General features: G+C 43.4%; 910 protein-coding genes, 38 tRNA genes, 9 rRNA genes, 29 pseudogenes, 2 CRISPR repeat arrays, 13 riboswitches and 2 other annotated features (2 of these 1003 cut by a window edge). Of the genes and pseudogenes, 734 read left to right on the top strand and 252 right to left on the bottom strand.

What is annotated here, in order from left to right:
- Positions 1–206, top strand: the end of a protein-coding gene (gene cshA / locus MWM02_RS18230; protein ID WP_064552707.1) for a degradosome RNA helicase CshA. It extends 1,192 nt beyond the left edge of the window; 206 of the gene's 1,398 nt are visible here — the last part of the coding sequence; its start codon lies beyond the left edge, outside the window; the stop codon is at positions 204–206.
- A 265-nt stretch (positions 207–471) separates the two neighbouring features.
- Here the strand turns inward: cshA and MWM02_RS18225 are convergent, their stop codons facing one another.
- On the bottom strand, positions 472–1,086 hold the full coding sequence (locus MWM02_RS18225; protein ID WP_064552705.1) for a rhomboid family intramembrane serine protease: 615 nt from the start codon (positions 1,084–1,086) through the stop codon (positions 472–474).
- 63 nt (positions 1,087–1,149) lie between these two features.
- On the opposite strand from MWM02_RS18225, the gene acpS reads away from it, so the two are divergent.
- The 6 genes from acpS (at position 1,150) to MWM02_RS18195 (ending at position 7,129) form a co-directional block, all read left to right on the top strand.
- Complete coding sequence (acpS, locus tag MWM02_RS18220; protein ID WP_064552704.1) at positions 1,150–1,509, top strand: holo-ACP synthase; 360 nt, start codon at positions 1,150–1,152, stop codon at positions 1,507–1,509.
- 81 nt (positions 1,510–1,590) lie between these two features.
- Positions 1,591–2,604 carry a LolA family protein gene (locus MWM02_RS18215; RefSeq protein WP_244402630.1) on the top strand — a complete coding sequence of 338 codons (1,014 nt, stop codon included), beginning with the start codon at positions 1,591–1,593 and terminating at the stop codon, positions 2,602–2,604.
- A gap of 211 nt (positions 2,605–2,815) precedes the next feature.
- Positions 2,816–3,970, top strand: coding sequence for an alanine racemase (alr, locus tag MWM02_RS18210; RefSeq protein WP_244402629.1), 1,155 nt, complete (start codon positions 2,816–2,818; stop codon positions 3,968–3,970).
- 122 nt (positions 3,971–4,092) lie between these two features.
- Entirely contained in the window at positions 4,093–4,374 is a 282-nt protein-coding gene (locus MWM02_RS18205; RefSeq protein ID WP_003253419.1) for a CopG family ribbon-helix-helix protein, read from the top strand.
- 4 nt (positions 4,375–4,378) lie between these two features.
- Complete coding sequence (gene ndoA / locus MWM02_RS18200; protein ID WP_003253417.1) at positions 4,379–4,729, top strand: type II toxin-antitoxin system endoribonuclease NdoA; 351 nt, start codon at positions 4,379–4,381, stop codon at positions 4,727–4,729.
- Between the two features lie 234 nt (positions 4,730–4,963).
- Positions 4,964–7,129, top strand: coding sequence for a Tex family protein (locus MWM02_RS18195; RefSeq protein ID WP_420038615.1), 2,166 nt, complete (start codon positions 4,964–4,966; stop codon positions 7,127–7,129).
- On the opposite strand, the gene cmpA is transcribed toward MWM02_RS18195, so the two are convergent.
- Positions 7,124–7,237, bottom strand: coding sequence for a cortex morphogenetic protein CmpA (cmpA, locus tag MWM02_RS18190; protein ID WP_012748966.1), 114 nt, complete (start codon positions 7,235–7,237; stop codon positions 7,124–7,126). The genes MWM02_RS18195 and cmpA overlap by 6 nt on opposite strands.
- 90 nt (positions 7,238–7,327) lie before the next feature.
- Here cmpA and MWM02_RS18185 point away from each other — a divergent pair, with 90 nt between their 5' ends.
- The 21 genes from MWM02_RS18185 to tsaD all read left to right on the top strand — a co-directional run bounded on the left by MWM02_RS18185 (position 7,328) and on the right by tsaD (position 17,710).
- Complete coding sequence (locus MWM02_RS18185) at positions 7,328–7,816, top strand: SprT family protein (protein ID WP_064552701.1); 489 nt, start codon at positions 7,328–7,330, stop codon at positions 7,814–7,816.
- Positions 7,817–8,290: 474 nt separating this feature from the next.
- Positions 8,291–8,362: transfer RNA gene (locus MWM02_RS18180), tRNA-Asn, on the top strand.
- A 4-nt stretch (positions 8,363–8,366) separates the two neighbouring features.
- Positions 8,367–8,459, top strand: a tRNA-Ser gene (locus MWM02_RS18175).
- 22 nt (positions 8,460–8,481) lie between these two features.
- Positions 8,482–8,553: transfer RNA gene (locus tag MWM02_RS18170), tRNA-Glu, on the top strand.
- Positions 8,554–8,601: 48 nt separating this feature from the next.
- Positions 8,602–8,677 (top strand) — tRNA-Asp (locus MWM02_RS18165).
- 24 nt (positions 8,678–8,701) lie between these two features.
- Positions 8,702–8,776 (top strand) — tRNA-Gln (locus MWM02_RS18160).
- 1 nt (position 8,777) lies between these two features.
- Positions 8,778–8,850: transfer RNA gene (locus tag MWM02_RS18155), tRNA-Lys, on the top strand.
- A gap of 5 nt (positions 8,851–8,855) precedes the next feature.
- A tRNA-Leu gene (locus MWM02_RS18150) sits at positions 8,856–8,937 on the top strand.
- A 13-nt stretch (positions 8,938–8,950) separates the two neighbouring features.
- A tRNA-Leu gene (locus MWM02_RS18145) sits at positions 8,951–9,033 on the top strand.
- 25 nt (positions 9,034–9,058) lie between these two features.
- Positions 9,059–9,135 (top strand) — tRNA-Arg (locus MWM02_RS18140).
- A 2-nt stretch (positions 9,136–9,137) separates the two neighbouring features.
- Positions 9,138–9,211, top strand: a tRNA-Pro gene (locus MWM02_RS18135).
- Positions 9,212–9,233: 22 nt separating this feature from the next.
- Positions 9,234–9,307: transfer RNA gene (locus MWM02_RS18130), tRNA-Gly, on the top strand.
- A gap of 234 nt (positions 9,308–9,541) precedes the next feature.
- Positions 9,542–11,098, top strand: a 16S ribosomal RNA gene (locus MWM02_RS18125).
- A gap of 197 nt (positions 11,099–11,295) precedes the next feature.
- Positions 11,296–14,230: ribosomal RNA gene (locus MWM02_RS18120) — 23S ribosomal RNA — on the top strand.
- 127 nt (positions 14,231–14,357) lie between these two features.
- Positions 14,358–14,474: ribosomal RNA gene (gene rrf, locus MWM02_RS18115) — 5S ribosomal RNA — on the top strand.
- The 16S, 23S and 5S rRNA genes sit together here with 13 tRNA genes alongside, the layout of an rRNA operon.
- 143 nt (positions 14,475–14,617) lie before the next feature.
- A tRNA-Met gene (locus MWM02_RS18110) sits at positions 14,618–14,694 on the top strand.
- Between the two features lie 6 nt (positions 14,695–14,700).
- Positions 14,701–14,773, top strand: a tRNA-Asp gene (locus tag MWM02_RS18105).
- Positions 14,774–15,092: 319 nt separating this feature from the next.
- Complete coding sequence (tsaE, locus tag MWM02_RS18100) at positions 15,093–15,551, top strand: tRNA (adenosine(37)-N6)-threonylcarbamoyltransferase complex ATPase subunit type 1 TsaE (RefSeq protein ID WP_064551414.1); 459 nt, start codon at positions 15,093–15,095, stop codon at positions 15,549–15,551.
- Positions 15,548–16,288: a tRNA (adenosine(37)-N6)-threonylcarbamoyltransferase complex dimerization subunit type 1 TsaB gene (tsaB, locus tag MWM02_RS18095; RefSeq protein WP_244402628.1), complete on the top strand. Its 741-nt coding sequence runs from the start codon at positions 15,548–15,550 to the stop codon at positions 16,286–16,288. The genes tsaE and tsaB overlap by 4 nt, the downstream gene beginning before the upstream one ends.
- A complete protein-coding gene (rimI, locus tag MWM02_RS18090; RefSeq protein WP_244402627.1) occupies positions 16,248–16,700 on the top strand; it encodes a ribosomal protein S18-alanine N-acetyltransferase in 453 nt (150 codons plus the stop codon). Before tsaB ends, rimI begins: the two co-directional genes overlap by 41 nt.
- Complete coding sequence (gene tsaD, locus MWM02_RS18085) at positions 16,697–17,710, top strand: tRNA (adenosine(37)-N6)-threonylcarbamoyltransferase complex transferase subunit TsaD (RefSeq protein WP_244402626.1); 1,014 nt, start codon at positions 16,697–16,699, stop codon at positions 17,708–17,710. The genes rimI and tsaD overlap by 4 nt, the downstream gene beginning before the upstream one ends.
- A gap of 369 nt (positions 17,711–18,079) precedes the next feature.
- On the opposite strand, the gene MWM02_RS18080 is transcribed toward tsaD, so the two are convergent.
- Positions 18,080–20,014: an ABC-F family ATP-binding cassette domain-containing protein gene (locus tag MWM02_RS18080; protein ID WP_064551418.1), complete on the bottom strand. Its 1,935-nt coding sequence runs from the start codon at positions 20,012–20,014 to the stop codon at positions 18,080–18,082.
- A 118-nt stretch (positions 20,015–20,132) separates the two neighbouring features.
- Here MWM02_RS18080 and moaC point away from each other — a divergent pair, with 118 nt between their 5' ends.
- Genes moaC through tatC form a run of 4 tightly spaced genes read left to right on the top strand, consistent with a single transcriptional unit; the run spans position 20,133 to position 22,220 of the window.
- Positions 20,133–20,654 carry a cyclic pyranopterin monophosphate synthase MoaC gene (gene moaC, locus MWM02_RS18075; RefSeq protein ID WP_244402625.1) on the top strand — a complete coding sequence of 174 codons (522 nt, stop codon included), beginning with the start codon at positions 20,133–20,135 and terminating at the stop codon, positions 20,652–20,654.
- A complete protein-coding gene (locus MWM02_RS18070) occupies positions 20,644–21,282 on the top strand; it encodes a redox-sensing transcriptional repressor Rex (protein ID WP_064551420.1) in 639 nt (212 codons plus the stop codon). Before moaC ends, MWM02_RS18070 begins: the two co-directional genes overlap by 11 nt.
- Before the next feature lie 15 nt (positions 21,283–21,297).
- On the top strand, positions 21,298–21,453 hold the full coding sequence (tatA, locus tag MWM02_RS18065) for a twin-arginine translocase TatA/TatE family subunit (RefSeq protein WP_244402624.1): 156 nt from the start codon (positions 21,298–21,300) through the stop codon (positions 21,451–21,453).
- A gap of 20 nt (positions 21,454–21,473) precedes the next feature.
- A complete protein-coding gene (gene tatC / locus MWM02_RS18060) occupies positions 21,474–22,220 on the top strand; it encodes a twin-arginine translocase subunit TatC (protein WP_244402623.1) in 747 nt (248 codons plus the stop codon).
- Between the two features lie 12 nt (positions 22,221–22,232).
- On the opposite strand, the gene MWM02_RS18055 is transcribed toward tatC, so the two are convergent.
- Together MWM02_RS18055 and MWM02_RS18050 are read right to left on the bottom strand one after the other, a co-directional pair.
- Positions 22,233–22,418 carry a YdiK family protein gene (locus MWM02_RS18055; RefSeq protein ID WP_064551423.1) on the bottom strand — a complete coding sequence of 62 codons (186 nt, stop codon included), beginning with the start codon at positions 22,416–22,418 and terminating at the stop codon, positions 22,233–22,235.
- The gene (locus MWM02_RS18050) at positions 22,415–23,155 is read right to left on the bottom strand and encodes a CPBP family intramembrane glutamic endopeptidase (RefSeq protein ID WP_064551424.1); all 741 of its coding nucleotides are present in this window, start codon (positions 23,153–23,155) and stop codon (positions 22,415–22,417) included. Before MWM02_RS18050 ends, MWM02_RS18055 begins: the two co-directional genes overlap by 4 nt.
- Before the next feature lie 274 nt (positions 23,156–23,429).
- Here MWM02_RS18050 and groES point away from each other — a divergent pair, with 274 nt between their 5' ends.
- The 17 genes and pseudogenes from groES to MWM02_RS17970 all read left to right on the top strand — a co-directional run bounded on the left by groES (position 23,430) and on the right by MWM02_RS17970 (position 37,241).
- Positions 23,430–23,714 carry a co-chaperone GroES gene (groES, locus tag MWM02_RS18045; protein ID WP_064551425.1) on the top strand — a complete coding sequence of 95 codons (285 nt, stop codon included), beginning with the start codon at positions 23,430–23,432 and terminating at the stop codon, positions 23,712–23,714.
- A 70-nt stretch (positions 23,715–23,784) separates the two neighbouring features.
- Positions 23,785–25,404 carry a chaperonin GroEL gene (groL, locus tag MWM02_RS18040; protein WP_064551426.1) on the top strand — a complete coding sequence of 540 codons (1,620 nt, stop codon included), beginning with the start codon at positions 23,785–23,787 and terminating at the stop codon, positions 25,402–25,404.
- Positions 25,405–25,532: 128 nt separating this feature from the next.
- Complete coding sequence (locus MWM02_RS18035; protein ID WP_244402622.1) at positions 25,533–26,444, top strand: tyrosine-type recombinase/integrase; 912 nt, start codon at positions 25,533–25,535, stop codon at positions 26,442–26,444.
- Positions 26,445–26,785: 341 nt separating this feature from the next.
- Entirely contained in the window at positions 26,786–26,986 is a 201-nt protein-coding gene (locus MWM02_RS18030; protein WP_244402621.1) for a GIY-YIG nuclease family protein, read from the top strand.
- A gap of 489 nt (positions 26,987–27,475) precedes the next feature.
- Positions 27,476–28,084, top strand: a complete 609-nt coding sequence (locus MWM02_RS18025) for an HNH endonuclease (RefSeq protein ID WP_244402620.1) — start codon at positions 27,476–27,478, stop codon at positions 28,082–28,084.
- Between the two features lie 87 nt (positions 28,085–28,171).
- Positions 28,172–28,771 (top strand): hypothetical protein, encoded by a 600-nt coding sequence (locus MWM02_RS18020; RefSeq protein ID WP_244402619.1) that lies wholly within the window; start codon positions 28,172–28,174, stop codon positions 28,769–28,771.
- Positions 28,772–28,939: 168 nt separating this feature from the next.
- Positions 28,940–29,032 carry a hypothetical protein gene (locus MWM02_RS19515; RefSeq protein ID WP_346015951.1) on the top strand — a complete coding sequence of 31 codons (93 nt, stop codon included), beginning with the start codon at positions 28,940–28,942 and terminating at the stop codon, positions 29,030–29,032.
- 569 nt (positions 29,033–29,601) lie between these two features.
- A protein-coding gene (locus MWM02_RS18015) for an IS3 family transposase (protein WP_244402618.1) occupies positions 29,602–30,770 on the top strand; the annotation gives its coding sequence in 2 pieces (ribosomal slippage) (positions 29,602–29,869 and positions 29,869–30,770; 1,170 coding nt in all).
- A gap of 53 nt (positions 30,771–30,823) precedes the next feature.
- The gene (locus MWM02_RS18010; protein ID WP_256462224.1) at positions 30,824–31,702 is read left to right on the top strand and encodes a DUF4238 domain-containing protein; all 879 of its coding nucleotides are present in this window, start codon (positions 30,824–30,826) and stop codon (positions 31,700–31,702) included.
- Between the two features lie 204 nt (positions 31,703–31,906).
- Positions 31,907–32,416 carry a GNAT family N-acetyltransferase gene (locus tag MWM02_RS18005; RefSeq protein WP_064551482.1) on the top strand — a complete coding sequence of 170 codons (510 nt, stop codon included), beginning with the start codon at positions 31,907–31,909 and terminating at the stop codon, positions 32,414–32,416.
- 497 nt (positions 32,417–32,913) lie between these two features.
- Positions 32,914–33,543 (top strand): annotated as a pseudogene (locus MWM02_RS18000) (class I SAM-dependent methyltransferase).
- 248 nt (positions 33,544–33,791) lie between these two features.
- Entirely contained in the window at positions 33,792–34,391 is a 600-nt protein-coding gene (locus tag MWM02_RS17995) for a GNAT family N-acetyltransferase (RefSeq protein WP_244402616.1), read from the top strand.
- A 125-nt stretch (positions 34,392–34,516) separates the two neighbouring features.
- The gene (locus MWM02_RS17990) at positions 34,517–34,954 is read left to right on the top strand and encodes a GNAT family N-acetyltransferase (protein ID WP_042412069.1); all 438 of its coding nucleotides are present in this window, start codon (positions 34,517–34,519) and stop codon (positions 34,952–34,954) included.
- 160 nt (positions 34,955–35,114) lie between these two features.
- Positions 35,115–35,582 (top strand): GNAT family N-acetyltransferase, encoded by a 468-nt coding sequence (locus MWM02_RS17985; protein ID WP_244402615.1) that lies wholly within the window; start codon positions 35,115–35,117, stop codon positions 35,580–35,582.
- A 98-nt stretch (positions 35,583–35,680) separates the two neighbouring features.
- Complete coding sequence (locus MWM02_RS17980; protein ID WP_244402614.1) at positions 35,681–36,211, top strand: AAA family ATPase; 531 nt, start codon at positions 35,681–35,683, stop codon at positions 36,209–36,211.
- 162 nt (positions 36,212–36,373) lie between these two features.
- On the top strand, positions 36,374–36,604 hold the full coding sequence (locus tag MWM02_RS17975; RefSeq protein ID WP_244402613.1) for a hypothetical protein: 231 nt from the start codon (positions 36,374–36,376) through the stop codon (positions 36,602–36,604).
- Positions 36,605–36,773: 169 nt separating this feature from the next.
- Positions 36,774–37,241 carry a YrvL family regulatory protein gene (locus MWM02_RS17970; RefSeq protein ID WP_081260262.1) on the top strand — a complete coding sequence of 156 codons (468 nt, stop codon included), beginning with the start codon at positions 36,774–36,776 and terminating at the stop codon, positions 37,239–37,241.
- A 717-nt stretch (positions 37,242–37,958) separates the two neighbouring features.
- Here the strand turns inward: MWM02_RS17970 and MWM02_RS17965 are convergent.
- From MWM02_RS17965 to MWM02_RS17955, 3 genes are all read right to left on the bottom strand, one after another.
- On the bottom strand, positions 37,959–38,774 hold the full coding sequence (locus MWM02_RS17965) for a DUF817 domain-containing protein (protein ID WP_244402612.1): 816 nt from the start codon (positions 38,772–38,774) through the stop codon (positions 37,959–37,961).
- Positions 38,775–39,175: 401 nt separating this feature from the next.
- Positions 39,176–39,397 carry a helix-turn-helix domain-containing protein gene (locus tag MWM02_RS17960; RefSeq protein ID WP_064551487.1) on the bottom strand — a complete coding sequence of 74 codons (222 nt, stop codon included), beginning with the start codon at positions 39,395–39,397 and terminating at the stop codon, positions 39,176–39,178.
- A gap of 10 nt (positions 39,398–39,407) precedes the next feature.
- Complete coding sequence (locus MWM02_RS17955) at positions 39,408–39,890, bottom strand: DUF2975 domain-containing protein (RefSeq protein ID WP_064551489.1); 483 nt, start codon at positions 39,888–39,890, stop codon at positions 39,408–39,410.
- 352 nt (positions 39,891–40,242) lie between these two features.
- On the opposite strand from MWM02_RS17955, the gene MWM02_RS17950 reads away from it, so the two are divergent.
- From MWM02_RS17950 to MWM02_RS17940, 3 genes are all read left to right on the top strand, one after another.
- Positions 40,243–40,560: a transposase gene (locus tag MWM02_RS17950; protein ID WP_244402447.1), complete on the top strand. Its 318-nt coding sequence runs from the start codon at positions 40,243–40,245 to the stop codon at positions 40,558–40,560.
- Positions 40,557–41,438 (top strand): IS3 family transposase, encoded by an 882-nt coding sequence (locus MWM02_RS17945; RefSeq protein WP_244402611.1) that lies wholly within the window; start codon positions 40,557–40,559, stop codon positions 41,436–41,438. The genes MWM02_RS17950 and MWM02_RS17945 overlap by 4 nt, the downstream gene beginning before the upstream one ends.
- A 437-nt stretch (positions 41,439–41,875) precedes the next feature.
- Complete coding sequence (locus MWM02_RS17940) at positions 41,876–42,460, top strand: DnaD domain protein (RefSeq protein ID WP_244402610.1); 585 nt, start codon at positions 41,876–41,878, stop codon at positions 42,458–42,460.
- Positions 42,461–42,546: 86 nt separating this feature from the next.
- On the opposite strand, the gene MWM02_RS17935 is transcribed toward MWM02_RS17940, so the two are convergent.
- Positions 42,547–43,773 carry an Nramp family divalent metal transporter gene (locus MWM02_RS17935; protein ID WP_244402609.1) on the bottom strand — a complete coding sequence of 409 codons (1,227 nt, stop codon included), beginning with the start codon at positions 43,771–43,773 and terminating at the stop codon, positions 42,547–42,549.
- Positions 43,774–43,952: 179 nt separating this feature from the next.
- Here MWM02_RS17935 and MWM02_RS17930 point away from each other — a divergent pair, with 179 nt between their 5' ends.
- The 9 genes from MWM02_RS17930 to rrf (MWM02_RS17890) all read left to right on the top strand — a co-directional run bounded on the left by MWM02_RS17930 (position 43,953) and on the right by rrf (MWM02_RS17890) (position 57,978).
- Positions 43,953–44,903: an AAA family ATPase gene (locus tag MWM02_RS17930; protein ID WP_064551434.1), complete on the top strand. Its 951-nt coding sequence runs from the start codon at positions 43,953–43,955 to the stop codon at positions 44,901–44,903.
- A 7-nt stretch (positions 44,904–44,910) separates the two neighbouring features.
- Positions 44,911–46,095, top strand: a complete 1,185-nt coding sequence (locus tag MWM02_RS17925) for a DUF58 domain-containing protein (protein ID WP_244402608.1) — start codon at positions 44,911–44,913, stop codon at positions 46,093–46,095.
- Entirely contained in the window at positions 46,092–48,254 is a 2,163-nt protein-coding gene (locus tag MWM02_RS17920) for a DUF4129 domain-containing transglutaminase family protein (protein WP_244402607.1), read from the top strand. The genes MWM02_RS17925 and MWM02_RS17920 overlap by 4 nt, the downstream gene beginning before the upstream one ends.
- A gap of 39 nt (positions 48,255–48,293) precedes the next feature.
- A riboswitch (purine riboswitch) is annotated at positions 48,294–48,395 on the top strand.
- A 61-nt stretch (positions 48,396–48,456) separates the two neighbouring features.
- A complete protein-coding gene (gene guaA, locus MWM02_RS17915) occupies positions 48,457–49,995 on the top strand; it encodes a glutamine-hydrolyzing GMP synthase (protein ID WP_244402606.1) in 1,539 nt (512 codons plus the stop codon).
- 97 nt (positions 49,996–50,092) lie between these two features.
- Positions 50,093–50,194: riboswitch (purine riboswitch) on the top strand.
- A 103-nt stretch (positions 50,195–50,297) separates the two neighbouring features.
- On the top strand, positions 50,298–51,623 hold the full coding sequence (locus MWM02_RS17910) for an NCS2 family permease (protein WP_064551431.1): 1,326 nt from the start codon (positions 50,298–50,300) through the stop codon (positions 51,621–51,623).
- A gap of 84 nt (positions 51,624–51,707) precedes the next feature.
- Positions 51,708–52,250, top strand: a complete 543-nt coding sequence (locus MWM02_RS17905; protein WP_244402605.1) for a GNAT family N-acetyltransferase — start codon at positions 51,708–51,710, stop codon at positions 52,248–52,250.
- A gap of 782 nt (positions 52,251–53,032) precedes the next feature.
- A 16S ribosomal RNA gene (locus MWM02_RS17900) occupies positions 53,033–54,589 on the top strand.
- Between the two features lie 197 nt (positions 54,590–54,786).
- Positions 54,787–57,721, top strand: a 23S ribosomal RNA gene (locus tag MWM02_RS17895).
- A 140-nt stretch (positions 57,722–57,861) separates the two neighbouring features.
- A 5S ribosomal RNA gene (rrf, locus tag MWM02_RS17890) occupies positions 57,862–57,978 on the top strand.
- Positions 57,979–58,317: 339 nt separating this feature from the next.
- Here rrf (MWM02_RS17890) and MWM02_RS17885 read toward each other — a convergent pair.
- Positions 58,318–58,755, bottom strand: coding sequence for an Hsp20/alpha crystallin family protein (locus tag MWM02_RS17885; RefSeq protein ID WP_064553541.1), 438 nt, complete (start codon positions 58,753–58,755; stop codon positions 58,318–58,320).
- 148 nt (positions 58,756–58,903) lie between these two features.
- Positions 58,904–59,005: riboswitch (purine riboswitch) on the top strand.
- A gap of 113 nt (positions 59,006–59,118) precedes the next feature.
- Between MWM02_RS17885 and purE the strand changes: the two genes are divergently transcribed.
- The 12 genes from purE (at position 59,119) to purD (ending at position 71,839) form a co-directional block, all read left to right on the top strand.
- Positions 59,119–59,607: a 5-(carboxyamino)imidazole ribonucleotide mutase gene (gene purE / locus MWM02_RS17880; RefSeq protein ID WP_064553570.1), complete on the top strand. Its 489-nt coding sequence runs from the start codon at positions 59,119–59,121 to the stop codon at positions 59,605–59,607.
- Complete coding sequence (purK, locus tag MWM02_RS17875; protein ID WP_244402604.1) at positions 59,591–60,742, top strand: 5-(carboxyamino)imidazole ribonucleotide synthase; 1,152 nt, start codon at positions 59,591–59,593, stop codon at positions 60,740–60,742. Before purE ends, purK begins: the two co-directional genes overlap by 17 nt.
- Entirely contained in the window at positions 60,739–62,034 is a 1,296-nt protein-coding gene (purB, locus tag MWM02_RS17870) for an adenylosuccinate lyase (protein ID WP_064553537.1), read from the top strand. The genes purK and purB overlap by 4 nt, the downstream gene beginning before the upstream one ends.
- Positions 62,035–62,110: 76 nt before the next feature.
- Complete coding sequence (gene purC, locus MWM02_RS17865) at positions 62,111–62,839, top strand: phosphoribosylaminoimidazolesuccinocarboxamide synthase (protein ID WP_244402603.1); 729 nt, start codon at positions 62,111–62,113, stop codon at positions 62,837–62,839.
- Positions 62,827–63,081, top strand: a complete 255-nt coding sequence (purS, locus tag MWM02_RS17860) for a phosphoribosylformylglycinamidine synthase subunit PurS (protein WP_064553533.1) — start codon at positions 62,827–62,829, stop codon at positions 63,079–63,081. Before purC ends, purS begins: the two co-directional genes overlap by 13 nt.
- On the top strand, positions 63,078–63,764 hold the full coding sequence (gene purQ, locus MWM02_RS17855; protein WP_064553531.1) for a phosphoribosylformylglycinamidine synthase subunit PurQ: 687 nt from the start codon (positions 63,078–63,080) through the stop codon (positions 63,762–63,764). Before purS ends, purQ begins: the two co-directional genes overlap by 4 nt.
- Positions 63,748–65,976, top strand: coding sequence for a phosphoribosylformylglycinamidine synthase subunit PurL (gene purL, locus MWM02_RS17850; RefSeq protein WP_244402602.1), 2,229 nt, complete (start codon positions 63,748–63,750; stop codon positions 65,974–65,976). The genes purQ and purL overlap by 17 nt, the downstream gene beginning before the upstream one ends.
- On the top strand, positions 65,952–67,364 hold the full coding sequence (purF, locus tag MWM02_RS17845; RefSeq protein ID WP_244402601.1) for an amidophosphoribosyltransferase: 1,413 nt from the start codon (positions 65,952–65,954) through the stop codon (positions 67,362–67,364). The genes purL and purF overlap by 25 nt, the downstream gene beginning before the upstream one ends.
- Before the next feature lie 15 nt (positions 67,365–67,379).
- Positions 67,380–68,420 carry a phosphoribosylformylglycinamidine cyclo-ligase gene (gene purM, locus MWM02_RS17840; protein WP_244402600.1) on the top strand — a complete coding sequence of 347 codons (1,041 nt, stop codon included), beginning with the start codon at positions 67,380–67,382 and terminating at the stop codon, positions 68,418–68,420.
- On the top strand, positions 68,417–68,986 hold the full coding sequence (purN, locus tag MWM02_RS17835; RefSeq protein WP_064553525.1) for a phosphoribosylglycinamide formyltransferase: 570 nt from the start codon (positions 68,417–68,419) through the stop codon (positions 68,984–68,986). Before purM ends, purN begins: the two co-directional genes overlap by 4 nt.
- A 15-nt stretch (positions 68,987–69,001) precedes the next feature.
- Positions 69,002–70,540 carry a bifunctional phosphoribosylaminoimidazolecarboxamide formyltransferase/IMP cyclohydrolase gene (gene purH, locus MWM02_RS17830; protein ID WP_244402599.1) on the top strand — a complete coding sequence of 513 codons (1,539 nt, stop codon included), beginning with the start codon at positions 69,002–69,004 and terminating at the stop codon, positions 70,538–70,540.
- A gap of 15 nt (positions 70,541–70,555) precedes the next feature.
- Complete coding sequence (gene purD / locus MWM02_RS17825; RefSeq protein WP_244402598.1) at positions 70,556–71,839, top strand: phosphoribosylamine--glycine ligase; 1,284 nt, start codon at positions 70,556–70,558, stop codon at positions 71,837–71,839.
- On the opposite strand, the gene MWM02_RS19510 is transcribed toward purD, so the two are convergent.
- Both MWM02_RS19510 and MWM02_RS17820 read right to left on the bottom strand, forming a co-directional pair.
- The gene (locus tag MWM02_RS19510; RefSeq protein ID WP_332455081.1) at positions 71,802–71,882 is read right to left on the bottom strand and encodes an EYxxD motif small membrane protein; all 81 of its coding nucleotides are present in this window, start codon (positions 71,880–71,882) and stop codon (positions 71,802–71,804) included. The genes purD and MWM02_RS19510 overlap by 38 nt on opposite strands.
- A gap of 76 nt (positions 71,883–71,958) precedes the next feature.
- Positions 71,959–72,204, bottom strand: a complete 246-nt coding sequence (locus MWM02_RS17820) for a YgaP family membrane protein (protein WP_244403649.1) — start codon at positions 72,202–72,204, stop codon at positions 71,959–71,961.
- A 94-nt stretch (positions 72,205–72,298) separates the two neighbouring features.
- Between MWM02_RS17820 and MWM02_RS17815 the strand changes: the two genes are divergently transcribed.
- The 18 genes from MWM02_RS17815 to MWM02_RS17735 all read left to right on the top strand — a co-directional run bounded on the left by MWM02_RS17815 (position 72,299) and on the right by MWM02_RS17735 (position 90,243).
- A complete protein-coding gene (locus MWM02_RS17815; RefSeq protein ID WP_064553518.1) occupies positions 72,299–74,044 on the top strand; it encodes an adenine deaminase C-terminal domain-containing protein in 1,746 nt (581 codons plus the stop codon).
- 28 nt (positions 74,045–74,072) lie between these two features.
- A complete protein-coding gene (locus MWM02_RS17810) occupies positions 74,073–75,083 on the top strand; it encodes a DUF3048 domain-containing protein (protein ID WP_244402597.1) in 1,011 nt (336 codons plus the stop codon).
- Positions 75,084–75,099: 16 nt separating this feature from the next.
- Entirely contained in the window at positions 75,100–75,426 is a 327-nt protein-coding gene (locus MWM02_RS17805) for a YerC/YecD family TrpR-related protein (RefSeq protein WP_064553514.1), read from the top strand.
- A gap of 97 nt (positions 75,427–75,523) precedes the next feature.
- Complete coding sequence (gene pcrB / locus MWM02_RS17800) at positions 75,524–76,210, top strand: heptaprenylglyceryl phosphate synthase (protein ID WP_064553512.1); 687 nt, start codon at positions 75,524–75,526, stop codon at positions 76,208–76,210.
- A 59-nt stretch (positions 76,211–76,269) separates the two neighbouring features.
- Entirely contained in the window at positions 76,270–78,468 is a 2,199-nt protein-coding gene (gene pcrA / locus MWM02_RS17795) for a DNA helicase PcrA (protein ID WP_244402596.1), read from the top strand.
- A gap of 17 nt (positions 78,469–78,485) precedes the next feature.
- Positions 78,486–80,498 carry an NAD-dependent DNA ligase LigA gene (ligA, locus tag MWM02_RS17790; RefSeq protein ID WP_064553508.1) on the top strand — a complete coding sequence of 671 codons (2,013 nt, stop codon included), beginning with the start codon at positions 78,486–78,488 and terminating at the stop codon, positions 80,496–80,498.
- A gap of 10 nt (positions 80,499–80,508) precedes the next feature.
- A complete protein-coding gene (locus MWM02_RS17785; protein ID WP_244402595.1) occupies positions 80,509–81,672 on the top strand; it encodes a CamS family sex pheromone protein in 1,164 nt (387 codons plus the stop codon).
- A 108-nt stretch (positions 81,673–81,780) separates the two neighbouring features.
- Complete coding sequence (gene pruA, locus MWM02_RS17780; protein WP_244402594.1) at positions 81,781–83,328, top strand: L-glutamate gamma-semialdehyde dehydrogenase; 1,548 nt, start codon at positions 81,781–81,783, stop codon at positions 83,326–83,328.
- A 126-nt stretch (positions 83,329–83,454) separates the two neighbouring features.
- The gene (locus MWM02_RS17775; RefSeq protein ID WP_244402593.1) at positions 83,455–84,228 is read left to right on the top strand and encodes a MerR family transcriptional regulator; all 774 of its coding nucleotides are present in this window, start codon (positions 83,455–83,457) and stop codon (positions 84,226–84,228) included.
- Positions 84,212–85,963: an ABC transporter ATP-binding protein gene (locus MWM02_RS17770; protein WP_244402592.1), complete on the top strand. Its 1,752-nt coding sequence runs from the start codon at positions 84,212–84,214 to the stop codon at positions 85,961–85,963. Before MWM02_RS17775 ends, MWM02_RS17770 begins: the two co-directional genes overlap by 17 nt.
- Before the next feature lie 181 nt (positions 85,964–86,144).
- On the top strand, positions 86,145–86,381 hold the full coding sequence (locus MWM02_RS17765) for a hypothetical protein (RefSeq protein ID WP_244402591.1): 237 nt from the start codon (positions 86,145–86,147) through the stop codon (positions 86,379–86,381).
- Entirely contained in the window at positions 86,353–86,706 is a 354-nt protein-coding gene (locus MWM02_RS17760; RefSeq protein WP_244402590.1) for a hypothetical protein, read from the top strand. Before MWM02_RS17765 ends, MWM02_RS17760 begins: the two co-directional genes overlap by 29 nt.
- Positions 86,657–86,824 (top strand): hypothetical protein, encoded by a 168-nt coding sequence (locus tag MWM02_RS19730; protein WP_420038618.1) that lies wholly within the window; start codon positions 86,657–86,659, stop codon positions 86,822–86,824. Before MWM02_RS17760 ends, MWM02_RS19730 begins: the two co-directional genes overlap by 50 nt.
- A 124-nt stretch (positions 86,825–86,948) precedes the next feature.
- The gene (locus MWM02_RS17755) at positions 86,949–88,124 is read left to right on the top strand and encodes an erythromycin esterase family protein (protein WP_244402589.1); all 1,176 of its coding nucleotides are present in this window, start codon (positions 86,949–86,951) and stop codon (positions 88,122–88,124) included.
- Between the two features lie 172 nt (positions 88,125–88,296).
- Positions 88,297–88,602, top strand: a complete 306-nt coding sequence (locus MWM02_RS17750; protein WP_244402588.1) for a hypothetical protein — start codon at positions 88,297–88,299, stop codon at positions 88,600–88,602.
- The gene (locus tag MWM02_RS17745) at positions 88,603–89,520 is read left to right on the top strand and encodes an erythromycin esterase family protein (RefSeq protein ID WP_256462198.1); all 918 of its coding nucleotides are present in this window, start codon (positions 88,603–88,605) and stop codon (positions 89,518–89,520) included. It abuts the gene before it with no gap.
- Between the two features lie 119 nt (positions 89,521–89,639).
- Entirely contained in the window at positions 89,640–89,819 is a 180-nt protein-coding gene (locus tag MWM02_RS17740) for a hypothetical protein (RefSeq protein WP_064553497.1), read from the top strand.
- A 178-nt stretch (positions 89,820–89,997) separates the two neighbouring features.
- The gene (locus MWM02_RS17735) at positions 89,998–90,243 is read left to right on the top strand and encodes a hypothetical protein (RefSeq protein ID WP_244402586.1); all 246 of its coding nucleotides are present in this window, start codon (positions 89,998–90,000) and stop codon (positions 90,241–90,243) included.
- 378 nt (positions 90,244–90,621) lie between these two features.
- Here the strand turns inward: MWM02_RS17735 and MWM02_RS17730 are convergent, their stop codons facing one another.
- Both MWM02_RS17730 and MWM02_RS17725 read right to left on the bottom strand, forming a co-directional pair.
- Positions 90,622–91,416 (bottom strand): VOC family protein, encoded by a 795-nt coding sequence (locus MWM02_RS17730; protein ID WP_244402585.1) that lies wholly within the window; start codon positions 91,414–91,416, stop codon positions 90,622–90,624.
- 27 nt (positions 91,417–91,443) lie between these two features.
- Positions 91,444–92,109, bottom strand: a complete 666-nt coding sequence (locus MWM02_RS17725) for a hypothetical protein (RefSeq protein WP_244402584.1) — start codon at positions 92,107–92,109, stop codon at positions 91,444–91,446.
- 193 nt (positions 92,110–92,302) lie between these two features.
- Between MWM02_RS17725 and gatC the strand changes: the two genes are divergently transcribed.
- From gatC to MWM02_RS17675, 10 genes are all read left to right on the top strand, one after another.
- The gene (gene gatC, locus MWM02_RS17720; protein ID WP_003253258.1) at positions 92,303–92,593 is read left to right on the top strand and encodes an Asp-tRNA(Asn)/Glu-tRNA(Gln) amidotransferase subunit GatC; all 291 of its coding nucleotides are present in this window, start codon (positions 92,303–92,305) and stop codon (positions 92,591–92,593) included.
- A 13-nt stretch (positions 92,594–92,606) separates the two neighbouring features.
- Positions 92,607–94,067 (top strand): Asp-tRNA(Asn)/Glu-tRNA(Gln) amidotransferase subunit GatA, encoded by a 1,461-nt coding sequence (gatA, locus tag MWM02_RS17715; RefSeq protein ID WP_064553487.1) that lies wholly within the window; start codon positions 92,607–92,609, stop codon positions 94,065–94,067.
- Positions 94,068–94,080: 13 nt separating this feature from the next.
- Entirely contained in the window at positions 94,081–95,511 is a 1,431-nt protein-coding gene (gene gatB, locus MWM02_RS17710) for an Asp-tRNA(Asn)/Glu-tRNA(Gln) amidotransferase subunit GatB (RefSeq protein ID WP_064553485.1), read from the top strand.
- Positions 95,512–96,222: 711 nt separating this feature from the next.
- Positions 96,223–97,533 carry a homocysteine synthase gene (locus MWM02_RS17705; RefSeq protein WP_064553482.1) on the top strand — a complete coding sequence of 437 codons (1,311 nt, stop codon included), beginning with the start codon at positions 96,223–96,225 and terminating at the stop codon, positions 97,531–97,533.
- Between the two features lie 186 nt (positions 97,534–97,719).
- The gene (locus tag MWM02_RS17700; protein WP_244402583.1) at positions 97,720–98,301 is read left to right on the top strand and encodes a helix-turn-helix domain-containing protein; all 582 of its coding nucleotides are present in this window, start codon (positions 97,720–97,722) and stop codon (positions 98,299–98,301) included.
- 24 nt (positions 98,302–98,325) lie between these two features.
- Complete coding sequence (locus MWM02_RS17695; protein WP_244402582.1) at positions 98,326–98,628, top strand: transposase; 303 nt, start codon at positions 98,326–98,328, stop codon at positions 98,626–98,628.
- A gap of 169 nt (positions 98,629–98,797) precedes the next feature.
- Positions 98,798–99,268: an acyl-CoA dehydrogenase family protein gene (locus tag MWM02_RS17690; RefSeq protein WP_332455080.1), complete on the top strand. Its 471-nt coding sequence runs from the start codon at positions 98,798–98,800 to the stop codon at positions 99,266–99,268.
- Positions 99,269–99,743: 475 nt separating this feature from the next.
- Positions 99,744–100,055 carry a hypothetical protein gene (locus MWM02_RS17685; RefSeq protein WP_064553478.1) on the top strand — a complete coding sequence of 104 codons (312 nt, stop codon included), beginning with the start codon at positions 99,744–99,746 and terminating at the stop codon, positions 100,053–100,055.
- Positions 100,052–101,203 (top strand): pre-toxin TG domain-containing protein, encoded by a 1,152-nt coding sequence (locus MWM02_RS17680; protein WP_244402581.1) that lies wholly within the window; start codon positions 100,052–100,054, stop codon positions 101,201–101,203. The genes MWM02_RS17685 and MWM02_RS17680 overlap by 4 nt, the downstream gene beginning before the upstream one ends.
- 16 nt (positions 101,204–101,219) lie before the next feature.
- The gene (locus MWM02_RS17675) at positions 101,220–101,729 is read left to right on the top strand and encodes a metallophosphoesterase family protein (protein WP_064553476.1); all 510 of its coding nucleotides are present in this window, start codon (positions 101,220–101,222) and stop codon (positions 101,727–101,729) included.
- A 1,257-nt stretch (positions 101,730–102,986) separates the two neighbouring features.
- Here the strand turns inward: MWM02_RS17675 and MWM02_RS19445 are convergent.
- Both MWM02_RS19445 and MWM02_RS17670 read right to left on the bottom strand, forming a co-directional pair.
- Positions 102,987–103,121 carry a hypothetical protein gene (locus MWM02_RS19445; protein ID WP_256462197.1) on the bottom strand — a complete coding sequence of 45 codons (135 nt, stop codon included), beginning with the start codon at positions 103,119–103,121 and terminating at the stop codon, positions 102,987–102,989.
- A gap of 529 nt (positions 103,122–103,650) precedes the next feature.
- Positions 103,651–103,884, bottom strand: a complete 234-nt coding sequence (locus MWM02_RS17670; RefSeq protein WP_064553472.1) for a hypothetical protein — start codon at positions 103,882–103,884, stop codon at positions 103,651–103,653.
- 740 nt (positions 103,885–104,624) lie between these two features.
- Positions 104,625–105,059: direct repeats of the CRISPR family, unit length 30 nt; unit sequence GTTTATATCTTAACTATGAGGAATTGAAAC.
- Positions 105,060–105,358: 299 nt separating this feature from the next.
- Between MWM02_RS17670 and MWM02_RS17665 the strand changes: the two genes are divergently transcribed.
- The 18 genes and pseudogenes from MWM02_RS17665 (at position 105,359) to MWM02_RS17580 (ending at position 127,046) form a co-directional block, all read left to right on the top strand.
- Complete coding sequence (locus tag MWM02_RS17665; RefSeq protein WP_244402580.1) at positions 105,359–107,080, top strand: TIGR02556 family CRISPR-associated protein; 1,722 nt, start codon at positions 105,359–105,361, stop codon at positions 107,078–107,080.
- A gap of 1 nt (position 107,081) precedes the next feature.
- On the top strand, positions 107,082–108,038 hold the full coding sequence (cas7b, locus tag MWM02_RS17660; RefSeq protein ID WP_064553471.1) for a type I-B CRISPR-associated protein Cas7/Csh2: 957 nt from the start codon (positions 107,082–107,084) through the stop codon (positions 108,036–108,038).
- Between the two features lie 15 nt (positions 108,039–108,053).
- Positions 108,054–108,791, top strand: a complete 738-nt coding sequence (cas5b, locus tag MWM02_RS17655; RefSeq protein WP_064553469.1) for a type I-B CRISPR-associated protein Cas5b — start codon at positions 108,054–108,056, stop codon at positions 108,789–108,791.
- Positions 108,715–111,129 carry a CRISPR-associated helicase Cas3' gene (gene cas3, locus MWM02_RS17650; RefSeq protein WP_232509673.1) on the top strand — a complete coding sequence of 805 codons (2,415 nt, stop codon included), beginning with the start codon at positions 108,715–108,717 and terminating at the stop codon, positions 111,127–111,129. The genes cas5b and cas3 overlap by 77 nt, the downstream gene beginning before the upstream one ends.
- Positions 111,130–111,150: 21 nt before the next feature.
- Positions 111,151–111,649, top strand: a pseudogene (gene cas4 / locus MWM02_RS17645) (CRISPR-associated protein Cas4).
- Between the two features lie 2 nt (positions 111,650–111,651).
- The gene (gene cas1b, locus MWM02_RS17640) at positions 111,652–112,653 is read left to right on the top strand and encodes a type I-B CRISPR-associated endonuclease Cas1b (protein ID WP_244402579.1); all 1,002 of its coding nucleotides are present in this window, start codon (positions 111,652–111,654) and stop codon (positions 112,651–112,653) included.
- Positions 112,654–112,662: 9 nt separating this feature from the next.
- Positions 112,663–112,926, top strand: coding sequence for a CRISPR-associated endonuclease Cas2 (gene cas2 / locus MWM02_RS17635; RefSeq protein WP_064553562.1), 264 nt, complete (start codon positions 112,663–112,665; stop codon positions 112,924–112,926).
- A gap of 14 nt (positions 112,927–112,940) precedes the next feature.
- Positions 112,941–113,690: a CRISPR-associated endoribonuclease Cas6 gene (gene cas6 / locus MWM02_RS17630; RefSeq protein ID WP_244402578.1), complete on the top strand. Its 750-nt coding sequence runs from the start codon at positions 112,941–112,943 to the stop codon at positions 113,688–113,690.
- Between the two features lie 183 nt (positions 113,691–113,873).
- Positions 113,874–114,961: direct repeats of the CRISPR family, unit length 30 nt; unit sequence GTTTATATCTTAACTATGAGGAATTGAAAC.
- Positions 114,962–115,242: 281 nt separating this feature from the next.
- Positions 115,243–116,142 (top strand): aldo/keto reductase, encoded by a 900-nt coding sequence (locus MWM02_RS17625; RefSeq protein ID WP_244403648.1) that lies wholly within the window; start codon positions 115,243–115,245, stop codon positions 116,140–116,142.
- A gap of 204 nt (positions 116,143–116,346) precedes the next feature.
- A complete protein-coding gene (locus tag MWM02_RS17620) occupies positions 116,347–117,024 on the top strand; it encodes a LexA family protein (RefSeq protein WP_244402577.1) in 678 nt (225 codons plus the stop codon).
- A 441-nt stretch (positions 117,025–117,465) separates the two neighbouring features.
- A complete protein-coding gene (locus MWM02_RS17615; RefSeq protein ID WP_244402576.1) occupies positions 117,466–119,409 on the top strand; it encodes an efflux RND transporter permease subunit in 1,944 nt (647 codons plus the stop codon).
- A 29-nt stretch (positions 119,410–119,438) separates the two neighbouring features.
- Entirely contained in the window at positions 119,439–120,944 is a 1,506-nt protein-coding gene (locus tag MWM02_RS17610; protein ID WP_244402575.1) for a hypothetical protein, read from the top strand.
- A gap of 49 nt (positions 120,945–120,993) precedes the next feature.
- Positions 120,994–121,767 (top strand): patatin-like phospholipase family protein, encoded by a 774-nt coding sequence (locus tag MWM02_RS17605; RefSeq protein WP_064553454.1) that lies wholly within the window; start codon positions 120,994–120,996, stop codon positions 121,765–121,767.
- Positions 121,768–122,174: 407 nt separating this feature from the next.
- On the top strand, positions 122,175–123,248 hold the full coding sequence (locus MWM02_RS17600; protein WP_090948737.1) for an ABC transporter ATP-binding protein: 1,074 nt from the start codon (positions 122,175–122,177) through the stop codon (positions 123,246–123,248).
- Positions 123,238–124,029 (top strand): ABC transporter permease, encoded by a 792-nt coding sequence (locus MWM02_RS17595; protein WP_064553450.1) that lies wholly within the window; start codon positions 123,238–123,240, stop codon positions 124,027–124,029. Before MWM02_RS17600 ends, MWM02_RS17595 begins: the two co-directional genes overlap by 11 nt.
- 10 nt (positions 124,030–124,039) lie before the next feature.
- Positions 124,040–124,846 (top strand): ABC transporter permease, encoded by an 807-nt coding sequence (locus MWM02_RS17590; RefSeq protein WP_064553448.1) that lies wholly within the window; start codon positions 124,040–124,042, stop codon positions 124,844–124,846.
- A complete protein-coding gene (locus MWM02_RS17585; RefSeq protein ID WP_064553446.1) occupies positions 124,843–125,916 on the top strand; it encodes an ABC transporter substrate-binding protein in 1,074 nt (357 codons plus the stop codon). The genes MWM02_RS17590 and MWM02_RS17585 overlap by 4 nt, the downstream gene beginning before the upstream one ends.
- 23 nt (positions 125,917–125,939) lie before the next feature.
- Complete coding sequence (locus tag MWM02_RS17580) at positions 125,940–127,046, top strand: site-2 protease family protein (protein ID WP_244402574.1); 1,107 nt, start codon at positions 125,940–125,942, stop codon at positions 127,044–127,046.
- Positions 127,047–127,115: 69 nt separating this feature from the next.
- Here MWM02_RS17580 and MWM02_RS17575 read toward each other — a convergent pair whose 3' ends face one another.
- Entirely contained in the window at positions 127,116–128,396 is a 1,281-nt protein-coding gene (locus tag MWM02_RS17575) for an MFS transporter (RefSeq protein WP_244402573.1), read from the bottom strand.
- Positions 128,397–128,759: 363 nt separating this feature from the next.
- On the opposite strand from MWM02_RS17575, the gene MWM02_RS17570 reads away from it, so the two are divergent.
- The 5 genes from MWM02_RS17570 to MWM02_RS17550 all read left to right on the top strand — a co-directional run bounded on the left by MWM02_RS17570 (position 128,760) and on the right by MWM02_RS17550 (position 133,774).
- Entirely contained in the window at positions 128,760–130,361 is a 1,602-nt protein-coding gene (locus MWM02_RS17570; protein WP_064553442.1) for an alpha-glucoside-specific PTS transporter subunit IIBC, read from the top strand.
- 156 nt (positions 130,362–130,517) lie between these two features.
- Positions 130,518–131,846, top strand: coding sequence for a 6-phospho-alpha-glucosidase (glvA, locus tag MWM02_RS17565; protein ID WP_244402572.1), 1,329 nt, complete (start codon positions 130,518–130,520; stop codon positions 131,844–131,846).
- 113 nt (positions 131,847–131,959) lie between these two features.
- Positions 131,960–132,733, top strand: coding sequence for a MurR/RpiR family transcriptional regulator (locus MWM02_RS17560; protein ID WP_090948744.1), 774 nt, complete (start codon positions 131,960–131,962; stop codon positions 132,731–132,733).
- Positions 132,730–133,251 (top strand): hypothetical protein, encoded by a 522-nt coding sequence (locus tag MWM02_RS17555; RefSeq protein WP_244402571.1) that lies wholly within the window; start codon positions 132,730–132,732, stop codon positions 133,249–133,251. The genes MWM02_RS17560 and MWM02_RS17555 overlap by 4 nt, the downstream gene beginning before the upstream one ends.
- 16 nt (positions 133,252–133,267) lie before the next feature.
- Positions 133,268–133,774, top strand: a complete 507-nt coding sequence (locus MWM02_RS17550; RefSeq protein WP_244402570.1) for a PTS sugar transporter subunit IIA — start codon at positions 133,268–133,270, stop codon at positions 133,772–133,774.
- A 179-nt stretch (positions 133,775–133,953) separates the two neighbouring features.
- Here the strand turns inward: MWM02_RS17550 and MWM02_RS17545 are convergent, their stop codons facing one another.
- From MWM02_RS17545 to MWM02_RS17525, 5 genes are all read right to left on the bottom strand, one after another.
- Positions 133,954–134,610 (bottom strand): PspA/IM30 family protein, encoded by a 657-nt coding sequence (locus MWM02_RS17545; protein ID WP_244402569.1) that lies wholly within the window; start codon positions 134,608–134,610, stop codon positions 133,954–133,956.
- Positions 134,610–135,098: a hypothetical protein gene (locus MWM02_RS17540; protein WP_244402568.1), complete on the bottom strand. Its 489-nt coding sequence runs from the start codon at positions 135,096–135,098 to the stop codon at positions 134,610–134,612. Before MWM02_RS17540 ends, MWM02_RS17545 begins: the two co-directional genes overlap by 1 nt.
- Before the next feature lie 239 nt (positions 135,099–135,337).
- A complete protein-coding gene (locus MWM02_RS17535) occupies positions 135,338–136,714 on the bottom strand; it encodes a sensor histidine kinase (RefSeq protein ID WP_244402567.1) in 1,377 nt (458 codons plus the stop codon).
- Positions 136,704–137,366 (bottom strand): response regulator transcription factor, encoded by a 663-nt coding sequence (locus tag MWM02_RS17530; protein WP_244402566.1) that lies wholly within the window; start codon positions 137,364–137,366, stop codon positions 136,704–136,706. The genes MWM02_RS17535 and MWM02_RS17530 overlap by 11 nt, the downstream gene beginning before the upstream one ends.
- Positions 137,367–137,467: 101 nt before the next feature.
- Positions 137,468–137,770, bottom strand: coding sequence for a hypothetical protein (locus MWM02_RS17525; protein WP_244402565.1), 303 nt, complete (start codon positions 137,768–137,770; stop codon positions 137,468–137,470).
- Between the two features lie 81 nt (positions 137,771–137,851).
- On the opposite strand from MWM02_RS17525, the gene MWM02_RS17520 reads away from it, so the two are divergent.
- The 6 genes from MWM02_RS17520 to rlmD (MWM02_RS17495) all read left to right on the top strand — a co-directional run bounded on the left by MWM02_RS17520 (position 137,852) and on the right by rlmD (MWM02_RS17495) (position 144,700).
- On the top strand, positions 137,852–138,022 hold the full coding sequence (locus tag MWM02_RS17520) for a hypothetical protein (RefSeq protein ID WP_232509669.1): 171 nt from the start codon (positions 137,852–137,854) through the stop codon (positions 138,020–138,022).
- A 55-nt stretch (positions 138,023–138,077) separates the two neighbouring features.
- Positions 138,078–139,289 (top strand): S1C family serine protease, encoded by a 1,212-nt coding sequence (locus MWM02_RS17515; RefSeq protein WP_244403647.1) that lies wholly within the window; start codon positions 138,078–138,080, stop codon positions 139,287–139,289.
- 636 nt (positions 139,290–139,925) lie between these two features.
- Entirely contained in the window at positions 139,926–140,483 is a 558-nt protein-coding gene (locus tag MWM02_RS17510; protein ID WP_064553426.1) for an NfeD family protein, read from the top strand.
- The gene (locus MWM02_RS17505; protein ID WP_064553424.1) at positions 140,483–141,985 is read left to right on the top strand and encodes a flotillin lipid rafts scaffold protein FloT; all 1,503 of its coding nucleotides are present in this window, start codon (positions 140,483–140,485) and stop codon (positions 141,983–141,985) included. The genes MWM02_RS17510 and MWM02_RS17505 overlap by 1 nt, the downstream gene beginning before the upstream one ends.
- A gap of 257 nt (positions 141,986–142,242) precedes the next feature.
- Positions 142,243–143,169 carry a diacylglycerol kinase gene (locus MWM02_RS17500; RefSeq protein WP_244402564.1) on the top strand — a complete coding sequence of 309 codons (927 nt, stop codon included), beginning with the start codon at positions 142,243–142,245 and terminating at the stop codon, positions 143,167–143,169.
- A 151-nt stretch (positions 143,170–143,320) separates the two neighbouring features.
- Positions 143,321–144,700 carry a 23S rRNA (uracil(1939)-C(5))-methyltransferase RlmD gene (gene rlmD / locus MWM02_RS17495; RefSeq protein ID WP_244402563.1) on the top strand — a complete coding sequence of 460 codons (1,380 nt, stop codon included), beginning with the start codon at positions 143,321–143,323 and terminating at the stop codon, positions 144,698–144,700.
- A gap of 130 nt (positions 144,701–144,830) precedes the next feature.
- Here the strand turns inward: rlmD (MWM02_RS17495) and MWM02_RS17490 are convergent, their stop codons facing one another.
- Complete coding sequence (locus tag MWM02_RS17490) at positions 144,831–144,977, bottom strand: hypothetical protein (protein ID WP_157778199.1); 147 nt, start codon at positions 144,975–144,977, stop codon at positions 144,831–144,833.
- Positions 144,978–145,357: 380 nt separating this feature from the next.
- On the opposite strand from MWM02_RS17490, the gene MWM02_RS17485 reads away from it, so the two are divergent.
- The 19 genes and pseudogenes from MWM02_RS17485 to MWM02_RS17395 all read left to right on the top strand — a co-directional run bounded on the left by MWM02_RS17485 (position 145,358) and on the right by MWM02_RS17395 (position 164,761).
- Complete coding sequence (locus tag MWM02_RS17485) at positions 145,358–146,887, top strand: malate:quinone oxidoreductase (protein ID WP_244402562.1); 1,530 nt, start codon at positions 145,358–145,360, stop codon at positions 146,885–146,887.
- Positions 146,888–147,278: 391 nt separating this feature from the next.
- Positions 147,279–147,381 (top strand): annotated as a pseudogene (locus MWM02_RS19725) (ISNCY family transposase); the annotation flags it as partial.
- A gap of 302 nt (positions 147,382–147,683) precedes the next feature.
- Positions 147,684–148,031, top strand: coding sequence for a DUF3147 family protein (locus MWM02_RS17480; RefSeq protein ID WP_064553553.1), 348 nt, complete (start codon positions 147,684–147,686; stop codon positions 148,029–148,031).
- A 13-nt stretch (positions 148,032–148,044) separates the two neighbouring features.
- Positions 148,045–148,419 carry a DUF3147 family protein gene (locus MWM02_RS17475; RefSeq protein WP_064553412.1) on the top strand — a complete coding sequence of 125 codons (375 nt, stop codon included), beginning with the start codon at positions 148,045–148,047 and terminating at the stop codon, positions 148,417–148,419.
- 183 nt (positions 148,420–148,602) lie between these two features.
- A complete protein-coding gene (locus MWM02_RS19455) occupies positions 148,603–150,276 on the top strand; it encodes a response regulator transcription factor (protein ID WP_275973740.1) in 1,674 nt (557 codons plus the stop codon).
- Positions 150,277–150,575: 299 nt separating this feature from the next.
- Positions 150,576–150,977 carry an ATP-binding protein gene (locus tag MWM02_RS17460; protein WP_064553408.1) on the top strand — a complete coding sequence of 134 codons (402 nt, stop codon included), beginning with the start codon at positions 150,576–150,578 and terminating at the stop codon, positions 150,975–150,977.
- Between the two features lie 21 nt (positions 150,978–150,998).
- Complete coding sequence (locus MWM02_RS17455; protein ID WP_064553406.1) at positions 150,999–151,331, top strand: STAS domain-containing protein; 333 nt, start codon at positions 150,999–151,001, stop codon at positions 151,329–151,331.
- Positions 151,332–151,333: 2 nt separating this feature from the next.
- Positions 151,334–152,854 carry a SpoIIE family protein phosphatase gene (locus tag MWM02_RS17450; protein ID WP_064553404.1) on the top strand — a complete coding sequence of 507 codons (1,521 nt, stop codon included), beginning with the start codon at positions 151,334–151,336 and terminating at the stop codon, positions 152,852–152,854.
- Between the two features lie 156 nt (positions 152,855–153,010).
- Positions 153,011–153,421, top strand: a complete 411-nt coding sequence (locus MWM02_RS17445) for an RDD family protein (RefSeq protein WP_064553402.1) — start codon at positions 153,011–153,013, stop codon at positions 153,419–153,421.
- Between the two features lie 316 nt (positions 153,422–153,737).
- Positions 153,738–154,163, top strand: a complete 426-nt coding sequence (locus MWM02_RS17440; RefSeq protein ID WP_064553400.1) for a DUF2935 domain-containing protein — start codon at positions 153,738–153,740, stop codon at positions 154,161–154,163.
- 246 nt (positions 154,164–154,409) lie between these two features.
- Positions 154,410–154,910: a hypothetical protein gene (locus MWM02_RS17435; RefSeq protein WP_244402561.1), complete on the top strand. Its 501-nt coding sequence runs from the start codon at positions 154,410–154,412 to the stop codon at positions 154,908–154,910.
- A gap of 221 nt (positions 154,911–155,131) precedes the next feature.
- Positions 155,132–156,385: a methyl-accepting chemotaxis protein gene (locus MWM02_RS17430; RefSeq protein ID WP_064553396.1), complete on the top strand. Its 1,254-nt coding sequence runs from the start codon at positions 155,132–155,134 to the stop codon at positions 156,383–156,385.
- Positions 156,386–156,448: 63 nt separating this feature from the next.
- Positions 156,449–156,563: riboswitch (TPP riboswitch) on the top strand.
- Between the two features lie 152 nt (positions 156,564–156,715).
- A complete protein-coding gene (gene thiC, locus MWM02_RS17425; protein WP_244402560.1) occupies positions 156,716–158,437 on the top strand; it encodes a phosphomethylpyrimidine synthase ThiC in 1,722 nt (573 codons plus the stop codon).
- Complete coding sequence (locus MWM02_RS17420; RefSeq protein ID WP_064553390.1) at positions 158,415–158,600, top strand: hypothetical protein; 186 nt, start codon at positions 158,415–158,417, stop codon at positions 158,598–158,600. The genes thiC and MWM02_RS17420 overlap by 23 nt, the downstream gene beginning before the upstream one ends.
- A gap of 393 nt (positions 158,601–158,993) precedes the next feature.
- Positions 158,994–159,170 (top strand): hypothetical protein, encoded by a 177-nt coding sequence (locus MWM02_RS17415; protein WP_157778198.1) that lies wholly within the window; start codon positions 158,994–158,996, stop codon positions 159,168–159,170.
- 2 nt (positions 159,171–159,172) lie between these two features.
- A complete protein-coding gene (locus tag MWM02_RS17410; protein ID WP_244402559.1) occupies positions 159,173–160,351 on the top strand; it encodes an aminotransferase class I/II-fold pyridoxal phosphate-dependent enzyme in 1,179 nt (392 codons plus the stop codon).
- A complete protein-coding gene (locus MWM02_RS17405; RefSeq protein WP_244402558.1) occupies positions 160,348–162,006 on the top strand; it encodes a thiamine pyrophosphate-binding protein in 1,659 nt (552 codons plus the stop codon). Before MWM02_RS17410 ends, MWM02_RS17405 begins: the two co-directional genes overlap by 4 nt.
- Before the next feature lie 79 nt (positions 162,007–162,085).
- A complete protein-coding gene (locus MWM02_RS17400) occupies positions 162,086–163,567 on the top strand; it encodes an aldehyde dehydrogenase family protein (RefSeq protein ID WP_244402557.1) in 1,482 nt (493 codons plus the stop codon).
- Positions 163,568–163,570: 3 nt separating this feature from the next.
- Entirely contained in the window at positions 163,571–164,761 is a 1,191-nt protein-coding gene (locus tag MWM02_RS17395; protein WP_256462222.1) for a saccharopine dehydrogenase family protein, read from the top strand.
- 46 nt (positions 164,762–164,807) lie between these two features.
- Here MWM02_RS17395 and MWM02_RS17390 read toward each other — a convergent pair whose 3' ends face one another.
- Both MWM02_RS17390 and MWM02_RS17385 read right to left on the bottom strand, forming a co-directional pair.
- Positions 164,808–165,959, bottom strand: coding sequence for an MFS transporter (locus tag MWM02_RS17390; protein ID WP_064553377.1), 1,152 nt, complete (start codon positions 165,957–165,959; stop codon positions 164,808–164,810).
- A 3-nt stretch (positions 165,960–165,962) separates the two neighbouring features.
- Positions 165,963–166,394: a MerR family transcriptional regulator gene (locus tag MWM02_RS17385; protein WP_064553375.1), complete on the bottom strand. Its 432-nt coding sequence runs from the start codon at positions 166,392–166,394 to the stop codon at positions 165,963–165,965.
- Positions 166,395–166,717: 323 nt separating this feature from the next.
- Here MWM02_RS17385 and MWM02_RS17380 point away from each other — a divergent pair, with 323 nt between their 5' ends.
- From MWM02_RS17380 to MWM02_RS17370, 3 genes and pseudogenes are all read left to right on the top strand, one after another.
- Positions 166,718–167,410 carry a hypothetical protein gene (locus tag MWM02_RS17380; protein ID WP_244402556.1) on the top strand — a complete coding sequence of 231 codons (693 nt, stop codon included), beginning with the start codon at positions 166,718–166,720 and terminating at the stop codon, positions 167,408–167,410.
- 62 nt (positions 167,411–167,472) lie between these two features.
- A pseudogene (locus MWM02_RS17375) lies at positions 167,473–168,160 on the top strand (response regulator transcription factor).
- Entirely contained in the window at positions 168,157–169,473 is a 1,317-nt protein-coding gene (locus MWM02_RS17370; protein WP_244402555.1) for a sensor histidine kinase, read from the top strand. The pseudogene MWM02_RS17375 and the gene MWM02_RS17370 overlap by 4 nt, the downstream one beginning before the upstream one ends.
- A 171-nt stretch (positions 169,474–169,644) precedes the next feature.
- Here the strand turns inward: MWM02_RS17370 and MWM02_RS17365 are convergent, their stop codons facing one another.
- From MWM02_RS17365 to MWM02_RS17340, 6 genes and pseudogenes are all read right to left on the bottom strand, one after another.
- On the bottom strand, positions 169,645–170,136 hold the full coding sequence (locus tag MWM02_RS17365; protein WP_244402554.1) for a (2Fe-2S)-binding protein: 492 nt from the start codon (positions 170,134–170,136) through the stop codon (positions 169,645–169,647).
- A gap of 4 nt (positions 170,137–170,140) precedes the next feature.
- Complete coding sequence (locus MWM02_RS17360) at positions 170,141–170,974, bottom strand: FAD binding domain-containing protein (protein WP_244402553.1); 834 nt, start codon at positions 170,972–170,974, stop codon at positions 170,141–170,143.
- Positions 170,961–173,288, bottom strand: coding sequence for a xanthine dehydrogenase family protein molybdopterin-binding subunit (locus tag MWM02_RS17355; protein WP_244402552.1), 2,328 nt, complete (start codon positions 173,286–173,288; stop codon positions 170,961–170,963). The genes MWM02_RS17360 and MWM02_RS17355 overlap by 14 nt, the downstream gene beginning before the upstream one ends.
- Positions 173,289–173,874: 586 nt before the next feature.
- A pseudogene (locus MWM02_RS17350) lies at positions 173,875–174,948 on the bottom strand (XdhC family protein).
- 307 nt (positions 174,949–175,255) lie between these two features.
- On the bottom strand, positions 175,256–175,444 hold the full coding sequence (locus MWM02_RS17345; RefSeq protein ID WP_064553359.1) for a type II toxin-antitoxin system antitoxin: 189 nt from the start codon (positions 175,442–175,444) through the stop codon (positions 175,256–175,258).
- Between the two features lie 15 nt (positions 175,445–175,459).
- Entirely contained in the window at positions 175,460–176,305 is an 846-nt protein-coding gene (locus tag MWM02_RS17340; protein ID WP_244402551.1) for an SPFH domain-containing protein, read from the bottom strand.
- Between the two features lie 261 nt (positions 176,306–176,566).
- Between MWM02_RS17340 and MWM02_RS17335 the strand changes: the two genes are divergently transcribed.
- Both MWM02_RS17335 and MWM02_RS17330 read left to right on the top strand, forming a co-directional pair.
- Positions 176,567–177,253: a TerC family protein gene (locus MWM02_RS17335; RefSeq protein WP_064553355.1), complete on the top strand. Its 687-nt coding sequence runs from the start codon at positions 176,567–176,569 to the stop codon at positions 177,251–177,253.
- A 90-nt stretch (positions 177,254–177,343) separates the two neighbouring features.
- Positions 177,344–178,276 carry a D-2-hydroxyacid dehydrogenase gene (locus MWM02_RS17330; RefSeq protein WP_064553353.1) on the top strand — a complete coding sequence of 311 codons (933 nt, stop codon included), beginning with the start codon at positions 177,344–177,346 and terminating at the stop codon, positions 178,274–178,276.
- A gap of 116 nt (positions 178,277–178,392) precedes the next feature.
- Here MWM02_RS17330 and MWM02_RS17325 read toward each other — a convergent pair whose 3' ends face one another.
- The 4 genes from MWM02_RS17325 to MWM02_RS17310 all read right to left on the bottom strand — a co-directional run bounded on the left by MWM02_RS17325 (position 178,393) and on the right by MWM02_RS17310 (position 182,174).
- A complete protein-coding gene (locus tag MWM02_RS17325; RefSeq protein ID WP_064553551.1) occupies positions 178,393–179,115 on the bottom strand; it encodes a LutC/YkgG family protein in 723 nt (240 codons plus the stop codon).
- Positions 179,115–180,542, bottom strand: a complete 1,428-nt coding sequence (locus MWM02_RS17320) for a LutB/LldF family L-lactate oxidation iron-sulfur protein (protein WP_244402550.1) — start codon at positions 180,540–180,542, stop codon at positions 179,115–179,117. Before MWM02_RS17320 ends, MWM02_RS17325 begins: the two co-directional genes overlap by 1 nt.
- A 15-nt stretch (positions 180,543–180,557) precedes the next feature.
- Positions 180,558–181,274, bottom strand: a complete 717-nt coding sequence (locus MWM02_RS17315; RefSeq protein ID WP_064553349.1) for a (Fe-S)-binding protein — start codon at positions 181,272–181,274, stop codon at positions 180,558–180,560.
- A gap of 183 nt (positions 181,275–181,457) precedes the next feature.
- Positions 181,458–182,174, bottom strand: coding sequence for a FadR/GntR family transcriptional regulator (locus tag MWM02_RS17310; protein ID WP_064553347.1), 717 nt, complete (start codon positions 182,172–182,174; stop codon positions 181,458–181,460).
- Positions 182,175–182,738: 564 nt separating this feature from the next.
- On the opposite strand from MWM02_RS17310, the gene MWM02_RS17305 reads away from it, so the two are divergent.
- The 3 genes from MWM02_RS17305 to MWM02_RS17295 all read left to right on the top strand — a co-directional run bounded on the left by MWM02_RS17305 (position 182,739) and on the right by MWM02_RS17295 (position 187,324).
- Positions 182,739–184,418 carry an L-lactate permease gene (locus MWM02_RS17305; RefSeq protein WP_064553345.1) on the top strand — a complete coding sequence of 560 codons (1,680 nt, stop codon included), beginning with the start codon at positions 182,739–182,741 and terminating at the stop codon, positions 184,416–184,418.
- Positions 184,419–184,550: 132 nt separating this feature from the next.
- Positions 184,551–185,963, top strand: coding sequence for a glycolate oxidase subunit GlcD (gene glcD, locus MWM02_RS17300; protein ID WP_064553549.1), 1,413 nt, complete (start codon positions 184,551–184,553; stop codon positions 185,961–185,963).
- The gene (locus MWM02_RS17295) at positions 185,960–187,324 is read left to right on the top strand and encodes a (Fe-S)-binding protein (RefSeq protein ID WP_244402549.1); all 1,365 of its coding nucleotides are present in this window, start codon (positions 185,960–185,962) and stop codon (positions 187,322–187,324) included. The genes glcD and MWM02_RS17295 overlap by 4 nt, the downstream gene beginning before the upstream one ends.
- An 81-nt stretch (positions 187,325–187,405) precedes the next feature.
- On the opposite strand, the gene mreBH is transcribed toward MWM02_RS17295, so the two are convergent.
- A complete protein-coding gene (mreBH, locus tag MWM02_RS17290; RefSeq protein ID WP_244402548.1) occupies positions 187,406–188,413 on the bottom strand; it encodes a rod-share determining protein MreBH in 1,008 nt (335 codons plus the stop codon).
- 464 nt (positions 188,414–188,877) lie between these two features.
- Entirely contained in the window at positions 188,878–189,330 is a 453-nt protein-coding gene (locus tag MWM02_RS17285) for a C40 family peptidase (RefSeq protein ID WP_244402547.1), read from the bottom strand.
- A 322-nt stretch (positions 189,331–189,652) separates the two neighbouring features.
- Between MWM02_RS17285 and MWM02_RS17280 the strand changes: the two genes are divergently transcribed.
- From MWM02_RS17280 to MWM02_RS17250, 7 genes are all read left to right on the top strand, one after another.
- On the top strand, positions 189,653–192,109 hold the full coding sequence (locus MWM02_RS17280; protein ID WP_244402546.1) for a putative bifunctional diguanylate cyclase/phosphodiesterase: 2,457 nt from the start codon (positions 189,653–189,655) through the stop codon (positions 192,107–192,109).
- A gap of 11 nt (positions 192,110–192,120) precedes the next feature.
- A complete protein-coding gene (locus MWM02_RS17275) occupies positions 192,121–192,492 on the top strand; it encodes a DnaJ family domain-containing protein (RefSeq protein WP_064553336.1) in 372 nt (123 codons plus the stop codon).
- Positions 192,493–192,649: 157 nt separating this feature from the next.
- A complete protein-coding gene (locus MWM02_RS17270; protein ID WP_244402545.1) occupies positions 192,650–193,222 on the top strand; it encodes a hypothetical protein in 573 nt (190 codons plus the stop codon).
- A 61-nt stretch (positions 193,223–193,283) separates the two neighbouring features.
- Positions 193,284–193,892, top strand: a complete 609-nt coding sequence (locus tag MWM02_RS17265) for an NAD(P)-binding protein (RefSeq protein ID WP_198401623.1) — start codon at positions 193,284–193,286, stop codon at positions 193,890–193,892.
- A complete protein-coding gene (locus tag MWM02_RS19720) occupies positions 193,828–194,106 on the top strand; it encodes an ATP-binding cassette domain-containing protein (RefSeq protein ID WP_481861586.1) in 279 nt (92 codons plus the stop codon). The genes MWM02_RS17265 and MWM02_RS19720 overlap by 65 nt, the downstream gene beginning before the upstream one ends.
- A complete protein-coding gene (locus MWM02_RS17255) occupies positions 194,027–194,380 on the top strand; it encodes a hypothetical protein (RefSeq protein ID WP_244403656.1) in 354 nt (117 codons plus the stop codon). The genes MWM02_RS19720 and MWM02_RS17255 overlap by 80 nt, the downstream gene beginning before the upstream one ends.
- 141 nt (positions 194,381–194,521) lie before the next feature.
- A complete protein-coding gene (locus tag MWM02_RS17250) occupies positions 194,522–194,956 on the top strand; it encodes an ABC-2 transporter permease (protein ID WP_244402543.1) in 435 nt (144 codons plus the stop codon).
- A gap of 154 nt (positions 194,957–195,110) precedes the next feature.
- Here MWM02_RS17250 and bshB2 read toward each other — a convergent pair whose 3' ends face one another.
- Positions 195,111–195,764 (bottom strand): bacillithiol biosynthesis deacetylase BshB2, encoded by a 654-nt coding sequence (bshB2, locus tag MWM02_RS17245; RefSeq protein ID WP_064553330.1) that lies wholly within the window; start codon positions 195,762–195,764, stop codon positions 195,111–195,113.
- Positions 195,765–195,780: 16 nt separating this feature from the next.
- The gene (locus MWM02_RS17240) at positions 195,781–196,125 is read right to left on the bottom strand and encodes a YojF family protein (RefSeq protein WP_064553328.1); all 345 of its coding nucleotides are present in this window, start codon (positions 196,123–196,125) and stop codon (positions 195,781–195,783) included.
- A gap of 163 nt (positions 196,126–196,288) precedes the next feature.
- Here MWM02_RS17240 and MWM02_RS17235 point away from each other — a divergent pair, with 163 nt between their 5' ends.
- Positions 196,289–197,062, top strand: a complete 774-nt coding sequence (locus MWM02_RS17235) for an arginase family protein (protein WP_064553326.1) — start codon at positions 196,289–196,291, stop codon at positions 197,060–197,062.
- Between the two features lie 23 nt (positions 197,063–197,085).
- Here the strand turns inward: MWM02_RS17235 and MWM02_RS17230 are convergent, their stop codons facing one another.
- The 10 genes from MWM02_RS17230 to MWM02_RS17185 form a co-directional block, all read right to left on the bottom strand.
- Positions 197,086–197,358: an acylphosphatase gene (locus MWM02_RS17230; RefSeq protein WP_064553324.1), complete on the bottom strand. Its 273-nt coding sequence runs from the start codon at positions 197,356–197,358 to the stop codon at positions 197,086–197,088.
- Positions 197,359–197,560: 202 nt separating this feature from the next.
- The gene (locus MWM02_RS17225) at positions 197,561–198,307 is read right to left on the bottom strand and encodes a sirohydrochlorin chelatase (RefSeq protein WP_064553322.1); all 747 of its coding nucleotides are present in this window, start codon (positions 198,305–198,307) and stop codon (positions 197,561–197,563) included.
- Positions 198,308–198,318: 11 nt separating this feature from the next.
- Positions 198,319–199,098: a uroporphyrinogen-III C-methyltransferase gene (cobA, locus tag MWM02_RS17220; protein ID WP_064553547.1), complete on the bottom strand. Its 780-nt coding sequence runs from the start codon at positions 199,096–199,098 to the stop codon at positions 198,319–198,321.
- 26 nt (positions 199,099–199,124) lie between these two features.
- Positions 199,125–199,346, bottom strand: a complete 222-nt coding sequence (locus tag MWM02_RS17215; protein ID WP_064553321.1) for a DUF3906 family protein — start codon at positions 199,344–199,346, stop codon at positions 199,125–199,127.
- Positions 199,347–199,358: 12 nt separating this feature from the next.
- Positions 199,359–200,990 carry a nitrite/sulfite reductase gene (locus tag MWM02_RS17210; RefSeq protein WP_064553319.1) on the bottom strand — a complete coding sequence of 544 codons (1,632 nt, stop codon included), beginning with the start codon at positions 200,988–200,990 and terminating at the stop codon, positions 199,359–199,361.
- A 1-nt stretch (position 200,991) separates the two neighbouring features.
- Positions 200,992–201,597 (bottom strand): adenylyl-sulfate kinase, encoded by a 606-nt coding sequence (gene cysC, locus MWM02_RS17205; protein ID WP_244402542.1) that lies wholly within the window; start codon positions 201,595–201,597, stop codon positions 200,992–200,994.
- Positions 201,598–201,614: 17 nt separating this feature from the next.
- Positions 201,615–202,772 carry a sulfate adenylyltransferase gene (sat, locus tag MWM02_RS17200; protein ID WP_064553315.1) on the bottom strand — a complete coding sequence of 386 codons (1,158 nt, stop codon included), beginning with the start codon at positions 202,770–202,772 and terminating at the stop codon, positions 201,615–201,617.
- A gap of 52 nt (positions 202,773–202,824) precedes the next feature.
- The gene (locus MWM02_RS17195; RefSeq protein WP_064553314.1) at positions 202,825–203,898 is read right to left on the bottom strand and encodes a sulfate permease; all 1,074 of its coding nucleotides are present in this window, start codon (positions 203,896–203,898) and stop codon (positions 202,825–202,827) included.
- A 14-nt stretch (positions 203,899–203,912) separates the two neighbouring features.
- Positions 203,913–204,620, bottom strand: a complete 708-nt coding sequence (locus MWM02_RS17190) for a phosphoadenylyl-sulfate reductase (protein ID WP_064553312.1) — start codon at positions 204,618–204,620, stop codon at positions 203,913–203,915.
- A 406-nt stretch (positions 204,621–205,026) separates the two neighbouring features.
- Positions 205,027–205,251, bottom strand: coding sequence for a DUF1128 domain-containing protein (locus MWM02_RS17185; protein ID WP_003252983.1), 225 nt, complete (start codon positions 205,249–205,251; stop codon positions 205,027–205,029).
- A gap of 483 nt (positions 205,252–205,734) precedes the next feature.
- Here MWM02_RS17185 and MWM02_RS17180 point away from each other — a divergent pair, with 483 nt between their 5' ends.
- The 3 genes from MWM02_RS17180 to MWM02_RS17170 are packed head-to-tail and all read left to right on the top strand — an operon-like array spanning position 205,735 to position 207,344.
- The gene (locus tag MWM02_RS17180) at positions 205,735–206,226 is read left to right on the top strand and encodes a low molecular weight protein-tyrosine-phosphatase (protein ID WP_064553308.1); all 492 of its coding nucleotides are present in this window, start codon (positions 205,735–205,737) and stop codon (positions 206,224–206,226) included.
- Complete coding sequence (locus MWM02_RS17175; RefSeq protein ID WP_064553306.1) at positions 206,227–206,493, top strand: hypothetical protein; 267 nt, start codon at positions 206,227–206,229, stop codon at positions 206,491–206,493. It begins immediately after the preceding gene.
- A 23-nt stretch (positions 206,494–206,516) separates the two neighbouring features.
- Entirely contained in the window at positions 206,517–207,344 is an 828-nt protein-coding gene (locus tag MWM02_RS17170) for a YihY/virulence factor BrkB family protein (protein WP_064553304.1), read from the top strand.
- A gap of 230 nt (positions 207,345–207,574) precedes the next feature.
- Here MWM02_RS17170 and MWM02_RS17165 read toward each other — a convergent pair whose 3' ends face one another.
- The 6 genes and pseudogenes from MWM02_RS17165 to MWM02_RS17140 all read right to left on the bottom strand — a co-directional run bounded on the left by MWM02_RS17165 (position 207,575) and on the right by MWM02_RS17140 (position 213,202).
- Positions 207,575–207,721 (bottom strand): BH0509 family protein, encoded by a 147-nt coding sequence (locus tag MWM02_RS17165; RefSeq protein WP_064553302.1) that lies wholly within the window; start codon positions 207,719–207,721, stop codon positions 207,575–207,577.
- Between the two features lie 106 nt (positions 207,722–207,827).
- Positions 207,828–208,970, bottom strand: a complete 1,143-nt coding sequence (locus MWM02_RS17160; protein WP_064553300.1) for an MFS transporter — start codon at positions 208,968–208,970, stop codon at positions 207,828–207,830.
- A gap of 299 nt (positions 208,971–209,269) precedes the next feature.
- Positions 209,270–210,149, bottom strand: a pseudogene (locus MWM02_RS17155) (IS982 family transposase).
- Positions 210,150–210,248: 99 nt separating this feature from the next.
- Positions 210,249–210,887: an ABC transporter ATP-binding protein gene (locus MWM02_RS17150; RefSeq protein WP_244402541.1), complete on the bottom strand. Its 639-nt coding sequence runs from the start codon at positions 210,885–210,887 to the stop codon at positions 210,249–210,251.
- 15 nt (positions 210,888–210,902) lie between these two features.
- On the bottom strand, positions 210,903–212,414 hold the full coding sequence (locus MWM02_RS17145; RefSeq protein ID WP_244402540.1) for a hypothetical protein: 1,512 nt from the start codon (positions 212,412–212,414) through the stop codon (positions 210,903–210,905).
- 2 nt (positions 212,415–212,416) lie between these two features.
- Positions 212,417–213,202, bottom strand: a complete 786-nt coding sequence (locus MWM02_RS17140) for an ABC transporter permease (RefSeq protein WP_244402539.1) — start codon at positions 213,200–213,202, stop codon at positions 212,417–212,419.
- A 217-nt stretch (positions 213,203–213,419) separates the two neighbouring features.
- Between MWM02_RS17140 and MWM02_RS17135 the strand changes: the two genes are divergently transcribed.
- The gene (locus MWM02_RS17135; RefSeq protein ID WP_244402538.1) at positions 213,420–213,821 is read left to right on the top strand and encodes a hypothetical protein; all 402 of its coding nucleotides are present in this window, start codon (positions 213,420–213,422) and stop codon (positions 213,819–213,821) included.
- A 196-nt stretch (positions 213,822–214,017) separates the two neighbouring features.
- Here the strand turns inward: MWM02_RS17135 and MWM02_RS17130 are convergent.
- Positions 214,018–214,896, bottom strand: a pseudogene (locus MWM02_RS17130) (IS982 family transposase).
- A 152-nt stretch (positions 214,897–215,048) separates the two neighbouring features.
- On the opposite strand from MWM02_RS17130, the gene cax reads away from it, so the two are divergent.
- Positions 215,049–216,101, top strand: coding sequence for a calcium/proton exchanger (cax, locus tag MWM02_RS17125; protein WP_244402537.1), 1,053 nt, complete (start codon positions 215,049–215,051; stop codon positions 216,099–216,101).
- A 120-nt stretch (positions 216,102–216,221) separates the two neighbouring features.
- On the top strand, positions 216,222–217,010 hold the full coding sequence (locus tag MWM02_RS17120; RefSeq protein ID WP_064553296.1) for a YfkD famly protein: 789 nt from the start codon (positions 216,222–216,224) through the stop codon (positions 217,008–217,010).
- Positions 217,011–217,127: 117 nt separating this feature from the next.
- Here MWM02_RS17120 and yfkAB read toward each other — a convergent pair whose 3' ends face one another.
- Positions 217,128–218,252, bottom strand: a complete 1,125-nt coding sequence (yfkAB, locus tag MWM02_RS17115) for a radical SAM/CxCxxxxC motif protein YfkAB (RefSeq protein ID WP_244402536.1) — start codon at positions 218,250–218,252, stop codon at positions 217,128–217,130.
- A 396-nt stretch (positions 218,253–218,648) separates the two neighbouring features.
- On the opposite strand from yfkAB, the gene MWM02_RS17110 reads away from it, so the two are divergent.
- The 4 genes from MWM02_RS17110 to rlmD (MWM02_RS17095) all read left to right on the top strand — a co-directional run bounded on the left by MWM02_RS17110 (position 218,649) and on the right by rlmD (MWM02_RS17095) (position 223,476).
- Positions 218,649–220,196 carry a fumarate hydratase gene (locus tag MWM02_RS17110; RefSeq protein WP_064553545.1) on the top strand — a complete coding sequence of 516 codons (1,548 nt, stop codon included), beginning with the start codon at positions 218,649–218,651 and terminating at the stop codon, positions 220,194–220,196.
- A 151-nt stretch (positions 220,197–220,347) separates the two neighbouring features.
- Positions 220,348–221,151: a delta-lactam-biosynthetic de-N-acetylase gene (gene pdaA / locus MWM02_RS17105; protein WP_481861580.1), complete on the top strand. Its 804-nt coding sequence runs from the start codon at positions 220,348–220,350 to the stop codon at positions 221,149–221,151.
- Between the two features lie 68 nt (positions 221,152–221,219).
- Positions 221,220–222,086, top strand: coding sequence for a DNA-3-methyladenine glycosylase family protein (locus MWM02_RS17100; protein WP_064553290.1), 867 nt, complete (start codon positions 221,220–221,222; stop codon positions 222,084–222,086).
- 13 nt (positions 222,087–222,099) lie between these two features.
- Positions 222,100–223,476: a 23S rRNA (uracil(1939)-C(5))-methyltransferase RlmD gene (gene rlmD, locus MWM02_RS17095; protein ID WP_064553289.1), complete on the top strand. Its 1,377-nt coding sequence runs from the start codon at positions 222,100–222,102 to the stop codon at positions 223,474–223,476.
- 58 nt (positions 223,477–223,534) lie between these two features.
- Here rlmD (MWM02_RS17095) and MWM02_RS17090 read toward each other — a convergent pair whose 3' ends face one another.
- Both MWM02_RS17090 and MWM02_RS17085 read right to left on the bottom strand, forming a co-directional pair.
- Complete coding sequence (locus MWM02_RS17090; RefSeq protein WP_244402535.1) at positions 223,535–224,680, bottom strand: site-specific integrase; 1,146 nt, start codon at positions 224,678–224,680, stop codon at positions 223,535–223,537.
- An 89-nt stretch (positions 224,681–224,769) separates the two neighbouring features.
- Positions 224,770–225,297: an ImmA/IrrE family metallo-endopeptidase gene (locus MWM02_RS17085; protein WP_244402534.1), complete on the bottom strand. Its 528-nt coding sequence runs from the start codon at positions 225,295–225,297 to the stop codon at positions 224,770–224,772.
- A 300-nt stretch (positions 225,298–225,597) separates the two neighbouring features.
- Between MWM02_RS17085 and MWM02_RS17080 the strand changes: the two genes are divergently transcribed.
- Together MWM02_RS17080 and MWM02_RS17075 are read left to right on the top strand one after the other, a co-directional pair.
- Positions 225,598–226,710 carry an ATP-binding protein gene (locus MWM02_RS17080; protein ID WP_244402533.1) on the top strand — a complete coding sequence of 371 codons (1,113 nt, stop codon included), beginning with the start codon at positions 225,598–225,600 and terminating at the stop codon, positions 226,708–226,710.
- A 22-nt stretch (positions 226,711–226,732) separates the two neighbouring features.
- Entirely contained in the window at positions 226,733–229,018 is a 2,286-nt protein-coding gene (locus tag MWM02_RS17075) for a S8 family peptidase (RefSeq protein WP_244402532.1), read from the top strand.
- Positions 229,019–229,195: 177 nt separating this feature from the next.
- Here the strand turns inward: MWM02_RS17075 and MWM02_RS17070 are convergent, their stop codons facing one another.
- Both MWM02_RS17070 and MWM02_RS17065 read right to left on the bottom strand, forming a co-directional pair.
- Positions 229,196–229,996, bottom strand: a complete 801-nt coding sequence (locus tag MWM02_RS17070) for a hypothetical protein (RefSeq protein WP_244402531.1) — start codon at positions 229,994–229,996, stop codon at positions 229,196–229,198.
- A 132-nt stretch (positions 229,997–230,128) separates the two neighbouring features.
- Positions 230,129–230,566 carry a helix-turn-helix domain-containing protein gene (locus tag MWM02_RS17065; RefSeq protein WP_244402530.1) on the bottom strand — a complete coding sequence of 146 codons (438 nt, stop codon included), beginning with the start codon at positions 230,564–230,566 and terminating at the stop codon, positions 230,129–230,131.
- Positions 230,567–230,738: 172 nt separating this feature from the next.
- On the opposite strand from MWM02_RS17065, the gene MWM02_RS17060 reads away from it, so the two are divergent.
- On the top strand, positions 230,739–230,966 hold the full coding sequence (locus tag MWM02_RS17060) for a helix-turn-helix transcriptional regulator (protein WP_244402529.1): 228 nt from the start codon (positions 230,739–230,741) through the stop codon (positions 230,964–230,966).
- Between the two features lie 13 nt (positions 230,967–230,979).
- Positions 230,980–231,213 carry a hypothetical protein gene (locus MWM02_RS17055; RefSeq protein WP_244402528.1) on the top strand — a complete coding sequence of 78 codons (234 nt, stop codon included), beginning with the start codon at positions 230,980–230,982 and terminating at the stop codon, positions 231,211–231,213.
- Here MWM02_RS17055 and MWM02_RS17050 read toward each other — a convergent pair.
- Positions 231,210–231,587, bottom strand: coding sequence for a hypothetical protein (locus MWM02_RS17050; protein ID WP_035502456.1), 378 nt, complete (start codon positions 231,585–231,587; stop codon positions 231,210–231,212). The two genes, MWM02_RS17055 and MWM02_RS17050, sit on opposite strands and share 4 nt — an antisense overlap.
- A 420-nt stretch (positions 231,588–232,007) precedes the next feature.
- Between MWM02_RS17050 and MWM02_RS17045 the strand changes: the two genes are divergently transcribed.
- From MWM02_RS17045 to MWM02_RS16765, 58 genes are all read left to right on the top strand, one after another.
- The gene (locus MWM02_RS17045) at positions 232,008–232,298 is read left to right on the top strand and encodes a DNA-binding protein (protein WP_481861780.1); all 291 of its coding nucleotides are present in this window, start codon (positions 232,008–232,010) and stop codon (positions 232,296–232,298) included.
- 63 nt (positions 232,299–232,361) lie between these two features.
- On the top strand, positions 232,362–232,883 hold the full coding sequence (locus MWM02_RS17040) for a helix-turn-helix domain-containing protein (RefSeq protein WP_244402527.1): 522 nt from the start codon (positions 232,362–232,364) through the stop codon (positions 232,881–232,883).
- Between the two features lie 15 nt (positions 232,884–232,898).
- Positions 232,899–233,075: a hypothetical protein gene (locus MWM02_RS17035; protein ID WP_244402526.1), complete on the top strand. Its 177-nt coding sequence runs from the start codon at positions 232,899–232,901 to the stop codon at positions 233,073–233,075.
- A gap of 235 nt (positions 233,076–233,310) precedes the next feature.
- Positions 233,311–233,565, top strand: coding sequence for a hypothetical protein (locus MWM02_RS17030; protein WP_003252946.1), 255 nt, complete (start codon positions 233,311–233,313; stop codon positions 233,563–233,565).
- 39 nt (positions 233,566–233,604) lie between these two features.
- Positions 233,605–233,781 carry a hypothetical protein gene (locus tag MWM02_RS17025; RefSeq protein WP_157778188.1) on the top strand — a complete coding sequence of 59 codons (177 nt, stop codon included), beginning with the start codon at positions 233,605–233,607 and terminating at the stop codon, positions 233,779–233,781.
- A 71-nt stretch (positions 233,782–233,852) separates the two neighbouring features.
- Complete coding sequence (locus MWM02_RS17020; RefSeq protein WP_244402525.1) at positions 233,853–235,835, top strand: ATP-binding protein; 1,983 nt, start codon at positions 233,853–233,855, stop codon at positions 235,833–235,835.
- A 1-nt stretch (position 235,836) separates the two neighbouring features.
- Positions 235,837–236,967 carry a hypothetical protein gene (locus MWM02_RS17015; protein WP_244402524.1) on the top strand — a complete coding sequence of 377 codons (1,131 nt, stop codon included), beginning with the start codon at positions 235,837–235,839 and terminating at the stop codon, positions 236,965–236,967.
- A complete protein-coding gene (locus MWM02_RS17010; protein ID WP_244402523.1) occupies positions 236,968–237,669 on the top strand; it encodes an MBL fold metallo-hydrolase in 702 nt (233 codons plus the stop codon). It begins immediately after the preceding gene.
- A 20-nt stretch (positions 237,670–237,689) separates the two neighbouring features.
- A complete protein-coding gene (locus MWM02_RS17005) occupies positions 237,690–238,736 on the top strand; it encodes a GntR family transcriptional regulator (RefSeq protein WP_244402522.1) in 1,047 nt (348 codons plus the stop codon).
- Positions 238,681–239,556, top strand: a complete 876-nt coding sequence (locus tag MWM02_RS17000) for an ATP-binding protein (protein WP_244403644.1) — start codon at positions 238,681–238,683, stop codon at positions 239,554–239,556. Before MWM02_RS17005 ends, MWM02_RS17000 begins: the two co-directional genes overlap by 56 nt.
- Positions 239,557–239,847: 291 nt before the next feature.
- Positions 239,848–240,018: a hypothetical protein gene (locus MWM02_RS16995; protein WP_244402521.1), complete on the top strand. Its 171-nt coding sequence runs from the start codon at positions 239,848–239,850 to the stop codon at positions 240,016–240,018.
- A gap of 67 nt (positions 240,019–240,085) precedes the next feature.
- Positions 240,086–240,295: an XtrA/YqaO family protein gene (locus tag MWM02_RS16990; protein ID WP_244402520.1), complete on the top strand. Its 210-nt coding sequence runs from the start codon at positions 240,086–240,088 to the stop codon at positions 240,293–240,295.
- Between the two features lie 270 nt (positions 240,296–240,565).
- Entirely contained in the window at positions 240,566–241,372 is an 807-nt protein-coding gene (locus MWM02_RS16985) for a DNA adenine methylase (RefSeq protein WP_244402519.1), read from the top strand.
- 60 nt (positions 241,373–241,432) lie between these two features.
- Complete coding sequence (locus MWM02_RS16980; protein ID WP_244402518.1) at positions 241,433–241,615, top strand: hypothetical protein; 183 nt, start codon at positions 241,433–241,435, stop codon at positions 241,613–241,615.
- Between the two features lie 77 nt (positions 241,616–241,692).
- Positions 241,693–242,424: a phage antirepressor KilAC domain-containing protein gene (locus tag MWM02_RS16975; protein ID WP_064553247.1), complete on the top strand. Its 732-nt coding sequence runs from the start codon at positions 241,693–241,695 to the stop codon at positions 242,422–242,424.
- 170 nt (positions 242,425–242,594) lie between these two features.
- Positions 242,595–242,786, top strand: a complete 192-nt coding sequence (locus tag MWM02_RS16970; RefSeq protein WP_244402517.1) for a hypothetical protein — start codon at positions 242,595–242,597, stop codon at positions 242,784–242,786.
- 24 nt (positions 242,787–242,810) lie between these two features.
- Positions 242,811–243,251 (top strand): ArpU family phage packaging/lysis transcriptional regulator, encoded by a 441-nt coding sequence (locus tag MWM02_RS16965; protein WP_244402516.1) that lies wholly within the window; start codon positions 242,811–242,813, stop codon positions 243,249–243,251.
- A gap of 245 nt (positions 243,252–243,496) precedes the next feature.
- Positions 243,497–243,958 (top strand): NUDIX hydrolase, encoded by a 462-nt coding sequence (locus MWM02_RS16960; protein ID WP_244402515.1) that lies wholly within the window; start codon positions 243,497–243,499, stop codon positions 243,956–243,958.
- 83 nt (positions 243,959–244,041) lie between these two features.
- Positions 244,042–244,413, top strand: coding sequence for a hypothetical protein (locus tag MWM02_RS16955; RefSeq protein ID WP_244402514.1), 372 nt, complete (start codon positions 244,042–244,044; stop codon positions 244,411–244,413).
- The gene (locus MWM02_RS16950) at positions 244,400–246,379 is read left to right on the top strand and encodes a 7-cyano-7-deazaguanine synthase (RefSeq protein WP_244402513.1); all 1,980 of its coding nucleotides are present in this window, start codon (positions 244,400–244,402) and stop codon (positions 246,377–246,379) included. Before MWM02_RS16955 ends, MWM02_RS16950 begins: the two co-directional genes overlap by 14 nt.
- Before the next feature lie 477 nt (positions 246,380–246,856).
- The gene (locus tag MWM02_RS16945; RefSeq protein ID WP_244402512.1) at positions 246,857–248,938 is read left to right on the top strand and encodes a hypothetical protein; all 2,082 of its coding nucleotides are present in this window, start codon (positions 246,857–246,859) and stop codon (positions 248,936–248,938) included.
- Positions 248,939–249,172: 234 nt separating this feature from the next.
- Positions 249,173–249,529 carry a hypothetical protein gene (locus MWM02_RS16940; RefSeq protein WP_143415936.1) on the top strand — a complete coding sequence of 119 codons (357 nt, stop codon included), beginning with the start codon at positions 249,173–249,175 and terminating at the stop codon, positions 249,527–249,529.
- 83 nt (positions 249,530–249,612) lie between these two features.
- Positions 249,613–250,347, top strand: coding sequence for a phage terminase small subunit (terS, locus tag MWM02_RS16935; protein ID WP_143415935.1), 735 nt, complete (start codon positions 249,613–249,615; stop codon positions 250,345–250,347).
- Entirely contained in the window at positions 250,344–251,642 is a 1,299-nt protein-coding gene (locus MWM02_RS16930; RefSeq protein ID WP_481861575.1) for a PBSX family phage terminase large subunit, read from the top strand. Before terS ends, MWM02_RS16930 begins: the two co-directional genes overlap by 4 nt.
- Positions 251,643–251,645: 3 nt before the next feature.
- A complete protein-coding gene (locus tag MWM02_RS16925) occupies positions 251,646–253,172 on the top strand; it encodes a phage portal protein (protein ID WP_244402511.1) in 1,527 nt (508 codons plus the stop codon).
- Positions 253,169–254,089: a phage minor head protein gene (locus MWM02_RS16920; protein ID WP_244402510.1), complete on the top strand. Its 921-nt coding sequence runs from the start codon at positions 253,169–253,171 to the stop codon at positions 254,087–254,089. Before MWM02_RS16925 ends, MWM02_RS16920 begins: the two co-directional genes overlap by 4 nt.
- 14 nt (positions 254,090–254,103) lie before the next feature.
- Positions 254,104–254,232 carry a hypothetical protein gene (locus tag MWM02_RS19440; protein ID WP_256462196.1) on the top strand — a complete coding sequence of 43 codons (129 nt, stop codon included), beginning with the start codon at positions 254,104–254,106 and terminating at the stop codon, positions 254,230–254,232.
- Positions 254,232–255,431 (top strand): XkdF-like putative serine protease domain-containing protein, encoded by a 1,200-nt coding sequence (locus MWM02_RS16915; protein WP_244402509.1) that lies wholly within the window; start codon positions 254,232–254,234, stop codon positions 255,429–255,431. Before MWM02_RS19440 ends, MWM02_RS16915 begins: the two co-directional genes overlap by 1 nt.
- Before the next feature lie 18 nt (positions 255,432–255,449).
- Positions 255,450–256,391 (top strand): phage major capsid protein, encoded by a 942-nt coding sequence (locus tag MWM02_RS16910; protein WP_244402508.1) that lies wholly within the window; start codon positions 255,450–255,452, stop codon positions 256,389–256,391.
- 15 nt (positions 256,392–256,406) lie between these two features.
- Positions 256,407–256,586, top strand: a complete 180-nt coding sequence (locus MWM02_RS16905; RefSeq protein ID WP_244402507.1) for a hypothetical protein — start codon at positions 256,407–256,409, stop codon at positions 256,584–256,586.
- A gap of 6 nt (positions 256,587–256,592) precedes the next feature.
- Positions 256,593–256,970 carry a protein YqbG gene (gene yqbG / locus MWM02_RS16900; RefSeq protein WP_244402506.1) on the top strand — a complete coding sequence of 126 codons (378 nt, stop codon included), beginning with the start codon at positions 256,593–256,595 and terminating at the stop codon, positions 256,968–256,970.
- On the top strand, positions 256,967–257,326 hold the full coding sequence (locus MWM02_RS16895) for a DUF3599 family protein (protein ID WP_244402505.1): 360 nt from the start codon (positions 256,967–256,969) through the stop codon (positions 257,324–257,326). The genes yqbG and MWM02_RS16895 overlap by 4 nt, the downstream gene beginning before the upstream one ends.
- Positions 257,323–257,823 (top strand): HK97 gp10 family phage protein, encoded by a 501-nt coding sequence (locus tag MWM02_RS16890; RefSeq protein WP_244402504.1) that lies wholly within the window; start codon positions 257,323–257,325, stop codon positions 257,821–257,823. The genes MWM02_RS16895 and MWM02_RS16890 overlap by 4 nt, the downstream gene beginning before the upstream one ends.
- Positions 257,824–257,833: 10 nt before the next feature.
- Positions 257,834–258,274, top strand: coding sequence for a phage tail terminator family protein (locus MWM02_RS16885; RefSeq protein ID WP_244402503.1), 441 nt, complete (start codon positions 257,834–257,836; stop codon positions 258,272–258,274).
- Between the two features lies 1 nt (position 258,275).
- Positions 258,276–258,476: a YqzN/YkzM domain-containing protein gene (locus tag MWM02_RS16880; protein ID WP_244402502.1), complete on the top strand. Its 201-nt coding sequence runs from the start codon at positions 258,276–258,278 to the stop codon at positions 258,474–258,476.
- Entirely contained in the window at positions 258,477–259,820 is a 1,344-nt protein-coding gene (locus MWM02_RS16875; protein WP_244402501.1) for a phage tail sheath family protein, read from the top strand.
- Entirely contained in the window at positions 259,821–260,264 is a 444-nt protein-coding gene (locus MWM02_RS16870; protein WP_244402500.1) for a phage tail tube protein, read from the top strand.
- A gap of 52 nt (positions 260,265–260,316) precedes the next feature.
- Positions 260,317–260,748 carry a phage tail assembly chaperone gene (locus MWM02_RS16865; protein ID WP_244402499.1) on the top strand — a complete coding sequence of 144 codons (432 nt, stop codon included), beginning with the start codon at positions 260,317–260,319 and terminating at the stop codon, positions 260,746–260,748.
- Between the two features lie 191 nt (positions 260,749–260,939).
- Positions 260,940–264,110 carry a transglycosylase SLT domain-containing protein gene (locus MWM02_RS16860; RefSeq protein WP_244402498.1) on the top strand — a complete coding sequence of 1,057 codons (3,171 nt, stop codon included), beginning with the start codon at positions 260,940–260,942 and terminating at the stop codon, positions 264,108–264,110.
- Complete coding sequence (locus MWM02_RS16855; protein ID WP_244402497.1) at positions 264,103–264,780, top strand: LysM peptidoglycan-binding domain-containing protein; 678 nt, start codon at positions 264,103–264,105, stop codon at positions 264,778–264,780. Before MWM02_RS16860 ends, MWM02_RS16855 begins: the two co-directional genes overlap by 8 nt.
- Entirely contained in the window at positions 264,777–265,760 is a 984-nt protein-coding gene (locus MWM02_RS16850) for an XkdQ/YqbQ family protein (protein WP_244402496.1), read from the top strand. Before MWM02_RS16855 ends, MWM02_RS16850 begins: the two co-directional genes overlap by 4 nt.
- Entirely contained in the window at positions 265,757–266,026 is a 270-nt protein-coding gene (locus MWM02_RS16845; RefSeq protein ID WP_064552379.1) for a DUF2577 family protein, read from the top strand. The genes MWM02_RS16850 and MWM02_RS16845 overlap by 4 nt, the downstream gene beginning before the upstream one ends.
- Before the next feature lie 4 nt (positions 266,027–266,030).
- Entirely contained in the window at positions 266,031–266,453 is a 423-nt protein-coding gene (locus MWM02_RS16840; RefSeq protein WP_244402495.1) for a DUF2634 domain-containing protein, read from the top strand.
- Positions 266,446–267,468 (top strand): baseplate J/gp47 family protein, encoded by a 1,023-nt coding sequence (locus MWM02_RS16835; protein WP_244403642.1) that lies wholly within the window; start codon positions 266,446–266,448, stop codon positions 267,466–267,468. Before MWM02_RS16840 ends, MWM02_RS16835 begins: the two co-directional genes overlap by 8 nt.
- The gene (locus MWM02_RS16830) at positions 267,458–268,003 is read left to right on the top strand and encodes a YmfQ family protein (protein WP_244402494.1); all 546 of its coding nucleotides are present in this window, start codon (positions 267,458–267,460) and stop codon (positions 268,001–268,003) included. The genes MWM02_RS16835 and MWM02_RS16830 overlap by 11 nt, the downstream gene beginning before the upstream one ends.
- A 1-nt stretch (position 268,004) precedes the next feature.
- Positions 268,005–268,427: a hypothetical protein gene (locus MWM02_RS16825; protein ID WP_244402493.1), complete on the top strand. Its 423-nt coding sequence runs from the start codon at positions 268,005–268,007 to the stop codon at positions 268,425–268,427.
- On the top strand, positions 268,428–268,757 hold the full coding sequence (locus MWM02_RS16820; protein ID WP_244402492.1) for a hypothetical protein: 330 nt from the start codon (positions 268,428–268,430) through the stop codon (positions 268,755–268,757).
- A complete protein-coding gene (locus MWM02_RS16815; protein ID WP_244402491.1) occupies positions 268,757–269,266 on the top strand; it encodes a hypothetical protein in 510 nt (169 codons plus the stop codon). Before MWM02_RS16820 ends, MWM02_RS16815 begins: the two co-directional genes overlap by 1 nt.
- Positions 269,263–269,463 (top strand): hypothetical protein, encoded by a 201-nt coding sequence (locus tag MWM02_RS16810; protein WP_244402490.1) that lies wholly within the window; start codon positions 269,263–269,265, stop codon positions 269,461–269,463. The genes MWM02_RS16815 and MWM02_RS16810 overlap by 4 nt, the downstream gene beginning before the upstream one ends.
- An 11-nt stretch (positions 269,464–269,474) precedes the next feature.
- The gene (locus MWM02_RS16805; RefSeq protein ID WP_244402489.1) at positions 269,475–269,606 is read left to right on the top strand and encodes an XkdX family protein; all 132 of its coding nucleotides are present in this window, start codon (positions 269,475–269,477) and stop codon (positions 269,604–269,606) included.
- A 91-nt stretch (positions 269,607–269,697) separates the two neighbouring features.
- Positions 269,698–269,964, top strand: a complete 267-nt coding sequence (locus MWM02_RS16800) for a hypothetical protein (protein WP_244402488.1) — start codon at positions 269,698–269,700, stop codon at positions 269,962–269,964.
- A gap of 5 nt (positions 269,965–269,969) precedes the next feature.
- Entirely contained in the window at positions 269,970–270,191 is a 222-nt protein-coding gene (locus tag MWM02_RS16795) for a phage holin (RefSeq protein ID WP_256462195.1), read from the top strand.
- A gap of 16 nt (positions 270,192–270,207) precedes the next feature.
- A complete protein-coding gene (locus tag MWM02_RS16790) occupies positions 270,208–270,906 on the top strand; it encodes an N-acetylmuramoyl-L-alanine amidase (protein WP_244402486.1) in 699 nt (232 codons plus the stop codon).
- 201 nt (positions 270,907–271,107) lie between these two features.
- Entirely contained in the window at positions 271,108–271,485 is a 378-nt protein-coding gene (locus MWM02_RS16785; RefSeq protein WP_244402485.1) for a hypothetical protein, read from the top strand.
- 110 nt (positions 271,486–271,595) lie between these two features.
- Positions 271,596–271,787, top strand: coding sequence for a hypothetical protein (locus MWM02_RS16780; protein ID WP_244402484.1), 192 nt, complete (start codon positions 271,596–271,598; stop codon positions 271,785–271,787).
- A 510-nt stretch (positions 271,788–272,297) separates the two neighbouring features.
- Complete coding sequence (locus MWM02_RS16775) at positions 272,298–272,783, top strand: DUF2975 domain-containing protein (RefSeq protein ID WP_004434880.1); 486 nt, start codon at positions 272,298–272,300, stop codon at positions 272,781–272,783.
- Positions 272,784–272,793: 10 nt separating this feature from the next.
- On the top strand, positions 272,794–273,012 hold the full coding sequence (locus tag MWM02_RS16770) for a helix-turn-helix domain-containing protein (RefSeq protein ID WP_064551977.1): 219 nt from the start codon (positions 272,794–272,796) through the stop codon (positions 273,010–273,012).
- A 434-nt stretch (positions 273,013–273,446) separates the two neighbouring features.
- Positions 273,447–274,103, top strand: a complete 657-nt coding sequence (locus MWM02_RS16765; protein ID WP_244402483.1) for a DUF3862 domain-containing protein — start codon at positions 273,447–273,449, stop codon at positions 274,101–274,103.
- 234 nt (positions 274,104–274,337) lie between these two features.
- Here MWM02_RS16765 and MWM02_RS16760 read toward each other — a convergent pair whose 3' ends face one another.
- Entirely contained in the window at positions 274,338–274,733 is a 396-nt protein-coding gene (locus MWM02_RS16760; RefSeq protein ID WP_244402482.1) for a hypothetical protein, read from the bottom strand.
- Between the two features lie 541 nt (positions 274,734–275,274).
- Here MWM02_RS16760 and MWM02_RS16755 point away from each other — a divergent pair.
- The 4 genes from MWM02_RS16755 to MWM02_RS16740 all read left to right on the top strand — a co-directional run bounded on the left by MWM02_RS16755 (position 275,275) and on the right by MWM02_RS16740 (position 281,209).
- Positions 275,275–275,499, top strand: coding sequence for a heterocycloanthracin/sonorensin family bacteriocin (locus MWM02_RS16755; protein WP_244402481.1), 225 nt, complete (start codon positions 275,275–275,277; stop codon positions 275,497–275,499).
- Between the two features lie 204 nt (positions 275,500–275,703).
- Positions 275,704–277,674 (top strand): putative thiazole-containing bacteriocin maturation protein, encoded by a 1,971-nt coding sequence (locus MWM02_RS16750; RefSeq protein WP_244402480.1) that lies wholly within the window; start codon positions 275,704–275,706, stop codon positions 277,672–277,674.
- Positions 277,674–279,617, top strand: a complete 1,944-nt coding sequence (locus MWM02_RS16745) for a TOMM precursor leader peptide-binding protein (RefSeq protein WP_244402479.1) — start codon at positions 277,674–277,676, stop codon at positions 279,615–279,617. Before MWM02_RS16750 ends, MWM02_RS16745 begins: the two co-directional genes overlap by 1 nt.
- Before the next feature lie 11 nt (positions 279,618–279,628).
- Positions 279,629–281,209, top strand: coding sequence for a SagB family peptide dehydrogenase (locus tag MWM02_RS16740; protein ID WP_244402478.1), 1,581 nt, complete (start codon positions 279,629–279,631; stop codon positions 281,207–281,209).
- 182 nt (positions 281,210–281,391) lie between these two features.
- Here the strand turns inward: MWM02_RS16740 and MWM02_RS16735 are convergent.
- Positions 281,392–282,560 (bottom strand): annotated as a pseudogene (locus tag MWM02_RS16735) (IS256 family transposase).
- A gap of 236 nt (positions 282,561–282,796) precedes the next feature.
- On the opposite strand from MWM02_RS16735, the gene MWM02_RS16730 reads away from it, so the two are divergent.
- On the top strand, positions 282,797–283,246 hold the full coding sequence (locus MWM02_RS16730; RefSeq protein WP_244402477.1) for a GNAT family N-acetyltransferase: 450 nt from the start codon (positions 282,797–282,799) through the stop codon (positions 283,244–283,246).
- Positions 283,247–283,501: 255 nt separating this feature from the next.
- Positions 283,502–283,690 (top strand): hypothetical protein, encoded by a 189-nt coding sequence (locus MWM02_RS16725; protein ID WP_244402476.1) that lies wholly within the window; start codon positions 283,502–283,504, stop codon positions 283,688–283,690.
- A 314-nt stretch (positions 283,691–284,004) separates the two neighbouring features.
- Here MWM02_RS16725 and MWM02_RS16720 read toward each other — a convergent pair whose 3' ends face one another.
- Positions 284,005–285,531 carry a succinyl-CoA:acetate CoA-transferase ScpC gene (locus tag MWM02_RS16720; protein ID WP_244402475.1) on the bottom strand — a complete coding sequence of 509 codons (1,527 nt, stop codon included), beginning with the start codon at positions 285,529–285,531 and terminating at the stop codon, positions 284,005–284,007.
- A 282-nt stretch (positions 285,532–285,813) separates the two neighbouring features.
- On the bottom strand, positions 285,814–286,461 hold the full coding sequence (locus MWM02_RS16715) for a LytTR family DNA-binding domain-containing protein (protein ID WP_064550574.1): 648 nt from the start codon (positions 286,459–286,461) through the stop codon (positions 285,814–285,816).
- A gap of 266 nt (positions 286,462–286,727) precedes the next feature.
- Between MWM02_RS16715 and MWM02_RS16710 the strand changes: the two genes are divergently transcribed.
- The gene (locus tag MWM02_RS16710) at positions 286,728–287,048 is read left to right on the top strand and encodes a DUF3870 domain-containing protein (protein ID WP_064550575.1); all 321 of its coding nucleotides are present in this window, start codon (positions 286,728–286,730) and stop codon (positions 287,046–287,048) included.
- Positions 287,049–287,073: 25 nt separating this feature from the next.
- Here MWM02_RS16710 and MWM02_RS16705 read toward each other — a convergent pair whose 3' ends face one another.
- The 3 genes from MWM02_RS16705 to MWM02_RS16695 form a co-directional block, all read right to left on the bottom strand.
- Positions 287,074–288,279, bottom strand: a complete 1,206-nt coding sequence (locus tag MWM02_RS16705) for an acyl-CoA dehydrogenase family protein (RefSeq protein WP_198401545.1) — start codon at positions 288,277–288,279, stop codon at positions 287,074–287,076.
- A complete protein-coding gene (locus MWM02_RS16700; protein ID WP_064550577.1) occupies positions 288,279–289,442 on the bottom strand; it encodes a CaiB/BaiF CoA transferase family protein in 1,164 nt (387 codons plus the stop codon). Before MWM02_RS16700 ends, MWM02_RS16705 begins: the two co-directional genes overlap by 1 nt.
- A 281-nt stretch (positions 289,443–289,723) precedes the next feature.
- A complete protein-coding gene (locus MWM02_RS16695; RefSeq protein WP_244402474.1) occupies positions 289,724–291,739 on the bottom strand; it encodes a penicillin-binding transpeptidase domain-containing protein in 2,016 nt (671 codons plus the stop codon).
- 368 nt (positions 291,740–292,107) lie between these two features.
- Between MWM02_RS16695 and MWM02_RS16690 the strand changes: the two genes are divergently transcribed.
- On the top strand, positions 292,108–292,935 hold the full coding sequence (locus MWM02_RS16690; protein ID WP_064550579.1) for a glycosyltransferase family 8 protein: 828 nt from the start codon (positions 292,108–292,110) through the stop codon (positions 292,933–292,935).
- A 28-nt stretch (positions 292,936–292,963) separates the two neighbouring features.
- On the opposite strand, the gene MWM02_RS16685 is transcribed toward MWM02_RS16690, so the two are convergent.
- The 4 genes from MWM02_RS16685 to MWM02_RS16670 form a co-directional block, all read right to left on the bottom strand.
- Positions 292,964–293,152 (bottom strand): YfhD family protein, encoded by a 189-nt coding sequence (locus MWM02_RS16685; RefSeq protein WP_064550580.1) that lies wholly within the window; start codon positions 293,150–293,152, stop codon positions 292,964–292,966.
- 79 nt (positions 293,153–293,231) lie between these two features.
- Entirely contained in the window at positions 293,232–293,360 is a 129-nt protein-coding gene (locus MWM02_RS16680) for a YfhE family protein (protein WP_081260202.1), read from the bottom strand.
- Between the two features lie 103 nt (positions 293,361–293,463).
- Positions 293,464–294,015 carry a GNAT family N-acetyltransferase gene (locus MWM02_RS16675; protein WP_064550581.1) on the bottom strand — a complete coding sequence of 184 codons (552 nt, stop codon included), beginning with the start codon at positions 294,013–294,015 and terminating at the stop codon, positions 293,464–293,466.
- Positions 294,016–294,292: 277 nt separating this feature from the next.
- Positions 294,293–295,195 carry a TIGR01777 family oxidoreductase gene (locus MWM02_RS16670; RefSeq protein ID WP_244402473.1) on the bottom strand — a complete coding sequence of 301 codons (903 nt, stop codon included), beginning with the start codon at positions 295,193–295,195 and terminating at the stop codon, positions 294,293–294,295.
- Positions 295,196–295,290: 95 nt separating this feature from the next.
- Here MWM02_RS16670 and recX point away from each other — a divergent pair, with 95 nt between their 5' ends.
- Together recX and MWM02_RS16660 are read left to right on the top strand one after the other, a co-directional pair.
- Positions 295,291–296,103 carry a recombination regulator RecX gene (gene recX / locus MWM02_RS16665; RefSeq protein ID WP_244402472.1) on the top strand — a complete coding sequence of 271 codons (813 nt, stop codon included), beginning with the start codon at positions 295,291–295,293 and terminating at the stop codon, positions 296,101–296,103.
- Positions 296,100–296,435, top strand: a complete 336-nt coding sequence (locus MWM02_RS16660) for a YfhH family protein (RefSeq protein WP_064550584.1) — start codon at positions 296,100–296,102, stop codon at positions 296,433–296,435. Before recX ends, MWM02_RS16660 begins: the two co-directional genes overlap by 4 nt.
- A 45-nt stretch (positions 296,436–296,480) precedes the next feature.
- On the opposite strand, the gene MWM02_RS16655 is transcribed toward MWM02_RS16660, so the two are convergent.
- The gene (locus MWM02_RS16655) at positions 296,481–296,642 is read right to left on the bottom strand and encodes a YpzG family protein (RefSeq protein WP_081260203.1); all 162 of its coding nucleotides are present in this window, start codon (positions 296,640–296,642) and stop codon (positions 296,481–296,483) included.
- Between the two features lie 20 nt (positions 296,643–296,662).
- The gene (locus MWM02_RS16650; protein WP_064550585.1) at positions 296,663–296,824 is read right to left on the bottom strand and encodes a small, acid-soluble spore protein K; all 162 of its coding nucleotides are present in this window, start codon (positions 296,822–296,824) and stop codon (positions 296,663–296,665) included.
- A 119-nt stretch (positions 296,825–296,943) separates the two neighbouring features.
- Here MWM02_RS16650 and MWM02_RS16645 point away from each other — a divergent pair, with 119 nt between their 5' ends.
- Positions 296,944–297,213 (top strand): YfhJ family protein, encoded by a 270-nt coding sequence (locus tag MWM02_RS16645; RefSeq protein WP_064550617.1) that lies wholly within the window; start codon positions 296,944–296,946, stop codon positions 297,211–297,213.
- Positions 297,214–297,251: 38 nt separating this feature from the next.
- Here MWM02_RS16645 and MWM02_RS16640 read toward each other — a convergent pair whose 3' ends face one another.
- From MWM02_RS16640 to fdhF, 3 genes are all read right to left on the bottom strand, one after another.
- The gene (locus MWM02_RS16640; RefSeq protein ID WP_064550618.1) at positions 297,252–298,235 is read right to left on the bottom strand and encodes a metal-dependent hydrolase; all 984 of its coding nucleotides are present in this window, start codon (positions 298,233–298,235) and stop codon (positions 297,252–297,254) included.
- 177 nt (positions 298,236–298,412) lie between these two features.
- Positions 298,413–298,898, bottom strand: a complete 486-nt coding sequence (locus MWM02_RS16635) for a helical membrane plugin domain-containing protein (protein WP_244402471.1) — start codon at positions 298,896–298,898, stop codon at positions 298,413–298,415.
- Positions 298,891–301,854, bottom strand: coding sequence for a formate dehydrogenase subunit alpha (gene fdhF / locus MWM02_RS16630; protein ID WP_244402470.1), 2,964 nt, complete (start codon positions 301,852–301,854; stop codon positions 298,891–298,893). Before fdhF ends, MWM02_RS16635 begins: the two co-directional genes overlap by 8 nt.
- A gap of 299 nt (positions 301,855–302,153) precedes the next feature.
- Between fdhF and MWM02_RS16625 the strand changes: the two genes are divergently transcribed.
- The 4 genes from MWM02_RS16625 (at position 302,154) to mutY (ending at position 305,651) form a co-directional block, all read left to right on the top strand.
- Positions 302,154–302,501 carry a Na-translocating system protein MpsC family protein gene (locus MWM02_RS16625; RefSeq protein ID WP_064550588.1) on the top strand — a complete coding sequence of 116 codons (348 nt, stop codon included), beginning with the start codon at positions 302,154–302,156 and terminating at the stop codon, positions 302,499–302,501.
- 285 nt (positions 302,502–302,786) lie between these two features.
- Positions 302,787–303,605 (top strand): formate dehydrogenase accessory sulfurtransferase FdhD, encoded by an 819-nt coding sequence (gene fdhD, locus MWM02_RS16620; RefSeq protein ID WP_064550589.1) that lies wholly within the window; start codon positions 302,787–302,789, stop codon positions 303,603–303,605.
- A 25-nt stretch (positions 303,606–303,630) separates the two neighbouring features.
- Positions 303,631–304,449, top strand: coding sequence for a formate/nitrite transporter family protein (locus tag MWM02_RS16615; protein WP_244402469.1), 819 nt, complete (start codon positions 303,631–303,633; stop codon positions 304,447–304,449).
- Between the two features lie 113 nt (positions 304,450–304,562).
- Entirely contained in the window at positions 304,563–305,651 is a 1,089-nt protein-coding gene (gene mutY / locus MWM02_RS16610; protein ID WP_244403641.1) for an A/G-specific adenine glycosylase, read from the top strand.
- 14 nt (positions 305,652–305,665) lie between these two features.
- Here mutY and MWM02_RS16605 read toward each other — a convergent pair whose 3' ends face one another.
- Positions 305,666–305,878, bottom strand: coding sequence for a hypothetical protein (locus MWM02_RS16605; RefSeq protein ID WP_064550591.1), 213 nt, complete (start codon positions 305,876–305,878; stop codon positions 305,666–305,668).
- A 68-nt stretch (positions 305,879–305,946) separates the two neighbouring features.
- On the opposite strand from MWM02_RS16605, the gene fabL reads away from it, so the two are divergent.
- The 10 genes from fabL (at position 305,947) to nikC (ending at position 315,861) form a co-directional block, all read left to right on the top strand.
- Positions 305,947–306,696, top strand: a complete 750-nt coding sequence (gene fabL / locus MWM02_RS16600; protein WP_244402468.1) for an enoyl-[acyl-carrier-protein] reductase FabL — start codon at positions 305,947–305,949, stop codon at positions 306,694–306,696.
- A 58-nt stretch (positions 306,697–306,754) separates the two neighbouring features.
- Positions 306,755–306,943, top strand: a complete 189-nt coding sequence (locus MWM02_RS16595; RefSeq protein WP_064550593.1) for a gamma-type small acid-soluble spore protein — start codon at positions 306,755–306,757, stop codon at positions 306,941–306,943.
- Positions 306,944–307,306: 363 nt separating this feature from the next.
- Complete coding sequence (locus MWM02_RS16590) at positions 307,307–307,579, top strand: YgaB family protein (protein ID WP_064550594.1); 273 nt, start codon at positions 307,307–307,309, stop codon at positions 307,577–307,579.
- 82 nt (positions 307,580–307,661) lie between these two features.
- On the top strand, positions 307,662–308,195 hold the full coding sequence (gene ntdP, locus MWM02_RS16585) for a nucleoside tri-diphosphate phosphatase (protein ID WP_064550620.1): 534 nt from the start codon (positions 307,662–307,664) through the stop codon (positions 308,193–308,195).
- A 70-nt stretch (positions 308,196–308,265) separates the two neighbouring features.
- Positions 308,266–310,020, top strand: a complete 1,755-nt coding sequence (locus MWM02_RS16580) for an ABC transporter ATP-binding protein (protein WP_244402467.1) — start codon at positions 308,266–308,268, stop codon at positions 310,018–310,020.
- Between the two features lie 232 nt (positions 310,021–310,252).
- Positions 310,253–311,278 (top strand): ABC transporter ATP-binding protein, encoded by a 1,026-nt coding sequence (locus MWM02_RS16575; protein ID WP_064550596.1) that lies wholly within the window; start codon positions 310,253–310,255, stop codon positions 311,276–311,278.
- Positions 311,244–312,209, top strand: coding sequence for an ABC transporter ATP-binding protein (locus MWM02_RS16570; protein ID WP_064550597.1), 966 nt, complete (start codon positions 311,244–311,246; stop codon positions 312,207–312,209). The genes MWM02_RS16575 and MWM02_RS16570 overlap by 35 nt, the downstream gene beginning before the upstream one ends.
- A 53-nt stretch (positions 312,210–312,262) precedes the next feature.
- Positions 312,263–313,867 (top strand): ABC transporter substrate-binding protein, encoded by a 1,605-nt coding sequence (locus MWM02_RS16565; RefSeq protein WP_244402466.1) that lies wholly within the window; start codon positions 312,263–312,265, stop codon positions 313,865–313,867.
- A gap of 71 nt (positions 313,868–313,938) precedes the next feature.
- A complete protein-coding gene (locus MWM02_RS16560) occupies positions 313,939–314,943 on the top strand; it encodes an ABC transporter permease (RefSeq protein ID WP_244402465.1) in 1,005 nt (334 codons plus the stop codon).
- 18 nt (positions 314,944–314,961) lie between these two features.
- A complete protein-coding gene (nikC, locus tag MWM02_RS16555; RefSeq protein WP_064550600.1) occupies positions 314,962–315,861 on the top strand; it encodes a nickel transporter permease in 900 nt (299 codons plus the stop codon).
- Positions 315,862–315,894: 33 nt separating this feature from the next.
- Here the strand turns inward: nikC and MWM02_RS16550 are convergent, their stop codons facing one another.
- The 3 genes from MWM02_RS16550 to MWM02_RS16540 form a co-directional block, all read right to left on the bottom strand.
- Complete coding sequence (locus tag MWM02_RS16550) at positions 315,895–316,956, bottom strand: FUSC family protein (protein WP_064550601.1); 1,062 nt, start codon at positions 316,954–316,956, stop codon at positions 315,895–315,897.
- A gap of 273 nt (positions 316,957–317,229) precedes the next feature.
- Positions 317,230–321,705: a glutamate synthase-related protein gene (locus MWM02_RS16545; protein WP_244402464.1), complete on the bottom strand. Its 4,476-nt coding sequence runs from the start codon at positions 321,703–321,705 to the stop codon at positions 317,230–317,232.
- A gap of 249 nt (positions 321,706–321,954) precedes the next feature.
- On the bottom strand, positions 321,955–323,250 hold the full coding sequence (locus tag MWM02_RS16540; RefSeq protein WP_064550603.1) for a glutamate-1-semialdehyde 2,1-aminomutase: 1,296 nt from the start codon (positions 323,248–323,250) through the stop codon (positions 321,955–321,957).
- Positions 323,251–323,362: 112 nt separating this feature from the next.
- Between MWM02_RS16540 and MWM02_RS16535 the strand changes: the two genes are divergently transcribed.
- The 5 genes from MWM02_RS16535 (at position 323,363) to MWM02_RS16515 (ending at position 328,839) form a co-directional block, all read left to right on the top strand.
- Positions 323,363–324,367, top strand: a complete 1,005-nt coding sequence (locus tag MWM02_RS16535; protein ID WP_064550604.1) for an ABC transporter ATP-binding protein — start codon at positions 323,363–323,365, stop codon at positions 324,365–324,367.
- Positions 324,360–325,151, top strand: coding sequence for an ABC transporter permease (locus MWM02_RS16530; protein ID WP_064550605.1), 792 nt, complete (start codon positions 324,360–324,362; stop codon positions 325,149–325,151). Before MWM02_RS16535 ends, MWM02_RS16530 begins: the two co-directional genes overlap by 8 nt.
- A 3-nt stretch (positions 325,152–325,154) precedes the next feature.
- Positions 325,155–325,940 (top strand): ABC transporter permease, encoded by a 786-nt coding sequence (locus tag MWM02_RS16525; protein ID WP_244402463.1) that lies wholly within the window; start codon positions 325,155–325,157, stop codon positions 325,938–325,940.
- Positions 325,941–326,214: 274 nt separating this feature from the next.
- Entirely contained in the window at positions 326,215–327,177 is a 963-nt protein-coding gene (locus tag MWM02_RS16520) for an L-lactate dehydrogenase (protein WP_064550621.1), read from the top strand.
- A gap of 36 nt (positions 327,178–327,213) precedes the next feature.
- Positions 327,214–328,839: an L-lactate permease gene (locus tag MWM02_RS16515; protein WP_064550607.1), complete on the top strand. Its 1,626-nt coding sequence runs from the start codon at positions 327,214–327,216 to the stop codon at positions 328,837–328,839.
- Between the two features lie 88 nt (positions 328,840–328,927).
- On the opposite strand, the gene MWM02_RS16510 is transcribed toward MWM02_RS16515, so the two are convergent.
- From MWM02_RS16510 to MWM02_RS16495, 4 genes are all read right to left on the bottom strand, one after another.
- The gene (locus tag MWM02_RS16510; protein WP_244402462.1) at positions 328,928–330,850 is read right to left on the bottom strand and encodes an FtsX-like permease family protein; all 1,923 of its coding nucleotides are present in this window, start codon (positions 330,848–330,850) and stop codon (positions 328,928–328,930) included.
- The gene (locus MWM02_RS16505) at positions 330,822–331,601 is read right to left on the bottom strand and encodes an ABC transporter ATP-binding protein (protein WP_244402461.1); all 780 of its coding nucleotides are present in this window, start codon (positions 331,599–331,601) and stop codon (positions 330,822–330,824) included. Before MWM02_RS16505 ends, MWM02_RS16510 begins: the two co-directional genes overlap by 29 nt.
- A gap of 90 nt (positions 331,602–331,691) precedes the next feature.
- Entirely contained in the window at positions 331,692–332,714 is a 1,023-nt protein-coding gene (locus MWM02_RS16500; RefSeq protein WP_244402460.1) for a sensor histidine kinase, read from the bottom strand.
- The gene (locus MWM02_RS16495) at positions 332,711–333,412 is read right to left on the bottom strand and encodes a response regulator transcription factor (RefSeq protein WP_064550611.1); all 702 of its coding nucleotides are present in this window, start codon (positions 333,410–333,412) and stop codon (positions 332,711–332,713) included. Before MWM02_RS16495 ends, MWM02_RS16500 begins: the two co-directional genes overlap by 4 nt.
- Before the next feature lie 122 nt (positions 333,413–333,534).
- Between MWM02_RS16495 and MWM02_RS16490 the strand changes: the two genes are divergently transcribed.
- From MWM02_RS16490 to perR, 3 genes are all read left to right on the top strand, one after another.
- Positions 333,535–333,951 (top strand): ion channel, encoded by a 417-nt coding sequence (locus MWM02_RS16490; protein ID WP_064550612.1) that lies wholly within the window; start codon positions 333,535–333,537, stop codon positions 333,949–333,951.
- A gap of 54 nt (positions 333,952–334,005) precedes the next feature.
- On the top strand, positions 334,006–334,476 hold the full coding sequence (bcp, locus tag MWM02_RS16485) for a thioredoxin-dependent thiol peroxidase (RefSeq protein ID WP_064550613.1): 471 nt from the start codon (positions 334,006–334,008) through the stop codon (positions 334,474–334,476).
- A gap of 248 nt (positions 334,477–334,724) precedes the next feature.
- The gene (perR, locus tag MWM02_RS16480) at positions 334,725–335,177 is read left to right on the top strand and encodes a peroxide-responsive transcriptional repressor PerR (RefSeq protein WP_244402459.1); all 453 of its coding nucleotides are present in this window, start codon (positions 334,725–334,727) and stop codon (positions 335,175–335,177) included.
- A 25-nt stretch (positions 335,178–335,202) separates the two neighbouring features.
- Here perR and MWM02_RS16475 read toward each other — a convergent pair whose 3' ends face one another.
- Positions 335,203–335,559 carry a YgzB family protein gene (locus MWM02_RS16475; RefSeq protein ID WP_064550615.1) on the bottom strand — a complete coding sequence of 119 codons (357 nt, stop codon included), beginning with the start codon at positions 335,557–335,559 and terminating at the stop codon, positions 335,203–335,205.
- Positions 335,560–335,713: 154 nt separating this feature from the next.
- Between MWM02_RS16475 and MWM02_RS16470 the strand changes: the two genes are divergently transcribed.
- From MWM02_RS16470 to MWM02_RS16340, 27 genes are all read left to right on the top strand, one after another.
- Positions 335,714–336,592 carry a nucleotidyltransferase-like protein gene (locus tag MWM02_RS16470; protein WP_064550616.1) on the top strand — a complete coding sequence of 293 codons (879 nt, stop codon included), beginning with the start codon at positions 335,714–335,716 and terminating at the stop codon, positions 336,590–336,592.
- A 497-nt stretch (positions 336,593–337,089) separates the two neighbouring features.
- Positions 337,090–338,646, top strand: a 16S ribosomal RNA gene (locus MWM02_RS16465).
- A 197-nt stretch (positions 338,647–338,843) separates the two neighbouring features.
- Positions 338,844–341,778, top strand: a 23S ribosomal RNA gene (locus MWM02_RS16460).
- 128 nt (positions 341,779–341,906) lie between these two features.
- Positions 341,907–342,023: ribosomal RNA gene (rrf, locus tag MWM02_RS16455) — 5S ribosomal RNA — on the top strand.
- Positions 342,024–342,033: 10 nt separating this feature from the next.
- Positions 342,034–342,106 (top strand) — tRNA-Val (locus MWM02_RS16450).
- A gap of 105 nt (positions 342,107–342,211) precedes the next feature.
- Positions 342,212–342,284 (top strand) — tRNA-Thr (locus MWM02_RS16445).
- 156 nt (positions 342,285–342,440) lie between these two features.
- Positions 342,441–342,513, top strand: a tRNA-Lys gene (locus MWM02_RS16440).
- 10 nt (positions 342,514–342,523) lie between these two features.
- Positions 342,524–342,605 (top strand) — tRNA-Leu (locus MWM02_RS16435).
- Between the two features lie 15 nt (positions 342,606–342,620).
- A tRNA-Gly gene (locus MWM02_RS16430) sits at positions 342,621–342,695 on the top strand.
- A gap of 6 nt (positions 342,696–342,701) precedes the next feature.
- Positions 342,702–342,787, top strand: a tRNA-Leu gene (locus MWM02_RS16425).
- A 3-nt stretch (positions 342,788–342,790) separates the two neighbouring features.
- Positions 342,791–342,864: transfer RNA gene (locus tag MWM02_RS16420), tRNA-Arg, on the top strand.
- 6 nt (positions 342,865–342,870) lie between these two features.
- Positions 342,871–342,944: transfer RNA gene (locus tag MWM02_RS16415), tRNA-Pro, on the top strand.
- Positions 342,945–342,958: 14 nt separating this feature from the next.
- Positions 342,959–343,034 (top strand) — tRNA-Ala (locus MWM02_RS16410).
- A gap of 16 nt (positions 343,035–343,050) precedes the next feature.
- Positions 343,051–343,124, top strand: a tRNA-Met gene (locus tag MWM02_RS16405).
- Positions 343,125–343,133: 9 nt separating this feature from the next.
- Positions 343,134–343,210: transfer RNA gene (locus MWM02_RS16400), tRNA-Ile, on the top strand.
- A 16-nt stretch (positions 343,211–343,226) separates the two neighbouring features.
- Positions 343,227–343,319, top strand: a tRNA-Ser gene (locus MWM02_RS16395).
- Positions 343,320–343,359: 40 nt separating this feature from the next.
- A tRNA-Met gene (locus MWM02_RS16390) sits at positions 343,360–343,436 on the top strand.
- A gap of 4 nt (positions 343,437–343,440) precedes the next feature.
- Positions 343,441–343,516 (top strand) — tRNA-Asp (locus MWM02_RS16385).
- 190 nt (positions 343,517–343,706) lie between these two features.
- Positions 343,707–343,779 (top strand) — tRNA-Phe (locus MWM02_RS16380).
- A gap of 121 nt (positions 343,780–343,900) precedes the next feature.
- Positions 343,901–343,976: transfer RNA gene (locus MWM02_RS16375), tRNA-Thr, on the top strand.
- Between the two features lie 9 nt (positions 343,977–343,985).
- A tRNA-His gene (locus MWM02_RS16370) sits at positions 343,986–344,058 on the top strand.
- Between the two features lie 8 nt (positions 344,059–344,066).
- A tRNA-Gly gene (locus MWM02_RS16365) sits at positions 344,067–344,137 on the top strand.
- Positions 344,138–344,142: 5 nt separating this feature from the next.
- Positions 344,143–344,219 (top strand) — tRNA-Ile (locus MWM02_RS16360).
- A 160-nt stretch (positions 344,220–344,379) separates the two neighbouring features.
- A tRNA-Asn gene (locus tag MWM02_RS16355) sits at positions 344,380–344,454 on the top strand.
- A gap of 3 nt (positions 344,455–344,457) precedes the next feature.
- A tRNA-Ser gene (locus MWM02_RS16350) sits at positions 344,458–344,550 on the top strand.
- A 9-nt stretch (positions 344,551–344,559) separates the two neighbouring features.
- Positions 344,560–344,631, top strand: a tRNA-Glu gene (locus MWM02_RS16345).
- 343 nt (positions 344,632–344,974) lie between these two features.
- Positions 344,975–345,048: transfer RNA gene (locus MWM02_RS16340), tRNA-Gly, on the top strand.
- 68 nt (positions 345,049–345,116) lie between these two features.
- Here the strand turns inward: MWM02_RS16340 and MWM02_RS16335 are convergent.
- Positions 345,117–345,779: a B3/B4 domain-containing protein gene (locus MWM02_RS16335; protein ID WP_244402458.1), complete on the bottom strand. Its 663-nt coding sequence runs from the start codon at positions 345,777–345,779 to the stop codon at positions 345,117–345,119.
- A 71-nt stretch (positions 345,780–345,850) separates the two neighbouring features.
- Here MWM02_RS16335 and queG point away from each other — a divergent pair, with 71 nt between their 5' ends.
- The 4 genes and pseudogenes from queG to MWM02_RS16315 form a co-directional block, all read left to right on the top strand.
- Complete coding sequence (gene queG / locus MWM02_RS16330) at positions 345,851–347,020, top strand: tRNA epoxyqueuosine(34) reductase QueG (protein ID WP_244402457.1); 1,170 nt, start codon at positions 345,851–345,853, stop codon at positions 347,018–347,020.
- Between the two features lie 32 nt (positions 347,021–347,052).
- Complete coding sequence (locus MWM02_RS16325) at positions 347,053–347,919, top strand: amidase domain-containing protein (protein ID WP_244402456.1); 867 nt, start codon at positions 347,053–347,055, stop codon at positions 347,917–347,919.
- A gap of 25 nt (positions 347,920–347,944) precedes the next feature.
- Complete coding sequence (gene trmL / locus MWM02_RS16320) at positions 347,945–348,418, top strand: tRNA (uridine(34)/cytosine(34)/5-carboxymethylaminomethyluridine(34)-2'-O)-methyltransferase TrmL (RefSeq protein ID WP_064550739.1); 474 nt, start codon at positions 347,945–347,947, stop codon at positions 348,416–348,418.
- 321 nt (positions 348,419–348,739) lie between these two features.
- Positions 348,740–349,162 (top strand): annotated as a pseudogene (locus MWM02_RS16315) (protein prkA); the annotation flags it as partial.
- Positions 349,163–349,227: 65 nt separating this feature from the next.
- On the opposite strand, the gene MWM02_RS16310 reads toward MWM02_RS16315, so the two are convergent.
- From MWM02_RS16310 to MWM02_RS16300, 4 genes are all read right to left on the bottom strand, one after another.
- Positions 349,228–350,676, bottom strand: coding sequence for a recombinase family protein (locus MWM02_RS16310; protein ID WP_064550740.1), 1,449 nt, complete (start codon positions 350,674–350,676; stop codon positions 349,228–349,230).
- A 1,035-nt stretch (positions 350,677–351,711) separates the two neighbouring features.
- Positions 351,712–351,873, bottom strand: coding sequence for a hypothetical protein (locus tag MWM02_RS16305; protein WP_157778145.1), 162 nt, complete (start codon positions 351,871–351,873; stop codon positions 351,712–351,714).
- Between the two features lie 211 nt (positions 351,874–352,084).
- Positions 352,085–352,279: a helix-turn-helix domain-containing protein gene (locus MWM02_RS19715; protein ID WP_198401550.1), complete on the bottom strand. Its 195-nt coding sequence runs from the start codon at positions 352,277–352,279 to the stop codon at positions 352,085–352,087.
- A 148-nt stretch (positions 352,280–352,427) separates the two neighbouring features.
- Positions 352,428–352,640 carry a helix-turn-helix domain-containing protein gene (locus tag MWM02_RS16300; RefSeq protein WP_244402455.1) on the bottom strand — a complete coding sequence of 71 codons (213 nt, stop codon included), beginning with the start codon at positions 352,638–352,640 and terminating at the stop codon, positions 352,428–352,430.
- A 1,129-nt stretch (positions 352,641–353,769) separates the two neighbouring features.
- Between MWM02_RS16300 and MWM02_RS19435 the strand changes: the two genes are divergently transcribed.
- Positions 353,770–353,898 carry a hypothetical protein gene (locus tag MWM02_RS19435; RefSeq protein WP_256462194.1) on the top strand — a complete coding sequence of 43 codons (129 nt, stop codon included), beginning with the start codon at positions 353,770–353,772 and terminating at the stop codon, positions 353,896–353,898.
- A 128-nt stretch (positions 353,899–354,026) separates the two neighbouring features.
- Entirely contained in the window at positions 354,027–354,338 is a 312-nt protein-coding gene (locus MWM02_RS16295) for a hypothetical protein (RefSeq protein ID WP_064550744.1), read from the top strand.
- Positions 354,339–354,689: 351 nt separating this feature from the next.
- Here MWM02_RS16295 and MWM02_RS16290 read toward each other — a convergent pair whose 3' ends face one another.
- Complete coding sequence (locus tag MWM02_RS16290) at positions 354,690–355,334, bottom strand: cupin domain-containing protein (protein WP_244402454.1); 645 nt, start codon at positions 355,332–355,334, stop codon at positions 354,690–354,692.
- 462 nt (positions 355,335–355,796) lie between these two features.
- A complete protein-coding gene (locus MWM02_RS16285; RefSeq protein WP_081260216.1) occupies positions 355,797–355,892 on the bottom strand; it encodes a YjcZ family sporulation protein in 96 nt (31 codons plus the stop codon).
- Positions 355,893–356,380: 488 nt separating this feature from the next.
- Between MWM02_RS16285 and MWM02_RS16280 the strand changes: the two genes are divergently transcribed.
- A complete protein-coding gene (locus tag MWM02_RS16280) occupies positions 356,381–356,785 on the top strand; it encodes a helix-turn-helix domain-containing protein (RefSeq protein ID WP_064550746.1) in 405 nt (134 codons plus the stop codon).
- Between the two features lie 513 nt (positions 356,786–357,298).
- On the top strand, positions 357,299–357,541 hold the full coding sequence (locus tag MWM02_RS16275; protein ID WP_064550747.1) for a helix-turn-helix domain-containing protein: 243 nt from the start codon (positions 357,299–357,301) through the stop codon (positions 357,539–357,541).
- A gap of 583 nt (positions 357,542–358,124) precedes the next feature.
- Here MWM02_RS16275 and MWM02_RS16270 read toward each other — a convergent pair.
- Positions 358,125–359,330, bottom strand: coding sequence for a S8 family peptidase (locus MWM02_RS16270; RefSeq protein WP_064550748.1), 1,206 nt, complete (start codon positions 359,328–359,330; stop codon positions 358,125–358,127).
- Positions 359,331–359,805: 475 nt separating this feature from the next.
- On the opposite strand from MWM02_RS16270, the pseudogene MWM02_RS16265 reads away from it, so the two are divergent.
- The 5 genes and pseudogenes from MWM02_RS16265 to MWM02_RS16240 form a co-directional block, all read left to right on the top strand.
- A pseudogene (locus MWM02_RS16265) lies at positions 359,806–360,090 on the top strand (N-acetyltransferase family protein); the annotation flags it as partial.
- 923 nt (positions 360,091–361,013) lie between these two features.
- On the top strand, positions 361,014–361,349 hold the full coding sequence (locus tag MWM02_RS16255) for a L,D-transpeptidase (protein ID WP_064550749.1): 336 nt from the start codon (positions 361,014–361,016) through the stop codon (positions 361,347–361,349).
- A 1,119-nt stretch (positions 361,350–362,468) separates the two neighbouring features.
- Positions 362,469–363,959 (top strand): annotated as a pseudogene (locus tag MWM02_RS16250) (PrkA family serine protein kinase); the annotation flags it as partial.
- 468 nt (positions 363,960–364,427) lie between these two features.
- Positions 364,428–365,447, top strand: a pseudogene (gene yhbH / locus MWM02_RS16245) (sporulation protein YhbH); the annotation flags it as partial.
- A gap of 188 nt (positions 365,448–365,635) precedes the next feature.
- Positions 365,636–366,730: a Fic family protein gene (locus MWM02_RS16240; RefSeq protein ID WP_346015949.1), complete on the top strand. Its 1,095-nt coding sequence runs from the start codon at positions 365,636–365,638 to the stop codon at positions 366,728–366,730.
- Positions 366,731–366,770: 40 nt separating this feature from the next.
- Here MWM02_RS16240 and MWM02_RS16235 read toward each other — a convergent pair whose 3' ends face one another.
- The 4 genes from MWM02_RS16235 to MWM02_RS16220 all read right to left on the bottom strand — a co-directional run bounded on the left by MWM02_RS16235 (position 366,771) and on the right by MWM02_RS16220 (position 369,584).
- Positions 366,771–368,324, bottom strand: a complete 1,554-nt coding sequence (locus MWM02_RS16235) for a recombinase family protein (protein WP_244403640.1) — start codon at positions 368,322–368,324, stop codon at positions 366,771–366,773.
- A 266-nt stretch (positions 368,325–368,590) separates the two neighbouring features.
- Entirely contained in the window at positions 368,591–368,866 is a 276-nt protein-coding gene (locus MWM02_RS16230; protein ID WP_232509520.1) for a hypothetical protein, read from the bottom strand.
- Positions 368,867–368,940: 74 nt separating this feature from the next.
- A complete protein-coding gene (locus tag MWM02_RS16225) occupies positions 368,941–369,273 on the bottom strand; it encodes a hypothetical protein (RefSeq protein ID WP_244402452.1) in 333 nt (110 codons plus the stop codon).
- Between the two features lie 140 nt (positions 369,274–369,413).
- Complete coding sequence (locus tag MWM02_RS16220) at positions 369,414–369,584, bottom strand: hypothetical protein (RefSeq protein ID WP_157778146.1); 171 nt, start codon at positions 369,582–369,584, stop codon at positions 369,414–369,416.
- 144 nt (positions 369,585–369,728) lie between these two features.
- Between MWM02_RS16220 and MWM02_RS16215 the strand changes: the two genes are divergently transcribed.
- From MWM02_RS16215 to MWM02_RS16205, 4 genes and pseudogenes are all read left to right on the top strand, one after another.
- Positions 369,729–369,902: a hypothetical protein gene (locus MWM02_RS16215; protein WP_244402451.1), complete on the top strand. Its 174-nt coding sequence runs from the start codon at positions 369,729–369,731 to the stop codon at positions 369,900–369,902.
- A gap of 22 nt (positions 369,903–369,924) precedes the next feature.
- Positions 369,925–370,239 (top strand): annotated as a pseudogene (locus MWM02_RS16210) (tyrosine-type recombinase/integrase); the annotation flags it as partial.
- Between the two features lie 78 nt (positions 370,240–370,317).
- Positions 370,318–370,449 (top strand): hypothetical protein, encoded by a 132-nt coding sequence (locus MWM02_RS19430; protein WP_256462192.1) that lies wholly within the window; start codon positions 370,318–370,320, stop codon positions 370,447–370,449.
- A 153-nt stretch (positions 370,450–370,602) separates the two neighbouring features.
- Positions 370,603–370,788 (top strand): hypothetical protein, encoded by a 186-nt coding sequence (locus MWM02_RS16205; RefSeq protein ID WP_064550754.1) that lies wholly within the window; start codon positions 370,603–370,605, stop codon positions 370,786–370,788.
- Positions 370,789–371,226: 438 nt separating this feature from the next.
- On the opposite strand, the gene MWM02_RS16200 is transcribed toward MWM02_RS16205, so the two are convergent.
- Together MWM02_RS16200 and MWM02_RS16195 are read right to left on the bottom strand one after the other, a co-directional pair.
- Positions 371,227–371,586 (bottom strand): response regulator, encoded by a 360-nt coding sequence (locus tag MWM02_RS16200; protein WP_244403639.1) that lies wholly within the window; start codon positions 371,584–371,586, stop codon positions 371,227–371,229.
- A 605-nt stretch (positions 371,587–372,191) separates the two neighbouring features.
- Positions 372,192–372,281 (bottom strand): YjcZ family sporulation protein, encoded by a 90-nt coding sequence (locus tag MWM02_RS16195; protein ID WP_099458886.1) that lies wholly within the window; start codon positions 372,279–372,281, stop codon positions 372,192–372,194.
- A 238-nt stretch (positions 372,282–372,519) separates the two neighbouring features.
- Here MWM02_RS16195 and MWM02_RS19425 point away from each other — a divergent pair, with 238 nt between their 5' ends.
- From MWM02_RS19425 to MWM02_RS16175, 6 genes are all read left to right on the top strand, one after another.
- Positions 372,520–372,642, top strand: coding sequence for a hypothetical protein (locus MWM02_RS19425; protein WP_256462191.1), 123 nt, complete (start codon positions 372,520–372,522; stop codon positions 372,640–372,642).
- 901 nt (positions 372,643–373,543) lie between these two features.
- Positions 373,544–374,428 (top strand): YitT family protein, encoded by an 885-nt coding sequence (locus MWM02_RS16190; RefSeq protein ID WP_244402450.1) that lies wholly within the window; start codon positions 373,544–373,546, stop codon positions 374,426–374,428.
- 437 nt (positions 374,429–374,865) lie between these two features.
- Positions 374,866–375,102, top strand: coding sequence for an ArpU family phage packaging/lysis transcriptional regulator (locus MWM02_RS19500; protein WP_346015921.1), 237 nt, complete (start codon positions 374,866–374,868; stop codon positions 375,100–375,102).
- Entirely contained in the window at positions 375,092–375,214 is a 123-nt protein-coding gene (locus MWM02_RS19710; RefSeq protein ID WP_481861560.1) for an ArpU family phage packaging/lysis transcriptional regulator, read from the top strand. Before MWM02_RS19500 ends, MWM02_RS19710 begins: the two co-directional genes overlap by 11 nt.
- Before the next feature lie 224 nt (positions 375,215–375,438).
- A complete protein-coding gene (locus MWM02_RS16180) occupies positions 375,439–375,951 on the top strand; it encodes a DUF3231 family protein (RefSeq protein WP_064550757.1) in 513 nt (170 codons plus the stop codon).
- A gap of 375 nt (positions 375,952–376,326) precedes the next feature.
- A complete protein-coding gene (locus tag MWM02_RS16175; RefSeq protein ID WP_244402449.1) occupies positions 376,327–376,575 on the top strand; it encodes a WGxxGxxG family protein in 249 nt (82 codons plus the stop codon).
- A gap of 293 nt (positions 376,576–376,868) precedes the next feature.
- Here MWM02_RS16175 and MWM02_RS16170 read toward each other — a convergent pair whose 3' ends face one another.
- Together MWM02_RS16170 and MWM02_RS16165 are read right to left on the bottom strand one after the other, a co-directional pair.
- A complete protein-coding gene (locus MWM02_RS16170) occupies positions 376,869–377,702 on the bottom strand; it encodes a cytochrome c oxidase assembly protein (protein WP_244402448.1) in 834 nt (277 codons plus the stop codon).
- Complete coding sequence (locus MWM02_RS16165) at positions 377,689–378,210, bottom strand: DUF2243 domain-containing protein (protein WP_064550761.1); 522 nt, start codon at positions 378,208–378,210, stop codon at positions 377,689–377,691. The genes MWM02_RS16170 and MWM02_RS16165 overlap by 14 nt, the downstream gene beginning before the upstream one ends.
- Positions 378,211–378,539: 329 nt before the next feature.
- Here MWM02_RS16165 and MWM02_RS16160 point away from each other — a divergent pair, with 329 nt between their 5' ends.
- On the top strand, positions 378,540–378,857 hold the full coding sequence (locus MWM02_RS16160) for a transposase (protein ID WP_244402447.1): 318 nt from the start codon (positions 378,540–378,542) through the stop codon (positions 378,855–378,857).
- The gene (locus MWM02_RS16155; RefSeq protein ID WP_244402446.1) at positions 378,854–379,735 is read left to right on the top strand and encodes an IS3 family transposase; all 882 of its coding nucleotides are present in this window, start codon (positions 378,854–378,856) and stop codon (positions 379,733–379,735) included. The genes MWM02_RS16160 and MWM02_RS16155 overlap by 4 nt, the downstream gene beginning before the upstream one ends.
- 153 nt (positions 379,736–379,888) lie before the next feature.
- Here MWM02_RS16155 and MWM02_RS19705 read toward each other — a convergent pair whose 3' ends face one another.
- Positions 379,889–380,047 (bottom strand): phosphotransferase, encoded by a 159-nt coding sequence (locus MWM02_RS19705; RefSeq protein WP_481861779.1) that lies wholly within the window; start codon positions 380,045–380,047, stop codon positions 379,889–379,891.
- Between the two features lie 414 nt (positions 380,048–380,461).
- Between MWM02_RS19705 and MWM02_RS16150 the strand changes: the two genes are divergently transcribed.
- The gene (locus MWM02_RS16150) at positions 380,462–381,352 is read left to right on the top strand and encodes a transposase (RefSeq protein ID WP_244402180.1); all 891 of its coding nucleotides are present in this window, start codon (positions 380,462–380,464) and stop codon (positions 381,350–381,352) included.
- A 255-nt stretch (positions 381,353–381,607) separates the two neighbouring features.
- On the opposite strand, the gene MWM02_RS16145 is transcribed toward MWM02_RS16150, so the two are convergent.
- From MWM02_RS16145 to MWM02_RS16130, 4 genes are all read right to left on the bottom strand, one after another.
- Positions 381,608–383,068 carry an aldehyde dehydrogenase family protein gene (locus tag MWM02_RS16145; RefSeq protein WP_244402445.1) on the bottom strand — a complete coding sequence of 487 codons (1,461 nt, stop codon included), beginning with the start codon at positions 383,066–383,068 and terminating at the stop codon, positions 381,608–381,610.
- A 19-nt stretch (positions 383,069–383,087) separates the two neighbouring features.
- A complete protein-coding gene (locus MWM02_RS16140) occupies positions 383,088–383,960 on the bottom strand; it encodes a methyl-accepting chemotaxis protein (RefSeq protein WP_064552677.1) in 873 nt (290 codons plus the stop codon).
- 1,044 nt (positions 383,961–385,004) lie between these two features.
- Positions 385,005–385,088: a YjcZ family sporulation protein gene (locus MWM02_RS16135; protein ID WP_081260451.1), complete on the bottom strand. Its 84-nt coding sequence runs from the start codon at positions 385,086–385,088 to the stop codon at positions 385,005–385,007.
- 61 nt (positions 385,089–385,149) lie between these two features.
- Positions 385,150–385,293 (bottom strand): YjcZ family sporulation protein, encoded by a 144-nt coding sequence (locus MWM02_RS16130; RefSeq protein ID WP_081260449.1) that lies wholly within the window; start codon positions 385,291–385,293, stop codon positions 385,150–385,152.
- A 765-nt stretch (positions 385,294–386,058) separates the two neighbouring features.
- On the opposite strand from MWM02_RS16130, the gene MWM02_RS16125 reads away from it, so the two are divergent.
- The 4 genes and pseudogenes from MWM02_RS16125 to MWM02_RS19420 all read left to right on the top strand — a co-directional run bounded on the left by MWM02_RS16125 (position 386,059) and on the right by MWM02_RS19420 (position 387,756).
- Positions 386,059–386,475, top strand: coding sequence for an S-layer homology domain-containing protein (locus tag MWM02_RS16125; RefSeq protein WP_244402444.1), 417 nt, complete (start codon positions 386,059–386,061; stop codon positions 386,473–386,475).
- 38 nt (positions 386,476–386,513) lie between these two features.
- On the top strand, positions 386,514–387,119 hold the full coding sequence (locus MWM02_RS16120) for an S-layer homology domain-containing protein (protein WP_244402443.1): 606 nt from the start codon (positions 386,514–386,516) through the stop codon (positions 387,117–387,119).
- Between the two features lie 270 nt (positions 387,120–387,389).
- Positions 387,390–387,536, top strand: a pseudogene (locus tag MWM02_RS16115) (sporulation protein YhbH); the annotation flags it as partial.
- A 97-nt stretch (positions 387,537–387,633) separates the two neighbouring features.
- Positions 387,634–387,756 (top strand): hypothetical protein, encoded by a 123-nt coding sequence (locus tag MWM02_RS19420; protein WP_256462190.1) that lies wholly within the window; start codon positions 387,634–387,636, stop codon positions 387,754–387,756.
- Between the two features lie 346 nt (positions 387,757–388,102).
- Here MWM02_RS19420 and MWM02_RS16110 read toward each other — a convergent pair whose 3' ends face one another.
- Positions 388,103–388,885 (bottom strand): hypothetical protein, encoded by a 783-nt coding sequence (locus tag MWM02_RS16110; RefSeq protein WP_244402442.1) that lies wholly within the window; start codon positions 388,883–388,885, stop codon positions 388,103–388,105.
- Between the two features lie 68 nt (positions 388,886–388,953).
- Here MWM02_RS16110 and MWM02_RS16105 point away from each other — a divergent pair, with 68 nt between their 5' ends.
- From MWM02_RS16105 to MWM02_RS16080, 6 genes are all read left to right on the top strand, one after another.
- Positions 388,954–389,226, top strand: a complete 273-nt coding sequence (locus MWM02_RS16105) for a hypothetical protein (RefSeq protein ID WP_244402441.1) — start codon at positions 388,954–388,956, stop codon at positions 389,224–389,226.
- 32 nt (positions 389,227–389,258) lie between these two features.
- A complete protein-coding gene (locus MWM02_RS16100) occupies positions 389,259–390,221 on the top strand; it encodes an efflux RND transporter periplasmic adaptor subunit (RefSeq protein ID WP_244402440.1) in 963 nt (320 codons plus the stop codon).
- A gap of 6 nt (positions 390,222–390,227) precedes the next feature.
- Positions 390,228–390,938: an ABC transporter ATP-binding protein gene (locus MWM02_RS16095; protein WP_275973739.1), complete on the top strand. Its 711-nt coding sequence runs from the start codon at positions 390,228–390,230 to the stop codon at positions 390,936–390,938.
- Positions 390,916–392,085, top strand: coding sequence for an ABC transporter permease (locus tag MWM02_RS16090; RefSeq protein ID WP_244402439.1), 1,170 nt, complete (start codon positions 390,916–390,918; stop codon positions 392,083–392,085). The genes MWM02_RS16095 and MWM02_RS16090 overlap by 23 nt, the downstream gene beginning before the upstream one ends.
- A gap of 296 nt (positions 392,086–392,381) precedes the next feature.
- On the top strand, positions 392,382–393,053 hold the full coding sequence (locus MWM02_RS16085) for a response regulator transcription factor (RefSeq protein WP_064552671.1): 672 nt from the start codon (positions 392,382–392,384) through the stop codon (positions 393,051–393,053).
- A 16-nt stretch (positions 393,054–393,069) separates the two neighbouring features.
- On the top strand, positions 393,070–394,284 hold the full coding sequence (locus MWM02_RS16080; RefSeq protein ID WP_244402438.1) for a sensor histidine kinase: 1,215 nt from the start codon (positions 393,070–393,072) through the stop codon (positions 394,282–394,284).
- 487 nt (positions 394,285–394,771) lie between these two features.
- Here MWM02_RS16080 and MWM02_RS19415 read toward each other — a convergent pair whose 3' ends face one another.
- Entirely contained in the window at positions 394,772–394,906 is a 135-nt protein-coding gene (locus tag MWM02_RS19415; protein ID WP_256462189.1) for a hypothetical protein, read from the bottom strand.
- A gap of 89 nt (positions 394,907–394,995) precedes the next feature.
- Between MWM02_RS19415 and MWM02_RS16075 the strand changes: the two genes are divergently transcribed.
- Complete coding sequence (locus MWM02_RS16075; RefSeq protein WP_064552669.1) at positions 394,996–395,973, top strand: LacI family DNA-binding transcriptional regulator; 978 nt, start codon at positions 394,996–394,998, stop codon at positions 395,971–395,973.
- Positions 395,974–395,983: 10 nt separating this feature from the next.
- Here MWM02_RS16075 and MWM02_RS16070 read toward each other — a convergent pair whose 3' ends face one another.
- Both MWM02_RS16070 and MWM02_RS16065 read right to left on the bottom strand, forming a co-directional pair.
- A complete protein-coding gene (locus tag MWM02_RS16070; RefSeq protein WP_064552668.1) occupies positions 395,984–396,670 on the bottom strand; it encodes a response regulator in 687 nt (228 codons plus the stop codon).
- A gap of 12 nt (positions 396,671–396,682) precedes the next feature.
- On the bottom strand, positions 396,683–398,260 hold the full coding sequence (locus tag MWM02_RS16065; RefSeq protein WP_244402437.1) for an ATP-binding protein: 1,578 nt from the start codon (positions 398,258–398,260) through the stop codon (positions 396,683–396,685).
- Positions 398,261–398,369: 109 nt separating this feature from the next.
- On the opposite strand from MWM02_RS16065, the pseudogene MWM02_RS16060 reads away from it, so the two are divergent.
- The 6 genes and pseudogenes from MWM02_RS16060 (at position 398,370) to MWM02_RS16035 (ending at position 404,961) form a co-directional block, all read left to right on the top strand.
- A pseudogene (locus MWM02_RS16060) lies at positions 398,370–399,415 on the top strand (TRAP transporter substrate-binding protein).
- Positions 399,416–399,569: 154 nt separating this feature from the next.
- On the top strand, positions 399,570–400,835 hold the full coding sequence (locus tag MWM02_RS16055) for a dicarboxylate/amino acid:cation symporter (protein ID WP_244402436.1): 1,266 nt from the start codon (positions 399,570–399,572) through the stop codon (positions 400,833–400,835).
- 281 nt (positions 400,836–401,116) lie between these two features.
- A complete protein-coding gene (wrbA, locus tag MWM02_RS16050) occupies positions 401,117–401,731 on the top strand; it encodes an NAD(P)H:quinone oxidoreductase (protein ID WP_064552663.1) in 615 nt (204 codons plus the stop codon).
- A 110-nt stretch (positions 401,732–401,841) separates the two neighbouring features.
- Complete coding sequence (locus MWM02_RS16045) at positions 401,842–402,669, top strand: aldo/keto reductase (protein ID WP_064552662.1); 828 nt, start codon at positions 401,842–401,844, stop codon at positions 402,667–402,669.
- Positions 402,670–402,864: 195 nt separating this feature from the next.
- Entirely contained in the window at positions 402,865–403,554 is a 690-nt protein-coding gene (locus MWM02_RS16040) for a zinc metallopeptidase (protein WP_064552661.1), read from the top strand.
- 60 nt (positions 403,555–403,614) lie between these two features.
- A complete protein-coding gene (locus tag MWM02_RS16035) occupies positions 403,615–404,961 on the top strand; it encodes a hemolysin family protein (protein ID WP_064552660.1) in 1,347 nt (448 codons plus the stop codon).
- A gap of 24 nt (positions 404,962–404,985) precedes the next feature.
- Here MWM02_RS16035 and MWM02_RS16030 read toward each other — a convergent pair whose 3' ends face one another.
- Complete coding sequence (locus MWM02_RS16030; RefSeq protein WP_064552659.1) at positions 404,986–405,900, bottom strand: RluA family pseudouridine synthase; 915 nt, start codon at positions 405,898–405,900, stop codon at positions 404,986–404,988.
- A 133-nt stretch (positions 405,901–406,033) separates the two neighbouring features.
- On the opposite strand from MWM02_RS16030, the gene MWM02_RS16025 reads away from it, so the two are divergent.
- The gene (locus MWM02_RS16025; RefSeq protein WP_244402435.1) at positions 406,034–406,432 is read left to right on the top strand and encodes a YhcU family protein; all 399 of its coding nucleotides are present in this window, start codon (positions 406,034–406,036) and stop codon (positions 406,430–406,432) included.
- Positions 406,433–406,463: 31 nt separating this feature from the next.
- Here MWM02_RS16025 and MWM02_RS16020 read toward each other — a convergent pair whose 3' ends face one another.
- Positions 406,464–406,940: a thioredoxin family protein gene (locus MWM02_RS16020; protein ID WP_244402434.1), complete on the bottom strand. Its 477-nt coding sequence runs from the start codon at positions 406,938–406,940 to the stop codon at positions 406,464–406,466.
- Positions 406,937–407,380, bottom strand: coding sequence for a disulfide formation protein C (locus MWM02_RS16015; RefSeq protein ID WP_244402433.1), 444 nt, complete (start codon positions 407,378–407,380; stop codon positions 406,937–406,939). The genes MWM02_RS16020 and MWM02_RS16015 overlap by 4 nt, the downstream gene beginning before the upstream one ends.
- A 153-nt stretch (positions 407,381–407,533) precedes the next feature.
- Between MWM02_RS16015 and MWM02_RS16010 the strand changes: the two genes are divergently transcribed.
- From MWM02_RS16010 to MWM02_RS16000, 3 genes are all read left to right on the top strand, one after another.
- Complete coding sequence (locus MWM02_RS16010; protein ID WP_244402432.1) at positions 407,534–409,222, top strand: glycoside hydrolase family 13 protein; 1,689 nt, start codon at positions 407,534–407,536, stop codon at positions 409,220–409,222.
- Positions 409,223–409,360: 138 nt separating this feature from the next.
- Positions 409,361–409,771 carry a CBS domain-containing protein gene (locus tag MWM02_RS16005; protein WP_420038613.1) on the top strand — a complete coding sequence of 137 codons (411 nt, stop codon included), beginning with the start codon at positions 409,361–409,363 and terminating at the stop codon, positions 409,769–409,771.
- Between the two features lie 116 nt (positions 409,772–409,887).
- A complete protein-coding gene (locus MWM02_RS16000; protein ID WP_064552653.1) occupies positions 409,888–411,642 on the top strand; it encodes a phospho-sugar mutase in 1,755 nt (584 codons plus the stop codon).
- 199 nt (positions 411,643–411,841) lie between these two features.
- Here MWM02_RS16000 and MWM02_RS15995 read toward each other — a convergent pair whose 3' ends face one another.
- The gene (locus MWM02_RS15995) at positions 411,842–412,099 is read right to left on the bottom strand and encodes a YhdB family protein (protein ID WP_064552651.1); all 258 of its coding nucleotides are present in this window, start codon (positions 412,097–412,099) and stop codon (positions 411,842–411,844) included.
- A gap of 184 nt (positions 412,100–412,283) precedes the next feature.
- On the opposite strand from MWM02_RS15995, the gene MWM02_RS15990 reads away from it, so the two are divergent.
- A complete protein-coding gene (locus tag MWM02_RS15990; RefSeq protein ID WP_232509614.1) occupies positions 412,284–412,529 on the top strand; it encodes an MFS transporter in 246 nt (81 codons plus the stop codon).
- 24 nt (positions 412,530–412,553) lie between these two features.
- Here the strand turns inward: MWM02_RS15990 and MWM02_RS15985 are convergent, their stop codons facing one another.
- A complete protein-coding gene (locus MWM02_RS15985) occupies positions 412,554–413,141 on the bottom strand; it encodes a DedA family protein (RefSeq protein WP_244402431.1) in 588 nt (195 codons plus the stop codon).
- 357 nt (positions 413,142–413,498) lie between these two features.
- Here MWM02_RS15985 and MWM02_RS15980 point away from each other — a divergent pair, with 357 nt between their 5' ends.
- The 27 genes and pseudogenes from MWM02_RS15980 (at position 413,499) to ybaK (ending at position 434,188) form a co-directional block, all read left to right on the top strand.
- Complete coding sequence (locus tag MWM02_RS15980) at positions 413,499–413,846, top strand: ArsR/SmtB family transcription factor (RefSeq protein ID WP_064552650.1); 348 nt, start codon at positions 413,499–413,501, stop codon at positions 413,844–413,846.
- A 95-nt stretch (positions 413,847–413,941) separates the two neighbouring features.
- A pseudogene (gene arsB / locus MWM02_RS15975) lies at positions 413,942–414,936 on the top strand (ACR3 family arsenite efflux transporter).
- A 20-nt stretch (positions 414,937–414,956) separates the two neighbouring features.
- On the top strand, positions 414,957–415,379 hold the full coding sequence (gene arsC / locus MWM02_RS15970) for an arsenate reductase (thioredoxin) (protein WP_244402430.1): 423 nt from the start codon (positions 414,957–414,959) through the stop codon (positions 415,377–415,379).
- A gap of 167 nt (positions 415,380–415,546) precedes the next feature.
- Positions 415,547–416,341: an arsenite methyltransferase gene (locus MWM02_RS15965; RefSeq protein ID WP_244402429.1), complete on the top strand. Its 795-nt coding sequence runs from the start codon at positions 415,547–415,549 to the stop codon at positions 416,339–416,341.
- Positions 416,342–416,443: 102 nt separating this feature from the next.
- The gene (locus tag MWM02_RS15960) at positions 416,444–416,935 is read left to right on the top strand and encodes a GNAT family N-acetyltransferase (RefSeq protein WP_244402428.1); all 492 of its coding nucleotides are present in this window, start codon (positions 416,444–416,446) and stop codon (positions 416,933–416,935) included.
- A 287-nt stretch (positions 416,936–417,222) separates the two neighbouring features.
- Positions 417,223–418,644 carry a SpoVR family protein gene (locus MWM02_RS15955; RefSeq protein WP_064552645.1) on the top strand — a complete coding sequence of 474 codons (1,422 nt, stop codon included), beginning with the start codon at positions 417,223–417,225 and terminating at the stop codon, positions 418,642–418,644.
- Between the two features lie 499 nt (positions 418,645–419,143).
- Positions 419,144–420,490, top strand: coding sequence for a cytochrome ubiquinol oxidase subunit I (locus tag MWM02_RS15950; RefSeq protein WP_064552644.1), 1,347 nt, complete (start codon positions 419,144–419,146; stop codon positions 420,488–420,490).
- On the top strand, positions 420,490–421,503 hold the full coding sequence (locus tag MWM02_RS15945) for a cytochrome d ubiquinol oxidase subunit II (RefSeq protein WP_064552643.1): 1,014 nt from the start codon (positions 420,490–420,492) through the stop codon (positions 421,501–421,503). The genes MWM02_RS15950 and MWM02_RS15945 overlap by 1 nt, the downstream gene beginning before the upstream one ends.
- 13 nt (positions 421,504–421,516) lie before the next feature.
- Entirely contained in the window at positions 421,517–421,615 is a 99-nt protein-coding gene (gene cydS / locus MWM02_RS19700; protein WP_420038611.1) for a cytochrome bd oxidase small subunit CydS family protein, read from the top strand.
- A 156-nt stretch (positions 421,616–421,771) separates the two neighbouring features.
- Complete coding sequence (locus MWM02_RS15940) at positions 421,772–422,161, top strand: DsrE/DsrF/DrsH-like family protein (RefSeq protein ID WP_064552642.1); 390 nt, start codon at positions 421,772–421,774, stop codon at positions 422,159–422,161.
- A 13-nt stretch (positions 422,162–422,174) separates the two neighbouring features.
- Positions 422,175–422,408 carry a glutaredoxin family protein gene (locus MWM02_RS15935; protein WP_064552641.1) on the top strand — a complete coding sequence of 78 codons (234 nt, stop codon included), beginning with the start codon at positions 422,175–422,177 and terminating at the stop codon, positions 422,406–422,408.
- A 26-nt stretch (positions 422,409–422,434) separates the two neighbouring features.
- The gene (locus MWM02_RS15930) at positions 422,435–423,565 is read left to right on the top strand and encodes an MBL fold metallo-hydrolase (protein WP_244402427.1); all 1,131 of its coding nucleotides are present in this window, start codon (positions 422,435–422,437) and stop codon (positions 423,563–423,565) included.
- 218 nt (positions 423,566–423,783) lie between these two features.
- A complete protein-coding gene (locus tag MWM02_RS15925; RefSeq protein WP_064552639.1) occupies positions 423,784–424,197 on the top strand; it encodes a hypothetical protein in 414 nt (137 codons plus the stop codon).
- Positions 424,164–424,424, top strand: a complete 261-nt coding sequence (locus tag MWM02_RS15920; RefSeq protein WP_064552638.1) for a metal-sensitive transcriptional regulator — start codon at positions 424,164–424,166, stop codon at positions 424,422–424,424. Before MWM02_RS15925 ends, MWM02_RS15920 begins: the two co-directional genes overlap by 34 nt.
- A gap of 89 nt (positions 424,425–424,513) precedes the next feature.
- Positions 424,514–424,741: a sulfurtransferase TusA family protein gene (locus MWM02_RS15915; RefSeq protein ID WP_064552637.1), complete on the top strand. Its 228-nt coding sequence runs from the start codon at positions 424,514–424,516 to the stop codon at positions 424,739–424,741.
- Between the two features lie 55 nt (positions 424,742–424,796).
- Positions 424,797–425,265: pseudogene (locus MWM02_RS15910) on the top strand (DsrE/DsrF/DrsH-like family protein).
- A gap of 12 nt (positions 425,266–425,277) precedes the next feature.
- A complete protein-coding gene (locus MWM02_RS15905) occupies positions 425,278–425,643 on the top strand; it encodes a rhodanese-like domain-containing protein (protein WP_064552636.1) in 366 nt (121 codons plus the stop codon).
- Between the two features lie 18 nt (positions 425,644–425,661).
- The gene (locus tag MWM02_RS15900) at positions 425,662–425,958 is read left to right on the top strand and encodes a rhodanese-like domain-containing protein (RefSeq protein WP_003252666.1); all 297 of its coding nucleotides are present in this window, start codon (positions 425,662–425,664) and stop codon (positions 425,956–425,958) included.
- A 31-nt stretch (positions 425,959–425,989) separates the two neighbouring features.
- Positions 425,990–426,559 (top strand): sulfurtransferase TusA family protein, encoded by a 570-nt coding sequence (locus MWM02_RS15895; RefSeq protein ID WP_244402426.1) that lies wholly within the window; start codon positions 425,990–425,992, stop codon positions 426,557–426,559.
- A gap of 34 nt (positions 426,560–426,593) precedes the next feature.
- A pseudogene (locus MWM02_RS15890) lies at positions 426,594–426,907 on the top strand (rhodanese-like domain-containing protein); the annotation flags it as partial.
- Between the two features lie 151 nt (positions 426,908–427,058).
- Complete coding sequence (locus MWM02_RS15885; RefSeq protein ID WP_244402425.1) at positions 427,059–427,835, top strand: sulfite exporter TauE/SafE family protein; 777 nt, start codon at positions 427,059–427,061, stop codon at positions 427,833–427,835.
- 98 nt (positions 427,836–427,933) lie between these two features.
- Entirely contained in the window at positions 427,934–428,224 is a 291-nt protein-coding gene (locus MWM02_RS15880; protein ID WP_244402424.1) for a hypothetical protein, read from the top strand.
- A gap of 210 nt (positions 428,225–428,434) precedes the next feature.
- A complete protein-coding gene (locus tag MWM02_RS15875; RefSeq protein ID WP_244402423.1) occupies positions 428,435–429,475 on the top strand; it encodes a zinc-dependent alcohol dehydrogenase family protein in 1,041 nt (346 codons plus the stop codon).
- A gap of 264 nt (positions 429,476–429,739) precedes the next feature.
- Positions 429,740–430,042 carry an ArsR/SmtB family transcription factor gene (locus tag MWM02_RS15870; RefSeq protein ID WP_064552631.1) on the top strand — a complete coding sequence of 101 codons (303 nt, stop codon included), beginning with the start codon at positions 429,740–429,742 and terminating at the stop codon, positions 430,040–430,042.
- A gap of 278 nt (positions 430,043–430,320) precedes the next feature.
- Complete coding sequence (locus MWM02_RS15865; protein ID WP_244402422.1) at positions 430,321–431,271, top strand: LLM class oxidoreductase; 951 nt, start codon at positions 430,321–430,323, stop codon at positions 431,269–431,271.
- A gap of 654 nt (positions 431,272–431,925) precedes the next feature.
- The gene (locus MWM02_RS15860; protein ID WP_244402421.1) at positions 431,926–433,323 is read left to right on the top strand and encodes an acetaldehyde dehydrogenase (acetylating); all 1,398 of its coding nucleotides are present in this window, start codon (positions 431,926–431,928) and stop codon (positions 433,321–433,323) included.
- 388 nt (positions 433,324–433,711) lie between these two features.
- The gene (gene ybaK, locus MWM02_RS15855; RefSeq protein ID WP_244402420.1) at positions 433,712–434,188 is read left to right on the top strand and encodes a Cys-tRNA(Pro) deacylase; all 477 of its coding nucleotides are present in this window, start codon (positions 433,712–433,714) and stop codon (positions 434,186–434,188) included.
- Positions 434,189–434,399: 211 nt separating this feature from the next.
- On the opposite strand, the gene cdr is transcribed toward ybaK, so the two are convergent.
- Entirely contained in the window at positions 434,400–436,052 is a 1,653-nt protein-coding gene (gene cdr, locus MWM02_RS15850) for a CoA-disulfide reductase (RefSeq protein WP_244402419.1), read from the bottom strand.
- Between the two features lie 367 nt (positions 436,053–436,419).
- Here cdr and MWM02_RS15845 point away from each other — a divergent pair, with 367 nt between their 5' ends.
- The 6 genes from MWM02_RS15845 (at position 436,420) to MWM02_RS15825 (ending at position 439,911) form a co-directional block, all read left to right on the top strand.
- The gene (locus MWM02_RS15845; protein WP_244402418.1) at positions 436,420–437,244 is read left to right on the top strand and encodes an AraC family transcriptional regulator; all 825 of its coding nucleotides are present in this window, start codon (positions 436,420–436,422) and stop codon (positions 437,242–437,244) included.
- 61 nt (positions 437,245–437,305) lie between these two features.
- Entirely contained in the window at positions 437,306–437,668 is a 363-nt protein-coding gene (locus tag MWM02_RS15840) for a VOC family protein (RefSeq protein ID WP_064552696.1), read from the top strand.
- Between the two features lie 227 nt (positions 437,669–437,895).
- On the top strand, positions 437,896–438,336 hold the full coding sequence (locus MWM02_RS15835) for an Rrf2 family transcriptional regulator (RefSeq protein ID WP_244402417.1): 441 nt from the start codon (positions 437,896–437,898) through the stop codon (positions 438,334–438,336).
- Positions 438,337–438,411: 75 nt separating this feature from the next.
- On the top strand, positions 438,412–438,537 hold the full coding sequence (locus MWM02_RS19410) for a hypothetical protein (protein WP_256462188.1): 126 nt from the start codon (positions 438,412–438,414) through the stop codon (positions 438,535–438,537).
- 150 nt (positions 438,538–438,687) lie between these two features.
- The gene (locus MWM02_RS15830) at positions 438,688–438,984 is read left to right on the top strand and encodes an NAD(P)-dependent oxidoreductase (RefSeq protein WP_232509613.1); all 297 of its coding nucleotides are present in this window, start codon (positions 438,688–438,690) and stop codon (positions 438,982–438,984) included.
- 66 nt (positions 438,985–439,050) lie between these two features.
- Positions 439,051–439,911 (top strand): VOC family protein, encoded by an 861-nt coding sequence (locus tag MWM02_RS15825; protein ID WP_244402416.1) that lies wholly within the window; start codon positions 439,051–439,053, stop codon positions 439,909–439,911.
- A 60-nt stretch (positions 439,912–439,971) separates the two neighbouring features.
- Here the strand turns inward: MWM02_RS15825 and MWM02_RS15820 are convergent, their stop codons facing one another.
- Positions 439,972–440,508, bottom strand: coding sequence for a DUF6141 family protein (locus MWM02_RS15820; protein WP_232509612.1), 537 nt, complete (start codon positions 440,506–440,508; stop codon positions 439,972–439,974).
- Between the two features lie 62 nt (positions 440,509–440,570).
- A riboswitch (guanidine-I (ykkC/yxkD leader) is annotated at positions 440,571–440,673 on the top strand.
- A 58-nt stretch (positions 440,674–440,731) separates the two neighbouring features.
- On the opposite strand from MWM02_RS15820, the gene MWM02_RS15815 reads away from it, so the two are divergent.
- Positions 440,732–441,052 carry a DMT family transporter gene (locus MWM02_RS15815; RefSeq protein ID WP_081260462.1) on the top strand — a complete coding sequence of 107 codons (321 nt, stop codon included), beginning with the start codon at positions 440,732–440,734 and terminating at the stop codon, positions 441,050–441,052.
- A 27-nt stretch (positions 441,053–441,079) separates the two neighbouring features.
- Here the strand turns inward: MWM02_RS15815 and MWM02_RS15810 are convergent, their stop codons facing one another.
- The 4 genes from MWM02_RS15810 to MWM02_RS15795 all read right to left on the bottom strand — a co-directional run bounded on the left by MWM02_RS15810 (position 441,080) and on the right by MWM02_RS15795 (position 444,511).
- On the bottom strand, positions 441,080–442,627 hold the full coding sequence (locus MWM02_RS15810; protein WP_244402415.1) for a DUF4179 domain-containing protein: 1,548 nt from the start codon (positions 442,625–442,627) through the stop codon (positions 441,080–441,082).
- Positions 442,624–443,184 (bottom strand): RNA polymerase sigma factor, encoded by a 561-nt coding sequence (locus MWM02_RS15805; RefSeq protein WP_244402414.1) that lies wholly within the window; start codon positions 443,182–443,184, stop codon positions 442,624–442,626. The genes MWM02_RS15810 and MWM02_RS15805 overlap by 4 nt, the downstream gene beginning before the upstream one ends.
- Before the next feature lie 115 nt (positions 443,185–443,299).
- Entirely contained in the window at positions 443,300–443,608 is a 309-nt protein-coding gene (locus MWM02_RS15800; protein ID WP_064552621.1) for an antibiotic biosynthesis monooxygenase family protein, read from the bottom strand.
- Between the two features lie 12 nt (positions 443,609–443,620).
- A complete protein-coding gene (locus tag MWM02_RS15795; RefSeq protein WP_244402413.1) occupies positions 443,621–444,511 on the bottom strand; it encodes a DMT family transporter in 891 nt (296 codons plus the stop codon).
- Between the two features lie 398 nt (positions 444,512–444,909).
- Here MWM02_RS15795 and MWM02_RS15790 point away from each other — a divergent pair, with 398 nt between their 5' ends.
- Both MWM02_RS15790 and MWM02_RS15785 read left to right on the top strand, forming a co-directional pair.
- On the top strand, positions 444,910–445,182 hold the full coding sequence (locus tag MWM02_RS15790) for a YkvA family protein (RefSeq protein ID WP_244402412.1): 273 nt from the start codon (positions 444,910–444,912) through the stop codon (positions 445,180–445,182).
- 15 nt (positions 445,183–445,197) lie between these two features.
- Positions 445,198–445,872: a TerC family protein gene (locus MWM02_RS15785; protein WP_064552618.1), complete on the top strand. Its 675-nt coding sequence runs from the start codon at positions 445,198–445,200 to the stop codon at positions 445,870–445,872.
- Positions 445,873–445,886: 14 nt separating this feature from the next.
- Here MWM02_RS15785 and MWM02_RS15780 read toward each other — a convergent pair whose 3' ends face one another.
- The 3 genes from MWM02_RS15780 to MWM02_RS15770 form a co-directional block, all read right to left on the bottom strand.
- The gene (locus tag MWM02_RS15780) at positions 445,887–446,927 is read right to left on the bottom strand and encodes a ribonucleotide-diphosphate reductase subunit beta (RefSeq protein ID WP_064552617.1); all 1,041 of its coding nucleotides are present in this window, start codon (positions 446,925–446,927) and stop codon (positions 445,887–445,889) included.
- 17 nt (positions 446,928–446,944) lie between these two features.
- A complete protein-coding gene (locus tag MWM02_RS15775; RefSeq protein WP_244402411.1) occupies positions 446,945–449,230 on the bottom strand; it encodes a ribonucleoside-diphosphate reductase subunit alpha in 2,286 nt (761 codons plus the stop codon).
- Positions 449,231–449,354: 124 nt separating this feature from the next.
- Positions 449,355–449,552: riboswitch (cobalamin riboswitch) on the bottom strand.
- A 423-nt stretch (positions 449,553–449,975) separates the two neighbouring features.
- Positions 449,976–450,146 (bottom strand): hypothetical protein, encoded by a 171-nt coding sequence (locus tag MWM02_RS15770; protein ID WP_244402410.1) that lies wholly within the window; start codon positions 450,144–450,146, stop codon positions 449,976–449,978.
- A 354-nt stretch (positions 450,147–450,500) separates the two neighbouring features.
- Between MWM02_RS15770 and MWM02_RS15765 the strand changes: the two genes are divergently transcribed.
- From MWM02_RS15765 to MWM02_RS15750, 4 genes are all read left to right on the top strand, one after another.
- Positions 450,501–452,579 (top strand): carbon starvation CstA family protein, encoded by a 2,079-nt coding sequence (locus tag MWM02_RS15765; RefSeq protein ID WP_244402409.1) that lies wholly within the window; start codon positions 450,501–450,503, stop codon positions 452,577–452,579.
- Positions 452,572–452,775, top strand: a complete 204-nt coding sequence (locus tag MWM02_RS15760; RefSeq protein ID WP_064552614.1) for a YbdD/YjiX family protein — start codon at positions 452,572–452,574, stop codon at positions 452,773–452,775. The genes MWM02_RS15765 and MWM02_RS15760 overlap by 8 nt, the downstream gene beginning before the upstream one ends.
- Before the next feature lie 91 nt (positions 452,776–452,866).
- Positions 452,867–453,793, top strand: coding sequence for a ketopantoate reductase family protein (locus MWM02_RS15755; RefSeq protein WP_064552613.1), 927 nt, complete (start codon positions 452,867–452,869; stop codon positions 453,791–453,793).
- 135 nt (positions 453,794–453,928) lie between these two features.
- Positions 453,929–455,593, top strand: coding sequence for a glycoside hydrolase family 13 protein (locus MWM02_RS15750; RefSeq protein ID WP_244402408.1), 1,665 nt, complete (start codon positions 453,929–453,931; stop codon positions 455,591–455,593).
- A gap of 154 nt (positions 455,594–455,747) precedes the next feature.
- On the opposite strand, the gene acmB is transcribed toward MWM02_RS15750, so the two are convergent.
- Positions 455,748–456,953 carry a methyl acetate hydrolase AcmB gene (gene acmB / locus MWM02_RS15745; RefSeq protein WP_064552611.1) on the bottom strand — a complete coding sequence of 402 codons (1,206 nt, stop codon included), beginning with the start codon at positions 456,951–456,953 and terminating at the stop codon, positions 455,748–455,750.
- A gap of 340 nt (positions 456,954–457,293) precedes the next feature.
- Between acmB and MWM02_RS15740 the strand changes: the two genes are divergently transcribed.
- The 3 genes from MWM02_RS15740 to MWM02_RS15730 all read left to right on the top strand — a co-directional run bounded on the left by MWM02_RS15740 (position 457,294) and on the right by MWM02_RS15730 (position 459,406).
- Positions 457,294–457,824, top strand: coding sequence for a YfiT family bacillithiol transferase (locus MWM02_RS15740; protein WP_064552610.1), 531 nt, complete (start codon positions 457,294–457,296; stop codon positions 457,822–457,824).
- Positions 457,825–457,846: 22 nt separating this feature from the next.
- A complete protein-coding gene (locus MWM02_RS15735; protein ID WP_244403655.1) occupies positions 457,847–458,014 on the top strand; it encodes a hypothetical protein in 168 nt (55 codons plus the stop codon).
- Between the two features lie 201 nt (positions 458,015–458,215).
- On the top strand, positions 458,216–459,406 hold the full coding sequence (locus MWM02_RS15730) for an MFS transporter (RefSeq protein ID WP_064552608.1): 1,191 nt from the start codon (positions 458,216–458,218) through the stop codon (positions 459,404–459,406).
- Positions 459,407–459,438: 32 nt separating this feature from the next.
- On the opposite strand, the gene MWM02_RS15725 is transcribed toward MWM02_RS15730, so the two are convergent.
- The gene (locus tag MWM02_RS15725) at positions 459,439–460,623 is read right to left on the bottom strand and encodes a class I SAM-dependent rRNA methyltransferase (RefSeq protein ID WP_064552607.1); all 1,185 of its coding nucleotides are present in this window, start codon (positions 460,621–460,623) and stop codon (positions 459,439–459,441) included.
- An 89-nt stretch (positions 460,624–460,712) separates the two neighbouring features.
- Between MWM02_RS15725 and MWM02_RS15720 the strand changes: the two genes are divergently transcribed.
- The 14 genes from MWM02_RS15720 (at position 460,713) to MWM02_RS15655 (ending at position 472,664) form a co-directional block, all read left to right on the top strand.
- Positions 460,713–460,949 carry a hypothetical protein gene (locus MWM02_RS15720; RefSeq protein WP_244402407.1) on the top strand — a complete coding sequence of 79 codons (237 nt, stop codon included), beginning with the start codon at positions 460,713–460,715 and terminating at the stop codon, positions 460,947–460,949.
- Positions 460,950–461,020: 71 nt separating this feature from the next.
- A riboswitch (TPP riboswitch) is annotated at positions 461,021–461,128 on the top strand.
- Between the two features lie 99 nt (positions 461,129–461,227).
- The gene (tenA, locus tag MWM02_RS15715) at positions 461,228–461,926 is read left to right on the top strand and encodes a thiaminase II (RefSeq protein WP_064552605.1); all 699 of its coding nucleotides are present in this window, start codon (positions 461,228–461,230) and stop codon (positions 461,924–461,926) included.
- Positions 461,910–462,500, top strand: coding sequence for an ECF transporter S component (locus tag MWM02_RS15710; RefSeq protein ID WP_064552604.1), 591 nt, complete (start codon positions 461,910–461,912; stop codon positions 462,498–462,500). Before tenA ends, MWM02_RS15710 begins: the two co-directional genes overlap by 17 nt.
- A gap of 18 nt (positions 462,501–462,518) precedes the next feature.
- Positions 462,519–463,979, top strand: coding sequence for an ABC transporter ATP-binding protein (locus tag MWM02_RS15705; RefSeq protein WP_244402406.1), 1,461 nt, complete (start codon positions 462,519–462,521; stop codon positions 463,977–463,979).
- 6 nt (positions 463,980–463,985) lie between these two features.
- Entirely contained in the window at positions 463,986–464,768 is a 783-nt protein-coding gene (locus MWM02_RS15700; protein ID WP_064552602.1) for an energy-coupling factor transporter transmembrane component T family protein, read from the top strand.
- A 10-nt stretch (positions 464,769–464,778) separates the two neighbouring features.
- Complete coding sequence (tenI, locus tag MWM02_RS15695) at positions 464,779–465,393, top strand: thiazole tautomerase TenI (RefSeq protein ID WP_244402405.1); 615 nt, start codon at positions 464,779–464,781, stop codon at positions 465,391–465,393.
- Positions 465,394–465,434: 41 nt separating this feature from the next.
- On the top strand, positions 465,435–466,565 hold the full coding sequence (thiO, locus tag MWM02_RS15690) for a glycine oxidase ThiO (protein ID WP_244402404.1): 1,131 nt from the start codon (positions 465,435–465,437) through the stop codon (positions 466,563–466,565).
- On the top strand, positions 466,565–466,768 hold the full coding sequence (gene thiS, locus MWM02_RS15685) for a sulfur carrier protein ThiS (RefSeq protein ID WP_064552599.1): 204 nt from the start codon (positions 466,565–466,567) through the stop codon (positions 466,766–466,768). Before thiO ends, thiS begins: the two co-directional genes overlap by 1 nt.
- 1 nt (position 466,769) lies before the next feature.
- Entirely contained in the window at positions 466,770–467,537 is a 768-nt protein-coding gene (locus MWM02_RS15680) for a thiazole synthase (protein WP_064552598.1), read from the top strand.
- Positions 467,534–468,559, top strand: coding sequence for a thiazole biosynthesis adenylyltransferase ThiF (locus MWM02_RS15675; protein ID WP_064552597.1), 1,026 nt, complete (start codon positions 467,534–467,536; stop codon positions 468,557–468,559). Before MWM02_RS15680 ends, MWM02_RS15675 begins: the two co-directional genes overlap by 4 nt.
- A gap of 459 nt (positions 468,560–469,018) precedes the next feature.
- Positions 469,019–470,287: a hemolysin family protein gene (locus MWM02_RS15670; protein WP_244402403.1), complete on the top strand. Its 1,269-nt coding sequence runs from the start codon at positions 469,019–469,021 to the stop codon at positions 470,285–470,287.
- Between the two features lie 123 nt (positions 470,288–470,410).
- A complete protein-coding gene (locus MWM02_RS15665; protein WP_064552595.1) occupies positions 470,411–471,223 on the top strand; it encodes an amino acid ABC transporter substrate-binding protein in 813 nt (270 codons plus the stop codon).
- Positions 471,210–471,911, top strand: a complete 702-nt coding sequence (locus MWM02_RS15660) for an amino acid ABC transporter permease (RefSeq protein ID WP_064552594.1) — start codon at positions 471,210–471,212, stop codon at positions 471,909–471,911. Before MWM02_RS15665 ends, MWM02_RS15660 begins: the two co-directional genes overlap by 14 nt.
- Positions 471,912–471,929: 18 nt before the next feature.
- On the top strand, positions 471,930–472,664 hold the full coding sequence (locus MWM02_RS15655; RefSeq protein ID WP_064552593.1) for an amino acid ABC transporter ATP-binding protein: 735 nt from the start codon (positions 471,930–471,932) through the stop codon (positions 472,662–472,664).
- A gap of 62 nt (positions 472,665–472,726) precedes the next feature.
- Here the strand turns inward: MWM02_RS15655 and MWM02_RS15650 are convergent, their stop codons facing one another.
- Positions 472,727–472,939, bottom strand: a complete 213-nt coding sequence (locus tag MWM02_RS15650) for an alpha/beta-type small acid-soluble spore protein (RefSeq protein WP_064552592.1) — start codon at positions 472,937–472,939, stop codon at positions 472,727–472,729.
- Positions 472,940–473,183: 244 nt separating this feature from the next.
- Between MWM02_RS15650 and MWM02_RS15645 the strand changes: the two genes are divergently transcribed.
- Positions 473,184–473,426: a hypothetical protein gene (locus MWM02_RS15645; RefSeq protein ID WP_064552591.1), complete on the top strand. Its 243-nt coding sequence runs from the start codon at positions 473,184–473,186 to the stop codon at positions 473,424–473,426.
- Positions 473,427–473,475: 49 nt separating this feature from the next.
- On the opposite strand, the gene MWM02_RS15640 is transcribed toward MWM02_RS15645, so the two are convergent.
- From MWM02_RS15640 to MWM02_RS15630, 3 genes are all read right to left on the bottom strand, one after another.
- The gene (locus MWM02_RS15640; protein ID WP_064552590.1) at positions 473,476–474,588 is read right to left on the bottom strand and encodes an ABC transporter ATP-binding protein; all 1,113 of its coding nucleotides are present in this window, start codon (positions 474,586–474,588) and stop codon (positions 473,476–473,478) included.
- A 344-nt stretch (positions 474,589–474,932) separates the two neighbouring features.
- Positions 474,933–475,835 (bottom strand): PucR family transcriptional regulator, encoded by a 903-nt coding sequence (locus tag MWM02_RS15635; protein WP_244403637.1) that lies wholly within the window; start codon positions 475,833–475,835, stop codon positions 474,933–474,935.
- Positions 475,836–475,935: 100 nt separating this feature from the next.
- A complete protein-coding gene (locus tag MWM02_RS15630) occupies positions 475,936–476,124 on the bottom strand; it encodes a hypothetical protein (RefSeq protein ID WP_081260437.1) in 189 nt (62 codons plus the stop codon).
- Between the two features lie 102 nt (positions 476,125–476,226).
- On the opposite strand from MWM02_RS15630, the gene MWM02_RS15625 reads away from it, so the two are divergent.
- Positions 476,227–476,634 (top strand): hypothetical protein, encoded by a 408-nt coding sequence (locus tag MWM02_RS15625; RefSeq protein ID WP_232509611.1) that lies wholly within the window; start codon positions 476,227–476,229, stop codon positions 476,632–476,634.
- Here the strand turns inward: MWM02_RS15625 and MWM02_RS15620 are convergent.
- From MWM02_RS15620 to MWM02_RS15605, 4 genes are read right to left on the bottom strand one after another with little or no spacing between them, the layout of a single operon-like run.
- Positions 476,591–477,766 (bottom strand): YheC/YheD family endospore coat-associated protein, encoded by a 1,176-nt coding sequence (locus tag MWM02_RS15620; protein ID WP_064552589.1) that lies wholly within the window; start codon positions 477,764–477,766, stop codon positions 476,591–476,593. The genes MWM02_RS15625 and MWM02_RS15620 overlap by 44 nt on opposite strands.
- Positions 477,763–479,112, bottom strand: a complete 1,350-nt coding sequence (locus tag MWM02_RS15615) for a YheC/YheD family endospore coat-associated protein (protein ID WP_244402401.1) — start codon at positions 479,110–479,112, stop codon at positions 477,763–477,765. Before MWM02_RS15615 ends, MWM02_RS15620 begins: the two co-directional genes overlap by 4 nt.
- Positions 479,109–480,176, bottom strand: a complete 1,068-nt coding sequence (locus MWM02_RS15610; protein ID WP_244402400.1) for a YheC/YheD family endospore coat-associated protein — start codon at positions 480,174–480,176, stop codon at positions 479,109–479,111. The genes MWM02_RS15615 and MWM02_RS15610 overlap by 4 nt, the downstream gene beginning before the upstream one ends.
- Positions 480,177–480,182: 6 nt before the next feature.
- The gene (locus tag MWM02_RS15605; RefSeq protein WP_064552586.1) at positions 480,183–481,274 is read right to left on the bottom strand and encodes a YheC/YheD family endospore coat-associated protein; all 1,092 of its coding nucleotides are present in this window, start codon (positions 481,272–481,274) and stop codon (positions 480,183–480,185) included.
- A gap of 127 nt (positions 481,275–481,401) precedes the next feature.
- Between MWM02_RS15605 and MWM02_RS15600 the strand changes: the two genes are divergently transcribed.
- The 4 genes from MWM02_RS15600 (at position 481,402) to MWM02_RS15585 (ending at position 485,782) form a co-directional block, all read left to right on the top strand.
- Positions 481,402–482,535: a DUF445 domain-containing protein gene (locus tag MWM02_RS15600; RefSeq protein ID WP_244402399.1), complete on the top strand. Its 1,134-nt coding sequence runs from the start codon at positions 481,402–481,404 to the stop codon at positions 482,533–482,535.
- Between the two features lie 90 nt (positions 482,536–482,625).
- On the top strand, positions 482,626–482,979 hold the full coding sequence (locus MWM02_RS15595) for a YlbF/YmcA family competence regulator (RefSeq protein WP_244402397.1): 354 nt from the start codon (positions 482,626–482,628) through the stop codon (positions 482,977–482,979).
- 320 nt (positions 482,980–483,299) lie between these two features.
- Positions 483,300–484,166, top strand: a complete 867-nt coding sequence (locus MWM02_RS15590; protein WP_244402396.1) for a Cof-type HAD-IIB family hydrolase — start codon at positions 483,300–483,302, stop codon at positions 484,164–484,166.
- Positions 484,167–484,276: 110 nt separating this feature from the next.
- Complete coding sequence (locus MWM02_RS15585; RefSeq protein WP_244402395.1) at positions 484,277–485,782, top strand: coproporphyrinogen III oxidase; 1,506 nt, start codon at positions 484,277–484,279, stop codon at positions 485,780–485,782.
- Positions 485,783–486,107: 325 nt separating this feature from the next.
- Here MWM02_RS15585 and MWM02_RS15580 read toward each other — a convergent pair whose 3' ends face one another.
- The gene (locus tag MWM02_RS15580) at positions 486,108–486,293 is read right to left on the bottom strand and encodes a YhzD family protein (protein ID WP_064552581.1); all 186 of its coding nucleotides are present in this window, start codon (positions 486,291–486,293) and stop codon (positions 486,108–486,110) included.
- 144 nt (positions 486,294–486,437) lie between these two features.
- Between MWM02_RS15580 and MWM02_RS15575 the strand changes: the two genes are divergently transcribed.
- The 6 genes from MWM02_RS15575 to MWM02_RS15550 all read left to right on the top strand — a co-directional run bounded on the left by MWM02_RS15575 (position 486,438) and on the right by MWM02_RS15550 (position 492,159).
- On the top strand, positions 486,438–487,337 hold the full coding sequence (locus MWM02_RS15575; RefSeq protein WP_064552580.1) for an ABC transporter ATP-binding protein: 900 nt from the start codon (positions 486,438–486,440) through the stop codon (positions 487,335–487,337).
- Positions 487,330–488,568 (top strand): ABC transporter permease, encoded by a 1,239-nt coding sequence (locus MWM02_RS15570; protein WP_244402394.1) that lies wholly within the window; start codon positions 487,330–487,332, stop codon positions 488,566–488,568. Before MWM02_RS15575 ends, MWM02_RS15570 begins: the two co-directional genes overlap by 8 nt.
- 91 nt (positions 488,569–488,659) lie before the next feature.
- Entirely contained in the window at positions 488,660–489,637 is a 978-nt protein-coding gene (gene yhaM / locus MWM02_RS15565) for a 3'-5' exoribonuclease YhaM (protein ID WP_064552578.1), read from the top strand.
- A gap of 507 nt (positions 489,638–490,144) precedes the next feature.
- Positions 490,145–490,330, top strand: a complete 186-nt coding sequence (locus MWM02_RS15560) for a sporulation YhaL family protein (protein WP_064552577.1) — start codon at positions 490,145–490,147, stop codon at positions 490,328–490,330.
- A gap of 107 nt (positions 490,331–490,437) precedes the next feature.
- A complete protein-coding gene (gene serC, locus MWM02_RS15555; RefSeq protein ID WP_244402393.1) occupies positions 490,438–491,520 on the top strand; it encodes a 3-phosphoserine/phosphohydroxythreonine transaminase in 1,083 nt (360 codons plus the stop codon).
- A gap of 114 nt (positions 491,521–491,634) precedes the next feature.
- Entirely contained in the window at positions 491,635–492,159 is a 525-nt protein-coding gene (locus tag MWM02_RS15550; RefSeq protein WP_064552575.1) for a tryptophan transporter, read from the top strand.
- A 50-nt stretch (positions 492,160–492,209) separates the two neighbouring features.
- On the opposite strand, the gene yhzF is transcribed toward MWM02_RS15550, so the two are convergent.
- Positions 492,210–492,389, bottom strand: a complete 180-nt coding sequence (gene yhzF, locus MWM02_RS19695) for a membrane protein YhzF (RefSeq protein WP_481861778.1) — start codon at positions 492,387–492,389, stop codon at positions 492,210–492,212.
- 165 nt (positions 492,390–492,554) lie between these two features.
- On the opposite strand from yhzF, the gene MWM02_RS15545 reads away from it, so the two are divergent.
- Positions 492,555–493,163 (top strand): HTH-type transcriptional regulator Hpr, encoded by a 609-nt coding sequence (locus MWM02_RS15545; protein WP_198401604.1) that lies wholly within the window; start codon positions 492,555–492,557, stop codon positions 493,161–493,163.
- On the opposite strand, the gene MWM02_RS15540 is transcribed toward MWM02_RS15545, so the two are convergent.
- Complete coding sequence (locus MWM02_RS15540; RefSeq protein WP_064552572.1) at positions 493,156–493,497, bottom strand: YhaI family protein; 342 nt, start codon at positions 493,495–493,497, stop codon at positions 493,156–493,158. The two genes, MWM02_RS15545 and MWM02_RS15540, sit on opposite strands and share 8 nt — an antisense overlap.
- Before the next feature lie 197 nt (positions 493,498–493,694).
- Here MWM02_RS15540 and MWM02_RS15535 point away from each other — a divergent pair, with 197 nt between their 5' ends.
- Positions 493,695–493,874 (top strand): hypothetical protein, encoded by a 180-nt coding sequence (locus MWM02_RS15535; protein WP_064552571.1) that lies wholly within the window; start codon positions 493,695–493,697, stop codon positions 493,872–493,874.
- A gap of 68 nt (positions 493,875–493,942) precedes the next feature.
- Here MWM02_RS15535 and MWM02_RS15530 read toward each other — a convergent pair whose 3' ends face one another.
- Positions 493,943–494,029 (bottom strand): YjcZ family sporulation protein, encoded by an 87-nt coding sequence (locus tag MWM02_RS15530; protein WP_099458908.1) that lies wholly within the window; start codon positions 494,027–494,029, stop codon positions 493,943–493,945.
- A 191-nt stretch (positions 494,030–494,220) separates the two neighbouring features.
- On the opposite strand from MWM02_RS15530, the gene MWM02_RS15525 reads away from it, so the two are divergent.
- Positions 494,221–495,054 carry a peptidylprolyl isomerase gene (locus tag MWM02_RS15525; RefSeq protein ID WP_064552570.1) on the top strand — a complete coding sequence of 278 codons (834 nt, stop codon included), beginning with the start codon at positions 494,221–494,223 and terminating at the stop codon, positions 495,052–495,054.
- A gap of 41 nt (positions 495,055–495,095) precedes the next feature.
- Here the strand turns inward: MWM02_RS15525 and MWM02_RS15520 are convergent, their stop codons facing one another.
- Positions 495,096–495,518, bottom strand: a complete 423-nt coding sequence (locus MWM02_RS15520; protein WP_064552569.1) for an HIT family protein — start codon at positions 495,516–495,518, stop codon at positions 495,096–495,098.
- Between the two features lie 500 nt (positions 495,519–496,018).
- Here MWM02_RS15520 and MWM02_RS15515 point away from each other — a divergent pair, with 500 nt between their 5' ends.
- The 9 genes from MWM02_RS15515 (at position 496,019) to MWM02_RS15475 (ending at position 506,946) form a co-directional block, all read left to right on the top strand.
- A complete protein-coding gene (locus MWM02_RS15515; protein WP_244402392.1) occupies positions 496,019–496,756 on the top strand; it encodes an ABC transporter ATP-binding protein in 738 nt (245 codons plus the stop codon).
- Entirely contained in the window at positions 496,753–497,952 is a 1,200-nt protein-coding gene (locus MWM02_RS15510) for an ABC transporter permease (RefSeq protein WP_244402391.1), read from the top strand. Before MWM02_RS15515 ends, MWM02_RS15510 begins: the two co-directional genes overlap by 4 nt.
- A gap of 11 nt (positions 497,953–497,963) precedes the next feature.
- Positions 497,964–498,467 (top strand): antibiotic biosynthesis monooxygenase family protein, encoded by a 504-nt coding sequence (locus MWM02_RS15505; protein ID WP_244402390.1) that lies wholly within the window; start codon positions 497,964–497,966, stop codon positions 498,465–498,467.
- A gap of 170 nt (positions 498,468–498,637) precedes the next feature.
- Positions 498,638–500,038, top strand: coding sequence for a hypothetical protein (locus tag MWM02_RS15500; protein ID WP_244402389.1), 1,401 nt, complete (start codon positions 498,638–498,640; stop codon positions 500,036–500,038).
- Positions 500,039–500,379: 341 nt separating this feature from the next.
- The gene (gene hemE / locus MWM02_RS15495) at positions 500,380–501,417 is read left to right on the top strand and encodes a uroporphyrinogen decarboxylase (protein WP_064552563.1); all 1,038 of its coding nucleotides are present in this window, start codon (positions 500,380–500,382) and stop codon (positions 501,415–501,417) included.
- 13 nt (positions 501,418–501,430) lie between these two features.
- Positions 501,431–502,366: a ferrochelatase gene (gene hemH / locus MWM02_RS15490; RefSeq protein WP_244402388.1), complete on the top strand. Its 936-nt coding sequence runs from the start codon at positions 501,431–501,433 to the stop codon at positions 502,364–502,366.
- Positions 502,367–502,381: 15 nt separating this feature from the next.
- Positions 502,382–503,806, top strand: coding sequence for a protoporphyrinogen oxidase (hemY, locus tag MWM02_RS15485; RefSeq protein ID WP_064552561.1), 1,425 nt, complete (start codon positions 502,382–502,384; stop codon positions 503,804–503,806).
- Positions 503,807–503,902: 96 nt separating this feature from the next.
- Positions 503,903–504,475, top strand: a complete 573-nt coding sequence (locus MWM02_RS15480) for a TetR/AcrR family transcriptional regulator (protein ID WP_064552560.1) — start codon at positions 503,903–503,905, stop codon at positions 504,473–504,475.
- 68 nt (positions 504,476–504,543) lie between these two features.
- Positions 504,544–506,946: a YhgE/Pip domain-containing protein gene (locus MWM02_RS15475; RefSeq protein ID WP_244402387.1), complete on the top strand. Its 2,403-nt coding sequence runs from the start codon at positions 504,544–504,546 to the stop codon at positions 506,944–506,946.
- A 134-nt stretch (positions 506,947–507,080) separates the two neighbouring features.
- Here MWM02_RS15475 and yhfH read toward each other — a convergent pair whose 3' ends face one another.
- Positions 507,081–507,218 (bottom strand): protein YhfH, encoded by a 138-nt coding sequence (gene yhfH / locus MWM02_RS15470; protein ID WP_064552558.1) that lies wholly within the window; start codon positions 507,216–507,218, stop codon positions 507,081–507,083.
- A 149-nt stretch (positions 507,219–507,367) separates the two neighbouring features.
- Between yhfH and MWM02_RS15465 the strand changes: the two genes are divergently transcribed.
- From MWM02_RS15465 to MWM02_RS15445, 5 genes are all read left to right on the top strand, one after another.
- Positions 507,368–508,102: an MBL fold metallo-hydrolase gene (locus MWM02_RS15465; protein WP_064552557.1), complete on the top strand. Its 735-nt coding sequence runs from the start codon at positions 507,368–507,370 to the stop codon at positions 508,100–508,102.
- Between the two features lie 194 nt (positions 508,103–508,296).
- The gene (locus MWM02_RS15460; RefSeq protein ID WP_244402385.1) at positions 508,297–509,835 is read left to right on the top strand and encodes a fatty acid--CoA ligase family protein; all 1,539 of its coding nucleotides are present in this window, start codon (positions 508,297–508,299) and stop codon (positions 509,833–509,835) included.
- 142 nt (positions 509,836–509,977) lie between these two features.
- Positions 509,978–510,970, top strand: coding sequence for an ABC transporter substrate-binding protein (locus MWM02_RS15455; RefSeq protein ID WP_064552555.1), 993 nt, complete (start codon positions 509,978–509,980; stop codon positions 510,968–510,970).
- Between the two features lie 68 nt (positions 510,971–511,038).
- Entirely contained in the window at positions 511,039–512,016 is a 978-nt protein-coding gene (locus MWM02_RS15450; RefSeq protein WP_064552554.1) for an ABC transporter permease, read from the top strand.
- A complete protein-coding gene (locus MWM02_RS15445; RefSeq protein WP_064552690.1) occupies positions 512,003–512,797 on the top strand; it encodes an ABC transporter ATP-binding protein in 795 nt (264 codons plus the stop codon). The genes MWM02_RS15450 and MWM02_RS15445 overlap by 14 nt, the downstream gene beginning before the upstream one ends.
- Before the next feature lie 36 nt (positions 512,798–512,833).
- Here MWM02_RS15445 and dat read toward each other — a convergent pair whose 3' ends face one another.
- A complete protein-coding gene (dat, locus tag MWM02_RS15440) occupies positions 512,834–513,712 on the bottom strand; it encodes a D-amino-acid transaminase (protein ID WP_244402384.1) in 879 nt (292 codons plus the stop codon).
- A gap of 232 nt (positions 513,713–513,944) precedes the next feature.
- Between dat and MWM02_RS15435 the strand changes: the two genes are divergently transcribed.
- Both MWM02_RS15435 and MWM02_RS15430 read left to right on the top strand, forming a co-directional pair.
- Positions 513,945–514,664, top strand: coding sequence for an AzlC family ABC transporter permease (locus MWM02_RS15435; protein WP_064552552.1), 720 nt, complete (start codon positions 513,945–513,947; stop codon positions 514,662–514,664).
- Positions 514,657–514,962: an AzlD domain-containing protein gene (locus MWM02_RS15430; protein WP_064552551.1), complete on the top strand. Its 306-nt coding sequence runs from the start codon at positions 514,657–514,659 to the stop codon at positions 514,960–514,962. Before MWM02_RS15435 ends, MWM02_RS15430 begins: the two co-directional genes overlap by 8 nt.
- Before the next feature lie 89 nt (positions 514,963–515,051).
- On the opposite strand, the gene MWM02_RS15425 is transcribed toward MWM02_RS15430, so the two are convergent.
- Positions 515,052–515,642 (bottom strand): SCO family protein, encoded by a 591-nt coding sequence (locus MWM02_RS15425; protein WP_244402383.1) that lies wholly within the window; start codon positions 515,640–515,642, stop codon positions 515,052–515,054.
- Between the two features lie 338 nt (positions 515,643–515,980).
- On the opposite strand from MWM02_RS15425, the gene aceA reads away from it, so the two are divergent.
- From aceA to MWM02_RS15410, 3 genes are all read left to right on the top strand, one after another.
- Positions 515,981–517,267 (top strand): isocitrate lyase, encoded by a 1,287-nt coding sequence (gene aceA, locus MWM02_RS15420; RefSeq protein ID WP_064552550.1) that lies wholly within the window; start codon positions 515,981–515,983, stop codon positions 517,265–517,267.
- Between the two features lie 195 nt (positions 517,268–517,462).
- A complete protein-coding gene (locus MWM02_RS15415) occupies positions 517,463–517,615 on the top strand; it encodes a hypothetical protein (RefSeq protein WP_244402382.1) in 153 nt (50 codons plus the stop codon).
- An 846-nt stretch (positions 517,616–518,461) separates the two neighbouring features.
- A complete protein-coding gene (locus tag MWM02_RS15410; protein WP_244403636.1) occupies positions 518,462–519,085 on the top strand; it encodes an SGNH/GDSL hydrolase family protein in 624 nt (207 codons plus the stop codon).
- A gap of 960 nt (positions 519,086–520,045) precedes the next feature.
- Here MWM02_RS15410 and MWM02_RS15405 read toward each other — a convergent pair.
- Positions 520,046–520,210 carry a hypothetical protein gene (locus MWM02_RS15405; RefSeq protein ID WP_244402381.1) on the bottom strand — a complete coding sequence of 55 codons (165 nt, stop codon included), beginning with the start codon at positions 520,208–520,210 and terminating at the stop codon, positions 520,046–520,048.
- 214 nt (positions 520,211–520,424) lie between these two features.
- Here MWM02_RS15405 and MWM02_RS15400 point away from each other — a divergent pair, with 214 nt between their 5' ends.
- The 8 genes from MWM02_RS15400 (at position 520,425) to MWM02_RS15365 (ending at position 534,652) form a co-directional block, all read left to right on the top strand.
- Complete coding sequence (locus MWM02_RS15400; protein ID WP_064552549.1) at positions 520,425–520,634, top strand: hypothetical protein; 210 nt, start codon at positions 520,425–520,427, stop codon at positions 520,632–520,634.
- Positions 520,635–520,743: 109 nt separating this feature from the next.
- Positions 520,744–521,286: a competence protein ComK gene (locus tag MWM02_RS15395; RefSeq protein ID WP_064552548.1), complete on the top strand. Its 543-nt coding sequence runs from the start codon at positions 520,744–520,746 to the stop codon at positions 521,284–521,286.
- A 197-nt stretch (positions 521,287–521,483) separates the two neighbouring features.
- Positions 521,484–522,104, top strand: a complete 621-nt coding sequence (locus MWM02_RS15390; RefSeq protein WP_064552547.1) for a TVP38/TMEM64 family protein — start codon at positions 521,484–521,486, stop codon at positions 522,102–522,104.
- Between the two features lie 20 nt (positions 522,105–522,124).
- Entirely contained in the window at positions 522,125–522,670 is a 546-nt protein-coding gene (gene lepB, locus MWM02_RS15385; RefSeq protein ID WP_064552546.1) for a signal peptidase I, read from the top strand.
- Positions 522,671–522,840: 170 nt separating this feature from the next.
- Positions 522,841–526,350: a helicase-exonuclease AddAB subunit AddB gene (addB, locus tag MWM02_RS15380; RefSeq protein ID WP_346015919.1), complete on the top strand. Its 3,510-nt coding sequence runs from the start codon at positions 522,841–522,843 to the stop codon at positions 526,348–526,350.
- A complete protein-coding gene (gene addA / locus MWM02_RS15375; RefSeq protein ID WP_244402379.1) occupies positions 526,343–530,062 on the top strand; it encodes a helicase-exonuclease AddAB subunit AddA in 3,720 nt (1,239 codons plus the stop codon). The genes addB and addA overlap by 8 nt, the downstream gene beginning before the upstream one ends.
- Before the next feature lie 64 nt (positions 530,063–530,126).
- Entirely contained in the window at positions 530,127–531,305 is a 1,179-nt protein-coding gene (locus tag MWM02_RS15370; protein ID WP_244402378.1) for an exonuclease SbcCD subunit D, read from the top strand.
- The gene (locus MWM02_RS15365) at positions 531,302–534,652 is read left to right on the top strand and encodes an SbcC/MukB-like Walker B domain-containing protein (protein ID WP_244402377.1); all 3,351 of its coding nucleotides are present in this window, start codon (positions 531,302–531,304) and stop codon (positions 534,650–534,652) included. The genes MWM02_RS15370 and MWM02_RS15365 overlap by 4 nt, the downstream gene beginning before the upstream one ends.
- Positions 534,653–534,708: 56 nt before the next feature.
- Here MWM02_RS15365 and MWM02_RS15360 read toward each other — a convergent pair whose 3' ends face one another.
- From MWM02_RS15360 to MWM02_RS15330, 7 genes are all read right to left on the bottom strand, one after another.
- A complete protein-coding gene (locus tag MWM02_RS15360) occupies positions 534,709–534,930 on the bottom strand; it encodes a spore germination protein (RefSeq protein ID WP_064552541.1) in 222 nt (73 codons plus the stop codon).
- Positions 534,930–535,355: a spore germination protein GerPE gene (locus MWM02_RS15355; protein WP_064552540.1), complete on the bottom strand. Its 426-nt coding sequence runs from the start codon at positions 535,353–535,355 to the stop codon at positions 534,930–534,932. Before MWM02_RS15355 ends, MWM02_RS15360 begins: the two co-directional genes overlap by 1 nt.
- Before the next feature lie 3 nt (positions 535,356–535,358).
- Positions 535,359–535,541 (bottom strand): hypothetical protein, encoded by a 183-nt coding sequence (locus MWM02_RS15350; RefSeq protein ID WP_064552539.1) that lies wholly within the window; start codon positions 535,539–535,541, stop codon positions 535,359–535,361.
- On the bottom strand, positions 535,541–536,140 hold the full coding sequence (gene gerPC / locus MWM02_RS15345; protein ID WP_244402376.1) for a spore germination protein GerPC: 600 nt from the start codon (positions 536,138–536,140) through the stop codon (positions 535,541–535,543). Before gerPC ends, MWM02_RS15350 begins: the two co-directional genes overlap by 1 nt.
- An 84-nt stretch (positions 536,141–536,224) precedes the next feature.
- A complete protein-coding gene (locus MWM02_RS15340; RefSeq protein WP_064552537.1) occupies positions 536,225–536,449 on the bottom strand; it encodes a spore germination protein GerPB in 225 nt (74 codons plus the stop codon).
- A 14-nt stretch (positions 536,450–536,463) separates the two neighbouring features.
- The gene (locus MWM02_RS15335; protein ID WP_064552536.1) at positions 536,464–536,685 is read right to left on the bottom strand and encodes a spore germination protein; all 222 of its coding nucleotides are present in this window, start codon (positions 536,683–536,685) and stop codon (positions 536,464–536,466) included.
- Positions 536,686–536,750: 65 nt separating this feature from the next.
- Positions 536,751–536,975: a spore germination protein gene (locus MWM02_RS15330; RefSeq protein ID WP_244402375.1), complete on the bottom strand. Its 225-nt coding sequence runs from the start codon at positions 536,973–536,975 to the stop codon at positions 536,751–536,753.
- A 137-nt stretch (positions 536,976–537,112) separates the two neighbouring features.
- Between MWM02_RS15330 and MWM02_RS15325 the strand changes: the two genes are divergently transcribed.
- The 3 genes from MWM02_RS15325 to MWM02_RS15315 all read left to right on the top strand — a co-directional run bounded on the left by MWM02_RS15325 (position 537,113) and on the right by MWM02_RS15315 (position 539,471).
- On the top strand, positions 537,113–537,337 hold the full coding sequence (locus tag MWM02_RS15325) for a spore germination protein (protein WP_064552534.1): 225 nt from the start codon (positions 537,113–537,115) through the stop codon (positions 537,335–537,337).
- A 111-nt stretch (positions 537,338–537,448) separates the two neighbouring features.
- Positions 537,449–539,041: a fatty acid--CoA ligase gene (locus tag MWM02_RS15320; RefSeq protein ID WP_244402374.1), complete on the top strand. Its 1,593-nt coding sequence runs from the start codon at positions 537,449–537,451 to the stop codon at positions 539,039–539,041.
- A gap of 262 nt (positions 539,042–539,303) precedes the next feature.
- Entirely contained in the window at positions 539,304–539,471 is a 168-nt protein-coding gene (locus MWM02_RS15315; RefSeq protein WP_244402373.1) for a hypothetical protein, read from the top strand.
- 10 nt (positions 539,472–539,481) lie between these two features.
- On the opposite strand, the gene MWM02_RS15310 is transcribed toward MWM02_RS15315, so the two are convergent.
- Positions 539,482–539,655 (bottom strand): aspartyl-phosphate phosphatase Spo0E family protein, encoded by a 174-nt coding sequence (locus MWM02_RS15310; RefSeq protein WP_064552687.1) that lies wholly within the window; start codon positions 539,653–539,655, stop codon positions 539,482–539,484.
- Between the two features lie 330 nt (positions 539,656–539,985).
- Here MWM02_RS15310 and MWM02_RS15305 point away from each other — a divergent pair, with 330 nt between their 5' ends.
- The gene (locus MWM02_RS15305; RefSeq protein WP_244402372.1) at positions 539,986–540,888 is read left to right on the top strand and encodes a fumarylacetoacetate hydrolase family protein; all 903 of its coding nucleotides are present in this window, start codon (positions 539,986–539,988) and stop codon (positions 540,886–540,888) included.
- A 41-nt stretch (positions 540,889–540,929) separates the two neighbouring features.
- On the opposite strand, the gene MWM02_RS15300 is transcribed toward MWM02_RS15305, so the two are convergent.
- Entirely contained in the window at positions 540,930–542,126 is a 1,197-nt protein-coding gene (locus MWM02_RS15300; RefSeq protein ID WP_244402371.1) for an ornithine--oxo-acid transaminase, read from the bottom strand.
- A 208-nt stretch (positions 542,127–542,334) separates the two neighbouring features.
- On the opposite strand from MWM02_RS15300, the gene MWM02_RS15295 reads away from it, so the two are divergent.
- Both MWM02_RS15295 and MWM02_RS15290 read left to right on the top strand, forming a co-directional pair.
- Positions 542,335–542,688: a YisL family protein gene (locus MWM02_RS15295; RefSeq protein WP_244402370.1), complete on the top strand. Its 354-nt coding sequence runs from the start codon at positions 542,335–542,337 to the stop codon at positions 542,686–542,688.
- A 117-nt stretch (positions 542,689–542,805) separates the two neighbouring features.
- Positions 542,806–545,661, top strand: a complete 2,856-nt coding sequence (locus MWM02_RS15290) for an EAL domain-containing protein (protein WP_244402369.1) — start codon at positions 542,806–542,808, stop codon at positions 545,659–545,661.
- Between the two features lie 44 nt (positions 545,662–545,705).
- Here the strand turns inward: MWM02_RS15290 and MWM02_RS15285 are convergent, their stop codons facing one another.
- Positions 545,706–546,254, bottom strand: coding sequence for a DUF2777 domain-containing protein (locus MWM02_RS15285; protein ID WP_244402368.1), 549 nt, complete (start codon positions 546,252–546,254; stop codon positions 545,706–545,708).
- Positions 546,255–546,530: 276 nt separating this feature from the next.
- Here MWM02_RS15285 and asnB point away from each other — a divergent pair, with 276 nt between their 5' ends.
- A complete protein-coding gene (gene asnB / locus MWM02_RS15280; RefSeq protein ID WP_244402367.1) occupies positions 546,531–548,378 on the top strand; it encodes an asparagine synthase (glutamine-hydrolyzing) in 1,848 nt (615 codons plus the stop codon).
- Positions 548,379–548,889: 511 nt separating this feature from the next.
- Here asnB and MWM02_RS15270 read toward each other — a convergent pair.
- Positions 548,890–550,656: an alpha-glycosidase gene (locus tag MWM02_RS15270; RefSeq protein ID WP_244402366.1), complete on the bottom strand. Its 1,767-nt coding sequence runs from the start codon at positions 550,654–550,656 to the stop codon at positions 548,890–548,892.
- 251 nt (positions 550,657–550,907) lie between these two features.
- On the opposite strand from MWM02_RS15270, the gene MWM02_RS15265 reads away from it, so the two are divergent.
- From MWM02_RS15265 to MWM02_RS15245, 5 genes and pseudogenes are all read left to right on the top strand, one after another.
- Positions 550,908–552,185 carry a sugar ABC transporter substrate-binding protein gene (locus tag MWM02_RS15265; RefSeq protein WP_244402365.1) on the top strand — a complete coding sequence of 426 codons (1,278 nt, stop codon included), beginning with the start codon at positions 550,908–550,910 and terminating at the stop codon, positions 552,183–552,185.
- Between the two features lie 69 nt (positions 552,186–552,254).
- Positions 552,255–553,535, top strand: coding sequence for a carbohydrate ABC transporter permease (locus MWM02_RS15260; protein ID WP_244402364.1), 1,281 nt, complete (start codon positions 552,255–552,257; stop codon positions 553,533–553,535).
- Positions 553,535–554,377: a sugar ABC transporter permease gene (locus MWM02_RS15255; protein ID WP_064552521.1), complete on the top strand. Its 843-nt coding sequence runs from the start codon at positions 553,535–553,537 to the stop codon at positions 554,375–554,377. Before MWM02_RS15260 ends, MWM02_RS15255 begins: the two co-directional genes overlap by 1 nt.
- 73 nt (positions 554,378–554,450) lie before the next feature.
- Positions 554,451–555,980 (top strand): annotated as a pseudogene (locus MWM02_RS15250) (alpha-amylase family glycosyl hydrolase).
- Between the two features lie 94 nt (positions 555,981–556,074).
- Positions 556,075–557,100 carry a LacI family DNA-binding transcriptional regulator gene (locus MWM02_RS15245; RefSeq protein ID WP_064552520.1) on the top strand — a complete coding sequence of 342 codons (1,026 nt, stop codon included), beginning with the start codon at positions 556,075–556,077 and terminating at the stop codon, positions 557,098–557,100.
- A 531-nt stretch (positions 557,101–557,631) separates the two neighbouring features.
- Here MWM02_RS15245 and MWM02_RS15240 read toward each other — a convergent pair.
- From MWM02_RS15240 to zwf, 3 genes are all read right to left on the bottom strand, one after another.
- Positions 557,632–558,966, bottom strand: coding sequence for a glucose-6-phosphate isomerase (locus MWM02_RS15240; RefSeq protein WP_244402363.1), 1,335 nt, complete (start codon positions 558,964–558,966; stop codon positions 557,632–557,634).
- A gap of 115 nt (positions 558,967–559,081) precedes the next feature.
- On the bottom strand, positions 559,082–559,984 hold the full coding sequence (gene gnd / locus MWM02_RS15235; protein ID WP_244402362.1) for a phosphogluconate dehydrogenase (NAD(+)-dependent, decarboxylating): 903 nt from the start codon (positions 559,982–559,984) through the stop codon (positions 559,082–559,084).
- Between the two features lie 113 nt (positions 559,985–560,097).
- Complete coding sequence (gene zwf / locus MWM02_RS15230) at positions 560,098–561,555, bottom strand: glucose-6-phosphate dehydrogenase (RefSeq protein WP_244402361.1); 1,458 nt, start codon at positions 561,553–561,555, stop codon at positions 560,098–560,100.
- 572 nt (positions 561,556–562,127) lie between these two features.
- Here zwf and hxlR point away from each other — a divergent pair.
- From hxlR to MWM02_RS15210, 4 genes are all read left to right on the top strand, one after another.
- Complete coding sequence (hxlR, locus tag MWM02_RS15225; RefSeq protein WP_244402360.1) at positions 562,128–562,493, top strand: transcriptional activator HxlR; 366 nt, start codon at positions 562,128–562,130, stop codon at positions 562,491–562,493.
- Positions 562,494–562,888: 395 nt separating this feature from the next.
- A complete protein-coding gene (locus MWM02_RS15220; RefSeq protein WP_013877329.1) occupies positions 562,889–563,746 on the top strand; it encodes a carbon-nitrogen hydrolase family protein in 858 nt (285 codons plus the stop codon).
- Positions 563,747–563,782: 36 nt separating this feature from the next.
- On the top strand, positions 563,783–564,457 hold the full coding sequence (locus MWM02_RS15215; protein ID WP_244402359.1) for a GNAT family N-acetyltransferase: 675 nt from the start codon (positions 563,783–563,785) through the stop codon (positions 564,455–564,457).
- Positions 564,458–564,474: 17 nt separating this feature from the next.
- Positions 564,475–565,146: a hypothetical protein gene (locus tag MWM02_RS15210; protein ID WP_064552514.1), complete on the top strand. Its 672-nt coding sequence runs from the start codon at positions 564,475–564,477 to the stop codon at positions 565,144–565,146.
- A gap of 225 nt (positions 565,147–565,371) precedes the next feature.
- Here the strand turns inward: MWM02_RS15210 and hxlB are convergent, their stop codons facing one another.
- From hxlB to MWM02_RS15175, 7 genes and pseudogenes are all read right to left on the bottom strand, one after another.
- A complete protein-coding gene (gene hxlB / locus MWM02_RS15205) occupies positions 565,372–565,929 on the bottom strand; it encodes a 6-phospho-3-hexuloisomerase (protein ID WP_064552513.1) in 558 nt (185 codons plus the stop codon).
- 3 nt (positions 565,930–565,932) lie between these two features.
- Positions 565,933–566,568, bottom strand: a complete 636-nt coding sequence (hxlA, locus tag MWM02_RS15200; RefSeq protein WP_042383634.1) for a 3-hexulose-6-phosphate synthase — start codon at positions 566,566–566,568, stop codon at positions 565,933–565,935.
- Between the two features lie 342 nt (positions 566,569–566,910).
- Positions 566,911–567,229 (bottom strand): annotated as a pseudogene (locus MWM02_RS15195) (zinc-binding dehydrogenase); the annotation flags it as partial.
- A gap of 623 nt (positions 567,230–567,852) precedes the next feature.
- Positions 567,853–568,716: an SDR family oxidoreductase gene (locus MWM02_RS15190; RefSeq protein WP_244402358.1), complete on the bottom strand. Its 864-nt coding sequence runs from the start codon at positions 568,714–568,716 to the stop codon at positions 567,853–567,855.
- Positions 568,717–569,043: 327 nt separating this feature from the next.
- Positions 569,044–572,454 carry a methionine synthase gene (gene metH, locus MWM02_RS15185; protein WP_244402357.1) on the bottom strand — a complete coding sequence of 1,137 codons (3,411 nt, stop codon included), beginning with the start codon at positions 572,452–572,454 and terminating at the stop codon, positions 569,044–569,046.
- A complete protein-coding gene (locus MWM02_RS15180; RefSeq protein ID WP_244402356.1) occupies positions 572,447–574,297 on the bottom strand; it encodes a bifunctional homocysteine S-methyltransferase/methylenetetrahydrofolate reductase in 1,851 nt (616 codons plus the stop codon). The genes metH and MWM02_RS15180 overlap by 8 nt, the downstream gene beginning before the upstream one ends.
- Before the next feature lie 83 nt (positions 574,298–574,380).
- Positions 574,381–574,486: riboswitch (SAM riboswitch) on the bottom strand.
- A 149-nt stretch (positions 574,487–574,635) separates the two neighbouring features.
- Positions 574,636–575,193 (bottom strand): helix-turn-helix domain-containing protein, encoded by a 558-nt coding sequence (locus tag MWM02_RS15175; RefSeq protein WP_064552508.1) that lies wholly within the window; start codon positions 575,191–575,193, stop codon positions 574,636–574,638.
- Positions 575,194–575,318: 125 nt separating this feature from the next.
- Here MWM02_RS15175 and MWM02_RS15170 point away from each other — a divergent pair, with 125 nt between their 5' ends.
- A complete protein-coding gene (locus MWM02_RS15170; protein ID WP_244402355.1) occupies positions 575,319–576,824 on the top strand; it encodes an L-lactate permease in 1,506 nt (501 codons plus the stop codon).
- Between the two features lie 72 nt (positions 576,825–576,896).
- Here MWM02_RS15170 and MWM02_RS15165 read toward each other — a convergent pair whose 3' ends face one another.
- The 7 genes from MWM02_RS15165 to MWM02_RS15135 form a co-directional block, all read right to left on the bottom strand.
- Positions 576,897–577,388 carry a YajQ family cyclic di-GMP-binding protein gene (locus tag MWM02_RS15165; protein WP_244402354.1) on the bottom strand — a complete coding sequence of 164 codons (492 nt, stop codon included), beginning with the start codon at positions 577,386–577,388 and terminating at the stop codon, positions 576,897–576,899.
- Positions 577,389–577,720: 332 nt separating this feature from the next.
- Positions 577,721–578,167 (bottom strand): ferritin-like domain-containing protein, encoded by a 447-nt coding sequence (locus MWM02_RS15160; RefSeq protein WP_244402353.1) that lies wholly within the window; start codon positions 578,165–578,167, stop codon positions 577,721–577,723.
- Positions 578,168–578,464: 297 nt separating this feature from the next.
- Entirely contained in the window at positions 578,465–578,596 is a 132-nt protein-coding gene (locus tag MWM02_RS15155; protein ID WP_090948330.1) for a DUF3941 domain-containing protein, read from the bottom strand.
- A 57-nt stretch (positions 578,597–578,653) separates the two neighbouring features.
- Positions 578,654–579,517, bottom strand: coding sequence for a DegV family protein (locus MWM02_RS15150; RefSeq protein WP_244402352.1), 864 nt, complete (start codon positions 579,515–579,517; stop codon positions 578,654–578,656).
- A gap of 112 nt (positions 579,518–579,629) precedes the next feature.
- Positions 579,630–579,830 carry a DUF3813 domain-containing protein gene (locus MWM02_RS15145; protein ID WP_064552502.1) on the bottom strand — a complete coding sequence of 67 codons (201 nt, stop codon included), beginning with the start codon at positions 579,828–579,830 and terminating at the stop codon, positions 579,630–579,632.
- A gap of 2 nt (positions 579,831–579,832) precedes the next feature.
- Complete coding sequence (locus tag MWM02_RS15140) at positions 579,833–579,985, bottom strand: hypothetical protein (protein ID WP_198401602.1); 153 nt, start codon at positions 579,983–579,985, stop codon at positions 579,833–579,835.
- A gap of 88 nt (positions 579,986–580,073) precedes the next feature.
- Positions 580,074–580,880: a Cof-type HAD-IIB family hydrolase gene (locus MWM02_RS15135; RefSeq protein ID WP_064552501.1), complete on the bottom strand. Its 807-nt coding sequence runs from the start codon at positions 580,878–580,880 to the stop codon at positions 580,074–580,076.
- 140 nt (positions 580,881–581,020) lie between these two features.
- Between MWM02_RS15135 and MWM02_RS15130 the strand changes: the two genes are divergently transcribed.
- Positions 581,021–581,788, top strand: coding sequence for an alpha/beta fold hydrolase (locus tag MWM02_RS15130; protein WP_244403635.1), 768 nt, complete (start codon positions 581,021–581,023; stop codon positions 581,786–581,788).
- A gap of 79 nt (positions 581,789–581,867) precedes the next feature.
- Here the strand turns inward: MWM02_RS15130 and MWM02_RS15125 are convergent, their stop codons facing one another.
- The 5 genes from MWM02_RS15125 to MWM02_RS15105 form a co-directional block, all read right to left on the bottom strand.
- Positions 581,868–582,170, bottom strand: a complete 303-nt coding sequence (locus tag MWM02_RS15125) for a metal-sulfur cluster assembly factor (RefSeq protein ID WP_064552500.1) — start codon at positions 582,168–582,170, stop codon at positions 581,868–581,870.
- Positions 582,171–582,186: 16 nt separating this feature from the next.
- Positions 582,187–583,428, bottom strand: a complete 1,242-nt coding sequence (locus MWM02_RS15120; protein ID WP_244402351.1) for a hypothetical protein — start codon at positions 583,426–583,428, stop codon at positions 582,187–582,189.
- Positions 583,429–583,433: 5 nt separating this feature from the next.
- Positions 583,434–583,643, bottom strand: coding sequence for a DUF2249 domain-containing protein (locus tag MWM02_RS15115; protein ID WP_064552498.1), 210 nt, complete (start codon positions 583,641–583,643; stop codon positions 583,434–583,436).
- 5 nt (positions 583,644–583,648) lie between these two features.
- Positions 583,649–583,882: a DUF2249 domain-containing protein gene (locus MWM02_RS15110; protein ID WP_033313901.1), complete on the bottom strand. Its 234-nt coding sequence runs from the start codon at positions 583,880–583,882 to the stop codon at positions 583,649–583,651.
- A gap of 65 nt (positions 583,883–583,947) precedes the next feature.
- Positions 583,948–584,640, bottom strand: coding sequence for a Crp/Fnr family transcriptional regulator (locus MWM02_RS15105; protein WP_244402350.1), 693 nt, complete (start codon positions 584,638–584,640; stop codon positions 583,948–583,950).
- 234 nt (positions 584,641–584,874) lie between these two features.
- Between MWM02_RS15105 and MWM02_RS15100 the strand changes: the two genes are divergently transcribed.
- On the top strand, positions 584,875–587,238 hold the full coding sequence (locus tag MWM02_RS15100; RefSeq protein WP_244402349.1) for a nitric-oxide reductase large subunit: 2,364 nt from the start codon (positions 584,875–584,877) through the stop codon (positions 587,236–587,238).
- Positions 587,239–587,314: 76 nt separating this feature from the next.
- Here the strand turns inward: MWM02_RS15100 and MWM02_RS15095 are convergent, their stop codons facing one another.
- Positions 587,315–587,461: a hypothetical protein gene (locus MWM02_RS15095; protein ID WP_244402348.1), complete on the bottom strand. Its 147-nt coding sequence runs from the start codon at positions 587,459–587,461 to the stop codon at positions 587,315–587,317.
- Between the two features lie 128 nt (positions 587,462–587,589).
- On the opposite strand from MWM02_RS15095, the gene MWM02_RS15090 reads away from it, so the two are divergent.
- The 10 genes from MWM02_RS15090 to narI all read left to right on the top strand — a co-directional run bounded on the left by MWM02_RS15090 (position 587,590) and on the right by narI (position 599,542).
- Positions 587,590–587,823: a DUF2249 domain-containing protein gene (locus MWM02_RS15090; RefSeq protein WP_064552495.1), complete on the top strand. Its 234-nt coding sequence runs from the start codon at positions 587,590–587,592 to the stop codon at positions 587,821–587,823.
- 101 nt (positions 587,824–587,924) lie between these two features.
- Entirely contained in the window at positions 587,925–588,512 is a 588-nt protein-coding gene (locus MWM02_RS15085) for a molybdenum cofactor guanylyltransferase (RefSeq protein WP_244402347.1), read from the top strand.
- Positions 588,513–588,584: 72 nt separating this feature from the next.
- A complete protein-coding gene (locus MWM02_RS15080) occupies positions 588,585–589,703 on the top strand; it encodes a TIGR04053 family radical SAM/SPASM domain-containing protein (RefSeq protein ID WP_244402346.1) in 1,119 nt (372 codons plus the stop codon).
- Between the two features lie 248 nt (positions 589,704–589,951).
- Positions 589,952–591,127: an MFS transporter gene (locus MWM02_RS15075; RefSeq protein WP_244402345.1), complete on the top strand. Its 1,176-nt coding sequence runs from the start codon at positions 589,952–589,954 to the stop codon at positions 591,125–591,127.
- Between the two features lie 268 nt (positions 591,128–591,395).
- Complete coding sequence (locus tag MWM02_RS15070) at positions 591,396–592,457, top strand: multicopper oxidase domain-containing protein (protein WP_244402344.1); 1,062 nt, start codon at positions 591,396–591,398, stop codon at positions 592,455–592,457.
- A 212-nt stretch (positions 592,458–592,669) separates the two neighbouring features.
- On the top strand, positions 592,670–593,077 hold the full coding sequence (locus MWM02_RS15065; RefSeq protein WP_244402343.1) for a hemerythrin domain-containing protein: 408 nt from the start codon (positions 592,670–592,672) through the stop codon (positions 593,075–593,077).
- 33 nt (positions 593,078–593,110) lie between these two features.
- Positions 593,111–596,794, top strand: a complete 3,684-nt coding sequence (locus tag MWM02_RS15060) for a nitrate reductase subunit alpha (RefSeq protein WP_244402342.1) — start codon at positions 593,111–593,113, stop codon at positions 596,792–596,794.
- Positions 596,784–598,316 (top strand): nitrate reductase subunit beta, encoded by a 1,533-nt coding sequence (gene narH, locus MWM02_RS15055; protein ID WP_244402341.1) that lies wholly within the window; start codon positions 596,784–596,786, stop codon positions 598,314–598,316. The genes MWM02_RS15060 and narH overlap by 11 nt, the downstream gene beginning before the upstream one ends.
- A complete protein-coding gene (gene narJ / locus MWM02_RS15050; protein WP_244402340.1) occupies positions 598,291–598,821 on the top strand; it encodes a nitrate reductase molybdenum cofactor assembly chaperone in 531 nt (176 codons plus the stop codon). Before narH ends, narJ begins: the two co-directional genes overlap by 26 nt.
- Before the next feature lie 28 nt (positions 598,822–598,849).
- The gene (gene narI / locus MWM02_RS15045) at positions 598,850–599,542 is read left to right on the top strand and encodes a respiratory nitrate reductase subunit gamma (protein ID WP_244402339.1); all 693 of its coding nucleotides are present in this window, start codon (positions 598,850–598,852) and stop codon (positions 599,540–599,542) included.
- 39 nt (positions 599,543–599,581) lie between these two features.
- Here narI and MWM02_RS15040 read toward each other — a convergent pair whose 3' ends face one another.
- Positions 599,582–600,292: a Crp/Fnr family transcriptional regulator gene (locus MWM02_RS15040; protein ID WP_244402338.1), complete on the bottom strand. Its 711-nt coding sequence runs from the start codon at positions 600,290–600,292 to the stop codon at positions 599,582–599,584.
- A 234-nt stretch (positions 600,293–600,526) separates the two neighbouring features.
- Between MWM02_RS15040 and modB the strand changes: the two genes are divergently transcribed.
- Together modB and moaA are read left to right on the top strand one after the other, a co-directional pair.
- Positions 600,527–601,183 carry a molybdate ABC transporter permease subunit gene (modB, locus tag MWM02_RS15035; protein WP_064552490.1) on the top strand — a complete coding sequence of 219 codons (657 nt, stop codon included), beginning with the start codon at positions 600,527–600,529 and terminating at the stop codon, positions 601,181–601,183.
- Positions 601,184–601,197: 14 nt separating this feature from the next.
- On the top strand, positions 601,198–602,220 hold the full coding sequence (gene moaA / locus MWM02_RS15030; protein WP_064552489.1) for a GTP 3',8-cyclase MoaA: 1,023 nt from the start codon (positions 601,198–601,200) through the stop codon (positions 602,218–602,220).
- A 46-nt stretch (positions 602,221–602,266) separates the two neighbouring features.
- Here moaA and ric read toward each other — a convergent pair whose 3' ends face one another.
- A complete protein-coding gene (gene ric, locus MWM02_RS15025; RefSeq protein WP_064552488.1) occupies positions 602,267–602,980 on the bottom strand; it encodes an iron-sulfur cluster repair di-iron protein in 714 nt (237 codons plus the stop codon).
- 657 nt (positions 602,981–603,637) lie between these two features.
- On the opposite strand from ric, the gene MWM02_RS15020 reads away from it, so the two are divergent.
- The 16 genes from MWM02_RS15020 to MWM02_RS14945 all read left to right on the top strand — a co-directional run bounded on the left by MWM02_RS15020 (position 603,638) and on the right by MWM02_RS14945 (position 622,855).
- Positions 603,638–604,897 carry a molybdopterin molybdotransferase MoeA gene (locus MWM02_RS15020; protein WP_064552487.1) on the top strand — a complete coding sequence of 420 codons (1,260 nt, stop codon included), beginning with the start codon at positions 603,638–603,640 and terminating at the stop codon, positions 604,895–604,897.
- On the top strand, positions 604,894–605,406 hold the full coding sequence (mobB, locus tag MWM02_RS15015; RefSeq protein ID WP_244402337.1) for a molybdopterin-guanine dinucleotide biosynthesis protein B: 513 nt from the start codon (positions 604,894–604,896) through the stop codon (positions 605,404–605,406). The genes MWM02_RS15020 and mobB overlap by 4 nt, the downstream gene beginning before the upstream one ends.
- Complete coding sequence (locus MWM02_RS15010) at positions 605,399–605,869, top strand: molybdenum cofactor biosynthesis protein MoaE (RefSeq protein WP_064552485.1); 471 nt, start codon at positions 605,399–605,401, stop codon at positions 605,867–605,869. Before mobB ends, MWM02_RS15010 begins: the two co-directional genes overlap by 8 nt.
- Positions 605,866–606,096: a molybdopterin converting factor subunit 1 gene (gene moaD / locus MWM02_RS15005; protein WP_064552484.1), complete on the top strand. Its 231-nt coding sequence runs from the start codon at positions 605,866–605,868 to the stop codon at positions 606,094–606,096. Before MWM02_RS15010 ends, moaD begins: the two co-directional genes overlap by 4 nt.
- A 5-nt stretch (positions 606,097–606,101) precedes the next feature.
- Complete coding sequence (locus tag MWM02_RS15000) at positions 606,102–606,836, top strand: YwiC-like family protein (protein ID WP_064552483.1); 735 nt, start codon at positions 606,102–606,104, stop codon at positions 606,834–606,836.
- Between the two features lie 290 nt (positions 606,837–607,126).
- Positions 607,127–608,164: an N-acetyl-gamma-glutamyl-phosphate reductase gene (argC, locus tag MWM02_RS14995; protein WP_244402336.1), complete on the top strand. Its 1,038-nt coding sequence runs from the start codon at positions 607,127–607,129 to the stop codon at positions 608,162–608,164.
- A 16-nt stretch (positions 608,165–608,180) separates the two neighbouring features.
- A complete protein-coding gene (gene argJ / locus MWM02_RS14990) occupies positions 608,181–609,422 on the top strand; it encodes a bifunctional ornithine acetyltransferase/N-acetylglutamate synthase (RefSeq protein ID WP_064552481.1) in 1,242 nt (413 codons plus the stop codon).
- Positions 609,423–609,437: 15 nt separating this feature from the next.
- On the top strand, positions 609,438–610,211 hold the full coding sequence (argB, locus tag MWM02_RS14985; protein ID WP_244402335.1) for an acetylglutamate kinase: 774 nt from the start codon (positions 609,438–609,440) through the stop codon (positions 610,209–610,211).
- Positions 610,211–611,371 (top strand): acetylornithine transaminase, encoded by a 1,161-nt coding sequence (locus MWM02_RS14980; RefSeq protein ID WP_244402334.1) that lies wholly within the window; start codon positions 610,211–610,213, stop codon positions 611,369–611,371. Before argB ends, MWM02_RS14980 begins: the two co-directional genes overlap by 1 nt.
- 55 nt (positions 611,372–611,426) lie before the next feature.
- Positions 611,427–612,497, top strand: coding sequence for a carbamoyl phosphate synthase small subunit (locus MWM02_RS14975; protein WP_064552478.1), 1,071 nt, complete (start codon positions 611,427–611,429; stop codon positions 612,495–612,497).
- Positions 612,490–615,615 carry a carbamoyl-phosphate synthase (glutamine-hydrolyzing) large subunit gene (locus MWM02_RS14970; protein WP_064552477.1) on the top strand — a complete coding sequence of 1,042 codons (3,126 nt, stop codon included), beginning with the start codon at positions 612,490–612,492 and terminating at the stop codon, positions 615,613–615,615. The genes MWM02_RS14975 and MWM02_RS14970 overlap by 8 nt, the downstream gene beginning before the upstream one ends.
- Entirely contained in the window at positions 615,612–616,550 is a 939-nt protein-coding gene (argF, locus tag MWM02_RS14965; protein ID WP_244402333.1) for an ornithine carbamoyltransferase, read from the top strand. Before MWM02_RS14970 ends, argF begins: the two co-directional genes overlap by 4 nt.
- A 95-nt stretch (positions 616,551–616,645) precedes the next feature.
- Positions 616,646–616,825 (top strand): YjzC family protein, encoded by a 180-nt coding sequence (locus MWM02_RS14960; protein WP_064552475.1) that lies wholly within the window; start codon positions 616,646–616,648, stop codon positions 616,823–616,825.
- 362 nt (positions 616,826–617,187) lie between these two features.
- Positions 617,188–619,785, top strand: coding sequence for an ATP-dependent chaperone ClpB (gene clpB, locus MWM02_RS14955; protein ID WP_244402332.1), 2,598 nt, complete (start codon positions 617,188–617,190; stop codon positions 619,783–619,785).
- A 286-nt stretch (positions 619,786–620,071) separates the two neighbouring features.
- Positions 620,072–620,644 carry a TetR/AcrR family transcriptional regulator gene (locus tag MWM02_RS14950; RefSeq protein ID WP_003252363.1) on the top strand — a complete coding sequence of 191 codons (573 nt, stop codon included), beginning with the start codon at positions 620,072–620,074 and terminating at the stop codon, positions 620,642–620,644.
- Between the two features lie 90 nt (positions 620,645–620,734).
- Positions 620,735–622,855 (top strand): MMPL family transporter, encoded by a 2,121-nt coding sequence (locus MWM02_RS14945; protein WP_244402331.1) that lies wholly within the window; start codon positions 620,735–620,737, stop codon positions 622,853–622,855.
- A 61-nt stretch (positions 622,856–622,916) separates the two neighbouring features.
- Here MWM02_RS14945 and MWM02_RS14940 read toward each other — a convergent pair whose 3' ends face one another.
- On the bottom strand, positions 622,917–623,105 hold the full coding sequence (locus MWM02_RS14940; RefSeq protein ID WP_013401456.1) for a YjzD family protein: 189 nt from the start codon (positions 623,103–623,105) through the stop codon (positions 622,917–622,919).
- 141 nt (positions 623,106–623,246) lie between these two features.
- On the opposite strand from MWM02_RS14940, the gene MWM02_RS14935 reads away from it, so the two are divergent.
- The gene (locus tag MWM02_RS14935) at positions 623,247–623,978 is read left to right on the top strand and encodes an alpha/beta hydrolase family protein (protein ID WP_064552472.1); all 732 of its coding nucleotides are present in this window, start codon (positions 623,247–623,249) and stop codon (positions 623,976–623,978) included.
- A 73-nt stretch (positions 623,979–624,051) separates the two neighbouring features.
- Here MWM02_RS14935 and MWM02_RS14930 read toward each other — a convergent pair whose 3' ends face one another.
- A complete protein-coding gene (locus tag MWM02_RS14930) occupies positions 624,052–624,303 on the bottom strand; it encodes a hypothetical protein (protein ID WP_232509610.1) in 252 nt (83 codons plus the stop codon).
- A gap of 172 nt (positions 624,304–624,475) precedes the next feature.
- On the opposite strand from MWM02_RS14930, the gene MWM02_RS14925 reads away from it, so the two are divergent.
- The 5 genes from MWM02_RS14925 (at position 624,476) to MWM02_RS14905 (ending at position 628,686) form a co-directional block, all read left to right on the top strand.
- Entirely contained in the window at positions 624,476–625,408 is a 933-nt protein-coding gene (locus MWM02_RS14925) for a beta-ketoacyl-ACP synthase III (protein ID WP_064552471.1), read from the top strand.
- 36 nt (positions 625,409–625,444) lie between these two features.
- A complete protein-coding gene (fabF, locus tag MWM02_RS14920; protein ID WP_064552470.1) occupies positions 625,445–626,686 on the top strand; it encodes a beta-ketoacyl-ACP synthase II in 1,242 nt (413 codons plus the stop codon).
- A 98-nt stretch (positions 626,687–626,784) separates the two neighbouring features.
- Positions 626,785–627,582, top strand: coding sequence for a DUF2268 domain-containing putative Zn-dependent protease (locus MWM02_RS14915; RefSeq protein ID WP_244402330.1), 798 nt, complete (start codon positions 626,785–626,787; stop codon positions 627,580–627,582).
- A gap of 67 nt (positions 627,583–627,649) precedes the next feature.
- Positions 627,650–627,856: a YuzI family membrane protein gene (locus tag MWM02_RS14910; RefSeq protein WP_064552468.1), complete on the top strand. Its 207-nt coding sequence runs from the start codon at positions 627,650–627,652 to the stop codon at positions 627,854–627,856.
- Between the two features lie 89 nt (positions 627,857–627,945).
- Positions 627,946–628,686, top strand: coding sequence for a YjbA family protein (locus MWM02_RS14905; protein WP_064552467.1), 741 nt, complete (start codon positions 627,946–627,948; stop codon positions 628,684–628,686).
- Positions 628,687–628,803: 117 nt separating this feature from the next.
- Here the strand turns inward: MWM02_RS14905 and trpS are convergent, their stop codons facing one another.
- The gene (trpS, locus tag MWM02_RS14900; protein WP_244402329.1) at positions 628,804–629,790 is read right to left on the bottom strand and encodes a tryptophan--tRNA ligase; all 987 of its coding nucleotides are present in this window, start codon (positions 629,788–629,790) and stop codon (positions 628,804–628,806) included.
- 48 nt (positions 629,791–629,838) lie between these two features.
- Positions 629,839–630,073, bottom strand: a binding site (T-box leader).
- An 830-nt stretch (positions 630,074–630,903) separates the two neighbouring features.
- Here trpS and MWM02_RS14895 point away from each other — a divergent pair.
- From MWM02_RS14895 to MWM02_RS14875, 5 genes are all read left to right on the top strand, one after another.
- Complete coding sequence (locus MWM02_RS14895; RefSeq protein ID WP_064552465.1) at positions 630,904–632,541, top strand: peptide ABC transporter substrate-binding protein; 1,638 nt, start codon at positions 630,904–630,906, stop codon at positions 632,539–632,541.
- A gap of 101 nt (positions 632,542–632,642) precedes the next feature.
- Entirely contained in the window at positions 632,643–633,578 is a 936-nt protein-coding gene (locus MWM02_RS14890; protein ID WP_064552464.1) for an ABC transporter permease, read from the top strand.
- Positions 633,579–633,580: 2 nt separating this feature from the next.
- Positions 633,581–634,498: an ABC transporter permease gene (locus MWM02_RS14885; protein ID WP_244402328.1), complete on the top strand. Its 918-nt coding sequence runs from the start codon at positions 633,581–633,583 to the stop codon at positions 634,496–634,498.
- A gap of 12 nt (positions 634,499–634,510) precedes the next feature.
- Positions 634,511–635,578 carry an ABC transporter ATP-binding protein gene (locus MWM02_RS14880; RefSeq protein WP_064552462.1) on the top strand — a complete coding sequence of 356 codons (1,068 nt, stop codon included), beginning with the start codon at positions 634,511–634,513 and terminating at the stop codon, positions 635,576–635,578.
- A 1-nt stretch (position 635,579) separates the two neighbouring features.
- On the top strand, positions 635,580–636,521 hold the full coding sequence (locus MWM02_RS14875; RefSeq protein ID WP_244402327.1) for an ABC transporter ATP-binding protein: 942 nt from the start codon (positions 635,580–635,582) through the stop codon (positions 636,519–636,521).
- A gap of 16 nt (positions 636,522–636,537) precedes the next feature.
- On the opposite strand, the gene MWM02_RS14870 is transcribed toward MWM02_RS14875, so the two are convergent.
- Complete coding sequence (locus MWM02_RS14870) at positions 636,538–636,732, bottom strand: hypothetical protein (RefSeq protein ID WP_064552460.1); 195 nt, start codon at positions 636,730–636,732, stop codon at positions 636,538–636,540.
- A 261-nt stretch (positions 636,733–636,993) separates the two neighbouring features.
- On the opposite strand from MWM02_RS14870, the gene spxA reads away from it, so the two are divergent.
- Positions 636,994–637,392: a transcriptional regulator SpxA gene (gene spxA / locus MWM02_RS14865; protein WP_003252337.1), complete on the top strand. Its 399-nt coding sequence runs from the start codon at positions 636,994–636,996 to the stop codon at positions 637,390–637,392.
- 74 nt (positions 637,393–637,466) lie between these two features.
- Here spxA and MWM02_RS14860 read toward each other — a convergent pair whose 3' ends face one another.
- Positions 637,467–638,135 (bottom strand): TerC family protein, encoded by a 669-nt coding sequence (locus MWM02_RS14860; RefSeq protein WP_064552459.1) that lies wholly within the window; start codon positions 638,133–638,135, stop codon positions 637,467–637,469.
- 213 nt (positions 638,136–638,348) lie between these two features.
- Here MWM02_RS14860 and mecA point away from each other — a divergent pair, with 213 nt between their 5' ends.
- The 4 genes from mecA (at position 638,349) to pepF (ending at position 643,867) form a co-directional block, all read left to right on the top strand.
- The gene (gene mecA, locus MWM02_RS14855; RefSeq protein ID WP_064552458.1) at positions 638,349–639,026 is read left to right on the top strand and encodes an adaptor protein MecA; all 678 of its coding nucleotides are present in this window, start codon (positions 638,349–638,351) and stop codon (positions 639,024–639,026) included.
- A 78-nt stretch (positions 639,027–639,104) separates the two neighbouring features.
- The gene (cls, locus tag MWM02_RS14850; protein ID WP_244402326.1) at positions 639,105–640,613 is read left to right on the top strand and encodes a cardiolipin synthase; all 1,509 of its coding nucleotides are present in this window, start codon (positions 639,105–639,107) and stop codon (positions 640,611–640,613) included.
- 112 nt (positions 640,614–640,725) lie between these two features.
- Positions 640,726–641,970 carry a competence protein CoiA gene (locus MWM02_RS14845; RefSeq protein ID WP_244402325.1) on the top strand — a complete coding sequence of 415 codons (1,245 nt, stop codon included), beginning with the start codon at positions 640,726–640,728 and terminating at the stop codon, positions 641,968–641,970.
- A gap of 82 nt (positions 641,971–642,052) precedes the next feature.
- Positions 642,053–643,867, top strand: coding sequence for an oligoendopeptidase F (gene pepF / locus MWM02_RS14840; protein ID WP_064552455.1), 1,815 nt, complete (start codon positions 642,053–642,055; stop codon positions 643,865–643,867).
- Positions 643,868–643,887: 20 nt separating this feature from the next.
- Here pepF and MWM02_RS14835 read toward each other — a convergent pair whose 3' ends face one another.
- The 5 genes from MWM02_RS14835 to MWM02_RS14815 form a co-directional block, all read right to left on the bottom strand.
- The gene (locus tag MWM02_RS14835; protein ID WP_064552454.1) at positions 643,888–644,082 is read right to left on the bottom strand and encodes a hypothetical protein; all 195 of its coding nucleotides are present in this window, start codon (positions 644,080–644,082) and stop codon (positions 643,888–643,890) included.
- Between the two features lie 254 nt (positions 644,083–644,336).
- On the bottom strand, positions 644,337–645,230 hold the full coding sequence (gene spxH / locus MWM02_RS14830; protein ID WP_064552453.1) for a ClpXP adapter protein SpxH: 894 nt from the start codon (positions 645,228–645,230) through the stop codon (positions 644,337–644,339).
- Positions 645,223–645,636, bottom strand: coding sequence for a globin domain-containing protein (locus MWM02_RS14825; protein ID WP_064552452.1), 414 nt, complete (start codon positions 645,634–645,636; stop codon positions 645,223–645,225). The genes spxH and MWM02_RS14825 overlap by 8 nt, the downstream gene beginning before the upstream one ends.
- Positions 645,637–645,741: 105 nt before the next feature.
- The gene (locus MWM02_RS14820; RefSeq protein ID WP_244402324.1) at positions 645,742–646,344 is read right to left on the bottom strand and encodes a lytic transglycosylase domain-containing protein; all 603 of its coding nucleotides are present in this window, start codon (positions 646,342–646,344) and stop codon (positions 645,742–645,744) included.
- On the bottom strand, positions 646,344–646,934 hold the full coding sequence (locus MWM02_RS14815) for a CYTH domain-containing protein (RefSeq protein ID WP_064552450.1): 591 nt from the start codon (positions 646,932–646,934) through the stop codon (positions 646,344–646,346). The genes MWM02_RS14820 and MWM02_RS14815 overlap by 1 nt, the downstream gene beginning before the upstream one ends.
- Before the next feature lie 129 nt (positions 646,935–647,063).
- On the opposite strand from MWM02_RS14815, the gene MWM02_RS14810 reads away from it, so the two are divergent.
- Genes MWM02_RS14810 through MWM02_RS14795 form a run of 4 tightly spaced genes read left to right on the top strand, consistent with a single transcriptional unit; the run spans position 647,064 to position 649,836 of the window.
- Complete coding sequence (locus MWM02_RS14810; RefSeq protein ID WP_244402323.1) at positions 647,064–647,438, top strand: UPF0738 family protein; 375 nt, start codon at positions 647,064–647,066, stop codon at positions 647,436–647,438.
- 16 nt (positions 647,439–647,454) lie between these two features.
- Positions 647,455–648,087: a GTP diphosphokinase gene (gene yjbM, locus MWM02_RS14805; RefSeq protein ID WP_064552448.1), complete on the top strand. Its 633-nt coding sequence runs from the start codon at positions 647,455–647,457 to the stop codon at positions 648,085–648,087.
- A 23-nt stretch (positions 648,088–648,110) separates the two neighbouring features.
- Complete coding sequence (locus MWM02_RS14800; protein WP_481861777.1) at positions 648,111–648,905, top strand: NAD kinase; 795 nt, start codon at positions 648,111–648,113, stop codon at positions 648,903–648,905.
- A 31-nt stretch (positions 648,906–648,936) separates the two neighbouring features.
- Positions 648,937–649,836, top strand: a complete 900-nt coding sequence (locus MWM02_RS14795) for an RluA family pseudouridine synthase (RefSeq protein WP_244403634.1) — start codon at positions 648,937–648,939, stop codon at positions 649,834–649,836.
- Positions 649,837–649,852: 16 nt separating this feature from the next.
- Here the strand turns inward: MWM02_RS14795 and prpE are convergent, their stop codons facing one another.
- Both prpE and MWM02_RS14785 read right to left on the bottom strand, forming a co-directional pair.
- Positions 649,853–650,590, bottom strand: a complete 738-nt coding sequence (prpE, locus tag MWM02_RS14790; RefSeq protein WP_064552445.1) for a bis(5'-nucleosyl)-tetraphosphatase PrpE — start codon at positions 650,588–650,590, stop codon at positions 649,853–649,855.
- A 155-nt stretch (positions 650,591–650,745) separates the two neighbouring features.
- Positions 650,746–651,918, bottom strand: coding sequence for an FtsW/RodA/SpoVE family cell cycle protein (locus MWM02_RS14785; protein WP_064552444.1), 1,173 nt, complete (start codon positions 651,916–651,918; stop codon positions 650,746–650,748).
- Between the two features lie 170 nt (positions 651,919–652,088).
- Between MWM02_RS14785 and fabI the strand changes: the two genes are divergently transcribed.
- The 14 genes from fabI to MWM02_RS14720 all read left to right on the top strand — a co-directional run bounded on the left by fabI (position 652,089) and on the right by MWM02_RS14720 (position 658,737).
- On the top strand, positions 652,089–652,865 hold the full coding sequence (fabI, locus tag MWM02_RS14780) for an enoyl-ACP reductase FabI (protein WP_064552443.1): 777 nt from the start codon (positions 652,089–652,091) through the stop codon (positions 652,863–652,865).
- 185 nt (positions 652,866–653,050) lie between these two features.
- Positions 653,051–653,473: a CotO family spore coat protein gene (locus MWM02_RS14775; protein WP_064552442.1), complete on the top strand. Its 423-nt coding sequence runs from the start codon at positions 653,051–653,053 to the stop codon at positions 653,471–653,473.
- Entirely contained in the window at positions 653,460–653,807 is a 348-nt protein-coding gene (locus MWM02_RS14770; RefSeq protein WP_244402321.1) for a DUF1360 domain-containing protein, read from the top strand. Before MWM02_RS14775 ends, MWM02_RS14770 begins: the two co-directional genes overlap by 14 nt.
- Before the next feature lie 206 nt (positions 653,808–654,013).
- Positions 654,014–654,136: a hypothetical protein gene (locus MWM02_RS19405; RefSeq protein WP_256462187.1), complete on the top strand. Its 123-nt coding sequence runs from the start codon at positions 654,014–654,016 to the stop codon at positions 654,134–654,136.
- 89 nt (positions 654,137–654,225) lie between these two features.
- Complete coding sequence (locus tag MWM02_RS14765; RefSeq protein ID WP_198401600.1) at positions 654,226–654,429, top strand: hypothetical protein; 204 nt, start codon at positions 654,226–654,228, stop codon at positions 654,427–654,429.
- A gap of 22 nt (positions 654,430–654,451) precedes the next feature.
- Complete coding sequence (locus MWM02_RS14760; RefSeq protein WP_244402320.1) at positions 654,452–654,658, top strand: holin; 207 nt, start codon at positions 654,452–654,454, stop codon at positions 654,656–654,658.
- A gap of 130 nt (positions 654,659–654,788) precedes the next feature.
- Positions 654,789–654,995: a DUF1657 domain-containing protein gene (locus MWM02_RS14755; RefSeq protein ID WP_064552438.1), complete on the top strand. Its 207-nt coding sequence runs from the start codon at positions 654,789–654,791 to the stop codon at positions 654,993–654,995.
- Positions 654,996–655,062: 67 nt separating this feature from the next.
- A complete protein-coding gene (locus MWM02_RS14750) occupies positions 655,063–655,599 on the top strand; it encodes a YhcN/YlaJ family sporulation lipoprotein (protein ID WP_256462186.1) in 537 nt (178 codons plus the stop codon).
- A gap of 11 nt (positions 655,600–655,610) precedes the next feature.
- The gene (spoVAC, locus tag MWM02_RS14745; protein WP_064552436.1) at positions 655,611–656,090 is read left to right on the top strand and encodes a stage V sporulation protein AC; all 480 of its coding nucleotides are present in this window, start codon (positions 655,611–655,613) and stop codon (positions 656,088–656,090) included.
- Positions 656,090–657,106 carry a stage V sporulation protein AD gene (gene spoVAD / locus MWM02_RS14740; protein ID WP_244402319.1) on the top strand — a complete coding sequence of 339 codons (1,017 nt, stop codon included), beginning with the start codon at positions 656,090–656,092 and terminating at the stop codon, positions 657,104–657,106. The genes spoVAC and spoVAD overlap by 1 nt, the downstream gene beginning before the upstream one ends.
- Positions 657,103–657,459 carry a stage V sporulation protein AE gene (gene spoVAE / locus MWM02_RS14735; RefSeq protein ID WP_064552434.1) on the top strand — a complete coding sequence of 119 codons (357 nt, stop codon included), beginning with the start codon at positions 657,103–657,105 and terminating at the stop codon, positions 657,457–657,459. The genes spoVAD and spoVAE overlap by 4 nt, the downstream gene beginning before the upstream one ends.
- A gap of 15 nt (positions 657,460–657,474) precedes the next feature.
- The gene (locus MWM02_RS14730; protein ID WP_064552433.1) at positions 657,475–657,681 is read left to right on the top strand and encodes a DUF1657 domain-containing protein; all 207 of its coding nucleotides are present in this window, start codon (positions 657,475–657,477) and stop codon (positions 657,679–657,681) included.
- A gap of 12 nt (positions 657,682–657,693) precedes the next feature.
- Positions 657,694–658,554, top strand: coding sequence for a DUF421 domain-containing protein (locus MWM02_RS14725; protein ID WP_064552432.1), 861 nt, complete (start codon positions 657,694–657,696; stop codon positions 658,552–658,554).
- Between the two features lie 15 nt (positions 658,555–658,569).
- On the top strand, positions 658,570–658,737 hold the full coding sequence (locus MWM02_RS14720) for a hypothetical protein (RefSeq protein WP_198401598.1): 168 nt from the start codon (positions 658,570–658,572) through the stop codon (positions 658,735–658,737).
- A gap of 88 nt (positions 658,738–658,825) precedes the next feature.
- On the opposite strand, the gene MWM02_RS14715 is transcribed toward MWM02_RS14720, so the two are convergent.
- Positions 658,826–659,146 carry a thioredoxin family protein gene (locus tag MWM02_RS14715; RefSeq protein WP_244402318.1) on the bottom strand — a complete coding sequence of 107 codons (321 nt, stop codon included), beginning with the start codon at positions 659,144–659,146 and terminating at the stop codon, positions 658,826–658,828.
- Between the two features lie 133 nt (positions 659,147–659,279).
- Here MWM02_RS14715 and MWM02_RS14710 point away from each other — a divergent pair, with 133 nt between their 5' ends.
- The 3 genes and pseudogenes from MWM02_RS14710 (at position 659,280) to spoVIF (ending at position 660,111) form a co-directional block, all read left to right on the top strand.
- Positions 659,280–659,516, top strand: coding sequence for a hypothetical protein (locus tag MWM02_RS14710; RefSeq protein WP_064552430.1), 237 nt, complete (start codon positions 659,280–659,282; stop codon positions 659,514–659,516).
- Positions 659,517–659,647: 131 nt separating this feature from the next.
- Positions 659,648–659,737: pseudogene (locus MWM02_RS19690) on the top strand (YjcZ family sporulation protein); the annotation flags it as partial.
- A 119-nt stretch (positions 659,738–659,856) separates the two neighbouring features.
- Positions 659,857–660,111, top strand: coding sequence for a sporulation-specific transcription regulator SpoVIF (gene spoVIF / locus MWM02_RS14700; RefSeq protein ID WP_244402316.1), 255 nt, complete (start codon positions 659,857–659,859; stop codon positions 660,109–660,111).
- Positions 660,112–660,634: 523 nt separating this feature from the next.
- Here the strand turns inward: spoVIF and MWM02_RS14695 are convergent.
- From MWM02_RS14695 to MWM02_RS14685, 3 genes are all read right to left on the bottom strand, one after another.
- A complete protein-coding gene (locus MWM02_RS14695) occupies positions 660,635–661,069 on the bottom strand; it encodes a GNAT family N-acetyltransferase (RefSeq protein WP_064552427.1) in 435 nt (144 codons plus the stop codon).
- 1 nt (position 661,070) lies between these two features.
- The gene (locus MWM02_RS14690) at positions 661,071–661,592 is read right to left on the bottom strand and encodes a YjcG family protein (protein WP_244402315.1); all 522 of its coding nucleotides are present in this window, start codon (positions 661,590–661,592) and stop codon (positions 661,071–661,073) included.
- Between the two features lie 65 nt (positions 661,593–661,657).
- Positions 661,658–662,386, bottom strand: a complete 729-nt coding sequence (locus tag MWM02_RS14685; RefSeq protein ID WP_064552425.1) for an alpha/beta hydrolase — start codon at positions 662,384–662,386, stop codon at positions 661,658–661,660.
- Between the two features lie 217 nt (positions 662,387–662,603).
- A riboswitch (SAM riboswitch) is annotated at positions 662,604–662,716 on the top strand.
- Positions 662,717–662,794: 78 nt separating this feature from the next.
- Between MWM02_RS14685 and MWM02_RS14680 the strand changes: the two genes are divergently transcribed.
- From MWM02_RS14680 to MWM02_RS14665, 4 genes are all read left to right on the top strand, one after another.
- Entirely contained in the window at positions 662,795–663,898 is a 1,104-nt protein-coding gene (locus MWM02_RS14680; RefSeq protein ID WP_064552424.1) for a methionine biosynthesis PLP-dependent protein, read from the top strand.
- Positions 663,899–663,901: 3 nt separating this feature from the next.
- A complete protein-coding gene (metC, locus tag MWM02_RS14675) occupies positions 663,902–665,080 on the top strand; it encodes a cystathionine beta-lyase (protein ID WP_064552423.1) in 1,179 nt (392 codons plus the stop codon).
- A complete protein-coding gene (locus tag MWM02_RS14670; RefSeq protein ID WP_064552422.1) occupies positions 665,046–665,399 on the top strand; it encodes a hypothetical protein in 354 nt (117 codons plus the stop codon). Before metC ends, MWM02_RS14670 begins: the two co-directional genes overlap by 35 nt.
- Positions 665,390–665,462 (top strand) — tRNA-Val (locus MWM02_RS14665). The genes MWM02_RS14670 and MWM02_RS14665 overlap by 10 nt, the downstream gene beginning before the upstream one ends.
- A 112-nt stretch (positions 665,463–665,574) precedes the next feature.
- On the opposite strand, the gene MWM02_RS19340 is transcribed toward MWM02_RS14665, so the two are convergent.
- The 5 genes and pseudogenes from MWM02_RS19340 to MWM02_RS14650 form a co-directional block, all read right to left on the bottom strand.
- Positions 665,575–665,826, bottom strand: a complete 252-nt coding sequence (locus MWM02_RS19340) for a site-specific integrase (protein WP_252120599.1) — start codon at positions 665,824–665,826, stop codon at positions 665,575–665,577.
- Positions 665,827–665,890: 64 nt separating this feature from the next.
- Entirely contained in the window at positions 665,891–666,253 is a 363-nt protein-coding gene (locus tag MWM02_RS19335; protein ID WP_252120595.1) for a site-specific integrase, read from the bottom strand.
- A 21-nt stretch (positions 666,254–666,274) separates the two neighbouring features.
- Positions 666,275–666,439: pseudogene (locus tag MWM02_RS19330) on the bottom strand (N-terminal phage integrase SAM-like domain-containing protein); the annotation flags it as partial.
- Positions 666,440–666,502: 63 nt separating this feature from the next.
- Positions 666,503–666,697, bottom strand: coding sequence for an Arm DNA-binding domain-containing protein (locus MWM02_RS14655; RefSeq protein WP_244402314.1), 195 nt, complete (start codon positions 666,695–666,697; stop codon positions 666,503–666,505).
- 863 nt (positions 666,698–667,560) lie between these two features.
- Positions 667,561–668,391, bottom strand: a complete 831-nt coding sequence (locus MWM02_RS14650) for a hypothetical protein (protein WP_244402313.1) — start codon at positions 668,389–668,391, stop codon at positions 667,561–667,563.
- 1,132 nt (positions 668,392–669,523) lie between these two features.
- On the opposite strand from MWM02_RS14650, the gene MWM02_RS14645 reads away from it, so the two are divergent.
- The 4 genes from MWM02_RS14645 to MWM02_RS14630 all read left to right on the top strand — a co-directional run bounded on the left by MWM02_RS14645 (position 669,524) and on the right by MWM02_RS14630 (position 673,264).
- Positions 669,524–670,057 (top strand): helix-turn-helix domain-containing protein, encoded by a 534-nt coding sequence (locus MWM02_RS14645; RefSeq protein WP_244402312.1) that lies wholly within the window; start codon positions 669,524–669,526, stop codon positions 670,055–670,057.
- Positions 670,038–670,217, top strand: a complete 180-nt coding sequence (locus MWM02_RS14640; RefSeq protein WP_244402311.1) for a hypothetical protein — start codon at positions 670,038–670,040, stop codon at positions 670,215–670,217. Before MWM02_RS14645 ends, MWM02_RS14640 begins: the two co-directional genes overlap by 20 nt.
- On the top strand, positions 670,217–670,570 hold the full coding sequence (locus MWM02_RS14635) for a hypothetical protein (RefSeq protein WP_244402310.1): 354 nt from the start codon (positions 670,217–670,219) through the stop codon (positions 670,568–670,570). Before MWM02_RS14640 ends, MWM02_RS14635 begins: the two co-directional genes overlap by 1 nt.
- A gap of 402 nt (positions 670,571–670,972) precedes the next feature.
- On the top strand, positions 670,973–673,264 hold the full coding sequence (locus MWM02_RS14630) for an ATP-binding protein (RefSeq protein WP_244402309.1): 2,292 nt from the start codon (positions 670,973–670,975) through the stop codon (positions 673,262–673,264).
- An 828-nt stretch (positions 673,265–674,092) separates the two neighbouring features.
- Here MWM02_RS14630 and MWM02_RS14625 read toward each other — a convergent pair.
- The gene (locus MWM02_RS14625; protein WP_244402308.1) at positions 674,093–675,337 is read right to left on the bottom strand and encodes a DNA-methyltransferase; all 1,245 of its coding nucleotides are present in this window, start codon (positions 675,335–675,337) and stop codon (positions 674,093–674,095) included.
- A gap of 93 nt (positions 675,338–675,430) precedes the next feature.
- Here MWM02_RS14625 and MWM02_RS14620 point away from each other — a divergent pair, with 93 nt between their 5' ends.
- The 4 genes from MWM02_RS14620 to MWM02_RS14605 all read left to right on the top strand — a co-directional run bounded on the left by MWM02_RS14620 (position 675,431) and on the right by MWM02_RS14605 (position 678,866).
- Complete coding sequence (locus tag MWM02_RS14620; RefSeq protein ID WP_256462220.1) at positions 675,431–675,682, top strand: helix-turn-helix domain-containing protein; 252 nt, start codon at positions 675,431–675,433, stop codon at positions 675,680–675,682.
- Positions 675,683–675,702: 20 nt separating this feature from the next.
- Positions 675,703–676,326 (top strand): PDDEXK family nuclease, encoded by a 624-nt coding sequence (locus MWM02_RS14615; RefSeq protein WP_244402307.1) that lies wholly within the window; start codon positions 675,703–675,705, stop codon positions 676,324–676,326.
- 610 nt (positions 676,327–676,936) lie between these two features.
- Entirely contained in the window at positions 676,937–678,010 is a 1,074-nt protein-coding gene (locus MWM02_RS14610) for a ParA family protein (protein ID WP_244402306.1), read from the top strand.
- A complete protein-coding gene (locus MWM02_RS14605; protein WP_244402305.1) occupies positions 678,003–678,866 on the top strand; it encodes an SIR2 family protein in 864 nt (287 codons plus the stop codon). Before MWM02_RS14610 ends, MWM02_RS14605 begins: the two co-directional genes overlap by 8 nt.
- A 154-nt stretch (positions 678,867–679,020) precedes the next feature.
- Here the strand turns inward: MWM02_RS14605 and MWM02_RS14600 are convergent.
- Positions 679,021–679,255, bottom strand: a pseudogene (locus tag MWM02_RS14600) (IS3 family transposase); the annotation flags it as partial.
- Between the two features lie 2 nt (positions 679,256–679,257).
- Between MWM02_RS14600 and MWM02_RS14595 the strand changes: the two are divergent.
- From MWM02_RS14595 to MWM02_RS14580, 4 genes and pseudogenes are all read left to right on the top strand, one after another.
- Positions 679,258–679,488, top strand: a pseudogene (locus MWM02_RS14595) (N-acetyltransferase family protein); the annotation flags it as partial.
- Between the two features lie 376 nt (positions 679,489–679,864).
- A tRNA-Val gene (locus MWM02_RS14590) sits at positions 679,865–679,938 on the top strand.
- A 259-nt stretch (positions 679,939–680,197) separates the two neighbouring features.
- Positions 680,198–681,109: an ABC transporter ATP-binding protein gene (locus MWM02_RS14585; RefSeq protein WP_244402304.1), complete on the top strand. Its 912-nt coding sequence runs from the start codon at positions 680,198–680,200 to the stop codon at positions 681,107–681,109.
- Entirely contained in the window at positions 681,102–682,034 is a 933-nt protein-coding gene (locus MWM02_RS14580) for an ABC transporter permease (protein ID WP_244402303.1), read from the top strand. The genes MWM02_RS14585 and MWM02_RS14580 overlap by 8 nt, the downstream gene beginning before the upstream one ends.
- Before the next feature lie 95 nt (positions 682,035–682,129).
- Here MWM02_RS14580 and MWM02_RS14575 read toward each other — a convergent pair whose 3' ends face one another.
- Entirely contained in the window at positions 682,130–682,462 is a 333-nt protein-coding gene (locus MWM02_RS14575; RefSeq protein ID WP_244402302.1) for a hypothetical protein, read from the bottom strand.
- A gap of 798 nt (positions 682,463–683,260) precedes the next feature.
- Here MWM02_RS14575 and MWM02_RS14570 point away from each other — a divergent pair.
- The 3 genes from MWM02_RS14570 (at position 683,261) to MWM02_RS14560 (ending at position 685,864) form a co-directional block, all read left to right on the top strand.
- Complete coding sequence (locus MWM02_RS14570) at positions 683,261–684,103, top strand: GNAT family N-acetyltransferase (RefSeq protein WP_244403632.1); 843 nt, start codon at positions 683,261–683,263, stop codon at positions 684,101–684,103.
- Positions 684,104–684,402: 299 nt separating this feature from the next.
- Complete coding sequence (locus MWM02_RS14565; protein WP_064551267.1) at positions 684,403–685,065, top strand: class I SAM-dependent methyltransferase; 663 nt, start codon at positions 684,403–684,405, stop codon at positions 685,063–685,065.
- Between the two features lie 220 nt (positions 685,066–685,285).
- The gene (locus tag MWM02_RS14560) at positions 685,286–685,864 is read left to right on the top strand and encodes a nucleotidyltransferase family protein (protein ID WP_244403631.1); all 579 of its coding nucleotides are present in this window, start codon (positions 685,286–685,288) and stop codon (positions 685,862–685,864) included.
- Between the two features lie 296 nt (positions 685,865–686,160).
- Here the strand turns inward: MWM02_RS14560 and MWM02_RS19685 are convergent.
- The 3 genes and pseudogenes from MWM02_RS19685 to MWM02_RS19495 form a co-directional block, all read right to left on the bottom strand.
- A pseudogene (locus tag MWM02_RS19685) lies at positions 686,161–686,271 on the bottom strand (ISNCY family transposase); the annotation flags it as partial.
- A gap of 430 nt (positions 686,272–686,701) precedes the next feature.
- Entirely contained in the window at positions 686,702–687,682 is a 981-nt protein-coding gene (locus MWM02_RS14555) for a restriction endonuclease (RefSeq protein ID WP_244403630.1), read from the bottom strand.
- A gap of 595 nt (positions 687,683–688,277) precedes the next feature.
- Positions 688,278–688,405, bottom strand: a pseudogene (locus MWM02_RS19495) (IS256 family transposase); the annotation flags it as partial.
- Between the two features lie 325 nt (positions 688,406–688,730).
- Between MWM02_RS19495 and MWM02_RS14550 the strand changes: the two are divergent.
- Positions 688,731–690,209 carry an aldehyde dehydrogenase family protein gene (locus MWM02_RS14550; protein WP_244402301.1) on the top strand — a complete coding sequence of 493 codons (1,479 nt, stop codon included), beginning with the start codon at positions 688,731–688,733 and terminating at the stop codon, positions 690,207–690,209.
- Positions 690,210–690,900: 691 nt separating this feature from the next.
- Here MWM02_RS14550 and MWM02_RS14545 read toward each other — a convergent pair.
- On the bottom strand, positions 690,901–691,248 hold the full coding sequence (locus tag MWM02_RS14545) for a DUF4260 domain-containing protein (protein ID WP_244402300.1): 348 nt from the start codon (positions 691,246–691,248) through the stop codon (positions 690,901–690,903).
- Positions 691,249–691,833: 585 nt separating this feature from the next.
- Here MWM02_RS14545 and MWM02_RS14540 point away from each other — a divergent pair.
- From MWM02_RS14540 to menC, 10 genes are all read left to right on the top strand, one after another.
- The gene (locus MWM02_RS14540; protein WP_244402299.1) at positions 691,834–692,964 is read left to right on the top strand and encodes a methyl-accepting chemotaxis protein; all 1,131 of its coding nucleotides are present in this window, start codon (positions 691,834–691,836) and stop codon (positions 692,962–692,964) included.
- A complete protein-coding gene (locus MWM02_RS14535) occupies positions 692,961–694,154 on the top strand; it encodes a phenylacetate--CoA ligase family protein (RefSeq protein ID WP_244402298.1) in 1,194 nt (397 codons plus the stop codon). Before MWM02_RS14540 ends, MWM02_RS14535 begins: the two co-directional genes overlap by 4 nt.
- Before the next feature lie 898 nt (positions 694,155–695,052).
- Complete coding sequence (gene murB / locus MWM02_RS14530) at positions 695,053–695,976, top strand: UDP-N-acetylmuramate dehydrogenase (RefSeq protein ID WP_244402297.1); 924 nt, start codon at positions 695,053–695,055, stop codon at positions 695,974–695,976.
- A 215-nt stretch (positions 695,977–696,191) separates the two neighbouring features.
- Positions 696,192–696,252: riboswitch (Fluoride riboswitch) on the top strand.
- 55 nt (positions 696,253–696,307) lie between these two features.
- Complete coding sequence (gene crcB, locus MWM02_RS14525; protein WP_244402296.1) at positions 696,308–696,709, top strand: fluoride efflux transporter CrcB; 402 nt, start codon at positions 696,308–696,310, stop codon at positions 696,707–696,709.
- Between the two features lie 12 nt (positions 696,710–696,721).
- Positions 696,722–697,081 carry a fluoride efflux transporter CrcB gene (gene crcB / locus MWM02_RS14520; protein ID WP_244402295.1) on the top strand — a complete coding sequence of 120 codons (360 nt, stop codon included), beginning with the start codon at positions 696,722–696,724 and terminating at the stop codon, positions 697,079–697,081.
- A 146-nt stretch (positions 697,082–697,227) separates the two neighbouring features.
- The gene (locus tag MWM02_RS14515) at positions 697,228–697,980 is read left to right on the top strand and encodes a threonine/serine exporter family protein (protein ID WP_064551256.1); all 753 of its coding nucleotides are present in this window, start codon (positions 697,228–697,230) and stop codon (positions 697,978–697,980) included.
- Positions 697,981–697,997: 17 nt separating this feature from the next.
- Positions 697,998–698,429, top strand: a complete 432-nt coding sequence (locus MWM02_RS14510; RefSeq protein WP_064551255.1) for a threonine/serine exporter family protein — start codon at positions 697,998–698,000, stop codon at positions 698,427–698,429.
- A gap of 151 nt (positions 698,430–698,580) precedes the next feature.
- Positions 698,581–699,750 (top strand): M20 peptidase aminoacylase family protein, encoded by a 1,170-nt coding sequence (locus MWM02_RS14505; protein ID WP_244402294.1) that lies wholly within the window; start codon positions 698,581–698,583, stop codon positions 699,748–699,750.
- Positions 699,725–700,549 carry a GNAT family N-acetyltransferase gene (locus tag MWM02_RS14500; protein WP_244402293.1) on the top strand — a complete coding sequence of 275 codons (825 nt, stop codon included), beginning with the start codon at positions 699,725–699,727 and terminating at the stop codon, positions 700,547–700,549. Before MWM02_RS14505 ends, MWM02_RS14500 begins: the two co-directional genes overlap by 26 nt.
- 16 nt (positions 700,550–700,565) lie before the next feature.
- Positions 700,566–701,681 carry an o-succinylbenzoate synthase gene (gene menC, locus MWM02_RS14495; RefSeq protein ID WP_244402292.1) on the top strand — a complete coding sequence of 372 codons (1,116 nt, stop codon included), beginning with the start codon at positions 700,566–700,568 and terminating at the stop codon, positions 701,679–701,681.
- 247 nt (positions 701,682–701,928) lie between these two features.
- Here menC and MWM02_RS14490 read toward each other — a convergent pair whose 3' ends face one another.
- Both MWM02_RS14490 and MWM02_RS14485 read right to left on the bottom strand, forming a co-directional pair.
- Positions 701,929–703,470, bottom strand: coding sequence for a solute symporter family protein (locus MWM02_RS14490; protein ID WP_244402291.1), 1,542 nt, complete (start codon positions 703,468–703,470; stop codon positions 701,929–701,931).
- Positions 703,471–703,812, bottom strand: coding sequence for a DUF485 domain-containing protein (locus tag MWM02_RS14485; RefSeq protein WP_244402290.1), 342 nt, complete (start codon positions 703,810–703,812; stop codon positions 703,471–703,473).
- A gap of 284 nt (positions 703,813–704,096) precedes the next feature.
- On the opposite strand from MWM02_RS14485, the gene bcaP reads away from it, so the two are divergent.
- The 3 genes from bcaP to MWM02_RS14470 all read left to right on the top strand — a co-directional run bounded on the left by bcaP (position 704,097) and on the right by MWM02_RS14470 (position 707,578).
- Positions 704,097–705,515, top strand: coding sequence for a branched-chain amino acid transporter BcaP (bcaP, locus tag MWM02_RS14480; RefSeq protein ID WP_064551249.1), 1,419 nt, complete (start codon positions 704,097–704,099; stop codon positions 705,513–705,515).
- Between the two features lie 165 nt (positions 705,516–705,680).
- Positions 705,681–706,427: an RNA polymerase sigma factor SigI gene (gene sigI / locus MWM02_RS14475; RefSeq protein ID WP_232509535.1), complete on the top strand. Its 747-nt coding sequence runs from the start codon at positions 705,681–705,683 to the stop codon at positions 706,425–706,427.
- Entirely contained in the window at positions 706,424–707,578 is a 1,155-nt protein-coding gene (locus MWM02_RS14470) for an anti-sigma factor domain-containing protein (RefSeq protein WP_244402289.1), read from the top strand. Before sigI ends, MWM02_RS14470 begins: the two co-directional genes overlap by 4 nt.
- On the opposite strand, the gene MWM02_RS14465 is transcribed toward MWM02_RS14470, so the two are convergent.
- Positions 707,563–707,772: an alpha/beta-type small acid-soluble spore protein gene (locus MWM02_RS14465; RefSeq protein WP_064551247.1), complete on the bottom strand. Its 210-nt coding sequence runs from the start codon at positions 707,770–707,772 to the stop codon at positions 707,563–707,565. The two genes, MWM02_RS14470 and MWM02_RS14465, sit on opposite strands and share 16 nt — an antisense overlap.
- Positions 707,773–707,966: 194 nt before the next feature.
- Between MWM02_RS14465 and MWM02_RS14460 the strand changes: the two genes are divergently transcribed.
- The 10 genes and pseudogenes from MWM02_RS14460 (at position 707,967) to MWM02_RS14415 (ending at position 718,286) form a co-directional block, all read left to right on the top strand.
- Positions 707,967–708,983 (top strand): LacI family DNA-binding transcriptional regulator, encoded by a 1,017-nt coding sequence (locus MWM02_RS14460; RefSeq protein WP_244402288.1) that lies wholly within the window; start codon positions 707,967–707,969, stop codon positions 708,981–708,983.
- A gap of 117 nt (positions 708,984–709,100) precedes the next feature.
- Positions 709,101–711,200 carry an amylo-alpha-1,6-glucosidase gene (locus MWM02_RS14455; RefSeq protein WP_244402287.1) on the top strand — a complete coding sequence of 700 codons (2,100 nt, stop codon included), beginning with the start codon at positions 709,101–709,103 and terminating at the stop codon, positions 711,198–711,200.
- A 65-nt stretch (positions 711,201–711,265) separates the two neighbouring features.
- A pseudogene (locus MWM02_RS14450) lies at positions 711,266–712,538 on the top strand (ABC transporter substrate-binding protein).
- A gap of 141 nt (positions 712,539–712,679) precedes the next feature.
- Positions 712,680–713,564: a carbohydrate ABC transporter permease gene (locus MWM02_RS14445; RefSeq protein ID WP_244402286.1), complete on the top strand. Its 885-nt coding sequence runs from the start codon at positions 712,680–712,682 to the stop codon at positions 713,562–713,564.
- Positions 713,565–713,578: 14 nt separating this feature from the next.
- A complete protein-coding gene (locus tag MWM02_RS14440; RefSeq protein WP_244402285.1) occupies positions 713,579–714,406 on the top strand; it encodes a carbohydrate ABC transporter permease in 828 nt (275 codons plus the stop codon).
- Positions 714,407–714,570: 164 nt separating this feature from the next.
- A complete protein-coding gene (locus MWM02_RS14435; protein WP_244402284.1) occupies positions 714,571–716,187 on the top strand; it encodes a glycoside hydrolase family 13 protein in 1,617 nt (538 codons plus the stop codon).
- Positions 716,188–716,423: 236 nt separating this feature from the next.
- On the top strand, positions 716,424–717,668 hold the full coding sequence (locus MWM02_RS14430; protein ID WP_244403629.1) for an MFS transporter: 1,245 nt from the start codon (positions 716,424–716,426) through the stop codon (positions 717,666–717,668).
- Positions 717,669–717,826: 158 nt separating this feature from the next.
- The gene (locus MWM02_RS14425) at positions 717,827–717,985 is read left to right on the top strand and encodes a hypothetical protein (RefSeq protein WP_198401563.1); all 159 of its coding nucleotides are present in this window, start codon (positions 717,827–717,829) and stop codon (positions 717,983–717,985) included.
- Positions 717,982–718,143, top strand: a complete 162-nt coding sequence (locus tag MWM02_RS14420; RefSeq protein ID WP_099458889.1) for a hypothetical protein — start codon at positions 717,982–717,984, stop codon at positions 718,141–718,143. The genes MWM02_RS14425 and MWM02_RS14420 overlap by 4 nt, the downstream gene beginning before the upstream one ends.
- Entirely contained in the window at positions 718,140–718,286 is a 147-nt protein-coding gene (locus tag MWM02_RS14415) for a hypothetical protein (RefSeq protein ID WP_198401562.1), read from the top strand. Before MWM02_RS14420 ends, MWM02_RS14415 begins: the two co-directional genes overlap by 4 nt.
- A gap of 9 nt (positions 718,287–718,295) precedes the next feature.
- On the opposite strand, the gene MWM02_RS14410 is transcribed toward MWM02_RS14415, so the two are convergent.
- Positions 718,296–720,068: a B12-binding domain-containing radical SAM protein gene (locus tag MWM02_RS14410; protein WP_244402283.1), complete on the bottom strand. Its 1,773-nt coding sequence runs from the start codon at positions 720,066–720,068 to the stop codon at positions 718,296–718,298.
- Between the two features lie 198 nt (positions 720,069–720,266).
- Here MWM02_RS14410 and MWM02_RS14405 point away from each other — a divergent pair, with 198 nt between their 5' ends.
- The gene (locus MWM02_RS14405; protein WP_064551244.1) at positions 720,267–722,501 is read left to right on the top strand and encodes a PAS domain S-box protein; all 2,235 of its coding nucleotides are present in this window, start codon (positions 720,267–720,269) and stop codon (positions 722,499–722,501) included.
- Positions 722,476–722,973: a methylated-DNA--[protein]-cysteine S-methyltransferase gene (locus MWM02_RS14400; RefSeq protein ID WP_064551243.1), complete on the top strand. Its 498-nt coding sequence runs from the start codon at positions 722,476–722,478 to the stop codon at positions 722,971–722,973. The genes MWM02_RS14405 and MWM02_RS14400 overlap by 26 nt, the downstream gene beginning before the upstream one ends.
- Before the next feature lie 221 nt (positions 722,974–723,194).
- Here the strand turns inward: MWM02_RS14400 and MWM02_RS14395 are convergent, their stop codons facing one another.
- From MWM02_RS14395 to MWM02_RS14370, 6 genes and pseudogenes are all read right to left on the bottom strand, one after another.
- Complete coding sequence (locus MWM02_RS14395; RefSeq protein WP_244402282.1) at positions 723,195–724,205, bottom strand: ABC transporter permease; 1,011 nt, start codon at positions 724,203–724,205, stop codon at positions 723,195–723,197.
- Positions 724,150–725,697 (bottom strand): sugar ABC transporter ATP-binding protein, encoded by a 1,548-nt coding sequence (locus tag MWM02_RS14390; RefSeq protein ID WP_244402281.1) that lies wholly within the window; start codon positions 725,695–725,697, stop codon positions 724,150–724,152. The genes MWM02_RS14395 and MWM02_RS14390 overlap by 56 nt, the downstream gene beginning before the upstream one ends.
- Positions 725,694–726,839: a sugar ABC transporter substrate-binding protein gene (locus tag MWM02_RS14385; protein ID WP_064551240.1), complete on the bottom strand. Its 1,146-nt coding sequence runs from the start codon at positions 726,837–726,839 to the stop codon at positions 725,694–725,696. Before MWM02_RS14385 ends, MWM02_RS14390 begins: the two co-directional genes overlap by 4 nt.
- Positions 726,826–727,897, bottom strand: a pseudogene (mtnA, locus tag MWM02_RS14380) (S-methyl-5-thioribose-1-phosphate isomerase). Before mtnA ends, MWM02_RS14385 begins: the two are co-directional and overlap by 14 nt.
- A 21-nt stretch (positions 727,898–727,918) precedes the next feature.
- Positions 727,919–729,121 carry an S-methyl-5-thioribose kinase gene (mtnK, locus tag MWM02_RS14375; protein ID WP_244402280.1) on the bottom strand — a complete coding sequence of 401 codons (1,203 nt, stop codon included), beginning with the start codon at positions 729,119–729,121 and terminating at the stop codon, positions 727,919–727,921.
- Positions 729,122–729,201: 80 nt separating this feature from the next.
- A riboswitch (SAM riboswitch) is annotated at positions 729,202–729,365 on the bottom strand.
- A 70-nt stretch (positions 729,366–729,435) separates the two neighbouring features.
- Complete coding sequence (locus tag MWM02_RS14370; RefSeq protein ID WP_244402279.1) at positions 729,436–730,275, bottom strand: carbon-nitrogen family hydrolase; 840 nt, start codon at positions 730,273–730,275, stop codon at positions 729,436–729,438.
- A 96-nt stretch (positions 730,276–730,371) separates the two neighbouring features.
- Between MWM02_RS14370 and MWM02_RS14365 the strand changes: the two genes are divergently transcribed.
- The 5 genes from MWM02_RS14365 to MWM02_RS14345 all read left to right on the top strand — a co-directional run bounded on the left by MWM02_RS14365 (position 730,372) and on the right by MWM02_RS14345 (position 734,958).
- The gene (locus MWM02_RS14365) at positions 730,372–731,544 is read left to right on the top strand and encodes a pyridoxal phosphate-dependent aminotransferase (RefSeq protein ID WP_064551236.1); all 1,173 of its coding nucleotides are present in this window, start codon (positions 730,372–730,374) and stop codon (positions 731,542–731,544) included.
- Between the two features lie 111 nt (positions 731,545–731,655).
- A riboswitch (SAM riboswitch) is annotated at positions 731,656–731,764 on the top strand.
- Positions 731,765–731,834: 70 nt separating this feature from the next.
- Positions 731,835–733,076 (top strand): 2,3-diketo-5-methylthiopentyl-1-phosphate enolase, encoded by a 1,242-nt coding sequence (gene mtnW / locus MWM02_RS14360; RefSeq protein ID WP_244402278.1) that lies wholly within the window; start codon positions 731,835–731,837, stop codon positions 733,074–733,076.
- Positions 733,073–733,732 (top strand): 2-hydroxy-3-keto-5-methylthiopentenyl-1-phosphate phosphatase, encoded by a 660-nt coding sequence (gene mtnX / locus MWM02_RS14355; protein ID WP_064551234.1) that lies wholly within the window; start codon positions 733,073–733,075, stop codon positions 733,730–733,732. Before mtnW ends, mtnX begins: the two co-directional genes overlap by 4 nt.
- Before the next feature lie 17 nt (positions 733,733–733,749).
- On the top strand, positions 733,750–734,379 hold the full coding sequence (locus MWM02_RS14350) for a methylthioribulose 1-phosphate dehydratase (protein ID WP_244403628.1): 630 nt from the start codon (positions 733,750–733,752) through the stop codon (positions 734,377–734,379).
- A gap of 42 nt (positions 734,380–734,421) precedes the next feature.
- Positions 734,422–734,958, top strand: coding sequence for a 1,2-dihydroxy-3-keto-5-methylthiopentene dioxygenase (locus tag MWM02_RS14345; RefSeq protein ID WP_244402277.1), 537 nt, complete (start codon positions 734,422–734,424; stop codon positions 734,956–734,958).
- 142 nt (positions 734,959–735,100) lie between these two features.
- Here the strand turns inward: MWM02_RS14345 and MWM02_RS14340 are convergent, their stop codons facing one another.
- The gene (locus tag MWM02_RS14340) at positions 735,101–735,832 is read right to left on the bottom strand and encodes a ZIP family metal transporter (RefSeq protein ID WP_064551231.1); all 732 of its coding nucleotides are present in this window, start codon (positions 735,830–735,832) and stop codon (positions 735,101–735,103) included.
- Between the two features lie 367 nt (positions 735,833–736,199).
- Between MWM02_RS14340 and MWM02_RS14335 the strand changes: the two genes are divergently transcribed.
- On the top strand, positions 736,200–736,646 hold the full coding sequence (locus MWM02_RS14335) for a MarR family winged helix-turn-helix transcriptional regulator (RefSeq protein WP_064551230.1): 447 nt from the start codon (positions 736,200–736,202) through the stop codon (positions 736,644–736,646).
- 98 nt (positions 736,647–736,744) lie between these two features.
- On the opposite strand, the gene MWM02_RS14330 is transcribed toward MWM02_RS14335, so the two are convergent.
- Positions 736,745–738,757 carry a S9 family peptidase gene (locus MWM02_RS14330; protein WP_244402276.1) on the bottom strand — a complete coding sequence of 671 codons (2,013 nt, stop codon included), beginning with the start codon at positions 738,755–738,757 and terminating at the stop codon, positions 736,745–736,747.
- Positions 738,758–738,880: 123 nt separating this feature from the next.
- The gene (locus MWM02_RS14325; RefSeq protein ID WP_064551228.1) at positions 738,881–740,305 is read right to left on the bottom strand and encodes an amino acid permease; all 1,425 of its coding nucleotides are present in this window, start codon (positions 740,303–740,305) and stop codon (positions 738,881–738,883) included.
- A 415-nt stretch (positions 740,306–740,720) separates the two neighbouring features.
- On the opposite strand from MWM02_RS14325, the gene MWM02_RS14320 reads away from it, so the two are divergent.
- The 5 genes from MWM02_RS14320 (at position 740,721) to MWM02_RS14300 (ending at position 745,636) form a co-directional block, all read left to right on the top strand.
- Positions 740,721–742,415, top strand: coding sequence for a M3 family oligoendopeptidase (locus MWM02_RS14320; RefSeq protein ID WP_064551227.1), 1,695 nt, complete (start codon positions 740,721–740,723; stop codon positions 742,413–742,415).
- 154 nt (positions 742,416–742,569) lie between these two features.
- Positions 742,570–743,088: a GNAT family N-acetyltransferase gene (locus MWM02_RS14315; protein ID WP_232509534.1), complete on the top strand. Its 519-nt coding sequence runs from the start codon at positions 742,570–742,572 to the stop codon at positions 743,086–743,088.
- Positions 743,089–743,213: 125 nt separating this feature from the next.
- Positions 743,214–743,942: an ABC transporter ATP-binding protein gene (locus tag MWM02_RS14310; protein WP_064551225.1), complete on the top strand. Its 729-nt coding sequence runs from the start codon at positions 743,214–743,216 to the stop codon at positions 743,940–743,942.
- Positions 743,939–744,967, top strand: coding sequence for an ABC transporter permease (locus MWM02_RS14305; RefSeq protein ID WP_064551224.1), 1,029 nt, complete (start codon positions 743,939–743,941; stop codon positions 744,965–744,967). Before MWM02_RS14310 ends, MWM02_RS14305 begins: the two co-directional genes overlap by 4 nt.
- Positions 744,968–744,979: 12 nt before the next feature.
- Positions 744,980–745,636: a TetR/AcrR family transcriptional regulator gene (locus tag MWM02_RS14300; protein WP_064551223.1), complete on the top strand. Its 657-nt coding sequence runs from the start codon at positions 744,980–744,982 to the stop codon at positions 745,634–745,636.
- Between the two features lie 26 nt (positions 745,637–745,662).
- On the opposite strand, the gene MWM02_RS14295 is transcribed toward MWM02_RS14300, so the two are convergent.
- Positions 745,663–747,825: an ATP-dependent Clp protease ATP-binding subunit gene (locus tag MWM02_RS14295; protein WP_064551222.1), complete on the bottom strand. Its 2,163-nt coding sequence runs from the start codon at positions 747,823–747,825 to the stop codon at positions 745,663–745,665.
- 213 nt (positions 747,826–748,038) lie between these two features.
- On the opposite strand from MWM02_RS14295, the gene MWM02_RS14290 reads away from it, so the two are divergent.
- Positions 748,039–748,773 carry a FixH family protein gene (locus MWM02_RS14290; RefSeq protein ID WP_244402275.1) on the top strand — a complete coding sequence of 245 codons (735 nt, stop codon included), beginning with the start codon at positions 748,039–748,041 and terminating at the stop codon, positions 748,771–748,773.
- A 109-nt stretch (positions 748,774–748,882) separates the two neighbouring features.
- Positions 748,883–749,914: a YkvI family membrane protein gene (locus tag MWM02_RS14285; RefSeq protein ID WP_064551220.1), complete on the top strand. Its 1,032-nt coding sequence runs from the start codon at positions 748,883–748,885 to the stop codon at positions 749,912–749,914.
- Between the two features lie 235 nt (positions 749,915–750,149).
- On the opposite strand, the gene MWM02_RS14280 is transcribed toward MWM02_RS14285, so the two are convergent.
- Positions 750,150–751,760 (bottom strand): methyl-accepting chemotaxis protein, encoded by a 1,611-nt coding sequence (locus MWM02_RS14280; protein WP_064551219.1) that lies wholly within the window; start codon positions 751,758–751,760, stop codon positions 750,150–750,152.
- Positions 751,761–752,102: 342 nt separating this feature from the next.
- A riboswitch (PreQ1 riboswitch) is annotated at positions 752,103–752,147 on the top strand.
- A 78-nt stretch (positions 752,148–752,225) separates the two neighbouring features.
- Between MWM02_RS14280 and queC the strand changes: the two genes are divergently transcribed.
- The 5 genes from queC (at position 752,226) to MWM02_RS14255 (ending at position 755,356) form a co-directional block, all read left to right on the top strand.
- A complete protein-coding gene (queC, locus tag MWM02_RS14275; protein ID WP_198401571.1) occupies positions 752,226–752,891 on the top strand; it encodes a 7-cyano-7-deazaguanine synthase QueC in 666 nt (221 codons plus the stop codon).
- Entirely contained in the window at positions 752,888–753,322 is a 435-nt protein-coding gene (gene queD, locus MWM02_RS14270) for a 6-carboxytetrahydropterin synthase QueD (RefSeq protein WP_064551217.1), read from the top strand. Before queC ends, queD begins: the two co-directional genes overlap by 4 nt.
- Positions 753,323–753,324: 2 nt before the next feature.
- Positions 753,325–754,056: a 7-carboxy-7-deazaguanine synthase QueE gene (queE, locus tag MWM02_RS14265; protein WP_064551216.1), complete on the top strand. Its 732-nt coding sequence runs from the start codon at positions 753,325–753,327 to the stop codon at positions 754,054–754,056.
- Positions 754,057–754,087: 31 nt separating this feature from the next.
- Complete coding sequence (queF, locus tag MWM02_RS14260; protein ID WP_064551215.1) at positions 754,088–754,585, top strand: preQ(1) synthase; 498 nt, start codon at positions 754,088–754,090, stop codon at positions 754,583–754,585.
- Positions 754,586–754,663: 78 nt separating this feature from the next.
- A complete protein-coding gene (locus MWM02_RS14255; protein WP_064551317.1) occupies positions 754,664–755,356 on the top strand; it encodes an oxidoreductase in 693 nt (230 codons plus the stop codon).
- Positions 755,357–755,414: 58 nt separating this feature from the next.
- Here MWM02_RS14255 and MWM02_RS14250 read toward each other — a convergent pair whose 3' ends face one another.
- The 3 genes from MWM02_RS14250 to MWM02_RS14240 form a co-directional block, all read right to left on the bottom strand.
- Positions 755,415–755,591, bottom strand: coding sequence for a YkvS family protein (locus MWM02_RS14250; RefSeq protein ID WP_013401353.1), 177 nt, complete (start codon positions 755,589–755,591; stop codon positions 755,415–755,417).
- 142 nt (positions 755,592–755,733) lie between these two features.
- Positions 755,734–756,324 carry a cell wall hydrolase gene (locus tag MWM02_RS14245; protein WP_064551214.1) on the bottom strand — a complete coding sequence of 197 codons (591 nt, stop codon included), beginning with the start codon at positions 756,322–756,324 and terminating at the stop codon, positions 755,734–755,736.
- A gap of 193 nt (positions 756,325–756,517) precedes the next feature.
- On the bottom strand, positions 756,518–756,712 hold the full coding sequence (locus MWM02_RS14240) for a hypothetical protein (protein ID WP_064551315.1): 195 nt from the start codon (positions 756,710–756,712) through the stop codon (positions 756,518–756,520).
- Positions 756,713–756,874: 162 nt separating this feature from the next.
- On the opposite strand from MWM02_RS14240, the gene MWM02_RS14235 reads away from it, so the two are divergent.
- The 3 genes from MWM02_RS14235 (at position 756,875) to MWM02_RS14225 (ending at position 758,663) form a co-directional block, all read left to right on the top strand.
- Positions 756,875–757,423 carry a hypothetical protein gene (locus tag MWM02_RS14235; protein WP_064551213.1) on the top strand — a complete coding sequence of 183 codons (549 nt, stop codon included), beginning with the start codon at positions 756,875–756,877 and terminating at the stop codon, positions 757,421–757,423.
- A 148-nt stretch (positions 757,424–757,571) separates the two neighbouring features.
- Entirely contained in the window at positions 757,572–758,321 is a 750-nt protein-coding gene (locus tag MWM02_RS14230; RefSeq protein ID WP_064551212.1) for an SDR family NAD(P)-dependent oxidoreductase, read from the top strand.
- Positions 758,322–758,417: 96 nt separating this feature from the next.
- The gene (locus MWM02_RS14225) at positions 758,418–758,663 is read left to right on the top strand and encodes a YueH family protein (protein WP_244402274.1); all 246 of its coding nucleotides are present in this window, start codon (positions 758,418–758,420) and stop codon (positions 758,661–758,663) included.
- A gap of 172 nt (positions 758,664–758,835) precedes the next feature.
- Here MWM02_RS14225 and MWM02_RS14220 read toward each other — a convergent pair whose 3' ends face one another.
- On the bottom strand, positions 758,836–759,474 hold the full coding sequence (locus MWM02_RS14220) for a nitroreductase family protein (RefSeq protein WP_244402273.1): 639 nt from the start codon (positions 759,472–759,474) through the stop codon (positions 758,836–758,838).
- 343 nt (positions 759,475–759,817) lie between these two features.
- On the opposite strand from MWM02_RS14220, the gene MWM02_RS14215 reads away from it, so the two are divergent.
- Both MWM02_RS14215 and MWM02_RS14210 read left to right on the top strand, forming a co-directional pair.
- Entirely contained in the window at positions 759,818–762,226 is a 2,409-nt protein-coding gene (locus MWM02_RS14215; RefSeq protein ID WP_064551209.1) for a GGDEF domain-containing phosphodiesterase, read from the top strand.
- 257 nt (positions 762,227–762,483) lie between these two features.
- Complete coding sequence (locus MWM02_RS14210; protein WP_244402272.1) at positions 762,484–763,632, top strand: cation:proton antiporter; 1,149 nt, start codon at positions 762,484–762,486, stop codon at positions 763,630–763,632.
- Between the two features lie 134 nt (positions 763,633–763,766).
- Here the strand turns inward: MWM02_RS14210 and MWM02_RS14205 are convergent, their stop codons facing one another.
- Entirely contained in the window at positions 763,767–764,531 is a 765-nt protein-coding gene (locus tag MWM02_RS14205) for an alpha/beta fold hydrolase (protein WP_244402271.1), read from the bottom strand.
- Between the two features lie 166 nt (positions 764,532–764,697).
- Entirely contained in the window at positions 764,698–765,519 is an 822-nt protein-coding gene (locus tag MWM02_RS14200; RefSeq protein ID WP_244402270.1) for an HAD family hydrolase, read from the bottom strand.
- 171 nt (positions 765,520–765,690) lie between these two features.
- Here MWM02_RS14200 and glcT point away from each other — a divergent pair, with 171 nt between their 5' ends.
- The 4 genes from glcT (at position 765,691) to ptsP (ending at position 770,942) form a co-directional block, all read left to right on the top strand.
- Positions 765,691–766,548 carry a glucose PTS transporter transcription antiterminator GlcT gene (gene glcT / locus MWM02_RS14195; protein WP_244402269.1) on the top strand — a complete coding sequence of 286 codons (858 nt, stop codon included), beginning with the start codon at positions 765,691–765,693 and terminating at the stop codon, positions 766,546–766,548.
- 268 nt (positions 766,549–766,816) lie between these two features.
- On the top strand, positions 766,817–768,853 hold the full coding sequence (gene ptsG / locus MWM02_RS14190; RefSeq protein WP_244402268.1) for a glucose-specific PTS transporter subunit IIBC: 2,037 nt from the start codon (positions 766,817–766,819) through the stop codon (positions 768,851–768,853).
- Positions 768,854–768,954: 101 nt separating this feature from the next.
- Positions 768,955–769,221, top strand: coding sequence for a phosphocarrier protein HPr (locus MWM02_RS14185; protein WP_064551203.1), 267 nt, complete (start codon positions 768,955–768,957; stop codon positions 769,219–769,221).
- Complete coding sequence (gene ptsP / locus MWM02_RS14180; protein WP_064551202.1) at positions 769,221–770,942, top strand: phosphoenolpyruvate--protein phosphotransferase; 1,722 nt, start codon at positions 769,221–769,223, stop codon at positions 770,940–770,942. The genes MWM02_RS14185 and ptsP overlap by 1 nt, the downstream gene beginning before the upstream one ends.
- 77 nt (positions 770,943–771,019) lie before the next feature.
- On the opposite strand, the gene MWM02_RS14175 is transcribed toward ptsP, so the two are convergent.
- Positions 771,020–771,337 (bottom strand): hypothetical protein, encoded by a 318-nt coding sequence (locus tag MWM02_RS14175; RefSeq protein ID WP_244402267.1) that lies wholly within the window; start codon positions 771,335–771,337, stop codon positions 771,020–771,022.
- Between the two features lie 399 nt (positions 771,338–771,736).
- Between MWM02_RS14175 and MWM02_RS14170 the strand changes: the two genes are divergently transcribed.
- The 8 genes from MWM02_RS14170 to MWM02_RS14135 all read left to right on the top strand — a co-directional run bounded on the left by MWM02_RS14170 (position 771,737) and on the right by MWM02_RS14135 (position 782,774).
- Positions 771,737–773,710: a methyl-accepting chemotaxis protein gene (locus MWM02_RS14170; protein WP_244402266.1), complete on the top strand. Its 1,974-nt coding sequence runs from the start codon at positions 771,737–771,739 to the stop codon at positions 773,708–773,710.
- A 305-nt stretch (positions 773,711–774,015) separates the two neighbouring features.
- Positions 774,016–776,874: a 2-oxoglutarate dehydrogenase E1 component gene (locus MWM02_RS14165; protein WP_064551199.1), complete on the top strand. Its 2,859-nt coding sequence runs from the start codon at positions 774,016–774,018 to the stop codon at positions 776,872–776,874.
- A gap of 26 nt (positions 776,875–776,900) precedes the next feature.
- Positions 776,901–778,172: a 2-oxoglutarate dehydrogenase complex dihydrolipoyllysine-residue succinyltransferase gene (odhB, locus tag MWM02_RS14160; RefSeq protein WP_064551198.1), complete on the top strand. Its 1,272-nt coding sequence runs from the start codon at positions 776,901–776,903 to the stop codon at positions 778,170–778,172.
- A gap of 388 nt (positions 778,173–778,560) precedes the next feature.
- Positions 778,561–779,346: an SDR family oxidoreductase gene (locus MWM02_RS14155; protein WP_244402265.1), complete on the top strand. Its 786-nt coding sequence runs from the start codon at positions 778,561–778,563 to the stop codon at positions 779,344–779,346.
- 258 nt (positions 779,347–779,604) lie between these two features.
- Positions 779,605–780,471, top strand: a complete 867-nt coding sequence (locus MWM02_RS14150) for an NAD(P)-dependent oxidoreductase (protein WP_064551197.1) — start codon at positions 779,605–779,607, stop codon at positions 780,469–780,471.
- Positions 780,472–781,252: 781 nt separating this feature from the next.
- Positions 781,253–781,453 carry an ArpU family phage packaging/lysis transcriptional regulator gene (locus tag MWM02_RS14145; protein WP_232509533.1) on the top strand — a complete coding sequence of 67 codons (201 nt, stop codon included), beginning with the start codon at positions 781,253–781,255 and terminating at the stop codon, positions 781,451–781,453.
- Between the two features lie 203 nt (positions 781,454–781,656).
- The gene (locus MWM02_RS14140; protein ID WP_064551196.1) at positions 781,657–782,373 is read left to right on the top strand and encodes an alanyl-tRNA editing protein; all 717 of its coding nucleotides are present in this window, start codon (positions 781,657–781,659) and stop codon (positions 782,371–782,373) included.
- A 227-nt stretch (positions 782,374–782,600) separates the two neighbouring features.
- Complete coding sequence (locus MWM02_RS14135; protein ID WP_157778155.1) at positions 782,601–782,774, top strand: hypothetical protein; 174 nt, start codon at positions 782,601–782,603, stop codon at positions 782,772–782,774.
- A 187-nt stretch (positions 782,775–782,961) separates the two neighbouring features.
- On the opposite strand, the gene MWM02_RS14130 is transcribed toward MWM02_RS14135, so the two are convergent.
- Positions 782,962–783,711 (bottom strand): arylamine N-acetyltransferase family protein, encoded by a 750-nt coding sequence (locus MWM02_RS14130; protein ID WP_064551195.1) that lies wholly within the window; start codon positions 783,709–783,711, stop codon positions 782,962–782,964.
- 369 nt (positions 783,712–784,080) lie between these two features.
- Between MWM02_RS14130 and MWM02_RS14125 the strand changes: the two genes are divergently transcribed.
- The 6 genes and pseudogenes from MWM02_RS14125 (at position 784,081) to MWM02_RS14100 (ending at position 790,557) form a co-directional block, all read left to right on the top strand.
- Positions 784,081–785,289, top strand: coding sequence for an acyl-CoA dehydrogenase (locus MWM02_RS14125; RefSeq protein ID WP_244402264.1), 1,209 nt, complete (start codon positions 784,081–784,083; stop codon positions 785,287–785,289).
- 17 nt (positions 785,290–785,306) lie between these two features.
- The gene (locus tag MWM02_RS14120; RefSeq protein ID WP_064551193.1) at positions 785,307–786,083 is read left to right on the top strand and encodes an SDR family oxidoreductase; all 777 of its coding nucleotides are present in this window, start codon (positions 785,307–785,309) and stop codon (positions 786,081–786,083) included.
- A gap of 21 nt (positions 786,084–786,104) precedes the next feature.
- Positions 786,105–787,724 carry a long-chain-fatty-acid--CoA ligase gene (locus MWM02_RS14115; RefSeq protein ID WP_244402263.1) on the top strand — a complete coding sequence of 540 codons (1,620 nt, stop codon included), beginning with the start codon at positions 786,105–786,107 and terminating at the stop codon, positions 787,722–787,724.
- Positions 787,725–787,837: 113 nt separating this feature from the next.
- Positions 787,838–788,418, top strand: a pseudogene (locus tag MWM02_RS14110) (TetR/AcrR family transcriptional regulator).
- Between the two features lie 306 nt (positions 788,419–788,724).
- Positions 788,725–789,780 (top strand): phosphotransferase family protein, encoded by a 1,056-nt coding sequence (locus tag MWM02_RS14105; protein WP_244402262.1) that lies wholly within the window; start codon positions 788,725–788,727, stop codon positions 789,778–789,780.
- A gap of 9 nt (positions 789,781–789,789) precedes the next feature.
- On the top strand, positions 789,790–790,557 hold the full coding sequence (locus tag MWM02_RS14100; RefSeq protein ID WP_064551190.1) for a 2-phosphosulfolactate phosphatase: 768 nt from the start codon (positions 789,790–789,792) through the stop codon (positions 790,555–790,557).
- Between the two features lie 140 nt (positions 790,558–790,697).
- Here MWM02_RS14100 and MWM02_RS14095 read toward each other — a convergent pair whose 3' ends face one another.
- Entirely contained in the window at positions 790,698–791,846 is a 1,149-nt protein-coding gene (locus MWM02_RS14095) for an aminotransferase A (protein ID WP_244402261.1), read from the bottom strand.
- A 189-nt stretch (positions 791,847–792,035) separates the two neighbouring features.
- Complete coding sequence (locus MWM02_RS14090; protein WP_244402260.1) at positions 792,036–792,263, bottom strand: IDEAL domain-containing protein; 228 nt, start codon at positions 792,261–792,263, stop codon at positions 792,036–792,038.
- A gap of 197 nt (positions 792,264–792,460) precedes the next feature.
- Between MWM02_RS14090 and corA the strand changes: the two genes are divergently transcribed.
- Together corA and MWM02_RS14080 are read left to right on the top strand one after the other, a co-directional pair.
- Positions 792,461–793,441: a magnesium/cobalt transporter CorA gene (gene corA, locus MWM02_RS14085; RefSeq protein ID WP_198401561.1), complete on the top strand. Its 981-nt coding sequence runs from the start codon at positions 792,461–792,463 to the stop codon at positions 793,439–793,441.
- Positions 793,442–793,694: 253 nt separating this feature from the next.
- Positions 793,695–794,600 carry a chemotaxis protein gene (locus tag MWM02_RS14080; protein WP_244402259.1) on the top strand — a complete coding sequence of 302 codons (906 nt, stop codon included), beginning with the start codon at positions 793,695–793,697 and terminating at the stop codon, positions 794,598–794,600.
- Positions 794,601–794,758: 158 nt separating this feature from the next.
- Here MWM02_RS14080 and MWM02_RS14075 read toward each other — a convergent pair whose 3' ends face one another.
- The gene (locus tag MWM02_RS14075; RefSeq protein ID WP_064551187.1) at positions 794,759–795,193 is read right to left on the bottom strand and encodes a YkyB family protein; all 435 of its coding nucleotides are present in this window, start codon (positions 795,191–795,193) and stop codon (positions 794,759–794,761) included.
- 158 nt (positions 795,194–795,351) lie between these two features.
- Entirely contained in the window at positions 795,352–796,224 is an 873-nt protein-coding gene (locus MWM02_RS14070) for a metallophosphoesterase (RefSeq protein ID WP_244402258.1), read from the bottom strand.
- A gap of 147 nt (positions 796,225–796,371) precedes the next feature.
- On the opposite strand from MWM02_RS14070, the gene fadH reads away from it, so the two are divergent.
- The 11 genes from fadH to MWM02_RS14015 all read left to right on the top strand — a co-directional run bounded on the left by fadH (position 796,372) and on the right by MWM02_RS14015 (position 804,597).
- Positions 796,372–797,136, top strand: coding sequence for a 2,4-dienoyl-CoA reductase (fadH, locus tag MWM02_RS14065; protein WP_064551185.1), 765 nt, complete (start codon positions 796,372–796,374; stop codon positions 797,134–797,136).
- Positions 797,137–797,721: 585 nt separating this feature from the next.
- The gene (locus tag MWM02_RS14060; protein ID WP_244402257.1) at positions 797,722–798,939 is read left to right on the top strand and encodes an EAL domain-containing protein; all 1,218 of its coding nucleotides are present in this window, start codon (positions 797,722–797,724) and stop codon (positions 798,937–798,939) included.
- A gap of 52 nt (positions 798,940–798,991) precedes the next feature.
- The gene (locus MWM02_RS14055) at positions 798,992–799,225 is read left to right on the top strand and encodes a hypothetical protein (RefSeq protein WP_244402256.1); all 234 of its coding nucleotides are present in this window, start codon (positions 798,992–798,994) and stop codon (positions 799,223–799,225) included.
- Between the two features lie 154 nt (positions 799,226–799,379).
- Positions 799,380–799,574, top strand: a complete 195-nt coding sequence (gene abbA / locus MWM02_RS14050; RefSeq protein WP_064551182.1) for an antirepressor AbbA — start codon at positions 799,380–799,382, stop codon at positions 799,572–799,574.
- Between the two features lie 118 nt (positions 799,575–799,692).
- The gene (gene cbpB / locus MWM02_RS14045) at positions 799,693–800,151 is read left to right on the top strand and encodes a cyclic-di-AMP-binding protein CbpB (RefSeq protein ID WP_064551181.1); all 459 of its coding nucleotides are present in this window, start codon (positions 799,693–799,695) and stop codon (positions 800,149–800,151) included.
- An 81-nt stretch (positions 800,152–800,232) separates the two neighbouring features.
- A complete protein-coding gene (gene dapD / locus MWM02_RS14040; RefSeq protein WP_064551180.1) occupies positions 800,233–800,943 on the top strand; it encodes a 2,3,4,5-tetrahydropyridine-2,6-dicarboxylate N-acetyltransferase in 711 nt (236 codons plus the stop codon).
- A 59-nt stretch (positions 800,944–801,002) separates the two neighbouring features.
- Positions 801,003–802,136, top strand: coding sequence for an N-acetyldiaminopimelate deacetylase (locus tag MWM02_RS14035; protein WP_064551179.1), 1,134 nt, complete (start codon positions 801,003–801,005; stop codon positions 802,134–802,136).
- A gap of 61 nt (positions 802,137–802,197) precedes the next feature.
- Complete coding sequence (locus tag MWM02_RS14030) at positions 802,198–802,440, top strand: YkuS family protein (protein WP_064551178.1); 243 nt, start codon at positions 802,198–802,200, stop codon at positions 802,438–802,440.
- A gap of 296 nt (positions 802,441–802,736) precedes the next feature.
- Positions 802,737–803,285, top strand: a complete 549-nt coding sequence (locus MWM02_RS14025) for a peroxiredoxin (RefSeq protein WP_064551177.1) — start codon at positions 802,737–802,739, stop codon at positions 803,283–803,285.
- A gap of 72 nt (positions 803,286–803,357) precedes the next feature.
- Positions 803,358–803,819: a TlpA family protein disulfide reductase gene (locus MWM02_RS14020; protein WP_064551176.1), complete on the top strand. Its 462-nt coding sequence runs from the start codon at positions 803,358–803,360 to the stop codon at positions 803,817–803,819.
- A 109-nt stretch (positions 803,820–803,928) separates the two neighbouring features.
- Positions 803,929–804,597 (top strand): potassium channel family protein, encoded by a 669-nt coding sequence (locus tag MWM02_RS14015; RefSeq protein WP_064551307.1) that lies wholly within the window; start codon positions 803,929–803,931, stop codon positions 804,595–804,597.
- 38 nt (positions 804,598–804,635) lie between these two features.
- Here MWM02_RS14015 and rnjA read toward each other — a convergent pair whose 3' ends face one another.
- Together rnjA and MWM02_RS14005 are read right to left on the bottom strand one after the other, a co-directional pair.
- Complete coding sequence (gene rnjA / locus MWM02_RS14010; protein ID WP_064551175.1) at positions 804,636–806,303, bottom strand: ribonuclease J1; 1,668 nt, start codon at positions 806,301–806,303, stop codon at positions 804,636–804,638.
- Between the two features lie 2 nt (positions 806,304–806,305).
- Positions 806,306–806,515: a DNA-dependent RNA polymerase subunit epsilon gene (locus tag MWM02_RS14005; RefSeq protein ID WP_064551174.1), complete on the bottom strand. Its 210-nt coding sequence runs from the start codon at positions 806,513–806,515 to the stop codon at positions 806,306–806,308.
- Between the two features lie 477 nt (positions 806,516–806,992).
- On the opposite strand from MWM02_RS14005, the gene MWM02_RS14000 reads away from it, so the two are divergent.
- A complete protein-coding gene (locus MWM02_RS14000) occupies positions 806,993–807,769 on the top strand; it encodes a Cof-type HAD-IIB family hydrolase (protein WP_244402255.1) in 777 nt (258 codons plus the stop codon).
- 44 nt (positions 807,770–807,813) lie between these two features.
- On the opposite strand, the gene def (MWM02_RS13995) is transcribed toward MWM02_RS14000, so the two are convergent.
- Positions 807,814–808,368 carry a peptide deformylase gene (gene def, locus MWM02_RS13995; RefSeq protein ID WP_064551305.1) on the bottom strand — a complete coding sequence of 185 codons (555 nt, stop codon included), beginning with the start codon at positions 808,366–808,368 and terminating at the stop codon, positions 807,814–807,816.
- Positions 808,369–808,510: 142 nt separating this feature from the next.
- On the opposite strand from def (MWM02_RS13995), the gene MWM02_RS13990 reads away from it, so the two are divergent.
- From MWM02_RS13990 to MWM02_RS13965, 6 genes are all read left to right on the top strand, one after another.
- The gene (locus MWM02_RS13990; RefSeq protein ID WP_244402254.1) at positions 808,511–809,116 is read left to right on the top strand and encodes a YkyA family protein; all 606 of its coding nucleotides are present in this window, start codon (positions 808,511–808,513) and stop codon (positions 809,114–809,116) included.
- A gap of 378 nt (positions 809,117–809,494) precedes the next feature.
- On the top strand, positions 809,495–810,604 hold the full coding sequence (gene pdhA / locus MWM02_RS13985) for a pyruvate dehydrogenase (acetyl-transferring) E1 component subunit alpha (RefSeq protein ID WP_064551172.1): 1,110 nt from the start codon (positions 809,495–809,497) through the stop codon (positions 810,602–810,604).
- Between the two features lie 3 nt (positions 810,605–810,607).
- Positions 810,608–811,585, top strand: coding sequence for a pyruvate dehydrogenase complex E1 component subunit beta (pdhB, locus tag MWM02_RS13980; RefSeq protein ID WP_017434639.1), 978 nt, complete (start codon positions 810,608–810,610; stop codon positions 811,583–811,585).
- 84 nt (positions 811,586–811,669) lie between these two features.
- Positions 811,670–812,980 carry a dihydrolipoamide acetyltransferase family protein gene (locus MWM02_RS13975; RefSeq protein ID WP_064551171.1) on the top strand — a complete coding sequence of 437 codons (1,311 nt, stop codon included), beginning with the start codon at positions 811,670–811,672 and terminating at the stop codon, positions 812,978–812,980.
- A 4-nt stretch (positions 812,981–812,984) separates the two neighbouring features.
- Positions 812,985–814,397: a dihydrolipoyl dehydrogenase gene (lpdA, locus tag MWM02_RS13970; protein WP_064551170.1), complete on the top strand. Its 1,413-nt coding sequence runs from the start codon at positions 812,985–812,987 to the stop codon at positions 814,395–814,397.
- A 141-nt stretch (positions 814,398–814,538) separates the two neighbouring features.
- Positions 814,539–814,781, top strand: a complete 243-nt coding sequence (locus MWM02_RS13965) for a hypothetical protein (protein ID WP_064551169.1) — start codon at positions 814,539–814,541, stop codon at positions 814,779–814,781.
- Between the two features lie 28 nt (positions 814,782–814,809).
- On the opposite strand, the gene MWM02_RS13960 is transcribed toward MWM02_RS13965, so the two are convergent.
- On the bottom strand, positions 814,810–815,211 hold the full coding sequence (locus MWM02_RS13960) for a DUF1885 family protein (protein WP_244402253.1): 402 nt from the start codon (positions 815,209–815,211) through the stop codon (positions 814,810–814,812).
- Positions 815,212–815,476: 265 nt separating this feature from the next.
- Between MWM02_RS13960 and MWM02_RS13955 the strand changes: the two genes are divergently transcribed.
- The gene (locus tag MWM02_RS13955; protein WP_064551167.1) at positions 815,477–815,602 is read left to right on the top strand and encodes a GapA-binding peptide SR1P; all 126 of its coding nucleotides are present in this window, start codon (positions 815,477–815,479) and stop codon (positions 815,600–815,602) included.
- Between the two features lie 110 nt (positions 815,603–815,712).
- Here MWM02_RS13955 and MWM02_RS13950 read toward each other — a convergent pair whose 3' ends face one another.
- Positions 815,713–817,185 carry an aminotransferase class I/II-fold pyridoxal phosphate-dependent enzyme gene (locus MWM02_RS13950; RefSeq protein ID WP_244402252.1) on the bottom strand — a complete coding sequence of 491 codons (1,473 nt, stop codon included), beginning with the start codon at positions 817,183–817,185 and terminating at the stop codon, positions 815,713–815,715.
- Between the two features lie 186 nt (positions 817,186–817,371).
- Here MWM02_RS13950 and MWM02_RS13945 point away from each other — a divergent pair, with 186 nt between their 5' ends.
- From MWM02_RS13945 to MWM02_RS13930, 4 genes are all read left to right on the top strand, one after another.
- Complete coding sequence (locus tag MWM02_RS13945) at positions 817,372–818,331, top strand: NAD(P)H-dependent flavin oxidoreductase (RefSeq protein ID WP_244402251.1); 960 nt, start codon at positions 817,372–817,374, stop codon at positions 818,329–818,331.
- A 17-nt stretch (positions 818,332–818,348) separates the two neighbouring features.
- Positions 818,349–818,621 (top strand): UPF0223 family protein, encoded by a 273-nt coding sequence (locus MWM02_RS13940; protein ID WP_064551164.1) that lies wholly within the window; start codon positions 818,349–818,351, stop codon positions 818,619–818,621.
- Between the two features lie 150 nt (positions 818,622–818,771).
- Positions 818,772–818,960 carry a hypothetical protein gene (locus MWM02_RS13935; protein WP_064551163.1) on the top strand — a complete coding sequence of 63 codons (189 nt, stop codon included), beginning with the start codon at positions 818,772–818,774 and terminating at the stop codon, positions 818,958–818,960.
- Positions 818,961–819,080: 120 nt separating this feature from the next.
- A complete protein-coding gene (locus MWM02_RS13930) occupies positions 819,081–819,875 on the top strand; it encodes an inositol monophosphatase family protein (protein WP_244402250.1) in 795 nt (264 codons plus the stop codon).
- A 30-nt stretch (positions 819,876–819,905) separates the two neighbouring features.
- On the opposite strand, the gene MWM02_RS13925 is transcribed toward MWM02_RS13930, so the two are convergent.
- Complete coding sequence (locus MWM02_RS13925) at positions 819,906–820,091, bottom strand: DUF5325 family protein (RefSeq protein WP_064551161.1); 186 nt, start codon at positions 820,089–820,091, stop codon at positions 819,906–819,908.
- A gap of 116 nt (positions 820,092–820,207) precedes the next feature.
- On the opposite strand from MWM02_RS13925, the gene typA reads away from it, so the two are divergent.
- Genes typA through MWM02_RS13910 form a run of 3 tightly spaced genes read left to right on the top strand, consistent with a single transcriptional unit; the run spans position 820,208 to position 822,661 of the window.
- Positions 820,208–822,049 carry a translational GTPase TypA gene (typA, locus tag MWM02_RS13920; protein WP_064551160.1) on the top strand — a complete coding sequence of 614 codons (1,842 nt, stop codon included), beginning with the start codon at positions 820,208–820,210 and terminating at the stop codon, positions 822,047–822,049.
- A gap of 12 nt (positions 822,050–822,061) precedes the next feature.
- Positions 822,062–822,364, top strand: a complete 303-nt coding sequence (locus MWM02_RS13915) for a YlaH-like family protein (RefSeq protein ID WP_064551301.1) — start codon at positions 822,062–822,064, stop codon at positions 822,362–822,364.
- Positions 822,365–822,376: 12 nt separating this feature from the next.
- On the top strand, positions 822,377–822,661 hold the full coding sequence (locus MWM02_RS13910) for a hypothetical protein (protein WP_064551159.1): 285 nt from the start codon (positions 822,377–822,379) through the stop codon (positions 822,659–822,661).
- Between the two features lie 34 nt (positions 822,662–822,695).
- On the opposite strand, the gene MWM02_RS13905 is transcribed toward MWM02_RS13910, so the two are convergent.
- Positions 822,696–822,896, bottom strand: a complete 201-nt coding sequence (locus MWM02_RS13905; protein WP_064551158.1) for a YlaI family protein — start codon at positions 822,894–822,896, stop codon at positions 822,696–822,698.
- A 124-nt stretch (positions 822,897–823,020) separates the two neighbouring features.
- On the opposite strand from MWM02_RS13905, the gene MWM02_RS13900 reads away from it, so the two are divergent.
- Positions 823,021–823,476 (top strand): pyridoxamine 5'-phosphate oxidase family protein, encoded by a 456-nt coding sequence (locus MWM02_RS13900; RefSeq protein WP_064551157.1) that lies wholly within the window; start codon positions 823,021–823,023, stop codon positions 823,474–823,476.
- A 30-nt stretch (positions 823,477–823,506) separates the two neighbouring features.
- Here MWM02_RS13900 and MWM02_RS13895 read toward each other — a convergent pair whose 3' ends face one another.
- Positions 823,507–824,112, bottom strand: a complete 606-nt coding sequence (locus tag MWM02_RS13895) for a YhcN/YlaJ family sporulation lipoprotein (protein WP_244402249.1) — start codon at positions 824,110–824,112, stop codon at positions 823,507–823,509.
- A gap of 138 nt (positions 824,113–824,250) precedes the next feature.
- Between MWM02_RS13895 and MWM02_RS13890 the strand changes: the two genes are divergently transcribed.
- Positions 824,251–825,582 carry a PhoH family protein gene (locus MWM02_RS13890; protein ID WP_064551155.1) on the top strand — a complete coding sequence of 444 codons (1,332 nt, stop codon included), beginning with the start codon at positions 824,251–824,253 and terminating at the stop codon, positions 825,580–825,582.
- A 34-nt stretch (positions 825,583–825,616) separates the two neighbouring features.
- Here MWM02_RS13890 and MWM02_RS13885 read toward each other — a convergent pair whose 3' ends face one another.
- A complete protein-coding gene (locus MWM02_RS13885; RefSeq protein ID WP_064551154.1) occupies positions 825,617–826,129 on the bottom strand; it encodes a hypothetical protein in 513 nt (170 codons plus the stop codon).
- A gap of 217 nt (positions 826,130–826,346) precedes the next feature.
- Between MWM02_RS13885 and MWM02_RS13880 the strand changes: the two genes are divergently transcribed.
- From MWM02_RS13880 to pyc, 3 genes are all read left to right on the top strand, one after another.
- Positions 826,347–826,640: an Fpa/YlaN family protein gene (locus MWM02_RS13880; RefSeq protein WP_064551153.1), complete on the top strand. Its 294-nt coding sequence runs from the start codon at positions 826,347–826,349 to the stop codon at positions 826,638–826,640.
- A 133-nt stretch (positions 826,641–826,773) separates the two neighbouring features.
- Complete coding sequence (ftsW, locus tag MWM02_RS13875; protein ID WP_064551152.1) at positions 826,774–827,976, top strand: putative lipid II flippase FtsW; 1,203 nt, start codon at positions 826,774–826,776, stop codon at positions 827,974–827,976.
- Positions 827,977–828,049: 73 nt separating this feature from the next.
- A complete protein-coding gene (gene pyc / locus MWM02_RS13870) occupies positions 828,050–831,493 on the top strand; it encodes a pyruvate carboxylase (protein ID WP_064551151.1) in 3,444 nt (1,147 codons plus the stop codon).
- Between the two features lie 24 nt (positions 831,494–831,517).
- On the opposite strand, the gene MWM02_RS13865 is transcribed toward pyc, so the two are convergent.
- The gene (locus MWM02_RS13865; RefSeq protein WP_244402248.1) at positions 831,518–832,459 is read right to left on the bottom strand and encodes a COX15/CtaA family protein; all 942 of its coding nucleotides are present in this window, start codon (positions 832,457–832,459) and stop codon (positions 831,518–831,520) included.
- A gap of 531 nt (positions 832,460–832,990) precedes the next feature.
- Between MWM02_RS13865 and cyoE the strand changes: the two genes are divergently transcribed.
- The 8 genes from cyoE to MWM02_RS13825 all read left to right on the top strand — a co-directional run bounded on the left by cyoE (position 832,991) and on the right by MWM02_RS13825 (position 840,043).
- The gene (cyoE, locus tag MWM02_RS13860) at positions 832,991–833,920 is read left to right on the top strand and encodes a heme o synthase (protein ID WP_064551150.1); all 930 of its coding nucleotides are present in this window, start codon (positions 832,991–832,993) and stop codon (positions 833,918–833,920) included.
- 97 nt (positions 833,921–834,017) lie between these two features.
- Positions 834,018–835,085 (top strand): cytochrome c oxidase subunit II, encoded by a 1,068-nt coding sequence (coxB, locus tag MWM02_RS13855; RefSeq protein WP_244402247.1) that lies wholly within the window; start codon positions 834,018–834,020, stop codon positions 835,083–835,085.
- A gap of 32 nt (positions 835,086–835,117) precedes the next feature.
- The gene (gene ctaD / locus MWM02_RS13850) at positions 835,118–836,977 is read left to right on the top strand and encodes a cytochrome c oxidase subunit I (RefSeq protein ID WP_064551148.1); all 1,860 of its coding nucleotides are present in this window, start codon (positions 835,118–835,120) and stop codon (positions 836,975–836,977) included.
- A complete protein-coding gene (locus MWM02_RS13845; RefSeq protein ID WP_064551147.1) occupies positions 836,977–837,597 on the top strand; it encodes a cytochrome (ubi)quinol oxidase subunit III in 621 nt (206 codons plus the stop codon). Before ctaD ends, MWM02_RS13845 begins: the two co-directional genes overlap by 1 nt.
- Before the next feature lie 4 nt (positions 837,598–837,601).
- Positions 837,602–837,934 (top strand): cytochrome c oxidase subunit IVB, encoded by a 333-nt coding sequence (gene ctaF, locus MWM02_RS13840; protein WP_064551146.1) that lies wholly within the window; start codon positions 837,602–837,604, stop codon positions 837,932–837,934.
- 118 nt (positions 837,935–838,052) lie between these two features.
- Positions 838,053–838,949: a cytochrome c oxidase assembly factor CtaG gene (gene ctaG, locus MWM02_RS13835; protein WP_244402246.1), complete on the top strand. Its 897-nt coding sequence runs from the start codon at positions 838,053–838,055 to the stop codon at positions 838,947–838,949.
- 53 nt (positions 838,950–839,002) lie between these two features.
- The gene (locus tag MWM02_RS13830; protein WP_244402245.1) at positions 839,003–839,470 is read left to right on the top strand and encodes a DUF420 domain-containing protein; all 468 of its coding nucleotides are present in this window, start codon (positions 839,003–839,005) and stop codon (positions 839,468–839,470) included.
- Between the two features lie 312 nt (positions 839,471–839,782).
- A complete protein-coding gene (locus MWM02_RS13825) occupies positions 839,783–840,043 on the top strand; it encodes an Asp23/Gls24 family envelope stress response protein (protein ID WP_244402244.1) in 261 nt (86 codons plus the stop codon).
- A gap of 23 nt (positions 840,044–840,066) precedes the next feature.
- Here MWM02_RS13825 and MWM02_RS13820 read toward each other — a convergent pair whose 3' ends face one another.
- Positions 840,067–840,426 carry a YugN family protein gene (locus tag MWM02_RS13820; RefSeq protein ID WP_064551142.1) on the bottom strand — a complete coding sequence of 120 codons (360 nt, stop codon included), beginning with the start codon at positions 840,424–840,426 and terminating at the stop codon, positions 840,067–840,069.
- Positions 840,427–840,616: 190 nt separating this feature from the next.
- Here MWM02_RS13820 and MWM02_RS13815 point away from each other — a divergent pair, with 190 nt between their 5' ends.
- From MWM02_RS13815 to MWM02_RS13785, 7 genes are all read left to right on the top strand, one after another.
- A complete protein-coding gene (locus MWM02_RS13815) occupies positions 840,617–841,042 on the top strand; it encodes a CBS domain-containing protein (protein WP_064551298.1) in 426 nt (141 codons plus the stop codon).
- A 130-nt stretch (positions 841,043–841,172) separates the two neighbouring features.
- Positions 841,173–842,186 carry a CAP domain-containing protein gene (locus tag MWM02_RS13810; RefSeq protein ID WP_244402243.1) on the top strand — a complete coding sequence of 338 codons (1,014 nt, stop codon included), beginning with the start codon at positions 841,173–841,175 and terminating at the stop codon, positions 842,184–842,186.
- Positions 842,187–842,264: 78 nt separating this feature from the next.
- The gene (gene ylbD, locus MWM02_RS13805; protein WP_244402242.1) at positions 842,265–842,654 is read left to right on the top strand and encodes a YlbD family protein; all 390 of its coding nucleotides are present in this window, start codon (positions 842,265–842,267) and stop codon (positions 842,652–842,654) included.
- Positions 842,655–842,665: 11 nt separating this feature from the next.
- Positions 842,666–842,899 (top strand): YlbE-like family protein, encoded by a 234-nt coding sequence (locus tag MWM02_RS13800; RefSeq protein ID WP_064551139.1) that lies wholly within the window; start codon positions 842,666–842,668, stop codon positions 842,897–842,899.
- A gap of 39 nt (positions 842,900–842,938) precedes the next feature.
- Complete coding sequence (locus MWM02_RS13795) at positions 842,939–843,316, top strand: hypothetical protein (RefSeq protein WP_064551138.1); 378 nt, start codon at positions 842,939–842,941, stop codon at positions 843,314–843,316.
- Between the two features lie 103 nt (positions 843,317–843,419).
- Positions 843,420–843,866: a YlbF/YmcA family competence regulator gene (locus MWM02_RS13790; protein WP_064551137.1), complete on the top strand. Its 447-nt coding sequence runs from the start codon at positions 843,420–843,422 to the stop codon at positions 843,864–843,866.
- A gap of 29 nt (positions 843,867–843,895) precedes the next feature.
- Positions 843,896–844,180, top strand: a complete 285-nt coding sequence (locus MWM02_RS13785; protein WP_064551136.1) for a YlbG family protein — start codon at positions 843,896–843,898, stop codon at positions 844,178–844,180.
- Between the two features lie 44 nt (positions 844,181–844,224).
- Here the strand turns inward: MWM02_RS13785 and MWM02_RS13780 are convergent, their stop codons facing one another.
- Complete coding sequence (locus MWM02_RS13780; RefSeq protein ID WP_064551135.1) at positions 844,225–844,614, bottom strand: DUF7147 family protein; 390 nt, start codon at positions 844,612–844,614, stop codon at positions 844,225–844,227.
- A 396-nt stretch (positions 844,615–845,010) separates the two neighbouring features.
- Here MWM02_RS13780 and rsmD point away from each other — a divergent pair, with 396 nt between their 5' ends.
- On the top strand, positions 845,011–845,580 hold the full coding sequence (gene rsmD, locus MWM02_RS13775; RefSeq protein WP_064551134.1) for a 16S rRNA (guanine(966)-N(2))-methyltransferase RsmD: 570 nt from the start codon (positions 845,011–845,013) through the stop codon (positions 845,578–845,580).
- A 6-nt stretch (positions 845,581–845,586) separates the two neighbouring features.
- The gene (coaD, locus tag MWM02_RS13770; RefSeq protein ID WP_064551133.1) at positions 845,587–846,117 is read left to right on the top strand and encodes a pantetheine-phosphate adenylyltransferase; all 531 of its coding nucleotides are present in this window, start codon (positions 845,587–845,589) and stop codon (positions 846,115–846,117) included.
- 26 nt (positions 846,118–846,143) lie between these two features.
- Here the strand turns inward: coaD and ylbJ are convergent, their stop codons facing one another.
- On the bottom strand, positions 846,144–847,358 hold the full coding sequence (gene ylbJ / locus MWM02_RS13765; protein ID WP_064551296.1) for a sporulation integral membrane protein YlbJ: 1,215 nt from the start codon (positions 847,356–847,358) through the stop codon (positions 846,144–846,146).
- A 154-nt stretch (positions 847,359–847,512) separates the two neighbouring features.
- Here ylbJ and MWM02_RS13760 point away from each other — a divergent pair, with 154 nt between their 5' ends.
- Together MWM02_RS13760 and MWM02_RS13755 are read left to right on the top strand one after the other, a co-directional pair.
- Positions 847,513–848,298 carry a patatin-like phospholipase family protein gene (locus tag MWM02_RS13760; protein WP_081260238.1) on the top strand — a complete coding sequence of 262 codons (786 nt, stop codon included), beginning with the start codon at positions 847,513–847,515 and terminating at the stop codon, positions 848,296–848,298.
- The gene (locus MWM02_RS13755) at positions 848,298–849,311 is read left to right on the top strand and encodes a SepM family pheromone-processing serine protease (RefSeq protein ID WP_064551131.1); all 1,014 of its coding nucleotides are present in this window, start codon (positions 848,298–848,300) and stop codon (positions 849,309–849,311) included. The genes MWM02_RS13760 and MWM02_RS13755 overlap by 1 nt, the downstream gene beginning before the upstream one ends.
- A gap of 29 nt (positions 849,312–849,340) precedes the next feature.
- Here the strand turns inward: MWM02_RS13755 and MWM02_RS13750 are convergent, their stop codons facing one another.
- The gene (locus MWM02_RS13750) at positions 849,341–850,546 is read right to left on the bottom strand and encodes a nucleotidyltransferase (RefSeq protein ID WP_064551130.1); all 1,206 of its coding nucleotides are present in this window, start codon (positions 850,544–850,546) and stop codon (positions 849,341–849,343) included.
- A 132-nt stretch (positions 850,547–850,678) separates the two neighbouring features.
- Here MWM02_RS13750 and MWM02_RS13745 point away from each other — a divergent pair, with 132 nt between their 5' ends.
- The 47 genes from MWM02_RS13745 (at position 850,679) to MWM02_RS13515 (ending at position 898,214) form a co-directional block, all read left to right on the top strand.
- Entirely contained in the window at positions 850,679–851,224 is a 546-nt protein-coding gene (locus tag MWM02_RS13745; protein WP_064551129.1) for a YceD family protein, read from the top strand.
- Between the two features lie 64 nt (positions 851,225–851,288).
- The gene (rpmF, locus tag MWM02_RS13740; protein WP_003251950.1) at positions 851,289–851,462 is read left to right on the top strand and encodes a 50S ribosomal protein L32; all 174 of its coding nucleotides are present in this window, start codon (positions 851,289–851,291) and stop codon (positions 851,460–851,462) included.
- A gap of 122 nt (positions 851,463–851,584) precedes the next feature.
- On the top strand, positions 851,585–852,346 hold the full coding sequence (locus tag MWM02_RS13735) for an enoyl-CoA hydratase/isomerase family protein (protein WP_244402241.1): 762 nt from the start codon (positions 851,585–851,587) through the stop codon (positions 852,344–852,346).
- 72 nt (positions 852,347–852,418) lie between these two features.
- The gene (locus MWM02_RS13730; RefSeq protein WP_064551128.1) at positions 852,419–853,012 is read left to right on the top strand and encodes an RsfA family transcriptional regulator; all 594 of its coding nucleotides are present in this window, start codon (positions 852,419–852,421) and stop codon (positions 853,010–853,012) included.
- A 102-nt stretch (positions 853,013–853,114) separates the two neighbouring features.
- Positions 853,115–854,014 (top strand): 2-dehydropantoate 2-reductase, encoded by a 900-nt coding sequence (locus tag MWM02_RS13725; RefSeq protein ID WP_244403627.1) that lies wholly within the window; start codon positions 853,115–853,117, stop codon positions 854,012–854,014.
- Positions 854,007–854,393, top strand: a complete 387-nt coding sequence (locus MWM02_RS13720; protein ID WP_064551127.1) for a DUF3397 domain-containing protein — start codon at positions 854,007–854,009, stop codon at positions 854,391–854,393. The genes MWM02_RS13725 and MWM02_RS13720 overlap by 8 nt, the downstream gene beginning before the upstream one ends.
- A 101-nt stretch (positions 854,394–854,494) precedes the next feature.
- Complete coding sequence (gene bshC, locus MWM02_RS13715) at positions 854,495–856,123, top strand: bacillithiol biosynthesis cysteine-adding enzyme BshC (protein ID WP_244402240.1); 1,629 nt, start codon at positions 854,495–854,497, stop codon at positions 856,121–856,123.
- A gap of 326 nt (positions 856,124–856,449) precedes the next feature.
- Positions 856,450–857,382 (top strand): 16S rRNA (cytosine(1402)-N(4))-methyltransferase RsmH, encoded by a 933-nt coding sequence (gene rsmH / locus MWM02_RS13710; RefSeq protein ID WP_244402239.1) that lies wholly within the window; start codon positions 856,450–856,452, stop codon positions 857,380–857,382.
- Between the two features lie 61 nt (positions 857,383–857,443).
- A complete protein-coding gene (gene ftsL / locus MWM02_RS13705) occupies positions 857,444–857,797 on the top strand; it encodes a cell division protein FtsL (protein WP_064551124.1) in 354 nt (117 codons plus the stop codon).
- Positions 857,798–857,803: 6 nt separating this feature from the next.
- On the top strand, positions 857,804–860,014 hold the full coding sequence (locus MWM02_RS13700) for a penicillin-binding protein (protein WP_064551123.1): 2,211 nt from the start codon (positions 857,804–857,806) through the stop codon (positions 860,012–860,014).
- 74 nt (positions 860,015–860,088) lie between these two features.
- Positions 860,089–862,023, top strand: a complete 1,935-nt coding sequence (locus MWM02_RS13695; RefSeq protein ID WP_244402238.1) for a stage V sporulation protein D — start codon at positions 860,089–860,091, stop codon at positions 862,021–862,023.
- A 108-nt stretch (positions 862,024–862,131) separates the two neighbouring features.
- A complete protein-coding gene (locus MWM02_RS13690) occupies positions 862,132–863,604 on the top strand; it encodes a UDP-N-acetylmuramoyl-L-alanyl-D-glutamate--2,6-diaminopimelate ligase (RefSeq protein ID WP_064551121.1) in 1,473 nt (490 codons plus the stop codon).
- Positions 863,598–864,044, top strand: a complete 447-nt coding sequence (locus tag MWM02_RS13685; RefSeq protein WP_064551120.1) for a hypothetical protein — start codon at positions 863,598–863,600, stop codon at positions 864,042–864,044. The genes MWM02_RS13690 and MWM02_RS13685 overlap by 7 nt, the downstream gene beginning before the upstream one ends.
- A complete protein-coding gene (mraY, locus tag MWM02_RS13680; protein ID WP_064551119.1) occupies positions 864,038–865,012 on the top strand; it encodes a phospho-N-acetylmuramoyl-pentapeptide-transferase in 975 nt (324 codons plus the stop codon). The genes MWM02_RS13685 and mraY overlap by 7 nt, the downstream gene beginning before the upstream one ends.
- Positions 865,013–866,368 carry a UDP-N-acetylmuramoyl-L-alanine--D-glutamate ligase gene (gene murD / locus MWM02_RS13675; RefSeq protein ID WP_064551118.1) on the top strand — a complete coding sequence of 452 codons (1,356 nt, stop codon included), beginning with the start codon at positions 865,013–865,015 and terminating at the stop codon, positions 866,366–866,368. It begins immediately after the preceding gene.
- A gap of 36 nt (positions 866,369–866,404) precedes the next feature.
- Positions 866,405–867,505 carry a stage V sporulation protein E gene (gene spoVE, locus MWM02_RS13670; RefSeq protein WP_064551117.1) on the top strand — a complete coding sequence of 367 codons (1,101 nt, stop codon included), beginning with the start codon at positions 866,405–866,407 and terminating at the stop codon, positions 867,503–867,505.
- Positions 867,506–867,711: 206 nt separating this feature from the next.
- On the top strand, positions 867,712–868,623 hold the full coding sequence (gene murB, locus MWM02_RS13665; RefSeq protein ID WP_064551116.1) for a UDP-N-acetylmuramate dehydrogenase: 912 nt from the start codon (positions 867,712–867,714) through the stop codon (positions 868,621–868,623).
- 136 nt (positions 868,624–868,759) lie between these two features.
- Positions 868,760–869,539, top strand: coding sequence for a cell division protein FtsQ/DivIB (locus tag MWM02_RS13660; protein WP_064551115.1), 780 nt, complete (start codon positions 868,760–868,762; stop codon positions 869,537–869,539).
- Positions 869,532–870,239, top strand: a complete 708-nt coding sequence (locus MWM02_RS13655; protein ID WP_064551114.1) for a DUF881 domain-containing protein — start codon at positions 869,532–869,534, stop codon at positions 870,237–870,239. The genes MWM02_RS13660 and MWM02_RS13655 overlap by 8 nt, the downstream gene beginning before the upstream one ends.
- 31 nt (positions 870,240–870,270) lie before the next feature.
- Positions 870,271–870,990, top strand: coding sequence for a DUF881 domain-containing protein (locus MWM02_RS13650; protein ID WP_081260232.1), 720 nt, complete (start codon positions 870,271–870,273; stop codon positions 870,988–870,990).
- A 1-nt stretch (position 870,991) separates the two neighbouring features.
- On the top strand, positions 870,992–871,354 hold the full coding sequence (locus MWM02_RS13645) for a small basic family protein (RefSeq protein ID WP_064551113.1): 363 nt from the start codon (positions 870,992–870,994) through the stop codon (positions 871,352–871,354).
- A gap of 267 nt (positions 871,355–871,621) precedes the next feature.
- Positions 871,622–872,896, top strand: coding sequence for a cell division protein FtsA (ftsA, locus tag MWM02_RS13640; RefSeq protein ID WP_064551112.1), 1,275 nt, complete (start codon positions 871,622–871,624; stop codon positions 872,894–872,896).
- 25 nt (positions 872,897–872,921) lie between these two features.
- Positions 872,922–874,055: a cell division protein FtsZ gene (ftsZ, locus tag MWM02_RS13635; RefSeq protein WP_064551111.1), complete on the top strand. Its 1,134-nt coding sequence runs from the start codon at positions 872,922–872,924 to the stop codon at positions 874,053–874,055.
- Positions 874,056–874,316: 261 nt separating this feature from the next.
- Positions 874,317–875,243 (top strand): sigma-E processing peptidase SpoIIGA, encoded by a 927-nt coding sequence (spoIIGA, locus tag MWM02_RS13630; RefSeq protein ID WP_244402237.1) that lies wholly within the window; start codon positions 874,317–874,319, stop codon positions 875,241–875,243.
- 51 nt (positions 875,244–875,294) lie between these two features.
- A complete protein-coding gene (gene sigE / locus MWM02_RS13625; RefSeq protein ID WP_064551109.1) occupies positions 875,295–876,014 on the top strand; it encodes an RNA polymerase sporulation sigma factor SigE in 720 nt (239 codons plus the stop codon).
- A 120-nt stretch (positions 876,015–876,134) separates the two neighbouring features.
- Positions 876,135–876,914, top strand: coding sequence for an RNA polymerase sporulation sigma factor SigG (sigG, locus tag MWM02_RS13620; RefSeq protein WP_064551289.1), 780 nt, complete (start codon positions 876,135–876,137; stop codon positions 876,912–876,914).
- A gap of 90 nt (positions 876,915–877,004) precedes the next feature.
- Positions 877,005–877,247, top strand: coding sequence for a YlmC/YmxH family sporulation protein (locus tag MWM02_RS13615; RefSeq protein WP_064551108.1), 243 nt, complete (start codon positions 877,005–877,007; stop codon positions 877,245–877,247).
- 83 nt (positions 877,248–877,330) lie between these two features.
- Positions 877,331–878,149, top strand: coding sequence for a peptidoglycan editing factor PgeF (gene pgeF, locus MWM02_RS13610; RefSeq protein WP_244402236.1), 819 nt, complete (start codon positions 877,331–877,333; stop codon positions 878,147–878,149).
- Positions 878,150–878,152: 3 nt separating this feature from the next.
- The gene (locus MWM02_RS13605) at positions 878,153–878,830 is read left to right on the top strand and encodes a YggS family pyridoxal phosphate-dependent enzyme (protein WP_244402235.1); all 678 of its coding nucleotides are present in this window, start codon (positions 878,153–878,155) and stop codon (positions 878,828–878,830) included.
- A 12-nt stretch (positions 878,831–878,842) separates the two neighbouring features.
- Positions 878,843–879,268, top strand: a complete 426-nt coding sequence (locus MWM02_RS13600; protein ID WP_244402234.1) for a cell division protein SepF — start codon at positions 878,843–878,845, stop codon at positions 879,266–879,268.
- Positions 879,269–879,274: 6 nt separating this feature from the next.
- The gene (locus MWM02_RS13595; RefSeq protein WP_244402233.1) at positions 879,275–879,544 is read left to right on the top strand and encodes a YggT family protein; all 270 of its coding nucleotides are present in this window, start codon (positions 879,275–879,277) and stop codon (positions 879,542–879,544) included.
- Positions 879,545–879,593: 49 nt separating this feature from the next.
- A complete protein-coding gene (locus tag MWM02_RS13590) occupies positions 879,594–880,367 on the top strand; it encodes a YlmH family RNA-binding protein (protein ID WP_064551103.1) in 774 nt (257 codons plus the stop codon).
- Between the two features lie 75 nt (positions 880,368–880,442).
- On the top strand, positions 880,443–880,955 hold the full coding sequence (locus MWM02_RS13585; RefSeq protein WP_198401558.1) for a DivIVA domain-containing protein: 513 nt from the start codon (positions 880,443–880,445) through the stop codon (positions 880,953–880,955).
- A gap of 46 nt (positions 880,956–881,001) precedes the next feature.
- Positions 881,002–881,219: a binding site (T-box leader), on the top strand.
- Positions 881,220–881,324: 105 nt separating this feature from the next.
- Positions 881,325–884,096, top strand: coding sequence for an isoleucine--tRNA ligase (ileS, locus tag MWM02_RS13580; protein ID WP_064551100.1), 2,772 nt, complete (start codon positions 881,325–881,327; stop codon positions 884,094–884,096).
- A gap of 218 nt (positions 884,097–884,314) precedes the next feature.
- On the top strand, positions 884,315–884,779 hold the full coding sequence (gene lspA, locus MWM02_RS13575; RefSeq protein ID WP_244402232.1) for a signal peptidase II: 465 nt from the start codon (positions 884,315–884,317) through the stop codon (positions 884,777–884,779).
- Positions 884,779–885,693 carry an RluA family pseudouridine synthase gene (locus tag MWM02_RS13570; protein WP_064551098.1) on the top strand — a complete coding sequence of 305 codons (915 nt, stop codon included), beginning with the start codon at positions 884,779–884,781 and terminating at the stop codon, positions 885,691–885,693. Before lspA ends, MWM02_RS13570 begins: the two co-directional genes overlap by 1 nt.
- A gap of 182 nt (positions 885,694–885,875) precedes the next feature.
- On the top strand, positions 885,876–886,415 hold the full coding sequence (pyrR, locus tag MWM02_RS13565; RefSeq protein WP_064551097.1) for a bifunctional pyr operon transcriptional regulator/uracil phosphoribosyltransferase PyrR: 540 nt from the start codon (positions 885,876–885,878) through the stop codon (positions 886,413–886,415).
- A 137-nt stretch (positions 886,416–886,552) separates the two neighbouring features.
- Positions 886,553–887,860, top strand: coding sequence for a solute carrier family 23 protein (locus MWM02_RS13560; RefSeq protein ID WP_244402231.1), 1,308 nt, complete (start codon positions 886,553–886,555; stop codon positions 887,858–887,860).
- Between the two features lie 186 nt (positions 887,861–888,046).
- Entirely contained in the window at positions 888,047–888,970 is a 924-nt protein-coding gene (locus tag MWM02_RS13555; RefSeq protein WP_244402230.1) for an aspartate carbamoyltransferase catalytic subunit, read from the top strand.
- Entirely contained in the window at positions 888,936–890,219 is a 1,284-nt protein-coding gene (locus MWM02_RS13550) for a dihydroorotase (protein ID WP_064551094.1), read from the top strand. Before MWM02_RS13555 ends, MWM02_RS13550 begins: the two co-directional genes overlap by 35 nt.
- Positions 890,220–891,314 carry a carbamoyl phosphate synthase small subunit gene (locus MWM02_RS13545; RefSeq protein ID WP_244402229.1) on the top strand — a complete coding sequence of 365 codons (1,095 nt, stop codon included), beginning with the start codon at positions 890,220–890,222 and terminating at the stop codon, positions 891,312–891,314.
- Positions 891,307–894,504: a carbamoyl-phosphate synthase large subunit gene (gene carB / locus MWM02_RS13540; protein ID WP_064551092.1), complete on the top strand. Its 3,198-nt coding sequence runs from the start codon at positions 891,307–891,309 to the stop codon at positions 894,502–894,504. The genes MWM02_RS13545 and carB overlap by 8 nt, the downstream gene beginning before the upstream one ends.
- Entirely contained in the window at positions 894,501–895,274 is a 774-nt protein-coding gene (locus tag MWM02_RS13535; RefSeq protein ID WP_064551091.1) for a dihydroorotate dehydrogenase electron transfer subunit, read from the top strand. The genes carB and MWM02_RS13535 overlap by 4 nt, the downstream gene beginning before the upstream one ends.
- The gene (locus MWM02_RS13530; RefSeq protein WP_244402228.1) at positions 895,271–896,212 is read left to right on the top strand and encodes a dihydroorotate dehydrogenase; all 942 of its coding nucleotides are present in this window, start codon (positions 895,271–895,273) and stop codon (positions 896,210–896,212) included. Before MWM02_RS13535 ends, MWM02_RS13530 begins: the two co-directional genes overlap by 4 nt.
- Positions 896,184–896,903, top strand: coding sequence for an orotidine-5'-phosphate decarboxylase (gene pyrF / locus MWM02_RS13525; RefSeq protein ID WP_064551089.1), 720 nt, complete (start codon positions 896,184–896,186; stop codon positions 896,901–896,903). Before MWM02_RS13530 ends, pyrF begins: the two co-directional genes overlap by 29 nt.
- Complete coding sequence (gene pyrE / locus MWM02_RS13520; protein WP_244402227.1) at positions 896,900–897,523, top strand: orotate phosphoribosyltransferase; 624 nt, start codon at positions 896,900–896,902, stop codon at positions 897,521–897,523. Before pyrF ends, pyrE begins: the two co-directional genes overlap by 4 nt.
- 127 nt (positions 897,524–897,650) lie before the next feature.
- Positions 897,651–898,214, top strand: a complete 564-nt coding sequence (locus MWM02_RS13515; RefSeq protein WP_244402226.1) for a Uma2 family endonuclease — start codon at positions 897,651–897,653, stop codon at positions 898,212–898,214.
- Positions 898,215–898,264: 50 nt separating this feature from the next.
- Here the strand turns inward: MWM02_RS13515 and MWM02_RS13510 are convergent, their stop codons facing one another.
- On the bottom strand, positions 898,265–899,980 hold the full coding sequence (locus MWM02_RS13510) for an Rqc2 family fibronectin-binding protein (protein WP_244402225.1): 1,716 nt from the start codon (positions 899,978–899,980) through the stop codon (positions 898,265–898,267).
- Positions 899,981–900,092: 112 nt separating this feature from the next.
- On the opposite strand from MWM02_RS13510, the gene MWM02_RS13505 reads away from it, so the two are divergent.
- The 17 genes from MWM02_RS13505 to spoVM all read left to right on the top strand — a co-directional run bounded on the left by MWM02_RS13505 (position 900,093) and on the right by spoVM (position 917,560).
- On the top strand, positions 900,093–902,765 hold the full coding sequence (locus MWM02_RS13505; protein ID WP_244402224.1) for a cation-translocating P-type ATPase: 2,673 nt from the start codon (positions 900,093–900,095) through the stop codon (positions 902,763–902,765).
- 88 nt (positions 902,766–902,853) lie between these two features.
- Positions 902,854–903,729, top strand: coding sequence for a YicC/YloC family endoribonuclease (locus MWM02_RS13500; protein WP_064551084.1), 876 nt, complete (start codon positions 902,854–902,856; stop codon positions 903,727–903,729).
- Between the two features lie 56 nt (positions 903,730–903,785).
- The gene (gene remA / locus MWM02_RS13495) at positions 903,786–904,049 is read left to right on the top strand and encodes an extracellular matrix/biofilm regulator RemA (protein WP_064551083.1); all 264 of its coding nucleotides are present in this window, start codon (positions 903,786–903,788) and stop codon (positions 904,047–904,049) included.
- 13 nt (positions 904,050–904,062) lie between these two features.
- A complete protein-coding gene (gene gmk / locus MWM02_RS13490; RefSeq protein ID WP_064551082.1) occupies positions 904,063–904,677 on the top strand; it encodes a guanylate kinase in 615 nt (204 codons plus the stop codon).
- 3 nt (positions 904,678–904,680) lie between these two features.
- On the top strand, positions 904,681–904,881 hold the full coding sequence (gene rpoZ / locus MWM02_RS13485) for a DNA-directed RNA polymerase subunit omega (RefSeq protein WP_064551081.1): 201 nt from the start codon (positions 904,681–904,683) through the stop codon (positions 904,879–904,881).
- 57 nt (positions 904,882–904,938) lie between these two features.
- Positions 904,939–906,144 (top strand): bifunctional phosphopantothenoylcysteine decarboxylase/phosphopantothenate--cysteine ligase CoaBC, encoded by a 1,206-nt coding sequence (gene coaBC / locus MWM02_RS13480; protein ID WP_244402223.1) that lies wholly within the window; start codon positions 904,939–904,941, stop codon positions 906,142–906,144.
- A complete protein-coding gene (gene priA, locus MWM02_RS13475; protein ID WP_244402222.1) occupies positions 906,141–908,555 on the top strand; it encodes a primosomal protein N' in 2,415 nt (804 codons plus the stop codon). Before coaBC ends, priA begins: the two co-directional genes overlap by 4 nt.
- Positions 908,556–908,570: 15 nt before the next feature.
- Positions 908,571–909,044, top strand: coding sequence for a peptide deformylase (def, locus tag MWM02_RS13470; RefSeq protein WP_064551078.1), 474 nt, complete (start codon positions 908,571–908,573; stop codon positions 909,042–909,044).
- 10 nt (positions 909,045–909,054) lie between these two features.
- The gene (fmt, locus tag MWM02_RS13465; protein WP_064551077.1) at positions 909,055–910,011 is read left to right on the top strand and encodes a methionyl-tRNA formyltransferase; all 957 of its coding nucleotides are present in this window, start codon (positions 909,055–909,057) and stop codon (positions 910,009–910,011) included.
- On the top strand, positions 910,001–911,344 hold the full coding sequence (gene rsmB / locus MWM02_RS13460) for a 16S rRNA (cytosine(967)-C(5))-methyltransferase RsmB (protein WP_244402221.1): 1,344 nt from the start codon (positions 910,001–910,003) through the stop codon (positions 911,342–911,344). The genes fmt and rsmB overlap by 11 nt, the downstream gene beginning before the upstream one ends.
- 5 nt (positions 911,345–911,349) lie before the next feature.
- Entirely contained in the window at positions 911,350–912,444 is a 1,095-nt protein-coding gene (rlmN, locus tag MWM02_RS13455) for a dual-specificity RNA methyltransferase RlmN (RefSeq protein ID WP_244402220.1), read from the top strand.
- A 4-nt stretch (positions 912,445–912,448) separates the two neighbouring features.
- Positions 912,449–913,198: a Stp1/IreP family PP2C-type Ser/Thr phosphatase gene (locus MWM02_RS13450; protein WP_064551074.1), complete on the top strand. Its 750-nt coding sequence runs from the start codon at positions 912,449–912,451 to the stop codon at positions 913,196–913,198.
- A gap of 5 nt (positions 913,199–913,203) precedes the next feature.
- Positions 913,204–915,165 carry a Stk1 family PASTA domain-containing Ser/Thr kinase gene (gene pknB / locus MWM02_RS13445; protein WP_244402219.1) on the top strand — a complete coding sequence of 654 codons (1,962 nt, stop codon included), beginning with the start codon at positions 913,204–913,206 and terminating at the stop codon, positions 915,163–915,165.
- A gap of 4 nt (positions 915,166–915,169) precedes the next feature.
- A complete protein-coding gene (rsgA, locus tag MWM02_RS13440) occupies positions 915,170–916,051 on the top strand; it encodes a ribosome small subunit-dependent GTPase A (RefSeq protein ID WP_064551072.1) in 882 nt (293 codons plus the stop codon).
- A 2-nt stretch (positions 916,052–916,053) separates the two neighbouring features.
- The gene (gene rpe, locus MWM02_RS13435) at positions 916,054–916,704 is read left to right on the top strand and encodes a ribulose-phosphate 3-epimerase (protein WP_244402218.1); all 651 of its coding nucleotides are present in this window, start codon (positions 916,054–916,056) and stop codon (positions 916,702–916,704) included.
- A gap of 58 nt (positions 916,705–916,762) precedes the next feature.
- Positions 916,763–917,410 (top strand): thiamine diphosphokinase, encoded by a 648-nt coding sequence (locus MWM02_RS13430; protein WP_064551070.1) that lies wholly within the window; start codon positions 916,763–916,765, stop codon positions 917,408–917,410.
- Positions 917,411–917,479: 69 nt separating this feature from the next.
- Positions 917,480–917,560, top strand: coding sequence for a stage V sporulation protein SpoVM (gene spoVM, locus MWM02_RS13425; RefSeq protein ID WP_003394991.1), 81 nt, complete (start codon positions 917,480–917,482; stop codon positions 917,558–917,560).
- Between the two features lie 48 nt (positions 917,561–917,608).
- Here the strand turns inward: spoVM and rpmB are convergent, their stop codons facing one another.
- Positions 917,609–917,794: a 50S ribosomal protein L28 gene (gene rpmB, locus MWM02_RS13420; RefSeq protein WP_043904077.1), complete on the bottom strand. Its 186-nt coding sequence runs from the start codon at positions 917,792–917,794 to the stop codon at positions 917,609–917,611.
- A 236-nt stretch (positions 917,795–918,030) separates the two neighbouring features.
- Here rpmB and MWM02_RS13415 point away from each other — a divergent pair, with 236 nt between their 5' ends.
- From MWM02_RS13415 to fapR, 4 genes are all read left to right on the top strand, one after another.
- Positions 918,031–918,393 carry an Asp23/Gls24 family envelope stress response protein gene (locus MWM02_RS13415; protein ID WP_064551069.1) on the top strand — a complete coding sequence of 121 codons (363 nt, stop codon included), beginning with the start codon at positions 918,031–918,033 and terminating at the stop codon, positions 918,391–918,393.
- Between the two features lie 17 nt (positions 918,394–918,410).
- Positions 918,411–920,087 (top strand): DAK2 domain-containing protein, encoded by a 1,677-nt coding sequence (locus tag MWM02_RS13410; RefSeq protein ID WP_064551068.1) that lies wholly within the window; start codon positions 918,411–918,413, stop codon positions 920,085–920,087.
- A gap of 141 nt (positions 920,088–920,228) precedes the next feature.
- Positions 920,229–922,361, top strand: a complete 2,133-nt coding sequence (recG, locus tag MWM02_RS13405; RefSeq protein WP_256462185.1) for an ATP-dependent DNA helicase RecG — start codon at positions 920,229–920,231, stop codon at positions 922,359–922,361.
- Between the two features lie 89 nt (positions 922,362–922,450).
- On the top strand, positions 922,451–922,746 hold the start of the coding sequence (fapR, locus tag MWM02_RS13400) for a transcription factor FapR (protein WP_064551067.1). 301 nt of this gene lie beyond the right edge of the window; the window shows 296 of its 597 coding nt (coding positions 1–296); its start codon is at positions 922,451–922,453; the stop codon falls past the right edge of the window.

Genomic DNA, 922,746 nt, shown 5'->3' with positions numbered 1-922,746 from the left:
ATAAACGTGCAGCTGAAGAATTGCTGGAAGAGCACGATTCCGTATCGCTTGTCGCTGCGTGCATTAAAATGCTGACAAAAGAGCCCGATACGACGCCGGTGCAATTAACCGAAGAGCCACCGCTTCCGGTAAAACGGGAGAAAAAGCGCGCAAACCGCCCAGGAAGCCAACGGGAGCGTACAAAAAAACGGCGCGTTGCTCGTTAAAAAAACGGTGCAACAAGCGCCGTTTTTTATTTAAGATTTTTTTAGATGAACCGGTCGCCTGTTTTTGCAACATTGCCAAAAACATTGCGCGTGCACGAGGCTTGATAAAAGAAATGAAGATAGCTTCCCAACACTGCTGTGTTCTCCATGTTGGCCGCGGAGATGTTGATAAAGAAGAAGCGATTAAACAATTTTATTTTCATAACTGTGGCATATTACAAACGAGCAGCAACAAATGATTATGTTAGAATGATGTCAAACGACATTAGCGAATGAAAAAAGGTTTTTGCCGATGTAGATGGGAAGAAATAAACGGGGCAATGATCCCCCCTCCTAAAAAGCCGAACAGGTGGGCGGCCACGTTCGCATCGGGAGCGGTAAATGCGATAAATAGACTAATACATAATACGGCAAAAAGAAGACGGGCGTGCTGTGCTTCGATGATATCGCGGCGAAATGTGACCAAATATCCGTACATGCCGAACAAGCCGAAAATCGCCCCGGAAGCTCCGGCGTGGCTGTACATCGCTGGCAGCAGAAAAAATGTCGCAACGTTGGCAAATATCCCGCTTCCTGTATAAAGAAGCAGAAATTTGCCTTTCCCTAACATTTTTTCTAAAGCGGGGCCGAATAAAATAAGAGAAATCGAGTTAATAATCATATGTTCAAACCGTACATGCAAAACGAGCGGGCTTATGAACCGCCAATACTCCCCTTTTTTTATGGCGGCGTTAAAGCCGATCATTTTTTCCCATAACGGTTCGGCGATAGGAATGCGTAAAAAAAACATGAACCAGATCAATACGTGAAGGACAACAAGAATGGAAACGACAGGGTAAAACCGAAAAAATGCATGGGCGTTTTCCATACGCACAAACATACACTTCTCCCCTTGTATTGGTTTATTAAAATGTATGTACGAAGTAGAAAGGATAGAAGAGGAATGATTATCGGAGTTGGCATCGATATTGTGGAGTTGGAACGGATCGAACAGCTAATAGCGAAAAATGAAAAATTTATCGATCGGATTTTAACGGAGAAAGAAAAAATGATTTTTTCCCAATTATCGCCGAAGCGCAAAGTAGAGTTTGCCGCAGGGAGATTTGCGGCAAAAGAAGCATATGCGAAGGCGGTCGGAACAGGGGTCGGAAAAAATGTATCGTTCCATGATATCCAAATTATGAATGACGATCACGGAAAGCCGATCGCTATTTCTGATATGGAGAACTGCCGCATCCATGTTTCGATCTCTCATAGCCGTGATTATGCGATTGCTCAAGTCATTATTGAACGCTTGTCATAGCTAGTCTGCATATTCCCCTAAATTGCCTCATATATTGTAATGGACAAATGGAAATCGATATGAGGCAAAGGGGTTGAAACGATGAGGGGCAACGTGTTTAGCGTGTTTCTTTGCGCCGTACTGCTTGTCGCTTTAGCTGGTTGCGGGGCAAAATCGCAAGAAGACGTGATGAAAGCGCTAGATGAAAAGATGGATGAGATGACAAGCTATCAAGCAGAAGCGAAAATGACGTTTCAGACTGGCGATAAGCCGCAAGTTTATGACGTCGAAATTTGGTATAAGCATCCTTCATACTACCGGGTCAGCTTAAAAAATGCCGACAAAAATCAAAGCCAGATGATTTTGCGCAACGATGAAGGTGTTTTCGTTTTTACTCCGGCATTAAACAAAAGCTTCCGTTTCCAAAGCGATTGGCCGAAAAACAGCAGCCAAGCGTATTTGTACGAATCATTAGTGAAAGACATTTTAAGCGATTCGAAAGCGAGCTTTAAAGCGACGAAAAAGCATTATGTATTTGAGACGAAAACAAACTATCCGAACAGCAGCATGATTCCAAAACAGGAAATTACGTTAAACAAAAAAGATTTATCTCCGGTATCCGTCAAAGTGATGGATACGGATCGGAACGCTTTGTTAACCGTACGATTTTCAAAAGTTGAGTTTAATAAAAAGTTTGATGATGATGCGTTTGATACGTCCAAAAACATGACCGGCGCCCGCTTAGAAGTGCCGACGATGGCCAAAGCGGAAGGCCAAGCGCTTGAAGTAATGTATCCAGTCGATTTGCCAGAAGGAGTAAAACAAGTGGAGGAAAAAGAAGTTGCTGCTGAAAACGGAAAACGGATTATTATGACATTTGGAGGCGAAAAATCGTTCACATTAGTCGAAGAGAAAGCAGAAGTGCTGCCGGCGACGAGCACTCCAACACTTGTCAATGGCGAGCCGGTCGATTTAGGGTTTGCAATCGGCGCGCTGACGGATCAGACTCTTACTTGGTCGTATAAAGGGGTCGACTTTACGCTTGCTTCTACGGATTTAACGCCGGACGAAATGGTGATGGTTGCTCGTTCCGTGCAAGGAAAAGCGACGAAATAGATGACGTTGTGCAGGCCCGCAAGTTGCCGGGCCTGTTTTTGATTTATGAAAAAAATCAAATCGACGCTAAGCACGTATTTCCTTTATTGTCTTTTAAGTGGTAAACTAAAGGAGATGGCATGTTTCATCTTATCGAGACGGGAGTAGAAGTGAGTCAACAGACGTTTCATTATTTTCATCCATTTTGATAGACGAGGAAGTGCAGCGAGATATGACCAATGTGTTTTACCGAGATACTTGGGCAGAAATTGATTTAGACGCGATTTACTATAACGTTTCACAACTGAAAAATTTTTTGCAAAACGACGTCCGCATCATGGCGGTGGTGAAGGCGAACGCCTACGGCCACGGTGATGTGCAAGTGGCCAAAACCGCGCTCGAGGCGGGGGCCTCTTATTTGGCGGTAGCGTTTCTGGATGAAGCGCTTGCGCTGCGAAAAAGAGGAATTGACGCTCCGATTCTCGTGCTGGGCGCTTCCCGACCTAGCGATATTAATGTCGCCGCAAAGCATCGGATTGCGCTTACCGTGTTTCAGACGGAATGGATTGAACAAGCGGCGGATTTTTACAGTGAAACGGTACCGGTTTTGTTTCATTTGAAAATGGATACGGGAATGGGGCGGATCGGGGTGAAAGAGGAAACGGAAACGAAGCGCCTCATTGAACAAATTGACCGCCATCCGTATTTTTCGTTAGAAGGAGTTTATACCCATTTTGCCACGGCCGACGAAATCGACACGGACTATTTTTCTTTTCAATACGATAATTTTTTGCGGATGCTTGAATGGCTTCCGTATAAGCCGCCTCTGATTCATTGCGGGAACAGCGCGACGACGTTGCGGTTTCCGGATAAAGTGTTTAACATGGTGCGCTTTGGCATTTCGATGTATGGACTATCTCCTTCGCCGGAAATAAAACAATATTTGCCATATGAGCTAAAGGAAGCTTTTTCATTGCATAGCCGCCTTGTTCATGTGAAAAAGCTGAAGCCGGGAGAAAAGGTAAGTTACGGGGCGACGTATACGGCGGAAACAGAGCAATGGGTTGGCACAGTTCCAATTGGATATGCGGACGGCTGGTTGCGTAAACTGCAAAATTTTCATGTACTTGTGGATGGAGAAAAAGCGCCGATTATTGGAAGAATTTGTATGGACCAGTTGATGGTCCGCCTGCCAAAGCGGGTGCCAGTTGGAACGAAAGTGACCTTGATTGGTCGTCAGGGTGATGAATATATTTCTGTTGATGATGTTGCGCAATATCTCGATACGATTAACTATGAAATTCCTTGTACGATCAGTTATCGTGTTCCCCGTATTTTTTTCCGAAATAAGAGTATAATGGAAGTGAGAAATCTTGTTTATGTATAAACTGCAAAATTTTTCAGAAGATAATGAGCAGAAAGCACAGAAATGACTTTGCACTGTGTTTATTTAATGGTATTATGAAATGGAAGCAATGAATCGGCTGCAGTTTGTGGAGGTGTGTATTCGTGTCGGAATCTAGCGCAACAACGGAAATCGTCGTTCGTTTGCCTCAAGCACTAGTAACGGAATTGGATGTGCTTGTGAAACAAGAGAACGGCAACCGCAATGATCTCATTTATCAAGCAACTAAAATGTACATTCGCGAACGGAAAAAACGGCAAATCCGCGAGGCGATGAGACGCGGCTATATGGAAATGGCGAAAATCAATTTATCTATTGCTTCAGAGGCGTTTCTTGCAGAATATGAAGCCGACCACACCGTTGAACGTTTAGTTAGCGGGGGGTAATGCTTTGATTGTTAAGCGTGGCGACGTTTATTTTGCGGACCTTTCCCCGGTAGTTGGCTCGGAACAAGGAGGCGTTCGTCCGGTATTAGTCATTCAAAATGACATCGGAAATCGGTTTAGTCCGACGGTGATTGTGGCGGCGATTACAGCGCAAATCCAAAAAGCAAAGCTGCCGACGCATGTCGAGATTGATGCAAAGCGTTACGGGTTTGAGCGGGATTCTGTTATTCTGCTAGAGCAAATTCGGACGATTGATAAACAGCGGCTGACAGACAAAATTACTCACTTGGACGATGAAATGATGGATAAGGTGGATGAAGCGCTGCAAATCAGTTTAGGACTTATAGATTTTTAAATAGCGGCGCCCGAAATATATAAACTTGCTGTTAAAGCGAGTGCACCGTGCCACCTATCGCCTCCGTTTCATAAAAAGTGGTGGGTAGTTTGCTATGCGCAAAAAGGGCAGGTCGCAAGCATCGATCTGTCCGACTATTTTATAACGATTCATGCAAAAATAGCTGCATCATTGTAGCTATTTTTATTTTTCGCATATGGAGGGGTCATGGGGTTGTTAAACAGAGAAGCGTTGATGGACTTGATAGCGAATGAATTGCAGTTGTCCGCCAAACAAGTTAGCAACGTGATTTCCCTTTCTGAAGAAGGAAATACGGTGCCGTTTATTGCCCGCTATCGCAAAGAGATGACGGGTGCCTTGGATGAGGTGCAAATTCGCGATATTTTAGAGAAATGGAATTACTTGCAAAACTTAGAGCAGCGCAAGGAAGAAGTTCTTCGCCTTATTGATGAGCAGGGAAAGCTGACGGACGAGCTAAAAAATGCAATTATCAACGCCACGAAACTGCAGCAAGTGGAAGATTTGTACCGTCCTTACAGACAAAAACGGCGCACAAAAGCAACCGTCGCAAAGGAAAAAGGGTTAGAGCCGCTTGCGGAATGGTTATGGGCGTGCCCGATGGCGCCGCGGCCGGAAGAAAAAGCGTTGGAGTTTATTAATCCGGACAAGGAAGTGCCTACCGCCGAAGAGGCGCTTCAAGGAGCGAAAGACATCATCGCCGAAAAAGTATCGGATGATGCCCAATTCCGCCAATGGATCCGCCAGCAGACGTGGAAAAAAGGTGTCATCGTATCGACAGTGAAAGAGCCTGAAAATGATGAGAAAAAAGTATATGAAATGTATTACGAGTATGAAGAGCCGGTGCACAAGATCGTTCCCCATCGTGTGCTGGCGCTCAATCGTGGTGAAAAAGAAGGGGTGCTGCGCGTTTCCATTCAAGCCCCGGTGGAAGATATTATGGCATATTTGCAAAAGCGTATTATTACAAATCGGCAATCTCCTGCTGCCGTTCTTCTCGCCGAAGCGATTGAGGACGGTTACAAACGGCTTATAGAGCCGTCGATCGAGCGCGATATTCGCAATGAGTTGACCGAAAAAGCGGAAGAGCGGGCGATTCATATTTTTGCGGAAAACTTGCGCAAGCTATTGCTTCAGCCGCCGCTAAAAGGAAAGATCGTTCTTGGCATAGATCCTGCTTATCGAACAGGATGTAAGTTAGCGGTCGTTGATGAAACAGGAAAATTGCTGAAAATCGATGTCATTTATCCTCATCCGCCGCAGCAGCGGATAGAGGAAGCGAAGAAAAAATTGATCCACGTGATCGAAGATTATAATGTCGAGATGATTGCCATCGGGAACGGGACGGCGTCAAGGGAAACGGAGCAATTCGTGGCAGATACATTAAAGCAAGTGGACAGAGAGATTTTTTACCTTATTGTCAATGAAGCGGGAGCGAGCGTCTATTCTGCCTCCGACCTTGCCCGCCAAGAGTTTCCGGATTTGCAGGTAGAAGAGCGGAGCGCAGTTTCGATCGCGCGGCGCGTACAAGACCCGCTCGCGGAACTGGTGAAAATTGATCCAAAATCAGTAGGAGTTGGCCAATATCAGCACGACGTTTCGCAAAAAAAATTAGCGGAATCGCTGCGGTTTGTCGTGGAAACGGTTGTCAACCAAGTTGGTGTCAACGTCAACACCGCCTCTGTTTCTTTATTGCAATACGTATCAGGCCTTACGAAAACAGTATCGGAAAATATTGTGAAACGCCGCGAGGAACAAGGAAAATTTAAAAACCGTGAGGAATTAAAAGAGATACCGCGTCTTGGCGCTAAAACATATGAACAATGCATCGGCTTTTTGCGCATTGTTGACGGAGACGAACCGCTCGACCGTACGCCGATTCATCCAGAGCGGTACGAAGAAGTGAAAAAACTGCTGCACCAACTTGGCTTTACAACCGAACATATTGGAAGCGAAGAACTTCGCCAAGCATTGCAATCTCTTTCCATTTCCGACACGGCTGCCGAACTTGGCATCGGAGAATTGACATTGCAAGACATTATTGACGCTTTAGTCCGTCCGGAACGCGATCCCCGCGACGAGCTGCCGAAGCCATTGCTGCGAAAAGACATTTTAAAAATGGAAGATTTAAAAGAGGGAATGGAATTAGAAGGTACGGTGCGCAATGTCGTCGATTTCGGGGCGTTCGTGGATATTGGAGTGAAGCAAGACGGACTTGTCCACATTTCAAAATTAAGTAAGCAATATGTACGACATCCGCTTGATGTTGTATCTGTAGGTGATGTCGTAAAAGTATGGGTTGACAACGTCGATATCGATAAAGGAAGGATTTCCTTATCCATGATTCCACCGGAAGAATCAGAAAAAACACTGCCTTCATGAGCAGTGTTTTTTCTGATAAAAAAACCAGCATTGATTTAGCAATTTGATTTGGTAGCGATTTTTTTCATAATAGGCCCGTCTCATTTGATTTTTTAACCATGTTGGCATGGCGGTTGACCTCCCGCAACAAAAAGGTTCATATATAATGTATGTATCGCTAGTCTGTCCTGTTCTAAAAAAAAGTAAGGAGCAACGAAAATGAAACAAAGTGATTTGCAACGTCTTGTCGAAAAAGTATCTTTGCAATTTTTTCAAAAACCTTTTAAACATACAGCGACATTCAATCCGCGCCTGCGAACGACAGGAGGACGTTACATATTACAAACTCACAACATCGAACTGAACAAAAAGTATTATGAAGTGTTTGGGGAAGAAGAACTTATTGCTATCATTAAACATGAATTGTGTCATTATCACCTTCATTTAGAAGGAAAAGGATACCGCCATCGCGACCAAGACTTTCGCGATTTATTGCGACAAGTTCAGGCTCCCCGCTATTGTCGTCCCCTTCCACAACAAGCGCGCCAAAGAACAAAAAAGGTGTACGTGTATGTTTGTTCCGATTGCGGTATAAAATATAGACGGAAAAAGCGGATAAATACAGACAAATATGTTTGCGGGCGATGCCATGGAAAACTAATGTTGGATAACGAGAGGGATAGGGGAAACGAGCAGGCTTTGCCATAGCTTCATTTTCATACATTGCCGTGAAAGAAGCTTTTTGCAGGTGAACGTAAAAATTGGTCGAATCCTATTGTTGTGTAAAATCCATCCCTCAGTCCAGCAAACTTGGATCTTCGGAAAATAAAACCGCTTTTTTTCAGTTTTTTACACAAATTCAGGGACTTAATCCGAAAATTTTTGTTCAAAAAGTGTTGACAGCTATTCTTTATATATGCTAAATTATAAAAGCCGTCGCTAAAAGGCGATGAATGATAAATGAAAAACAAAAGCCATTGACAACTATCTATTCGCTCAATATAATAATGAATGTCGGTTGTGCAAGTCTATTATTTTAATTTAAATAATAGAAAGTTGCAATAAAAAGCAATTTCTAGTGATATGCATCGTTTCTCTAAACGTGCGATAAGTTGCCCTGATGCTGGCGCTTTTGGAATCGCTAGCCGGGAAAGGGATGGATTGATAAGTAGTTTGATTTATTCCGCAATAGCTCAGCGGTAGAGCAACCGGCTGTTAACCGGTAGGTCGTAGGTTCGAATCCTACTTGCGGAGCCTTGGAGAAGTACCCAAGTGGCTGAAGGGGACGGTTTGCTAAACCGTTAGGTCGTGTCTTTACGGCGCGCGGGTTCAAATCCCGCCTTCTCCGCCACTTTTCGATATATTTTATCCGTGGCCCGTTGGTCAAGTGGTTAAGACACCGCCCTTTCACGGCGGTAACACGGGTTCGAATCCCGTACGGGTCACTGTGAATGGGTGTTGGGAATATAAAGCACCAACCCCATTTTATTGATGGTCCCGTAGTGTAGTGGTTAACACGCCTGCCTGTCACGCAGGAGATCGCGGGTTCGAGTCCCGTCGGGACCGCCATTTGGGTATGTCATTCATATACATTGGGCTATAGCCAAGCGGTAAGGCAACGGACTTTGACTCCGTGATGCGCTGGTTCGAATCCAGCTAGCCCAGCCATGAGCCATTAGCTCAGTAGGTAGAGCATCTGACTTTTAATCAGAGGGTCGGAGGTTCGAATCCTCCATGGCTCATTTTTGCGGGTGTGGCGGAATTGGCAGACGCACCAGACTTAGGATCTGGCGCCTTACGGCGTGGGGGTTCAAGTCCCTCCACCCGCACTTTAATGGATACGCGGTCGTGGCGGAATGGCAGACGCGCTAGGTTGAGGGCCTAGTGGGGGCAACCCCGTGGAGGTTCAAGTCCTCTCGACCGCATAAAAATTATATATTTGATATATTTGCGCTCGTAGCTCAACTGGATAGAGCGTCTGACTACGGATCAGAAGGTTAGGGGTTCGAGTCCTCTCGAGCGCGCCATTCGGGAAGTAGCTCAGCTTGGTAGAGCACATGGTTTGGGACCATGGGGTCGCAGGTTCGAATCCTGTCTTCCCGATTTATTTCACTAGCATAAACATGCGGGTGTAGTTTAGTGGTAAAACCTCAGCCTTCCAAGCTGATGTCGTGGGTTCGATTCCCATCACCCGCTCCATATCATTTTTATGATGTTCCTTGAAAACTGAACAAAACGAAGCGTCCACATAGAAAAGCGAAGGCGACTGATTAGCCCCGACAGGCACTGGAGGGCTCGCGAGGAGGCGGTTGCCGCCACAGCGAGACCGAAGCGTCCCGAGGGGCTAGGAGCCGGAGCTAGACAATAAGAAAAGCGGAGGCGCCTGGCACCTTGGTGTCGGCGCTGAAGCTGAAGTTAAGCCAATCCACTTTCTTTTTGGAGAGTTTGATCCTGGCTCAGGACGAACGCTGGCGGCGTGCCTAATACATGCAAGTCGAGCGGACCGGGCGGAAGCTTGCTTCTGCTTGGTTAGCGGCGGACGGGTGAGTAACACGTGGGTAACCTGCCCGTAAGACCGGGATAACTCCGGGAAACCGGAGCTAATACCGGATAACACCGAAGACCGCATGGTCTTCGGTTGAAAGGCGGCTTCGGCTGCCACTTACGGATGGGCCCGCGGCGCATTAGCTAGTTGGTGAGGTAACGGCTCACCAAGGCGACGATGCGTAGCCGGCCTGAGAGGGTGACCGGCCACACTGGGACTGAGACACGGCCCAGACTCCTACGGGAGGCAGCAGTAGGGAATCTTCCGCAATGGACGAAAGTCTGACGGAGCGACGCCGCGTGAGCGAAGAAGGTCTTCGGATCGTAAAGCTCTGTTGTTAGGGAAGAAGAAGTGCCGTTCGAACAGGGCGGCACGGTGACGGTACCTAACGAGAAAGCCCCGGCTAACTACGTGCCAGCAGCCGCGGTAATACGTAGGGGGCGAGCGTTGTCCGGAATTATTGGGCGTAAAGCGCGCGCAGGCGGTCCCTTAAGTCTGATGTGAAAGCCCACGGCTTAACCGTGGAGGGTCATTGGAAACTGGGGGACTTGAGTGCAGAAGAGGAGAGCGGAATTCCACGTGTAGCGGTGAAATGCGTAGAGATGTGGAGGAACACCAGTGGCGAAGGCGGCTCTCTGGTCTGTAACTGACGCTGAGGCGCGAAAGCGTGGGGAGCAAACAGGATTAGATACCCTGGTAGTCCACGCCGTAAACGATGAGTGCTAAGTGTTAGAGGGGTTACCCCTTTAGTGCTGTAGCTAACGCGTTAAGCACTCCGCCTGGGGAGTACGGCCGCAAGGCTGAAACTCAAAGGAATTGACGGGGGCCCGCACAAGCGGTGGAGCATGTGGTTTAATTCGAAGCAACGCGAAGAACCTTACCAGGTCTTGACATCCCCTGACAACCCTGGAGACAGGGCGTTCCTCCCTTCGGGAGGACAGGGTGACAGGTGGTGCATGGTTGTCGTCAGCTCGTGTCGTGAGATGTTGGGTTAAGTCCCGCAACGAGCGCAACCCTCGCCCCTAGTTGCCAGCATTCAGTTGGGCACTCTAGGGGGACTGCCGGTGACAAACCGGAGGAAGGTGGGGATGACGTCAAATCATCATGCCCCTTATGACCTGGGCTACACACGTGCTACAATGGGCGGTACAAAGGGCTGCGAACCCGCGAGGGGGAGCGAATCCCAAAAAGCCGCTCTCAGTTCGGATTGCAGGCTGCAACTCGCCTGCATGAAGCCGGAATCGCTAGTAATCGCGGATCAGCATGCCGCGGTGAATACGTTCCCGGGCCTTGTACACACCGCCCGTCACACCACGAGAGCTTGCAACACCCGAAGTCGGTGAGGTAACCCGCAAGGGAGCCAGCCGCCGAAGGTGGGGCAAGTGATTGGGGTGAAGTCGTAACAAGGTAGCCGTACCGGAAGGTGCGGCTGGATCACCTCCTTTCTAAGGACATCATCGTGAAAATAAAGTGGACGCGGAGTTTTGTTCAGTTTTGAAGGAACATTGGTTGTTCCTTCAAATGCTTTGCGCCTGCGTCTATGAACGGATGCAGGAGAAATCAATTGGTTCCTTGAAAACTAGATAACCGAAAGGAAGAAGCCGGGAAGCGAAGGCGGCGAAGATAAAGCCGGGTTTCGCATGGTTAAGTTAGAAAGGGCGCACGGTGGATGCCTTGGCACTAGGAGCCGATGAAGGACGGGGCAAACGCCGAAACGCTTCGGGGAGCTGTAAGCAAGCGTTGATCCGGAGATGTCCGAATGGGGGAACCCACTGCCCGTAATGGGGCAGTATCCATACCTGAATCCATAGGGTATGGAGGGCACACCCGGGGAACTGAAACATCTCAGTACCCGGAGGAGAAGAAAGCAACCGCGATTCCCTGAGTAGCGGCGAGCGAAACGGGAACAGCCCAAACCAAGAGGCTTGCCTCTTGGGGTTGTAGGACCACTCAGATGGGAGTGACAAAGGAACGGGGTAGACGAAGCGGTCTGGAAAGGCCCGCCAGAGAAGGTGACAGCCCTGTAGTCGAAACTTCGTTCCCTCCCGAGTGGCTCCTGAGTACGACGGGACACGGGGAATCCCGTCGGAAGCAGGGAGGACCATCTCCCAAGGCTAAATACTCCCTAGTGACCGATAGTGAACCAGTACCGTGAGGGAAAGGTGAAAAGCACCCCGGAAGGGGAGTGAAAGAGAACCTGAAACCGTGTGCCTACAAGTAGTCAGAGCCCGTTGATGGGTGATGGCGTGCCTTTTGTAGAATGAACCGGCGAGTTACGATGACGTGCGAGGTTAAGTCGAAAAGACGGAGCCGCAGCGAAAGCGAGTCTGAATAGGGCGCATAGTACGTCGTCGTAGACCCGAAACCAGGTGATCTACCCATGCCCAGGGTGAAGGTAGGGTAACACCTACTGGAGGCCCGAACCCACGCACGTTGAAAAGTGCGGGGATGAGGTGTGGGTAGGGGTGAAATGCCAATCGAACCTGGAGATAGCTGGTTCTCCCCGAAATAGCTTTAGGGCTAGCCTCAAGGGAAGAGTCTTGGAGGTAGAGCACTGATTGAGCTAGGGGCCCTCATCGGGTTACCGAACTCAGTCAAACTCCGAATGCCAACGACTTATCCTTGGGAGTCAGACTACGAGTGATAAGATCCGTAGTCGAGAGGGAAACAGCCCAGACCACCAGCTAAGGTCCCTAAGTGTACGTTAAGTGGAAAAGGATGTGGAGTTGCCCAGACAACCAGGATGTTGGCTTAGAAGCAGCCATCATTTAAAGAGTGCGTAATAGCTCACTGGTCGAGTGACTCTGCGCCGAAAATGTACCGGGGCTAAACGTACCACCGAAGCTGTGGGATGACCGATGGTCATCGGTAGGGGAGCGTTCTAAGTGCGCCGAAGCGAGACCGGAAGGACTCGTGGAGCGCTTAGAAGTGAGAATGCCGGTGTGAGTAGCGAAAACAGAGGTGAGAATCCTCTGCACCGAAAGCCTAAGGGTTCCTGAGGAAGGTTCGTCCGCTCAGGGTTAGTCGGGACCTAAGCCGAGGCCGAAAGGCGTAGGTGATGGGCAACAGGTCGAGATTCCTGTACCACCTCCTCACCGTTTGAGCGATGGGGGGACGCAGGAAGGTAGGGCGAGCAGGCTGCTGGAATAGCCTGTCCAAGCGGTTAGGCCGCCAGATAGGCAAATCCGTCTGGCAACAAGGCGGAGCCGTGATGGCGAAGGGACCTTTGGTCCCGAAGTCCCCGATCCTACACTGCCAAGAAAAGCCTCTAGCGAGGTGGGAGGTGCCCGTACCGCAAACCGACACAGGTAGGCGAGGAGAGAATCCTAAGGTGCGCGGGAGAACTCTCGTTAAGGAACTCGGCAAAATGACCCCGTAACTTCGGGAGAAGGGGTGCTCTCTTGGGTCTCAAGCCCGAGGGAGCCGCAGTGAAAAGGCCCAAGCGACTGTTTATCAAAAACACAGGTCTCTGCGAAGCCGAAAGGCGAAGTATAGGGGCTGACACCTGCCCGGTGCTGGAAGGTTAAGGGGAGCGCTTAAGCCGCAAGGCTGAAGGTGCGAACCGAAGCCCCAGTAAACGGCGGCCGTAACTATAACGGTCCTAAGGTAGCGAAATTCCTTGTCGGGTAAGTTCCGACCCGCACGAAAGGTGTAACGACTTGGGCACTGTCTCAACGAGAGACCCGGTGAAATCATACTACCTGTGAAGATGCAGGTTACCCGCGACAGGACGGAAAGACCCCGTGGAGCTTTACTGCAGCCTGATATGGAATTTTGGTATCGCTTGTACAGGATAGGTGGGAGCCTGGGAAGCCGGAGCGCCAGCTTCGGTGGAGGCGGCGGTGGGATACCACCCTGGCGGTATTGAAATTCTAACCCGCACCCCTTATCGGGGTGGGAGACAGTGTCAGGTGGGCAGTTTGACTGGGGCGGTCGCCTCCCAAAAGGTAACGGAGGCGCCCAAAGGTTCCCTCAGAATGGTTGGAAATCATTCGGAGAGTGCAAAGGCAGAAGGGAGCTTGACTGCGAGACGGACAGGTCGAGCAGGGACGAAAGTCGGGCTTAGTGATCCGGTGGTTCCGTATGGAAGGGCCATCGCTCAACGGATAAAAGCTACCCCGGGGATAACAGGCTGATCTCCCCCAAGAGTCCACATCGACGGGGAGGTTTGGCACCTCGATGTCGGCTCATCGCATCCTGGGGCTGTAGTCGGTCCCAAGGGTTGGGCTGTTCGCCCATTAAAGCGGTACGCGAGCTGGGTTCAGAACGTCGTGAGACAGTTCGGTCCCTATCCGTCGCGGGCGCAGGAAATTTGAGAGGAGCTGTCCTTAGTACGAGAGGACCGGGATGGACGCACCGCTGGTGTACCAGTTGTCCCGCCAGGGGCACCGCTGGGTAGCTATGTGCGGAAGGGATAAGCGCTGAAAGCATCTAAGCGTGAAGCCCCCCTCAAGATGAGATTTCCCATCGCGAAAAGCGAGTAAGATCCCTCGAAGATGACGAGGTCGATAGGTCCGAGGTGGAAGCGTGGCGACACGTGGAGCTGACGGATACTAATCGATCGAGGACTTAACCAAGCGGAAAAACGGAAGCCGCCCAGCGAAACGGTTTCTTCCGAACGGACGGTTATCTAGTTTTGAGGGAACGAATCCCTCTTGACAAAAGAGATGATTGAAATATAATAATACCTGTCAGAAATACTTGCCTAGTGACAATAGCGGAGAGGAAACACCCGTTCCCATTCCGAACACGGAAGTTAAGCTCTCCAGCGCCGATGGTAGTTGGGGCCAGCGCCCCTGCGAGAGTAGGTCGTCGCTAGGCTATTATTATGATTATATATTGCCGGGGATGGAGCAGCGGGCCTAAGCTTCGGTGAATCCGCTGCGAGTTGTCCCGACGCATGTAACATCGCTGAATAAGCTAGAAGAGGAAGGGACAACGTATAATTATTCCTTATCTATCGTCGCGGGGTGGAGCAGTCCGGTAGCTCGTCGGGCTCATAACCCGAAGGTCGCAGGTTCAAATCCTGCCCCCGCAACCAATAATTGGTCCCGTAGTGTAGTGGTTAACATGCCTGCCTGTCACGCAGGAGATCGCGGGTTCGATCCCCGTCGGGACCGTTTAAATTTGGATAAAGCTTTTATGTTAAAAACGAAACAACCGATGTTTCGTTTTTTACCCTTAGGAAGTGGCTTCCTAAGGTTTTTTTATTTTTTGACTGAAATGGGCAGCTAACTTTTGTTGTTTTTGTATGTCTATTGTCAATTCATTGATGTCATATGGCGAACTCATCCTTCATGAAGATTAACAAAGAGTTTTACTCATTAGAAAAATGGTATGGATGTTTCTTTATTGAATGGGAAAGTGGTAACAAGCGGCAATAATATGATAAAATTTCAGAAGCGAAGGTTATTATTATAAATGCAAAGGTGGAACGTGATGGAACGCTATGAACTGATTGTGCGCTCTCCTGAGGAAACGATGCATCTTGCGGCAAAATTTGGAGAAAAGCTAATGGAAAAAGATGTCATTACGTTAGAAGGGGATTTAGGCGCGGGGAAGACGACGTTTACAAAAGGGCTGGCCAAAGGACTAGGAGTAAGAAAAACGGTTAGCAGTCCTACCTTTACGATCGTCAAGGAATATAAAGGCCGCCTCCCTCTTTATCATATGGATGTGTATCGTTTGGAAGATACAATGGAGGATCTCGGTTTTGACGAATATTTTGACGGAGACGGCGTGACTGTCGTCGAATGGGCACATCTCATCGAACCGCAACTGCCGCCGGAAAGACTGAATATTTATTTGTTTCACCATGGCAATGATGAACGAAAATTGGTAATTGAACCAATCGGAAAACGATATGAACAGCTATGTAAGGAGATTTTAGAGTCATGAAAATATTAGCGATCGATACATCAAATGTGGCAATGGGCGTCGCGTTAGTGGAAGAAGATATCGTAAAGGGAGAAATAGTGACAAATATAAAAAAAGACCATTCCGCGCGTTTAATGCCGGCGATTCAGTCTTTATTAAAAGATTGCGGCGTGTCTCCCCACGAACTAGGGTTAATTGTCGTCGCGAGAGGACCGGGATCTTACACGGGAGTGCGCATCGGGACAACGATCGCAAAAACGTTGGCGTGGGCATTGAAGATCCCAATTGTAGGTGTGTCCAGCCTTGAAGCGTTGGCGGCAAACGGAAGGTATTTTTCCGGTGTCATTTCCCCATTTTTTGATGCGAGAAGAGGGCAAATTTATACAGGATTATATCGTTATAACGACGGTCAGCTGGAATGCATAGAAAATGACCGGATCGTTTTGGCTGATGAATGGGCGCGCAAACTGCAGGAAAGGCAGGAGAGAGTGTTATTTATCGGATCCGATATCGCGTTGTATAAGGAAACATTTCAGCAACAACTTGGCGGTTTTGCACAATTTGCACCGCCATCGTTACAGCTGCCTCGCCCAGGTGAGTTGGCGTTGCTCGGAAAAAATAAAGAAAAAGAGGACGTTCATACTTTTGTGCCTAATTACGTTCGCCTTGCTGAGGCAGAAGCAAAATGGCTTGCCAAGCAAAAAGGGGAAAACAAATATGGGGATGAAAATTCAGTTTCGCTCAATGACCTTAAATGATATTGATGCAGTGTTGCAAGTGGAGCATGCCTCTTTTACGGTCCCTTGGAGCAGAGAATCGTTTTATCATGAACTTGTTTATAATCGTTATGCTAAATATATCGTCATGGAACATAATGGCCGCATCATCGGCTATGCGGGAATGTGGGTCGTGATTGATGAAGCACATATTACAAATGTAGCTGTATTGCCTGAATATCGTGGCAAAAAATTAGGGGAAGCGCTAATGCGCAAATTGATGGAAACGGCGAAACAACTCGGCGCCGTTACGATGACGTTAGAAGTTCGGGTTTCTAACCATGTGGCCCAATCTTTATATCGAAAATTGGGGTTTCTTAATGGCGGAATCCGCAGACAATATTATCCGGACAATTTAGAAGATGCTCTTGTAATGTGGGTGAAATTAGCATGAATCATGACATATATGTACTTGGAATTGAAACGAGCTGCGATGAAACTGCAGCGGCAGTAGTGAAAAATGGGACAGAAATTTTGTCCAACATCGTCGCTTCACAAATGGAAAGCCATAAGCGCTTTGGCGGAGTCGTTCCAGAAATCGCCTCGCGCCACCATGTCGAGCAGATTACGGTCGTTATTGAAGAAGCGATGAATGAGGCTGGCATTTCATTTCAACAGTTGAGCGCTATTGCGGTAACGCAAGGCCCGGGATTAGTTGGCGCGCTTTTAATTGGTGTGAACGCGGCGAAAGCGTTAGCATTTGCCTATGGTCTTCCTCTTGTAGGCGTACATCATATCGCCGGACATATTTACGCGAATCGCCTTGTCGCGGACATGAAGTTTCCGTTATTGTCGCTCGTCGTTTCTGGCGGACATACGGAACTTGTGTACATGGAGGAGCATGGCAAGTTTCAAGTTATCGGTGAAACTCGTGATGATGCAGCGGGAGAAGCGTATGACAAAGTGGCGAGGGCGCTAAACCTCCCTTATCCAGGCGGACCGCATATCGACCGTCTGGCACATGAAGGGAAGGTGACGATTGATTTGCCACGGGCATGGCTGGAGGAAGGGTCGTATGACTTTAGTTTCAGCGGATTGAAATCAGCGGTATTAAACACGCTCCATAATGCGAAGCAACGCGGGGAACATGTCGATCCGAAAAATATGGCAGCCAGCTTTCAAGCGAGCGTCATTGACGTGCTTGTGACCAAAACTGTCAATGCGGCAAAAGAATATAATGTGCGTCAAGTGCTGCTTGCGGGTGGAGTCGCAGCAAATAGAGGCTTGCGAGCGGAGTTGGCGCGAAAAATGGCCGAATTGGACGATATCGAGTTAGTCATTCCGCCATTATCGCTCTGTACCGACAATGCAGCGATGATTGCAGCGGCAGGAACCGTTTTGTTTGAACAAGGAAAGCGCGCTGATATGGCATTAAATGCCGATCCAAGTTTAGAATTAGCATAAACGTTAGCGAAAGGACTTCTTTCCAGGAAATTCTTGGAGGAAGTTCTTTTTTATAGAACGAAACGAAAGATTATTTTGAATGTTCGTATAATAGAAACAAAGATAAATTTTTTATCAAAAAAATAATCGGTGTGAATATATTTATCCACAAATTGTGGATATTGTGGAAAAACAGAAATAATCTTGTTTTATTAAGGAGAAAATAACCACAAATTTTCCCCAATAAAAGCGGAATTTTTTGTGGATAATGTGGAAAAGTCGGTGAATAACTCGGATTACGGGAAAGGAATTGGGGATAACTTTGTGGGTATGTGACTAATTAAAAAACATCCACGGTTGTACAAACACGCGGATGTTTTTTGCCCATTATTATTCTAATGTATGAAGTGTTTCCCATTCTTCCAGTAATTTTTCTAATTTGTCCTTCATTTCTTCATTCTCTTTTGTTAATTGTTGTACTTTTTCGTGATCTTGGTAAATGTTCGGATCGCATAATTGCTCGTCGATATGCGCGATTTGCTGTTCTAATTCACTAATTTCTGTTTCAATCTCTTCAATGCGCCGTTTGCGCTGCCGTTCTAGTTTTTTCGCCTCTTTTTCCTGTTCGTAGCTAAGTTTCGATGATGATTCTTCATAAGAGCGGTCTGTTCGTTTCTCGGAAGCGAGGCGCTGTAGCTCAAGCATTTCCGCTTTTTTTGCGATATAGTAGTCATAGTCTCCTAAATACTCGGTAATCCCGTCGCTAGAAAGTTCATATATTTTCGTGGCGATTCGGTTAATAAAATAGCGGTCGTGCGAAACAAATAAAATAGTTCCGGGATATTCGATTAAGGCGTTTTCGAGCACTTCTTTGCTGTCTAAATCAAGATGGTTTGTCGGTTCGTCGAGAATAAGGAAATTCGCTTTTTGCATCATTAATTTGGCAAGCGCCAGCCTTGCTTTTTCGCCGCCGCTTAGCGCCGATACAGGTTTCAGCACGTCGTCGCCGGAAAATAAAAAATTACCAAGTACTGTCCGAATTTCTCTTTCCGTTTTTTCGGGATATGCATCCCAAAGTTCGTCTAAAACGCGCTTATTGGACGACAAATCTGCTTGATTTTGGTCGTAATAGCCGATTTGCACGTTCGAACCGTAGCGGAAACGCCCTGCTTGTAGCGGAAGTTTGTTTACGATCGCTTTTAGCAGCGTTGACTTTCCGATTCCGTTCGGTCCGACAAGCGCGATGCTTTCGCCGCGTGCGATGCGGAAGCGAATGTTGCGGATGAGCGGTTTGTCCATATCATACCCGACCGCGACGTCTTCGGCGATCAGCACGTCATTTCCGCTTTGCCGTTCAATATCGAAAGAAAAGGAAGCAGATTTTTCATCACCTATCGGCTTTTCTATTATTTTCATTTTTTCCAACTGCTTTCGCCGGCTTTGGGCGCGTCTCGTTGTAGAGGCACGGGCAATATTACGTTGAATAAAGTCTTGAAGCTTTGCGATTTCTTCTTGCTGTTTTTCGTACAGTTTTCGCTCCCGTTCGTATTCGGCCGCTTTTTGTTCTAAGTAACGGCTATAATTTCCCGTGTACCGTTTCAATGTGGTACGCGATAGCTCGTATACTTGGGTGGCGACTTTATCGAGAAAGTAACGGTCGTGGGATACGACGAGAATGGCGCCAGGATATGTTTGCAAATATTGTTCGAGCCATGTTAATGTCTCGAGATCTAAATGGTTTGTCGGTTCGTCCAAAATAAGCAAATCCGGCTTCATTAAAAGCAATTTTCCAAGCGCCAGCCGAGTCCGCTGCCCGCCGCTTAATGATTGAACAGGAGTTGTCATATAATCATATTGCGAAAATTGTAAACCGTGCAACACCGAGCGGATATTGGCTTCGTATTGATAGCCGCCTTGTTCTTTATAGTGCTCTTGTAATGCATCGTAATCTTTTAACAGCTTTTCGTAGCGAGAAGAATCGGCGAGCAAGTCAGGATCACCCATTTGCCGCTCCATCTCGCGCAATTGAGTTTCCATTGCTTTCAGCGGAGCGAATACCGTCATCATTTCTTCCCAAATCGATAAAGAGGAGTGCAGCCCGCTATCTTGCGCGAGATATCCGATCGATACTTCCTTCGGTTTGATGATTTCCCCGCTGTCGTAAGACATTTCGCCGGCGATAATTTTTAATAATGTCGATTTTCCCGCCCCGTTTCTTCCGACGAGAGCAATTCGGTCTTTTGATTGTATTTCTAATTTTATATTCGATAAAATAAGGTCAGCACCGAAATATTTTGTCAATTGATTGACTTGTAAGATAATCATTGTCGTTCACCTCTCGTTTAACAATAATAGTGTAGCGTAACTTGTTTTCTTATCGCAATAAAACGATAAAAGACAGATGACGAAAAATAGTGTATAGTTTTAATTGGAGGAGATTACATTGACAACATTTACGCATTTTAATGAGCAAGGTCGCGCAAAAATGGTCGATATTACAGAAAAGGAAGACACAGTTCGTGTAGCAGTGGCGCGGACGAGCGTGACCGTCAATAAAGAAATTTACGAAAAAATGACGAACCACGCTATTGAAAAAGGGGATGTGCTTGCTGTTGCGCAAATAGCTGGCGTTATGGCGGCAAAAAAGACGCCGGATTTAATTCCGATGTGCCATCCTCTTATGTTAAAAGGAGTCGACATCCAGTTTGCTTGGCATGTCGAGGAAGAAAAAGCGTTATATGAGCTGGTGATTACCGTAACAGTCAAAACGAAAGGAAGTACAGGAGTAGAGATGGAAGCGCTAACGGCTGCTTCTGTTTGTGCACTGACGGTTTATGATATGTGTAAGGCGTTAGATAAAGGAATGGTCATTGGTCCAACCTATTTAGTGGAAAAAAAAGGTGGGAAATCAGGCCATTATCAACGAGAAAAAAGTCATGCTGGGGGATTTGTGAATGAGCAATGAACAACCAAAAATTCCGCAAGCAACTGCAAAACGTTTGCCATTGTATTACCGCTTTTTAAAAAATTTACATGCTTCAGGAAAACAACGGGTTTCTTCCGCGGAGTTGAGTGAGGCAGTGAAGGTCGACTCTGCGACAATTCGCCGCGATTTTTCTTATTTCGGTGCGCTTGGCAAAAAAGGATACGGATATAATGTCAATTATTTATTGTCTTTTTTTCGCAAGACGCTTGATCAAGATGAGATTACCGAAGTGGCGCTATTCGGCGTTGGAAACTTAGGGACGGCGTTTTTAAATTATAATTTTTCGAAAAACAACAACACAAAAATTGTGATGGCATTTGACGTAGATGAAAAGAAAATAGGGAAAGAAGTTGGCGGTGTGCCTGTATATCATTTGGACGAGCTGGAAACCCGTCTTCACGAGGGCATTCCTGTCGCGATTTTGACTGTTCCGGCCCACGTAGCGCAATGGATTACCGATCGTCTTGTTCAAAAAGGAATTAAAGGAATTTTAAACTTTACGCCAGCCCGTTTGAACGTGCCGAAGCATATTCGCGTCCACCATATTGATTTGGCGGTTGAACTGCAATCGCTAGTCTATTTCTTGAAAAATTATCCAGCCGAATAAAGGAGAGAATGAAAAGTGAAATATTTGTTAATTGTGCTTGTTATTTTATTATTGTTTGGAACAAAAAAACTCCCGGAGTTGGGCAAGTCGCTCGGCCAATCGCTGCGTGAGTTTAAAGATGCGACAAAAGGGCTGGCGGATGAGGATGAAAAAAAACAAGATCAATTATGATTTGTTAGGATGATTGAAATATGGACGATAAAGAAATGTCGGTGTATGAACACCTAGGAGAATTGCGAAAACGGCTTATTATCGTTGTTGTGTTTTTTATCATCGCGCTTGTCGCCAGCTTTTTTTTCGTGGAGCCCGTCATTTTGTATTTGCAGCAGACGGATGAAGCGAAAGAATTGACGATGAACGCCTTTCGTCTGACAGACCCGATAAAAATTTATTTTCAATTTGCGTTTGTCATTGCGTTTATTCTGACCGCCCCGGTTCTCCTTTATCAAATTTGGGCGTTTGTCAGTCCCGGGCTGTATGAAAAAGAACGAAGAGTTACGTTAAGTTACATCCCGATTTCGATTTTTCTCTTTTTAGCCGGCGTTAGCTTTGCGTATTTCGTCCTATTTCCTTTTGTTGTTCGCTTTATGAAAAATTTGGCAGAACGTCTTGGCATTCATCAAGTTATCGGTGTTAATGAATATTTTCAATTTTTACTTCATCTTGTCTTACCGTTTGGGATCGTATTTCAGCTACCGGTCGTTGTGATGTTTTTAACAAGGCTTGGCTTGATTACACCGATGTTGTTAGTGAAGGTGCGCAAATATGCATATTTAGCCTTATTGATTTTGGCGGCGGTTATTACGCCGCCGGACGTGCTGTCACAAGTCATTGTCATGATTCCGCTTTCGATTTTATATGAAATTAGCATTTGGATTTCGAAAATGGCTTATCGAAAAGTGTTATTGGCGCAGAAGGAACAAGAAAACCTCCCGTGATGCGCGGGAGGTTTATTTTTTAAAGTAGAGCACCAATAAGCGAATTGCGGTGCCAAAATCGAGCGTAGCCAGTATTGCAAGAACGATCGTGAAAAAATTCCAAATGGTTTCATCGGCGCTTTGAATCGACAAGTAAGTAAATAGTATGCCCATAAGGAAATAGAAAAGCGCGAATTGCAATGGTGACCCTTTCATCATACTAAAAGCCTCCAAATAATGAATTGTATATGTTCTGTTTGCCGCATCATTTTTTCAATATCATCGGCAAATATCGTCTGTACGAATACGACGAACGTATTCATGGTGACATGGGCAAAAATCGGAACGAAAATGCGTTTTGTCTTCGCGTAGAGAAACGCGAAAGTGAATCCCATTGTCGCATACAATAGCAGATGTTCAAGTTCCATATGGACGATGGCAAATAAAAGCGAACTAACTAGCGCGGAAATGAAAAAGTTATATTTTTGATATAGCGTTCCGAAAATAATTTTGCGGAAAATAATTTCTTCTAAAATTGGCCCAATGATGGAAGTGACAACCATCAATAATGGTGTGACCTGAATGATATCGACAATTCGTTTTGTATTTTCTGAACCAGGCTCGATACCGAGCAAGCGCCATTCAATATTGGCGGCAATGCTTTGAGCGAACAACGACAAAAAGAAGCCGCCGACAGCCCACATCCATGCTGTTGATAACGGAACACCATAACGGGTGTGCCGCTGTTTTATATCCTCGCGCAAGAAAAAGAGGATGAGGAGAAAAGCAATGGAAAAGCTGATCACTGCCCAATAGCCAGAGGCGATCTCCGCCGCGACAAAGTCATTTTTTGCATGTTTTCCGACACCGAGAAAATGCAACAACGGGACTCCTACGAGACCTGATAGCTGCATGATGACGTACGTAATAATGACATACCAATAGCGCCGTTTCAACGAAACTTACCCCTTTACTGATAAAATAATGATACTTTCCGTATTGTAGCATATCTTTTATAAAAAATGACAAAAAAGAATCGACTGTTGTTGTTTAGATTTTGTGGAAATATGAAATAATTTAAGGGGAAGAAACGAGAAAAAACATGTTATTTTTTTGTATTTCCTACTTGCAAAAAAAAGAGAAGTTCATTAATATTATAAGTGTGTTAGCACTCGACATCGACGAGTGCTAATAAGAACGGCGAAAATTATGTTAAGGAGGTTGTTTTCCGTGTTAAAGCCATTAGGTGATCGCGTTGTCATTGAAATCGTTGAAACGGAAGAAAAAACTGCAAGCGGTATCGTATTGCCAGATACTGCGAAAGAAAAACCACAAGAAGGTAAAGTTGTTGCCGTTGGAAAAGGACGCGTGCTTGACAACGGTCAACGTGTAGCTCCAGAAGTGGAAGTTGGCGATCGCATTATCTTTTCGAAATATGCGGGTACAGAAGTGAAATATGACGGCAAAGAATACTTAATTTTGCGTGAAAGCGATATTTTGGCTGTTATTGGTTAATATACAGCGTTGATAACATAGATATGCAAAAAATACTTAACGATTTCATTTTATAAGGAGGTAACGGGGTATGGCAAAAGAAATTAAATTCAGCGAAGAAGCTCGTCGCGCGATGTTGCGCGGTGTGGACAAACTAGCTGATGCAGTAAAAGTAACGTTAGGTCCAAAAGGCCGTAACGTTGTGTTAGAGAAAAAATTCGGTTCTCCATTAATCACTAACGACGGTGTAACAATCGCGAAAGAAATCGAATTAGAAGACCCATTTGAAAACATGGGTGCGAAGCTTGTTGCTGAAGTTGCAAGCAAAACGAACGATGTTGCTGGGGACGGTACAACAACAGCGACAGTTCTTGCGCAAGCAATGATTCGCGAAGGATTGAAAAACGTTACAGCTGGCGCAAACCCAATGGGAATCCGCAAAGGTATTGAAAAAGCAGTTGCTGTAGCGGTAGAAGAATTAAAAGCAATCTCCAAACCAATCCAAGGAAAAGAATCGATCGCGCAAGTTGCGGCTATTTCTGCGGCTGACGAAGAAGTTGGTCAATTAATCGCAGAAGCAATGGAACGCGTCGGCAACGACGGTGTTATCACATTAGAAGAATCGAAAGGTTTCACAACAGAATTAGATGTTGTCGAAGGTATGCAATTTGACCGCGGTTATGCGTCTCCATACATGATCACAGATACGGAAAAAATGGAAGCAGTGCTTGAAAATCCATATATCTTAATCACTGACAAAAAAATCTCGAACATTCAAGACCTCTTGCCTATCTTAGAACAAGTGGTTCAACAAGGCAAACCATTGTTAATCATCGCGGAAGACGTCGAAGGCGAAGCGCTTGCGACATTAGTTGTAAACAAACTTCGCGGTACATTCACTGCGGTAGCGGTAAAAGCGCCTGGCTTCGGTGATCGCCGTAAAGCAATGTTGGAAGACATCGCGATCTTAACTGGCGGTGAAGTCATCTCCGAAGAACTAGGACGCGAATTAAAATCGACAACAATCGCATCGCTTGGCCGCGCTTCGAAAGTTGTTGTAACGAAAGAAAATACGACAATCGTAGAAGGCGCTGGCGATTCTGACCGCATTAAAGCTCGCATCAACCAAATCCGTGCGCAATTAGAAGAAACTACTTCTGAATTTGACCGCGAAAAATTACAAGAACGTCTAGCAAAACTAGCTGGCGGTGTAGCGGTCATCAAAGTTGGTGCGGCGACAGAAACAGAATTGAAAGAACGCAAATTGCGCATTGAAGACGCGCTCAACTCTACTCGTGCGGCTGTCGAAGAAGGTATTGTAGCCGGCGGTGGTACGGCATTAATGAACGTATATAGCAAAGTTGCTGCGATTGAAGCAGAAGGCGACGAAGCAACTGGTGTGAAAATCGTTCTTCGCGCAATCGAAGAACCAGTTCGCCAAATCGCGCAAAACGCTGGTTTGGAAGGATCTGTCATTGTTGAACGCTTAAAAACAGAAAAACCTGGCATCGGCTTCAACGCTGCTACTGGCGAATGGGTAAACATGATCGAAGCTGGTATCGTTGACCCAACAAAAGTAACTCGTTCCGCTCTGCAAAACGCAGCTTCTGTTGCCGCTATGTTCTTAACAACTGAAGCAGTTGTCGCTGACAAACCAGAAGAAAACAAAGGCGGCAACAACGGAATGCCTGACATGGGCGGGATGATGTAAGGCTTTTGAGTCTTTCATCGGGAGAAATAGCTACGGCTATTTCTCCCTCCATTTTAAGAAGTAGTCATGTAAATAATTTATATCAACAGCAATAACCACTTCCTATAAAACATTTAGGGAGTGGTTTTTTGTTGTTAAAATTCGCTTATCAAGACTTTTTGGATGACAGACGCTTCAAGAACACGACTAAAACGAATATCAAAAATTATGAAATGACTTTAGGGAAATTTGTGGACTATTGCATTGAGAACGAAGTGGTAAACGCTGAGGATATTACTTACAGTCATGTGAGGCAATATCTTTTAAAATGTCAAGAAAAAGGTGATAAAGCTGGAACCATCAACACCAAATTGCTGAGGATTCGAGCATTTTTGAATTATTTAGTTGAATGTGGAGTCATTAAAACTAACCCTGCCAAGAAAATTAAACCACAAAAAGAAGACGTTAAGATTGAGGTTTTCAGCGATGAACAAATTAATCAAATGTTAAACTTTTACAGGCGTATCAGACGGCGAGAAAAAAGTTATGTTGCTTATCGAGATTACATGATTATTGTAACAATTCTTGGCACAGGGATAAGACGAGGTGAAATTATCAACCCTCAATGGTCTGACATTGATTTTGTAAATAAATCAATATCGGTGTTCGGAAAGAGCAGAAGAAAGGAAACTATTCCTATTACAGATAAGTTGGCAAAAGAACTGGCGGCATATCAAACCTTCTGTAAACAATATTGGGGAAATTTAAGCGATTATGTTTTTGTGAAACGGGATAACACTCAAATGACTGATAATTCATTGATGTTAGTTTTCAAATATCTGGGGCAAAAAATGAATTTTAAAGATATACGGGTTTCCGCTCACACATTCCGCCACACTTTTTGCCATCGTCTTGCCATGTCTGGTATGAGTGCCTTTGCAATTCAAAAGCTTATGCGACACCGAAATATTGCGGTTACTATGAAGTATGTTGCAATGTGGGGCAACGAATTGCGAGAGCAAAATGATAAGTATAATCCGCTAAATTCATTAGATATTTAAGGAATTTAAGAATCAATAAGCATTCTACCTTACTGTATATAATAAAGTGGGAGAGCAGTTGTATGACTGTTCTCTTTCTTTGTTTATGGAGCGTAAAGTTTGTTGAATTTTACTCCCATATCCATATGGAATAAAAATACAATATTATGTCGAAAGTTGAAGAAAAATTTTTTATTACTATTTTAAAAAAATTAATTAGACATATATATCTATTTTTAGTTTTTCTCGTTCTCTTTTTTATATTTCAAGAAAACAATTCTTTTCAATGCTGAGTTAGTGAGCCATTTCCGCAGTAAAGGTTCAATCCACTATAATCGATGTTAAAAAAGGAGGTATTGTCAATGAAAAAATATACACATTCAAAAGGTTTTAATGTCACATCTTTAGAAGGTGTAACAGGAGTATACATGTTCCGTGAGGAATGTGGTGACATTGTATATGTCGGCTCATGTCGGGGCGATTTTAAGAATAGGCTTAACTCTCATTACTATCACCCTAGTCAAAAACTTACTGATGATGTGCGTTACTGTATGTCCTTATAGTAGAACCACATATGGATTCAGTTCTTCATGTATTAGAACACCTTTTGATATGGTATTTTAACCCATCAAAGAATGATGCATTATGGTTTTTCGGTGGTAGTGAAGAAGATGTGAAGAGGATAGCTAAGGAAAACAATCTTCATATACGAGGTTCTATAGAGGAGTTTCTACTCTCATTTGAATGTGTACTCATTGAAAGAGAGTGGGATGATAATTTTGAATATAAACGATATGGAGAACAGGAGCAAATAGATTCCAAAAAGGTGCGTTGTACTGGAACTCTTGACTGTCTCTGTTTTCGCTGTCTTGTAAAGGCTAATAGCACTGGGTAGAAAAGGAGTTAATCCTTATGATAAATGACACTTGCCGTTTATACAAAACTTGCAAGATTTGTGGTCAGACAAAATGGTATAAGAGCTTTACATCAAAAGGAGGGGAAAAAGAAGGTCGTACTGTAAATCCTGTAAAAATCGCAAAGATAAAATAAAGATGCCACCTACACAATATTCTTATGACCCAAGTTTATTAAATAAGTCAGATATCGAAGTTCGTGTTAAATTGCCATCAAAGAAAAGGATTAAATACAAAGTTTCATATGAACAAGCAGTATTAATGGTAGAAGAGGGTGTAGCAGGAATAGTTCATGAAACCCTTATCCATAAGTTATATGACAAACAGACATTTCGCCAAATGATTCTTGAAAGAGATAATTATACTTGTCAATATTGTGGAGAGTACGGAGACACTATCGACCATATTATCCCTAAATCAAAAGGTGGCATATCGAGTTTTAAAAATTGTATTTGTGCTTGCAAAAGATGTAATACAAAGAAAGGCGACCTTTCCCCAGAGGAATACCTTTATTATTACGAACCAATAGCGGGGAGAGGGATGCTGCAAAATCAACAATTAGAGCAAAAAATACATTATATCCAACAGCTATTAGAAACAATAAATGAGCAAACTATTTACGACCAATATCGGGTTAGAAAGACTAAGGCAGAGCAAATTCTTCAGAAGATTGAACAATTAGAACGTAGAATAAAACAGATAAAAGAAAACATAGAGGAGGTTTGTGGTTTAAAAATTGCTCCTTAGGTGATACGGACAATTCAGTGTATTATTTTAGTAAACATATTCCATATTCAACAAGCACTATTTGACGTTTAGGGGGATATATTAAAAATGAAGAACTACGGAGAAGAACTTGCATATTGGTATTTACGTTTTAATGGTTTTTTTGTATTAGATAACTTTGTCTACCATCGAACACCGCACAATTGGAATGGTGATGCAGATTTACTTGCTATTCGATTACCACATGTTAAAGAACCAATAGGTGGTAATATAGATGACTGGGATGAGAAGTTGTTTAGTTATCTAAAGAACTATGATGTGTTAGGAGTTCTATGCGAAGTAAAAACAGGACCAGGAGCAGACCTTACGAGAGCTTTTGAACATCAAAAAGTGAAATATGCTCTTAATAGAATAGGCTTTTCAAAATTCGAGGTAAAAGAAATGCTTTCCGCAAATGATAATTACTTTATATTGCAATGTAATAGAAAACAATTTTTGAAGCTTGTTGTTTCAGAACATAAGGTCCAAAATACAGATACTTTCTTAACCTTTTCGCTCGAACATATAGAGGACTTTATTTATAGAAGGATAGATACTTATATACGACAAAAGTATAGTGCTAGACACTTTTTTCCTTCTTCTTTAATACAATACATGATGTATAGAAAAGATAAAGAGAAAAGGTATAGAATAGATAGCGATGAATAAATAAAAGATAGAATGAAAAAAGTATTCATCACTTGTTTAATATACTTCATAAAGATGTCTTAATTTGACTCTAGAGTCAAAAGTTAAATAGTTAAAACGATGTTTGAATAGCAATACAATTTATGGCTACTTTATCATTAAAATTTAGGAGCGAGTGTTTCAAAAACTATACATTCTATTAAAGATGGAATTGATACATCTATCACAATGGGGCAATTTTTATTCCATATGTTTGGAACTATTGCAGAGATGGAACGATAAGTAGTCAATGAACGGGTGTAGACTGAGTGGCTTTATCCAAAGCAAGAGGACGAGAAGGCAGTAGAAAGGCCTTATAGGAGTTCTGAAATATTTAGATGTTGTACAACTTGTTATGTTTGTTGGGGAATGAAGTTATATCCATTACAAAACTTTATTTGCAATCACCGAACGATGTAATAATTGTTGAAATGGCTATAAAAACAAGTCCTTTAATTGACTATATAAATTAAGAATAAGTTTAGAACTTGAAAGAGATGAGGGCTCTCATCTCTTTTTGTTTATATAGGGGAGCTAATTTCCACATTTTATGCTCCTCTTGTTACGAAAATAGGAGGTAGTACGTTAACTCACACGCTACAGTGTAAAAAATGTCCGATGCGAGACGGATATTTGGTGCTTTTCATCCAATAAAAATACCTCAAACAATAAGTATTTTTAAAGTAAATCTCGAAACGTGTATACATCGTTTGCTTATGACTTTAATCACTATGATGTTAGTCTAAAAAGTGGACACAGAGAACAGAGAGATTATAATAAACTTAATTACAATCGGTTCGAGGTGTCCAATCATGAAAAAGAGAACATTTGATCAAGAATACAAGATTCAAGCCGTTGAGTTATGCTTGGAGGGGGACAAGTCCATCGCCCAAGTGGCAAAAGAATTAGGATTGGCATACAACACTCTTCACCGTTGGGTCAAAGAATACAAAGAAAGCAATGGCACAAGCTTTGTAGGTTCAGGAAACATCAAGCCACAAAATCAAGAAATCATCGAATTGCGCCGTCGCAATCAAGAGCTGGAAGAGGAATTAGCGATTTTAAAAAAGGCGTTAGGCATCTTCACCAGAAACCAGAAGTAATTTACGCGTTCATTTTTCAACATCGAAATGAATTTCTTGTTGTGAAGATGTGCCAAGTTCTCGGTGTTTCTAAAAGTGGATATTATGCATGGCTGAAACGCCCAAAAAGCAACCAAAAAGAGAAAAAAGAACAACTGACCCAACAGATTCGGAACGAGTATCTCAAGTCACGCAAGATTTACGGAAGTCCGAAAATTACGCAAGAACTACGCAAACAAGGAATTCGTGTGTCTCAAAAGACAGTCGCTCGTATCATGAGCGAAGAAGGATTGAGATCAATTACGGTGCGTAAATACAAGGCAACGACCAATAGTAATCACCCTTACAACGTGTATGCGAATCTGTTGGAACAGAATTTCCAAGCAACGGCTCCAAATGAAGTATGGATGGCCGATATCACGTACATTCCTACTGATGAAGGATGGTTGTATTTAGCGAGCATCATGGATTTATATACACGAAAGATCGTAGGTTGGTATATCGATACACGAATGACCAAAGAGTTAGTCATCAAAGCCTTACAACGAGCGTTAAACAACGAGAAACCAACAGGAAGAGTGATTCACCACTCGGATCGTGGAAGCCAGTATGCGTCGAATGGTTATCAACAACTGTTACAAGAGCATCATTTCCAAGTCAGTATGTCGAGACGTGGGAACTGTTACGACAACGCTTGTATGGAGTCGTTTCATAGCTTAATCAAGAAAGAATGCATCTATCCCAATCGATTCCGTACGCGAAAAGAAGCGAAACAAGCCATTTTTGAGTACATCGAATGCTTCTACAACCGAAAAAGGAGTCATTCCGCTCTTGAATATGTATCGCCATGTGAATTTGAGGCTGCTTACTACGCTAACCAGAGAAAAGTAGCTGCCTAAGTTCAGCTATTTCTCTCTGTTTAACGTGTCCATTTTCTTGACATAATACCAAAATTGAAGACATGCTAATGAAAATAGAAAATCAGTGTTCCAAAATAATTAACACAATTATAAGAACTTCAAGAATTCCTCCCAAAGATAGCGAGGACTATCATTTACTCTTATTATTCTTATTACTAAGTGAAGCACGAAATTTAAAAACTGCTGATTCTATAGATAACTTCATAAACAGACAAATAAAAATCATCGCAAAGATGGATGAACGTATTAATGTTCCAGATGATATTATTGACAAAATGACCATTTCAATGACCATTCCAAATTTAAACCCAATAAAGGCTTCATTAGAATTATATCCTATACTACTTGATTTAGGTTGCGTTCTGTTGTTAAGTAAGAATGACAGACAGTTTATAACATCAGACAATCCGTTAGTAAGATATAATCAAATGTATGTTCAAAGAAATTATACTCTTAGAGGATACGGATTAGGAAATATGGGGATTCAATTATTTTTCCCAATCTCACCTAAAATGTGTATTTGTCTATTTGACCATATTCTTTATGATTATACAGCAAATGAGGACGGAATTATTGAAATACATAATGGAAAGCAAATAGATGAAATTAACAAATTATTTTACTTAAATTCGTATGCTTATTTGTTTTTCAATGAAAATGTTAAAGAATCTTATATAAATAGGTTAATAAGGAGTTGTAACAAACACTCAATTTCGCAATTAGACAAAGAAATACAAGTTTTAGGGGACAAATACAATAAGTTGATTGCCTATTCTCCTAGAAAAGTGACCGAAAGAATAAAATTATCTTTCTTTAAAATTCGTAAAGAATTTATTAAGATGCCTTTACCCGTGCATATGGGTGGACCTATGAGACCTTATGCTAAAAAATTTACGTTAGAGACGAAATAATAATCCTAACTTAAGATATTACAAGCAACTGTATCACAATTAACTCCCATGGAAGAACGAATTAACTTCCATCATCTGTGGTGAAGCTCGCTTCATAGTTGGCTAACGGGCAGAAAAGGTTGAAGAAGCAAGGAATTCATTCTCTTAAATCAAATAATATTAGTTAAAACGTGAGATTAAACAAAAGGGAAAGGGTATGGGGAAATGGTTGTTCTTGAAACACAAAGGTTGATATTAAGACAGTATAGGGATGAAGATATTACTTCTCTACATAATATTTTTTCTGACCCAGAAACAATGAAGTTTTATCCAGCCCCTTTCAGCATTCAGCAAACTCAAGACTGGATTAAACGAAATCAAGATAGATATCGGAATGATGGTTATGGATTATGGGCTGTTTGTTTGAAGGAAACGAATGAATTTATCGGGGATTGTGGTCTTGTTAAACAAAAAATAAATGACAATATAGAAGTGGAGATTGGATACCACATTCATAAAAAATATTGGTCAAAGGGGTTCGCAACAGAAGCAGCCAAAGCGTGCAAGGAATATGCGTTTGATACATTGGGTTTAAATAAGCTGATAAGCATTATTGACCCAAAAAATATTCCATCCATTCGTGTGGCAGAGAAGATTGGTTTCACTAAGGAAAAAGAAGTATTTATTTTCGGTAAGAACCATTATATATACTCGGGGGTTAAAGAAAGTAACTAAGGGTTATTGAACTAAGGATGCGATAGTTAAATAAAATATGTACAAAAAAAGCTGCCTTATCATCATAAGGTGGCTTTTCATTTGGTCGAAAATTAACAATTAATGATAACAACAGAGCCTAAACAAAAGGTAAATTGTATTGAGCAAAAAATAGATAAAATATTATCAGAAAGAAAATAGAAAAGTGTAACCAAGGGGGGGCCACAAACGGAAGCATTACTTCAACAAGCAGAAAGTAATGCTTTTTTTGTTGAGGGTTTGATTATTCTAATTTCTATAAGTGGCTTTTGACGAATGTTTCACTTGCCATCTTGAGAAGAACAACAAATAACATTATTCAAATTCTTTCATAAAAAAGGTGGCTAAAATTACTAAATTTTTATGTTAAAATGGTTTCAATTAGTTAGGAGAGGTGATTTTAGTTGAATAAAGCAGAGCAGAGTACAAAATTAGATTTAGAATGAATCATTTTTATTGGCAGAACGTTTGAAGAGTATATGGACATGTTTTCTCTTTCGGTAGAAGAGTTGAAGGGAAAGAAAATACTGGACTGCCCAGCAGGGGCATGTTCGTTTGCGGCATTAGGTAACAAATTAGGATTAGACGTAACCGCATGTGATATCGCCTATTATCATTCGGTGGAAGACCTTGAACTTAAAGGTTTGCAAGACATTGAACATGCGATGGAACAAATGGAAAAAGCGAAAAATAATTATGTTTGGGATTATTTTAAAGATGTAGAAGGTCTCAAAAAACATCGTTTGAGTGCTTTAAAAGATTGTGTTAGCGATATGAGGGAATCGGGCGAACGATATATTCCTGTTACCTTACCTTTTTTACCGTTTAAGGATGCGGAATTTGATGTTATTCTTTCGGTACATTTTCTATTTATGTATGCTGACTGATTAGATTATCCATTTCATATAGCGACGCTAAATGAGTTATTAAGGGTTTCTAAAGAGGAAATTCGGATTTTCCCTTTAGTGGATTTAGAAGGAAAACGATATGAGCATTTGGATAATTTAGTAAATTACCTCACAGAAAATGGATGTACGGTCGAAGAGGTTAAAGTTCCATATGAATTTCAGAAAAATGCTAATTCGATGTTAAAAATAAAAAAAGGGTAACAGAAAGGACGGCGTTCAGCGTCGTCCTTTTTCTGTTAAATAAACCTTGTTGAAACTAGCGGCCGGCTTTACTTGAAGATGGAACGCATATTTTATTCATTTCCCAAAGTGCTTTAAAAACGAAAGCTCTTCGGATTATGTAATTATTTATAATTTTGAGCAAAAGCTTATTTCACTATAAGAATCCCATATTTAGAAAAGGGATAATAGCATAGATTGTTGAATTCTGTAAGATAGGGGGTGGATATATGTTACAAAAGTTGTTGCTGACAGGAAAAAGAATATCTCTGCGGACACCAACGCACGATGATTTGCCAATTTTGTATAACCTGATATATGGTGTGGAGAATCCAGAATGGAAAAAGTACGATGCTCCTTATTATCCACTTGAATTTTGTACCTTTGAAGAGTTTTCTAAGAAAATGGAAGAAAGAATGAACTTTACGGATGTACCAAGCCAAATGATTATTGAATATCAAGGTCAAATTGTAGGTATGGTTAGCTATTATTGGGAAGACAAACGTACACGATGGCTTGAAATTGGAATTGTCATATATTCTCCTGAACATTGGAATGGTGGATTTGGAACGGAAGCATTATCTTTATGGATTGACTATCTCTTTGAAAATCTAACCATTGAGAGAGTGGGGTTGACGACTTGGTCTGGAAATCCACGAATGATAAGATGTGCGGAAAAATTGGGAATGCGATTAGAAGGGAGAATGAGAAAATGCCGCTACTATAATGGCGAATACTATGATTCCATTCGGATGGGTATTCTTCGTGAGGAATGGAATGAGTTTAAAAAGAATAATCCCTTATTCAATTCCCATGGAAGAACGAATTAACTTCCATTATCTGTGGTGCCGCGAAGCGATGCATGGGTGGCTAACGGGGGAGTTCAGTAGAATAAGATTCTGGGTGGTATATGCTAAACTGAGTAGAATGATACGGAAGGTGTGAACGTTACGAAATGGATATTAGAAAATCCACCGATAGTGAACTTAAACAAATTATGGCACGTTCTCCACAAGCCATGTTTGAAGGAACATTGGGTAAAGTAAAACCGACTGGCGAGAAAATTAAGCAACTTGTAGAACCACTCTTAAAGAAAGGATGTTATTATTTAATCGCAACAGAAGACGATAAATTAATGGGCTGGATTTTGATTGGGGAAAACAAAGACCAATTTACTGATAAAAGGATTGGATTTATATATGAACTTTTTGTTCTAGAAGAATTCAGAGGAAAAGGGGTTTCTAAACAGTTACTGAGTAGTGCTATTGACCGTTTAAAACAAGAAGGATACCCTGAAGTTCGACTTAGTGTATTTGTGGGAAACCCTGCTATTAAACTTTATGAGAAAATGGGTTTTCATTCAAGAAACATTACTATGAGTTTACCATTGTAAAAGATAATGAGGCTGAACCCATCCTTTCAACTCCCATGGAAGAACGAATTAACTTTCATCATCTGTGGTGAAGATTGCTTTAAGATGGCTAACAGGCAGTTAAATCAAAGAAGGCATATAGAAGCTAATCAGCATTATCCAAAATTTTGGGGGGATTTTTGTGATTCGATTGGCAAATGCGGGAGATGCACATTTGATTCATCAAATTATGGTTTTAGCCTTTGAGGAATATAGGAATATGGATGTTCCATCAAGCGCACTTAATGAAACTGTAAGCTCCATTGAAGAGTCATTAAAAAACGGCTCCGAAAAAGCCCTGCTTTGCTTTAGGGATGGAGTTCCAGTTGGTTCTGTGAGGTTTAAAACAGATAAGAATTCTCTTTATTTCTTCCGTCTCTCTGTTTGTCCTGAAGCAAGGGGAAAAGGAATAGCAAAGTCTATGCTATCGTGGCTTGAAAATTATGCAAAAGAATATGGAAAGACAGAAATATGGTGTAGAGTTCGAATGTCCCTTCCACAGAATATACAGTTATATAAATCAGTTGGGTACATTATTTGTAAGGAAGAAGTTGTAACAAATCCTAATGGTTTTCCAGTAAAAACCGTAGTCATGAAAAAGGAAATTTAATCTAACTAACGAAGCAGTTTAGTTGAACAAGAAAGAAGGTAATATCGGACTTATATAGAAAAGGTATTATATTAATTATCTACTAAGTGGTGGTCTTAATGGAAAGTAATATACCTAACAAAATACATATTATTGGCTCGGTGGGAAGTGGAAAAACAACATTAGCAAGAACCCTATCGTCTAAGCTAAATATTCCGTTCTACGAATTAGATAACGTTGTTTGGAAAAGGTGTAAATCTGGGGATATAAGAAGAAGTGAAGAAGAAAGAGACGAATATCTGAATAATATAATTAATTCTGATGCTTGGATTGTAGAAGGTGTTCATCATAAGTGGGTACTTCCAAGTTTTCAGAATGCAGAATTGATTATATTTTTAGATACAGACTATTCTAAAAGGACATTTAGAATTATAAAGAGATTTATTTTGCAAAAAATTGGGCTTGAAAAAGCAAACTATAAACCAACTTTTAAAATATTTATGAAGATGTTTGAGTGGAATTATTATTTTGAGAACGAAAGTAAACCAGAAATATTAAATATGTTAAGCCAATACAATGACAAGTTGATAATTCTAAAGGATAACACCGAGATTAAAAAATACTTTAACTCCCATGGAAGAACGAATTAACTTCCATAAATGTGGTGCCGTAAAATGTGGTATGGGTGGATAAGGGGTGCGATACTTCGACAAGGAGTATCGCTTTTTCCTTATTGTGCTAACGGATGTAGGAAGGTACGACAACAGCAGCGGTTCTGCAAAAGGGTTATACTAGTTAACGAGGTGAATAACTTGAAGCGTACTATTATAAAATTCTTAATGTACTTTTTTGCTTTTTTCATCGGTAACCTTATTTTGAACGCAGTTTTTAAGGATGATTTGAATATAGGAACGGCATTTTCTGTTGTATTAGGGTTCTCCATGGGTTTGGCATTTATAGGATATTTTGTTGAAAAGAAAATGAACAAAAAAATGGAGAATAAATATGATAGACGGTCAGAATTGCTCGTGGTGGCTTTTTAAGAGGTTCTATCCCCTCTTCTCCCTTCCACTTTGCATAGGATTGAGTCTGAGGGTCATTATGTAATTCCTGCTGCGAATCAGTGTATTAGTTCCCTTTATTGTTTGTTACAATAAGCTATAGATTGTTAGTCAACAATAGTTAATTATCCAAGAAGGAGTTATCAGAACATTGAATAAGAATGGTAATAATAGTTCATTCAATGAAATGAATTTTTTAGAAAAGATAATTGTTGTTACAGCATTAACATTACTTGTAATTCTTTCGGTTGCTTTTATTATTGGTAGCATTTTCTTTGGGATTACAGGTTTTTTGAATTTATTTGGAGTGAAGTACGAATCTTTTTCTTCACTTTTACTGTTTGTTCTGTTTTTCTTCCTTATTGGATTTATACTTGATTTTATTTCAATTGCTTTCATTAGGTTTGCAACACAGAATTTAAGAGGTAAATATAAATCATTTTTCACAAGGATGATGATTGACTGCACATTTTCTTGGCTATCATTTCATACGGCAGATGAAATGATTAGTGGTATTACTATTCCATTTACGACTGAAATACTTGCTGTTTTATTATTTTTTTTGATTGAAATTGCTTTTGAGGATACAGAAAAAAGGAAATTGAAAAGAGGGCGATAACTTTAAACCCTTACCTATTCTTAAGCAGAAACGCTTTTTTTTGTGCTAACGAACAGGTTAGTGAAAGCATAGCGAGTGTGAGTCCTACACATACGCTTCACACGCTCAGAATGGCTCATAGAGGCGTTTAAAAGTTCTCCCTAAACTTCCCCCTTTAAATAAGTTATGCTTAGGAGTGAATCTGAGAGTATTCTGAAAGCCTGCTGTAGAGTTCCGTGTTAATGTGTGGGTTTGATATAGAACCACTCTCATCCACACACGCATTCGGTAAAATGTCCGACACGACTCAAATAATGGATAAGCTAAGAAGCATTTAGTGAGTTAAAGTGTGAGTAATATCCTAATGAATATCGAAAGCAATTACATAAATGAAAATAAGTCCGTTCTTTATCCGATTGAATAGGATTTTTCAAACTATTCTCGAGACGAGTAATTCCCGCTCCTGTCTTTCAACATATCCCCCCAACGTAACTATCGTCCTATGTTCGAGATGACTAAAGGTGACAAAACTTAATAGTATTGGCACCATTTTTACAGTCTAGTGTCACTTTAGGAGTTATTTTGCATCTATTTTAAGCGTTATTTTGCACTATAAGTAAATATAAAAAATCCCAATTTCTCAGCATTACAATGAGAAATTGGGCTTTTATCGTTACTCTGAAAAAGCGCCCGATATGAGCTTTCATTAGTGGGTATAGCTTAAAAAGAACCTCTATCTCATTCCTTTAAATGATTATCAAACGCCTCTTGAACCTTATCCTTCTTGGGTGAAACAATTTTTCCTTTAACCTGCTTTAACGTCGCTACTATAAGAAAGCTAACAATCACTAATAAGAACCATGAACTCACCTTTCCTAGATGAACGAGACTCCATGCATCGGTTTGGTTTGGATATTCCCAAGCTCCAAAGAACGTTGCGATATTTTCGGCTATCCATATAAAAAATCCGATGAGCACAAAAGAAAGTGCGAGTGGCATACGGTAACGAGCTCCATCAACCTCAAATGTGACCCATGATTGCCAAAAGACGATAATTACAAGTCCAGATAACCACCAACGAACGTCAATCCAATAATGGTGGGTGAAAAAATTCAAATAAATCGCAGCTGCAAGAGGTACAACTACCAAAAACGGTGGCCACTTAATCAGTTCAACCTTAAACCTCCTCCACGCCTGGCAAAGATAACTCGCTACACTTGCGTACATGAATCCACTATACAAAGGCACTCCAAAAATTTTGAAATATCCTTCCTCTGGATAAGACCAGGAGCCCATATGTACCTTGAAAAGTTCAAGAGCAAGTCCAATAAGGTGGAACAATGTGATAACCTTTAGTTCATCCCGTGTTTCAAGCCCAGAACGCACCATCCACCACTGCATCAGAAGGCAGATGATGAGCAGCCAGTCATACCGTGGTAGAAAGGGAAGTGGCATGATTTGTGTAAAAGCCAAAGAGGCAAAAATAACGACAGGAAACAAACATGATAGGGCCTGCTCCCAACCAAAACGAACGAGTTGTTTTAGTGCTCTCATGATTTGTGCCTCCAAAGGTTTTTTCTGAATATATGTAAGTCCTGCTTAGTATAGTAGCTAAATAGATTTAGAGTTATGTACATAGGTTCACCGTCGAATAATTTCTTTTATTTTAAAAGGCTATTTAAAGAAGATTTATATCATCTAATGCCTTTTTATTTCCAAAATCTCCAAAAAAAATATGAATGGTTAAATTCATGAGTAACTTCCCTTTTATAAATTTGATTCATTTGATAATGGATATTATTACAGCAATGATAGAAACTCAGAATATCATGGTGGAATAGGAGATTGCCAACGTAAAAATTAAATGTTAACCCTCCTACTACCACCATTTTTGAAAGGATTATTACTTATAAAAAAATGTCAACAATAACATCCTGTAAAATATCCCCACTTTATTATCCTTGAGCGTTTTCGTCACTTTTGTATTCTAAAATATCTCCAGGTTGACAATCTAATGCCTTACATATAGCTTCTAAAGTTGAGAATCTAATAGCTTTTGCCTTTCCATTTTTCAATATAGAAAGATTAGCCATCGTGATTCCAACCCTCTCCGAAAGTTCTGTAAGGCTCATTTTCCTTTTAGCCAACATCACATCAAGATTGATTATAATTGGCATGTTATTCACCTCAGACCGTTAAATCATTTTCTGATTTTATATCGATGGCTTCTTGTAAAAGCCTTTGAAGAACAGCAGCAAAGACTGCAATAATCGTTGAAGCAAAAATAATGCCCAATCCGATTAGCATGATACCTGGGGCGTCTTCTAACTTCGCAGCGATATAGAAGAATGGCAAACCTGGCACATACAAGATACTGATTGTGATTGCACAGTATTTTATATTCTTTAAAGCCTTTACAGATAATTCCGAGAAAGCTTTGTTCTTGTCAATATAACTTAAAAGTTTAAAAGCCTGATACAGAGCGAAGAAAAATGGTATCGCCGATACATACATAACTATTAAAAAGCCATATAGTACATAAGCGAACTCCGAATTACTTTCTGTTGCTTCTTTAGCTAACATAGGCAACCCAAATATACATAAAGCAAGAACTGGAGCTCCGATAATAAAAACAGCTATTTTTAAAAACAATGTTGATCCTTGTTTCATAAAAAGCACCTCACTTATTTATTGTTAATTTGATTTTAATACGCATTTTATCGTTTTACAATAAATTATTATTTATTTTTATTATATTTTTATTGTTTTATAGAAATATCCTTTTAATTTTAGACAAAGATAAAAAGCATTCCTCATTACAAAGAAATACTCTGTAACTTTAAACTATTCAATTTACAACTTGTTCAACTAACCTGTAACGTTAGTTTAAGTACATGAAGCTGCACGGGATAGTTTAGTTATCGGAATCAAGTAAATAAAAAAACTATCTTTTTATATGATATTATCCCTCTTGTGTAGACAGTGTAGAAAAAGGACACACTGCTATACAGGAGGGATTTTTTTGGATAAATCAGATGCAAAATACACAAGCTATAGTTTTGAATTTAAATTACGTGCAGTGACGATGTATTTGAATGAACAATTAGGGTATCGAAAAGTAGCCAAGAGAATGGGGATCAAAGATCCTAAAAGGGTACGCATTTGGGTAAAGAACTATCAACAGTATGGAGAAGAAGGACTAAAAGAACGTAGAGGAAAAACCATTTCCTCTAAACGGGGCCGCCCAAGAAAGAAGCCATTAACAGTAGAAGAAGAAAATCGAAAACTAAAAGCAGAAAATGAATTCTTAAAAAAGCTTATTGCCTTGAAAAGGAGGTGAAAACCAGAGACAAAACCGTCTTCTATTCCATCATTCATGATCTTAGTAGTTCCTATCCTATTTCTTTATTATGTAAGATAGCTTGTGTTTCCAGAAGCGGTTATTATAAGTGGCTGAAACGAAAAAATGTAACCACAGTGAGAGATTTAAGAAATCAAGACATCATGAATTTGATCGTGGAAGCCTATGAAGTATCCAATGGAACTTATGGTTATCCAAGAGCAAAGGCATACATTTTGCGGGAATACGGGTGGAGAATCAATCACAAATGTATTTATCGCTTAATGAAGCTAATGAATCTTCAGGCGAAAATTCGCAGAAAAAAGCAGGCCTACCGAAAAGGTTCGGAAAGAATGAAGGTACCGAACGTATTAAATAGACAATTTACAGCGAGTAAACCGAATGAGAAATGGGTGACAGATATTACTTATCTCCTTTGGGACAACCAGCGTCTATACTTATCCGTTATCTATGATCTCTTTAACAGGGAAGTGATTTCATACCGAATCAGTAAAAGAAATGATGTTCAACTGGTTCTTGATACCTTAGACGAAGCAATAAAAAAACGAGATGTGAATGGAACCATTTTACACAGTGACCAAGGGTTCCAGTACACATCCCATGAATACCACGCAACTCTCAAACAACATGGTATGATTCCAAGTATGTCCAGAAAAGCAAACTGTTTAGACAATGCTTGTATAGAAAACTTTTTTAGCCATCTAAAAACAGAATGTATATATCTTGAGGAATTTCACTCCATGGATGACCTGGAAGCAGCTGTTCATAAATATATGGAGTTTTATAATAATAGGCGCATTCAAAGGAAACTTACATACCTTAGCCCTGTACAATACAGAAAGAAGGTATGTGCATAATACAAGGAATCACGGATGACTAGAGTAGCTCCTCCATCAGCTTGTCTGCCAATTAGTTGATGGGCTGTCAGTGTCAAGTGATTTCCTTGACACTGACAAAGTCCAATCAACTATGATGGATGAAGCTGATGAGAGGGTCTTTTTAAACACTGTCTACTTGACAGGGATATGTTCAAAAAAGGAGGTAGTCCTTTTTTTGTTGTTCAAAGTTGTAGAAAATCGGAAATTCAAAAACACAACAAAAGTGAACATAAGAAATTATGAGATGTTTCTCATGCATAAAAATTTCGCTTTGAATATTCTATTTTTTCTTATAAACTAAAGAAAAAAATGGAGATGATTTTATGAACTGACATGCTATAAACTGGTCAATATGGTGTAGTGCGATTTGGAGACTAATTTGTGGAAAGAGAATTATTAGATATGAGGGTGAAACAATGAATATGAATGATTTGCAAAAAGTGTTGCTTAATAAATATAAAAGCCATAAGGAATTTAATGTAATAGACGAGGTTTTGCATCATGTAACAAAAACACAACCTGAAGAATTGCGTGAATTTATCGATAAAGAACCAACGACAAAAGAGGAACAGTTAATAAAAAAATTAGAAGAACTTTCACCGATGGAATTACTTTATCATTTAAAGGGGAGAATAGAGCCCGACATAAAAGATTTAATCACAATAAGTGATATTATGAAATATCAAAAGTTAAACGCTGGTGTGGTTAATGTTCTTATTTATTTTATCATGTCGATCACAGTCGTGAAGCTGCCTAAAGAATATACGGAGAGAATTGCCAGTCATTGGGCGAGAAAACGAGTCGAAACAGTAAGAGAAGCTATGGAAATTATAGAAATGGCTAAGCGAGAAATAAAATATAATCGTGAATGGCAAAATAAAAAAGCTAAATCTACAAAGCATAACTGGAGTGCATTTATAGATAAAATGAGAAAAAAAGGATATACGCCAGAAGAGCTAGAAAGAATAGTTGAACTCCATGAGCAAACAAAAAATGATTGAATTTTGGCGATTGCTATAATAATCAATACGTATTTATCATTTTGGCAATTTTTAAAGGTCGTGTAACTCCTTTCAGTTTGCTTTTCTCACCTAAATGTATTCCGCAGTTCATTAATTGCTAAGACGACAAACAGCACAAGGCAAAGGGCGAGGAATAAGTTCGATAGCCAATGGTTTCGTCCTTCTTCTGGCAATTCTTTTTTTGAGTTTAAAAGCCATAGCAACGTGATGGCCAAAAATGGCATAAATAATGCTCCTAACGCGCCGTACGCGATAATTAAGCCGACCGGTTTGCCGATAAAGTGGAGCAGCATCGGCGGGAAGGTCAACCAAAATATGTAGAAGCGGAACGCTTTTGTTTGGTTTAACTTTCTTTTATCGATGTGTGATTTCCGCAGATTTCGGATAAAATCGGCGAACAAATAGGAAACCCCGTTCCATACGCCGACGACAGATGTAAATGAGGCGGACCAGAAACCAAGCAAAAACAGCCAACGTGCAGCCGGATGAATCTCGTTTCCCATAATGGACGCAAATGATACAAGCCCTTGTTCGCCGCTGATGCTTACATCTGTTCCATATAGTAGCGCCGCGCCGAGCACAAGGAGCGATAAAGTAAAAATAGCTGTCACAATATAGGCAATCGCCGAATCGTAGCGCATTGCCGAAACATAAGAGCGGTCTTTCCAGCCATTTTCTTGAATCCAATAACCGTAAGAAGCCATTGTAATAGAACCGCCCACTCCACCGATCAATCCGAGCGCATAAAGAAGTGAGCCTTTTGGCAAGTCAGGCACCGCCGTATGCCATAATCCGCTAAGCTTTGGAAGGGCGAGGACGGCCGAGCCGACGACAGTGATAAACATAAGACCGACCAGTATGTTCATGGCGCGCTCAAATAGTCGAAAGCGTCCCGACCAAGTGAGGGCAAACCCTGCGATTCCGTGGATGATCGCCCATGCCCATAGCGGAGTTGCCGGAATCATTGCGGACATCGCCAGCGCGCAAGACGATGTGCCGGCTGCTCCGTATACGAATCCCCAGATAAGGGCGTAAACGCCGAAATAGACGGAAGCCCATTTTCCCATCGACTGCCAGCCTTCAAAAATCGTCTTTCCACTCAGTAAGTGCCAGCGGCCTACCCCTTCATTCAGGACAAACTTCAAGATCGCTCCGACAATAATGGACCAGGCAAATACAAGACCGTAGTTTGTTCCGGCGACGAGCGCTGCTACAAGGTCACCCGCTCCGACCCCCGTAGCTGCGACAATCAGTCCGGGACCGATGATATTCCATTTACCGCTGCTTTTCATGCCCATCCCCTCACAAAATTATTCTAAAAATTATGTATATTTGTTATCATATTACTTGAAATAATTGTTCATGTCTACTTTGTTAAGTTTATGAAATACGTTTTCAGCGGTAAAAAAGGTTTTGCGCTATATTTGTGGAATAGTAAACGATAAAATCGATGATAAAGGAGTTCTTATGGATGAAAGCGAACGAGACATTACACCCAACTATTGCTAGAGTGGTTGAAAACATAGAAAAAGTGATTATCGGCAAACGAGATGTCGCCATATTAAGCATTGTCGCGCTGCTTGCGAAAGGGCATGTGCTGCTTGAGGACGTTCCGGGAGTCGGAAAAACGATGCTTGTACGCGCGTTGGCGAAATCGATCAACGCGCGGTTTAAGCGAATTCAGTTTACTCCTGATTTGTTGCCGAGCGATGTGATTGGAGTGTCCGTTTATAATCAGAAAGAAATGCAGTTTGAATATAAACCGGGTCCGATTATGGGAAACATTGTTTTGGCGGATGAAATTAACCGCACTTCGCCGAAGACGCAATCGGCGTTATTGGAGGCAATGGAAGAAGGAAGCGTTACAGTCGATGGGGTGACGAGGCCGTTGCCACGTCCGTTTTTCGTGATGGCCACGCAAAACCCGATCGAATATGAAGGGACCTATCCGCTGCCGGAAGCCCAACTCGACCGTTTTATGTTAAAGCTGAAAATGGGGTATCCTTCGCTTGCGGAAGAAATAGAAATGTTAAACCGCAGCGAAAAAGTGCCGCCGATTGAGGAGATACAGCCTGTCATTACGATGGATGAGTTGCTTCATTTGCAAAAACAAGTGGCTGATGTGTATGTCGATGAAAATGTGAAACGTTACATCGTCGAAATGGTGCAACAAAGCAGAGCAAACGCTTCGATTTATTTAGGAGTAAGCCCGCGCGGTTCCGTTGCGCTGATGAAAGCGGCGCAAGCGTATGCCTTTGTGCACGGGCGCGGATTTGTCATTCCTGACGATGTGCAGTTTTTAGCGCCATACGTATTGTCTCATCGCATCATTGTTAAATCGGAAGCAAAATTTGACGGACTTACAGCCGAAGAAATGGTCGCTCAAATGATAAAAAGAACACCCGTCCCTATTCAAAGGTAGTGAAACGATGAGAAAACAAGTGCGCTTTATTAGACAAATCTTCATATTATGCAGTTTGTTCGCCGTGCTTTTTTCGTATGCGATGTTTCAGGGTGGTTTTGTCAGCTGGTTTTTGTTTTACAGTTTTCTCCCATTTGGATTTTATTCGTTAGCAATCGCCATTTATCCGTTTCATCGTGCCAGCGTGCGGCGGATGATTTATCAGCGGCGCTATCATGCTGGCGATTCGCTTACAGCAACGGTTGAAGTACGTTTTCCGTTTTGGTTTCCGTTTGTCGCGATGACGATTAGGGAAAGCCACGTTTCTACATTAAATGTGGCGCAAACGAAAGCAACGATTCCGTTTATCTGGAAAAAAACGTTTTCTTATACGTATCAGTTGCGCGAGCTGCCGCGCGGCGAACATGTTTTTACTGCCATTCGCCTTACCGCTACCGACTTTTTTGGACTTATGGAAAAAGATTCGATTCATTTGGTGGACGAAACGATCATTGTATACCCTCGCTATGTTGATATGTCGTACCGGAAAGTCAGGCATTATTTCGAACAAGGAATTGCCGCTTCTTCATTTTTGCTTCATCGTGATATGACAATGGCAATCGGTGTCCGCGAATATGCGCTGGGAGACAGATTTTCATTAGTTCATTGGAAAGCTTCGGCGCGCAAGCTGCAGCTGATGACAAAAGAATTTGAAGAAAGACAGCGGGATGATTTAGTCGTTGTGCTTGATCGTACACCAACATCATTATTTGAAGAGCTTGTGATGTTTGCCGCTTCTTTTTTGCGGGCCGCTATTCAGCACGGGGTGCAGACGGGATTTGTGTCCGTCGGAAGCGACCGTGTCATCTTTCCTGTACGAAACGGAGAACCGCATTTACAGCAGATTTTTTATCATTTGGCAACAGTCATTTGCGATAGTCAAGAATCGTTTGCGCGCGTTATTTCCGCCGAAAAAGCGAACTGGCCATCGACAGCTGCTTTTTGTTATATCACTTCATATTTATCCGAGGAAATGGCGTTGGCATTAAGCAAGGTTCCCGGTCGCGGTAATAAAGGAACCGTGTTTCTTATTAAAGAAGATTTGACGAGAGAAGAAAGGAATTCGCTGGAAATTTTGCGCCGCAAAGGTGTCCATGTTGCCGTCATATCGCCGCGAAATATAACGACCTTGCGTAAGGGTAGGGATGGATGATGGAAACGGTCGAAAATATTGGGAGAAGAATGCTTATATACGGTTTCGCTTGCTGGCTGTTGATCGAATGGCTTCTTCCTTTAGAAGCGGTATCCGATACAACGAATGCGGAAGTGTTTATGGCATTTGTGGCCGCCTGTTTTCTTCTTTATTTGTTGCGGACGCCAATATGGATTTCTGTTCTTATAAAGATTGCATATATTATATATGCGCTAAACTCGCTGTTTTACCATGTTTCTTATGTGCAGGCGTTGAAGTTGCTTTTTCAGGAGTTTGCCCACCATGCCCCGATGTTGTTTACGGCTCGCTGGATGGAATGGACAAACTCGTTTCGCAGTTTTCTCTTTTTCTTTTTGTTATGGGTGATGGCATATTTATTACATTACCGGCTATTTACGCAAAAACGGCTGTTTTTCTTTTATGCCTTAACGGTTACGTATATTACGGTGTTGGATACATTTACCGCGTTTCGCGGGAACGGCGCGATCATCCGTTTAGTCGTTTTTGGTTTTTTCTTCTTGTGCTTCCTTCATATGGAGCGATTGCGGGAAAAGGCAACGATCGCAGGCGGAGTAAGAGGATGGTGGGGAGCTTGTTTATGTCTAATTGGGCTAGCTATTGTCTGCGGTTATGTTAGCCCGAAGCTCCCGCCGCAATGGCCGGACCCGGTGGCGTTTGTGAAAAGCTACGCAGCTGTGCAGGAAGAAAAACGGGACGCCCCAGCTTTAGCGAAGGTGAAAAAAATCGGTTATGGGCAAAACGATTCGCGGCTTGGCGGACCGTTTATCGCCGATGATACGGTTGTATTTACCGCTGAAGACGAAAAGCGGCATTATTGGCGCGTTGAAACGAAAGATATTTATACTGGAAAAGGATGGGAAAGTTTCCGGAGCGAGCAGATACAATCGTTTGGAAACAATGCTGATCTTGGCTATTCATGGTGGTCCCCAGCGGTGAAAAAGCAATTAATGACCGCTAGCGTTCATATGAAACAATCGTATTTCCATATCGTATATCCGCTTGGATTAAAAAAAGTGAAGGCAAAGGAAAACGTGGTATACCGCATGGAAGCGGCAACGGAAAAAATTTATACGACAGACCGCTCCGCTTATACGCTGCCGCTTGCCTCCTATGATATTGTTTATGAATATCCAACCTTTCCGATGGAAGCGTTGAAAGCCGCTCCGCCTGTTAAAGACGCGAGATTGCTCGAACGCTATACACAGTTGCCGAGAAATTTGCCGGAACGGGTGCGGGCTTTGGCCAAACAAATCGCCAGCGGAAAGCCAACGCAATACGAACAAGTCAAGGCGATGGAGCAATATTTTCATACGAACGGCTACATGTATGAAACAACTGATGTCGCTGTTCCAGGGAAAAACGAGGATTACGTGGACCAATTTTTGTTTGAAACGAAAAAAGGGTACTGCGATAATTTTTCCACATCGATGGTTGTCATGCTTCGCGCCATCGGCATACCGGCGCGCTGGGTGAAAGGGTATACGTCGGGGCGTTTGCTTGAAGAGAAAAACGGGAAATATATTTATGAAATTACGAACAATGATGCCCATTCTTGGGTAGAAGTATATTTTTCCGGAATTGGCTGGGTTCCGTTTGAGCCGACGCAAGGATTTACGAATCCGTACGTGTTTGCCGCTCCCCAATCTGAGCCGGAAACCGAGCCGCTTCCTGAACAGCGCCAGCCGGAACAAAATCGTGTTCCATTGGACAAGGTAAGGGAGCAGCCGCATTCGGCGCCAGCGGAAGAATCAAATTTGCCTTTGTTGTCGTGGAAACAAGCGGCTGTCGCTTTGGCGGTGCTTTTCGTCTTTGCATGGATTGCATATCGTACAAGGAGAAAGTGGTGGCCATATGCGACGATTGTCCGTTTTCAATATAAGTGGAAGAAAGGGGATAATCCATTTGCGGAAGCTTACTTGTCTTTGCTTCGCCATTTAGATGATTATGGATTAAAGCGAAACCAAGGACAAACGCTTAGACAATATGCCGCGTATGTCGATGATTGGTTTCAAACAAACGAAATGACGAAGCTGACGTTGTTATATGAAAAGGCGATTTACCAGCAGGAAGCGGCTCAGGTGGAATGGCCAGAAGTGAAAGAATTATGGGAAAATTTAATAAAAAGGACGGTATCTTGACCACTGACAGATAGAGTTGATAGAATGGACTAAAATTTAATGAATCATATGATGCACCTTCATATATCCTCGGTAATATGGTCCGAGAGTCTCTACCGGGTCGCCGTAAACGACCCGACTATGAAGGCGGAATTAGCTAGAATTTTGCCTTTATAGTTGTCGGGGGCGATTCTAGTTTTTTATTTTGCGATGAGGTGATGACATGGAACAAAAACAGGAAATGATTATCGTTCTAGATTTTGGAAGCCAATATAACCAATTGATTACTCGCCGCATTCGCGAGCTTGGGGTATACAGCGAATTGCATCCGCATACGATTACAGCGGATAAAATTCAAGAAATGAATGTAAAAGGAATCATTTTTTCTGGCGGCCCAAACAGCGTATACGATGATAACGCGTTTACGTGCGATCCGCGAATTTTTGAGCTTGGTTTGCCGATTTTAGGCATTTGTTACGGCATGCAGCTGATGACCCGTCATTTAGGCGGAAAAGTGGAAAAAGCAACCCATCGCGAGTACGGAAAAGCAATGATTCAAGTAAAGAACGCTTCCGCCCTTTTCAAACGCCTCCCAGACGAGCAAGTCGTTTGGATGAGCCACGGCGATTTAGTGACTGCCCCTCCGGAAGGGTTTGCTGTTGACGCGACGAGCGCTTCTTGCCCAATTGCGGCAATGAGCAATGAGGCGAAAAAGTTTTACGCAGTACAATTCCATCCAGAAGTTCGCCATTCCGTTTACGGAAATGACATCTTAAAAAATTTCGTGTTTGATGTGTGCCAATGTAAAGGCGATTGGACGATGGAAAGCTTTATCGACAGCGAAGTTCGCAAAATTCGCGAACTCGTTGGAGATAAAAAAGTGCTCTGCGCATTGAGCGGCGGCGTCGATTCTTCCGTGGCGGCCGTGCTTGTGCACCGCGCCATCGGCGATCAACTCACATGCATTTTTGTCGATCACGGGCTCCTTCGCAAGGGCGAAGCGGAAAGCGTCATGAAAACGTTCCGTGAAGGGTTCCGGATGAACGTGATTAAAGTGGACGCGAAAGAGCGCTTTTTATCGAAGCTAAAAGGGGTAATCGATCCGGAGCAAAAACGGAAAATTATCGGCAACGAATTTATTTACGTATTTGACGATGAAGCGGCAAAATTAGAAGGAATTGAGTTTTTAGTGCAAGGAACGCTCTATACAGACATTATCGAAAGCGGCACGGCGACGGCTCAGACGATTAAATCCCACCATAATGTAGGCGGATTGCCGGAAGATATGAAATTTAAACTCATCGAACCGCTTAAGACGCTGTTTAAAGATGAAGTGCGCGCGCTCGGCACGGAATTAGGGCTTCCAGACGAAATTGTTTGGCGGCAGCCGTTCCCAGGGCCTGGCTTAGGCATCCGTGTGCTTGGCGAAGTGACAGAGGAAAAGCTGGAAATTGTCCGTGAATCGGATGCGATTTTACGAGAAGAAATAAAAAAAGCCGGACTTGATCGGGAAATTTGGCAATATTTCACGGTGCTGCCGGACATTCGCAGCGTCGGCGTGATGGGAGATGCCCGAACTTATGACTACACAGTCGGCATTCGCGCTGTTACATCGGTCGATGGCATGACAGCCGACTGGGCGCGCATTCCTTGGGAAGTGCTCGAAAGAATTTCTACGCGCATCGTCAATGAGGTACCGCACGTCAATCGGGTCGTATACGACATTACAAGCAAACCGCCGGCAACAATCGAATGGGAATGATTTCTAGTATAATACGAACAAAAGACGAACATTTAATAGAAAATGTTCGTCTTTTTATTGACATACTGTTATTATGCTGATAAAATGTGCGTAGATCGCGAATATCGCCAAAATACGTCGTATAATCCCGGGAATATGGCTCGGGAGTCTCTACCAAGCTACCGTAAATAGCTTGACTACGAGGTATAATGGGATAGAGAGTGCGTTCTTTTTGTCCTCTCTATATTCATTATCCCTCTTGAGTCAACGCTTCTGGTAGCTTACTAGAAGCGTTTTTTTATTTTTCATAGGGGGGACAGTAAGTGAAAAAGTATTTTCAATTTGAAGAGCTCGGCACGAATTATCGTACGGAGATCATTGCTGGGCTGACGACATTTTTGTCAATGGCGTACATTTTGTTCGTTAATCCGTTTACCTTGTCATTGGGGGCGGTAAAAGATTTTCCTGATGAATTGCGGATTGACCAAGGCGCGGTGTTTGTCGCAACTGCACTCGCGGCAGCGTATGGCTGCATTTTAATGGGAGTGTTGGCGCGTTATCCGATTGCGCTAGCGCCGGGGATGGGGCTCAACGCGTTTTTCGCATTCACCGTTGTATTGCATATGCAAATCCCATGGCAAACGGCGTTAGCGGGGGTATTTGTATCCGGGGTGATTTTTACGATTTTGTCGCTAACGGGAGTCCGTGAAAAAATCATTGACGCGATCCCGATTGAATTAAAATATGCGGTCGGCTCGGGGATCGGGCTGTTTATTACGTTTATCGGCCTACAAAACGCGGGAATCATCGTCGATAACCAAGCGACATTAGTAGGGCTAAGCGATTTGAAAAACGGCAACACGCTGCTGGCGATTTTCGGTTTGTTCGTGACCGTTATTTTAATGGTAAAAAGAGTTAATGGCGGCGTATTTTACGGCATGGTTATTACTGCGATTGTCGGCATGATGTTTGGTTTAATCGAGGTGCCGCATAAAATCGTCGGGGCCATTCCGGATATCTCGCCGACGTTTGGCGTTGCGATTGAGCATTTGCCAGACATTTTCTCGCTAAAAATGCTCGGTGTCGTCTTAACTTTCTTTATCGTCGACTTTTTTGACGCCACCGGTACGCTGCTTGCGGTGGCTAACCAAGCGGGGCTGTTAAAAGATAATAAACTGCCGCGCGCCGGAAAAGCGTTGCTTGTCGATGCAACGGCAGTTATGGTTGGCGCTGTGCTTGGCACATCGACGACGACTTCATACGTCGAGTCATCGGCGGGCGTCGCTGCCGGCGGGCGTTCCGGCTTTTCCGCGGTCGTGACAGGAATTTTGTTTTTGCTGGCGTTATTTTTCTCACCGCTGTTAAGCGTCGTTACCGCGCCTGTTACGGCACCAGCGCTCATTATTGTTGGTGTGTTAATGGTATCTTCTATTGGAGAAATTGACTGGAAAAAACTCGAAGTCGCAATTCCGGCATTTTTCACGTTAATTACAATGCCGCTTTCGTACAGCATCGCGACAGGCATTGCGGTTGGCTTCATCTTTTATCCGATTACGATGATTTTAAAAGGGCGCGGCAAAGAAGTTCATCCGATTTTATATGCGCTATTTGTCATCTTTATCTTGTACTTTGTCTTTTTAAGAGAATAGAAAAAGAGTCCGCCAAAACGGCGGGCTTTTTTGTTAGAATTTGCTATAATAGTAATAAAATCGCAAAATGGGGAGAGGATGGTTATGTTTATTCACCGCTTGGATGACGAATCATGGCTAAAGCTGCTCACCGCTGAAGATGCGGAAGCGCTATTTGCGCTTATTGATTCATGCCGTCCGCATTTGCGAAAGTGGCTTCCATGGGTGGACTGGACACAAACAGCAGAGGATTCAAAAGCGTTTATTGCTGGAGGCTTGCAGAAGTTCGCTGCTGGCAGCGGCTTTGAAGCAGGCATTTGGCATAAAGAGCAGCTGGCAGGAGTCATCGGGCTTCATTATATTGATCACGCGAATAAGAAAACAAGCATCGGCTACTGGTTAGGGGAACAATTTCAAGGGATTGGGCTAATGACGAAAGCGTGCAAGGCATTCGTTGATTATGCTTTCAATGAACTGAAGTTACATCGGGTAGAAATTCGCTGCGCAGTAGAAAATAAAAAAAGCAGAGCCATTCCTGAACGGTTAGGGTTTACGAACGAAGGCACGATCCGGGAAGCAGAATGGCTTTACGACCATTTCGTCGACCATGTGGTGTATGGAATGCTTGCAAGAGAATGGAAAGGTTAAGCGAATGAGAGGATGTCACATGATGATCTTTTGTGACATCCTTTCTTTCCTTTTGCCCTATAACACTAGGTGCTAATCAAGTCCTATTGTTTTACTGTCACATGGGAAACAAGCAATAACGAATTGTTTGCTTTGATAAAGCCGATTGCGGCGTTGTAAATGTTTTTCAACATAGACCCTTGAGTGACCACGTCATAAAATGGAAGTATACCGTTTTTGAATTCTGGCTTTGTTTGTTGTAAAAGGAAAGTGCTCTTGTAGGAAACTTTCCTTATCAATATGAATTGTGCCTTTATTTTAAATGTTTATTCCATTAATAGCAAGGGATATTTTTATACTCCATGGTTTTGTCAGACAATAATAGGGTGTGTGGATAAGAGTAAAAATAAGGGACGTTGTTTTATAGCTTTAGATAATAATAAGCAAAAGTTCAATCATTTTAATCGTAATTCAATCTTCCGCAAAACAAATGTTAAGGGCCATTTTCGGCTGTAACAGCAATGTGAGTGTTGCAGACAGTTATGGATAAAAATACCTAGCATAAATTATTGACATTTTGCTAGTAACGATGTTATATTAATAAAGCCGCTTCGGTGCGGTGAAAAAAGTAAAAAAAGATATTGACATGTTAAGTTGAAAATGATATATTATAAGGGTCGCTTTTAGAGAACAAAACAAATGTTCCTTGAAAACTGAACAAAACGAAGCGTCCACATAGAAAAGCGAAGGCGACTGGCACCTTTCGGTGTCGGAGCCGAAGTTGGAGATAAGCCAATCCACTTTCTATGGAGAGTTTGATCCTGGCTCAGGACGAACGCTGGCGGCGTGCCTAATACATGCAAGTCGAGCGGACCGGGCGGAAGCTTGCTTCCGCTTGGTTAGCGGCGGACGGGTGAGTAACACGTGGGTAACCTGCCCGTAAGACCGGGATAACTCCGGGAAACCGGAGCTAATACCGGATAACACCGAAGACCGCATGGTCTTTGGTTGAAAGGCGGCTTCGGCTGCCACTTGCGGATGGGCCCGCGGCGCATTAGCTAGTTGGTGAGGTAACGGCTCACCAAGGCGACGATGCGTAGCCGGCCTGAGAGGGTGACCGGCCACACTGGGACTGAGACACGGCCCAGACTCCTACGGGAGGCAGCAGTAGGGAATCTTCCGCAATGGACGAAAGTCTGACGGAGCGACGCCGCGTGAGCGAAGAAGGTCTTCGGATCGTAAAGCTCTGTTGTTAGGGAAGAAGAAGTGCCGTTCGAACAGGGCGGCACGGTGACGGTACCTAACGAGAAAGCCCCGGCTAACTACGTGCCAGCAGCCGCGGTAATACGTAGGGGGCGAGCGTTGTCCGGAATTATTGGGCGTAAAGCGCGCGCAGGCGGTCCCTTAAGTCTGATGTGAAAGCCCACGGCTTAACCGTGGAGGGTCATTGGAAACTGGGGGACTTGAGTGCAGAAGAGGAGAGCGGAATTCCACGTGTAGCGGTGAAATGCGTAGAGATGTGGAGGAACACCAGTGGCGAAGGCGGCTCTCTGGTCTGTAACTGACGCTGAGGCGCGAAAGCGTGGGGAGCAAACAGGATTAGATACCCTGGTAGTCCACGCCGTAAACGATGAGTGCTAAGTGTTAGAGGGGTTATCCCTTTAGTGCTGTAGCTAACGCGTTAAGCACTCCGCCTGGGGAGTACGGCCGCAAGGCTGAAACTCAAAGGAATTGACGGGGGCCCGCACAAGCGGTGGAGCATGTGGTTTAATTCGAAGCAACGCGAAGAACCTTACCAGGTCTTGACATCCCCTGACAACCCTGGAGACAGGGCGTTCCTCCCTTCGGGAGGACAGGGTGACAGGTGGTGCATGGTTGTCGTCAGCTCGTGTCGTGAGATGTTGGGTTAAGTCCCGCAACGAGCGCAACCCTCGCCCCTAGTTGCCAGCATTCAGTTGGGCACTCTAGGGGGACTGCCGGTGACAAACCGGAGGAAGGTGGGGATGACGTCAAATCATCATGCCCCTTATGACCTGGGCTACACACGTGCTACAATGGGCGGTACAAAGGGCTGCGAACCCGCGAGGGGGAGCGAATCCCAAAAAGCCGCTCTCAGTTCGGATTGCAGGCTGCAACTCGCCTGCATGAAGCCGGAATCGCTAGTAATCGCGGATCAGCATGCCGCGGTGAATACGTTCCCGGGCCTTGTACACACCGCCCGTCACACCACGAGAGCTTGCAACACCCGAAGTCGGTGAGGTAACCCGCAAGGGAGCCAGCCGCCGAAGGTGGGGCAAGTGATTGGGGTGAAGTCGTAACAAGGTAGCCGTACCGGAAGGTGCGGCTGGATCACCTCCTTTCTAAGGACATCATCGTGAAAATAAAGTGGACGCGGAGTTTTGTTCAGTTTTGAAGGAACATTGGTTGTTCCTTCAAATGCTTTGCGCCTGCGTCTATGAACGGATGCAGGAGAAATCAATTGGTTCCTTGAAAACTAGATAACCGAAAGGAAGAAGCCGGGAAGCGAAGGCGGCGAAGATAAAGCCGAGTTTCGCATGGTTAAGTTAGAAAGGGCGCACGGTGGATGCCTTGGCACTAGGAGCCGATGAAGGACGGGGCAAACGCCGAAACGCTTCGGGGAGCTGTAAGCAAGCGTTGATCCGGAGATGTCCGAATGGGGGAACCCACTGCCCGTAATGGGGCAGTATCCATACCTGAATCCATAGGGTATGGAGGGCACACCCGGGGAACTGAAACATCTCAGTACCCGGAGGAGAAGAAAGCAACCGCGATTCCCTGAGTAGCGGCGAGCGAAACGGGAACAGCCCAAACCAAGAGGCTTGCCTCTTGGGGTTGTAGGACCACTCAGATGGGAGTGACAAAGGAACGGGGTAGACGAAGCGGTCTGGAAAGGCCCGCCAGAGAAGGTGACAGCCCTGTAGTCGAAACTTCGTTCCCTCCCGAGTGGCTCCTGAGTACGACGGGACACGGGGAATCCCGTCGGAAGCAGGGAGGACCATCTCCCAAGGCTAAATACTCCCTAGTGACCGATAGTGAACCAGTACCGTGAGGGAAAGGTGAAAAGCACCCCGGAAGGGGAGTGAAAGAGAACCTGAAACCGTGTGCCTACAAGTAGTCAGAGCCCGTTGATGGGTGATGGCGTGCCTTTTGTAGAATGAACCGGCGAGTTACGATGACGTGCGAGGTTAAGTCGAAAAGACGGAGCCGCAGCGAAAGCGAGTCTGAATAGGGCGCGTAGTACGTCGTCGTAGACCCGAAACCAGGTGATCTACCCATGCCCAGGGTGAAGGTAGGGTAACACCTACTGGAGGCCCGAACCCACGCACGTTGAAAAGTGCGGGGATGAGGTGTGGGTAGGGGTGAAATGCCAATCGAACCTGGAGATAGCTGGTTCTCCCCGAAATAGCTTTAGGGCTAGCCTCAAGGGAAGAGTCTTGGAGGTAGAGCACTGATTGAGCTAGGGGCCCTCATCGGGTTACCGAACTCAGTCAAACTCCAAATGCCAACGACTTATCCTTGGGAGTCAGACTACGAGTGATAAGATCCGTAGTCGAGAGGGAAACAGCCCAGACCACCAGCTAAGGTCCCTAAGTGTACGTTAAGTGGAAAAGGATGTGGAGTTGCCCAGACAACCAGGATGTTGGCTTAGAAGCAGCCATCATTTAAAGAGTGCGTAATAGCTCACTGGTCGAGTGACTCTGCGCCGAAAATGTACCGGGGCTAAACGTACCACCGAAGCTGTGGGATGACCGATGGTCATCGGTAGGGGAGCGTTCTAAGTGCGCTGAAGCGAGACCGGAAGGACTCGTGGAGCGCTTAGAAGTGAGAATGCCGGTGTGAGTAGCGAAAACAGAGGTGAGAATCCTCTGCACCGAAAGCCTAAGGGTTCCTGAGGAAGGTTCGTCCGCTCAGGGTTAGTCGGGACCTAAGCCGAGGCCGAAAGGCGTAGGTGATGGGCAACAGGTCGAGATTCCTGTACCACCTCCTCACCGTTTGAGCGATGGGGGGACGCAGGAAGGTAGGGCGAGCAGGCTGCTGGAATAGCCTGTCCAAGCGGTTAGGCCGCCAGATAGGCAAATCCGTCTGGCAACAAGGCGGAGCCGTGATGGCGAAGGGACCTTTGGTCCCGAAGTCCCCGATCCTACACTGCCAAGAAAAGCCTCTAGCGAGGTGGGAGGTGCCCGTACCGCAAACCGACACAGGTAGGCGAGGAGAGAATCCTAAGGTGCGCGGGAGAACTCTCGTTAAGGAACTCGGCAAAATGACCCCGTAACTTCGGGAGAAGGGGTGCTCTCTTGGGTCTCAAGCCCGAGGGAGCCGCAGTGAAAAGGCCCAAGCGACTGTTTATCAAAAACACAGGTCTCTGCGAAGCCGAAAGGCGAAGTATAGGGGCTGACACCTGCCCGGTGCTGGAAGGTTAAGGGGAGCGCTTAAGCCGCAAGGCTGAAGGTGCGAACCGAAGCCCCAGTAAACGGCGGCCGTAACTATAACGGTCCTAAGGTAGCGAAATTCCTTGTCGGGTAAGTTCCGACCCGCACGAAAGGTGTAACGACTTGGGCACTGTCTCAACGAGAGACCCGGTGAAATCATACTACCTGTGAAGATGCAGGTTACCCGCGACAGGACGGAAAGACCCCGTGGAGCTTTACTGCAGCCTGATATGGAATTTTGGTATCGCTTGTACAGGATAGGTGGGAGCCTGGGAAGCCGGAGCGCCAGCTTCGGTGGAGGCGGCGGTGGGATACCACCCTGGCGGTATTGAAATTCTAACCCGCACCCCTTACCGGGGTGGGAGACAGTGTCAGGTGGGCAGTTTGACTGGGGCGGTCGCCTCCCAAAAGGTAACGGAGGCGCCCAAAGGTTCCCTCAGAATGGTTGGAAATCATTCGGAGAGTGCAAAGGCAGAAGGGAGCTTGACTGCGAGACGGACAGGTCGAGCAGGGACGAAAGTCGGGCTTAGTGATCCGGTGGTTCCGTATGGAAGGGCCATCGCTCAACGGATAAAAGCTACCCCGGGGATAACAGGCTGATCTCCCCCAAGAGTCCACATCGACGGGGAGGTTTGGCACCTCGATGTCGGCTCATCGCATCCTGGGGCTGTAGTCGGTCCCAAGGGTTGGGCTGTTCGCCCATTAAAGCGGTACGCGAGCTGGGTTCAGAACGTCGTGAGACAGTTCGGTCCCTATCCGTCGCGGGCGCAGGAAATTTGAGAGGAGCTGTCCTTAGTACGAGAGGACCGGGATGGACGCACCGCTGGTGTACCAGTTGTCCCGCCAGGGGCACCGCTGGGTAGCTATGTGCGGAAGGGATAAGCGCTGAAAGCATCTAAGCGTGAAGCCCCCCTCAAGATGAGATTTCCCATCGCGAAAAGCGAGTAAGATCCCTCGAAGATGACGAGGTCGATAGGTCCGAGGTGGAAGCGTGGCGACACGTGGAGCTGACGGATACTAATCGATCGAGGACTTAACCAAGCGGAACGGAAAAGCAAAGGAAGCCGCCTAGCGAAACGGTTTCTTCCGAACGGACGGTTATCTAGTTTTGAGGGAATGAAATTCCTCTTGACAAAAATTATTATTGGAATATAATAAAATGTGTCCCATTGAGATGCTTGCCTAGTGACAATAGCGGAGAGGAAACACCCGTTCCCATTCCGAACACGGAAGTTAAGCTCTCCAGCGCCGATGGTAGTTGGGGCCAGCGCCCCTGCGAGAGTAGGTCGTCGCTAGGCAGGCAAAAAATTAGAGAGCTGGCAAGTTCTCTAATTTTTTTGCCCAGCTTATAAGGTCATTGAGCTTTTAATGACGCCATTTAAATCCTCTCCCCCAAAAACTAAAATGGTTATCATCGTTTCCTAGACCCCCTTTTTGATTTAGTATAGGAAACGGAAGCTGTGGAAAGAGGGTGTCCAAAAAGTTTATGGACACCCTCCTTTTTTTATGTTTGAAAAGAGAAGGAAGTCATTTTTCGAAGAGAAAGAGGCGCAGTTAAACTCTCCATTTTATTCCATGAATTTGTCTTATGCTACCAAACGGTGTTTTTGCGGAAGGCAAGGGTGGTGTGTAAAAGACTATTCCCCTTTTTTTATTTCGATTTTCTTTTTTGTCCCGTCAGGGATTAGACGATGAAGATGAATAAACAATAAACCGTTGTGATATGTCGCTTCAATCCGGTCTTCCTTTATCGCAAAAGGAATCGGGATCGTTTTTTCCCATGTTCCCTGAAAAATTCCCTCTTCAATTAATTCGAACCCTTTAAACTGCAAATTAATATTCGCTTTAATTTCTAACGTTTTATAGTACGCATAAAGTTCAACATCTTCCATTTTGTCTAATCCTGGCAAACTGACAACGATTAATAATTCATTGTCTTTTTTGTATATATTTATACCAGATTGCTTTTTTGCTGACGGCAGGAACGGTTGAAAGCTACTCCAAAAATCACCTTGAAAAAAATGCTCCAAATGTTTTGACCAGTCGGGAAACGAATCAAATGGATTTGATCTCACGACAACCCCCTCCTCCGTTATTTCATCATATGTTTTCTAGAATATTTGGTGATAACGAACAGAAAACACGAACATTTTTAAAGCAAAAAAAATAAATGTTCGATTTTATGTTGACATCTTTTTAGAAAGGCTGGTAAGATAATAATAACTTCATAAGGCGGATCACCCTCATATAATTTTGGGAATATGGCCCAAAAGTCTCTACCCAATAACCGTAAATTATTGGACTATGAGGGGAAGGATCGTATTGGCTTTTTTCGTCATATCGTAGCGAGGTACGGCCAGAACGATGCTTTCCCTTATAAATACAGGGGACATTCGTTCTGGTTTTTATATGAAGAGAAACAAAGAGGTGAATACCGCATGCAGCCGCTGGTTGGAGTGATTATGGGAAGTCAATCGGATTGGGAGACGATGAAACATGCTTGCGATATATTGGAAGAATTGCAAATTCCGTTTGAAAAAAAAGTAGTTTCTGCCCATCGTACGCCAGATTACATGTTTGAATACGCGGAAACGGCGGAAGAAAGAGGCATTAAAGTCATTATTGCTGGTGCTGGGGGAGCGGCGCATTTGCCTGGGATGGTTGCTGCTAAAACAACGCTTCCCGTCATTGGAGTGCCAGTGCAGTCAAAAGCATTAAGCGGATTAGATTCGCTTTTGTCCATTGTACAAATGCCAGGAGGTGTACCAGTGGCGACGGTCGCTATCGGCAAAGCGGGAGCTACGAATGCGGGACTCTTAGCAGCAGCGATGTTAGGTATTCATTATCCGCAATATATGGAAGCACTGAAAAAACGAAGAGAGACGATGAGGAAAAGCGTGATGGAAAGTAGTGATCATCTTGCATAAACAAATTGTCCCTGGTCAGACGATCGGCATTATTGGCGGCGGACAACTTGGACGGATGATGGCAATTGCCGCGAAAGAAATGGGATTTCGCGTCGCTGTGCTCGACCCAACCCTAGATTCTCCATGCGGTCAAGTGGCGGATATCGAGATTACCGCGGAATATAATGATTTTGCAGCGATTCGGAAGCTTGCTGCGGTGAGTGATGTAATCACCTATGAATTTGAAAATATTGATGCGGACGCTTTAAATTGGCTTGTGGAACATGCATACGTGCCGCAAGGAAGCAGGCTGCTTGCCATTACGCAGGACCGCGCGTCGGAGAAAAAGGCGATTACGGACGCGGGGCTTCCTGTTGCACCGTACATCGAAGTTCAATCAAAAGAGGATTTGTTTTCCGCAATCGAAACAATTGGCTTACCGTGTGTATTAAAAACGTGCCGCGGTGGATATGACGGCAAAGGGCAATTTGTCATCCGCAGCAAAGAAGACAGCGTGCAGGCGCTTTCCTTATTAGAAATCGGCCCTTGCGTATTGGAATGCTGGCTTTCGTTCGACAAAGAAATTTCTGTCATTGTGGCGCGAAACGGATATGGCGCGATGGCCGTATTTCCTGTTGCGGAAAATATTCATGTCAACAATATTTTGCACAAAACGATTGTTCCAGCACGAATTCCCGAGCATGTAGCAAAAAAAGCGATCCGTTATGCGGAAATGCTTGCCGATTATTTTGGACTCGTCGGAACGTTAGCGGTGGAAATGTTTTTAACAAAAGAAGGGGATATTTATATTAATGAACTTGCCCCTAGACCGCACAATTCAGGTCATTATACAATTAATGCTTGTGCGACGTCCCAATTTGAGCAGCATGTCCGCGCCGTCTGCAATTGGCCGTTAGGAAGCACAGAACTGTTAAAACCAGCCGTGATGGTAAACATTTTGGGCGAGCACGTCGAGCCAATCATTCAAAATATTGCAACACTTCGTGACGCCCACCTTCATCTTTACGGCAAAAAAGAGGCAAAACCGAAACGAAAAATGGGTCATGTAACGGTGCTTGCGGAACATGTCGACGCAGCGCTGAAAACGATCGATTCATGGCAAATTTGGAATGATCGGAGGAAAGAATACGTATGATTGAACGTTACACAAGACCGGAAATGGGAGCGATTTGGACAGAAGAGAACCGATTTAAAGCGTGGCTGGAAGTGGAGATTTTAGCTTGCGAGGCATGGGCGGAGCTTGGCGTTATTCCAAAAGAAGACGTCGAACGCATTCGCCAAAACGCTTCGTTTGATATTGCGCGCATTAAAGAAATTGAAGAAGAAACGCGCCATGATGTGGTCGCTTTTACGCGCGCGGTTTCGGAAACGTTAGGCGAAGAACGAAAATGGGTGCATTACGGTTTAACGTCCACCGACGTTGTGGATACCGCCCTGTCTTATTTATTAAAACAAGCGAACGAAATTTTATTGAGAGATTTAGAAAATTTTATTCAAGTATTAAAAGAAAAAGCGTTGGAGCATAAATATACGGTTATGATGGGGCGCACGCACGGCGTTCATGCGGAACCGACAACATTCGGCCTGAAAATGGCGCTTTGGTACGCGGAAATGCAGCGCAATTTAGAACGGTTTAAACAAGCGGCAGAAACGGTGCGTGTCGGCAAGATTTCCGGCGCGGTCGGGACGTATGCGAACATCGACCCGTTTGTCGAACAATACGTATGCGAAAAACTTGGGTTAAAACCGGCGCCGATTTCGACGCAAACGCTACAGCGCGACCGCCACGCGTATTATATGGCGACGCTGGCGCTCATCGCGACATCGATCGAAAAATTTGCTGTCGAAATTCGTGGGTTGCAAAAGAGCGAAGTGCGGGAAGTGGAAGAGTTTTTCGCGAAGGGACAAAAAGGATCATCAGCGATGCCGCACAAGCGCAATCCGATCGGTTCGGAAAATATGACGGGAATGGCACGCGTCGTCCGCGGTTATATGCTGACGGCGTACGAAAATGTTCCGCTCTGGCATGAACGCGATATTTCTCATTCTTCTGCTGAACGCATCATTTTGCCAGATGCGACGATCGCGTTGAACTATATGTTGAACCGCTTTACGAACATCGTGAAAAACTTGAAAGTCTACCCAGAAAACATGAAGAAAAACATGGATCGTACATTAGGGCTTATTTATTCGCAGCGCGTATTGCTTTCGTTAATTGATGCGGGCATGACGCGGGAAGAAGCATATGACTTAGTGCAACCAAAGGCGATGGAAGCGTGGGAGAAACAAGTGCCGTTCCGTTCGCTCATTGAAGCGGATGAACGAATTACAAGCCGCTTAACGAAAGAACAAATCGACGATTGTTTTGATTACCGCTATCACTTAAAACATGTGGATACGATTTTCCAACGCCTGGGATTGTCATAATGGCTCATCGGCAAGGAATCCCTTGCCGGTGTATAATATAAAAATTGCCAATATTCTGGATTAGGGGGCCTTTTTGATGGTCAAAAAGCTGGCTTTGCTATATGAAGGAAAAGCGAAAAAAGTATATACGACGGATGATGAGAACATATTGTGGATCGAATATAAAGACAGCGCGACGGCGTTTAACGGTGGGAAAAAAGCGATAATTGCCGGAAAAGGACGTCTTAATAACGAGATTACCAGTTTATTATTTTCAAAGCTTCACGAAGCAGGAATCTCCAATCATTTTATCCAAAAACTATCTGCTACGGAGCAGCTTGTCAAAAAAGTGACGATTATTCCTCTAGAAGTGGTTGTCCGCAATGTTGTTGCCGGGAGTTTGGCAAAACGGCTTGGCATCCCGGAAGGAACCCGCTTGGAAAAGCCGCTCGTTGAGTTTTATTACAAAAACGATGACCTCGGTGATCCTCTCTTATTGGAAGACCACATTGCGATTTTAAAGCTGGCTACTTCGGAACAAATCGCTGTTTTGAAGGAACTAGCTTTACAAGTCGATGACGTATTGACGAAGCATTTCGCAGAACGGCGCGTGAGATTAATTGATTTTAAATTAGAATTTGGCTTTGATTCGGAAGGCGCGATTTTACTTGCGGATGAAATTTCCCCGGATACTTGCCGGCTGTGGGATATGGAAACGGACGAAAAGCTCGATAAAGACGTATTTCGCCGCGATCTAGGGAACTTAACGGACGCCTATGAGACGATTTTGCAACGATTAGGGGGAGAATCGACATGTATAAAGTAAAAGTGTATGTTACGTTGCGAGAAAGCGTGCTAGACCCGCAAGGAGCGGCGGTGAAGGGGGCGCTTCATAGTTTGTCTTATACCGAAGTGCAAGATGTGCGAATCGGAAAGTTTATGGAGCTTGTTGTGGAAAAAAGCGAGCGCGATATCAATGAACTTGTGCGCGAGATGTGCGAAAAGCTGCTGGCCAATATGGTGATTGAAGACTACCGCTACGAAATTGAGGAGGTAGTCGTACAATGAAATTCGCCGTCATTGTGTTTCCTGGTTCCAACTGTGATGTTGATATGTATCATGCGATTGCTGATGAATTAGGTGAAGAGGCCGAATACGTATGGCATGATACGGCAAACCTTGACCATTTTGATGCGATTTTGCTGCCGGGAGGGTTTTCATACGGCGATTATCTTCGCTCTGGGGCGATCGCCCGCTTTTCCAACGTTATGAAGGAAGTCCGCAAAGCGGCGGATGAAGGAAAGCCGATATTAGGCGTATGCAACGGGTTTCAAATTTTGCTCGAAGCGGGGCTGCTTCCGGGAGCAATGCGCCGTAATAACAGTTTGAAATTTATTTGCCGTCCGGTTTCGCTAAAAGTCGAAAATAACGAAACGATGTTTACGTCCGCTTACAAACAAGGGGAAGTGATTACGATTCCGATTGCCCACGGCGAAGGCAATTATTACTGTGATGAACAAACATTAAAGCGGCTGATCGAAAATCGGCAAATCGTCTTTCGCTATCATGGAGAAAACCCAAATGGAAGCTTAGACGGCATCGCCGGGATCGTTAATGAAAAAGGAAATGTGCTTGGCATGATGCCGCATCCGGAGCGCGCCGTTGATCCGCTTCTTGGCAGCGCGGATGGATTAAGATTGTTTCAATCGATCGTGAAATATTGGAGGGAAACACATGCCGTTACTGCTTGAGCCAAGCCCAACAACGATTAAAGAAGAAAAATTGTACAGGGAAATGGGATTAACGGACGAAGAATTCGCAATGATCGAAAAAATTCTTGGCCGCCTGCCAAACTATACAGAAACGGGAATTTTTTCGGTCATGTGGTCGGAACATTGCAGCTATAAAAATTCGAAGCCGGTATTAAAAAAGTTTCCGACGGAAGGAAAACACGTGCTTCAAGGCCCAGGAGAAGGAGCGGGCATCGTCGATATCGGCGATGGTTTGGCGGTGGCGTTTAAAATTGAAAGCCATAACCATCCGTCCGCAATTGAGCCGTATCAAGGCGCTGCAACCGGCGTCGGCGGAATCATCCGCGATGTGTTTTCGATGGGAGCGCGCCCGATTGCTTTATTGAACTCGCTGCGGTTCGGGGAATTAACTTCTCCGCGCGTCAAATATTTATTTGAGCACGTGGTCGCGGGAATTGCCGGGTATGGCAATTGTGTCGGCATTCCAACCGTCGGCGGCGAAGTGCAGTTTGACCCTGCTTATGAAGGCAACCCGCTTGTCAACGCGATGTGTGTCGGCATTATCCGCCATGAAGAAATCCAGCGCGGCATTGCCTCCGGTGTAGGCAATACAGTGATGTACGTCGGGGCGAAAACGGGACGCGACGGTATCCATGGCGCAACATTTGCTTCGGAGGAACTGACGGAACAATCGGAAGAGAAACGGCCTGCCGTTCAAGTCGGCGACCCGTTTATGGAAAAATTGTTGCTTGAAGCGTGCCTGGAAGTAGTAAAGTCCGATGCGCTTATCGGCATGCAAGACATGGGGGCGGCTGGCTTGACGAGTTCTTCGGCAGAAATGGCGAGCAAGGGCGGTTTTGGCATTGAAATGAATTTAGATCTTGTGCCGCAGCGCGAAACAGGCATGACGCCATATGAGATGATGCTCTCCGAATCGCAGGAACGGATGCTGCTTGTCGTCCAACAAGGACGTGAACAAGAAATTTATGATTTGTTTGCGAAATACGGGCTTGAAGCGAAAGCGATCGGCAAAGTGACTGATGACAAAATGCTCCGCCTTTATTTCCGCGGGGAAATCGCCGCCGAAATTCCGGTTGACGCCTTAGCCAAGGATGCGCCAGTATACTTTAAACCATCGAAAGAGCCGGCGTATTACCGCGAGTTTCAAGCGATGGAACCATATGTTCCGGCTGTCGCCAATTACGAAGAAACGCTGCTTGCGTTATTGGCCCAGCCAACGATTGCGAGCAAAGAATGGGTGTATCAACAATACGATTACATGGTGCGGACGAATACTGTTGTCGCGCCGGGATCGGACGCTGCGGTCGTGCGCATCCGCGGCACGAACAAAGCGCTGGCAATGACGACCGACTGCAACTCTCGCTATATTTATTTAGATCCGGAAACAGGCGGCAAAATTGCTGTGGCGGAAGCAGCGCGGAACGTCGTCTGTTCAGGAGCAAAACCGCTGGCGATTACGGACTGCTTAAATTTCGGCAATCCGGAAAAACCAGAGATTTTTTGGCAGCTCGAAAAAGCGGTGGACGGAATGAGCGAAGCTTGCCGCGCATTGGGGACTCCGGTGATCAGCGGAAACGTTTCTTTATATAACGAAACAAACGGGGAAGCCATTTATCCGACACCAGTCGTCGGCATGGTTGGACTCGTGGAGGACATTCGCCATATTACGACACAAGCATTTCAACAAGCGGGCGACCTTATTTATGTCATTGGAGAAGCGAAGCAGGAGTTTGGCGGAAGCGAACTGCAAAAATTATTGGAAGGCAGAATTTTCGGGAAAGCGCCGGCTATTGATTTGGCAACAGAAGCAAAACGGCAGCGCGAATTGCTTGCGGCGATTCAAGCAGGTGTCGTCGCATCCGCTCACGATATCGCGGAAGGCGGCTTTGCGGTTGCACTGGCGGAATGCGTAATGAGCGCGGACGGTCTTGGCGCGAAAGTAACAATGGACGGGGATATGACGGCGCAATTGTTTAGCGAAACGCAATCCCGCTTTATCGTTTCCGTAAAAAAAGAGGATCGTGAAAAATTTGAGCAATTAGTGGAAGCAAAGCTTATCGGCGAAGTAACAAATGACGGCATGCTTCTTGTCGAGCGGGCGGGCGGAGAAGTCGTCGTCCGGCTTTCCGCCGAGCAAATGAGAAATGTCTGGAAAGGAGCTATCCCATGCTTGCTGAAATCAAAGGATTGAACGAAGAGTGTGGAATTTTTGGGATTTGGGGGCATGAGGAAGCAGCGCAAATCACGTATTACGGCTTGCACAGCCTTCAGCATCGCGGTCAAGAGGGGGCGGGAATTGTCGTCGCCCATCAAGGAATGCTGCAAGGGCATAAAGGATTGGGGCTTGTCACCGAAGTGTTCAGCAACGGCGAGATTCGATCGCTGAAAGGAGCGGCCGCCATCGGTCATGTTCGTTATTCGACGGCGGGAGGAGGCGGCTACGAAAACGTTCAGCCGCTTCTGTTTCGCTCGCAAACAGGAAGCATTGCACTTGCGCATAACGGCAATCTCGTTAACGCGATGGACTTAAAGATTCAGCTGGAGGAACAAGGGAGCATTTTCCAAACGACATCAGATACGGAAGTATTCGCCCATCTCATTCGCCGCAGCCATGCGCCGACATTCAAAGAGCAAATCAAAGAAGCGCTCACCTATGTTGAAGGAGCGTTTGCTTTCCTTCTATTGACAGAAACAGCGTTATATGTGGCACTCGACCCGCATGGGTTTCGCCCGCTTTCCATCGGACGGATCGGCAACGCTTATGTCGTCGCTTCTGAAACGTGCGCGTTTGATGTTGTCGGCGCGGCGTACGAAAGGGAAGTGGAACCGGGAGAGCTTATCGTCATCAGCGCGGAAGGAATGCGTTCTGAACGATTTGCGCCGGCGCAAGCTCGCTCGATTTGCAGCATGGAATATATTTATTTTGCCCGCCCTGACAGCAATGTCGACGGCATCAACATTCATACGGCGAGAAAAAATTTAGGAAAACGCCTGGCATTGGAGGCTCCTGCAGAGGCGGACATCGTCACCGGCGTGCCCGATTCCAGCATTTCCGTCGCGATTGGCTATGCAGAGGCAACGGGAATTCCATATGAGCTTGGTCTCATTAAAAACCGGTATGTCGGACGTACGTTTATTCAGCCGTCTCAGTCGCTTCGCGAACAAGGAGTAAAAATGAAACTGTCCCCGGTTCGCGGTGTTGTTGCGGGAAAACGCGTCGTTATGGTCGATGATTCGATCGTGCGCGGCACGACAAGCAAACGAATTGTTGCGATGCTCCGCGAAGCGGGGGCGACGGAAGTGCACGTCCGCATCAGTTCGCCGCCGATTACGCATCCTTGTTTTTACGGGATTGATACATCGACAAGAGAAGAATTGATTGCGTCTAAGTATACGGTGGAGGAAATCCGCCAAATTATCGGAGCAGATTCTTTGGCGTTTTTAAGTCAAGAGGGATTATTGGAAGCGATCGGGCGCTCTCCACAACTGCCATTGCGCGGGCAATGCATGGCATGTTTTACAGGAAATTATCCGACAAATATTAGCAAAGCGCGGTCGCCGTTGATGTCAACAAAGTAAAAAGGGGGGCTCGACGTGGCAGAAGCATATAAACAAGCGGGTGTTGATATTGAAGCAGGATACAGGGCGGTCTCCTTGATGAAAGAGCATGTGCGGAAAACATCGCGTTCTGAAGTGCTCGGCGGATTGGGAGGATTTGGCGGCATGTTCGATTTATCTTCGCTCGGTTATCGCGAGCCGGTGCTTGTTTCCGGGACGGATGGAGTAGGGACGAAGCTAAAAATCGCGTTTATGATGGACTGCCATGATACAATTGGAATAGATTGCGTGGCGATGTGCGTCAACGATATCGTCGTGCAAGGAGCGGAGCCGCTCTTTTTCCTTGACTATATTGCGTGCGGCAAAGCAGTGCCGGAAAAAATCGCGGAAATTGTTAAAGGAATCGCAGACGGCTGCGTCGAGGCGGGCTGTGCTCTGATTGGGGGAGAAACGGCGGAAATGCCGGGAATGTATGACGAAAACGAATACGATATCGCAGGATTTGCGGTCGGTATTGCCGAAAAGTCGAAGCTTGTCACCGGCGGCGCCATTCAAGAGGGTGACTCTCTGATCGGGCTTGCGTCCAACGGTCTTCATAGCAACGGCTATTCGCTCGTTCGCCGCATCGTGTTCGAACAGGCAAAACTTGCCCTTGACCGCGTCTATGAACCGCTTAGCGTTCCATTAGGGGAAGAGCTGTTAAAGCCGACGCGCATTTATGTAAAGCCGCTTCTTCACGTAATGAAACAATTCGAAATCAAAGGAATGGCGCATATTACCGGCGGCGGTTTTATCGAAAACATTCCGCGCATGCTCCCGGAAGGGTTAGGAGCGGAAATTGATTGCGGTTCGTGGCCGGTTCTGCCGATTTTTGACTTGCTGCAAGAAAAAGGAAACCTTCTTCGCCGCGACATGTTTTCGGTTTTTAATATGGGCATTGGCATGGTGCTGGCGGTAGATAGCAAAATGGTTCATCCGGTGATCGCAAGCTTAGAAGAGCATGGCGAAAAAGCGTATTTCATCGGCCGTGTGAAACGAGGAAAGGGCGTTTCGTTTTCCGGAGGGGCGGTGTCATGAAAAATATCGCCATTTTTGCTTCCGGCAACGGGACGAATTTTCAAGCGATTGTCGACGCGACGAAAAGCGGAATTGTGCCAGCAAGAGTAGCGTTATTAGTATGCGACAATCCCGGAGCGAAAGTGATCGAACGGGCGGAGCGGGAACATATTCCGGCGTTCGTGTTTTCTCCGAAAAATTACGCCTCCAAAGCCGAATTTGAACAAGCGATTTTAGCCGAACTGCGAAAGCACGAGATTGAATTTATCGCTCTTGCCGGTTATATGCGGCTCATTGGTCCGACGCTGCTTCATGCGTACGAAGGGAAAATCGTCAACATCCATCCTTCCCTGCTGCCGGCCTTTCCGGGAAAAGATGCGATTGGGCAGGCATACCGCGCAGGAGTAAAAATAACCGGCGTGACGATCCACTATGTTGATGAAGGAATGGATACAGGACCAATCATTGCCCAACGCGCGGTTCCAATTTATGAAGGTGAGCCGCTAGCACAGCTAGCGGCGCGCATTCATGACGTGGAACATGAATTATATCCAGCGGTATTAAAAACATTACTCGAACATCAATAGAAAGGATCGAGAATCATGGCAGTAAAACGGGCATTATTAAGTGTATCGAACAAAGAAGGAATCGTATCATTGGCGAAACAGTTAGTGGAACTTGGTGTGGAAATTATTTCAACAGGCGGAACGAAAAAAGCGTTAGAAGAAGCAGGAGTTCCTGTCATAGGCATTTCCGATGTTACCGGATTTCCGGAAATTTTAGATGGGCGCGTCAAAACGTTGCATCCGATCATTCACGGAGGGCTTCTTGCGATTCGCGACAATGAGCGGCATCAAAATGAGCTTCGCGAACATCACATTACTCCAATTGACCTTGTCGTCGTCAATTTGTATCCATTTCAACAAACGATCGCCAAAAGCGACGTGACGTTTGCCGAAGCGATCGAAAATATCGATATCGGCGGCCCGACGATGCTTCGGGCGGCGGCGAAAAACCATCAATATGTGACGGTTGTCGTTGACCCGGCCGATTATGATACGGTAGTGCAAGAACTAAAAGAACACGGGGATGTCTCGGCGGAAACGAAATTAAAGCTTGCGGCGAAAGTATTTCGCCATACGGCTGCGTACGATGCGATGATTGCCGAATACTTGACGAATAAAACCGGCGAAGAGTATCCGGAATCATTAACAATCACTTTTGAGAAAAAGCAATCGCTGCGTTATGGGGAGAATCCGCATCAAACTGCGGCATTCTATAAAAAACCGTTAGGGTCTTCGTTCTCGATCGCCAAAGCGATACAGCTGCACGGAAAAGAATTGTCATATAACAACATTAACGACGCAAATGCGGCGCTGCAAATCGTCAAAGAATTTGCCGAACCGGCTGCGGTGGCGGTGAAGCATATGAATCCGTGCGGCGTTGGCACTGGCGCGACGATTTACGAAGCGTTCACCAAAGCGTACGAAGCGGATCCGACGTCGATTTTTGGCGGCATTATCGCTTTAAACCGCGAAGTCGATAAAGAAACCGCCGAAAAAATGCACCAAATCTTTTTGGAAATCGTAATCGCCCCATCGTTTAGCAAAGAAGCGCTTGATATTTTAACGCAGAAGAAAAATATTCGCCTCCTTACCGTTGATTTTGCGGCGCCAAACACGAAAGAGAAGCTGCTTGTTTCCGTACAAGGCGGGTTGCTTGTTCAAGAAGCGGATACGCGTACGCTCGATGAAGCGGAAATGAAAGTCGTGACAAAACGCGAGCCGACGGAACAAGAATGGGAAGCGCTGCGGTTTGCGTGGAAAGTTGTAAAACATGTGAAATCGAACGCGATCGTGCTTGCGAAAGACGGGATGACGATCGGCGTCGGCGCTGGCCAAATGAATCGCGTCGGCGCGGCGAAAATCGCGATCGAACAAGCGGGAGAAAAAGCAAAAGGAGCCGTGCTTGCCTCTGATGCGTTTTTCCCGATGGACGATACGGTAGAGGAGGCAGCGAAAGCAGGCATCACAGCAATCATCCAGCCAGGCGGATCGATTCGCGACGCCGATTCGATTAAAAAAGCGGATGAATATGGAATTGCCATGGTATTTACAGGGATTCGCCATTTTAAACATTAAGCTGGAGGGAGCGCCATGAAAGTGCTTATTATCGGCCGCGGCGGCAGGGAACATGCGATTGCATGGAAAGCCGCGCAAAGCCCGCTTGTTACTAAGCTATATGCTGCCCCGGGCAATCCGGGAATCGCGCAAGTTGCTGAACTTGTTCCGATCGACGAGCAGGACATTGAAGCGCTTGTTCAATTTGCGAAACAAGAGAAAATCGATCTGACTATCGTCGGACCGGAAGCGCCATTGCTTGCCGGCATTGTCGACCGTTTTGCGGAGGAAGGATTGCATATTTTCGGGCCTCGAAAAGAAGCGGCATTGATCGAAGGAAGCAAGGCGTTTGCGAAAGAAATGATGAAAAAGTACGGCATTCCAACGGCGGAGCACGCTACTTTCACTTCGTACGAAGAAGCAAAAGCGTATGTGGAGAAAAAAGGAGCGCCGATTGTTATTAAAGCCGACGGATTGGCGGCGGGAAAAGGGGTTACTGTCGCTATGACGCTGCCGGAAGCAATAGAGGCGCTGCGCGCGATGATGGTCGGAAAGCGATTCGGCGAAGCGAGCGAGCGGGTAGTGATTGAAGAATATTTGGAAGGCGAAGAATTTTCATTTATGGCGTTTGTCCATGGAGAGCGCGTTTATCCAATGGTGATCGCGCAAGATCATAAGCGGGCATATGACAATGATCAAGGGCCAAACACGGGCGGAATGGGAGCATACTCCCCAGTGCCGCAAATTTCAGCCAAAACTATCGATGCGGCGCTTTCGCAAATTATCGAGCCGATGGCGAGAGCGCTGGCGGCGGAAGGCAGGCCATTTACCGGTGTGCTGTACGCTGGACTAATGGCAACGAAACAAGGGCCGAAAGTAATAGAGTTTAACGCGCGCTTTGGCGATCCCGAGGCGCAAGTTGTCCTGCCGCGATTAGAAAGCGATCTTGTCCAAGTGATGGTTGATTTACTAGAAGGGCGCGATGTAAAACTGACATGGTCCAATGAGGCGGTCATCGGCGTGGTGTTAGCGGCGAAAGGCTACCCGGGGACATACGAACGCGGTGCGGCCATTAGCGGATGGGATCAGTTAGGTGAAAATACACTTTTGTTTCATGCTGGAACGATGATGAAAGATGGGACGTTGTGCACCAACGGGGGGCGCGTCCTGCTTGTTGCCGCGAAAGGCGAGACGCTAAAGCAGGCGCAACAAACCGCATATGAGCAAATTTCCCATATTGCATGCGACCAGCTGTTTTATCGCCGCGATATTGGCAATAAAGCTATCGAGCGCGCTTTTTCCGCACGTACACAAATATAAGTGCAATAATGCCGCCAATCAAAGATGCAAGTACAAATGACATATCTGTTGCATATTCGAGTAGCATGATTTTGGCACTCCTTCGAAAAGGCTGGCGCATCAAGCGCCAGTCCATTTTTTTAAGTAGGATTGATCGTCGTCTCGTCTTTTATGCGCATCGCTTGCTCGCGGCGGTAATTGGCAAAGAAAGCGGTGATTGGGCAAAAGCGTGTAATCCCTTCTCCCACTTTCATGGCGGCAAGCACCGCTACAATAAGATAAGAAGTGCACCAAGGCTTTCTTGCCATGTTTGCCGTCGCCCATGCAAGCGCTGTAAGGCCAAAAGTAATGCGAATAAGCGCATTGATGATGTTAATATTAGCCATCACCATTTTTTCCCTCCTTTTTCATTGTGAAAATGACTTTAATGCGGTAAAATGATTACATGGCATGATTAGGAAAAAAGGGGACGAGGTGTATATGAGCGAACAACGTTATCGTTGGAAAAGCTACGAACTGCGTGAACATGCGGCGATTATTGACGGAAAAAAGTCGCCGACAAAAGTGTTAACGAATGCGACTTATTTACATTCATATTTACGCGAATGGTTACAAGGAAACATTTGGATATATCATGATCGGATCGTGTATGCTGGGGAACGGTTCCCCGATCGAGTCGATAAGCAATGCGAAATCGTCGATTGCAGCGGCTATGTGTTAGTTCCTGGTTATATTGAACCGCATGCGCATCCGTTTCAGTTATATAATCCCCATTCGTTCGCGTGCTATGCAGCGAAATATGGGACAACGACATTGATCAATGACAATTTAGCTCTTGTTTTGCATTTGTCAGATGATAAAGCGTTTTCTTTTTTGAAGGAAATGAATGCGCTTCCATCATCGATGTACTGGTGGTGCCGGTTTGATGGGCAGACAGAGCTGGAGAGGGAAGAAGAACAATTATCGAACGCTCGGGTAAAGCGGTGGCTGGAACAAGAAACGGTGTTGCAAGGCGGGGAGCTAACAGGTTGGCCGAAGCTTCTTGCCGGGGACGATCTGATCCTTCATTGGATTCAAGAAGCAAAGCGGATGAAACGAAAAATTGAAGGCCATTTTCCAGGGGCTTCTGAGAAAACGGTTACAAAAATGATGCTTCTTGGCGCAGATTGCGATCATGAAGCGATGACGGGAAAAGAAGTATATATGCGCCTTTTGCATGGATATACCGTGTCATTGCGCCATTCGTCCATCCGCCCGGATTTACCGGCGCTTCTCCAAGAAATAAAGGAACTTGGCATTCACCAGTATGACCGTTTCCTTCTCACAACGGATGGTTCGCCGCCATCGTTTTATGAAAATGGAGTTATCGACCGTTTAATTCGCATTGCGTTAGAGCATGGCGTCCCGATTATAGATGCGTACAATATCGCTACGATCAATGCTGCCCGCCATTACGGAATTGAACACTTGCATGGCAGCATTGCGACAGGAAGGGTGGCGAACATTAACTTTTTACGCGCGAAAGAAGACCCAACTCCTGTGCAAGTGCTTGCGAAAGGACAATGGATAAAACGAAAGGGGGATCAATCGATTGCGTGGCCATCGGTCTCATGGAGCGACTACGGAATTGGACCGCTTCGTCTATCGTGGAATTTATCAATGGATGATTTGCAATTTTCAATGCCGATGGGAATGTATATGGAAAATTCGGTGATTATGAAGCCGTACTCTATTTCAATCGATACTTCTCACGACGAATTGTCCGCCGATCATGACGAAAGCTTTTTAGTGTTGCTGGATCGCCACGGAAAATGGCGTGTCAATACGATATTAAAAGGTTTTTCTACTAGTGTCCGCGGGCTCGTTAGTTCCTATTCGACTACAGGGGATATTGTTTTAATCGGCAAAAACAAGCGGGACATGTTTCTTGCATTCGAGCGAATGTGCGAAATCGGCGGGGGGATTGTGCTGGCGGAAAACGGAGAAATCATTCACGAAATTCCTCTGTCACTTAACGGCGTGATGTCGGAAGAAAGTGTAGAAGAGCTTATTCGTAAGGAAAAAAGACTTGTCGACCTATTAAAACAAAGGGGATATCGTTTTATCGACCCAATTTATTCTTTATTCTTTTTGCAATCGACCCATTTACCATATGTGCGTATTACCCAGCGCGGAATTTATGATGTGATGAACAAAACAGTACTCTTTCCACCGATAATGCGTTAAAATAGAAAAGAAAAAGGTTGTGTGATCATTGAAACGTTGTCTTATTGCAATGAGCGCAGTATGTCTTTTCGTCGGTGGTTGCATGCATGAAAATAAGCAGCAAGCACCTGAGCCGAAATCGGACTCAGTGGAAACGCCAAAACAACAGGAAGCCTCAAAGAAGAGGCAAGTTTTCCCATTGACGGGGCTGCCGGCGGAAGGAGCGGTGAACCGTCGGGTTATTGCGGTAATGGTGAACAATCATCCAAAAGCGCGGCCACAGTCGGGGCTGCAAAAAGCAGATATCGTTTATGAGGTGCTCGCAGAAGGTGATATTACGCGCTTTTTAGCGCTATACCAAAGCGAATTTCCAGAAAAAGTAGGACCTGTGCGCAGTGCGCGCGATTATTATGTCGAGTTAAGCAATGGTTATCATGCGCTTTACGTTTGCCACGGCTGGAGCCCAGAGGCAAAAGCGATGTTGGAAGCAGGAGCGTCCGATTACTTAAACGGTTTATTTTACGACGGAACGTTGTTTAAGCGCGTGTCTTTTCGCAAAGCGCCGCATAATTCGTATATTACATTCGCGAATATCGAAAAAGGAGCGGCCATGGAAGGTTATTCGCTGCAAGACAACGTGGCTCCGCTCCCGTTTCGCGCTGATGCCCCACAAGGAGAAAAAGCCGGCCAAATAGACATTATTTATTCACACCGCGGCTATGCTCAAGTGCGGTACAAATATATAGCGGATCAAAAAAGCTATTTCCGCTATAGCGCAGGGGAACAAACAGTGGATTATGATACGCGTGAACCTGTCAAAATTCAAAACGTATTGGTCATCGCCGCGAAGCATAGCGTTATCGATTCGGCGGGGCGCCGCAGCATTGATTTATCTTCTTCCGGAAGCGGATATTTGTTTCAAAACGGAATCATCAAGCAAGTCGAATGGAAAAATGTAGATGGACGCATTTTGCCATATGAAAACGGGGAGCCGGTCGGCTTGATGCCGGGGAAAACGTGGATCAATGTCGTTCCGGATTTAAACATAGTAAAATGGTGAAGGAGGAAAGGAACACATGCAAATCGATAAGTTGCGCGGCAGGCAAGTGGACCAGCTGTTTAAAGCGATTCTTTCCCTGCGCGATTTAGAGGAGTGTTATCGCTTTTTTGACGATTTATGCACGGTCAATGAAATTCAATCGCTGGCGCAGCGCCTAGAAGTAGCGCGTATGCTCCGCGAAGGTTATACGTACCATAAAATCGAAACGGAAACGGGAGCGAGCACCGCGACGATTTCACGCGTAAAACGCTGCTTAAACTATGGAAACGACGCATATGCGATGGCGCTGGACCGCATTAAAGAAGAAGAAAAGCAACATGCGAAAGAGACGCGTAACGCCTAATGGAAAAAGGAGATTCCTTTCAAAGAAAAGGAACTCCTTTTCTTTTTGGCGATTTGTTATAATGAAAAAATGGATAAATTAATGGAGGTTTTTCTATATGTACGATATTCGCCAATGGCGCCATGTGTTTAAGTTAGACCCGAACAAGGAAATTAGCGACGAACATCTGGAACGCATTTGTGAATCAGGGACGGACGCGGTCATTGTCGGCGGAACGGACGGCGTCACATTGGAAAACGTCCTCGAACTTTTGGCGCGGATCCGCCGCTACCAAGTTCCGTGCATCCTTGAAATATCGAATCTTGAGTCGGTCACGCCGGGATTTGATTTTTATTTTATCCCTATGGTGTTAAACAGCCGCGACAAAAAATGGATCATCGACTTGCATCATGAAGCGGTAAAGCAATTTGGCGACATCATAAATTGGGACGAGATTTGGATGGAAGGATATTGCATTTTACATAAAGAATGCAAAGCAGCAATGCTGACAGACGCGAATACGGAGCTGCAAGAGGATGATGTCGTTGCGTATGCGCGCATAGCGGAGCATATGTACCGGCTGCCAATTTTTTATTTAGAATATAGCGGTTCATACGGAAATCCTCGGCTCGTCCAGCGCGTAAAACAAGTGTTAAAACAGACGCAGCTGTTTTACGGCGGCGGAATCGAAACGGAAAAGCAAGCAGCGGAAATGGCGCAATGCGCTGATACCATCGTCGTGGGCAATGTCATTTACGAAGATATCCATAAGGCGCTCGCTACTGTAAAAGCGGTGAAACGGTAATTTGTCGGCGCCAAAAAAGTGGTGTAAAATAGAACATATGTTTTATGGTGGTGATCAATGTGAATTTTTTGTCGGAAAAATTACTCGCTAACTTAAATGAACAGCAGCAAGCAGCTGTTAAAACGACGGAAGGGCCGCTTCTCATCATGGCGGGGGCGGGAAGCGGAAAAACGCGCGTGTTAACGCACCGGATCGCCTATTTGCTGGCGGAAAAGCAGGTCGCGCCGTGGAACATTTTAGCGATTACGTTTACCAATAAGGCCGCGCGCGAAATGAAGGAACGCGTGCAGGCGCTGCTTGGCGGGGCGGCTGAGGAAATTTGGATTTCCACGTTTCACTCCATGTGTGTCCGCATTTTGCGCCGCGATATTGATCGCATTGGCATTGACCGCAATTTTTCCATTTTAGACACGACTGACCAGCTTTCTGTGTTAAAAAACATTTTAAAAGAAAAAAATATCGACCCGAAAAAATTTGACCCTCGTTCGATACTCGGAACGATCAGCAGCGCGAAAAACGAATTGCTCTCCCCTGAAAAGTTCGCGAAAAAAGCCGGAAACTACTATGAAAAAATCGTCAGCGACGTATATGAGGAATATCAAAAGCGGCTTTTGCGCAACCATGCGCTCGATTTTGACGACTTAATTATGACGACGATTCAGTTGTTTGAGCGTGTGCCGGAAGTGCTCGAGCATTATCAATATAAATTTCAATACATTCATATTGACGAGTATCAAGATACCAACCGGGCGCAATATATGCTTGTAAAGATGCTGGCGTCGCGTTTTCAAAACATATGTGTCGTCGGCGATGCCGATCAGTCGATTTATCGCTGGCGCGGCGCGGACATCCAAAACATTTTATCGTTTGAAAAAGATTACCCGAACGCGAAAGTCATCTTGCTTGAGCAAAACTACCGTTCAACGAAGCGAATTTTACAGGCGGCAAACGAAGTCATTGAAAACAACGTCAACCGCAAGCCGAAAAAACTATGGACGGAAAACCCGGAAGGACAAAAAATCGTATATTATGAAGCGATGAACGAAGCGGATGAAGCGCAATTTGTCGCCGGCAAAATCAAAGAATATGTGGAAAGCGGAAAACGCCGATATTCCGATTTTGCGATTTTATACCGCACGAACGCCCAATCGCGGGTGATGGAAGAAGTGCTGCTCAAGTCGAACATTCCTTACCAAATCGTCGGCGGCCTGAAGTTCTATGACCGCAAAGAAATTAAAGATATTTTGGCATATTTGCGGGTGATTGCAAACCCGAATGATGATATTAGTTTGCTGCGCATCATTAATGTGCCGAAGCGAGGCATTGGCGCTTCTTCGCTCGATAAAATCGTAAACTATGCTTCCGAAAACGAATTATCGGTGTTCGAAGCGCTCGGCGAACTCGAACATATTGGGCTTTCTGCGCGAATTGCCGCTTCCTTGCTTGAATTTCGCCGCCTGCTTGAACAATGGGGGCAGCTGCAAGAATACGTTTCCGTAACGGAATTAGTGGAAGAAGTGTTGGACAAGTCTGGCTACCGCGAGATGCTGAAAGCGGAAAACACGTTGGAGGCGCAAAGCCGTTTGGAAAACATCGATGAGTTTTTATCGGTGACGAAGCATTTTGAAAACGTAAGCGAAGATAAGTCATTAATCGCGTTTTTAACTGACTTGGCATTAATTTCCGACATTGACCAGCTAAATGATGCGAACGGCGAAGACGGGGACGCAGTTGTGCTAATGACGCTCCATTCCGCAAAAGGATTGGAATTTCCGGTTGTCTTTTTAATCGGGATGGAAGAAGGAATTTTTCCGCATAGCCGTTCCCTGGAAGATGAAGATGAGATGGAAGAAGAGCGCCGCCTCGCTTATGTCGGGATTACCCGCGCAGAAGAAGAGCTGTTTTTAACAAGCGCACAAATGCGGACATTGTTTGGATACACAAATATGAACGCGGTATCCCGCTTTGTTCGCGAAATTCCAGAAGAGCTAGTGGAACGGGTGAGCAAACGAACGGCATGGGCATCGGCCGCGGCTGGAAAACAAGCGACTGTCCGTAAAATCGCGGTTGCCTCTTCTACGGGAGGAGAAGAAATCCCTTGGAAAGTCGGAGATAAAGTCGAACATAAAAAATGGGGAATCGGCACCGTTGTCAGCGTTCGCGGAGAAGGGGAGGATAAAGAGCTTGACATCGCGTTCCCAAGCCCGATCGGAATTAAACGGTTGCTTGCGAAATTCGCTCCGATTACAAAGGTGTAAAGAAAGGAGAAACGAATATGGACCGACAAGCTGCGATCAAGCGAATCGAAGAGCTTCGCGAGCTTTTGAATAAATACAATTATGAATATTATGTCCTGGACCGTCCGTCTGTGCCGGATTCGGAATACGACCGGCTTATGCAAGAACTTATCGCGTTAGAAGAACAATATCCGGATTTAAAAACGAAAGATTCTCCGTCGCAACGCGTTGGCGGACAGGCGTTAGACGCATTTCAAAAAGTGGAACATCGCACGCCGATGTTAAGTCTCGCAAATGCATTTAACGAAGGGGATTTGCGCGATTTTGACCGCCGTGTGCGCCAAGAAGTCGGCGATGATGTCGCTTATGTTTGCGAGCTAAAAATCGATGGGCTTGCTGTATCTGTCCGTTATGAAGACGGCTATTTCGTTCAAGGGGCGACGCGCGGCGACGGAGTGACCGGGGAGGACATTACCGAAAACTTAAAAACGATCCGCTCTTTGCCGCTTCGCTTGAATGAACCGGTGACGTTAGAAGCGCGCGGTGAAGCGTACATGCCGAAAGCGTCGTTTGAGCGGTTGAACGAACAGCGCCGCCAGCGCGGGGAAGAGCTGTTTGCCAATCCGCGCAACGCTGCTGCGGGCTCTTTGCGCCAGCTCGATCCGAAAATCGCCGCATCGCGCCATCTTGATTTATTTGTATACGGTCTTGCGAACGCGGAAGAATTGGGGATTGCTTCGCATAGCGCGGCGCTCGATTATTTGCAACAGCTTGGATTTAAAACAAATCCGGAACGCCGCCGCTGCGCTAATATTGACGAAGTGATGCAATTTGTGAATGAGTGGCAAGAAAAACGCCCGCAGCTACCTTATGAAATTGACGGGATTGTCATAAAAGTCGACTCGTTTGCGCAACAAGAACAACTAGGCGCGACTGCGAAAAGTCCGCGCTGGGCCATCGCTTATAAATTTCCGGCCGAGGAAGTGGTAACGAAGCTGATTGACATTGAATTAAATGTTGGACGCACGGGAGTGGTGACGCCGACAGCGATTTTGGAGCCGGTTCGCGTGGCGGGTACAACGGTACAACGCGCTACCCTTCATAACGAAGATTTTATTCGTGAAAAAGATATCCGCATTGGGGATTCGGTCATTATCAAAAAAGCGGGGGACATTATTCCGGAAGTCGTGAATGTCGTGCCGGACCGGCGGACGGGAGAAGAAGTGCCGTTTGTCATGCCGACGCATTGTCCGGAATGTGCCAGCGAATTAGTCCGGCTAGAAGGCGAAGTGGCGCTCCGCTGCATTAATCCAAAATGTCCGGCGCAAATTCGCGAGGGATTGATTCACTTCGTGTCGCGCCAGGCGATGAACATCGAGGGGCTTGGCGAAAAGGTTATTTCCCAGCTGTTCCGTGAAGGTCTCATTCATGATGTTGCTGACATTTATCGCTTGACAAAGGAGCAGCTTATCGATTTGGAACGAATGGGAGAGAAATCGGCGACCAATTTGCTCCATGCCATTGAAGCGTCCAAACAAAATTCGTTGGAGCGCCTTCTCTTCGGCCTTGGAATTCGCCATGTCGGTGCAAAAGCAGCCAAAGTGTTAGCGGAACATTTTGAAACGATGGACCGCCTGCAAAACGCGACAAAAGAAGAACTAATGGCGATTCACGAGATCGGCGAAAAAATGGCCGATTCGATTGTCACGTATTTTGCCAAGCCGGAAGTGAAAGAGCTTTTAAACGAACTGCGCGCTTATGGTGTCAACATGGAATACAAGGGGCCGAAAACGCCAAAACCTGGCGACGTTCATTCGTATTTTGCCGGAAAAACCATTGTATTAACAGGAAAACTCGAATCATTATCGCGCAATGAGGCAAAAGAAAAAATTGAACAGCTTGGCGGCAAAGTGACCGGCAGCGTGAGCAAAAATACGGATTTAGTCATTGCTGGGGCGGACGCAGGCTCGAAACTGGCGAAAGCACAGCAACTCAATATCGAGATTTGGGATGAGACTAGATTTCTACAAGAAATTGAACAAAATAAGTAGGTGTGGAACAATGAAAAAGAAGATGATCCTATTCGCTGCACTTCTTCTTTTCCTTTCTTCCTGCGCGCCGAAATTTGGCGAGGAGGAAGTAGTACAGGAGAAAGATAATAAAGAGCAAAAAGCGGTGATTCCAAAATACAATATTTCCGATTCTTATTACCGCATTGTGCTGCCGTTTAAAGTATCGGGAGCTCGCGGCGAAGTAGTGGAAGACTTAAATACGCGCTTAGATGTGGACGAATTTGAAACAGGGTTGATGCGTTTAGCGCAAGACCGCTTTTCTCCGGAAGAATATTTATTCCAAGAAGGGCAATATTTAGATAAAAAAACGATAAAACGTTGGCTGGAAAGAAAACGGACGCCTAGCCAGCTAAAAAGGGAAAAGATGAAACCGTCCGAAAATGTCGGCTTAAATCCGCCTATTAGCGATAACGGGACAAATGAAGAAAAAAATAAAAAAAGCCCGATTTATTTAGCCAGCATTTTAGAGCATGATTATTTAGTGAAAACAAGTGACAACAAAGTAAAATTAGGCGGGGTAGTGTTAGGGTTAGCGCTGAATTCGGTTCATTATTATGAAACGGAACAAGGCTACCCGCGCGAAGTGAAAATTTCAGATAAAGTAATTGAAAGAGAAGGAAAACGGATTGCCGCTGAAGTTCTTTCCCGCATCCGCAATATGAAAAAGTTGAAAGATGTTCCAATTACGATTGCGCTGTTCAAACAAGCGCCAAAATCTTCAGTGATTCCAGGCAACTTTTTCGCTGTTACGCATGTGGATGAGGGAAGCGACACGATTGACGAATGGCAATCCGTTAATGAAGAGTACTATTTATTTCCGTCAGACGAAGCGCAAAAAAACCATCGGGACGACTGGCTGAAGTTTAACAATTTTAAGTCGGATATTGAGGAGTTTTTCCCGAACTACACGGGAGTTGTCGGCAAAGCTTTATACCGCGATGACCAACTGCAACAGTTAACGATTAACATTTCGATGCCTTTTTATGGAAAAGCAGAAGTGGTTGGATTTACGCAATATGTCACTGGTTTGGTGATGGAAAAGTTCCCGGATTATATTACTGTCAATGTCTATATTTCTTCCGTAGGAGGGCCAGAAAGCATTATTGTTCGCCAAGCAAAGGCGGACCAGCCGTTTGTCCATATTTATCAGTAATTTTTTTGCTTTTGTAAAAAATTGAATAACATTGCTTTATCTGTTAGAATGGTAGATATAGATTGTAAACGCTTTTTCTGTAATTTGACGAAGAAGGGAAGATCACTGATGGTGCAACCCTATAAACATGAACCGCTGACGGACTTTACCGTAGAAGCGAATCAGAGAGCGTTTGAAGATGCGTTAAAAAAAGTGGAAGCAGAGCTTGGCAAAGACTACCCTTTAATTATTGGCGGCGAAAGGGTTTCGACGGAAGAGAAAATCGTCTCGATTAACCCGGCGAACAAAACAGAAGTCATAGGCCGAGTGTCGAAAGCAAATAAAGACATTGCGGAAAAAGCGATGAAAGTTGCCGATGAGGCGTTTCGATGGTGGAGCAAAACAAAACCGGAGGCGCGCGCCGATATTTTGTTGCGCGCCGCTGCGATTGTGCGCCGCCGCAAACATGAATTTTCCGCGTTGATGGTCAAAGAAGCAGGAAAACCGTGGAAAGAAGCGGACGCAGATACGGCGGAAGCGATTGACTTTATGGAATATTATGCGCGGCAAATGCTGAAATTAAAAGATGGCATTCCAGTGGAAAGCCGACCGGGCGAAACAAACCGCTTTTTCTATATTCCGCTTGGCGTCGGCGTTGTGATCTCGCCATGGAACTTCCCGTTTGCGATCATGGCAGGAACAACAGTTGCTGCGCTTGTTACCGGCAACACGGTTTTATTAAAGCCGGCAAGCGCTACACCGGTTGTCGCTTATAAATTTGCCGAAGTATTGGAAGAAGCAGGGCTTCCTGCAGGAGTATTAAACTACATTCCAGGAAGCGGCGCGGAAGTTGGCGATTACTTAGTAGACCATCCGCGCACCCGCTTTATCAGCTTTACTGGTTCCCGCGATGTCGGCATCCGCATTTATGAGCGCGCTGCCAAAGTGCATCCTGGGCAAATTTGGCTCAAACGCGTCATCGCCGAGATGGGCGGAAAAGACGCCATCGTCGTCGACAAAGAAGCGGATTTAGAATTAGCAGCACAATCGATTGTCGCATCGGCGTTTGGTTTCTCCGGTCAAAAATGTTCGGCTTGCTCGCGTGCCATTATCGTCGAAGATGTATATGATCAAGTATTAAATCGCGTTGTGGAGTTGACAAAACAATTAAAAGTCGGCGATCCTGCAGAACAAAGCACGTTTATGGGTCCAGTCATCGACCAATCGGCATACAACAAAATTATGGAATATATCGAAATCGGCAAAAAAGAAGGCCGTCTCATGACTGGCGGTAAAGGAGACGATGCCAAAGGCTTCTTCATTCAACCGACGGTGTTTGCCGATGTCGATCCGAACGCGCGCATCATGCAAGAAGAAATTTTTGGTCCAGTTGTCGCGTTTACGAAAGCGAAAGATTTCGACCATGCGCTGGAAATCGCCAACAACACGGAATACGGCTTAACTGGCGCCGTCATCTCCCGCAACCGCGCTAACCTTGAAAAAGCGCGCGAAGAATTTCATGTCGGAAACCTTTACTTCAACCGCGGCTGCACAGGCGCCATCGTCGGCTACCAGCCATTCGGCGGCTTCAACATGTCCGGCACCGACTCGAAAGCAGGCGGCCCTGACTACTTGATTTTGCATATGCAAGCAAAAACGGTATCGGAAATGTTTTAATGAAAAACCCTCTCTGCACAGGCAGGGAGGGGTTTTTTGTGCTGGCGCGGTTCCTTGAATTTAAACATTTTTATTGATTCTCACGTTACGTGAAGTTTTATGATAGTGTCAGAAGGGGGGAGAATGATGAAAGAGGTGTATTCAATCGGTGAATTTGCGAAAAAAACAGGCCAAACGATACGAACTCTTCACTATTATGATGAAATAGGGATTTTGAAACCGTCGCGTGTATCCAGTTCTGGACGCCGATTTTACAGTGAAGATGAGATCATTGCATTGCAAAAGATTGTGGCCTTGAAGTTTCTTGGCTTTTCCCTTGAAGAAATTAAACGTTTTATGCAAGAAGAGAAATGGGATTTAAAAGAATCGCTTGCTTTTCAAAAAAAGCTTTTGCTGCAAAAGCGTGAACATATTGACCGTGTCATAAAGGCAGTGACACATGCTCAGCATCTTATCGAAGAACGAGAAACGATTGATCCGAATATGTTTTGCTTGTTGATTAACTCTATCCAAATGGAAAATAAACATAAAGAATGGCTGAAACAATTTATGCCAGATGAAACAGTGGAAAAAATATTTGACATTAGCGAAGAAAAACAGTTGGAATATGGGAAGAAGCTGCTTGGAATTTTCGAAAAGCTAAAAGAGTGCTATGGAAAAGATCCGAGCGATAACGATGTGCAATCGTTAATAGAAAAACTTTTCTCTATCGCAAAAGGCGTTGCAAAAGAAGTTTTTGATGAAGATTTATCACGATTTCATTGGAAAGAGGATGAACTTGCAGAAGAGCCAATGCTGTTTTTATCTCCTTTTTCCAAAGAAGAAGAGGAATGGGTTGCAAAAGCTGTGGAAATATTTTTAGCGAAAGAAGGAGTAGATTTGAGTGAAAAAGAATCGTGATATACCGATAGACAATTGGAAAACTTTCTGGGAGTTAATCAAGAGCACGAATCCGCCAAAATGGATTTTTGTCACTGCTATTACTCTTAGTTTGATCGAGACAGGGGTTGGACTCATCGTACCATGGTTTACTAAATCTCTTGTTGACCAGATCGCTGCATCTGCGGTAGAACCATCGATTATTATTTTACTTGCGGCTTCATTTATTTTGCAAACGATCACTTCCGGCTTTTCTTATTACTTCCTCACCTATATTGGAGAATATGTGGTTGCGGCGATTCGTAAAAAGGTTTGGAATCAAGTTTTATTATTGCCTATTTCTTTTTTCGACAATCACCAATCTGGAGAAACGATGAGCCGAATTACTCAAGACACCAACACGGTAAAAATGCTAATCACCCAACATTTAGTTACATTTCTGACTGGATTGATCTCGGTTGGAGGGGCTGTTAGCATTCTCCTTATTATCGACTGGAAAATGACCCTTATGATGGTGACGGCTGTTCCAGTGGCGCTCCTCATTCTCTGGCCGCTTGGGCAAAAAACGTACAAAATTTCAAAAGCCACCCAGGATGAAATGGCCAGTTTTTCAGCCAATCTTGGCAGAGTTTTATCCGATATTCGTCTTGTAAAAGCTTATTGTGCAGAGAAAGAGGAACAAAAAAATGGGGAACTAGGGATTCTTCATCTATTTCAATTCGGTCTAAAGGAAGCAAGAATACAGGCTATCATTTCCCCTTTTATGACATTTGTGATGATGTTTGTTTTAGTCATTTTGATCGGTTATGGCGGCGTTCGTGTAGCCTCAGGCACGCTTTCATCCGGCTCTCTTGTCGCCATCATTATTTACATGGTTCAAATCGTTGTTCCTTTTAGTCAGATGGCTGTATTTTTCACCTCATTTCAAAAAGCAATGGGGGCAACAGAACGAATCCAACGCATTTTATCCTTAGAGAAAGAACCAAACGGCAGCTTGCCTGCGGTGCAAAATCCTGAGCAAGATATACATTTTCGAAATGTTTCCTTTTCTTATAAAAAAGGTGAGCCTGTACTCAAACAAGTAACGCTCACTATTCCTTCAGGGAAAACAACGGCTATTGTTGGTCCGAGCGGCGCCGGAAAAACGACATTGTTTGCTTTGTTAGAACGATTTTACACACCCGATGAAGGAGAAATATTGCTAGGGGAAACCAATGTTGAAGATTTTGACTTGTATTCGTGGCGCAGTCAAATCGGTTATGTTTCTCAAGAAAGTCCAATGATGTCAGGAACGATACGTGACAATATTTGTTATGGGCTCAATAGAGACGTTTCCGATGAAGAAATAGAACGAGCAGCCAAACTGGCAAATGCAGCGGAATTTATCGAGCGGCTTCCAAAAGGATATTTGACTGAAGTTGGGGAACGGGGGATCAAATTATCAGGTGGACAGCGACAGAGAATTGCCATTGCCCGCGCTCTTATACGCAATCCAAAAATTCTTCTCCTTGACGAAGCAACCTCAAACCTAGACAGCTCATCAGAAGTTCTTGTTCAAAAGGCCTTGCAGCGGCTAATGAAAGGAAGAACAACACTTGTCATTGCTCATCGGCTCTCAACCGTTGTCAACGCAGACCAAATCGTTGTATTAGAGAATGGGACCATCACTGGGGTCGGAACACATAGCGAATTGCTGCAAACCCATCCGCTCTACAGAGAACTAGCCGAACAACAATTCCAGACAATATCGGAGTAAATAAATTTTTTTGGGGAGTGACAGCAGGGCTTCGATGTTAAAACCACATATGAACCTCTCCTACCTTCATTCCATGAAGAGATGGGAGAGGTTCATATTTCGATAAGTTTGAAGAAGGAATTTCACGAATTTTGTTGTAATTTATCTATTGGAAATATTTGTGTGGGATGTTGGTGAAATCATGGAAAAAGAAACAGTGAGGATGAAAATGAAAGAAATCCTCGAATCATCTTTTTCCGTGCCGTCTTTAAAAGAAGCGGTATTGACATCAATAGAGGAGCACACAAAACAAAGCGACTTTTTGTTCGGCCGCTTAGCCGGTGTGCATTATCAGATGTTTTCCGAAAACATGAAGGAAACCGAAACGAATCGCAGCGGTTGTAGAACTGATGATGTTGGCTGGGGATCTACTCGATGACCTCGTTGATCAAGACAGCTTGGAAATCTCGTGGAGACAAGTCCCTCTTGCCACCTTCCTTCATGTCGTCGTCGGATTATTGTTAGCAGGACAAAAAGCAATTGCGGATTTGCCTATCGATGATAAAAAATCAAAGCCAAGTCATAATTTTATCTCGATTGCTATACATATGGACGTCACATGTGGCATACGTACAGAAACGGATGATTTAAAAAATGGTCAAGGAAAAATCAGGTTCTCTATGAATATTATCAGGAGACCAAAAGCAAAGAATTATGCTAGCAAGAGCCATTCTACAAAAACCCGCTATTTTGATATTAGATGAGGCAACAAGCTCCTTGGATAATATTAATGAGAAAAATATTGATAAACATTTAAATGAATTGTACTCGTATTATAGTAGCACACCGTTTATATGCGGATTGCATTATTGTTCTGAATGATGGAAAAATAGTTGAATCGGGGACTCACTATGAGTTAATGAAAAAGAAAGGCTTCGCTTACAATCTTTATGATTGAAAGAGGAATAATGAAGAATTGGACGACATTTTGGAAGGTGAAATTTAAATGACTACTTTATTTGTAAACGAAGTCAAAAATCAAAGTATCGATATAGGGGATATGGACCCCTATCATTTTGAGTTTCTTCAGCCGATTTTGGAACATAAACGCTTTATCTTTCTTGGGGAGAGCAGCCATTGCGTCAAAGAATACAGTCTAGCAAAAGTGAACCTGATTAAATATCTTCATGAGAAATTGGGTTTTCATGTACTTGCCTTTGAAAGCGAATTGGGGCCATGTATGATTGGCGATTATCTGTCTGATCAACTTGATTCTAAACGTTTTATGGCGGGTACCATTGGGCGTGTGTGGCAAAATGAATTTGTCCTTGGATTATTTGACTATATGAAAAAAATGAAGCAGGAGCGGCCGCTGTATTTTACTGGTGTGGATGCTTATCAAGGAAAAAAGGAGAATTTGTTTTCGGAATTCCTCGAGTCTTATTTAACGGGTCCGACCAAACAGAAGTTTGTCGATTTTGAAAAGCGGGCGATCGAGGTTTTGATTGCAGCCGATAAACGGAAAATCAAGCGTTCAATGCGCCAAAATATAAGGGAAGAGATGGAAAGTAAGGGCATGGAATTGATTGAGGAACTCAAACAGCAGCGTTTCCCGGATAGCAAGATTTATAAAATTGTCCTCCGGACGATGGAAAATAGAGTAAATTATTTGAAAGCAACTTTAGAAAAAAGTTTCTCGAAACTTTTTGAGTATCGGGATGCATTAATGGCAAAAAACCTAGAATTTTTAGCACAGGAAATATACCCAAATGAAAAATTTATCATTTGGGCACATAACATGCATATTAGCAAAAATACTTCCGCCAAGCGCCTGTCTGCCTATAAATCGTTTGTGGAAAACCTCTCCCAAACGATTAAGGAGAAAAGTTTTGTATTGGGGCTGTATGCAAAGGAAGGCAAAATGTTGGATTATACAGGTAAGGAATATCCAATAAAAAAACCGAACAAAAAACATTTAGAAAGCCTTCTTGACCATTCCCCTTATCAAAATAGTTTTATTCAGTGCAATGGAAACTGGGCACAGAAAAAGTGGCGGGCCTATGAAGGCGGAGGAATGCCTACTTCCTTTGTACCTGCACAACAATATGATGGGATTTTATTTTTTAAATACGTTTCCCCGGCTTACTTTTTTGACGTTTCTAAGAAGAACAGAGAAAAGTAGTTTAAAGTTATGAAATGGAATGACCAACGACATTGTGAAATGGTCAGCTAAAAAGCGAATTTGGAATAATCTATTCTGTCATAGCATTACTAGGAATTGTTTGGTCTAGAATACATCTATTATGTGTCTTGTAACATGTTCATATAATATATTAAAAAAGGTGATAAACAACATGTTTTACCGTAAAAATCATATTTCTTCTGAAATCGATTGGCTAAAAGATCACACGTACAGTATACAATTGCATGAATTCGATGATCATTCCGATTTGTATTTTTTAGAACCTTTACTGCAAAATAAACGGATCGTTTTTTTGGGAGAGAATGGCCACGGTGTGGCAGAACATAGCCAGATTAAAACAAAGATGATTAAGTACTTACATAAAAAATTGGGGTTTCGAGTTTTAGCATTCGAAAGCAGTTTTAGTGACTGCAGCCTATGCTTTTATCAACAAGACCAACTGGATGCAAGGCAATGAATGAAACATTCGTTGTTTAAAGTCTGGCATACGGAGGAAGTCGAGACTCTCTTTCATTATGTGAAGGAAACACAATTATCCAATCAGCCTCTTATCTTAACAGGATTGGATATTCAGCCTGCCTCGAGCGATCATATTACCGGCAAGTTTCTCGCAAAAGTGTTTCCAAATATGGATAAGGCCTATGGCGAGAAAATAATAGAATTGGAACAAGAAATGCTTTACCAATATGTAAATTCCCGTAATCCGTCAATTTCCAAAAAGGAACGTAAGCGAAAATGCAAAGAATTGATGAAGCTTTATCAAGAATTCCTTCTTTTATTGGATGAAAACAGTCTTGAATTACAAAATAAGTTTGGAAAAGACGCTTTTTTGCTTGTGCAGAGAATTTTGCAAAACCGAATTTTCCTTATGCAGATGATCTCTTCCCGCTTCATGAAAGCGATAAAAATCCGAAATAAGGAAATGGCTGACAATATTTCGTGGCTGACACAGGAGATGTTTCCTAATGAAAAGATAATAATATGGGCGCACAATGGGCATATAGTGAGACAATCTAGGAGATTGCTAGGATTTTCATCGACATTTTCTTATTTACCTCCCAAAATCAAGGAATTCTCCTATACCATTGGCTTCTTTATGTATAGTGGACAAGCAGCGGAAAATAATTGCAGTGTATATGAAGTACAGCAACCTGGCCAAGACAGCATCGAGTTTCGCATCAAGCAAGCCGGGCATGAAATTGGCTTTTTCGATATCTCGCAGCAAAGAAAAGTGCCCCAAAACCGTTGGCTTTTTCAGCATACTTACACGATGCATGAAGGGAAGCAATTAAGTCTTATCAAGCCTAGCGCCTGTTATGATGGTCTTGTCGTTTGTGCGAAAACATCTTCTCCAAAGTACATCAATCTAGATTGAATTTGGTCATAGAAAGATAAGGGACCACTTTTAGCAGCATGGTGCCAGGCATCTGTCGATCAAGAAAAATGTTCATTTTGGTTTAGGAAGAATATATATGGTAAAACGGAGGTGTTTAAATGAATAAATATCAGAAAATTTCGATATTTGTTATGATAGGTTTTCCTTTATTTTTTTTAATCGTGAGTTTAATTACAGGAAAATGGGGATTCTTTTTTTGGAGTTTGCTTCCAAGTTTTATAAGTGGGATAACAGGATTGATTGCTTTAAGAAATTCAAATATGAATTTGAAAAAATAATCATCGACTATTTAGGAAAATACTTGCAAACATTACACTATCATCTGTCGTGAAGCCATCATCGATTTTTTATGCACCGATCGCGGTGTTGATTTATGCCAAACTTAAGGTGGGACATAACGCTTATTACTTCCAAATGCCGCGCGATGTGCAGAAAAATATGGAGGTATATATGTAAGTGAATGGAGAAGAGATGGTATGCGATAGACGGAAAGGGCATGATGAAATAAAAAAAGGAAACGGCAAGGCGAATATTTACAAAATTTTATGGCTCCTTCCGATCGTATTTTCCATCCATAATATGGAGGAGCTCCTTTTTCTTGAAGAATGGGCAAAAGAGGTGTTTGCTGGCCGTTCATGGATGTTTTTTGCGAGATTGTACGAGTCTCCAAATTTAGAGGTTGCCATGCTTTTGCTTACATAACGGTCAGCGTCATCGTCTGGATGGAATATAAGAAATGCCATCGTATCACGCTTCGTTGCACTGTATTTTGCGCATGTTTGCTTCTTGTGAACGGAATAGTCCATGTCGGCCAGTTTCTTTTATACAGCAGTTATGTCCCGGGGGTTGATTTCTGCGGTGTTGCTGCTGATTCCTTATATGGTATATTTCCTTTGGTTGTTAGCGGAAAACCGCTGCATCAGCGTAAAGCAAATCGTGAAGTACCTCGTGATTAGCATCGTTGCTATGAATCCGCTTATTCTTATTTTCTTAATCGCACCGAGGCTTATCATTTTCCCTTTCATGTGATTATAATATTCGTTTTTGTCAAACATAGAAGCCGTTCTGCTTAATGAAATGTTATACGGTAAAATGATAGATCCCGTTTTTTATATGGACGACTTTATTTTCCGGCATTCCGGTGATTCCACATAAAAACGGACGGTTGATGAGCGCGCTGTCGACGGCGGTGAGGCTTTTTTCCTCATACAAGCGGATCGCTATGTTTCCGATCGGAAGTTCGGAATAGGTGCCAAATTCATCGCTGCTTTCCGTTATAACATGGCGGGGTATATCGAATAAATGGCGATATTTTTGCAGTGACTTGTCAAGGTGGCTTACATTCATCCCAATATACGAAAGGGATGGAGATCCGACGCTGTGCTGCATAAGTGGTGCCATTTCTTTCTCGCGGGTTTCCTCCGGTTCGCCCCATTGGATGAAAAACGGATAGCGGCAGGTGTTATCTTGTTTGTCCTCGATAAACAGCATCGACCAGCTTAATACTTTGCCATCCTCACGTTTTCGGCTTCCGGAAAACGGACCAATCGGCTTTAGTCCTTTTGCCCGGATGTGGGCGATGGCAGCATCGATATCGTCCGTGCGGAATGCCAATTGCGAAAAGCCTTCTCCTTTATGAGAGTCTGCGACGATTTGCTGGATCAAAACGTTGTCAGAAGTTTTCGCTTTATCAAAGTCCGTAAAGCCGATCCATTCAATGTACTGCAGTCCGGTAAAGTGGTTTAGGCAGTTATACGTCCCCCAAGAAGGATGATTTCCTCCGTTTATAGCATGAAATCCAATAAGCTGAAACGCGGTTTTCGCTTCTTCTGGTTTTTCCGTATAGTGAACGATATGATCAAATGTGACATTCATGTTTGTTCCACCTTTTTAACAAAAATCTTAAAACAGCCTGTTTTTTATTTTATATAGCTCTCGCTCGTTCGCCGCCGTTTTATGAACGGCAAAATCGACATCAAGCTGAATGTTGTCTAACCGTTCGTTCAGTTGGTGGTAATGGGAATCTACTTTTTCCTCGAGTTCATGAAGGCCTTGTTTGAGAGAAGCGATTTCACCGTGGATGCTGTGTACGTCCGTTGCGAGGGCTTCGAGTTTGGCATCTGTTTCATCCTGGCGGTGAAGAAGTGCCGTCATTAGTTCGTTCAGTTCCTTTAGTCCGGATTTCAAATAAGCTTGTTCTTCTTCTAATCGTTTTTGCCCTTGGAGCAGTATTTGTTGTTCTCGGTGGATCGTTTGCTGTTCTTGCTGGATAGCTTGCTGTTCTTGGCGAATTGTTTGCTGTTCTTGCCGGATAGCCTGCTGTTCTTGGCGAATTGTTTGCTGTTCTTGCCGGATAGCCTGCTGTTCTTGGCGAATTGTTTGTTGTTCTTGCCGGATAGCTTGCTGCTCTTGCCGAATTGTTTGTTGTTCTTTTCGGATGGATTCTTGTTCTTTTCGGATAGTCAGCTGTTCTTCCTCTAACCGTTTTTGCCCTTCGACAAGATAATGCAGTGTGCCTTCGATATTGCCAAGCCTGTCAAGCACTTGCAGGAGAATCGCTTCGTCCATAAAAATCCCCCATTTCACGCCTGCTTTGGCTATTTGAAGCCATTATAGCACGTATGTTCGTTTCTATCAAGAATATAGTGGAAAGCCGTTTGTGTATTCTTGTACAGAACGTGCGGCAAATGTTGCTTCATTCAATGAAAGTTTGGTATCATCATAGTATTGTGATAGGTCGAACTCATTGGAGGTGAAAAAGATGTCGAGAATTTCCATCGAACAAGTCAAACATGTGGCGCATTTGGCGCGTTTGGCGATTACCGACGAAGAAGCGGAAATGTTTACAAAGCAGTTAGACGCGATTATTACGTTTGCTGAGCAGTTAAATGAGCTCGATACAGAAAACGTTCCGCCAACCTCGCACGTTTTGGATATGAAAAACGTCATGCGCGAAGATGTGCCGACACCGGGGCTTCCGCGTGAAGAAGTGTTGAAAAACGCTCCGGACCACCAAGACGGGCAATTCCGCGTACCAGCGATTTTAGAGTAAGGAGGGGGAAGCAATGTCATTATTTGACCATAAAATTTCCGAATTACATAGCCTTTTACAAAAAAAAGAAATTTCGGTATCGGATTTAGTCGATGAATCGTTCCGCCGCATTGGCGAAGTGGAAGACAAAGTGCAAGCGTTTTTAACGCTAAATGAAGAAAAAGCGCGCGCGAAAGCGAAAGAGTTAGATGATAAACTATCGAAAGCAGAAAGCGATTTTGGGATGCTTTTTGGCATTCCGATTGGCATTAAAGACAACATTGTCACAAAAGGGCTTCGCACGACATGCGCAAGCAAAATTTTGTACAACTTTGATCCGATTTATGACGCAACGGTCATGGAGCGCTTGAACGAAGCTGGCGCGATTACAGTTGGAAAATTAAACATGGACGAGTTTGCGATGGGGTCTTCCACGGAAAACTCCGGCTTTCAACTCACGCGCAACCCTTGGGATCTTGAACGCGTGCCAGGTGGTTCCAGCGGCGGTTCTGCTGCGGCAGTGGCGGCAGGCGAAGTGCCGTTTGCTTTAGGTTCGGATACGGGCGGTTCGATTCGCCAGCCGGCGGCGTTCTGCGGTGTTGTCGGTTTAAAGCCAACATACGGACGCGTATCGCGCTTCGGGCTTGTCGCGTTTGCCTCTTCGCTTGACCAAATCGGCCCGATTACGCGCACGGTAGAGGATAACGCCTACTTATTGCAAGTCATCGCTGGTTTAGATCCAATGGATTCGACATCGGCAAACGTGGAAGTGCCGAATTATGTTGAGGCGCTTACCGGCGATATTAAAGGGTTAAAAATCGCTGTGCCGAAAGAATATTTAGGCGAAGGCGTATCGGAAGAAGTTCGCCAATCTGTGCTTGATGCGTTAAAAGTATTGGAAAAACTAGGAGCGACATGGGAAGAAGTATCGCTGCCGCACTCGAAATACGCGTTGGCAACTTACTATTTGCTTGCTTCTTCAGAGGCGTCCGCGAACCTTGCCCGTTTTGACGGCGTTCGTTACGGCTATCGCGCGGATAATGCAAAAAACTTAATCGATATGTATAAACAAACGCGCAGCGAAGGATTCGGAAACGAAGTAAAACGCCGCATTATGCTTGGCACATTCGCATTAAGTTCGGGATATTATGACGCGTATTACAAAAAAGCGCAAAAAGTGCGGACATTAATTAAACAAGACTTCGAAAAGGTATTTGAAAAATACGATGTCATTGTCGGACCAACAACGCCGACACCAGCGTTTAAAATCGGCGAAAAAACACACGACCCGTTAACGATGTATGCAAACGACATTTTAACGATTCCAGTGAACCTTGCCGGCGTTCCGGGCATTTCTGTACCGTGCGGTTTTGTGAACGGCTTGCCGGTCGGATTGCAAATCATCGGAAAACATTTTGACGAAAGCACGGTTTACCGCGTCGCTCACGCGTTCGAGCAAGCGACCGACTACCATAAACAAAAACCAGCGTTATAAGGGGGGAAACATGATGAATTTTGAAACGGTCATCGGTCTTGAAGTTCACGTCGAGCTAAAGACAAAATCGAAAATTTTCTCCAGCAGTCCAAATGCGTTCGGAGCGCCCCCAAACACGCAAACGAACGTAATCGATTTAGGCTATCCGGGAGTTCTTCCTGTGCTAAATAGACAAGCAGTCGAATTCGCGATGAAGGCAGCGATGGCACTGAACTGCGAAATCGCGACGGAAACGAAATTCGACCGGAAAAACTATTTTTATCCAGACAACCCGAAAGCATACCAAATCTCGCAATACGATCAGCCGCTTGGCCGAAACGGCTGGGTTGAGATCGAAGTGAACGGCAAAAAGAAAAAAATCGGCATTACCCGCATCCATTTGGAAGAAGACGCGGGAAAACTGATGCATACCGGTGACGGCTATTCGCTCGTCGATTTCAACCGCCAAGGCACACCGCTCATCGAGATTGTGTCAGAACCGGACATCCGCTCTCCGGAAGAAGCGTACGCGTATTTAGAAAAATTAAAATCGATTATCCAATATACGGGCGTGTCCGATTGCAAAATGGAAGAAGGTTCGCTTCGCTGTGACGCGAACATTTCCCTTCGCCCGATCGGTTCGACCGAGTTTGGCACAAAGACGGAACTGAAAAACTTAAACTCGTTTAACTTTGTGCGCATGGGATTAGAATACGAAGCAAAACGGCAAGAGAAAATTTTGCTTTCCGGCGGCGTCATCCAGCAAGAAACGCGGCGCTTTGACGAAGCGACGAAAACAACGGTGCTCATGCGCGTCAAAGAAGGTTCGGAAGACTACCGCTACTTCCCAGAACCAGACCTTGTTATGCTATATATCGACGATGAATGGAAAGAACGAGTTCGCGCTTCGATTCCGGAGCTTCCTGACGCCCGCAAAAAACGCTACGTCGAAGAGCTTGGCTTGCCGGAATATGATGCGAAAGTGCTGACGCTGACAAAAGAAATGGCCGATTTCTTCGAAGCGACGGTCGCAAACGGGGCGGATCCGAAATTGGCGTCGAACTGGCTCATGGTCGAAGTCTCCGGCTATTTAAACGCCGAACAAAAAGAGCTGCATGAGATCGCGTTGACGCCGGAAAGCTTGGCCGGCATGATTAAGCTGATTCAAAACGGCACGATTTCGTCGAAAATCGCGAAAAAAGTGTTTAAAGAACTCGTCGAAAAAGGCGGAGACCCAGAAAAAATCGTCAAAGAAAAAGGGCTTGTGCAAATTTCCGATGAGGCGACATTGCGCAAAATCGTTCTTGAAGTACTTGACGCCAATCCGCAATCGGTCGAAGACTATAAAAACGGCAAAGACCGCGCGCTTGGCTTCTTAGTCGGGCAAGTGATGAAAGCGACAAAAGGACAAGCCAATCCTCCGCTTGTCAATAAGTTGTTAGTAGAAGAAATTAACAAACGGTAAACAAGTCAAAGCTGGCTGCATCAAGCCAGCTTTTATTTTGAATTCCGTTTGAAATTCCAATATGTTTAATCCATCCTTGTCTATATTGCTCCTAAACGGGTCTATCAAAGGAGCGGATGATAGCGTACAATTACGAACGAGAATGGTTGGAGATTGAATGACTTCAAGGACAGGAGCGCCAAACTGGCAAAACGAATTGCGGTGATTCGTCTCCCATTATACAAGGGTCTTTAAGAATCCAAGTTGCTGAACTTTTAAACATCCATCATGAGGCAGTCTCGATTTGCGTTTAAAAGTTTCTGGTTGTGTCATGGTAGGTGCATTTTGATAATGACCGAATGGTTAGTTGCCATTTATATTTAGTAAGAAAGTGTGGAAGACATGTTGAAAACCACCGAGTTGTTGTAAACGATTTCTAAAGCTTTTCGGGAGCTAACTAGGGAGCTTCCGCTTTTTTATAGCTAATAAACCTTGAAGCAAATATATATTTTAGAAAATTTAGAAAAGAAAATTGACATTTATAGATTTTAGGAGTAAATTTTTTATATAGAACTAAACCGATATATTTAATTGGTTAATTAAAACTTTCATACTTTTAAAATTTGCCTATTAGTCATTAAAGGTATCTTCTCTTTTATTCTTTATGGCAAGGAGATAAGTATCTTTTTTGAAAATTTTTATCAAGATTAAATTCGAAAGGAGAAAATGATTATGTCAAATGAAAGAAAGCTTCAGCCTGAAACGTTAGCAGTGCATGCGGGGCAAGTGCCAGATCCTACAACTTTATCAAGAGCAGTACCAATCTATCAAACAAGTTCGTATGTATTTAATGACAGTCAACATGCTGCCGATTTGTTTAGCTTAAAAGAAGAAGGCTATATTTATACGAGAATCATTAATCCAACGACCGATGTATTTGAAAAACGGGTTGCTGCCCTTGAAGGCGGTGTGGGGGCGCTGGCGCTTTCATCTGGTCAAGCCGCTGTTTTTTATTCCATCATCAATATTGCTTCTGCTGGGGATGAAATTGTTTCTTCGTCAAGCATTTATGGCGGAACGTATAATTTGTTTACTCATACGCTTCCTAAATTCGGAATTACCGTTAAATTCGTGGATTCCACTGATCCAAAAAATTTTGAGCGAGCGATTACAAGCAAAACAAAAGCACTATTTGCGGAAACGATCGGAAATCCAAAATGTGACGTATTAGATATTGAAGCTGTTGCGGAAATCGCTCATCATCATGCTATTCCACTAATTGTTGATAACACCATTCCTAGCCCATATTTACTTCGTCCAATTGACTTTGGCGCGGACATTGTTGTGCATTCTGCAACAAAGTTTATCGGAGGGCATGGCAATTCGATCGGTGGAATTATTGTCGACAGCGGAAAGTTTGACTGGGAGAAGAGCGGAAAGTTCCCAGAATTCACTGAGCCAGATCCAAGCTATCATGGCCTCGTTTATACAGAAGCTGCCGGAGAAGCTGCCTATATTACAAAAGCGCGCGTCCAACTGCTTCGAGATCTTGGTGCGGCATTGTCACCATTCAATTCATTCTTGTTTTTACAAGGGCTTGAAACTTTGCATTTACGTTTAGAACGTCATAGCCAAAATGCTTTAGAGGTAGCGAAGTTTTTAGAGAAAGAGGCAGCCGTTGAATCGGTAAGCTACCCTGGTTTAGAAAGCCATCCTTCTTATGAGTTGGCGAAAAAGTATTTGCCAAAAGGGCAAGGTGCCATCGTAACCTTTGAAATTAAAGGCGGCGTTGAAGCAGGGAAAAAATTAATTGATTCTGTTCAACTATTCTCTCACTTAGCCAATATTGGCGATTCTAAATCATTAATTATTCATCCTGCCAGCACTACGCATCAGCAATTAAGCAGTGAGGAACAATTAGCTGCTGGCGTTACGCCGGGACTTATTCGTTTATCGGTTGGCACAGAGGCAATTGATGACATTCTATATGATCTGAAGCAAGCCATCAAAGCTAGCCAAACGGTAACTTCCATTGTGAAGTAAACTTTTTCTGTTTTTATAATGTACGTATTTTGGGCTCAATCAAACGCTGATTGAGCTTTTTTTGTTGTGACGGATATGTTGATCAACTATATATAACTGACTAACTTTTTCGACCCTGTTGGGTTACAGTTCTTCGTTCTTGTCTTACTATAACTAGTATTCAAGAACGAGGGAGCAGAAGAAATAATGGCACGTCTCACCATCACTCATACACATGGTCTCACACTAACCGATTTACGAAAGTTAGAGAAACAACAAGACAATGTCCAATTACGTCTGCGCATCACAGCGGTTCGCCTCGTGATGGAAGGGCATACAGGTAAAGAAGTCGCTAATTTGTGTAATGTTCATCGTCAATCCGTGGCTGCCAAAAAATTTAATACAGGTGGGATCGATGCGTTATTAGAACGAAAATATGGACCGGGACGCCCATGCTTTTTAACAACCGAACAACAAAACGAGTGGAAGCACGTCATTTTAACGGGTTCTCCTTCTGATTACGGATTGGGGGGATGCGCCACATCGTGGATCACACCGATCATTCGTGAGTATGTGCGCAACACGTATGATGTAGGGATGAGCTACCTAGGAATTTTACGTATGCTTTGGCGGTTGTGTTTGAGTTATACTTGTCCGATCTGTGTGTTGGCAAAGGCAGATTCAGAAAAACAGCAGGCGTTTGAACATGAAATCGACCTAATAAAAAAACTGCTGAATAATGATACAGTGCTCTTATGTCAAGATGGGACTCATGTTCGCGCGTATTAGAATCTTCATGCCAAATGGGCAGAAGTGGGAAAACAGAAACAAGTGCCGACGTATGGGCATCATGCCAGCGTGACATTGTTGGGTGCCCTGAACGCTATGACGGGAGCAATAGTGCGCCAAACGTCCTCTTCTTGTAAACAGGAGGATTTTTCAACGTTTCTTCAGTTTGTGGCGAACCATTACAAAGAGAAGCTTATTGCCATGGTGGTCGACAATGCCCAAATTCATCATTCCCAACTCATTCAGGATTTTCTTGCCAAAAGCGAACGTATCCTGTTGATTGGTCTACCGCCATATTCACCCAATTTAACCCCCATTGAGCGATAATGGAGATGGCTAAAAGAAACCGTCATTTCCAATCGGTTTCATTCCACATGTTCTTCGATTGAAGAAGCCATGAATTTGTTTTTTTACATAGATTTCCAAAAGTCCAGACGACGTATTGCGCCGGCTTGGTATCGCCTAAGTCCCATGTCGAAAAGTTAAATAGTTTTATATAGGAATTGCTTGGGCTGCAAGAGATTTTATCCTTGATTTTGCTGTTTCCAGATATTCTCACAGTTTTGGCGGAGTAATTGCAGATATTCCGCACATCCGCGGTAAAATCGGGCAAATTGAAATTTTGTTGAAGTCTTCACGGCATACGCTGTACGCGATTGCTGAGAAGTGGGAAAGCAATCCAGAGCATAAAGATTGTTTTTCGGACGAAGTTAGCATGGCGAAATATATCATATGCAACAATGCCATACGCATTGTTGAGCTTGCGATGCGCATTGCAGGAGGCCATGCATTATCAAAGCATCATAAATTAGAACGCCTTTTTCGCGACGTTCAGTGTGGACCGTTTCATCCGCCTCAAGATGATATGGTGACTCAGCAATTAGCAGACTCTGCGCTGACAAAAGTGAAGAATAGAAAAAGGAAAAACCATCTAGGGCTAACTTCCATACAAACAACAGACCATTGAAGCGGAACTGGTTTTTGGGCAAATCAAACATGACCATCAATTAGTGACTTCGCTTATATTAAATAAATGTAAAATTTAACATTTGCTGCAATGGAACGAAAGCTGGCGGCATAGGCAAGCCAGCTTTATTTTCAAAAAAATGTTCATGATGTTTTAGATCATCCCATATGCGCGAAAGAAATCAAGAAACTAGGATTGTTTTCACAATCTGTTCTGTCTTGTCAGCAAACGATATCATCGCTTTTTCCATGGCTGTTTGGCTTTTCCTTTTTTCTGATCGTTCCACATATGAAAAAGTTTATTCCGTAAACAGGTTGTTTTCCAAGGAACTTTAATATGTTTAGCATGTCAGAATGATAGATTAAGAAAAAAGTCCCTGTTGTCATCTGGAAAAACAGGAATATATCATGATTTATCCTTATTTTCCCTATGTTACCATTTAAATAGAATGTATAAATTGGGGGAGAAAATCAAGGTGGCGTCTTTATCGGAATCGATCGAACAAGAAGTGAAACGCAGGGGCTATGAGACGATGATTGATTGTATTAAGTCTTATCAGGCGCAGGTCGAAGAAGCAATCGGGGAACTTCGGCTTCGGCATGGGACTCGTGCATTCTATCCCGCAAGTGCCGAGAATGTTCCGAATTGGCAGGGAGAGACGGGGAAAGCGCATGAGCCGATATCCGGGAATTTGCGGCAAATGATTGATGCAACGGCAGACGGTCTCCTTCATGAAATAAGCAGGGAAATTGCCCAAATTCGCCGAAAGATAGAGGAACGGCAATGACGACGATCCGAGTCAAACCAGAAGAGCTGGAAATAGTAGCGAAGCATGTTCCCGATGCAGAAGACGCCTGCTGTCGTGCGCGGACTTCACTTTCTTGGACACTGCCTTCTTTAGCCATGGAGATTCCCGGCATTAGCACTGCTGCGATCGATAGTTTCAAGGATGAGTTGCTTCATTGGCTCCAGCGCTATGAAGAAAAGCTGAATGAAGCGGAGGAACTGCTGTATCGGACAGCCGCGGCAATGCGCCAAGCCGACCAAACGCTCGCCGACAATATGAAAGAATTCGGTTTGGAGCTTCTTGGCTGGTATGACTTGCAGCGATTGTTTGGAGAATATGACCCAATCACCGGAGAACGGATATCCGGATGGGACCGCCTGGTTGCGGGAGGAGTGCTGTTGGCTTCGTTTATTCCTCCGGTCAAAGGGGCAGGCATTGCCGGCAAAGCGGGGATCAAAGGGGCGAAAGCGGCCGGAACCGCAGCGGATGTTTCGAAATGGATCTCAAAAACGAAAAACGTCCTCCATTATGATAAAATCAAATCGTTCTTCCAAACGATCTATCACCAAGTCGTCAAAGGACCAATCACCGAAACGATCCGGTCGTTCAGAAAACAATGGAAGAACTTTCTCAAAAATGTTGGCTCTGTCCTACAGGGACCGCAGCCAGCCTTGGCAGGAATCGGTCCGACCCGCGGTGTGTGGATAAGCGGAGCCGAAAAAGAAGTAAAAGAAACGACGATGAACATAATTGGCAAAACTGGGGATGAGGTGGTTGGTAAGGGGACGGGTAAACCTCCAGTACCAACAAAACCAAATGGTGGTATGGATGAAGGTGACTTTGTAAATGAGCATTCAAAGAAGCATATGTATGATCCGACAAAACTATCTACACCAAAGAAAACGCAATATGGTAAGGATGTTGATGTAAAAAAACTTAGAGAAGATACAATGAGTAATCCAGACAGAGCATATTCAAATTGGCCGGGGAATCCGAACAATCCTAATAAACAAAGGATTACAAAGTATGAGAAAGAGTACGGGGGAAATATTAGTACATCAGATACTCCAACTGGGCATCATAGAGTATTTGAAAATTTAGATAACCCAAGTAAAAGTACTCATTTCCCATATGTACCAAGACAGTAGAAAGTTGGGGGATAAAATGGAACAGTTACTTTATCATGTATTGTTACCCAAGAACCATGAGTTCTATGTTTCGATTGAAGAAATATTAGACAATGGGATTACTTCTTCTATAAAATCTAATTATTGGTATAGTTGTGGAGGAAAAGTGAAGCCAGAAATAACAAAGAAACTAAGACCTTTTGGTGTGCCTGATTGGGTTGATTTTGACAAAGCAATTGGGGTGGATTTGATTCAAAGGACAGAAACGTCGCTTTGTTTTCCAATATTTACAGAAAAAGTAATGGTTTTTGATAAGGACATTTCCAGTCTAATTTATGATCAATCATTTTTTGAAGATAATCAGTATACTTTTGAAGAAGCAATTAACTTTGACACAGGGAAAAGTATAGAAGAATTAATTTTGAGTTATTGGGGAAGCATGATACCACTTAAAGAGTATATGAAAGAAAAACCCTATAATAACCCTGAGATCTTACTTTTTGAACCAGTTCCAAAAGAGATAATCAAGGTGGTTGAAAAAGATTAATATTCAAACTATTCATTAGAGCCTTAAGGGCAATACCCTTAGGGTTTGTTTTTTCTAAAAATATTAACTTTGATTGGCTATATGCCTTTCAAGGTTTTTCTATTTTAAATCTAACAGCTATATCAAATAATAAAGTGAGATTACAAGAGAATGTAAGTATGTTTTTACCAACGTTTTAATTCAGAGCTCATAATGGTTCACCTACAACGAGTTTGGCTGCAATGCATGGTAAAGCGATTAACGCCACTAAATACCCTTCGAGTACACTCTAAAACACGAGAGAAAGCTTTCTCGTGTCGAGAAATAGGATATAAACTTTTAACCGACTATACCAATAATAATAAACTGGCAAAGTATTTTGTATTACCCATGGTGCTAGTTGAGCGTTACGCTCAACTAGCACAAGGACAACAAGTGAATAGATTTTATCTGATACCACGAGTAAAGAATACGATTTGTCTTTTAATAACATTTTCCAGTATTCTTCTATACGATTGAAGGTGTCGCTAGAGCGTTGGTTAACAAAGTCTTGCGCTAGCGGATAATCCGCGTCGTTTTGTGAAATGCCTTTGGTCACAAATTGAAGTAATAGCACCTTGGCTTTTAGAAGAGCAGAAGTCAAGTCGTTTTTGCTTTTTATGCTTTTAAATAAATCTGAATAAGCATGTTGCAATGCTTCTACTTCTTCTTCTTCTTCTTCTTTTGATTAATGCGTCTTTGCAAGTTTATTGGTCATAGATAAATGACAAGCCTGATCAGGTGTTAGAGAAACGTTTATCGGATTGATCTTTGATCGTGATATATAAAACTTTTCTTCTAGCGACTTATAGTTCTCCACTTTTTTTGTGTTATGGGTGATATGCTGTTGAATGAGCTGATCAAATCCACTTTTTACATCGCCGCTTAGAAATTTGTCGCTAAAGTACTGAAGAGCAGCCGAGGACGATGCTAACTCCAACTGTGCTTCATATGAATCCAGCTGTGGTTTTTACGCCGCCAAAGAAGTTGATGCCTGTTTTGGTCAGGCTATCAAGTCCATCTGTGATGTGCTGCAAGGTAGACTCAATATCCTTTACTTCCTCAACGCTGAGCGAATCGAAAAAATGCGATTCATGTAAATACTGACTAAAAACAAGCCATTGATCTTGAGGGCGGTGAAAAAAATGTCAGAGGGATCTGCGTTTTGTACATTAATGTCTTTGGCAAAAAAGTCAGCACTACTTTCTCTTTGAAATTCAATCATTTCATGAGAAAACGTTAATTAAAGGCTTCCCTGTTACGGGTTACTTCTATCTCTTTCCCTATTAAAGGATTGTTTTGTAAATTCAATAGAGGGCGATTAGCGGCGTTTCGAGCAGGGATGGCTCCATAATACATAATATCAATTTTCACAAGCAACTCCCTCCTAGTCAAAAAAATTGAATCATTGACCACTTGCATAGTAGAAGTTCGGCACACTGAAAAAGTCTATCAATAAATTATTCTTAGAGATTTTTAATCTGTGGTGACGAATAGGGTTCTTACATTTTAACCCTGCCAGATCATTATCATGATAACAATCAAGTTAAGTTAAAGATGACGCACACTTATGTAAAAATCAAGCGGCATGGTGCCTAGAAGCGCCACATCGCTTACAACGTTTTATGGGTTGACTAACCGTTGCAACGTGCTTCGACTTTAAAAACGCGGTTGTTGAGAACTTGGATGCCGGATTTATGGTCATGGAGGAGAGAAAGAACTTTGTCTTCAAGCACGTTAGTGAGGTGAGTGACTTTTCTTTTCATTCGTGGACATCAAGTGAGAGTATGTCATACTTTGCAATGAGGACTTCTTGACCATGGCGGATAGCTTCGCTGATTGCTTTTGTTTCGTCGAGAACAACGATGGGGTTTTCTATGTTTGTTTTAAGCGTTCTTGCACACTAGTCATGTCTTCTCTTCCAAGGAGGATGTCGTTCTTCAACGGTAGGCACCCGCTTTTTAATGGTGATAAGCCGTTCTTCAATGGCAGTCACCTGCTCTTCAACGGTAGTCATCCGCTCTTCGACACAGCTCATCCGCTTTTCCAATTTGTCGACATGATTGTTCAATGTTTGGATGTCGTTGAGCGTGAGTTTGGCCTCTTGGAGAATTTCTTGCAGCGGCGCCTCTGCCATGTGTTTACCTTCTTTATATCCTCTTTATACATGAAATATTCTGACAAACGCCATGTTGATGGGATAATTTAGTAGAGCAATTGCTCTATATTGACCACAATAGCTTTTTGATTTACTTATAGACTTAAATTGTCTCAAGAGATTTTGATTCCAAAAGGATTAAAATGGCCGATCAGCTTGTTGGACGATACAGCATAAATGTTATACTTTGCATTTCACAAGTGGAGGCTGTTTTGCCCTGATGCTAAACGTGCTGTTTTTGGGGAAGAAGCCGGTATTCTCCCACGAACTGCAGCTAGTAAGGAGAACGAGCGGTGCAAGGAAACGAGGTAGCAGGGGTGGGATTTTGTCGGTGCTTCGCGAAGACATAGAGAAGGAAAAGTGAAATGATTAGTCCGTTCTTTAAAGAGAAAATGCCAAGAAAATAAAATAGCAGCAAGCCTATTCATTATGTATAGCTTTTTTGCTGTACAGTGACGTATATATTTTTCGTGTTTCCACACCGTTATCCAAAAAAGAAATGCAAGAATGTGATTGTAGTATATAAACGATGTCATTCACGGCGTAAAAATGTCGTCGACCTCTAATCGTGCAAAAAGTCCGGGGGATCGACGACACTTCTTGTTTCTCCTTTGTGCTTACAGCCATCAACATTCCTATGTATTGACGGAATTTTCAAAATGGCGTATACTGGATGTAACCATTTTAGAAAATGCTTGATATATCAACGTCTTTTTGGGGTTTATATCTTAACTATGAGGAATTGAAACTCATTTCGGAAACACCGTCGGTTGCAACAGCTAACCGTTTATATCTTAACTATGAGGAATTGAAACTATCGGATTTCCATTTCAAAGATTTCCGCTTCTAACGTTTATATCTTAACTATGAGGAATTGAAACTCAGTATTGTTCGTTCTGCCAACGTTGTGAAAGCGATTGTTTATATCTTAACTATGAGGAATTGAAACTATACTTCTAATTTCTTGCGTTTCTTCTTTGGTCGTTTCGGTTTATATCTTAACTATGAGGAATTGAAACGTTTCATTGTCGTTTTCTGCTTGCTGATTGCTTGATATGTTTATATCTTAACTATGAGGAATTGAAACCCTTGTCAAAGGTCAAAAAATACCTTACGAAGACTTAGTTTATATCTTAACTATGAGGAATTGGAACCAAATGAACAGTTAAGATTTGCTCTTGTCTTTCGTGCTTGTATCCTACTTACAAAGACATGGGCAGTAGGTAAGCTATTTTAATTATATGGAATTTCATACTAGTAATTAGGGGAGAAAAGGTAGTTAAACGTAGACCTTTTCTTTTTTGTCATTGATATAGCAATTCGTTGGGCGATGTTTAGGTAAGAATCTTTTCAATGGATCAAACATATATTTCACAAAAAATTAGAAAATTTAATTCTATTTTTTTATGCTATTTTGGTACAATATAGTAAAAAAGCAGGATAATGGGGTGATATGTTGATAGAGGCAATAGCGAAAATAGGGTGTATAGAGTTAGGAGAAAAGGACCAAGCAGCTATCGATCAGTTCATTGAAAACCCGGACTATCCTAATTGCATACATATTCTTCTTCAAAGAGGGAACGACGGTGCATTTGTTTGGGAAGGCTGTGAAGTAGAGGAGCAGAAATCTGATTTTCGTAAATATTTATTCCGTAGCGGCTCCTCCCGTGGGGTGAACTATTCGCCGACAGCCAAAATCACAACGATAGAGAATACGTACCAGCAAAAAGTATTAGGATGGTTTAAGAAGGTTTGTAAAAATAATGGAAATGAGTTTTTCCGTGGCATTCAAGAAGTATTGGAGAAAGAAAAAGAACACATTTTACAAGAATTGCAAAGCAAATTGGCTCTTTCTAGTGAAAGGACTATTCTTTCTTTAAAGGTGGACGGGTCCTATCTCTATGATATTCCTGAATTTCGTGATGCTTTTCTGTTTTTGATTAATGAAAAAGATTTGGAATTATCCGCATCTAATCAGGTTTGTTCCATTTGCGGACAGCGAAAAGATACTGTTATTGGCAGAATGTCGGTATTCCGTTTCTATACGCTCGACAAGCCGGGATTTATCACTGGAGGGTTAGATGAAGACAAAGCGTGGAGAAATTATCCTGTTTGTCTTTCTTGCAAGTCATATATTGAAGAAGGAAGAAGATTTATTGAAGAGAAGCTCCGCTTTCAATTTTATGGATTTTCCTATTTACTTATCCCTAAGCTCATTGTTCCTGTTGCAGAGGATGATGATGGTTTTGCTGAGGTGTTGGAATATTTATCTTCCCATAAAAAAGAAGTACGTATTCATCAGGATCAGGCAGAATCATTTATGACTACGGAAGAAGATGTCATGGACATCCTGAAGGATATGGAAAATGTTGTTTCCATTCAACTATTATTCTTGCAAAAAATTCAAAGTGCGGAGCGAATTCTGCTTTTGATCGAAGATGTGTTACCGTCAAGAATCAGTGAGCTGTTCAAAGCCAAGTCCTATGTTGAACAACTCCTATATGCGGAAGGAAATCATCCATTCCATTTTGGATTTATCCGGACTTTCTTTCATAGTTCGTACGACAAGTATTTTTTGCACATTGTCGAGTCGGTATTCAAAAAACGGTTGCTTTCTGTTTCTTTTTTAACAAAATTCATCATGGAACAGTTGCGAAAAGAATTGCCTGCTTACGAATCAGGGGAACCGTCCTTTTTTTATAAAACGAGACAGGCTATTGCCATGATTGTCTTTTTAGAGCAAGCCGGTGTATTGCCGGTTAAAGGAGGAGCTACCATGAGCGAAAAATTTGATGTGCTGTTTGAAAAGTACGGGAAGCAGCTAGATACTCCGGAAAAGAAAGCTGTTTTTCTGCTTGGTTCGTTGACACAAATGCTTTTGGACATTCAACAAAACAAGCGAGGCAGCAAGCCTTTTCTAAAGCAATTAATGGGGTTGAAAATGGATGAGCGGACAGTAAAAGGGCTGCTTCCGAAAGTAATCAATAAGTTGGAAGAGTATGAATCCTATCATTTTATCCATAAGCAATTAGCTGAAGAAATTTCTACTTTATTTTTGCTTTCATCCTCACGGTGGAAAATGTCAGTAGATGAATTGAATTTTTATTTTGCTTGCGGCATGAATCTTGTGTCCAAAGTGAAAGAGTCATTAATAATAGCGAAGGAGGAAGCATAATATGCTGCAAAATCGTTCCGAACTATTATTTTTATACGATGTGCAATGGGCTAATCCAAACGGAGATCCGGTCGATGAAAATAAACCAAGGATTGATGAAGAAACAGGAAGAAACATTGTAACAGACGTCCGATTAAAACGGACGATACGAGATTATTTGCATGATTTTTGCCATCAAGAAATTTTTGTGCGCGAAATTGCGGGAGAAAATGAGTACATCCAGGATGCGAAAACGCGAGCGGAAGATTTTTTAGTCAAAGATGGCAAAAAATTAGATAAATCCAAACTGTCGCTTGCTGAGATGAAACAGATTATTAATGAGGAAATACTGCGACAATGTATTGATGTTCGGTTATTTGGCGTTACGCTGCCAATTGAGAAAAATTCAAAAGAAAAGAGTTCTATTACTCATACAGGACCCGTTCAATTTAAAATGGGACAGTCGCTTCACGCAGTCAAACTGGAATATATTAAAGGAACAGGTGCTTTTGCATCGGGAAGTAGGATGATGCAAAAAACATTTCGGGAAGAATATGTTCTTCCTTATTCCCTTATTGCTTTTTATGGGGTTATCAATGAAGCAGCTGCCTCATATACGAAACTGACGGAAGAAGATGTGCAATTGTTGCTCGATGCGATGTGGAATGGCACGAAAAATTTGATTTCGCGCTCTAAAGTAGGGCAAATTCCTCGCTTATTGCTTCGTGTTGTCTATAAAGAAAAACATTTTCATATCGGGGAGTTAGATAAATATATTTCTTTACACTCAGAAAAAGTCGATGAGGAAATCCGCGATGTGTCTGACTATACGCTCGATACTGCACCATTGATCCGTGCTATGGAAAAACAAAAAGAGAAAATTGAAAGAGTAGAGATCAAAACAGACGATCGTCTTGTGTGCAGTGAAGATATTATCGAAAGTTTGAAAACTGCGGGAATTCCAGTAGAGATCAAATAGCAAGGAATGAAGAACATGAATGTGCTTGTATTTGATATTCGTGCAGATTTCGGGCATTTTCGCAAAATCTATTCTACGTCATCACCTTTGACTTATTCGATCATTCCGCCTACATCTTTTTTTGGCATATTGGGGGCTATTATTGGTTTGGGAAAAGAAGAAAATGAATATTTGCGTTATGTGAATCATGAAACGGTCAACATGGCGATTCGCATTATGAGCCCGGTTCGGAAAATGCGGATGGGATTGAACCATGTCAATACGAAAGGAAATATATGGGTTCCAAAACAACGACGTGAAGGAGCACGGACGCAAATTCGTACCGAATTTTTGCGGTTTCCGCATTTTCGTTGCTACGTCCATGTAAAAGAGCAGTCTTTGTTTCACCAATTAATCGATTATGTACAACAGCACCGAAGTGTATATACCGTCTGCATGGGGCTTAGTGAGTGCATCGCTGATGTCCATTATGTTTCTTTGGAGGAATTTCGCCTAGTTAATAACAATGCGGAGACGGTTTCGATTGTTTCGGTGATTCCTGAAAAATATGTGACATCCCTTTGTATCGAATCGGGAAAGGAATATAGAAAGGAACGGTTCGCTTTTCAGATCGACGAGGAGCGAATTGTGTCTGACTATGAAGAAGTTTTGTTTGAAGCAAGCGGAGAAGCGATCCGTGCGGTTGTGTCGCATTATTGGGAAAACAAGGCGGGAGAGCGCATCGTATTTTTATACGATCACAGAAAGGAATGATGAGATGTATTCTCATCCTCATTATCACTTGTCTAAACATTTACAGGGGGTAGAGCATCTCTCCTCCCTGTTTTTGTCGGAAAAAGAAATTCCAATCGCAAAGCAATCATGGTTTTCTCAATTGAACAAATGGATTGCCGTTTTTCATGACATCGGCAAAGCGAATGGTTTTTTTCAACAGTATCTCCAGTCTCCAGAGCAATTTCATGAAGCTCCCCAGTTAAAAGGCCATGCGCTTCTTTCCGCCGCCTTGCTAATTTCATTTTTGAAGGAAAATAAGCAATTCGATGAATTCTGGCGGTGCATCAGTTTTATCATTGTAAAACGCCATCATGGCAATTTGGATGATTGGCTCGAAGAATTTAAAAAGTTTGGTGAAGAAACAAAAGAGCTGTTGCGACGGCAAGTTGATTCCATTGACTTTGAACAGCTGAATGAGCAAATCAAGTCACTATGCCTTCTCGATAAAAATGAAAGATGGACGAAAGAAAAGTTTCAGAAGTGGCTGGATGATTTATTTGCCGAGACAAGACGATTGCGCCGCTTTATTATGAGATGGAATAAAACGAACGACTCGGTTGTTCCTTATTTATATGTGTTATTTCTCTTTTCGCTTTTGATCGATGCCGATAAATCAGAAGCAGGGATTATCCAAAAAGAAACATGGTCTTTCTCAGAACGAAGAGAAATTCCTGACAATCTGATTTATACCTATAAAGCACGTCAGAGCTGGAAGAATACACAGATGAACCGCTTGCGGGAGCAGGCATTCCAAGAAGTTGTCTGCGCTCCGATTGATATAAACGAACATTTTTACTCTTTGAATTTGCCGACAGGAATGGGAAAAACATTAGCTTCCCTTCAATTTGCATTGCAGCTAAAAGCAGAAATCGAAAAGGAATGGAAAGTCAAGCCACGTATTATATACAGTCTTCCGTTTTTAAGCGTGATTGATCAAACTAGCAAAGTGATAAGAGATATATTTTTCGCCAATGGCATCGATGTCGATCATCGGCTAATGCTTGAACATCATCATTTGGCGGATACGCAATATACGGTAATAAAAGATGACGAACGATACGATGCAACGTATGAAATTGCCAAATTATTAATAGAAGGATGGAATGCGGAATTTATTTTAACAACTTTTGTGCAATTGTTTGGAACGATTTTTTCCAATAAAAACAGTGCGTTACGGAAATTTCATCGTCTGACTAATGCGATTTTTATTATTGATGAAGTTCAGGCTGTTCCGCATCGATATTGGTTGGCGATTAAACAGGTGTTTATGGCGATGGCGCAGGAATTAAACTGTTACTTTCTTTTTAGCTCAGCGACTGACCCAGGAATTTTTGAAAATACTGTTTTACTTGTGGACCCAAAAAAGTATTTTCAGCCTCTATCTAGAGTGACGTTATTTTCACATGTTCAGAAGTCATTAACGATAGAGTCCTTTTGGGATCAGGTAGAAATAGAATCAGGAAAAACATATTTATTCATTATGAATACGATTGAAAGTGCGAAGTGTTTGTATGAAGAGATTATCAACACAATCGGTGCGGAAGAAGTCACATTTTTATCCACTCATATTCCTCCAAAAGAAAGATTGAGGAGAATAGAGGATGCCAAAAAAGGGGTATACCACATTGTGGTTAGTACGCAGTTGATTGAAGCGGGAGTCGATATTGATTTTGATGTGGTATACCGTGATTTGGCACCGCTTGATTCGATTCAGCAAGCGGCTGGAAGATGCAATCGGAATGGAGACAGAAAAGGAGAAGTACATGTCGTTTCTTTAACCGACGGGCAAAGATTGTATGCTAGTTATATTTATGATTCCATTCGTCTAGATATTACGAAAACCATGTTGAGCAAACAAGTAAAGATCGAGGAAGGACAGTTTTTGCAGCTTATTACAGAATATTTTCATTTATTATCCAATCGAATAAGTAATGCTGAATCAGAACGGCTGTTAAAAGGAATAATGACACTATATTTTGACGGAGAAGAGACATCCGATCGCGCGCCTGTTTCCCGCTTTCATCTGATTGAAGGGGAGGAGGAAAAAATAAATGTATTTATTGAGCTCGATGAAGAAGCACAAGAAATTTTCCGACAGTATGAAAAAGTTATCCAGTTAACTGACCGTTGGGAACGAAATAAGCAATTTGCGGCGATGAAGTCTTTATTTTATCAATATGTAATTTCGATACCAAGAACTGTTGATAACAAGCCGCCGATTGTGCACGGAATTGGTTATGTCAATTATGATTCTCTTGAAGATTTTTACGACGCGATTCTAGGATATAAAACCAAAAGCAAAGGAATGATATGGTAGGTGTTTCGATTGGAATATGAAATGCCTGTGACTGGAACCGATATATGGTACTACTACATTTGTCCGCGCGAAGTATGGATGATGAAACATCAAATTGCTCCAGATCAAGAGGATGAGGCGCTCGATATCGGGCGATTTATTTCCGAGACATATTATCAAAGGAATAAAAAGGAAATATCGATAGGAAATATTGTCGTGGACCGTATTCGTAAAGAAGATGGACAATTAGTGATTGGTGAAGTAAAAAAATCATCTCGATATTTAAAAAGCGCCAAAACGCAGCTTCTCTATTACTTAGATACGCTTCGCGAAATGGGGATTGATGCAAAAGGAGAATTGCTATTTCCGGAAGAGAGGAAAAAAGAGACGGTAGAATGGACGGAAGAAGCGAAACAAGAGTTAAAAACAGGCGGTGGCAGACATCCACCGCATCGCCCGCATGCCGGTGCCGCCTTCACCAAAAAAGATTTCTTTTTGCGCGAAATGTGCATATCGTGAATATTGTTGGGCGGAGGAATAGTAATGAAAAAGACGCTGTATATTTTTCAAAACGGAGAGCTTCGCCGCAAAGATAATAGTTTGTACTTCGAAACAGAGGAACGGAAACGATATATCCCAGTAGAAAATACGAACGATATATATATTTTTGGAGAAGTCGATGTATCAAAAAAGTTTCTCGAGTTTGTGGCGCAAAAGGAGATTATTGTTCATTATTTCAATCATCACGGATACTATGTGGGCTCTTTTTATCCGCGCGAACATTTAAACGCTGGACATGTGATCTTAAAGCAAGCGGAACATTATATCGATAACGCTAAGCGGCTTGACTTGGCGCGGCTGTTTGTCAAAGGGGCTATCCAGCAGATGACAAGGGTCATCAAATATTACCGCTCTCGTCTACCTGAAACAGACGTGTTGGATCGAGTGTTGGTAGCGATAGAACAAGAAGAAGAGCGAGTAAAACAGGCGCAAACAGTAGAGCAGCTAATGGCAGCCGAAGGGCATATTCGGGAAATGTATTATTCCACCTTTGATATCATTATTCGTCATCCCGATTTCGTGTTCGAAAAACGGACCAAGCGCCCTCCGCACAATCGGCTCAATGCGTTAATTAGCTTTGGTAATTCGATTGTGTATACGATGTGTCTTAGCGAAATTTACAAAACGTACTTAGATCCGCGGATCGGTTTTTTACATAGCACGAATTTTCGGCGGTTTTCACTTAATCTTGATGTGGCAGAAATTTTTAAACCGATTATTGTGGACCGCCTTATTTTCACTCTTGTTAATAAGAAAATGCTATCGGCAAAGCACTTTGAAAAATTGACAGGCGGGATTTTGCTTAATGAAGAAGGACGAAAATTATTCGTCAGCGAACTTGAGAAAAAAATGCAGACAACGGTGCAGCACCGTCACCTTGGCAAATCCGTTTCCTATCGCCGATTGATTCGGCTAGAGCTATATAAAATTCAAAAGCATTTGTTAGGAGAAAAAACATACGAGCCATACGCGGCGAAATGGTAGGTGGAAGCATTGTTTGTCATTTTGGTGTATGATTTTAATGAAAAGCGCGTTGCGAAGGCATTAAAAATTGCACGCAAATATCTCCATTGGGTGCAAAATTCCGTGTTTGAGGGCGAGATAACCGTTGCCAATTACCAAAAATTAAAAATGGAGCTGCAAAGCATCATGGATCCCGATGAAGATTCCGTCATTTTTTACACGTTTCGCTCACAAAAATATTCTCAGCGTGAAGAGATGGGGTTGAAAAAAGGTGGAGATGAATTCATTCTTTAGAAAGTAGGGAAACGATGCGACTGACGATTGCAATGAGTGGACGCGACAATCCTATAACCCTTCCACTACATTATCAACAACAATTGCAAGGATTGCTATATCATTCTTTGAGAAATCCGAAATTTTCTGAGTTTTTGCATGAGGTAGGTTTTCGTAAAGAAAAACGATCGTATAAGTTATTTACGTTTAGCCGTCTATACGGTCCGCATCAATTAAATTTTGAAAGAAAAACAATTACTTTTTATGAGGAATTTTACTGGCATGTTGGCACAGTATTGCCTGAACTGACACAAGAACTCGGAGAATATTTGTTATTGCATCCAGATGTGCAAGTCGGTGGGCAACCTGTGGAAATAAAGCGAATTGATGTAGAAAAACGTGACATTAAAGGAAAAGAAATCGAAATAGAGATGCTTTCGCCTCTAACGGTTTACAGCACGTACGAACTCGTTGACGGAAGCAAAAAAACACAATTTTTTAGCCCATACGATGAAGTATTTTCCCATTTAGTTGAATTAAATTTTCGCAATAAATATGAAGCATATTATGGCATTCCACCGAAAGAACGGTTGTTTATCGAACCAATTCGCGTGACAGAAAAGCAGAAAGTTGTGACGATCTTTAAAGGATTTTATATTACTGCTTGGCTCGGACATTATCGCCTTTGCTCGTCTCCAGGCAACTTAACCTTTTTGTATCGTGTCGGTATTGGCGGACGAAACTCCCAAGGTTTTGGTATGTTTCGACTTCTTTCCGAACGCTAACCACTTCGTTTGTTTGTCGTCGACCTCCAATCGTGCAAAAAGTCCGGGGGATCGACGACACTTCTTGTTTCTCCTTTGTTCTTACAGCCATCAACATTCCTGTGTATTGACGGAATTTTCAAAATGGCGTATACTAGATGTAATCATTTTAGAAAAATGCTTGATATATCAACGTCTTTTTGGGTTTATATCTTAACTATGAGGAATTGAAACATCAATGGAATTATTCAAGTTCTCCCGCAACTCATCGGTTTATATCTTAACTATGAGGAATTGAAACTATCACTGATTTTGGCCAGCCAGAAAATCAAGTTGTGAGTTTATATCTTAACTATGAGGAATTGAAACTGCGAACGCGCTAGACACCTTAAAAGCGTTGGATATTGTTTATATCTTAACTATGAGGAATTGAAACATTCCGGCTCGATCCCATGCCGGACACGTCAATACTCCGTTTATATCTTAACTATGAGGAATTGAAACATCTATCCAAAACGGATTCGTTTAAGTCATACACTAGTTTATATCTTAACTATGAGGAATTGAAACAAATATAAAACTTCCGATTCATGAAAGACTTTTTGAGTTTATATCTTAACTATGAGGAATTGAAACTTACGCTTGCGCTTCGCATCGACTCGATCTTTGAGTTTATATCTTAACTATGAGGAATTGAAACTCTGCGTCCATCTGGAACACATGCGTACTTTTATCGTTTATATCTTAACTATGAGGAATTGAAACATTCGGATAGTGTCACCGAAACGGAATTTTTCATGTGTTTATATCTTAACTATGAGGAATTGAAACAACCATGTCGTCCACATATGGCCATTTCGCCCGGACGTTTATATCTTAACTATGAGGAATTGAAACGCAGCGGCATTGCAAGGACTTATCAACTGGTTTAAGTTTATATCTTAACTATGAGGAATTGAAACAAATCACGAGCATCAATATCGTTGTGCACCTCGTCAGTTTATATCTTAACTATGAGGAATTGAAACGGGGTAATATCAATTCGTTGACGTGGCTCATAAGAAGTTTATATCTTAACTATGAGGAATTGAAACACTTCTATGAAGCTAGAAACACCTTTTGACAAAATGGTTTATATCTTAACTATGAGGGATTGAACCGTGTCGAGTCTTTTTCGTTGTCGCAGCCGTTTAAGTTTTTATCTTACCTATAAGGAGTTGAAACAAATCACTGAGTGTGAGTTGCAATGCTAAATCGCCGGCGTTTTTGTCTTACCTATGAAGAATTGAAACTACGTCAGTGGTTTTGGGAATGAATGAGAAGGCGTTTGTATCTTAACTATAAAGAATGAAACACCCTTCTTGGCGCTTGCCGCTGTGAAGGTTTTTTTGTTGTAATTCATCGCTACATTTGTTATAAAAGTGAAAAATGGAAACAATAGCAATCAAACATACGTTAAAAGAGGTTTTGAAAGCACGTTCCATATTCTTGAAGTAGAAAAAGCTGTTGGTGTATGAAAGCGGAATTTTGCAGACTTGGAAGTATCTCATATAACGGAAAGGGTAGAGCGTTGATGGGTTTATTGGATAGTAAGAAAATAATGGAAATAAGAAGCCGGATCGAAAAGCGAGTAGTGACGTTGCCCGATGGTACTGCTGTTCCATGCATAGGTCAAGGGACATGGCACATGGGAGAAAAGCCTCAAGAGAAAGCTAAGGAAATAAAAGCCTTACAACTTGGAATAGAATTGGGCATGAAAGTAATTGACACAGCTGAGATGTACGGAAATGGCGCTTCTGAACGTTTAGTCGGCGAAGCAATCAAAGGGCGCAGGGATGATGTGTTTTTAGTCTCTAAAGTGTATCCGCATAATGCGGGATTAGACAAGATTTCAATAGCGTGCGAAAACAGCTTAAAACGGCTGGGGACGGACTATTTAGACTTATATCTTTTGCATTGGCGAGGCCGCATTCCTTTAGAAGAAACGATCGAAGGTATGGAAAGGCTGCGAAAAGAAGGGAAAATTTTGCGATGGGGAGTCTCCAATTTTGACACAGACGATATGAAAGAGTTATGGAACACTACCAATGGATCAAACTGTGCGACAAACCAAGTGTTATACCATCTAGGTTCGAGAGGAATTGATTTTGATCTGCTGCCTTGGCATCGGGAACATCATGTACCGATTATGGCGTATAGCCCCCTTGCCCAAGGAGGTGCGTTAAGAAAACAGTTGTTAACGGATCCAATTATTAATGAGATTGCCAAAAAATATAATGCAAAACCGCTGCAAATCGCACTTGCTTGGACGATACGCACAAATGATGTCATTGCCATTCCAAAAGCTGGGCAGGAACAACATGTTCTGGAGAATGCTGAAGCTGCTGCGATTGAATTGACCCAAGAAGACCTGGACAGACTTGATGAAGCATTTCCAAAACCTCGTAAAAAAGTGCCTTTGGATATCATTTAATATTTTACCGGAGAAAAAGTCGGTTAATGAATGTAATATGCTGGATGGTCTTGGATGAACCAAAAATTTCTTTATAGGGTTTGGAAAGATGTGCCGCTGAGTCAAATGTGTCATGCGGCATTTTCAAGTTGACAAAAGTTTTCATTGGTCTTATAGTTAATGGCGTAGTGTTTATTTTTTGGGTTTTTTGGGCGGTGAGAATGAATGTTGTTAACTGAACGTCGGAAGCAATTTCTTCAGAAGCTGATTGATTTATACCAAAAGACAAACGTGCCTGTCCATTATGAAACATTAGCGAAAGCAATAGGTGTCAGCAAATGGACGGCATATGACATGCTGAAAGAACTTGAAAAACTTGGCTATCTCACCCGTGATTACACTGTGAATCCTGGCGAGACAGGACGTTCCCAAATCGTTTTTCTGCCAACAGCAAAAGCTACGAGCTTGTTTGAACAAAAACGCTCTGAAGCAATCAATCTGGAAGAGTGGCATGAAACAAAAGAGAAAATACTTGAGTTTCTAAACAGTTTAAAGAATTGCAGTCTCAGCGTCGCTGTTCGAAAGGTTTTAGAGGAAATCCCGAAAGCGCAGATTCGCGTTGCCTTCTGTGCATACATCATCGGGCTTTTTCTTGTTTATCTTCGCAAGTTGGGCGGGAAAACCGAGGTGTTGATTAAAAATCTTGTTCAAAACGCACCAACCAATGAAATGCGGATGACCATGTTTGTTGGAACCGTCCTTGGAAGCATTATTCAAACGATGAATCATGAAATTGGCGTAGAAGTAACAGAATTGGTTGGACGGTATTTGAAATCGATTGCCGACCTTTCCCATTTTGAGAAGGAAATGCTTTCTGAGTTTCTTAATGAAGCATTAGCATGATTGTGGTCAACGGTTTAAACCTTGACCTTTTATTTAGTTGAGTTTTTGGGTTTTTTGTGTTATTTGTGTTTTTTTTGAAATACATTTAGAAAGAGCGGAACGTATCTGCATAAACAAAAAGAGGAGGTGGTGGTAACATGATGAACGATTTTCTTGAATTCTTAAAGAAAATCCTTGAAGCATTCAAAAATATTTTCACTAAAAATTAATGGCTGGTTGATCGTTGACGTTACTTAGGTAACGGTCCATAAATTGCTTTGGCAGGTGATTGATGTGCTTGAATTATTTGGGAGATTTGTTGTGAAAAGTAGAATTGCTATCATCGTTTTATCACTCATACTAGTAATCCCCTCATTGTTCGGAATAGTCAAAACGCAAATCAATTATGATATTTTTGCTTACTTGCCGGAAAAGCTTCCTTCGGTGCAAGGGCAAAATATTATGAACAAAGTGTTTGGGTTCGGTGGAACAGGCATCCTGATGGTAAAAAATCAAACAGATGTTGAAGTAGAAAATTTAAAACGAAAACTGGAGCAAGTGGATGGTGTTGAAACAGTCAATTGGATCACCGACATTGCTGATCTTGCAGTGCCTCGCGAGTTTCTTCCAGAGGAATTGGTGGATCAGTTTTATTCTGGAAACAGCACTATCATGCAAATTCAATTTGAAGAGGAAGCGGCATCAGAAAAAACTCATTATGCTGTGCAAGAAATCAAAAACATTCTTGGGCCGAATACTTATTTTGCTGGAACTCCTCCAATGTTGTCGGAGCTGCGTCAGTTGCTTGAAAGTGAGAAGTTTGTCTATGCAGTATCCGCAATTGGGTTTATTCTGTTGCTTTTGGGATTAACGCTCCCATCGCTTTTCATTCCGTTCCTTATCCTGTTCTCAATTGGGGTTTCTATTATTTACAACTTGGGATTGGCTTACTATTTAAATGGTTCAATGTCGTATGTTACCGCTGCGATTGCGGGAGCTTTGCAGCTCGGCGTTACGATGGATTTTTCTATTTTCTTAGTGCATCGTTATGAAGAAGAACGAAAGATGAAAGAAAAGAACGAGGCCATGATCGCGGCCATCAAGCACACAGCGATGGCCATTTTAACCAGCTCGGCAACGGCAGTAGCCGGTTTTCTCGCGATGGTCACCATGTCGCTTGGACTTGGGGAAGACTTAGGGATGACGATGGCGCGAGGGATCATTCTTAGTGTGTTGATGATTTTGACATTGTTGCCGTCGTTCATTCTGGTGTTTGACAAGTGGATTCGCGAATATCAGCACCGCGTGATTATCCCTGATTTTCATCTGTTAGCCAAATTTGTGACCAATCGCCACAAACTTGTTTTTGTAGTGTTCCTGCTTTTGTTTATCCCTGCTTTCATCGGTTTTAAAAATGTGCATATCGTGTATGATTTGGAGCAACTTATGCCGAAGACGCTGCCTTCGATCCAAAATCTTGACGAAATCAAAAAAGAATTTACATCGACTGATTCGGCTTTTTTAGTCATGGATAGCAAGATTTCTGATCAGGAACGTCTCAAAATCAAGCAGCAGATTGAAGAAATAGATGGAATCAAGAAAGTAATTGGGTATGATACCTTTGCAGATCCTGCGATTCCTTCAGAATTTGTTCCCGAAAACTTAAAAAACATGTTTATCAAGGATCAATACAATTACATGTTGGTACAGATGGAATATGGATCGTATGATGAACGCACGACACGGGCCATTCAACAAATCAACAAATTAACCGAGCCATATGAAGGGCATATGTACCTGACTGGTCAAGCCGTTTTGCAAAACGATCTGACTACCACGGTGCGGGACGACATGAAAAAAGTAGATTTGATTTCGGTTGTCGCCGTATTTTTGATTATTGCGCTTGCCTTCCGATCCGTGGCGCTGCCGGTTGTATTAGTTGGCGGAATTGAATTGGCGATTTTGTTCAACCAAGGACTCGATTTCTATCTTGGCCGTTCCATGCCGTTTATCGGTACATTCGCCATTGGCGCTATCCAGCTCGGCAGTACGATCAACTATGCTATTTTGCTTGTAACGCGCTATAAAGAAGAGTTGCTGAATTATTCTAAAGAGGAAGCGATGTATAGAGCCATAACAGCAAGCGGAGAAGCGATCTTGAGCAGTGCGCTTGCCTTGTTTGCCGCTGTCATTGGGATTTGGCTGTTCTCTGACATCACGTTGCTTAGAGATTTAACATTTATGATTGCGCGAGGAGCGATTATTTCTCTTGCTGTCATTTTATTCCTACTTCCGGCAGTGTTGCTCACATTAGAAAGTTTCATATCCAGAACGACATTCGGCTGGCCTAAGGCTGAATCCATGAAACAAGATGAGGCACTTTCAAAATCATCTTTAAACCAATAACGAACAATATAAAGGAGAGGAGAAGCACAATGAATGCGATGAAAAACACAATCCCCGTTTTGACTGCTGCCGCTCTTTTATTATCATCTGCAACCGGTACTTATGCAGCGGCTCCCGATCATGTCGTTGATCGGGAAACGGTTTATACACTCCTTAATTCCGATGGGATTGTGAAAAAATCGATCGTTGTGGATTGGTTGTATTTTGAAGGAAATGGAAATGTCACAGTAACAGATCACGGACAATTACATCATATTCGCAATATAAGTGGATTGGAAAAACCAGTGGTGCAAAACGGACAAATCATTTGGGATGCGGAAGTGAAAGGAGAACGGTCGATTTATTATTCCGGCGAAACCAACCAGCCTCTTCCGGTGGATGTTTCGATCAACTATTATCTGAATGGGAAAAAAGTGAATGCTTCCTCATTGGCTGGGAAAAATGGCACAGTAAAAATCGAGATAAAATTAAAGAATCGGCTGAAACAAAAGAAAAACATTTCCTATTCCGGCTATAAGGGTGTCCATCATTCAGTGGAAAAAGAGCTGTACACACCGATTTTATCACTTGTTTCGCTCAACATTCCGACTGAACATTTCACTGATATGAAACTCGGTGACGCAATGACGGTCATGTCGGGGAAAACGATGAGCGCGACTTGGATGATTGTGCCCAATCCGGAAGAGACCATCACCTTTGAAATGAAAGGAACAGACATTGAGCTTGAACCGATCACGATTACTTTGATTCCGAAGCTTCCTCCAGTATCAGAAGTACCGGTTAAAGAACAATTGGAAAAACTAACAGATGGTATTCAGCAAATCTCTTCTGCACTGGATCAAATAGGAGATGGCGCAAATCAACTTGCCGCCGGCAATCATCAAGTAAAAAACGGTTTAAACAGACTTTCCGAAGGGCTTGGACAGCTGAACCAAGTTCATCAGGCCCATGAGGGACTTGTGAAACAGTCGATGGAGGCAAACCGTCAGCTTCTGATGATGGCTCAAAATCTGGCCGCTGAGAAACCGCAGGATGCGAATTTGCAGGCTCTCGTACAGGGACTAAAAGGCCAACAACAAATGCTGACGATGCTAGCCGAAGGGGGAAATTTGCAGGGAAAACCATTTCCAGGACTCGATAAGATGGAAGAAGGCTTAAAAGGCTCAAAAGCTGGGGCTGACAAGTTAGTGGCTGCAGCGGACCAACTGGAAAAAGGTTCGTTGCAACTAAAAACTGGTATAGAGAAGTTATTCGGCGGAACGGTGGAAATGAAAAATGGGCTGATTACCGGATTAAATAAACTGTATGAAGGGGAAGCTATTTTAAATCAATCAAAAACAGCGGCGGAACAATACGATACATTTCTTGGAAAACCAGATGGAGCGAAAGGGGAAGTTCGTTTTATTTTAAAAACAGATCCGATCAAGCCGATGAAGGTGAAAGATTCAGCCGAACAAAAGTCAGACACGAACAACAAGGAAGAGAACATTTCTTTCTTTGAAAAAATAAAAAAGTTGTTAAATAACTTATTTTAACAACTGGAAATGTTCTAATGAAACCATGTAGTGGAAGGACAGAATAGTCATGAAAGTAGGCTTAGCTTTAGGGGGTGGGGCGGTACGCGGATTGGCCCACATTGGAGTATTAAAAGTGTTAAAAAAATATCAAATACCTATTGATTTTATTGCAGGCACCAGTATGGGCGGTGCAATTGGAGGATTAGTCGCTGCTGGTATTGACATCGAGGAAATTGAAGAATTTGTCCTGACCACCCCATCTTATCGATTTGTGGACATTGGAATTTTAAAACGCGGTATTTTAGCCGGAAATAAAATATACGCGATGCTTATTCAATTTTTAGAACAAAAAGGACTTGGCGATATTCGCATTGAGGATCTCAACATTCCTTTTCGGGCAGTATCGGTAGATTTGATTAAAGGGGAAGTTTTTATCTTTAAAGAAGGAAGTCTTAGTTTAGCCATTCGGGCCACTACCTCCGTTCCCGGTATTTTCTCTCCTGTTTATTATCAAGATAAAGTGTTGGTGGATGGGGGAATTTTGAATAACCTCCCGGCTGATTTGCTTCGTGAGGCAGGGATGGATGTTGTTATGGCTGTGGATGTCGAAAGAGAACATGAAGAAGAGGAACCGCGCAATATTTTTGACGTCGTCTATCGTTCTTTCACGATTATGATGACGAGGCAGCGCCGTGCCAATCTTCAATATGCGGATGTGGTTTTTCGGCCGGAAGTCGGGCATATTTTAGCGTTCGACACAACGAGAATCCAAGAGTGCATTGAAGCAGGGGAACGAGAGGCTCAACAAAAAATTCAGGAAGTGTTATCCCTCATAAAATGAATAGAAACGAAGGCAGTCAATGAAAACTTTCTTCAAGGATTGGTGTTTCACCTCAGCAAGGAGCAGGCAAAAGGGAAGCTGTCTCTGGAATGCCAAAGGCCATGATGAATTAACGGATGCAATGAAGCGAGAAACATTGAAGCGAATCATCAGCGGCTTAAACAAACTATTGCGCCTACGAGCAATTGTGGCAGTATCCCGGCAGTCTTTCTTGGCGCAACATCACGTTCTGGCTTATAGGCGCATTCTCGTTTTTCTCTAGCGTGATGCTAGTGGAGAAACGAGTTTTTTTATTGCACTTTTATTGTGTGCATGTTCTAATAATGATTGATAGGAATAGGAAGAGATTGGTCTCTCTGGCAGAGGATATATAGACAGCTTATTTTCAAAGCAAGGAGTGGGGGTCGATGGAGAAAGAGGCAATCATCCGCTTTGAGCGGGTGACGAAGGAATACGATGGGTTAGTCGTGCTCGATGATGTCAGTTTCGAGATTGAGCGCGGGAAGTTTTACACGCTGCTTGGGCCGTCGGGATGCGGGAAGACAACGATTCTTCGTTTAATTGCGGGGTTTACGGAGCCGACGAAAGGAACGATTTATTTTCACGGGAAGCCGGTAAACCACGTTCCCGCCAATAAGCGGCAAGTGAATACGGTGTTTCAAGATTACGCCTTATTTCCGCATTTGAACGTGTTTGAAAACGTGGCGTTTGGATTGCGGGTTAAAAAGAAAAAGCGTTTGGAAATTGAAGAAAAAGTAAAACAGGCGCTTCGGTTTGTGAATTTAGAAGGATACGAGAATCGCAGCATTCAAGAAATGTCTGGGGGCCAGCGGCAGCGGGTGGCGATTGCGCGTGCGATTGTCAACGAACCAGAAGTGCTTCTGCTCGATGAACCGCTGTCGGCGCTTGATTTAAAATTACGCACCGAAATGCAATATGAGCTCCGCGAATTACAGCGCCGGTTAGGGATTACGTTTATTTTTGTCACACATGACCAAGAAGAGGCGTTGGCGATGTCGGACCAAATTTTCGTGCTGAATAAAGGGAAAATCCAGCAAAGCGGCACGCCAAAAGAGATTTACGATGAACCGGTTAATCGGTTTGTCGCTGATTTTATTGGTGAATCGAACATTTTGCGGGGTACGATGATTGAAGATTACCTGGTCGAATTCGCTGGGAAGCGGTTTACGTGCGTGGACAAAGGCTTTCGTCCGAACGAGCCGGTCGATGTTGTCATCCGTCCGGAAGATTTGGAAATTACGACGAGAGATCAAGGAAAGCTCCAAGTGCGCGTTGATTCGCAGCTGTTCCGCGGCGTGCATTACGAGCTATGCTGTTATGACGAAGATGGAAATGAATGGCTCGTCCATTCGACGAAAAAGGCGGAAGTAGGGGAAGAAATCGGGCTTTATTTTGATCCAGAGGACATTCATGTCATGCGCATCAGCGAAGATGATGGTGAGGGATCCGATGAAAAATAGTGTGCGTAACGTTTACTTATTTCCGTATGTTATATGGATCGGGTTATTTGTCGTCGCGCCGATTTTATTAATTTTGTATTATTCGTTCTTTGACATTGATGGGAATTGGACGTTGGCCAATTATAAAACATTCTTTACGCCGATTTATTTAAAGATGGCGGCTAGTTCCGTTTGGTATGCGTTTTTAATTACGTTTTTTTCATTGCTGGTCGCGTATCCAACCGCATATTTGTTGACGAAAACGAAGCATAAACAACTTTGGCTTTTGCTTATGATTTTGCCGACATGGGTGAATTTGCTTTTAAAAGTGTACGCGTTTCTCGGCATTTTTGGCACATACGGATTGGCAAACGCGATTTTAGAAACGATCGGAATCGGCACGAAACAAATTTTGTTTACCGATTTTAGTTTTGTGTTCGTGTCGGTATACATTTTTATCCCGTTTATGATCTTGCCGATTTTTAACTCGCTTGAGGAACTGAATCCGTCGCTGATTGACGCGGCGCGCGATCTTGGCGCTTCGGCTTGGACAACGTTTCGTCGCGTCGTTTTTCCGCTGACGTTAGACGGGGTGAAAGCAGGGTGCCAAGCCGTGTTTATTCCGTCATTATCGCTCTTTATGATTACGCGTTTAGTCGCGGGAAACCGCGTCATTACGCTCGGTACGGCGATTGAAGAGCATTTTCTTGTCACACAAAACTGGGGCATGGGTTCGACGATTGCCGTGTTTTTAATTATCGCGATGGCCATTGTCGTCGTTATGACAGGAAATCGGAAGTGAGGGTTCGGCGATGCGAAGCAACAAAAAGTGGGCGACCGCGTATTTAGTGTTCGTGTTTCTCATTTTGTACACCCCGATTATTTATTTAATTTACTATTCGTTTAATAGCGGCGGCACAATGCACGATTTTCAGCATTTTACGCTGGAGTGGTATCAGGAAGTCATCCATGATACCCGTTTATGGATTATTGTGTTGAATACACTGACGATTGCCCTTTTGTCTGCGGCGATTTCTACCATTCTTGGAGTAATTGGAGCGTTAGCCATTTATTATGTAAAAAAACGTCACATGAAACAGTTGCTTTTAACGTTGAATAACGTATTAATCGTTAGCCCGGATGTCATTATCGGCGCCTCATTTTTAATTTTGTTTACGATTATCGGCATTCATCTTGGTTTTACGTCGGTGTTGCTGTCCCATATCGCGTTTAGCGTTCCGATCGTCGTGTTGATGGTGCTTCCAAAATTGCAGGAAATGAGTCCGACACTGATTGACGCGGCGCGTGATTTAGGGGCGAATCAATGGGATGTGCTGACGAAAGTAATATTGCCGTTTATTACTCCTGGTATTTTCGCTGGTTTTTTCATGGCATTGACGTATTCGCTAGATGATTTCGCGGTGACGTTTTTTGTGACAGGCAACGGTTTCTCAACACTATCGGTGGAAATTTATTCACGGGCGCGTCAAGGCATATCCTTATCAATTAACGCATTATCGACATTATTATTTTTATTTACGGTTGTGCTGGTGATCGGCTACTACTTTATTAGCCAGAAAAGCAGTACCTTATACGGAATGAGGGGGCGACGAAAATGAGAAAGCTTATATCATTTTTTGCGGCCGTTTTTTTCGCCTCGTTTGTACTGCTTTACGCATCTGCCCAGCTGAATAAAACGGAAGGATATGCCGGAAAAAATACATTGACAGTGTATAACTGGGGCGATTACATCGATCCTGCGCTTATTAAAAAGTTTGAAAAGCAGACGGGCATAAAAGTCATCTACCAAACGTTTGATTCCAATGAAGCGATGATGGCGAAAATCGCCCAAGGCGGTACAACGTTTGACGTTGCCGTTCCGTCCGAATATGCGGTCAACAAAATGAAGGAAGATGGATTGCTTATTCCGCTCGACCATTCGAAGCTGCCAAATTTAAAATATATCAACCCGCGCTTTTTGAATTTATCGTTTGACCCGGGTAACAAGTATTCGGTTCCGTATTTTTGGGGAACGGTCGGCATTGTCTATAATCCGGAAATGCTTGGCGGCAAAAAAATAACGAGCTGGAACGATTTATGGGATAAAGATTTGCGCAATCAAATTTTGTTGGTTGACGGAGCGCGCGAAGTGATTGGCATGGGGCTCAATAGTTTGCATTATTCGTTAAATGACACGAATAAGAAGCACTTACAAGAAGCGAAGGAAAAGCTAGACCGCCTTACGCCGAACGTAAAGGCAATTGTCGGCGATGAGATTAAAATGCTTTTGGCAAGTGAAGAAGCGGCGATCGGTGTCGTCTGGTCAGGAGATGCGGCGGAGATTATTGCGGAAAATGACAAGCTCGATTATGTTGTGCCGAAAGAAGGATCAAATTTATGGTTCGATAATATGGTGATTCCGAAAACGGCGAAAAATATTGAAGGGGCGCATCAATTTATTAATTTTATGCTTGATCCGAAAAACGCTGCGCAAAACGCGGAGTATGTCGGCTATTCGACGCCGAATGAGAAGGCGCTGGACTATTTGCCGAAAGAAGTTACCGAGGATAAACGGTTTTATCCAGATTTTGAGTCAGTCGGAAACTTAGAAGTGTACGAAAATTTAGGAAAACGAATGCTTGCTTATTACAACGAGCTGTTTTTGCAGTTTAAAATGCATCGGAAATAAGGGGAAAAGGGAGACGGAGAGAATTGAAGCGGTTTAAAAAGGTGTGGCTTGCGTTTTTGTCTGTTGTTTTGTTTCTGTCGGGAAAACTGAAGTGGATGCTGGCAATTTTTAAGTTTTTAAAATTCAGTTCTCTCATTTCTTTATTTATTTCGATCGGCGCGTATGCCATTGTATATGGATGGAAGTTTGCGGTGGCGCTCGTGTATTTGCTTTATGTGCATGAAATGGGCCATTTGTTTGCGGCGAAAAGGTTAGGAATTCCAACATCGAAGGCGATTTTTATTCCGTTTGTCGGAGCGCTTATTGCGCTAAAGGAAGAACCGAAATCGGCGAAAGATGAGGCGTATTTGGCGTACGCAGGCCCGTTGTGGGGGACATTGGGGTTTCTTCCGGCTTTGCCATTGTACTGGATGACAGAAGACCCGTTTTGGGGATTAGCCATTGCGCTTGGAGCGCTTATTAATTTATTCAATCTTATGCCTCTGCATCCGCTAGACGGCGGGCGAATTGTCGGAGTGATTTCGCCAAAAATATGGTTTTTTGGCCTTATTGGAATGACCGTTTATTTTCTTTGGAACCCGGGACCGATCGCCCCGCTCCTTATTTTATTAGGCGCTGTGAAATGCTGGGAGCTTTTGCGCCGGGAGTTTCGCTGGAAAAAGGCGCAAATCCATAAAGAAATCAATGAAACAGTATTGCAGGCGCTCCAACGGTACATGCTTTTATCAGAAGAGGAGCGGCAAGAAGTGTATTGGCATTGGGAAGATGAGCTCGAACGCAGGGAGACGGAGCTGCAGCGGAGAAAAACATGGTACCTCCCTATTTTCCAGGATGAGCAAAAACTGCAAAACTATCGCTTGGAGCAGTATGTGGAAAAGTACAGTCAGTTATTGGAGGCAACTCGATGGGGAGGATTGCAGGAACAAACCGTTCTTCACTTTATCCATGCGCTCCAAAAAGAAATCGAAGAAAACGAACAAGAAATACAGAAGCAAGCAGTATATTATCGTGCGGATGCGAAAACAAAATGGACATGGTTATGTTTATACCTTGCGCTTGCGGTTGTTCTTGCCGTGTTCACAGCGTACGGGCAACAGATTATGGATGCCAATCAGTCGCTTATTTCATAATGAAATCAAGGGCGGCCCTTCAACAGGAACGTTTAGTTCTTTTTGGGCCACCCCCATTTTTGCTAAACATTATACGGAGTGGGCAGTTGCATTCTTCTCTCTATGTATTTGAAGGACAAACCGGGCTGCCGTTACACAAAGGATACCCGCAACAATAAATATAAATGTATAGGTTCCGAACCATGTGTGCAAGATACCGCCGCCAAAGGCAGCAGCTGCGGCTCCAAGTTGATGAAAAGCCCATATCCAGCCAAATATCACTCCGCTTTGCTTTCCAAATACATCACTGCACAAGCGAACAGTAGGAGGTACTGTTGCAACCCAATCAAGTCCATAGAAGACAACAAAAATGGATAAGCCTAAAAACGTAGAGTCCAGAGCATATGGGAGAAAAACAAGGGAAATTCCGCGCAATCCATAATACCAGAATAATAGCCAACGATTATTCCAGCGATCCGAAAGCCAGCCTGACAGTGTTGTTCCTAAAATATCGAAAATCCCCATAACAGCTAGCATGCCGGCTGCTGTTACTTCTGGAATTCCATGTTCCATACAAGCAGGAATGAGGTGGGTTCCAATGAGCCCATTCGTAGATAAACCACAAACAAAGAAACTTCCTGCAAGCAACCAAAAATCTTTGGAGCGAACTCCCGTTTTCAATCCATTTAGTGCAGAAAGGAAAGGACTTGCATGGGGAGCAGATGCCGTTTCAACCGGCTCTGTTGCACCATATGGAAGAAGGCCTACATCACTGGGCTTATCACGCATAAACAATCCTACACATAACATCGTAATCAATGCGGATAAGGAGATAACCAAGACAACCGTTTGCCAGCCGTAAGAGGAGATCATTTTTGCGAATAAAGGTAAAAAAACAAGTTGTCCTGCTGCACCGCTGGCGGAAAACACGCCTACAATCAATCCGCGCTTTTCTTTAAACCAACGATTTGCTATTACCGCTCCTAAAACAGAGGAAGTGAACCCTGACCCGGTTCCAACTAAAAATCCCCATAACAATGTCATCTGCCATGTCGTTTTCATCCATACGGAGAGCCCCGTACCTACCACTAGCAATGACAGAGCGATGAGCGTCATTCGTTTTACCCCATATTGTTCCATAAACGCTGCCGCAAATGGCCCGCAAAGACCATATAATGCTATATTAATAGCCAAAGGAAACGTAACTTCTGCGCGGGTCCATCCAAACGATAGCTCAAAAGGAACGATGAGAACACCGGGAGTAGAACGTACGCCTGCTGAGACTAACAATGCCAAGAAGGTGGTCCCAGCCACAATCCAGTAAATACGATGTGACGTCGATGTAGTGGAAGAAGAATGATCACTATCCATTTTCAATCCCCCGATCATATAGAAAATGATTAAAATAATATTATGAGACCAACGGAGAAATTGTAAATAAAAACATAAAGTAAACATGCAAATAATTGGTGTGCACAAAGAAGAGGGTGTCCGAAAAGAGATCCGCTTTGGGACATCCTCATTTTGTTTAAAATGGCAGTGGGCATATGGGGAATCTCTATAGCTGCCCATTTTGGGAATTTTCCTGAATTTTGGGAAAAAGAACAAGAAAAGTGAAAACGAACAGCTTGCTTTCGCTTTATTGTTTGCCAAAAACGATCATGTTATAAAGAAGAAAGAAAGCGCTACCAAAAATGAGATCGAGCGAAAACCTAAGAAAGGGAGTGAGTGGACATGATGCAAAAAATTCAGCGGTTTGGCGCAGCGATGTTTGTGCCGGTATTGCTTTTTCCGTTCGCTGGCATAGTTGTCGGCTTGACGATCTTATTTAAAAACCCCGATATCATGGGATCCATGGCTGATCCAAACGGAATGTGGTACAAGTTTTGGACGGTAGTAGAAGAGGGAGGATGGACGGTCTTCCGGCAAATGCCGCTATTGTTTGTTATAGGGATTCCGATCGGGTTGGCAAAAAAGGCTCATGCGAGAGCTTGCATGGAAGCGATCGTTACTTATTTAACATTCAATTATTTTATTAACGCGATATTGACACTTTGGGGAGATAAATTTGGTGTAGATTTCAGCCAGGAAGTTGGCGGAGTTAGCGGTTTGACAATGATAGCGGGAATCAAAACGTTAGATACGAGCATTATTGGAGCGATTGTTATCTCTTCCATTGTCGTAGTGCTTCATAACCGTTATTTCGATACGAAACTTCCTGATTTTCTCGGCATTTTTCAAGGTTCATCATTTGTGGTGATTATCGCATTCCTTGTGATGCTCCCAGTTGCTCTAATAACAGCATATGTTTGGCCGATCGTACAACATGGCATCGCATCTTTACAAGGATTTTTGGCAAGTTCAGGAGTATTTGGGGTTTGGTTGTATACATTTTTAGAGCGCATCCTCATTCCAACAGGATTGCATCACTTCATCTACGGCCCGTTTGTCTTTGGTCCTGCGGTTGTTGAAGGGGGAATCGCGAAGTATTGGATGGAGCATTTATCAGAATACGCGACATCTGCCCATTCTTTAAAAGAAATGTTTCCAGAAGGCGGGTTTGCATTGCACGGGATGTCTAAAATCTTTGGTATTCCAGGCATCGCATTAGCGATGTATGTAACTGCAAAACCAGAAAAAAGAAAGCAAGTTTCAGGATTATTAATTTCTGCCGCTTTAACGGCTGTTATTGCCGGAATTACAGAACCGATTGAATTTACTTTCCTGTTTGTGGCACCTTGGTTATTTGCCGTTCATGCCATTTTGGCAGCAACGATGGCAGCAGTGATGTATGCATTCGGCGTTGTAGGAAATATGGGCGGGGGACTGCTAGAAATCGCTACGGCAAACTGGATTCCATTATTTAAATATCATAGCACGACCTATCTCATCCAATGGGCAATCGGTTTCATATTTATGATCATTTACTTCTTTGTTTTCCGGTATTTGATTCTGAAATTTAATGTGGCGACGCCGGGACGCGAAGCGGATGATTCAGCAGAGACGAAATTATATACGAAAGCAGATTATAAAGCAAAAAAACAAGCTGGCCAAAATGCAAGTGGCAACAGCTATACGGTTCAAGCATTGCAATTTTTAGACGCGCTCGGTGGCCCTGAAAATATCGTGTCGGTTACCAATTGCGCCACACGCCTTCGCGTTAGCGTCAATGATGAATCAAAAGTCGCGCCAGATAGCGCGTTCAAATCTGCGGGAGCCCATGGTGTCGTTCGTAATGGCAAGGCGATCCAAGTGATCGTTGGTTTATCCGTCCCGCAAGTGCGGGAGCAGTTCGAGAAAGCTTTAGAAGAAAAGGGATTCAAGACAGGATCGTGACGATCATGATGAATAAGAAGTTGGGAAAATTCTTATTTAATGTGAAAAAGAACGAAACGTGTGATTAGGCACAGAATGGCTGGAATCCATTGTTCCCATATTTTCGGTTTGCTATAACAGTAGTGAAAGCGCTAACGATAAAAAGGAGGAAGAAAAATGAAAAAGTTTTCCATTTTGATTGCAGGCGGGGGAAGCACGTTTACTCCGGGAATTGTGTTAATGTTGTTGGATAATTTAGACAAATTTCCGATTCGCAAGTTAAAGTTGTACGATATTGATAAAGAACGGCAAAGTATCATCGCCGGGGCATGTGAAGTGATTTTAAGAGAAAAAGCTCCAGAAATTGAGTTTCTCGCTACTACCGATCCGGAAGAGGCGTTTACCGATGTTGACTTTGTCATGGCCCACATTCGGGTGGGAAAATACGCGATGCGCGAATTGGATGAAAAAATTCCGTTGAAATATGGCGTGGTAGGCCAAGAAACGTGCGGGCCAGGTGGAATTGCATATGGCATGCGTTCAATCGGAGGAGTATTAGAATTAATTGATTATATGGAAAAATACTCTCCTAATGCATGGATGCTCAATTATTCCAACCCGGCAGCGATTGTAGCTGAAGCGACGCGCCGTCTCCGTCCTCATTCGAAAGTACTTAACATTTGTGATATGCCTGTCGCAATCGAAGAACGCATGGCGCGGATTTTAGGGTTAAAATCCCGCAAAGAAATGACGGTGAGATATTATGGGTTGAACCATTTTGGATGGTGGACAGATATCCGCGACAAAGAAGGAAACGATTTAATGCCTAAATTAAAGGAGCATGTTGCAAAGTACGGGTACGTTGTCAATGACGGCGGGGACAACCAGCATGTTGATGCTAGCTGGCAAGACACGTTCTTGAAAGCGAGAGACGTATATGCATTAGATCCAGATACGCTGCCGAACACATATTTAAAATACTATTTCTTCCCGGATGAAGTAGTGGCGCATTCTAACCCGAATTATACAAGAGCCAATGAAGTAATGGATGGGCGCGAAAAATTTGTATTTACGGAATGTAAAAAAATCATTGAGAACCAATCAACAGAAGGAAGCGCGCTTCATATTGACGAACACGCCTCATACATTGTTGATTTAGCGCGTGCCATCGCCTATAACACCCATGAAAGAATGCTGCTTATTGTAGAAAATAAAGGAGCTATTTCTAATTTTGACCCGACCGCGATGGTGGAAATTCCATGCATTGTCGGCAGCAACGGTCCTGAACCGCTATCGATCGGAGAAATTCCGCAATTCCAAAAAGGGTTAATGGAACAACAAGTATCTGTAGAAAAATTAGTAGTGGAAGCATGGGCCACAAAATCTTACCAAAAATTATGGCAAGCGCTTACGCTATCTAAAACAGTGCCAAGCGCGAAAGTGGCAAAACAAATATTAGATGATTTAATCGAAGCAAATAAAGGGTATTGGCCAGAATTGCATTAAAAAGAATACGAAACAAAAAGCACAGCATTTCGTGCTTTTTGTTTCGTTCTCCTCCTTCCTTTAAAAAGAAATAGTTATTTAGTAAACTTTTTTTAAAGGAAGGAGGGTCAAAAATGAAAATCGAGGAATTGATTAATAAACATTATAATCAACTAAATGAGACCGATTTCCATATTCTAAAGTATATTTTAAACAATAAAAGCGAATGCCATAAATTAGGAATCAACAGTTTGGCAGAAAAGTGCAATGTTTCACGCTCATCCATTTTAAGGTTAGCCCAAAAGCTTGGGTTTAGTGGATATAGTGAGTTTCGTGTGTTTCTGAAATGGCAAGAACAAGAAGGAAACCATAGTGATAAAAGCCAAGTTGAAATTTTAAGAAATGATATTCTCGAAACATTAAAATATATCAAGACAAAAGATTTTTCTGACATGTGCAAATTAATCCATCACGCGCGAAGAATATTTATTTATGGAACCGGTACGGCGCAATTGGACTGTGCCTTTGAATTGCAACGAATGTTTCTGGCCGTGCAAAAATATTTGCATGTCATTCAGGCACAAACGGAATTGGAAATGGTAATTAAAAGCCTGACGCTAGATGATTTAGTCATTATTATTTCTTTTTCCGGAGATACTCCGACGATTTTTCCGGCAGTTCAGTCACTGGTTGCGAAAGGAATCCCGTTTATTTCAGTAACAAACTTAAAAAATAATCGGTTGGCCAGAATGACTCCTTTTAATTTATATGCTAATAGCTCGAGCAACGAATTCAGCGATGGCACTAAACTCAACACGTTTGCCTCTTTTTTTATTATAGGGGAGATGCTGTTTAGCCACTATGTCGATTATCTTAAGCAATTGAATAAAAATGGTGAATCATCATGAGAAAATCGAAAAATTCTTTGGCTGGGAATTCTCGCACCATAACGGCGAAAAGTATTGTTCTTTTTAAAACGGCCATTTACTTTTTTTATGCAATACCATTGATTTTTGTCACTTACCTTTACTTAATGGCGCTTCATGCACAGGAAACATTTTTCACGCCGGTGATCCGCGAGCCGATCATCACTATTATGTTTGTTATAGCGATGCTAAATCCTTTTTTTGCCGTATTAACAAAAGTAGCGGTAAATGATTTAGAAAGCAAAAAACATGTGAAGTTATCCTATGTGACATTATGGATGGTAGCTGTATCTCAATTGCTTATTGGCAATCTCTTTGGGAGTATCATCCTCTTGCTCGGTTTGTATCAACAGAGGAAAGAACAACCAGCTTTATTAGAAAAGAAGATAGATTTTAAATATAAAGGAGCATACGTCAGATTTTTGGGGAGCACATTGGTATTTTTTCTCTCTATGGTTTGTTTATTTTTATTAATTAAAATACATTTTCCAAACGGGTAGAAAGATGGGTGAAGAGATGCTAAAAAAATTGTTTAGTAAAAAAATAGAAACTAGAGTAGTGGAAATATACTCCCCGCTTGATGGGGAAGCAATACCGCTAGAAGAAGTTCCTGACCCTGTATTCGCCCAAAAAATGATGGGAGACGGTTTAGCGATTATTCCGAAGAACGGAAAAGTAGTTTCCCCTATTAACGGAAAGGTTGTGCAAATTTTTCCTACGAAGCATGCAGTCGGTCTTGTTTCAGAAGAAGGATTAGAAATACTTATCCATATTGGGTTAGAAACTGTAGAGTTAAATGGAGAAGGGTTTGAAGTTGAGGTAAATGTTGGGGAAACAGTGAAAGTGGGAGATCCTTTGCTGAATGTAGATCTTGACTATTTAGAGCAAAAACATAAAGAAATCGTAACCCCGATTGTTATTACCAATATGTTTGATAAAGTAGGAGATTTAGAATACGTCGAAAAGAATAATGCAGTCACAAGAGGGGATGTCATCATGAAATGCAGTGTAAAAATGGCTTGAACATCTCATTTTTATGCACATTACTGAGCGAAAATAGGTTTTCGATAATAGATCTACGGTCAAGCACAGCTTTGGAAGGTACGATCTAGGTATGCTGTGAACATGAAGAAGTGACTGACCCCAAAAGGAATATAAACTGTTTTAAGGGATCAGCCACTCATCTATATAAAAAGGGGGGATTACGCGTTTTTTGCTTGCGCTTCTTTCCATTTGGCCAGTTCGGTTTCGACTTCTTCGTCAATGGACGGAGGAAACGCGTGCGTGGACTCAAGGAAGCGGCGGCTTGCGTTTGCTTCAGCTTCTAAGGCGAAGACGCGTTCTTCCATGCGTGTGAAGCCGCGAAGCGCCTGTTCAGGATGGAAAGACGCGAGCGCCGCGTTGATGTTTTTCAATGTTTTTGCGGCGTTTGCGCGCGCGTGGAGCTCCCATTGTTTTGCGGAAAGCTCTTCGTATTTTTCGCAAAGTTTGTTTAACTGTTCGGTCATATAGGCTGTTTTTTCTTGGATCGTTTCATATTGTTGCTGGTAAGCGGAAAGTTTTTTCTCATACATGAGCTTGTCCCGTAACGCAAGTTTTGCGATGGCTTCTTCGTTTCGCTCCAATGCTAGTTTCGCTTGGTGCGTCCGTTTTTCGATCATTGTTTTTACATGCGCAATCAGCGATTCATAACGTTGTTCCAGCGCCATTTGTTGGGCGATGGAGCGCTGCGCCGTTTCGATTTGTTCTTGCAGTTCGCGTAAATACTGTTTCGTTAAGGCAATAGGATCTTCCCATTGATCGACAAGTTCGTGCAAATTAGCCAGTATTATCGTTTTGACGCGACGGAATAACCCCATCATTGTTCCTCCTTCTTGATCGTTTTTTCCCATTCATCTAAAAAATCTCGTTTTTGTATGGTTGGTGTTGGCCATGTTGCCATCGGTCTGGCCTTTTGTTCTTGTTTCTTGTAAAGCGAATAGATGGCGATGAACGCAAGCGGGATTAGCAGCCATTTTGGCAATAATGCGATCATGCCCCATACGATAATGGCAAGTCCCAGCCATTTAAACGGCCCACTCGTTTTCCATAACAGCCAACCTATGATCAAAAGCCCTAATTGGAAAAGAAGGGAAAACATCCCGATAGTGATCCAACCGCCGAATTCCCAAAACCCGAATCCGGGCCCATAATGGAACACAAAATGGTGATGAGGCGCAAACGGCCCGTAGTGGCGAGGCATGTATGCCATCGGCATATTGTATTCCCACGCAAGACGACCGATGCGCATCGCTCCATATATGGCGATGATGGCAAGAGCGAGGATGGCGACCGTTCGCTTTTTCATACACGTTTCCACCTCCTTTCTCGTTGGAAGCAACATAGCGTTTTCAGTTTGCATTGTAAAAAAGAAAAGAGAAAATTAGGTGAAAAAGGAAGGACATGTTCTACTTATTGCGTAAAATTTTTCTCTTCGTTCAGTAAACTGGAACCGCCGGAAAAAAGCCGCTGTCTTTTTCCACAGCTTCCAAAGCTTAATTAGAAAAGTTACGCATAAAAAAATGCTTTCCGTTAATGGAAAGCATTTTAGCAAGGGATTTTCACGATAAATTCCGAGCCTTTGCCGACTTCGCTTTGTACGTGAATGGTTCCGCCGTGAGCCTCGACGATCCATTTGGCGATGGACAAACCGAGCCCATGGCCGCCTTGCTGGCGCGAACGCGCTTTATCGACGCGGTAGAAGCGGTCGAAAATGCGGTCAAGCGATTCAGGAGGAATGCCGATCCCGGTGTCTTTGACGGAGATCGTGAGCATTCGCTGCTGTTTAAATGGTTCGACGGCAATGCTTAACGTTACTTCTCCGCCGTCTGGGGTATACTTGATCGCATTATCCAGCAAGATATATAACAGTTGCGTCAGCTTGTCGGCGTCGGCAGCAATGATGACCGACTCAGGAGAATGAAAGTGCATGCGAATATTTTTTTTCGACGCTAATTCTTCCAATAAATGTAGCGTTCGCTCCGCATGTGGGCGAAAGTCAAACGTTTCTTTGACTAGCTGCAGAGAGGCGTGTTCGGAATCAGCACGGGCGAGCGTCAATAAATCGTTCATTAGTTTTGTCATTCGTTTTATTTCTTTCCGGAGCCGATCGAGCAGTTTTTGCGTGAATTCGTTTTTCGTTAGTTCTTCTTCCATTTCCAGCGCCTCAACGGAAGATAAAATAACGCTTAATGGCGTCCGCAGCTCATGGGAGGCGTCGGCAACAAATTGCCGCTGGCGATGATACGCCTCTTGGATCGGGACGAGCGCCCGTTTCGACATAAAGTAGCTTAACAACACAGCGACGCCGATAAATAAAACGGCAAGACCAGTCAACACAATGAGCAACCATTGAAACACATTTGAAAATGAAGTTACATCCATGCCGATATATAGCACGCCGATCAAATGGCCGCGAATGACAATCGGGCGGGCGGTGGTCAACAGTTTTAGCTCATGGGAATGAAAACGGGCAAATGGATGCATATTAGCAGGAAAATTTACTTTTATATAGGTTAGTTCGTTTTCGTTAAGTGCGGAATTTTGCAGTGCTTCTAATAGAAACGGCCGCATGCCTTTGTTCACTTCGTCGCCCATGAGAAGCTCGCCGTTGGTGCCGACGACATAAAAAAAGAATTGGTCTTCGCTTAAAAACAAGACGTTTTCTTCATCCATAAAATCGAAATCGCTTTGTTTGAGCAAAAATTGCTCAATTGCTTTTTGTTCCTGATTGGCGAGGCTTGTGATTCGCCGTTCTTGGTCATTCGTAACAATCATATAAAAAAGGAAGCAAACGATCACAATAAATAGTGTCAAAAACACCATTAAGATGCCGCTATATAATGCTGTCAAGCGCCATTGCGTCCGATGAAACATATCGGTGTTTTTTATCTTCAATAAGAAAGCGTTCCATTTATTTGTCAATTTTATATCCCACCCCACGCACCGTTTGAATGACTTCGCCTTTTAGTTTTTTCCGCAGCAATTTAATGGTCGCGTCAATCGTTTTCATCGAAACATCTGCGTCCAATCCCCAGACGCGGTCAAGGATCGTTTCGCGCGGCACGACGCGCCCCTTATTTTGCAAAAGAAGGTCCAATACTTGAAATTCGCGCGGGGTTAGCAAAATTTCTTCACCGCCGCGACAGAGGGTATGGCTCGTTCGGTTAAGGACGAAATCATGAAAGCGTACCGTTTCTTCTTGAAGCGGGACGAATGTGCGCCGCGCGAGCGCCTTCAGGCGGGCCATTAATTCATCAATTTCAAACGGCTTGACGAGGTAATCGTCCGCACCGGCTTCTAAGCCTTCGACACGGTCTTCGACGGCATCTTTTGCCGTTAACATGAGAATGGCGCCGGTATAGCCGTTTTTCCGCAGCCGTTTGCAAATTTCCACTCCGTCCCCGTTTGGCAGCATCCAGTCGAGAATCAGCACGTCATAGAACGAGGCGAGCGCATAATCGTATGCATCTTCTCCTTCCTGTACCCAATCGATTTGATCGACACCTTTTTTCTTTAACATATGCACGATTAATTCTCCTAAATAGAGGTCATCTTCGGCGAGAAGAATCTTCATCGCGTTTCCTTCCTTTCTATGCTCCCACTTCCCTCTACAAAACATCATAACAAATGATCATGAAAAATAAATGAAAATGTGAAAAGCAGATCCAGCCGCAATTATTGCGTAAAGTGTTCCATTATCGGTACAGCGAGCTGGAACCACAGGAAGACAAAATCGCTTTTTGCCGATTTTTTTACACTATTTGCGGAATTCAATTGCTGATTTTTCACCGGATTTTCACTTTTGCTTTTTACACTATTTCTTGGCAAAACAAAAGGAGGAACGGATGGTGAAACGAATGAAGCGAATAAGGCAAGCGCATTATGGATCGGATTGATTACTTCTATTTTCGGCAGTAACGGAGCTTTGGTTGATTGGCCAACAAGAAAGAAGCGAACATCGCGTGCTGATTCCACCATGTGGAGATTCTGCGCTATCGTCACCATCAGGAAACGTGCGGGGATTTTCTGAAAGCAAAGGGATGGTAGAAAAGGGGCGGGATGCCGGGGAACCGCGCGTCATTAGCTGGCATCATCCGCGGATTGCATAAGGGAAAGACTTGGAAATGGGATGTTTCGTGGGCGGTTGATATTGCGGCAGTTGCGCTGATTTTATTGACGGTATCAGTGGATTTATTTATCCATTCGGCTGCTTGCGGCATAACGGGATAGAGTTGCATACGACAATAGAGTAAAAAAATGAAAAAAGGGGAGATATGGAGTGGATATGAATATGACGCGATATGAACAACCAATGCCATCGTACCAGCCGCCGAAGAAAAGACGGTTCTTTTCTTGGCTTGCCGCTTCAATTGTCGGCGCGGTGATCGGAAGCGGACTCACGTTATACGCGGCGCCGATGATGGGGATCCCTTCGACTTCCTCATCAACAAAAGAATCAAAAGAAACGAAGAACATTTCGACAGAAGCGCTTCCTCTCCAGCCGACAAAAAGCGCTTCTAATAACAATAGCATGGTGGCGGCGATTGAAAATGTCACCGACGCGGTCGTCGGTGTGGTGAATATCCAAAAGCAAGCGGACTTTTTCTCCGATAGTGTGCAAGATCAAGAAGCAGGAACCGGTTCGGGAGTCATTTTCAAAAAAGACGGAAATATAGCGTATATTGTGACGAACAACCATGTCATTGAAGGGGCGAATAAAGTAGAGGTGTCGCTTGCCGACGGCAAAAAAGTGAAAGCGGAGATCGTTGGCGCCGATCCGTTAACTGATTTGGCGGTGTTAAAAATTCCTAGCAGCCATGTCAAAAAAGTAGCTGTCTTTGGCGATTCTTCGCAGCTGCGCATCGGGGAGCAAGTCGCAGCGATCGGCAATCCGCTTGGTTTAGATTTATCACGGACGGTGACAGAAGGAATTGTGAGCGGAAAACGCACGATGCCTATTTCTACTTCTGAAGGGGAATGGGAGCTAAATGTGATTCAAACGGATGCCGCGATTAACCCGGGAAACAGCGGCGGCGCGTTGATTAACAGCGCCGGGCAAGTGGTGGGAATTAATAGCTTGAAAATTTCCCAAGACGGAGTGGAAGGGTTAGGATTTGCGATTCCGAGCGAAGATGTGAAACCGATCATCGAGCAGCTGATGCAATACGGAAAAATCAAACGCCCGTATCTCGGTGTGCAGTTAGTTGATGTGTCTGATCTTTCTGATTCGGTGCGAAAAGAACAGCTGCAATTGCCGAGCGATGTGACTGCGGGGGCAGCTGTCACGGCGGTAGAACCGTTCTCGCCGGCGGCGGACGCAGGCATTCGGACGAAAGATGTCATTGTGGCGATCAATGGAGAAAAAGTGGATAGCGTCGCTGCGTTGCGGAAATATTTATATACAAATACAAAAATCGGCGAGCGTGTGCAAATCGAGCTTTGGCGGGATGGAAGCAAGAAAACCGTATCGCTGCGGCTGAGCGAACGGAGCCAATAAAATAACAAATAACTATCCCTTCTGAACAATTCGTTCAGAAGGGATATTTTATTGAAAAAGGGGTATGATCTGATGGCAGAATATAATATAAAAGCGTTTTATTGGTTCTTACACAATCTTGGTGATTAGGAAGCGGCAATCGAGAAATTTTATTTTTTCATTCTCAATTATTTCGGCTTTTCACCAAAAGAAAATAGCAACCTAATTTATTTAGAGCATGGGGAATAGGAGATGGAATGGAAAAGCTATAAGGAATTTTAGCCATTTTCTCTATCACAGCATAGCAATTGTGCCACAATATATCAGTGCTAGTTTCATATTTTTGTTTATCATCGTAGCGGTGGTGAGACGAAACGGATGGCGGCTTCTTGAAGCGCCGGTGACTGCTTATGCTTTCGCGTGATTTAGTGGGAGTAAGGGTCATCCGTTTGGATTTTCGCATGTCTAGGACAGCTATAAACAAACAACAGATGTGCATTTTGAAAGCAGCAGCTAAATAAACATAAAGAGGTGCCTTTATTTTGGGGATATGTAGGGGAATGTCGAAAAGATGTAATATTTATCTGAAAAGAATGAAACAGAAACACGTGCTATTCGTATAATTAAATAGACGCTAATAGAAAGAAGGTGCGGGGGTTGTTTGGATATCCGTTGGAAACGGTGTATTTGGCCGTGCTTGCTGTAAGCGGTGGATTGACGCTATTATACATTTTTTTAAGCGATATCATCGATGGCGTGTTTGATATGCCGGACCATCCGTGGTTTAGTCCGCAGCTTATTTTGTCGTTTCTCACTGTCGGAAGTGCGTCCGGTTATTTGTTCGAGCGATATACAGGGTTATCGAGCTTGCTTATCGGATTGTGCAGCGCGGGGATCGCGATCATTGTCGTATCGCTTTTGCACTTTTTCGTGTTTGTTCCGCTGCGCTCGGCGGAAACGTCGCTGAACTATTCGGAGACGGACTTGGAAGGTTCACTCGCGAAAGTGGTCGTAACTGTGCCGCCCAATGGATTCGGCGAGATTTTGCTGCAGCGGAAGAGCGGTGCGGTTTCAAAACCGGCAAAAAGCATCGGCAACGAAGAAATTGCCTCAGGAGCGGAAGTAATTATCGTGAAAATGGAAAACGGCGTCGCCATTGTGGCGAAGCACGATCCATATGATATTTCATTATTGCACAAAGGGGGATATGCATAATGACGCCAATTTTAATTGTCATCGGTGTAGTTGCGCTGCTTCTTATCGGACTAATCGCTATTTTTGTTACTCGTTACCGAACCGTTGGGCCGGACGAAGCGCTGATTGTGACGGGCAGTTATTTAGGCAGCAAAAACGTGCATGTCGATGAATCTGGAAATAAAATTAAAATCGTCCGCGGCGGTGGAACGTTTGTACTGCCGATTTTCCAACAAGCGGAACCGCTCAGCCTTCTTTCGATTAAACTTGATGTGCAGACACCGGAAGTTTACACGGAACAAGGCGTTCCAGTCATGGCAGACGGAGTGGCAATCATCAAAGTAGGCAGCTCCATTGGCGAAATCGCTACAGCAGCGGAGCAATTTTTGGGGAAAACCCGCCAGGACATGGAAAATGAAGCGAAGGAAGTATTAGAAGGGCATCTTCGCTCCATTCTTGGTTCGATGACCGTCGAGGAGATTTATAAAAACCGCGACAAGTTTTCTCAAGAAGTGCAGCGTGTTGCTTCGCAAGATTTAGCGAAAATGGGGCTTGTCATCGTATCGTTTACCATTAAGGATGTGCGCGATAAAAACGGCTATTTGGATGCGTTAGGAAAACCGCGCATCGCCCAAGTGAAACGCGATGCTGACATCGCAACAGCAGAAGCGGAAAAAGAAACGCGCATTAAGCGCGCGGAAGCGGATAAAGAAGCGCGCAAAGCGGAGCTAGAGCGCTTGACGGAAATCGCGGAAGCGGAAAAAATCAATCAATTGAAGCTTGCCGAATTCCGCCGTGAACAAGATATAGCGAAAGCGCGCGCCGATCAGGCGTATCATTTGGAAGAAGCGAAAGCAAAACAAGAAGTGACCGAACAGCAAATGCAAATTAAAATTATCGAGCGGCAAAAGTTAATTGAGCTCGAAGAAAAAGAAATTTTGCGGCGTGAGCGCCAATACGATTCCGAAGTGAAGAAAAAAGCGGACGCCGAACGCTACGCGATCGAGCAGGCGGCTGCGGCGGAAAAAGCCAAATTAATGGCGGAAGCGGATGCGCAAAAATATCGTGTCGAAGCGATGGCGAAAGCGGAAGCGGAACGGATACGGCTTGACGGGATCGCCAAAGCCGAAGCGGAAAAGGCAAAAGGGGAAGCCGAAGCGGAAATTATCCGCTTGAAAGGACTGGCTGAAGCAGAAGCCAAACAAAAAATTGCCGAAGCGTTCGAACGGTATGGCCAAGCTGCGATTCTCGACATGATTATCAAAATGCTTCCTGAATACGCCAAACAAGTGGCAAGCCCGCTTGCCAATATCGATAAAATTACGATTGTCGATACCGGTTCAAACGGCGCCAATGGCGGTGCCAACCGTGTAACCGGGTACGCAACCAATTTGATGGCGAGCTTGCAAGAGACGCTGAAAGCTTCTGCTGGCATTGATGTGAAAGAATTGCTTGAGAACTTTTCAGGAAAAGGAAATGCAAAAGCTCAGGAAGAAGCGGTGGAAAAAAACGAAAGCAAGTAAACGTGAAAGCGATACAGCGAAAAAAGGCGTCAGCAACGCCTTTTTTCGTGTCAGCGCTCGATTTGCGCAAGGAAAAGTCCCCTTAATGGAGTGCTTTTATTTTTTATGTAGCGAAAAACGAAAAGCAAATGGCGTACAAAAAATCGAGGTTCACCATTGACAAGGCGAAAACATTGCAATGATCGGTTCATTTCGCTATCATGTTAAATAGTGGAAAAGTTATAGTGGTTGAATCATAATAAATGGGATGATGGAATATGAAAAGAGCGAGAATTATTTATAATCCGACATCGGGTCGGGAAATCTTCAAGAGGCATTTGCCAGATGTGTTAGTGCGATTAGAAAAAGCGGGCTATGAAACGTCCTGCCATGCGACGACGGGTGCGGGAGATGCGACAGAGGCGGCGAGAAAAGCGGTGGAGCGCGAGTTTGACTTGGTCGTCGCCGCCGGCGGGGATGGAACGATTAATGAAGTGGTTAACGGGATTGCTGATCAAGATTATCGTCCAAAGCTTGCGATTATCCCTGTCGGCACAACGAATGACTTTGCCCGCGCCATCGGCGTGCCGCGTTCGATTGAAGGGGCATGCGATATTATCGCCAACGGGGAAGCCGTTCCAATTGATATCGGCTCCGTAACCAATGAAGGAAAAACGCGCTATTTTATTAACATCGCGGGTGGCGGCCGCTTAACAGAACTTACATATGAAGTGCCAAGCAAGTTGAAAACAATGCTTGGCCAGCTTGCCTATTACTTAAAAGGAATTGAGATGCTGCCATCGATTAAAGCGACAGAAGCGCGCATTGAATATGACGGAAAAGTGTTCGAAGGCGAAATTATGCTCTTTTTACTATCGCTCACCAACTCTGTCGGCGGCTTTGAAAAATTGGCGCCTGATTCTTCGCTGAACGATGGCATGTTTGATTTAATTATTTTAAAGAAAACGAATTTGGCTGAGTTTATCCGGCTTGTGACGCTTGCGGCGCGCGGGGAACATATTAATGACCCGCACCTCATTTACACGAAAGCAAACCGCGTTAAAGTAACTTCCCCGAACAATATGCAATTAAATTTAGACGGGGAGTTCGGCGGCATGCTGCCAGGGGAATTCGTGAATTTGTACCAGCATTTGGAAGTATTCGTTTCAAAAGAAAAAGCGGAGCAAATGAGAGCGGGGAAATAACCTGCTCTCTTTTTGTGTTGCCCAGAATTGTGTGCTACAATCGTGACGGCACCATGCCTATATATTTGAAAGATAAGAAGTTTGATGCAGATTTTTAGATAAAAAGAAAAAATTTCCATATAGAACGTTAGTTTCTTGAAAGGTGAAGAACATGGCAAATATCGAAGCACCAGTAGCGAAAAATGAATATTATGACGCAACATTTGAAGATTTGACGCATGACGGGTTAGGTGTAGCGAAAATCAATGGATTCCCGATTTTTGTCAAAAACGGTTTGCCGGGCGAGAAAGCGAAAATCAAAGTAATCAAAGTAAAGAAAGGATATGGTTACGGACGCCTCATCGAGCTGTACGAGCAAAGCCCGGACCGCGCCGAGCCGCCGTGCCCGGTTTACAAGCAATGCGGCGGCTGCCAGCTGCAGCACTTAAGCTACGATGGGCAGCTTCGCGCGAAACAAAAACATGTGAAAGAAGTAATGGCGCGCATCGGTAAATTAGAAAATGTCATCGTGCATCCTGTCATCGGTATGAAAGATCCGTGGCGCTACCGCAACAAAGCGCAAGTGCCTGTCGGCGAGCGCGAAGGTGGGCTTGTCGCCGGCTTTTACCAAGAGCGCAGCCACGAAATTATCGATATGGACGCATGCTTGATCCAGCAAGAAATGAACGACGCCGTTGTGCGGACGGTGAAAAAGATTTGCGAAAAATACCGCATTCCTGCTTATAACGAAGTAACGCATAAGGGAGTGCTCCGCCATATTATGGCACGTTACGGGGCAGCGACGCAGGAAGTTATGGTCGTCCTCATTACCCGTACGGCAGAGTTGCCTCATAAAAAGAAAATTGTGCAGGAAATCATTGAATCAGTGCCAAATGTTAAGTCGATTATTCAAAACATTAATCCGAAAAGGACAAACGTCATTATGGGCGATGAGACGAAAGTGTTGTGGGGAGCCGAATACATTTACGATTACATCGGTGACATTAAATTCGCGATCTCGGCTCGCTCTTTCTATCAAGTGAATCCCGAGCAGACGAAAGTGTTGTATGAAAAAGCGCTAGCGTATGCGCAATTAACAGGGGAAGAAACGGTCATTGACGCTTACTGCGGCATCGGCACGATTTCCTTATTTTTAGCGAAAAAAGCGAAAAAAGTGTACGGCGTTGAAGTCGTGCCGGAAGCCATTGAAGATGCAAAGCGCAACGCTGCATTAAATAGCATCACCAACGTCGAATTTGCCGTCGGCGAGGCGGAGGCAGTCATTCCGAAATGGTACGAGCAAGGCATCCGCGCGGACTGTATCGTTGTCGACCCGCCTCGCAAAGGCTGTGATGAAACGCTTTTGCAAACGATCATCGCTATGAAGCCAAAGCGCGTTGTGTATGTGTCCTGCAACCCGGCGACGTTGGCAAGGGATTTGCGAATCCTTGAAGACGGCGGGTATCAAACATTAGAGGTGCAGCCGGTGGATATGTTTCCACATACCGCACATGTGGAATGCTGTGCGTTGATAAAGAGGATTGAAGAATAAGCAGACTGGTTCGGGAATCTGTAAAAGATTCTCGGACTCCCGTCTGCTTTTATTTCAATACGACGATTAAACGGTGGGGGATTTCAGGAGTCCATTCTTTGAAAAACATAAATGCTTCAAGTGACTGTTTTCATTCTTGAATGGCAAGTTCGTCATCTGTTGTTTGAAGAGATGATTCAGCTTGTTGTTTCATCAGTGATAAGTCATCAATTTGTTTATTGATGTCATTAATGAATTCATCATCATCTCCTTTTGAGATGACATCATCCGCTAACAAATTCAGTGTTTTCTTCTTCTTTGATTTCAATAGTCTGGTTTTGTTCATCCTTTACAGTAATATTCCTCAATTCGTGAGTCACGTTGGTATGCTCATTAAAAAATATTTCAATATCGGTTAAATATTAAGAATTAATTTGATATTATGTTTTTTAGGAGTAAAATAAATGTAACATGGCCAATTAGTATGTTGGATGTGTAAACATAATATAGTATATATTAATGTGTAAATAACAAGCTAAATATGATATACTTATAATCAATAGTGATATACTATAATTAAGATATAATTGCTGTAGAAAAGGTGTGTGGCGATTTGACTTGGGCAGGTGCGCCTGCACCCTTTCTGCATGCAAATAATGGGGATAAGGATGGGAAAAAATGAGTAACAGACAAACTGGAACAGACGTTATCTTAATTGGTGCCGGAATCATGAGTGCGACTTTAGGGACACTGTTGAAAGAATTAGCGCCGGAATGGGAAATTAAAGTGTTTGAGCAGCTTGACAAACCAGGAGAAGAAAGCTCTAACGAATGGAATAATGCGGGAACGGGACATTCTGCACTATGCGAGCTTAACTACACACCCGAGAAACCGGATGGATCTATCGATATTAGCAAAGCTATAAAGATTAACGAACAGTTCCAAATTTCCAGACAGTTTTGGGCTTACCTTGTAAAAAACAATCTGTTACAAAATCCGCAGGAATTCATCAGACCGTTGCCCCACATGAGTTTAGTCCAAGGGGAAAATAATGTGAGATTTTTAAAGAAACGTTTTGAAGCGCTATCAAGCAATCCATTATTCCAAGGAATGGAATTTTCTGATGACCCGAAAAAACTGAAAGAATGGATTCCGCTTATCATGGAAGGCCGTACATCGAATGAACCGATCGCGGCAACCAAAATCGACTCAGGTACAGATGTTAACTTTGGCGCCTTAACGCGCATGTTGTTTGACCACTTAAAGAAGAAAGGTGTTGAAATAAACTACAAGCATAGTGTGAAGGATATAAAACGTACCAGCGACGGCCTGTGGGAATTGAAAGTGAAGGATCTCAACAGCGGTTCTGTTGAAATCCATCAGGCTAAATTCGTATTTATTGGAGCCGGCGGGGGAAGTCTGCACTTGCTTCAAAAATCTGGTATTCCAGAAGGCAAACGTATTGGCGGATTCCCTGTAAGCGGATTATTTATGGTATGTAATAATTCAAAAATTGTAGAGCAACATCATGCAAAAGTTTACAGTAAAGCTAAAATTGGTGCGCCTCCTATGTCTGTTCCGCACCTGGATACACGGTATATCGACAACAAAAAAATGTTGCTCTTTGGGCCGTTTGCAGGCTTTTCGCCTAAATTCTTAAAAAATGGTTCCAATATGGATTTGTTTACTTCCGTAAAACCGCACAATCTCACAACTTTGTTGGCGGCAGCTTTTAAAAACTTTTCTTTGGAAAAATACTTGATCCAGCAGCTTATGTTAACGAAAGAAAAGCGAATGAAAGAGTTGCGCGAGTTTATCCCGACGGCTAAATCAGAGGATTGGGATATAGTCGTCGCGGGCCAACGTGTGCAAATTATCAAAGATACTGACACTGGCGGCAAAGGGACGATTCAATTTGGTACGGAAGTTGTCAGTGCCGCAGATGGCTCGATCGCTGCATTGCTCGGCGCTTCTCCTGGTGCTTCTACTGCCGTACATGTAATGCTTGAGGTGATTAAAAAATGCTTCCCTCAACATATGCATGAATGGGAACCGAAAATTAAAGAAATGATTCCTTCTTATGGCGTGTCCCTAGCGGAAAACCCAGATCTTTTCCAAGAACTTCATGCTTCAACAGCGGAGACGCTCGGTCTAAGCGAAAAAAAACCGGTCTCTGATGCAAACGAAAAAGAACCGGTTTATAATTAATTTCTTTGGATGCAGAAACAAAGGTATGGAATGAAAAAGTTTAAGCAACACTTTTTCATCAATGGACAGTTGTTTCTATGATAAAAATGCTTATAAAAATGACAGAATAATAGAATATGATTGAAAATAATAAAACATAGAACCTTTGATCTACCTTCAGATTAAAGGTTCTTTTTTTCAAATTCGCAGTTAGAGAGGCTGCGGTGAGCTGTATCACAATTATGGCAAAGCAAAGTGGAAAGTTGAGGAGCTAATAAGCAAGGAGATCTTGAAAAAACAAAATACACTTGACAATAGAACCATAATCAATGCATAAATACATATCAAAAATCCACCACCTTGGAATCAATACAGTGACCAAAAAACAACTCTCCAACGGGTGGACACGAGCATGATTTCCAATTTAAACAACGAACATGCATGGACTATAGAAGCATTATTCGCTACCGTTGCCGGAAACACCGTATGTGACAGGAAGGCCGCTGGTGTCAAAAAATCATTATTGAAATTTTACTCTAGTTTTGCAACACCATCTGACTATTTAAGATTTATCCCCTCATTCCAGTAATGGCAAACTGGAATGAGGGGTTTTTAGCGTCAGAAGGTTTATATAAATATGTCGGATTGTTAAATGTAAGCGTTACAAAAAAATTAAAAAAAAGTTCATAAATGTTTGTTCTATCATTGTTTACAATATATACGTGAAAATAATCACGAATAAATATATGACAATAATATCTTATTGTATTGGATGGGGCATCATAGAAAGGATGAATCTATCTTGGAGCCATTATCAATGATGGGAATTGTTATTCGGTTTTTATTAGGTGGAGGAGCAGTCGTTGCCTCAACTATTATTTCAAGAAAAATAGGCACAAAAATTGGAGGGATTTTTGCGGCATTTCCCGCTGTATTTTTAGCGGCATTGCTGACGCTTCGGTTAGATGCAAAAGGCAATGAATTAGTGGAAAAATCGATCGTTTTATCCCAAGGTGCCGTTGTTGGAATGTTCATTAATATTATGTGCGCAATGGCGGTTGTTTATCTTTGTGCCAAGCAGGGGTGGAAACGCGGGCTTACACAATCGCTGGCTGGATGGTTTCTTATTTCTATGGTTTATGCTTTTATGTCAAAGTATTTCTAGTTAAGGTGATTTTATGGATGGACGTGATTTATTTTTCCGTTTTTTATTTGGCGGATCTGCAGTTGTACTAAGTTATGTGACGGCAAAACTGCTGCCGTGGAAAGTCATCGGGGGAATTTTCGCGGCATTCCCGGCTGTTATGGTCGTTGCGGTGATGATGGTTGGCATGAAGAAGGGGTCGAAAGAAGCGGCGAAAATAGCGCAAGGATCTGTTTACGGAATGATCGGTTGTTTTATTTGTGTGCTAACAGTGTTGTTTTCTTTGCAATTTACACGCAATTGGTGGGGAAGTTTTATTTTTGGTTTAATTTCTTGGTTTGCCAGTTCGTTATTCCTTGTATATATGCGAGATCATAAAAAAGAAAAGGGAGCATCAAGCAATGTATAAAGGGGCGGCAGAACAAAAAAGACCAAAGTCTGGCATGAGGAGAACGTGCCAGGCTTTTTTTATATAATCATTAAAAAATTTAGTTGAACTCCCCTCATTTTCCGAAACTTGACTTCTTGATTCTTATCCGTAAATAATAGATAGAGGTAAAAATATAAAAAAAGTAAGTGAGTTGAGGAGGAATTGAATATAAAAGATTTTTTGCAACATGTTCAAGATGCGTACGCAGCACTTACGGATCTAAGCATCATTATGCTCGATTTGCAGCATCAACCTGTTACAAAAGTTTCAAATATAACGAAATTAGCGGAACTTGTGCTTTTTTCTCCAGATAAGCCGTTTCCTCCTTCATGTTTTCCGAATGACGACAATATCCAATGGCAACGCCCGATGGTTGTTCAGACAGGGTATTGGGGAGTAAAGGCGATTGTCGCTCCTGTGTTGGTGGAGCAAAAAGTCGAATATTTGATTTGGGCAGGTGCGTTTATTGAAGAAGAGACAAAGCCGATAATCAAAGAGCAATGTTCCCGGTTTCCTAATTCACAAACATGGCTTCAAGTCATCGAACAAACGAAAGAGCAAACCATATCCACTGTCGAAAAAAAGTTAAATGACATCGAAAAAATGGCGCTGGTATGTGGAGAATATATTAGCAATGATAGACAAAAACAACATTATAAACGGTATTTTCATTTACTGGATGCGGCAGTGGATAACGCGCGACGGCTTTCTTTACATATGAACGATTTTTTACATATGTTTCAAAAGCTAGACGCCGATATTGATTTTTCGCTGTATATAAAACGGCGAAATCGCGAATGGGTCGTTGCGAACGCTGTTGGAGAAAAGGCAGAACAGCTTTGGAATAAACACGTCAAAACCGCTTTTCCTCCGCTATCAAACTCCCTATTTCATTCGCGCAATGTTGTTTGTTTTGAAAATGTCGCGCTTGACCCTCGTTTTGCATTTTTCGTGGCACATGGAGTAAAGCCGAGCGCTGTCGTTGCATATCCTGTTTTGCATGACGGTGAAATAGAAGGATGGATCGTGATCGGCAGTCAAACGAAACGTTCACTATCGAAAGAGGCAGTGCAAATCGGCACTATTCTTGTAAAGTATTGGCAGTTATATTCGGAATATGAATTGGCACATGTAAAAATGGACCGCCATTTCATGAGATTATCGATGCTAATAGAAATTAGTCGGGCGATGAATGTCGTGAAAGACACCGATGAAATTTTACGGATGATGACGGATTTTGTTGCGGAGTTAGCGTACGGCGATTTTGTCTTTACTGTGTTAGCGGATCATAAAAGAAAAGTGAAGGTTCATTGCGGTGCGATTTCAGAACGGCAAGTAACAGAATATTATGAAGATGTTTGCCAACGCTACTTTTTCACTGAAGAAAAACTGCTTGAAACTATCCCAAAGCTGTGTGAAACAAAATTTGGGACTGTAATGGAAATTTCGTTTTCGGTTCATGAACATATGCACGGAGTGATGGCTGTGCATATGAAGCATCTCGAGGCTGCAAAAGAAGCGGAAGTGTATGTTGCTGCTTTAATAGGGATCGGCACGATGATTATGAAGCAAAATAATTATCACGGACCAAAGCAGCAATTGAATATGGATATGCTGTCGGAACGTTTAACGAGCCGGGAGATGGATGTATTAAACTTATTAGTTCAAGGATGCAGCAACCGCGAGATCGCTGACCAATTGTTCATTAGCATTCATACAGTGAAAAATCATATTACAAATATTTTTCAAAAAATTGGGGTAAACGATCGTTCACAGCTAATCGCTCTTGTATATCAGTTAAACAATCGCAAATATATCAATGAGGAACATCATTAGCCGCAGCGATGGATTTAATGATGTTCCTTTTTCTTTTTTTTTTTTGCTTGTTTGGCGTGGAAACGTTTTGTATATAGGAATAGGGAATGGGGCGAGTCAATAGAGAAAATCGAAATCATAAATAGTACATAAGCACTAGATGTTGAGTTATAATAATATAAAAAAATGGTACGATGCTGCTGTGTTGTTCAAAAGATGCTCATCCCCTATGAATAGAAAGTGCTATATATTTTCATTTGGTTATTGTACTTACAAAAGTATCGTTTAGCACACGTATAGAATAAATAGGGGGAATATCGATGGAGAATGTCATAATCAGGAGAAATATAACAGTAATGGTGGATTCTGATATTATAAAGGCGATGGATATCACAGAACAGATTGCGAGTGAAATGGGATTTTTGCCGCGTGAGTGCCTCTTTCTTCGTTTGGCGACGGAGGAAGCGTGCATGAACGCGTATGAATATTGTCAAAAAACAAACCAACTGCCTTTTGAAGTGTTTTGGAAATGTGGAAAAGAAAAATTGATTATTGTTGTGAAGCAGCATGGAAAGAAGTTTGACATTACAAGAAGGGATGTGGTCAACAAAGGCTTACGCGGAAGGGGATTGCAACTTATTATTCACATTGTAGACCATGTTTACCTTGAACAAAAAGGGAATAATGTATTGTTTTATATGTGCAAATATAAAGATCATTGACGATTGTTGGAGGAACGAAATATGGGGACACAGCATGAACACATTGATATTTTCGTATGGAATGAAGATATTACTTTGAACAATACCGAGCAGTTTCGAAAAGCGATGGCAAAATTTATCCAAAATCCGGCTGAGTATCTCATATTAAACATGGAACAAGTGAAATATATTAATAGCGCTGGCCTTGGCATCATTGCTGATAGCGTCATGACAGCGAGAAAACAGCGAAAGGAGTTAGTCATCGCCGGAATTCAAGATTCGCTTCAAGAAATTTTTCATATCGTTAAGTTTGCTTCGTTTATTAAACTTTTCGATACGGAAAAAGACGCAATCAATTATTTTTATGGAGAATGAATATGATTCATAAGCTTTTGCAGAAGACGAAGAAAGACAAAAACATCTCGTTAAAAGATCTGTTGCAGCTTCTTGACGAATGGAACACACTTTATAATAAAGCGGATCAAGCTTATTGGCTAGTTAATTTGGCGGAAAGGCGGTTTATTTTTGTTTCCCCGTCTTGTGAAAAAATTTGCGGGGTGCCGCCTGAAGCTTTCTATCGGGATGTAGAGATATGGAAAAAAGTCATTCATCCGGAAGATCGAGAAAAGGTTCAGAAAAGGCGGTCGGTGCTTTGGAAAGGCAATAGCTTTGAGTATGAATATCGCATTATTCATCAGCGGGATGGGACCGTTCGCTGGGTTCTTGACCAAACGTTTCCCGCATTTGATGAAAATGGGAAGCTAGCGATGTTAAGCGGAGTGGTGACTGATATTACAGAGATAAAGAAAATGCGGGAAAAGCTTTTGCTTGCAGAAAAAGTATATGAACATGTGCAACAGGCTATATTGATCACGGATGAAAATGGGCTAATTCAATTTATTAATCCTGCCTTTACAGAAATCACGGGATATGGATCGGAAGCAATCGGTTTATCATTAGATTTTCTGCATTCTGGCTACTACAATGAAAACTTTTATCAAACGATTCGAAAAACTGTCATAGAAAAAGGACAGTGGAGAGGGAGGCTGCGGGGGCGCCGAAAAAATGGAGAAGTGTACGTTCAGCAAACGACGATTACAGCGATTCATGATAAAGAAGGGCGCCCGATTTTCTATCTTTTTATATTTTCCGAAAATGGGAAGACCATAACAAGCTTAAAAGATGACTTAAAGCTGGCGCAGGAAGTGCAAAAACGTGTATTAAGCAAGCCGCTAAAAACGGAAAGCATTGATATATATGGAATGTACGTTCCTTCGGAAGAATTGGGCGGGGATATGTACGCTTGGTATCAGATCGATAATGACCGATACGGCATTTTTTTAATGGATGTGATGGGGCACGGGGTAGCCGCTTCGCTTATTTGCATGTCGGTTCGCTCATTATTAAACGGAGTAATTCGAAAATGCATTTATCCGAAGGAAGTTTTTCATGAGCTAAATAAACATATGCGGCTGTTATATCATGAAGATGGACGAATGAATACGTATTATTTCACTGCCGTTTACGTGATGGTAAACACAAAAAAAAGGTTCATCGAATATGCTTCTGCCGGCCACCCTCCTGGTTTTTTGTTTCACAAAAACGGTTTAGTGGAGGAGCTGGATCGAGGCTGTGCCCCGATCGGGTTATTATCGTATCTTCATGTAGAAACAGGAAAATTAAATTACGCCCCAGGAGCGACATTAGTGTTGTACTCGGATGGAGTGATTGAAGAACCAAATAGTTCGGTTAGAACAAATATTGAAATATTTCGGGAAAAGCTGAAGTCATTTATCCATTTAGAGAGCAGAAGCATGATAGCGCATATGAATAAAATGTTCAAAGAAGAGTATCAATTCATCGATGACATTTCCCTAGTCGTGGCGAAACTGCATTAACTGCGGCAAGACGTATAACGGTTTTTCACAAGCTTGGCAATTGATTATTGTCAATGAATAGATGAACCGGTATGATGAGGATAGGGCATCTTCCATGAATCGGATGCGATGGTAATGAATATGATTGCAGTAAGGAACGTAAAGAAAGGGGAATGTATGATGGTGAGGAACCCAGCGGGATTTTGGAAACGATTAGCGGCTGGTTTATTAGACGGCCTTATTGTCGGTGTGCCGTTAGTGTTTATCGGTTACCTTATTACGGGAAGTTGGGAGGATAATTGGTTCACTACGGTAGCCAACATCGTTTACGCCCTAATTGTGCCGGCGGTTTGGTCTGGATATACAGTGGGGAAAAAGTTGTTGGGCATTCGCATCGCAAAAGTAAATGGCGAAAAAGTCGGAATCGGGACAATGTTTTTGCGGTCCGTTGTCGGCGGGCTTGTTTATGCGGTAACGTTCGGCATCGCACTGGTTATTAGTGCTATCATGGTGGCGGCGCGCGAAGATAAACGTTCGATTCATGATTTTATCGCTGGGACGTATGTGACAACAGGGAAACCAGCATAATGGATATGTGGGTGTTTGGGGTCATATGATTGATCATAAAAGGACGGATGTCTGAGAAGATACCCGTTTTTTTATGGTGAAAATGAACATAATTTGTGACAGTTAAGGGGAGAAAAAATGGTACAAGAAGTTTTCGTCGTCGCGGCAGTGATGGAAAATTCCTTCTAGTTAATTGAAGTAGCGTGGCTTAAAAAATCATCAAAAAATCCGGGAGAGGAGCAAAGAAACTAAAAAACGCTTAATAAAACTCGTATGATAAATAGTAATTTCATACTGTTGTATTTCTCCTCATATCATGCAATATGGGGGGATGTTCATGCAATTTTATTACGGTCAGCAAATGCCGCTGCGTATTTTAGACGAAGCGGAATTCTGGAAACATCAAGAAGAGGAGCATACGGTCGTTATTCGCGAGCTTGTTAGCGGTTTAGAGCCGGCTTATGTCGAGGCGCTGAAAAAATGGGAAGAAGCGCTTTCTGCAACACATCAGCAAGTAGTGCGTTTTATTGAATCGGTCGTTCGCGCGGGATATTACGTTTCTTATCAGCTTTACCAACAAGTGTTGCAGCTAGTATCTCATTGCTTACAGCAAAGTCTTGACTTTATTAAGCTGTGCCAACAAATAAAAACGGAAAGCAAAGCAGTGGGCAAAAATCCAACGGCAAAAGTAGTGTTGAACCATATTATTCGTGAGTCAGAATATTTTATTGGCATCGCTCAATTGTTATTATATGGAAAATAAGGAAAATGCCTATTCTTCTCGGATAGGCATTTTGCTTGTTTGAAAAAGAGCAGAGAATAAGTGGTTAACAAGCAAGTAGTGATGAAAAAATAATTTTTCATACATAAAGGTTAATAGTTTGTTTTATGTTTTGCAATTATTATATTAGAAAAATAAAAAGGATGAATATATCTTTTTTAGAAAATAATGATATAATTAATAGAAAAAAAGGAGGTATAAGCAGTTTGTTAAACATCTATTGGGGCGGTGGTCATTGAAAACATTCAACTAAGACAGCAGCACGATACGGACAAACGATTCAATCGTTTGACCCACCATTTCAAAAAGAAAAAGCTGGCGGAAACAATTCTTCGTCGAGGTTTAAGGCTTGGGGTTCGCATCAAAAAGGTGAATCCGGCGTATACCAGCGTCATCGGACGTTTCAAGTATATGAAAAAGTATGGATTATCCGTCCATAAAAGTGCCGCTTTGGTGATTGGCAGGAGGGGATTAAGGTATCATGAACGATTGCCAAGAGAGCTCATGGAGACCATAAAAACGAAAGTGAAACACCATTTGATTGCTGTGTCAGGGCCGATGGAAGAATCCTACAAGCAATCGAAAAGCGGAACAAAACAACGGCAATATCTAGATATGATGCTAAAAAAGATAGAGAACTTCAAAAAGGAACATAAATGGTCATTATGGAATATATTACACAAATTCTGCTGGATGAATCAGTACCAAATTCAACTAAAGGAGGTGTAGACCTGGTTGCTAAAATCGTTGTCGTGCACTGACCAATGGAAGGAATAGTGCACGACAGGTGCCGTCGCTAACAGCGAGCCACGGGGTGTCTTTCACAGCAGGTGAATGACAAGGGGATTCCCTTCCTGGTGGAACTCAGGTGTTTCCTGAGCGGCAAGCGGTGTTTCCTGGTTCCATCGCGATGAGTCGATTTTTATAGATTTTAGTAACCAGGAAAAAGGTTGTCATTACATAGTTATATTTTGCGCACGATGTTCATTGTCATTCCTGGCACTGCTTTCATCGGCCTTGGTGTATGTATGGCGAATGGCATTAGCAGTGCGGCGTTTTGGTGGACGCTTGCTGCGACTATATTATTTGGTGCTGTAGTCGGAGTCGTTTCTGCGATGTTAAACTATCGTCGATTTATTGCCCCGATCGCTATTATCAATCAGCATTTAGACAAGATGACCAATGGAGATTTATTGGCGCGTGTTCCTATGAATGAAGTGAGACAGTTAAAACCGATTGCCGTGTCGCTCAATAAAATGGCGGAGGCTTGGCAGAAAGTCATCGCCAGCATTCAGCACCATTCCGATGAGATGACGCAATTTTCCAGACAATTAACGAACATTGCTGAACAGACGGCAAAAGCGACCGAACAAATCGCATCGACAATGGAAGCGATTGCGTCTAGTTCCGAGCAGCAAGCAAAAACGGCGCAAGAAACCTCGCAGGCAATGAATGAAATTTCTGATACTCTCACACAAGTAGCTGACAAAACGAGGAACGTTTCTACAAACGCGAATGAAATGTCAGCAAAAGCGCAATCTGGAAAGCAATCGATTTCGCAAATGGAAGAGCAAATGCGGTTTATTTATGAACACGTCCAGTCGCTTGGACAAGTGATTAAAGCTCTGGGAGAGCGTTCAAACGAAATTGGCCAAATTACACAGGTAATTACCGGCATCGCTTCACAAACGAATTTGCTTGCCTTAAACGCGGCGATTGAGGCGGCAAGAGCCGGAGAACAAGGGAAAGGATTCGCTGTTGTGGCGGATGAAGTTCGCAAATTGGCGGAGCAGTCCGCACAGTCGGCACAGCAAATTTCTCAACTAATTGGATATATTCAGGAAGAAACGGAAAAAGCGGTCGAATCGATGGAAACGGTCGTCAACGAGGTATCGCAAGGGCTTCATGTTGTGCAAACGGCAGAGCGGTCTTTTGAACAAATTCGCGAATCCGTTAGCGAAGTCAACGTTCAAATCGAACAAGTATCGGCGACGATCGAACAAATGACGGAAAACGCGAAGCAGGTAGCTGCTTCCATTGGCTATATGGCGGAGATGGTGGAACAATCTGCTTCCGGATCGGCGAATATTTCGGCGGCGACGCAGGAACAAATGGCGTCGGTTGAGGAAGTTACTTCATCGGCGTCATCGTTAAGCGAAATGGCAGAAAATATGCAAGCGATGTTAAAACGGTTCACCGTATAAGAAAGTGTGTTTACACTGCTTTATAAATATGTTAATATTAAAAAAAATTAAATAAGTTTATCGCTTATCTACTAGGGGAGTCCAATAGCTTGGACTGAGAAAAGAACGCGCTTAAGTTCTTTGACCCTTTGAACCTGATCTGGGTTATGCCAGCGTAGGGAAGTAGATAGCGGGAGTGTATGTGTTTGTTGCGTACGTTTCGGCTATTTGCGTTCCATCGGGTTCCTTGGGGAACCCGTTTTATTTTCTCCACATATTTCCCGCCCATCGCCCCCCGCGTTTTGGTGTAACCTCAGGTCTTCACCACTATTTTGAAGGAGGAGAAGTGACATGCAAAACATCGCATCTTTCATGCAATTTCCCGCCAGCAAAAAGGTGTACATCGAAGGTTCCCGTCCGGATATTCGCGTTCCGATGAGGGAAATCGCGTTAAGTCCGACAAAGACGGAAACAGGAATCATTGAAAATGAACCTGTTTGTGTTTATGACACAAGCGGGCCGTACACTGATCCTGATTTTCAGCCAGATATTCAAAAAGGATTGCCGCCGTTAAGAAAACGCTGGATTTTGGAAAGGGGAGACGTTGAAGAATACGAAGGTCGCCCAGTGAAACCGGAAGATAACGGATTCCGCAATGGAAAGCAATCAGAAATGATCCTTCCTTTCAGGAGAAAACCGCTGCGCGCTAAAAAAGGGAAAACCGTTACGCAAATGCATTACGCAAAACGAGGAATTATTACGCCAGAGATGGAGTTTGTCGCGATTCGCGAAAATATAGACCCGGAAATTGTGCGCCAAGAAGTAGCTGCGGGTAGAGCGATTATTCCTTCGAATATTAACCATCCGGAGAGCGAACCGATGATTATCGGAAGCCGCTTTCACGTTAAAATTAACGCGAATATTGGCAATTCTGCGGTAACATCGTCCATTGAAGAAGAAGTCGAAAAAATGCTGTGGGCGGTGCGCTGGGGCGCTGATACGATTATGGACTTGTCAACCGGAAAGCATATTCATGCCACAAGGGAATACATTATTCGCAACTCTCCTGTGCCTGTCGGGACGGTTCCGATTTACCAGGCGCTCGAAAAAGTCAATGGCGTTGTCGAAGATTTAACATGGGAGATTTACCGCGATACGCTCATCGAACAAGCAGAACAAGGGGTCGACTATTTTACCATTCACGCGGGGGTATTGCTTCGCTACATACCGATGACGGTAAACCGGACGACCGGCATCGTTTCGCGCGGCGGTTCGATTATGGCGCAATGGTGTTTGGCTCACCATGAAGAAAACTTCTTGTACACGCATTTTGATGAAATATGCGAGATTTTGAAAACGTACGATATTGCCGTATCGCTTGGAGACGGGCTGCGGCCGGGATCGATTGCCGATGCGAACGACGAAGCGCAGTTTGCCGAATTGGAGACGCTCGGAGAATTAACGGAAATCGCTTGGAAGCATGATGTGCAAGTGATGATCGAAGGACCGGGGCATGTGCCGATGCATAAAATTAAAGAAAACGTCGAAAAGCAAGTGGAAATTTGCAAAGGCGCGCCGTTTTACACGTTGGGACCGCTTACGACCGACATCGCGCCGGGATATGACCATATTACGTCCGCAATTGGGGCGGCGCTTATCGGCGCATACGGAACAGCGATGCTTTGTTACGTGACGCCAAAAGAGCATTTAGGCCTGCCAAATAAAGAAGATGTGCGTGAAGGAGTAATCGCTTATAAAATCGCCGCCCATGCCGCTGATTTGGCAAAAGGGCATCCTGGAGCGCAACAGCGCGATGACGCGCTATCAAAAGCGCGCTTTGAGTTTCGCTGGAACGACCAATTCAATCTTTCGCTTGATCCGGACCGGGCGCGGGAATATCATGATGAAACATTGCCGGCTGAGGCGGCGAAAGTCGCGCATTTTTGCTCAATGTGCGGGCCAAAGTTTTGTTCAATGAAAATTTCCCATGATTTGCAGCGAGCGGTCAAAGCAGAAGGGATGAAACAAAAAGCGAAGGAGTTTGTCGAAAATGGCTCATCCCTCTATCGTTGACGTTCAAGAGCTGCAAAAGGAAATTGCCGAACTGAAAGAGAAAATTTTTAAATTGGAACAGCAAATCGCCCATATTCAAAAAAATTGCCGGCATTCGTTTTTCGAGACACCGTTTATGCGCAAATGCGTCAAATGTCATTATGTAGAGATTTTATATTATTGAATAGCATCATTGGACAAAGAGGATAGATGGCTAATTCATCTTTTACTTGGAATAGGGAAGATGAATTAGCTTTTTTATTTTTGTTTTTAGTTGTTTCTTTCGCACTTTTTTATATTATGAAAGCATATTGGATCGCTTGTGGCGTGGCGTTTGCAAATGCTGAATTACAGGGAAGCGGAACACGGATTTTTGGCTGGGAAAGGAAGGCGGAAAAGAAGGGATTTTCGAATTTGTCGAATGGAAGTACGTATCGATGGGAATCCGTTCCCTTGTAATGGAACGTTTCTGCAGCCACCCGCGACAAGGGCGCATGTCCCCTTGCCGCGTAAATATATAAGATGTACGAAAACAGCTACGCAGTCTATTGCGGCGCCTTTATGGGCATTTGTATGTATGGCAACGGCCAGTATCATCATCGCCTCATTGATGATACTGGCCGCTTATTTTTATTTGGACGAAAGATTCGCCGTTCTGATCGCCTTTATGTTTGCCAACGTTGACGCCATGAATGAAATAAGCGAGCAAAAGCATAGATTAGGAGAGAAGGCATTATTTTATGCGAGAGGATAGGGATGAATATGTTTTCCGATATCGTCCAAACGATGCCTCCTTATGTATTTTCGCAGTTTCAAAAGAAAAAAGAAGAGCTGGTCAAGAAGGGGATCGATGTCATTGATTTAGGGATCGGAGCTCCTGATTTACCGCCGCCGCCTTTTATAGTGGAAAAATTAAAAGAGGAGTTAAACGAGCCAACCAATTATACGTATTCGCCGTATGCGGGATGCAAGGAATATCGGGAAGCGGTAGCGCTTTTTTACGAGCGGGAATATGGGGTGCAGTTGGATCCTGATACCGAAGTGTTAGCGTTAATCGGGTCAAAAGAGGGAATTGTTCATTTGCTGCAGGCTGTGCTTAATCCGGGTGAGACCGTATTGGTTCCTGACCCAGGTTATCCTGTTTACCGCACTGCCGTGCATTTCGCCCGGGGGAAAAGCGTTTATTTGCCGCTCGATGCGAAAAATGGCTATGTTCCTCTTTTTGCCAAGCTCCCTTCGGCTATTTATGAAGATGCCAAAATCATGTTTTTAAATTATCCGAGCAATCCAACGGCGGCTACTGCCGGCATGGATACATTCGCCGAGGCGGCTTCGCTGGCAAGAAAGCACCGCATCTTCATCGCCCATGATTCTGCCTATTCGTTTGTTACTTTTCAAGGATTTAAAGCGCCGAGCGTTCTACAAATAAATGGGGCAAAGGAAGTAGCGGTCGAATTCGGTTCCTTGTCAAAAAGTTATAACATGGCGGGCTGCCGCATCGGTTATATCGTCGGAAATAAGGATGTGATTAAAGCGCTTTCGATTATTAAAAGCAACACCGATACATGCCAGTTTCTTCCGATTCAAAAAGCGGCTGCGGCAGCGCTGACGAGCGACCACGAGTATGTGCGAGCAAATAACCAAATCTATGAGCAGCGAATGAATATGATGGTTGAGGAGCTGCAGGCGTTGGGGATGCAAGTCCAGCGTCCAAAAGCGACCTTTTTCCTATGGATTCCTGTTTTTAAAGCGTATTCTTCCGAACAATTTGCCGCGAAGCTGCTTGAAGATGCGGGCGTAATTGTTACTCCAGGAACAGCGTTTGGGCCGTCGGGGGAAGGATATGTCCGGTTATCCTTATCCGCACCGATAGAGCGGCTGCGGCAGGCGGTTGAGCGGTGGAAACAAGTCAATTGGGAGGCGGAGAAACGATGAAGCAGACAATCCGCAATATCACCGCGGCGAAAGCAATCGTTCATTGCCTGAAACGGGAGGGCATCTCCCATATATTTTGCGTGCCGGGAGAAAGCTATTTGCCGCTGATGGATGCCATTTTCGATGAGCCTTCACTTCAACTGATTTCGGCCCGCCATGAAGGCGGCGCTTCCTTTATGGCAGAAGGCTATGCAAAAGCGGCGGGAAAACCGGGAGTCGTGCTGGCGACGCGGGGAGTCGGCGGCGCTAACTTAGCGATTGGCGTCCATACAGCAAAACAAGATTCCACGCCGATGGTTGTATTTTTAGGGCAAGTGCACAGCTATTTCCGCGGCAGGGAAGGATTTCAGGAAGTCGATTTAGACCGCTTTTTCCAGCCGATTGCAAAATGGACGGTGGAAATTCGCGAGGCAGAACGAATACCGGAGCTGGTGCAGCGGGCGTTTCGCATCGCGAGAACGGGCAGGCCAGGACCTGTCGTCATCTCGCTTCCGGAAGATATATTTCTTCAAGATATTGCCGAAGCGGTAGTTTCGGATGTAGATGTACCGAGACCTGCTCCAAGCGCAGAGGATGTGCGGAGCGTTCAAGAGATATTGCAAAGGGCGAAACGGCCGGTTGTCATCGCCGGTGGAGGAGTAAAGCTGGCTAAGGCAGAACAGCTATTGCGGTTATTTGCTGAAAAATATTCCATTCCTGTAGTGGCTGCTTTTCGGCGACATGATGTGTTTCCAAATGACCATCCGTTCTATGTGGGGCATCTCGGCCTAGGAACACCAAAACCCATTATCGAAACAGTGAAGCAGGCCGATGCCGTGATCGCGATCGGAACGAGATTATCGGAAGTGACGACGCAAGATTATCGTTTGCTCTCGCCGGATCAGACGCTGATTCATATCGATATCGACAGCGATGTGCTAGGAAAAGTATATCCACCGGACATTTCCATCCTAGCAGATTGCAAAGAAACGCTTTTAAAATTGTTAGAAATCGCCGTGCAGCCGTCCTGGCACGATTGGGCGGCAGCGAGACGGAAACAATATGAACAAGCATCGGCGCTTCCGGCGGAAAAACGGAACTTCAATGAAGCGATCATCGCCAGCTTGCAACGACATTTGCCAAACGATGCGATCATCACCAATGATGCCGGCAATTTCGCCGGCTGGCTGCATGCCTTTTTCCAATTTACCGAAAAACAGGTGTATATCGGCCCTACTTCCGGAGCGATGGGATATGGCATGCCGGCAGCGATTGGCGCCAAGCTTGCTTTCCCGGAGCGTATCGTCGTTTCTCTATCAGGAGATGGAGGTTTTATGATGACGATGCAAGAGCTAGAGACCGCTGCCAGATATCATATTCCGATTATTAGTATCGTCTTTAACAATAGCATGTATGGAACCATCCGCATGCATCAAGAGCTGCACTTTCCGAAACGGGTCATCGGGACGGATTTAGGGGATGTATCGTTTGCCGAATTAGCGAAATGTTTAAATGCCACCGGCATTCGCGTAGAAACAGAAGACCAATTTACTAGAGCGCTCATTCAATCCTTTAACGAAACAAAACCAACGGTGATCGAAGTCATGACAGATCCAAACCAAATTTCCGTGACCGCGACGATTGACGAGCTGCGAAAGCGGTCGAATTCTCGGTAAACATTTGCATAATAGCCATGATAGTCTATGCATAAATTTTCTAATAGAAACAATAAATGACTAAGGGGGAAACTGGCTTGTGAAAGTATTGAATTTTGTGAATGGGGAATGGAAAGCGTCAATTAGCAAGCAATTTGTTCCGGTGATCAATCCGGCAAACGGCGAAACGATTGGAGAAGTGACGGTTTCGATCGAAGCGGATGTCGATGAAGCGGTAAAAGCGGCGAAGGCCGCGCAAAAGCAGTGGGCGCTCGTACCGGCGCCAAAACGGGCCGAAGTGTTATATAAAGTCGGCTATTTATTAAAAGAAAGAAAAGAACAGCTCGCTAGATTACTAACGATGGAAATGGGAAAAGTGCTCGAGGAAGCGCGCGGGGAAGTGCAAGAAGGAATTGATATGGCATTTTATATGGCTGGCGAAGGAAGACGGTTATTCGGCGATACGACTCCTTCGGAATTAAAAGATAAATTTGCGATGAGCGTTCGCGTGCCAGTTGGAGTTGTCGGCATCATCACTCCGTGGAATTTTCCGATTGCGATTGCGACGTGGAAGTCATTCCCGGCCATTGTTGCCGGCAATGCGGTCGTATGGAAGCCAGCGTTGGAAACACCATTGATGGCACGGGAACTAGCGAAAATATTCGAAGAAGCAGGATTGCCAAAAGGGGTGTTCAACGTCGTTCACGGCGACGGTCCAACGACAGGGAATGCGTTGGTAGAGCATCCAGACGTGCAAGTGATTTCCTTTACTGGATCAAACGAAGTCGGGCGGATTATTGCTGAAAAGTGCGGACGTCGCTTGAAAAAAGTGTCGCTAGAAATGGGCGGAAAAAATGCCGTCATTGTCATGGATGACGCAGATTTGTCGTTAGCGGCAGAAGGGATTTTGTGGAGCGCATTTGGTACGTCAGGACAAAGATGTACGGCATGCAGTCGCGTTATTGTTCATGAAGCGGTGAAGGAAGAGTTAGAAAATAGATTGCTAGAGGCAATGAAGACATTGACGATTGGAAACGGATTGGACGAAAACGTCAAAGTCGGCCCGGTCATTAGCGAAGGGGCGCTGCAAAAAATTGACCATTATGTGCAAATCGGCAAGGAAGAAGGTGCAAAGCTGTTAACCGGGGGCTATATTTTGCGGGATGGAGAGTATCAAAAAGGCTATTATTATGCCCCTACTCTTTTTACCGATGTTCAACCGACGATGCGCATTGCGCGCGAAGAAATTTTCGGCCCAGTTGTTTCGATCATTTCCGTCAATAGTTTAGAAGAAGCGATTGCTGTGAACAACAGTGTCGATTACGGATTGTCTAGTTCTATTTTTACACGGGATGTCAATAAAGTGTTTCAAGCGATGCGCGATTTAGATACGGGCATTGTCTATATCAATGCCGGCACGACCGGGGCAGAAATTCATCTGCCGTTTGGCGGAATGAAAGGAACGGGAAACGGCCATCGCGATTCTGGCGTCGCGGCGCTCGATGTGTTTACCGAATGGAGAAGCGTGTATATTGATTTCAGCGGCAAATTGCAACGGGCGCAAATCGATATTGACGAATAACGAATTCATCAGCGAAAGAATAAGGAGGCGCATGCTATGAAAGCGTTAGTGCTTGGAGCTGGACTGATGGGAAAAGAGGCGGCGCGCGATTTGGGGCAAAGTGAGGATGTTTCCGCCGTCACGTTAGCCGATGTGGATATGCAGAAGGCAGAGACCGCTTGCCGGCAATTGCATTCTAGCAAACTGGAAGCAAAGCAAGTCGATGCGGCGAATGAGAAAGAATTGGCAGCGCTGATGCGTGAGCACGATGTTGTCGTTAACGCGTTATTTTATCGTTTTAATGAAATGGTGGCGAAAACGGCGATCGAAGTCGGCGTGCATTCCGTTGATTTAGGGGGGCATATCGGCCATATTACCGACAGGGTGCTGCAATTAAATGAATACGCAAAGCAAGCCGGTGTTACGATCATTCCAGATTTAGGAGTCGCGCCGGGAATGATCAACATTTTGGCCGGGTACGGAGCGAGCAAATTAGACGAGTTAAAATCGATTAAACTATATGTCGGCGGTATTCCTGTACGTCCGGAGCCGCCGCTCGAATACAACCATGTATTTTCGCTAGAAGGGCTGCTTGATCATTATACCGATCCATCCCTCATTATTCGCGATGGGAAAAAGCAAGAAATCCCGTCATTATCGGAAGTGGAAACGATTTATTTTGATCAATTTGGCCCGCTCGAAGCGTTTCATACATCAGGAGGGACTTCCACGCTGTCCCACTCTTATCCGCAATTGGAATGCTTGGAATATAAAACGATCCGCTATCCAGGCCATGCGGAAAAATTTAAGCTGCTTGTCGATTTGAATTTGACAAGAAACGACTGCGAGGTGGAAGTAAAAGGACAAAAAGTGAAGCCGCGCGACGTGCTGTTAGCGGTTTTATCGCCGCTTTTGGATTTAAAAGATAAAGAGGATGTCGTGCTGTTGCGGGTCATTGTCGGCGGAATCAAAAGCGGCAAAGAGACGGTTTTGGAATATGAAACGGTAACGTTGAAAGACCGCAAAAACAACGTGACAGCGATGGCGCGGACTACTGCCAATACGATCTCGGTCGTCGCGCAAATGATCGGAAGCGGAGCCATTCAAAAACGGGGGGTTTATCCGCCGGAGCAAATCGTTCCAGGAGACATTTACATCAAGGAAATGGAAAAGCGAGGAGTAGTGATTAAAGAAAAACAGTATGTAAAAGAATGAACAGAAGGCTGGATTTTAGGTGGAAAGTTTCCACCTAAAATCAGTCTTAATTAGTTTGCATCAAAGAAGGTTGTCGTTTTCCGATAATTAAAAAGGCAATAAATGATAAAACCATTGCGACCATAAATGGTGCTTTGTCGGAAATCGAATGACCGATAATCCCCGATAACACTGGGGCGATAGCAGCACCCATCCAGCGGACGAAGTTGTACATTCCGGAAGTAATGCCGCGTTCATACGGAGATACTTCCATTACATAGCTTGTAAATAAAGCATTGTTTAAACCGGAAACAAGACCGGATAAAATAATGAAAGCGATCAATAACCATGTGTTTTTAGTGATAAACAATAGTAGCAAAAACGCCGCAAAAACTAACAAGCTATACGGCAAAGTTTGTTTTGGTGTATACGTTTTTTCCAAGCGATGCGCCAAAATCGCTGATCCATACGCAAGGCAAAGCCCCCAGCCAAAAAAGACAAAACCGATTTGAATGGCAGAAAGTCCGATGATTAATGGCGAATACGCAAGCACGACGAAAAAGCCATAATAATATAGCATCGCGCCGATGGCGCCTTTGAGAAAAGGCGGGAATGTTAATAAATGTTGCATTTCTTTCATGCCGACTGCTTTTCTCGATTTTCTTTTATTTGGATCATAAACAAAAAAGATGACCAGAAGAAGTGCGATAAAAATGAAAATGCTTGTTCCAATAAATGGGTATCGCCATGAGTGCTGACCGAGAAGGCCGCCGACAAGCGGTCCGCCTGCCATCCCAAGGCCGATAGCTGCTTCGTAAAGGCCGACGGCAGTGTTTGCTTGCGGTGTTAACGCAATTAATAACGTCATCGCGGTAGCAAAAAACATCGAGTTTCCAAGCCCCCATCCAGCCCGGAAAATGGATAATTGCGGAATCGTATTGGATAAGCCGCACAATAAAGAAACAACAGTAACGATACTAAGCCCGATTGCCATCATCCGTTTATCCCCTACGCGACTCACCATCATTCCCGATGGTATCATCATGATGGCCATTGTAAAAATATATGCGGTAAACAACATTTCCACTTGCCAATGAGTTGCTCCAATACTTTCGGCAATAACCGGCAAAATTGGGTCGACAATACCGATTCCCATAAATGCTAAAAATGTCGCAAACACGGTAATCCAACGGGCGCGTGTTTGTTTTCCTTCCTCCATGGTTTATCCCCTCCTTTCTTCTTCCTGCAAAATCGTTTGAATTCGTTGTTCGAGTTGTTCTAACTCATTTTTTAGTTCGAGCATTTTTTTCATCTTTTGCTTGAGCATGTCGATTTGTTTCCGAAGGTTGGAAGCAATATTTTGCAGTTCTTGTTTTTTTTCGTCTTGATTTACAGCGTTGCGATACTCGAAGCGATGGGATTCGATCGCCTCCTTCAATGTCAAAAAATGATGCAATTCTTGAAGCGAAAATCCTAGTACCTCGCGAGCGGCAATCACTTTTTTTAACTGTTCGATATCTTCTTCCGAATAGAGGCGCGTTCCTTTTTCGCTGCGTTTAGGGGGCTTAATGAGGCCAATTTCTTCATAGTAGCGGATCGTCCGCTTTGTTAATCCTGTTTCTTTGGCGACGTCGTCAATTTTGAATCGTTTCATTTCGTTCCTCTCGCTTATTCATCATAATAAAGGTCGCTATCATAAATATAACATTAACGTTAACGTTAGATTTTGTCAATTAGGAATAGTATATATAGCAAAAAACATATAGATTTTTTGATAATGCGGCAGTCTATGCATGAAACATGAACCTTCTTGTGTTAATGGTTTGTTGACACCTCTATTCTAATCAAGGGAATCGCTTGTTGTTGGTTTATCTTTTTTCACAATTTCCCATATTTCTTTGATAATTTTTCCACATACCTTATGTATAATGACCGTGCTAGCAGCAAAAACAAATGGCAAAAGGGGTGTGTTATCTAATGAAGAAAAAATGGATTCCAGTGGCGCTTGCAACGATGATTGCGATTCCAACGGCGGTCTTTGCTGCTGAAAAAGGAGGGGCGGAAGACGTTCAAGTTCCAAAAAAATTCGAGAACTTTCTAGAAGCAACGCCAATATTAAAAGATTATGGAAAATTCGGCAAACATTTTGTGAAACATCTCCAAATGAATGAACAGCAAGAACAGAGATTGTTAGAACTGGTTAAACAATATGCGCCAGAAGATGTAAAAGAATGGCAGCAAACCATCGATAAGCGTCAAGCGCTTTTAAAAGAATTGCGCGATTTAAATCCAAAAGAGATGTTAAAAGAAAAGCGTGAGGCAATAATTAAGGAGCGAGAAGCCGAACTAGATGAACTTCTTAATCAGCTAGTATCAGGAAAAATTACGAAAGAAGAGTTCAAACAAAAGCTAAAAGAAGCAAGAGATCACCGTAAGGAACAATTAAAAAAATGGAAGGATGAAAATCTTCCTGCCGTAAAAGAGGATATTGAAAAAGAAAGAGAGCTTCATAAGCAATTCCGTGAAGCGGTAGAATCGAAAGATGAAAAAGCGATTGCTGAACTATTACCAAAATTCCTTGAACACCTAAAAGCGGAAAATGAAAGATTGGCGCAAGTGATTGAAAAGATAAAACAAAATCAATCAGCTAACAAAGAAAATGGATTATAATAGTTTAGGTCGTGTTGATGAACACGGCCTTTTTTAATCCAATAAGTAAGTAGGGATGAAGGATGTACGATATTTATTTAGTTGAAGACGAAGAAAATTTGAATCATTTGCTTGCTTCTTATTTAGAAAAGGAAGGATGGAATGTAACTTCTTTTTTCAATGGAAATGATGCGCTTATGGCTTTGAAGGAAAGAAATCAACCGCATCTATGGATACTGGATATCATGCTGCCAGACGTTGATGGTTTTGAATTATTACGCGAAATTAAAGGCTTTAGCCCCGATGTGCCTGTTATTTTTATCTCCGCTCGCGACGCAGATTTAGACCGCATACTTGGGCTTGAATTAGGAAGTGATGATTATTTAGCCAAGCCATTTTTATCACGCGAGCTTGTGATAAGAGCAAAAAAGCTGTTAACGCGTGTGTATGAAAGATCGTCGCCAGTTCCGTTACGTTCATCACAGCTTGTTCACGTTCCTCCTTATACGATTGATATAGCCAAGCGCATGGTTATAGAAGGAGGTAAAGTGGTTGAATTAACCTCAAAAGAATTTGACTTATTGCTTGTGTTTGCGAATCATCCGACTCAAGCATTTTCTAGAGAACAACTGCTTGAAAAGGTGTGGGGCGATGATTATTTCGGCAGTGACAGAGCGGTAGATGACCTTGTGCGCAGATTGCGCAAAAAAAATGCCGCATTTGCGCATTGAGACGATTTACGGATTTGGCTATAGGATGATGTCATCATGAAAAACAAGCCGTTAGCGATTCAAATATGGAGCGTGTTTGCGGGAATAACACTTGTATTTTCCATTTTAATTGCGATTTTTATTTTTGTAACGTTGCGCAGCTTTTTTATGGAGGAAACGTACCGAATTATTGAAAATTCGCAAATGAATCGATTTGCTGGTAACGTTTTTGAGGAAAATCCAATTGTGAGGGATCAAAGCAGGCAGTCCAACCGCAGCGTTAACCATTTAGTGTTTTTGCCTCATGTGGGAGTGGTGAAAGATAGCAAGCTGCCTCCAAAAGTTTTAAAACAGTTATATAAACAAGCCCTCTTACAGGAGGAAGTATCTAAACGGTACACAAGGAAAATCCAAGGGGAACGAATTTATTATGTCATCCGCAAAGGGACGGCGCTTGGCAGAGAAGTTGCCCTCGTATCTTATATGTGGGATTCGTATTTGAACGATTTAGTGCGCACCTTGTTTCGTCGTCTCATCCTTATTATCGGAATAGCGTTATTAGTAGCCTCTCTTCCTGCCGCTTTGTTGGCAAAATATTTAACACGTCCGTTACGGGAGATGGACAAGCATGTCAGACGCATCGCCGAAAGAGATTGGCATGAACCCCTTGTTCAAGATCGTGGTGATGAAATCGGACGCTTGGCGCGTTCCATTGAAAAGATGCGAATAAAGCTTGTTCAGCAGGATGAAGCGCAGCAATCGATGTTACAGCATATTTCTCATGAGTTAAAGACACCCGTAATGGTCATTCGTAGTTATGCAGAATCGATCGAGGACGGGATATTTCCAAAGGGGAGTCTGGAAGGCTCTGTTAGTGTCATTAAGCAAGAAGCAATGCGTCTAGAAAAACGAATTAAGGACTTGTTATATTTAACGAAATTGGATTATTACGCAACGCAAGAGCCAAAATATGGGCCAGTTAACCTTGCTCATTTGCTTGAAGAAGTAGCAGAACGGATGAAGCCGAATCGTCCGGACTTAGAATTTAAAATGGAATTATCTGAAATGGTGATTACGGGTGATGCGGAGCAGTGGAAAATTGCTTTTGAAAATATTTTAGACAATCAAATGCGCTACGCGCGGACGCAGATCCAAGTGAACACAAAGGGCGCGGTTGTACGAATTTGGAATGACGGTCCGCAGATGGAAGAACATTTGCTGGAACAAGTGTTTAAGAAGTTTCAGGTTGGTCAAAGAGGAAAATTTGGCTTGGGGCTAGCGATTGTTCAGCGAATTGCTGAGCTTCATAAGGCAAAGGTGTGGGCAGCAAACGAAAATGGAGGAGTGGCTTTTTATATACAATTTACATCATAACCAAAAAAGCGTGAACTTCATCCGTTCACGCTTCAAAGTTGTTGGCCATTTTACGGCCTGTGCTGGCATGTTGCTCCGTTACATACCAATAACGGTAAGCCGCACAACAGGAATCATGCTTCGCGGCGGTGGATGAGATGACATGCTTTGTGGCTTCTCACCTGGTTTTTGTCAAAAATGGTCTTTGTTAGGAATAGCTGAATGGTTTGCTAAAACAGTTTTTACTGCTGCCTCAATCTCTTTATAGCTCGTACATCGGCAAATGTTCGATTCCAGCCATTCTTGAATGGTACTGTCATCCGCGTCGAGATGGCGTTCTATTAAAGCATGGGCGTTCATAATAAAGCCGGGGGTGCAGTAGCCGCACTGGAAGGCAAAATGTTCGACAAACGCGCGCTGAATCGGCGTGTTATAAAGCCCTTCGATCGTAGTAATCTCTTTTCCGACCGTTTCAATGGCAAGCATCATGCACGATTTGATTGGGATGCCGTCCACTAATACGGTGCATGCGCCGCAGTCGCCGTTTAAGCAGCCAGGTTTTGCTCCGGTAAGACCGAGTTCGTTCCGAAGAATGAATAGCAATGTATCTCCTTGGCGGGCGACGACGGATTTCGTTTCCCCGTTCACCAGCAATTGCATTTCACATTTGGTTGAGGCCTCCATTTGTTTACTCCCCTCCCAGCTCGTCGATAATATCGAAAAGCATTTGTTCAAGCACAAACAGACGGTACGCCGCCGATCCTTCAATATCGTCTAAAATTGGCCGCGGCAGAGCTCGGACCGCTCCCGCAATGCGGTCATGTAAGGAGAGATGCCGTGCATTTAACTGTTCCTCCATCTCTTTGGAGCGAAACGGAAACGGGCACACGCCGCTTAGTGCCACGCGGATTTGCCCGTCTTTTTTGATGGCGGCGGCGGTGACAAGCGGATATCCGACTTCGCCTTGTTTGCGGCGCTTGCGATGGAAATGGGGCAGCGATGCGTAGGAGCGGTCAACTTTCATTTGTACGAGAAATTGTCCGGGTTTTAGCCGCATGTGCTGCTGAAAGATATCGTGGATGCTGCACTGCCTTACGCCGTCTTTTCCGGCAATGACTGCTTGACTGTCAGAAAGCAGAAACGGCAATACCGTTTCGCGGTAAAAAATTTGCCCGCAAATATTGCCGCCGAGGGTAATTTGGTTGCGTGCCGTTCGGTCGGCGACTTCGCTTGCCGCTTTCGTCAAGAGCGGAAACGGATTGGCCTCTTCCAATGCGGTCAGCGGCACCGCCGCCCCGAGCACGAGTTCGTGCGGATTGGATTTGAGCGCGCGGCATTCGGGAATATGTTTAATGTCAATGACCGCGTCGGCGGCAACAAGATGGAGGCGGGAGAGCGTAATAATTTCCGTTCCGCCCCCGTAATAGAGCGGTTTTTTGCCTTGCTGCTGCAAGGTGTCAAACAGCCGCACCGCTTCTTCAATGGAGCGAGGGCGATGATAAGTAATCTCAAAAGGAATCATGAATGTCACCTTTCTTTTTCCGCCAAATCAGCTCAGGGAACAGCGGCAGTTCATTGAGCGGCACTTCCGCAGCGAGCGACAAAGCGTTTGCCAATGCGGCCGGCATGCCGATCAGTCCGTGCTCGCCAGCGCCGCGCGCTCCGTATGGCGCATCGATTTGCGGCGTTTCGATAAACTCCACAATATATTCCGGGTGTTCGCCGAAGCGAATGGGCCGATAAGTGCGCAGTTGTGGATTTAGCACCCGTTCGTAGCGGTCGAATAAAAACGTTTCGCGGCTCGCAAAACTCAGCCCCATGCTCATTGCCCCCATCGCCTGCCCGAGCGCGGCTTTCGGATTGAGCACTTTGCCGATATCAATGACGGCGAACGCTTTGAGGATTTTATACGTGTAGTCACGGCGGTTGAATTCAATTTCCACTCCTTCCGCGCCGACCGTCCATTCCGGCCCCGGTTTGCCCGCGCCCGTTTCTTTGTCAAGCGGGGTCATGTGGCGCAAAATATAGTTTCCCCGTCCGATAATTTGCCCGCCGATCGCATTGCCGTTTGGATATTTGTAACCGTAGGCGATGTCTTTAACCGGGATGTAGATGCTAGGGTCATCGCGTAAAAATACTTTTCCATAGCCAACTTCTAAATCTTCCGCTGAAGCGCGGAGCACGCAAGACGCGATCGCTTTTAACTGGCGGATGGCATCGTCCGCCGCTTCGAGCGCCGCCCTGCCCGCCATAAAGGTGCCTCGGCTTCCGACTGTTTTCCAATGTTCGGGTGTCGTTTGTGTATCGATGTCCATTTTGACGTAGACATCGTTGACATCCATTTTTAATTTCTCAGCAACGATTTGGGCGAGGATCGTTTTTGTTCCGGTTCCGATTTCAACCACCCCAGAGATGACATTGATGCTTCCGTCGGGATTAAATGTTAAAATGACGCCAGAGCTGGCATCGGGGTCAATCGTGGATGTTTTCCACGCGCAGCTGATGCCTTTTGCCCGTACGGTATAAGCATCGATTTCGATGCGTTGCCATTCGTCCCATTCCATTAGCTCGCGCAAACGATCGAGACAGGCGGGCAAGTCGCCAACGTTGCTGCGGTTTAACGGCACTCGCGTCGGGGTAGTATGGCCAGGGCGGATCGCGTTTTTGCGCCGCAATTCCCATTTGTCCATATCTAGCTTTTCGGCGAGCAAGTCTAGTGCACGTTCGATGGCAAACGCTTGTTCGCTATGGCCGAAGCCGCGAAATGGGGTGGCATATGGATGATTTGTATAGACGCATAGCGAATCACACCAAACATTTTCGATATGGTATGGCCCGGTGCAGTCGACGGCTGCAGCGCGGCTGACATCGATCGCTTTATCGGAATAAGCGCCGCCGTCAAACAAAAACAGAATTTCCGCCGCTTTGATATAGCCGTCGTTTGTGGCGCCAAGCTTGACGGTGGCCTCCAGTCCGATATGGACCGGAGAGGTGATCATATCTTCTTCCCTTGTATTCCAAACGCTGACCTTCCTTCCCCCCACCGCTTTCGCTGCCAGATAGGCGAGAAGCTCAAGCTGTACAGGCGCTTTTCCGCCGTACGCTCCGCCGACAAGCGGGGTATGGACGATAATGTTGCCGACATCTTCGCCAAAGTAGGAATGAATGAGCTTTTTAATCATAAATGGCGACTGGGAGGAAGCGGAAATAACGATATTGCCGTCGGGAAGAATTTCTGCAGTGGCGCATCTTGTTTCCATTGCCACGTGGTCGGAAGGGGAAAAGGCTACGCTCGTTTCCACAACGACGTCGCTTTCCGCCCAGCCTTGTTCTATATTGCCTTTGCGGATTTTCGTACGATGGGCGATGTTCGTATTCGGTTCGGGATAGGTATGTTTGTTCTTTTGGTAGCTTCCTAGCTGTTCATGGATGAGGGGGGCACCTTCTTTTAGCGCTTCGCTTGGTTTGCCGATGGCAGGAAGAGGTTCATAGATGACATGAACAAGGTTGGCCGCTTTTTCTGCCTGCACAAGCGTATCGGCAACGACGACGGCAACGACTTCGCCATGATAGCGCACTTTATCAAAGGCGATGGGAGGGCGGTCGCGCAAGTCTTCTCCTGTCAGCGGCAGCCCTTCGCCGGTGATAATCGCACGCACGCCGGGAATGGCGCGCGCTTTTTCGGCATCGATCGCGCGAATGCGCGCATGAGCGTACGGACTGGTAACGAGTTTGGCATGGAGCATGCCTTTTTCTTTGAAATCGTTCGTGTATTTGGCTCTTCCGGTCACTTTGTCCCATGCTTCTTTGCGAATGACGCTTTTACCGATGGCCATTCAATCCCTCCTTTTTTTATTTTGCTTGATGGCATGCAGATCTTCTCTTTCGTATCGACATCGAAAAATATTTTTTCTGTGGTGTTTTCTGGTGTGATGCCTTTTCACTTGCTTTGGCTGCGGAGGAGTTTTCGCGCTCCTTCGTTGCCGACAAGAAGCAATAAACCGGAAAAAGTAGGGCGGGCAAACAAAACGAGGCGGCATGACGATCCCCGTTGTTTGTAAAAGCGATATAGTCCGTCTCATATTGGCCATACAGTGTGCCATTAACTCATTGATTACCGTTTTCCGTGATAAACGGCTGATCGGCAAGCAAAGTAACTATTGCTTCTGCCTGCCTTTGCATGGCCCGTTTTATCTCGCATCGCAGTGAATGTGCTTGCCCACGTGAACAATCGAAACAGCGGATGATCGTGCATTTTTTATGTTGCACTCATTCAGGGGCCAGCTAGGTAAGCGTATCGTCCGGTGGGACAATAACAAGAACACGGGAAAAGAGAGGCTCGCTGCCTTTAGTGCGGCGGCCCCAGTGTTTTCCTTGCGAATGAAAGCAAGCGATTATCCATCCGCCAGCTTTGTCCGACGGCTAAATAAATTCCGATAATGCGTGACATGTCCATTGTTTTTTCTTCCTTGATAACGGCCCGTTTCGCAATACGCTGATCATTTCAGCGATGATGCTAATAGCAATTTCTTCAGGGCCGCGCGCGCCGATGGCAAGGCCGACGGGGGAATGAATCCAACTTGGTGTTTCGCTGGCGGAAAGCAGCCGGGCCGTGCGCCGTTTAGGCCCTAACACGCCAAGATAGTAGAGCGGCTGATCACGCAGCAGTGCGATAATTTCTTGGTCGCGCTGAAAGTGATGCGTCATGATGACGACAAAGTCGCGTTCATTAAGACAAAGATGCGGAACTGTCTCGCTAGGAAAGCCGACGATCCATTCGTCGGCATCAGGGAGATGTTCTTCGGAGCAAAACGCCGGACGCCAATCGGTGACGATGACGAAAAACCCGAGCTGTTTGGCGAAGGAAACGAGCGGTTTTGCATCCGGATTGGCGCCGAAAATCACGAGGCGCGGCTTTGGCCAGTAATGTTGGATGTAAAATGGAACGCCGTCGATGGTGTGCACACCGTTTTTGCCCTGAAAAAGCGGAGCGGAATCAAGCAAACGCTTTAGTTTCGGCGGAATTTCGCCGCAAAACCCGCCAAAACGTCTGCCGCTTTCACTGCAAAATAAAAAATTTTCCCTTCCGCGCGTTTCTTCGTCAATCTTCCTTGCCAATAGCACATGTTCCCCGCGATCTAGACATGCTTTCACAGCCAGCCAATCCGCGCGCATTTCTGCTGTGACCGGTTCGAGAAGAACTTGAATGCTTCCGTTGCAGCCAGCTCATTGCCCCCACGACAAATCATCTTCTTGTTTCATATCAAACGTCGCAATATGGACACGTTGATGTTGCAAAACATCTTTTGCCTGGATGGCGATCGTTTCTTCCAAGCAGCCGCCGCTAAGCAGTCCGGTGGTGCGCCCGCTTTCGCTAATCCACATGCATGCACCTTCTTTTTGATATGCGGAGCCATCGACATGAATAATCGTCGCTAATACTCCTTGTTCATGAGAAGAAGCAATCGTTTCTAATACGGCATGATAGCTTTCCATTTTTGTTTCCCTCGCTTACTTTCATTGGATCAACGAACATGGTGTACATCTAGGAAAACATGCCTTAGCGATTTTGTGCATACCCAATGGTATAAATGATGTTATGTAGTGAAGCCGGTTGTTTAATGATGACGACATTAGCTCACATATAGAGCAAACAAATAAGTGGATTGCATTTCACTGAGTGTAATGGTCATTAAGGAAGGGAATTATTTTACTGGAGAAAAGGTTCTGTTATCATTGTATTCTTTTGGAAGATGGCGATGACTGAAAAATAAAGAAGCTAGCGTTTTGAGATGCCAAAACGCTAGCTTCTTTCCACATCTGGATCATTTTTTGTTTTCCGTTTATTTAACCGTCCGGCCTGTTTGGCGGCTTCACGCAACAAAAATTCAATATGGGCGTTGACACTACGAAATTCTTCTTGCGCCCAGCGTTCGATAATTTCGTATAAAGCTGGGTCAATACGAAGAGGAAAATTTTTCTTTTTTGCCATAGCACTCCACAACCGTTAATATAGACTGCCGGCGTTAATGACCGGCTGGGTCGCCCGTTCCGAAACAATGGCGACCATTAAGTTATTGACCATATTGGCTTTTCGTTCATCATCTAACTCCAAAATTCCTTCTTTGTCAAGCTGCTCGATCGCCATTTGCGCCATGGAAACAGCGCCTTCGACAATTTTCTTTCTTGCGGCTAAAATCGCGATCGCTTGTTGACGTTGCAACATCGCGCTGGCAATTTCCGGGGAGTAGGCGAGATGCGTAAGGCGCGCTTCGATTACTTCCACTCCAGCTACTTTAAGGCGTTCCTGCAACTCAGCTGCAAGCACGTCGGAAATAATGTCTGCGTTGCCTCGTAACGTAATTTCGTCATCATCGGTAAATGTGTCGTAAGGATATTTCGTGGCGACGTGGCGAATGGCTGCTTCGCTTTGAATCTCCACAAACTGTTCGTAATCGTCCACATCAAAAATTGCTTTCGCGGAGTCGATGACGCGAAACACGATGACAGCGGCGATTTCAATCGGGTTGCCTTGCACATCATTGACTTTCAGCTTGCTGCTTGTAAAATTGCGGACGCGCAAAGAAACTTTTTGCCGAATCGTGAGCGGAACGGTCAGAAATAACCCGCTATCGCGGATGGTGCCTAAATAGCGGCCGAAGAAAATCAGCACTTTTGCTTGGTTCGGTTGCACAATGGTAATGCCGCTTGCCAATGCGACAGCAATAACGGCAAGTAGAGCAGCAATAACGATTTGCTGCTGAAGAAAGCTAACAAGCGCTCCCGCCACCAACATTACAAGGAAAATAATCCCAACAAAACCGTTCATATGCCACGCCTTTGTTTCCTTCATAATCACCATCTCCTTAATATCTATTTTATATTAAAATGATATCATGTTTTGAAATAAATGTAAAATTATTTTTCGGTTTTTAGCTTGTTAGCTATTGGCACCGCAACAATAAAAGTCGTGAAAGCGCAATAAGATCAGCAGCTTTTTGCGATATAGCGGATAAGGAGATAGTCTTGGAAAGTTGCTGATAGAATGCATTTGCGGTAAGATGAAAGAAAAAGGGGAAAAATCGTTTCAGAAAAGGAGAAGAGGTGCGTTTATTTGGAAATATCTTCGGAAGCGTTGTTGGCATTATTGAAAATCATTGCGATTGATATCATTTTATCCGGCGACAACGCGGTTGTCATTGCGATGGCGACGCGGAAGCTACCGAAGCACCAGCAAAATCAAGCGATCTTTTGGGGAACGGGAGGTGCGGTGCTTTTACGCATCGTATTTGCGACGGTCATTGTCTTTTTGTTAAAAATTCCGTTCATTCATTTAGCAGGTGGATTGCTGTTGCTTTGGATCGCCTATAAAGTGCTCATTGAACACAAAGAAGAAACGAACATTCAGTCGTCTGACCGTCTTATAAAAGCGATAGCCACCATTATTGCAGCTGACGCGGTGATGAGTTTGGACAATGTCGTTGCCATTGCTGGGGCGTCGGAAGGACATATCGGCATGATTGCATTTGGGGTGGCGATCAGCATTCCGATTATGATTTTCGGATCAAAAGCGATCGTGAAAATCATGGAGAAATATCGCTGGATTGCTTACGTCGGTTCAGGTATTTTGGCATGGACAGGCGCAAAAATGATGATGGAAGACGAAGGGTTTATGCGGTTTCTCCATTTCCGGGAAGGTCCGCTGATATATGCCGTTAGCGCCGGATTAACGATTTTCGTATTAGCAGCTGGATATATAACCAATAAAAGAGCGGAAAGCAAAGAAGGAACGATTGTGTAAACGGAGGGATTTCTCCATGTGGGGATATCCCTTTTTCTTTCATAATAGTTTAATTTAAGTACGGTTGAAGGAAAAAGGGGGAGAAGGGTGATGCAGCTTCAAAATATTTTAGTAACTGGACGGCTGTATTTGGCAATGGCGCAACTGTTAAAAGAAAAGAAGATAAATAAAAATTTTCGTTTTGTTGCTGAAAGCGAAATTTGCCGCGACGATTTTTTTTGGGCAGACGTGTATGTTGGATTTCGTCCAGTGCCTTGCTTTGAATTTGGCAACATTCGTTGGGTGCATTCTCTCGGGGCGGGAGTAGACGCATTTTTATGGAATAGAGAGTGGAAAGAGGGAGTGTTGCTGACGAGGACGGTCGGTTCCTTTGGCGAGCAAATTAGTGAATATTGCCTGAGCTACATGCTTCGAGATTTACAATGCCATGACGTTTACGGATGGTATCAATCGCAAAGGCAATGGAAGCAGATCATGCCGCAGCGGTTGCGGAATCAATGCATCGTCATTTGCGGAACAGGGGAGATCGGGCAGCAGATCGCCCGCCATTTGCAGATTTTTGGCGTTCAGCCGATTGGCATTTCGCGAAGCGGACAGATGAAACCGCATTTCGCTGCGGTATTTCCGATGCATCAGGCAAGCGAAGTGCTGCCAAAAGCGAATTGGGTCATTGCGGCGCTACCTTTGACAAAACAAACGTATCATTTATTGGATGAGAAGTTTTTTGCCCTTTTGAATAACGCTAGTTTTATTAATGTGGGCAGAGGGGCGACCGTTGATGAGGTTGCATTGTGGAGCGCATTGGAAAGACGCCATGTTCGCCTTGCGGTTTTGGATGTCGTCGAAAATGAGCCGTTGCCTCCGGAATCCCCACTATGGCAGCATCCAAATGTCATTATCACTCCGCACATTGCCGCATTGACATCTCCAGAGGAAGCGGTGGATTGCTTTTTGCAAACATTGCAGCGAATTGAAGCGGGTGAACCCCTTGGCAACAAAGTGGATGTACAGAGAGGATATTGAAAGCGGGCGCTTCCAAAACGGATGCGCCCGTTGGCGATATGACAGGCATCAAAATGGATACGAATTTTGTTATTTTTTATAAAAATTCCTTTCCCCAATGAAATAAGGGGAGAGGCTCAGCGGTCGACAACGACAATATAAGTTGCTTGCATCGGACCGTGCACCCCAACGACTAAGTTCATTTCAATATCAGCCGAGTTGCTTGGGCCGGTGATGAAATTGATGCATGAAGGGACGAGATGCCCCTTTTCGATCTGTTCATGAATGTAAGCGGCCGCCTGAGTCATGCGCGGTACGATTGTGCTTTTGGCGATGATGGCGATATACGTTTTTGGCAAGAAGCTGACGGTTCGTCCCTTTCCGTTTCCGCTCAATAACACGACCGTTCCTGACTCGGCAAGCGTGATGTCGCTAAATGTAATGCCGACGTTTGCTTTTTCAGCAAAATCGATGTTTTTTCTGCCGGCGGAAGCGTCCCAGACGTGGACATCAATATTTTCTCTCGGCCATTCGTTACGTAGTAAATGCGTCAATCCGTATTCAGCAAAGCGTGGATCGTCCCATGCCACAACAGGGCCGCCTCCGTGCTTGGCGACCACTTCCTTTAGCGTTTCTTTTAGTCCAACGGATGTTGTTTCGACGCATTGGGTGTGAATGCGCGGACATTGTGCTTTCAACGCTTCCAATAATTCATCTTGGCTATAGCCTTGAAATACGGTCCATTGCGGCTGATGGCGCCAATGCGGCCGGGACACCCCTGCGGTGCGCTGCTTGCGCCCGAGCCGGTTGGCGATGGTTTGCAAAAACTTGTCGCGGTTATGAATCGTCCCAGTCTGCATCATTTTCCGCCTCCTTTTTGGTGTTCGCGAAACCAATCGCGGAACCGTTCTTTGTTCGGAGCCGGGAACTCGCGAATCTCCGTCCACGCTTTCAGCGGTCCGGGGCCTTTGGAAATACGATCATCGTTTGTAAACGGCGTCAACGCGCTCGGAGCGACTTTGGAACCGAGCTTGTAAAAGAACGAGGAAGCTGCGCCTAAGCCGAACGCTTTCATCGCCAATTTTTCCGAAATCGGCGCTTTTCCTTCGCGTTCGACGATCACTTGGCGGTGTTTCAGCAACAATTCGTGAAGCGGAATTTTGACCGGGCATGCTTCCGTGCAAGCCGCGCAAAGCGAGGAGGCGTACGGCAGTTCTTTATAGTCGTCGTATCCGCCCAATAATGGCGAAAGAACGGCACCAATCGGACCAGAATAAATCGAGCCGTACGAATGTCCGCCAATGTGACGATATACCGGGCATACGTTGACGCAGGCGGCGCAGCGTATGCATTGCAATACCGGCTGAAACTCCGTACCGAGAATGTTGGAGCGGCCGTTATCGACGATGACTAAATGAAACTCTTCCGGACCGTCCACGTCCCCTTCATCGCGCGGGCCCGTCAGCACCGTAATATAGCTCGTCAATTTTTGCCCGACGGCACTTCGCGTTAGTAAACTGACAAGCACTTCCATTTCTTCAAACGTTGGGACGATGCGCTCCATTCCCATGACGGTGATTTGCGTTTTGGGAAGGGCGGTAACTAAATCGGCGTTGCCTTCATTGGTTACGAGTGTAATCGAGCCGGATTCGGCAATGGCAAAGTTGCATCCGGTGATGCCGATATCGGCGGTTAAGTATTCGCGGCGCAGCGTTTTGCGGGCATGAAGCGCCAATTCTTCCGGTTTTTCCGTCTGCTTGTAGCCGAGCTTTTCGCGAAAGACATCGCGAATTTGCTCTTTATTTTTATGAAGCGCCGGAGCGACGATGTGAGAAGGGGGATCGTGATCGTCGACTTGCAAAATGTATTCGCCAAGGTCTGTTTCAATGACTTCGCAGCCTGCCGCTTCCAATACGGGGTTTAAGTTGATTTCTTCCGTTACCATCGATTTCGATTTGACGATTTTTTTCGCCTTTTTTCGGATGACGACATCGCGGATATAATTGTTTGCTTCTTCTGCGGTTTGCGCGAAAAAGACGTGGCCGCCGCGTTTGGCAACGTTTTCACTCAATTGCATTAAATAATAATCTAAGTTTTCTAGCGTGTGTTGGCGAATTTCTTCCCCAAGTGCGCGCCACTCTTCCCAGTTTCCGAGCTCCTCGGCCGCCTCGAGTCGTCTTGTATGCAGCCGTTCTTGCGCTCCAGCGACAGCGCCGCGCATAAACGTGTTATGAAGATTTGTTTCGACCCGTTCGCGGAAATTTGCGTTCCCAATTTTCATCGGCATGCCCAATCCCTCCTTTTATCGGCTGTTTAGCACTTCAGCGATGTGCATCACTTTGATCGGCTTTCCTTGCCGCTCGATGCGCCCACCAATATTCATCAAGCAGCCGCAATCTGCTCCAATTAGATAATCTGCATGGATCTCTTCGATATGTTCGATTTTTTCATCGACCATTTGCTCGGAAATCGGCCCCATTTTGACGGAAAACGTTCCGCCAAACCCGCAGCATTGATGGGCATTTGGCAATGGGACGATTTCTAGTCCTTTGACATGTTTCAAAAGTTTGAAAGGGGCTTCTTTGACGCCGAGCAAACGCGTCATATGACAAGACGTATGGTATGTCGCGCGTCCTTGCAGCGAGGCGCCAACGTCTTCTACTTTCAATACATCCACGATGAATTGAGTAAGTTCGTACGTTTTATCAGCGAGCGCTTTCGCTTTTGGCTCCCATTCCCGGTCTCCTTGAAAAATGCGCGGATATTCTTTAAACATCGTGGCACACGAACCAGAAGGTGTGACAACATAATCAGCATGTTCAAACGCACGGATCATATGTTTCATTGCCTCTTTCGCTTCTTTCACGTAACCGCTGTTGTAAGCCGGCTGGCCGCAGCATGTTTGCGCTTCCGGAAAATCAATCTCGCAGCCTAACCGCTCGAGCAGCTCTACCGTTGCTTTTCCAACGTTGGTATGGAATAAGTCGACAAGACAGGTGGCAAATAAGGAAACTTTCATTGTCAATCCCCTTCCAAGTAGTATAAACCGTGGTAGCGAAAAGATTAGGTGAACTGATCATCTGATGACTTTATATAACATTATATACTATTTTCAGAGATGAAAAAGTAGTATTATATAAAATTTTGCCAAAACAATAACTTTTTTATAAAAAATAAAGCGCCCGGCTGTTTTAGCGGACGCTTATCGCGAATAAATATATTTATGAAGCACGTTCTCCACGTTAGTCAAATGCTGAAGCATTCTCTCTTGCGCGGCGTCGGCATTTTTTTCTTTGATAGCTTTGAAAATTTTTATATGTTCTTCGAGGAGCTTTTCCGTTGTCGTTTGCTTGGAAAACAGCCAAATCCGCCGCGTTTCACGCATTGTTTCGACCATCATTTCCGATACGCTATTCATTAGGCTGACTAAAATGGGATTGTGGGAGGCGGCGGCGATCGCCATATGGAAAGCAAGATCGGCCTTTTCGCCAAGCTCGTCGTTTCCGATGCCTTTCTGCATTTCATGCAGGGCTTGTTCCATCGCCGTTAAATCGTCGTCGGTCCTTTTTTGCGCAGCTAAGGAGGCGGCGCCTACTTCCAGCAGTTTGCGCACTTCGAGCAAATGCCAAATATCTTCTTTATTCATGAGCACGGCGACGGAAAGCGGGAACGTAAGCACCGTTGGATCGAATTCTCGCACATAAGTGCCTTCCCCTTGTTTTAATTCAATGAGCCCCATTGCTTTTAAGGCGGTCAGCGCTTCGCGAATGGCCGCTCGTCCTACTTGGAATTTTTCAGCAAGTTGTTGAACGGAGTCCAATTTATCTCCAGGCTTTAATGCACCAGTCTTGATCATCCGAAAAATTGCTTCTGCTACTTCTTCGTAAATTTTTTTCGTTTTAATTTGTTTAATTTCCAATGTATTCCCCCCGATACAGGCATAACTTGATGGTACACCTTTTGAGTTTTTGGTTTTTTCTATGCTCAGAAATTGCAATTTGCCCGATGTTTACTTAAACGAAAGGAAAGAACGATATAACGTTGTCTATTATTATACACGGAATGTGCCGGAAATAAGCAATCTTCTTTTTTAAAAGATAGATTATCAGTCACGAGAATGGTGTAAAAAATTATTTTTCGGCGATCAAGTTTATTGGATGGAAGGGGAAGTTTGCACATAATGAGGACCAGATTAATTTTCCAATATATGTATTGTATATAGACTATCTTAAATGTCTTGTTATGTCGTTTTTTCAATCCGGCTTATATTAAGAGGATGCGGAAGAAAAATTTATTTTTCAAACGAACAAAAAATTAAAAAAATTAAAAAACTATATTGTTTTTTTGATAAATCACCTCTATAATTTGACTCGAACAGTATTTTATTATCTGATCATCTGATGACTTGATGAACAACATTCTGGTTTCGCAATGTTTTAAGAAACCGATTACATTGGAAACTGGAAAAAAGAGGGGGCTGTCTATGGAATGGAAACAAGATTTTACACCGATTGCTGACCATCTTTGGATATCTGCGATCGTTGCACTTATTCCGATTTTATATTTTTTCTGGGCGCTAGCTGTTAAACGGATGAAAGGACACATAGCCGGGTTTACTACGTTGCTTATTGCTTTAGTGGTATCTGTAATCGCTTACAGAATGCCGGCGGGAATGGCTGTGATGTCGATGACGCAAGGGGCGGTTTACGGACTGCTTCCAATCGGCTGGATTATTATCACTTCCGTCTTTTTATATAAACTGACAGTCAAATCCGGCCAGTTTGACATTATTCGTAGTTCCGTGCTGTCCATTACGGAAGACCGCCGTTTGCAAGCTTTATTGATAGCGTTCTCATTTGGAGCGTTTCTTGAGGGGGCAGCTGGATTTGGAGCGCCGGTAGCTATTTCCGCTGCGCTACTTGTCGGCTTAGGGTTCAACCCGTTGTATGCGGCGGGAATTTGTTTGATTGCCAATACGGCACCCGTCGCCTTCGGGGCCATCGGAATTCCAATTACTGCGATGGAAGGGCCGACAGGTATTCCAGCGATGGAAATTTCGAAAATGGTAGGGCGGCAATTGCCTTTCTTGTCCGTATTTATCCCGTTTTACCTTGTCCTTATTATGGCAGGATGGAAAAAAACAGTAGAAGTGTTGCCAGCGATCATTGTGTCAGGGGTTTCCTTTGCGGTTACGCAATATGTTACTTCTAACTTTTTAGGTCCTGAACTTCCGGACATTTTATCCGCCTTAGTTTCGTTGTTTGCGCTCGCCGTCTTTTTAAAGTATTGGACGCCAAAAAGCACGTATCGTTTTTCGACGGAATCGGAAGTGGCGGCATCGGTCCAAGCGAATCGCGTCTCCCATACAGGCGGAGAAGTATTTAAAGCTTGGTCTCCGTTTTTAGTGTTAACTGCATTTATTTCCTTATGGGGAATTCCGCAAGTGAAAGCGGCGCTAACCGGGAATTATGAAGGGACAAATGGGCTGCTAAAGCTCATCAATGCGATTGGTGATCATTTAACGTTTGCGCCAGAAGTGCCGGGATTGCACAATAAAATCATTGGCGCAAGCGGTCAGCCGATTGCGGCAGTATACAAATTAGAGCTGCTCGGCGCGGCTGGTACAGCGATTTTGTTGGCGGCAGTAGTGACGAAGTTTATTATAAAAATATCCTGGAAAGATTGGGGACGTACGTTCGTGGAGACGTTGGACGAATTAAAGTTTCCGATTATGACCATCGCCTCGGTTGTCGGTTTTGCGTACGTAACAAATGCTTCCGGCATGAGCACGACGCTTGGGATGGCGTTGGCGAAGACGGATTTCTTGTTTCCGTTTTTCTCGCCGTTTTTAGGATGGCTCGGCGTGTTTATCACCGGTTCCGATACATCCTCGAACTTGCTGTTTGCCAACTTGCAAAAAGTGACAGCGACTTCTATCGGAATGGATCCAGTTTTGGCATTGGCGGCAAACTCTTCCGGTGGGGTTGTCGGGAAGATGATTTCGCCGCAATCGATCGCGGTCGCCTGTGCGGCGGTAGGACTGGCGGGAAAAGAATCCGATTTATTCCGGTTTACTGTAAAGCATAGCATCTTTTTAATTATTTTGATTGGAATTCTTGTTTTCTTGCAATCTAACGTTTTGTCATGGATGATTCCATCATGACGTTTGGGGAGGGGACAGCGCCTAGCGGGCAAAAGGAATTGCCTGCTGGGCTTCGTCCCTTTTCCCTCGCTTTATGAAATTCGGATGTCGCAGATAAAAATGGGAAAATTAAGAAACGAAGGGGTGGGAAAATTGATTTCTGATGGCGTAAAACAGCAATTCATCCGCATCGTCGGAGCGGAGAATTACGACGATTCACAAGCGGGAAGACTCGTATATTCATACGACGCAACACCTCAGTTCCAATCTCTTCCAGATGCGGTGATTGCACCAAGAAATACGCGGGAAGTTGCGGAAATTGTGAAAATCTGCAATGAGCACCGCATTCCCATCGTTCCGCGCGGGTCAGGAACAAACCTTTGTGCCGGCACGTGTCCGGTTGAAGGCGGGATTGTTCTCGTTTTTAAACATATGAACAAAATTTTGGAGATTGATGAGGAAAATTTAACCGTAACCGTTCAGCCGGGGGTAATTACGCTTGACTTAATTAAAGCCGTAGAGGCAAAAGGACTATTTTATCCGCCTGATCCAAGTTCCATGAAAATTTCTACGATTGGCGGAAACATTAACGAAAATTCGGGAGGATTGCGCGGGTTAAAATATGGGGTTACCCGCGATTATGTGATGGCACTGGAAGTTGTGCTGCCAAACGGGGAGATTATCCGCACCGGCGGCAAATTGGCGAAAGATGTAGCTGGATATGATTTAACCCGCTTGTTCGTCGGTTCTGAAGGAACGCTCGGCATTATTACGGAGGCAACGTTAAAACTGATTCCGATGCCGGAAACGAAGAAAACGATGCTTGCGCTGTATCAAGATTTAGAAGCGGCTGCGCGGTCCGTTTCCAAAATTATTGCCAATAAAATCATTCCGGCAACGCTTGAGTTTCTCGATCAGCCGACGTTAGAAGTCGTTGAGGCATATGCGCAAATCGGTCTTCCAACTGATGTTAAAGCAGTGCTTTTGATCGAGCAGGACGGACCGCAGGAAATCGTGGAGCGCGATATAACGAAAATGGCGGAAATTTGTAAAAAAGAGCAGGCTGTGTCGGTGCAGCTCGCTCGCTCCGAAGAAGAGGCGGAAGCGTTGCGGACAGCACGGCGCACAGCATTATCCGCGCTTGCTCGACTCAAACCGACGACGATTTTGGAAGATGCGACGGTGCCGCGTTCCGAAATTGCGAAAATGGTCAAAGCGATTAACGAGATTGCCGAAAAATACAATGTGAAAATATGCACTTTTGGACATGCAGGGGACGGCAATTTGCATCCGACATGTCCAACCGATGCGCGCGACCGCGATGAAATGGAAAGAGTCGAAAAAGCGTTTGCGGAAATTTTCGCAAAAGCGATTGAACTTGGCGGAACGATTACAGGGGAACACGGAGTCGGGGCGATGAAAGCACCGTATTTAGAATGGAAGCTTGGTGAAGCGGGAATTGCGGCGATGAAAGCCATTAAGCAGGCATTTGATCCAAACAACATTATGAATCCAGGGAAAGTATTTGCGAAAAGCACAAGAAAACGGGTGATGGTGACACGATGACGACCGAAAAAGAACGATCAATCATACAAACAAAGTTTCGGGAACGGATGGATGAGGATGAACTAATGAACTGCATGCGTTGTGGATTTTGTTTGCCGACATGCCCGACGTATATTGAATCGGGATTTCAAGAATCGCATTCTCCAAGAGGGCGCATTGCTTTAATGAAGGCGGTCGTTGATGGGCTGATCGAGCCGGACGAAGATGTCGAGCGATCGTTAAATATGTGTTTAGGGTGCCGGGCGTGTGAGCCGGTCTGCCCTTCCGGAGTTCGTTACGGTCATTTGCTTGAGGAAGCACGGGATATTATTCAACAGAATAAAAAACATTCTTTTCCAGTCCGCGTTGTTCGTAAACTTGTATTCGATGGATTGTTTCCATATCCAAAGCGGATGCGAATCGCCACCGCGCTGCTTGGGGTTTACCAACGGTCTGGATTACGGTCATTTGCCCGGAAAACCGGGCTGTTAAAGGTATTGCCTCCTTCGTTGAGAGACATGGAAAAAATTTTGCCGGACGTTCCGACGTTAAAAGAGATGAAGGAGCGGCCGCGGCATCTAGAATCCGAGGGGGCTCCGAAGCGGCGGGTTGCCTTTTTCTCAGGGTGTTTGATGGACACGATGTTTATGCCGACGAATGATGCGACAATGCGCTTATTGCAGCTGGCTGGATGCGAAATCGTTATTCCAGAGTCGCAAACGTGTTGCGGCGCGCTGCATGGGCATGGAGGAGAGAAACAAAAGGCGAAAGAGCTGGCGAAACAAAACATCAGAGCGTTCGAACAGCTCGATGTTGACTATATTGTTACGAATGCCGGCGGTTGCGGCGCTTTCTTAATGGAGTATGACCATTTGTTGAAAGACGAGGAGGAGTGGAGAGAACGCGCAAAAGCGTTCGTTGCAAAAATCAAAGATATTTCCGAAGTGCTCGTTGAATTGGATTTCCATAAAAAGCGTCTGAAAGTGGAGCCGCAAGTCGTTACGTATCAGGATTCATGCCATTTGCGCAACGTTATGAAGACATCAGTGTCGCCAAGAAAGCTGATCCAGTCGATTCAAGGAGTAGAATTTCGCGAGATGAAAGACGCGGATCGCTGTTGCGGGTCCGCAGGCATTTATAACATTGTCGAGCCGGAAATGTCGATGCAAATTCTTGATTATAAAATGAAAATGGCAAAACAGACAAAGGCGACAACGATTGTTACGGCAAATCCAGGATGCCTTTTACAAATGAAGCTCGGAATTGAACGAGAGGGATTGTCCAATCGCATTCGCGCCGTCCATATTGTCGATTTTCTGCTTGAAGCGGCTGGAGAAGTTCAGGCGTCGGAACATGAAGAACGCATTCGCAGAACGTCATGACGTCTTTGCTTAAACGGTTGGACATGCCCGGTATACTAAAAAATCCCGCTAAAAAGCGGGATTTTTTAGCGGAAGGGCGTTTTACGGTGAGGAACTGACGAGTTTTTGCACTGTGCTCAGCGCTTTTCCAGTGCCGATCGCTACCGCTTCGAGCGGGCTTGGAGCAGTATGAACCGGAACGCGCAACTCAGTGCTTAGCCAATCTTCGATTCCATGAAGAAGGGAGCCGCCTCCGCTTAAAACAATGCCGCGATCGATAATATCGCCGCTGAGTTCGGCAGGGCATTCTTCCAAGACGGTTCGGATTGCGCTAAGCATTTGCGAAAGCGATTCTTCCATCGCTTTTTGCACTTCTGTAGAGCGCAACGGGACAGCCTTCAGAAAGCCGGTCACTAAATCGCGGCCATGAATGACCATCGTCCGTTCTTCATGAGCAACTGGTGCATAGCCGATTTCGATTTTAATTCGTTCCGCCGTCTGCTCGCCAATGAGCAAGTTATAACGTTGCCTTACGTATTGGATGATATCCTCGTCTAGTTGATTGCCGCCTATGCGAAGCGACTGGCATGCGACAACTCCACCAAGAGAAATAATTGCCGCTTCTGTTCTGCCAGCGCCCATATTGACGACGACGTTTGCCACTGGTTCATCTACCGGCAAGTCGGCACCGATCGCTGCGGCGATTGGCTCCTCGAGCAAATAGACATGTTTGGCTCCGCAATGTTTTGCCACTTCATAAATGGAGCGCCGTTCTACGGAAGTGGAGTGAAAAGGAGTGCTTATTACAATATTTGGTTTTTTAATAGAAAAACCGATCCGCTTGCTGGCGAGCTTAAACATTTGTTTCAGCATTGTTACAGTTTTGTCAAAATCCGCAATAACGCCATGTTTTAACGGATATATTGTTTCGATATGGCTGGGAGTCTTTCCAATCATCATTTTCGCTTCCGTTCCAATGGCAATCACTTCATTCGTTTGGGTGTCGAAAGCGATAACGGCCGGTTCGTTAAAGACGATTCCTTTATTTTTGCTGTATAATAATATATTCATCGTTCCTAGATCGATTCCGATTTCGGAAGAAGCGAACATTGTCCACACCTGCCTTTAACACAATTATCTGTGCGAAATTTGCCGAAAAAGAGCGGCAAAGATTCAAGCATGACATATAGGCTCACACGTATATATTTTTCGGTTTACTTTTGTTATTTATGACGATATAAAGGGGAATGTGTTTATGTTAAATTTTTCTATATTAAAAATGTGCAATGTGCAAAATTACGTTTTTAGTTCAACAGATTTGGACCAGCGGAAAAAAGCACCGCTTTTGCAAAATTGCTGTCATTTTATTTGATTGCAGACATAAAAAAATGTATAAAATCACAAAAAAGGGGAAATGAATAGTAGCGTAAAGTTTTCCAAGTATTCCCCCGATCCCCTATGAATATATATAAATGCCCTCCAATTAAAGGAGGGCGCTTTTTTTGGGGAAATAAAAAACTCTCTACATATCAAGTACGGCTACTTAATATGTCAGAGAGTTTTTTATTATTTCCTTATAGCCGTTTTGCGCCAACGTATCTTGATTTCCAGTAAGAATTGCTTAAACTGTCAATTTTTACTCCTTTCGATACAGCGTGAATAATTTGATTGTTGCCTATGTAGATCGCCACGTGGGAAACGCCTTTTTTGCTTTTAGACGTATTAAAAAACACTAAATCGCCTGGGCGCAAACTTGATTTATGTACCGTTTTTCCTTTTTGGTACATTTGCTTGGAAGAACGCGGTAAAATTTTTCCGATCTTTTTATGTGTGTAATAAACGAACCCTGAACAATCGAATCCTTTTGGTGTTGTTCCGCCATATCGGTATGGAGTGCCAATCAGTTTTTTTGCTTCGGCGATCAGCAATCTTGAATTGACAGCTGCTTCTGCGCTGGAATTGCTTGCAAATAATGAGGAGAACATAACTAGAAACGATAGTGAAACTAGTGTGACGAATTTTTTCATTTTTGTTAAACCCCCGGCACTAATTTTTCCGATTCGACTTATTCCGACTTATAGTATAGCAGAGGAATTACCGCTGTTCTTTTACAGTTGAATTAAATAATATTACAGAAAAGTTACAAATATATGATCTGGTATTAAGTTCTCCTATAACTCTTTTGCCGTATTAACTAGTTTTGTACATACTTATGTACCAATAGAGTCGATAATGTCGTAAAATGTCGAAAAAATAGGAATGGGGTGGGGAGGAAGGGGGAAAATAATGTTTCTATAATTATATTTAAGAACTCAAAAGAAGTCGAATTTAAGCTTATGGTGATGATTTATGCCGAAAGGGATCGAATATACATTGTTTGTTTTGTCTGCCATTTTTCTTGCCGTTATCGCACAGCTATGGCTTCATCGTGTCGCGAAAAAGAAGTTGTTATCATCGCTTTTTCAAATTGCTCCTCGGTTGACGGGGAGTTTTTATGTCATTGCCGTAGTGCTGCTTTTTAGCGGAACGATATATATCAATTATGTGGAAAAAGAACAACATAAGGAATATGAAGAAGGTGCTGAAAATATAGCAAGGCTGTTGACTGACGATTTGTCGAGTATGCATCATGAGCGATTGAATGAACGGACGAGCGAAAACGATGGGACTTATTTGCGCATTTTGCGGCTGATGACGCGCTGGCAAAACGACCATCCGGAAATATTGAGCGTGTATACACTAAAAAAGAATGAGCGTGGGGATAATTATTTTGTTGTCGCTCCGGAGGCGGATTATAACCGAAACGGGAAGATCGATGAAAAGAGAGAGCAGCGCGTGCCGATTGGTACGGTTTATCGCACATATATCCCTGAACTTGAACAGGCTTTTCAAGGAAAATTTTCCATGGAGAAACATCCGACAATAGATGGATGGGGAAAAAGCATCGGGGCGTTTATGCCGATATTCAAAGCAGATGGAACGGTAGACGCAGTTTTAGGAATTGATTATGATGCAAACACGTATTTGAAAAAATTAGAAAACGAGCGCCGGAAAGGGATGTGGATTAGTTTCCTTGTTTTCCTCGTCTGGGAAGCGATTTATATATTAGGGGTATATGCGCAAATCGAACGGAAGCTGTTTGCAAAGCATCAGCAGGAACTAGAAGCCAGCGAAAACCGACTTAAGCGATTGTCGGAAATTACAATGGAAGGGATTATCGTACATGCGAACGGAAAGGTAATAGAAGCTAACAAAGCCGCGTGTCAGCTGTTCGGATATGTAGAAAAAGAAATCGTTCATATGCCCATTCAAGATTTAATGATTCCCGAATCGTTGAAAAACATGGAACAGTGTCAAGAAGGGATATATGAAATTCAGCTGCGAAGAAAAGACGGAACGATTTTTCATGCGGAAGTCGTTCAATACGAGTATGACTATGACGGCAACGAAAAGGTGAACGTTACGGCGATTCGCGATATTACGGAACGAAAGAAAAATGAAGAAAAGATGCAATACATCGCTACTCATGACGATTTGACAGGGCTGCCAAACAAGGAAGCGTTGCATCAGGCGATCACGGAAAAAATTCAAGAAGCGTCTTACTACCGGGAAGAAGTGGCAGTTATGTTTTTGGAAATTAGCGGCATGAAGACCATTAACGACTTTTACGGGTATGCTGTCGGTGATCAAGTGTTGCTGCGAGTCGTAGAAGAATGGAAAAAACGATGCGACGAAGACATCTTGTTAGGAAGATGGAGCGGAAACGAATTTGTCGCGGTTTTGTCCGGAAGCACGAAAGAAAAGGCGAAAGCGTTAGCAAATCGGTTTAGCGAAATCGCTGATGAACCGGTGGTGGTTGACGGCCGCGAACTGTATGTTATGATAAAAATTGGAATCAGTCTATATCCGAAAGACGGAATCGATGCGAAAACATTGATTCGGAAGGCGGATATTGCGCGGTATAAGCTGCGGCAAAATGCAGCAAGCCAATTTTTGTTCTTTGAAAAGCCAATGACTCGAGCGATTCAAGAAAAAATTGCAACGGAGCGGGAATTGCGCCGCGCGTTGGAAAAAGGGGAGTTTGTCCTTTATTATCAACCGCAAATTCAGTTGGACACCGGCATGGTGACAGGAATGGAGGCGCTGATCCGTTGGAATCATCCAGAAAAAGGTTTGATATCGCCTTATGCGTTCATTTCTGTTGCAGAACAGACGGGAATGATCATTCCGATTAACGAGTGGGTAATCCGGATGGCATGCCAGCAAACGAAACAACTATTAGAGGACTTTCCAAATTTATCGGTGTCCGTCAACTTGTCTCCGTATGAATTCGAAAATCGTCGTTTCGTTCATAAGCTTGTGAAATTGTTGGAAGAGACAGGGTTACCGCCGTATCATTTAGATTTGGAAATTACGGAACGAATGACGATGGATACGGAAAGAGCGATTGTCATTTTAAAAAAGCTAAAATCCATCGGCGTTACGATTAGCATGGACGACTTTGGAACGGGATACAGCTCGTTAAGCTATTTGACCGATCTTCCGATTGACCGCTTAAAAATTGACCGTTCATTTGTGCAAAACATTCAAGGAAAAAAAGAAGCGATTTTGCCAGCAATTATCCGCCTTGGGCATAATATTGGCGTAAAGGTGCTTGCTGAAGGGGTAGAGACAGAAGAGGAAGTCGCGTACTTGAAGGATAAGCGTTGTGATGAAGCGCAAGGGTATTATTTTGCCCCGCCGTTATCGTATGAGGACTTAATTGAATTTCTTCATGAGCATCATTATAAAAAGCTGTACGTATAGGAGAGAAAATGATGGATATTATGTGGAGAATTGCCGAAGATAAAATTCGTGAAGCGATGGAAAACGGCGAATTTGACAATCTCCCCGGCTTTGGGAAACCGCTTGAACTGGAAGATTTGTCGCATATTCCCGAAGATCTGCGAATCGGTTATCTAATGTTAAAAAATGCCGGCTATGTCTCTGAAGAAGTCGAATTAAAAAAAGATTTAATGACGCTGGAAGATCTATTGCGCTGCTGTGATGATGGAGCGGAAAAAGAAAAGCTGAAGAAAAAGCTAAATGAAAAATTGCTTCGGTGGAACGCGCTTATGAAAAGACGCAATAAAACGAATTCCCAAGCATTGCGCGACTACCAACGGCGGATTGACGAAAAATTCCGGTAATCAACGGGAAAGCTTGCTGCGGAAAAACGGCAAGCTTTTTCATTTTGATGCAAAGTTTCTTGAAAAATGGGAAAGATATTGTTAGGTTTGGCAAATTTGTTTCTTTGCTTTTACAGGTTAAAAAATTTGTTGTTGTTTAAAAGGAGAGTGAAAATGGATGAAAACTAGATGGATTTCTTTAGCGGCGGCGCTAATGCTAATGATTCCAACGGGAGCGTTGGCGGCGCAAAGGCAGCATGACATGGGAGCAGACGCCCAAGCATTTGCGGGACATATGCTGGAACACGGAGAATTAGATGAACAAAAATGGATGGAAATAGTAAAAAAATACACGCCGGACGACGCAGATGAATGGCAAAAGGTGCTTGACGAACGGAGAACGCTAAGAAAACAAATGCAAAATGAACAAGTGAAAAAGGCGTTGCACGCAAAACGTGCGGAAATGAAAAAGAAACGGGAAGCAGCGCTTGACCGATTAATCGACCGCCTTGCGAACAAAGAAATTACAAAAGAGCAGTTTAAAAAAGAGTGGAAACAATTACATAAACGGAAGAGATGGATGACAAAAGCGGAAAAGCAAAAATTGCGCGAACTTCATCATCGAACGTATGAAGCGATGAAAGAAAACGATAAAGAGGCGCTTGCTTCGCTGCTTCCGCAATGGCTGGGGCATATGAAGAAAGAAAATGAGCGTTTGGCAAAATGGATTCAAGAAGCGACGCAAAGATAATATAATGAAGAAAAAGGCCGTGGATTTCTACACGGCCGTTTTTTATAAAGGGGAAATTCGCATGGGATATCCAGTTATGCTAAATATCGCAAATCAACACGCTGTCGTCATCGGCGGAGGAAAGGTGGCGGAACGGAAAATTAATGGCTTGCTGGAGGCAAAAGCAAAAATTACTGTCGTCGCCCCCAAGGTTACAACACGGATTCAACAATTAGCGGAAGCCGGGGAACTCGTTTGGCGGCAAAAAAACTTTTCTTCTGACGATTTGGAAAAAGCGTGGATCGTAATTGCTGCAACGAACAATCGGGCTGTGAACGAAGCGGTGGCGAAAGCGGCGAAGCCTTATCAGCTGATCAACATTGCCGATGACCCGGAGCGGTCCAATTTTCATGTTCCTGCGGTCATAAGGCGCGGCAGATTGACGATCGCTGTTTCAACAGGCGGCGCAAGCCCGACTGTCGCGCAGCAAATCCGCCGCCAGCTTGCGGAATGGTACGATGATGACTACGGACGGTATATCGATTTTCTTTACGAATGCCGGCAATTTATTTTACAAAATGTCGACGATGAACAAAAACGGAAGAAATTATTGAAAGCGATCGCCGATGAATCGTTTCGAAAGAGGGGAAATTGGGAGGAAGAATTCCGGCGTTTGCTTCAAGTTTACTGAATTCGAAATTAAACATCTATCGAAGGGAATGAAAATGAAACTTTCGCTTGCAATAGCGTTATCGCATCATGCTGAATTATTGATAATGGACGAATCAACTTCAGGGCTTGATCCAGTTATTCGAAGCGAACTGCTTGATATACTATCTTCATTTATACAGGACGAAAACCGAAGCGTGTTTTTTTTCTACGCATATTACTTCAGATTTAGATAAGATCGCGGATTGCATTACGTTTATTAACGATGGGAAAATTATATTTTCTTGCACAAAAGATGAAATATTCGAAAACCATGGGCTTGTTAAAGGACCAAAGGAAGTGTTACATAGCGATATACAGCAGCTTTTGATCAGCGTTAAAGAAAATCAATTTGGATTTGAGGCGTTAACGGAAGATAAGCAAAAAATAAAAAGAATGTTAGGAGACAAAATTATTGTCGATAAGCCTTCTCTTGAAGATGTTATCGTGCATTTTCAAAGAGGGATGTAACGGTGTTTCAACTTATATTGAAAGATATATTGCTGCTTAAAAAATGCTTGTATTTGCCGCAATGTATATCATAGCGATGATGGCATTTCTAAAAGAAGATGGCGCAGTCGTTTTTTATTAGTGTTATTGCAGTAAACTTATATGCTAATATTATCAGCATGTGCGTATGATGATAGAAACAAAGCCGATATTTTGTTAAATAGTTTTCCTTTAACACGACGAACTGTTGTAATGGCAAGATATTGTTCTATATTTGTTTTTGCTATCATTGCGATTACGTATTACCTAGTGATTACGTATATATTGCAAATGGTAGGTCCTTCTGTTCGGCTTTGCAGTGTTTCTCCCGAGAGTATAATCGCTGCGATATGTGCTATCATTTTTATTAACAGTGTTTACTTTCCGGTCTTTTTTAAAGTTGGATATATTCACTCTAGGTTGGTGGGATTTATCTTATTCTTTGGCACCTTTGCGCTTGCACCAACATTTTTTGAACAAGCTGATTATCCATTTATGCAAAATGTGATTCATTATCTTTATCATCTTTCTGAAGTTGAAACGATGGCAATCGTATAGCGGTGATGATTTTATTATTGGCGATTTCCTTGTTCCTTTCGTTACAGTTTTACCGAAATCGTGAATTTTAATCTGATATTAAAATTGGGAATGGGAAGAAGTATATTTTTAAAAGCAGGTCTGCTTCCATAAAGACCGACCTGCTTTTTTCTTTTTAATCCTCCCATTTATACGTCCAAAATCGCTCTATTTTCAGCCATTCTAGAGCATCGCCGCCCCGCTTGGCAGCTGCTTTCATCAATCCTTCCGTTTGCGAGCGGTGCGCTTGGATAGCGGCGAGTTTTTTGTCGATAACCGCGCTGACGTCGCGGATGACATCGGGCTTTCCTAAATCTTGTTCGCAGTTTTTAGCAAACGCGACGCAGTGAACGGTCGGACGCTTGTCTTTTGGGAGGCGCTTGAGGGCGCGAATAACGGCGGCGCCGCACGCATCGTGATCCGGATGGACGCTGTAACCGGGATAAAAAGTAATGACAAGCGACGGATTCGTTTCCGCGACAATTTCCCCGATCCGGTCGGCTAGCAAATCTTCGTCCTCAAATTCTACTGTTTTATCCCGATAGCCGAGCAAGCGCAAATCGTCGATGCCGATTGCTTTACACGCTGCTTCGAGCTCTTTTTTGCGAATGAGAGGAAGCGTTTCACGGTTTGCAAACGGCGGCACTCCCATATTTCGTCCCATTTCCCCAAGCGTTAAACAGGCGTATGTGATCGGTGTGCCGTTTTCGGCGTGCTGCGCTAACGTTCCGGACACCCCGAATGCTTCATCATCAGGATGGGGGAATACGACTAATATATGCCTTTCCATGAAAAATCCTCCTTTATTAAAATGGCTCGTGGCTTAATTGAAGCGCAACGGCCAGCCTTCCTTCATTATCGTGTCCGGCCAATAGCAATTGCCCTTTTTCTGTCATTTCCCAGTCTGTTAGCCCTTCCGCGTACACCCAGCCGAAATCAAGTTTTAAGCCGACGCGATACGGTCTGTTTCCGGTGATCTTTCCGCGGTTGAAACGAATGAGGCCGTTACGAATATAAGCCCCAGCAGAAAAAAATCCTTCGTTATGATGGGAAGCGTATGCTCCATTTGTCGTTTCTAGATGAATATATACATCTTGATTGGCAAAGCGGTTTAACGCTGCTTGCACTTCGCAAATATCGATCGGCTGCAAGCGAATCCCCCCTGCTCATTCGTTTTCTACTATTTTACATGAAACAAGCAAAAAAGCGGAAATATTTCGTTTACCGAAATTTTAGATTATAATAAAAAAGCAGGAAGACATCTGAGACTCATCAAGTTGAAATTTGCACCAAAATGAAAAAGAGGTGTTATTGATGAGTTTTCAAGGAAATGGTATAACGTTTTTAAACTTTGATCATACGTATGCTTCGCAAAAGCAGCTTTTTCATTTTCCGCATGAATGGATCGATTTTACGGATTTGTCCCATACAAATTTGTATTGCGAGCAAGAATCATTGCGTGAGATTGAGAGACGTATACGCCTTCGTAAACAAAAGGGAGCGGTGTTAATTGGAAACGGAAACTATCACTATGTTTCTTACTTGCTTATTCAAGAAATAAAGGAACCTTTTACGCTCGTTTTATTTGACCATCATACTGATGTTGGAACTGGAGATGATCCAGTTATTTCTTGCGGTTCATGGGTGTCATATGCGCTAAAGCACCCTTATTTAAAAAAGGCAGTCATTATCGGTCCAACATCTTCGCAGCAACATCTTCGTTTATCTCCTAACGTTACCATCTTTCCAAGCGATCATTATGATATTTCTCCTAATATGCTTTTTTCCATGATTCCTACTCATTGTGTATATATTAGCATTGATAAAGACGTACTTTGCCGCGATGATGCGGTGACGAACTGGGATCAAGGGACGATGCCGCTTTCATTTTTGCTTTCTTGTCTGCGGCATTTATTGCTTTATAAAAAAGTAGCAGGCGTCGATGTATGTGGCGAATATCCGCAAGCTTCCATCGATGTATTCAACCCGGTTTGCCGCGAAGCCAATCGAAAAAACGAACATGCAAATCGGTGCATTGTGGAAACGTGTTTACACTATACATCTACACACCCGCTTCTTGTGCAATGATAGGGGCTATGTATGGTAGCCCCTCAGTACATAATGCGAAATTGTTTTTCGTTATGAATGCATGGAATTTCCCATGCAGAGACATCGGTTACTTTCGCAAACAACGTTCCTTCACGGATTGTATCAATAAATAATCGTATTGCTTCTTCGTTTCCTTGTATTTCAAGTTCCACTGTCCCGTCGTCATTGTTTCTGACCCAACCAGTCAATTGCCGTTTTAGCGCTTCGCGTTGGGTAAAATATCGGAATCCCACACCTTGAACACGCCCGTGGATCACTAGATGAAACCGTTTCATATCATCCGCCCCTCGCCATCTTTTTTCTACTTTCATCATACAATAGCAGAGGCATTTTTGCATATACGGAATATAAGATAGCGTGAATGGGGGATTTTCAGCATGAACGTGCAGGTGTTGCTGAATTTTTTGTGATAACGGGGAAAGATAGAGATCTAATGATATGAAGGACACGTGATAGACAACGAGGAAGTCTGCTATGTCAGACTCCCTCATTGACAAGCAGCAGTTGATTCACTTTTTCTTTCACGACTGTTTCCAAAAGAGGGTGATATCCTAAATAATCACATAAAATCCATTGTTTATTTGTTGAAGAAAGGGAGCGCAGCTTTTTTTCGACCGTTTTCATTAATATGCCAGTAAATAATAAATAAGGAACGACGAAAATTTTTTTATAAGCAGAACGGTTCGCTTCATATAAGCCCTCTTCCAATGTTGGACGGATAGCGGCTAAAAAGCATGTATCGACGCGCGGAACATTTATATTTTCTTGAAGCAGCCTGGCGATCGCGGCAATATCGCGTTTCGTATCAGGATCGCTGCTTCCGCGTCCGATGAGAAGAATCATCGATTCATGATCCAACGGAACCGCCCGTTCTTTGATCCGATCTGCAACAATGTCAATCATCGTCTGATGAACGCCAAACGGCTTTCCGAGCACGATTTCTACATGGGGATGGCGCTGTGCCGCTTGCCGGATTGCTTCGGGAATGTCGTGTTTCGCATGCCCCGCTGATAAAAGAAGAATTGGAAGAACAACGATGCGAGTCGCGCCTTTTTGGGCACAGATGTCGATTCCAGTGGCAATATCGGGCTCAGCAAGTTCGATAAAACAAAGTTCTTGAATGGGAACATTTATATTTGCCTTGCATCGTTCCACAAAGGCGGTCGCTTCCGCGCGAGCTTTTGCGACACGGCTGCCGTGACAGACGTACAATATCGCTTGCATGTTCCACCTCGTTATAACGCTGTATTGGCGACGGCATTTTGTTTGGCAAGCAGCTGTTCAAACCATTGAATGTTTGCGCGCAGTTTTACGACATCCCCGATGATGATCATGCTCGGATTTTCGACTTTTTCTTTCGCCACGACGTCGGTAACGGTCGCCAAAGTAGCTGTTACCGTCCGTTGTTCCGCGGTCGTTCCCCATTGGATGACAGCAACAGGTGTTGAAGGAGATTTCCCATACTTAATGAGCTGATTGCGAATATATGAGAGATTGCTGATGCCCATATAGATCGCTAACGTATCGATTCCTTTCGCAAGGCTTTCCCATTTCAAATCTTCCTTGCTTCCTTCGCGTTTATGACCAGTGATGAAGGCGACGCTAGAGCTGAAATCTCGATGGGTGACGGGAATACCGGCGTAAGCAGCAGCGGCGATTCCTGAAGTGATGCCAGGAACGATTTCAAATTCGATTCCATGCTTGACGAGCGCTTCTGCTTCCTCACCGCCTCTGCCGAATACGAACGGGTCTCCGCCTTTCAAACGAACGACCGTTTTTCCTTTTTTGGCGTGCCGAACGAGAAAATGGTTAATGGTCTCTTGCTGCATAGTGTGGTAGCCCGGCAATTTGCCGCAAAAGATGAGTTCCGCATCTTTTTTGGCATAAGACAGCAGCTCTTCGTTAATGAGGCGGTCGTATAAAATGACATCTGCCTGCTGGATGCATTTAAGGCCTTTTACGGTGATCAATTCGGGATCGCCGGGACCAGCCCCAACTAGGTATACTTTTCCCATCTTCATTTCAGCCCTTTCTCGTGTTTTTATGAAGAAGAGCGACGGGGTTCGCTGCATACGACGAACCCGCCGCCGCGACGAATCGGTTTTTTTTCGTGCAGTGAGATATCCGTATAATCGGGAACTTTAAAAAAATGTTTTTCCAATTCCACTTCGACGAGGCGAAATGCTTGTTCATCATCGTTGGCGGCAATGACGACATAAATGATTTCCGTTTTTGTTGTTACTTCAAACCGGTACAGAAACATTGCTGCCACCTTTTATGCCACCGTGCTGACTTGCGCCAAAATGCGGTCTAGCTCTGCTTGCAGCGCCTCTATTCCGACGCGGTCCAAATAAGCTAAGAACGTTTCACCCGGCAATTTTGTTTCTTTGAAATAGGTTAATAGATGCAAAAGCACTTCGGAAATTTGTTCCGCATCTATTTTTCCTTTTAATTTTTGATTTTGATTGTATTTGCCGCCGTTAAGCAGCGTGCCGCCGACGTAAATTTCAAACGCTTCGATCATGCCTCTGTCTTTTGTTTTCGTTTTAATGCCTTGGAGACCGATATCGGCAATTTGCCGTTGGCCGCATGAGTTTGGACAGCCGACCATATGAATGCGTACTGGAACGTCCAGTTCCAAACGTTCATCTAAATATTCAGCGACGCGCCGCATCCGTTCTTTCGTTTCGACAAGCGCCAAGTTGCAAAACTCGGTGCCAGTGCAAGAGACGGCATAGCCGGTGAACGTTTTTGGACGGATGGAAATCCGCTCGAATACTTTTTCTTGCAATACGGCGTCCACGTGTTTATCTGGGATGTTCGGGATAATTAAGTTTTGCGAGTTGCAGAAGCGAACTTCCCCGTTGCCATATTGCCGAGCGATTCTTGCGATTTCGAATACTTCGTCCGCGCTTAAGCGACCTACTGGAACGTTGAAGCCGATATAGTTTAATCCTTCTTGTTTTTGGCGATGGACGCCGTAGAAGTAGCCAGGGTTCCAGCCTTTTTGCACGTCTTCTCCTTTGGATGGAAGCGGACCAGTCAGCTCGATTAATTTTTCTTTAAATTTATCGATGCCCCAGTCGGCGACAAGGAATTTGAGGCGGGCGCGATGGCGTTTTTCGCGATAGCCGTAGTCGCGGAAAATCGTTGTGACAGCGACAGCAACGTCTTTCACGCGGTCTGGCGTAACGAACACGTCTAACGTTTGAGCAAGGTACGGAGCAGACGATAAACCGCCGCCGACTTTCACGTGGAAACCGAGCACTTCTTTGCCATCAATCACTTTTTTTGCCGGCGTAAACGACAAGCAATGGATTTCCGCATTAACTGTGTTGTAGACGTTTGCGCTGATCGAAATTTTGTATTTGCGCGGCAAGTTGGAGAAATCTTCGTTACGTTGGAAAAACTCATATATTTCGCGAACGATTTCTCTCGTGTCAAACAATTCGTCCGGATCGATGCCGGCAAGCGGGTTGCCGACAATATTGCGAGTAATATCACCGCAAGCACCGGCGGTAGACAATCCAACACGTTTTAGGCGATCAAAAATATCAGGAATTTGTTCGATTTGCAGCCAGTGGAATTGAACAGATTGGCGGGTTGTAATGTCAAACAAGCCGCGCCCGTAATCGCGGGCGATGCCTGCTAGCGTTTCAAGCTGTTCGTTATTCAAAATCCCGGAAGGAACGCAAACGCGCATCATAAAATAGCCGGCTTCTTTCGGGCGCTGCAAGTAAAGCCCGGCCCATTTGAAAAGATCCCATTCTTCTTGCGGGATCGAAGAGAATCCGTGTTTTGCATAATAAGGAATATCATCAAAAATTTTTAACCCATCTTTTTTTAGCTTTTTTAATTCCATTTTGTTTAAGTTTGGATTATTTGCCCATACTTTTTCATACGCCATTTTAAGATTCCCCCTTTATGAAATTTCGATCGCGCAAGTAAGCAATCACTTGATTGGCACATTCGTCTATCGTGTGACGATGTGTTTCAATCGTCAGTTCCGGCGAAACAGGTGCTTCATACGGAGAATCGATGCCGGTGAAATTGCGAATTTCGCCGTTTCTCGCTTTTTTATACAGTCCTTTTGGATCGCGTCTTTCACATTCTTCTAGCGGGCATTTCACATAAATTTCGATAAACTCATCTTTTTCTACTAAATTGCGCACAAGTTCGCGATCTTGTGCGAAAGGAGAAATAAATGCCGTTAGGACGAATTGGCCGCTGTCGACAAACAGCTTGGCGACTTCGCCGATGCGGCGAATATTTTCGGTGCGGTCTTCGGCGGAAAAGCCGAGATCCTTATTGAGACCATGGCGGATGTTGTCTCCGTCTAATACATAGTTTTGAACGCCAAGGTCAAATAGCTTTTTCGATACGGCGTTTGCGACCGTCGATTTACCGGAGCCGGAAAGCCCGGTAAACCATAATATGCAGCTATGATGACCGTTTCGTTTGCGGCGGTCCTCTTTTGTGACCGAAGCTTGATGCCAGACGATGTTCGTGCTCAATCTCGTTCCTCCTTTTATCATGTGGATTGGGATACAGCTTCGCGCTGCTGTAATCCTTTAATCAATACCGCGGCTACTTCCGGACGGCTGAACGTGCTTGGCGGCACTTGTCCGTTGCGCAACATTTCCCGTACTTTTGTGCCGGATAATACAACATGATATTTCGAATCATGCGGACACGTTTTCGTCGAAGCCATGCCTTCGCATTTCGTGCAATAAAAGCTATGTTCGAAAAACAGCGGTGTAATGCCAAGTTCTTCAGGAGTGAAATTCAAAAAGATTTTTTGCGCATCATATGTGCCGTAATAGTTGCCGACACCGGCATGATCGCGCCCGACGATGAAGTGGGTGCAGCCGAAGTTTTTGCGCACCATCGCATGGAAAATCGCTTCCCGCGGTCCGGCGTAGCGCATCGCTGCTTGGAACACGCCTAAAAAAACACGGTCCTTCGGATAATAGTTTTCTAGCAATACTTGATAGCTTTCCATACGAATGTCCGCTGGAATATCGTCCGCTTTCGTTTCGCCGACGAGCGGATTTAAAAATAGCCCATCAACGGTTTCGAGCGCGCATTTTTGAATATATTCATGGGCGCGGTGAATCGGGTTTCTCGTTTGGAAACCGACAACGGTTTTCCAGCCAAGTTCAGAAAAACGGCGGCGTGTTTCGGCTGGATCGAAATAGAATGGAGCGAAGCGCCCTTTATCGGTGCGTTTCACTAATGTAATTGGTCCGCCCACGTAGACGTTAGGTTTTTCAAACAGTTTCCGTACGCCGGGGTGAGCCAGTTCGTCTGTTTTATAAACGAGAACGGCTTCTTTTGTTTTATCAGGTTGATAGATTTCTTGAATTTCAATCACTCCATATACTTCTCCGTTGTGAACAAGCTTTGCCGTTTCGCCGACGGAAAGCTCTTTTGCTTTTTCTTCCGTGACGGCGAGAGTAATTGGAATACTCCATACCGTACCGTTGGATAAACGCATCGCTTCAACGACAGAGTCATAATCATTTTTTGTCAAAAATCCAGTAAGCGGGCTGTAAGCTCCTGTGCCGATCAATTCTAAATCGCTTAACTCGGCGTTCGTCAGCTCGATTTCTTTTGTCAGTCCATCCAATGGATAATCCGGATTCCAGCGATTGATTAATGTTCCTCCGTGTGGAATGCTTAAGCTCATGATTCATAACCTCCTGGAAGCAATATTCATATGGGAAAACTATGATTTATCATTAAATGCCACCGCCGTTTTCGTGCAATGATCGCTTTTCTTCGGCGATTGTTTTTTTCAGGCTGATGATGCCAAGGGTGGCAAGACAAACGCTGAGAATAGCTATAATTGTATAAAGATCACTGTCAAGAAGCAACTTGACAAGACTATAAGAAATGACGAGCGAAAAAATCGGCGATACGAACCAAACTTTCAAAAGTTGGATAACAATTCGTTTTTGCCAGATATAAAAACCGCTTTTTGCGGTGCCGATGCCGATGATCGCCGATGTTGTAATTTGCGTTAACGGAACCGGCAATCCAAAAATCGATGAAATAATGACGAGAATCGCTCCAGTTCCGGAAATGGCGCTGCCTTCAAACGGAGAAAAGTTCGTGATTTTCTTCCCATTTGTTTCTAATACACGTTTTCCAAGCAAAACTGCGCCAAGAGCAACGAACAGTCCCCCGAAAACGGTCGCGTGTGAAACAGAAATGAATCCGGCGCCGACGAGCGGGCCGACTGCGTTGGCGACGTTGTTCATTCCGGCCGAGAACGCTTCAAAAAAGCCGGTGATGATGAGAAGCGTCATAAATGCTTTTTGCCAAGAACCTTGTTCTAATTGCGGGTATTTTTGTTTTAGCGCCAAAAACCATTTACCAATAAAAAACGTGAAAATAAAGGCGATAATTGGAATAATAATCCATATCGAAACGATAAACAGCAATTTATGGAAGTACACCGCTTGATAAGCGATGCCAACACCGACGACGGCACCGACCGTAATTTCGCTTGTTGATAGCGGAATGCCCATGATGTTAGCAGCAAATAGCGAAATAGTCGCCGCCGTTAAAATAATGACGACAATTTGAATCGTCAATATCGATGATGGGATGATTCCGGATCCGATCGTTTTGACAACTTCGCCGCCGCCTAGACTGCCAAGAAACACTCCGAATCCGCAAAGAAAAAGGGCGGTTGATTTGCGTCTGATGGCGCCCGAGCCGTATGCAACTCCCATCGCGGCGGCAGCTCCGCTTGCTCCGATGTTCATCGCAAAGAAGAAAGAGACGATAAAAGCAACTGTTAGGAGCATCACTTTGTCTCTCCTTATGTGATGTGAAGCCCGCATTCTGTTTTCCCGTGACCGACCCATCTGCCGGAGCGTAAATCATTCGGATCGAGCGCAGGAGACGTACAAGGTTCGCAACCAATGCTTGGATAGCCGCGATCATGAAGCACGTTATACGGAAGTTGGCGTTTGTATACGTAATTCCATACATCTTTCCATGTCCAATGAATAAGCGGGCATATTTTAATGGATTGGAATTTGTCATCTTTATTTATATATTCCACATGTTTGCGTGTCGGCGATTGTTCGCGGCGTAGCCCGGAAATCCAAGCGGTTACCCCTGTTAACACTTCGCGAAGGGGAATGACCTTTCGCAACTCGCAACATTTATTTGGATTGTGCTTCCATAGTTCATCCCCAAACTGTTGTGCTTGTTCTTCTAGCGATAAACTCGGTTTTTTCATGACGATGCGCAGGGAAGGATATTTTTCTTTGACTTTTTCGATCGTTTCATATGTTTCGCGAAAATGGAGACCTGTATCGAGAAACACGATTTCCGCGTTTGGTTTGACTTTGGAAATTAAATCAATCAAAACGATTCCTTCCACTCCAAAGCTGCAGGCGTAAACAATATCATCTTTGTATTCGCCGTACGCCCACGCAAGAACATTGAGCGCCCCTTTTGTTTCGTCATCGTGCGGAAACGAAGGCTTTTCATGGCTTTCCCATGTTTGATACGTCAGCATGTCGCTCCTCCTTTTTGCTTTAATAAAGTAAAGCGGATTAATTGGTGATATCGTCCTAAAAGTAGGAGGGTATTTTCGATGAAAGAAGCGAGAAACATGAAACGCTCCTTCGTGTGGAAAGAGCGAAAAAAAGATGCACATTTCTTCTTGTTTTGCAAAACGGTACCCCTTTTGCCGGAATGGGCGCCTTGCTTTGCAAAAGCAAGCTGCCGGAATTCTCCGAATTGGTTATTTTCATCAGGTTGGTAAGCTGTAATTGCTTAAAATTTTAGCATAATTCACGCAAAAGTCAATCCTAGTTTTTCGATAGGAATTAATTTTTTAATGATATAGCACAGTAGAGAAATAAATGAAAATAGAAAAGAAAAAAGGACGGATTATGTTCCGGCCTTTTTTATCCGTATGTTTATTTTTTGCGCAAGTTTCCTAATTCTTCAGCGATTGCCTGCATCTCGCTTGGGCTAAACGTGTTTTTTCTCATCACCATTTCGTAAATTTCTTTTAGCTCATCATACCATTCTTCAGAAAAGTGGGAGGGCTTAATCGCGTCAAAATTTAAGACCTTTAGCTTTTCTTTTATTTTTTCCACCATGTACTTCACGTTTTCCGCTGATTTTTTGGATAGATCCATTTTTTTTGCTCCTTCCTTTTGTAAAGATTACATGTATTGTAGCAGGTTATCGGTTATTTTTAAAACATTATTGATTATTTTTTGCGCCCTCCCGTTCTGTACGCAAACAGGTTTGCAATCTTTTTTGGCGATCCGCCAAGCATCATTGCAATATTTGTTGTGAATCGTACGTTGTTGGTGGATAATGATGTAAATTTCGTTCTTCGTCCGGCGAATTTGGAATGCTGGAGAACAAAACGCTTTTTGTACATTGTATAATTTATATCGAATCGATTCGTTATCATTTATCATCTATCATCTCTTGTCTTATAATGTAATTAACGAATGAAAAACGCATTTTCATGATCCAGTATATCCATTTGCTTTATATTTGTTCGACTTATGTAAAGATTGTTCGCTGTAATGTAAATATAATACATAATTAACAATAATAGAATGTTTTTATATAAACCATTAAATGGAATCGAAGGAGGACGTGAAACAATGGTAAAGGTATTGTTCGTTTGTTTAGGGAATATTTGCCGTTCTCCGATGGCGGAGGCGGTTTTTCGGCATTTAGTAAAAGAGAGAGGATTGGAAGGGAAAATTATCGTGGATTCTGCAGGAACAGGGAATTGGCATGTGGGAGAACCGCCGCACGAAGGGACACAGACGATATTAAGGAAAAATCAGATTGATTTTTCGGGAATTCGCGCTCGGCAAATTTGTAAAGAGGATTTGCGCGAGTTTGATTATATTATTGCGATGGATGCAGAAAATGTCGGAAATTTGCGGCGATTGGCCGGATACAATCAAACGGGGTTTATCGGCCGGCTGCTTGATTTTGTTCCAAATAGCGAGATTGCTGATGTGCCTGATCCGTACTATACGGGAAATTTTGCGGAAGTATATGACCTCATTCAAAAAGGGTGTGAACATTTATTAGATGCAATTATAAGAGAGAAAAAACTTTGCGAAACAAAGGAGGAAAAATAAGTGAAAAGAAAAGGGAGCGTATGGAAAAATATATTAATTGGAGCGGCAGTAGGAGCTGCATTTTCTTTATTTGGCAAAATTGGAGAAAAACAAGCTCGTTCTTCATTGCCAATGAGACTGAAACAATGGCGGCGGTCCGTAGAAGAGATGGCAGAAGATGTCGAGTTTATGATGGAAAAAATAAAAGACATTGTGGAAAAAACGCCGGAAGTGATCGAAATAGTAAGGGAAGTGTATAGCCGGAAAAAAGAGGATCGCCCCAAATAAAATGATGAAGAGGGAAACGATGCATGATGATCGATTTAACGTTTATTCGTGAAATGGCGCGGCGTTTTCAAAAAGATGAGATCCCCCGACTATCTGCGGAATTGGCTTACTATTTTCTTCTTTCCCTATTTCCATTTCTTATTTTTTTAATTACATTGCTTGCTTATTTGCCGATTCCACACGAAGATCTTCTGTCCATCATCCGCCAGTACGCCCCAAAGGAAGCTATTCATTTAGTGGAGGCAAACGTTCATCGGGTGATGGATGAGCAAAACGGAAGATTGTTGTCACTTAGTATTATCGGTGCGATTTGGTCCGCTTCGAATGGAATGAACGCGATTGTCCGGGCGTTCAACCGCGCCTACGATGTCGTGGAAAATCGTCCTTTCCTTGTTGCGCGGGGAATGTCTGTACTGCTTACGCTTGGGATGATTTTTGTCATCATCGTCGCTTTAGTTTTGCCTGTATTCGGCAAAATGATAGGGCTGTTTTTATTTTCCGCTTTTGGTTTTCCCGCGACGTTTTTAATGATTTGGAACGCGATGCGCTGGGTGATTAGTTCGTTGATTTTATTTGTTGTGTTTACTGTATTGTATTATTTTGCCCCAAATAAAAAATTGCGTTGTGCAAACGTTGTCCGCGGAGCCATTTTTGCGACAATTGGTTGGATTATCACGTCACTTGCTTTTTCCTACTACGTCAACCATTTTGCCAATTATGCAGCGATGTACGGAAGTCTCGGCGGGATGATTATCTTAATGGTTTGGTTTTATTTATCCGGAATGATTATCGTGTTGGGCGGTGAAATGAACGCAATTTTTGATTGTGAACGTGAAGGGCGGAAGCGTTAATATGCATAAACTTCCTTTCATAAGCGGCGAAAGAGGGGAAACAGTAATCATTGTAAAGAGTTGTTGAAAATGAGAGGGGGATCGTCAATGACGAAACATACAAAAAAAGACGGGGGCACAAAGCAAAAAGGAAAAAACAAGCCAAAGCATAAAACGAGCGGCAGCGCGAACGGCCAAAACGGGTACCATTAAAAAGAGAAAAAAGAATGGACTGTCATGCGACAGTCCTTTTATTCGGCGATTTCTTCATGATGGTGATAGTACAGCTCGTAAATATATTCGATTTCCGCATCTGTCATATAAGCAAGTTGATCTCTGGAAATTCCTCTTACTTTTTCAATAAACTCAATCATGTTTTTTCGTTCCGCTCTAAGCATTGCTCATCGCCCCCTCTGTTTTAAAACAGATTAATTAATTGTTGTCATTATTATATAACAGATAAAAGAAAAAGGTCAATAATTTTTTGAAAATAAAAAAAGAAGGTCATAAATGGATGACCTTCTTTTTTCTGTTCCATAGCAGCAGGAAAAAGGAAAGGAAAAGAATGGCACTGATCGTAAAGAAAAAGTTGTTGGTGCCATATTCGATTGCGAAACCGTTGACAAACGGGCCGATCATGCTGCCGGTGCTGTACAGCATACCACATAGCAAGTTTCCAGCTGGGAGAAGCTGTTTTGGCAACAAATCTGCCATATACGTAATGCCGAGTGAAAATAAAGAGCCGACAAACATACCGGCAATAAAGAAACAAGCGGCAAGGCCGACAAGAGAGCGATGGAATAAATAGGCTCCCAAAAAACTGACACTCCCGATCAATAAAGCGCCGGCAATGACTTGTTTTCGCCCCAAACGATCGCTTAATAATCCAAGCGGCAATTGAAAGGTGATGCCGCCGAGTGAAAAGGCCGGTAAAATCAATGCCACATGTTCTATTACAATATGTTCCCGCAAAGCGTAAACAGGGAAAACGGCATGAACCGCCGCTTCTAAAAAGCCGTAAGTGAACGGCAGCAATAAAGCAACCCACGCGTATTTCCACGCATAAACAAAACGATCGAATGTGTGCGCCAAACTAGATTGTTCGCTTTCTTTCGGCCGTTCGTTTTGCAGAAAAAAGACGCTACACCAGCCGATCAGGCTAAGCAGCGATGATAAAAGAAACGGCAACGATTCCTTGAATTGAATAAGTGACGCTAACAGCGGGCCAGCAGAAAATCCAATGCCGAAAGACAGTCCGTATAACGACAGGTTGCGGCCTCGCCGTTGCGCCGGAGAAAAGTCGGTAATCCACGTTTGTGTCGCAAAATGGAGCATATGGTCGCCAATTCCGATGCAAAGGCGCAGAAAAAACCAAAACAAAAACGAGTGAAAAGCTGGAAATAAGGCAAGCGATAATATTACAATAAAACCACCAAGGATAATCATGGGCCGGTATCCATATTGGCGGAGCGGCTTTTCCAAAAACGGAGAAACCAATAGGACGCCGATATACAATGCCGTGGCATGCATGCCGTTTAAGGAAGAAGAAACCCCATGTTTTTCAAGCAACATCGAAAGCAGTGGCAGCAGCATCCCTTGCGATAAACCGGAAATGGCGACAATGCCGATTAAAATCCAAAAGCGCATCGCTTTTATACCTCGTTTCTGAAAATGTCATCGTTTAACATGGTACATAGTTTATATGTGCAAGGCAAGAAGACCGAGGAGGGATAATAAAAATTAGGAAGATTAGAGGAATAAGCCCGCGATTTTAGCTGCCGGCAGTTGGCTTATCTGCTTGAAGAAGCGCTGGATTTGGGGTTAAAAGGAAACGTAGTTCATCGGACGGGGAGGGGAATTTTATTCCATACATATAAACTTGGCTTGGATATCGAACAGAACCGCTTATCTTTTTAGATAAAATAACCCGTGGTGCTAGTTGAGTTTTAACACTCAACTAGCCCAAGAACAACAAGCGAGTAAGCCAGTAAAATAGCATCCAATGCCGTTTCAAATCCAGAAACCGAGTTCGCTCCGAATCTCGGTGATCCGATGTGAATCGACTAAAATCGAAAACACGGTTTCAATCACTTTGCGTTTTCGTTTCATCCCCTGTTTCCATGCATCAGATTGGCGAATTCGCTGATTTTTTCGAACGGGCGTCCAAAAAGCAATTCGATGCTCTTCGTACAGCTTCTTTTGCAGTTTTTGGCTGATGTACCCTTTGTCACCCAGATTATATGGATGTGGAATTTGCGTCATGACGGTTTCAGCGGCCACCCGGTCGTGACAAGACGCTTCGGTGACGACATATCCCATCGGAAGCCCTTGGTCGGTGACCTGCAGATGAAGTTTCAACCCATAGAAAGCGATCTTTTTCGAAGCACAATAGCCGATATCGGCGATTCCACGAAACCGTTTGGCGCGATGCATTCGGGCTGAATGACACAGCTCGATCGGCAAGCTGTCCACGACCGCATACGCATGGTGCTGCCCGCGTTTGGCCAGCTGGTGCCGCATCCACTTGATCGCAAAGCCAAGCGCCCGGCAACGACGGTTGTATCGAGAACGTTCAGGGAACAAGTCCTTGGAAAACAAATTCCCGATCACAAACCGGCGCCAAGCCCGTTCGGAAGTAAAGCCCAGCAACTTTCCAAGGACATGGACGGCAATGATGACCTCGTGCTTCTGTTTCAACCAATGAAGATTTCGACGTTGAAGATGAATCTGGATATTCGATAGTTGAGCTGATACAAAATACAAAATCGATGCATATTGTTTTTGAAGTTTGGCTCTATCTGTTGTAAAATGAAAGTGCTCTTGCATGGGAACTCTCCTTTTGGTGTTTGGTCACACTTTCATTTTAAGGAGATCCTCATGCAAGGGCTACTTTTATGCTTGTCTGATTTTATCTAGCACCACGGGTTATTTTATTTGTTCTAATTTACATTGATTAATTCGATAAACAAAGTCACAGATATTAATATCTTCTTGATTGTGACTTGTAAGTAATATAGTTCGCCCTTCTTCCTTCAACCTCAATAATAAATTTCGTATTCTTTTTACACTTTCCATATCTAAAGCATTAAATGGTTCGTCTAATATTAGCACTTGTTGTTCTTCCATAATTGCCTGGCAAATGGCTAACTTTTGTTTCATTCCTAAAGAAAAATTCTTTACCTTTTGATTGGAATATGGATTTAAACCAACTATTTTCATCGTTTCAATAATCTGTTTATCATCGATTATATCTCTTATTAAAGATAATTCCTTTAAATTTTGAAAACCGGTTTTATTCGCAATATAACCAGGACGATCTATAATAACGCCAAAATTTTCTGGAAACCTTTTACTCTTACCTATTTCTGATCCTTGTATAGAGATTGTCCCTTTATCTGGAAATATAAATCCACATATCATTTTAAATAAAACTGATTTACCCGAACCATTCGGTCCTACAATTCCATATATTTTACCTTTCTCTATGTCTAGATTAATATTTTCGAACAGGGGATTTCCCTTAAAACTTTTATAAACATTATTTATTGAAATAATAATAGACATAATATCGCCTCCACGCTAAATTTTTAAGCTTTTCGTAAAAAGATATTTTATTACCAAATAAACGAGAAAATTAGCCATTAATAAAATTAAGGTTATATGGAATGGCGAAAAATCTTCCAAGTAAACCAAGCTATTTAATCCCACAGGAATTAGACCTAGTGGATTAGTTCCCGGCAACATTAATATCATAAAAACGCTAATCAATATCAATCCATGCACTGGTTCTTTTCTTATCCATGAAACAATAAAAACTGAAAATATATAAAAAACAATTTGCAAGAAACCATTAATAAAAAAGTGATAAAAAACTGCGTATAAAGAAGCATTAAATACTGTTGTATAAAAGTTGAGTTTCATCCCCGTAATTGCACCCACACTTATGGAAAGTAATGTAAGTAAAAGGAGTAAGAAAACTACTTTTATTAAAATTTTTTTAAACCAACTCCAAAACCACTTATTTAAATTCCTGAAGCGAATAATCTTGTAATATCCCATTCGATCTATCTCTTCACTTATATAGACATTAACTAAATAAATAAATCCAAAAAACACTATTGAATAAAAGAAAAAAGGGAAATATATAAAGTTTTCTGAACTAGAACCTCTAAAAGACATTATCCATACATCTAATATGGTTCTTTCACCGGAATTTAAAGAGATAGATGTTGAAACAATCCCCAAAAAACATAAAAATAAATAAATTAGCAGGGAAAGATAAGGTTTTATAGTTTGAAAGTACTTTTTTTTATTTAAGTCTAACAATAGTAAATATAACAGGCATATAATGATTAATCCTAATAGAATACCAAAACCTAAGATTGGTGAATTAAATGAATCAAGATATTTTGTAACAGAAAAATAGGTGGTTGGAGATAAAAATGCAAATTCTTTAGGTAATAATTTAAATCCCGCCATCCCACCAAGAAAAAAAATAACACAAATTATTAGTATGAAATTTTTATTTCTAGTGGTTACATATAATAATGACAAAATTAGATGTAACAAAGAAAGTGTTAAAAATAATAAAATTAGCTGAAATATAAATGCCGATAAAGGTGTTTGAAAAAATACACTGATTTTATTGAGGTTATTATAAATATGATTTGAATTACTAAATTGGCTCCAGTTCCAAGAAAAAGGTAACCCAATCGTCATATATATAGACATAAATGCCCAAATCAATAATAGAATAGAAGTTTTCTTCCAAAAATGTTTAAGGGAGCGAAATACCCATTTTTTTAACGTTCCTAATCGAATTAAGGTTTCATAATTAAAATCCGCCAAAATAGAGGTTGTTGAGATAAACAGTTCTAAAGGAATTATAAAATAAACAATAATATACATATCATTTAGCAAATTCAAAGTAATATCCCAACCGTTTACAACCATACCTACCTTATAAGCGTTTCCTACGATTTCATTCTTCATCACTGCACCATAGAAATAGATAATAACTCCTAGTATTACCCACTTAAAACTTATTAATTCTTCTAAATATCTAGCCATGTTAAATTTAAAATTTCCCATATTTATATCATCCAGCCTTCTTTATTACGAGTTACTATAAAATATAGAATACATAAAACGATTAATAGAAACGTAAACGGCACCAGTACAGTCCATAAAGGTTGCTGTTCAATGTTAAATGGAAATATAGTACTTATTGGTGAAAATCGTGCTATACCAAATACACCTACAACAAAGTTAAAAATATGATAAAACAGGAATGGTGCGGATAAAGCTACAAAAGGAAGTCTTATGATAAGCATTAGTAAGAATGCAATAGTTGAGTATATTACAGCGTTTATGGCAACCCATAACGAATAAACTATACCGTAAGTTAAATCTCCATACTTTAAAAGTTGAGAAAATGTAACACTGGAATAATGATTGCCTCTAACTATCGGAGAGTACTCAATGATATTTAAATAATAAGGTTCAATGAATACAGCAAAAGTAAATGAAAAAAACATCATCAGAAGTATAATAAAACCTGTTAAAAATGCATTAATTATACCTTTACTGAGAATATAAATGCTTAAGGGTACTCTAGGACGAGTATATGTAATAAAATTATTTTTCTGCTCTTGTAAAAAATTTGGCAAATAAATGATAATAACAAGAACAGGAAAAATTAATGGAATAATCCTTCCGACCATTTCTTGAAATACTTCTACTGATTTGAAAAACATGTAACCTTCCCTTATTGGATAAAAAGATACTAATGGTATTAAAGTAATGATAGATAACCAAATTAATATATTTTTTATAGTAATGGCTCTTTTGAATTCAATCCACAGTTGAGTAGTTAGCATTATTATTACCTCTTTCTCATTGAAATTTGTAAATCATAATAAGTCTCTTAATATAACTTTAATCTCTATGTAACAGTATAACATTTTCAATCCTTTTTTTTCAACTTATTCATAATTATCAAAAATTATCTTTAATTAACAAAATATTACTATTATAATAATATTGACCTCACTTAAGTAAGTGTGAGGTTAATATATCAATAAAGGAGAGGTACATATGAAGAAAATTAAAGCTCTTGTTCTTGGATCAGCCTTTGGTTTACTCATTACCGGAGGGATAGCCCAAGCTAAAACATCATGGCAAAACTATAGCGAAATTGTCGGTGCATTTAACGGAAGTGCGTATACTGACTATCAAGATGTTGAAGATTTTACTAGAGTTGAGGCAAAAATAGATATTCATAGTGATTCCGTAGGAGGAGATTACACTGTTGATGTAAGAGGACAAAGCAACCATGGTTATAATACCTCCTGGGTACGAAATGTTGGGGATAATAAGTATTATACGATTTACACTGGTCATTTGGTACAGCCAGGACTAGCATATAGACTTCAATTTAGTAATGATCTTACTACACCTGTAAAGGTAGCAGTTAAAGGACAATGGAAGACTAATTAATCAAAAACTGAACATCCTCATAGAAATTTCAGGCATTGCTAGCATCCTTTCTGTACCTCCACTGTTTTGTTCTTCACAACCTTAAACAGTAGAGGTATTTTAGGAGCTGGCAAGCCTTTTTTTATGCCATGAAGCTCTGCGCTTTTTTGTTACAGAACTCTGTACTTTTATTTTGCACTAAACAGCTAGTTGAGTTTTAACACTCAACTAGCCCAAGAACAACAAGCGAGTAAGCCGGTAAAATAGCATCCAATGCCGTTTCAAATCCAGAAACCGAGTTCGCTCCGAATCTCGGTGATCCGATGTGAATCGACTAAAATCGAAAACACGGTTTCAATCACTTTGCGTTTTCGTTTCATCCCCTGTTTCCATGCATCAGATTGGCGAATTCGCTGTTTTTTCGAACGGGTGTCCAAAAAGCAATTCGATGCTCTTCGTACAGCTTCTTTTGCAGTTTTTGGCTGATGTACCCTTTGTCACCCAGATTATATGGATGTGGAATTTGCGTCATGACGGTTTCAGCGGCCACCCGGTCGTGACAAGACGCTTCGGTGACGACATATCCCATCGGAAGCCCTTGGTCGGTGACCTGCAGATGAAGTTTCAACCCATAGAAAGCGATCTTTTTCGAAGCACAATAGCCAATATCGGCGATTCCACGAAACCGTTTGGCGCGATGCATTCGGGCTGAATGACACAGCTCGATCGGCAAGCTGTCCACGACCGCATACGCATGGTGCTGCCCGCGTTTGGCCAGCTGGTGCCGCATCCACTTGATCGCAAAGCCAAGCGCCCGGCAACGACGGTTGTATCGAGAACGTTCAGGGAACAAGTCCTTGGAAAACAAATTCCCGATCACAAACCGGTGTCAAGCCCGTTCGGAAGTAAAGCCCAGCAACTTTCCAAGGACATGGACGGCAATGATGACCTCGTGCTTCTGTTTCAACCAATGAAGATTTCGACGTTGAAGATGAATCTGGATACTCGATAGTTGAGCTGATACAAAATACAAAATCGATGCATATTGTTTTTGAAGTTTGGCTCTATCTGTTGTAAAATGAAAGTGCTCTTGCATGGGAACTCTCCTTTTGGTGTTTGGTCGCACTTTCATTTTAAGGAGATCCTCATGCAAGGGCTACTTTTATGCTTGTCTGATTTTATCTAGCACCACGGGTATAAAATAGTGTAAAAGGATTTTTTATATGTTGGAAAGGTGGAGTCATCACGATGAATAAAGTATTTGCGTGGATGGTATCGATCGGAGTTCCATTATCGGTAATCGGCAGTTTTCTTCATTGGCCCGCCGTCTTGATGTTTGCCGTCTATTGTTTAACGATTATTGCTTTAGCAAGCTATATGGGGCGCGCTACGGAAAGTTTGGCGATTGTAGCCGGCCCTCGTATAGGGGGATTGCTCAATGCTACGTTCGGCAACGCGGTAGAGCTCATTATTTCCATTTTTGCTTTAAAAGCAGGGCTTGTGGAAGTCGTGCTCGCCTCACTTACCGGTTCGGTGCTTGGCAACTTATTGTTAGTGGCTGGCTTATCGTTTTTTGTTGGCGGCCTTAAATATAAACGGCAAGAATTCAATGTATATGATGCCCGCCATAACGCAGGATTGCTTACGTTTGCGATTTTAGTGGCATTTGTGATTCCTGAAGTGTTTACAATGAATATGTCGAGTCAAGAAAAGCTATCGCTTAGCGTCGGCATTTCGATTATTATGATTGTTTTATATTTGGCAGCGTTATACTTTAAGCTTGTCACCCATCGCGGTGTATATCAGCAAAAATCGGATGTCGTGGAAGAACACGAAAAGCCAGAATGGACGAAAGGAAAATCGATTTTGATTTTGGCGCTGGCGACCCTCGCCGTTGCCTACATATCCGAGAGACTTGTCCATACGTTTGAAACGGTGGCAGAATCATTTGGATGGAGCGAATTGTTTATCGGGATTATCATTGTCGCCATCGTTGGAAACGCAGCAGAGCACGCTTCGGCTGTGATTATGGCATACAAAAACAAAATGAATGTTGCCGTCGAAATCGCGATCGGTTCAACGTTACAAATCGCTATGTTTGTTGCGCCTGTGCTTGTCCTAGTTTCTTTGCTCTTTCCAGAAAAGATGCCGCTTGTTTTTTCGATGCCGGAATTGATCGCGATGGCGACATCTGTACTTTTGACGATCGTTATTTCCAATGACGGGGATACGAATTGGTTTGAAGGGGCGACATTGCTCGCCGCTTATACGATTATGGGAATTGGCTTTTATTTGCTTTGATCGAAAAAGGCTCTGCCAAGCGGTGGAGCCTTTTGTCATAAATTTTTTTCGATACGGATAAACGGTATTTTTTTGAAAGAAAATAATGGTGAAAGTAGCAATGGAAAGGAGCGAATGTTAATGAAAAAATGGAGTATCTGTCTTTTTATTGGCATGTTTATGATGTATGCTACTACTTTCACCGCTGATGCTTCTTCTAGACAAGTTGGACCGAACTCGGTAGTGGATATTGCGAAAGAAAATACGTACCCAAACCCGACGCAAGATTTGCCGCATTTGGAACCAAGCAAATTTACGAAACAGCTCTTAAATTCGGCAAACGTAAAAATTGAGAATCCAGAACTGATTCGGCTTCTTAACGAATCTTCCGTTTCAAGCACGCCGTTTGCCATTGGATATCGGGCGACGATTTACTTAGGGCAATGGCCGCTTCATTATCAATCGCTAGAAACGTCAACGAATTGGGAATATCAAAAAATCAATACAAACTTTCTTGATAATCGCGGCGGCAATGCTCCACAAAAACTATATTACAGACAAGAAATGCAAAAACATGTGCGCGGCGGTTTAACAGCGCAAATTCCAAATGAAGAAGCGGTACAAAAAATGATGCTGAATGCGGCAATGAAAAAAACGAATTTACCGTTAGCGTTCAGCACGGTGGTTGGGATTGGGACGAAAAAAGATCGTCCATATGCAGTGCCTGCGAAAAAGCTCGGCTATTTGTACGCTTATGCGCCAGCCGTGAATGAAAAAGGAAAAGTCACCTATGGAGAAGTGTATGTTGTCCTGAAAGGGAATAAAAAGAAAATTGTCGTGAAAAACGTCACAACGCGGGGGATTGGCGCGTGGATTCCTGTGCAAGACCGTCTATATTTTTCATACGTCACAAGCGAACAACCGCGATAAAAGAGGGTGTCCCCATCGCTTTTGGGACACCCTTCTTCTGTGCTGCCATATATGCGTTATCGGAACAATAAAAAGCATTCCGTTTGTGGGCAAACAATCTTTTGAGCCAGCCTCTTTTTATTTTTTGATTCGCGCTTTTCGTTTCGTAAAATCAACATCAGAATAGTAGGCGTTTTTCACAAGTACGTTCGGCCCAAGACATTGAACAGACGGACAATGACAGTTGAGCTGTTTCGCGAGCGGGGAGTTTAACCATCTTTCATATGCTTCTAACAGCGTATCATGCCGGATGTTTCCGAGCGCCGGCTCATCACCGAAGTCCGTCACGATAATATCTCCTGTAAAAATATTGACGTTTAAGCGGGAACGTCCGTCTGGATCGTTGCGGACGGTTACGTTTTTGCTGGAATAAAGCCGTTTCAGCAGCGCTAAATCTTCTTCGTTATCGCTGCACGGATAAAACGGAAGCGTCCCAAACAACATCCAAACATTTTCGTCGCGAATATCAAGAAGATGATGGATTGCCTGCCGCAATTCGTCCAAGCTCAACGTTTCGAGCGCGCTCGCGAAATCACTAGGGTACATCGGATGCACTTCATGACGTTTGCAATGCATTTCGTCGACGACTTGGCGGTGAATTTTTTCTAAGTGCGGAACTGTCCGTTTGTTTAGCATCGTTTCTGCGGAGACGATGACTCCCGCTTTTGCCAAAGTTTTCGCGTTTTCGATCATTCGTTCGAAATATTTTTCGCGCTGCGCGACGCTAGGTTTGCGCTCCATCATCGCAAATCCGCCCTCGACAAAGTCATCGATCGTTCCCCAGTTATGTGAAATATGCAGCACATCCAAATACGGAATTACCTTTTCGTAACGGTCTAGCTCTAGCGTCAAATTCGAGTTTAACTGCGTCCGTACCCCCCGCTCATGGGCATACTTCAGCAACGGAACGACATAGTTGTTTACCGATTTCAACGACAACATCGGCTCACCGCCGGTAATGCTCAGCGAACGCAAATGCGGGATTTCTTCCAGCCTCTTGATTAACAAATCAAGCGGCAGCGCTTCCGGGTCTTTTGTTTGCAACATATAACCGACGGCGCAATGCTCACAGCGCATATTGCATAATGTTGTCGTCGTAAATTCGATGTTTGTCAATTGCAATTTTCCGTATTCTTCTATATCAAGATACGCTTCCCATGGATCAAACGACGGTGTAATAGGTCGAAGTGTAAATGAATCCATATGATTCTCCTCTTTTCTGGTAAGCTAAACTAACAATATTTCGGACACGTTTGAAATATCTTTGATGCAGTCATCGTTTATTATGAAAAACGAATGTTGCAATTGTCAATTGCTTTGACTATATGCATAACGGATAATCGCATTCCTATCGCTGCGCGGCAGGTTAGGGCTGCGTTTTCATGATTGTTTGTGCACGAAGATCGGGCGAGGACGCCATTTTCTGAAAGGAGTGACAAATCGGATGAGGCAAGTAAACAGGAAAGCTTCTTTTTCTGCAAAGCAAGCAAAGGTGTTCAATTTTACACAAAGGTGGAAAAACGTTATAATGAATAGGAAGAGAATTCAAAATAGTAATACATAGGACGAGCAAAGGGGAAGGGGCGTTGAACGTTGAACATGGAAAAATTCCAACAAAGCATGTATGAACTTATCGTGGAGACTTCCACGAAACTGCCAAAAGACGTGCGTCGGGCGATCGCTCGCGCAAAAGCGCGGGAAAACGCAGGAACGCGGGCGGCGATGGCACTGACGACGATTGCCGGCAACATAAAAATGGCGGAAGAAAACGTATCGCCGATTTGCCAAGACACTGGATTGCCGACGTTCAAAATTAAAGTGCCGGTCGGCGCCAATCAAATAAAAATGAAAGAAGCGATTCATGCTGCGATCGTTCAGGCGACAAAAGACGGGAAGCTTCGACCGAACTCCGTTGATTCGTTAACAGGAAAAAATAGCGGCGACAATCTTGGCGTTGGTGTTCCCGTTATTAAATTTGAACAATGGGAAAACGATTACATTGATGTGCGTCTTATTTTAAAAGGTGGCGGCTGTGAAAACAAAAACATTCAATACAGTTTGCCGTGTGAACTGGAAGGGCTTGGCCGCGCTGGGCGCGACTTAGATGGCATCCGCAAATGTATTTTGCATGCGGTATACCAAGCGCAGGGGCAAGGGTGTAGCGCCGGATTTATCGGCGTCGGCATCGGCGGGGACCGCGCTTCCGGCTATGAACTGGCGAAAGACCAGCTTTTCCGTTCCGTCGACGATGTCAATCCAAACGAAGATCTTCGTCGCCTAGAAGAATACATTATGGAAAACGCCAATAAACTTGGCATCGGCACGATGGGATTTGGCGGCGAATCGACGCTGTTAGGCTGTAAAATTGGAGCGATGCACCGCATCCCGGCAAGCTTCTTCGTATCCGTCGCTTATAACTGCTGGGCGTTCCGCCGCCTTGGCGTAAAAATTGACCCAGAAACAGGCGAAATCACGGAATGGCTCTATCAGGAAGGCGAAGACGTCGATTTTGACAAAGAATTGGAGAAAGCCGAAACATCGGCGGCTGCTCAGCTTGGCGAAACCCGTGAAGTTGTATTGGAGCCTCCGATTACAGAAGAACAGATTCGCCAGTTGAAAGTCGGCGACGTTGTGCGCATTAACGGGGTCATTTATACCGGCCGCGATGCGATCCATAAGTATTTAATGGATCACGATGCGCCTGTTGATCTGAACGGACAAATTATTTACCACTGCGGCCCAGTCATGCTGAAAGATGAGAACGGCAATTGGCAAGTGAAAGCGGCTGGCCCGACGACAAGCATTCGCGAGGAGCCGTATCAAGGCGACATTATGAAAAAATTCGGCGTCCGCGCGGTCATCGGCAAAGGCGGCATGGGCGCAAAAACGCTGCAAGCCCTAAAAGAACATGGCGGCGTCTACTTGAACGCGATCGGCGGCGCGGCGCAATATTATGCGGACTGTATTAAATCGGTAGAAGGCGTTGATTTGTTGGAGTTCGGAATTCCGGAAGCGATGTGGCATTTGCGCGTCGAAAACTTCACCGCCGTCGTCACAATGGACGCTCACGGCAACAGCTTGCATGAAGATGTCGAGAAATCGTCGTTAGAGAAACTCGCTCAATTCAAAGAACCGGTTTTCAAATAAGAGTTCGCCATCCACGAAGATATTGAGAAACGCTTGCACCATCACCGTCAGCTTAATGCTGGCGGTGATTTTTTATGAAAAAAATGGCGCGGTTAAAGCGGAAGCGATGGAAAAAACTAATGGTTAGCAGCACGACAAGGAGGAAAAATCGGTGAAAAACGCGACGATATGGTTGTTTTTATGTGCCGTCATTTTATCGTTTGTTCCTGTTTCCGCGGAAGCCGCAAGCAATAAAGCGATTCATTGGGGGTTTAAACGGAGCGAGAACCACGAGCCGCCTTCCGCGGGCAAGGAGTTGGATCAACTGCTTGCTAAATATGATGCGTTTTATTTAGGAAATCCAAATAAAAAAGAAATTTATTTAACGTTTGATAACGGCTACGAAAACGGCTATACAGCGAAAATTTTAGATGTTTTAAAAGAAAAACGAGTGCCGGCGACCTTTTTTGTAACAGGGCACTATTTAAACACCGCTCCTGATTTAGTGAAGCGAATGGTAAAAGAAGGACATATTGTCGGCAATCACTCGTGGCATCACCCTGATTTAACGCAAGTGAGCGATGAACGGCTGCGGGAGGAGCTGGAATCGGTTCGGAAAAAAACGGAAGAATTGACGGGGCAGAAAGGAATGATGTATCTTCGCCCGCCACGCGGCATTTTCAGCGAACGGACGATGGCGATCGCCCATGAGCTTGGTTATTACCACGTGTTTTGGTCGCTTGCGTTTGTGGATTGGCAGACGAACAAGCAAAAAGGATGGAAGTATGCATACGATAACATTATGAAACAAATTCATCCGGGCGCGGTTTTATTGCTTCATACTGTCTCGAAAGATAATGCGGAGGCGCTGGCAAAAGTGATCGACGATTTGCGCAAGCAAGGCTACACGTTTAAAAGCCTTGATGATCTGATGGCCGAAAAAATGAATTTGCCTCCATTGCTTTTTACCCCTTGAATGTTTTGTTCAAAGGGGTATTTTTCGTTATAATGTGGGTATTAACGACGATAAAAAGGTGATCCGTTATGTGGCAACAGCGAGTGGATGTCGCTCCGCCGTATAATTTTTCCCATGCTTTGGCGCGGCTTGCGCTCGATCCCCTCATATCGATGGACATAGCGCAACAGAAAGTCGTTGTTCCGCTTTATATACAGAATAAGCCAATCGCTGTGACTGTTGAAAGCATCGGGACAAAGGATGAACCGAGCTTTCTTGTGACAGCGCCATACCCAGAACGAAAACATGAAATTATGGAGCGGATTTCCCATCTGTTTCAATGGAATACACCGCTTGCCCTGATTCATGAACATTTTCAGCGGACTGAATTACAACCGCTTTTTGTCGAATATGAAGGAATGCCGCTTATTTTAGATTTTGACCTTTATTTTTGTTTAATGAAATGCCTGATTCACCAGCAGTTAAATTTGAAAGTTGCTTCCCGCCTGACGGAGCGTTTTGTGCAAACGTTCGGAACGCAAATCGATGGCGTTTGGTTTTATCCGAGGCCGGAAGACATTGCCGCACTTTCCTATGATGAACTGAAACAGCTGCAGTTAAGCGGGCGAAAAGCGGAGTATATCATCGATGCATCCCGGCTCATTGCCGAAGGGAAGCTGTCATTGGAGGAACTCGCGCGCAAAAGCGAAGCGGAAGTGATGGAAGTCTTGTTGTCGGTTCGCGGCATCGGTCCATGGACGGTGCAAAATTTCCTTCTGTTTGGGCTTGGAAAACGAAACGTGTTTCCAAAGGCGGACATTGGCTTGCAGCGGGCGGTCCAGCGCCTCCTTGGTCTTTCGGAAAGGCCGTCGATGAAACAAATGGAAGAGCTAAGCAAGCGCTGGGAGCCATATTTAAGCTACGCATCGTTATATTTATGGAGAAGCATCGAATGAGGAGTGGCAAACAATGACGAAAAAGACAATCACCATCAAGAAAGGACAACAGTTTCCGCTGACGATTAAACGGCTCGGCATCAATGGAGAAGGAGTCGGCTATTTTAAAAAGCAAGTGGTATTCGTCCCCGGCGCTCTCCCGGGAGAGGAAGTCGTCGTGGAAGCGACGCACATTCACCCGAAATATGCGGAAGCGAAAATTAAAAAAATCCGCAAGCGCTCCCCGCACCGCGTCACACCAAGATGCCCTGTCTACGAACAATGCGGCGGCTGCCAGCTGCAGCACTTGGATTACGAAGCACAGCTTCGCGAAAAACGCGATATTGTCATTCAGGCGCTCGAGCGGCATTGCCGGCTGCCGGTGGAAACACTGGAAATCCGCCCGACGATCGGGATGGATGACCCGTGGCATTATCGCAATAAAAGCCAGTTCCAAGTCGGCGTGAAAAAGGGAGAGGTCATCGCCGGTTTGTATGGCTTGAATTCCCATCAGCTCATTGATATTTCTGAATGCCTAATCCAGCACCCGGCTACGAACCGCGTGACCAACATTGTGAAAACGATTCTCCAAGATTTGCGCATTCCGATTTACAACGAGCGGACGCAAACAGGGCTTGTCCGCACAATTGTCGCAAGGGTCGGGTTTCATACGGGGGATGTGCAGCTTGTGCTTATTACTACAAAAAAAGAAATTCCCCGAAAAGAACTGCTCATCGCCGAGATAAAGCGGCGCCTTCCGGAAGTAAAGTCGATCGTGCAAAATATTAACGGACAAAAAACATCGCTTATTTTCGGGGAAAAATCGTTGCTTTTAGAGGGAGAAGAATATATTCAAGAAGTGTTAGGGGATTTATCGTTCGAACTGTCAGCGCGCGCGTTTTTTCAGCTAAATCCGGTGCAAACGGTGAAACTGTATGACGAAGTGAAAAAGGCAGCCGCTTTAACGGGGACGGAAAAAGTCGTTGATGCCTATTGCGGCGTCGGCACGATCGGGCTTTGGCTCGCCAAAGGCGCCGGTGAAATCCGCGGGATGGATGTCATTCCCGAAGCGATTGAAGATGCCAAAAAAAATGCGAAAAAACACGGATTTGCCAACGCAACGTACGTCAGCGGCAAGGCGGAAGCATTGCTTCCAAAATGGGTGAAGGAAGGCTGGAAGCCCGATGTCATCGTCGTCGATCCGCCGCGCACCGGCTGTGATGAACAGCTGCTAAAAACGATTCTTAAAGTAAAACCGCAAAGAATTGTATATGTCTCTTGCAATCCATCCAGCCTAGCAAGAGACATCGACGTACTATCGAAATTTTATAAAGTTGATTATATCCAGCCTGTCGATATGTTTCCGCATACGGCCCATGTGGAGTGTGTCGCGAAATTAACCTTGAAATAAGGGCATTTTTAAGGAGGCTAGGTGGCATTTGACCACATTTTGACCACATTTGTGCCACCTAGCTGTTTTTTCGTATAAAATCACCGAATATACGTGCAGTTTTTTCTTCGATTTCTTTCGTTACGTGGGCATATACATCACCGGTCGTTTTGATAGAGGCATGTCCTAAACGTGCCTGTACTTCTTTTAAGTCCGCTCCTGCCTCAAGGAGTAATGTGGCATGAGTATGCCTTAGATCATGAAAACGTATTTTCTTTACTCCAGCGGCTTTTATAACACGATTGAAGATATCTGTTAACGTACGAGGGAAAATCGGTTTTCCCGTTTCACGCGCAAAGACAAGGCCGTTATCTTCATATTGGTTTCCCACGATCAATTTAATCTCAGCTTGTTTTGCTTTATATCGCTTCAACTCTTTTAAGAGAAAGTCGTCCATTGCAATAATGCGCTGGGAAGCTTCTGTTTTCAAATCTCCAAATCGAAATCCATCCTCGTCGTAAATTAAGTTTCGCTGGATATGAATTCGTGCATGTTCAAAATCAATGTCCTGCCATTTCAGCCCTAAAAGTTCACCGCGGCGCATGCCGGTATGGGCTGCAGTTAGAAAGGCTGTGTAGTATATGATGTTTTCTAATTTAGCGAAACTTAAAAATCGATTGAGTTCCTCCCGTGTCCATGTCATGTACTTTCTTTTTCTGCCTCGAGGAACGTCCACTTTTATTAACGGATTTACCAGGATTAAATCCCATTCAATCGCTTTTTGCAACGCTCCGTACAAAACAGTATAGATGTACTCGATATATCGTTCTGATAATCCCTCATCTATAAGGGCATTAATAAATTGTTGGCATTGTGCAGCGGTCAATTTACGCAGCGGAATTTTGCCTAGAGCCGGAATAATTCGATGGTTAATTGCTCTTATATAATTTTTTAAAGTTGTTTCCTTTACTTTTCGTTTGGCGGATAGCTCAATCCAATCTTTTAAGTATTCTTCCAAAGATATATTTTGATTGATGATGTTTACACCTTTTTCTGCCTGGGCAATGAGTTCACTCGCTGCTTTTTCAGCCTCTTTCTTTGTTGCAAAACCACGCCGTGTAGTTTGGTGTCTTTTTCCGGTGATGGGGTCCCGACCTAAATCCACGGTAACGGACCAAGTATATCCTTTAGCATTTTTAGCAGGCACTTTGCGGAAATAAGCCACCGTTGTTCCTCCTTTCGTGTAAAACATTCATACTGTTTATGTTAAAACGCTTCCAGATGGTTTTTGGTATAATTTATCGCATTTTGTTTTTAGAATGTGACCGATTTTTCGCAAGATAGATTTGCTGATACAAATTTCGACTGTTTGATTAATATACGATTTTTAACCTGTGTTAAACGTTCTTCACATAACTCTGGCGTTACTTTAAACATATTGGACATATAATCAACTATGTATGGCTCGTGCCAGTCAATGAATCTTAACATATGAAAGGGAATAGCAGCATATTTCGTAAAATGATTTGCATCCCGTTCTTGCAGTTCTCGAAAAGCCTCCGGCATCATACTCTGTATACCAACGTGCCTCAATATGTGACATAATTCATGAAAGAAGGCTTCTCGCTTTTCCTCTTTAGATAGTCGGGAGTCGACAACAATGCAGCGAAAGCGGCCCACAACTTGATGTGTTGATGGAAAAGGCTTTTCGCGCAAGAAAATGTTCATCTTTCGAGCAATAAATGATGGATCGATTTGGCAAGGATAAAAGATGTTTAGTCGTGTATAAAACTTGGTCACCCAGTCTTCCAACGCGGTTGTGTAGTAGCGGCGTAGCTCCATATTGTCCCCCTCCTAAGGATATTATAGGAACAAATGTTTGGTTTGGCAATAAAAAGAAAAAATCTATAATTCAGACTATTTTTGTTGAATCTATTATGATAATTTCAATGAATTTTTTGATAATTCATTGAACACGGATAAATCGATTATTAAAAATCTAACTAAGGCTATTTAATCTGAGTTGAATTTTTTGTTCGATAAAAGAGTAAATTATAAATGTATCGAATGAAGATTGACTCTTTCTTTAACGTAAAATATAATCTAATTATTCGAATATATATATAATGAAGGTGGTATCGAATGAGTGAAAAGGTTTTGAAACACCTCCCAGAACTTGTACGTGCTTCGCTAGAAGGGGATAAACGAACTGTCGAATTATCCACATTAACAATTATTAGGAAAATCAAAAAGGAATATCCAATAATTTCGAATGAGTTAGCGAAGATATTATCAACTTATAGTGCTGGAGCACCACTAACAAGGTCATTAGGAGTTGAATCTCCTCCGGTAGATAAAGACTCTTTTTTGTCTTTAGTCAAAATTACGGATAATACTACATTTGAGGAGCAAATTGTTTTAGAGGAAAACGTTGAGGAGAAGATAAACCGTTTTCTAAAAGAAAGAAGTCTAATGGAAAAATTAATTAGTAATGGAATAAAACCACCTAACAGCCTTTTGTTATTTGGACCACCTGGGGTTGGTAAAACTATGTTGTCTAAATATATTTCGCATAAATTGTCTCTTCCTTTAATTACTTTAGATTTAGCTTCTTCAATATCAAGTTATCTAGGTAAGACTGGACAAAACATCAAAAAAGTATTGGATTATGCTAAATTGAAGCCGTCTATACTGTTATTAGATGAATTTGATGCAATAGCAAAAAGACGTGATGATCCTACGGATCTCGGAGAGCTTAAACGCATTGTAAATGTACTCTTGAAAGAATTGGAAGAGTGGCCAAGTCATTCTGTATTAATTGGGGCTACAAATCACCCTGAATTTTTGGATAAGGCTATATGGAGAAGATTTGATCTAAAGATTGAAATGGGTTTACCAAATGAAGAGCTTCGATATAAATTATGGACCAAACATCTTAGTAGAGATATAATAAATTTACCAGATGACTTTATATGGGTAATAAGCAAAACTTTGGATAATGTAAGCGCCTCTGATATCAAGCAAATTAGTGAACGTGTTCTTCGACAAGTTATTCTTGATGAAGATGATCCAAAGAAGATACTTATCAAAACAATAAAAGAAATATATCCTGATGTTCCATCAAATTTTAATAAACAAATGATAAAACTTATTAAAGAATATTACGGTAATAAGTTATCCCAAGCTAAAATAGCAGAAATTATGGGAATTAGTCCATCTACTGTAAACCATCATCTAAAATCTTTAACTCAATGATTTTAGAACGGGGGGAAGAGGAATGGAAAATGGGAATAATAAGGAATACTTTCCTATTATCGGATATGGAGAAAAGATGATAGAAGCAGTTAAAAAAAATTTTGGTGGTAATGGCCCTACCTATCCGAGAAGTTACAATGAAGCGCGAATAAGGGTAAAAAAACAAGTTGAAAATTTAAAAAAAGAAATACAGGAAATACCTGAAGAAAAAAGAATGAAGGAAATTGTTGTAACTTTACGACTACACGAAAAATTTCTTGCAAAAACCTATACCCCCAATACGCTTTTTAAAGAGACGAGATTTGAAAATATTGGCTCTAGACGTTGGAAATTTTACCGTGGTGATGAAGAAAAATATAGTAAGATGCATTTTGTAAAGGTAGATATTGACAGTTTAACCAATTTTGAGAATATTCTTGAGTCCAATGAACATGCTTTGTCGGATAGTTTAAAAAATGATATTAGAAAACTTGAAGATATATCAATTCTAAAAAAGAATGAGGTTATCCAAGGATTTGAGGAAGAGTGGGAAGAAGGAACAGTTGAGTTTGTTCTTCATCCTTTTGGTGATGAAAATGATGACATGATAAGAAAATTTAAAAATATTTTAAATAAATTTGGCATAGAGGATAAAAATTTAAAGATTAAAACTTATAGTGGTGGACCGACTTTTATTAGTGCTTATGTTAATAAGCAGGTTGTTAAAGAGGTAGCGGATTTTAATCCGCTCAGGACGGTACATCCACTTAAAGTGAATTTCTTTCCAGGTTTAAGGAATTCGGATATTGAGCCTGTGTTATTAACTCCTCCTCGTGGTAATAGTGTTTCACAAATAAAGGTGGGAATTTTTGATGGTGGTATAGACACAACTCATCCATTTCTAAATAAATTTGCGAAAGAAAATAAATCTGTACAATCAACGCCTGTTCAGGAGGGGATAAATCACGGTACAGCAGTAGCTGGTGTTGTTTTATATGGAGATCTTAATCAATACGAGGCTAATACGCAGCTTGAAGATCCGATTGTTTTTGTTGAAAGTTTTCGTGTACTTCCTCAAAGTGATCCGACAGATCTTGATTTGTACGAAGCAATTGATTTTATTGAGGAGGTTGTACCGACAAGAAATGATATTAATGTATATAATTTATCTTTTGGTCCTATAGGTCCTATTTTGGATGATGAAATCTCTAGATTTACGTTTTCATTAGACCAGCTAGCATGGAATTTCCGTAAGTTGTTTGTTGTAGCGGTGGGGAATGATGGGGATAAACCAAGCCCATTAAATCGTATCCAAGCTCCTGCAGACTTAGTGAATGGGTTGGGAGTTGGTGCTTATACATTTGATTACCGTACAGGAGAAAAAATTCGAGCATCTTACAGTTGTGTAGGTGAAGGAAGAGAAGGGTGCAAGGTTAAGCCTGATGTATGTGCTTTTGGTGGAGATTCCAGGTTCCCTATTCACCTTCTTAGTACAGATCACAGTAAAAAATGGTTAGCCCAAGGAACAAGTTTTGCTGCTCCGATTATAGCTAGTAAAGCCGCTGAAATTTTAGGGAGATGTAATCAATTTAGTCCGTTAGTGGCTCGTGCTTTAATAATTCACGCGGCGCAGAATCCAAACAAAGTAGATAATTTAATAGGTTATGGAATTGTAGACAAAACTGTTGACGACATTTTAAAGTGTGAAAAAAATTCTGTTACCATTATTTATTCAAGCTCATTAAATCCAAGTTCAATGGCTAAACTTCCTATACCTCTACCGGTCAGTATTCAGTTATCTGGAGAAGTTGAGTTATCGTGGACAATTGCTACTTTGTCAAAAGCGAATGCTCTTCATGTTGAGGACTATACTGAATCTGCAATTGAGGATACTTTTTATCCTCATAGCAAAAAATATAAATTTACCAAAGACCTGAGTAGTGGGAAAAAGATACGTACTCTACATATTGAAGAAAATCAGCAAGAAATAGAAGAATTATTAAATGATGGTTGGACACAGAGCTTATTACCAGCTTCAAGTCCAACCGAGAAATACCAAACGGAGCAGGCTAGAAGAAGCGATTTAAAATGGGATACTGTTGTAAAAAGATGGACAAGAAAGCGTGCTAATTCTTTATATAGACCTTTCTTAGTGCTTCATGGACTTGGAAGAAATGGTAGTGCAGATCGTATTGATTATGCTGTTGTGGTGACAATTAGTGTTCCAAAATATCAAGGGAATCTTTATGAAGCAATTTTAAATGAATACAAAGTGTTAGAACCAATTCATATAAGAAATCGAAATGAGATTATGATTCCTATTCGTTAAAACTCCCTTCTGTAGTGAGATAATGATTTCCATTGATTAAAAAAGGGGTGTCTCAAAAATGACGGGACACCCTTCTGTGCTACCGTATATACATCGAACAATAAGAGAAAAACTATATGGTATTCCGTTTGCGGTCAAACAACCTTTGAATGGGTCTCTTTTTATTATGTTTTAATATTACGGCTGATTTGTTTTTTTTGTTTTGATGTATTGAAAATATTGATTTTGAGAACGGTCGTAAACATAAGGTTTCTCAAAGTTTTCATCATCTGGTTCGGTAAAAATCATTCTGTCGGTATCGAAAGAGTACCTAAAAGCAAGAGTTTTTTCTTTGATCTCTTCCTCGGAAATCAATTTAACTATGTAAAAAAAGCCTTCCTGTTGTTTAAAAGGTCTCGTAGCCAATTTATAGACCAAAAATAAGAAAAGAGGAGTTATTATTAGATTAAAAGCATCTGTATTGAATTTCCATTTTCCATAATACAAATAATGAGTTGTTGCTAAGTAATAAAGTATTAAACTAGTTGCGCAGTTTATAACTAGTAACCAGAATGTAGCTTTGGGATATAATTGCTTTTTTTTAAAGGTTTCTATGCATATTTTTAAGAGAATAAGGATGAGAGTAATTAAGAATATATATAGGCATATGCGTAATAATTTTAGGAAAAAAATATTTGCAATAAATAATTTTTCTCCAATTAAAAAGGTGTAAAAAGTGGCTACCCCTACATAGAAAATTGAAAAGAAGAAAACATTTTGTATGTTAACTAAAAATTTATTTATCTGACTTTCATATTTTGTGATAAACAAATGATCTAAATCATTAAAAGTATTAGCTGCTAAAAATTTTTTGAAAAAAGGGAGCAAAGGTACAATGGTTGCGGCGATCAATAATAGAATTTTAGGAAGAGTATTAATATGATTTAACTGTTTGAAAAAATCTTCTATTTTCGTTGGTTCAATTAGAACTGTAAGCATATGAACCTCCCCAGTATATCTACTTGGTATTTCTTAGTTCCTACATCAACAATTGCTACATTAATTTAGTTTTTGTTTTCTGGTCATATCCCATTTTTCCTATAAAAAAAGATAAAGACACCTGGAACTAAGTTAGTCTTCGGTGCCTTCTCTTGCTGCTTTATTCTTCTCTTTTGCTTTATGAACAACCCACTCGAAGTGCTTGATGATTTCCTCGATCTCTTCCTCCGATAGGCTTTTCCACTTCTCAATATCGAAGAAGCCCATTTGCTCAATACCGTGCTCTTTAATGAGCTGATTGATTCTTGCCAATGTACCTAACTCTTTATCATCATTCTCTGGTGGATTTGGGTTATCGGTGCGGCCGAGGAGATAGTCAGCACTAACTTCGAATAAATCAGCTAATTTATTTACCGTGTCTAATTGAGGCTGTTTAGTGCCACGTTCATATGCTGTATATGTTGTTCGTGCTACTCCAACAAGGTCAGCGACATATTCTTGAGTCCACTTTGGGTTTTCTTGTTTTTTCTTCTCCCGTAAATGTTTTAACCTTTCTCCAAAGGTTTGCATACTATCACCGCAATCTACCTAATTATATTAATTATTATAATGTTACTGAAAGAAACTTTAAAGCGGAATTAAAAAATGTTCCTAAAAGGATAAAAAAATATTGACTTGTTACTTTTAGGGACATATAATAAAATCAAAAGTTACCAAAAGGAACAAAAGGTGGTGAAATTAATTGAGAACATGGCTTAAAGAGTTACGTGAAAAAAAAGGGATGACTCAAAGTCAAGTTGCTGAAAACTGCGAAATCTCAAGGAGCTATTACACTCATATTGAAAATGGGACAAAAACACCGACTGTTAAAGTTGCTAAGAAGATTGCTTCGGTTCTCGATTTTAATTGGACAATTTTTTTTAAAGACGAACGTTCCCTTAAGGAACAAAATGAAACAGCATCAGCCTAAGGAGGTGAGCTAAATGAATCTCGAACAACGCATTACCGAATTAGAACAACGTATTGCTGAACTTGAAAAGAAAGCCACCGCAGAAACGGCGGCCCCAAAAGTCAATTTAAACGGTTGTACTAATTGCGGCAGAGCTTGGCATGAAAACTTGGCGTTTTGCGGGGTATGCGGAAATCGTCTTATTCCTGTTTCCGAACTAAAAAAATTTTATCCGAACCGAAATTTCACACTTTCACATCGTTCTTAATCAGGAATTCTTTTGGTATACCACTCTTCCACTTTAGAGAGATCTAATTTCGCAAATATGGACGTGAGTTCACTAAATGTATTTGAAATTTTTGTTCCTTGAGTGTCTAGCTGAATTTCTTCTAGAGCTTCACTGAAAAGATGCACAATAGTTTTACCGTTTTCAATCTCAAAACTAACATCGCCGGCTCTTCGATAGATTTCATTCTTATCAGGAACTAAGATTTCGATCATTTTAGAACTTACATTAATCGCCAATAAAATCCCGTTAGGTAAGTCAAGTAACAACGTGGAACGACCACAGCCTTTAGCTATACGGTACCATTTACCTGATATTGCTTCACGTAAGACACTTCCGTCTGGAAAGTCAGCCATGTTAATGTCGCCTCCTTCATCGTCTTATTTCGACAGGAAGTGAGGAAATTCCTACAAGGAGATTATTCAAACGAATCTCAAACAACGTCTTTCTGAGTTAGAAGCACGTGTTTCTCGTCTTAAAAAGAAATTTGAAAAATAAGTCTTGACAGTCATTTCGCGTTTTTTTCCAATTTGCCTCGTTTGAAGTGAAGAGAAATGAAAGAACTTGAAAGGAAGTTGAACCAAGTGTCCATCATAACTTGCTGGAAAACGACATTTGCGAAACCTTATGGATGTGAAATTGGAAAAAAGCCAATTTTCTATAATCAAAAGTAGGGTGGTGACAAAATGAACGACAAACAACGTTTTGCTGAATTAGAGCATCGTCTTTCCCATATTGAGGATCAAGTTAATTCATCATCCGTCATTAAATTCGAAATTAACATTGATCAAATACGCCAAGTGATCCATGAGGAAGTGACAAAAGCAGTCAATGAAGTAACGAAATATCATCAATTTCAATTGCCGCCGATGCTGACACGAAAACAGCTCATGGAACTTTTCAACATTAGTCAGACGAAAACGTCAGAATTGCTGAACCGCGCTGATTTTCCGGTATTCCGCGAAGCAGGAGTACTCATTCCTACCCATTTGCTGTTTCGATGGATCGAAAAGCATACGCGATGGGTGGAAGAAAACACATCGTTTTTTGAGAAAACGGCAATGTAAGCACTTCTATTCATAGTATAGTAAAACTATTTTCAAAGATTGGTAGAAAGGGGAAAAGGAAAAATGAAACGTGGTAGAGCCGCCGACGCGGTCAAAGCGGCAAGGAAAGCAGCCAATATGACCCAACAGCAGCTTTCCTTTGAAATCTATGAATCGCGCGAATCGGTATCGCACCAGGAAAATGGGCGGTACCGGGTGCAGCCAAACATATCTAAATATTTTGCCGAGAAGCATAACAATCCGTGGGTGGCCCTCGAGGCTGCGGCTGAGTATACCGGATGGGGACCTGTGAAGCTGGATGGAGAAATGGTCGATCTTCACCGGGCAAGCGTTGCGATGAAAACACGTGAAGAACTCACCGAAGCGCTTGAAGCAATCGAAAGTGTTTGCGTCGCCAATCATCCTCGATCCATACGAGATTTTGACAAACAGCACCTCGAAGAAGCGATTTTGCAAGCGATTGACGCGATCGTTGCACTCACGCAATACGTTGCCGTTATATGTGTTGATTACGGTTTTTCTTGGTTAAAGATGTGGCAAAAACATCGAACAAAACTAAAATCGAAAGGATTCATCCGAAAATGAAAGGAGTGATTTTAAATGTACGCGGTACTTTCAGCAAGCCGATTGATGAAAGCGGCAGAGGTTAGGGAAGTTTGCGCGGAACTGCGGAACAATCCAACGTTGTTGATGGCGTTAGAATTGGCTGCCAAAGAAGAATTTTACCAGCGATTCGAAAAAGAAAAAGCAGCAAGCGAAACGCTCACTGCTTCGTAAAACAAGCCCTACTCTTAACATACCATGCTCCGATGCAAAAGGCAAGCTCATGCTTGCCGACTGGAGCGCAGGCGGCGGGTGCACCCCCAGCCCGTGATTGTCTGTGCTTCAGTCGGTGCGCATGAGCACCAAACAGACTGAGCGAGAAATGATCCGGAAGGGGGGAGTCGCGCCATAATACATGCGATGGTCATTGCGATGACGTCTGTTTGAAAAGGAAAGGAGGTGAACGGGAGTGCAAGATTCGATCATGTTGCAGGAAGCGGATTTGTTGGAGAAGGCATCACTGTGCATGGAGTATATACAAGATGCGTTGCAAAACCGCGACTATGAATCTATGAAAATTGAAATCTCTGAGCTGCAGTTTCTAGTTGAACAATTGCAAGAAGTGGAAATGAAAAAACATAGACGAGCACAGCTCTTTGAAGTTATCAACGATATGCGCAAACGCGGCATTCAAATCGATTTTGTATCGCGAATATTGGGGTGATAACAGCACTTGACGTGATCTGAAAGGGAGGGATGGTGCTTGTCGATTAAGCAAAAAGTTGATCGGTACGGTACACCAATTGATGGAGAGCGTATTTTCGTCGATTGGAACAGATTTGAGGAAGTGCACACTGACAACTTAGAAAAGTATCTACATGACGTTTATGGCATATCAATTGAATTCTTTGGAAGTAAAAAAGCTCACTCTGTCAAGTGAGCCGTTGAAAACATATTTGAATTACTTTAAGTATAGCACTCTTTTCAAGAAAAGACAAGGAGGGGGAAATCGTGAAAGAAATTCGTTTATTGTCGCTTAATCTGAAAAACTTCAAGGGAATTCGTTCTTTTTCCCTTGAAGCTAACGGAGAAAATGTCCGGGTATACGGTGATAATGCGACTGGAAAAACAACATTGTTCGATGCGTTTGTATGGCTCTTGTTCGATAGGGACAGTCAAAATAAGAAGGACTTCGCCATCAAAACCTTGGACAAAAACGGGAATCCGATCCACAACCTCGATCACGAGGTGGAAGGCGTGTTTTTGGTTGATGGAAAGCAACTGACGCTGAAAAAAGTGTTCAGTGAGAAATGGACCAAGAAACGCGGATCCGTACAGGCGGAATTTACCGGGCACACCACTGATTATTTCGTTGACGGCGTACCAGTGAAGAAAAAAGAGTACGACGAATTGATTTCTAATCTGATTGACGAGGATGTTTTCAAATTGCTGACATCTCCGACATACTTCAACGAGCAACTGAAATGGCAAGACCGTCGGAAGATCCTGCTTGAGGTTTGCGGTGGCATTACAGATGAAGAGGTCATTGCAAGTAACAATGATCTGGCTGAACTGATGAATATCCTAAACGGCCGAAGCATCGAGAACCATCGGAAAGTTATTGCTGCGCGGAAAAAGGAAATCAATGATCAGCTGCAAAAGATACCGGTCCGTATAGACGAAATTCACCACAACCTTCCGGATCTGACTGGGTTGGATAAAGATTCCCTCGAGGCTGAAATTGCCACTATCAACGCGGAAATTGAAGAAAAACAGGAATTGATTAGCAACATCCGCAACGGGGCAGCCATCGCAGAGAAACGGAAACAAATCCAAGAAGTTGAATTGGAACTCCTCCGGATCCAGCAGGCCCACGAATCCGACACAAAAGAAGAATTGTACCGGTTGAAAGCCCGGATCCAGGAAGAAGAGTCGAATATCTCGCTGTTGAAATCGAAAGTTCAAAATATCGAAAACCGAATGAAATTCAATGAGGAAAACATCGCTCGCATCGAATCTCAACTTCAACAATGGAGAAAGGAATGGCAGGAAGTCAATGAGCAACAATTCCTGCATAACGAAAATTGCACTTGCCCGACGTGTGGCCAAGCCCTGCCAGCTGAACAAATTGAAGCTGCCAGGGAAAAAGCGTTAAAGGATTTCAATTTGGAAAAAGCCCGTAAACTTGAAGAAATCACGGCCAAGGGGAAAAGTGGGGCGGCTCAAAAGCAAAAGTTGATGGAAGAAAACGAGCAACTGGCGAAGGAAAAGGAAAAACTCGAGGGACAAATTTCCGAAAAACAATCGGTCCTTGAAAAACTGAATGAGCAGCTGAAAGTCGTGGAAAGCACTATCGTGGATATCACTGAGAATCCGGAATATGTCGCAAAATTACAAGAAAAAGCGGATCTCCAAAATGAAATAGCAGAACTGCAGCAATCGGCCAATGAATCGATCCAATCCATCCAATTTGAAATCCTGGAACTCAAGCAAAAAAGAGATCAACTCCAAGCTGACCTAGGTAAATTCGCGATCGTCAAACAATCCGAAGAACGGATCCGGGAGTTGGAAGAGCAGGAACGCGAACTTGCTGCAGAATTTGAGAAACTTGAGCATCAGATTTTCCTTACGGAAGAATTCATCAGAACCAAAGTTAATTTGCTGGAAGAAAAAATCAATAGCAGATTCAAATTTTCTCGGTTCAAACTCTTTGAAACTCAGATTAACGGAGGCCTTCAAGAAACATGTGTTACAACCTACAACGGGGTACCTTATGACAGTGGCCTGAACAACGCGGCACGTATTGTAGTGGGATTAGATATTATCCAAACTCTTTCAGAATACTATGGATTTTCTTGCCCGATTTTTATCGATAATGCTGAAGGAATAACGAACCTCCCAGAGATTAGCAGTCAGTTAATTGCACTATACGTATCCGAAAAAGACAAAACTTTAAGGGTTGAAACCAAACAAATTTTGAAGGAGGTTATCTGATATGGCAAACAATGTAGTGGCCAAAAAAGAATTTGGTACTCAATTAACAAAAGTGAATGATATTTACTTTCCTTTAATCCAAAAACAATTGCAAGGCAATGGTATCGAAATGGATTCTTATTCTAAACAGTGTGTCCTTGCCGCAATTGGGGCCATAAATAACGTTTTGGACACCAACATGGTCAGCTGGAATGATCCTAACCTAGACAAAAGCAACATTACCCAAGTTCTTTTGAATGTGGCCGCACTCAAATTAAACGCATCTGCCCATCCACGTGAAGTCTATTTCCAGCTTCGAAACGTGAAGGTGAAGGACAAGGATGGTAATGAACATTGGAAAAAGCAAATCGAAATGGGGATCGAGGGAGATGGCAACGATGCCATTCTCTCTCGGTTCGGCCGAAATGTGAAAGAGGTTAAGCAATTCTGGCTAGTAAGAGAAAATGATAAGTTTGAATATCCAACTTACAACGGACTCGAAATGACGCCTCCAAAATGGACACCCACGGGGAAAGGAAAAGTTGTGAGAGTTGTCTATCCCATCATCAAAAAGGACAACACCATCGAGTTTTACATTTCGGAACGTGAAGATGTTTTGAAAAATCTAATTGCACACATTAACAACAACTTGATGAATGAAACTTTCGGACTCGCTGAAAATCGGTATAAAGCTACTGCAAAGCAAAAAGAACAGATTGCCGAGAAGAAACGGGCTATTCTTGAAAAAGCGGAAAAACTAGGTTTGGATAGTGCCCTTGACGATCCGGAGCTTCAACAATATATCAGTCCAGCATGGAAGGATCCGCAAAGCCGAGAAAGCATGATCATTCGAAAAATGAGAAATAACATAGTGAAAAAAATACCAAAGGATTTTGGGAATGCCTATATAGGGTTGATCTATGAAGAAAATACGGATCAGGAATACATCCGAGTGCGAAAAGAGATTGAGGAAAACGCCAATCAGGAAGAACTCGATTTTGAAGAAGTGGAATATGAAGAAGCACAGGAAGTTGAAGTAATTGATCAGCCTGATCCTAAACCGGCTAATGTTCTTCCAAACGAAGAAACGTTAGAAGAACAAAAGCAGGAACAAATGCAATTTGAAAATATCACAGAAGGACCAGGATTTTAAATGATCGAGATAAAAGCACTTGCTACTGGGAGCAAGGGAAATTGTTATTACGTTACGGACGGGCAAACTCCCTTGCTCCTGGAAGCAGGGATACCATTTAAAAATATTCGTAAAAGGTTAAATTTCCGGACTTCAGATATTCAAGGCGTTTTAATTACTCATGAACATCAAGATCATTGCAAAGGAATAAATGACGTGTTAAAGGCCGGAATCAATGTTTACATGTCAGCCGGTACTGCAGGAGCAATTGATATAAAACATCATCGTATTAAAACCGTCGAAGCTAAAAAACAATTCACGATTGGTTCTTGGACTATTCTTCCTTTTGATGTTCAACACGATTCATCTGAACCGATTGGATATCTATTGATGAACCAACAGCGTGAAAAACTTTTGTTCGCAACGGATACGTACTATATCCGCTACCGGTTTCCTGATCTCACACATATTATGGTCGAATGCAATTACTCGTTAGCCATTCTAAACGAGAATATTGCTGCAGGACGGGTTCCAAAAGTTATGAAAAAAAGGTTGCTTAGATCACACTTTTCTTTAGAGAACGTGAAAGAATTTTTGAAGGCAAATGATCTATCTAAAGTACAAGAAATATGGCTGCTTCACTTATCAGACAATAACAGTGACGCTCAACAGTTTAAGCAAGAGATTATGGAGCTAACCGGGAAAATGGTTTTCGTCCCTTAAAAAAATGAGGAGGGTCTTCCTTGCATGGATATATCAAAGATTATAGGAAAGAACTTGACAGCGCAATATGGATGATGCCCCCTCTCTACCATAGAATTTGGCAATATCTCAAATACAAGGTGAATCATCAAGAAAATAAAATTCCAATGAAAGATGGAACCTTTTTGACGATAAAGCCCGGCCAACATCTGACATCGGTTAGAGAAATTGCAAAAAATGTTGGATGGTACGAGGGGGTGAAATGGAAAGAACCAAACCCCAAAACAGTTTCTACTATTTTAGATTGGCTTGAGAAACAGTCCATGATCAAAATAGATCGCGGTAAGGGTAACAGACAATATACACTGATAACCTTGATAAATTGGGATTTGTATCAACTGAATGACGGTGAGGGTAACACCTCAGAAACACCCGAACATGACAAAAAACATCATCAGGGTAACAGCTTGGAAACACCGAAAAACCAGTCATATCAAGTGTTAGACAATGAAAAAACCAATGAGGGTAACAGTAAGGTAACAGACAGGGAACACCTCGCGGATATAAACAATAATGATAAAGAATGTATAAAGAATGATATATATGCTGCTGCTTATAATACGCATACGCGCGGTTCAGAAGAAAGTGACGGGGTGCCTACGACCGGCCCATTGAGTGGCGATTCCGCAAGTGCGGGAGAAATATCACATACTTCTGAACAAGCAGTGAAGATTCTTTTAGATCGTTTTATCCAATTACGAGGTTATGGAACTTCTTTTTCACCACTTGATGAAAATGCCGCGAGAGAAATTCTTTCTGCTGGAGTACCACTGGAGAACGCATTGGTTTGGTTAAAAGAACGGTTCGATACTTACAAACCAAAACATACTAGAGACCGGATAAACAGTCTTTCTTACTGCGTTGGTTATATCTTGGACAAACATTATGAATCTATTGAAAAGGCAAAGGAGGGGAACCATGGAGCAAAAATTCACCAGTATCGACCAGGTAATGGTCGATCTGCAAAACAGAATGTTGAGTCAATCACCGGCGGCCGCGTTGGACGGATTCGAACAAAAAAAGCCTGAATGCCCGATCTGCAATGACAAAGGGGTTGTTATTTACCGTGTCCATTACAAAACAGAATGGGTAGAGGATCCAGCCTTCAAGACTCTCGTACCCGTAGAAATGGTTCCAGAAGCTGATTTTTTTGCTGGAAAGGTTTGTTCACCGAAGGATGCTTGGCAATGGCGGGATACATACTCCCGGCAGTGTGAATGCGTAATACGGAAACGCATCGAAAGGCTAATGAAAGCCAGCGAGATTACGGACGAATTCAAAAAAATGGGCTTCAAGAATTTTATTACGAAAGGCAAGCCCCAAGTCATTATTGATGCTTATGAATGCGCATTGGAATATTTTCAGGATTTCCAAGAAATCCGCCATAAACGACAAAACAGCATTGCTTTACTAGGGCAGCCAGGGGCAGGAAAAACGCATTTGCTCATGGCGGTTGCAAATAACTTAATGAAAAAGCTTCAAGTGTCGGTTCTGTATTTCCCATACGTGGAAGGTTTCAGTGATCTGAAAGACGATTTTGACCTGCTAGAAGAAAAGCTGGAGCGTATGAAGCAAGTGGATGTGCTTTTCATTGATGATTTGTTCAAGCCGGTGAAAGGGAAGCCAAGGGCTACGGAATGGCAGGTAGAACAAACCTATTCTGTGATCAATTATCGCTATCTTAATCACAAACCGATTTTGATTTCTTCGGAACTGACGGTTGAAGAGCTCATAGAAGTGGATGAAGCGCTTGGTACTCGGATATTTCAAATGTGCCAGGATTATACAGTCGTTATCCCGAGGGATATCAAACTAAATCATAGATTGGAGGGGTTAGCAAATGTGTAAACTTTGCAACGGCACTCATGTAGTACACGAGATTAATAGTTTTTCCGTTGGTTTCGCACCATGTCCGGAATGCGGTCCGATGCCGGAAGAAAAATTTCAAGTTTGGATAGATGATAGTTTAAAGCGTATTGAACTTGCTGAAAACTATACTTTGAGAATCGAGAAAGTAAAGCAGTGATGCCTATCTCGCTTCAAATTTCGAGCGTTTTCGTGAGAATGTAAAATAATTTATTGGAACGAGAAAAAACGCTGTACAGGGCAAATAGGCGCTTGATAGGTGGTGAGATGACTGTGATAGAAATATTAATCGTTTTAGTAGCGCTCACATTATTATCGATCATTGCATTGATATTTTTTGGTGCAGTCATCATTTTGGAATCACTGCCGCCTCTATTGAAATGGGTATTCGGAATTGTTATCGTACTTGCAATGTTTTACGGATGGTACATGTTAAATCATTAAACATAAAAAAATAAAAGCCAGGATTTCTCCTGACCGCACATTACTATTATACCACGGAGGGATTCTGGTGAGCAAAAGAGCGCAAGAATTACAGATTGATATAAACAGCATGACCGTTTCCCATCCTGTTGTTCCGGGAAAAGTACTTGTGCTTGTCATCGATGGCGTGCAAGGAAAAGCGAAAGTAGCGGAAGCGGTTGAGCATGGTTTTACGATCATTGAAACGGCAAAAGGGAAAACTGCCCGAATCAAATATGAGGAAAGCGAGTTGTTTTGAGGTGAAAATTCTCGTTCATGTTTACGAATGCCAAAAATGTGATGTTTTATTCGCTGTTTCGCAAAGTTTTGAAGAACATCATCTTCTGCGATGTCCCGTTTGTAAGACGGACAAAGCGCTTTGCGAAGTGTCGCCTGGAGAATTACGCATACAAACAAAAGCACAGCAATTCATGGTTCCAGAAGGACAAACAGATATTTACGAGTTTTTGAAGTAGTGAGGGAAACACAAGAGTGATTATGTTTCCTAACGAAAGGAGGAACGAAATGTATGGGTGTTCCACGAATATTGCACTATCCGGGAAGCAAATGGAGTATGGCTGATTGGATCATCGAGCACATGCCGGCACATGAAGTCTATCTGGAGCCGTTCTTTGGATCCGGAGCAGTTTTTTTCAACAAAATACCTTCTCAGATAGAAACAATTAACGATATTGATAGCAACGTTGTGAATTTGTTTCGTGTGATTAGGGATCGGCCAGAGGAACTGGCAGAAAAAATTTATTTTACTCCTCTGTCCAGGGAAGAATATTACGATTGTTACGATGACAACACGGAAGATGAATTGGAATTGGCTCGCCGTTTTCTTGTACGTTGCTGCCAAGCGATTGGTGCAAAAACAAGTGATCGGACCGGATGGAGAAGTAATATAAATCCGAAAAATCATCTTAAAACCAAAGAGTGGAATAAGCTGCCTGAGAAAATATTACTTGTAGCAAAGCGATTGAAGGATGCACAGATTGAAAATCAACCAGCTGTAAAGCTCATTAAACGGTACAAAAGAAAAGAGGTTTTAATTTATGCCGATCCTCCATATATCATCGAGACTAGAACAAAGCGACATTATAAGCACGAAATGACAATTGAGGATCACATAGAATTACTGGAAGTTTTAGATAAACATCCGGGACCTGTACTGTTATCGGGATATTCTCATCCTATTTATGAAGAGAGGCTAAAACATTGGTATAGAGATGAACTTCAGGTCCTTGCCGAAGCGGGTGCGAAACGTACAGAAGTACTTTGGGTTAATCCGGTTGCGGCCGAGCAAGGATATTTTCAGCAGACGCTATTTTAGGAAACAAAATAAGCATTGTGTTGCGCAACAGACACATAATGTGAAGGAAGGGGATTTAATATGAAAGTTTGGAAAATCGAATATTTTCATAGTGGAGATTTAGCTAGGTCGGTAGTTTTAGCCGAAACAATGGTTGAAGCAATAGGATTAGTTGTTAATGGTGAAAGTGTTAGGGAACAAGACATTATTAAATGTGAAGAAAAAAGAGAAAAGGGAATTGTGCTTACTTGGTATCAAGATTAGTACACAGTACGATGATTATACGAAACAAAATGACAGTTGTGTTTCCAAGAAAGGAATTTAAGGAGGAAAGAGAACGAATGAATTATCTGCAGCAAGTATTTACTTACAGCGGTCACCAAGTGCGAACTATTATAAAAGATGGGAATGTGTGGTTTGTAGCGAAAGATGTTTGTGAAGTATTGGGTATCGCAAAACATAGGGACGCTATTAGTCGTTTGAGTGATAGACAAAGGGGGTCGGTAAAAGTGGACACCCCTGGGGGACCGCAGGAAATGGCAGCAATCAATGAAGCAGGTGTTTATAAATTAGTCTTTCGTAGTAATAAACCAGAAGCAGAAAAATTTAGTGATTGGGTGGCTGAGGAAGTCCTTCCGACGATTCGAAAAACCGGGGGATATGTGGCAAATGATGAATTATTCATTGAAACATATCTAAAACATGCTGATGAACAAACGAAGCTTTTATTTCGTTCTACATTAGAAATTGTAAGGAAGCAAAATGAACAGATAGCAGTCATGCGACCAAAAGCGGAGTATTTTGATGCGCTTGTGGATCGGCGTTTGTTGACTAATTTTCGTGATACAGCAAAGGAGTTAAAAGTGAAGCCAAAGGCTTTCATAGAATGGCTCCTCAATAAAAAATATATTTATCGCGATCAGAAAGGAAAATTAAAGCCATATGCCCAATACGTTCCGTCGCTATTCGAATTAAAAGAATGGGAACGGAACGGGCGAGCGGATGTACAAACTCTTGTAACACCAAAAGGAAGGGAAACATTTAGAATATTGCTACAGAAGGCAGTTGGATAATTCGCTTCTTAGTTTGTTACTGCTATTTTTATATTTTGATATAATATGAGTAACTAAATATGTCCAAGACCGAGAGCGTGAGGACACTGATTGTGCAGAGTAGCATGGCTATCTCTGTATGATTGGTGTCCTCTTTTCTTTTGCAGCAAAAATGATGGGAGGAATATACCATGAGAACCATTCAGCAGCAATTGAAAAAATGGATGAAAGCGAACAAGATGTTCCGAACAGATAAGCATAAGAAAGAACCTAAATCGAAGCGCTCCAAAGAACGATTTACCGAGCGGGAGCTAAGAGAACTGATGGGGGTTCATCGTCCGGTTTATCGTCGTGCCAAAGGCGGCGCTTTTCGCCAGCATTAATCATTCATTTCGGAGGTTGAGAAAATGGAAAAACAATTAGAATTTGTCTTACCTGAGATTGACCGTGACGCTACAAAAAAGGCAGTCGAAGCGGCACTGGAAAAATATCGTGTTTTTCTACTTACACAGTCGTTAGACAAACTGCCTAAAGTTACCCAACAGTATTCGCTTGTTCCACCTTCCAATACAAACAAATTCCATTCCTCAACCGAAGAAATAGCTATTAGTAATGCGGACTATGAGCGAGAACGCAGCGAATATATTAAGCGGATAGCGATGGCAGTGAATCGTTTAGGCTACTGGGAACGTGCGATTCTTATCCGGCGTTATATGACGGAAGAAGATGTATATGATTATGAAATTTACAATGATTTCGGCATGAGCGAGCGCAAGTATTATCGCATAAAGTCACGTGCCTTTTATAAGCTCGCTTTCGCTCTCCGAATCGAGGTGTATAAACAATGAATTTTGTGCAACCGATTCGTGATCCAAAGAAGATGTGGATGATTAAGCAAGATTTAAAACAGTAGAACGAATGGAAGTATCTATACAAGGTGCATTTATAAAGAATTTTGTACAATGTTAAATTGTTATGAAAAAGTAGATGTGTTTATTTCTGGAATAAGAACTACAACCATACGTTCCTTGTTGACATGGATATATTGCGTGATAGTCTAAAAATATATAAGACGTATATTGAGGTGGGGGAAATGAGCAATTTATTTACAATGTGTTTTATAGAGAATAATAATCAATTACTTTTACAAAAGAGAATGAAGAAGCCGTTTATAGGTTTATGGAATGCACCTGGAGGAAAGGTAGAGGCATACGAGTCTCCCATTGAAGCATGTAAAAGAGAAGTTCAAGAAGAAACTGGATTAGACTTAGGTAAAGTACATTTTAGAGGAGTTATAACAGTTACAAATAAATCTCGAAAAAAAAGCGATGCACTAATGTTATTTCATTCGAGGGAATTTTCAGGAGATATAAGGTCATCAGAAGAGGGGGAAGTTGCTTGGGTAGAAACAGAGAAGATTTATTCTTATGACAACACACCTCCAAGCTTTATTTATCTTTTACCTTATATCCTTGAAACTGATGGTATTCTAACAGGAAAAATGGTTTATAACAAGGGAATTTTAGAGATGTTTGATATTAATATAAATATATAATTTTCGTATAAATTTATAAAAATATGGAGGATCTACTATATTTATGTCGAATTATGTAAATTGATTAATTTACATAAGGAGGCATGTTTAGTATTATGGGAAGTCTCGGAACAGGCCGTTTTGGAGATTACAGGGGGGAATTTGAACCAACCAAAGATATGTGTCGTAAGGAAAGAAAGAATGTAGAACTTGAAGAAGTTGGCAGATTAGAGTATTTTAACAATCATGGTGATGTTCCGGCGATAATGGAGCGGGTCGTGTTAAGTGACAAATTAGAAAACGGGCGTTTAGTAGTATTATTAGAGGCAACCGGTGAAAAGATAGGTCTTTTACCTAGTAGATATAGCAACTTACTAGCTTGTATGAGAAAGGGATTTAGTTACAGCGGAAGTGTTGTTTACAGTACTTTAAAACCTTTTCCGAAAGTGGAAGTGGATTTATATGCGGAAGAGTAAAATAAATGATCGATTTTTAATTCTTGGAGAAGTGTTTACCGATGTGCATTTGGACATCAAGGGGTCACCGGTAAGGCTAGGTGGGATTTTCCATAGTGCAAGAGCTTTTAGTGCTATGAATTGCAACTATGCTTTGGCCGCAATAGCCCCTAAGTACTTATTTGGAAGTATTTCTGAATATGGAAAAAAATTAAATGCACAGCGTACAGCTATTGTAGGTGAAATTGATGGAGCTTCTAACGTAATAACAATTCAAGATTCCCCTGAAAACGGAAACCAAGGATATGAAGAAATATTAAGGAAACAATCCAATGTTACGATAGATCAGGAAGAACTAAGCAGAATTATTGAGGAGTATAATCCGACAGATATAATAATTTATCCGGGTAAGTATAATATCGAAGAGGTGTTGCCAGTTTTAAAAAGTTTTAAAGGAAAACTACACATCGATGTTCAATACGGAACTGAATCTCTTAAAAGAATGATTGCGGACAATATAAATTTTGATACTATTATTCTTTCAACTTCATCAACTCTTTTTGAAGAAAATGATTTTTCTGTTATAAATTTAGTCAACTCTCCTTTAATGGCAAGTGCAAAATCATTTTTGCTGAAAGAAAATAGGGGAGGATCTAGATATTATGATATTATAAATCGGAAATGGTATGAAGCACCGGCTTTTAAAACAGACACAGTTCATTCAGTTGGAGTAGGGGATTGTTTTAATGCAGCCTTTTTATCTCAAAAAAGTCAAAGAACGGAGGAAGCTGCATTAAAGATCGCATCCTATATCGCGATGCTTTATGCTAGTACATTTGTTTTTGATGAATTTAAAGAACTGGTATCATCCTTGGATTTTAACGATGTTGAGACGCTTTTAGGAAACAGAATACCATGGGAAGAAAGAGAGAAACATCATATTTACATAGCTGGTCCTGATTTTCCAGATGTAGATACTAGATTAATTGAAGAGTTGTACAATAACTTAAAATATCATAATTTTACCCCGCATAGACCCGTGCTAGAGAATGGACTTATTACTGGCAGCGAATCTGAAGAACAGCAAGAGGAAGCTTACCGAAAAGATATAGCATTACTTGAAAAATCATCTCTTTTAATTGCAGTAATATTAAATGATGATCCTGGAACTTATGTAGAGATAGGATGGATGGCTAAAAGTGGAAAACCTGTGATTATCTTTGATCCTTATAAACAAGTCAGGAATTTGTTTGTAAAAAAATCTGCAAACTATATTGCACATTCTATGAGTGAGGTCATTGATCTAGTATATGAAATACTAGGAAGAAAGAACCGTGAAGTTCTTGAGGATTATGATGCCCTGTTACTAGCTTCTGGAGGCTTGGATTCAACTGTATTAGCTTATAAATTGCTGTCTGAGGGTAAAAAAGTAATGCCGGTTTTTCTCAAATATGGTCAGCATTGTGCGGATACTGAGTTCAATACGTTACTAGATGTATTACCACCAAAGCTAATTCCTCATATAAAAGTCATTAATATAGAGGATATATATAAGTATTCTCAATCGAGAATGATAAGAGAACCAAATTTATGGTTAGATGATGTCACGTCGGATGACTTGTATCTACCTTATAGAAATTTATTGTTTCTATCTATTGCTGCGTCAGTTGCTCAAACCTTGGGGATTAAAGAGGTTTATTCAGCTTTTATTAATTCTAATCACGCAAAAGAGATAGATTGCTCAAGAGAATTCTTTGATAGGCTATCAGGAATACTTTCAGAATACGGTGCAGTTCAAATAAAAATGCCTTTCCGAGATTTTTCAAAAGCTGATGTTATTAGGCTAGGAATTAACCTAGGTGTTCCGTTAGCAAAAACTTACTCCTGTCAAGCCAACAGTACAACCCCTTGTGGAGTATGTCCAAATTGTGTTGATAGGCTTAATGGTTTCAAAGCCGTTTCAGAATTTTACAGTGATAATAATTAAAATACCATAGGATTAGATTATATATTGGAATATGTTAGAGAAGATTTCAGGGTTTAATGATTTACAAAAATCGTAGATGGGACCTGAATTAATAGTTTTTAAAGTCTACAAAAATAAAGTGGTTTTAAACAATTTTATTGTATTGGTCCCCTGAAGCATAGAAAATTAAATTAAACAACTTTATTTTAACACCGTCTTAATATGGACGGTGTTATACATATTTGCATTTCAAAATTAGATAATTTTAGTGTAATTGTACATAAAATTCAAAGTTTTAAGTGTTTATTTTTCAATAAAAGTGAGTACTTTTTCTTTTGTCCTTTATAAATTACTCATAAAATTATGGATTGTGTAATTCATTTTTGCATATGGGTCTAATGCAGGAATATCAACGGATTTGACGAATTACCCAATTACACAAAATATAAGATATGGGTAGTTAATAAACAAGCAGTGCCGTATAGAAAGGGGATTAAAATGCAAGGAGAAATAAAGGAAATTGTACGCCTCTTGAATAATAAAAATTATAAACAAGCAAGGAAGCAGTTTAAACGGGTTGCTTTGCAAAAGATAGAAGAAGGGAAAAAAGAAGAAATATCTTTATATGTAAGGAGGTATTCACTCTTTTTGAATAAATCAGAAGATAACAATCGTACAAGGCTCTTCTGTAATCCATTAATGGACTGGTGCTGTGAACAAGGAATCGTGGATAACGAATATGTTCAGCAATGTCAATTGCTTAATCATGAGATGGAGTGGTATGTAGATCAGTATAAGTTGGTACTAAAGGAGCTTTATACATTTCATCCAATTGTTGCGTTGCACATTATTTTGTCCATTTTTGAGAATTTTAACTTGGAAATACTAAGTAGAAATCCAAATGATTATGAAAAACTTTTTTATTTCTCGTATAGTTACGGTATGGAAACAAATTATGAAAGTAGTATAGCGGCTCTAAATGTTATGTTGAAAATTTGGAAAGAAGGTGAAAGAAATAGTTGTTTTCGTGGAAAAGATACAAATTTACCATATGTAGCGGAACTAGGTTCTAAATTCATGAACAGGATGTACCCTATTATACGCTCACTTAACTATCTACACTGGATTTGTGATGAGCTAGCTCTTCATCATATGAAAATGATTGTAGAGGAAAAACAGGTCACTTTTATATACAAAGATATTGAAGAGTATAAACGATTTCGACTTCCAATACTTCGTGATCACGCTCGTATGCAAAATGTACTTCGAACTTTACCAAAAGTTGCAGAAAAACGTTTTAGTTGGTCTAAGGAAAAGATTGATTATGATCAGATCATACAGGTAAAACCGTCTGGAAATGATTTTAAGTTAAAACTTTCAAGTAATGTTTTTATAGAAGCTTTTAAGCGCGCGATAGAAGAATCTTATCAAAATTATTTGCTTATTCTTGATAATGCGTACATTACCAATCTAGAACAGCAAGAGATACTAGGGATTAACTGCTTTGAAATATTTATTTTTTATTATTGTTTAAAGGTTTTAGCATTGTTGTACTTTGAGGCAACACAACATTTCAGAGAGAAATATCAAAAGGAAGCTATGGTACCTTATCTTGCAATTGATATAAAGGATATTGCATATATTTTTACTCCAATTCTGTCAAAGATTTTTAAACGGGAAGTATCAGAACGAGATATTGAAAAGTTAATAAACCTATATACATTTGGAAACGATGAATTATTTGACTTGTATTATAAACCTCTTGTGACAAATAGAGGAAAAGTAATGATTATTCCTTCATTATTCATGATGAATAATTTTTCAAAAACTTATATTTACCATCTCAATAAACTTGGTGTTCAGTTAAGTGATCGAGGAGACAATTTTGAAGAAGTAACTAGAAAACGGTTTGAAAAGTACGGATTTACCGTATACCCAAAACGATTCCATTATTCTTATAAATATCAAGGGGAAACTTATAGAGGAGATATTGATTTGATTGCTCGTAAGGGTTCCTACTTATTCCTTGGACAATTGAAAAATCGGATAGAGCCTATGGAACCTTGGGATCACCTTAATGTCGATCATAAAATAAAACAAGGGGTGTATCAAGCTGAAAAAGCTGTAGCATATATTAAACGTAATCCTAAAGATTTTTGTGAGCGATTCGGAATTAGTGAGGAAGATCTAGAGGAACTTAATATTCAGCCTTTTGTTCTATTAAGCTGTTTTTATGGATCGGGAACTAAAATAAAAGAAATACCAATAATAGATACAAGTGCTCTGGAAAAGTTTTTCGATGGCGAGTTACGTGTTTATGAGGGAGAAGAAGTGGTACTTTGTAAACCTATTCGACAAAAAGGAGAAGTGTTACCAGAAGATCTTGTGCATTTTTTGGAAAATCCTTATTTTCTTGAAGAAAGTGTTTATGGTGCCTATTTATTAATACCTCATTCTTACTATATTCGTGGGCGTAAATTCATGGTAAGACCACAAGGGAGTTGGGAGGAGCAACTTTCTAATAATTTAGCTGCTGCAGCCATATCTAGTTTTTTTGACAGAGATATGACAGAAGAATGAAAGAAAAGCAACAGATAATTATTTTGTTTTTTAAAGTGGCAGAATAATGGCAGAATAATGACAGAGTATTTTTATTTAAAGATGATATGATGATAGTGTGAAATTTTGTTGAAGCAGGGCGTCACTCCGATCGGGGTGGCGTTTTTATTTTGGAGGAAAAACAACGTATTAGGATAAAAGTAGCAGGGAAATGTCTCCTTTTGTCGAAATGAATCGGTGAAAGGAGAGAATGCGATGAGGGAGTTATTGTTTGATGGAAAACATGATGTAAACACGGATGAAGTTTTAGAAAAAATGAATTATTTCATTACGACTGCACGTAAAGGAATGGAGCTTTATAAAAAAGATCCCAAAGCTAGTCTTGAAATTGCTAAAAAAATAAGAGGTGAACTAGAAAAAGAATATAAAAATAATAGCTTAAAAAGAATTGAAAATTTGTATAAGGATAATAAATTGTTTAATTATTATAGGCCAGCTGTCCATGAAGCAATTGCTTCTATAGTAGGAAGAATAACTTATAATAACGTATACAGTTTCTTGTATGATGTAGAATATTACATGAACTACTATTTGCCGAAAGAAATCAGTTAAATAATTATTCAGCACCCAATGTGGTGCTTTTCTTTTGCTCCAAAACAAACACAAATAGTCGGAGGTGGCAGGTGATGTAGCAGGTGACGGAAAAATATATTCAAGCTGAAAAAGATTATGTCAAAGGCATGAAATACAAGGACATTGCTGAAAAATATGGCGTGTCTTTAAATACGGTCAAGTCATGGAAAAAGCGTTACGGTTGGACGCGTGGAAAGGGTGCACACAAAGAAAAAAGTGTGCACACAAAAAATAAAAGGGGCGCACCTATAGGGAATATAAATGCAAAGGGAAATAAAGGTGGTGCGGCTCCAAAAGGCAACCAGAACGCATTGAAGCATGGCTTCTTCTCGAAATACATCCCGCAAGAAACACTTGAAATCATGGGGATGTTGGAAGAGAAAAGTCCTGCTGATCTTATTTGGGATCAGATCATGATTCAATATGCTGCGATTATACGAGCACAGAAAATTATGTTTGTTGAATCGAAGGATGAAATGATTAAAGAATTGAAGAAGGAGAAAGAAAGTTGGGGAGAAAATTCAAGTAGCTCAGAGACAGAGTGGGAATTCCAATTTGCCTGGGATCGTCATGCTACCTTTCTCAACGCACAGTCTAGGGCCATGAGTGAGCTTAGAAGCTTAATTAAGCAGTTTAATGAACTGGCTCATGAAGATGATGAGCGTCGATTGAAACTTGAGCAAATGCGGTTAGGAATCGAGAAAACGAAGGCGGAGGTTGAAAAAATCTCTTCCGGTTCCGACGACAAGCCGATTGAAATCCTCATCAAGCGGAAAGGCAAGGGTGAGGATTCATGATTATTGAAAAAGAAGTCAACCCTCATTTTGAAGACTTTCTGTTTGATTGGAACCATAAGTTTTACTTTCTTGTCGGCGGTTACGGATCCGGTAAAAGTTATCATATTGCTTTAAAACTAATTCTAAAACTATTGAGTGAAAAACGCACGGCCTTAGTTGTTCGTGAGGTCTATGATACTCATAGGGATTCAACGTATTCGTTACTTGAGGAAATTGTCCATGACTTGGGTTTGGAAAACATAATCGAATGTTTGACATCTCCCATGCAAATTCGTTTTCCTAACGGGTCAAAAATCATCTTTAAAGGAATGGACAAGCCGGCCAAGCTGAAATCAATCCATAACGTCTCAATCATATGGGTTGAAGAGTGTTCCGAAGTCAAATATGAAGGTTTTAAAGAACTGCTCGGACGCTTACGTCATCCAACATTGAAGCTTCATATGATCCTGTCAACAAATCCAGTGAGCAAGAACAACTGGACCTACCGACATTTTTTTAAAGATGAACAAAATAAGCGTTTGATTTTGGATGACGAAGAACTTTATGAAAAACGGACAATCATAACAAACGACACCTATTATCATCACTCAACTGCTGATGATAATTTATTTTTGCCTGAAAGTTATATCGCTCAATTGGAAGAACTAAAAGACTATGACCCAGACCTTTACCGCGTTGCCCGGAAAGGTCATTTTGGCGTTAACGGAGTTCGGGTATTTCCTCAATTTGAAGTAGCTCCGCATGATAAAGTTATGGAAGCTATTTCAAACATTCGTAAGCCGATAAAGCGTGTTGGCATGGACTTTGGTTTTGTTGATTCTTATAACGCCGTTATACGTTTGGCGGTGGACCCTGATAAAAAATACCTTTATATCTATTGGGAGTATTACAAGAATCAAATGACGGACGATGAAACGGCCGAGGAGATATCCGAGTTTAAAGAAACGCAGGAGCTTATCAAAGCCGATAGTGCGGAACCAAAAACCATTCGATACTACCGCAAACAGGGGTTCAATATGGTAGGAGCACTAAAGTTTCCAGGCTCTCGTTTACAATACACTAAGAAAATCAAGAGGTTTAAAAAAATCATTTGTTCGGATAGATGTACGAACACCATTTTTGAATTAAAAGATTTAACATATGCCAAAGACAAAAACGGAAACATCATCGAAGACGAGTTTAACATTGACCCGCATACTCTTTCGGCCATCTGGTATGCACTAGATGATTATGAGGTAGAGGACTTGAAAGAAAAACCGAAAGTACGGCAAAGACCAAACAGAGAAAGGAGGTAGGCTATGGCACAGCAACAAATGAGAGTGCGTGTTGTGAAGGTAGAAGCACCAAGCACAACGACACGCCAAATATATGAAGATGAATTCAAGAATTTGTACAGCGATGAAGTAATCGAACCTCCGTACAATTTAAAGGAATTGAAACGAATTGCTGAATACTCGACGATACTTCAGCAATGCGTAGATGCTTATCGAACCAATATTGTAGGTTTTGGACTCCAACCAGATTACACTTTCGATATCAATGCAAAAGATGTTTCGGAGAAAGTAAAGAAACAAGCTGAAAATGAATGGGTGAGATTAGAAGAATTCATCAAGTATCTCCATTTTGATGAATCGGCTGAAACAATTTTAGGATATGCTCTTGAAGATCGTGAAAAGACGGGAAACGGCTTTATCGAAGTTTTGAGAGATGGGCTAGGAAGGCCGGCCGGAATTGAATATATCGACTGTCAAAACATGAGGGTGTGTACTTATACGGTTCCGGAGGAAGTTGAATTTACGATTACAGAAAACGGTGTATCAAAAAAGATTAAGCGATGGAAGAAATTCCGTCGGTATGTGCAGATGGTGAACGGGAAAAAAGTTTTCTTCAAAGAGTATGGCGATCCACGAGTGATGAATCTAACAAATGGGAAGTTTGATGAAAACACACCTGAGAACTTGAGAGCAACCGAAGTTATTCACTTCAAGATTGGAAGTGGCACGTACGGGATCCCTCGATGGATTGGGCACATTGTTAGCCTTTATGGTGCTAGGAAAGCAGAAGAATTGAACTATATGTATTTCAAGCAAGGAAGGCACACTCCTGCTGCAATAATTGTCGAGAATGGGATGTTATCAGAACAATCTTTCAATCAACTCCAGGAATACATGAACAGCATCGAGGGAGTGGAGAACGCTCATAAATTCCTGTTGCTCGAGGCAGAAGGGATCGAAACAACAACAGATACTGGAACGGACAAACCGATGCCAGTAAAGGTGCAAATAAAATCCTTAGCGGAAGTTCTGCAGCAGGATGCTTTGTTTCTTGAATATGATCAAAAAACACGCGAAAAGTTGCGTTCGGCTTTTCGACTTCCGCCCTTATATACCGGCGAAGCCCATGAATACAACCGTGCAACAGCAGATACAGCACGAAAAATCACAGAAGAACAAGTTTTCCAACCGGAAAGGAACTTCCTTGCTAACAAATTAAATACATTGTTTCTACCGGCTCTGGAATTGCAACATGTAAAAATCACGTTAAAAGGTCCAGATTTTAGGGACCCGATAGAAATCGCAAAAGTCCTAACACCTTTTATTAACGCTGGAGCTGCATCGCCGAATGATTTGAGAGATCTATTAGGTAGGGTTTTAGGAAAAACGCTTGAAGAGTGGCCGGCAGAGTACAACAAACCATTCCAATTGTTGTTGAAAGAACAGCAATCAACTATGCCGATTCTTATGCAGAAATCAAAAGAGCAACAGAACGATTTGATTATGCTGCTCAAAGATATACGAGATGTTCTTGAGGAGTTGAAAGTATGAGTAAGGTTGAACAACTCCTGCAAAGTTTGAATGCATTTATCCAGAAGGCCGAGGAAGAAGACGATGAAAAGCTCACTGATGTTGTTCCAGACTTCCCGGGGCTAGAGATTTTGCCCAAAATCGTTGAAGACTATGAAAAGAAAATTGCTAAGCTACTTAGGAATCAGCGGAAGCTTTATTTAAAAGAAATGAAAGCATTTGTTTCAAAGGATGACAAACCAACTTTAGAAGCCATTCTACAATACTTCACAAACAATCTTTTTGCTACAGATGAATTTGCAGAGGAATTCGGTGAAGTAACAGCAGAATTTCTTCAATTGACCATTGAGGAATTATGCAAAAAGTTGATGGAATCAATTGATCCGGATATTCCTTTTGTAGAGACATCCACTCAAACAACGAATTGGGTAAAGGACTGGTCTACTAAGCTGGCTGATTTAATGCAGTTGAATACTCATAAAGCTATTGAAAAGGTGTTGACTGATGCCATCGAGAACGGGGACTCGATCCAAGATGTTGAACTGAAAATGAAGGATTTGCCTGAATTTGATAGAAAGAGAGCCAGGACCACTGCTATCACAGAAATTCTTACTGCTTCCAGTCGTGCTCAATGGGAATCATATATGCAAAGTCCTGCGGTTGTAAAAAAGAAGTGGAAGCATTCTGGTAGTAAGAAAAATCAACCTCGTGAAAATCATGTGGCCATGGATGGCGTAGAGGTTGGTGTGGATGAGGAATTTAAAATAGAGGGTAGCGGCGAAACATGTCAGTATCCCCGTGATCCTTCGTTATCTGCGAAAGAGCGTGTGAATTGCCATTGCACCATGGGTCCAGTGGTCGATGAATCAATTCTTGGCCTTTCTCAAGAAGAAAAGGAGCAATTGCGACAAGAAGCTTTGAAGGAATTGAATAGTTAGGTGGTGATTAGAAAATGATTGCGGATGGACTTGGTTTCTGTAAAAAATGCCATGCTTGGTTAAATGACAAAGAATACGAAGAACATCCAGGAATTTGTTCAGACTGTATTAAAAGTGAAGACCGAAAGGAGGTGAGTCCATAATGCCGAGAGAATTAGTAAATGCCCACATTACACATGTTAGTTATGTGGATAAAGGGGCCAATCAGAAACGCTTTTTCCTTACAAAATCTGATAAGCAGCCAACCTTCCAAAAAGAAGTAAGGGTTTTTATTAACAAGGATGAGGAAGAACAAAAGCTAGTCTACGGTGTGGTCTATGAACCGGATGTGGTAGATGCCCACGGAGATTTTATGACAGCAGAAGAAATCGAAAAAGCCGCGCATGTTTTTATGAAGGATTATCGCAATATTGACAAGCAACATGATTTTAATGCCGGTGTAGGGGAAGTGGTTGAATCTTATATTGCTCCTACAGATTTTAAAATCGGCGATGAAGAAATTAAAAAAGGTTCTTGGGTACTCGTTACAAAGGCTTCTGATGAGATATGGGAGCAAATAAAGAAAGGCGAAATCACCGGTTATTCGATGGCCGGCACTGCCGAGGTAATAGAAAAACAAGAAGAAAAGCCTGTCACGAAGTCAAATGAAGATGACGAAGTGAAGGGCTTTTTTAATTTGCTTAAAAACTTTTTCACTGGTGAGAAGATTCAAAAAGGCGCGGTTCGTGACAAATATGAGCAAGGTAAAAAAGCTAGAAACTTTTGGGCGGCCATGGATAGCTTTGAAACAACCATCCGGTCCTATAACTGGCAAATGGATAAATATGTATTTGAAGAAGATGAAACAAAAATTCGAGAAGCCATTCAGGATTTCGTTGACATCATGAATGAGATTTTGCTTGCCGACAATGTTTTGAAGGCTATCGGGAAGCCACCTGAAGATATTCAAAAAGCAGGAAGGAAAATTTCTGCTGCCAACATGCAAAAAATCAAAGATGCGCACGCAGCTCTTGCTGACTTAATTGCGCTTGAAGAGGAGGAAGAAGAAGTGAAAAAAGAGGATATCGAAAAACTACTTGATGAAAAGCTATCAGCGATCACAAAGCGTCTGGATGAAATTGAAAAGGGAGAAGGCGTTTCTAACCAAGGCGAAGGCCAGCAATCTGGTGAGGAAGATATTGCAAAACAGCTTGGTGAAATTCTCGATGCAAAATTGGATCCTATCATGAAACGTTTGGATGCCGTTGAAAAAGCACGAGGAATTTCTAAACAAGCTGATCAGGACCCGCCGAGTCCACAACAAACTGACGTACAAAAAGGATATATGCGTCTATTTCAGTAAATAAAGGAGGAATAAAGAATGGATAATCAAACAATTTTAACGAAGGAAGCTGCAGTGGCAACAATCAAAAAGAATTTAGATATTCCGATGGCAAGAAGTGATGCCGAAGCGTTCTTGGTGGATACTATTAACAATGCTTCTACACTTCCAAAACTACAACCAATCTATCGGGATGTACCAGCAGGAAATATTGATGCGCTTTCTGTTGGTCGTCGGAAAATTCGTCAAGCTGGAAAGGACGATAATCCAACAGGCACGGGTTCAATTAGTAATCGTCAGATTCCGTATGCTGTTAAAAAAGTGAAATGGGATGAATGGCTGCAAAATGATGATGTATATTATTCGGTTTCAGCACGTGGGGATAACGTTGAAGAAAAAGTTATTAACATGATTCAGCGACAATTCGGGGTAGATCTGCAAGATTTGATTTTCAATGGCGATGTTGATGCCAAATTAGAAGATGGTACGACTCCAGATCCTTTTCTAAGCATCTTAGATGGTTTTGTTAAGAAAATGAAACAATCACCATACAAAACAGATTTGGCAAATAACGAACCTACCATTTTAGATTTTGTGAATCACATTCAATTGTTACCAGAACGTTATAAAAGCTTTTCAGACATCACTTGGTTCATCACACAAAAAACAAATGATAAATTAGTTGCTATGGTATCACAACGCCAAACTGGATTTGGTGATGCTGTTCTTCAAGATGGGAAAATTACTCGTTTAGCAGGTTATCCTGTTGAGGTGGTAGCAGAATTGCAAAGTGGATTTGCTGCTTTAACTCCGATGAGTAACTTGAAACCGGTGTTTACTCGTCAATTACGTTATATCCGTACTGCTGAAGGAGCAACAGCTGCGGCCAAAGATGCAACTTATCATGTTCTTTATGCTTACCTTGACGCAGTTGTCCGTGAAGTAGATGCAGTTGCATGGATGACAGGAAGTAAGCTTTAAGGAGGGAGTTTATCAATGCCTAAAATTCAATATAAACGCAAAAAAGGCGCTCTTCATATTGGTGGCGGGCGCTTTTTCTATGCAAATGAACCTGTTGAAGTATCAGCGAAAGAGAGAGACAAGCTGTTAAGTAAATACGAAGACTTGGAAGAAGTGAAACCACAAAAGGAAAATAGTTCATCTAAAGAGGAGTGATGATATATGCTCATCACTCCTGCTGATTTAAAAGCTTATTCTGTTTTTGATGTCGTGAAAGAAAGATCTGATTCACTATTGGAGCAAGACATCATAGAAGCGGAAGTTGAAATCGAAAGTATTGTTGGCCATGACTTTTCAGAATATGATCCACTTCCGGAAAAAGCAAAGCTTGCTCTTTTGAAGATGGCACAGTTCTTTGCTTTGATCAACAGTGATGAGTCCATCGTAAAAGGCTACAAATCTGAAAAAATCGGCGATTATTCATATACATTGGGAGACGGCAGTGTACTGCGTAAACCTGATGTTTACGGATTACTCAAAGAATATATTATTGAGTCCTCAACCAATGAATCTATCAAATTTAGGATGAGAGCCTTATGAGTTATCGCAACTTGCTTATTCACCGTTGTGATGTTTACCATTTGACAGCAACTAATGATGAACCTAGTGGTAGCTTTGGGGTACCAATTGAGGATTTTCAACCGGAATATGAATATCCCGAGACACCGGATCTGGTCAATGAGCCATGTTATTTTACGGAAAAAAATCAAACCATTGTTCAAGGGGATCCAAACAACACAATCATTCAATCTTTTTTGATTCATTTTCTTCCGAACGCCGATATCCGTGTCAATGATAAGGTGGTTTGGAATGGAGTTGAATTCATACTCCAAATCCCTAAAAAGATTCGGAACCACCATATTGAAGTAACAGCTGTTAGGAGAGAAAACCTATGAAAATAAAAGGATTGGATGAATTGATAAAAAAACTCGATAAGGCTACCAATGGTGGCTTAAGAAAAGAAATAGCATTATGGCTTGAGGGTATGGGAATGAAGTTTCTTGACATTGTTCAGGATGAAATCATCCGTACCCAAACGGTAGACACTCGTAATCTCTTAAACTCTTTCAAGAAAGGCGACAGCGAAAACGTTTGGGAAATAAAAAGTGGTGGGCTTGCTCTTCATGTCGGTACCAATCTTGATTATGCTTCTTATGTCAATGATGGACATTTCACAATAGATCCTAACAAAAACCAAGATCGTAGATGGGTCCCAGGAAGGTGGAAAGGGGATCGTTTTGAATATGACCCTGACGAGAAAGAAAGCGGAATGTTACTTAAGTTTCAATGGGTCGAAGGCAGCCATTATTGGGACAACGCCCTTGTGATTTTCGAAAAAATGTTCCCAAAAAGCTTAGAAAAAAAGGTCCAACAATGGCTGGATACATTTTAGGAGGCGGCGTATGAACCAGGAAGTCGGGTCTATCATGAGTTACATTTATAAAATTTTCCCAGTTAAGGTTTATGACAAGCCAGTTCCGGAAGGATTTCAGACGCCATCTCTATACTTCCCGGAACCATTTGTTTTTGAAAGCCCAGATACTGTTTCAACATTCAAAAAGACTTTTAGCTTGTCGGTTAAACTGTTTCATAAGGATTCGCAGAAGGCTTCTGATGAAGCAGAGAGGATAGCAGACGCAATCAGAACAAAGAGGAATCTCATTCCTTTGTTGAAGCCAGATGGGGAGGAAACGGGTGATTATATCCGAATTAGCCGAATAGAAACAAGAATAGCAGACAGTGGAGTAGCGATTATCCAGCTAACCTGGAATAGCAGATATTACTACGAAAAAGAACAATATACACCACTTCAAGATGTTGGTGTCGATAGCGGGGTGAAATAAAGTGGCTGAAAAGAAAGTGGAAAATGTCAAAGAAGAACCGGAATTCTTTTTATATGAATTGAGACAGCACTCTCAAAAACTATTCGGTGTAAAACCAGAAGTTTTTGATGGTGCTTTTTTTGATTATAAAGAAACTCAAGCAACTAAAAAAGAAGCAGAAAAGCGAATTCAAGCATTTCTGAAAAAGGAGGTTAGACAATAGATGAACGGCGGTACTTGGACACCAGGCGTTGAAAAAGAACGTGCTGGTATTTATTTTCGTTTTACTTCTGCAGCAAATGAACGATTGTCCGTTGGTGAACGTGGAAGAGTAGCGATTCCGTTAGTTCTTAGCTGGGGTGAGCCGAAAAAATTTATAGAGATTACGGGTCCTGACGATGTGCAAAAGAAAATCGGACTAGACATAAGTGACCCATCTCTTTTATTGCTGCGTGAAGCAAAAAAACGAAGCAAAACGGTACTGGCATATCGTGTTAATGAAGGAACTAAAGCAACCGCAACATTTGGAACAGGACAGACGGCTACAGCTGTTTATGGCGGTTCAAAAGGGAATGATATCACTATTGTCATTGGACCAAATGTGTTAGATTCCACAAAAAAAGATGTCACTACGTTTGTTGGCACTAAGGCAGTGGACAAGCAAACAGTAGCTGATTTTGGTGAACTGAAAGCAAATGGTTATGTCACATTTGCCGGAACCGGAGCGTTATCCGATACAGCAGGAACAAAATTGACAGGCGGACAAGATGGAATACCTACCAATCTGGATTACACGGACTTTCTTGCTGCGGCCGAAACAGAACATTTTGATACTATCGGGCTGCCTGTTGATGGGGATGAACAATTGAAAACAACATTTGTCTCCTTTATCAAACGTGTTAGGGACGAACAAGGTATTAAAATTGTCGGAGTCGTTCCTAATTATGCAGCAGATTATGAAGGGATTATCAATGTAACTAACGGTGTAGTGTTGCCGGAAAAAACTCTTACACCTGCTGAAACAGTTGCATGGGTAGCAGGAGCAAGTGCAGGGGCAACTATCAATCAATCGCTTACATTCGTCGAATATGACGGTGCAATTGACGTTAACCCCCGTTTCGATAACGATGAAATTATCGAACGTCTAGCAAATGGGGAATTCCTATTCACATATGATCCACGAGACAAAGTGGCGATAGTAGAAAAAGACATAAACTCTTTTGTTTCATTTACAAAAGAAAAAGATAAGAAATTCCAAAAGAATAAAATCATCCGCATTTTAGACGCAATCAACAATGATATTACTCGTGAACTGAAAAAAGAAATAAAAGAACGAAAAGATCGTGGAAGTGATATCCCGGCAAACGATGATGGCATTCAGATTGTGAATACTCTTGTAACGATTTACATGACCGAACTACAAAATGGCGGGGCCATAAAGAACTTCAATAGTCAAAATGATATCCAAATCTCTATCAATGATGATGGAGACGGGTTCTATATCAATATTGGAGTTCAACCGATAGACAGTACGGAGAAGTTTTATTTTGGAGTGGAGGTGCGATAGATGGCTTTTCGTGCTCAGAATACGATCAGTGGAAAGGAAGGACGACTTTTTCTTGATGGAGAAGAGTTAGCATATATCAAAAAATTTGAAGCGACGATTGAAAAAAATAAATCTGAAGTCAATATCATGGGTCGGCGAATGACTGGTCATAAGACAACCGGTGCAAAAGGGACCGGGACGGCTACATTTTACAAGGTTACATCAAAATTTGTCCGGATCATGCTTGATTATATAAAAACTGGTGAAGATAAGTATTTTACTTTTCAGGGGGTTTTAGATGATAAAAGTTCTGGGCGAGGAACTGAACGTGTAACACTATATGATGTGAACTTTGACAGTGTAAAGGTAGCCGGTCTGGATGTTGATTCAGAAGCACTGGAGGAAGAAATTCCTTTCACATTTGAAGATGCTGACTTACCACAATCGTTACGGGATGATTTTTAAGTCGTCCCTTTTTCTGTTACAACAAACTACAATTTAAAGGAGAGATGATGAAATGGCAGAACGTGATATCAGCTTTTTCTTGGCAGGTAATGCAAAACCGGTAGAAGAGGAAGAAGTGATTGTATCGAAGCGCTATGTAGATAGAGACGGGAAGGTCATCCCATTTATCATGAAACCGATGAAAACTGAGGAAATTGAAGAGCTAGAAAAAAGTTGTATGAAACCTGTCATGAAAAACGGAAAAAAAGTCGGTGAGCGTCTTGATACTTCCCGTTTTTACGCTCGTATGGCTATTGAGTCCACTGTCTTTCCTGATTTTAAATCTGAGGAAATGAGAAAGTCGTACAAAACAGAAGACCCTGTTGAGGTAGCTAAACGTGTCCTTTCTATCGGTGGAGAATATAGCGCATGGATTGAAGCGGCATTAAGAATCAATGGATTTGATGATAGTTTTGATGAATTGGTGGATGAAGCAAAAAACTAATTGAACAAGGAGATCGTGATGCAGTTTATTTGCATTACTGCATGCACGAACTCCGCTATTCCCCATCACAGTTAAAAGAAGTATTCTATGCACCGAGAAACGAAAAAGCGTTTTATTACGCTTCCATTGAGATAAAACTTGAGCAACTTGCAAAAGAATTAAAAAAACTAGAGAAAGGAGGGAAATAAAAGATGCCACGATTAACTACCTTATTTGACATGCAGGACCGAATGAGTAGGAAACTCAAGGCTATTACAGGTGATTTTAAAAAACTTAAGGAAGAATCCGATAAACCCATTTTAATTAGAGCAGCGGACAAAGCTTCGAAAACAATAGGACACATCGCAAATTCTGTTGACCGTTTAGCCTCAACAAGTAGGAGTGTGACTATAAAGGGTGTAGACATGGCGTCTAGAACCATTGGTGCAGTTCGTAATTCTCTAACGAGCCTACCAGGCATGGTGACAATTGGGCTTTCAGTTGCTGGCGTAAAAAGTTTAACCGAAGCAACAATCGGGGCTGCTGCAAAAATGGAAATGGCACAAGTTCAAGTGACTAGCCTTTTTGGAGAAAATCAAAAAGCAGCAAAAAAATTCTTTGACTTTCTGAACAAAGCCGGGGCTAATTCTATGTTCAGCCAAGAAGACTTTTTTGGATCCGGTCGAGCTTATGTACCTTTAACGAAAAACCTAGACGAATTGAAATACGCGGTAAAAATCACTGAAAGATTAGCAGCATCTAATCCTTTAGAAGGCATGGAAGGTGCATCTTTTGCTATACGCGAAGCATTGTCCGGTGACATGATCAGTTTGGCTGAAAGATTTAATTTACCGAAAACAATGCTTGAATCTATCAAAGCAGCTCCAACTTTACAGAAAAAACTTGAGAAATTAGACCAACTATTAAACAAAATGGGATACAGCCAAGAATATCTAAACAGAATGAACGAAACCGGCTATGTTCGTTGGCAAAAATTAATTGATAGTACAAAATTGAAGTTTACTGAATTTGGGAAAAGGGGGCTGGAAGCTTCCAAGCCTCTTATTGATGATCTAACCAAAATTGTAAATGGTGAAGCTTTTAACAATTTCGGAAAGGTTTTAAGTGACGGTATCGTGTGGGGTGTCGAAAAAGCTCATACAGCCGTAAAAAGGTTAGATAAATATCTAAGCGATCCGAAATTTAAAAACCTTGACTTTGAAGGGAAAGTGAAACTTGTCCTCGGAGACATCAATCAATGGTGGAACGATAAAGGTAAACCATCTTTCGATAACTGGTGGAATTCGTCAGGAAAACCTTGGGCAGAAGATGTTGGCATTTTCATGGGAGAAGCCATTTTCAAAGGCATAACAAATGGGGTTCAAAAAGGCTTAGAATCCATAGGTGGTATGTGGAAGGAAGCCTTTAAGAATCCTAGTATCGGTTCAATAGGAGGAGCTGCGGTATCTACTCTTTTAGGAGTCGCGATCGGAAGTATGTTATTATCTCCTGTCTTAAAAGGAGCGAAAGGAGCCTGGAAATTAGGAAAAAACGCATGGGAAAAAGGAAAATCCTTAAAAGAAAAATGGCCAAACCGAAATAACAAAAAATCTCCTTCTTCTTCATCTATGTCATATGACGATCATATGAAGCAATTAATGACGCGGCAAAACAAGTCTAGTAAAAAACTGAGATTCCCAAAAATATCAAAATTGGGATCTGGTATATCTAAAAAGATTCCTTTTCTAGGTATTGCATTAAGTGGCTTAGAAATCCTTACTGCAAAGGGAGCAAAAGGGAAAGGGAAAGCTATAGGCGGAACTTTCGGATCTGTAATCGGTGGAACACTTGGCAGTTTTTTAGGTCCACTTGGAACAATCGGAGGTGCGGCCTTAGGTGGTTATTTATTTGAAAAACTAGGAGGATGGATAGGAGGTAAATTCAGCCAAAAAGAGGATTCTCCTAAACCTGCAAACGCAGCAATACCCCAAAATGTTGACATGCAAGGTTTTCTACAGACTAAAATCTATCAACCTTTGAATCAGGCTGTTGGGAATGCTCAAAAATTTGGTCAAGCCTTTGCTGCAGCCTTTTTGATCGGAATAAATTCAGCGAAACAAACACCTTTCAACTGGATATCTGAGAAAATATACAATCCGATATTGCAGGCAGTGGGTAATGCTAAGTCTTTCGGTTGGGCTTTTGCTCAAAACTTTGTAATCGGAATGGAACAAGTACAAACTGATATCCATTCTTGGATTTCAACAAGACTTTATCAACCAATGCTTCAAGCAGTCGGGAATGGTCAGCCATTTGGCTCAGCATATGCCAAAAATATCGGGTTGGGTATAAATAATACGTCAATAGATATTCATCCATGGATTAGCAAAAACCTTTATCAACCTACTCTACAAGCAGTAGGTAATGGAACAAGCTTCGGTAGCGCATTCGCAGGTAATTTCATCTTAGGAATGAGAAGCAGAAAAGAAGACGTTTCAGCAGAAGCTAAAGAATTAGCGAGAGCAGTAGAAAGAGCGTTTCGTGATGAAATGGGCATTCATTCTCCCTCGCGAAAGATGGCTGAACTGGGTTATTGGTCTGCGATGGGGGTTGTGAAAGGTTTTAGTTCGGTTGACATCAAGAAGTTCATAGAGAACAATATCGCAAGTATTTCTGGAGCATACGGAGGTAAATTAAGCAGTAATGTCTCCAATTGGCTAGCAATGGCTTTGATGGCAACTGGTACATCATTAAGTTGGCTACCGGGGCTTATGAAACTTGTACAAGCAGAATCTGGAGGTAATCCACTCGCTCGAAATCCTATGCCAGTTGGTGGAGAACATGCAACCGGGTTATTGCAGACTTTACCGTCTACATTTAGAGTGTACATGCAGCCCGGAATGGGGAATATTCTCAATCCGATTCATAATGCTGCAGCTGCAATCCGTTACATCAAAAGCAGATACGGTTCGGTTTACAATACACCTTTGTTCCGCGGCGGAAGATACGCTGGTTATGAAAAAGGTGGAATTATCAATCGTCAGCATTTAGCAATGGTTGGCGAAAGAAATAAAAAAGAAGCCATTATTCCACTTGAACAACACAGAAACAGAGCTTTAGGCTTATTACAATACACAGCTCAAAAGCTAGGCGTTCAACCACAAACGCTTCCGAGCGAAACAGTTCAAGTCGCAAGTGGTGCTTCTAATGTGCGTTCATCTGTTCGCGGAATGATTGGTGACATTATCGTTCAAATCACGGGAGATAATCACTACTCTAACGACATGGACGCAGAAAAAGTCGCACAAATAGCAGTAAAGGCAGTCAAAAAAGCGCTTGAGCAAGAATATTTCGAAGGAGGGGCGATGGCGATCTATGAGTAAAAGTGTATATGAGTTTTGGTTCGCATGGCCAGATGGCACAAAATCTCGTTTGCCTGTCCTTCCTTCTGAACTAAATATCAGCAACGGATCGCAAAATGAATCTGTCAATATAGCAGGACTAGGGGAAGTCACAATTATACAAGATCCAGCAGCAAAAACCATATCGTTTTCTTCTATTTTTCCGGCTAGATATAGTTCTATTTGCGAATTTAGAAACTTCTCCAAACCGTGGGACTATGTAAATAAAATAAATAAATTTAAAAACAATGAAAAACCATCACGTTTTCTTATAACCGGTACACCTATTAATATTTATGTCACGATCGAAGAATTTGTTTATAGAGAAGGAGAAGGTGACATCGGGGATATATATTACGATATCCAATTAAAAGAATTTCGTTTTGTAACTGTTCGTAAGGTCGATACTAGGCCGAAATCTAGTACAGTTGCAACAGCCACAAAAAGACCAAATACACAAACGAAACCAAAGACCTATACTGTAAAAAAAGGAGATACGTTATGGGCGTTAGCAAGGAAATTCTATAGCGATAGCTCTCAATTTAAAAAACTTTGGGAAGTCAATAAAGATATGCTAATCAAACGTGATAAAAGGAATATCAAACAGCCAGGGCATTGGATATATCCTGGGCAGGTGCTGAAGATTCCATGATAGAATTATTGCTCGTTAAACCCAGCTATACATTGGAAATACCGACAGAAACCATAACTTGGAGTGGACAGCGTTTCAATGCAGCTCGAAAAATAGATGTAAACATTCTGTATAAAAACGTCGGATATGACATACTTTCCGAAATTGATGAAGGAAACACGGTTCTTTTTAAATGGAAAGGTACAGAGTTGTTTAGAGGGACTATATTTAATCGTAACATCACAAAAAGTGGAAAATTAATGTTCACTGCATATGATATGTTGCAGTATTTACTTTTAAATAAAGATGTTTATGTTTTCTCAAAGAAAAGAGCAGACCAAATTTTGATCCAAATGTGCAAAGACTTTCAAATTCCTTATGCTGAAATTGTAAACACAAAATACGCCATTAATTCACTTGTGTTTGATAGTGAAACGTCATTATACGATATTATCCTAAAAGCGTTAATCGAAACAGAAAAACAGACAAAGAAGAAATACAGAGTTTATTCACGTTTAGGAAAAATATACTTGCAGGAATGGCCAAATCCAACTTCTCAATGGGTACTTGAAACGGGTGTTAACATTGAAGACTTTGCTTATTCCACTTCCATTGAAGAAGTTGCTACGCGTGTGAAATTGGAGGCGGGTGAAGATAAAAAGACAACAAAAGTGGTGGTATCTGATCAAGATGGCATAAAGAGGTATGGTGTGCTGCAATACTACGAAAAAGTGACGGATAACTTGAACAAAGCTCAATTGACACAACGCGCAAATAATCTTTTATCAAAGAAAAAGACTCTGAAAAAACGGTTAAGCATAGAGGGATTAGGAATCACAGAATTAACAAGTGGAATGCCTGTATATGTAAATATTCCAGATGCAAAATTACGTGGTACCTACTTTATTGATTCAGACACTCATACATTTGCCGGCAGGGTTCATAAGATGAGCCTTGATCTCATTACTGATAACTCATTGCCAGAGGATGTGGTTCTATGATGGTTCAGACGATCAAAAAAATTGCGTTGGAAGCTGTACAAGCTGAATCGCCTTTGCGTTTTTTGGAAGCAATTGTTGTTTCTGCACCTCCCGATTTGCAGATCAAACTAAGGGATAATAACAAATTAATTATTCCAGAAGATTTGATTTCGATTGCTGAAAGATTGACTGAGCCTGGAAAAGAACTAAAAATCGGTGATAGGGTAATGGTTGCTGCCATTCAGGGCGGGCAATCATTTTTTATTATCGACAGGATTGCGGAGTGATGTTATGGCTTTATCACCTGAACTAAATTTTGAGGAAATTGCCGCGGAAGATTTGCGACCTGTCCTAAAAACTTTCCGGTTTGATTTTGAAAAAAATATTCTCACCAGTGAGGTTATTGATGGTATTGAAGCGGCGAAACAAATAATTATGTTCGCTCTTCGTATTTCTCGGTATGCCTACCCAATACTGTCCAGTGATTTTGGCAATGAAATTGAAGAATTAATTGCGGATAACGAAACAACAGTTGAATACAAAAAAATGGAGCTCCCCCGTTTAATCGAGGAGGCTCTTATTTATTTGGATTTCGTGGAGAGTGTGGAAGAGTTTGAGATTGAACACAAAGATGATGCTTTTTATGTAAATTTTGTGGTTCACACAACTGAAGGGCCTATTGAAATGGAGGAGGTGTTTGGAGAAGGTGTTTGAAGATCGGACGTTTGAAACCATCTTGAAAGAAATGCTGGATGACATACCTGACGACTTTGACAAACGAGAAGGATCTCCTATTTATATAGCTTTGGCCCCGGCAGCGAAAAAACTAGCAGATGCATATGTGCAGCTGGATCGAGTGCTTAATCTGGTTTTTGCATCAACAAGTGAAGGTGAATATCTTGAAAGGCGAACAAGTGAAATTGGCGTGTTTAAAAAACGGGCTATAAAGGCAATTAGAGAAGGAATTTTTAACATACCTGTAGATGTGGGATCCCGTTTCTTTGTAGATGGTGTTTATTATGTCGTTACTGAAGCAGGAACGAACGCCAAACTGCAATGTGAAGAAGCAGGAACCATTGGAAATAAACCTCCTGAAGGGTCGGTATTGCTGCCATTAGATAACATCGACGGGCTCCAAACAGCTATTTTAGGGAAAATTATCACTCCTGGAGAAGAAGAGGAGGAAGATCCAGATCTATATAACCGTTACCAAGAAAAAGCCTCAAAACCTGCTACTAGCGGTAACGTTCATCACTACGAACAGTGGGCTAAGGAAGTACCAGGTATCAGGGCTGCGAAAGTTTTTCCGCGCTGGCAAGGAAAAGGCACTGTACGAGTAGTAGTGGTTGGTTCTGATGGAAGAGCTCCTTCGCAAGAGAAAGTAACAGAGGTGTTCAATCATATCGCAAACGAAATGCCAATAGGTGTCGAACTCACGGTTGATGCAGCAGTGGAAGTTCCTATAAATATTACAGCTGATCTTACACTGCAACCAGGTGTAGATATAGAAACTATTGAATTCGGATATAAAACTGCTATTGAGAAACTATTTTCTGATTCAGCTCTTACGACTAACACCGTTAGATACTCCCAGCTATCTTCAATGATTTTGGATCAAGCTGGAGTAATAGACTATCAAAATGTCCTAATAAACAACGGGACTTCGAACTTAATACTTAGGGAAGATGAGATTGCTGTAGCCGGGGCGGTGACATTTAATGTCATCTAAAGACGAGATCATTGAATTGTTACCGGACTTATTTAGAAACTCTCCAGAATATCAAGCAATTGCCCATGCAAAAGGAAAACAATTTGATAAATTGGAGGCGGCTATCGATGATGTTTTAAATCAAGCGTTTATAGACTTAGCAACTTGGGGTCTAGCACTGTGGGAGAAGGATTACGGAATTCCTACTAATCCGAGCAAATCAATAGAAGAAAGGCGTTCAAATTTAAAGGCTAAAAAACGTGGGATTGGCACGGTAAAAGAAGATGTCATAAAAAACACTGCTGAGGCCTATTACGGCGGGGAAGTTGAAGTCATCCAAAAACCAAGGGATTTAGAATTAATCGTGAAATTTATATCTTCTTATGGTGTTCCAAGCAATCTAGATGATGTCAGAAAGGCATTAGAAGAAATTATTCCTTGCCATCTCGAACTCTTATTTGAGTTTACTTATCTCTTAATCAAAGATATTCACAATGTGAAAACGATAGCTGAAATGGAGCAAATTCCACTAAACAAATTTGCAGGAGGTGCATAATGTGCCTGAAATTACTCCAAATCTAGGGTTATATTTAAAAAATCCGGTTACCGATGGAAATGATACTTTTAACATCGAAACCATGCTAAATCAGAATTGGAGGAAAATCGATGAAAAGGTTGCGTTAAAAACGGAGGTAGAAACATCAGAAAGTGTTCAGCAGAAAATCGACGAAGCTATTGCAGGTCTTATCAATGGTGCTCCAGAAGCACTGGATACATTAAGAGAATTAGCACAAGCAATGGGAGATGACCCTAATTTTGCTACAACTGTACTTAATAGACTGACAACTGCAGAACAAAACTTTGCTGCACATTCGGCTGATACTACGAAGCATGTAACGGCAACAGAGAGAACGGATTGGAACGCAGCAAAACTAAAATCTGACGATCTTGAAATCTTGTACTGGATGGGGGCGGTTTAATTGGCGGCAACTCCGAAACGATTGTATATAGGTCAACCGGGAACTTCTCTGGAAACATTGTATACTGTGCCTACTAATACAAAAACAATTGTAAAGCAGATCGTTTTGTCAAATACAACAGGAACTGATGCCAACGTTACTATACATTTTGTTCCTAATGGTCAGGTAGCAGGAAACGGAAACAAAATTTTTTCTGCCCTTACTGTGACAGCGAATAATACGGGAATTTTTGATCTTTCAGCAGTTTTAGAAGCAGGAGATACGATTCAAGCAGTTCAAGGAACTGCTAACGCTATAACTATTCACATTAGTGGAGTGGAGGTGAACTAATGGGTATTCAATGGGCAAAACCAGTAAGTAGCGGAGGAACAGATCTATTAAAAATTACACCGTTTACACAATTTACACAAATTGCAACTTCGACTTCATGGAAAACCGTTTTCAGCATAACAGGTAAAGGACTTTTATCAACCATAAAAAGTGCACCATATTCAAATAACTATTATGCAATATTAAGAGTAACCGTTGATGGGACTGTCATATTCGATGCGCAAATAGTTGCAAACGGAAGTTATAGATATGTTGGGGGCATAATGCAAAAAGATGATGTGTTTTTTACATCATCAGGTGGTATGTATATGACAACAGTGGGTTCAAGTACTTATCCTATAGATCCATCAATAATAAAAAGTCAATACCCATATATAAATGAAGAATACCCAGCCCTTATATTATTAGACTTTCCAATTCCATTTAATGAATCAGTTTTAGTCGAAATAAAACAAGGACTTACAAATAGCACGTTTTTCAATGAAATAAGAGGAGGATTATTACCATGATAACAATTTTACGACAGTACATTGAAGGTGATATGCAAGTCACTGAATACACACAAGACGGTCAATCCGTTTCTCATGTCGTGAAAGTACCAGTACATGCTGAAATTCCTGCTGGGGAACAAATCCCGGTACCGCCAACCTTTGAACAACGATTATCAGCTGTTGAGGATGCTATTACAGCGTTGCTTGGATTATAGGAGGGAACACGATGTATCAATTTATTTTGAATCAATGGATTTTGGGAAAATATACGGAAACGCAAGTGCAAAACGCGGTTGCAAAAGGGTATATTACGCAGGAACAAGCAGATACAATTCTCGCTACACCAAAAATTGTTTAATGAACATTCGGACGATACTGCGACAAACCAACGCCAAAACGGAGGCGTATTTTTTATGCCTTTTTTATAGAAAAGAATGGGGGTTTCGACATTGGAGCAAAAAGACTACGAACGCATCGCCACATTAGAGACCCAACTTGCCGCGCTGTCGAAAAGCCTAGAACGTATCGAAAACAAATTGGACGCATACAGCGCAAACTTTTTGACACGGAATGAAGCTGAATTGCGCTTCGGACAAATTGAAATGCGTCTTGACAAGCAAGAGAAAAATAAAAGGGATAATATCTCTTTATTCGTGAGCGTCAGTGCATTGGCGGTCACTTTTATTTTTTCGTTATTAAACTACTTGAAAGGATGAGGGATATGGATAAAGCAAGTATCACACGTTTTTCCTTACTTATCGTTGCTGTTATCAACGCTGTGTTAAATATGCTTGGTTATCAAACGATTCCTGATGATTTGGTCAATGATATTGTTGCTGTTGTTTCTGGAATTTATGCGCTGTACATGGGGTGGAAAAATAACTATTTGAGCAAGAAGGGACGCAAACAAAAAGAAGTGTTGGAGAAACATGGATTATCTTGATAGGAGGGTGTAGGAAATGAAAAAAATCTTCTTGGACAAAGGACACGGTGGCAGTGACCCGGGGGCAGTTGCGAACGGATTACAAGAGAAAGTTTTGACGCACAAAATTGTTGAGTATGCCGTAGATCACCTATTTGAGAATTACACTGGATTTGAGCTACGTATCAGCCGTGCAGGAGATCAAACACTAACATTATCCCAACGCGCAAAAATGGCGAATGATTGGGGAGCTGATATTTTTATCAGCGTCCATATCAACGCTGGAAAAGGCACAGGCTTTGAATCTTATGTATACAACGGCGGCGTTTCTTCTCAAACGGTCGCTTTGCAAAACGTATTACACAATGAAATTTTGGCCGCAATGCGTCAGTTTGGTAACATCACAGATCGTGGTAAAAAACGCGCTGACTATGCCGTATTGCGTGAAACGAAAATGCCAGCTGTTTTAACGGAAAACTTGTTCATCGACAGCAACGACGCAAAATACTTGAAAAATGAAGAGTTCCTCAAAGCAGTCGGGGAAGCGCATGCTAGGGGTGTTGCGAAATTCTTGGGGTTGCCGAAAAAAGCAAACTCAACACCATCACAACCACAACAAAAAGTGTCTGACGGAAAATTGTATCGCGTGCAAGTCGGGGCTTTTTCCGATCGGAGAAACGCGGAACGGCTTGCGGAAGAATTGAAGAAAAAAGGATATCCAGCAATCATAGTATAATCCCTGCCAAGTGGCAGGGTTTTTTATTTGTATAAAAATCGTACATTTGTTCCTATTTTTATATCCTGCAATCGGGAAAATTTTAAAATATGTTGAATTTTTTGGTTAAAATTATAAAAATTTGCATAATGAAGTCGATAAATAATATAGAAGTTTATTCCAAATATTCCACATCAATAAAATAGAAAAGGAGTGAGAATAATGTTGAGTGGATTAAACCAAGAACAGATTGCAAATTTTAATTCTAATCGTCAACTTTGGATGCTTCGATCTCTTTATGGATATAAAGGACATGTATTAGAGGAAAAAAATAATATTGTTACTTTAGATGGTAAAGATTTTAGAAATATGATGGAAAATGCAACTGAACCCATTAATCCAGATAATGTGATACACATGTCATCAGAAGAAGAACGTCGACTTCGCAGTAACGGAAACAGTGAACTTCTTATTCAAGCATTAAAAAGAGCTGGTGAATTAGGAATACTAGATCCAAATGGGCATCAAAAATCACCTGTTGTACAACGAATTAATCGAAACATAAATCAAAGTTTAGGATATAAAGCTTACGGATTATAATCAAGAAAAACTGGAAAAGGCGTTCATTTAGTAATGCATGAACGCCTTCTTTTTTTATTGGTTTTTTCAATAATCAGGGGTTGTATCTTACCTATCGAGGAGGTGATTCCATGTTCGAGATTGTCGGCCGACTGCGCTGTCCCATTTGTTCAGAGGTGGTTCGACCAGACGAGAAGGTCTTCCTTGACATTATCAACACCATCATCCACCAGAAGTGCTACTACAAATCCTCGCGCCGGCTCCCGATCAAAGACGAAGGTCCGTTCCAGAAAATGCTCATGAAATATCCGTTTTTTCAATGAATTGTTTAGAAGAAAAAGAGCCTCTTATACTAACGCGGGTTCTCTTTTGGGGTGCAAAAATCAATTTCACAATACATTTTTAACGTGAATTCACACACGAATTCACGTTTTTTCTTTCCTTGAAATTACTACACTCTTTGATGTTTTTATTAAAATTCAAGTAGGATTTCGCACACCAATTCTCGAATATGGAAATAATTATTGTACAGTGTGATTTTTACTGTGAATTATGAAGGAGGAACAGATATGGAGTTTTTTAAACCCAAGAAAACCCAAAGTAGTGAAAATTCGCAGGAAAAACTATTTGGAAGTTTTGTAGAACAAGTTGTAAATTTAACATTTTAAAGTAAGAGCATTTCTTTGTAATGAGAAATGCTTTTTATTTTTGTCATAATTAAAAGGATATTTTAATTAACGATAATAATATAATAAAAAACAATACCAATTTATTGTGAAACGATAAATAATATGCTAAAATCATGTTGCCATTAAATAAGTGAGGTGTATTAAATGAATGTTAAACGAGGCTCAACCACTTTCTTAAAGGTAACTATTTTTCTGGCTGGAATTGCAGTGCTTTATTTGTGTATATTTTTGGTTCCTAAGATTGGAAATTTTGCTGGAGAATTGTACCCAGATATGTCTTATTTGAAATATCTCGTTTTCATCGTGATGTATGGAGCAGCTGTTCCTTTTTACTTTGCTCTCTATCAGGCTTTCAATCTTTTACGGTATATTGACAAAAACACAGCATTCTCAGAATTATCCGTAAAGGCATTAAAGAACATAAAGTGCTGTGCTTTTACAATCAGTGGTTTGTATGTATTAGGTTTTCCGCTCTTTCGTTTTATAACGAAGAATATGGACCCTCCTTTTGGAATATTGCAACTCATAATCATTTTTGCTTCGTTGGTTATCGCCGTTTTTGCTGCTATCCTCCAACGGCTTCTACAAGAAGCGATTAACATAAAATCAGAAAATGATTTGACGGTCTGAGGTGGAGGATATGGCAATTATTATTAATATTGATGTGATGTTAGCAAAACGAAAAATGAGCGTAACGGAGCTTTCGGAGAGGGTTGGAATTACTATGGCGAATCTTTCCATTCTGAAAAATGGGAAAGCAAAAGCGGTTCGTTTTTCAACATTAGAAGCGATATGTAAGGCTTTGGATTGTCAGCCAGGTGATATTTTGGAGTACAAAAGCGACGAAGACACTCAATAAAAGATGTTGATAAAAAAGAAACAGAAAAACTTCGAAAAGTGATTGAAGAATTAATGATGAAGTGTGGGAACATTAAAGCCCTTCTCGAATGAGAAGGGCTTTTGTAATTCCTTATAGGTAAGATACAAACATTATGTTGCTGCACACATTATCTTGAATAGTCATGCGTTTCAATTCCTTATAGGTAAGATAGGAACTAAATCACTCCGGCCTGCTCGTTTCAATCCCTCATAGGTACGATAAAAACCCCAAAAAACGCTGATGTACAGCCTTTTTCAGAAATGGTTACATTCAGTATACGCCATTTAGAAAATTGTGTCAATCAATCCTAAAGATATCCATTTTTCCATTATTTCCGACATAATTCGACAATATTTTTATGCCAACTATGATATGGTTTAAACGTAATAGTACAAAAGAGGGGGATATAAAGTATGAGTGAAAAGAGAAAGAAACCATTCTACAAAAGATGGTGGTTTTGGGTCATAGCCATCATCATTATTGCCGCTGCGGCAAGTGGCGGAGGCGGAGAAAGTAGCGATCAAGCAAAAAATGAGAAGTCTGATGAAAAATCGACAATCACAACAGCAACTCCTAAAGAAGAACCGAAAAAAGGTGTAGTAACTAAAGAAAAGTTCGAACAAATTAAAGATGGTATGACATACGAAGAAGTTGTGAAAATTATTGGAGCAGAAGGAAATCTTGTTTCTGAAACAGGAGAGAAAGGAACCCCTACTCACACAGCTATTTACGAGTTTGAAGGAGACGGCAGCTTCGGAGCTAATGCCAACTTTACTTTCCAAGGTGGCAAATTAGTGAATAAGTCGCAATTTGGTATTGAAGATGAAGCGGCTTCTAAAGTGACGATCACGAAAGAGGAATTCGATAAAATCCAGAACGGTATGACATATGAGCAAGTGAAACAGATTGTCGGTGGTGAAGGGCATAAAGTTTCCGAAACCGGAAAGCCCGGAACACCTGAACATACTGTTATGTATGATTACCAAGGTGAAGGAGACATTGGAGTTAACGCTTCTTTAATGTTCCAAGGTGGAAAACTAATAAACAAATCCCAATTCGGACTGAAATAAACCTACTCGTTTTGAGTAGGCTTTTGTTGTGCATAAAAAAAGAAGGCGGAGTGAGACTCCAGCCTTCTTGACCACGTGACCACCAAATTGACCACAACTTTCATAAAAAAATACGTTTTTTATGAAAGTTGTGTTATTGTTATTTTAATTGAAATATAAAAGTAATAAAGAATTTGAAAGAATATAAAATACTGCGAAATTAAATATTCAATACGGCCCATGTGGAGTGTGTCGTTAAACTAACCTTGAAGTTGTAGAAACTAAATAAAAAAAACTCCTGCCAAAGTCGAAATAAAATTTTGATAAATGGTTGGAAAAAGGCTTGAGGGAAAAGAGAAACCCCATATCCCTCCAGCCTTTGTTTTTAACATTTTCCCGAGAAGTCTCCCTTCCTCTAAACGGAGTAAAGGGGGAGATGAATCGGGAAATTTTTGATTCACAAAAACGAACATATGTTTTATAACTAACCCATCCAATGAGGAAGGAAAGAAGGTAGTTTTCACGCTTCATGGCTAAAAAGTGTTCTTCCGGGCATTCAAAGCGGATTTGGAGCGATTGTACGACTGCAATCTGGAGTCCGCCCACATTTGGAATGAATGTCTTCGATTGGCGAAAGGCCATTTTATCCAATACAGCCGCTCGATCATCTAAATGGAATGAAGGTGCGAGCGGTTCATACGGTTTTACGAAGCCTCAATGAAATAGGCACTTAAATCAGTAAAATAGGCACTTCAATCAGTAACAACTACCTAACAGAGCACATAGCTTGTTGATGAGAGTACTCGAAGTAGTCGGTGGATTTATCTGAATTACAGATATCTTTCTGATTACTTTCGTTCTACTCTCATCCCTGTTGTTTATTGCAAAATTAAAGTGCAGAGATGTGCAAAATTTTTATGCAAATGGTTATGCAGAGGGGCTTTACATGGAGGAGCAGTCATGATAACCTGTTTGGGTTTGCCAAATCTGTTACAGCTGGCCGCTTGGCAAAAGAATCATGGCTGCAGAGGCTCCAGTCAAGCCCTCAATAGCGAGAATTCAGATTGAATTTTTATGCAATATAAACGAATTTATATACTGAATACTCTGCACTTTTTTCTTGCAAAAAACACCCTGTCTCTGGTTGAGTCGCCAGAAACCAAAAAATTTATAACGATAAGGATGGTGTAAAATGTATAATTTTCAAAATGAACTTCAAATGTTAGGTTTGGATGATTTCGTGGCGGGTGAGGTGATGGTTTGGGATCCTCAAACCCAGACCTATTTGATTGATGATGCTCGTCAATTCGGTGGACGTTGTTTTGGACAGTGTTTTGGACGTTGTTTTGGACAGTGTTTTGGACGTTGTTTTGGACAGTGTTTTGGACAGTGTTTTGGACGTTGTGGTGGAAGTTGATTTATCTGCTTCAATTGCTGGGGGAGTGGTTTTGGAGGAAATATCTAGTTCCCTAGCTCAAAAAGGTGATTACCTAAGAAGAAAGGACTGCCCCTGCATAATTCTCTGCAGGGGTCCCTCTTTAGAAATGAACATAAAGGACAAATAGAAGTACATAAAATGATACTACGCATTTAGGAACAACCACGGATAAGGAGGAGTAGAATGACAAAATTGAACGATTCCTCGCGTCTGAAGGTGAAAAGAGACACGTTTTTTCTCCCGGATCCAAACGGTGGTGTGTATTTTAGGAATAACTCCAGCTCATTTCGTATGAAAGGCAATACAATTTATCAGTGGATTGAAAAACTGATGCCCATGTTCAACGGAGAGCACACATTGGGAGAATTGACAGAAGGATTATCGGCCCCATATCGGAACAGGGTATATGAAATTGCAGAAATTCTGTACCGGAACGGCTTTGTTCGGGATGTGAGCCAAGACCGTCCGCATCAATTGGACAGCAAGATTCTCAAAAAGTATGCTTCACAAATTGAATTTATAGAAAGTTTCGTTGATTCCGGTGCGTTCCGTTTTCAAGTATATCGTCAATCTAAAGTATTGGCAATCGGCTCTGGCCCATTTTTGGTCTCATTAGTTTCTGCGTTGATCGAATCTGGATTGCCTAAGTTCCATGTTCTGATTACAGATTCGATGCCTACTAATCGGATGCGGTTGAAGGAACTGGCGGAGAATGCCCGCAAAACGGACTCCGAAGTAGCAATAGAGGAGATAACTCTACAGAAGGGAGCGGGTGGGAGTTCTTGGCGAGAAGTGGTGCAGCCATTTGAGTGGATTTTATATGTCTCGCAGGAAGGCAATGTAGGGGAACTGCGGGTTCTTCATGCCGTTTGCAGGGAGGAGAAGAAGGGGTTTCTCCCCGCCATATCTTTGCAGCAAGTGGGTTTAGCGGGTCCATTAGTGCATCTGGATTCTGAGGGATGCTGGGAATCCGCATGGCGTCGCATACACCGATCCGCGCTTCGCGAAGACCGACCGTCGCAAACTTTTTCTTCAACAGCAGGAGCAATGTTGGCGAATGTAATTGTATTTGAATTATTTAAAAAAGTTACAGGAGTGACTAAATCGGAACAGAGAAATCAGTTTTTCCTTCTCGACCTGGAAACATTGGAAGGTGACTGGCATTCGTTCATACAACATCCACTGGTGACGAATGAATGTGTGGCGGCTGAATTGATTCAAGATCTTGATTTGAGGCTTAAACAGAATTCGAGCCGCAATGATCCGAGTAGATTGTTTCATTATTTCAATCAATTGACATCCGCAGAATCAGGAATTTTCCATATATGGGAGGAAGGCGGCTTGAAGCAGCTTCCGTTGGCCCAGTGCTGCGTTCAAGCTGTTAACCCACTATCGGAAGGCCCGGCTGATCTGCTTCCAGAAGTTATCTGTGCAGGTCTAACACATGAGGAGGCACGGCGGGAAGCGGGGTTGGCTGGGATTGAATCGTATGTATCGCCAATGATAGATTTACTTGTTACGTCATCTTTAAACCGCAAAAAAGAGGTTGGTGTCATCACACCACAGGAATTTATTGGTGTCGGGGCAGGGGAAACGATTGTGGAAGGCATTTGCCGAGGATTGCAAAAGTGCTTGGACGAGGAGCTGAGCAAACGGCAAGTTAATCGCAGGGAACCTATTTTTCGGGTACGGTTGGGTACGGTGGAGGATGAACACTGCAGATTTTATTTGCAGGCACTGACGACGATGCATGGACCGCCGACGATCGGTTTGGGAGAGAAGGTGTTAGGCTTTCCTGTGGTATGGGTCGGCACAGGCGGCCGCTGGTATGGCAGTGCCGGCTTGAATATAACAATGGCGTTGCGGAAAGCGCTAGAGCAGGCGCTTATGGATGCACAAAATCAAGCTCAAGCGGCTTCACTTCGAATACAAGTGCTGGATGATTCCTCCATTCTTCTAAACGAAGAGGAGCCATTAAGACTTGAGACCCCTGCTTGTGAAGAAACGGCACAATTGGAGCTCTTGCAGTCCGCCATGCAGGTCTTGAAACAGAACAGGATGCGGCTTTTCGCCTTTGATTTAGCGATAGAACCTTTTTTGAAAGAGGAACTGGCAGGGGTGTTTGGCGTGCTGTTAAGAAAGGAGAATTTCTGATGGGTGCTTGCGTATTGATGGTTGGAGAAGGGGTATTGGCAGATTTTGTGTATGAAAAATTGTCCGTTCAATATCAGGTGGTTCGGCAAATTGATTTCGAGAAAGGAGTTCCGGAAGAAACGGGTTTGGCTCTAGTGTTGCACGATGCTTGGCATCCCTCCGCTCATCACAAGGCGGAAGAGGTGCTACGACCGTTAGGCATTCCATGGCTTCGGGGCTTCGTTTCATTTGGTGAGGGCGTGATTGGTCCGCTAGTTCGCCCTAATACACCGGGATGTTCTCAGTGTGCTGATATGCGACGCCTTATAGCGGGGTACGACCGTAAGGAAATGTGGGAGCTGCAACAGATGATGGCGGTGCAAGGAGGAATACAACGTGATGCATGGGCATCACGAACCGGACTTTTGCAGATGGCCTACCTGATCGCCGCGGAAACGAAGAGGGTGTTAGAAGGCAGTCGTGCCCACTTAGAAGAAAAGGTGTTCCTAATCAACCTGAAAACATTAAAGAACTCATGTCACTTCTTTCTGCCCGACCCGTTATGTACGGTATGTGGTCAATTATCCGACGATTCACCGACAGCAGCCCAAATATCGCTGCAACCAAGTCCGAAGATCAGCGCTGACAGTTACCGTTGCCGTCCGATAGAAGAGTTGAAAGAAGTACTGGTCAAAGACTATCTAGATTACCGAACTGGATTATTGAATGGTAAAATGCATCATTTCGTGCTGCCGTTTGCGGATGTCGTTGTAAATATGCCAATGTTTATAGGGGACGAGGGAGTGGCAGGCCGGACTCATTCCTATGAGATTAGCGAGTTAACCGCCATTTTGGAGGGATTGGAGAGATATTGCGGCATCGAACCTCGTGGCAAACGAACGGTGGTTTATGACAGTTACCGAAACCTAGCAGATCAAGCACTCAACCCATTAAAGGTAGGAGTGCATGCAGAGGAACAGTATGCGCGACCCGATTTTCCGTTCAAACCGTTCCATCCTGATCGTCCAATGAATTGGGTATGGGGCTATTCGTTTTTACAAGAGTGTCCGATTTTGGTCCCAGAGTTGCTCGCATATTACAGTTTAGGAGGTGGGGATGGCTTTGTCTACGAAACTTCCAACGGATGTGCATTAGGCGGGAGTTTAGAGGAAGCGATTTTCCATGCCATTTTGGAGGTGGTGGAGCGTGATTCATTCTTAATGACTTGGTATGCGCAGCTGCCTCTTCCGCGTCTTGACCTTCGTTCCGCTAACGATAAAGAATTACAGTTGATAGTTGACCGTGTACGTGCGGTGGCAGGATATGATCTGTATTTTTTCAACTCGACGATGGAACACGGAATTCCAAGCGTCTGGGCAGTGGCGAAAAACAGGAAACAAAAGGGGTTGAACCTCATCTGTGCCGCTGGAGCTCATCCGGACCCCCTACGGGCGGTGAAAAGCGCGATTCACGAGTTAGCAGGCATGATGCTTGTGCTTGACGAGAAATTTGAGGCAAACCGAAAGAAATATGAGAAAATGTTACACGACCCGCTATTAGTACAGCAGATGGAGGACCATGGCATGCTGTACGGTTTGCCGGAAGCAGAGGAACGTCTGCAATTTTTGTTGGATGACAATCGTCCGTTGCGAACGTTTGAAGAAGAATTCAAACAGCAAACGAAGAGTGCGGACTTGACTGATGAGCTCCGGGATATTCTTCAGAAGTTTCGACGATTGAACCTCGAGGTAATTGTGGTGGACCAGACAACACCCGTAATCAAACGAAACGGATTATATTGCGTGAAAGTACTGATTCCAGGAATGTTACCGATGACATTTGGACATCACCTTACCCGCGTGACAGGTCTCGAGAGGGTGCTCCGGGTACCGATGGAACTCGGGTATACGAAACAACCGCTCACGCTTGAACAGCTTAATCCACATCCCCATCCGTTCCCATAGGAGGTGGGAGGATGAAGCTAGATACGTTTTTACACCATCTTCATTTTGACATCGATAAGATTATGCCGCCAGATTGGGAGGTAGATTGGGAAGATGCGCCGCTTCCGTATAAGTTGTACCGCAATTTTCCAGTGATTCCGCTTTCTTCAGAAGTACCGTTAACGTTCGAAGGAAGGGAAGCGCCTGGAAAGCTCGACCTAGAAGAAATAGGTCATTTTCTTTGGTACGTTTTCGGCCTTACTCAATTTTGTCAGCTAGCCTTTTCCATGGGTCCGACGGAACAAGCGGAAAACCTAATGCACTTGTACCGGCGGTTTGTTCCCTCGGGCGGGGCGTTGTATCCAAACGAATTATACGTGTATTTGAAAATGGAGGATGTTTCAGAAGGAGTGTACCATTACGATGTGGCACACCATCGTTTGGTATTGTTGCGGGAAGGCAATTTCGATTCCTATCTAACTAGGGCCTTGGGCAATCGCTGTGACGTGTCGGCTTGTTTCGGTATTGTTTTTGTATCGACAATGTTTTGGAAAAATTTCTTTAAATACAATAATTTTGCTTACCGCCTGCAAGGGCTGGATGCTGGCGTGCTAATCGGGCAGCTGTTGGAAGTGGCGAAACAGTTCGGCTTCGCATCGACAGTGTATTTTCAATTTCTTGATAGGGCGATCAACCATCTGCTTGGACTATCCGAACAGGAAGAGAGTGTATATGCGGTTATTGCATTATCTGTGGAGTCTTCCATCACTTGGTTTGCTAACGATAATAACTTAGAAGAAAATGTTTCTGCCACTGAATTGTGCAGAGAATTGCCAGCAGTTCAGCATCATTACTATATTCGGTCGCGGAGGATCATTGACTATCCGATGCTGAGAAAAATGAATGAAGCGTCGATGTTGGAATCATCACGATCATTTCGGCAGATTAAGAGAAAGAAGAAAGATACATGTGGGGTCCAAGCGGTAGTTCTGCCTTGTGTGAAGCGGTTATCGTATGATCTGGCGTCAGTCTGCCAGAAGCGATATTCACTAGGTATGGATTTTGTTTTGGGAAAGGTAAGTCAAGAACAATTGGCCACTTTGTTGCAAGAGGCGACGCTTTTTTTCACGTATCGAAATGATTTAGATGGAGAATATGAGAAGCCGCCGTCCCGTGTCTCCCTGTATGGCTGTTTTTATAACGTTGAAGATGTTCCAAATGGTGCTTACTACTATGATAGTGCTGTTCATGCGTTAGGACGGATACGTTCTGGAGATTATCGTCACTACCTGCAATACGGAATGTCAATGGACAATGTTAATCTGTTCCAAGTGCCGCTCTGTCTGCATGTGTTAGGAGACAGGGATCACCTTCAAATGGAATTAGGGTACAGAGGATATCGCATTCAACAAATGGAGGCGGGGATGCTCGTGCAACGACTGCTCTTGGTGGCGTCTGCCATGGGGATGGGTGGGCACCCGCTTCTCGGATTTGATGTGAACTTATGCGATAAACTTTACAAGATCGATTCGCGATGGAAAACAAGCTTAATCCAAATCCCGATCGGACCCTATCGTCCTCGTGCCTGGTTAAAAGGGAGTTTGCGCAGTTAGGAGAGACATGAGTAAAGCTCGGTACCGTCAAGAATTTTGTGTAATGTAAGATAGATAGGGTATCTCTGAAATAGATTTAGAATAGAGGGGAAGACTGGTTTCCTCCACACAGGAGACTGAATATTCAGTCTCCTGTGTGGAAAGAGAGAATCCCCCTTATCTCATTGATTTACATTATTTGGTTAATTATAATGTTCTTCAAACATTCGTTGAAGGGCTTCATGTGCTTCGGCAAATCCTCGCAACTTTCGCCCTGCCCATTTCTCATTAAAATCTTGGATGGTCAAATACACGACTTTTTCCGCGGCTTCTAAACTACTCAAACTGTTCATCGGCTTTAGACGTTTCCGAATCTCTTTGATCGTTCGTTCAATGGCATTGGTCGTGTAAATCACACTTCGAATACTGCTTGGATAATCCATAAATGTAAGGAGGACATCCAACTCATTGGCCCAAGATTGGACTTCTCTCGGATACTTGCTGGACCATTTCGGCTCAAACTGTTGAAACATCTGTAACGCAATCTCCTTATTCGGTGCGCGATAAATCAGTTTGAGATCCTCTGCCACTTCAAATTGATCTTTTTTCCGAACACGATTTAAGGTATTACGTACTTTGTGAACGACACAGCGCTGCACATCGGCTTTCGGATAAACGGCTTTAAAGGCTTCCTCCAGTCCCGGAAGGCCATCGAATACACCAAGAAGTACTTCCTGTAATCCTCTCTTGTAGAGATTGTGGAGGATCTCTTGCCACCCATAGGCACTTTCTTGTCCTCCTACGAAGAAGTCGAGAATTTCACGATCCCCTTCTTCGTTTACACCTAACACGACATAAATGGCCTCTTTTTCTACCGTATCTCGACGAAGTTTCACGTACAACCCATCCAAATATAAGACCGAATATCGCTTTTGTAGAGGACGTGTGTGCCATTTCGCCATGCCTTCCTTTACCACATCCGTGATATGACTAATCGTTGTTGGTGAGTAGGCATTTCCTAAAATTCGTTCGATAAACTTGCCAATTTCACGCGTACTCATCCCACTTTGATACATCTCTTGATGACGGCTTCCTCGAGCCAGCCGGTATGGCGTTGGCAAGGGGTGAACAACTGCGTTTGAAATTCCCCGTTTCGGTCTCTTGGGACAGAAAGGCCTTCAATACGACCATACTGCGTATCTAGGTTTCGATGGTAATAGCCGTTTCTTCTATTCGACGTTCCCTTCTGTTCAATTTCGAGGAAACTCTGAATTTCTTCCTTCATGATCAACTCTAATTTTTCCTTTACAAACTGACGAATGGCGTTTTCCAGTTGATTGAGCCAGTCTAAATTCGGTATACTTTTAGACATAGGTAGGGGTCTCCTTTCTCTAAGATTTTTGGCCAAATCAGAGAATACCCTACCTTTTTCTTTTGGTCTAGCCAAATGCTTGACACAAAATTTTATACATCATCTTGTTAAAGGTGGTTTGAAAATAAATATCAGAAAAATTGCAGTTATGCTATAATTCAATTAAATTTGTTTTTTATGGAAGGATTTTGAATGAATGTTCTGGAAGTCTGTCAATAGTGAAGGGGTAGATAATTGTGGGAACAACTCCAACTTTATTATTCAAAGAGCTTCGAACTAAAGAAGAAATTTTAGCTGGATTTTCAGTGATGAAGCATTTACGGACTCATCTTGATGAAAATTCGTATCTTGAATTGGTGCTTGAAGCGCAACAAAAAGAAGGATATCGATTAGTTGCCCTTTATGATCATGGCAAGATGGTGGCCATTACCGGATTTATGCCGATGATTACTTTATACAACGGCCGTTTCGTATGGGTTTGCGATTTAGTTACGGCACCAAGTGAACGGTCAAAAGGATACGGTAAGAAACTTTTGTCGTATGTACATCAGTGGGCTAAAGAGAACGGCTATAGTATCATCTCTCTGTCTTCTGGTTTACAGCGTGTTGACGCACATCGTTTTTATGAAGAAAAAATGCAATACGATAAAGTAAGCTATGTATTCTTGAAAAGATTATCAAAGTAACAACCAGCGATATTAATGGCCCGTTTTGTCAATTAGTTTGGATTATTGCCCATTTCATAAATTCTCTAGGAGATGTATTTTTGTATTAAAAGCGATTTCGTTTTGAACTTATCTATCCGTGGGCGTCATTTGGAATTTCCATTCTTTTTGGCAAGTCGGGGATATTATGGGAAATGTGCATGGTTGGCCTGTTATGTGGCATTCCAAACTTTCAAAATGAATAATATAAATAAAAGCAAAAGAAGGAGGGGAAAAATGGGTTGGATTATATTAATCGTTGGACTGCTTCTCTTGGGAGGCGTTATGGATTTTATCGCCAAAAAAAGAAATATAAATATAGATCCTGAAGAAGGAGCAAAAAATGTTTCAGATTCTGAAAGAATTTACGTTGAAACATATATGCATAGTGCTAAACAAAATCATGACAATATTCCTTTTTTATAAACTTTCTTGAGGAAAAACGAATTTTCTTCCATCATTTGCGGCAGTGAAGGAGTGTAGAATGGGTCTGATGGAAGCGTCACTTCCTAATGTTTTTGTTGCAGCAAAGGGGATGTGCAGCGAATGGATGAACTTGGAACACATCTTCATTGTTGTGTAACCCGCTCCGTTCCGCAAACTCCGATACTAGAAAGCTGAAGCGGTTTTTGCTGTCGGGCGAAATTCGCTCGCATTCTTACCATCGCATAAAATAAGAGTTCATACTTGAATGTGTTCAATAATGAAAGGGGTATCCTTGCGAAGGTTACCCCGCTTTTTTATTTTTGGGTTTGCAATTGATATTGTGGTTCTATCATTGTTCCGTATTTTTCATAATTGACATGCCAAGCGAACGCTTTTTCAAGAATGTGCGGTGTATGGCCGCCACGCTTAAGCGCTTCTTTGAAATATTTGCGCAAATGTGGACGGTAATCCGGATGCGTGCAATTTTCAATGATAAGAGGAGCGCGTTCGATTGGCGCCAGCCCGCGAAGGTCGGCATAGCCATACTCCGTGATGATCACATCAACGTCATGTTCGGTATGGTCCACGTGTGATACGAATGGAACGATGCTGGAAATCGCCCCGTTTTTTGCAACCGATTTTGTCACGAAAATGGTGAGGCGCGCATTGCGGGCAAAGTCGCCCGAACCACCGATGCCGTTCATCATGTTTGTGCCGCGAACGTGCGTAGAATTAACATTTCCGTATATATCCGCCTCTAAGGCGGTGTTAATGGAAATGAGCCCGAGACGGCGAATAATTTCCGGATGATTCGAAATTTCCTGAGGGCGAAGGATAAGTTTGCCCCGGTAAGCATCCAGATTGGAATACACTTGTTTCATTTTGTTCTGCGACAAAGTAATGGAACAGCCGGAAGCGAACCGGACTTTTCCCGCATCAATGAGGTCAAACATGGCGTCTTGAAGAACTTCTGAATAAACTTCCAAATTGGAAAATTCTGAATCTAACAAGCCGTAAAGGACAGCGTTTGCAACGGAACCAATGCCTGCCTGAATCGGCGCTAAATGCTCGGAAAGTCGTCCTGCTGCCACCTCTTTTCGGAGAAAATGGATTAAATGATTCGCTATTGCAGCCGTTTCCGCATCTGGAGGCACAATCGTCGATGGCGAATCAGGCTGGTTTGTCAAAACAATTCCAATAATTTTATCCTCATCTACTGGAATGCCAATCGTTCCGATTCGATCATCTACTTTTGTCAAAGGTATCGGGTTTCGTTCTCCTTGTTTGCCGGCTTCATAAATGTCATGAAGTCCTTTGAGTTCTTTTGGTTGAGCCATGTTCAATTCGACAATAACGTGTCGGGCTTTGTTTACAAAGGTTGATGAATTTCCTACGGAAGTAGAAGGAATGATCATTCCGTCTTCAGTTATTGAAATCGCTTCCACAATCGCGAAATCGATGGGATCTAATACGTCTGAACGCACTAATTCCGCCGTATGTGATAAATGTTGATCAATAAACAAAATTTCCCCTTCGTTAATTTTTTTGCGCATGACAGAGTCGGCTTGGAACGGAAGACGTTTGTTGACGATTCCTGCTTCTGCCATCATTTTGTCCACGTCCGAGCCTAGCGAAGCGCCTGTATATACGTTTACTTTTAAATGTTGTTGTTTCGCTTTCTCGATCAATGCATATGGGACTGCCTTGGCATCGCCAGCGCGGGTAAATCCGCTCAAGCCGAGCGTCATACCGTCTTTTATCCATGAAGCAGCCGTTTCCGCCGTTACAATTCTGTTTCTTAAACGAGGATTGGCGATGAATTTGGAAATGTATTGATCCAATGCCTATCTCACCTCTTTGTTTTTTAAAAATATTCTAGCAATTAGCATGTAAAAAATCATTCAAAATGGAATAAAAGGGCTTTCTTTGCAACTAAAAAAGAATTTTTAATACATAAACAAGAAAATTAATTCGGGGTGAAAATGAATAGGAGACAGATCAACAGTGCGTAGGTTGCTAAACATTGATGAAATAAATAAAGAGCCCACTTGCGTGAGCTCTTTATAAAGATGAAGATGTCGGAGAAAAGAAAGCGGGAGAAGCTGTTTTGATGAGCATGGGCATTAAAAGCAGAGCAGTTTCCGGAAATAGCTTGCATATGTTTGGCTGACAGGCACTCTTGAGCCGTCTTTCATCATCAGCAGAAAAGTAGAGTGCGAATCGGGATGAATCTCTGCAATGTGATGAATATTAATGATATATGACCGGTGGCACCGAATAAATATATCGTCAGGAAGGGAAAATTCCAGTTCTGTTAAGTTATATTTATGGTATCCTTCTGCATAACTTGATTTTACGAATGTTTTCCGGTTTTGCGCTTCTAAATAGATAACGCTTTCAAAAGGGACAGGAAGCCAGCGATCTGTTGTGCGGATCGTTAAATACGGCATTGTAAGCACCGGCTTTCTCGGCAATATTGCGGTAACACAGCCTTTCGGGGCGCCATCATCCAAAATTGGGACGGATATCCCAAAGTAAGGCACGCCAAAAACGCGGCTGTCTTTTTGCTCTGCAATTTTCTGTTGAATGGCCAAAGCTTTATAAGTAACGGATTCCGGTTTGATTTTGTCTCCGGGGCGAATTTTTAGATCGATCTGCTTGCTCGGCTGGTAATAAATGTAGCGCTTGTCGTCAGAAATGACGAAAGACGCTTCTATCGGAAATAGTTCGTTCATCACTTTTGCGATAGAGGAAACAGTGAATGAATCCATGTGATCACCCCTAGTGTACAGTCTGCCACTTTACTTCGTTGGAAGCGGGGTTTTGGCGACTTGTACGCGCGGCATATCTTGCCTTTCATATCCGAATGGGTTCGTTTGTGCATCATTATAGCATATATATTGCGCGCACATAAAGCATAGCTAAGGAAATAATGATTGAAATAATAAAAAAGTTGCCGAATAATTTTAGAAAATTTTAATTATTATGTTTATAATTTTATTTTAGACATACTATTTTTATGTGAGGGGAGAGGGAAATGAACACACAATTTATCGCTGGGCACGCGCGGCTTCCGGCAGGAATGGCGGCAAAAAGCATGTATGATACGCTGACGATCACGGCGGAGATTGATAAAAAGTACGGGGTGATCGTCGATGCTTCTTGTACGCTGGCGACAGAGCACGGGCGCGATTATGTCGCCCGCTTGCTTAAAGGCCATTCGCTAAGGGACGGGATTGATTCCATTTTGGAGCAGTTGAATGAAGGGTATTTAGGAAAGGCGAATTCAGCGCTATGCGCGGCTCTAAAAGATTTGCACAAGCAATATTGCAAAATGTGCGCGGAAAATGTGCAATAAAAAGCCCTCGTAGATGAACGAGGGCTTACAATGTGATGGACTCTGGGTTCCAAGCTGGAAGCGTTTTGCGAAGCGGTTTGTCGACACGGTACCCGAGCGCGTATTCCGCTTGCATAATTGTATGAATTTCTCTCGTCCCTTCGTAGATGACCGGCGCTTTTGAGTTGCGCAAGTAGCGTTCGACAGGGTATTCGTTCGAGTATCCGTACGCGCCGTGAATTTGGACGGCGTCGTCAGCTGCTTGATTAGCGAAGTCGCACGCGATCCACTTCGCGAGCGACGCTTCTCTCGTTGTGCGCCGGCCTTGATTTTTCAAAAAGCCAACTTTATAGACGAGCAAGCGGCTGATTTGCAATCCTGCTTCCATTTTCGCGATCATTTGCTGCACAAGCTGATGTCTCCCGATTTCTTTTCCAAACGTTTTGCGCTCGTGGCAATATTTTATGCTTGCTTCGAGACAAGCCGTAATAAGGCCGACAGCTCCGGCGGCGACGGTAAATCTTCCATTGTCTAACGCGGACATCGCGATTTTAAATCCTTCGCCTTCTTCGCCAAGCAGGTTTTCTTTCGGAACGCGGACGTTGTCGAAGAATAGCTCTCCCGTGTTGCCGGCGCGAATGCCCAGCTTTCCTTTAATCGCTTTCGATGAAAAGCCCGGCATTGTCCGTTCGACGATGAAGGCGGAGATGCCGCGGTGTTTTTTCGATTTATCGGTGTAGGCGAACACGATAAAGTGATCGGCGATGTCGCAAAGGGAAATCCACGTTTTTTGCCCATTTAAGATGTAGTCGTCGCCATCGCGGACGGCAGTGGTGGAAATGCTGGCGACATCCGATCCGGCGTTTGGCTCTGTTAGCGCGAATGCGCCAATTTTTTCGCCTTTTGCCTGCGGAACGAGATATTTTTGTTTTTGTTCTTCCGTGCCCCATTGCAATAACGTTAAGCTATTTAGTCCTGTGTGCACGGAAACGGCGGTGCGGAATGCGGTATCACCGCGCTCTAGCTCCTCGCAGACGATGGCGAGCGAGTTGTAGTCCATGCCCATTCCGCCGTATTTTTCCGGGATGCAGACGCCCATTAAATTCAATTCGGCAAGCCGTTTCAAAATATTTGGCTCAAAATATCCGCGCTCATCCCATTCTTTGATATATGGCATAATTTCTTTGTCGACAAATTTGCGAACAGTGCTGCGAAGCATCTCTTGTTCCGGGGTAAAATCAAAATTCATCATCATCCATCCTCTCCCATCTCATTCATGATTTCTTTTATAATTTCATCGTTGTGCTCTCCGGCAAGCGGAGGCGGCAGGCGGTACGATACTTTTGTTTCCGAGAGCTTGAGCGGGCTGCCGACAAGCTGCAGCGGCCCTATTTTGTCATGATGCATCGTAATGACCATGTCGCGCGCTAGCGTTTGCGGGTGCTGGAACAATTGTTCAAGATTTTGCACTGGTCCGCACGGTATTCCTTTTTTGTTGAGTAAGCGCTTCCATTCAGCACGCGTTCGCTTTTTCATTTCTTCGTTGATTCGCTTGTTTAGCTCCTCGCGGTGGGCGACGCGGTCAGGATTTGTTTGAAAGCGCGGATCTGTTCCGATCGTCGGGTCGGAAAGGAGTTCGCAAAACGCTTGAAATTGCCTGTCATTCCCTACGGCGATGACGATAGGACCATCGCTTGCTTCATACGTTGAATATGGAACGATGTTCGGATGTTCGTTTCCTAACGGCGTCGGCACATTGCCGGACATTAAATAGTTGGCGGCAACGTTGACGAGCGCGCTAATCGCTGAGTCGAATAAAGAAAGATCAATTTTTTGCCCGCGTCCCGTTTTCGTGCGGGCGAGAAGAGCCGCTTCGATAGCGATTGCCGCGTACAAACCGGTAAAGACGTCGGCAATGGCCACACCGACTTTCAGCGGCCCGGATGAGGGAGTGCCGTTAATGCTCATCCATCCGCTCATCGCTTGGATAATATAGTCATATCCCGGTAAATGGCGGTACGGGCCTGTCTCGCCAAACCCGGTAATCGAGCAGTAAATAAGACGTGGATTTAATGAGGATAGATCGTCATAGCCAAGACCGAAATTTTCCATCGTTCCCGTTTTAAAGTTGTGAATGATGACGTCCGCTGTTTTCGCAAGGCGGCGGATGATCGTTTTTCCTTTTTCTTCTTTCAAATTGACGGCAATGCTGCGCTTGTTGCGATTCACTGCGGTGTAATACGCGCTCATTCCATTTTGAAAGGGAGGCCCCCAAAATCTTGTATCATCGGACCCGCCTGGCGCTTCGACTTTAATCACGTCGGCGCCGAGGTCGCCTAAAATCATCGTGGCGTAGGGCCCAGCGAGGACGCGCGTCATATCTAAAATGCGCACTCCGTCTAACGCTCCTGGCATTCGTTCACCTCCTATACGAGCGAATGAAAAAAGCCGGCTCCTTTTCTTAACGAAGAAAGGAACCGGCTTTTACGACCTGAGGGAGCATTTCGGCAAAGAAATGCTGATCAGATCGATACAGTTCTTTATCCGTATAAAATTGTCACTTCATATCATCACGTAATACCGTCCGCTGGCGTCAGCCGCGAAGCCGACGGGAGACGGCTGTTACATTTATTATAAAAAAATCGATTAATAATTGTAAATAGTTTTATAATTTAAAATTACAAAAATTATTTTTGTTATTTTACTGTTTGGAAAATATTTTTAACGATGTTGACGACATATTTGCTCCCATGGTCGTGTTGTACATCTTCGATTAACATGGCGATGAGCAGATCGGGATTGTTTGTATTATAGGCGACAAACAAGCCGTTTTCTTTTCCTTTTTCTCCTTGGTTTTCTTTTAATTCGGCAGTCCCTGTTTTTCCTGCCAACGGGACGTCTTTCATGTAGGCGCTATGCGCTGTGCCGTTTGGATTGGCGACTACTTGCTTGAGCCCTTCTGCGATGATGTTCGCCGTTTTTGCTGAAATGATTTGTTGTTTCCAAACCGTTTTTTGTTGGCTTTTTTCTAAAATTGGCTGCAGTAAATCACCATTGTTGAGAAACGGCGTGTATGCAGTGGCGAGATGTAAAATGCTCATCTGCATTTGCCCTTGCCCGTAAGATGTATCGGCAAGCTGCGGTCCTGTTTTTAAGTTTCCGTTATTCGATATTTGCGATTTTTGGATCGGATATGGAAATGGCAAATTTTCTGCAAATCCAAACGAACGAAGCCCTTCTTTCAGTTTATCTGGACCGAGGTCAGTGCCGACCATCGCAAAATAAATATTATCGGAATAAATGAGCGCGTTTTGTAGGTTGACGTTTTGCAAGCGGTCGCTTACCCTCGTTACAAAGTAATTTCCCCATGATCCGTCTTTCGGCTGCCATTTTTTCCCGATAATTGTTTTCGTTTGTTCAGGAGTAATGGCGCCTTTTTCAAGGCCGATTGCGCCGATCACCGGTTTAATGGCCGAGCCAGGCGCGTATGTGGCGGCAAAGCGGTTAATTAATGGTTTTGCCGGATCGTTTTCTAGTTTCTTATATTGCTCTGAAGAAATTCCCAGCACAAATTGATTCGGGTTAAACGAAGGGGAGCTGACTAATGCGAGAATTTCGCCTGTTAGCGGGTGAATGGCGACGGCGGTTCCCGCTCTTCCTTTCATTTGTTCATAAATGTTTTTTTGCAGTTTCGCGTCAAGGGTCAATGTAATCGTTTCTCCGTCTTGTGCTTTCGCTTCTGCGATCGTAAAGGTGGAACCGTTGCTTTTTTCAATATAAATTTTTGCTCCGTCTTTTCCTCTTAGACGCTCTTCCCACCATTCCTCCAGTCCGCGTTTTCCGATTCGATCAGATGAGGAATATCCTTTGTTTTTCAACGTTTTTAATTCTTCTGCAGTGATGGTTCCAATATACCCGATAAGGTGGGCGGATGCTTCGGCGAATGGATATTCTCTTTCCAGCACTTCTTTCACCGCGACAGCTTGAATTTTCCGCGCTTTTTCTAAGAGAGTTGTTTCTGATTTCGCCACCTTTTTAATTGGAACAAAGTAGTCTGGCTGAACCCAGTTTGCTTTTAGCTTTTCGTCAATGGATTCAACAGGTATATGAAGCAATTCGGAAAGTTCTTTTTTGATCGTTTCTTCGTTTTCTTTCATTTGTCCAGGAATGATGCCGATTTCGTAGGCGGTTCCGTTCATCGCGAGCGGCAGCCCGTTGCGGTCGTATATTTCGCCGCGTTTTCCAGAGATAAGGGAAATGCGGACTTTATCGTTTTTTTGCAATTGCGGGAAAATGTAGGTCGTATCCCATTGCACATGCCATTGTTCCCCGCCCTGTACCTTTTCTTTCACAAGCAATGCTTCATGTTTAAACTGGATCGGGCCGGCGATCGTATCCATTTTTACGGAAAAAGGAAGCTTTATTTCGTCTTTGCCGCTATCTTTTTCTTCTGCTGGCAATGGTTTTACTGATAAATTCGTTACTTCGATATCTTGATAAATTTTTTTGTAGCGGTTGACGAAATCTTCTTTTGAGATGTTTTGTTTCGCTTGTTTAGATAGCATTGCATACATGTCGGCAAATTGTTGGTTTGTCCATAATTTTGTATATTTGCGCAATGCATCGTACGGGGAAGGATTTTCCCTGCAGGCAGATAACAAAATGGAACTGAACATTATGATGCAAAATAGCATCATTCCTTTTTTGATCATTGTTTTTCCCCCAATCGTGTTTAGGTAATGTACGCTTGCTGCGGAAGCAGTGCGTGTGCCCTTCTTTTTTTCATAAATTATAGCATAGAAAGCATGAGTAACAGCGAATAGAAATAAATGGTTGTAGGAGAAATACGGAAAGTATATCTGTGCGGATTGCAGGAAGCGTGCGTGCGGACTATGGAGCTGCCGTTTCCGCGCTGAGGGGGACGAAACGATCGATGGAGCAAAGCGATTCCATCTAATGTTATAGAAAAAGTCGCTTTCCTATTTTATTATTAATTATATGTTGGAAACACGATGATTTATATAATGTAAGGGGAATGAGATGTTTTTACAATAACGATAAGGCAAGGAAGTGATTGTTTATGTTTCATATTCTTGTGACATTAGATTCGAATTACATTCCACCGTTAAAGGTATTAATGAATTCGCTATTTCGCAATAATACAAAATCCTTTTCTTTTTATCTGTTATATTCGCGTATTCCGGAAATGGAAATAGAGTCTTTGCAGTATTTTGTAGAGCAACAAGGGCATCAGCTTGTTCCGATTTATGTCGATCCGCAATTGTTTGCCGATGCTCCTGTATTTCGTCATTATACTTCGGAAATGTATTATCGTCTTGCCGCACATCAGTTTTTGCCGCAGGAGCTGGACCGCGTTTTATATCTTGATCCAGACATTGTCGCGATTAATCCGATCGACGATTTATATGATATGGATTTTGAAGGGAATATGTTTATCGCCGCCGAGCATACCCATTCTACGAAAGTAGCGAATTTATTTAACAAACTGAGGCTGAAGACCCCAAATGCGAAGGGATATTTTAATACTGGCGTCATGTTGATGAACTTGCCGTTAATGAGAAAAGAAGTCCGCTTGGAAGATATTTATCAGTTTATTCGTGAGAATCGGTTTAAGCTGGTGCTTCCGGACCAAGATGTGTTAAATGGTTTATATTGGGACAAAATTAAGCCGGTTGACTGTTATCGTTATAATTACGATGCGCGTTATTACGACATGATTCAGTTGTTCCCGAATCCAAAGCACGATTTACGATGGATTCGGGAAAATACGGTGTTTATTCATTACTGCGGGAAAGATAAACCGTGGAAAGAAAATTATAAAGGGGAGCTCGGATTGTTTTATAAGCAGTATAGCGACATTCTAGAATTGGAAGAAGAAAAAGCCTAAAAGCAGCGTAAAAAACTGCCTTTAGGCGTTATTTTTTGCGCGCCTTGCTTTGATGAATGCCGGCTGCCTGCGCGCGTGCCATTTCTTCTAATTGTGCGCGATCTGCAAATTCGCTGGAATATTCGGCATCTAATCTGTCGGATTTCAGCTGTTTCGGAACTTGCGGTAAAGTAGCTTTGTTTTTATCGCGCGTTTTTTGTCCGCGAGATCGCCCCATCCATCCATTCCTCCTAAGCGATAATATTTTCATTATGTAGGATGGCTTTTGCGCGAAAAAGTATAAATAACAATGTTTTCTAATGCTTTGCTTTTTTCGCTGTGTAGCCGCCTGCTTGGTCGGCCAATTTAAAGTCGCGGGAATACGTAACTTCCTGCGCGCTCGTTAACGTGCTTTTCGTTTTTTCGCGTTTTCGTTTTTCCGACATTAAGCTACCCCTCACTTAAATTTTATTTATTTTTAGTTTTTCCGCCGTTTGTTTATTTTATGCATGCAAAATATAAAAACGGGCTGTTCAAAAAACAGCCCGTTTACGCTTCTTTGCGCTGTTCTTCATCGATGGAAGAAGGATGGCGAAGCGTATATAGCGTATAATTATCTTTTGTAATTTCGTATAAATTGTATACGTCCGCTCCAATTTGTTCGAGCAAGCCTTTTCTTGTCTCGTTTGCTGGCGTGACATACGGCAATTTTTCTGCCGCTTTAATGGAGCGGGTGTTTATTTTGCGAATGCGCATAAATACCGTTTCAATGGAAAGCTCGTAAAATAATTCATGAAAAAATGCTTCTTTCGCACGGCGGTTGTACCCTTGCCCGTGATACGGCTTTCCTAGCCATGTGCCTAAAAATCCGGCGTTATCTTGTATATCAAATAGGCTAATCGTGCCAATTGGATTGCCCCATTCGTCTAGAATGGTGCGGGAAATAAGTTCACCGCGTTCTTCCGCTTCGATGACTTGTTTTGTCATAAATAAAAATTCTTCATACGAGCTCGCTTTTTGGCGCACGAAAGGGAAGACGTCCGGGTGCACCATCAGCTCGTAAAGCGCATGACAATCTTGCAGCTCCCGTTTTTTTAGCATACTTTTCCCTCCTTATTCGAGGGCAGTTTACTTGTGGGCGAAACCACCCTCGAAATTTTTTAATATATATTCATCAAAAAATTTCGGGGTGGGAATCGAACCCACTAGAACCAGCGGGATCCGCTGGTGGCGCACCATTTGCCTTCCCTTTATTTCGTCCGGTATCTGATTGTGGGCAATGCGTCGATTTAAGTCTTTACCATCATACACGATGATCAAGAAAAAAGAAATAGGTTTTTTGTTAAATTTTTTTATCGATTTTTTAACAACGAAATGGTTACGTCGCTAATAAATCGGCTAAACTTTTTTCCAACGTGGGGAAGGAAAAGATAAACCCAGCTTCCATCAGCTTTTTCGGAATGACTTGCTGTCCTTCGGTTATAAGAATGCTCATTTCACCAAGGAGGGCACGCAACATCATGTTCGGCACACGAAGCCAATGAGGGCGGCGAAGCATGCGTGCTACCGTTTCCCCAAACTGTTCCATACGGACTGGAGATGGAGCGGTAATATTGATCGGTCCAGCGAGTTGCTCATGATCGATCGTATAGGCGATGGCGCGAACAACATCGTCAATGTGGATCCAAGAAAGCCATTGCTGTCCTGTGCCGATGGGGCCACCGATGTAAAAGCGATAAGGAAGAACCATTTTTGGAAGTGCGCCGCCGTTTTTGCCAAGAACGACGCCAAATCGCGCCATTATGGTGCGAACGCCGAGCGTTTCAGCCTGCTTTGCTGCTTGTTCCCACTTTATTGCTGTTTGAGCGAGAAAATCGCTGCCGGCAGCAGGGCTTTCTTCGGTAAAAGAAGCGGTAAGAGAAGTTCCATAAATCCCGATTGCACTAGCGTTAATAAATACTTTTGGAGGGATTGGCAGCGCCTTTATTAGTTCGAGGGTGGATGCTGTGGTTGATATACGGCTATTGACAATACGCTCTTTCTGTGCTTTTGTCCATCTTTTGCGGTTAATTGGCTCGCCGGCTAAATTAATGACAACATCAAAGGCAGGAACATCCATATTGGGGTGAGTGCCAGACGACCATGCAAGATAGCGGATAGTTGCAGAGGAAGACGGTCTAGGGTGGCGGGTTAAGATATAAATCCGGTGTCCTTGCGCCGCAAAGTAATTGGTGAGCGCTTGCCCAATGAAACCTGTGCCGCCAGCAATAGCGATATGCATCTGCTTCCCTCCCTATTTTTGACGTCATATTATTTATTTCTCTTTTTATGTGCAACATTCCTTCTTATGATACGATAAAAGCGGAGGGAAAATCGATGGGGATCGTTACGAATATAGCCGTTCAGCCAAACAGCCACGAACGTTTTCGTGTCACGATGCAAAAAGAAAATGGAGAAATAGATGTAATCACCGTTGATCAAGACGTGTTGCTTCAATTCCGCCTGAAAAAAGGAATGAAGATCGATGAGGATTTCTTACAAGAAATAGTATATGCGGATCAAGTCAAAAAGACGTATAATCAGGCTTTACATTTTTTATCGCACCGCATGCGGTCTGAACACGAGGTCATCCATCACCTGAAAAAAAAAGGTGCGCCCGAAGATGTAATTGCAGAAGTGCTACATAAGCTGCGAGAGAATAAATATGTCGATGACCGCGAATTTGCGTTTGCTTATGTTCGTACGCAAAAACAAACGACTGTAAAAGGTCCGTACGTTATTCGAAAAGAACTTGAAAAGTTAGGAGTTGCGACGGAATGGATTGAGCAAAGCCTTGCGATGTATTCATTTGACGAGCAAGTGAAAACGGCGCGCTCGCTTTGCGAAAAAGCAAAAAAACAACGGGCAAAGCAGTCTTTGCGACAATGGAAGTATCAGATCGAACAGCTTTTATATCGAAAAGGGTTTCCACAGGAAGTTATCGATCAGGTGCTGGCATCAGAATGTGATGAAAAGGAGGAACAGGAGTGGGAAGCTTTGGAATATCAAGGGAGAAAAGCGCATCGCCGCTATGAAAAATACGATGGCCCGATGTATGAACAAAAAATGAAACAAGCATTATACCGGAAAGGCTTCCCGCTGGAGATGATCGAGCAATTTTTAGCAAAATTAAGGGAGGATCAACGATGAAAGCACAAGGAGAACAAAAGCGCTATAGTGAAATGACAGAGCAAGAATTGCATCAAGAAATCGCGGCATTAACGGAAAAAGCGCGCAAAGCGGAACGGATGGGAATGGTTAATGAATACGCCGTGTATGAAAGAAAAATCGCGATGGCAAAAGCGTATTTGCTTGATCCAAATGATTTCCCACCGGGAGAAATATATGAGATCGACGGAGATCCGGGGGAATATTTTAAAGTGCGCTATTTGAAAGGGGTATTTGCATGGGGATACCGGCTAAAAGGGAACGGGGAAGAAGAAGCGCTGCCGATTTCATTATTGCGGAAGCCGAAATTGTAGCAAAGAGAACCTAGAGAAGAAAAAGAATTCTCTAGGTTCGATACGCTATGATTGTTTCCGAGTTTGGCGCTCAAGGATAATTAAGTCAAGTGTTTGTTGGGTTTCACCGTTCACTTGTGAGTGGGCATGTTTGGGATTTGCCCATGGCTGCTGGAAAGGGTTGGAGTATAAGTTATCATAAAACTTTTTGTGCGAATGGCGACCCATGGCAGAACACCTCTCTATTTTTAAAAGTTGTCATCGCGTTTGCCGGAAGCGTGCATGCGTTCTTGTGGATGGGTGTTAATCGTGCCGTTTGCCCGTTTCGAAGCGTATTCCGCTTTCGCGCGGGGTTCGCCTTCGAATTTGTTATTGTTCTGGTTTGGGAAGTTGCTTTCTTTATTCCGCATCGCGCATTTCCTCCCCTTTGCAGTTACTCGTGTTGGCGGCCAACACGTATTTTTATTATGAGGATATTTTGCCATCTTATGATTTCAAATTGTTGGCATAAGAGGTGAAAAAAATGACGATGAACGAATATTTTGAACGGCTGACGAACTATTTGCTCGAGAAAAATCCGTCACTTGCATACGCTCAAGCGAGAACGTGGGTCGAATTATTATGGGAAGATTTCGAAACGACATACGCCCGTGCCGGACATGAGTATAGGGGAAAAGAGCTGACGGAAAGGGTGGTGCGTCAATGGATAGACCGATATGGAGCGACGTTGCATGAATTTCAAGCGACAAATCCGAAATACAAACATTTGTTAAACCGAGACGATTATTTAAAACATTAAAAAAATAGGCGGGCGTTTCCAAACACCGCCTATTATTTTTATCCATTTGCAATGAAGTTTAATTTTTTTCGCAGCTTTCCTTCGCTAAAAATCCAGCCAGTATATGAACTGACGATATTTAAATCGCGATCCAATTGTACTGCGGCGACGAATGGATAATAGTCTTTGCTGCGATAGCGCAAGTCCGTAAATCGCACCTCATAATGGTCGTTATATTCATGGAGTTCCCATCGGTAGACGGGGGAAAAGGACAAAAAAGCAGCAACGTTTTCATCCTTTTTCGCTGCCTCGATGATGGGATCATCAGGAAGCGGGCATTTTTTAAATTGATCCAGTATATGGACGCGCCCGTTTTTGACCCGCCCTACATAAAAGTAGTCTTTCGCGGTAATCGCTAAATGCCATTCGCGGAATCGAAACGTCGGGACGGTAATAATGCGTTCGACGTTGGGGATTTTCTCGTGAACGGCTTGTTTAATCTGCGCCTTTTGGAGGAATCGGATAATGTAATAAACGGCGATGATCGCATAAATTGCTAAAAACGCGTAGCCAGGATGGACTCCGAAAAACAACAAACCAATGCCAATTAAGTGTAAAGCAAAAATGATCGGGTCGAATGTATTAATGACGCCAAGCGCGATCCATTTTTTTGTAAATGGCCGCAGCGCTTGCGTGCCGTAGGCGTTAAAAATATCGACAAACACGTGAACAGCAACGGCGATGAATGTCCATAACCATAAGTGAAATACGTTGACGTATGGATAAAAGAAAACGATGATGCCTGTAATGAGTAACGGCCATAGCCATACGGCGGGAAGCGAATGGGTAATTCCGCGATGATTGCGGATATATTTTGCATTGTTTCGCAATTTTAAAACCGTATCGATATCCGGCGCTTGCGAGCCGGCTAATGTGCCGATCAGCACGGCATGAGACAAATAGGGGTCATAAGCGACAGAGGGATCCAACGTGGCAATGCTGCCGAGCGCCACTCCCATAAGAATATGCGTACCTGTATCCAATTGAAGCAAGCCTCCTTTGTTCGCCTCATCCATTTAGTATACCCCGTTTAAGCGATCAAGGACGAAAGAAAAACGAGAAACTTTTTTGTATTGTCAGTGTAACATATTCCGCATCTGTTTACGATATAAGAAAAACCATCTTTCCGAAACGGAAAGATGGCTGTGAAAACTCAACGTTTATTCGTCGTTTAGCCTTTTTCCAATTTCCTTTAAAGCGGAAAGGAAGAAGCGGATCGCTCGGTTAATATCAGGGTCATTCAACGCTTTTAAAAGATCGAAAATGCCAACTTTTTTCTCTGTTTCTTTCGCGTGTTTATACGCTTCAGCAACACCAGAAGCTGTGCTTTCCAATAATTTAGAAGTTAATTGCGGATCGAGATTGGCAAGCAGCTGCGCAATCCCGATCACATGATTAATGACCGTCGTCACCGGCTTGCGGTTTGCTTGGCCGATGACGATTTTCGCGATGTCCTCTCTCGCCTTCAACATCGCATTTACCGCTTCGAGTATGCCGCTATTATGGAGCTCTTCCATAATAGCAAGCAACTCAGCGATGGCTTCTTCTTTTTCTGTTAGCGAAGTTTTTAGTTCTTCAATTGTTTTTTCACGTTTTTCTTCTTCGGTAATCGTCTGTTTTTGAATGGCGGTAATCGGTTTAGCCACGCGGCTCTGCCTCCTTCCATTCGTCCGTTAAAGGAACGTAATCCGGACGTCGCCATTTTCGTTCGACTTCGACGCCTTTACGCGGATTCCGCTTTTTAAAGCGCGGATTTGTGCGCGGAAGTGGAGGCGTTCCGTCGACTTCTAGCACTTGCATCCGTACTTTTGTTTGTTTGAATGCCGGCGTGTTGGTGCGATGGTCAGTCGCAGGGCCGGTAAGTATGTTAATGGCGCTTTCGTTCGTTGCCGAGTGCATTGGCAAGAACAATTCTTTTCCTTTGACGCGGTCTGTGACGAGCACGCGCACTTTCACGTGGCCAAACGGCGATTCTAAACGAACGAGAGAGCCGTCTTTGATGCCGCGTTCTTTCGCAAGTTCCGGCGATACTTCGACGAACACTTCCGGGAATTTTTTCTGAATGCCTTGCGACTTGTATGTTAAATTTCCTTCATGGAAATGTTCAAGCAACCGTCCGTTATTGACAAGCAAGTCGTATTCTTCCGGATATTCTGTCGGTTGTACCCAATCGGCAAGCGCAAAGCGTGCTTTTCCATCCGGGAAGTTAAAGCGTTCTTTATAAAGAATTGGCGTATGCGCACCGTCATAGCTGCCCCAACAGAGGCTGTTCCATCCTTCCAAGTTTTCGTATTGCGCCTGCGAGAATAGCGGTGCAAGACTTGCGATTTCATCCATAATTTCTTTCGGGCCAGAGTAGTTCCAATCAGCGCCCATCCGTTTCGCGATTTCTTGAATGATCCACCAGTCTGGTTTGGAGTCGCCGAGCGGCTCAAGCGCTTGGTAGAAACGTTGAATGCGACGTTCCGTATTAGTAAACGTTCCTTCTTTTTCCAAGCTTGGCGCTGCTGGCAAAACAACATCAGCGAATTGCGCTGTTTTCGACAAGAAAATGTCTTGTACTACTACGAAGTCTAGCTCTGAAAGCACTTTTTGGACATGGTTGGCGTTGCAGTCGACAAACGCCATGTCTTCGCCGACGATATACATTGCTTTTAATTTTCCTTGTTCAGCAGCTTCAATCATTTGGATGTTATCAAGCCCTGGTTTTCCATCAATGCGGACGCCGTATGCTTTTTCAAATTTTGCCCGCGCGACGTCATCTGTAATATGTTGATATCCTGGGAGCCAGCCAGGCAGCGAGCCCATATCGCAAGCGCCTTGCACGTTGTTATGACCGCGTAGCGGGAACGCTCCAGCGCCTGGGCGTCCGTAGTTGCCTGTTGCGAGCAATAAGTTTGAGATGGCCGCGGACGTATCGCTTCCTCCAGTGTTTTGCGTAACGCCCATTCCCCAAAGGACGCACGTTCCATCCGCTTCGTGGATCATTTCAGCGATGCGAATTAAGTCTTCTTTCGCAACGCCTGTTACTTCTTCCGCGTAATCGAGCGTATATTTTTCGAGCACTTCTTTGAATTCATCGAAGAAATGAACGCGTTCGCGAATGAACTTTTCGTCATGCCATCCTTGGTCGATGATATACTTCGTGACTGCCATCAACCATACTTGGTCAGTGCCTTGTTTTGGTCTGATAAATAGGTCAGCGCGTTCCGCCATTTCGTTTTTGCGCAAGTCGGCAACAATTAATTTTTGGCCGAATAGCTTGTGAGCGCGCTTGACGCGAGTCGCCAAAACAGGGTGTCCTTCCGCCGGGTTGGCGCCGATAATAATGACAAGTCCGGCTGATGCGATATCGTGAATTGTACCAGAATCGCCGCCCATTCCTACTGTGCGGAACAATCCGTCAGTTGCCGGCGATTGACAATAGCGTGAACAGTTGTCGACGTTGTTCGTTTCAAACACTTGCCGAGCCAATTTTTGCATTAAGTAGTTTTCTTCATTGGATATTTTCGACGACGAAATAAAGCCGATGGCATTGCCGCCATATTTTTGCTTAATTTCGCCAAGTTTTTCCGCAACAAGCGAAAGCGCTTCTTCCCACGTTGATTCTACAAACGTATCGCCTTTGCGGATAAGCGGTTTTGTAAGACGTTCTTCGCTGTTGACGAAATCCCAGCCAAATTTTCCTTTTACGCATGTGGAAATCGCGTTGACCGGCGCTTCAGAGACAGGCTGGATTTTTAAAATTTTCCGTCCTTTTGTCCATACTTCAAACGAGCAGCCAACACCACAGAACGTGCAAACCGTTTTCGTCTTTTTGATGCGCTGTTCCCGCATCGCCGCTTCGATTTCAGAAACGGCAAAAATGCTCGTGTAGTTTGGCTCCACTTCTTTGACAAAATCGATCATCGGATTTAGAATTTCTTGATCTAAACCAGTCATAAACCCAGCTTCGCCTAACATCGATTTTTCCATTAACGCATTGCATGGACAAACGGTAACGCATTGCCCGCAGCTGACACAGGAAGATTCGTTAATTGGAACACCATTGTCCCAGATGACGCGAGGACGTTCCGCCTCCCAGTCGATCGATAACGTTTCGTTTACTTGCAAGTTTTGACATACTTCGACGCATTGCCCACAGGCGATACATTGGTTTGGATCATAGCGATAGAACGGATGGGACATGTCGACTTCCGATGGGTCCACTTTTGGGCGATATGGATACGATTGGTGCTCAATTCCCATCAATTCTGCTGTGTTGTGCAATTTGCAGTTTCCGTTATTGTTATCACAGACGGTGCAATATAATAGGTGGTTTTCTAAAATGCGGTCCATTGCTTCCTTTTGAGCTGCTTTCGCCCGTGCTGAAGAGAGTTCGACGTTCATCCCGTCTTCTACCGGAGTCGAACAGGCGCGCACTAATTTTCCGTCTACCTCGACGATGCATGTGTCACATGTTTGAATGGCTCCAAGTTCAGGAGTATAACAAACTTGCGGATGTGGAATGCCGTTTTCGTTAACGACTTCCAAAATCGTCATTCCTTGTTTCGCACTGTAATTGTTTCCGTTTATTGTAATCGTTATCAACTGTTCGTTCATGCCTAAACCTCCTTATCATTAAAATAAAAACTCCACCATGAATGCAGATTCTGCAAGTCATGGTGGAGTAGTTTTTTAGCATGCGATGCTAAAATAACCAATCCATCTCCTCAAGGTAGACTAGTAGAAAAATAACAAGGAAATTTTATTTTCCTTATTACTTTTCCACTATGATTATGTTATTTTTGATTTTTCATTATAATTATAAGTGCAATAATAATTATAGTACTGTATTGTTTATAAAACAAGAAGAGAAATTTATATTTTCCGAAAATCTGCGATTGGAGAGGAGCTTTTCCATGTCAAGAAAAGAAGCGGCGTTTAACGATTTAGTGAGAAAAGTCCGCAAACAACTGTTTGGAAAAGGACCGGAACGGATTAAAACGTATTTCATCGACAATCTCGCCGTTACCATATTGCAAGGAAATTTAACGCCGACGGAAAAATTTATTGCGAGGTCGCCAGAAGGAAAAGAGATGGTACATACGGCGCGCACCCGAATGATTCAAGAAGTGTATGCGCAAAAAGTGCCAGATGGCCTTGAAGAGCTGGCTGGATCCAAACTGCTCTATTTATTTAACGATATTAAGGTAGAAGAAGATATTGCTGTCTCCGTATTTATATTTGAGAAACCAATTAAAGAATAGAATGGTCTAAAAAATTCCGGTATTGTTTTATAATACGCTTTCATGGTATTCTAAAAGCAGGTTTTATATGTTTTATACGGTAGGAAGCTTAGCTATGCAATAGCGGATAACGCCGTTGTTAGTTAAGTTTCCTGGCCATGGGCGATTGGAGCGTTGGTTTTGTCACAGAAATTCTGTGTCGAAACTACCGCCACTTTTCTATGTGCACGAAGGAGTAGCATGCCTTCGTCATAGAAAATGTGGCGGTTTTTCTTTTTATAAGTCCGAAAAAGGGGGGTGGATTCGATGGAGCCGTCAGTGATGCGGCAGCAAAAAATCATCAAGTATCGTAACGAACAATTTGAACAGCTCGATGATGAAGTCGCTGTGGAATTTCCGCTTACTATTGTCGTTGATGGACAGGAATTCGCGACAATGGTATGCACGCCGACCCATTTAGAAGAATTGGTTGTCGGGTTTTTGGCTTCGGAAGGGCTGATTCGTTCCAGCAAAGAAATAAAGGCAATATCCGTGGATGAACAACGCGGTTTTGCCTACGTCGAGCTTGTCACGAAACAGTCCATTCAAAAAGAATTTTACGCAAAACGGTTTATCGGATCTTGCTGTGGAAAAAGCAGACAATTTTACTTTTATAACGATATGAAAACAGCAAAAACGATTGTGCACAGCACGAACGTTCGTGTGGATCAATGTTTTCGCTTAATGCGGTCGCTGCAGGAAAGATCGACTGATTTTCAAGCGACTGGCGGCATTCATAACGCAGCGCTTTGTACACCGGATGAACTTGTCATCGTCCGCTCTGACATTGGCAGACATAATACGTTAGACAAAATTTATGGATATTGCTTGCAACACGGCTTGCCGTTATCGGACAAATTGATCGCATTTAGCGGAAGAGTGTCGTCGGAAGTGTTGTTAAAAGTTTCAAAAATGGGGATAGGCATTATTTTATCGAAATCCGCGCCGACGACGCTGGCGCTTGAATTAGCGAACGATTTAGGCATTACCGTTGTTGGGTTTATTCGAGGCAATACGTTTAACGTATATACGCATCCAAATAAAATAACAGGATTACAAGAAAAAACATTGCAATCTAATAACTAATTTAGGGCAAATGGGGGATCAAAACATGGCTTATCGCAATCCGTCGCAAATCGCGCAAATCACGATTGAAACGGGAACGCGCAAAGCGAATTTGCCGGTATTATCGCAAATTATTCTTGGTTTTTTGGCAGGTGCGTTTATTGCGCTTGGCTTTTTATTGGACATTCGCGTGATTGGTAACGTTCCGAAAGAATGGGGAAGCTTTGCCAATTTTTTAGGTGCTGCGGTGTTCCCGCTAGGACTTGTGCTTGTTATCATTGCTGGCGGAGAATTGCTGACGGGGAACATGATGTCGATGACATTGGCGGCGTTGGCAAGAACTATTACGATTAGAAAGCTGGTGCAAGGCTGGTTTTGGGTAACCGTAAGCAATTTTCTTGGCGCTGTGTTTGTTGCCTATATGTTTGGGCATGTGGCCGGTTTAACGGCAGAAGGCCCGTTTTTAGCCAAAACGGTTGCCATTGCCGACGCGAAACTTCATGATACATTTATACAAGCGTTTGTTTCTGGAATTGGCTGCAACTGGCTTGTGACGTTGGCTGTTTGGTTGTCGTATGGAGCGGAGGATATTGGTGGAAAAATACTGGCGATTTGGTTTCCAGTCATGGCATTTGTAGCGATTGGTTTTCAACACGTCGTCGCAAATATGTTTGTCATTCCTGCTGCGATCTTTGCCGGCCACGCGACATGGGTGGACTGGTTTCGCAATTTCGTTCCCGTCTTTTTGGGCAACGCGGTCGGCGGAAGTGTGTTTGTCGCGTTATTGTATTGGGTTGTATATGTGAAAGATCAAGCGAAACAAAGCGTCGCCCGCGTAAAAGTAGTCCAGAAAGAGGCAAGATAATGGACGGAACGCCTGATTTTGCTCTGTCTCGGCAAAATCAGGCGTTTTTTTGCAAACAATGATATAATAAAACGTACATACTGACATCTGGAGGAAACAACGTGAAGGAAAAAATGTTTCTTGAAGGGTTTGCGGTGGAAGACTTTCAACGCGATTTAATTCGTTGGTTTGAAAAAGAACAGCGCGACCTGCCGTGGCGCAAAGATAACGACCCGTATAAAGTATGGGTGTCGGAAATTATGCTTCAGCAAACAAAAGTAGACACCGTCATTCCATATTTTAATAAGTTTATAGAGCAGTTTCCGACGCTGGAAGCACTTGCCGAAGCGGACGAAGAAGAAGTGCTGAAAGCGTGGGAGGGGCTCGGTTATTACTCGCGGATTCGCAATTTGCACGCGGCGGTAAAAGAAGTGAAAGAACAATATGGAGGGAAAATTCCCGACAATCCGGAACAGTTTTCCAAGTTAAAAGGGGTTGGCCCATATACGACAGGAGCGGTATTAAGCATCGCTTATGGCATTCCGGAACCGGCTGTGGACGGCAATGTCATGCGTGTATTGTCGCGGATTTTCCTCATCTGGGACGATATTTCCAAAACAGGAACGAGAAAATTGTTTGAAGCGATTGTCCGAAAAATTATTTCAAAAGAAAATCCATCGTATTTCAACCAAGCGTTAATGGAGCTTGGCGCGCTTATTTGCGTGCCGCGTAATCCCGCTTGCCTTCTTTGTCCCGTGCAAGCATATTGCCGGGCGTTGCAAGAAGGGGTGCAGACGGAGCTTCCGGTAAAAACGAAAAAAGCGAACGTCAAGCAAGTGGCGATTGCCGCTGCAGTGTTGAAAGATGAGCGTGGAAAAGTATTGATCCATAAGCGGGACGGTGCTGGGCTGCTGGCGAATTTATGGGAATTTCCGAACTGCGAAGCGGTTCATTCGCGGGAAAATCCGGAAAGACAATTGGAAAAGTTTTTGAAAGAAGAATACGGAGCAACGGTCCGGCTTGGGAATCCTTTTGCTGCTTTAGAGCATGTGTTTTCTCATTTAGTTTGGAATATTACCGTTTATGATGGCAAAATAATTGGCGATGTTGCGGAAACGGAACAGCTGAAACTCGTTGATGAGCAAGAGATCGGCCTATACGCTTTTCCTGTTTCCCATCAACGAATTTGGCAAGAGTATAAAGAGAAAAAAACAGGTGGATAATCCACCCGTTTCAGTCATACTCTGGTTTCGTTCCATTGGTATTCGCTATTTTTTAGCCCGCCGCGAGCTTCGATTTCTTCAATGATTTCGCGGTGAATCGTCTGCCCCTCTTCGTTTAAATACGGAGCAATTTGCTGCAACGAATGGTGAAAAAATGCGAGTTCGCTATCTTTCCATTCCGATTTTGGGATCATTGAAAGTTCGGTCATATCGCGGCCAACGTACATGATGAATGCCTCCTTTTTTTCTAGTTTAAAGTAGCATGTATTCATTTATACATAAAGGGGAGAAAAACATGAGTGAAAAAGTTGCGGTAGTTACAGGAAGCAGCCGGGGAATTGGCAAAGCGATTGCCCTTCGCCTCGCAAAAGAAGGATACGATATTGTCGTTAATTACGCGCGCAGCAAAGAAGCAGCGTTGCAGACGGCGCAAGAAATCGAAGCGCTGGGACGAAAAGCACTTGTCGTGAAGGCGAACGTTGGGAAAGTCGAAAAAATTCAAGAGATGTTCGCGCAAGTGGACGAAGCGTTTGGGCGCGTTGATGTGCTGATTAATAACGCTGCTTCAGGTGTGCTGCGTCCGGCGATGGAGCTTGAGGAATCGCATTGGAATTGGACGATGGACATCAACAGCAAAGCGCTTTTATTTTGCGCGCAAGAAGCGGCAAAACGAATGGAGAAAGTCGGCGGCGGCAAAATCGTCAGCATCAGCTCGTTAGGAGCGATCCGTTATCTGGAAAATTATACGGCTGTCGGCGTTTCAAAAGCTGCGGTCGAATCATTGACGCGCTATTTAGCCGTCGAATTGGCACCGAAAAACATTTCCGTAAATGCCGTATCAGGCGGCGCGGTCGACACGGATGCGTTGAAACATTTTCCAAACCGGGAAGAACTGCTGGCTGATGCGATTGCAAAAACTCCCGCCGGCAGAATGGTAAAACCTGAAGATATTGTCAACGCAGTAATGTTTTTATTATCCGACCAAGCAGAAATGATCCGTGGCCAAACGATTATCGTTGATGGTGGAAGATCTTTACTTTTGTAATTGGGATGGATAGAATCATCGCCTCCTGGGCACATTAAGTCACGTGGAGGTGATAACGATGGCAAAACAACAACAACCAAACAAAACAACTGCAGGCACTAACATTCAAGAAGTAAGACAACAAAATGCGCAATCTGCACAAGCAGGCCAATTTGGCACTGAATTTGCTGCAGAAACGGATGCGCAACAAGTAAAACAACAAAACGCGCAAGCAGAATCACGCAAAACGCAAAATTCAAGCAAGTAACGTAGCGGAGGACGACTGACTTCGCCTAAAAACTGCCCACGTCCTGTTGTGGGCAATGGCGAAACGTTGCCATCCCTGGCTCCGCGGCACGCGCTAGAGGGCTTTGCTGTCATAGCGAAACCGAAGCGTCGCGAGCCGATGGCGTCCGAGGCTCGACAAAAAACGAGGAGACGGCGAGCCGATTCTTCGTAAGTATTTTTTCCCATGCTTGTACGATATTGAGGGAAATGATTTCTCGGAAAAGGGCTCGCCGTCCTTCTTTTATCGACAAAAGCTATCATAACTTTACATATATAGTCAAAGGAAATTTTTCTTCCCTTCCCGAATGTAATAAGCATAATGGAGAGAAGGGAGAAAAAGAGCGTGGATCTGTTTGAACATTTGGTGAACGAGCAGCTGAAAACGATGGACAAGCTTTTATTTTTGCATTCGGAAATCGAGCGCTGTCAAGCGATTGAAAAACAATTGATCGAACTGCAACAAGAAGCGAAGCTCCAATCCATTCAAGAAGAAATCCGCCAGATGAAACGGCAGTTAAAGGAAATTCAAAAAATGTTTGAAAAACAAACGGAAGAAGTGATTCTTTCGTATCAAAACGAGCGCCGTCACACGCGCGAGCCATCTTCAACACGTTAAGATGGCTCTCTTTTATTTTCATTTGCATTTTCAATCGTTATAATAAAAAAAGAGAAGTTCCCAGAGGAAAGTAGGGAGAATGATGACAGGGTATCCTGCAGAAGGAGAAATTATTCAAATTCATAGTTATAAACATAACGGAATGATTCACCGAGTATGGGAAGAGTCGATCGTGCTGAAAGGAACGTCTGCATATATTATCGGAGCGAATGATAAAACGGTGGTGACGGAAGCGGATGGCCGGACATGGATAACGCGCGAGCCGGCAATTTGTTTTTTTCACGCAAAACATTGGTTTAACATTATCGGCATGATTCGGGAAGATGGCATTTATTATTATTGCAATTTGAGCTCTCCATTTGTATGGGATGAGGAAGCGTTGAAATATATTGATTATGATTTGGATGTTAAAGTGTTTCCTGACATGACATACGTTCTTCTTGATGAGGATGAATATGAACGACACCGTAAAGAAATGAACTATCCAGACGTCATCGACCGAATTTTAAAAAATAATGTGAAAAAGTTGGTCAGTTGGATTCATGAACGAAAAGGTCCGTTTGCGCCGGATTTTATTGATACGTGGTATGAAAAATTTCTTTCGCTCCGAAAGTGAATAAGGGAGAAGCAAAAAAGCCTGTTCGTTGCCGCAAACAGGTTTTTCTGCTTTTAAGGAGGATCTGTCCATGACGAATATTCGCCGCTATATGAAATTTGTAGGGCCGTATAAATGGTATATTGTCGCAACAATGATCATCGGTATTATTAAGTTTGCGATTCCGCTCCTCATTCCGCTGCTATTAAAATATGTAGTCGATGAAATTATTGGAAATACGAAGCTGCCGATGTCCGTTAAGATAGAGCGACTTTGGTGGTCTATCGCTGTCATGTTAGTGATTTTCGTTATTATTCGTCCAATTGTCGAATATTATCGGCAATATTTTGCGCAATGGACGGCGAGCAAAGTGCTGTATGACATTCGCAACCGTTTATTTACGCATATGCAAAAGCTAAGCTTTACTTATTACGCGAATCATCGCACGGGGGAAATTATTTCGCGCGTCATTAATGACGTGGAACAAACAAAAGATTTTATTATTACTGGGCTGATGAACCTTTGGTTAGATATGACGACGATTATTATTGCACTTGTCATTATGATCAAGATGGACATAAAACTGACGCTTATTTCCATTAGTACACTGCCGCTTTACGCGTTTTCCGTCAAATATTTTTTCGGGCGCCTGCGGCAGCGGACGAGAATGCGTTCCCAAGCGCTGGCGGAATTGCAAGCGTACTTGCACGAACGGATACAAGGAATGCCGGTCATGAAAAGCTTCGCGATCGAGGAAGAGGAACAGAAGCGGTTTTCCGAGCAAAACAATAATTTTTTAACAAAGGCGCTCATGCATACGAGCTGGAACGCAAAGTCGTTTTCCGTCGTGAACACAGTGACGGATATTGCCCCGATTATCGTGATTGGCTATGCTGGCTACCAAGTATTGCTTGGCCATATTACCGTTGGAACGATGGTCGCTTTCGTCGGTTATATCGATCGGCTTTATAGCCCGCTGCGCCGCCTCGTGAACTCATCGACGACATTAACGCAGTCGTTCGCTTCGATGGATCGGATGTTTGAATTTTTGGACGAAACATATGACATCGTCGATGCGCCAAATGCCGTTGACTGTAAAGAAGTAAAAGGGGATATTGTGTTTGAAAACGTCACGTTTGCCTACAATAAAAACGAGCCTCCTGTGCTTCGCGATATTTCGTTTTCCGTAAAAGCGGGAGAAACGATCGCCCTTGTCGGCATGAGCGGCGGCGGAAAATCAACGTTGGTAAGCCTTATCCCGCGGTTTTACGATGTGACAGAGGGGCGAATCTTATTAGATGGAGTCGATATCCGCGATATGCGCGTCCGCAGTCTGCGCGATAAAATCGGGATTGTGTTCCAGGATAGTTTTTTGTTTAGCGATTCGGTGAAGGAAAATATTTTGCTTGGAAAACCTGATGCGACGGACGAGGAAGTGATTGCTGCCGCAAAAGCCGCCAACGCTCACGATTTTATTATGAACTTGCCGGACGGATATGATACGAAAGTCGGAGAACGCGGCATCAAACTATCCGGCGGTCAAAAACAGCGAATCGCCATCGCGCGAGTCTTTCTGAAAAATCCACCCCTCCTTATTTTTGACGAAGCGACATCGGCGCTCGATCTCGAAAGCGAGCATTACATTCAAGAGGCGCTCGAGCGGCTCGCAAAAAACCGGACGACTTTTATCGTCGCCCACCGTCTGTCAACGATTACCCACGCGGACCGCATTTTTCTTATTGAAGATGGCATGGTCGTCGAAAGCGGCACACATGACGAATTAATGGCGAAAAAAGGACAATATTATCATTTATTTACGATTCAACAATTAAACTACACTCAATGATGAAAAGATGAAAAAAGGAAAATATTTGTATTTATATTATGGAAAATAAGAGCCGAAAACGGTCTTGCCAGCGGCCAGGACCGTTTTTATATTATTGTTTTTTATTTAGATAATTCTGATTTTTTACAATATTTTATTGTTTTATTAGAATTTTAATGGCATAATTTTTATAAAAATAATAAAAAACTAAATATTATGTTAATTATTTTAGATAGAAACAGGAGGTGAAATAATGGCAGATGAACGATTATTGGAAATAAAAGGACTGAAAATATCTTTTTTTACGGATGATGGCGAAATTCCTGCTGTTGATGGCGTTGATTTTTATATAAACGAAGGGGAAATTTTGGGAGTCGTAGGGGAATCGGGATGCGGAAAAAGCGTCACCTCGCTGTCGATTATGGGCTTATTGCCAAAAGGAACCGGGCGCATCGTTGATGGCGACATTATCTTCAAAGGCGAAAATCTCGTTCATGCTACGGAAAAGCGGATGAAACAAATTCGCGGCAATGAAATTGCGATGATTTTCCAAGAACCGATGACCTCGTTAAATCCGTTATTTACAATTGGAAACCAGCTAGTCGAAGCGATTCGCATACATACAAAAATGAGCAAAAAGCAAGCAAGAAAGCGGGCTATTGAGATGTTAAAGCTGGTCGGTTTGCCGCGCGCAGAACAGATTGTCGATGAATATCCGCACCAGCTCTCCGGAGGGATGCGCCAGCGCGTGATGATTGCGATGGCGATGGTGTGCAATCCTTCATTATTAATTGCTGATGAGCCTACAACGGCGCTCGATGTGACGATTCAGGCGCAAATTTTAGCGTTAATGAAGGAACTGAATAAAAACTTCCGTACCTCGATCATGATGATTACGCACGATTTGGGGGTAGTCGCCGAAATATGCGACCGTGTGATCGTCATGTATTCAGGAAAAATTATTGAAGAAGGCGATGTGCGGACGATTTTTAAAAACCCAAAACATCCATACACAATCGGACTTATTCAATCTGTGCCGGATATTCGAGCAAAAAAGGAGCGGTTATATTCCATTCCAGGAAATGTGCCAAAACCAGGGTCAGTTCGGCAAGGCTGCCGTTTCGCCGCAAGGTGCGAATATGTGTTTGACCGTTGTTTCCGCGAAGATCCAGAATTATATAAGACGGGAGAATGCGGGCACCGTGTTCGCTGTTTTTTGTTGCTTGGAGAGGAGGAACGAAATCGTGAGCGAACCGCTGTTGCAAGTGAAAGGGATTAAAAAGTATTTTCCGATTACGGGAGGAGTATTTGGCAAAAAAATCGGTGAAGTGAAAGCGGTCGATGATGTCACATTTACCGTTTACAAAGGAGAGACGCTCGGTATCGTCGGGGAAAGCGGCTGCGGCAAATCAACGACAGGCCGGATGCTTCTCCGTTTAATTGAGCCGACAGAAGGTTCGATTGCATTCGAAGGGAAAGAAGTGACAAAGCTGTCTAAATCGGAATTGCGGAAAATGCGGCGCGATATGCAAATGATTTTCCAAGATCCTTTCGCATCGTTGAATCCACGACATACAGTTGAAAAGATTTTGGAAGAGCCGCTTGTGGTTCATGGAATAGGAGCGAAAGAGGAAAGAAAAAGGCGCGTGCAAGAAATGCTCGAAGTTGTCGGGCTTGGGCGTTATCACGCGAAGCGGTATCCGCATCAATTTAGCGGCGGACAGCGGCAGCGCATCGGCATTGCAAGAGCGTTAATGACCAATCCAAAGCTGATTATTGCTGACGAGCCAGTATCGGCGCTTGATGTGTCTATTCAAGCGCAAGTATTAAATTTACTAAAAGATCTACAAAAAGAATTTGGACTTACATATATTTTTATTGCCCATGATTTAGGAGTTGTCCGTCATGTTAGTGACCGCGTCGGTGTAATGTATTTAGGACGTCTAGTCGAATTGGCAGATAGCAATCAATTATATAAATCGCCGAAACATCCGTATACGAAAGCGCTGCTTTCCGCTGTTCCGATTCCAGACCCCGAATATAAGGAGAAAAGTCAGCTGTTATCAGGTGATTTGCCAAATCCTGCGAATCCGCCGCAAGGGTGCGCATTCCATACTCGTTGCAGCGCTTGCATGGACATTTGCAAGCAAAAGCGGCCGGAGATGAAAGAAATAGAACAAGGTCATTACGTTGCTTGCCATCTTTATTAGCACACCGGCAAGCAACGAAATGATAAAAATACAATCTAAAGGGGGAACTTATAGTGAAGAAAAAAACATGGGTGACATTGCTTGCATTGCTGCTTGCATTGTCTATGGCACTAGTCGGCTGCGGTAAATCAGAAAAAACAAGCAGCGACGAAAAAGGAAAATCATCATCCCACAGCACGCTTGTATATGGGCGTGGCGGCGATTCCGTCTCCCTTGATCCGGCTACAGTCACTGAAGGGGAATCGTTAAAGGTGACAAAAAACATTTTCGATACACTGCTAGATTATAACGATGGTGATACAACAATAAAACCGGCGTTAGCGACAAAGTGGACGATTTCTGATGATGGGTTGACGTACACATTTGAGCTCCGCAAAGGTGTGAAGTTCCATGATGGAACGGATTTCAACGCAGAAGCGGTCGTATTTAACTTCGAGCGTTGGGCAAACGGCAACGCCGATCAATTCCCGTATTACGGCTCAATGTTTGGAGGTTATAAAAACGATGAGAGCCATGTCATCAAAGAGGTGAAAGCAGTGGACGATTACACAGTGCAATTTGTGCTGAAACGTCCGCAGGCTCCATTTTTAAAAAATATCGCAATGCCTCCGTTTGCGATCGCCAGCCCGGCAGCAATAAAAAAATACGGAGACAAATTTGGCGAAAATCCGGTTGGAACCGGTCCGTTCGTCTTTAAAGAATGGAAACGAAATGAGCGCATTGTCCTTGAAAAAAATAAAGATTATTGGGAAAAGGGTTATCCAAAGCTCAATCAATTAATTTTTGTTTCGATTCCGGATAACTCTGCTCGCCTAAATGCGCTATTAAAAGGTGAAATCGATTTAATGGAAGATGTAAATCCGACCGATTTGAAACAAATTGAAGGAAATAAAGATTTGAAAATTTTTAAACGTCCATCGATGAACGTTGGTTACGTCGGATTGACGGCGACGAGAGGGCCATTGAAAAACAAATTAGTCCGTCAAGCATTGAACCATGCGGTGGACAAAAAAGCGATCATTGACGCGTTTTACGCCGGCCAGGCGGAACCGGCAAAAAACCCGATGCCGCCGAGCATTCCTGGCTATAACGATGAAATTCAAGATTATCCGTTTGATTTGAAAAAGGCGAAAGAATTGCTTGCAAAAGCAGGCTATCCGAACGGTTTTGAAATGGAGCTATGGGCAATGCCGGTGCCTCGTCCATATATGCCGGACGGACAAAAAATAGCGGAAGCGATTCAAGAGAATTTTGCAAAAATTGGTGTAAAAGCGAAAATTGTTACGTATGAATGGGCAACATATTTAGAAAAAGCAGCGAAAGGGGAAGCAGATGCGTTCTTGCTTGGCTGGACAGGAGATAATGGCGACGCGGACAACTTCTTGTACGCGCTGTTAGACAAGGACAGCATCGGCAGCAACAACTATACGTATTATGCGAATGACGAGCTTCATAAAATTCTAGTCGAAGCGCAAACGATCAACGATGAAAATAAACGGAATGAACTTTACAAAAAAGCGCAAGAAATTATCAAAGAGGATGCCCCATGGATTCCGCTCGTCCACTCGACGCCATTGTTAGCTGGAAAAGCAAACATTAAAGGCTATAACCCGCATCCAACCGGTTCAGATAAATTTACAAAAGTCGAATTCGAATAACAACATGTGGAGGGGGAGGAGTGCATCCTGTCCTCTTTTTTATGATCAATCAATGAAAAGGAGTGATAGGAGTGCTTTCTTATGTAGTAAGGAGAATACTAATGGTCATTCCTGTATTGTTAGGGATGTCGCTTGTCGTTTTTTTCATGATTCGCGCGATTCCGGGTAACCCTGCTCAAGTCATTTTAGGGCAAAAGGCAACGAAAGAAGCGATTGCTGCATTAACCCGTGAGCTCGGGTTAGATCAGCCATGGTATATTCAGTACATCAAATATTTAGGAGGGTTGCTGAGAGGAGATTTAGGGGAATCGATTCGAACAGGAGCGCCCATATCAGAAGAAATTTGGCCATATTTGGCGGCGACGTTAGAACTTTCATTCGCAGCGATGATCATCGCCGTTATAATCGGGATAAATGCAGGAATTATTAGTGCTTGGTTTCAAAATTCATGGTTTGATTACGTTGCGATGGTATTAGCGCTGATTGGAGTTTCCATGCCGATTTTTTGGCTTGGGTTGATGGAACAATGGGTGTTTGCGATTCAATTAGATTGGCTGCCAACATCGGGACGTGAAGAAGTGCGAAATCCCATCGAGCCGATTACTCATTTATATTTAATTGATGCACTTCTGCAAGGAAATACGGAACAATTTATGCAAGTCGTGCAGCACTTAATTTTGCCAAGTGTGGCATTGGCGACGATTCCGATGGCGATCATTGCCCGGATTACGCGTTCCAGCATGCTCGAAGTGATGAAATCGGATTATATTCGTACAGCACGAGCAAAAGGATTAAGCATGTTTTGGGTCGTATACAAGCATTCGTTAAAAAATGCCATTATTCCTGTATTGACGGTAATAGGTTTACAGACAGGCTTATTGCTGGGCGGTGCGATTTTGACGGAAACGATTTTTAGCTGGCCAGGCATCGGCCGCTACATTTACGATGCGATTGGATACCGTGATTATCCGGTCATTCAATCTGGCATTTTAGTGATTGCGACGATTTTTATTTTCATTAATTTAATTGTAGATCTTCTATATGCAGCGATTGATCCGCGCATTAAATATAACTGATAAAGGGGGAAAGCGGATATGGCGGAACTAGCCCGTAATCAAACAACGATTCAAGCCGTGGAAGAAAAAGAAGAATCTGCTTCCCTGTGGAGAGAAGGATGGCGAAGATTTCGAGAAAATAGAATAGCCCTTGTCGGATTGGGAATTGTTATCTTTTTTATCTTGCTGGCGATTTTGGCGCCGCTGATTGCACCGTATAGCATTACGGAGCAAAATTTAACACAACGGTTGCAACCGCCTTCGTCCAAACACTTATTTGGGACAGACGATTTTGGCAGAGATATTTTCTCCCGTGTCATTTACGGGGCAAGAATCTCGCTATGGGTTGGATTTTTCTCTGTGCTCGGCTCCGTTATTGTTGGCTCGTTGCTTGGCATTATCGCAGGGTATTACGGGCGTTGGATTGATGGCATTATCTCGCGATTGTTTGATATTATGCTTGCGTTTCCAAGCATCTTACTGGCCATTGGTATTGTTACAGTACTCGGGCCTTCCTTGCAAAATGCGTTGATTGCAATTGCGGTGATTAATGTTCCAAACTTTGGGAGATTAATTCGTTCGCGTGTATTAAGTATTAAACAAGAAGAATATATAATGGCAGCCAAAGCAATCGGGATGAGCGATATGCGCATTTTGTTCCATCATATTTTGCCAAACAGTATGGCGCCGATCATCGTGCAAGGAACATTGGCAATTGCCACAGCCATTATTGAAGCAGCTGCTCTTGGATTTCTTGGATTAGGAGCACAGCCTCCAAATCCGGAATGGGGAAAAATGTTAGCGGATTCGAAAGATTTTTTAACACAAGCACCATGGACAATGATTTTTCCAGGTCTTGCAATTATGTTGACGGTACTTGGTTTTAACTTAATGGGGGACGGATTGCGCGACGCTTTGGACCCACGTATGAAAAATTAACTGAAAGGCTATCTCTTCAGCGGAGATAGCCTTTCAGTCATCAGTTAAGTTTTTGGTCAAGGTGGAATCGTGATGATACTGGTGGAAGCTGTCAATCAGTTTATCCAGATGTTCCAATTGTTCACTATAATCAATAATCGTCCCAATCAACGAGAAAAGGTAATATTCGTTTTTTTGCTGATGATGTTCATAAAACGCTTCAATTAGGCGCATTCTTCCCTGATGGGTTTCCAGCGCTGTTTCTGTACGAGGATGGTATTTTATTTTTCCAATAAACTTTAGCAATATTTGTTCGTGATAATGAAGCAGACTATCCAGCTGTGAACGAATTACTTGGCGGAATTCAGTGGGCATATGGTACAGCTCATTTTCAAAGCGATGAAGAATTTTTAACGTATCAAGCGCTCGGTTCGTAGCCATCATCATTTGCCGATATAAAACGAGTTTTCTCGATTTTTGAAAACGCTTTTTTCGGGAATAGGTGCGCTCTTCTTTATACATTAAATAAAGATGTTCCAGTTTCGTAATGTTTTCTTTCATTTTTTCGATATCTTCCTTTAAAATCCGATGCTCGGACGCATGCCTTATATGGATGCGAATCCATTTTAAAATATTTTCCGTGTTTTCGGTAATTTGCTCATATAGTTTTTTTTCGTATTTTGGAGGAAGAAAAATTAAGTTGACAACAAAGGCAGCGAATATGCCGAGCATAATAGTGGAAAAACGAATGATCGCAAATTCGATAAATTGATTTTCGGTATATTCCATAATGGCGATAACGGTAACTAATGCCACCGATATCGTTGACTCAAGGCGCATTTTTAAGCAAAGAGCGATAACGATCATTAACGTAAGGCCGATAATAAACGGATCGCGACCGAACAAAAGCACGGCAATAATGGCAAATGCAGCGCCAATGATATTGGCTTGGACCTGTTCGATCAATGATAAATATGACCGATAAATCGTTGGCTGCATCGCAAAAACTGCGGAAATCCCCGCGAAAACAGGAGAAGGCAGGTGCAATAGCGTTGCCAAAAAAAGCGCTAATGTAACGGCGATTCCCGTTTTAAAAATGCGGGCACCGAGTTTCATGTATGTTCAAACCTTTCCTCCTTAGTTCTTATAAACAATTTAGTACTATACACGCTTTTATATATGATATCAAGCGAAAAATATACATTAGAATGTTTTGAATTTTTGAAGGGAAGATCATGTTGCAAAACGTATGGATGACGTTATTATGCAATAATGATGGCGGGATATTCAAGAGCTAGCAGCATGTAATTTGTCTTTTTAATGGAAAACATAACAGAAGGAGCGCATTAGATGAAAAAAAGGTATTCCGCCAATGCGGAATACCTTTGTTCATTCTGTGGAAATGGAAGGGTCGGCCTGTTCTTTCGTCGGGATGACTTGGAAGAAATGATCTTCAGGATGTTCAAGAAGCGGCTGCAACGATTGCGCTTCTTCGTGCTGGCCGTGCTCTTTCAGCAATTCGATGTATTTCGACAGCAGTTCTTGTACATCCGCTTTTCCACGTTCGCTCAATGGTTCAAGGCGTACTTGCGCCCCTTTTGCGATGCGACGTTCCAATGCTGCTTTCGTCAACCCCATTTCCGGCTGGTGACGCAAGTAAACGACCCCACCTGTCATCCCGGCGCAAATCCATGGGCCTGGGTCGCCAAGGACGAGGCCGCGCCCATTCGTCATATATTCAAAGGCGAATCCTTTAATGTTCGCGCGCGCACCGATATTTCCGCGTTCTTGTTCCGGAATCGGTGCTGTCACTTGGCCGCCGATAATCATATCTGCTCCTGACAGACGAATGCCGGCACGTGCATCGGCGTTTCCTTGCGCGATCAGCAAACCTTTTTGCGCTCCGTATCCGAAGCTTTTACCAACGGAACCGTTATAAAATTTCTTATTTTTTCCTTTTGTTTTGAAAATAAAGATGCTACCGCCCAACGCTGTCTTTCCCACACCGTCTTGTCCGCCGCCGTCAACGTGGATATGAATGCCATGCGTGTTGTAAGCGCCGAGTCCATTTCCAGGAATAGAGCCGTTTTTATAACGCAATGTGACGTCCGGCAATTTTTTGTATGATCCGTCGAGACGACCGCGCACGCGATGGCAAGAAACACGGCTACCGAGAACGCGTTGTTCCGCCGTGACGGTCATAAATTCACGGGAACGATGCAAATCTTCCGCATTGTAATAATCGAGATATTCCGCCCCGGCAGCAACGAGCAACGATGGTTCCTCTGCACTTGCAGCCGCTTCTTTTTGTGCGAGCTGCTCCACTTCAAGCACTTCGAGCAGATTGGACAAATCCATTTGGCGGAGTCCTCTTGTTTGTTCCAATAAGTCAGAGCGTCCGACGATATCCTGCAGACGAGTAAATCCAAGGGAAGCCGTTAACGCTTTTAGTTCATTTCCGAACGCTGTGAATAAGTTGATTAATCCTTGTACCGCGGCATCAAATTGCCGAGGCATAAAGCGGCGCAATCCGTGTTCTTTTGCTTGCGCTACGGATTCGATTTGGGTCGCGATTCCGACATGGCACGTATCTAAATGGCAGCCGCGGCACGTTGTACAGCCGATCGCGATCATCGAGAGCGTCCCGAAGCCGATGCGGTTGGCCCCGAGCAGCATTACTTTAAGAACATCAAGTGCGCTTTTCATGCCGCCGTCCGCCCAAATTTCCACTTTGTCTCGCAAACCGGCTTCAAGCAGGGCGTTATGGGCGGCTTTTACGCCGATTTCAACAGGAAGCCCGACATGTTGCAGCGCATGAACGCGCGCGGCTCCCGTTCCGCCGTCAAACCCGCTTAGCGTAATGATGTCCGCTCCCGCTTTGGCAATGCCGACGGCAATCGTTCCGATGTTTGGCACGACCGGCACTTTGACGGCAACTTTTGCTTTGTCGTTCGCCGTTTTCAGCTCGGCGATCATTTGCGCCAAATCCTCGATGGAATAAATGTCATGGTTATTGGATGGTGAGATTAAGTCCGAGCCGATTGTCGCGTTGCGCGCTTCGGCGATTTTCGCCGTCACTTTCGAACCAGGAAGGTGGCCGCCTTCCCCTGGCTTTGCCCCTTGCCCGATTTTAATTTCCAATAGGTTCGAAGAGTTTAAAAGCTCCGCATTCACTCCGAAACGGCCGGATGCAATCTGCTGGCCGCGCGTGCGCGGATATTTGCCAAGCATATCTTTAATTTCGCCGCCTTCACCGTTAAGGCTGACCATGTTCAAACGTTCTGCCGCTTCCGCATAAGCGCGGAACGCCACTTCGTTTTGCGAACCAAACGACATCGAGGCAATAACGAACGGCAAGCTATGTTCGCCAACGCTAATGTCGACTTTTTCTACCGGAATTTGTTTTTCCGCTTTTTTGATATCTAACAGATGACGAATCGTTATCGGCGTTTCGGTTTCGAGTTCGCTTAGCTTTTTCCGATAGTTGTCGTACGATCCTGTTTGCGCAACTTCGCCAATCGCCTTCCAAATGCGCGGGAAGAGGTGAAACGTTTTTCGCGGCTTGGCGCTTTCATTTGTGTAGTCTTCTGCGCGGGCGATCGCGTCTTGTTTCAGCGCTTCGAAATCGTATTGCAATGAATCAGAGCCAAAGAAATTGGCGATGTTTAATACATCGGCGATTTCGTCATGCAGGCCGATCGACGAGAAGAGGCGGCTATATCCGCGCAATTCGTGAATGCCAATCGTCGAAATCACTTTTTCTAATCCTTTATTGAGCGCTTTAAACAGATTGACAACAGGTGTGCTTGACTCTTCCGACGAAACGGTGGCGAACATGAGATATGGGCTAATCGCGTTTGCTCCCAATCCATAGGCGACAACCAAATCATGAAGGGAGCGGATCGCGCCGGAACGAAGCAAAACGGAACAATCGCGGCGCAAACCTTGTTTTGTTAACGATTGATCGACAGCTGATGTGATGAGCAACGGGTCAATCCATAAGTTTCCGTTTTGATGTGCTTTTGTGTCATCGATGACAAGCAAGGTTTTGCCGGAATGAACCGCCTCACAGGCTTCGTTAGAAAGACGTTGTAACGCCTGCGGGATGGTTTCTTCCGCCGTGAACGTCGCCGAGAGGATGTGCACTAATTGTTTTTCTTGAAATGAACGAACAACTTGGTCGTACGAAGGATGATGCAATTGTGGCGCACAATCGTTTCCGATTTTTCCTTCGATGAGAATCGGCGAGTTAAGCTCAATAACATACGACGCTTCTGTTTTAGATGCGAGAGATGGCCGTTTTCCAATGACGGTTCTTGTTGAAAAATGTTCCATCTCACGGTCGCGGTCAATCGCTGGATTCGTGACAACGGCGACGCTTTCTTTAATAAAGTCCGCGAGGTTTTTGCGATTCGGGTCAATCGCGGCAAGCGGCGCGTCATGGCCTAAAGAACGAATCGGTTCCACTCCTTTTTCCGCCATTTGTTCTAAAAGCTGAATGTGTTCTCTGTCCCAGCCGAACGCTGCATATTGACCGTTATGCACTTTTGCCGGCGCGAAAGCAAACACGTGATTTTCCAGTTTCGGAACATCGAGGCGCTTTCGGAAGTTCGTAATGTCAAACCGTTTCGAAAAACGGGTGTATACTTCTTCTTGGAACTGATCGTATTCCAACACTTGAATGGCGTCGCCGCTGGACCATGTTAGGCCGATTTTTTCGCCAGGCGCGAGCGGCTTTGGTTCGCCGGTATATTCACTCGCTGGAATGATTCCTGGCTCTGATGTGAAAACAAACCGTTTTTCCGTTTCCAATTTCCAAAGCGGGCGCAATCCGAGCGCGTCGACGCTGAAAACTGCTTCATCCGCATGTCGGGAAATAATCGCCGCCGGACCTTGGGCGAAATGCCCCCATGCTTCACGGATGTACGTATACAAATCTTGAAGATGCTCCGGATATGCTTTTATTTCATTCACAATCGGCGGGAATAATATATCCATCGCCTCAAATAAGCTATAACCATAGCGGCAAATAAGCGTTTCTATCGTACGGCTCAAATCTTGGGAATCGCTTCCGCCGTTTGGCAATGGAACGCCAATCATCGCTGCTTCATCGCGAAGCTTCGCAATCGTATTGATTTCGCCGTTATGCGCTAATACGCTAAACGGCTGAACACGAAAAAAGTTGGAAAGCGTATTCGTCGAGTAACGGTTATGTCCTAATGTCATTGTTGATGCGATAAAAGGATGTGCCAAGTCATGGTAATATTTTGGCAAAATATCGCCGGCTCCCATCACTTTATACACAACGTGAAAATTGCTTAAGGAGGCGACATGGACATTTTCGTCTTTCTCTATTTCAATAAGCAGCTCAAATAACCGTTTTGAAAGCTGAACATTGTCACTCGGTAGCAGGGCGACTTGCCAAAATACCGGTTCTTGCCGAAGCGCGATTGGACCTAGCGCATTGGAAGAAGTTACGCGGTCAGATTCAAAAATCAATAAAAAGCCCGATTTTTTAAACAATAGTTTGATTTGAGATTTCACATGATCGACATCGGCGGACTGATTAATGAAAAGATGACCAACGGTAAAACTTTCATCGTTTGCTATTTCCGGATTTTGTCCGGCGTTTGCGAGTTTTTCCATCCAAAGCTTTTTAGGAATATCCATGTGAATACCGACGCCGTCTCCTTCGCCGTTAATAAATCCAGCGCGGTGATTCATTTTGACAAGCGCGTCAATGCATGTCATAATGTTTTCTCGGGTTGGGATTCGGCGTTTTTCGATGGCAGCGACGATGCCGCAAGCGTCGTGTTCTGTTTGATGGAAGTTTTTAAAAAGATTAGGATTCCAACGTTGCTTCATATGTAAGTGGCGCTAAAGCGGGAAAGCTCCTGCTTTCGCCATTCACCTCCTATGTTCAATAAACATAGCAGCCATCTCTGGTCTTAATTTTCAGAATTTATAACCTATCATACCATGCTCGCATATGCAAATCAATTATTTATTCATTTTTTTGGATATCGTATTCGCCGGTGCTATAGTGTTTTTGTAAGCGTTTTCAATTATTCAACAACAATCCCAAGAGGGATTTCTCCTGGGATTGTTGCATAATTATTCGTTCGCTAATTGTCTAAATGCATTTTCCACCGCTTTGAGCGTATATTCCACATCTTCCTCGGTATGGGCAAGCGTAACAAACCATGCTTCATATTTAGAAGGAGCAAGGTTGATTCCTTGTTTTAACATGAGCTTAAAGAATTTCGCAAACATTTCGCCGTCGCTTCGTTGCGCTTGTTCGTAGTTTTCGACTTTTTCTGTGGTGAAGTAGACGGTGAATGCGCCTTTCAAACGGTTGATCGTTACAGGAATGCCGTATTTGTTTGCGTGAAGAAGTATGCCTTCTTCCAGCATCGCGCCAAGCTTATCGAGATGTTCGTACACGCCATCTTGCTTCAGCACTTCAAGGCAGGCGATGCCGGCAAGAATCGACGCTGGGTTTCCTGCCATCGTCCCTGCTTGGTATGCTGGACCGAGCGGCGCGACCTGTTCCATAATGTCTTGGCGCCCTCCGTATGCACCGATTGGGAGGCCGCCGCCGATAATTTTTCCAAGCGCGGTTAAATCCGGTTCAATTCCTAATAAGTTTTGCGCTCCGCCATACATAAAGCGGAATGCGGTAATCACTTCATCGTAAATGACGAGAGCCCCGGCTTGATGGGCGATTTCATTGATTGCTTCTAAAAAGCCCGGCTTTGGTGTGACGATGCCAAAGTTGCCGACGATCGGTTCGACAAGCACAGCAGCGACTTTGTCTCCCCATACGTCCATCGCTTGTTTGAATGACTCGACATCGTTGTATGGAACGGTGATGACTTCTTGGGCGATGCTTTTTGGCACGCCGGCGGAATCCGGGGTTCCCAACGTTGACGGGCCGGAGCCGGCAGCGACAAGGACAAGGTCGGAATGCCCGTGGTAGCAGCCGGCGAATTTGACGATTTTATCGCGGCCGGTATAGGCGCGCGCCACGCGAATCGTCGTCATCACCGCTTCTGTCCCTGAATTGACGAAACGCACTTTTTCTAAGGATGGAATCGCTTCTTTTAACATTTTCGCGAACGTAATTTCATGCGGCGTTGGCGTGCCGTAAAGAACGCCTGTTTCTGCGGCGCGCTGAATCGCTTTTGTGATGTGCGGATGAGCGTGTCCCGCAATAATCGGTCCGTACGCCGCCAAGTAGTCGATATATTTATTGCCATCGACGTCCCAAAAATAAGCGCCTTGCGCTCGTTCCATCACGACCGGCGCCCCGCCCCCGACCGCTTTATATGAGCGGGACGGGCTGTTGACGCCGCCGACAATATGCTGCAATGCTTCTTGATACAGTTGTTCGGATTTTGTGAATTTCATCGTTTAAAGCCTCCTACCATTTCGTTGCCGACTTTTATTTTAACATAATGCATAACATTTGTTTCATCGTTTCACTTCGGATAAACTATTGCCTATGTGGAGGGAATGCAACATGAATGCCATTGAAGTGGAAAACTTGCGAAAAGAATTTAAATCGTATTCGAGCCGCTCCGGTTTAGTCGGAGCGTTTCGCGATTTGTTTACAAGAAACTATAAAATTATCCGCGCTGTCAACGACATTTCGTTTACTGTAAAACAGGGGGAAATGGTTGGCTATATCGGCGAAAATGGAGCGGGAAAATCGACAACGATTAAAATGCTTACAGGGATTTTAACGCCAACATCCGGAAAAGTGATCGTCAACGGCATGAATCCGCATAAAGAGAGGGAAGCGTTTGTGCGGACGATCGGCGTTGTGTTCGGGCAGCGCTCGCAACTTTGGTGGGATATCGCCGTCCAAGAGTCGTTCCGGCTGTTGAAAAAAGTGTATCGTGTGTCGGACGAAGATTACAAAGAACATATGGATCATGTTATTGAAACGCTCGATATCGGCCCGCTGTTGGACAAGCCGGTGCGCAAGCTCTCCCTTGGACAGCGGATGCGCTGCGAACTGGCAGCGGCGCTTATTCACAACCCGCCGCTTTTATTTTTAGATGAGCCGACGATTGGTTTGGATGTGCTTGTAAAACTGAAAATCCGCCAGTTTTTAAAAGAAATTAATGAAAAATACAACACAACGATTTTATTGACGACTCACGATATTTCCGACATCGAAGCGCTATGTGAACGCGTCATTATGCTTGATGAAGGAAAAATCATTTACGATGGCTCGCTGCAAAAGCTAAAAGAAAATTGGGGGGAAGGAAAACAAATTCAATTTACGTTCGCAAACGAAATGACGTTAGACACTTTAAAGGAACTAACGGACGGTTTGCAAGTAACATGGAAAAAAGGAGAACAGGCAAACGTCTGGACAGCACACGCACCTTCCGCGCTGTTGCCGGAAGTGATCAGCCGCGTTGTCGCCCGCTATTCGATTCAAGATATGAACATTAACGAAATTTCTACAGAAGAAATTATCCGCAACATCTACGAGGAAGGTGTGGTGCATGGATAAATACATTGAGATGATCCGCATCCGTTTTTTAATGATGCTGGCGTACCGAACAAACTATTACACCGGCATTCTTATTTACGCCATTAATATCGCGGCGTACTATTTTCTTTGGTCGGCGATCTACGGCGGAAAACAGACGATGCAAGGCATGTCGATGGAGCAAATGACGACATATGTCGCCATCTCGTGGATGGCGCGGGCGTTTTATTTCAATAATATCGACCGTGAAATCGCGATGGAGATTCGCGAAGGAAAAGTGGCGACCGAACTCATCCGCCCTTACAGTTATCTCGGAATGAAAACGATGCAAGGGTTGGGGGAAGGAATTTTTCGCTTATTGTTTCTTTCGCTTCCGGGAGTGTTCCTTGTCGCTTTATTTTTGCCGCTTCGTTTTCCAACCGATGTTCATACATGGATGTTTTTCACATTGTCGATTGCCTTTAGTTTTATTATTAACTCGGAATTGAATTTGCTTGCAGGAATTGTGACATTTTTTACTCTCAACAACGAAGGTTTGCTGCGGGCAAAACGGTTCGTCATTGATCTTTTTTCCGGATTGATTTTACCAATTAACTTTTATCCGGACTGGGCGCAAGCGGTGATGAAATACTTCCCGTTTCAAGGGATCAGCTATATTCCAAGCATGATTGTGACAGAAAGCTTCCGGGGGCAAGCAATCATCGACGGACTTTTATTTCAACTCATATGGTGCGCACTGTTGCTCATCCCGATTCGGCTGTTATGGAAAGCGGCGAAAAAGCAGCTTGTCGTTCAAGGAGGGTGAGTCGTGTTTTACGTATCGGTCTTTTTTCAATATATGGCGCAATACATGAAAACAAAGTTGCAATATCGCGCCGATTTGCTTGTCGAGTTTGTTTCTGATTTGATGTCACAGGCCGCCAATCTTGTTTTTCTTCTCGTTGTGTTTGGGCATACGCCGCTATTGCACGGATGGACGCGCGATGAAATTTTGTTTATTTACGGCTTTTTCTTAGTGCCATATGCGGTGTTCGGAGCATTTTTTAACATTTGGGATTTTAATGAGCGCTATATTGTGCGCGGAGAAATGGACCGCGTGTTGACGCGTCCGGTGCACAGCCTGTTTCAAGTCGTTCTCGAGCGGATGGAGTTGGAGTCGCTTCTTGGCGGAGTCACCGGCATAATCATTATGGTGTATGCGGGTGCGCGCTTGCATCTTTCGCTGCATTGGTATGATATTTTTTTGCTTATTTTGTTCGTGCTAGGAGGAGCGCTTATTTACGCGGGAGTATTTGTATCATTGGCGACGATCAGCTTTTGGTCCGACGCTCGCACATCGATCATGCCGATGATGTACAACATCAGCAACTACGGGCGCTATCCGATTGATATTTATCATCGCGTCGTCCGCTATATTTTAACGTGGATTTTGCCGTTTGCGTTCGTCGGCGTGTATCCGGCCTCGTATTTTCTCGGCAAAAAAGAATGGCACGGATATGCGTTTTTGACTCCGGTTATGGGTGTTATCTTTTTTGCGGTTGCTGTGTGTTTGTGGAATGCGGGAGTTAAACGATATCGCGGAGCGGGGAATTAAAAAGAGGGAGATCTGGAAGGAAGTAAGGATCGCCCTCTTATTTTTTATCAAAATGAGTATATGTAGTATGTATCGCGGAGAATATAATGACAGACCTTTTTTTGTGGATTACTTGCTGTATATGATGATGAATCGGGCGTGGTGATATAACGTTAACAAAAAAGACAAATTTCTCTTATAGTTGATACTTGATAAAAAATGTGAAATAATGCACAATATAATTGTGAATAAATTCACAAATTAACTTTCTTAGAAAGGATGACAGACAACGATGATGAAACAACAAGGCGTGAACCGAGTGGCAGTTATAGGAACGGGATTTGTTGGGTCCAGCTATGCATTTGCCCTTGTGAATCAAGGAATAGCCGATGAATTAGTGCTGATTGATGTCAATAAAGAAAAGGCGAAAGGCGATGTGATGGACTTAAATCACGGAAAAGTATTTGCGCCGAAGCCGATGAATATATGGCACGGAGATTATCAAGATTGCCAAGATGCTGATTTAGTGGTGATTTGCGCAGGGGCAAACCAAAAGCCAGGAGAAACTAGATTGGATCTTGTTGACAAAAACATCAATATCTTTAAAACAATTGTCGATTCTGTTATGAAATCAGGGTTTGATGGCATTTTTCTTGTTGCAACGAATCCGGTAGATATTTTAACATATGCTACTTGGAAATTTAGCGGATTACCGAAAGAACGGGTGATCGGCTCAGGAACGATTCTTGATACAGCAAGATTCCGCTTTTTGCTAAGCGAATACTTTCAAGTGGCTCCAACTAATGTACATGCGTATATTATTGGAGAGCATGGGGATACAGAGTTGCCTGTTTGGAGCCATGCGGAAATTGGAAGCATTCCAGTTGAGCAAATATTGGCGCAGAACGATAACTATAGAAAAGAGGATTTAGACAATATCTTTGTTAATGTTCGTGATGCGGCATATCAAATCATTGAGAAAAAAGGTGCAACGTATTACGGCATTGCAATGGGGCTAGTCCGCATTACGCGTGCTATTTTGCACAATGAAAATGCCATCTTAACCGTTTCTGCTCATCTAGACGGGCAATATGGTGAACAAAACGTTTATATCGGTGTGCCTGCTGTTATTAACCGAAGCGGTATCCGCGAGGTAATGGAATTGAAGCTAAATGAAACAGAACAACAGCAATTTCATCATAGCGTCACTGTATTAAAAGACATTCTTTCCCGTTATTTTGAAGAAGCCAAGTTATAAAATACTGACTTCGAATAACAACAAGGTGAAATCATCATGTGGATACAACATTATGATCCTTTTCATAACGCATATCTTTCTGCATTCATTGCAGCGCTCCCCATTATTTTGTTTTTATTATGTTTAACGTTGTTTAAGATGAAGGGAGTAAAAGCTGCTTTTCTCACTCTTTGTTTTGGGTTAGTGACAGCTGTGTTGTTTTTTCATATGCCGATTTCAAAGGCGATCGCTGCTTCCATCTATGGAATCGCGAACGGTTTATGGCCGATAGGCTATATTGTGATCATGGCTGTCTGGCTATATAAGATTGCTGTGAAAACGGGGAAATTTGATATTATCCGCGGGAGTATTGCAAACATTTCGGAGGATCAGCGGCTTCAACTGTTGCTCATTGGTTTTAGCTTTAACGCTTTTTTAGAAGGGGCTGCAGGATTTGGCGTTCCGATTGCTATTTCTGCCGCTTTACTTGCTGAACTAGGATTTCATCCATTAAAAGCCGCTGCTCTTTGCTTAATTGCCAATGCTGCATCTGGCGCGTTTGGTGCGATTGGAATTCCGGTGATTGTCGGAGCGCAAATGGGAGATTTAACTCCGATTGAATTATCCCGTACACTCGCTTGGATTTTGCCGTTTATTACGTTTCTCATTCCATTCTTATTAGTGTTTATTTTGGATAAATGGAAAGGGATTAAAGAGACGTTGCCCGCTCTTTTAGTGGTAAGCGGAAGTTATACCATTGTACAAGCATTTACCATCATTGTGCTTGGGCCTGAATTGGCCAATATTTTAGCAGCGCTTGTCAGTATGGGGGCACTAACTATTTTCTTAAGAAAATGGCAGCCGTCGCATATATATCGAATTCACCAAGATGAAGAAGTTGCAGAGAAATCGAAATACAGCTTGAAAGAAATCATTAGTGCTTGGTCTCCGTTTTATATTTTAACGGTAATCGTTATTATATGGAGTCTGCCTGGTTTTAAAGCTCTGTTTGCTGAGGGAGGAGCGCTTCATCAAACGACGCTTTTGTTTAAAGTACCATTTTTGCATGGCGAAGTCGTAAAAACTCCTCCGGTGGCGCCGGCACAGACTGCATTAGATGCAATATTTAAGCTAGATCTTGTGTCAGCCACAGGCACGGCGATTTTATTAGCGGCGCTGTTGACAGTGATGTTCAGTAGAAACATGACGTTCGCTGAGGGAATGCAAAGTTTAAAAGAAACATGTAAAGAGCTATATATTCCTGTATTGACCATTTGTTTGATCATGGGATTTGCCAATTTAGCGAACTATGCAGGTTTATCCTCTACGATCGGTTTAGCATTAGCGAAGACAGGAGGCGCATTTCCGTTCGTTTCCCCGTTATTGGGATGGCTCGGTGTATTTATTACGGGATCTGTCGTCAGCAACAATGCTTTATTTGGCCATTTGCAAGTGGTTACAGGATCTCAAATAGGGACAAGCTCTTCGCTATTGCTTGCTGCCAATACTAGCGGGGGAGTGATGGGAAAACTCATCTCTCCGCAATCCATCGCGATTGCAACCGCTGCAGTGAAAGAAACTGGTAAAGAATCCCATTTGTTTAAAATGACGATTTATTATAGCCTGATTCTGCTGTTATTTGTAGGAATATGGACATACGTTCTTTCGGTCATTGGAATTTAGAGCATTATCTGTTATAAGTTAAGCACTGTGTATAAATAAAAAATGCGGCCTTTTTCCGATTGATGCATCGGGAAAAGGCCGCTGTAATTTACATTACTTGCTCCACCTTTTTCGTGTAAAGCGAACGAATCAAGAAATAGTAACCAAGTTGAACAACAAAAAAGATGATGATGACAAGCACGCTTGTTTTGACGACAGAACCGGACACCATGTTTTGCAGCATTTTAAAGGCAAATCCGGCATGGACGGCGGCAATGGCAAACGGAATGAAAAAGAGAATCGCTACTTGCTTCGCCGCGATTTGTTTCATTTCTTTCCATGTTAAACCTAGTTTGGATAACGCGGCATACTGCTTGCTATCCTGCTCCAAATCGTTATACAGCTTAAAATATAAAATGCTGTCGGCCGCCAAAAAGAAGAGGACACTGACGAAAAAGCCGATGAATAGCGTTAAGGAAAAAATTTTCTTCATCTCGTAAAAAAATTCAAAACGATTAGTAAAATCAACGTCGTCATCTGCTTTTAAGGAGCGGTTTAATTTCTTGATGATTGACGCTTCTTTTTCCCAATGCTGATATGATGCGCCGAAGTAGTATTGAACCGCTTCTTTCGCAGCAAAGTGACGCATTGTCGCAAAGACATGATTGGGAACGATGAGCATGTGTCCAGCGAATGCAGTAGGATTGATGACCGGCTGGTAAATCGGTTTTGTCAATGAAACGGTTATCGTTTTATCGCTATGTTGAGCGGCAAGCGTAATTTGTTTTCCTCGAATTGGCTCGTAGCCTTTATCAGGTGTAGGATGCATATACGCTGCTGTATTTGCTGGCAATGATATATGCGGCTGGCCGGCCAAATCCGCGAATCGGTTGTAATCGGTTACGCGCATAAGCACAAGATGTTGCATGGTCTGATCGTTAGGTTTCTTAGGGTTATATGCGCGGATGAAAGCGGCCTGATGACTTTTGAAAGGAACATGCTCGTCGCGTAAAGTGTTTTTTAGTATTTGCAATTTGCTTTCAAAGGCTTCCGGTTCTTTTTTTGAGATAAGCGCAATTGCGTGCGGGAACCGTGCTTCTGCTTCTGCTTTTTTGCCAAAATAAAGGCTGGCAAGCACCCCGGTGGAAGTAAAGGTCACTGCTGTTAAAATCGTCACTATGCATAAAATTCTCGCGTTATCTTTTATTTTATATGTCAGTTCAGCGGCAGCAATTAAGTTTGTGCCGCGATAATAGGAGCGTTTCCGTTTTTTATAGTATCGCAGCAGCCCAATGCTCGCTTGCGTGTATAGAAAGTACGTTCCAATAATGACGAGCAGTAAAATCGGCAGAACGCGTTTTCCCGCTTGCATGATGTTAGAGGTATAGGCTAAATAGTATCCAATCGCCAGACAGATAACCGCAAGCAGCGAAAGCAAGATCGAGTAGACAGGTGTTTTTTTCGGCTTTTTCGCCGATATTAATAAATCAATAATTTGCGAAGAGCGGATCGTGATAAGCGTCATGATCGTAATCGTCTCAAATGTCGCGAGAAACACGGTCGCGGTAGCGACGATTGCTTTCCAATGAATATAGTAAGATAGCGGCGATGGCAAGTCTAAAATAATGGAAAACATCATGAAAAAGATTTTTGTCAATAAAGCGCCAAACCCCATTCCCGTTATAATCGAAAGCAGGGCAATGATCGAATTTTCGATCACGATTAATTTATTCAGCTGACCGCGCGTAATACCGAGTAACGTCAGCAAGCCAAAATCTTTTTTGCGCAATTTTAAAAACGAGCTTGTCGAATAAAAAATGAAAAATACGGCAAAGAGAAAGACGATGACTTCAGCAGCAAAGATTCCTCTTCGCACTGATGGCCGAATCGTTCCGTTCACTACATCAGGATGGAAAATAAATGCAGCGTACATAAAAAAGACGGTAACGGCGAAAGTGCTGCTCAAAAAATAGGCGGCATATCGGTCAAAGCTGCGTCTCACATTATGAAGGGCGAACTGTCGAAATGTCATTGACGTTCCCTCCTAATAGTGAGAGCATGTCGAGAATATCTTGAAAAAACGCCTGCCGGTTATGTCCTTTGCGTATCTCAGTAAACCATTTGCCGTCTTTAATGAAAATGATGCGCTCGCAATAGCTTGCTGCAAACGGGTCGTGCGTAACCATCATGATGGAGACGTTTTGTTCCTGATGCAATGCTGTTAATGTTTCCATCACATCTTTTGAAGATTTCGAGTCGAGATTTCCAGTCGGCTCATCGGCAAAAATGAGCAGCGGTTTATGAATGATTGCCCGCGCAATTGCAGCGCGCTGCTGTTGCCCACCTGAGACTTCGTATGTCCGCTTGTCGAGAATCCCTTCGATGCCTAAAGCGGCAGCTACCGTTTGCAACCGCTGTTCCATTTCTTTAACGGGAATTTTGTCCAATGTAAGCGGAAGGATGATATTTTCCCCAATCGTTAACGTGTCTAGCAAGTTGAAGTCTTGGAACACGAAGCCAAGTTTTCGTCTGCGAAACAAAGCAAGTTCTTTTTTCGAAAGACGTGATAGATTTTTCCCCTCCACCAACACTTCTCCCGTAGTCGGCTGATCGATGGTTGCTAAAATATTAAGCAAGGTCGTTTTTCCGCTTCCGGATGGCCCCATGACGCCGACAAACTCGCCTTTTTCGATCGATAAACTGAAGTTGTCTAATGCCCGGTGTGCGACCGACTGGCTGGAACGGTATATTTTCGTAATCGAGTTTGCTTGCAGGATCGCCATAAAAAACCTCCCTTATTGTTTCTACTGTCGATTATACGAAGGGAGATCGCGTGAACATATCGATTTTCCTTACAAAGCCTGCTTGTTTTCTTACATTTTTGTCACATTGGAAAAAGTGATTGTGACGGTGGTGCCTTTTCCTTCTTCAGAGGAAATGGCAATTCCGTGGCCAAGATGGTCAACAATTTGTTTGACAAGGTATAACCCCATTCCAGTGGATTCGCGAAATCTGCGCCCATTCATACCGGTGAAAAAAGGTTCAAATACGCGTCCGATATCTTGCTTTGGAATACCGACTCCAAAATCTTGAACGGACAAAAATACTTCGTTTTCGCGCCAAACAGCAGAAAGCACGATTTGGCTGCTGATGTCTTTCGAATATTTGATGGCATTGGTGACGATTTGGCTAAGAGCGAACTGAAACCATTTTGGGTCCGTTTCTACGAAAATCGTTTCCGGAATTTCGACGATGGGGTGAATGCGATTGCGAATAAACGAGCGTTTGTAATGTTGAATGACATGATTGACCATTGTTTTTAGCGGCAGCCGCTTTACGTGAAAATCATGGGAAAAACGTTTTATTCGTTCTGAATACAGAGCCAGCTCCAATCCATGCTGCAGTCGTTCGAGTTCTTCACGCATGCTATTCACAAACTCCCAGTCGGATTGGTCTTGAATGTCAAAGTTTTGCAAAAGCAAATCCATGACAGAAACGGGTGTTTTCATCTGATGGACCCATTGGTTCATAAATAATGATGCATCGTCCATTTCTTTATGTAATGTTTGTATTTCTTGTATGTAATAACGATATTGCGAGCGGAGAAGTTTTTGAAAAGCAAGCAGTAACGGAGACCCGCTAAAAGGATGTGTGCTCATGTCTAACTGCCGCAAGTCGGACGATAAAAACCGATATGCATGGGATTGCCGCCAATAGCGCCATGCTAAAAATATCATGATGCACACAAAGCTAATGACGAAAAGATACGCAAACATGCCAAAAGACGGACGAAAAGATTGTTCGAGCATATATAAATACACAATCGATAGCAAAAGTACAGCGTGAAGGAGATGAAAGATGGTCAGCGGGATATGCTCACGCAAAAACAATTTCATTGTGAATCCCTCCATGTTTCCGCTAATTTATAACCGACTCCGCGAACCGTTTCAATTGCCTGTTCGATTCCGATTTGCTGCAGTTTTTTGCGAACGCGTGTAATATTGACGGATAATGTATTGTCGTCGACAAATTCGGTATCATCCCATAATGACTCGAGCAGTTCTTCACGAGATACAATTTTTCCGGATTTTTTTGCCAAACGTTCTAATAAAGTAAACTCCTTTTTTGTTAACTCGATCGTTTTCTCTTTCCATTGCACGGCATGTCGATCATATAACAAGTACAATCCCGAAACCTCATATACGTGGGGCTCTGCAGGAGCGGCATAAGAACCGTATGTCCGCCGCATTAAACTTTTGATTTTTGCCATGACCAGATCAAAATGAAACGGCTTTGTAATGTAATCATCTCCACCGTTTTCGATGGCCATAATTTGGTTCATTTCGTGGCTGCGCGCGGAGATGAAAATAATAGGGCAGAGGGAAATCGTGCGGATTTGCCGGCACCAATAAAAACCGTCGAATCGAGGGAGATTAATGTCGAGCAGTACAAGATGAGGCCGGTACTTTATAAATTCTTTTTTTATATCGTCAAACTGTTCCGCAATATGTGCACGGTATTCATATTTCTCGATATGCTCCTTAAGCATCGAGGCGATTTTTGCATCATCTTCGACAATTAAAATCGTATGCATTGGTTTCTCCCTTTCCGTCGTTTTTCTTTCCATAAGTTTTATTATACCGAATCAACTGATAGATGAATAATCGACTTTTTGCCTTCGTATATATGGTTATGGACAAGTACGAGGTGAGAGGAATGGAATACGCGTTTGTAGGAATTGTCACGGCGGTGTTAATTGGAAGCATTACGTCTATTTGGACGACAAGAGGAAAAGTAACTCGGCATATTTCCTTGGAAAATTTATTTATCCTTATTCAATGGTATATCACGATGATGCTAGGTTTTGGACTCATATATATGGTGCTGCAAATGAATGGGCATAACGTATTTATCCCGTCTGCCGATGGAACGGCAAACGGATGTTTTTCTATACTTCAAGACAGCCTTTATTTAAGCGGGATGACGTTGCTATCGGTTGGATATGGGGATGTTGCTCCGATAGGGATTGGAAGATGGATTGCCATTACGGAAGCTTTGCTAGGTTATATTATGCCTGCTGTGCTTGTAGCCCGTACGATGATGGATCGTGATGATGTTAATCGTTGCAATTGATTGCTCCTTTCGCTACTCTAAAAGCGAAAGAACAATACATTGGAGGGAAGAGAGATGTCACTGCAAGTCGGACAACCAGCGCCGGACTTTACATTGCCGGCAAGCAACGGCGAAATGGTTTCCCTTTCTGATTTTCACGGGAAACATGTTGTATTGTATTTTTATCCGAAAGATATGACGCCGGGATGCACGACGGAAGCGTGCGATTTTCGCGATCGTTATGAAAAGTTTGCAGAAAGTGATACAATTATTTTAGGAGTAAGTACGGATCCTGTAGAGCGGCACAGAAAATTCATTGAAAAATATCAACTTCCATTTTTATTGCTTTCCGATGAAGAACATAAAGTGGCGGAAATGTACGGTGTTTGGAAACTAAAGAAAAATTTCGGAAAAGAGTATATGGGAGTTGAGCGCTCGACGTTTGTGATTGACCGGGACGGAAGATTAGTGAAAGAATGGAGGGGAGTTAAAGTAAAGGGGCATGTAGAAGAGGCGTTAAAATACATTTTAGAAAATTTAACGTAATTTTCCTATATATAGGTAAAAGTCCATACAAAAAATTTGGCAACGCGTATGCTGAATAGTAGCCTCCTCAAATGAATAATGCAATGAATGGTGCGGAACGAGCTTCCGCGCATTTTTTATGTTAAAAAGATGTGGCGATTTCATATATTAATGATACGAATATTGACAAATAGCATAAAATACTTGTAGACTAATTATAAAAATTATAAAATAATAATTCTTTTTATTTTTTTAAGGAAGAGAGGTGCATGACGGTGTCTGACAATCAACAGTTAAAAGAAGCGCTTGATACATTAAAACAGACGGGAATACGCATTACTCCGCAACGTCATGCGATATTGGAATATTTAATTAACTCGATGTCACACCCGACAGCAGATGAAATATATAAAGCGCTGGAAGGAAAATTTCCAAACATGAGCGTAGCGACCGTCTATAATAATTTGCGCGTTTTTAAAGAGGTCGGATTAGTGAAAGAGTTAACATACGGTGATGCATCAAGCCGCTTTGATTTCGTTACATCCGATCATTACCACGTTATTTGTGAACAATGTGGCAAGATTGTCGATTTTCACTACCCGGGCTTAGATGAGGTAGAAGAACTTGCTGCACATGTAACGGGATTCAAAGTGGATCATCATCGTATGGAAATTTATGGGACTTGTCCCGATTGTCAAGAGAGAGCACGCCAACAACATTAAAAAGCTGATAGCGGGGAAGTTGCTATCAGCTTTTTCTTTTTTTTCGGTTATATTTTTCGTCAAACTCTTTCCCTTCTAACTCCGGATCTAATGTCAACGGCTCATTACAAAACATGCATAAATCTACCCTGCCAAGCATTTTCGTCACTTTGCCGCAAGATGGGCATACGACTTGCACTGCCCTTGTTGATAATGTTCCAATCCAAAAATAAACAACAGCGCTTGCGATGATGAAAAGAAGGCCTAAAATCATAAACAATGTCATAATGAAAGGAGATGTACGGAAAAACACTCCTATATACATAACGATAACGCCAATAAAAATTAGGCTTAAGGCAAATGTGCGAATTTTGTTGATTTTGCTCGAATATTTAATGCCCATTATTTTTCCCTCCTATTACCACTATATCATAAAGTGAAGAAGTAACGTTAGCTTTATAATGCTATCTTCGAGAGGCATGGAAACGACAAAGAGGATTTTTTTGTTTTTTGTCGAATAACGAATGGCAACATGAAGGAGATGGAGGAAATCATATATGGAAGGTTTAATTCGTCCCATCTACCAGCAATGGGCTAGCCGTCGTAATACATTAGGCATTTTACTGATTGAAAAAAAAGCGAACAATTCGGCTGTGACAGACACATTCCATTTTGTTTTATTGGTAGTTGCCGCTGATATGAACCCACCTATATTTATAAAACATTATGCATCAGGAGAAGAAAAAGCGGCGTTATATGTGGTCGATGAAACAAAGTTAAACGAATGGCTGCTTCTTGGCAATCATCGAAAAGCCATTGATTGGATATTTAATGGAAAGGTTTTATTTGACCGTAATGAATATATACATCAACTTCGCAATCGTATGGCGGAATTCCCAAAAGAGATGCGGCAGTTAAAAATGGGGTTGGAATTTGCAAAATTAGTGCGTAGATATATGGACGGGAAAGCGTTTTTTGAAGCAAACCAATTGTTAGATGCGTATCATCATGTCATTCATGCGCTGCATCATCTCGCGCGATTAGCCGTCATTGAACAAGGATTTTATCCTGAGGTGACCGTCTGGAATCAAGTGAAGCAAATTGATGGGCAAATTTATAAGCTATATGAGGAACTTGTTAGCAGCGAAGAGCCTTTGCCGAAACGGCTAGAACTTTTATTTTTGGCAAGTGAGTTTTTAATTCATTCTCGGATTCCATCAGGGGCTGCTCATTTGTGCAACGTTTTAAGGGAAAAAGAAGGAGCGTGGAGCATAGCTGAAATGGTGCAACATCCAAAGCTTGCATCGTATTCGGTAGACCTTATCATAATGTTGGAATATTTAGTAGAGAAAAAAATTTTGCATGTGAAGGAAGAGACAACAAAAAGCCCCCGCATCTATCATCGTTACTATTCATTGAAAAATGGAGGACAGTAGTAGCATTTTTTGTTGCGGCTGTGTCTGTAAATTTATTTTTATCTGTATGTCGGGGCTGTGTGTTCATTTTTAGGAAATATGTCAGCCCTGTTTTTATGTGGAAATGAAGATTGAAATTTTTATTTTCATAAGAAAAATGTTATTGACTTGTTAAAAAAGAGATGATATATTATGAAACGTCGCCGCAACCAAGGGAGTTGCGGAATGATGTGGGTGAAAAAATGCTTGACAATGAAAAATATAAATGATAGTATAAAGAAGTCGCTTTAAAAAAGAATGTTCCTTGAAAACTGAACAAAACGAAGCGTCCACATAGAAAAGCGAAGGCGACTGATTAGCCCTGACAGGCGCTGGAGGGCTCGCGAGGAGGCGGTTGCCGCCACAGCGAGACCGAAGCGTCCCGAGGGGCTAGGAGCCGGAGCTAGACAATAAGAAAAGCGAAGGCGACTGGCATCTTTTGGTGTCGGAGCCGAAGCTGAAGATAAGCCAATCCATTTTCTATGGAGAGTTTGATCCTGGCTCAGGACGAACGCTGGCGGCGTGCCTAATACATGCAAGTCGAGCGGACCGGGCGGAAGCTTGCTTCCGCTTGGTTAGCGGCGGACGGGTGAGTAACACGTGGGTAACCTGCCCGTAAGACCGGGATAACTCCGGGAAACCGGAGCTAATACCGGATAACACCGAAGACCGCATGGTCTTTGGTTGAAAGGCGGCTTCGGCTGCCACTTGCGGATGGGCCCGCGGCGCATTAGCTAGTTGGTGAGGTAACGGCTCACCAAGGCGACGATGCGTAGCCGGCCTGAGAGGGTGACCGGCCACACTGGGACTGAGACACGGCCCAGACTCCTACGGGAGGCAGCAGTAGGGAATCTTCCGCAATGGACGAAAGTCTGACGGAGCGACGCCGCGTGAGCGAAGAAGGTCTTCGGATCGTAAAGCTCTGTTGTTAGGGAAGAAGAAGTGCCGTTCGAACAGGGCGGCACGGTGACGGTACCTAACGAGAAAGCCCCGGCTAACTACGTGCCAGCAGCCGCGGTAATACGTAGGGGGCGAGCGTTGTCCGGAATTATTGGGCGTAAAGCGCGCGCAGGCGGTCCCTTAAGTCTGATGTGAAAGCCCACGGCTTAACCGTGGAGGGTCATTGGAAACTGGGGGACTTGAGTGCAGAAGAGGAGAGCGGAATTCCACGTGTAGCGGTGAAATGCGTAGAGATGTGGAGGAACACCAGTGGCGAAGGCGGCTCTCTGGTCTGTAACTGACGCTGAGGCGCGAAAGCGTGGGGAGCAAACAGGATTAGATACCCTGGTAGTCCACGCCGTAAACGATGAGTGCTAAGTGTTAGAGGGGTTACCCCTTTAGTGCTGTAGCTAACGCGTTAAGCACTCCGCCTGGGGAGTACGGCCGCAAGGCTGAAACTCAAAGGAATTGACGGGGGCCCGCACAAGCGGTGGAGCATGTGGTTTAATTCGAAGCAACGCGAAGAACCTTACCAGGTCTTGACATCCCCTGACAACCCTGGAGACAGGGCGTTCCTCCCTTCGGGAGGACAGGGTGACAGGTGGTGCATGGTTGTCGTCAGCTCGTGTCGTGAGATGTTGGGTTAAGTCCCGCAACGAGCGCAACCCTCGCCCCTAGTTGCCAGCATTCAGTTGGGCACTCTAGGGGGACTGCCGGTGACAAACCGGAGGAAGGTGGGGATGACGTCAAATCATCATGCCCCTTATGACCTGGGCTACACACGTGCTACAATGGGCGGTACAAAGGGCTGCGAACCCGCGAGGGGGAGCGAATCCCAAAAAGCCGCTCTCAGTTCGGATTGCAGGCTGCAACTCGCCTGCATGAAGCCGGAATCGCTAGTAATCGCGGATCAGCATGCCGCGGTGAATACGTTCCCGGGCCTTGTACACACCGCCCGTCACACCACGAGAGCTTGCAACACCCGAAGTCGGTGAGGTAACCCGCAAGGGAGCCAGCCGCCGAAGGTGGGGCAAGTGATTGGGGTGAAGTCGTAACAAGGTAGCCGTACCGGAAGGTGCGGCTGGATCACCTCCTTTCTAAGGACATCATCGTGAAAATAAAGTGGACGCGGAGTTTTGTTCAGTTTTGAAGGAACATTGGTTGTTCCTTCAAATGCTTTGCGCCTGCGTCTATGAACGGATGCAGGACAAATCAATTGGTTCCTTGAAAACTAGATAACCGAAAGGAAGAAGCCGGGAAGCGAAGGCGGCGAAGATAAAGCCGGGTTTCGCATGGTTAAGTTAGAAAGGGCGCACGGTGGATGCCTTGGCACTAGGAGCCGATGAAGGACGGGGCAAACGCCGAAACGCTTCGGGGAGCTGTAAGCAAGCGTTGATCCGGAGATGTCCGAATGGGGGAACCCACTGCCCGTAATGGGGCAGTATCCATACCTGAATCCATAGGGTATGGAGGGCACACCCGGGGAACTGAAACATCTCAGTACCCGGAGGAGAAGAAAGCAACCGCGATTCCCTGAGTAGCGGCGAGCGAAACGGGAACAGCCCAAACCAAGAGGCTTGCCTCTTGGGGTTGTAGGACCACTCAGATGGGAGTGACAAAGGAACGGGGTAGACGAAGCGGTCTGGAAAGGCCCGCCAGAGAAGGTGACAGCCCTGTAGTCGAAACTTCGTTCCCTCCCGAGTGGCTCCTGAGTACGACGGGACACGGGGAATCCCGTCGGAAGCAGGGAGGACCATCTCCCAAGGCTAAATACTCCCTAGTGACCGATAGTGAACCAGTACCGTGAGGGAAAGGTGAAAAGCACCCCGGAAGGGGAGTGAAAGAGAACCTGAAACCGTGTGCCTACAAGTAGTCAGAGCCCGTTGATGGGTGATGGCGTGCCTTTTGTAGAATGAACCGGCGAGTTACGATGACGTGCGAGGTTAAGTCGAAAAGACGGAGCCGCAGCGAAAGCGAGTCTGAATAGGGCGCATAGTACGTCGTCGTAGACCCGAAACCAGGTGATCTACCCATGCCCAGGGTGAAGGTAGGGTAACACCTACTGGAGGCCCGAACCCACGCACGTTGAAAAGTGCGGGGATGAGGTGTGGGTAGGGGTGAAATGCCAATCGAACCTGGAGATAGCTGGTTCTCCCCGAAATAGCTTTAGGGCTAGCCTCAAGGGAAGAGTCTTGGAGGTAGAGCACTGATTGAGCTAGGGGCCCTCATCGGGTTACCGAACTCAGTCAAACTCCGAATGCCAACGACTTATCCTTGGGAGTCAGACTACGAGTGATAAGATCCGTAGTCGAGAGGGAAACAGCCCAGACCACCAGCTAAGGTCCCTAAGTGTACGTTAAGTGGAAAAGGATGTGGAGTTGCCCAGACAACCAGGATGTTGGCTTAGAAGCAGCCATCATTTAAAGAGTGCGTAATAGCTCACTGGTCGAGTGACTCTGCGCCGAAAATGTACCGGGGCTAAACGTACCACCGAAGCTGTGGGATGACCGATGGTCATCGGTAGGGGAGCGTTCTAAGTGCGCTGAAGCGAGACCGGAAGGACTCGTGGAGCGCTTAGAAGTGAGAATGCCGGTGTGAGTAGCGAAAACAGAGGTGAGAATCCTCTGCACCGAAAGCCTAAGGGTTCCTGAGGAAGGTTCGTCCGCTCAGGGTTAGTCGGGACCTAAGCCGAGGCCGAAAGGCGTAGGTGATGGGCAACAGGTCGAGATTCCTGTACCACCTCCTCACCGTTTGAGCGATGGGGGGACGCAGGAAGGTAGGGCGAGCAGGCTGCTGGAATAGCCTGTCCAAGCGGTTAGGCCGCCAGATAGGCAAATCCGTCTGGCAACAAGGCGGAGCCGTGATGGCGAAGGGACCTTTGGTCCCGAAGTCCCCGATCCTACACTGCCAAGAAAAGCCTCTAGCGAGGTGGGAGGTGCCCGTACCGCAAACCGACACAGGTAGGCGAGGAGAGAATCCTAAGGTGCGCGGGAGAACTCTCGTTAAGGAACTCGGCAAAATGACCCCGTAACTTCGGGAGAAGGGGTGCTCTCTTGGGTCTCAAGCCCGAGGGAGCCGCAGTGAAAAGGCCCAAGCGACTGTTTATCAAAAACACAGGTCTCTGCGAAGCCGAAAGGCGAAGTATAGGGGCTGATACCTGCCCGGTGCTGGAAGGTTAAGGGGAGCGCTTAAGCCGCAAGGCTGAAGGTGCGAACCGAAGCCCCAGTAAACGGCGGCCGTAACTATAACGGTCCTAAGGTAGCGAAATTCCTTGTCGGGTAAGTTCCGACCCGCACGAAAGGTGTAACGACTTGGGCACTGTCTCAACGAGAGACCCGGTGAAATCATACTACCTGTGAAGATGCAGGTTACCCGCGACAGGACGGAAAGACCCCGTGGAGCTTTACTGCAGCCTGATATGGAATTTTGGTATCGCTTGTACAGGATAGGTGGGAGCCTGGGAAGCCGGAGCGCCAGCTTCGGTGGAGGCGACGGTGGGATACCACCCTGGCGGTATTGAAATTCTAACCCGCACCCCTTATCGGGGTGGGAGACAGTGTCAGGTGGGCAGTTTGACTGGGGCGGTCGCCTCCCAAAAGGTAACGGAGGCGCCCAAAGGTTCCCTCAGAATGGTTGGAAATCATTCGGAGAGTGCAAAGGCAGAAGGGAGCTTGACTGCGAGACGGACAGGTCGAGCAGGGACGAAAGTCGGGCTTAGTGATCCGGTGGTTCCGTATGGAAGGGCCATCGCTCAACGGATAAAAGCTACCCCGGGGATAACAGGCTGATCTCCCCCAAGAGTCCACATCGACGGGGAGGTTTGGCACCTCGATGTCGGCTCATCGCATCCTGGGGCTGTAGTCGGTCCCAAGGGTTGGGCTGTTCGCCCATTAAAGCGGTACGCGAGCTGGGTTCAGAACGTCGTGAGACAGTTCGGTCCCTATCCGTCGCGGGCGCAGGAAATTTGAGAGGAGCTGTCCTTAGTACGAGAGGACCGGGATGGACGCACCGCTGGTGTACCAGTTGTCCCGCCAGGGGCACCGCTGGGTAGCTATGTGCGGAAGGGATAAGCGCTGAAAGCATCTAAGCGTGAAGCCCCCCTCAAGATGAGATTTCCCATCGCGAAAAGCGAGTAAGATCCCTCGAAGATGACGAGGTCGATAGGTCCGAGGTGGAAGCGTGGCGACACGTGGAGCTGACGGATACTAATCGATCGAGGACTTAACCAAGCGGAAAAACGGAAGCCGCCCAGCGAAACGGTTTCTTCCAAACGAACGGTTATCTAGTTTTGAGGGAATGAAATCCCCATCTTGACAAAACTAGCCGCTCATATATAATAATTCTTGTCCATTACTTGCCTAGTGACAATAGCGGAGAGGAAACACCCGTTCCCATTCCGAACACGGAAGTTAAGCTCTCCAGCGCCGATGGTAGTTGGGGCCAGCGCCCCTGCGAGAGTAGGTCGTCGCTAGGCGGTTTATAATGGAGGATTAGCTCAGCTGGGAGAGCACTTGCCTTACAAGCAAGGGGTCGGCGGTTCGATCCCGTCATCCTCCATCATAATAATGTGCAGAGCATGAGTTTCTCGGTATATTTTCTATTTCCGAGGAATCCTGTTGAATAAGGAACACGGAAATAATTATAGAAACAATTGATGTTTATGCCGGCTTAGCTCAATTGGTAGAGCAACTGACTTGTAATCAGTAGGTTGCGGGTTCAAGTCCTGCAGCCGGCATTGTAATAATGTTAATGTTTACCATTAACACAATAGAAAACAATAAGCCTACACTTCCATGATCTGCTGCGAGTTGTCCTGAAACGTTTAGCATCGTTGAATATGCATAAAGAGGAAGAGACAACGGAGAATGACGATTGTTTTTGTTTGCCATATGAGCCATTAGCTCAGTAGGTAGAGCATCTGACTTTTAATCAGAGGGTCGGAGGTTCGAATCCTCCATGGCTCACTCTTCAGTTGCGGGTGTGGCGGAATTGGCAGACGCACCAGACTTAGGATCTGGCGCCTTACGGCGTGGGGGTTCAAGTCCCTCCACCCGCACTTCATATTGAAGCTGCGGAAGTAGTTCAGTGGTAGAACACCACCTTGCCAAGGTGGGGGTCGCGGGTTCGAGTCCCGTCTTCCGCTCCAGTAACCGCCGGGGTGGCGGAATTGGCAGACGCACAGGACTTAAAATCCTGGGGTAGGTAACTACCGTGCCGGTTCGAGTCCGGCCCTCGGCATGTGCGCTCGTAGCTCAATTGGATAGAGCATCTGACTACGGATCAGAAGGTTAGGGGTTCGAATCCTCTCGAGCGCGTCATTACGGGAAGTAGCTCAGCTTGGTAGAGCACATGGTTTGGGACCATGGGGTCGCAGGTTCGAATCCTGTCTTCCCGATTTAGAGAAAAGAGGGGGCCTTAGCTCAGCTGGGAGAGCGCCTGCTTTGCACGCAGGAGGTCATCGGTTCGATCCCGATAGGCTCCACCATTGCAATTTAGTTTATGGCGGCGTAGCTCAGCTGGCTAGAGCGTACGGTTCATACCCGTGAGGTCGGGGGTTCGATCCCCCCCGCCGCCATTGTGTGATGGACCTTTAGCTCAGCTGGTTAGAGCAGACGGCTCATAACCGTCCGGTCGTAGGTTCGAGTCCTACAAGGTCCACCATATTCTTTATTGTGATGGAGGAGTACCCAAGTCTGGCTGAAGGGGTCGGTCTTGAAAACCGAGAGGCGCCGCAAGGCGCGCGGGGGTTCGAATCCCTCCTCCTCCGCCACATGTGATATGTGATATATGGATATATTTGTTGCTATCGCCGCGGGGTGGAGCAGTCCGGTAGCTCGTCGGGCTCATAACCCGAAGGTCGCAGGTTCAAATCCTGCCCCCGCAACCATATTGGTCCCGTAGTGTAGTGGTTCACATGCCTGCCTGTCACGCAGGAGATCGCGGGTTCGATCCCCGTCGGGACCGCCACAGTAAGTGATTAAAAATGGCTTGGCAGCAATGAACCTAAGCTTCCACGAATCCGTTGTGAGCTGTTCCGATGCATCCGATATTCTTGAAATGGATAAAAGTATTGATTGCGAGTTGTTTTGATGCATTTGCCGCTTTTGAATTTGCTAATAGTGGAAGAGCCAACGTATAAAAGTTTGAAAATGCATACGGCTCGGTAGCTCAGTCGGTAGAGCAAAGGACTGAAAATCCTTGTGTCGGCGGTTCGATTCCGTCCCGAGCCACCTTTAGATTCTTTTGCGATCAGTTTGAAATTACGATTTTTTGTCATTCATTCTTATTACAGTATTGAAAGGGATAACACATAAAAAATTTGACGATTTTGAGTATAACCCAATCGTTTATGCCGGCTTAGCTCAATTGGTAGAGCAACTGACTTGTAATCAGTAGGTTGCGGGTTCAAGTCCTGCAGCCGGCACCACAGATTGTGGCGACTATGGCGAAGTGGTTAACGCACCAGATTGTGGCTCTGGCATGCGTGGGTTCGATTCCCACTAGTCGCCCTTGGCATGCGGGTGTAGTTTAGTGGTAAAACCTCAGCCTTCCAAGCTGATGTCGTGGGTTCGATTCCCATCACCCGCTTTCTTGGGCCTATAGCTCAGCTGGTTAGAGCGCACGCCTGATAAGCGTGAGGTCGGTGGTTCAAGTCCACTTAGGCCCACCATATTGCATATTATTTGATTGTGAGTTAAACTATAGCTAGAAGGTTTTCCTTCATCCTTGCATATTTGATCCTGTTCCTTCTCTTTGAGTCACTTCAATACGTTCATTACTTTGGTGGTGCTAGTCGGAGAAGAGACAGGTTGATATAAGTTTTAGTTTATTCCGCAATAGCTCAGCGGTAGAGCAACCGGCTGTTAACCGGTAGGTCGTAGGTTCGAATCCTACTTGCGGAGCCATACGGAGAAGTACCCAAGTGGCTGAAGGGGACGGTTTGCTAAACCGTTAGGTCGCAGTTTTGCGGCGCGCGGGTTCAAATCCCGCCTTCTCCGCCATCGAAATGTGGCCCGTTGGTCAAGTGGTTAAGACACCGCCCTTTCACGGCGGTAACACGGGTTCGAATCCCGTACGGGTCATAGAAGCACCGGGAAACTGGTGCTTTTATTCTTTTATTTATTGATTAGTATGGTGTGTTCCAATATGAAAAGCGAAATTTGTCGAATTTTTTCGTATTATAGTTGCAATATAATAGATCCTTTGCTATAATCAATGATGTTAAATTAATTGACTTTGTAGGTAAACTTGGTTTTGTAGTGGAAGCAAAAATCCCATAAGCCGGATGCAGTTTAGTAGTGAAACAGCGGTTGTGCAAAACGTGATGAATCTGCTGCAAGTTGCCTCGACGCTTTGACTTCTTTTAGCAGCTGGTAGAGGAAATGACAGGATAGCTTCGGATGTGTACAGTTTAAAAAATAATGTGCGGGTGTAGTTTAGCGGTAAAACCTCAGCCTTCCAAGCTGATGTCGTGGGTTCGATTCCCATCACCCGCTCCATCAATCAATATTTGGGTACAACGCAGTGTTTCGTTTCTAAAAAGAACGAGGCATTGCGTTTTTATTTTTTATACAATTTGAAACGTAGCGTTTCCCCCGTGAATTTGCAAGAACATGTTTTGCATCGACTGCAGCAGTTTTTTGCATTGGTCTTGTGTCATGGATGGTAATAAATATACAATTTGCATGGCGTTTTTCGTGTCTTTTGTGACAGCTGTCCGCTGCGAATCAACAATTGGGCTGCCAAACGGCCCATGAATGTCCTTTGATACGAGTTTGCGGGAAAAGTTGACAGCGCGTCCATTGATGGCGATATACTCATCTTGATCCGTTCCAATCTCAACGGCAACCGGCCCTTCCAATTTATCCAAGTCATAAATGCCAATCGGAATTTTATAATATAGGGAAAAGAAATTGTTCACGTCAGCTGCCGAGTGGATAGTCGGGATAAAACTTTTCTTTTGAATACGCCGGTATAAGCTTTCCGATGAAGGACGATATCTGCTCGGATCTGTGCCGATTGCTTTAAAGATTCTGCGCCATTCTGCTAGTTCGGGAATGTCGGCAACAGCGGTTTCCTGTAAATCAAAATAAATAGATTCTTGAAATAATTGGAGTTTCCCTTTTAACATTTGCGGAGAATCATCGACGACGATATGATGATAAAGTATCACACCTATTTTAAATTCAGGAATGGTCAGTTTTATCGCTTTGGAAACAGCAATGTCCATAGCTTTTTCACCTCACAAATTTTCCTTTATTGTAACATAAATTCAGAACTTTGGCGAAAGGAGGGAAAACGATGGATGCGGCAGCGTTGAAAAAAGAAATTATTGAATATAGCAAAACGATCGGTATTGATAAAATTGGATTTGCTAGCGCTGATCCATTTGTCGAGTTAAAGGAACGGCTTCGGCGCCAGCAAGAGTTAGGATATCAATCAGGATTTGAAGAACAGGATGTTGAGAAAAGAACGAATCCTTCGCTGCTTTTGCCAGAGGCAAAATCCATTATTGCGATTGCCTTGGCATATCCGTCTAAAATGAAAAATGCTCCGCGTGGCACAAAAATGGAAAGAAGAGGGATCTTTTGCAGAGCGTCATGGGGCAAGGATTATCATGACGTTTTACGAGAACGTCTTGGAAAGTTAGAAGCATTTATTTTAGAGAGGGTTCCCCATGCTAAAGTAAAATCAATGGTGGATACGGGGGAATTGGCAGACCGCGCTGTTGCTGAACGTGCTGGTATCGGCTGGAGTGGAAAAAATTGTTCTATTATTACTCCAGAGTTTGGTTCTTATGTTTATTTAGGAGAAATGATCACCAACATTCCGTTTCCTCCCGATGAACCTATTGAGAGCCGTTGCGGAACGTGTACGAAGTGCATCGATGCTTGTCCGACGGGAGCGCTTGTGCAAGGGGGACAGTTGAATGCCCAGCGATGCATCTCATTTTTAACACAAACAAAAGGTTTTTTAGCCGATGAATTTCGCGATAAAATTGGAAACCGGTTATATGGGTGTGATACGTGCCAAATGGTTTGTCCTGAAAATAAAGGAAAGGACTTTCATCTTCATCCAGAAATGGAGCCAGACCCTGAAGTGGTGAAGCCAAAATTAATTCCGCTTTTGCATATAAGCAATCGAGAGTTTAAAGAAAAGTTTGGTTCGCTCGCCGGGGCATGGCGCGGGAAAAAACCGATTCAACGAAATGCGATTTTAGCGTTAGCGCATTATAAAGACAAAACTGCAGTTCCCCATTTGCTAAAGCTATTAAAGGAAGATAGCCGTCCTGTCATTCGCGGAACGGCAGCGTGGGCGCTCGGAAAAATAGGCGATACGCGCGTAGTTCCCGATTTGGAGGAAGCAAGCAGGACGGAAAAAGATCGGGAAGTCCTTTCCGAAATACAAAAGGGATTGCAGTTATTGCGTTCGAATGAAGAAAAGGGAAAAAATCGCTCGCCTGCCACGTAAAGTAGTAGCAAAAAAGAAAGTGGTGAGCGATTGTGAAAAAACAGCTGCAACGTTTATTAGAAAAAAGAGCGCAACTTTTCGTGTCTAAAGACGGACGCAATGTAGAAGAAGCGGTGGAAAGGAAACGCCGGTTATTCGAGAGACGAGGTGCAGAAATTGTTCGCTGCGCGATTAACAGCCAAATTATAAGTAAACGCGTAATGGAAAAAGAGGGAAAGATCATTTATTTGGCGCATTATCAGTTTTTAGTAAAGCATGGCGCTGAGATGTACGTAGAGGAACAGGTAGAGGAAAGAAGAGCGCATTTTGAACGTGGAGAACTGGTGAAGGATGAAAAAGTGACCGCCGTAGAACCGGGGACGGCTCACCTTCGTTTAGAACGAGAGATGTTAGTGGATGAAAGGATTTCCTATGAATATGATCGGGCAAGGGCGGTGCGTTATGCCGAAACGTGGTGGAACAGCTACAATCCAGCGTTTCCGCGGTTTGAAGTGAATTGCACGAATTTTGTTTCCCAATGTGTGTACGCAGGTGGAGCACCGATGACTGGATATCCGAATCGCGCAAAAGGCTGGTGGTGCAAAAATAACAATTGGAGCTATAGTTGGGCAGTGGCCCATTCTTTCCGTTGGTACTTAAGCGGAACACGCGTCGGCTTGCAAACGATTGAAGTGTCATCACCAGAACAGTTGATGGCTGGAGATATTATTTGTTATGATTTTCAAGGAGACGGCCGCTTTGACCACTCAACGATTGTCGTGGCGAAGGATGCGAACGGAATGCCGTTAGTGAACGCTCATACAACGAATAGCCGCATGCGCTATTGGTCGTATGAAGATTCTACAGCGTACACGCCTAATATTCGCTATAAGTTTTTTCATATTATTGATCGAAAGTAACAATGTTGTTTTGAGGTGAATCGATATGCCACTACATGTAGTATTATATCAACCGGAAATTCCAGCAAATACGGGGAACATTGCACGTACTTGCGCAGCGACAGATACAGCGCTTCATTTGATTCGTCCGCTCGGTTTTTCCACAGATGATAAAATGTTAAAGCGAGCGGGGCTGGACTATTGGCCGTATGTCAATATTTCTTATTACGATTCGCTAGATGAGTTATTTGAGCGATACCCGCACGGAGAGTTTTACTTTATCACGAAGTTTGGCAAAAAATATTATGATTCCTTCGATTTTAGTGATACCAAAAAAGATCTTTTTTTTGTGTTTGGGCGTGAAACGACAGGATTGCCAAAAGATTTGCTTGAAGCGAATATGGACCGCTGTCTGCGCATTCCGATGAATGATAAAGTTCGTTCATTAAATCTGTCAAATACCGCCGCTATTTTAGTGTATGAAGCGTTGCGCCAACAAAAATTTAACGGTTTATTTTAATAACAATAAAAACGACCTTCTGAAAAGGAGGTCGTTTTTATGCATTAATTTTTTACACCTGGTTTATCTTCGTAGCCAGCCGTAAAGATTGCAGTTAAGAAGGCGATGATCACGCCTAATACAAGCAGTGTACGCATGCCGCTTCCTCCTTTGCGAAATGTTTGTCCCACCTTCTCATTATAGCGGATATGACGAATGTTGTGAATGGCAAGCATTATCGCAACAAACAGACAAATTTTTTTTGCAATGAATGATACGGGACATCCTTGCATACATTGTAATAATCTCGTTGTTAAGACATCAAGGATAAGGAGGTCCTTTATGGATATTTTAAAGAAAATTGCGCAATATCGGGAAGAAGAGGAACGGCTAAAATGGGAAGGTACGTTCGCAGAGTATTTAGAGATTTTAAAAGAAAAGCCATGGATTGCTCAGTCCGCACACTCACGCGTTTATAATATGATTAAAGATGCTGGAATCGAAGTAGTAAATGGAAGAAAACGATATAAATTTTTCAGTAATCAGTTATTTGGATTAGAAGAGGCGTTAGAACGTTTAGTGGAAGAGTATTTTCATCCGGCGGCAAAGCGGCTTGATGTGCGCAAACGTATTTTGTTGCTGATGGGACCTGTTGGAGGCGGGAAGTCAACGCTTGTAACGCTGTTAAAACGGGGATTAGAAGCATATTCGTTGACGGATCGCGGCGCCGTATATGCGATTAAAGGATGCCCGATGCACGAGGAAGCATACATATGATAAGTAAACTACAAAAGAGCTGCTAAATGGCAGCTCTTTTTCATTGCGATATGCTATCGGAAGCGGTAGTCTGTAATTTTAAGCTTCGGCGGTTTTGGATATTTTCCCATTTTCGTCGGTTCGACGACTTCAATCGTGATGTATTCAAACAAAGAATGAATGGCGTACTTTTTCGCTTCATAGCTTAGGTTGTGCCATTCTTTTTTAATATTTTCTAACACCGTTTTGATTTCTTCAAGTGAAGCTTCTTCTTCGTACTCGTTTAGAAGTTCATATAATTCCATTTCCTGAACTGCAATCTCTTGCATTCGTTTGTTGTATTCGTCTTTGGGGATTTCTCCTGTGATGTAGAGTTCTTTGATGCGTTCTTTTCGCCCTTTCAGTTTTTGAAGTTGTTTTTCAATGAAGTCAGAGTCTAATTCTTTTTCCAATTCATTCGTTTCGACTTCGAGTTCTAGTTTTTCCGGAATATGAAGTGCTTCCAAAAATACCTGTTCGATCGCTTCTTCGGCGATAGTTTGCACATCGCAGTTGCCAAATTTGAAGCGACCTTGGCATTTATAGTAGCGATATACGCCTCCAGATTTCCGTTTTCTTTGAGCTCCTGTAAATGACTTTCCGCATTTGGCGCAGCGGACGACGCCGGAAAAAGGGTAATGGTTGCCCGAACGAAATGCCATATTGTAACGATTTTGCAAAAGTTCCTGTACTTCTCGGAACGTTTCTTCTGAAATGATAGGCACGAAATTTTCTTGTTTGATTGGTGTGATTACGGGCTGCCCACCAAGTTTTTGTTTTGATATACTGCGATAGTTCCAGCGAATATAGCCGGCGTAAATCGGATTGCGCAGAACATAGCGAACGGCAAAGTCGCTCCACATTTCTCCTTTTTTCGTTTTTACACCTTGCTTATTAAGCTGCTTTGCGATGTTTTGTGAGCCGTGTGTTTTGTATTTTTCAAAGATAAAACGCACCCATTTGGCTTCTTCCAGGTTAATGCGCAGCTCTCCATCAATCAAATCATACCCGTATGGGGCAGGAGCGCCGTTTCTCTGCCCTGTTTTGGAACGTTCAAGCATATTTTCGAAGACGCGCTCTGCTATGGTTTCCCGTTCCCATTCTGCGATTGTGGCAACGATAGTAATGAAAAGGCGTCCGTTCGCTGTTGTCGTTTCAAATGACTCCGTGGCAGATTTGAACATCACATCGTATTTTTGCATGATTTTAAGCAATTTATGGAGATCGAGGACCGAACGAACAAGTCGGTCCAAGCGATAAACAATGACGACATCGAATTTCTTTTGCTGCATATCCTTTATTAGTCGCTGCAAAGCTGGGCGGTCCATGTTTTTGGCTGAATAGCCATCATCACAATAGTCATCGACAATCGTCCAGCCTTGCGAAAGCGCAAACGCTTCTAGCCGCATTTTTTGTGCTTCTAAGGAGAATCCTTCTTCTTTTTGCATATCAGTACTTACCCGACGATACATTACGCATCTCATCAGTCTGCCTCCTTGTTATAGTGTATTCATCGGGTAGGACATACTTTCCTAAAAAGGAATTCTTTTTCTCTAAGCATACCGATCTGTGTGTCTCAAAGATGGGTGGCTTCTGGTACAATATCTCACCCATTGCTCGACCGTCATAACTAATATGCGGTTTCTGATCTGTGCTAAACGTTCTTCGCACAACTCTGGCGTTACTCTCAACATATTGGACATATGCTTGATTATGTATTGCTCGTGCCAGTCAATGAATCTCATCTCAACATATGAAAGGGAATAGCAGCGTATTTAGTAAAATTATTTGTGTCCCGTCCGTAGCTCTCGAAAAGCCTCCTGCATCATGCTCTGCACACCGACGTGCCGGAGGAAATAGCATAACTCATAAAAAAGCTTCTCGTTTCTCCTTTTTTGATAGACGTGAATCAATGGCAATACAATGAAAGCGCCCCACGACTGGATGGGTTGAGGGAAACGGCTTTTCGCGAAGGAAAATACTTCAGAAATTGTTAACGGATTAATCCCACTTTGTCGAAAAATATTTAGGCTCTTAAAAATTTTGTCAATCCTTCAACGCAGCCGTATGGTAGCGGCGTAGCTCTGTATTATTCCTTTCTTAGGGATGTGATAGAACTAATGTTCGGTTTAGCGATAAAAAGAAAAAATCCCTTTATAAAAGGATTTTTATTGAATAAAAACTCGAATTAAAAGACCAGCAATGCCATTGCGTTGCTAAAGGTCACTGTCATTTTCTAAATATCTACTGATTAAAACGGATCAGTCCTGTTTTGTAGTATTATCAGGCATTTCTACACCAAGATCTTTGTGTCGTTTTGTTGTTTTTCAAAATCTATCCTATTATCCTCAAGAGGCTCTAAATAACCATTATTTTTCTTGCGTGGTTTTTGTTTTTTGCTGCAATAGTTTGGTTCTTTTTCGTTTGGTGGCTGCAAAAACTTCAGAAACTGTGTGAGGCTTGTGATTCATATTTTCCTCCTTCCGTTTACATTTGAAAGAGGAAAATCTTCCGTTACTTTACCCGATGAGTTCAATGCTTTTGACGATGTTATTTGTTTCAAGGACGGCTTGTTGAATGGTAGAGAGATCTTCCTTTGTCGCCATGTTTGTTTTGATGGTGTCAAGCTCCGATTGAATGTACGTCAGTTTTTCAAGAATTTGGTTAAGGGTCGATTCCATATTCATCATCCTTTCAGAAGGGATTGAGCTGCGCCTTTTTATTAATGTTAGATGATTCATCGAAGTGTTCTAACTACCTTATATCTAAGTTCTCCCTTAACCGAGCTTGCTGGTATAACAATGGATTGTGGATGTGTTTCTAAAATCGTTTGAATCATTCCGGTTATGTTCCGTCTCTCCTCTGGGTGAGTTTCTTTGCAACTTGAACGAGCTAAAGGAGATCGGGCGGGAGTTCGGATAGGTCAGCAAACAATTCGGACAGTGAAATACCGAGAGCGTCACAAATGCGTTCTAAAGAATCTAGCGATGGATTGCTTTTTCCAGTTTCAATTTTCGAAATTTGTGAAGGGTCTAATTGAACTTTTTCAGCCAGCTGGCGAGCGGAAATGTTTTTGGATTCACGCAAATATTTAATAGTTTGCCAATGTTCATCTTATCTACTTGCATCTCTAGTTCATCGGGATTTTTAACTTTATAACCAAACAATTTATAAGTCGCTGTATCAATAGCATAACCTGTAGGATTGTCTGTTCTTCCAAGGATATAGTCAGTGGTTACACCATAAAAATCAGCAAAAGCCGCAATTGGCTCAAGGTTTCGATCCCTGATTCGTATCTAGATAATTGCACATTGGAAATACCAATAGCTTCAGCGACTTGCTTTTGGGAGTAGTCAAACTTTTCTCTTAAGTCATTTAGGCGTTTTCCTATAAATATCCATGGGTTAACACCTTTTTTAGTTATGATTCTTTTCACTAATTTTAGCATTTACCAATATGGTAAAAAGCGATTTTGCCAAAACGGTAAAAATATATTTTTTGCCAAAAAAGTAGATAAGATAAAAAACTTTGTAAAGCAAGAATATATCTCGTTGGAAGAGATGGCTGATTTACTAGGATACGAAAGCCCTAATGATTACTATCTTGAAAAAGGGAGAGTTAATTTTCCGGTCGATATAGTCATCGTTTCCGAAGTTTTAAAATACCAATCGAGCAGATTTTTGACGAAATGGAAAATTAAGCGCTGTGCCCTAGGCGTATCGATCAATGAACTACTAAAGAAGGGGAGAGATTCCGCTCACGCAAGCTGAATATGAAAAATTACACCAGCAAATTCGGAAAGACGTGTTAAAAGAATTGTCACAGCTCCAGGCGCGCATGCATTGGAACGAATTGACGATTTTCTTGTCTAATGTTTCGATGAACAAGCAAGCGTAAATACCGGCAAGGCTTTTATACACACTCATTCGTTTTGTTCTCGGTGTTAAGCGTGCCGAGCATATCACTGTGAGGGAAAGCTTTCTCGCTGATTTGCTGCCAATGATTGAAATGCATAAAGAAGTGACGAAATGAATCTCGAACAACGTCTTTCGGAATTAGAAGCGCACGTTTCTCGTCTTGAAAAAGCAGCAGCCGCAGCAAACAGCGGCTGATCGAATAATCGCATCGATTAACAACGTGATCCAAAAGCATTTGGACTTCCAGAACGGCTTTAGAGAAAGGTGAAACAGCTGATCAGAACGCTATTTACGCAGCCAATGGCTCGATCAGTCGTTAAGATCAAAGGGCTATAGTCTAAACCTTTTTCCATTCTGCAATATCAGCTGGAACATCAGGAATTGAGCGTCTAATTTATCGCACTCAAAGCAGCCAGTTGCATGGCAAATTGCGTCGTCAGCAGCTGTGTTTGGGATTGATAGTGTCCATATCCGATACCATTGATAATTAATAAATTTATTTACGTATTTGATGTACATTGGACCAATTGGACTTTTGTAATAATACATTAGCTGGCGGGTATCCATAAGGGCAGATAGAATGCCGACCTGTTAGTCTACTAATACTACCTTGCCTTGAAAGCATATATATCCCTAAACCCAAAAAAGGAGAGAGTTTATATGAAGATCAACCTGACTGTTGAGCAAGCTAAAAAATTTCTATTGTGCTTCGTAGAAGACGCAAAACGCATCGTAAAAGAACGCAAACGCCAGCAAAAGGAAGCAGCTAATAAAGGAAAAGCAAGCTAACTGGCGGCAGAAAGGAAGGAAATGAAGCACCTACTCATTTGCGCGAAAAATTAAGGAATAAGGAGTGGGGTAATGTACGCGGTACTTTCAGCAAGCAGGTTGCCGAAAGCGGCAAAGGCTAGGGAAGTTTGCGCGAAGCTGCGGAACAATCAACGCTGCTGATGGCGTTAGAATTAGCTGTCAAGGCAGAACTTCACCAGCGGTTCGAAAAAAGAAAAAGCAGCAAGCTAAACGCTTACTGCCATCATTGTTTAAGCCCGTTTGCTCGATTTCAGCTTATCGTATCATCACTTGCAGCACAAAGCAAATTCGGCAAGCAAATGCGCCAGCTGTTATCCATGTTAGTGGAGAAACCTATCGCCGTTTTAGAAGCAGAAAACAAAAAGAGAAATGGTCCAGCGAAGAAAAGTTTTACTGATGGCATCATCAACACATTTTGACAATTGATCAGCTTGCGGAAAAATTGGATCGGGACAAAAAATCTATCTACAACAAGCTTTGGCAGTTGAAAAAGAAAGGCGGTATTCAACACGTCATATGAAAGGAGGAAATGAAGCACCTACTATATCGTATGCTTCATAGGCGAAAATATGCCATTTGAGGTGGAGTTCACCATAAAAGAAAACGGCGATTTCCAAATGATTCACACCGCACTTGTATACGCCCTAAGTGTTTCAGAGTGCCGGCAAATTGCCTTGGAAAAGAAGAAAATAAAATAAACATTGCGTTTCATAGTAGGCCAAACTGTGACCCAAAAAAGATATGGATTTTCCACAGATAGTTGAACTTGTTTATCTATAGCCCCAATATTGCTGGTACTGAAGGACGTAAGGGGGATGTTGGTATTGCTGAATATATTGTAGCTGTTGATTTAAATATTGATGAGGTATATTTTCTTTTGCTCTGTTGCAATTCTTATATGGACCTATATAAGTGGTGGGTTGGACCGGTGCAATTGCTTGTTTCCATTGATTTTCATCGAGACAATAGGTATGCGATATGATATTTGCCGGAGTAAATTTTAAGATGTCTGAACCTAAAATCACTTCTGGAGTTGGCGCATCAAAAATTGCCAAAAGGTGAGTGTTATCAACTTTAGCTACTTCATAATGCCACCAACTTCTTGGAATGTTTGCCACTTGTCCGGGTGTAATAGAATAACTGAGAATTTGTTTTGTAAATGGGTTCAGCATCGATACAGTAGCAGCGCCAGAAATACAGTAGACTAGCTCGGCTGCATTTGGGTGATAGTGTGGTTCTATGACATTATTAGCACTTAGGAAAATGTCTAACAGAGACACATTTTCCAGTGTATTCAACTGTTTCACACCTAATACGTTAATATAGTTGTTGTTATCTTTTTTAAACAGGGAGCTTTTATTTACATCGAAAGTGTATTGAGGGGATGGAGGTGTGCCATCCATATGTGAAGCCATAAATTCTCTTCACCTCTTTACATTAGCTATAAAAACAAACTTTATAGGTATGTTATGAACTTACAGTTAATTTGGTGTGCGGTGTGCAGTTCGAAGATATTGCGAAGCACGAAGCAAAGGAGACGGAAAATTGAATTTCTTGAAGAAGTTATTTAGAAAAAAGAAATCGAGCAAAGCTCGCAAAATTTTTTAAAAGATGATGTAAATAAAAATTATGTTTGTTTAGTTCTCGACTCAATCAATAGGAAAAGGTGATTGGAATATGAAAAAAGCACATGAGGGCTTTGCAATGGGGATATTGCGTTATGGCGAAGCGAAGCCGATAAAGGAAGAGCACTCGGAATAATTAGAGATCAAGTTTAATGAACAATTAGAGCTCTTTTTATGAAATTAGCTATCAAATAAACAAAAAAGGATAGATCGATATGACCCATCCCATCAAACTTTTAAACGGATTCTGGATTAGTAACCGCCAAAGAAACAGCTGCATCCAACAATAATTAAAAGGATAAACAGCACAACAACTAAAGCAAAGTTAGATCTAAAGCCATCTGACATTTTGTAACCCTCCTGTTTTAAAAGGATAGTACATCCTATGTAAAACATAGCGAGCCTGTTATAAGGCAAGTAGTACAGGTAATAAAAAAATGATGAATCAGTTTGGCATTTTGTTAACACGGACGGTGAAAGCGTGCAGTAGCTTTTGATTTGGGCATGAACAGCAAAAAGGATTTTGGGAACGTGCGATCTTTATCCGGCGTTGTATGACGGAAGACGGTGTATATGATTACGAAATTTATAATGATTTCGGCATGAGCGAGCGTAAGTATTATCGCATCAAATCACGGGCATTTACGTAGCCATGCTCCAGGAGCTTTTGGCATAACCTTTGGTTACATTGGTGTAAATCAAGATAGCATGGATAAAGCAATGGCGAAATTTAAAATTAAATATTAGTGTTGATATTTCACGAAAGAAAAAGGACCAGTCTTTGAACTGCACCCCAATTGTTAGACACAATTAACCATTGGAGGTGCAGTTTTTATATGACTAAATACAGTTTAGAAACAAAATTAGCTGCGGTGAGGGCTTATCTTGAAGGGGGAGATTCCTTTCAGGTAACCGCACAAAAGCATAATGTCAGTGTATCGATGTTAAAAAAATGGGTGATGAAGTACAGAGAACATGGATCCGAAGCATTTCAAAAAATGTATACAAATTACTCCATGGAGTTTAAAATGGACGTAATCAACTACATGAACCTATCCCGGCAATTCATGAAAATTGGATCACGTGGAAAAGGTGTTGAGAGAGTCCAACGAGAGCTAACAATCAAGAGAGACGGCATCTTCGGTAAACAAACTGAGGCTGCGGTAAAAGCGTATCAAGAGCGGAAAGGGCTTGTTGCACACGGAATCGTCGGACTGAAAGCATGGAATATGCTTTTTTAGAGCGTCAAAAAGAGCGGGTGAAAAAAGTTTAAATCGTCTGAATGTCGTTTTATTTTTATAAAAAGAAAAAATTTTTTATAAAATCTATTTACTAAGGTAAATAGATTAGGTATAATAAAAGGAGACGAACAAAGGGAGATGATAAAAATACTCGATATCGTCGAGAAAATCATGAGCATGGCGGCGGCAACGCCAGCATCAAGATTTATCTTGGATAGAAAAAAGAAAAATAAAAAGCGACGATCAAAGAAGAAACGTCACAAATAACCACAAACGGAAGCCCAACTTTCGGGAAGGGCTTCTACAATAAAAATCATATCATTTCCCAATACAAATGTCAAAGGTCATCCTTAATGTCTTAATTGCGATCATCGCCATTACGTTTCTAATTACAGCCAGCTTTCGTCATCTAGGCACCTAGACATCGCATTGTTAGTAGCCCTTGTGCTTTGGACTTGGACGCTTATTGATCGCTTAATTGAGCGCATCCGCAAATGAGCAGGAGGTGAAAAAGTGCAATACCATCTTAATTCCCGGCAAGAAGTTGAGGACTTCATTCGAAATGAGGTCCTCACCACTTCGGAGGTGAAAGAAATTTTAAATGTTACACGACAGCGGCTTCATGCACTGGTGAGTGCAGAAAAGCTAAAGCCAATAAAACGCTTAAAAAGTGAAAGTTTATTTTTACGAACAGACATTGAACGGCTACAAGCGGAGTTACGAAAAGCACGAAAAAAATACCGACCTTATGAATGAAGGTAATTTAAAAGCTGGGAGATTATAAACGCACCCCAGCTTTTATTATTCCCCTGTCATTTAGAAGGAGATTTTTTATATATAAATAAAAATAAAAACATACATTTGTTCCTGTTTTTATTGTAAAAGCGGACATAAATTCTTTTATAATGTAAATAAAAGGGGAAATAACTATAATAGGATTGCTTCTGAACGCTTTAGAGAGCCAAAAACCGACTAAAATAATTTATCTAAGCGATTGTGGCAAATGGAGTTTAAAGGGGTATTTATCCTAGAGGCTGTAGGAGATGCACATATCAAAGCCTTTTGCGCCTTAAGAAAACAACGGAGAATCTTTAAATTGAGTAGCATTTTATCGATTCATCCTGCAGCAGAAAGAAGGAAGCAAAAAATAGTTAGTTAGAGTCTGCCATTTGGCAGTTTTTTTATTTTTGCTGAGATAAAAGAATAATATTGGTTTTCCTCTTCAATTCCTATGGGAGAATAAGCTTTCTTACATAATTTGTATGTCGTGATTTTCCAAAAAGCTTGAATTAAGACACCGTGCCCTTGGCGTTGGCACGGTGTCGTTATTTAAATCTATTTAATATGTTACAGCATTATAAGAATTGATTCTTCCATATTTGAAGTATGTTCCAGTTCCGGAGATTTTGTCTGCTGTTTGCTCGATGGCTTGACGAATTTCTATGTTATTCCGTCCTTGACTCGCTAGTAAGGCTGCAAGACCGGCTACATGAGGGGATGCCATGGAAGTGCCCGACATATAGGCATATCGGTTACCAGTAATAGTTGAGACAATGTCTACACCTGGAGCTACGACATCTACCCATGTTCCATAGTTCGAGAATGATGCTAACCGATCATATTGATCTACTGCGCCAACTGCAATTACATTTTCATAAGAAGCCGGTTCAAATGTTGTAGAGGATCCATTATTTCCGGCTGCGGCAACTACTACAGAACCCTTATTCCATGCATAGTTTACAGCATTCTCCAATGTGGTTGTATGACAATCACAACCAAGTGACAGGTTAATGACTTCAGCGCCTGAATCAGCAGCATAAATGATCGCATCGGCAATATCACTTAGAGTACCACTGCCATTTCGATCTAAAGCGCGCACAGCCAAAATTCTTGTGTTTGGGGCCATGCCGGCAATACCTGTAGCATTGTTTGTTTCCGCAGCTGCTATTCCAGCTACGTGCGTACCATGATTATTCAAATCCATTGGGTCGTAATCATTATCTACGAAATCATATCCTTTGATGACTTTTCCATCTAAATCAGGATGTGTATAATCTACACCTGTATCAATAACAGCAATCTCTTGACCGCTACTGCCTTTTGTAACATCCCAAGCATAGTCGGTATACGTATTTTGTGGACCATATTGATAACCCTGATAGTACGTATCATTTGGAGTCCAAGCTGCATTAAATAAATAGTTTGGCTCTGCGTATTCTACTAACGGGTTATTATTTAATGCTTTCACAACAGCTTCCACATTTCCTACTTTTAGTACATTAAATTTAGATTTAACTCGATCATTATCTGGAACCGCCGTTGCCCCAACTTCTTTTAATGCCTTTGCCTTTTCTTCAGCATTTACTTGTTCTTTGAATTGGACAATGACTTCTCCCTGGACATATGCTCCTTTTTCATGAGACACGTTAATTTCGGAAACGGTTTTTGGAGATTCTACCCCATCATTAGAGGCTGCTTCCACAAGGAATGGAAAAAGTGACATGGAAACAGCGAGGGATAAACTAACAATCGCTTTAAACTTCATGGAAATATTCCCCCTTTAAATGGAATTGCGGTATTAATTTTACGTTGAGGAAGGGGGAGGAATGAAAAATTTTTTCTCAAAAATCTCGACATTTATTTTAATATAATATAATTTTGTAAAATAATGGTATTTAATTGGGGATTCTTAGATATTTAATCGTAGCATGCTAAAACATTGCTGATACATTGGTTGTTATTTTCCTGATGCTTAAAGGTGGACCCAATGTACGATGAAAAGGTATTATACATAAGCTGATTAGTAAGTTCGATAAAGCATATTGGAGTGTGTATAGGTACATAGTGTTATATCAACATAAACACCGTTACACATCAGAAGTGCTACTACAAATTTCCACAGCGACGACTCCCAATCATGGATGAAAGTCCATTCCAGAAAATGCCCCTGAAATATCTGTTTTTTCAGTGAATTGTTTAAAAGAAAAAAGGCCTCTTATACTCCCATGGAAGAATAATTTATTTCAACATCTTTATTATTTGACCATTTTAAAAATACAAGTTTCATTGCCGAAAAAGATGGAAAAATCGCTGGATTTTTGATAGGTTTTCTATCCCAAACATCCGGGAGACCATATATACACTTTGTTAGGGTTCATCCAGATTACAGGAAACAGGGGATTGGAAAACAACTTTACAATGAATTTTTTCATATTGTGAAAAAGAATGGTCGGAATATCGTCCGTTGTGTAACTTTACCAGTGAACAAAGTTTCCATTGCAATTCATAAAAAAATGGGATTTGAATGTTAGTGGCAATTAAGAATTGTAGTGTTTGGCAATTAAGGATATGCATAATTTATTGCATATTCACCGCTTTACATGGAGTGGCGGGTATGATAGGCTTATATGCCTTGCAAAGTCCTGTGGCTTGCCCCCTTTGCCAGAAAGCATGCCCGCAGAGGCTCCATGTCAAGCGACAACAGGTATGAAATTTTATACAGATCATTGAATATTCTTATTTGCCATTTCATGCATTTTTTAATTGCCAAAAACAATTTGAAATCGAAAAAAATGGAGATAAAGAAATGGACGGAGCTTCTGTATATGCTGATTATGATGGACCAAATCAAGATAGAGTTTTATTTGTGAAGAGGTTAATTTAATTATGAACTTGTTCAACTCCCGTGGAAGAACAGAAATTCTTCCTAAATCTGTAGTGCGCGAAATGCAGCATGGGTGGCTAACGGATTCGATAGTTCAATTAACCGCTCTTGTCATTTTATTATGGGCGGTTTTTCTTTTGATCGAAAATCGACAGTGATAACAGAGCTTAAAAAAGAGCTCTTCTTATTGATATATCCTCTTTAAGTAGACAGTGTAAAAAGCCCGCACCAATTGTGTGGGTGTTACACTGTACTTGGAGGGGATTTTCATTTGGCTAAAAGGACAAACATTCAACACTGTACAAAAGAATTTAAAAGAATGGCTGTAGAAAGGTATAAAAATGGAGAGGAAAGTTGCGACGTACTTACTAAAGAATTGGGTCTTCGCAGTTCAACACAGTTAAGCACTCCATCAATTTATAAATATTGCTCGCCAAAATGAGAATATATTTGGGTGAATCGGATAAATAATCTGATTCGTAATTAAAACAATTTAATGGCAAAAATCCAAAAACTCCATACAATAATACAAAAGATTAAATTGTTTTATCTGGAGATGGTCTTATGGCACGCTGGATCGACATATCCACAAGCAAACATCAATTAAAACTTTATGATGGTAATAAGTTAATAAAAGTGTATCCCATTGCTGTTGGCAAAATGTTAACCCCAACACCTTCAGGAGTATATACAATTATCAATAAACAACGCAACCCCGGAGGTGCTTTCGGAGTATTGTGGATGGGGTTGTCAAAGCCTCATTATGGAATACATGGAACAAACAACCCTTCTTCTATCGGTAAGAATGTGTCACATGGATGCATTAGAATGTATAACCGTGATGTTATGGAATTGTCATCAATGGTTCCTATTGGAACACGTGTCTCTATTCATAAATGAGGTTCTAAATTTTTTTCTATTTTCTATGAAAATCCAATTCTATCTGAAAAAATAGGAAAATATTATAACGTATTCCCTTTTTTATTGAAAAAGCATCTGCTTCCTTAGGCGGATGCTCTTTTTTGGCGTTTTTGTCTACAGTCTGCGGCATCCAAAATGGATGCCGTTTTAATGCTATTTTTATAAAACTAACGATGAGAAAGGCGGCGTAGAGAGTTTCAGAGTCCTCATGGGTACGATACAAACGCCGCATTCGCGAACTAACTTTGCAGCTTCTTTTTCATGTTAAAGATATCAACGTTACACGAAAGATGTATCAAGATATGCTTTTTGATTGTTTCAACTCTTTATAGGTAAGATACCAACATTATAAGTAAACCAGAAATAGCTACAAGAGTTTCTGATTTCAATTCCTTATAGGTAAGATACCAATCCCAAAACGTGTTGATGTATCAACGTTTTTCCTGAAATGGCTGCACCTAGTTATACGCCATTTAGAAAACTGCGTCAATATGTGGGATGCTTATAGTTGTAGGGAAGAAGGAGAAAAAAGTAGTGCCGTCGATTCCTAGGGGTTTTTGCACAATTAGAGGTCGACGACGGAAGTACAAACAATTAATAAGAGCAAAAAGCACTTCTCATTAGAAAGGAATTTAATCTTCAAAGCAATTCGTTCCATAAGCTCTTCCATTCTTTTCTTCTCTTCTTTTCAAGACCGCCTATATGTTCCGTGTATCCAGATGTGTAGCGATTATTGGTTTATTGTTCCGCATGTTCAGAAGTTGTTCATCAGGACGATAAGGTTTTCCTCGACAAGCGAAACTTCAGATTGTCGGCTTTGGCGACAAGCGTCTGTTGGGCAAATTTTTATATTAGTTGTGATATAGGTGTAAACGTATATAATGCCACAGACGGAAGCTATAAAGGTAAAGCTTATGGCGGTGAAAGTTATAAAGTGTATGCAGAAAAAGACGGATGGTATGATTTAGGAAACTCAACTTGAGTTAAAGGTGAACATGTAATAATTATTAAGTAAATAACAGTCTGAAAGAAGTATTACAGATAGGAATACTGCAGCTTGCCGGTTCTTTAGCCAGATTGGTAATGTTATAGTTTACTTGCCGTATGCACGCAGACCCCCTCCATTTAATTCCCCATCACTTGCGCGATGACTTTTATAAAGAATACGGGATCCGCATTGAAGGGGACCTTTCGCCGTTAAACATGATGAGATTGGAAAAGGAATATGGTGGGCGTATTGAAGATGTCATGGTCGAGAGAATTTTCTTCTCGGAAAATAAACGAGTCGGCATCGGGACGTTCAGCCCGTCGGACCCAAAATCGCAGGATATTGCCGATCTTACAGGAAGCATTGATTTTTCAACTATCGCTCAGTACGGTTCAGAATCAGACCCGCGCGCCTATCGATTTGATGGTGAGTTAAACAAAGCGAATCGCGGAATTATGGAATTTCAAGAAATGCTCAAATGCGATGAAAAGTTTCTCTGGCATCTGCTTTCTTTGACGCAAGAAGGAAATTTCAAAGCGGGGCGGTTTGCGCTTATTAGCGCTGATGAGTTAATTATCGCCCATACGAACGAAACGGAATATCGTTCTTTTATCGCGAACAAAAAGAATGAAGCGCTTCATTCGCGGATCATCGTCATGCCGATTCCGTACAATTTGCGCGTGTCAGAAGAAGAGCGAATTTATGAAAAGATGATTCGCGAAAGCGATGTCGCTGATGTCCATATTGCTCCGCATACGCTGCGAATCGCCGCAATGTTTACGATTTTAACGAGATTGAAAGAATCGAAACGGCCGGACGTCGATTTAATTAAGAAAATGCGCCTTTACGACGGCGAAATGGTCGAAGGATTTAATGAAGTAGATGTCGAGGAATTGAGAAAGGAACATCCAGATGAAGGAATGAGCGGAATCGATCCCCGCTATGTCATTAACCGCATTTCCTCATGCATTATCCGCAAAGAAGTTCCGTCGATTAACGCATTAGACGTATTGCGATCCTTAAAAGAGGGGCTTGACCAGCATCCGTCCATTTCGAAAGAAGATAAAGAGAGATATTTAAATTTTATTTCGCTTGTTCGCAAAGAATACGACGAAATCGCCAAGCAAGAAGTGCAAAAGGCGTTCGTTTACTCATATGAGGAATCGGCGAAAACATTGATGGATAATTATTTGGATAATGTGGAGGCGTACTGCAATAAAACAAAACTGCGCGATCCGCTGACAGGGGAGGAAATGAATCCAGACGAAAAACTCATGCGCTCGATCGAAGAGCAAATCGGCATTTCGGAAAACGCGAAGAAGGCGTTTCGCGAAGAAATTTTGATTCGCATTTCTGCCTATGCGCGGAAAGGACAAAAGTTTGATTACAATTCGCATGAACGGTTGCGAGAGGCGATTCAGAAGAAATTATTTGCTGATTTAAAAGATATTGTAAAAATAACCACTTCCACCAAAACTCCGGATGAGCAACAGTTAAAGAAAATTAATGAAGTTGTGGCGCGTTTGATCGATGAATATGGCTATAATTCTACGTCAGCAAACGAACTGCTTCGCTATGTCGGCAGTTTATTAAATCGATAGCATGCCTGATGCTGGGCATGCTTTTTTGCTCGATTAGCGGGGAAGCGTTTAGTTGCTGCGAACGAAAAAACTTTGTTGTGTAAAAAGAAAACGCAGTTTTGTTTTCCAGTGGTCCATGTTTACTGAACGGAGAGAAAAATTATATACAATGACTAGGATGCGATCTTTGACTGTCGGGATGGGATCGTGGGAATTGTCTAAACATCATTTTGTTTACTGGGGAATCCGACGCGGATGGGACAGAGAGGGAATTTTTGCACACTAAGACATGATCACGGTTGAAGCTGATTGATCGCTTGTCCAACAAAAATTTGCATATTCATTTTCGTAATAATTTGTCAATTATTTCGCTTTTTTGCATAGGATAGAGTAAACAAACTGTCATTGATTCATTACGTTTTTATGGCGCCAACATAAGTATATGCTCAAAGTGGAAAAATGTGAAAACATTTGATGAGGAGGGGGAATATGAAAGGAAACTTTGTTGTATCGAAAGAAGACTGGTCCCTCCATCGGAAAGGACACGATGACCAAAAACGCCATCAAGAAAAAGTAAAGGAAGCGATTAAAAACAATTTGCCGGATTTAATTACAGAAGAAAGCATCATTATGTCAAACGGGCGTGATGTCATTAAAATTCCGATTCGTTCGCTGGATGAATATAAAATCCGTTATAATTACGAGAAAAACAAACATGTTGGTCAAGGAAGCGGAGAAAGCCAAATCGGCGATATTGTCGCAAGGGATGGAGCAGAGGAGGGACAAGGTCCTGGAAAAGGGCAAGGAGCGGGAGACTTGCCTGGGCAAGATTATTACGAAGCGGAAGTATCGCTAATGGAACTAGAAGAAGCGTTATTCAGCCAATTGGAGCTGCCAAATTTGCAGCGGAAAGAAGCGGACCAAAACGTGGCGCAACATATCGAATTTAACGACATTCGCCGTACTGGTCTGATGGGGAATATTGACAAAAAACGAACGATGCTCGCGGCATTTAAAAGAAATGCGATGAATGGCAATCCAAGTTTTTATCCGATTTATCGTGAAGACTTAAAATTTAGAACGTGGAACGAAGTGGTAAAACCAGAATCGAAAGCTGTTGTTCTTGCGATGATGGATACAAGCGGCTCAATGGGGCTGTGGGAAAAATATATGGCGCGCAGTTTCTTCTTTTGGATGACCCGTTTTTTGCGTACAAAATATGAAACGGTGGAAATCGCATTTATCGCCCATCATACCGAAGCAAAAGTGGTTACTGAAGATGAGTTTTTTACCAAAGGGGAAAGCGGGGGCACGATTTGTTCTTCCGCCTATCGAAAAGCTCTCGAACTCATTGAAACGAAATATTCGCCATCGCGCTACAATATTTATCCGTTCCACTTTTCTGATGGAGACAACTTGACATCGGATAACGCCCGCTGCGTCAAGCTTGTTCAAGAATTAATAAAAGTGTCAAACATGTTTGGTTATGGGGAAGTAAATCAGTACAACTATACACCCTATATACTCTAATATTAAGAAGGCTTCTGTTTCAGGCAGAAGCCTTTTTTCTTAACAAATAAGTGATGAAAATGTATAATTAAATTCAAAAAAAGGAATAAATGATTGTAAATAGTATATATTTATTATATTATTAACGAACAAAATATAATAAAAATGATCGTAAGGGGTAATGAGACATAAGGTTAAAACCTTTCGTTCCTTTAATGTTACCATTAAAGGAAGAAGTCGTAAACCAGCTTGAATTTATTCATGAGTTAATCGAAGCAAATAAGAGCATTGTGGAATACCAAACAATGTTAAGAAATTCTAAATTACATCCTCAGTTTTTGCTAAGACCAGTAATGCTTAAGGAAGCGGTTCAATCTACAAAAATTGAGGGTATCCAAGTTACGTTAGACGAAGTAATGGAGGCAGAGGCCCGAACTAAAAAAGCAAATAAGGATATTCAAGAGGCGCTGAACTACTATAAAGCATTAATGGAAGGAATGGATGCTTTAAAAAGTATTCCTATCTCTACGCGCCTTTTTAAATTAATGCATAAAACATTGTTATCGAACAATGTAAGGGGCTCCAATCGTTCGCCAGGGGAGTACAGAAAAATTCAAAACTTTCTTGGGCCTGAAGGATGCACTATTGAAACAGCTACCTATATTCCTCCAGAACCGCAGCTTGTGAATGACTATATGTCCAATTTAGAAAAGTATATAAACGATCCTCAAGATGATTACGATGAATTAGTAAGGATTGCGATTATTCACGCGCAATTTGAAACTATCCACCCATTTTTTGATGGAAACGGCAGAATAGGTAGGATTTTAATACCTCTTTATTTGTACAATAAAGGTGTAATTGACTATCCAAGCTTTTTTATTAGTGATGTTTTAGAAAGAGATAAGCATAAATATTATCGGTATTTAAATGACACTCGCTATAAAGGCGATTGGACGCAATGGATTAAATTCTTCTTAGAATGCATTAGCATTCAAGCTAAGAAAAATGTTCGCTTAATTGAAGAAGTGAATGAACTATATGAGGAAGATTTGGAAAGAGCAAGTTCCATTGTTAATAGTAGCAATATTCGTACTGTAATCGATGTAATGTTCCAAAGACCAATATTTACGGCCAAAACCATGTCTAATCTAACTGGTTTATCAGAGGGAACGATTAGGAGATATCTAAACAAATTGGAAGATCAAAGAATTATTTTCTCAGACGGAAGAACCCGCTCCAAAACATATTACTATTATAACCTTCTTGATAAACTTCGATAAGAAAAAAGCCGTTGAGAAACTTGAACTCTCAACGGTTTTGTTATATCTTAGGGTAAAGCTGGATTACAAACTGATCCTTTTTCGTCCATTCTGGTTTACGCAAGTACGTCGCTTTCTCAAGCACCGATTTGAGGAGGTGATTTTTCTTTTCAACATCGTCCGTACTACGATATGCCTCTAACACCTTTTTGACGGTTGGAACATACTCGTTGATGTTCTTTTCCTTGAGTTGTTCTTTTTCTATCTCTTGTTTCAGCTGCTCAATTTCTTCTTGTATCTGTTTGGTACGCTGCACAATGTTTTGCTGCCGTTCCAGAAATACTTCTACAGTGTAAATTCCACGTTCTAAGAAGTCGTGGAGATTGCTTTTTTGAACGTTCAGCTCTTTCAGTTCTTTTTCTTTTTTCTCAAGCGCCTTTTGTTTAAGAGGGATGACAGATGGACTTTCTCTTTTCTCTATCATTTGTTCCTGAACTTCAAATTGATCGATAAATTCAGCAAGTGATTGCAAAATTCTTTCCTCAACAAGAGGGAGTAACGCCCCTTTTTGTACACCTTTACATTTTGGATTCGCACAACGAATCATATCGTTAGGGCGATCAGGGCGCGGTTGATACCACATCGTAAAACCACAAATTTCGCATTTCAGAATTCCAGCAAGAGGGTTTGCAAGCGATTTGCTTTCAACTGTAGAAGGACGCCAACGACTTTTGTAAGCTTTATTGGCGGCTTCCCAAAGCTCTTTTGACACGAGCGGTTCATGTGCATTTTCTTTCACATACCAGCGCTCTGGGGGCATTTTTTTGCGCACATATTTCCCATTTTGTTTTACATACCGTACTTTTCCCCAAATGATATGGCCCATGTAAACTTCGTTTGTCACAATCGCTGTGATAGTTGACGGTGACCAAAAGTCACGTTTTTCGTTCGGCGGTTTTGCTCCAAGTCTGTCCAATTCTGCCGCAATCGCCTGCCGGCCATATCCATCTCGCATCATCTCGAAGATTTTCACGACTACCCATGCGGTTTCCGGATCAGGGCGCAGCTTGAGATTTTCGTCACGAAGGTAGCCATACGGCGGCTTCTTCGAGATAGATTTTCCTTCTGCTGCGGATGCACGACGGCCGCGTTGCATACGCTTCGAAATGGTTTTTAACTCTTCACGGGCGATAAGGGACTTGATTCCAAAAACAAGTTCCCATGTTTCACTTTCTGGATCATAAACTTCTGTAGGAGTGATGATTTTAGTCCCGGAGTAGCGGAATGCACGGTCTAAAATTCCTTGGTCTAGCATATCACCGCGGCCAAGGCGGTCGATGTCCATCACAAGAACAGCGTCGGCGATTCCTGTTTCCACTTGACGCAGGAGTTTTTGGATTTCTGGACGTTCAGCAATTGATTCTCCGGAGACGACTTCCTCAAAGATGTCGATGATGTTGTGTCCTTCTTTACGCACAACAGCCAGCAACGTATCACGATGCCGTTGCAAGGTATCGTAGGATGTGCCCGTTTCGGCTGCCTTTTTTTCTTCTTCAATGTCTTTGCGGCTTTTGCGGAGGTAAATAAAGATATCGAGGTTCGTTGGTCTGTACATAACATCACCTCTACACAAGTAGATAACCGACCATACACAATAAAAAGAAATAGTCCAAAAATTGGAATACTGCTTAATTAGGGTACGGTTTCGAATTTGAATCAAACGCTCTTCACATAATTTAGGTGTTACCTTAAACATATTCGGCATATGCTCAATTATGTATGGCTCGTTCCACTTAATGAATCTCAACATATGACAAGGAATAGCAGCATATTTAAAATGGTTTGCATCTCGTTCTTGCAGCTCACGAAAAGCCTCTGGCATCATACTCTGTACACCGACATGTCGTAAAATGTGGCATAGTTCTGGAAGAAAGCCTCACGTTTTTCTTCTTGAGAAAGACGCGAATCGATGGCAATGAAACGGAATCGCCCTACAACTTGGTGAGTGGAAGGAGATGGCCTTTCATGCAGAAAAATGCTTAATTTTCTTGAAATTATTAACGGATTAATATCTTCTGGGCGAAAAATCTTTAGTCTTGTATAAAATCTGGTCACCCAACCCTCCAACGCTGTTGTGTAGTAGCGGCGTAGCTCCATATTGTCCCCTTCCTAAGGGGATTATAAGAACGAATGTTTGGGTTGGCGATAAAAAGAAAAAACCCTTAAAGGCACTAGACAAATTTAATGATAATTCCTGTAGCTGCTATTATAATGCCGATCGTCCAAATAATAATGATATTTCTTGATTTTATTATTTGGTTTTCGACGATTGTTTCTGTTGCGATTTTCTTAGAGGAGAAAGCTTCATCTATTAAAACCTTTACTTTATTTTCATCCGGTTTGTTTTTGAGTGCCTCATATATGAGTTTTTGCATTTCGGATTTGGCTGGTAAGTTATCTAATTTTTTAGTTCTTTCCTCAATAACAGCCATGGCAGTTTCAAGCTTGCCAATACGATGGTTTGTATCATTTAACTTTTCCAATACTTCCTTAATTTCATACATAAAATTTTCGTCCTCCTTATCTGGAGAAGCTTGTGAAAACTCGATCAGATTTCTTCATCACACCGTTAAGATCAAAGGACTATAGTCTAAATCTTTTGCCATTCTGCAATATCAGTTGGAACATCAGGGAATTGAGCCGTCTAATTTGTCCAACTTAAAGCAGCAAGTTGCATGGCAAAATGCGTCATCAGCAGCTGCGTTGGGGACAGATAGTGTCCATATCCGATACCGTTGATAATCAGTAAATATTTTTTATTTAATTGATCGTATTTGATGTACATTGGAACAATTGGGCTTTTGTAATAATACATTATTTCCACCTCCTTCCTGTTGGAAAACATTCGACAGGAAAGAGGAAAATCATACAAAACTGTTTCCATATGTGAGGTAACATCAGAATGTCAGCAAATGATTCCCATGCTCCGCATAAACATGAACAAAGGGGGAATGCGGGCATGAAGGAATTCAAATACGGCAACACGACTGTTATTATTCACTCCCCGTTGGTACTTATGAGCGCTCAAGAACGGAAAGAGTGGTTCGAAAAGGAATGGGAAAAGGGAAATCCCATTTTGAAACAGATCGCCCAGGCGGTTATCGATTGCTACCGACCAAAAGAATTCAATTAAAGTCCTCTAATTTAATCGGGAGATGCAGCAACACATCCTTTCTTACACTGCTGACATGGATGATGAAGATTACTTATTCCGCTCCCTCCGCTCGCCGCTCCCGATTAAAAGAATACAAGCTTATAAGATATTAAACCGCGCAGCAAAGAGAGACGGCATCTTAGAGATCGGCACCCACACCCTTCGAAAAACGTCCGGGTACCATTTTTATCAGCGTACGAAGGATGTGGCGTTGCTGCAGAAGATATTTAACCATTCATATCCGTCGGTTACATTGCGCTATATCGGCATTAACCAAGACATCATCGATAAAACGGTTGATGATTTCAATTTATAGGGGGCTCAATTGTGAAATCAGTATAAAGATTGCGATGTTTTATTCGCCGTTTCGCAAAACTTTGAAGAACATCATCTCTTGCAGTGCCCGGTTTGCAAGACAGATAAAGCACTTTGCGAATTGTCTTCTGGAGAATTGCGCATTCAAGCAAAAGCGCAGCAGTTCGTCGTTCCGGAAGGGCAAACAGATATTTACGAGTTTTTAGAGTAGTAAAGGAAACACAAGAGTAATTGTGTCTCCTAATAAGGAGGATAAAAAGTTTATGTATAGCACTAATTAAGATAAAAACCTTTACTCCAATTTTGCCAGCAGGGCAAGGAACTACTGGAACTAGTGCTCGTGAATGCGTTGAAGAAATATTAAATGAATTTGTCGCTGATCACAATAAGCAATGACCAGTTAGAAACGTTTGCAAATTTCCTTGTCGACAGTTTGCAGCTAAACGATCTTGTTGATAGTGAATATACAATTTTTCAAGATTACAAGATCATTATTAAACATATGACGGTCAGCGATTTTGAAGCATTGCCGGAATTCGATGGTTATTAAACACAATAAGGCATTCTATTGCGCAGCAGAAATAATGCGAAATAAAAGGAGGTAAATTAAGATGGGGAAAATAAAGAAAAGATGATTCATTCAATACTTTCGTTTTTACAATGCAGAATTAATTGAACATCTTGAAATGAGAAAAAACATGAAAAGTAATTAATACGAACTGCGTATGTAATCTATTTACTGCGCAGTTCAAAAAAGTTATCTAGCAGACGCATGGTGTAAAGGAGTGAAAAATGTGAGAAAAGTTAGATTCACTTTATCCATGGAACTTAGTTTGGTTGCAAAAAGGGAAGAAACCGTGAAATTTGATAATGATATGACGACAATATGAGCAATGGAGAAAGGAACAACTAGATGGCGGATGGGAAGGAATTGATTGATACACGCTCCTACGATATTGTGAAAAGCACTTCTAAAAGAAGTGCTTAATCACCAATACAATTTATTTAAAGCTGGAATTAATTCATTAAAATAAGGCTTGATGATGAAATCCTTAGCGCCTATTTCAATAGCATCAATAATTAACCTTTTTTGCCCCATTGCTGAATAAATTATTACTTTTGCTTTTGGGTCCCATTTTAAAATATTTTTTAAAGCATCTAACCCGTTCATGATAGACATGGTTAAGTCGAGTATAACAATGTCAGGTGTTTTTTCTTTATAAAGAGATACAGCGCTACTACCATCCGAGGCCTCAGCAACAACTTGGTAACCATTATCGTTTAAGAGATTCTTTAATAAAATTCGCATAAACCTTGAATCGTCAGCAATTAATATAGTTTTAAACAATTTAAAATCACCTTTCGCTAAGTAATAAGGCAAATTAGCAAAAGGGAATCCTCTTGTTGTAAAAATGTGCAATCTTGCTATCATAACACAGTTGTCGTAGGTCTGTGGATTTTCATCTCTTACTTTTGACAAATTTGCCCTTAGCAAAGTTTAACACAAATTATTAAAAACGCCAGATTTTTATTTATTAAAAATTTTATAAAAAATTAAAAGAATGTTGGGAAGGATAGCACTGTAAATCTAGGGGAAAAAATAAGCATTTTATTTCACATTAGACATATGAAGCGAAGGGGATTGTATGGAATTTTGCAGTTGTGTACGAAATACCTCCAATGCGAGGGATTTTTCGTACAGAGGTAAATGCAGATAGCATAAAGGATGCTGAAGAAAAAATTCGATTGAATCCAGAAACAGCAAATTATCGAATAAGAGAAGTAAAGGAAATTTCCCGATAAGTTAATTCGCAGTACGACATATGAAATAAAATAGCAATTGTGTTGCCCAAGTTATTTATAAGTAAAGAATGAAAAAAATAAATGAATAAAAAAAAGGACGAATCTATATGATCCATCCTATAAAACATTTAAACGTACTCTAATTAGTAACTACCAAAAGAAACAACTGCATCCAACAATAATTAAAAGGATAAACAGCACAACAATAAAAGCAAAGCTGAATCCATAGCCACCTGACATTTTGTGCACCTCCTGTGTTACATGGATAGTACATCCTATGGGAAACATAGCGAGCATGTATAGGACAAACATCTAAATTTTGTTTATTGGAAGAATTAAACGAATGTACAGGTAATAAAAAACGATGGATCAGTTTAGCATTTTGTTGAAACGGGAGATGATATGGTGTGAACCAGGTGCAGAAAGAGACCGAAGAACACATTTAGGGAACAAAATAGATACGGAGGAGTAAATGTAAATGATGAAGAAAAATAAATTAGCAGGAATGTTGGTTTTAGGACTTGCATTGACAAGTTTAGCAGTTGCAGCGAATCGTTCAAAAGGGCTGCGAAAGACATCGATTCCAACTGGGGAGGATTGAATCGAGTCGCTACAGTCTATGATGCAAATGGAATGTAATAAGCGATATGAAGGGAAATTTGTGTTCAAGCCGATAAATACGGTAACAAAATCAAATTCGATATAAATGGAAAACGTGTTTTGATTTATAACGCAACAGTGATTGTTGCAGAAAAATAATCAAAAAAGGAACAAGGTTATTTTCGGGGAATTAAATGATTCTTTAAGCGGGTGGAATTTGACCTTGTTCCATTAAGATTTGTTTCCACTATTGAAGTGTTTAATACAAAAAATAAAAGCTAGGACTTCTCCCAGCTTGGAAACAATGACTCAATTATGTTTCCTAAGAATCGCGTTTGTTTTATTCAGGGGACCAGGCTTTTTATGTTCCATTTCAGCAATGTATCTCGGTTTTCTTGATACTACCACTAAAGAAATAATGAAGCCAATCCCTAAGATAGATGATAATGTCCATGCGAAAAGTTCAATTGGAGACATTACCTGATACCCTCCTTTTTTGGTGTTATGTAAAAGATATGTCGACATGTTCGTCCACATGCTTATTGGGAAACTAATTTACACTCTCAAGAATAAACGGACAAAGGAATGAGGAAGCAAAATGACAGTTATGTTTCCAAAGGAGTTTATTTTTGTGAGGCTGTTATACAAAGTAGAAGGAATTTTATTAGTAAGTAATAATGCTTAACAGCATTATACTTAACTTAATTATAACCGTGCTTATGATTAAACTTTTAAAGTCTGGAACTTATAATAATGAGCTTAATTATCTAACACCCGATCAAGAAAAACATAAGAGCATCCTGAATATATTTAAATTCGTGCATCTCTTTCAACATCATTATGCGTTTTTGTTATAATAAAAAATATACAGAATCATTTTATAAAAATAAGGAGGAAAAGCATTGGCTGAATTGAGCAAAGCGCAGATTCAACATCAACGGTTATCTAAAGCTAAAATCATTAAAAGGGCAACTGCTATTTTCATCGGGGCTGTTCTAATGGCAGTAGGACTTGAAATCTTTTTAGTCCCTAATAACGTTATTGATGGAGGCATAACAGGTATTTCAATTATGCTTTCGCACATTACGGGTTTTCCTCTTGGAATTTTTATTTTTCTTTTAAACCTTCCGTTCTTTTTTATGGGTTATAAACAAATTGGAAAAACTTTTGCTATCTCCACATTGTTTGGGATTATCGTTTTATCCGTTTTTACCTCTCTGTTTCATCCTGTTCCAGCCTTCACAGAAGACATTTTATTAGCTACCATTTTTGGCGGAATGATTCTGGGTACAGGAGTAGGCCTTGTCATTCGTTATGGTGGTGCTTTGGATGGCACGGAAATACTCGCTATACTCATCAACAAAAAATTCCCTTTTTCCGTTGGCGAGATCATCATGTTTTTTAATATCTTCATTCTAGGTGCTGCCGGATTTGTTTTCACTTGGGATAGAGCGATGTATTCAATTTTAGCCTATGTGATTGCTTTTAAAACGATTGATGTTGTCATTAAAGGATTAGATGAATCGAAGTCGGCATGGATTATTAGCGATAATTCTGAAGCTATTGGGGATGCTATCATGAACCGATTAGGGCGCGGTGTTACATATTTGAGCGGAGAAGGAGCATTCTCTGGTGACGATAAAAAAGTGATATTTTGTGTGATTACCCGTCTTGAGGAAGCCAAACTTAAAGAAATTGTCGAAGAAAATGACCCAAATGCTTTTTTAGCTATAGCAGATATGGCTGAAGTACGTGGTGGACGTTTTAAGAAAAGAGATATTCATTAATATTACTAAATTCTATAATGGAAACAAAAATAAATATGTCCAAGACCGAAAGCGTGAGGGCACTGATTGTGCAGAGTAGCATGTCTACTTCTGTATGATTGGTGTCCTCTTTTCTTTTGCTGCAAAAATGATGGGAGGAATGTGTCATGAGGACCATCCAGCGGCAATTGCACAAATGGATGAAAGCAAACAAGATACTTCGAACAGAATAAGAAAGAGCCTAAACCAAAACGCTTCAAAGAACGATTCACCGAGCGGGAATTAAAAGAACTGATGGGGGTTTATCGTCCAGTTTATTGTCGTGACAAAGGCGGCACTTTTCGCCAGCGGTAATCATTCATTTCGGAGGTTGAGAAGATGGATAGGTCATTAGATGAAATTGATCGCAAAGCGACAAAAAAGCGGTTGAAGCGGCATTAGAAAAGTATCGTATCTATTTGCTTACATTACGATTGGATCAACTGCCGAGAGTAACTCAACACTATTCGCTCGTTCCTCCTTCCAATACAAACAAATTCCATTCCTCAACCGAAGAAAGGGATATTAGTAATTCTGACTATGAGCGGGAACGCAGCGAATATATTAAGCGGGTAGCAATGGCAGTGAATCGCTTAGGTTATTGGGAACGTGCGATCCTTATCCGGCGTTATATGACTGAAGACGATGTATATTGATTACGAAGTTTACAATGACCTGGGCATGAGCGAGCGGAAGTATTATCGCATCAAATCGCGGGCATTTTATAAACTCGCTTTTGCTCTCAGAATCGAGGTGTATAAATCATGAACTTTGTGCAGCCGATTCGTGGTCCAGAAAAGGTTGATCTACTCTACATGCATTACACCAGCTTCTTGACGGTACCACCGTCAGCGGTTTTCGTACAAAATTACACTGTTTTTCCAATAACGCAATAAGCTTTTTGAAAAACTTCATTTTTTTTGCATAATTGTATTTCAATCCATCCATATTATTTAAAGAAAAGGTGATATTATGTTTTTAGGAGGGTTATTATGGGAATTTTAAGCGGTAATCCAAAAGAAGAGCCGATGCACTACGGAGAAATATTTGGTGTATGGTCGTATTTACTAATGTCTAAAGGGCTAGTAGCCGGATATCAAACACTACTCAACCACACAGGTGATGAGGATTTAAAAAATTTTATTGAGGATAGTATCGAAAACGTTCTAAAACCGGAAATACAAGAAACAGAAAACTTGTTAAAAGAAAATGGAATAGCACTTCCGCCATCACCGCCAGAACGGCCAAAAGCATGTTTGGAAGATATTCCTGCAGGTGCGAGATTTACTGACCCGGAAATTGCTGCAATGCTTAGTAAAGATATTGCAGCCGGTTTAGTGGCATGTAGTACAATTATGGGGCAGTGCATCAGGGAAGATATTGCTTTAATGTATGGTCAATTTCACATGAAAAAAGCGCAATATGGTGCTACATTGCTTAGAATGAACAAAGAAAAAGGTTGGCTGGTTCCACCGCCGCTCAATGTGAAAAGTTCGGATTGTTAATCTAAAAGCTTGCGATGCCGCAAGCTTTTACTTTTTCATGATTGGCTCTGTTATATTCATTTTATATGTCTTATTGAAATATCACTCCCTGTTAGTGGAATAACAAAGTAATCGTCAATCTCTGCCTTAACCCATTTGATAATAATTACTTTCCCCCTTCTTTTGTAGAACGATCTATGCCTTGTAAATGCGATTGATTGCTCCTCTTCTTGCGTCTGCGGTCAAGCGTTACTTCCTTGTTCTTGAAGTAACGCATTTGTTTGTTGAATAAGTTGTTTCAAAATAACCCCTAAACAGCTCCTTTATATCTACAGAATAATTGTTTTTTTGATTGGACATATTAAAGTTAACAGTTATTAAAAGGAGGTGAAAACCGTGTTAAAAAAAATTCTCCATTCACTTTGTGCTCTATCAATTACATTAATGCTTTGTGAGATAGCTGTTAATGCTCAAAATAACAACATTGACATCGATAACAATACAAACAAAATAACTCACATGGCTCAAAATGCGGGCGTTGCTGATAACAATGATGATGACGATAACGATACAGATTGGGGTTGGATTGGTTTAGTTGGTTTAGCAGGACTGTTAGGGTTAAGAAGAAATGACAGAAGAGATTAGAACCGATAATTAATAAATTGATCTTTTCAATCTTTTTAAAGCTAATATACTGAAAAAAGACAAACTCACCCGGTTGAGTTTGTCATCAAATTAAAAAGCCCAATTTTTCCGTCATAGCAATGAGAAATTGGGCTTTTGTTACTCCACCAATTGTGCCTTCAGCGGAAGGTTGATATACCGCTATTATGCCTAGTCAGTAATTCTTTGAATGTAATGGAAAAGGGACACTATGGTCTTTGATTTTCTTTCCTTAACCCGTATCAGATAATCAGAAAAATCAACATCAATATTAATTAATTTGATATTTCCGAGTACTTATTCATGGCCAACGATACTCGAGGCCGGGCGGCTCTAAACCATTGAAAGCAAAGTATGAAGATAAGAACAACGTCAATGGCGTCGCCACCGTAGTACATTAGCATTCCTCCAATTTCCGCCTGTGTTGCGGGCACGCCATTAGGTGGTTGAGCATAGATGTACTTGGATAAGATGCCGTGGCCAGCTAAAGCAATCACCAACACAATTGCACGGTAGACGAAGCTAGACCTATGTGGTGTCGGGTCAATATAAATCATGGACACTGTGAAGAGGTAGCCGGCAAAGAATACATGTATGTGTATCAACACATGAAGAAGAATATTTTTCTGCATCGCCGCGTATAAGTCGGTCGTATAGAGTATCCATAGCCCTCCAACATTGAGGAAGGATGCGACAATTGGATCACTAAGAATACGAACTGGCCAACTCTTCAGAACACGCGAAAGACGCCGGGCTAGAGTCACATTGAGTGTTCGCAGGACAAGAGTCATAGGTGCAGCTAGCACCATAAGGAGTGGAGCAAGCATTCCAAGGAGCAAATGACCGATCATGTGCGCTGTGAAATCCATATGGGCACGATTCGCTAGGGGTCCGACAACTGTGGAAGCCGCGCAGAGAACTCCGAAAGTCCAGAAGGCAGTACGGTATAGCGGCCATTGTTTGTGGCGGCGACTGGATACGAACGCAGCAAGGATATACATAACCAATATTAGTACAAACGGTAGTGCCAAGAGTGACTGGGATATTATCCCATCTCCGTGATAAATATGAGTTCCATCGCCGTGATGAATGTGATTATTGATACTCATATGAAATAGTCTCTCCCGGTTGTTGTGATCTGCGTCGTGTGCGAATAATGAGGATGGTACCGGCTACAATCATGGCAATGGCAATGATATTCCATGTCAAGTCATAGGGGAGAATATTCACATTGTAGCGAATTTGGTGCAACCGCATTAGCTTGTGCTGGATTGTGCCGTCGTATAACTGGAATATTCCTGCTCCGAGCAGCACCCCTCCCCACCACCTAGTGAGCCAAAATGCGTTTCGTCGGTGAAGATCGGCGAACATAAACGAGGACCCGATTGTCGCAAACCAACTAAAAGCGTGAAACAGACCATCTGAGACCAGTCCAATATCGGTCGTGGACTTGTCATAAAAATGATGCCAATGCAGTAGTTGATGAAAGACAGTTTCATCGATAAAGGCTACTAGGCCGATGCCGAACAGGAAGCCCGACCATAGATTACGAGCCGAGTATGCAGAGCGAGTTGCATAATTTGAATGATTTTTTAAATTCACGTTTTCAGCAGTCATATGATCCTCTCCTTCGTGCATATGAGCTCTATTCCACACTTGCACCTTCACATCGTTTCTTCCCCCATCTTTCCCAAAATAAACAAGTTATAATCAAGATCAGCAGGAAAATTGCCCATATAAATAAACAGAACAAATAAATTACGTAGAAAACATAGTGACAGGAAAACGGAAGGATTTTGGCAGGAAAACGACAGATTATTTTGTTTCGGACATGCTATGTTGTATCGTGGACATTTTGTTGAAGCGGGGCGTCACTCTGACTGATATTATCCCTCTTGTGTAGACAGTGTAGAAAAAGGACACACTGCTATACAGGAGGGATTTTTTTGGATAAATCAGATGCAAAATACACAAGCTATAGTTTTGAATTTAAATTACGTGCAGTGACGATGTATTTGAATGAACAATTAGGGTATCGAAAAGTGGCCAAGAGAATGGGGATCAAAGATCCTAAAAGGGTACGCATTTGGGTAAAGAACTATCAACAGTATGGAGAAGAAGGACTAAAAGAACGTAGAGGAAAAACCATTTCCTCTAAACGGGGCCGCCCAAGAAAGAAGCCATTAACAGTAGAAGAAGAAAATCGAAAACTCAAAGCAGAAAATGAATTCTTAAAAAAGCTTATTGCCTTGAAAAGGAGGTGAAAACCAGAGACAAAACCGTCTTCTATTCCATCATTCATGATCTTAGTAGCTCCTATCCTATTTCTTTATTATGTAAGATAGCTTGTGTTTCCAGAAGCGGTTATTATAAGTGGCTGAAACGAAAAAATGTAACAACAGTGAGAGATTTAAGAAATCAAGACATCATGAATTTGATCGTGGAAGCCTATGAAGTATCCAATGGAACTTATGGTTATCCAAGAGTAAAGGCATACATTTTGCGGGAATACGGGTGGAGAATCAATCACAAATGTATTTATCGCTTAATGAAGCTAATGAATCTTAAGGCGAAAATTCGCAGAAAAAAGCAGGTCTACCGAAAAGGTTCGGAAAGAATGACGGTACCGAACGTATTAAATAGACAATTTACAGCGAGTAAACCGAATGAGAAATGGGTGACAGATATTACTTGTCTCCTTTGGGACAACCAGCGTCTATACTTATCCGTTATCTATGATCTCTTTAACAGGGAAGTGATTTCATATCGAATCAGTAAAAGAAATGATGTTCCACTGGTTCTTGATACCTTAGACGAAGCAATAAAAAAACGAGATGTGAATGGAACCATTTTACACAGTGACCAAGGGTTCCAGTACACATCCCATGAATACCACGCAACTCTCAAACAACATGGTATTATTCCAAGTATGTCCAGAAAAGCAGACTGTTTAGACAATGCTTGTATAGAAAGCTTTTTTAGCCATCTAAAAACAGAATGTATATATCTTGAGGAATTTCACTCCATGGATGACCTGGAAGCAGCTGTTCATAAATATATGGAGTTTTATAATGATAGGCGCATTCAAAAGAAACTCACATATCTTAGCCCTGTACAATACAGAAAGAAGGTATGTGCATAACACAAGGAATCACGGATGACTAGAATAGCTCCTCCATCAGCTTGTCTGCCAATTAGTTGATGGGCTGTCAGTGTCAAGTGATTTCCTTGACACTGACAAAACCCAATCAACTATGATGGATGAAGCTGATGAGAGGGTCTTTCTAAACACTGTCTACTTGACAGGGATATGTCCACCGCATGGATTCCCCGAAGTGGCAGTCATCCAATCAAGTACCTTCGCTTCGCCATCCATCATAATAATATTGTCGCTATGATAATCACCATGGCAAACTTTGTTACCGCCTGGTAACTGCATTAAATAATTCGAAATCAGCTCCTTTTCTTCCTTGTTTAACAGGTCGGTTCCGGAGATGTTCTGAGAGAGGTATTCTTTTTGAGAAGGCAGTTTATCCGTTCTCTTTTCGTGGAATGAAGCTTGTAAATTCGCGAAAAAGTGGGCATTTTTTTAAGTAATAACGGCTGGGAGGATAAGACTTGTGTAAAGCTTCTGCCGATTATGTTTTCATAAATGATGCCCCGTTTATTGTCCAGTTCCGTAAGTTCTTTTACATTAGGAGAAGGGATGCCTAGTTGATTTATCACTCTGCTTGTTTCGTATTCTTTTTCAATATATTGAACGTGTTGCAAAACGTATAACGAATGCATAAATACACATAAAAAATCCACCACCTTGGAAATCATATACAGTGACCAAAAAACAACTCTCCAAGGGGTGGACACTATCATGATTTCCAATTTAAACAACGAACATGCATGGCCTTATGAAATTGATCCACTTTTAGCATCCTTATTTCGATATATCGACTCGCTGTCGTTGCCGGAAACATCGTATGTGACAGGAAGGCCGCCAGTATCGAAAAAATCGTTGTTGAAATGTTTCTTTTTGAAAACCTATTTTTCCATTGATTCCTTGCGAAAATTAGTGCGCATTCTGCAGCGTTTTCGCTGTTTTCAACGGGCCTGTGGGCTTGGTGAAGTCCCTCACCTTTCTACGTTTTCCCGTGCGGCGAAGTGGTTTAGGGAACAAGGATTTCCTGTTTTTCATGCACAGCTGCTCAAAGATCTAGAAGTACGTTATCCGCAAATCGTGCTGATCGACAGCACGGCCCTTCGAAGCAGTCTTTACGATTCACAGGCAAAGTGGGGAGTGTCCACCCGATATCACTGGTTTAAAGGATATAAGCTCCATCTGTGCACTACTGCCGAGGGAATCATTTTATCTCATGTGTTGACCACCGCAAATCGAAATGATGCGGCAGTAGCACCAGAATTGCTTGTTTCTTTAAAGCAGTGGGATATCGAATTGGTATTGGGCGATGCCGCGTATGACAGCGAAAAGGTTCGTCAAACTGCAGAGCAGTCAGGAATCCTATTCATTTCCCCTATCAACCGCCGCAATAGCGAGGAGCGAAAAGATGCCTATGGACGGGTTGTTCCTGTCTTTTTGAAAACGAGATTTGGCCAATGGCTGTTTGGACTTCGCCGCGAGATAGAACGGGTATTTAATGAGTTAAAAAGTGACGGGGTGGAACAGCCGCGATGGTATGGATTTCATCGATATTTACTGCATGTGTTATGCTGTATCCTTATGCATAACTTCGAGTTTTTACTCTAGTTTTGCAGCACCATCTTATTGACATTTAATCACCGCACCTTCTTTTTTATGTAACTGTGCTGAACCAATTGTAACATGTTATTAATCACTTGAAAGCAAAAATTAAAAGCCCTTCTCATCGGAGAAGGGCTGAGCTTTTGGCTTTGTTGACAAGCTGAAAGAAAAAGCTCTCCAGCTTTTATAACCCTTTGTGTATCAAAAGAGTTATGAGCGATTTGCTCATTTAGTGGACGACGGATACCGGCTCTATCATGATTACGAATATGGGTATTTTCTCGGCGTATGTTGAATGGAAATCCATTTAAAAGTTGTAAACGCATCCAAGCTCCACGAGCCGTTGAGTCGTCCTAACCCTGAATTTTTTTCTCCGCCAAATGCAACTATTGGTTCATCATTGATGGTTCCATCATTAATATGAATCATACCAGTTTCAATCTGTTTCGCCATCTCCGCGCCGCGTTCAATATCGGATGTATGGATGGCGCCGCTTAAACCAAAATCGCTGTTGTTAGCATACTCAATTGCCTGCTGGTCATTTTCGACTTTCATAATGCATACAACTGGGCCAAAAAGCTCCTCCTTGGCAATCGTCATATCAGGAGTAACATCGGTAAATATGACAGGTTCCACAATATTTCCTTTCACTTCTCCTTTTAAAATAGGTGTTGCGCCTTCTTTTATGCCTGTTTCAATAAGGTTGACAATCATTTGAACTTGTCTTTCATTCATTAACGGTCCAATAATCGTCTCAGGGTCTCTTGGATCACCGCATTTCAAGCTAGCTACTTTACGTACATATTTTGTTAAAAATTCATCATATACTTTTTCATGAACGATAATCCGATTCGCTGACATACAAATTTGCCCTTGATGTGTAAAGCGGCTGAAAACCGCTGCACTGACAGCGAGATCAATATCAGCATCATCCAGGACAATCAGTACACTATTTCCTCCTAGCTCCAATGAGACTTTTTTCAAATGACGCCCGGCAACTTCACCGATATGTTTTCCAACTTTACTCGAACCTGTAAATGAAATAACCTTTGGAATTGGATGTTCAATAAATCCGTCGCCAATTTCCTCAATTTCAGTTACAACAACATTTAGCAGACCTTTTGGCAGACCTGCTTCTTCAAAAATTTTGGCAATGAGCGTTCCACCGGTGATAGGTGTATGTTCATGTGGCTTTAGGACAACACCGTTCCCTGCTCCTAATGCGGGAGCGACCGATTTCATAGAAAGGAAAAACGGAAAGTTAAAAGGACTAATCACGCCGACAACTCCAACCGGAATGCGATATAGGCGATTTTCTTTCCCATCAACTGGTGATGGCAGAATTTTTCCTTCCATTCGAAAAGGATATGTAGATGCTTCTTTAATCATATTGATAACAAGATCAATTTCAAAAGCTGCTTTCAGTTTTGTTCCACCAAGCTCTTCGATAATGATGTTTTCAATAGATCCCTTATTCTCTTCAATATATTTTACCGCGTTTTCAAAAACAGCTCTTTTTTCAATAGGGTTCGTATGTTGCCACTTTTTTTGGGCTTCTTTGGCTGACCGATAGGCTTCATCAACGTCTTTTAAGCTAGCGCATGTAAATGTTGTAATAACTTCATTGTTGTATGGATTAAAATCTACCAGTTGTCTGTTGCTAGTACCATCTTTCCATTCTCCACTGATATATTGCTTATTTAATAACTTGAAATTTACCATGAACTTAGCCTCCTAATTTTTATTTCTCTATTTCGATATTTTGTCTCGCTATTTCTGCAAGCATCTGGATGTTTGTATTGATTTCTTGCATTGTAGCAGACAGCTCTTCAATAGCTGCTGATTGGGTGCTAGATTCTTCATTTACTGATTGAATAAAATCGTTCAGCTGCTTAATAAGATTCTTCATTTGGTTTGTTTTTTCATTGATTTCTTCGGCATGTTGTTTCGAGGTGTTGGCCATTTTCCGTACCTCATTCGCTACAATGGAAAAACCTTTACCATGTTCTCCTGCTCTTGCAGCTTCAATAGCAGCATTTAGTCCTAACAAATTACTTCGATCCGCAATTTCTTTTACCAAATTCGAAATTCCTTCGATTTTACCAACATTTTCGGCTGCTTCTTTAGCCTTTTCTGAAATTGTTTTTATTTCATTAGAAAGTTCGGTGATGGAATCGGCCATTGATTGGATCGTTGCAGTTACTTCCTCTACGACTGCCGAAAGATTAGAAGAGATTTCCGATAATTGCATAGCCTTCTCCATATTAACTCCGATTCCGATACCGCCTACAACACGACCGTTATGGTCATGAATAGGCATTGCCTTTGCAATTAAGCCAACACCAAAAAGCTCCTTTGGAACAATAGCAGAGAGAAGCTTGTTTTGTTTGATCGCATTTGTGATGATGTCGCCTTCTTGTAAAGGATCACCAGGTTTTACATTTAAAGAGAATGTTTTGGCCGGATAATTAACAATTAACTTTTCCGTGTCATAAATTCCGACCGTAATGTCTTCATGCACAAGTTGGTTCAAGTATGGGGCCACTTTTAGAAATGCATCAAATAGCTCTATATTCTCAACATTCGTTTTTTCCTTTTCTTCCACATTTTCCACTTCATGACACCATCCTTGAGAAATTTTTTCTGCTAATATTATTATCGGAACTAATATAAAAAATTTTAGCAATAATATGACATATGGCAGTGACCAGCAGAAATTTTATCTGAAATAGGCGAGAGGATGCCACTTTTAAATGGACACGGTGCAACCCAATAAATCTGTCGTTTCCCTATGAGGATTTTAAGAAGCGATATGAAAGGTTGCCTGGAATCAAGAAAATGGATTGTTCGCTCCCAACAATATCGAACCTGTTCTCTTGATGACGAAACCACATCGCGTCTGCAAAATGATGATCGAGGCGCGCATTCAAGAAGGGGATTTATCGCTTTAAGTAGGTCTTTTTGACAAAAAAAGAAGGCGGGGAGTAGGCCCCCGACCTTCTTGACCACGTGACTGCATTTTTGGCAGCGAATTTGGTGACAGATTTGTATAAGCAGGACTTCTAATATGCTTGTTTAATAATTTAGGATAATCTTGCTGCATAATCAACTAATATTAGGGAGAAGTTAAGAAACGTTTAATGCCATAACCTTTGATGTTCCAAATGTTGAACCAAAGTTTAGTTTAGAAAACGCGCCGTCTTCCGAATCTTAAAAGAAAAAGAGCAGCGATTAAGAAAAACGGGATAAATCTTCTCCCAAAGCCAGTGCGGAGAAACATTCCTCCTGGTGGTGGGTCTCCGTCTATTACTCCTCTATGAACTCTGCCATAACGATCTATAACCTCAACCGGCTCTCCCTGATATCTTCGAACTAAATGTTCCACTTTATTCCTCCTTTCTTACACAGGAGACTTTGGCTAGGAGTACATGAACGAGTCTTATCCACTTTTGTGAATAAGGTGCCTCATAGGAGACACAGGATACAGTGATTTTACGTTAGTCGGTACACTAGATGATGGACTTACTTCTCAAGTGTTTGTCCAAGTAGATATTTTCAAAAAAGGACAGAGCATTAAAGATCTGTCCTTTTCAATAAGCAAAGCCAACTATTTCTGTTAAAATCTAAGAAAGTGTTTGAATGTCACCTTGTGGGGGAATTAATAGCCGCCTAAACCTGTGCAAGAACATCCTACAATGATCAGTAAGACAAATAAGACGACAATTAAGGCAAAAGCGCTCATATCTAACACCTCCTATTTATGGTAAGCAATCTGGTTTTTATAAGCACGTTAGGCTTATTAATTAGCTCCAAATAGAAGCTCCTACAATAATTAATAAAATGAACAATACAACAATCAACGTAAAATTGAAGCCACCGCCACCGTAGCTTCCATATCCTGCACCACCATATCCTGCACTGCTATATCTTCCACATCCCCAACACATAGATGTTTCCCCTCCTTCTATTGAATATTAGAGGGATGGCTAATTGCGATCCCTACTTTTAAGGTATGCTCTTAAAAAGAGTTAGATTGGACAAACTCATCAACTGATAAGAAAATTCCGCATTTATTTAATAGATATATATACTTAATTAATTGCACTGCTAATAATCTAATTCATGTAAAATGGTATTATTACATTAAAAAACATCGGCTCCCAGCTTGTTAATTTTGTTGCCAAGCTAGAACTCTGCCATTTGGCAGGGGATTTTTTATTTATGTGGAAAGAATATGGGAGGTGGTTCCATGTTCGAGATTGTCGGCAGACTGCGTTGTCCCGTTTGTTCTGAACCGTTCCAGATCGACGACAAAGTCTTCATCGACATCGTCAACACCGTCATTCATCAGAAGTGCTATTACTAATCCCCGCGCCGTCTCCCGATCAAAGCTGAAGGACCATTCCAGAAAACGTTCCTGAAATATCCGTTGATAAAGAATTATTGGGTATTATACGGCAGCGGCTACACACAATTGTGAATTCAGAGAGGTTAAAGCCAATAAAACGCTGAAAAAGTGAAAGTTATTTTTACGAACGGGCATTAAACAGCTACAAGCGAAGTTACGAGAAGCACGAACATAACTTTTAAGAGCTGGGAAATCTGGCTTTATTCCCTGCCGTTTGGCGGGGGATTTTTATTTTTATGACATCATTCGACACAAAATTTGTTTGATATTTTGTGAGATAAATGGAATAAAAGGGAGATATGATATGAGGAAGTTTTATGGTTTTGTTCTTATTTTTGCTTTGATAATTGCGTTTTTTACACCAAAAGCAGAGGCTGCATCAAAGTTTAAGGATGTGACGAATGATTATTGGGCAAAGAAAGAAATTGAATTTTTAAGCAGTAAAGGTATCATCAAAGGATATAATGATGGCACATTTAGGCCAGATGAACCTGTCAAACGTGTTCAAGCAGCGGTAATGATTACAAGAGCATTAGGTTTAAATACGTCCAATAGACCAAATCCGGGATTTAAAGACATAAAAAATTTAGATAAAGAAGCATATAATGCGATCGCTGCTGTTGTTGATGAAGGGATTTTTCCGAAAGGCCAAACATTTAGACCTTATGCAGCACTTTCGCGTGCAGATATGGCCATTGCTTTAGTGAAGCATACAACTTAAAAGGAACATATAGCGGTAAAATTACCGATGTTTCCGGAATGCTCTACAGCTATGTTAGTGCGTTAGCGGCGAATGGTATTACGAAGATTTATGATGATGGCACATTTAAGCCGAATAATACAGTTACCAGAGCGCACTTTAGCGTATTTTTTGCCCGTGTTTTAGATCCATCGTTTAGAGTACCTGTTAATTCGAAAGAACGTCCGGCGAAACTTGGAGAAACCTTGGTTGTAGAAACTGATGACTGGTTAAATGGATATCATAAGTATGAAATGGAATTAACCGATGTGATAACTGATGGTAAACTGGCGTGGGATATGATTAGAGAGGCGAATATATTTAATGATGAACCACCTATTGGAAAAAAATATATATTAGCCAAATTTAGATTTAAGTTATTAGAATTTGAGGGAAAAACCTTTTCTACATATGACATAAACTCAGCTAAATTCGAGGCAGTAAGTAGTAAAGGTGTTGTTTACGAGAATCCTATCGTTATCGAACCAGAGCCGAAGTTATCAGCGAATGTGTATAAAGGCGGAGAAGTTGAAGGATGGGTGGCCTTCTTAGTAGATGAAGATGATACACCGTTAATTGTATGGCAACGTGATTGGGAGGATGAACTCTGGTTTAGTTTAGAATAGCAAATAGGCTTGCTTGCTTTGACAGGCTATGTTTGTTCATAAAAAAGAGGGCGGAGTAAAAACTCTGGACTTCTTGACCACGTGGACATCAAATTGACTACAAAATGAATAGAACATGCATTTTTTTTTGAAAACAAGGGTCTTTCGTATTGGCGAAATAAGGATTTTAAAAATATATTACTATCCTGTGAAAGTAAATATTCCATACCGCACATATAATTTTATTGGCTGTTATTAATACACAGAAGTGTATAGGGAATATAGTTGTATCAGTACAACCGTCACTCAACGCTAATGTCTGCTTATAAAAACATTAAAGATGAGAAATTCCGTTATTATGTTCTCAAACAAAAATCTGATGTATTTCATGCGATGAAAACGTTCTTTCGCAAAGAAGAAAGTAAGCAATTTGTATAATCTCCTATGAACAGATGATAGGAGATTTTCTTTTGATTGGGCTTGGATTTAAGGATAGGCAAATCACCCTTAGGGGATTTTTTAAAGGGAGGCTATCGTGCCTTCTCCAGGTAACCCTCTAGGGTCTAAAGAGAAAGGGGTGGAATGCATTCAACGGGTGTTAAACGCCAAAGTTGATGGGGGGATCGATAAGCAGGCTGAAGCAGCGGTAAAAGCGTAACGGAAACGCAAAAGGACTTGCTGTGACTGGAATTGTTAACCAAAGACATGAAATATGTTGTTTTAAAATTACAAACTCTGCCGTTTGGCAGGAATCAGATTTTAGGTGAGAGGGGGATTACAAAACTAACCAATTTTGTCCCCCTCTTAAAAGTTTAAAGGATAATGTTTACTGTGAACCCTCTGCCTTTGCTTTGATTGAGTCCGAGAATTTGCGTAAAAAGCAATTTGATTTTCCCAAAATCTAAATTCGCTGGACCAAGAGCGAAAATTTACACAATAATCAATCTTATACAAACAAGATCCCGTTTCTGCATGAAAACGGGATCTTGTTTTTTGAAAAATATTTAATTGGACGAGCTGGTTGACGCTGCTTCTTCGCCCGGCTTAGCCGAATTCGTTTTCTGTATTGTTTCGATCATCGCTAAAATAGGCGCAAGTTCTTCTTGATCTTTTGGAGTTTGAATCATCACCAGCATAGGAACAGGTTTGCTTGTGCCGATGACATGAACCGTCATGTTGTCCGAGTGCGCTGTATACCAAGCAGCTCCTTTCAATGATTCTGGAAGATTTGCGCTATCCTGGCGAACGGCGTCGAAAGACACTGCTTGCGCGTGTTCTTCTGCTAATTTCGCGTAATCTGTTTCATTTCCTTCCGTTTGAAGAAGGCGGATTCTGATGAAGCTGTTACCGCGCAGCAACACATCGGAATGCGGCTCTTCGGCATCAAGTTCCCAACCTTTTAGCACATATAAAGAAAACCCTTGGTTATCGCTTGTTTTTAAAGTGGCAGTTTCTTTCACTTCTTTTCCATCAGCCATATAAGATAATTGCATTTCGGAAGGGCGCGCTTCTTGTTGTTTGCTTTCTCCTGCGTTAGCGGCGCCGTTTTCCGAGGAGCTGCTTTCGTTTTTAGAAGAAGGTTGTGATGTTCCTGATTGTCCTGTATGGTCCGATTGCGGCGTTTCCGTTTGGTTTGTGTTTGTGTCGGATTGTGCAGTTTCTGTTTGGCCTGCGTCATTATTAGAAGGATTTGTCTGTTTTACTTCACTTGTTTCTTTCGTTCCACACCCTGACGCTAGAGCGATTACAATGGCGGCGGTTATCAATGGTTTCCAAGTTAATTGCATCGATCATTCCTCCTTAATTTATATATTACTTATTATACCAGTCAAAACAGGCAAGGAGGAAGATCGATATGGGATACGGCGATATTTCTAGCAGCAACGATACGGTGCGGGTAACGGTTGTCAACTATAAAACGCCGTGCCTTCATCCGAGCAAAGCAGTAATGGAAAATACGAAAAACATCGCGAACATGATCGTTGGCATGAAGCAGGGACTGCTGGAAATAGATCTCGTCATTTGTGAGGGAGAAACCTTTTTTCGTACGTCACTTTCCAGCAATTTTTCTTTTCGGATGAAAGTTAAGAAAAAATTAAGAAACAGTCTACATAATAGGCTTATCTAAGTTACTTATAGATAAAGAAAGGAGAATCGGTGTTGAAAAAATGGGTGGTCATTTTCGTCGCTGCGATTGTAATCATTGGAGGAGGCGTATGGTTTTTTGCCAAAGGAAAAGAAGAGCCAACGATGGCGCAGGTACAGACTGCTTCTGTACAAAGAGGAAAACTGGAAGTGAAAGTAAGTGGTTCTGGGACGGTTCAACCTGTCACGAGTACGGATATCAAAGCGACTGCCACCAAAGAAGTAGACGAAGTACTTGTTTCTGAAGGAGAGAAAGTGAAGGAAGGGCAAGAGTTAATCACATTTACGGATGGAAGTGATGCAATTACAGCACCAGCAGATGGAACAGTCACATCACTCAATGTAGCGGAAGGAGAGCGTGTGGCAAACGGCCAAGTTGTCGCCCATATTACGAATTATGATGACTTGCAAGTAACGGTGCAAATCGATGAGTTAGATATTCCAAAAGTAAAAGTGGGACAAACCGCAAGTATAAAGGTAAATGCATTTCCGGATACAACATATACAGGAAAAGTGACATCGATTGCAAATGAGGGAACTGTGTCGAACGGGGTTTCGACATTTGATGTTACTATTCATATTGACAAACCAACGAATGTAAAAGTCGGGATGACGGCCGAAGCAAGCATTTTAGTGCAAAGCAAAGATAATGTGTTATATGTGCCGATTGAAGCCGTTCATACAGTAAATGGCGAAAAGTTTGTGCTTGTTGCTAATCCATCATCGGATGGAGAGGACAACGTAACGCAGCGAACGGTGAAAAGACAAGCAGTGAAAACGGGAATTAACAATGAAGATTATGTAGAAATTACGGAAGGTCTCACAGAAGGAGAGGTTGTCCAGTTGCCAAGAGTATCCGCTTCGTCTTTGAATAATGAACAAATGCGCGTCGGCAGAATGATGGGTGGCATGGGCGGAATGCCGGGCATGGGCGCTCCGGGCGGCATAAATCGTAGAATAATGAATGGAGGGAAATGATCGAGAATGGCTGCACCGATTATTCAAATTGAAAATATGACAAAAACATATACGCTTGGAGGAGAAGTGGTTCACGCATTGCAAGGCGTCTCTCTTCAAATTGAAAAAGGAGATTTTCTTGCGATTATCGGTCCTTCTGGTTCAGGGAAGTCCACGTTCATGAATATGATTGGCTGCCTTGATCGCCCTGACTCAGGGAGCTATATTCTCGACGGAAAAGAAATAGAAAAAATGACAGACAACGAGCTTGCGGCCATTCGAAACGAAAAAATTGGCTTCGTTTTTCAAAATTTCCATCTATTAACAAAACTAACGGCGTTAGAGAATGTCGAACTGCCTTTATTATACCGTGGAGTGAAAGCGAAGGAACGCCAAAAAATCGCTTATGAATGTCTGGAAAAAGTCGGTTTAAAAGATCGCGCCCATCATTTACCTAACCAGCTTTCTGGAGGACAACAGCAACGGGTTGCCATCGCTCGAGCCCTTGTCGGCAATCCGCCGATTTTGCTTGCCGATGAGCCGACAGGGGCGCTCGACAGCAAGACGAGCAAAGAGATTATTCAAATCATGAAACAATTAAATGAGCAGGGACATACGCTTATTTTGATTACGCACGATTGGGAAGTGGCAAACGAAGCAAAGCGGATTGTCCGTATTCAAGATGGCCAATTGTTTGAAGAGAGAGGTGATTTCGTTGGGACTTATTCAATCCGTTAAAATGGCGCTGCGCAGTATTCAAGGTAATAAATTGCGGTCATTTTTAACGATGTTAGGAATTATTATCGGCGTCTCTTCTGTCATTGTTCTTATCTCGATTGGTCAAGGTTCGAGCAAACAAGTAACAAATCAAATTAATCAGCTAGGAACGAACTTATTAACAGTAAACGTCATGAACTCTAATAGCGTCAAATTGACGACAGATGATGTTGAAAAAATTCGAGATATTCCAGGGGTAAAAGAAATTGCTCCAGTTGTGTCCGGACGGGTCAATGTGAAAAATGGCACGACATCTGCGCAAGTATCTTTAATTGGCACAACCGCCTCCTATCAAACTGTGCGCGATGTTCAAGCCAGCCAAGGTCGATTTTTATCCGATATTGATGTAGAGTATCGGCAAAAAATTGTCGTTTTAGGAGCTAACACAGCGCAGACACTATTTGGTCTGGATAATCCGGTCGGAAAATATGTACAAGTTGAAGGTACATCGTTTAAAGTAGTCGGAGTTCTTGCTGCAAAAGGTGGTTCGCTTGGACAAAGCGGCGATGATGTGATTATCATGCCGCTTTCGACTGCACAGAGGCTGGTAAAAAACACAAGCATTCAAACGGTATACATTCAAGGAAAAAATGCAGAACAAGTCAATTTTGTTATGGCACAAGTCGAGAGAACATTAGCACGCATGTTTCCTAACAACGAAGATAGCTACAGCGTCTTTAACCAGCAAGATTTAATGGAGACGATGAGTTCGGTAACCAACACGATGACGCTGATGCTTGGAGGAATCGCCGGCATTTCTCTTTTAGTAGGCGGAATCGGGATTATGAATATTATGCTTGTGTCTGTTTCAGAGCGAACGAAGGAAATCGGGATTCGAAAAGCAATCGGGGCGAAGCGGAGAGATATTTTGCTGCAATTTTTAATTGAAGCTGTTGTGCTAAGCGCTCTAGGAGGAGTAATCGGCGTGGGACTCGGATTTATCATTGGGAAAGTGCTAGCAGCTGCGATGGGGCTGGCGATTTCTTATTCTACTTCCGTTTCTCTGATTGCCTTTTTATTCTCGCTTCTCGTCGGAGTGGTATTTGGCGTATTTCCCGCCAACAAAGCAGCAAAACTTGATCCGATTCAGGCTCTAAGATATGAATAGAAAAGCCAAGGGAGAGGGGAAGAGTGACTAAAGGCTAAAAAATGTTTTTCTGCTCAGAAATGCCTGTGTTTCGAAATCGCTAAACGTTGCGGAACCGATCGGGACAGGAGGCGGTGCCAATAGCCACGAAGCCGAATATTCTTTAACGCAGAAGTTGCTTGTCACTTCAGAGAAGAAGATTGGTTGACGCAGGAGAGTCTTCAATCCAAAAATACGAGAATTCAGCCGTATGAAGCGATCGCTTTCAGCGACCGCTTTATCTTATTATTAGTCATAGGAGAAAGGAGGAGCAATTGATGAGGCTATTAGTCGTTGAAGATCATCTGGATTTGCTTGAAGCGATAATTGAAATCTTATCTGATGAGTTTGTTGTTGATAGCGCCACAGATGGTGAGGAAGGGCTATTTTTAGCATTGCAAAACATTTATGATGCCATTATATTAGACGTAATGTTACCGGGAATAGATGGTTTTGAAATTGTCCAACGAATCCGAAAAGAAGAAATTGAGACACCAGTATTGTTTTTAACAGCAAAAGATTCCCTCGAAGACCGGGTAAAAGGCTTAGATTTCGGCGGGGACGATTACTTAGTCAAACCGTTTCAAGCCCCTGAGCTGAAGGCACGCATTCGGGCATTATTACGGCGCAGTGGCGGTTTTACGACAAAGCAGACCATTCGCTATCGCGGGATTGAACTATTCGGAAAAGAAAAGGATATTATTGTAGATGGTCATCCCATCAAAGTAACAGCAAAACAATACGAATTATTAGAGTACCTTATCCATAATAAGGGAACGATTTTAACGAAAGAACAAATCTATGATCGGGTGTGGGGATTTGATTCGGATACAACGATTGCGATTGTCGAGGTGTTCATTCATCAACTTCGTAAAAAGCTTGAACCGTTTGGCTATCATACAGATATTAAGACGGTTCGAGGAGTTGGATATATGTTAACAGACGAATAGAATAGGAGAGAAAACGATGTTCCAACGCACTCATCTTCGACTGACACTGTTAAATTCGTTAGTTTTCTTCGTTTTGATTAGCGTATTAGGAACAGCATTATATTCGTATATGCATGCCCGTTTGTACCAAGAAGTGGATGCAGCACTGATGAGGGTAGCGGAACGAATAGTATATGGAAAATTATGGGGAAGCAACGTTCCTTTTTTACGAGATCCACGTGTGTTTATCGTGATTTGGAATGAAAAAGGCGAAATGATGGACATGAATCGCGACACAACGATTTTTACTCAGGCACATATTGTTCCTCCTAAGCAAATGAATGAACTATACGATGTAAATATTGAAAACTTTTATTTTCGGACGATTGCGATCGAAGTGGATACGGAGCTTGGAAAAATAACCGTGCAAATTTTGCGAAATATCAATTCCGAAAGAGAAATTTTAAATCAGCTTTTGTTGATTATTGTGACCGGATGCGTAATCGGGGGACTTTGTGCCATAGCCGCTGGATATTTTCTCGCAGGGCGAGCGCTTGTGCCGATTCAGCAGGCATGGCAAAAACAACAACAATTTGTTTCGGATGCTTCACATGAATTGCGAACTCCGTTAGCGGTAATACAAGCGAAAACGGATTTATTGTTCCGGTCTCCTTCCGCCACTATTAAAGAAAAAATTGGCGATATCTCCGTCATTGCAAAAGAGTGTCGCCGCCTTTCACGATTAGTTGCTAATTTATTGATGTTGGCGCGATCTGATTCGAATCAAATCGAGGTCAAGAAAGAACCGTTTCGGCTTGATGAGCTATTAAAGGAAATGGTCGACCACTATGCAGAAATTGCTTCTTATCAACAAAAAGAAATTACGCTAGATGTGAAAACTCCTGTTCAGTTTACAGGAGATAAAGAACGCATTCATCAATTGTTGATTATTTTATTAGATAACGCGATGAAATACACGGAAGACGGAGGGCACATCCATCTTTCTTGTCGTCAAACCGCTTCTTCGATCATTCTTGAGGTGCAAGATAATGGGATTGGCATTGCAAAAGAAGAGATTCCAAAAATTTTTGATCGGTTTTACCAAAGCGATAAAGCACGTACGAAATCAGATGGAGCAGGATTAGGACTTTCCATCGCCAAATGGATTATTGAGAAACATAATGGAAAGGTCAAAGTGCACAGCGAATTAGGAAAGGGAACTCGCTTTGAAATAATTTTTCCGAAAAGATGAACGAACACCTGCATGTCACATGCAGAGTGTTTTTATTTGTAGGAGTGGCCGCTTTTTCTTTCTACAAAAAAGAACATCTTTCTGTATAAGATCGCTGGCACCGATTTTGCGATATTACAAACGTTTACTTATCATTTTCTTTTTGAAGAAAAGGATGAGTTTCTTGTTTTTTAGGGATTTTTCTTTTATGGTTGACTTGATATGGTGTTTATCATAGTTAAGTTTTATGATATGGTGGAGAAGCTGTTGGAGTCATGTATGTGTATCGTTTGTCATTCACGTGGGTTTTGTCAATCAATTAAAGAGATGCGGATTGCCCCAATGAATTTAGAGAAGAGAATGATGAATGGTAAATAGTATGGACGGGCAATCCGCAAATCAGACTGTTAGAACAACTGATGATTGAAACGAATGAATTTAGTGGAGCGCTATCAGCCAATCGAAGTGAAGCAATGAAGCAAAAGGTTCTCTTTACTAGATCGGAGAATTACATAAAGAACGTTTTAAATGGGTCGTTTTCGTTGTAGTATTCCTGTTCGGCTTTGGAGCTTGCCTGTAAAGCGATGTGTGCTCCAAACCATTCAATGAGGCATAAAAGCAGATAAATGAATATTCCATTCATAGAAAAAAATCCCCCTTTGTTCGTTTGCTCAAACTATAATGTATGAAACGCATTTCAATGCAATAGTTTTTTTGAAAAAGGTGAAGAGGATGGCAAATATTCGAGAAATTGCAAAAGAAGCAGGGGTTTCCGTGGCAACGGTGTCAAGGGTGCTAAACGGCTATCCTTACGTGCGGGAAGAGAAAAGAAATGCGGTATGGGAAGCAGTAGAAAAGCTAAATTACACAAAAAACATCAATGCGGTCCATTTAGCGAAAGGGAAAACGTCGATCGTCGGGGTCGTGCTTCCATATGTGAATCATCCGTATTTCGCTACAGTATTGGAAGGAATATCAAAAGAGGCGCTTCGCCATCGGTATCATCTGTTAGTATTTCAAACGAATTACGATATGGAAAAGGAACTAGAAGCTCTGGAAATGATGCGAATGAAACAAGTCGACGGACTTATTATTTGTTCGCATGTAGCGGACTGGAACGTGATTGGAGAATATAAGCAAGATGGACCAATCGTGTTGTGCGAAGATGTCCGAGATCAAGACTTTTTATCCGTTTATATTGATCATTACGAAGCGTTTACGAAAGCGTTGCGTTATTTGATTCAAAAAGGCCATCGCCATATCGGCTATTGCATCGGACGAACGACGGGGGCAAATAGCAAGGCTAGGCAAGCAGCATATTATGATACATTGCGGCAGATTGGCGTTGAGCCGCGAAAAGAGTGGATTTTTGATCGTTGTTTATACATGGAAGATGGAAAACGCGTCGTTCATGAATGGATGTCGTTGCCGGAAAAGCCGAGCGCGCTGCTTGTATCGAGCGATCAAGTGGCGGCAGGCATCGTGTTATGGGGGAAAAAGGAAGGAGTGAAGATCCCCGCTGATCTTGCGATTGTTAGTTTTGACAACCATCCGATTTCCGAACCGCTGCAAATTACGACGATCGAACTGCCGCTTGCGCTGATGGGAATAAAAGCGTTTCGCCTTATTTATCATTATATGGAAACAGGGAATATCGCGAGGAAAACGGAAAAGTTGCCTGTTCGTTTTATTGAACGCTCATCGGTATAGCCCGTTTTGCCTATATGTGGTGTTTCATCATATATCGGTTTACCGGGCGTCCAATTCCGCCGTATTGAACATCGAGGCTGACTTCTCCTCTTTTTTCTAAGTATTCTAAATAGCGGCGTGCCGTCACTCGCGCGATGCCGACCCCTTCGGCGACTTCTTCGGCGGAAACAGGTTCCGTTTGCTTGCGAAGATACCGAACGATTTTTTGTAATGTGACTTCGTTCAAACCTTTTGGCAGTTCGTTGCGCGGCTCGAGCATTTGAGGTTCTGCCGTTTGCAGAAGAGCGTCTAACTCTTTCTGCGTTAATGTTTCTTTTTCGTTCAGCGTTTGACGGAAGGAATGATAATTTTCCAACGCTTGTTTGAGACGCTCGAATTTAAACGGTTTCATGATGTAATCAAAAGCGCCGTTTTGCAATACGCGCCGCACCGTGTCGATATCGCTTGCCGCAGTGATAGCGATAACATCTACTTCATATCCTTCCGAGCGAATTTCTTTTAATGTTTCAAGGCCATCCTTATGAGGCATATAAATATCAATAATCACTAAATCGGGATGGAGATCGCGGATTAGTTGCATCCCTTCCATGCCATTTCCGGCGCTTCCGATAACGGTGAACCCTTCCACTTGTTCGATAAATTGACGGTTTACTTCCTGCACCATCGGATCGTCTTCAATCAGCAAGACGCGGTACATCTTCTCCCCTCCTTACATATTAAAAGTGATCGTAAATATTGTTCCTTTTCCTTTTTCCGATTTCACATCCAGATGCCCTTTTCCTTTTTCCACAATATGCTTGACTAAATACAAACCGATGCCTCGCCCATTTTTGCCTTTGGTGGAGAACCCTTCCTCGAAAATACGGTCAAGATGCTCTGGGTCAATGCCTTGGCCGTTGTCTTCCACCGAAAGTGAACAAATTTCCTCGTTTTGCTCAATGCTTACATATATTTCTTTTTCCCGATCCGTAATGCCTTGAAACGAATCAAACGCGTTCTCGATCAAGTTTCCAAGAATGACGACAAAATCATGATGATCCAACGGAGACGGAAAAGCATGGAGACGGCTATGGCGGTCGATGGTGACGCGAATGCCCAGTTCTTTGCCGCGGCGGACTTTGCTTAAGAGCAAGCCGGAAATGCTTTCATCTTTAATATGTTTGCTTAAAAACCGGGTTAGTTCTTCTTGTTCTTCCGTCACTTGAAAGACATACTCGAGCGCTTTTTCTTGATGACCTAATTGTATCAATCCGGCGATTGTATGCAGCTTATTCATATATTCGTGATTTTGCACACGCAAAGCGCTGACAAACGCTTTCACTCCTGTCAGCTCTTCGGCGAGTTTCTTCACCTCGGTACGGTCTTGGAAAATCGCGATCGCCCCAACTGTTTTGCCGTTGACTTTAATCGGAATGCGGTTGCTCCAAATCGTTAAATTTCCTATTTGCAGTTCTTTGTTATAAATAGGCTGATTAATTTCCAAAATTTCCGGCAGGTGCGTGTCGGGAATAACAGAGCGAATCGGCTTGCCGATCACATCTCCTTTAACGCCGAGCATCTGTTTTGCCCGGTCATTAAAAATCGTGATGTTTTCATCGCTATCGATCGCGATAACGCCTTCGTGCATTGCGTTAAAGGCTTCGGTCCGTTCGACAAGCAGTTTGGCGATTTCATGAGGTTCCAGTTGAAACATTTGTTGCTTAATATGGGAAGCGAGCAGCCAAGCCCCTATTCCGCCAATGAATAGAGAAAGGCTTGTCGCAATCAAAATCTCTTCTTTTAAAGCATAAATCACTTCCAAAAAAGTTGGCAATCGATATGCCGCAATGACAACGCCGATTTGTTGATGATCTTTATTCATAATTGGAACGAACGCACGAATGACGGTGCCAATTTCGCCGCGGGCTTTCGATGTGTAAGTATGTTCTGCAAACGCAGGGCCTTCATCGGCACCGCGGGAAACGCGTCCAATCATGGATGGGACGGGATGGGAAAGACGAACTTTATTCATGTCAAGGACAACAATGTAGTCGGCGTCATGAATGATGCGAACGCGCTCGACAATGCCATTGATGGAAGCGCGCTGTTCTTCCGTTCCGACAATGTGTGATTTGATTTCGGGAAGCTCGGATACCGTCCTTGCCGTCAATAATGCACGTTGTTGCAATTCTTCTTCTTTTGTGTGAAAAAAGTCTCCGATGACAAACAATCCGCTTAGCAATAAGGAAAAGCTAACGATAAAGAAAATTAAGATGGTGATTTTCCAGCGGATAGATAACCGATGCATTGCTATAAATACCTCATCTTTATGGAAAATAAATAATTTGTATTTATTTTAGCATTTCTGCAACAGTATGATAAAATTTGAGTAAAAACGTATATAAACGGTGCGGAACATGAAAAAGAAATGGTGGATGTTGTTTCTTGTTTTACTGGTCTGTTTAGGAAGTGCATGGCTCTTATTAACACCGCATTTTCGCAATGAAAATATGGTGTATGATGATGAACAACAAGGGCTAAAAAAGCAAATTGTTATCTATTTTAGCCACGTAGTAGCGGAAAATACACCGAAAGGATTAGCGGCGCAAAAGTTTGCCGATCTTGTCGAGAAAAAAACAAATGGTCGTGTAAAAGTAGAAGTATTTCCGAACGGTTCCTTATATTCTGACGGCGAGGAAATGGATGCATTGTTGCGCGGTAACGTGCAAATGATTGCGCCGGCGTTTTCGAATGTGACGGAATTAATCCCCGAATGGCAAGTGTTAGATTTGCCGTTTTTATTTCAAGATTATCGCGATGTGGAGCGGACGTTTACGGGAGATGTAGGGAAACAGCTTTTAGCGATGCTAGATGAAAAAGGAATTAAAGGATTGGCATTATGGAGCAACGGTTTTAAACAAATGATAGGCACGGCTCGGCCGCTGATCCGCCCTGACGATTTTCGCGGATTGCGCTTCCGCATCATGCCAAGTGAAGTGATTGCAAGGCAATTTCGTTTGTTGGGAGGCGATCCGATTGTTGTTTCGTTTAATCATGTATATCGTTCCTTAGAAAATCATGAATTTGACGGACAGGAAAATACGATTTCCAATATTTATTCGAAAGGTTTTTACAAATTTCAGCCGTATATAACGATTAGCAATCACGGGTATCTTGGATATGCCGTGATGATGAACAAATCGTTTTGGGAAAGTTTGCCGAAAGACATTCAGCAAAAAATTACAGAGGCGATGCAGGAAACGACGGTATGGAATTTGCAGCAATCGAAAAGGCAGAATGAAGAGGAGTTAAAAAAAATAGAACAAAACAAACATATTCATATCCATAAGCTATCGGAGGAAGAAAAAAACAGTGGGAACAGCGGTTTTCCCCTTTGTATGATCAATTTAAAAAAGAGTTTGGCGATAAGCTGCTTCGCGAAATAAAACACAGAGACAAATAGACGGCCTTTTAACATAGGGCCGTTTGTTGTTTTGGAGACCAAAAAGATCAAAAAGACCATTATTAACATAATATTTTTATTTTCTGAACATTGCGTTAACATAAAAAACAGACAAGATGAAAGCGTTATCAAGACAACGGAAGGAGAGGGAGAAATGCGGGGGAAATTAAAAAATTTAACCGTCCAAGTGATTATTGGAATTATTTTAGGAATTATTGTTGGATTTTTATTTCCTGAATTTGGCGCGAAATTAAAAGTGCTTGCGGACGCATTCATTAAGTTAATCAAAATGGTGATTGCGCCGATCATTTTCTTCACGGTTGTGATTGGAATCGGCAACATGGGGGATTTGAAAAAAGTCGGCCGAATCGGTGGAAAAGCGCTTATTTACTTTGAAATTGTGACGACGTTTGCCTTGGCGATCGGGATTATTGTCGTTAATTTAATCAAACCGGGGGTAGGATTTAATATAGATGCGGTAAAAGGCGGAGATGTGTCGCAATATACGAAACAAGCCGAAGAAGTGAATCACGGTGTCATTGAGTTTTTGCTTAGCATTATTCCAGATAACGTCATCGGGGCATTTGCGAAAGGGGAATTGCTGCCAATTTTATTCTTTGCGATTTTGTTCGGCCTCTCGACAGCGGCATTGGGAGAAAAAGCGAAACCGGTTGTCGCGTTGTTTGAACGTTTAACGGACATCTTCTTCGGCGTCGTCAATATGGTGATGAAAGTATCGCCGATTGCGGCGTTCGGCGCGATGGCGTATACGATTGGCACGTTTGGAATCAGTTCGTTAGTGTCGCTTGGAAAACTAATGGGCTCTGTATATATTACGATGGCGCTGTTTATCTTCGTTGTCCTCGGATTGATCGCGAAATTTTACGGGTTTAACATTTTCAAATTTATCGCTTATATCAAAGAAGAAATTTTGCTTGTGCTTGGCACATCTTCTTCTGAGTCGGCGCTTCCAAAACTGATGGAGCGTCTTGAAAAGTACGGTTGCTCTAAATCGGTTGTCGGGCTTGTTGTGCCGACTGGCTATTCGTTTAACCTTGACGGAACATCGATTTATCTGTCGATGGCGGCGATTTTTATTGCACAGGCTTATGGTATTGACTTAACGATTTGGCAAGAGCTTACGTTGCTTGGAATCTTAATGTTAACGTCGAAAGGGGCAGCTGGTGTTACAGGTTCCGGATTTATTACGCTTGCTGCAACGTTAGCGGCGTTCCCAATGATTCCGGTGGAAGGAATCGCATTGTTGCTTGGTGTTGACCGCTTTATGTCAGAAGCGCGCGCCATTACGAACATCATTGGCAATGCGGTAGCGACGGTTGTTGTTTCCAAAATGGAAGACGAATTTCATCCTTCTGCAGAACAAAATGAGGATAGAACGAATATAGCTGTGGCAAAGTGAACTTTAGCAATTTTGCATCTATGTGCTTTTCTGCCGATTCACTGCGAGTTCTTGCTGAATACGGCAGAAAAGCAATTTTTCGTTTTCGGTTGACAAGAACGAATTCGTTTTATATCATAAATCTTGAGTTCGAGATTTATGAATTAAGTGTTTATGTGGCCTTTAATAAGGAAATGAATGAAATGCGAAAAAACGGACAAATTACGATTGGAAAGTTCCAGCAAATTTGTGAAGCATTCGGTCATTTGCCGAAAAAATCCGCATAAAGGAGAGAATGGACGATGGCGAACGTAAAATTAGCAATTATTTATTACAGCTCAACAGGCACGAACTATCAATTGGCGAAATGGGCAGAAGAAGCGGCGAAAGAAGCAGGAGCAGAAGTAAAAGTAGTAAAAGTTCCTGAACTCGCGCCAAAAGAAGCGATTGAATCAAATCCGGCGTGGAAGGCGCACGCGGAAGCGACAAAAGACGTTCCAACAGCTACATTGGAAGATTTGGAATGGGCAGATGCCATTATTTTCAGCGTGCCGACTCGCTTTGGCAATGTCCCTTCCCAATTAAAACAATTTTTAGATACGACCGGCGGATTGTGGGCGCAAGGAAAACTTGCCAACAAAGTGGTCAGCGCGATGGCATCTGCAGGAAACGCGCATGGCGGCCAAGAACAAACCATTTTGCAACTATATACAACAATGTACCATTGGGGTGCGATTGTCGTAGCGCCTGGATATACAGATCCATCTATTTTTGCCGCGGGTGGAAACCCGTATGGAACGACCGTGACCGTCGATCAAAACGGAAAAATGGTAGAAAATGTGGAAGCAGCTGTGAAACATCAAGCACGTCGCACTGTCCAAGTCGCGCAATGGGTAAAAAATGGAATGCAACAATAAAAGATGAGGCTCATCCTCATCTTTTTTTATGCATATGCATATATTTTGCTTTTTTTCACGTATGCCAAGATAATAAAATTAAAATAAATTTTTGAAAGGGAGAGAAAAATATGAAACATCTGCAAGACCGTGTCACATTGCATAATGGCGTGCAAATGCCGTGGCTTGGACTTGGGGTTTATAAGGTGAAAGATGGTGAAGAAGTCATTAATGCGGTGCGCACCGCGTTGGAAATCGGCTATCGCCATATTGACACGGCGGCATATTACCAAAACGAAGAAGGAGTCGGGAAAGCGGTTCGCGAATCAGGGATTCCGCGCGAGGAAATATTTATCACGACAAAAGTGTGGAACTCCGATCAAGGATATGAAACAACATTGAAAGCGTTTGAAACAAGCTTGAAAAAGTTAGGCCTTGATTATGTGGACTTATATTTAGTGCACTGGCCTGTTAAGGGAAAATATAAAGAAACATATAAAGCGCTAGAAAAATTGTATAAAGATGGACGTGTGCGCGCGATTGGCGTCAGCAATTTCCACATCCACCATTTAGAGGATTTAATGGCCGATTGCGAGATTAAGCCGATGGTCAATCAAGTGGAATATCATCCTCGCTTGACTCAAAAAGAGCTTCATGCGTTTTGCAAGCAGCACGGCATTCAGCTTGAAGCATGGTCGCCATTGATGAGAGGGGAAGTTTTGCAAGAAGCGACGCTTGTCGAGATTGGCAAAAAATACGGGAAAACCCCAGCGCAAGTCATTCTTCGTTGGGATTTGCAAAATGAAGTAGTGACAATTCCAAAGTCGGTAACGCCGCAGCGCATTAAGGAAAATGCAGATATTTTCGATTTTGAGCTAACGGCGGAGGAAATGGCAAAAATTGATGCGCTTAATTTGAACAAACGAATCGGACCGGATCCGGACAATTTCGATTTTTAACGGCATCGCAAGTAAAAAATGGGGCTTTTCTGTGGAGGAAAGCCCCATTTTACAAAACGGGATTTTGTATGTATATGCAAATTTTCCTTGTAAGCCATTAATAAATTGTATCATTTGACGTATGAATGATCGTTAAAGTACAATAAATATTAGTATACACATTTTATGTGATAGAGGATAACGGAGGGTGCTGTGATGCTATTCCATCCGATGGATTTTGTCATTCTCATTGCCTTTGGCGTTTCGCTATGGGCGCAATGGAAAGTTTCAAGCAACTTCAATGCTTGGTCACAAGTTCCAGCTTCTTCCGGTTTGTCAGGTGCGGAAGTGGCGCGCATGATTTTGGACCGTAACGGCCTTTATGATGTACCGGTTGAAGTAATTCCGGGAAGATTAACGGACCATTATGATCCGATTTCGCGTGTCGTCCGCTTGTCGGAACCGGTATATTATGGACGGTCGATTGCTTCTATATCGGTTGCCGCGCACGAAGTCGGGCATGCGGTGCAGCATCAGCAAGCATACGGCGCGCTAGTGCTCCGCCATCGCATGTTTCCAATCGTAAATTTCGCATCGGGAGTGGCACCGTTTTTATTGCTAGTCGGGTTTTTGCTTCATCAGCTTTCGCTGATTGGCTTAGGGATTATCTTCTTCTCCTTTGCCGTTGCTTTTCAACTCATTACGTTGCCGGTAGAGTTTAACGCAAGCTCGCGGGCGAAAAAGTTTATGTTGGCAGAAGGGCTTATTTACCCGGATGAAAAGCGCGGCGTCAACAAAGTATTAGGAGCGGCCGCATTGACGTATGTGGCAGCAACGCTCATTTCGGTTTTAGAATTGTTAAAATACGTGTTAATTTTTACGCAAAGCAGCAATAATGATGAATAAGAACAGAAACCTGTCTGTAGGAGGTGTGATCCGGGCGCACGATCCGCGCCCGGAAACCAATTGGACATAGTCAATTTATTGATAGTGGCTTTGCTTATCGCATGTACCGCTTTTTTTGTAGCTTCGGAATTTGCGATTGTCAAAGTTCGCAGCTCGCGCATTGACCAATTAGTTAGCGAAGGAAACAAACGGGCGATTGCTGCCAAAAAGGTGATTTCTAACCTTGACGGCTATTTATCGGCGAATCAATTAGGCATTACGATGACGTCGCTGGGGCTTGGTTGGCTCGGTGAACCAACGGTGGAAAGGATACTAACGCCGCTTTTTGAGCGCATCCATTTATCGGAGTCGCTTTCGCACGTTTTATCCTTCGTTATTGCCTTTTCGGCGATTACGTTTCTTCATGTCGTGGTCGGCGAGCTGGCACCAAAAACGTTTGCCATTCATAAAGCAGAAGCGATCACGCTGTTTACCGCACAACCGCTTATTTTATTTTATAAAGCGATGTATCCGTTTATTTGGACGCTCAACAATTCAGCGCGCCTTGTCACCAAAGTGTTTGGGCTGCAGCCGGCCGCAGAACATGAAATTGCCCATTCCGAAGAAGAGCTGCGCCTCATTTTATCAGAAAGCTACAAAAGCGGGGAGATTAACCAATCGGAATATCGGTATGTGAACAATATTTTTCGTTTTGACGACCGGATTGCAAAAGAAATTATGGTGCCGCGCAAAGAAATTGTGGCGCTCGATATCAATCGAAGCGTGAAAGAGAATTTGGAAATTATTAAAGAGGAAAAATATACGCGTTATCCGGTGATCGACGGCGATAAAGACCACGTTCTCGGGCTCATCAACGTGAAAGAAGTGTTTACTGATCTTGTGACAAACCCATCCGCAGAAAAACAAATGAAAGATTATATCCGTCCAATCATTCAGGTAATTGAGTCAATCGCTATTCATGATTTGCTTGTGAAAATGCAGAAAGAGCGCATTCACATGGCAATTTTGGTCGACGAGTACGGCGGAACATCGGGACTTGTCACTGTCGAAGATATTTTAGAAGAAATCGTTGGCGAAATTCAAGACGAATTTGACGTGGATGAAATTCCACTGATCCAAAAAGTGGATGAAACGCGTACGATTGTCGACGGAAAAGTGTTGATTAGCGAAGTGAACGATTTGTTCGGCCTTTCCATCGATGATGATGATGTCGATACGATTGGGGGCTGGATTTTGACGAAACACTATGATATTAAAGTAGGCGATAGCGTCGAAATAGACAATTACTTGTTTACGGTGAAGGAGATGGACGGCCACCATGTGAAAACGGTGGAAGTCTTGAAGCAGGAGAAAGAAGAGGAAACACAAGATGATGTGTTCGGCGAAAAGGAAGAACTTCGTTTATAGGGCAGACGTTTTAGCGTCTGCCTTTTATTGTGAATCGATGTAAAATCGCGCAATATCAACGGGGAAATCGTCAACCGGAGCGACGCATGAAACCGTTTCTTTCGTAAAAGGATGCAAAAACGATAGTTTGACGGCATGTAGCGCTTGGCGATGAAACGTGTTTTCGCCGCCATAAAGAACATCGCCGACTAACGGATGACCGATGTAGCTCATATGGACGCGGATTTGATGCGTGCGTCCGGTGTCAAGGGAAAGCTCGACAAGCGATGCTTGCTCGTTTAAAAACGTATGTAAAACGCGATAGTGCGTCACCGCTTTTGCGCCTGTTCTCGAAACTCTTCGCCTTGTTGGATGATGGCGGTCGCGCCCGATCGGGGCGGAAATCGTTCCAGATTTATTTTTGACAATGCCATGGACGAGCGCTACATACGTCCGTTTGATTTGCCGCTTTTCCAGCATCCGATCGAGCGTCGCGCCTGCAAGCGGATGTTTGGCAAACAAAATCGTTCCCGATGTATCGCGATCAAGCCGGTGAATATGGCGCACTTTCGTCAAAATGCCTTGCGCTTGCAAATAAAAAGCGACCGCGTTCGCTAACGTTCCCGTTTGAAAAGGCTCGGAAGGATGGATATCGATGCCGGCCTCCTTGTTCACAATGAGCAGATGCTCATCTTCCCATAAAACGGAAAGTTCCCGATACTCGGGAAGAATGACAGAAGGCTCAGGCTGATAAAGGTACAGCTGCAAACGGTCATTTTCTCGTAACGTAGTTTGCCATGGCACTTCTTTTCCATTTAATTTAATTCCTTTTTCCATGCGCAGCTGGTGCGCGAATTTTTTCGAAGTGCACCATACTTCTTTCAGCAGCGATTCGATCGTTTGCCCCTGCCAAAAAGAAGGAATGGCGCATTCGAGCCAGTCTCCTTTTTTTAACCACATCGTTCATTTCACTCCGAATTTTTTCCGCGTTGGAAACACTTTCTACCTCTATGTGTACATAATGTATGATACACTCATAGTATCGTTTTGTTAATAATTGCGCAAGCGTGATTGCAAAAAGGTGGCAAGAGCGATGAATACGGCTTATGCGGCAACGAAAGAACAAGAGGGATATATCCATTATTTAGTAAATTATTTTTATACAAACATTTTTCCGTATTATTTCGCTGACGAACAAATTCATGAGTTTGAAAAATGGCAAGTTCTTCCATTAAAAGAAAAACGCGTAAAATACAATGGGACAACGAAGGAAGCGTTTCAAATTATTTCATCGCTGCAATCATTAATTACCGTCATTGAATATGTAGGGAAAAGCGGAGATTGCGGACGGTACCGTGATGTATTTCAGCGGAACGTTGAATTGCTTCGGCGGTACGGCATTATGTTTCCGTTTGCGATAGAGCAGTTTGCCGCCAAGCAGCATTATCCATGCAGCATGTATTTGCCATCACAAAGCGAATGGTTAATGTGAGGCGGAGCTTGCCAGTTGCGGGGCAAGCTCCTTATTGATGGCGATGTTGAATCGAGGAAAACCAGTTGCGGAACACCGCCTCTTCATGATAACCGTCGATTCGTTTTACTTCCTTCCCTTTTTCGTAATGAACAAGCGTTGGTGTCCCTTCAATATGATATTTGTCCCATCCATCTTCAAATTCCAGCAAATTAAACATTTTTAAATCGATTCCCATTTTCTTGGCCAAAGGAACGACGATCGGAGTTGTTTTTTGGCAATGCGGACAAATCGGGCTATAAAAATAGACGGTGACCGTTTCTTTATTTTTTAGCTTCTTTTCTAATTCGTCCGGCAAGATAAGGTTTTGATAGTTCGGGTCGTCAAGCTGCGCAACGGTTGCGGGATCAAGTTCTTTTTTATGGTACGGATTATCTTTGGCAGCTTCTTTTTGCTGATATGACGTGACAAAGGCGAGCGCTGCAAACAGCGCCACAATAATCGATCCAAAAATAAAGAGCTTTTTCAACTTTGTTTCCCTTCTTTCACTTTGCGAATAATGAAGATGCTTAATACGCTAATGAGAGAAAAGGCAACTAGCGCTAAAAATGGAATCGTAATAAAGCCGAGCCAATTAATGTACTGTCCCGTGCAAGGAATGCGGCCACAGGAAATAGCGTGATTTTGAAAAAAAGGTACTTTTTGCAAAAGATAGTGGTAAAGGGAAATAGCCCCGCCGATGACCGACAGCGCCAAGCTATAGCGGGCGATGCTGTATTCTTTGCGAATCGCAGCGAGCCCTAGTAAAATCACTTGCGGATACATAAAAATCCGTTGAAACCAGCAAAGATCGCAAGGGATAAATTTTAAAATTTCGGAAAAGTAAAGGCTGCCAAGCGTTGCGACCAATGAAATCCCCCAGGCGCCGATAAGCGCGTTTTCTAATGTTTTTGCCTTATTGCTGTTCATGACTGAAATCCCCTCATTTTTATGTACATGCCATTTCCATTATATTGGACGAAAAGGAGAATGTAAAATGAATAACCGTTATCTTTTGATTTATAGTACAATACTTATGTGCAACCGCTTTCGTATATGTACATAGACATAGAGGTGAGAAACTTGGAAAGAGTATGGTGGAAAGAAGCAGTTGTGTACCAAATTTATCCGCGTAGTTTTTACGATTCCAATGGGGATGGCATTGGCGATATCTGCGGCATTATCGCGAAGCTTGATTATTTAAAAGAGCTTGGCGTCGATGTTGTATGGCTGTCACCGGTATATAAGTCGCCAAATGATGATAACGGATATGATATAAGCGATTATCGAGAGATTATGGATGAATTTGGCACAATGGCAGATTGGGAAGAAATGCTTGAGGAAATGCATAAACGAGGGATTAAGTTAGTGATGGATTTAGTCGTCAATCATACATCAGATGAGCATCCGTGGTTTGTCGAATCAAGAAAGTCAAAAGACAATCCATATCGCGACTACTATATATGGCGGCCTGGGAAAGATGGAAAAGAACCGAATAACTGGGAGTCCGCTTTTAGCGGTTCTGCCTGGGAATATGATGAAACGACGGGAGAATATTATTTGCATCTTTTTTCTAAAAAACAGCCTGATTTAAACTGGGAAAATCCGAAAGTGCGCCGCGAAGTGTATGAGATGATGAAGTTTTGGCTTGATAAGGGCGTCGACGGTTTCCGCATGGATGTCATTAATATGATTTCCAAAGTGCCGGAATTACCGGACGGCGAACTGCAAAGAGGAAAAAAATACGCGTCGGGAAGCCGATATTATATGAACGGTCCGCGCGTCCATGAATTTTTGCAAGAGATGAACCGGGAAGTGTTGTCGAAATACGACATTATGACGGTCGGAGAAACACCGGGAGTCACACCAAAAGAAGGAATTTTATACACCGATCCATCGCGCCGTGAGTTAAACATGGTGTTTCAATTTGAACATATGGATTTAGATTCAGGGCCTGGCGGAAAATGGGATATTCGTCCATGGTCGTTGGCCGATTTGAAAAAAACGATGACAAAATGGCAAAAAGAATTAGAAGGAAAAGGATGGAACAGTCTTTACTTAAACAATCACGATCAGCCGCGCGCTGTTTCTCGTTTTGGCGATGACGGCAAATATCGGGTCGAATCGGCGAAAATGCTCGCGACATTTCTCCATATGCTGCAAGGAACACCGTATATTTACCAAGGGGAAGAGATCGGAATGACCAATGTGCGCTTTCCGTCGATTGAAGATTACCGCGATATTGAAACGTTAAACATGTATAAAGAACATGTCGAAGAATATGGGGAAGATCCGCAAAAAGTGATGGAAAAAATTTATTATAAAGGGCGCGACAACGCGCGCACGCCGATGCAGTGGGATGATAGCGAAAGCGCAGGATTTACGGCAGGGACGCCGTGGATTCCAGTAAATCCGAATTATAAAGAGATCAACGTAAAAGCGGCGCTCGCCGATCCGAATTCGGTGTTTCATTATTATAAAAAGTTAATTCAACTCCGCAAGCAACATGACATTATTGTCTATGGAACATATGATTTAATTTTGGAAGATGACCCGTATATTTACGCATATACGCGCACGCTGGAAAATGAAAAACTTATTGTGATTACGAATTTTTCTGGAAACAATCCCGTTTTCCGGCTTCCAGATAATATCACCTACAAAACAAAAGAACTGCTTATTAGCAATTACGAAGTCAATGAAGCAGAGGAGCTAAAGGAAATTCGCTTGCGCCCATGGGAAGCGCGCGTATATAAAATCCGTTTGCCATAAAAAATTTCTTTTCCGTGCCAATACAAAGCGGTGCAAACATTATTTTCTACCTATATCCTCCCGCGAATCGGCCACAATAATCGGTGAAAGGGGAGGATCACATTGAATAATGACAACAGCAACAAAGTTCAAGATGTTATGACGAAAAATGTCGCGACCGTTTCTCCTAACCAAACGGTTCAAGAAGCTGCGCAAATCATGAGCCAAAAAAATATTGGTGCTCTTCCAGTAGTGGAAAACGGTCAAGTAAAAGGAATGATTACTGACCGTGACATTACACTCCGCACATCAGCGCAAGGAAAAGATCCAGCTTCCACTCCTGTATCGGAAGTGATGACCAACCGCGTCGTCACCGGTACGCCGAATATGAGCGTGCAAGAAGCGGCAAACGTAATGGCGCAAAATCAAGTCCGCCGTTTGCCAATTGTAGAAAACAATCAGCTTCAAGGCATTGTCGCTCTAGGCGATATCGCGACAAACAGCGCTTCCGATCAAGCGGCGGAACAAGCGTTGACAAACATTTCACAGCCATCGCAACCACAAGGATAAAAGAAGAGAAGGATGTCTCTTTTTTGTGAGACATCCTTTTTCTTTTGTTCGGTATATTGTATGATGATAACGAATACATAAAAAACAAGGAATTTATCGATCCGGAGGGATGTCCGTTGAATTGGAAGAGAAAATATGAGCAATGGTTAGCATATGAGCCGTTAGATGAAGAATTAAAGCGTTCATTAAAGGAGCATCAACGCGACCTTCAGTGGCTTGAAGATTGCTTTTATAAAAATTTAGAGTTTGGCACAGGGGGCATGCGTGGGGAAATCGGCCCGGGGACAAACCGGATGAACGTATATACGATTCGGAAAGCATCAGAAGGTTTAGCGCGGTACATAGAATCGTTTGGCGAAGATGCGAAAAAGCGCGGTGTCGTTATTGCTTACGATTCGCGGCACAAGTCGCGGGAATTTGCGATGGAAGCGGCGAAAACGCTGGCTACTCATGGTATTCAAACGTATGTATTCGATGAACTGCGGCCGACGCCCGAGCTTTCGTTTGCTGTTCGCTATTTGCGCGCATTTTCCGGCGTCGTCATCACCGCAAGCCATAATCCGCCAGAATATAATGGATATAAAGTGTACGGCGAAGACGGTGGGCAGCTTCCTCCAGAGACGGCAGATGCGGTCATTCGATACGTCAATGAAGTGGAAAATGAATTGGATATCGATGTTGAAGATGAAGCGATTTTGAAAGAAAAAGGCCTTATTCAAATGATTGGAGAAGAAGTGGACAGTGCCTATATTGACGCTGTAAAGACGATTTCGCTTCAACCGAAGCTTGCGGAAGAGGTCGATGTTAACATTGTTTTCACGCCGCTGCACGGCACGTCCAACAAGCCGATCCGTCGCGCGTTAAAGGAACTTGGATACCGCAATGTATTTGTGGTGAAAGAACAAGAACAGCCAGATCCGAATTTTTCTACCGTTGCGTCGCCAAATCCGGAGGAACACGCGGCGTTTGCCTTAGCGATAGCACTTGGCAAAGAAGTTAATGCTGATTTGTTAATTGCGACAGATCCTGACGCCGACCGATTAGGGATTGCCGTAAAAAATGAAAAAGGAGACTATGTCGTACTGACCGGGAACCAAACAGGCGGCTTATTGCTTCATTACCTGCTGTCACAAAAGAAAGAAAGGGGAATATTGCCGGAAAACGGAGTAGTGCTAAAAACGATTGTTACGTCTGAGTTTGGCCGCGCGATTGCGCAGTCTTTCGGCTTGGATACAGTGGATACGCTAACAGGATTTAAATTTATCGGCGAAAAAATCAAAGAATATGAACAAACTGGTCAGTATACGTTCCAATTTGGCTACGAGGAAAGCTATGGCTATTTAATCGGTGATTTTGTACGTGATAAGGATGCGGTGCAAGCAGCGGTATTAGCGGTGGAAGTATGTGCTTTTTATAAAAAACAAGGCATGTCTTTATACGAAGGATTGCTGCGATTGTTTGACCAATACGGATATTACCGCGAAGAGCAGCAGTCGTTGACGCTAAAAGGGAAAAAAGGATCAGAAACGATCCAAGCGATTTTAACATCGTTCCGCAATGAACCTCCGACAGAGGTGGCAGGAAAAAAAGTAATCGTGATCGAGGATTACAAAACGAAAGAACGGGTAAACGCTGCGACTGGCGAAAAAACGTTGATTGCGCTTCCAACCTCCAACGTATTAAAGTACATATTGGAGGACGATTCATGGTTTTGTTTGCGTCCGTCGGGGACAGAGCCAAAAATTAAAGTGTATTTCGGTGTTAAAGGAGAGTCGCTCTCTGACAGCGAAGCGAAGCTGCAACAACTTTCCGGCGCGGTAATGGAGCGGGTGCGCCATTTTTTAAATACCGCTTCATCGCTTCAATCATAAGCAAAATGATAACGTCTGGGGGCAATGAAGCTAAGAGGGACGATGCGGATTTTGCTAATTCCGGCCAAGTTGTTCGAGAAAACGTAAGCGGCGCATGTTTTATTGATAACATTATTTTTCGTCCACTCATTCAACCGTATTTTTTGCAAGAGATGAAACAGACAATGCCATTTTCGGCATTGTCTGTTTTGCATTGCTTTCATTGATACAGGCAAGCGTACTGCTCGGTTCCCGTTTTTTGTTCGCTTGCCTCAAGAGCATGGTCGATGTAACGCAACAGAGCGGTTAGACGCTTTTGAATGATCGAGTAATCATGCTCGAAGTTGTAAGCATGAAGAAATTTTTCAATTTTTTTCGAAAGCAAATCGTCTTGTGTGCGCACCATTAAAATAAGCAAGTTATCCCATTCGGACCGGTGTGTGTAATACAACGCTTTATCATAATCCAGCGTGTTCAATGGGCATGCCTCCTTTACAGCAGGAGTTATCGTTAGTGTATGATGCCGGGGCTCGTTTTTGCACTGTAAATGTTACAATGGTAGGTAAAAAATAAATTATAACCTAAATAAGCGGGGAAAAGTAAAAATAAATATTGCAATTTTGTGACAAAAATGATATCCTCAAAGCAAGGGGATGGTGAAAATGATGGAACGTTATGAAGGTGAAGGCAAAGAGATTACGCAAATGTGCAAAATGATCGCTGCTGTAGGGTTAATTGTCGGCATTTCCTTGTTTTTGTTGAGTTTTGTTGCAAACGCTTACAATAAAGACTTTTTTCTTACGATCATCAGCTTAGGCATTATAGGTGCTTCCATGTTTATGTTTGGATTTGGAACGTTTATGGGGATTTTAATGGAAACATACGGAAATACCAAAACAAGCATGTAAAACACCGGCCTTTTGGCCGGTGTTTTACTTCTTCTTTTGCTGATAATACCAATAAAAAGCGAACAAGCAAATAAATGCGACTATAAAAAAGGCGCGATATTTATCCATATATTGCTTCATCGTCATCCAATTTTCCCCTAAATAATTGCCGATCGTCAGAAAGGTGAGAATCCAGACAAATGCACCGCTATAGGCGTACACCATAAATTTTTTCCCGTCGTATGCGTTCGCGCCGGCTAAAAAAGCGGCAACATGACGGACACCAGGGATAAAATAGCAAATAAACAACACGGATGGTCCTAATTTGGCGAATAACGTTTTCGTTTGCTCCATCCGCTTGTCGGTAATATGTATAGTCGGCCCCACTTTTCGTAAAAACGGTAATCCGAGTTTTACCCCTAAAAAATAACTAATGGAAATACCTGTTATAGCGCCGATAAAGCTAAAAACAAATGCGATAGGATATGACATAAAACCTGTGGAAATTTGGTATCCAACGTACGTAAGCAGAAGTTCATCCGGAATTGGCATACCGACGATCCCCAGCATTAACACGATCATAATACCAATGTACCCAAAATGGCCGATCACATAATGTAAATAATGTCCCACTGTATCACCACACTTTAACGAATTTAAAGAATGAAGCGATGAACCGGAATATTATTGCTAATGTTTATTATAAACAATGCATACGTGAGTCAAGTCCAAATTATTGTGTAAAATTCCACCATCAGTACAGTAAACTTGGGACACCAGAAATAAAAATCACTTTTCGCTTATTTTATATAAGTATATAGTTATATAATTATTAAAGGGAAGAGTAAGTACAGTTATACTACAATATCGATGTCGTGGATATGAATGATGTAACATCAATAATAAAGGGATTTAGAAGTACTATTTTCCATTTTCAGACTGTATATAAGTAAATAGCTATATAATTATACAATAATAGGGGGTGTTTCCATGCAAAAAACAGCAGTGGAAATAGAAAAAGCCTCACACGTTTTAAAATTGCTTGGTGATAAAACACGTTTAACGATCATGGCAATTTTAAAACGACGTGAGTGTTGTGTATGTGAGCTTCTGGCGGTGTTTGACATGAGTCAGCCGGCGATTAGTCAGCATCTTCGCAAGCTAAAAGATGCAGGATTAGTAAAAGAAGATAGAAGGGGGCAGTGGATTTATTATTCCCTCAATCCACAAAGTGAGTTATATGATTTTATCCAAGATATTTTGCAACATATTCCAGATCAAGCGGAGAATATTCGTAAGATTGAGGAAACCAACCCTGCGCTTCGTTGCGGTTGTTAATCTACAATGTAAATTGGGAGGAAAAAACGAATCATACGGGGAAAAAACGCCTATCGTTCTTGGATCGATATCTAACGCTTTGGATTTTTCTTGCTATGGCAGCAGGAATTGGCTTAGGATTCGTCTTTCCGGGTTTTATAGACGTAATGAACAGCTTGCAGGTAGGAACGACATCGATTCCAATTGCCATTGGCTTAATTTTCATGATGTATCCTCCGTTAGCAAAAGTTCGCTACGAGGAGATGGGACGCGTCTTTAAAAATGCGAAAGTATTAGTGTTATCGCTCGTACAAAACTGGATTATTGGACCGATTCTTATGTTTGTGTTGGCGATTGTATTCTTGCCGGATAAACCGGAATACATGGTCGGACTCATCTTAATCGGTCTGGCCCGTTGTATTGCAATGGTCATTGTCTGGAATGATTTAGCCAAAGGAGACAGGGAGTACGCAGCTGGACTTGTGGCGTTTAACTCTGTATTCCAAATGCTATTTTACTCTGTTTATGCGTATGTGTTTGCGACGATCATTCCAGAATGGTTAGGGCTAAAAGGCGCTGTCGTTCATATTACAATATGATGGAAGTCGCTAAGTCGGTAGCTATTTACTTAGGGATTCCGTTTTTGGGCGGAATGCTGACGCGCTTTGTCTTGGTAAAAGCAAAGGGAAGACAATGGTATGAGAAGGTATTCATTCCAAAAATCAGCCTGATTACATTGATTTCTTTATTGTTTACGATTATCGTCATGTTTTCTTTAAAAGGGGACGTTATTGTAAGCTTGCCGCTGGATGTAGTGAGAGTCGCCATTCCATTGTTCATTTACTTTGTATTGATGTTCTTCGTTTCCTTTTTCTTAGGGAAGAAATTTGGGGCGAGCTACCCTGTAACGACAACACTTGCCTTTACAGCCGGCAGCAATAACTTTGAGTTAGCAATTGCCGTAGCTGTTGGCGTGTTTGGGATCGATTCCGGTGCAGCGTTTGCAGCTGTCATTGGGCCGCTTGTCGAAGTGCCTGTCATGATTGCGTTAGTCAACGTGGCACTATGGTTTCAACGAAAATACTTTAAAACAGAATCAGTATCATACTAACAACAGAGGTGGAATGAAACATGAAAAACAAAAAGGTCATTTACTTCTTATGCACGGGAAACTCTTGCCGCAGCCAAATGGCAGAAGGATGGGCGAAAAAATATCTTGGCGACGAGTGGGAAGTATACAGCGCCGGTATTGAAGCGCATGGACTAAATCCAAACGCGGTAAAAGTCATGAAAGAAGCAGGGATTGATATTTCGAACCAAACGTCGGATGTCATTGATCCGGAAATTTTAAATAAAGCAGATCTTGTTGTGACGTTATGCGGCCATGCGGCAGATCACTGTCCAGTAACCCCGCCGCGTGTGAAACGTGTCCATTGGGGATTTGATGATCCGGCAAAGGCGGAAGGAACGGAAGAGGAAAAATTAGCCGTATTCCGCCGCGTCCGTGATGAAATCGGCGCGCGCATCAAAAAATTTGCGGAAACTGGCGAATAAGATGCAAAATTTAGTAAAAAAACGCCGCTTCCTGAAAATAGAGGGGGACACACGTTATCGTTAACCACCGAGGGAAAATTTATAGCAACAACCATTGATCGAAAAATAAATCGATAATTTAGGACGAAGTATTTTCACATATGACGGAATTAAGGAGTGATAAACTTATGAATCACATTACTCACGATCAAATCCGGCAAAATGTCCGCAACCGCTATAAGCAAATTGCTCTGCAAGAAGTAAATTTTGGCGGATGTTGTTCAGACTTTTCCGAATGTTACAGTACACCTAGTGAGATATCGGCAAAACTAGGGTACTCGGATGAGGAATTATCTGCCGTGCCAAAAGGAGCCAATCTTGGACTTGGTTGCGGCAATCCGATAGCAATTGCGGAATTGAAACCCGGAGAAGTGGTGTTGGATCTTGGCTGCGGTGCCGGTTTCGATTGCTTTTTGGCCGCTCGTCAGGTTGGAGAAACCGGACGCGTCATTGGCGTGGATATGACGCCAGAAATGATCAGCAAAGCACGCAGCAATGCTGCCAAGGGCGGCTTTGCCAACACCGAATTTCGGTTAGGAGAGATCGAATATTTACCGGTGGAAGATGGTTTGGTCGATGTCATTATTTCTAATTGTGTCATTAACCTTTCCCCAGATAAGCCCAAAGTGTTCAAGGAAGCCTATCGTGTGCTGAAACCAAGAGGGCGCCTTGTCATTTCCGATGTTGTGGCGACGGCAGAACTTCCAGCGGAAATCAAAAACAATATGGATGTTTTGTATTCCAGTTGCATATCAGGTGCAGCATCGATTGGAGAACTGGAATCCATGTTACAACAGAGTGGATTCACACAGATCACTATTGAACCGAAAGATGAATCGAAGGAGTTTATCAAAGATTGGGTGCCTGGAACGGACATCGCTGATTACATTGTTTCTGCGGTCATTAAAGCAATGAAACCGTAAAAATGTGGTGTGACAGCTCGGAACCTCGTTGGATAAGAGAAATATAATGGAGCGAGCTGTTTCCTACGATCATTCCGATCTCACAGAAGGAGGAACTTTGATATGAACATTCGCCGCTTTCGCGGAGAAGATTGGCTGCAAGTAAAGGAAATTTACGAGCAAGGGATTGCAACAGGGCAAGCAACGTTTGAAACGACGGCACCATCGTTGGAAAAATGGGAATCGACGATTGCTGCAAATTTATGTTTGATCGCTGAAAACGAAGTGGGTATTCAAGGCTGGTGTAAGATAAGTAAAGTATCGCATCGCTGCGTGTATGAAGGAGTAGGAGAGGTGAGTGTGTATGTTCGAGATGTGAGTCGAGGAAAAGGAGTGGGAAAACAACTTCTGCAAGCCATGATCAAAGAATCAGAGGCAAAAGGATTTTGGACTTTAACTGCAGGGGTTTTTCCCGAAAACATACCAAGTCTACGTTTGCATCAAAGTGTTGGATTTCGCAAAGTAGGCGTACGACAACGTATAGGAAAGTTAAATGGGGTATGGCGTGATGTCGTATTGCTTGAACGGCGCAGTCCAGTTGTAGGGATAGATTAGATTTATTGATTTTTAGCCATTCCTTCTCATGGTTAGGAACTGTTGATCGACATACGCAACAACTGGCGCAATGCGCCATGGACGAAATGAAGGCATGCTTCCCCTCCTTAGCAACATGGGAGATTGTCCTTAATGCCACATTTTTATGTCCTGCTTCTTGCTTAATAAGTAAAGAATCGTCTTAGTTTTCGGGAAGGACATATGATTTTTTTCTAGGTTTGGACTTAAGCGTATCAAAATTTCGTTTTCCTCATACATTGTGATAAGAGGAAAAGGGGGGGATGTGCATGCGGCAGGATGAATTAAAGGAGTTGGAGCGGGCGATTGCCGAGATTACAGAAATCGCCGAAGGATTTGGATTGGACTTTTATCCGATGCGATATGAAATTTGTCCGGCCGATATTATTTACACCTTTGGCGCATACGGCATGCCAACACGTTTTTCCCATTGGAGCTTTGGCAAGCAGTTTCATAAAATGAAGCTGCATTACGATTTGGGATTAAGCAAAATTTATGAACTGGTGATCAATTCCGATCCGTGTTACGCATTTTTGTTGGATACAAATACGCTTATTCAAAATAAATTGATCGTCGCGCACGTGCTGGCGCATAGCGACTTTTTTAAAAATAACGTGCGCTTTAGCAACACAAAGCGCGATATGATCGAAAGCATGGCGGCGACCGCCGAGCGAATCAAACATTACGAACACCAATACGGAAAATTGGAAGTGGAAAAGTTTTTAGATGCAGTGTTGGCGATTCAAGAGCATATCGATCCGTCGCTGCTTCGTCCAAAGCTGTCGTGGACATGGGAAGATACGGAAGTGTATGAAGAGGAAGAGCCGCCAAAGATAGCGACGCCATACGACGATTTATGGAGTCTTGATGAAAAAGACAAACCTGCTCCGCCACCGCGCAAAAAGCGCAGAAAGTTTCCGCCGCAGCCGGAAAAAGACGTACTGTTGTTTATTGAGGAATATAGCCGGGAACTGGAAGATTGGCAGCGCGATATTTTGACGATGATGCGCGAAGAAATGCTCTATTTCTGGCCGCAGCTTGAGACGAAAATTATGAACGAAGGTTGGGCGACGTATTGGCATCAACGAATTTTGCGGGAAATGGATTTAACGAGCGACGAGGCGGTTGAATTTGCGAAATTAAATGCCAATGTCGTACAGCCGTCACGCACAGGCATTAACCCGTATTATTTAGGATTGAAAATTTTCGAAGACATTGAGGAACGCTGGAATAATCCAACAGAGGAAATGAAAAAACGAGGCATTAAGCCAGGATCGGGACGCGAAAAAATTTTTGAAGTGCGCGAATTGGAATCCGATATTTCGTTTTTGCGCAATTATTTAACGAAAGAGTTAGTGATGCGCGAAGATATGTATTTATTCCAAAAGCAAGGAAAAGAGTATAAAATTGTTGATAAAGATTGGGAGCACGTTCGCGACCAGCTCGTCAGCATGCGTGTCAATGGTGGATTTCCATACATTACAGTAAATGATGGAGATTATATGCGCAATGGTGAGCTATATTTAAAGCATTGGTATGAAGGAATCGAATTAGATATAAAATACTTAGAAAAAGTGCTTCCGTACATTTATCAGCTATGGGGGCGCTCTGTTCATATGGAGACGGTCGTGGAAGAGAAGCCTGTATTATTTACGTATGATGGAAAAATGGTGGATCGAAAATATATATAATTGTGACATAGAGCTGCTCTAAAGGCAGCTTTTTATTTGTTTGTTATTGCGTTCATTTGCATACAATAAAAACATAACAGCAGTTCGAAAAGGGAATTTTATTTGGTTTTTAGCACTTTTAATTGTTGTTCGGTGATTATTTTTTGTTTCTTTTTGTATAAAATATAAGGAAATGGTTATCATCATTGTCGATGGTAGCCATTTTATTTTTTTGGCAATCCGGTCCGTAAGCATAATGGTAAAAAAACATTTTTACATTTATAACCGTGTTAATCATGACAATTTTGTGACAAACATCACAAATTCACCATCTTGTCAAAGTTATTTTGCTATTTCCTCATTATTTGTTGATAAAGTAATAAATGCAAGAGAAATTAAAGGAGGAAAAACTGTGTGGAAGCGTCAAGAAAAATGGCTGGTGATGGTTAGTTTTTTAGTTGCGTTTATTATGCTTCTGTCGATGGTTGGCAGACTGTTTTCATAAAAGGAGGATGTGGCGATGTGGGAATATGATCCGGTGATGTTCAGCCGGCTGTTAACCGAATTAACGTTAACGTTTCATATTATTTTTGCAACGATTGGTGTCGGCGTTCCGTTGATGATTGCGATTGCCCAATGGGTGGGGATTCGGAAAAATGATGAACATTACATTTTACTTGCGCGAAGATGGACGCGCGGTTTCGTTATTACAGTAGCGGTAGGTGTCGTGACAGGAACAGCGATCGGGTTGCAGCTGTCATTGCTGTGGCCGAACTTTATGCAACTTGCAGGCCAAGTCATCAGCTTGCCGTTGTTTATGGAGACGTTTGCCTTCTTTTTTGAAGCGATTTTCCTTGGCATTTATTTATATACGTGGGACCGGTTTGAAAACCAGAAGAAACATTTATTGCTATTGATTCCGGTGGCGATCGGTTCTTCGGCTTCGGCAATGTTTATTACGATGGTGAACGCATTTATGAATACCCCGCAAGGTTTTGAGTTGAAAGACGGTGTCATCACGAATATCGAGCCGCTTGCCGCAATGTTTAATCCAGCGACGCCGACAAAAGTGGCGCACGTATTAACGACCGCTTATATGACTTCCGCTTTTATCTTGGCGTCCATCGCTGCTTGGCATTTACTGCGGGGCAACCGCCATATTTATCACAAAAAAGCGCTGTATTTAACGGTGAAGACAGCTTTTATTTTTTCGTTCGCGAGCGCGCTTGTCGGTGATTTGTCGGGAAAATTTTTAGCGGAATATCAACCGGAAAAATTAGCGGCGGCGGAATGGCATTTTGAAACGAGCACCCATGCGCCGCTTGTGATGTTCGGCACGTTAGACGAAAACAACAATGTTAAAAATGCAATCGAAATTCCATATGCGTTAAGCATTTTGGCGCATAATCACCCGGGCGCAGAAGTGAAAGGGCTAAATGAATTTCCAAAAGATGAAATACCGCCGCTTTATATCCATTATTTATTCGATTTAATGGTTACGATCGGAATTTTACTTACGATTGTATCGGCGATTTATTGGCTTGGAAAACAATTGAAATGGAAATGGATTATGAGCAAGCCGTTTTTGGCGTTGCTTGTCGCTGCAGGTCCGCTTTCAATGCTGGCAATTGAGTTGGGCTGGTACCTCGCTGAGGTCGGCCGGCAGCCATGGATTTTGCGCGGCTATATGAAAACGGCGGAAGCGGCAACATCATCGGGGAATGTAGATACGATGCTTGTTGTTTTTTCGATTTTGTATCTTATTTTAGGAATTGCAAGTGTCACAGTGTTGATCAATATGTTCCGAAAAAATCCGGTGGAAAAAGAGTTGGCGGAACGCTCTCTTGAACAGGGGGGAGTATCTTAATGACATTAGAAATTATAGGCATATCTGTCTTATGGTTGTTTTTATTCGGATATGTCATCGTTGCATCGATTGATTTTGGCGCCGGGTTTTTCAGCGCATACAGCGATATTGCGAAGAAAAAGCATATTTTGCATAAAATCATCCAGCGTTATCTTTCCCCGGTATGGGAAGTAACGAACGTGTTTCTTGTCTTTTTCTTCGTTGGAATCGTTGGATTTTTCCCGAAAACAGCGTATTATTACGGCTCGATTTTGCTCGTTCCTGCCAGCATTGCCATTGTGCTTTTGGCGATTCGCGGGTCGTATTATGCGTTTCATACGTATGGCAGGACAGAAAGGAATTGGTATTTGCTTGCCTACGGGCTAACAGGGCTATTTATTCCAGCGTCATTATCGATCGTGTTGACTATTTCCGAAGGAGGATTTGTCGAGAAAAGCGGGCAAACTCTCACCCTGTTATATAAAGAGCTGTTTGTCAGCCCGCTTACTTGGAGTATTGTGCTGTTAAGCATTACGAGCGTCCTTTATATTTCCGCTACATTCTTGACGTATTACGCCAATGAAGCAGGGGATATGAAGGCGCGCGAACTATTGCGAAAATACGCATTAAGTTGGAGCGGGCCGACGATTTTATCGGCGCTTCTTATCATTTATCAGCTGCGCCACCATAATCCGGAGCATTATAGCAACATGTTCAACATCGCTTGGATGTTTATCGTTTCTTTTGTATTTTTCGTGATCACCATTTATTTGTTATGGAAAAAGAAACGTTACGGCTGGGCGTTTGTTAGCTTAGTAATGCAATACGCGTTTGCGTTTTACGCGTACGGTGTTTCTCACTATCCGTATTTGTTGTATCCATACTTAACGATTTACGACGGATTTACAAATAAAGCGATGGCGATCTCGCTGATTATCGCGTTCATCGCGGGATTTTTCTTGCTTATTCCATCGTTGTACTTGTTATTAAAATTGTTTTTGTTCAACAAAAAATACGTAAAAGGACAATTATAAGGGAGGAAATGCGATGCAAACGTTTTTGCTTATGTATGCACCAATTCTCGTTGTGGCGTTGTCTGTAGTTGCTGCGTTTTGGGCGGGGCTGAAAGACAAGCAAGCCGAGTAGGAGGCTTCCTGCTCGGCTTTTTTATATTTGTTTGTTGACATTGATGGAAAAATCGATTACTATAAGAATTGTACTAAATACCCATACATGTATACGTAAATAAAAATTTCGTTTTGCAAAAACTATGAACGAGAAAAAAACAAGGGGGAATTCATGATGAAAGTGGCGATTATCGCAGCCAACGGTAGTGTATTTGACGCATACAAAGTATTCAATATTGCCACAGCGGCAGCAGCATCAGAGGCAGAAGTAGGCATTTTCTTCACATTTGAAGGATTGAATCTCATTCATAAAGAAGCACATAAAAACTTACCGCTTCCAGAAGGAAAAGAGCATTTTCAAGAAGGACTTCAAAATGCGAATGTTCCTTCGATTGGAGAACTTTTAAAAATGGCGCAAGAATTAGGGGTGAAACTGATTGCGTGCCAAATGACGATGGATGTCATGGGTCTTGACAAAGATCAATTTGTCGATGGAATTGAAGTCGCTGGAGCGGCAACGTTTTTAAACTTTGCGAAAGACGCCGACATTACGTTGGCATTCTAATGGAGGAATGAAAATGAAACGAGTTACGGTATATACGACAACAACATGTCCGTATTGCGTAATGGTGAAAAACTTTTTACGTGAGCAAGGCGTTCCGTTTGAGGAAGTAAACGTGCAGCGGGACCCTATCGCGGCCCGGAAACTTGTTGAAACAACGGGGCAAATCGGAGTGCCGCAAATCGAAATTGATGGCCAATGGGTGATCGGATTTGACCCGAACGCCATCATGCAATTGCTACAACGTTGATGAGACGTGGAAAGGAGGGAATCGGTATGTCAGTAAAAGTAATTACTGTAAAAGAACTTGCTTCCAAAATCATTAATGGTGAGAAGCTGTTCATTCTTGACGTACGCAATAAAGGAGAATTCGATGATTGGAAAATTGAAGGAAAGAATGTAGAAATCATGAATATTCCGTACTTTGAAGCACTAGACGGCATGGAAGGATATCTTGATCGATTGCCAGAAGACAAAAACACTGCAATTTATGTCATTTGCGCGAAAGGCGGTTCTTCCATGTTTGTTGCCGAACGGTTATCGGAAGCGGGATTTTCGCGCGTGTATTCCGTAAAAGGCGGCATGAAAGCATGGAGCGAACATTTAGAACCAATAAAAATTGGTGAATTGCAAGGTCGAGGAACCATTTATCAGTTTGTTCGTCTTGGTAAAGGGTGTTTGTCTTATTTGGTGGAATCAAGCGGAGAAGGAGCCATTATCGATGCGAATCGAATGATTGATACGTATATTGATTTTGCGTCTCAGCACAACATTACGATTAAACATGTGATCGATACGCATCTTCATGCCGACCATATTTCTGGTGGAAGAAAATTGGCAGAAAAAGTTGGGGCAACCTATTATTTGCCGCCGAAAGATGCGGAAGAAGTAATGTTTGATTATACGCCAATTCAAGATGGTGACCGTATCCAAGTTGGAAATGTGACAATAGAAGCATTATATTCTCCTGGTCATACGATTGGAAGCACGTCGTTTATCGTCGATGAACAATATTTATTAACAGGAGATATTTTGTTTATCGATTCGATTGGGCGTCCGGATTTGGCAGGAAAAGCGCAAGATTGGGTAAGCGATTTGCGCCAAACGCTTTACGGGCGCTACAAACAATTAGTGGATGACTTAATTGTGCTTCCAGCTCATTTTATGACGGTAAAAGAAATGAACGAAGATGGCAGTGTGGCAGAAAAATTAAGTGTGCTTTATCGACAAAATCACGGTCTCAATATTTCGAATGAGGAAGAATTCCGTAAAACAGTAACGGAAAATTTACCGCCGCAGCCTAATGCTTATCAAGAAATACGCCAAACGAATATGGGAAAAATTCAACCAGATGAAGAACAACAACGGGAAATGGAAATCGGTCCAAACCGTTGTGCGGTTCGCTAAAAACGTATCAGCAGGAAAAAGCTTCGGATTATGGATTCCGAAGCTTTTTGATTATAATAACCATTAAAGAAAGATGCAAGAGAGGTTATAAATGGAAGGGCATCGTTTTCATCCGGAAAAGGCGGAAAAATTATTAGATCCGAAGCGAAAAGAAAAGCGTTAAATAAAACACTTGCCAATATACCTATAAGGGTATATAATAATAGAAGACAACAGCGATGGAGCGAGGTGATCGCCATTTGTATATCATTGGCCTGATTATTGTTTTCGGTTTATTATTCGCAGCGTTATACCGCCGTTATTATCCGGTAAGCGGTGTTCCATGCATAGATATAGCCGATAAACGAATCCAGGATATGGTTGTGTTGGATATTCGCGATTATAACGAAACAACAGAGCCGCTTATTGCTAATTCGCTTCATATTCCGTATGCTTATTTAAAACGACATTTTTCTACTATTCCGAGCAAATCGATTCATCTTATTGCAAACGATGAAATCGAAAAAAATTTAGGCATACGCTTTTTACAACGCCACGGTTTTGATGTACGAAGCTATTCAATCATCCATTGTCCTTGTCGAGAAAGGGGAAATGAAAAATGGAATACAGTAAAGAAATCAAAAACCGCTTAAGACGGATTGAAGGACAAGTGAAAGGCGTGCTCAGCATGATGGAACAAGGAAAGGACTGCAAAAGCGTTGTCGCGCAATTATCGGCAGCACGCAATGCGATGGACCGCGCCATTGCCGTCATTGTAAGCACAAATTTGGAAAATTGCCTCCGCGAAAGCATGGAAAAAGGAGAAAAAACGGAACATTTGGTCAAAGAAGCAGTAGAACTATTGGTCAAAAGCAGATAAGTCAACTCTTGAAAAAAGGGTTGACACATCCTTTTACACGCATTAATATACCTATAGGGGTAATAGTAAATGATAAGGAGGTTGTCCTCATGAATGTAAATAAAGTGTTAGACGCGAAAGGATTAGCTTGTCCAATGCCGGTTGTAAGAGCGAAAAAAGCGATGGATGAATTAACATCAGGGCAAGTGCTGGAAATTCAAACAACGGATAAAGGATCAAAAAACGACTTGCCGGCATGGGCAAAAGCAAGCGGCCATACGGTTATTGATATGAAAGAAGAAAATGGCGTATTGACGTTTTGGATTCGAAAGGGGTAATTTTTTAGTGTTTTATATACCTATATGGGTATATGTATATGAAAGGAGGGGCTTAATGTCACGACAAAAGAAAAAAGCAACGATTATTTTATTTAGCGGCGACTACGATAAAGCGATGGCGGCGTACATCATCGCGAACGGCGCCGCCGCTTATGACCATGATGTCACGATTTTCCATACGTTTTGGGGATTAAACGCATTGCGAAAAGATGCGCATATTCCAGTGAAAAAAGGATTTTTGGAAAAAATGTTTGCCAAAATGATGCCGCGTGGAGCGGATCGCATGGGGCTTTCACGCATGAACTTTGGCGGCATCGGACCGAAATTAATCAAACGATAACGCAATACCGCTGCCACAATTAATCGAAATGGCCAAAGAGCAAGGGGTTAAATTAATCGCGTGCCAAATGACCGTTGATTTATTAGGGTTGAAACCAGAAGAATTGAGCGATGGCATTGAGTTTGCTGGAGTGGCAACATATTTGGCGGATGCGTCAGAAGGGAACATAAACTTATTCATTTAAAGGTGATTACGAATGACACAAACAGTAATGAATATCGTGTTGTTCCTATTGCTTGCTTGGTTTATTGCAATCCGCGTCATTCCACCGCGTGGAGTACGGATGATTACGCCGGAAGAGCTAAAGAAAGAGTTGGGAAAAAAAGATGTGCAGTATGTGGATGTACGTACTCCGGCGGAGTTCCGCGCAAACCATATTCGCGGATTTAAAAATATTCCGCTTTATGAATTGGCTAAACGCGCGAATGAATTATCCAAGGAAAAAGAAGTGATGGTGATTTGCCAAAGCGGAATGCGAAGCATAAAAGCCAGCAGACTATTGAAGAAACTTGGATTCAAACACGTAACGAACGTAAAAGGCGGAATGAACGCTTGGTCATAAAAAAGGAGGGGACCGTTGATGAAGCAATTAACAGCAAAAGAAGTGGAAAAACTTCTTCAAGAAGGAAAACAACTGAACATTATCGATGTTCGTGAAGTGGATGAAGTAGCGGCTGGGAAAATCCCTGGTGCGATTAATATTCCGTTAGGATTGCTCGAATTTCGCATGAATGAGCTAGATAAAAACAAGGAATATATCCTTGTTTGCCGTTCGGGTGGAAGAAGCGGGCGCGCAGCCCAACTGCTGGAAAGTCATGGATATCATGTGATCAATATGACTGGCGGCATGTTGGAATGGGAAGGACCTGTGGAATAAATAAAACAAACGGCAAAAGGAGGCATGCAGCATGGTTCGTGTGGACATGACCGTTGACGCAAAGGGATTATCTTGCCCAATGCCAATTGTAAAAGCAAAAAAAGCGATCAACGGCTTACAACCGGGACAAGTGCTTGAAGTACAGGCAACCGATAAAGGTTCGAAAGCCGATATCCAAGCATGGGCGGAAAGTACCGGCCATCAATACTTAGGAACGATTGAAGAAGGAAACGTGTTAAAACATTATATTCGTAAAGCAAGTGACCATGGGATAAAAGACGAAGCAACATATTCCCATGTGATTTCCAACGAACAGCTGGCGGAAAAAATAAAGGATGATTCGGTGGTTATTATAGATGTCCGCGAGCCAGCGGAGTATGCGTTCAGGCATATACCGGGCGCTATTTCGATTCCGCTTGGAGAATTAGAAGACCGCATCCATGAGTTGCCGAAGAACAAAACGATTTATGTTGTTTGCCGTACTGGAACGCGCAGCGGTTTAGCGGCACAAAAATTGGCCAAAAAAGGATTTACGAATGTATGGAATGTCGTCCCAGGCATGTCAAAATGGGAAGGACCGCTCGATACAGCTCAATCTTGATTGAGCGGTTTTTTTTAAAACAGAAATATACTATATGGGGTATAAAATAGCGGCAAAAGAAATGGCGGTGCAAACATTAACAGAAAAAGTATTCAAAGAACATCCCGTTATTTTCGATGTACGCAACGAAAGCGATTTTCATGATTGGAAAATTGAAGGGGAGAACTTTGAATATATTAAGTTCCATACTTTGAGTTGATTGATGGTGTAGATGCGGTGATCGGCCGCCTTCCAAAAGAGAAAGATGCTGTCGTCGTTTGCGCCAAAGGCGGTTCAGCGGCGTTTGTGGCAGAACAATTAGCAGAAGAAGGATTTAATACGCTCGCTGGCGGCATGAAAGCGTGGAGCGGATAAAAGTATATGAGAATATCGATTCATTCGCGTCACCGTTGCGCGTTGCATCATACCCACAATCATGGAAAGCAAATCCGAATCGCAAAGAGGGTACGAATAAAAAGTACCCTCGGATTTTTGTGAGTGGTAAGGAGGAAGCAAGGGGATGGACGTTAGTTTTATGATTATCATTTTTCTTATCGGCTTTATTGGTTCGTTTATTTCTGGAATGGTTGGCATTGGCGGGGCCATTATTAAATATCCGATGTTGCTTTATCTTCCGCCGCTATTTGGGCTTGCTGCGTTTAGCGCCCGTGAAGTGTCAGGGATTAGCGCAGTCGAAGTGTTATTTGCGACGATTAGCGGTGTTTGGGCATATCGAAAAAGCGGTTATTTAAATAAAACATTAATTTTTTATATGGGGATTAGTATTTTAATCGGCAGTTTCCTTGGCGGGTTCGGTTCGAACATGATGAGTGAAGGAACGATTAATGTCGTGTATGGCATTCTCGCCGCGTTGGCTGCTGTTATGATATTTGTTCCGAAAAAAGGCATTGACGATGTTCCAAGCGGTCAAGTGACTTTTAACAAATGGCTTGCCGCTGCATTAGCGCTTGTCATCGGGGTCGGTTCAGGAATCGTTGGCGCAGCCGGTGCATTTTTGCTAGTTCCTATTATGCTGGTTGTGTTAAAGATTCCGACACGAATGACGATTGCCTCTTCGCTGGCGATTACGTTGATTTCATCCATTGGTTCGGCGGTTGGAAAATTCACGACGGGGCAAGTGGAACTGATTCCTTCCATCATCATGGTGATTGCCAGCTTAATCGCTTCTCCTTTAGGAGCGAAAATGGGGCAAAAAGTGAACACAAAAATATTGCGAGTGATTTTAGCTTTGTTAATATTGGCGACGGCTATAAAAATTTGGATCGATATTTTATAATTTTTTTCTTCAAATAACAGATCGTTTATTTCAAATGTATAGTTTTCTTCAAATCGCCCACACTAGCTGATGAAAATGTCAAAAAGGAGTGGGCTTGGGTGATAGAAGCATTGCGACGTGTCAAAGAAAAGCTGGAACAATCGTTTGACCAGCCGGGCGCCTATGATTTGGATCAATGTCTCCGTGAACTTGAGCAGTTAAAGACGGCGGCAGATGACAAACAACAAATGATGGAAGACGTCATTCGCGCTGTCACTCACGCGAAAAACGCGCAAGCACAGCTTGCCAATGCAGGCGATGAATCGGCAATAAATGCTTTTGCCGAAGCGTATCGAGCGCTCGATCAAGCGATTGAATCTTATAGTAATGTGGATAATGATCCGGTGTGAATAAAAAAGGATTTCCTTGCCTATGTATGAACGAATGTTTGCCAGAGAAAGTTTGTTTCCTTTTGTTTAAGGGAGAGGAGCTTCAAGCCCAGCAGAGAAAATCCCCGGCAAAATCTCGATACAATTTTATTGATGGTTCATTGAAACATGATTCTATTTCTTGTAAGATACAATTTATAATATTCAAACTTTTTTAAGGAGGAACCAAATGTGAAAGCGCTTACTTATCTAGGACCAGGAAAAAAAGAAGTAATGGAAAAGCCAAAACCGAAAATTGAAAAGGAGACGGATGTAATTGTTAAAATTACAAAAACGACGATTTGCGGAACGGACTTGCACATTCTTTCAGGGGATGTTCCTACTGTAGAAGAAGGGCGAATTTTAGGCCATGAAGGTGTAGGAATTATTGAAGAAGTTGGTTCAGGTGTAAAAAATTTTAAAAAAGGCGATAGAGTGTTGATTTCTTGTATTACCTCCTGTGGAAGATGTGAAAATTGCAAAAAAGGGTTGTATGCTCATTGTGAAGATGGAGGTTGGATCTTAGGACACTTAATTGACGGAACCCAAGCAGAGTATGTAAGAATTCCATATGCAGACAATAGCCTTTATCCAATCCCTGAAGGCGCAGATGAAGAGGCGCTCGTCATGCTTAGCGATATTCTTCCGACAGGATTTGAAATTGGTGTGTTAAACGGCAAAGTTCAGCCTGGACAAACCGTTGCCATTATCGGAGCTGGTCCCGTAGGTATGGCAGCGCTGTTAACCGCTCAGTTTTATTCACCTGCAGAGATCATTATGGTTGATTTGGACGATAACCGTTTAGAGGTTGCGAAAAAATTTGGTGCCACTCAAGTGGTTAATAGCAGTGATGGCAAAGCAGTGGAAAAAATTATGGAATTAACCGACGGAAAAGGTGTAGACGTGGCGATGGAAGCGGTCGGAATTCCTGTCACATTTGACATTTGCCAAGAAATTATAAAACCAGGCGGCCATATCGCCAATATCGGTGTTCATGGAAAAAGTGTCGAATTTCGTATTGAACAATTATGGATACGTAACATTACATTAACAACCGGTCTTGTCAATACGACTTCTACACCGATGTTATTAAAAACGGTTGAGGCAAAAAAATTGCGGCCAGAACAATTAATTACACATCGCTTTGCCTTTTCGGATATTATGAAAGCGTATGAAGTATTTGGAAACGCAGCAAAAGAAAGGGCATTAAAAGTTATTATTTCCAATGACTAAATTTTCTTTTATCCCATCATAGAACCTGTATCATTGATACGGGTTCTTTTTCCTATACAGTCGCTCGGCTTGGCGGTTTTCCATGGATATTGTAGATTTTTCAGCGATATGTTAATCTTTTCATAAATTGAACTTTCTTGATCGGTTGGTTTTGCCACACGCTTATTCGAACGAAGGAATCGGTTGGCATTTATGTTAGTTGATTTATTCAAGTACAGTAATGTAATATAAGAAATGCGATTATCGATGAACTTGGAGGTAGCAATGGAACTTTTAGAAGTGTTTAAAGCCTTATCCAATGAGACGAGGCTGCAGATCCTACAGTGGTTGAAAAATCCTGAAATCCACTTTCCGAAGCCGCTGCACGGCGATATACACGAAGACGGTGTTTGCGTAAGTGACATCCATAAAAAAGTTGGTTTGTCGCAATCTACAGTCTCCCTTTATCTGTCCATGCTGCAAAACGCCGGATTGATAAAAGCAAAACGAGTGGGGCAGTGGACTTATTATAAAAGGGATGAGGAAAATATTAAAAAAATGATCGAATTGCTGTCTAGGGATTTATAGACCAAATCTCTCGCTTGTTATTTCGTTATAAAAGCATTATTACCATTTTGGTCTTGAATCTCTCTTATTTTTATATTATTATATTGATAATTCTAGATATTTATAAATATAGATTTATATTCGTTCCTTAATTTAATTCTAGTATTTATAGCATCGATATGAACCGGTTTGGTAAACATAAAGTTTATGAATAGTGATGATGCAAGACGATATTCCATCATAGATGTTGGGAAGCAACGGAACTTGCAAAAATAAACGTAAATGTGGAGGAACGATTTATGAACCGTTTCGAAAAACATAAAGGATATTCACGCATATTTAAAGAAAATCATCTCACTCTCGGGTTGTTCTTTCCGATAGAATCATACGAGGGCAGCGTTCCAGAGATGAACATGGAAAAGCAGATAAAGCTGGCAAAAAGAGTAGAGGAGCTTAATTTTGCCGCATTGTTCGTCAGGGATGTTCCATTGCATGATCCTTATTTTGGGGATGTAGGGCAAATTTATGATCCTTGGGTCTATTTAGGGTATATAGCCGCCCATACCAAAACGATTGCTTTGGGCACTGCAAGTATCATTCTCACTTTGCGGCATCCTTTGCATGTTGCCAAAGCAGCCGCTTCCGTCGATAAACTATCTGGCGAACGCTTGATTCTCGGAGTGGCGACGGGGGATCGTCCGATAGAATTTCCGGCCTTTTCGGTTGATCCTGAACAGCGCAGCGCCTTATTTCAAGAAGCCGTATCGGTAATGAAAAAAGCGTGGAAGGAGAGCTTTCCGGCGATCCAATCACCTCGAGTCCATATGGCAAACGGCGACCTTTTGCCTAAACCGCGCCTGTCGGACATTCCCGTGCTGGTAACCGGCCACAGTTCTCAGTCCGTGGAATGGATCGCCGCAAACGGCGACGGTTGGCTGTATTATCCTCGCAACTTGAAATTCCAAGCGGAGCTGATTAAAAATTGGCGTTCTCATACCGATCAGTTTAAACCGTTCAGCCAGTCTTTATATATCGACTTGATGGAGGATCCGAATCACCCGCCAATTCCGATTCATTTAGGTTTCCGAATCGGACGCAATATACTCATTGAATTTTTGGAAAGTCTTAAACATATTGGTGTCAATCATGTGATTATCAACTTAAAATACGGACACCGTCCTGTGGAAGAAGTGATGGAAGAACTAGGAGAAGAAGTGGTTCCGCACTTTCCGGCATTAACCGAGAAGTGATTTAGAGAAATGAAATATTAAGGACTTGGGCGATTCCGTTCTAATCCATCTTGAAACGGAATCGCCGGTCCTTGGGTGTTTTATGAGGATGGCTATACCTGTTAGTCTACTAATCTTGGTTTGAGAGAAATGCAGTCTCTTGAAATTTTATGGTAAATTATAGGAAATATTCAGGGGTCGTGTATCTTAAAAGACGGTAGTTTGATCATGAAGAAAGAAGGGCATAAAGACAGTGGTGAACATCAGTGATCTTTAAGCATGTATGCAAACCCGTTTGCCAAAACTTTATGGATTTTTATGTAACCGCTATCAATTTTGTGTGGTCGATATTGCTCCATCCTTGCCATGAAATATTGAACGAGTGGTTTTGTATATCAATACATGGCAACAGACCGGATTAATCGGCAGATCATGGGAAACAATCGGAAAGAGTGTTTGATCCCTTCAACCGAGGTAGCCGCATCATATTTCAGCGAGACTAATTACGATGTTGGCAAGGTTTTACATTTAGAGGAGGTGATGATAGACCGCAAAAGATACAAAAGATAAAGTTTCTACTTACTAAGCACGGCACGGAAAATATCCGTTCAATGTTGGTCATGACAAAATTGTTCTATCAGTTACAAGAAATCTGGGGAAGGGAGAGAATCAAAGATGATACGTGATATTGATTTGCAATCGATTCAGGAAGTAAGGGACTACCTTGAGCAAGCTAAATCAGCACAAAAAATGGTTGAAAAGATGGCGCAAAGCGAGATTGACCGAATTGTTGAAAGCATGGCAAATGCGGCTAGAGAGGAAGCTAGCCGTTTGGCAGCTATGGCAGTAGAAGAAACCGGATTTGGGAATGTGGCAGATAAAACAGTAAAAAATCTGTTCGCTGCCAATGACGTGTACAACGCCATCAAAGATATGAAAACGGTTGGGGTAATTCGTCGCGATGAACAAAATCGTGTATGGGAAGTCGCACACCCTGTGGGAATTGTCGCGGCAATCGTCCCATCTACAAACCCTACTTCAACAGTCATCTTTAAATCGTTGATCGCAGTGAAAGCAAGAAATGCCGTTGTGTTTAGCCCGCATCCGGCAGCTGCAAAATGCACGGCGGAAGCGGCAAGAATCATGCAAGAAGCGGCAGAACGCGCAGGGGCTCCAAAGGGGCTGATTTCTTGCATCACGCAACCGACATTGGCTGCGACGAATGAGTTAATGAGACATAAATTAACAGACGTCATCCTCGCAACAGGCGGCATGGCTATGGTGAAAGCCGCTTATAGTTCCGGAAAACCTGCTTACGGTGTAGGACCAGGAAATGTACCAGTTTATATTCATGCGAGTGCTGATATCGCAACAGCTGTCCGTCAAATCATCCAAAGCAAGACTTTTGACAATGGAACGATCTGCGCTTCCGAACAAGCGCTTATCGTCGATCAATCCATTAAAGAACAGGTTGTTTCCGAATTGAAACGGCAAGGCGCCTGCTTCTTAAATGAAGAGGAAAAACAAAAGGTAGCCTCCATCATCATGGTAAACGGGGCATTGAATGCGAAGATCGTTGGAAAATCGCCGCAAGTCATTGCGGAAATGGCTGGAATTGAGGTTCCATCTGATACGAAGGTGCTTATTGCGGAAGAGACCAATGTGGGCAAAGAATATCCGTTCTCCGTCGAAAAATTGTCGCCAATTCTCGCTTTCTATACTGTAAAAAACATGGAAGAAGCAAGCGCTATTTCCGTAGCATTGCTTGAGTTAGGTGGACTAGGCCACACATTGGGAATTCACGCTCAAGACGAAAAAGTAGTGGAAGTGTTCACCATCGATAAGCCGGTTTCACGTGTGATCGTCAATTCTGGTACGACATTTGGCGGAATCGGTGCTACTGTGGCAATCCAGCCATCTTTGACATTAGGATGCGGTTCTTTTGGCAATAACATTACTTCTGACAATATTGGGCCTCAGCATTTACTTAATATTAAACGCGTGGCATATGGAATTCGCGAAATGCCAGAACAGGGGGCGGGCTTGAAAGAAGAAGACCCTGTATTAAGTTAAGATCGATTAAAAACAGTTGGTCAATCAATATAGTAAAGTAAATAGTCGTACCACAGACCTAGTGGTAACTGGTTCTGTGGTCTTTTTTTATCTATACATTAGGTAGATTTTCATTCTCTGCATGAAATCGCATGGCATAAATTTCAATTCCAACCGCTCATCAATTCAAGAAGGATGAATCGAATCGTGGCATGCATCAAAATATTATATTATGATAGTTTTTGACGGTTTTTATCCACCGCTTCTTTCCTTTAATCTTCAATTAGGATAAACTGGTAAAAAATCTGCTATCTTTATGCTGCAAGTGGCAACCGAGCTTTCCATTGTATTATCATTAGTGTCGGTTCATCCGATAGGTTATGTTTGAAACGAACTGGAGGGAAGGAAAATGGGAAAAGAAAAGACCAATGCGATGCGTGTTCTCGACCAGAACATGATTCCTTACCATGTCATTACGTACGACAGTGAGGATGGAAAAATTGACGGCATATCGGTTGCTCAAAAAATTGGGAAAGATCCTCAATTGGTGTATAAAACATTAGTAACACAAGGGAAGAGCGGGAACATTTATGTGTTTGTCATCCCCGTAGAATCGGAATTGGATTTGAAAAAAGCTGCGCAAATAACGGGAGAGAAAAATGTCGCATTGGTGCCGATGAAAGAGATACAAAAGCTGACAGGCTATATTCGCGGTGGATGTTCGCCGATAGGCATGATCAAGCATTATCCGACTTTTATCGATGCCAGTGCTTGTCAATTTGAGCATATCATCGTTAGCGGCGGCAAAATCGGCGTGCTCATTGAACTTCGCGTGAAAGATTTGCAAAGCGTAACAGAAGCTACGTTTCATGAAATGGTAAAATAAACACTTAAAGCAACTAATTACTAATTGTTTGCCATGTTTCATGAGCGGTTTCCTTTCTCTAACCGAAGGAGCGGGGAAGATAAATCGGGAGTTTTGTGTATAAAAACGATATGTGTTCCATACAAGAGTTTTTTCTATGCAAATAATAAAAAACTCCCACCTTTTCGTAAAATGAAGGTGGGAGTGGCTCATTATTTGCGGCATATCTTGGTTAATGTTTTGTGCCAAATACGGAAGAATACAATTTATAGCCGCCATCTAAATTTTTCGCGCGGAAACCGTTGTCGTGCAAAATCCGTGTCGCTAAATATCCGCGCAAGCCGACTTGGCACGTTACGTAAATGGTTTTGTCTTTCGGAAGTTCCGCTAAACGTTCGCGCAGTTCATCAAGCGGAATATTGATAGCACCAGGAATCGTTCCATGTGCGGCTTCTTTTGGTGTACGAACGTCAATGAGCATGCCGCCGTTTGCGACGATTCCATCAATTTCATGCCATTGTACGGTTTCCACCATGCCATCAAGGATGTTCGAAGCGGCGTAGCCTGCTATATTCACCGGATCTTTCGCGGAAGAAAACGGCGGTGCGTAGGCGAGTTCTAAATCAGGCAAATCACGGACCGTTAGGCCGCCTTTAATAGCGGTAGCGATAACGTCAATACGTTTGTCGACACCATCTTTCCCAACGGCTTGCGCACCATAGATTTTGCCTGTTTCTTTGTCAAAAATCAATTTCAATGTCATTTGCGTTGCATTTGGATAATAGCTCGCATGGCTCATCGGATGAACATGGACAACTTCGTATGGAATGCCCAGTTGTTTTAAGGTTTTTTCATTACTTCCTGTTGCTGCAACAGTTAATTCGAAAATTTTTACGATGGCGGTTCCTAATGTGCCGTTGTATTTCACATCGAGCCCGTGAATATGGTCGGCTACTAGGCGGCCTTGGCGGTTCGCCGGCCATGCAAGAGGAACAAACGTCGCAAAACCGTGAATGTAGTTTTTTACTTCAATAGCGTCGCCGATGGCGTAAATGTTCGGGTCCGATGTTTGCAAATATTCATTGACTTTGATGGTGCCGCGCACTCCAAGCTCCAGTCCGGCGTTTTTCGCTAATTGGCTTTCTGGCTGCACCCCGATGGCCAAAATAATCATATCGGTTTCAAGCGTACGGCCGCTATTTAGAACCACACGTCGGCCATTGTCTTCGAACGCTTTCACGCCATCTTCCAAAATCAAATTTACGCCATTTTCTCGCATATGCGCATGAACGATCGATGCCATCTCATAGTCAATCGGTGCCAACACTTGATTTGCCATTTCCACAAGCGTTACGTTTACTCCGCGTTTGACTAAGTTTTCTGCCATTTCAACACCGATAAACCCTCCGCCAATGACTACGGCGCTTTTTGGTTTTTTGTGATCAACGTATGCTTTTATTTTATCTGTATCAGATAGATTGCGAAGCGCAAATAACATGTTGGTTTCATGAATTCCAAAAATTGGAGGTATCATCGGCTTTGCGCCAGGTGACAAAATTAATGTATCATATGTTTCTTCGTATTCCTCGCCGGTGCGGATATTTTTTACTGTAACGGTTTTACGGTCACGATGAATCGCTGTGACTTCGCTTAAATGGCGAACATCAATACGAAAACGCTTTGCCATCCCTTCGACTGTTTGGACTAACAGTTTGTTTCTATCCGTAATGACTTCGCCGATATAATACGGCAGGCCGCAGTTAGCAAACGAAATGTATTCGCCTCTCTCAAACATAATAATTTGATATTTTTCGCTTAACCGGCGCAATCGGGCTGCTGCGGTGGCTCCCCCTGCTACCCCGCCGACAATCACAATTTTCCGCATGAAGATTCCCCTCCATTATTAATCTTAATAATATACCCTATACGGTATATTAAGAAGGAGTATTACTTTTGTCAATGATGTTCACATTTATTTCATAGTTAATACCGAAGATTACAAACGTATGTTTATGGAAGGTGAGGATGGAGATGGTCAAAAAGTCTGTTTCAGGGAGGGGAGTAATAAGTTTGAGGATTACGATCACGGACATTTCCAAGAAAAACGGAACGTCCTTTCCTCTTGCGGAATGCAGCTTAATATGCTTTTTTATTGCCTGCTTGACAGGATTATGGGCATTGCTTGTTTTCCATCGACTTTTTTCTCAAAATGGAATTAGATGTTGGCTTTAAATAGTCATGAAAAAGGAATGATGAAAATTATGATATACCGGGAATTTAAACCGCCAAGCGCGTTGTCTCCATTTATAAAATGTTTTTGGTGCTTAGAGCGTGATTATAAACAATTTGGCCCTAGTGAGGCACTATGGGCAAAGGGGGATGTTGAATTACTTTTTCATTTTGGCGACCGATATGTAAATTCCAACAATGAAACTCTTTCTTACAGTTTTCTTATTGGCCCATTAACGAAGTATACAAATTTAATCTCTTTTGGAAAAGTTAAGCTGGTTGGCGCGAGGTTTCATCCCGGGGGATTTGCGCCATTTTTCCGTATTTCGATGAACAGTTTGCGAAATCAAATCGTTCCTTTATCAGATTTAATTGGCGGGGATGCTGAGATTTTGGAAGAACGTTTGTTTGAAGCGGGTTTAGAGAAGTCCATTTCCATATTGCAACATTTCCTATTAGAAAAGCTCTGCACTGTTTCTTATCATCCTATCGCTGAATTAGCAAAGTGGATCGTGAAAGAAAACGGAATGATTCCATTGCCAAATCTCGAACAGTTAACAGGGTTATCGCTTAGGCAGCTGGAACGCAAATTTAATGAGTTTATCGGATTTTCTCCAAAGAAAATGGCAACCATTTACCGTTTTAATGCCGCAAGAGAACACTTGCGCAAACATCCGGAGATGGATGTACTCGATTTGGCATTTCATTATGGTTATTACGATTACTCGCATTTTTCGAAAGACTTTCGAAAGTATCTGGGAATAACACCGACTGAGTTCAAAAATAGCATCCTTGCTATGGAGAGAAATCATATGAAAAGGGATGTCGTTTTTTTACAAGATGAGTAAGCCAAAATATGATACATTACAAATGGACAAGCTAAAACTGTTGATTGAGGGAGGCATTTTGATGATTAAACGAATTGCGACTGTTGCTATTTATGTAGAAGATCAGCAAAAAGCGAAAGAGTTTTGGACTGAAAAAGTAGGGTTTGAAGTGGTCGCTGAACATCCAATGGGGCCGAATGCTTTCTGGCTAGAAGTGGCTCCAAAAGGGGCGCAAACGGCGTTGGTCATCTATCCAAAATCAATGATGAAAGATTGGAAAGAAAGAAAGGCGTCTATTGTGTTTGAATGCGATGATGTTTTCGGAACGTACGAAATGATGAAAGCTAGAGGTGTGGAATTTTTAGGAGAACCGCAAAAAATGCAATGGGGTACATTTGTACAATTTAAGGACATCGATGGGAATGAATTCATTCTAAAAGGCTAGAGAATAGTTTTAAATTTAAAATAGATTCTTTGCTATACTGCCATCATGGCAGTATTTTTATTATCGCCGCAGGGAATTCTTATTCCTATGTTAGAGCGGTTATGTATTTAGGCATGAACCAAAAAACTCGAAATCCATATCATGCAAAGCATTTGCAAAGGAGGCACATTTATCATGTTGACTTTATGTTTTGTTGTAACTATAATGGTTACAAGAGGAGGAAGTTTATGAAAATTAGCAGTCGTTTTGCTGTTGCCATTCACATTTTGGCTCTATTGGCATTAGAAAAAAACGCGCATTGCACTTCAGAATGGATCGCTGGAAGCGTCAATACGAATCCGGTCGTTGTCCGGCGCGTAATTGGCCAGCTAAAAAAAGCAGGATTTGTTCAAGTCCGCCCGGGGACAGGAGGATCGTTTCTTACGAAAGATACGCAAGAGATTACCCTGCTTGACATTTATCGGGCGGTCGAAGTAGTAGAAGAGGGAGAGTTGTTTCAAATTCATGAACATCCAAACCCGCAATGTCCGGTAGGGGCAAATATTCAAGCTGTTCTTGAAGTCATCCTCCATCGGGCGCAAGCGGCAATGGAAAACGTTTTGCGAGAAATACGCCTGCATGATATTGTGACGACATTAGCGCAAAAAATCGCAGCAAATCGTCTGTAATTTTTTTTTAAACTAGTTGTAACTATAATTGTTACAACAATGTTTCCTCCTCATATAATATGAAAGGGGTTATTTTTGAAGAAAATTGCTTTGTTTGGTGCCACTGGCATCGGTCAGCGCATTTTAGCGGAAGCTTCATCAAGAGGACATGAAGTAACAGCGATTGTCCGTGATCCGTCGCATTTAAATAACAAAACATGACCTGTTGAATGTCATGATCGGCGATATTTTTGAGGAAAATAAATTGTTCAAGTCGTTCGCGGTCATTAGTGTGTTCGATCCGAAAGCGGGAGAGGAGAAGACGTTAATAGAGGCGACCCGTTCGTTCATCTATGGGGGAAACAATCGGAAGTGGATCGTCTTATTGCGGTCGGCGAAGCTGGCAGCTTGGAAGCTGCACCGGGAGTTCCGCTTGTGGATACCCCCGATTTTCCTGATTTTACTAAACCGATTGCGCTTCCCCACCGTGAAGCATTAGAAATTTATTTTCAAGAAACAGAATTAAATTGGGCAAAGCAAGCCCAGCGGCGACGATTGCACCGGGAGAGCGGACGGGAACGTATCGGACGGATACAGACCGGCTTGTGGTCATGGAAATGGCGAAGGACGGATTTCGGCGGAAAACTTTGCTGTAGCCATCCTTGCTGAAAGCGAAAATCCGCGTTTTAGTCGGAAGCGCTTTGCCGTTGGCTATTAAAAATGGAGGTTATAACGATGAAAGATACTATTCATCCTAAAACAACGATCGGGCATGTTCAGCTCATCGTATCCAATTTGGAACGATCGCTTCGTTTCTACACAGAAATCATTGGATTCCGCATATTGAGGAAAAATCAATACGAAGCGATATTAACAGCGGATGGGGCTACCCCGTTGGTGGTTCTTGAGGAAAAAGCGGATGCGGTGCCGAAGCCGCCACGGACGACGGGGCTTTATCATTTCGCGATTTTAGTTCCGGATAGAAAAAGCCTTGCACAGTCGCTGTTTCATCTATTGCAAACCGGTTATCCGTTGCAAGGAGCGTCTGATCATTTGTTCAGTGAAGCGGTCTATTTGGCTGACCCGGATGGAAACGGAATCGAAATATATGCTGACCGGCCGCGCGAAAAGTGGGAGAAAACAGAAAATGGGGAGTATAAAAGAGTAACTGAGCCGTTAAATGTGAGAGACTTGCTCGCCCAGTCAGGAACGGAAGTGTGGTCGGGTCTTCCGCCGAAGACGCGCATCGGCCACATTCATCTTCACGTGGCAGATATCGAGAAAGCATATGATTTCTACGTAAGAGCATTAGGTTTTGAACCAACGATCCGTATGGGAACGCACGCGTTGTTCGTTTCCGCAGGCGGCTATCATCATCATATCGGCCTCAATACATGGGCCGGAGTCGGGGCGCCGCCACCGCCGACGAATGCCGTGGGGTTACGTTTATTTTCTATTTTACTTCCAGGCGAAACAGAACGGCAGAAGATTGCGGAACGGCTGCAACATATCGGTGCATCGGTGCGACGAAACGAAAATAGCGTATTGACGAGCGATCCGTTTGGCAACGAAATCGAGCTGATCATTCAACAATAGCTTTATGTGCTTTTTCTACGAAAACAGATTGGATGAAATATAAAAGAGAGTGTTCGCCTGTTAGCGGTGCAAACACTCTCTTTGTATATATTTCGCAAGCTTTTCCGGTTTTTGCGAGCCAAGGTACAAACCGTCCCCGTCCGTCAGCTCGATCCATATTCCTCTCTTTCCTTTCATTGTGTAAGCACGGCCTTTTTTCAAGCTCCAGCGAATTCCCCAGCCGCCGTAGGGCATAGGATGATAAGGTCGGACTTGAACGTTTTTGATTTGTTGATACGGAATAAAGCGGGAGCGAAATGGGAAAAAACGAATGACAATTCCTTCTTTTTCTGTTTTTGTGACTAGTTTCAGCGACAAAAAGAAGAGCGGAAAACAAATGCCAAACAGCAGAAAAAAGATCCACATTTCTATATCGCTTGCCGGCTTCGTGCCAAATGGGATCCCAAGCATGATTTGCTGGATAAATCCGCACCACGTAACAGCGGCGATGATAAGGGCAAGCGTATTCGCATACCAAGATGGACGCTGCACTTCATGCACGACTATTGCTCCTCCTTTCTTGTCACTTCCTTCATTATTCATATTCTTCAAAAGCATAAAAAACTCCTTTTATTTGCCGGAAGCAATCGTAAATGTTACAATAATAGCAAATAACTGGATAAGAAGTTTTCTAGGGTTCCGTGGCTGCTTGACAGCCAGTCTGCGACCGAGAGAAAACGCGCGGCGTTTCCGCGTACACGGAGGGACAAAAGCCCGGGAGGATATCGATTCGATATTGCTTCGCGGCTTTTTTATTTTGGGCACAAAAGGAGTGAGGAACATGGCTTGGGTATACTTAGTCATTGCCGGCATTTTCGAAGTCGTGTGGGCGGTTGCGCTGAAATATACGATGGGATTTACACGGCTTGTGCCGTCCATTATTACGGTTTTCGGTGCGCTTGCCAGCTTTTATTTTTTATCGGTAGCGACAAAAATGTTGCCAATCGGAACTGCCTATGCGGTATGGACGGGAATCGGAGCGATGGGAGCGGTCATCATCGGCATGCTCTTTTTAGACGAGCCAGTCAATGCGCCGAGAATGCTCTTTTTATTATTTATTCTTGTTGGGATCATCGGGTTGAAGTTCACTTCGGGGCAGTAAAAAAGCAGGGAAGCACCCTGCTTTTTATTATTCATTTCTAACAGGAAGTGAAACATGCCAATTCTCGCTTGGATCAAATACGATTACCGATTTTAAAGTAATTGTCAGCTGTTTCGGGATTTTGTCCATTCCTTCTATTTCAGCATCGCTTTTTATTTTATACATCATTTTCTTTTCGTCGTAGCTGATGATCGCTGTCCGCCGAAAATCTTCCGTGTTGATCGCGTAAACGTGCTGTGTCTCATCGCTTAGTTGGAAATCCATGGCTAAATAAGCGTTTGTTTCTACCTCTAATATCCCAACTGGTTCGTTCTCTTTATTTGCTCCTAATCGTAACTGATGAATCGTAAGCGTATTTCCTTTATAACGGAGAAAAACAGGCTGTTTTTTCAATTCGTCCACAGAAAACGTCAGCGATTGATTTGGAAATTCCGTTCTTTCGACCCCGCGAAATACAAATGTATATGTTCCGTTTGGTGAAAATGGGAGGAACGAATAGCGCCAGCGGATGATATCGGAACGCTGGGAAGAAGGGGCTTTTTCCTCCACAAATACTGGCCGTTTTGATTTTTTAATATCGCCTCTTGGAAGAGATGTCGCGATGATATTTCCGTTGCCATCTACAATATCGAATAGCGGCTGATAAAACATTTGGCTACCAAGCCAGTATTCTGGGTGGCTTTTTAGCCGTTCTTTTCCTTCCTCCGTCCATGACGTTTCTATATCAATGCTTGTTAATGTAGGTGAATGGACGAGATTTTTTACGGTGACTTGCAATCCGTCTTTTGTTACATACGTTTTGTCGACCGGGATGGTTTTTGTAGCCGCCATGCTTTTATTCATATTAACTGGAATTTTAAGTTTCCATTGTCCTTCGACTGCACCGATCTGATGGATATCGATATAAATGAAAAGCCGTTTTGCCTCGCGGGCTTTATCTTTTAATGCGAACATAAGATCAGCGTAATGGCCGTGTGGGAATACTTGATCAATAGATTGCGAAACCATTCTTCCCGTTTTTGTTTGATATGTTGTATATGTGGATACGATTTCCCCTTTCTCATTTGTAATGTAAAATGCGTCTAGGCCCTTCACGAAATACATTGTTCGTTCCGGTCCCCATTGATTTTTTTCAAAAAGAATCGTTGGGTCGATCGATTTCCCGTTTTTGTCTTCAAGGCTATACGTAAAAATAAGGCGATTCGTATCCGCCATGACTTCTTTGATTCTAAACGTAATACCGTGATCAGTGACAGCGGCTTCCGTTTTTTGCGAGAATCCTTCTTTTGCGGCGGTTTGTAAGCCTTCGTCAAGTTCAGGACGGATGAAAAAGGATTTAATATAGGCGGCGAATGTCGGAGAAATATAAGCCCCCGTTGAAATTCCAATGAAGATGGAAGCGGCAGCAGCCGCCAGCCATTTTCGCCATTTCGGTTTACGTATGAGTTTCGGATTTTGTTGCTTTTCCATTTGGAAAGGAAGTTCTTTGGCAAAAGCAAAAATACTTTCCGGAACGGGAATATGATTGATCGAGCTTTCTATCTTTTGTTTTACTAAATCATCGTGGGAATTCATCGAAGTTCCTCCTTCCGTTCTTTTTGAAAATATTGGTAAAGGAAGTTCCGCGCTTGAAACAGCCGCGATTTCACCGTGCCTTCTTTGATTTGGAGAAGTTCAGCAATCTCGCTAATTTTCATGTTTTGATAGTAATAAAGCACAAGAATAACGCGGTACTTGATGTCGAGCTTAAGAATATGCGCCAAAAGTTCCTGCTCCTCTTCTTTATTGATCACTTCGTCAATGGGCAAGTGGTGAGAATTCGATAAAAACGGAAGCACATCGCTGATTTCGGCGTATTGCCTTTCTTTTCCGATTTTGCGTGCCAAATCAATGGCGCGATGCGTGACAAGGCGATAAAACCATGACGCGAAATGGCGGATTTCTTTATTTGCGTTGATGGCACGATACACTTCGAGTAAACTATTTTGCACCACGTCTTCGGCATCATAGTGCGAGCGCAGAATCGTAAAAGCGAGCCGGTATGCTTTCGCTAAATGCGGGGAAACAAGCAGGTAAAAAGCGTCTTTGTTTCCTTGCTTGCATTGAAGCAAAAGATGTTGTTCATCATGCATACGATCATCCTTTCTTTTGAGTTTATCTGTATATAAGGCGAAAGCCGAGGAAAAAAGGTTCAATTTTTGGTTGCACATTTAAAAAAAGACTGCTGACGAAGTGCAGCAGTCTGGGTTATTTTTCAAAATCATATTCTCGTTCTACTTTGCACACCCGGACTGAATAGCGCTGATACCATTGCTGTTTTCCTTTTTCTTGCGCGATTTGATGTGCCGCGTGCGCCTTCCATTGTTGAATCGCTTCAAGAGAGTCCCAGTATGAAACGGTGATACCAATGCCGTTTTTGTCGCGAACGCTTTCGGCGCCAAGAAAACCGGGCTGTTGGGAGGCCAATTCAACCATTTGTTTCGCCATCGCTTCATATCCGTGGTCCCCATCGGTTCGCTGCGAGGTAAAAATCACCGCATAATATGGCTTTTCCATCGTGCCTCCTCCTTATCCTTTCATATATTCTTGTCTCTTTATGGTAATTTTAGCGTCTGACAAGAGGAAAATACTTATTAAAATAATCGCTAAGCCGCCGATCATCCCAGTCGAGATTTTTTCATGTAGGAAAATCATTCCCCAGATGACGCCGAAAACAGGTACAAGAAAGGTAACGCTTAATGTTTTGGTTGGTCCAACGTTTGCTAGCAAATAAAAATAAAACAAGTAAGCAATCGCCGTGCAAAAAACAGCGAGTCCCAATATCGAATACATGACGAGCAGCGATACTTGTTTCTTTGGAATATCGAAGGCTACCCATGGAATGAGCACGGCAGCGGCGCCTAATTGCTGCCCAATCGACAATGATAAGGAAGAAACCCCCGCAAATGCTTTTTTGGCATACACACCGCCGCATCCGTATGAGAACGCGGCCAAAATGGACAGCAACGCGGAAAAAACGGTTTGTATCGACAGCGGAACAGGGCTCCAGCCGACTAGCGCAAACACGCCGACAATGCCGAGGCCGATGCCGATCCATTTTTTTGCATAAAGCGGTTCATGAAGAAGCCATCGCGAAGCTAACGCGGTAAACAACGGGGTGGTTGAGTTTAAAATGGCCGCTACAGAAGCAGGCAAATGCAACGTAGCAGCGGCGATGAGCGTAAACGGGATCGCCGCATTCAGCGCCCCGACGATGAGATATTGCTTCCAGTAAGCTTTCAGCTCTACGCTTTTTTTGAACATCCATACATACAATAACAGCACGATGCCAGCGATAAGCACACGCAGCTCGATCGTAAGCACAGGACCGATGGCAGGGGAGGCGATGCGCATAAATAAAAAAGAGGCTCCCCATAAAGCCGCGAGCAGAAAAAGAGCAGCAATTTCTTTTTTGTTCATATTCGTCTCTCCCAAGTGAATTTTTTCTGCATTATATCATATTTTTTCTATATGATTGGCGATGGACGAGCATTGCCAAGTGGTTATTTTATAAAAAAGCAATTTTTTGTTGACAACGTATATAAAAGTTAAATATCATAAAAGTGTAAAAGTAAATATGTGGTTTCTGTGTTAAAGGGGAGTAGCTTTAACAACAAAGTCGTCAGTTCAGGGTCACCCCCTCGGCTTTGTTGGCAACGGAAACGTTGTTAGCGAGACCTTTACCAATATTGGTAAAGGTCTGTTGTTATTGAAAGACCTTTACCAAATCGGTAAAGGTCTTTTTATTTTCGCAAAGAAAGGGAGGGATTGGAGAAAATAAAAAGGAGATTCGAAAATTAGGATTAGGGGAGATAATAATGAGGAAAGTATGGAAACGACTTCGTTTCATCGTTAAAATTCGCCGATTTATCCCATTTTTAATAGAATTTTTTCGTTCTCAAGAAGTGTCTATGTTGAAAAAAACGTCTGCTATTTTACTTTTATCGATTTATACCGTATTTCCATTTGACATCATTCCCGATTGGCTTGGATTGTTTGGCGTCATTGATGATGTGGCCGTGCTATTGTTTATTCTTCAACAAATAGTAAAAATGGCTCCTTCCCATTTAAAAAATAAATACGGCATTTAAAAGGAGGAATAGTAAATGGAGTTTTTGTCTGCACTTTTATCGATTGTCATTATCGATCTTGTATTAGCTGGCGATAATGCCATCGTCATTGGTTTGGCGGCGCGAAATTTGCCAAAGAACCAGCAAAAAAAGGCGGTTATTTGGGGGACAGTAGGTGCGGTGGTGATCCGCGCGCTTGCGACATTGTTTGTCGTATGGCTATTAAAAGTACCAGGGCTGCTGCTCGTTGGGGGTATATTGCTTGTTTGGATCGCCTATAAGCTTCTTGTTGAGGAAAAAGGTCACGATGTCGAAGCGGGAGGAAGCTTATGGGAAGCAATTCGCACCATTATTATCGCCGACGCGCTCATGGGGTTAGATAACGTGCTGGCGGTGGCAGGAGCCGCGCATGGCAGTTTCTTGCTAGTTATATTAGGATTGTTAATTTCCGTACCTATTATGGTATGGGGAAGTACGTTAATTTTGAAGTGGATCGAGCGTTTTCCAATTATTATTACAATCGGAGCGGGAGTGCTTGCATGGACGGCTTCGAAAATGATTGTCGATGAGCCATTTTTAGATCAATATTTCGCCAATCCATTTGTAAAATACGGATTTGAAATTCTTGTCATTGTTGGGGTGATTGCCGCTGGCACATTGAAAAAAAAGAAGGGTGAAAACAAATTAGAAACAAAAGCCGCCAATGGATGATTGGCGGCTTTTGATTATAACTCATCAAATCCGTTATCGATGTTCACTTTTGTATATTGCCTTGATTTTTGTTCAAAGAAATCTGATTTGCCAAGGTCGACTTCTTCATACGCTTTAATCCAGCGCAGTGGGTTTGTCCGGTAGCCGTCAAACGGACGGTCAAAACCGAGTTGATGGGCGCGGACGTTAGCGTAAAACTTAATGTAGGCGCTCAAATCATGCATATCAATGCCATCGATATCGTTGCCAATAATGTAATTAGCCCATTCGATTTCCAGCTCCGCTGCTTTGATGAACGTTGCTCGCACAAATTCAGCAAGTTCTGGTGTATTGTATTCCGGATATTCGCTTAACACTTCTTTAAAAATTTTTGCAAATAAGTCGACATGGATATGTTCGTCCCGATTAATGTAATTGATCATCGTGCTTGTTGCGACCATTTTTTGATTGCGCGCCAAATTATAAAAGAAGGCGAAGCCTGAGTAGAAGAACAAACCTTCTAAAATAACGTCATACACAATCGATTTTAGCAAGTTTTCGACATTTGGATTTTCAGCAAATTCTTTATAGCCGTTGGTGACGAAGTCATTGCGCTTCCGCAAAATCGGTTCGTTTCGCCAAAACTCAAACACTTCGTCCTGCTTGCTTTTTGGAACGAGGCTGGAAAGAACGTAAGAATATGAATGGTTATGAATAACTTCTTGCTGCGCGAGCATAATCATAAGCGCGTTAATGCTTGAATCAGTGATATAATCGGCGACTCTGCCGGCGTAGTCCGTTTGAATGCTGTCAAGCAACGCTAAAAGTCCAATGATTTTCAAAAACGCGTCCTGTTCGCGTTCTGTTAAAAGCGGAAATTGTTTAACGTCTTGGGACATATTGATTTCAAACGGTGTCCAAAAGTTTGCCAGCATTCGTTTATATTTGGCGTACGCCCAAGGATAGGCGATATCATCCCAATTCAGGACGTTTGAGCTTTTGCCGTTGATGATTCTTGTAGAACGGTTTGGCGCTTCTGGGTCCATAATGACCCGTTTCATTAATGGATGTGCCATATTTCTTCCTCCTGTCATTAGCTTGCGCATGATTCACATTCATCGATGGTGCTGGAAGTAGAGCGGACGTAATACGTTGTTTTGAATCCTGACTTCCAGGCGGTGAGATGAAGATCCAACAGCTCTTTTGCTTTGATCGTATTCATGACATAGAAATTAAATGAAATCGCTTGGTCGATATGGCGCTGACGCACTGCGTTTTGTTTTATGCTCCAATGCTGGTCGATATGGTACGCCGATTTATAATACCACGTTGTTTCGGCGTTTAGGTCAGGCACGGTAACTGGAATTTTGTAATCTTTCTTTTCTTCTGCGTACACTTTTAAAAAGATCGGGTCGATGCTGGCAGTGCTGCCGGCGATAATTGAAGTCGAAGCATTTGGCGCAATTGCCATCACATAGCCGTTGCGCATGCCATATTTGGCAACTTGTTTTTTCAGCGTGTCCCAGTCGACGTTGTCGTTGCGGCGGTATCCGCGTTTATCAAAATAAGCGCCCGTCTGCCAGTCGGAACCCGGAAAAGCCGGATAGCTTCCTTTTTCCTTTGCGAGCTCCATGCTAGATTGGATGGCCAAGTAAGCAATTTTTTCATACAGTTTGTCCGCGTATTCAACTGCTTCATCCGATTCCCAGCGAATGCCTTTTAACGCAAGTAAATGATGCCAGCCAAACGTGCCAAGCCCTACGGCGCGGTATTTTTGATTGGTAAGCTGCGCTTGTAATACCGGGATCTTATTTAAATCAATCACGTTATCGAGCATGCGCATTTGAATCGGGATAAGCCGTTCGAGTACATCGTCGGTAACAGCGCGGGCAAGATTGATGGAAGACAAATTGCAAACGACAAAATCGCCAGGGATTTTTTCAATGATGATCTTTCCGTCTTTCGTATATTGTTTTTCAACGATGGTCGGGCTTTGGTTTTGCGCGATTTCTGTACAAAGATTGCTGCAATAAATCATGCCGAGATGGGCGTTCGGATTTTTTCGGTTCGCTTCATCGCGGTAAAACATAAATGGTGTGCCCGATTCTAATTGGCTGCGCATAATGCTTTTCATTATTTCAATCGCTGGCACTTTTTCTTTCGAAAGGCGCTCTTCTTGAACGCATTGCCAATATTTTTCGCGAAAGCTTCCTCTTCCTTTTTCCTCATCATAAAAATCTTCCAAACTAAATCCCATCACTTTGCGAACTTCATGCGGGTCAAACAAGTACCAGTCGCCTCGTTTTTCAACTTGCTCCATGAATAAATCAGGAATGCAGACGCCAGTGAATAAATCGTGCGTCCTCATCCGCTCATCGCCGTTGTTTAATTTCGCATCCAAAAAAGCAAAAATGTCTTTGTGCCAAACGTCTAAATAGACGGAAATCGCTCCTTTTCGCTGCCCTAATTGGTCAACGCTGACAGCGGTGTTATTGAGTTGCTTCATCCATGGAATAACGCCGGACGACACACCTTTAAAGCCTTTAATGTCGCTGCCGCGGCTTCTGATTTTGCCGAGATAGACGCCGATTCCGCCGCCGGATTTGGAAAGGTTGGCGATGTCGGTGTTGCTGTCGTAAATCCCTTGCAAGCTGTCATCGACAGTGTCGATAAAGCAGCTTGACAGTTGTCCATAACTTTTTCCGGCATTTGCTAATGTCGGCGTGGCGACGGTCATGTACAAGTTGCTTAGCGCCCAATACGCTTCTTGAATGAACGCAAAACGGCGATGTTTCGGCTCTTTCGCCATTAACGCCATTGCGATGATAAGGAAACGCTCCTGCGGCAGTTCGTACAAGTTGCGGTCGTAATCGCGGGCCAGGTAGCGGTCCGCGAGCGTGCGAAGGCCGATATATGTAAACAGCTTGTCTTTGTCTGGATCAATAAGTTTTCCAAGCTCGTTGATTTCTTCTTTTGAGTAATCATCAAGAAGAGAGCGATCGTACACGCCTTTAGAAACAAGCGTTGTTATTAACTCGTACAGGCTGCCGTAGCGTTGTTTTGCGTCATATCCACGTTGTTTGGCCGCTTCTTTGTATAGTTTTTGCAAATAGATGCGGGCACAGACAAACGTCCATTCTGGTTCTGCCTCACTAATATAGGAAAGACCTTCAAGTATTAAGTAATTCGTGATTTGTTCCGCAGAAAGCGTATCTTTGCTTTCGATAATGCGGATGATGCGCTCCATATAGTCGCCGGCCTGTAGATGCGGATAGTCTTTTGTTATATTGCGGATAAATGAAATAAGACGTTCGCGAGAAAACGGTTTAGTTTGCCCGTTTTCTAGCGTAATAATGGTGGTTTTTGTATTCAATGCCATTGTTTTTTCCTCCTTGTTTCCATAAAAAAATCCACTCGGACCGAGTGGATGAAACGACAGCATAAAAAGGGGAAAAGAAGCCCTTTTAAACCATCGTTTCATCTTCTCGATCCCCGGAGAACATGAAACGCAAACAAGCAAGGCAGGTCTCCTGACTCGTGTTTCATCCTACTCTGGATCCTTCCCATATGTGCGCCCGAATGAGCTTTCACATACAGTGGATGTTCCATTTCGTCCACACATACAGTTGCGGGGGCAGTTCTGGATTCTCACCAGATTCCCTATTAAGTCCGGATGGACACCATTGCTTGCGGTTTTTATACTATATTTAGTTGTGTTTTTTAGAAACAAACACAATATATAGTATTTTGTTGTTGCTGGTACAATCATATAATAAAACGTCGGTAAATTCAACTGTTTTTTATTCGGGCACAAAAAGAAATGCTTTTCGAACAAGAAATTCTCATTTGCAAGAACCGCGAAATTTTAGTAACAACAATTGAAACAACAATCCGTGCGTATCCCAGGAATGACAAAAAGCATTGGGAACTAAATAGGTCCAAAACGATTCTGAAAATTTCAATATGCGCGGAATACATAAGACTGATCGTGACGAAATAAGCGGAAAACACAAAAGGGAGAAAGGAGTAGGGGCTGTCCCACTTCTGCCTCTGTTGCTGCATTCCACATGCGTAAAAGTACAAACATAGATAGAACATTAACTGTTTGGAAATCAACGGCATCATCACTTTTTGTTGTTTCCTAAAGGGCTTAAGCGAATCGCTTCATTGAATCGCGATTGTACGTTAATGAGCAATTCCGACAAATAAGCAGGTGATTTTGAAATATTTTTTATTGAGAAGTTGGCCAATCCAGGTAATGCAATGCTCCGCAACCACTGTTCTGCTGTCTTCACGTTCCCTAACTCTTTTCTAAAATAATTTGCTTGATTGTTTCGTTGGAAAACCTACCTCCCTTAATGGTTAACTTTAGTAACATTTTTTGCGAACTGTGCGATTCTGTTTTTCATTCGGCTATCACCTATTTTATTACCGGATTACGCAGGTCGGAGTGGGGAACTTGCCTCTTTCCCTGTTTAAAAAGAACAAAAAGAAGCCAATGTACAATTCGTTTAAAGGTGGAAGATTGATAGCTAATTATCAGCCAATATTATCATATTCAGTAAAAAAATAATTCTTTAAATTTTTCAGAATAGTTAATATAATTATTAATGTAGTGAACTTGAACGAACAACAAAGGAGGAGAAGGTGTGAAAGGATTAAAATCGGTCTTGCTTTGGGGGCTTATTTCTGCACTCGGGGCAGTAGGATTTGCAGTTCTCGCATTAAGCCGTGGCGAGACGGTGAATGCGATTTGGTTAATTGTCGCTGCTGTATGTACGTATGCCGTAGCGTATCGTTTTTATAGCAAATTTATCGCTCGCAAAGTGTTTGGACTTGACGACAACCGCAAAACGCCTGCGGAAGTGTTTAATGACGGAAAAGATTATGTCCCGACAAACAAATGGGTATTATTCGGACATCATTTTGCGGCAATCGCCGGCGCCGGGCCGCTTGTCGGACCGATTTTAGCGGCGCAAATGGGATATTTGCCGGGAACGCTTTGGATTATTATCGGCGTTGTTTTAGGCGGAGCAGTCCAGGATTTTATTATTTTATTCGCATCGATGCGGCGCAACGGCAAATCGCTTGGCGAGATGGTGAAGGAAGAAATTGGCCCAGTTACAGGGTTTGTTGCATCTCTTGGCATTTTAGGAATCATGATTATTTTATTAGCTGTTTTAGCGTTGGTTGTTGTGAAAGCGCTTGTAGGAAGCCCATGGGGAATGTTTACGATTGCCGCAACGATTCCAATTGCGATTTTGATGGGAATTTACATGCGCTTTATTCGTCCCGGGCGCGTTGCGGAAGCATCTTTGATCGGGTTTGTGCTCCTGATTGTTTCTTTGGTAGCTGGCCAGCATGTCGCTGAACACCCGACGTTGGCGAAAATATTTACATTAAAAGGCGAGACAATTGCAATTTTGATGATTATTTACGGGTTTGTCGCATCGGCATTACCGGTATGGCTACTGCTCGCGCCGCGCGACTATTTGAGCACGTTTTTAAAAATCGGAACGATTGTTGGGCTAGCGCTAGGAATTTTAGTGGTTGCACCTGATTTGCAAATGCCAGCGTTGACGAAATTTGTCGATGGCACTGGCCCGGTGTTTGCCGGGGACTTATTCCCGTTTCTGTTTATTACGATTGCCTGCGGTGCGGTGTCTGGATTCCATGCGCTCGTTTCATCTGGCACAACTCCGAAAATGATTGAAACAGAAAGCCACGCTCGTCCAATCGGGTATGGGGCAATGCTGATGGAATCGTTCGTAGCGATTATGGCGCTTGTCGCTGCGTGTGTGTTAACTCCTGGAGCCTATTTTGCGATTAACAGCCCGGCTGCGGTGATTGGGCAAGATGTGGTGCAAGCGGCAAAAGTCGTGTCTTCGTGGGGATTCACTGTTACGCCTGACATGCTTACAGCACTTGCTAAAGATGTCGGTGAGCAAACGATTTTATCGCGGACTGGCGGAGCGCCGACGCTAGCGATTGGAATGGCTGTCATTCTTTCCAATGTAATTGGTGGAAAAACATTAATGGCGTTCTGGTACCATTTTGCGATTTTGTTTGAAGCCCTCTTTATTTTAACGACAATTGACGCGGGCACGCGCGTTGGACGCTTTATGATTCAAGATATTCTCGGCCATTTCTATAAGCCGCTTGGAAAAACGGATTCGTTAGTTTCCAATATTATTGCGACGACATTATGTGTATTGGCTTGGGGCTATTTCTTATATCAAGGGGTAGTCGATCCTCTTGGCGGTATTAATACGTTGTGGCCGCTTTTCGGCATTGCCAACCAAATGCTCGCAGGAATTGCGCTGTTATTCGGCACGACGGTGCTGTTCAAAATGGGCAAAAAAGCCTATGTGTGGGTGACGTTGATTCCAACGACATGGCTTTTAGTCGTAACAATGACAGCCGGGTGCCAAAAGCTGTTCCACAGCGATCCAAAAATTGGCTTTCTATCTCATGCCGATATGTTTAAAAATGAATTAAATCAAGGGAAAATATTGGCACCTGCAACCAATGAAGCGCAAATGCGACAAATTATTATGAACGACTATATTGATGCAACATTATGTGCCATTTTTATGCTTGTCGTGATCGCGATGCTGATTTCATGCGTCAATATGTGGGTGAAAGTATTGCAAAATAAACATGTGCCGTTAAAAGAATCGCCTTACATTCCAAGAAATGGAGGAAATGAGGTTAAACATTATGCGTAAGTGGGTTCAAACGATTTTGGCTTATCGTAAGCAATTTCTTGATTTGCTTGTCGGTGTTCCAAACTACGAGAAATATGTAGAACATATGAAAACGCATCATCCAGGAGAGCCGATCAAATCAAGAAAGGAGTTTTTCTGCGAAATGCAGGAAGCGCGTTATAACGGTAAAGGCGGGAAAGTGTCGCGATGTTGCTAATGGTTGAAGGAGGGGGAAATATTTTTCCCCTTTTTCCTTTTTATGATATGACATATGACAATTAAATTGTTTTATAAGGGGGAATACATCGATGCGCATACTTGTTGTTGGTGCGGGAGCGGTCGGCGGTTATTTCGGCGGACGCTTATTGGAAAAAGGGCTGGATGTGACATTTCTCGTTCGCGAGCGAAGAAAAAAGCAGTTGCAAGAACGGGGACTTGTGATTCATAGCGTTCACGGAGATGCGGCGTTAAAGCCAAAACTGCTTGTGACGGGAGAAAGAGCGGAGCCGTTTGATGTCATTATTTTTTCAAATAAAGCGTATCATTTGCCGGAAGCAATTCGCGACGCGAAACCGTATGTTGGAACAAAAACGATCATTTTACCGCTGTTAAACGGCATGGCCCATATGGACATGCTTTGGCATGAGTTTGGAAAGGAAAACGTATTAGGAGGGCTTTGTTTTATTGAAACGACGCTGGACGAGCATGGAGAAATCGTACAGACGAGTGCTTCCCATGACGTTCGATTTGGGGAGTGGTCCGGGGAGCGGACGGAGCGCATTGCGGCGTTGGAACAATTGTTTTCCGGCTGCAACGCCCGTTTTCACTCAAGTGGGAGAATTGTCACCGATATGTGGAATAAATATTTATTTATCGCGACAATGTCAGGAGTGACAACGTTGTTTCGCGCGCCGATTGGTCCAATTCGTTCGGGAAAGTACGGACAGGAAATTATTTTCGAATTGTTAAAAGAAATCGCAACAGTAATGCGGGCGCATGGCGCGCCGATTGCTGATGATGTCGAGGAACAACAGCTCGCGCAATTAAACAAAATAGAAGCGGCGATGAAATCGTCGATGCAACGTGATATGGAAAAAAGGCAGCTTATTGAAGCGGACCATTTGCAAGGCTATTTGCTTTCGTTAGCGGAACAATACGACATCGCAACGCCGCTGTTAAAAACAGTGTATCATAATCTCAAAATTTATGAGGCGAACCGTTCCAAAGCAGAGTAAGAAATGGAACAGAGCAGCCTTCAAAATGGGCGAAAAGAAGGCTGCTTTCTTTTTGTGCAAAAAAGATTGTATATTGCCATGATGTAGTGTACAGTTAGTAGTGAAAACGTATGCACAAAAGAGGAGGATACAGCCTTGAAGAAAACTTGGTGGAAAGAGGGAGTCGCGTATCAAATTTATCCGAGAAGCTTCATGGATTCAAATGGAGACGGAATTGGCGATCTTCGCGGAATTATCGAGAAACTTGATTATTTAAAAGATCTGGGAATCGATATTATATGGATTTGCCCGATCTACAAGTCGCCGAATGCCGATAACGGATATGATATTAGCGACTATCACGCGATTATGAAAGAGCTTGGAACGATGGAAGACTTTGAATTGCTGTTGGAAGAAGTTCATCGGCGCGGCATGAAATTGATTTTAGATTTGGTCATTAATCATACGAGCGATGAACATCCATGGTTTATTGAATCGCGTTCATCGCGGAATAACCCGAAACGGAATTGGTACATTTGGCGCGATGGAAAAAATGGTAAAGAGCCAAACAATTGGGAAAGCATTTTTGGCGGATCGGCGTGGGAGTATGATCCGAAAACCGATCAATATTATTTGCATATATTTGACGTGAAGCAGCCGGATTTAAATTGGGAAAACGAAGAAGTGCGTCAGGAGCTGTATAAAATGATTAATTGGTGGCTGGATAAAGGAATTGACGGCTTCCGTGTCGATGCGATTTCTCATATCAAGAAAAAACCGGGATTGCCGGATTTGCCGAATCCGAAAGGGCTTGACTATGTTCCTTCATTTGATGGCCATATGAACCAAGAGGGGATTATGGATTATTTACGAGAGCTTAAAATGCAAACGTTTGCGCACTATGATATTATGACGGTTGGCGAAGCAAACGGTGTTACGATCGAAGACGCGGAAGAATGGGTCGGCGAAGAAAACGGAATCTTCAATATGATTTTCCAGTTTGAACATTTAGGGCTATGGCAAAAAGGAACAAACGGCGGAGTGGATGTGCGCCGATTAAAGCGCACGTTGACAAAATGGCAAAAAGGGTTGGAAAACCGCGGCTGGAACGCGTTGTTTTTAGAAAACCATGATCAGCCTCGTTCTGTTTCAACATGGGGAAATGATAAGGAATACCTTACTGAAAGTGCGAAGGCGCTCGGCGTGATGTACTTTTTCATGCAAGGGACTCCTTTCATTTATCAAGGACAAGAAATCGGCATGACGAACGTCCGCTTTCCGAGCATCAACGATTACAAAGATGTTGCGGTTAAAAAGATGTACCAGATGGAACGGGAAAAAGGGCGCTCCCATGAAGAAATAATGGAAGTAATTTGGAAGGCAGGACGCGACAATTCGCGAACTCCGATGCAATGGTCCGATGCGCCAAACGCTGGATTTACGACAGGAACGCCATGGATGAAAGTGAACGAAAACTATCAGACCATCAACGTCGAGGCGCAATTGCGCGACCCGAATTCCGTTCTTCAGTTTTACAAAAAAATGATTCGGCTTCGCAAAGAAAACGAAGTGTTTATTTACGGAACATACAATTTGCTTTTAGAAAAGCATCCGACGATTTACGCGTATACAAGAACGCTCGGAGACGAAAAAGCGGTTATTATTGTCAATTTAAGCGCCAAACCGGCTATGTACCGTTATGATGGCATTCGTTTAAATTCAGAAAACTTAGTGCTGCAAAACTATGACGTAAAACCTCACAAAAACGCGACGCGCTTGAAGCTAAAGCCTTATGAAGCGCGTGTGTATCTATGGAATTAGGCAAAAGCCGCCATTTATTCGGCGGCTTTATTTGCTTTAATGGGAATGGGCTGATGCTTGTTATTGTTTTGCGATAAGGGATAGTAGTTAGAGAATGAAGCTGGAAGCAGCAAGTCAAAATCAGAATAACGTATTGCGATTTTAGAAACTTCAATTAAGTGGCAATTTGTCCTAACCGTTTTAACGTACTATAGACCGCCGACTCGAACTCGATGAAGCCCAAGTACGAAGCCACATCTTGGAACGGGAAGATTTGCGAAGCCCAAAATCCACCAATGCCGTTCTTACGGTCGATCCAATAGAACAGGTTGGCCAGGCCAGACCACATCAACTGACCTGCTGGACGCCCTGTAGGTGTAGGATCTTCGTTTACTTGGAATGTATAAGACCACGACTTTTGCACGCCAGGGTAGAACTCACCGTCATTAGCTAGAGATGGATCAGACGAGATCCAGCCGCCGCTCTTCAATGAGCCAAGCCCGTTCTGAGCCATTTGCGCGACCGTTTCTGGTTTAAGCACACCTGCACCGTCATTTAGGATCATACGGATAAACTTCATATATTCACCAATGCTGGCGTACAAACCGTGTCCTCCCATGTCCATTTCAGGGGATTGTGGCAGGATGAGATCAGGCAGCGGTGCGATATTGCCATCTTTGGTGCGACTGTGGATGGTTGCGCGGCGTTCCATCATTGACGGCGTTAGCGTAAATCCGATGTCGTTCATGTCAAGGGGAGCAAAAATATACTCGGACATTACCTCACCCAGTCGCTTACCGCGTACGGCTTCAACAACCTTGCCAACCCAGTCGATGTTAATACCATAGTTCCAGCGTTCGCCCGGCTCGAATAGCAGCACACTTTTGATCGAGTCAAAGGTGCTGGTGAGTATGGAAGGAATCTCTTTTTGATCACGATATTTTCGATCCTCATGACTAAAGAATTCGTAACCGAAGCCGGCGGTATGGAGCATCAGCATGTTGATGGTAATGTCTGTTCTAGGTTCTCTTAGTTTGGGATGCCCGTTTTCGTCAAATCCATCGAGAACTTTAATCTCGGCAATTTCAGGCACATACTTTTTGACGGGGTCATCGAGCTTGACTTTTTCTTCTTCTACCAATTGCATCAATGCTGTACCAGTGATAGCTTTAGTGGTTGAGAAAAGAGCAAATACTGTGTCAGTAGTCATCGGTGTCTCCTTTCCAAATTCGCGTACCCCAGCCGCACCCTCGTAAATGTTGCCTTCTCGATCTGTTATCATTGCAACTACTCCAGGTACGCCTCCAGCTCTGCTTACAGCATTATTTAAGACTTTGTCAAGAGTATCTTTGAGAGCATCCTTCATGGTTTGCCTTGTCATAGCTTCGTTATTCCTCCCCTGCGATAATCTTTATAATTTTATTTATTTTTAAAATATTATATATTTTCTGGACTAAATTTATCATGTTTAGGTCGTGCTTGTCAAACTGTTTTCGCTCGAGAGATTGAAATGATCAATAAGCGAAAAAGGAAATTATGAACCAATTATTTATGAACATACATTCTCTGAAATGGAATGAAAATGGCTAAAAGTTCAATGTATATGGCTCAAGTGAAAGTAACTTGAAAAGAAACGATGTAATGATATGCCGTCTATTATTAAGCAGGATTTCTTTTATGGATATGGAATAAATAATATGTAAAAAAGGAGGAGACAAGTCATGGATGATATTCGCTATCCGATTGGCAAATTTAAAGCTCCGGAGGCATTTCGGGAAGAAGATATAAAACAATGGGTTGCCGATATTCGCCAAGCACCCGCCAAATTGCGGGAGGCGGTCAGCGGGTTAAATGAGGAACAGCTGAATACACCGTATCGCGACGGAGGGTGGACGGTTGTGCAAGTTGTGCACCATCTCGCCGACGCAAGCATGAATGCGTTTTTGCGCACGAAATGGATATTAACAGAGGACGTGCCTTCAATTAAACCGTTTGAAGAAAGCGAGTGGGCGAAAACGATAGAAGCGTGTTCATTGCCGATCGAGTCATCGCTGCAATTGCTCGAGGGACTTCATGAGCGCTGGACTCGCTTGCTTGAGTCGCTGCGCGCCGAAGATTTCGAACGGACGTTTTATCATGAAGGAACAAAAGAAACCGTTCCTTTATATGTATTAACAGCGCTATACGCATGGCACGGGAAACATCATACGGCGCAAATTACTTCGTTGCGAGAGCGAAAAGGCTGGAACTAAAGCTGCCTATAGGCAGCTCAGCTTGCCGACATTGTTGTCAAGCTGCGGCGATTATATCGCCCACAGGTTGTCTACAATTCGCGATGCGGACAACATCATCGTGCTCGATCACGGTAAGATCGTCGAACAAAGGACGCATGATGAATTGATGAAGGCGAGCGGCGCGTATTGCGAGATTATTAAAGCTTAGTACAAAATGTTGGAAGTATAGTGAGTGAAGGGGCTAACCGCACTTTTCGGTTAGCCTCTTTTCTCTTCTATGATGGAGAAAGGCAGATAGCGTGGCGAAGAAACAATGGGTTATTTCTGTCATGTCTTTGCTATTTTTATGTTATACTACAAAATATTGAGGGACACGAAATAAAAATGCAAATTGGAAGGAGGATATTTTGTGAATGTGCAACGAAGTAGCGCAGTGATAGAAGCAAAAGAAAAAATTTGGACAAAAGATTTTGTGCTAATTTGTTTAGCCAATTTTTTTGTTTTTCTCGGCTTTCAAATGACGTTGCCGACGATTCCGCTTTTTGTCGAGCATCTTGGCGGAAATGATCAGCTAATCGGTCTGGTTGTCGGGATTTTTACGTTTTCGGCGTTAATCATGCGACCGTTTGCCGGTCATGCGCTTGAGACGAAGGGACGGCGTTTCATATTTTTGTTAGGACTTGCGATATTTGTCTTTTCTGTAGGGTCATATAGCTTTATTACAAGCATCTTATTGCTCTTTATGATGAGAGTCATTCAAGGCATTGGATGGGGGTTTTCCACCACGGCGGCAGGCACGATTGCAACAGACATCATTCCTGCCAGCCGAAGAGGAGAAGGAATGGGATATTATGGCTTGTCAGGGAATTTAGCGCTTGCTTTCGGACCGTCTGCAGGGTTATTGCTTGCTGGAATTTTGTCTTTTCACCATCTTTTTTTGATTTGTGCCGCTTTAGGCTTGGCGTCACTGTTGTTTGCCGCGAATATTACATATAAAAAGGTTGAGAAACAGCAAATGCAAGCGCATCATAAATGGGATATTTATGAAAAAAGCGCGCTGGAACCGTCGATTTTACTGTTTTTCCTGACGGTAACGTTTGGGGGAATCGCATCATTTCTTCCATTGTATACAGCAGAAAAAGGAGTTTCAGGAATTCAATGGTATTTCTTGCTATACGCGCTTGCACTCATGGTGACGAGAACGTTTGCCGGGCAGTTGTATGACAAAAAAGGACACCGGGCGGTATTTATACCGGGTGCCGCATTGATTCTCATTGCCATGTTATTGTTGGCCTGGCTGCCAAGCAATGTGATTTTGTTTACCGCAGCTATTCTTTACGGGTTGGGATTTGGAACAGTACAACCGGCGCTGCAAGCATGGTCTGTCGAGAGGGCGGCAAAAAACCGCAAAGGAATGGCGAATGCGACCTTTTTCGCGTTTTTCGATTTAGGGGTTGGCGTAGGAGCGATGGTGTTTGGACAAATCGGCCACTGGTTCGGTTACTCTAGCATTTATATGACCGCCGCGCTCTCCGTGCTGATTTCTATTAGTTTTTACCTATATATCTTGCATAGAAATAAAAAAATGCGAAACGCTTAGGACAAGTGATAATCCTAAGCGTTTTCTACTATTTACCTGCGCGAGCGCACTTCGTAAATGGCAAATTTTAAATAATCGCCTTCGTCGGCGGCAAGCAGCTTCGGATGGTCGTAGCCGGCGCCGCTCCAGTACACTTGCCGCAAAATTTTCTTCGCGTCAAACGCCGCTTCTGCGATCATCGCTTGGAACAAATCGGCGTGAACATGATACGAGCAGCTGGCGGTGACGAAAAAGCCGCCATCTTTGACAAGCTTTAAGCCGTTTAAGTTAATGTCTTTATAGCCGCGCAACGCTTTCGGAACGGCTTGTGCCGATTTCGCAAACGCCGGCGGGTCAATGATGACGACATCCCATTTCTTTCCGTCGCGAACTGCTTCGCGCAAATAATCGAAGGCATTGGCGACGACAAAATCGACGTTGGTAAAGCCGTTTAGCGCCGCATTGCGCTTTGCAGTTTCAATAGCGTGTTCGGAAATATCGACCGCGGTGACGTGTTTCGCTCCATATAAGCACGCATTGAGCATAAACGAACCGGTATGAGTAAAACAATCGAGCACCGTTGTATCGCTGTTAATAAGCGGTTTAATCGCCGCGCGGTTTTGTCTTTGGTCGAAGAAAAATCCCGTCTTTTGCCCGTTTTCAATGTCAACGATATATTTGACGCCGTTTTCTTCAATCAGCACTTCCGTTTCCGACTCGCCGTACCAAAAGCCTTTTTCTTGAGGCAATCCTTCCAGCTCGCGGACATACACGTCATTGCGCAAATAAATCGCTTTTGGCTGAAAAACTTCCAGCAAGCCGCGCAAAATCCAGTCTTTCCGTTTTTCCATTCCAAGAGAAAGAATTTGCGCGACAAGCACGTCTTCGTATTTATCGACGATCAGCCCCGGCAAAAAGTCGGCTTCGCCGTAAATGGCACGGCATGAGCGAACGCCGGGAATCATTCGCTGGCGGTACTCCCATGCTTTGCGGATTCGGGCGACAAACAATTGTTCATTTAGCTCTTCATCGGGATTTTGTGTCAAAACGCGCACAATAATTTGCGATTTCGGGTTAATATAGCCCTTTGCCAAAAAGTAGCGTTGATGATTGTATACATCGACAAAATCGCCTGGCTCAAAATCACCTTCAATATAATCGACTTCGCTTTGAAAAATCCACGGATGTCCTTGTTCTAACCGTTTTTTCCGCTTTCGTTTTAAAAATACGTTTGCCACGTTCTCCACTCCATTATGATGATGTAGTCGTTTGCTTTTTCTATGATACAGAATTGCGGCAAAAGAAGCAATGTGGACAGCGTGTCAACATGCGGGGATATAGATCAGATGATCGCAGCGGCAGGTTGGGGATTGAGAAAGCAAGTAAAAGCGCATTGGATTGGCATAGGGAATACGATTATCGGCAACGACAGATGGCCAGTCTGAAAACGATCGTCGGTGTAAAAATTCAAGCATATGCAGCGGTGAAGCGCCTGACGAACGCGGCAGGGCGCGAAGGGGAAACGCGTTATATAGGCGATGTGGCGAAAATTTCGGATGCGTAGCCGAAAAAGGGTTGACAATGATATTCACAGTGATATGATATACTCAAATAAGAAAATTTCATAGCGGACGCACAATCCACTAGGGGGGCCTTCAGAAAGGCTGAGATCAAAGTGTGCCTTTGAGACCCTTAGAACCTGATCTGGGTAATACCAGCGTAGGGAAGTGGAGTGGCGCAGTCGTGGTTTTTCCGTGTTTTTTGGCGACTAGTGTTTAACACCACTTTCTTTGCGCTTTTGTAAAGGAAGTGGTGTTTATTTTTTTAAAAGGGGAGATAAAGATGTCGTTTGCGATGGAATTGCGGAAAAAGGCCGACACCATTTGGCAGGCAAGTTTTGAACATCCTTTTGTGAGAGAGTTGGGGGAAGGGACGCTAGACCTTGTTCGTTTTCGTTATTATGTCATGCAAGATGCATATTATTTGCGCCATTTTGCGAGAGTGCAAGCGCTTGGAGCGGCGAAGTCTCCGGATTTGGCGACAACCGCACGCATGGCGCATCATGCCCAAAGCACATGTGAAGCGGAATTATCTTTGCATGAGACGTTTGCCGAGCTGCTTGGGATCACGGAAGAAGAGAAAGCGTCATTTATTCCGGCCCCAACCGCATACGCATATACGTCGCATATGTACCGGGCTGCGTACGAAGGACATCTAGGAGATGTGATTGCAGCGATTTTGCCGTGCTATTGGCTCTATTATGAAATTGGCGAGAGATTAAAAGATTGCCAGCCAGAAGAGCCAATCTATCAGAAATGGATTGGAACATACAGCTCCGAATGGTTTCGCGGCCTAGTGAAAGAGCAAATCGCCCGTTTGGATGCGATCGCCAAAGCAGTTACCGAATCTGATCGCAAGCGGATGGAGCAGCATTTTCTTATTAGCAGTGAATATGAGTACGAATTTTGGGAAATGGCATATCGTTTAGAAACATGGCCATCAGCAAGAAAGGAGATAAGAGAACATGCCAGCAACAACTAAAGGATTGAGGCTCGTTGATATTTTAACGACAATTGTGATTGCTGTCGTTTTTGGGATCATCTATAAAATTTGGGGGCCGCTTTATTACTCTGTTAAGCCACTCGGCTTCCATATTGATCAATTGATTTACGGCATGTGGTTTATCGCTGCGTCGGTGGCGTACTTGTTGATTCGTAAACCGGGCGTCGCGCTATTGGCGGAAATTGCTGCTTCTTCTGGAGAATTGATTATGGGTTCCGAATGGGGGTTAGAAGTGCTCATTTACGGAGTTGTGCAAGGACTTTTAGCGGAAGCAGTGTTTGCCGCATTTCGCTATAAACGATTTGACGCGTTGGTCGTGTCGCTTGGAGCGATTGGCTCGACGATCGGTTCGCTTGTGATGGATTTTTACAAAGGGTATATTGAAGCACTGGCTCCTTGGAACTTGGCGTTATTCCTTATCGCCCGCTTTATTGGCGCGATTGTCATTTCTGGTGTTTTCGCTGCTTCGCTAGTAAAGGCGTTGGAAAAAACGGGAGTGGTACAAATGCTGCGTCCAGCTTCAAAAGATGATTACGACGCGCTTGATCGTTAAAAAGGTGGCGTGCGAACGATGAAACCGATAGCTTCTGTGGAACGGTTGCGCTTGAAATTTCCTGGGAAAGATACGCTGTTATTCAAAGATTTATCGATCACATTTTACGAAGGAGAAAAAGTGTTGTTGCTCGGTCCATCCGGGTGCGGAAAATCGACATTGTTGCAAGTGCTGTCTGGCTTGATTCCGCATTCAATCGACGTTCCGATGAAAGCGGAACGGGTGCAGCTTCCCGATCATTGGGGTTATGTCTTTCAAGATCCTGATTCACAATTTTGCATGCCGTTTGTCGATGAAGAGATTGCCTTTGCGCTTGAAAACATCGGTGTGCCGCGCGAACAGATGAAAGAGAGGATCGAAAATCTGCTAGAAGCGGTTGGGCTTTTTGTCGATCCACATACTGATATTCATACGTTATCGGGAGGGATGAAGCAGCGGCTCGCCCTTGCTTCCGCGCTCGCGTTAGAGCCGGATGTGCTGTTTTTGGACGAACCGACGGCGATGATTGACGAAGAAGGGACGAAAGCGATTTGGCAGACGGTCAAACAAATCGCTCGCGACAAAACAGTGATCATCGTCGAACATAAAATCGATCATGTGCTTGATTTCGTCGATCGGATTATTTTATTGAACGATCAAGGCAAGATCATTGCTGATGGTCAAGCGCAAACGGTGTTTTCTAATTATAAAGACGTCATTGCTTCCCAAGGCATTTGGCATCCTGGCGTCTGGGATGAATATATAGCGAAGCGGCAATACCGGCGGGCGGCCGTCCAACAAGAGAAAATGATTCATCTTCGCCAATTTCGTGGATACCGCCTGCGCGATGTAAAAATACGCGTCGATGAAGCGACTGTGCGTGCGGGGGAATGGATTGCCATTACCGGCAAAAACGGTGCCGGGAAAAGCACGTTGTTGCACGCGTTGATGAAACTGATCCGCACAGACGGAACATATGAGTTATACGGAGAAGACAGCAAGCGGCTGAAACAGCTTCATCGTTTGATTGCGTTTGTCTTTCAAAATCCGGAATTTCAGTTTGTCGCTAATTCCGTGCGGGAGGAGATTGCATATTCGCTTCGTTTGGAAAAACGAAGTGAAGAGGAAATTACAGAAACGGTTGAACAATTGCTGCGTCGCTTCCACCTTTGGGAACAGCAAAATCAACATCCATATCAGCTTTCGATGGGACAAAAACGCCGTTTAAGCGTAGCTGCTTCGATTGTAAGTGGACAGCGAATTTTCCTGCTCGATGAGCCGACGTTTGGGCAAGACGCGAAAAATACGTTTGCGCTGCTTGAACTGTTGGAATCATATCGCGAGCAAGGGGCAGCGATTATGATGGTCACCCATGACGAAAACATCGTCAAACATTTCGCGACAAGAAGATGGGTGATTGAAGACGGGCGGCTTGTGAAAGATGAACCCATTTTGCAACATCCATCCAAAGCGGCGGTGCTGTCCGTGCAGGGGGAATAGACACCAATGAAATGGAACATTCATTATCGAGAAACGTGGCTGCATCATACGAATCCGAGCTTAAAACTGATTGTGCTCATTTTGTTGTTTATCGGTGTGTTGTTCATGCACAATCCAAATGTTTTAATCAATTTTTCGTTCGGACTTCTCTTGTTATTTATCCTGTATACCGGCTATCCATGGAAGTTTTTGTTGCTGTTATTTTTGCCGTTTTTTCTTGTGTTTGTTTCGACCGCGTCATCGATGATTTTGTTTGGCGAGGGTAAGACGACGTGGTTTCGCTGGGGGCTTATACATGTGACGGAAGAAAGTTTTTTGCGCGGAATGCATCTTGGATTTCGCGCGCTTTCGTTCGCGCTCCTTGGGCTTTTGTTTTCGCTGACGACAAGGCCGGTCCGCTTATTTTACTCGCTGATGCAGCAGTTAAAATTAAAGCCAAAATACGCTTACAGCTTTTTAGCCGGCGTCCGCTTAATCCCGATTATGATCGAGGAATTTCAAACGGTGAGAAACGCTCTAAAGGTAAGGGGGGGTGTAAATAATGGGCTGTTTGAAAAAATGAAGCGGTATGCGATTCCGCTTTTATCACAAAGCATCCGCCGCGCTCAGCGCATTGCTGTTGCGATGGAAGCAAAGCGTTTTTCGGACGGCGCCAAGCGGACGTTTTATTACGAAATCGGGTTTGGCAAACACGATATCGTGCTTGTTGTTGTTTTTATCGTGGTGACGGCAACAGCTTATTACGTGGGAGTTCATTATCCGTACATTCCGGTGGAAGATGTGCGGTAGAAAGCAAGGGATGAAAGTGGAACGACAGCTTCACATTATTTCGACAGGCAAACAGCCTTTAGAGCAATTCGTTGCGATTTGCGCCCGCGTTCATCCGTATGTGGACGTGATTCATGTGCGGGAAAAAATGAAAACAGCGCGGGAAATTTCCGAGTTTCTCACCGCGTTGATCAGGCGAGGAATACCACCTAAAAAAATCGTTGTCAACGATCGAATTGACGTGGCAGTTGTTTTTGGAGTAAAAGGAGTCCAGCTTGCGCATCATAGTTTGCCGGTGCGGCAAGTGAAACGGCATTTTCCCTCGCTGTCTGTCGGCTGTTCAGTCCATTCGCTTGAAGAAGCGATGGAAGCGGAAAAAAGCGGCGCTGATTATTGCATATACGGCCACGTCTTTCCAACGGCAAGCAAGCTAGGAGAGCCGCCGCGCGGAATAGAGTCATTGCAAAATGTCGTCCATCATGTGAATATTCCTGTTATTGCGATTGGCGGCATCTGTTCTGATAATGCGGAGCAAGTGCTGCAAGCCGGCGCGCATGGGATTGCCGTCATGTCAGCGGTATTTTGTGCTAAAGATCCAGTTGGCGAAGCGAAAAAACTTGCGAAAATCGTAAAGAAAATGGCATGAATGCGAAAGAAAACGTTACCAAAAAAGGAGAGGGGATTTAAATGGAACGTCACCATTATGATGTCGCGATTGTCGGCGGCGGAATTATTGGCGCTTCCATCGCCTTCCAGTTGGCGAAACGCCATTTCCGTGTCGGCGTGTTTGAAAAAGGGCGGATGGCGAGCCAAGCGTCTAGCGCGGCAGCAGGAATGCTTGGCGCGCAGTCTGAATTTGCCGAAGAGAGCCCGCTCATTCCGCTTGCGCTAAAAAGTCGGGCGATGGTTCCACAGCTTGCGGAGGAATTAAAAGAACTTACCGGAATCGACATTGGGCTTGTGCAGAAAGGCATGTTGAAAGTGGCAGTGACGGAGGAAGAAGCAGCGGCTCTTCGCCGCCATTACGAATTTTGGCGGAATACCGATGATCCGGTGCGATGGCTGTCCGGTGCCGAATTAGCGGAAATGGAGCCGCGCGTTTCCCGCGATTTAACGGGCGTTATGTATATTCCATCAGACGGGCAGGTGAGCGCTCCAGATTTTGCTCTTGCCTTTGCGAACGCTTCGATTGCCTATGGGGCAAAATGGCATGAGTATACGGAATTCATCGATTTACAGCGTGAAAATCATTCTTATGTAATCCATACCAATCACGGTGAGATCGCAGCAGATGCCGTGGTGGTGGCGGCGGGAGCATGGTCTTCGCGGGTGCTTGAAAAAACGGGCATTTCGCTGCCAATACATCCGGTCAAGGGGGAATGTCTTTTGGTCAAAACGGAAAAACCGCTCATTCAGGCGACCGTATTTGCGAAAAACGGCTGCTATATCGTTCCGAAGCGAGAAAATCGGTTGCTGATCGGGGCGACGTCGATGCCGCACACATTTGACCGAAAAGTCTCGATTCAAGGAATAATGAGTTTGCTTGAACGGGCGCAGCGCCTTCTTCCCGAACTGAAAAATGCCGAATGGGAAAAAGCGTGGAGCGGAACCCGTCCGCAAACGGGAGATGGATTGCCGTACATAGGAAAACATCCCCGCTACGAGCGCGTCTGGGTTGCCACTGGCCATTATCGGAACGGGATTTTGTTAAGCCCGATCACCGGCGTATTGTTGGCAGATCTCATTGAAGGAAAAGAAAGCGAAATCGATCTTGCTCCATTTTCGCTTACACGATATCAAGCAAAGGTGGGAAGATAATGGAACTGATGATTAACGGCGAATCGATCCAGGTTCCAAATGAAGTGAAAACGGTCAGCGATTTGCTCGCCCATTTTCAATTGAATAAAAAAATCGCGGTTGTGGAAGTAAACTTAACGATTATCCCAAAACAGCAATATGAGACAACAACGTTATGCAACGGCGATAAAGTCGAAATCGTTCATTTTGTGGGAGGCGGTTGATATGTTAAAAATCGGACCATATGAATTTCAATCAAGACTGTTGCTCGGAACAGGAAAATATCCAAATATGGAAGTGCAAAAGCAAGCGGTCGAAGTGTCAGGAGCGGAAATTTTAACGTTTGCTGTACGGCGGATGAACATTTTTGAACCAAACCAACCGAATTTTTTGGAAAATTTAGATCTGACAAAATATAAGCTTCTTCCGAATACGGCTGGGGCGAAAACAGCCGAGGAGGCGGTGCGAATCGCACGGCTCGCCAAAGCGTCGGGATTATGTGATATGATAAAAGTGGAAGTGATCGGCTGTGAAAAAACATTGCTTCCGGACCCAGTCGAGACGTTAAAGGCGGCAGAGATATTGTTGAAAGAAGGCTTTATCGTTCTTCCATATACTTCTGATGACGTCGTGCTCGCAAAACGGCTGCAAGAGCTTGGCTGCCATGCGGTTATGCCGGGAGCTTCTCCGATCGGTTCCGGGCAGGGCATTGTCAATCCGTTAAACTTAAGCCTCATTATTGAGCAGGCGACCGTCCCAGTGATTGTTGACGCTGGAATTGGCAGCCCGGCGGATGCAGCGATGGCAATGGAGCTGGGAGCTGACGGAGTGCTGTTGAACACTGCCGTTTCCGGCGCGGCCGATCCAGTCAAAATGGCAAAAGCGATGAAGCTTGCCGTGGAAGCCGGACGTCTCGGCTATGAGGCAGGCAGAATTCCGAAAAAACGGTATGCAACAGCAAGTAGTCCAATGGAAGGAATGAGTGTTGTTTGAATGAACGGTATTCTCGACAAGAGTTGTTTGCACCAATCGGCGAAGAAGGGCAAAAAAAGATAGCGAAGAAACATGTGCTTGTGCTTGGCGCGGGAGCATTAGGGACAGGAAATGCGGAAGCGCTCGTGCGCGCGGGCATCGGCAAACTCACGATCGTTGACCGCGATTATGTCGAATGGAGCAATTTACAGCGCCAGCAATTATATAGCGAAGCGGACGCAAAAGAGCGCATCCCAAAAGCAATTGCTGCAAAGCGGCGGCTAGAAGAGATAAATTCCGATGTTGCGATTGATGCCATTGTCGGCGATGTAACGGGGCAGGAGCTCGAGGAGCTCGTCAGCGAGAGAAAGCCAGATCTTTTGATCGATGCGACAGATAACTTCGATACACGCATGATCATTAATGATGCCGCGTATAAATATCACATTCCGTGGATTTACGGCGCGTGTGTTGGAAGCTATGGCATCAGCTATGCGTTTATTCCGGGGAAAACCCCTTGTTTTCACTGCTTGCTTGAGACGGTGCCAGCGGGCGGTTTGACATGTGATACGGCAGGAATTATTAGTCCTGCTGTGCAAATGGTCGTCGCGTATCAAGTGGCAGAAGCGCTGAAAATTCTTGTGGAAGATTGGTCGTCGCTTCGTAATAAGCTCGTTTCGTTCGATTTATGGAAAAATCAGTATGCGGCGATTCGCGTGGATCAAGTAAAAAAAGATGATTGCCCAACTTGCGGCGCTCATCCATCGTACCCTTACCTTTCTTATGACCAACAGCCGAAAACGGCAGTGTTATGCGGACGAAATTCCGTGCAAATTCGCCCGGCTGGACAACGAAATTACGATTTGCAGGAGCTTGCCGAATTGTTTGCCAAACAAGGATTGCGCGTAGACGCCAACCCGTATCTTGTCTCTGTGCCGCTTGGAGAGCAGCGGCTTGTCGTCTTTCAAGATGGACGCGCGCTCATTCATGGGACAAAAGATGTCCAAGAGGCAAAAACCATTTATTATCGTTATTTAGGATAGGAGCTTCTATCTGCGAAGCTCCTTTTTTGTTCCGTCTCTTGCCGATGAACGGAAAATAAGAGAATGGATGCTTCCCTTCTCTTTCCTAGCAAAAGCGGCAAACGCGCGGGAAGTTAATAAAATTGTCGAAAAGTTGTATAAAATGTCTTGCGTATCGAAAAAAGCGCTATGTTACCATGATAACGGGGATGACTATTGTTAGGAGGGGCATTAAATGGAAGAATTATCCGTAACGTTAAACATTGCTTCATTGCTCGTGCTCGTGTATTTGATCGGCTCTTGTATCATCGAATCGTAACAAAACTGCAGGAATCATCCTGCAGTTTTGTTATATCATGTGGTATTTAGATGATAGGCATTTGGTGAAAAATTTGATATGATAATCATATAAATAAGTATAAGTATGAAAATCAATACTAATACAAAGCATGTTTTTTTATTTAGGAGTGTGAAGATTCTTTGGAAGAGTTGCCTCTGAGCCTGTTGGGATGGTTTTTTCTTTGTATTGTTTTGACCGCTTTCTTTTCTTCGGTGGAAACTGCATTTTCTTCAGCGAATAAAATTCGCCTGAGAAATTATGTGGAAGAAAACCACCGTGGCAGCAAGCGAGTAAATTATATCATGGAAAATTTAGACCGCGTCTTATTGACGGCGCTTGTGGCAAACAGAGTCGCAGGCATTGTTGCCGTCGCGTTTTTAGTAGACATCGCGACAACAACGCTTGGCGAACGGGCAGGTCTTATTGTTGCGGTTATCGTCATGACCGTGCTTCTTTTAATCTTCGGTGAAATTTTGCCAAAATCGATTGCGAAAGAGCATGCGGAATCATTGTCGATTCATTATGCAGCAATTGTTTATGCATTGATGAAACTGCTTTCTCCGATTACAACATTATTTAATGCCGTAAGAGATCGTGTAGTGAAATGGTTTACGAATGGAACGGTTGTTCCTGCAGTAACGGAAGAAGAGATTAAAGTAATGATTGACTTGAGTGAGGAAGAAGGCATCATTGACAACAAAGAAAAAGAATTAATTCATCGTTCGCTCGATTTTGATGAAATTTTAGTTGGTGAAATTTTCACGCCACGGGCCGATATGGTCGCGGTCGAAGTCAATCAGCCGATTGAGGAAATTCGCGATGTTTTCCTAGAGGAAAAGTATTCCCGTATACCGGTGTATGAGGAAGATATTGATAATGTGATTGGTATTTTATCGGAAAGTGACTTTTTTAGTGAGCTTGTGCAACAAAAAGAGATAAACGTTCGCGCGTTACTGCGTAAACCATTGTTCGTCGTCGAATCGATGAAAATTTCCGATCTGCTGCCGGAATTTCAAAAAAGCAAAGTGCATATGGCCATTGTTGTTGATGAGTTTGGCGGTACGGCGGGATTAATCACGCTTGAAGACATTATTGAACAAATTGTTGGAGAAATATGGGATGAGCATGATGAAGCAGTAAAAAATATTCAACAAATCGATGAAAACAGCTATGAATTTAACGCTGAACTTCCGCTGGATGAATTTTGCGAAATAATGAAAATTGATACACCGGAAAGCTCTTCCCATACGCTAGGCGGTTGGATATTCGAAATGTTCGAACGCGTTCCTAACGTTGGCGAAACGTTGCATTATGGCCCGCTTACTTTAACCGTACAACAAGTCGAAAATCGCAGAATTAGGAAAGTGCTTGTTTCATTAAATGAGCAGCCGTTAGTGGAAAATATGTAAGGAGCGAGAAGCTCCTTTTTTGTTTTGGTGTTTATCCTTTTTAACGTTTGACATCTTATGCAAATTTTTTTACTATAACATATGTCTCTAAAAACCAATCGGAATGATGGAGGTTCAAAATATATGAAAAGATTTTTTGGCAAAAGTTTGCTTCTTTTATTGACAGCTTCGATTTTGTTGTTGGCCGCATGCGGCAATCAGCAATCCAAAGAAAAATCGAGCAATCAAGAAACTGATTTGTTAGCGCAAGTGAAAAAAGAAGGAGAATTGCGCATTGGAACAGAGGGGACATATCCGCCGTTTACGTTTCATGATAAAAGCGGGAAGTTAACCGGTTTTGATGTGGATTTGGCAAGAGAAGTAGCGAAGCGTCTCGGCGTCAAGCCTGTGTTTATGGAAACACAATGGGATGCGATGTTTGCGGGATTGGACGCAAAACGGTTTGACATGATTGCCAACGAAGTCGGAATTCGCCGAGACCGGCAACAGAAATATGATTTTTCTGATCCGTATATTACTTCTATGGCGGTGTTAGTCGTCCATAAAGATAACAATAAAGTATCTAAATTTGAAGACATAAAAGGGCTAAAAGCGGCACAATCGATGACAAGCAATTTTGCGGATTTAGCGCGGTCGTACGGCGCGCAGATTGTTGGTGTGGAAGGATTTAATCAAGCGGTCGAATTGTTAAGTTCTAAGCGGGTGGACGTTACCATTAACGATAACCTATCCGTTCTTGATTTCTTGAAACAAAAGCCAGACGCGCCAATTAAAATTGTGGCAAAGCACAGTGATGCATCTCAAAGCGGGTTTATGTTCCGCAAAGGCAGCGAAACGTTGGTGGAAGCTGTGAATAAAGCGTTAGAAGACATGAAAAAAGACGGCACATACGCCAAAATTTCCGAGAAATGGTTTGGTGAAGATGTATCTAAATAATGTGATGATGGACCCTGAACGGGTAGACCGATTAGTATCTATCGCGCAGAGTTCCCTTCTCCCGCTGGTGAAGGGGGCTTTGTATTATACGATTCCACTGACGATTATTACGTTTACCATTGGATTAATATTGGCGATTGCCACAGCATTGGCGCGCATTTCTGGAGTAAAAGTATTAGAAATCATTGCGAGAATATACGTATCGGCCATCCGCGGAACACCGCTGCTTGTCCAGTTGTTTATTATCTTTTACGGCCTGCCGAACATCGGCATTACGATTCCTTCGTTTCCTGCGGCCATCATTGGCTTTTCGTTAAACGTCGGTGCGTATGCTTCAGAGATTATCCGCGCCGCTATCTTATCGATTCCGAAAGGGCAATGGGAAGCGGCGTATTCATTAGGAATGACGTCGGGACAGGCATTGCGCCGAGTAATATTTCCGCAAGCGGCCCGTGTGTCGATTCCACCGCTGTCAAATACGTTTATCAGTTTAGTCAAAGATACATCGCTTGCATCGCTCATCCTTGTTTCGGAAATGTTTCGCAAAGCGCAGGAAATTGCCTCGACGAACTATGAATTCTTGTTGTTATATACTGAAGCGGCAATCATTTATTGGATTATTTGCTTTCTACTATCAATTGTGCAAAACCGAGTCGAAGAGCGTTTAAATCGTTACATTGCACGATAGCGATAAGGAGATACGATGATGATTTCTGTTCAAGGCTTATATAAGCAATTTGGAGACGTAGAAGTATTAAAGGGAATCGATCTTACGGTGGAAAAAGGGAAAGTAGTGGTCATTATTGGTCCATCGGGTTCAGGGAAGACGACGTTTTTGCGTTGTTTAAACGTGCTTGAAGTGCCGACAAAAGGGAAAATTTCGATAGCGAATAGACAGCTTGATTTTTCGAATCCTGTAACGAAACGAGAGATTCATGAATTTCGCCGGCTGACAGGAATGGTGTTCCAAAGCTATAATTTGTTCCCCCATATGACCGCCCTTGAAAACGTCATGGAAGGACCTGTCACGGTCAAGCGCGAAAAGAAAGAGCGCGTACGCGAGAGAGCGATGGCATTGTTGGAGAAAGTGGGGCTGAAAGATAAAGCCCATCATTATCCGTTTCAGCTGTCTGGAGGGCAGCAGCAGCGCGTCGCGATCGCGCGGGCGCTCGCCATGGAACCGGAAGTCATGCTGTTTGATGAACCGACATCGGCGTTAGATCCGGAGCTTGTCGGTGAAGTGCTAAAAGTCATGAAAAGTTTGGCGAATGAAGGAATGACAATGATCGTCGTCACTCATGAAATGAGGTTTGCGAAAGAAGCAGCCGATGAAGTGGTTTTTATGGATGGGGGAATCATCGTGGAAAGAGGAGCTCCAGAACAGTTGCTCGTTTCTCCAAAACATGAACGCACAAGACAATTTTTACAACTTATCGAGTAACAAGACAAATAAAGCCCCAGGCAAACGCGCCTGGGGCTTTAGCCATGGTATATGAAGTTGTGTTATTGGACGTTGCCGAATTGACCACCAAGTTGTTGTTGAGCCATTGCGACAAGGCGCTTTGTAATTTCTCCACCAACGGAACCGTTCGCCCGAGAAGTAGTGTCAGGGCCAAGGTTAACGCCAAATTCTTGGGCGATTTCGTATTTCATTTGATCGATTGCTTGTTGCGCACCAGCGACTAGCAGTTGATTAGAACTGTTGTTGCGTGCCATGTGTAATCATCTCCTTGTTTAAGATTTGATGGTTGGGTCGGCTGGATTTGCACCAGCAACGCATGCCATTGTCAGCATGCCGCCAAGCTAGGCTGAACCCAATGTGTTGTTTGGCAATGGTACTAATAGTTTGAAACGTTTTTCGCTGCTTATTCATTCACGGCTTATGGTAATTTTTTACGTTTTACTGTTGCTGATGTTAGGGAATATGTAAAATAAGGAGCTGCTTTTAGGAGGAAATATCATGCGCATTTGCCCGCTTTGCAACGGTTTATATAATTTGACGGTGCATTGTTCTTATTGCCAGCAGCAAATGGAAGATCAAGGAAAGGTTACCGATTATTTTGATGATTACAGTCCTTATATGGATACGGATATGATGAAATTGGTTGATGGATATCCGGAGACATTCGCTCATCATGAATGCGCGCATCTTTTTTACTGTCCGCGCTGCCGTCATGAGGAAGTGAAATTGATAAAAGAATAGGCTCTAGCTTTTTAAGGCTAGAGCCTGCCTGTTACGACCAACGATTTTATTATTTTTCGTCAGCGGAACGGATTCGTTTTTCTGTTTCGATATCAAAAAAGTGTGCTTTGTTCATATCCAATGCAAGGTCTAGCTGATAACCCGGTTTAATTTCGGTACGCGCGTCAATGCGCGCGACAAATTCTTGACCGTCAATGTTCGAATAAACCATCGTCTCAGCACCGAGCAGCTCGGCAACTTCGACGTTAGCGGTAATTTTTGTGTTTGGAGACGCTTCGATAAAGACAGGTTCGTCATGAATGTCTTCCGGACGAATCCCTAAAATAACTTCTTTTCCAACATAGCCTTGATCACGAAGTACTTTCATTTTTCCTTCTGGAACACCAAAAGTAATATTGCCGATAACAAACTTGCCATCTTGCAACGTCCCTTTTAAGAAATTCATCGCAGGGGAACCGATAAAGCCGCCGACAAAGATATTTTCTGGTTTTTCGTACACTTCTTTTGGCGTGCCAACTTGTTGAATGACGCCGTCTTTCATGACAACAAGCCGTGTTGCCATTGTCATCGCTTCCGTTTGATCGTGTGTAACGTAAATCGTCGTCGTTTCCAAACGTTGATGCAATTTGGCGATTTCCGACCGCATTTGCACGCGCAACTTTGCATCTAAGTTTGAAAGCGGCTCGTCCATTAAAAATACTTTTGCGTCACGGACAATGGCACGTCCTAGCGCGACGCGTTGGCGCTGTCCGCCAGAAAGCGCTTTCGGTTTGCGGTCCAAGTATTGTTCAAGGCCGAGAATGCGCGCTGCTTCGCGAACCCGACGTTCGATTTCCGCTTTCGGAAATTTTCTTAATTTTAATCCGAACGCCATGTTATCGTAGACGCTCATGTGCGGATAAAGCGCGTAGTTTTGGAACACCATCGCGATATCGCGATCTTTTGGCGGAACATCGTTCATGCGTTTGCCGTCGATATACAAGTCGCCTTTCGAAATTTCCTCAAGACCGGCAATCATCCGCAACGTTGTCGATTTGCCGCAGCCGGACGGACCGACAAAGACGATAAATTCCTTATCTTTAATATGTAGATTAAAATCTTTTACGGCAGTCACGTTGTTATCGTAAATTTTATAAATGTGTTCTAAACGAAGCTCTGCCATATTCTCACTCCCCCTATGACGAAATCGGTTTCAACTGCTTTCAGCGTACCGGAAAATGATAGAATTCGTAAATGGACAACATGCACAAAAAAAGAGGGGGATTTCAGGCAAGTTGACAAATAGGCAAATCAAGTCCGAATTTATTGTGCAAAATTCCCCTCTTAGTTGAGTGAACTTGGGGCCTGGAAAAGCAAAATGGCTGTTTGCCGTTTTTTCTACTCAATTTCGAGGCTTAATCAATAGATTGGATTAGAATAAAGGATGCGCTTATGTGTGCACATGCCCGCTTAGATGGACATGATTTTCAGGAAGCGGTCACTTGATCAAAAATCGGGGGAAGCAGCTTAATGGTTTACGTACTCTTTCAACAATATGGCCAGATAAACGGCGACCGCTCCTTTAAAATGTTTAATATCCATTCCTGTTTTTTCAATAAATTTATCGATGCGGTATTGTAAGCTATTGCGGTGCATATATAGCTTTTTTGCCGCTAGGGAAACGTTAAGATCACATTGGAAAAATGTTTTGATGATATGGAGCCATTCATCATCCAATGTTTCCAGAAAAGGGAGCGACTTTCTGACCATTTCCAGTTCGGAATGATGATGAATGAGCAGGAGCGGAATGATATCTTCCATTTGATACACCGTTTGTTTTGGCATATATGTTTGTGCTAATTGGAAACATCGCCTTTCATGGCAAAATGATTCATAAAGATGTTCGCTATATCGATGGATTTGCCCAACAAACAGATGAAGGGTGACATAAAAATCGGTCGATAGCGTGTCCGCCATTTCGGCAAATGGCAGCGGGTCCGGCGTTGGCTTTTGCTTTTTTTCAATAATGACGCCGCGATGGTCGTGTTCCCAAACGATAATAATACGTTCTGGAAACAGCCCGCTAATCGCATCGTAAAAATCGTCTTTATTTGCTACAGATTGTTTTGTCAAAAAATGGATAAAGCGGTAATAAGGGGAATGGGAGGAAAAATGCCGCAGCATCGTTGGATCCCCGTGCATGATCCACCTATGCCATGCCGTTTCTTCATCGCTCATCATGCGATCCGTGTCCGGAATCGGTGTCAGAAAAATCGATAATAATTGTTTTTCTTGTTCCGATAGACGCTGTTTGCAAATTCCAATTTTATCACCGTCTTTCGTATAAAACCATTCATATGCGGCGATGTCGTCGACTTGCTCATTAATGACGATCGCGTCCTTATAGTACGATTGTAGCCGTTCAAGCATGGTGACGTTTCCTTTCTTCATCATCTTAATGTTTTTTACTTCATTATACAAAAAGAAAAGCCGATTTTCTTGATAAAAAGGAAAATCGGCTTTAGAGTTGTTATGTCGTCTCATAAGGGGGTTCTTCTTTTACTAAATCGCGCGTTTCCTCGATGTTTACGGCATCGCCGTAGCCGCGGACATAGCCTCCAGCCATTCCTTCATTGATCATGCGGTCGATGTCCATATGGTATTGATCGCGTCCTTCATAGCGCGAATCTTGATGAGACGGTTTGTTTCGCTCCATCATGAGGGTCCCTCCTTGTTTTTTCTAGTTTGTGTGATGTGGGAATAGATTATCCGTCTTGATCATATATATGACAAAAAATCGGACAAGCAAGGAGGAAGAGGGATGATGCACACCGTGAAACAGCTGCTGCGCGCGACAAGAAGATCAGCGCAGCTAGCAGAACAGTTAGCGGAAATGGTGGACAATGAAATGTGGAAGCAACAATTGGCATTGTATTTAGAAGATATACAACGCCAATATCAGCTATGGCAATACATTCATCATTTACTTGCTGGAGCATATGAAGAAAGCGTTGTTGAGGAAAAGACGGTGAAAGCTTCGGTTGCTGATTTTGTGCATGCGCTTTGCTGCAACGAATTAGAAAAAGGGATGCTATGCCAAAGAGCAAGTGAAAAGTTGTCGGGCGCTGCGCGAAAAGCGGCGGACCAATCATTGCAACAGGCGATTCAATATAGCCGGCTATTTTTTACGATGATGCAAACCCAGTTAGTTCCTCAAATAGAGCGATAAGTTGTTTTGTTCCGGAGCGTTGAATGTCAGGTTCATCAAAAATCATCGGTTTGGCGTTCAGTTCGTACAAATATAACTGCCCATCTTTGCTTCGGCCGATGTCTGCGGAAAACTCACCGATGAATCCGAAATATTTGCTTATTTCTTTCCCGCATTCGTCCATTATATCGCGCAGCAGCCTTTCATCGATCCGGTTTTTCACCTTGGAGTACGGCAGAAGCTTTCCGCCGTTTAGGACGTGCGTCGTCAGTTGCTGCGCTTGCGCCAGCCGCGCACCGATGCCGCTTATTGTGTAAGTGCCGCGCCGATAATGAACAAGAACGCGCAAATCATAGCGGCTACCTTTCCACGTATCGGCATCGATCGCTTGTTGGGCGACATAGCGCGCTGAGGCAAACAATGGGGCAAGCTCATCGAGGGAAACAAGCGTTTTTTGACCGTTTATTTGTTCATAAATGACATATGTTTGCGAAGGAGAAGAAGTTAAACGAAAAATTCCTTTTCCTTTCGCTCCTTCATTTGGCTTAACATAAACACTTCTATATATTTGCAGCATCATTCGTATATCGTCAACGCCATGAACTTCGATCGTTGCTGGCAAATGCGGCCGCAATCGCTCGTTGTTTTTCAGCGCTTCGTATAGTTCCCACTTCGTCAAAAAAGAACGATTAAAAAACGGGATGCGGAGATTGTCTAAAAAGGCGATTGCCTGTTGGAACGCTTCCGTTTTTTCTTCTGCTCTGCTTTTGACGCGGTTGTAAAAAACGTCGGGAAGCGGGGCGGTAACAGGCATCCATCGTTCGAGATCATTAACAAATACATATCCTTGAACGGATCGTTCCGCGATGGCGCTGAATGGAAGCACTACGCTGACGCTTCCCGCTTTTTGTAGCGAATGGGCGATGAGTTCGACATATTGTTTTTTTCGTTTTAAAAGCGCGGGAATGGATGATTCGCTAATCATAATGCCGACAACCGGCCCGATTTTTCCGTTCCTTTCTTTCACGGGAAGCGAAAAAGATGGCGTGTCGTTAGCAAAACGCAATCGATGCCGGTATCCAAACATATAGGAACGGTTCTTGGCTTGGTGAAACCATTGCTTTTTTTCGTGATTGTAGAAAATGATCGTCATGTGAATAACGCCTCTCGTTTATCGATCGTTTTCTTGCTTAAATAGACAGCGTACGCAAGTGAAAGCATCGCTGTTAATTCGTCATATTGTTTTAACTTCGGATGTGTAAAAATTGATCGCCCCGGTTTTGAATTTGCTTCAAACATCCAAATCCGATATTGCCGGTCGATGCCAAGATCAAATCCGATTTCGCCAATGTTCATCTGAAGCTGTTCTTCAAGGCAGCGGCTTAAGGTAAGGGCGGCGTCATAAAGTTGTCGGAGGATATGGTCGCGAGCGCTTCGGTCAGGGAAAATTTCTTCGACCGTTTTGACGATGCCTCCGTTGTGAATATGGGTTGTCACGCTCGCTTTTTCGGCGATTTTCGCTGCAATCGCGCTCACCTGCCAAATCCCTTCTTCGTTTTTATTCGTATGAACGCGAAAGTCGACTTTTCTCCCGTTGATTTCTATGAGACGGATCCCTTGTTGAATAATATACGAGTCTAATTTTTGGTGCGAAAAGACATCTTCCCATAAAGAGGATAACGTTGAAAACGTTTGTGAGCGGTTCGCGCCGCGCTGATCTCGAAATCGGCATTCGTATTTCCTATTTTTTTTTAAAATATGGTGAATGCCTAGACCGCGACTGCCGTTGGCGGGCTTTAAATACACTTCTCCATAACGTTTTAAAAATTGATCAGCTGTTTCAATCGTAGGATAAAACGATGTGTCTGGAAGATAGGGGCGCGATAGCGGATGCTTTTCGAGCAGTCGGTATACTTCCCATTTGTTAAAAAAGTTTTCGTTAAACCAGGGGATCCCGTATTCTGTTTTTAATGTTTCTTTAATTGCTTGGAATGTTTCGGCGTTTTCGATTCGCCGGTTTGGCAGGCGATTGTAAATGACGGTTGGAAACGGAACTTCACGTTGCGTCCAGCCGCTTTCTGTATAAAAATAGCCGGTTATTGTTCCTTTTTCCCAGTTGATATGATGTGCTCCGAAGACAAAGGCGAATACCCCAACCTTTTTTTCTTGTGACAGCAATTTGGCAAAGAAAAAGCTTCGTTTTCCCACTGGACGAAGCGGCGATTTCGTAAATCCGGCGGTAAAAATGCCGACGAGCGGGCCTAGGTGGACGGTGTCTTCAGCGAAAAATAGATGAACGTCGGCAGAAAATGGGATGTATAAGCGTTTGGCGACATCATTCGTAATGATAATTTGTTTGTCTAAAAGCGGAGATGAAACGAAGCGGCATGCCGTTGACATGCTTCCAAAAGATACCATCGTTTGCCCGGAAAGTGAAACATCAGGAGGAAGGTAAACCGTATTTTCTTCGCCCTCTTGTATCGTTAATGAATATTTCATCGGACATTCACCCCGTTTGCGAGAAACAGGCAATAGCGCAGGGGCGCTTCATATATGGCATCAAGTTTTTCAGGAGCGAGCGAAGTAATGATTTTTCGGCCCGGCTTCGAATTGATGTCGATCAGCCATACGGCGCCTTCTTCTGTGATTCCAAGATCAACACCTAATTCAAACAGCGGACCGAACTGCTCTTCCAAGTAAGATGGCAGCACGTTTGTGATTGTTTCGATTCCGTCGGCAATAAAAAGGCGCTGTGGGGAAGGAATTTGGCTGAACCATTCGGAAAAATCGAAAATGGAAGCGCCGGCGCTGACGTTGGCGATGATTGTTCCCGGAGGCCCGACTCTTACTCCTCTGCCGCGTTCGCTCCATTTTCCATGTTCGTTTTTTTGGAAGAAGAAACGCACATCGAACGGCTCATTTTGCTTCGTTTTTAAAGGGAAAAACGGTTGGATAAGATACGAAGAGCGGCGAAGCAGTATTTCCATCCACTGTTGTAAATCTATTTTTCGCTTGATGGTGGCGATGGTTTGGCCGCTTGCATTCAGAATATGCAGATGTCCTTCCACTTGTTTTACAACATAAATGCCCTTGCCTCGCGAACCGTGTGCAGGCTTGCAAATGACGGCTTTTTCTTTCCGGATCATGTGCAGCAAATCGGTGGAGGAACGAAGGAGCACGGTTTTAGGAACATAATAGGAAAGCAGTGGATGATCGATGATCTTTTTGTACAAATCCCATTTACTTGGGAACCCGTATCCTAAAAATGTAATATCCGCCCGCTGTTTGAGCCATTGCATGATCGGTTTGCTTTTTTTCGAGCGATCATCCGCGCGATAAAAGCAGCGGTCATATAAAAAGTCGGGAATATCAAAAACGCTCTCGATCCATGATTGCGTAGCGGCATGAAACTGCAGGCCACGCGCTTTTTCCGTCAATGGATCAATATCAAGCGGGGTAAAGCGGTAGACGGTAATGCCATAACGCTCAGCCCGTTTGGCAATTTCCGTGGAATAATCGATCTCTTGCTGATCATAGATCGTGACGAATCCAAACGAAATCAATTGTACTCACTCCTTTTGTTCGATCAGAAATAAGCAATAGTCAATAATCGCTTTAGCGGAAGGGCGGATAAGGGCGTTGGGCGTTGCCGTATCGGTTTGTTTTGACGGTTTTGTGTTTACTTCAATGATCCACGGTTTGTTTTCTTGATCGATCGCTATATCAATGCCGAACTCTCCATATAATCCGTTGGCTTCGTTTGCGAGCACGGAAGCCGTTTCTAGCGCGATTTCTTTTAACAGCATTTTTAGCTGGAACGCTTTGTTTCGCCGATACCATTGCCCAAGCACGGTATCGATGGAAACGATTTCTCCGCCGCGGGCGAGATTGGCGACAAATTGTTCCTGCTGGGCGATGCGCGCGACAGCGGATGTCACGCGCCATTCGCCGCCATGGATGCGGTGGCATGACAGCCTGAAATCAACGGGGCGCCCGGCCATCGTCTGGATGGCGATGCCTTGTTGAATGATGGCTGCCGACTTCATTTGTTCTTTCAAAGCCGCAAACAGCGATGAAGTAGAAGTGTAGTGCCGCTCCATATCTTTTGTGAGCGTAGAATAGTCAAGGCGAAAATCGCTTTCCGTTTTTTCGATGCGGAAAATATGGCGTCCTTGACTGCCGTGGACCGGTTTGATAAAAGTAACGGGAAATTGTTCGAGAAAATGGTCGAGCGTTTGTTTTTTTGCGAACAATTCCGTTTTCGGCAAATACGGATGCAAGTGCGCATGGTTCAGCAAATGCTCATGCACTTCCCATTTGTGCAAAAAGCGATGGTTAAACATAAGGACATGTTCATCTTCGAGTTTGCGGATAAGACGTTCAAATAAGCGGGAATATTCCGTTTTTCGCGAATGAATGCGGTTATAAATGACTTTTGCCGGTGGGACTTCCGTTTTCGTCCATTCCCCGTTCATCCACTGATAGCCGATGTTTTCATTTTCTAAGTACATCGATAAGGAAGTGACGTATAGAGAAAGCTGCTGCTGCTTGCTATATTCTGCTAATTCCTTGCAAAATTCATGTATGGATCCAAAGCGAACGTGTGAGTCCGTCGTCTGAGAAATTTCCGTCATCACGGCGATAGAATGGGGATGATTCATTGTTCTCCCTCATTTGCGATTTCGTTTCACAATCTCTATAATGAAAAATTAGGCAACCGTTTCATATCGTATCGTATGATTCTCGCCTAATTTTGGTGATAGTGGACATACGCGGAAGGAGAGAAACATGGGGACGATTTTTTATTTGTTGTTTATGATCGTCGTTGGGGCGATAATTGGTGGAGTAACAAATTCTCTTGCCATCAAAATGTTGTTCCGCCCGCATCATCCGGTGTATATGTTCGGAAAACGGCTTCCGTTCACGCCGGGGCTGATTCCGAAGCGGCGCGAAGAGCTTGCCGAACAGCTTGGAAAGATGGTCGTCGAACATTTATTAACTCCAGAAGGCATTCGCCGCAAATTAATGACAAACGAATGGACGGACGGTGCGGTAGAACAGGTGCAACAATTTGTGGAAACATGGCTTTCCCGCGGGCGAACAGTGCGGAGAGTTCTAGAACAAATGGGAATCAGACAACCAGAGGAGCTCATTCGCACAAAAGCGGTTCAATGGTTGGACAAGGTGTACGAACAGGGAATGGAGCCGATGCGGTCAAAAGCGATTCGCGATGTATTTCCTGACGAAGTACAAAAGAAAATCGAGGCACGGATTGGCGATTTAGCGAATTACATCGCTGACCGGGCGCTTGACTATTTTCAAAGTGAAGAGGGAAAACAGCGAATCGCTAAAATGATCGATGAATTTTTTAGCGGCCGCGGGATGTTTGGCAATATGCTGCAAATGTTTCTCGGCAACGCCAACCTTGTCGATAAAGTGCAGCCGGAGATCATCAAATTTTTCCGCCATTCTGGAACGAGGGAACTATTTGCGCAGCTGTTATTCAACGAATGGAATAAACTAACAAGTTATCCTTTTGCGGTGGTTGAGGAACTGATTGGCAAAGAACGGATTCGCCAATCTCTTCGTTGCTTGATCATCAGTGCTGTTGAACGAGATGATTTTTTGGCACGATCGCTTGCCGAGCTCATTGCCCCATATCGGGAGCGGATCATGAATGAATGGATTCCGAAGGCGGTGGCAGCAGGCGGGCGATGGATCAGCGATCAAGTCGAAGCGATCATCGAGCGTCTGCAATTGGCCGATATCGTCCGTTTTGAGGTCGAGTCGTTTTCCGTGGAACGTCTTGAAGAAATGATTTTGTCGATTTCGCGGCGCGAGTTTAAAATGATTACATATTTAGGTGCATTATTAGGCGGAATCATTGGGTTTTTCCAAGGAATCATTGGCTTATGGCTGTAAGGCTGTCCCTCTTTTTGTTAGTCATATCGCTTTTTCTTGGCGCATACGTTATGATAGTGATATGTTACTTTTTTTGTAGGAGGCTTTTTTATGTCGAATCAACTATATGCCCTTGCCGAGCAACTTGGGCAAGCGATCCGTGCAAGCAGTGATTTCCAACAATTAAAACATGCGTACGAGGCGGTGCGCCGCGATGAAACAGCGTATCGCATATTTACGAATTTCCGCGATTTGCAAATGCGCCTCCATGAAAAACAAATGACTGGCGCTGAAATTTTTCCAGAAGAAGTGGAGCAAGCGCAAAAAGCGATGACGCTCGCCCAGCAAAACGAAAAGCTTGCCCAGCTGATGACGCTCGAACAACGGATGAGCATGGTGATGGCAGATGTTCAACAAATTGCAATGAAGCCGCTGGAAGAACTGTATCGTTCATTCGCAGAATAAACGCGAACACTCATATTGAGTGTTCTTTTTTTGTCCGTTTTATCATAGCTATGAAGTGACAGAAAGAAAAGCGAAGGGCGCTCCAATTTCGCCTAAAGGCAGCCTGCATCTTGCAGGAAACGGCGAAATGTCGCCATCGTGGCTCCGGCGACACGCGCTAGAAAGACTGCGGCTACAGCAGGGACCGAAGCGTCGCGAGTCGATCGCTCCCAAAGCTAGACAAGGGAGAACAGCGAAAGGCCGCTAAACCATGCAGAAGGAAGATTGAATGACAAGAGAGAAGCGGGCAAGACTCAACTTTTCGAAAAGGGGGAGACGGCGTGGCATATAAGTTGCTTGCTCTCAATATTGACGGAACGATTTTAAAAAACAACGGCCGCTTGCAGCGGGAAACGAAAGAAGCGGTGGAATACGTAAAACGAAAAGGAGTTTACGTGACGCTGATGACAAGCAGAAATTTGCTTGCGGCGAGAAAAATCGCGAAGGCGTTAAAATTGAATAGCGAATTGATCACATTTCAAGGTGCGATGATCGGAAAATCGCTGAATGAAAAAATATTTGAAGCGCTTATTCCGGAAGAACGGACATTTAATATCGTGCAGGTGCTTGAAAACTTTTATTGTAACATTCGATTGATGCATGAGCGTTATTCGATCGGCAACCGGAAAAAAGTGCAAAAAAATTTGGTCGCAAAAACGGTATTGTCATCTGGCGATCCGTTTTTTTATCCAACCCAGTTTGTCGATTCGCTTGGCGACATATTAATCGATGAACCATTAGCGGTTCCGAAAATAGATGTGTATTTTGCTAACGAAAAGGAGCGAAATGAAGCAGCTGCAGTATTGGAAAAGGCGTTTCCGACCGTCGATATGATCATGCAGCAAAACGGAAAAATGGAAATCGTGCCGCGGGGAGTGTCCAAACTTGCAGGATTGCAACGTCTTGGCAACCATTTAGGCATTCCTTTGAAAGAAATGGTTGTAATCGGCGATAGCCTAGACGATATACCAGCGATTGAGGCGGCTGGCTTAGGAGTCGCGATGGGGAATGCTCCTATGGAAGTGAAAAAAGTGGCTGACTGGGTGACGCGCTCGAACGAACAGCTCGGAGTCGCCTACATGATTAAAGAACATTTCCGCAAACAGCAACGTCTAGAATTTTTGAAAAAATTGAAAATGAAACGATAAAAAAGAAAGCTGGGGTATCTCGTCCCGGCTTCTTTTTTATTGGTGAATCTCTCCGCTTGACGAAGCAGAATCTCCTTCTGTACACTGGAATAAGCTTGACGTGGAAGGTGATGCCATTGCGTATCCAAATCGAAGGATTGCACGATATCGGGCGGTTCCAACGCCCGTTGGAAGTAATCACAGGATTATTTTTTGAAGAATATGAGCTAGTGCTGGAGCAGGGCGGTGACGCGGATATAATCGTCGCGCTTTCCGTAAGCGGCGACAAGCGCGTTTATGCCCATGGAATATTGACAGAAAAAGCGACGGGAAACAAATATGAAGCGGATCATGAAAAAGACATATCCGGCTACCTTGAGGAGAAAGAGCGTTTCAAACAAATAAAATACGCGGTGCTCTATGTATATGTGACGTTATTGCAGCAATATACCGGCCTTATTCAACAATGGGGCGTGCTAACAGGGATCCGCCCTGTCAAATTGCTGCATAAAATGCTGCGTTCTGGGCTTTCGCAAGAGGAAGCGCACCGCCAGCTTCGTGAAGAGTATTTGGTGACGGAAGAAAAAATTAGGCTGATGCAGGAAATCGTCGACCGCCAGCTTGCGGTCGTGCCGGATTTATACGATCTCGCCCATGAGGTAAGCATTTATATCGGCATCCCGTTTTGCCCGACGAAATGCGCCTATTGCACGTTCCCGGCCTACGCCATTAACGGGCGCCAAGGTTCTGTTGATGCTTTTTTAGCCGGGCTGCATTACGAAATGCGGGAAATCGGCCGCTTTTTAAAAGAGCGCGGCATCAATATTACGGCGATTTATTATGGAGGCGGCACGCCGACGAGCATTAGCGCTGAGGAAATGGACCGGCTGTATGCAGAGATGTACGAGTCGTTTCCAAACGTTGAGCGTGTCCGTGAAATCACGGTTGAAGCGGGGCGTCCCGACACGATTACGCCGGAGAAACTGAACGTGCTGAAAAAATGGAACATCGACCGCATCAGCATTAACCCGCAGTCGTACATCCAAGAAACGTTAAAAGCGATCGGCCGCCATCATACGGTTGACGAAACGGTTGAAAAATTCCATCTCGCCCGCGGGATGGGGATGAACAACATTAACATGGATGTCATTATCGGGCTTCCGGGAGAAGGGCTGAAAGAGTTTACGCATACGTTGGCGGAAACGGAAAAACTGATGCCGGAGTCATTAACCGTGCACACGCTCTCGTTTAAACGGGCATCAGAAATGACGAAAAACAAAGCGAAATACAAAGTCGCTGACCGCGGTGAAATCAGCGAAATGATGAAAGCGGCACAAGCTTGGACGAAACGGCACGGCTACGTTCCGTATTATTTGTACCGACAAAAAAACATTCTCGGCAACCTTGAAAACGTCGGCTATGCCTTGCCGGGAAAAGAAAGCATCTACAACATTATGATTATGGAAGAACAACAGTCCATCATCGGGCTTGGCTGCGGCGCCTCGAGCAAATTTGTCGATCCGAAAACGCGGAAAATTACCCGCTTTGCCAACCCGAAGGAGCCGAAAGCGTATAACGAAAACTTTGTCCACTATACGGAAGAAAAGTTAAGAATGCTGGAAGCGTTGTTTGGATAGACGGGCTTTAGACAAGTGTCTGAGGCCTGTTTTTTTGGCTGTTTAACGAATTAATCAAAAGCATGTAAAAGAATTATCGCTGCCATCAAAAGAACGAAGCCAACCATATCATATCCAATCCGTCTAACTCCTTTTGGCTGTGAATCGAGCCGTAAGCTCTTTCGGTTTCATGCGCCGCCTGTGATCTTGTGCAAGCCTTCGATGGGTGTAAAGGTTTTGGCATCATGGTGGAGCTGTTCCGTTGATTGCGTTTCATGCACATCTTTCATTGTTTCCCACGTCCTTTTCTGTTCAAACACCGATTGCTTTCGGCAACCCGGTCATATTAACGATGGAACAAAATCAGTTTTCCGCTTGATGTTACGCAACGGTGCGTTTTATCATAGCAGTTATGTTCGCGCAATTTTTGCTCGCTGATTTTTTTTGCTTCCTCGTCGTTCGCTGCTTCGAACGTTTCGTCCAACAGTTTTTCCCCGCTTTTGTCGAAAGCCGTCAACGTGTACGTTGGCATTCCCGTTTCCTCCTCTGATGAATAGTGGTTCATATTATTATTTTGTTATTTTTTGAAAAATTCCTTCTAAATTGTGAAACTTTTCGCTATGATAAACGTGTAATTAGGATGGTGGAATTTTTATCTAAAACTGGGGGAGTGAGAATGACGCTACAGTTAGAGCATGTGACAAAGCGATTTGGTGCAGTGACAGCGGTCAACGATGTTACATTAACGATTCCAGAAGGAAACTTATTCGGATTTCTTGGCGCGAACGGGGCGGGTAAGACGACGACGTTCCGCATGATTTTAGGCTTGCTGGAACCGACAGAAGGAACGATTACATGGAATGGGGGAAAAATCGACTATTCGAAAAGCCACCTTATCGGCTATTTGCCGGAAGAGCGCGGATTGTACCCGAAGCTGAAAGTAAAGGAGCAGCTTATTTATTTAGGCAGGCTGCGCGGCATGGAGAAAGCAGCGATTATAAAAGAAATGGAAGCATGGCTTGAGCGGTTTAACGTGCCAGAGTATGCGGAAAAGCGAGTAGAAGAACTTTCGAAAGGGAACCAGCAAAAAATTCAATTTATCGCTGCCGTGTTACACAAGCCAAAGCTATTAATCTTAGATGAGCCGTTCAGCGGGCTTGACCCCGTCAATGTCGAGCTGTTAAAAGAAGCGGTCATCGATTTAAAAAACAATGGAACGACGATTGTCTTTTCAAGCCATCGGATGGAACATGTCGAAGAGCTGTGCGAGCATCTTTGCATTATGCACCGGGGGCGACCGGTGGTATACGGGTCGTTGAAAGAAGTGAAGCGGTCGTTTGGCAAAAAGAACATTATTATTCATGCCGATATGCCGCTTGATGAACTGGCAGAGTTTCCGGGAGTCGTCAAAATGAAGCGGACCGCGGAAGGCGTGCATTTGCAAATCGAAAATGAAGACGTGTCGCAAAAAATCCTTTCTTATATTGCCAATAAAGGATTTATTCGCAAGTTTGCGCTAGAAGAGCCTTCGTTAAACGATATTTTCATTGAAAAAGTGGGTGCGGCGTATGAATAAGTTTTGGATTGTGCTTTGGCATACGTATACGACAAAGCTGAAAGCGAAATCGTTTCTCATCACGACGATCATTACGAGCCTCTTCGTCTTTGCGATCGCGAACATCCAGCATATTATCGAATTTTTTACGAAGGATGAAAAAACGACGGTCGCCGTCATCGATACAACGGGAATGTTTTACGAACCGCTCGAGGCACAGCTGAAACAAGGAAAACACGATGATCTCCAGTTAAAGAAGGCGACCGGCTCGGAAGAAAAGGCAAAGGCGGCTGTCCGCAATGGCAAATGGGATGCGCTCCTTATCCTTTCGGCTGACGATAAACAGCTGCCGAAAGCGGCGTATTATGCAAACACAATTGCCGACAGCGATACGCCAAGCGAGCTTGAGCAAGCGCTCCAGCAGCTGAAAACAGCGCTGGCGACAGCAAAACTCGGTCTGAAGCAAGAGCAAATCGCGCAATTGTATGAGCCGGTGCCGTTTGAAAAAGTGGCATTGGAAAAAAACGCGAAAACGGAAGAAGAGCTGAATCAGGCGCGCGTTCTTGTTTACGTGCTGCTGTTTGCGATGTACATGTTTGTGCTTATGTACGGCGGCATGATTTCAACGGAAGTGGCGACGGAAAAATCGTCGCGCGTCATGGAAATTTTAGTATCCAGCGTCCCACCGCTCCAGCAGTTATTTGGAAAAATTCTTGGGGTTGCGCTGCTTAGCTTAACGCAATTTGCGATTTTATTTGCCGTCGGTTTTGCGGCACTGAAAAGCAGCGGGCAGGAATTGTGGAAGTTTCTTGGCTTTGATCATCTTCCTGTCTCGACATTTGCGTATGCGATTATTTTCTTCCTTTTAGGTTATTTCTTATATGCGACATTATTTGCTGTGCTCGGTTCGCTCGTCAGCCGCGTGGAAGACGTGCAGCAAATGATTATGCCGGTGATGACTTTGGTGATTGCCGCATTTATGATCGCGATGTTTGGCTTAGGCGCGCCAGAATCGTCTTTTATTACGGCGACATCGTTCATTCCGTTTTTCACGCCGATGATTATGTTTTTACGGGTTGGATTGCTGTCTGTTCCAGTTTGGGAAGTGGCGATCAGCCTTGCTTTATTAATCGCGACAATCGGTTTGCTCGCCTTTTTCGGATCAAAGGTGTACCGCGGCGGGGTGCTTATGTATGGGAAAGCCGGTTCATGGAAAGATATGAAAAAAGCGGTGCAGCTGACGAAAAAGTAAGGCCTTGCGCATGCAAGGTCTTATATTTTTAGCGCTTATGCAATTGTGGTATACTTAACTATACGCAAATTTGGAAACGGAGGAGAATAGGTTGGCGAAAGGGATCATTCATTATGATGTCGGGGAACAGGTAGATGTCTACTTGCTTATTAAGTCAGTGACAAAAGGGATCGCCAGTAACGGAAAACCGTTTTTAACGTTAATTTTGCAGGACAAAACGGGGGATATTGAAGCAAAATTATGGGACGTGTCGCCGGAAGATGAGAGCGTCTACGTGCCGGAAAGCATCGTCAAAGTGTTTGGCGACATTCATAATTACCGCGGTAAAACGCAGCTGAAGATTCGTTCGATTCGCCCCGCTCACGCTGGGGACGATGTTCGTGTATCCGACTTTCTCGAAACCGCCCCGATGAAGCGCGAAGAGATGATGGAAAAAATTACACAATACATATTCGATATGGAAAATCCGAACATCCAACGGATTACCCGCTATTTGTTAAAAAAGTACGAACAAAGATTTTTTGATTATCCGGCGGCAATGAAAAATCACCATGAATTTATTTCCGGATTGGCGTACCATGTCGTGTCGATGTTGGAATTGGCAAAAGCGCTTGTGAATTTATATCCATCGTTGAATAAAGACTTATTATACGCTGGCGTGATTTTGCACGATCTCGGCAAAGTGATCGAACTATCCGGCCCGGTGTCGGCATCGTATACGCTGGAAGGCAATTTGCTTGGCCATATTTCGATTATGGTGAGCGAAATCGGAAAAGCGGCCGAACATCTTGGCATTAGCGGGGAAGAAGTTGTCGTGCTGCAACATATGGTCCTTTCCCATCATGGAAAAACGGAATGGGGCAGCCCGAAGCCGCCAATGGTGAAAGAAGCGGAAATTCTGCATTACATTGACAACTTGGACGCAAAATTGAACATGATTGACCGGGCGCTTGAAAAAGTAAAGCCGGGAGAATTTACGGAGCGAATTTACGCGCTGGAAAATCGTTCGTTTTATAAACCGATGTTTTCTTCTGTTTTAAAAGCAGAAAAAAAGGGGGGAGACCGGTAATCTCCCCCCCCTTTTCATATTAATGCCTGACTACAAGCGCCATTTAAATAGCATTATCGAGCCTTTATATTCCTCGCGTCATTAGATATACAAAAGGATAAAACAAATCCCGGCAAACAGGTGGATCGTTCTTAACATGTTTTGGCGATTGGTGACGGGCAATGCTTCTCCCATGCGATTAAATCCCAATCCGTAAAGAAGCAAAAAATTCCGAGGCAAGTAATGTCAGGCTGATCATTTTAAAAATCGCGTTTTTACATAAAACGATTGCCAACAGAAAAATAAATTCCCATGTAAACATAATCATCGTGAACGACAGAAGTAAGAAAGAAAAATCGGATGTAGATCCTGAAGGGGGATGGATATGGCCATTACCTTTATTTCCAAATCTTTCAGCCAGAGCCTGAATGTTTATAATAATATCAGTTGAAAGTAAGGTTTATGCATACTACGTCCATGTTTGGCGTATATTGTAGTAAGACAAGCTACATAAAAAGGGGGATGTGCATGTTTAGCATGCCATGGTGGATTTACTTGGTCGTTGCCGGCATTATTTTCAGCGGCTATATGACGGTAAGGACGGCAGCGAAAGAGCGTGAAATAGATGAGGCGATGATTGAAAAAGAAGGAGAAATTTATATGGAGCGCATTCGCGAGGAGAGAAAGCGGCGCCAGCAGGCAAAGTCCTTGTAGAACACAAGGACTTGATTTTTTTGAAAAATTCTTTTTATTTTTTTTCAGTTCATGTTAGGATAATAGTAACTGTTATTCATTAAAGAGATAAAGTGGGGGATGAAATGATGAAACGGGCATACAATTTCAACGCAGGACCTTCAGCGCTGCCGCTTCCAGTATTGAAGCGGGCGCAAGAAGAGCTTCTCAATTTTCAAAATACGGGAATGTCAGTAATGGAGCTGAGCCATCGCAGCAAGGAATACGATGCGGTGCACAACAGCGCGAAGCAGCGGCTAAAAAAATTAATGAACATTCCCGATACGCATGATGTCCTGTTTTTGCAAGGGGGAGCGAGCTTGCAGTTTTCGATGGTGCCGATGAACTTGCTTGGCAAAGATAAAGTGGCCAATTATGTACTTACGGGATCATGGTCGGAAAAAGCGCTCAAAGAAGCGAAAAAAATTGGGAAAACCCATATTGCTGCTTCAAGCAAAGAAGCGAATTATACGTACATTCCGCGTTTGGAAGACATTCAGCTTTCCGAAAACGCCGCCTATTTACATATTACCTCCAACAATACGATTTTCGGCACACAGTGGCATGAATTTCCTGATTTGCCAATTGATCTTATTGCCGATATGTCCAGTGATATTTTAAGCCGGGAAATCAACGTTGGACAATTTGCGTTGATTTACGCAGGGGCGCAAAAAAATCTTGGTCCTTCCGGCGTGACTGTCGTCATTATTCGCAATGATTTATTAGAGCGCATTCCTGATAACCTGCCGACGATGCTTGACTACCGCACTCACATCTCGAGCAATTCGCTGTACAATACGCCGCCGACGTTTGCGATTTATATGATTTCGCTCGTGCTTGAATGGGTAGAAGAGCAAGGCGGCGTGAAAGCGATCGAAGCGCGCAATAAAGAAAAAGCAGCCGTTGTGTACGAAGCGATTGATGCAAGCAACGGGTTTTACGCCCCGCATGCGGAAAAGGACAGCCGTTCGCTCATGAATGTCACGTTTACACTGCCAAATGAAGAATTAACGAAGAGATTTTTAGCGGAGGCAAAGGAAAAAGGATTTGTTGGACTAGCCGGCCATCGTTCCGTTGGCGGCTGCCGCGCGTCGATTTATAACGCTGTTCCGCTTGAGGCGTGTGAAGCGCTAGCAGAATTTATGAATGACTTTTACCGTCGGTTTAGCTAATTTTTTTACTTCACTTTTATACTGCAAAGTGATATAATAATAGAAAAATTCTCGTAATAGGTGCGAGCACGCGATTAGAGGAGCTCAGGCTAGAATAGATGAGGAGAGATGAGCATGAATACGCGAGTGTTAGTTTCATTGGCATTGCTAGTTGGAATCGGGGCGGTATTGCACGCCGTTATTCCGGGAATTTTCTTCGGGATGAAGCCGGACATGATGCTAACAATGATGTTTCTAGCCATTTTATTGTTTCCAAATGTAAAAACAGCGGGGCTTGTCGGGATTGTGACAGGCGTTATTTCCGCGATGACAACAGGATTTCCGGGAGGACAGGTTCCAAATATCATTGACAAAATCATCACCGCTTTTGTGTTTTTCGCGTTTGTGTTGCTTTTGAAAAAATATGGTCAAACGGTGATTTCTGCCACAATATTGACGGCTGTCGGTACGGCCATTTCCGGCACGATTTTTTTAACCGCAGCGCTTTTGTTAGTCGGACTGCCAGGGGGAGCGACTTTTTCCGCTTTATTTCTGACTGTTGTATTGCCGACGGCTGCGATTAATATGATTGTGATGGTGATTATCTATCCAATTGTCTCGTCGATTTTTAAGCGGATGAACATTACAGCGCATGTGTAACAATCGCAAAAAACCCGATCATCATCTTGGTCGGGTTTTTTGCTATCACACTATACGTATCGCAGAAGCCAGGCAGTGGCAAAGCAAAAAAATGTTATTCCAATATAAACGAAAGCACGCTGCTGCAAAATTTTTTTTGGTGGGTACATTTTCGCCTTCGATAATGAAAAAAGCGTGTAGATGAAAAGGCAGAAAAACACGAAGCTAACAATAAAGAAAAACGACCGCATATATATCATTGCATTCTCCTCCTATGTTTACTATATGTCCGTTATTTTGCCGCTATGAATGGCAGAGGATGATCATAAAATTAAACATTTTTATCCTTTATTAATTTTTATTTTACTGGCATAATAGAAAGTAAAAAACACGGTGAGGGAAGAGTGGGTGGAACGATGAAAACGACAGAGCAAAATTATTCTATAAAAGAGGCGATGCTATTTAGCCAACGGATTGCCCAGTTAAGCAAGGCGCTTTGGAAATCGATCGAAAAGGATTGGCAGCAATGGATTAAGCCGTTTGACTTGAACATTAATGAACATCATATTTTATGGATTGCGTATCATTTTAAAGGAGCGTCGATTTCGGAAATCGCGAAATTTGGCGTGATGCATGTGTCGACGGCGTTTAATTTTTCGAAAAAATTAGAAGAAAGAGGCTTGCTTTCCTTTTCGAAAAAGCAAGACGACAAGCGCAATACGTATATTGAACTGACCGAAAAAGGAGAAGAAGTGTTGTTGAAACTAATGGAATCGTACGATCCGACGAAAAACGCCGTGTTTAAAGGGGCGTTGCCGCTGCGCGATTTGTACGGAAAGTTTCCAGAAATTTTAGAAATGATGTGTATCATCCGCAATATTTACGGGGATGATTTTATGGAAATTTTCGAAAGGGCGTTTGAAAATATTAAAAACGATTTCGTTGAGCAAGATGGAAAGCTAGTGAAACGAAACGCCGCGAAGACGCAAGAAAAGGAAAAAGAACTGACAGGCCAACCTAGCTAACGGTTTTGATTAACTTTTTCAATTCGGTCATCAGAGGAACAAACATTTGCTGTTGAAGGAGAGCGTCGACTGTCTGTTCGAGCGGAAGGCTTGGATGAAGCATGCCCGCGAAATGAAGGAGAAGCGGGGTGAAAATCGTCAGCCCTTCCGCTTTTTGTTTTTCGTATTCTTCGCTTAACTGTTGGCAAAGGGCGAGCACCTCATCCACTTCTTCTTTTGTTAAATTGGCTTGAATAACAAGATAATAAAACGGTTTTTTGGTTTTATCGACCATTTCCATTAGCAGCGATCGATGAAATTCCAGTTTGGCGATTCGTTCCTCCAGCGTTTCCATATACGTACTCCTTTTGTCAAACATAATCGACAAGTTGTTATGTATATTTTACCGAATTGGCGAAAAACAACCAATAGAAAAGTTTTTTCGGAGGAAGAGGATTTTTCTGTAAAAATCATATTGATTTATAGAACAAAACATTGTAAAGTAAATGAGTAATTATGATATTTTTACCATGAATAGGAGGGGAAATAGGTTTGACGGTGTACTTTATACCCCTTGCTGTCATTATTTTATTTCTCATTAATCAATTAACGTCCCGTCTTTGTGCGCAAAGAGAAATACCGGAAGAAAAGCAACCTGGTGTTTTTCGCACCATCAATGTCCTTATTACGATTTTATTAATTTCCTCCTATTTTGAAGTGCTATTTACATAGAGAAAAGCTGACAGCTCGTGCTGCCAGCTTTTTTGCAGGCGTATGGTGGATAGGGAAAAACATAGCGATTAGAATAAACATGCACATCCAACGATAATTAATAAAATAAACAGCACGACAATTAACGCAAAGCCTCCCGCATAAGGTGCGCTCATTGTAACACCTCCTTTCAATTCCAAAAGGAGCCCATTCAGCCATATCCGCTTCATCATCATCATATGTGATGAAAAAATACATGTATGGGCGGATGACTAACGGAAAAAGGTTTTTTTCTTTAGGAAAAATATGATATAGTTATTGTTGTAATTTTTTTTGCAAAAAAATTGGCGTAGGAGTTGTGGAACAAATGAAAAAATGGATGATTGCGGCAGCCGTCGCCTCCGTTTTCGCTTTGTCAGCGTGCAATAACGGCGATGAAGTCATTGTGAAAACAAAGGACGGTGATATTACAAAAGAAGAATTTTACAATGAAATGAAAGCGCGAGTAGGCAAGGAAGTGATTCGCGACCTTGTCGATGAAAAAGTGTTAAGCAAAAAATATAAAGTAACGGACAAGGAAATCGATAAAGAAATCGAAAACTTAAAAGAAATGTATGGGACGCAATACGATTTAGCAGTCCAGCAAAATGGGGAAAAAGCGATTCGCGACATGGTGAAACTCGATCTTTTGCGGCAAAAAGCGGCGATGGAAGATATCAAGGTAACGGAAAAAGAGTTAAAAGACTATTATAAGAACTATAAGCCGAAAATTAGAGCGAGCCATATTTTGGTGAAAGATGAAAAGACGGCAAAAGAAATTAAAGCGAAGCTTGACAAGGGCGAAGATTTCGCGAAGCTTGCGAAACAATATTCGCAAGATCCAGGATCGGCGTCGAACGGCGGCGATTTAGGTTGGTTTGGACCGGGGAAAATGGTAAAAGAGTTTGAAGATGCGGCATATCAGTTAAAAGTTGGAGAAATTAGCGATCCGGTAAAAACAGAATATGGATATCATATTATAAAAGTAACGGATAAAGAAGAGAAAAAGCCGTTTAATGAAATGAAAGATGAAATTGAGTTTGAAGTGAAAAGAAGCAAGCTCGACCCATCGAAAGTGCAATCGAAAGTGGATAAATTAGTAAAAGACGCAAAAGTGGACATCCAAGATAAAGATTTGCAAGATGCGTTAAAACAACAATAAAAACAACAAAAGGAAGCGGGCAAGAGCGCTTCCTTTTGTTGTTATTCCAATCCTTTTTGAATCGTTGCGGCAATGGTTTGCAAATCGTCAAATGTGTAATCGCTTGCGTGCGATTTCCATACGGCTCCGAAACCATCGCCTTTGCCGTAGCGCGGGATTAAGTGAACATGGTAATGAAAAACCGTTTGTCCTGCTTGTTCGCCGTTATTGTTTAGTAAATTTAAGCCGACTGGGGAAAATTGTTTTTTGATCGCGTTCGCGATTTTTGGAATAGCAGTAAAGACGTGGCTTGCAACATCTGGAGTGAGCTCAAAAATGTTTTCTTTATGTACTTTTGGAATGACGAGCGTATGCCCTTTCGTTACTTGGCTGATGTCGAGAAATGCTAGTACATGTTCATCTTCGTACACTTTTGCCGCAGGAATGTCTCCGTTTACAATTTTGCAAAAAATGCATTCACTCACTAGAAAAAGCCACCTTTCTTATTTTTTTGTTCCATTTTACCATAAAAAAAGCAGGATGCAATCCTGTATTGATTGCATCCCGCTTCGCTGAAAAGGGGAGAAAGTTTGTTCAAACGAGGTAGCGTTTGATGAACACCCCATTTGCGAAAAGTTTTTCTTTGTTCAAGACAGACATCCCTTTGGTCTCTTGTGTAGAGGTTCGTTGCTTCACAGCATGGCAAGATAGTACTGTCTTTCACAAACACCCCATTTTGTTATGGAGTTTCGCGTTTTTTCACCGCATACAACGGTGTTGCTTCAACAATGGTGTCTTTCGCAAACACCTCATTTCGAATGGATGATTCATCTTGCGCTGTTTCTCATCCCCTTTTCGCTATTTATCATGCCCGCGGAAAAAGAATGTATGCAAAAAAAGGAGATAGATAATTTTTGGAAAGTGCCGGCCGCTTTGATAAAATGAAAATGTAGTCCGCAATTTGATGATAGAAAGGAAGCAGACGATGGCGCTCTTGGAAGTTCACCATTTATACGGCGGATATACGAAGCAAAACGTGCTTGAAGATGTTTCGTTTACCGTTGACCGCGGCGAAATAGTCGGTCTAATCGGGCTGAACGGCGCGGGGAAAAGCACGACGATCAAGCATATTATCGGGCTGATGGAACCGCGTAAAGGGACGATTACGATTAACGGAAAAACGTTTTCAGAACAGCCGGATGCGTATCGTTCGCAATTTACATATATACCGGAAACGCCGATTTTGTACGAGGAACTGACATTGGAGGAACATTTGCAATTGACGGCAATGGCTTATGGGCTGGAAAAAAGCGAATATGAACGGCGGCTTCCGCCGTTATTGAAGGAATTCCGCATGGAGAAAAGGCTGAAATGGTTTCCTGCGCATTTTTCCAAAGGAATGAAGCAGAAAGTCATGATCATGTGCGCCTTTTTGGTGGAGCCAGCCCTTTATATTATTGACGAGCCGTTTCTTGGACTTGATCCGCTTGGCATTCATTCTTTGCTGGAACAAATGCAGCGAATGAAGAAAAAAGGAGCGGGCATTTTAATGTCGACGCATATTTTGGCGACGGCAGAAAAATATTGCGATTCGTTTGTCATTTTGCATAACGGAAAAGTAAAGGCGAGAGGAACGCTCGCGGAGCTGCGCGAACAATTTTCTTTGCCATCGGTGACGTTGGATGAATTATATATCGAATTAACAAAGGAAGACAGCGTATGATAAATGGAAGACAATTATGGAACGATCGCCTTTATCAAGAAGCGAGAAAAATGCGGCGTTATTTGCGCTATATGCTGAACGACCATTTATTGTTTATCTTGCTGATTGGCATTGGGCTAGGGGCGGTTGCCTACCATCATTGGGTACAAACGCTTCCGCCGCATTTCCCTTATCCAATTGTGGCCGCGCTGGTTTTTTCTTTCGTATTGACGTTCGGTTCGCTGCGCACGTTGTTGCAGGAAGCGGATATCGTGTTTTTATTGCCGGCTGAGACGAAGCTCCGCCCATATATTCAACGGGCGTTTTTACTGAACTTTCTTTTGCAAGCATATGGGCTGCTTCTTGTATGGTTGGCCATCGTGCCGCTTCACCGAAAGTTTTCCGCTGTTTCTGTATGGCTGCTGTTTTTTGTGCTGCTCGTTCTAAAAGGATGGAATTTGTTTATCAGCTGGAAAGGAAATTATTTTATCGAGCCGCTTACCCATCGTCTCAGCGCGATTTCCCGGTTTGGGCTAAATGCCGCGTTCGTTTATTTCTTGCTTTCCGATGCTTCCGCCTTCTTTTTACTTGCCTTGTGTGCGCTGATTGCCGGCATCACCTTTTATATTGTACGAGCAACAAAGCGAAAGGGGTGGAAATGGGAGCGGATCATTGAACAGGAAGCAAAAGCAGCGCGCACATTTTACCGCATCGCCAATTTGTTTACTGATGTTCCGCAATGGAAAGAGGAGGCGAAGCGGCGTCGTTGGCTTGATTTTCTAGTTTTAATGATTCCGTACCAGCAAAAAAATACATTTCTTTATTTGTATGTACGAACATTCATCCGTTCAGGCGGCTATTTAGGGCTTTATATCCGCTTAATCGCAATTGGATTGTTATTGCTTTATATCGTTCCATCGGCATACGGAAAAATCGCTGTGTCGCTATTTTTTCTTTACATTACAGGTTTTCAATTATTCGCGCTCATCGATCATCATCGGACAAACTTGTGGATTCGGTTATATCCGTTTCCTGACGATATGCGGAAACAGGCGGTATGCCGACTCCTCTTTTTCTTGTTAATTGTGCAAAACAGCGTATTCAGCTTGTTTTTGTTCCTGCTTGGCGCCGGCGCGATCTGGATCGGGTCATGGGCGGCAGGTGCTGTTTTTAGTTATTGGCTATTGTTTCATTATCTTTCTAATCGTCGCAAATAGGAGGGAGAAGAATGAAAAAAATGTATATCACGGCGGGAACGGCGGATTATTTGCAAAAAATAAAGGATGTGCATAAGAACGAAACGATGTTGTTATTGGAAGGGGAAGCGGATGCCGTTTTGCTTCATGAAACAGACGGGGAAACGGTGTTTAACGAGCCGCGCCGTTATGAAGTGATCGATGCAGCCGGCGAGTTGGGCGGAGCGTTCGTTGTATGCAACAATATTCCAGTGACCGATGAAGGGCGCCCGCTTTTTGAGCATCGCTTTCAGCAGCGAGCGAGATTGATTGAAAATGAACCTGGATTTGTTGCGATTCGCGTGCTTCGTCCACTTTCGAACGATACGTATGTGATTATGACATTATGGGAAGGGAAAGAACATTTTGAACAGTGGCAGCGCTCCAACGCGTTCGCAAAAGCGCATGAGCGGCGAAAAGACGAACAAAAGCCATCTCGGCAAATATTTCCGCGTCCGTCTTATGTAACGACCTATTCGGTTGTTCCAGAAAGATAAAACGGTTTTTTACCACCTCGCTTTTGCTACAGTGAGAAAGCGGGGTGTTTTTTTGCCATCATGCGATCAAAGAAGTGTTTCACACCTTTATTCTCCTTTCATATGCTGTAGTACATCGGTGTTAGGTAAATGCCCTATTTACCCAATGAAACAAGGAAAGGAGAATAGGAATGGGTGTCGAATTAACGGTGCTGCATTGGATTTACTTAGCGTTTATCGTGCTTATCATCGGGTTTATGATCGCGCGAAAAGATACATCGCTCGTTTGCATCGTCGGGATCTTTTTGTTGGCCGCCACTGCGACCCATTCGTTAAGCGCTGCGATCAGCGGGGTGTTCAATAGTTTTATTTACGCAATGACAGAGCTTTTGCCGACCATTTTAGTGATTTCCATTATTGTGGCAATGAGTAAAGTGTTGACAGCAACGGGAATTAATGATGTGATGATTTCGCCATTTACTAGGTTTATTCGTACACCAGGATGGGCGTATTGGACGATTGGAATTTTGATGATGGTCATTTCTTGTTTTTTCTGGCCATCACCTGCGGTTGCGCTAATGGGAGCGGTGTTGCTGCCTGTGGCTATTCGCATTGGGCTGCCAGCGTTAGGAGCGGCAATGGCGATGAATTTATTCGGCCATGGTGTTGCTTTGTCAGGAGATTTCGTTATTCAAGGAGCGCCAAAGCTGACAGCGGATGCTGCCGGTCTTCCTGTCTCGGAAGTCATCTCCGCCAGCGTGCCGCTCGTGTTGGTGATGGGAGCGGCAACTACGATTACTGCCTTTTTATTGCTTCGCCGTGATATGAAAAGGGGTTATTTTGCTAACGAAGCGAACGAAGTGGCGGTAACAGCGGATGCGGTGCTTGAAAAGACGGAACGGTTGTTGTCTAATCAAGCGAAAAATATGTTGGCGGTCATCATTCCGGTTATGTTTGTTTTAGACGTCATCACAATGTTTTATTTGCGCTTGCAAGGCGGGCAAGCGACTGCATTAATCGGAGGAACGGCGATTTTTATTTTAATTCTTATTTCTATTTTTGCGCATAAACAAGAAAGTTTTGAAGAAATTACTAATTATTTGATCGAAGGGTTTCAATTTGGCTTTAAAGTATTTGGGCCAGTCATTCCGGTCGCGGCGTTTTTTTATCTTGGCGACGCAGGGTTTGGTAAAATTATCGGCGAGCACTTGCCAAAACTATCGCAAGGGATTGTGAACGACTTGGGAGTGGCGCTTGCCCATATTGTGCCGCTTAACGATGAGATTGGCGCAGTAACGTTAACGGTTGTCGGAGCAATCACAGGCTTGGATGGTTCAGGATTTTCCGGCATTTCATTGGCAGGGTCGGTTGCGCATTTATTTGCGACAGCGATTGGCGGCGGTGCCGCGACCTTGACTGCGCTTGGGCAAATTGCGGCAATTTGGGTTGGAGGCGGCACGCTTGTTCCCTGGGCGCTTATTCCCGCTGCGGCCATTTGCGGTGTCGATCCATTTGAGCTGGCGCGGCGCAACTTAGTTCCGGTAGCGATTGGTATCGTGATTACAACGATTGCCGCGATGTTTCTTATGTAAAATGGTTGATAAGCTGTCTCGTAGGAGCGAGGCGGCTTTTTTGTTATAATAAAGAAGAATGATTTTTGACGCCAACATCGTTACACCGATGAAAAGCATGGAACATGATAGTTAGGCAGAAGCAGCCGGTCTCCTATTTTGGAAAGTGGACGAATAAAACGGTATTGGTATCAGCGAAAACAAATTGTCAATTTTTTGACGGTTTCCCCCCGTTGCTATACATTGTCATAAGAACCTTGTATAGTTGTAATTGTAGTTTTTTATCCAATTGCTCTTTGGTGAAAATTTTTCTCCATTTTTTATAGATTCATCGATGCGAAAGTAAAGAAAGGCGGATGAAGATGTCAAAACGAAAGAATGATACTTTTTTACGCGCTTGCCGCGGCGAAAACACAGATTATGTTCCGGTTTGGTATATGAGGCAGGCGGGGAGATCGCAGCCGGAATATCGGGCGCTTAAAGAGAAATATTCGTTATTTGAAATTACACACCAACCGGAACTTTGCGCTTATGTAACCAGATTACCGGTCGAACAGTACAATGTCGATGCGGCGATTTTGTATAAAGATATTATGTCTCCGCTTCCGGCGATTGGCGTCGGTGTAGAGATTAAAGCGGGGATCGGGCCGGTGATTGCCAATCCAATCCGCTCCTTGGCTGATGTAGAAAAGCTCGGAGAAATTCATCCGGAAGAAGATGTGCCGTACGTATTGGAAACGATTAAGCTGCTGACGACCGAACAGCTAAACGTTCCGCTCATTGGGTTTGCCGGCGCGCCGTTTACGCTCGCGAGCTATATGATTGAAGGGGGTCCATCGAAAAACTACAATAAAACGAAAGCGTTTATGTATGCAGAACCGAAGGCGTGGTTCGCGCTGATGGACAAGCTTGCCGATATGACAATTCGCTATGTAAAGGCGCAAATCCGCGCTGGTGCGGATGCGATCCAAATTTTTGATTCCTGGGTTGGCGCCGTGAGCGTGGACGATTACCGTACATTTATTAAACCGACGATGGTCCGGATTTTTGCGGAGCTGCGTGAAGAAAACGTTCCGCTCATTATGTTCGGCGTTGGCGCAAGCCATTTGGCGAAAGAGTGGAATGATTTACCGCTTGATGTAATCGGGCTCGATTGGCGGCTTTCGCTTCGCGAAGCACGGGAAAGAGGAATTACAAAGGCGCTTCAAGGAAATTTAGATCCAGCGGTTCTTCTTGCCCCATGGGAAGTCATTGAAAAACGCGTGAAACAAATTTTAGATGAAGGAATGGAACGACCGGGATATGTATTTAACTTAGGCCACGGCATTTTTCCGGAAATTCAACCGGAGACGCTAAAACGGCTGACAGCGTTTATTCATGAGTATACATCAAGAAAATGAGAGGTGTTATGGCATGGCAAAGAAGAGAATGGGCTTATTGGTGATGGCATACGGAACTCCATATAAAGAAGAAGACATTGAGCGATATTATACGCATATTCGTCATGGTAGAAAGCCTTCCCCGGAATTATTGGAAGATTTAAAGCAACGCTATAAAGCGATTGGCGGAACTTCCCCATTGGCCCAAATTACCCTTGAACAAGCGAAGCAGCTGGAAAAGCGGCTTAACGGCGTACAAAATGACATCGAGTTCCAAATGTACCTAGGGTTAAAACATATTGAGCCGTTCATCGAAGACGCCGTTCGGCAAATGCATGAAGATGGCATTAAAGAAGCGGTGGGCATCGTGCTTGCGCCGCATTTTTCAACGTTCAGCGTTCAATCGTATAACGAACGGGCAAAAGCGGAAGCGGAAAAACTCGGAGGGCCGATGATTTATACGATTGACAGCTGGTATGATGAACCGAAATTTATCGACTATTGGGTGGAAAAAGTAAAAGAAGTGTATGCTTCGATGACCGAAGAAGAACGCGACAAAGCGGTGCTCATTGTATCGGCGCATAGCCTGCCGGAAAAAATTATTGCAGCGGGCGACCCGTATCCGCAGCAGCTTGCGGAAACGGCAAAACTGATTGCCGAAAAAGCCGGCGTAAAACATTATGCGGTAGGTTGGCAAAGTGCCGGCAACACGCCAGAGCCTTGGCTCGGGCCGGATGTTCAAGACTTAACGAGACAGTTGCATCAAGAAAATGGATATACATCATTTGTTTATGTTCCGGTCGGTTTTGTCGCAGATCATTTAGAAGTGCTGTATGATAACGATATTGAATGTAAACAAGTGACGGAAGAAATCGGCGCAAACTATTATCGTCCAGAAATGCCGAATGCGAATGCAAAATTCATCGATGCATTAGCGACGGTTGTATTAAAACGGATCAAACTTTTATAAAGAAGGCGATGAACAGTGAATGAAGAAAGATATACAGTTGTGATTATCGGAGGCGGCATCACGGGAATTACCGCTGCGTATTATTTGCAAAAAGCGGTGAAAGAACAACAACTTCCGATTGAATGCAAACTGGTCGAAGCGACGCATCGTTTAGGCGGCAAAGTGCAAACGGTGGTGCGCGATGGCTTTGTCATTGAGCGCGGCCCCGATTCGTTTTTGGCGCGAAAAACGAGCGCTTTCCGTCTTGTGCGTGAAGTTGGGCTCGAAAATGAAATCGTCCATAATGCGACAGGGAAATCGTATATTCTTGCGAACGGAAAGCTCTATCCAATACCGGGTGGGGCTGTCATGGGGATTCCGACGCGAATCGGTCCATTTATCACGACAAAGCTGTTTTCCCCATTAGGAAAGCTGCGTGCCGCTTTTGATTTTATTTTGCCGCCGACAAAAGCTGAAGGTGATGTATCGTTAGGGCAATTTTTCCGCCGCCGTCTCGGAGATGAGGTGGTAGATAACTTAATTGAACCGCTGTTGTCGGGCATTTACGCCGGTGATATTGATCAAATGAGTTTAATGGCGACATTTCCGCAATTCTTCCAAGTCGAGCAGCAATACGGCAGCCTTGTGCTCGGTGCGAAGCGGACGACACCGAAAGAGCAGAAACAGCGGCAAGGTGCGTTTCAAACGTTAAAAACTGGACTGCAATCGTTAATCGATGAAGTGGAAAAACGTCTGGAACAAGGCAGCGTGATTAAAGGAGTACGGGTAGAAAACGTGTGGCGCGAGGGAACGGGATACCGTCTGCGCTTAAGCAATGGCGACATATGGAAAGCGGACAGCGTCATTGTCGCGACGCCGCACTCATCCGTGCCAGCGATGTTTGCAGATTACCCGTTTTTTGAACCGTTCCGCTCTGTTCCATCGACATCCGTCGCAACAGTGGCATTGGCCTTTCCGGAAAGCGCCATTGAACAAGATATTGACGGGACCGGTTTCGTCGTTTCCCGCCGCAACGATTATACAATTACCGCCTGCACATGGACACATAAAAAATGGCCGCATACCGCGCCAAACGGAAAAGCATTGTTGCGCTGCTATGTCGGGCGCCCCGGCGATGAAGAAATCGTTGAACAGTCAGATGACGAAATTGTCCGTGTCGTGATGGACGATTTAAACAAAATTATGCGCATTGCTGGACGTCCAGAATTCATTGTTATTTCGCGATGGAAAAAAGCGATGCCGCAATATACCGTCGGGCATAAAGAGCGGCTTGCGAAAATAAAAGAGCATATGGCTGATGAACTTCCAGGCGTGTTTTTGGCGGGAAGTTCATACGAAGGATTAGGGCTGCCGGACTGCATCGACCAAGGGGAAAATGCGGTAAAAAAAGTGCTTGATTATTTGCAAACGGCCCGTCAAAAACTGGCGGAGGTTAACTAAAAAATGAGTTAACCTCTTTCTTTTTTATGAAAATTATGCTATGATCTAGACGTAATGACCAAAATGTTCATTTAGTCAACATGAAGGATGAGGAATATGTCAATTGACCGAAAGCGGCAAATTATTGAAGCAGCCACGAAATCCTTTTCATTATTTGGCTACAAAGCAACGACAATGGAGCAAATAGCGAAGCTTGCCAATGTCGGCAAAGGCACGATTTATACGTTTTTTAAAAACAAAGAAGACTTATTGGATGCCATTATCTCTTCGCTTATTTTAGAAATAATAGAGGAAGCAGAGCAGGCGATGGACCCTAGTCGTCCTTTTTCAGAAAACGTGCACCGCGCTTTATACCGCATTTTAGAGTTTCGCCAGCAACATCAATTGACGGCGAAGCTTCTTCAAGAGGTACGCAACCTTGGAACACCGGCAGTTCAAGAAGTGATGAAAAAATTAGATTGGGCTGTTATCGATTATATTCGCGAAAAAATTGACATTGCCATCCAAAAAGGAGAAATTCGCGATTGTGATGCAGAGATTACGGCGTTTTTAATGCTGAAAACGTATATTGCTTTGATTGTCGATTGGGAAAAAGATCACGAGCCACTGCCAAAGGAAAAAATTGCACAGTTATTTGAACTTTATTTTCTAAAAGGATTGTCGAAATAGATAGTCCTTCTCTTTTTTGCTAAAACTGACTAAATGGACAAATTAGTCAATCGTAGAGGAGGGGGAAAATGAGAGGATTTGCATTATTATGGAAAGAGACAGAGGCAATTTTGCGAAATCGAAAAGTGCTGATTCCTATTATCGCCGTGATATTCATTCCATTATTGTATAGCGGAATGTTTTTATGGGCGTTTTGGGATCCGTACGCTCATTTAGATAAATTGCCTGTTGCTGTGGTGAACAACGACAAAGGAGCGACGATGAACGGTGAAAAATTGGCCATTGGCGATAAGCTAGTTGAAAAACTGAAAGAAAAAAAGAATTTTGATTGGCATTTTGTTTCTGAAAAAGAGGCGGAAAAAGGGCTGCAACATCAAACATATTATATGGCCATTGAAATTCCGGAAGATTTTTCGAAAAACGCGGCAACATTACAAGACGAACATCCGAAACCGATGAAGCTTATCTATAAACCGAATGAAGCATTTAACTTCTTATCTGCGCAAATTGGCGATAACGCCGTCGAGAAGATAAAGGAAGAGGTTTCCAACACCGTGACGGAAACGTACGCCGAAACGATGTTTGACAATATCCGCGAGATGGCGAAAGGGCTTGCTCAAGCGAGCGACGGCGCAAAACAGCTGCACGACGGAATTAAAAAAGCGAAAGATGGAGGTGCTGCATTGCAAAGCGGCCTTCATGCCGCGAAAGAAGGAAGCGGAAAATTGCGGCAAGGAGCGCATGCAGCAAAAAATGGCGCTGACGAGCTTTATAAAAATTTAAAACTGCTTGCCGAAAGATCGCTCACATTTGAAAATGGGATGCAATCGGCGAGCGATGGAGCTGATCGGTTAAATGACGGGCTTCATCAATTGCAAAACGGTTTTGCAAAAATGCAAGACGGTCATTCACAATTATTAGCCGGCGCGAAACAGGTGGAGAATGGCGCAAAACAGTTGTCTGGTGGACTTTATCAATCGCTTGGCGGAATGAAACAAATGAAAGGAAATATTCCGCAATTGACACAAGGATCGCAGGAATTGCAAAATGGAGCGCAAAAGCTTTCCGCGTCGATGGAACAATGGCAGCAAGGAGCGGAGCAGACAAATAAAGGCGCTCTCCAAGTGAGCCAAGGGCTAGAAAAAGCGGTGGCGCAGCTGGACGCGTTAGCGGCGCAGGCGACAGATCCAAACGAAAAAGAGTTGTTGCAAACGTTAAAAAAACAATTGCTTCCTTTATCTGAAGGAAGCAAACAAGTCGCTCAAGGAACGGAACAGTTAGCGAATAGCGCTAGCCAATTAAAAACAGGTACGGATCAGCTTGCCAAGGGTGCTTCCCGTCTTCATAATGGCCAGCTTGCATTAAGCGAAGGCGTAGAAAAGATTTTAGCCGGCCAGCAACGATTAGCGAACGGCGCTGATGCGCTTGTTGCCGGTCAGTCGAAAGTAGTGCAAGGATTAACAACATTTGGCGAAAAATTGCAAGAAGGAAAAAATGGCGTTGATCAGCTGGCGGCGGGAAGCGGCCAACTATCTTCCGGATTGCGGCAGCTCGCTCAAGGATCAAGCAAATTAAAAGATGGCACGAATCAGCTTGCCGATGGGTCGGGAAGGCTTGCAAGCGGCATAAACGATCTTGAAAATGGCGCTGCAGGGCTTTCCAACGGCATGAACCAACTTGTTAACGGTTCTGATCAGCTTGCCAGTGGAATGAAACAATTAGATGATGGGTCGAATGAATTGGCAGGCAAACTCGCTGATGGCGCGAAAAAAGCGAGTGACATCAAAGCCAATGATGATGTCTATAAAATGTTTGCCGATCCGGTGAAAAAGAAAAACGAAAAAATGCATCATGTACCAAACTACGGTACCGGATTTACACCGTACTTTTTATCGTTAGGATTGTTTGTCGGAGCGCTGCTTTTATCGATTGTGTTTCCATTGCGCGAACCGGCGGGTGTACCGAAATCCGGATTTAGCTGGTTTATCGGGAAATTTGGCGTTCTATTAGTCATCGGCATGATTCAATCATTGCTGGTAGATGCGGTGCTGCTTGGCGCGTTGGATATTCAAGTGCAAAGCGTCCCGAGATTTGTTTTATTTACGATGATGACAAGCATCACGTTCATCTCGTTAATTCAGTTTCTAGTAACGGCGCTAGGGGATCCGGGGCGTTTTATCGGGATTATTATATTAATTTTGCAGCTTACAACAAGCGCCGGGACATTCCCGCTTGAGTTAATCCCGGGCGAATTGCAACACTTTAACGCTTGGCTGCCGATGACGTATTCCGTGCACGGTTTTAAAGCGGTTATTTCTAGTGGGGACTTTGCGTTTATGTGGCACAACGCGGCGATTTTAGCTTTGTTTATTGCGGTTTTCATCACGGCGACGATTTTGTACTTTACTGTTCAGCATAAACGCCAGTTTTATACAGTCGCGCAACGAATGAATGAAGCTTCCGAAGCGTAATGCTTTGGGAGCTTTTTCCATGCGCGCAACGTTCAAAAAATGGCGAGATGGTCGATTCGACGGCGATCGATGCAAAAAATAAAGATGCTTCTTGCCGGAAGCATCTTTGCGAAGTGCAGACAGAAAGTGTTTAGTTATTGATGGTAAACAACGCCTAAGCAATCTTCACATACATTTCCGTAGCATTCGTGTTGCTCTTCTATTTCTTTGCCGCATTGCACACATTTTTTTGGTGGCAGGTTTTTGAAAAATTCTAACACTTTTCCTAACATTTCGATCGCCTCCGTTGTTTTGTTATTTGTATTGTATTATAACAGTATATATTTAGTCAATATCTGTTTTAAAACAAATTTCAACAAAGATGCAAAATCGCGTGAAATTATGTATGATGAAAAAAAGCACGGTGTAAAGGAGGAATACGATGAAAGTTACAGTTATCGGATATTGGGGCGGTTTTCCAGCAGCGAATGAAGCAACATCGGGATATTTGTTTGAGCATGACGGATTTCGCATGCTAGTGGATTGTGGAAGCGGCGTACTTGCGAAACTGCAAAATTATGTATCTGTCGAAAAATTGGATGCGGTAATAGTGTCCCATTATCATCATGATCACGTCGCGGATATCGGTCCATTGCAATATGCGCGGCTGATCAAAAAAAATCTCGGAGCGCCGTTGCCAACGCTTCCGGTTTACGGGCATCCGTTTGACCAAGGCGAATTTGCGCGGTTAGCGCATGAAGGAATCACCGAAGCAATCGCTTATGATCCAGGACAACCGCTTCAAGTCGGGCCGTTTCACATTACTTTTATGAAGACGGTGCATCCTGTTACTTGTTATGCGATGCGGATTACAGCGGGGGGAGCGGCGGTCGTTTATACGGCTGATTCTAGTTATTTGCCGGAATTTGCGCCGTTTGCCAAAGGCGCGGATTTGCTTATTTGCGAATGCAATTTTTACGCAGGGCAAAACGCCGCTCCCGCCGGCCATATGACGAGCGTGGAAGCGGCGACGATCGCCCGTGATGCAAACGTAGCGGAACTATGGCTAACCCATCTGCCGCATTTTGGAGAACATGCGCAGCTTGTCAGCGAGGCGAGTGCAGTGTTTTCAGGCAAAGTGCAATTAGCAAAGACGGGGCTTGTGTGGGAAAAATAAAAGGGTTGCCCAATTCACGCTGTCGATCAGCTTATTTGCTTTTTTCAAAAAAAGACAAGCGATGGTGGATTAGGGGAGCAAGCTTTTGCTTGCTCTCCTTTCTCTTTTTTCTTATAATATAGTAAAATCTGAATTTTTTTAATTATAAAATGAATGATAATTCATTCAGTGCATTTGCTCGGGGAGGGAATTAGATGAATGTAACGTCGCGGTTGGCAGAGGTAGCAAAGCAGCTATCAAATAAGGAAGCGTATTGGTTTGAAGGGAAAAGCTGCACGTATGGAGAATTGGATGCGGCAATTTCTAAGTTTTCCAGCGGTTTGCATAACATGGGAATACGAAAAGGCGACCATATAGCCTTGCTAGTTGGAAACTCGCCATATTTCGTTATTGGATTGTACGGAGCACTGCGGCTAGGAGCGACTGTTATTCCAATTAATCCAATCTATACGCTGGATGAAATCAGCTATATTTTAACGAATGGAGACGTAAAAACGGCGATTGCGCTCGATTTGCTCGTGCCGCTGTTTGCGCAAATGCAAGGACGCTTGCCATCGCTAGAACAAGTGATTATTTGCGAAACCCCGGAAGGGAAAGCAAAAGGAATTTCATTGCAAAAGGAAATGAAAACGTTTGCAGAAATATTGCAATCCGGTGATATGAACTTCCAAGGGCAGGAGTTGGCGGACGATGATGTTGCCTTGATTTTGTATACATCGGGAACGACGGGAAAACCAAAAGGAGCGATGTTAACCCATAAAAACCTATATAGCAACGCTCAAGATGTTGCCGATTATTTAAAAATCAATGAAAACGATCGCGTTATTGCGGCGTTGCCGATGTTCCACGTCTTTTGTTTAACCGTCGCGCTCAACGCGCCGTTAATGAACGGGGGCACGGTGATTATCGTTCCAAAGTTTAGCCCAGCGAAAATTTTCAATATTGCGCGGGAACAAAAAGCGACGATTTTTGCAGGCGTACCGACGATGTATAACTTCCTGTACCAATATGAAGGCGGAAGTGCGGACGATGTCCGTACGCTTCGTCTGTGCATCTCTGGCGGTTCTTCGATGCCGGTCGCGCTTTTGAAAAACTTTGAGAAAAAATTTAAAGTGATTATTTCGGAAGGATACGGATTGTCTGAAGCGTCTCCGGTAACATGCTTTAATCCGCTAGATCGTCCCCGCAAACCGGGATCGATAGGGACAAGCATTATCAACGTGGAAAACAAGGTAGTCAACGAATTTGGTGAAGAAGTGCCGGTTGGAGAAGTCGGCGAACTTGTTGTCCGCGGCCCGAACGTGATGAAAGGCTATTACAAAATGCCGGAAGAAACGGCGCACGTGCTCCGCGATGGCTGGCTGTATACTGGGGATTTAGCGAGAATGGATGAAGAAGGATATTTCTACATTGTCGACCGGAAAAAAGATATGATTGTCGTTGGCGGCTATAACGTATATCCGCGTGAAGTAGAAGAAGTTTTATACGGCCATCCGGATGTAGTCGAAGCAGCTGTAGTTGGTGTGCCTGATCCGAATTACGGGGAAGTGGTGAAATGTTTTGTTGTTTCGAAAAACCCGCAATTAACAGAGGAAATGCTTATCGAATATTGTCGCCAGCATCTAGCGAAATATAAAGTTCCAAGCTCGATTGAATTTTTAGATGAGCTGCCGAAAAATATAACGGGAAAAATTTTGCGGCGTGCGTTGAAAGAACGGTTAACGTCGTCGTAATCACAAAAAGTACCGAATTTTCGGCACTTTTATTTTTTTCTTAAAATACACAGTTGAAAATAGAATAATAAATTTATATAATTTAATGCATAAAAGCTAAAAAGTATAAAAGTGATAAAGCGTTGTATGCTAGGGGGATGGGATGATGAAAAAAAGAATTCAACGGATCGCAATGTTATGTTCGGCAAGTTTTTTATTGTTGAGCGGGTGCGGTGCGAAAGAAACAAGCAAAAGCGATGGAAACAAAGAGAAAACGTATCGAATCGGCGTGACGCAATTTGTCGAGCATCCATCATTGGATGCGGCGCTGGAAGGATTTAAACAGGCGCTAAAAGACAAAGGGCTGTCCGTTTCCTATGATGTGCAAAACGCCCAAGGAGATATGAACAACAACCAAACGATTGCCAATAATTTTGTTTCTGATCAAGTCGATTTAATTTTCGCCAACTCCACTCCGAGCGCCCAAGCGGCATTGAATGCGACAAAGGATATTCCAATTGTGTTTACATCTGTTACAGATCCGGTCGGGGCGCAGCTTGTCCAATCGATGGAAAAACCGGGGGGCAACGTTACGGGAACGACTGATACGCATCCCGACGCAATTCCGAAAACGGTGCAGTTTATTGATAAATACGTAAAAGGAAATCGCGTCGGCATGATTTATAACTCAGGAGAACAAAACTCCGTCGCGCAAGTGGAAACCGTCAAAAAGGCGATGAAAGGGACAGATTTGAAAATTGCTCCTGTTTCTGTATCGACATCGGCAGAGGTGAAGCAGGCGGCGGAATCGCTTGTCGGAAAAGTAGACTGTATTTATATTATTACGGATAATACCGTTGTTTCTGCGCTTGAGTCGGTGATTAAAGTAGCAAGCGACCATGATATTCCGTTGTTTGTTGGCGAATTGGATTCCGTGAAACGCGGCGGGTTTGCCGCTTACGGGTTCGACTATTACGACATCGGATATGAAGCGGGCGAAATGGCAGCACAAATTCTCAAAGATGGCAAAAAACCGGCTGATTTGCCTGTGCAATATCCGAAAAAACTGAAATTGCTTATTAATAAAAAAGCGGCAAAAGACATGGGTATCGAGCTTAATCCAGAATGGGATTCCATTGCCGAATATGTCGAATAAATAATTTGTATATAATACATCCCTCCTCAGGCAAGGAGGGATGTACTTTCAAAGGACGGGGTTGTGTGATGGCGACAGCGATTTTTAGCGCGATTGAATCAGGGTTCATTTATGCGATTATGGCGTTGGGAGTGTACTTATCGTTTCGTATTTTAGATTTTCCTGACTTAACGGTGGACGGAAGTTTTGTGACAGGAGCGGCGGTAGCGGCCGTGCTTATTGTTAACGGAACGAATCCGTTTCTTGCCTCTGCCGTTGCGCTGTTAGTCGGGTTTGCCGCCGGTTCGGCCACCGGAATATTGCATGCGAAAGGGAAAATTAATCCGCTGTTATCAGGAATTTTAATGATGATTGCGCTTTATTCTGTCAATCTGCGGATTATGGGGCGTTCCAACGTTCCGCTTTTACAGCAAGACACAGTCATGACGGCGATTACGGAAGCGTGGCAAAAAGCAGGGCTGGACGAAGCGATCAACAGCATCATTTCTGTTTCGGGATTTGTGCCGCGCACATGGGCGATTTTTGTGACGATGGCTTTTGTTGTCATAGTTATCAAACTGCTTCTTGATCAATTGTTGAAAACGGAAATCGGCTTAGCGTTGCGCGCGACGGGCGATAATAAGCAAATGGTTTCCAGTTTTTCCGCTAACACTGATTGGCTGACAATTTTCGGGCTTGGTTTATCTAATGCGCTCGTTGCTTTTTCGGGGGCGCTTGTCGCGCAATATGGCGGGTTTAGTGATGTCGGCATGGGAATCGGCATGATTGTCATCGGGCTTGCTTCAGTCATTATCGGGGAAGCGCTGTTTGGATCCCGCACGATTGCGCGCGCGACATTGGCAGTCATTGGCGGAGCGATTGTGTATCGTATTATTTTGGCGCTTGCTTTGCGCGTGCAGTTTTTGGAAACAGGAGACGTAAAGCTCATTACGGCAGTTATCGTAATGATTGCTCTCATTGTCCCAAACATTATCGCGGCGCAAAAAGAAAAACGGCGTAAAAAGCGTAAAGCGCAAGAGAGGGGGGAGCATGTTGCTAGCGCTTAAACAGGTTACAAAAATATTTAATGAAGGAACGATCGATGAAAAGGTAGCATTGCAGTCGATCAATTTGACGCTGGCTCCCGGCGATTTCGTCACGATCATCGGCAGCAACGGTGCGGGAAAATCGACGATGATGAACATTATCTCTGGACGGCTCTTCCCTGACACTGGTTCTGTCTGGATCAACGGAAAAGACGTCACGTCGCTTCGGGAACATGAGCGGGCTCGCTATATCGGCCGCGTGTTTCAGGACCCGCTTGCTGGCACAGCTCCGAATATGACGATTGAAGAAAATTTGGCGCTTGCTTATAACCGTACGAAGCGGCGCACGTTAACATTCGGGGTGACGAAAAAGCGCCGTGACTTTTTCCGTGAGGCGCTTGAGACGCTTCATCTCGGTTTGGAAAATCGTTTAACTGCGAAAGTCGGCTTGTTGTCCGGGGGGGAGCGCCAAGCTTTGTCGCTTTTAATGGCGACGTTTACAAAACCGGATTTGCTCCTTTTGGATGAACATACAGCGGCTCTCGACCCGGCGCGGGCGGAGCTGATTACGGAGCTGACGAAAGAGATTGTTGAAAAATATAAGCTGACGACATTAATGGTTACGCACAATATGGAACAAGCGCTTCGCTTGGGCAACCGCCTGATTATGATGGATCGGGGGCAAATTATTTTCGAAGCGAACGGAAACGAAAAACAATCATTGACGGTCGAACGGCTGCTGCAAGAATTTCAGCGCATCCGCGGCAGCCAATTCGCCAGCGATCGGGCAGTGCTAGGTTGATGGAAAAAGCGGGGAGCGATTCCCCGCTTTCCTAAGTTACTCACGTGATGCGCTTTTGTTTTTTACAGCAAGTCCCGCCGCTTCTTCATAAGCAGCTTGCAGTTTTCTGGTAACTTCTCCCGGTTTTCCGCCGCCAATGAGCTGCTCTTCGACTTGGATGATTGGAATGATACTTGATGTTGTGCTTGTTAAAAACATTTCATCCGCTTTGGCGATATCTTCGATAGAGAACGCTTCTTCGACAAATGGGATATGCAACGAATCGCAAAATTGCTTCACTTTCATGCGGGTAACGCCGTTTAAAATGCGCTCCGTCGCCGGATGTGTGTACACTTTTCCATCTTTGGCAAGGAAAATGTTGGAGGAGCTACCTTCGGTGATTTTTCCGTCTCGATAAAAGATCGCCTCAAATGCCCCGCGTTCTGCTGCTTCTTGTTTTGCCAGCACGTTTGGAAGAAGGTTTAAGCTCTTAATATAGCAATATTCCCAGCGGACATCGCGCATTAAAATCGCCCGCACTCCGTTTTCGATTTCCTGCAATTTTCTTGGCATTTCGCGAATGTAAGCGCACAAGTTCGGGCGATTCTCGGCCGGAAACGCGTGAGAGCGCGGGAAGCTTCCTCTTGTAACTTGGAGATAGACGATCGCGTCTTCTTTGACGTCGTTCATTTTCCGCAGCTGTTCGAGCTTGTCAATGAGCTCTTCTTTTTCGAAAGGCACAGCTAGGCGGATCGCTTCTGCCGAGCGGTATAGGCGATCGATATGTTCTTTCAATAAAAAATAGTTTCCTTGGTAGATGCGGACCACCTCATAAACGCCGTCGCCGAATTGCAATCCCCGTTCTTCCAACGGATATGTCACTTCTTGATAAAGAAAAAAATTTTTTTCCGTCAGCACATACGGTTTTAAAGTCATTTCCCTTCATCCCCTTTTGCCGATGTTTCAGTTATGTAGTAATAATTCAAGTATATCACAAAAATTCAGTCATTTTATTCGTTCGATTCGATTAAAACAATAATTCGTTTTGCGGAAGATAATTTTTTTATTGCCAAGAAGAACCGATGTTGTTGCAGCGTGGTGGAAAAAAGGATAAAATTTTTAGATAAATGAAAATAAATACATGCGGAAAAGAGTAGGAGGAGAAGCGGTGGAGACGACATGGGCAGAGACAACTTCGTCATCATTTCGCCAAGGTGTGCAAGCGGGGGTGGCCATTGCGATCGGCTATATGCCGATTGCCCTTACGTTTGGCTTGCTTGCAAAAACGACGGGGTTAACGCTTGTGGAAACAATGATGATGAGTGCGATCGTGTACGCCGGTGCAGCACAATATATTGCGTTAAATTTGCTTACCGTCGGCACGGGGGCGTTGGAAATTGTGTTGACGACGTTTATTTTAAATATTCGCCATTTTCTAATGTCAGCTTCGTTAAATGAAAAAGCGGAACCGGATGCGCTTTGGAAAAAAGCGCTTTACGCGTTTGGAATTACTGACGAAACGTTTTCCGTGGCGGCAATGAAAGAAGGGACGGTCAACGCGTCTTACATGTTCGGGCTCGGTCTGATGGCATACGGAAGCTGGGTGGTGAATTCGGCGATCGGATACAGCGTCGGTGCAAACTTGCCAAAAAGCTTGCAGGAAAGCATGTCCGTGGCGCTGTATGCGATGTTTATCGGACTGCTCGTTCCGGCGCTGAAAAAGCAGCGGAAAACGGTTTGGCTTGCGGGAATGGCGGCAATCATCAATTCCATATGCACGATTTTCTTACATATTTCCAAAGGATGGTCGGTGGTGATCGCGACATTAGCGGCTGCGATCATCGTGCAATGGTTTGCGAAAGAAAGCGAGGCGGAACAAGATGAATAGCACGATCATTTGGATGATTATCGGCATGGGGCTTGTGACGTATATTCCGCGCATGCTTCCGCTTGTCGTGTTTCAGCGCGTCAAGCTGCCGGCGTTTTGGCAAGGTGTCTTGAAAAATGTTCCGTACGCAACATTAGGCGCGCTTATCATTCCGGGAATTTTTTTTATTAATGATGATGTTTGGTTTGGCATTCTTGGGTTGGTAAGCGCATTTGTATCGGCGTGGCTCGGCGCGAACGTCATCATCGTCGTTCTCGTATCCGTTATGGTGTTAAGCGTTTACGCGTTGTTTGTATAAAAACGTCCACATTTGGACGTTTTTTACTATGCAAAAAAATGGCGCCGGCAGCTTTGGGATGGGAGCAATAAAAATGAGTGTTTGTTGAATTATTTTATTTCGTCCATAATTGCTTCATAAACTTCCTGTACGTGAAATCGTTTTTTTCCCATGCCGAATTGTTCAATCACGCGCCCGTTCTCATCTAATAAATAAGTTAGCGTCGTGTGGACGAGCATGCCGTTTCCGGGATCACGATATTGGAAATCAAAGGCGTCGGCGACTTTTTTTGTGTCTGCTTCACTCCCGCGCAAAAACAGCCAGCCTTGCTTGCTGTTGGTGACCCCAAACGTTTTTGCGTACGCTTGTAGCTTTTCTCGGGTATCCCGTTTTGGATCGATAGTAATAGTGATGAATTCGACGTTTTTTCCAAACACATGTTCACGTTCTAGTTTTGCCCGTAGTTTTGTCATTTGAAACGTCGTGTTTGGACAAATATCCGGGCAGTTCGTATACATAAATTCCAGCAAGCGAATTTTTGACTTCCCGTCACTAAGGCGATATTCCTCCCCCCAGGCTGTTTCCATGACGACATCGTTAGGTAGTTGCATTTTTGCTTGCCGGTATACGGTGAAGTAAAACGCTCCGGCACTAATACAAAGGATAAATAAAATGGTTAGCGATAAATACAATTTTTTCAACGTCATCACTCTCCTATCATTATCATACAGGAAAATAACCATTTATACGAACGGCATTTGTGACACTTCTTTGGCGCAAGTGGATGCGTTAATAAGTCTATTTGTCAACGCTATGCTGTGCAAGAAAAACACGAGCGGGTCCGGAGACGGCTTTTTATCAAAGAGCAAAGCCGTTTTTTATACGTGGCAGCGGTTCAAATAAATTGCATACGATGAGGGCAATCTTCTGCGATTTTTAAAAAATTTCAAAAAAACTGTTTTCTTTTTTAGGATTCTGTTATATAATAACAACGTACAAAACAATAATGTATTATAACAATAGGGATGGGGGAAGGAAAATGGCGAGTTTTGCAGAACGTGTCAAACAATTAGAAGAAAGTTGGAAAAACGAGGAGCGTTGGAGAGGAATTGTCCGTCCGTATAGCGCGGAAGATGTCATTAAGTTGCGCGGTTCGCTTGACATCGAATATACGTTGGCGCGCCGCGGGGCAGAAAAACTTTGGGAGTTGTTGAATACGGAAGATTATGTAAATGCGCTTGGCGCGTTAACTGGAAACCAAGCAGTCCAGCAAGTGAAAGCGGGGTTAAAAGCAATTTACTTAAGCGGATGGCAAGTTGCAGCTGATGCAAACCTTGCCGGGCAAATGTATCCGGATCAAAGCTTATATCCATCCAATAGCGTGCCGCATGTGGTGAAACGGATTAATCAAGCGCTGCAACGCGCCGATCAAATTCAATATTTGGAAGGAAGCGGTGATACCGATTATTTCGTGCCGATTGTTGCCGATGCGGAAGCAGGTTTTGGCGGTCAATTAAACGTGTTTGAATTGATGAAAGCGATGATTGAGGCAGGCGCAGCCGGCGTTCACTTCGAAGATCAACTTTCTTCGGAAAAAAAATGCGGCCACTTAGGTGGAAAAGTGCTGCTTCCAACGCAAACAGCGGTACGCAACTTGATTGCGGCACGTCTTGCAGCAGATGTCATGGGTGTGCCGACGGTGCTAATCGCCCGTACAGACGCGAATGCGGCGAATTTAATTACGAGTGACATTGACCCGCGCGACCATGAATTTATTACTGGCGAACGGACATCAGAAGGTTTTTACCGCACGAGGGCAGGTCTTGACCAAGCGATTGCCCGCGGCTTAGCATACGCACCATATGCAGATTTAATCTGGTGCGAAACAAGCGAGCCGAACCTCGAAGAAGCGCGCCGCTTTGCAGAAGCAATTCATGAAAAATTCCCGGGCAAATTGCTTGCTTACAACTGCTCGCCGTCATTCAACTGGAAGAAAAAATTGGACGACGAAACGATTGCCAACTTCCAAAAAGAACTTGGAAAAATGGGCTACAAATTCCAGTTCGTGACTCTCGCTGGCTTCCATACGTTAAACTACAGCATGTTCGAATTGGCCCGCGGATACAAAGAACGCGGCATGGCAGCATATGCAGAATTGCAACAGGCGGAATTCGCTGCAGAAAAATATGGCTACACCGCTACGAAACATCAGCGCGAAGTTGGTACTGGTTACTTCGACGAAGTGGCACAAGTGATCTCCGGCGGCCAATCGTCGACGATTGCGTTAAAAGGTTCGACAGAAGAAGAACAATTTACCACAGCATAAGGGGATATGGGGGATTTGATATAAAAGGGAAGGGGCTGACCCGAGAGGGAATAAAAATTTCCTTTGAGAGGTCGCCCCTCTTATTTTTTAAAAAATATAAAAAAGAATCACTCCATTGGTAGACTGGAAAATCATTGATAAAGGAACTCCAAATGAGAAGAAGCAGGCGGACTACTACAAGGAATCTTTATCGATATGTGCAAAAAAGAAGTTTATAAACGGATTGTTTTCTGGGATTGGCCAATCACATCGCCGGCGACAAAAGAAGAAATCGAACAACTTGGGAGGGATAGCATCGAAGGGAAACAAGAAGAACAGATTGTCGCCCCATTTCTGCCGGACGCATGAAAAAAGTATATCACTTTTGTACGATTGGCTTATAATAGAAAGCAGAGGCAGGCGATATGTTGTGGGAATACGAAACAAAACAAAAAACGGCCATTTTGGACAATAGGTATTTTTTATCGATACTACTTATCGCCTGATTAAATCCAGTTTGTTGTTTTGGGTTTATTTAATATGCGATTGTTCTAGGATTTTCTATTTCTTTTTGCACATTGAGTGATGTGGTCGGGGAAATTTTCGGTGGCAATGCGCAGGCGGTACGTCAGTTATTTCATATCGCAACAGCAAGATCCTATCGCTTCCTCTTATCGGATTGACGATCTATTTTTAGCCTTTGTCATTCTTCCTTTTTCCTAATGGATGGAGTTCTGCTGTTGTTGCTACGATTATATTTGTTTGTATATGCTGTTGCTTATATGGGGGGTGTTCATATGCGCTTTATACGTGGTGAAACGACAACTGCCAGCGAAACAGGGGGCTTGATATGGATTTTATTTTATGGTGATTTTTGCACTGTTGCTAGTGTTTTTAGCGAATAGTTAAGTGGCTATCATGTGGTTTTTTTCTTTGATGGCGGGGGTAAAAAGGAACATTTGGAAGCATCTGTTTACAATATATTGAAGCAGACTTGGGGCTGAAAATTCAAAGCGACCACCGCAGATTCGCATCCGCAATCAACAGCGGAAGAATTTGCATATGCAAGAGCATGATCCGGTCGCGGAAATCGAGAAAGTCGCGTTTTTAGATAACAGGCAGGCGTTTGGCATGATGCGATTTCTATGCACCGTTATGATGCGTTTGCATTTGAATTTAAAACCGTCATTTTATGATAAGGAAGCGGGGGAGAAGATGAAACTCGAAGGAAGAATTGTGTTTATTGGCGACAGCATTACCGAATCGGGAAGATGGGAAGACCCAGAGCAAATTGGCGATGGATATGTCCGGCTGATCCGCGACTATCTTATTACCACTTATCCACACCGCTCCTTTGATGTTGTCAATCGCGGTATCAGCGGTAACCGCATTCCCGACCTGCTTGCGAGATGGGAGCGCGACGTTATCGATCTTCAGCCAGATATCGTTTCCATTTCGATCGGCATCAATGATGTATGGCGGCAGCTCGACCATCCAGAGAAGGAGCAAGTATATCCAGACCAATTTGAACAGGTATATACGCAGCTGGCTGTACAAACAAAGGAAAAAACGAAAGCGCAGCTTATATTTATGGAGCCGACCATTATCGGCGAGGATATTCGTTCAGAAGGCAACATAAAGTTGAAACCGTACGTGGAAATTGTGCAAAAAATGGCGCAGCGGTTTCAGGGCATTTTAGTGCCTACCCATCAGTCGTTTCTTGCCTATTTGCAAGCGCGTTCGCCATATCGACTGACAACTGACGGTGTTCACATGAATTCTATTGGTAATATGCTGATGGCGCGTACATGGATTGATGCGGTGACAAGAGTGAAATAAAAACAATAGCTCGGCGGCTCGCTAAGGAGAGCCGGATTTTTTTGAAGAAGAAATTTTCCATTCATTGTTTTGGGGTAAAAGGGAATTGGTGATGTGTCAAGAAAACGGACATGTTAAACAGCTACTTTTCTCTGATTAGCGTAGAAGCAGCCTCAATTCGCATGGCGATACATAGCCAAGGTGTTTCGTTTCCTTCGGCGCATGGAATCGATTTGGACGATACACTCTTTTTTGATTAAGCCATGAAACGACTCTATACAAGCGTTGTCGTAACAATTCCTACGTTTTGACATGCTCACTGGAAAATGATGTTCCTGTAAAAGCTGCGGAAGCATATTGGCTTCCATGATCCGAATCGTTGATCACTCATCCCGTTGTTTTTTCGCTGTTGAGAGCCCGTTGCAACGCTTGAATCACTAACTCTTTCGTCATTCGTGCATTGATATACCCATTCTAGTTTACGATAAATCCACGATGCTCGCTAATATAACCAGCCCTCGTTGGCAGGAATGTATATCGTATCCGCCACCTATACTTCATTCGGAACCGTTGCTTGATTTGTTTCAATACTACATTGTCATAGACGTTGTAAGGATGGTTACTGTTCGTAGTGGTTTTGCATTGACGGTAATGGATCTTCAAGCTTTCTTCGCTCATGATGCAATGAGACGCTCGAATCCCTTGTTTGCGTAGTGCTTGCATCATTTTCGGGCTTTCGTAAATTTTGCGGGACTTTAGATACTTATTTCGAATCTGTTGAGTTCGTTGTTCTTTTTGTTTACTTTTTGCCGTTTAAGCCAGTCTTAATACCGATTTTTGGAAACATCTAGTTACTTGGCACATCATCACCACACGAAATGCATTTCGGTGTGGAAAAATAAATGCGTGAATTACTTCTGGTTTCTGGTGAAGATGCCTAACGCCTTTTTTAGGATTGCTAATTCTTATTCCAATTTTTGGTTATAAGGCGGCGTAATTCGATGATTTCTTGCTTTTGTGGCTTGATGTTTCCGGAACTGATAAAACTCGTTCCCTTGCTTTCTTTGCCCCAACGCGAAGCGCGTTGTAAGCCCCCCTAACTCCTTTGCCGCTTGGGCGATGGACTTGTCCCTCTCCAAGCATCATTCAACAGCCTCTTGTATTCCTTATCCAATGTTCTCTTTTTCATGATTGGACACCTCGGACAGTAATTAAGTTTGTTATAGTCTACCTGTTCTCCGTGTCTAATTTTTAGACTAACATCGTGAAAAAAACACTTTTTGGACATGACAATATAGCGAAAGACTGTGGTTGCATAAATGAATGAACGTTGGCGCATCATAATCACAGGAGGCGATTAATGATGAAAAAGGAAAACGAAAAAAAAGAAATGCCGTTTGGACCGACGTTACAACCTGAATTTCGGATGAGTACGGATTTTCATTTCCATCAAGCTTTTTTGAATGAGGAAACGTATGCGGGGGATTCTGTCGGAGAGCATACAGCGCTAGAACAAGCAAACGAATATTTGGCGGAAGAAGAAATTCGGCAAATATTTGATAATTCCTAAGCGATTTTCATCACAAAAACACTTATATTTTTTGAAAATATAGAAAAATATAACTATTAATGGTATGATAGAAGTAGGTATAATGTATGAAGAGAGGAGAGAAAATGGAATGAAAGTAAATGAGTTCATCATCTTGGACCAATTTATTATTAGCCGATACACCATGGCGATTTTACCGCACCACTTGCACGGCAATTCGTATGCTAAGGTCGTGGAAGAAGATGGCGAGTATGTTGTCAAAATGAGGCCGCTTGATATTGTGAAGCGCAGCTGCAACTATTACGGCGCTAGTTTTCGAGGCAGAAAAGACGGGACAAGAGCTGTCATTGGCGTTACGCATAAAGCTCCGATCGCGATTGAACCACTCAACGAAATTTACGTTTTTCCAACGATTTCCCCAAATGATTCCCGCTGTGTTTGGCTTTCTCACCTTCACGTATACAAATATGAACCCACAAAAAATGATCAAACGATCGTCTATTTCACCAACGAAAAAAGCGTTTTGCTTGATGTTTCCTATCACTCTTTTGTGAATCAGCTTTACCGCACGGCACAGTTGCGGACGAAATTGTCAGAGCGGATGGAGGCAAGAGAACGTAAATTGCAATATGCATTTCGCATGAACCGTTCTGAAGGATGGCAACAGCGATAATTTTTTAAAAGCCGAAAAATCTCTCTCCCGCCCTGTGCATTTTTCCAGCGCAGGCAAGTGGGGGAGAAGCGGCCTCATTTTTTGCTGTTTTTCCATTATTTCGATAGTTAGTATATGTAAAGAGTAGTTCAAATTCTTCGTACAAATGTGTAAAATAAATATATAATTATGATGTGAACGGTGAATGGGGAGTATACATGGACATCGAAACAATCAAACAATGGTTCACTCTTGAAAACGTGCTATCAATGCTTGAGCAATATCGTTCGTTTGGAGTGGTTCCAGGCATTGCGGCGACATTATTGGAATCTTTTCTTCCGATTTTACCAATGTTTGTATTTGTGATGGCGAATGCAGCAGCATTTGGTTTATGGCAAGGATTTCTTATTTCGTGGATCGGCGCGTGCCTTGGTTCTATTCTCGTTTTTTCGATTACGCGAAAAATCGGGCAAAAGCGCTTTTTTCATTTTGTAAGTCGCCATCGAAAAGTGAGACAGTTTATGCATTGGATTGAGCGTCATGGGTTTGGTCCGGTGTTTTTATTATATTGTTTTCCGTTTACTCCATCGGCAATAGTCAATGTCGTCGCCGGGTTGTCGCGAATGAGTCAGCAACAGTTTATTTTGGCGGTATTATGCGGCAAGGTGGTGATGATTTTTACGATTAGCTTTATTGGATACGATATCGCTGCACTGGTGAAACAGCCGTTGCGTACAGTCATGATAGCGGTTGTTATCGCATTGTTATGGTACGCTGGAAAAAGAGTGGAAGCAAAGTTTTCATTAACGGAAAAACAGCGCGATCACGAAGATTTATAATGACAGGTGGCGATTGGAAGATGGACGAAAAGAGACGGCGGTGCAAGTCATTTCTTTTTGGAAGTATACTCACGCTTATTTTGATATTGCGGTTTCTTTGCTTCACCAACTATATGGTCGAGGGAAAATCAATGATGCCAACATTACAGGAAGGAAATTTGCTAATTGTCAATAAACTAAGTTATCAGATCGGAAACATTCATCGGTTTGATGTTATCGTCTTTCACGCAAATAAAAAAGAAGATTATGTGAAACGCGTGATTGGGCTGCCTGGCGAGCAAATTGAATACAAAAATGATATGCTGTATATTAACGGGAAGAAAATTGCTGAACCGTATTTGCAGCCATATAAACATAAGTGGAGCGGCGGAAAGCTGACGGGGGATTTTACGCTGGAAGAACTTACAGGGAAAAAAAGAGTGCCGAAGGGATGTATCTTTGTCCTTGGCGATAACCGGTTACGCAGCTGGGACAGCCGGCATTTTGGCTTTGTAAAAATAAGCCAAGTAGTAGGAAAGGTCGATTTGCGCTATTGGCCTGTTCAACAATTTTCCGTCCGCTTTTAAAATGAAAAAGTATTCATCGTGCGGCATAGCTCGTGAATACTTTTTTTCTTCAAAAACGGTATAGTTTTCTTTATGCACTCGCGAAATGGAGTTTAAGCGGGGTTTTTTCTTCCAAAATACGAACATATGTGCTATAATGAAGAAAATAGTGGAAAATGAAGGTGATACCGATGTCGCTCCGATTTCTTTTAGGACGATCCGGAAGCGGAAAAACAACGACGTGTCTTAACGAAATTCGCGATAAACTAAAAGAAGATCCGAAAGGGAACCCGATTGTTTATCTTGTTCCGGAACAAATGACGTTTCAATCGGAATATGCGTTAATACATACACCAGGATTAGACGGAATGATACGGGCGCAAGTGTTTAGCTTTACGCGGTTAGCGTGGCGAGTTTTGCAAGAAACGGGAGGAATGAGCCGATACCATATCAATGATATCGGAATGCAGATGATGATTCGGAAAATTGTCGAACATCGGAAGCAACAATTGAAATTATTTGGCCGCGCTGTCGATAAAGCGGGCTTTATCCAACAGCTTCACGATACAATTACAGAATGCAAACGTTACTGCGTTGCTCCGCAGCATCTCCGCGAACATGTAAAAACGCTGACAGAGCAAGGGAAAAAGCCGGCTGAAAAAGTGTTAGCCGATAAGCTAAATGATATATCTATCGTTTATGAGGAGCTAGAGAGAAGTTTATTCAATCATTACATAGATTCCGAAGACTATTTGCGATTGCTTTCCGAAAAAATCCCACACTCCCACTATTTGCGGAATGCAGAAATCTATATTGACGGGTTTCACCAATTTACGCCGCAGGAGTATATGGTGCTTGAACAGCTGCTTATTCATTGTAAGCGGGTCACTGTTTCATTAACGGTGGATGCCCCTTACGACGATCGGTTACCAAATGAGTTGCATTTATTTTATTTAACCGCGAAAACGTATCATGATATTCGCCAAATGGCGTTGTTAAACGGCGTCGCGATTGAAGACGCAGTCATTCTCCAAAAAAATATGCGCCATCAAGAAAAGGCGCTTGCCCATCTTGAAGCGCATTACCATGCTCGTCCCGCCGTCGCCTTCTCGGAAAAAATGAATTCCATCATTGTATATGAAGCGGCAAACCGCCGCGCGGAAGTCGAAGCGATTGCCCGCGAAATCGTCCGCCTTGTTCGCGACGAAGGATACCGTTACCGCGATATCGCTTTGATCGTCCGCAATACGGAAGATTATCGCGATTTAGTGAAAACGGTTTTTTCTGATTTTCATATTCCTTATTTCATGGATGAGAAAGAGCCGATGCACCATCATCCGCTTATTGAGTTGCTGCGGGCCAGCATGGAAATTATTACATCGCGCTGGCGTTACGAATCGGTGTTTCGCGCCATTAAAACCGATTTACTATTTCCGGCGGAAGAAGATACCGACGCGCTGCGCGAAGCGATGGACCAGCTGGAAAACTATGTTCTCGCATATGGGATTAAAGGGGAAAAATGGACGAATGGCGAGCGGTGGACATATCGCCGCTACCAGGCATTAGAAGGACTATCCATTCCGCAAACAGATGAGGAAAAACAATACGAAGAAAAGCTGAATCAATGGCGCGATATGATTGCAGCGCCGCTTTCAAAGCTAGAGCGCCGCATGCGCAGGGCAAAAGACGGCAGGAGCCTTTGTGAAGCGATTTATCTGTTCTTAGAAGAATTGCAAATTCCTAGAAAACTAGAGAAAATGAGCAAAGAAGCGGAAGAACAAGGAAGGCTGATGGAAGCGCGGCAGCATGAGCAAGTATGGAATGCAGTGATTGATTTATTCAATCAATATGTGGAATTGTTGGGAAATGAGCCGATTCCGCTAGCGGAGTTTGCGAAAATCATCGAAACGGGGCTTGACCGTCTTGAGTTTTCGCTCGTTCCGCCTGCGATCGACCAAGTGATTGTTGCCCAATTAGACCGTTCGCGGCTTATTGATGTCAAATGCGTGTTTATTATTGGCGTAAATGAAGGGGTTATTCCGGCGAAAGCGAAAGAAGACGGATTGCTCGCAGAAACGGAACGTGAACTTTTGCAGCAATTTGGAACGAGAGTCGCGCCGGGAGGAAGAGAACAGTTATTTTATGAACCGTTTTTCATTTATTTAGCGTTAACGAGCCCAAGCGAGCGCCTATATGTGACATATCCGCTGGCAAACGAAGAAGGAAAAGCGCTCTCTCCTTCGATCATTATTAAGCATCTTGCCGATTTATTTCCGAATTTGCAAAAGCGTGTCTGCGGAAACGATCCGCTTGATGCGGAGCTTGCGGAACAACGAGCGTTTGTCACCGCTCCGCGGGCGACGCTGACGTATCTTGTGGCGCAGCTGCAAGCATGGAAACGGCATTATTCGATTGCGCCGCTTTGGTGGGATGTATATAACTTTTACGCAAGCGATCCGCAATGGAGAGAGCAGGCGCGCAAAGCGCTTGCCGGGCTGTTTTATGCGAATGAGGCAACGCCGCTGAAAAAAGAAATTAGCAAGCGGCTATACGGAAAAAAAATTCAGGCGAGCGTATCGCGCATGGAGCAGTTTCAAAAATGCCCGTTTTCCCACTTTGCTTCCCACGGATTGCGGTTAAAGGAGCGGGAAGTTTTTCGTCTTGATGCTCCTGACATCGGGCAACTGTTTCATTACGCGCTAAAAATCATTTCCGACCGCCTCCGCGAAGCGAAAATAGATTGGCGCAATTTGTCCAAACAACAATGCGAGCAATTGTCAACAGAAGCGGTGGAACAAATCGCGCCGCTCATCCAGCAGCAAGTGTTGCTCAGCTCCAATCGATACCACTATATGAAACGGAAGTTGCGAAACATTGTTGCGCGAACAACGAACGTATTAAGCGAGCACGCCAAAGCAAGCAGCTTTGTGCCGATTGGCCTTGAACTGGAGTTTGGGCCAAACGGCGCGCTTCCGCCGCTTACGTTCCGCCTTCCGGACGGAACGGTAATGGAGCTTGTCGGCCGCATCGATCGCGTTGATAAAGCGGAAAGTTCAAGGGGAGTGCTGTTGCGCGTCATTGACTATAAATCGAGCGCTAAAACGCTAAATTTAACGGAAGTGTACTACGGTCTTGCGCTACAAATGCTCACTTACTTGGACATTGTGCTCACTTACGCGGAACAGCTAGTCGGCAAGGAAGCTTTTCCGGCCGGAATTCTTTATTTCCATGTGCACAATCCGGTTATTAAAAGCGATCAGCTTCTTCATGATGAAAAAGAAGTGGAACGGAAGCTGCTGGAACAATTTAAAATGCGCGGGCTTTTGCTTGGGGATGCGGAAGCAATCCGTTTGATGGATACGCAAATGGAGGAAGGCAAATGGTCGCTGATCGTTCCGGCGCAAATTACAAAAAAAGGAGCAATTCACGCCAAATCTTCCGTCATCAGCGAAGAAGATTTTTGGCACCTTCGCCAGCATATCCGGCATCTGTTTCAAATGATCGGCATGCAAATTGCCGATGGAATTGTCGATGTTGCGCCATACAAGCTGAATGAACAGACGCCTTGCGAATTTTGTTCGTTTAAGCCGGTTTGCCAGTTTGACGAATCGTTTCCGAATCATCGCTATCGCCTGTTAATTCCGCAAGAAAATCAGGAAATCGTGCGAAAATTATCGGAAGGGAAGGACTTCAATGAGTAACGTTTTTTGTCCAAAGCCGAAGGAGAGTCAGTGGACGGATGAACAATGGCAGGCTATTGTGGCGGACGGTTGCGACATTTTAGTAGCGGCGGCGGCGGGATCAGGAAAAACGGCGGTGCTTGTCGAACGGATCATCCAAAAAATTACGGCGAAAGAAGACCCGGTTGATGTCGACAGGCTTCTTGTCGTGACGTTCACAAACGCTTCTGCGTCAGAAATGAAAACGAGAATTGCGGAAGCGATCGAACGTGAGCTGGACAAACAGCCAAACTCGCTTCATTTGCGGAGACAGCTTAGCCTATTGAACCGTGCTTCGATTTCCACGATTCACTCATTTTGCTTAGACGTCATTCGCAAATATTATTATTTAATCGATATCGATCCCGTCTTTCGCGTCGCTGATGACACGGAAGCGGAATTGCTGAAAGAAGAAGTGATGGAAGAGCTGTTGGAAGAAGAATATGGAAAAATAAATAATGAACCGTTTTTTGACGTAGTGGACCGCTATACAGGAGACCGGAGCGACGCCGAGCTGCAAGAAATGATTTTAGCCATCCATGAGTTTTCCCGGTCGCATCCTGAACCATACAAATGGCTTGATCGTCTTGTTGCAATGTATGATGTAGATGAAAATACTCCATTGGAGGAAATTCCATATATTTCTTGGCTGAAAAGGTATGTAAAGATGGAATTGGCTGCGGCGAAGCGCCTCATTTCAAAGGCGGTGCAACTGGCGAATTTGCCTCGAGGCCCGTTGCCGCGCGCCGAAAATTATCGCGATGATTTGCAACAGATTGCCCATTTAGAAACGTTGTTGGACCGCTCATGGAATGAGCTGTATGAAGCGTTTCGGTCATTGTCTTTATCGCGTTTAAAATCGTGCCGCGGTGATGAATATGACCCGCAACTGCTTGAAGAAGCCAATTCATTACGCGATCAGGCGAAAAAGAAGTTAGAATCGTTGCGCGACAATGTGTTTTCGCTTCGCCCGGTTACGTGGCTTCGCCATATGCGGGAAATGAAGCCGATCGTTGAAACGATTGTTCGGTTAGTAAAACGATTCACGGAAATGTATCAGGCGCGCAAACGTGAAAAAGGAATCGTCGATTTTTCCGACTTGGAACATTATTGTTTGCAAATTTTGCGTCATCCGGATTCGGCTGATGGACAATGGCTTCCGTCTGATGCTGCTTTGGATTACCGCGCCCAATTTGTTGAAGTGCTTGTGGACGAGTATCAAGATACAAACATGGTGCAAGAAGCGATATTGCAGCTTGTGGCAAAAGGCGGAAATTTGTTTATGGTAGGTGACGTAAAGCAATCCATTTACCGCTTCCGCTTGGCGGAGCCGCTGCTATTTTTAAGCAAATACAAACGGTTTACGGCAGACGGTGAGCGCTCGGGAATGAAAATCGATTTGTCCAGTAACTTTCGCAGCCGCGCGGAAGTTTTGCACGGCACAAACTTTATTTTCAAGCAAATTATGGGCGAAACAGTCGGGGAGATCGAATATGACGAAGCGGCGGAACTAAAATATGGCGCTGTTGACTATCCGGACAATGTGCCAGCCGCTCCAGAGCTGATCGTGATTGACCGGAATGGCGAAGGAAAGGAAGAAAGCGGGGAATTGGATGCAAACGAACTGGCGGCAGCCCAGCTCGAAGCGCGCATGATCGCAAAAAAAATAAAGGAGATCATCTCCGAGCCGCTGCATGTCTACGATCGCAAAGCGAAGCGGATGCGCCGCGCCATGTATCGGGACATCGTTATTCTTCTCCGTTCCATGACGGCTGCTCCGCAAATTATGGAAGAGTTCCGCGCGCAAGGCATTCCGGTGCATGCGGATCTATCTTCCGGCTATTTTCAGGCGACAGAAATATCTGTCATGTTGTCGCTATTAAACGTGATCGACAATCCATATCAAGATATACCGCTTGCGTCGGTTTTGCGTTCTCCGATTGTCGGCTTAAACGAAAACGAGCTAGCGCTGATCCGCATTCACGAGAAAAAAGGAACGTTTTACGAAGCGATGATATCATTTTTAAATAAAGTGGCGGATAACGCGGAAGAGGAAATGCTGCAGCAAAAATTGCGCCTTTTTTCCGAACAGCTGAAACAATGGCGGACAATGGCGCGGCAGCGTTCGTTAGCGGATGTTATTTGGCAGCTATATCGGGATACGCATTTTTACGATTTTGTCGGCGGTTTGCCCGGCGGAAAGCAACGCCAGGCGAATTTGCGCGCGCTTTATGACCGAGCGCGGCAATATGAAGCGACGTCATTTCGCGGACTGTTTCGCTTTTTGCGGTTTATCGAGCGCCTGCAGGAACGCGGCGATGATTTAGGAGCGGCGCGTGCTCTTGGCGAACAAGAAGATGTTGTTCGCATTATGACGATTCATAGCAGCAAAGGTCTTGAATTTCCAATCGTCTTTGTTGCTGGCTTGGCGCGCTCGTTTAACAAACGGGATTTATATGGATCGTATTTGCTTGATAAAGAACTCGGTTTTGCGGCGCGCTTTGTCGATCCGAAGCTGCGCATCAGTTATCCGACGTTGCCGCAAATCGCGATCAAACAGAAGAAACGGCTTGATTTTTTGGCGGAAGAAATGCGCATTTTATACGTCGCGCTAACAAGAGCGAAAGAGAAACTATACTTAATTGGGGCGGTGAAAGATGCGCAAAAAGAAATAGAAAAATGGAAAAGCACTGCGACAGAAGAGAACTGGCTTTTGCCGGATGACGTTCGCGCCGCTGCGAGTTGCTATTTAGACTGGATCGGAAGGGCGCTTATTCGCCACCGCGACGGGCATCACTTAGGCGGCTTGTCCCATGTATGCGAGGAAATCGCTTCCCATCCGTCTGTTTGGCATATAACGATGATTCCAGCTAGAGAGCTGTATGACGCTGACCAAGAAACAGAGAGATTTGATGAACAAATCGCCGCTGCACTGAAGCGGGGAGAACGTGTTCCGACCAGTGAATGCGCAGAAGAAGTGCAGCGCCTCCTTTCATGGAAGTATGCATATGAGAAAGAAACGCTTGTCCGTGCGAAACAGACGGTATCCGAGTTAAAACAGCATCGTGAAATTTTCGGGGAAAACGCGGACAGAATGCTGCTTCATTCGTTTTCCACTCCGCTGTTTGAACGTCCAATGTTTATGAGAGAAAAGACATTGACACCAGCGGAAAAAGGGACGGCGATGCATATTGTGATGCGGCATGTAGATTTCGCAGCGCCGATTACGGAAGAAGCAGTCCGCGAGCAAATTGCGAAATTGGTGCAAATGGAGCTGTTAACGCACGAGCAGGCAGAAGCGGTCGACGTTTCAAGCATTGTCGCATTTTTCGATACGGAAATCGGCAAGCGCCTCTGCGCCGCTAGCGAAGTTCAACGTGAAGTGCCGTTTAGCTTGGCGCTGTCGGCAAAAGAAGTATATGGAGATGGAGTTGGCGGAGAAAGAAAAATTCTCGTCCAAGGTGTCATTGACTGTTTGTTTGCCGACGAAAACGGGCTTGTGCTAATCGACTTTAAAACCGATGCGATAACGAATCGGTTTGCAGGAGGCTGGCGCGAAGCAAAACAGGTGATGATCTCCCGTTATAAAACACAAATGCAATTATACCGCCGCGCTGTGGAACAAATTTGGAAAATGAATGTAGACGAATGTTATTTATATTTATTTGATGGCTCTCATCTTCTCCCGATTTAAGGAAAAAGGGAAAAGATGGAGCCCCCTTTCCCAATACTTTTCAGTGAGAAAGGAACGGAAGCGTATGCGCATTTTACATACAGCTGACTGGCACTTAGGAAGAACGCTGGAAGGAAGGAGCCGGCTATCGGAGCAGGAGCAATTTATTGACGAGCTCGTCGACATTGTGGAAAAAGAAAAAATTGATGTTGTGCTAATGGCGGGCGATGTGTTTGATTCTGTCAATCCACCGGCGGCGGCCGAGCAATTGTTTTACGAAAGTCTCGCCCGCCTTTCGGATAAAGGGAAACGGCCTGTCGCCGTTATTGCCGGCAACCATGACCATCCTGAGCGAATTAGCGCTGCCGCGAAGTTAGTAGCCGATTACGGCATCCTTTTGCTCGGCTGGCCGGATACAGCCGTCTATCGCATCGAAGTGCCGGCACGAAACGAAACGATGATGCTCGCTCCGCTCCCGTATCCTTCTGAATCCCGTTTAGCGGAATTGCTGTCCAAAGAACATTCGGAAATGTCGTTGCGCGATCGATACGACGAGCGGATTCGCCATTTGTTTGCGACGATGGCCGCTTCGTTTTCGGAAAAGACGGTAAACGTAGCCATGAGCCATATTTATGTCGCGGGGGGAAGTACATCTGATTCAGAGCGGCCGATCGAAGTCGGCGGCGCCTACACGGTGTCCGCCGCCAGTTTGCCAAAACAAGCCCAATATGTCGCGCTCGGCCATTTACATCGGCCGCAAGATGTAAAACGTGCGGAAACGGCAGCACGTTATTCCGGCTCGCCGCTTGCATATAGCTTTTCCGAGGCAGGATATGCCAAATCGGTTACGATCATTGATGTAAAACCAGGAGAAAAAGCGGCAGTTTCCGAAATTCCATTGTCGTCTGGCAAACCGCTAGTAAAATGGCAGGCGACGGAAGGGATTGCCCAAGTGTATCGTTGGTGCGAAGAAGGAAAAGACCGATCTGCATGGATTGATTTAGAAATCCACCTTTCGCAGCCGTTATCGATGGAAGAGATTTACCGATTGCGCAAGCTTCATTCTGGTTTTGTCCATATTCGTCCGGTCTTTCCAGAAAAAAAAGAGCATATCGAGAGCAGCAAACGGGAGCAATTATCATTGGAAGAGATGTTCCGCCGCTTTTATGAGCGCCAAACAGGCGGCAAGGCGGACGACGAGCTTGTTCGCTTGTTTTTAGAACTGGTGGCGGAACAGGAAGAAGAGGGGGAGGCGGAAGAGTGAAGCCGATTTCGTTAACGATAGCTGGTTTGCACAGTTTCCGCGAAAAACAAACGATTGATTTCCAATCGTTATGCGAAGGCGGCGTCTTCGGCATTTTCGGTCCGACGGGAAGCGGAAAATCAACGATTTTAGACGCGATGACACTTGCGTTGTTTGGCAGCGTGGAACGCGCGCCAAACAACACGCATGGGATTATGAATCACGCGGAAAATGAGCTGTTCGTTTCTTTTACATTTGAATTAGAAAACGCTTCATGCACGAAGCGCTATACGGTGGAGCGCAGCTTTAAACGCGGCGATGAATGGCGGTTAAAAAGCGGAATATGCCGGCTTATCGAAGTTGGCGCAGAAAATGTTGTGCTGGCTGATAAATGGACAGAAGTCAATAAAGCGGTGGAGCAATTGCTAGGTTTGACGATGAAGGATTTTACGCGCGCTGTCGTGTTGCCACAAGGAAAATTCGCCGAATTTTTGTCATTGAAAGGTGCCGAACGTCGGCAAATGCTACAGCGCCTTTTTCATTTGGAGCCGTATGGCGATAAGTTAAACAAAAAATTAAAAGAGAAACTTGCCGCCATTTCTAGTGAATTAAATGAGGTGATCGCTGAGAAGGCGGGGCTGGGAGATGCCTCGAAAGAAGCGCTCGAACGGGCAAAACAAGAATTGGACATGCTTTGGGAGTTATTAAAAAAACGGCAAGCAGAATTGCATGATATGGAAGTGAAAATAGAACGAAATAAACAGCTATGGGCTTGGCAAAAGGAAAAAGAAACGCTTGAAGCGGAACTGGTGCGTTTTTCTATGGAAGAACCGCATATTCGCGCATTGGAAAATAAAAAAGAACGCGCGGAACAAGCGGAACGAATGTGGCCATATCTCGAACGGTATGAGGAAGCGCGCCGATTGGTTGCCAATGCGCAGCAGAAGCAGCACGAATTGCGGCAAAAGCTCGCACAGGCTGAAGCGTTGCATGAAAAAGCGATGCGCCATTATGAACGCATTCGCCAGGAAAAAGCCGCTTCTGAACCTCGCTTGTTGGCAAAAAAAGAACAGCTAACCCAAGCACAACAGCTGGCGGCGCAAATCCGTTCGCTTGAAGCGGAACTAAATGAAATGGAAAAACAAATTCGCCAGGTGGAAGAGGAAGAACGGCAAAAACGCGAGCAGTGGCAGGAAGCGGCAGCGCTATATGAACGCGGGCTCGAAAAACAACAGATGCTGAAAACAGAGCTGCAAAAGCATTTAGCTTCAATAGAGCAGAAGGAAGTGATTGAACGGGCATACGATGAAAAACAGCAAATCGAAAGAATAGCAGATGCGCTCCAACATATTCAGCAGCGGCTGGAACAAAAACAGCAAGCGCAGCAGCAAGCAAACGAAGAAGCGGAAAAACGGAAACGGCAAGCAGAAGCGGCAAAAGAAAAATTGCACTTTTTGTTTCAAAAGATAGAAAAAATCTATCATTCTGTTTGTGAACGGCAATGGCAGCTAGAAAAACTAATGTATCGGTACGAACAACAACTGGAACAAGAACGAGAAAAAGTGGAACAGGCGAAAACTGCGGAGATGGCGGCGACTCTTGCCAAACAGCTTCGCCAGGGGGAACCGTGCCCTGTTTGCGGGTCGCGTGAGCATCCGAATCCGTATGTATATAAGCACCATGATAGCGACAGCGGGAAAATCGCTATGTTTGAGCAGCAGGTCAAACATGGGCAATCTTATATGCAAATGCTGCACGCGTTAAAAGCGCAGCTTGAGCAACTAGCGCAATTCATCGGAAATGAGTGGGCGTTTCAACGTTTTGACGTAAGTAAATGGAAAGTGGAAGAAGATATCGATATTGCCGTGGAAGTAAAGGCACTTCAACAAGATTGTTTACAGTTAAAAGAAGCCGTTCAGCAGGCGCTGCAAAAATGGCGTGACGCCGAATCGTCGCAACAAGCGATCGAACAAGAAAGGAGAGTGCTAGAGAAAGATATACGAGAGTTGCAAACGGAATGGCAGCTTCGTTTGGATGAATACAATCGATTGCAAGCAAGCTGGCGCGAAAAATATGCCGACTTTTCTTTTACGGAGATCGAAGTGATCCGCAATCAAATGCGAAAACGCGAAGAAATCGTCCGGCAATTGCAAAAACGGATCGATGACAGCATCCCGTTTCTCGACAATAAATTAAGCGAAAAAGAACGGTTGGCCCAACAACTGCGGGAGATAGAAACGGAAAAAGTTCGCCTCGTTTCGTTGTACAGGGCTAAACAGCAGCAGATCGACAGCTATAGGCAACAGCTGTTGGAAAGAGCGGGAACAGCGCAAATGGAAGAGCAACTTCTGCAAATAGAGCAGCAGCTGCTTCGTTTAAAAAAAGAGGAAGAACAAGCCTATCAAAGATGGCTTCAGGCGCAAAAACAGCATCAAACGTTGGAAGCGGAGGCGAAAGCGATACAGCAGTCATTGGAAGAAGGAAAAGCGCAATATGAGGAAGCGAAATCGCGTTGGCTTCAGGAATTGAAAAAAACGGCGTTTGCCGACGAAAACGAAGTGAAAGAAGCAAAGGTAGCAGCGGAAAAACGATTCGAGTGGGAACAGCAAATCAAAGATTATTGGCAGAAAGTGCAACATGCTCAGCATCGCCTCGGGCAGCTTGCCGAAGCGATGGGCGGGGAAACGGTTGATCAACAACAATGGGAGCAATTGCAGGCTGTATACGAAGAAGTGAAACAACAGGTAGACAGCACGATGCAGCAAGTAGGCGCCGCGCAAAACAAAGTGGAAGAATTAACGGAAAAACATAAGCGTTTTGCCGAATTAGAGAAAAAACAGCAAGAGCTGACCGCTCTTGTCGACCGTTATAAACATTTGCAGTCGATTTTAAAAGGAAACAGCTTTGTCGAATTTTTGGCGGAAGAACAGCTTATTCAAGTGACGAGGATGGCTTCCGAACGATTAAGTTCGTTGACGAGACAGCGCTATTCGTTGGAAGTCGACTCGCAAGGAGGATTTCTCATTCGCGATGACGCCAATGGCGGGGTAAAGCGTCCGGTGACAACATTATCAGGTGGAGAAACGTTTTTAACGTCATTATCGCTTGCATTGGCGTTGTCGGCGCAAATTCAATTGCGCGGCGAATATCCGCTCCGGTTTTTCTTCTTGGACGAAGGGTTTGGCACGTTGGATGCGGAACTTCTTGATACCGTTATTTCTGCACTTGAAAAACTTCATTCGCAGCGGCTGTCTGTCGGAGTGATCAGCCATGTGCAAGAAATTCGCGCTCGCTTGCCGAAACGGCTCATTGTTGAGCCGGCGGAACCGTCTGGGCGGGGAACACGAGTTAAATTAGAAGTTATGTAACTTTTATTAAATAAAAATGCAAAGCTGCCATTTCCTGAAAGGGAATGGCGGCTTTGCTAATTGTTTGCGGCTACATTGCTGTCAAACGCGTCAGGGTCAAATGTGTTTGTGAAACTGATGCCGTTGTTCGTAATGACAAAATCTCCCGTATTGAATCCTCCCGAACCAGCCATTGTTTTGGTTGCTACTTTTGGAGCGATATAAAGGCAATCCCCCATTTGTACGACCGCTCCACTGCTGACATTATTAATTTTAATGGGACCGACGACAGAAGGCATTATTCCTCATCCTTTACTATTGGTGTGGGTGTTTGGGTATTTCCCATAGAAGGTGCTGAAGAATTCGGAGCAAGCTGGCGGATATGTTTAATTCTTGCTTCCGCATCAACGGTAGAAGTCGATCCAATATGAATGACGGCAGAAGCGGAAGCTCCCAATACACGAATGGAGCGAACAGAAATGATTGGAGATTGATGAAGTGTCTGTATGGAAATACGGTTAAGGTTTGCTTGGAATTTTGGAATTGGCATTGTAAAGATAGGAAAATTTCCTTCTCCTTCATCGCCGAAAAATAATTCATATTGTCGTTGAACTGCTAAAACACGAGAACGCGAGGTAATTTCTCGTGAATCACCGATTTGTAAGACCGAACTATAAATAAGAGTTTCCCCATGAAAATATTCCACAATTGATGTTCGTTTCATCAGTTACTCTCCTCTTGGGGCAAGCGGAACAAACGGACCGATAAACAACGATTCCGGCGGCGTGTCGAAAGCGGAAGCGATATTAATGACATCTGCATCCCCGATTAAAAAAATGGCGGAGCTTGTTACAGCCATTACATGAATATCTCCAACATGAACATCATGGTTGATCACAGTATAATTCATCATTCTCCTCCTTGTTTTGGCAAATGTTTTAGAAAAAGGTCAAGCGATTGTTCAATATCCATCTTTACTTTTTGAGAAATTTCGTTTACGACGGTCTCATCATTATCTGATGTAGGAACGTATCCATTATTCATTTTTTGATGCAAATAAAAACGAATTCGTTCGTCTACTTGTCGGGTAATGTCTTGCAAAATAAAATGGCGATACGTGTCGTCCAGACGATGCGAATACTGTTCTTCGAATCTTTTTAGCGTCTCCTTTGCTTCCTTTTCTAAATAAGCATGAACTTTTTCTTGAATGTTGCGGAATAAGACGGGTTCCGGCTTCGGAACGACCGCATTTTTTTGTTGAACGGCAAAATCTTCGATAACGTTGCCAACGCCGTTAGGAGTAATGCCAATATTTAATGTTCCTTCCAATGTTTCTACTTTTAATTGATCAAATTTGTATTCGATTCGTTCAATGGTGGTGTGCGGTTGCTGTTCCAGTTCTTTTAACTGACTTTCTAGGAGGAGAAGCCGTTGTTCTAACGATTGTATCTTTTTCGTTTGCCATAACAGATAGCGTCGCAGTTTAGCAAAGTAGTCGTATAGGAACATAATATTGAAATCATCCTCTCCAAAGTCCCTTCATCTTTAAATATATGGACGGCCTTTGGTTGTCATCACCATTTTCACGCTTTTTTAGCGAGTTGGTCCATGAAGCGGGACGAGAGGAGTGACCGTTTCTTCTACGAGCGGAACGGTAGCAACCGCCTCTGGAGCAGGTTTTGTGAATCCGCCTGAGTTTGCTAATGTAGAAAGCGCTTGGATACTGCCGGCGCTGCCGATTTGCAGTACGGATGAGTTCGTGACAGAGCCAATTTTTAATTGGTAAATGCATATGCTTTGGTTAATATAAAAATTCATTGGTTCTCCTCCTTTTAGGCGTTAGCTACTACATTTTCGTCGGCGATGTCCGCATCGTTTATATTTGTATTGCTGTAATAGTTATAAACATGCAAGCCATCTCCTATATTAAATGAGCCGGCGCCGGCAAATGTTTTGTTAACGCTCTGAGGAGAAATTGCAAACACGTCTCCAATATGAAATACGCCGCTGCTTCCGATGCTATTTAATTTAATGACTCCGACAAATGCTGGCATAAGGAATACACCTTTCTCTCGTTCTTATGATAGTGTATGGGCATGGTGACAAAAAGGTGAGTGTTTTAATTATTTGCGGCAGTATTGGAATCAGCAACATCCGGGTCGTTGGTGTTTGTAAAGCTCGCGAACGTATTTGTTTGTAGAAAATCGCCATTATTGCTGCCGCCAGAGCCAGTATTTGTTTTAAGCGTACTTTTTGGCGCAATTTGTAATACATCTCCAAAATTAACCGTTCCGTCTCCACTAACGTGAGTAATTTTAATGGGACCGCTAATAAATGACGGCATACGTTTCCTCCTTTATTGATATGCTTTTACTGTTAGTGTATGAAAAAAAGAGAAAACGGTTAAACGCGCGATGGATGTCCAGACGAATCAATTTTTTTGTCATATGATAGTAAATAAAATTATAAAGGGGAATGGATATGCCGTCGACGATTATCGGAGGAATTAAAGTAACGAGCGTAAGCGGAAACGGGACAGTAAATATGGGAGATGTGCTGCAAATCGCTCCAAAAAGTACAACGAAAACGAATTCGGGGGCAGGAGGAGCAAATACAGGCGATTTTTTGCAGACAAATACGTTTTGCAGTGTAACAAATACATTTGATCCTGATATAAAAGATGCAGGAGTACGCGGAAACAATTAGATGGCTATATGAAAAAAGGCCATCTTTTTCTTTTTATACATATTGTAATCATCGAAAATTGTGTATAATATAATTGTGAATTTTCTAAAATATTTCGTGGAGGATGGGATAATGAGTGTACCATTAGTATTAACACAATTTCTGGATAGGGCTGTGTCACTATACGGGGAGAAAACGGCAATGATATGCTCCGGGCGCGCGCTCACGTACAAACAACTAAACGAGCGTGTGAATCGGCTTTCTCATGGTCTAAAACAATTGGGGGTAGGAAAAGGGGATCGAGTCGCGTATTTGGCGCCAAATACGCTGGAAATGTTAGAAGGATTTTACGGCGTGTTTCAGCTTGGAGCGGTCATGGTTCCGCTGAACACCCGCCTGAAGCCGGATGATTATTTGTTTATTTTAAATCATAGCGAAAGCAAAGTATTGTTTGTCGATCAAGATTTATATCATTTCATCGCGCCAATTAAGGAGAAGCTGCAGACTGTAAAGACGATTATCGTTCATCAAAAAAATGCGGGAATAAATGAAACCGCTTACGAAGAATGGCTTGAGCAGCATCCTAGCACGCCGTTTGACCGGCCAAACATTGACGAAAACGATGTATGCAGCCTTTTATATACAAGCGGAACGACAGGAAATCCGAAAGGAGTCATGTTGACGCATCGCAACAATTATCTTCACGCGTTAGTATCGATGCATCATCTCCGCGTTTCTGACGAAGATACATATTTACATATATTGCCGATGTTTCACGTAAACGGATGGGGCGCGCCGTTTTATTATACGGCAAACGGAGCGACGCAAATCGGTTTAAGGAAAGTCGATGCAAAAGTGATTTTTGACTATATTCAAACATACAAGGTTAGCGTAATGCATATGGCGCCGACCGTATTAAACATGCTCTTGCAGTATTATGACAAGCATAAGCCGGTCATCGACCATCCAGTACGCGTTGTAATCGCGGGTTCTGCGCCGCCGCCATCATTTGTCACTCGTGTGGAACAAGACCTCGGCTGGGAATTTATCCAAGTATATGGCATGACAGAGTCTTCCCCGCTTAACACGATTTCCACGATCCGCTCTCATTTACGTGATTTGCCGCAAGAAAAACAATATCTCATGAAAGCGAAAGCAGGTTATTCGATGATCGGCTGCGAAGTAAAAGTGGTGGACGAACGCGGCGATGAAGTTCCGCATGACGGAAGAACGATCGGTGAAGTCGTCATAAGAAGCAACAATGTGATGAAAGGATATTGGAAAAATCCAGAGGCAACGATGGAGGCAATCCGCAATGGCTGGCTGTATACTGGCGATATGGGAACGGTAGATGAACATGGATACATTGACATTGTCGATCGAAAAAAAGATATCATTATCAGCGGCGGAGAAAATATTTCTTCCATTGAAGTAGAAGGAGTTTTATATGAGCATCCAGCAGTGTTGGAAGCGGCGGTCATCGCTGCGCCACATGAAAAGTGGGGAGAAACGCCGCACGCGTTTGTGGTCGTTCGCCCTGGACATGAAGTGACAGAGCAAGAGCTGATTGCCTTCTCACGTGAAAAACTGGCGCATTTTAAAGCGATTACCGGCGTCACGTTTGTCGATGAATTGCCGAAAACAGCATCGGGAAAAATCCAAAAAGTACATTTGCGCAAACGATATTGGGATTCCTTTGGGAAAACGGGGCGTTACGTTAATTAGTATAGAGCGGTAAGACATTGTCAAAGCGGACCGATATCGGATTGCGGAAGCGGAGTGGTTTGATATGGTTAACATGAACACGCATTTGTGGTAAGGCGTTAAAATCTTTTAATAAGAAATTCAGCGCAGATATGAATGGAGTCTGTTAGATAATTAAGAAAGTATCTCCAAATGCCTTTGCGAATGAAGTAGAGATTGTGGGTTATCCCTGTTAAGCGGAGTATCGCTTAACGAAGAATCATGTTTAAGGAAAATATGCTTTATGATTGATTTAAACATTATTCATTATCTACTGTTTCAACAGGTATTATTTACAGTTATCGATTTGGAAGGCAGTTATTATTTGCACATGACGGCGATTTTTCTGATCGGTCCGCTTGAACGGCTTACGGGAAATAGCAGTTCTTTCACAAATAAAAAGTCCCCCTAATGCACTTGCATTACTGAGGGACGGGTGAGGAAGAGTGATCGATCGGCGCTGTTTCCCGCAAATACCGGTTAATCAGTTCGTCCAATTCTTGGCTACATTGAATCGTTTCTTTGGCGGTAAATCCGTGCGTCAACGCCAATTCGATCATTTGTTGTCGCTTTTCCTCGATTAAAATAATGACCATTGTATTCACCATCAATCTTTTTAATGGTAGAGGAATTTTTCTTTCTTCTCCTGCATCCATTGCATATGAAATTTTTATTTTAGGATAAGCGATCCCTGCGTCTTGCCAGCGATATTATAAAACAATGGTTTTGCCAAAAGAATGTCACGGGAGTTTACGAGTGAAAGGAGCTAAACATTATTATACATATGGCGACGAAAAAGGAAAGATATTCGTTAAAATAAGTAATAATTTTACTAATTTAGACAAAATTCAACAAACAGTAGGAATTTTCGCGAACAGAACGAATATAAACGAGTGCCTATATTTCAATGGAAAGGAGATTTTGCGGTGAGATTTGTTACAGCGCAGCGCGGCAACGAAACATTTGTCGGAGTAATGGAGCAAGAGGGGAAAGTCATTCATTTATGTCGCGCAGAACAGGCGATGCGCCAGCGCCCAACCCTTCCTTCATCATTATTGGAGTGCATTAAGTTAGGGGATAAATTTCTTCATCAAGCGAATGAAATTGCTGCATGGGCAAAAGAAAATCCGTCCACACAATACGTGTATGCTTTACATGACGTTCGGTTGCTGGCACCAATTCCGCGCCCTGCAAAAAATATTTTTTGCGTTGGAAAAAATTATGTCGATCACGCCATTGAATTAGGAGGAAATTCGGATATCCCACAGCATCTCATTGTATTTTCGAAAGTGCCGACAACGGTCATCGGACATGAGGAAACGGTGCTGCGCCACGCCGATGTGACGGACGAGTTGGATTACGAAGGAGAGCTGGCGGTGGTGATCGGCAAACGCGGAAAGGCGCTCCGTAAAGAAGAAGCGCTTGATTACGTATTTGGCTACACCATTATCAATGACGTGACGGCGCGGGACTTGCAGGAACGGCATCAACAATATTTGCTCGGAAAAAGTTTAGATACGTTCTGTCCGATGGGGCCATGGATCGTCCATAAATCGCTGATTGAAAATCCGAACAAGCTGGAAATTGAAACAAAAGTGAACGGGGAAATAAGACAAAAAGCAAGCACGGAACAATTTATTTTTAATGTTGAGACAATTATTGAAACCATTTCTCGCGGGATTACGCTGGAACCGGGGGATATTATCGCAACCGGAACGCCGGCGGGAGTCGGAAAAGGAATGAAACCGCCGCGTTTTTTGCAGGCAGGCGATGTTGTAGAAATTACGGTGGAAGGCATCGGGACGTTAAGAAATAAAATCGGGGAGTAAGAAAAAACGGGGCGTTTCTGTTTATCTGCCCCGTTTCGCTTTTATGATTGGGCAAACACTTTTTTCACCCGTTCTATCGCCCAATCAAGTTCTTCTTTTGTAATAACAAGCGGCGGTGCAAAGCGGATGACGGTATCGTGCGTTTCTTTGCACAACAGCCCTTCTTGCTTCAATTTTTCGCAATATGGACGAGCAGAAGTATGAAGTTCCACGCCGATAAACAATCCTCTTCCCCGCACTTCTTTAATGTCTGGATGCTGAATTTCCCGAAGTTTTTCGATGAAATAGTTCCCTAATTCCAATGAGCGTTCCACTAATTTTTCTTCTATAATTACGTCCATTGCCGCGATGGATACTGCGCACGCAAGCGGATTTCCGCCGAATGTCGAGCCGTGAGAACCAGGATTAAACACGCCGAGAATATCGCGGTTTGCTGCTACGCAAGAGATAGGGAAGACACCCCCTCCCAATGCTTTTCCAAGGATGTACATATCGGGGACGACGTTTTCCCAATCGCAAGCGAACAATTTTCCGGAGCGGCCGAGGCCGGATTGGATCTCATCGGCAATGTAAAGAACGTTGTTTTCTTTACATACATCGTACGCTTCTTGCAAAAAGCCTTGCGGAGGAATGCGGACGCCCGCTTCCCCTTGGATTGGTTCAAAAATAAACGCGGCAGTATTTTTTGTAATCGCTTTCTTTAATGCGTCTATATCGCCGTATGGAATCACTTTAATGCCAGGAAGCATCGGTCCGAAACCACGTCGATATTCCTCGCTTGAGGACATTGATACCGCTGCCATTGTCCGACCGTGGAAGTTGTTTTCGCAAACGATAATTTCCGCTTTATCTTTTTCTACTCCTTTAACGTCGTACGCCCAGCGCCGCGCCGCTTTAAAAGCGGTTTCTACCGCTTCCGCGCCTGTATTCATCGGCAAAACCATATCTTTTCCTGTTAGTTTCGCGACTTTTTCATACCAAAGGCCTAGCTGATCGTTATGGAATGCACGGGAAGTTAACGTGATGCGATCGGCTTGCTCTTTTAGCGCTTGAATAATTTTCGGATGGCGATGCCCTTGGTTGACCGCTGAGTAAGCGCTTAACATATCGATATAGCGATTGCCTTCTAAGTCTTCGACCCATACCCTTTCTCCTTTGGTGAGAACGACTGGAAGAGGATGGTAGTTGTTGGCGCCGTATTGTTCTGTTAAACGGATCATTTCCGTTGTTTTATTCATGACGCTTCCTCCCTAATAGTAATTGTTGTTTTTTTCATTATAGCAGAAAAGGAATATGGATGGCAGAAAATTCAATTGTATACACGTGCGCATTTATAATTTGTCTGCACACCATAAACGGACAAATGCTTCACGTGTATAAAGTTTGTTTTTTCTTATCTGTGCATGCTATGATGGTAATGAATTGTCGGAAAAAAGGAGGAACGATATGACACACGCGCATATTACAAGTTGGCTGATCACCATTCTATTATTTTTGATCGTCGTTTCATTACAGCGTTCAGGATCTGCGAAGGTAAAAATCGCGCAAATGGTGCTCCGGTTATTTTACATCTTTACGATTATAACAGGACTCCTTTTATTACATAGCATCGCTTCGATTTCTATATTGTATATTGTCAAGACGATTGCCGGTTTATGGGTGATCGGAGCAATGGAGATGGTTTTAGTCAACATGAAAAAAGGAAAAAGCGCGAAAGCTGCATGGATCCAATGGATTATTGCATTTGCACTCGCACTATTTTTAGGATTATCGCTACCGCTAGGATTCGATATTTTTTGAAACAGGCGGCGATTCCGTATGGAATTGCCGCTTTTGCATATAGAAAAAATGTGGTATGTTAGTAGAAAGAATATTTTGTAAATTTTTCTAACATTCACATAAGTGTGGTGAAACAAAATGAACGTGTACCGTCTTCATTGTCATGATACAAAACAATTGCATGACTTTATCGCACAGCACCACCTTGCCCAATATGAACATATTTTTGTGCAAATAGCGGCGCATAAAGCGGAGCAGCCTGAACTTTGCAAAATAATTGAATTGCTTCGTCGCTGTCTCCCGCAAGCGCAGCTATTTGGGATGACATCTGGCGAATCTTTCGGTTTTGGCGATCGGTTTTTCATCTGTTTTACAGTATTTGAAAAAGTTAGCGTTCATTCTGTGTTGCTGCCATATAAGGAGTTTACCAATGAACTTGAGCTTGCGGCATATATTTCGGATGCGCTTATAACGGAAGAAACGAATCTTCTTCTTTTATTTACCGATCAAGACAGCAATTTTCATTCGCTTATTCGCCATATGCCGTTGGTAAACGATCAAACTGTTGTTATTGCAGGACGAATGAAGGAAGGAGGGCATTTGTTTTCGCATGAAGGGATTGTCGCTGGCGGCATGATCGCGATTAGTTTTAACGGTTCTTCTTTGCGTGTTCAACCATCATATCCGTTTTTATGGGAACCGGTTGGCGTCACTTTTCGAGTCACGAAATGCAGCGGAAACAAATTATACGAGCTTGATGGGAAAAAAGCAGCAAGATTGTTGCAACGTTATTTAGGAAAGGAATTTATCGATCGTTTGCCTTTTTCAGGAGCGGAGTTTCCGTTCGTTATGGAGAAAAATGGGCATAAACAATGTTTATCGATTGTAAAAGCAAATAAGGATGGTTCGATTGAAATAAATGGCCATGTCGATCCAGGCGAGACGGTTAAGCCTAGTTTCGTTCCTTTGCCGTCGCTATTTTCGCATATGTCCGATGAATTAACGAAATTGGCAAAAAAGCCAGCGGAAGCGATTTTTTTCTATCAAAGTATGGCTGTGCAAGGTTATGTATCTCCTGCACTGCAGCAAATCACTGCAACGCTGGAACAAATTGCTCCTACTTTTGCGCCGTTTTCCTTTGCCGAACTAGTAACAAAAGATAGATATGTTCCTGTACATTCAGCGGCGTTTAGCATGGTCGCGTTATCGGAAGAGAATCACCGCAGAGCCGATAGCGGAGTTTCCGTTTCTTTGGAGATTCCAAAGACTTTGCAAGGAGTGATGACGCTTGCGCATTTTCTATCCGTTACTTCCCGGGAAATGGAGCGGCTTCGCGTTTGTATGCAAATATCGCAATCACTTTTTGAACATAATACAGATATTGTGTATTCTACTGATTTACATGGCAATTTAACGAGCGTGAATCCCGCATTTGAAAAAGTGCTTGGCTACAAAAGAGAGGAAGTTTTGCATACGAACGCTTTAAAATACATCCATCCGAATGATGTGCGCCGCGTCAGCATGCATTTTTATCGGGCGTTGCGCGGAAAAATCCAATATTATAATTTGGAGATCCCGACAAAATCAGGGAAAACGCTATTGTTCCAAATTAAGAACGTTCCGATTATTGTTGATGGGAAAAAAGTGGGGATTTATGGGATTGGCAGGGATATTACCGAACAGAAAAAAGCGGAAGAAAAAATTTCATTTTTAGCGTATTATGACCCTGATACTCATCTGCCAAACCGGACAAAGTTTATGGAAACCATCGCCGAACAGCTGGAGAAGGCAAAGCGAAAAAATCGAAAGCTGGCGGTTGTATTAATCGATTTAGATCGTTTTAAGCGCATTAATGATAGCGTAGGGCATTATGTGGGAGATGAGATTTTAAAACAAATCGTTCAACGCATCCTTCATGTTTTGCCGATTGGAGCGCATTTAGGAAGATTTCATGGAGATAAGTTTTGTTTGCTTTTAACGGGGCGAATCAATTCGGAAAGAGTGTTTGAAACAGCAACTCGTATTTCCAAAGAAGTGATGAAGCCAATTGTGTATGAAGGAAAAGAATTTTTTATTACAGCAAGCATCGGAATCAGCTTTTATCCAAACGATGGAGTTGATACACATTCGTTGTTGAAAAATGCGGATATCGCTGTAAACAGGGCAAAGCGGAGCGGGGGAAACCGCGTTCAATTTTATTCTGCGGAAATGAACGATGAAACGCTATACCGTTTAGAAATGGAAGGGTATTTGCGAAAGGCGCTAGAAAAGCGAGAGCTTTTTCTATGCTACCAGCCGATTGTCGATATAACTACAGGAGAGATTGTCGGCAACGAAGCATTGATTCGCTGGCGACATCCTAAGCTGGGGCTTGTTAGGCCGGATGAATTTATTTCACTAGCAGAAGAAACGGGGCTCATTCATGAAATCGGAAGATGGGTATTGGCAACGGCTTGTAAGCAAACAAAACAATGGCAAGAATTAGGGGATAAGCAACTTTCTATATTTGTCAACGTATCAGCGGCGCAATTTCAGCATGAAAGTTTTATTGAGGATGTAAAACGGGCGTTAGCGCAATCACGGCTCTCTCCGAATTGTTTACACTTAGAATTAACAGAAAATTCTATGCTTCGCAATCTTCATCACAGCATTCAAGTAATGAAAGAATTACAGCGGCTCGGTGTCGGTATTGCAATTGATGATTTTGGCAGTGGATACGCTTCTTTTAGTTATTTAAAAAATTTGCCGGCAAACATATTGAAAATCGATCGCTCGTTTATTAAGCAGCTCCATACAAATTCTTCCGATATTGCTATTGTAAAGGCGATCATTACGATGGGGCATGGATTAGGGTTAAAAATAGTAGCCGAAGGGGTTGAAACGGTCGAGCATCTCAAATTGCTAGAAATGCTCCGTTGCCATTACGTGCAAGGATATGCGTTATATCGGCCGGTAACCGCGGAAGAGTTATCAACGTATATAACGGCAAGGTAAGCCCTAAATAGAAAAAACGGGGAAAGAATGAGGCTCTTTCCCCGTTATCCGAACTGCGCGCAAACAAACCGCTTTCCGGTATTAAACGTGATTTCAAAGCGGTCTTTGCATGTTTTTCCACGCTCATAGTAATGTTGGACATTGCCGACGAGTTCGGTGTTATCGTAAATGATAAAATTAACGCCTGCATATTTTTCAAATAATAGCCCATTATAGCAGTATAAGCAATCGTATAAAGAAAAGCCGTGTTCATTCAACCATTGCACAAAACGAAAGAACGTTTTGTCGGAAAGCGATTCAAGCCATTGCTGATAAGCGTATGGAAGCCGTTTGCGAAATCGGACGCGATCGCCATTTTGTAGTGGAAAAGAGCTGATGCCTATATCGACGCTTCCGCCTTTTTGAAGTTGGCCATACATCCACTGGCCGTGACGGAAAACCTCTATATTCCTTTCCGCCATTTCCTCAAGCAACGACGCTTCCTCATCTTCTCCGTCAAAAAAGATCCACTCGCCGTTTACAAATTCTACCGTTCCTTGCGTGTAGGCGCGTTTTTGTTCATTGATGAATGGAAGGCGATGTTCGATATCCAATTTTCTTTCTCCTCCTTTATTTTCTGTTTTGCCAAATTGTCCCTGATTTATACGCAACGTTCTTACGATCGGACAATTCATCGAAATGAGAAGTGCTGCATAAAATGGAATCATGCCAATATGGAAGGCGTTAATGAAAAAAACAGAGGGATGGCAAAGTGCGGCGCGGGCGAAAACAGGACGATTGCCGCAGCTGGACAAAAATGGAGACCGGAATGAGTTACGCTGAAAACAAAATAACTTTTTTCTCATTTGTTAAAGAAAGGATTGGTTCATATGTGTGGTATCACCGGTTGGGTTGATTTTCAGCGCGATTTGCGAACAGAAAAAGAGACGATCTTTAAAATGACAGAAACATTGGCGAAACGCGGGCCCGACGATACAAATGTTTGGTTTAGCGAGCATGCCGCATTTGGGCATAAGCGCCTTATTGTTGTTGACCCAGCAGGTGGCAAACAGCCGATGACAAGAATAAAAAACGGGTATCGTTATACCGTTTGTTATAACGGAGAGCTGTACAATGCAGAAGACATTCGTAAAGAATTATTAAAAAAAGGGTATACGTTCCGAGGGCATTCGGATACGGAAGTATTGTTAAACGCATATGTGGAGTGGAAAGAACGCTGTGTCGACTATTTGAACGGAATTTTCGCTTTTGCGATTTGGGATGAACAGCGCAAACAGCTATTTTTAGCACGAGATAGGCTTGGCGTAAAGCCGCTTTTTTACCGGCATGCCCACGCTGGCATTTTATTTGCTTCGGAAATGAAGGCAATTTTGGCGCATCCGGATGTAAAAGCCGAAGTGGAATATGAAGGATTAGCCGAAGTGTTTGGGCTAGGCCCGTCGCGGACGCCGGGGCACGGAGTGTTTCGTGGAATGAAAGAATTGCGACCAGCGCATGCTTTAACGTTTTCCCGCGAAGGAATAAAAGTATGGCGCTACTGGAATGTACAAAGCGATGTGCATAGTGATTCGTTAGAGGAGACGGTAGAAAAATTGCGTTTTCTTCTGATTGATGCTGTTACGCGCCAGCTTGTTTCTGATGTGCCTGTTTGCACATTTTTATCAGGCGGGGTTGACTCGAGTGCTATCACCGCCATTGCTGCATCGGCGTTTGCGAAAGAAGGAAAAGGGCGGCTCCATACGTATTCCATTGATTATGAAGGAAACGACCAATATTTCCAAGCAAATGATTTTCAGCCAAATGCGGATTCTCCTTTTATTGAACTGATATCAGAAACTTTTCAAACCATTCATCACCACTGCGTTATTAGTCAAGAAGACCTGTTTGACCATTTGCGGGAGGCAGTGGTTGTCCGGGATGTTCCAGGCATGGCTGATGTGGATTCTTCTTTGCTATGGTTTTGTAAACAAATTCGCAAAGACTTTGTTGTTAGTTTATCCGGAGAATGCGCCGATGAAATTTTTGGTGGCTACCCTTGGTTTCACCGTCCAGATGATTTAGAGAGAAGGGGATTTCCATGGATGCGGTCGACGGAGGCGCGGATCGATTTATTCAAAGAGGAATGGAAAAAGAAACTGCGGCTCGATGAATACGTGCAAACGCGCTTTCGCGAAACGATTGCCGAGGTTCCAAGGCTGGAAGGGGAAAGCGCGGAAGATGCCAAGCGGCGCGAGTTGTTTTATTTGAATATGATTTGGTTTATGACGACGCTTTTGGATCGAAAAGACCGCATGAGCATGGGCGCCAGCATAGAAGTCCGCGTGCCGTTCGCCGATCATCGGTTAGTAGAATATGTTTGGAATATTCCTTGGGAGATGAAAATGTACGGCAACCGCGAAAAAGGGATTTTGCGCAAGGCGCTGGAAGGAATTTTGCCAGAGGAAGTGCTATATCGCAAAAAAAGCCCATATCCGAAAACGCACCATCCGTTTTATACAAAATTGGTAAAAAATTGGGTAAAAGAATTATTACATGACCGCTCGTCGATCCTTTATGAATTTTTCGATCTTAAAAAATTGGAAGAGTTAGTGGAAACAGAAGGGAAATCATTTCAAGTGCCTTGGTTCGGGCAGCTAATGACGGGACCGCAGCTGTTGGCATACCTCGGCCAAGTGCACGTATGGTTTCAGCACTACGGCATTGCGATAAAGGAATAAAGAAGAGCTGCGATAAGCGCAGCTCTTTTTATCATAAACGAGCGGGAAATCCTGCCACTTCCACTACAGGGAAGTAGGAGAGGCAGTTTCGATATGTGGAATAAACCCATACTTTCGAACGCCAGCGCCATCACATAGCCATTTATCAGTGATAAACGAAATTCATACCCCAATCAAGCGGTGCATACATGCCGAACGGCATATGCGTACTGATTGCGATTCAGCAGCTCACTCACCCCTATGATTTCATCTTGACTACATTACACAATGCATGTCAAAAACAATAGGAATGAGTTTTGTGCAATATTGAATTATTACCGCTTATCCAAAGCAAAAAAAGGATAAACAGGAACAAATGAAACGATTGATGCAATTGCCAAGCTGGCAGGAATTGAGGATGGCGTTTATTTTTCAAGACTTTTGAAAAAGATGGACGGACTGATGCCGATGGTGTATCGGCGCACGGTGCATCGGGAGGAGGAAAAGCGAGGAAGGAGGCTGCCCTCGCTTTTTACCGATCTTGCACTTGATAGAGAAGAAAGCCATATGGAGGAATTATGGCACGCAATCCTTCGCCCTCAGCAACAAGCCGCTCCTCCGTCCATAAATTGACGAGCCGTTTTCCTTTTAAAGACAAAGGAACGGTGATGTCAATCTCCTTGCTGCTATTGTTGATCATGACGAAAATCGTTTCATCAAGATAGGTTTTCGTATATATTAAATGGTTTGATTCATCGCTTGCCTCTATAAATGTAGTTTTTCCCAGTCTGAAAGCGGGATGGGCTTTGCGAAGCGCAATCAGTTTTTTTACATGCTCCAATATATCTCTATTTTGCTTTTCTTCCTCCCAAATCATGCATTTCCGACATCCTGGATCTTGCCCGCCGGTCATGCCAATTTCATCGCCGTAGTATATGCATGGCGAACCAGTAAAAGAGAGCTGAAATAAAAACAACAGCTTGACCTTCCGCACATCATTGTCGCATACTGTTAAAATTCTTGGTGTATCATGGCTGCCAAGCAAATTAAACGCCACCTCGTTGACGTTTTCTGGGTACGAATGAAGAACATTAGTCATTATATTGGCGAATTGTTTGGCACCAATTTCATTTTTCGCAAAAAAGCGGATTGCTCCGTTGGTAAACGGGTAGTTCATGACGGCATCGAATTGGTCGCCGCGCAGCCATGGCATCGCATCATGCCAAATTTCTCCGAGAATATAAACATCGGGTTTTATAGATTTTACTGCCTGACGGAATTCGCGCCAAAATTGATGGTCTATTTCATTGGCCACATCGAGCCGCCAACCGTCGATGTCAAATTCCCGAATCCAATAGGTCGCTACGTCTAACAAATACTTTTTCACTTCGGGATTTTCCGTATTTAGCTTTGGCATCTGGGCGACAAATGCAAATGTGTCATAGTTTGGCCTCGGTGTTGTCTGAAGCGGAAATTCGCGAATATGAAACCAATCTTTATATTTGGATGTTTCCCCGTTTTTTAGCACATCTTGAAACGGTGCAAAATAGTAGCCGCAATGATTAAATACCGCATCTAACATGACGCGTATCCCTTTTTCATGACAAAGATCAACTAGTTTTTTGAATGTTTGTTTATCGCCAAAGTGAGGATCAATTTCGAAATAATTGGTTGTGTCGTATTTATGGTTAGAAGGTGCGTGGAAAATAGGCGTTAAATAAATGCCATTAACGCCAAGGTCGACAAGATAATCGAGATGATGGATAATCCCTTCTAAGTCGCCGCCGAAAAAGCTCGTTGATGTCGGTTCTTTACTTGCCCATGGCAGTGTTTCTTCTGGATTGATAGATGGATTCCCGTTAGCGAAGCGTTCAGGGAAAATCTGATACCAAACAGTGTCTTTCACCCATTCCGGTGCATGAAATACGTCTATTTTATTTAAAAACGGAAAGCAAAAATAGTAAGCTGTATCGTCTGTCGGTGCCTCGTGATAAAAGCCTTTTTCTGTATATACTGTTTTTTCATTTCCGGACGTTAATTCAAATCCATAGCGAAGGCGACGATATGGGGGAATCACTTCGATAAACCAATAGTCAAATAAATCGTCGGATCCGCTTTTTGCCATAGGTGCACGATTTAGCTGCCAGACGCTATCTTTCCATTCATATGGATCAGCGTAAAGAAGATGAACGGTTTCCACATCATCCTTCTTTGTGCGCAGGCGAATATGTAATGTTTGTTCGTCGTATGCGTAAGCAAAGTTATCTTTTGGACGGTGATAAATCGCTTCTTTGAACATTCTTGGCACCCCTTTAAATAAACGCAATCGTTTGCGCATTGATCGCTTTTTTATTTAAAGAGTAGAATAATTGAATAAAAAAGTCAAATTTTATTGAAAAAAGCTTGTAAAATGAAAAATAGGCGGTATAATGAAAGTGAATGGTGCAATCGTTTTCATTAAAAATGGCATTATTTTTTTGTGCAAACGATTTCCTAAAGCGATTGTGCTGCCAATGAATTTATTTATGATTCATTTTAGGAGGGGGACGTATGAGAAAAGCCGTTTCGCTGTTTATGGCCATGATTCTCATGATCGGTGTATTGGCTGCTTGTGGTCCGAAACGGGATGTTGAGCAGGTGAAAGAAAACAACAAAGGGAATGCAACAGAAAATGTAAAAAAACCGGAAAAATTAGTGGTCTGGGTAAATGATGAAGAGAAACAAAAGCAAGCATTAAATGACATCTTTAAAAAATATACGGAGAAAACAGGAATTAAAGTGGAAACAGTCGCTGTGAGCATGCTTGATCAGGCGAAAAAAATTGCGTTAGATGGTCCAGCAGGCAAAGGCCCTGACATATTTTATCAGCCACACGACCGTATTGGCGACATTGTTCTCCAAGGTTTAGCTGATCCGGTTGATCTTGGCGACGCAAAAAGCGAATATAGTAAAACGGCAATGGATGCGGTTACTTATGATGCACAGACTTATGGCGTGCCGTTTGTCGTGGAAACATACGGCTTATTTTACAATAAAAATTTAGTGCCTGAAGCTCCGCAAACAATGGAAGAACTGATGAAAATCGCGAAAGAAAAAACAACCCCATCCAAAGATCGATACGGCTTCTTGATGGAAGCAGCTAATTTCTATTTTGTCTACCCATTCTTTGCGGGATATGGCGGCTATGTATTCCGTAACGAAGATGGAAAAATGGATACAAGCGATATTGGCTTGGCGAATGATGGTGCTGTCAAAGGTGCTGAGCTTGTCCAATCTTGGTTTGAAAACGGATACATTCCAAAAGAAATTAATCAAGATGTCATGAATGGCTTATTTACGAAAGGAAATGTAGCAACGGTAATCAGCGGCCCGTGGAATATTGCCACCTACAGCGATGCGCTAGGGGACAAATTGGCAACTGCGCCGCTTCCGGTATTAGAAAACGGGGAGCATCCAAAATCGTTTGTCGGTGTGAAAGCATGGATGTTATCTGCTTATTCGAAAAATAAAGAGTGGGCAACGGACTTGATGAAGTTTATCACAAATGAAGAAAACTCGCTCCATTATTATGAAGTCGCAGGGGAAATGCCGGCAAATGAAAAAGCATTAACGAACGAAAAAATTAAAAATGACCCATTAATTTCTGGATTCGCAGAACAAATCCAATATGGCGAACCGATGCCAAATGTACCGCAAATGTCGCAAGTATGGGATCCAATGGGCAATGCGCTACAGTTTATTGCCAAAGGCGATAATCCAAAAGAGGTGTTGAAAGAAGCGGTAAAAACGATTCAAGACAAAATTGCCGCCAGCGGTGGAGGACAATAATTATTGAAGTCAATGGTGGATAGAGCCGTTTCTATCCACCATTCTTATCACGTGTAAGGGGGATTCACCATGTCTGGGAAAAAGATGCGCCATCATCCTGCTGTTGCTGTTATTCTTTCCATCCTTTTTGCAGGCTTGGGACAATTATATAACCGGCGTTATGTAAAAGGAATTTTATTTATTGTTATTGAAGCTGCATTTCTAATTACATTTTATAATTTTTTAAATATCGGATTATGGGGGCTTATTACATTAGGAGAAATCCCGATGGTGGACCATTCGATTTTCCTGCTGATTCAAGGGCTAGTATCTGTCATTATCATCGCATTCGCGGCCGTTTTGCATTATTTCAATATTATCGATGCGCGTAAAGATGCGCTGCGCCTGCAACGAGGAGAGCCGTTTCCGTCGCTCCTGGAATCATGCAGAAACGCATGGGATAAAGGATTTCCATATGTATTTGTCACACCAGGGCTGATTATGCTTTTATTTATTGTTGTGCTGCCGCTGCTTTTTATGGTGTCGCTGGCGTTTACGGACTACAACTTGTACAATTCGCCGCCGCGTCATCTATTGCATTGGGTTGGCTTTAAAAACTTTAAAAATTTAGTATCGGTTCCAATTTGGCAAGATACCTTTTTCAGCGTCTTTGCCTGGACAATTGTCTGGACTATTGTCGCAACGACATTGCAAATTGCACTCGGCTTGTTTTTAGCGATACTCGTCAATGACCCGCGCATTAAGTTTAAACGCTTTATTCGCACGGTTTTAATTTTGCCTTGGGCGGTGCCGGCATTTGTCACCATTCTTGTATTTGCGGCGATGTTTAACGATAAATTCGGAGCGATCAACCGTGATATTTTAAGTGCTTTCGGCGTCATGATTCCGTGGATGACCGATCCATTTTGGACAAAAGTAGCCCTTATTTTAATCCAAACATGGCTCGGATTTCCGTTCGTATTTGCTTTATTTACCGGAGTTTTACAAAGCATTTCCCGCGATTGGTATGAAGCAGCCGAGATGGATGGGGCAACGCGCTGGCAAAAGTTCCGTTCAATTACACTGCCGCACGTCTTGTACGCGACAGCACCGCTGTTGATTATGCAATATGCCGGCAACTTTAACAACTTTAATATTATTTATCTATTCAACGATGGCGGCCCGGCTGTGCGCGGGCAAAACGCTGGAGGAACAGATATTTTAATTTCTTGGGTATATGATTTGACGTTTACGACGAACAACTACAATATGGCTGCAGCGATTTCGATTATTATCGGATTGGTCGTGAGCGGTTTTGCCTTGTATCAATTCCGGCGCACACGTTCCTTTAAAGAGGAGGGGAACATTTAATGAATCAGAAAATAAAATCACGCATCGAAGTGGCATTGATATATTTATTTATTGCATTCATGTTCGTTGTCATTGCCTATCCGCTTCTTTGGACAATCAGCATGTCGTTAAATCCGGGTACAAGCTTATATTCCGCTTCGTTAATTCCGGAAAAACCGTCTTTAGAACACTATAAATGGCTGTTTACGAGTCCGCAGAGCAATTATTTGTTATGGTATAAAAACAGTTTATTTGTCGCGGCCATCAATGCGATTTTATCCGTATTTTTTACTGCATTAATTGCTTATGCGTTTTCCCGCTACCGGTTTGTCGGGAGGAAAATGGGGCTGTATTTGTTTCTTGTGCTGCAAATGTTTCCGTCTTTAATGGCGATGGTTGCTCTTTATATTTTGTTAGACATGCTTCATCTTTTAGATTCGTTATGGGGGCTGATTTTAATTTATGTCGGAGGACAAATTCCATTTAACGCCTGGCTTGTGAAGGGATATTTTGATACGATTCCGCGCGAACTTGATGAAGCGGCGCGCATGGATGGAGCAGGGCATTTTGGCGTGTTCTTTCGCATTATGCTTCCGCTGGCAAAACCGATTTTGGCCGTTGTTGCTTTATTCAATTTTATGGCTCCGTTTACCGATTTCTTATTGCCGTCGATCGTGTTGCGCGACCCAGAGAAATATACGCTTGCAGTTGGATTGTTCAATTTTATCAATGACCGTTTTGCCAATAACTTCACGCGATTTGCGGCTGGCTCGATTTTAATTGCGGCTCCGATTGCCATTGTATTTTTATTTTTGCAGCGTTATTTAATTTCCGGATTAACGGCGGGTGGAACAAAAGGGTAATAATCATTATGATAGAAGTGATATTATCCCTTTCCGAAAAGCAATGATATTATGAGCAAAGGAGGAAACGGAAATGGGGAATCGAGTATTCGCTCTATTTGTACTTCCGTTTCTTCTTTTTTATGCGCTTCCGGTACAAGCAGCTGAAAAAGAAGAGCGAACCTGGAAGGATGAAACCATTTATTTTATCATGGTCGACCCGTTTTAACAACATGGACCCAAGCAATGATTGCGATGTCAACGTCAATGACCCGAAAGGCTATTTCGGCGGGGATTTAAAAGGAGTGACCGCCAAACTCGATTACACTAAAGAGATGGGGTTTACGGCGATCTGGCTGACGCCGATTTTCAAAAACGAACCGGGCGGGTACCATGGCTATTGGATTCAGGATTTTTACAAAGTCGATCCGCACTTTGGCACGATGGAAGATTTAAAAACGTTAGTCAAAGAAGCGCATAAACGCGGGATGAAGGTCATTTTAGACTTTGTCGCCAACCATACCGGCTATCATCACCCATGGCTGAGTGACCCGACAAAAAAGGATTGGTTCCATGAGAAAAAAGAAATTTTCGACTGGAGTGATCAAAAACAAGTGGAAAACGGCTGGGTGTACGGCCTGCCTGATCTGGCGCAGGAAAATCCGGAAGTGAAGCGCTATTTGATTGATGCGGCGAAATGGTGGATTAAACAGACCGACATCGACGGTTACCGCTTAGATACGGTTCGCCATGTGCCAAAGTCATTTTGCCAGGAATTTTCCCAATGAAGTCCGTAAAAAAAGACTTTTTCCTTATTGGCGAAGTATGGAGCGATGATCCACGCTATATCGCCGATTACGGAAAATATGGCATTGACGGATTTGTCGATTGCCCGATTTATAATGCGATAACGAAAACACTGACGAAACGCGATCAATCGCTGCGCCCGCTTTACGACGTATGGGAATATAATAAAACGTTTTATGACCGTCCGTACTTGCTTGGCACGTTTTTGGACAACCATGACACGGTCCGGTTTACGAAGCTGGCGATTGACAATCGGCAAAATCCAATTTCACGAATCAAGCTTGCCATGTCTTATTTGTTTTCCGCTCCTGGCATTCCGATTATGTACTACGGAACGGAAATCGCGTTGAATGGGGGAGAAGATCCGGATAACCGCCGCTTAATGGATTTCCGTGCCGATCAGGGAATCATTGATTACATTAAAAAACTCGGCCAATTGCGCAAAGAACTTCCTTCTTTACGGCGCGGCGATTTTATCCTGTTATACGAAAAGGATGGCATGGCGGTGTTCAAGCGGCATTATAAAAAGGAAACAACGGTGATCGCCGTTAATAATACAGGAAAAATACAAAAGGCGCATATCACGAATGACCAGCTGACGCCGGGAAAAGAGCTGCGCGGGCTGCTTGCCGGCGATTTAGTGCGGAGCGACCGCGACGGCTATGATACTATTATTAATCGCGAAACAGCAGAAATTTACGCGCTTACCGATAAAACAGGGATCAATATTCCTTTCATCATGGCGATTGTCGCTGTTTACGTATTATTTATCTTATTTTTGTACCTTGTCAAAAAGCGGTCAAAACAGGCGACGTAAGCATAGCGTTCCAAAATAGTAAAAATGAATGATTATATACAACATAGCGTGATAAAAATTATACTATGGATAAAAAGCGAATGGGGGAGTGAAAATGAACGTCACGATCAAAGATGTCGCGAAACGAGCAAACGTGGCTCCCTCCACGGTTTCCCGCGTTATCGCCGACAGTCCGCGCATCAGCGAGAAAACAAAGCGGAAAGTGCGCGAGGCGATGAAAGAACTGGGATATCACCCAAATTTTATCGCGCGCAGTTTGGCAAACCAAGCGACGCAAGTCATCGGCATCGTCATGCCGAGCGCAGCGGAACAGGCGCTGCAAAACCCGTTCTTTCCAGAAGTCATCCGCGGCATCAGCAAGGCAGCGCATGAGAAAAAATACGCCTTGCAAATGTCCACAGGCGAAAAAGAAGAAGAAATTTACGAAGGGGTTGTGGACATGCTTCAAGGCCGCCGCGTCGATGGGGTGATTTTATTATATTCGCGCATCAATGATAGGCTGATGAAATATTTACAAAAAAACAAATTCCCATTTGTTGTTATCGGGAAGCCGCATCAAAAGTCGGAGCAAATCACCCATGTCGATAATGACAATTACCGAGCGGGCAAAGAGGCGACCGAGTATTTGATCGCGCGCGGCCATGAACGAATCGCTTTTGTCGGCGGAAACAAAAAATATTTAGTGACTGTCGACCGCCTGAACGGGTATGAGACAGCGTTGAAAGAAGCTGGCCTTCCTTATCGGGAAGAATATATTATGCACGAAGAATTTTTGCAGGAAGGCGGCCAAGAGGCGATGAAAGGATTGCTTTCGCTCACCGATCCGCCGACGGCGCTTGTCGTTGCCGATGATTTAATGGCGCTTGGCGTGTTAAAAACGTTGGACGAAATGAATTTGCGCGTTCCTGACGATATTTCAATTGTCAGTTTCAACAACACATTGTTAGCCGAAATGTCGCGCCCGCCGCTGACATCGGTCGACATTCACATTTTCCAGCTCGGCTATGAAGCGACGAAAAGTCTCATTGAAAAAATCAGCAACCCAAACGAGCCGGTCAAGCGCATTATTATTCCACATCGGATTGTCGAACGGCTTTCGTGCGGTTGCTATCAGAAATAAACGGCTGACACAAGCGGCCACCCTGCACATGGTCGTTTGGCGTCAGCTTTTTTAAATTGGGGAAGTTTATTTACCATGAGCAGATAGTTTGTATGTTTCTGATTGGAAAATTAAATTAGCAGGAGGAATAGACGAGAGGAAGACTTTATTAGCATGGTATGTGGTTTGGGAAAAGGAGTCTTTACGAGGAAATGCCCCCATCTTATATGTAGGGAACAAAGGGAGTTGTAAATATGTGAGCACATAGCGTGCAATCATTATATCTTTCATCTTCGCGTTTCAAGCTGCGTTATCTTCCCATTTTCAAAAGTTGATTCAATAAGCTTTGGCAAAATAACGAGTATCGTTTGCATGTGTAAGTTAATGGTCTGTATTAGACATACTAATTTTACTTGCAGACGAGAAAAAAGATTATAAAAAACTCGGGAAAAATAAAACTACCTGTCTCCTGTAGAGTTCAGGAAAACAGGTAGTTTAGAATGTAGAGCCCTCACTCAAGATAGCTGCATGATAACAAGCAGGAGAAAAACGTTATTTAGATAACCGTTTCATGAGGGACGCTTTTTCCGCTTCAAAGCCCGGTTTGCCAAGCAAGGCAAACATATTCTTCTTGTAAGCTTCCACTCCCGGCTGATCAAACGGATTCACACCGAGCAAATGGCCGCTAATGCCGCAAGCTTTTTCGAAGAAGTATACCATTTCACCAAAGGTATATTCATTCATTTCATCCAGTTCAACAATTAAGTTAGGTACTCCGCCGTCTACATGTGCTAATAGCGTGCCTTGGAAAGCTTTTTTGTTTACTTCATCCAGTGTCTTACCGGCCAAGAAGTTTAATCCATCGATATTTTCTGGATCTTCTTGAATCGTCAGTTCGATTCGCGGTTTCTTGACTTGCAGCACCGTTTCGATCAGATTGCGGCGGCCTTCCTGAACGTATTGCCCCATGGAATGCAAATCCGTTGTAAAGTCAACGGATGCAGGAAAGAGTCCTTTCTGATCTTTCCCTTCACTTTCGCCAAACAGCTGTTTCCACCACTCAGATACATAATGAAGAGATGGTTCATAGTTCACCAATAATTCGATCGCTTTGCCTTTGCGGTAGAGAATATTTCGCACAGCGGCATACTGGTAGCTCTCGTTGGTGCAAAGATCCGGATTGTTATATTTATGATATGCTGATGCCGCCCCTTCCATCATTCGCTCAATATTCAGCCCAGCTACCGCGATAGGCAATAGGCCGACTGCTGTCAGTACAGAATATCTTCCGCCTATGTCATCCGGAATGACGAAAGTTTCATATCCTTCTTGATCGGCGAGCTTTTTTAATGCTCCTTTTGCCCGATCGGTAGTAACGTAAATCCGTTTTCTTGCTTCCTCTTTTCCATATTTTTTCTCCATGTAGTCACGGAAAATCCGGAAAGCAATGGCAGGCTCTGTCGTTGCTCCTGATTTAGAAACAACATTGATAGACAAATCTTTGCCTTCTAATACGTCTAATAAATGAGAAATATAAGTGGAACTGATATTCTGGCCAGCGAAATAAATTTGTGTCGCATTCACTTGGTTATGAAAGGTATGGGATAATGCTTCAATAGCTGCCCTTGCCCCTAAATAAGACCCGCCAATGCCGATCACCACAAGAGCATCTGAATGACTTCGGATTTTTTCAGCAGCTTGTTTGATTCGCGCAAATTCGTCTTTATCATAGCGGATCGGCCAATCAACCCAGCCAAGAAAATCGGATCCTGGACCTTTCTTTTCATAGAGCATATGATGAGCTGCTTTTACAAATCCGCTTAAATAATCTAGTTCACTTTCTTTCATAAATGGCAAGGCATTGGAGTAATCAAAAGAGACAGCCATATAACACTTCTCCTTTCTCTTCCAATTTTGCTGCGTATGTCTCCATTGGTTATTTGAAGCTCACGTCTGAAAGGGATTTTATGTTTTCTAGGAATACTTCCATGCTTATAATTATTTATTTCTTCTCATTTCTTTCTACAGCATGTCCGCCAAATTCGTTGCGTAGGGCTGCCACCACTTTGCCTGTAAATGTATCGCTTTCCAATGAACGGTACCGCATCAATAAGGCCATGGCGATGACAGGAGCGGCAGTTTGCAGATCCAAAGCTGTTTCGACTGTCCATTTTCCTTCACCGGAAGAATGCATAATTCCTTTGATTTCCTCTAATTTTGCATCTTTGGAAAATGCGCGTTCTGTTAATTCCATGAGCCATGAACGAATAACCGAACCATGATTCCACACTCTTGCCACTTTTTCATAGTCATAATCGAATTCGCTTTTCTCTAATATTTCGAAGCCTTCGCCAATGGCAGCCATCATTCCATATTCAATCCCGTTGTGGACCATTTTTAAGAAGTGGCCGCTACCCGCTTTTCCTGTATATAAGTACCCATTTTCTACAGCGGTATCTCGGAAAAGAGGCTCGACAATGTTCCAAGCTTCAGGATCGCCTCCAACCATGTAACACGCTCCGTTACGGGCGCCTTCCACTCCACCGGAGGTTCCGGCATCCATAAAGTGAATTCCCATTTCCTTTAGCTCGTTATAGCGGCGAATCGATTCCTTATAGTGAGAATTGCCACCATCAATCACAATATCTCCTTTGCTTAAAAACGGTGTAATCTCGCCAATCACCGAATCAACAACTGTATGTGGAACCATCATCCAAAGAATTCTTGGATTTTCTAATGATAAAACGAGCTCCTTTAAACTGGATACGCCTTTGGCTCCGTATTTTTTTATTTCTTCCACCGCATTTGCATTTACATCGAACGCCACTACTTTGTGCTTATGGTCAATGAGATTTTTGCCTAAGTTGAATCCCATTTTTCCTAAACCGATTAACCCGACTCTCATGCTGACTACCTCCTAAAAATATCTTGTTCAAAGAAAATTTGCTGGCAGAACAATGTACTTCCTCTTTCCCATTTCAGAAATGATGTTTTCAAGTTTGCTCCGGAAGTGATTACCTACTGCCAATAAAATCCGTCTTCTTTCAATAATTGATCAGAAGCCTCTGGCCCCATCGAACCTGAACGATATGAGTGGAGAGGAAGGAGATTTTCCGCAAATGCCTCTAAAACAGGTTGTACCCATTTCCAAGATAGTTCAACTTCTTTCCAATGGGCAAAGAAAGTCGAATCGCCATGTAAAGCGTCAAAAATCAAGAGTTCATAGGCTTCGGGTATCTCTTTCTGATTAGTCGTAAAGTGCATATGGACAGGTTCCATCTTTCCGTTGTTAAATACATTTTTGCTATTGAATTGCAGCGAAACACTTTCGTTCGGATTGATTTGAATCGCCAAAAGATTAGGGGATGTTTCCTCATTTTTCGGTAAGTGCCATTCCTTTAATGGATTTTTAAATTCGATCACAATACGTGTGGATTTTTCCTTCATTCTTTTGCCTGTACGGATATAGAATGGTACCCCGCTCCAATTTTCATCATCGATCCACAAACGGGCAGCAACAAATGTCTCCGTTGTTGAAGAAGCATCGACTCCAGGCTCTTCTTTATATCCGACTACTGGTTTGCCATTGATTTCTCCAGGACCGTATTGACCGCGAACGACGTGTAAACTTACTTCTTCTTTCTGTATTGGTCGAAGAGATTCCATGATTTTTCTTTTCTCATTACGGATGTCTTTTGCGCTAATTTGTTTTGGCAGGTGCATGGCTGTCATCATCAGCAATTGCAGCATATGATTTTGAAACATATCGCGGATGGCTCCTGCCTGATCATAATAGCTTGCTCTTTGTTCTACTCCAACCGTCTCACTTGCCGTAATTTGCACATTGGCTATATATTGATTGTTCCATATCGCTTGAAACACAGGGTTGGCAAATTTTAAAGCTTCAAGGTTTTGAACCATCGGCTTTCCAAGGTAATGATCTACCCGATAAATTTCTTCTTCTTCGAAAGCTTGGCTTAACTTTTCGTTTAACTCTTGGGCCGATTTGATATCGTGACCGAACGGTTTTTCAATAATTAGACGTTTCCAACCATTGGTGGATCCTAAGCCGCTTTCCTTAATGTTCGATGCAATCACATCAAAAAATTCTGGAGCAACAGATAAATAAAACATGCGGTTTTCAGGAATATTCAATTCTTTTTCGCGTTGTTGAACCATTTCAAGCAACTTTTTATACCCTTGTGCATTCGTTACATCTAAAGAAGTATAACGAAATGCATGGAGAAACTCTTCCATTTTGGAGCGGTCATTTATCAAGCGTCTGGAAAAGGTTTTGATCGAATTTTCCACATATATTTGAAATTCATCATTGGACAATTCTCTTTTGCTTACGCCAATGATAGAAAACGACTGGGGCATTTTTTGATCGAGAAATAAATTATATAATGCAGGGAAAATTTTTCGTTTCGCTAAATCGCCCGTTGCCCCAAACAAAACGAAAGTCATCGAATCCAATGTGATCCCCCCTGTCTTTTTCGAAACGTTTTTCAAAAAGAATCGACCTGATAGAGCAGATATAGCGGGATTTGCCACATTGCGCGAATTGGTATGTTGTGAAAAACGCATGAAAGTTTTGTTCTTGTATTTTCTCGTTACTAAATCGTTTACTGAAAACGGTTTTTTTGACGGCGCCGCCAATGACGAGGGCACAGTTGTTGTCCCTTCCAGCGTTTTTTAAAGCAGCGAGAACGTAAATATCGCGTGGAATAGTAAAACAATAGTGCTCGTGATTTTGTTCACAGATGCTAGTATAATGCGTATAAAATTTATTGAGAAGTACGCACTTTATTATCATGTAGTGATAAAAATATAATATAGTGTAAAAAAATATACTTAATGATATAAAAGGATTGTGGGCACAATGAACGGAATGGATCATGAAAAAGCCTTTTCCCATCCTAGAATGAATGCCATCTGCTATGAGCGAAAATAAATATGTATAACATGTATTTGACAGTATGTGCTTTACGACCATAAAGTGACAAAGAATATACTATCAGTTATAATCAACATAGGGGGGTGAAACGATGGGACACGTTTGTGGCAAGACGTATAACTGTGAAAAAGAATTAACACTTGCTGTTATTGGCGGTAAATGGAAAATGCTTATTTTGTGGCATCTAGGAAAAGGGGGAAAGAAGCGGTTTAGCGAACTAAAAGCTCTCATGCCTGGGATCACCCAAAGAATGCTAGTTAACCAGTTAAGAGAGCTGGAGCAAGATCAAATTGTGCATCGCGAAGTCTATCCGGTGGTTCCACCAAAAGTGGAATATTCACTGACCGAGCATGGAAAAAGTTTGATGCCAATTCTTGATGCGATGTATGAATGGGGCAAAAACTATATGGAGACGGTCGTAAAGGGGCAAGTAAAAATTAATGAAGTCGCCAAATAGAAAAAATTTTCTCCTTTAAAACTTCGAAAACTACCTGTTTGCTTTCTTCATAATTGACAGAAAATACCTTTTCATCAAGATACAGATAAAAAAGCAATAAGTGATATTAGACGTTAAAAGCCAACGGACAACCATCTTTATGGAAGATCCGCTGTCCGTTGGTTTTTTATATGCATGTTGATGGCTGTTTGGATGCGAGGGCGGTCTGGCAGAAAATGTCCTTAAAATTCTTCAGTGATTCTTACTTGCTTCTTTTTTTCGTTTCTTCTTTTAGTATACTTTTTCACACTATGTAACATGAAAGTGTCTACTTGTTAAATAGAATGATGTATCTAATAATATCAGTATCGCCGCATAAAGATGGCGAAACATTGGTAATGAGAAAGGGGGAGACTATGAAACTGAGAGTGTCAGCGGTTCAATATCATCTCCACACTATCCAATCGTTTGAGGAATTTGCTAAACAAGTAGAACATTATATGAAAACAGCTGAAGAGTTTGGAGCGGATTTTGTCCTGTTTCCAGAATTTTTCACCACTCAGCTAATGTCTATCGGCAACCAGCAAGGGAAGCCTTTGACCATTCAAGACCTTCCTGATTTTACAGAACAATATCGCTCTTTATTTATTAATTTGGCTAAGCAAACAAAGATGCATATTATTGGAGGAACCCATGTCATCCGTAAAAACGGCCGATTATACAACGTTGCTCATTTATTCTATCCAGACGGAAGAGTTGCCGAACAGCCAAAGCTTCATATTACTCCGACGGAAGTAAAGGAATGGAACATGTCTCCGGGCGAAAGCCTGCAGGTGTTCGAGACAGACAAGGGAACCATTGCGATGTTGACTTGCTATGACATCGAATTTCCAGAAATCGTTCGAATGGCAAAGGCGAAGGGGGCGGATGTCATTTTCTGTCCTTCTTGCACCGATGATCGTCACGGATTTTATCGTGTCCGTTACACTAGCCATGCGAGGGCAATTGAAAATCAAGTCTATGTTGTCACCACTGGTACGGTAGGTTCCCTTCCTACGGTTGATTTTATGCGGGCCAATTTTGGGCAAGCGGCGGTGATTACGCCAAACGACATCCCGTTTCCTCCGCGCGGCATCTTGGCAGAAGGGGAAATCAACCATGATATGATTGTCACCGCTGATCTTGATTTAGAGCTGTTATATCAGGTTCGCGAAAGCGGTTCCGTCACCACATGGCGCGATCGGCGCACGGATCTTTATCCGGATTGGAAATAAGGATGTGATTAGCTGCTTCATTGAGGAGGGGGAAAAATGTATCGAAAGGAGTTTTACGTCTTTGACCAAGATCGTCCTGTCCCAGCGGTAATCCGCAATTATGAAGAAAAGGATTTCTCTGGATTAATCCGCATTCAACAAGAAAGCTTCCCTCCGCCATTCCCGTCTGAATTATGGTGGAATACGGAACAACTGAAAAACCATATTACGCTATTTCCAGAGGGAGCTTTATGTGTGGAAGTGAATGGTGAAATTGCCGGATCGATGACGGGGCTTATTGTTGACTTTGATCCTGACCATCCAGACCATACATGGGAAGAGATTACGGATAATGGATATATCCGCAACCATAACCCAAACGGGAATACGCTCTATGTCGTTGATATTGGCGTGCGCCCTGCCTATCGCAAATTAGGGCTGGGGAAATGGCTGATGTTATCCATGTATGAAGTAGTTATTCATTTAGGATTAGAACGGCTGCTAGGCGGAGGAAGAATGCCTGGATATCATAAAAAAGCTCATGAAATGACAGCGGAGCAATATCTCGAAGCTGTTGTAAAAGGGGAATTGAAGGATCCTGTAATTACCTTCCTGCTCCGTTGCGGCCGTACCCCTGTAAAAGTGGTGGAAAACTATTTAGAGGATGAAGAATCGTGCAATTATGCTGCGCTTATGGAATGGAAAAATCCTTTTTATCGGTCAAAATCTTAGCAAGGAGAATGATTAAGATGGAATATCGCAGAATTACGAGTATAGAAGACCCTTTGTTTAAAAAAATGCACCAATTGATGCAAAATGTATTTCCTCCCGAAGAAGTATTGGCATTCGATTTGTGGAAAGAGCCTCTGGAAGATCCGGGAATTCGTGTGTGCGTTGCGGTTCACGAAGGAGAAGTAGTAGGTGCGACGGAGTATCGCTATTATAAAGATTTGAATGTTGCGATGACGGATTTTACTATTATTGGAAGGGAAGGGCTGGGAATTGGGCGCTTTTTAGCCACAAAACGGTTAGAGGATTTGAACAATTGGGCTGCGGCAAATGGAAAGCGGTTATATGGCATGTTCGCTGAAATTTATGATCCTTATCGGGTGGAGCATTATGAATTTGGCGGGATTAAGCCGATGGATCCATATGTTCGCCGTGAGGTATTGTCCCATTTGGGATATAAGCGGCTTGACTTCTCTTATGTCCATCCATCTTGGAATAATGATGGAGAAGCCGTAACCGGTCTTGATCTTTGTTTCCTTCCGATGGACGATGGCGTGAATGAACTTCCAGCAGAGCTTGTTGTGAAGTTTTTGAAACGTTATTATTCCGTCTTATCGAACAAACCGAAGTCTTGGGATGATATGATTAAAAATTTAGAATCCAAGAATACGATATTGCTTTTAGATATTTAAGTGACTTGCTATTTCAGTCTTTTGGAAAAACACAAAAAGTCGATTTTTCCTATTCCATGGAAAAATCGACTTTTCATTATGACTGAAAAAGGCCGCAAAGCGTTTCTTAAAGAAAGCTCCGCGGCCTTTTCCCCTTTCCCCCGTGTTGCTAGTTGAAAATTCCATTTGAATAGTTTAAGATTTTGGTTGGTTGAAGGTGCTCTGAACAAAAGTCCCATATATACTTTATTCAAGATTGGCATGCCTTTTAAACATGGTATTGGAGTCCAGCCCTTTTTTCTCCATACATCTTAATATGATCGCATCATAGAATAGCAAGAGGGTTTGCTCAAATAGCGATCCCATTGGCTGTATCGTGTTGTATCCATTATCTGATTGGTCTTTAGGCGAACCAGGTAATTTAATCGTGATATCAGCCAATTGTCCAATGGTCGATTCAGGGAAAATGGTTACTAACGCTACTTTGGCGCCTAAGCTTTTTGCTTTCTCGGCCATGGAAACTAAACTTCTCGTTTCCCCTGAACCTGATCCAATGATCAAAATGTCATCTTGTTCTAGGCTAGGGGTTATGGTTTCGCCTACTACGTAGGCGTCTAACCCCATGTGCATCATTCGCATCGCAAAAGATTTCGACATAAACCCAGATCTACCTGCGCCAGCTACAAAAATTTTCTTTGCTTCGAGAATCCCATTTACCAACTTTTCCGCTTCTTCGTCAGCGATAAAATCAGCTGTCCGATTTAACTCTTTGATGATTTCACCTAAATATTGCGTAGTCTGCATCATTCATTCACCTTGTTGGATCATTTTTTTCATTTCAGCTGCTACCGCTCGTTTATCTTCTTGATTGGTAATACCGCCGCCAACGATGATAAGATCAGGTTTTGCTTTAATGACCTCAGGCAATGTGTTTAATTTAATGCCGCCTGCGATCGCTGTCTTTGCGTTTTTCACGACACGCTTGATTGTTGCAAGGTCTTCAAGAGAGTTTTTTCCGACTGCTTGAAGGTCATACCCTGTGTGTACACAAATATAGTCGACTCCAAACTCATCCACTTCTTTTGCTCGTTCTTCTAAATTCTTCACTCCGATCATGTCTACCAAGATTTTTTTCCCTTGTTTTTTCGCTTCTTCCACAGCACCTTTGATGGACAAATCTTCAGCAACCCCAAGTATAGTGATAATGTCAGCGCCAGCTTCGGATGCTTTCATGACTTCATATGCGGCTGCATCCATGATTTTTAAGTCTGCCAATACTTTTAAGTGAGGGAATTCTTGCTTGATTTCCTTTACGGCTCTAAGCCCCTCGTTAATAATCACTGGAGTGCCGATTTCTACAATATCCACATACTCCTCGACTTCTTTTACCAGCTTTTTTGCTTCTGGAATGTTTACGAGATCCAATGCTAATTGTAATTCCATGAATTCTTCACCCCTCATAAAAGTTTATTGTTGGTTGTGCAAGCAGCAGTATTTTTTGTGTTTTACACACTGATGAGTATACTATGTATGATTTATCTTTAGAAGTACGCACTTTATTTTTACATAGTGTCAAAAAATATACTATTGGTTATTATTTATATTCTTTTACTTTTGAATGTAACTTGGAAAGAGGAGTTCCACATTTCCAACCAGATTGGATATGATATCAATTGCGGTTGTACTAACCTAAGAGCCGCTTTTTTGTCAAAACATTTATATAAAAAAGGCTATCTCATCTTTGTGAGACAGCCCTAGAACGCCATATTGTAAATATTTTCTTTTTTATTGGTTGTTGCCACGGGAAAACGGTGCTCGATTTGATTTATCTTCTAACGTTAAAACTACACGCCCGTTGATTTCCCCTTTTAGCATTTTGTCAAATACTTCATTAGTTTTTTCAAGAGGTTGCACTTCAATAATGGTTTTTACTTGACCTCTGCAGCGAACCGAAGTGCTTTTTGCAAGTCTTTCCGCGTGCCGACGATAGAACTGACAATTTTAATTCCATTTAATACCGTATCAAAATCGGAATAGGCATTTCTTCCGGCGGCAATCCGACAAGAACGCACGTTCCACCTATGCGAATAGAATTGTGCGTGGATTGAAAAAATGCGGTGAACTTGAATCTTTGGAAAATAAAACTGCTTTTTGCTGTTGCCTTTTACACAAATTTCAGGACGTAATTGATCCCATCCTCTATATGAAAACCGCTTGTTAAAAATCAAGAAGAAGTGAGCAATATGCTGCGCTGCTTTTTCGAACAAAGTCTTTCATGCGAAGCGTCTGCGCAGATGGATGAAAAAGTGGGCAAAGCCGATGAGTGAGGTGGGAAAAGCAAATAATGAACAAAGGGGATGTACCTCATTACGTTGCAAGTATACAGGAGTGAATGGAAAAGAAAAGCTTGCGGCATATTATCGCAAGCTAAAAAGAGAAGAGAGGGTGTAAAATTTTGCTGTAGTTGAAAAAATGAAACGAAACATAGCACCAATTACATCTTTATCATAATCTTGATGTTAATGGAAAGCAATAAATCTGTTAGAAAATATGACATAAAAAATCGTCTGACGGTTTCAGAGCGTGGTTTGCTGGAAATGAAGTTTTTCATTGCTTTAACATGACCAATATTGTCTTCCAAATGATGTCTAACATGGTGATACATAAACAAGTGTTTTTGCCGGAAAAGTATTTGTTTTTTGAAGGCGCGCCTTTGCGCATCGCTTTTTACCCATTCACCACTTTCCCACCGTTGACGTGTATCATCTGTCCTGTAATATAAGATGCGTCATCGCTTGCCAAAAAGACGTAGCTTGGGGCGACTTCGCTCGGCTGCCCCGGCCGCTTCATCGGGGTGTTGGAGCCGAAAGTGGCGACTTGGTCGCTTGCAAAAGTAGACGGAATCAGCGGCGTCCAAATCGGTCCCGGGGCGACGCCGTTGACGCGGATGCCTTGACCGGCGAGCGATTTCGCTAATGAGCGCGTAAAGGCGACAATCGCGCCTTTGGTGGCTGAATAGTCAATTAATTGTTCGTTGCCTTCGTAAGCGGTAATTGACGCCGTATTAATAATGGCGCTGCCTTTTTGCAAGTACGGAAGCGCCGCTTTTGTCAAATAAAAATAGCCGAAGACGTTGGTGCGGAACGTTTTTTCCAGCTGTTCTGATGTAATATGCAGCAAGCTTTTTTGCGGATGCTGTTCTGCGGCGTTATTGACGACGATGTCTAATTTGCCAAATTGGTTGATCGTTTGCTTTACGGCATGTTTGCAAAACTGTTCATCACCGACGTCGCCGGCAAAAAGCAAGCATTTTCTTCCTTCCTGTTCGACTTGGCGTTTCGTTTCTTCCGCGTCTTCATGTTCGTTTAAATAAATAATCGCCACATCCGCACCTTCTTTTGCGAAATGAATGGCGACTGCCCGGCCAATGCCGCTGTCACCGCCGCTAATAATGGCTGCTTTATTTTGCAATTTCCCGCTTCCTTTATATGTCGCGCTGATCGAAACAGGCTGCGGGTTCATGTCCGTTTGCCATCCGGGCTGGCGGTTTTGATGCTGTGGCGGCAGCGTCGCCTGCTGTTTTGTGACCATCTTCCATTCCTCCTTGTGCACAATCTATCACCGTTAGTATGAGACAAGGAGGGAAAAATATGTAATGCTATTCATGAATGAACAATGAGCAAAACTTTAATGAAAAGAAATAGATGAAAAGCTAAAACAGTTAGCCGGGGCCCATTGTATTAAGACTATCGACAAAGAATTTGTGCTGCAATCATAAGCACCATGTTGGCTTTGCCGATGCTTACCTGTTTTGTTTATACAACCTTCCTCATCTGTGCAAGCAGTAATTACATAGAATGAAAAAGGTTTCAGAAAGCTAGAGGGAGAATAAAAAGCTGGCCGATATGGCCAGCTTTTTTACAGAACATTGAAATAGCGCGCTTCCGGATGGGCGAAGACGATCGCGGAAACGGAAGCTTCCGGTTCCATCATATATCCGTCCGTCAATTGAATGCCGATTTCTTCGGGACGCAATAGGCGGAAGAGCTTTTCCTGATCCTCTAAGTTTGGACAGGCCGGGTAGCCGAACGAGTAGCGCTGCCCTTGATATTTGGCGGCAAAGCGCTCTTCCATTGTAAAGTCCGGATCATCCGGAAAACCCCAGCGGTCGCGCATGACTTGGTGAATGAACTCGGCCAATCCTTCGGCGACTTCCAGCGCCAATGCTTGAATCGCGTGGCTTTTTAAAAATTCGCCGTTTTCCTTCCATCGCTGTGCGAGTTCGCGAATGCCTTTGCCGGCGGTGACCGCAAAAAAGCCAACGTAATCGATTTGCCCGCTTTCGACAGGTTTCAAGTAATCGGCTAAACAAAGGTATGGAGCTCTTGGCTGTCTTGGAAATTCGAATGTTTCAATAATTGTCCGTTTGTCTTCTGGCGAGTAAATATAAATCCGGTTTCCCTCACTTTGCGCCGGGAAAAATCGGTACAACGCCGCTGGTGTGATCCATTGTTCTTGATGGGCTTGTTGAAGCAGATCGTCGACAACTTGCTTTAACATAAGCGCTTTTTCATCTTTTTCCTCAAGGAGCCGTTTCACTTTCCCTTTTAATCCGAGATGGTGTCCTAACACCATTTGCCAGTTGACGTATGGAATAATGTGCGAAAGCGAAATATCTTTGAGCACGTGACGTTCTAAATCCGCCGGCACAAACACGGGCACATCGGTTGAAACGTTCGATTTGGCGGCGGTAGCTGTTGGCGCCGTTTTTTCTTGTTTCGTTTCTTGTTTTTCCGTTTTTGTATACTCAATTTCATTTTGCTGCAATTGGTTTGCCAATGCCAGCCCTTCCATGGCGTCTTTTGCATATAAGACGATGCCGTCATATTCCGGAGCGATTTTGTTTTCGGTAAACTTGCGCGTCAGCGCGGCGCCGCCGACTAAAATCGGAATCGAAATGCCCGCTTGCCGCAAATCCTGGGCGGTGACGACCATTTGCTGGGCGGATTTGACAAGAAGTCCGGATAAGCCAATGATATCCGGCTTTTCCGCTTGAACAGCTTCGATCAGTTTTTGCGGCGTTACTTTAATTCCTAGATCAATGACATGAAAGCCGTTGTTGCTTAAAATGATGTCGACTAGGTTTTTGCCGATATCGTGCACGTCGCCTTTGACGGTGGCGAGAATCACTTTTCCTTTTGTGCTGCCTTCCTTTTTCTCCATATGCGGCTCTAAAAAGGCGACCGCTGCTTTCATGACTTCCGCGCTTTGCAATACTTCGGCGACAATAAGCTGGTTGTCATTAAACAGCCGCCCGACTTCATCCATTCCCGCCATCAGCGGACCGTTGATGATATCAAGCGGATCGTCATACGTTTGCAGCGCTTGTTCCAAATCGGCGAACAATCCTTCTTTTGTGCCTTCGATAACATAGCGCGCGAGCCGCTCTTCAAGGCTAAGCTCTGTTTTCGCTTTTTTCGGCTCTTTCGTTTTATCGCGGTAAAATTGGATAAACATGTTTAACGTTTCATCGTTCGTGTTAAACAGAAGCTCTTCGGCCAATCGAACTTCTTCTTCCGGAATCGAAGCGAACCGTTCTAGCTTTTCCGTATTGACGATTGCGTAGTCGAGCCCGGCTTGTGTGCAATGATATAAAAAGACAGAGTTTAAAATTTCGCGGCCCACCGGCGGAAGCCCAAAAGAGACGTTGCTAATGCCGAGTATCGTTAAACATTGCGGAAGCCGTTCTTTAATGAGGCGGATACCCTCGATCGTTTCTTTTGCGGCGCCGATATATTGTTCGTCGCCTGTGCCGACAGGGAATACGAGCGGGTCGAAAATAATGTCGCGTGGGGAAACGCCGTATTTATTCACAAGCAAGTCATATGAACGTAAGGCGATCTCCAGCTTCCGCTCGGCATCAATCGCCATCCCTTGTTCATCAATCGTTCCGACGACAACGGCGGCGCCGTATTTGTGAAGGAGCGGAACGACTTTTTCAAACCGTTCTTCCCCATCTTCCAAGTTAATCGAGTTAATAATTGCTTTCCCTTGCGAATAAGTGAGGGCTCGTTCAATAACACGTTCATCCGTCGAGTCAATGACAAGCGGCACTTTTACTTTTTTGATGACCTGCTGGATAAATTTTTCCATATCTTCTTGTTCGTTGCGGTCTGGATCAGCTAAGCAAATGTCGATGACATGCGCGCCGTTTTTTACTTGCGCGCGGGCGATTTCCGCCGCTTCTTCATATTTTCCTTCAGCGATCAATCGTTTGAATTTGCGCGAACCGATGACGTTTGTTCTCTCTCCGACAAACAACGGACGCATCGTTTCATCATAAATAAGCGGATCAATGCCGGAGACGGCGTGGACGTCAAACGACGCTGGAACCGGCCGCGGCGGAATGCCGCGGACTGCTTCGGCGATGGCGCGGATATGTTCCGGCGTTGTCCCGCAGCAGCCGCCGACGATGTTAATCCAGCCTTTTTCGGCGAACCGTTGGATTTTTTTCGCCAACATATCCGGCGTTTCGTGATAGCGGCCTTCCTCATCCGGAAGCCCGGCGTTCGGATAACAGCTAACGGCCGTGTTCGCCAAGGAAGCGAGCGTGCGCAAATGGTCGGTCATAAATTCCGGGCCGGTTGCGCAGTTTAAGCCGACGGCAAACGGATTCATATGCTGGACGGAGATGAAAAACGATTCGATCGTTTGGCCGGCGAGCGTGGTTCCCATCGGTTCAATCGTCCCGGAAATCATAATTGGCACTTTTTTTCCGACAGAGGCGAATGCTTTCGTAATCCCAATAAAGCCGGCTTTGACATTTAACGTGTCTTGGCATGTTTCTAACAGAAGCAAGTCGACGCCGCCGAGCAATAACCCGCGCGCTTGTTCTTCATAAGCGGCAACTAATTGCTCGAACGTAACGCCGCCCGTGACGGACAACGTTTTTGTCGTCGGTCCCATCGAACCGGCGACAAAGCGCGGCCATTCAGGGGTAGAGTAAGCGTCGGCGACTTTGCGCGCCAATTTGGCCGCTTCGATGTTTAATTCAAACGCTAAATGGCCGAGCTCATATTCATCCAACACAATGCTAGTCGCGCCAAATGTGTTCGTTTCGATAATGTCGGCTCCCGCTTGCAAATATGCTTCATGAATGCGTTCGATCACATGGGGGGCGGTGAGCGTCAAATATTCGTTGCAGCCTTCATATTGCTCGCCCCCGAAATCATCGGCTGAAAGCTGCGCGCTTTGAATCATTGTTCCCATTGCGCCATCAATAACTAATATTTTTTTTTCGAGCTGTTGCTGCAATGTTATGTTACCCATGGAGTACCTCCCTTTCTTGAGCGGCTTGTTCTTTTTCGTGAATGTAGCGAACGAGTTCGACGGTCATTTCATAGCGCAAAAACGGCGTGATTAAGTAGATGCCGTTAAATAAGTCAAAAGCGGCGTCAATGAGCGACTTGGCAATGGCGATTCCTTCGCGTGCCGATTGCACCGGGTCGTTTGCGCATGACGCCATGCGGGAGCGGATTTCATCGGAAAGCGTAATGCCAGGTACTTCATGGTGAAGAAAATCAGCGTTGCGCGCGCTTACTAGCGGCATAATGCCAATGTAAATCGGCGTCTCAAGATGCTTTGTCGCTTCGTACACTTCTTCGATTTTTTGTTCGGAGTATAATGGCTGAGTAATAAAATAATGGGCGCCGCATTGAATTTTTTTCTCAAGGCGTTCGACCGCTTTGTCCAAATGGCGTACGTTCGGGTTAAACGCTGCGGCGATCGAGAAATTTGTTTTTTGCCCGAGCGGTTTTCCAGAATAGGAAAGCCCTTCGTTAAATTGGCGAATTAGACGAATGAGATCAAAGGACGATAAATCATAGACGGATGTCGCCCCAGGAAAATCGCCGATCTTCGACGGATCGCCGGTAATAGCGAGCACGTCGGTGATGCCGAGCGTGTGCAAGCCCATCAGATGCGACTGCAGCCCAATCAAGTTGCGATCGCGGCATGTGATATGAATGAGCGGGCGAATGCCAAGCTGCTCTTTGACGATTGTGCCGAGCGCCATATTGCTAATGCGTGGAGTCGCCAACGAGTTATCGGCCAATGTCAATGCATCAATATTCGCTTCTTTGAGCGCTTTGGCGCCTTCTAAAAATTTAGCGATGCCTAGTTTTTTCGGTGGATCGAGTTCGACGATCACTGAACGGCGCTTGCGGACGATATCTTGCAGCGGCGGTGCCGCGTTTGGTTCATCCGATGATATGGAAACGGAAATATGGCGCTGCTTCACCGTTTTCGTTTGCACCGGGGTTCGATCCGTTAAGGCGATTGCCATCGCTTCGATATGCTTCGGCGTCGTGCCGCAGCACCCACCGATGAGGCGCACCCCTTGTTCGCGGAACGCCAGCGCCGTTTCTTTAAAATAGTCGGTGTTTGTTTCATAAACAAGCCGCCCGTCGCGGTAATCCGGCAGGCTTGCGTTCGGATACGCAGAAAGAAACGCTTTGCTTGGCAGCGGCACTTCCTCGAGTGAGCGGATCATATGGTATGGGCCGAGACGGCAGTTGAGCCCGACAACGTCGGCTCCCAACTGTTCTAATTGCGCCAATGCTTCGGCAAGCGGAGTGCCGTCTTGCAAAACGCCGACTTCGTGGAGGGTGACGTGCGCGATAATCGGCTTATCCGTTTCTTTGCGTGCGATCGCAAGCACTGTCTTTAATTCTTCCAAATCGTAATACGTCTCGAGCAATAAGCCGTCGACGTCTTCGTTTAACAGCACAAACAATTGTTCGCGAAACGTCCGCTTTATTTCATCGATGGAAACGGCGCTTTTGTTGATGCTGCGCAGTCCGCCGATCGTTCCGAGCACGTAGGCTTTATTTTTCGCCGCTTGTTTCGCCAGCCGCACCGCCGCGCGGTTAATAGATGGCACTTCATCTTCGAGTCCATAGCGGGCAAGCTTGACATAGTTGGCGCCGTATGTATTCGTTTGAATGACCTCGGCGCCTGCGGCGATATATGCTTCATGAATATGAAGAATGTCTTCCGGTCTCGACAAATTTAATTCTTCAAAACATCGATCGACGCCATGGGAGTATAGCAGCGTTCCCATTGCGCCATCGGCGATGACAATTCGTTCTTGCAAATCTTCCAAAAGACCCACGCTCATTCCCCCGTTCTATGTTCTGTGAAAATGGTAAAAGAAAAAAGCCTTCTATAAGAAGAAGACTTTTTATGTATCGTCTCTTCTTATCTTCCAGGCGTTTTTTGCCTGTCTGGATTTAGCACCTTGGCTTTCGCCAGGTTGCTGAAGGTTCATCGGGCCAGTCCCTCCCCCCTCTCTTGATAAGAAATTCGCTATGAAGTTGTGGCCAAACGTTTTAACATTTAATTAATATATAATGTAAAGCATTTTCTGAAAATATTCAATACAAAGGAATCGCTTTCATGAAAATATTCGATCCTTGATGAGAAAATCGTTAGTGAAAATAGCGTAGTTCACTATAGTGAACGTTCGTGATTGGAATCAATGACTAAGTAGTAGTGGCATTCTTCCTCGCCAATATTAATGAAACGATGTTCAACATCAGCTTCGTAGTATATCGAATCTCCTTCTGCCAAGTCATATGATCGCGTTCCTAGTACGACTCTCAACTTTCCTTTGGCTACGGATATATACTCTTTCACTCCTTTTTTATGCTTCGGAAAAACACCGGACTCTTGTTTTGGCGGAATCATATTGAAAACAAACTCAATCCCTTTTGCCGGAAAAGAAGGGGATAAAAGATGGCGCTCAAAGCCGCTGCGCTCGTCTTTGTATATATATCGTTCGCTTTTTCTAATGATAATGACTTCGCTTTGCTCATCTTCTCCTAATAATTGCGAAAGAGTCATGTCCAACCCTTCCGCGATCTGGCAAGCTACCTGAATGGTGGGATTTTTTTCTCCTCTCTCGATTTGCGATAGCATCGAGCGGCTAACGCCGCATTTTTCTGATAATGCCTGCAATGAAAGGGATTTTCGCTTTCTTGCTTCCCGCACGTTTTTTCCAAAATTCATAATTGCCTTCCTCCTTGTTGTATATATTACACTATAGTGGAAATTTTGTCTTGACTCGCGCTTTTTGTGGAGAATAATATATATATATCCACTATAGTGGATAAAAAGGGGAGGGGAGATGTTCCATGCATCATGCGGTTCATTTCTTATTAGCAGGGTTGCCTATTTTATTTGCTCTCATTTGTTTAGTGTGGCTTAAAATGCCGGCGCTGCATACTGCTGTTTATTCGTATGGATTGGCATCCGTATTGGCCTATTTTTCTTTTGATGCGCCGGTGCAAAATTTATTGCATTCCTCCGTTCGAGGAATGCTGTTGTCCGTTACGGTCATTTATGTATTAGTATTTGGGCTGTTTTTATACAACTTGCTGAATGAATGCGGAGCGATGAATGCGATGGCTTATGGCTTATCTCGCTTTTGCCGCTCGCAGGCAGAGCAAGGGCTGCTTATTTCTGCCTCTTTAGGACCTTTTCTAGAAGCGGTTAGCGGATTTGGCGTCGCTGTTGTGATCGTTGCCCCATTATATCTTGCGTTCGGATTTTCGGCGAAAAAAACAATGGTATTATCGTTATTAACGCAGTCGGCCGTGCCGTGGGGCGCGCTTGCCATCGGTACGGTCATTAATGCGGAATTGTCTGGAGTTCCTTTGCGTCAGCTGGGGGAGTATAGCGCGCTAGTAAGCATTCCACTTTATGTATTTTATGCGTTTATGGTTGTAGCGGTTAGTGGCGGAAAAAAGTCGGTCAAACAGCATCTCGACTCCATTTTTCTCGTTTCTTTTGTGTTATCGCTTGTTACGTGGGCGACAAGCGTGTACGTATCTACAGAGCTGGCGGGCGTATTGGCAGGCGGTGCCGCAGCTTGTGCGCTCATTATCTATTGGAAAGTAAAGACATTGATCAGCAAAAAGAGGGGAAAGACAGCCGCGGCGCATGTAGTGATTGGAAAGGGGAATTTTTATAAGGCAATGGCACCATATGCCGTTTTAACAATATATATATTTGTTTCCCATTTCTCTGCTGCATGTAGAAGAATAGTTGCGAGTATGCTAGTTATTCAATGGCCAAAATATCATTTTCACTTAGAGCTGTTGTATAGCCCGGGTTTTGCCCTGCTCCTTGCATCGCTGACAGCGATATGGCTATATCGACTGACTGGCGTTCAACTAAAAATTTGTATAGGAAAAACCATCAAACAAGTATATCCTGCCGCAATAGCAACAACGGGTTTTATCGCGATGTCGAGCGTGATGGAGGGAGCGGGAATGACGAATTTCCTGGCTGCCCATATTGCTGCATTAGTAGGCTCGTGGTTTATCATCGCTTCTCCGTTTATCGGCGCAATCGGCGGATTCATGAGCGGCAGCAACAGTGCAGCGAACGCTATGTTTTCCCATTTTCAAAGCACGATGGCCCAGCAATTACATAGTCCTGCACTATTATATGCCACAGCACAAAACGTCTCCGCAGCGAACATGACCATGGCTTCCCCGTCGCGAATTGTCTTAGCGGCCTCTATCACTAGCCAGTCTGGACATGAAGGGCAATTGGTGCGGGACATTCTTCCAATTGCTTTTGCTGTTTTGCTGATCATTACGTCTAGTATTGTTGGGTTAAGTTTTTTTCTTTAACATAAATGTGAAAATAGAGGGAAAGAGCATAAAAAAAGATGCTACGGGCGCTTAGCACCCGTAACATCTTTTTTATCGATAATTGACAAATTGCACATCAATCGGCAAATCAGCTTCGCGAATTGCGGCGATGACCTTTTGCAAGTCGTCTTTGCTTTTGCCGCTGACGCGGATTTGGTCGTCCTGCACTTGGCTTTTCACTTTCAGGCCGGTTTTTTTTATGATCGTGTTGATTTTTTTCGCATTTTCCTTGTCAATGCCTTGCACAAGCTTGGCGCGCTGGCGCACCGTGCCTCCGGAAGCAGGCTCAATTTTGCCGTATTGAATGTTTTTCGTCGGCACGCCCCGCCTAATGAGCTTGCCGATCAGCACGTCTTTAAGCTGTTCCAATTTAAATTCGTCGTCGGAAATAAGAATAAGCTCGTCTTTTTCCAAGGAAATGTCGCTTTTGCTGCCTTTAAAGTCGTAGCGGTTTTTAATTTCTTTCAGCGTGATGTTGATCGCATTGGTAACTTCCGATAAGTCAACTTTCGATACAATATCAAAGGAATTTTCTTTTGACATACATAACCTCCAGCTTTTTCGTTATTTAGTTTCATTATAGTAAAAGGAAACAGCGGAAACAACAGGAAAAGCGGCGTTAGAAGCATTCGAAGAAACAGGAAGATGGGGGAGAGGAGGAGAAAATTCTCCAAAAGCAGAGAGAGCGCGGAAACCGCTCCACTTTTGAGAAACTCATAAAAGCGGAGCGAGCATGGAGACAAAGAGGCGGCACATGCTATACGCTGGCATGGAAGTGCGAAAAATCAAATAACTGCTGTGATTGGCTTAAAGTAGATATTGTTGTTCCGAAATGGAACGTTTTTTTCGATCGGCAAAGATAGAAAAACAGTGATTTACCGTTGTTTTTGTTTTGCAAAAAAGTATAAGAACCAAACTGCGTGATTTTGTTCATCTGCGGCTGCTCGGCGAAACGTCTCTTTTACATATTGATTACTTGTTTCCGATGCAATATCTAGATAAAAATCGACTGTTTTTTGTTCATCTTGTAGAGCAAATTCTAATCCTTCTAAATACGTATCCGGACATTCTTCAATAATTTTTGGTTGCGGTTGTTGCCCAGTTAGATTTGCGTAAATCTGCGCAAATTGCTGAAAATGCCGTATTTCATCTTGTCTAATTTCAAGAATTTGTTTTCTTTCCTTTTCTGCCAGAGCCAAATTAGCTAAATTTGCATAACACTTTATCGCGCTATACTCTCCGTTAATGGCTCTTTCAATGTCATTAACCAATTTTTTGGATTGTCTATACGTCACGTTGTAGTTACTAAAAAAAGGATACATTATATAGCCCCCCCATTTGATCTATGATATTTTACAGAAAAATATGGAATGTGGTGCAAGTCTATATATTTTCAGCCACCTTGTGGAGGGCTTTGGTTATTATAAGTGCCAAGGGAGTTTCGCCACTTCCAGCAAAGCGCAAGCGTGCTATCTCGTGGGACGGGGGAATGGTATGGGAGAAGGATATAACAATCCCCCACCTGCAGGCACGTTGGCCGGTAAGTGGGGGCGGTTTAGTGAATCATGCTTTTGCCATTCTACCCTTTAATCAAAGGAAGTTATTCGCATAGTATAAGTTTACAAATGATCGGTCTTCTTCGAGTACGCAAATTTTCCCGCCTCGCGGTTTTTTTCGCGAAGCATGTTTTTTTCATGGCGTTTTGCGTTGTTGTCGCGCGCTTTTTTATCATTGTCGCTCGTATGTGACATATGGCGTGCACTCCTTATCTACGGTGTACGCCATTAGTATGCGTGGAAAAGAAAAACTTATACTTCAATATGTTTGTTTAGGAAAAAGAGCGCCAATGTTCCCGGTCCGGCGTGAGCGCCGATCGCGCCGCCGATTTCGCAAATAAAGAAACGCGAGCAGCCGTATGTTTTTTCAATAAGCTGCTTTAATTCCAAAGCGGCTTTTTCATCGTCGCCGTGGCTGATGCCGATCACTTGTTTTTGCAAATCGTCGCCGCGTTCACCCATGATTTCGACCATGCGCTTCAACACCTTTTTGCGGCCGCGTAATTTCTCAAGCGGAATGAGTTTGCCGTCTTCGACATGGAGAAGCGGTTTAATGTTCAAAAGGCCGCCAACCATCGCCGACGCTTTGCTGATTCGCCCGCCGCGCGCCAAGTACTCAAGATTATCCACCGTAAAAATATGTTCCATATGATGGCAATAGGAGGCAATCGTCTCGCATAGCAAATTGTAAGGCGTGCCTTTTTCGACCAGCTCTGCTGCTTTTATCACTGCCAGTCCTTGTCCGAGCGAAGCGCATTTGGAATCGATAATCGTCAGCTGAAATTCGGGATATTCCTCAAGCAATTCGCTGCGAATCGCCATCGCGGTTTGATATGTACCCGACAGTTGCGAAGAAAACGCGATATATAGGCAAGGACGGTTTTCTTTCGCATATTGCGTGAACAACTCTTTCATTTTCAGCGGATTTGCTTGCGCGGTTTTTACGATTTGTCCGTTGCGCATCGCGTCATATACTTGTTTTGGTTTGATGTTGATAAAGTCTTCATATTCTTCGCCATTGAAATGGACAAGAAGCGGCAGAAACGCGATATCGTGCTCCTGCAAATAAGCATATGGAAGGTCACAGCCGCTGTCGGTAATAATTTGAATTGACACTGTATCCACCTCTTACAAAATTAAGATAAGAACATATTTTAGTGTAGCGGTGATGAGGAAAAAAGACAATTGTCTGTCATGTAAAAAGGTCGCGGACAAGCGCCGCAACCGTTTATAGAGTGAGTTGATCAAGTTCTTCTTGAAATTGACGCAACTGCGCTTTTTCCGCCGTATTAGAATGCGCGTAGGCCGAAGATAAGGCGTTTTTCGCGATAGCGATGGCGCGGTCTAGGTCCATATCGGCCTGGCCGCTTGCTGCCTGTTTCGCCTGCATCACCGCTTTGCGTGCTTCCTGAAACAATCGGTTTCCCATCGTTATTCGCCCCCGAGCGATGTTTCAAACGCTTTTTCCGCCTTGCGCGCTTCCGCTTCGGCGTATGTCATGTGGTAAGGGATTCGTTCGTCATGTTTTTCTACCGCATCGACGCTCTGCTGGATGAAGCGTTTCGATTTGTTTCGTTTGCCCAAGACGTATTCCCCCTTTGAAAAAGTAAAGACGCGTCGTTGCGTCATGGATAGTGTAACCGGATAAAGGGAATGATAATAAGGCAATTCGTTACAGCTTTAACAGCGATTTTAAGTATACGCCGATGCCGTCTTCTTCATTCGTTGCCGTTACATCATCCGCGATTTGTTTGAGGGGATCAATGGCGTTGCCCATTGCGATGCCATAACCTGCCCATTCGATCATTTCTAAATCGTTATCTTCATCCCCAAAAGCGATGACCCGCTCTTTCGGAATATGAAAATAATCGGCGATCTGCTTGAGGCCAAACGCTTTATGGACGCCGCTGCGGATAATTTCAATCATATGCCAAGGCTCATTCCAGCGCCGGTGATGCAATACGTTTGCATGGACGTCGGATAAGTATGACTGTATTTGGTCAATATGCTGTCGGTCTGTATGGATAAGAATGCTCGTTGGATCGTCTTTTAATGCATAGCGCAAATCGCCGATTTTGATTGTTGGATTGCCAAGGCGAACAATATCTAGCAGCATTTCATCATGTTCATGAAAGTATACGTTGTCTATTACTTCGGCTAAAATATTTTTGATCGAATACGTTTCACTTACTTCGATAATGTCTTTGACGGCTTCAAGCGGAAGCGGGGAATGCCGGACCCCCCATGAACGGTCCGCCGGATGATGGACGAATGCTCCGTTAAAGTTGACAATTGGCGTCGTGAGTCCAAGTTCTTCATAGTACATTTTGCTGGCGCGGTAAGGCCTGCCGGTGGCGATCACGACAAGATGCCCTTCTTCTTTGGCGCGCAAAATCATTTCTTTTGTAAACGGGGAAATCGTTTTGTCATCTTTTAATAACGTACCGTCTAAATCTAATGCAATTAAATGTCGCTCCATAATGACTCCTTTACTTTTTTGTTTTTTTAAAGTATAAACGATCCTCTGCTTTTTATCATCTGTAAAATATAGTGTAACTTTTTTTCAGAATTTTTGTCTATATGTTACACTATTAGAAAAAAGAAGGAGTTTCGGTGATGATGGTTCTTATTGAAAAAGAAATGGTTGCCCAAGTGCCTGTGCTGCATGTCGTAAGAAAGGAAAAGAAAGAGGAACGATTGCCGTTCATTTTGTTTATTCATGGATTTACAAGCGCGAAAGAGCATAATTTGCATTTTGCGTATTTGCTTGCCGAAGCAGGATACCGCGTCGTGTTACCAGATGCGCTTTATCATGGGGAACGCGGAACGTCTTTATCCGGGCGTGAGTTGCAGCTGATGTTTTGGCATGTCGTCCAACAGACAATTGCGGAAGTGAAATTGATAAAAAAAGAGATGGAGCAGCGTCGCTTGATTGACCCAGACCGAGTCGGGATTGCTGGTACATCGATGGGGGGAATCGCCACATTCGGTTCGCTTGCTGTGTATCCATGGATTAAAGCGGCTGTTTCTCTGATGGGATGCCCCGCTTATGAAATGTTTTTCGACGAATTAGTCAGAACAGCGAAGAAAATGGGGGTTGTTATTCCGCTGTCAGACGAGCAATTGAAACGGGAAAAAGCAAAGTTAGTGAAATACGATCTTTCCAAACAGCCGGAGAAATTAGCGGGCCGCCCGCTCCTTATTTGGCACAGCCAGTGCGACCAAGTGGTGCCTTATGCTTATACATATGAGTTTTATGAACAAATAAAGCCGCTTTATCAAGGAAAGGAAAAAAGTCTGAAGTTTATTTCCGATGCCACGGCGGGGCATAAAGTGACAAGGGAAGCGCTTTTGGAGACGGTAAAGTGGTTTACGACACATGTGTAGAAAAAGCGGCTATGCTAGGCAAAGCATAGCCGTTGCGCATTGTCGGACGAAAGCGGATGAAAAAGAGAACGGCATGTTTTTATGAAAAATGCCCTAATTGCCGCAGCGCTTCTTCACTCATCCGTTCCGGCGTCCAAGGCGGGTTCCATGTAATTTGCACTTGTACATCGCGGATTCCGTCGATATGTTCCAGCGCCCGTTTCACACCGCCGACGATCGAGTCGTGAAGCGGACATCCCGGCGTCGTAAGCGTCATTAAAATATATATGTTGCCATCGTTAATTTGCAAATCATAAATTAATCCTAAATCAACGATATTGATCCCTAATTCAGGGTCAATCACCGTTCGCAGTTGCTCAAGTACTAATTCGCGAATATCCATCGCCATAGCCCCCTTATTATTTCCATAAAACAGAAATCATTGTACTCGCAAAGAAAAGAGAAAATAATGTCATGGCGCTTTGGGCAGCGTAAAAGAGCGGCAGGCTGGAAACCGTTAGCGCTATGACCACTCCGACGAGACTAACGGTAAATAATATGCATTGGACGATCGTCCATTTTTCATTGATCATTTGCTTCAGCGTCGGCACATTTTCTTGTCCGATTTTTTTGCTGTAGCGGTGTGTCCACCATAAAAACGGGACGATTTTATATAGATAGCCGATAATGCTGAACATAATCCATCCGAACACATAAGCGTAAATGACGATCGCCATGCCGTGATTGTTGCCGGAAAGCGGCAAGAGGAATGCCGCCGTGTGCAAGATTAAGGCAATGCCGATCGCCAGTAAAGCGAATTGAAACGGCCGGTCCAGTTTTTTCTTTACCCGTTTCTGCAGGATCGTCCATATATGGTAAGCAAATAAGGCAAATCCGGTCAATAAAAGGCCGGCACCAGCGGCAAATGGGCCGCGCCCATCCTGGAAAAAGCTGATGAAGGTGACGATCAGTCCCGTTACATAGAAGACATATACATATCGAGCCAGCTTCATCGAAAATCCGTGCGAGAGAGAGAACATTGGCACCATTTTATACGAAAATCCCATAATCAGCAGGGAAAACCAGCCACACATCCCAAATAAAATGTGTGTTTTCAGGATGAAAAGGTGATCGGCCGCTTCGCTGCCGCTCCAAAAATGAAGGGCAAGCGTCAGTCCAAACAGGATGGTCAATAGTAAAAACGCAAGCGCGGAACCGACGAACAATGTCATGATATTTTTTTTCGCCTGTTTCCGCAGCGTCATCCCCATTTGGAAAAGGAAAAGAATAATGCCTAGTACAAGCAGTACCCCCGGGAACAATGCCACATGGGCATAAAATGCCAAGCTCATGGAAAATGCGATGATTCCGGCTGCTGTGATAAAAAACTGCACAAATCCTAGCTGCTCGCTCCAAATCGGCGTCAAAAACGCGACTGGGACGAGCTGGTACATTGCTCCCATCGCGATCATTAAGGCAAAGCCGAGCACTGCCAAATGAGCTGCCGCCCAGATGCTCGGCAGGCGAAACACGCCGCTTGCTGCCGCGGGTCCGGCGGCAAGCAATATCGCCTGTGCCGCAACAAAAGCAACGACGCCAAACACGATAAATAAAAGAGGAAGGCGAATATTTGTTTCATATGCTGTGTTTGTTGGAATCATGCTCGTCATCCTTTTGTAATCGTAATTTGGAAGCTGCCGTCTTCCCGCTCGATGGTTTCGTGTTTATAGCCGAGTTCATCAAGCTGTTCGTATAAAAACATCGGGCGGCGGTCGTTAATAATCGTCAATGTTTCTCCAGGCTGGAGTTTCGAAAGCGCGGTTAATGTCCGCATCATCGGCTGCGGCGGCTCTAGTCCGCGATTATCAAGAATCATCATTCTCACCCCTGTTTGACGAACGTAACCTTCCAATGTTTTTTCTCGATCTGTTCCGTTTCATACGTAAAGCCTTTTGCCTTCATAATCGGAAACAGCGGGATCGGTTTAAATGGCGCATGCAAAATAAAGATGTCTCCGGGCTGCAGCGGCTTAACGGCATTCATAATTTTTTCAAACGGTTCGATTTTCTTTTGTAAATCCTCACGGACATCCAACTCTACGATCGTTCCCACCATCATCCCTCCTTTACTGCTATGATAGTAATTTTCATTTTCATATGTTGTGATTTGCGTCACATTGGTTAGAAAAAGATTTCTTTTTCTAATTCTTCTTTATCAATAAGGTAAAATCCATCTTCATTAATATCGATCAATCCTTTTCGTTTTAATTGACTGAGCGTTCGGCTTACTGTTTCCCGCGAGGTGCCGATCATATTGGCAAGCTCTCGATTCGTCACATGCGCAGTCAAACGGTAAAGCTTTCCTTGACGCACTGCATTTGTTTTCGTTAAGCGCAGCAGAAGCATAATAATTTGTTCATACGTGTTATGGAGAATTTGTTCTTCCAAGCGATTTTGCAAGTCAACGATTTTTTCGCCCATGACGCGAAATAATTTAATGCATAACTCTGGATAGCAAATTAACGTTTGTTCGAAGTCCGCGATTGGAATCGCAATTAACGTCGCTTCGTCAATGACTTCCGCGTGCGCAGGATACGTACCTTTTAAGAAAAAACCGGTATGCGGAAACATTTCACCTGTCTGCAAAATCGAAACAATTTGTTCTTTTCCGCTCATATCGGTTTTATAAATTTTTACCGTTCCGGAATGGATGAAATAGACGCGTTCTAACGGATCTACTTGCATAAAAACAAATGTCCGCGGTTTATAGACGCGTACATGGGAAATCGATACGAGTGATTCCAGTTCATGATCGGATAACTCGCGAAAAAGCGGAACATTTTTTAGTCTCTCTTTCATCCAACCATTTGTCATTATTCCATCTCCTTACATAAATTTTGCGAAAATGTGTCTTTCAACAAGTGGAGTTCCTTTTGACAAGGATAAAGAAACTGTAAGGCTTTCCGTTATTTCTATACTACCATTTTATGAGTTTCTTCATATGCGAGCTGTGACATAAATCATAGTATGCGTTTGTCATGACTCACATTTTTTTTATTTTTGCAGCGTTACAATGAGGATGAATCAAAGATAGGAGGTTGAGGATAGATGGAAGTAAACCCATCAGTCCGTCCGTCTTTACGTCCCGAACGGCGGACACAAAATAGTTTCCTTAAATCAATATTAATTTTTACGATTTTAATCAGTTTTACCGTCCTGCTTGTCGGCGGATATTGGATTTTTAAAGAAATGGCGCCGCGGCCGAAAGAAGTGCGGAGCGAAAGCGGCAAAGTGTTGATGACAAAAGAAACGATTATCGGCGGACAGGCAGTATTTCAAAAGTATGGCTTGATGGATTACGGTACCGTACTTGGGCACGGATCTTACATGGGTCCGGATTATACGGCAGAGGCGTTGAAGATTTACACGGAAGGAATGCAAGAGTATAAAGCAAAAGAACTTTATAATAAACCATTCTCGCAACTATCCAAAGATGAAAAAACGATCATTCGTGATAAAGTAATTAAAGAAATGCGGAAAAATCGCTACAATCCGGTTACGGATGTGCTCGTGTTAACAGACGCGCAAGTGTATGGACTGGAAAAAGTCCGCGATTATTATCGCGATGTATTCACCAACGGTGACGGCTGGGGATTGAAAAAAGGGTTAATTAAAGAATCAGACATGCCAAAAGCACATCGCGCCTGGGTAGCGGACAGCGACCAAATTCAGCAAATCGCCGACTTCTTCTTCTGGACAGCTTGGTTATCAAGCACTCCAAGAATTGGGGACCACATTACGTATACAAACAACTGGCCATATTATGAAGATGCAGGGAATACGATGTCGTTTTCCGCCATGTGGTGGAGCGGAGCAAGCGTGACCATCTTAATTTTATTCGTCGGGATTATTTTGTTCTTCTTCTACCGCTATCAATTAAGCATGCAGGAAGCATATAAAGAAGGGCAATTCCCGGTTATCGATTTGCGTAAGCAGCCTTTGACTTCTTCGCAAGTGAAATCAGGAAAATACTTTGCGATTGTTGCTGTGCTGTTTTTCGTTCAATCGATGTTTGGTGCGCTGCTTGCCCATTATTATGTAGAGCCAGACAGCTTTTTCGGCATCAAATGGATTCATGATTTATTGCCGTTTAACATTGCGAAAGGCTACCATTTACAGTTAGCGATTTTCTGGATTGCGACATCATGGCTGGGCATGGGGATTTTTATCGCGCCGCTTGTCGGCGGACATGAGCCGAAAAAACAAGGGCTTCTCGTTGATATTTTGTTCTGGGCCCTCGTTGTTCTTGTCGGCGGCAGCATGGTCGGCCAATGGCTCGGTGTGAACGGATATTTAGGAAACAGCTGGTTCTTGCTTGGCCATCAAGGATGGGAGTACATTGAGCTTGGCCGCATTTGGCAAATCATCTTGGTAGTGGGCATGCTCATTTGGCTGTTTATCGTCTTTCGCGGCATTAAGAGCGGCTTAAAACGGGAGAGCGATAAAGGCGGATTAATTCACTTATTGTTCTACTCGGCGATTGCGGTGCCGTTCTTTTACATCTTTGCGTTCTTTATGAAACCGGACACAAACTTTACGATGGCCGATTACTGGCGCTGGTGGATTATCCACTTGTGGGTGGAAGGAATTTTTGAAGTGTTTGCGGTTGTTGTAATCGGCTTTTTGTTGGTGCAAATGAAACTTGTCACAAAAAGCTCTACAGTAAGAGCGTTATATTTCCAATTTACGATCTTGCTTGGCAGCGGGGTCATTGGAATTGGCCACCACTATTATTACAACGGTTCGGCGGAAATATGGATTGCGCTTGGTGCCGTCTTCTCGGCGCTCGAAGTCATTCCGCTTACATTGCTTATTTTAGAAGCATATGAGCAATACAAAATGATGCGCGACGGCGGCGTCAACTTCCCTTATAAGTCGACGTTCTGGTTTTTGATTTCTACAGCGATTTGGAACCTAGTCGGCGCCGGTGTGCTTGGATTCCTCATCAATTTGCCAGCCGTAAGTTATTTCGAACACGGGCAATTTTTAACGCCGGCTCACGGCCATGGGGCGATGATGGGAGTATACGGCATGTTCGCCATTGCGGTGTTGCTGTATTCGCTGCGCAATATCGTCAAGCCGGAAGCATGGAACGATAAATGGTTAAAATTCGCATGCTGGATGCTCAATATCGGGCTTGCAGGGATGATTGCAGTGACGCTATTGCCAATCGGTATTCTGCAAATAAAAGAAGCGTTTGAACATGGCTATTGGGCATCGCGTTCTCCAGCGTTTTTACAACAGGATCTTGTACAAACCTTGCTTACGATCCGTGCTGTTCCAGATACGATTTTCTTAATTGGTGTCATTGTGATGATGGTGTTCAGCGTCAAATCGCTATTCCATTTGCGCAAACCGACACACGGTGAGGAAGAAGCGCTTCCGGTGGTCGATTTAACCAAAGAAGAATAAATAAAAAAGAATCACAGCACAAATCGCTGTGATTCTTTTTATCTTCGTATGATAGCGCTTTCTATCTTGTTCATTATTAACTGCTCTTCGCTTCTTCTTTTTCTTCGTAACATTGAAAACAATACAACGTTTCTTTTTCATCGCTAATGATGCCGTTTAAAAACCCATGCAAACAATGTATCGGTTTGCCGCACTGCGAACAAAAGCCAACAAGCTCTTCCAACATCATTTCTCCTTTCATAAACGATTGAAAATTATCATTCGTAAGTTGTGATGTTCATCACTACGACAAACGACAAAAGCGATTATGATGTGTATATAATTCATTATACTATAAAGGAGGCAACAATTATGAGTCAATTTGCTGCAAAAATTCATGCGCCTGATTATGAACCGCGCGAAAGACATCCTGTGATCTTTCGTTTATTCGATAGCCTGAAGCCAGGTGAAGTGATGGAATTAACAAACGATCATGATCCGCGTCCGCTGCATTATCAGTTTATGATGGAACGTCCAGATCAATTTACTTGGGAGTACTTAGAAGAAGGACCGGAAATTTGGAGAGTTGCCATCGGCAAAAAATAAATCAGATTTTTAGAAAAGATTCCCAGAAAATTATGGGAATCTTTTCTTTTCGTTGCCTTCATGATACAGTGAAACAGAGAGTTGGAGAAAGGGGATAGACGGTGAAAAGAATGACAGGGGTTGTTCTTGCAGGGGGTCAGTCGCGGCGTTTTGGCAGCCCGAAAGCGTTTGCCAAGTTTAAAGGAAAATATTTTTTTGAAATTGCTGTAGAAACATTACGCACAGTGGCAGAGGATATTTATATTGTTAGCCATCCTTCACTGTTGGACTGTTTCCGGCAAAAAACGGCGGAAAAAGTGATCATGGACGATGAACGGTATCGTGGGCAAGGGCCGCTGGCGGGAATCTATACGGTTATGAAAAAAAGCGAAGCGGAATGGATATTTGTGCTTCCGTGCGATATGCCGTATATGCGGCGGGAAGTTGCGGAAAAACTTGCTAAATATGCGAACGAGAAGTTTGATGCGATTATATGCGCGCATTTCGGTCGAATTCAGCCGTTAGTTGGCATGTATCATCGACGGACATTCGAGCAAATCGAAAAGCTGCTGCAAGCAAAGGATAACAGAATGAAGTCGTTGCTTGATCGTTGTCATGTTCGCTATGTGACGGAGCAAGATTTTTGGGAAAATGAGATCGTATTTCGCAATGTAAATAAACCGAATGAGTTTGACGATATGGTGACATAAACGGCTTTGTGATTTATGTCACATGTGTGTCTTTCCCTCCGCGGTACAATGAAAACAAGGAGGGGGAATATAGTGAGGGACTTTAACAAAAATCCGTTTATTGTGATTTGGGAATTAACAAGGGCATGCCAGTTAAAATGTCTTCATTGCCGGGCCGAGGCGCAATACCATCGCGATCCGCGCGAATTGACATTTGAAGAAGGGAAAAAGTTAATTGATGATATATATGAGATGGATCAGCCGCTTCTCGTGTTTACCGGCGGGGATCCGCTCATGCGTCCGGATGTATATGATCTTGCGAAATATGCGATTGACAAAGGCCTTCATGTTTCAATGACGCCGAGCGCGACACCGAACGTGACAAAAGAAGCAATTCGAAAAGCGAAGGAAGTTGGCCTTTCCCGCTGGGCATTCAGTTTGGACGGGCCAAACGCGGAAATTCATGACCATTTCCGAGGAACGCCTGGTTCCTTTGATTTAACGATCAAAGCGATTGAATATTTGCATGAGCTTGATATCCCGGTGCAAATTAACACCGTTATTTCCCGTTACAATGTTCATGCCCTTGATGAAATGGCAGAGTTGGTTGAAAAACTAAAATGTGTGCTTTGGAGCGTCTTTTTCCTTGTACCGACCGGGCGGGGAAAAGAATCGGACATGATTTCCCCGGCAGAGCATGAAAAAGTGTTTCGCTGGCTTTATGAAACGAGCAAGCGTGTCCCGTTTGACATAAAAACAACGGCAGGACAGCATTACCGCCGTGTTGTTTTGCAAGCGAAAATGCGGGAAAATCAAATAGCCAGCGACGGAATCCGCTATGAAGACGTGCTGGCCAAAGGGCTGACCGGTCAAGTCGACGGTCTTGGCCGTGCGCCAAAAGGAGTCAACGACGGCAACGGATTTGTTTTTATTTCTCATATTGGCGATGTCTACCCGAGCGGACTGCTTCCGGTAAAAGCCGGAAACGTCCGGGAAACGCCGCTCGCGGAAATTTACCGGAATTCGCCGATTTTCCAAGACTTGCGCAACCCTGATAAATATAAAGGAAAATGCGGCGTATGCGAATTCCGCTACGTTTGCGGCGGCTCGCGCTCGCGGGCGTATGCTGTTACCGGCGATTACTTAGAAAGTGAACCGTATTGCGTATACATTCCAAAAGCATTGCGGCAAAAAGGCAAGCGTTTATCTTAATCACCATGTTCACTGGCTCTCTTTTATGGGAGCCAGTTTTTTATTTACGCGTTCACAGAAATGGTTTTCTAGGCATGTTGATAAATAAACAGGAAATGATAAAGATGGAAATCCACTTTTTACAATTATGTGACACTACCAAAAAATGTGATGAAATTCACAAACATTCTTTTTTCATTTCCGTATGATGGACACAAAAGCAGATAAATTTAATTATATGGCTGTGATCAAAAAGGAGGATTTTCGTAATGAATAAGCAAAAAGCACTTTTACCGATCACAACGTTGGCGATGACGTTTGCGTTTGCCGTATGGGCTGTATTCTCTCCGTTGGCGAATACATTCCAAGAAATGTACGGACTAACATCGACACAAAAAAGCATTTTAGTTGCGATTCCGGTATTGCTTGGTTCTGTCATGCGCATTCCGCTTGGAATTTGGACGGATCGAATTGGCGGTAGACGATTGTTTTCGCTGCTGCTATTGTTTTTGATTATTCCGCTAATTGGAGCGGGTTTTGCTAATTCGTATGCCATGTTAATGTTTTGGGCGTTCTTTATCGGAATGGCAGGTACGTCGTTTGCCATTTCTGTTACGTTCGTATCGCGTTTAACACCGCCAGAAAAACAAGGAACAGCGCTCGGCATTAACGCGATGGGCAATATTGGAACGGCAGTGGCAAGTTTCTCTGTTCCTTCGATCGCGGCGACATTTGGAGTACAGTGGGCGTTTTGGGGAATGATTATCCCAGTTGTCGTCATGCTCCTCCTTGTTTGGTTCTTTACTCCGGATATGCCAAAGCCTAAGCAGCAAAAAACGATGCTTGATTCGTTATCTGTGTTGAAATATAAACATACATGGACTTTATCGCTCTTTTATTTCGTTACATTCGGAGCATTCGTCGCATTCGGCATTTATTTGCCATCGCTGCTCATTGATTTATATGGTTTAACTCCGGTTGATGCCGGGCTTCGCGCTGCTGGTTTCACTGTTATTGCGACACTCGCAAGACCAATTGGCGGAAACCTTGGTGATAAAATCGGCGCCGAACGGGTATTGAATTTCGTTTATGCCGGAATTACGATTGGAGCGCTTGCCATTGCATTTGGAATGGAAAATATCATCGTGATGACAGCGGCATGTTTGTTTATCGCAATTATGGCTGGATTAGGAAACGGTGCTGTCTTTAAGCTTGTCCCGCAGCTGTTCCCGGCGGAAACAGGTGCCGTCACCGGTATCGTTGGCGCGTGGGGCGGGCTTGGCGGCTTTTTCCCACCGATTTTAATGGGGATGGTGAAAGACATCACGGGCTCTTATGCGCTTGGATTTATTCTCCTCAGCTTGTTTGCCCTTATGTGTTTCCTGCTTAATCGCACGGTTTTCGGCAAAAAAGTGGGCAAACTGTCAAATCCATATATATCGTAATGGTGATGAAACAGCGGGTCGTTTCAAGCGATCCGCTTTTTTGCTTATATGGAGCTAAATGTTTTCTCCTCTTCTTAAGTACAACGTATACCGTTCAATCCATCATTTTCCTTGCCAAAATGATTTCTACTGTTAATATATAACATTGCTCACTAGTTCACAAACTATTCAAACATCGGTCATGATACGTGATAAGAATCACTGGGGGGAACGAATGCATTCGGTACTCTGAAAGTGTAATAAACAATAAAATACGGAGGGAGAAAAAATGGGGAGTAAGTGTTATACGCTTATGTCGATCGCCGCGGCTATTTCTCTTTTAGCTGCCTGTGGAAATGCTAGGGAAGGAGAGAAAGGAACTGCCAAGGAAACGGTGAAGATAGAAAGCCATCACGCAAGTTCGGGTGTCATTGCTGCACACGAAGGTCTTAACCAAAAACCGGTTCCGTTGAAAATGGAACGCATCGGTCCGCATGATGTTAACATCGAGATGACTGCCCAAGTAACGGACATTGAAATCGATAAAGGAAAAATCTATAAAGCATGGACGTTCAACGGGCAAGCACCTGGACCGCTCATTGTCGTTAATGAAGGAGATACGCTCCATTTTACGTTAAAAAATATGGACCCAGCGATGCCCCATAGCATGGATTTCCACGCTGTCCACGCTTCGCCGTCGAAAGATTTTGCCGACGTCATGCCGAATAAATCGGGAACGTTTACGTACCCAGCGAATAACCCGGGCGTATTTATGTACCATTGCGGCACGAAGCCGGTGCTCGCCCACATCGCCAATGGCATGCACGGCATGATTATCGTCAAACCGAAAAACGGCTATCCGACTGATAAAGAAGTGGACCGCGAATTTGTATTAATCCAAAACGAGTGGTACAAATATAATGACATAGATGATTTCCAAAACGGGGTACCAAGCTATGTTGTTTTTTCGACAAAAGCGTTAAAAGCAGGCGATCGAAATACGAACGGAGATACGTTTACGCTAAAAGAGAAGCCGCTCGTTGCCAAAGCTGGCGAAAAAGTCAGAATTTATATCGAAAATGTTGGACCGAACGAAGTCAGCTCGTTCCACGTCGTTGGAACCGTTTTGGATGATGTCTATATCGACGGTAATCCAAACAACCATCTAAAAGGCTTGCAGACCGTGATGATTCCGGCGAGCGGAGGCGCAGTCGTTGAGTTTACCGTCACACGTCCAGGCAGCTACCCGATCGTCACCCACCAATTCAACCACGCGCAAAAAGGCGCGGTAGCGATATTAAAAGTAACGGAAACAGGTGAAGATGACGGCACAGAAACAAGCGGGCATTGATCATTGTTCTGCCAAACAAAGAAATGACATGCCGTCCACCAAAATTCCCTCCTTACTATATATAAAACGTAAGTGATGTGCATCATAAGTATAGTTTTAGATGGACAAAGGAGAGAAATCACTCTCCTTTTTTATTTTTTTGCATAATACTAGAAAATTATAGGAAAAATATGTGAATAAAAGGCACTGTATTAGGAAAAAGAGGTGACGAAATGGGCGGTCCATCCTTGCGAAAATTAGAGGCGCATCGTTCCATTCATAACGGCGCATTTATCGAGGCGAAACATCTGACGGAGCTGCTTGAGAAGCTATATAACGATGGACGAGAGGAGCATCTTGGCGAGGTTGCCGATGCGCTTGTGGAACATTGGGAAAAGAGAGTCATTGCCCATGCGCAGGCGGAAGAAGAAGGATTTTATCAGGAAAAAGTAGAGGAAGACAATAGCTTGTTCGAAAAAGTGGCGATGTTAAAGCGTGACCATGATTTAATGAGATATTTGATTGAAGAAGTGAAACAATTATTAGCGCAACGAATCGACAAAGAGGTACTCACCCGATTTCATGCGCTTTTGCATATTAACCGTAGGCATAGTGCCGACGAAGAAAAATTTTTATTTTAGCTAATAAAGCAAAGGAAGGAGCTTCATGCTGACATGAACAAGAAACCTTCACCGCTGTTACGAAAGCTAAAGTATTTTGGCAAATCCGAAAAAACCGCTGGCCATGCCGAGGTATCGCCGTATGGCCGCGATTCGGAAAAAGTGTACCGCCGTCGTTGGCAGCATGACAAAGTAGTTCGTACAACCCATGGAGTGAATTGTACCGGTTCCTGCAGCTGGAGAGTGCATGTGAAAGACGGAATTATTGCTTGGGAAACACAACAAACGGACTATCCGACAACAGGTCCGGATATGCCGGAATATGAACCTCGAGGCTGCCCAAGAGGAGCAAGTTTTTCTTGGTATACATATAGCCCACTAAGAGTTCGCTATCCATATGTGCGCGGACCGCTTTTAAAGCTATGGAGGGAAGCGTTAAAGCAAGAAGGCGACCCTGTTTCTGCATGGAAATCGATCGTGGAAGACCCTAAAAAGACAAAACGGTATAAAAGCGCACGCGGGAAAGGAGGATTTATCCGCGCGAATTGGGATGAAGTCAATACGCTGATTGCCGCTTCCCTGATTTACACCATTCAAAAGTACGGTCCGGACCGCATTTTCGGCTTTTCTCCTATCCCAGCGATGTCGATGGTGAGTTATGCAGCCGGTGCGAGATTTTTGAATTTAATCGGCGGGGCGATGCTTAGTTTTTATGATTGGTATGCCGACCTTCCGCCTGCTTCCCCGCAAATATGGGGAGAACAGACGGATGTTCCCGAGAGCTCCGATTGGTTTAACTCTAGCTATATGATTGTATGGGGATCGAACTTGCCGCAGACGCGTACTCCGGATGCCCATTTTTATGTAGAGGCGCGCTACCGGGGAACGAAAGTTGTCGCTGTGAGCCCAGATTATGCGGAGTTTGTCAAATTTGCCGACAACTGGCTTCCTATTCATCCAGGAATGGACGGGGCGCTGGCGATGGCCATGACGCACGTTATTTTAAAAGAATTTTATGTCGATCGGCAAACGGATTACTTTATAAATTATGTAAAAAGATATACGGATTTGCCGTTTTTAGTCACGCTTAAAAAACATGGAGATCATTATGCGGCAGACCGCTTTTTACGGGCAAGCGATATCGGCATGCCGCTTCGTTACGCGGAATGGAAAACGGTCGTATGGGATGAAAAGTCGCAGACCTTTTCCGTGCCAAACGGAACGATTGGACATCGGTGGGAAAATAACAGGAAGTGGAATTTGCAGCTCAACGACATGGACAATAAACGAATCGGCATCGCCCCGGCATTAACGTTTTTAGGAAAAGAAGATGATATTGTTACGATTAAGATTCCGCATTTTGAAGTAGAGAAAAAGATGGTGCTGGAACGCGGCGTTCCTGTAAAAGCAATCAAGAAAAACGGAAATACGCTGTATGTAACGACCGTTTTCGATTTATTGCTGGCCAAAACTGGTGTTTCCCGCGGGCTGCCAGGTGATTATCCTGTCGATTATAATGATCCGAAACCGTATACGCCGGCATGGCAGGAAGCGATTACTGGCATTGATCGAAACACGGCGGCGCAAATCGCGCGCGAATTTGCGCAAAACGCGATCGATTCGAAAGGTCGTTCGATGATTGTCATGGGCTCAGGCATCAACCATTGGTATCATTCCGATGCTATCTACCGTGCGATTTTAAACCTTGTTTTGTTAACGGGTTCGCAAGGAGTAAATGGTGGAGGATGGGCGCATTATGTCGGACAGGAAAAAGTACGGCCGCTGGAAGGCTGGCAGACGATTGCGATGGCGCGCGACTGGGGAGGACCGCCGCGTCTGCAAAACGGAACATCGTTTTTCTATTTTGTAACGGAGCAGTGGAAATACGAAGATCAAAAGATGGACGAGCATATTTCCCCATTGTTTGATCAGCCGCGTTATCAGCATGGCGGCGACTATAACTATTTAGCGGCTCGTTTAGGATGGCTTCCGTCTTACCCGCAATTTAACACAAACAGCATCACGTTAGTGGAAAAGGCGAACGCAAAGACAAACGAAGAAGCGATTCAATATGTGGTCAATGAAATCAAACAAGGGAAATTAACGTTTGCAATCGAAAATCCGTCCGATCCGATCAACTTTCCGAGAGTGATGTTTGTCTGGCGCGCCAATTTGATCGGCAGCTCGGCAAAAGGCCATGAATATTTTTTAAAACATTTGTTAGGGACACATCACGCGAATTTAAGCGGACAAAACGATGAGCTAAAGACGAGCGAAATCGTTTGGGATGAGGATGCACCCGAAGGAAAGCTCGATTTAATGGTAAACATCGATTTTCGCATGAACGGAACAGGGCTGTATTCTGATATCGTCCTCCCGGCAGCCACATGGTATGAAAAATACGATATCAGCAGCACCGATATGCATCCGTTTGTGCATCCGTTTAATCCAGCGATTGCCCCGCCGTGGGAAGCAAAATCGGATTGGGATTTCTTTAAAGGACTAGCGAAAACATTTTCGGAAATGGCGAAACACTATTTTTCTGCGCCAGTCAAAGATGTCGTGGCAACGCCGCTTTTGCATGATACACGAGATGAAATTGCCCAGCCGTTTGGAATCGTGAACGATTGGAAAGACGGAGCGAGCGACCCGGTTCCGGGGGTGAATTTTCCGCATCTTCACATCGTGGAAAGGGATTATGCTGAAGTGTACAACAAATTTGTGGCACTCGGCCCGGCGGTTCGGGAACAAATCGGAGCAAAAGGGCTCAGCTGGGACGCCAAAGAAGAATACAAATGGCTGCTTGATACGGCTGGTTCTTCCTCGCTGACAGAGCCGTATAAAGATTGCCCAAGCTTGTTGACCGACCGTGACGCAGCGGAGGCGATATTGGCGTTATCGAGCGCGACAAACGGTTCGCTGGCTCTGAAAGCTTGGGGAGAGATGGAAAGAAAGACGATGCAAAAGCTAAAAGATTTAGTGGAAGAACGAGCGGAAGAGCACATTACGTTCCAAGCGATTACATCACAGCCGCGTCAAGTGTTGACGACTCCTGTATTTAGCGGGAGCGAAACAGGAAACCGGCGGTACTCCCCGTTTACGACCAATGTCGAGCGGCTCATTCCATGGCGGACGTTAACGGGAAGGCAACATTTTTACCTTGACCATGAGTTAATGCTGGAGTTTGGAGAGGAATTACCGACGTTTAAAGCACCATTGCGAAAACTGGCTTTCTATGAACGGGACCATCGTCCGAAGGTGAGCGGCAAAGAAATTGCGCTCCGCTATTTAACGCCGCACTATAAATGGTCGTACCATAGCACTTACTGGGATACGCTGCCGATGTTAACGATGTTTCGCGGCGGGCCGCATGTATGGATGAATAAAGACGACGCAGAGGAAGCAGGCATTGCCGATAACGATTGGATTGAAATGTATAACCGCAACGGCGTTGTCGTCGCACGGGCGGTTGTCAGCCACCGGCTGCCGCGCGGAGTAGCGTTTATGTATCACGTGCAAGACCGTTATATTAATGTTCCGGGCTCGCCAATCAGCAAACTTCGCGGCGGAACGTTTAACAGCCCGACGCGAATTCATGTAAAACCGACACAAATGATCGGCGGTTATGCGCAATTAAGCTATGGCTTCAATTATTATGGTCCAACGGGAAACCAACGGGATGAACAAGTCATCATTCGCAAACTTAAAAAAGAGGAAGTGAACTGGCTTGAGGATTAGGGCACAATTTGGGATGGTGATGAATTTAGATAAATGCATCGGCTGCCATACATGCAGCATTACATGCAATAATACGTGGACGAATCGTCCCGGAGCGGAGTACATGTGGTGGAACAACGTAGAAACAAAACCGGGAATCGGTTACCCGAAAGAGTGGGAGAATCAAGATTTACGTAAAGGCGGATGGGTGCTCAAAGACGGGAAGCTCGAGCTGCGTGCCGGCGGCCGGGTGAATAAACTGCTAAATATTTTCTATAATCCGGACATGACCCCGATTGACGATTATTATGAGCCTTGGACATATGACTATGAAAATTTAATTAACAGCCCGGAAAAACAACATCAGCCTGTTGCCAGACCAAAATCGCAGCTGACAGGTGAATATATGGAAATTACGTGGGGGCCGAACTGGGAAGACGACTTGGCGGGAGTATATGAAACAGGAAAACGCGATCCGAACATAAAAGGCATTGAAGAGAAAGTAAAGTTCGAATTTGAGCAAACGTTTATGATGTATTTGCCGCGTATTTGCGAGCATTGCTTAAATCCGCCTTGTGTTTCCTCCTGTCCATCGGGCGCCATTTATAAACGGGATGAAGACGGCATTGTGCTCGTCGATCATGATGCGTGCCGAAGCTGGCGTTTTTGTATGACGGGATGCCCGTATAAAAAAGTGTATTTTAATTGGAAAACACATAAAGCGGAAAAATGTACATTTTGTTTTCCACGCATTGAGACCGGTCAGCCGACGATCTGTTCAGAAACATGCGTCGGGCGGCTCCGCTATATCGGCATTGTTTTTTATGACCTAGATAAAGTGGAGGCTGCTGCTTCGGTTAAGGATGAAAAAGATTTATATCAAGCCCACTTAGATGTATTTCTTAATCCGTATGATCCGGAAGTGATCAAAGCGGCGCGTGAAGCAGGATATACCGATGATTGGATTGAAGCGGCACAACGCTCCCCGGTTTACAAATTGGCGGTGGAACAAAAAATTGCGCTTCCGCTTCATCCTGAGTATCGCACATTGCCAATGGTTTGGTATATTCCGCCGCTAAGCCCAATCATGGGAGCATTTGACGGCGGATTGGACGACATTAATGCTCACGTCATTTTTCCAGCGATTGATCAAATGCGCATTCCGATTGAATATTTGGCGAACTTGCTTGCAGCAGGAGATACGGAAGTGATTCGCGCGGTGTTGAAAAAAATGGTGGCGATGCGAAGTTATATGCGCGCCGTGAACTTGGGGAAAGAACCGGATAAGAGCATATTAGATAAAGTGGGAATGGATGAACATACGGTGAAAGAAATGTACAAGCTTTCCGCTGTTGCGAAATATTCCGACCGCTATGTGATTCCATCTTCGCATCGCGAGAAGGCAGACAATATGTTTTACGGACAAGGAGCAGTCGGTTATGAATTTATGGAATCTTGTTCCGGCTGTTCGGGATATGACGCGGAAAACTTTCATCAATTTTATTGGAGTGATATCGATGGAAGAGCACCGGAAAATTTTTAAAATCGCTTCGATTTTGCTGCAGTACCCGGAACAAGAGTGGATCGGTGATGAACAATTATTCCATGAAATTTCTTCGCTAAGCAATGAAAGCGTCGGGAAACTGTTTATGCAGTTTCTGGACTATTTAACGACAAACGAAATAGAGACGTTATGCGAAATATATGTGAATACGTTTGATTTTAGCGATAAAACCACAATGTATTTAACTTATCATCTATTTGGCGATCAGAAAGAGCGCGGCCAAGCCTTTTTAAAACTAAAAGAAGAGTTTCGCAACGCCGGTTTCGATCTATTGGATGAGGAGCTGCCAGACTATTTGCCAGTCGTTTTAGAATTTGCGTCTGTCGCTCCCGAAGAGCATGCAAAGAGGATGCTTCTTATTCATAAAACAACCATTGATAAAATTGCAGAGGAACTAAAATTAGCGAATAATCCGTATTATCTTGTCATGAATGGTTGTGTAACAGGAATCGTTGCATTTTTAGAGGAGAAAAAAGCTTCTTAAAAATACGAACATGAATGGAGGACGCCCGATGAGTTTACTTGATCAATTTCTTTGGGTAATTTATCCGTATCTCATGCTTACGTTATTTGTCGTTGGTCATATTTACCGTTATAATACAGATCAATTTGGCTGGTCGGCAAAATCAAGTGAGTTTCTTGAAAGCAGACGGCTGCGATGGGGAAGTATTCTTTTTCATTGGGGAATTATATTTGTTTTTTTCGGTCACGTAGCTGGGATACTGGTGCCAAAACCATTTTATGAAACAATCGGAATTACGGATGAGATGTATCACTTCGGGGCGGTTTGGTTCGGCGGCGCAGCTGGGGTCGCGACGGTCATCGGCGTTCTGTTGATGCTATGGCGGAGGTTAAGCGTTCGTCGTATTTTCCGCAACAGCAGCAAAAGTGATTTCCTTGCATTGTTTCTGTTAACCATCGTCATTTTAACGGGATTTACCAATACAGTAGGATATACCGCTACGGGAGGAACGTTTGATTATCGCGATACGATTGGCCCATGGTTCCGAGGCATTTTAACGTTTCGGCCGCTGCCCCAACTGGTAAGCGATGCCCCGTTAGGATTCCAAATTCATATTATTACCGCCTTATTGCTGTTTGGCATCTGGCCGTTTACCCGTCTTGTCCATGTTTGGAGCGTTCCGCTGACGTATTTAAATAGACATTATGTTGTATATCGCCGCATGCGTGCAAAGAAGATTTAAAAACACCCCTCCTTTTCCATTCGAAAAGGAGGGGTGTTTTTATTCAATGCAACAAATATCCACCGGACAGTTTTCGCATTGAATTTCCTGCTTTAAATAGTCGAGGTCGTGGATCGTAATTTTTCCTTTTTTAATGGAAAGAACGCCTTGCTGCTTTAACGCGTTTAGCATGCGGTTGACGCTTTCGCGGGTGGTGCCGCAAAAGTTGGCCAAATCTTGGTTTTTCAGCGTTAAGTCGATGAGGATGCTTCCGTTATCCAGCTTGACGCCATAGCTGTTGCACATGCGGATAAGCGTGGAATACAGCGCTCCTTTTTTGCCATGCATAATTAAATCGCGAAATTTTGTTTGCGTCCGCCGCGCGTGCATGCTAACCCACTGCATATATTCATAGGTAAGCGCAGGGTTGGTTAAGAGCTGCTGCTCTAAATCATCTTTTTTAATGGCTGCTACTTCGCCATCTTCGATCACTTTTGCTGTTAATAAATAGCGAGGTTCTGCTGTAAACAATGTTAGCTCGCCGATAATTTCTCCAGGGCCGCAAATGCGAAAACACATCTCTTTTCCGTCGGCGCCAATTTTACTTATTTGCACTTTGCCTGAAAGAATAAGATATAGTTCAGCTGCGTCCATCCCTTCTTGGAATAAAAACGTTCCTTTCCGCATTTTGACTGTATGCTTCGCGGAACGGACCAATTCCCGCAAATGCGCAAAACGGTCGTGGTTGTCTAATGTTTTGACTGCAACCATATTCTCACCTCGGTAGTTTGCCGTTATTTCTATTGTAGGAAATGGCGGGTCAATATTGTTGTGATAAAAATCACATTTTGCTATATTTGTGATGATTGTCACAATGATGTCACAAGTATTTTCTAAAACTGTTTTCACGTTTATTATGATACAATGTGAGTAACGTCACAACATTTGTCTTATTTTTTTTGTATAGTGAATAAAAATGAGCGATATGGAAAGAGGTTTTTTGGGATGACAGAGTTTTGGTCACCGGTTTGGCTGTCGATAAAAGTGGCATTCGTTTCCGAAGTCATCGTCTTCTTTTTTGGGATTGTTATCGCGAAATGGATGGCGCGCCGCCGGTTTAGAGGAAAAATCGTGATCGAAACGTTGCTGATGCTGCCGCTTGTGCTTCCGCCATCGGTCGTTGGCTTCTTGTTAATTATTCTGTTTGGAAAAAACAGCGTGATCGGAAAGGGAATTGAAGCTTTGTTTCACGCGCCGATTATGTTTACATGGTACGCGGCGGTCATCGCCTCTAGCGTCGTTTCTTTCCCGCTCATGTACCAATCAGCAAAGGCGGGATTGGAAGCAATCGATGAAATGATTGAGGGAGCGGCGCGCATCGATGGGGCAAATGAATATCAAGTTTTTTGGCATATATCGATTCCGCTTGCGAAAAGAGCGCTTATTTCCGGGGCGGTTTTGGCTTTTGCCCGAAGTCTTGGCGAATTCGGCGCTACATTGATGTTCGCCGGAAATATCCCTGGGAAGACACAAACGATTCCGACAGCAATTTACATAGCAATTGAATCGGGGGAAATGAATTTGGCATGGGCGTGGGTTGCGGTGACAATGGTGTTGTCATTTTTCTTATTATTATGTGCGACAAGCTTTAAGTCTAATTGAAAGGAGAAAGCGGCATGGACACAAGAGAATCGGTGATCGTCGACCAATGGAACCGTCCGCTTCGCGATTTGCGCATTTCTGTGACAGACCAATGTAATTTCCGCTGTGTATATTGCATGCCGGCAGAAATTTTTGGCCCGAATTTCCGTTTTTTGCGTGAAGACGAATTATTAACGATCGAGGAAATGACGTTGCTTGCGAAAATTTTTGCAGAACTTGGCGTGGAAAAAATCCGCATCACAGGGGGAGAACCATTGCTGCGCCGTGACTTGGACGTATTCATTGAGCGATTGATGCGCATTCCCGGCATCCGCGATATTGCCCTTACAACGAATGGGATTCATTTAGTGAAATGGGCCAAACGTTTGAAAGAGGCGGGACTGAAGCGTGTCAACGTCAGTTTGGACGCGCTTGATGACGAAGTGTTTAAAAAAATGAACGGGGTTGGCGTCGGGGTCAAGCCGGTGTTGAAAGGAATTGAAGCAGCCGAGAAGGCAGGTCTTGGTGTAAAAGTGAACATGGTTGTGAAAAAAGGCATGAACGATTCGCAAATTATCCCGATGGCTTCTTATTTCAAGGAACGGGGCATTACGCTTCGCTTTATCGAATTTATGGACGTTGGCACGACAAACGGTTGGGATTTTTCCCATGTCGTCACGAAAAAAGAAATATATGAACTTTTGCAGCAAATGCATCCGCTGGAGCCGGTGGAAAAAGCTTACTTTGGCGAGGTGGCAAGCCGCTACCGCTACGTCGGCACGAACGTGGAAGTCGGGTTTATCGCTTCGGTGACGGAATCGTTTTGCCGCAGCTGCACGCGAGCGCGTATTTCCGCCGATGGCACGCTGTATACATGTTTGTTTGCCACAAGCGGTGTATCATTGAAAGAAAAGCTGCGTTCTGGGGCGGATAAAGAGGAGATTAAAAATATTATTGCATCAACGTGGCATACGCGGACGGACCGCTACTCCGACGAACGGACAGAGCAAACGGCAAAAACGCGGAAAAAAATTGAAATGTCTTATATTGGCGGATAAATAAACCGGATTTGCTCTTATGTTGAGCAATCCGGTTATTGTTTGTTTACCGGGACGTTTTTGTCTCGTTAAGGACGCGAGGGAATAAAATGTTATTTTCCAAATGGATATGTTCCAATAAATCTTTCTCAAGCGCTTCTAATCGATGATAGACAAGACGATATGTTCGGCATGCATCTTCTGGCGGTGCAAAGTCATTCGTAATCTTGCGAAGCGTTTTGATGATATCGCCAGCGGAGTCATGTTCATCGACAAGTTCACGGATCGCTTGCTGCGCCGTTTTTCTGTTTTCCGGAGTCGGAGTTTTTTCAAAACGCAAAATAAGCGGAAAAGCGTAAGTTTCTTCTTTGATCGTATGCTGTTCGAGCTCTGTTTTCAGTTTGTTAAACAACTTATGAACTTGTGCTAGATGCGGATGGTTTGCTCCGTGAACACGGAGCACTTTTGTCACGTAAGGGCTAAGCTGTGGAAGTTCTTCCGCCAAGTAGCGGTGATGTTTTGCAATAATATGGTCGATCAGTTCGCTGTAAGACGCTTCCGACCAATTTTTTTCGTCTTTTTCAAGCGATTTCGAATAAAGCGTATTTAGTTGCTCTAATATTGCTTCGCCATCCAAATTTCGTTCTTCGATTGCTTCTTTTAACGGGCGCTGCCCGCCGCAGCAAAAATCGATTTTGTATGATCGGAAAATATCGCTTGCTTTTGGAAATTGTGTTACGATATCACCGATGATCGATTGTTCTGTAAATCGTTTTTCCATAATCGGCGCCTCCATCCTTGTATAAATCGTTACAACTTAAGCATATTTCGTTTCCGATTTGAATGTTGTGATATGCATCACATATAAATTGCATCAATTTTGAACAAATCGAGTTAGGAAAGGAATGAATAAATGTGATGAATATCACAACTAACTTTGTTTCGTTTCTGTACAATAAAAAATAAGGAAGAAGGAAAGAAGGGATGGGGGATGTTCCGGCTGTTGAAGGTGGAGCAGCTGGAAAGCGGAAATCAACTGTTCAAATGCCGTTTGGAAGAAGTTTGCCGAAAAAAAGGAAATGAATGCAGATGTTGATCGATGGATGATTTTTATAGAATTTAGCAAACGATTCAGCACATAAGGTTGCCAGCGGTCAACATCATGCTTTGGGCGAATTAGTTGAAAGAATAAAGGAAAAGGTTGATAATATCAATACATTAAGTAAAATTTCATGCGAAGCTTCTGCTCTTTTACTTGAACAAGAACAAGGGAAGGTTTTCGTAAAATCTGCGAGGCATGTAGTGAACTTGGCAGTCATCAGTAGTGCGGATGGACCAATAAAAACTTGCTTTCTTTGGCAGTTTGCTTGCTCTTCTGATGTAAAAAGTAAAATAATGGATATCGCGGCAACCATTAATAAGAAAGGGAGAGAAAAGCATGGTGGAAAAGCGGACTCCGATTCCGGTGACGGAAGCGATGGAAAGGGTTATGAAATATGCGCGGGAAGGGGAAGTGGAAACGGTTCGTCTTGAGGAAGCCTACGGACGGTATTTGGCGGAAGAATTGCGCGCAGACCATGACGTTCCGCCGTTCAATCGTTCTCCTTATGACGGTTTTGCGATACGTGCAGCTGACTCCGCAAATGCAAAGATTGACCATCCAGTCGAATTTGAAGTGATTGAAACGATTGGAGCGGGACAAGTTGCGGCGAAGACGGTTCAGCCGTTTCAAGCGGTGCGCATTATGACGGGAGCGCAAATTCCGGATGGATGCGATGCGGTCGTCATGCTGGAATTGGCGAAACAGTACGAGCGCGACGGAAAAACCTATATGTCCATCAAACGCCCCTTTCAACCAGGTGATAACATTTCATTTCAAGGGGAAGATGCGAAAAAAGGGGATGTGCTCGTCCCGAAAGGAACGTTTATTAATCCGGGCGTGCAAGCATTGCTAGCGACGTTCGGATATGCAGAGGTAAAAGTGGCGAGAAAACCGCGAATTGGCATTTTTGCGACGGGCAGTGAGCTGCTCGACGTATCCGAGCCGCTTGTCCCCGGCAAAATTCGCAACAGCAACGCGTATATGATTCAAGCGCAAGTGGTTCGCAGCGGAGCGGAGCCAGTCTATTTTGGAAAATTAGCGGATGATGTGGACACCTGTTTTGCAGCGATACAAAAGGCGCTGCCGCAAGTCGATTTTCTTATTACAACGGGCGGTGTTTCGGTTGGAGATTACGATTATTTGCCGGCCATTTATGAACGTCTTGGCGCAGAAGTATTGTTCAATAAAGTGGCGATGCGGCCGGGCAGTGTGACGACCGTTGCCCAATTGGATGGAAAGCTGTTGTTTGGGCTGTCTGGTAATCCATCGGCGTGCTACGTCGGATATGAGTTGTTTGTGCGCCCTGTCGTGCGGACGCGCCTATTTTCGCCAAAGCCGTATTTGCGGAAAGCGACGGCAACATTGATGGCCGACTTTCCAAAACCGAATCCGTTTACCCGGTTTGTCAGAAGTTACGTGGCGGTTGAAAATGGCCGGTTGACAGCGACGCCTGTCGGGATGGATAAATCGAATATTGTTACATCGCTGGCGAAAGCAAATGCGCTGATGGTGCTTCCGGGGGGGACACGCGGATTTGCGAAAGGCGATACTGTCGACGTATGGCTGCTAGAAGATGAAGAAGGAAGTGACATATGAACGTCTGGCAAGTTGTTGGCTATAAAAATAGCGGCAAAACGACGCTTATCGAAAAATGGGTGCAAGCGGCATCCGAGGAAGGATACCGCGTTGGAACGGTGAAGCACCATGGACATGGCGGCCATCCCGATAGAAACGATTCCTATACGGATTCAAGGCGCCATGAGCAGGCGGGAGCGGTTGCCGTTTCGGTGGAAGGCGGCGGGCTGCTCGAGCTTCACGCGTGGCAGCCGACGTGGTCGCTGGCGCAAATTTTATCCTTATATCAGCTTTTGCCGCTTGACTTCGTGCTTGTCGAAGGCTACAAAAAGGAAAAGTATAAAAAAGTGGTCATGCTGCGAAGCAAGGACGATTGGGATTCGCTGTCACAGCTCTCCAATATTATCGCCGTAATTGCGTGGGAATCTCTTTCACAATTGTCTTTTATTCCATATCCTTTATTTTCTATCGACGATGAAGAAAGCTATTTACATTGGTTAATGAATGAGGTGAGAAAGGCGAATGAATGAACGTCTTTTTATGATTACAGACAAGCCAGTTTCCATCGAGGATGTGGTGAAAAAAGTGATGCGTCCCGAAGCTGGAGCGGTGACAACGTTTGCCGGGACGGTACGCGAATGGACAAACGGAAAACGGACGCTGTTTTTGCAATACGAGGCGTACGTATCGATGGCGGAAAAAATGCTCGAACAAATCGGCGCAGAAATTCGCGAAAAATGGCCGGAAACGAAAGTGGCGATTACGCACCGAATCGGCAGGCTTGATATCGGCGATATCGCCGTTGTCATCGCCGTTTCGTCGCCGCACCGCAACGATGCGTATGAGGCAAACCGATACGCCATTGAGCGCATTAAACAAATTGTCCCAATTTGGAAAAAAGAGCATTGGGAAGACGGAACGGAATGGGTCGGCAATCAATTAGGGACGAAAGCATACCCGACGGGAAAGCCGGAAGGAGAGGATTTGCCATGATCACACTGCTCTTTTTTGCGCATTTGCAGGAAGCGGTTGGAGAGGGACGTATCGTGCTTTCTAACGTTCCCGAAACGGTAAAGGCATTAAAAGAAGAAGTCGAAAACCGTTATCACATTGATTTGAAACAAGTGATGGTTGCGGTGAACGAGGAATATGCCCGCGATGATCAAACGCTTCAGCCTGGCGATGTCGTTGCCTTTATTCCACCGGTAAGCGGAGGGTAAGAGCGATGGAAAACCGGCAAAAGCAAAAATGGATTATTCCGAAACAGCATGGCGCTTGGGCGATGCTTGTCATTCCGTTTTTGTTGGGAGCGTACGCGGGCGGATTTACATGGCTTCATTTGCCGTTATTTCTAGGCTGGCTTTTCTTATATTTAGCGACATACCCGCTGTTGATGGCGATAAAATCAAGGCGTAAACAAGAGTATATGAAATCGTTTGGCCGCTATATTGCCATTGCCGCAGCGCCGCTTGCCATTTGCTTATGGCACGCGCCATTTTTATTTTATTTTGGAATGGCGATGATTCCGCTGTTTCTTATCAATATTTACTACACGAAGCGGAAACAGGAGCGGGCTTTTTGGAATGACGTTGCGGCAATCGCCGCTTTTTGTGTCGGCGGCCTTGCCAGCTTTTATATCGGACGCGGGGCATTAACGGTACAAGCGTTGGAGCTAGCTGTTTTTTGCTTCCTCTTTTTTCTCGGCAGCACCTTTTACGTAAAAACAATGATTCGCGAAAAGAAAAATCCAATATACAAATGGCTGTCATGGGGATACCATGGGCTATTAATGATCGGGCTCGTTGCCATCGGATATCCGTTGTTTGTTCTTGCTTATGTGCCAAGCGTTGTTCGGGCCGTTTATTTGTATGGAAAATCGTTGCCGATTATGAAACTAGGAATATTAGAATTTGCCAACGCAATCTATTTTTTAATTGCGATGGTCGTTCTTTACTCATAAACGAGATGCATAAACCAATGCATCTCGTTTTTTTATGATTACTAATTCCTGCTTTTGAATAATTTTTAAAAATGACGTGAGGACGTGCAACGATTGCTGAAAGCCAAGAGGCATGTTTTTCCGCAATATGAATGATTTTTTTATAAAAATTTAGGGAAAATGATGCAAGTGTTATTGAAAAAAATGATTAAAAAATATTAAGAAAATAACTAAATATACATTTGATTTTATTTTTATACAGTATTATAATGGTAAATACATGAAAGATAATTCGTTTGAGGGGGAAAGGGATGAATATCGCAGTCATTGGTGCGACAGGGTATGGCGGTGTGGAATTGGTAAGGTTTTTACAACACCATCCGTATGTTCGTAGCTGTTCTCTTTATTCTTCTTCGCAAGACGGCATCCATTTATCCGAAAGCTTCCCGCATGTCGGCGAAATAGAGGGAGCGGTCCTTCGGAAAATCGATGTGGAACAGGTGGCAGATGAGCATGAAGTCGTCTTTTTCGCCACTCCGCCGGGCGTTTCTAGCTCATTTGCGCCGGCGTTGGTGGACAAAGGAGTAAAAGTGATTGACTTGTCCGGCGATTTTCGCCTGAAAGATAGATCCATTTACGAAACGTGGTATAAGCGACAAACGGCTTCCGATCGCTATTTGCAACAGGCGGTATACGGATTGACAGAATGGAATAAAGAAAAAATCCGAAGTGCTCAGCTTCTTTCTAATCCGGGATGCTACCCGACCGCTACATTGCTTGGGTTAGCCCCGCTTGTGAAAGAACGGTTAATCGAAGAAAATTCGATTATTGTTGATGCAAAATCCGGGGTATCGGGAGCAGGGAGAAAAGCATCGTTAAATACCCATTTTTCCGAAGTCAATGAAAATGTCAAAATTTATAAAGTAAATTCTCACCAACATATCCCGGAAATCGAACAAATGCTGAAAACTTGGAACGAACGTATTCAGCCGATTACGTTTAGCACGCATTTAATTCCGATGACAAGAGGGATTATGGCAACGATTTATGCGAAAGTGAAAAAAGAGCTGTCGATAGAAATATTGTTCGATTTATATAAAACAAGTTATAAAGATTCGAAGTTTGTCCGCATTCGCAAGCCCGGACAATTCCCAGCCACAAAAGAAGTGTATGGTTCCAACTATTGCGATATCGGAGTTGCATATGATGAACGAACAGGAAGAGTGACGGTTGTTTCCGTCATCGACAACCTTGTTAAAGGGGCAGCGGGACAGGCGATTCAAAATTTGAACGTGATGATGGGCTGGGAGGAAGAAAGCGGGCTTACGGTAGGCCCGATTTATCCATAAGGAAGGAGAACGAACGATGGTGATCGCAAAGGAAGAAAAGCCAAAAACGAAAATTTTTTATATTGCCGAAGGAACGGTCGTCACGCCGAAAGGGTTTAAAGCAGCGGGCGTGCACGCCGGCTTGCGCTATGCGAAAAAAGATTTAGGCGTCATCGTGTGCGATGTGCCGGCTTCTTGCGCCGCGGTTTACACGCAAAACCATTTTCAAGCTGCTCCGCTGAAAGTGACGCAGCAAAGCATCGCGACCGAACAAAAATTGCAGGCAATCGTCGTCAACAGCGCGTGCGCAAATGCATGCACAGGGGAAAGAGGATTAAAAGATGCGTATGAAATGAGAGAGTTATGTGCACAACAGTTCGGCATTGCCCCGCATCTTGTTGCGGTCGCTTCTACCGGCGTAATCGGTGAGTTGATGCCGATGGAAAAAATCCGTGAAGGAATGAAAAAATTGCAGCCAGGCGTCTTGCCGGAAAATGCGGAGGCGTTTCAAACCGCGATTTTAACGACGGATACGGTGATGAAAAAAGCGTGTTACCAGACGACCATTGATGGAAAAACGGTCACGGTCGGCGGCGCGGCGAAAGGTTCAGGAATGATTCATCCAAATATGGCGACGATGCTGGCGTTTATCACCACTGATGCCAATATTTCTTCGCCGCTGTTGCAAGAAACGCTTCGTTCGATTACGGATGTATCGTTTAATCAAATTACGGTGGATGGGGACACGTCCACGAACGATATGGTCATTGTGATGGCGAGCGGGCTTGCTGGGAATAAAGAATTAACGCCGGACCATCCGGACTGGGAAAACTTTTATGAAGCGCTGAAAAAAACGTGTGAGGATTTAGCGAAACAAATCGCCAAAGACGGCGAAGGAGCGACGAAGTTAATTGAAGTGCGTGTAAACGGGGCAAAAACGGATGATGATGCGAAAAAAATCGCCAAGCAAATCGTTGGCTCCAATTTAGTAAAAACGGCCGTCTATGGCGCCGACGCGAATTGGGGAAGAATTATTTGCGCAATCGGATACGCAGGAGCAATGGTGGATCCGGACAATGTCGATATTTCGATCGGTCCAATTTCCATGCTAAAAGGAAGCGAGCCACAGCTATTTTCCGAAGAGGAAGCGAGCGCATACTTGCAAAACGATGAAATTGTCATTGAAGTAGATCTGCATCTCGGCAACGGGACAGGAGTTGCTTGGGGCTGCGACTTAACTTATGATTACGTGAAAATTAATGCGAGTTATCGTACTTAATAAGGGGAGAGGGAGATGGGAAAGACGATTGTCATCAAGTGCGGAGGAAGCGTGTTAAGCGATCTATCGCCGTCGTTTTTTACGAGTTTGCAAGCGATGTACGAACATGGCATGAACGTTGTCCTCGTTCATGGTGGGGGACCGGAAATCGGAAAAATGCTGGAGCGGCTCCATGTGCACAGTGAATTTGTGAACGGGTTGCGCAAAACGACAAAAGAAGTGTTAGAAGTGGTGGAAATGATTTTGGCAGGCAAAGTGAATAAACAGCTCGTTGCATTATTGCAGCAATACGGACTGCCTGCAGTCGGCGTTTCTGGTGTAGACGCCTGTTTATTGCAAGCAGCGCCAATCAACTTGGAAAAGCTTGGATATGTAGGGAAAGTCGTCAATGTCAATGGCGATTTTGTCGCTAAACTGTTGCAATCGCGTTACGTTCCGGTCATTTCGCCGATCGGAACGGATAAAGATGGCCAAAAATATAACATTAACGCCGATACAGCGGCGGGTGCGGTAGCGAAAGCGATCAAGGCGGCGCAACTGCTGTTTGTGACGGACGTTCCAGGAATTTTACGGGACGGTGCTGTCGTGAAAGAGGCAACGATCGATGCGATTGAACGAATGATAAACGAAGGCATCATTACGGGAGGAATGATTCCAAAGGTAAAAGCGGCGATTGCCGCGCTGTCGGAATCGCTTCATGAAGTGTTGATCGTCAGCGGAAAAGCGCCATTTTATGAAAACGGGCAATTATATGGAACGACGATTCGAAACGAAGTGGGGGTCTATTAATGGGAGCGTTATTTCCAACATATAACCGCTGGAATATTTGTATACAATCAGCAGAAGGGACGACGGTTACCGATACAAATGGAAAACAGTATTTAGATTTTATTTCCGGGATTGCTGTTTGTAACCTTGGCCATCGCCATCCTGTGGTACAAAAAGCAATCGAAGAACAGCTCAAGCGGTTTTGGCATGTCTCCAATTTATTTACTATTGAACTGCAGGAAGAAGTTGCGGAACTTCTCGTTGCAAATAGCTGCGGTGATTACGTATTTTTCTGCAATAGCGGTGCGGAAGCGAATGAGGCGGCATTAAAATTGGCGCGTAAACATACAGGACGCCATAAAGTCATTACATTTCGGCAATCGTTTCATGGACGGACGTTTGCGACGATGTCGGCTACAGGACAAGAAAAAGTATACAAAGGGTTTGGCCCGCTTTTGCCGGAATTTGTTCATCTGCCGTTTAACGATATCAAAGCACTCGAAAACGAAATGAACGAAGATGTCGCGGCGGTGATGGTGGAAATCGTTCAAGGGGAAGGCGGGGTCAGACCGGCTGATGCCGCGTTTTTACAAAAAATCGCCGAACTTTGCAAGCAATATGGTGCGCTGTTTATTGTTGATGAAGTGCAAACAGGGATCGGGCGCACCGGGAAACCGTTTGCTTATCAACATTTTGCCATTGAGCCGGATATTATTACAAGCGCGAAAGGACTAGGAAGTGGCATTCCGGTTGGTGCGATGATCGGCAAGGCGTTTTTGAAAGATGCGTTTACGGCGGGGGTACACGGTTCAACGTTCGGCGGCAATCCAATCGCGATGGCGGCCGCAAAAGCGACATTGCAGATCGTTTTTCAGCCTGACTTTTTGCAAGACGTACAAGAAAAAGGAACCTATTTGTTAGCGCGTCTGCAAGAAGCATTAAGCGATTTCGAGTTAGTAAAAGAAGTGCGAGGGCTTGGTCTGTTAGTTGGCATTGAATGTGGCGAAGACATTACGAAACTAATCCCGGCCATTCACGAAAATGGCCTGCTCGTATTAACGGCCGGTCCAAACGTAATTCGGCTATTGCCGCCGCTGATTGTTTCGAAAGAAGAATTGGATCAGGCAGTAGAGGCGATGAAACAAACGATACAGAAAGCAAAAACCGCAGCTGCGAAATAATCGCCAGCTGCCTCTTTATCCTTATAAATAAAAATTCGATCATGGGGTGTCGTTCATGGAAGCATATTTGCATTTGGCAAACGGAAAGACGTTTGTCGGACAGTTAGAATCGCCGCTTCCAAATAGCGAAGTGAGTGGAGAAATCGTCTTTTTTACCGGAATGACCGGTTATCAAGAAGTGCTAACAGACCCTTCATATAAAAATCAAATCATCGTGTTTACGTATCCGTTAATCGGAAATTACGGCATTAACGCGGATGATTTCGAAAGCAAGCGCCCGCATGTACAGGCGGTGATCGTTTATGAAGCGAGCAGTCGCGGATATCATTACGACGCGAAATATAGTTTAAAAGAGTATTTGCAACAATGGAACATTCCGTTGTTAACCCATGTCGATACGCGCGCGTTGGTCAAAGAGATTCGCAACGAAGGAACGATGATGGCAAAACTTGCTGTTTCGCCGTCGTGCGCTGCAGCAGCGTTTGCTGAAAATCCATTTCCGGTCCGTGATGTGTCGACTGCGCAAATAGAAACATATGGAAGTGGCGAGCCTCATCTTGTATTAATCGATTTCGGCTACAAAAAATCGATTTTGCAGTCATTGGTAGCGCGGGGATGCAAAGTTACCGTCGTTCCATATCATACTTCATTCGAAGCGATCGAATCGATAAAGCCGGATGGAATCGTATTATCCAATGGTCCTGGAGATCCGAAACAGCTTTCCGGACAGCTGGCAAACATCCGCCAAATTATTGACCATTATCCAACGCTGGGAATTTGTCTTGGCCATCAGCTAGTGGCGCTTTCATACGGCGCAGACACGGAAAAGCTCCGCTTCGGCCATCGCGGGGCAAACCAACCTGTCTATGACGCGGTAAAACAAAAAGTGTTTATGACATCGCAAAATCACAGTTATGTCGTTAAGAAAGAAAGTTTGGCGAACACGCCGTTTGACATCCGATTTACAAACGTCAATGACGGTTCCATCGAAGGAATGGTGCACCGCCATAAACCAATTTTATCAGTGCAGTACCATCCGGAGGCACATCCAGGCCCTAGCGATACGAACCATATATTTGACGAGTTTTTGCAAACGGTAGTAAAAGGAGAGAAAGTGTATGCCTAAAGATACATCGCTGCAATCGATTTTAATCATCGGCTCCGGCCCGATCGTCATCGGACAGGCGGCGGAATTTGACTATTCCGGCACGCAAGCATGTATCGCTTTGAAAGAAGAAGGATACCGCGTTATTTTAGTAAATAACAATCCGGCGACGATTATGACGGATGAAGTTCATGCCGACGCCGTGTATTTTGAGCCGTTGACGGTAGATAGCGTGGAGGCGATTATCGCGAAAGAGCGGCCTGACGGGCTGCTCGCGACATTTGGAGGACAGACGGGATTAAACTTGGCGTTTCAGCTTCATGAAGCCGGGATTTTAGAAAAATATGGGGTAAAATTGCTTGGCACACCGATTGAAGCGATCAAAAGAGGAGAAGACCGCGAAGCGTTTCGCGCGCTTATGTATGAACTAGGCGAACCAGTTCCGGAAAGCGAAATTATTACGAACGTTGACGAAGCGGTCGCTTTTGCCGAAAAAATCGGATTTCCGATCATTATTCGCCCCGCTTATACGCTCGGAGGAACGGGCGGGGGAATTGCGGAAACGATGGAGCAGTTTATTGCTCTAGTCGAAAAAGGGCTCGCGGAAAGCCCGATTACGCAATGCCTCATTGAACGGAGCGTGGCTGGATATAAAGAAATTGAATACGAAGTGATGCGCGACCATACGAATACGTGCATTACTGTTTGCAATATGGAAAACGTCGATCCCGTCGGCATCCATACCGGCGACTCGATCGTCGTTGCCCCATCGCAAACGTTGACGGACGAGGAATATCAAATGCTGCGTTCCTCAGCTATCAAAATTATTTCGGCGCTTGGCATTATCGGAGGGTGCAACATTCAGTTTGCGCTCGACCCATTTAGCAAACGGTACTATTTAATTGAAGTGAATCCGCGTGTCAGCCGTTCATCGGCGCTCGCATCCAAGGCGACGGGATATCCGATCGCGCGCATAGCTGCGAAATTAGCAGTCGGCTATACGTTGGCAGAACTTCTTAATCCGGTAACGAAAACGACGTACGCGAGCTTTGAGCCAGCGCTCGATTATGTTGTCGTGAAATTTCCGCGCTTGCCGTTTGATAAATTTCCTTTCGGCGATCGCCAGCTTGGCACGCAAATGAAAGCGACGGGAGAAGTAATGGCGATCGACCGCAACATGGAACGCGCATTTCAAAAAGCGGTTTACTCATTAGAAGGGAAGAATAAAGGATTATATTTGCCAGAGCTCGTTGACAAAACAGATGATGAATTGAAACAACTGCTTATCCGAAAAGATGACCGCCGCTTTTTTGCAATTCTCGAACTGTTCCGCCGCGGAGAAACGATCGATGCCGTGTATGAATTGACAAAAATCGACCGTTTCTTTTTGCATTCGTTTTATCAGCTGATTGAATTAGAAAAGAAAGCGAAAGAAACGAGTTTAGACCAAATCGATGAAGCAACGTTCCGTCTCTTGAAAGAAAAAGGATTTTCTGATGCGTTTTTGGCAGAAGCATGGAATGTGAAAGAAAGTGATGTGAGAGAAAAGCGAAAACAACTTGGCATCGTTCCGTCGTATAAAATGGTTGATACGTGTGCGGCGGAGTTCCATTCGGAAACGGATTATTATTATTCGACATACTTCGGCGAAGATGAGCGGAAAAAAAGCGGGAAAGAGAAAGTATTAATTATTGGCGCGGGGCCAATTCGAATCGGGCAAGGAATCGAATTTGATTACAGTTCCGTGCATAGCGTATACGCGCTTCAAAAAGAAGGATATGAAACGGTGTTAATGAACAACAATCCGGAAACCGTCAGCACCGATTTTGCCGTAGCCGACCGCCTTTATTTCGAGCCGCTTACGCTAGAAGAAGTGCTGAATGTGATTGAAGCGGAACAGATTAAAAAAGTAATCGTTCAGTTTGGAGGACAGACGGCGATTAATCTCGTTAAAGGGCTTGAAGAAGCAAATGTCTCCCTTCTTGGCGTCACTTACGATATGATTGACCAGCTGGAAGATCGCGATCGTTTTTATCAGCTATTAGAAGAATTGGACATTCCGCACGTGCCGGGAATGATGGCGGACAATGAAGAAGAACTTGTTTCGAACGCGAAGAAAATCGGTTATCCGGTATTGCTCCGCCCTTCTTACGTCATCGGCGGCAGAGGAATGTTTATCGTCAAAAGTGAACAACAATTGCGCGGGTTGCTAGAGCAAGGCGCGATTACGTATCCGCTGTTAATTGACGCCTATTTAGACGGAAAAGAAGCGGAAGTCGACGTTGTCGCGGATGGAAACGATATTTTGCTTCCGACGATCATTGAACATGTGGAAAAAGCGGGAGTGCATTCAGGGGACAGCCATGCAGTGCTGCCGGCACAAACGATTACGAATGAAGAACAATCGAAGATCATTACGTACGCCGAAAAAATTATAAAAAAATTGCAGTTTAAAGGGATTATGAACATTCAATACGTCATTGCCAACGGCCGCGTATACGTATTGGAGGTGAATCCGCGCGCCAGCCGGACCGTTCCGATCGTCAGCAAGACAACAGGCATACCGCTTGCACAAATTGCGACAAAATTATTGCTTGGGAAATGTTTAAAGGATGTCATTGATGAAAAGCAGCGCCGTTTGGCGAACTTGCCATATCTTGTCCTAAAATATCCGGTGTTTTCGACATATAAGCTGCCTGGGGTCGATCCGCTCGTCGGCCCGGAAATGAAGTCGACGGGAGAAGGGATCAGCATCGCAAAAACAATGGAAGAAGCGGCAGCAAAGGCGTTTTACTCCTATTTGTCGAAAAGGAGCGACGCCCGCGAAATTTATGTAAATGGCGAAATAAGCGATGAACTTCTTGAAATAATGAAAGCAAAACAATTAATTGCTGTTTCCGATATGCCGTTTTCTGAATGGATAAAACGCAAGGAAGCGTTGGCGTTTTTCGATTTGCAAAAAGACGAAAAAGATGCGCAACGTCGAATGCTTGCGTTGTCGCGGCAAATTATGACGTTTACCGAAAGCGAGACGTTTCAACTCTTTTTGCAAGCGATCGATGTGAAAAAATTTTCTGTTTTATCCATTCAAGAATGGCTTGACAAGAAAAAACAAACGGAGAAAGCGGTGATTATGTGAACAAAGTCTCTTCGTTGAAGGGAAAAGACTTTTTAACATTAATGGATATTTCAACAGAAGATATCCATGATTTGTTGGCGCTTGCGGGGGAATTAAAGCAAAAACAGCTTGCTGGGCAATCGTGTACCCCGCTTTCCGGAAAAACGTTAGCGATGATTTTTGAAAAACCATCGACTCGCACGAGAGTGTCGTTTGAAGTAGGGATGACCCAGCTCGGCGGAAGCGCGCTTTACTTAAATAGCAGCGATTTACAGCTTGGCCGTGGGGAAACGATCGCCGATACGGCGAGAGTATTGTCACAATACGTCGATGCGATTATGATTCGCACATTCGCTCATAGCAAATTGGAAGAGCTCGCCGCATATGCGACGGTTCCCGTGATTAACGGACTAACCGATGACGACCACCCTTGCCAGGCGCTAGCGGACTTATTGACGATTTATGAAGTTAAGAAAACACTGAAAGGATTGAAACTTGCTTATGTCGGCGACGGCAACAACGTCGCCCACGCGCTGATGATTGCCGCAGCAAAAGTCGGCATGGACTGTGTGATCGCTTGTCCGGCTGGCTATGAGCCGAAGGAGAAATATATAGATGCAGCGACACAAATTGGAAAACAAACAGGAACGACAGTTGCGGTAACACATGATCCAATCGAAGCGGTCGCCGACGCGGACGTTATTTATACAGACGTATGGACGAGCATGGGCCAAGAGCAAGAAAGCGAGCAGCGCCTTGCTGTGTTTCAGCCGTTTCAAGTAAACGGCGAATTAGCGAAGCATGCCAAACAAGATTATATGTTTCTCCATTGCTTGCCAGCCCATCGCGGGGAAGAAGTAACGGCTGATGTAATTGACGGACCAAATTCGTTTGTGTTCCAGCAGGCGGGGAATCGGCTTCATGCACAGAAAGCAGTTTTGCTATCTTTATTGTAACGAATCGCGCCGGCGGTATGCCGGTGCTTTTTTGTTATGAATAAGCGAGCGGACGGGCATGATAAAAATGTACTTTGGATAAAGGGGGAATGCCGATGGGGCAACATCGCCATTTCAAACCGGGCGATAAGGCGCCGAACAATGGGATGTATATCGAAATTGGCGAAACCGGCGATAACGTCAAAAATCCAAGAAAAATAAAACTAGAAGCAGGAGATACATTTCCAGAAACATCAAACCACAACCGCCACTGGACGTACATGAGAAAACCATAAAGAAAAGCGAAGGGCGCCTGCCTATTGGCAAAACGCGCTGAAGGGCCTGCAAGAAGGCTCAGACCAAACAAATTTGGCCTTGTGTGGGTTGCTTTTAGAGGAGTTAACTCAAATGGGTTAACGCAGCAGCAGGTCGAAGCGGCGCGAACCGATGGCTCCTGGAGCTTTTAAGAAAGGCGGAAGGCGCCCCATTTCGCCTAAAGGCCGTTATCGGCTTTTTGGCGGTGAAGTATCCCTATTCCTGCTTATTTGCTAACCAGAAAAGCCATTCCATTTGGAGTGGCTTTCTATTTGAAAAGAAAAGGAGGCGTCGTTATAATAATACTTAAAGGTCAAAAAAGGTCAAAAGAGAGGGACGGCGAATGAACGCAAATAAGTTTACGGAAAAAGTGCAGGAAGCTTTTCTTGAGGCGCAAAAGATTGCCACCGAGCACCATCATCAGCAGCTTGATTTTGAACATTTGCTGCTCGCATTGTTGCGGCAAGAAGAAGGACTTGCTGAAAGAATATTTTCACTGCTTCGTGTTAATATACATGCATTCATCCATGAACTGGAAGTGTTGTTAAAGAAAAAACCTGAAGTGCTTGGAGTTGGTGCGGAAAATCTTTATATGTCGCAGCGGCTGCAGCGGTTGCTGATAAAAGCGGAAGAAGAAGCAAAAAATATGCAAGACGAATATATTTCGGTTGAGCATTTACTGCTTGCCTTTACATCGGAAACCGATGAGATCGGACGACTTTTTCATCGTTACAACATCAACCGTTCTTCATTATTACGCGTATTGACAGAAATAAGGGGGAATCAGCGCGTGACAAGTCCAACTCCAGAAGCTACATATGAAGCATTAAAAAAATACGGCCGCGATTTAGTCGCTGAAGTGAAAGCGGGAAAAATTGATCCTGTCATTGGTCGCGATAGTGAAATTCGCCGCGTTATTCGCATTTTATCACGTAAAACGAAAAACAATCCGGTGCTTATCGGGGAGCCGGGTGTTGGAAAAACGGCGATTGTGGAAGGATTGGCGCAACGTATCGTTCGCAAAGATGTTCCGGAAGGATTGAAGGATAAGACGATTTTTGCTTTAGATATGAGTTCACTCGTCGCTGGGGCAAAGTTTCGCGGCGAATTTGAAGAACGTCTAAAAGCAGTATTAAATGAAATAAAGAAAAGCGAAGGGAGAATTATTTTATTTATCGATGAGCTGCATACGATTGTCGGTGCCGGAAGAGCAGAAGGAGCGATGGACGCAGGCAACATGTTAAAGCCGATGTTGGCGCGCGGCGAGCTGCATTGCATCGGCGCGACGACACTCGATGAATACCGGCAATATATTGAAAAAGATCCAGCGCTTGAACGTCGCTTCCAGCAGGTTCTTGTCGAAGAACCGAGCGTGGAAGATACGATTTCGATTTTACGCGGCTTAAGAGAACGGTTTGAAGTACATCATGGTGTGAAAATTCACGACCGCGCCCTTGTTGCTGCGGCGACATTGGCGGATCGTTACATTTCCGATCGCTTTTTGCCGGATAAAGCGATTGACTTAGTCGATGAAGCATGTGCGACCATACGCACTGAAATGGATTCGATGCCGTCTGAATTGGATGAAGTGATGCGTCGCGTCATGCAGCTGGAAATCGAAGAAGCGGCGCTGCGAAAAGAAACGGACGAAGCAAGCAAAGAGCGGCTTGCAGCGCTTACTAAAGAGCTGGCTGACTTACGGGAAAAAGCGAACAGCATGAAAGCGCAATGGCAACAGGAAAAAGAAGCGATTCAGCATGTGCGTGACGTTCGCGAAGCGTTGGAAAAAGCGAAGCGCGAATTGGAAGAGGCGGAAAACGAATATGACTTGAATAGAGCAGCGGAACTTCGCCATGGCCGCATTCCGCAGTTAGAAAAACAATTAAAGCAGCTTGAACAAGAAATGAGCGAAAATAATAAAGAAGGGCGACTTCTCCGCGAGGAAGTAACGGAGGAGGAAATTGCGGAAATCGTTTCACGATGGACGGGAATCCCGTTAACGAGATTAGTCGAAGGCGAACGGGAAAAGTTATTGCGGCTGCACGAATTGTTGCATGAGCGGGTCATTGGCCAAGATGAGGCGGTTGAGCTTGTTGCCGATGCGGTGCTGCGGGCACGCGCCGGCATTAAAGACCCTAATCGCCCGATTGGTTCCTTTATCTTTTTAGGGCCGACAGGAGTCGGGAAGACGGAATTGGCAAAAACGCTCGCACACGCGCTATTTGACAGCGAAGAACAAATGATCCGCATTGATATGTCCGAATATATGGAAAAACATGCCGTTTCTCGCTTAATTGGCGCGCCTCCGGGCTATGTCGGCTACGAAGAAGGAGGACAGTTAACGGAGGCGGTGCGGCGCAAGCCGTATTCAGTCATTTTGTTCGATGAAATTGAAAAGGCGCATCCAGAAGTGTTCAACATCTTATTGCAGCTGTTGGATGACGGGCGTATTACCGACTCGCAGGGACGCACGGTTGATTTTAAAAATACGGTTGTGATCATGACATCCAATATCGGATCGCATTTGTTGTTAGAAGGAGTGACAGAAGACGGAAAGATTAAAGAAGAAACGCATGAACAAGTATTACAGCAATTGCGCGCCCATTTCCGTCCAGAATTTTTAAACCGGATTGACGACGTCGTCTTATTTAAGCCGCTGTCGGTGAACGAAGTGAAAGGCATCGTTGAAAAGTTCGCCCGCGAGCTGTCGCGCCGTTTGACAGATCGCCATATCGAACTCGTGCTGACGGAAGCGGCGAAGCAATACATCGCTGAAGCGGGCTTCGACCCGGTCTACGGCGCCCGTCCGCTCAAACGGTTTATGCAAAAGCAAATCGAAACGCCGCTCGCCAAAGAGTTGATCGCCGGGCGGGTGAAAGATTACAGCACCGTCATCGTCGATGTCGAAAACGGCCGGCTTGTCATCCGTCCACAGTTATAAAGACGATGCGGCAAGGAAACGGGGAAGCGCTCCGGCTTATTTGGCGCATCAAAGAGGGGAGTGGTGAGGGGCTTGCCTTTGCCCGGCAATCACGTACGATCGATATTGTTGGCAAAAAGGGGTATCGCCTAGGTTGCCTCATCCGTTCCATCCGTGCGCGATCCGTAGTATTGACCAAAAGCGCCTTGCTTTTCGCAGGGCGCCTTTTCTTTTTCCTTAAAGCAGATGTATAATAAGTGCGGGAATGCTTATACCGGCATAAGGTGAAAAGGGGAGAGGCGATCAAATGGCACGCGAACGGAAATTTTCATTGAACGAAGTGTTTCAACATACAAAACAACTTCTCCTTGAACACGGCTATGAAGGATTTACCTTCGGGTTGTTAGCGGAACGGCTCGGTGTATCAAGAACGGCCATTTATAAACATTTCGAGAACAAAGAAGAGGTCATTACGGCATATATGGTGGACGAAATGGAGCAAGTGTTTGCCAAGTTTGTTCACATTCATGACTATCCGACGTTTGATGAACAATTCCGTTTTTTGCTTAACTTGATTTTGTACCATGACGATCTTCATCGAATGATCGCGATCGGAAGGCGCATTCCGGATACCACTCCGGCTGTGCGGGCGAATAAGGAGCGCCTTGAACAGTTTCATGAACGGATGTATGAAGAACTTAATCAGTTGGTGGAACGAGGGAAACAGGAAGGAAGAATCAAACCGCATCTTCCGAACCGGATCGTTCTTGCGTATATTTTTCAATCGGTGGTCGTCCCTCATTTTCCCGGCATTTCGCTTGACCAATGGGCGGAAAGCATTAAGGAAATCATCATGTATGGGGTGATGACTGGAAATTGACAGTATTGCCACTTTCCCTTTACAATAAGAATGTGTCGAAAGTGACAGAAGTGTCACTTTCGGCAATTCATGAAAAATGGAGGAATAGCGATGAATCGATGGCTGCATGCTTTGACTGACCGGGTGGCAACGAAAAAAGGAATGTGGTGGACGTTGATCGTTTGGCTTGCGGCCGTTGCCATACTGGGGGCTGTAGCGCCGAGCGCCAAAGAGTATGAAGTCTCAAGCATTGAAACGCTCCCAGAAGATGCGCAATCGATGGTGGCGGCGAAAAAAGCAGACGAGTATATTTCGTCGAGCGACGGCGTTCCGGCCATTTTTGTCTTTCATTCAGATGACCGTCCGATTGCCAAAGATGAACTGCAACGTTTGGTGGGCCATATCGAACAAGCGCACCGCGACGCTTTGGAACAAGTCGTTCCTGTTGCTTCTCTTCCACCGCAAGCGATGGCCGGCTTTGTTTCTGAAGATGGGAAAACGATCGTTGTTCCGGCCGTCTATCGGTCAACGATGGAGTCCAAAGACATCCAAACGGTGAACGACGAGATTCGCAAATGGGTCAAAAAGGAAAGCGATGTTGCTATATATATCACGGGGCCGGCCGGCATTGCGGCCGATACGTTGGCCTTGTTTTCCCGCGCTGATATTGTGCTCATGTTGTCGACAGTCGGGTTGATTCTCGTGCTGTTGATCGTCATTTACCGTTCGCCGCTGTTAGCGTTGATCCCGCTTGTAGCTGCCGGTTTTGTTTACGGGGTGGTTATGCAGCTGATTGGAGTGATGGGCAAAGCCGGGCTGGTGATGTCCAAACAGACCATTTCGATCATGTCGATTTTGCTGTTTGCGGCGATCACCGATTATTCGTTGTTCATCTTTTCTCGTTACCGCGAAGAGTTGAAACGGCATGAGAACAAATGGCAGGCCATGAAATGGGCGATGCGCGAGACGGGACTGCCGGTCTTTTTCTCTGGAGGCACGGTGCTGGCCGCCATGCTTGTCTTGTTTTTCGCGAAACTAGGCGATTACCGAAATTTTGCCCCGACGTTCGCTCTTGCGATGGCGATCATCATGATCGCTTCCGTTACGCTGATTCCGGCGTTGTTTACGCTGTTTGGCCGCAAAGCGTTTTGGCCGAACATTCCACGCGTCGGTGAGAGCGAAGGGAAAGGAACAAGTGGATTTTGGGGGAGAATCGGCCGGTTTGTTGTTCAAAAGCCGCGGCTGACCGTGGCTTTGATTGGTTTACTCCTTGTAGTGATGGCGGGCCATACAACCGCGCTTCGATATGAGTATGATATGATCAAATCGTTCCCGAAAGATATGCCGTCGCGCCAAGGATATGAACTGTTGGAACAACATTTTGCCAAAGGGGAGCTGGCGCCGACCACGGTCTTGTTTGAAGGAAAGGAAAAGGTCACGCCACAGCAACTGGAACAGCTGCAAAATCAGCTTGAGAAACAGCCGCTTGTCAGTGAGGTGCGCCCGACTGGTACGGCGGATGATGGCCGCGTCGTCTCATTTACACTTACGTTTCGCGAAAACCCATACGATGTCGAAACGATCGATGCGATGGAACGGATTATTGACCGGAAGGAAACGATCGTCAAACAAAGCGGGCTTGATGGGCGCCTTTATTTTGCCGGGGAAACAGCGGCGAAAGTGGATGAGCGGTCGTTGAACAAACGCGATATGATCGTGATTGTTTCGTTGGAAACGCTCTTGATTCTTTTGTTGCTCATTGGGCTGACGCGGTCGGTGAAGCGGTCCGTGTATATGATGGGGACGATTCTCGTTTCGTTTACGGCTGCGCTTGGCCTCGGAATTTGGCTGACCGATTGGCTGTTTGGCATCAAAGCAGTCAGCGGCCGCGTGCCACTGTATGCATTCGTCTTCCTCGTGGCGCTTGGCATCGACTATAATATTATGCTGATTTCCCGTTTCCAAGAGGAGTGGAGAACGCATTCGCTCCATGAAGCGGTGAAACAGGCGGTAACCCATACAGGCGGCGTCATTTCTTCAGCCGGCCTCATTTTAGCGGCGACGTTTTCCGTGTTGATGACCCAACCGGTGCAACTATTGTTTGTCTTCGGATTTCTTGTCGCGATCGGGATTTTGCTTGATACGTTTTTGATTCGTGGGATGCTGTTGCCGGGGCTCATTATATGGCTGGAAAAAGAACGAAGAGCGCCGGCCGAAACGAGCGGTGAATAACGGCATAGACAGTTGCAAAAAACAACGCCTTGGAGATTCAATCTCCAAGGCGTTGTTCGTTTTAATGGTGATGATCCCCGGCTGGCTCGTCCGGAATCAAAGCGGCGACAACGACGACCAAAACGGTCACGATCACGCCGAGCAAGGCGCCGGTTGTGAAGTTGTAGCCGATGCCTTGCATCGAGCCCATGACGTACGTCGCCATCTGGACAAGCAAAAACGTCCAGAAAAATGTCCAAAACAGGCGCATTACATTTCCTCCCATCTTCGCATCATTCCTTTTCTTATCTTATCATAATTTGCTCGTTTAGGCATATACCCGTACTTTTTTTTTCGTTCCGCATACTGTGTATTGTACAATTACGTATTGTAAAAGCAAGGGTGAATGTCGATGACGGTTCAACGACGATTTTTTCAGCTTGATAATCAGTGGTGTATCATTCATTTGCCGGAACGTCCAAACGGATTTGCTCTCTTGATTATTGGTGACACGAATCATTTTGTTAACGACCGTACAAGCTTTTGGATCGATCATAAAGGACGCAGCCAGCTTCTTTGCGAGCTACTTGAATACGGCTATACCATTTTTTACTCTCATTTGTACGGCAGGCATTGGGGAAGCCCAAAAGCGGTGCGTTTGGCTAAACAACTGATTTACTACGTGTTAAAAAGTGAAATATTAAACAATCGCATTTATATTCTTGCGGAAGGAATGGGAGCGCTTGTCGCTTTGCAGCTTCTTGAAACAATGCCAAAGCAAATCCGTGCGATCGTGATGTTAAGCCCTTGTCTAGATTTACGCGCCCAGCTTGAGTATGAAAAGGAAAACGAGTTTTTTTATAGAAGGATGAAAAGAGAAATAGCGCTTGCATACGGTATAGACGAGGCAAATATCGAAAAAGCAGTTCCTTCATTGTTCATTGTGCCCCATCAAGTTCCGATAAAAATATGGCAATTATCAGGCATTACCCGTTATTCATCTTCTCTCCATTGTCGAAAATATGAGCAATGGATGGGAGCAGCTAACAATAATGTTCATGTTACCTATTATTTGCCGGAAAAGCGGTATCAGTTTGGTAAAGCGATCCACCAATTTTATCAACGATATAACGAGCTTCCATGAATTCTTCTATTGGAAGTTATGTTGCAGCTTTAAGAGTTCATAGCAAAAAGAGGCGTTAGTTTCCTTACGCCTCTTATTTTTTTAACATATTTACGAAAGAAGTAATTTTTTTCATCAACGGCTTTAATTGGTCAAATGAAGAGATGAGCGTATCGATATTTTGCATAAGCTGCGAAAAATCAAGCCCTTGCTGGGAAGAAAACTCGTTTTGAACAGATTCATCACGCGACTGACGAGAGCGCGGCGGAAAGGAGCCGAACATTAAACGGGAAAAACGATCGGCTTGCTCATTATGTTGCTTTGTCTGCTCTTGATCATCCACCATACAACGCCTCCTCCCTTTCTTTTTTTCCTTTATTAGCACTGTATGTAGAAAACGAGAAAAGTGATTAGACAAATCACACGCTTTACATATTTCTATTGCGCGTTTTTCGTATTTACGATAAAATTAGTACCAAGTAATAATAATTGGTTATATACTAAAGGAGATGTTCGGTGTGGGAGCAGGTATTATTGGAATTGGACGGTATTTGCCGGAAAAGGTGTTGACAAATTTTGATTTGGAGAAAATGATGGATACATCGGATGAATGGATTCGGACGAGAACGGGTATCGAGGAACGAAGAATTGCTGCAGACGATATCGATACCTCCGACATGGCGTATTTTGCGGCGGAAAAAGCGCTGGATGACGCGGGAATTTCCGCACAAGATATTGATTTAATTTTAGTAGCAACAGTAACACCTGATAAAGCATTTCCATCTGTCGCCTGCATGTTGCAGGAGCGGCTTGGCGCGACAAAAGCGGCGGCTTTGGATATTAGCGCGGCATGCGCTGGTTTTATTTACGGAATGGTTACAGCAAGCCAATTTATTGACAATGGCGCGTATCGTTATATATTGGTAGTGGGAGCTGAAAAATTATCAAAAATTACCGACTGGAATGACCGCAATACGGCGGTGTTATTTGGCGACGGCGCTGGTGCGGTCGTGATGGGACCTGTTTCCAAAGGACGGGGTATTTTGTCGTTTGAATTAGGAGCGGATGGAACAGGAGGAAAACATTTATATAAAGACGAATATATCGTGATGAACGGCAGAGAAGTTTTCAAATTCGCCGTCCGTCAAATGGGGGAATCATGCATTAATGTCTTAGAAAAAGCAGGATTATCGAAAAACGATGTGGATTTTCTCATTCCACATCAAGCAAATATTCGTATTGTCGAGGCTGCAAGACAGCGTCTTGAACTGCCAGAGGAGAAAATGTCAACAACTATTCGAAAATATGGAAACACTTCAGCTGCTTCCATTCCCATTTCAATCGTCGAAGAATTAGAAGCAGGAAAAATCAAAGATGATGACCTCATTATTATGGTTGGATTTGGCGGCGGATTAACGTGGGGTGCAATCGCTTTGCGTTGGGGCCGCTAGTAGCTCAATACGGATAAAAAAGGAGAGACGGAAGTGATGGAAAAAAGACGAGTCGTTATTACAGGTCTTGGAGCGGTAACGCCGCTTGGGAACAATGTGGAAACGACGTGGAAAAATATTATTGCCGGCAAGTCAGGAATCGGGATGCTTACGCGCGTCAATCCGGATGAATTTCCGGCAAAAGTGGCGGCAGAAGTGAAAGACTTCAATGCGGAACAATTTATTGATCGACGCGAAGCGCGCAAAATGGACCGCTTTACGCAATATGCTGTCGCTGCCGCATTGATGGCGGTAAAAGATGCAAAATTAGAAATCACCGAAGAAAATGCGACAAGAGTCGGCGTTTGGATCGGATCAGGAATCGGCGGAATGGAAACATATGAGCAGCAATTTGAAATTTTTCAAAAACGCGGCTACCGCCGGGTGAGCCCGTTTTTTGTGCCGATGATGATTCCGGATATGGCAGCGGGGCAAGTATCTATTATTTTAGGTGCAAAAGGAATCAATTCTTGTACCGTTACCGCTTGTGCGACAGGTGCCAATTCGATCGGCGATGCGTTTAAAGTGATTCAACGCGGCGATGCCGATGTAATGATTGCTGGCGGTACAGAAGCGCCGATTACAAAAATGGCGTTAGCTGGATTTTGCGCGAATACGGCGCTATCGACGAACCCAGATCCAAAAACGGCAAGCCGCCCGTTTGACAAAAACCGGGATGGTTTTGTGATGGGGGAAGGAGCAGGAATTCTTGTGTTGGAAGAGTTGGGGCACGCGTTGCGCCGTGGTGCGCCAATTTATGCGGAAATTGTTGGTTATGGTGCGACAGGGGATGCATATCATATTACAGCGCCGGCTCCAGGTGGGGAAGGCGGCGTCCGTGCGATGCGCCAAGCGTTGGCCGATGCGGGAATAAAGCCAGAAGAAATCGATTATATTAATGCTCACGGCACAAGTACGGAATACAATGACAAATATGAAACGATGGCGATTAAAGAAGTGTTCGGCGATCATGCGTACAAGCTAGCGGTCAGCTCGACAAAATCAATGACCGGGCATTTGCTAGGAGCGGCTGGCGCAGTAGAAGCGATATTTTCCGTATTAGCGATTAAAGATGGTGTGATTCCGCCGACGATGAACTATGAAACTCCTGATCCGGAATGCGATCTTGACTATGTGCCGAATGCGGCGAGAAAGCAGGAAGTAAACACGGTGTTAAGCAATTCTTTCGGATTTGGCGGACATAATGCAACATTGATTTTTAGAAAATATGTAAAATAATGGTGAAATGGCTATCTCGGCAATAGGAGATAGCCTTTTTTTCACCTCTTTTTCGTTTTGATCATACGATAGAAAAAATGAAAAAAGAGGTGACAAGCATGCCGGTTATTCGTACCGATCGATGGCTTGACGAATGGTATGATGATCCTGTTCGCTTATGCCGGCGCCTTGTTTTGTACTTTCCAGACGCGAGCGAGCGCGATATTTACTTTCATCTTATGAGCTACGGTATGTACCGACCGTCGAAAAACATAAAAGAAATAATTGAGCAAATGAAACAAAAAAACATATGGGGACGAGTCGAGGCGGTTTACGAAAAGAGAAAGAAGGAATGGAACGGACCAGATGCGCCTCTTTTTCTTTTTCCAGCGGATCCTCATAACCGGAAATTAGCGCGTGAGTTTAATAGTAAAGGAGGGATCGCCTTTCATGACAAATTGTTTATTTTTTTATTGCCGCACCATACGCACAAAGAAATCGAGGCGTTGATAACACATGAGTATAATCATGTTTGCCGCTTGAAACAACAAAAGAAGGAAAACGAAGATACTACACTTTTAGACGCGATCATATTAGAAGGGCTTGCCGAAAACGCTGTTTGCCGGTATGTCGGCAAGGAACATCAGGCAAGGTGGACGACCTATTACTCAGACGAACAACTTTGCAGTTTTTGGAAACGATACGTATCACCGTATAAATCGATTGTATCCAAACATCCGTTATATTCTCGACTTCTTTACGGGCACGGTTTTTATCCAACCATGCTTGGGTATGCGGTCGGGGATTATATCGTTCGCCGCTGCCTTGAACATGGCGCTCGTTTTTCCGAGTTAATGAATATGGATTCAGAACAGATGTTGCAGCTTGCTTCATTAGAAGACGACAAGCAGTCATGATGATCATCGCGGGCTCATATATGTAAAACATAAGACGGACAAGTCTAAGAGAAAGAAGAGGGGCCCGATGATTCGCATATTCGTTTACTTGGTCGGTTTTGGCATTTCGGTCGTTGGCGGGGTGGCAATGATTGCTTATTTAAACATGATGACACCAGAGCAGGGATGGAGCGGATATTTTGCCTATATTCGCACAAAAGTAGAATGCTATTTACTCCCAATAGGGCTTTTGCTAATGCTAGGGAGCTTATACTTCCCTTATCGAGAAGAATAATGGATAAAAAAGGATGAGATGGAATAAAATTTGTCCCCTCTGCCTATACTGATGGACAAATAAGTTTGTTTAGAAGCGAGGGGTATCGTATGTTATATCTTCATGATGTTTGGGTCAATTGGTTTGAAGGGGAAGAAAATGGATATAACGTGTGCCATTTCCATGAATGGCGGAAGGACGATCAAGTGGAACTGCTTGATCAAGTCCCGCTTCTCAAAGTGTCTTCTGCGCTATTTAATTATATTGAAAACAGTTTATCGGAAATTCCGAAACCGCTTCTTGAAGATGTATACCAAAAAGCATATTTACGGAAAAATCATGAGCGCATCCCGCTTGATTATTGTTTTGTCGTTACGGACGGCTGCGGTATTCTCGCTGTTGACACGATTGGCTATAACATTCCGATTCGGAAAAGCCGCCTTATTCCGAGACAAGAACAGCAAGTATACGAAATGACCGCTGACCACGAAGAGGAATCGTATCCGCTGCCAGTCCATGAAAAAGCATACCATATTTTGTCTCCCTCTCCTGAATGGATGAGCGGACTTACACGAAAGGAGCGGCAACTCAAACAACTGCTGTTTATGGCGCTCGATCAACTTCGTTCGACGAAAAACGTCGCGGAAGTGCGCTACTGGTATACGGAATGGGCGCCGCACAAATATCCGGATATTCAAAAAATGCCGTTTGAAGAGGCATGGCAACGCTTATACGAGGAGACAAAATACGGCTGGTCTGATAAACATGTGCAGTTATGCGAAAAATTAATTAAAGGGCAGCCGTTTTTTGAAAAGCTTTGGGAAATGGAACAGGAACCAAAAGTGAACTAAACATTGTGATTGTTGACGCGCAAGCGAAAAGTCACCGATAACGGCAAAATGCCGGAAATTAACGGTAGAATCCGCGTATGGAATAAAAAAAGCAAGCCGAAAAGCGGCTTGCTTTTTTTAGCGTCTTCTTCCAAGTCCCATCGCTTGTTCCATTTTTTCGAGCATTTCCGTTGCCACTTTATTTGCTTTTTCTGCACCTTTGTCAAGCACTTCGTCGAGCGTGCTGCTTTCCAATAAATTGTAATATTTCTCTTGAATCGGGGCAAGGGTATCAATAATCACTTGGGCAAGATCGGCTTTAAATACGCCGTACCCTTTTCCAGCATATTCTTGTTCGAGTTCTTCAATCGTTTTATTAGCTAAAATTGAATAAATGTTAAGAAGATTGGAGATTCCTGGTTTATTTTCTTTGTCATATCGGATGACCCCTTCCGAATCCGTTACGGCACTTTTGATTTTCTTTTCCACCGTTTTGGCGTCATCAAGGAGCGTAATAAACGACTTTTTGTTTGGATCCGATTTGCTCATTTTTTTCGTCGGATCCGTCAGCGACATAATGCGCGCGCCGATTTTTGGAATGCGCGGTTCCGGAATCGTAAAAATTTCCCCGTACCGCTTGTTAAATCGTTCTGCTAAATCGCGCGTCAGTTCGATATGTTGTTTTTGGTCTTCACCGACAGGCACAATATCGGTTTTATATAAAAGAATATCTGCAGCCATTAACGGAGGATAAGTAAGCAGTCCGGCGCTCACCGCTTCTTTTCCTGCCGATTTATCTTTAAATTGAGTCATTCTTTCTAGTTCGCCGATATAAGAAATACATTGCAACATCCATCCCGCCTGCGCATGGGCAGGAACTTCCGATTGGATAAACAAAGTAGCCTTATTCGGATCGATGCCGACCGCCAAGTAAAGGGCGGCTAAACTGCGAATATTTTTTTGCAGTTCCTGCGGATCTTGCGGGACGGTAATCGCGTGTTGATCGACAATGCAAAAGTAGCAATTGTACTCATCCTGCAATTCCACGAATTGCCGCATGGCGCCGATATAGTTGCCAAGCGTAATGACGCCGCTTGGCTGAATGCCTGAAAAACTCGTTTTCATAACACCACTCCTTTTTTATCCATTTAAAAAGGCCCTACCCCCTTAAACGTTAGGGACGATAGGACCGCGTTGCCACCCTAGTTATTGCACATAATGTGCAATCACTCTGCCCATGCTTGTATGCGCATGGCGCCTTGATAACGCAAGGCAGGCGTCCAAAGCCTACTCTCTAGTTCGGCCGGATGCTCGAAAGCCCATTCCATATTGCTAGCCGCTTGTTCACACCAACCACAAGCTCTCTGAAGGCATCGCAATATGTACTCTTCTTTCTCATCGCATATTCATTCCAGTTTTTTGAGTCTTATTGTAAAACATCTAGTTGCTATATGCAAGTTTCTTTTTACCTTTTAAGCAATGAATAGAAAAAAGTGAAATAAAATATATATTAAATATTGAACGGGTGTTACAAACGGGGGGATTGCGGCCATATCATCGATGTAGTGAAAGAAACTTGTCCCTTGTCGAAACGAATTCATGGATTATACGCAAAACTGTGCTATGCCACTATAAAAATAAGAAGCTGTTTCGCTGGCGTTAGGGGGCAATGGAGAAAATAGATGCCGTTGTGGAAGGGGATTCAGAAAAGCACTGTCTGTTTTGCTAAATAGTGCTAGCAAAAAGTTTTTTGGAAAGTAATTATTCTTATTTCAAAGTGTTATTTAATAATTTTTTTATTAAATACATTATTTTAGAAATTATGTTAATAAAATTACACTTTTAGCAACGAATGAAGAAAAAACAAACACCGACTTATTCTTTATTAACATAATGTAAAAAAATTAAAATGTAAGCGCTTTAAAAATATAAAAAATAAATTTTTTATTTACAATTGTCGAAAAAAATATAAAATGAAAGATAGTGAAAAAATAAGTGAGATGATATATACTTTAATTGAATCAAAATTCAGAAAAAGATACAAAAAAATAAAATACAAATTTCTTTTTAAATATATTAATAATTTTTACGGTAAGAGTAAAAATCAATATTCTGATAATAAAATAGAGCATGATAGAAATTTTTCTTTTGTTTGAAAAATACTAAATTTATTAACAAAAGTTCCGCGTTTTTACGTAGAACTTTTGAACATAAAAATTATTTTTAGGGGGGAGTTTCATGAAGAAAAGAAGTTTTGTGCTTTTTAGCTTCATGTTGGCGCTAAGTCTTTTCCTTTCTGCGTGCGGCGGCTTCCAAAAAGGCAATGAATCCGCCGGTGAGAAAGGAAACAAAGCCGCTGATGTTCCACAAGAATTGCATGTTAACATTAAAACAGAGCCATTCTCACTAAATCCAGGCTTAGCGAATGATAGTGTTTCCGCTAACGTTTTATACCAAACGTTTGAAGGGTTGACCCGCATTAAAGACGGCAAACCTCAGTTAGCAATGGCTGAAAGCTATGAAGTTTCTAAAGACCTGAAAACATACACATTCAAATTGCGCGATGCAAAATGGTCCAATGGCGACCCAGTTACCGCCCAAGATTTTGAATATGCGTGGAAATGGGCGCTGGATCCGAAAAACCAATCGCAATATGCTTATCAGCTTTATTACATTAAAAATGGTCAAGCATTCAACGAAGGGAAAGCAAAAGCGGAAGATGTCGGCGTAAAAGCAATCGACGACAAAACGCTGCAAGTGACGCTGGAAAATCCAACGCCTTACTTCTTAGAATTAACAGCGTTCTATACGTACTTCCCAGTGAATAGCAAAATCGCTCAGAAAAATCCAAAATGGTATGCAAATGCTGGCCCTGACTACACTTCCAACGGTCCGTTCAAAATGACTTCTTGGGAACACAATAACAAAATCGTTCTCGAAAAGAACGAAAATTACTGGGATGCGAAAAGCGTAAAATTGACAAAAATTGATATGGTTATGGTCAATGATAACAATACAGAGCTTTCGATGTTTAACAACGGGGAACTAGATTGGGCAGGCATGCCGACAGGGCAATTGCCGACAGATTCTTTGCCGCAATTAAAGAAAGAGGGCAAGTTGCACATTCAACCGATCGCTGGCGTTTACTGGTATAAATTTAATACCGAAAAAGCGCCGTTGAACAACGTCAACATTCGTAAAGCTCTTGCGTACGCAATCGATCGCAAAGCGATTGTGAAAAATGTGGCAAAAGGTGAACAAATTCCGGCTATGGCCGCTGTGCCGCCGACGATGTTCCCTGAAAACAAAAAAGGGTATTTTAAAGACAACGATGTAAAAAAAGCAAAAGAATATTTGAAAAAAGGCCTTCAAGAACTTGGGCTAAAAGATGTGAAAGATTTGCCGCCTATTACACTATCGTTTAATACTGATGATCAACACGTGAAAATTGCCCAAGCGATTCAAGATATGTGGAAGAAAAATTTAGGAATCGAAGTAAAACTTGAGAATACGGAATGGGCAGTATACATTGAGAAGCTGCATTCTGGAGACTATCAAATCGGACGGATGGGCTGGCTAGGCGATTTTAATGATCCGATCAACTTCCTAGAGCTGTTCCGCGACAAAAAAGGCGGCAATAATGATACAAACTGGGAAAATCCGAAATACAAACAGTTGTTAATCGATTCTCAGAAAGAAACAGACCCGGAAAAACGGAAAGAATTGCTAAAACAAGCAGAAGAAATTTTAATGGATGAAATGCCGATAGCGCCGATTTACTTCTACACGAATACATGGGTGCAAAAAGACAACTTGAAAGGTGTAGAAGTGTCTGGCCTTGGCGATGTCCAATTTAAATGGGCATATTTTGAATAAAATCGTAGTAAAAGGTGGTTAAGAAGGTATATGAGTTTTCCGCTCATATACCTTCATTTCCTGTTAAGACGTATTTTCAAGAAAATGGAGGTGCAGGAAATTTGTTAAGATATATAAGCAAGCGGCTTGTTTACATGCTCATGTCTTTGTTTTTAATCGTAACAGCGACATTTTTTTTAATGCGGGCTGCTCCGGGAGGACCGTTCTCGAGTGAGAAGCAAGTTCCGCCAGAAATTGAGAAAAACTTGAATGAATATTATGGGTTAGATCGGCCGTGGTATATCCAGTATTTTGATTATTTAGTTTCTATTGCTAAATGGGATTTCGGACCTTCGTTTAAATATAAAGGACAGACGGTTAACGACTTAATTAATGAAGGATTTCCCGTATCCTTTTTTCTTGGCATGGAATCATTACTCATTGCTATCAGTGTTGGAATTTTACTAGGAATTATTGCGGCTTTGAACCACAATAAATGGCAAGATTATGGGGCAATGGTCTTCGCCGTTCTCGGAATCTCTGTTCCAAGCTTTATTATGGCATCCGTTTTGCAGTATTTTTTAGCGATCAAGTTGGGATGGTTCCCGGTTGCTCGTTGGGAATCGCTGCAACATACGGTGCTGCCTGCGCTTGCGCTTGCCGCAACACCAATGGCATTTATTGCCCGTTTAACTCGCTCTAGCATGTTGGAAGTATTAAGTAACGATTATATTCGCACGGCGAAAGCAAAAGGGCTTTCGCGAAGACAAATTACGGTGAAGCACGCAATCCGCAACGCGATCCTTCCAGTTGTAACATACTTAGGGCCTTTATCCGCACAAATTTTGACAGGCAGCTTTGTGATTGAAAAAATTTTTGGGATACCCGGACTTGGCAGCCACTTTGTAACAAGCATTACAAATCGCGATTATACGACGATTATGGGAGTCACGGTGTTTTACAGCATCCTTCTGCTACTATCTGTATTGCTTGTTGATATTGCTTATGGCTTTATTGATCCACGCATTAAGTTAGCTGGTGGCAAGAAAGGGGAGTAATCATGCAGCAGATTCCAAAAGAGATGTTCCAGCCGGCGGTAGCCGATGTTGGCGAAGCAGAAAAATTATCAAAACCGAGCCTTTCGTTTTGGAAGGATGTTGCGGTACGTTTTCGGAAAAATAAATTGGCCATGTTCGGATTAGTTTTGTTAATCCTTTTGGTGATCATGGCTATTTTTGGGCCATATATGACCAAATACGATTACGCAACGAATGATTTAATGAATACAAACCAGCCGCCTTCTTCCGAGCATTGGTTCGGAACTGATGAACTTGGGCGCGATATATTTGCCCGCACATGGTATGGTGCCCGTATCTCTTTGTTTATCGGAATAGCAGCGGCGCTGATCGATTTGGTGATCGGCGTGCTTTGGGGTGGAATTGCTGGCTACCGTGGCGGAAAAACGGATGAAATCATGATGCGCATCGCTGATATTTTATACGGAGTCCCTTATTTGCTTTTAGTGATCATATTAATGGTGATTTTGGGGCAAGGGTTAGGAACGATGATTCTTGCCATGACGATTACCGGATGGGTCAATATGGCCCGCATTGTTCGGGGACAAGTGTTGCAGTTAAAAAATCAGGAATATGTATTAGCAGCGCGGACACTTGGCGCGAGCACGTCCAGAATCATGTTTAAGCATTTGATTCCTAATGCCATGGGCTCCATCCTTGTTACGATGACGTTAACAATTCCTAACGCCATTTTCACCGAGGCATTTTTAAGCTATTTAGGATTAGGTGTTCTACCGCCGTTAGCAAGTTGGGGAACGATGGCTTCCGAAGGGGTGCAAGCATTGCAATATTATCCGTGGCGTCTATTTTTCCCAGCAACTTTTATTTGCTTAACTATTTTTGCTTTTAATGTAGTAGGAGATGGGCTACGCGATGCATTAGATCCGAAATTGCGCAAGTAAGGTGGTGAGAATATGGAGAAACTGTTAGAAGTAAAAAATTTAGAAGTATCGTTTCAAACATACGGAGGCGAAGTGCAAGCGGTCCGCGGAGTGAGCTTTTATTTAAATAAGGGAGAAACATTGGCGATTGTAGGAGAATCGGGCTCTGGAAAAAGCGTTACTTCACAAACGATTATGCGCCTTATTCCCACTCCGCCGGGAAAAATAAAAAATGGGCAAATCATATTTGATGGGGAAGATCTTATCAAAAAAACGGATAAAGAAATGGAACAAATTCGCGGAAAAGATATCGGGATGATTTTTCAAGATCCGATGACGTCGCTCAATCCAACGATGAAAGTCGGACAGCAAATTATGGAAGTGGTCATGAAACATCGAAAAATGTCGAGATCAGCGGCAAAAGAGCGGGCGATTGAATTGTTGCGATTGGTTGGAATTCCGATGCCGGAAAAGCGTGTCGATCAATATCCGCATGAGTTTTCTGGCGGAATGAGGCAGCGCGCGATGATTGCGATTGCTTTGGCGTCCAATCCAAAGTTGTTAATTGCCGACGAACCAACCACTGCTCTCGATGTAACCATTCAGGCGCAAATTTTGGAATTAATGAAAGACTTACAGAAAAAAACGGGAACCGCAATTATTTTTATTACCCATGATTTAGGAGTAGTAGCTAACATAGCTGATCGCGTCGCCGTGATGTATGCGGGGAAAATCGTCGAAATGGGGACAGTGGATGAAATTTTTTACGACCCGAGACACCCTTATACATGGGGCTTGCTTGCTTCCATGCCAAGCCTTGATAGTGATGATAAGGCAGAGTTGGCATCGATTCCAGGCACGCCGCCGGATTTGACGAATCCGCCAAAAGGTGATGCGTTTGCGCCGCGTAATCCGTACGCGATGAAAATTGATTTTGAAATGGAGCCGCCGCTGTTTCAAATTTCTGATACCCATTATGCCGCAACATGGTTGCTTCATCCAGATGCGCCGAAAGTAGAGCCACCGGAAGCGGTAAAACGCCGATTGCGCAAGCTCTCCACGAATTACCCTCAACCCATTATTGTAAGGGAGAGTGAGTAATATGCCAGAAAAACAGAAGCTTATCGAAGTGAAAAATTTGAAACAGTATTTTCCAGTTGGCGGCGGAAACGTCGTTAAAGCGGTGGATGGCGTTACGTTCGATATTTATAAAGGGGAAACGCTTGGCCTTGTCGGGGAATCGGGTTGCGGCAAATCGACAACGGGACGGACGATTATTGGGCTATATAAAGCGACAGGCGGAGAAGTTCTTTTTAATGGGATAAATGTCCACGGCAAACATTCAGCCAAAGAATTAAAGGAATTAAAGCGAAAAATGCAAATGATCTTCCAAGACCCATACGCGTCGCTTAATCCGCGCATGACCGTTGCCGATATTATCGCCGAAGGCATCGATATCCACGGATTGGCGAAAACGAAAGAAGAGCGGATGCAGCGCGTATATGAGTTGCTTGAGACGGTCGGCTTAAACCGTGAACACGCGAACCGCTACCCGCACGAATTTTCGGGCGGCCAGCGCCAGCGGATCGGGATTGCCCGCGCTTTAGCAGTGGAACCGGAGTTTATTATCGCCGATGAGCCAATTTCCGCGCTTGATGTGTCGATTCAGGCGCAAGTGGTGAATTTAATGAAAAAGCTGCAGCGCGAAAAAGGGTTGACGTATTTGTTTATCGCCCATGATTTGTCAATGGTCAAATATATTAGCGACCGCATTGGCGTGATGTATTTCGGCAAAATGGTCGAGCTTGCCGATGCGGAAGAATTGTACCGCAATCCGATTCATCCATACACAAAAGCGCTATTGTCCGCTATTCCGCTTCCTGATCCGGAAACAGAACGGACGCGGAAACGGATTATTTACGATCCGTCGCAGCATCATTATAAAGAAGGGGAAGAGCTGGAATTCCGCGAAATTACCCCGGGCCATTTCGTGCTATGCTCAGAGGCGGAATATAAAACGTATCAATCAATGTACAATGTATAAATAAAACGATCTCCGCTTAAGAGATCGTTTTATTTTTGCCGCCGACGAGATTCCAGCCGGCCTGTGTATGCTTTGTTTCATTAACGTACTCTTTTCGCCGCGAACCGCCGAAAATTTTTTCACCGATGCCGTTTGCGATGCCCCCCATAAATGCAGTAATGCCAATGATCAGTCCGGAAGCGATAACATAATCAATAAAATATTGCGTCATGAGAACGCTCTCCCCTCCCCATGGCAATCGTTTCAATATTATTGTAGATGATTTTTCTGTTTTTTGGAAGAAACGGCGGAAATTAAATGAAGAAAATAGGTGACTTTTTTGAAAAACTATATCTTTATTTGCATATTTATTGTATAATGTATTATGTTAGAGTTATTTCAAATTACCATGTTTTGCAGCTAGAGTGTTATAGCTAGTTCGTCCAGTTTGATATAGAAGGCAAGGCGATCCTTGTTGAAAGGGAGTGAGAATATGGTGAAATTGTACACTTCACCAAGTTGCACGTCATGCCGAAAAGCGAAAGCATGGCTAGAAAAACATAATATTCCTTACGTAGAGCGCAATATTTTCTCCGAACCGTTAACGATTGAGGAGATTAAAGAAATTTTACGCATGACGGAAACCGGAACAGATGAGATTATTTCAACAAGATCAAAAGTTTTCCAAAAGTTAAACATCAATCTCGAGTCGTTGCCGCTTCAAGATTTGTACGAACTTATTCAAAAACATCCTGGAATTTTGCGCAGACCGATTATTATTGATGAAAAACGGCTGCAAGTCGGTTACAATGAAGATGAAATTCGCCGTTTCTTGCCGCGAAAAGTGCGGGCATATCAACTTCGTCAAGCGCAACGTCTCGTTAACGAATAAGGAGAACAAGCTTCTGCATGGTTTTTCATGTAGAAGCTTGTTCTCCTTTTTTAATAGCGTGCAAAAGCTAACCATTATGTCCAGCGATGTGCTTTTCGCCGATTGATCATGAAACCTAATAAGGTAATAAATGCCGCCATCATAAATGGGAACGTCGATCTCCACGTAGCAATATTATACCAACGGTGTATCTGTTGTTCCTCAATGATCATTTTTCCAGCGGTATAGGCTAACAGAGCCCCGCCAATATAAACGAGGAAAGAATAGCGTTCCATCGCGTAAAGAATTAGCTTGCTGCCTAAAATGATAATGGGAACGGAAAGAAGAAACCCGAACACAACGAGAGAAGTGCGCCCATGCGCGGCCCCAGCGATCGCAATCACATTGTCCAACCCCATCGCAACATCGGCTGTTACAATTGTCTGTATCGCTTTCCAAAGCGATGTTTCCGACGGAATCGATGTAGCCGCTTCTTCTTTTCGGATCAGCAGTTTTAAGGAAATCCAAAGCAACACGCAGCCGCCGACTAACTGTAAAAAAGGAATTTTCAATAACGTCACAACCGCAGCTGTTAAGAGAATGCGGATGAAAATTGCCAACGCTGTGCCGAGGATAATGGCGATGTTCCGTTTTTGTTCGGGCAGTTTGCGGCTTGCTAAGGCGATGACAACAGCGTTATCTCCACCAAGAAGGATATCAATGCCGATAATAAGAAGAATCGATGTCACATATTCGCCGACCATGCGTGTCCCTCGTTTCTTTTGTTTTCACCACCATTATAGTAGGGCATGTTTCATTTCATAACCAATTTTTAAAAACGTGTTTTTTTTATTTCCCTTCTGTCGCTTTTTATCATAAAATAAAAGTACAAGACATAATCTTGTATTTAAATAGAATTTTTCGGGGGTAATAATCCCTTCAACTTTATTCTTTTTTAGGAAGGGAGAGTCCGCACTATGGAAATAGAGCGAATTAATGAACATACGGTAAAATTTTATATTTCTTATGTTGATATAGAGGAGCGCGGTTTTGACCGGGAAGAAATTTGGTATAACCGCGAGCGCAGCGAAGAATTGTTTTGGGAAATGATGGATGAGGTTCATAGCGAAGGCGATTTTTCGCTTGAGGGGCCTCTTTGGATTCAAGTGCAGGCGCTGGATAAAGGATTAGAAGTGCTCGTCACAAAAGCGCAGCTATCGAAGGATGGAAGCAAGCTGGAACTCCCGCTTCCGGAAGAAAAATTGCGCGATTTTCCAGCTGATGAAAAAATGGAAGAACTGCTTGACCATCATTTCCATATTGTACACAATGATGAATCGTTTTCCAATAGCGATAAGGAGATCCTTCAGTTTACGATTTGCTTTAAAGATATTGAAGATTTGATTTCCCTTGCCCACCGCGCTAACTTTACAGGGCTTGTGAACCGCCTTTTCCAATTTGAAGGCCGATATTACTTGTTCGTCCAATTTAGCGAGGAAGATTATACAGAACATGAAATAGACAACATTTTGAGCTTGCTTTTAGAGTATGGCACGGATTCGCAAGTTACAATTTATCGCTTAGAAGAATATGGAAAAGAAATTATTCGCGACAACGCTTTAGAAACGCTGAAAGAACATTTTCCGTTGAAATAAGCGCCGATTTCATCCGCTGAAATCGGCGTTTTCTGCGAGTCGGTGGAAAAGTCTAGAGGATAGGTAAGGTGAACATCATTGCGGAATACGTTAAGGGTTATTATTTTTGCCCTAGTTGTAGCGGCCTTTTTATTTTTGACAAACGATTATTGGGAAGGAAAGCTGCTCGGCGTCCTTAGCCTTTTAATTTCTTGTTCTGTTATTTTTATTGCATTTGTCATTTCCCTTGAAAATCGGAGACCCGAACATACGATCACATGGCTTGTTGTACTCGGCAGCTTTCCGGTGCTTGGATTTTTCTTCTATTTGATGTTTGGAAGAAATTACCGCAAGCAGAGGCTTTTCAAAAAGAAGGCGATGCTCGATGAACAAACATTTTTAAAGTTTCAAACGCAGCGTGAATATGACGTGGAACAGCTGGAGATTGAAGAACACCAGCGTCCGCTGCTTCAGCTTGCTCATCGCATCGGAAAGAGCCCTGTTTCCCTTGCGACGGAAACAAAAGTATTGACGAATGGTCAAGAAACATTTTCTACTATTTTTGAAGAACTAAAAAAGGCGACGCATCATATTCATTTGGAGTATTACATTGTTCGCCATGATGAAGTCGGCCAAGAGCTGAAAGCGATTTTAATGGAAAAGGCAAAAAATGGCGTGCATGTCCGTTTTCTTTATGATGCTGTAGGGAGCTGGAAATTATCCAAAACGTATATTCAAGAGCTGCGTGACGCCGGAGTGGAAATGATTCCTTTTTCCCCAGTCCGTTTACCATTTTTAAGCAACAAAATCAACTTTCGTAATCATCGGAAAATTATTGTTATTGACGGAACGGTTGGCTTTGTTGGTGGGTTGAATATCGGTGATGAATATTTAGGAAAAAATAAATATTTCGGTTTTTGGCGCGATACGCATTTATGGATTCGCGGTGAAGCCGTGCGTACGTTGCAGCTTATTTTTTTGCAAGATTGGTATTATATGACCGGAAAAACGCTACTGACTCCAGAATACTTATCCCCGCAGCTCGTTCATTATGACGGGCAAGGGGGAGTCCAATTAATTGCGGGCGGTCCTGACCAAAAATGGGAAGTCATTAAGCATTTATATTTTGCAATGATTACGTCCGCACAGCGGTCGATCTGGATTGCCTCGCCGTATTTCGTGCCGGATGAAGATATTTTAACGGCGTTAAAGGTCGCTGCTTTAAGCGGGATTGATGTTCGCATTTTGGCGCCAAAGCGGCCGGATAAAAAAATCGTCTTTTATGCTTCACGGTCCTATTTTCCGGAGCTGTTGGAAGCCGGTGTGAAAATTTATGAATATTCGAAAGGATTTTTGCATAGCAAAATCATGATCGTGGATGGGGAATTGGCATCGATCGGCACAGCAAATATGGATATGCGCAGCTTTCATCTTAATTTTGAAGTAAACGCCTTTTTATATCATACAGATAGTACAAAAAAACTTGTTGCGGATTTCCTTGAAGATTTAAAAGACTCAAGTCAAATTGATGATGAAACGTTTCGGCGCCGTCCGCTATCCATTCGTGTTGTTGAGTCCGTATCAAGGTTGTTGTCCCCTTTATTATGACATCGCCCGGAAACTGCCCGGGCGTTTATAATTTTTTTATGGATTGGCGCATAAAAAAGTAGGAAAACAGGCCGGTTTTGCCGAATAGATGAAAAAAGCATGAAGAAGGGATGTGATCATTTTGCTTGTCGCGCTGCTGCGAAATGGAGAAGTCGTTTCGCTTGCCGGGAATTGGACAAAGGAAGAGCTAGTTCGATTAAAAAAGAGCGAATCGTTTTTTTGTCCTGCCTGTAAGCGGGAAGTTGTATTAAAGCTTGGCAATCGCCGCATTCCGCATTTTGCACATAAAAAAGATGCCGCGTGCCCATGCGAACATGAGCCGGAATCAGCACGCCATTTAATGGGAAAATTAGATTTATTTTCTTGGCTTCAGCGCCAGAACATACAGGCAAAATTGGAGCCATATTTGCCATCGGTTCAACAGCGCCCAGACATCCTTGTTGCGCATCGCCGTTTCATATATGCGATGGAATATCAATGCTCTGCCATTTGTGAACAGTTGTTTCAAAAACGCAACAATTCTTATCGAACAAAAGGGATTCGCCCAATTTGGATTCTTGGAGCGCATCACTTACGATATCGGAACATGCACCAGCTTACATTGCCTCGCTTTCAATGGATGTTTGCCCACCGTTTTCCGCTTGTCCCTCGCCCGCTTCTTTTTTACTATTGTTCGGAAACAAAACGTCTTATTCGCCTCGTCCATTTAATCCCGTTCTCTGTTCACCACACATTTGCCATTCCCGTCGTGCAGCCGCTGCATTCGGTTTCTTTTTCCGACTTGCTTTCCTTTCCGGTTGTTTCACTGCCAGCTTCGTTTTGGCATGATTGGCTTAGCTATAAAAAACGATGGCGTCTTACTTTTCCGTTATATCCAAATAAGGTCACAAGGCTTATTTGTTCCGATTTTTACCGGTGGGGCGTTATTCCTTCCCTTTTTCCCACCGAAGCAGGCTGGCCGCTGCCACACGGCTATTTGTTTGAAACGCCTCCGTTTATTTGGCAAACATATGTGTTAATCCCGTTTATGCAATCCGAAAGCAAACTTGTTTCGGTCGATTCCATTTATCGCTTTATTGAGGAAAGGATGGATGCAGGCCGGCTTGCCGCCCGCCAGCTGCCGCTTGCAACGGGACAACGATATACGCAGGCAGTTTACGAGTATTTGCAATTGCTGACGAAGCTAGGCTATTTTCAGTGGGAAAGCCGCAAACGCCTTCGTTTAGTTAAAGAGTTTACTTTTCCAAAAACGACGGATGAAGTAATACAGCAGGATCAACAAATGATGGAGAAAATGAAAACAACGCCGTCGCTTTCTCATTATATAAACGAATTGGAACTGCACAAAAATGCATAGGAAAGTGATTTATTTTTCGGGAGGGGAAATGATAATAATAAAATATGATTTATGATATAATTTTCCAAAGGAGGTTTGCGAGATGGAAGAAAAGAAAACAAAAAAATCGTTACCATTACGAAGTGAAATTCCGGTAGAAGAAACGTGGCGTTTAGAGGACATTTTCCCAACGGATGAAGCATGGGAGCAAGAATTTCAAGAAGTGAAAAAAATGATCCCGAAATTATCGGATTATCAAGGAAGGTTGGGAGAATCGGCAGATACGTTATACGAAGCGCTGCAATACCAAGATGAGATATCGATGCGTCTCGGCAAGCTGTATACATATGCGCATATGCGTTATGACCAAGATACGACAAACGCTTTTTATCAAGGGCTGAACGATCGAGCAATGAGCCTTTACAGCGAAGCGTCTAGCGCGATGGCATTTATCGTTCCGGAAATTTTGGCGATCGATGAGGCGAAATTACGTTCGTTTTTAGAAGAGAAAAAAGAATTAAAGCTGTATGAACACGCTTTAGATGAAATTAACCGCCAGCGTCCGCATGTGTTGTCCGCCGAAGAAGAAGCGATCCTTGCCCAGGCGGCGGAAGTCATGCAAGCACCTTCGACTACATTCGGCATGCTGAATAACGCCGATTTAACGTTCCCGACAATTATCGATGAAAATGGGGAAGAAGTGGAAGTGACGCACGGTCGCTTTATTCGCTTTTTAGAAAGCCCGGACCGCCGCGTGCGGCATGATGCGTTTAAAGCGGTATATGAGACGTACGAGAAGTATAAAAATACGTTTGCCAGCACGCTCGCCGGCGCGGTGAAAAAAGACAACTTTTTCGCGCGCGTCCGCCGCTATAAATCGGCGCGGGAAGCGGCGTTAAGCAGCAATAACATTCCCGAAAGTGTATACGATAATTTGATCGAAACGATTCATGAGCATTTGCCGCTATTGCATCGCTACGTTCGTTTGCGCAAAAAAGCGCTTGGGCTTGATGAACTGCACATGTATGATTTATACACTCCGCTTGTGCAAGATGTAAAAATGGAAGTAACGTATGAAGAAGCGAAAGAATACATGTTAAAAGGGCTTGCTCCGCTCGGCGACGAATATATTCGCATCGTCAAGGAAGGCCTGGAAAACCGCTGGGTAGACGTGCGCGAAAACAAAGGGAAACGAAGCGGCGCCTATTCATCAGGAGCGTATGGAACAAATCCGTATATTTTGCTTAATTGGCAAGATAACGTCAATAACTTGTTTACGCTGGTCCATGAATTCGGCCATTCGGTGCATAGCTATTACACGCGCAAAACGCAGCCGTATCCGTATGGTGATTATTCTATTTTTGTCGCTGAAGTTGCATCAACATGCAACGAAGCGCTATTAAGTGATTATTTATTGAAAACGATCGATGACGAGAAACAACGGTTATATTTGCTTAACCATTATTTAGAAGGGTTCCGCGGAACGGTCTTTCGGCAAACGATGTTTGCCGAGTTTGAACATATGATTCATATCAAGGCGCAGGAAGGCGAAGCGCTCACAGCTGATTCATTGACTTCCATGTATTACGAATTAAACAAAAAATATTTCGGCGATGATATTGTCGTCGATAAGGAAATTGGATTAGAATGGGCGCGTATTCCGCATTTTTACTACAATTATTATGTTTATCAATACGCAACTGGCTTTAGCGCAGCGACCGCACTAAGCAGACAAATATTAGAAGAAGGGGAACCGGCCGTGAAGCGCTATATTGAGTTTTTAAAGGCAGGCAGCTCTGATTATCCAATTGAGGTGTTGAAAAAAGCGGGAGTAGATATGACGAGCGCGGAACCGATCCGCCAGGCTTGCCAAGTATTCGCGGAAAAACTGGAAGAAATGGAACGGATGTTGTCGTAAACGCAAAAGCGAATGTGGCGCTATTGCCACATTCGCTTTTGATAAAATCCTTTAAATTGATTGCGGCTGTTCCAAGTGGCTAAAAACCCAAAAATAGAAAAGAATAAAAGCGGCATCGTAATCAGCGGTGGAATAAGATGCATAAGACCAAACAAATTTAAACAAAAGGCGATGAGCACGAAGAATCCCCAAATGAACAACGTGGTTCGTTTCATTTTTTTCTCCTTTCTGTTGGTCTTATTTCATTATATGAGTATTGTAAAGAAAAAGATGATTTCTTCCATATTTATGACAATAATGTGAACAAAAGCACAAAGCAGTTGTCAAAACTTGATCTTATTTGTTAAGATAATATCGTGAATAAAATCACAAAAACTTTATACCCCTTTGTTTGACCGTGAAAAATTTCTCCCATCCCCTTTGTTGTCTTGACAATAAGGAAAAGCCCGGCAGAAAGCCGGGCTTTTCCTTATTCTTCTTTAGAAATATAGCGCCAAAATGTTCCGTGCTTTACCGGCACTTTTTCCACTTTTTGCTTCAACTGCAGTTTTTTCATTTCTTTTTCCGCTTCGTTTATGGTCATATTATAAACAACTGCGATTTCTTTTGTGGCGACGAATTTAAAATGGCTTAAAAATGACTCGAGCGGGGGAGGAGGGGATGGTTCAGGTTGGAAGCCAAGCATTTCATGAATAAGTTCGACGTAAATCTCGTAAGGATAGCATCCGGAAATTTTGATTCCTTCATCTTCGATGTTTTCGTTAAAAAAGACAAGCGTTGGAATTTCGTTTACGTCCATCTCTGATGTAATTTTTAAATCACATTGAAACGCTTTTGACGCGCTTGTCGACTGCAAATCGCGAACGAATTCATCGACGTCCAGACCGACGCGCGTCGCACAATCAATCAACACGGAAATATCGGAGACATTTTGCTTTTCCAAAAACAATAATTCTTGCAATTGGCGTAAGAAACGAATTCCTGCGCGCTTGCCTTGCAATTCCGCTGCTTTAATAGCGATCGATGCGGCAAATGGGCTAGAAATTGGATTTTCCAGCCATAGGCTCCCATCGCAAGACATTCCCGAACGGCTTGCCGTCCGCTCCCACACTTTAGCGATCGTTTCCGGCTTATGGCGTTTCCGCATATGAAGCGTTGCCAGCTTTCCGCTTAACACATGTTTCAACGTAAAGAAGCGTCCGTACTCAATCACTAGTTTTTTGATAATTGGCTCAAGCCCCCAGCATTCGGGGCATAGTGGATCGATGAACAAATAAATTTCCAACGGCTTTGTCTCGTTGCTGCGCGGCTGGGAAGCATGCCACCAATCCGGGGCAGCTTTCCCAGCTAATTTGTCATTCAAGGGAATACTCCTTTCCTTCTAAATTGTCTAGGGTGTTGACCATATGATGGGCAGTTAAAACGAGACGATGATAAAATTGTTCGCGCGCTGGTCCGGACAAACCGATTTCATCCATTGCGGCACGCATACAGGAGAGCCATGCCTCGGCGCGAGTTGGCGTAATTTCAAAGCGCAAATGGCGCGCCCGTAGCATCGGATGCCCGTGCTCCTGCGTGTAAAGCGGCGGCCCTCCTAAATATTGCGTTAAAAATTGTTTTTGTTTTCTCGCTGTTTCTGTTAAATCGTCCGGAAAAATCGGGCTTAAATCAGGATGTTTGGCAACGCGTTTATAGAAAGCTTCCACAAGCCTTGCAACCGTCTTTTCTCCACCGATCGCCTCGTAAAGTGTTTGCCATTGTTCAGCCATTGTGAATGCTCCTTTGGGTAAAATGTTTGTGTACGATGATTTTACTGCTATTTTAACAATGAAGCTTATTTATCTCAAACAAAGTGACTCGAACAAAAGGAGCAATTATATGGAGTAATATGTGTTAAGCACTTTTTCCACATATGCCCTTGTTTCGGAAAATGGCGGAATTCCTCCATAGCGATCGACGTTTCCAGGGCCAGCGTTATACGCGGCAAGCGCAAGAGAGACATTGCCGTGATAGCGGTCAAGCAACATTCGTAAATATTTTGTACCGCCTTCGATGTTTTGTGCCGGGTCAAACCGGTTTTCTACTCCGAGCATTTTTGCGGTGCTTGGCATTAATTGCATCAGCCCAGCTGCCCCGGCGCGGCTTTGCGCATTCGGATTAAAATTGGACTCGTGGCGGATGACGGAGCGGATTAGTTTCGGGTCAACATTATATTTTTCCGCCGCCTGAGCGATCAACGCATCGATGTTTCCATCTGCATTTTTTAAAGAAGGCGCTTTTTCTGCTGCTGGCGGCGCCGGTACTTTTAGGTTTTCTTTCACTGGCGGCATTGGCTGCTGCTGTTCCAAAAGTTCATGAAGCAGTTGCGCAAATGACCACGTGTTCGTGTTGCTTTGATTCGCGGTATTCGCGCGGGTTGTTGTGAAAGCTTGCAACGCTTGAAGCTCGAGCAATAGTTTTAGTGTAGAAACGTCCATTATTGTTCCCCCTCTCCGTATTTTTTCGCATACAGGCGTTGAATTTTATTGGCAGTTGGCCGAATCGGGATATGCAGCGAATCAAGGAGCTGTAAAAATCGCTGTCTCCCGCTTTCTGCCTCTTCTGTCTCGTACTCTAGCTCGTAATCATCGGTTTGCAAGTAATGACTATGGTCAAGAAACAGTGTGCCGCCTTCGTACGCCCATTGCGCACGGTCGGTTGCCAACGAGCCGAAATGCCGCAGCTGTTCAGGCGGAACGCCAATTTCCCGAAGAATTTGCGCAATGGAGCCTTGGACAACGGCTGTGCCGTTTAAGAGAGCGTCCGCTTCTTCTTTTGTCAGACGTTCATGCATCTCAAGCAAAGCTCCGTGTGCCGCCGTTTGCTTTAATGTTAATGTATAGATGCCGTTTTTTGCGCGGATCCGCAGCGCTGCTCGTTTGTCTTTCAGCAAAAACTGCGGTGTGTCAAAATAATGATTTTCTTGGTGCTCAAAAGCATTGTCAGCAATATGAAACGCTTGCCGAATTCTGTCAAATTCTTCTTTCGTCAATAAATTTTTAAATTCAATTTCTATTTCTTGATCCATGTTTGCTCCCCTTTTGTATTCTTTTCAATTTTATTATCGGATGTTTATCGCTGAATATCAATTACTTATTATGCATAGGGTGATTATGGTAAAATAAAAAAGAATTGTTCATGTGGAAGGAGATTTGGCATGCGAAAGAAATTAATGGTGGAAAAGATAGAAAAACGAAACGAGCGATTATGGCTGATTAGCGATCATCCTTCATTTTCGCTGGAACATGCAAAGCCAAAAAATCATATGCTTGTTGATTCAGATAATATCGCGTTTGTTTATATATTGGAAACGGAGGAAGATTTTATTTACGTTACGATTCCATACAAGCATTGGGCCGATATGAAACAAGTATTAACGGAAGGCATTCCGGTCTTTTTGCAAAGCGGAACGGTGGAGCTGGAACTGACCAATTTCAAGGAAGAGCTGGCATATTTAATTGAAAATATTGATGGAAATGCCAATTACGGTGAACAAATGGAACAGGCGGTAAAAGAAATTTTTCTTACATAACATTGGTGGTGGTATCATGGTCAAACATTGGGATTTGTTTTTGGCGCCATACAAACAGGCGGTAGAAGAACTAAAAGTGAAATTGAAAGGAATGCGCGCCCAGTTTGAAATGTTGGGGGTGCATTCGCCAATTGAATTTGTTACTGGAAGAGTAAAGCCGGTGGCAAGCATTCTCGATAAAGCGCAAAAGAAAAATATTCCGCTCGACAAATTGGAAGAACAAATGCAAGATATCGCAGGGCTTCGCATGATGTGCCAATTTGTCGATGATATTAAAACGGTAGTGGAGCTGCTTCGCAAACGGAACGATTTTGAAATTGTCGAAGAACGGGATTACATCACTCAAAAAAAAGAAAGCGGCTATCGCTCTTACCATGTGGTGATCCGCTATCCGGTGCAAACGATTTATGGAGAAAAGAAAATTTTGGCAGAAATTCAAATTCGGACGCTTGCAATGAATTTTTGGGCAACGATTGAACATTCATTAAACTATAAATATAGCGGCCGCTTTCCCGAAGATATTAAAGCAAGATTGCAGCGCGCTGCGGAAGCGGCATACCGCTTGGACGAAGAAATGTCAAAAATCCGCTTCGAAATTCAAGAAGCACAAGCAGCTTTTTCGCGAAAACAGGATGCAAAAGGAGAATAACGATGAAAGAGAAACAAGCGCCGATGAAATTTGCCGTTACGTCCAAAGGAGATGAAACATCAAACATACTTACGCAAAAAATTAAAACATATTTGCTTGATTTTGACTTGCAGTATGATGAAGATGCACCTGATCTTGTCATTTCGGTCGGAGGCGATGGAACGCTGCTTTATGCGTTCCATCGTTATTGCCGTCGCTTGGATAAAACGGCATTTGTCGGTGTTCATACCGGGCATTTAGGATTTTACGCCGATTGGGTGCCGGAAGAAATCGAAAAATTAGTCATCGCCATTGCGAAAACACCGTACCAAGTCGTGGAATATCCGTTATTGGAAGTGATTATTCGCTACATAAACGGAGAGCGCGAAACAAAATATCTTGCTTTAAATGAATGCACGGTGAAAAGCGTCAGCGGCACGCTTGTGATCGATGTGGAAATTCGCGGCGATCTATTTGAAACGTTTCGCGGAGACGGGTTATGCATCTCTACGCCGACAGGAAGCACGGCTTATAACAAAGCGTTGGGCGGTGCGATATTGCATCCGTCGCTTGAAGCCATCCAAGTTACCGAGATGGCATCGATTAACAACCGGGTATTCCGCACGATCGGATCGCCGCTTGTTCTTCCTGCCCATCATACATGCATGTTAAAGCCGGTAAACAATGTCGATTTTCAAATTACGATTGACCATTTATCACTACTGCATAAAGACGTGAAATCGATTCAATGCCGTGTCGCCGATGAGAAAATTCGCTTCGCTCGCTTCCGTCCGTTTCCGTTTTGGAAGCGGGTGCGCGATTCATTTATCGCTGATTGACAAGCAAGCGCATAAAGGCAGGTAGACAATGTTGTCACAGTTTACGCTCACTTGGGTGATTACAAAACAAGAGGAAGGCAAGCTTATTCGCGAGTTTTTAAAAGAAAACGGCATTTCGAAAACGGCGTTGACCGATATTAAATTTCATGGCGGAGCGATTTATGTCGATGATCAGCCGGTGACAGTCCGCCACCGCCTTGGAGAAGGGGAGACGCTGCGCGTCGTTTTTCCTCCGGAATTGCCAAGCGAAGGAATGGCACCGGAGGCGATTCCTTTAGATATCGTATATGAAGATGAGCATGTCATAGTCGTCAATAAGCCGCCGTTCATGGCGACGATTCCATCGCGCGAGCATCCGGGCGGCACGCTTGCCAACGCGCTGCTATATCATTACAAAAAGCAGCAGTTAAAGTCGACGATTCATGTTGTGACAAGGCTCGACCGCGATACTTCCGGGCTTGTCCTGATCGCCAAGCACCGACATATTCATCATCTTTTGTCCACTTTGCAAAAACAAGGCAGAGTGGCAAGGCGCTATGAAGCGATCTGCCATGGACGCATCAGCAAGGACGAAGGGACGATTGATGCGCCGATCGCCCGGAAAAGCGACAGTATTATTGCACGGGAAGTTCGCGAAGACGGCCAGCGCGCCGTTACACACTTCCGCGTGCTGCAGCGGTTTCGTGATTATACGCACCTATCACTGCAGCTCGAGACAGGCCGCACCCACCAGATTCGCGTTCATTTGGCGCATCTCGGCCACCCGCTCGTTGGGGATGAATTGTATGGCGGAAGCCGGGAAACGATTGGCCGCCAAGCGCTGCACAGCAAGGAGCTTTCGTTTTTCCATCCATTGAAAAAACAGCAATATATGTTTTCCTGTCCGCTTCCCGATGATATGCAGCGGCTGATCGAGCGGCTCCGCTCGTAGGAGACAGGGATTCGTGCTAGTCAAACGTTCTAAATTTTTCCGGCACATATGGCATGGAAGAAGGAACGGAAACGATCTCCATTTCCGGATAGCGAAAAGCGGTCAACGCGCCGCCAAATACGCAGCCGGTGTCAATGTTGATTGTATGATTAATCATTCTAGGCTGTTTTACGGGAGTATGGCCATATACAATCCAAGCTTTTCCTTTGTAATGTTTTGCCCAGTCCCGCCTGACGGGCGTTCCGTCCGGATTCGTTTTTCCCGTAATATCGCCGTAAAGCACGAACGTTTGCACTTTTTTGTCGGTTCGTCCAATGTAGTCTTGGCGGATGCCGGCATGGGCGATAATGAGGCGGCCGTTGTCAAGCCGTGCGTATAGCGGCGCCGTTGCATACAGCTTCATAAATTTTTGGCGGATTATAGCCCGATCGTTCGGCGGTAATGCGCGATACTCCGCCACTGTTGTTTCAAGGCCGTGCGTAATTTGCACATTTCTTCCCAAAAAAAAGCGGTACAGTTTATTACAATGATTTCCTGGGACGTAATATGCCAGATTTTCCATGACAAGTGAATAGACCGTTTCGATCGTTTGCAATGATTGCGGGCCGCGGTCAGTTAAATCGCCGACAAAGCCGAGTTTCCTTCCATTTGGATGAACGGGGATTCCCATGCCCCATTCATATCCAAGCTGTTTAGTTAGTTTTACGAATTCTGCGTAGCATCCATGAATATCGCCGATGATATCGATTTTCATCGTTTTGTTCTCCTTTTACATTTTTTCGAAATGTCTCCCTCCTTCTGCATTAAAGCTTTGTGGTGGAGACAGTAAAAAACTCCCATCCAACAAATGAAGAGGTTTGCGAATGGCATGATTATTATAAAATAAAAAGCCGCTAATCATGCGGCTTTTTATTCATCCGAAGAAAACATAAATTTTTTCGTGCGCGAATGCACGTTAAGCACGAGGCCGATCGCTAGCATGTACGTGGCGAGCGAGCTTCCCCCGTAACTAATAAATGGAAGAGGAAGGCCAGTGATTGGCAACAGGCCGATCGTCATGCCGACGTTTTGAAACACTTGGAACGTAATCATGCCGATGACGCCGGCGCACAAATAGCTTCCGTATAAATCGTTGCTCTCTAAGGCGATATGCACCATGCGGTATACGAGTAAGAAAAAGAGGGAAATGACGATGCTGGCGCCGATAAAGCCAAATTGTTCGGAGATGACGCCGAAAATAAAGTCGGTGTGCGCCTCCGGAAGATATACTTGCAAATTGCCAAGGCCTTTCCCATACAATTCCCCGGAACCGATGGCAAGCAGAGAGCGGATGAGCTGGAACCCTTGTTCATTGGAATACTCATAAGGAGCAAGCCAGCCGTAAAAACGATTTAACTGATAGTCTTCTAAAATATATTTGTGGAAAAAGTCAGGAAATCGGAAAAAAATAAATACAAGAATAGCGACGACCATTAATGCGGAAAACACAATTCCAAAAATAATGCGCCAGCGGATGCCGGAAACGAGCACAAGCGAACCAGTAATGGCGACGAACACCATCGACATTCCTAAGTCTGGCTGTTTCATTAACAATATTAATGGCGGTAAGAGTGTTAATGTGATTTTACCGAGCAATCTAAAATCATCTTTCATCGTCGGTTCCGGATATTTTTCGCGATGGTTAACGATAATGCGGCTAAGGACGATAATCATAAAAATTTTCATCAGTTCTGATGGCTGAAAATTCCCACCTGGGAGCTTGTACCAGCTAGTCGCTCCTTTAATTGTCACCGTGCCTGGGACGTTCAACTCCAGTCCGAGCAACAGCAGCATGCCAAATCCATATAAATACCACGCGATTTGGAAAAACCGGTCATAATCGATAATCATCGTTAACGCGATCACTCCGGCCCCGATCGCGTACCATTGCAATTGCTTATAGGCAAAATTGACATTTTGCAATTTTTCCGGCAGTGTCACCTCGGCGCTATGAATCGCGATCGCGCTGACAATCGCCATTAAAAACAAAATAAACAATAAATTATAATCAAGTTTCGATTGCGATAGCCGATCTTGTCCCATATTTAACCCTCTCCGTAATAATAAAAACGTGCCATATACCATATTAACGAATTCCGACATTTTTGCAAAGAGGTTTGATTCATTTACTTTCTGCAAGACTTATCATATAATAAAATTAACACTAGGTACTAATAACAAATATTAATTTTATCAATATGGGAGGATGACAAATGAATTTATCGTTAAAAGGACGTACATATGTCGTGATGGGAGTGGCAAATAAACGCAGCATCGCTTGGGGAATCGCGCGGTCTTTGCATGCGGCGGGGGCGCGTCTCATTTTTACATACGCCGGCGAGCGTTTTGAAAAAGAGGTTCGTTCCCTTGTTGATACGCTGGAAGATGAAAATTCCCTGCTTTTGCCATGCGATGTGACGAAAGATGAGGAAATTATCCAATGCTTCCAACAAATTAAGGAGCAAGTCGGCGTCATTCATGGGGTCGCCCATTGTATTGCGTTTGCGAACAAAGAAGATTTAAGCGGAGAATATATGAAAGTAAGCCGCGAAGGATTTTTGCTTGCCCATAACATCAGTGCTTATTCATTAACTGCGGTCGCTAGGGAAGCGAAAGAGCTGATGACTGAAGGCGGAAGCATCGTGACATTAACCTATCTTGGCGGCGAGCGGGTCGTACAAAATTACAACATTATGGGAGTGGCAAAAGCGTCGTTGGATGCCAGCGTAAAATATTTAGCAAACGATTTAGGAAAATACGGCATCCGCGTTAACGCGATTTCGGCCGGGCCGATTCGGACGCTGTCGGCAAAAGGGATTAGCGATTTTAACTTGATTTTAAAACAAATTGAAGAACGCGCTCCACTTCGGCGCACGACGACGCAAGAAGAAGTTGGCGATACGGCGCTGTTTTTATTTAGCGACTTGTCGCGTGGCATTACGGGCGAAATTATCCATGTCGATTCTGGATACCACATTTTAGGATATTAATAAAAAGGTTAACGCTGCGGCGCGCTCGTCCCGGAGCGAAAAACGCCTCTAAAACAATAAACCGGTGGGCTGTTCCTTAGTAATAAAAGGAGCAGCTTGTTTTTTTTGACAAACTTCTGGGCAATTCTCGTGATAAACGGCATACATATAATAAAGCAACAGACGAAAAAAGGAGGTGATTATGGATGGAACGGCGTGACATGATAGAAAATAAGCCGCTTCTTTATATTGTGCAGCCAAAGCTGGACCGTGTGGTTGCTTACATGCAGCGAACGTTTCAAAGCAGAGCGGCTGTCGGGCAAAGAACGGGGAGTGAAGAACTTGCTGAAAAAAACCTTGACCAACAGCAGGAAAAGCAGTTTCAACAGATGTCGCTAGAAGAACAGCTGTCATTTTTGGCCAATCTCCCAGCGCATCTTTCCAATATAAAATGCAAGCTCGTCAGTGCCAACGGAGAAAGAGAAGGAATCATTCGCCAATACGATGGAACGGAAATAGTCATGGAGACCGCTTTCGGAAGGGCCGTAATTCCTAGAAAGGAGGTTGTTTCCCTTGCATTGATCGGGCTTTTAGAGAAGGGAGAAGAGGGGCAACGTGACCGCTACTGAGCTTTTTCTTTTTATTTTAAGTACGTTTCGCCTAACGAGATTAATCATGTACGATTCGATTACCGCATTTTTGCGAAAGCCATTTCACGAAATTGTCGAAGAAACGCTGCCGGATGGAACGGTCCAATCATTTTTGTGCGTAAAGGGAAGCGGTTTGCGCCGCTGGGTCGGGGAGCTGCTGAGCTGCTATTGGTGTACGGGAATTTGGTGTGCTGCTATTCTTTACATCGGTAATATGCTCTATCCCATTATCTTTCATCCGCTCCTTGTGATATTGGCGATTGCTGGGGGAGCTTCTTTTATGGAGTGGGCAATGGAAAAGTTCGACTCATAACATTGGGAGACCGATATTGAATGTAGGCGAAACAAGAAGCAGCTGCAACGAACGAGAATATTTGCTGCGCTTGCGTGCTTTTCGTTCCGCTTTCACTTGTAAACAGTTTTTGACAGCTGATATATAAAAACGTGATAAAAAGAAGAAACACATTCTGTCCGCATCACATAAACTATATAGTACATTAAATGGCATGGAGGTTATTGATGAAGAAAAAACCGATTCCATCGCTTCAGCCCATTAAGGTAACGAGAGTGCCTTCTCCCAAAGCAGCGCCCGTGAAGCGGGCGGGGGGATGCGGTTGCGGCAGAACAATAAAAAAGAAATAGTGGATGATCTGTGAAAAATGCCTATACCTCTATCCGCCTAGTTGCATAGTCTAACAATGCAACTAGGCGACAGGAAGGGAGGAATAGGCGTGTCCAATCGTAAAGAGCCTCGTGTTATTCATGTCGGTAAGCTAATCATTCATGCGGACGACGTGGTGATTGTTCCGAGAGGGCGTATTCGCGATCCATGGCTGTTTCCGCGCCGCACGGACGCAGAAGCAGTTGAGGACGCTCATGACGAAGCAACGCGTGATGATGATGAAAAAGAAAGAAAACCTTTTTCTTGGATTTAACGAGATTGCGGGGGAAATATAAGTGGAGCGTTTTAAAAACTACGGCCTTTGGCTTGCTGACGGTTCTTTTGCCGTTTTGACATTGCAAACATTTGGCGTTGATATCGATTTAGGGAAATACGAGCGGCTGTACGAAGCATTTTTAAGCATTCTTGTAATGGCGGGGATTATTAATAACCCATCCATTGGCCGCGGTTATTCTGACAAAATAAATAATAAAGAAAAGTAAGTATAAGTAAAAGACTGTCCGTTTCAATGGACAGTCTTTTTTTGTAAAAAATAACAATTATATTTTTCCGAAAAAAAATCCATTCTAACAATTGTAATCGATATTACTACCACAGCAAGGGGGAATAATGATGACTGTCGCAACTCAAGTAAAACAAACATTGTCAGGTTTAAAAGCAGCTCAGGCAAGCTTTGAAACATTCGCGCTGCAAACGGAAAACCAAGCAGCGAAACAACTTTATCAACAAGCGGCGCAACAAACGCAAGCGATCGTTGATTTAGTAAACTCTCGCGTGCAGGAAATTCAAAACGAAGAACCGCAATATAAACAGCAATAAAAGCAAAAGAAGTTCTTTAGCAATCAGGAGACAGCGATACAAGAACAAAGTTTCGCAAAACGATGATGTGGGGAAGGTTGGTGTATGCCAACCTTTTTCCAACGAAAATACATACATGGATGGGTTGATGAGCATGAGAAAATGGTTGTTTGCAACAATCGTTATTTGCGTATGGATGGGCGGTTGCGCGAAAGAACAGGAAGTGAAGCAGCAGTCGCTGCAAGGATCCGGTTTTATGAAAACAAATACAAATGGGGCAATACAACCGAATAACATGAATCAGCAAACAGCAGAACGAGCGGTTGCGCTCATTAAGGCAAGAGATGATATAAAAGACGCTGTTGCCGTGAACACAAGCAAAAAACTGCTTGTTGCTTATCAAATAAAGCATATGCACCGCTTTTACCGCAAACAAATCGAAAAAGAAATTGAACGCCAATTAATACGCTTGTTTCCCAATTATCAAACCGTTTCATCGAGTGATTTAAAAATATTTTGGAAAACAGAAGAACTGCGTGAAAAGTTAGGAAACAAAAACTGGAATGAGCAGAAAGTCGATCAACAAATTGAAAAGATCAGACAATTAAGCGAAGAGCGCACATAAGGGGTGGAATTATGGCGAACGAGAAACGGAAAAAACTTACTCCCACACAACAAGAATATCATTTATTCGAAAAAGAACGGGAAACGAAGCGTCCTGTCGTGAAAAACTGTGTTCGCGCTTTTCTTGTTGGCGGGTTCATTAGTACGCTTGGACAAGCGGTATCGTATTTTTACATGTACTTTTTTGATTTTACGGAGCAAACGGTGGGGAATCCTACCGTAGCAACGATGGTATTTTTTTCAATGATTCTCACCGGGCTTGGGGTGTATGACCGGATTGCGCAATTTGCCGGGGCGGGCAGCGCCGTTCCTGTTACGGGCTTTGGAAATGCGGTGATTTCAGCGGCGATCGAGCATCGGACGGAAGGATTTGTGCTTGGGGTCGGCTCGAATATGTTTAAGCTGGCCGGATCGGTTATTTTATTCGGCACGTTTACCGCCTTTGTCGTTGCATTAGTAAAAACCGTCGCAACGAAGTGGGGGGGTTTATAATGTTAAAGGGACATCGGACGTGGGTGTTTGAGAACAAACCGTCCATTCTGGCAACTGCGACTGTCGGGGGGCCGTTCGAAGCAAACGGCTGCATCGCCGACGATTTCGATTTGCTTCACGAGGATTTGTGGCTCGGTGAGCAATCATATGAAAAAGCACACAAAGTGCTGCTGGAAGAAGCGATGTTCAAAGCGATGGAAAAAGCCGGAATAGCGAAAGAAAAAGTACAATTGATCATTGCAGGTGATTTGATTAACCAAATGACGCCGACAAACTTTGCGGCACGAACGATCGGCGCCCCATATTTAGGGATATTTGGCGCCTGTTCCACCTCGATGGAAGGTTTGGCATTAAGCGCTTTTATTGTGAATTACGGCGGGGCAGACTATATATTGACTGGGGCGGCGAGCCATAACGCGGCGGTGGAGAAGCAATTCCGTTATCCAACGGAATATGGGGGACAAAAGCCTCCAACCGCCCAATGGACGGTAACGGGGGCGGGAGTGGCCCTCATTAGCTCTTATGGTGATGGGCCGCGCGTCACGTCGGCGACGATCGGCAGGGTTGTCGATATGGGATTGAGCGATCCGTTCAACATGGGAGGGGCGATGGCGCCGGCGGCGGTGGATACGATCGAAGCGCATTTGCGCGATATGCAAATTGATGCCTCTTATTATGACTTAATCGTCACCGGCGATTTAGGGAAGATCGGGCGGGAAATATCGCTCGATTTACTGCGCCAGCACGGAATGAATATAGAGGAAGAGCGCTATCAAGACTGCGGGTTGATTATTTACCGGGAGGGCCAGCCCGTATTATCCGGCGCAAGTGGCGCTGGCTGTTCGGCTATTGTTGTCTATGGGCATTTGTTAAACCGAATGAAGCGGGGGGAGTTGAAAAGAATTCTTGCGGTTGCGACTGGCGCCCTTTTATCGCCGCTGTCGTTCCAGCAAAATGAAACGATTCCTTGCATTGCTCATGCGGTGGCGATTGAGTATGGAGGTGATGGATCATGATCGCGATGTTTTTTTGGGCGTTTGTTGTCGGTGGACTGATTTGCGTTATTGGACAGATCTTGCTGGACGTATTTAAATTGACGCCGGCACATACGTTAACATTGCTCGTTGTCGCCGGCGCGATTTTAGACGGTTTCGGTTTGTACGAACCGCTCATTGATTTTGCCGGTGCCGGCGCCACCATTCCGATTACAAGCTTTGGGAATTCGCTCGTTCACGGAGCGCTTCAGGAAGCGGAAAAGCACGGCATCGTCGGAGTGCTGACAGGAATGTTTGAAGTCACAAGTGCAGGTATTTCGGCGGCAATTGTATTCGGATTTATCGGCGCACTATTATTCCGGCCAAAAGGATAAGGGAGGAAAAACGCAATGACCGTTGCTTCGCAGGTAAAACAAAGTTTAGCGGGCTTAAAAAGCATTCATGCCGGACTGCAGGAGCTCGCTCTCATTTCACAAGACGAAAAGGCGCAGCGAACATTTCATGAGGCGATGATGATGACCGAAGAAATCATCGCCGATATCAAAAAGCGCATCGGCAAGTTGGAATGGGAGGAGCCACAATATCACGGAAAGTAAGGAGCATGATCGATGCCTGTATGGTTAGAAGTAGGAATTCGTTCGGTTTCCATCATCATTGGCTTGTTTATCATTACGCGAATACTAGGGAAAAAACCGCTATCGAAGCTCTCATTTTTTGAGTATATCGTTGGCATTACTGTCGGCGATATCGCTGGAACAATGTCAATGGATTTGAGCATTAGTCTGGAGGAAGGAATTACAAGTATTTTAATTTGGTCATTGTTCCCAGTACTCACTTCTCGCATCTCACTGCGAAATAAAAAATTTCGTGATTTTGTGGAGGGAAATTCTACCCTTTTCATTAAAAATGGGAAAATATTGGAAGAAAATCTAAAACGGGAAAAATATACGGTTGACGAATTACTCGAACAACTTCGCAAAAAAGACGTGTTTCGCGTAGCAGATGTGGAATTTGCGGTACTCGAGCCGAACGGCGATTTAAACGTGCTGTTGAAACGGGAAAAACAGCCGTTAACCGTCGGAGACGTATTTCCAAACCCACCGTCAGAAAAAGAACCACAAACAGTGATTATGGATGGCATGATTTTGGATGAACCGCTTGCGACGATGGGACTAAACCGCGGCTGGCTAAAACAGGAATTGGATAAACAAGGTGTAGCGATCGAGAACGTGTTTTTAGGCCAAGTAGACTCTTATGGGCAGCTGACGCTCGACTTGTATGACGATAAAATCCAAATTCCTGAACCGCAAGAGAAGAAGCTGTTGTTAGCTGCGATCAAAAAAGTGCAAGCGGATTTTGAATTATTTGCTCTGCAGACAGAGTCAAAAGAGGCAAAAGCGCTATATGAAGCAAATGCGAAAAAAATGCAAGCGTTATTGCAAAAAGTGGCGCCATTTTTAAAAAACTAAAGGAGGAGTGTAACGGTGGAACAAAAGCGAATCCGGACGACAGACGAAGAAATTACGATCGAATTGCGGAAAAGCGACCGCCAGCGAAGTGCGAATACGACGGATGAAGAAATATCGATCGTTATGCACAGCAGAGACAATGCCACACGCCAGCCAAAAGATGATGAAGTGATTGAGTATTAATGATGGATCGATGTTTTTTCATATGATGGCCATTGCAACTTTTGATGGAAAAGAGCCGCTATGGAAGCGGCTTTTTGCTTGAAAAAGCTTATGCGGTTAATGACTGCAGAAATTGTTTTACTTCTTCTGGTGTTTTCGCGTTGGCGCTATGAAGGTGGGCAATTTTTTCTCCGTTTCGGAAGACGAGCAAACTTGGGATGCCCATAACTTGGTATTTTTCAGCAAGATCTGGGAAATTGTCGCGGTTTATTTCGAACCAATCGTATTGCGCATATTCGTTCACGATATCATCGATAAACATATTCATTCTTGCGCAGTCTGGGCACCATGTCGTATAAAATTTGACAATTACTGGTTTTTCTCCGGAAATGGCCTCTTGGAATTGTTCTGCTGTTTGTAGCTCTTTCAACGGAAATTCCTCCTTGAACGAAGTAGTTATCGCTTATACTTTATCACATTTTGCAGGAAAAAAAGAATTCATATGCCTTGGCACGTTATCTGCTAAATTGCATACATAAAATGATAAGAAAGGAGGCGATACGGTGAGCCGGGAGCTGGAAAAAGCGCTGGAAACGTGGGCAAATTCTAAAAAAGAGGGACATGAACAGTTTATCCAGTTGTTTGAACGGTGGGGAAACGATTTTGATAAACAAATACGGGAAATGGAAAAGTTAAATAACCAATTTTTAAAAGATGTCCAAGGAAACTTAGATTATATAAACAAATGGTTTGCAAAGAAGGATAAAGAATTTTCGAAGCTGTTTCAATTATTCGGATAACATCTTCCACATATGCCTATACCAGCTGCAAATGCAATGAATACGATAAAGTAACAAAGCGTAAGGAGGTGCACCAGATGGGCTTTGGTTGCGGTTGCGGCTTTGGAGGTTTTGGCGGTTTTGGCGGCTACGGCTATGGCGGTGGCTATGGCAGTAGCTTTGTGTTGATTGTCGTGCTGTTTATTTTATTAATTATTGTCGGTGCTGCGTTTGTAGGCTGACATCACGCACAGATACGAGCTGTTCTATTCAACGGGCGGCTCGTACTTTTTCTTTCGGCGCATGCACTTTTTGTTTTTCCGTTCATACGATATAAGGGGAGAAGGGGGATTTGGTGAAAATGGATAATCAGTTTTTCAAAAATATTGAAAAGAAAACCGGCGTCAATATGAGAGATGTATTTGAATTAGCAAATTCCTTGCAAAATGCCAACTTTAAAGATGAAAAAACGGTGCGCCATGTGATTCATCGTGTCGCGCAAATCGCTAATCGGAAAGTGCCAAAAGAGCTGGAAGATCAAATCGTCAAAACAATCGTTCAAAGCGGCAAACAGCTTGACTTTAACACGATTGCTGACATGTTGGGCAAAAAGTAAGCGAAAGGGAGCCTTCGAAAAAAATCGGAGCTCCCTTTTTATTCGCTTTCAAGGATGGTGAAATAAACAAAGAGAAAGGAATATAGAATTTGTTCGATTGCCGATGTGCGCCATTTTTGGGTACGGCTGTGCCATATGCCCGCTGCCGTTTTTCGTATCAAATCGTTGCAACAATCGTGATATCGACAGTTATAACGGCTGGACTGAATCCCGGAAATGGTGTAAGAAACCAAGGCAAAAAGCAATTGTATTTTCCGGTGGCCCAAGTTTGCCAGGCGGAGAGGGAATTTTACACAATAACTAGAAAGAGACCGTCGGCTGTGCGGCGAAAGCCTAAAGCAAGCGAGCAGCTTATGATGGAAAGTTTCCTAGGAGGATATGCCGCAGCGAAAATCGTGCAAATGGACTGGACAGAGAGACGGAATTGACATAACCATTGAGGATTAACAGAGAGCGGCAATGGCCATGATCAGCGCGCAAGGGTGCGGGAAAATGTGGACCGTACCGTCGTTCGATACGGTCTTTAAAGAAGCGACTTTACCATTGTTACATGAGGAATTCCAGCATCCATAAACACGTCGGAAACGGTGTGATATCCAAGTTTCTGATAAAACGGCTCTGCATGTGTTTGCGCATTTAGTTTTACTTTTCGGATGCCTTGTTCTTTCGCAAACATCTCGATCATTTCCATCAGCTGCTTTCCTGCCCCGCGGCCGCGATATTGCGGCAAAACGCAAATTCGTTCGATTTTACCGACACCGTCATCGATCGTGCGAAGTCTGCCGGCGCCGACCGGTTTTTCCCCGTCGTACAAAACGAAATGTGTAGCTTCTTGCTCAAATTCGTCGATTTCTTCTTCTTCTGGAACATGTTGCTCCTCGATAAATACGATTCGCCGGACAAGCAATGCATCTTTATATAAAGGCGTATCGTTTTTTCCCCCGATTGCGACGTTCATGTTATTCCTGCTCCTTTTCTCCTAGATGAAATGTTTCGTATACCGTCCATGCGCCGTTTTCCAATTGATAAAGAAGATGGAAGCGGTCGACGGTTTCCTCGAAGTGAACGTTTTGCATCCGCAGCTGTCCATACACATCGGCATATTCAGCGCTTGGCAAATCACGGCCGATGGTGATATGCGGGACGAATACATATTCCGGTTTACCGGCAAAAATCCCGCTGTGAAGCCGTTCATAAAGGCGCTGCAACGTTTCGTTCGGCTCCACTTTTAAATAAATGACATTGCTTGCTGGGTAAAAAGAACTGAACTTTGTCACCTTTAACGGGATGACGTCTGTTTCCGCGGCGATTTTGCGCAATTCTTTCACTATTTTTTGAATTTGCTGGTCATCGGCTTCAAAAGGTTCTTTTAATGTTAAATGCGGCGGAATGAGGGCGTAATGGCTATCGTAGCGCTTTCTATATGAATTGGCAAAGTCTTGTATTCGCTTTGAAGGAAATAAAGCAATGCCATATTTCATAAAAAATCCCTCCTTATGATCATTGGTACTTCATTATAACAAAATTCCGAAAAGTGTTGTAGTGCTTACAAAGCAAGGATGCGCTCAACCGCGAGCGGGACATCAGGCTGCCAATACGTCCATGCATGGCCGCCGGCAAATTCGTGGTATTCGTATAAAAAACCTTTTTGCAAAAACGCTTCTTTCGCCTTTCGGTTTGGCGTGATAAAATCGCGCACGTTTCCATCCGTCGTTTTGACCGCCGTTTCGTTTTCGCCTACCGAATGGTAAATCTGCAATAATGGTGGGCCGGCAAACTGCTGAATTTTCGCGATGATCCCTTCGTCTATATATGGCGACTGCATCGCGATTTTTCCAAATGTATGCGGATACAATAGTCCTGCCATTAGCGATACGGTGCCGCCGAGGGAGTCGCCGATGAGCGCGCGTCCTTTTCCGATTTGGTACGTAGGAAACGTTTGATCGAGAAACGGCACGAGCTCGTGCGCCAAAAAACGCAAATAGCGGCTGTTTTTCTTTCCATTCGGATGATATTTCTCATAGCGGTCTTTGACATCACGGTACGGAATGCCAACGACGATGGTGCGATCAATCTTGCCGCTTTCCATCAGCTGTTCGATGACGCTTTTCATTTTCCCGTACATAAAATAATCTTTCCCATCTTGCGCGATCAAAAGAGAATATTTATGAAACGGAGAAAACGTGCTGGGCAAATAGGCAAGCAGTGTTATTTCCTCGTTCAGTTCGTTGCTGTAAATTGTATAATCGCGCATTGTCCCTTTTGCTGCTGCCATGTGCATCCTCCATAAAAACAAATTCTTTCTGTTATTGTAACATATTTTGTTAAACCATGTTAACAAACGCAGTGCGCTAGCATCAGTTTTTGAAAAAATAAACGATTTTTTTATAAAAAAATGCAACAAAAATGAGCGGAACGAAAAAAATGCTTGAAAACTCGCGGCGAATGAGGTACATTTTTTAATAATTAGAAAATTGAATAATGGAGATGCATTCTTATCAAGAGAAGTGGAGGGAACTGGCCCTATGAAACTTCAGCAACCAGCCAATCCATTGGCCAGGTGCTAAATCCAGCGAATTGAATCTTTCAATTCGGCAGATAAGAAGAAGCACTGATGGACGTATAAAAAAGTCTTCTTCTTAGAAGGCTTTTTTTATTTTACGAAAGAAGGAGAGAGAGAAAAATGGAGAAAATGGAAACGCTGTTGGCACAAATCGGGAACCGCAGTGACACGGTGACAGGAACGGTCAATCCGCCCGTCTACTTTTCGACCGCGTACCGGCATGAAGGAATTGGCCAATCCACTGGATTTGACTATATTCGTACTGGCAATCCAACGCGGAAAATCGTGGAAGAAGCGATCGCGAAGCTAGAAGGCGGCGATCAAGGCTACGCGTTCAGCTCAGGCATGGCCGCGATTCAGACGGTTCTTGCGCTGTTTGAAAGCGGAGATGAATTTCTCGTTTCCGCCGATTTATATGGAGGGACATATCGTTTATTTGAACGGGGCTGGCGAAAATACGGCTTGTCTTTTCAATATGTAGATTTTCGCGATATGCGATTGGTCGAAAACTTGATCACCGAAAAAACGAAAGCGATTTTTTTAGAGACGCCGACGAACCCGTTAATGCAGGAAGCGGATATCGCGGAAGTGGCGAAGCTTGCGAAAAAACACGGGCTGATTCTCATTGTTGACAACACGTTTTACACGCCAGTTCTTCAGCGCCCGATCGAGCAAGGGGCCGATATCGTCATTCATAGCGCGACAAAATATTTAGGAGGCCACAACGATGTGCTGGCAGGCCTTGTCGTTGCGAAGGGGGAGGAGCTTTGTCAGCGGCTCGCGGAATATCACAATGCCATTGGCGCCGTGCTTTCGCCGTTTGATTCATGGCTGCTCATCCGCGGCATGAAGACGCTGGCGCTCCGCATGCGCCAGCACGAAGAAAACGCGAAACGCATCAGCGAATTTTTAGCTGCCCATGAAGATATTACCGACGTGTTATATCCGGGAAGAGGAGGCATGTTATCGTTCCGCTTGCGCGACGAAAAATGGGTGAACCGTTTTTTGCAAAGCTTGCGCATTATTACGTTCGCCGAAAGTTTGGGGGGAGTCGAAAGCTTTATTACGTATCCGGCGACGCAAACGCATGCTGATATTCCGGAAGAAATCCGCATCGCCAATGGCATCTGTAACCGGCTGCTTCGCTTCTCTGTCGGCATCGAGCATGTCGAAGATTTAATTGCCGACTTGTCGCAAGCGCTGCAAAAAATGAAGGAGGTGTAAAAGATGGAACAACGCGTCTCTTTTCAAACAAAACTGCTCCATAACAAATGGAAAATGGATCCGCAAACGGGAGCAGTCAGCGTGCCGATTCAGCACGCTTCCACGTTCCATCAATTTGATTTTGACACATTCGGCAAATATGATTATAGCCGTTCGGGTAATCCGACGCGTGAAGCGTTGGAAGAGACGATCGCAGCGTTAGAAGGCGGGGTGCGCGGCTTCGCCTTCTCATCCGGAATGGCGGCGATTTCCACCGCCTTTCTCCTTCTGTCCAAAGGCGATCATGTGCTCGTGACAGAAGACGTTTACGGCGGCACGTACCGCATGATTACCGAAGTATTGAGCCGCTTTGGCATTGAATATACGTTTGTCGATATGACCGATTTGCATGAAGTGGCATCCCATATCCGCCCGAACACAAAAGTCATTTACGTCGAAACGCCATCAAATCCGCTTTTAAAAGTGACGGATATTCGCGGCATCGTTAAGCTAGCAAAAGCAAACGGCTGTTTAACGTTTTTGGATAATACGTTTATGACTCCCGCGCTGCAGCGCCCGCTTGATCTCGGCGTCGATGTCGTTCTCCATAGCGCGACGAAATTTTTGGCGGGGCATAGCGACGTCGTTGCCGGCCTTGCTGTTGTCAAAGACGAGGAACTGGCTAAACAGCTGTATAAATTGCAAAACGCTTTTGGGGCGGTGCTGGGCGTGCAAGACGCATGGCTCGTGCTGCGCGGGCTAAAAACGCTGCACGTCCGCCTCAAGCAGTCGTCGGAATCGGCGTTTGCTATCGCCCGCTATTTAGCTGGCCATCCGAAAGTGGAGGAAGTGTATTATCCGGGGCTTGCGCACCATCCTGGCCATTCGGTCCAACGTTATCAAGCATCAGGATTTGGCGCGGTGTTATCGTTCCGCCTTGCCGATGAAGAAGCGGTCCGGACGTTTGTGAAACATGTCCGCATTCCTGTATTTGCCGTCAGCTTAGGTGCGGTCGAATCGATTTTATCGTATCCTGCCAAAATGTCGCATGCGGCAATGCCAAAGGAAGAACGGGAGCGGCGCGGCATCACGGACGGCTTGTTGCGCCTCAGCGTCGGGCTTGAAGCCACTGACGATTTAATCGCCGATTTCGAGCAAGCCTTATCCCATGTCAAAGAAACGCCAGCAGTTTCTACCCGTTAAAATAAAAAAGGTATGCGCGAAAAAAGCGATCAGCGCATACCTTTTCATTTATTTTGCCAAACGAAATGTTTCCGCCGCAGATGCATATCGTCATGACTGCATGCTAATGATCGAAGAAACGAAACGCAGTCATATGCGCCTCTGCGTCGCACTCGGCAAGCGTCGGTTGGCGATTTCCCTTGCCATATTGCCATATGCTATGCATAAGCGTATAACGATTGGCACCATTGCCAGAGAAATTTTTTTTAAAAAAGTATTTGACAAAGATAAGGCTCATCCATATAATAAAAGATGTGTTCAACAGCATATGATTCCGTAGCTCAGCTGGGAGAGCGCCACCTTGACAGGGTGGAGGTCGCTGGTTCGAGCCCAGTCGGAATCACTAAAATGTGAGGCTTGAAATCCTTGCGTATCAAGGGTTTCAAGCTTTTTCGTTTTATGTACACAATTTTACTCACTTCATTGGTCACAAGTTTGGTCACAGATTCCGTAGTCTAGCTATTAAATAGTTGACTTGCAAGACGGTTAGACGCTTCTTTTTGCATGTTAGGTAAAACATGTGAATAGATATCCAACGTAATTTTCACACTACTGTGACCCAACCGCTCCGATATTAATTTAATGTTTTCACCCTGTTGTAGCATTAAACTTGCATGTGTATGTCTTAAATCATGGAATCGGATTTTAGGTAGATTTGCTTTTGTAACCAAGTTATTGAATGTTCTTAGTAAGTTTCTTGGGTTGATTGGTTTACCTTTAGAACTGCAGACAACAAGGTCAAAGTCATTGTAGTCAATCCCGTACTTGAGCTTATTTGCAACAACTTTTTTTTCTTTGTTGTTTAAGAATCGATATGGTATAAGTGTCTAAACCAATTGAGCGATTGCCTGCCTTGCTTTTAGCTCCATCTTTAAATTCTTTTCCATCATGTGTAAGGGTTTGTCTTACATAAAGGCATTCATTTTCAAAGTCAATGTCTTTCCAGCGCAGTGCTAGTATCTCTCCTTGTCTCATTCCTGTCATGATAGCAAGGAGGAAAGCTATATAGTAAGGACTGGATTTTGCAACCTTAAGAAATGAAGTCACTTGTTGTAGATTCCATATTGTAATTTCTTTACTATCCCATTTAGGTTTTTCGATAGATGAAGCAGGATTCTTCTTAAGTAGTTCCATTTTAACAGCACTATTTAACGAAGCATTCACTACATTAAAAATGCGTTTTACAGTGGTCTCTGATAATCCTTTGTCTCTTAGTCCTGCTACGAACTTTTGAATGTGCAAGGGCGTTAATGAGCTGAGTTGTAAATGTCCTAACGCTGGAGAGATATGTGTCTTTAGATAAGACTTGTACGCTTTTATTGTTTGAATGCTTAACTGGTGTTCTTTGCTTATTAGCCATTCATTGAAATAGTCAATATACAGTTATTTAGAAGGTTCAATATAAGTACCCTCATTTAATTCGTTTAACAGAGCTGCTAGAGCTTTTTCCGCTTCTTTCTTAGTCTTGAAGCCTCTTTTCTTTTTCTGTTTACGCTTTCCAGTCAATGGGTCTTTTCCAATATCGATTACAAAATAATACTTACCTGTTTTTTTGTCTTTTTTTACACTTCCTCGCATTTTAAGAGCCTCCTAAAGTTGCTCTTAAGCCTGCGGAAGGTTTCCTAACGGTATTTTAACATATAAATTGGAGTGGACACTGGTAAAGGTTGTTTTTTAACTTCTGAATTAATTGAATGAATTGTAAGGTCTGTTGGAGAAAGAGTGAGAGTGGGAGAAGGGAGAAAATTAGACTACATACGCTACGTCACTACTTCGTTCAAAAACGGTTTCAACTAGGTATAATTAAAGTTTATTTCGCTTACTTGGACATGAAGATTACAAAGCGTTATTTGCAGTCGTTGGATGATGTGAAGATTATTGAAGAGGTGATTAATACAAGTCCGTTGGTAAATATATAACAGTGATAGTTGCAGGATTTGCACAGGATGGGGAAACTCATCCTTTTTGCTTTTTATTGTATGAGGGGGCTATTTTCCACATTTTACAGCCCTCTTGTTATGAAAATAGGAGGTAGCACGTTAACTCACACGCTACAGTGTAAAAAATGTCCGATGCGAGACGGATTTTGTGTAATTTTGGGTCAGATGTAAGGGGTAATCTACCTTCAACTATAATAAGAATTTTGATGCCCCATAAATGAGCAATCCATCAAAAACTGGAGGATTTTTTCTTTCCATATATTTTTGACGTATTCACTGTAGGATATTCTTAATAGCGGAATACCCAGTTTTTTTTGCATATTCATCTTTCAATCGGTCATGTTCTTTTTGAATTCTAAATTGGTCCTTTGCTTCTTGACATATGACTTCTAAACCTTTGGGGAGATTCGTGTTGCTTGCCATCATATTCAATCAACCATTCCAACTTTCTGTTTTTGTAGTAACCTATATCATATCTAAGTTTATTTCCACCTAATCCAACTAAATCGTCAAATGTAATTTATTATTATATCCTAAATCATTTATGAGAAAGTATTCGATTAATCGTTGCGCTCTTGACTTGTTTGGATTACAAGTTGCTGTTCTACAGCGTGCATTTCCTATCCTCATTGCTTGAAATTGATATGTATCTTCTTCCCCGCATAATTGACATTTGTATAAACACCATTTACCATCAATTTTTTTCACTAATTCAAATCCACGCTTCTCTGCATCACTTTTAATTATTTCTAACAACTTTTTATTTTTATCTTCTATTACACATTCACACCTTGCTTCGTTCTTGCTCACATCACTAAATCGTTTTGGTTGTTCTAAGCCACAATATAAACATTTATAGTTAGCCCAATATCCATCAATCCTTTCTAGGAATTCAAAACCACAAGCGAATGCTTTCTCTTGCCAAGATTTTAGTTTGCATGTAGGACAATCAACAGTTTTGTGATGAGTGATAGATGAAACACGAAAGGTATTTTTCGTATTACATGCAAGACATTCTGCGATTATTAAGGATTGTTCATTCTCACAATAATGCGTAATATATAGCAATCCTTTTGCTTTGCATTCTCGTTGGTATTTACTAACAAACTTGCATTTTCTGCAACAATACTTCCCCCTTCTAACATCAGCTTTATTAATGATACCAATATGACCACATTCATATCTATACCAAGCATTATTGGCATTTTGGAAATCCCGACAAATGAAAATTAAGTTTTTCTCGGCTGCTTCCTGTTCCCAACGGAGCTTATTCTTCTCGCTACCTCGGTCTTCATTTAAACTAATCAAGTATCTTTCATCAAAACTTTCCATAAATACACTCCCTTTACATTTTCCTATATTGACTAGTTTTCATGCTAGCAATTAATGTATCCTCAATTTATTAAAATTAAACTCAGCGAACAAATTTTTAAATATTATGTCAGTTTACTAATTTACTGAGTTAGTAAGTTACTAACTCAGCTAGATAGGCGCGTTTACAATGTCGTTTATACGTATTGAAAGTAGGAGGAGAATAATTATTTACACTAGTTATGAGGATATCTTGATATATATGGCAAATATGTGTTTAACAAATGAATTGAACGGGGTTTACGATAGCTACAAGAGAATAGTTACATGTCTATTCACTTTCTTTTTGAAAAAGTACGGATATGGGACTAATTTCCACATTTTAAGCTCCTATCGCAGTAAACAGGGTAGATAGCACCGTAATCTACACGCTACAGTGTAAAAAATCCCGATACGAGACGGATAACTAACACTTCTGTTTACAGGAAAAAGTGTGATTCTCCAGTGTTTACAATGCGGAATACGAGGCAATATTTAATTATTTTTTCAAAAGTGAAATAAGTAAAATTATCTTCAAAAATAAGCCTTTATTCGATACGAACTTACACCTTAAAACAAAAAATATAATATTTTTTAAAAAAAGTTCTTGACATGGGATTTTGCAAGATTCGTTAGCTTTTTTATGACGAAACTATCTCAAAATGGCATATTCTCGATTTAGTAAAATGTATTTAAGAAGGAGGTACATGCTGATACGTTAGGAAGGGGGGAGCGAAAAATCAGCAAATTTTTTCCCTATGGTAGGGAATGAAATGAGCAAAAAAAGCAGCAATTGTTCCTAAGGTGTTAGGAATGAAAATGGGGAATTCCGTCCATTTCTTGCCCACTAATAACATAAAAACAGAACAATAAGAAAGAAACAACATAATAAGAAACAGGCACTTCGTTTCTGGCTGGTCTCTTACTTAAGGAAGAATGACGATAAAAAAGAAATTTAAACTAGGTAAACTAACAGGCATTTATCAAGAACATGGAGTGCGAGAATAACGTAACCACTTCTCAAAGGGGGGCAGAAAAAACTGTAGAAAGAGAGGTACGTTATATCTATGTTTATAAAATTTAACAAAGAAGCTTATAAGAATGATTCAATGCAATGGAAATTTACCTATACGGTATCTTAAAAACCTTAGAGAACCGTGCGGGGTTCACAATGGTGTCAATAAAGCAACTACTGGAGTTTAGTGATTTAGGACGGTCAGCAGCACATAAAATTAAACAAGCATTAACTAACTTAATACAACAACAGGTTATTGATGTATACGATGCAGTTGACTTTCAAAACAATCTTGACATCAGTAATGTCAAATCTTCTGATATCTTGTACATCAAGGTGAATGAGATAGTAACGGAAAAAGAGCCGTTTGTTCAGATTTATACAGATGAAATACTGAAATTTATGAGTACGAAGATGAAAAGTACGAAAACTGATATCTTCAAGCAGTTCCTTTATCTGATGGGATTAGTTAACCAAGGAAAAGAATATCGGAAAATAAGCTTTCCAAATATCGAGACAATTGTTAAAGATACTGGCGTTTCAGACCGTACTGTTAAGAATCACACAAAGACATTAGAAGAACATGGTTTTTTATATAGTAATATTTTGGTGATTGGGAAAGAAAATTTATAGTAGACCACAGCATGCACAGGATGTTGAGGATGCTATTGCAGAAGCAATAGCAAATAATACAAAAGAAATCAATATCAAAAAAGGTTTTAGAAAAGAAAGTGTTTCCTCTGAAGTTCATGAGGATAAAGAGTTTAAATCTACATTAAAAAACCTGAACTAATGTTAGAAGTTGATGAACAAATTCGAGATGTTTTTGTTAAGTATCATGGAGAACTAAACGACCAATCATTAAGTATACTAAAGCAATTTCAGGAGCAGCATGGAGTAGAGGTTTTAATTAAAGCGATTCATATTGCCATGGATGGAAAGAAAGGTTTGAAAAATCCAACGGGATTCATTTTGAGTAGGTTTAAAGATGGTAAAGTTATTGAAGATGCCAAGAATCAAATTCAACAAGCGGAATGGCAACATTCAAGATTAATGGTTGATGAAAGAACAACTCTATCAGAGGAAAGATATAAAAAAATAAAAGTATTGGGAAAAACAAGCGAAAGAGAAGGAGAAAACTGCTAGTAATAACAAAGGGGAGTTACTTTCTGATTTATTTGAAGAGAAAAAGCAACCTCGGGAAGAATGGTTGGATATACTAGGAGTCTAAATTGGTGACATATAAGGGACAATTGTTTAGGTTTAGGTATTTTATAGTAGACAAGAGTATATATAGTTAGTTTTGGGGTGTCCATTAAGTGGCTCCCCCTTTTCAATTTATATGAGGTTATTGACATCTACCTTATATACAGCTTAATAAAACTTCGATTTTGTTTGATTAATTATGGTAAATATCATGTCAATATGTATCAACTTAAACTAGTCAGAGAGAATAATATTATTTTTGAATGGAAAATATTGTTTGAAAAGCATTTCTGTATGTTCTATCATTTGGTTATAAAGAATGTTATTAAGGAGGAAAGTTAATTGAAAATATACCTTAAACACCATCTCATAAGCGATTCCCCTTATGAGATGGGTTCTAAGAATGAAATATTTGTTTCTCAAGATGATGAACTATTTGAACAGATTGTGCTAGAAATAGTTAATGGAAATCCAGCTAGTTTCTTAATTTCAGGATATAGGGGGGCTGGGAAGACTTCATTCATTAACAAGGTTAAAGAAAAGTGTCTACAAAAAGACAGTAATATATTGTTTGTCTCCCTAAACTTCGGAAAATATGAAGAGTTCTCATTGATTCTTAGGAAGATAATAAGAGAAGTATACCTAGCAATTGACAATAAGGAGCTTGTTATAAATAGAGGGACGAATAGTTTGTCGAAGAATGTTAAGGAACAACTTGAGAAAGATAATCCTAGTTTACTAAGGGAACTGGAATTGATTTATGAAAGAACGTTTTATCAAGTCACAGAAAGTAGAAAGCATAGTCTGCAAACAGAAAAAAGTATTAACCAGACAATTACATATAATATAAAGAAATCAGTAATATCTGTCGGTCTCTTAATTGCTGCGGTGATAGACAATGAGTTTAAATTTGTTGAAAAAATATTGGGTTTAAATAATACACACTTGGATAAGGTCATTCTTATAGTTTCTGCAATTTGGGCAGCATTTGAGTCTTATAAGCTTGGATTAAGTTATAGTAAAAAGAAAACAGAATTAAATGAGCTAAGTCTCAGTTCTCTATATGACAATGAGATTGCAGAGTTTCAGCTAAAGAAGATACTTAATGGACTAAAGCATTCTGGACTGAAATTAGTATTTATTATTGATGAACTAGATAAGATTGATGATGATGAGAAACTAAATTCATTAATTAACGAATTAAAGCCGCTAATGCTATCGGGATTAGCTAGCTTTATACTAATCTCGGGTCAGAAGTTATATTATAAATATCAAGCTTCTCATACTATTGACGATGCAGTTATCTCTAGTGTTTTTTCTAAAACAATCCATGTTCCATTATTGTCAATTAAGCAGTTTGAGGAACTATTTAAAAAAATATTAGTGAAAGAAAGCGATTTCTCTAATACTTTATTACAGGATTATATTAACTCAATAATTCTACAATCTAATAGGTTGCCAAGGCGTTTTATAAATCTTATACGTCAAAATCTAACATGGGAAGATAAGACTAGCTATATAACCATTGATGAAGATATTGCAAACGGTCTTAAGACTGATACACAACTTTTAGAAGTAATTAAAGACATAGAAGTTAAGAATATCAAAGAAGAAAAGTTTGATAGCGGGATTAAAGATTTTCTAATAACCCAACTACATATATGGACTCAAAAAATTAAGATGAATAGATATGTTTCATTCACCTTACACGATATATGTGATTTAGAGCAGTACTCTAAAGAAGTACATTCTAGTTGGTATCTAACACTTTTGAATAAATTAGCATTACAACTACTCGACAAGTTGGTTGAGAGAGGTCTTCTTGAAAAAGAAGATAAGGAGGTAGAAGAGGAAATAAAAGTCTTTTACAAATGGAGAGACGATGCTGAGGTAATAGTTGATGAAGGAATTAAGCCTGATGATGGTAGATGGGTTTTCATAGATAATTTCGTAAAGTTAGAAAGGATGGTTAGAAATATTTACAATCAATTAATTCAACTGGGAATATTAGAAGCAAATAATCGAACAGGTACAGGCTTTATGATGATGATAAGAGACCTAGAAAAGTTTAAAATCTTAGAACTTCGGCAGTTCGGAAATTTAGTCCATCGTCTAAATAAGTTAAAAAATAAGATTACGCATGGAGAGGAAATTGATGAGGATGAAACTGACTTTATGCTCGATTCTCAACAAGCTCTGAATTATGTTGAGAGAATGATAATTGAACAACTTGCTTATTATTTTATAAGACAGCATATGAGCAAAATGGAAATAGAGGTTATAAGGAACGAAATTCCATTTGATTTTTTGGGTATAGAAAAGACAAATAATCTTCATATATGTTTTGAGATTAAGTTAATAAGAAAGCAATATTCTTATCGGGATTACATAAGAAGGATTCTTTTTAAATTTAAGGAATATATATCACGTAATACACATAGTTACCTAGTTGTTTTAATTTATTCTGAACAAAATAATAATATATACCAAGAAAAGTTTATAAGTGATTTTAAACAGATTATTGTGAAGGAATTTAATGAGTTGAGAGAGCGTATTATTTGGTACTCTTATATTGAATTTGATATAAGCAAGTTGAATAAAGACATAGACCTAGTCCTAAAAAAATTAACCTAAGATTATATTGATACCTGGTTATGTGGCTGGACAGAAAAGCAGAGAGTTAGCTTATCACTTTTTTATAAAAAGGTAATAGTAATAAACAGCTCTACATTTACATTAGTCTAACGCTAAAGAAGTTTTTCAAAAAACTAATTAATGTGATTTTAATAATTCTCAGAGATTTAAATTTAATACAAACATGGCATTTTTATTAGGGAGAGATAATAATGAAAAGAGCTGATGTTTATGAGTTGGAGTTTAACGAGAATGAAATAAAAAAATTATTAAGTAGTATTTAATATTGAAGCAGCAATTCAAGCAACAAAGAATGCACCTCCTGGGACTATGATATAAACAGTAGCAAGATCGCAAAATAGGATAAAAATAGTTATAAAACCAAATAAAAGGTAATAATATCCCTCATTTTCACCTAGAAATGACAGACTATAGTGGGAGTTATTCTATTGACAATTTAGAGCGACTATCTGGAAGTATCCCATCGTGGTTAGAAAAAATTTATACCATGGGTCAAATCTCACCGAGCATTAATAAAAAATAAGTGGAATGAATTAAGACCAACAAATTAATATCTGAAATATCTATAAAACAAGGTAGCTGTTTAATTTAGCTACCTTGTTTTATGTGCTTAAATTGTTTAATTGTTTTTCAGTACAAGGGATTTAATAAAATTTTGATTTTAATAAAGAGAAATGTCAATTCTAAAGTTAAATGTATAGCGGAAAATTTATGTAAAAACGTATGAACTTCAAGCGTGTTTCTTCCTTCATTATGGATGAACGGAAGAGCAAAAACCTCACGGATTATCACCGAGAGGTTCTGGTATTACAACGTGAGTGATATTTGTTCGGGTTCGGTTGGTTCTTCTTTTTCCATAAAGTCTTCTGCCAACCAAAAACCATTCCGTCTTCGTAATTCCTTTACTTTGTCGGGAAACAGCTTATTCTTTTCCTCGTACACTCTGTTCAGCAATTCAATGTCTTTTTCCTTATTTTTAAGCCTTTCCTTTATGACTTCACAATTACCTATTTCAAATCCAATCCATCTTCGTTTTAACAATTCACTAACAGCGAATGTTGTACCGCTACCCCCAAAAGGGTCAAGAACAACGTCATTCTCGTTGGTACTCATGGTTATTACACGGTCTAGCAGTTTAACAGGTAATTCGTTGTACTTCCTGTTCTTAGAATTTCTATGTCTAACTGGATAAATGTCTGTCCAAACGTCAGATATGTTTACTCCGTTTGGATTCATCTTATTTTTGTATCCGCCATAATCCTTAATTTCCCCACCACAATGACGGCATGTTTGTAATGGTATCCGTTGAGGATTGAAAGTCTTTGGCTTATTTCCCTTTACATAATAGAGAAGGCTGTAATGTGCAGGGTAAAGTCGGTTCGGGATTGGTAGGTTGAATTTCATGTCAACGGCTATCCAAGCCCAAAAATTCAACTTGTTATTTAAGTAGTTGGACAGATATGTGTGCCACTTTGGGATGTTGTAAATGAATAGTGAACCACCTGGCTTTAAAACTCTTACACATTCGTCAAGCCACGCAAAGCACCAACTAATGTATGTGCTGTAGGATTTACTGTCATCCACTCCGTCATCATATTCTTTGTCGAGGTTAAAAGGCGGGTCTGCAAAAATACAGTCTACACTTTCATCTGGAACCATCTTGAATAACTTTAAGCAGTCCCCTTTAAATAATTTTCCATATTCTGTTGAAAAATAAGGTTGAACAGTTGGTGGAACGGAATCATTATTTGTGGACGGTTTGCTGCTTTCAAGTAACTTTGCAATTTCCTTCACATTTTGTAAATAAGCCTGTTCATACCCAGAGGGTATTCTTCCCAAAGCTAATTCAAGTTCTAATTTGGACATATCGAGATAATTAAGAATTGCACCAAGCAAACGCTCATCAGTAGGAATCATTCCAGTATCTTTTGTACAAAGTAAGTCCGATTTTTTTATGCCATGTTTTCGGAAAAACGAATACATTTGCGTTTCGGAATGCCCTCTGAGCCTTGCGTGATGAACAACCAAATCAAAAACACTAAAGAAACGCATTTATTTCACTCCATGTAACTTATAGTCTGTAGACTCATTGTCTACGAAAATTCTATCATTCGAGTGAAGTAGTGTCAATTGAAAGGCGTTGATGTGTCTTTGTCAAATAATATCAGAATTTTGTTCGGAAAAAACGTTCGCAAAATCAGGATTTCAATGGGGATTTCACAGGAAGAATTAGCTTTCCGTTGTGGGTTACATAGAACCTACATTTCTGATATTGAGCGTGGGACACGGAATGTATCCTTGGAAAACATCGAAAGGATAGCCCATGCCCTCAATGTTACCCCAAAGGATTTGTTCGATTTTTCTTCCATCGAACCCAAAGATGACCACGAAACATAAGGAGAGGGGTGTTATTCTTCATGAAGGTTGATAAAGTCTATATGACAGACATTGCCAAACAGTTGATAACCAGCGACAAACTATGTAAACAGGCGTATGATGAGGTCATTACCTCTATTAGTTCGTCTGTTTGGCCAAAAGGTTCAAATATCTTCACTATAAATAACAGCGAAAAAAATGTCAACGGTGTAGTACCGTTGAAAGAAAATTGCTATATAATGCTTGAAGAAACATACAACTGGTTTAGGGAGAAACCGCTTGATGTTTTAAAATACGAAAAGAAAAAAGGCGGTCCAATTGATGTCTACAAAGAATTTCGAGATGGTGATACAGTAAGACGTGTCGGACTTGAATTTGAAACAGGAAATATTTCGTCTGCTCACCGTTCAATGCAAAAACTATTGTTAGGTTTGAACCGTAAAGAATTAGACATGGCAATAATTCTTATGCCAGTTTTTGAATTGGCCTACTATTTGACTGACCGTGTTACAAACTACGAAGAATTGGAGCCATACTTTGAAAATGCAGAAGGAAAAGCTTTTGTCTTCATCGGCTTTAATGCTGACGCTTTTGATAGCTCAGTGGAAATAATCCCTAAAGGAAAAGATGGAATGTCAAAGCGTTCAATAAAGAAATGGATATAGAAAAGAGACTAGCAAACCAATGCAAGTCTCTCTTTTTTATTTCAACGTCCTACTACATCAAATCCAAACACAAATTTCAACTTCAAGGAATCCATGTACATTCACACAATATACTATTCCTGCTGTTTTTCATCCCAACGCTTTTTTCTTATAGTTTTCTAAAGTGTTCTAAAATGCCTTTATATCAAGCTTTTAAGGTGATTATTAAGTAGTGAAATATTCTACAGTTTCCGTTAGTTTTCGATGGTTTGTGACCAAAATATGACCAATGTTTTTGCGAGGAACTTATACTTGGTTTCATGAAAAAGCAGTAAGATTTGAGATGTGACAGTATGTCAAAAACGCAAATTATAACCACAGGTTAAGTGAATACTACCCCTTTGGTTTAGTGACCAAGGGATAATTTTTCTATATAGGTTCGAGGAAGGCTTTTAGTAACATGGAAGCCGTTGAATAGGTAATACCTATTACCCAAACTGATGTTGAATTGTTGAAAGAGCAATATTAGGCTTAGGAAAAGTTTAGTCATGAGAACAGGATTTAAATTGGAATTAAAAAATGATATAATTCTATAATAAGGAAAAATGTTTAAATAGTGGGAGTGCCTATTATGAAAGTAATTACTTTTTTTAATAACAAAGGTGGAGTAGGTAAAACAACAACAGTTGTAAATTTGGCAAGTTACCTAAGTATAAAACTAAATAAAAAAGTTCTTTTAATAGATTTAGATCCTCAATCTAATTCAACTCAGTTAATAATACCAGAAGATAAATGGGATGAATACTATGGTGAAAAACCGATTCATAAGACTATTTTTAACTATTTTGAAAATATGGATGAAGGCGAACCTAGGTTGGAAAACTGCGGTATTCCAGTTAAAAAAGAAGAAAATCATTATAAAATTGATTTAATACCTGGACATCCTAAGCTTGCTATTATAGACGATCTAATGAGTCGTAGTTGGAATGGTACTCTTGGACAGGATAAGGGAGAGTTAAGAAAGTTAAATTGGTTAAATCAATTAAAACCTTGGGTTTCAGAGTATGATTATGTATTTATTGATGTGGGACCTTCTTTGGGGGCGTTGAATAGAAGTATTCTTCTTAATACAGACTACTTTTTTACACCAATGGGATCTGACATATTTAGTTTATTAGGAATAGAAAATATTGGTACATGGATGACTAGATGGATGGAGTTATACACAGATGCATTAAACAATTTACAAAAGAGTGATCCCGGCTTTGATTTAGAGGCTTTTAGTGAAAAATACTTAATAAACACAGACGTTAAAAAGTATACCAGATTTATCGGATATTCTATTCAACAGTATTCGAAAAGGAAATTTAAAGGTAAAGTCAGACCTGTACAAGCCTATGAAAAAGTGATTAAAGACATGCACGGTACAATTTTAAGATATTTAGGAAAGTTTATCCCTAGCCATATAAACGAAGAGGATATTAAGTTAGGTGATATACCTTATGTATATAGTATAGTGCCGCTTTCTCAGACCTCAAATATGCCGATCTTTAATCTAGACTATAAAAGTGGTATAAGAGGTAATCAAACTAGTAGTGTTGTTGAATATACAGAGTTTATTCATAAAATAGCTTTGAATTTCTTAAGAAATATTGGTGATAAAGATGTGAACTTCTTAACAAATATTGGTGATAAAGATGAGTAAGATAGTTTGGCCAGAAAATTTGATAGAAGAAATAGCATATAGAAGGGCAATATTGTTTTTGGGCTCAGGAGTGTCTGCTACAGCTGTAAATGACGAAGGAAAATCTCCAGAAACATGGGGAGATTTTCTGAAGAACATAAAAAATTTGATTATTAATAATGCAAGACCAGAAGATTTGGATTTTATTAATAGAATGATAGATCAAGAAAATTATCTGCTAGCATTACAAGCAATTTATGATTTATGTGATTCAGGAGCATTTAGTAAGTATTTAAAGGATAAATTCTCAAGAGGGAGATTTAAGCCGTCTCCTGTGCATAAAGCAATTAAGGCAATAGATAGCAAAATTGTGATTACAACGAATTTCGACAAAATTTATGATAATTTTTGTAACGAACCGCACTATGTAATATATGATTATCAAAAAACAAAATCAATTATTGCAAATATAAAATCTCCAGAAAATGTGATTATTAAAGCGCACGGGTCAATTGATGATACAGATGAAATAATATTTACATCCAAACAATACTATGAAGCTCAAGAAAAGTACCCAGAGTTTTATTCTTTACTAAAGGCACTTTTCCAAACTCACACTGTACTATTTCTCGGATATAGTTTAAATGATCCAGATATTAATCTAGTGTTACAATCAATACGGAACACATCAAGTAGTGCAGCTCCTCACTACATTGTTATAAAAGAGGGGGTATCAAAGCACATAATTAAACATTGGGAGGATACATATAATGTTAGGTGTCTAGAATATGGACCGAGCCACGATAATTTCCAAGAGAACATTGAAGAACTTAAGAACTTAGTTTTAGGTTTGAGAGAAGAACGTAAGATACCGTAATATCCGATAGAGGCGAGGTTTAGAGACAAAAAGAGAGATTATAGTAATTGTATTACTATAATCTCTCTTTACTTTTCATTATATATAAATAAAATAAATACAATGGTGTTATGTCAAGAAAACGGACACGTTAAACAGAGAGAAATAGCTGAATTTATGCAGTTACTTTTCTTTGGTTAGCGTAATATGCAGCTTCAAATTCACATGACGATACATAGCCAAGGACTGAATTGACTTCTTTTACGGTTGTAGAAGCATTCAATGTATTCGAAAATCGCTTGTTTTGCTTCTTTCCGCGTACGGAATCGATTCAGATAGATGCATTCTTTCTTGATTAGGCTATGAAATTACTCCATACAAGCGTTGTCGTAACAGTTTCCACGTCTCGATTGGTATTGGAAGACAACTTTACAATGAATTTTTTTGATATTGTTAAAAAGAATGGTCGGAATATTGTCCGTTATGTAACTTCACCAGTGAACACAGTTTCCATTGCATTTCATACAAAAATGGGATTTGAAATCGAAAAAAACGGAGATAAAGAAATGAACGGAATCTCTGTATATACGATTATGATGGACCAAATCAAGATAGAGTTTTATTTGTGAAGAAGTTAATTTAATTATGAACTTGTTCAACTAACGGTTGGCGATAGTTGAACAAGACATACAAAAAAGACCGACTAATTTCGGTCTTTTTTCTGTGGCCTAAAACAACATTGAAATTTAACAGAGACATCCATGAAAAATTCTTTACACAACGTAGTATGAAGATAAATCTTCTTTATTTTCGGGATAGACAAATTATAAACCAAAGACAGAGAGTAACGTACAAGCTCCCTGTCTTTTTGATTTAAAAATTGAAGCATACAATTAAAGGAAACCTTCATCCACAGGCTCAAGAGTTTAGTTTTTTTGGTCACAAATTGGTCACAAGCTATTAGAAAATAAGATGAAAGTCACGGTAATTTTCAATAAAAATAGCGGTATATATAGCATGATTCCGCAGCTCAGCTGGAAATACCCCTACCTTGACAGGGTGGAGGTCGCTGGTTCGAGCCCAGTCGGAATCATCATAAGAAACCCGAACTCAGGATGAGAGTTCGGGTTTTTGTTTTTATAGTGAATCTTACAAAAGTAAAATAATGACGAAAGCTTTATAAATCGACGATTTGTTCATGAATTTGTGGAATATGGGAAAACAGATTATCATGTTACTAGAAAAATTGCTTAATTCCATTGGTTGTTAACAGATGGGATAACCGGTTGATACGTTAAAAAATCTTTCAAATCTCCGAGTTGCGTTGAAAAGAAAAGGGGTGGATAAATAAGATGGAACATGTATTGGAAGTACAAAGCGTTACGAAAAAAATAGATAACAAAACTATTGTAGATTCTCTTTCCTTTCATATAAAGCGGGGGGAAATATTAGGATTATTAGGGCCGAACGGTGCAGGAAAAACGACGACAATGCGAATGATAGTTGGTTTAGCGTCAATCACAGAAGGAGACATTTTTATTGAGGGGCACAGCATAAAGACGAACTTTAAACAAGCTATTTCGAAAGTCGGAGTCGTCGTCGAAGCCCCGTCATTTTATCCATTTTTAAGCGGCTATGATAATTTAAAATATTATGCCCGAATGGCAAAAGGAGTAACGGTTGAACGAATCAAAGAAATTGTGGAATTGCTCGGTCTTGAACATGCAATACATAAGAAAACAAAAACATATTCTTTAGGAATGAGACAGCGTCTCGGGATTGCACAAGCCCTTTTACATCGTCCTTCCCTTTTGATTTTGGACGAACCTACGAATGGGCTTGATCCTGCAGGAATCCGCGAAATGCGGGATTATTTAAAAAAAGTTGCCCGCCATGAAGGAACAGCAATATTAGTATCGAGCCATTTGCTAGCAGAGATTGAACTGATGTGCGATCGCGTCGTAATTATTCAAAACGGCAAACATATAAAAACATACGACATTACGGAAAAATCGGCACAAGAAGAAATTACATTTATTGTGGGCGACGTGGAAAAAGCAGCGCAAGTTTTGGGGAAAGAGTTCGAAGGGGCGCCAATCCGCGTGAAAGACCATGCATTGTTCATACAGATGAAGGAAGAAGATATTCCTTCTGTAGTCAAAGCTCTTGTTTCTTACAACATTGATTTGTATTATATTTATCGCTCTAAACAAAGCCTTGAAGATATTTTTTTAGAAGCAACTGGAGGGAATATCATTGAATAATCTGATTTATAATGAGCTGTTAAAGATAGTAAAGCAAAAGTTTTTCATCGCACCGTGCATTATATTGCTCGTTCCCGTTATTATTCTTGGAAGATGGGAATATGTAGATCTGCAAAAAGAGAAGCATGCGGGGACAGATTGGAAGCAAGAGCTGATAGAGCAAAATGAAAAAATTCAGCAAGAATTGACGAAAGGGAATTTATCTGCAAAGCGGCTGCAGGATGAATTGAAGTTAAATGAATATCGTCTGGAACACAACATTCCGCCGCATACCCATCACAGCGTCCTTGGATTTATGAATAAATGTGCAGAGTTAGTGCCAATCGTCAGTTTAATTCTCATTACTTACGCCAGTTCTATGGTTTCCAAAGAGTATCAGTGGGGAACGATGAACCTTTTAATGGCAAGACCGGCAACCCGCACGGAAATTCTGCTTTCTAAATTCGCGGCGGTTGTGGCTTTGTACATCATTTTGTGCGGAATATTGGCTTTATTTTCGTTAATGGAGGGGCTGATTTTATACGGATTTCGCATAGATTCATATCCTACCTTAAAGATAGTAGATGGAAAAGTGGTTGAACAATCTGTCGTACTGGACATTCTAAAATCTTATTTTTATCAGTTCTTGCCTGTTTTGTTCTTTGTGACCGTTGCCTTTGCGATATCTACGATTTTGCGATCAAATGGTCCTGCCATTATCATGGCAGTCGTCGCTTCTTTCGTCAGCGACCCTATTGCCCAATTGTTAAGTAAATACGATTGGAGCAAATACTTAGTTTTTGCCAATACAGATTTACGTATGTATGAAGAGGGAGCGCCGTTAATAGAAGGAATGACCCTTGGTTTTTCGGTAACGATATTGCTTATTTATATCTCTTTATTGTTGTTTCTTTCTTTATTTGTGTTTAAACGCAGAGACATATGATGCAAAAGAAGTTGGCATAGGGGGAGTTAGATTGGATAACAAAAATAAATGAATTTCATCCGGAAGATTGGATGAGCTGTAATTGGCACGATGTATTATTCGAACATGAAGAATTTCAGACAGTTGACAAAATGGGTTTCAGACATTCGTCTGAAACCCATTTTGTTCCATAAATAGGGGATGGTTTCGATAAAAGTGGAGAGAGCAGAAAGCCACGCGAACGAAAAGGAAAGACGGTGCTTCGTCTTCCCATTAGGTAATTCGCCAGTTGGTTTAAATTCATAGACAGAAAGCATCGCCTGTGCTTCATTTTTTAATCCTCGGTAATGCGCCCAGCGCAGATCATGCTTCTCTTTTATATCGGAAAAACCTTGTTCAATTGTTTTTTTGGAAGGCATAGAGTGAATATGCCGCAATGCTCTGCTCATTTATAGCGGCCCTGCCATATGTGGCGAGTGACTGCTTTTTGTGTGGTTCGTGTTTTGCGTGCACGGATGAAGATGCGAACAGCTTCGGTACACCGCCGGGTCCGATCGGTATTCCCGGTATACCCTTCCCGATTTGTAGTAGAGTAAGATAGAACCTGATCGTGGGGGCATAGAAACAATATATTCGTCATATGCTTGTCAATGATTTCTAACAATTAGCACATTTCTTGGCATGCTTTTGACAAGTGTTGAACCGATGCCTCTAATCCTACATTATATTATAAAGAAGCAACAACAGGTTCATTCGTTCCTGCTCGTTCCATAAAAATTCCCGCCCAGCAATTCAAGTTTTTCAGGGTGTATCGTTCGTACTGTGATATGTGACTAGTTGCGGGCTTCGGGAAGGAATTATCTCCTTTTTTCCATCCCCTTATCATAATATCATTCATTTGTTGGTGATATTCTAAAAATTTTTATATTTACTAATATGAGTAAGGAAAATCATTGCGTTTTTGAAAGTTACATGGAATTTTATGTTAATATATTTGTGGAAGTTATTCAACTACCATGGGAGAACGAATTAATTTCCATCATCTGTGATGAAGCTTCGCTGCATGGATAGCTAACGGGTGCATTATTTCAATAAGGAATAAATTCTTTTTGTTGTACTAATGGGCAAGATAATTAAATATTCCAATCTGTTCATTTCGACAATTTGTCCAATTGTTCCGTATGTAATTAGTAAAATCATAAGAGGAATGAGGTGTTTATTTCGTGCAGAGCCAAACGAGATTTCAAATGTATAGATTGAATAAAAAAGACATACCTGGGCTTATTGCTCTTTCAGCATCGGTTGGTTGGGATTATGATGAACAAGAAATCAATACAATTATGTCGGTAGGTATAGTATATGGACATAAAAATGAACAAGGAGATATTATTTCCAGTGCAGCTATTATTCCTTATGACAATAAGCTGGCTTCTATCGGAATGGTAATTGTTAACGAAAATTACAGGGGAAATGGGTTAGGCAAGGAGCTGACTCAGGCTTGTATCAACTCAGTATCTGATGAAACGACCATTATGCTGATTGCTACTAAAGAGGGAAAACCACTATATGAAAAATTAGGATTCCAAACAGTTACTTATGTACATAAGTTTTTAAGTGATAACTATATGCCTTTTTACTCAAACCATGAAAATAAAGAATACGAAATAATTCCATTAACTGATTCCTACTTTTCTCAACTTCAAGAATTGGACCAATCCGCAATTGGCGCTGATAGAAGCTTGTTTCTTAAATTTAGAATTCAACAAGCTAAACAGGGAGTAGTAGTTAGAAACAATAACGGGGATATAGTGGGGTATGGATTGAGTATTGAAGGACCAATTAATTTAATACTTGGACCTATTGTAGCGATTAACCATGATGTAGCAACATACATCATCGAACACCTTGCAAGAGGATACCAAGGAAAGTTGAGGATTGATGTGCCAGACGGGCAGGAATCATTCATCACGTATTTAGAAAAATGTGGATTTCATAAAGTGAGCCAACCTCCTGTGATGGTCAAAAATTCAATTCAATTGCCGCCGAGAAATCATACACTCTATGGTATCGCTGCCCAGATTTTTGGTTAAGGTAGTAGGCAATCCTATATCACTAACAGGTGCGTCAGTGAAACAAGAAACAGTGAAAAAAATGCCCGGATTTTTATTCCGGGCGTTTTTCTTTGTGATTTATATCGTTACTTTGTGCTAATTACCTTATTATTTGATGTGTTTTTTAACATTTCCCCTCCCTGAAGTGAACCCGTTTACTGTTAAGATGGGATATCAAAAGACTTTATCCATTTTCTAATAGGAAAAAATCTTGAATAGTCGAATATAAGAAAAATACTATTGAAAAAATTTTTTCTTTACAGATTGGGGGAGAAATAATGAACATTTCCATGAAATCATATTGGAATAAACGGTACCAAGGAGGACGGATTTGGGGTGACATCCCATGCCCTTCCGCTGTGCTGGCAAAGGAACATTTTAAACGTCACAAGGTCCAAAGTGTGCTGGTTCCTGGATGTGGATACGGAAGAAACAGTCTATATTTCGCGCAACAAGGATTTGAAGTCGTTGCGTTTGATATATCTGATTTGGCGATTAAACACGCAGTTGAACAGGCGAAAGTCCATTTAATGGAAAATTTACATTACGCAGTAGACGACCTTTTTAATCCGCTGTTTCTAGAACGTAAACAATTTGATGGCATTTATCTATCTAACGTCATTCACCTGTTTTTGAAAAATGAGAGGGATGCTCTTTTCGATATTGTTACTTCTTTACTGAAACCAAAGGGAGTTCTTGCTTTTTCTTGTATTTCGGTTTATGATGCCAATAACTATGGAATTGGCGATGAAATCGAACCAAACACTTTTATGAAGCATGAAGGGAAACCTCTGCACTTTTTTGCCGACGAAGAAATCCGTGAAATTCTAGAACCAAGATATCGGATCTTGGAGCAACGGCTTCACATCCAAACGGAATCCGATCCGAGCGGAGAAGTAGAAGATTTGCACCTTTGGTTTGTGGCAGCCGAAAAGGAATAATATTGCCTGAGGGAAGGGGGAACTGCTTCTTTTTTACTTAGAGTTAAAAATAATAAGCTTTGAACAAGGATAATCATCTTCAACTAACGGAAGCATTGCTTTAAAAGGAGGAGTAATGCTTTTCTTGTTGAAGTAAAGGGGAGTTTAGCGAAAAATGTTCTATATTTTAGTTTTTATGTAAATAGGGATATAAGTTTGAGTTGGAGGAAATGGAGTGACGATGATTAAAAATGAGAAAGATATCATTCAACTGATTAAAGAAGACGAATGGATGATGGATATATTAAGGGCAGTAAAGTCGTTGAATTTGCCTGATTGGTGGGTCTGTGCTGGATTTGTTCGTTCAAAAATATGGGATGTGTTACATGGTTTTAAAGAAAGGACTCCTATTCCAGATATTGATGTGATCTATTTTGATGATACCAATATGGAAGAATTAGAAGAAAAGAAGTTAGAAATTAGGTTAGGAAATATTCTTCCTGACGTTCCTTGGTCAGTGAAAAATGAGGCAAGGATGCACGTTGTCAATAACATTCCTCCGTATTCATCTTCTGTAGATGCGATATCAAAGTTTCCGGAAACAGCAACGTCTTTAGGTGTAAAATTAGATGAAAGAGATGACATCATCTTGGTTGCTCCTTGGGGAGTAGATGATGTCATTAACTTGGAAGTAAAACCGACACCCTATTTTAAAAAGTCAAAAGAACTATCAAAGATTTACGAAGAACGGATAACGAAAAAGAACTGGAAAGATATTTGGTATAAGGTTAACGTTTTTCATATTGAAAATTCTTATTAAACTATTCTGAAAATTAATATGTCCATTCTTCCGATGGCGCCCCGTATAGATGCGGTATGATTTTCGCCTTTCGTAGAAGAACAGTGTGGTGCCGTGAAATACGGCATGAGCGGCTACGGGCAGGATAGTAGAATTATATAACTGTAGGTATAGGGAAGGTAAAACAATAGAAGAGGATGATTATTTTGTCTTTTAGGGAGCGATTTGCAAATATTGACGGACAAATGGGCTTGCATTGGGCAACCTTATTGCTCTTAAATAAAAAGGCATTATTTCACTCTTTATTGGTAGTGTTGCACATACGGTATTTCCGGCAGCGACAGCAAGTCAATATATCGAAATAAGAATGCTAAAAGTGAGTTGATTTCGTAAGACCATGCATGTTCGCTGTTTCAATTGGAAATCATGATCGTGTCTACTCTTTAGAATTTTTTACATAAAATGTGTATTATTTTTAAGACAGTGGATTTTTATGTGCATTTGAATGTAAATTACTTCTTAACGATATTGGGAGAAATACTGCAACGAATGGAAGATCCTTATGCGAAGTATAGTATTGCCTTGCCTGGCATACAGCAATTTCTCAAGCTATGGGATCGGCTACCATTATTAGCGAAAATGAGAACAGCATTGTTTGTGGATGAAATGGTGAGTTGACAGAGGTTATCTGATTAAAATGACTCTATTTTTATTTAATGGTAAAAATGCGGGATAGCCATTCAGATTTATAAATCACTATTCCAATAGAAAGTAACCTCTTCTTGGTCGTATGCAATTAAGATATACTTATTCAAAATAGAAAAGAGCCTTACTTGAAAATAACGGCTCTTTTGTATATTATTCTGGAATATATATTTTTTGTAGGGGCAACAACGATCTTGTTTCGCTTGGCATTTTATCGTACCACTGGACAATTAGTTTTACTAATTCTTCTAAATCAATGAGCTTGACATTGTGCTGCTTTCCTATATTTTCAGCAGCTGCTGTAAATCCTCCAGTTGATACAAATATACTGTTGGCATCAATTGGGTGAGCTCCTAACAGCTGTTGAATCTCAGGGCCTGATGAAGACGATTTGCGATGTTTTACCTGTACCTTAATAATCGGTTTTTCGAAACCAAATGCATCTTTATGAGCTAAAATGTCGACTCCTCTATCGGGACCTTTTTTACTGACTTTCACATTATATCCCATGGCTCGCAACAATCCAGCGACTAATTCTTGCATTTGCCACGGGTCTAATTTGTCAACTTTATCTTGAATCATGGTCAATGCTTTTTGAACAAAATCATTTTTGATGACTTCCTCTTCGCTATTTTCTGGTTCACTTGTTGTCTGTTCTTTACCAGTTAATAGGCTTTCCAATTCATCTCCCCAATTGTCTACACGAAAAACCGTAAGCGTAGAGCCAAGGGAATTTTTCGCTTCTTGTGATAATTGGTCACGAGGAATTTGCTTCTTTTCCCATTTTACATGGATTACATTTGGATAATGTTTATCTACAATTGTTTCATTATATTCGTGCTCTTTGGTAACGATCCCTACCAAGTATTCACGTTTATCTTTAGCATATGTAATGATTCTATCTCCTGCTTTAATTTCATGGCTAAATCTCCACACTTGGCTTGCCCAAATAATCCTCGTAGCAGGTTTCTCTTCTTCATAAATTTCGTGGGATTTCTGAATCAAAGCTTCTCTAGTTGGATAGTTTTTTGGATTTCCAAAATCCGCCCATCCTACCGAAGCAACTCCTTTTTGTTTCCAAACAGGAATAAGCTCATTACGATCTCCAGCACGTACCATCCACCAATTCATGATTAACTCCCATCCTTTATAAAAATTGGAGAGATAAAATATCTCCACTTTATTTTTTGTAATGCGTCATCGCTAACGCCAGCATTTGCTGGGGTGTTTCACTATTTGGATTTTGGAGACTATACTTGCCCGCAAAAAGTGTTAGTGGCAATTAAGAATTGTAGTGTTTGGCAATTAAGGATATGCATAATTTATTGCATATTCACCGCTTTACATGGAGTGGCGGGTATGATAGGCTTATATGCCTTGCAAAGTCCTGTGGCTTGCCCCCTTTGCCAGAAAGCATGCCCGCAGAGGCTCCATGTCAAGCGACAACAGGTATGAAATTTTATACAGATCATTGAATATTCTTATTTGCCATTTCATGCATTTTTTAATTGCCAAAAACACGCAAAAGTATGGCATTTTACATCTTCTTTGTTAATATAATTCAACGGCTTGGCTGGTACCGTCAAGAATTTTGTGTAATGCAAGATAGTAGGGGTTTCTGAAATGGATTTGGAATGGATAGTGAACGATTTTCCTTCACACAGGAGACGGAATATTCGTTTCTTGTGTGGAAAGAAAGAATCCTCTTCTGCTAATTTACATTATTTGGTTAACAATAACGTTCTTCCGACATTCGTTGAAGGGCTTCCTGCGCTCCGACAAATCCTCGTAACTTTCGACCTGCCCATTTCTCGTAAAATCTTGAATGGGCAAATAGACGACTTTTTCAGTTGCTTTTTGTTTCTTCACGCATGATTAGCTCCAATTTTTCCTTTGCAAACTGGCGAATCTCACTTTCCATTTGATTGACCCAGTCTACATTCGGCATGCTTTTAGATATAGGTAGGGTACTCCTTTCTCTGGAATGTTTTGTTTCAGAGAATACCCTGCCTTTTTCTTTTGATCTTGCAAAATATTTACACACAAAACTTTGTATATCATCAACGCCATCAATAATAAAAATTTAAAGATTAAAAAATAAAATTTTTAAAATCAATATCTCGAATCTATATTAAATTTAAAAAGAAAGCGTTTACATATTTTTTATAGGAGGAAATGGTATATGTCAGAAGCAAAAACAGTTGAAAAGTTTTCTGAATGGAGAAAAATGCCTATTGGTGGTGTATGGAAATATGGATCTAGCAATAGAGAATGTGTTGTGACAAATCCATACAATAACGAAGTGCTTGTCACCTTTAACTATGCTAGCAAAGAAGATATCAATGAAGCGTATGAAACAGCACAAAAAGCTCAAAAAAGTTGGGGGCAAACCTCCGCGTATGAACGTATTCGTGTTTTAGAAAAAGTTGCGCAACTCATTGAGGAAAAAAGAGAAGAGATTGTTGAAATTCTCGTGAAAGAATCTGGGAGTACAAAATTAAAAGCAAATATTGAGGTGGATTGTGCCATTGCGGATGTAAAAAAAGCAGCAACATATCCATTACAAATGGAAGGCTCTATTCGTGAATCTCTCATTCCCGGAAAAGAAAACCGTGTTTATCGCGAGCCAATTGGAGTCGTAGGAGCCATCACGCCTTGGAACTGGCCATTCTATTTAACCATTCGCGTCGTCGCTCCAGCGATTGCAACAGGAAATGGCGTGGTGCTGAAACCGGATCATCAAACACCGGTTTCCGGTGGACTCATTATCGCGAAAATTTTTGAAGAAGCTGGGCTTCCACAAGGTGTGTTAAATGTAACAGTGGCTGACCTTGAAGAAATCGGCGATTACTTTGTCGAGCACCCAATTCCTGAAGTTATTTCTTTCACTGGATCAACAAAAGCAGGGCAGCATGTTGGGGCATTAGCTGTTAAAAATCTGAAAAAACCTGCACTTGAATTAGGGGGAAATAATGCCTTTATCGTACTTGATGATGCCGATGTGGATCAAGCTGTATCTGCAGCAGCATTTGGTAAATATATGCATTCAGGTCAAATATGTATTGCGATTAATCGGATTATCATTGATCGGAAACTTTATAAACCGTTTGTAGAAAAATTCAAAGAAGCCACTAAGGCCATAAAAGTTGGGAACCCGTCCGAAGATGACACAGTTATTGGCCCGCTAATTAATAAAAAGCAAGTGGACCGAGCTATTCAGTTAGTAGAGCAAACAATTAAAGAAGGGGCAACATTAATTCATGAAGGAAAAGTGGAAGGGAACTTGATTTATCCATATATTCTAGGTGATGTGACAAATGATATGGCAGCTGCCCAAAATGAAGTGTTTGCCCCTATTGCGGTCATCATTCCTGTTGATAGTGAGGAAGAAGCGATTGAAGTGGCCAATGGAACTCCATTTGGATTAAGTGGGGCTGTATTCTCTTGCTCATTAGAACGGGGCATTCATGTAGCGAGAAAAATTAAAACAGGTATGATTCACGTAAACGACCAATCGATCAATGTAGAACCAAATGTTCCGTTTGGCGGAGAAAAATATTCAGGTTTAGGACGTTACTGTGGTGAATGGGCTATTGAGGAATTTACGACCGTTAAATGGGTGTCTGTTCAAAAACAACCTCGTCAATATCCATTTTCATAATAGTCATATTATGAAAAATTGTCCCCTTTGGCATCGTGTGCGGGCCATTTCTGCATGATGCTAAAGGGTTTCCTTTTGTCAAGATGAATTTGCTCCTGCGTTTTTGAAATGGGGTGTATTGATTATCTATGATCAAATCCAACAGCAAATAGCTGCATGCAGTATCAAAATTATTATCGTTCCCTTGCCATAATTATATTTAAAGGGGGATGCTAAAGGAGCAAAAAGCTGATAATAGAACATGAATTAAGCTATGCGAATGGTCAAGGTGTGTATTATGCTAAGGATATCTTACAAAAATTAAAATTACTTGGTAGACAAGGCCAACAGACAGCTGAAGGCTTTTCTGGCAAACTCAGAAAAGCCTTTTGTTTATCTAGAAACTATTCACAAATGAAATTTTCTTTTTGTAAGGGTATGTTATGTTGTTGGTGGTTTTGGGAAAAAGAAAAACACCTACAATTGAGTTCCGGAAATTGTGCAAAAAGAGAAAATGGCAAAAGCGATTATGGTTTCCAGTGATCCAAGTTTACTGGACTGAGAGGGAAATTTTGCGCAATAATAGGGATGCGCTCCTTCCTGCGATAAGAAAGAGCAGTTAATGGAATTCCAATTCCTGTCAACGGAATAATCCATTTTGCGCCAAAAGAGAATGTTTCTGCGTCTCATTACATGCCAATTTTGGACAAGGTTATATTTTCGAAAAATGTGTATCTTTAAAGTGAGTGGGATATTTTAGACCGTATCCTAATAATCTGTCCATTCCTATATGAGCGGTCCAAATGAGTCCCGCAATGATGCTTAAATCGCTGTGAGTGATAATCCCCCATGCTAAGGGCAGCGCAGATGTTACGTATGTATGGAACAAATTATAAAACAGTGTGCCGATTTTGACATTGATGAAATATCCTAACATCGATATATCGGGAAGCAAGAGAAAAAGGAGGAATAGCCCCCATCCATAGTCATATGTGGAATAAAAATACATGCAAAATAATAAAACAAACAAACCTTCTAATTGCAATATAACTCTGTTCACTAAATACCTCTCCTTTCATTCCATTCGGCAGCTATAACTTCTGCCAATTAACTTCATATTCCTGCTCCAAATTCAGATGAATTTTACACATAATTGCCCGTTAACTTAATAAGGAATGCTTTTTTATAAAAATATATAAATAAGGTAAATAGTTATATTTTTGTACAAAAAATCATAATAATGGGATTTTTCTATCGACTTGTCCATAGCATGCAATTTGTTGTTTTAAAGTAGGATATTTTTCCTATTATAAATATAACTCCTAAGACCGATATTAAACATGTGCAAAATACTATTTAATAATAAAATTTTTGCAATGAAATGACAAAAAATGGGCAGGGGACCAAAATTAATGGAAGGTCGTGGCACCAACAACTTTCCTATAGTACCAGGAATATCCTTCATGATTATGTGAAGGAGGGATCGTTTGAGAAAAGGTGGATTTTTTATAATAACATACTTTTTTATTAGAAAATTCTGTGATAATGATTTGATATCACTTGGAAGATAAACAATGTTTGCGGAAAACCCTTGCTTTCAAATGTATGATGATATGTTCACTTAAGATGGAGAGGGAGTAATTGTATGAGCGTAAAGGTTAAAATGAATGGACTTTTCGGTATTTCGTTTGTTTTGCCGACTATTCTTTTATTAATTTATTTTGCGAGTCATTCTTTTCATTGGCTGATTGGGACTGCCATCTTATTTTCCTTTATTTCTATTTTAGTTACAGCTGTTCTTTTTAACCGAAAGTTTCCGTTTGAATCAAAGCAGATTCATACAGACGATCCGGATCTAGCGAATGCAAATGGCGAAACGGTGGATGCCTTTAAAAATCTTGAAAGTGATATCGAAGAATTAAAGAATTTTTTGCAAACACTTTGCGAGCGTATCGAAAATGTATCAAAAATTGCGGCGGGAATTTTGGAAGGTGCCAACATGCAATCGGAAAATGTAGAAAAAAGCAGCGAAGCTATGATGGACATTTCATCCGGCATCCAACAAATCGCCACGAATGCCGAAAACGTATCCAATATGTCAACTACAACCTTACAGGCCGTTACGGACGGGTTCGAGTCAATGGAGACGGTAATTCGTCAGATGGAATCAATTCACCAAAGGGTGGAAAATCTTTCGAATGTTATTACCGATTTGTCTAAGTATTCCCGGGAAATTGGAAATATAGTCAATACGATTACACAAATTTCCAATCAAACTAACTTATTGGCATTAAACGCCGCTATTGAGGCAGCACGTGCTGGGGAGCATGGAAAAGGTTTTGCGGTGGTCGCCGATGAAGTAAGAAAACTATCCGAAGAGGCGGCTGTCTCAACGAATCAAATTAGTGAAATTGTTTCATCCATTCAAGAAAATATTTCAAAATCAGTCGAATATATGAACGAAGGAAAAGCGGAAGTGACAAACGGCATTCGCATCGTAAACGAAGCAAAACGCGCTTTTGCAGTCATTCAATCAAACATGGACAATGTTTCGCAACAAATCATCGAAGTTTCCGCTGCCGTTCAGCAGCTTTCAGCCGGTTCGGAAGAGATTAAAAAAATGACGGAGTTTACAAAAAATGTGCAAAGTATGGGGGTAGAAAAAATCCATCATATGAACAAGCTTTTCGATGAATTCACGGCAATGGCGAACTCGAGCCTTGCGTTGGCACAACGTTTGTATCAAAAAGTAAACGGGGAAGGAGACGTTTCATGAATAACCAATTGTTCATTGAAGCGGCATTACGCTCAAAGTTATACCAAAAAAAGTTAAAAAATATCAATCTGGAAGATTGGAATAATATACCTTTTACGACAAAAAAAGATCTTAGAAATGCAGATACATATGATATGCTAGGTGTGCCTCTGCATCAGGTTGCCGCTTATCATGAGACGAGCGGAACAACTGGCACTCCAACTCCAAGCTGGTACAGCCGCAAAGATATCGAACAGGGAGTTCAGATCATTCTTCAATCTCCGTTGCAGCTAAATGAAAATGATATCGTCTTAAACCGTTTCCCTTTCGCGTTAGCCATTCCTTCTTTTATGGTGTATGAAACGACGCAAAAAGTGGGGGCTGGCCATATCGGTGCCGATAAAGCAAGCATGGTCACTCCTGATCGGCGGGTTGTAGAAATTATGGAACGGACACATCCTACTATTTTGGCGTTGCTTCCATCTGAAGCGGAAAAGTTATACCATGTCGGCATGCAAATGGGGGTCCGTTTTCCTACGAAAGGACTGCGGGCATTGCTTTTAGCTGGAGAACTCATTTCACCAGCAAGAAAAAAATACATTGAACAATTATGGGGAGTTCCGGTTTATGGACTTTTTGGAAGCACGGAAACGGGCGGATTATTTGTGACATGTGAAAACGGACATTACCATCTTGACAATCCAAACGTAAAAATTGAGGTAGTAGATGATTTTGGAAAGCCTGTTGAAAATGGCGAGAAAGGAAATTGCGTGATTTCCACGGCAAGGGAGGGCATGCCGCTCCTGCGCTACGCCAATCAAGATATCGTCCAAATAGTTGATGGCTCGCAATGCAGCTGCCAAAAAAACGAACCAATTTTGCTTCACTACGGTCGCAAAGAAGACGTGATACAATATCAAAACAAATCGATCACTTTCCATGAATTGCAAGAGGCGGTTTATACGCTTCATAAAGTCCCGTTTATGTGGAAAATCAGAGTTGCGAGTGACCGAGTGCAATTTTTATGCCAATTCATTGAGTCCGTAGATGAAATGACAATTTCAAGCATAAAATATGAATTAACGGGAAAATTAGGTATTGATATCGATGTGCAACCAACAGTGATTATTCCGGTGGAAAAGCTTACTGAGAAACCTGCCTACGCAAAATATGCGTACATTGAACGCGAAAGCGAAGTGTTTGTCAAATAGAAATAAATCAAAAATCAGCAATTGACAAGGGTGTCCCAAAAGTGAGGGGACACCCTTCTGTGTACTGGGTGTTTTATTGGAAAAATAAAAGGTACGGAGATTTGCAGAAAAGTTGGTTTGTAGCAATGTTGCATGGAGTAGTCGGAGCAACGGCTTTGTTAGAAGAAGCAAGCCTTTGGATATTGCTTGCTTTTTCATTACACCGCCATAGGCTCTCAAGTTGCCATTCTTTGCCGTAGGCGTTACGGTTGAGACGAAACGACCTTTTGCGCCACTCCTCTTTTTGTTCATATAGGGGAACCTTAAAAAAGTAGTTGACAAGGAATCAGGATTTCGCCGGTGCGGGGAAAATAAAGCAATAAAATGTGGATGCCACTTGATTGTGAAAGCGATTCGGATAATAATGGAGATAGTGTTGTCTGTCTGCAAAAGCGAGCCAAGGCAGAGTATCGCTTTGTAGTTCGTGTGCAACGAACATGATAGAGAAAAACGTAAAAGCGACAGCCGGAATGGCCTGGCCGGTTTTATTTCCGCTGGTCAGCTATCGAGGGAAACGCGAATGGATATGGAATTTTGAGTTTAATTGTATTAAAAATCTAGCATTTGTATCCAAGCGGGGAAATCGGATGGATGGAGATAAATGCCGTTTAGAGCGGCGGTATGTTGCGCTCGGATGTTAGGACATTCTTCCATTCCGGCTGACCAGCGGGCAGCGGAATCGGAAGACGTGTGGAAGTAAGGCAGGGATTGACGGCATACAAAGCGGTCATGCATCGCCCTGTGCTGCTGCTTGGCTCGCTGGAGCGACGACAATAGCACTGCTGCTTGATAGCACAGGTGACAAAAAAGATAAGTTCATCAAAGTAAATCAGCAGAAAAAAGCAAAGAGGGAAAAGCGATGTACGAAAATAATATGGTGTATCAAGAATTAGTGAGAATTTGTGGGGAAGAAAACGTGCTGCGGGATGAACCGTTGAAATATCATACGTTAGTTAAAATTGGCGGAAAGGCGGATTTCCTCGTCTGGCCGAAAACATATGAACAGGTGATCGAAATCGTCCGGTTAAAAGAAAAGTATCACCTCCCTTTCACGCTGCTTGGCAACGGTTCGAACGTCATCGTGCGTGACGGTGGCATTCGCGGCATTGTCGTGCAGTTAAAGCATCTTACAGAAATCAAAGCGGAAGGAGAAAAAATTATCGCGCAAAGCGGCGCCGATATTAAAGCAGTTTCTCGGTTTGCGCTGGAACATAGCTTAACGGGTCTTGAATTTGCGTGCGGCATTCCCGGCTCCGTCGGCGGCGCGATTATGATGAATGCGGGCGCTTACGGCGGGGAAATAAAAGATGTGATTGATCATGTAAAGGTCGTTACACAAACGGGAGAACAGAAAATTTTGCGAAAAGACGATTTGCAGCTCGGCTATCGCACGAGCATCATTAGCCAGACGAACGATATTGTGCTGGAGGCGGTATTCCAGCTTAAAAAAGGAGACCCGCAAAAAATTAAAGAAAAAATGGACGATTTAACATTCCGGCGCGAATCAAAACAGCCGCTCGAATATCCATCTGTCGGCAGCGTATTTAAACGCCCTCCTGGATACTTTGCGGGCAAGCTCATTCAAGACAGCGGCCTGCAAGGAAAAGGAGTCGGAGGGGCGGAAGTATCGACGAAGCACGCAGGTTTTATTATTAATAAAAATAATGCCACCGCCTCCGACTATATTGCGACGATTGAAATGGTGCGGAAAACGGTGAAAGAGAAATTCGGCGTCGATCTGGAGTTAGAGGTGAAAATTATCGGGGAGGATATAAAACAGTAACGGCAATGCAGCCGGGACTTGCCAACGAGTTCAAGAAATAAAATCTTCCCGAATAACCATTGGCGCGACATAATTTTGGGCGGCAACTTATGGATCTTTTCATTTTTTGATACATTTCGCGCATTCCGTTTTTCCGGTTTTTTGCCTATTCATTTGCAAGGAAGCAATTGTGCAAATTGGCAAATAGGCTGTCATTTTGTTATAATGAAGTCTGAAATGAATTAGGCGATGGGGTTCGCCGCAATTGCCTTTACGGCTGATGACTCCTACCAGTAATCCCTATTGGTAGGAGTTTGTTTTTTGTACGAATAGGAAAGAGGAAGGTGGTTAGGTGGTTGATTATGTGATTGTCGGTCTCGCTGGAATTGTTGGTGCGTTGCTTCGCTATTATTTAGGTTTGTTGGTGAGCGGCTGGTGGAACGGGTCGTTTCCTTTGGCGACATTGCTTGCGAATATGATCGGCTGCTTTGCATTAGGATGTTTGAACGCTTGTTTGCCGCGTTTGCGCAATATTCCTTCTTACGTAGCGACAGGGCTAGGAACAGGGTTAATCGGTTCGTTTACGACTTTTTCTACGTTCAGCGTCGAAACGGTCGAGTTGCTGCGTACATCCCATTGGGGGACGGCGTTGGTTTATGTTTTTCTTAGTATGTGCGGAGGATTGTTGATGGCATGGTGCGGATTTCGTCTCGGACGTAACGGCTTGCGTGTGCAAAACAAGGTAGCAAAGTGAGGAGGGGAGCCCATGTTATGGAATAGCGCGCTTGTGGCGATCGGCGGATTTTTCGGAGCAATGGCGCGCTTTGGCATCAGCAAATGGATGAAACAAAAATATCCTTCTTCTTTTCCGTTCGCTACATTATTAATCAATTTAATCGGTTCTTTTTTGCTTGGGTATATTGTCGGAAAAGGATGGAACGCTTCTTGGAACCTTCTTTTCGGAACGGGATTTATGGGGGCGTTTACGACTTTTTCGACATTCAAGATAGAAAGCATTACTTTTTATATTCATAAGCAATGGAAATCGTTTGTTTTATACCTTGCATTAAGCTATCTATTCGGCCTTCTTCTTGCTTTTCTTGGCATGAAAACGGCAAATGTGTAAAAATGCTGGGATGGGGCGATCCCGCCAATGGGGATGACAAATGCGTAGCAGTTGGTAGAAGGATATATGCAAAAACGACTCTCTTTACTTATTGTCTAGCGTTATATTTTTTTGTAATATCACAAGTATGGATGGAGAGATAGAGAATGCCAGCTTATCATGACCGTACAAACGATATCGTCGATCTTTGTCTGTTAGCGGGAAAAATTATGCTCGAAAGCGGTGGGGAAACATATCGCGTGGAAGATACAATGATGCGTATTGCTGCTTCATTTGGCATTCCCCGTTCACACAGTTATGTCACGCCGACGGGAATCATTTTTTCGATTGATCGGATGAATTCCACGCAGTTTATCCGAATTGTGGAACGTTCGACAGATCTGCATAAAGTCGCGCTTGTGAATCACATTTCCCGCCGTATCAGCAATGGAGAGCTGTCGCTCGACGAGGCGTATAAACAGTTAAAGGAAGTGGAAAAACAAAAATTTTCCTACTCTTTTTGGCAGCAAGTCGCGGCAGCGGCGATTGCCAGTGGTTGTTTTGCTGTCATGTTTGGGGGATGGAACAACTTTTTTCCTTCACTTTTTGCCGGAGGAGCGGGATTTTATTGTTTTGAGATGATTCACCGCCTTGTGAAAATACGGTTTTTCGCTGAATTTTTTGCTTCGTTTATTGTGGGCGGATTGGCTATGATTCTCGTTGCGATCGGGTTAGGAGCGAATTTAGATAAAATTATTATTGGGTCTGTGATGCCGTTGGTGCCGGGACTAGTGATTACGAACGCTGTGCGCGATTTAATGGCAGGGCATTTTCTTGCTGGATTGTCCAAAGGTGCGGAAGCTTTTTTAACAGCGTTCGCGATTGGCACCGGCATTGCGCTGATTTTGTCGATTGGCTAATCTAAGGGGAATTGCGGATGATCGTGCAACAATTATTGACGAGTTTTATTGCTTCAGCAGCGTTTGGGATCATTTTTAACATTCCGAAGAGGCTGTTAATCAATTGCGGATTTGTCGGAATGGCTGGATGGATCATTTATTTTTTATTCGCCGAGCAGCGAATAGATGACGTTGTCGCTACGTTTATTGCCTCTTTTTTTGTGGCAATGATCAGCTCTATATTTGCAAGAATATACAAAACGCCGGTGACGATTTTCAGCGTCTCCGGAATTATTCCGCTCGTTCCAGGGGGCTTGGCGTATGAAGCAATGCGTCATGTCATTTTAAACGATTATAATATGGCGATATCGCTTGCCGCGAAAGCGTTTATGATTTCTGGAGCGATTGCCATGGGATTGGTTTTTTCTGAAGTAATTAACCAGCTCGTCAAGCAGAAGCGGAAATCCTAAACTTCTGGAAAAAAGAGGTTTAGGATTTTTTATAGCGCTGTTTTTATTCGTTAATAAACAAGCCTAGGTTGCAATTGTTTTTTTGAATATGATAATATGTGTAACAACAATTTTCGAAATGTTTGCGAATATTTCAGCGGGGGAGAGCGCAATGAGGAAAATGATTCATGCGATGAAGGAAGAATTATGGGAGATTTTTGATTATCTTCATCGCCATCCAGAAGTTAGCTGGGAAGAGTGGAAAACGACGCGGTTTATCGAACAGCAACTAATCCAAGAAGGATATCGTATCCAAACATTTCCCGATTGTCCGGGAGTGGTTGGGGAATTTGGCGGCGGATCGTTTACGGTCGGATTGCGCAGCGATATGGATGCGCTTTGGCAAGAAGTAGATGGAGTATGGCGAGCGAACCATGCGTGCGGGCATGATGCCCATATGACAATGGTATTAGGGGTTGCCAAACTGTTTAATCGCATCGGCTATCAGCCGCCCGGAACGTTGCGGCTTCTTTTTCAGCCAGCGGAAGAAAAAGGAACAGGCGCATTAAAATTTTTGGAAAAAGGAGTCGTCGATGATATTGACTTTTTGTATGGCGTTCATTTGCGGCCGGTTCAAGAAGTAAAAAGCGGTTATGCCGCTCCTGCGATTTTGCATGGAGCCGCGCAATGCATTGAAGGGGAAATTAAAGGAGTTGCCGCGCATGCGGCAAGGCCGCACCTCGGAGTCAATGTCATTGAAGTTGGAAGCGCGATTGTGCAGGAGTTAGGCAAAATTCATGTCGATCCACAAGTGCCGGCATCGATTAAAATGACGAGATTTCATGCAGGGGAAAAAAACGCGAACATCATCCCAGATTACGCCGAATTTGCGCTTGATTTGCGGGCGCAAACGAACGAGGCGATGGAACAGTTAGTGGAAGGGTTGAATCACGTCGTCAAAGGGGTAGCGTCTATTTATGATGCGGATATTCGGCTTCATGCAGGTGTTCGCGTTGCTGCCGCGCAGCCACACCCACAAGCACAACGGTTCATGGAGCGCGCTATTGTCGCCGTGTTAGGGGAAGAAAAATGTTTGCCGCCAATCGTTACTTCGGGGGGAGAGGACTTCCATTTTTATTCATGGATGAAACCGCAGTTAAAAACGACGATGCTTGGGCTTGGCTGCGATTTAATGCCAGGGCTGCATCATCCACAAATGACGTTTCGCCGCGAAGACTTATTGTCCGGTATTGAAATATTGGCAAGAGTCGTTATGGAAACGTTTGAGCATTTTGCATTGCAAGGAGAGACGGGAAGTGCGCGTTTCGCTACAAAAAATTGATACGATCGAACAACTGGAAGAAATGGCGCGGTTGGAAGCGGAAGTATGGGGAACGAGCCCGATCCCTACTCATCAAACATTGACAGCGGCAAAAAACGGCGGCATTATTATTGGTGCTTTTGTGGATGGAAAGATGGTCGGATTTGTGTATAGTTTTCCCGGATACCAAGACGGGCAAGTGTATCTTTGCTCGCATATGATGGGGATTGCCAAACCGTTCCGCGACCAAGGAATCGGTTATATGCTGAAAATGAAACAGGCGCAAGAAGCAATCAAAAAAGGATATCGTACAATTCGTTGGACGTACGATCCGCTGCAAAGCAGAAACGGCTATTTGAACATTGCCAAGTTAGGGGCGATTTGCTCGCAGTATGTTGAAAATTGTTACGGCAAGATGGATGATGCGTTGAATAAGCATTTACCGTCGGATCGTTTTGTTGTGGAGTGGTTATTGGAAAGCCGATATTTACAAGAAAGAAGCCGCTTTTTCTCTAAAATAGCGTGGTCGCCAGAGAATGTGGCGCTTCATTGGAAACAAAACAGCAACGGAGATCCAGTGCCGATCTACAAAGAAGAATTTGACCCTCATGACCGGCCGTTTTTGCTTGTTCCTGTTCCTCTACAGTTTCAGCGGCTCATCGAGGCAGATCATGAGCTAGCGCTGGATTGGCGCTATAAGACGCGTGACGTGTTTGTTCATCTTTTTCGGAAAGGATGGGCCGTTGCTCATATCGTTCGAAAAGATGATGAACCTGTTTTATATTATGTTTGCGTGAAACGCAACGAATTGCCGTTATAATCAGGGGGAATTTTTTATGGAAATAAAAGTGAAACGAGTCATATTGCGCCATTTGCAAATGGAACTAAAATCGCCGTTTACAACGAGCTTCGGTTCGTTTCAGAAAAAGGAATTTATTTTAGTCGAGGCGGTCGATGAAGACGGCGTGTCGGGATGGGGGGAATCGGTGGCTTTTCCTTCTCCTTGGTACAATGAAGAAACCGTCAAAACGAATTGGCATATAATAGAAGATTTTTTATTGCCGCTTTTATTTCAAGCACCAATTGCCCATCCGGAAGAGTTGCAGCAACGTTTTTCCATCATCCGCAAAAATCAAATGGCAAAAGCGGCGGTAGAAGGAGCGATATGGGATTTATTTGCAAAAAAACAAGAATTGCCGTTACATAAAGCGCTTGGCGGAAATAAGAACCGCATCGAAGTAGGCGTAAGCATCGGCATTCAAAAAAGCGTCGATGATTTATTGCGCATTGTCGAACGGTATGTGCAAGAAGGGTATCGGCGCATCAAAATAAAAATTAAACCTGGGTGGGATGTTGACGTTGTCCGCGAAATTCGCCGCCGTTTTCCGAACGTTCCGCTCATGGCCGACGCCAACTCCGCTTATTCGTTAGCGGATATCGATCGATTAAAGGAGTTAGATGAGTTTCAGCTAATGATGATCGAACAGCCGCTTGCTTTCGATGACATCGTGGATCATGCAACATTGCAGTCACAGATAAAGACGCCGGTCTGTTTGGATGAAAGCATTCATTCGGCGGAAGACGCAAGAAAAGCGATTCAGCTTGGCAGTTGTCAAATGATAAATATAAAAATCGGTCGTGTTGGAGGGTTGACAGAAGCGAAGCGTATACACGATATCTGTCAAGAGAACGACATTCCTGTCTGGTGCGGCGGCATGTTAGAAGCTGGTGTCGGCAGAGCGCACAATATTGCCATTACAACGCTCGACAATTTTACGTTGCCTGGTGATACTGCTGCTTCTTCTCATTACTGGGAAAAAGATATTATTATTCCGGAGGTCGTTGTCCGCAACGGAACGATAACAGTGCCGGAACAACCGGGGATTGGGTATGAAGTCGACAGACGGCAAGTAGATATTTATACTAGCTATGCTAAGGTGTACCGTCCTTAGTGTCTCATTCCGGCTTCGGAATTTTTTCAGGCTGTTTGCGCTTTAATGCATGATTGAGCTGTGACCGAGAAAGAAAATGAATGAGACACTTATGCAAGTTTTATAGCGGAAATCACGATAATCAAAGCGGCAGCAACGAAAAGCGGTGAAGAAACGCGGTGGAAAAAGGCTGGGCGGAAAGGATAAGATAACTCTTCCGCCAGCCTTTTTGCGTGGGGAAAGCAATAATCCATTCCGTTTAAACGCGTTAATTTGTTAATTCCTTTATTCCTGTATTCGCTTTCACAAGAATTTCATCAAATTTTTTGCTATCGGCTTTTTTCAAGGAAAGAAGCGTGCCGACGATCGATGCGATAAATCCTAATGGTATGGAAACGATGCCAGGGTTGGCAAGCTTAAAGAGCGGTTCACCGACAAGAATCGCTACTCCCGGTTCCGGCGCCCAAACGTTTGGGCTAAAGAACACGAGCAACAACGCACTGAATAGCCCGACGAGCATCCCCGCAATAGCACCTGTTGTATTAAAGCGGCGCCAGAAAATCGTTAATACAATAATCGGCAAATTGGCGCTTGCTGCAACAGCGAATGCCAATGAGACAAGGAAAGCGACATTCATTTTTTGAGCGAATAACGCTAAAAGAATGGACAAAATCGATACGCCGACAGAAGCCCAGCGCGCCGCAACCATCTGTTCTTTTTCCGTCGCTTGGCCGCGGCGAAGGATATGGCTGTAAAAGTCATGGGCAAATGCCGACGCGGCTGACAGCACGAGTCCTGCCACAACAGCTAAAATCGTAGCAAACGCGACTGCGGATATAAACGCGAATAGGAAATCGCCACCGAGCGCTTCTGCTAATAATGGGGCGGCCATGTTTCCGGCAGGGTTTGCGGCGACAATTTTGTCATAACCAACGAATGCTGCGGCGCCGAATCCTAAGAAAATCGTTAAGATGTAAAAAATGCCGATAATCCATGTCGCATGAACGACAGATTTGCGCGCCGCTGGCGCATCTTTTACTGTAAAGAAGCGGATTAAAATGTGCGGAAGTCCTGCTGTTCCTAGGATGAGTGCTAAATTCAACGATATCGTATCAAGCGGGTCTTTAAATTTATTGCCAGGGTTGAGGAACGCTTCACCGAGCGGCGTGGCTGTTTTTACTTCATTAAACATTTTGATGAGGCTGAAGTCAAATTTGGCAAAGACGATAATGGAAATGATAAACGTACCAACCATTAATAATACCGCTTTCACGATTTGGACCCAGCTTGTTGCCATCATGCCGCCGAAAACGACGTAAACGGTCATAAGTATGCCGACAATGAGGACAGAGTAAATGTAATCAATTCCTAATAATAGCTTAATAAGGCCTCCAGCACCGACAAGCTGAGCAATCATGTAGAAAATGGAGATGGCAATCGTATTAAGCGCTGCGACACCGCGCACTTTTTTGTCGTCGAATCGAGCGGCAATCATGTCAGCCATCGTATATTTTCCAAGGTTGCGCAGCGGCTCAGCGACAATGTAAAGAACGACTAAATATGCAACAAGGAAGCCGATGCTATAAAAGAAACCGTCAAAACCAGCCAATGCGATCATGCCGGCAATTCCTAAAAATGAAGCAGCGGACATATAGTCGCCGGCGATTGCTAACCCGTTTTGCCAGCTGGTTAAGCTGCTATCTGCTGTATAAAACTCGCTCGTTGTTCTTGTTCGCTTCGAAGCGAAGTAAGTGATGATAAGCGTTAGCACCACAATTATCAAAAAGAGGAAAAAGGCTAACCCGTGCATTTACATGTTTCCCCCTTCCTTCGCTTCTTGTTTAATTCGTTCAACGATTTCATCAAATTTTGCTGCGCGTTTAGAGTAAAGTGTACATAACGCCCACGTCATGACAAATTGCGCAAACGCGAATATCCATGCCCAGCTGATCGGACCGATTGCGGAAGAGTTTAACACGTTGGAATAGGACGTCAAAATTGGCAATGCAAAGTAAAAAACTAAGAAAAATAACGTGAATGGCAAAATGAAATTTTTCTTTTCGCGCATGAGATGCTGAAAGGACGAAGACTGAACAATTCGGCTATAATCCGTTACTGTACATTCTTCAAAAGAATGATCTTGTATCGCCATAAAAACTCCCTCCTTAATTTGTTGGATTTAGGTGGTAAATAAAAACAGCTCTCCTCCTTTCTTTGTTCATAAAATTGTCACAAATTTATTATATATTTATCTGAATAATTTGTAAATTATCAATTTTTGAACTTCGTTATTGATGTATAACTTCAATGCATCAAAGCAGAAAATTTTTTGTTGTTTTTATTATTTTCTAACTTTACAAACATTAGCGCATGGCGTAAAATCCATATTGTGCTCTTCAACAATTTTTTACAAAAAACGACAAGGGGAGACACCATATGAATTTGTTGCGAAAAAAGTCTGTACAAATGCTTTTGAATGAAGCTGGACAGAAAGGCGTTTCTTTAAAAAAAGATTTAGGAGCATTCGATTTAACGATGCTCGGCATTGGCGCTATTATCGGGACAGGAATTTTTGTATTGACGGGAGTCGCCGCTGCGGAACACGCCGGTCCTGCACTTGTCCTTTCTTTTATTCTTTCTGGCCTTGCTTGTGTTTTTGCGGCGCTTTGTTATGCGGAGTTCGCTTCGACAGTTCCGGTATCTGGTAGTGCTTACACATATAGTTATGCGGCGTTTGGAGAATTAATTGCTTGGATTTTAGGATGGGATTTAATTTTAGAATATGGAGTAGCTGCTTCCGCTGTAGCGGTTGGGTGGTCTGGTTATTTTCAAGGATTGCTTGCCGGATTTGGCATTGAGCTTCCAAAAGCGTTGACGAACGCATATAACCCGGAAAAGGGAACAATAATCGATTTGCCGGCAATTTTTATTACTCTTCTTATGGCATTTTTATTAAGTCTTGGCGTAAAAAAATCTGCCCGTTTTAATGCGATCATGGTGGTGATTAAAGTCGCTGTCGTATTGTTGTTCCTTGCTGTCGGCGTATGGTATGTGAAACCGGAAAACTGGTCGCCGTTTATGCCATTCGGATTTTCCGGAGTAGCGACCGGCGCTGCGACTGTTTTTTTTGCCTATATCGGTTTTGACGCGGTTTCGACGGCAGCAGAAGAAGTGCGCAACCCGCAGCGAAACATGCCAATCGGAATCATTGCTTCTTTATTTATTTGCACATTATTATATATTGCCGTTTCTCTCGTATTGACGGGAATTGTTCCTTATGAACAATTGAATGTAAAGAACCCAGTGGCTTTTGCGTTAAACTATATTAACCAAGATTGGGTTGCCGGCTTTATTTCGTTAGGAGCGATTGCCGGAATTACGACGGTATTGCTTGTCATGCTATACGGCCAAACGCGTTTATTTTATGCGGTCAGCCGTGATGGTTTGCTTCCAAAAGCATTTTCTAAAGTAAGTCCGACACGGCAAGTGCCGTATGTGAACACTTGGCTTACAGGGATGATCGTGGCGGTTTTCTCCGGGATTATCCCATTGAATAAACTGGCAGAGTTAACGAATATTGGAACACTGTTCGCCTTTATTACCGTTTCTATCGGTGTGCTCATTTTGCGCAAAACACAGCCTAATTTAAAACGTGCCTTTCGGGTTCCGATGGTTCCCGTCATTCCGTTGTTGGCGGTTGCGTTTTGCGGATATTTAGTTTTCCAGCTCCCAGCGATCACTTGGATCGGTTTTGTATCTTGGTTATTGATCGGTTTAGTTATTTACTTTGCATATGGACGTAAGCATAGCACGTTAAACGATATGAAAGAAACAACAACTGAAAAAGCAGGATGATTTTGTAAGGCACTCAAAAGGACCTTTGCTCTCAGTGGCGAAGGTCCTTTTTATTTATGAAATAATTAAATGTAATAAATTTCCGATTGAACGACCAACAAAAATTCGCTATGATGTACGAATGATATTCCAAGGGAGCGCTAGTTCGTCTCTTTGACAAATGGGGTGAAATCCATGTTCAGCATATTATTTTCGCTAAAAAAGGAGAGAACGATTGAACAGACGGTTAGCGAAATTCAACAAGGAAATAAAGCATTGCATAATCAATTGATTCAACAATATAAACCTTTTATTGCCAAAACTGTTTCCAGCGTGTGTAAACGATTTATTCATGAAGATGATGATGAATTAAGCATCGGGTTGATCGCGTTTAATGAAGCAATTGAAAAGTACGCGCCTCATAAAGGAGGTTCGTTTATTTCTTTTGCCGAATTACTGATTAAAAGGCGTTTAATTGATTATATTCGCAAGGAAGCAAAATGTAGGAACATTGTTTTACATACAGATGAAGATGAGGAAAATTCCGCGCAAACGTATTTAGATACGAAGTTGTCCATGGATGAATTTTATAAGCAGATAGAGCAGCAACAGCGCCGCGAGGAAATTATTCATTATCAACAAGTATTAAAAGAATTTGGTATTCATTTTCACGATCTTGTCGAGCAGTCTCCAAAACATAAAGACGCCCGATTAAACGCCATCAAAGTTGCCAAGTTATTGGTGGAAAACGAAGAGTTGCTGAAATGGCTTTTTCGGAAAAAACAATTACCGATTAAACAATTACAAAATATGGCCGAAGTGAGTCGCAAAACGATAGAGAGAAATAGAAAATATATTATTGCGGTGGCGATTATTTTAGCTGGGGATTATGTTTATTTAAAGGAATATATAAAAGGGGTGCTTCCATCGTGAAAAAAGGGATTGTATTGGAACTAGATGACGAATTTGTCACATTATTAACTCCTGATGGTGAGTTTATTCAAGTGAAAAAGGAAGGAAAATATGAAATAGGAGAAGAGATTGAAGCGAAGGCGGTACAAAAACCCAATGTTCGCCGCCGTTCACTTCGATACATAATAAGCTTTGTGGCGGCAGCGGTTCTTTTGATTGCAACGCTACTTCATTTTCCTTCCAATGAAGTGTACGCCTACATGTCCATTGATATTAATCCAAGCATTGAAATCGGGGTCAATGAGCAGTTAAAAGTTATAAAATTAAAGGCATACAACGAGGAAGGAAAAAAGATTGTTTCACAACTTGCGCATTGGCAGAAAAAAGCGTTTATTGATATTACCAAGGAAATTATCGAACTAAGCATGAAAAAAGGCTATTTGCAAAAAGGTGGGCAAGTATTGATTACAACGGTGGAGAGAAAACACCGTGCTGCATCTTCACGCGAACTTTCTACAGAATTGACGAAAATTCAACACTCGTATCAGCGGAAAAATATTGTTGTAAAGACGGAAGAAAGCACGATGGAAGTACGAAATGAAGCTGTAAAGAAAGGAATGACAACAGGAAAACTGCTGCAAATTGAACAGAAAACGAAATCAGTTTCGCCAAAGTCCATAAACATGAGAAAACAAGAAAAACCGCCGAAACAGGACGATAAACGGCAAATAAACAGTCATTTTCTCCCAGAAAAGAACGAAAAAAAATACAATAAGAACAACAGCAAGGAAGAGAACGAACAGCAGATGACCAGCCATTTATTGCAGAAGCGCGATGAACAAAGGCAGGAAGGGAATAGTAAGAATGAAAAGAAAGAATTGCAGAAGATTTACCATCCATCCATGGAAAAAGATGAACGAAGGCAAAACAAAAGCGACGATCATATACTTGGCAAAAATGTCGAAAAAAAACACCAACTGCATGATGATTTGAAACATCATCAAAAAAAGGAAAATAAACAGGACAAACATCACGGAAAACAAAACTATAATCAAGATAATTTCAAAAAATCACCAAAAGGCAAACAATACGGAAAAAAAAGGAAAATAGGCGATATTCATAAGCCGAGTAAATCTACTCGGCTTTGCGAACGATGCTATTCCGTTTTTTGAAAAGTAGATCCGGCCAGTTGGCTTTGTGCTTGGGAAACGAGCCGTTTTGTAATTTCGCCGCCGACAGAGCCGTTTGCCCGGGAAACTGTATTTGCCCCTAATTGAACGCCGAATTCTTGGGCGATTTCATATTTTATTTGGTCTAATGCCTGCTCGATTCCCGGAACAAGCAGTTTATTGCTTGATCTTGCCATTGTATTTTCCTCCTAACATAGTAAAATTGTTTGGCAAGGTTAGTATGTGTCAATCGAGAATTCTCTATAACGGAAGTTGATGAAGATTATGCTATTTTCTGCCATAATGTGCGCTTAAAAAATAATTGCAAACGTTTTCGGTTTAGGTTATAATTTAATCGACAAAGCATCCAAAACGTTTTGGAGGAAGGACTGTGACAACGATTAAGGATATCGCAAAAGCAGCTGGTGTTTCGATTACGACCGTTTCCCGTGCATTAAACGGTTATCCTGATGTGAACGAGAAAACAAGGCAAAAAATTATCGATATTGCCAAACAATTAAACTATAGTCCAAATACGCTTGCGCGCGGGCTTGTGATGAATAAATCCAAAACGATTGGCTTGCTTGTTTCCGGATTAACAAGAGAAAGTGCGAAGGATAATTTTACGTTTGAAGTGTTAGCTGGTGTCAATCAATATGTCAGCGAAGTGGATTATGACATGGTATTATTCAGCACCACTTCAACAAAACAACGTGAGAAAACATATACGCAGCTATGCCGGGAACGGAGAGTGGATGGGGCGATTTTGCAAGGGATTCGCAGCGATGATCCATATTTGCAAGAAGTTGTAGAAAGCGACATTCCGTGTGTTTTAATCGATATTCCAATTGAATCCGAGACGGTTGGATACGTGACGACGGACAATGTGCTAGGTGCGAAAAAGGCAGTTGAGCATTTAATATCGCTAGGGCATGAAAACATTGCAATGATCAACGGCTACAGATACGCGTTTGTGAGTGAGCAGAGATTGAAAGGGTACAAAGAGGCGTTATCCGAGGCAGGGGTACCAATTCATGAAGAATGGATTGCCGACGGGGCGTTTCGCGAAGACGTCGCAGAAGTTGAAGCGCTGCGGTTGTTAACAAAGTATCCATGTATATCTGCTTTTTTCTGCGCGAGTGACCTAATGGCATTGGGGGTAATGAAAGCGGTTAAACGAATTGGAAAACAAATACCGGATGATGTAGCGGTAATCGGTTACGATGATATTATTCTTGCTTCATATGCCACCCCTTCATTATCAACTGTTGCTCAAAATATATTTGCCATGGGATATGAAGCGGCCAAACTGCTGATTCAGATGCTTGAAGGAAAAGCGGAGTCTCATGTAAAAATTTTAGAAACAGAACTAAAGGTACGTGAATCTACGGTGAAAAACCACGGTTAATGTGGTTTTTCATTAACGTGTGACTGAAAACGTTTTGGATTGGATTAAACTTTCATCCGAAACGTTTTGGATGCATGAAATCCAAAACGTTTCGGATCTAAAGTAGGAGGAATTAGTATGAATTATCGGGTGATCAAGGAGAACGATGTGTTTTTTCTAACAGATGAAAAAGGAAATATTCCTAAATCTCATCCTTACGGATTAGGGCTGTATACAAAAGATACAAGGTTTTTGAGCGAGTTTTCGCTGCGCATTAATGGAGAAGAACCCGTGCTTCTTTCTTCCGATGCTTCAGAGAATTATATGGCAACTATTTTATTGACGAACCCTCCGATCGAAAAGAATGGGGAAATAGTTTTATGGCGCGAATCTGTACAAATTGAACGAAAGCGCTTTATTTATGACGGAGTATTATATGAAACGATCAAATTGAAAAATTACTTTCCAAAGCCAATTGCATGTGAAATCAGTGTCTCTTTTGATGCTGATTTCGCGGATATGTTTATTATTCGTGGCTTCCAAACAGGAAACATCGGCAAGCGTACAGGACAGACCATTGACGGGAATTCGTTGGCGTTTCATTACGAAGGGGCGGACGGTGTTTATCGGGCGACAACGATTACATGGGATCGTCCTGCTATATTAGCCGATGAAAATGGACAAGTAGCTTTTTCTTTTTCTCTTCATCACGATGAAGAACAGGAAGTTACTTTCATGATCCAACCGCAAATTGGGGAACCGACAATGCCAAAAACCATCATGGATAAAGATAATGCCCTACGTCAGCTTCAGGCTTCCTACAATGGGTGGCATCAAGGCATTACGAAAGTAAAAACGGATTATAAGCCTCTCCAGCGTTTGATAGAGCGCAGCATTGCTGATTTACGAGTATTATTGACTGATTTGGGATACGGTCCGTTTCCTGTTGCAGGGCTTCCATGGTTTGGTGTGCCGTTTGGGCGCGACAGCTTAATCACGGCATTACAAATGCTCCCGTTTTGCCCCCAGGTGGCCAAAGGGACATTGATAACAATGGCGCAGTATCAGGGAAAAAAACAGGACCCTTGGCGCGATGAACAGCCGGGAAAGATTATGCATGAACTGCGTTTCGGCGAATTAGCCAATACAAATCAAGTGCCATTTACTCCATATTACGGTGCTATCGATGCTACGCCGTTATTTCTCGTGTTGCTTACAGAATATGTGAAATGGACAGGGGATTATAATATCGTGCATCAATTAGGAACAAACATTGAAGCAGCACTCCAATGGATTGATAAATATGGGGACCGTGATGGTGATGGATTTGTTGAATATCATCAGGAATCAAGTAAAGGAATTGCCAACCAAGGATGGAAGGACTCTGGGGATTCGATTGTGCACCGGAACGGAGAGTACGCCAAATCACCGATTGCGCTTGTGGAAGTGCAGGGGTATGTATATCAAGCTAAAATGGGATTAGCAGACATTTTCGAACAACTCGGGAAAGTAAAACAAGCCGCCGAGCTTCGCCAGCAAGCAGAAGAATTAAAGAAAAAATTTGAAGATGCGTTTTGGATGGAAGATGTGCAATTTTATGCAATTGCATTAGATGAGAAAAAGCGGCAAGTCGGCACAATCACGTCAAATCCAGGGCATGTGCTATTTGCTGGTATGTTAGAGGGGCATCGGGAAAACGCTGTAATCGAAACGCTCCTATCCCCAAAAATGTTTTCCGGATATGGCATCCGGACAATGGCGGAAGGAGAAGCGGGATATAATCCGATGAGTTATCACGACGGCAGCGTCTGGCCACATGACAATAGCATTATTTTATTAGGGCTAAGCAAACTACGGAAATCAAAGGAAGCTCTGATGATCATGGAGGGATTAATCGAGGCGGCATCCCATTTTGAGTATGACCGTCTTCCTGAATTATTTTGCGGATATAGTCGTTCGTTTGGAAAACCAGTTCCGTACCCGGTTGCTTGTTCACCGCAAGCCTGGGCGGCAGGAACGCCGCTTGTTTTTGTGCAAGCAATGCTGGGGCTGTTTCCGAATAGTTTGCGCAAGGAAATTCATCTTTCTCCAACTTTGCTTGATTCCATGAATGTTCTCAAAGCGGAAAATATGGCGATTGGACATGGCAGGTTGTCACTAACTGTTTTTCGGGAAGGGAAAGAGATAAAGGTGAACATTCATGAAAACACAACGGGATACGATGTCATCGTTTTATAGCAGGGATGGGAATTCCCTCCCTGTCCATATAGAAATCAAAAATTTAAGGAAGGGAGTAGGAAGAAATGAAACGGAAAAAGTGGTTAACGGCTCTAGGTATTACGTCCGTACTAATGGGAAGCATCTTGGCTGGCTGTGGCGGAGGAGATGAGAAAGCCCGCAAGTAAAGAGACAAGCGGCAACAATGGCGAAAAAGTGGAGGTCACACTTGCGGGATGGGGCGGCAATCCGAGTGAACAAAAGCTGTTGAAACAAACACTCGATGAATTTGAGGCGAAGCATCCAAACATTAAGGTAAAATTCGAAGTCATTTCGGAACAGTATATGGATGTCATTAAAACTCGTTTAATCGGCGGTGAAGGCCCAGACGTTTTCTATCTTGACGCCTTTGAAGCCCCTGCCTTAATTGAAACAGGTGTATTGGAACCGCTTGATAAATATGTTACCGATGATTTCGACATTGATGATTTCGAAAAACCGTTACTTGACGCATTTAAAGGCAAAGATGGACACATTTATGGATTCCCTAAAGATTATTCTACATTAGCGTTATTTTATAACAAAAAAATGTTTAAAGAAGCTGGTGTGGATGTACCAAAAACATGGGACGAATTGCGCGAGACAGCCAAAAAATTAACAAAAGGAACCGAAGTATACGGTTTTGGCGTAGCGCCGGAGTTAGCCCGTCTTTACTATATTGCTGAATCAAAAGGCGGAAAAGTGGTGACAGATAACAAAGCAAGCTTTGCCGATCCGAAAGTGGTAGAAGCTCTACAGCCAATTGTTGATATGCATCTAAAAGATAAATCGGCAGCACAACCTAGCGAAGTCGGTGCGAATTGGGGCGGAGAGATGCTTGGACAGGGAAAGGCAGCGATGGTGGTTGAAGGAAACTGGGCAATTCCGTTTTTGCAAGATACGTTCCCGAACTTAGAATTTGGAACAGCTGAATTACCAATGATTAACGAGAAAAAAGCAACGATGGCATATACGGTGGCGTACGTCATGAATAAAGATTCGAAAAAGAAAAAAGCAGCTTGGGAACTCATCTCCTATTTGACAGGAAAAGAAGGGATGAAAATATGGACAAGCAAGGGATATGCGCTGCCGACGCGCAAATCCGTTGCTAAGGAATTGGGATATGATAAAGACCCATTACGTGCTCCATTGGTAGCAGGTACTTCGTATGCGACGGTATGGCAACAAGGGACGAATTTGCCAATTATCGTCAACAACTTTAATAATCAGTTTGTCAGCGCCTTTTTAGGGGAACGGCCATTGGATGAAGCGTTAAAAGAAGCGGAGAAAACTGCAAATAAAGAAATCGAAAGCAAATAATTGCGGATTCTGGCGGAAAGGGCCCCTTCCGCCAGACATAATGCCTAATGATGTATCTTCCCTTCTTTCTAGCAACGCTGCGTTTGCCGCGCTAGAGAGAGGGGAATAGCTTTATCGATTCTCTGTAAGGAGATGAACAAGATGAAACGGAAATGGCGAGAAGCAGGTGCTGGCTATTTACTAATGTTACCATCGTTGTTCGTATTGCTTTTGTTTATCATTGGCCCAATTATGTTCGCAATTTTCCTTGCGTTTCACAAAGTGCAATTGCTTGGGACAACGACGTTTGAATTTGTCGGACTGGATAACTTTGAACGCATTGCTCATGACGCGCGGGCGAAAATTGCGCTATGGAATACGCTTAAGTACGTTGTCATCGTAGTGCCGTGTCAGACAATACTAGCTCTCGTGTTGGCGGCAACATTAAACGCGGGGCTAAAAGGACAAAAATTTTTCCGAATTGTCTACTTTTTACCAACACTTACGTCTTCGGCGGTGTTAACGCTTATTTTTATGTGGATGTATAATCAAAACGGGTTGATTAACCATGTCTCGAAATTATTGGGGCTGCCAACCTATAACTGGATAGGCGATCCAGATATTGCATTGAATGCGATTATGATCATGAACATTTGGTCTACTGCCCCATACTTCATGGTGATTTACTTGGCGGCTTTGCAGGATATTCCAGAATCGCTTTACGAAGCAGCGGAGCTGGATGGAGCCAATGCGTTGCAAAAATTTTGGTATGTGACAGTACCATATTTGCGGCCAGTGACATCCTTTGTTGTGATTATGGGGCTTATTGGCACGTTCCAATTATTTGATCAGTCGTATATTTTCTCTGGCGGTTCGGGAGGGCCGAACAATTCTACGCTTACCGTCGTTCTTCTCATTTATCAATATGCGTTTAAAACGTTAGGAACAATGGGATATGCCGCGGCATTAGCGTTTGTTTTAGCGCTTATTATTTTAATCGCGACGTTATTGCAACGGAAATTTTCGAAAGAAGAGTCTCTCTATTAAGGAGGGAAAAAGAAATGAAAAAAAGAATTACAATCGGAAAAACGTTTTTGTACGTAGTTCTTGTCGCTTACGCCATTATTACACTAATTCCATTTTTATGGGCATTGTCTTCTTCGTTTAAAACACTCGACGAAATTGTTAGAGGAACGATTTCCTTTATTCCAAAACAATTTACGCTGGATAACTACAAACAAATTTTTCTGGAACAAAAAATGTTTCCGCGCTGGCTATTAAACAGTGCCATCATTGCGGTGACTGTCACTGTGCTGAATTTATTGTTTAATTCGATGGCAGGGTATGCGCTTGCAAGATTGCAATTTCCTGGCAAGAAACCGCTGTTTATCATTATTTTGGCGGTATTAATGATTCCGGCACAAGTCACGATGATTCCAAACTATTTGATTTTAAAACAGCTTGGTTGGCTGAATTCATATCAAGGAATGATCGTGCCAACGATGATTAACGCCACCTTTATTTTCATGATGCGTCAGTTTTTTATTAACTTTCCAAAAGAGTTAGAGGAAGCGGCAGAATTAGATGGACTTAGCCGGCTCGGCATTTTTTTCCGAATTGTTTTGCCGCTTGCCCGCCCTGCTTTGGCAGCACAAGCAATTTTTGTCTTTATGGGGTCGTGGAATGATTTTATGCGGCCGCTGATCATTTTGTCCGATCCGCAACTCTTTACTTTGCCGCTTGGGATGAACAGCTTCAAAGGGCAATACATCAGTTATTGGAATTATATTATGGCGGCATCGACGGTATTTACATTGCCAGTGTTAGTCATTTATGCGTTTTTCAATCGTTACTTTATTAAAGGTATTTCATTTACTGGAGGAAAATAATCCATATCGCCTTGTTGTTAATGAAAAGGATTTTGTTTCGCCCGTAAAGCCGACAAGATGTGTAGTAATGACAGCATCATCTCTTGTTTTGTTTTCGTTGTTTCAATAAAAAAAGACAGAACAACATGTTTCAAATGTAAAGTGTTTAGAGTGGGGGAAAGAAGATGAAACGGACATGGTGGAAAGAAGCAGTTGTATATCAAGTATATTGGCGCAGCTTTTATGATTCGAATGGAGACGGCGTCGGCGATTTGCAAGGGGTTATCGAAAAACTTGATTATATCCAGCATCTTGGCGTCGATGTCATTTGGCTCAATCCTTGCTACGAGTCGCCAGATAAAGATAATGGATACGACATTTCCAACTATTATGCGATTATGGAAAAAGCCGGGACAATAAAAACGTGGGAAACATTGCTTGACGAAGTGCATAAGCGCGGCATGAAACTTATCATGGATCTTGTTGTCAATCATACATCCGACCAGCATCCTTGGTTCATCGAATCACGTTCATCCCGTGATAACCCGAAGCGCGACTGGTACATCTGGCGCGACAAGCCAAACAATTGGCGTTCCTATTTTACTCCGTCCGCGTGGGAATACGATGAATTAACCGGACAATATTATTTTCATTCGTTTGCTGCCGAGCAGCCGGATTTAAACTGGAAAAATCCTGAAGTACGCCAAGAAATTTATAAAATGATGCGCTTTTGGCTTGATAAAGGCATTGATGGGTTCCGTTTAGACGCCATTGCTTTGCTGGCTAAGCCGGAAGGGTTTCCGGATGCCGCTGATCCCAACGATATCCGCTACTTAGCGAATAATCCCGTCCTTCATGAATATTTGCGCGAAATGCACGAACAAGTATTTCAACACTATGATATTTTTACGGTTGGCGAAGTCGCCTTCGTATCGCCGGAAGAAGGGCTGAAATATGTCGCTGAAGACCGCCGCGAACTGAATATGTTATTCCATTTTCAAGTATGCGACGAAATGCCAAGCTGGGAACCGCTTCGTTTTAAACATATTCAAAGGCGTTGGTATGACGTATTATGGGGAAAGGGCTGGAATTCCCAATTTCTAAACAACCATGACCATACACGACAAGTGACGCGCTACGGCAATGACAAAGAATATCGCATTGAATCTGCCAAATTGCTGGGAACGATGCTGCACACATTGCCAGGAACTACATATATTTACCAAGGAGAAGAAATCGGCATGACTGGAGTCCGTTTTCCCTCGATTGATGACTATAACGATATTGCCATGAAAAATAAATATAAAGAAGAAATTGCGAAAGGCCGAGACCAGCAAGAAGTGCTCGAAAGTTTGCAGCCATTAAGCCGTGACAATTCGCGAACGCCGATGCAATGGGATGACAGCCCCAACGCCGGTTTTACAACAGGAACGCCATGGATCAAAGTCAATCCAAATTATAAAGAAATTAACGTAAAACAAGCATTGCAAGATCCAAATTCTGTGTATTATTATTATCAAAAGCTTATTCAGCTGCGTAAAGAAAATCCTGTTATGGTTTATGGCACGTTCCAAGACTATACGGAAAACGAGCCGTATATTTATGCGTACACACGTGAACTTGACGATGTCCGCTGGCTTATCGTCCTTAACCATTGTGACCGTGCAAATGACTATGAGCTTCCGGTACCGCTTGCTGCATACAAACGGGAAGTAGTGCTTGGCAATTATCTGGACATCCAAGAAAATGGAAATGTGTTGCATATGCGGCCGCATGAGGCGCGCATTTACCGGCTTATATAAACGTTAAACGATTTTTTTAGCTAGATGACGGTGCCGCTTTGGTTTTGTTTTACATTGCGCTGACGGTTACCATCTTTATCATCACGAACTAAGGGTCAGAAAGGAAAGGCTTCGTCCATTAAAAGGCAGGATTATATCCTTGTCCGGCAACGGGAAAGGTTTTTTTGTATGCTTCATGAAAAAACGGAAATGATAATCATGTAACATGAATGGCCATAAAGGGGCAGGAATCAATGATGGAATGGATCGAAACAATGCCAGAGCAGGCAAGCAAAAGGATGAATAAAACGGGGATTACCGCATCGCTAGCGTCGATACCGTTAGTGATGACGCTAGGAAATTCGATGCTGATCCCGGTGTTGCCAACGATGGAAAAACAGCTACATATTACGCCGTTTCAGTCGAGTTTATTAATTACCGTCTATTCGATTGTAGCGATTATTTTTATTCCTATTGCTGGATATGCAAGTGATCGGATCGGGAGAAAAAAAGTGATTATTCCAAGCTTATTGTTGGCTGCTGCTGGAGGGATTGTATCTGGTTGGGCAGCTTGGAAGATGGCAGATCCGTATGCGATGATCGTTGCAGGAAGGATGTTGCAAGGACTTGGGGCTGCAGGAGCGTTTCCGATTGTGCTGCCGCTTGTTGGCGATTTATTTCCTGATGATAACGAAGCAAGCAGCTGTTTAGGAACGATTGAAACAGCGAACACGTTTGGAAAAGTATTAAGCCCGATATTAGGGGCGATGCTCGCAAGCATGGTTTGGTTCTTGCCATTTTTCGCATTTCCACTGTTTTGTTCCATTTCCATCGCCATGATGCTCTTTTTGGTAAAAGCTCCGGCAAGAAAAGAGGAACCGCTTCCATTTCGCCAATTTGTGCGAAAGATAAAAATCATTTTCCAAAGGGAGGGGCGATGGCTATATGCGATTTTTGCGATTGGCGGTTTGTTAATGCTCGTTTTATTTGCGTTTCTTTTTTTCTTATCAAGCCGCCTTGAAGATGATTACGGAATCGATGGAATAAAAAAGGGATGGGTGCTCGCTATTCCGCTTGGTGCGCTTTGTGCTGCATCGTTTCTCGCTGGAAAGAAAATTGGCAAAAATAAAGTTTTAATGAAATGGATGATTGTTATTGGCGGTGTGTTTGCTGGCACGGCGATCATAGTTGTTAAGTTTTTCCCGACTCTTTGGTGGATGATTGCCCTTTTTTCCCTTGCTGGAGCTGGCATTGGTATAATGCTGCCATGCTTAGATGCATTGATTACAGAAGGAATTGAAAAAAAAGAGCGGGGAACTGTGACTTCGTTTTACAGCTCACTGCGGTTTATTGGCGTCGCCGCGGGACCGCCGCTCGCCGCATTATTGATGAAAAGCGCGACGACGATGTTCTTGTTTTTGCTAGCTGGTTTGTCTTTATTGGGTAGCGTTATTGCATGGATAACGATAAAACCGGAAACAGATTGCCAAAAGAAACATTGAGCGGACGTGGATGATTGCATCGCCTTCATTTGATGGAGCCAAATTTTTTGTGTATGAAATCCGCAATGATTGTTTGATTTTTTATTCAAATAGCCGCGTGATGAATAAGATGAGCGGAGCGGAAGAAAAAATAAGAAAAATGGCAAAGGGTGATGTCAATGAAAAGTAGCTCATTTCCTGTCGCCCATTTGCGGGAGAAGGCACTAAAACAAGTGAAAGATTTAGAAAAACGTTTGCGTGAGGAAACAGGAGAGGAAATTGTGCTCGTCGCTTACAAACATGAAACAATTGCTACGGGAAGGGGGCATATGGGATGAAGCGAAAGGTAAAATTTGCTGCGGCGACAAACAATAATAAAACGCCAACGGAAAGCTTGCCGGATGCTGAATTTGCCGCACAGTATGCAGGAGAAGAAGAGATGATCCGCGGGGCGAACCGCAATTCGAAAAAAGGACGCCAAGGAGACGGGCAATGAAGCAAGAGAAAGGAGAAAAAACAAAGCGCCTAAATGATCAAGCGCGCGAAGAAATGGCGTTTGAATTTGGCGATTTTAATGCCCACCAGCCGTTTCAACTAATGGAAGAGAGGAAACAACAGAAAAAGCAAAAGAAAAAGTAGGGATTATCCCTACTTTTTTATTGCGGAAGTCGAAAAGGAAGATAGCGGTGCGGAAAAAATTTTTGTTTGCAATGAAACGGGATCAAAATAAGCGATCATCGCCGTTGGGATTTGGCGCACTTCTTTTGTTTCCATATAATGACCGATGTCCAATTCGGTTATTTCTATGACCGTATGTTTAAATAATTCTTTTTCGTTCAGCTTGAGCGATGCGAATTCACCGCCTAATCGTTCCGGATATTCAAGCAGCTCGCGGTAAAGTGCGGAACGCAGCGATTTGTCCGTTTTTTCCTCCCACCACGGTTTGCGCGGTTTATGTTTTTGGTTGCGCAAATAGTCATATTTCATTAACGCTTCGATGATTGGGAGTTCATCCAGTTTTTTTGTTTGCAAAAATTCGTATAGGCGGCGGAACAAATCTTCGAGCTGATGGCCGATTTTCGCCCAGCCGCGTTCATCCCAGTACGTGCCGAATTCCTGGAAGAAATCGAACGGAGTCGGAAATACGTTTGTTACCAAATATTCGATCGTTTCATCCATTCGATGTGCATTCCAATATTTCTCTAGCACATCTTCCACTTGTTTAAGGCGGATGATGTCATCAAAAGAAAGCACGTTATTTTGTAACACTTCATATGGCGCATGGTCCATAAATACATAGCCGTAGTCTTTCGCGCGAAGGCGGAGGCCGGTGCCGCGCAGCATTTTTAAAAAGCCGAGCTGCAGTTCTTCCGGGCGGAGCGCGAAAACGTCGTTAAATGTTTTTCGGAATGATGTATAGTCTTCTTCCGGAAGCCCGGCGATTAAATCAAGGTGCTGGGCGATTTTTCCACCTTCTTTCACCATCATCACGGTACGCGTTAATTTTTCGAAATTTTGCTTGCGCATGACAAGCCGGTTGACTTCATCGTTTGTCGACTGCACACCGATTTCAAAACGGAACAGTCCCGGCGGCGCTTCTTTATTTAAAAATTCGATGACTTCCGGACGCATGATGTCGGCCGTAATTTCAAATTGAAATACCGTTCCCGGAACGTGTTCGTCAATCAGAAATTGAAACATATCCATCGCGTAGCTGCGGCTGATGTTAAACGTACGGTCGACGAATTTAATCGTGCGAGCTCCATGCTTCATTAAATAGCGGATATCCTCTTTAATTTTTTCGCGGTCGAAATAGCGAACTCCGACTTCAATGGAAGATAAGCAAAACTGGCAGCTGAACGGGCAGCCGCGGCTCGTTTCGATATACGTAATTCGCTTTGGCAAATGCGGGATGTCTTCCGGAAAGCGGAACGGCGAAGGCATATCCGCTAAGCGGATTTTGTTTCGCTGCGGGTTAATGATAATTTCCCCATCTTCACGGAACGCGAGACCGTGGACATGGTGAAAGTTTTTATTTCCATAAAATTCTATTAATAGTTGCTTAAACGTTTCTTCCCCTTCACCGATGACGATGAAATCCAATTCCGGAACGGTTTCCATCCATTCGCGCACATCATATGATACTTCCGGTCCGCCGGCGACGATCGTGATGTCAGGGGCGATTTTTTTCAACATTTTTATGACTTTAAGGCTTTCTTCAATATTCCAAATATAGCAGCTAAATCCAATGATATCCGGCTTTCTTCGGTAAAGGTCGGTTACGATGTTTATCGCTGGATCTTTAATCGTATATTCAACAAGCTTTATATCAAATTCTGGCTGGGCGTATGCCTTTAAGTAGCGAATCGCTAAATTGGTATGAATATATTTGGCGTTTAATGTCGTGCAAATAATGTTCATCGGAACAAACCCCTTTACAAAAGCATAGAGAAACAACATTTCAATATAACATATTTTGGATGAAAATAAAAGAAGAAAAACTTGTCGAACATTGAAAAAATTTATTTTCATGGAATTTTTAGAATAATTAGAAGGAGTAAAATTTTTGGTAGAGAATATATAATAATTTGATATGGTTTGGAGAAGGAGGGATAAAAAATGAACAATAGCCTTTCTCCCCATGAAGAACAAAACTTGATGGTGGACGTAAAATTGTTGGAAGAAGAAAATAGACGGTTAAAAGAGCAGTTAAATGGCTATTCCATTATTTTTGAGCGATCTCTAGATGCGATTGTCATTTTTAATAAAAGCGGCGAATTTGTTGATGTAAATGAAGCAGCATGCCAACTGTTCGAAATGGAAAAAAGGGAATTGATTGGGAAAAAAATGACGATGTTCCTTGACTTAGTCCCTCCGGATATTTTGATGTTTCAGCAATCGATGTTACATAAATTTGGCTCATTTAGTGACGAGCTGCTTGTAAAGTTAAGGAACGGAAAAGTAAAACATATTGAGTTTTCCATGAAAAAAGATGCGTTTAACGAATTCGATTTGGTTATTATGCGCGATATTTCCGCGCGCAAAGCGCTGGAGCGGGAACGGATTATTCATGAGTTTCTCTTTAAAGATGTGTTCAACCGCGCGGTAGATGGCATTGTCATTTTCGATGAGTTTGGCCGTTTTATTGATGTGAATCCTGCTTTTTGCATGAGTTTAAACTTAGAAAAAGCGAAGCTGTTAAACTTATCATTTCAGCAATTTATCGCCAAAGAATGCGTCGATGACTTTGTTCGCCTTCTTGCCGAATTGAAAGAAAAAGGAACGGCAAAAGGCGAATTGTCGCTCGTCCGTTTTGACGGCACGGTAAAAATGTTTGAGCTTACCACGACATCCAACGTATATAGCGGCTTTTACATGGCGATCATGCGGGATGTCACCGATAGAAAAAACATGGAAATAAAGCTGCAAAAAAGCGAAGAGAGGTTTCGCGCTATTTTTGAGCAAGCGCATGAGGCGATTTTGATTTGGGATGATCGCGGATATATCTTAAACGCGAATCGCGCTGCAAGCCGGACGTTTGAACTGCCGCTTAATTTGCTTGTTCGGAAAAATTTGCTTGATTTCCTTGACCGCGGCGATGAAAAAGTGCAGCGTGTATTTGCAAAGTTTCGCAAAACGGGGGAAATACGCGATGAATTAACGTTCCACATGCCAAACGGAGAAGATAAGCAACTTGAGTTTACGATGAAGCAAGGGGCGATTGATGGATATCATTTGACCATTTTCCGCAATGTTTCAGAACGAAGAAAAATGGAAAAAGAACTGCGCGAGAGCGAGCAAAAATTCCGCAGCATCTTTGACCACGCCATGAACGGAATATTATTATGGGGAAAAGGGTACCGCATTTTAGATGTGAACCCGATCGCCTGTGAAATTTTCCAGGCAACGAAAGAACAATTGCTTCATCGTCCGATTACAGCGTTTATACCGGAAAAAGCGCGGAAACAATTCGATAAATTGATTCAGCAATGTGATCGTTTCGGAGAAGCCTATGCCGAGATGGATTTTTCGAATGGCGAGAAACAAAAAATCGTGGAGTTTGCGCTAAAGAAAGAAATTATCCCAGGTGTAGGAATGATTATGTTGCGCGACATTACCGAAAGGAAAGAGCTGGAGCTGCAGCTAAGAAAATCGGATACGCTTAACGTTGTGGGGGAACTTGCCGCGGGCATTGCCCATGAAATTCGCAACCCGATGACAGCGCTAAAAGGATTTATTCAATTATTGCAAGGAAGCATTAAAGAAGACTATTCCATGTACTTTAATGTGATTATGTCTGAACTGAAGCGGATCGAATCGATCATTACCGAATTTCTAGTTCTCGCTAAACCGCAAGCGGTACAATATCAACAAAACGATGTGTGCAAAATCATGCAAGACACGATCGATTTAATCAGCGCCCAAGCGATGATGCATAACGTGCAAATTGTCGCTGATTTTGCGCTGCATATTCCGTTCATTTACTGCGAACCGAACCAATTAAAACAAGTGTTTATTAATATATTAAAAAACGCGATTGAAGTGATGCCAAAAGGTGGAGAAGTGACGGTGCGAATTGGCCAGCTTGATGACAGCCACATTCGCATTTCCATTACAGACCAAGGCTGCGGCATTCCGCAAGATAAAATCAAAAAGCTTGGCGAACCGTTTTATACCACGAAAGAACGCGGCACTGGACTTGGATTGATGGTTAGTTATAAAATTATTGAAGAACATCAAGGGAAAATCGACGTCGAAAGTGAAGTTGGAGTCGGCACGACGTTCCATATCACACTTCCGATTGAACGGGTTGAGAGAGAGGGAGAAAATGAAACAGGAATACAACGTGTATAAATCAGAGCTGCTTGGCCCCATTTACATCGTGTCCGATGGGGATGCGATCGTAAGCGTCCAGCTTTTTGAGGAGGAGTGGCTGCGGCACTGTCAACAATATGAAATGGTCAAAAGCAATTCTCCTTTATTAGAAAGCGCCGTGCAACAGCTAGATGAATATTTTCACGGTAAGCGCAAAACATTTCACTTGCCGTTGAAATGGAAGGGAACGGAATTTCAAGAGAAAGTATGGCAGGCGCTTTGTGAAATTCCGTACGGAACGACGGTCAGTTACAGTGATATTGCTGAAAAAATCGGGCGTCCGAAAGCGGTAAGAGCGGTTGGGCAGGCAAATCGGGCAAACGAGCTGGCCATTTTTGTTCCGTGCCACCGTGTAATCGGAAAAGATCGTTCGCTGAAGGGATATGCTGGAAACCGGACCGATGTAAAACAGCGATTACTGCAGCTGGAAAAACGGAACCGGACGATATAAAAAACTAGAAGCAGCATTCGCTTCTAGTTTTTTACGGCCTGTGCGATGTAACAACAAGGTGCAGCACACCTGTTTTTGGAAATTCGCCTGGCTTTTCTTCTTCCATTCTCGGAGGATATCTTTTTCTTAAAATCATTGCCTTCTTTTTTCGTCCGTCAATGGTCGGCAATGATAGCTTTGTTTTAATATGAAGGACGGGAAGGAAAGAGAGGGAAACGTCTCTATTTTTTTTGCATGTGCGATAACGCAAGTGCCCCGACTAAAATGGCCCCTTTAATAATATCTTGCGCGTAATATGGGACATTCATCATCGTTAGTCCGTTAAGAAGGACCCCCATTAAAATGGAGCCGAACAGCGTGCCGATGACGTTCGGTTTTCCTGCCCCAAACACGGAAAAGCCAATATAAGCGGCAGCGACGCCATCCATTAAAAACGAAGCTCCTGCTGATACTTGTCCTGTTCCGATGCGGGAAGCAAGGACAATCCCGCCGAGCGCGGCAAAAAATCCGCTGATCACGTACGCATATGTGCGATAGCGGTTGACAGGGATTCCCGAAAGCCGCGCTGCTTCTCGATTCTCTCCCGTCATATAAAACAATCTTCCCGGTTTGGTATATGCTAAAAATAAATGAGCAGCAACGACGACCACTAGCATTAATAAAACAGAAAACGGGATGCCGAATACTTCCCCTTGCCCGATAAATAAAAAGGAAGGAATGAATTTGCCCGGCGCTGTTCCTCCGTCTGGAAGCGGCATATCGTTGTAAATGGAAAATCCTTTCGTATACGTCAGCTGCACGCCGTTAATCGCATACATCGTCGCCAGTGTAGCCAATAAATCCGGCAATTTTAATTTCACGATTAATAACGAGTTTAATAAGCCGACGGCGACTCCCAGCAAAAGCGGAACAAGCAATGTCACAAGAATTTCTTGGCGGTATAATACGAGCGCTGCGGCGCTGGCGATCGTTGCTAGGCTGACGGTCGAACCGACGGATAAATCAAACCCATCCACAATAAGCGAAAATGTGATGCCAATGGCGACGAGTGTGACGATGGAAATAGACCGTAAAATATCGCTGAAATTTTCGTACGTGAAAAAACGGTCAAGAGTAATACCAAAATAAGCAATGACAACAAGAATGGCAAGCAGTGTACCATGCTTATATAAAAATTCAAGAAGAGATGGTGCTTGCTTTTTCTTGGTGATCGAAACGGCTGGTTGTGCCATCCAAATCCCCTCCGTTGCAGTAATAGATTAATTGTTCATATGTGATATCACGAGCGGAAACACGTTTGACAAGTTGCCCGTCCACCATGATATAAATCGTATCAGCAATCTCGAGCAGTTCTTGAAATTCGCTTGTTAAATATAAAAGCGCTTTTCCTTCATCGGCGAGGGAGCGGATGATCGAAAATACTTCTTGTTTCGCATTGACATCAATCCCTTTTGTCGGTTCGTCAAAAATGAATACATGAGCGTTTGTCTTTAACCATTTGCCAATGACGACTTTTTGCTGGTTGCCGCCGCTTAACTGTTTGACAACCGCTTGCGGAAAAGGCGGATGAATTCGCAACGCATCCACTAACCGTTGCGCAACTTCTGTTTCTTTCTTCCGCAACACCCATTGCCATTTTGTTAATGATGATAATAGTTGAACCGTAAGATTCGTACGGACCGTTTCATTTAAGAAAAGCCCTTGTTTTCTCCGTTCTTCCGGAATAAGGCAAATTCCGGCCGCAATCGCTTCTTTTGGTGAGGAAAACGTATAACGCTGTCCATCGATCCACCATTCTCCCGCCGTTTTTGCATGGGCGATTAAACTTTCGGCGAGTTCGGTTTTCCCTGCTCCGGCAAGTCCGGCAATGCCGACGATCTCCCCTTTATGAATTTGCAAATCGACCGTTGTGCCTGTTTTCGCGATGCGCAGCTGTTTCACTTTAAAAAGAATGTCGTCACTGTATGTGCGCGCTTCTTTTTGCACGGTTGCATAGGCGCGTCCAACCATATATTGAATCATTTCTTCTAGTGAAAGGGTGGAAACGTCGCCATGGTGGACGACGTTTCCGTCACGCAAAATGGTGACGCGGTCGCAAATCTCTTTTACCTCTTTCAATTTGTGAGAAATATAAATGAACGAAACTCCTTGCGCTTTTAAATCGTTGATAATCGTAAACAGCCGCTTTGTTTCCGTTTCGCTGAGCGCGGCGGTCGGCTCATCTAAAATAATGTATCGGGCCGATGAGGAAAGCACTTTTGCTAAAACGATGAGCTGTTTTTCATGCAAGGTGCATTCGCGAATAAGCTTGTTCGGCGAAATCGACAGACCGACTTGGCGCAAAAGCTCTGCGGCCCGCTGTTTTTGCTGTTTCCATGAAAGGAGAGGTTTTTGTTTTGCATCAGCGATGTCATCAGCGGCAATATTTTCATAGACGGTCAGCGATGGAAACAAGGCGGTATCGACTTCTTGAACAACTAATCCAATGCCTGCTTTTTTCGCATCAGCAGGAGAAGAAAATCGGCGCTCTTCTCCGTCTATTGTAATCGTACCTTTGTCTGGAAAAAGGGCTCCAGCGAGAATTTTCATCAATGTGCTTTTCCCAGCTCCATTCATCCCTAAAAGGGCGTGAACTTCTCCTTTTCGCACATGGAGATTCACGCCGTTTAATACGTTTACCGCGCCAAACGATTTATAAATATTGTTCATGTAAAGTCCGTTCATTTGTTTTTCACCTGTGCTTCCAATGTTTTCATCCAAGGGGAAATGGCAACATTAGATTGCCCCCAGCCAGAAATGTATTGATGAAGGTCTTTCATCGATACTTGTTGGTTAGGCAAATCGGATCGTTTGACTAAATGCGGTTCTAATGAATAAATGTTTGGCGTTTTCTCACCAGCAATTTTTTGATAAGCAAAGCGAACTTGAACGCGTCCGACTTCGGCTGGGTCCGTCGCCGTTGTAGCGACCCAAGGGCTATTTGGTTTTTGCATCAATTGCAAATCTTCATCGCTTAAATCGATTCCATATACTTTAATCTCATTGCGTCCTGCCTGCTCGATCGCACGCGTTGCGCCTTTGGCAAATTCATCCCAAGTCGCGAAAACAGCGTCAATATCGCCTTTATTCGGATATTTTTTCAAAATCGCTTCCATTTGCGTTTGTGTGTCTAAAGCAGTATTGGCGCTGGCTGTACCGAATTTCGCCACTTCTTTGATGTTCGGATAGCGTTTTTTAAACGCATCGTAAATCACGTGGCGCCGTTCCATCGGTGTAAATCCGCCAACCCAAATGGTGACGATGTTTCCTTCACCGTTTAAGTCTTCGGCCAACGTTTTTAACGTCTTCCAGGCAAGGCTGTAGTCATCTTGGTCAATCACTGTTACGCCCGGGATGTTTAAATCATTGTCGAATGCAACAACCGGAATGCCTTTGGCGACTGCCTTTTTCACCGGACCTTCCAACGCATCCGCGCGCCCGTGATCCAACAGAATTGCATCGACGTTTTGCGTAATTGCTGTTTCGACATAGGAAGCCATTTTCGTCAAATCGTTATCCGCATTGTAAATTTGCACTTCGCCGCCAAATTTCTGCACTTGTTCTTTTACGCCAGCGATATACTGAGAAGAAAACGTGCCGATCGACATTTGCATAATGGCGGCAATTTTTATCGGTTTCTTTAATTTTTCAGGGATATCTGCCTGTTCGGTTGGTGCTGCTGTTGTTTTGCTTGTTTTCTCGGCTGCGCCATTTTCTTGTTTGGCTGGTTTCGGACTGACGGCATCTTGTTCGTTCATGCAGCCGCTAAGGATGACGAGAACGGAAAAAAGCAGTGCAAATAAATAGTGAAGTCTAAATTGCTTCATGGTGTTCCTCCCTTTGCGAATAGTGCTGGCAGCTCTGTTTCATAGTTGCCGCGGATGATCCCTTTTTCAGTAATAATGGCCGTGATGAGATCATGCGGCGTTACATCGAACGCTGGATTATAAACGTTTACGCCTTCTGGAGCGATTCGCGTTCCGGCGATATGCGTCACTTCCTCTGGATTGCGTTCCTCGATCGGAATATCTTCCCCTGTTTTTGTCGCTAAATCGATCGTTGATAATGGTGCGGCGACATAAAAAGGAATGTGGAATGCCTTAGCGAGCAGTGCCAGCCCCAAAGTGCCGATTTTATTGGCGGTATCGCCGTTGGCTGCAATGCGGTCGGCGCCGACAATGACAGCGGTAATGTTTTTCGCTTTGATCGTCTGTGCCGCCATATTGTCGGTGATAAGCGTCACGTCTACGCCGGCTTGCATTAGTTCCCACGTTGTCAATCTGGCCCCTTGCAGGACAGGGCGTGTTTCCGATGCATAAACATGAAGATTTACCCCTTTTTCTTTCGCCAAATAAAATGGAGCGAGCGCAGTGCCATAGCGGGCGGTTGCGATCGAGCCGGCATTGCAAATGGTTAAAATGCGGTCGCCGTTTTGAAATAAGGAAAGCGCGTGCTCTCCAATGCGTCGGCATACGTCTTCATCTTCAATTTGGATGCGGATCGCTTCATGGATGAGCGTCGTTTTTGCTTCATTCACAGAGGAAGAATGGGCGATGCTGGAAACGAGCCGGTCTAACGCCCAAAACAAGTTCACCGCCGTTGGTCGGGAGCTTGCCAAGTAGTCGCGGTCCTTTAGCAATTGCTCTTTAAACGTTTCCAGTGATTCTGTTTCATATCGTTGTGCAGCAAGAGCGAGGCCGTAAGCAGCCGTAATGCCGATCGCAGGTGCGCCGCGCACCTTTAACGTGGCGATTGCCTCCCATACATCCTCGATGTCTTTTAACTGTAAATATTCCGTTACTAATGGTAGTTTTTGTTGGTTTAAAATCGTGATATGAGTATCGTTCCACTCTACAGAACGCGGAATTGCGAAAGGTTCTGCCATATCGTTCTTCCTTTCATTACGTTAATTCGTTGTGGTTAACGCTGCTTGCGCGAAAAGAGAGCGAATCTCTTTTGTGGTAGACAATGTTTCACGCTGCAAAATGAGACTTCTGCCAAGGCGAAGGGCATGGCGTTTTGCTTGTAAGCGATCTTCTTTATCTTCAATGCCGTCAAGGTCGGCAACATGCGCCAAGCCGATCGTGCGGCGGATGACTTCACATCCAGCAAAGCCGATGGCATCGATAAACACATGGTGCAGCACGTCTTCCAATAATCCTTCCGTTTTAGCGTATGGCTCTACATTATGGGTGTGCCAAAGGTCGGAAAAGACGTTCACAAACACATTCCAAGCTTTGTCGATATGAGCGAATAGCGGCTCTTGTTGTTGCTCCGGGCGGGACAGAGCGTTTAATAGCAAGTTTGCGAAAAATTGCCCGATATCAAAGCCGAATGGGCCATAAAACGCAAACTCTGGATCAATGATTTTCGTTTCTTCATCGCTGGCAAAAATGCTGCCGGTATGCAGGTCTCCGTGGATGAGCGCGTCTCCTTCGGTTAAAAACTTGCGCTTTAATTTGGCGACTTCCAAGTGGAGCTTATCATCGTTCCAAAGCGCTTCTACGTCGTTGCGCAGCTCATCTTCAAAATTGTTCGTCTCATGATCAAAGAACGGATCGGTAAAGACAAGATCCTCGGTGATTTTGCATAGTTCCGGATTCACAAAGCTTTGTGCCAATTGTTTTTTTTCTTGTTGATTCATGCCAAAGTCGGAAGTGTAAAATAACGTTTTTGCGATAAACTCTCCGATATGTTGCGATAGAAGCGGATACGTTTTTCCTTCAATCAATCCTTTGCGGGCGATTTGCAAATGAGACAAATCTTCCATCACGGTAATGGCTAAAGATTCATCGGAATAGTATACTTTTGGCACGTATTGTGGCACGTAGCTCGCAAATGTGCGCAACGCATTGCTTTCAATAACAGCGCGTTTTAATGTGAGCGGCCAGCTTTCACCGACTACTTTTGCGTACGGGAGCGCTTGTTTTATGATAATTCCTTTCTTTGCATGCTGATCGACAACGCGGAAAACAAGATTTAAGTTGCCGTCGCCAATTTCGCGGCAGGCAAGCGGTGTTCCTTCCGGAAAGAGCCCAAGGCGGACTGCAAGAGCAATTGCTCCTTGTTCCGTTAATGGTTCATAAACCGTTGGATGAGAAACTGGCATAATGTAAAACTCCTCCTTCATGTAAATTAAAAAGCCTCTTTCTGCGTAGAAAGAGGCTTGAAGATTCCGTATCTTCGCACCTCTTATCTTTCAGAAAGAACGAGTCTTTCTGTTGGACTTAGCACCGTGCCCTGCGGAAGTAACGAACTTCCGGCGCCAAAAAGTGCGCCCTATCTCACGATAGTATTACGGTCGGTTGCTGGGCTTCATTGGGCCAATTCCCTCAGCCAACTCTTGATAAGAGTATGCCGCTATATTCATTTTGTAATTTTCGCTATGTTAGCAATTTTTGATGTTTTTATGCTTGATACGAATCATACATGGTTATGAAACGGTTTGTCAACACTTTTTTGCAAATTTTTTTCGGCGGCGATGTAATCAGCTATGCGGCGGTCCGCAAAAATCGGGATTTGTTTTCGCGCTTCGTTTACTTTTGCAAGGTCGATTTGCGCCGTTAATGTACAAGGTTGTTCGCTTGCTTCCACGACGATTTCCCCCCATGGATCAATCACCAGCGAATGGCCGGCAAAGACGTTGTTTGGATCGCTCCCAGCGCGGTTGCACGCGATGACGTAGCATTGATTTTCAATCGCGCGCGCTGCAAGCAGCGTGCGCCAATGGGAAAGGCGGGGAAGCGGCCATTCGGCGACGACAAATAACACTTCCGCCCCTTGGACCATATGGGCGCGGACCCATTCCGGAAAGCGGATGTCATAACAAATGACGCCAGCACATTGAGTGTTTTCTAATGTGAATAATCCCATTTTTTCCCCTGATTGCAAGTAAAGATGTTCATTCATCAGCTGGAATAAATGGAGTTTGCTATATTCGCCAACGATGGCGCCGTTTCGGTCGGCGACGTACATCGTATTAGTGACGCCATTTGCAGTTTTTTTAGCAACAGATCCAGCAACGATATTGACATGATGTGTTTTCGCTAATTTCTGAATGAACGCTTTTGTGCGTGCACCGCCCTCATCGGCAATTTCATCAAGGCGGGTTAAATCATAACCGGTCGTCCATAATTCAGGAAGAACGATAATATCTGGACGATCTTTTGCAATTTTTTCTATCTCTTTTTCCACGCGCTGTTCGTTTTCTGCGGGATTGCCAAAGGCGATATCCAGCTGAAGACATGCAATTTTTATTATCATCGAAATTCACCTCGAAAAAATTTACTTTACATTTTGATTTTTACGATATATGATTTTTCACTAGAATTTCAAGAAATTTTTGAGAAGGTGTTCATGATGAAACAGTTTCCTCCATCCGAGTTACTGCAGAGCCTGCCAAAGCAGTTTTTTGCTTCGCTTGTCGATAAAGTCGCGAAAAAAATGGCGGAGGGGCATGACGTGATCAATTTAGGGCAAGGCAATCCCGATCAGCCGACTCCTCCGCATATCGTTGCGGCGATGCAAAAGGCGGTGGCGAACCCAAAATATCACAAATATTCGCCGTTTCAAGGATATTCCTTCTTGAAACGCGCGGTTGCCGCGTTTTATGAGCGCGAATACGGCGTTACTGTTGACCCGGAAAAAGAAGTAGCGATTTTGTTTGGCGGGAAGGCAGGGCTTGTCGAGATTCCGCAATGTCTAGTTAATCCGGGGGATATTGTGCTCGTGCCTGACCCGGGATATCCGGATTATTGGTCGGGGATTGCGCTCGCGCGTGCGGAAATGGTGATGATGCCGTTGCGTGCGGAAAATCAGTTTTTGCCCGATTATGATGAAATTCCGGCAAGTATCGCGGAAAAAGCAAAAATGATGTTTTTAAACTATCCGAATAACCCGACTGGGGCGATTGCTTCGCAGGAATTTTTTGAAGAAACGGTGTCGTTTGCCGCCAAACACGGAATTTGCGTCGTTCATGATTTTGCATACGGTGCGATCGGCTTTGACGGAAGAAAACCGGTTAGCTTTCTCCAAGCAGAGGGGGCAAAAGAAATTGGCGTGGAAATTTATACGTTCTCCAAAACATATAATATGGCGGGCTGGCGAGTGGCATTTGCCGTTGGAAATGAAAGCGTGATTGCGGCGATTAATTTGCTGCAAGATCATTTATATGTGAGCTTGTTCGGCGCCATTCAAGAAGCGGCAGCGACCGCCCTTCTTTCCTCGCAGCGTTGCGTCGAGGAGCTTGTCGCCTTGTATGAATCGCGGCGCAATACGCTCATTGACGCGTTGCGGCGAATCGGCTGGGATGTCACTGCCCCAAAAGGTTCGTTTTTTGCGTGGCTGCCGGTACCGAACGGCTGGACATCGGAACGTTTTTCCGATTATTTGCTAGAAAAAGCGCATGTCGTTGTCGCGCCGGGAATCGGGTTCGGCGAGCATGGGGAAGGATATGTGCGCGTAGGATTATTAACAAGTGAAGCCCGCTTGCAAGAAGCGGCGGAACGGATTGCGCAGCTTGGTCTTTTTTAATAAAATGCAAAAAAATGATTGACAGCGTAAAAAAATACTGCCATAATTCAAATTAAATTTGCGAGAGCGAATAGTTCGAAAGTTTGAAAAGTGAATATGATATTGCAGACATTCTTATCAAGAGCAGGCGGAGGGACAAGCCCAATGAAGCCCGGCAACCGGCTTAACAACGGTTAAGCACGGTGCTAATTCTTGCAGCGGAAACGCTGGGAGATAAGAAGAGTGTGAATAATCAAAGCCTCTTCTTATGAAGAGGTTTTTTTGATGGATGAACAGAAAGAGGGATGACGATGAGTCAAGTGATTGCCACATATCTGATTCACGATGAAAAAGATATCAAGAAAAAGGCGGAAGGAATTGCGCTCGGTTTAACGGTCGGCACGTGGACCGATTTGCCGCAGCTTGAACGCGAGCAATTGCGCAAACATAAAGGTGAAGTCGCGAATATACAAGTGCTGGAAGAAAGTGAACGAGTAAACCGCTACTTTGGAAAACGGCTGAAGCGAGCGATCGTGCAAATCGCTTATCCAACGGCCAATTTCAGCGCTGACATTCCGGCGCTTTTAACAACGGTGTTTGGCAAACTGTCTTTGGACGGAGAAGTAAGATTGCTAGATGTAACGTTTTCCGATGAATGGAAGAAGCAGTTTCCCGGCCCTCGTTTTGGCATCGATGAGATTCGGCAAAAAGTTAATGTATATGATCGCCCGCTTTTGATGAGCATTTTTAAAGGTGTCATCGGCCGCGATATCGTTTATTTAACTGAACAGCTGAAGCAGCAGGCGCTTGGCGGGGTCGACCTTGTCAAAGATGATGAAATCTTATTTGACAGCGATTTGCTGCCGTTTGAAAAGCGGATTACGGCAGGAAAAGCGGTGTTAAACGAAGTATACGAGAAGACGGGGAAACGGACGTTATATGCGGTAAATTTGACTGGAAAAACGTTCGAGTTGAAAGAAAAAGCGAAACGCGCGGTGGAACTGGGCGCCGACGTATTGCTGTTCAACGTATTTGCCTACGGTTTGGATGTGCTCCAAGGATTGCGCGAAGATAAGGAAATTGCGATTCCGATCATGGCGCATCCGGCGTTTAGCGGGGCGCTTACCCCATCGGAGTTTTACGGAATAAAAGCATCTTTGCTGCTTGGTAAATTGCTTCGCCTTGCTGGCGCAGATTTTGTGCTTTTCCCGTCGCCGTACGGAAGCGTTGCCCTTGATAAAGAAGAGGCGCTTGGTATTGCCGCGGAGCTGACGGACGAGACGGAACCGTTTAAACGGTCGTTTCCGGTTCCATCGGCGGGCATTCATCCAGGACTTGTGCCATTATTGTTCCGCGATTTTGGCATAGATAGCATCGTCAATGCGGGCGGCGGCATACATGGCCATCCAGACGGAGCGGAAGGCGGCGGCAAAGCGTTTCGCGCTGCGATCGATGCCGTTCTCGCCGGAAAATCACTTCATGAAGCAGCGCGCGAAAATGACGCATTGCAAAAAGCGATTGACTTATGGGGAGCAATAGAGGTGACATCATGACAAAGCCAATCATATTTTGCGATTTTGATGGGACGATTACAGACACTGACAACATTGTCGCGATTATGAAACGGTTTGCGCCGCCGGAATGGGAAGCGTTAAAAGATGATATATTAGCACAGCGCATCTCGGTGCAAGAAGGGGTTGGCGCGATGTTTTCCCTTCTACCATCAAGTTGGAAGGAAGACATTACCGATTTCGTTTTGCAAAACGCCCGCATCCGCGACGGTTTTCGCGAATTCGTCGCGTTTACGAAGGAGCGTGATATTCCGCTATATGTCGTCAGCGGCGGCATCGACTTTTTTGTCTATCCGCTTTTAGAAGGGATCGTCGAAAAAGAACGCATCTTCTGCAATGGCGCTGATTTCAGCGGAGAAACGATCCGCATCACGTGGCCGCATTCATGCGATAACGAGTGCCAAAACGGCTGCGGCTGCTGCAAGCCGTCGCTGCTGCGAAAATTGAGAAAGCCTGATTCCTTCCATATTGTCATCGGCGATTCGATCACCGATTTAGCGGTGGCGAAACTGGCGGATCATGTGATCGCCCGCGATTTCCTGCTGCAAAAATGCCAAGAATTAGATATCCCGCATACGCCGTTTGCGACATTTTTCGATGTCATTCATTTTCTGGAGACGATGGAGGTGAAAGCATGAGTTTGCTCGCAAAAAGCATGAGTTTGCTCGCAAAAAGATGGAAAGAGCTTGCCGAAGTAAAGGCGGAATTGGCGGCGCGAGACTGGTTTTTTGCCACAAGCGGCAACTTGTCCATCAAGGTAACCGATGACCCTCTCACTTTTTTAGTGACGGCAAGCGGCAAAGATAAGCGAAAGCAAACCGATGAAGATTTTTTGCTTGTCGACGCTTCCGGGAATCCGGTGGAAAAAACGCATTTAAAGCCGTCCGCCGAAACGCTTTTACATGTGGAAATTTATAATAAAACGAACGCGGGCTGCAGCCTCCACGTCCATACGATCGACAATAACGTCATTTCTGAATTGTATGGAGATGACGGAGAAGTTGCATTTTCCGGCCAGGAGATTATTAAAGCATTTGGGCTTTGGGAAGAAGATGCGGTCATCCGCATTCCGATTATTCGAAACTACGCGCATATTCCGACGCTTGCGAAAGAATTTGCCAAGCATGTAAACGGTGACGCCGGGGCGGTATTGATCCGCAACCACGGCATTACCGTATGGGGAAAGGACGCGTTTGAAGCGAAAAAGTTTTTGGAAGCGTGGGAGTTTTTGTTTAGCTATCGTGTGAAACTGCTGCTTCTTAAGGGAGCAAAGGCATTTGCTTAACCTTTTCTAATATAAAAAATACCATTTAAGGAGGATGAAACAATGCCGGTAATTCGTTTTCATGAAACAAATGAAAGAATTACAGATTTTGAGAAAGTAGTAAAATTTTTGGATGAGCAAGGAGTTATTTATGAAAAGTGGGATATTAACAAACTTCCAGAGCATTTGCGCGAAAAATATTTGCTTACCGATGAGGAGAAAAACGAAATTTTAGAAACGTACAAAGAAGAAATTGCCGATATTTCTGCACGTCGCGGCTACAAAGCGCAAGACGTCATTTCTTTGTCGGAAGATACGCCGAATTTGGATCAGCTTTTGGAAAACTTTAAACGCGAACATCACCATACCGATGACGAAGTTCGCTTTATCGTAAGCGGCCACGGCGTTTTCGCAATTCAAGGAAAAGATGGAAAATTTTTTGATGTCGAACTGGAGCCGGGCGATCTTATTTCCGTTCCTGAAAAAACGCGTCATTATTTTACGCTGCAAGAAGACCGCCGCGTTGTTGCGATTCGCATTTTTGTTACGACAGAAGGATGGGTGCCGATTTACGAAAAAGAAGGAGTCAACGCTCAATAAATGGCTATCCCCTCTTTTCCTCTAAGGAAAGAGGGGTTTTTTTTATGATGATAACGAGATTCGCAGTTAACAGAATACGATTTTTGCCGCTGTTCCGACGAAAGTTTGTGATGAACATCCATGCGCGCACCAAAAGTAATACTTAAAATGATTCTACTAAAAAAATCATAAACAATATTCCGACAATAAAGGAATATGTGGACGTGCGCTCATTTCCATCCCCGTGGCTTTCCGGAATGAGCTCTTTGTAAATAATAAACAACATCGCCCCCGCAGCAAACGCAAGGCCGTATGGAACGAGCTGACGAAAGATGGACGTTAAATAAAACCCAAGCAGTGATGTCACGATTTCAACCGCGCCCGTAAGCGTAGCGATCATAAACGACTTCCATCTTCCAATCTGTTGATGAATTAAAAAAAGAGCGACTAAAAATCCTTCCGGAGCGTTTTGCAATCCGATGGCTAGTGCGATCAAATTGCCTGTTTCCGACACGTTGGAAGCATAGCTGACCCCAACCGACAGCCCTTCGGGAATGTTATGCAAAGTAATTGCCGCAATGATGAGCATCGCCTTTTCGTCAAACTGAATTCCTTTTTTCGTATGTTCTAAATCAATATGGGGAACAGTCATTTCCAAAATGGTTAGAATAAGGACGCCAAAAAATAACCCGATCGTTAAAGCGGAAAAACCGCCTGCCTGCAATGCTTCAGGAATTAAACTCATCATGGAAGCCGCCATCATAATTCCAGCCGAAAACGCCAGCAATATGTCTCGCCATCGGTGGGTAATCGATTTTGCCAAAAATAAAATAGGAACCGCACCTAATCCGGTTGATAATGCGGAAAGTATGCTGCCGATTAATACTTGTTTCATCCAATCCTCCTTTTCTGTAATTTTTACAATATGAGTTTCCCAACAAAAGGTGATAAACGCCCAAGCAATAAAAATAATTATTCATAAATAACTATAATATATAAACAAAAATCACAAACAGCAAGCATCCTATAAAATAGATCGTGGGGCGGAGCGCTTATTCAAAAAATATTGCACTGCATTTGATATTTAAAGTATAATGCAAGTAAGAATTAGCTTAAGCAGAAGTGTCAGGGCGCAAATGTGTTTATCAGCGCGGCTTGATGTTGCGTTCTTTTCACTTTTTTATCCAAAATTTCCTAAGCTTAATTTGTAAAGATGTTGACAATGGTTTTGATATTCAACGAACAAAAGGGTTTGATTGTGGATGACGAAGGAGAAAGACATTGAACAATCCTTAAAATTGTTTATCGTGTTATCAAGAGCATATCGGGCTGTCAACGATCAAGTGAACAAGTCGATTCAATCGTTTGGCGTGAATCCGACGGAGTTTGCGGTCTTAGAATTGCTTTACCATAAAGGTGACCAGCCGCTGCAGCAAATTGGCGAAAAAATTTTGCTCGCCAGCGGCAGCATTACGTATGTAGTGGACAAATTGGAGCAAAAGGGGCTCATTGTGCGAAAGGCGTGCGAAAAAGATCGCCGTGTCACATATGCTTCGATTACAGAAAAAGGAAAATCGTTCATTGAGGAAGTTTTTCCGCGGCACGCACAAACGATTCATGAAACGGTCGCCGGTTTGACAGCCGAGGAAAAAGACAATGCGATCGATTTATTAAAAAAATTAGGATATGGCGCAAAGCGGAAATCATAAGGGGCTGACAAAAACGATTATTCGTTTCTGCCAGCCCTTTATTCATTGCGGTTTAAGAAAGCGATGGAAAGTAAACAGGCGATGTTTTCCTATGGCACCTATAAGTATTTTTCAAACCAGCCGACAATATGATTCAGCCGTTCGAGGCGGAGTGTCGGTGGACCGCTGCGGGACAGATCGTGGTTCGCTTCTGGAAAGCGGACAAGTTTTGTTTCCCGCTTTAAATGTTTCAGGGCAATAAACAGCTGTTCCGCTTGTTCAATCGGACAGCGATAATCTTTTTCGCTATGGAGAATTAATAACGGAGTCCGAATGTTGTTCACATACTTCAACGGAGAGTGGCGCCAAAGCCGCTCCGGATTTTCCCACACGTTGCAACCGACTTCCCATTCCGTAAAGAAATAGCCGATGTCGCTCACTCCATAGAAACTGAGCCAATTGGAAATAGACCGCTGCGTCACTGCAGCTTTAAATCGGTCCGTATGCCCAACGATCCAGTTTGTCATAAAGCCGCCATAGCTTCCGCCTGTAACGCCGAGGCGAGTTTCATCAATGAAATCAAAATGGGCAAGCGCGTATTCGACACCGCTCATAATATCTTCATAGTCCATTCCGCCATAATCACCGCGTACGGCATTGACAAATGTTTGGCCATAGCCGTGGCTACCGCGCGGATTCGTAAACAACACCGCATATCCTTTTGCCGCAAGCACTTGCATTTCATGGAAAAAGGTAAAGCCGTACATCGCATGCGGTCCGCCGTGAATCTCTACAATCATCGGCACTTTTTGCCCCTCTTCAAGATGAGGAGGCTTCATCAGCCACCCTTGAATGTTCCAGCCATCGCGGGACGGGTACGAGAACGCTTCAGGCTTAGAAAAGGCAAGCTCCTTTTCCAACTCCTCATTGGCGTTTGTCAGCTTGTCACGTCTTCCGTCGCGAAGAGAAACGGCATATAAGTCGCCAATATGGGTCGGATCGCTAATGGCCGCCACCGCCATGTGATTATGGGGATGAATAGTTAATCCGTATAAATGGAAATCACCGATGACTGCAGGGGTAATCGTTCCGTCTAGCGCTACATGATAAAGGTTGACGCGTCCTCGTTCGGAAGCAAGAAAATACAGGCCGTTTCCTTCTTTATCCCAAATGAGTCCGGGACTTGGGGCGCCAGAATGCATGTCCCCCACCATCGCGTCACCGACATGCACATCCCAATTGGCGGTCAGCGTCCGTTTTTCCCCGCTGGAAACGTCGAAAGTCCAAACCCGGTTTAATGTGGCGCCTAAATATTCGAGTTCATGTCCAATCGCTGCGAGCATTTTTCCATCCGGGGACCAAGATAGCGAAGTGAAAAGCCCGTTTCCATCTGTGATTTTTGTCGTTTTTCCGCTGTCAATATCAAGAAGAAATATATCGCGTGTAAACGTGAAATCAGGATCCTCGCTCCGGTTGGCGGCAAAAGCGACTGTTTTGCCGTCAGGGGATATCGCAAATGAGACGATTTCGTCATCGCCGTCGGTCAATGCTTGGATTTCTCCTGTTTCCGCATCGATGCGGATGAGCACATCTTGTTTGTCATCGCGAAATCCTGCTGCATCGGATTTGTATTGCAAACGCTCTACAATAAGCGGTGTCAGCTCTCGTTTTTCTTTCTCATTTTTGTTTTTCTCCTCGCGTTCTTTAAGCGATTCTTCCTTGCCGAGAGAAGTGAGAGCTATGAGAAACCGCCCATTTGGCGACCAACGCAGCTGGCGCACTCCGTTTTTTAAGAAGGTTAATTGGTTCGCTTCCCCGCCGTCTGCCGGCAGGAGCCAAACTTGCGTTTTTCCGGATCGGTTGGAAAGAAACGCGATGGTTTTTCCATCCGGGGACCAACGCGGAAAAGCGTCTTTTCTTTTTCCAAACGTCCATTGTTTCACGCTGCCATCTGCTAATGACAAAAGAAAAAGGTGGGAGCGATATTCCCGCTCGTTATCAATCGTTTTTTGCACAAAGATGATTTTCTCGCCATCTGGAGAGAATTGAGGGTCGCTCACAAAGCAGATGCGGAAAAGATCTTCGGCAACGATGCCGCGCGTTGTTTTTTTCTTTGCTTGATGTACAGCCATGCAAGCCACTTCCTTCATCAAAAATGTTCTCGGTCATTATTTCGATACGCGAGTTATGTTTTCCTTCTGAAATGTGGAGAAAAGCAAAAACGAACGCTTGGTTCCCAAGCGTTCGCTTCTTAATTACGCCGATATTTTTTGTTTTTCCTCTGATTGCCGTGATGCTTTTTTCACTTGCGGGTAGAAGATGATGCCGCTGAGAAGCAGCACGACGCCAAGCATAAACGTTTTTAGGTCCGCGGTTCCGGAGATGATGACCCAAATGGAATAGACTGTTGCAAGAGCGGCGATCACCCCGTCAATGATGCGGTCGCGTGAAGCGTGTTGATACGTTTCGCCGGTCAGCGTCAGTTTTAATTGGAAAACAGAGGCGATAAAATATGGAACGAGATACGCCAATGTCGCGATGTAAATGACAAAGTCAAACGCCGCTGACATCGAATTGGAAATGGTCGAAAAAATAAAAATTTGTGCCAACCCGTTGGAAAGCAATAAAGAAAAGCTGGGTACTTCTTTTTTGTTTTCTTTTAAAAAAGCTCGGATAAACAGCCCCTGTTTTGCTGCTTGGTACGGCACTTCCGCGCTTAATAATACCCAACCGAGCGTGGAGCCGAGCAAGCTGATCAATCCGAGTCCGGCTAGAACGTAGCCGCCGCTTGGTCCTAAAATCGCGACAATCGCGTCGACAAGCGGTTTTTCTGATTGAATAAGTTCTTTTTGCGGCAATATGCCCATGACGAGCACGCTAATACCGATGTAAATCGCGAGAGCAATAAGCAAACCGAGAATGGTTGCGCGCTTTACGTCCGCTTGTTTCCGCGCCCGTGAAGCAAAAACAATTGCCGATTCTACGCCGACAAACGCCCATAATGTCGATACAGCCGCATTATTGACTTGACCTAACAATCCGATTGAATGTCCGGCATCATCATAGCGGGGCGCGACCAACGAACCGATCGTGCTTTTTTCAAACGCAAATAAAGCGATAACAATAAACAAGAAAAATCCGAGCACTTTCGCTGCGGTAGCGACGAAATTTAGCTTGCCCGCGTCTTCAATGCCGTGCAAAATGATGAAATGCATTCCCCAAAGCAGCGCTGTGCAAACGAGAAACGTCAACAAGTTCCCCAGCTTGACATCAAGGGAGCCGATGACAAATAGCGTTTGTTTGCTCGTTAAAACAGGGAAAAACGTCGATAAATAGCTAGTAAGCGTCGTAATAATTGCGACATTGCCGGCAAAGTTGCCGATCCAATATCCCCATGAGGACATAAAGCCAGATAAAATCGCCGCGTTCGATCCTTTAGGAAATAGTTCTTTTGCATAAATTTGCGGTCCGCCGTTTAATTCCGGTTTGCGAATCGCCAAATTACCGAAGACGAGCGCAGTCATTAATACCCCGGCGCCCGTGAGCAGCCACGCCAAAATTACGCCGAGCGGGCTTGCCGCTTCCGCGAGCGAGCGCGGCAGCATAAAAATTCCCGATCCTACCATATTGCCAACGACAAGCGCCGTTAATAGCCATAATCCGAGTTTTTGCTGTTGCACTGTTAGTAGCTCCTTCCTTATGATGCATCGTTTTATCTGCTTTTCACCAAAAAAATACACCCAAAAGTTCGCAACGGGTGCTCCGAAACATCCGCATTCGACCTCCATCGATAGCGTCTCATCGGTGGCAACGATGGCGGTCTTGCATCTGTTTAAATAAAGGCACAGTTTGCGGTGTCACATGAACATATTGAAACTCATTAACTTCTTTGTCTCGCTTGTTTTCATTTCAGTTGTTCATCGATCCTTACTCCATTTAGGTGGAAGTAAAAGAAAAAATATTCAATTAGCGTTATTATTATACGTTTTTCGACAAAGTTCGTCAACAATCTTTCGGCATAGAAAAAAGGATTTTCCGTGCAAAAATGGAATATAATCTAAGATAAGGAAAACGAGAGAAAAGGAAGGGATTGCATTGAAATTTTCCGAGTTTCGTTATGAACGACCAAATATCGAGAAGTTAAAAGCATCATTTCAACTGGCACTACAATCGTTTCAAAAAGCAAGCAATGCGGAAGAACAGAACGAGGCGATGAAGGAAATCAACCGGCTTCGCAACGATTTCAGCACGATGGCAAATATTTGTTATATTCGTCATACCGTTGATACGAATGATGAGTTTTATAAACAGGAACAAGACTTTTTCGATGAAGTCGAGCCGATTGTCAAAGGGCTTGTAAACGATTATTACCGGGCGCTTGTTTCCTCTCCGTTCCGCCCGCAGCTTGAAGAAAAATGGGGAAAACAGTTGTTTGCGCTCGCCGAGACGGAATTAAAAACGTATTCTCCGGACGTTGTCGAAGATTTACAGCTAGAAAATAAGCTGACAAGCGAATATACGAAATTGGTCGCTTCGGCAAAAATTTTCTTTGAAGGAGAGGAACGGACGTTAGCGCAGCTGCAGCCGTTCGTCGAATCACCGGACCGCGAGATGCGCAAGCGGGCGAGTGAGGCCCGCTTCGCATTTTTCCAAGAGCATGAAGAAAAGTTTGATGAGATTTACGATCAGCTCGTGAAAGTGCGCACTGCCATCGCGCAAAAGCTTGGATTTAAAAACTTCGTGGAACTTGGCTATGCCCGCTTAGGCAGAACGGATTATAACGCCGAGATGGTTGCGAAATTCCGCAAGCAAGTCGAAAAGCATATCGTTCCGATTGCCGTCAAGCTCCGTGAGCGGCAGCGGAAGCGCATCGGTGTCGAGAAGCTGAAATATTATGATGAAGCATTTGTTTTTCCAACAGGGAACCCAACGCCAAAAGGGGACGCAAACTGGATTATCGAAAACGGGAAAAAAATGTACGAAGAGCTGTCGCCGGAAACGGGCGAGTTTTTCCGATATATGACGGAAAATGAACTGATGGACCTCGTTGCGAAAAAAGGAAAAGCAAGCGGCGGCTATTGCACTTATATCCAAAATTATAAAGCACCGTTTATTTTCTCGAACTTTACCGGCACCTCCGGAGACGTCGACGTGCTTACCCATGAAGCGGGGCACGCGTTTCAAGTTTACGAAAGCCGCCATTACGAAATTCCGGAATATAACTGGCCGACTTTGGAGGCGTGCGAAATTCATTCGATGAGCATGGAGTTTTTCACATGGCCGTGGATGAAGTTATTCTTTCAAGAAGATGCAGAAAAATATAAGTTTTATCATTTAAGCGATGCCTTGTTGTTTTTGCCGTATGGCGTAGCGGTGGACGAATTTCAGCACTTCGTGTACGAAAATCCGAACGCGACGCCGGCGGAACGGAAACAGGCATGGCGGGCAATCGAACGAAAATATATGCCGATAAGAGACTACGATGGCAACGATTATTTAGAACGCGGCGGCTTTTGGCAGCGGCAAAGCCATATTTACACGACGGCGTTTTATTATATTGACTACACATTGGCGCAAATTTGCGCATTCCAGTTTTGGAAACGTTCGCGTGAAAACTATCAAGAAGCTTGGAACGATTATTTGACGTTATGCCGTCAAGGCGGAAGCAAGCCATTTACCGAATTAATCCGCGCCGCCAAGCTTATTTCGCCGTTTGAAGACGGCTGCGTTCAATCGGTAGTCGGCGAGATCGAACAATGGCTTGATCAAGTCGACGACCGGAACTTATAACGAATGGGGATAAGGAAGAAATCAGGATGGCTTCTTCCTTGTCCTCTTAAAATATTGGAGAAAAATATAGAGAGTTCGTTCATATCTATAAAAAGGACGAAATAAAAGATATTCTTATGGCTTCTGATAAAATACAATGGGGGGAGGAAGAGGAGTGAATGTTCGCAAAGCAACGCTCGCAGATGCACATGCCATCGCCGTCGTACATGTCGAAAGCTGGAAAACAACGTACGAAGGAATCGTGCCCGCGGAGTATTTGGCACAATTAAACGTAAGCGAAAAAGCACAGCTTTGGCGGCGTGGATTAAACCAGCCGAAACATTCGATTTTTGTCGTTGAAGAAGATGGAAGCGTATGCGGGTTTATTTCCGGTGGAAGAAATCGTGCTGCACAAGGAAAAGAAGCGGAGTATGAAGGGGAAATATACTCCATCTATTTATTGAAAGAGGCACAAGGGAAAGGATATGGAACAAAGCTTGTCGCAGCGCTGATGGATGATTTTCGACGCCAAGGGATTCGTTCGATGGTCGTGTGGGTGCTTGCCGATAATCCGTCGCGCCGCTTTTACGAGCGGCTGGGGGGTAAGAAAATCGCCGAGAAGGTTGTGGATATCGGCGGGAAAAAGCTGCAAGAATGGTGCTACGGGTGGAAAAGCGTCGCATCTTTCGCATAAATAAGCTGCCTAGGAGCAGGGCAGCTTTAAAAAAATTGTTTAATGAGTGATTACTCACTTTAAAATATGATCAATATCGTGTAAAATATAAGTGAGTAATCACTCATTATAAAGGGGGAAAGTTTATGTCAGAGAAGCCGTGTATTTGTCTAGAACATGTGTCAAAACGATTTGGGAAAAAGACGGTTATTGAAGATGTATCGCTTGACGTACACAAAGGAGAAATTTTCGGATTGCTTGGACCTTCCGGAGCGGGGAAAACGACGATTGTCAAAATGATCGCTGGCATTGACGAAGCCACGAGTGGAACGATTCGTGTATTAAATCAAAAAATGCCTGATTTACACGTAATGCAACGCATCGGTTTTATGGCGCAGTCTGATGCCTTATACGGGGAATTAACGGCATTTGAGAACATGCAGTTTTTCGCTTCGATCTATGGGTTAAAAGGAAAAAAGCAAAGAGAACGCATTTATGACGTGATGAATCTTGTCAATCTGACAGACCATATCAAAAAGCCTGTCCATCAATATTCTGGAGGGATGAAACGGCGGTTGTCGCTAGCGATATCTTTGCTGCATGAACCGGAGGTACTGCTTTTAGATGAGCCGACGGTTGGCATTGATCCTGTGCTTCGCCAAGCCATTTGGGAGGAACTAGAGAGAATCCGCCAAAATGGAACGACGATTGTCGTAACGACCCATGTCATGGATGAAGCGGAAAAATGCCAGCGCCTCGCCATGATTCGCGATGGCCGCCTCATCGCGGTCGGCAGTCCGGAAAAGTTAAAAAAAGAGACAAATTCCGAAACGATCGAGCAAGCCTTTTTATATTTTGGAGGTGCAAGAGGATGAGAGTTCGCGCCATCGTTGTTCGTATCATTCGCCAGTTTTTCCGCGATAAACGCACGCTTGCGTTAATGATTGTGGCGCCGATGTTTGTATTATTGTTAATGAACCTTGTGTTTAATGGCGAGGAATATAAACCAACAATTGCTGTTAGTAAAAAAACCCCAGACGTTGTGGTAGAAAAGTTAGCGAAATACGATGCTGATGTCAAAGAGCTTACGAAAGCAACGGCCCGCAAACAGCTAGAAAAACAACAAATTGACGCGTTTATTGAAATGGATGAAGGAGCACCGGAAATTACGTTAGAAGGAAGCGATCCGACTGTTAATAAAGCGGTACTGATGACTGTACAAAAAGCGCTTCAAGAATTAGCTCCACCAACACGAACATTGCAATGGAAGACAACGTACTTGCATGGGTCAGAAGACATGGCGCTATTTGATAATTTCGGTCCTGTGTTAATTGGCTTTTTCGTTTTCTTTTTCGTTTTTTTAATCGCTGGTGTTTCGTTCCTGCGCGAGCGTACAAGCGGAACGCTTGAACGATTGCTTTCGACGCCGCTAAAGCGCTGGGAGATCGTGGCTGGCTACATTATTGGATTTGGATTATTTACGACATTGCAGGCGAGCTTGATTGCTTGGTTTGCTGTTGATATTCTTGACATGATGATGGAAGGTTCTTTCGTATACGTGCTATTGATTACATTCTTATTGGCGATGACCGCTTTAACGTTAGGGATGTTGCTGTCTGCTTTTGCGAATAATGAACTGCAAATGATGCAATTTATCCCGCTGGTCGTCATCCCGCAAGTTTTCTTTTCCGGCTTGTTCAACTTAGATACGATGGCGGAATGGCTCCGGTCTTTAAGCGTGGTCATGCCGCTGACGTATGGAGCGGATGCGCTGCGGGAAGTCATGGTTCGCGGCAACGGTTGGAACGAAATCGCCAAAGACGTATATGTTTTACTTGGTTTTGCTATATTGTTTATGATATTCAATGTAGTAGCATTAAAAAAATATCGAAAATTGTAAGGAGTATAAAGAATGAACGAACAGCAGTGGCTGAAAGAACTATTGCAACGAAATGGGGAAGATGTGAAGCTTAGCGAGAAGCAAGTAAAAATTTTACAAGCGGCGATTGAAATGTTTGCGGAAAAAGGCTACGCCGCCACTTCGACAAGCGAAATCGCCAAGAAGGCAGGAGTGGCCGAAGGAACGATTTTTCGCCACTATAAAACAAAAAAGGATTTACTCTTGGCGATTGTCACTCCGACGCTGTTTAAATCCGTCGCCCCATTTTTAGCGAAAGAGTTTGTCAAAGAAGTGTTTGAAAGCCAGTATCAAAGCTATGAAGACTTCATCCGCGCTCTTTTGAAAAACCGCTATCAATTTGTGAAAAAATATTTGCCGGCGATCCGGGTGTTTTGGCAGGAAATCGCGTTTCATGAGGAAATTAAGGAACAATTTCAGCGCATTTTTACAGCACATGTATATCAAAAATTTAAGCGAATTGTGGAATATTTCCAAATGAAAGGAGAAATTGCCGCGATTCCCGTTGATTCGGTCATCCGCATGACGATCACAGCGATTGCCGGGTTTTTGCTGACGCGGTTTATCGTGTTGCCGGATTACGAATGGGATGACGAAGCGGAAATGGAAAGAACCGTTCAATGTTTAATGCGTGGATTAGCGAAAAAATAAAAAAACACCGCCTATCCGATAGGGGATTAGGCGGTTTGTTTATGCAAAGCCTTTGCGACAATCGCGTCATTTTCGACATCGATGCGAATCGCTTGCACTTGATCGTTTTCATCAAGCAAGACGTCGGCGATTTTGTCTTCGACGTGTTCTTGGATGACGCGGCGGAGCGGACGAGCGCCGAACGCTGGATGGTAGCCAAGTTCCGCCAATTTTTCTTTCGCCGCTGGCGTTACGTCAAGTTCGATGTGTTGTTCGCGCAATGTCGCTTTTACTTCGTTAAGCATGAGATCCACAATTTGCAGCATATGTTCTTTTTGCAGCGGTTTGAATTCGATAATCGCATCGAAACGGTTTAAAAATTCCGGCTTGAAGTAGGCATTCAACGACTCAAGAACGCTTGTGTGCGTTGTCTCTTGTTTTTCGAATCCGACCGTAATTTTTTTATCGGTAACACCGGCGTTGCTTGTCGCGATGATGACCGTGTCTTTAAAGCTTACGGTGCGGCCTTGGCTGTCAGTGAGACGGCCGTCTTCTAAAATTTGTAGGAAGATGTGCTGCACATCCGGGTGCGCTTTTTCAATTTCGTCAAGCAAGATAATGCTGTATGGATTGCGGCGCACTTTTTCTGTAAGCTGGCCGGCTTCCTCAAAACCGACATAGCCAGGAGGTGAACCGATTAATTTCGATACCGAATGTTTTTCCATATATTCGCTCATATCGAGGCGAATCATTGCATCTTTCGAGCCGAACAATTCTTCTGCGAGCGTTTTCGCCAGCTCTGTTTTTCCGACGCCAGTTGGACCGACGAATAAGAACGAACCGACTGGGCGATGTTTTGCTTTTAATCCCGCGCGGCTGCGGCGGATCGCTTTCGCTACTTTTTTCACTGCTTCTTCTTGGCCAATCACTTTTTTCGCCAAGTTTTCTTCTAAATGTTTCATTTTTTCTTTTTCATCGGCTTGCAGTTTGCCAACAGGAATGCCAGTTTTCTCTTCAATAATGCGTTGGATATCGGCAACATCGACGACTGGGCGTTCTTGGTTTACGCCGTTTTGTAGTTGTTTTTCCAATTTCAACTCTTCGCTGCGCAATTTCGCTGCCAGTTCGAAATTTTCTTCCTTCACTGCTTTTGCTTTTTCTTTGGCGATTTGCGCAAGGCGCTCTTGAATTTGTTTTTCATCTGTCGGACCAATGTGCAAGTTCGCTTTGGAGCCGGCTTCGTCTAACAAGTCGATCGCTTTGTCTGGTAAGAAGCGGTCTTGAATGTAGCGATGCGACAATTTCACGCACGCCTCAATCGCTTCATCCGTATATTTCACATGGTGGAATTGCTCGTATTTTGGCTGAATGCCTTTTAAAATCGTGATTGCTTGTTCGACTGTTGGCTCATGGACGATCACTGGTTGGAAGCGGCGTTCAAGCGCGGCGTCCTTTTCAATTTGTCGGTATTCTTTCAATGTGGTCGCGCCGACGACTTGCAATTCACCGCGGGCAAGCGCTGGTTTTAAAATGTTGCCGGCATCCATTGAACCTTCCGCCGAACCGGCGCCGACGAGCAAGTGAATTTCGTCGATGAAAAGAATGATGTTTTTGCGTTGTTGCAATTCAGCGATAAGACGTTTCATGCGCTCTTCAAATTGACCGCGGATGCCCGTGTTGGCGACAAGCGAGGCGACGTCAAGCAAATATACTTCTTTATTTAATAGTTTTTCCGGAACTTGTCCTTCCGCAATTTTCAAGGCAAGTCCTTCGACGATCGCCGTTTTCCCGACGCCTGGCTCCCCGATTAATACCGGGTTGTTTTTATTGCGGCGGTTTAAAATTTCGATAACGCGTTCGATTTCTTTATCACGGCCGATGACTGGATCAATCAGACCGGCTTTCGCAAGTTGCGTCAAGTTGCGGCCGAATTGATCTAGGAAGCCGCCGCCTTTTCTGTTGCGTTGCGGTGGCTGTGCGATATTTGGCTGTGGCGTGCCCATTTCTGAAGTTGGCGAAAAATCGTTCATAAAGAAATCATCAAACGGGAATGACGAAAAGCCTCCAAACCCGAAGTTCATTGGGATGGAAAGCTCTTGTTTTTGTTTTTCATAACATTCATGGCAAAGATGCATTTGTTTTTTCTCATGGTTAAATTGCAAGTTGATAAATACTGTTGCTTCGTTTTGCTGACATACTTGGCAAAGCATGAGGCATAACCTCCTTTTTTACCGTTTGACTTTGACTATCTTTGACTTTCTGTCTTTATTATACTTTGACTATCTTTGACTTTCAAGTGTTTTTTTCAAAAAAATTTGTTGTAATCGTGAAATGTTTTTGGAAAAACGGTGAACGATGGTATAGAACGCGGCAAACTTATGATATAGTTTGGGACAGAAAAAAGTTTAGCGAGGGTGAAAAGGATGAAAAAAGTTTATGCGTTTTTGGCGTTGCTGATGTCGTCATTGCTTTTATTCGCGGCTTGCGATCAAGAGAAGCAAGAGAAAAAACCGGAAAAGCCGGCGATGTTGGAAGTGAAAATAGAAGCAGACGACCATATTGAGTTAAACAAAGAAACAACGATTGCGTGTGTCGTAACATACGGAGGTGAAAAAGTAGACGACGCCGATGAAGTGAAATTTGAAATTTGGAAACACGGAAGCGAACAACATGATATGCTAAAGGCGAAAAATGAAGGAAGCGGTAAATATTCCGTCACCAAAACGTTTACAGAGCCAGGAACATATTCCGTCGTTGCGCATGTCACAGCGCGGAACATGCACAATATGCCGAAAAAAGATATTATTGTTGGCCAAGAGTCCAAACAGCACCAAGAACACGGTGATAATGCTGGACATGGCGGCCATCATCACGCTGACTTATCGATAATGCTGCAACATAAGGAATATGCAGTCAATAAGCCTGTAAGTTTGACGGCGCGGATTGCTCACGCCGGGAAACCGCTGACAAACGCCGTGGTTCGTTTTGAAGTGTGGAAAGATAGCGGAAAGCATGAGTTCATTGATGCAAGCGAGACACAAGCTGGCCAATATGAAGCGGCGGCAACTTTCCAAGAAAAAGGAACATACTCGGTAAAAATCCACGTAGAGGCGAAAGAATTGCATGAGCATCAAATCGAACAAATTACGGTGAAATAAAAAAGGATGCTTTGTTTTGGCATCCTTTTTCTTTATTATTTCGTCTTTCTTTGTCCGCGTTTACATATATATGAAATAAAGTGTGGACAAGGAGGATGAGGCAGCAGAAGTGTGGAAAAAATGGTCAGAAGCGTGGCAAATTGCCGCTGTCTACGTCGGAACAGTCGTTGGCGCGGGATTTGCGACAGGAAAGGAGATCGTCGAATTTTTCACTCAATACGGAGCTTTTGGCACGATGGGAGTGATCATCAGCGGCAGCTTATTTACATGGATGGGAGCGCGAATGATGGTGATGGCGCGCAGGATTGGTGCGGTCTCTTACCAGCAGTTTAACCGCTATTTATTTGGAAACGTAATGAGTCCGTTTGTTACGATTATTATGACGGCCATGATTATGGGAGTGGTTGCGGTAATGATCGCGGGCGCGGGCGCGGTGTTTGAAGAGCAGCTCGGGATGCCAAAGCAGGCAGGGATCACGATAACGCTATGTTTATCTCTTGTTGTGATGTTATACGATATAAAAGGGTTGTTTAGTGTTAATGCGTTGATCGTTCCGATCATGGTGCTGTTTAGCTCCATCGTTCTTTTAAAGCTGTTCGCCATGGAAAAATGGAGTAGCGAAGGATGGATGACAATCGATCATTCATTAAAGGCGTTTCTTGCCCCGCTTTCGTATGCCGCGTTTAATTTAACGATGGCGCAGCCTGTGCTTGTGCCATTAGCGCAGGAAGCCGATGATGAAACGACTGTGCAGCGCGGAGCAATGATTGGAGGATTGCTGCTTACGGGCATTTTATTGAGCAGTCATTTCGTTTTATTATCGTTCCCAAATGTGATGAGTTACGATATTCCGATGGCGGAAGTAATTCGTTCTTTTTTTTCTTTATTTTACTGGGTGTATATTCTCGTCATTTACGGAGAAATTTTGACGTCTATCATTGGCGGCGTGTTTGGGCTGCAACGGCAATTCCGCACGATGTTTTCTGTTTCGAATAGCTTGTTTCTTATTGCTTTGTTCGCTTTATTGTACGCGGCCAGTTTGTTTCGTTATAGTTCGCTTTTGTCGTTTTTATATCCGTTGTTTGGGTATATCAGCTTTGTCTTTCTTTTGTTGCTATGTGTGCGAAAAATGCCAAAATAGCGTAGACAGCGTTTGTCCGCGTGAAAACGGACAAACGCTTTTATAATTCGGCTAGTCAATGACAGCGTTGGCGGACGCAGCATTGGTTCTAATCGACTAAACTTTGCAGTTGCTGCTCTTTCCAAGATTCCAAGGGAAAAGCAAAAGGAAATGGAGAGCTTATCAGCGATTGCTGTTCGCCATATCATTGCCGGCAGCGAATTGTTCACTAACATAGTCGCGTTTTTTGCCGTTTTCAATGAAAACGGTTGACAATTTGCTGAAGTTGTTGAACAGAAGTAAGCAAAACATCCGCTTCTTTTGCTAGTTCATGGATGGCGGCAGTTTGCTGTTCTAATCCGGCGGTAGTTTCTTGTACCATATTTGTGAAATCGTTGGCGATGATGTTAATATCACCAATTAGGCGCTGAAGGTTCTGGCCGTTGCCGGTAACCGCCTCGACATGGATTTGATTTTGCTGCAATAGTGTGTTGAGTTCGGAAAACATTTGATGGAATAATGCGAATGTTTCGCCCGTTTTCCATAGCGAATGTTTCGTTTTTTCTACATGCTGCTCGTTTTCCTGTACGGCTTGGACGGCGTTACGCAGCACGCTTGTCATCGTCTGCAGCGAAGATAAAATTTGCGCAGCAAAATCGTTTGTATCTTCAGCAAGCTTGCGGATTTCTTGAGCGACAACGGCAAAGCCTTTTCCTGTTTCTCCTGCGCGCGAGGCTTCGATCGATGCGTTTAACGCGAGCAAATTCGTTTGTTTGGTGATCGTTCGAATGGCGGAAATCATGTTTTGGGCGTTGGCCGCTTCTTGTGATGCAGCTTGGATTAATGCCGTCGTTTTGTTTATTTCTTGTTGCATCGTATCCATTTTTTGTTTTGTTTCTTCAATGAGGCGGTTTCCTTCGTCCATCGATGCGAGAGCGGTTTTTGCCTGTGAAACGACACGTTCCACTTCTTCCTGCATTTTTTGCACCCGTTCGACCATCTGTATTACTAAATGGTTGGCTTGTTCTACCGATGCGGTTTGCTGTTTCGTGCCTTCGCGGAACGTTTCCATTGCTGCGGCGATTTCATCAAACGATTCAGAAAGCCGTTTTGTTTCCAGCCGCTGTTGTTCGCTTACTTGATTTACCGTATTGGCGGCTTTCGCTAACTCGGTGATCATCGCGCGAATGCCGAAAATCATTTTGTTTATTTCGTATGCAATTTGATGAAATTCATTGCGTTTTCGGCCAGTATGTACTTCTGTATGAAGGTTTCCGGATGAAACGGAGCGAGTGGCGCTATACCAATGGCGCAGTTCATTGACAAGAGAGCGGTAAAAAAGCGAGCTTATGATCAAGCTGACGATCATTGTCGCAGCGCATGTCCATAACGAAGATAGCGAAAAAAGCAGCGTGATGAGAAAGCTGAGCATGGCAGGAACAATGGAAAGAAATAAAAAGTAAGTTTGCAAATAAGGACGGTGCATCAATCTTCCCAATCGCAGATTAAAGCGCTTTCCATTAAAGTCCGTAAATAAAGGACAGCTTGCATCTATGAGCACCTCCCCTGTATCACGCTCGTACACTTGCAAAAGCGGTTCCGTTGTTTTAGCGGCTTTTTGTCCCACCTCATCGGAAAAAACGCGGCCTTCGCGCAATCGATTCGTATGAACGATTGCGCACCCTGTTTCATCAACGATTAAAAAGTACTCATCTTGCTGTAGTTCGCTGTCAAGAAGTGAACGGACACGTTCCAATTGCTCCTCTAGCGGACGGTTTACGTCAAGAGACTGCCGCAGTTTTTCAGCGACCCCGACGACTTTGTTTAATGCTTGCTTCGCTCGCTGCCGTTTGATTAGCTGTTTCATCGTTTATCCCCCCTATTCTTATTTCTTTCAATATATACGGAATATTCAGATATATCAACTGTCGATAAAACAAAATGTTTGTTTAAAGAAAATAGCCATGTTCGCGTTTTAATAACGGGAGTGGGAACATTTGATGATTTCGTTTGGCAATATCATCTGTTGGACAGAATGATGACATTCCAATATATTTGGAAATGTAGCCAGTAAGATGCTGCTTTTATTTTTGTTCACATTCTCGCCTATATTGTATGGTTGTCAATAAAACACAAAAAGAGGTACAATAAGAAAAGCTAATGGTTAAGCAAGCAAAGAAAATCGAAGAAGAAGTCCGCGCCGGTAGGCGCGGGAGAGGTTCTAGAACAACCCTCTATAAAAAACTAGGGACGGCTATATCCTTAGAGGGTATAGCTTTTTTGTTTTAGAATGCTCGTTCTTCTTGAAATGACAGAAAGGAGAGCGACGATGATGAAAAAGGAAAAAGCGATGGTCGTTTTCAGCGGAGGGCAAGATAGCACGACCTGTTTATTTTGGGCGTTAAAACAATTTGATGAAGTAGAAGCGGTGACGTTTGACTATGGTCAGCGCCATCGTCTCGAAATTGAAGTGGCGGCTTCGATTGCGAAGGAACTCGGTATTCCTCATACCGTTTTGGATATGTCGCTGTTAAATCAATTGGCACCAAATGCACTTACGCGAAGCGATATCGCTATTGAGCAAAAAGAAGGGCAATTGCCATCGACGTTTGTAGATGGGCGAAATTTATTGTTTTTGTCGTTCGCAGCGGTACTCGCCAAGCAAAAAGGAGCACGCCATCTCGTAACGGGCGTGTGCGAAACAGATTTTAGCGGCTATCCGGATTGCCGGGATATATTTATCAAATCGCTAAATGTCACATTGAATTTAGCAATGGATTACCAATTTGTGATTCATACGCCATTAATGTGGCTTACGAAAGCACAGACGTGGAAACTTGCCGATGAACTTGGCGCTTTCGAGTTTGTGCGAACGAAGACGCTAACTTGTTATAACGGGATTATCGCCGACGGCTGTGGCGAGTGCCCGGCTTGTGTGTTGCGAAGACGGGGGCTTGAAGAGTATATGAAAGAAAAGGAAGGGGCAAATCAATTATGATACACCAGCTTTATCCGCAAGTATTTCACAATTACCGATACGAATTAAATAAAGATATGCATATTGCGGCAGCTCACTTTATTCCTCACGAGAAAGCGGGAAAATGCGCGAACATGCATGGCCATATATATACCGTGAACATTACGGTGGCGGGCGATGAACTGGACGATGCGGGGTTTTTAGTGAATTTTCAAGAGTTGAAAGAGCTTATCCATGGCAAACTGGATCATACGTTAATGAACGAACATCAAGATTGGTTCAATGATCAAAATAGCAACGATTTTCCGACAAGCGAAGTCATCGCCCGCAAAATTTATGAAACGGTGCAAGCGCATTTGGATACATTGCCGCACAAGCCAAAATGTTTGCAAGTGTTCGTGCGCGAAACGCCGACAAGCTACGTTGTTTATCGGCCGAAAGCGGGGAAATGATCATGGCAAAAAAAATTCCCGTCCTTGAAATTTTCGGGCCGACGATTCAAGGAGAAGGCATGGTGATCGGGCAGAAAACGATGTTTGTCCGCACAGCCGGCTGCGACTATTCGTGCCGCTGGTGCGACTCTGCCTTTACATGGGACGGATCGGCAAAAGAAGAAATCCGGCAAATGACTGCCGAGCAAATTTGGGAACGCCTATGCGAACTTGGCGGCGACCGTTTCCGCCATGTTACGATATCGGGAGGGAATCCTGTTCTCATTCAAGCGCTTGAAGAGCTTGTATTATTATTAAAAAATAAAGGTATTCGCATTGCGGTCGAAACACAAGGAAGCCGCTGGCAAGATTGGCTATACGATATTGATGATGTCACGATTTCGCCAAAACCGCCAAGTTCCGGAATGGAGACGGATTTTGCAGTGCTTGATTGCATCATCGATAAGCTGGTCAGCGCGGGGCGGGCGCCCCATGTTAGCTTGAAAGTCGTCGTATTTGATGACGATGATTTTGACTATGCGAAAATGATTCACAAGCGTTACCCGAATATTTCGTTTTATTTGCAAGCCGGGAATGACGATATAATGGAGAAAGATACCGCGGCACTGCGTGAAAAATTGTTGGCGAAGCTGGACTGGCTGGTGGAAAAAGTGGCGCAATCAAACGAACTGAACGACGTGCGCGTTTTGCCGCAGCTGCACGCGCTGTTGTGGGGAAACAAGCGCGGCGTATAAGCAAATGAATAAGCAGGAAAGGGGAATAATGATGGCAGGAAGAAAAGAGGAAGAATTAAAAAATCTTACATTGCTCGGCAACCAAGGAACAAAATATTTGTTCGAATACAGCCCGGAAGTGTTGGAAGTGTTTGAGAATAAACATCCTGACCGCGATTATTTCGTGAAATTCAATTGCCCGGAGTTTACGACGTTATGTCCGAAAACTGGGCAACCGGACTTTGCGACGATTTACATCAGCTACATTCCTGATAAAAAATGTGTCGAGAGCAAGTCGCTAAAATTATATTTGTTCAGCTTTCGCAATCACGGAGATTTTCATGAGGACTGTGTCAATATTATTATGAATGATTTAATTAAAGTAATGGAGCCCCGTTACATTGAAGTGTGGGGAAAATTTACGCCGCGCGGCGGCATTTCGATTGACCCGTATTGCAATTGGGGACGTCCGGGGACGAAGTATGAGAAAATGGCGGAATACCGTTTAATGAACCATGATTTATATCCCGAAAAAGTGGATAACCGTTAATGCGCATCTTCCTATTCATAGGAAGATGTCGTTTTGTGCAGGAAAAAACTGTGGTTTTTTTCGCGAAAGTCATATATAATGACATTGACTTTTCATTTGGAGGTTTTAGCTTTGGAGTGCAGGAGGGCTCTATTAATCGGGGCGAGCGGGCTTGTTGGAAGCGAATTGCTAACGTTGTTGTTGGGATCAGATATATATAAACAAGTAACCATTTTAGTCCGGCGTCCGTTGCCTGTCCATCATGAAAAACTCCGGCAAGTAGTGATAGATTTCAATAAATTAGAATCATATGAACGGTATTTCCGCGTAGATGATGTGTTTTGCTGCCTTGGAACAACGCGGAAAAAAGCAAAAACGAGGCAGCAGTTTATCCAAGTGGACTATGAATATACGTTGCGCGCGGCGGTGCTGGCGGAAAAATGCCGTGTAAGAAGCTTTTTAACCGTTTCTGCTCTTGGGGCAAACCCGCGCTCTCTTTTCTTTTATTATCGAGTGAAAGGGGAAACCGAAGAGGCGCTGCAGAGACTTTCGATTCCGTCATTGCACATTTTCCGGCCTTCGCTTCTTCTTGGAAAACGGCGGGAATTTCGCTTTGGAGAAAAAGTGGCGGGCTGGCTACTAGGCTGTCTCCCGTTTTTATTTGTTGGAAAATGGGAAAAATACAAGCCAGTGGAAGCAAAACAGCTGGCCTTTGCCATGTTTTATGTTGCGACTTCTTGCCAAAACGGTACGCATATATATGAATCAGATCAAGTAGCCCGCATTTCCTAGCAAAACGGACGGAGGCTGTCCTTGTCCTAAAATAGGGGGACAGCCTCTGTTTTCGTTCCTATTTAATAATTTTGTAATTTTTATGATTGACGACAGTTCGTTCTTGCAAATCCAACTCTCTGTAATTTTCCATATACGTTAGATCAACGATGACAGAATTTTCATTGACTTTTTCCACGATTCCTCGCAATCCGTTTTTAAATTCGATAATGTCGCCAACTTTTGCTTTTTTCATGTTCATTCTCCTTTTTTGTTTTTATTGTGTTTGTTCTAGTTTGCCTCATTTTCATTTTTAAGTAAAGGGCTTTATGTCGTATTTTATTTTTATAACCGATTTTTTCTAGAAAAGAAAGGAGCTTGTGAAAAAAGCTCCTTTCTTACTTGGCAAACACGTGGTTTCCAATCACTACAGTGACTTGTTTCGAACGCAGCCAGTTGCTTTTCGCCGTTTTTGGATTATAGAAATATAATGAGCCATTTCCTAAACCGCGAAAAGCAAGGGCTTCTTCAACGACATGATATGCTTCACGGCCTGCCGGTTCATAAATCGTTCCGTTTTGCACCGGCGTGAACGCATAATGGCCGCCAGAGCGCTCATAAATCACTTCGCGAATCGTATCAGGAAAATCAGGGTGATCCACTCGATTTAATACAACGGTTGCTACGGCCACCTTTCCCGCATACGGTTCGCCTTTTGCTTCCGCATGAACGAGGCGGGCTAATAAATCTTTTTCGCTTGCAGAAATCGTTGTTTCAGGGATAACTAACTTTTCGCCAGGAGATAATACATCGGTGTACTTGCCATTTTGCTTTTGCAGCTGTTTTAATGGAACGCCGTATCGTTTGGCAATGTTCCAAAGCGTTTCTCCATGTTTTACTGTATGAGTTGTGGCGGCATGAGCATGACCTCCAAGTAAAAATGCGCCGTAAAAAATCGATGCTAGCATAAGCTTCCTTATTTTTTTCATCCAATTCCCTCCTTCTCTTTAATTCGTTACTAGAGTAACAAGGTTTTCTTTTTCTATCATTATACAAATGTTGGGAAAATGCATTTTCCATTGATATTACTAGTTTCATAGGAGGAATGGAAATTTTTTTAGAAAGAAAAAGCGCCGATTTCCATGCTGGAAAATCGGCGCTAATTAATGAATGATTGGGGAATTAGCTTCGCGGTTTTTCTTGATAATGGTAAATGACGTCTCCTCCCCGTTGCGCAATACCGCGGAAATGTTTAAAGTCGTTTTGTTTTACGAGAACGTTACGAAACGTGGGAAAATCTTCTTTTTTCACTAGCAGTTCTGAAATCGTTCCGTTGCGCAATTCATCGAGAAGTTTAGCGGCTAATTTTTCATCCATCGCTCGCTCACCTCCACCGATGAATGTTGTCACAAACATATAGTAGCGCAGCAGCGCCATAGGATAAATACCCATTTTTTTAGGAACAAACACCCTTTGCTTGTTTCCACATACAATATGGATGGGTGTGTATCATAAATGAAAAATGAGGAGGAGAAAAGTGTGAATCATTGGGATTCGTATATGGATGATCCATTTTTTTATGAACAAAGCCATGATGTAGAAGAAAGAACGGAGGATGATGCAGAGCGGATGGAAAATAACGTACCGCCAGCTATGCCAATGCCAGCCCCTTCTTATCCGGTCCTGCCGGTGCAAGAATATCCTATGGAGAACTGGCATCATCCGATGGCAGGAGGAATGACGTCGTTTGTCGATAATGATGAGTTTGACAATCCGGATGTCGCACCGCCAATGATGACGTTTGACATGGGAGAGAGAGTGCCAATGGGTGAAAATGTTGAGTTTACCGGAGCAGCGCCGATGCAGATGCCGTCTGCAGCAGAAATGCAAGGCGCTGTCAGCGGAGCAGGAAGCCCTGTGCTTCCACCGATGTTGCCAATGTCATGGATGGTTCCAAGTGTTCCGCTTCCCGCATGTAGCCCAATGATGCCGTTCGGGGCACCGATGCCGACAGTCTATTACACACCGATGCCTTACTACGGAGGAATGGCGCCATATGTTCCATTGCTCCCGGGATCATATCGGTAAACATAAAAAAGACCGCTGTTTTGCTGCGGTCTCTTTTTTTGATGCAACCAGTCAAAGTGGTATACTTTTTGTTAGAAGACCATTGGCTGCTGGAACGCTATTTGCTGCGGAATTGTCGCATAAAACGAAGAGAAAGGTTGGGAGAAAGATGGATTTTTTGCGAAAAGTGGTTATCGTCACTGGCGGAGCAAATGGCATTGGAAAGTCTATTGCCACAATGTTTGCGGAAAAAGGAGCGAATGTCGTAATTGCCGATATTGCCGAAGAAGCGGGGGAAAAGCTTGTTTTAGCATTAAAGGAAAAAGGGTTAGAGGCGCGTTTCATTCCGACTGATGTTCGGAAAGTCGATGAAATAGAGAGCCTGATGAGAGAAACGTTTGAAACGTATGGCCGTTTGCATTATTTAATTAACAATGCAGGTGTGTCAAGATGGAAATCTCCATATGAGTTAACGGTTGAAGAGTGGGACGATGTGCTTCACACCAACTTACGGAGCGTCTTCTTTGGATCGCGCGAAGCGGCGAAGTATATGCGGAAAAACGAAACAGGTGGGGCGATTGTCAATATCGCGTCGACAAGGGCGCTCATGTCGGAGCCTCACTCGGAAGCATACGCTGCTTCTAAAGGAGGAATTTTGTCATTGACTCATGCGTTAGCTGTTTCGTTTGCTGATGATCATATTCGTGTGAATGCAATCAGTCCAGGATGGATTGAAACAGGGGATTACGGCCAGTTGCGGGAAATTGACCATGCACAGCATCCAGCGCGGCGCGTCGGCAAGCCGGAAGACATCGCACGCGCTTGTCTGTATTTGTGCGATGATGAAAATGACTTTATTACCGGGGCAAACATTGTCATTGATGGCGGAATGACGAGAAAGATGATTTACGTCGAGTAGATGCTGTGAATCGTTGAGTGGCGTGGTGCCGCATTGAACGTTCGACATGGATTTGCAATGCAAAATATAAGATAGTACAAAGGACGGAGGATGACGATGAAAATTCGAAAAGCGGTATTATTTGATGAACGGACGCCAACCAATGTTTACATTTATGAAAATAAAAAGGAAGAATATATTGTTGTAGCTATTCCCGACCTCGAATGGTCGCTTTTGGTCCGCTACGATGAGGAAACGGAAATGTTAAAGGAACGATTAGCATCATCATTGACGAAAGCAGTTCCGCAAGAGCATATGGAAACGCTTGTAAACAAACTATTATATTGGGTGCACGAAATGTAAACAACGTAAGTAAACCGCGATGGAGTTTTTTCAAGCTGGGAAAACATAAAGAAGCGTTCGATAGAGCGAGAAGTTGACAAAAAGACAGCCGTTTATTTGTTTTTCAACTTATGAAAAAAAGATGACCAAAATATGGTCATCTTTTTTGGTTTTTGCAGGATCAAGCAGACGCTTATCGCTCTATCCATGTGGTGATTGTTTCAATAGGCAACCGTGTTGTACGGCGGGCAGGAGCGACGCTTTTGCCGATTGTAATGAGCATAATCGGAATATAACGTTCAGGAATATGAAATTCTTGTTTAAATTGTTCAGCGTTAAAGCCGCCGATCGGGCACGTCGCCCATCCTTTTGCCGTAGCAACTAGCATAAGCTGCATAGCGGCGAGCGAGGCGTTGTTAAATGCTGCATCACGGGCATATTGTTTATTTCTGTATGCCGCTTCGATTTGCTGCGCGATTCTTTCTTTTATTTCTTGCGACATTGCTCCTTCATTTACTAATGAATCATATACCGCGTCCGTATTTTTATACGCTTCTAAATCACCTAATACAGCAATGACGGCGGAAGCATCGACAACTTGCTGTTGATGATTGGCGATTGGGTATAGACGTTGTTGCGCTTCTTTTCCATGAATGATGACAAAATGCCAATGTTGCAAGTTCCATGCTGACGGCGCTTTTCCTGCCATTTCAATGATGTCGCGCAGTTCTTCTTTGCTAATGGAAACGTTTGGGTCGTATTTCCGAACAGATTGCCGCTCGTCAATGACAGCAAAAAAGTCTTTTGCGGGCGTGGAAATAGTGTTTACCATATTATTACCTCCAATTTCTGTTATTGGATTAAAAATATAACCAACTAACTTTTCATAACTAAAGAGTTTGTTATCATCATAAATTTATCCTTATGCTTTTGTCAATTTTTTAAACGAAGATGTTTTAGAAATGCTTTTGCTTTCATTGCATTTGAAAATTGCGGCAATCCAATGATGTGCTTTTCCTGAAAATTTAGGGGAAAACGTATTAACGATACAAACTTTTTTGCCGAAAAAATAAGTGAAAGAACATATCGATCTATAATTAGGTAACAATTTAATAACATCGATAATTAATATTGATTAATTCGCTGTTATTTCATGACATAAAGGGATGAATGAGATGACTCGAAATCGATTTCTTTATGACATCGTTGTTGATGAGCAGCTGCTGTTTACGATTATGAACGAGCTATTCGATGTAGTGTTTTTAATGAAAGTGGAAGCAGGACCTAAATTTCGTTATGTTCGTGTTAGTTCTCATGCGCTTTATTTAGCGAATTTGACCGAAAAAGATATCGGAAAATGCATCGAGGATGTTTATCCAAAGGAAATTGCTTCGTATTTAAATAAACAATATCGAAAAGCGTTTGAAACGAGGAAGATTGTTACATATCGCGACCAAGTGAATATCAACGGTGAATTGCGAATTGCTGAGTCGATGATTGTGCCTACATTTAAAGAGGATGGAACGATTCCGTATATGATTTGTTTTACTCGGGATATTACAGAACAAATTGCTCGTGAAAAACAGCTTGAGGAAATTCATCAGCTGTTTCATTCGTTTCTTGAACAGTCGCACGATGCGATTGTGATGTTTGATTTGACTGGACGGATTTTGCGGGTTAACCGTGAAGTAGAACGGCTGTTGGGCTGGAGCGAGAAAGAAGTAGTTACAAAAAAAATCGCCGATTTTTTGCCGGGATATCATGCCAGACTGCAGCGAAGCTTGCAGAAGCTTAGCCGCGGTCAAAGTTTAACGTCTGCTCGTTTGTCGCTGATACGAAAAGATGGGAAAAAAGTGTATGTATCCGCAAATGTTACTCCAGTTTTCGGAAAGGATGGCACAGTAGTCGCAGGATTGTCGATGCTTCGCGATATCACCGACTTTATTCAAGTACAGGAGCAGCTTCAACAAAGCGAGGAATTATACCGGAAAGTAATCGAATTTTTGCCTGATCCTATTATCATTCAAGTCGATGGGACGATTCACTACATGAATCCGGCCGGACTGGAAATGGTAAAGGCCGAACAGATGGACTTTGTAAAAGGGAAAAGGCTAAGCGATTTTCTCGAAAAACGCGAACAGCAGGAAAATGAATGGGTATTAACATCGTTATGCGGGGAACAAAAAGAAGTCGACGTGAAGGAAACGTCCATTGATTACTACGGACAAAGCGCGCAATTTCTTATTATTCGCGACCTATCGGAGCAAAAGAGCAAAGAGAAAAAAATTGAATTTATGGCACAATATGATCCTCTTACGGTGCTTCCAAACCGTAATTATTTAAGGGAAAAGCTGAATGAACTGCTGCTTCGGCATACTAGTATCGCTGTGCTATTAATCGATATTAACCGCTTTCAGTTTATTAATGATTTTCTTGGTCATGTAAACGGTGATGAACTGTTAAAGGAATTGGCGCGGCGGTTGAAAAAAATCCAGTCAGAACAAGTGTTTTTGGCGAGAATTGGCGATGATGAGTTTGCGGTTGTTTGTACATATCAAAAACAAGAAGAAGTGAACTGGCTGCTAAAAAAACTTGATCGTTTGCTGAATGAGCCGTATTTCATTGCCGGGGAAAAGCTAAATGTCACGATAAATATCGGGGTAAGCTATGCACATGATGCGGATCGTTCGGTAGAAACGTTGCTAAATAATGCGGGAAAAGCGGTTTATTATGCGAAAACGAATGGTGTCCATCGTGTTGTCCAATATCAATCGAAATTACATGATATTTTTGTAAAGCGAATTCGTTTAGAAAACGATTTGCAAACAGCTCTTGAAAATAACGAATTTTCACTTTATTACCAGCCAAAGGTAAATGTTCAGACAGGCGCGATCAGCGTTGAAGCGCTGATCCGCTGGGAGCATCCGCAGCTAGGCATGGTAAGCCCGGCGGAATTTATTCCAATCGCTGAAGAGACAAATATGATTGAGAAAATCGGAAAATGGGTGCTCCAGCAATCATGCAATGATTTGAAACATTTACATAAAAATGGATTTTCTGCGCTGAAAATGGCTGTTAATTTATCGGCGAGACAATTTATGGACAGCTCGCTAAAAGCTACAGTGTCCAATATTTTAACGAGCGCCGATGTTCCGCCATCATCGTTTGTTTTCGAAATTACGGAAACGACGATTATGAAAGAGCCGAATGAAGTGATTCGTATTTTACAAGCGCTAAAAGAGCAAGGAATTATGATTGCCATCGATGATTTTGGTGTCAGCTACTCTTCACTAAATTATTTAAATCGTTTTCCAATTGACGCGGTGAAAATAGACCGCTCTTTTATCCGCGATTTTCACGAAAATCGAAAAGGGGCGGAGATTGTGGAGGCGATTATCTCGCTTGCGCACCGATTAAATTTAAGCGTGACCGCCGAAGGAGTGGAAACGGAAGAGCAAGTCCGTTTTTTACTGGAAAAAGGCTGTGATGAGATGCAAGGATATTATTTTAGTCGCCCCGTACCGTTGGCACAATTGCCAAGTGTACTGATGAAGCTGCAATCATTTGTTGGAAAATGGAGATAATATACTTTTCCTTTACTCCGTCGCAAGCAGGGAATAGCGAAATCAGGAAAAGTGAAAAAATTGGCGCTTGTTTTACAAACGATTGGCAGCGGGACAATTTCTAAAATATATCAGCAGTCCAACAACATGTTGAGCGTAATCTAAGAAAATGGGGAAACGTGCTATTACGTTTCCTCTTTTTCTTTGTTATTAAAAATGAAACCTTTTGCATACGCTAAACGTAGTTCTTTCATGAAAAAAAATAAGGAGAGTGGAGAATGTTAATTGTCCAACTAGCAGCCATTTTATTTGCTGCAAAAATCGCGGGGGATATTAGTGTCCGTTTAGGGCAGCCGGCTGTGCTTGGAAAGCTGTTGATTGGCATCGTGCTTGGCCCAAGCGTATTAGGGATTGTGCAAGATACGGACATTTTAAAGGAAATAAGCCAGATCGGCGTTATTTTATTAATGTTTATCGCAGGCTTGGAAACGGATATCGACCAGTTTAAGCGCACAGGAAAAGCCGCTACATATGTCGGGGTGCTTGGAATCGTCGTTCCGTTGGCGCTTGGATATGCGGCGGGAATGGCGATCGGATTATCAATGGAAAAGGCTGTATTTCTCGGACTGTTGCTGTCGGCGACAAGCGTAAGCATTTCGGTGCAAGCGCTGAAAGAAATGGATCAACTGAAGTCGAAGGAAGGCTCTGCAATATTAGGTGCCGCAGTAATCGATGATATTCTTGTCATCATTGCGCTGGCGTTTTTAATGAGCTTAACCGGCAGCGACGTTCATCTTGGCGCTGTCATTCTGAAAAAAATCATTTTCTTTGCCGTTGCGATTTTATTGGCGTGGAAAGTCGTACCGTTTGTGCTGCGGCTATTTGCGCCGTTGCGTGTATCAGAGTCTGTTATTTCTGCGGCATTAATTATTTGTTTTGCGTTTGCGTATTTTGCAGAGGCGGCGGGAGTAGCGGCGATTATCGGTGCATACATCGCTGGATTAGCCGTAAGTTTTACGGATTATAAGCAGGAAGTGTTTGAAAAAGTTGAAACGATTGGATACTCCATTTTTGTACCGGTCTTTTTTACTTCCATCGGGGTAGCCGTCGAATTTTCCGGTGCGCTAAAGCATATTTGGTTAATGCTTGGGTTAAGCGTATTAGCTGTATTGACAAAACTGGTCGGCGCCGCGTTGGGGGCAAAACTGGCCGGATTTTCTTGGAATAGTTCTTTTGCGGTTGGGGCTGGAATGGTTTCGCGTGGTGAAGTGGCACTGATTATCGCTGGTATTGGCTTGGAAACAAAACTATTGACTCCTGATTTGTTCGCTGTTCTCGTTGTCGTTGTCCTTGCGACAACGATCGTGACACCGCCGTTATTAAAGGCGATTTTCAAAGGGAAGCAGGCTACTAAACAAGCAGCATAACAAAACAATATGGAGGCTTGAGCCTCCATCATTTTTTCGCTTGTTTGGTTATTTTTGCTTCTGCTTTCGAGACAGTAGGATTGGCTGTTTCTTGGCTTGCTTTGTTTTGACGTTGTTTTTCCTTCTTCTTCTGTCTATGTTACACAATATGCCTTTAAAATTCCATTTAATTCACAATGATGTTTTGTAGGAATTTGATGGTGTGCGTTTTCAATATAGATTATTTTCGCATGAGGCACATTTTTTCGAAATAGCTTCTCATACGGATGCATATGGTAGTCGCGGGCGCCATAAATAAGAAGAAGCGGCATACGCAACGATGCAAGGCGTTCCGTACAGGAATAGGCTAATCCTTTTTCGTACATGTTTATTAAGTCTTTTTTGTTGACTAATTGCACGTATTGTTTGATTTCCTGTTGCTCTTTTTTATTTTTTTCATGCGATTTCGCCAATACGTTCGCAAGTAAAGAAACAGCGCCGATTTTTGCCGTATAAATGCCAAGCAAAAATTCATAACGCAGAAAAGCTGTGCATACTTCAGAAAATCCACCGATTAAAACGAGCGTTTTCACTTTGTGGGGATAGCGCAAGGCAAACTCTAATGCGATCGATCCGCCATTGGAATAGCCGCAAACAACCGCCTGTTTTACGTGAAGCGCATTAAGCAGGCAATGAATATCATGGGCCAACAATGGAATTGTAATCGAACGATTCGACGGGCTGCTTTTCCCATTGCCGCGCATATCGTACATAATGACGCGTAAGTGGCTTGATAAAGATTGCTGATGGCGGAAAACGATATGCCCCATCCCAGGCGGATGAATGAATAAAAGCGGTGTACCGCTCCCCATTTCCTCGTAGTAAAGACAAACGCCGTCTTCTACCGTAGCATACGGCATGGCAACTCCTCCTGTTTGCAGATTTCATCCTGATTGTATGGATCACCGAAAACAAAATCGTTTTTTTGCTGCATTTTTTACACCATTTCCTAGATTCGTTTCTGTTTGCATGCCTACTCATAGTATGAATCTATCTAGGGAAAAACATAAAAAAAGCTGGCAATTTTTAATCGGCCAGCTTTTGTTGCATCATTTTTGTCGAAGAAGCGTTTGTAAGAATCATTTGTATCCCTTCGCTTACCGAATGGACAACGTATTGCGCCTCTTTTTTAACAGCAGGATGGGCATGAGACATGGCAAAGCTGTAAGGAGTTAAACGGAACATTGGAATATCGTTGAAGGCGTCGCCGAAACAAGCGATTTCATGCGGCTGCACGCGAAGATGTTTTATTAAGGCGAGAATCGCATTTCCTTTGCTAATGTTTTTTGGCATAATATCAAGGCAACGTGGTTCGGAAATGAATGCGTCGACGTGATTGCCAAACTGATTGGTGATTTTTTGTTCAAATTCAACAATTTGTTTATCTTCCGCTAGTACAGTAATTTTCGACGGATGAATATCTTTGCCGATCGCATCAAGCATGTTTGGGAGTTCGTATAGTCCATAAAATAGCCGTTTTTCTATTTCATTGGTATACTCGTTCGTTTCTTCAATAAAATATGCGTTTTCATCGCAAACGAGCACGATCGCTTTCCATTCCTTTGCTTGCTGGTAAATTTGCTGCGCTAATTGAGGGGGAAAAGTGACTGCATGAAGCCGCAAATTTGTTTTTGTGTAAATGAACGCACCGTTTTGGCTAACGCGATGCGCTTTTTGTTGCAATTCCTTCAGCACGTCTAAAATTTCATTATCCATTCGGCCGGATGCAATCGCAAGATCAATCCCTTGTTCCGTCGCGAATTGAATCGCACGTTTATCTTCATTTTTCATGCGTTTATCAAATCCGAGCAGCGTTCCGTCCAAATCGCTGACAATCAGTTTAATCAATATCGTCCCCACCTTTCCTTCATCATTGTAACATGCTTTCATCGTAGAGGGGAAAAAAGAGAGACGAAATTTATATATTCAGGAAAAGTCAATATTTATTCATTGACGATTTATAGATCGTTGCGTAAGATGATAATTATTGCAAACGTTTTATTAAAGGAGTGGGGCTTTGTGACAGAGTCCTTTCGGGTGGAAAAAGTGCTCAATAATAACGTGTTAATCGCTTCACATCCAACGTATGATGAAGTTGTTTTGCTTGGAAAAGGGATCGGGTTCGGGAAGAAAAAAGGGGATTATATTGAGCAGAGCGCCGTTGAAAAATGCTTCATTTTAAAAAATGAGCGGGAACAGGAACAATACAAAAAGTTGCTGCCAGAGCTTGATGAAGAATTTATCGGATTGATGAACGAAGTGATCCAGCATATTAAACAGCGGGTCAACGCTCCGCTAAACGAGCATATTCACGTCGCACTGACTGATCATATTTCGTTTACGCTGAAGCGGTTGAAAAAAGGGCTTGATTTAAAAAACCCGTTCTTGGTGGAAACGAAAAGCTTATATCCGCTAGAATATGAAATTGCGTGTGAAGTCGTCGATATGATTAACAGAAGATTAGGAGTCGAGCTGCCGGAAGGTGAAGCCGGCTTTATCGCGCTACACATTCATAGCGCAATTTCGAAACACAGCCTTTCTGAAGTAAATCAACATTCCCAGCTTATCGCCAAGCTCGTTCAAATTGTCGAACAGCAGCTTCATATTGCGATTGATCGCGACAGCATCCATTATTTGCGGTTTATTCGCCATTTGCGTTACGCCATTGAACGCATCAAAAAAGGAGAAAAAGTCGAAGAACCAAAAAAATTGTCGAAAATCTTGAAAGACGCATATCCGCTATGCTATAATCTTGCATGGAAGTTGATTAAAGTGATGCAACAAACGTTACAAATGCCGGTAGACGAAGCAGAAGCGGTATATTTAACAATGCATCTGCAAAGGCTTGCTAAAAAGGAAAAGGAAACAACCAAATAAAGTTGTCTCTCTTTACGTGTTACTGATTCGATCAGGCATGAGTAAAGAAGACAAAATGGAGCGGGCAAGAGGGATTTTTCTTTTTCCTCTTGTTGTAAGCGTTCTATTTTTGTCTTTCTTTGCTCATGCCTTTTGTTTTTATTCGCGTGTTGTTCATCACGATATGGGACGCGCTATTTTTCACGACAGCCGCGAGAGAATTTTCTCGTTTGTCGTACATGAACGTAACGTTTGTTGCAAAACTTATAGAGAGAAGGAGGGCATAAAAATGAAACGAATATTTGGTACGCTGCAAAAAGTCGGCAAAGCGCTCATGCTGCCTGTTGCGATTTTGCCGGCGGCAGGAATTTTGCTCGCTTTTGGCAATGCGTTGAAGAATCCGGCGTTGACGGATAAAATTCCGGCGCTGAAAGCTCATTGGGTTGTGCTTGTTTCCGATGTCATGGAACAGGCAGGCGGCATCGTGTTTTCGAACCTTTCGCTCCTTTTTGCCGTCGGAGTAGCCATTGGACTAGCAGGTGGCGATGGCGTTGCCGGGCTTGCTGCGATTATCGGCTATTTAATTATGAATATCACGATGAGCGTGATATTAGGAGTTACTCCGGATATGATCGGCGACAATCCGGCATTTGCGAATATATTAGGGATTCCGACGTTGCAAACAGGGGTGTTTGGCGGCATTATTGTAGGTATATTGGCTGCCTATATGTACAATAAGTATTTCAACATTGAATTGCCGCAGTATCTTGGCTTTTTTGCCGGAAAACGTTTCGTGCCTATCATTACGGCAGCTTCTGCCGTTCTGCTCGGAATTATCATGACATGGGTATGGCCGCCGATTCAACATGGGTTAAATGCGTTTTCTCATAATATGATTGATGCCAATAAGACGCTCGCAGCATTTATTTTCGGGGTCATTGAACGTGCACTCATTCCGTTTGGATTGCACCATATTTTCTATGCGCCGTTTTGGTTTGAATTCGGCGAATATGTCAATAAAGCAGGACAAGTGGTGCATGGCGACCAAAAAATCTTTTTCGAGCAATTAAAAGATGGAGTGTCATTAACCGCGGGAACGTTTATGACAGGGAAATTCCCGTTTATGATGTTCGGCCTCCCGGCGGCGGCGCTCGCGATTTATCATGAAGCGCGTCCGGAAAACAAAAAAGTCGTTGCCGGCATTATGGGATCAGCGGCGTTAACGTCGTTCTTGACCGGGATTACAGAACCGATTGAATTTTCGTTCCTATTCGTTGCGCCAGTGCTATTTGCGATCCATACGATTTTTGCAGGATTATCTTTTATGATTATGCACCTGTTAAACGTAAAAATTGGAATGACTTTCTCCGGTGGAGTTATTGACTTCTTGCTATTTGGCGTATTGCCGAACCGGACAGCGTGGTGGCTCGTTATTCCGGTCGGATTAGCGTTTGCGGTCATTTATTACTTCGGATTCCGCTTTGCGATTCGCAAATGGGATTTGGCGACGCCAGGCCGCGAAAAAGCAACAGAAGAAGCGCCGACGGCGAAGACAGAAGGGGACGATCTCCCTTACGAAGTGTTGGCGGCGCTTGGCGGTAAAGAAAATATCGCACATTTAGACGCGTGCATCACACGTTTGCGTGTTTCCGTCAACGATATTAAAGCAGTCGATAAAGATCGCTTGAAAGCGTTAGGAGCAGCGGGTGTGCTTGAAGTGGGAAACAATGTGCAAGCCATTTTCGGTCCAAAGTCCGATATATTAAAAGGGCAAATTAAAGATATTATGGAAGGCCGCGCTCCGACACGAGCAAAAGAAGAAAAACAGGAAGAACCAGCGGAAGAAACAAAAGAAGCGAAAGAAGTGAAAGCAGAAACGATCGTTTCGCCGTTAACGGGAGAGGTTGTTCCGCTTTCTGAGGTGCCTGATCAAGTGTTTTCACAAAAAATGATGGGTGACGGCTTTGCGATTATGCCAACAGATGGAACGGTTGTTTCGCCTGTGGATGGAAAAATTGTGAATGTATTCCCGACAAAACACGCGATTGGAATTGAATCTGTTGGTGGGCATGAAATTTTAATCCATTTCGGTATCGATACGGTCAAATTGAACGGCCAAGGCTTTACCGCGCTCGTACAACAAGGAGACGAAGTGAAAAAAGGCCAGCCTATTTTAAATGTAGATTTAGAATATGTGAAAAATAACGCTCCTTCTATTATGACGCCGATTATTTTCACAAACTTGCAGCCGAATGAGGCAATTCATGTGAAAAAACAAGGAGCGGTGACAAAAGGGGAAGACCGTATCGCGGAAATTCGCCAATAAAGTGAATTTTTCTTGTAAATTTGCTTTTGCTAATTGAATATTGTTGCTATTATTTGATATGATGACAAACGAAAATATAAAGGAAAAGGGGAATGACGACGATGGCTGAAAAAGTGTTTAAAGTAATTTCCGAATCTGGAATTCATGCGCGTCCTGCGACGATACTTGTACAAACGGCAAGCAAATTCAACAGCGACCTTAATTTAGAGTACAATGGGAAAACGGTAAACTTAAAATCGATTATGGGCGTTATGTCATTGGGAATTCCAAAAGGTGCTCAAATCAAAATTACGGCGGAAGGGGCAGATGCAGCAGACGCGATAGCAGCATTGACGGAAACATTAAATAAGGAAGGTCTTGCGCAGTAATGACAAAGACAATTCAAGGAATTGCTGCATCGAGCGGTATCGCCATTGCCAAGGCGTACCGCTTAGAAACCCCTAATTTCGTTGTAGAGAGAAAAGCCGTTTCCGATCCACAAGCGGAAGTTGCACGTTTCGAAGCGGCAGTCGCAAAAGCGAAAGAAGAACTGGAAAGCATCAAACAACATGCTTTGCAACAATTAGGGGAAGATAAAGCCGCGATTTTTGCTGCACACCTGCTTGTATTAAATGACCCAGAATTATTAAATCCGATTAAAGAAAAAATTGCAGCAGAGCAAGTGAACGCGGAATACGCATTGCATGAAACGGCGGAGATGTTCGTTTCCATGTTCGAAGCGATGGATAATGAGTATATGAAAGAACGCGCCGCCGATATTCGCGATGTGACAAAGCGGGTGCTTGCTCATTTGCTTGGAGTTGCGATTTCCAACCCAAGCCTTATTTCCGAAGAAGTTGTGATTATTGCCGAAGACTTAACCCCATCCGATACGGCGCAATTAAATCGCCAATATGTAAAAGGCTTTGCAACCGATATCGGGGGACGCACATCTCATTCGGCGATCATGGCGAGATCTATGGAAATTCCAGCTGTTGTCGGCACGAAACAAGCGACAGCAGAAATTCAAACTGGTGATGTTGTAATTATTGACGGATTGGACGGCAATGTCATTGTTAATCCGTCGGAAGATGTGCTCGCGCAGTATGAAGAAAAGCGCGCCCGCTATGAAGCGCAAAAAGCAGAATGGGCAAAGCTCGTTCATGAAAAAACGGTGACGAGCGATGGGCATCATGTGGAACTAGCTGCCAACATCGGCACGCCAGATGATGTCAAAGGAGTGCTCGAAAACGGAGCGGAAGGAATTGGCTTGTACCGTACGGAATTTCTATACATGGGACGTTCTGAACTGCCGACAGAAGAAGAACAGTTTGAAGCGTATAAAACGGTGCTTGAACGAATGGAAGGAAAACCGGTTGTTGTGCGTACGCTTGATATCGGTGGCGATAAAGAGCTTCCATATTTAGATTTACCGAAAGAAATGAATCCATTTTTAGGATTCCGCGCAATTCGCCTTTGCTTAGAAATGCAAGATATGTTTCGCACACAGCTTCGCGCTTTATTGCGGGCGAGCGTATACGGGAATTTGAAAATTATGTTCCCGATGATCGCCACGCTTGATGAGTTTCGCCAAGCAAAAGCGATTCTTTTAGAAGAAAAAGAAAAATTGCAGCGCGATGGTGTGCCGGTAAAAGAAGACATTGAAGTCGGCATGATGGTGGAAATTCCGGCGGCAGCAGTACTTGCCGATCAATTTGCGAAAGAAGTGGATTTCTTTAGCATCGGCACAAATGATTTAATTCAATATACAATGGCTGCCGACCGCATGAACGAACGAGTCTCTTATCTTTACCAACCGTATCATCCAGCCATTTTGCGCCTTATTAGCAATGTGATCGACGCGGCGCATAAAGAAGGAAAATGGGCTGGAATGTGTGGTGAAATGGCGGGCGATCCTGTAGCGATTCCGATTTTGCTCGGTTTAGGATTGGACGAGTTTAGCATGAGCGCAACTTCCATTTTGCGCGCGCGTTCGCAAATGAAAAAATTATCCAAAGGAGACGCAGCGCGCTTTAAAGAAACGCTGCTGTCTATGAGCACAGCGGAAGAAGTTGTTGCGTTTGTGAAACAAACGTTCCATATAGAATAAAGAATAATCAGCGGTGGAATACAGATTCCACCGCTGATTTGCTTCAGCATAGACTCATCATAACGAGCCGACGTGCTCTACGGGAATGCTAAAGCGATCGTTTTTTCCGCAAGAAGTGCCTGAATGCCACCACATTCCGTCATTTCTCTAATGTACATGTTGATTTTACCAAGTGCAAGTGCAGCGCCTAAATGGGATGAGGGCCGGCAACCATCGGATGCAGCCAGAATACCGCCAACACGGCCGCCTATTTCCACATAAAGCGCTCCTTCAAAACATGATTGGCGAGTTTCTCTTTGTTCCACTATGATCGGATGGAAATAGCGGCGGAAACTTTCTTGTTGAACGCGAATTAATTGCGAAAAATCGTTTTTCGTGTAATTGCGTATGATCACTTTTGGCGGAGCATCGCCGTTTATACAATTCCTTTCTTTTCATACCTCTTTGTCCTCCTTTTTATGAACGGTTACCTAAAATCATGTAGGGGTTATCTAAAGTATGGCAATAAAAAATATTTTATTTTCTTATTTTTCCTAAAATTTATGTTTGCGTTCGTTCGGATTTTTTCCTCCAAAAGTGAATAAACGGTCCTTCTCGATGTGAGCGGCGCATATTTTTGGGAATGATGCTGGTCGTTTGCAAAATATATCTCGCAACCGCTTTTTCACCGCTTGTTCATAAATTATTTAATTATGAGAAGCTGCTCCTATAGACGGAAAATAATGATAAATTTTATAATAAATAAAACAAGATTCGACAAAAAATGAGAATGCGCAAAGGAGAGAAATGGAGACGTGTTCAAAACATTAAAGGCAAAACTTATCGTATTTATGGCGTTGTTAATGGTTGCTTCATTGGTGATCACTCAAATTGTCGGGGTCGTCGAAACGAAAAAAGCGATCCAAAAAGATGTCGAAAAACGCGCACAAACGATCATAAAAGGGGTGGTCGAGGATATTCGCGACAGTTTCCAAAGCGAGGAAAATGGTTTGTTGCAATTTAGCGAATCCCCTGTTGTGGCACAAATGGTCAAAAATAATGAAGTATGGCCGGAACTTGACCAAGAACTTCGCACGTTTTTAAAAATCCATGAAAATGTGCAGCTTGCTTATATTGGCACAGCCGACAAAAAAATGTATACAACGCCGGCGATGCAGCTGCCTGATGGATATGATCCGACATCTCGTTCATGGTATAAAAAAGCGGAAGCAAATCCAGATGAAATCGTTTGGACAAAGCCTTATGTCGATGAGATAACAGGAAAGAATATCGTTACATTGGCAAAAGCGGTAACCGCAAACGGACGTGTCGTCGCTGTGATTGGGCTGGACATGACGTTAGATGCTGTCACAAAAATTGTCAATGATAGCGATGTCGGGTATGATGGCTATCCCGTTTTGATTGATCAAAGCGGAATCGCTATTGTCCACCCAAAATATAAAGGGAAAGATATGTCAGACAACCCAAGCGTCAAGCGCATGTTAGCGAATAAAAGCGGTTTCTATACATATACATCCGAAAATGAAAAACGGGTTATGTATTTTGACACTATCCCTGAGCTAGGATGGAAGGTTGGCGTTGTATACAAAGAGAAAGATTTGCTTGCCATTAGCCACTCGCTCGCCTCTAAAATGTTCACAATTGCAGCTATCGCAATATTGATTGGTATCGTTATCATTTATTTCCTTTCCCGCTCGATCGTCAAACCGTTAGTTACGCTTCAGCATCAAACCGAAAGAGTGGCACAAGGTGACTTAACGGTACAGGTGCAAGTGAAATCAAAGGACGAAATTGGGCAATTAGCTAATCATTTCAATTATATGACTTCGCAAGTGCGGGAGATTATTCGCCAAATAAATGAATCGGTAGCCGAACTGGCCGCTTCCGCCGATCATCTAAGCGCTGTTTCTGAGGAAACAATGGCGACAAGCGAGCAAGTCGCAGGCGCCATTAACGATATTGCGAAAGGAGCGACGGAGCAAGCCGGCGATTTAGATACGATCAACGAACGGACGGCAACGCTTTCGAAGCAAATTGAAACCGTTACGCAATCAGCGGCAAATATGCAAACGTTATCGAACGAAACAAAAGAAGCAAGCTATAACGGGCTGGAGAACTTAAATGTGCTGCAATTAAAATCGGATGAGGCGAAAAAAGAACTGTTCGCAGTGGAAAAAGTGGTGAACGATTTAGTCGAAAAAATGAAAAAAATCGATGAGGTCATTCAAACGATTACAGCGATTTCTGGGCAAACGAATTTGCTTGCATTAAACGCCAGCATCGAGGCAGCAAGAGCGGGAGAACATGGGAAAGGATTTGCCGTTGTTGCGGAAGAAGTGCGAAAGTTAGCGGAGCAATCGGCAAAAGCAACCGACCTAATTCGCCAGACGATTGCGATGATCCAACAGCAAGCCGATCTTGCGATGCAGGCACTTGGCCATTCTAAAGATATGTATGAACAACAGCAACAAGCCGTTCATATAACCGGCGATTCATTTTTCAAAATTGCGACAATGATGGAAGAGTTAACGACGGCGATCGCTAATATTACAGATGAAGCAAACCGGATGAATGAAAGCAAGAATGGCGTGATCGAAGCAATGCAAAGCATTTCTGCGATCGCGCAGCAATCCGCGGCTGCTGCGGAGGAAGTGGCGGCGTCGGCCGATAATCAATTGCAAGCATTAAGCACGGTGACGGAATCGGTGGAAAAATTAAGCGAGATGGGACGGAAGTTGCAAAAGCTAGTGGAAAAATTTAAACTATAGCCTTTAAGTCCTTCTAAAATTTTTATTTTCTGCGGCAATACATACGTATGTGTTGCCGCTTTTTTCTTATGTTTTAAAACTCTATTTAAAAAAGTAAGTATTATATGACGATTTTTAGTTTTTAATCATCGATTTTAATGAATAATAGTGCTAAAATATAGGTTGAAAACGTTTATAACGTTATTTCTTTGTTTGTTTGGGAACAATGCATGGCGAGCGACATGCCCCGCTTCGTATTTTGGCGATGTGCGTGGAGCAGGCTCGACCATTCCCAAATGAATGAAAATAGTTGGAGGTTTTTCAAAATGGTAAAGCAAACGATGAGCTACGCAGAACCATGGAGTCAATTTTACGGTCCGAACCTTGGATATGTGATGGAAATGTATGAGCAATATCTAGAGGATCCGGACAGCGTAGACCCCGAATTGAAGCAGTTATTTGAACAGTGGGGGGCGCCGACAACGGAAGCAGAGCGGTTTGAGTATAGCGAAAGCGCCGCCAAAACTCATCAAACGTTCCGTCTTCCTGAGAATCCGACGATATTTAGCAAACTCGTTGCGGCTGTAAAACTGGCTGACAACATTCGGCATTACGGTCATCTGGCGGCAGATGTCAACCCATTAAACAACCAGAATAAAGATTCGCGCCGCATCGAGTTAAGCGAATTCGATTTAACGGAAGAAGATTTAAAAGAAATCCCGGTTCCGTTTATTTGCCCGCATGCACCTTCGCACGTCCGCAACGGATTGGATGCAATTAACCATTTAAGAAAAATATATACAGATAAAATTGCTTTTGAATTTTCGCAAGTACATAATTTAGAAGAAAAAAACTGGTTAATTAAGGAAATTGAATCAGGTGCATATTACCCAAGTTTATCGAATGAAGAAAAGGTGGCGTTGCTTCGCCGCCTTACGGAAGTGGAAGGGTTTGAAAAGTTTCTTCATCGCACGTTTGTCGGGCAAAAGCGTTTTTCCATCGAAGGATTGGATTCGATGGTTCCGCTGTTGGACGAACTTGTCCGCCATTCCATTGAAAATGAAGTGAAAGCGATTAATATCGGCATGGCGCACCGCGGACGCTTAAACGTGCTCGCCCATGTTCTTGGCAAACCGTATGAAATGATTTTTGCTGAGTTTCAACATGCGGAAAGCAAAGATTTCATCCCGTCGGAAGGATCGGTAGCGATTACATACGGCTGGACGGGGGATGTAAAATATCATTTGGGAGCAGCACGCCGCTTGCGAAACAAAAATGAGCATACGATGAGAATTACGTTGGCGAACAACCCGAGCCATCTGGAAGTGATCAGTCCAGTTGTTTTAGGGTTTACACGCGCTGCCCAAGAGGATCGCTCGAACGCAGGCGTGCCGTCTCAAGACACGGATTCGTCGTTTGCTATTATGATTCACGGGGACGCGGCATTTCCTGGGCAAGGAATTGTGGCGGAAACATTGAACTTAAGCCGCTTGCGTGGATATCAGACAGGCGGGTCGATTCATATTATTGCGAACAATATGATCGGCTTCACAACAGAAAGTTATGATTCTCGTTCCACGAAATACGCGTCTGACATCGCAAAAGGCTTTGAAATACCGATTGTGCATGTGAATGCCGACGATCCGGAAGCGTGTTTGGCAGCGGCGAACCTTGCGTTTAAATACCGCCAGCGCTTCAAAAAAGATTTTGTCATCGATTTAATTGGCTACCGCCGCTTCGGTCATAACGAAATGGATGAACCGATGGCGACAAATCCGACAATGTATAACGTGATCCAACAGCATCCAACGGTTCGCCAGCTTTATGCGCAAAAGCTGGTGGAAAAAGGGATTATTACAAAAGAAGCGGTAGAAGAGATGGAACGAGAAGTTGCCGAGCGGTTGAAAATCGCGTATGAAAAAGTTCCGAAAGACGAATCAAAGCTCGATTTTATCATGGATCCGCCAAAGCCGGTGGCAAGAAAATTGCCATTTGTAAAAACGGCTGTGGAAAAAGATGTATTGCGTCGGTTGAACAAAGAGTTATTGCAGTTTCCTTCTAATTTCCATGTGTTTAATAAGCTAGAACGCATTTTAAAACGCCGCGACGGCGTGTTTGATGGCAATGGGAAAATTGACTGGGCGCATGCGGAAATTCTCGCGTTCGCGACGATTTTGCGCGATGGTGTTCCAATCCGGCTTACCGGCCAAGATTCGCAGCGCGGCACGTTCGCCCAGCGCCATCTTGTGTTGCATGATGTGAAAACAGGCGAAGAGTTTGTGCCGCTTCATCATATTAGCGAAGCGAACGCCTCGTTTGTTGTTTACAATAGCCCGCTGACAGAGGCTGCAGTGCTTGGCTACGAATACGGGTATAACGTCTTTGCGCCGGAAACGCTCGTTTTATGGGAGGCACAATTCGGCGACTTTGCGAATATGGCGCAAGTAATGTTTGACCAGTTTATTTCGTCTGGACGGGCGAAATGGGGACAAAAATCCGGCCTTGTTATGTTGCTTCCGCACGGATATGAAGGACAAGGCCCGGAACATTCGAGCGGCCGCTTGGAACGGTTTTTGCAATTAGCGGCGGAAAATAACTGGACGGTAGCGAACTTGTCCACATCTGCTCAATATTTCCATATTTTGCGCCGGCAAGCTAGCATTTTGCGATGGGAAGAAGTGCGCCCGTTAGTGCTGATGACGCCGAAAAGCCTGCTGCGGCATCCGCTAGCTGCTTCGGATGTGGAAGAGTTTACGAACGGCCAGTTCCATCCTGTGCTTGAACAAAAGGGGCTTGGCAAAAACCGCGAGAAAGTCGAAAGAATCATTTTAAGCACTGGAAAGCTGACGATTGATTTAGCGGAACAAATCAATAAAATGGAAGGGTTAGATTGGCTCCATGTCGTGCGCATAGAAGAATTGTATCCATTCCCGAAAGAGGAACTGCAAGCGATTTTGGAGCGCTATCCGAACATTAAGGAAATCGTATGGGTTCAAGAAGAACCGCAAAACATGGGAAGCTGGTGTTATGTCGAGCCGAAATTGCGAGAAATCGCTCCAGATGGGGTAGATGTAAGCTACATCGGAAGACGCAGACGGGCGAGCCCTGCAGAGGGTGATCCTGTCGTTCATCGAAAAGAGCAAGAGCGTATCATTCAATGCGCATTAACGAAAAAAGAACAATAATTGCAAGATCTAGGGAGGTCATTAACGTGGCTGAAGTCAAAGTTCCGGAATTAGCAGAATCAATTACAGAAGGAACCATCGCGCAATGGTTAAAAAAACCTGGTGATTATGTAGAAAAAGGCGAATCGATTTGTGAATTGGAAACAGATAAAGTGAATGTGGAAATTATGGCGGAAGAATCCGGAGTATTGCAGAAGATTTTAGCAAGTGAAGGAGATACAGTCGCCGTAGGGCAAGCGATCGCTGTCATTGGCGAAGAACAGGCCGCTCAGCCGGCTGCGCAAGAAACAGCAAGCAAGGCAACGTCAGAAGCAGCGCAAGAAACAGAAGCAGCAGCGGTCAAAACGGAAGAAAAACAAGAACAGCCAGTTGTGGCCGGCAATCATCCGGCGCAGCGCCCAGTTGCTTCGCCGGCAGCGCGGAAAATCGCAAGAGAAAAGGGCATTGATTTAACACAAGTCCCTACTGTCGATCCGTTAGGCCGTGTTCGCAAACAAGATGTGGAATCATTTGCGCAACAACAATCAAGACCGCAAGCGGCGCCAGCAGCACCGGTTCCGCAACCGTCTCCATCGGCAGTGCAGCAAAATGACGGCAAGCCGGTCGTCCGCGAAAAAATGTCGCGCCGCCGTCAGACGATCGCCAAACGTTTATTGGAAGTAACGCAATCTACGGCAATGTTGACGACGTTTAATGAAATCGATATGTCAGCGGTTATAGAATTGCGGAAGCGGAAAAAAGAGAAATTTTTCGAAGAGCACGACGTGCGCCTCGGGTTTATGTCTTTCTTCGTGAAGGCGGCTGTAGCAGCATTGAAAAAATATCCTTACGTCAATGCGGAAATTCAAGGTGATGAAATTATCCTGAAAAAATACTATGACATTGGTGTCGCTGTTTCAACAGATGAAGGATTGGTTGTTCCGGTCGTGCGCGACTGCGATCGGAAAAACTTTGCCGAAATTGAAAGAGATATTGCCGAACTGGCTGCGAAAGCGCGCAGCAATAAACTATCGCTAAGCGACCTGCAGGGCGGAACGTTTACGATTACAAACGGTGGAGTGTTTGGTTCGCTGTTTTCCACTCCGCTTCTTAACGGACCGCAAGTCGGCATTTTAGGAATGCATGCTATCAAACTTCGGCCTGTTGCAATCGACGAAGAACGAATCGAAAATCGTCCAATGATGTATGTAGCGTTATCGTATGATCATCGAATTATTGACGGAAAAGAAGCGGTCGGCTTCTTAAAAACGATCAAAGACTTGATCGAAAATCCAGAAGATCTTCTATTAGAAAGTTAAGGAAAAAGGAGGCAGGCTCCAAAAAGCGTCTCTTTGGAGCCTCCTCCTTTTTTCCGATTTACGAATGCTGAAATGGAACGGTTCGTTCGATTGTAACGGAATGTTGCCAAGAAGCGATGATGTGTTCGAGCGGAGGAAAAGCGGTCTTTCCTGTTGGTAGAGAAAAAATCAAGAACGATGCGTTTGCGATAGATGGGCTCATGAAGAGAGAAAGCGAGTTAGCGGTACGCGGAAACGTGTTTCAAATGATGCAGATGAAGAATGGGACAATTTCGCTCAATGCATGATGACGCTAAGCGAATCGCTTTTTTATTTGTTAAGGAGGAAAAGAAGAAAACGCGACGAAATCATTTTAATAAAAACATTTATAATGGAGGAGGAAAAAGCGATGGAGTTGCGCTTATCAGGGAAAACGGCGCTTGTCGTCGCATCCAGTCAAGGTCTTGGCAAAGCAATTGCCCGTCAGCTTGTGCTGGAAGGGGCGAATGTCATGATTACAAGCCGAAACGAAGAAAAACTGCAAGAAGTAGAGCAAGAGTTGCGTGACTTGCATAAAGGAAAAATTGCCTACGTTCAAGCGGATATTACGAAAGCAGAAGATATTCGCCGCCTTGTGCAAAAAACGGTAGACAATTATGGAACGATTGATTTGTTGGTGAACAACGCCGGGGGGCCACCTGCGGGAACGTTTGAAACGATTAGCGACGAAGACTGGTACCATGCGTTTGAATTGAATTTGCTTAGCTATATCCGCGTTATTCGCGAAGCGCTTCCGTATTTAAAGAAAAAAGGGGGGAAAATTGTCAACATCGCTTCTTCTTCCATTAAGGAGCCGATTCCCGGATTGATTTTATCTAATACATTCCGCACTGGCATCGTCGGTTTGACGAAAACACTGGCTGCAGAGTTTGCTCCGTACAACATTTTAATTAATACAGTCGCACCGGGGCGAATTGCGACAGAAAGAGTTGCGTTTTTAGATAAAATCAATGCTGAAAAATTAGGAATTTCGAAGGAAGAAATGGAGAAGCGCATGAAAAGCGCGATTCCGCTTGGCCGTTACGGTACGCCGGAGGAATTTGCCAATGTCGTTACATTCCTTCTTTCAGAAGCTAACTCGTATATCACCGGTCAATCTCTCATTGTTGACGGTGGAATGGTAAAAGCGATTTAATATAGATGGGCGTGTTTTTCGCTGCAGGTGCACGGCTAATTAGTGAAATGAAAATAAAGTCGCCGCAGGTCTTTTTGCAGGTTTTGCCGGTGGGATTGGCGTCTTCTTTTCATGGACGAAAATCCTAATATTGCTGGAGCCGCCAAAAGTCTTTGCATTGCAGAATGAAGCGAATAGGGGATATTTTTGAGAAGAAAGATAGCGCCTCAAAGCAAAATCTTTTTTGTGACGAATCGTCATAGGGAGGGGAGCAAGACAGTGAAAACAATCGGATTTATCGGCCTTGGCGTAATGGGGAAAAGCATGGCGCGCAATTTGCTAAAAGGCGGTTATCCGCTGCTCGTTTACACGCGGACGAAAGAAAAAGCAAACGATCTTATTGAAGAGGGAGCTGTTTGGAAAGAAACAGTCGCTCAGCTTGCCAAAGAAGCGGATGTTGTCATTACAATGGTTGGATATCCAAAGGATGTGGAAGAAATATATTTTGGAGAAGAAGGAATACTTGCAAACGTGAAAGAAGGTACATATGTGATCGACATGACCACATCGACTCCATCGCTCGCTGAAAAAATTTATAAAGCGGCGAAAGCGCGGAATGTTTATGCGCTTGACGCCCCCGTTTCCGGCGGGGATATTGGCGCGAAAGAAGGAAAGTTGACGATTATGGTCGGCGGAGATGAAGAAGTCTTTTCCGCATGCAAACCGATTTTGGAAAGATTGGGGACGAACATTGTCCTCCAAGGAAAAGCTGGCGCTGGCCAGCACGCGAAAATGTGCAATCAAATTGCGATCGCGTCGAACATGATTGGCGTTTGTGAGGCGCTTGCATACGCGAAACGTTCGGGATTAGATCCGTTAAAAGTGTTGGAAAGCATTTCGCAAGGCGCGGCAGGAAGTTGGTCGTTGAGCAATTTGGCGCCTCGTATGCTCGCGGGAGATTTTCAACCGGGCTTTTATGTAAAACATTTTATTAAAGACATGAAAATCGCGTTGGAAGAGGCGGAAAAAATGAATTTGCAGCTGCCAGGGCTTGCGCTTGCGAAATCGATGTATGAAGAACTGGCAAAAGCAGGAGAGGAAAATAGCGGCACGCAAGCTTTATATAAGCGATATATTCAGAAATAAACAAGCGCCATCTTCATGGTGTAATCATCGCCCAAAAAACTTGGAACACTGGAGTTTTCTGGTGTTCCTTTTCTTTTTTGACCACCTTATTACTATACAAATGCCCTACTTGATAAAAGTAGGGCATTTGTGTTGATTAACAGCAATGAGTAGGGTATCCAGGGTCAACAACCACGTTTCTTGTAATCGGTCTATAAATATGTCTAGGAACATTAACGATATTGTAGCGATTAATATTTACAACCGGATGAATATAAGGAACTACACGAGGAATGTAACGGTCTCGCACCACATATCTAGGTGGACATATAACTGGTCTAGTGCAAAACATGGAAAATCACCTCCTAGAGTATCTATAAACATTAAATGTATTGTGAGGATTTTTGAAACGGACGGATATCACAAGTTATAAAAAATAATATTATGAACTGGTAAAATATGAATTAATATTAACTATTTGCCTGACGAAACTGTGAACGAAGATGAAAAACTTGATACAAGGCATTTGCGTTGATACAGCAGCAACATCGGTTTTTGAGAAAGGGAAAAAATGAACGGTCCCAATCCATTACTATGCTTCCGAATTTCCTGCAGTACATGCTCACACTGAATATTTTCACAAATCGCTAATTTCAGCTCGTTCCAGAAGATGAATGGCCACCGGGGCATCGGCTATTCCTGCATTGGAAAGCTCTAAAGTTTACAAAGCAAATTTTCATTCATCCACAGAAAGCGCAGCAACTACCAAAAAGCGGATTTCGAACGAGAATGTGATGAATGTATGGAGAGAATACGCCGTGCGGAGATGGAACGGGAATTGATTATCAAGAGATATATGTGTTTAGAGGAACCACGCGACTGCGATGTATATAACGAGATGGCAATTGGCGAATCAACCTTCTATCGCATACGCGAAAAGGCATTTTACAAGCTTACCTTTGTGTTGCGAATCGAAGCGTACAAAGAAGAGGAACTTGTTTAAGAGCTTCATTCACTTAGAAATAGTTTTTTCTAAGAAAGGTCAATTTTTTATTAAGTTCTTTTATGCATCCATTATGCGTTTTAGAACAATATCCCCATTTCCCTCACCACAGTTTCTATCATTTTTGTCTATTTTTAAAAAAATGTTATTTGTTATAATATAATGAAAATATTTAACATTAATGATTGGAGGTAGATTTACATATGACAAGAGAACTTTTCTTAGAAGACAGTTATAAAAAAGCACATCATGCTAAAGTCACAGAAATTAAGGAAGACAAAATTATTTTAGACGAGACGATTTTCTATCCTACAGGTGGTGGCCAACCTCATGATACAGGAATTATCAAACAAGGAAATGAGACATTGAAAGTGAATAATGTCCAAAGAGAGAATGGACAAATTGTCCATTATGTGGATAATGTGGAAAAACTAAAGCAAGGTCCTGTAGAAATACTGATAAACTGGGATCGACGATATAAATTTATGCGTTATCATTCCCTGTTACATGTATTAGCTGGTTATCTTTATAACAAATTTGGTGCTTTAGCGACAGGAAATCAGATTTTTGAGGATCGGGCAAGAATAGATTTTCAATTTGAAGAACCTTTAACAGACGAACAATTTAAAGAGGTTGAAGATGAAATAAACAAGTTAATCCAAGAAAACCATCGAGTCTCAATACGAACTGTTAGCCGTGAAGAAGCTGAGAAAATTGATGGTTTTATTAAAACAGTTATTAATTTGCTGCCTCCTTCTATTAAGAATGTTCGACTCGTTGCTATTGGCGACATTGATGAACAGGCTTGTGGGGGAACACATGTAAAGGAAACAAAAGAAATAGGCTCTTTTCAAATTTCAAAAATCAAAAGTAAAGGACAAAACAAAAAGCGCTTAGAAGTTACTTTAAACTATACTTGAACAAATTTACAAACAAATAGAAAAATCCCCTCCATAGTAAACAGAGGAGTTTTTTCTGTCTACTATAAGGGGATTCATATCCTTTGGGTAGGACAGATAATTCCGCAAGCAAACAAAGAAGTCAAGCAAAAGGGAAAATATTAATGATAACCATCATGTAGGCGAAGAAAAAATGTTCTTGGACGAACTCAAAAACGGCTTGAACAGTTGGAAAGACGCTACACGTTTTGGAAAATGAAAGAGCTCTGCCGCCAAACATGCATGAGCGGGAACAGCATCAAAGAAAAATTTTTTTACGATCCGGGTTTTCCAAAATATCAAGCCGGACGAAAGTGGTATTTTCCAGCGAAGGAATGAGAGAAATTCTTGCTGATGCGTTAAAGGAGCAGCCGACAGTTTAAAGACGATGAAACCAAATAATGTGCATAAATTAAAGAAGTCGGAGGAAGACTCCGACCTTCTGATGACATATCTAGGAGTTGCAATCCCCATTATCATTACAGGATATTTGTTTTTGGCACCCTAACGGTATTATATCTGTCTGTTTTTCGCGAAGGTATTGTTCAACTCTCGGGACTTAGGAGCCCATTACAGCTGAATTCCAAAAAAACGATGAAGCATTTCATGAAATTGTTGATTGGATGAGACGGGGAGCTTTTGTTTATGTCCGTCTCGGGCGACCGTCACAAAATCCGGGGTGAGCGTGATTCTGCCATCCCGAGTGGCGATCGTGCACATTTTTTTCTGCGTAAAAGTAGATGCAGGAGAGGTTTGGTGGTATTCGCACATTGAGGTGAACATGTTCAACTCATATGGCCGGGTTGTAAAACGATATTCTGTAACCCAATCGTCTTCCGTCTGTTTTTGCAGGGCATAGGCTTCTGGTGCATTATCCGAAATGACTCTGTAACGACCGCTGATGTCTTCTGCCTCTTCTCCCGTCAACGGCAGCGGACGCCGACAACTGTCACCAAAGCCCACATCCACCAAATACGGTTGGTCCAAATGAACCAGCAAGGCTAAATGATCGAATTCGGGACCGAATGAACCATTCGCTTTCCGCACACGTGCGGAGATGAGTGATGTGGTAAAACCACACTCCCGAAGAAGCCAATCGAACAATCCGTTCAATTCGTAGCAAAAACCGCCACGACGTTGTTCAACAATTTTTTTAAACAATGATGGTAACGATAACCGAATCGGTCTGTTGAGGAAGATATCTAAATTTTCAAACGGGACATGGAGCAAATGACTCTCCTGAAGGAGCGACAATAACGATAGATCAGGACGGCCAACTGTTTTGATACCGATGCGGTTGAGATAAGCGGATACATTCATGGCGTTCATCTCCTTTGACCAGACTATGGATGAAGCTTCGATACTTGTGGACAGAGGGTCACTGAAAAGGCTTCTGCCTGTGGGTGATAAAGACCATCGTCCTTAAATACAATATTATATAAAAAACAAAAAATTCTGTAAATAATCATGTTTGTGTTTAGATACTCAACGGTTTTTTCAACAATGTAGCCCTCTCTCGCTTCATAACAAGGAAATATGTCTGCTAACTAAACGAAGAAAAAATAGCTCGAAGCATGGTGTGATGTCTTTTTTGTTATTTATCTAAAAATATTGAATATTTTTATAAATAAGGATATAGTAAAAATGAAGCTGCATACCAACCGGTTAGTATACATGGAGGGGAATATTATGGATTTTTCTTATTCGCCGAAAGTGAAAGAACTGTTAAAAAAATTAAGCGTTTTCATGGAAGAGTATATTTATCCAAATGAAAAAGTGTACGAAGAACAACTGAATGCGCAAGAATCGCGGTGGTCCGCCGTTCCGCCGATTATAGAGGAATTAAAAGCAAAGGCGAAAAAAGAAGGGTTATGGAACTTATTTTTGCCGGATAGCGAATATGGGGCAGGGCTGACAAACTTGGAGTATGCGCCGCTTTGCGAGATGATGGGGCGCTCCCTCATCGCCCCGGAAGTGTTTAATTGCAATGCCCCTGATACGGGGAATATGGAAGTGCTCGTTCGTTATGGAACGGAAGAGCAGAAGAAGAAATGGCTGATCCCATTGCTAAACGGGGAGATTCGCTCGTGCTTTTCGATGACCGAACCGGATGTTGCGTCAAGCGATGCGACAAACATCCGCGCGAGCATCGTCCGCGATGGTGACGAATATGTGATTACAGGGCGGAAGTGGTGGTCGTCGGGCGCCGGCGATCCACGGTGCAAAATTGCGATTGTCATGGGAAAAACGAATCCAGAAGCGCCGAGACATGAACAGCAATCGATGATTCTTGTGCCGCTTGATACGCCGGGGGTGAAAATGGAAAGGATGCTTCCGGTGTTTGGATACGATCATGCGCCGCATGGCCATGCGGAAATTACGTATAACCATGTCCGTGTGCCGAAAGAAAACATTATTTGGGAGGAAGGAAAAGGTTTTGCCATTGCGCAAGGACGTCTCGGTCCAGGACGCATCCACCATTGCATGCGGCTTATCGGTGCGGCGGAGCGGGCGCTTGAGTTGATGTGCCAGCGCGTGCAAAAGCGGGTTGCGTTCGGGAAGCCGCTGGCGGAACAAGGGGTTATCCGTGATTGGATTGCCCAGTCGCGCGTTGAGATTGAGCAAGCACGGCTGCTTACATTAAAAGCGGCGTACATGATGGATACGGTTGGAAATAAAGCGGCGAAAAAAGAAATTGCGATGATTAAGGTAGTCGCGCCAAATGTAGCGTTAAAAGTGATCGACCGCGCGATTCAAGTGTTTGGCGCAGCGGGAATTAGCGACGATTTTCCGCTTGCGGCACATTGGGCAAACGCGCGTACGCTACGTCTTGCCGATGGGCCGGATGAGGTACATAAAGAGCAGATCGCTAAATTAGAATTGCGGCAATACCAATAATAAAGGAGAGAGTTAGAATGCATGTGCTCGATTTATTTAAAATTACTGGAAAGACGGCGATTGTCACTGGAGGAGGACGCGGGCTAGGCGAGCAAATCGCTGTCGGTTTGGCGGAAGCGGGAGCCAACGTTGTCGTATGTTCGCGGAAAGTGGAGGCGTGTGAACAAGTAAGAGAGAAATTAGAGAAACTTGGCGTGAAATCTCTTGCGTTGCAATGCGATGTCACTAATCCGGACGATGTGCAGCGCGTCGTTCAAGCGGCGGTAGACGAATTTGGACGAATTGATATTTTAGTCAATAACAGCGGCGCAACATGGGGGGCACCTGCGGAGGAGATGCCACTAGAAGCGTGGCAGAAAGTGATGAATGTCAATGTCACCGGAACATTTTTGATGAGCCAGGCGGTCGGAAAAGTGATGATTCGGCAGCAAAGCGGCAAAATTATCAATATTGCTTCTATCGCCGGGCTCGGCGGAACAAATCCGGAAGTGTTAAATACGATCGGCTACAACACAAGCAAAGGGGCAGTCATTACGTTTACAAAAGATTTAGCGGTAAAATGGGGAAAATACGGCATTCATGTCAATGCGGTTGCTCCGGGATTTTTCCCAACGAAAATGTCAAAGGTTATCCTTGAACGAGTGGGGAAAAAAATTTTGGAAAACACGCCGCTAAAACGTTTTGGGGGAGAAGATGATTTGAAAGGTGCGGTGTTGTTTTTAGCGTCCCGCGCTTCCGACTTTGTGACGGGATCGTTAATCGTTGTCGATGGCGGCACACATGCGAGCTCTTAAAAAAGAGGGGGGAGAAGAAAAATGAACGAAAAGAAGGCGGCTTCGTTATATCCAAAACATATAGCTTTCCAGTTTGCCATTCCCGATATCACGATGTGCGATATTTTGCAAGAACGCGCCAAACAATATTGCGACAATCCAGCATTAACTTTTTATGATAAAGTGATGACGTATGGCGAGCTTGCCTATGCTGTCGAGAAATTTGCCTCAAGCCTGCAGCAGCAAGGCATCCAAAAGGGCGATCGCGTTGCTATTATGCTGCCGAACTGCCCGCAATATGTTATCGCTTATTATGCAATTTTGCGCGTTGGCGCGATTGTGACGCAAGTGAATCCGATGCTCGTTGAACGTGAGCTGCTTCATCTTTTCACCGATTCGGGAGCGGAAACGGTTGTCATTTATGATGCTGTCTATCCACGGTTGCAGGCGGTGCGCAAAGACACGCCAATCAAGCGGGCGATTGTCGTCAGCTTTCAGCCAACAGGCGCGTCATTTTCTCCAGATGTGACGTTTGAACAGTTTCTTGCGCAAGGAAGCGGAAACGTACAGCCGGTACCGATCGAACCGGAGCACGATGTTGCCGTGCTGCAATATACAGGCGGAACAACCGGCCGTTCAAAAGGCGCGATGTTAACCCATCGAAACATTTTAGCAAACGTCATGCAATGCGCGGAATTTTTCAAAGGAACGTATGAGATGGGAAAGGAACGGTATTTCACTGTCATTCCGCTTTTCCACGTGTTTGCGATGACATCGGGAATGAATATGGCGATTTATGTCGGGGCAAATAATATTTTATTGCCGCGTTTTGAGCTGCAGGAAGTGCTGGAGATCATTAAAGAGAAGCAGCCGACCGTTTTTCCGGGAGTGCCGACGATGTATGTCGCGATCACGAATACGCCGGGAGTGGAAAAGTACAGCATCAACAGCATTAAAACGTGCAATAGCGGAAGCGCTCCAATGCCAGTCGAGCTAATGCGGGAGTTTGAACGGAAAACAGGAGCGGTGGTGCTGGAAGGGTATGGTTTATCCGAGGCGTCGCCAGTGACGCACTGCAATCCGCCATTTGCCGAAAGAAAACCGGGAACGGTAGGAATTGGAATGCCAATGACGGAATATAAAATCGTTGATGTAGCCGTAGGGACAGAAGAGCTGAAGCCAGGCGAGGTCGGAGAGTTGGTTATTCGTGGTCCGCAGGTGATGAAAGGATATTGGAACATGCCGGAAGAAACAGCGGTGACACTTCGTGATGGATGGCTATATACGGGCGATTTGGCAACCGTCGATGAAGAAGGGTATGTCACCATCGTCGACAGGAAAAAAGATATGATTATCGCAAGCGGTTACAATATTTATCCGCGCGAAATTGAGGAAGTGCTTTATGAACACCCGGCGGTGAGAGAAGCGGTAGCTATCGGCGTACCGGATCAATACCGCGGCGAAACGGTAAAAGCGATCATCGTATTAAAAAATGGAAAAGAAGCGACGGAAGAGGAGATTATCGCCCATTGCCGCAAAAATTTAGCCGCTTATAAAGTGCCACGCATTGTGGAATTCCGCAACGAATTGCCGAAAACAAACGTCGGAAAAATTTTGCGCCGTGCCCTTCGCGAAGAAGCGCTCCGCTCAAACTCAAAATAAAGAAAGAAGCGCGCTCTTCCGAAACGGTCAAGTCAAATGTTTGTTGCTATATCGGCTTGTCCGTTTTATGATGTAATGACGGGAATGAAATAAGGCAGGAAAGGTGGAAGAGCGTGAGAGAAAAAATCATGGAAGCAAGCATCGCACTATTTGAACAAAATGGATTTAGCGAAACTTCGATTCAAGATATTGTGGACGCGCTAGGAGTGACAAAGGAACATTTTACTATTATTTTAAAAGCAAAGAAGAATTGTTAATGGATATTCATCTTTGCTATATTGAAGGATTGCTTGAAAAGCAAAAGAAAATTATGGACGATCCCGTAAAAACGATAAAGGAAAAAGTATTGGACATCGTCTATATGCTGATTCATAACATTGAGAAACAAGGGAGACAGGCGCGTATTTTTTTCCGGGAAATGAAACATTTAAATGAAGAACACTTAAGAAAGATTATCGAAAAGCGCGACATGTTTCGCTACGAACTTCAATCGCTGATTGAAAAAGGAATAAAAAGTGGGGCATTTCGCGAAGATTTACATCCGTCTATTGCGACCTTGATGGTTTTGGGGGCGGCAAACTGGAGCTATCAATGGTTTCGGCCTGATGGTGAACTAAGCGATTTCGAAGTAGCGAAACAAATGGTTGCGATTTTGCTGGAAGGAATGGAGAAAAGGCCGCCTGCCAACGGCTAATTCCGCAGGTTTGCAGCGAGAGGGAACAGTTCGACGGCCGAGTTATGTCCTGCCGCGACGTTGCTATCGTAGCGAAGCGCGCGTTTTTTCGCCGCTCATTTCAACATACTAACTAGTCAGTAAAAAAAGAGGGAATAAAAGATGGCTGCTCCACGTATTGCTGTATTGGCGGCGGTTCCATGAAACAGCAATCGATCGATGGCGTTTGATTGCGCACGGAAATTCAGATTTGCGCTAATCGCATGTAGGAGCCATTCATTAATTAGGAAGCGCCAAAAACACTCGCAACGGAAAGGAGGGGAAGTAGTGGCGGCGATTATTCCCGTACGCAAAGGAGAAGAGTTGCCAGTCGAGAAGTTAACAAATTTTTTAAGAAAGGAGATTCCGGATTTTCCGGAAGAGACTCTGCAAATTCAGCAATTTTCGGCAGGGCGTTCTAATTTGACGTATCTGCTATCATGCGGCGAATGGGAAGCGGTGTTGCGCCGCCCGCCGCTCGGTTTGGTGGCGCCGAAAGCGCACGATATGAAGCGGGAAAGCACATGGCTCACAGAAATTCATCCAATCTTTCCATTGGCGCCAAAGCCGCTGTTGTTTTGCGATGATGAATCGATTATCGGGAGCCCGTTTTTCATTATGGAGCGGCGCAGAGGAATCGTATTAGATACAGAATTTCCGGCACATGTCACTCCAGCGGAAGAAATATGTCAAAATATTTCGATAACGATGGTGGACACGCTTGTGGCGCTTCACCATCTTGATTATACGAAAACGCGTTTAGCAAACATGGCGAAACCGGAAGGGTTTATGGAGCGGCAAGTTCATGGCTGGACCCAACGGTATGAGCGGGCGAAGACGGACGATATTCAAGAGGTGGAGGCGTTAACGAAATGGCTTGCGAGTCATATTCCGGAAAAAAGCGAAGCGGCAATTATTCACTATGACTATAAATTAAACAATGCGTTGTTTGCCGAAGACGATATTACTAAAATGGTCGGGTTATTAGACTGGGAAATGGCGACAGTCGGAGACCCGCTAGCGGATGTGGCGGTGGCAATGAGTTATTGGATTCAAGATGACGACCCGCCGTCACTAAAAAACGGATTTGGAAAAACACCGGTTACTGTATATCGGGGATTTTATACGCGGGATGAATTTATTCGGGCGTATGCAGAAAAAAGCGGACGCGACGTTTCGAATATGCACTTTTATTTAACGTTTGCTTATTTTAAGCTCGCTGTCATTTGCCAGCAAATTTATTATCGCTATCGCCGTGGGCAAACCAATGATGAGCGCTTCCGCCATTTTGGCAAGTTTGTTCCGGCGCTCGTAAAACATGCATGGCAGTTAGCGATTCGTTGAGGTGAATATATGACGAGCGCTCACGTTGTGTTTCGCAAAGAAGATATTGATGAAGCAGCTTTAGGGAACGGGAAAGTGGCGGTAGTATTTGATATTTTGCTCGCCACATCGACGATCACCGCTGCGCTTTCGTTCGGAGCCGCTTCTGTCATTCCGGTGAGAAGCGCGCATGAAGCGAAAGCGCAGGCGAACTTGTTGCCAAACGGCAATTATGAACTTGTCGGGGAGTATGAAGGAAAAACGATTGACGGGTTTCATCCCCCGGCTCCTCTTTTTTTGCAAAGATTTTGTCTGGGAAAAACGCTTATTTTATCAACGACAAACGGAACGGTTGCGATTTGCAAGGCAGTGGATGCCAATCATCTTTACGTCGGGAGCTTGCTCAATGGCCGGGCGCTTGCCGAATATATTTGCCGCCATCATTCCTCTGAAACCGTTGTCGCTATTTGTTCCGGTTCGTCAGGGCGATTTTGTTTAGAAGATTTTTATGGGGCCGGTTATTTTATTTCTTGCTTGCTTCAATGCGGCGTCTCCGAGCGCGGTTTATCTGATGCTGCCATGGCGGCGCTGCTTTTTTATGAAAAATATCATACGGAAAGCGCCGGAAAAACAGTGATTGCCTCTTCGCGGGTCGGGCGATGGATGATGGCCCACGGCCTTGAAGCAGACATCAATTACATTAATCGGCAAGGAGTGCTTTCTGTCATTCCGGTTTTGCAAAAGACGACGTCGGTCTGGGAAATTCGAGATGTGGCGAAGCGGACATTTTCTTTTTGAAGAAAACGGCGAGCGCGGTTTGCCAAACTATTGATCCACTCGCAACGAAGATGATGCGGTGTTTTATCCGCTGTCCGCATGGCAAACGCATTCAGCTATGTGACGAAAGAAAAAAGACAGTGAGTACGGTCAGCACATACTCACTGTCTTTCTTTAATATATCGTTCTAGGCGATCCAGCCCTTCTTTTAACGTATCTATTGAATAAGCGTAAGAAAGGCGCACGTGTCCTTCCCCGTATTCGGAAAAGGCGCTGCCGGGAACGAGCGCTACGCCGGCTTTATTCACGACATCAAGCGCGAAATCGAAAGAGGATTGGCCGAAAGCGGCGATAGATGGAAATAAGTAAAAGGCGCCGCTCGGTTTTTCCACTTTCAATCCCATGTCGATGAGACGATGGTAAGCATATTCCATCCGTTCTTTATATTGCGAGCGCATCGTTTCTGCATCATTTTTCCCAATTGTTAAGGCGGCGAGCGCAGCTTTTTGCGAGACAGAAGATGTGCATGAAACGCTGTATTGGTGTACTTTGATCATATGTTTTGTAACGAAAGACGGAGCGAATACAAAACCGACTCGCCACCCTGTCATGGAATGGGATTTGCTCAATCCGTTAATAACGACTGTTTGTTCGCGCAGCCATTTTGCGATCGAATGGTGACGGCCGTTGTAAACGAGTTCGCTATAAATTTCGTCCGAGACCACCCAAATTGGCCGGCCTTTCACGAGCGCAGCAATTTCCTGAAGCTCTTGTTCCGATAATGTGGCCCCGGTAGGATTCGAAGGATATGGGAGTACGATACAACGAGTCCGCTCGTTTAAGTGAGGAGCGATTAGCTCGGCGGATAGACGAAATCCGTTAGACCGCGTATCGATATATACCGGTTTTGCCCCGCAAAGCCGGATCAATGGTTCGTATCCCGGATAGACGGGGCCGGGCAAAATTACCTCTGTTCCTTCTTCTAAAATGGTACGAAACGTAATGTCAAGAGCTTCGCTTGCTCCGACGGTGGCAATGACTTCGTCAGGACGATAATCCAGTCCGTATTTCTCGCGAATAAAATCGCAAGCGGCTTGGCGCAATTCAAGAAAACCAGCATTATGTGTATACGTTGTGAAATTGTCGGTAATTGCTTCTTTTCCCGCCTCTTTCACATGTTCGGGAGTCGGAAAATCCGGCTGCCCAATCGTCAATGAAATCAAATCGGGACGGTTGGCAACCATGTTAAAAAATTTGCGAATGCCGGATATTTCAATGTTTTTTACACGCGAATGAATAAGATGTTCCACCAGTTGTTCATCCTTCCGTTATCACATGTTTAATAACATTTTATCATGTTTGACAATGGAGTGAGAATGATGAAAAAATAAAAGTGAGCCGCCTTCGTTTTTCTTAAAGAAATTTTTGAAAAGGCGGCTCACCTTATTGTTTGATTATATGATTCGGACGTTTCGCACTCGAACATCTTTTTCTCCTTATTACGCACCGTATTTTTTTAAAAGTTCATTATATTGTGCGGAAAGTTCCAAAAAGAGGGACTTGTTTCGCGACATCAGCGCCTCGTCGATTTTTTCCATCAGTTTTTGTTTTTGGAACTGGAATATCGCATGCTCCAACACTTTTTCCGCAAGCGGACCATAGCTATTGGGTTCTTCCATTTGGCTAAACAAAATCGCGCCTTCATAAGGATATTGCTTTTCGTACATATGTGATTCCCCCTTGCTTAGGAACGATAAGTTCCCTTTTTTATATTATCCTAATTTTTGATAAAAAAGTAAAGAAAATTTTGATAAATATTCATATGGTATTTTCTGCAACATATATCTCCTTTTTTATTGGGATGTAACATATTTTCGGTTATCATATGTAAAGGGAAGTAAATGACGGGTATAAGGTGATTAATATGATTCGAACATGTGCAGTGACAAAAGAGTTTGACGTAATGTATGATGTTCCGCTTTCGTTTGTCAATAGCTCCGATGTTTCATGGTATTGGGTTGATTTTCATGAACCGACTGAAGATGAAGCAAAGCTGCTGGCTGACTTTTTTCATTTCCATCCGCTTGCGATTGAAGACTGTTTGGAATACGTGCAACGGCCAAAACTGGATTTTTATGACCGGTATTTATTTGTTGTGTTGCATGCGATCGAAGAAAGTTCGCTGGAAGCGGAGGAAGTCGATTTATTTGTCGGACAAAATTTTATCGTTTCTTTCCATAAGCAGTCCATTCATGCCGTGAATGAAGTATGGGAACGAATCAAGAGCGAGGAAGATGTCCAGCAAGGGCCTTTCCATGTAATGTACCGCATCATAGACAAGATCGTCGACGACTATTTTCCTCCGATTTATCATATTGAAGATGTGTTGAATGAATTAGAGGAAAACGCAAACGATGAGACAATTCAAGAAATTATCGAAAAAGTGTTTGACATTCGCGGCGATTTATCGAAGTTAAGAAGAACGATTGTGCCAATGCGCGATTTGCTGTACCGGATTATTCATTCTGAACGTCTGCAGCGGATGAAGGAGCGCCAACTATATTTTCATGATATTTACGATCATCTTCTGAAGCTGGCGGAAATGATTGAAACGAATCGCGAAATTACGTCTGATATACGCGATAGCTATTTGTCGCTTAACTCGAACCGGATGAACACCATTATGATGACATTGACGGTTATTACGACGATTTTTATGCCATTAACGTTCATTTCGAGCATTTATGGAATGAACTTTGATTACATGCCGGAATTGCATTGGAAGTACGGCTACTTTATGGTCCTTGGAGTAATGGCGGTGATTGCGATTTCGATGTTTTTTTGGTTTAAACGGAACGGCTGGTTCCGATTCCATAAAGGGAATGATTCCAAAGAGAAGAAATGATGGATTTTTATTCAAACCGCGCGTGTTGCCACCCGTTCCTCTGGTACAATGACTGCGATTCGCAGCAAGGATGGCCTGCGACATAAAGCCGATAAGGTGTGTTTCAGCCACGACCAAACATTCTGTCACTATTTTCAGGCTGCAAAACAATTATGAAAATAAACACGAAAAAAATATTCCTTCTTTGCGCATTCAACAATATAATAAAAATATAATATATAGATTATTAAAAAGCAGGAAGGACGTATTGACGATGACGGAAAAATCACGGATTTTATTAGAAAGCGGTACGAACGAACTGGAAATTGTCGAATTTGTAATTGCGAATAACCATTTTGCGATCAATGTCATGAAAGTGCGTGAAATTGTTCGCCCGCTTCCGATTACAAAAATTCCGCATTCTCATCCGCATATTGAAGGGATTATTGAGCTGCGCGGAGAAGTGCTTCCGGTTGTGGATTTGGCAAAAGTGCTTCATTTTCCATCTTCCGAGCATCCTGAACATGATAAATTTATTGTCGCTGAGTTTAATCAACTAAAAGTCGTTTTCCATGTACATGATGTGACACGCATCCATCGAATTTCATGGAAACAGATTGAAAAGCCGTCGCAAATGTACCAAGGGCTGGAAGCGCAAATTATTGGTGTCGTGAAATTGGAAGGACAAATGATTTTATTGTTGGATTTTGAAAAAATTATCGTCGACATTAACCCAGACTTAGGGATAAACACGCAGCAAACGAAACAGCTTGAAAATCGCGAACGTTCGCAGAAAAAGATCATCGTCGCGGAAGATTCTCCGCTATTAAGAAGATTGTTGCACGAGACGTTGGCGGAAGCGGGATACGGATTGGTGGAATTTTTCGAAAATGGCGAGGATGCTCTCCGCTATTTGCAATCGATTGTTGATGCAGGAAAAGACATCGCTGAAGAAGTGCAGCTTGTTATTACGGACATTGAAATGCCGCAAATGGATGGACATCATTTAACAAAGCGCATTCGCGAAGACGAAAGATTAAAGAAACTTCCTGTCATTATTTTTTCTTCTCTTATTACCGACGATCTTCGCCATAAAGGAGAGGAAGTCGGTGCGACAGCACAAGTAAGCAAACCGCAAATTGGCGAACTCGTCAACATGATTGATGCGCATATCTTATAGATTGAAGAATAAAAAAACTTGCGTTTATACATATTGAAAAGCGGATTCGGATGTGGGCGTCCAAAAAAAGCCGAACAGGTGCATAAAGAAGCAAACGACTCGGTTCGTTTACTATTTTAATAAAAAAAGCGGTTCGAATAATAGAACCGCTTTTTTTATTAATAGCTTTCTCCAAGCCGCTTAAACACAGGTTTTTGATACGGCTTTTTTCGTTTTGGCGGCGTTTCTTTGACGCCCGTGTATGCTTGTAACAGCGCCTTCGCCTGGGACAGCGGCATTCTTGCGACAGGATTGCGGTAAGAGTCATTAAGCGCTCCAAGGTGTGGAAGATGTGCGAAGTCTTCTTTCGTTGGAGGAATATGAAAATAATAATTGCTGACAGCGACAAGTACATCCGATTGCTGTTGGCTGTATTTTGGATTGCGAGAAAAATGCAGGCCGATTTTTTTCGCCTTTCCTTCTTGCAGTAGTTTTTCGATGGCTTTTTTCTTAAGAAGATATAGAAAAGATGGGTTTAACGCGGTTTTTGCGTGGCGGTTTACGGTAAAAATCGCTTTGGCTAAGTTATCTACTGTCGGTTCTAACGGTTCCATCGGCATTTCTCCTTTTCATAGCTTATCTAATTTTAGTTTTTATTATACAAAATGAACATTTGTTTGCAAAACCGCTTTCTTTCGTTTGTTTTATCTTTTGGCGATATGCGGCGGCAGGCAAAGAAGCGGCCGTTTTTTAACGGTTTTGCTTCATATTCTTATGCTTGATGTTGCAATGTAAAGACAGTAAGTTCTGGCGGCGAAAGAAATCGAAGCGGTATCCTTGTCGTGCCAAGGCCGCGGTTAACATATAACGTTAAATGGCTAATTTGATAAAACCCTTCATAATATCTTTCAGAAAGCGGAGGAGTAATGAGCGGACCGATGAAAGGAAGCTGGACTTGCCCGCCATGGCTATGTCCCGATAACTGCAGGTGAGCGGGATAACGGCTCGTTTGCATGGCGCCATCTGGTTCATGTAACAGCACGATCGTATAGGTCGAATCAGGGATCGATTTTATCATCTCAGAAAAATTCGGTTTGCCGAGCATCATATCATCCGCACCGGCAATTGCAATAAAGCTTCGCTCCTTCCGAATAAGGGCATGTTCATTGACAAGCATCCGAAATTCGGCCTTCTCCATAATATAACGATATATGTCTGTTCCATATCCGCCGTGATCGTGATTTCCGTAAATGCTGAATTTTCCAAGCGGAGCGCGAATGCGAGAAAGCTCTCGGGCAACTGCATCAATGTGCGGATATTTGTTTGGCTTATCCAATAAATCCCCCGTAAACAGCACAATATCTGGCTGCAATTCGTTTATTTTTTTGATTATGTGGCGAAAGCGGTCTAATCCGTAATAGTGGCCTAAATGAACGTCGCTAAATTGCAAAAGTTTGATTCCTGTAAATTCTTTCGGAATAAGCGGATGAGAAATGATATGGTGAGTAATGGTTAATTGTCCAGGTTCAATAAAGCGGGCGTAATAATAGCTTAATAATGCCGCCAGCATTCCGCCGACACCGGTGCCCAGCAATTTTTTTAAAAATGTTCGCCGATTCATCTTCGTTATTTCTAATCGTTCCATCATATGCCGTCCTTTCACAATTAGTTTTATTATAATGGAAAAAAGAAACAAAGGACAATAGGGGAGTGATAATGTTCGAAAATTCGGTCATTTTATAGTATGATGAAAATGAATGAGTAATCAGTCGTTTGGCAAAGGAGGAGAAACATGAATGGAAAAGTAATCATTATTACTGGCGGTTCGAGCGGGATGGGAAAATATATGGCAAAACGGTTTGTATCCGAAGGAGCGAATGTCGTTATTACAGGGAGACGGCGCGAAGCGCTCGAAGAAGCGAAAAAAGAAATTGAATCTCCAAACGGGAAAGTTCTTCCGATTCAAATGGATGTGCGCGCCCCTGAATTAGTTGCCGAAATGGTAAAGCGAACAGATGCGGAATTTGGGAAAATTGACGCTCTCATTAATAATGCTGCCGGCAATTTTATTTGCCCTGCTGAGAAGCTATCGATCAATGGCTGGAACAGCGTCATTAATATCGTATTAAATGGTACGTTTTATTGCAGCCGCGAGGTCGGAAATTATTGGATTAAAAACGGCCAAAAAGGTTCCATCATCAACATGGTTGCCACGTATGCTTGGAATGCTGGCGCAGGTGTCATTCATTCCGCATGTGCGAAAGCAGGCGTGTTGGCGATGACAAGGACGCTTGCGGTAGAATGGGGACGGAAATATGGATTTCGCGTCAATGCGATTGCACCTGGGCCAATTGAGCGGACAGGAGGAGCGGAACGGCTTTGGGAATCGGAAGAAGCAGAAAGACGGACAATGGAAAGCGTTCCGCTAGGGCGTCTCGGCACACCGGAAGAAATTGCCGCGCTTGCCGCGTTTCTTCTTTCTGATGATGCTGCTTACATCAATGGGGAATGCATCACAATGGACGGTGGGCAGTGGCTTAACCAATACCCGTTTTGAAAGCGCGCTTCGTCCGCGCAGGTACTTATCATCTGAAAGAAGTAGGAATGGCAATAAAAAGCGAAAACGCCGATGATCGAAAGGTGGATGCGCTACAAGCGGTTTCCTAGCATTAGGAAGCCGCTTTCCATATCGTGCGCCTTTCTCTCAAACTCGTTATGGATACGTTTCGCCGTTAGCAAACTTTATCATGAGTGGCTCCCTCATTTTTTTCGTGTCGATGGAGTCCTGAAAATGATATAACGGTGATACCGTTTACTGGACTGAAAGTGAATGGGAACTTGACCTTCGATATAATTATTAAATAGAATGTTGAAACAAAAACAGGCATGGAAGAATTAAAAGAGGTTTGTTTCAAGGCAACGAAGAAATAGTAAAATGAAGGATGTAAATGAAACTTATCAAATGATTAAGTAAGCATCTCCAAATGATTGAACGGATGGGGTGTACGAGCCCATGTGAAGCTAAATGCATCTTCACGAAGAATAATGTTTAATATAAGATTTTAATAGGTTTAAATTTTAATCAATTAGGCATTATTCGTAACTTGGCAAAGATGGCGTGGCGTTAAAAGAGGTGAGCAAGATGGATGCATTAGACGTAATGGCGAATCTACAAAAAGTTTTTCCGTACTATCAAGCGATTTTTAGCGCTGATGAACATTGTGTGGTTGGATATGAAGTGCTGGGAAGATACGAATCAGAAACGGGAGTGGTAAGCCTAGGTCCGTTTTTTCATGACGAAACAATACCGGAAGAGTTTCGTTTAGAAGTGGACGAAGTAGTGACAAAGAAAGCGCTTGATTATTTTCTTTCCCTCGACGATTATACGCCGCTTATTTTTTTAAATCGTGATGCGAACTTATTGATGCTTGACCGTGCCGAGTCGTTTTTGCAGCTGCTTCTTCAGTATGAAGCGCGCGGATTGTCGCTGGAGCGCGTTGTGTTAGAGATCAATGAACATCATTTTAAAGGGGATTTGAATCAATTAAGCCACTTGTTAACATATATTCGCACATACGGAATTAAAATTGCGGTGGATAATATAGGAGAACATAGCAGCAATTTGGAGAGAATCGGGTTATTGTCACCTGACGTTTTGAAAATTGATTTGCGTCAATTGCGGAAAACTTCCGTCAATCAAGCGTACCAAGATGTGATTTATTCCCTTTCCCTGCTCGCCCGTAAAATCGGAGCAACGCTTTTATACAAAGATATTGAAGCATCGTTTCAATTGCAATACGCATGGCGCAATGGGGGGCGTTATTACCAAGGGTACTATTTGGCGAAACCGTCTGCCGAGCTGGTGCCGCGCGATATGTTGAAAGAGCTTCTGCGCCAAGAATGCCACCATTTTATTCAGCAAGAAAAGAAAAAACTAGAAACGCTCTATCGCATTTCTGAACAGTTTCAGCAACGGCTGACTGCGCTTTTAGCAAAATATAAAAAAGTCTCTGATTTTAACGAACTGATCTCGCTTTTAGCGAATGAGTTGAATGACGTTTGTTTCCGCATTTATGTTTGCGACGAAGACGGATTTCAACAGTCGGCCAACATCTTCAAACAAGATAATCAATGGGAACTTCAGCCGCAATATTATATGAAAAATTGGAGCTGGCGGCCGTACTTTTTAGAAAATATTATCCGGATGCGCTCACGCAAACGCGGAATTCTTTCCGATTTATACACAGATATTGAAACAGGGGAAACGATTCGGACGTATTCGTACCCGATTGATGACCACCACTATTTATTCATCGATCTATCGTATAGTTATTTATTTGAACACGATGCTCATTACTAAAACTGCATAAATTCTTTTCCTCGTGGCAAAGTAAGCATGAGGTGAAGAAACAATGGCACAGTTGACGTTTGTATTATCGATCATTGCCGTTTTTATTGTGGTGGTTGGAGGCGTGTACACGTACCGTCTTGGCCGGCAGCAAAAATGGCAGGGGGAATTAGACGCTCCGCTCCCCGAGAAAGTGCAAGAACATGCCTATTTGCGCAACCCGGTTTTCTTGGCGTATGTTTTGGCCGGCTTATTAGCTGTGATTGTAATTTTTTATTTAGCATTACGTTATTATTGATAAGGCAATATGAGCAGCCCTTTTGGGAGTGCTCTTTTTTTATGCATTAGCGAGAAAAACGCGCGTTGGACGAGCGAAGGGGGAAGCATTCGCTGTTCGAGTAGACTTTTTTACATTTCCGCTGAATATATTGTTTCTAAAGGAGGAATGAAATATGGGGAAACAATTGCTTGAAATGTTATCGCATGAAGAGCAAATATTGCTTCTTGATATTTTGTTTGCGCAACAATATGCATTGGAGCTTGTTAGTTGTGAGCTCGCTGATATAGAAAACGGCGAGAAGCAAGTGGACGAAAAACGATATCAGCAGCTTTTACATTTATACGATCGGCTTCTTCAAAACATGTAATTTTTTACATAGTGCTATCGCTGAAAATAAGCGATAGTGATTTTTTTATAAGAAAACAATAAAAATATGATAAACTGAAAAAAGAAAAACGCTGAAAAGAGAAAGGCGGAAAATGGGGATGACAAGTTTTGAAAACAATGAGTTTGTACATATGACTGTCGCACAATTTCTGATTCCTTCTGATAAAGTCGCGCATGTTCAACTCGGCAACTATTTAGACCATGCGTTATTAGTGTTAACGAAAACGGGATATTCCGCTATTCCTGTATTGGATACTTCGTATAAACTTCATGGATTAATTAGCATGACGATGATTATGGATGCGATTTTAGGATTGGAACGCATCGAATTTGAACGATTAGAAACGATGAAAGTGGAAGAAGTGATGAATAAAGATATTCCGCGCCTTTTATTGGATGATGATGTGTTGAAAGGGATTGAGCTTATCGTGAATCATCCATTTGTTTGCGTTGAAAATAACGATGGCTATTTTGAAGGAATTTTTACGAGGCGGGAATTTTTAAAACGTGTAAACAAACAGCTGCGTTTATGGAAATATCGCAACCACGTTTCGTAAATAAGAAAATAGTGCTTGTCACTGTTATCTCTGTTCTGCTAAAGTAAAAAAGAACAGAGAAGAAAGGGAGGATGTTTGGACATGAAAATGATGGACGCAAATGAAATTATCGCTTTTATTCAAAATAGTAAGAAAAAGACTCCTGTTAAAGTATACATAAAAGGAAATCTCGAGGGGATCGATTTTGGAGAAAACGCTAAAACGTTTATCGCTGGAAATGCTGGCGTCGTTTTTGGGGAATGGCAAGAAATTCAAGCAGCGTTAGAAGCAAATAAAGACAAGATTGAAGATTATGTGATTGAAAATGACCGACGCAATTCCGCGCTTCCTCTTCTTGATTTAAAAGGGGTAAAAGCGCGCATTGAGCCGGGTGCGATCATTCGTGACCAAGTGGAAATTGGCGATAATGCGGTCATTATGATGGGAGCGGTCATCAACATTGGCGCCGTTGTTGGCGAAGGAACGATGATTGACATGAACGCAGTGCTCGGCGGGCGCGCGACGGTCGGAAAAAATTGCCACGTTGGTGCAGGCGCTGTTTTAGCTGGAGTCATCGAACCGCCTTCTGCGAAACCGGTGGTTGTCGAAGATGACGTTGTCATTGGAGCAAACGCCGTTATTTTAGAGGGAGTTACCGTCGGCAAAGGCGCCGTTGTTGCGGCAGGCGCTGTTGTAGTGGAAGATGTGCCGCCGTATACGGTTGTTGCCGGTGTTCCGGCGCGTGTCATTAAAAAAATTGATGAAAAAACAAAGGCAAAAACGGAGATTAAACAAGAGCTCCGTCAATTATAAGAAAGAGCAAAAGCTGTCCATTCGCTTGGGCAGCTCTTTTTTCCATGGAGGAGATTCATATGTCATCAATTAGCCCGTTTGTTGCGATTCGCCGTGATTTGCACAAAATTCCTGAACTAGGCTTTCAAGAATTTAAAACGCAGCGGTATTTATTGCGCTATATTCACACGTTGCCGCAAGAACGGCTGGAAATAAAGACGTGGAAAACAGGAATTTTTGTGAAAGTAAACGGAACAGATCCGCGAAAAATGATTGGCTATCGTACCGATATCGACGGTTTGCCGATTAAGGAGGAAACCGGATTGCCGTACCGCTCGGAGCATGAAGGAAACATGCATGCATGCGGGCACGATGTGCATATGAGCATCGCGCTTGGGTTGCTTGCGCATTTTGCCGAGCATCCGATCAAGGATGACTTATTATTTATTTTCCAGCCGGCAGAGGAAGGGCCGGGCGGAGCAAAGCCAATGTTAGAAAGTGAGATAATGCAAGTTTGGAAACCTGATATGATTATCGCTTTACATATTGCCCCGGAATACCCAGTCGGCACGATTGCGACGAAAGAAGGCTTGCTGTTTGCGAATACGTCAGAATTGTTTATTGACTTAAAAGGAAAAGGCGGACACGCGGCGTTTCCACACTTGGCGAACGATATGGTTGTTGCCGCCTGCTCGCTTGTTACGCAGCTTCAGTCTATCGTTGCGCGCAATGTCGATCCGCTTGACAGCGCTGTTATTACCATTGGAAAAATTTCTGGCGGCACCGTGCAAAATGTGATCGCAGAATGTGCACGTTTGGAAGGGACGATCCGCACATTGTCGGTTGATTCAATGAAAAAAGTGAAAGAGCGGATTGAAGCGCTGGTGAACGGAATAAAGATCGCATATCAATGCGAAGCGGAAATTGACTATGGCTCCATGTATCATCAGGTTTACAACGATCCGGGATTGACGGCGGAATTTATCAAGTTTGCCGAAGACTATCCGGAAATTCGCTTCGTTCGCTGCAAAGAAGCGATGACAGGGGAAGACTTTGGCTATATGCTTGCAGAAATTCCGGGGTTTATGTTTTGGCTTGGCGTCGATTCTCCTTACGGTTTGCATCATGCGAAATTAGCGCCAAACGAAGCGGCGATTGATCAAGCGATTGCGTTTTTGACATCGTACATTACGTGGAAAGGAAACAATGAATAATGAAATTTGTATAGTTCCGCCTTCCTTAAGGCACATTATGTGTATGAGGAGGTGGATTGCTATGGCGAGAATCGGCGTCGAACATTCGTTAACAAACGTGCAAGAAGCGTTAAAAGCAAGAGGGCATGAAGTCATACCGCTTCGCGGGGAAAATGACGCCAAAGGCTGTGACTGTTGCGTAATTACCGGCCAAGACGTGAATGTCATGGGCATTCAAAATGCGGCTGCCTCTTGTTCTGTGATCGAAGCGAGCGGTCTAACGGCGGAAGAAATTTGCCGAAAAGTTGAAGAAAAAGTGCGCTAATTAACGGGCTGGCTGTGCCAACAGCCCGTCTGTTTTATACGAAAATGATTGATGAGCAAATGATTTTATTTTTGATAGAGACTAATAATATACTAAAAGCTGAGGAAACGTGTTTAAGCGAAGCGATATCAGGGTATACCAAATATGGAATGGAAGATAACGAAAAAATTACTTTCTTTTTAAATTAATTATCATTTAATATTGACTAAAAATAATAATCCCATTATAATACTACTTGACAATGTATGGTATACCATCGAAAAAATATCTTGGAAAAAGAAAATGGAGGGATACATATGGCAGAACGCATGGTAGGAAAACAAGCGCCTCGTTTTGAACTTCAAGCAGTATTGCCAAATGGAGATTTTGGTCGTGTCAGCCTTGAGGAAAACATGAAAAACGGCAAATGGACAGTTCTTTTCTTCTATCCAATGGACTTTACTTTCGTGTGCCCGACAGAAATTACGGCAATTTCTGACCGCTATGATGAATTTGAAGATTTAGATGCGGTTGTGATCGGCGTTTCGACAGACTCTGTATATTCGCATCAAGCGTGGATGAAAGTGCCTCGCGAAGAAAACGGTATTGGCAAAATTAAATATCCTTTAGCGGCTGATCCTACTCATCAAGTTTCTCGCGACTACGGCGTTCTTATTGAAGAAGAAGGCGTTGCGCTCCGTGGTCTATTCATCATCGACCCAGAAGGCGAATTGAAATACGCTGTTGTTCACCATAACAACATCGGCCGCGATGTAGACGAAGTATTGCGTGTGCTTCAAGCGCTACAAACTGGCGGTCTTTGCCCAGCAAACTGGAAACCAGGACAAAAAACGTTAGATGTGTAATATAATGGGCAATATAAATGAAGAAAGGTCTAACTTGACGTTAGGCCTTTCTTTAACAATGGAGGGATGAATATGAAATTGCGTGAACCAATGCCGGAATTAACTGGGGCTACCGCAACGTTAAACGGTGAAGTAACAAGAGACCAGCTGATCGGCGATAAGCCAACATTAATCCATTTTTGGTCGGTAAGCTGCCACCTGTGCAAAGAAGCGATGCCGCAAGTCAATGAATTCCGTGACCGCTATAAAGACAAACTAAATGTGGTTGCTGTTCATATGCCGCGTTCGGAAAACGATTTGGACGTGGAGCTTGTCAAAAAGGTAGCGGAAGAACACGGCATTACGCAGCCGATTTTAGTCGACAATGAACATAAAATTACGGATGCGTTTGAAAATCAATATGTTCCGGCTTATTATGTATTTGATGCGGAAGGGAAGCTTCGCCATTTCCAAGCTGGCGGAAGCGGCATGAAAATGTTAGAAAAACGCGTGAACCGTGTGTTGGAAGAAAACGAAAAAGCGGAGCAACAATAACAGGGGTAAGAGGAACGAAAACGTGTCATTTCGTTCCTTTTTTATTTGCATTTTTTTGATAAAATATTACAATAGGAAAGAACAATAAGTGGATATTGCCATTGGAGGAATGAATGTGAAGAAACAATATGCTGTGATCGGCCTTGGCCGTTTTGGCGGAAGCATTTGCCGCACGCTGAGCGAACAAGGGATGGAAGTGCTGGCGATCGATATCGACGAAGACCGCGTGAATGAATTCGCTTCGATCGCCTCTCATGCGGTTGTAGGGGACGCAACGGACGAAAATGTGTTAAAAAGTTTGGGAATTCGCAATTTCGACCATGTTATTGTCGCGATCGGCGATAATATTCAAGCGAGCATTTTAACGACATTAATTTTAAAAGAATTAGGCGTTCAACATATTACCGTAAAAGCGACGAATGATTACCATGAAAAAGTGTTGAAAAAAATCGGCGCTGATCAAATTGTTCACCCAGAGCGAGACATGGGCGAACGAATTGCCAATAATTTGATTTCTAGCAATGTTCTTGACTATCTGGAGCTATCGGATAAGCATAGCATCGTCGAAATTGTGGCAAGCGAGCGGTTAGATGGACACTCGCTGTTAGAGCTTGATATCCGCGCCCGCTATGGAATTAACATCGTTGCTATTAAACGTGGCACGGATGTGATTGTATCGCCATTGGCATCCGAGATTATTCGCAAAGGCGACATTTTAGTCGTGATCGGTGCGGATGAAGATATCGACCGCTTTGAAGAAAAGGTAGTTAGTAAGTAAAAACAGCTGTTCCATGTTTCGGAACAGCTGTTTTTTATTTATATTTCCATAATAATTGGTAAAATCATCGGTCTCCGTTTCGTTTTTTCATATAAAAACGGAGCAAGCGTATCGGTAATTTCATTTTTAATTTCCGACCACTGGTTTGTTTTGCGTTCGAGCACTTTTTCGAGATGTTTCGTAATGAGCGCTTGTGCGTCGCTGATTAAGTCGCCGGATTCGCGCATATATACAAATCCGCGCGAAATAATATCTGGACCAGCCGCGATTTTGAAATCTTTCATATTGATGCTGACAACTACGATAACAAGTCCTTCCTCTGACAAAATGCGGCGGTCGCGCAAGACGATGTTACCGATGTCGCCGACGCCGCTGCCGTCGATATAAACGGAGCCGGACGGAATTTTGCCGACGATGCGAGCGTCGTTTTCGCTTAAACCAAGCACTTCACCGTTATCCATGATGAAACAGTTTTCCTCTGGCACTCCGCAATCTATTGCGAGCTTCGCGTGCATTTTTTGCATGCGGTACTCTCCGTGAATCGGCATAAAATATTTCGGTTTCATCAAGCGAATCATTAACTTTTGTTCTTCCTGCCCGCCATGTCCAGATGTATGAATATCGTTCAGCGGACCATGAATGACTTCAGCGCCGGCGCGATAAAGCATATTAATCGTTCGATTAACGCTTACCGTATTGCCCGGAATCGGTGATGAAGAAAAGACGACGGTGTCGCCAGGAATAATTTGAATTTGCCGGTGGGTGCCGTTGGCAATGCGCGACAGCGCCGCCATCGGTTCGCCTTGGCTGCCAGTACATAAAATCGTCACGCGGTTGGCAGGGAGGCGGTTGATTTCATTTGCATCAACAAAGGTATCTTTAGGGCATCTAATGTAACCGAGCTCTTGTCCGATTTCAATGGCTGCTTCCATACTTCTTCCAAATACGGCAATTTTCCGGTTATTCATCACAGCTGCTTCGGTTACTTGCTGTAGTCGATGGATATTGGAAGCAAATGTCGCAAAAATAATCCGTCCATGCACTTTTCTGAAGATGTCGTGAATGCTTTCGCCGACGCGGCGCTCGGACATGGTGAAGTGCGGGATTTCACTATTTGTGCTGTCGGAAAGCAGACAAAGGACCCCTTCTTTGCCGATTTCTGCCATTTTTGTTAAGTTTGCCGGCTCGCCGACAGGAGTGAAGTCAAATTTGAAATCTCCCGTATGAACGATTTGTCCTACAGGAGTTTTCACAACAATTCCGTAACTGTCAGGAATGCTGTGTGTCGTTCGGAAAAATGTCACCGCTGTTTTTTGAAAGCGAATGACATCGTCTTCGCGAATCTCAATCAGTTTCGCTTGCCGAAGAAGCCCGTGCTCCTCCAGCTTGTTGCGGATTAGCCCTAACGCTAATTTTCCGCCGTAGATCGGAATATTTACTTGCTTTAGCAAGTATGGAATTCCACCGATATGATCTTCGTGCCCGTGAGTAATAAACAATCCTTTTACTTTCTCCGCGTTTTTGACTAAATACGTGTAATCGGGAATGACGTAATCAATTCCGAGCAGCTCATCTTCAGGAAATTTAATTCCGGCATCGATCACAATAATTTCATCTTGAAATTGCACGCCGTATGTATTTTTCCCGATTTCCCCTAATCCACCGAGGGCAAATACGCCAACTTGATGATCATTTAAAAACTTCATACTCAAATCTCCAATACTTTAAAATCTGGATTTTTCTTTTCATATTCTAAGTGAGCACCTTGTAGCGGTTGAATATACTCGATATTCATGGTGCGTCCTTGCAACTTTTGGCGTACTTCCCGTTCTGATTCCGCTTCAATATATAGCGTTTTTGTTTTTTCTCTCACAGGCACTTCATCAGGGTTTTCTTGGTAAAACACTTTAAAAATCATTCCAAAATCTCTCCTTATGAACAATTATTTCTTTAACTTTTTTATTATATATAAAAATAGCGATAGTTTTCATGCTTTTTCATCATCATATCCAATGTTGCGGGAAAAATATAGAGGAAAAACATTGACTCTTACCATTTTTGACGAATTTTGCTTTTTTATTTGCTGGTTGTTAGAAAGGAGCCCTTCGTGACGGAAGGGCTCTTATCGTAGCGGTTTAGGCAATCGACTTTTTCCGGAGCAGATCTTTCCATTGTTGAAGCAGCTTTTTTTTCAGCTTTTTCAACATTTTCATCACTCCTTAATTCCTATTGTACTCAATTCTTAACGAAAGTAAATGTCTATCCTATGTTATATTATATGTGAACAATGGCTTGTTTTTCATGGATAAAAGTGGATAAGGTCGAGAAGTAATTGACATTTTCTGCTTTTTTCAGTACGGTTAAGGATGAAGAAAAACGCGAGGGGAAGACGACTGTGGAAAAGAAAATTGTATTTTTTGACATTGATGGGACATTGCTTGATGAAGAAAAAAATCTTCCTTTTTCGACGGTAAGAGCCGTTCAAGAATTGAAAAAAGCTGGTGTTTATGTAGCGATCGCTACTGGCAGAGCGCCGTTTATGTTTGCTAATTTGCGCCGACAGTTAGGAATTGATTCGTTTGTCAGTTTCAACGGCCAATACGTAGTATTTGAAGGGAGCGTCATTTATAAACATCCGCTTCATCGGCAAAAGTTGCATGAATTAAAGGAAGAAGCGCACAAAAATGGCCATCCGCTTGTTTTTATGAATGCGAACGAAATGAGAGCGAGTATGGAGGATCATCCATATATTCATGTCAGCATGGAAAGTTTAAAATTTTCCCATCCTCCGTTTGATCCGCTTTATTACGAAAACGAAGATATTTATCAAGCGCTTTTGTTTTGCAAGGCGGAAGAAGAACAAATGTATGTGAAAGCATATCCGGAATTTCGTTTTGTTCGTTGGCATAACGTGTCAACGGATGTATTGCCAACAGGAGGTTCGAAAGCGGAAGGAATTCGGCGGATGATTGAAAAAATCGGCATTGCGAAAGAAAATGTGTACGCGTTTGGCGATGGGTTAAATGATATCGAAATGTTAAAATTTGTTGGAACCGGCGTTGCAATGGGAAACGCTCAGGAAGAAGTCAAAAAAGTGGCTGATTTCGTCACGAAGCCGGTCGGGGAGGAAGGAATATTGTACGGATTAAAACAGCTCGAATTAATTAAATAAAAAGGGCATATCCCAATGCAGTGGGGTATAGCCCTTCTTTTCATTTAACGCTCGATAGGGATCGCGTTATCAGGCACTTTAAACGGGTTTTTTGGATCGATATGATCATAAAACATAATGCCGTTTAAATGGTCAATTTCATGCTGAAATACGATGGCAGGCAGCCCTTTTAGCCGAAGCGTGACTTCTTCGCCGTCAATCGTTGTCCCTGTTACGGTAATGCGGGCATAGCGCGGTACATATCCTGGAACATCGCGGTCGACGGATAGGCATCCTTCCCCGCTCGTTAAATAGCATTGCTGAACGGAATGGCTCACAATTTTTGGATTAAATAATGCGTAACTATATAAAGTGCCTTTTTCATCAGTGACATGAACAGCAATCATTCGTTTGGATACGTTAATTTGCGGAGCTGCCAGCCCGATTCCCGGACGTAATCCATATTTTTCGGCAAGTTCAGGGTCTTGGCTCATTTTTACGTATTCAAGAAGGCTTTGCAAAATTTGTTTATCTTCTTCTGATGGAGGAAGAGAAACTGGCTCAGCCACTTTTCGTAAAGTTGGATGCCCTTCTTTAATAATATCTTTCATGGTAATCATCATTTTTTCACTCCCTGTATCGACGTTGGTGTCTGAATTAAGTCTAACAAAAATTCGTTTTGCACGTAAACTAAAATGAAAACGTATGTGCTGAAAGGAAGGAGAAAGGTTGTTTAAAGCAATGCAGCGGTGTATTTGGTTGATGGCAGTTTTGCTTTTGCTTGGTAGTTGCGATGAACTTGCCGTCGAACAAGACGTTTTGTCCACGTTAAAAAAGATTGCTGCGTACGAACACAATGCGGTAGACCAACAGAAAAAACTGAACGAATTAGAACAAAAACAAAACAAATTATACGACCAGATTATGTCGTACGGAATGAAGCAGTTTACAAAGGTGGAGCAATTGTCGAAAGAATCGTTGGAGCTGATAAAAGAACGAGACAAACATATTGAAAAAGAACATAAAGCGATTCAGTCGGCAAAACGGGAAATAAATGCTATCAAAAAAAAGATTAACCAGCTTCATGATGGAAATATAAGAAGGCAAGCAACCCGTCTAGTTGATATTGAAAAGAAGCGCTATGAAACATATGACGATCTATATCTTCATTATAAAGAAATGCTATCATTAGAAAAAGATCTCTATATTTTACTGCAAAATAGGCATACGACACCCGAACAGCTACAGCGGCACATTGAGCACGTGAATGAACAATATAAAAAGCTAATTGGCGCTAACCAGCAATTTAACGAAGATACGGAAACGTACAATAAAGAGATGAAGCGATTATACCATATGTGGGAATAGAGATTTTTCTGCACCAAGAGGCTATATTTTTATAGCCTCTTTTCCCTTATATGCAAGAATATGAAACAGATATAATACAGATTAAGACACATGTACTATAACAGATTTGATAAAAAAACATTCCAAATTAAAAAGATAACGTTAAATCAAAGTGATTGACGCCTGAAGAAAGAAAGTGTACACTTAAATGTGTAGGCGGAAATTGTACTAATCAAACCGACTAAATAATTGATACAGATATTGTAACGCTTTTTTTTCCATTTGCACCGTGGAACAAGGGCTACTGTTTTTTATTTATTTAGATTTTGGGTAAATTAATGCTGTATGCATCATGTTTGCGAATCGCTTTTTAAATTACGAAAGGTAGAGGTGAATAGAATGGGTGCGAAAACATCCAAATTGAATTTTCAGAAACAGCTCGACAAAGTTGCTGAGCAATTTCCGACGTTTCAAATTTTAAACGAAGAAGGAGAAGTTGTTAACGAAGCGGCAATGCCGGATTTAAGCGATGATCAATTAAAAGAATTGATGCGCCGAATGGTATATACGCGCGTCCTTGATCAACGTTCCATTTCGTTGAACCGTCAGGGCCGTTTAGGCTTTTACGCACCAACAGCGGGGCAAGAAGCGAGCCAAATCGCCAGCCAATTCGCGCTGGAAAAAGAAGATTTTATTTTACCTGGATACCGTGATGTCCCGCAAATTATTTGGCACGGGCTCCCGCTTTATCAAGCGTTTTTATTCTCACGCGGTCATTTTCATGGCAACCAAATTCCTGAAGGCGTGAACGTATTGCCTCCGCAAATTATTATCGGTGCCCAATACATTCAAGCGGCAGGCGTTGCTTTAGGATTGAAAAAACGCGGCAAAAAAGCAGTAGCGATTACATATACAGGTGACGGCGGCACTTCGCAAGGCGATTTTTACGAAGGAATCAACTTTGCGGGTGCGTTTAAAGCACCGGCGATTTTCGTTGTCCAAAACAACCGTTTTGCGATTTCCACCCCGGTAGAAAAACAAACGGTAGCTAAAACGCTTGCGCAAAAAGCGGTGGCAGCAGGAATTCCTGGAATTCAAGTCGACGGTATGGACCCATTGGCGGTATACGCAGTAGTGCGTGAAGCTCGCGAGCGCGCGATCAACGGCGAAGGACCGACGCTTATCGAAACATTGTGTTTCCGCTACGGTCCGCATACGATGTCAGGAGACGATCCAACTCGTTATCGTACGAAAGAATTGGAAAACGAATGGGAGAAAAAAGATCCGCTTGTTCGTTTCCGTAAGTTTTTAGAAAACAAAGGCTTATGGAGCGAAGAAGAAGAAAACAAAGTGATTGAACAAGCAAAAGAAGAAATTAAAGAGGCGATTAAAAAAGCAGACGAAACGCCAAAACAAAAAGTAACCGATTTGATTAGCATCATGTATGAGGAGCTCCCATTTAACTTAAAAGAACAGTATGAAATTTATAAAGAGAAGGAGTCGAAGTAAGCCATGGCGCAAATGACAATGATTCAAGCAATCACGGATGCGTTGCGCATCGAATTAAAAAATGACCCAAATGTATTAATATTTGGGGAAGACGTTGGAGTAAACGGCGGCGTATTCCGGGCAACAGAAGGATTGCAGGCGGAATTTGGGGAAGATCGCGTATTCGACACACCTCTTGCTGAATCGGGAATCGGCGGTCTCGCCATCGGGCTGGCGTTACAAGGATTCCGGCCGGTTCCGGAAATTCAATTTTTTGGCTTTGTATATGAAGCGATGGATGCGATTTGCGGCCAAATGGCGCGTATCCGCTATCGTTCCGGCGGCCGCTATAACGTACCGATTACGATTCGTTCACCATTTGGTGGCGGTGTGCATACACCGGAATTGCACTCCGACAGCTTAGAAGGCTTAGTCGCACAGCAGCCTGGGTTAAAAGTAGTCATTCCTTCTACTCCTTATGATGCGAAAGGGTTGCTTATTTCTGCGATCCGTGACAATGATCCAGTTATTTTCTTGGAACACTTAAAATTGTATCGTTCGTTCCGCCAAGAAGTGCCAGAAGGAGAATATACGATCCCAATCGGTAAAGCAGATATTAAGAGGGAAGGAAAAGATATCACAATTATCGCTTATGGCGCGATGGTGCATGAATCATTAAAAGCGGCGGCAGAATTGGAAAAAGAAGGAATTTCTGCCGAAGTCGTTGATTTGCGCACTGTTCAACCGTTAGATATTGAAACGATTATCGGTTCCGTTGAAAAAACGGGGCGCGCAATCGTTGTGCAAGAAGCGCAAAGACAAGCAGGAATTGCCGCAAACGTCGTCGCGGAAATTAACGAACGTGCCATTTTAAGCTTGGAAGCTCCGGTACTGCGCGTCACTGCTCCGGATACGGTATATCCGTTCGCACAAGCAGAGTCTGTATGGTTGCCTAACTTCAAAGATGTGATTGAAACAGCGAAAAAAGTCATTAACTTCTAAACGGCTATGGGCAAGAGGGGGAGAGTTTTCTTCTTCCTCTTGGCCCCTACAATTTTCGAAAAGACAATAGGAGGTTGACAAACAGTGGCATTTGAATTTAAGCTGCCGGATATCGGTGAAGGTATTCATGAAGGGGAAATCGTCAAATGGTTTGTCAAACCAGGAGATGAAGTGAACGAAGACGATGTGCTATGTGAAGTGCAAAATGATAAAGCGGTTGTAGAAATCCCGTCCCCTGTGAAAGGAAAAGTATTAGAAATCTTAGTAGAAGAAGGAACGGTTGCAACGGTTGGCCAAACATTAATTACATTAGATGCGCCAGGATATGAGAATATGACGTTTAAAGGTCAAGAACAAGATGAGCCAAAAGAGAAGGAAAATGCGCAAGAAGTGTCGAAAAAAGAAGATGGAGTAGCGGAAGCTCCACAAGAAGCGCCGTCCAAACAAACAGAAGTCGATCCGAATCGCCGCGTAATCGCAATGCCTTCCGTGCGCAAATATGCCCGTGAAAAAGGGGTAGATATTCGCCTTGTTCAAGGTACAGGAAAAAATGGCCGCGTGCTAAAAAGCGATATCGATGCGTTCCTTGCCGGCGGTTCTGCAGCAGTACAGAAACAGGAAGCGCCAGCTGCGAAGGAAGAAAAAGCGGCAGCAGCTACCGCAGCACAACAGCCAGTTGTGCTTGAAGGCGAATTCCCGGAAACTCGCGAAAAAATGAGCGGTATTCGCCGCGCAATTGCCAAAGCGATGGTCAATTCGAAGCATACGGCTCCGCACGTTACATTAATGGACGAAGTGGATGTGACAAAACTTGTGGCGCATCGCAAGAAATTCAAAGAAATCGCAGCGGAAAAAGGGATCAAGCTTACGTTCTTGCCGTATGTCGTAAAAGCATTAACGTCGGCGTTGCGTGAGTTCCCGGTTTTGAACACGTCGATTGACGATGAAACGGAAGAAGTGATTTACAAACATTACTACAACATTGGTATCGCTGCCGATACAGACAGAGGATTGCTTGTTCCTGTTATTAAACATGCTGACCGCAAACCAATCTTCGCGCTTGCCAAAGAAATTAACGAACTTGCGGCAAAAGCACGGGAAGGAAAATTGACTCCAAATGAAATGAAAGGTGCTTCTTGCACGATTACAAATATCGGCTCTGCCGGCGGTCAATGGTTTACCCCGGTCATTAATCATCCGGAAGTGGCGATTCTTGGCATCGGCCGCATTGCTGAAAAACCTATTGTTCGTGATGGCGAAATCGTCGTTGCACCAGTATTAGCGTTATCATTAAGCTTTGACCACCGCATGATTGACGGTGCGACAGCACAAAAAGCATTAAATCACATTAAACGTCTATTAAACGACCCAGAATTATTATTAATGGAGGCGTAAAACAATGGTAGTCGGTGATTTTGCAATTGAAACGGAAACACTCGTTGTTGGAGCAGGTCCTGGCGGTTATGTGGCAGCTATTCGCGCTGCACAGTTAGGGCAAAAAGTAACGATTGTGGAAAAAGGAAATCTTGGTGGAGTGTGCTTAAATGTCGGATGCATCCCGTCCAAAGCGCTTATCTCGGCAAGCCATCGCTATGTTGAAGCGAAACATTCGGAAGACATCGGAATTAAAGCAGAAAACGTAACCGTTGACTTTTCGAAAGTGCAGCAATGGAAAGCAAGCGTTGTGAAAAAACTAACGAGCGGCGTAGAAGGATTGCTAAAAGGAAATAAAGTCGAAATCGTACGCGGAGAAGCGTATTTTGTTGATGCGAATACAGTGCGCGTCGTCAATGGAGATAGCGCGCAAACATATACGTTTAAAAACGCGATTATCGCAACAGGCTCTCGCCCGATCGAACTTCCTGGCTTTAAATTTTCCAATCGTGTGCTTGATTCCACAGGTGCGCTCAACTTACAGGAAGTTCCAAAATCGCTTGTCGTTATTGGCGGCGGTTATATCGGAACAGAATTAGGAACAGCATATGCGAACTTTGGAACAAAAGTAACGATCATCGAAGGGGCAGATGAAATCTTATCTGGTTTCGAAAAACAAATGACTGCGATTGTCAAACGCCGCTTAAAGAAAAAAGGGGTAGAAATCTTCACTAACGCTCTTGCGAAAGGAGTCGAAGAGCGTGAAGACGGCGTAACGGTAACTTTTGAAGTAAAAGGCGAAACAAAAACCATTGATGCAGACTATGTGCTTGTGACGGTAGGGCGCCGTCCGAACACGGATGAGCTCGGCTTAGAACAAATCGGCATCAAATTGACAGACCGCGGTTTAATTGAAATTGACAAACAATGCCGGACGAGCGTTCCGAACATTTACGCGATCGGTGATATCGTCCAAGGCCCACCGCTCGCGCACAAAGCATCGTATGAAGGAAAAATTGCTGCAGAAGCGATTGCCGGAAAACCGTCTGAAATTGATTATTTAGCTCTTCCGGCAGTGGTCTTCTCCGAACCTGAATGCGCGTCTGTCGGTTATTTTGAACAACAAGCGAAAGACGAAGGCATTGAGGTAGTAACGGCGAAATTCCCATTTGCTGCTAACGGTCGTGCCCTTTCGTTGAATGATACAGACGGCTTTATGAAACTTGTCGTTCGCAAAGAAGACGGCGTTGTGATCGGAGCGCAAATCGTTGGTCCAAACGCTTCCGACATGATTGCAGAACTAGGTCTTGCAATCGAAGCTGGAATGACCGCGGAAGATATCGCTCTAACGATTCATGCTCACCCAACGCTTGGTGAAATAGCGATGGAAACCGCGGAAGTTGCTCTCGGCACTCCGATCCATATTATTAGTAAATAAATTGGCAAATAGGTTTCAGACAAACGTCTGAAACCTATTTTATTTCATAAACCTGTTTTCTTGTTTCTTGTCCAATGAATCAATAATATTTTCCCTTGCTCATTCATATTGTTATGGTAAAGGAGACGCGGGGGATGACAGATGAAAGAATATGTGGCGTTTTTATTGCAAATGATAATTTGGAGCAGTTTTTCGCTGATTGAATGGCTGTCAGGACGCGATCGCCCGTTTTTTAAAGGAATGATGCTTTGCGTATTTTTGTATATTGCGTTTTCATTGGCGCGGAAAATCGGTTTGCGCACTCGGAAAGCGATGTGGACAACGACGCTGACGGCAGCGATGTACTTTACTTGCCAACATTTTGTGTGGGGGGCGCTGCAGTAAGGGAAAATGAAAAGTGATAGCGGAACCGCTATCGTTTGTAGTAATACATAATTCTGCCGTTAAATAAGTGAAGTTCCCCTTCTAATTTTTTTGAGAGAAACTTGCAAAATTCATTCGCTTTTCCTTTATCTCCATGCGTTGCTTCATTTGGTAACGTGATTTGAATAAATGATTCGCCAGTTTCCTGCGATCCGACGCCAACGATGATCATCCGATAACGGTGTCCGTCTCCTTTTAAACAAAACCATTTTCCTTCGTCGGTTTCTATAAGTTGGTAAGGAAATGCAGCTTGTTGATATCCCCATCCAAGTTGTTCTCCCGTTTTGTTCATGATCTCTTGGTAATACTGAAACAATTGTTTTACTTCTTGTAATGTAATCGCTTTCTTTTTCGATGACGGAACAAGCTTGATGTATGCGTGCGTCGCCATGCCATCACCTCAATCGTTAACATCTTAATTTTTATTGTAACACGTTTGTGTAATAGAGGCTATTGATTTTTTCGCATCGATGCGGCAAAGCCAGATGCTGATTTAATTATTCTCATCATCAGCGTTGGTTGATCCGAATTTCGTTGCTCGCTTTGTTGCGGAATAAATATTAAATGTGACATACAAATTAACTATTGACACTATAAATATGATATATTATTATTAAGTTAGCTGATAAATATATCATCACAAAGGAGTTTTGGGGATGGGCACAATTGTTTGTCAAACATGTGATGCGACGATTGCGCATTTTGAAGACGAAAAAGTGACAACGCTTTACGGAAAATGTTCCAAATGTGATTGCTGCGACACAAAAGAAGATGAACAATAGAGAAACGGTCAAGCGATGGGGGAAGGGATTTGCAGGCGAGCATGTGAAAGGGGCGCATGCTCGCCCATTTTTTATGCTAAAAAAGCGTAAGCAAGTTAGCTTACGCTTTTTTAGCGAATTGGTTTATGCTCTTTGATGACTCGCAATGTTTGCAATGTATCGTCTTCTGGCCCTTGTACAGGCAGGCCGACTTCTAAATTCTTTTTAATATAATTTAAGTTTTCTTGCGTAATAATTTCTCCAGGAATAAAAATCGGAATTCCCGGAGGATAAACCATAATAAATTCTGCAATAATCCGTCCTACCGATTCCTCAAATGGGACAACTTCCGTTTCTGCATAAAAGGCGTCGCGCGGTGTTAACGCGAGAGCAGGGATGTCTGGCAACAACACTTTTGGCTTTGTTCCCCTTGCAGCTTGATGGCGAAATTGTTCAGATAAATGGCGAAGCGCGTGAACAAGCGTATCCGTTTCCTGCTCCGTATCTCCGGGAGTGATAATGCATAAAATGTTGTATAAATCGGACAATTCGACTTCGATGTTATACATTTCCCGCAGCCATTTTTCAACGTCGTATCCTGTCAACCCAAGTTCTTTGACAGAGATGATCAGTTTAGTTGGATCGTAGTGATACGTTGCTTCCGTTCCTAAAATTTCTTTCCCTACACAATAAAGATAAGGAATTTCGTTGATTTGCCGCCGTGTTTTTTCGGCGAGCTGAATCGCTTTTTCAATGAGCTCCCGGCCTTGCGTAGCAAGCCGTTTGCGCGCAACATCCAAGGAAGCGAGTAGTAAATAAGAAGTAGATGTAGTCATTAACATGCTTAAAATGGCTTGTACGTGCTTTGCTGATACGAGCCCTTCGCGTACGTTTAAAATAGAGCTTTGCGTTAAAGATCCCCCTAGTTTATGAACGCTCGTTGCCGACATATCCGCTCCGGCTTGCATGGCGGAAAGCGGAAGATCTTCATGGAAATGAATGTGGGCTCCGTGCGCTTCGTCAACGAGAACAGGAACATGGTAGGAATGGGCAATTTCGACAATTTTCTTTAAGTCACCGGCGATGCCAAAATAGGTCGGATTAATCACGAGAACTCCTTTTGCGTCGGGATGCTGCTTCAGCGCTTTTTCCACCGATTCGGGTGTAATCCCATGTGAAATTCCAAGTTCTTTATCGATTTCCGGATGAATGAAAATCGGTGTTGCGCCAGAAAAGACGATGGCCGACATAACCGATTTATGGACGTTGCGCGGCACGATAATTTTGTCGCCGGGACCAGCAACCGACATCACCATCGCCATAATGGCACCGCTTGTCCCTTGGACGGAGAAAAATGTATAATCAGCCCCAAACGCTTCAGCGGCTAGTTCTTGGGCGCGTTTGATAATACCTTTTGGGTGATGAAGATCATCGAGAGGACCGATATTAATCAAATCAATCGATAAGGCATTTTCACCAATAAAATTACGAAATTCAGGGTCCATCCCTGCTCCTTTTTTATGACCAGGGATATGGAATTGAATGGGGTTTTTCTTCATATGTTCCAGCAGTCCAGTAAATAATGGTGTTTCGAACTGTGACAACGTTTTTTCACACCTCTTTTTGCATAAAAATAAAACAAGTGCATTATAGCATTTATTTTTTTATTTGCAAAGCATCATTGATCATCCGTGAAGGCAAAATTTTTTCCTATACATAGATTGAAAATAAAAGAGGAAAACAGGCATGTCAACAAGAAACATAATAAATGAATAAAAAGGAGGGATAGAATGATTTGGCAAACAAGGGTAACGGAACTGCTCGGAATTACATATCCGATTATTCAAGGAGGGCTCGCTTACTTGGCGTACGCTGATTTAGCGGCGGCAGTTTCTAACGCCGGAGGATTGGGACAAATTACAGCCATGTCTCTAGAAACCCCCGGGCAATTGCGCGAAGAAATTCGAAAAGTAAAAGAAAAAACGGATCGTCCATTTGGAGTAAACTTTGCGATCGGGCAGCATGGCCGCTCTTTTCAGAATATGCTGGAGGCGGCATTGGAAGAAGGGGTACCGGTTGTCTCTGTCACAGGCGGAAATCCTGCTCCGTTTTTCGAACAATTAAAAGGGGTCAACGTGAAAAAACTCGTGCTTGTCGCCGCCGTTCGCCAAGCTGTAAAAGCGGAAGAACTTGGCGCGGACGCCGTCATGGTCGTCGGGCAGGAAGGGGGCGGCCATTTAGGAAAACATGATACTGGGACGTTTGTTCTTATCCCAAAAGTAGTGGACTCCGTTTCCATTCCTGTGATTGCTTCTGGAGGAATTGGCGACGGGCGCGGGTTGATGGCGGCGTTAGCGCTGGGAGCGGAAGGAGTTGAAATGGGAACGAGATTTATTGCTACAAAAGAGTGCGTCCACGCCCATCCGATTTATAAAGAGATGCTTGTGAACGGTTCTGAACATGATACCGTCGTGATTAAACGAAGTTTAGGAGCGCCTGGCCGCGCCATCGCCAATGAATGGACGAAAAAAATTTTAGAAATAGAAGAGCAAGGTGGAACGTATGAACAACTAAAAGAATATATCAGCGGAGAAGCGAACCGCCGCTTTATTTATGAAGGAAGAACAAATGAAGGATTTGCATGGGCGGGGCAAGTGATGGGGCTGATTAAAGACGTACCAACGGTAGCGGAATTGTTTTCGCGAATGATTAGCGAAGCGGAACAAATTCGGGATCGATGGGCAAACTAACGGTGGAGGTGCCAGCGATGAATTATTCGTACCCGTTTTCTTACGACTGGTCGACGCAAGAAATTATTGATGTCATTAAATTTTTTGAAGCGATTGAAACGGTTTACGAAAAAGGGATGGAACGAGAAAAGCTGATGAATATTTATCGCCGCTTTAAAGAGATTGTTCCAAGCAAAAGCGAGGAAAGAAGATTATGTGATGAGTTTGAACAAGCGAGCGGATATTCCTCATATCGGGTGATGAAAAAGGCAAAAGAAGCTGGAAATGGCGACTGGATTAAAATGGGATAAATGTTGTGTGCGCACGAAGAAAAGTAGACGTACAAATTGGTTGCATCCCCCCCTTTTCCAACATAATATAAAACAAAATAGATATCAAAAAATTCTGGTATTTGTGTTGGCGGCTTTTCGGGGATTATATGGAAAGGGGTGCCTACGCTCATGAAAAAGACGATGAATTCGGTGAAGCGTGCGGATGGGGATAAGCGGATAGCGGTATTGCGCCTTGAATTAGATTATGAATTAGCGACTCTTTATGAGGCGATGATGGAAAATAATGAAGAAAAGAAAAAAGAATGTAAACGGAGACTAGAAAAGCTGCGTCAAGAGTTAATGCGCCTTCAAGTATAAACAGGGCATTATGCGAACCAGATCCAACGGTTCGTTTTTTTCTTGACAGTGCCTTTTTCTTTACGAACGATTTCAATTATTCTATGCTATACGTATGCTGCAAAAGTCAGGAGGATGAATATGCAGGAGAAATGGAAAGAAATAGATGAGTGCGTTCAACATTGGATCAAGGAAGCAGGAACACGAATTCGCGCCGCGTTGGCGGAAAAGCTAACGGTCGAAACGAAAGCGCATCGAAATGATTTAGTGACGAACGTGGATCGCGAAACAGAGCGATTTTTTATTGGGAAAATAAGAAAAACGTTTCCCGGCCATCGCGTGCTCGGCGAAGAAGGATTTGGCGATGCAATCAAAACGCTTCAAGGTGTCGTCTGGATCATTGATCCGATTGACGGCACGATGAATTTTGTTCATCAAAAGCGGAATTTTGCCATTTCAATTGGCGTTTTTGAAAATGGCGTAGGAATGCTCGGATATGTATACGATGTCGTGCATGACGAACTATACGCGGCGCGAAAAGGAGAGGGAGCTTTTCTTAATGATAAGCCGCTGCCCCGCTTGGAGCCGGTATCTGTTTCAAAAGCGATTATTTCCTTAAATGCGACGTGGGTAACAGAAAATAAACGAATTGATCCAAAAGTGCTGGCTCCGCTTGTCAAAGACGCGAGAGGAACGCGTTCATACGGTTCGGCCGCTTTGGAAATGGCATATGTTGCAGCGGGGCGCTTGGATGCGTATATTACGATGAGGCTGTCGCCATGGGATTTCGCCGGCGGGCTTGTGCTTGTTCAAGAAGCCGGCGGCATCGTGACGAACTTATACGGCGAGCCGCTTGACTTGCTCGGGAAAAATTCTGTATTTGTTGCCAAGCCAGGATTGCATGAAGAAATTTTGCAAAAATATATACATCGTTAAAAAACGGGACAAATGTGGGCTGTCCCGTTTTTACAGCATTCCTTTTTCACGCATCCGCTTTTTGCGGGCAAAACCGATGCCGATGATGATGAACAAGGCGACAATGGAAGCAATGATGCCTATCAAGCTTTGTTCCGCAATAAAAATGCCGATGGCCATGATGGCGATTACAGCGAATATAGCTAATAAAAATGATACAGGCTGAAACTGTTTCATCACAATCCCCTTTCACATTTTGCGGTTTTTCTTTAGTCTACATGAAAACGTGCCGCTTTTCTATCCTCTTTTATGATATAATAAACGAGCAGTTTACACATTAGGAGTGACCGACATTGACAAGAAGAGAAGATCTTCGCAATATCGCGATTATCGCTCACGTTGACCATGGCAAAACGACGTTAGTTGATCAGTTGTTGCGCCAATCGGGAACGTTTCGCGCCAATGAACATGTGGAAGAACGCGCATTGGACCGAAACGATTTGGAAAGAGAACGTGGGATTACCATTTTAGCGAAAAATACAGCGATTCGTTATAAAGGAACGCGGATTAATATTTTAGATACGCCAGGGCATGCTGACTTTGGCGGGGAAGTGGAGCGGATTATGCGGCTTGTTGACGGCGTTTTGCTTGTCGTTGATGCGTATGAAGGCTGCATGCCGCAGACGCGCTTTGTGCTGAAAAAGGCGCTCGAACAGCAGCTTACCCCCATTGTCGTTGTCAATAAAATTGACCGGGAGTTTGCGCGGCCGGAGGAAGTGGTCGACGAAGTCATCGATTTATTTATCGAATTGGGCGCAACGGAAGAACAGCTTGAGTTTCCGGTCGTATACACATCAGCGTTGCATGGAACGGCAAGTTTAGATCCCCACAAACAAGAAGCAGATATGACGGCATTATTTGAAACAATTATCACGCATATTCCCGCGCCGATCGATAATCGGGAAGAACCGTTGCAGTTTCAAGTGGCGCTTCTTGATTATAACGACTATGTCGGACGGATCGGGATCGGGCGCGTCTTCCGCGGTACGATGAAAATCGGCCAGCAAGTGGCGCTAATGAAACTAGACGGTTCTGTCAAAACGTTTCGTGTGACAAAATTATTTGGGTTTATCGGCTTAAAGCGGATCGAAATTACAGAAGCGGGAGCGGGAGACATTGTTGCGGTAGCAGGAATGGAAGATATCAACGTTGGAGAAACAGTATGTCCGCTTGATCATCCAGAAGCGTTGCCTCCGCTTCGCATCGATGAACCAACGTTGAAAATGACGTTTTTAGTCAATAACAGCCCGTTTGCCGGTCGTGAAGGAAAATATGTGACGGCAAGAAAGCTGGAAGAACGCTTGCGCACTCAATTGGAAACGGACGTAAGCTTGCGCGTCGAAAATACCGATTCTCCTGATGCTTGGATCGTTTCCGGACGGGGAGAGCTTCATTTATCGATCTTAATTGAAAATTTGCGGCGTGAAGGGTACGAGCTGCAAGTGTCCAAGCCGGAAGTCATTATGAAAGAAATCGACGGCGTGCTTTGCGAGCCGGTTGAACGAGTAATCATCGACATTCCTGAAGAATATACAGGAGCGATTATGGAATCGATCGGCATGCGCAAAGGCGAGCTAGTGGATATGACCCATAACGAAAATGGACAAGTCCGCCTTGTCTTCATGGTGCCTTCGCGCGGTTTAATCGGTTATCGGACAGAGTTTATGTCATTGACACGCGGATACGGAATTTTAAACCATTCATTTGATCATTACGCGCCGGCGCAAAGCGGACAAATAGGCGGCCGCCGCCAAGGGGTATTGATTTCCATGGAAACGGGAAAAGCGACTGCGTATGGCATTATGCAGCTAGAAGACCGCGGCACCATTTTTGTCGAGCCTGGAACCGAAGTGTACGAAGGGATGATTGTCGGCGAGCACAACCGCGAAAACGATTTAGTCGTCAATATTTGCAGGGAAAAGCATATGACGAACATCCGCTCCTCGACAAAAGAGCAAACCGTTACGATGAAAAAGCCGCGTTTGTTGACGCTCGAAGAAGCGCTGGAATATTTAAATGACGATGAATATTGTGAAGTAACGCCAAAATCGATTCGCCTGCGCAAAAAAATATTGAATAAAAGCGAGAGAGAAAAGATGGAAAAGAAAAAGAAAGCCGCTAAGCAGGCGAAATAAGGGGGAAAAATGGTGAACGTCATTGAGCGCCTTACCTTTTTTGCTTCGCTATACAAAGTGCATACAAATCCTGAACGGGGAATGTGGCTTCTTTACATTACCGTATTCGTTTTATCCGCTGTCGTTTACCGTCTTGGTTTTGCGAGAAAGCTACCGCTATTGAAAAACGTTATCATCTATGTGTTGCTCGCGTTAGGCTGCACGATTTTAACGTTTTTTGCGGTATTTTTGCCTGTCGCCGAAGGTTTGGTCGTAGCGGCTCTCGTTTTAATTGTTTATAAAATTCGCTTATATCAATCGAAAAAGCATGAGTAAGGCGGTGGGACGATGAAATCGCTGCAAGATTCCCTTTATAATTGGCTAACGATTTATGTTGTGGCGCAGGCGCGTCCGGATGATGCGGCGGCGCAAGAAACCGCCGCCTTTTTTATGGGAATATTAAAGCGCGATTTCAATGTCACAAAGGTGAAAGTAAAAAAAGAAGCAATGTATATCGTCGAGTACGAGAAAGACGGCGAGGAAGAATCAGCGCGTTTCCCAACGGAGCTTATTGAGGCGGTGCTGAAGCAAATTGAAGAAGCGCCTGAAAAATACCGCAATTATCCTTTGTAAGAAAAACGCCGGGCGGATCACTTCCCGGCGTTTTTTACCATTCATCGTTTGGCAGTTTCGAATGATATATGCGAAATTTTCCGGTCGCTAGGCGCGCCTTCGTTCTTTCGGCGATCCGATGATAGCATTCCTCGCACATGTATGTGTGAATCGGACGGTTGCGCAGTCGTTTGGCAAGCAATGATTCATCGTCGATCGTGTCAATTCGGTCGCAAAGAACACATTTGACTCTCATCGTACACCTCGTCGCTTTATTTCAAATTCATTTTTATTATATCATGAATCTGAAACATTTTTACTTTCCCGTTTTTGAGAAAAAATGTATGATAAACGAAAAGGATTTTTTAGGAGGGATGGCAATGCCAAATAAAGTGGAATCTGCATTAACGGAACCGTTGTTTCAAGCCTTGCAAAACGAACGATTTGTGACGATAGCGACGATCGACCATGAAACGGGCGGCCCGAATGTCAGCGCGATTTCATGGATTTATGCTCCTAGCGAAAAACACATTCATTTTGCCGTTGACAACCGCTCTCGTATTGTGCAAAACATTCGGAATAATCCGTCTATTGTTGTGAACATCATTGCTAACGAATCAGTCTATTCGATCAGCGGGAAAGCGCATATTAAAGTGGAGAAAATCGAAGGAGTTCCGCTTAAATTGGCATTAGTCGATGTTGCCATTAGCGAAGTGCGCGACGTCATGTTTTACGGTTCAAAAATCGTACAAGAACCAAAATATGAAAAGACGTACGATGCGCAAGCGGCGGCGAAACTGGACAATCAAGTAATGACGGCTTTGCGCAATGCGTAAAAGAGGAGCTTAGCGCTACGGCTAGGCTCCTTATTTACTTTTATTTAAATATTCGTTGGACTGTTTTTCTTGACGGTGATGAAGCTGTTTTTCTTCGCGCTGATTTAATTGTGAATCATTTTGTTCAGTCGGTTCCGGTGGGGTTGTTTCAAACAAATCGCTCGGAACTTCCGGCATGACGCGTCCAACGATATCGGCGATTTCGTTCATCAACGCTTGAACGGGCCGTCCGTTGTCGACTTGGTTGACGATATTTTTTAATCGAGTGTATAAATCAGGGTCAGCAATGATGATGGCATTTGCCCCGTAAGGATCTTTTTGCAACGTTTCCGCAACGGAATATTTAATCGTACCGACGCGAGAAGCATCTATATTTGCGTCAACGTCAATGCCAACGATCGCATATTTTCCGACAACAAGGGCGGTGGCGTCGTTTACGTTCGGCACGCGCTTAGCTAAACTCGCCAGACGATGGGCGATTTCCTGCCCTGATTTGTCGGCTGTTTTTTCATCGGCCGTATTTTTGACACGGACAGGCGAGCGGTCCGCATCGCGGGCGCCTTCGTTATTTCCGAAGTTGCACCCGCTTAGTAAACCGAGGCATATCGCAATAAATAAATGTCGGCTCCAGTTCATTCCGTTTACACCTCTATTGTGTTTTTTGCTTTATTTTGCAATTATTCTTCTATCTTTATACATTGCCTCATACTATATAACAACAATCCCGGTCCAAATATAAGCAAAGTAAAAAGCAAAAATAGGGGGCGTGGGAATTTGGGGAAAAAAATATATGTGTTGGATACAAACGTTCTATTGCAAGATCCGTATTCCATCTTTTCGTTTGAAGACAATGAAGTGGTCATTCCAGCTGTGGTATTGGAAGAAGTGGATTCGAAAAAGAGATATATGGATGAAGTGGGGAGAAACGCGCGCCAAGTATCCAAGCTGATCGACCGTCTTAGGGAAAGCGGAAAGCTGCACGAAAAAATTCCGCTGGAAAACGGCGGGGTGTTGCGCATCGAATTAAATCATCGCTCCTTTCACCAGCTCCAAGAAATTTTTGTGGAAAAAACGAACGATAACCGCATTTTAGCAGTTGCCAAAAACTTATCGCTGGAAGAACAAGCAAAAGAAAACGGACGTTCTGTTATTTTAGTAAGCAAGGATGCCCTTGTCCGCGTGAAGGCTGATGCGATCGGGCTGCAAGCAGAAGACTTTTTAAGCGACCGCGTCGTCGATGTTGACCATATTTATACTGGCTTTCTTGAACTGTACATAGGGACGGAGCATTTGCAGCGGTTTTATGAAAAAGGGGAGCTTGTTTTAGCGGATATTGCTAACCATCCGTTTTACCCAAATCAATTTATTATCATGAAAGACGCTTTTGGAGGCTCGGCTTCTGCCCTTGGTATTGTCGATCATAGCGGAAAAAAAGTGAAAAAACTTTTGTTTCACCATGAACATATATGGGGAATTCATCCGCGCAACGTGCAACAGACGATGGCGTTTGAACTGCTTATGCGCGATGATATCCCGCTTGTGACTTTGATTGGCAAAGCGGGAACGGGGAAAACGCTTCTTGCTCTGGCTGCGGGGCTGATGCAGACGGAAGATTTACGTACGTATAAAAAGCTGCTCGTGGCGAGGCCAATCGTTCCGATGGGAAAAGATATCGGTTTTTTGCCTGGAGAAAAAGAAGAAAAATTGCGCCCATGGATGCAGCCGATTTTCGATAATTTAGAATATTTGTTCAACACAAAAAAAGCGGGGGAGTTGGATGCGATTTTGGCAGGAATGAGCTCGATTGAAGTCGAAGCGCTCACGTATATACGCGGCCGCAGCCTGCCGGAGCAGTTTATCATTATTGATGAGGCGCAAAATTTAACGAAACATGAAGTGAAAACGATTTTAACGCGCGTTGGAGAAAAAAGCAAAATCATTTTAATGGGAGATCCGGAACAGATCGATCATCCGTATTTGGACGAGTACAATAACGGATTAACGTATGTCGTTGAAAAGTTTAAAGATCAAAAAATCGCCGGGCACGTCCGCCTCGTCAAAGGAGAGCGCTCGACATTGGCGCAGCTCGCTGCAGATTTATTGTAAAAAAGCTGGATGTCCCATCTAGGGACATCCAGCTTTAATGGACGACGAAACGGCGCACATGAGTAATCGGGGCTTCGCGGTTGGAACCGTCGCCAAAATAAAAATGAACGGGCCCGTCTTCCTTTAGCGGCTTTCCATCTTTAGAAAATCCGAGAATCGCTTCGTAAGCTTGTGCAAGCGGTATCGTCACTTCGTTATGCTCGGTGACGATAGTCAGTTCTTTTGCATCCGGGAGCGGTTCGGCGTTTTGCAAAAACGGAGCAAGCGGCATCGCGAATGTCCCTGTAATAATTTTTTCTTTTAGAAAACGTTTTTCTGTTTTCAATGTCGGCGGGAAAACGGCCCCCTCTTGAATTTCCCGATCCCAAAAAGCGGATAGTTTTTTGATTTCCCCTTCTTCTTCCTGTTGCTCGTTTTGAAGTTGTTCATGAGATGGTTTCAAAAAATATGTGTTCAAATCGATTTTACGGTCATCAAAAATCCATACTCCTGGATCCAATGTAATCGTAAATTTTACATTTCCTGTTATAAGAATAATATCGCTCATTTTCCATCCTCTCCTCTACAGCAACTGCTGTTTTTAGTATAATGATAAATGGACAGTTTGTCATGTGTCAGATGGATGCGATTCTTGTTCTGCCGACGCTGACAAACAGCGCCTAAGTCGACATGGCTTGCAGCGTATAGCGTTGACAAGTGTTTCAACTTGCAAAATTGCGCATTTCACGTTAAGATTTAAAGAAGGATTAGGGGAGAACGGAGGGATGGATGTGTCAGGCGATGCCATTAACTATCGCGAAAAAGCGTACGCGCTTCTGCAAGCGGATGCTGATAAAATCGTAAAGCTCATTCGAGTGCAAATGGATAATTTAACAATGCCGCAATGTCCTCTTTACGAAGAAGTACTTGATACGCAAATGTTTGGTTTGTCACGGGAAATCGATTTTGCGGTGCGTCTCGGGCTTGTGGACGAGAAGAAAGGTAAGTCGCTGCTTGACCGGTTAGAGCGAGAGCTTTCGGCGCTCCACGAAGCGGTGACAAAAAAGCGCGTACGATAAAAAATAAATGTTAACTCAAACGGTTGAAAGCTGCAATCGTTTGAGTTTTTCTGTTTTTAAGAAGGAAAACAACGTTCTGTTACGAATTGTTTTAATGATTTAACACCTATATTAGCAATAAGGAAGAGGAATGATGGATAGGGAATTAATCAAAAAGATTATGAAATGTTATGATTATCCGCTCATTATTGCGGTTGTGATGCTTTCGCTATTCGGGTTGATTATGGTATATAGCTCAAGCATGATTTCTGCCGTCATCCGCTTTGAAGTGCCAAGCGACTATTTTTATCAGCGGCAGAAGCTATGGCTGATCGTCTCGTTTATTTGTTTTTTCGTTACGCTGATTGTCCCGTATAAAATATGGGCGACCGAAAAATTGGTCAAAACGATTTTTTTTGCGTCACCACTCATGTTAATAGCGGTCGCTTTTCTAGGGCATACCGCAAATAACGCAACAAGCTGGTTTCGTGTGGGAGCATGGAGCATACAGCCAGCGGAGCTTGTTAAACTTGGATTAATCGTTTATTTAGCGGCGGTGTTTGCCAATAAACAAAAAAGATTGGCACAGCCTGCAAAAGGAAATTTGTTTCCGATTTATTATACGTTGTTCATTTGTTTTTTAATCGCTATTCAGCCAGATTTTGGTACAGCGATGATTGTATTGGCGATCGCCGCTTGTTTAATTTTTTCATCGGGATTGCGCCTTCGTTTATTGTTTAAACAGTTTCTATTTTTTATGCTTGTTTTTGCTTTCGCATCCCCAATTATTTTTCCTTTTTTTGGAGATGATATTTTTTCGAAAGAGCGGATGTCGCGGATTTATAGCTTTTTGGATCCGTTTAAATACGCGAATGACGAAGGTTTTCAGCTCGTTAACTCCTATTTGGCTATTGGATTGGGAGGAATAAAAGGATTAGGGCTGGGAAAAAGCATTCAAAAATACGGCTATTTACCTGAGTCGCACACTGATTTTATTATGTCAATTATTGCCGAAGAGCTGGGGCTTTTTGGGGTAATATTTACATTAGGCCTTTTGGCTTTTATCGTGTTGCGAGGGTTGTGGATTGCGAGAAAATGCAATGACGCGTTTGGCAGCCTTCTTGCGATCGGCATTTCCGCCATGATTGGCATTCAGACGTTTATTAACGTCGGCGGTGTAACAGGGGTCATTCCAATTACCGGAGTTCCATTGCCGCTTGTTAGTTACGGAGGCTCTTCGTTAATGATATTTATGACTTCCCTAGGAGTGCTTGTCAACATATCGATGTTTACGAAATACGAAGAAAGTTATAAAAGAAAGGCGAAAGTCGTAGAAAAATTACAAAAAAGGATCTGACTTTTTTACAAAAACATATTTACAAAAAAGAAAAACCGTTATAGTTTTATTAGAAAGGAGGAGAGGAAAGACGATGAGAACGCGTCGAATTAATAAAGTGCTTGTTGCAAACCGCGGAGAGATCGCGATTCGTGTCTTCCGCGCCTGCACGGAGCTCGGCATTCGCACCGTAGCGATTTATTCAAAGGAAGACACTGGTTCTTATCATCGTTATAAAGCGGATGAAGCGTACTTAGTTGGTGAAGGAAAAAAACCGATTGAAGCATACTTAGACATCGAAGGGATTATTGAAATTGCCAAAACCCACGAGGTTGATGCGATTCATCCGGGGTACGGCTTCCTTTCGGAAAACATTCAATTTGCAAAGCGATGCAGGGAAGAAGGAATTATCTTTATCGGTCCGAACGAAGAGCATTTAGATATGTTTGGTGATAAAGTGAAGGCCCGGCATCAAGCAGAATTAGCAGGAATTCCTGTTATTCCGGGAAGCGACGGACCGGTACATAGCTTAGAAGAAGTCATCCATTTTGCCGAAACATATGGCTATCCGATCATTATCAAAGCGGCCTTAGGGGGCGGCGGCCGCGGCATGCGCATCGTCCGCTCGAAATCGGAAGTGAAAGAAGCGTATGAACGGGCAAAATCGGAAGCGAAAGCCGCGTTTGGTAGCGACGATGTGTATGTAGAAAAATTGATTGAAAGACCAAAACATATTGAAGTGCAAATTTTAGGAGACTATGAAGGAAATATCGTTCACCTTTATGAACGAGACTGCTCTGTGCAACGCCGCCATCAAAAAGTGGTGGAGGTGGCGCCGAGCGTCTCGCTATCCGCTGAACTGCGGCAAAGAATATGTGAAGCTGCGGTCAAACTCATGAAAAATGTAGGGTACGTGAACGCGGGAACGGTCGAGTTTCTCGTATCCGGCGACGATTTTTATTTCATCGAAGTCAATCCGCGCATCCAAGTCGAGCATACGATTACGGAAATGATCACTGGGATCGATATTGTCCAATCGCAAATTTTGATCGCCGACGGCTATTCGCTTCATAGCAAAGAAGTCGGCATTCCGAAACAAGAAGATATTCGCATTAACGGATACGCGATCCAGTCGCGCGTAACAACGGAAGATCCGTTAAACAACTTTATGCCAGATACAGGGAAGATTATGGCATACCGTTCCGGCGGCGGATTTGGCGTGCGCCTCGATGCAGGTAACGGATTCCAAGGAGCGGTCATTACACCGTACTACGATTCGCTGCTTGTGAAATTGTCCACGTGGGCGCTCACATTTGAGCAAGCCGCAAGAAAAATGTTGCGAAACTTGCGGGAGTTCCGAATCCGCGGAATTAAAACAAATATTCCATTTTTAGAAAATGTCGTGCAACATCCGAAGTTTTTATCAGGGGAGTACGATACGTCGTTTATTGATACGACGCCAGAGCTGTTTGTGTTCCCTCGCCGAAAAGACCGCGGTACAAAAATGCTGACATATATCGGCACCGTTACGGTAAACGGTTTTCCAGGCATCGGCAAAAAGAAAAAACCGGTTTTTGATAAGCCGCGTATTCCGAAAGTGAGCCATAGAGAACCGATTCCAAACGGGACGAAGCAAATTCTTGACGAAAAAGGTGCAGAAGGGCTTGTACAATGGATTAAGGAACAAAATCGCGTATTATTGACGGATACGACATTCCGCGACGCGCATCAATCGTTGCTTGCGACGCGCGTGCGCACGATTGATTTGGTTCGTATCGCCGAACCGACAGCACGATTATTGCCAAATTTGTTCTCCCTCGAGATGTGGGGAGGGGCGACGTTTGATGTTGCATACCGCTTTTTAAAAGAAGATCCATGGGACCGTTTATTGAAATTGCGGGAAAAAATTCCAAATATTTTATTCCAAATGCTATTGCGTTCTGCCAACGCAGTTGGATATAAAAACTATCCGGATAATGTGATTCGCGAGTTTGTCGAAAAATCCGCGCAAGCCGGGATCGATGTGTTCCGCATTTTTGACAGCTTAAACTGGGTAAAAGGGATGACGGTGGCCATTGATGCCGTTCGGCAAACCGGAAAAATTGCCGAAGCGGCCGTTTGCTATACTGGGGATATTTTAGATCCGAGCCGTCCGAAATATAATCTTGATTACTATAAAACGATCGCCAAAGAGTTGGAGCAAGCGGGAGCACATATTTTGGCGATTAAAGATATGGCTGGCCTGTTGAAGCCGGAGGCCGCATATGTGCTTATTTCCGCACTGAAAGAAACGGTGGATATTCCAATCCATCTTCATACGCACGATACGAGTGGAAATGGTATTTATATGTATGCGAAGGCGATTGAAGCTGGAGTCGACATTGTCGATGTCGCCGTCAGCTCGATGGCGGGCTTGACTTCGCAGCCGAGCGCCAACACGCTTTACTACGCGCTAGAAGGAACAAAGCGCGCACCGGAAATCAATATACAAGGGCTTGAGCAGCTTTCCCGATATTGGGAGGATGTGCGGAAATTTTACCAAGAGTTCGAAAGCGGCATGAACTCTCCGCATACGGAAGTATATATGCACGAAATGCCTGGAGGGCAATATAGCAATTTGCAACAGCAGGCGAAAGCTGTCGGGCTTGGCGATCGTTGGGATGAAGTGAAGGAAATGTATCGCCGGGTAAACGATATGTTTGGCGATATCGTTAAAGTAACGCCGTCATCGAAAGTCGTCGGCGATATGGCGCTTTACATGGTGCAAAATAATTTAACCGAGCAAGATATTTTTGAACGCGGCGATACGCTTGATTTCCCGGATTCAGTCGTGGAGTTTTTTGAAGGATATTTAGGGCAGCCGCACGGCGGATTCCCGAAAGAATTGCAGCGCATTATTTTAAAAGGCCGCGAACCGATTACAGTTCGGCCGGGTGAATTATTGGAACCGGTAGATTTTCGTAAATTAAGAGAAGAATTATACCACTCGTTAGATCGCGAAGTGACTGATTTTGATGTGATCGCCTATGCTCTTTATCCAAAAGTATTTTTAGAATATGCGGAAACGGTGAAAAAATATGGAGATATTTCTGTCCTCGATACGCCAACATTCCTGTATGGAATGCGCCTTGGCGAGGAAATCGAAGTCGAAATTGAAAAAGGGAAGACGCTGATTGTCAAACTAGTTTCCATTGGACAGCCGCAAGCAGACGGCACGCGCGTCGTTTATTTTGAATTGAACGGACAGCCGCGCGAAGTGATTGTCCGCGATGAAAGCATTAAATCAGCAGTCGTGGAACGCATTAAAGCAGACCGCACGAATCCGAATCATATTGCGGCGACGATGCCGGGAACGGTAGTGAAAGTGTTGGTGGAAAAAGGGGAAAAAGTGAATAAAGGCGATCATTTAATGATTACGGAAGCAATGAAAATGGAGACGACGGTACAGGCACCGTTTTCCGGAGTGGTCAAAGACATTTATGTGAAAAACGGTGATGCCATTCAAACAGGAGATTTATTGATCGAGCTGACGAAATAAATGATGGCGCTGGATTTCCAGCGCCTATTTCATTGTTGCGGACAGCTTCGATTGGGGTGATTCGGTTTTTTGCCGATCGCTTCTTAAGGCAAGCATGGTCAAATAGCTTAGCACGCCAAATAAACAAGAAATAAATAGAGCATGCGCAAGAGAGATATATAAGTTTAAATTGGTAAATACGATCATTGCCCCTGTCACGATTTGCAATATAACGAGAACGAGAGAAATGATCCAGCTCCAGTAAATGACAAATTGCCGCTTATGTTGCTTGACCGCGCGAACCGTCGCTGCAATCACCCATACGAGAAGCAGACCTGCGGCAATTCGATGTCCCATTTGCACCCATTCATGAAGCTGTACGGGAATAATTCGTGTTTTCGCGCAGAGCGGCCAGCTTGGACAAGCTAAGCTTGCCCCTTTATGGCGGACTAGCGCTCCCGTATAAACGACAATGTAGCAGTAGGTAATAATGCCGTAAATATGAAATTTCATTTTGGAGTCGATCACTAACGATTCAGCATCGAATTTTTTATCGACTTCAAAAATTAATAGCGTCAGCAAAAATACGGAAGCGAATGAAATAAGCGAAATTCCGAAGTGCAAAGCGAGCACGAAATCAGACTGCCCCCATACGACAGCGGCAGCGCCGATCAAGCCTTGTAGAACAAGAAATAAAAACGACACAGCTGCCAAAAACTTTGTTTCCCGAATATGTCCGATGGCGCGCCACGCCCAAATTGACAATATGAGCACCATTATGCCAGCAGCGCCGGATACGATGCGGTGGCTGAGCTCGATAACAAGCTCAGGCGTAATTTTCGATGGGACCAGTTGACCGTTACAAAGTGGCCATGACCGGCCGCATCCCATTCCAGAATTCGTTTTTGTCACTAACGCTCCACCAATCAACACGAATAACATTGCCAATGTCGTCAGCGAGGCAAACCATTTTAATGAACGCTGCAAAATTTTCACCTTCCTGTATTAAAGAATGTTGTTTTGTCAATAATTCCAGTGTAAAGTATGCGCTGATACCATTAATATTACACGAAAGCGATGACAAGGGCAATTTCGCCACTGTCCATTTTACACGGATGCAGCCAAAAAATAAACTCAGCTAAGCGTTGCAACGGCTATAACGGGTTTATGAAACTCATATTTCCATATTGAATAATGTTAAGAAGTTTGCTAGAAATATTAATGGGGTAAAAAGCGCTTTCGTTCAGCGCGAGTGAGCAAGTTGCTTTATTCGATTCGAAAAATTGACACAAATTATTCAAAAAAAATTCACAATCCGCTAAAAAAGTGTGATTTAATATACATATAGAAAACAGGTTTTCATGACAAATAGTGACAAATAGGAGATACTTTTCTTTTTAAATGTGTTACAATACGTTATGATGGATGATGAAAAATCGCTGCATGGCGTGTGCGCGTTCTGCGATGCTATTGTTGAAAAGCGTCGTTGGCGTACTTGCAGTAAGGAGGAACGAAGTGATGGCGAATTTGAAAGCGGCGCATGAAACGACGATTCAATTAGAAGAGCGCCCGCGTGCAAATATAAAATCGATTTGGAAAGAAATATCAGCTGTTGTTAAAATAGGCATTGTCCATTCCAACTTAATTACGACGTTCACTGGATTATGGCTCGCTTTATATTTTATGGGGGAAAAATTTTTAGAAAATCTTCATATTGTCTTTTTTGCTTTATTTGGTTCCGCGCTTATTATTGCTGGTTCGTGTAGCATTAACAACTATATCGACCGTGATATTGATCATTTAATGGAGCGCACGAAAAAGCGCCCGACTGTCACAGGGACGATAGAGCCGAGACGCGTGCTGTGGCTAGGGATCGTTTTAATAACAGTAGGAACGTTGAGTTTGCTGATGACGACAGTCGCTGCTGCCATTTTCGGATTGATTGGCGTAGTGACGTATGTGTTTTTATATACGATGTGGACGAAGCGAAATTACACGTTAAATACCGTTGTCGGAAGCATCTCTGGTGCGATGCCTCCGGTAATAGGATGGACGGCGGTCGATCCGCATTTTCATGTTGTCCCATTCATTCTGTTTTTATTAATGTTTTTATGGCAGCCTCCGCATTTTTTGGCGTTGGCGATGAAGCGATGCGAGGAATATCGGGCAGCGGGGATTCCAATGCTGCCGGTCGTCCATGGTTTTGCGATGACGAAACGGCAAATGGTGATATGGGTCGCGTGCCTGTTGCCACTACCGTTTTATTTATTTTCATTAGGCACGCCGTTTTTAACGGTTGCTACGTTATTAAACATAGGATGGCTCATATTGGGGCTGTACGGGTTTAAAATGAAAGATGACTTAAAATGGGCAAAATGGATGTTTGTGTACTCGCTGAACTATTTAACGATTTTGTTCGTTGCAATGGTCATCGTGACGATTGACTAACCATTTGTCCAGTTCGTTTATAATTCTTTCCATAACAGAGAAAGAATTTATATACTTTTTATTTAATATTTTAGAGAAAGAGGGGTTTGATTAGGCTATGAAAAAATGGCTACATAGTTGGCGCTTATTGTCTCTTTTTAGCGCAATGGCGTTTTTATTGGCCGGCTGCGGTAAGCCGTTTTTGTCAACGCTTCAACCAGCCGGCGAAGTGGCAGACAAGCAGTATTCGCTCATGCTGCTTAGCACGGCCATCATGGTTCTTGTTGTCATTGTTGTAACAATTATCTTTGTATACGTTGTCATTCGCTTCCGGCAGCGTAAAGGTCAAGAAAACAAAATTCCAAAACAAGTGGAAGGAAACCATAAACTGGAAATTACTTGGACTGTCATACCGATTATTCTTTTGATTATTTTGGCAGTTCCGACAGTGAAAGCGGCGTTCGATCTTGCTGATGTAAAGCCGATGAACAAAGAAAAACGGGATAAAGACACGCTTGTTGTCAATGTCCGCGCAAATCTTTACTGGTGGGAATTTGAATATCCTGATTATGGAGTAATTACAAGCCAAGATTTGGTCGTTCCGACAAACGAGCGGGTGTATTTTAATGTAAAAGCATCCGATGTGAAGCACTCCTTCTGGATTCCTGCAGTCGGTGGGAAAATGGACGCTAATACCGATAACAAAAACCAATTTTGGTTGGAGTTTGACCAAAAAGATGCTGAAAAAGCAGGCGGCATTTTCTATGGAAAATGCGCGGAGCTTTGCGGTCCTTCCCATGCGTTGATGGATTTTAAAGTAAAGGCGGTTCCTAGAGAAGAATTTAATCAATGGATCGAAAAAATGAAAAATGCCAAACCGGTCGTTACCGATCCAGTTGCTAAACAAGGGGAAGCGATTTTCAATAAAAGCTGTATCGGATGTCACGCTGTTACTCCGGTGGATAAACGCCCAGAGCAAGCGCGCACAGCACCGAACTTAGGAAACTTTGGCGATCGTGAACGCATTGCTGGCGTTTTGGAGCATAATGAAGAGAACTTGAAAAAATGGCTGAAAGATCCGGAAGGCGTGAAACCTGGAAACAAAATGACGGGCACTTACGGTCAATTGACTGACGAACAAATTGATGCATTGGCTAAATATTTAATGAGCTTAAAAGTTGAATAATAGGGAAATCTGCTAAAAAGGGGGTTACAATCGTGAGTACATCAGCTCGTAAAAAGAGCCTAATATGGGACTACCTTACAACCGTTGACCATAAAAAAATTGCGATTCTTTATTTGATTGCCGGTGGTCTCTTTTTCCTTATCGGCGGTCTAGAGGCGCTTCTTATGCGCATCCAGCTGATGAAGCCCAACAACGATTTTCTAAGTGGCGATCTGTTTAACCAAGTGATGACGATGCACGGTACAACAATGATTTTTTTCGCGGCAACGCCTTTGTTGTTCGCGTTGATGAACGCGGTTGTACCGTTGCAAATCGGCGCGCGTGATGTCGCGTTCCCGTTTTTAAACGCATTAGGGTTCTGGTTGTTTTTCTTCGGCGGAGTGTTTCTAAACTGTTCTTGGTTTTTAGGGGGAGCGCCTGATGCGGGTTGGACGTCTTACGCTTCTTTATCGCTCGAATCGCCGGGACACGGAATTGATTTTTACTTGTTAGGTTTGCAAATTTCCGGCTTTGGTACATTAATTAGCGGCATTAACTTTCTTGTTACGATCGTTACAATGCGCGCACCAGGCATGACGTTCATGCGCATGCCGATGTTTACTTGGACGACATTCGTTGCTTCTGCGTTGATTTTATTCGCGTTCCCGCCATTGACGATCGGCCTGCTTTTGCTGATGTTGGACCGCTTGTTTGGCGCCAATTTCTTCGATCCGGCATTAGGCGGAAACACGATTATTTACGAGCACTTATTCTGGATTTTCGGTCACCCGGAAGTATATATCTTAATATTGCCGGCGTTCGGTGTGTTCTCTGAAGTTATTGCGACTTTCTCGCGAAAACGCTTATTCGGATATTCTTCGATGGTATTTGCGGTCGTATTAATCGGATTTTTAGGATTTATGGTGTGGGCTCACCATATGTTTACAACTGGTTTAGGACCTGTGGCCAACGCCATCTTTGCCGTCGCTACCATGGCGATTGCGGTTCCTACCGGTATTAAAATCTTTAACTGGTTATTTACGATGTGGGGTGGAAACATCCGCTTTACAACGCCGATGTTATATGCGGTATCGTTCATTCCGTCATTTGTCATGGGCGGTGTGACAGGTGTAATGCTTGCATCAGCGCCAGCGGATTATCAATACCATGACACCTATTTTGTTGTGGCTCACTTCCACTACGTTATCGTCGGCGGGGTTGTATTTGCGCTCCTAGCCGGTACACATTATTGGTGGCCAAAAATGTTCGGTAAGATGCTTAATGAAACATTAGGGAAAATTTCATTCTTGTTGTTCTTTGTCGGTTTCCATTTGACATTTTTTATCCAACACTTCCTTGGTTTAATGGGAATGCCGCGCCGCGTATTTACATTCTTGCCAAACCAAGGATTGGACACTGGGAACCTCATTAGTACAATTGGTGCCTTTTTCATGACAGCGGCTGTTATCATTCTTTTGATCAACATTGTGATCAGTTCTGTCAATGGAAAAAAAGCGGAAGCGGATGCGTGGGGAGTCGGGCGTACGCTTGAGTGGGCTGTCTCTTCTCCGGCACCTGAATACAATTTTGCGCAAATCCCGCTTGTTCGCGGTTTGGATGCTTACTGGTTAGAAAAAATGGAAGGCAAAAAAGGACTTACTCCGGCAGAGCCGCTTGGAGACATTCATATGCCGAATCCTTCTTTCTTGCCGTTTGTCATTTCGCTTGGATTGTTTATTTCTGCCTTTGGTTTCTTATATCATAAAGATTACTCTTGGGGTCTGCCGGTAGCGATCCTTGGATTAGTGATTACTTTTGGTTCCATGTTCTTGCGCTCTATCATTGACGACTACGGTTTCCACATTCATAAAGATGAGGTCATCGAAGCAGAGAAAAAGGGGGTTAAGGCATAATGCACGTTGAAGAAAAATTAACGGCGGAAACATTTCCGGCAGCGCCTGAAAGAGCCACCCTCGAAGGGAAAAATAAATTTTTAGGATTTTGGTTTTTCTTAGGGGGCGAGACGGTTCTTTTCGCCTCCCTCTTTGCCACTTTCATCGCGCTTAGGGATAAAACGGCTGGGGGACCGACGTCGGAGGAACTGTTCCAGTTGCCGATTGTATTTGTTTCCACAATGATCTTATTAACAAGCAGCTTAACGAGCGTCTACGCCATACATCACATGAAAAACTTCGATTTTAAAAAGATGCAGCTTTGGTTCGGCATTACAGTGTTGTTAGGCCTAGCTTTCCTAGGATTGGAAGTTTTCGAGTTCACTGAGTACGTGCATGAAGGTTTAAAATATTCAACAAGCGCGTTCTCTTCTGCTTTTTATACGCTAGTCGGTTTGCACGGTAGCCACGTTGCGTTTGGATTATCATGGATTTTAACGCTTATGATCCGCAACGCAAAGCGCGGTTTGAATCTTTATAATGCTCCGAAGTTTTATGTGGCAAGCCTTTATTGGCACTTTATTGACGTCGTATGGGTATTCATTTTCACGGTTGTATACTTAATGGGAATGGTGGGGTGATGGTATGGCACAACACACGAATTCTGAAAATCCAAACGTGAATTTGGAGTACCGCCGCAAGAAAAACGCCGAAGAAATGAAACATCAAGTTATTTCGTTTGTATTGATGATTTTGTTAACGTTGATTGCGTTTTTTGCGGTCGGTTATGATAAGTTTTCGCATTGGTTTTCCGTTCCATTTATTTTTCTTCTTGCTGTTGTGCAAGTGATGTTCCAATTGTATTATTTTATGCATATGAGCCATAAAGGACATGAAATTCCGTCTATATTCATGTATGGCGGTGTATTTGTTGCCTTCTTGACCGTTTGGGCGTTTTCGACAATTGTTTGGTGGTAAGCAAAAAGGGGATCAGCTTTTTTCGCTGATTCCCTTTTTATTGATATGATAGCGCTGAACAATAGACAAACGTGATGAATGTAGTATAATGAAAGGTGAAAGATTGAGGTGAATAAAGATGGCGTCGTTAAGCATGTTTGGCTTTGTCGCGTTATGGAGCCCTTATTTCCTTGCGTTTCTATTGCTAGTTACGTGCCTTTATTTTATGGTCGTCGGACCGTGGCGAACTCGTTTTACAAACGAGGGACCGCCAACGCGCAAGCAGAAAGCGTATTTTGTCTTGGGCATCGTGTTGCTTTACGTTTGTCAAGGTTCTCCCATCGATTTGCTCGGTCATTTGATATTTAGCGCCCATATGATACAAATGGCAGTATTGAATTTGCTGGTTCCGCAATTGCTGATTTTAGGAATACCGAATTGGCTGTTTGAGCGACTTTTTCAAATTCGGCCGGTAAAGGCGACCATAACGTTTTTGACAAAACCGCTTGTTGCGATCGTTTTATTTAATGGATTGTTCTCGCTTTATCACGTTCCATTTATTTTTGACTTAGTGAAAAGTAATGCGCTTTATCATGCGGTAATGACGACGATGATTTTTATCGCCGCGTGGATGATGTGGTGGCCTCTAGTCAATAAAATGCCTGGCTGGCAGTCTCTTAGCGGCCTTAAAAAGGTAGGGTATATTTTTGCAGATGGCGTTTTGTTGACGCCAGCGTGCGCTTTGATTATTTTCGCGGGTAAGCCGTTGTACGCGACTTATTACGATCCGAAAATGTGGATGGAGTCGCTTGCCCTTTGTGTTCCCGCTGGGACGCTAGCTTCTCTTGATTTAACAGGGCCGGAGATGTTCTTTTCGATTCCGCTTCTTCAAGATCAGCAGCTTGGCGGTATATTAATGAAAATTATTCAAGAAATCGTTTATGGTACCATGCTCTTTTTCGTCTTTATGGAATGGTATCGAAAAGAGCAGGAAAAGGAGAAAACGGGTGTATCGCCGCAACCTTCTGAGTTGTAATGTTTTAAGAAAATTATCATAACAATATAAGATAGTATAGAGAGGAACGGGATATGGAGCATTCATTTCCAGTTTTACCGACTATTAGTACAAGCTGTATTGTCATTAGCGCGGTGCTAGTAGGGTATGGGTGGTACTTAATACGGCAACGGAACGTCGAAGCACATAAAAAAGTCATGCTATCGGCAGCATCGTTTGCGTTATTGTTTTTTATCATTTATATGTCAAGAACCTTATTTATTGGGAACACCAGCTTCGGCGGTCCCGAAAGAGTCCGCATTTATTACACGATCTTCTTAATCTTTCATATTTGTTTAGCGATGATCGGAGCTATTTTCGGAATTGTTACGATATTATCGGGATTAAAAAATAATCTCATCAGACATAAACGATTAGGCCCTATTACGAGCGTAATTTGGTTTTGTACGGCTGTTACCGGCATAGCTGTATATTTGCTCTTGTATGTATTTTACCGCGGGGGAGAAACGACATCGATGATTAAAGCGATTTTAGGCTTTTAAACATCCCGACGCTTCGTGTCGGGATGTTTGTATATGGCGAGCGTTTGCATGCTGGATGTGCGTGCCTCATCCGGACATAATTTTTGGTGTTCTGGCACATCTTTTATATAGGAAAATAGCAGGTAAGCCGAACTTTACTTTTTGGCGAGAAAACAAAGAAAACAACCAAAAAGAACAGCATATGTATAGAATAGAAACATGCCGCTTATTTGTTGTGTCGAAGCTGATCAAATGAAAATGATGGGGGAGTGACAGAAATCGTTCGCTTTCCGAAAACGCACTGTAGCTCAGTCGACTGTGTGTACAATTGTAATGATGTGCCTGCAAGAAAAACAAGAAATCGTGAGCGAAGAAACAATGGTTAATGTCTTTTTTACGAACGACCGCCGTTGCACAGTGTCGGTTGCGTTAACAATGGTGTATGGCGCTCCAATTATCTCTTTATGTACAGAATTGCAGCAGAAAATTATTCATGAGGTAGAAACGATGACCCCATTTATTGTGGAACAAGTGCATCTGTTTGTGCAACGTCTCGTTATGTTCACAACGGAAGATGGAAAACAAAACGCATGAGTTTTTCCCCATGCGTTTTGTTTTTATTGTTGGATTTTATCTAGACCTTCTTTCACTTTTGTTAAAATCGTTTGGCATTGGTTCACTAATGATGAAGGGAAATGTTCGTCTTCTCCATATTCGACGCCATGTGGGTAATAATACTTTCCAAGTATTGGGGTCAATAGCTTAATTAGCGCGTAGCGCGAGTCGACATCCCCTTCGACCGCGTAACCTTGGATGCGGAGATAGTAAACGTCGTTTTTAATTTGAAATTTACGATCATATGTAACGCGCTCATAGTCCCATTGCCCTGCTCGCACAAAGCCATGTTTTTCAAGCAAATCGTCCAATTGAGACAGCTCCACTGTTTGATTTTCAATACCGATATTTTCGAATCTCATATTTATTCCTCCTATTTAACGAAACGTATGCTATTGGCACGTGAAAAAATAAGACGCTCCCTCATTTATAATAGTATGAAAGCGGTCAACTTTCAATGAATACCTTACATTTCGCCGATAAAAGTTTTTGCATATGCCGTTATTTTTTTTTATTTTTGGCAAAACTAATGGCCGAAGGGAGAGATGAATGGTGCAAACAGTGCGCGAGGTGATGACGATCGATGTCGAATATTGCACACCTGTCGACAACGTATATGAAGTAGCGGTAAAAATGCGCGATTTAAACGTTGGCGCGATTCCAGTTGTGGATCATGGACGATTGATCGGAATGATTACTGATCGCGATTTAGTCGTGCGTGGAATCGCTGAAAAGCGTCCCGGTTCTACACCAGTGACGGAAGTAATGAGCGACAAATTAATTACAATAACTCCTGATGCTTCTGTGCAGGAGGCTGCAAAGCAAATGGCGGAGCATCAGATTCGCCGCCTTCCCGTTGTGGAGCATGGCAGGCTAGTGGGAATTGTTTCCCTTGGCGATCTTGCGATAAATCGCTATTCAGATGAAAGTGCTGGACGCGCATTAACGGAAATTTCTAATCCTAATTTTTTACATTAGGAAAACGAAAAAGTGATTACTGCACGAATTCCCCTGCAAGCAGGGGAATTCGTTTTTCCGTTTTTTTTGCTGTAGAAAAACGGATATAATGGCAATAGGATAATCTTTTTCGGAAAGCGAGAGTTGCTGTGTGAAATGGTTTCTTCTTGTGTTGTTGCTATTAATTGGATTTTATTATTTTGCGCCAAGTACGCCACCGCTTAGCCCCCCTCAAGAACAAGAAACGGAACCGAAAGACTATATGGTAAAGGAGCCGAAAGTCGAGAATGGCATTCTTTCTCTGATTGGCAAAACGGAAAGGGATGTGAAAGAAAAGTTTGGTTCGCCAACTCGAATTGATGCTTCCGCTTATGATTACGAATGGTTGATTTACCATCGAGGGCCAAGCGCATATTTTCAAATTGGGATCATGGACGGCCGTGTCGTTACGGCATTTGTATGCGGAAAAGATGTTAATGTGAAGCCATTTTACATTGGTCAGCCGCTTCAAGACGTGTTTAAGACGATGCCTGTTTTAGAAAATGTTGAAATAAAGTTGCACACGGGAACATATCGTTTTGAGCTGTCCGAACAAGATTACGCCACCCGGCCGATCGTCAAAATCGGCAACGTCTATGCGCAGTTGTATGTCGACCGTTTTACTGGGAAGATTTCGAGCATTCGCCTTATGACTGGGGAAACATTCGTAAAAATGCGGCCATATGAGCTTGTTTATCGCGGCCGTTTGCTAAATCCGAAGCCTTTGTCTGTCAAACGACAGCGGGAAGTAGAGACAGCAAACGCAAAACAAATTTTTGATATTACAAACATCATTCGCCAGCATTATCATGTTAAGCCGGTTCGTTGGCATGAAGAAGCGGCGAAAGTTGCCTACATGCATAGTAAAGATATGAAAGAGCACCATTTTTTTTCGCATGAATCCCCAAAACAGGGCGATTTAAAAGACCGGTTATTAGCTGCAAATATTAAATTTCAAATTGCGGGAGAAAATATTGCCGCGCATCATATGGATGGCATTGAAGCGGTGGAGGGGTGGCTGAACAGCCAAAGTCATCGTGAAACATTATTAAATGAACAATTTACTTATCTTGGTGTCGGCGTCTCTGGTGATTATTATACGCAAGACTTTTTAAAGCCATGGTAGCGAAAAATGGGCGCACGCAAATCAGATAGAGGCGATAGTATATGGTAGATAGGCGCGAAACGATGAGGGGGAATATTTATGGCAAAACCTCTGCATCCTTCGGTAGAGAAATTTAAACGGTTTGTCCAGAAGCATCCAAAAATCATCCAAGAAGTACGCAGCGGCAAAAAGACGTGGAAGGAGTTTTACGAGGATTGGTATTTATTTGGCGAGGATGATGAAATTTGGAAAAATTATAAACAAAATCAAGAGTCAATGAAGCACACGGAAAAAAGCAATCGATGGATCGAAAAACTCGCGAATATGTTGCAAAATATGGACACCAATGAAGTGCAAAAACATCTCGCGAACGTTCAGCAAGCGATTGCTGCCATCCAAAGTATGATTGTTCAATTTCAAGGGAGCCAAAAGCAACCGCATATGCAAACAGGACAAGATGAACGACCGTTTTCATTCCGCAAAGACTAGAGGGAACACTGATGAGAAACGAAGTAATCCAATATATTCGAACGAAACAAATGCTACAATCGTTTATTCGCGAAGAGCCGCGCTGGTACCGCCTTCTTTCCCGCTATCCGCATCAGCTGCCGTCTTTTGAGATTGCAGCGCTCCATTATTATGGACAGACGATTCCGCACAAAGTGGAGAGAATCGCCAATTCTTTGCAAATGGCTTCATTGATGCTTCATCTGTTTCAAGAGATGCGTGATTAATTTTTGCAAAAAAGCAAAGACTACTTCCTAAAGGGAGTGATGTCTTTGCCAAAACAGCTCATTATTTTGTTTTTGGGTTTTTTCGCCGTTTTGGGAGCATGGATGCCGAAAGCAAATGTTTTCAGCGTTGCTCCTGTTATGGCTCATCAAGAAAACAAATATTTCCATGTTAAACATGACGTGAAAGGGAACAATGTATTGATTGAATGCATTGCCCCTAGTTTTCCGTTTCAAAATGGAACGGACGGGGGGCACGTTAATGTATATGTCAACGGGCAAAAAGTGAATGAAGTATATACTGCGGCATTTATGTTGCGAGGATTACCAGCCGGAAAACACGTGGTGCGCATTGAACTTGTGTATAATGACGGAAAAATAACCGGATTGTCCCATGAATTTACGGTGACAATCCCATAAGAAAAGATCTGACAAGCAAGTCAGATCTTTTTTATTGTGCCGTCTTCATTGCTTTTCTTTCCGATTCATCTCATGGTATCATAACATTGGAGGTGCCAATAACGTGATTATCGCAACTCTCGAGCGACTCGAGATTTTAGATAAAGCAGAATCATTAGCAAAAATGATTGCGCAATCGGAAGTGGCGGAAGAATACCGCCGCTGTTCTCGACGGCTTAGAGAAGATCGTGCCGCTCAAGATATTATCGCACGTTTTACAAAGGCAAAGGAGCGTTATGAGGAAGTACAGCGCTTCGGAAAATATCATCCCGATTATCATACGGTGATGAAAGAAGTGCGTGAAGCAAAACGGGAACTTGATCTTCACGAGACGATTGCCGATTTTAAAAAGGCGGAAAACGCTGTGCAACAATTGTTGGACGAAATCAGCGTGTTAATTGGGAAAGCGGTATCCGACAACGTAAAAGTGCCGACAGGGAATCCGTATTTTTTGTCGGGCGGCTGTTCAGGCGGATGCGGAGCAGGGGGAAGCTGTGGCTGCCGCGCATAGCAATAGTATTATAAAAGGGGAATGGTAATATGTTTCCAAAACGCCAAGGAATCATCGTCTGGCTGCATTCACTAAAGCATAGCAGACATCTGCGCAAATTCGGCAATATTCATTACGTTTCGAAGCGGTTAAAATACGCGGTTTTGTATTGCGATATGGAGCAAGTGGATGAAATGATGAAAAAGCTTGCTTCCTTGCCATTTGTCAAACGGGTCGAACCGTCTTATCGGCCGTTTTTAAAATTAGAATTTGAATCAAAAAAAGGAGAAAAAGAAAAAGACTCTCCTTATTCGCTAGGATATTCCGCAGAATAAAAAGGCTGATTTTCTTTAGGAAAGTCAGCCGTTTTTTATTCCGGTTATTGGAGCGGAGGGATAAATCGGTTCATCCGCATAATGCCGATTAAGTGTTGATAATATAAGTCTAAGTCAGCAAAAAACGTCGAAGGCTTTACTTCTAAATGAATAATCTCTGTTCCTAGTTCTTTCGCGAGCTGGACGAATAAATCATATCGTTTGTTTGGCTTAACGTACGGATTGGGAATTCCTTCGCGGCAAATATACAACGGTTGAAAATCTCCAGGATCGGTTGGATGTAAAACAACAACGCATGACGTCACCGGCTGACCGTTTTTCACCGTATGAAAAGCAAAAAGCCCGGAAAGACGATGCCGGTTTGCTCTGGCAAGTTCAATTAGTTCGTATATATCCGAATAACCTTCCCCTAGCTCGATAAAACGCTGAATCATTTTTATCCCCCTTATTATTGTTAATCCATACATAACTTTAATCATTGTTTAGCGAAATTTCAAATGAGAAATTGCCTTATTCACTGGAAAAATAAAAAAACCCTGCGGCATACGTCCGCAGGTTTCCTTTACGTTTACTTGCTCCTCGCGCATCGGTAGGAAACAAGTAAACTAAAGGAAAAGAAAAGGGAGAGGAGAAACCGGAGGAAGAACTTATGGGGAAACGTAAGTCTTCTCCGTGGTTGGCAATAACACCCGCATGGATGTTGCCATTACTCATTATGTCCAGTTTGCTAATTTATATACATGTTACTATGAATTTTTCGGCTGTTTTACTATAATAAAGTTTATGATACGATAAATGGTACAAAACTGTGGTAAAACGTGGTGAAAGTAATGAGGGTGATTTCGGGAAAGTGCAAAGGCAGACGCCTGCAAGCGGTTCCAGGTATGTCGACAAGACCGACGACAGATAAAGTAAAAGAAGCGATATTTAATATGATTGGCCCGTATTTTTCTGGTGGGATGGGCCTTGATTTGTTTGGCGGCAGCGGTGGTCTCGGAATTGAAGCATTAAGCCGCGGCCTTGACCGAGTCATTTTTGTGGACCATGACGTAAAAGCGGTGCAAACGATCAAGAAAAATGTGGAAACGTGTCGGTTGTTAGAACAGGCGGAAATATATCGAAATGATGCGGAAAGGGCATTGAGGGCGATTGTAAAACGGGGGCTTCGTTTTCATCTCATTTTTCTGGATCCCCCGTATAAAGAACAAAAATTGCAGTCGATTCTTTCATTTATTGATGAACATGGACTTCTTGAAGAAGATGGCGCTGTCGTTGCAGAGCATTCTTCTGAAATGGATCTTGCCGAACGTGTCGGCCGTCTTGTAAAGTGGAAACATGAAGTATATGGAATTACTGCGATTTCGATCTACCGGTACACGGATGTAGAGAAAGGGGAATAATAGGAAATGGCGAGCATTGCAGTTTGTCCGGGAAGCTTTGATCCGGTTACATATGGGCATTTAGATATTATTAGACGAGGGGCGAAAGTGTTTGACCGAGTGTATGTGGCGGTCCTTAACAATTCGGCAAAAAAGCCGCTATTTTCCGTCGAGGAGCGGATAGAGCTGTTGCGGGAAGTTACACGACCGTTTCCAAATGTGATTGTGGAATCGTTTCACGGCTTGCTTGTCGATTATGCGCGCAGCAAAAATGCAAACGCGATTTTGCGTGGTTTGCGGGCGGTGTCCGACTTTGAATATGAAATGCAAATCACGTCGATGAACCGTGTTCTTGACGAAAATATTGAGACGTTTTTTATGATGACAAATAGTCAATACGCCTTTTTAAGTTCTAGCATTGTTAAAGAAGTGGCAAAGTATAATGGCAATATTTCCGATTTAGTGCCACCGGTTGTGGAGGAAGCATTAAGAAAAAAATTTGCTTCCCTTGCTTCTAGAGAAGATGCTGCCAACCGAAGCAACGAAAAGCTGACTTAAAAGGAGTTTCTTTTAAGTCAGCCTCCTTATTGCCCTTTTTGCCATTTTACGGTGGTAAGCCATATATACAAACATAAAAAGGTGATCGTAATCATTGGCCCGAATTGGTGCAGCAGCTGCCAATAATGGGCCATCAAGTTTTGCGAGTGCTCCGTGAAAAATGTAGGAATAACGCGCATATTTACAGCGGCCGGATGGAGGTAGAGCGGTTTCCACAATACGTATGTAAAACATGCGGCAAAACATCCGTGCATCATTCTGGCGATAAAGAATGGTTTAAAGCGGATGTTTGCTTCAGCGAGAATGCTCGCTACTTGCGCTTGCACAGAAAATCCGCCAAAGGCAAGAATAAAACTTGTTGCCATTGCTTTTTCCAACAGTTCGGCCCCATCGGCTTGGCTGATCATTTGGCTGCCAAGCGTAATTTCAAATAACCCGGAAATGATCGGAACGCTCAGCTCTTTGGAAAGCTGGAACAAGTGAAGGACGTATTGGACAATAACGGCGATATGCTGCGTAATATGCATCATATAAAGAAGTTTATTCACGACGGAAAAAAGAATAATAAACCCACCGATCATCAACAATGTTTGTACGGAAGAACGCACGGCGTCTCCTAACAATTTTCCAAGCGGCTGTTCGTTTCTGAGGCGTGTTTCGTGAAGCACCCGAAATGCGTAGGGAAGAGAAAACGGATGATTTAGTCGTTTTTCTGTTGAATTTTCTTGCGATTTTCCATGGAAGCGCATCATGATTCCTACGCAAATGTTTCCTATATAATGGGAAAGCGCTAAAATGATTCCAATATTTGGATTGTTAAAAAATCCGACCGATACCGCGCCAAAAATGAATAACGGATTCGATGAATTAGTAAACGAAGCTAGCCGTTCTGCTTCGATCGTGGAAATTTGCTTTTCTTGATAAAGCCGTGCCGTTAGTTTTGCGCCTGATGGATAGCCGGAAGCCATTCCCATCGCCCAGACGAAACCGCCAACTCCAGGGACTCGAAAAAGCGGGCGCATGAGCGGTTCCAATAAAACTCCGATCAGCCGGACGACTCCAAAACTAATCAGTAATTCAGACACGATAAAAAAAGGCAATAGCGATGGAAAAACGACTTCCCACCACATATTTAAACCACGGATCGACGCTTCCAATGATTGCTGTGGATAGCAAATTAATGACAGTGCAAACAAAGTGATTGTTGAAGCGAGAAAGACGGTTTTTGCTTTTGTTTTCATATGTGTTCAGCCTCCCGGTAGCGGCACATTCTCTCTCCCCCTTTTAGCGACGTATTGTGATGTACAACCTCATATAGTTTAGTATACGAGTATAGGGGGAAGTTTTAGACCATCATAAGATGGAACAAGATCGTTATTGGAGGGGAGAGAAATGGTGCTTCCGAAAATTGGGTTAGCGCTAGGTTCCGGAGGAGCGAGAGGCTTTGCCCATCTTGGAGTCATAAAAGTATTGGAAGAGGAGAAAATCCCGATTGCTTGCATCGCGGGAAGCAGCATTGGGGCGCTCGTTGCCGCTTTGTATGCCAGCGGCCTTGGCCTCGACCGTTTATATAGGCTAGCAAGATCGTTTCGTCGAAATGATTACATCGATTTTACCATTCCGAAAATGGGGTTGATCGCCGGCAAACGAATCACCGAATTTATTCGCCTTCTCACAAAAGGAAAAAAAATCGAGGAACTATCCATCCCTGTGGCAATTGTCGCGACGGATTTGCAGACAGGGCAAAAAGTAGTGTTTCGCCGCGGTGATGTTGCCCGTGCTGTCCGTGCAAGCATTTCGATTCCCGGCATTTTTGTCCCTGAAAGAGTGGATGGGCGCCTTCTCGTAGATGGAGGAGTGGTTGATCGCGTCCCTGTTTCTGTGGCGCGAGCAATGGGCGCTGATATTGTCATTGCAGTCGATGTTTCCCATGTGAAAGTGGACGGAGAAATTGCGTCAATATTTGACGTGATTTTACAAAGCCTTGACATTTTGCAAGATGAGATTGTCCGTCATCGCGAGCTCGCTTCGGACGTGATGATTCGCCCGCATGTCGAACAGTATAGCCCGCGCGCATTTACACACGCACAAGAAATTATCGCCATCGGTGAACAGGAAGCGCGCAAATATGTGCCAAAAATTCGCCAAGTCATTGAGAACTGGAAGGAGCATTCACGCTGATGAAAAAACGAGTGTATGTGATGACGTTTTTCATGGGCGTCATCGTGGCGCTGTTGCTTATTTTTATTAAACTTCCTTATTACGTTACAATGCCAGGAACTGCGCAAGATTTAAAACCGCTTGTTCATGTGGAAAACGGAGATGAGGATGAAGGAGAGCTTATGTTGACGACAGTGAGAATGGGACGAGCGAATGCAATTTCTTATCTGCTTGCGCATATCCGCTCCTTTTATGAGCTTTATCCATTGGATGAGATTAAACAAGAAGGAGAAACAGATGAGGAATATACGATGCGCCAGTTTCAGCTTATGGAGCAGTCAAAAGAAGCGGCGATTGTTGTTGCGTATAAAAAAGCGGGCAAGCCTGTTTCCTATAAGGCAAAAGGCGTATACGTGATGAGCGTGGTTCCGCGTATGCCGGCGTATGGGCGGTTAAAAGTGGGTGACCGCATTGTGGAAATAGACGGAAAGAAGATGGATACATCGGAGCAGATGGTGCAATACATTCGCACGAAGAAAAAAGGGGATAACGTTCGCATTATGTTTGAGCGCGGCAAAAAGAAAAAAGTGGCAACCTTTACATTAATGCCATTTCCGCACGATCCAAAACAGATAGGCATAGGAATATCGCTCGCTACTGACTATGATGTTGTTACAAATCCGCCGGTCCGCATTAATTCGGAACAAATCGGTGGCCCATCGGCAGGGTTGATGTTTTCGCTAGAAATTTATAATCAACTTGTTGACGATGATATTACAAAAGGACATAAAATTGCCGGAACGGGCACCATTAATATAAATGGGGAAGTCGGCCCAATCGGCGGCATTTCTCAAAAAATCGTCGCTGCTGACAAAGAGGGGGCGGAAATTTTCTTTGCGCCAAACGAAAACGGCGCGGCAGATTCGAACTATCGCGAAGCGGTCAAAACGGCAAAAGAAATCGGGACGAAAATGAAAATTGTCCCGGTCGATACATTTGATGACGCCGTTCGTTATTTAGAAAGAATGAAATAGCAGGCGTACCATTCCCCTTGTCCCCGCTGTTATTGTTGAATGGGAGGAGTGGCGTACTCCTCTTTCAAGGCATTGGTGCGGACAGGTTCAGGAAATATGGCGGCATAAGCAAACGCCGCCTTTTTTTCTTGCTGGTAAATCGGGTCATGTTTTAATCTGGACATTTTTGTGACAAGCGGCAGCGGCAACAGTTTTTTCACGTGCTGCAAATAATGCCTTCCGTTGCTGCTCATTCCAAGCAAGCGAATGTATGTCGGCGTTTCTGCTTTTTTTTGTTGCTCTTTCGTAAAATTTGTTAAAATATGGGTGCACGTTCGTTGCAGGCGCGTCCATGTGTATCGTTTTGTTTTGAGTGCGTTCATAAAGGCAGAAAACGTTGGGGCGGCGACGATTTCCTGCTTTAGGCGGTGTTCGATGCCTTCGTCGACGCCGGCGATTTGGCGCAACTCCTCCTCTTCCGCTGTCATAATGCGATACTTTAAAAGTGGAAAATATGCTTCCCATTCATGAAACATGCCGTATGTATCATAATATTGCTTGAGCGCTTGTTTCGTGGCAGCCGGTATGTACGGAGCGATTGTTTCTAACTGTGCAATCGATCCTTGCATCGCTTTGCGTAAGCTTGTTGCGCTAGCGATCGAAGGATGGGAGAACGTTTCGTCATGATAGCCGGAGGCGATGCGGCGAATCGTGCGCGGAGTGATTGGAATTTGTTTTTGCAAAATCGCTGTGACATATGCAAGACCGAGCACGTTGTTTGGCTTCGATAAATCAAGGGAGACGTCGTCTAATTGTTTCCAGGCTTCTGCGTTCGCCCGCGGGTAGCTTACCCCTTTTTTCAGCGCTTTTTGCACATAACTGTCATGCTGGAGTTTTCGTTCTAAAAGCGTTTTTGCCGCATCGGTGAACGCTTTTATGTTTCCGCTTTCGCTGCCAAAACAAATTTCTTCGCAATATAAGGAATGGAGCAATGCAACGGCACCGCTGGCAAACCGTTCAGCCGATTGAACCGCAAATGCGTACGGAAGTTCAATGACAATGTCGACACCGGCTGACAAAGCCATTTTTGTTCGTGCCCATTTTGAGACAAGCGCAGGTTCTCCGCGTTGCAGAAAATTTCCGCTCATGACGGCGATGATACAATCTGCTCCGGTTTGCTTTTTTGTTTCTTGTAAATGGTATAAATGCCCGTTATGAAACGGATTGTATTCGACAATGATTCCAACCGCCTTCATCGTTTTGCTCTCCCTGGATTTTTTCAGTGATAAATTGTCTATAAACTGACAACAATTATACTGTAAAGAAAAAATATTGACAAATAGGAAAACGAAACGTATAATTTTCTTTGTTGCCTTGGGGTGATTTTTATGAAATGGACTGTTCATCAACTTCATCAATTTCGTCATAAAGAAATGGCTATTGACGAATATGTCGATGTTTCCGATTTAAAAGAGATCGACAAACTGATCCGCGATATTTCGCTTGTGCATGTACATGGAAAGGCAGATATCGGTTCGACAAAATTTACGTTCCATTTACAGGTGTCGGGAACGATGGTGCTGCCTTGTTCGCGGACGCTGGTTGACGTTTCGTATCCGTTTTCCATCGAGACGACGGAAACGTTTTTTATGAATGATTATGATGTCGTGTCGACAGAGGAAGATTCGCATTTAGTGAAAGACGACACGGTCGATTTGTTGCCAATCGTGAAAGAGCTTATTCTCTTGGAAATTCCAATGCAAATATTTGCGGAAGAAGAAACGGTGCAGGACGGGGCGCCGCAGTCTGGAGAAGGCTGGGAAGTTATTAAGGAAGAACAATGGAATGCTATTATCGAAGAACGAGCAAAGCAAAAAATTGACCCTCGTCTTGCTGCATTAGCGAAGTTTTTTGATAAAGGCGGAAACGAGTGAGCGAAGCAACCGGAATGATCCGGGTTTTTCTGATACTTTGAGTGCTGATAAGGAGGTGGAAAACATGGCAGTACCTTTTCGAAGAACATCGAAAACAAGAAAAAGATTGCGCCGCACTCACTTCAAATTGCAAGTTCCTGGCATGGTAGAATGTCCAAATTGCGGTGAAATGAAATTGGCTCACCGTGTATGCAAATCTTGCGGTACTTACAAAGGAAGAGAAGTTGTGAACAAATAATTGTTCTTTTTGCAACAAGCACAAGGAAGAAAAGCACTTGTGCTTGTTGTTTTTTTATGCAAATTGAAGCAGGAAAACGCTCCATCATTGCCCAATTCTTTATAGGGAAAGGGGAAAAGAAGATGGAAGTAGCGATCGTAGAACATGACCGTGATGGAGTTGTGTGGTTTACGATTCATCGCCCAGAGAAACGAAACGCGATCAATTTTGAAGTAATGGACAAGTTGGAAGAAACGATCGCGATGGTAGAAAAAAATGATAATGTAAAAATGCTCGTTATTACAGGAACAGGGGATGAAGCGTTTTGTTCAGGGGGAGATTTAAGCGAATTTCAACATTTACATGCGGAAACGGCAAAACAAATGTTAGAAAAGATGGGCAAGATTTTGTATTCATTGCTTACGTTACCTAAACCGACTGTCGCGCTCATTAATGGCCCCGCTGTCGGCGGCGGCTGCGAATTAGCATCGGCATGTGATTTCCGCTATGCGAAAAGTGGAAGTAAAATCGGCTTTATTCAAGGAAAGCTTGGCATAACGACTGGATGGGGCGGCGCGACAATACTTTTTGAAAAGCTTCCGTACACGCAAGCGCTTGATATACTTTTGCGCGCGGAAAGAATCAGCGTAGAAAAAATGCGCGAGTATGGATGGATTCACGCGGTGTTGCCAGGCGGCAATTTGCGGGAAGAATGCCGCGGTCTGCTCGCTCCTTACTTATCGCAATCTGTTTCCGTACTACGGGCTTATAAAGCCGCGGCCACGGAAAAATGGAAGAACTGCGAGTTTCGGACGAGATTTTTTGCCGAAATCGCGCGTTGTGCAAAGTTATGGGGGGCGGAAGAACATAAGAGAGCTATCGAGTCTTTTTTAAAGAAATCGTAATTTTTCCCCTTCTATCTTCTCTACTAGCTGCATACATATAGGGTGAAAAAGCGGCTATGGAGGGGGAAGAAGATGACAAGTGTGCGCCAAGATGCGTGGACGCAGGAGGAAGATTTGCTACTAGCGGAAGTCGTATTGCGCTATATTCGCGAGGGAGGCACGCAGCTTCAAGCATTTGAAGAAGTAGGCCGACGTTTATCGCGCACGGCAGCTGCGTGTGGATTTCGCTGGAACTCGTATGTTCGAAAACAGTATAAAGAGGAAATCGAACTGGCGAAAAAACAGCGAAAGGAAAGAAAAAAGGCGGTTGCTAGCGAAGAAAAAGGACAGAAAAAGAAAGAAGAAGTAACAGAAAAAAATTTAACGTGGTCTGATGTCATTGCGTTTTTGCGGGCATATGGACAAACGGCATATGATTCGCAAAGAATAGCCGATGAAAACCGCGCTTTAAAGAAAGACATGGAGCAGTTACAACAAATGATTACAAAACTGCAAGCAGAGAAAGAAGCGCTGCAAAAGGAGCTATCCGCCGTTCAAGAAGAATATAAAATGTTGCTTGTGATCATGGAACGAGCGAGAAAAATGGCAGCGCTTGAAGAAGGGCAAGAACAACGAGAAGCCTCACAAACGGAAAATGTTGTCCTAGGAAAAGCGGAAAACTCATAAAAGGCTGACCTAATATATAAGGTCAGCCTTTTTTCTTAACGGATGAATTAGCTATTTGCTAAAATAGAAATAGCATGGATGGCGGAAAGTGAGGAAGAAATTGTGAAAATTGGAATTATTGGCGGCGGTGCAATCGGACTGTTGCTCGCTGCTTATTTAAGCGGTGAATATGAAGTCACTGTTTACACAAGACGCTCTATACAAGCGCAACGATTAATGAGAGAAGGATTGCGGTTTGTGAAACGGGGAGAAACAAAGCGCATTTCACTTCAAGCTATGCCGTTTACGAATGCGTATATCAACGATGACCTTGTTTTTGTAACGGTGAAGCAATACGATGTCGCGGCGATTGTCAACCGGCAAAACCAGTTTGATCATGTAGAGACGATCGTTTTTTTACAAAACGGGATGGCGCATGTGAAGCTGTTATCTTCGTTTACGAAGAAAAATGTGATTGTGGGAACTGTCGAGCACGGTGCTCTTAAACATGATGATCACACGGTGGAACATACAGGAATTGGAAAAATTGTGCTTGCTAGCTTGTATGGCACGTTCGGACAAGCGGCAAATTTAGCAAAAAAAAGCATCTCCGATTTTCCGTTTGAAATCGCTAATGATTGGGAAAGCGTGTTGGTGAAAAAATTGATCGTCAATGCGGTCATTAATCCGTTGACGGCGCTTTTGCGCGTCAAAAACGGCAAGTTGCTTAAGGTCAAACCATATTATGAAATGATGGCGTTATTGTTTTCCGAGCTGAAGCAAGTGTTGCCGATCAAAGATGAACAAGCGGCATGGAACCATATTGTGGATGTTTGTGAAAAAACGGCAGACAATTATTCATCCATGTTCATGGACATTTCCCAACACCGAAAAACGGAGATTGACGCCATTTTAGGCTATGTCTTGGAAAAAGGAAAAGAGCTTGGGGTTTCGCTGCCGCTCTCGCAATTTCTATTTGCTGCAATAAAAGGGATGGAAGAAGGAGGAGCGAAACATGGATGATGTGATTGCCCATCTGGTTGCGGCGTTTGTTACGATGCCGTTATTATCGTTTTTTCTCGTTTATTTTTTTGCCCGTAAGTTACTAAAAAGAAAGCGAAAGTCGTTTTATGCGGCAGTAAATGCTTCGACGCTTTTTTTTATTATTGCCGTTCACTTTTTGCTTGCCGTTCTTTCCGGAAAATCGTATTTATGGCACATTGTCTTCTTTTTGCTGATTATGCATATGTTGATTGCGATCGGGTATTGGCGGAAAAAAGAAGATTTTCATTTTTCCGCTGTTTTTCGCTTGTTTTGGCGGGCAAACTTCTTATTATTTTCCACTCTTTATTTTAGCCTGCTTGTCTACGGAATAATCGTGAGGGTATCTAGCAACTTATAAAAAACGCCGCGTGACGGTGAGCAACTGTTTTTTCATTTGCCAAAAAGAATGCTATACTCATGGAAGAACATTACACATACATAAGAAAGGAAGTTTCTAAAATGGAAGTTCGGGAAATTTCTTTGGCTGCTACAACACCGTTAGCAACCGATTACATAAACGGCACTTTTCCGCTCGAAAAAGGCTTTTCTTACTCGTTTCAGAAGGAAGACGTGTTTTGGAGGCGGCTCGACGACATCAAAGCAAGAGCGTATCCGCGCCGCGAACTTGTTGAATATTTGCGTTCGTACCACCAGCGATTTCACGCGAGCCCTAAAACATTTGACAATATTGAGAAACTGCTTCGTCCTGACAGTGCAGTGGTCGTCGGCGGGCAGCAAGCGGGGTTATTGACGGGGCCGCTTTATACCATTTATAAAATCATTTCCATCATCAAGCTTGCCAAAGAACAAGAAAGCAAATTAGGAGTGCCGGTCGTTCCGCTGTTTTGGATTGCTGGTGAAGACCATGACATTGCCGAAGTAAATCACGTATACGTCGCAGAGAGTGGAAAAATAAAAAAGCGTGTTTATCCGGATATTCCGCAAGAAAAACGGATGGTTTCGGATTTGTTTTTAGATGGCGAAGTTTGTTCAAAGTGGATCGACGATATCGTAAAAACGTACGGGGAAACAGAAACGACAAATAAGTTGCTTGATTTTCTGTTCCGATGTTTAGACGAATCGAAAACGTTTGTCGACTTTTTTGCTTCGATCGTTTTGCGTTTATTTGCCTCCGAAGGGTTAGTTGTTCTCAATGCCGCCGACGCTTCATTGCGCGCGATCGAAAGCAGCTTTTTTGTGTCATTGATTGAGTGCCATCGCGAAGTGACGGATGCTGTTTTGCAAAAGCAGCGTCAGCTTCGGCAGCTCGGATATAAGAATGCGTTGGATATGCAACCACATTGCGCCAATTTATTTTACTACGATGGACGGGAGCGACGGCTGCTCGAACATGATCCACAAAAAGAGGTGTTTCGCAGTAAAAAAGGAGAGGTTGTTTTCTCCAAAGATGAGTTAATACAGCTTGCTAAGAGAAGCCCTAGCAATTTAAGCAATAATGTCGTGACCCGCCCGCTTATGCAGGAGTTTTTGCTACCGACGTTGGCGTTTGTCGCCGGCCCTGGAGAAATTGCATATTGGGCTGAACTGAAAGAAGTGTTTTCGATATTTGGCTTCAAAATGCCGCCGGTTGTCCCGCGCATGAACGTAACGATCGTAGAACGCTCCATTCAAACCGATTTGGACGACATTGGCGTCGACGTGATGGACGTTTTCACAGGGCGGATTGCAGAAGTAAAGCAAAAGTGGCTAGCGCGGCAAACCCGTTATCCGCTCGATGAAATATTTGCGAAAGCGAAAGCGGAAATCGAACAAATTCATCGTCCACTTCGAGAGATTGGCATGGAAATTGATCGCGGATTAGCGGGCTTGCTGACGAAAAATGCCAATCTCCTCCAAGCGCAAATCGATTTTCTTCAGCAAACGTTGCATCAGGCATTAATGCGGAAATATGAAACGGAATTGCGGAAGTTTTCCCGCGTGGAAATGTCGTTGATGCCGAATCAATCGCCTCAGGAGCGGATTTGGAATATTTTCTACTACATCAATAAATATGGATTCGATTTTTTAGAGAAACTTTTAGGCCTTGATTACAGATGGAACGGCATGCATAAAATTGTATATATATAATCATTTTTACAAGAAAAAGTCGAAAAGAAAAATCCTGTTTTATGCAGGATTTTTTTTTATTGGAAGGAATAGTAGACATAAAGAAATGGTATGGAAATAAAAGTAAAAAATTGTTCAGTAATTATTGTTACAAATTGCTAAAATGCGACAAAAACAACCAGAGGAAGACGAGTTTTTACAAAAAAAGCTAAAATTTTGTTATGTTTTGCGGTATAATAGATAAGCAACCGCTCTTAACAAGGAAACTTGCCTAGTCATTCATGACGAGATTTGCTTTTTGTATAAATAAAAAATGTGCAGCAATGAGCGGCGAAGGTGGTGAACTCGTGTTTCAACATACAACAGTGTTATTAAAGGAAGCGGTAGACGGGCTTCATATAAACCCAGATGGGACTTATGTCGATTGTACCCTTGGTGGCGGAGGGCATAGTGAGTATTTGCTCTCACAATTGTCGGAGAAAGGAAGGCTGTTTGCGTTCGATCAAGATGATATGGCGATCGAGTACGCGAAAAAAAGGTTGGATCGTTATGAAAAGCAAGTGACATTTATCCGCAGAAATTTTCGTTTTCTTGCGGAAGAACTGGCGGCGCGGGGAGTTCATAAAGTAGATGGGATTTTGTTTGACTTAGGGGTGTCTTCCCCGCAGTTAGATACACCGGAACGAGGGTTCAGCTATCATCATGACGCCCCCCTGGACATGCGAATGAATCGAGAGCAATCATTAACGGCTTACGATATTGTCAATCATTGGCCGTATGAAAAACTCGTACATATCTTTTTTCATTACGGTGAAGAAAAATTTTCAAAGCAAGTGGCGCGGAAAATCGAAGAAGTTCGCAAAGAAAAGCGGATTGAAACAACCGGAGAGTTGGTCGACATCATTAAAGAAGCGATTCCGGCGCCAGCGAGAAGGAGCGGAGGACATCCAGCCAAACGAATTTTTCAGGCGATACGTATTGCCGTCAACGATGAGCTGCAAGCGTTCCAAGAGGCGATTGCGCAGGCGATTGATGCATTGAAATCAGGTGGAAGGATTAGCGTGATTACGTTTCATTCATTGGAAGATCGCATTTGCAAAGCGGCTTTCAAAGAGGCAAGCCAAAGACCGCAGCTTCTTCCTGGACTCCCGCTTATTCCTGATCAATATCGTCCGACCTTAAAAATTATTACAAAAAAGCCAATCGTTCCTTCTGAGGAAGAGATCGCGCATAATCGTCGCGCGCGCTCCGCAAAATTGCGCATCGCCGAAAAACTTTGATGAGATGGGATATGATGTTGAAACCGAAAATCGTATCGCTAAGCAGGAGGGAGAAAAATCGATGAATAATACAGCGGCGAAAATTCATGAACGACAACGTCCATCGTCACGTCCACACGTTCGAAAAAAACGAAAGTTAAAATTTCGCTTGACATTAGGTGAAAAGTTTTTATTTTTATCGTTTTGCGCGTTTGCTATGTACGCGGCAATTCATATTGTGGCAAATCAAGTGAAGATTTATCAAATCAACAAAGAGATTCAGCAGCTGCAAGAAACGGTTCAAGAGCAGCAAAAGCGTAATAACGATTTATACGTGGAAGTCCAGCAATTAAGCACGTATGAGCGGATTTTGAAAAAAGCGAAAGAACTAGGTCTTTCGCTGAACGAAAATAACGTAAAAGTTGTACAGGAATGATTGACGATGGAAAAGAAAAAGCATAGCAACACGAATAAAGGAGCAGCTATATTATTTTTCCTGTTCAGTCTGCTCTTTTTTGTGTTATTTGCTCGTTTTATTCAGCTGCAGGTAACAGGCGTTGCCGATGGCCAGGTGTTAGCGGTAAAGGCGGAAGAAAAGTATAAGCAAAAGCGCACCATCGAAGCAAAGCGCGGAACCATTTTTGACCGAAATGGCGAAGTGCTTGCCCAAGACGTGCCATCTTATTCGGTGGTGGCCGTTCTTGATCCGAAAATGACGACAGATCCTGACCATCCAAGGCATGTCGTTGATCCCGAAAAGACGGCCAAAAAATTAGCTCCATTGCTTAAAATGGATGTGGACGAAGTAAAACGAATTTTAACAAAAGATGCAAAGCAAGTGGAATTTGGCGCGAACGGACGAAACATTAGCTATGAATTGAAAGAAAAAATTGAAGCGTTAAATTTGCCAGGGATCGGTTTTATTCGTGATACAAAACGGTTTTATCCGAACGGTGATTTTGCTTCGTACGTCATTGGCTATGCGCAAAAAGAGGACAAAAATAAAACAGTCGGAAAAATGGGGATTGAAAAAAGCTTAGATAAATATTTGCGCGAAAAAGACGGTTATGTGTCTTTCGCCGGGGACGTGAGCGGATTTCGCCTTCCAAATTCGAAAGAAACCGTCGTTCCGCCGGATAATGGAGCGAATGTTTATTTAACGATCGATCAAAAAATACAAACGTTTTTGGAAGACGCGATGAATGACGTCGAAAAACGATATAAGCCGAAAAAAATGATCGCGATTGTGGCAGATCCGAAAACGGGAAAAATTTTGGCGATGGCGACAAGGCCGAGCTTTGACCCGAATAAACGCAATATACAAAACTATTTCAACGACGCGATTTCCTATCCGTATGAACCAGGATCGACAATGAAAATTTTTACGCTTGCTGCTGCCATCAACGAAGGTGTGTATAACGGGAATGAGCGATATCGGTCTGGCTATTATAAAGTGGGGCAAAATATTATTCGCGACCATAACAAAGTAGGCTGGGGAACGATTACGTTTAATGAAGGCGTACAACGCTCTTCCAATGTCGCTTTTTCGATTTTAGTAAAGGAAAAATTGGGAGAAGACCGCTTTTTGCAATATTTGCATCGTTTCCATTTTGATCGGAAAACAGGGATAGATCTTCCGGGAGAAGCGGTAGGACAAATTCACTATAAATATCCGATTGAAAGAATAACGACAGGGTTCGGCCAAGGAACATCGGTGACACCAATCCAGCAAATTCAAGCGGCAACTGCGATCGCAAACGGCGGAAAAATGATGAAGCCATATGTTATCGATCGCATCGTCGATCCAGATACAAAAAAAGTTATTGTAAAAAATGAACCGGAAGTAGTGGAGCAGCCGATTACAAAAGAAACGGCGCAAAAAGTGCTAGATATATTGGAAACGGTCGTTACTTCGGAAAAAGGAACGGGGCGTCCGTACCAAATCGAAGGGTATCGGGTCGCCGGAAAAACAGGAACGGCGCAAATTCCGTCGCCAAACGGAGGGTATTTAACCGGCTATCAAAACTATATTTTTTCTTTTTTAGGAATGGCCCCGAAAGAAGATCCACGCTTAATTATGTATGTCGCTGTCCAGCAGCCAAAACTGTCTTATACAGAGACAGGATCAGCACCTGTTTCTCATATTTTTACTAGCGTCATGAAAAATAGCCTGCAATATTTGCATATTCAACCTTCTTCCGAGCAGAAAACGCCAAAAACTAAAACGGAAGGAATTAAAATTGGTTCCTATGCAGGCCGTTCAACAGAAGAAGCAGTAAAAGAATTAAAGGAAAAAGGGCTTGTTCCGGTTGTAATCGGAGATGGACAGCAGATTGAAGATCATATACCAATATCCGGCGATACGGCCATTGCTGGAGAACGGGTGATGCTAAAAACAAATGGAAAAACAGTGATGCCGGACGTGCGAGGCTGGTCGCTGCGCGATGTGATGAAAGTAGCGGAACTGCTAGAGCTTCGTCCGAGCACAAAAGGAAATGGGTATGTCGTCAGCCAAAATATTCGACCAGGCGCGTCAGTAAAGAAAGGAGATTACTTAATTGTAGAGCTGGAAGAACCGAGAAAATGGCAGGAAAGAATGGAACAAGAACAAAAGGAAGCTTCAAGGAAGAAAAACGATGGCCCAGTTGAGTGATTCAGGACGTTCTATAATGAAACGTACAAGCATATAGTGGAACGAGCCTATCTCATAAAAGGAGGTTCCACTATATGCGCGCTTCTCACGTCACTGTCCGCAAACGGCTGATGATCGTGTTTCTCGTTGGAGTGCTCATTTTTGCCATTATTGACATTCGCCTCGGATATGTTCAATTGCTGATAGGGGATATGTTAACGGAACGGGCGAAAGATTCATGGAGCAGAAACATTCCGTTTGAACCGAAACGAGGGGAAATTTTGGACCGCAACGGCGTTCCGCTCGCCACAAACATGAGCGCTCCAACCGTATACGTCATTCCGCGCCAAATTGAAAACCCGGTGGAAACAGCGGAAAAATTGGCGAAAGTATTAAATATGCCCGTGGAAAAGGCGTACAAACGCATTACGAAAAAAACCTCCATCGAACGCATTCCGGAAGGGCGAAAAATATCGAATGAAAAAGCAAAAGAAATTCGGGCGCTCGGCCTAAAAGGGGTATATATCGCGGAAGATACAAAACGTTATTATCCGTTCGGTAGTTATTTGTCACACGTCTTAGGATTTACCGGCATCGATAATCAAGGTTTGACGGGGCTGGAGCTTTACTACGATAAGGAATTGAGCGGCCAGCGCGGTTCGGTGCAATTTTATTCGGATGCGAAAGGAAAAAGAATGCCGAATATGACGGACGAATATACGCCACCGACAGACGGATTAGATTTGATGCTTACGATTGATTCGCGCATCCAAACGATCGTGGAGCGGGAGCTTGATATTGCCGAAGCAAAGTACAATCCAGACGGCATAATTGCGATCGCAATGAACCCGAATACGGGAGAAATTTTGGCGATGGCGAGCCGCCCGACGTTTGACCCGGCAAATTATCGGAATGTGCCGCCGGAAATCTACAATCGTAACTTGCCGGTTTGGAGCACGTATGAGCCTGGTTCGACGTTTAAAATTATCACGCTTGCCGCAGCGTTGGAAGAAAAAAAAGTCGACTTATTGAAAGATCATTTTTATGATCCAGGATATGTAAAAGTGGCCGGTGCTACGTTGCGCTGCTGGAAAAAAGGCGGGCATGGATCGCAAACCTTTTTAGAAGTTGTGCAAAATTCGTGCAATCCGGGTTTTGTCGAGCTCGGGGAGCGGCTTGGAAAAGAAAAGCTATTTTATTATATAAAACAGTTCGGCTTTGGTGAAAAAACAGGAATTGATCTGCAAGGGGAAGGAACCGGAATTTTATTTGATTTGAAACGTGTTGGGCCTGTTGAACAAGCGACAACGGCCTTCGGTCAAGGGGTGTCGGTGACGCCGATTCAGCAGGTTGCCGCTGTTTCTGCGGCGGTCAATGGCGGAATTTTGTATACGCCATATATCGCGAAACAATGGGTTGACCCTGAGACAGGAAAGGTGGTAATCCGCAATACGCCAAAGGCGAAGCGTCGCGTTATTTCCGAGGAAACGTCCAAACAAGTTCGCTATGCTCTAGAGAGCGTCGTTGCTCAAGGAACAGGAAAAGGTGCCTATGTCGAAGGGTATCGCGTCGGCGGAAAAACGGGAACGGCGCAAAAAGCGAAAGATGGCCGATATTTAAAAGACAACCATATCGTTTCATTTATCGGCTTTGCTCCGGCGGATGACCCGCAGCTTGTTGTTTATGTTGCTGTCGACAATCCGAAAGGAACGGTGCAGTTTGGCGGCGTCGTCTCCGCCCCAATCGTTGGAAAAATTATGGAAGACAGTTTGCGCGTGCTTGGCGTCAAACCAAGGAAAGATCAAATAGAAAAAGAGAGAGAATGGAATGATCCGAAAATGATCGAAGTGCCGGATTTAATCGGCTTATCGAAAAAAGACTTGCAAGAGCAACTTTTTAACTTAAAATTAGATGTTAGTGGAGAAGGTGACGTTGTTATTGAGCAAGCTCCAAAACCTGGAGTGAAAGTAAAAGAAGGTTCGACCATTCGCATTTATTTAGCAGCAAAGGCAGAGAAAGAAGGCGAATAAATTTCGAGGGGCGGCTAGTGTAGGTTGTCATCTATATCTCGCCCCTTTTTTCCGCTTTTGGTTGTTTTGTTTTTAATTGAGAACTATGAAGCGAAAGGATGAATAAGAGTGAAGCTGCAGACGCTGCTTTCGTATTTGCATGATTTTACAGCGTACGTCGGCGAAAACCCGACGGTTACTTCCATTGAAATGGATTCGCGACAAGTAAAAAAAGGGGCATTGTTTATTTGCATCAAAGGGTTTACCGTTGATGGACACGATTTTGCGAAACAGGCAGTGGAAAATGGGGCTGTGGCGATCATTGCCGAACGGCCTCTCGATGTAGATGTGCCTGTGATTGTCGTTCGCGATAGCCGGCGTGCGATGGCGATGCTTGCCGATGCGTTTTACGGCCAGCCGACCCATCGATTGCACTTAATCGGCGTTACGGGCACAAATGGAAAAACGACAACGACTCATATAATAGAGCAGATCGCGAGAAAGGCAAATAAAAAAACAGGGTTAATCGGGACGGTACATATTAAAATTGGCGATGACGCATATCCAACGCAAAATACGACGCCCGAATCGTTGCTGTTGCAGCGGACGTTTAAGCAGATGGTGGATGAAGGAGTCGACGTTGCCATCATGGAAGTGTCTTCACATGCCCTTCATATGGGGCGCGTGCACGGTTGTGACTATGATGTTGCCGTGTTTACCAATTTAACGCAAGATCATCTCGACTACCATGGGACGATGGAAGAATATCGCAATGCGAAAGGGCTGCTGTTTGCCCAGCTTGGAAATCGTTATGACCATGGGCGGCCAAAGTTTGCGGTGTTAAACAATGACGATCCTGCTTCACAATATTATAAGCATATGACGGCTGCAACCGTAATTACATACGGAATAAAAACAGACAGCGATATTATGGCAAAGCGGATTGACATCGTCCCGAACGGAATGACGTTTGATCTCATTACACCGCACGGCGCGGCTCGCGTAAAAACAAAGTTGATTGGATTGTTTAACGTATATAATTTACTTGCAGCTGTTTCCGCCTGCCTTGTATCGGGGATCCCATTTCCTGTTATTGTGGAGGCGATTGAAGAAATTTCCGGGGTTGCTGGACGGTTTGAAACCGTCGATGAAGGGCAAAACTTTACAGTAATTGTTGATTATGCCCATACGCCAGATAGTTTGGAAAACGTCTTAAAAACGGTTCGGCAATTTGCCCGGAAAAAAGTTTATGTGGTTGTTGGCTGCGGCGGCGACCGAGACCGTACAAAACGGCCGCTGATGGCACAAGTGGCGGTCAAATACGCCGATGTGGCCATTTTCACTTCTGACAACCCGCGTTCCGAAGAGCCCGAGCAAATTTTGCGTGACATGGAGGCAGGCGTTCCCGGCGAGTGTTATGTGACGATTGTCGATCGCAAGGAGGCGATTTATTATGCGATTGAACAAGCGGAAGAAGGCGACGTTGTTTTAATCGCGGGTAAAGGACATGAAACGTACCAGATCATCGGCGATCGTGTCATTGCTTTTGATGACCGCCTTGTTGCTAGGGAAGCGATTAAGGAGCGGAAGAAGACATGCTGACATATGAAATGGTGAAGCGGCTATGCAAAGACGTTCGCGGAATTGTCGATGATGCGATTACATTCCGCCATGTGTTTGTGGATCCTTACGAGCATGCGCCGAAAGGGCTGTTCGTTCCGCTAGGGCGTGGGACGGAAACGTTAAAAATCGCGATCGAACATGGAGCGATCGCCGCACTTTGGCAGGAAGGCGAGGCATTGCCGCGCTATATTCCAAATCAATTTCCGATCTTTTTTGTTTCATCGCCGCTTCAAACGTTAGAAGAGCTTTTAGATATGTATACGTATGGGCAATTGGAAAAGACAACGTTTCACCTTACTATTTCTTCGCATAATGAACAAAATCGTTCATATGATATAGCGGTGCTGGATGCTCTCAAACGGCTGCAACAGAAATGGATACGCGCTCAAGGACAAGAAGGATGTGACCGATCATGCTAGAGCAAGTCATTGTTTTTGCCATTGTTCTTTCATTTTTGATTACTGTTATACTATCGCCGATTTTTATTCCGTTTTTAAGACGGTTAAAATTCGGGCAAAGCATACGGGAAGAAGGGCCGAAATCGCATCAAAAAAAGTCGGGCACCCCGACGATGGGAGGTATTATGATTTTACTTTCCATCGTCGCGACAACGATTTGGATGACGAAAAAGTTTGCGAGTCTTTCCGTTGAAACGTATTTACTGCTGTTTGTGACGATTGGTTATGGGTTGCTTGGCTTTTTAGATGATTTTATTAAAGTGGTGATGAAGCGGAATCTTGGTTTGACGAGCAAGCAAAAGTTCATTGGGCAGCTAATCATTGCCATTGTTTTTTACTTTGTGTATCAGCGCAATGGTTTTTCCACTGCTTTGCATATTCCGGGGACAGATCTTTCTATTAATCTTGGTTTGGGCTATGTGTTATTGCTTATTTTTATGCTTGTCGGCGGTTCGAATGCGGTCAATTTAACCGACGGACTTGACGGCTTATTGGCTGGGACGGCGGCCATTGCATTCGGCGCTTATGCGGTTCTTGCCTGGAACCAAGGCCAATACGACATTTCTATTTTTTGTGTCTCCGTTGTTGGGGCGGTACTAGGATTTTTAGTCTTTAATGCCCATCCGGCGAAAGTGTTTATGGGTGATACCGGGTCGCTTGCGTTAGGCGGGGCGATCGCGACTGTGGCCATTTTAACGAAGCTGGAAATATTGCTTGTTATTATTGGCGGCGTATTTGTAATTGAAACGTTGTCCGTCATTATTCAAGTCATTTCATTTAAGACAACGGGAAAACGTGTATTTCGCATGAGCCCGTTGCATCATCATTACGAGTTGCTCGGCTGGTCGGAGTGGCGCGTTGTCGTCACGTTCTGGACGGTCGGCTTATTATTTGCAATGCTAGGAATCTATATCGAGGTGTGGATCTAATTGAAACAGACAGCTTTTTATCAACAACGACGAGTGTTAGTCATCGGTTTAGCGAAAAGCGGATTTTCCGCAGCGAAACTGCTTCACGAGCTTGGAGCGATCGTCACGGTAAACGATCGAAAGCCGTTTGAAGAAAATGAGGAAGCGCAACGGTTAGAACAATTGGGAATTCGGGTGATTTGCGGCGGACATCCTCTTGAGCTCTTGGATGAGCCGTTTGATTTTGTCGTGAAAAATCCTGGTATTCCATATACAAATCCAATGGTCAAAAAAGCAATCGAAAAAGAATTACCGGTGATCACGGAAGTGGAGTTAGCGTACCATATTTCGGAAGCTCCATTTATCGGAATCACCGGTTCTAATGGAAAAACAACAACAACGACATTAATTTATGAAATGTTGCGCGAAGGGGAAAAACGCCCGCTGCTTGCTGGAAACATCGGAGTGGCCGCCTGTGAAGTGGCGCAAAAAGCGGAAGCAAACAATTGGCTTGTAACTGAACTTTCCTCTTTTCAGTTAGCAGGAATTCGCGATTTTCGTCCGCACATTTCCGTTTTATTAAACATTTTCGATGCGCATCTAGATTACCATGGAACAAAAGAAGCTTACGCGCAGGCAAAGGCGAATATTTTTAAAAACCAGACAAACGAAGACTATGCGGTTGTCAATGCCGACGATGGGCTTGTTATGCGGCTTGCCGAGAATTCCTGTGCGCAAAAAGTCATTTTTTCCGCAACGAAAATATTGGACCGTGGCGCTTATATAAAAGATGGTTGGATTTATTGGAACGACGAAGCAGTGATTGCTATTTCCGATATTGTGCTTCCTGGAAAACATAATTTAGAAAATATATTGGCGGCTGTTGCTGTCGCCAAATTAACAGGCGTAGACAATAAAGCGATCGCTCGGGTTTTGACGACGTTTACGGGAGTGAAGCACCGGCTTCAATACATCGCTACGATTGACGGGAGAAAGTTTTTCAATGATTCGAAAGCAACAAATATTCTTGCGACACAAAAAGCGCTGTCCGCTTTTGAAAAAGATTCTGTCATCCTTTTGGCAGGCGGGCTAGACCGCGGCAATGAATTTGATGACCTTCTTCCTTATTTGCGAAACGTAAAGGCGGTCATATTGTTTGGACAAACGGCGGCAAAAATCGCCCGCGTCGCTAAACAGGCGGGAATAGAAACGATCGAATATGTCGATAATGTGGAAAAAGCCGTGCCGGTTGCCTATCGATTGTCCGAACCGGGTGACGTCATTTTGCTATCGCCGGCATGCGCGAGCTGGGATCAATATAAAACTTTTGAACAGAGAGGGGACATTTTTATCAACGCCGTGCATAAGTTGAAATAGGGAGGAAGGACATTAAAAAAGCAGAGGTGTTGGGCATTGCCGCGGAAAAAGTCTACGCCTGATTTTTTGCTGATTATCCTTACGTTTTCACTGTTGGCAATTGGGCTTATTATGGTGTATAGTGCCAGCGCGATTTGGGCGGAATATAGGTTTCACGATTCGTTTTTCTTCGCGAAGCGGCAGCTTTTGTTCGCTGGCGTGGGAATCATTGCGATGTTCGTTATTATGAATATCGATTATTGGACGTGGCGTGATTGGTCAAAAGCGCTTATGATCGTATGTTTCGTCTTGCTTGTTCTTGTATTAATCCCCGGAGTTGGGATGGTTCGCAACGGATCGCGCAGCTGGATTGGTGTCGGCGCGTTTTCCATTCAGCCGTCAGAATTTATGAAACTCGCCATGATCGCCTTTTTGGCGAAATATTTATCGGAAAACCAAAAAAATATTACCTCGTTTAAACGCGGATTGCTTCCTGCCTTGACGCTTCTGTTTATTGCGTTTGGAATGATCATGCTTCAGCCGGACTTAGGAACTGGCACAGTAATGGTCGGCACGTGCATTGCCATGATTTTTGTCGCTGGCGCGCGCGTCAGTCACTTTATCGGGTTAGGAGTGCTTGGACTGGCAGGATTTGCTGCGCTTGTTTTGTCAGCACCGTACCGAATGAAGCGGATCACTTCGTTTTTAAATCCTTGGGAAGACCCGCTCGGAAGCGGGTTTCAAATTATTCAATCGCTGTATGCGATTGGTCCTGGCGGTTTGTTTGGCTTAGGATTGGGACAAAGCCGGCAAAAGTTTTTTTATTTGCCTGAGCCGCAAACGGACTTTATTTTTGCGATTTTGGCAGAGGAGCTTGGGTTTATTGGCGGGTCGCTTGTGTTGCTTTTATTTAGCTTGCTGCTTTGGCGCGGAGTGCGCATCGCTCTTGGCGCACCGGATCTGTACGGGAGTTTTCTCGCTATCGGCATTATTTGTATGGTGGCGATTCAAGTGATGATTAATATCGGGGTTGTTACGGGATTAATGCCGGTAACGGGAATTACATTACCGTTTTTAAGCTACGGCGGCTCGTCGCTGACATTGATGTTAATGGCGATTGGCGTTTTGCTGAATATTAGCAAACACGCGAGATATTAGTCGCCTCTGCTGATTCTGCTGACTGCGCAAAAGTCTTTGTAAGGGAAAAGTCGTAATCAAGTTTCGTTGATCTGGAGAAGGGTATCTCTCTAATCAGACTTAGAGGGACACCCTCTCATTTTGTTCATGACATACGTAACGGTGACGTCGAAGTGAAATAAGCATATTGTATATACATAGGCGGTTATGGAAAGGAGATGGGAGCGATGAAGACAATGATAAAGGAATTGGTAAATGCTAATGTTGGAAAAGTAAAGGAGCGGGAGCCTTTAGCGAACCATACGACAATGAAAGTCGGCGGTCCTGCGGATGTCTTAATTGAACCATACAGCATAGAAAGTTTGAAAAAAGCGATGGCGATTGTAAAAAAGTATGAAGTGCCGTGGCGTGCAATTGGTCGCGGTTCCAATTTGCTTGTTTCTGACGAAGGGGTCGAAGGGGTTGTCATCAAAATGGACGAAGGATTGGATGAATTGCATGTTGCCGGGGAAACCGTGACGGTCGGCGGAGGATATTCATTAGTGCGCCTTGCCACGTTAATGAGCAAGCAAGGGTTATCCGGATTGGAATTTGCCGGCGGGATTCCTGGTTCGGTTGGCGGAGCGGTGTATATGAATGCAGGGGCGCACGGTTCCGATATGTCGCAAATCGTAAAAAGGGCGCTAATTTTATTTCCAGACGGGACAATGGAATGGCTGACGAACGAGGAAATGGAATTTGCGTATCGCACTTCTGTGTTGCAAACAAAGCGGCGTGGAATTTGCATAGCGGCTGAACTCCGGCTTGCTTCCGGGAACCGTGAGGAAATTGTGGCAAAAATGCGGGAAAACAAAGACTATCGCCGCAAGACGCAGCCGTGGGACAAACCTTGCGCGGGCAGCATTTTTCGCAATCCTTTACCGCAACACGCCGGAAAGCTGATCGAGGAGGCTGGTTTAAAGGGGTATACCATTGGCGGCGCAAAAATTTCTGAACAGCATGCCAATTTTATCGTTAATACAGGGAAAGCGAAGGCAAAAGACGTGCTGGACTTAATTCGCTTCGTGAAAAAAACGATTCACGAATTGTATGGTATTCATTTGCAGACAGAAGTAGAAATTATTGGCCGGAAGTTGTAAAATCTAGCTCTCTATTTTACAATATTATTGATACGATCGAACATGTTTGTCCATGTTATGAACATAGAAATATAACGGCATCAGGGTGCCGTTTGTTTTTATAAACGTGCTTTCGAGTTTATTCGGAAAGCGGTGAATGGCTTTGGAAAAAGGAAAAATCGTTGTTCTTGAAGAACGGGTGCCGAAATTAAAAGAACGGCGGAGGCAAAAAGCCAATCGTCGTTTAATCGCGTATATTTCTTTCTTTTTTCTTCTCATTTTATGTATCATTTATTTTCAATCGCCGTTAAGCTATGTCCGTCATATTCAAGTAAATGGGAATCGCCATCTTTCCGAGAAACAAGTAATACAATTAAGCGGCATCACAAAGCGGACAAGTTTTTGGAAAGTAAAGGAAGACGAAGTTCGACGGAATATTGAGAAACATCCGGAAGTGAAGAGCGTAGCATTGGAAAAACATTTCCCGAATACGATCACCATCCACGTGAACGAGCGACGGAGAATTGCTTATATTTATGACGAGCAAACATTTTTCCCGCTTTTGGAGAATGGTTACATTCTGAAGAAACGTACATCCAAAACCGCGCCAAGCGATGCGCCGATTTTAATCAATTGGAAAAAAGGAGAGGACATTCAAGAAATCGCGGGACAATTGGCGCAGCTTCCCCCATCGATATTAAATGCCATTTCTGAAATTCATTACACACCGAGCGACGATAACCGTTATCATGTTACTGTTTATATGAACGATGGTTTTGAAGTGAGCGCGAACGTGCAAAACTTTGCCGATAAAATGTCATTGTATCCCTCCATCGTCCAGCAATTAGATCCAAACGTAAAAGGGGTAATCCATCTAGAAGTCAGCAATTATTTTACCGCCTATAAACAGCCGAAAAAGGAGGATGACAATGGCTAAACGGAAAGGTAATCGTGTCATCCTCGCTTTTATCTGTTTCATACTGGGATTTATGCTTTCGTTTTCTTATCAATATACAAAAAACGAAACAGCAAAGCGAGATATCACCGACCGGCAGTGGCAGAAGGAATATGAATACCGGAAGCAATTGATTCAAATACAAAAAGAAAATCGTCAACTAAAAAATGAATTAGTGCAAAAACAAGACAAAGTTGCCGAAATGGAAAAAACGTTGGCGGACGAACGGACAGCGTATACAGATTTGGCAGAAGAGGCGGAAAAGCTACGAATGTACGTCGGAGAGTCAAAAGTGAAAGGAAAAGGAATTGAAATAACGTTATCCGATGCCTCCTATATTCCTTCTGAACAAAGCGCCACAGACTACATGGTGCACGAACAACACGTCTTTAAGGTTATACACGAGCTGCTTATTTCCGGTGCGGAAGCAATAGCGATTAATGGTCAGCGAATTTCCCACCGTTCGTATATCGTTTGCAACGGTCCTGTGATTGAAGTGGACGGTACGCAACATGCCGCTCCTTTTGTCATTTCCGCAATCGGCAATCCGACGGTTCTCGCTTCCGCGTTGAACATTCCCGGTGGGGTAAAGGATCTGCTTGTTCAAGATAACATAATAGTAAAGATTGTTAACAAAGATGAAATCGTGTTAGATCCAGTCTTTCACACTAATCATAAATAGATGGTCTTGGATGGAAAGAATGGTGAGATGATTGGAACGGAAAAAAACGATATATTTTACTTGCATTACGGCAATTTTTGGATTTATGCTAGCAGTTCAACTTCACACGACATCGCACCCTAAAGTCCGCGACACACGTGATATTTGGGAGTTGCGCGCTGATTTGGAAAAAGAACAGCAGCTGCAGCGGCAGCTTTTGTCAGACATTGAAAAGTACGAAGAAAAGATGCGAAGCTATCAGCAAAGGCAATCCGCTCGGAAAGAAGCGGTCTTGCGGGAAACAGTAAGCGAATTGCAGAAAGAGGCCGGATTGACGGAAGTCAAAGGAGCGGGCCTTGTTTTAACGATTCAATCGTTTTATCCAGATCGCTACACAGGTCCAATCACAGAAACGGTTTCGCCAGAGCTGTTGCAGCGGCTTATTAATGAGCTAAACATGTATGGAGCGAAAGAAATTGCTGTTGCCGGAGAGCGGATTACAAACACGACGGCGATTCGCGACGTTAACGGCGCGACGAAAATCGGAGATAGCAAAATTTCTTCGTTGCCGATTGAAGTAAAGGTAATCGCTGACGATGCGGAGATGCTATATAACCGGCTAAACGTATCGACCATTCGTGATGATTTCGTCGTTGAAAATTTGCAGCTCATTGTTTCGAAACCGTTAGCATCGGTCGTTGTTCCGCCGTCTGAAAAAAACGGGAGCGTGAAATATATGGAAGCGGCAATAGCCGAAAAGGAGGAAAAGTAATATGTGGCTTCCGCTCATCGGCTTATTGGCTGGTTTAATCATAGGACTGTTGACCGATTTGCGCGTCCCTGATGAATATTCCAACTATTTATCTATTGCAATCCTCGCTGCATTTGATACATTAATTGGTGGCATCCGCGCTCATTTACAGCAAACATATGACGAAATAGTATTTATAACAGGATTCTTTTTTAACATTATTTTGGCGGCATCTTTAGCTTTTCTTGGTGTTCATCTTGGTGTAGACTTGTATTTAGCAGCTGTGTTTGCATTCGGGATACGCCTTTTTCAAAATATTGCCGTTATTCGCCGCCTCCTTCTTGCCGAATGGATGGAAAGGCGACGAAACCGTGAAAAAAGTTAATTGGAAAAAAGGAAAGTTTCTTCAAATGTTGAATATATGAGTAAAATGATTGATCGTCTTTTATATAAACGATTGCCGGTGATAAGCGAACGTTCTGTTATAGATTTTAATGTAGCTGTCAGTCGGAATGTATAAATTCAGCTAAAGGAGGTGTCACTGCTTACTAAAATCTAAAATGTGTAATAAACCGCAAAAATGGATGTAAAGCTGGATTGTTGATTTTAGAAAAGCGGTAAATATACGATTTTAGTAGGCAGGTACCAAGAAATGAGCAGCAATGAAATCGTCGTTAGTCTTGACATTGGCACATCCAGCGTCAAAGTCATAATCGGAGAAATGTTAAACGAGTCACTCAACATTATTGGAGTGGGAAATGTAAAATCAGAAGGGCTGAAAAAAGGGGCCATCGTTGACATAGATAAAACGGTGCAATCGATCAAAAGAGCGGTTGAACAGGCGGAACGGATGGTCGGCTTGACGATTCGCCGGGTCATTGTCGGTGTGACTGGCAATCATGTGCAGCTTCAAGATTGCCACGGCATTGTCGCTGTTTCCAGCGAAAACCGCGAAATCACCGATGAAGACGTTGCGCGTGTGATGGACGCTGCACAAGTTGTATCGATTCCTCCGGATCGGGAAATTATTGGCGTAATCCCGCGGCAGTTTATCGTTGATGGATTAGACGGGATTAACGATCCGCGGGGAATGCTCGGCGTTCGTCTCGAAATGGAAGGAACGATTATTACCGGCGCGAAAACGGTTTTACATAACTTGCTTCGTTGCGTGGAAAGAGCCGGGCTGGAAATAAGCGATATTTGCCTGCAGCCGCTAGCTGCTGGTTCCATTGCGCTGTCAGATGATGAAAAAAATTTGGGAGTGGCTTTAGTCGACATCGGCGGCGGTTCCACGACCATCGCCATCTTTGAACAAGGTTTTTTGCAGGCAACTTCCGTTTTGCCCGTTGGAGGCGATCATATTACCAAAGACTTGTCGATCGGGCTCCGAACGTCGACGGAAGATGCAGAAAAAATTAAACTGAAACATGGACACGCTTTTTATGATCTTGCTTCTGAAGAAGAAGTGTTCGATGTTCCGATCATCGGCACTGATCAACATCAGCAGTTTAGCCAGCTGGAAATTGCCGATATTATTGAGGCGAGACTAGAAGAAATTTTTCAAATGGTTCAACATGAAATTCGTAAGCTGGGATTTCGCGATTTGCCAGGCGGCTATGTGCTAACTGGCGGAGTAGCGAACATGCCCGGGATATTGGAGTTAGCTCATGTCGTATTAGGAAGCAGTGTTCGCATTGCCATGCCTGATTATATAGGGGTGCGCGATCCGCAATATACGACAGGAGTCGGGCTGATCAAATTTGCCTATCGTCAAGCAGCGCTGCAAGGAAAAACGGTTCCTGTCGCTGCATCCGTTGTGGAGCCGATGGAAAAACGTCCGCAAAAACAACAACAGCCGAAACAAAAAAAGAAAGAAGCGACTTTTGGAAAAAAAATGAAAAAGTTTTTCGGTTATTTCTTTGAATAGAGATTGAATTTGGGAGGATTTAGTCATGTTGGAGTTTGACACTACAGTTGATCAATTGGCAACAATTAAGGTGATTGGAGTTGGCGGCGGCGGCAACAACGCCGTCAATCGGATGATTGAACACGGTGTGCAAGGTGTTGAGTTTATTGCGGTGAATACAGACGCGCAAGCGTTAAATCTGTCGAAAGCACCAATAAAGCTGCAAATTGGCGCAAAATTAACGCGTGGCCTGGGGGCAGGCGCGAACCCGGAAGTGGGAAAAAAAGCGGCAGAAGAGAGCAAGGAGCAAATTGAAGAAGCGCTGAAAGGCGCCGATATGGTGTTCGTTACGGCGGGAATGGGCGGTGGAACAGGAACTGGCGCTGCTCCAGTTATTGCGCAAATCGCCCGTGAATTAGGGGCGTTGACGGTTGGTGTTGTGACTCGTCCATTCACGTTTGAAGGACGAAAACGGGCGACGCAGGCGGCAAACGGAATCGCCGCTATGAAAGAAGCGGTCGATACACTGATTGTCATTCCAAACGACCGCTTGTTGGAAATTGTTGACAAAAATACACCGATGCTCGAGGCGTTCCGTGAAGCGGATAACGTTCTGCGTCAAGGAGTACAAGGCATTTCTGACTTAATCGCAGTGCCAGGGCTTATTAACTTGGACTTTGCCGATGTGAAAACAATTATGTCCAACAAGGGCTCTGCGCTGATGGGCATCGGAATTGCAAGCGGGGAAAACCGTGCGGCAGAAGCGGCCAAAAAAGCTATTTCTAGCCCACTGTTAGAAACGTCGATTGATGGAGCGCAAGGTGTGTTAATGAACATTACCGGCGGCACGAATTTAAGCCTTTACGAAGTACAGGAAGCTGCTGATATTGTCGCATCTGCGTCTGACCAAGATGTGAATATGATTTTTGGATCAGTCATTAACGAAAACTTAAAAGATGAAATTATTGTAACGGTTATTGCGACTGGATTTAACGAAAATGAGTCGTCGCAATCGCGTCCATCCCGCACTGGATTTGGCACGATTCCGAAAATAACGGCGGCTCCTAAACGGGAAAAGCGCGAAGAACCTGTACAAGATTATGCAGCGCTGCGTTCCGCACAAGTTGAAGATCCGCTTGACATTCCTGCTTTTCTTCGCAATCGCAATCGCCGCCGCTAAGCGAAAGAGCGCGAATCTTTCATGGTTCGTGCTCTTTTTCTTTTTTTATTAGTTGGATTCTAGCCAACTTTTCGGGGCGGATCTCTGTGGCCGAAGGACATTTGCCCGGCGTGGTTAGGCAGGCGCCTTCCGCTTTTCTTGTTTCTTTGACAAAAGTTTCTGCTTTTCATCATCATAAATTGACAGACTTTCCAATAAGATGTACTATATACTATTTTCAGAAATTGTTTCGTGTTGTTGTGGGAGAAGGAGGCTGTTTCGTTGGCCGTTTATTTGGATGTGGTTTGGTTATTAAACGTTTGTTTTGACAGTTTATTGCTTTGGCTGACAGCGATTATGTTAAAGCGGGATGTCGTGTGGTGGCGAGTATTGCTTGGAGCGTTCATTGGCGCATTTCTTGTCGTTATGATGTTTACGCCGTTTTCGACGTATGTTCAGCATCCGGTAAGCAAAATCATGTTCTCGTTTCTTATCGTTTTCGTTGCGTTTGGATTTAGACGAATACAGTATTTTTTAGAGAACTTATTTGCCTTTTATTTTGCGACATTTATGGTCGGAGGAGGGATGATTGCTGTTCATTATTTTTTGCAACAGCAAATAAATATTCATGATGGTGTGCTGACGACACATTCACTTGGTGTGGGGGATCCGGTCAGTTGGATGTTTGTTCTATTAGGATTTCCAGCGTTATGGATTTTTTCGCGGGCACGTATCAACGGGATTCGCGAAAAAAAGTTGCGGTTTGAACACATTATCGACGTTCTTATTGTGTTTGATGGTGTGCCGCTTCAACTAAAAGGGCTCATCGATAGCGGAAACCAGCTGTATGATCCGCTGGCCAAAGCGCCCGTTATGATCGTGGAGACGGATAAAGTAAAGGAAGTTTTGCCGGAGGAATTAGCGAGACATATTCCGTTTGAAACATCGATGGATTGGCTCCATCAAGCGCAATTGGAAAAGTGGGCGCATCGATTTCGCATCGTTCCATATCGTGTTGTTGGGAGCGAGCAGCGATTTTTAGTGGCGATTAAGCCGGACCGCATTATGCTGTTTTACGAACAACAATGGTTGGAAGTGGAAAAAGGGCTTGTTGGATTAAACGAAACCAACTTATCTGTCGATGGAGAATACGAGTGTATTGTGCATCCGAAAATGGTGCAAATGGGAAAGCGAATCACCGCTTCATAAACTTGTTACTATATCATACTCATCATTTGCTAATTTAGAAGGGGGATTTTCATGAAAAAGTGGAAACTTCGCATCACTTATTTCTTGTATAAGCTGTTAAAAAAACTGGGAATGAAAATGGATGAATTGTATTATATCGGCGGGAGTGAGGCGCTGCCGCCGCCGTTGACGAAAGAAGAAGAAGAAATGCTGATCAAAAAGCTTTCATCTGGGGATGAAACTGCACGGTCACTGCTTATTGAGCGTAATTTACGGCTTGTTGTATATATTGCGCGTAAATTCGAGAATACAGGGATTAACATCGAAGATTTGATTAGCATTGGAACGATCGGATTGATTAAAGCAGTAAACACGTTTAATCCGGAAAAAAAAATTAAACTGGCCACCTATGCTTCCCGCTGCATTGAAAACGAAATATTAATGCATTTGCGCCGAAATAATAAAGTCCGCGCGGAAGTATCGTTTGATGAGCCTTTAAATATTGATTGGGATGGAAATGAGCTATTGCTGTCGGATGTGCTTGGAACGGAAGACGACGTGATTACGAAAGATTTGGAGGCGGACGTCGACAGGAACCTTTTGTTCAAGGCGTTACGCCAGCTGAGCGATCGTGAAAAACAAATTATGGAACTTCGCTTTGGACTTTCTGGAGGAGAAGAAAAAACGCAAAAAGACGTTGCCGATTTGCTTGGCATATCGCAATCTTACATATCTCGGCTAGAAAAGCGAATTATTAAGCGGCTTCGCAAAGAGTTCAACAAAATGATGTAAAAATAACGGCGATGGCTTCATTGCCGTTTTTTATGTGCTTTAGACAAGCGTGCATATTTTTTCTTCCAGAGGAGATACTGAAAACTGACGATTCAGCATCTCCTGATGGGAGGGAAAGACTTGACAAGAAACAAAGTGGAGATTTGCGGAGTAGACACCTCAAAGCTTCCAGTACTAAAAAACGAAGAAATGAGAGAACTATTCAAACGAATGCATGAAGGGGATTTAGAGGCAAGGGAAAAGTTAGTAAATGGAAATTTACGTCTCGTATTAAGTGTGATCCAGCGGTTTAACAATCGCGGTGAGTTTGTGGATGATTTGTTTCAAGTTGGTTGTATCGGACTTATGAAATCTATTGATAACTTTGATTTAAGCCAAAATGTGAAATTTTCTACGTATGCGGTGCCAATGATTATTGGAGAGATCCGCAGATATTTGCGCGACAACAATCCGATTCGCGTTTCCCGCTCGCTTCGTGACATTGCCTATAAAGCGCTGCAAGTGCGTGAAAAATTAATGGGGGAGGCGGCGAAAGAGCCGACGACCGAAGAAATTGCCAACGTGCTTGGAATTCCCCATGAAGAAGTGGTGTTTGCTTTAGATGCGATTCAAGATCCTGTTTCGTTATTTGAACCGATTTATAACGATGGCGGCGATCCAATTTATGTGATGGACCAATTAAGCGATGAACGCAGTTGCGATAGCCAATGGATTGAAGAAATCGCCCTAAAAGAAGGGCTGCGCCGTTTGAACGAACGGGAAAAAATGATCATCCGCAAGCGTTTTTTTCAAGGAAAAACGCAAATGGAAGTTGCTGAAGAAATCGGAATTTCCCAAGCGCAAGTATCGCGGCTGGAAAAAGCGGCAATACGCCAAATGAACAAAAACATTCAAGTATAAGAGCTGTTCGTTACGGCTCTTTTCTTTTTTACATAAGCTACTAGGCAGATTCATATAGTGATGGTAAGAGAAAAAAGCGGGGGATGTTGGATGATGAGAATTTCCGAATTTCAAACAAAAGACGTTGTAAACGTTGCAAATGGGAAAAAATTAGGAAACATCGGTGACATAGATATTGACTTGCAGACAGGGCAAATACAATCGCTGATCATCTTGGGGGCGGGAAAGGTGCTCGGCTTGTTTGGCAGGGAAGAGGAAACGGTGATTCCGTGGCAAAATATCGTCAAAGTTGGCGCGGATGTCATTTTAGTACGATTACATGAAAGTGAATAAATAATGATTATCACGTTGAAGAAAACTATGATAAAATAGGAAAAAAAGTGATAAAAACCAACAAAAACATGAGGTTGACGAAAATGTTAGACATTTTTCAACAAGTGGAAAAAGAAGTGCTGTTGTTGCGAGGACGCCGTTCGTTTCCTAGTCTTGTCGCTGGATTTACGACAAAACACGGAGGCGTTAGCAAAGGGGAGTTTGCGACGTTCAATTTAGGGCTGCATATTGATGATGAAGTTTCTTCTGTTCGCCGCAATCGACAGCGGCTGGCGGATCTGCTTCAATTTCCGTTGGACCGATGGGTATGTTGCGAACAAATACATGATGCTCGCGTTGAGAAGGTGACGAGCAGTCAAAGTGGGAAAGGAGCAACCGATTACGAGTCGGCTATTGCCGGAACGGACGGCTTGTATACAAAAGAAGCCGGATTGTTGCTTGCTTTATGTTTTGCTGATTGTGTTCCGCTTTATTTTATGGCACCGAAACATGGCATGATAGGTCTTGCTCATGCCGGCTGGAGGGGGACGGTAAAAAACATTGCGGGAGAAATGGTTCGCCTTTGGCATGAGCGTGAACATATTCCTTTTGATGACATATACGTGGCGATCGGTCCGGCGATTGGCGCTTGCTGCTATATCGTCGATGATCGCGTCATCACGTGCGTCGACCATGTTTTGGATGGTGAGCAGGCTCCTTATAAGCAAGTGAGCATAGGACAATATGCCCTTGATTTAAAAGAGCTGAATAAAGTATTACTGATAAAGGCAGGAATTCGTGAAGAACACATTGATGTTTCCGGGTATTGTACGAGTTGCGCTGATCATTTGTTTTTTTCCCATCGCCGTGATCAAGGAAAAACAGGAAGAATGATGGCGTTTATCGGCAGGAAGGGGGAATGAACGATGACGGTCCGCGACAATTTAGCAATCATTCGCGAAAACATTGAAGCAGCGTGTCAACGCGTGGGGCGCCACCCTGCCGACATTCGCATTGTTGCCGTTACGAAATATGTGAGTGTAGAACGGGCGAAAGAGGCGTTAGAAGCTGGCATTACCGATTTGGGAGAAAATCGTGATGATGGGTTGCTACAAAAATACGCAGCGTTAGGGAACGAGCCGACATGGCATTTTATTGGTACGCTGCAATCACGCAAAGTGAAAAATATTATTGATAAAGTCGATTATATTCATTCTCTTGATCGAATGTCGCTTGCGAAAGAAATCGAAAAACGAGCAACGAAGCGGATGAAATGTTTTGTCCAAGTGAACGTATCCGGCGAAGCGACGAAACATGGGTTAGCAAAAGAGGAAGTGATTCCGTTTATTGAGCAGCTGCGAGATTTTTCTCGTATTGAAGTAATCGGCTTAATGACGATGGCGCCTTATACGGATGATGAATCCGTTTTACGTGCGTGCTTTCGCCAATTAAAATTGTTGCAAGAAAATGTACAAGCATTGCACATTCCAAATGCTCCATGCACGGAGCTGTCGATGGGCATGTCCAACGATTACGTGATTGCCATTGAAGAAGGCGCAACTTTTATTCGGCTCGGCACATCGCTTGTCGGAAAAGAATTTTAGGAGGTGAAATCAATGGGATTAATCAAAAAGTTCAAAGATTATTTTTTAGAGGAAGATTATGACGAATATGAAGAAGAGTATGAGGAAGAGGAAGAAACTCAAGAAATGGCAAAGGAAAATGCGAAATCCAATGTGGTGAGTTTGCAAAGCGTGCACAAATCGTCCAAAGTGGTGTTAATTGAACCAAGAGCGTATGCGGAAGCGCAAGAAATCGCTGACCATCTAAAAAATCGCCGCGCAGTAGTTGTGAATTTGCAACGAATTCAACATGACCAAGCGAAACGCATCGTCGATTTTTTAAGCGGTACCGTATACGCGATTGGAGGAGATATTCAGCAAGTTGGCACGAAAATTTTTTTGTGCACTCCAGATAACGTAGACGTGACTGGTTCGATTTCCATCGACAGTGACGTTGATACGCCAATGAAGAGGTGGTAATGGTTTATGGATAGTTTGCTATGGTTTTTGACGACATTGATTCAAATTTATACGTATGCGCTCATTATTTACATTTTGATGTCATGGTTTCCCAATGCGCGTGATACGAAAATCGGGCAGATGCTGGCAGCGATTTGTGAGCCGTATTTAGAACCGTTTCGCCGCATTATTCCGCCAATCGGAATGATTGACGTTTCTCCGATTGTCGCCTTTTTAGTGCTTCGCTTTGCGACAAAAGGATTGTACGCTCTTTTTGATATGTTCAATTTAGTGTAAGGAATCCGTTATTAGGGTTCCTTTCTTTCATGAAAGTTAGGTGTAAGCGATGGAAATATATCAGCATTTTCGCAAAGAAGAACATCATTTTATTGATCAAGTATTAGAGTGGCAGGAAACGGTAAAGAGACAATACGCGCCGAAGCTTACCGATTTTTTAGATCCACGCGAGCAGCAAATTGTGCAAAGCGTCATTGGCCGTGACGAGGAAGTGCATTTTTCATTTTTTGGCGGAGCGCCGTTTACGGAACGCAAGCGGGCGCTATTATATCCGCCGTATTTTCAACCTTCGGAAGAAGATTATGAAATTGCTTTATTTGAGATCCGTTATCCGAGCAAGTTTGTAACGATCGGGCATCGCCAAGTGCTAGGGGCGCTCATGTCGCTCGGGTTGAGGCGCGGCAAATTTGGTGATATTTTAATGAAAGATGAGCAAATTCAATTTTTGGCAGCAAACGAAGTGGCTGACTATATTCGTTTGCATTTGCACGCGATTGGCAAAGCGAATGTTTCTATAGAAAAAAAGCCGTTGACGGACATAATCGAATTAGAAGAAAATTGGCGAGATACAACGATTACCGTTTCGTCATTAAGGCTAGATGCGATATTATCACAAGCGTTTCATGCATCGCGGCAAAAAATTCAGTCATTCATTGAAAATGGATTTGTAAAAGTTAATTGGAAAATCGTCGAGCATGCACATTTTGAATGCCGACAGGGAGACGTTCTTTCCGCGCGCGGGTTTGGACGCTGCAAAATTATAGCGATTGACGGAAAAACAAAAAAGGATAGGTGGCGCATTCGCGTTGGAATCCAAAAATAATCAAATGACTGCAGGAATTAATAGAAAAATGTCGAATGATATGGAAAAGGAATTATGCAGACGGAGGTGGCCATTGTGCCTTTAACGCCATTAGATATTCATAATAAAGAATTTAGCCGAGGTTTTCGTGGCTATGATGAAGATGAAGTGAACGAATTTCTTGATCAAGTTATTAAAGATTATGAAATGGTGATTCGCGAAAAAAAGCAGCTGGAGGAAAAGGTAGCGGAATTGACAGAAAAGCTAAATTACTTTACGAATATTGAAGAAACATTAAACAAATCGATTTTAGTCGCCCAAGAAACGGCGGAAGAAGTGAAGCGGAACGCGCAAAAAGAGGCAAAGCTGATCATTAAGGAAGCGGAGAAAAACGCGGAGCGCATCATCAGCGAAGCGCTCGCGAAATCGCGGAAAATCGCTCTCGAAATCGAAGAGTTAAAGCGGCAATCGAAAGTGTTTCGCACGCGTTTTCGCATGCTCGTTGAGGCGCAGCTAGAAATGTTGAATAACAGCGATTGGGATGATTTAATGGAATATGAAGCGCCTAACGTGGAAACAGAGGAAAAGGAAGAGCTCTCTCAATCTTGACGACAGCCGGATCTTTTGCATATAATATCGAATAAAATGAACATAGCTGTTAACGATGAAGGGGACAGTAGCTCTTTCACCGCTTATTTCAGCGAGCCGGGGATGGTGGAAGCCTGGCATAAGCGAAAGAGTGAAGATCACCCTGGAGTTCCATGCTGAACGAAAGAGTAGGCAATGGCGAGTCATTCACGTTACGAATGCAGAGTGGGCTATGGCATACATAGCCAATAAGGGTGGTACCGCGAGACCGTTCTCGTCCCTTTTTGGGAGAGAGCGGTTTTTTACGTTTTTGCTGTCTCTCAATTTTCATTTTTTGTTAAAAAATTTGTCTATTCCATTTATGAATAAAAAAGGATGGGAGGAATGAGCATGGATTATAAAGAAACGCTGTTAATGCCACGCACTGAATTTCCAATGCGCGGAAACTTGCCGAAGCGCGAGCCGCAAATTCAAAAAAAATGGGAAGAAATGGACATTTATCGCAAAGTGCAAGAACGGACAAAAGGCCGCCCGCTGTTTGTGCTGCATGACGGACCGCCGTATGCGAACGGCGACATTCATATGGGGCACGCGTTAAACAAAATTTTAAAAGATATCATCGTCCGCTATAAATCAATGAGCGGTTATTGCGCTCCATACGTTCCTGGATGGGATACGCATGGCCTTCCGATCGAAACCGCGCTCGCGAAAAAAGGCGTTGACCGAAAATCGATGAGCGTCGCGGAATTTCGAAAGCTTTGTGAACAATACGCGTATGAACAAATCAATAACCAGCGCGAGCAATTTAAGCGCCTTGGCGTGCGCGGCGATTGGGAAAACCCGTATATTACGCTGAAACGTGAATATGAGGCGCAACAAATTAAAGTGTTTGGCGAGATGGCGAAAAAAGGGCTGATTTATAAAGGCCTGAAGCCGGTATATTGGTCCCCATCGAGCGAATCGGCATTGGCGGAAGCGGAAATTGAGTATAAAGATAAACGTTCACCTTCCATTTATGTCGCATTCCCAGTGAAGGACGGGAAAGGAGTGCTTGACGGGGACGAAAAAATCGTGATCTGGACGACAACACCGTGGACGATTCCGGCGAACTTGGCGATTGCCGTCCATCCAGACCTTGATTATCAAGTTGTTGAAACAAATGGTGCTAAATATGTCGTTGCGGCTGCGTTATTAGAATCTGTTGCGAAAGAAATCGGCTGGGACGACGTAACAGTTGTGAAAACGATCAAAGGAAAAGACTTAGAATACGTTGTGGCAAAACATCCGTTTTATGACCGCGATTCTTTAGTTGTTTGCGGCGAACATGTTACGACAGACGCCGGAACAGGATGCGTTCATACCGCGCCTGGACACGGGGAGGACGACTTTATTGTCGGACAAAAATACGGCTTGGATGTGTTGTGTCCAGTCGATGAACGCGGCTATATGACAAGCGAAGCACCAGGCTTTGAAGGAATGTTTTACGATGAAGCGAACAAAGCGATTACGAAAAAGCTAGAAGAAGTCGGCGCGCTTTTGAAGCTTGGTTTTATCACTCACTCGTATCCGCATGACTGGCGCACGAAAAAGCCGACGATTTTCCGCGCTACGACACAATGGTTTGCATCGATCGATAAAATTCGTGGCGAACTGCTCCAAGCCATTAAAGAAACAAAATGGATTCCGGAATGGGGCGAAATCCGCATCCATAATATGATCCGCGACCGCGGCGACTGGTGCATTTCCCGCCAGCGCGCGTGGGGGGTACCGATCCCAGTCTTTTATGGGGAAAACGGCGAACCGATTATTACGGACGAAACGATTGAACATGTGTCTAACTTGTTCCGTCAATACGGCTCGAACGTTTGGTTTGAGCGCGAGGCGAAAGACTTATTGCCGGAAGGATTTACACACCCATCGAGCCCGAACGGCATTTTCACGAAAGAAACAGACATTATGGACGTATGGTTTGATTCCGGATCTTCCCATCAGGCAGTGCTCGTAGAACGCGACGATTTACGCCGTCCGGCTGATTTATATTTAGAAGGTTCCGACCAATATCGCGGCTGGTTTAACTCCTCGCTTTCAACCGCCGTCGCTGTTACCGGAAAAGCGCCGTATAAAGCGGTATTGAGCCACGGATTTGTCCTTGATGGAGAAGGCCGGAAAATGAGCAAATCGCTCGGCAATGTCGTCGTGCCGGCGAAGGTGATGGAACAGCTCGGCGCCGACATTTTGCGCTTATGGGTGGCTTCCGTCGATTATCAAGCGGACGTTCGCATTTCCGACAGCATTTTAAAACAAGTCGCGGAAGTATATCGGAAAATCCGCAATACATTCCGATTTATGCTTGGAAACTTGTTCGACTTTAACCCAGAGACAGATGCGGTTCCAGTTAACGAATTGCGCGAAGTCGACCGCTACATGCTCGTAAAACTAAACCGTTTGATTGAAAAAGTAAAACACGCTTATGAAACGTACGATTTCGCGTCCATTTATCACGATGTGAACAATTTCTGCACCGTTGATTTAAGTGCTTTCTATTTAGACTTCGCAAAAGATATTTTGTATATCGAAGCGCCAAACGACCGCGCGCGCCGTTCGATTCAGACGGTATTGTACGAAACGGTTGTCGCGTTAACGAAGCTTGTGGCGCCGATTTTGCCGCATACCGCAGAGGAAGTATGGGAGCATATTCCAAACCGGAAAGAAAAAGAAGAAAGCGTTCAGCTTGTTGACATGCCGGAAGCAATTAACATTGACGGCGAAGGGGCGCTAGTGGCAAAATGGGATGCGTTTATGAGCTTGCGCGATGATGTGTTAAAAGCGTTGGAAGTGGCGCGCAATGAAAAAGTGATCGGCAAATCGCTAAATGCAAGCGTTACGGTATATCCGACAAAAGAAGTGCGACAATTGCTTGCATCGATTGAAGAAGATGTCAAACAGTTATTTATCGTATCTGAGTTTACGATCGCAGATGACTATGAAAAAGCTCCAGAAGATGCGCAAAAATTCGCGAATGTGGCGATTATCGTTAAACAAGCGGAAGGGAAAACGTGCGAGCGCTGCTGGGTGGTGACGCCGGAAGTGGGCAAAGATTCCGACCATCCGACATTATGCCCTCGCTGCGCCCACATCGTGAAAGAACATTATTCGGCATAACGTATTATCTGTGCGCGGGACTATCGATTTCGGTAAGTCCCGCCGTTTTTTATATTGGTGATTTTCGGAGAGAAAGGATATGGGAGTTCCTTGGCGTGCACCAGCTGTTTTGCCGCTGACGGTTGAAAACTTTGCTTAGTTGGTTGTACTCATCATTGTCTGTCATTGTCCGATTGTGCTACAATTCATTAAGCATACTGTTGAGTGGAGGTAGTATTGTGGTATACTATATCATTGCGCTCGCTGTCATCGTTATCGACCAGTGGACGAAATGGCTTGTTGTAAAGTATATGCGGCTTGGCGAAAGCATTCCAATTATTTCGGACGTGCTTTATATTACATCCCATCGCAACCGCGGCGCGGCGTGGGGGATTTTGCAAGGGCAGTTTTGGCTGTTTTATTTGATTACCGTCATTGTTGCTGTCGGATTAGTCATTTATATTCAGCGGTTGCCGCGCGGAGAGCGGATGTATGGAATTGCTCTCGGCCTTATGCTTGGGGGCGCGCTTGGCAACTTTATTGATCGATTTTTTCGCAAAGAGGTCGTCGATTTTATTCATGTTTATATTGGTACATATAGTTTTCCGGTGTTTAATATCGCTGACTCCGCACTTTGCATTGGAGTGGCGCTTGTCTTTATTAAAACGTTTTTTGCCGGAACGAAAGAAAAGGAGAGTCAGTGATGGATGTCGTTCAGTTTCATATTGATGAGGAATATGACAATGAGCGAATTGATAAAGTGATTGCTGCGCTAAATGAAGACTGGTCGCGTTCGAAAGTGCAGCAGTGGATAAAAGATCAGCTTGTCACCGTTAACGATCAGCATGTCAAAGCCAATTACAAGTGCTCCGCCGGCGATATTGTCGTCGTTCGCCTCCCTGAGCCGGAGCCGCTTTATGTCGAGCCGGAAAATATTCCGTTAGATATTTATTACGAGGATGCCGATGTTCTCGTTGTCAATAAACCGCGCGGCATGGTCGTGCACCCGGCTCCCGGGCATATGCGCGGCACGCTCGTTAACGCTTTGCTCGCGCATTGCCATGATTTATCAGGAATTAACGGCGTTCTTCGGCCGGGCATTGTGCATCGGATTGACAAAGATACATCGGGGCTATTGATGGTCGCCAAAAACGATATGGCGCATCAGGCGCTTGTCGATCAGCTTGTGAAAAAAACGGTGACGCGCAAATATAAAGCGATTGTTCACGGGGTGATTCCGCACGATTATGGCACGATTGACGCGCCGATCGGCCGTGATAAACGGGACCGTAAAAAAATGGCGGTCACCGAAGAAAACGGAAAAGAGGCGGTCACTCATTTCCGTGTGTTAGAGCGTTTTCGCCAATACACATTTATCGAATGTCAATTGGAAACAGGAAGAACACACCAAATTCGCGTGCATATGAAATACATCGGCTATCCGTTAGCGGGCGACCCGCAATATGGACCGAAAAAGACATTGCCGATCGACGGGCAGGCTTTACACGCGGGAGTGCTAGGGTTTATCCATCCGCGCACAGGTGAATATTTGGAGTTTGAAGCGCCATTGCCGCCTGAGTTTGAGCGGCTTTTGCAATTGTTGCGAAAAGGTGATTGACAATTAGACAAAGAAAACGTACAATGAGAGCAAGTGAATAAGAACCTTTAAGTTCAGTCCTGTGAGGCTGAGAAGGGGTCGGATCAAATAGATGAGGTAAGGCATTGTATGCCTTGTTTTGCGCGTTTAAACGGTTCCTCTCGCTTCTAGGGCGAGAGGATTTTTTATGGAGGTGAAACGGCATGCAAAAGGCGATCGTGATGGATGAACAGGCGATCCGCCGCGCATTGACGCGGATTGCCCACGAAATTCTCGAACGAAACAAAGGCATTGACGACTGTGTGCTTATTGGCATTAAAACGCGCGGCATTTATTTAGCACAACGGCTAGCCGAGCGGATTGAACAAATTGAAGGCAAAGCGATTCCTGTCGGTGAATTGGATATTACGCTGTACCGCGATGATTTGACAGTAAAAACGATCGACCGTGAACCGCTTGTGAAAGGAACGAATGTACCGTTCGATGTGACAAATAAAAAAGTAATATTAACGGATGATGTGTTGTTTACCGGACGAACGGTTCGCGCGGCGATGGATGCGGTGATGGACCTTGGGCGCCCGGCGCAAATTCAGCTCGCGGTGCTTGTCGATCGCGGCCATCGCGAACTGCCGATTCGCGCTGATTTCGTCGGCAAGAACATTCCGACAGCAAGCTCTGAATTGATTGTCGTTGAACTGACGGAAGTCGATGAACTCGATCAAGTCAGCATTCACGAAAAATAAACGCATTCCCTTTTAAGCGCAGTCCCGAGAGGCTGCAAAAGGGACAGAAAGGATAGGCTTGGACTATCTCTGTACCTCTTTGCACCCTCGAGGGCAAAGAGGTTTTTTTATGCTAATGAGAAAGGAGTTTTTTGACGATGAACAAACCTGTATTAGATATTCAAGACCGGCCGTCGCCGGCGCAATGGTTAACCCTCAGTTTACAGCATTTGTTCGCCATGTTCGGGGCGACGATTTTAGTGCCTTATTTAGTCGGATTAAGCCCGTCCATCGCCCTTATTACGAGCGGGCTTGGAACGCTTGCCTTTCTCGCCATCACCAAATGGCAAGTTCCTGCGTACCTCGGTTCTTCCTTCGCTTTCATCGCTCCAATTATTGCGGCGAAAACGGCGGGAGGACCGGGAGCGGCGATGATCGGCAGCTTTTTGGCGGGGCTTGTGTACGGCATTGTCGCGCTGGTCATTAAAAAAGCCGGTTACCGCTGGATTATGAAGCTGCTGCCGCCGGTTGTCGTCGGGCCGGTCATCATTGTGATCGGCCTTGGGCTGGCGAATACAGCCGTTGGCATGGCGATGAACGGTCCGGATGGCAAGTACAGTTTCACACATTTTTCGGTTGCGCTTGTCACGCTCGCGGCAATGATCGTCTGCTCGGTGTTTTTGCGCGGCATGCTCAGTTTAGTTCCAGTGCTAGCAGGGATTATCGTCGGGTATGTGTACGCGCTTATCGTCGGGGTTGTTGATTTCTCAAAAGTCGCGAAAGCAAAATGGTTTGAAATGCCGGATTTTCTCCTTCCATTTGTCGATTATCCGGTGCATGTCACATGGGATATTGTCATGCTGATGGTGCCGGTGGCGGTCGTGACGCTATCTGAACATATCGGCCACCAGCTTGTGTTGAGCAAAGTCGTCGGGCGCGATCTCATTCAAAAGCCGGGTTTGCATCGTTCGATTTTAGGAGACGGCACTGCGACGATGATTTCCGCGCTGATCGGCGGGCCGCCGAAAACAACGTACGGCGAGAACATCGGCGTGTTGGCGATTACGCGAGTCTATAGCGTCTACGTGCTAGCAGGAGCGGCGGTGATCGCCATCATCTTTGGGTTTATCGGCAAAGTGACCGCGCTGATTAGCTCGATTCCGACGCCGGTGATGGGCGGCGTGTCGATTTTACTGTTCGGAATTATCGCCTCATCCGGCTTGCGCATGCTTGTCGATAGCCGCATCGATTTCGGGGACAAACGAAACTTAGTCATCTCTTCGGTTATTTTAGTCATTGGCATCGGCGGCGCGGTGCTGAAAGTGACAGAGCAATTCCAAATTCAAGGCATGGCGCTTGCGGCGATTTGCGGCGTAGTCTTAAACCTTATTTTACCGGGACGCCCGCAAATCAACGAAAATATGTTTGAAAGAAAAACAGAAAACAGCAACGATCATGTCGCATAATTGCACCTTTTAATTAAGTCCAGAGAGACTTAAAAGGGTGTTACTGCACAAAAAAGCGGGAGCGGCGAATGTGCCGATAGAAAGCAATCCCTTCCCCTTTTTTACACGCAAACAGCGTAACACCCTGTCGACTGGACAGGGTGTTTTTTTATAAGATTGCTAGAAACCGAAAAAGGAGCGAGAAAGATGCACCACTTGTTTACATTGACAGAATTATCGTTAGCGGAAATTACCGAATTGTTGGATGAAGCGGAGCGGTTTGCAAAAGGAGATAGTTGGCGAGCAGCAAAACCCATTTTTGTCGCCAATTTGTTTTTCGAACCGAGCACGCGCACGAAATGCAGTTTTGAAATGGCGGAGCGGAAACTTGGGCTTCACGTCATCCCGTTTGACGCCGACATGTCGAGCGTGCAAAAAGGGGAAACGCTGTATGACACGGTCCGCACGCTTGAAGCAATCGGGGTAAACGCGATTGTCATCCGCCATTCGCAAGACGCATATTTTGAGACACTTCGTCATGCGATTCGCATTCCGATCATTAACGCCGGAGACGGCTGCGGGCATCATCCGACGCAATCGCTTTTAGATTTGCTTACCATCCGTCAAGAGTTTGGCACGTTTGAAAGATTGACGGTAGCAATTATCGGCGATATTCGCCATAGCCGCGTCGCTCGTTCCAATGCCGAGGTGCTGACAAGACTCGGAGCGACAGTGTTGTTTTCCAGCCCGGAAGAGTGGAAAGATGCGGCTAATCCATACGGGATGTACGTGGACGTCGATACGGCGGTGGCGGAAGCGGACGTTGTCATGCTGCTGCGCATCCAGCATGAACGGCACGAGGAAAAAATGGGTTTAACAAAAGAACAATATCATGCACGCTACGGCCTAACGCTGGAACGGGTGAAAAAGATGAAGAAAAACAGCATCATTTTGCATCCGGCACCGGTCAATCGCGGCGTCGAAATTGCAAGCGAGCTTGTCGAATCAGAACGTTCGCGCATTTTTAAACAAATGGAAAACGGTGTTTATGTGCGGATGGCTGTGTTAAAACGAGCAATTGAAGGGGGAATGGCCAATGGCAGTTATTTTAAAAAATGGAAAATCATTTAATCCACATGGCGCAATCGAGCGGATGGAGTTGAAAATCGAAAACGGCATTATTACCGCAATCGGTTCAGAGCTACATAGCGGAGAAGCGGACGAAATCATTGATGTACAAGGGAAGTTCATTTCTGCCGGATTGATCGATCTGCACGTTCATTTGCGCGAACCAGGCGGCGAACAGAAAGAGACGATCGCAACTGGAACGCTGGCGGCGGCGAAAGGCGGTTTTACGACGGTGGCAGCGATGCCGAATACGAATCCGGTGCCAGATACGAAAGAACAAATGGAGTGGCTTCGTGAGCGAATTCGTGAAACTGCCTATGTCCATGTGCTTCCATATGCGGCGATTACGATGCGCCAGCAAGGAACAGAGCTGACGGACTTTGCGTCACTAAAGCAAGCAGGGGCGTTCGCGTTTACCGACGACGGCGTCGGCGTGCAGTCGGCCGGCATGATGTATGAAGCGATGAAGCAGGCGGCTGCTCTTGATATGGCGATTGTCGCCCATTGCGAAGATAACACGTTAACAAACCGTGGCGTCGTGCATGATGGCGAATTTGCGCGCCGCCATGGGTTAAACGGCGTTCCGTCCGTGTCTGAATCGGTTCATATCGCGCGCGACGTGCTGCTGGCGGAAGCAACAGGCTGTCACTATCATGTGTGCCACATCAGCACGAAAGAATCGGTCCGCGTCGTTCGCGATGCGAAGCGGGCGGGCATCCGCGTCACTGCGGAAGTGACGCCGCATCATCTCCTTTTATGCGATGAAGATATTCCAGGTCCTGACGCGAATTATAAAATGAATCCGCCGCTGCGCAGCAAGGAAGACCGTGAGGCGTTAATCGCGGGGCTGCTTGACGGAACGATCGATTTTATCGCCACCGACCACGCTCCGCATACGGAAGCGGAAAAACAAAAAGGAATTCACGATGCCCCGTTTGGCATTGTTGGTCTGGAAACGGCGTTTCCGCTTCTTTACACCCATTTGGTGGAAACAAACATATTGACGCTAAAACAGCTTATCGATTTGCTGACGGTAAAGCCAGCGGAATGTTTCGGCCTACCGCTTGGAAAACTCGCTGTCGGCGAGAGGGCGGATATTACGGTGATCGATTTAGAAGCGGAAGAAACGATTGACCCACAAACGTTTGCCTCGAAAGGAAAAAACACGCCGTTTGCCGGCTGGACATGCAAAGGATGGCCGGTAATGACGTTTGTCGGCGGAAAACTAGTTTGGCAGAAAGGAAGAGAGTAAATGAAACGGCAGCTTGTGTTGGAAGACGGCTCGTTTTTTATCGGAGAGGCGTTCGGCAGCACGGAAAAAACGGTCGGCGAAGTAGTGTTTAACACGGGAATGACCGGGTATCAAGAAATTTTAACAGATCCTTCGTATTGCGGGCAAATCGTGACGATGACATATCCGCTCATCGGCAACTACGGCATTAACCGCGATGATTTTGAATCGATTGAACCGCATATTCACGGCTTCATCGTCAAAGAATTGTGCGATGCGCCATCCAATTGGCGAAATGAAATGACACTTGACGAATATTTAAAAGAAAAAAAGATTCCTGGCTTGGCAGGGATCGACACGCGAAAATTAACGCGGATTATCCGACAATACGGGACGCTGAAAGGAATGATTTGCGACTTGGATGCCAGCGTGCGAGAAGTTGTCGAATATTTGAAAGCGACGGAGCTGCCGAGAGATCAAGTAAAGCGCGTTTCAACGAAAAGCGCGTATCCGAGCCCGGGACGCGGCTACCGCGTCGTTCTTGTTGACTTCGGTATGAAACATGGCATTTTGCGTGAACTAAATAAACGAAATTGCGATGTCATTGTGCTTCCATACAACGCGACGGCTGAAGACGTGCTTCGCTTCCATCCGGACGGAGTAATGTTATCCAACGGTCCCGGCGACCCGAAAGATGTGCCGGAAGCGATAAAAATGATTCGCGGGATTCTTGGCAAAGTGCCGCTTTTTGGCATCTGCCTCGGCCATCAGCTGTTCGCGCTCGCCTGCGGTGCCGATACGGAAAAAATGAAGTTCGGTCATCGCGGTTCGAACCATCCGGTCAAGCATTTGGCGACGGGAAAAGTGGCGATTACTTCGCAAAACCACGGCTATACTGTCAAAAAAGAATCGCTGCGCAACACAAAATTGGAAGTAACGCATATTGCGTTAAACGACGGCACGATCGAAGGATTGCGCCATTTGGATTATCCGGCGTTTACGGTGCAATATCATCCGGAAGCATCACCTGGTCCTGAGGACGCCAACTCGTTATTTGATGAGTTTATCGCGATGATTCGCGAGGTCAAAAAGAAAGGGGAAATCGTCCATGCCTAAACGCCAAGACGTTAAAACGATTTTAGTGATCGGTTCCGGCCCGATTGTCATCGGCCAGGCGGCGGAGTTTGATTACGCGGGCACACAGGCATGTTTGGCGCTAAAGGAAGAGGGGTACAAAGTCATTTTAGTCAATTCCAATCCGGCCACAATCATGACCGATACAGAAATTGCCGACAAAGTGTATATGGAGCCGCTTACGTTTGAGTTTGTGTCCCGCATTATCCGCAAAGAACGTCCGGACGCGATTTTGCCGACGCTTGGCGGGCAAACGGGACTAAACTTGGCGGTCGAGCTTGCCAAAGCCGGGGTGCTCGCGGAATGCGGTGTCGAAATATTGGGAACAAAGCTCGATGCGATTGAAAAAGCGGAAGACCGCGAGCAATTTCGCGCCCTGATGAACGAACTCGGCGAACCGGTTCCAGAAAGCGAAATTATTCATAGCTTGGAAGAAGCATACGCTTTTGTCGAAAAAGTCGGCTATCCGGTCATCGTCCGCCCGGCATTTACGCTCGGCGGCACGGGCGGGGGCATTTGCGCAAACGAAAAGGAACTGATCGATATTGTTTCGACAGGATTAAAACTAAGCCCAGTGCACCAATGTTTATTGGAAAAAAGCATCGCCGGCTATAAAGAAATCGAATATGAAGTGATGCGCGATGCCAACGATAACGCGATCGTCGTCTGCAACATGGAAAATATCGACCCGGTCGGCATTCATACCGGCGATTCGATCGTCGTCGCCCCAAGCCAAACGCTAAGTGACCGTGAATATCAATTGTTGCGCAACGCATCGCTTCGCATTATTCGCGCCCTTGGCATCGAAGGTGGCTGCAATGTGCAGCTGGCGCTCGATCCGCATAGCTTCCATTATTACGTCATTGAAGTCAACCCCCGCGTCAGCCGCTCATCGGCGTTAGCCTCGAAAGCGACGGGCTACCCGATTGCCAAGCTTGCTGCAAAAATTGCCGTCGGCTTAACGTTAGATGAAATGATCAACCCGGTTACGGGTAAAACGTACGCTTGCTTTGAACCAGCGCTCGATTACGTTGTGACAAAAATACCGCGCTTTCCGTTCGATAAATTCGAATCGGCCAACCGCCGTCTTGGCACGCAAATGAAAGCGACAGGTGAAGTGATGGCGATCGGCCGGACGTTCGAGGAATCGCTGTTAAAAGCGGTGCGCTCTTTAGAGACAGGCGTTTTCCATTTGGAGCTGAAAGATGCGGACAACATCGTGGACGAAGTGATCGAAAAGCGGATACGCAAAGCAGGAGATGAGCGCCTCTTCTATATCGCCGAGGCGCTGCGCCGCGGCTTTACGGTCGAGCAAATTCACGAATGGAGCCAAATTGACCGCTTTTTCTTAACGAAAATAGAAAACATCGTCCGTTATGAAACCGTCATCCGCGATCATGTCGGAGATGCTGAGGTGTTGCGGAAAGCGAAAAAAATGGGCTTTTCCGATGCGGCTATCGCCAAGCTTTGGAACAGAAGCGAGCGTGACGTCTATGAAATGCGAAAACAAGCAGGCATCCTTCCAGTATATAAAATGGTCGATACGTGCGCGGCGGAATTTGAATCAGAAACGCCGTATTACTACAGCACGTACGAAGAGGAAAACGAATCGGTCGTCACCGCCCGCGAAAGCGTTGTGGTACTCGGTTCGGGACCGATTCGCATCGGGCAAGGCATTGAATTCGATTACGCGACTGTTCATTCCGTTTGGGCGATTAAAGAAGCGGGCTATGAAGCGATTATTATTAACAACAACCCGGAAACGGTGTCGACGGATTTTAGCACGTCCGATAAGTTGTATTTCGAGCCGCTTACGATTGAAGATGTGATGCATGTCATTGACTTAGAAAAGCCGGTCGGGGTTATCGTGCAATTCGGAGGCCAGACGGCAATCAACTTGGCGGCGGAATTGGCGGCGCGCGGCGTCCGCATTTTAGGAACATCGCTTGAGGACTTGGACCGCGCCGAAGACCGTGACAAATTTGAACAAGCGTTATCGGATTTAGGGATTCCAAAGCCGCAAGGAAAAACGGCTTTCTCTGTTGAGGAAGCGGTGCGGATTGCCAAAGAAATCGGCTATCCGGTGCTTGTCCGCCCGTCGTATGTTCTTGGCGGCCGTGCGATGGAAATTGTGTATCAGGAAAAGGAGCTATTGCATTACATGGAGCATGCCGTCAAAGTCAACCCGCAACATCCAGTGCTCATTGACCGCTATTTAATCGGAAAAGAAATCGAAGTCGATGCGGTTTCTGACGGAGAAACGGTGCTGATCCCGGGAATTATGGAACATATTGAGCGGGCCGGAGTGCATTCGGGCGACTCAATCGCCGTTTATCCGCCGCAAACGTTAACAGATAAGATCAAGCGAAAAATCGTCGATTACACGATTAAACTAGCAAGAGGGTTGCGCATTGTCGGTTTGCTGAACATTCAATTTGTCATGTATCAAGACGAAGTGTACGTGCTTGAAGTCAATCCACGTTCCAGCCGCACGGTGCCGTTTTTAAGTAAAATTACCGGCGTGCCGATGGCAAATATCGCGACGAAAGTAATTTTAGGCGCAAAGCTCGCGAAACTTGGCTATGAAACAGGGCTACGGCAGGAAAGCGAAGGCGTGTACGTAAAAGTGCCGGTCTTCTCGTTCGCCAAACTGCGCAATGTCGATATTTCGCTTGGTCCGGAAATGAAGTCGACAGGTGAAGTGATCGGCAAAGACGTCACGTTTGAAAAAGCGCTCTATAAGGGTCTTGTCGCTTCAGGCATTCATATTCGCCCGCACGGCGCCGTTTTATTGACCGTCGCCGATAAAGACAAAGAAGATGCAGTGGAAATTGCCAGACGTTTCTACGAAATCGGCTATCAGCTGCTCGCGACGAGCGGCACGGCGGAAGCGTTAAAAGCGGCGGACATCCCGGTAGCCGTTGTCAATAAAATCTGTTCCGCATCGCCAAACATTTTGGATGTCATTCGCCAAGGGAAAGTGCAGGTCGTCATCAACACGCTCACCAAAGGGAAACAGCCGGAAAGCGACGGATTCCGCATCCGCCGCGAAGCAGTGGAAAACGGCATTCCATGCTTGACGTCACTGGATACGGCGCGGGCGATGCTGCAAGTGATCGAATCGATGACGTTTTCGACAACGATGATGACGCAAAGGATGGTGCGCGCATGATGAAACGAGAAAACATGGTGATTGTCCGCCACAAGCAGCTTGCGAAAAACATTTACGAGATAACGTTAAGCGGCCGGTTAGTTGAGGAAATGAATGAACCGGGGCAATTTGTCCATGTGAGAGTGTCTTCGCAGCCGGCCCCGCTCCTGCGCCGTCCACTTAGCCTTTGCCACATCAACAAGAAGGCGCGCGAATGCACGATTATTTACCGGAAAGAAGGGATCGGCACCACTTTGCTTGCGGAAAAACGGCCGGGGGAAACGGTCGATGTGCTTGGTCCGCTCGGAAACGGATTTCCGCTTGATGCCGTACCGAAAGGGAAGCGCGCGCTTCTTGTCGGCGGCGGCATCGGCATTCCGCCGCTTTACGAACTAGCAAAGCGGTTTGCCGAAAAAGGAGTTGCCGTTACGAGCGTGCTCGGCTTCCAAACAAAAGAAACTGTCTTTTACGAACGGGAATTTGCCGCGTTTGGCGAAACGCATGTGGCGACGGCGGATGGTTCTTACGGAGCGAAAGGATTTGTCACCGATGTGATCAATGAGAGAGAGATTTCATTTGACGTGTTGTACGCATGCGGCCCCAAACCGATGTTAAAAGCGCTGGAACGAGCGTTTCCGCACAAAGAAATATATCTTTCGCTGGAAGAGCGGATGGGCTGCGGCATCGGCGCCTGTTTTGCCTGTGTCTGCCGCGTCCCTGGCAGCGAAACGGCGTATAAAAAAGTATGCAGCGACGGTCCCGTGTTTAAAGCCGGGGAGGTGGTATTGTGAACCGTTTAACAGTTGAACTGCCGGGCCTTTCGCTGAAAAATCCGGTGATGCCGGCGTCAGGTTGCTTTGGCTTTGGCCGCGAATACGCGCACTTCTATGATTTAAGCGTGCTTGGCGCCATTATGATTAAAGCGACGACGCAGGAGCCGCGCTTTGGCAACCCGACGCCGAGGGTGGCGGAAACGCCAAGCGGGATGCTGAATGCGATCGGTCTGCAAAACCCCGGTTTAGAAAAAGTAATGAAAGAAGAGTTGCCATGGCTCGCGCAGTTTGACGTGCCGATTATCGCCAACATTGCTGGCTCGACGATGGAGGAATATGTAGAGGTTGCCAGACATATTTCGAAAGCGCCAAACGTTTGCGCGCTCGAGCTCAATATTTCCTGTCCGAATGTCAAAAAAGGCGGAATTGCATTTGGCACCGTTCCAGAAATTGCTGCAGAGCTCACGAAGCTTGTGAAAGAAGTTTCCGAAGTGCCCGTCTACGTCAAACTCTCGCCAAATGTCGCCGATATTGTTGAAATGGCGAAAGCGATTGAAGCGGCGGGCGCAGACGGATTGACGATGATTAATACGCTTCTCGGCATGCGCATCGATGTGAGAACTGCCAAGCCGATTTTAGCAAACCAAACTGGGGGATTGTCAGGGCCGGCGATTAAGCCGATTGCGATCCGCATGATTTATGAAGTAAGCCAGGCTGTTTCGATTCCGATTATCGGCATGGGCGGCATTCAGTCTGCCGAAGATGTCATTGAGTTTTTCTACGCCGGCGCCAGCGCTGTCGCCATTGGTACGGCGAATTTCATCGATCCGTTTGTCTGCCCAAATATTATCGCCGAACTGCCGGCATTGCTGGATAAGCTGGGAATCGGCCATATTTCCGAATGTACGGGAAGGAGCTGGAAAAAAGGTGAACAATCCGTTTATTATCGCGCTTGATTTTCCAACAGGAGAGGACGTAAAAGCGTTTTTGCAATCGTTCCCGCATGAATCGCTATTCGTCAAAGTCGGCATGGAATTATACTATCAAGAAGGCCCGGAGATCGTCCATTATTTAAAAGGACAAGGGCACCGGATTTTCCTTGATTTAAAGCTGCACGACATCCCGAATACGGTCAAGCGAGCCATGCAAGGGCTGGCGCGCTTAGGGGTCGATTTAGTCAACGTCCACGCTGCTGGAGGAACGCGGATGATGGAAGCAGCGCTGGAGGGATTGGAAGCGGGAACGACAAGCGGGGAGCACCGTCCATTTTGCATTGCGGTCACACAGCTGACAAGCACAAGCGAGCAAATGCTACATCGCGAACTATGGATTGACCGAACAATGGAAGAAACGGTGCTTCATTACGCGGCGCTGGCGAAACAAAGCGGGCTTGACGGCGTTGTCTGCTCGGCAAAAGAAGTGCCACTTGTCCGCAAACATTGCGGAGAAGCGTTTTTGACCGTTACCCCGGGCGTTCGTTTTGCCGATGACGAAAAAAACGACCAAGTCCGCGTCGTTACGCCGTATGAAGCAAAAAAGCTCGGCGCAAGTTTCATCGTCATCGGCAGAAGCATCACCCGTGCAGAAAATCCAGTTGCTGCTTACGAGCGGTTACAGAGGGAATGGAAGGGAGAGGAGAACGAATGAAAAAAGAAATCGCCACGCATTTACTCCGCATTGGCGCGGTATCGTTAGAGCCAAGTGCCCCATTCACTTGGTCGTCTGGATTAAAATCACCGATTTACTGCGACAACCGGCTGACACTGGCGTATCCACACGTGCGAAGCGCGATTGCTGACGGGCTTGTCAAGCTAATCCGCGCACATTTTTCAGACGTCGAAGCAATCGCCGGCACGGCAACGGCGGGAATTCCGCATGCCGCTTGGGTAAGCGAGCGCATGAACTTGCCGATGTGCTACGTGCGTAGCCAAGCAAAAGGCCATGGAAAAGGAAAACAAATTGAAGGAAAAGTGGAAACAGGGCAAAAGATAGTCGTTGTCGAAGATTTAATCTCCACCGGGGGCAGTTCATTAAATGCGGTTCACGCCCTGAAGGAAGCGGGATGCGACGTCCTTGGTGTTGCCGCCATTTTTACGTATGGATTGGAAAAAGCAAAACAAGCGTTTGCGGAAAATAATGTGGAAGTGCATACACTGACGGACTACGACACACTCATCGAAATCGCATTCGGGATAGGCGCCGTGACAGAACAAGACCTCGCGACATTGCGCGAGTGGCGGGAAAACCCGGAAGAGTGGGGGAAATAACATGAATGTGAGCAAGAGAGAGCGCACAGCTGATGCGCTCTTTTTTTATGATCCCACTCCGCACTTTTGCTCAAGGCGAGCAGGTAATATAATAGAAGTATATTAAGAGAGGAAAAGAGGGATTGTGATGTCCTTACCGCGATTTTCCAACGTTTCGTATGAAGAATATTTAGCGCTGCGGGAGAAAAGCGAAGAGCGCTTGGAATATATTGACGGAGTCGTGTATATGACTCCTTCCCCAAGCATTAAACATCAGCTTGTTTCGAGCAATATTCATACGCAGTTCGGAATTTATTTGAAAGGGAAAAAGTGCAAAGTATTTGCCGCGCCGACCGATATCGAATTAGTAAGCGACAAGTTGCCTGACCGAAAAGTAGTCATTCCCGACCTTAGCATTATTTGTGACGAAAAAGGGTTTACCGAAACGAAATATGTCGGTGTTCCTACATTGATTGTGGAAATATTAAGCTCTTCCAATCAGGCGCATGATTTAGTGACAAAGTTTAACTTATATATGGATTATGGGGTGAAAGAATATTGGATTATCAATCCGATGAAGGATGCGATTACGATTTATGTATTAAATGAGGAAGGGTTATACGAACAAGCAGATATTAAAGCGGGTACAGGAGTCGTCCAATCGGTTTGTTTTCCGGGGCTGGAACTAAATTTGGAAGAAGTATTTCAGTAAATGGTTCATAAAAAATACCTCCCGCACTTTATAGCGGGAGGTATTTTGCGTTACGATTGCTTTTTCATCCGAATTACTAAATCCTCATCCGGCGTCACGTAAATCGTTTGCTGGTTTTCATAAATGACGAACCCCGGTTTGGCGCCGCTCGGTTTTTTCACATAGCGGATGCGCGTGTAATCGACCGGAACGGAACTCGATTGCCGCGCTTTGCTAAAGTAGGCGGCGAGGTTGGCCGCCTCAGCAATCGTTTGTTCAGATGGATTTTTGCTGCGGATGACGACATGAGAGCCGGGTATGTCTTTTGTGTGCAGCCAAATTTCATCTTTGCGCGCAAGCTTGTTGGTTAAATAGTCGTTTTGTTTATTGTTTTTCCCAACGAGAATTTCCGTGCCATCGCTTGCGATGTAGCGTTCAAGCTCGATTGTCCGCTGCTTTTGTTTTTTCGTTTGTTTTGTAGCGCGCGCCTGCAAATAGCCTTGTTCGATTAACTCCTCGCGAATTTCTTCGACATCTTTTGGCGCGGCGGTTTCCAACTGCTGGAGAAGTGTATCGAAATACGCGATTTCTTCGTTTGTGCGCTCAATTTGCTCTTGGACGATGTTTAGCGAGTTTTTCGCTTTTTGGTATCTTTGAAAATAGCTTTGCGCGTTTTCTGACGGCGATTTTTGCGGATCAAGAGGAATCTTTACGGTCGCGCCGTTTTCGTCATAATAGTTGATCACTTCGATTTCTTTCATTCCCCGTTTGACGGCGTACAGGTTGGCGGTTAGCAGCTCCCCGTAAAGCCGATATTGTTCCGCCTTTTTTGCTTCCTCCAATGTTTGCTGGAGCTTGATCAGCTTTTTCTCGTTTTTCGTTTTTTCATTCACAATAAACCGCTCAAGGTCATGTGCCTGCTGTTTGACGCGGTCGCGCTCGGCTTTGCCGAAGTAAAAGCGGTCCAACAGTTCGCTTGGCGTGGCAAACTCTTTTGCTTCGGCCTGCAAGTGGGTAAGCGGAAGCACATAAAACCATTCTTTTTCGCCATTCGTGTATATCGCCGGCGCAAAGCGATGCGCGCGCACTTCATCCATTAACGCAATAAAGCTTTTGGGCAGCGTCGCCCGGTTCGCAAGCCCCGCGCGAAATACCGCTTCTTTCGCAAACAGCGGCGAAATGCCGGAAAAGGTGGCGACGAGCTGGTCCGCTAGTTTGCCGGCATGAAAATCAATTTTTTTCACGATCGTTTCTTCGGTTGCTTCGAGCGGGTTGATTTTTCCATGCGACGGCGGCGCGATATATTCGTGGCCGGGAAGCACGGTGCGATAGCGGTTGACGGCAGGGGAAAGATGTTTAATGCTGTCGATAATCGTGTTTGTTTCTTTGTCAACCAAGATGATGTTGCTATGCCGCCCCATGATTTCCACCATTAATTGTTTTGCATGAATATCGCCAATTTCGTTCCGTCCTTTTGTTTCGATGATGATAATCCGGTCAAAATCCACTTGGCGGATCGCTTCAATAATGCTTCCTTCCAAATGTTTGCGCAACAGCATGCAAAACATCGGCGGTTCAGCCGGATTGTCGTACGTTTCGTTTGTTAAATGAATGCGCGCGTAGCTTGGATGCGCGGATAAAAGCAGTTTATAGTTTCGTCCGTGCGAGCGGATTTGCAGGACTAATTCATGGACAGCAGGTTGATGGATTTTCGTAATGCGCCCTCCCTCGAGCGCTTGCTGTAATTCTTTTACGACTGCATAGGTAAACACGCCATCGAATGACATAAAAAACACCTTTCTGTTTATTTTGTTGCTTCATCAATAACATATCATATCATTTTTTCGGACATGTCTGAATAAGCTTTCATAGAAAAGCAAAGAGGGAGGAGAAGCGACGATGCAGTGGCATACGCTTGCGACAAACGAAGTGGCGAAGGAAACAAACACCAACATTACGAGGGGTTTGACGACGGAAGAAGCGAAGAAGCGTTTGAAACGGTTCGGATATAATGAATTAACAGAAGCAAAAAAACAATCGGTGCTTTTATTGTTTTTAAATCAATTTAAAGACTTTATGGTGCTCGTGCTTCTTGCAGCCACGGTCATTTCCGGATTGCTTGGGGAGTATGTCGATGCCATTGCCATTATCGTTATCGTCATCATGAATGGGCTTTTAGGCTTTTTCCAGGAGCGTCGCGCCGAGAAATCGCTTGAAGCATTAAAGAAATTATCGGCGCCACAGGCAACGGTATTGCGCAACGGGGAATGGGTGAAAATTCCGGCGCGGGAGCTTGTTGTCGGTGATATTATGAAGTTTTTAAGCGGAGACAGAATTGGTGCTGATGTCCGCATCATTGAGGCAAAAGGGTTGGAAATCGAAGAAGCGGCATTGACAGGCGAGTCGGTGCCAACGGCAAAATCGGCGGTTCCGCTTATGAATGAAAATGCTGCGATTGGTGATTTGCATAATATGGCTTTTATGGGGACCCTTGTAACAAGAGGGAGCGGCATTGGCATTGTGATTGCAACGGGAATGAAAACGGCAATGGGACAAATCGCGAATCTGCTTCAAGAAGCGGAAACAGTGATGACTCCGCTGCAGCGGAGGCTGGAGCAGCTAGGAAAAATTTTAATTGTCGTTGCGCTCTTTCTTACCGTTCTTGTCGTCGCCGTTGGCGTCATTCAAGGGCACCGTTTGTACGAAATGTTTTTGGCCGGCGTTTCGCTGGCGGTCGCTGCGATTCCGGAAGGGCTGCCGGCGATTGTCACAATTGCACTCGCGCTTGGCGTGCAGCGGATGATCAAGAAAAATGCGATCGTCCGCAAGCTTCCAGCGGTGGAAACGTTAGGTTGCGCTTCTGTCATTTGTTCCGATAAAACGGGGACGATGACGGAAAATATGATGACGGTGACGCATATTTGGGCAAACGGAAAAACGTGGACGATAAGCGGCGCCGGATTGGAGACATCGGGGCAGTTTTATGAAAACGGGCGCCCAATCGACATCAAAAAAGAGGCGGCCTTGCAACAGCTGCTGATGTTTGGCGCGCTTTGCAATGGCTCACAGCTCAAAGAAAAAAAGGGGCGACGCTACATTGACGGCGACCCGACCGAAGGCGCTTTGCTTGTCGCCGCGATGAAGGCAGGAGTGACGAAAGAACACATCGAAGCTGAATTTATCATAGAACAAGAATTTCCATTTGATTCCGAACGAAAAATGATGACGGTCATTGTGAAAGATAAAGCAGGGAAACGATTCATTGTGACAAAGGGAGCCCCGGACGTATTGTTGCAAGTGTGCGGGCAAATTTATTGGAACGGCCGCGAACAAACGATGACAATGGCGTGGAAAAAAACGGTGCAAGATGTCATTAGAAAAATGGCAAGCCAAGCCCTCCGCACGATTGCCATTGCCTATCGCCCGCTGCAAGCGCAAGAGCGAATCACATCAGAAAAAGAGGCAGAGAAAAATCTCGTGTTTATCGGAATCCAAGCAATGATCGACCCGCCGCGTCCAGAAGTGAAAAAAGCGGTGCAACAATGCAAAGAAGCGGGCATTAAAACAGTGATGATTACCGGCGATCATGTGCTTACCGCCAAAGCGATCGCGGAGCAGCTCGGGGTGCTGCCGCCGAACGGAAAAGTAATGGACGGTCCGACGCTATCGCGCATATCCGTTGGCGAGCTTGAAGACGTGGTCGATGATATTTACGTATTTGCCCGCGTTTCGCCGGAGCATAAATTAAAAATTGTGAAAGCATTGCAACGGCGAGGACATATTGTCGCGATGACGGGAGACGGCGTCAACGACGCACCGGCGATTAAGGCGGCTGACATTGGCGTGGCGATGGGGCGGTCGGGAACGGATGTCGCGAAAGAAGCGGCCGCGCTTGTGCTGCTTGACGATAACTTTGCGACGATTCAAGCGGCGATTCAAGAAGGAAGAAATATTTACGAAAACATCCGCAAATTTATTCGCTATTTGTTAGCATCGAATGTCGGTGAGATTTTCGTCATGTTGTTTGCGATGCTGCTGGCACTCCCGCTTCCGCTTGTGCCGATCCAAATTTTATGGGTGAACCTTGTCACCGATGGTCTTCCGGCGATGGCGCTTGGACTTGACCGCGCGGAAGAAAATGTAATGAAGCGGCCGCCGCGCCATCCAAAAGAAGGGGTGTTTGCGCGTGGACTCGGTTGGAAAATCATCAGCCGCGGCTTTATCATCGGGATGGTGACGCTGGCGGCGTTTATGACCGCGTATGAACGAAGCGGATATGAACTTGTTTATGCGCAGACGGTGGCATTCGCGACGTTAGTGATGGCCCAGCTTATTCATGTGTTTGACTGTCGCTGCGAACGATCGATTTTTGACCGCAATCCGTTCGAAAATATATATCTTGTCGTTGCGGTTATTATATCCATATTATTGTTGCTTGTCGTCATTTACTATCCGCCGCTGCAAGAGATTTTCCATACCGCAACGATCGCTCTGTTTGACTGGCTGCTCATTATTGGTTTAGCAGCGCTTCCGACATTTTTATTTTCCGGTTCGCTTTTTACGAGAAAATAAAAAGGAGATATGCTATAATATTCGAGGTGATAGAGGAAGACTCTATGACCTTTTCTTTTTGGCATTTTATGTAAACGGATGTGATGACATGGTTTATAGCATGACAGGTTTTGGACGCAGCACAAAAAAAAACGAACAAATAATCATTACTGTGGAAATGAAATCGGTGAACCACCGCTTTTGTGAAATTTCTGTTCGCATCCCTAGACAATGGGTTGCTTTTGAGGATAAAATAAAAAAAGTAATTTTACAGCACGTGAAACGAGGAAAAGTCGAGGTGTTTGTCAATATCGAAGGTGATGGTTTAGTAAAGCGAAAGCTGCATATTGATTGGGATTTAATGAAGGAATATTATAATAGTTTGCAAAGAGCTAACGAACAATTTTCTTTGTGCGACCAAGTGACGCTTTCCCATTTATTTCAGCTTGAAGGTGTGACGGAGATTATTGAAGAAGAAACGGAAAATGAAGAATTAGAGCAGCTTTTGCTTGCTGCGGTGAAAGAAGCGGCAGAACAACTTGCGTTTATGCGCAAACAGGAGGGAGAGGCGCTCCTTGCTGATATACAAACGCAGCTCTCTTATATTGAAAAAAGCGTGCAGGTGATCGAAAAACGGGCGCCTTTCGTCATTGAATATTATCGCGAGCGGCTAACGAAGCGCATCAATGAGCTTAGTCCGCTTCCTGCCGATGAGTCGCGCATTTTAACAGAGGTGGCGATTTTCGCGGAAAAATCAGACATTAACGAGGAGCTGAAGCGGATTCGCAGCCATCTCCAGCAAGTTGCCGCAACGTTGGAAAAAGACGAACCGATCGGTCGAAAGCTTGATTTTTTAGTGCAAGAGCTGAACCGCGAAGCGAACACGATTGGGGCAAAGGCGAACGACAGTCTCATTGCCATGCAAGTCGTGGAGATGAAAAGCGCGCTCGAAAAAATAAAAGAACAAGTGCAAAATATCGAGTGATCGTTTAGAACGGCTTCATTGCGGCAACAATAATGTTTATGGCAGGTGGGCGTTTCGTGGGAACAAAATTTATTAACATCGGTTATGGAAATATGGTATCCGCCGCTCGGATTATTACCATTGTCAGCCCTGATTCTGCGCCAATTAAACGAATGATTCAAGACGCAAGAGAGAGCGGAAAATTAGTGGATGCCACTCATGGAAGAAGAACGCGCGCTGTCATTATTATGGACAGCGATCATGTCATACTATCTTCCGTTCAACCGGAAACGGTAGCTAACCGTTTATATGGAAGTGATGATTTATCGGAGGAAGGGTAGGTTTTATACGTTTATGAGCGAAAGAGGATTGTTGATTGTGCTGTCTGGACCGTCTGGCGTCGGCAAGGGGACGGTGCGAAAAGCATTGTTTTCGCAGCCGGATATTAATTTGCATTATTCTGTTTCCGTCACGACACGGAAACCGCGGGAAGGCGAAGTCGATGGCGTCGATTACTTCTTTAAAACGCGCGAAGAATTTGAGCAAATGATTCGTGAAAACAAATTGCTAGAGTGGGCGGAGTACGTCGGCAATTACTATGGAACGCCGATCGACTATGTGGAAAAAACATTGCAGGAAGGAAAAGATGTGTTTTTGGAAATCGAAGTACAAGGCGCGATGCAAGTGCGCAAAGTGTTTCCGGAAGGCCTCTTCATTTTTCTCGCCCCTCCAAGTTTAAGCGAATTGGAAAAGCGAATCATATCGCGCGGTACAGAGTCGGAAGAGCACATCCAAAATCGTTTGAAAGCGGCAAAAGAAGAACTGGAAATGATGGATGCTTACGACTATGTCGTGGAAAACGATAAAGTCGAGCTCGCATGCGAGCGGATTAAAGCGATCGTGATGGCTGAACATTGCCGGCGGGAGCGCGTGGCAAAACGTTATAAAAAAATGTTGGGGGTGGAATAAAGCATGTTATATCCTTCCATCGATCTGTTGATGCAAAAGGTCGATTCGAAATATAAGCTTGTTACGGTGGTAGCGAAACGCGCGCGTCAGCTTCAGGAGGACGCGGAATTGACGATTAAAAACCCTGTTTCGAAAAAATTTGTCGGGCAGGCGTTAGAGGAAATTGCTGCGGACCATATCGAATTAGTAGAAGAAGAAAAATAACAACCTAGCTGTTAGGTTGTTATTTTTTTACAAAAGTAGATCAGAGGTGTTTCAAACATGGTGAATGAAAAAAACATTTTATTATGTGTAACTGGAGGAATCGCCGCCTATAAAGCGGCTGCCTTAACGAGCCAGCTGACGCAGCGCGGCGCCAATGTGAAAGTCATGATGAGCGAGTCTGCCTGCAAATTCATTACTCCGCTCACGTTCCAGGCACTATCACGCAATGAAGTATATATCGATACATTTGATGAAAAAAATCCGGCGGTGATTGCCCATATTGACGTGGCGGATTGGGCGGATCTTGTTCTTGTTGCGCCTGCCACCGCTAATACAATTGGAAAATTAGCGCACGGCATCGCCGACAACATGATTACGACAACGCTTTTAGCGACAAAAGCGCCGGTATGGATCGCTCCGGCAATGAATGTTCATATGTACGAACATCCGGCGGTGCAAGCGAACATTGAAACATTATATCGCTTTGGCTATCGCTTTATTGAGCCGTCGGAAGGATATTTGGCTTGCGGATATGTCGGAAAAGGGAGACTGGAAGAACCAGAAAAAATTATTGAAAATATCGAAGCATATTTTGCCTCTCGCACCCCTTTCTTAAAAGGAAAAAAAGTGCTTGTCACCGCGGGGCCGACGCGGGAAAAATTGGATCCCGTCCGCTTTTTTTCGAATCGTTCCACAGGGAAAATGGGCTATGCGATCGCGGAGGCGGCAGCGCGCTTTGGCGCGGAGGTGACGCTGGTTTCCGGGCCGACCGAGCTGGAAGCGCCAGCGAACGTAGAAACCGTTCGCGTAGAGTCAGCGCAAGAAATGTACGAAGCGGTGATGGAACGTTTTCCGCATGTCGACATCGTCATTAAGGCGGCGGCGGTGGCCGATTACCGGCCAAAGCATGTGTTTGCGAAAAAGATGAAAAAACAGCCGGGCGACTATGTTATCGAAATGGAAAGAACGACAGATATTTTAAAAACGCTAGGGGAACAAAAAACATCGCAAATTTTAGTCGGATTTGCGGCAGAAACGGATCATGTGGAGGAGTATGCGAAACAAAAATTGGAAAGCAAACAGCTTGATATGGTCGTGGCCAACAACGTTTCCGAAGAGGGAGCGGGATTTGCCGGAGACACGAATATTGTGACGATTTTCAAACGGGACGGTTCGGTGCGTTCGCTGCCGCTTTTGCCGAAAAAGCAAGTGGCAGAAGAAATTTTAAAAGAAATTTATCAATATATCGAGGCGATTCGATGAAGGTAGCAGAGGTAATTGTTGATGTTCCTGCGCGTCAGACGGACCGTCCTTTCGATTATGCGATTCCGGAAAAATGGGAAGATATATTGCAACCAGGAATGCGCGTCACCGTTCCGTTCGGTCCGCGGCGATTGCAAGGATTTGTTATTCATATTAAGTCGCATTCCAATGTAAAAACGTTGAAACCGATCGAAGCGGTCTTAGACGTAACTCCCGTATTAAACGAAGAGCTGCTTGAGCTCGGGAAATATTTAACGGAAACAACGCTTTGTTTTGCGATTTCCGCTTATCAGGCGATGCTTCCAGCGGCATTGAAAGCAAAATACGAAAAGGAAATTCGACTCGTTCGCGAAGAAAACCGTGCTTTGCTGCCAGAAACGATTCAACCGCTTTTTAAGGACCGTACTACGGTCGATTGGAAAGAAGTAGAGCATAGCGATTGGCTACGGCCGTTGCAAAAGGCGATTCAACAAGGCTATTTGGAAGTCGTGTATCATGTAAAAGAAAAAGCGGCGGCAAAAACGGTGAAATATGTGGAATTGGTGCAATCGCACGAAGAAATTGGGCGTGCGATGAATGCATTGCCGGCGAATGCCGCCAAGCAAAAACAGTTATTAACGGTTCTTCTGTCAGCAAACGAAGCGATGCCATTAAAGCAGCTGTTGGAGCAGACGGGAGCTTCCTATGCTTCGCTCAAATCGTTAGTTGCCAAAGGACTTATTGCGGAAAAAGAAATCGAAGTATATCGCGACCCGTACGAGCACCGTTCATTTCCAAAAACGGCCCCGCTTTCGCTTACCGATGAGCAAGAAAAAGCGCTTTCTTCCATCATCGAGTGCGTGCGCGCCAATGAACATGGGGTATTTTTGCTATACGGCGTGACGGGCAGCGGAAAAACAGAAGTTTATATGCAAGCGATCGAAGAAGTATTGCGGCAAGGAAAAGAAGCGATTGTTCTCGTTCCAGAAATTTCGCTGACGCCGCAGATGGTCAAACGGTTTAAAGGGCGCTTCGGTTCGCAAGTGGCAGTGCTTCATAGCGGTTTATCCGTCGGAGAAAAATACGACGAATGGCGAAAAATTCATCGAAAAGAAGTGCAGCTTGTCGTCGGCGCCCGTTCGGCGATTTTTGCTCCGTTTGAAAATCTCGGCATGATTATCATTGACGAAGAACATGAGACAAGCTACAAGCAAGAAGAAAATCCGCGCTATCACGCCCGCGATGTGGCGATTTACCGCGCCCGTGTCCACGGCTGCCCTGTCGTGCTCGGCAGCGCCACTCCTTCGCTTGAATCGTTTGCACGGGCGAAAAAAGGGGTATATCAGTTACTGACATTGCCAAAACGGATAAGCGATAACGGGATGCCGGACGTTCATATTGTCGATATGCGGGAAGAACTGCGGAGCGGAAACCGTTCGATGTTTTCGCGAGCGTTATTTGAGAAATTGAAAGACCGCCTCCATAAAGGGGAACAGTCTGTGTTGTTTTTAAATCGGCGTGGCTATTCGACATTTGTCATGTGCCGTGGTTGCGGCTATGTGATTCGTTGCCCGCATTGCGATATTTCATTAACGTACCATCGTGCCGGACAGAGGTTAAAATGCCATTATTGCGGATACGAAGAACCGATTACGTACCGCTGTCCATCATGTGGAAGCGAACATATTCGCTTTTTCGGAACAGGGACGCAAAAAGTGGAAGAAGAATTGACGAAACTGCTTCCTGAAGCGCGCGTGATCCGCATGGATGTCGATACGACGAGCCGCAAAGGCGCCCACGAACGTCTGCTTGCCGAGTTTGGTGAAGGGAAGGCCGATATTTTGCTTGGCACGCAAATGATTGCGAAAGGCCTTGATTTTCCGAAAGTAACGCTTGTCGGCGTGCTTGCTGCCGATACGACGCTCCATCTTCCTGATTTCCGCGCTTCCGAAAAAACGTTTCAGCTGCTGACGCAAGTAAGCGGGCGCGCCGGGCGCCACGAGCTTCCTGGAGAAGTCGTCATCCAAACGTATACGCCGGAGCATTACAGCATCGCGCTTGCCGCGAAGCACGATTATGACACGTTTTATCAACGGGAAATGGCGCTTCGCAAAATGTACGGCTACCCGCCGTTTTACTATTTGACATTAATCACCGTATCTCACCCGGAAATAACGAAAGCGGTGGCCGTGACGGATAAAATTGCGGCATATTTGCGGGCGCAGCTGTCAAACGAAGCGATCATTCTCGGTCCTGTCGCTTCGCCGATTGCTCGCCTTCATGATAGATATCGCTACCAATGCATGATAAAATACAAACGGGAGCCGAACATGACGAGTGCATTAAAAGCGGTCATCGATCGCTATCAGCACGACGTTTCCCAAGGGGATTTATTGATTACGATCGATACGAACCCATATACGATGATGTAAATGGAGGAAATATCATTGGCTGTTTTACCGATTGTGACATATCCAGCAGACATTTTAGAAAAAGAGTGCGAGCCGGTAAAGCGGTTTGACCGCCAGCTTATTAAGCTGTTGAACGATATGTATGATACGATGGTCGATGCCGACGGGGTCGGATTGGCCGCCCCGCAAGTCGGCATTGCCAAGCAAATCGCCGTCGTCGATGTCGGCGATGAGCACGGCCGAATTGAGCTGATCAATCCGCGCATTATCGAAACGCGCGGGGAGCAAGTCGGTCCGGAAGGCTGCCTTAGCTTTCCGGGGCTGTTTGGCGAAGTAAAGCGCGCCAATTATGTCAAAGTCCGCGCCCAAGACCGGCGCGGCCGGCCGTTTACGCTTGAAGCAACTGGATTTTTGGCGCGCGCGCTTCAACATGAAATCGACCATTTAAACGGAATATTGTTTACTTCGAAAGTGATTCGCTATTACGATCTGGAAGAATTAGAAGGGTAGATGAGAAAAGATGATCAACATTGTATTTATGGGAACACCGGATTTTTCTGTTCCTATATTAAAGCAACTAATAGAAGATGGGTATCATATCGCCGCCGTCGTCACGCAGCCGGATAAGCCGAAAGGGAGAAAGCGGGAGTTGACACCGCCGCCGGTTAAAGTTGAAGCGGAAAAACATGGAATCCCGGTATTGCAGCCGACAAAAATTCGCGAACAAGAACAATATGAGCAAGTATTGGCGCTCGAACCAGATTTAATTGTGACGGCAGCGTTCGGCCAAATTTTGCCGAAAGCGTTGCTCGATGCGCCGAAATACGGCTGCATCAACGTCCATGCTTCATTGCTTCCAGAATTGCGGGGCGGCGCTCCGATTCATTATGCGATTTTACAAGGAAAAACAAAAACGGGCGTCACGATTATGTACATGGTGGAAAAACTTGATGCCGGCGATATTTTAACCCAAGTGGAAGTGCCGATCACCGAAACCGATACGGTTGGCACCCTTCATGATAAATTAAGCATGGCTGGGGCAAAACTGTTATCAGAAACGATTCCGCAATTGGTGGCTGGAAAATTAACGCCAATGAAGCAAGATGAAGAAAAAGCAACATATGCGTACAATATTAAGCGCGAGCAAGAAAAAATTGATTGGACGAAACCGGGAGAAGACGTTTATAACCATATCCGCGGCCTCAATCCATGGCCGGTTGCGTACACAACATATTCCGGCAATGTATGGAAGATTTGGTGGGGGGAAAAAGTTCCGGCCCCGAAAAAAGCAGAGCCTGGCACGATTGTTGATATCGTAGATGACGGAATTGTCGTTGCGACAGGCAATGAAACGGCCATTAAAATTACTGAATTGCAGCCGGCGGGGAAAAAACGAATGGATGCGGCGCAATTTTTGCGCGGCGCTGGCGCCCATCTCACCATTGGAATGAAGCTAGGAGATGAACATGAAAGCTAAAAACGTACGAGAAGTCGCTTTGGAAACATTGTTGGTTGTCGAAGAAAAAGAAGCGTACAGCAATTTATTATTAAATAAAATGATTGAAACGCACCGGCTTTCTGAAAGAGATGTCCGGCTTTTGACGGAGATCGTATACGGGACGATTCAGCGCCGCGACACGCTCGATTATTATTTGGCGCCGTTTTTGAAAAAAGCACGCAAACTAGAACGGTGGGTCCGCGTACTTCTTCGCTTGACCCTTTATCAAATATTATATTTGGACCGCATCCCTGACCGCGCTGCGATTTTTGAGGCGGTGGAAATCGCGAAAAAACGCGGGCATCGAGGGATCGCCTCGCTCGTTAACGGGGTGATGCGCGCCATTTTGCGTCAAGGGGTGCCGCCGCTTGAAAAAATTGAAGATGAAGTGGAGCGGCTAGCGGTTGCAACAAGCCATCCGCGCTGGCTCGTGAAGCGCTGGGTTGAGCAATATGGACTCACGGAAACAAAACGGATGTGCGAAACAAACTTGCTGCCGCCAAAGCAAACGGCAAGGGTGAATACCGCAAGAATAACCGTTGAGGAAGCAATGGACAAGCTCAAGCAAGAAGGAATGGAAGTGGTGCGTGGCGAGGTCGCCGCGGAAGCGATTCAAGCGAAAAAAGGAAACCTTGCGCATACGGAGGCGTTTCGCCGCGGCTGGATTACGATTCAAGACGAAAGTTCAATGTTAGTGGCGCGGGCGCTCGGTCCGAGAGAACACGAGCGCGTTCTTGACAGCTGCGCTGCCCCGGGCGGAAAATCGACCCATATTGCCGAATTAATGAACAATACCGGACAAGTGATATGCGCGGATATTCATGAACATAAAGTGGACTTAATCGAGGAGAATGCGAAGCGTCTGCGGCTTACGAATATTTCCGCGCGCGCGCTTGACAGCAGGCGCTTAGGCGAAGTGTTTGAGCGGGAGACGTTCGATAAAATTTTAGTCGATGCCCCGTGCTCGGGGTTTGGCGTCATCCGCCGCAAACCAGATATTAAATATGCAAAAACGGAAGCAGATATTCCTTCCCTTGCCGAACTGCAGCTTGAAATTTTGCGTGCAGTTGCGCCATTGTTAAAAAAAGGCGGCACGCTTGTATATAGCACATGCACGATTGACCGTGAGGAAAATGAAGCGGTCATTGCCCGATTTTTAGACGATCATCCGGAATTTTCGCCGGATGAAACAATGAAACAGCGGTTGCCGGAAAAAGTACAGCCATACGTCCGCAACGGGCAGCTGCATCTCCTTCCTCACTATTTTGGCTCGGATGGATTTTTTATCGCATCATTACGAAAGAAGGTGTAGCTTCATTGGAACAAACAAATGTAATAAAACGGGAAAACCAACAAACAAGATCACATTTGCCGTCAATTTATTCCCTTACGTTTGAACAGTTAAAAAACTGGATCATTGAGCAAGGAGAAAAACCGTTTCGCGCCACGCAAATATATGAATGGCTATATCAAAAACGCGTTACCAATTTCTCGGAAATGACGAATCTTCCGAAAACGTTGCGCGAACAATTAAGCGGGCATTTCGATATCACAACGTTAAAAACGTTAGTGAAACAAATATCAAAAGACGGCACAATGAAGTTTTTGTTTGAGCTTCACGACGGATATTCGATTGAAACGGTACTGATGCGCCATAATTACGGAAATTCCATTTGTGTGACGACGCAAGTGGGCTGCCGCATCGGCTGCACATTTTGCGCTTCGACGCTTGGCGGCCTGAAGCGTCATTTGGAAGCAGGAGAAATTGTAGCACAAGTCGTAAAGGTACAAAAAGAGCTTGATGAGCAAGGAGAGCGCGTAAGCAGCATTGTCGTCATGGGAATTGGCGAGCCGTTTGACAATTACGATGAACTAATCAAATTTTTGAAAATCGTCAACCATGCAAAAGGGTTGAACATCGGTGCCCGGCATATCACCGTTTCGACAAGCGGAATTATCCCGAAAATTTACCAATTTGCGGATGAAGGGATGCAAGTGAATTTTGCGATTTCGCTGCACGCTCCGACGACGGAGCTGCGCACAAAGTTAATGCCGATCAATAAAGCGTATCCGCTGCCAAAATTAATGGACGCGGTCCGTTATTACATCGAAAAAACGGGGCGACGTGTCACGTTTGAATACGGACTGTTCGGCGGAGTGAACGATCAAATCGAACACGCGGAACAGCTAGCCGAGCTTATTAAAGGATTGAAATGCCATGTTAATTTAATTCCGGTTAATTACGTACCAGAACGAAATTACGTGCGGACGCCGCGCGATCAAATTTTTGCATTTGAACGCGCGTTAAAAAAACACGGAATCAATGTTACGATTCGCCGCGAACAAGGACATGATATTGACGCAGCATGTGGGCAGCTTCGCGCGAAGGAGCGAAAAGAAGAGACGAGGTGAAAGAATGAAAGTCGTTTTTCAAACCGACGTTGGCAAAATTCGGGCTCACAACGAAGATAGCGGCGGAGTTTTTCAAAATAAAGACGGACATTATTTGGCGGTTGTCGCCGATGGAATGGGAGGGCATCGTGCCGGCGATGTCGCGAGTGAAATGACGATTTCGTATTTAAAAAAAGAATGGGAACAATCAGAGCACATCTCTTCTCCGGATATCGCAGAACAATGGTTGAAAGACCATGTCGCAGCCGTGAACCGGATTTTATTTGAGCATTCCTTGAATCATGCGGAATGCCAAGGAATGGGGACGACGATCGTCAGCGCGATTTGCACCGACCAGTTTGCGACGGTCGGGCATATTGGCGACAGCCGCTGCTACTTGTTAAATAAAAGCGGGTTTCAACAAATTACGGAAGATCATTCGCTTGTCAATGAATTAGTGAAAACTGGGCAAATTTCCAAAGAGGATGCAGAACACCATCCGCGTAAAAATATATTGCTGCGTGCGCTCGGCACAGAACAAGAAGTGAAATTGGATGTGAAAACGATCAGCATCGATGAGCATGATATGTTGCTTCTATGTTCGGACGGTTTATCCAACAAGGTATCGGAACAGATGATGATACATATTTTAACATCCGACGGCACGCTCGAGCACAAGGCGCAAACGTTAATTGACTTGGCGAATGAACATGGGGGAGAAGACAATATTACATTGGCGATTATCGATTTTTCATTGGAACGTGAAAGTAGGTGATCCGCATGCTCATCGGCAAACGGTTAAACGATCGCTATAAAATTATTCGTTTAATTGGCGGCGGAGGGATGGCAAACGTTTATTTGGCGAGAGATATCATTTTAGACCGCGACGTCGCCGTGAAAGTACTGCGCTTAGATTTTGCCAATGATGAACAGTTTATTAGACGATTTCGCCGTGAAGCGCAAGCGGCAACGAGCTTGAATCACGAGAATATCGTCACCATTTACGATGTTGGAGAAGATGAAGGCATTTATTATATTGTCATGGAGTATGTGTGTGGGTGTACATTAAAACAATATATTCACAAACATGCCCCCCTCCCGGTTCCAAAGGCGCTTCATATTATGGAACAATTGACATCCGCAATCGCGCACGCCCATGAAAACGGAATTATTCACCGCGATATTAAGCCGCAAAACATTTTAATGGACGAGCACGAAAATGTGAAAGTGACCGATTTCGGGATTGCTGTTGCCCTTAGCTCGACTACGATTACGCAAACCAATTCGGTTCTCGGTTCTGTTCATTATTTGTCGCCAGAACAAGGACGCGGCGGAATTGCGACAGAAAAGTCAGACATTTATTCTTTAGGAATTGTCATGTTTGAATTAGTAACGGGGCGGCTTCCTTTTTCCGGCGAGTCTGCCGTATCGATTGTACTCAAACATTTGCAAACGGAAACCCCTTCCCCCAAAGCGTGGAATCCTAGCATTCCGCAAAGCGTCGAGAACATTATCTTGAAAGCGACGGCGAAAGATCCGTTTTATCGTTACCGTTCGGTCAGGGAAATGAACGAGGATATTCACACGGCTTTAGATCCAGAACGTGTCAACGAACAAAAATTCGTGATTCCTGCTGATGACGAGGAGCCGACAAAGGCGATTCCCATTATCAAAGAAAATTATATTAGCGCCGGGAGCGAGCAGCAAACCATTGTTTACGAAGAAAAACAGGAAGAAGAGAAAGACGAAGCAAAACCGAAAAAAAAGCGAAAATGGATTGCTTGGCTTACCGCATTATTTTTGTTTCTAGTCGCGACCGGAGTGAGCGTGGTCACGTGGATTCCTGATTTGATTTTTCCAAAGGAAGTGACGATGCCGAATGTCATCAATAAGGATTATGACAAGGCGGTTGAACAGCTGTCGGCGCTGGGGTTAGAGATTAAAGACACCGTTGACGTCGAGAATGACAAAATCGCGGAAGGAAAAGTAGTGCGCACAAAACCAGAAGCGGGAATGACGGTAAAAAAAGGGTCGGCTGTGATTATTTATAAAAGCATCGGTAAAAAGAAAGTGGAGTTCGGCGATTTTATCGGCGAAGATATCGGAATGGCGGAAGAACAACTGAAAAACGAAAATTTTATGAAGATTACGCGCAATGAACGATACAGCGATAAGCCGCTTGGTACGATTATCGACCAATTTCCTTATGCAGGGGACGAAGTCGTTCCCGAAGAAACGGAAGTGATTTTCACTGTCAGTCTTGGTCCGGAAAAAATAACGCTAAAAGATTTGACCGGGTATACGGAAAAGAGCGTGCGTGATTATGCCAATGACCAGCAGCTGCATGTGAACATGCAATACGAATATTCCGATAATGTTCCGGAAGGGCTCGTTATTTCGCAGACGCCGAAAGCAAATGAAAAAGTGGACAGAGGAGATACGATTACGGTCATTATTTCGCGCGGCAGAGAGCCGCTCCCTACAAAGACGGTGATTAAAGATATTGAAATTCCGTATGAACCGGAAGAAGAAGGCCAAGTTGTTGAAGCACAATTATATATTCAAGATGCTAATCACAATATGACGACACCATATAAAACATACCGTTTGACTGAACCGACAAAAGAAACGGTGACGTTTGAAATCCCATATAAGGAAACGGCGTATTATCGCGTTATTGTAAACAATGTAGTAAAAGACGAGGGAACCATTCCATATCCAGACAATCATCAAAAGGAGTGAGGCTATGGCTGAAGGAAAGATTATTAAAGCGTTAAGCGGATTTTATTATGTGTTATCGGAAGGAAAGGTGTTTCAATGTCGGGGAAGAGGAGTATTTCGAAAGCAGAAAATTACTCCTCTCGTCGGCGATCATGTCGTGTTTCAGGCGACAGGCGAGACAGAAGGATATATCATGGAGATACGCGAACGAAAAAACTGGCTTATTCGTCCGCCAATCGCTAATGTAGAACAAGCGATTTTAGTGTTTTCGGCAGTGGAGCCGGATTTTAGCGCAAAGCTTCTCGACCGCTTTCTCGTTTTAGCCGAATCGAAACATATTCGTCCGGTTGTTGTTGTGAATAAAATGGATTTAGTCGACGATCAGACAAAACCAGCAATAGAACAATATATTCGCGACTATCAGCAAGTGGGCTATGATGTCATTGAAACGTCAACTGTCACAAAAATGGGAGTAGAACGGCTGCTTTCATATTTAGAAGGCCGCGTTTCCGTTTTTGCTGGGCAATCCGGCGTTGGAAAATCTTCGCTTTTAAATGTACTCCGCCCGGATTTGCAGCTAAAAACAAATGATGTTTCTACGCATTTAGGGCGCGGAAAACATACAACCCGTCATGTGGAATTGCTGGAAATTGGCGGTGGTCTCGTTGCCGATACGCCAGGGTTTAGTGCGCTAGAGTTGGATGAGTTGGAAATAGATGAGCTGCCGCTTTATTTTCCAGAGTTTCGCGAGCGAAGCGATGCGTGCAAATTTCGTGGTTGCTTGCATATTGCGGAGCCGAAATGCGCTGTGAGAGAAGCGGTCGAAGCGGGGGAAATCCCTTCTTATCGGTATGAGAATTACATCAGTTTTGTCGAAGAAATGAAAGAACGAAAGCCGAGGTATTGACTATGGTAAAAATTGCGCCATCGATTTTATCTGCAAATTTTGCACAGCTTGCCGAGGAAATCCGTGACGTGGAACGAGGCGGAGCCGATTACATTCATGTCGATGTGATGGATGGACACTTTGTTCCAAACATTACAATCGGTCCGCTAATTGTCGAAGCGATTCGTCCTGTGACAAAGCTGCCTTTAGACGTTCATTTAATGATTGAAGAGCCTGATCGCTACATTCCTGTTTTTGCAAAGGCAGGTGCGGATTATTTATCGGTCCATGTCGAAGCGTGTCCGCATTTACACCGCACGATTCATTTGATCAAAGAGCATGGGGTAAAGGCTGGGGTTGTCTTAAATCCACATACGCCGGTAGAAATGATTCAACACATGATCGATGACGTTGATTTAGTGTTATTGATGACAGTCAATCCAGGGTTCGGAGGACAAAAATTTATTCCATCTGTACTGCCAAAAATTAGGAAAGTCGCGCAATTAGTAAAAGAAAAAGGACGGTTTGTAGAAATTGAAGTGGATGGCGGGATCAATGCAGAAACAGCTCGCCTTTGCATCGAAGCGGGAGCAAACGTGCTTGTTGCTGGTTCCGCCATTTATAATGAACGCGACCGCGCTGCGGCGATTCGCGCCATTCGCGGCGAGGACTGAGCGGGAGGCAATTCAGCCTTCCGCTTTTATAAAATAAAATTCGGAAGGGAGAAATCGTATGTTTATTCATATTGTCGGCGGAGGACCGAATGAGCATCTTCCTTCTCTTTCTAGTTATGATGGGGAACATGTGCGATGGATCGGGGTAGACCGCGGGACAAAGACGCTGCTTGAGGCAGGGATCCGGCCGGTGAGGGCGTTTGGCGATTTCGACTCGTTGACGGCGGAAGAGATTGTATCATTGCAAAAAACGCTTGACCATCTTGACATATGGCCGGCGGAAAAAGACAAAACGGATATGGAGATTGCACTTGATTGGGCGGTGCAGCAAAAAGCAGAGAAAATCCGGATTTTCGGGGCAACCGGCGGCCGCTTGGATCATTTATTCGGCAATGTTCAATTGCTGATCAAACATGCAGAAAAGCCGATCGAGATGATAGACAAGCAAAATATTGTGACGATTCATCTTCCAGGCACGCACACCGTTTCTTATGATGAACGATACCGCTACGTTTCTTACCTTCCGATTTCCGATGATATTAAAGGAATGACGTTGAAAGGGTTTAAATATCCGCTAACAAATTGTCATATTTTTCGCGGGTCGACACTATGTATTAGTAATGAACTTATCCAAGCTTCCGGTACTTTTTCCTTTTCCAAAGGCATATTAATGATGATAAGAAGCAGCGATGCAGGTACGATTTAAAATGAAACGAATATACTGATAAAGAAGATGAGGCGAAGAGCGTTACGATGATGTGAGGAGGGAATCGGAATGAAATTTTATACCATTAAATTGCCGAAATTTCTCGGCGGGATTGTGCGTGCTATGCTAAATTCTTTTAAAAAAGGATAAGAAAAAAGCACCAAATTTGGTGCTTTTTTTATGATTAGCAAACCGTCATTACACACGTTGCACTTTTCCGGATTTTAACGCGCGGGCAGACACCCATACACGTTTTGGCTTACCGTCCACTAAAATACGAACTTTTTGCAGATTTGCTTTCCATGTGCGTTTATTGGCGTTCATCGCATGAGAACGTGAGTTGCCGAAAGATTTTTTCTTTCCTGTCACAAAGCATTTTGCCATCTTTTTTCCCTCCTTACTAGTACCGCTCCATGTAAGTCTAAAAAACACTATTATAATTTATCATACAAGCAGTGAAATTTCAATATATGATGTTTTATCTTTCAAGAAAATATCCTTGACATATATTTTTATTTTCGGCTAAATAATACTAGTGGGCGATGGGACAACTTTTAAAAAGGAAAATGTTATAGTACAATGGCTGTAGCTATGCGAACAATTCCGAAGGGGGAGCGAGCATGTCTATTGAATTGCAAACGAAATACGGGCGAATTGAAATTGCGAACGACGTCATTGCAATGATTGCGGGCGGTGCCGCGGTGGATTGTTACGGAATCGTCGGAATGGCGTCGAAAAACCAAATTAAAGATGGGATTTCGGAAATTTTGCGGAGAGAAAACTTTTCCAAAGGCGTGATTGTCCGCGAAGAAAACGGCGAAGTACATATCGATATGTACATTATCGTTAGCTATGGAACGAAAATTTCCGAAGTTGCCCATAACGTGCAAACAAAAGTGAAATATACGCTTGACCAAACGTTAGGTCTTTCTGTACAGTCGATTAATATTTACGTTCAAGGGGTTCGCGTGACGAATCCGTAGTAAGGAGGAGTTAGTCGGTGACAATTAGGACACTTGACGGAAGACGTTTTGCCGAAATGGTCTTCCAAGGAGCAGCGCATTTATCCAACAATGCTAAAGCTGTCGACGCGCTGAACGTCTTTCCGGTCCCGGATGGCGATACAGGCACAAATATGAATTTGTCCATGACTTCTGGAGCGAAGGAAGTAAAAGACAACATTTCCGATCATATTGGGAAAGTCAGCAGCGCATTGGCAAAAGGATTGTTGATGGGGGCGCGCGGAAATTCAGGAGTGATTTTATCGCAATTGTTCCGTGGTTTTGCGAAAGCGATTGAAACGAAACAAGAAATTAATAGTGTCGAATTTGCCGCTGCGCTTGAAGCAGGAGTCGCCACCGCTTATAAAGCAGTCATGAAGCCGGTGGAAGGCACGATATTAACCGTAGCGAAAGACGCGGCGAAACGGGCCGTGGAAGTCGCAAAAAAAGAACGAGATATTGTTGTCGTGATGGAAGAAGTGGTTAAAGAAGCAAAGGCATCTTTGCAACGCACCCCCAAATTATTGCCGGTGTTAAAAGAAGTCGGTGTTGTGGATAGCGGCGGTCAAGGTCTTGTCTACGTATATGAAGGTTTTTTGAGCGGATTGAAAGGAGAAAGCGTCGCTGATCGGAAGCCGGCGGAAGTTTCCATGCAAGAATTAATCAAGGCTGAACACCATAAAAGTGCACAAAGCCACATTCATACCGACGACATCGAGTTTGGTTACTGTACCGAATTTATGGTGCGGTTTGAACGCGATAAACTAGAAAAGCATCCGTTCTCCGAAGAAGCGTTTCGCCAAGATTTAAGCCGATTCGGCGATTCGCTGTTAGTGATTGCCGATGATGAGCTTGTAAAAGTGCATATACACTCGGAGCAGCCTGGAGAAGTATTGACGTACGGGCAAAAATACGGGAGTTTAATCAACATTAAAATCGAAAATATGCGCGAACAACACGCAAACATTGTGAATAAAGAGGACAATGCCGCTGTGAGAGCGGCAAACGCCAAACAAAAAGAAAAATACGGGATTGTGGCAATCGCGATGGGAGCTGGCGTTGCCGAACTGTTAAAAAGCATCGGCGCGCACGTCGTGATTGAAGGCGGCCAAACGATGAACCCTAGCACGGAAGATATCGTAAAGGCGATTGAAAGCATTAACGCCGAAACGGTATTCGTGTTGCCGAACAATAAAAACATTATTATGACTGCGCAACAAGCTGCCTCTGTCGTCAGCCAAAAAGTGATCGTCATTCCAGCGAAGACTGTCCCGCAAGGAATGTCGGCGTTGTTAGCGTTTAACCCGTCACTTTCTGAAGAACAAAACGAAAAAGCAATGACCGTTGCCTTGTCTCGCGTCAAAACCGGGCAAGTTACGTTTGCTGTACGCGACACAACGATCGACGGGGTAGAAATTAAAAAAAATGACTACATGGGGCTTGCCGATAATAAAATCGTCGCGGCCGAAAAGGATAAGCTTTCGGTAACAAAGCAATTGCTTCATTCGTTAATTGACGAAGACAGCGAAATCGTCACAATGATATATGGAAAAGAAGCGACAGAAGAGGAAGTGGAAGAAATCGTTTCTTATATTGAGGAAACGTATTCGGATGTGGAAGTGGAAGTACACAATGGCAAACAGCCGCTATATCCTTTTATCTTTTCTGTTGAATGAATATGTTAGAATAGTAGAAGGGGGCTCCCCCTTCTATTTTATTGTATGTCAAAGACAAGAGAAACATGAAATAGAAAAGCGCTTTTGCGATAATGGCGCATCTGGCGCCAAGCGGCCAGCGGCATATTGGCGCTTTCTTTCATGAAAAATCGGATCATTGAAACGAAAAGAAACTGCACAAGGAGGGTTAGCAGCAAACGCCATTCGGCGTTTCAGCTAATAGCCGTGAATCGTGAGTTGCAACAACCCGTTACAGCAATAAAGGGAATTGGCGAAGAAACGAGCGAAGCGCTCCGGGAAATGGGGATTACAACAATTGAGGAATTGCTCATGCATATTCCTTATCGCTATGAAGATTATGAGGTAAAAGATTTGGCGGAAGTGAAACATGACGAAAAAGTAACGGTCGAAGGGAAGGTTTATAGCGAGCCTTCTCTTACATATTATGCGAAGAAAAGATCACGCCTAACGTTTCGCTTGCTTGTCGGGCGGTATTTAATTACCGTCGTTTGTTTCAACCGTCCTTATTTGAAGCAAAAATTGTCCATTAACGATACGGTTACGGTCATCGGAAAATGGGACCGGCGCCGCCAAACGATTACAGCAAATGAATTGAAATTAGGAGCGCTGCCGCAAAGGCGCGAGTTGGAACCGGTTTATTCCGTTCGCGGCTCTGTCACTGTGAAAGGAATGCGGCGTTTTATCCAGTTGGCTTTAACGCAATACGGTGAAGCAATTATCGATCCGCTTCCGCTATCGATGCGGCGAACGTACCGGCTTATTTCGAAGCAAGAAGCGATTCGGGCAATCCATTTCCCGCGTTCCCACGAGGAATTGAAACAGGCGAGACGCCGGCTTGTATACGAGGAATTTTTGCTTTTCCAATTAAAAGTTCATGCGCTTCGCAAGGTGCAGAGAGAGCATTCGAAAGGAATCGCCCACTCGTTTTCGACGGAAAAATTGCATGATTTTATCGGGCGGCTGCCATTTCCGCTAACAACAGCGCAGCAACGCGTCGTTCGCGAAATATTAACGGATATGCAATCGCCGTACCGCATGAACCGTCTTCTTCAAGGAGATGTTGGTTCGGGGAAAACGGTCGTTGCCGCGATTGTCTTATATGCCGCTGTTTTGTCCGGTTATCAAGGGGCGCTCATGGTGCCGACGGAAATTTTAGCGGAGCAGCACGCACAGTCATTGCAAACATTATTCGCGTCGACCGATGTAACAGTAGCGTTGTTAACCAGCTCTGTGAAAGGAAAGAAAAGAAAAGAGATTTTAGAACAGCTTGCTTGCGGAACGATTGATATTGTTGTTGGAACGCACGCGCTTATTCAGGAAGAAGTAAATTTTAAAAAGCTAGGCTTAGTGATTACAGACGAACAACATCGCTTTGGAGTGGAACAGCGCCGGATTTTGCGCGAAAAAGGGCAAGCGCCTGACGTACTGATGATGACGGCGACGCCGATTCCGAGAACGCTTGCGATTACCGCGTTCGGCGAAATGGATGTATCAGTAATCGATGAAATGCCGGCTGGAAGAAAAAAGGTGCAGACGTATTGGGTAAAGCATCATATGTTTGAACGCGTCCTTGACTTTATGGAAAAAGAAATTCAAAAAGGACGGCAAGCATATGTCATATGCCCGCTTATTGAGGAATCGGAAAAATTGGATGTGCAAAATGCGATTGATGTCCACAGCATGCTGACTCATTATTACAGAGGAAAATACAACATCGGGCTGATGCACGGGCGGCTTTCTTCAGAGGAAAAAGAAGAAGTGATGAAGGCGTTCAGCGAAAATCGTGTGCAGGTGTTAGTTTCGACTACGGTCGTCGAAGTCGGCGTCAATGTGCCGAACGCCACGGTTATGGTGATTTACGATGCGGAGCGGTTTGGGCTGGCGCAGCTACATCAATTGCGCGGACGGGTCGGCCGCGGCGATGAGCAGTCGTATTGTATTTTAATCGCCGATCCAAAATCGGAAACAGGGAAAGAGCGCATGCGCATTATGACGGAAACAACGGACGGATTCGTACTTTCCGAAAAAGATTTGCAATTGCGTGGCCCGGGTGATTTTTTTGGTACAAAGCAAAGCGGCATGCCTGAATTTAAATTTGGAGACGTCGTACATGATTATCGCATCTTGGAAGTAGCGCGCAACGATGCGGCGAAGTTGGTCCAGTCTACCGCTTTTTGGCGCGATGAGTCGTATCAATGGTTGCGCCTTTATTTGCAGGAGTCCGGTGTACTAGATGGAGAAAAATTAGACTGATGGACCTTTGTTTTTTTGCTTGCAATCTTTTTTTTGAGATTATATACTACTGTTAGTACCTAGTCATAAAAACGGACGGTGTAAGAAACATGCGGAAAAGCAAACGCGAAAGACAAAGGCTTTTGCAAGAGACGATTCAAAAAAATCCGTTCATTACCGACGAAGAATTGGCAGAAAAATTTTCTGTCAGCGTTCAAACGATCCGCTTAGACCGCTTAGAGTTGTCAATACCTGAACTGCGCGAGCGAATTAAACATGTCGCACAACAGTCGCTGGCGGATAAAGTAAGAGCGCTTCCGATTGAGGAAGTGATCGGGGAAATTATTGATATCGAGCCAGACCATAGCGCCATTTCTATTTTCGATGTGAGAGCGGAACACGTGTT

The organism is Parageobacillus sp. KH3-4 (assembly GCF_022846435.1).
GTDB lineage: Bacteria > Bacillota > Bacilli > Bacillales > Anoxybacillaceae > Parageobacillus > Parageobacillus thermoglucosidasius_A.
This window is presented reverse-complemented; position numbering and strand designations above follow the sequence as displayed.

Bases quoted from the DNA above. Each gene is read 5' to 3' on its own strand.
- MWM02_RS18225 (WP_064552705.1), bottom strand. From the start codon at position 1,086: ATGTTTGTGCGTATGGAAAACGCCCATGCATTTTTTCGGTTTTACCCT.
- acpS (WP_064552704.1), top strand. From the start codon at position 1,150: ATGATTATCGGAGTTGGCATCGATATTGTGGAGTTGGAACGGATCGAA.
- MWM02_RS18215 (WP_244402630.1), top strand. From the start codon at position 1,591: ATGAGGGGCAACGTGTTTAGCGTGTTTCTTTGCGCCGTACTGCTTGTC.
- alr (WP_244402629.1), top strand. From the start codon at position 2,816: ATGACCAATGTGTTTTACCGAGATACTTGGGCAGAAATTGATTTAGAC.
- MWM02_RS18195 (WP_420038615.1), top strand. From the start codon at position 4,964: ATGGACTTGATAGCGAATGAATTGCAGTTGTCCGCCAAACAAGTTAGC.
- cmpA (WP_012748966.1), bottom strand. From the start codon at position 7,237: ATGCCAACATGGTTAAAAAATCAAATGAGACGGGCCTATTATGAAAAA.
- MWM02_RS18185 (WP_064552701.1), top strand. From the start codon at position 7,328: ATGAAACAAAGTGATTTGCAACGTCTTGTCGAAAAAGTATCTTTGCAA.
- tsaE (WP_064551414.1), top strand. From the start codon at position 15,093: ATGGAACGCTATGAACTGATTGTGCGCTCTCCTGAGGAAACGATGCAT.
- tsaB (WP_244402628.1), top strand. From the start codon at position 15,548: ATGAAAATATTAGCGATCGATACATCAAATGTGGCAATGGGCGTCGCG.
- rimI (WP_244402627.1), top strand. From the start codon at position 16,248: ATGGGGATGAAAATTCAGTTTCGCTCAATGACCTTAAATGATATTGAT.
- tsaD (WP_244402626.1), top strand. From the start codon at position 16,697: ATGAATCATGACATATATGTACTTGGAATTGAAACGAGCTGCGATGAA.
- MWM02_RS18080 (WP_064551418.1), bottom strand. From the start codon at position 20,014: ATGATTATCTTACAAGTCAATCAATTGACAAAATATTTCGGTGCTGAC.
- MWM02_RS18070 (WP_064551420.1), top strand. From the start codon at position 20,644: ATGAGCAATGAACAACCAAAAATTCCGCAAGCAACTGCAAAACGTTTG.
- tatC (WP_244402623.1), top strand. From the start codon at position 21,474: ATGGACGATAAAGAAATGTCGGTGTATGAACACCTAGGAGAATTGCGA.
- MWM02_RS18055 (WP_064551423.1), bottom strand. From the start codon at position 22,418: ATGATGAAAGGGTCACCATTGCAATTCGCGCTTTTCTATTTCCTTATG.
- groL (WP_064551426.1), top strand. From the start codon at position 23,785: ATGGCAAAAGAAATTAAATTCAGCGAAGAAGCTCGTCGCGCGATGTTG.
- MWM02_RS18030 (WP_244402621.1), top strand. From the start codon at position 26,786: ATGAAAAAATATACACATTCAAAAGGTTTTAATGTCACATCTTTAGAA.
- MWM02_RS18025 (WP_244402620.1), top strand. From the start codon at position 27,476: ATGCCACCTACACAATATTCTTATGACCCAAGTTTATTAAATAAGTCA.
- MWM02_RS18020 (WP_244402619.1), top strand. From the start codon at position 28,172: ATGAAGAACTACGGAGAAGAACTTGCATATTGGTATTTACGTTTTAAT.
- MWM02_RS18005 (WP_064551482.1), top strand. From the start codon at position 31,907: ATGGTTGTTCTTGAAACACAAAGGTTGATATTAAGACAGTATAGGGAT.
- MWM02_RS17995 (WP_244402616.1), top strand. From the start codon at position 33,792: ATGTTACAAAAGTTGTTGCTGACAGGAAAAAGAATATCTCTGCGGACA.
- MWM02_RS17990 (WP_042412069.1), top strand. From the start codon at position 34,517: ATGGATATTAGAAAATCCACCGATAGTGAACTTAAACAAATTATGGCA.
- MWM02_RS17980 (WP_244402614.1), top strand. From the start codon at position 35,681: ATGGAAAGTAATATACCTAACAAAATACATATTATTGGCTCGGTGGGA.
- MWM02_RS17965 (WP_244402612.1), bottom strand. From the start codon at position 38,774: ATGAGAGCACTAAAACAACTCGTTCGTTTTGGTTGGGAGCAGGCCCTA.
- MWM02_RS17960 (WP_064551487.1), bottom strand. From the start codon at position 39,397: ATGCCAATTATAATCAATCTTGATGTGATGTTGGCTAAAAGGAAAATG.
- MWM02_RS17955 (WP_064551489.1), bottom strand. From the start codon at position 39,890: ATGAAACAAGGATCAACATTGTTTTTAAAAATAGCTGTTTTTATTATC.
- MWM02_RS17940 (WP_244402610.1), top strand. From the start codon at position 41,876: ATGAATATGAATGATTTGCAAAAAGTGTTGCTTAATAAATATAAAAGC.
- MWM02_RS17935 (WP_244402609.1), bottom strand. From the start codon at position 43,773: ATGAAAAGCAGCGGTAAATGGAATATCATCGGTCCCGGACTGATTGTC.
- MWM02_RS17930 (WP_064551434.1), top strand. From the start codon at position 43,953: ATGAAAGCGAACGAGACATTACACCCAACTATTGCTAGAGTGGTTGAA.
- MWM02_RS17925 (WP_244402608.1), top strand. From the start codon at position 44,911: ATGAGAAAACAAGTGCGCTTTATTAGACAAATCTTCATATTATGCAGT.
- MWM02_RS17920 (WP_244402607.1), top strand. From the start codon at position 46,092: ATGATGGAAACGGTCGAAAATATTGGGAGAAGAATGCTTATATACGGT.
- guaA (WP_244402606.1), top strand. From the start codon at position 48,457: ATGGAACAAAAACAGGAAATGATTATCGTTCTAGATTTTGGAAGCCAA.
- MWM02_RS17905 (WP_244402605.1), top strand. From the start codon at position 51,708: ATGTTTATTCACCGCTTGGATGACGAATCATGGCTAAAGCTGCTCACC.
- purE (WP_064553570.1), top strand. From the start codon at position 59,119: ATGCAGCCGCTGGTTGGAGTGATTATGGGAAGTCAATCGGATTGGGAG.
- purB (WP_064553537.1), top strand. From the start codon at position 60,739: ATGATTGAACGTTACACAAGACCGGAAATGGGAGCGATTTGGACAGAA.
- purC (WP_244402603.1), top strand. From the start codon at position 62,111: ATGGTCAAAAAGCTGGCTTTGCTATATGAAGGAAAAGCGAAAAAAGTA.
- purS (WP_064553533.1), top strand. From the start codon at position 62,827: ATGTATAAAGTAAAAGTGTATGTTACGTTGCGAGAAAGCGTGCTAGAC.
- purQ (WP_064553531.1), top strand. From the start codon at position 63,078: ATGAAATTCGCCGTCATTGTGTTTCCTGGTTCCAACTGTGATGTTGAT.
- purL (WP_244402602.1), top strand. From the start codon at position 63,748: ATGCCGTTACTGCTTGAGCCAAGCCCAACAACGATTAAAGAAGAAAAA.
- purF (WP_244402601.1), top strand. From the start codon at position 65,952: ATGCTTGCTGAAATCAAAGGATTGAACGAAGAGTGTGGAATTTTTGGG.
- purN (WP_064553525.1), top strand. From the start codon at position 68,417: ATGAAAAATATCGCCATTTTTGCTTCCGGCAACGGGACGAATTTTCAA.
- purH (WP_244402599.1), top strand. From the start codon at position 69,002: ATGGCAGTAAAACGGGCATTATTAAGTGTATCGAACAAAGAAGGAATC.
- purD (WP_244402598.1), top strand. From the start codon at position 70,556: ATGAAAGTGCTTATTATCGGCCGCGGCGGCAGGGAACATGCGATTGCA.
- MWM02_RS19510 (WP_332455081.1), bottom strand. From the start codon at position 71,882: ATGTCATTTGTACTTGCATCTTTGATTGGCGGCATTATTGCACTTATA.
- MWM02_RS17820 (WP_244403649.1), bottom strand. From the start codon at position 72,204: ATGGCTAATATTAACATCATCAATGCGCTTATTCGCATTACTTTTGGC.
- MWM02_RS17815 (WP_064553518.1), top strand. From the start codon at position 72,299: ATGAGCGAACAACGTTATCGTTGGAAAAGCTACGAACTGCGTGAACAT.
- MWM02_RS17805 (WP_064553514.1), top strand. From the start codon at position 75,100: ATGCAAATCGATAAGTTGCGCGGCAGGCAAGTGGACCAGCTGTTTAAA.
- pcrB (WP_064553512.1), top strand. From the start codon at position 75,524: ATGTACGATATTCGCCAATGGCGCCATGTGTTTAAGTTAGACCCGAAC.
- ligA (WP_064553508.1), top strand. From the start codon at position 78,486: ATGGACCGACAAGCTGCGATCAAGCGAATCGAAGAGCTTCGCGAGCTT.
- MWM02_RS17785 (WP_244402595.1), top strand. From the start codon at position 80,509: ATGAAAAAGAAGATGATCCTATTCGCTGCACTTCTTCTTTTCCTTTCT.
- pruA (WP_244402594.1), top strand. From the start codon at position 81,781: ATGGTGCAACCCTATAAACATGAACCGCTGACGGACTTTACCGTAGAA.
- MWM02_RS17775 (WP_244402593.1), top strand. From the start codon at position 83,455: ATGAAAGAGGTGTATTCAATCGGTGAATTTGCGAAAAAAACAGGCCAA.
- MWM02_RS17765 (WP_244402591.1), top strand. From the start codon at position 86,145: ATGGAAAAAGAAACAGTGAGGATGAAAATGAAAGAAATCCTCGAATCA.
- MWM02_RS17760 (WP_244402590.1), top strand. From the start codon at position 86,353: ATGATGTTGGCTGGGGATCTACTCGATGACCTCGTTGATCAAGACAGC.
- MWM02_RS19730 (WP_420038618.1), top strand. From the start codon at position 86,657: ATGCTAGCAAGAGCCATTCTACAAAAACCCGCTATTTTGATATTAGAT.
- MWM02_RS17755 (WP_244402589.1), top strand. From the start codon at position 86,949: ATGACTACTTTATTTGTAAACGAAGTCAAAAATCAAAGTATCGATATA.
- MWM02_RS17750 (WP_244402588.1), top strand. From the start codon at position 88,297: ATGTTTTACCGTAAAAATCATATTTCTTCTGAAATCGATTGGCTAAAA.
- MWM02_RS17745 (WP_256462198.1), top strand. From the start codon at position 88,603: ATGAAACATTCGTTGTTTAAAGTCTGGCATACGGAGGAAGTCGAGACT.
- MWM02_RS17740 (WP_064553497.1), top strand. From the start codon at position 89,640: ATGAATAAATATCAGAAAATTTCGATATTTGTTATGATAGGTTTTCCT.
- MWM02_RS17730 (WP_244402585.1), bottom strand. From the start codon at position 91,416: ATGAATGTCACATTTGATCATATCGTTCACTATACGGAAAAACCAGAA.
- MWM02_RS17725 (WP_244402584.1), bottom strand. From the start codon at position 92,109: ATGGACGAAGCGATTCTCCTGCAAGTGCTTGACAGGCTTGGCAATATC.
- gatC (WP_003253258.1), top strand. From the start codon at position 92,303: ATGTCGAGAATTTCCATCGAACAAGTCAAACATGTGGCGCATTTGGCG.
- gatA (WP_064553487.1), top strand. From the start codon at position 92,607: ATGTCATTATTTGACCATAAAATTTCCGAATTACATAGCCTTTTACAA.
- gatB (WP_064553485.1), top strand. From the start codon at position 94,081: ATGAATTTTGAAACGGTCATCGGTCTTGAAGTTCACGTCGAGCTAAAG.
- MWM02_RS17705 (WP_064553482.1), top strand. From the start codon at position 96,223: ATGTCAAATGAAAGAAAGCTTCAGCCTGAAACGTTAGCAGTGCATGCG.
- MWM02_RS17700 (WP_244402583.1), top strand. From the start codon at position 97,720: ATGGCACGTCTCACCATCACTCATACACATGGTCTCACACTAACCGAT.
- MWM02_RS17680 (WP_244402581.1), top strand. From the start codon at position 100,052: ATGACGACGATCCGAGTCAAACCAGAAGAGCTGGAAATAGTAGCGAAG.
- MWM02_RS17675 (WP_064553476.1), top strand. From the start codon at position 101,220: ATGGAACAGTTACTTTATCATGTATTGTTACCCAAGAACCATGAGTTC.
- MWM02_RS17670 (WP_064553472.1), bottom strand. From the start codon at position 103,884: ATGGCAGAGGCGCCGCTGCAAGAAATTCTCCAAGAGGCCAAACTCACG.
- MWM02_RS17665 (WP_244402580.1), top strand. From the start codon at position 105,359: ATGTTGATAGAGGCAATAGCGAAAATAGGGTGTATAGAGTTAGGAGAA.
- cas7b (WP_064553471.1), top strand. From the start codon at position 107,082: ATGCTGCAAAATCGTTCCGAACTATTATTTTTATACGATGTGCAATGG.
- cas5b (WP_064553469.1), top strand. From the start codon at position 108,054: ATGAATGTGCTTGTATTTGATATTCGTGCAGATTTCGGGCATTTTCGC.
- cas1b (WP_244402579.1), top strand. From the start codon at position 111,652: ATGAAAAAGACGCTGTATATTTTTCAAAACGGAGAGCTTCGCCGCAAA.
- cas6 (WP_244402578.1), top strand. From the start codon at position 112,941: ATGCGACTGACGATTGCAATGAGTGGACGCGACAATCCTATAACCCTT.
- MWM02_RS17625 (WP_244403648.1), top strand. From the start codon at position 115,243: ATGGGTTTATTGGATAGTAAGAAAATAATGGAAATAAGAAGCCGGATC.
- MWM02_RS17620 (WP_244402577.1), top strand. From the start codon at position 116,347: ATGTTGTTAACTGAACGTCGGAAGCAATTTCTTCAGAAGCTGATTGAT.
- MWM02_RS17615 (WP_244402576.1), top strand. From the start codon at position 117,466: ATGAACAAAGTGTTTGGGTTCGGTGGAACAGGCATCCTGATGGTAAAA.
- MWM02_RS17610 (WP_244402575.1), top strand. From the start codon at position 119,439: ATGAATGCGATGAAAAACACAATCCCCGTTTTGACTGCTGCCGCTCTT.
- MWM02_RS17605 (WP_064553454.1), top strand. From the start codon at position 120,994: ATGAAAGTAGGCTTAGCTTTAGGGGGTGGGGCGGTACGCGGATTGGCC.
- MWM02_RS17600 (WP_090948737.1), top strand. From the start codon at position 122,175: ATGGAGAAAGAGGCAATCATCCGCTTTGAGCGGGTGACGAAGGAATAC.
- MWM02_RS17595 (WP_064553450.1), top strand. From the start codon at position 123,238: ATGAAAAATAGTGTGCGTAACGTTTACTTATTTCCGTATGTTATATGG.
- MWM02_RS17590 (WP_064553448.1), top strand. From the start codon at position 124,040: ATGCGAAGCAACAAAAAGTGGGCGACCGCGTATTTAGTGTTCGTGTTT.
- MWM02_RS17585 (WP_064553446.1), top strand. From the start codon at position 124,843: ATGAGAAAGCTTATATCATTTTTTGCGGCCGTTTTTTTCGCCTCGTTT.
- MWM02_RS17575 (WP_244402573.1), bottom strand. From the start codon at position 128,396: ATGGATAGTGATCATTCTTCTTCCACTACATCGACGTCACATCGTATT.
- MWM02_RS17570 (WP_064553442.1), top strand. From the start codon at position 128,760: ATGATGCAAAAAATTCAGCGGTTTGGCGCAGCGATGTTTGTGCCGGTA.
- glvA (WP_244402572.1), top strand. From the start codon at position 130,518: ATGAAAAAGTTTTCCATTTTGATTGCAGGCGGGGGAAGCACGTTTACT.
- MWM02_RS17560 (WP_090948744.1), top strand. From the start codon at position 131,960: ATGAAAATCGAGGAATTGATTAATAAACATTATAATCAACTAAATGAG.
- MWM02_RS17555 (WP_244402571.1), top strand. From the start codon at position 132,730: ATGAGAAAATCGAAAAATTCTTTGGCTGGGAATTCTCGCACCATAACG.
- MWM02_RS17550 (WP_244402570.1), top strand. From the start codon at position 133,268: ATGCTAAAAAAATTGTTTAGTAAAAAAATAGAAACTAGAGTAGTGGAA.
- MWM02_RS17545 (WP_244402569.1), bottom strand. From the start codon at position 134,610: ATGGGGTTATTCCGTCGCGTCAAAACGATAATACTGGCTAATTTGCAC.
- MWM02_RS17540 (WP_244402568.1), bottom strand. From the start codon at position 135,098: ATGAAAAAGCGAACGGTCGCCATCCTCGCTCTTGCCATCATCGCCATA.
- MWM02_RS17530 (WP_244402566.1), bottom strand. From the start codon at position 137,366: ATGAAGATTCTTCTCGCCGAAGATGACCTCTATTTAGGAGAATTAATC.
- MWM02_RS17525 (WP_244402565.1), bottom strand. From the start codon at position 137,770: ATGGTGGAATCAGCACGCGATGTTCGCTTCTTTCTTGTTGGCCAATCA.
- MWM02_RS17520 (WP_232509669.1), top strand. From the start codon at position 137,852: ATGCCGGGGAACCGCGCGTCATTAGCTGGCATCATCCGCGGATTGCAT.
- MWM02_RS17515 (WP_244403647.1), top strand. From the start codon at position 138,078: ATGAATATGACGCGATATGAACAACCAATGCCATCGTACCAGCCGCCG.
- MWM02_RS17505 (WP_064553424.1), top strand. From the start codon at position 140,483: ATGACGCCAATTTTAATTGTCATCGGTGTAGTTGCGCTGCTTCTTATC.
- MWM02_RS17500 (WP_244402564.1), top strand. From the start codon at position 142,243: ATGAAAAGAGCGAGAATTATTTATAATCCGACATCGGGTCGGGAAATC.
- rlmD (WP_244402563.1), top strand. From the start codon at position 143,321: ATGGCAAATATCGAAGCACCAGTAGCGAAAAATGAATATTATGACGCA.
- MWM02_RS17485 (WP_244402562.1), top strand. From the start codon at position 145,358: ATGAGTAACAGACAAACTGGAACAGACGTTATCTTAATTGGTGCCGGA.
- MWM02_RS17480 (WP_064553553.1), top strand. From the start codon at position 147,684: ATGATGGGAATTGTTATTCGGTTTTTATTAGGTGGAGGAGCAGTCGTT.
- MWM02_RS17475 (WP_064553412.1), top strand. From the start codon at position 148,045: ATGGATGGACGTGATTTATTTTTCCGTTTTTTATTTGGCGGATCTGCA.
- MWM02_RS17460 (WP_064553408.1), top strand. From the start codon at position 150,576: ATGGAGAATGTCATAATCAGGAGAAATATAACAGTAATGGTGGATTCT.
- MWM02_RS17455 (WP_064553406.1), top strand. From the start codon at position 150,999: ATGGGGACACAGCATGAACACATTGATATTTTCGTATGGAATGAAGAT.
- MWM02_RS17450 (WP_064553404.1), top strand. From the start codon at position 151,334: ATGATTCATAAGCTTTTGCAGAAGACGAAGAAAGACAAAAACATCTCG.
- MWM02_RS17445 (WP_064553402.1), top strand. From the start codon at position 153,011: ATGATGGTGAGGAACCCAGCGGGATTTTGGAAACGATTAGCGGCTGGT.
- MWM02_RS17440 (WP_064553400.1), top strand. From the start codon at position 153,738: ATGCAATTTTATTACGGTCAGCAAATGCCGCTGCGTATTTTAGACGAA.
- thiC (WP_244402560.1), top strand. From the start codon at position 156,716: ATGCAAAACATCGCATCTTTCATGCAATTTCCCGCCAGCAAAAAGGTG.
- MWM02_RS17420 (WP_064553390.1), top strand. From the start codon at position 158,415: ATGGCTCATCCCTCTATCGTTGACGTTCAAGAGCTGCAAAAGGAAATT.
- MWM02_RS17415 (WP_157778198.1), top strand. From the start codon at position 158,994: ATGGCAACGGCCAGTATCATCATCGCCTCATTGATGATACTGGCCGCT.
- MWM02_RS17410 (WP_244402559.1), top strand. From the start codon at position 159,173: ATGAATATGTTTTCCGATATCGTCCAAACGATGCCTCCTTATGTATTT.
- MWM02_RS17405 (WP_244402558.1), top strand. From the start codon at position 160,348: ATGAAGCAGACAATCCGCAATATCACCGCGGCGAAAGCAATCGTTCAT.
- MWM02_RS17390 (WP_064553377.1), bottom strand. From the start codon at position 165,959: ATGGAGGAAGGAAAACAAACACGCGCCCGTTGGATTACCGTGTTTGCG.
- MWM02_RS17385 (WP_064553375.1), bottom strand. From the start codon at position 166,394: ATGAAACGATTCAAAATTGACGACGTCGCCAAAGAAACAGGATTAACA.
- MWM02_RS17380 (WP_244402556.1), top strand. From the start codon at position 166,718: ATGAAGAAAAAATGGATTCCAGTGGCGCTTGCAACGATGATTGCGATT.
- MWM02_RS17370 (WP_244402555.1), top strand. From the start codon at position 168,157: ATGAAAAACAAGCCGTTAGCGATTCAAATATGGAGCGTGTTTGCGGGA.
- MWM02_RS17365 (WP_244402554.1), bottom strand. From the start codon at position 170,136: ATGGAGGCCTCAACCAAATGTGAAATGCAATTGCTGGTGAACGGGGAA.
- MWM02_RS17360 (WP_244402553.1), bottom strand. From the start codon at position 170,974: ATGATTCCTTTTGAGATTACTTATCATCGCCCTCGCTCCATTGAAGAA.
- MWM02_RS17355 (WP_244402552.1), bottom strand. From the start codon at position 173,288: ATGGCCATCGGTAAAAGCGTCATTCGCAAAGAAGCATGGGACAAAGTG.
- MWM02_RS17345 (WP_064553359.1), bottom strand. From the start codon at position 175,444: ATGGCAAAAAAGAAAAATTTTCCTCTTCGTATTGACCCAGCTTTATAC.
- MWM02_RS17340 (WP_244402551.1), bottom strand. From the start codon at position 176,305: ATGAAGGAAACAAAGGCGTGGCATATGAACGGTTTTGTTGGGATTATT.
- MWM02_RS17330 (WP_064553353.1), top strand. From the start codon at position 177,344: ATGCAGCTTCAAAATATTTTAGTAACTGGACGGCTGTATTTGGCAATG.
- MWM02_RS17325 (WP_064553551.1), bottom strand. From the start codon at position 179,115: ATGCAGACTGGGACGATTCATAACCGCGACAAGTTTTTGCAAACCATC.
- MWM02_RS17320 (WP_244402550.1), bottom strand. From the start codon at position 180,542: ATGCCGATGAAAATTGGGAACGCAAATTTCCGCGAACGGGTCGAAACA.
- MWM02_RS17315 (WP_064553349.1), bottom strand. From the start codon at position 181,274: ATGAAAGTTTCCTTATTTGCCACCTGTCTTGTCGACTTATTCCATACC.
- MWM02_RS17305 (WP_064553345.1), top strand. From the start codon at position 182,739: ATGGAATGGAAACAAGATTTTACACCGATTGCTGACCATCTTTGGATA.
- MWM02_RS17295 (WP_244402549.1), top strand. From the start codon at position 185,960: ATGACGACCGAAAAAGAACGATCAATCATACAAACAAAGTTTCGGGAA.
- mreBH (WP_244402548.1), bottom strand. From the start codon at position 188,413: ATGTTCGCTTCTTCCGAAATCGGAATCGATCTAGGAACGATGAATATA.
- MWM02_RS17285 (WP_244402547.1), bottom strand. From the start codon at position 189,330: ATGAAAAAATTCGTCACACTAGTTTCACTATCGTTTCTAGTTATGTTC.
- MWM02_RS17280 (WP_244402546.1), top strand. From the start codon at position 189,653: ATGCCGAAAGGGATCGAATATACATTGTTTGTTTTGTCTGCCATTTTT.
- MWM02_RS17275 (WP_064553336.1), top strand. From the start codon at position 192,121: ATGGATATTATGTGGAGAATTGCCGAAGATAAAATTCGTGAAGCGATG.
- MWM02_RS17270 (WP_244402545.1), top strand. From the start codon at position 192,650: ATGAAAACTAGATGGATTTCTTTAGCGGCGGCGCTAATGCTAATGATT.
- MWM02_RS17265 (WP_198401623.1), top strand. From the start codon at position 193,284: ATGGGATATCCAGTTATGCTAAATATCGCAAATCAACACGCTGTCGTC.
- MWM02_RS19720 (WP_481861586.1), top strand. From the start codon at position 193,828: ATGAATCGTTTCGAAAGAGGGGAAATTGGGAGGAAGAATTCCGGCGTT.
- MWM02_RS17250 (WP_244402543.1), top strand. From the start codon at position 194,522: ATGCTAATATTATCAGCATGTGCGTATGATGATAGAAACAAAGCCGAT.
- bshB2 (WP_064553330.1), bottom strand. From the start codon at position 195,764: ATGGAAAGGCATATATTAGTCGTATTCCCCCATCCTGATGATGAAGCA.
- MWM02_RS17235 (WP_064553326.1), top strand. From the start codon at position 196,289: ATGAGTTTTCAAGGAAATGGTATAACGTTTTTAAACTTTGATCATACG.
- MWM02_RS17230 (WP_064553324.1), bottom strand. From the start codon at position 197,358: ATGAAACGGTTTCATCTAGTGATCCACGGGCGTGTTCAAGGTGTGGGA.
- MWM02_RS17225 (WP_064553322.1), bottom strand. From the start codon at position 198,307: ATGCAAGCGATATTGTACGTCTGTCACGGCAGCCGTGTCGCAAAAGCT.
- cobA (WP_064553547.1), bottom strand. From the start codon at position 199,098: ATGGGAAAAGTATACCTAGTTGGGGCTGGTCCCGGCGATCCCGAATTG.
- MWM02_RS17215 (WP_064553321.1), bottom strand. From the start codon at position 199,346: ATGTTTCTGTACCGGTTTGAAGTAACAACAAAAACGGAAATCATTTAT.
- MWM02_RS17210 (WP_064553319.1), bottom strand. From the start codon at position 200,990: ATGGCGTATGAAAAAGTATGGGCAAATAATCCAAACTTAAACAAAATG.
- sat (WP_064553315.1), bottom strand. From the start codon at position 202,772: ATGAGCTTAAGCATTCCACACGGAGGAACATTAATCAATCGCTGGAAT.
- MWM02_RS17195 (WP_064553314.1), bottom strand. From the start codon at position 203,898: ATGCTCCTAACAGTTGCTTTTATCGTCTCTTTCTTCTTTGCGATGAAC.
- MWM02_RS17190 (WP_064553312.1), bottom strand. From the start codon at position 204,620: ATGCTGACGTATCAAACATGGGAAAGCCATGAAAAGCCTTCGTTTCCG.
- MWM02_RS17185 (WP_003252983.1), bottom strand. From the start codon at position 205,251: ATGGATCTATCCAAAAAATCAGCGGAAAACGTGAAGTACATGGTGGAA.
- MWM02_RS17180 (WP_064553308.1), top strand. From the start codon at position 205,735: ATGGTAAAGGTATTGTTCGTTTGTTTAGGGAATATTTGCCGTTCTCCG.
- MWM02_RS17170 (WP_064553304.1), top strand. From the start codon at position 206,517: ATGATGATCGATTTAACGTTTATTCGTGAAATGGCGCGGCGTTTTCAA.
- MWM02_RS17165 (WP_064553302.1), bottom strand. From the start codon at position 207,721: ATGCTTAGAGCGGAACGAAAAAACATGATTGAGTTTATTGAAAAAGTA.
- MWM02_RS17160 (WP_064553300.1), bottom strand. From the start codon at position 208,970: ATGCGCTTTTGGATTTTAATCGGCATTGTCGCCATTTCCGGTTTATCG.
- MWM02_RS17150 (WP_244402541.1), bottom strand. From the start codon at position 210,887: ATGTCTATTATTATTTCAATAAATAATGTTTATAAAAGTTTTAAGGGA.
- MWM02_RS17145 (WP_244402540.1), bottom strand. From the start codon at position 212,414: ATGGGAAATTTTAAATTTAACATGGCTAGATATTTAGAAGAATTAATA.
- MWM02_RS17140 (WP_244402539.1), bottom strand. From the start codon at position 213,202: ATGCTAACTACTCAACTGTGGATTGAATTCAAAAGAGCCATTACTATA.
- MWM02_RS17135 (WP_244402538.1), top strand. From the start codon at position 213,420: ATGAAGAAAATTAAAGCTCTTGTTCTTGGATCAGCCTTTGGTTTACTC.
- cax (WP_244402537.1), top strand. From the start codon at position 215,049: ATGAATAAAGTATTTGCGTGGATGGTATCGATCGGAGTTCCATTATCG.
- MWM02_RS17120 (WP_064553296.1), top strand. From the start codon at position 216,222: ATGAAAAAATGGAGTATCTGTCTTTTTATTGGCATGTTTATGATGTAT.
- yfkAB (WP_244402536.1), bottom strand. From the start codon at position 218,252: ATGGATTCATTTACACTTCGACCTATTACACCGTCGTTTGATCCATGG.
- MWM02_RS17110 (WP_064553545.1), top strand. From the start codon at position 218,649: ATGGAAAAATTCCAACAAAGCATGTATGAACTTATCGTGGAGACTTCC.
- MWM02_RS17100 (WP_064553290.1), top strand. From the start codon at position 221,220: ATGTGGCAACAGCGAGTGGATGTCGCTCCGCCGTATAATTTTTCCCAT.
- rlmD (WP_064553289.1), top strand. From the start codon at position 222,100: ATGACGAAAAAGACAATCACCATCAAGAAAGGACAACAGTTTCCGCTG.
- MWM02_RS17085 (WP_244402534.1), bottom strand. From the start codon at position 225,297: ATGGAGCTACGCCGCTACTACACAACCGCGTTGGAAGACTGGGTGACC.
- MWM02_RS17080 (WP_244402533.1), top strand. From the start codon at position 225,598: ATGAGTGAAAAGGTTTTGAAACACCTCCCAGAACTTGTACGTGCTTCG.
- MWM02_RS17075 (WP_244402532.1), top strand. From the start codon at position 226,733: ATGGAAAATGGGAATAATAAGGAATACTTTCCTATTATCGGATATGGA.
- MWM02_RS17070 (WP_244402531.1), bottom strand. From the start codon at position 229,996: ATGCTTACAGTTCTAATTGAACCAACGAAAATAGAAGATTTTTTCAAA.
- MWM02_RS17065 (WP_244402530.1), bottom strand. From the start codon at position 230,566: ATGCAAACCTTTGGAGAAAGGTTAAAACATTTACGGGAGAAGAAAAAA.
- MWM02_RS17055 (WP_244402528.1), top strand. From the start codon at position 230,980: ATGAATCTCGAACAACGCATTACCGAATTAGAACAACGTATTGCTGAA.
- MWM02_RS17050 (WP_035502456.1), bottom strand. From the start codon at position 231,587: ATGGCTGACTTTCCAGACGGAAGTGTCTTACGTGAAGCAATATCAGGT.
- MWM02_RS17040 (WP_244402527.1), top strand. From the start codon at position 232,362: ATGAAACGTGGTAGAGCCGCCGACGCGGTCAAAGCGGCAAGGAAAGCA.
- MWM02_RS17035 (WP_244402526.1), top strand. From the start codon at position 232,899: ATGTACGCGGTACTTTCAGCAAGCCGATTGATGAAAGCGGCAGAGGTT.
- MWM02_RS17015 (WP_244402524.1), top strand. From the start codon at position 235,837: ATGGCAAACAATGTAGTGGCCAAAAAAGAATTTGGTACTCAATTAACA.
- MWM02_RS17010 (WP_244402523.1), top strand. From the start codon at position 236,968: ATGATCGAGATAAAAGCACTTGCTACTGGGAGCAAGGGAAATTGTTAT.
- MWM02_RS17000 (WP_244403644.1), top strand. From the start codon at position 238,681: ATGTTGAGTCAATCACCGGCGGCCGCGTTGGACGGATTCGAACAAAAA.
- MWM02_RS16985 (WP_244402519.1), top strand. From the start codon at position 240,566: ATGGGTGTTCCACGAATATTGCACTATCCGGGAAGCAAATGGAGTATG.
- MWM02_RS16980 (WP_244402518.1), top strand. From the start codon at position 241,433: ATGAAAGTTTGGAAAATCGAATATTTTCATAGTGGAGATTTAGCTAGG.
- MWM02_RS16975 (WP_064553247.1), top strand. From the start codon at position 241,693: ATGAATTATCTGCAGCAAGTATTTACTTACAGCGGTCACCAAGTGCGA.
- MWM02_RS16970 (WP_244402517.1), top strand. From the start codon at position 242,595: ATGAGAACCATTCAGCAGCAATTGAAAAAATGGATGAAAGCGAACAAG.
- MWM02_RS16965 (WP_244402516.1), top strand. From the start codon at position 242,811: ATGGAAAAACAATTAGAATTTGTCTTACCTGAGATTGACCGTGACGCT.
- MWM02_RS16960 (WP_244402515.1), top strand. From the start codon at position 243,497: ATGAGCAATTTATTTACAATGTGTTTTATAGAGAATAATAATCAATTA.
- MWM02_RS16955 (WP_244402514.1), top strand. From the start codon at position 244,042: ATGTTTAGTATTATGGGAAGTCTCGGAACAGGCCGTTTTGGAGATTAC.
- MWM02_RS16950 (WP_244402513.1), top strand. From the start codon at position 244,400: ATGCGGAAGAGTAAAATAAATGATCGATTTTTAATTCTTGGAGAAGTG.
- MWM02_RS16945 (WP_244402512.1), top strand. From the start codon at position 246,857: ATGCAAGGAGAAATAAAGGAAATTGTACGCCTCTTGAATAATAAAAAT.
- MWM02_RS16940 (WP_143415936.1), top strand. From the start codon at position 249,173: ATGAGGGAGTTATTGTTTGATGGAAAACATGATGTAAACACGGATGAA.
- MWM02_RS16930 (WP_481861575.1), top strand. From the start codon at position 250,344: ATGATTATTGAAAAAGAAGTCAACCCTCATTTTGAAGACTTTCTGTTT.
- MWM02_RS16925 (WP_244402511.1), top strand. From the start codon at position 251,646: ATGGCACAGCAACAAATGAGAGTGCGTGTTGTGAAGGTAGAAGCACCA.
- MWM02_RS16920 (WP_244402510.1), top strand. From the start codon at position 253,169: ATGAGTAAGGTTGAACAACTCCTGCAAAGTTTGAATGCATTTATCCAG.
- MWM02_RS19440 (WP_256462196.1), top strand. From the start codon at position 254,104: ATGATTGCGGATGGACTTGGTTTCTGTAAAAAATGCCATGCTTGGTTA.
- MWM02_RS16915 (WP_244402509.1), top strand. From the start codon at position 254,232: ATGCCGAGAGAATTAGTAAATGCCCACATTACACATGTTAGTTATGTG.
- MWM02_RS16910 (WP_244402508.1), top strand. From the start codon at position 255,450: ATGGATAATCAAACAATTTTAACGAAGGAAGCTGCAGTGGCAACAATC.
- MWM02_RS16905 (WP_244402507.1), top strand. From the start codon at position 256,407: ATGCCTAAAATTCAATATAAACGCAAAAAAGGCGCTCTTCATATTGGT.
- yqbG (WP_244402506.1), top strand. From the start codon at position 256,593: ATGCTCATCACTCCTGCTGATTTAAAAGCTTATTCTGTTTTTGATGTC.
- MWM02_RS16895 (WP_244402505.1), top strand. From the start codon at position 256,967: ATGAGTTATCGCAACTTGCTTATTCACCGTTGTGATGTTTACCATTTG.
- MWM02_RS16890 (WP_244402504.1), top strand. From the start codon at position 257,323: ATGAAAATAAAAGGATTGGATGAATTGATAAAAAAACTCGATAAGGCT.
- MWM02_RS16885 (WP_244402503.1), top strand. From the start codon at position 257,834: ATGAACCAGGAAGTCGGGTCTATCATGAGTTACATTTATAAAATTTTC.
- MWM02_RS16875 (WP_244402501.1), top strand. From the start codon at position 258,477: ATGAACGGCGGTACTTGGACACCAGGCGTTGAAAAAGAACGTGCTGGT.
- MWM02_RS16870 (WP_244402500.1), top strand. From the start codon at position 259,821: ATGGCTTTTCGTGCTCAGAATACGATCAGTGGAAAGGAAGGACGACTT.
- MWM02_RS16865 (WP_244402499.1), top strand. From the start codon at position 260,317: ATGGCAGAACGTGATATCAGCTTTTTCTTGGCAGGTAATGCAAAACCG.
- MWM02_RS16860 (WP_244402498.1), top strand. From the start codon at position 260,940: ATGCCACGATTAACTACCTTATTTGACATGCAGGACCGAATGAGTAGG.
- MWM02_RS16855 (WP_244402497.1), top strand. From the start codon at position 264,103: ATGAGTAAAAGTGTATATGAGTTTTGGTTCGCATGGCCAGATGGCACA.
- MWM02_RS16850 (WP_244402496.1), top strand. From the start codon at position 264,777: ATGATAGAATTATTGCTCGTTAAACCCAGCTATACATTGGAAATACCG.
- MWM02_RS16845 (WP_064552379.1), top strand. From the start codon at position 265,757: ATGATGGTTCAGACGATCAAAAAAATTGCGTTGGAAGCTGTACAAGCT.
- MWM02_RS16840 (WP_244402495.1), top strand. From the start codon at position 266,031: ATGGCTTTATCACCTGAACTAAATTTTGAGGAAATTGCCGCGGAAGAT.
- MWM02_RS16830 (WP_244402494.1), top strand. From the start codon at position 267,458: ATGTCATCTAAAGACGAGATCATTGAATTGTTACCGGACTTATTTAGA.
- MWM02_RS16815 (WP_244402491.1), top strand. From the start codon at position 268,757: ATGGGTATTCAATGGGCAAAACCAGTAAGTAGCGGAGGAACAGATCTA.
- MWM02_RS16810 (WP_244402490.1), top strand. From the start codon at position 269,263: ATGATAACAATTTTACGACAGTACATTGAAGGTGATATGCAAGTCACT.
- MWM02_RS16805 (WP_244402489.1), top strand. From the start codon at position 269,475: ATGTATCAATTTATTTTGAATCAATGGATTTTGGGAAAATATACGGAA.
- MWM02_RS16795 (WP_256462195.1), top strand. From the start codon at position 269,970: ATGGATAAAGCAAGTATCACACGTTTTTCCTTACTTATCGTTGCTGTT.
- MWM02_RS16790 (WP_244402486.1), top strand. From the start codon at position 270,208: ATGAAAAAAATCTTCTTGGACAAAGGACACGGTGGCAGTGACCCGGGG.
- MWM02_RS16785 (WP_244402485.1), top strand. From the start codon at position 271,108: ATGTTGAGTGGATTAAACCAAGAACAGATTGCAAATTTTAATTCTAAT.
- MWM02_RS16780 (WP_244402484.1), top strand. From the start codon at position 271,596: ATGTTCGAGATTGTCGGCCGACTGCGCTGTCCCATTTGTTCAGAGGTG.
- MWM02_RS16775 (WP_004434880.1), top strand. From the start codon at position 272,298: ATGAATGTTAAACGAGGCTCAACCACTTTCTTAAAGGTAACTATTTTT.
- MWM02_RS16770 (WP_064551977.1), top strand. From the start codon at position 272,794: ATGGCAATTATTATTAATATTGATGTGATGTTAGCAAAACGAAAAATG.
- MWM02_RS16765 (WP_244402483.1), top strand. From the start codon at position 273,447: ATGAGTGAAAAGAGAAAGAAACCATTCTACAAAAGATGGTGGTTTTGG.
- MWM02_RS16755 (WP_244402481.1), top strand. From the start codon at position 275,275: ATGTATAATTTTCAAAATGAACTTCAAATGTTAGGTTTGGATGATTTC.
- MWM02_RS16750 (WP_244402480.1), top strand. From the start codon at position 275,704: ATGACAAAATTGAACGATTCCTCGCGTCTGAAGGTGAAAAGAGACACG.
- MWM02_RS16745 (WP_244402479.1), top strand. From the start codon at position 277,674: ATGGGTGCTTGCGTATTGATGGTTGGAGAAGGGGTATTGGCAGATTTT.
- MWM02_RS16740 (WP_244402478.1), top strand. From the start codon at position 279,629: ATGAAGCTAGATACGTTTTTACACCATCTTCATTTTGACATCGATAAG.
- MWM02_RS16725 (WP_244402476.1), top strand. From the start codon at position 283,502: ATGGGTTGGATTATATTAATCGTTGGACTGCTTCTCTTGGGAGGCGTT.
- MWM02_RS16715 (WP_064550574.1), bottom strand. From the start codon at position 286,461: ATGGATTCATTCACTGTTTCCTCTATCGCAAAAGTGATGAACGAACTA.
- MWM02_RS16710 (WP_064550575.1), top strand. From the start codon at position 286,728: ATGAACACACAATTTATCGCTGGGCACGCGCGGCTTCCGGCAGGAATG.
- MWM02_RS16705 (WP_198401545.1), bottom strand. From the start codon at position 288,279: ATGATGAATTTTGATTTTACCCCGGAACAAGAGATGCTTCGCAGCACT.
- MWM02_RS16700 (WP_064550577.1), bottom strand. From the start codon at position 289,442: ATGCCAGGAGCGTTAGACGGAGTGCGCATTTTAGATATGACGCGCGTC.
- MWM02_RS16695 (WP_244402474.1), bottom strand. From the start codon at position 291,739: ATGATCAAAAAAGGAATGATGCTATTTTGCATCATAATGTTCAGTTCC.
- MWM02_RS16690 (WP_064550579.1), top strand. From the start codon at position 292,108: ATGTTTCATATTCTTGTGACATTAGATTCGAATTACATTCCACCGTTA.
- MWM02_RS16685 (WP_064550580.1), bottom strand. From the start codon at position 293,152: ATGGGGCGATCTCGCGGACAAAAAACGCGCGATAAAAACAAAGCTACT.
- MWM02_RS16680 (WP_081260202.1), bottom strand. From the start codon at position 293,360: ATGTCGGAAAAACGAAAACGCGAAAAAACGAAAAGCACGTTAACGAGC.
- MWM02_RS16675 (WP_064550581.1), bottom strand. From the start codon at position 294,015: ATGCTAAAAAAACGGGAGCTGCAAGATTGTCATGCGCTTTACGAGCTG.
- MWM02_RS16670 (WP_244402473.1), bottom strand. From the start codon at position 295,195: ATGCATATCGCTATTGCTGGCGGCACAGGTTTCATTGGGCAAGCGCTC.
- recX (WP_244402472.1), top strand. From the start codon at position 295,291: ATGGGGATCGTTACGAATATAGCCGTTCAGCCAAACAGCCACGAACGT.
- MWM02_RS16660 (WP_064550584.1), top strand. From the start codon at position 296,100: ATGAAAGCACAAGGAGAACAAAAGCGCTATAGTGAAATGACAGAGCAA.
- MWM02_RS16655 (WP_081260203.1), bottom strand. From the start codon at position 296,642: ATGGGTCGCCATTCGCACAAAAAGTTTTATGATAACTTATACTCCAAC.
- MWM02_RS16650 (WP_064550585.1), bottom strand. From the start codon at position 296,824: ATGCGGAATAAAGAAAGCAACTTCCCAAACCAGAACAATAACAAATTC.
- MWM02_RS16645 (WP_064550617.1), top strand. From the start codon at position 296,944: ATGAACGAATATTTTGAACGGCTGACGAACTATTTGCTCGAGAAAAAT.
- fdhF (WP_244402470.1), bottom strand. From the start codon at position 301,854: ATGAACGAACAGTTGATAACGATTACAATAAACGGAAACAATTACAGT.
- MWM02_RS16625 (WP_064550588.1), top strand. From the start codon at position 302,154: ATGTCAAGAAAAGAAGCGGCGTTTAACGATTTAGTGAGAAAAGTCCGC.
- fdhD (WP_064550589.1), top strand. From the start codon at position 302,787: ATGGAGCCGTCAGTGATGCGGCAGCAAAAAATCATCAAGTATCGTAAC.
- MWM02_RS16615 (WP_244402469.1), top strand. From the start codon at position 303,631: ATGGCTTATCGCAATCCGTCGCAAATCGCGCAAATCACGATTGAAACG.
- mutY (WP_244403641.1), top strand. From the start codon at position 304,563: ATGTTTCTTGAAGGGTTTGCGGTGGAAGACTTTCAACGCGATTTAATT.
- MWM02_RS16605 (WP_064550591.1), bottom strand. From the start codon at position 305,878: ATGTACGTTGGCCGCGATATGACCGAACTTTCAATGATCCCAAAATCG.
- fabL (WP_244402468.1), top strand. From the start codon at position 305,947: ATGAGTGAAAAAGTTGCGGTAGTTACAGGAAGCAGCCGGGGAATTGGC.
- MWM02_RS16595 (WP_064550593.1), top strand. From the start codon at position 306,755: ATGGCAAAACAACAACAACCAAACAAAACAACTGCAGGCACTAACATT.
- ntdP (WP_064550620.1), top strand. From the start codon at position 307,662: ATGACAGGGTATCCTGCAGAAGGAGAAATTATTCAAATTCATAGTTAT.
- MWM02_RS16580 (WP_244402467.1), top strand. From the start codon at position 308,266: ATGACGAATATTCGCCGCTATATGAAATTTGTAGGGCCGTATAAATGG.
- MWM02_RS16575 (WP_064550596.1), top strand. From the start codon at position 310,253: ATGGCAGATGAACGATTATTGGAAATAAAAGGACTGAAAATATCTTTT.
- nikC (WP_064550600.1), top strand. From the start codon at position 314,962: ATGGCGGAACTAGCCCGTAATCAAACAACGATTCAAGCCGTGGAAGAA.
- MWM02_RS16550 (WP_064550601.1), bottom strand. From the start codon at position 316,956: ATGAAACTCGGTGCCCGCATTTTTAAAACGGGAATCGCCGTTACATTA.
- MWM02_RS16545 (WP_244402464.1), bottom strand. From the start codon at position 321,705: ATGAAGCAACGTTGGAATCCTAATCTTTTTAAAAACTTCCATCAAACA.
- MWM02_RS16540 (WP_064550603.1), bottom strand. From the start codon at position 323,250: ATGAAATTCACAAAATCCGAACAACTGTATCAAGAAGCATTGCAGCAT.
- MWM02_RS16535 (WP_064550604.1), top strand. From the start codon at position 323,363: ATGAATGCCATTGAAGTGGAAAACTTGCGAAAAGAATTTAAATCGTAT.
- MWM02_RS16530 (WP_064550605.1), top strand. From the start codon at position 324,360: ATGGATAAATACATTGAGATGATCCGCATCCGTTTTTTAATGATGCTG.
- MWM02_RS16520 (WP_064550621.1), top strand. From the start codon at position 326,215: ATGAAACAACAAGGCGTGAACCGAGTGGCAGTTATAGGAACGGGATTT.
- MWM02_RS16515 (WP_064550607.1), top strand. From the start codon at position 327,214: ATGTGGATACAACATTATGATCCTTTTCATAACGCATATCTTTCTGCA.
- MWM02_RS16510 (WP_244402462.1), bottom strand. From the start codon at position 330,850: ATGACATTTCGACAGTTCGCCCTTCATAATGTGAGACGCAGCTTTGAC.
- MWM02_RS16505 (WP_244402461.1), bottom strand. From the start codon at position 331,601: ATGGCGATCCTGCAAGCAAACTCGATTACGAAAATATACCGTTCCAGC.
- MWM02_RS16500 (WP_244402460.1), bottom strand. From the start codon at position 332,714: ATGAAATTGTTTTTGCGTGAGCATATCCCGCTGACCATCTTTCATCTC.
- MWM02_RS16495 (WP_064550611.1), bottom strand. From the start codon at position 333,412: ATGCATACGATTTTAATTGTCGAAGATGATGCAAAAATCGCCTCGATG.
- MWM02_RS16490 (WP_064550612.1), top strand. From the start codon at position 333,535: ATGGAATACGCGTTTGTAGGAATTGTCACGGCGGTGTTAATTGGAAGC.
- bcp (WP_064550613.1), top strand. From the start codon at position 334,006: ATGTCACTGCAAGTCGGACAACCAGCGCCGGACTTTACATTGCCGGCA.
- perR (WP_244402459.1), top strand. From the start codon at position 334,725: ATGACGGTGTCTGACAATCAACAGTTAAAAGAAGCGCTTGATACATTA.
- MWM02_RS16475 (WP_064550615.1), bottom strand. From the start codon at position 335,559: ATGGGCATTAAATATTCGAGCAAAATCAACAAAATTCGCACATTTGCC.
- MWM02_RS16470 (WP_064550616.1), top strand. From the start codon at position 335,714: ATGGAAGGTTTAATTCGTCCCATCTACCAGCAATGGGCTAGCCGTCGT.
- MWM02_RS16335 (WP_244402458.1), bottom strand. From the start codon at position 345,779: ATGGACATTGCTGTTTCCAAAGCGATAAAACTGACCATTCCTGAATTT.
- queG (WP_244402457.1), top strand. From the start codon at position 345,851: ATGGATGCGGCAGCGTTGAAAAAAGAAATTATTGAATATAGCAAAACG.
- trmL (WP_064550739.1), top strand. From the start codon at position 347,945: ATGCCACTACATGTAGTATTATATCAACCGGAAATTCCAGCAAATACG.
- MWM02_RS16310 (WP_064550740.1), bottom strand. From the start codon at position 350,676: ATGAGATGCGTAATGTATCGTCGGGTAAGTACTGATATGCAAAAAGAA.
- MWM02_RS16305 (WP_157778145.1), bottom strand. From the start codon at position 351,873: ATGGAATCGACCCTTAACCAAATTCTTGAAAAACTGACGTACATTCAA.
- MWM02_RS16300 (WP_244402455.1), bottom strand. From the start codon at position 352,640: ATGCTAAAATTAGTGAAAAGAATCATAACTAAAAAAGGTGTTAACCCA.
- MWM02_RS19435 (WP_256462194.1), top strand. From the start codon at position 353,770: ATGAAGATCAACCTGACTGTTGAGCAAGCTAAAAAATTTCTATTGTGC.
- MWM02_RS16290 (WP_244402454.1), bottom strand. From the start codon at position 355,334: ATGGCTTCACATATGGATGGCACACCTCCATCCCCTCAATACACTTTC.
- MWM02_RS16285 (WP_081260216.1), bottom strand. From the start codon at position 355,892: ATGTCAGATGGCTTTAGATCTAACTTTGCTTTAGTTGTTGTGCTGTTT.
- MWM02_RS16280 (WP_064550746.1), top strand. From the start codon at position 356,381: ATGACTAAATACAGTTTAGAAACAAAATTAGCTGCGGTGAGGGCTTAT.
- MWM02_RS16270 (WP_064550748.1), bottom strand. From the start codon at position 359,330: ATGAAGTTTAAAGCGATTGTTAGTTTATCCCTCGCTGTTTCCATGTCA.
- MWM02_RS16255 (WP_064550749.1), top strand. From the start codon at position 361,014: ATGGCACGCTGGATCGACATATCCACAAGCAAACATCAATTAAAACTT.
- MWM02_RS16235 (WP_244403640.1), bottom strand. From the start codon at position 368,324: ATGTACAGACCAACGAACCTCGATATCTTTATTTACCTCCGCAAAAGC.
- MWM02_RS16230 (WP_232509520.1), bottom strand. From the start codon at position 368,866: ATGGAGCTACGCCGCTACTACACAACAGCGTTGGAGGGTTGGGTGACC.
- MWM02_RS16225 (WP_244402452.1), bottom strand. From the start codon at position 369,273: ATGTATGAAATTAAGGAAGTATTGGAAAAGTTAAATGATACAAACCAT.
- MWM02_RS16220 (WP_157778146.1), bottom strand. From the start codon at position 369,584: ATGTATTATTACAAAAGCCCAATTGTTCCAATGTACATCAAATACGAT.
- MWM02_RS16215 (WP_244402451.1), top strand. From the start codon at position 369,729: ATGAAGGAATTCAAATACGGCAACACGACTGTTATTATTCACTCCCCG.
- MWM02_RS16205 (WP_064550754.1), top strand. From the start codon at position 370,603: ATGAATTTGTCGCTGATCACAATAAGCAATGACCAGTTAGAAACGTTT.
- MWM02_RS16195 (WP_099458886.1), bottom strand. From the start codon at position 372,281: ATGTCAGGTGGCTATGGATTCAGCTTTGCTTTTATTGTTGTGCTGTTT.
- MWM02_RS19425 (WP_256462191.1), top strand. From the start codon at position 372,520: ATGATGAAGAAAAATAAATTAGCAGGAATGTTGGTTTTAGGACTTGCA.
- MWM02_RS19710 (WP_481861560.1), top strand. From the start codon at position 375,092: ATGTATATTGATTACGAAGTTTACAATGACCTGGGCATGAGCGAGCGG.
- MWM02_RS16180 (WP_064550757.1), top strand. From the start codon at position 375,439: ATGGGAATTTTAAGCGGTAATCCAAAAGAAGAGCCGATGCACTACGGA.
- MWM02_RS16170 (WP_244402448.1), bottom strand. From the start codon at position 377,702: ATGAGTATCAATAATCACATTCATCACGGCGATGGAACTCATATTTAT.
- MWM02_RS16165 (WP_064550761.1), bottom strand. From the start codon at position 378,210: ATGACTGCTGAAAACGTGAATTTAAAAAATCATTCAAATTATGCAACT.
- MWM02_RS16150 (WP_244402180.1), top strand. From the start codon at position 380,462: ATGATTTCCAATTTAAACAACGAACATGCATGGCCTTATGAAATTGAT.
- MWM02_RS16145 (WP_244402445.1), bottom strand. From the start codon at position 383,068: ATGGTAAATTTCAAGTTATTAAATAAGCAATATATCAGTGGAGAATGG.
- MWM02_RS16135 (WP_081260451.1), bottom strand. From the start codon at position 385,088: ATGAGCGCTTTTGCCTTAATTGTCGTCTTATTTGTCTTACTGATCATT.
- MWM02_RS16130 (WP_081260449.1), bottom strand. From the start codon at position 385,293: ATGTGTTGGGGATGTGGAAGATATAGCAGTGCAGGATATGGTGGTGCA.
- MWM02_RS16125 (WP_244402444.1), top strand. From the start codon at position 386,059: ATGAGGAAGTTTTATGGTTTTGTTCTTATTTTTGCTTTGATAATTGCG.
- MWM02_RS16120 (WP_244402443.1), top strand. From the start codon at position 386,514: ATGCTCTACAGCTATGTTAGTGCGTTAGCGGCGAATGGTATTACGAAG.
- MWM02_RS16110 (WP_244402442.1), bottom strand. From the start codon at position 388,885: ATGCAATTAACTTGGAAACCATTGATAACCGCCGCCATTGTAATCGCT.
- MWM02_RS16105 (WP_244402441.1), top strand. From the start codon at position 388,954: ATGGGATACGGCGATATTTCTAGCAGCAACGATACGGTGCGGGTAACG.
- MWM02_RS16095 (WP_275973739.1), top strand. From the start codon at position 390,228: ATGGCTGCACCGATTATTCAAATTGAAAATATGACAAAAACATATACG.
- MWM02_RS16085 (WP_064552671.1), top strand. From the start codon at position 392,382: ATGAGGCTATTAGTCGTTGAAGATCATCTGGATTTGCTTGAAGCGATA.
- MWM02_RS16080 (WP_244402438.1), top strand. From the start codon at position 393,070: ATGTTCCAACGCACTCATCTTCGACTGACACTGTTAAATTCGTTAGTT.
- MWM02_RS19415 (WP_256462189.1), bottom strand. From the start codon at position 394,906: ATGAATGGAATATTCATTTATCTGCTTTTATGCCTCATTGAATGGTTT.
- MWM02_RS16075 (WP_064552669.1), top strand. From the start codon at position 394,996: ATGGCAAATATTCGAGAAATTGCAAAAGAAGCAGGGGTTTCCGTGGCA.
- MWM02_RS16070 (WP_064552668.1), bottom strand. From the start codon at position 396,670: ATGTACCGCGTCTTGCTGATTGAAGACGATCCGATGGTGCAGGAAGTA.
- MWM02_RS16065 (WP_244402437.1), bottom strand. From the start codon at position 398,260: ATGCATCGGTTATCTATCCGCTGGAAAATCACCATCTTAATTTTCTTT.
- MWM02_RS16055 (WP_244402436.1), top strand. From the start codon at position 399,570: ATGCGGGGGAAATTAAAAAATTTAACCGTCCAAGTGATTATTGGAATT.
- wrbA (WP_064552663.1), top strand. From the start codon at position 401,117: ATGGCGAACGTAAAATTAGCAATTATTTATTACAGCTCAACAGGCACG.
- MWM02_RS16045 (WP_064552662.1), top strand. From the start codon at position 401,842: ATGAAACATCTGCAAGACCGTGTCACATTGCATAATGGCGTGCAAATG.
- MWM02_RS16040 (WP_064552661.1), top strand. From the start codon at position 402,865: ATGCTATTCCATCCGATGGATTTTGTCATTCTCATTGCCTTTGGCGTT.
- MWM02_RS16030 (WP_064552659.1), bottom strand. From the start codon at position 405,900: ATGTGGTTAAAAAAAGGAGACTGGCTCGAATGCGCCATTCCTTCTTTT.
- MWM02_RS16025 (WP_244402435.1), top strand. From the start codon at position 406,034: ATGAATACGGCTTATGCGGCAACGAAAGAACAAGAGGGATATATCCAT.
- MWM02_RS16015 (WP_244402433.1), bottom strand. From the start codon at position 407,380: ATGAACAGCAATAAGGCAAAAACATTAGAAAACGCGCTTATCGGCGCC.
- MWM02_RS16005 (WP_420038613.1), top strand. From the start codon at position 409,361: ATGACGAAAAATGTCGCGACCGTTTCTCCTAACCAAACGGTTCAAGAA.
- MWM02_RS15990 (WP_232509614.1), top strand. From the start codon at position 412,284: ATGATGGAACGTTATGAAGGTGAAGGCAAAGAGATTACGCAAATGTGC.
- MWM02_RS15980 (WP_064552650.1), top strand. From the start codon at position 413,499: ATGCAAAAAACAGCAGTGGAAATAGAAAAAGCCTCACACGTTTTAAAA.
- arsC (WP_244402430.1), top strand. From the start codon at position 414,957: ATGAAAAACAAAAAGGTCATTTACTTCTTATGCACGGGAAACTCTTGC.
- MWM02_RS15965 (WP_244402429.1), top strand. From the start codon at position 415,547: ATGAATCACATTACTCACGATCAAATCCGGCAAAATGTCCGCAACCGC.
- MWM02_RS15960 (WP_244402428.1), top strand. From the start codon at position 416,444: ATGAACATTCGCCGCTTTCGCGGAGAAGATTGGCTGCAAGTAAAGGAA.
- MWM02_RS15955 (WP_064552645.1), top strand. From the start codon at position 417,223: ATGCGGCAGGATGAATTAAAGGAGTTGGAGCGGGCGATTGCCGAGATT.
- MWM02_RS15950 (WP_064552644.1), top strand. From the start codon at position 419,144: ATGTGGGAATATGATCCGGTGATGTTCAGCCGGCTGTTAACCGAATTA.
- MWM02_RS15945 (WP_064552643.1), top strand. From the start codon at position 420,490: ATGACATTAGAAATTATAGGCATATCTGTCTTATGGTTGTTTTTATTC.
- cydS (WP_420038611.1), top strand. From the start codon at position 421,517: ATGCAAACGTTTTTGCTTATGTATGCACCAATTCTCGTTGTGGCGTTG.
- MWM02_RS15940 (WP_064552642.1), top strand. From the start codon at position 421,772: ATGAAAGTGGCGATTATCGCAGCCAACGGTAGTGTATTTGACGCATAC.
- MWM02_RS15935 (WP_064552641.1), top strand. From the start codon at position 422,175: ATGAAACGAGTTACGGTATATACGACAACAACATGTCCGTATTGCGTA.
- MWM02_RS15930 (WP_244402427.1), top strand. From the start codon at position 422,435: ATGTCAGTAAAAGTAATTACTGTAAAAGAACTTGCTTCCAAAATCATT.
- MWM02_RS15925 (WP_064552639.1), top strand. From the start codon at position 423,784: ATGGAGCGAGGTGATCGCCATTTGTATATCATTGGCCTGATTATTGTT.
- MWM02_RS15920 (WP_064552638.1), top strand. From the start codon at position 424,164: ATGGAATACAGTAAAGAAATCAAAAACCGCTTAAGACGGATTGAAGGA.
- MWM02_RS15915 (WP_064552637.1), top strand. From the start codon at position 424,514: ATGAATGTAAATAAAGTGTTAGACGCGAAAGGATTAGCTTGTCCAATG.
- MWM02_RS15905 (WP_064552636.1), top strand. From the start codon at position 425,278: ATGACACAAACAGTAATGAATATCGTGTTGTTCCTATTGCTTGCTTGG.
- MWM02_RS15900 (WP_003252666.1), top strand. From the start codon at position 425,662: ATGAAGCAATTAACAGCAAAAGAAGTGGAAAAACTTCTTCAAGAAGGA.
- MWM02_RS15895 (WP_244402426.1), top strand. From the start codon at position 425,990: ATGGTTCGTGTGGACATGACCGTTGACGCAAAGGGATTATCTTGCCCA.
- MWM02_RS15885 (WP_244402425.1), top strand. From the start codon at position 427,059: ATGGACGTTAGTTTTATGATTATCATTTTTCTTATCGGCTTTATTGGT.
- MWM02_RS15870 (WP_064552631.1), top strand. From the start codon at position 429,740: ATGGAACTTTTAGAAGTGTTTAAAGCCTTATCCAATGAGACGAGGCTG.
- MWM02_RS15865 (WP_244402422.1), top strand. From the start codon at position 430,321: ATGAACCGTTTCGAAAAACATAAAGGATATTCACGCATATTTAAAGAA.
- MWM02_RS15860 (WP_244402421.1), top strand. From the start codon at position 431,926: ATGATACGTGATATTGATTTGCAATCGATTCAGGAAGTAAGGGACTAC.
- ybaK (WP_244402420.1), top strand. From the start codon at position 433,712: ATGGGAAAAGAAAAGACCAATGCGATGCGTGTTCTCGACCAGAACATG.
- cdr (WP_244402419.1), bottom strand. From the start codon at position 436,052: ATGCGGAAAATTGTGATTGTCGGCGGGGTAGCAGGGGGAGCCACCGCA.
- MWM02_RS15845 (WP_244402418.1), top strand. From the start codon at position 436,420: ATGAAAATTATGATATACCGGGAATTTAAACCGCCAAGCGCGTTGTCT.
- MWM02_RS15840 (WP_064552696.1), top strand. From the start codon at position 437,306: ATGATTAAACGAATTGCGACTGTTGCTATTTATGTAGAAGATCAGCAA.
- MWM02_RS15835 (WP_244402417.1), top strand. From the start codon at position 437,896: ATGAAAATTAGCAGTCGTTTTGCTGTTGCCATTCACATTTTGGCTCTA.
- MWM02_RS15825 (WP_244402416.1), top strand. From the start codon at position 439,051: ATGAAAGATACTATTCATCCTAAAACAACGATCGGGCATGTTCAGCTC.
- MWM02_RS15820 (WP_232509612.1), bottom strand. From the start codon at position 440,508: ATGCTTTTGAAGAATATGAATAATGAAGGAAGTGACAAGAAAGGAGGA.
- MWM02_RS15815 (WP_081260462.1), top strand. From the start codon at position 440,732: ATGGCTTGGGTATACTTAGTCATTGCCGGCATTTTCGAAGTCGTGTGG.
- MWM02_RS15810 (WP_244402415.1), bottom strand. From the start codon at position 442,627: ATGAATTCCCACGATGATTTAGTAAAACAAAAGATAGAAAGCTCGATC.
- MWM02_RS15805 (WP_244402414.1), bottom strand. From the start codon at position 443,184: ATGCATGATGAACAACATCTTTTGCTTCAATGCAAGCAAGGAAACAAA.
- MWM02_RS15800 (WP_064552621.1), bottom strand. From the start codon at position 443,608: ATGGAAAAGCCATATTATGCGGTGATTTTTACCTCGCAGCGAACCGAT.
- MWM02_RS15795 (WP_244402413.1), bottom strand. From the start codon at position 444,511: ATGAACAAAAAAGAAATTGCTGCTCTTTTTCTGCTCGCGGCTTTATGG.
- MWM02_RS15790 (WP_244402412.1), top strand. From the start codon at position 444,910: ATGAGGAAAGTATGGAAACGACTTCGTTTCATCGTTAAAATTCGCCGA.
- MWM02_RS15785 (WP_064552618.1), top strand. From the start codon at position 445,198: ATGGAGTTTTTGTCTGCACTTTTATCGATTGTCATTATCGATCTTGTA.
- MWM02_RS15780 (WP_064552617.1), bottom strand. From the start codon at position 446,927: ATGGCACATCCATTAATGAAACGGGTCATTATGGACCCAGAAGCGCCA.
- MWM02_RS15775 (WP_244402411.1), bottom strand. From the start codon at position 449,230: ATGGCATTGAATACAAAAACCACCATTATTACGCTAGAAAACGGGCAA.
- MWM02_RS15760 (WP_064552614.1), top strand. From the start codon at position 452,572: ATGCGTAAGTGGGTTCAAACGATTTTGGCTTATCGTAAGCAATTTCTT.
- MWM02_RS15755 (WP_064552613.1), top strand. From the start codon at position 452,867: ATGCGCATACTTGTTGTTGGTGCGGGAGCGGTCGGCGGTTATTTCGGC.
- acmB (WP_064552611.1), bottom strand. From the start codon at position 456,953: ATGACAAGGCAAACCATGAAGGATGCTCTCAAAGATACTCTTGACAAA.
- MWM02_RS15740 (WP_064552610.1), top strand. From the start codon at position 457,294: ATGGATGATATTCGCTATCCGATTGGCAAATTTAAAGCTCCGGAGGCA.
- MWM02_RS15720 (WP_244402407.1), top strand. From the start codon at position 460,713: ATGCGGGGATATAGATCAGATGATCGCAGCGGCAGGTTGGGGATTGAG.
- tenA (WP_064552605.1), top strand. From the start codon at position 461,228: ATGTCGTTTGCGATGGAATTGCGGAAAAAGGCCGACACCATTTGGCAG.
- MWM02_RS15710 (WP_064552604.1), top strand. From the start codon at position 461,910: ATGCCAGCAACAACTAAAGGATTGAGGCTCGTTGATATTTTAACGACA.
- MWM02_RS15705 (WP_244402406.1), top strand. From the start codon at position 462,519: ATGAAACCGATAGCTTCTGTGGAACGGTTGCGCTTGAAATTTCCTGGG.
- MWM02_RS15700 (WP_064552602.1), top strand. From the start codon at position 463,986: ATGAAATGGAACATTCATTATCGAGAAACGTGGCTGCATCATACGAAT.
- tenI (WP_244402405.1), top strand. From the start codon at position 464,779: ATGAAAGTGGAACGACAGCTTCACATTATTTCGACAGGCAAACAGCCT.
- thiO (WP_244402404.1), top strand. From the start codon at position 465,435: ATGGAACGTCACCATTATGATGTCGCGATTGTCGGCGGCGGAATTATT.
- thiS (WP_064552599.1), top strand. From the start codon at position 466,565: ATGGAACTGATGATTAACGGCGAATCGATCCAGGTTCCAAATGAAGTG.
- MWM02_RS15680 (WP_064552598.1), top strand. From the start codon at position 466,770: ATGTTAAAAATCGGACCATATGAATTTCAATCAAGACTGTTGCTCGGA.
- MWM02_RS15665 (WP_064552595.1), top strand. From the start codon at position 470,411: ATGAAAAGATTTTTTGGCAAAAGTTTGCTTCTTTTATTGACAGCTTCG.
- MWM02_RS15660 (WP_064552594.1), top strand. From the start codon at position 471,210: ATGTATCTAAATAATGTGATGATGGACCCTGAACGGGTAGACCGATTA.
- MWM02_RS15655 (WP_064552593.1), top strand. From the start codon at position 471,930: ATGATTTCTGTTCAAGGCTTATATAAGCAATTTGGAGACGTAGAAGTA.
- MWM02_RS15650 (WP_064552592.1), bottom strand. From the start codon at position 472,939: ATGGCACGCAACAACAGTTCTAATCAACTGCTAGTCGCTGGTGCGCAA.
- MWM02_RS15645 (WP_064552591.1), top strand. From the start codon at position 473,184: ATGCGCATTTGCCCGCTTTGCAACGGTTTATATAATTTGACGGTGCAT.
- MWM02_RS15640 (WP_064552590.1), bottom strand. From the start codon at position 474,588: ATGGCAGAGCTTCGTTTAGAACACATTTATAAAATTTACGATAACAAC.
- MWM02_RS15635 (WP_244403637.1), bottom strand. From the start codon at position 475,835: ATGCTTGAACGGCTACAATCGTACTATAAGGACGCGATCGTCATTAAT.
- MWM02_RS15630 (WP_081260437.1), bottom strand. From the start codon at position 476,124: ATGATGGAGCGAAACAAACCGTCTCATCAAGATTCGCGCTATGAAGGA.
- MWM02_RS15625 (WP_232509611.1), top strand. From the start codon at position 476,227: ATGATGCACACCGTGAAACAGCTGCTGCGCGCGACAAGAAGATCAGCG.
- MWM02_RS15620 (WP_064552589.1), bottom strand. From the start codon at position 477,766: ATGACGATCATTTTCTACAATCACGAAAAAAAGCAATGGTTTCACCAA.
- MWM02_RS15615 (WP_244402401.1), bottom strand. From the start codon at position 479,112: ATGAAATATTCATTAACGATACAAGAGGGCGAAGAAAATACGGTTTAC.
- MWM02_RS15605 (WP_064552586.1), bottom strand. From the start codon at position 481,274: ATGAATCATCCCCATTCTATCGCCGTGATGACGGAAATTTCTCAGACG.
- MWM02_RS15600 (WP_244402399.1), top strand. From the start codon at position 481,402: ATGGGGACGATTTTTTATTTGTTGTTTATGATCGTCGTTGGGGCGATA.
- MWM02_RS15595 (WP_244402397.1), top strand. From the start codon at position 482,626: ATGTCGAATCAACTATATGCCCTTGCCGAGCAACTTGGGCAAGCGATC.
- MWM02_RS15585 (WP_244402395.1), top strand. From the start codon at position 484,277: ATGCCATTGCGTATCCAAATCGAAGGATTGCACGATATCGGGCGGTTC.
- MWM02_RS15580 (WP_064552581.1), bottom strand. From the start codon at position 486,293: ATGCCAACGTACACGTTGACGGCTTTCGACAAAAGCGGGGAAAAACTG.
- MWM02_RS15575 (WP_064552580.1), top strand. From the start codon at position 486,438: ATGACGCTACAGTTAGAGCATGTGACAAAGCGATTTGGTGCAGTGACA.
- MWM02_RS15570 (WP_244402394.1), top strand. From the start codon at position 487,330: ATGAATAAGTTTTGGATTGTGCTTTGGCATACGTATACGACAAAGCTG.
- MWM02_RS15560 (WP_064552577.1), top strand. From the start codon at position 490,145: ATGTTTAGCATGCCATGGTGGATTTACTTGGTCGTTGCCGGCATTATT.
- serC (WP_244402393.1), top strand. From the start codon at position 490,438: ATGAAACGGGCATACAATTTCAACGCAGGACCTTCAGCGCTGCCGCTT.
- MWM02_RS15550 (WP_064552575.1), top strand. From the start codon at position 491,635: ATGAATACGCGAGTGTTAGTTTCATTGGCATTGCTAGTTGGAATCGGG.
- yhzF (WP_481861778.1), bottom strand. From the start codon at position 492,389: ATGCGGTCGTTTTTCTTTATTGTTAGCTTCGTGTTTTTCTGCCTTTTC.
- MWM02_RS15545 (WP_198401604.1), top strand. From the start codon at position 492,555: ATGAAAACGACAGAGCAAAATTATTCTATAAAAGAGGCGATGCTATTT.
- MWM02_RS15540 (WP_064552572.1), bottom strand. From the start codon at position 493,497: ATGGAAACGCTGGAGGAACGAATCGCCAAACTGGAATTTCATCGATCG.
- MWM02_RS15530 (WP_099458908.1), bottom strand. From the start codon at position 494,029: ATGAGCGCACCTTATGCGGGAGGCTTTGCGTTAATTGTCGTGCTGTTT.
- MWM02_RS15525 (WP_064552570.1), top strand. From the start codon at position 494,221: ATGAAAAAATGGATGATTGCGGCAGCCGTCGCCTCCGTTTTCGCTTTG.
- MWM02_RS15515 (WP_244402392.1), top strand. From the start codon at position 496,019: ATGGCGCTCTTGGAAGTTCACCATTTATACGGCGGATATACGAAGCAA.
- MWM02_RS15510 (WP_244402391.1), top strand. From the start codon at position 496,753: ATGATAAATGGAAGACAATTATGGAACGATCGCCTTTATCAAGAAGCG.
- MWM02_RS15505 (WP_244402390.1), top strand. From the start codon at position 497,964: ATGAAAAAAATGTATATCACGGCGGGAACGGCGGATTATTTGCAAAAA.
- MWM02_RS15500 (WP_244402389.1), top strand. From the start codon at position 498,638: ATGGGTGTCGAATTAACGGTGCTGCATTGGATTTACTTAGCGTTTATC.
- hemE (WP_064552563.1), top strand. From the start codon at position 500,380: ATGTCAAAACGAAAGAATGATACTTTTTTACGCGCTTGCCGCGGCGAA.
- hemH (WP_244402388.1), top strand. From the start codon at position 501,431: ATGGCAAAGAAGAGAATGGGCTTATTGGTGATGGCATACGGAACTCCA.
- MWM02_RS15480 (WP_064552560.1), top strand. From the start codon at position 503,903: ATGTCAATTGACCGAAAGCGGCAAATTATTGAAGCAGCCACGAAATCC.
- MWM02_RS15475 (WP_244402387.1), top strand. From the start codon at position 504,544: ATGAGAGGATTTGCATTATTATGGAAAGAGACAGAGGCAATTTTGCGA.
- yhfH (WP_064552558.1), bottom strand. From the start codon at position 507,218: ATGTTAGGAAAAGTGTTAGAATTTTTCAAAAACCTGCCACCAAAAAAA.
- MWM02_RS15465 (WP_064552557.1), top strand. From the start codon at position 507,368: ATGAAAGTTACAGTTATCGGATATTGGGGCGGTTTTCCAGCAGCGAAT.
- MWM02_RS15460 (WP_244402385.1), top strand. From the start codon at position 508,297: ATGAATGTAACGTCGCGGTTGGCAGAGGTAGCAAAGCAGCTATCAAAT.
- MWM02_RS15455 (WP_064552555.1), top strand. From the start codon at position 509,978: ATGATGAAAAAAAGAATTCAACGGATCGCAATGTTATGTTCGGCAAGT.
- MWM02_RS15450 (WP_064552554.1), top strand. From the start codon at position 511,039: ATGGCGACAGCGATTTTTAGCGCGATTGAATCAGGGTTCATTTATGCG.
- dat (WP_244402384.1), bottom strand. From the start codon at position 513,712: ATGACTTTAAAACCGTATGTGCTGACGGAAAAAAATTTTTTTCTTTAT.
- MWM02_RS15430 (WP_064552551.1), top strand. From the start codon at position 514,657: ATGAATAGCACGATCATTTGGATGATTATCGGCATGGGGCTTGTGACG.
- aceA (WP_064552550.1), top strand. From the start codon at position 515,981: ATGGCGAGTTTTGCAGAACGTGTCAAACAATTAGAAGAAAGTTGGAAA.
- MWM02_RS15415 (WP_244402382.1), top strand. From the start codon at position 517,463: ATGTGCAAAAAAGAAGTTTATAAACGGATTGTTTTCTGGGATTGGCCA.
- MWM02_RS15410 (WP_244403636.1), top strand. From the start codon at position 518,462: ATGAAACTCGAAGGAAGAATTGTGTTTATTGGCGACAGCATTACCGAA.
- MWM02_RS15405 (WP_244402381.1), bottom strand. From the start codon at position 520,210: ATGATGCTTGGAGAGGGACAAGTCCATCGCCCAAGCGGCAAAGGAGTT.
- MWM02_RS15400 (WP_064552549.1), top strand. From the start codon at position 520,425: ATGATGAAAAAGGAAAACGAAAAAAAAGAAATGCCGTTTGGACCGACG.
- MWM02_RS15395 (WP_064552548.1), top strand. From the start codon at position 520,744: ATGAAAGTAAATGAGTTCATCATCTTGGACCAATTTATTATTAGCCGA.
- MWM02_RS15390 (WP_064552547.1), top strand. From the start codon at position 521,484: ATGGACATCGAAACAATCAAACAATGGTTCACTCTTGAAAACGTGCTA.
- lepB (WP_064552546.1), top strand. From the start codon at position 522,125: ATGGACGAAAAGAGACGGCGGTGCAAGTCATTTCTTTTTGGAAGTATA.
- addB (WP_346015919.1), top strand. From the start codon at position 522,841: ATGTCGCTCCGATTTCTTTTAGGACGATCCGGAAGCGGAAAAACAACG.
- addA (WP_244402379.1), top strand. From the start codon at position 526,343: ATGAGTAACGTTTTTTGTCCAAAGCCGAAGGAGAGTCAGTGGACGGAT.
- MWM02_RS15370 (WP_244402378.1), top strand. From the start codon at position 530,127: ATGCGCATTTTACATACAGCTGACTGGCACTTAGGAAGAACGCTGGAA.
- MWM02_RS15360 (WP_064552541.1), bottom strand. From the start codon at position 534,930: ATGCCTTCTGTCGTCGGTCCCATTAAAATTAATAATGTCAGCAGTGGA.
- MWM02_RS15355 (WP_064552540.1), bottom strand. From the start codon at position 535,355: ATGAAACGAACATCAATTGTGGAATATTTTCATGGGGAAACTCTTATT.
- MWM02_RS15350 (WP_064552539.1), bottom strand. From the start codon at position 535,541: ATGAATTATACTGTGATCAACCATGATGTTCATGTTGGAGATATTCAT.
- gerPC (WP_244402376.1), bottom strand. From the start codon at position 536,140: ATGTTCCTATACGACTACTTTGCTAAACTGCGACGCTATCTGTTATGG.
- MWM02_RS15340 (WP_064552537.1), bottom strand. From the start codon at position 536,449: ATGAATTTTTATATTAACCAAAGCATATGCATTTACCAATTAAAAATT.
- MWM02_RS15335 (WP_064552536.1), bottom strand. From the start codon at position 536,685: ATGCCAGCATTTGTCGGAGTCATTAAATTAAATAGCATCGGAAGCAGC.
- MWM02_RS15330 (WP_244402375.1), bottom strand. From the start codon at position 536,975: ATGCCGTCATTTATTAGCGGTCCCATTAAAATTACTCACGTTAGTGGA.
- MWM02_RS15325 (WP_064552534.1), top strand. From the start codon at position 537,113: ATGCCGTCGACGATTATCGGAGGAATTAAAGTAACGAGCGTAAGCGGA.
- MWM02_RS15320 (WP_244402374.1), top strand. From the start codon at position 537,449: ATGAGTGTACCATTAGTATTAACACAATTTCTGGATAGGGCTGTGTCA.
- MWM02_RS15315 (WP_244402373.1), top strand. From the start codon at position 539,304: ATGATTGATTTAAACATTATTCATTATCTACTGTTTCAACAGGTATTA.
- MWM02_RS15310 (WP_064552687.1), bottom strand. From the start codon at position 539,655: ATGGTCATTATTTTAATCGAGGAAAAGCGACAACAAATGATCGAATTG.
- MWM02_RS15300 (WP_244402371.1), bottom strand. From the start codon at position 542,126: ATGAATAAAACAACGGAAATGATCCGTTTAACAGAACAATACGGCGCC.
- MWM02_RS15295 (WP_244402370.1), top strand. From the start codon at position 542,335: ATGACACACGCGCATATTACAAGTTGGCTGATCACCATTCTATTATTT.
- MWM02_RS15290 (WP_244402369.1), top strand. From the start codon at position 542,806: ATGAACGTGTACCGTCTTCATTGTCATGATACAAAACAATTGCATGAC.
- asnB (WP_244402367.1), top strand. From the start codon at position 546,531: ATGTGTGGTATCACCGGTTGGGTTGATTTTCAGCGCGATTTGCGAACA.
- MWM02_RS15270 (WP_244402366.1), bottom strand. From the start codon at position 550,656: ATGTTCAAAGAAGCGATTTATCACCGTCCAAAAGATAACTTTGCTTAC.
- MWM02_RS15265 (WP_244402365.1), top strand. From the start codon at position 550,908: ATGAGAAAAGCCGTTTCGCTGTTTATGGCCATGATTCTCATGATCGGT.
- MWM02_RS15260 (WP_244402364.1), top strand. From the start codon at position 552,255: ATGTCTGGGAAAAAGATGCGCCATCATCCTGCTGTTGCTGTTATTCTT.
- MWM02_RS15255 (WP_064552521.1), top strand. From the start codon at position 553,535: ATGAATCAGAAAATAAAATCACGCATCGAAGTGGCATTGATATATTTA.
- MWM02_RS15245 (WP_064552520.1), top strand. From the start codon at position 556,075: ATGAACGTCACGATCAAAGATGTCGCGAAACGAGCAAACGTGGCTCCC.
- MWM02_RS15240 (WP_244402363.1), bottom strand. From the start codon at position 558,966: ATGGCTGTCTCTTTTGATTACTCCAATGCCTTGCCATTTATGAAAGAA.
- gnd (WP_244402362.1), bottom strand. From the start codon at position 559,984: ATGAGAGTCGGGTTAATCGGTTTAGGAAAAATGGGATTCAACTTAGGC.
- hxlR (WP_244402360.1), top strand. From the start codon at position 562,128: ATGGGACACGTTTGTGGCAAGACGTATAACTGTGAAAAAGAATTAACA.
- MWM02_RS15220 (WP_013877329.1), top strand. From the start codon at position 562,889: ATGAAACTGAGAGTGTCAGCGGTTCAATATCATCTCCACACTATCCAA.
- MWM02_RS15215 (WP_244402359.1), top strand. From the start codon at position 563,783: ATGTATCGAAAGGAGTTTTACGTCTTTGACCAAGATCGTCCTGTCCCA.
- MWM02_RS15210 (WP_064552514.1), top strand. From the start codon at position 564,475: ATGGAATATCGCAGAATTACGAGTATAGAAGACCCTTTGTTTAAAAAA.
- hxlB (WP_064552513.1), bottom strand. From the start codon at position 565,929: ATGCAGACTACGCAATATTTAGGTGAAATCATCAAAGAGTTAAATCGG.
- hxlA (WP_042383634.1), bottom strand. From the start codon at position 566,568: ATGGAATTACAATTAGCATTGGATCTCGTAAACATTCCAGAAGCAAAA.
- MWM02_RS15190 (WP_244402358.1), bottom strand. From the start codon at position 568,716: ATGGTCACAAAACAGCAGGCGACGCTGCCGCCACAGCATCAAAACCGC.
- metH (WP_244402357.1), bottom strand. From the start codon at position 572,454: ATGGGTAACATAACATTGCAGCAACAGCTCGAAAAAAAAATATTAGTT.
- MWM02_RS15175 (WP_064552508.1), bottom strand. From the start codon at position 575,193: ATGAATTTTGGAAAAAACGTGCGGGAAGCAAGAAAGCGAAAATCCCTT.
- MWM02_RS15170 (WP_244402355.1), top strand. From the start codon at position 575,319: ATGCATCATGCGGTTCATTTCTTATTAGCAGGGTTGCCTATTTTATTT.
- MWM02_RS15165 (WP_244402354.1), bottom strand. From the start codon at position 577,388: ATGTCAAAAGAAAATTCCTTTGATATTGTATCGAAAGTTGACTTATCG.
- MWM02_RS15160 (WP_244402353.1), bottom strand. From the start codon at position 578,167: ATGTATCCTTTTTTTAGTAACTACAACGTGACGTATAGACAATCCAAA.
- MWM02_RS15155 (WP_090948330.1), bottom strand. From the start codon at position 578,596: ATGTCACATACGAGCGACAATGATAAAAAAGCGCGCGACAACAACGCA.
- MWM02_RS15145 (WP_064552502.1), bottom strand. From the start codon at position 579,830: ATGGGAAACCGATTGTTTCAGGAAGCACGCAAAGCGGTGATGCAGGCG.
- MWM02_RS15135 (WP_064552501.1), bottom strand. From the start codon at position 580,880: ATGGAGCGACATTTAATTGCATTAGATTTAGACGGTACGTTATTAAAA.
- MWM02_RS15130 (WP_244403635.1), top strand. From the start codon at position 581,021: ATGGTTCTTATTGAAAAAGAAATGGTTGCCCAAGTGCCTGTGCTGCAT.
- MWM02_RS15125 (WP_064552500.1), bottom strand. From the start codon at position 582,170: ATGGATATTCGCGAATTAGTACTTGAGCAACTGCGAACGGTGATTGAC.
- MWM02_RS15120 (WP_244402351.1), bottom strand. From the start codon at position 583,428: ATGATTCCAACAAACACAGCATATGAAACAAATATTCGCCTTCCTCTT.
- MWM02_RS15115 (WP_064552498.1), bottom strand. From the start codon at position 583,643: ATGATTCTTGATAATCGCGGACTAGAGCCGCCGCAGCCGATGATGCGG.
- MWM02_RS15110 (WP_033313901.1), bottom strand. From the start codon at position 583,882: ATGGTGGGAACGATCGTAGAGTTGGATGTCCGTGAGGATTTACAAAAG.
- MWM02_RS15105 (WP_244402350.1), bottom strand. From the start codon at position 584,640: ATGACAAATGGTTGGATGAAAGAGAGACTAAAAAATGTTCCGCTTTTT.
- MWM02_RS15100 (WP_244402349.1), top strand. From the start codon at position 584,875: ATGGAAGTAAACCCATCAGTCCGTCCGTCTTTACGTCCCGAACGGCGG.
- MWM02_RS15090 (WP_064552495.1), top strand. From the start codon at position 587,590: ATGAGTCAATTTGCTGCAAAAATTCATGCGCCTGATTATGAACCGCGC.
- MWM02_RS15075 (WP_244402345.1), top strand. From the start codon at position 589,952: ATGAATAAGCAAAAAGCACTTTTACCGATCACAACGTTGGCGATGACG.
- MWM02_RS15070 (WP_244402344.1), top strand. From the start codon at position 591,396: ATGGGGAGTAAGTGTTATACGCTTATGTCGATCGCCGCGGCTATTTCT.
- MWM02_RS15065 (WP_244402343.1), top strand. From the start codon at position 592,670: ATGGGCGGTCCATCCTTGCGAAAATTAGAGGCGCATCGTTCCATTCAT.
- MWM02_RS15060 (WP_244402342.1), top strand. From the start codon at position 593,111: ATGAACAAGAAACCTTCACCGCTGTTACGAAAGCTAAAGTATTTTGGC.
- narJ (WP_244402340.1), top strand. From the start codon at position 598,291: ATGGAAGAGCACCGGAAAATTTTTAAAATCGCTTCGATTTTGCTGCAG.
- narI (WP_244402339.1), top strand. From the start codon at position 598,850: ATGAGTTTACTTGATCAATTTCTTTGGGTAATTTATCCGTATCTCATG.
- MWM02_RS15040 (WP_244402338.1), bottom strand. From the start codon at position 600,292: ATGGTTGCAGTCAAAACATTAGACAACCACGACCGTTTTGCGCATTTG.
- modB (WP_064552490.1), top strand. From the start codon at position 600,527: ATGACAGAGTTTTGGTCACCGGTTTGGCTGTCGATAAAAGTGGCATTC.
- moaA (WP_064552489.1), top strand. From the start codon at position 601,198: ATGGACACAAGAGAATCGGTGATCGTCGACCAATGGAACCGTCCGCTT.
- ric (WP_064552488.1), bottom strand. From the start codon at position 602,980: ATGGAAAAACGATTTACAGAACAATCGATCATCGGTGATATCGTAACA.
- MWM02_RS15020 (WP_064552487.1), top strand. From the start codon at position 603,638: ATGGTGGAAAAGCGGACTCCGATTCCGGTGACGGAAGCGATGGAAAGG.
- mobB (WP_244402337.1), top strand. From the start codon at position 604,894: ATGAACGTCTGGCAAGTTGTTGGCTATAAAAATAGCGGCAAAACGACG.
- MWM02_RS15010 (WP_064552485.1), top strand. From the start codon at position 605,399: ATGAATGAACGTCTTTTTATGATTACAGACAAGCCAGTTTCCATCGAG.
- moaD (WP_064552484.1), top strand. From the start codon at position 605,866: ATGATCACACTGCTCTTTTTTGCGCATTTGCAGGAAGCGGTTGGAGAG.
- MWM02_RS15000 (WP_064552483.1), top strand. From the start codon at position 606,102: ATGGAAAACCGGCAAAAGCAAAAATGGATTATTCCGAAACAGCATGGC.
- argC (WP_244402336.1), top strand. From the start codon at position 607,127: ATGAATATCGCAGTCATTGGTGCGACAGGGTATGGCGGTGTGGAATTG.
- argJ (WP_064552481.1), top strand. From the start codon at position 608,181: ATGGTGATCGCAAAGGAAGAAAAGCCAAAAACGAAAATTTTTTATATT.
- argB (WP_244402335.1), top strand. From the start codon at position 609,438: ATGGGAAAGACGATTGTCATCAAGTGCGGAGGAAGCGTGTTAAGCGAT.
- MWM02_RS14980 (WP_244402334.1), top strand. From the start codon at position 610,211: ATGGGAGCGTTATTTCCAACATATAACCGCTGGAATATTTGTATACAA.
- MWM02_RS14975 (WP_064552478.1), top strand. From the start codon at position 611,427: ATGGAAGCATATTTGCATTTGGCAAACGGAAAGACGTTTGTCGGACAG.
- MWM02_RS14970 (WP_064552477.1), top strand. From the start codon at position 612,490: ATGCCTAAAGATACATCGCTGCAATCGATTTTAATCATCGGCTCCGGC.
- MWM02_RS14960 (WP_064552475.1), top strand. From the start codon at position 616,646: ATGGGGCAACATCGCCATTTCAAACCGGGCGATAAGGCGCCGAACAAT.
- clpB (WP_244402332.1), top strand. From the start codon at position 617,188: ATGAACGCAAATAAGTTTACGGAAAAAGTGCAGGAAGCTTTTCTTGAG.
- MWM02_RS14950 (WP_003252363.1), top strand. From the start codon at position 620,072: ATGGCACGCGAACGGAAATTTTCATTGAACGAAGTGTTTCAACATACA.
- MWM02_RS14945 (WP_244402331.1), top strand. From the start codon at position 620,735: ATGAATCGATGGCTGCATGCTTTGACTGACCGGGTGGCAACGAAAAAA.
- MWM02_RS14940 (WP_013401456.1), bottom strand. From the start codon at position 623,105: ATGCGCCTGTTTTGGACATTTTTCTGGACGTTTTTGCTTGTCCAGATG.
- MWM02_RS14935 (WP_064552472.1), top strand. From the start codon at position 623,247: ATGACGGTTCAACGACGATTTTTTCAGCTTGATAATCAGTGGTGTATC.
- MWM02_RS14930 (WP_232509610.1), bottom strand. From the start codon at position 624,303: ATGGTGGATGATCAAGAGCAGACAAAGCAACATAATGAGCAAGCCGAT.
- fabF (WP_064552470.1), top strand. From the start codon at position 625,445: ATGGAAAAAAGACGAGTCGTTATTACAGGTCTTGGAGCGGTAACGCCG.
- MWM02_RS14915 (WP_244402330.1), top strand. From the start codon at position 626,785: ATGCCGGTTATTCGTACCGATCGATGGCTTGACGAATGGTATGATGAT.
- MWM02_RS14910 (WP_064552468.1), top strand. From the start codon at position 627,650: ATGATTCGCATATTCGTTTACTTGGTCGGTTTTGGCATTTCGGTCGTT.
- MWM02_RS14905 (WP_064552467.1), top strand. From the start codon at position 627,946: ATGTTATATCTTCATGATGTTTGGGTCAATTGGTTTGAAGGGGAAGAA.
- trpS (WP_244402329.1), bottom strand. From the start codon at position 629,790: ATGAAAACGAGTTTTTCAGGCATTCAGCCAAGCGGCGTCATTACGCTT.
- MWM02_RS14895 (WP_064552465.1), top strand. From the start codon at position 630,904: ATGAAGAAAAGAAGTTTTGTGCTTTTTAGCTTCATGTTGGCGCTAAGT.
- MWM02_RS14885 (WP_244402328.1), top strand. From the start codon at position 633,581: ATGCAGCAGATTCCAAAAGAGATGTTCCAGCCGGCGGTAGCCGATGTT.
- MWM02_RS14880 (WP_064552462.1), top strand. From the start codon at position 634,511: ATGGAGAAACTGTTAGAAGTAAAAAATTTAGAAGTATCGTTTCAAACA.
- MWM02_RS14875 (WP_244402327.1), top strand. From the start codon at position 635,580: ATGCCAGAAAAACAGAAGCTTATCGAAGTGAAAAATTTGAAACAGTAT.
- MWM02_RS14870 (WP_064552460.1), bottom strand. From the start codon at position 636,732: ATGACGCAATATTTTATTGATTATGTTATCGCTTCCGGACTGATCATT.
- spxA (WP_003252337.1), top strand. From the start codon at position 636,994: ATGGTGAAATTGTACACTTCACCAAGTTGCACGTCATGCCGAAAAGCG.
- MWM02_RS14860 (WP_064552459.1), bottom strand. From the start codon at position 638,135: ATGGTCGGCGAATATGTGACATCGATTCTTCTTATTATCGGCATTGAT.
- mecA (WP_064552458.1), top strand. From the start codon at position 638,349: ATGGAAATAGAGCGAATTAATGAACATACGGTAAAATTTTATATTTCT.
- pepF (WP_064552455.1), top strand. From the start codon at position 642,053: ATGGAAGAAAAGAAAACAAAAAAATCGTTACCATTACGAAGTGAAATT.
- MWM02_RS14835 (WP_064552454.1), bottom strand. From the start codon at position 644,082: ATGAAACGAACCACGTTGTTCATTTGGGGATTCTTCGTGCTCATCGCC.
- MWM02_RS14825 (WP_064552452.1), bottom strand. From the start codon at position 645,636: ATGGCTGAACAATGGCAAACACTTTACGAGGCGATCGGTGGAGAAAAG.
- MWM02_RS14820 (WP_244402324.1), bottom strand. From the start codon at position 646,344: ATGGACGTTTCTACACTAAAACTATTGCTCGAGCTTCAAGCGTTGCAA.
- MWM02_RS14815 (WP_064552450.1), bottom strand. From the start codon at position 646,934: ATGGATCAAGAAATAGAAATTGAATTTAAAAATTTATTGACGAAAGAA.
- MWM02_RS14810 (WP_244402323.1), top strand. From the start codon at position 647,064: ATGCGAAAGAAATTAATGGTGGAAAAGATAGAAAAACGAAACGAGCGA.
- yjbM (WP_064552448.1), top strand. From the start codon at position 647,455: ATGGTCAAACATTGGGATTTGTTTTTGGCGCCATACAAACAGGCGGTA.
- MWM02_RS14800 (WP_481861777.1), top strand. From the start codon at position 648,111: ATGAAATTTGCCGTTACGTCCAAAGGAGATGAAACATCAAACATACTT.
- prpE (WP_064552445.1), bottom strand. From the start codon at position 650,590: ATGAAAATCGATATCATCGGCGATATTCATGGATGCTACGCAGAATTC.
- MWM02_RS14785 (WP_064552444.1), bottom strand. From the start codon at position 651,918: ATGGGACAAGATCGGCTATCGCAATCGAAACTTGATTATAATTTATTG.
- fabI (WP_064552443.1), top strand. From the start codon at position 652,089: ATGAATTTATCGTTAAAAGGACGTACATATGTCGTGATGGGAGTGGCA.
- MWM02_RS14775 (WP_064552442.1), top strand. From the start codon at position 653,051: ATGGAACGGCGTGACATGATAGAAAATAAGCCGCTTCTTTATATTGTG.
- MWM02_RS19405 (WP_256462187.1), top strand. From the start codon at position 654,014: ATGAAGAAAAAACCGATTCCATCGCTTCAGCCCATTAAGGTAACGAGA.
- MWM02_RS14755 (WP_064552438.1), top strand. From the start codon at position 654,789: ATGACTGTCGCAACTCAAGTAAAACAAACATTGTCAGGTTTAAAAGCA.
- spoVAC (WP_064552436.1), top strand. From the start codon at position 655,611: ATGGCGAACGAGAAACGGAAAAAACTTACTCCCACACAACAAGAATAT.
- spoVAD (WP_244402319.1), top strand. From the start codon at position 656,090: ATGTTAAAGGGACATCGGACGTGGGTGTTTGAGAACAAACCGTCCATT.
- spoVAE (WP_064552434.1), top strand. From the start codon at position 657,103: ATGATCGCGATGTTTTTTTGGGCGTTTGTTGTCGGTGGACTGATTTGC.
- MWM02_RS14730 (WP_064552433.1), top strand. From the start codon at position 657,475: ATGACCGTTGCTTCGCAGGTAAAACAAAGTTTAGCGGGCTTAAAAAGC.
- MWM02_RS14725 (WP_064552432.1), top strand. From the start codon at position 657,694: ATGCCTGTATGGTTAGAAGTAGGAATTCGTTCGGTTTCCATCATCATT.
- spoVIF (WP_244402316.1), top strand. From the start codon at position 659,857: ATGGATAATCAGTTTTTCAAAAATATTGAAAAGAAAACCGGCGTCAAT.
- MWM02_RS14695 (WP_064552427.1), bottom strand. From the start codon at position 661,069: ATGAACGTCGCAATCGGGGGAAAAAACGATACGCCTTTATATAAAGAT.
- MWM02_RS14690 (WP_244402315.1), bottom strand. From the start codon at position 661,592: ATGAAATATGGCATTGCTTTATTTCCTTCAAAGCGAATACAAGACTTT.
- MWM02_RS14685 (WP_064552425.1), bottom strand. From the start codon at position 662,386: ATGGCAGCAGCAAAAGGGACAATGCGCGATTATACAATTTACAGCAAC.
- MWM02_RS14680 (WP_064552424.1), top strand. From the start codon at position 662,795: ATGGAGAAAATGGAAACGCTGTTGGCACAAATCGGGAACCGCAGTGAC.
- metC (WP_064552423.1), top strand. From the start codon at position 663,902: ATGGAACAACGCGTCTCTTTTCAAACAAAACTGCTCCATAACAAATGG.
- MWM02_RS14670 (WP_064552422.1), top strand. From the start codon at position 665,046: ATGTCAAAGAAACGCCAGCAGTTTCTACCCGTTAAAATAAAAAAGGTA.
- MWM02_RS19335 (WP_252120595.1), bottom strand. From the start codon at position 666,253: ATGGAACTACTTAAGAAGAATCCTGCTTCATCTATCGAAAAACCTAAA.
- MWM02_RS14655 (WP_244402314.1), bottom strand. From the start codon at position 666,697: ATGCGAGGAAGTGTAAAAAAAGACAAAAAAACAGGTAAGTATTATTTT.
- MWM02_RS14650 (WP_244402313.1), bottom strand. From the start codon at position 668,391: ATGGAAAGTTTTGATGAAAGATACTTGATTAGTTTAAATGAAGACCGA.
- MWM02_RS14645 (WP_244402312.1), top strand. From the start codon at position 669,524: ATGGAAATTTACCTATACGGTATCTTAAAAACCTTAGAGAACCGTGCG.
- MWM02_RS14635 (WP_244402310.1), top strand. From the start codon at position 670,217: ATGTTAGAAGTTGATGAACAAATTCGAGATGTTTTTGTTAAGTATCAT.
- MWM02_RS14625 (WP_244402308.1), bottom strand. From the start codon at position 675,337: ATGCGTTTCTTTAGTGTTTTTGATTTGGTTGTTCATCACGCAAGGCTC.
- MWM02_RS14615 (WP_244402307.1), top strand. From the start codon at position 675,703: ATGAAGGTTGATAAAGTCTATATGACAGACATTGCCAAACAGTTGATA.
- MWM02_RS14610 (WP_244402306.1), top strand. From the start codon at position 676,937: ATGAAAGTAATTACTTTTTTTAATAACAAAGGTGGAGTAGGTAAAACA.
- MWM02_RS14605 (WP_244402305.1), top strand. From the start codon at position 678,003: ATGAGTAAGATAGTTTGGCCAGAAAATTTGATAGAAGAAATAGCATAT.
- MWM02_RS14585 (WP_244402304.1), top strand. From the start codon at position 680,198: ATGGAACATGTATTGGAAGTACAAAGCGTTACGAAAAAAATAGATAAC.
- MWM02_RS14575 (WP_244402302.1), bottom strand. From the start codon at position 682,462: ATGAGCAGAGCATTGCGGCATATTCACTCTATGCCTTCCAAAAAAACA.
- MWM02_RS14570 (WP_244403632.1), top strand. From the start codon at position 683,261: ATGTATAGATTGAATAAAAAAGACATACCTGGGCTTATTGCTCTTTCA.
- MWM02_RS14565 (WP_064551267.1), top strand. From the start codon at position 684,403: ATGAACATTTCCATGAAATCATATTGGAATAAACGGTACCAAGGAGGA.
- MWM02_RS14560 (WP_244403631.1), top strand. From the start codon at position 685,286: ATGATTAAAAATGAGAAAGATATCATTCAACTGATTAAAGAAGACGAA.
- MWM02_RS14550 (WP_244402301.1), top strand. From the start codon at position 688,731: ATGTCAGAAGCAAAAACAGTTGAAAAGTTTTCTGAATGGAGAAAAATG.
- MWM02_RS14540 (WP_244402299.1), top strand. From the start codon at position 691,834: ATGAGCGTAAAGGTTAAAATGAATGGACTTTTCGGTATTTCGTTTGTT.
- MWM02_RS14535 (WP_244402298.1), top strand. From the start codon at position 692,961: ATGAATAACCAATTGTTCATTGAAGCGGCATTACGCTCAAAGTTATAC.
- murB (WP_244402297.1), top strand. From the start codon at position 695,053: ATGTACGAAAATAATATGGTGTATCAAGAATTAGTGAGAATTTGTGGG.
- crcB (WP_244402295.1), top strand. From the start codon at position 696,722: ATGTTATGGAATAGCGCGCTTGTGGCGATCGGCGGATTTTTCGGAGCA.
- MWM02_RS14515 (WP_064551256.1), top strand. From the start codon at position 697,228: ATGCCAGCTTATCATGACCGTACAAACGATATCGTCGATCTTTGTCTG.
- MWM02_RS14510 (WP_064551255.1), top strand. From the start codon at position 697,998: ATGATCGTGCAACAATTATTGACGAGTTTTATTGCTTCAGCAGCGTTT.
- MWM02_RS14505 (WP_244402294.1), top strand. From the start codon at position 698,581: ATGAGGAAAATGATTCATGCGATGAAGGAAGAATTATGGGAGATTTTT.
- menC (WP_244402292.1), top strand. From the start codon at position 700,566: ATGGAAATAAAAGTGAAACGAGTCATATTGCGCCATTTGCAAATGGAA.
- MWM02_RS14490 (WP_244402291.1), bottom strand. From the start codon at position 703,470: ATGCACGGGTTAGCCTTTTTCCTCTTTTTGATAATTGTGGTGCTAACG.
- MWM02_RS14485 (WP_244402290.1), bottom strand. From the start codon at position 703,812: ATGGCGATACAAGATCATTCTTTTGAAGAATGTACAGTAACGGATTAT.
- bcaP (WP_064551249.1), top strand. From the start codon at position 704,097: ATGAATTTGTTGCGAAAAAAGTCTGTACAAATGCTTTTGAATGAAGCT.
- MWM02_RS14465 (WP_064551247.1), bottom strand. From the start codon at position 707,772: ATGGCAAGATCAAGCAATAAACTGCTTGTTCCGGGAATCGAGCAGGCA.
- MWM02_RS14455 (WP_244402287.1), top strand. From the start codon at position 709,101: ATGAATTATCGGGTGATCAAGGAGAACGATGTGTTTTTTCTAACAGAT.
- MWM02_RS14445 (WP_244402286.1), top strand. From the start codon at position 712,680: ATGAAACGGAAATGGCGAGAAGCAGGTGCTGGCTATTTACTAATGTTA.
- MWM02_RS14440 (WP_244402285.1), top strand. From the start codon at position 713,579: ATGAAAAAAAGAATTACAATCGGAAAAACGTTTTTGTACGTAGTTCTT.
- MWM02_RS14435 (WP_244402284.1), top strand. From the start codon at position 714,571: ATGAAACGGACATGGTGGAAAGAAGCAGTTGTATATCAAGTATATTGG.
- MWM02_RS14430 (WP_244403629.1), top strand. From the start codon at position 716,424: ATGGAATGGATCGAAACAATGCCAGAGCAGGCAAGCAAAAGGATGAAT.
- MWM02_RS14425 (WP_198401563.1), top strand. From the start codon at position 717,827: ATGAAAAGTAGCTCATTTCCTGTCGCCCATTTGCGGGAGAAGGCACTA.
- MWM02_RS14420 (WP_099458889.1), top strand. From the start codon at position 717,982: ATGAAGCGAAAGGTAAAATTTGCTGCGGCGACAAACAATAATAAAACG.
- MWM02_RS14415 (WP_198401562.1), top strand. From the start codon at position 718,140: ATGAAGCAAGAGAAAGGAGAAAAAACAAAGCGCCTAAATGATCAAGCG.
- MWM02_RS14410 (WP_244402283.1), bottom strand. From the start codon at position 720,068: ATGAACATTATTTGCACGACATTAAACGCCAAATATATTCATACCAAT.
- MWM02_RS14405 (WP_064551244.1), top strand. From the start codon at position 720,267: ATGAACAATAGCCTTTCTCCCCATGAAGAACAAAACTTGATGGTGGAC.
- MWM02_RS14400 (WP_064551243.1), top strand. From the start codon at position 722,476: ATGAAACAGGAATACAACGTGTATAAATCAGAGCTGCTTGGCCCCATT.
- MWM02_RS14395 (WP_244402282.1), bottom strand. From the start codon at position 724,205: ATGGCACAACCAGCCGTTTCGATCACCAAGAAAAAGCAAGCACCATCT.
- MWM02_RS14390 (WP_244402281.1), bottom strand. From the start codon at position 725,697: ATGAACGGACTTTACATGAACAATATTTATAAATCGTTTGGCGCGGTA.
- MWM02_RS14385 (WP_064551240.1), bottom strand. From the start codon at position 726,839: ATGAAGCAATTTAGACTTCACTATTTATTTGCACTGCTTTTTTCCGTT.
- mtnK (WP_244402280.1), bottom strand. From the start codon at position 729,121: ATGCCAGTTTCTCATCCAACGGTTTATGAACCATTAACGGAACAAGGA.
- MWM02_RS14370 (WP_244402279.1), bottom strand. From the start codon at position 730,275: ATGATAATAAAAATTGCATGTCTTCAGCTGGATATCGCCTTTGGCAAT.
- MWM02_RS14365 (WP_064551236.1), top strand. From the start codon at position 730,372: ATGAAACAGTTTCCTCCATCCGAGTTACTGCAGAGCCTGCCAAAGCAG.
- mtnW (WP_244402278.1), top strand. From the start codon at position 731,835: ATGAGTCAAGTGATTGCCACATATCTGATTCACGATGAAAAAGATATC.
- mtnX (WP_064551234.1), top strand. From the start codon at position 733,073: ATGACAAAGCCAATCATATTTTGCGATTTTGATGGGACGATTACAGAC.
- MWM02_RS14350 (WP_244403628.1), top strand. From the start codon at position 733,750: ATGAGTTTGCTCGCAAAAAGATGGAAAGAGCTTGCCGAAGTAAAGGCG.
- MWM02_RS14345 (WP_244402277.1), top strand. From the start codon at position 734,422: ATGCCGGTAATTCGTTTTCATGAAACAAATGAAAGAATTACAGATTTT.
- MWM02_RS14340 (WP_064551231.1), bottom strand. From the start codon at position 735,832: ATGAAACAAGTATTAATCGGCAGCATACTTTCCGCATTATCAACCGGA.
- MWM02_RS14335 (WP_064551230.1), top strand. From the start codon at position 736,200: ATGACGAAGGAGAAAGACATTGAACAATCCTTAAAATTGTTTATCGTG.
- MWM02_RS14330 (WP_244402276.1), bottom strand. From the start codon at position 738,757: ATGGCTGTACATCAAGCAAAGAAAAAAACAACGCGCGGCATCGTTGCC.
- MWM02_RS14310 (WP_064551225.1), top strand. From the start codon at position 743,214: ATGTCAGAGAAGCCGTGTATTTGTCTAGAACATGTGTCAAAACGATTT.
- MWM02_RS14305 (WP_064551224.1), top strand. From the start codon at position 743,939: ATGAGAGTTCGCGCCATCGTTGTTCGTATCATTCGCCAGTTTTTCCGC.
- MWM02_RS14300 (WP_064551223.1), top strand. From the start codon at position 744,980: ATGAACGAACAGCAGTGGCTGAAAGAACTATTGCAACGAAATGGGGAA.
- MWM02_RS14295 (WP_064551222.1), bottom strand. From the start codon at position 747,825: ATGCTTTGCCAAGTATGTCAGCAAAACGAAGCAACAGTATTTATCAAC.
- MWM02_RS14290 (WP_244402275.1), top strand. From the start codon at position 748,039: ATGAAAAAAGTTTATGCGTTTTTGGCGTTGCTGATGTCGTCATTGCTT.
- MWM02_RS14280 (WP_064551219.1), bottom strand. From the start codon at position 751,760: ATGAAACAGCTAATCAAACGGCAGCGAGCGAAGCAAGCATTAAACAAA.
- queC (WP_198401571.1), top strand. From the start codon at position 752,226: ATGAAAAAGGAAAAAGCGATGGTCGTTTTCAGCGGAGGGCAAGATAGC.
- queD (WP_064551217.1), top strand. From the start codon at position 752,888: ATGATACACCAGCTTTATCCGCAAGTATTTCACAATTACCGATACGAA.
- queE (WP_064551216.1), top strand. From the start codon at position 753,325: ATGGCAAAAAAAATTCCCGTCCTTGAAATTTTCGGGCCGACGATTCAA.
- queF (WP_064551215.1), top strand. From the start codon at position 754,088: ATGGCAGGAAGAAAAGAGGAAGAATTAAAAAATCTTACATTGCTCGGC.
- MWM02_RS14255 (WP_064551317.1), top strand. From the start codon at position 754,664: ATGACATTGACTTTTCATTTGGAGGTTTTAGCTTTGGAGTGCAGGAGG.
- MWM02_RS14250 (WP_013401353.1), bottom strand. From the start codon at position 755,591: ATGAAAAAAGCAAAAGTTGGCGACATTATCGAATTTAAAAACGGATTG.
- MWM02_RS14245 (WP_064551214.1), bottom strand. From the start codon at position 756,324: ATGAAAAAAATAAGGAAGCTTATGCTAGCATCGATTTTTTACGGCGCA.
- MWM02_RS14240 (WP_064551315.1), bottom strand. From the start codon at position 756,712: ATGGATGAAAAATTAGCCGCTAAACTTCTCGATGAATTGCGCAACGGA.
- MWM02_RS14230 (WP_064551212.1), top strand. From the start codon at position 757,572: ATGGATTTTTTGCGAAAAGTGGTTATCGTCACTGGCGGAGCAAATGGC.
- MWM02_RS14225 (WP_244402274.1), top strand. From the start codon at position 758,418: ATGAAAATTCGAAAAGCGGTATTATTTGATGAACGGACGCCAACCAAT.
- MWM02_RS14220 (WP_244402273.1), bottom strand. From the start codon at position 759,474: ATGGTAAACACTATTTCCACGCCCGCAAAAGACTTTTTTGCTGTCATT.
- MWM02_RS14215 (WP_064551209.1), top strand. From the start codon at position 759,818: ATGACTCGAAATCGATTTCTTTATGACATCGTTGTTGATGAGCAGCTG.
- MWM02_RS14210 (WP_244402272.1), top strand. From the start codon at position 762,484: ATGTTAATTGTCCAACTAGCAGCCATTTTATTTGCTGCAAAAATCGCG.
- MWM02_RS14205 (WP_244402271.1), bottom strand. From the start codon at position 764,531: ATGCCGTATGCTACGGTAGAAGACGGCGTTTGTCTTTACTACGAGGAA.
- ptsG (WP_244402268.1), top strand. From the start codon at position 766,817: ATGAAACGAATATTTGGTACGCTGCAAAAAGTCGGCAAAGCGCTCATG.
- MWM02_RS14185 (WP_064551203.1), top strand. From the start codon at position 768,955: ATGGCTGAAAAAGTGTTTAAAGTAATTTCCGAATCTGGAATTCATGCG.
- ptsP (WP_064551202.1), top strand. From the start codon at position 769,221: ATGACAAAGACAATTCAAGGAATTGCTGCATCGAGCGGTATCGCCATT.
- MWM02_RS14165 (WP_064551199.1), top strand. From the start codon at position 774,016: ATGGTAAAGCAAACGATGAGCTACGCAGAACCATGGAGTCAATTTTAC.
- MWM02_RS14155 (WP_244402265.1), top strand. From the start codon at position 778,561: ATGGAGTTGCGCTTATCAGGGAAAACGGCGCTTGTCGTCGCATCCAGT.
- MWM02_RS14145 (WP_232509533.1), top strand. From the start codon at position 781,253: ATGGAGAGAATACGCCGTGCGGAGATGGAACGGGAATTGATTATCAAG.
- MWM02_RS14140 (WP_064551196.1), top strand. From the start codon at position 781,657: ATGACAAGAGAACTTTTCTTAGAAGACAGTTATAAAAAAGCACATCAT.
- MWM02_RS14130 (WP_064551195.1), bottom strand. From the start codon at position 783,711: ATGAATGTATCCGCTTATCTCAACCGCATCGGTATCAAAACAGTTGGC.
- MWM02_RS14125 (WP_244402264.1), top strand. From the start codon at position 784,081: ATGGATTTTTCTTATTCGCCGAAAGTGAAAGAACTGTTAAAAAAATTA.
- MWM02_RS14120 (WP_064551193.1), top strand. From the start codon at position 785,307: ATGCATGTGCTCGATTTATTTAAAATTACTGGAAAGACGGCGATTGTC.
- MWM02_RS14115 (WP_244402263.1), top strand. From the start codon at position 786,105: ATGAACGAAAAGAAGGCGGCTTCGTTATATCCAAAACATATAGCTTTC.
- MWM02_RS14100 (WP_064551190.1), top strand. From the start codon at position 789,790: ATGACGAGCGCTCACGTTGTGTTTCGCAAAGAAGATATTGATGAAGCA.
- MWM02_RS14090 (WP_244402260.1), bottom strand. From the start codon at position 792,263: ATGTACGAAAAGCAATATCCTTATGAAGGCGCGATTTTGTTTAGCCAA.
- corA (WP_198401561.1), top strand. From the start codon at position 792,461: ATGATTCGAACATGTGCAGTGACAAAAGAGTTTGACGTAATGTATGAT.
- MWM02_RS14080 (WP_244402259.1), top strand. From the start codon at position 793,695: ATGACGGAAAAATCACGGATTTTATTAGAAAGCGGTACGAACGAACTG.
- MWM02_RS14075 (WP_064551187.1), bottom strand. From the start codon at position 795,193: ATGGAACCGTTAGAACCGACAGTAGATAACTTAGCCAAAGCGATTTTT.
- MWM02_RS14070 (WP_244402258.1), bottom strand. From the start codon at position 796,224: ATGGAACGATTAGAAATAACGAAGATGAATCGGCGAACATTTTTAAAA.
- fadH (WP_064551185.1), top strand. From the start codon at position 796,372: ATGAATGGAAAAGTAATCATTATTACTGGCGGTTCGAGCGGGATGGGA.
- MWM02_RS14060 (WP_244402257.1), top strand. From the start codon at position 797,722: ATGGATGCATTAGACGTAATGGCGAATCTACAAAAAGTTTTTCCGTAC.
- MWM02_RS14055 (WP_244402256.1), top strand. From the start codon at position 798,992: ATGGCACAGTTGACGTTTGTATTATCGATCATTGCCGTTTTTATTGTG.
- abbA (WP_064551182.1), top strand. From the start codon at position 799,380: ATGGGGAAACAATTGCTTGAAATGTTATCGCATGAAGAGCAAATATTG.
- cbpB (WP_064551181.1), top strand. From the start codon at position 799,693: ATGACAAGTTTTGAAAACAATGAGTTTGTACATATGACTGTCGCACAA.
- dapD (WP_064551180.1), top strand. From the start codon at position 800,233: ATGAAAATGATGGACGCAAATGAAATTATCGCTTTTATTCAAAATAGT.
- MWM02_RS14035 (WP_064551179.1), top strand. From the start codon at position 801,003: ATGTCATCAATTAGCCCGTTTGTTGCGATTCGCCGTGATTTGCACAAA.
- MWM02_RS14030 (WP_064551178.1), top strand. From the start codon at position 802,198: ATGGCGAGAATCGGCGTCGAACATTCGTTAACAAACGTGCAAGAAGCG.
- MWM02_RS14025 (WP_064551177.1), top strand. From the start codon at position 802,737: ATGGCAGAACGCATGGTAGGAAAACAAGCGCCTCGTTTTGAACTTCAA.
- MWM02_RS14020 (WP_064551176.1), top strand. From the start codon at position 803,358: ATGAAATTGCGTGAACCAATGCCGGAATTAACTGGGGCTACCGCAACG.
- MWM02_RS14015 (WP_064551307.1), top strand. From the start codon at position 803,929: ATGAATGTGAAGAAACAATATGCTGTGATCGGCCTTGGCCGTTTTGGC.
- rnjA (WP_064551175.1), bottom strand. From the start codon at position 806,303: ATGAAGTTTTTAAATGATCATCAAGTTGGCGTATTTGCCCTCGGTGGA.
- MWM02_RS14005 (WP_064551174.1), bottom strand. From the start codon at position 806,515: ATGATTTTTAAAGTGTTTTACCAAGAAAACCCTGATGAAGTGCCTGTG.
- def (WP_064551305.1), bottom strand. From the start codon at position 808,368: ATGATTACCATGAAAGATATTATTAAAGAAGGGCATCCAACTTTACGA.
- MWM02_RS13990 (WP_244402254.1), top strand. From the start codon at position 808,511: ATGGCAGTTTTGCTTTTGCTTGGTAGTTGCGATGAACTTGCCGTCGAA.
- pdhA (WP_064551172.1), top strand. From the start codon at position 809,495: ATGGGTGCGAAAACATCCAAATTGAATTTTCAGAAACAGCTCGACAAA.
- pdhB (WP_017434639.1), top strand. From the start codon at position 810,608: ATGGCGCAAATGACAATGATTCAAGCAATCACGGATGCGTTGCGCATC.
- lpdA (WP_064551170.1), top strand. From the start codon at position 812,985: ATGGTAGTCGGTGATTTTGCAATTGAAACGGAAACACTCGTTGTTGGA.
- MWM02_RS13965 (WP_064551169.1), top strand. From the start codon at position 814,539: ATGAAAGAATATGTGGCGTTTTTATTGCAAATGATAATTTGGAGCAGT.
- MWM02_RS13960 (WP_244402253.1), bottom strand. From the start codon at position 815,211: ATGGCGACGCACGCATACATCAAGCTTGTTCCGTCATCGAAAAAGAAA.
- MWM02_RS13955 (WP_064551167.1), top strand. From the start codon at position 815,477: ATGGGCACAATTGTTTGTCAAACATGTGATGCGACGATTGCGCATTTT.
- MWM02_RS13945 (WP_244402251.1), top strand. From the start codon at position 817,372: ATGATTTGGCAAACAAGGGTAACGGAACTGCTCGGAATTACATATCCG.
- MWM02_RS13940 (WP_064551164.1), top strand. From the start codon at position 818,349: ATGAATTATTCGTACCCGTTTTCTTACGACTGGTCGACGCAAGAAATT.
- MWM02_RS13935 (WP_064551163.1), top strand. From the start codon at position 818,772: ATGAAAAAGACGATGAATTCGGTGAAGCGTGCGGATGGGGATAAGCGG.
- MWM02_RS13930 (WP_244402250.1), top strand. From the start codon at position 819,081: ATGCAGGAGAAATGGAAAGAAATAGATGAGTGCGTTCAACATTGGATC.
- MWM02_RS13925 (WP_064551161.1), bottom strand. From the start codon at position 820,091: ATGAAACAGTTTCAGCCTGTATCATTTTTATTAGCTATATTCGCTGTA.
- MWM02_RS13910 (WP_064551159.1), top strand. From the start codon at position 822,377: ATGAAATCGCTGCAAGATTCCCTTTATAATTGGCTAACGATTTATGTT.
- MWM02_RS13905 (WP_064551158.1), bottom strand. From the start codon at position 822,896: ATGAGAGTCAAATGTGTTCTTTGCGACCGAATTGACACGATCGACGAT.
- MWM02_RS13900 (WP_064551157.1), top strand. From the start codon at position 823,021: ATGCCAAATAAAGTGGAATCTGCATTAACGGAACCGTTGTTTCAAGCC.
- MWM02_RS13895 (WP_244402249.1), bottom strand. From the start codon at position 824,112: ATGAACTGGAGCCGACATTTATTTATTGCGATATGCCTCGGTTTACTA.
- MWM02_RS13885 (WP_064551154.1), bottom strand. From the start codon at position 826,129: ATGAGCGATATTATTCTTATAACAGGAAATGTAAAATTTACGATTACA.
- MWM02_RS13880 (WP_064551153.1), top strand. From the start codon at position 826,347: ATGGATGTGTCAGGCGATGCCATTAACTATCGCGAAAAAGCGTACGCG.
- ftsW (WP_064551152.1), top strand. From the start codon at position 826,774: ATGGATAGGGAATTAATCAAAAAGATTATGAAATGTTATGATTATCCG.
- pyc (WP_064551151.1), top strand. From the start codon at position 828,050: ATGAGAACGCGTCGAATTAATAAAGTGCTTGTTGCAAACCGCGGAGAG.
- cyoE (WP_064551150.1), top strand. From the start codon at position 832,991: ATGGCGAATTTGAAAGCGGCGCATGAAACGACGATTCAATTAGAAGAG.
- coxB (WP_244402247.1), top strand. From the start codon at position 834,018: ATGAAAAAATGGCTACATAGTTGGCGCTTATTGTCTCTTTTTAGCGCA.
- MWM02_RS13845 (WP_064551147.1), top strand. From the start codon at position 836,977: ATGCACGTTGAAGAAAAATTAACGGCGGAAACATTTCCGGCAGCGCCT.
- ctaF (WP_064551146.1), top strand. From the start codon at position 837,602: ATGGCACAACACACGAATTCTGAAAATCCAAACGTGAATTTGGAGTAC.
- ctaG (WP_244402246.1), top strand. From the start codon at position 838,053: ATGGCGTCGTTAAGCATGTTTGGCTTTGTCGCGTTATGGAGCCCTTAT.
- MWM02_RS13830 (WP_244402245.1), top strand. From the start codon at position 839,003: ATGGAGCATTCATTTCCAGTTTTACCGACTATTAGTACAAGCTGTATT.
- MWM02_RS13825 (WP_244402244.1), top strand. From the start codon at position 839,783: ATGATGTGCCTGCAAGAAAAACAAGAAATCGTGAGCGAAGAAACAATG.
- MWM02_RS13820 (WP_064551142.1), bottom strand. From the start codon at position 840,426: ATGAGATTCGAAAATATCGGTATTGAAAATCAAACAGTGGAGCTGTCT.
- ylbD (WP_244402242.1), top strand. From the start codon at position 842,265: ATGGCAAAACCTCTGCATCCTTCGGTAGAGAAATTTAAACGGTTTGTC.
- MWM02_RS13800 (WP_064551139.1), top strand. From the start codon at position 842,666: ATGAGAAACGAAGTAATCCAATATATTCGAACGAAACAAATGCTACAA.
- MWM02_RS13795 (WP_064551138.1), top strand. From the start codon at position 842,939: ATGTCTTTGCCAAAACAGCTCATTATTTTGTTTTTGGGTTTTTTCGCC.
- MWM02_RS13785 (WP_064551136.1), top strand. From the start codon at position 843,896: ATGTTTCCAAAACGCCAAGGAATCATCGTCTGGCTGCATTCACTAAAG.
- MWM02_RS13780 (WP_064551135.1), bottom strand. From the start codon at position 844,614: ATGATTCAGCGTTTTATCGAGCTAGGGGAAGGTTATTCGGATATATAC.
- rsmD (WP_064551134.1), top strand. From the start codon at position 845,011: ATGAGGGTGATTTCGGGAAAGTGCAAAGGCAGACGCCTGCAAGCGGTT.
- coaD (WP_064551133.1), top strand. From the start codon at position 845,587: ATGGCGAGCATTGCAGTTTGTCCGGGAAGCTTTGATCCGGTTACATAT.
- ylbJ (WP_064551296.1), bottom strand. From the start codon at position 847,358: ATGAAAACAAAAGCAAAAACCGTCTTTCTCGCTTCAACAATCACTTTG.
- MWM02_RS13755 (WP_064551131.1), top strand. From the start codon at position 848,298: ATGAAAAAACGAGTGTATGTGATGACGTTTTTCATGGGCGTCATCGTG.
- MWM02_RS13750 (WP_064551130.1), bottom strand. From the start codon at position 850,546: ATGAAGGCGGTTGGAATCATTGTCGAATACAATCCGTTTCATAACGGG.
- MWM02_RS13745 (WP_064551129.1), top strand. From the start codon at position 850,679: ATGAAATGGACTGTTCATCAACTTCATCAATTTCGTCATAAAGAAATG.
- rpmF (WP_003251950.1), top strand. From the start codon at position 851,289: ATGGCAGTACCTTTTCGAAGAACATCGAAAACAAGAAAAAGATTGCGC.
- MWM02_RS13735 (WP_244402241.1), top strand. From the start codon at position 851,585: ATGGAAGTAGCGATCGTAGAACATGACCGTGATGGAGTTGTGTGGTTT.
- MWM02_RS13730 (WP_064551128.1), top strand. From the start codon at position 852,419: ATGACAAGTGTGCGCCAAGATGCGTGGACGCAGGAGGAAGATTTGCTA.
- MWM02_RS13720 (WP_064551127.1), top strand. From the start codon at position 854,007: ATGGATGATGTGATTGCCCATCTGGTTGCGGCGTTTGTTACGATGCCG.
- bshC (WP_244402240.1), top strand. From the start codon at position 854,495: ATGGAAGTTCGGGAAATTTCTTTGGCTGCTACAACACCGTTAGCAACC.
- ftsL (WP_064551124.1), top strand. From the start codon at position 857,444: ATGAATAATACAGCGGCGAAAATTCATGAACGACAACGTCCATCGTCA.
- MWM02_RS13700 (WP_064551123.1), top strand. From the start codon at position 857,804: ATGGAAAAGAAAAAGCATAGCAACACGAATAAAGGAGCAGCTATATTA.
- MWM02_RS13695 (WP_244402238.1), top strand. From the start codon at position 860,089: ATGCGCGCTTCTCACGTCACTGTCCGCAAACGGCTGATGATCGTGTTT.
- MWM02_RS13685 (WP_064551120.1), top strand. From the start codon at position 863,598: ATGCTGACATATGAAATGGTGAAGCGGCTATGCAAAGACGTTCGCGGA.
- mraY (WP_064551119.1), top strand. From the start codon at position 864,038: ATGCTAGAGCAAGTCATTGTTTTTGCCATTGTTCTTTCATTTTTGATT.
- murB (WP_064551116.1), top strand. From the start codon at position 867,712: ATGAAGACAATGATAAAGGAATTGGTAAATGCTAATGTTGGAAAAGTA.
- MWM02_RS13660 (WP_064551115.1), top strand. From the start codon at position 868,760: ATGGCTTTGGAAAAAGGAAAAATCGTTGTTCTTGAAGAACGGGTGCCG.
- MWM02_RS13655 (WP_064551114.1), top strand. From the start codon at position 869,532: ATGGCTAAACGGAAAGGTAATCGTGTCATCCTCGCTTTTATCTGTTTC.
- MWM02_RS13645 (WP_064551113.1), top strand. From the start codon at position 870,992: ATGTGGCTTCCGCTCATCGGCTTATTGGCTGGTTTAATCATAGGACTG.
- ftsA (WP_064551112.1), top strand. From the start codon at position 871,622: ATGAGCAGCAATGAAATCGTCGTTAGTCTTGACATTGGCACATCCAGC.
- ftsZ (WP_064551111.1), top strand. From the start codon at position 872,922: ATGTTGGAGTTTGACACTACAGTTGATCAATTGGCAACAATTAAGGTG.
- sigE (WP_064551109.1), top strand. From the start codon at position 875,295: ATGAAAAAGTGGAAACTTCGCATCACTTATTTCTTGTATAAGCTGTTA.
- MWM02_RS13615 (WP_064551108.1), top strand. From the start codon at position 877,005: ATGATGAGAATTTCCGAATTTCAAACAAAAGACGTTGTAAACGTTGCA.
- pgeF (WP_244402236.1), top strand. From the start codon at position 877,331: ATGTTAGACATTTTTCAACAAGTGGAAAAAGAAGTGCTGTTGTTGCGA.
- MWM02_RS13605 (WP_244402235.1), top strand. From the start codon at position 878,153: ATGACGGTCCGCGACAATTTAGCAATCATTCGCGAAAACATTGAAGCA.
- MWM02_RS13600 (WP_244402234.1), top strand. From the start codon at position 878,843: ATGGGATTAATCAAAAAGTTCAAAGATTATTTTTTAGAGGAAGATTAT.
- MWM02_RS13595 (WP_244402233.1), top strand. From the start codon at position 879,275: ATGGATAGTTTGCTATGGTTTTTGACGACATTGATTCAAATTTATACG.
- MWM02_RS13590 (WP_064551103.1), top strand. From the start codon at position 879,594: ATGGAAATATATCAGCATTTTCGCAAAGAAGAACATCATTTTATTGAT.
- ileS (WP_064551100.1), top strand. From the start codon at position 881,325: ATGGATTATAAAGAAACGCTGTTAATGCCACGCACTGAATTTCCAATG.
- MWM02_RS13570 (WP_064551098.1), top strand. From the start codon at position 884,779: ATGGATGTCGTTCAGTTTCATATTGATGAGGAATATGACAATGAGCGA.
- pyrR (WP_064551097.1), top strand. From the start codon at position 885,876: ATGCAAAAGGCGATCGTGATGGATGAACAGGCGATCCGCCGCGCATTG.
- MWM02_RS13560 (WP_244402231.1), top strand. From the start codon at position 886,553: ATGAACAAACCTGTATTAGATATTCAAGACCGGCCGTCGCCGGCGCAA.
- MWM02_RS13555 (WP_244402230.1), top strand. From the start codon at position 888,047: ATGCACCACTTGTTTACATTGACAGAATTATCGTTAGCGGAAATTACC.
- MWM02_RS13550 (WP_064551094.1), top strand. From the start codon at position 888,936: ATGGCAGTTATTTTAAAAAATGGAAAATCATTTAATCCACATGGCGCA.
- MWM02_RS13545 (WP_244402229.1), top strand. From the start codon at position 890,220: ATGAAACGGCAGCTTGTGTTGGAAGACGGCTCGTTTTTTATCGGAGAG.
- carB (WP_064551092.1), top strand. From the start codon at position 891,307: ATGCCTAAACGCCAAGACGTTAAAACGATTTTAGTGATCGGTTCCGGC.
- MWM02_RS13535 (WP_064551091.1), top strand. From the start codon at position 894,501: ATGATGAAACGAGAAAACATGGTGATTGTCCGCCACAAGCAGCTTGCG.
- pyrE (WP_244402227.1), top strand. From the start codon at position 896,900: ATGAAAAAAGAAATCGCCACGCATTTACTCCGCATTGGCGCGGTATCG.
- MWM02_RS13515 (WP_244402226.1), top strand. From the start codon at position 897,651: ATGTCCTTACCGCGATTTTCCAACGTTTCGTATGAAGAATATTTAGCG.
- MWM02_RS13510 (WP_244402225.1), bottom strand. From the start codon at position 899,980: ATGTCATTCGATGGCGTGTTTACCTATGCAGTCGTAAAAGAATTACAG.
- MWM02_RS13505 (WP_244402224.1), top strand. From the start codon at position 900,093: ATGCAGTGGCATACGCTTGCGACAAACGAAGTGGCGAAGGAAACAAAC.
- MWM02_RS13500 (WP_064551084.1), top strand. From the start codon at position 902,854: ATGGTTTATAGCATGACAGGTTTTGGACGCAGCACAAAAAAAAACGAA.
- gmk (WP_064551082.1), top strand. From the start codon at position 904,063: ATGAGCGAAAGAGGATTGTTGATTGTGCTGTCTGGACCGTCTGGCGTC.
- rpoZ (WP_064551081.1), top strand. From the start codon at position 904,681: ATGTTATATCCTTCCATCGATCTGTTGATGCAAAAGGTCGATTCGAAA.
- coaBC (WP_244402223.1), top strand. From the start codon at position 904,939: ATGGTGAATGAAAAAAACATTTTATTATGTGTAACTGGAGGAATCGCC.
- priA (WP_244402222.1), top strand. From the start codon at position 906,141: ATGAAGGTAGCAGAGGTAATTGTTGATGTTCCTGCGCGTCAGACGGAC.
- fmt (WP_064551077.1), top strand. From the start codon at position 909,055: ATGATCAACATTGTATTTATGGGAACACCGGATTTTTCTGTTCCTATA.
- rsmB (WP_244402221.1), top strand. From the start codon at position 910,001: ATGAAAGCTAAAAACGTACGAGAAGTCGCTTTGGAAACATTGTTGGTT.
- MWM02_RS13450 (WP_064551074.1), top strand. From the start codon at position 912,449: ATGAAAGTCGTTTTTCAAACCGACGTTGGCAAAATTCGGGCTCACAAC.
- pknB (WP_244402219.1), top strand. From the start codon at position 913,204: ATGCTCATCGGCAAACGGTTAAACGATCGCTATAAAATTATTCGTTTA.
- rsgA (WP_064551072.1), top strand. From the start codon at position 915,170: ATGGCTGAAGGAAAGATTATTAAAGCGTTAAGCGGATTTTATTATGTG.
- rpe (WP_244402218.1), top strand. From the start codon at position 916,054: ATGGTAAAAATTGCGCCATCGATTTTATCTGCAAATTTTGCACAGCTT.
- MWM02_RS13430 (WP_064551070.1), top strand. From the start codon at position 916,763: ATGTTTATTCATATTGTCGGCGGAGGACCGAATGAGCATCTTCCTTCT.
- spoVM (WP_003394991.1), top strand. From the start codon at position 917,480: ATGAAATTTTATACCATTAAATTGCCGAAATTTCTCGGCGGGATTGTG.
- rpmB (WP_043904077.1), bottom strand. From the start codon at position 917,794: ATGGCAAAATGCTTTGTGACAGGAAAGAAAAAATCTTTCGGCAACTCA.
- MWM02_RS13415 (WP_064551069.1), top strand. From the start codon at position 918,031: ATGTCTATTGAATTGCAAACGAAATACGGGCGAATTGAAATTGCGAAC.
- recG (WP_256462185.1), top strand. From the start codon at position 920,229: ATGAAAAATCGGATCATTGAAACGAAAAGAAACTGCACAAGGAGGGTT.